Annotated in this window: 861 protein-coding genes, 8 tRNA genes and 2 other RNA genes (2 of these 871 running past the window's edge); 358 read left to right on the top strand and 513 right to left on the bottom strand. The window is 67.0% G+C overall.

Annotated features, from left to right (window positions below; all coding sequences use genetic code 11):
• Positions 1–370, top strand: partial view of an NnrU family protein gene (locus KIT25_11435; GenBank protein ID UYN97503.1) — the 3' portion only. Its footprint begins 197 nt before the window's first position; the window shows 370 of its 567 coding nt (coding positions 198–567); the start codon falls outside the window, past its left edge; the stop codon is at positions 368–370.
• Positions 371–466: 96 nt separating this feature from the next.
• Positions 467–667: a hypothetical protein gene (locus KIT25_11430; GenBank protein ID UYN97502.1), complete on the top strand. Its 201-nt coding sequence runs from the start codon at positions 467–469 to the stop codon at positions 665–667.
• 7 nt (positions 668–674) lie between these two features.
• On the opposite strand, the gene KIT25_11425 is transcribed toward KIT25_11430, so the two are convergent.
• The 7 genes from KIT25_11425 to KIT25_11395 all read right to left on the bottom strand — a co-directional run bounded on the left by KIT25_11425 (position 675) and on the right by KIT25_11395 (position 5742).
• Positions 675–1247 (bottom strand): hypothetical protein, encoded by a 573-nt coding sequence (locus tag KIT25_11425; GenBank protein ID UYN97501.1) that lies wholly within the window; start codon positions 1245–1247, stop codon positions 675–677.
• Positions 1166–1426, bottom strand: a complete 261-nt coding sequence (locus KIT25_11420) for a hypothetical protein (protein UYN98067.1) — start codon at positions 1424–1426, stop codon at positions 1166–1168. Before KIT25_11420 ends, KIT25_11425 begins: the two co-directional genes overlap by 82 nt.
• A gap of 113 nt (positions 1427–1539) precedes the next feature.
• Positions 1540–2781: an alpha/beta hydrolase gene (locus KIT25_11415; GenBank protein UYN97500.1), complete on the bottom strand. Its 1242-nt coding sequence runs from the start codon at positions 2779–2781 to the stop codon at positions 1540–1542.
• Positions 2782–2820: 39 nt separating this feature from the next.
• Positions 2821–3495, bottom strand: a complete 675-nt coding sequence (locus tag KIT25_11410) for an amino acid ABC transporter permease (GenBank protein ID UYN97499.1) — start codon at positions 3493–3495, stop codon at positions 2821–2823.
• Complete coding sequence (locus KIT25_11405) at positions 3483–4163, bottom strand: amino acid ABC transporter permease (GenBank protein ID UYN97498.1); 681 nt, start codon at positions 4161–4163, stop codon at positions 3483–3485. The genes KIT25_11410 and KIT25_11405 overlap by 13 nt, the downstream gene beginning before the upstream one ends.
• The gene (locus KIT25_11400) at positions 4163–4891 is read right to left on the bottom strand and encodes an amino acid ABC transporter ATP-binding protein (protein ID UYN97898.1); all 729 of its coding nucleotides are present in this window, start codon (positions 4889–4891) and stop codon (positions 4163–4165) included. The genes KIT25_11405 and KIT25_11400 overlap by 1 nt, the downstream gene beginning before the upstream one ends.
• Before the next feature lie 5 nt (positions 4892–4896).
• Positions 4897–5742, bottom strand: coding sequence for a transporter substrate-binding domain-containing protein (locus KIT25_11395; protein UYN97897.1), 846 nt, complete (start codon positions 5740–5742; stop codon positions 4897–4899).
• 88 nt (positions 5743–5830) lie between these two features.
• On the opposite strand from KIT25_11395, the gene KIT25_11390 reads away from it, so the two are divergent.
• The gene (locus KIT25_11390; GenBank protein UYN97497.1) at positions 5831–6502 is read left to right on the top strand and encodes an aspartate/glutamate racemase family protein; all 672 of its coding nucleotides are present in this window, start codon (positions 5831–5833) and stop codon (positions 6500–6502) included.
• A gap of 10 nt (positions 6503–6512) precedes the next feature.
• On the opposite strand, the gene KIT25_11385 is transcribed toward KIT25_11390, so the two are convergent.
• From KIT25_11385 to KIT25_11370, 4 genes are read right to left on the bottom strand one after another with little or no spacing between them, the layout of a single operon-like run.
• A complete protein-coding gene (locus KIT25_11385) occupies positions 6513–7136 on the bottom strand; it encodes a flavin reductase family protein (protein UYN97496.1) in 624 nt (207 codons plus the stop codon).
• A 13-nt stretch (positions 7137–7149) separates the two neighbouring features.
• The gene (locus KIT25_11380; GenBank protein UYN97495.1) at positions 7150–8100 is read right to left on the bottom strand and encodes an N-carbamoyl-D-amino-acid hydrolase; all 951 of its coding nucleotides are present in this window, start codon (positions 8098–8100) and stop codon (positions 7150–7152) included.
• 14 nt (positions 8101–8114) lie between these two features.
• Positions 8115–9587 carry a dihydropyrimidinase gene (hydA, locus tag KIT25_11375; protein UYN97494.1) on the bottom strand — a complete coding sequence of 491 codons (1473 nt, stop codon included), beginning with the start codon at positions 9585–9587 and terminating at the stop codon, positions 8115–8117.
• Positions 9588–9590: 3 nt separating this feature from the next.
• Positions 9591–10547, bottom strand: a complete 957-nt coding sequence (locus tag KIT25_11370; protein UYN97493.1) for a dihydrodipicolinate synthase family protein — start codon at positions 10545–10547, stop codon at positions 9591–9593.
• Between the two features lie 42 nt (positions 10548–10589).
• Between KIT25_11370 and KIT25_11365 the strand changes: the two genes are divergently transcribed.
• On the top strand, positions 10590–12059 hold the full coding sequence (locus KIT25_11365) for an amidohydrolase family protein (protein ID UYN97492.1): 1470 nt from the start codon (positions 10590–10592) through the stop codon (positions 12057–12059).
• Here KIT25_11365 and KIT25_11360 read toward each other — a convergent pair.
• Together KIT25_11360 and KIT25_11355 are read right to left on the bottom strand one after the other, a co-directional pair.
• Positions 12056–13078, bottom strand: coding sequence for an NAD(P)/FAD-dependent oxidoreductase (locus KIT25_11360; protein ID UYN97491.1), 1023 nt, complete (start codon positions 13076–13078; stop codon positions 12056–12058). The genes KIT25_11365 and KIT25_11360 overlap by 4 nt on opposite strands.
• Positions 13079–13145: 67 nt before the next feature.
• A tRNA-Met gene (locus tag KIT25_11355) sits at positions 13146–13222 on the bottom strand.
• Between the two features lie 103 nt (positions 13223–13325).
• Between KIT25_11355 and KIT25_11350 the strand changes: the two genes are divergently transcribed.
• Complete coding sequence (locus KIT25_11350) at positions 13326–14066, top strand: hypothetical protein (protein ID UYN97490.1); 741 nt, start codon at positions 13326–13328, stop codon at positions 14064–14066.
• Here KIT25_11350 and mnmA read toward each other — a convergent pair.
• From mnmA to KIT25_11290, 12 genes are all read right to left on the bottom strand, one after another.
• Positions 14063–15187, bottom strand: a complete 1125-nt coding sequence (mnmA, locus tag KIT25_11345; GenBank protein ID UYN97489.1) for a tRNA 2-thiouridine(34) synthase MnmA — start codon at positions 15185–15187, stop codon at positions 14063–14065. The two genes, KIT25_11350 and mnmA, sit on opposite strands and share 4 nt — an antisense overlap.
• 213 nt (positions 15188–15400) lie before the next feature.
• Positions 15401–15865 (bottom strand): hypothetical protein, encoded by a 465-nt coding sequence (locus KIT25_11340; GenBank protein ID UYN97896.1) that lies wholly within the window; start codon positions 15863–15865, stop codon positions 15401–15403.
• Between the two features lie 65 nt (positions 15866–15930).
• Complete coding sequence (locus KIT25_11335; protein ID UYN97488.1) at positions 15931–16461, bottom strand: hypothetical protein; 531 nt, start codon at positions 16459–16461, stop codon at positions 15931–15933.
• Positions 16462–16557: 96 nt separating this feature from the next.
• Entirely contained in the window at positions 16558–16764 is a 207-nt protein-coding gene (gene iscX, locus KIT25_11330) for a Fe-S cluster assembly protein IscX (GenBank protein UYN97487.1), read from the bottom strand.
• A gap of 9 nt (positions 16765–16773) precedes the next feature.
• Complete coding sequence (locus KIT25_11325) at positions 16774–17109, bottom strand: ferredoxin family 2Fe-2S iron-sulfur cluster binding protein (GenBank protein ID UYN97486.1); 336 nt, start codon at positions 17107–17109, stop codon at positions 16774–16776.
• A complete protein-coding gene (gene hscA, locus KIT25_11320) occupies positions 17110–19005 on the bottom strand; it encodes a Fe-S protein assembly chaperone HscA (protein UYN97485.1) in 1896 nt (631 codons plus the stop codon).
• Positions 19002–19514, bottom strand: a complete 513-nt coding sequence (hscB, locus tag KIT25_11315; GenBank protein ID UYN97484.1) for a Fe-S protein assembly co-chaperone HscB — start codon at positions 19512–19514, stop codon at positions 19002–19004. Before hscB ends, hscA begins: the two co-directional genes overlap by 4 nt.
• 16 nt (positions 19515–19530) lie before the next feature.
• Positions 19531–19851, bottom strand: a complete 321-nt coding sequence (locus tag KIT25_11310; protein UYN97895.1) for an iron-sulfur cluster assembly accessory protein — start codon at positions 19849–19851, stop codon at positions 19531–19533.
• Between the two features lie 81 nt (positions 19852–19932).
• Entirely contained in the window at positions 19933–20364 is a 432-nt protein-coding gene (gene iscU, locus KIT25_11305) for a Fe-S cluster assembly scaffold IscU (GenBank protein UYN97483.1), read from the bottom strand.
• Between the two features lie 31 nt (positions 20365–20395).
• Entirely contained in the window at positions 20396–21634 is a 1239-nt protein-coding gene (locus tag KIT25_11300) for an IscS subfamily cysteine desulfurase (GenBank protein ID UYN97482.1), read from the bottom strand.
• Between the two features lie 18 nt (positions 21635–21652).
• On the bottom strand, positions 21653–22774 hold the full coding sequence (locus KIT25_11295; GenBank protein ID UYN97481.1) for a cysteine desulfurase: 1122 nt from the start codon (positions 22772–22774) through the stop codon (positions 21653–21655).
• Between the two features lie 14 nt (positions 22775–22788).
• Complete coding sequence (locus tag KIT25_11290) at positions 22789–23265, bottom strand: Rrf2 family transcriptional regulator (GenBank protein ID UYN97480.1); 477 nt, start codon at positions 23263–23265, stop codon at positions 22789–22791.
• Positions 23266–23466: 201 nt separating this feature from the next.
• Here KIT25_11290 and KIT25_11285 point away from each other — a divergent pair, with 201 nt between their 5' ends.
• A complete protein-coding gene (locus tag KIT25_11285; protein ID UYN97479.1) occupies positions 23467–24141 on the top strand; it encodes an alpha/beta hydrolase in 675 nt (224 codons plus the stop codon).
• Positions 24142–24283: 142 nt separating this feature from the next.
• Here KIT25_11285 and KIT25_11280 read toward each other — a convergent pair whose 3' ends face one another.
• The 6 genes from KIT25_11280 to KIT25_11255 form a co-directional block, all read right to left on the bottom strand.
• Positions 24284–24643 (bottom strand): cupin domain-containing protein, encoded by a 360-nt coding sequence (locus KIT25_11280; protein ID UYN97478.1) that lies wholly within the window; start codon positions 24641–24643, stop codon positions 24284–24286.
• A 47-nt stretch (positions 24644–24690) separates the two neighbouring features.
• Positions 24691–25416, bottom strand: a complete 726-nt coding sequence (locus tag KIT25_11275) for a ribonuclease activity regulator RraA (GenBank protein UYN97894.1) — start codon at positions 25414–25416, stop codon at positions 24691–24693.
• Positions 25413–27146, bottom strand: a complete 1734-nt coding sequence (locus KIT25_11270; GenBank protein ID UYN97477.1) for a dihydroxy-acid dehydratase — start codon at positions 27144–27146, stop codon at positions 25413–25415. Before KIT25_11270 ends, KIT25_11275 begins: the two co-directional genes overlap by 4 nt.
• Before the next feature lie 39 nt (positions 27147–27185).
• Positions 27186–28016, bottom strand: coding sequence for an alpha/beta hydrolase (locus KIT25_11265; protein ID UYN97476.1), 831 nt, complete (start codon positions 28014–28016; stop codon positions 27186–27188).
• A 71-nt stretch (positions 28017–28087) separates the two neighbouring features.
• Positions 28088–29155: an anhydro-N-acetylmuramic acid kinase gene (locus KIT25_11260; GenBank protein ID UYN97475.1), complete on the bottom strand. Its 1068-nt coding sequence runs from the start codon at positions 29153–29155 to the stop codon at positions 28088–28090.
• Complete coding sequence (locus KIT25_11255) at positions 29155–29589, bottom strand: hypothetical protein (protein UYN97474.1); 435 nt, start codon at positions 29587–29589, stop codon at positions 29155–29157. Before KIT25_11255 ends, KIT25_11260 begins: the two co-directional genes overlap by 1 nt.
• A 79-nt stretch (positions 29590–29668) precedes the next feature.
• On the opposite strand from KIT25_11255, the gene KIT25_11250 reads away from it, so the two are divergent.
• Positions 29669–30922: a tyrosine--tRNA ligase gene (locus KIT25_11250; protein UYN97473.1), complete on the top strand. Its 1254-nt coding sequence runs from the start codon at positions 29669–29671 to the stop codon at positions 30920–30922.
• Here the strand turns inward: KIT25_11250 and KIT25_11245 are convergent.
• The gene (locus KIT25_11245) at positions 30919–34116 is read right to left on the bottom strand and encodes a hypothetical protein (protein ID UYN97472.1); all 3198 of its coding nucleotides are present in this window, start codon (positions 34114–34116) and stop codon (positions 30919–30921) included. The genes KIT25_11250 and KIT25_11245 overlap by 4 nt on opposite strands.
• Before the next feature lie 43 nt (positions 34117–34159).
• Here KIT25_11245 and KIT25_11240 point away from each other — a divergent pair, with 43 nt between their 5' ends.
• A complete protein-coding gene (locus KIT25_11240; GenBank protein UYN97471.1) occupies positions 34160–37057 on the top strand; it encodes a bifunctional [glutamine synthetase] adenylyltransferase/[glutamine synthetase]-adenylyl-L-tyrosine phosphorylase in 2898 nt (965 codons plus the stop codon).
• On the top strand, positions 37054–37518 hold the full coding sequence (bcp, locus tag KIT25_11235) for a thioredoxin-dependent thiol peroxidase (GenBank protein ID UYN97470.1): 465 nt from the start codon (positions 37054–37056) through the stop codon (positions 37516–37518). Before KIT25_11240 ends, bcp begins: the two co-directional genes overlap by 4 nt.
• 13 nt (positions 37519–37531) lie before the next feature.
• On the opposite strand, the gene KIT25_11230 is transcribed toward bcp, so the two are convergent.
• Positions 37532–39673, bottom strand: coding sequence for a hypothetical protein (locus tag KIT25_11230; protein UYN97469.1), 2142 nt, complete (start codon positions 39671–39673; stop codon positions 37532–37534).
• 153 nt (positions 39674–39826) lie between these two features.
• Here KIT25_11230 and KIT25_11225 point away from each other — a divergent pair, with 153 nt between their 5' ends.
• A complete protein-coding gene (locus tag KIT25_11225) occupies positions 39827–40510 on the top strand; it encodes a peptidoglycan-binding protein (GenBank protein UYN97468.1) in 684 nt (227 codons plus the stop codon).
• Positions 40511–40560: 50 nt separating this feature from the next.
• Positions 40561–42159 (top strand): hypothetical protein, encoded by a 1599-nt coding sequence (locus tag KIT25_11220; GenBank protein ID UYN97467.1) that lies wholly within the window; start codon positions 40561–40563, stop codon positions 42157–42159.
• Positions 42160–42166: 7 nt separating this feature from the next.
• Here KIT25_11220 and KIT25_11215 read toward each other — a convergent pair whose 3' ends face one another.
• From KIT25_11215 to KIT25_11200, 4 genes are read right to left on the bottom strand one after another with little or no spacing between them, the layout of a single operon-like run.
• The gene (locus tag KIT25_11215; protein UYN97893.1) at positions 42167–45298 is read right to left on the bottom strand and encodes a multidrug efflux RND transporter permease subunit; all 3132 of its coding nucleotides are present in this window, start codon (positions 45296–45298) and stop codon (positions 42167–42169) included.
• Positions 45298–46485 carry an efflux RND transporter periplasmic adaptor subunit gene (locus tag KIT25_11210; protein UYN97466.1) on the bottom strand — a complete coding sequence of 396 codons (1188 nt, stop codon included), beginning with the start codon at positions 46483–46485 and terminating at the stop codon, positions 45298–45300. The genes KIT25_11215 and KIT25_11210 overlap by 1 nt, the downstream gene beginning before the upstream one ends.
• On the bottom strand, positions 46482–46715 hold the full coding sequence (locus KIT25_11205; GenBank protein ID UYN97465.1) for a hypothetical protein: 234 nt from the start codon (positions 46713–46715) through the stop codon (positions 46482–46484). Before KIT25_11205 ends, KIT25_11210 begins: the two co-directional genes overlap by 4 nt.
• Before the next feature lie 15 nt (positions 46716–46730).
• On the bottom strand, positions 46731–47573 hold the full coding sequence (locus KIT25_11200; GenBank protein UYN97464.1) for an amidohydrolase: 843 nt from the start codon (positions 47571–47573) through the stop codon (positions 46731–46733).
• Between the two features lie 177 nt (positions 47574–47750).
• Between KIT25_11200 and KIT25_11195 the strand changes: the two genes are divergently transcribed.
• The 4 genes from KIT25_11195 (at position 47751) to KIT25_11180 (ending at position 50620) form a co-directional block, all read left to right on the top strand.
• Positions 47751–48158: a hypothetical protein gene (locus KIT25_11195; GenBank protein ID UYN97463.1), complete on the top strand. Its 408-nt coding sequence runs from the start codon at positions 47751–47753 to the stop codon at positions 48156–48158.
• Between the two features lie 144 nt (positions 48159–48302).
• Entirely contained in the window at positions 48303–48521 is a 219-nt protein-coding gene (locus KIT25_11190; protein ID UYN97462.1) for a hypothetical protein, read from the top strand.
• Between the two features lie 55 nt (positions 48522–48576).
• Positions 48577–50184 (top strand): GMC family oxidoreductase, encoded by a 1608-nt coding sequence (locus KIT25_11185; protein UYN97461.1) that lies wholly within the window; start codon positions 48577–48579, stop codon positions 50182–50184.
• Entirely contained in the window at positions 50177–50620 is a 444-nt protein-coding gene (locus tag KIT25_11180) for a hypothetical protein (protein UYN97460.1), read from the top strand. Before KIT25_11185 ends, KIT25_11180 begins: the two co-directional genes overlap by 8 nt.
• Here KIT25_11180 and KIT25_11175 read toward each other — a convergent pair whose 3' ends face one another.
• Positions 50621–51586, bottom strand: coding sequence for an aldo/keto reductase (locus KIT25_11175; GenBank protein UYN97459.1), 966 nt, complete (start codon positions 51584–51586; stop codon positions 50621–50623).
• Positions 51587–51588: 2 nt separating this feature from the next.
• On the bottom strand, positions 51589–52761 hold the full coding sequence (locus KIT25_11170) for an MFS transporter (GenBank protein UYN97458.1): 1173 nt from the start codon (positions 52759–52761) through the stop codon (positions 51589–51591).
• A 150-nt stretch (positions 52762–52911) separates the two neighbouring features.
• On the opposite strand from KIT25_11170, the gene KIT25_11165 reads away from it, so the two are divergent.
• The 6 genes from KIT25_11165 to KIT25_11140 all read left to right on the top strand — a co-directional run bounded on the left by KIT25_11165 (position 52912) and on the right by KIT25_11140 (position 60014).
• Positions 52912–54519, top strand: a complete 1608-nt coding sequence (locus tag KIT25_11165) for a choline dehydrogenase (protein UYN97457.1) — start codon at positions 52912–52914, stop codon at positions 54517–54519.
• A 10-nt stretch (positions 54520–54529) separates the two neighbouring features.
• Entirely contained in the window at positions 54530–54880 is a 351-nt protein-coding gene (locus KIT25_11160; GenBank protein ID UYN97456.1) for a hypothetical protein, read from the top strand.
• 436 nt (positions 54881–55316) lie between these two features.
• The gene (locus tag KIT25_11155) at positions 55317–55691 is read left to right on the top strand and encodes a hypothetical protein (protein UYN97455.1); all 375 of its coding nucleotides are present in this window, start codon (positions 55317–55319) and stop codon (positions 55689–55691) included.
• Between the two features lie 46 nt (positions 55692–55737).
• Complete coding sequence (locus tag KIT25_11150; protein ID UYN97454.1) at positions 55738–57573, top strand: SLC13 family permease; 1836 nt, start codon at positions 55738–55740, stop codon at positions 57571–57573.
• An 18-nt stretch (positions 57574–57591) separates the two neighbouring features.
• The gene (locus tag KIT25_11145) at positions 57592–58536 is read left to right on the top strand and encodes an LLM class F420-dependent oxidoreductase (protein UYN97453.1); all 945 of its coding nucleotides are present in this window, start codon (positions 57592–57594) and stop codon (positions 58534–58536) included.
• Between the two features lie 368 nt (positions 58537–58904).
• Positions 58905–60014 (top strand): amidohydrolase, encoded by a 1110-nt coding sequence (locus KIT25_11140; protein ID UYN97452.1) that lies wholly within the window; start codon positions 58905–58907, stop codon positions 60012–60014.
• A gap of 36 nt (positions 60015–60050) precedes the next feature.
• Here the strand turns inward: KIT25_11140 and KIT25_11135 are convergent, their stop codons facing one another.
• Positions 60051–60893, bottom strand: a complete 843-nt coding sequence (locus tag KIT25_11135) for an LLM class F420-dependent oxidoreductase (GenBank protein UYN97451.1) — start codon at positions 60891–60893, stop codon at positions 60051–60053.
• Between the two features lie 103 nt (positions 60894–60996).
• On the opposite strand from KIT25_11135, the gene KIT25_11130 reads away from it, so the two are divergent.
• A complete protein-coding gene (locus KIT25_11130; protein UYN97450.1) occupies positions 60997–62169 on the top strand; it encodes an iron-containing alcohol dehydrogenase in 1173 nt (390 codons plus the stop codon).
• Positions 62170–62174: 5 nt separating this feature from the next.
• On the opposite strand, the gene KIT25_11125 is transcribed toward KIT25_11130, so the two are convergent.
• Positions 62175–63401, bottom strand: a complete 1227-nt coding sequence (locus KIT25_11125; GenBank protein UYN97449.1) for an MFS transporter — start codon at positions 63399–63401, stop codon at positions 62175–62177.
• 3 nt (positions 63402–63404) lie between these two features.
• The gene (locus tag KIT25_11120) at positions 63405–64181 is read right to left on the bottom strand and encodes a gamma-glutamyl-gamma-aminobutyrate hydrolase family protein (GenBank protein UYN97448.1); all 777 of its coding nucleotides are present in this window, start codon (positions 64179–64181) and stop codon (positions 63405–63407) included.
• Between the two features lie 80 nt (positions 64182–64261).
• On the opposite strand from KIT25_11120, the gene KIT25_11115 reads away from it, so the two are divergent.
• Positions 64262–65464: an MFS transporter gene (locus tag KIT25_11115; protein ID UYN97447.1), complete on the top strand. Its 1203-nt coding sequence runs from the start codon at positions 64262–64264 to the stop codon at positions 65462–65464.
• On the opposite strand, the gene KIT25_11110 is transcribed toward KIT25_11115, so the two are convergent.
• The 4 genes from KIT25_11110 to KIT25_11095 form a co-directional block, all read right to left on the bottom strand.
• Positions 65457–66740 carry a TRAP transporter large permease gene (locus KIT25_11110; GenBank protein ID UYN97446.1) on the bottom strand — a complete coding sequence of 428 codons (1284 nt, stop codon included), beginning with the start codon at positions 66738–66740 and terminating at the stop codon, positions 65457–65459. The genes KIT25_11115 and KIT25_11110 overlap by 8 nt on opposite strands.
• Positions 66741–66769: 29 nt before the next feature.
• On the bottom strand, positions 66770–67315 hold the full coding sequence (locus KIT25_11105) for a TRAP transporter small permease (GenBank protein UYN97445.1): 546 nt from the start codon (positions 67313–67315) through the stop codon (positions 66770–66772).
• 75 nt (positions 67316–67390) lie between these two features.
• Positions 67391–68554, bottom strand: coding sequence for a TRAP transporter substrate-binding protein DctP (dctP, locus tag KIT25_11100; GenBank protein ID UYN97444.1), 1164 nt, complete (start codon positions 68552–68554; stop codon positions 67391–67393).
• Positions 68555–68724: 170 nt separating this feature from the next.
• Positions 68725–68817, bottom strand: a tRNA-Ser gene (locus KIT25_11095).
• A gap of 176 nt (positions 68818–68993) precedes the next feature.
• Between KIT25_11095 and KIT25_11090 the strand changes: the two genes are divergently transcribed.
• Positions 68994–69245, top strand: a complete 252-nt coding sequence (locus KIT25_11090) for a hypothetical protein (GenBank protein UYN97443.1) — start codon at positions 68994–68996, stop codon at positions 69243–69245.
• A gap of 8 nt (positions 69246–69253) precedes the next feature.
• Here the strand turns inward: KIT25_11090 and KIT25_11085 are convergent, their stop codons facing one another.
• Entirely contained in the window at positions 69254–70087 is an 834-nt protein-coding gene (locus tag KIT25_11085; GenBank protein UYN97442.1) for a sulfite exporter TauE/SafE family protein, read from the bottom strand.
• On the opposite strand from KIT25_11085, the gene argE reads away from it, so the two are divergent.
• Positions 70086–71258 (top strand): acetylornithine deacetylase, encoded by a 1173-nt coding sequence (argE, locus tag KIT25_11080; protein ID UYN97441.1) that lies wholly within the window; start codon positions 70086–70088, stop codon positions 71256–71258. The genes KIT25_11085 and argE overlap by 2 nt on opposite strands.
• Before the next feature lies 1 nt (position 71259).
• On the opposite strand, the gene KIT25_11075 is transcribed toward argE, so the two are convergent.
• Both KIT25_11075 and KIT25_11070 read right to left on the bottom strand, forming a co-directional pair.
• Positions 71260–71871, bottom strand: coding sequence for a LysE family translocator (locus KIT25_11075; GenBank protein ID UYN97440.1), 612 nt, complete (start codon positions 71869–71871; stop codon positions 71260–71262).
• A gap of 4 nt (positions 71872–71875) precedes the next feature.
• On the bottom strand, positions 71876–72391 hold the full coding sequence (locus KIT25_11070) for a DNA starvation/stationary phase protection protein (protein UYN97439.1): 516 nt from the start codon (positions 72389–72391) through the stop codon (positions 71876–71878).
• Positions 72392–72512: 121 nt separating this feature from the next.
• Between KIT25_11070 and KIT25_11065 the strand changes: the two genes are divergently transcribed.
• On the top strand, positions 72513–73460 hold the full coding sequence (locus KIT25_11065) for a PAS domain-containing protein (GenBank protein ID UYN97438.1): 948 nt from the start codon (positions 72513–72515) through the stop codon (positions 73458–73460).
• On the opposite strand, the gene KIT25_11060 is transcribed toward KIT25_11065, so the two are convergent.
• The 3 genes from KIT25_11060 to KIT25_11050 form a co-directional block, all read right to left on the bottom strand.
• Entirely contained in the window at positions 73457–73858 is a 402-nt protein-coding gene (locus tag KIT25_11060) for a DUF3574 domain-containing protein (GenBank protein UYN97437.1), read from the bottom strand. The two genes, KIT25_11065 and KIT25_11060, sit on opposite strands and share 4 nt — an antisense overlap.
• On the bottom strand, positions 73855–74430 hold the full coding sequence (locus KIT25_11055) for a glutathione S-transferase family protein (protein ID UYN97892.1): 576 nt from the start codon (positions 74428–74430) through the stop codon (positions 73855–73857). Before KIT25_11055 ends, KIT25_11060 begins: the two co-directional genes overlap by 4 nt.
• 81 nt (positions 74431–74511) lie before the next feature.
• Positions 74512–74769, bottom strand: a complete 258-nt coding sequence (locus KIT25_11050; protein UYN97436.1) for a hypothetical protein — start codon at positions 74767–74769, stop codon at positions 74512–74514.
• Between the two features lie 213 nt (positions 74770–74982).
• Here KIT25_11050 and KIT25_11045 point away from each other — a divergent pair, with 213 nt between their 5' ends.
• From KIT25_11045 to KIT25_11030, 4 genes are read left to right on the top strand one after another with little or no spacing between them, the layout of a single operon-like run.
• On the top strand, positions 74983–75945 hold the full coding sequence (locus KIT25_11045) for a YafY family transcriptional regulator (GenBank protein ID UYN97435.1): 963 nt from the start codon (positions 74983–74985) through the stop codon (positions 75943–75945).
• Positions 75946–75998: 53 nt separating this feature from the next.
• Entirely contained in the window at positions 75999–76520 is a 522-nt protein-coding gene (locus tag KIT25_11040) for a DUF1993 domain-containing protein (GenBank protein ID UYN97434.1), read from the top strand.
• 6 nt (positions 76521–76526) lie between these two features.
• Positions 76527–77246 carry an amino acid racemase gene (locus KIT25_11035; protein ID UYN97433.1) on the top strand — a complete coding sequence of 240 codons (720 nt, stop codon included), beginning with the start codon at positions 76527–76529 and terminating at the stop codon, positions 77244–77246.
• Between the two features lie 59 nt (positions 77247–77305).
• Positions 77306–77719: a hypothetical protein gene (locus KIT25_11030; protein ID UYN97432.1), complete on the top strand. Its 414-nt coding sequence runs from the start codon at positions 77306–77308 to the stop codon at positions 77717–77719.
• A 6-nt stretch (positions 77720–77725) separates the two neighbouring features.
• Here KIT25_11030 and lon read toward each other — a convergent pair whose 3' ends face one another.
• The 5 genes from lon to KIT25_11005 form a co-directional block, all read right to left on the bottom strand.
• Entirely contained in the window at positions 77726–80089 is a 2364-nt protein-coding gene (gene lon, locus KIT25_11025; protein ID UYN97431.1) for an endopeptidase La, read from the bottom strand.
• Positions 80086–80487 (bottom strand): Hsp20/alpha crystallin family protein, encoded by a 402-nt coding sequence (locus KIT25_11020; protein UYN97430.1) that lies wholly within the window; start codon positions 80485–80487, stop codon positions 80086–80088. Before KIT25_11020 ends, lon begins: the two co-directional genes overlap by 4 nt.
• Before the next feature lie 93 nt (positions 80488–80580).
• A complete protein-coding gene (locus KIT25_11015; GenBank protein ID UYN97429.1) occupies positions 80581–81870 on the bottom strand; it encodes a beta-lactamase family protein in 1290 nt (429 codons plus the stop codon).
• A 26-nt stretch (positions 81871–81896) separates the two neighbouring features.
• Complete coding sequence (locus KIT25_11010) at positions 81897–83003, bottom strand: HupE/UreJ family protein (protein UYN97428.1); 1107 nt, start codon at positions 83001–83003, stop codon at positions 81897–81899.
• Between the two features lie 12 nt (positions 83004–83015).
• Positions 83016–84098, bottom strand: a complete 1083-nt coding sequence (locus KIT25_11005) for a cyclase family protein (protein UYN97427.1) — start codon at positions 84096–84098, stop codon at positions 83016–83018.
• A gap of 87 nt (positions 84099–84185) precedes the next feature.
• Between KIT25_11005 and KIT25_11000 the strand changes: the two genes are divergently transcribed.
• From KIT25_11000 to KIT25_10990, 3 genes are read left to right on the top strand one after another with little or no spacing between them, the layout of a single operon-like run.
• On the top strand, positions 84186–85235 hold the full coding sequence (locus tag KIT25_11000; protein ID UYN97426.1) for a GTP-binding protein: 1050 nt from the start codon (positions 84186–84188) through the stop codon (positions 85233–85235).
• A gap of 37 nt (positions 85236–85272) precedes the next feature.
• Entirely contained in the window at positions 85273–85461 is a 189-nt protein-coding gene (locus KIT25_10995) for a hypothetical protein (protein UYN97425.1), read from the top strand.
• Positions 85462–85485: 24 nt separating this feature from the next.
• A complete protein-coding gene (locus KIT25_10990) occupies positions 85486–86238 on the top strand; it encodes a hypothetical protein (GenBank protein ID UYN97424.1) in 753 nt (250 codons plus the stop codon).
• Between the two features lie 21 nt (positions 86239–86259).
• Here KIT25_10990 and KIT25_10985 read toward each other — a convergent pair whose 3' ends face one another.
• Complete coding sequence (locus KIT25_10985; GenBank protein ID UYN97423.1) at positions 86260–87027, bottom strand: N-acyl homoserine lactonase family protein; 768 nt, start codon at positions 87025–87027, stop codon at positions 86260–86262.
• Positions 87028–87164: 137 nt separating this feature from the next.
• On the opposite strand from KIT25_10985, the gene KIT25_10980 reads away from it, so the two are divergent.
• Positions 87165–88181 carry a glucose 1-dehydrogenase gene (locus KIT25_10980; protein ID UYN97422.1) on the top strand — a complete coding sequence of 339 codons (1017 nt, stop codon included), beginning with the start codon at positions 87165–87167 and terminating at the stop codon, positions 88179–88181.
• Positions 88178–90088, top strand: coding sequence for a glycoside hydrolase family 15 protein (locus tag KIT25_10975; protein ID UYN97421.1), 1911 nt, complete (start codon positions 88178–88180; stop codon positions 90086–90088). Before KIT25_10980 ends, KIT25_10975 begins: the two co-directional genes overlap by 4 nt.
• On the opposite strand, the gene gatB is transcribed toward KIT25_10975, so the two are convergent.
• On the bottom strand, positions 90054–91502 hold the full coding sequence (gene gatB, locus KIT25_10970; GenBank protein UYN97420.1) for an Asp-tRNA(Asn)/Glu-tRNA(Gln) amidotransferase subunit GatB: 1449 nt from the start codon (positions 91500–91502) through the stop codon (positions 90054–90056). The genes KIT25_10975 and gatB overlap by 35 nt on opposite strands.
• Positions 91503–91676: 174 nt before the next feature.
• Here gatB and KIT25_10965 point away from each other — a divergent pair, with 174 nt between their 5' ends.
• Positions 91677–92687: a tripartite tricarboxylate transporter substrate binding protein gene (locus KIT25_10965; GenBank protein ID UYN97419.1), complete on the top strand. Its 1011-nt coding sequence runs from the start codon at positions 91677–91679 to the stop codon at positions 92685–92687.
• Here KIT25_10965 and KIT25_10960 read toward each other — a convergent pair whose 3' ends face one another.
• The 5 genes from KIT25_10960 to KIT25_10940 all read right to left on the bottom strand — a co-directional run bounded on the left by KIT25_10960 (position 92688) and on the right by KIT25_10940 (position 99444).
• On the bottom strand, positions 92688–94406 hold the full coding sequence (locus tag KIT25_10960) for an amidohydrolase family protein (protein ID UYN97418.1): 1719 nt from the start codon (positions 94404–94406) through the stop codon (positions 92688–92690).
• Positions 94407–94438: 32 nt separating this feature from the next.
• Positions 94439–95050 carry a LysE family translocator gene (locus KIT25_10955; protein ID UYN97417.1) on the bottom strand — a complete coding sequence of 204 codons (612 nt, stop codon included), beginning with the start codon at positions 95048–95050 and terminating at the stop codon, positions 94439–94441.
• 21 nt (positions 95051–95071) lie between these two features.
• On the bottom strand, positions 95072–96544 hold the full coding sequence (gatA, locus tag KIT25_10950) for an Asp-tRNA(Asn)/Glu-tRNA(Gln) amidotransferase subunit GatA (protein ID UYN97416.1): 1473 nt from the start codon (positions 96542–96544) through the stop codon (positions 95072–95074).
• Between the two features lie 2 nt (positions 96545–96546).
• Positions 96547–96864, bottom strand: coding sequence for an Asp-tRNA(Asn)/Glu-tRNA(Gln) amidotransferase subunit GatC (gatC, locus tag KIT25_10945; GenBank protein ID UYN97415.1), 318 nt, complete (start codon positions 96862–96864; stop codon positions 96547–96549).
• 63 nt (positions 96865–96927) lie between these two features.
• Entirely contained in the window at positions 96928–99444 is a 2517-nt protein-coding gene (locus tag KIT25_10940; protein UYN97414.1) for a cation:proton antiporter, read from the bottom strand.
• 49 nt (positions 99445–99493) lie between these two features.
• Between KIT25_10940 and KIT25_10935 the strand changes: the two genes are divergently transcribed.
• Complete coding sequence (locus KIT25_10935) at positions 99494–100249, top strand: alpha/beta hydrolase (protein UYN97413.1); 756 nt, start codon at positions 99494–99496, stop codon at positions 100247–100249.
• Complete coding sequence (gene ruvX, locus KIT25_10930; protein UYN97412.1) at positions 100237–100713, top strand: Holliday junction resolvase RuvX; 477 nt, start codon at positions 100237–100239, stop codon at positions 100711–100713. The genes KIT25_10935 and ruvX overlap by 13 nt, the downstream gene beginning before the upstream one ends.
• Positions 100714–100726: 13 nt before the next feature.
• Here the strand turns inward: ruvX and KIT25_10925 are convergent, their stop codons facing one another.
• The 4 genes from KIT25_10925 to KIT25_10910 are packed head-to-tail and all read right to left on the bottom strand — an operon-like array spanning position 100727 to position 103771.
• Positions 100727–101905 carry a hypothetical protein gene (locus KIT25_10925; GenBank protein ID UYN97411.1) on the bottom strand — a complete coding sequence of 393 codons (1179 nt, stop codon included), beginning with the start codon at positions 101903–101905 and terminating at the stop codon, positions 100727–100729.
• An 8-nt stretch (positions 101906–101913) separates the two neighbouring features.
• A complete protein-coding gene (locus KIT25_10920; protein ID UYN97410.1) occupies positions 101914–102315 on the bottom strand; it encodes a FixH family protein in 402 nt (133 codons plus the stop codon).
• Complete coding sequence (locus tag KIT25_10915; GenBank protein ID UYN97409.1) at positions 102312–103127, bottom strand: amidohydrolase; 816 nt, start codon at positions 103125–103127, stop codon at positions 102312–102314. The genes KIT25_10920 and KIT25_10915 overlap by 4 nt, the downstream gene beginning before the upstream one ends.
• Positions 103128–103138: 11 nt before the next feature.
• A complete protein-coding gene (locus KIT25_10910; protein ID UYN97408.1) occupies positions 103139–103771 on the bottom strand; it encodes a hypothetical protein in 633 nt (210 codons plus the stop codon).
• A gap of 44 nt (positions 103772–103815) precedes the next feature.
• Between KIT25_10910 and KIT25_10905 the strand changes: the two genes are divergently transcribed.
• From KIT25_10905 to KIT25_10895, 3 genes are read left to right on the top strand one after another with little or no spacing between them, the layout of a single operon-like run.
• Complete coding sequence (locus KIT25_10905) at positions 103816–104706, top strand: phytanoyl-CoA dioxygenase family protein (protein ID UYN97407.1); 891 nt, start codon at positions 103816–103818, stop codon at positions 104704–104706.
• Positions 104696–105280, top strand: coding sequence for a YceI family protein (locus tag KIT25_10900; protein UYN97406.1), 585 nt, complete (start codon positions 104696–104698; stop codon positions 105278–105280). Before KIT25_10905 ends, KIT25_10900 begins: the two co-directional genes overlap by 11 nt.
• Positions 105267–105800, top strand: a complete 534-nt coding sequence (locus tag KIT25_10895) for a cytochrome b (protein UYN97405.1) — start codon at positions 105267–105269, stop codon at positions 105798–105800. Before KIT25_10900 ends, KIT25_10895 begins: the two co-directional genes overlap by 14 nt.
• 10 nt (positions 105801–105810) lie before the next feature.
• Here KIT25_10895 and KIT25_10890 read toward each other — a convergent pair whose 3' ends face one another.
• Positions 105811–106896, bottom strand: a complete 1086-nt coding sequence (locus KIT25_10890) for a citrate synthase/methylcitrate synthase (protein UYN97404.1) — start codon at positions 106894–106896, stop codon at positions 105811–105813.
• 87 nt (positions 106897–106983) lie between these two features.
• Between KIT25_10890 and KIT25_10885 the strand changes: the two genes are divergently transcribed.
• From KIT25_10885 to rpmG, 13 genes are all read left to right on the top strand, one after another.
• Positions 106984–108183, top strand: a complete 1200-nt coding sequence (locus KIT25_10885; protein ID UYN97403.1) for a citrate synthase family protein — start codon at positions 106984–106986, stop codon at positions 108181–108183.
• A gap of 10 nt (positions 108184–108193) precedes the next feature.
• Positions 108194–108730, top strand: coding sequence for a cysteine hydrolase (locus KIT25_10880; GenBank protein ID UYN97402.1), 537 nt, complete (start codon positions 108194–108196; stop codon positions 108728–108730).
• A gap of 69 nt (positions 108731–108799) precedes the next feature.
• On the top strand, positions 108800–109765 hold the full coding sequence (locus tag KIT25_10875; GenBank protein UYN97401.1) for an aspartate carbamoyltransferase catalytic subunit: 966 nt from the start codon (positions 108800–108802) through the stop codon (positions 109763–109765).
• 118 nt (positions 109766–109883) lie between these two features.
• Positions 109884–111218, top strand: coding sequence for a dihydroorotase (pyrC, locus tag KIT25_10870; GenBank protein ID UYN97891.1), 1335 nt, complete (start codon positions 109884–109886; stop codon positions 111216–111218).
• 64 nt (positions 111219–111282) lie between these two features.
• On the top strand, positions 111283–112038 hold the full coding sequence (locus KIT25_10865; protein ID UYN97400.1) for a hypothetical protein: 756 nt from the start codon (positions 111283–111285) through the stop codon (positions 112036–112038).
• A gap of 10 nt (positions 112039–112048) precedes the next feature.
• Entirely contained in the window at positions 112049–112651 is a 603-nt protein-coding gene (gene plsY, locus KIT25_10860) for a glycerol-3-phosphate 1-O-acyltransferase PlsY (GenBank protein UYN97399.1), read from the top strand.
• The gene (locus tag KIT25_10855; GenBank protein ID UYN97398.1) at positions 112648–113940 is read left to right on the top strand and encodes an MFS transporter; all 1293 of its coding nucleotides are present in this window, start codon (positions 112648–112650) and stop codon (positions 113938–113940) included. Before plsY ends, KIT25_10855 begins: the two co-directional genes overlap by 4 nt.
• A gap of 34 nt (positions 113941–113974) precedes the next feature.
• Positions 113975–115030, top strand: coding sequence for a DNA-processing protein DprA (gene dprA / locus KIT25_10850; GenBank protein ID UYN97397.1), 1056 nt, complete (start codon positions 113975–113977; stop codon positions 115028–115030).
• Between the two features lie 50 nt (positions 115031–115080).
• Positions 115081–117789 (top strand): type I DNA topoisomerase, encoded by a 2709-nt coding sequence (gene topA / locus KIT25_10845; protein ID UYN97396.1) that lies wholly within the window; start codon positions 115081–115083, stop codon positions 117787–117789.
• Positions 117782–120055, top strand: coding sequence for a ribonuclease R (gene rnr / locus KIT25_10840; GenBank protein ID UYN97395.1), 2274 nt, complete (start codon positions 117782–117784; stop codon positions 120053–120055). Before topA ends, rnr begins: the two co-directional genes overlap by 8 nt.
• A 22-nt stretch (positions 120056–120077) precedes the next feature.
• Positions 120078–120482 (top strand): DUF983 domain-containing protein, encoded by a 405-nt coding sequence (locus KIT25_10835; protein ID UYN97394.1) that lies wholly within the window; start codon positions 120078–120080, stop codon positions 120480–120482.
• A gap of 55 nt (positions 120483–120537) precedes the next feature.
• Positions 120538–122115, top strand: a complete 1578-nt coding sequence (locus tag KIT25_10830; protein UYN97393.1) for a PDZ domain-containing protein — start codon at positions 120538–120540, stop codon at positions 122113–122115.
• Positions 122116–122183: 68 nt separating this feature from the next.
• The gene (rpmG, locus tag KIT25_10825; GenBank protein ID UYN97392.1) at positions 122184–122351 is read left to right on the top strand and encodes a 50S ribosomal protein L33; all 168 of its coding nucleotides are present in this window, start codon (positions 122184–122186) and stop codon (positions 122349–122351) included.
• Positions 122352–122421: 70 nt separating this feature from the next.
• Here rpmG and KIT25_10820 read toward each other — a convergent pair whose 3' ends face one another.
• From KIT25_10820 to KIT25_10810, 3 genes are all read right to left on the bottom strand, one after another.
• A complete protein-coding gene (locus KIT25_10820; GenBank protein ID UYN97391.1) occupies positions 122422–123867 on the bottom strand; it encodes an aldehyde dehydrogenase family protein in 1446 nt (481 codons plus the stop codon).
• Positions 123868–123958: 91 nt separating this feature from the next.
• Positions 123959–125710, bottom strand: coding sequence for a sulfatase-like hydrolase/transferase (locus tag KIT25_10815; protein ID UYN97390.1), 1752 nt, complete (start codon positions 125708–125710; stop codon positions 123959–123961).
• A gap of 28 nt (positions 125711–125738) precedes the next feature.
• Entirely contained in the window at positions 125739–126605 is an 867-nt protein-coding gene (locus KIT25_10810; protein ID UYN97389.1) for a hypothetical protein, read from the bottom strand.
• Between the two features lie 14 nt (positions 126606–126619).
• Here KIT25_10810 and KIT25_10805 point away from each other — a divergent pair, with 14 nt between their 5' ends.
• The gene (locus tag KIT25_10805) at positions 126620–127825 is read left to right on the top strand and encodes an AraC family transcriptional regulator (GenBank protein ID UYN97388.1); all 1206 of its coding nucleotides are present in this window, start codon (positions 126620–126622) and stop codon (positions 127823–127825) included.
• Between the two features lie 249 nt (positions 127826–128074).
• On the opposite strand, the gene KIT25_10800 is transcribed toward KIT25_10805, so the two are convergent.
• Positions 128075–129319 carry an alkaline phosphatase family protein gene (locus KIT25_10800; GenBank protein UYN97387.1) on the bottom strand — a complete coding sequence of 415 codons (1245 nt, stop codon included), beginning with the start codon at positions 129317–129319 and terminating at the stop codon, positions 128075–128077.
• A 67-nt stretch (positions 129320–129386) separates the two neighbouring features.
• Between KIT25_10800 and KIT25_10795 the strand changes: the two genes are divergently transcribed.
• Entirely contained in the window at positions 129387–130493 is a 1107-nt protein-coding gene (locus KIT25_10795; protein UYN97386.1) for an LLM class flavin-dependent oxidoreductase, read from the top strand.
• 15 nt (positions 130494–130508) lie between these two features.
• On the opposite strand, the gene KIT25_10790 is transcribed toward KIT25_10795, so the two are convergent.
• Positions 130509–130952, bottom strand: a complete 444-nt coding sequence (locus KIT25_10790) for a hypothetical protein (protein ID UYN97385.1) — start codon at positions 130950–130952, stop codon at positions 130509–130511.
• Between the two features lie 85 nt (positions 130953–131037).
• Positions 131038–132303 carry an MFS transporter gene (locus KIT25_10785; protein ID UYN97384.1) on the bottom strand — a complete coding sequence of 422 codons (1266 nt, stop codon included), beginning with the start codon at positions 132301–132303 and terminating at the stop codon, positions 131038–131040.
• A gap of 14 nt (positions 132304–132317) precedes the next feature.
• On the opposite strand from KIT25_10785, the gene KIT25_10780 reads away from it, so the two are divergent.
• Both KIT25_10780 and KIT25_10775 read left to right on the top strand, forming a co-directional pair.
• The gene (locus KIT25_10780) at positions 132318–133343 is read left to right on the top strand and encodes a patatin-like phospholipase family protein (GenBank protein ID UYN97383.1); all 1026 of its coding nucleotides are present in this window, start codon (positions 132318–132320) and stop codon (positions 133341–133343) included.
• A gap of 13 nt (positions 133344–133356) precedes the next feature.
• Positions 133357–134259, top strand: a complete 903-nt coding sequence (locus KIT25_10775) for an ROK family protein (protein UYN97382.1) — start codon at positions 133357–133359, stop codon at positions 134257–134259.
• Positions 134260–134261: 2 nt separating this feature from the next.
• Here the strand turns inward: KIT25_10775 and KIT25_10770 are convergent, their stop codons facing one another.
• The 3 genes from KIT25_10770 to KIT25_10760 are packed head-to-tail and all read right to left on the bottom strand — an operon-like array spanning position 134262 to position 137396.
• The gene (locus KIT25_10770) at positions 134262–135737 is read right to left on the bottom strand and encodes an AMP nucleosidase (GenBank protein ID UYN97381.1); all 1476 of its coding nucleotides are present in this window, start codon (positions 135735–135737) and stop codon (positions 134262–134264) included.
• Between the two features lie 25 nt (positions 135738–135762).
• Positions 135763–136572, bottom strand: coding sequence for a DUF1849 family protein (locus KIT25_10765; protein ID UYN97380.1), 810 nt, complete (start codon positions 136570–136572; stop codon positions 135763–135765).
• Positions 136566–137396 carry a cell envelope integrity EipB family protein gene (locus KIT25_10760; protein UYN97379.1) on the bottom strand — a complete coding sequence of 277 codons (831 nt, stop codon included), beginning with the start codon at positions 137394–137396 and terminating at the stop codon, positions 136566–136568. Before KIT25_10760 ends, KIT25_10765 begins: the two co-directional genes overlap by 7 nt.
• 149 nt (positions 137397–137545) lie before the next feature.
• On the opposite strand from KIT25_10760, the gene KIT25_10755 reads away from it, so the two are divergent.
• The gene (locus KIT25_10755) at positions 137546–138523 is read left to right on the top strand and encodes a D-glycerate dehydrogenase (protein UYN97378.1); all 978 of its coding nucleotides are present in this window, start codon (positions 137546–137548) and stop codon (positions 138521–138523) included.
• Here KIT25_10755 and KIT25_10750 read toward each other — a convergent pair.
• Together KIT25_10750 and aspS are read right to left on the bottom strand one after the other, a co-directional pair.
• Positions 138483–138944, bottom strand: coding sequence for a hypothetical protein (locus tag KIT25_10750; GenBank protein UYN97377.1), 462 nt, complete (start codon positions 138942–138944; stop codon positions 138483–138485). The two genes, KIT25_10755 and KIT25_10750, sit on opposite strands and share 41 nt — an antisense overlap.
• A gap of 425 nt (positions 138945–139369) precedes the next feature.
• A complete protein-coding gene (gene aspS / locus KIT25_10745; protein UYN97376.1) occupies positions 139370–141175 on the bottom strand; it encodes an aspartate--tRNA ligase in 1806 nt (601 codons plus the stop codon).
• A 125-nt stretch (positions 141176–141300) separates the two neighbouring features.
• On the opposite strand from aspS, the gene rnd reads away from it, so the two are divergent.
• The gene (rnd, locus tag KIT25_10740) at positions 141301–142458 is read left to right on the top strand and encodes a ribonuclease D (protein UYN97375.1); all 1158 of its coding nucleotides are present in this window, start codon (positions 141301–141303) and stop codon (positions 142456–142458) included.
• Between the two features lie 55 nt (positions 142459–142513).
• On the opposite strand, the gene KIT25_10735 is transcribed toward rnd, so the two are convergent.
• Positions 142514–144019, bottom strand: coding sequence for a Ppx/GppA family phosphatase (locus KIT25_10735; GenBank protein UYN97374.1), 1506 nt, complete (start codon positions 144017–144019; stop codon positions 142514–142516).
• Between the two features lie 72 nt (positions 144020–144091).
• Positions 144092–146251: an RNA degradosome polyphosphate kinase gene (locus KIT25_10730; protein ID UYN97373.1), complete on the bottom strand. Its 2160-nt coding sequence runs from the start codon at positions 146249–146251 to the stop codon at positions 144092–144094.
• A gap of 118 nt (positions 146252–146369) precedes the next feature.
• Between KIT25_10730 and KIT25_10725 the strand changes: the two genes are divergently transcribed.
• On the top strand, positions 146370–146900 hold the full coding sequence (locus KIT25_10725) for a histidine phosphatase family protein (GenBank protein UYN97372.1): 531 nt from the start codon (positions 146370–146372) through the stop codon (positions 146898–146900).
• 3 nt (positions 146901–146903) lie between these two features.
• On the opposite strand, the gene KIT25_10720 is transcribed toward KIT25_10725, so the two are convergent.
• Genes KIT25_10720 through KIT25_10700 form a run of 5 tightly spaced genes read right to left on the bottom strand, consistent with a single transcriptional unit; the run spans position 146904 to position 150985 of the window.
• Positions 146904–147683 carry an SDR family oxidoreductase gene (locus KIT25_10720; GenBank protein ID UYN97371.1) on the bottom strand — a complete coding sequence of 260 codons (780 nt, stop codon included), beginning with the start codon at positions 147681–147683 and terminating at the stop codon, positions 146904–146906.
• Between the two features lie 22 nt (positions 147684–147705).
• A complete protein-coding gene (locus tag KIT25_10715; GenBank protein UYN97370.1) occupies positions 147706–148173 on the bottom strand; it encodes a DUF2147 domain-containing protein in 468 nt (155 codons plus the stop codon).
• A 2-nt stretch (positions 148174–148175) separates the two neighbouring features.
• Positions 148176–148856 (bottom strand): DNA replication protein, encoded by a 681-nt coding sequence (locus KIT25_10710; protein UYN97890.1) that lies wholly within the window; start codon positions 148854–148856, stop codon positions 148176–148178.
• 7 nt (positions 148857–148863) lie between these two features.
• On the bottom strand, positions 148864–149925 hold the full coding sequence (locus tag KIT25_10705) for an AI-2E family transporter (GenBank protein UYN97369.1): 1062 nt from the start codon (positions 149923–149925) through the stop codon (positions 148864–148866).
• A gap of 22 nt (positions 149926–149947) precedes the next feature.
• A complete protein-coding gene (locus KIT25_10700) occupies positions 149948–150985 on the bottom strand; it encodes a DUF2066 domain-containing protein (GenBank protein UYN97368.1) in 1038 nt (345 codons plus the stop codon).
• Here KIT25_10700 and purM point away from each other — a divergent pair.
• From purM to KIT25_10685, 3 genes are read left to right on the top strand one after another with little or no spacing between them, the layout of a single operon-like run.
• Entirely contained in the window at positions 150985–152139 is a 1155-nt protein-coding gene (gene purM, locus KIT25_10695; protein ID UYN97367.1) for a phosphoribosylformylglycinamidine cyclo-ligase, read from the top strand. The genes KIT25_10700 and purM overlap by 1 nt on opposite strands.
• The gene (locus tag KIT25_10690; GenBank protein UYN97366.1) at positions 152127–152777 is read left to right on the top strand and encodes a phosphoribosylglycinamide formyltransferase; all 651 of its coding nucleotides are present in this window, start codon (positions 152127–152129) and stop codon (positions 152775–152777) included. Before purM ends, KIT25_10690 begins: the two co-directional genes overlap by 13 nt.
• A 40-nt stretch (positions 152778–152817) precedes the next feature.
• Entirely contained in the window at positions 152818–153027 is a 210-nt protein-coding gene (locus tag KIT25_10685; GenBank protein UYN97365.1) for an aa3-type cytochrome c oxidase subunit IV, read from the top strand.
• A 54-nt stretch (positions 153028–153081) separates the two neighbouring features.
• On the opposite strand, the gene ndk is transcribed toward KIT25_10685, so the two are convergent.
• Positions 153082–153504, bottom strand: a complete 423-nt coding sequence (ndk, locus tag KIT25_10680) for a nucleoside-diphosphate kinase (GenBank protein ID UYN97364.1) — start codon at positions 153502–153504, stop codon at positions 153082–153084.
• 113 nt (positions 153505–153617) lie between these two features.
• Between ndk and KIT25_10675 the strand changes: the two genes are divergently transcribed.
• Complete coding sequence (locus KIT25_10675) at positions 153618–155486, top strand: ABC-F family ATP-binding cassette domain-containing protein (protein UYN97363.1); 1869 nt, start codon at positions 153618–153620, stop codon at positions 155484–155486.
• Here the strand turns inward: KIT25_10675 and KIT25_10670 are convergent, their stop codons facing one another.
• Entirely contained in the window at positions 155487–156689 is a 1203-nt protein-coding gene (locus KIT25_10670; GenBank protein UYN97362.1) for an MFS transporter, read from the bottom strand.
• A gap of 99 nt (positions 156690–156788) precedes the next feature.
• Here KIT25_10670 and KIT25_10665 point away from each other — a divergent pair, with 99 nt between their 5' ends.
• Positions 156789–157826: a cyclase family protein gene (locus KIT25_10665; protein ID UYN97361.1), complete on the top strand. Its 1038-nt coding sequence runs from the start codon at positions 156789–156791 to the stop codon at positions 157824–157826.
• 11 nt (positions 157827–157837) lie between these two features.
• The gene (locus tag KIT25_10660; GenBank protein UYN97360.1) at positions 157838–158887 is read left to right on the top strand and encodes an FkbM family methyltransferase; all 1050 of its coding nucleotides are present in this window, start codon (positions 157838–157840) and stop codon (positions 158885–158887) included.
• Positions 158888–158941: 54 nt separating this feature from the next.
• Here the strand turns inward: KIT25_10660 and KIT25_10655 are convergent, their stop codons facing one another.
• A complete protein-coding gene (locus KIT25_10655; GenBank protein ID UYN97359.1) occupies positions 158942–159394 on the bottom strand; it encodes a DNA polymerase III subunit chi in 453 nt (150 codons plus the stop codon).
• 7 nt (positions 159395–159401) lie between these two features.
• Complete coding sequence (locus KIT25_10650) at positions 159402–160895, bottom strand: leucyl aminopeptidase (GenBank protein ID UYN97358.1); 1494 nt, start codon at positions 160893–160895, stop codon at positions 159402–159404.
• Positions 160896–161011: 116 nt separating this feature from the next.
• Between KIT25_10650 and KIT25_10645 the strand changes: the two genes are divergently transcribed.
• Positions 161012–162346: a nucleotide sugar dehydrogenase gene (locus tag KIT25_10645; GenBank protein UYN97357.1), complete on the top strand. Its 1335-nt coding sequence runs from the start codon at positions 161012–161014 to the stop codon at positions 162344–162346.
• On the opposite strand, the gene KIT25_10640 is transcribed toward KIT25_10645, so the two are convergent.
• The gene (locus KIT25_10640; GenBank protein ID UYN97356.1) at positions 162343–163914 is read right to left on the bottom strand and encodes a hypothetical protein; all 1572 of its coding nucleotides are present in this window, start codon (positions 163912–163914) and stop codon (positions 162343–162345) included. The two genes, KIT25_10645 and KIT25_10640, sit on opposite strands and share 4 nt — an antisense overlap.
• A 14-nt stretch (positions 163915–163928) precedes the next feature.
• Positions 163929–165023, bottom strand: coding sequence for a tetratricopeptide repeat protein (locus KIT25_10635; protein UYN97355.1), 1095 nt, complete (start codon positions 165021–165023; stop codon positions 163929–163931).
• A 306-nt stretch (positions 165024–165329) separates the two neighbouring features.
• On the opposite strand from KIT25_10635, the gene KIT25_10630 reads away from it, so the two are divergent.
• On the top strand, positions 165330–166400 hold the full coding sequence (locus tag KIT25_10630) for a hypothetical protein (GenBank protein ID UYN97354.1): 1071 nt from the start codon (positions 165330–165332) through the stop codon (positions 166398–166400).
• A gap of 6 nt (positions 166401–166406) precedes the next feature.
• Positions 166407–167621, top strand: a complete 1215-nt coding sequence (locus tag KIT25_10625; GenBank protein UYN97353.1) for an HAD-IIIA family hydrolase — start codon at positions 166407–166409, stop codon at positions 167619–167621.
• Here the strand turns inward: KIT25_10625 and KIT25_10620 are convergent.
• Both KIT25_10620 and KIT25_10615 read right to left on the bottom strand, forming a co-directional pair.
• Positions 167575–168549: an aldo/keto reductase gene (locus KIT25_10620; protein ID UYN97352.1), complete on the bottom strand. Its 975-nt coding sequence runs from the start codon at positions 168547–168549 to the stop codon at positions 167575–167577. The two genes, KIT25_10625 and KIT25_10620, sit on opposite strands and share 47 nt — an antisense overlap.
• Positions 168550–168555: 6 nt before the next feature.
• Positions 168556–170550, bottom strand: a complete 1995-nt coding sequence (locus tag KIT25_10615) for a cobalamin-dependent protein (protein UYN97351.1) — start codon at positions 170548–170550, stop codon at positions 168556–168558.
• Positions 170551–171001: 451 nt separating this feature from the next.
• On the opposite strand from KIT25_10615, the gene KIT25_10610 reads away from it, so the two are divergent.
• On the top strand, positions 171002–171142 hold the full coding sequence (locus KIT25_10610) for a hypothetical protein (GenBank protein ID UYN97350.1): 141 nt from the start codon (positions 171002–171004) through the stop codon (positions 171140–171142).
• Between the two features lie 817 nt (positions 171143–171959).
• Here the strand turns inward: KIT25_10610 and KIT25_10605 are convergent.
• Positions 171960–172184 carry a hypothetical protein gene (locus KIT25_10605; protein UYN97349.1) on the bottom strand — a complete coding sequence of 75 codons (225 nt, stop codon included), beginning with the start codon at positions 172182–172184 and terminating at the stop codon, positions 171960–171962.
• 593 nt (positions 172185–172777) lie between these two features.
• Here KIT25_10605 and KIT25_10600 point away from each other — a divergent pair.
• The 3 genes from KIT25_10600 to KIT25_10590 are packed head-to-tail and all read left to right on the top strand — an operon-like array spanning position 172778 to position 175274.
• A complete protein-coding gene (locus tag KIT25_10600) occupies positions 172778–173332 on the top strand; it encodes a class I SAM-dependent methyltransferase (protein UYN97348.1) in 555 nt (184 codons plus the stop codon).
• An 8-nt stretch (positions 173333–173340) separates the two neighbouring features.
• Complete coding sequence (locus KIT25_10595; GenBank protein UYN97347.1) at positions 173341–174279, top strand: Rieske 2Fe-2S domain-containing protein; 939 nt, start codon at positions 173341–173343, stop codon at positions 174277–174279.
• Positions 174276–175274, top strand: coding sequence for a flippase-like domain-containing protein (locus tag KIT25_10590; GenBank protein ID UYN97346.1), 999 nt, complete (start codon positions 174276–174278; stop codon positions 175272–175274). Before KIT25_10595 ends, KIT25_10590 begins: the two co-directional genes overlap by 4 nt.
• A gap of 31 nt (positions 175275–175305) precedes the next feature.
• Here the strand turns inward: KIT25_10590 and KIT25_10585 are convergent, their stop codons facing one another.
• Complete coding sequence (locus KIT25_10585) at positions 175306–176865, bottom strand: B12-binding domain-containing radical SAM protein (GenBank protein ID UYN97345.1); 1560 nt, start codon at positions 176863–176865, stop codon at positions 175306–175308.
• Between the two features lie 125 nt (positions 176866–176990).
• Here KIT25_10585 and KIT25_10580 point away from each other — a divergent pair, with 125 nt between their 5' ends.
• Positions 176991–177551, top strand: coding sequence for a hypothetical protein (locus KIT25_10580; protein UYN97344.1), 561 nt, complete (start codon positions 176991–176993; stop codon positions 177549–177551).
• Here KIT25_10580 and KIT25_10575 read toward each other — a convergent pair.
• The 3 genes from KIT25_10575 to KIT25_10565 all read right to left on the bottom strand — a co-directional run bounded on the left by KIT25_10575 (position 177532) and on the right by KIT25_10565 (position 180333).
• The gene (locus KIT25_10575) at positions 177532–177864 is read right to left on the bottom strand and encodes a hypothetical protein (protein UYN97343.1); all 333 of its coding nucleotides are present in this window, start codon (positions 177862–177864) and stop codon (positions 177532–177534) included. The genes KIT25_10580 and KIT25_10575 overlap by 20 nt on opposite strands.
• Positions 177861–179654 carry a hypothetical protein gene (locus KIT25_10570; GenBank protein ID UYN97342.1) on the bottom strand — a complete coding sequence of 598 codons (1794 nt, stop codon included), beginning with the start codon at positions 179652–179654 and terminating at the stop codon, positions 177861–177863. Before KIT25_10570 ends, KIT25_10575 begins: the two co-directional genes overlap by 4 nt.
• Positions 179655–179736: 82 nt before the next feature.
• A complete protein-coding gene (locus KIT25_10565) occupies positions 179737–180333 on the bottom strand; it encodes a hypothetical protein (protein ID UYN97341.1) in 597 nt (198 codons plus the stop codon).
• A 163-nt stretch (positions 180334–180496) separates the two neighbouring features.
• Between KIT25_10565 and KIT25_10560 the strand changes: the two genes are divergently transcribed.
• Together KIT25_10560 and KIT25_10555 are read left to right on the top strand one after the other, a co-directional pair.
• Positions 180497–181246 carry a glycosyltransferase family 2 protein gene (locus KIT25_10560; protein ID UYN97340.1) on the top strand — a complete coding sequence of 250 codons (750 nt, stop codon included), beginning with the start codon at positions 180497–180499 and terminating at the stop codon, positions 181244–181246.
• A gap of 24 nt (positions 181247–181270) precedes the next feature.
• Complete coding sequence (locus KIT25_10555) at positions 181271–182212, top strand: NAD-dependent epimerase/dehydratase family protein (protein ID UYN97339.1); 942 nt, start codon at positions 181271–181273, stop codon at positions 182210–182212.
• Positions 182213–182222: 10 nt separating this feature from the next.
• Here the strand turns inward: KIT25_10555 and KIT25_10550 are convergent, their stop codons facing one another.
• The 5 genes from KIT25_10550 to KIT25_10530 all read right to left on the bottom strand — a co-directional run bounded on the left by KIT25_10550 (position 182223) and on the right by KIT25_10530 (position 187027).
• Entirely contained in the window at positions 182223–183305 is a 1083-nt protein-coding gene (locus tag KIT25_10550) for an alpha-ketoacid dehydrogenase subunit beta (GenBank protein UYN97338.1), read from the bottom strand.
• A 17-nt stretch (positions 183306–183322) separates the two neighbouring features.
• Positions 183323–184252 (bottom strand): thiamine pyrophosphate-dependent dehydrogenase E1 component subunit alpha, encoded by a 930-nt coding sequence (locus KIT25_10545; GenBank protein ID UYN97337.1) that lies wholly within the window; start codon positions 184250–184252, stop codon positions 183323–183325.
• A 97-nt stretch (positions 184253–184349) separates the two neighbouring features.
• The gene (locus KIT25_10540; GenBank protein UYN97336.1) at positions 184350–185135 is read right to left on the bottom strand and encodes an ABC transporter ATP-binding protein; all 786 of its coding nucleotides are present in this window, start codon (positions 185133–185135) and stop codon (positions 184350–184352) included.
• Positions 185113–185979: an ABC transporter permease gene (locus tag KIT25_10535; protein ID UYN97335.1), complete on the bottom strand. Its 867-nt coding sequence runs from the start codon at positions 185977–185979 to the stop codon at positions 185113–185115. Before KIT25_10535 ends, KIT25_10540 begins: the two co-directional genes overlap by 23 nt.
• Positions 185980–186076: 97 nt before the next feature.
• The gene (locus KIT25_10530; GenBank protein ID UYN97334.1) at positions 186077–187027 is read right to left on the bottom strand and encodes an NAD(P)-dependent oxidoreductase; all 951 of its coding nucleotides are present in this window, start codon (positions 187025–187027) and stop codon (positions 186077–186079) included.
• 174 nt (positions 187028–187201) lie between these two features.
• Between KIT25_10530 and KIT25_10525 the strand changes: the two genes are divergently transcribed.
• The 4 genes from KIT25_10525 (at position 187202) to KIT25_10510 (ending at position 194983) form a co-directional block, all read left to right on the top strand.
• Positions 187202–188134: a hypothetical protein gene (locus KIT25_10525; protein UYN97333.1), complete on the top strand. Its 933-nt coding sequence runs from the start codon at positions 187202–187204 to the stop codon at positions 188132–188134.
• A 53-nt stretch (positions 188135–188187) separates the two neighbouring features.
• Positions 188188–190701, top strand: a complete 2514-nt coding sequence (locus tag KIT25_10520) for a glycosyltransferase (protein UYN97332.1) — start codon at positions 188188–188190, stop codon at positions 190699–190701.
• Entirely contained in the window at positions 190685–193309 is a 2625-nt protein-coding gene (locus tag KIT25_10515) for a glycosyltransferase (protein UYN97331.1), read from the top strand. The genes KIT25_10520 and KIT25_10515 overlap by 17 nt, the downstream gene beginning before the upstream one ends.
• 69 nt (positions 193310–193378) lie before the next feature.
• On the top strand, positions 193379–194983 hold the full coding sequence (locus KIT25_10510; GenBank protein UYN97330.1) for a B12-binding domain-containing radical SAM protein: 1605 nt from the start codon (positions 193379–193381) through the stop codon (positions 194981–194983).
• 58 nt (positions 194984–195041) lie between these two features.
• Here the strand turns inward: KIT25_10510 and KIT25_10505 are convergent, their stop codons facing one another.
• From KIT25_10505 to KIT25_10495, 3 genes are all read right to left on the bottom strand, one after another.
• Positions 195042–196382, bottom strand: a complete 1341-nt coding sequence (locus tag KIT25_10505) for a DegT/DnrJ/EryC1/StrS family aminotransferase (GenBank protein UYN97329.1) — start codon at positions 196380–196382, stop codon at positions 195042–195044.
• Positions 196383–196616: 234 nt separating this feature from the next.
• Positions 196617–197708, bottom strand: coding sequence for an FkbM family methyltransferase (locus KIT25_10500; protein ID UYN97328.1), 1092 nt, complete (start codon positions 197706–197708; stop codon positions 196617–196619).
• Between the two features lie 114 nt (positions 197709–197822).
• Entirely contained in the window at positions 197823–199076 is a 1254-nt protein-coding gene (locus KIT25_10495) for a putative sugar O-methyltransferase (protein UYN97327.1), read from the bottom strand.
• A 188-nt stretch (positions 199077–199264) separates the two neighbouring features.
• Here KIT25_10495 and KIT25_10490 point away from each other — a divergent pair, with 188 nt between their 5' ends.
• From KIT25_10490 to KIT25_10475, 4 genes are read left to right on the top strand one after another with little or no spacing between them, the layout of a single operon-like run.
• Positions 199265–200281 carry a GDP-mannose 4,6-dehydratase gene (locus tag KIT25_10490; GenBank protein ID UYN97326.1) on the top strand — a complete coding sequence of 339 codons (1017 nt, stop codon included), beginning with the start codon at positions 199265–199267 and terminating at the stop codon, positions 200279–200281.
• A gap of 56 nt (positions 200282–200337) precedes the next feature.
• The gene (locus KIT25_10485; GenBank protein ID UYN97325.1) at positions 200338–201330 is read left to right on the top strand and encodes a kinase; all 993 of its coding nucleotides are present in this window, start codon (positions 200338–200340) and stop codon (positions 201328–201330) included.
• A 5-nt stretch (positions 201331–201335) separates the two neighbouring features.
• Positions 201336–201842: a dTDP-4-dehydrorhamnose 3,5-epimerase family protein gene (locus KIT25_10480; protein UYN97324.1), complete on the top strand. Its 507-nt coding sequence runs from the start codon at positions 201336–201338 to the stop codon at positions 201840–201842.
• A 7-nt stretch (positions 201843–201849) separates the two neighbouring features.
• Positions 201850–203001 carry a glycosyltransferase gene (locus tag KIT25_10475; GenBank protein ID UYN97323.1) on the top strand — a complete coding sequence of 384 codons (1152 nt, stop codon included), beginning with the start codon at positions 201850–201852 and terminating at the stop codon, positions 202999–203001.
• Here the strand turns inward: KIT25_10475 and KIT25_10470 are convergent.
• Positions 202950–204086: an AGE family epimerase/isomerase gene (locus KIT25_10470; GenBank protein UYN97322.1), complete on the bottom strand. Its 1137-nt coding sequence runs from the start codon at positions 204084–204086 to the stop codon at positions 202950–202952. The two genes, KIT25_10475 and KIT25_10470, sit on opposite strands and share 52 nt — an antisense overlap.
• Before the next feature lie 11 nt (positions 204087–204097).
• The gene (locus tag KIT25_10465) at positions 204098–205069 is read right to left on the bottom strand and encodes an FkbM family methyltransferase (protein ID UYN97321.1); all 972 of its coding nucleotides are present in this window, start codon (positions 205067–205069) and stop codon (positions 204098–204100) included.
• 226 nt (positions 205070–205295) lie between these two features.
• Between KIT25_10465 and KIT25_10460 the strand changes: the two genes are divergently transcribed.
• From KIT25_10460 to rsmA, 3 genes are read left to right on the top strand one after another with little or no spacing between them, the layout of a single operon-like run.
• Positions 205296–206558, top strand: a complete 1263-nt coding sequence (locus tag KIT25_10460) for a peptidylprolyl isomerase (GenBank protein ID UYN97320.1) — start codon at positions 205296–205298, stop codon at positions 206556–206558.
• Positions 206555–207553, top strand: coding sequence for a 4-hydroxythreonine-4-phosphate dehydrogenase PdxA (gene pdxA, locus KIT25_10455; GenBank protein UYN97319.1), 999 nt, complete (start codon positions 206555–206557; stop codon positions 207551–207553). The genes KIT25_10460 and pdxA overlap by 4 nt, the downstream gene beginning before the upstream one ends.
• A complete protein-coding gene (gene rsmA / locus KIT25_10450; protein ID UYN97889.1) occupies positions 207550–208398 on the top strand; it encodes a 16S rRNA (adenine(1518)-N(6)/adenine(1519)-N(6))-dimethyltransferase RsmA in 849 nt (282 codons plus the stop codon). The genes pdxA and rsmA overlap by 4 nt, the downstream gene beginning before the upstream one ends.
• Here rsmA and gmk read toward each other — a convergent pair.
• Entirely contained in the window at positions 208373–209020 is a 648-nt protein-coding gene (gene gmk, locus KIT25_10445; GenBank protein ID UYN97318.1) for a guanylate kinase, read from the bottom strand. The two genes, rsmA and gmk, sit on opposite strands and share 26 nt — an antisense overlap.
• Positions 209010–209894, bottom strand: coding sequence for a YicC family protein (locus tag KIT25_10440; GenBank protein ID UYN97317.1), 885 nt, complete (start codon positions 209892–209894; stop codon positions 209010–209012). Before KIT25_10440 ends, gmk begins: the two co-directional genes overlap by 11 nt.
• A 118-nt stretch (positions 209895–210012) precedes the next feature.
• Here KIT25_10440 and KIT25_10435 point away from each other — a divergent pair, with 118 nt between their 5' ends.
• Positions 210013–210762: an SDR family NAD(P)-dependent oxidoreductase gene (locus KIT25_10435; GenBank protein UYN97316.1), complete on the top strand. Its 750-nt coding sequence runs from the start codon at positions 210013–210015 to the stop codon at positions 210760–210762.
• A 263-nt stretch (positions 210763–211025) separates the two neighbouring features.
• Here KIT25_10435 and KIT25_10430 read toward each other — a convergent pair whose 3' ends face one another.
• The gene (locus KIT25_10430) at positions 211026–212222 is read right to left on the bottom strand and encodes an acyl-CoA dehydrogenase family protein (protein ID UYN97315.1); all 1197 of its coding nucleotides are present in this window, start codon (positions 212220–212222) and stop codon (positions 211026–211028) included.
• On the bottom strand, positions 212219–212917 hold the full coding sequence (locus KIT25_10425) for a VWA domain-containing protein (protein ID UYN97314.1): 699 nt from the start codon (positions 212915–212917) through the stop codon (positions 212219–212221). Before KIT25_10425 ends, KIT25_10430 begins: the two co-directional genes overlap by 4 nt.
• Before the next feature lie 50 nt (positions 212918–212967).
• Between KIT25_10425 and KIT25_10420 the strand changes: the two genes are divergently transcribed.
• Entirely contained in the window at positions 212968–214488 is a 1521-nt protein-coding gene (locus KIT25_10420) for a hypothetical protein (protein UYN97313.1), read from the top strand.
• Positions 214489–214818: 330 nt separating this feature from the next.
• Positions 214819–216078, top strand: a complete 1260-nt coding sequence (locus tag KIT25_10415; GenBank protein ID UYN97312.1) for an MFS transporter — start codon at positions 214819–214821, stop codon at positions 216076–216078.
• On the opposite strand, the gene KIT25_10410 is transcribed toward KIT25_10415, so the two are convergent.
• Entirely contained in the window at positions 215993–216877 is an 885-nt protein-coding gene (locus KIT25_10410; GenBank protein ID UYN97888.1) for an AAA family ATPase, read from the bottom strand. The genes KIT25_10415 and KIT25_10410 overlap by 86 nt on opposite strands.
• A 32-nt stretch (positions 216878–216909) precedes the next feature.
• Complete coding sequence (locus KIT25_10405) at positions 216910–219021, bottom strand: molybdopterin oxidoreductase family protein (protein ID UYN97311.1); 2112 nt, start codon at positions 219019–219021, stop codon at positions 216910–216912.
• On the opposite strand from KIT25_10405, the gene KIT25_10400 reads away from it, so the two are divergent.
• Positions 219020–220327, top strand: a complete 1308-nt coding sequence (locus tag KIT25_10400; protein ID UYN97310.1) for a hypothetical protein — start codon at positions 219020–219022, stop codon at positions 220325–220327. The genes KIT25_10405 and KIT25_10400 overlap by 2 nt on opposite strands.
• 29 nt (positions 220328–220356) lie before the next feature.
• The gene (locus KIT25_10395; GenBank protein UYN97887.1) at positions 220357–221958 is read left to right on the top strand and encodes an AMP-binding protein; all 1602 of its coding nucleotides are present in this window, start codon (positions 220357–220359) and stop codon (positions 221956–221958) included.
• Here KIT25_10395 and KIT25_10390 read toward each other — a convergent pair.
• From KIT25_10390 to cyaY, 3 genes are all read right to left on the bottom strand, one after another.
• Positions 221955–222110 carry a hypothetical protein gene (locus KIT25_10390; GenBank protein ID UYN97309.1) on the bottom strand — a complete coding sequence of 52 codons (156 nt, stop codon included), beginning with the start codon at positions 222108–222110 and terminating at the stop codon, positions 221955–221957. The two genes, KIT25_10395 and KIT25_10390, sit on opposite strands and share 4 nt — an antisense overlap.
• 96 nt (positions 222111–222206) lie before the next feature.
• Positions 222207–223961 carry an ATP-binding cassette domain-containing protein gene (locus tag KIT25_10385; GenBank protein UYN97886.1) on the bottom strand — a complete coding sequence of 585 codons (1755 nt, stop codon included), beginning with the start codon at positions 223959–223961 and terminating at the stop codon, positions 222207–222209.
• A complete protein-coding gene (gene cyaY, locus KIT25_10380; GenBank protein ID UYN97308.1) occupies positions 223958–224263 on the bottom strand; it encodes an iron donor protein CyaY in 306 nt (101 codons plus the stop codon). Before cyaY ends, KIT25_10385 begins: the two co-directional genes overlap by 4 nt.
• A 160-nt stretch (positions 224264–224423) precedes the next feature.
• On the opposite strand from cyaY, the gene rpmE reads away from it, so the two are divergent.
• Entirely contained in the window at positions 224424–224732 is a 309-nt protein-coding gene (gene rpmE / locus KIT25_10375) for a 50S ribosomal protein L31 (GenBank protein ID UYN97307.1), read from the top strand.
• A gap of 61 nt (positions 224733–224793) precedes the next feature.
• Positions 224794–226806: a molybdopterin-dependent oxidoreductase gene (locus KIT25_10370; GenBank protein UYN97306.1), complete on the top strand. Its 2013-nt coding sequence runs from the start codon at positions 224794–224796 to the stop codon at positions 226804–226806.
• Here the strand turns inward: KIT25_10370 and KIT25_10365 are convergent.
• The 3 genes from KIT25_10365 to KIT25_10355 all read right to left on the bottom strand — a co-directional run bounded on the left by KIT25_10365 (position 226803) and on the right by KIT25_10355 (position 229625).
• Positions 226803–228182: an MFS transporter gene (locus KIT25_10365; protein UYN97305.1), complete on the bottom strand. Its 1380-nt coding sequence runs from the start codon at positions 228180–228182 to the stop codon at positions 226803–226805. The two genes, KIT25_10370 and KIT25_10365, sit on opposite strands and share 4 nt — an antisense overlap.
• A gap of 47 nt (positions 228183–228229) precedes the next feature.
• Entirely contained in the window at positions 228230–229138 is a 909-nt protein-coding gene (locus tag KIT25_10360) for a hypothetical protein (GenBank protein UYN97304.1), read from the bottom strand.
• A gap of 163 nt (positions 229139–229301) precedes the next feature.
• On the bottom strand, positions 229302–229625 hold the full coding sequence (locus tag KIT25_10355) for an antibiotic biosynthesis monooxygenase (protein UYN97303.1): 324 nt from the start codon (positions 229623–229625) through the stop codon (positions 229302–229304).
• 189 nt (positions 229626–229814) lie between these two features.
• On the opposite strand from KIT25_10355, the gene KIT25_10350 reads away from it, so the two are divergent.
• From KIT25_10350 to KIT25_10325, 6 genes are all read left to right on the top strand, one after another.
• Positions 229815–231263, top strand: coding sequence for an amidohydrolase family protein (locus KIT25_10350; protein UYN97302.1), 1449 nt, complete (start codon positions 229815–229817; stop codon positions 231261–231263).
• A gap of 72 nt (positions 231264–231335) precedes the next feature.
• Entirely contained in the window at positions 231336–232391 is a 1056-nt protein-coding gene (locus KIT25_10345; GenBank protein ID UYN97301.1) for a DNA-3-methyladenine glycosylase 2 family protein, read from the top strand.
• The gene (ogt, locus tag KIT25_10340; protein ID UYN97300.1) at positions 232384–232896 is read left to right on the top strand and encodes a methylated-DNA--[protein]-cysteine S-methyltransferase; all 513 of its coding nucleotides are present in this window, start codon (positions 232384–232386) and stop codon (positions 232894–232896) included. Before KIT25_10345 ends, ogt begins: the two co-directional genes overlap by 8 nt.
• Positions 232893–233246: a nuclear transport factor 2 family protein gene (locus tag KIT25_10335; protein UYN97299.1), complete on the top strand. Its 354-nt coding sequence runs from the start codon at positions 232893–232895 to the stop codon at positions 233244–233246. Before ogt ends, KIT25_10335 begins: the two co-directional genes overlap by 4 nt.
• A 43-nt stretch (positions 233247–233289) precedes the next feature.
• Entirely contained in the window at positions 233290–233691 is a 402-nt protein-coding gene (locus KIT25_10330) for a hypothetical protein (GenBank protein ID UYN97298.1), read from the top strand.
• Between the two features lie 18 nt (positions 233692–233709).
• Positions 233710–234408, top strand: coding sequence for a hypothetical protein (locus KIT25_10325; protein UYN97297.1), 699 nt, complete (start codon positions 233710–233712; stop codon positions 234406–234408).
• A gap of 7 nt (positions 234409–234415) precedes the next feature.
• Here KIT25_10325 and KIT25_10320 read toward each other — a convergent pair whose 3' ends face one another.
• Genes KIT25_10320 through KIT25_10305 form a run of 4 tightly spaced genes read right to left on the bottom strand, consistent with a single transcriptional unit; the run spans position 234416 to position 237662 of the window.
• A complete protein-coding gene (locus KIT25_10320) occupies positions 234416–234853 on the bottom strand; it encodes a DUF934 domain-containing protein (GenBank protein UYN97296.1) in 438 nt (145 codons plus the stop codon).
• On the bottom strand, positions 234840–236513 hold the full coding sequence (locus KIT25_10315; protein UYN97295.1) for a nitrite/sulfite reductase: 1674 nt from the start codon (positions 236511–236513) through the stop codon (positions 234840–234842). Before KIT25_10315 ends, KIT25_10320 begins: the two co-directional genes overlap by 14 nt.
• A complete protein-coding gene (locus tag KIT25_10310) occupies positions 236506–236820 on the bottom strand; it encodes a DUF2849 domain-containing protein (protein ID UYN97294.1) in 315 nt (104 codons plus the stop codon). Before KIT25_10310 ends, KIT25_10315 begins: the two co-directional genes overlap by 8 nt.
• The gene (locus tag KIT25_10305) at positions 236820–237662 is read right to left on the bottom strand and encodes a siroheme synthase (GenBank protein UYN97293.1); all 843 of its coding nucleotides are present in this window, start codon (positions 237660–237662) and stop codon (positions 236820–236822) included. The genes KIT25_10310 and KIT25_10305 overlap by 1 nt, the downstream gene beginning before the upstream one ends.
• Positions 237663–238026: 364 nt before the next feature.
• Between KIT25_10305 and KIT25_10300 the strand changes: the two genes are divergently transcribed.
• Positions 238027–238476, top strand: coding sequence for an Hsp20 family protein (locus KIT25_10300; GenBank protein UYN97292.1), 450 nt, complete (start codon positions 238027–238029; stop codon positions 238474–238476).
• A gap of 48 nt (positions 238477–238524) precedes the next feature.
• On the opposite strand, the gene KIT25_10295 is transcribed toward KIT25_10300, so the two are convergent.
• A complete protein-coding gene (locus KIT25_10295; GenBank protein ID UYN97291.1) occupies positions 238525–239388 on the bottom strand; it encodes a formate/nitrite transporter in 864 nt (287 codons plus the stop codon).
• A 126-nt stretch (positions 239389–239514) separates the two neighbouring features.
• Between KIT25_10295 and KIT25_10290 the strand changes: the two genes are divergently transcribed.
• Both KIT25_10290 and KIT25_10285 read left to right on the top strand, forming a co-directional pair.
• Positions 239515–240411: an aminotransferase class IV gene (locus tag KIT25_10290; GenBank protein UYN97290.1), complete on the top strand. Its 897-nt coding sequence runs from the start codon at positions 239515–239517 to the stop codon at positions 240409–240411.
• A 79-nt stretch (positions 240412–240490) separates the two neighbouring features.
• Positions 240491–241573 (top strand): endonuclease/exonuclease/phosphatase family protein, encoded by a 1083-nt coding sequence (locus tag KIT25_10285; GenBank protein UYN97289.1) that lies wholly within the window; start codon positions 240491–240493, stop codon positions 241571–241573.
• Here KIT25_10285 and KIT25_10280 read toward each other — a convergent pair.
• Both KIT25_10280 and katG read right to left on the bottom strand, forming a co-directional pair.
• Positions 241570–241803 (bottom strand): hypothetical protein, encoded by a 234-nt coding sequence (locus KIT25_10280; GenBank protein UYN97288.1) that lies wholly within the window; start codon positions 241801–241803, stop codon positions 241570–241572. The genes KIT25_10285 and KIT25_10280 overlap by 4 nt on opposite strands.
• Before the next feature lie 72 nt (positions 241804–241875).
• Positions 241876–244083, bottom strand: coding sequence for a catalase/peroxidase HPI (katG, locus tag KIT25_10275; protein ID UYN97287.1), 2208 nt, complete (start codon positions 244081–244083; stop codon positions 241876–241878).
• A 476-nt stretch (positions 244084–244559) separates the two neighbouring features.
• Here katG and KIT25_10270 point away from each other — a divergent pair, with 476 nt between their 5' ends.
• Positions 244560–245777: a cytochrome P450 gene (locus KIT25_10270; protein UYN97286.1), complete on the top strand. Its 1218-nt coding sequence runs from the start codon at positions 244560–244562 to the stop codon at positions 245775–245777.
• Positions 245778–245827: 50 nt separating this feature from the next.
• Positions 245828–246226, top strand: a complete 399-nt coding sequence (locus KIT25_10265; GenBank protein ID UYN97285.1) for a cupin domain-containing protein — start codon at positions 245828–245830, stop codon at positions 246224–246226.
• A 47-nt stretch (positions 246227–246273) separates the two neighbouring features.
• Here the strand turns inward: KIT25_10265 and KIT25_10260 are convergent, their stop codons facing one another.
• Positions 246274–247131, bottom strand: a complete 858-nt coding sequence (locus KIT25_10260) for a universal stress protein (protein UYN97284.1) — start codon at positions 247129–247131, stop codon at positions 246274–246276.
• Positions 247132–247266: 135 nt separating this feature from the next.
• Here KIT25_10260 and KIT25_10255 point away from each other — a divergent pair, with 135 nt between their 5' ends.
• The 3 genes from KIT25_10255 to KIT25_10245 all read left to right on the top strand — a co-directional run bounded on the left by KIT25_10255 (position 247267) and on the right by KIT25_10245 (position 252827).
• Complete coding sequence (locus KIT25_10255; protein ID UYN97283.1) at positions 247267–250005, top strand: cation-transporting P-type ATPase; 2739 nt, start codon at positions 247267–247269, stop codon at positions 250003–250005.
• A gap of 38 nt (positions 250006–250043) precedes the next feature.
• The gene (locus KIT25_10250) at positions 250044–252320 is read left to right on the top strand and encodes a cation:proton antiporter (GenBank protein ID UYN97282.1); all 2277 of its coding nucleotides are present in this window, start codon (positions 250044–250046) and stop codon (positions 252318–252320) included.
• Positions 252321–252392: 72 nt separating this feature from the next.
• Positions 252393–252827, top strand: a complete 435-nt coding sequence (locus KIT25_10245; protein ID UYN97281.1) for a hypothetical protein — start codon at positions 252393–252395, stop codon at positions 252825–252827.
• 27 nt (positions 252828–252854) lie between these two features.
• Here the strand turns inward: KIT25_10245 and KIT25_10240 are convergent, their stop codons facing one another.
• Genes KIT25_10240 through KIT25_10230 form a run of 3 tightly spaced genes read right to left on the bottom strand, consistent with a single transcriptional unit; the run spans position 252855 to position 253911 of the window.
• Positions 252855–253235 (bottom strand): type II toxin-antitoxin system VapC family toxin, encoded by a 381-nt coding sequence (locus tag KIT25_10240; GenBank protein UYN97280.1) that lies wholly within the window; start codon positions 253233–253235, stop codon positions 252855–252857.
• On the bottom strand, positions 253232–253654 hold the full coding sequence (locus tag KIT25_10235) for a type II toxin-antitoxin system VapC family toxin (protein UYN97279.1): 423 nt from the start codon (positions 253652–253654) through the stop codon (positions 253232–253234). The genes KIT25_10240 and KIT25_10235 overlap by 4 nt, the downstream gene beginning before the upstream one ends.
• Complete coding sequence (locus tag KIT25_10230) at positions 253654–253911, bottom strand: type II toxin-antitoxin system Phd/YefM family antitoxin (protein ID UYN97278.1); 258 nt, start codon at positions 253909–253911, stop codon at positions 253654–253656. The genes KIT25_10235 and KIT25_10230 overlap by 1 nt, the downstream gene beginning before the upstream one ends.
• A gap of 127 nt (positions 253912–254038) precedes the next feature.
• Between KIT25_10230 and KIT25_10225 the strand changes: the two genes are divergently transcribed.
• Together KIT25_10225 and KIT25_10220 are read left to right on the top strand one after the other, a co-directional pair.
• The gene (locus KIT25_10225; GenBank protein ID UYN97277.1) at positions 254039–254281 is read left to right on the top strand and encodes a type II toxin-antitoxin system Phd/YefM family antitoxin; all 243 of its coding nucleotides are present in this window, start codon (positions 254039–254041) and stop codon (positions 254279–254281) included.
• Positions 254278–254706 carry a type II toxin-antitoxin system VapC family toxin gene (locus KIT25_10220; protein UYN97885.1) on the top strand — a complete coding sequence of 143 codons (429 nt, stop codon included), beginning with the start codon at positions 254278–254280 and terminating at the stop codon, positions 254704–254706. Before KIT25_10225 ends, KIT25_10220 begins: the two co-directional genes overlap by 4 nt.
• A gap of 122 nt (positions 254707–254828) precedes the next feature.
• Here the strand turns inward: KIT25_10220 and KIT25_10215 are convergent, their stop codons facing one another.
• Positions 254829–256487, bottom strand: coding sequence for an ABC-F family ATP-binding cassette domain-containing protein (locus KIT25_10215; protein ID UYN97276.1), 1659 nt, complete (start codon positions 256485–256487; stop codon positions 254829–254831).
• 262 nt (positions 256488–256749) lie between these two features.
• Between KIT25_10215 and KIT25_10210 the strand changes: the two genes are divergently transcribed.
• From KIT25_10210 to KIT25_10195, 4 genes are all read left to right on the top strand, one after another.
• Positions 256750–257778 carry a TIR domain-containing protein gene (locus KIT25_10210; protein UYN97275.1) on the top strand — a complete coding sequence of 343 codons (1029 nt, stop codon included), beginning with the start codon at positions 256750–256752 and terminating at the stop codon, positions 257776–257778.
• Between the two features lie 265 nt (positions 257779–258043).
• Positions 258044–259171 (top strand): hypothetical protein, encoded by a 1128-nt coding sequence (locus KIT25_10205; protein ID UYN97274.1) that lies wholly within the window; start codon positions 258044–258046, stop codon positions 259169–259171.
• Between the two features lie 197 nt (positions 259172–259368).
• Complete coding sequence (locus KIT25_10200) at positions 259369–260160, top strand: DUF5131 family protein (protein ID UYN97273.1); 792 nt, start codon at positions 259369–259371, stop codon at positions 260158–260160.
• A gap of 18 nt (positions 260161–260178) precedes the next feature.
• Complete coding sequence (locus tag KIT25_10195) at positions 260179–261438, top strand: three-Cys-motif partner protein TcmP (protein ID UYN97272.1); 1260 nt, start codon at positions 260179–260181, stop codon at positions 261436–261438.
• A 41-nt stretch (positions 261439–261479) separates the two neighbouring features.
• On the opposite strand, the gene KIT25_10190 is transcribed toward KIT25_10195, so the two are convergent.
• From KIT25_10190 to KIT25_10175, 4 genes are all read right to left on the bottom strand, one after another.
• Positions 261480–262313 (bottom strand): hypothetical protein, encoded by an 834-nt coding sequence (locus KIT25_10190; GenBank protein UYN97271.1) that lies wholly within the window; start codon positions 262311–262313, stop codon positions 261480–261482.
• Positions 262314–262499: 186 nt separating this feature from the next.
• Positions 262500–264050 (bottom strand): glutamine-hydrolyzing GMP synthase, encoded by a 1551-nt coding sequence (guaA, locus tag KIT25_10185; protein UYN97270.1) that lies wholly within the window; start codon positions 264048–264050, stop codon positions 262500–262502.
• A 124-nt stretch (positions 264051–264174) separates the two neighbouring features.
• Positions 264175–264753, bottom strand: a complete 579-nt coding sequence (locus KIT25_10180; protein UYN97269.1) for a GNAT family N-acetyltransferase — start codon at positions 264751–264753, stop codon at positions 264175–264177.
• Positions 264754–264946: 193 nt separating this feature from the next.
• A complete protein-coding gene (locus tag KIT25_10175; GenBank protein UYN97268.1) occupies positions 264947–266305 on the bottom strand; it encodes an RsmB/NOP family class I SAM-dependent RNA methyltransferase in 1359 nt (452 codons plus the stop codon).
• A gap of 31 nt (positions 266306–266336) precedes the next feature.
• Between KIT25_10175 and KIT25_10170 the strand changes: the two genes are divergently transcribed.
• Both KIT25_10170 and KIT25_10165 read left to right on the top strand, forming a co-directional pair.
• The gene (locus tag KIT25_10170; protein ID UYN97267.1) at positions 266337–267365 is read left to right on the top strand and encodes a hypothetical protein; all 1029 of its coding nucleotides are present in this window, start codon (positions 266337–266339) and stop codon (positions 267363–267365) included.
• A complete protein-coding gene (locus tag KIT25_10165) occupies positions 267355–268434 on the top strand; it encodes a hypothetical protein (GenBank protein ID UYN97266.1) in 1080 nt (359 codons plus the stop codon). Before KIT25_10170 ends, KIT25_10165 begins: the two co-directional genes overlap by 11 nt.
• Before the next feature lie 46 nt (positions 268435–268480).
• Here the strand turns inward: KIT25_10165 and guaB are convergent, their stop codons facing one another.
• Positions 268481–269941: an IMP dehydrogenase gene (gene guaB / locus KIT25_10160; GenBank protein ID UYN97265.1), complete on the bottom strand. Its 1461-nt coding sequence runs from the start codon at positions 269939–269941 to the stop codon at positions 268481–268483.
• A gap of 191 nt (positions 269942–270132) precedes the next feature.
• On the opposite strand from guaB, the gene KIT25_10155 reads away from it, so the two are divergent.
• A complete protein-coding gene (locus tag KIT25_10155; protein ID UYN97264.1) occupies positions 270133–271182 on the top strand; it encodes an SGNH/GDSL hydrolase family protein in 1050 nt (349 codons plus the stop codon).
• A gap of 3 nt (positions 271183–271185) precedes the next feature.
• Here KIT25_10155 and KIT25_10150 read toward each other — a convergent pair whose 3' ends face one another.
• The 3 genes from KIT25_10150 to KIT25_10140 all read right to left on the bottom strand — a co-directional run bounded on the left by KIT25_10150 (position 271186) and on the right by KIT25_10140 (position 274648).
• Positions 271186–272703 (bottom strand): hypothetical protein, encoded by a 1518-nt coding sequence (locus KIT25_10150; protein ID UYN97263.1) that lies wholly within the window; start codon positions 272701–272703, stop codon positions 271186–271188.
• 9 nt (positions 272704–272712) lie between these two features.
• Entirely contained in the window at positions 272713–273402 is a 690-nt protein-coding gene (locus tag KIT25_10145; GenBank protein UYN97262.1) for an RlmE family RNA methyltransferase, read from the bottom strand.
• Positions 273403–273541: 139 nt separating this feature from the next.
• Positions 273542–274648: a Ppx/GppA family phosphatase gene (locus KIT25_10140; protein ID UYN97261.1), complete on the bottom strand. Its 1107-nt coding sequence runs from the start codon at positions 274646–274648 to the stop codon at positions 273542–273544.
• 948 nt (positions 274649–275596) lie between these two features.
• On the opposite strand from KIT25_10140, the gene KIT25_10135 reads away from it, so the two are divergent.
• The gene (locus KIT25_10135) at positions 275597–275974 is read left to right on the top strand and encodes a hypothetical protein (GenBank protein UYN97260.1); all 378 of its coding nucleotides are present in this window, start codon (positions 275597–275599) and stop codon (positions 275972–275974) included.
• A gap of 224 nt (positions 275975–276198) precedes the next feature.
• Positions 276199–276272, top strand: a tRNA-Gln gene (locus KIT25_10130).
• A 48-nt stretch (positions 276273–276320) separates the two neighbouring features.
• On the opposite strand, the gene KIT25_10125 is transcribed toward KIT25_10130, so the two are convergent.
• From KIT25_10125 to KIT25_10080, 10 genes are all read right to left on the bottom strand, one after another.
• Positions 276321–276998 (bottom strand): hypothetical protein, encoded by a 678-nt coding sequence (locus KIT25_10125; protein UYN97259.1) that lies wholly within the window; start codon positions 276996–276998, stop codon positions 276321–276323.
• Positions 276999–277032: 34 nt separating this feature from the next.
• Complete coding sequence (locus KIT25_10120; protein ID UYN97258.1) at positions 277033–279309, bottom strand: polysaccharide biosynthesis tyrosine autokinase; 2277 nt, start codon at positions 279307–279309, stop codon at positions 277033–277035.
• 15 nt (positions 279310–279324) lie between these two features.
• Positions 279325–279837 (bottom strand): polysaccharide export protein, encoded by a 513-nt coding sequence (locus KIT25_10115; GenBank protein UYN97257.1) that lies wholly within the window; start codon positions 279835–279837, stop codon positions 279325–279327.
• Positions 279838–280120: 283 nt separating this feature from the next.
• On the bottom strand, positions 280121–281446 hold the full coding sequence (locus KIT25_10110; GenBank protein ID UYN97256.1) for an outer membrane beta-barrel protein: 1326 nt from the start codon (positions 281444–281446) through the stop codon (positions 280121–280123).
• Positions 281447–281470: 24 nt separating this feature from the next.
• Positions 281471–281974 (bottom strand): hypothetical protein, encoded by a 504-nt coding sequence (locus KIT25_10105; protein UYN97255.1) that lies wholly within the window; start codon positions 281972–281974, stop codon positions 281471–281473.
• Positions 281975–282307: 333 nt separating this feature from the next.
• The gene (locus KIT25_10100; GenBank protein ID UYN97254.1) at positions 282308–284206 is read right to left on the bottom strand and encodes a polysaccharide biosynthesis protein; all 1899 of its coding nucleotides are present in this window, start codon (positions 284204–284206) and stop codon (positions 282308–282310) included.
• 149 nt (positions 284207–284355) lie between these two features.
• Positions 284356–285066: a sugar transferase gene (locus KIT25_10095; GenBank protein ID UYN97253.1), complete on the bottom strand. Its 711-nt coding sequence runs from the start codon at positions 285064–285066 to the stop codon at positions 284356–284358.
• A 5-nt stretch (positions 285067–285071) separates the two neighbouring features.
• Positions 285072–285998, bottom strand: coding sequence for a hypothetical protein (locus KIT25_10090; protein UYN97252.1), 927 nt, complete (start codon positions 285996–285998; stop codon positions 285072–285074).
• On the bottom strand, positions 285995–286756 hold the full coding sequence (locus tag KIT25_10085; GenBank protein UYN97251.1) for a transketolase: 762 nt from the start codon (positions 286754–286756) through the stop codon (positions 285995–285997). Before KIT25_10085 ends, KIT25_10090 begins: the two co-directional genes overlap by 4 nt.
• Positions 286757–286811: 55 nt before the next feature.
• Positions 286812–287984: a DegT/DnrJ/EryC1/StrS family aminotransferase gene (locus KIT25_10080; GenBank protein UYN97250.1), complete on the bottom strand. Its 1173-nt coding sequence runs from the start codon at positions 287982–287984 to the stop codon at positions 286812–286814.
• Positions 287985–288164: 180 nt separating this feature from the next.
• Here KIT25_10080 and KIT25_10075 point away from each other — a divergent pair, with 180 nt between their 5' ends.
• A complete protein-coding gene (locus KIT25_10075) occupies positions 288165–288947 on the top strand; it encodes a class I SAM-dependent methyltransferase (GenBank protein UYN97249.1) in 783 nt (260 codons plus the stop codon).
• Between the two features lie 78 nt (positions 288948–289025).
• On the top strand, positions 289026–290279 hold the full coding sequence (locus KIT25_10070) for a glycosyltransferase family 4 protein (GenBank protein ID UYN97248.1): 1254 nt from the start codon (positions 289026–289028) through the stop codon (positions 290277–290279).
• Here the strand turns inward: KIT25_10070 and KIT25_10065 are convergent.
• Complete coding sequence (locus tag KIT25_10065; GenBank protein UYN97247.1) at positions 290219–290989, bottom strand: hypothetical protein; 771 nt, start codon at positions 290987–290989, stop codon at positions 290219–290221. The genes KIT25_10070 and KIT25_10065 overlap by 61 nt on opposite strands.
• 102 nt (positions 290990–291091) lie before the next feature.
• Between KIT25_10065 and KIT25_10060 the strand changes: the two genes are divergently transcribed.
• The 8 genes from KIT25_10060 to KIT25_10025 all read left to right on the top strand — a co-directional run bounded on the left by KIT25_10060 (position 291092) and on the right by KIT25_10025 (position 301160).
• Positions 291092–291952 (top strand): class I SAM-dependent methyltransferase, encoded by an 861-nt coding sequence (locus KIT25_10060; GenBank protein ID UYN97246.1) that lies wholly within the window; start codon positions 291092–291094, stop codon positions 291950–291952.
• Positions 291953–292019: 67 nt separating this feature from the next.
• Positions 292020–293237: a hypothetical protein gene (locus KIT25_10055; protein ID UYN97245.1), complete on the top strand. Its 1218-nt coding sequence runs from the start codon at positions 292020–292022 to the stop codon at positions 293235–293237.
• Positions 293234–294727: an oligosaccharide flippase family protein gene (locus tag KIT25_10050; protein ID UYN97244.1), complete on the top strand. Its 1494-nt coding sequence runs from the start codon at positions 293234–293236 to the stop codon at positions 294725–294727. The genes KIT25_10055 and KIT25_10050 overlap by 4 nt, the downstream gene beginning before the upstream one ends.
• Positions 294728–294772: 45 nt before the next feature.
• Positions 294773–295036, top strand: a complete 264-nt coding sequence (locus KIT25_10045) for an acyl carrier protein (GenBank protein UYN97243.1) — start codon at positions 294773–294775, stop codon at positions 295034–295036.
• A 14-nt stretch (positions 295037–295050) separates the two neighbouring features.
• Positions 295051–295959, top strand: a complete 909-nt coding sequence (locus KIT25_10040) for an AAC(3) family N-acetyltransferase (protein UYN97242.1) — start codon at positions 295051–295053, stop codon at positions 295957–295959.
• Positions 295923–297515 carry an acyl--CoA ligase gene (locus KIT25_10035; GenBank protein ID UYN97241.1) on the top strand — a complete coding sequence of 531 codons (1593 nt, stop codon included), beginning with the start codon at positions 295923–295925 and terminating at the stop codon, positions 297513–297515. Before KIT25_10040 ends, KIT25_10035 begins: the two co-directional genes overlap by 37 nt.
• On the top strand, positions 297508–298662 hold the full coding sequence (locus KIT25_10030; protein ID UYN97240.1) for an iron-containing alcohol dehydrogenase: 1155 nt from the start codon (positions 297508–297510) through the stop codon (positions 298660–298662). The genes KIT25_10035 and KIT25_10030 overlap by 8 nt, the downstream gene beginning before the upstream one ends.
• A 2-nt stretch (positions 298663–298664) precedes the next feature.
• Complete coding sequence (locus tag KIT25_10025) at positions 298665–301160, top strand: hypothetical protein (GenBank protein UYN97239.1); 2496 nt, start codon at positions 298665–298667, stop codon at positions 301158–301160.
• On the opposite strand, the gene KIT25_10020 is transcribed toward KIT25_10025, so the two are convergent.
• On the bottom strand, positions 301150–301917 hold the full coding sequence (locus KIT25_10020) for an AglZ/HisF2 family acetamidino modification protein (GenBank protein ID UYN97238.1): 768 nt from the start codon (positions 301915–301917) through the stop codon (positions 301150–301152). The two genes, KIT25_10025 and KIT25_10020, sit on opposite strands and share 11 nt — an antisense overlap.
• Positions 301914–302585, bottom strand: coding sequence for an imidazole glycerol phosphate synthase subunit HisH (gene hisH / locus KIT25_10015; GenBank protein UYN97237.1), 672 nt, complete (start codon positions 302583–302585; stop codon positions 301914–301916). The genes KIT25_10020 and hisH overlap by 4 nt, the downstream gene beginning before the upstream one ends.
• A 68-nt stretch (positions 302586–302653) precedes the next feature.
• Here hisH and KIT25_10010 point away from each other — a divergent pair, with 68 nt between their 5' ends.
• From KIT25_10010 to KIT25_09995, 4 genes are all read left to right on the top strand, one after another.
• Entirely contained in the window at positions 302654–305053 is a 2400-nt protein-coding gene (locus KIT25_10010; protein ID UYN97236.1) for an N-acetyl sugar amidotransferase, read from the top strand.
• A 71-nt stretch (positions 305054–305124) separates the two neighbouring features.
• Positions 305125–306429 (top strand): hypothetical protein, encoded by a 1305-nt coding sequence (locus KIT25_10005; protein ID UYN97235.1) that lies wholly within the window; start codon positions 305125–305127, stop codon positions 306427–306429.
• A gap of 86 nt (positions 306430–306515) precedes the next feature.
• Positions 306516–307997, top strand: a complete 1482-nt coding sequence (locus KIT25_10000; protein UYN97234.1) for a hypothetical protein — start codon at positions 306516–306518, stop codon at positions 307995–307997.
• A 14-nt stretch (positions 307998–308011) separates the two neighbouring features.
• Positions 308012–309433, top strand: a complete 1422-nt coding sequence (locus KIT25_09995) for an O-antigen ligase family protein (GenBank protein UYN97233.1) — start codon at positions 308012–308014, stop codon at positions 309431–309433.
• Here the strand turns inward: KIT25_09995 and KIT25_09990 are convergent.
• The 3 genes from KIT25_09990 to KIT25_09980 all read right to left on the bottom strand — a co-directional run bounded on the left by KIT25_09990 (position 309430) and on the right by KIT25_09980 (position 312874).
• The gene (locus KIT25_09990; GenBank protein UYN97232.1) at positions 309430–310044 is read right to left on the bottom strand and encodes a class I SAM-dependent methyltransferase; all 615 of its coding nucleotides are present in this window, start codon (positions 310042–310044) and stop codon (positions 309430–309432) included. The genes KIT25_09995 and KIT25_09990 overlap by 4 nt on opposite strands.
• An 89-nt stretch (positions 310045–310133) precedes the next feature.
• A complete protein-coding gene (locus KIT25_09985; GenBank protein ID UYN97231.1) occupies positions 310134–311258 on the bottom strand; it encodes a DegT/DnrJ/EryC1/StrS aminotransferase family protein in 1125 nt (374 codons plus the stop codon).
• The gene (locus KIT25_09980; protein UYN97884.1) at positions 311255–312874 is read right to left on the bottom strand and encodes a Gfo/Idh/MocA family oxidoreductase; all 1620 of its coding nucleotides are present in this window, start codon (positions 312872–312874) and stop codon (positions 311255–311257) included. The genes KIT25_09985 and KIT25_09980 overlap by 4 nt, the downstream gene beginning before the upstream one ends.
• Positions 312875–313144: 270 nt before the next feature.
• Between KIT25_09980 and KIT25_09975 the strand changes: the two genes are divergently transcribed.
• Positions 313145–314047, top strand: a complete 903-nt coding sequence (locus KIT25_09975; GenBank protein ID UYN97230.1) for a UDP-3-O-(3-hydroxymyristoyl)glucosamine N-acyltransferase — start codon at positions 313145–313147, stop codon at positions 314045–314047.
• 104 nt (positions 314048–314151) lie between these two features.
• On the opposite strand, the gene KIT25_09970 is transcribed toward KIT25_09975, so the two are convergent.
• On the bottom strand, positions 314152–315666 hold the full coding sequence (locus KIT25_09970) for a 3-hydroxyacyl-CoA dehydrogenase (GenBank protein ID UYN97229.1): 1515 nt from the start codon (positions 315664–315666) through the stop codon (positions 314152–314154).
• A gap of 90 nt (positions 315667–315756) precedes the next feature.
• Positions 315757–317670, bottom strand: a complete 1914-nt coding sequence (locus KIT25_09965; protein UYN97228.1) for a propionyl-CoA synthetase — start codon at positions 317668–317670, stop codon at positions 315757–315759.
• 74 nt (positions 317671–317744) lie between these two features.
• Between KIT25_09965 and KIT25_09960 the strand changes: the two genes are divergently transcribed.
• The 3 genes from KIT25_09960 to KIT25_09950 all read left to right on the top strand — a co-directional run bounded on the left by KIT25_09960 (position 317745) and on the right by KIT25_09950 (position 320083).
• Positions 317745–319079, top strand: coding sequence for an LLM class flavin-dependent oxidoreductase (locus KIT25_09960; GenBank protein ID UYN97227.1), 1335 nt, complete (start codon positions 317745–317747; stop codon positions 319077–319079).
• 81 nt (positions 319080–319160) lie between these two features.
• Positions 319161–319709 (top strand): DUF433 domain-containing protein, encoded by a 549-nt coding sequence (locus KIT25_09955; protein ID UYN97226.1) that lies wholly within the window; start codon positions 319161–319163, stop codon positions 319707–319709.
• Positions 319706–320083 (top strand): DUF5615 family PIN-like protein, encoded by a 378-nt coding sequence (locus KIT25_09950; protein UYN97225.1) that lies wholly within the window; start codon positions 319706–319708, stop codon positions 320081–320083. Before KIT25_09955 ends, KIT25_09950 begins: the two co-directional genes overlap by 4 nt.
• 2 nt (positions 320084–320085) lie before the next feature.
• Here KIT25_09950 and KIT25_09945 read toward each other — a convergent pair whose 3' ends face one another.
• Positions 320086–321762 carry a urocanate hydratase gene (locus tag KIT25_09945; GenBank protein UYN97224.1) on the bottom strand — a complete coding sequence of 559 codons (1677 nt, stop codon included), beginning with the start codon at positions 321760–321762 and terminating at the stop codon, positions 320086–320088.
• Entirely contained in the window at positions 321759–323306 is a 1548-nt protein-coding gene (gene hutH / locus KIT25_09940; protein UYN97883.1) for a histidine ammonia-lyase, read from the bottom strand. Before hutH ends, KIT25_09945 begins: the two co-directional genes overlap by 4 nt.
• A 398-nt stretch (positions 323307–323704) precedes the next feature.
• Here hutH and KIT25_09935 point away from each other — a divergent pair, with 398 nt between their 5' ends.
• Together KIT25_09935 and KIT25_09930 are read left to right on the top strand one after the other, a co-directional pair.
• A complete protein-coding gene (locus KIT25_09935; protein ID UYN97223.1) occupies positions 323705–325540 on the top strand; it encodes an acyl-CoA synthetase in 1836 nt (611 codons plus the stop codon).
• Between the two features lie 72 nt (positions 325541–325612).
• On the top strand, positions 325613–326980 hold the full coding sequence (locus KIT25_09930; protein ID UYN97222.1) for a hypothetical protein: 1368 nt from the start codon (positions 325613–325615) through the stop codon (positions 326978–326980).
• Between the two features lie 66 nt (positions 326981–327046).
• On the opposite strand, the gene KIT25_09925 is transcribed toward KIT25_09930, so the two are convergent.
• Entirely contained in the window at positions 327047–327226 is a 180-nt protein-coding gene (locus KIT25_09925; protein UYN97221.1) for a YdcH family protein, read from the bottom strand.
• Between the two features lie 113 nt (positions 327227–327339).
• Between KIT25_09925 and KIT25_09920 the strand changes: the two genes are divergently transcribed.
• Positions 327340–327939: a UbiX family flavin prenyltransferase gene (locus KIT25_09920; GenBank protein UYN97220.1), complete on the top strand. Its 600-nt coding sequence runs from the start codon at positions 327340–327342 to the stop codon at positions 327937–327939.
• On the opposite strand, the gene KIT25_09915 is transcribed toward KIT25_09920, so the two are convergent.
• The gene (locus tag KIT25_09915) at positions 327887–328459 is read right to left on the bottom strand and encodes a TIGR02444 family protein (GenBank protein ID UYN97219.1); all 573 of its coding nucleotides are present in this window, start codon (positions 328457–328459) and stop codon (positions 327887–327889) included. The two genes, KIT25_09920 and KIT25_09915, sit on opposite strands and share 53 nt — an antisense overlap.
• Before the next feature lie 43 nt (positions 328460–328502).
• On the opposite strand from KIT25_09915, the gene KIT25_09910 reads away from it, so the two are divergent.
• The 3 genes from KIT25_09910 to KIT25_09900 are packed head-to-tail and all read left to right on the top strand — an operon-like array spanning position 328503 to position 330365.
• The gene (locus tag KIT25_09910) at positions 328503–328724 is read left to right on the top strand and encodes a DUF465 domain-containing protein (GenBank protein ID UYN97218.1); all 222 of its coding nucleotides are present in this window, start codon (positions 328503–328505) and stop codon (positions 328722–328724) included.
• 3 nt (positions 328725–328727) lie between these two features.
• A complete protein-coding gene (gene purE / locus KIT25_09905) occupies positions 328728–329270 on the top strand; it encodes a 5-(carboxyamino)imidazole ribonucleotide mutase (protein UYN97217.1) in 543 nt (180 codons plus the stop codon).
• A 9-nt stretch (positions 329271–329279) separates the two neighbouring features.
• The gene (locus tag KIT25_09900; protein ID UYN97216.1) at positions 329280–330365 is read left to right on the top strand and encodes a 5-(carboxyamino)imidazole ribonucleotide synthase; all 1086 of its coding nucleotides are present in this window, start codon (positions 329280–329282) and stop codon (positions 330363–330365) included.
• Here the strand turns inward: KIT25_09900 and KIT25_09895 are convergent.
• On the bottom strand, positions 330328–330963 hold the full coding sequence (locus KIT25_09895; GenBank protein UYN97215.1) for a COQ9 family protein: 636 nt from the start codon (positions 330961–330963) through the stop codon (positions 330328–330330). The two genes, KIT25_09900 and KIT25_09895, sit on opposite strands and share 38 nt — an antisense overlap.
• A gap of 127 nt (positions 330964–331090) precedes the next feature.
• Here KIT25_09895 and rpsU point away from each other — a divergent pair, with 127 nt between their 5' ends.
• The gene (gene rpsU, locus KIT25_09890) at positions 331091–331294 is read left to right on the top strand and encodes a 30S ribosomal protein S21 (GenBank protein UYN97214.1); all 204 of its coding nucleotides are present in this window, start codon (positions 331091–331093) and stop codon (positions 331292–331294) included.
• A 69-nt stretch (positions 331295–331363) separates the two neighbouring features.
• Here rpsU and KIT25_09885 read toward each other — a convergent pair whose 3' ends face one another.
• The 3 genes from KIT25_09885 to KIT25_09875 all read right to left on the bottom strand — a co-directional run bounded on the left by KIT25_09885 (position 331364) and on the right by KIT25_09875 (position 334082).
• Positions 331364–331768 (bottom strand): hypothetical protein, encoded by a 405-nt coding sequence (locus tag KIT25_09885; GenBank protein UYN97213.1) that lies wholly within the window; start codon positions 331766–331768, stop codon positions 331364–331366.
• A gap of 245 nt (positions 331769–332013) precedes the next feature.
• Positions 332014–332934: an NADP-dependent oxidoreductase gene (locus KIT25_09880; protein UYN97212.1), complete on the bottom strand. Its 921-nt coding sequence runs from the start codon at positions 332932–332934 to the stop codon at positions 332014–332016.
• Positions 332934–334082: an amidohydrolase gene (locus tag KIT25_09875; protein ID UYN97211.1), complete on the bottom strand. Its 1149-nt coding sequence runs from the start codon at positions 334080–334082 to the stop codon at positions 332934–332936. The genes KIT25_09880 and KIT25_09875 overlap by 1 nt, the downstream gene beginning before the upstream one ends.
• Before the next feature lie 55 nt (positions 334083–334137).
• Between KIT25_09875 and KIT25_09870 the strand changes: the two genes are divergently transcribed.
• Both KIT25_09870 and KIT25_09865 read left to right on the top strand, forming a co-directional pair.
• A complete protein-coding gene (locus tag KIT25_09870; GenBank protein UYN97210.1) occupies positions 334138–335646 on the top strand; it encodes an amidohydrolase in 1509 nt (502 codons plus the stop codon).
• 244 nt (positions 335647–335890) lie between these two features.
• Positions 335891–336655 (top strand): hypothetical protein, encoded by a 765-nt coding sequence (locus KIT25_09865; protein UYN97209.1) that lies wholly within the window; start codon positions 335891–335893, stop codon positions 336653–336655.
• Between the two features lie 16 nt (positions 336656–336671).
• Here the strand turns inward: KIT25_09865 and KIT25_09860 are convergent, their stop codons facing one another.
• From KIT25_09860 to KIT25_09840, 5 genes are all read right to left on the bottom strand, one after another.
• The gene (locus KIT25_09860; GenBank protein ID UYN97208.1) at positions 336672–337280 is read right to left on the bottom strand and encodes an HAD family hydrolase; all 609 of its coding nucleotides are present in this window, start codon (positions 337278–337280) and stop codon (positions 336672–336674) included.
• 1 nt (position 337281) lies between these two features.
• On the bottom strand, positions 337282–338280 hold the full coding sequence (locus tag KIT25_09855; protein UYN97207.1) for a glutathione S-transferase C-terminal domain-containing protein: 999 nt from the start codon (positions 338278–338280) through the stop codon (positions 337282–337284).
• Positions 338281–338390: 110 nt separating this feature from the next.
• A complete protein-coding gene (locus tag KIT25_09850; protein ID UYN97206.1) occupies positions 338391–339800 on the bottom strand; it encodes an NAD(P)(+) transhydrogenase (Re/Si-specific) subunit beta in 1410 nt (469 codons plus the stop codon).
• Between the two features lie 18 nt (positions 339801–339818).
• Entirely contained in the window at positions 339819–340244 is a 426-nt protein-coding gene (locus KIT25_09845) for an NAD(P) transhydrogenase subunit alpha (GenBank protein UYN97205.1), read from the bottom strand.
• 9 nt (positions 340245–340253) lie between these two features.
• Entirely contained in the window at positions 340254–341402 is a 1149-nt protein-coding gene (locus tag KIT25_09840) for a Re/Si-specific NAD(P)(+) transhydrogenase subunit alpha (protein ID UYN97204.1), read from the bottom strand.
• A 143-nt stretch (positions 341403–341545) separates the two neighbouring features.
• Here KIT25_09840 and KIT25_09835 point away from each other — a divergent pair, with 143 nt between their 5' ends.
• Positions 341546–342541 (top strand): 2-hydroxyacid dehydrogenase, encoded by a 996-nt coding sequence (locus KIT25_09835; GenBank protein UYN97203.1) that lies wholly within the window; start codon positions 341546–341548, stop codon positions 342539–342541.
• Here the strand turns inward: KIT25_09835 and KIT25_09830 are convergent.
• The gene (locus KIT25_09830) at positions 342516–343169 is read right to left on the bottom strand and encodes a YdcF family protein (GenBank protein ID UYN97202.1); all 654 of its coding nucleotides are present in this window, start codon (positions 343167–343169) and stop codon (positions 342516–342518) included. The genes KIT25_09835 and KIT25_09830 overlap by 26 nt on opposite strands.
• A 40-nt stretch (positions 343170–343209) precedes the next feature.
• On the opposite strand from KIT25_09830, the gene KIT25_09825 reads away from it, so the two are divergent.
• Together KIT25_09825 and KIT25_09820 are read left to right on the top strand one after the other, a co-directional pair.
• The gene (locus KIT25_09825; protein UYN97201.1) at positions 343210–344838 is read left to right on the top strand and encodes a hypothetical protein; all 1629 of its coding nucleotides are present in this window, start codon (positions 343210–343212) and stop codon (positions 344836–344838) included.
• A 17-nt stretch (positions 344839–344855) separates the two neighbouring features.
• Complete coding sequence (locus KIT25_09820; GenBank protein UYN97200.1) at positions 344856–345257, top strand: hypothetical protein; 402 nt, start codon at positions 344856–344858, stop codon at positions 345255–345257.
• 4 nt (positions 345258–345261) lie between these two features.
• On the opposite strand, the gene KIT25_09815 is transcribed toward KIT25_09820, so the two are convergent.
• Positions 345262–346599: an AarF/ABC1/UbiB kinase family protein gene (locus tag KIT25_09815; GenBank protein ID UYN97199.1), complete on the bottom strand. Its 1338-nt coding sequence runs from the start codon at positions 346597–346599 to the stop codon at positions 345262–345264.
• Between the two features lie 244 nt (positions 346600–346843).
• On the opposite strand from KIT25_09815, the gene KIT25_09810 reads away from it, so the two are divergent.
• A complete protein-coding gene (locus tag KIT25_09810; protein ID UYN97198.1) occupies positions 346844–347842 on the top strand; it encodes a glycosyltransferase family 9 protein in 999 nt (332 codons plus the stop codon).
• Here KIT25_09810 and KIT25_09805 read toward each other — a convergent pair.
• The 4 genes from KIT25_09805 to KIT25_09790 form a co-directional block, all read right to left on the bottom strand.
• Positions 347832–351311 (bottom strand): hypothetical protein, encoded by a 3480-nt coding sequence (locus KIT25_09805; GenBank protein UYN97197.1) that lies wholly within the window; start codon positions 351309–351311, stop codon positions 347832–347834. The genes KIT25_09810 and KIT25_09805 overlap by 11 nt on opposite strands.
• 373 nt (positions 351312–351684) lie before the next feature.
• Positions 351685–352995: an HlyD family type I secretion periplasmic adaptor subunit gene (locus tag KIT25_09800; protein UYN97196.1), complete on the bottom strand. Its 1311-nt coding sequence runs from the start codon at positions 352993–352995 to the stop codon at positions 351685–351687.
• The gene (locus KIT25_09795; GenBank protein UYN97195.1) at positions 352992–354806 is read right to left on the bottom strand and encodes a type I secretion system permease/ATPase; all 1815 of its coding nucleotides are present in this window, start codon (positions 354804–354806) and stop codon (positions 352992–352994) included. The genes KIT25_09800 and KIT25_09795 overlap by 4 nt, the downstream gene beginning before the upstream one ends.
• A gap of 205 nt (positions 354807–355011) precedes the next feature.
• A complete protein-coding gene (locus KIT25_09790; GenBank protein UYN97194.1) occupies positions 355012–356781 on the bottom strand; it encodes a M3 family oligoendopeptidase in 1770 nt (589 codons plus the stop codon).
• Between the two features lie 115 nt (positions 356782–356896).
• Here KIT25_09790 and KIT25_09785 point away from each other — a divergent pair, with 115 nt between their 5' ends.
• Entirely contained in the window at positions 356897–357706 is an 810-nt protein-coding gene (locus tag KIT25_09785) for a hypothetical protein (protein UYN97193.1), read from the top strand.
• Here the strand turns inward: KIT25_09785 and KIT25_09780 are convergent.
• Entirely contained in the window at positions 357694–358662 is a 969-nt protein-coding gene (locus tag KIT25_09780; protein ID UYN97192.1) for an NAD-dependent epimerase/dehydratase family protein, read from the bottom strand. The genes KIT25_09785 and KIT25_09780 overlap by 13 nt on opposite strands.
• A gap of 198 nt (positions 358663–358860) precedes the next feature.
• Between KIT25_09780 and KIT25_09775 the strand changes: the two genes are divergently transcribed.
• The gene (locus KIT25_09775) at positions 358861–362343 is read left to right on the top strand and encodes an indolepyruvate ferredoxin oxidoreductase family protein (GenBank protein UYN97191.1); all 3483 of its coding nucleotides are present in this window, start codon (positions 358861–358863) and stop codon (positions 362341–362343) included.
• Positions 362344–362346: 3 nt separating this feature from the next.
• On the opposite strand, the gene KIT25_09770 is transcribed toward KIT25_09775, so the two are convergent.
• Entirely contained in the window at positions 362347–362694 is a 348-nt protein-coding gene (locus tag KIT25_09770) for a hypothetical protein (GenBank protein UYN97190.1), read from the bottom strand.
• Positions 362695–362734: 40 nt separating this feature from the next.
• Positions 362735–364300, bottom strand: coding sequence for a PAS domain S-box protein (locus KIT25_09765; GenBank protein ID UYN97189.1), 1566 nt, complete (start codon positions 364298–364300; stop codon positions 362735–362737).
• A gap of 107 nt (positions 364301–364407) precedes the next feature.
• Between KIT25_09765 and KIT25_09760 the strand changes: the two genes are divergently transcribed.
• Positions 364408–365598 (top strand): acyl-CoA dehydrogenase family protein, encoded by a 1191-nt coding sequence (locus KIT25_09760; GenBank protein ID UYN97188.1) that lies wholly within the window; start codon positions 364408–364410, stop codon positions 365596–365598.
• A gap of 125 nt (positions 365599–365723) precedes the next feature.
• Positions 365724–366065 carry a hypothetical protein gene (locus KIT25_09755; GenBank protein ID UYN97187.1) on the top strand — a complete coding sequence of 114 codons (342 nt, stop codon included), beginning with the start codon at positions 365724–365726 and terminating at the stop codon, positions 366063–366065.
• A gap of 15 nt (positions 366066–366080) precedes the next feature.
• On the opposite strand, the gene KIT25_09750 is transcribed toward KIT25_09755, so the two are convergent.
• The 3 genes from KIT25_09750 to alaS are packed head-to-tail and all read right to left on the bottom strand — an operon-like array spanning position 366081 to position 369963.
• Positions 366081–366923, bottom strand: a complete 843-nt coding sequence (locus KIT25_09750) for an ion transporter (protein ID UYN97882.1) — start codon at positions 366921–366923, stop codon at positions 366081–366083.
• Between the two features lie 37 nt (positions 366924–366960).
• On the bottom strand, positions 366961–367302 hold the full coding sequence (locus tag KIT25_09745; GenBank protein UYN97186.1) for a hypothetical protein: 342 nt from the start codon (positions 367300–367302) through the stop codon (positions 366961–366963).
• Positions 367303–369963, bottom strand: coding sequence for an alanine--tRNA ligase (gene alaS, locus KIT25_09740; protein UYN97185.1), 2661 nt, complete (start codon positions 369961–369963; stop codon positions 367303–367305).
• Between the two features lie 59 nt (positions 369964–370022).
• Between alaS and KIT25_09735 the strand changes: the two genes are divergently transcribed.
• The gene (locus KIT25_09735; GenBank protein ID UYN97184.1) at positions 370023–370733 is read left to right on the top strand and encodes a YkgJ family cysteine cluster protein; all 711 of its coding nucleotides are present in this window, start codon (positions 370023–370025) and stop codon (positions 370731–370733) included.
• A 252-nt stretch (positions 370734–370985) separates the two neighbouring features.
• On the opposite strand, the gene recA is transcribed toward KIT25_09735, so the two are convergent.
• A complete protein-coding gene (gene recA / locus KIT25_09730) occupies positions 370986–372059 on the bottom strand; it encodes a recombinase RecA (protein UYN97183.1) in 1074 nt (357 codons plus the stop codon).
• 276 nt (positions 372060–372335) lie between these two features.
• Here recA and KIT25_09725 point away from each other — a divergent pair, with 276 nt between their 5' ends.
• Positions 372336–372503 (top strand): hypothetical protein, encoded by a 168-nt coding sequence (locus KIT25_09725; protein ID UYN97182.1) that lies wholly within the window; start codon positions 372336–372338, stop codon positions 372501–372503.
• A gap of 71 nt (positions 372504–372574) precedes the next feature.
• Here KIT25_09725 and KIT25_09720 read toward each other — a convergent pair whose 3' ends face one another.
• Both KIT25_09720 and KIT25_09715 read right to left on the bottom strand, forming a co-directional pair.
• Positions 372575–373759, bottom strand: a complete 1185-nt coding sequence (locus KIT25_09720; GenBank protein UYN97181.1) for a CoA transferase — start codon at positions 373757–373759, stop codon at positions 372575–372577.
• A 134-nt stretch (positions 373760–373893) separates the two neighbouring features.
• Positions 373894–374532, bottom strand: a complete 639-nt coding sequence (locus KIT25_09715) for a hypothetical protein (protein ID UYN97180.1) — start codon at positions 374530–374532, stop codon at positions 373894–373896.
• A gap of 54 nt (positions 374533–374586) precedes the next feature.
• Between KIT25_09715 and tcuA the strand changes: the two genes are divergently transcribed.
• The 5 genes from tcuA (at position 374587) to KIT25_09690 (ending at position 379209) form a co-directional block, all read left to right on the top strand.
• On the top strand, positions 374587–376077 hold the full coding sequence (tcuA, locus tag KIT25_09710; protein UYN97179.1) for an FAD-dependent tricarballylate dehydrogenase TcuA: 1491 nt from the start codon (positions 374587–374589) through the stop codon (positions 376075–376077).
• 12 nt (positions 376078–376089) lie between these two features.
• Complete coding sequence (locus KIT25_09705; GenBank protein ID UYN97178.1) at positions 376090–376698, top strand: class I SAM-dependent methyltransferase; 609 nt, start codon at positions 376090–376092, stop codon at positions 376696–376698.
• A gap of 85 nt (positions 376699–376783) precedes the next feature.
• A complete protein-coding gene (locus KIT25_09700; GenBank protein UYN97177.1) occupies positions 376784–376939 on the top strand; it encodes a hypothetical protein in 156 nt (51 codons plus the stop codon).
• Between the two features lie 190 nt (positions 376940–377129).
• On the top strand, positions 377130–377636 hold the full coding sequence (locus tag KIT25_09695; GenBank protein ID UYN97881.1) for a TRAP transporter small permease subunit: 507 nt from the start codon (positions 377130–377132) through the stop codon (positions 377634–377636).
• A 16-nt stretch (positions 377637–377652) separates the two neighbouring features.
• Entirely contained in the window at positions 377653–379209 is a 1557-nt protein-coding gene (locus KIT25_09690) for a TRAP transporter large permease subunit (protein UYN97176.1), read from the top strand.
• Positions 379210–379269: 60 nt separating this feature from the next.
• Here the strand turns inward: KIT25_09690 and KIT25_09685 are convergent, their stop codons facing one another.
• Both KIT25_09685 and KIT25_09680 read right to left on the bottom strand, forming a co-directional pair.
• Positions 379270–380373, bottom strand: coding sequence for a TRAP transporter substrate-binding protein (locus KIT25_09685; protein ID UYN97880.1), 1104 nt, complete (start codon positions 380371–380373; stop codon positions 379270–379272).
• A gap of 153 nt (positions 380374–380526) precedes the next feature.
• Entirely contained in the window at positions 380527–381402 is an 876-nt protein-coding gene (locus tag KIT25_09680; GenBank protein UYN97175.1) for a hypothetical protein, read from the bottom strand.
• Here KIT25_09680 and KIT25_09675 point away from each other — a divergent pair.
• Both KIT25_09675 and KIT25_09670 read left to right on the top strand, forming a co-directional pair.
• A complete protein-coding gene (locus KIT25_09675) occupies positions 381401–381583 on the top strand; it encodes a hypothetical protein (protein UYN97174.1) in 183 nt (60 codons plus the stop codon). The two genes, KIT25_09680 and KIT25_09675, sit on opposite strands and share 2 nt — an antisense overlap.
• A gap of 71 nt (positions 381584–381654) precedes the next feature.
• A complete protein-coding gene (locus tag KIT25_09670; protein ID UYN97173.1) occupies positions 381655–382002 on the top strand; it encodes a hypothetical protein in 348 nt (115 codons plus the stop codon).
• Between the two features lie 602 nt (positions 382003–382604).
• Here the strand turns inward: KIT25_09670 and KIT25_09665 are convergent.
• From KIT25_09665 to KIT25_09630, 8 genes are all read right to left on the bottom strand, one after another.
• Positions 382605–383633: an OmpA family protein gene (locus KIT25_09665; protein UYN97172.1), complete on the bottom strand. Its 1029-nt coding sequence runs from the start codon at positions 383631–383633 to the stop codon at positions 382605–382607.
• Positions 383634–383894: 261 nt separating this feature from the next.
• Positions 383895–384641 (bottom strand): SDR family oxidoreductase, encoded by a 747-nt coding sequence (locus KIT25_09660; GenBank protein ID UYN97171.1) that lies wholly within the window; start codon positions 384639–384641, stop codon positions 383895–383897.
• A gap of 40 nt (positions 384642–384681) precedes the next feature.
• Complete coding sequence (locus KIT25_09655; GenBank protein ID UYN97170.1) at positions 384682–385164, bottom strand: 3-dehydroquinate dehydratase; 483 nt, start codon at positions 385162–385164, stop codon at positions 384682–384684.
• Between the two features lie 2 nt (positions 385165–385166).
• Positions 385167–385382 carry a hypothetical protein gene (locus KIT25_09650; protein UYN97169.1) on the bottom strand — a complete coding sequence of 72 codons (216 nt, stop codon included), beginning with the start codon at positions 385380–385382 and terminating at the stop codon, positions 385167–385169.
• Between the two features lie 37 nt (positions 385383–385419).
• Entirely contained in the window at positions 385420–386292 is an 873-nt protein-coding gene (locus KIT25_09645) for a shikimate dehydrogenase (GenBank protein UYN97168.1), read from the bottom strand.
• 70 nt (positions 386293–386362) lie between these two features.
• Positions 386363–387031: a TetR family transcriptional regulator gene (locus KIT25_09640; GenBank protein ID UYN97167.1), complete on the bottom strand. Its 669-nt coding sequence runs from the start codon at positions 387029–387031 to the stop codon at positions 386363–386365.
• A gap of 17 nt (positions 387032–387048) precedes the next feature.
• Positions 387049–388770 carry a dihydroxy-acid dehydratase gene (locus tag KIT25_09635; protein UYN97166.1) on the bottom strand — a complete coding sequence of 574 codons (1722 nt, stop codon included), beginning with the start codon at positions 388768–388770 and terminating at the stop codon, positions 387049–387051.
• A gap of 31 nt (positions 388771–388801) precedes the next feature.
• The gene (locus KIT25_09630; protein UYN97165.1) at positions 388802–389101 is read right to left on the bottom strand and encodes a hypothetical protein; all 300 of its coding nucleotides are present in this window, start codon (positions 389099–389101) and stop codon (positions 388802–388804) included.
• Between the two features lie 50 nt (positions 389102–389151).
• Here KIT25_09630 and KIT25_09625 point away from each other — a divergent pair, with 50 nt between their 5' ends.
• Together KIT25_09625 and KIT25_09620 are read left to right on the top strand one after the other, a co-directional pair.
• Entirely contained in the window at positions 389152–389901 is a 750-nt protein-coding gene (locus KIT25_09625; GenBank protein UYN97164.1) for an SDR family oxidoreductase, read from the top strand.
• A gap of 69 nt (positions 389902–389970) precedes the next feature.
• Entirely contained in the window at positions 389971–390408 is a 438-nt protein-coding gene (locus KIT25_09620) for a universal stress protein (GenBank protein UYN97163.1), read from the top strand.
• Here KIT25_09620 and KIT25_09615 read toward each other — a convergent pair.
• The 9 genes from KIT25_09615 to KIT25_09575 all read right to left on the bottom strand — a co-directional run bounded on the left by KIT25_09615 (position 390405) and on the right by KIT25_09575 (position 400321).
• Positions 390405–391586 carry an acyl-CoA dehydrogenase family protein gene (locus tag KIT25_09615; GenBank protein ID UYN97162.1) on the bottom strand — a complete coding sequence of 394 codons (1182 nt, stop codon included), beginning with the start codon at positions 391584–391586 and terminating at the stop codon, positions 390405–390407. The genes KIT25_09620 and KIT25_09615 overlap by 4 nt on opposite strands.
• A 19-nt stretch (positions 391587–391605) precedes the next feature.
• On the bottom strand, positions 391606–392790 hold the full coding sequence (locus KIT25_09610; protein ID UYN97161.1) for a phytanoyl-CoA dioxygenase family protein: 1185 nt from the start codon (positions 392788–392790) through the stop codon (positions 391606–391608).
• An 82-nt stretch (positions 392791–392872) separates the two neighbouring features.
• A complete protein-coding gene (locus tag KIT25_09605) occupies positions 392873–393490 on the bottom strand; it encodes a hypothetical protein (protein UYN97160.1) in 618 nt (205 codons plus the stop codon).
• Between the two features lie 16 nt (positions 393491–393506).
• A complete protein-coding gene (locus tag KIT25_09600) occupies positions 393507–394169 on the bottom strand; it encodes a hypothetical protein (GenBank protein UYN97159.1) in 663 nt (220 codons plus the stop codon).
• The gene (gene ggt / locus KIT25_09595) at positions 394166–395773 is read right to left on the bottom strand and encodes a gamma-glutamyltransferase (GenBank protein UYN97879.1); all 1608 of its coding nucleotides are present in this window, start codon (positions 395771–395773) and stop codon (positions 394166–394168) included. The genes KIT25_09600 and ggt (KIT25_09595) overlap by 4 nt, the downstream gene beginning before the upstream one ends.
• Before the next feature lie 195 nt (positions 395774–395968).
• Entirely contained in the window at positions 395969–396955 is a 987-nt protein-coding gene (locus KIT25_09590; protein UYN97158.1) for an LLM class flavin-dependent oxidoreductase, read from the bottom strand.
• 142 nt (positions 396956–397097) lie between these two features.
• A complete protein-coding gene (locus tag KIT25_09585; GenBank protein UYN97157.1) occupies positions 397098–398075 on the bottom strand; it encodes a TonB family protein in 978 nt (325 codons plus the stop codon).
• Between the two features lie 19 nt (positions 398076–398094).
• A complete protein-coding gene (locus tag KIT25_09580; GenBank protein UYN97156.1) occupies positions 398095–399687 on the bottom strand; it encodes a GMC family oxidoreductase N-terminal domain-containing protein in 1593 nt (530 codons plus the stop codon).
• Positions 399688–399691: 4 nt separating this feature from the next.
• Positions 399692–400321: a nitroreductase family protein gene (locus KIT25_09575; GenBank protein ID UYN97155.1), complete on the bottom strand. Its 630-nt coding sequence runs from the start codon at positions 400319–400321 to the stop codon at positions 399692–399694.
• A 59-nt stretch (positions 400322–400380) separates the two neighbouring features.
• Between KIT25_09575 and KIT25_09570 the strand changes: the two genes are divergently transcribed.
• Positions 400381–401211: a glycoside hydrolase family 25 protein gene (locus KIT25_09570; GenBank protein UYN97154.1), complete on the top strand. Its 831-nt coding sequence runs from the start codon at positions 400381–400383 to the stop codon at positions 401209–401211.
• Between the two features lie 198 nt (positions 401212–401409).
• Here KIT25_09570 and KIT25_09565 read toward each other — a convergent pair whose 3' ends face one another.
• Complete coding sequence (locus KIT25_09565; GenBank protein ID UYN97153.1) at positions 401410–403083, bottom strand: amidohydrolase family protein; 1674 nt, start codon at positions 403081–403083, stop codon at positions 401410–401412.
• A gap of 160 nt (positions 403084–403243) precedes the next feature.
• On the opposite strand from KIT25_09565, the gene KIT25_09560 reads away from it, so the two are divergent.
• Complete coding sequence (locus KIT25_09560) at positions 403244–404122, top strand: inverse autotransporter beta domain-containing protein (protein ID UYN97152.1); 879 nt, start codon at positions 403244–403246, stop codon at positions 404120–404122.
• 88 nt (positions 404123–404210) lie between these two features.
• On the opposite strand, the gene KIT25_09555 is transcribed toward KIT25_09560, so the two are convergent.
• The 4 genes from KIT25_09555 to KIT25_09540 form a co-directional block, all read right to left on the bottom strand.
• A complete protein-coding gene (locus KIT25_09555) occupies positions 404211–404384 on the bottom strand; it encodes a hypothetical protein (protein ID UYN97151.1) in 174 nt (57 codons plus the stop codon).
• 57 nt (positions 404385–404441) lie between these two features.
• The gene (locus KIT25_09550; protein UYN97150.1) at positions 404442–404612 is read right to left on the bottom strand and encodes a hypothetical protein; all 171 of its coding nucleotides are present in this window, start codon (positions 404610–404612) and stop codon (positions 404442–404444) included.
• A gap of 71 nt (positions 404613–404683) precedes the next feature.
• The gene (locus tag KIT25_09545; GenBank protein UYN97149.1) at positions 404684–405205 is read right to left on the bottom strand and encodes an OB-fold domain-containing protein; all 522 of its coding nucleotides are present in this window, start codon (positions 405203–405205) and stop codon (positions 404684–404686) included.
• A gap of 13 nt (positions 405206–405218) precedes the next feature.
• The gene (locus KIT25_09540; protein ID UYN97148.1) at positions 405219–406475 is read right to left on the bottom strand and encodes a hypothetical protein; all 1257 of its coding nucleotides are present in this window, start codon (positions 406473–406475) and stop codon (positions 405219–405221) included.
• A 148-nt stretch (positions 406476–406623) separates the two neighbouring features.
• On the opposite strand from KIT25_09540, the gene KIT25_09535 reads away from it, so the two are divergent.
• Positions 406624–407778, top strand: a complete 1155-nt coding sequence (locus KIT25_09535) for a CoA transferase (protein UYN97147.1) — start codon at positions 406624–406626, stop codon at positions 407776–407778.
• On the opposite strand, the gene KIT25_09530 is transcribed toward KIT25_09535, so the two are convergent.
• Together KIT25_09530 and KIT25_09525 are read right to left on the bottom strand one after the other, a co-directional pair.
• Positions 407779–409701 (bottom strand): AsmA family protein, encoded by a 1923-nt coding sequence (locus KIT25_09530; GenBank protein UYN97146.1) that lies wholly within the window; start codon positions 409699–409701, stop codon positions 407779–407781.
• 39 nt (positions 409702–409740) lie between these two features.
• The gene (locus KIT25_09525) at positions 409741–410208 is read right to left on the bottom strand and encodes a hypothetical protein (protein UYN97145.1); all 468 of its coding nucleotides are present in this window, start codon (positions 410206–410208) and stop codon (positions 409741–409743) included.
• 95 nt (positions 410209–410303) lie between these two features.
• On the opposite strand from KIT25_09525, the gene KIT25_09520 reads away from it, so the two are divergent.
• Positions 410304–411104 carry a glucose 1-dehydrogenase gene (locus KIT25_09520; GenBank protein ID UYN97144.1) on the top strand — a complete coding sequence of 267 codons (801 nt, stop codon included), beginning with the start codon at positions 410304–410306 and terminating at the stop codon, positions 411102–411104.
• 4 nt (positions 411105–411108) lie between these two features.
• Here KIT25_09520 and KIT25_09515 read toward each other — a convergent pair whose 3' ends face one another.
• From KIT25_09515 to KIT25_09480, 8 genes are all read right to left on the bottom strand, one after another.
• On the bottom strand, positions 411109–412083 hold the full coding sequence (locus KIT25_09515) for a TauD/TfdA family dioxygenase (protein UYN97143.1): 975 nt from the start codon (positions 412081–412083) through the stop codon (positions 411109–411111).
• 17 nt (positions 412084–412100) lie between these two features.
• Positions 412101–412958: a hypothetical protein gene (locus KIT25_09510; GenBank protein ID UYN97142.1), complete on the bottom strand. Its 858-nt coding sequence runs from the start codon at positions 412956–412958 to the stop codon at positions 412101–412103.
• A gap of 28 nt (positions 412959–412986) precedes the next feature.
• Positions 412987–414180, bottom strand: a complete 1194-nt coding sequence (locus KIT25_09505; GenBank protein UYN97141.1) for an amidohydrolase — start codon at positions 414178–414180, stop codon at positions 412987–412989.
• A 106-nt stretch (positions 414181–414286) separates the two neighbouring features.
• Positions 414287–415327: an ATP-binding cassette domain-containing protein gene (locus KIT25_09500; GenBank protein UYN97140.1), complete on the bottom strand. Its 1041-nt coding sequence runs from the start codon at positions 415325–415327 to the stop codon at positions 414287–414289.
• Positions 415320–416342: an ABC transporter ATP-binding protein gene (locus KIT25_09495; GenBank protein UYN97878.1), complete on the bottom strand. Its 1023-nt coding sequence runs from the start codon at positions 416340–416342 to the stop codon at positions 415320–415322. Before KIT25_09495 ends, KIT25_09500 begins: the two co-directional genes overlap by 8 nt.
• Positions 416342–417259: an ABC transporter permease gene (locus tag KIT25_09490; protein ID UYN97139.1), complete on the bottom strand. Its 918-nt coding sequence runs from the start codon at positions 417257–417259 to the stop codon at positions 416342–416344. The genes KIT25_09495 and KIT25_09490 overlap by 1 nt, the downstream gene beginning before the upstream one ends.
• A gap of 1 nt (position 417260) precedes the next feature.
• Positions 417261–418253 carry an ABC transporter permease gene (locus KIT25_09485; GenBank protein UYN97138.1) on the bottom strand — a complete coding sequence of 331 codons (993 nt, stop codon included), beginning with the start codon at positions 418251–418253 and terminating at the stop codon, positions 417261–417263.
• Positions 418254–418363: 110 nt separating this feature from the next.
• A complete protein-coding gene (locus KIT25_09480) occupies positions 418364–419947 on the bottom strand; it encodes an ABC transporter substrate-binding protein (GenBank protein UYN97877.1) in 1584 nt (527 codons plus the stop codon).
• Between the two features lie 221 nt (positions 419948–420168).
• On the opposite strand from KIT25_09480, the gene KIT25_09475 reads away from it, so the two are divergent.
• On the top strand, positions 420169–421581 hold the full coding sequence (locus KIT25_09475; GenBank protein ID UYN97137.1) for an aspartate aminotransferase family protein: 1413 nt from the start codon (positions 420169–420171) through the stop codon (positions 421579–421581).
• A gap of 169 nt (positions 421582–421750) precedes the next feature.
• Positions 421751–422977, top strand: a complete 1227-nt coding sequence (gene hemA / locus KIT25_09470; protein ID UYN97136.1) for a 5-aminolevulinate synthase — start codon at positions 421751–421753, stop codon at positions 422975–422977.
• Between the two features lie 9 nt (positions 422978–422986).
• On the opposite strand, the gene KIT25_09465 is transcribed toward hemA, so the two are convergent.
• Positions 422987–424186, bottom strand: a complete 1200-nt coding sequence (locus KIT25_09465) for an MFS transporter (protein UYN97135.1) — start codon at positions 424184–424186, stop codon at positions 422987–422989.
• Positions 424187–424340: 154 nt separating this feature from the next.
• On the opposite strand from KIT25_09465, the gene KIT25_09460 reads away from it, so the two are divergent.
• Complete coding sequence (locus KIT25_09460; protein ID UYN97134.1) at positions 424341–424706, top strand: hypothetical protein; 366 nt, start codon at positions 424341–424343, stop codon at positions 424704–424706.
• A 3-nt stretch (positions 424707–424709) separates the two neighbouring features.
• On the opposite strand, the gene KIT25_09455 is transcribed toward KIT25_09460, so the two are convergent.
• From KIT25_09455 to gor, 3 genes are all read right to left on the bottom strand, one after another.
• The gene (locus tag KIT25_09455; protein UYN97133.1) at positions 424710–425858 is read right to left on the bottom strand and encodes a nicotinate phosphoribosyltransferase; all 1149 of its coding nucleotides are present in this window, start codon (positions 425856–425858) and stop codon (positions 424710–424712) included.
• Positions 425859–425904: 46 nt separating this feature from the next.
• Positions 425905–427341, bottom strand: a complete 1437-nt coding sequence (locus tag KIT25_09450) for a 3-deoxy-7-phosphoheptulonate synthase class II (GenBank protein UYN97132.1) — start codon at positions 427339–427341, stop codon at positions 425905–425907.
• 90 nt (positions 427342–427431) lie between these two features.
• The gene (gene gor, locus KIT25_09445; protein UYN97131.1) at positions 427432–428823 is read right to left on the bottom strand and encodes a glutathione-disulfide reductase; all 1392 of its coding nucleotides are present in this window, start codon (positions 428821–428823) and stop codon (positions 427432–427434) included.
• A gap of 397 nt (positions 428824–429220) precedes the next feature.
• Between gor and KIT25_09440 the strand changes: the two genes are divergently transcribed.
• The gene (locus KIT25_09440) at positions 429221–430306 is read left to right on the top strand and encodes an EF-hand domain-containing protein (GenBank protein UYN97130.1); all 1086 of its coding nucleotides are present in this window, start codon (positions 429221–429223) and stop codon (positions 430304–430306) included.
• A 9-nt stretch (positions 430307–430315) separates the two neighbouring features.
• Here the strand turns inward: KIT25_09440 and glmS are convergent, their stop codons facing one another.
• Together glmS and glmU are read right to left on the bottom strand one after the other, a co-directional pair.
• The gene (glmS, locus tag KIT25_09435; GenBank protein UYN97129.1) at positions 430316–432139 is read right to left on the bottom strand and encodes a glutamine--fructose-6-phosphate transaminase (isomerizing); all 1824 of its coding nucleotides are present in this window, start codon (positions 432137–432139) and stop codon (positions 430316–430318) included.
• 23 nt (positions 432140–432162) lie between these two features.
• The gene (gene glmU, locus KIT25_09430) at positions 432163–433536 is read right to left on the bottom strand and encodes a bifunctional UDP-N-acetylglucosamine diphosphorylase/glucosamine-1-phosphate N-acetyltransferase GlmU (protein UYN97128.1); all 1374 of its coding nucleotides are present in this window, start codon (positions 433534–433536) and stop codon (positions 432163–432165) included.
• A gap of 41 nt (positions 433537–433577) precedes the next feature.
• Between glmU and KIT25_09425 the strand changes: the two genes are divergently transcribed.
• A complete protein-coding gene (locus KIT25_09425) occupies positions 433578–434279 on the top strand; it encodes an HAD-IA family hydrolase (GenBank protein UYN97127.1) in 702 nt (233 codons plus the stop codon).
• A 35-nt stretch (positions 434280–434314) separates the two neighbouring features.
• Positions 434315–434389: transfer RNA gene (locus tag KIT25_09420), tRNA-Val, on the top strand.
• Between the two features lie 19 nt (positions 434390–434408).
• Here KIT25_09420 and KIT25_09415 read toward each other — a convergent pair.
• Positions 434409–435875 (bottom strand): YdiU family protein, encoded by a 1467-nt coding sequence (locus KIT25_09415; GenBank protein UYN97126.1) that lies wholly within the window; start codon positions 435873–435875, stop codon positions 434409–434411.
• Positions 435876–435951: 76 nt separating this feature from the next.
• Between KIT25_09415 and KIT25_09410 the strand changes: the two genes are divergently transcribed.
• Positions 435952–437040 carry a 2OG-Fe(II) oxygenase gene (locus KIT25_09410; GenBank protein ID UYN97125.1) on the top strand — a complete coding sequence of 363 codons (1089 nt, stop codon included), beginning with the start codon at positions 435952–435954 and terminating at the stop codon, positions 437038–437040.
• Here the strand turns inward: KIT25_09410 and KIT25_09405 are convergent.
• Genes KIT25_09405 through KIT25_09385 form a run of 5 tightly spaced genes read right to left on the bottom strand, consistent with a single transcriptional unit; the run spans position 437016 to position 441752 of the window.
• Positions 437016–438542 carry a M81 family metallopeptidase gene (locus KIT25_09405; GenBank protein ID UYN97124.1) on the bottom strand — a complete coding sequence of 509 codons (1527 nt, stop codon included), beginning with the start codon at positions 438540–438542 and terminating at the stop codon, positions 437016–437018. The genes KIT25_09410 and KIT25_09405 overlap by 25 nt on opposite strands.
• A 14-nt stretch (positions 438543–438556) precedes the next feature.
• Positions 438557–439105: a carboxymuconolactone decarboxylase family protein gene (locus KIT25_09400; GenBank protein ID UYN97123.1), complete on the bottom strand. Its 549-nt coding sequence runs from the start codon at positions 439103–439105 to the stop codon at positions 438557–438559.
• A 25-nt stretch (positions 439106–439130) separates the two neighbouring features.
• Entirely contained in the window at positions 439131–439787 is a 657-nt protein-coding gene (locus KIT25_09395) for a ChrR family anti-sigma-E factor (protein ID UYN97122.1), read from the bottom strand.
• The gene (locus KIT25_09390; protein ID UYN97121.1) at positions 439784–440344 is read right to left on the bottom strand and encodes a sigma-70 family RNA polymerase sigma factor; all 561 of its coding nucleotides are present in this window, start codon (positions 440342–440344) and stop codon (positions 439784–439786) included. Before KIT25_09390 ends, KIT25_09395 begins: the two co-directional genes overlap by 4 nt.
• Positions 440345–440357: 13 nt before the next feature.
• Complete coding sequence (locus tag KIT25_09385; protein UYN97120.1) at positions 440358–441752, bottom strand: M20 family metallopeptidase; 1395 nt, start codon at positions 441750–441752, stop codon at positions 440358–440360.
• A gap of 83 nt (positions 441753–441835) precedes the next feature.
• Here KIT25_09385 and KIT25_09380 point away from each other — a divergent pair, with 83 nt between their 5' ends.
• Positions 441836–442660 (top strand): TIR domain-containing protein, encoded by an 825-nt coding sequence (locus KIT25_09380; protein UYN97119.1) that lies wholly within the window; start codon positions 441836–441838, stop codon positions 442658–442660.
• Positions 442661–442739: 79 nt separating this feature from the next.
• On the opposite strand, the gene KIT25_09375 is transcribed toward KIT25_09380, so the two are convergent.
• Positions 442740–444998 (bottom strand): hypothetical protein, encoded by a 2259-nt coding sequence (locus KIT25_09375; GenBank protein UYN97118.1) that lies wholly within the window; start codon positions 444996–444998, stop codon positions 442740–442742.
• Between the two features lie 65 nt (positions 444999–445063).
• Here KIT25_09375 and KIT25_09370 point away from each other — a divergent pair, with 65 nt between their 5' ends.
• Positions 445064–446209, top strand: coding sequence for an iron-containing alcohol dehydrogenase (locus KIT25_09370; protein UYN97117.1), 1146 nt, complete (start codon positions 445064–445066; stop codon positions 446207–446209).
• Positions 446210–447099: 890 nt separating this feature from the next.
• On the opposite strand, the gene speB is transcribed toward KIT25_09370, so the two are convergent.
• From speB to KIT25_09325, 9 genes are all read right to left on the bottom strand, one after another.
• Entirely contained in the window at positions 447100–448077 is a 978-nt protein-coding gene (gene speB / locus KIT25_09365) for an agmatinase (protein UYN97116.1), read from the bottom strand.
• 224 nt (positions 448078–448301) lie between these two features.
• A complete protein-coding gene (locus tag KIT25_09360; protein UYN97115.1) occupies positions 448302–449639 on the bottom strand; it encodes an aminotransferase class III-fold pyridoxal phosphate-dependent enzyme in 1338 nt (445 codons plus the stop codon).
• Positions 449640–449752: 113 nt separating this feature from the next.
• Complete coding sequence (locus KIT25_09355) at positions 449753–450916, bottom strand: FAD-binding oxidoreductase (GenBank protein ID UYN97114.1); 1164 nt, start codon at positions 450914–450916, stop codon at positions 449753–449755.
• A gap of 137 nt (positions 450917–451053) precedes the next feature.
• A complete protein-coding gene (locus tag KIT25_09350; GenBank protein UYN97113.1) occupies positions 451054–452688 on the bottom strand; it encodes a hydantoinase B/oxoprolinase family protein in 1635 nt (544 codons plus the stop codon).
• A 145-nt stretch (positions 452689–452833) separates the two neighbouring features.
• Positions 452834–454903, bottom strand: coding sequence for a hydantoinase/oxoprolinase family protein (locus KIT25_09345; protein UYN97112.1), 2070 nt, complete (start codon positions 454901–454903; stop codon positions 452834–452836).
• Positions 454900–456534, bottom strand: a complete 1635-nt coding sequence (locus tag KIT25_09340; protein UYN97876.1) for a putative 2-aminoethylphosphonate ABC transporter permease subunit — start codon at positions 456532–456534, stop codon at positions 454900–454902. Before KIT25_09340 ends, KIT25_09345 begins: the two co-directional genes overlap by 4 nt.
• Positions 456535–456557: 23 nt before the next feature.
• The gene (locus KIT25_09335; GenBank protein UYN97111.1) at positions 456558–457616 is read right to left on the bottom strand and encodes a putative 2-aminoethylphosphonate ABC transporter ATP-binding protein; all 1059 of its coding nucleotides are present in this window, start codon (positions 457614–457616) and stop codon (positions 456558–456560) included.
• 12 nt (positions 457617–457628) lie between these two features.
• Complete coding sequence (locus KIT25_09330) at positions 457629–458663, bottom strand: putative 2-aminoethylphosphonate ABC transporter substrate-binding protein (GenBank protein ID UYN97110.1); 1035 nt, start codon at positions 458661–458663, stop codon at positions 457629–457631.
• 59 nt (positions 458664–458722) lie between these two features.
• On the bottom strand, positions 458723–459199 hold the full coding sequence (locus KIT25_09325) for a MarR family transcriptional regulator (GenBank protein UYN97109.1): 477 nt from the start codon (positions 459197–459199) through the stop codon (positions 458723–458725).
• 48 nt (positions 459200–459247) lie between these two features.
• Between KIT25_09325 and KIT25_09320 the strand changes: the two genes are divergently transcribed.
• On the top strand, positions 459248–459703 hold the full coding sequence (locus KIT25_09320) for an ester cyclase (GenBank protein UYN97108.1): 456 nt from the start codon (positions 459248–459250) through the stop codon (positions 459701–459703).
• On the opposite strand, the gene KIT25_09315 is transcribed toward KIT25_09320, so the two are convergent.
• The 6 genes from KIT25_09315 to KIT25_09290 form a co-directional block, all read right to left on the bottom strand.
• The gene (locus tag KIT25_09315; GenBank protein UYN97107.1) at positions 459704–460435 is read right to left on the bottom strand and encodes a sel1 repeat family protein; all 732 of its coding nucleotides are present in this window, start codon (positions 460433–460435) and stop codon (positions 459704–459706) included.
• Positions 460432–461913: an NAD(P)/FAD-dependent oxidoreductase gene (locus KIT25_09310; protein ID UYN97106.1), complete on the bottom strand. Its 1482-nt coding sequence runs from the start codon at positions 461911–461913 to the stop codon at positions 460432–460434. The genes KIT25_09315 and KIT25_09310 overlap by 4 nt, the downstream gene beginning before the upstream one ends.
• Positions 461914–461956: 43 nt before the next feature.
• Positions 461957–462781, bottom strand: coding sequence for an isocitrate lyase/phosphoenolpyruvate mutase family protein (locus KIT25_09305; GenBank protein ID UYN97105.1), 825 nt, complete (start codon positions 462779–462781; stop codon positions 461957–461959).
• 75 nt (positions 462782–462856) lie between these two features.
• Positions 462857–464311: a phosphonoacetaldehyde dehydrogenase gene (phnY, locus tag KIT25_09300; protein ID UYN97104.1), complete on the bottom strand. Its 1455-nt coding sequence runs from the start codon at positions 464309–464311 to the stop codon at positions 462857–462859.
• A 9-nt stretch (positions 464312–464320) separates the two neighbouring features.
• The gene (phnA, locus tag KIT25_09295; protein UYN97103.1) at positions 464321–465571 is read right to left on the bottom strand and encodes a phosphonoacetate hydrolase; all 1251 of its coding nucleotides are present in this window, start codon (positions 465569–465571) and stop codon (positions 464321–464323) included.
• Between the two features lie 10 nt (positions 465572–465581).
• Complete coding sequence (locus tag KIT25_09290; GenBank protein UYN97102.1) at positions 465582–466736, bottom strand: 2-aminoethylphosphonate--pyruvate transaminase; 1155 nt, start codon at positions 466734–466736, stop codon at positions 465582–465584.
• A 48-nt stretch (positions 466737–466784) separates the two neighbouring features.
• Here KIT25_09290 and KIT25_09285 point away from each other — a divergent pair, with 48 nt between their 5' ends.
• The gene (locus KIT25_09285; GenBank protein UYN97101.1) at positions 466785–467675 is read left to right on the top strand and encodes a LysR family transcriptional regulator; all 891 of its coding nucleotides are present in this window, start codon (positions 466785–466787) and stop codon (positions 467673–467675) included.
• A gap of 55 nt (positions 467676–467730) precedes the next feature.
• Positions 467731–469413 carry a Na/Pi cotransporter family protein gene (locus KIT25_09280; GenBank protein UYN97100.1) on the top strand — a complete coding sequence of 561 codons (1683 nt, stop codon included), beginning with the start codon at positions 467731–467733 and terminating at the stop codon, positions 469411–469413.
• On the opposite strand, the gene KIT25_09275 is transcribed toward KIT25_09280, so the two are convergent.
• The 6 genes from KIT25_09275 to KIT25_09250 are packed head-to-tail and all read right to left on the bottom strand — an operon-like array spanning position 469380 to position 477261.
• Positions 469380–471818 (bottom strand): FAD-dependent oxidoreductase, encoded by a 2439-nt coding sequence (locus KIT25_09275; protein UYN97099.1) that lies wholly within the window; start codon positions 471816–471818, stop codon positions 469380–469382. The two genes, KIT25_09280 and KIT25_09275, sit on opposite strands and share 34 nt — an antisense overlap.
• A 7-nt stretch (positions 471819–471825) precedes the next feature.
• A complete protein-coding gene (locus tag KIT25_09270; GenBank protein UYN97098.1) occupies positions 471826–472992 on the bottom strand; it encodes an iron-containing alcohol dehydrogenase in 1167 nt (388 codons plus the stop codon).
• The gene (locus tag KIT25_09265) at positions 472992–474356 is read right to left on the bottom strand and encodes a glutamine synthetase (GenBank protein UYN97097.1); all 1365 of its coding nucleotides are present in this window, start codon (positions 474354–474356) and stop codon (positions 472992–472994) included. Before KIT25_09265 ends, KIT25_09270 begins: the two co-directional genes overlap by 1 nt.
• Before the next feature lie 27 nt (positions 474357–474383).
• Positions 474384–475688, bottom strand: coding sequence for a TRAP transporter large permease subunit (locus KIT25_09260; GenBank protein ID UYN97096.1), 1305 nt, complete (start codon positions 475686–475688; stop codon positions 474384–474386).
• Positions 475685–476266 (bottom strand): TRAP transporter small permease, encoded by a 582-nt coding sequence (locus KIT25_09255; GenBank protein UYN97095.1) that lies wholly within the window; start codon positions 476264–476266, stop codon positions 475685–475687. Before KIT25_09255 ends, KIT25_09260 begins: the two co-directional genes overlap by 4 nt.
• Positions 476263–477261, bottom strand: coding sequence for a TRAP transporter substrate-binding protein (locus tag KIT25_09250; protein UYN97875.1), 999 nt, complete (start codon positions 477259–477261; stop codon positions 476263–476265). The genes KIT25_09255 and KIT25_09250 overlap by 4 nt, the downstream gene beginning before the upstream one ends.
• A 763-nt stretch (positions 477262–478024) precedes the next feature.
• On the opposite strand from KIT25_09250, the gene KIT25_09245 reads away from it, so the two are divergent.
• From KIT25_09245 to KIT25_09235, 3 genes are read left to right on the top strand one after another with little or no spacing between them, the layout of a single operon-like run.
• Complete coding sequence (locus tag KIT25_09245; protein UYN97874.1) at positions 478025–478552, top strand: cyclic nucleotide-binding domain-containing protein; 528 nt, start codon at positions 478025–478027, stop codon at positions 478550–478552.
• Entirely contained in the window at positions 478549–480243 is a 1695-nt protein-coding gene (locus KIT25_09240) for an FAD-dependent oxidoreductase (protein UYN97094.1), read from the top strand. Before KIT25_09245 ends, KIT25_09240 begins: the two co-directional genes overlap by 4 nt.
• Before the next feature lie 14 nt (positions 480244–480257).
• Positions 480258–481664 carry a mannose-1-phosphate guanylyltransferase/mannose-6-phosphate isomerase gene (locus tag KIT25_09235; GenBank protein UYN97093.1) on the top strand — a complete coding sequence of 469 codons (1407 nt, stop codon included), beginning with the start codon at positions 480258–480260 and terminating at the stop codon, positions 481662–481664.
• Here the strand turns inward: KIT25_09235 and KIT25_09230 are convergent, their stop codons facing one another.
• The 13 genes from KIT25_09230 to gyrA all read right to left on the bottom strand — a co-directional run bounded on the left by KIT25_09230 (position 481665) and on the right by gyrA (position 495109).
• Positions 481665–482960 (bottom strand): glycosyltransferase, encoded by a 1296-nt coding sequence (locus KIT25_09230; protein UYN97092.1) that lies wholly within the window; start codon positions 482958–482960, stop codon positions 481665–481667.
• 10 nt (positions 482961–482970) lie between these two features.
• Positions 482971–484221 carry a glycosyltransferase gene (locus tag KIT25_09225; protein ID UYN97091.1) on the bottom strand — a complete coding sequence of 417 codons (1251 nt, stop codon included), beginning with the start codon at positions 484219–484221 and terminating at the stop codon, positions 482971–482973.
• Positions 484222–484228: 7 nt separating this feature from the next.
• A complete protein-coding gene (locus tag KIT25_09220; protein ID UYN97090.1) occupies positions 484229–484945 on the bottom strand; it encodes an ABC transporter ATP-binding protein in 717 nt (238 codons plus the stop codon).
• Positions 484946–484948: 3 nt separating this feature from the next.
• A complete protein-coding gene (locus tag KIT25_09215) occupies positions 484949–486214 on the bottom strand; it encodes a hypothetical protein (protein ID UYN97089.1) in 1266 nt (421 codons plus the stop codon).
• Positions 486214–487212 carry an HlyD family efflux transporter periplasmic adaptor subunit gene (locus KIT25_09210; protein UYN97088.1) on the bottom strand — a complete coding sequence of 333 codons (999 nt, stop codon included), beginning with the start codon at positions 487210–487212 and terminating at the stop codon, positions 486214–486216. The genes KIT25_09215 and KIT25_09210 overlap by 1 nt, the downstream gene beginning before the upstream one ends.
• A 34-nt stretch (positions 487213–487246) precedes the next feature.
• Positions 487247–488329: a polysaccharide biosynthesis/export family protein gene (locus KIT25_09205; protein ID UYN97087.1), complete on the bottom strand. Its 1083-nt coding sequence runs from the start codon at positions 488327–488329 to the stop codon at positions 487247–487249.
• A 193-nt stretch (positions 488330–488522) separates the two neighbouring features.
• On the bottom strand, positions 488523–488849 hold the full coding sequence (locus tag KIT25_09200; protein UYN97086.1) for an STAS domain-containing protein: 327 nt from the start codon (positions 488847–488849) through the stop codon (positions 488523–488525).
• Positions 488846–489991, bottom strand: coding sequence for a glycosyltransferase (locus tag KIT25_09195; GenBank protein UYN97085.1), 1146 nt, complete (start codon positions 489989–489991; stop codon positions 488846–488848). The genes KIT25_09200 and KIT25_09195 overlap by 4 nt, the downstream gene beginning before the upstream one ends.
• A gap of 3 nt (positions 489992–489994) precedes the next feature.
• Positions 489995–490780: an ABC transporter ATP-binding protein gene (locus KIT25_09190; GenBank protein ID UYN97084.1), complete on the bottom strand. Its 786-nt coding sequence runs from the start codon at positions 490778–490780 to the stop codon at positions 489995–489997.
• Positions 490758–491639, bottom strand: a complete 882-nt coding sequence (locus KIT25_09185; protein UYN97083.1) for an ABC transporter permease — start codon at positions 491637–491639, stop codon at positions 490758–490760. Before KIT25_09185 ends, KIT25_09190 begins: the two co-directional genes overlap by 23 nt.
• Positions 491640–491667: 28 nt before the next feature.
• Positions 491668–491742, bottom strand: a tRNA-Lys gene (locus KIT25_09180).
• 99 nt (positions 491743–491841) lie between these two features.
• Positions 491842–492354, bottom strand: a complete 513-nt coding sequence (gene coaD / locus KIT25_09175; protein ID UYN97082.1) for a pantetheine-phosphate adenylyltransferase — start codon at positions 492352–492354, stop codon at positions 491842–491844.
• 70 nt (positions 492355–492424) lie between these two features.
• Positions 492425–495109 carry a DNA gyrase subunit A gene (gene gyrA, locus KIT25_09170; protein ID UYN97873.1) on the bottom strand — a complete coding sequence of 895 codons (2685 nt, stop codon included), beginning with the start codon at positions 495107–495109 and terminating at the stop codon, positions 492425–492427.
• Between the two features lie 276 nt (positions 495110–495385).
• On the opposite strand from gyrA, the gene KIT25_09165 reads away from it, so the two are divergent.
• Positions 495386–496027, top strand: coding sequence for an HAD family phosphatase (locus KIT25_09165; GenBank protein ID UYN97081.1), 642 nt, complete (start codon positions 495386–495388; stop codon positions 496025–496027).
• A gap of 9 nt (positions 496028–496036) precedes the next feature.
• Here the strand turns inward: KIT25_09165 and ssb are convergent, their stop codons facing one another.
• Positions 496037–496513, bottom strand: a complete 477-nt coding sequence (ssb, locus tag KIT25_09160; protein ID UYN97080.1) for a single-stranded DNA-binding protein — start codon at positions 496511–496513, stop codon at positions 496037–496039.
• A 180-nt stretch (positions 496514–496693) separates the two neighbouring features.
• Between ssb and KIT25_09155 the strand changes: the two genes are divergently transcribed.
• Together KIT25_09155 and uvrA are read left to right on the top strand one after the other, a co-directional pair.
• Complete coding sequence (locus tag KIT25_09155; protein UYN97079.1) at positions 496694–497935, top strand: MFS transporter; 1242 nt, start codon at positions 496694–496696, stop codon at positions 497933–497935.
• 86 nt (positions 497936–498021) lie between these two features.
• Positions 498022–500910 carry an excinuclease ABC subunit UvrA gene (uvrA, locus tag KIT25_09150; protein ID UYN97078.1) on the top strand — a complete coding sequence of 963 codons (2889 nt, stop codon included), beginning with the start codon at positions 498022–498024 and terminating at the stop codon, positions 500908–500910.
• A gap of 26 nt (positions 500911–500936) precedes the next feature.
• Here uvrA and KIT25_09145 read toward each other — a convergent pair whose 3' ends face one another.
• From KIT25_09145 to pdxH, 5 genes are read right to left on the bottom strand one after another with little or no spacing between them, the layout of a single operon-like run.
• Positions 500937–501557, bottom strand: coding sequence for a sterol desaturase family protein (locus tag KIT25_09145; protein ID UYN97077.1), 621 nt, complete (start codon positions 501555–501557; stop codon positions 500937–500939).
• A 51-nt stretch (positions 501558–501608) separates the two neighbouring features.
• A complete protein-coding gene (locus tag KIT25_09140; protein UYN97076.1) occupies positions 501609–501791 on the bottom strand; it encodes a hypothetical protein in 183 nt (60 codons plus the stop codon).
• Between the two features lie 35 nt (positions 501792–501826).
• Entirely contained in the window at positions 501827–503290 is a 1464-nt protein-coding gene (locus KIT25_09135; protein UYN97075.1) for an AAA family ATPase, read from the bottom strand.
• Positions 503287–504195: a cation diffusion facilitator family transporter gene (locus KIT25_09130; GenBank protein UYN97074.1), complete on the bottom strand. Its 909-nt coding sequence runs from the start codon at positions 504193–504195 to the stop codon at positions 503287–503289. Before KIT25_09130 ends, KIT25_09135 begins: the two co-directional genes overlap by 4 nt.
• Before the next feature lie 7 nt (positions 504196–504202).
• Positions 504203–504796, bottom strand: coding sequence for a pyridoxamine 5'-phosphate oxidase (gene pdxH / locus KIT25_09125; GenBank protein UYN97073.1), 594 nt, complete (start codon positions 504794–504796; stop codon positions 504203–504205).
• Positions 504797–504875: 79 nt separating this feature from the next.
• On the opposite strand from pdxH, the gene fabI reads away from it, so the two are divergent.
• The 4 genes from fabI to sppA are packed head-to-tail and all read left to right on the top strand — an operon-like array spanning position 504876 to position 509091.
• Complete coding sequence (fabI, locus tag KIT25_09120; protein UYN97072.1) at positions 504876–505712, top strand: enoyl-ACP reductase FabI; 837 nt, start codon at positions 504876–504878, stop codon at positions 505710–505712.
• A gap of 10 nt (positions 505713–505722) precedes the next feature.
• Entirely contained in the window at positions 505723–506793 is a 1071-nt protein-coding gene (aroC, locus tag KIT25_09115) for a chorismate synthase (protein ID UYN97071.1), read from the top strand.
• The gene (locus KIT25_09110; protein ID UYN97070.1) at positions 506786–507331 is read left to right on the top strand and encodes a hypothetical protein; all 546 of its coding nucleotides are present in this window, start codon (positions 506786–506788) and stop codon (positions 507329–507331) included. The genes aroC and KIT25_09110 overlap by 8 nt, the downstream gene beginning before the upstream one ends.
• A 14-nt stretch (positions 507332–507345) precedes the next feature.
• Positions 507346–509091, top strand: coding sequence for a signal peptide peptidase SppA (sppA, locus tag KIT25_09105; protein UYN97069.1), 1746 nt, complete (start codon positions 507346–507348; stop codon positions 509089–509091).
• Here the strand turns inward: sppA and KIT25_09100 are convergent, their stop codons facing one another.
• The 8 genes from KIT25_09100 to KIT25_09065 are packed head-to-tail and all read right to left on the bottom strand — an operon-like array spanning position 509092 to position 515334.
• Positions 509092–510180, bottom strand: a complete 1089-nt coding sequence (locus KIT25_09100) for a hypothetical protein (GenBank protein UYN97068.1) — start codon at positions 510178–510180, stop codon at positions 509092–509094.
• Positions 510177–510659, bottom strand: coding sequence for a 2'-5' RNA ligase family protein (locus KIT25_09095; protein UYN97067.1), 483 nt, complete (start codon positions 510657–510659; stop codon positions 510177–510179). Before KIT25_09095 ends, KIT25_09100 begins: the two co-directional genes overlap by 4 nt.
• A gap of 3 nt (positions 510660–510662) precedes the next feature.
• On the bottom strand, positions 510663–511490 hold the full coding sequence (locus KIT25_09090) for a DUF169 domain-containing protein (protein UYN97066.1): 828 nt from the start codon (positions 511488–511490) through the stop codon (positions 510663–510665).
• Between the two features lie 27 nt (positions 511491–511517).
• Positions 511518–512255 carry an SDR family oxidoreductase gene (locus KIT25_09085; GenBank protein ID UYN97065.1) on the bottom strand — a complete coding sequence of 246 codons (738 nt, stop codon included), beginning with the start codon at positions 512253–512255 and terminating at the stop codon, positions 511518–511520.
• Positions 512248–513036, bottom strand: coding sequence for an alpha/beta hydrolase (locus KIT25_09080; protein ID UYN97064.1), 789 nt, complete (start codon positions 513034–513036; stop codon positions 512248–512250). Before KIT25_09080 ends, KIT25_09085 begins: the two co-directional genes overlap by 8 nt.
• A gap of 2 nt (positions 513037–513038) precedes the next feature.
• Entirely contained in the window at positions 513039–514334 is a 1296-nt protein-coding gene (locus tag KIT25_09075; protein UYN97063.1) for an O-acetylhomoserine aminocarboxypropyltransferase, read from the bottom strand.
• Positions 514335–514353: 19 nt separating this feature from the next.
• Positions 514354–515139: a 3-hydroxybutyrate dehydrogenase gene (locus KIT25_09070; GenBank protein UYN97062.1), complete on the bottom strand. Its 786-nt coding sequence runs from the start codon at positions 515137–515139 to the stop codon at positions 514354–514356.
• Positions 515140–515145: 6 nt separating this feature from the next.
• Complete coding sequence (locus tag KIT25_09065) at positions 515146–515334, bottom strand: DUF1192 domain-containing protein (GenBank protein ID UYN97061.1); 189 nt, start codon at positions 515332–515334, stop codon at positions 515146–515148.
• A 67-nt stretch (positions 515335–515401) separates the two neighbouring features.
• Here KIT25_09065 and KIT25_09060 point away from each other — a divergent pair, with 67 nt between their 5' ends.
• Entirely contained in the window at positions 515402–516394 is a 993-nt protein-coding gene (locus KIT25_09060) for an NAD(P)H-quinone oxidoreductase (protein UYN97060.1), read from the top strand.
• Positions 516395–516425: 31 nt separating this feature from the next.
• On the opposite strand, the gene KIT25_09055 is transcribed toward KIT25_09060, so the two are convergent.
• The 5 genes from KIT25_09055 to KIT25_09035 all read right to left on the bottom strand — a co-directional run bounded on the left by KIT25_09055 (position 516426) and on the right by KIT25_09035 (position 521244).
• Positions 516426–517694, bottom strand: coding sequence for a TRAP transporter large permease subunit (locus tag KIT25_09055; protein ID UYN97059.1), 1269 nt, complete (start codon positions 517692–517694; stop codon positions 516426–516428).
• Positions 517691–518272: a TRAP transporter small permease gene (locus KIT25_09050; protein UYN97058.1), complete on the bottom strand. Its 582-nt coding sequence runs from the start codon at positions 518270–518272 to the stop codon at positions 517691–517693. Before KIT25_09050 ends, KIT25_09055 begins: the two co-directional genes overlap by 4 nt.
• Before the next feature lie 82 nt (positions 518273–518354).
• The gene (locus KIT25_09045) at positions 518355–519374 is read right to left on the bottom strand and encodes a TRAP transporter substrate-binding protein (protein ID UYN97057.1); all 1020 of its coding nucleotides are present in this window, start codon (positions 519372–519374) and stop codon (positions 518355–518357) included.
• A gap of 111 nt (positions 519375–519485) precedes the next feature.
• A complete protein-coding gene (locus KIT25_09040) occupies positions 519486–520145 on the bottom strand; it encodes a DUF1013 domain-containing protein (GenBank protein ID UYN97056.1) in 660 nt (219 codons plus the stop codon).
• A gap of 160 nt (positions 520146–520305) precedes the next feature.
• On the bottom strand, positions 520306–521244 hold the full coding sequence (locus KIT25_09035) for an OmpA family protein (protein UYN97055.1): 939 nt from the start codon (positions 521242–521244) through the stop codon (positions 520306–520308).
• 341 nt (positions 521245–521585) lie between these two features.
• Here KIT25_09035 and KIT25_09030 point away from each other — a divergent pair, with 341 nt between their 5' ends.
• Positions 521586–522377, top strand: a complete 792-nt coding sequence (locus KIT25_09030; GenBank protein ID UYN97054.1) for an enoyl-CoA hydratase/isomerase family protein — start codon at positions 521586–521588, stop codon at positions 522375–522377.
• 20 nt (positions 522378–522397) lie between these two features.
• Here the strand turns inward: KIT25_09030 and KIT25_09025 are convergent, their stop codons facing one another.
• Positions 522398–523312, bottom strand: a complete 915-nt coding sequence (locus KIT25_09025) for an MBL fold metallo-hydrolase (protein ID UYN97053.1) — start codon at positions 523310–523312, stop codon at positions 522398–522400.
• A gap of 114 nt (positions 523313–523426) precedes the next feature.
• Here KIT25_09025 and KIT25_09020 point away from each other — a divergent pair, with 114 nt between their 5' ends.
• Together KIT25_09020 and KIT25_09015 are read left to right on the top strand one after the other, a co-directional pair.
• The gene (locus tag KIT25_09020) at positions 523427–523630 is read left to right on the top strand and encodes a type II toxin-antitoxin system VapB family antitoxin (protein ID UYN97052.1); all 204 of its coding nucleotides are present in this window, start codon (positions 523427–523429) and stop codon (positions 523628–523630) included.
• Positions 523627–524028 carry a PIN domain nuclease gene (locus KIT25_09015; GenBank protein ID UYN97051.1) on the top strand — a complete coding sequence of 134 codons (402 nt, stop codon included), beginning with the start codon at positions 523627–523629 and terminating at the stop codon, positions 524026–524028. The genes KIT25_09020 and KIT25_09015 overlap by 4 nt, the downstream gene beginning before the upstream one ends.
• Before the next feature lie 8 nt (positions 524029–524036).
• On the opposite strand, the gene KIT25_09010 is transcribed toward KIT25_09015, so the two are convergent.
• The 3 genes from KIT25_09010 to KIT25_09000 are packed head-to-tail and all read right to left on the bottom strand — an operon-like array spanning position 524037 to position 525753.
• Positions 524037–524546 (bottom strand): hypothetical protein, encoded by a 510-nt coding sequence (locus tag KIT25_09010; GenBank protein ID UYN97050.1) that lies wholly within the window; start codon positions 524544–524546, stop codon positions 524037–524039.
• A 25-nt stretch (positions 524547–524571) separates the two neighbouring features.
• The gene (locus tag KIT25_09005; protein UYN97049.1) at positions 524572–525360 is read right to left on the bottom strand and encodes a TSUP family transporter; all 789 of its coding nucleotides are present in this window, start codon (positions 525358–525360) and stop codon (positions 524572–524574) included.
• 45 nt (positions 525361–525405) lie between these two features.
• A complete protein-coding gene (locus KIT25_09000; protein UYN97872.1) occupies positions 525406–525753 on the bottom strand; it encodes a helix-turn-helix transcriptional regulator in 348 nt (115 codons plus the stop codon).
• Between the two features lie 98 nt (positions 525754–525851).
• Here KIT25_09000 and chrA point away from each other — a divergent pair, with 98 nt between their 5' ends.
• Positions 525852–527060, top strand: coding sequence for a chromate efflux transporter (gene chrA, locus KIT25_08995; protein ID UYN97048.1), 1209 nt, complete (start codon positions 525852–525854; stop codon positions 527058–527060).
• On the opposite strand, the gene KIT25_08990 is transcribed toward chrA, so the two are convergent.
• From KIT25_08990 to KIT25_08970, 5 genes are read right to left on the bottom strand one after another with little or no spacing between them, the layout of a single operon-like run.
• The gene (locus KIT25_08990; protein UYN97047.1) at positions 527057–527857 is read right to left on the bottom strand and encodes an enoyl-CoA hydratase; all 801 of its coding nucleotides are present in this window, start codon (positions 527855–527857) and stop codon (positions 527057–527059) included. The genes chrA and KIT25_08990 overlap by 4 nt on opposite strands.
• Positions 527857–529653 (bottom strand): acyl-CoA dehydrogenase C-terminal domain-containing protein, encoded by a 1797-nt coding sequence (locus KIT25_08985; protein UYN97046.1) that lies wholly within the window; start codon positions 529651–529653, stop codon positions 527857–527859. Before KIT25_08985 ends, KIT25_08990 begins: the two co-directional genes overlap by 1 nt.
• A gap of 27 nt (positions 529654–529680) precedes the next feature.
• A complete protein-coding gene (locus tag KIT25_08980) occupies positions 529681–530121 on the bottom strand; it encodes a MerR family DNA-binding transcriptional regulator (GenBank protein ID UYN97045.1) in 441 nt (146 codons plus the stop codon).
• A 34-nt stretch (positions 530122–530155) separates the two neighbouring features.
• The gene (locus tag KIT25_08975; GenBank protein ID UYN97044.1) at positions 530156–530491 is read right to left on the bottom strand and encodes an NUDIX hydrolase; all 336 of its coding nucleotides are present in this window, start codon (positions 530489–530491) and stop codon (positions 530156–530158) included.
• Complete coding sequence (locus KIT25_08970; protein ID UYN97043.1) at positions 530401–530613, bottom strand: NUDIX domain-containing protein; 213 nt, start codon at positions 530611–530613, stop codon at positions 530401–530403. The genes KIT25_08975 and KIT25_08970 overlap by 91 nt, the downstream gene beginning before the upstream one ends.
• A gap of 59 nt (positions 530614–530672) precedes the next feature.
• On the opposite strand from KIT25_08970, the gene KIT25_08965 reads away from it, so the two are divergent.
• Genes KIT25_08965 through KIT25_08955 form a run of 3 tightly spaced genes read left to right on the top strand, consistent with a single transcriptional unit; the run spans position 530673 to position 532705 of the window.
• Positions 530673–531197, top strand: coding sequence for a gamma carbonic anhydrase family protein (locus KIT25_08965; protein ID UYN97042.1), 525 nt, complete (start codon positions 530673–530675; stop codon positions 531195–531197).
• Positions 531198–531203: 6 nt separating this feature from the next.
• Positions 531204–531917, top strand: a complete 714-nt coding sequence (locus tag KIT25_08960; protein ID UYN97041.1) for a VOC family protein — start codon at positions 531204–531206, stop codon at positions 531915–531917.
• Positions 531902–532705: a DUF2272 domain-containing protein gene (locus KIT25_08955; GenBank protein UYN97040.1), complete on the top strand. Its 804-nt coding sequence runs from the start codon at positions 531902–531904 to the stop codon at positions 532703–532705. The genes KIT25_08960 and KIT25_08955 overlap by 16 nt, the downstream gene beginning before the upstream one ends.
• Here KIT25_08955 and KIT25_08950 read toward each other — a convergent pair.
• Positions 532677–533198 (bottom strand): hypothetical protein, encoded by a 522-nt coding sequence (locus tag KIT25_08950; protein ID UYN97039.1) that lies wholly within the window; start codon positions 533196–533198, stop codon positions 532677–532679. The genes KIT25_08955 and KIT25_08950 overlap by 29 nt on opposite strands.
• 110 nt (positions 533199–533308) lie before the next feature.
• On the opposite strand from KIT25_08950, the gene KIT25_08945 reads away from it, so the two are divergent.
• A complete protein-coding gene (locus tag KIT25_08945) occupies positions 533309–534928 on the top strand; it encodes a choline dehydrogenase (GenBank protein UYN97038.1) in 1620 nt (539 codons plus the stop codon).
• A 49-nt stretch (positions 534929–534977) separates the two neighbouring features.
• Here KIT25_08945 and KIT25_08940 read toward each other — a convergent pair whose 3' ends face one another.
• On the bottom strand, positions 534978–535772 hold the full coding sequence (locus tag KIT25_08940) for a DUF2272 domain-containing protein (protein UYN97037.1): 795 nt from the start codon (positions 535770–535772) through the stop codon (positions 534978–534980).
• Between the two features lie 70 nt (positions 535773–535842).
• Between KIT25_08940 and KIT25_08935 the strand changes: the two genes are divergently transcribed.
• From KIT25_08935 to KIT25_08915, 5 genes are all read left to right on the top strand, one after another.
• On the top strand, positions 535843–536589 hold the full coding sequence (locus tag KIT25_08935; protein UYN97036.1) for a GNAT family N-acetyltransferase: 747 nt from the start codon (positions 535843–535845) through the stop codon (positions 536587–536589).
• A 47-nt stretch (positions 536590–536636) separates the two neighbouring features.
• Entirely contained in the window at positions 536637–538361 is a 1725-nt protein-coding gene (locus KIT25_08930; GenBank protein UYN97035.1) for a long-chain fatty acid--CoA ligase, read from the top strand.
• A 76-nt stretch (positions 538362–538437) separates the two neighbouring features.
• Positions 538438–539034, top strand: coding sequence for a hypothetical protein (locus KIT25_08925; GenBank protein UYN97034.1), 597 nt, complete (start codon positions 538438–538440; stop codon positions 539032–539034).
• 30 nt (positions 539035–539064) lie between these two features.
• Positions 539065–540663 (top strand): gamma-glutamyltransferase, encoded by a 1599-nt coding sequence (ggt, locus tag KIT25_08920; protein UYN97033.1) that lies wholly within the window; start codon positions 539065–539067, stop codon positions 540661–540663.
• The gene (locus KIT25_08915) at positions 540653–541696 is read left to right on the top strand and encodes a hypothetical protein (protein ID UYN97032.1); all 1044 of its coding nucleotides are present in this window, start codon (positions 540653–540655) and stop codon (positions 541694–541696) included. The genes ggt (KIT25_08920) and KIT25_08915 overlap by 11 nt, the downstream gene beginning before the upstream one ends.
• On the opposite strand, the gene KIT25_08910 is transcribed toward KIT25_08915, so the two are convergent.
• From KIT25_08910 to KIT25_08900, 3 genes are read right to left on the bottom strand one after another with little or no spacing between them, the layout of a single operon-like run.
• The gene (locus tag KIT25_08910) at positions 541693–542091 is read right to left on the bottom strand and encodes a GFA family protein (GenBank protein ID UYN97031.1); all 399 of its coding nucleotides are present in this window, start codon (positions 542089–542091) and stop codon (positions 541693–541695) included. The two genes, KIT25_08915 and KIT25_08910, sit on opposite strands and share 4 nt — an antisense overlap.
• A gap of 2 nt (positions 542092–542093) precedes the next feature.
• Positions 542094–542681 carry a GNAT family N-acetyltransferase gene (locus KIT25_08905; protein ID UYN97030.1) on the bottom strand — a complete coding sequence of 196 codons (588 nt, stop codon included), beginning with the start codon at positions 542679–542681 and terminating at the stop codon, positions 542094–542096.
• Between the two features lie 22 nt (positions 542682–542703).
• Positions 542704–543075 carry a VOC family protein gene (locus KIT25_08900; protein UYN97029.1) on the bottom strand — a complete coding sequence of 124 codons (372 nt, stop codon included), beginning with the start codon at positions 543073–543075 and terminating at the stop codon, positions 542704–542706.
• Between the two features lie 91 nt (positions 543076–543166).
• On the opposite strand from KIT25_08900, the gene KIT25_08895 reads away from it, so the two are divergent.
• Positions 543167–543721 carry an ABATE domain-containing protein gene (locus KIT25_08895; protein UYN97028.1) on the top strand — a complete coding sequence of 185 codons (555 nt, stop codon included), beginning with the start codon at positions 543167–543169 and terminating at the stop codon, positions 543719–543721.
• 68 nt (positions 543722–543789) lie between these two features.
• On the opposite strand, the gene KIT25_08890 is transcribed toward KIT25_08895, so the two are convergent.
• Positions 543790–544086 carry an SCP2 sterol-binding domain-containing protein gene (locus tag KIT25_08890; GenBank protein ID UYN97027.1) on the bottom strand — a complete coding sequence of 99 codons (297 nt, stop codon included), beginning with the start codon at positions 544084–544086 and terminating at the stop codon, positions 543790–543792.
• Between the two features lie 101 nt (positions 544087–544187).
• Between KIT25_08890 and KIT25_08885 the strand changes: the two genes are divergently transcribed.
• From KIT25_08885 to KIT25_08850, 8 genes are read left to right on the top strand one after another with little or no spacing between them, the layout of a single operon-like run.
• A complete protein-coding gene (locus KIT25_08885) occupies positions 544188–545051 on the top strand; it encodes an SDR family oxidoreductase (protein UYN97026.1) in 864 nt (287 codons plus the stop codon).
• Positions 545052–545053: 2 nt separating this feature from the next.
• Positions 545054–546670, top strand: a complete 1617-nt coding sequence (locus KIT25_08880) for an acyl-CoA carboxylase subunit beta (protein UYN97025.1) — start codon at positions 545054–545056, stop codon at positions 546668–546670.
• Between the two features lie 4 nt (positions 546671–546674).
• A complete protein-coding gene (locus KIT25_08875; GenBank protein UYN97024.1) occupies positions 546675–547835 on the top strand; it encodes an acyl-CoA dehydrogenase family protein in 1161 nt (386 codons plus the stop codon).
• Between the two features lie 9 nt (positions 547836–547844).
• Entirely contained in the window at positions 547845–549005 is a 1161-nt protein-coding gene (locus KIT25_08870; GenBank protein UYN97023.1) for an acyl-CoA dehydrogenase family protein, read from the top strand.
• 11 nt (positions 549006–549016) lie between these two features.
• Positions 549017–549835, top strand: coding sequence for an enoyl-CoA hydratase/isomerase family protein (locus KIT25_08865; protein ID UYN97022.1), 819 nt, complete (start codon positions 549017–549019; stop codon positions 549833–549835).
• Entirely contained in the window at positions 549832–550302 is a 471-nt protein-coding gene (locus tag KIT25_08860; protein ID UYN97021.1) for a cupin domain-containing protein, read from the top strand. Before KIT25_08865 ends, KIT25_08860 begins: the two co-directional genes overlap by 4 nt.
• Positions 550299–552161 carry an acetyl-CoA carboxylase biotin carboxylase subunit gene (locus KIT25_08855; protein UYN97020.1) on the top strand — a complete coding sequence of 621 codons (1863 nt, stop codon included), beginning with the start codon at positions 550299–550301 and terminating at the stop codon, positions 552159–552161. Before KIT25_08860 ends, KIT25_08855 begins: the two co-directional genes overlap by 4 nt.
• 59 nt (positions 552162–552220) lie before the next feature.
• Positions 552221–552955, top strand: coding sequence for a tetratricopeptide repeat protein (locus tag KIT25_08850; GenBank protein UYN97019.1), 735 nt, complete (start codon positions 552221–552223; stop codon positions 552953–552955).
• A gap of 15 nt (positions 552956–552970) precedes the next feature.
• Here KIT25_08850 and KIT25_08845 read toward each other — a convergent pair whose 3' ends face one another.
• Positions 552971–554416 (bottom strand): hypothetical protein, encoded by a 1446-nt coding sequence (locus KIT25_08845; GenBank protein UYN97018.1) that lies wholly within the window; start codon positions 554414–554416, stop codon positions 552971–552973.
• Between the two features lie 82 nt (positions 554417–554498).
• Here KIT25_08845 and KIT25_08840 point away from each other — a divergent pair, with 82 nt between their 5' ends.
• From KIT25_08840 to KIT25_08825, 4 genes are read left to right on the top strand one after another with little or no spacing between them, the layout of a single operon-like run.
• Positions 554499–555353, top strand: coding sequence for an NAD(P)-dependent oxidoreductase (locus KIT25_08840; GenBank protein ID UYN97017.1), 855 nt, complete (start codon positions 554499–554501; stop codon positions 555351–555353).
• A gap of 4 nt (positions 555354–555357) precedes the next feature.
• Positions 555358–556086 carry an alpha/beta fold hydrolase gene (locus KIT25_08835; GenBank protein UYN97016.1) on the top strand — a complete coding sequence of 243 codons (729 nt, stop codon included), beginning with the start codon at positions 555358–555360 and terminating at the stop codon, positions 556084–556086.
• Entirely contained in the window at positions 556086–556880 is a 795-nt protein-coding gene (locus KIT25_08830; protein ID UYN97015.1) for a GNAT family N-acetyltransferase, read from the top strand. Before KIT25_08835 ends, KIT25_08830 begins: the two co-directional genes overlap by 1 nt.
• Before the next feature lie 32 nt (positions 556881–556912).
• On the top strand, positions 556913–557596 hold the full coding sequence (locus KIT25_08825) for an HAD hydrolase-like protein (protein ID UYN97014.1): 684 nt from the start codon (positions 556913–556915) through the stop codon (positions 557594–557596).
• On the opposite strand, the gene KIT25_08820 is transcribed toward KIT25_08825, so the two are convergent.
• The 11 genes from KIT25_08820 to KIT25_08770 all read right to left on the bottom strand — a co-directional run bounded on the left by KIT25_08820 (position 557593) and on the right by KIT25_08770 (position 566481).
• The gene (locus tag KIT25_08820; GenBank protein UYN97013.1) at positions 557593–558438 is read right to left on the bottom strand and encodes a hypothetical protein; all 846 of its coding nucleotides are present in this window, start codon (positions 558436–558438) and stop codon (positions 557593–557595) included. The two genes, KIT25_08825 and KIT25_08820, sit on opposite strands and share 4 nt — an antisense overlap.
• Positions 558439–558518: 80 nt before the next feature.
• A complete protein-coding gene (locus KIT25_08815) occupies positions 558519–559034 on the bottom strand; it encodes a 2,4'-dihydroxyacetophenone dioxygenase family protein (GenBank protein ID UYN97012.1) in 516 nt (171 codons plus the stop codon).
• Between the two features lie 22 nt (positions 559035–559056).
• Positions 559057–559815: an SDR family oxidoreductase gene (locus KIT25_08810; GenBank protein ID UYN97011.1), complete on the bottom strand. Its 759-nt coding sequence runs from the start codon at positions 559813–559815 to the stop codon at positions 559057–559059.
• A 2-nt stretch (positions 559816–559817) separates the two neighbouring features.
• On the bottom strand, positions 559818–560531 hold the full coding sequence (locus tag KIT25_08805; protein ID UYN97010.1) for an ABC transporter ATP-binding protein: 714 nt from the start codon (positions 560529–560531) through the stop codon (positions 559818–559820).
• Positions 560524–561255 carry an ABC transporter ATP-binding protein gene (locus tag KIT25_08800; GenBank protein UYN97009.1) on the bottom strand — a complete coding sequence of 244 codons (732 nt, stop codon included), beginning with the start codon at positions 561253–561255 and terminating at the stop codon, positions 560524–560526. The genes KIT25_08805 and KIT25_08800 overlap by 8 nt, the downstream gene beginning before the upstream one ends.
• Positions 561252–562172 (bottom strand): branched-chain amino acid ABC transporter permease, encoded by a 921-nt coding sequence (locus KIT25_08795; GenBank protein ID UYN97008.1) that lies wholly within the window; start codon positions 562170–562172, stop codon positions 561252–561254. The genes KIT25_08800 and KIT25_08795 overlap by 4 nt, the downstream gene beginning before the upstream one ends.
• Positions 562169–563041 (bottom strand): branched-chain amino acid ABC transporter permease, encoded by an 873-nt coding sequence (locus KIT25_08790; GenBank protein UYN97007.1) that lies wholly within the window; start codon positions 563039–563041, stop codon positions 562169–562171. The genes KIT25_08795 and KIT25_08790 overlap by 4 nt, the downstream gene beginning before the upstream one ends.
• A 90-nt stretch (positions 563042–563131) precedes the next feature.
• Positions 563132–564331 (bottom strand): amino acid ABC transporter substrate-binding protein, encoded by a 1200-nt coding sequence (locus tag KIT25_08785; protein ID UYN97006.1) that lies wholly within the window; start codon positions 564329–564331, stop codon positions 563132–563134.
• A gap of 95 nt (positions 564332–564426) precedes the next feature.
• A complete protein-coding gene (locus KIT25_08780) occupies positions 564427–565602 on the bottom strand; it encodes an iron-containing alcohol dehydrogenase (protein ID UYN97005.1) in 1176 nt (391 codons plus the stop codon).
• Positions 565603–565858: 256 nt separating this feature from the next.
• On the bottom strand, positions 565859–566257 hold the full coding sequence (locus KIT25_08775) for a type II toxin-antitoxin system death-on-curing family toxin (GenBank protein UYN97004.1): 399 nt from the start codon (positions 566255–566257) through the stop codon (positions 565859–565861).
• Entirely contained in the window at positions 566254–566481 is a 228-nt protein-coding gene (locus tag KIT25_08770) for an AbrB family transcriptional regulator (protein ID UYN97003.1), read from the bottom strand. Before KIT25_08770 ends, KIT25_08775 begins: the two co-directional genes overlap by 4 nt.
• Before the next feature lie 109 nt (positions 566482–566590).
• Between KIT25_08770 and KIT25_08765 the strand changes: the two genes are divergently transcribed.
• Entirely contained in the window at positions 566591–567781 is a 1191-nt protein-coding gene (locus KIT25_08765; GenBank protein UYN97002.1) for a CoA transferase, read from the top strand.
• Here the strand turns inward: KIT25_08765 and KIT25_08760 are convergent.
• Positions 567762–568844, bottom strand: coding sequence for an AI-2E family transporter (locus KIT25_08760; protein ID UYN97001.1), 1083 nt, complete (start codon positions 568842–568844; stop codon positions 567762–567764). The genes KIT25_08765 and KIT25_08760 overlap by 20 nt on opposite strands.
• 118 nt (positions 568845–568962) lie before the next feature.
• Here KIT25_08760 and KIT25_08755 point away from each other — a divergent pair, with 118 nt between their 5' ends.
• Positions 568963–570561, top strand: coding sequence for a GMC family oxidoreductase N-terminal domain-containing protein (locus KIT25_08755; protein UYN97000.1), 1599 nt, complete (start codon positions 568963–568965; stop codon positions 570559–570561).
• Here the strand turns inward: KIT25_08755 and KIT25_08750 are convergent.
• The 5 genes from KIT25_08750 to KIT25_08730 all read right to left on the bottom strand — a co-directional run bounded on the left by KIT25_08750 (position 570558) and on the right by KIT25_08730 (position 576484).
• On the bottom strand, positions 570558–571727 hold the full coding sequence (locus KIT25_08750) for an epoxyalkane--coenzyme M transferase (GenBank protein ID UYN96999.1): 1170 nt from the start codon (positions 571725–571727) through the stop codon (positions 570558–570560). The two genes, KIT25_08755 and KIT25_08750, sit on opposite strands and share 4 nt — an antisense overlap.
• A 10-nt stretch (positions 571728–571737) precedes the next feature.
• Entirely contained in the window at positions 571738–572154 is a 417-nt protein-coding gene (locus KIT25_08745; GenBank protein UYN96998.1) for an acyl-CoA thioesterase, read from the bottom strand.
• On the bottom strand, positions 572141–573607 hold the full coding sequence (locus KIT25_08740; GenBank protein UYN96997.1) for an indolepyruvate oxidoreductase subunit beta family protein: 1467 nt from the start codon (positions 573605–573607) through the stop codon (positions 572141–572143). The genes KIT25_08745 and KIT25_08740 overlap by 14 nt, the downstream gene beginning before the upstream one ends.
• Before the next feature lie 112 nt (positions 573608–573719).
• A complete protein-coding gene (locus KIT25_08735; protein UYN96996.1) occupies positions 573720–575867 on the bottom strand; it encodes an indolepyruvate ferredoxin oxidoreductase subunit alpha in 2148 nt (715 codons plus the stop codon).
• Positions 575868–575887: 20 nt separating this feature from the next.
• Positions 575888–576484, bottom strand: a complete 597-nt coding sequence (locus KIT25_08730; protein ID UYN96995.1) for a DTW domain-containing protein — start codon at positions 576482–576484, stop codon at positions 575888–575890.
• Between the two features lie 105 nt (positions 576485–576589).
• Here KIT25_08730 and KIT25_08725 point away from each other — a divergent pair, with 105 nt between their 5' ends.
• The 13 genes from KIT25_08725 (at position 576590) to KIT25_08665 (ending at position 585201) form a co-directional block, all read left to right on the top strand.
• Positions 576590–576811 (top strand): BrnT family toxin, encoded by a 222-nt coding sequence (locus KIT25_08725; protein UYN97871.1) that lies wholly within the window; start codon positions 576590–576592, stop codon positions 576809–576811.
• Between the two features lie 19 nt (positions 576812–576830).
• On the top strand, positions 576831–577064 hold the full coding sequence (locus KIT25_08720; protein UYN96994.1) for a BrnA antitoxin family protein: 234 nt from the start codon (positions 576831–576833) through the stop codon (positions 577062–577064).
• Between the two features lie 2 nt (positions 577065–577066).
• On the top strand, positions 577067–577849 hold the full coding sequence (locus tag KIT25_08715; protein ID UYN96993.1) for a hypothetical protein: 783 nt from the start codon (positions 577067–577069) through the stop codon (positions 577847–577849).
• A gap of 23 nt (positions 577850–577872) precedes the next feature.
• The gene (locus KIT25_08710) at positions 577873–578094 is read left to right on the top strand and encodes a biotin/lipoyl-binding carrier protein (protein ID UYN96992.1); all 222 of its coding nucleotides are present in this window, start codon (positions 577873–577875) and stop codon (positions 578092–578094) included.
• The gene (locus KIT25_08705; protein ID UYN96991.1) at positions 578087–579145 is read left to right on the top strand and encodes a putative sulfate exporter family transporter; all 1059 of its coding nucleotides are present in this window, start codon (positions 578087–578089) and stop codon (positions 579143–579145) included. The genes KIT25_08710 and KIT25_08705 overlap by 8 nt, the downstream gene beginning before the upstream one ends.
• 85 nt (positions 579146–579230) lie before the next feature.
• The gene (locus KIT25_08700; GenBank protein ID UYN96990.1) at positions 579231–579692 is read left to right on the top strand and encodes a MaoC family dehydratase; all 462 of its coding nucleotides are present in this window, start codon (positions 579231–579233) and stop codon (positions 579690–579692) included.
• A gap of 628 nt (positions 579693–580320) precedes the next feature.
• An RNA gene (ffs, locus tag KIT25_08695) (signal recognition particle sRNA small type) lies at positions 580321–580415 on the top strand.
• A gap of 100 nt (positions 580416–580515) precedes the next feature.
• A complete protein-coding gene (locus KIT25_08690; protein UYN96989.1) occupies positions 580516–582258 on the top strand; it encodes a DNA polymerase III subunit gamma/tau in 1743 nt (580 codons plus the stop codon).
• Positions 582258–582587 (top strand): YbaB/EbfC family nucleoid-associated protein, encoded by a 330-nt coding sequence (locus KIT25_08685; GenBank protein UYN96988.1) that lies wholly within the window; start codon positions 582258–582260, stop codon positions 582585–582587. The genes KIT25_08690 and KIT25_08685 overlap by 1 nt, the downstream gene beginning before the upstream one ends.
• A 6-nt stretch (positions 582588–582593) precedes the next feature.
• Positions 582594–583187 carry a recombination mediator RecR gene (recR, locus tag KIT25_08680; protein UYN96987.1) on the top strand — a complete coding sequence of 198 codons (594 nt, stop codon included), beginning with the start codon at positions 582594–582596 and terminating at the stop codon, positions 583185–583187.
• Position 583188: 1 nt separating this feature from the next.
• Complete coding sequence (locus KIT25_08675) at positions 583189–583791, top strand: DUF4126 domain-containing protein (protein ID UYN96986.1); 603 nt, start codon at positions 583189–583191, stop codon at positions 583789–583791.
• A 202-nt stretch (positions 583792–583993) separates the two neighbouring features.
• Entirely contained in the window at positions 583994–584344 is a 351-nt protein-coding gene (locus KIT25_08670; GenBank protein ID UYN96985.1) for a hypothetical protein, read from the top strand.
• A 122-nt stretch (positions 584345–584466) separates the two neighbouring features.
• Positions 584467–585201, top strand: coding sequence for an arginyltransferase (locus KIT25_08665; GenBank protein ID UYN96984.1), 735 nt, complete (start codon positions 584467–584469; stop codon positions 585199–585201).
• Positions 585202–585211: 10 nt separating this feature from the next.
• Here the strand turns inward: KIT25_08665 and KIT25_08660 are convergent, their stop codons facing one another.
• From KIT25_08660 to recO, 4 genes are all read right to left on the bottom strand, one after another.
• Positions 585212–586321 (bottom strand): ABC transporter substrate-binding protein, encoded by a 1110-nt coding sequence (locus tag KIT25_08660; protein UYN96983.1) that lies wholly within the window; start codon positions 586319–586321, stop codon positions 585212–585214.
• A 119-nt stretch (positions 586322–586440) separates the two neighbouring features.
• Entirely contained in the window at positions 586441–587247 is an 807-nt protein-coding gene (locus tag KIT25_08655; protein UYN96982.1) for an undecaprenyl-diphosphate phosphatase, read from the bottom strand.
• Positions 587248–587250: 3 nt separating this feature from the next.
• Complete coding sequence (gene parC, locus KIT25_08650) at positions 587251–589494, bottom strand: DNA topoisomerase IV subunit A (protein ID UYN96981.1); 2244 nt, start codon at positions 589492–589494, stop codon at positions 587251–587253.
• Between the two features lie 50 nt (positions 589495–589544).
• On the bottom strand, positions 589545–590261 hold the full coding sequence (gene recO / locus KIT25_08645; GenBank protein UYN96980.1) for a DNA repair protein RecO: 717 nt from the start codon (positions 590259–590261) through the stop codon (positions 589545–589547).
• Between the two features lie 45 nt (positions 590262–590306).
• On the opposite strand from recO, the gene KIT25_08640 reads away from it, so the two are divergent.
• Positions 590307–591824 (top strand): alkaline phosphatase D family protein, encoded by a 1518-nt coding sequence (locus tag KIT25_08640; GenBank protein UYN96979.1) that lies wholly within the window; start codon positions 590307–590309, stop codon positions 591822–591824.
• A gap of 19 nt (positions 591825–591843) precedes the next feature.
• On the opposite strand, the gene KIT25_08635 is transcribed toward KIT25_08640, so the two are convergent.
• The 9 genes from KIT25_08635 to folK form a co-directional block, all read right to left on the bottom strand.
• Positions 591844–592806 carry a dienelactone hydrolase family protein gene (locus KIT25_08635; protein ID UYN96978.1) on the bottom strand — a complete coding sequence of 321 codons (963 nt, stop codon included), beginning with the start codon at positions 592804–592806 and terminating at the stop codon, positions 591844–591846.
• A complete protein-coding gene (gene era, locus KIT25_08630; protein UYN96977.1) occupies positions 592806–593750 on the bottom strand; it encodes a GTPase Era in 945 nt (314 codons plus the stop codon). The genes KIT25_08635 and era overlap by 1 nt, the downstream gene beginning before the upstream one ends.
• Positions 593747–594493, bottom strand: coding sequence for a ribonuclease III (rnc, locus tag KIT25_08625; GenBank protein UYN96976.1), 747 nt, complete (start codon positions 594491–594493; stop codon positions 593747–593749). Before rnc ends, era begins: the two co-directional genes overlap by 4 nt.
• Positions 594445–595269, bottom strand: a complete 825-nt coding sequence (lepB, locus tag KIT25_08620) for a signal peptidase I (protein UYN96975.1) — start codon at positions 595267–595269, stop codon at positions 594445–594447. Before lepB ends, rnc begins: the two co-directional genes overlap by 49 nt.
• A 90-nt stretch (positions 595270–595359) precedes the next feature.
• Positions 595360–595764 carry a holo-ACP synthase gene (gene acpS / locus KIT25_08615; GenBank protein ID UYN96974.1) on the bottom strand — a complete coding sequence of 135 codons (405 nt, stop codon included), beginning with the start codon at positions 595762–595764 and terminating at the stop codon, positions 595360–595362.
• A complete protein-coding gene (locus KIT25_08610; GenBank protein UYN96973.1) occupies positions 595761–596504 on the bottom strand; it encodes a pyridoxine 5'-phosphate synthase in 744 nt (247 codons plus the stop codon). Before KIT25_08610 ends, acpS begins: the two co-directional genes overlap by 4 nt.
• A 12-nt stretch (positions 596505–596516) precedes the next feature.
• Positions 596517–598694 (bottom strand): bifunctional (p)ppGpp synthetase/guanosine-3',5'-bis(diphosphate) 3'-pyrophosphohydrolase, encoded by a 2178-nt coding sequence (locus KIT25_08605; protein UYN96972.1) that lies wholly within the window; start codon positions 598692–598694, stop codon positions 596517–596519.
• Between the two features lie 93 nt (positions 598695–598787).
• Positions 598788–599150, bottom strand: a complete 363-nt coding sequence (rpoZ, locus tag KIT25_08600; protein ID UYN96971.1) for a DNA-directed RNA polymerase subunit omega — start codon at positions 599148–599150, stop codon at positions 598788–598790.
• Positions 599151–599180: 30 nt separating this feature from the next.
• Positions 599181–599702 carry a 2-amino-4-hydroxy-6-hydroxymethyldihydropteridine diphosphokinase gene (folK, locus tag KIT25_08595; protein ID UYN96970.1) on the bottom strand — a complete coding sequence of 174 codons (522 nt, stop codon included), beginning with the start codon at positions 599700–599702 and terminating at the stop codon, positions 599181–599183.
• Between the two features lie 161 nt (positions 599703–599863).
• Here folK and KIT25_08590 point away from each other — a divergent pair, with 161 nt between their 5' ends.
• On the top strand, positions 599864–600499 hold the full coding sequence (locus KIT25_08590; GenBank protein UYN96969.1) for an NYN domain-containing protein: 636 nt from the start codon (positions 599864–599866) through the stop codon (positions 600497–600499).
• A 10-nt stretch (positions 600500–600509) separates the two neighbouring features.
• Entirely contained in the window at positions 600510–601160 is a 651-nt protein-coding gene (locus KIT25_08585) for a uracil-DNA glycosylase (GenBank protein ID UYN96968.1), read from the top strand.
• Here KIT25_08585 and KIT25_08580 read toward each other — a convergent pair.
• Complete coding sequence (locus KIT25_08580) at positions 601157–601639, bottom strand: glutathione peroxidase (GenBank protein UYN96967.1); 483 nt, start codon at positions 601637–601639, stop codon at positions 601157–601159. The genes KIT25_08585 and KIT25_08580 overlap by 4 nt on opposite strands.
• 2 nt (positions 601640–601641) lie before the next feature.
• Positions 601642–602325 carry a sulfite oxidase-like oxidoreductase gene (locus KIT25_08575; protein UYN96966.1) on the bottom strand — a complete coding sequence of 228 codons (684 nt, stop codon included), beginning with the start codon at positions 602323–602325 and terminating at the stop codon, positions 601642–601644.
• A 57-nt stretch (positions 602326–602382) separates the two neighbouring features.
• On the opposite strand from KIT25_08575, the gene KIT25_08570 reads away from it, so the two are divergent.
• Positions 602383–603180, top strand: a complete 798-nt coding sequence (locus KIT25_08570; GenBank protein UYN96965.1) for a peptidoglycan-binding protein — start codon at positions 602383–602385, stop codon at positions 603178–603180.
• 295 nt (positions 603181–603475) lie between these two features.
• On the opposite strand, the gene KIT25_08565 is transcribed toward KIT25_08570, so the two are convergent.
• The 4 genes from KIT25_08565 to KIT25_08550 form a co-directional block, all read right to left on the bottom strand.
• Positions 603476–605011 carry an AMP-binding protein gene (locus KIT25_08565; GenBank protein ID UYN96964.1) on the bottom strand — a complete coding sequence of 512 codons (1536 nt, stop codon included), beginning with the start codon at positions 605009–605011 and terminating at the stop codon, positions 603476–603478.
• Positions 605008–605598, bottom strand: a complete 591-nt coding sequence (locus KIT25_08560) for a TetR/AcrR family transcriptional regulator (GenBank protein UYN96963.1) — start codon at positions 605596–605598, stop codon at positions 605008–605010. The genes KIT25_08565 and KIT25_08560 overlap by 4 nt, the downstream gene beginning before the upstream one ends.
• 47 nt (positions 605599–605645) lie before the next feature.
• Positions 605646–606818, bottom strand: coding sequence for an isovaleryl-CoA dehydrogenase (locus KIT25_08555; protein ID UYN96962.1), 1173 nt, complete (start codon positions 606816–606818; stop codon positions 605646–605648).
• Positions 606819–606919: 101 nt separating this feature from the next.
• The gene (locus KIT25_08550; protein UYN96961.1) at positions 606920–607675 is read right to left on the bottom strand and encodes an enoyl-CoA hydratase/isomerase family protein; all 756 of its coding nucleotides are present in this window, start codon (positions 607673–607675) and stop codon (positions 606920–606922) included.
• Between the two features lie 77 nt (positions 607676–607752).
• On the opposite strand from KIT25_08550, the gene KIT25_08545 reads away from it, so the two are divergent.
• Positions 607753–608619: a LysR family transcriptional regulator gene (locus KIT25_08545; protein UYN96960.1), complete on the top strand. Its 867-nt coding sequence runs from the start codon at positions 607753–607755 to the stop codon at positions 608617–608619.
• Positions 608620–608631: 12 nt separating this feature from the next.
• On the opposite strand, the gene mgtE is transcribed toward KIT25_08545, so the two are convergent.
• The 3 genes from mgtE to KIT25_08530 all read right to left on the bottom strand — a co-directional run bounded on the left by mgtE (position 608632) and on the right by KIT25_08530 (position 612431).
• Positions 608632–609990, bottom strand: a complete 1359-nt coding sequence (gene mgtE / locus KIT25_08540; GenBank protein UYN96959.1) for a magnesium transporter — start codon at positions 609988–609990, stop codon at positions 608632–608634.
• Positions 609987–612269: an NADP-dependent malic enzyme gene (locus KIT25_08535; GenBank protein ID UYN96958.1), complete on the bottom strand. Its 2283-nt coding sequence runs from the start codon at positions 612267–612269 to the stop codon at positions 609987–609989. Before KIT25_08535 ends, mgtE begins: the two co-directional genes overlap by 4 nt.
• A gap of 77 nt (positions 612270–612346) precedes the next feature.
• Positions 612347–612431, bottom strand: a tRNA-Leu gene (locus KIT25_08530).
• Between the two features lie 92 nt (positions 612432–612523).
• On the opposite strand from KIT25_08530, the gene lipB reads away from it, so the two are divergent.
• Positions 612524–613177 carry a lipoyl(octanoyl) transferase LipB gene (gene lipB, locus KIT25_08525; protein ID UYN96957.1) on the top strand — a complete coding sequence of 218 codons (654 nt, stop codon included), beginning with the start codon at positions 612524–612526 and terminating at the stop codon, positions 613175–613177.
• On the opposite strand, the gene KIT25_08520 is transcribed toward lipB, so the two are convergent.
• The 8 genes from KIT25_08520 to KIT25_08485 all read right to left on the bottom strand — a co-directional run bounded on the left by KIT25_08520 (position 613155) and on the right by KIT25_08485 (position 621938).
• Complete coding sequence (locus KIT25_08520) at positions 613155–613436, bottom strand: acylphosphatase (protein UYN96956.1); 282 nt, start codon at positions 613434–613436, stop codon at positions 613155–613157. The two genes, lipB and KIT25_08520, sit on opposite strands and share 23 nt — an antisense overlap.
• A 4-nt stretch (positions 613437–613440) precedes the next feature.
• Positions 613441–615462, bottom strand: coding sequence for an acetyl/propionyl/methylcrotonyl-CoA carboxylase subunit alpha (locus tag KIT25_08515; protein ID UYN96955.1), 2022 nt, complete (start codon positions 615460–615462; stop codon positions 613441–613443).
• Positions 615463–615464: 2 nt separating this feature from the next.
• A complete protein-coding gene (locus KIT25_08510; protein ID UYN96954.1) occupies positions 615465–615659 on the bottom strand; it encodes a hypothetical protein in 195 nt (64 codons plus the stop codon).
• Positions 615660–615693: 34 nt separating this feature from the next.
• The gene (locus KIT25_08505; protein UYN96953.1) at positions 615694–617226 is read right to left on the bottom strand and encodes an acyl-CoA carboxylase subunit beta; all 1533 of its coding nucleotides are present in this window, start codon (positions 617224–617226) and stop codon (positions 615694–615696) included.
• Positions 617227–617277: 51 nt separating this feature from the next.
• Positions 617278–618150 carry a phosphonopyruvate hydrolase gene (locus KIT25_08500; protein UYN96952.1) on the bottom strand — a complete coding sequence of 291 codons (873 nt, stop codon included), beginning with the start codon at positions 618148–618150 and terminating at the stop codon, positions 617278–617280.
• Between the two features lie 2 nt (positions 618151–618152).
• Positions 618153–618869: an ATPase gene (locus KIT25_08495; GenBank protein ID UYN96951.1), complete on the bottom strand. Its 717-nt coding sequence runs from the start codon at positions 618867–618869 to the stop codon at positions 618153–618155.
• A gap of 105 nt (positions 618870–618974) precedes the next feature.
• Complete coding sequence (locus KIT25_08490; protein ID UYN96950.1) at positions 618975–620948, bottom strand: AsmA family protein; 1974 nt, start codon at positions 620946–620948, stop codon at positions 618975–618977.
• A gap of 15 nt (positions 620949–620963) precedes the next feature.
• Positions 620964–621938 carry an RluA family pseudouridine synthase gene (locus tag KIT25_08485; GenBank protein UYN96949.1) on the bottom strand — a complete coding sequence of 325 codons (975 nt, stop codon included), beginning with the start codon at positions 621936–621938 and terminating at the stop codon, positions 620964–620966.
• Positions 621939–621973: 35 nt separating this feature from the next.
• On the opposite strand from KIT25_08485, the gene KIT25_08480 reads away from it, so the two are divergent.
• Entirely contained in the window at positions 621974–622891 is a 918-nt protein-coding gene (locus KIT25_08480) for a dienelactone hydrolase family protein (protein ID UYN96948.1), read from the top strand.
• Between the two features lie 52 nt (positions 622892–622943).
• On the opposite strand, the gene KIT25_08475 is transcribed toward KIT25_08480, so the two are convergent.
• The 4 genes from KIT25_08475 to KIT25_08460 all read right to left on the bottom strand — a co-directional run bounded on the left by KIT25_08475 (position 622944) and on the right by KIT25_08460 (position 628745).
• Positions 622944–624230: a replication-associated recombination protein A gene (locus tag KIT25_08475; GenBank protein ID UYN96947.1), complete on the bottom strand. Its 1287-nt coding sequence runs from the start codon at positions 624228–624230 to the stop codon at positions 622944–622946.
• Positions 624231–624233: 3 nt separating this feature from the next.
• Positions 624234–625559: a Do family serine endopeptidase gene (locus tag KIT25_08470; protein UYN97870.1), complete on the bottom strand. Its 1326-nt coding sequence runs from the start codon at positions 625557–625559 to the stop codon at positions 624234–624236.
• 127 nt (positions 625560–625686) lie between these two features.
• On the bottom strand, positions 625687–627984 hold the full coding sequence (locus KIT25_08465; protein UYN96946.1) for an adenosylcobalamin-dependent ribonucleoside-diphosphate reductase: 2298 nt from the start codon (positions 627982–627984) through the stop codon (positions 625687–625689).
• Between the two features lie 32 nt (positions 627985–628016).
• Positions 628017–628745 (bottom strand): 1-acyl-sn-glycerol-3-phosphate acyltransferase, encoded by a 729-nt coding sequence (locus KIT25_08460; GenBank protein ID UYN96945.1) that lies wholly within the window; start codon positions 628743–628745, stop codon positions 628017–628019.
• A 72-nt stretch (positions 628746–628817) separates the two neighbouring features.
• On the opposite strand from KIT25_08460, the gene KIT25_08455 reads away from it, so the two are divergent.
• Positions 628818–629177, top strand: a complete 360-nt coding sequence (locus KIT25_08455; GenBank protein UYN96944.1) for a zinc-ribbon domain-containing protein — start codon at positions 628818–628820, stop codon at positions 629175–629177.
• Positions 629178–629188: 11 nt separating this feature from the next.
• A complete protein-coding gene (gene hpt / locus KIT25_08450; protein UYN96943.1) occupies positions 629189–629731 on the top strand; it encodes a hypoxanthine phosphoribosyltransferase in 543 nt (180 codons plus the stop codon).
• 23 nt (positions 629732–629754) lie between these two features.
• On the opposite strand, the gene KIT25_08445 is transcribed toward hpt, so the two are convergent.
• From KIT25_08445 to argH, 3 genes are read right to left on the bottom strand one after another with little or no spacing between them, the layout of a single operon-like run.
• Positions 629755–632328, bottom strand: coding sequence for a TIGR02302 family protein (locus KIT25_08445; GenBank protein ID UYN96942.1), 2574 nt, complete (start codon positions 632326–632328; stop codon positions 629755–629757).
• A 20-nt stretch (positions 632329–632348) separates the two neighbouring features.
• On the bottom strand, positions 632349–633623 hold the full coding sequence (gene lysA, locus KIT25_08440) for a diaminopimelate decarboxylase (protein ID UYN96941.1): 1275 nt from the start codon (positions 633621–633623) through the stop codon (positions 632349–632351).
• A complete protein-coding gene (argH, locus tag KIT25_08435; protein ID UYN97869.1) occupies positions 633620–634987 on the bottom strand; it encodes an argininosuccinate lyase in 1368 nt (455 codons plus the stop codon). Before argH ends, lysA begins: the two co-directional genes overlap by 4 nt.
• Before the next feature lie 90 nt (positions 634988–635077).
• On the opposite strand from argH, the gene KIT25_08430 reads away from it, so the two are divergent.
• Positions 635078–635653: a TlpA family protein disulfide reductase gene (locus tag KIT25_08430; protein ID UYN96940.1), complete on the top strand. Its 576-nt coding sequence runs from the start codon at positions 635078–635080 to the stop codon at positions 635651–635653.
• Positions 635654–635665: 12 nt separating this feature from the next.
• On the opposite strand, the gene KIT25_08425 is transcribed toward KIT25_08430, so the two are convergent.
• The 12 genes from KIT25_08425 to KIT25_08370 all read right to left on the bottom strand — a co-directional run bounded on the left by KIT25_08425 (position 635666) and on the right by KIT25_08370 (position 645212).
• Positions 635666–635812 carry a hypothetical protein gene (locus KIT25_08425; GenBank protein UYN96939.1) on the bottom strand — a complete coding sequence of 49 codons (147 nt, stop codon included), beginning with the start codon at positions 635810–635812 and terminating at the stop codon, positions 635666–635668.
• 110 nt (positions 635813–635922) lie between these two features.
• Positions 635923–637446, bottom strand: coding sequence for an NAD(P)/FAD-dependent oxidoreductase (locus KIT25_08420; protein ID UYN96938.1), 1524 nt, complete (start codon positions 637444–637446; stop codon positions 635923–635925).
• An 82-nt stretch (positions 637447–637528) separates the two neighbouring features.
• Positions 637529–637972 carry a hypothetical protein gene (locus KIT25_08415; protein UYN96937.1) on the bottom strand — a complete coding sequence of 148 codons (444 nt, stop codon included), beginning with the start codon at positions 637970–637972 and terminating at the stop codon, positions 637529–637531.
• Between the two features lie 35 nt (positions 637973–638007).
• Positions 638008–638880 (bottom strand): 3-hydroxybutyryl-CoA dehydrogenase, encoded by an 873-nt coding sequence (locus tag KIT25_08410; GenBank protein UYN96936.1) that lies wholly within the window; start codon positions 638878–638880, stop codon positions 638008–638010.
• A gap of 16 nt (positions 638881–638896) precedes the next feature.
• Positions 638897–639832 carry an FAD-binding protein gene (locus tag KIT25_08405; protein UYN96935.1) on the bottom strand — a complete coding sequence of 312 codons (936 nt, stop codon included), beginning with the start codon at positions 639830–639832 and terminating at the stop codon, positions 638897–638899.
• Positions 639833–639834: 2 nt separating this feature from the next.
• Positions 639835–640584, bottom strand: a complete 750-nt coding sequence (locus KIT25_08400; GenBank protein UYN96934.1) for an electron transfer flavoprotein subunit beta/FixA family protein — start codon at positions 640582–640584, stop codon at positions 639835–639837.
• Positions 640585–640730: 146 nt separating this feature from the next.
• Entirely contained in the window at positions 640731–641327 is a 597-nt protein-coding gene (locus tag KIT25_08395) for a cob(I)yrinic acid a,c-diamide adenosyltransferase (protein ID UYN96933.1), read from the bottom strand.
• A gap of 4 nt (positions 641328–641331) precedes the next feature.
• Positions 641332–641544 (bottom strand): twin transmembrane helix small protein, encoded by a 213-nt coding sequence (locus KIT25_08390; GenBank protein ID UYN96932.1) that lies wholly within the window; start codon positions 641542–641544, stop codon positions 641332–641334.
• 5 nt (positions 641545–641549) lie between these two features.
• Positions 641550–642980 carry an FAD-dependent oxidoreductase gene (locus KIT25_08385; GenBank protein UYN96931.1) on the bottom strand — a complete coding sequence of 477 codons (1431 nt, stop codon included), beginning with the start codon at positions 642978–642980 and terminating at the stop codon, positions 641550–641552.
• A complete protein-coding gene (locus KIT25_08380) occupies positions 642977–643624 on the bottom strand; it encodes an HAD-IA family hydrolase (GenBank protein ID UYN96930.1) in 648 nt (215 codons plus the stop codon). Before KIT25_08380 ends, KIT25_08385 begins: the two co-directional genes overlap by 4 nt.
• Positions 643625–643636: 12 nt before the next feature.
• A complete protein-coding gene (locus tag KIT25_08375; protein UYN96929.1) occupies positions 643637–644521 on the bottom strand; it encodes a TauD/TfdA family dioxygenase in 885 nt (294 codons plus the stop codon).
• A gap of 268 nt (positions 644522–644789) precedes the next feature.
• Entirely contained in the window at positions 644790–645212 is a 423-nt protein-coding gene (locus KIT25_08370) for a VOC family protein (GenBank protein UYN96928.1), read from the bottom strand.
• Positions 645213–645320: 108 nt separating this feature from the next.
• Between KIT25_08370 and KIT25_08365 the strand changes: the two genes are divergently transcribed.
• A complete protein-coding gene (locus KIT25_08365) occupies positions 645321–646769 on the top strand; it encodes an amidase (protein UYN96927.1) in 1449 nt (482 codons plus the stop codon).
• Here KIT25_08365 and KIT25_08360 read toward each other — a convergent pair.
• A complete protein-coding gene (locus KIT25_08360) occupies positions 646766–647662 on the bottom strand; it encodes a LysR family transcriptional regulator (protein UYN96926.1) in 897 nt (298 codons plus the stop codon). The two genes, KIT25_08365 and KIT25_08360, sit on opposite strands and share 4 nt — an antisense overlap.
• A 41-nt stretch (positions 647663–647703) precedes the next feature.
• Between KIT25_08360 and KIT25_08355 the strand changes: the two genes are divergently transcribed.
• Positions 647704–649020 carry an FAD-binding oxidoreductase gene (locus KIT25_08355; GenBank protein UYN96925.1) on the top strand — a complete coding sequence of 439 codons (1317 nt, stop codon included), beginning with the start codon at positions 647704–647706 and terminating at the stop codon, positions 649018–649020.
• Between the two features lie 13 nt (positions 649021–649033).
• Here KIT25_08355 and KIT25_08350 read toward each other — a convergent pair whose 3' ends face one another.
• Together KIT25_08350 and ccrA are read right to left on the bottom strand one after the other, a co-directional pair.
• Positions 649034–650656, bottom strand: coding sequence for an acyl-CoA dehydrogenase family protein (locus KIT25_08350; protein ID UYN96924.1), 1623 nt, complete (start codon positions 650654–650656; stop codon positions 649034–649036).
• Positions 650657–650659: 3 nt separating this feature from the next.
• Positions 650660–651949 (bottom strand): crotonyl-CoA carboxylase/reductase, encoded by a 1290-nt coding sequence (gene ccrA / locus KIT25_08345; protein ID UYN96923.1) that lies wholly within the window; start codon positions 651947–651949, stop codon positions 650660–650662.
• 213 nt (positions 651950–652162) lie between these two features.
• Here ccrA and KIT25_08340 point away from each other — a divergent pair, with 213 nt between their 5' ends.
• Genes KIT25_08340 through KIT25_08330 form a run of 3 tightly spaced genes read left to right on the top strand, consistent with a single transcriptional unit; the run spans position 652163 to position 654860 of the window.
• Positions 652163–653437, top strand: coding sequence for an LLM class flavin-dependent oxidoreductase (locus tag KIT25_08340; GenBank protein ID UYN96922.1), 1275 nt, complete (start codon positions 652163–652165; stop codon positions 653435–653437).
• A 3-nt stretch (positions 653438–653440) separates the two neighbouring features.
• Complete coding sequence (locus tag KIT25_08335) at positions 653441–654220, top strand: alpha/beta fold hydrolase (GenBank protein ID UYN96921.1); 780 nt, start codon at positions 653441–653443, stop codon at positions 654218–654220.
• A gap of 58 nt (positions 654221–654278) precedes the next feature.
• On the top strand, positions 654279–654860 hold the full coding sequence (locus KIT25_08330) for a hypothetical protein (protein UYN96920.1): 582 nt from the start codon (positions 654279–654281) through the stop codon (positions 654858–654860).
• A gap of 3 nt (positions 654861–654863) precedes the next feature.
• Here the strand turns inward: KIT25_08330 and KIT25_08325 are convergent, their stop codons facing one another.
• Genes KIT25_08325 through KIT25_08310 form a run of 4 tightly spaced genes read right to left on the bottom strand, consistent with a single transcriptional unit; the run spans position 654864 to position 656673 of the window.
• The gene (locus tag KIT25_08325; protein UYN96919.1) at positions 654864–655151 is read right to left on the bottom strand and encodes a DUF427 domain-containing protein; all 288 of its coding nucleotides are present in this window, start codon (positions 655149–655151) and stop codon (positions 654864–654866) included.
• 46 nt (positions 655152–655197) lie between these two features.
• Positions 655198–655878 (bottom strand): DUF899 domain-containing protein, encoded by a 681-nt coding sequence (locus tag KIT25_08320; GenBank protein UYN96918.1) that lies wholly within the window; start codon positions 655876–655878, stop codon positions 655198–655200.
• Positions 655875–656336 (bottom strand): SRPBCC domain-containing protein, encoded by a 462-nt coding sequence (locus tag KIT25_08315; GenBank protein ID UYN96917.1) that lies wholly within the window; start codon positions 656334–656336, stop codon positions 655875–655877. Before KIT25_08315 ends, KIT25_08320 begins: the two co-directional genes overlap by 4 nt.
• On the bottom strand, positions 656317–656673 hold the full coding sequence (locus tag KIT25_08310) for a helix-turn-helix transcriptional regulator (protein ID UYN96916.1): 357 nt from the start codon (positions 656671–656673) through the stop codon (positions 656317–656319). The genes KIT25_08315 and KIT25_08310 overlap by 20 nt, the downstream gene beginning before the upstream one ends.
• 102 nt (positions 656674–656775) lie before the next feature.
• Here KIT25_08310 and KIT25_08305 point away from each other — a divergent pair, with 102 nt between their 5' ends.
• Both KIT25_08305 and KIT25_08300 read left to right on the top strand, forming a co-directional pair.
• Positions 656776–657549, top strand: coding sequence for a thioesterase family protein (locus tag KIT25_08305; GenBank protein ID UYN96915.1), 774 nt, complete (start codon positions 656776–656778; stop codon positions 657547–657549).
• Positions 657550–657735: 186 nt separating this feature from the next.
• Positions 657736–659049: a DUF3987 domain-containing protein gene (locus KIT25_08300; protein ID UYN96914.1), complete on the top strand. Its 1314-nt coding sequence runs from the start codon at positions 657736–657738 to the stop codon at positions 659047–659049.
• Between the two features lie 55 nt (positions 659050–659104).
• Here KIT25_08300 and cysS read toward each other — a convergent pair whose 3' ends face one another.
• Positions 659105–660448, bottom strand: a complete 1344-nt coding sequence (cysS, locus tag KIT25_08295) for a cysteine--tRNA ligase (protein UYN96913.1) — start codon at positions 660446–660448, stop codon at positions 659105–659107.
• A 252-nt stretch (positions 660449–660700) separates the two neighbouring features.
• Entirely contained in the window at positions 660701–662029 is a 1329-nt protein-coding gene (locus KIT25_08290; GenBank protein ID UYN96912.1) for a glutamate--tRNA ligase, read from the bottom strand.
• Between the two features lie 77 nt (positions 662030–662106).
• Between KIT25_08290 and KIT25_08285 the strand changes: the two genes are divergently transcribed.
• Positions 662107–662832, top strand: a complete 726-nt coding sequence (locus KIT25_08285) for a dienelactone hydrolase family protein (GenBank protein ID UYN96911.1) — start codon at positions 662107–662109, stop codon at positions 662830–662832.
• A gap of 6 nt (positions 662833–662838) precedes the next feature.
• On the opposite strand, the gene KIT25_08280 is transcribed toward KIT25_08285, so the two are convergent.
• From KIT25_08280 to KIT25_08265, 4 genes are all read right to left on the bottom strand, one after another.
• Positions 662839–663276, bottom strand: coding sequence for a hypothetical protein (locus KIT25_08280; GenBank protein ID UYN96910.1), 438 nt, complete (start codon positions 663274–663276; stop codon positions 662839–662841).
• 24 nt (positions 663277–663300) lie between these two features.
• Entirely contained in the window at positions 663301–663834 is a 534-nt protein-coding gene (locus tag KIT25_08275; GenBank protein UYN96909.1) for a hypothetical protein, read from the bottom strand.
• A 72-nt stretch (positions 663835–663906) separates the two neighbouring features.
• Entirely contained in the window at positions 663907–664329 is a 423-nt protein-coding gene (gene phaP / locus KIT25_08270; GenBank protein UYN96908.1) for a TIGR01841 family phasin, read from the bottom strand.
• Positions 664330–664346: 17 nt separating this feature from the next.
• The gene (locus tag KIT25_08265) at positions 664347–665627 is read right to left on the bottom strand and encodes a DUF445 domain-containing protein (protein ID UYN96907.1); all 1281 of its coding nucleotides are present in this window, start codon (positions 665625–665627) and stop codon (positions 664347–664349) included.
• A gap of 15 nt (positions 665628–665642) precedes the next feature.
• On the opposite strand from KIT25_08265, the gene KIT25_08260 reads away from it, so the two are divergent.
• Complete coding sequence (locus KIT25_08260; GenBank protein ID UYN96906.1) at positions 665643–666539, top strand: NAD(P)-dependent oxidoreductase; 897 nt, start codon at positions 665643–665645, stop codon at positions 666537–666539.
• Here KIT25_08260 and KIT25_08255 read toward each other — a convergent pair.
• The 8 genes from KIT25_08255 to KIT25_08220 are packed head-to-tail and all read right to left on the bottom strand — an operon-like array spanning position 666536 to position 673705.
• Entirely contained in the window at positions 666536–667006 is a 471-nt protein-coding gene (locus KIT25_08255; protein UYN96905.1) for a hypothetical protein, read from the bottom strand. The two genes, KIT25_08260 and KIT25_08255, sit on opposite strands and share 4 nt — an antisense overlap.
• Positions 667007–667038: 32 nt before the next feature.
• On the bottom strand, positions 667039–667635 hold the full coding sequence (locus KIT25_08250; GenBank protein ID UYN96904.1) for an alpha/beta fold hydrolase: 597 nt from the start codon (positions 667633–667635) through the stop codon (positions 667039–667041).
• Positions 667632–668279, bottom strand: a complete 648-nt coding sequence (locus tag KIT25_08245; GenBank protein UYN96903.1) for a glutathione S-transferase family protein — start codon at positions 668277–668279, stop codon at positions 667632–667634. The genes KIT25_08250 and KIT25_08245 overlap by 4 nt, the downstream gene beginning before the upstream one ends.
• 53 nt (positions 668280–668332) lie before the next feature.
• Positions 668333–669586 (bottom strand): divalent metal cation transporter, encoded by a 1254-nt coding sequence (locus tag KIT25_08240; protein UYN96902.1) that lies wholly within the window; start codon positions 669584–669586, stop codon positions 668333–668335.
• Positions 669586–670380, bottom strand: coding sequence for a phosphodiesterase (locus tag KIT25_08235; protein UYN96901.1), 795 nt, complete (start codon positions 670378–670380; stop codon positions 669586–669588). The genes KIT25_08240 and KIT25_08235 overlap by 1 nt, the downstream gene beginning before the upstream one ends.
• Before the next feature lie 5 nt (positions 670381–670385).
• Positions 670386–672041 (bottom strand): NAD+ synthase, encoded by a 1656-nt coding sequence (locus KIT25_08230; protein ID UYN96900.1) that lies wholly within the window; start codon positions 672039–672041, stop codon positions 670386–670388.
• 12 nt (positions 672042–672053) lie between these two features.
• Positions 672054–673298, bottom strand: coding sequence for an MFS transporter (locus KIT25_08225; GenBank protein ID UYN96899.1), 1245 nt, complete (start codon positions 673296–673298; stop codon positions 672054–672056).
• Positions 673299–673318: 20 nt separating this feature from the next.
• Entirely contained in the window at positions 673319–673705 is a 387-nt protein-coding gene (locus KIT25_08220) for a RidA family protein (protein ID UYN96898.1), read from the bottom strand.
• 46 nt (positions 673706–673751) lie between these two features.
• On the opposite strand from KIT25_08220, the gene trmFO reads away from it, so the two are divergent.
• From trmFO to KIT25_08195, 5 genes are all read left to right on the top strand, one after another.
• Positions 673752–675113, top strand: a complete 1362-nt coding sequence (gene trmFO / locus KIT25_08215; GenBank protein ID UYN96897.1) for a methylenetetrahydrofolate--tRNA-(uracil(54)-C(5))-methyltransferase (FADH(2)-oxidizing) TrmFO — start codon at positions 673752–673754, stop codon at positions 675111–675113.
• Positions 675114–675210: 97 nt separating this feature from the next.
• A complete protein-coding gene (locus tag KIT25_08210) occupies positions 675211–675501 on the top strand; it encodes an acyl carrier protein (GenBank protein ID UYN96896.1) in 291 nt (96 codons plus the stop codon).
• A 4-nt stretch (positions 675502–675505) separates the two neighbouring features.
• Positions 675506–676723 carry an aminotransferase class I/II-fold pyridoxal phosphate-dependent enzyme gene (locus KIT25_08205; protein UYN96895.1) on the top strand — a complete coding sequence of 406 codons (1218 nt, stop codon included), beginning with the start codon at positions 675506–675508 and terminating at the stop codon, positions 676721–676723.
• Between the two features lie 42 nt (positions 676724–676765).
• A complete protein-coding gene (locus KIT25_08200) occupies positions 676766–678115 on the top strand; it encodes an MATE family efflux transporter (protein UYN96894.1) in 1350 nt (449 codons plus the stop codon).
• A gap of 16 nt (positions 678116–678131) precedes the next feature.
• A complete protein-coding gene (locus KIT25_08195) occupies positions 678132–679259 on the top strand; it encodes a zinc-binding dehydrogenase (GenBank protein ID UYN96893.1) in 1128 nt (375 codons plus the stop codon).
• Here KIT25_08195 and KIT25_08190 read toward each other — a convergent pair.
• Positions 679256–680017 carry a hypothetical protein gene (locus KIT25_08190; protein ID UYN96892.1) on the bottom strand — a complete coding sequence of 254 codons (762 nt, stop codon included), beginning with the start codon at positions 680015–680017 and terminating at the stop codon, positions 679256–679258. The two genes, KIT25_08195 and KIT25_08190, sit on opposite strands and share 4 nt — an antisense overlap.
• A 110-nt stretch (positions 680018–680127) precedes the next feature.
• Here KIT25_08190 and KIT25_08185 point away from each other — a divergent pair, with 110 nt between their 5' ends.
• Together KIT25_08185 and KIT25_08180 are read left to right on the top strand one after the other, a co-directional pair.
• Positions 680128–680880, top strand: a complete 753-nt coding sequence (locus KIT25_08185; protein UYN96891.1) for a phytanoyl-CoA dioxygenase family protein — start codon at positions 680128–680130, stop codon at positions 680878–680880.
• 168 nt (positions 680881–681048) lie between these two features.
• Positions 681049–689271 (top strand): autotransporter-associated beta strand repeat-containing protein, encoded by an 8223-nt coding sequence (locus KIT25_08180; protein ID UYN96890.1) that lies wholly within the window; start codon positions 681049–681051, stop codon positions 689269–689271.
• A 486-nt stretch (positions 689272–689757) separates the two neighbouring features.
• On the opposite strand, the gene KIT25_08175 is transcribed toward KIT25_08180, so the two are convergent.
• The 7 genes from KIT25_08175 to KIT25_08145 form a co-directional block, all read right to left on the bottom strand.
• Positions 689758–691407 carry a tetratricopeptide repeat protein gene (locus tag KIT25_08175; GenBank protein UYN96889.1) on the bottom strand — a complete coding sequence of 550 codons (1650 nt, stop codon included), beginning with the start codon at positions 691405–691407 and terminating at the stop codon, positions 689758–689760.
• Between the two features lie 96 nt (positions 691408–691503).
• Positions 691504–691983, bottom strand: coding sequence for a GNAT family N-acetyltransferase (locus KIT25_08170; protein ID UYN96888.1), 480 nt, complete (start codon positions 691981–691983; stop codon positions 691504–691506).
• Complete coding sequence (locus KIT25_08165; protein UYN96887.1) at positions 691980–693146, bottom strand: FAD-dependent monooxygenase; 1167 nt, start codon at positions 693144–693146, stop codon at positions 691980–691982. The genes KIT25_08170 and KIT25_08165 overlap by 4 nt, the downstream gene beginning before the upstream one ends.
• Positions 693143–694681, bottom strand: coding sequence for an FAD-dependent monooxygenase (locus KIT25_08160; protein ID UYN96886.1), 1539 nt, complete (start codon positions 694679–694681; stop codon positions 693143–693145). The genes KIT25_08165 and KIT25_08160 overlap by 4 nt, the downstream gene beginning before the upstream one ends.
• 1 nt (position 694682) lies before the next feature.
• Positions 694683–695915: an LLM class flavin-dependent oxidoreductase gene (locus tag KIT25_08155; GenBank protein ID UYN96885.1), complete on the bottom strand. Its 1233-nt coding sequence runs from the start codon at positions 695913–695915 to the stop codon at positions 694683–694685.
• Positions 695912–696802, bottom strand: a complete 891-nt coding sequence (locus KIT25_08150) for an alpha/beta fold hydrolase (GenBank protein UYN96884.1) — start codon at positions 696800–696802, stop codon at positions 695912–695914. Before KIT25_08150 ends, KIT25_08155 begins: the two co-directional genes overlap by 4 nt.
• A 20-nt stretch (positions 696803–696822) precedes the next feature.
• Positions 696823–697473: a squalene/phytoene synthase family protein gene (locus tag KIT25_08145; GenBank protein UYN96883.1), complete on the bottom strand. Its 651-nt coding sequence runs from the start codon at positions 697471–697473 to the stop codon at positions 696823–696825.
• A gap of 109 nt (positions 697474–697582) precedes the next feature.
• Between KIT25_08145 and KIT25_08140 the strand changes: the two genes are divergently transcribed.
• Positions 697583–698179, top strand: coding sequence for a urate hydroxylase PuuD (locus KIT25_08140; GenBank protein UYN96882.1), 597 nt, complete (start codon positions 697583–697585; stop codon positions 698177–698179).
• A gap of 57 nt (positions 698180–698236) precedes the next feature.
• On the opposite strand, the gene KIT25_08135 is transcribed toward KIT25_08140, so the two are convergent.
• The 5 genes from KIT25_08135 to yajC are packed head-to-tail and all read right to left on the bottom strand — an operon-like array spanning position 698237 to position 702551.
• Positions 698237–698854 carry a LysE family translocator gene (locus KIT25_08135; protein ID UYN96881.1) on the bottom strand — a complete coding sequence of 206 codons (618 nt, stop codon included), beginning with the start codon at positions 698852–698854 and terminating at the stop codon, positions 698237–698239.
• Positions 698851–699246, bottom strand: coding sequence for an Mth938-like domain-containing protein (locus tag KIT25_08130; protein ID UYN96880.1), 396 nt, complete (start codon positions 699244–699246; stop codon positions 698851–698853). The genes KIT25_08135 and KIT25_08130 overlap by 4 nt, the downstream gene beginning before the upstream one ends.
• A complete protein-coding gene (gene secF / locus KIT25_08125; GenBank protein ID UYN96879.1) occupies positions 699243–700418 on the bottom strand; it encodes a protein translocase subunit SecF in 1176 nt (391 codons plus the stop codon). Before secF ends, KIT25_08130 begins: the two co-directional genes overlap by 4 nt.
• Before the next feature lie 7 nt (positions 700419–700425).
• The gene (secD, locus tag KIT25_08120; protein UYN96878.1) at positions 700426–702096 is read right to left on the bottom strand and encodes a protein translocase subunit SecD; all 1671 of its coding nucleotides are present in this window, start codon (positions 702094–702096) and stop codon (positions 700426–700428) included.
• Positions 702097–702122: 26 nt separating this feature from the next.
• Entirely contained in the window at positions 702123–702551 is a 429-nt protein-coding gene (gene yajC, locus KIT25_08115) for a preprotein translocase subunit YajC (protein ID UYN96877.1), read from the bottom strand.
• Between the two features lie 117 nt (positions 702552–702668).
• Between yajC and KIT25_08110 the strand changes: the two genes are divergently transcribed.
• The 3 genes from KIT25_08110 to KIT25_08100 are packed head-to-tail and all read left to right on the top strand — an operon-like array spanning position 702669 to position 704904.
• Positions 702669–703532, top strand: coding sequence for an ATP-binding protein (locus tag KIT25_08110; protein ID UYN96876.1), 864 nt, complete (start codon positions 702669–702671; stop codon positions 703530–703532).
• Positions 703533–703534: 2 nt separating this feature from the next.
• Entirely contained in the window at positions 703535–704125 is a 591-nt protein-coding gene (locus tag KIT25_08105; protein ID UYN96875.1) for a pyridoxamine 5'-phosphate oxidase family protein, read from the top strand.
• 29 nt (positions 704126–704154) lie between these two features.
• The gene (locus KIT25_08100; protein ID UYN96874.1) at positions 704155–704904 is read left to right on the top strand and encodes a hydantoin racemase; all 750 of its coding nucleotides are present in this window, start codon (positions 704155–704157) and stop codon (positions 704902–704904) included.
• A gap of 9 nt (positions 704905–704913) precedes the next feature.
• On the opposite strand, the gene KIT25_08095 is transcribed toward KIT25_08100, so the two are convergent.
• Together KIT25_08095 and KIT25_08090 are read right to left on the bottom strand one after the other, a co-directional pair.
• Positions 704914–705387, bottom strand: coding sequence for a PaaI family thioesterase (locus tag KIT25_08095; protein ID UYN96873.1), 474 nt, complete (start codon positions 705385–705387; stop codon positions 704914–704916).
• A 10-nt stretch (positions 705388–705397) separates the two neighbouring features.
• The gene (locus KIT25_08090; protein UYN96872.1) at positions 705398–705862 is read right to left on the bottom strand and encodes a MarR family transcriptional regulator; all 465 of its coding nucleotides are present in this window, start codon (positions 705860–705862) and stop codon (positions 705398–705400) included.
• A 64-nt stretch (positions 705863–705926) separates the two neighbouring features.
• Here KIT25_08090 and KIT25_08085 point away from each other — a divergent pair, with 64 nt between their 5' ends.
• From KIT25_08085 to KIT25_08070, 4 genes are read left to right on the top strand one after another with little or no spacing between them, the layout of a single operon-like run.
• Complete coding sequence (locus tag KIT25_08085) at positions 705927–706964, top strand: 2Fe-2S iron-sulfur cluster binding domain-containing protein (protein UYN96871.1); 1038 nt, start codon at positions 705927–705929, stop codon at positions 706962–706964.
• Positions 706961–707692, top strand: a complete 732-nt coding sequence (locus tag KIT25_08080; GenBank protein UYN96870.1) for an SDR family NAD(P)-dependent oxidoreductase — start codon at positions 706961–706963, stop codon at positions 707690–707692. The genes KIT25_08085 and KIT25_08080 overlap by 4 nt, the downstream gene beginning before the upstream one ends.
• Positions 707689–708507: an alpha/beta hydrolase gene (locus KIT25_08075; protein ID UYN96869.1), complete on the top strand. Its 819-nt coding sequence runs from the start codon at positions 707689–707691 to the stop codon at positions 708505–708507. The genes KIT25_08080 and KIT25_08075 overlap by 4 nt, the downstream gene beginning before the upstream one ends.
• Before the next feature lie 10 nt (positions 708508–708517).
• Positions 708518–710047, top strand: a complete 1530-nt coding sequence (locus KIT25_08070) for a M81 family metallopeptidase (protein ID UYN96868.1) — start codon at positions 708518–708520, stop codon at positions 710045–710047.
• A gap of 6 nt (positions 710048–710053) precedes the next feature.
• Here the strand turns inward: KIT25_08070 and KIT25_08065 are convergent, their stop codons facing one another.
• Entirely contained in the window at positions 710054–710932 is an 879-nt protein-coding gene (locus KIT25_08065) for a pirin family protein (protein UYN96867.1), read from the bottom strand.
• Positions 710933–711149: 217 nt separating this feature from the next.
• Between KIT25_08065 and KIT25_08060 the strand changes: the two genes are divergently transcribed.
• The 7 genes from KIT25_08060 (at position 711150) to rfbB (ending at position 719204) form a co-directional block, all read left to right on the top strand.
• Positions 711150–712430, top strand: a complete 1281-nt coding sequence (locus KIT25_08060; protein ID UYN96866.1) for a M23 family metallopeptidase — start codon at positions 711150–711152, stop codon at positions 712428–712430.
• Between the two features lie 129 nt (positions 712431–712559).
• Positions 712560–713585, top strand: a complete 1026-nt coding sequence (locus tag KIT25_08055; GenBank protein UYN96865.1) for an amino acid ABC transporter substrate-binding protein — start codon at positions 712560–712562, stop codon at positions 713583–713585.
• A gap of 152 nt (positions 713586–713737) precedes the next feature.
• Positions 713738–714769, top strand: coding sequence for an amino acid ABC transporter substrate-binding protein (locus KIT25_08050; protein ID UYN96864.1), 1032 nt, complete (start codon positions 713738–713740; stop codon positions 714767–714769).
• 91 nt (positions 714770–714860) lie between these two features.
• Entirely contained in the window at positions 714861–716051 is a 1191-nt protein-coding gene (locus KIT25_08045; protein ID UYN96863.1) for an amino acid ABC transporter permease, read from the top strand.
• Between the two features lie 318 nt (positions 716052–716369).
• Positions 716370–717335, top strand: a complete 966-nt coding sequence (locus tag KIT25_08040; protein ID UYN97868.1) for an amino acid ABC transporter permease — start codon at positions 716370–716372, stop codon at positions 717333–717335.
• A 29-nt stretch (positions 717336–717364) separates the two neighbouring features.
• Complete coding sequence (locus KIT25_08035; GenBank protein ID UYN97867.1) at positions 717365–718096, top strand: amino acid ABC transporter ATP-binding protein; 732 nt, start codon at positions 717365–717367, stop codon at positions 718094–718096.
• 52 nt (positions 718097–718148) lie between these two features.
• Positions 718149–719204 carry a dTDP-glucose 4,6-dehydratase gene (gene rfbB / locus KIT25_08030; GenBank protein UYN96862.1) on the top strand — a complete coding sequence of 352 codons (1056 nt, stop codon included), beginning with the start codon at positions 718149–718151 and terminating at the stop codon, positions 719202–719204.
• 131 nt (positions 719205–719335) lie between these two features.
• Here the strand turns inward: rfbB and KIT25_08025 are convergent, their stop codons facing one another.
• Entirely contained in the window at positions 719336–719548 is a 213-nt protein-coding gene (locus tag KIT25_08025; protein ID UYN96861.1) for a cold-shock protein, read from the bottom strand.
• 366 nt (positions 719549–719914) lie between these two features.
• Here KIT25_08025 and KIT25_08020 point away from each other — a divergent pair, with 366 nt between their 5' ends.
• The 3 genes from KIT25_08020 to KIT25_08010 all read left to right on the top strand — a co-directional run bounded on the left by KIT25_08020 (position 719915) and on the right by KIT25_08010 (position 721136).
• A complete protein-coding gene (locus KIT25_08020) occupies positions 719915–720220 on the top strand; it encodes a hypothetical protein (GenBank protein UYN96860.1) in 306 nt (101 codons plus the stop codon).
• A gap of 31 nt (positions 720221–720251) precedes the next feature.
• Positions 720252–720557, top strand: a complete 306-nt coding sequence (locus KIT25_08015) for a hypothetical protein (GenBank protein UYN96859.1) — start codon at positions 720252–720254, stop codon at positions 720555–720557.
• Between the two features lie 312 nt (positions 720558–720869).
• Complete coding sequence (locus KIT25_08010) at positions 720870–721136, top strand: hypothetical protein (GenBank protein ID UYN96858.1); 267 nt, start codon at positions 720870–720872, stop codon at positions 721134–721136.
• A 418-nt stretch (positions 721137–721554) separates the two neighbouring features.
• Here the strand turns inward: KIT25_08010 and KIT25_08005 are convergent, their stop codons facing one another.
• The 3 genes from KIT25_08005 to KIT25_07995 form a co-directional block, all read right to left on the bottom strand.
• Positions 721555–722244, bottom strand: a complete 690-nt coding sequence (locus KIT25_08005) for an OmpA family protein (GenBank protein UYN96857.1) — start codon at positions 722242–722244, stop codon at positions 721555–721557.
• A gap of 131 nt (positions 722245–722375) precedes the next feature.
• Complete coding sequence (locus KIT25_08000; protein UYN96856.1) at positions 722376–723470, bottom strand: hypothetical protein; 1095 nt, start codon at positions 723468–723470, stop codon at positions 722376–722378.
• 279 nt (positions 723471–723749) lie between these two features.
• Positions 723750–724601: an LLM class F420-dependent oxidoreductase gene (locus tag KIT25_07995; protein UYN96855.1), complete on the bottom strand. Its 852-nt coding sequence runs from the start codon at positions 724599–724601 to the stop codon at positions 723750–723752.
• Positions 724602–724718: 117 nt separating this feature from the next.
• On the opposite strand from KIT25_07995, the gene KIT25_07990 reads away from it, so the two are divergent.
• Entirely contained in the window at positions 724719–724958 is a 240-nt protein-coding gene (locus KIT25_07990) for a hypothetical protein (GenBank protein UYN96854.1), read from the top strand.
• Here KIT25_07990 and KIT25_07985 read toward each other — a convergent pair.
• Genes KIT25_07985 through KIT25_07955 form a run of 7 tightly spaced genes read right to left on the bottom strand, consistent with a single transcriptional unit; the run spans position 724955 to position 731290 of the window.
• Positions 724955–725374, bottom strand: coding sequence for a hypothetical protein (locus KIT25_07985; GenBank protein UYN96853.1), 420 nt, complete (start codon positions 725372–725374; stop codon positions 724955–724957). The two genes, KIT25_07990 and KIT25_07985, sit on opposite strands and share 4 nt — an antisense overlap.
• A 35-nt stretch (positions 725375–725409) precedes the next feature.
• Positions 725410–726492 carry a DegT/DnrJ/EryC1/StrS family aminotransferase gene (locus KIT25_07980; protein UYN97866.1) on the bottom strand — a complete coding sequence of 361 codons (1083 nt, stop codon included), beginning with the start codon at positions 726490–726492 and terminating at the stop codon, positions 725410–725412.
• Positions 726493–726506: 14 nt separating this feature from the next.
• On the bottom strand, positions 726507–726938 hold the full coding sequence (locus tag KIT25_07975; protein UYN96852.1) for an FdtA/QdtA family cupin domain-containing protein: 432 nt from the start codon (positions 726936–726938) through the stop codon (positions 726507–726509).
• Entirely contained in the window at positions 726935–729220 is a 2286-nt protein-coding gene (locus tag KIT25_07970) for a hypothetical protein (protein ID UYN96851.1), read from the bottom strand. Before KIT25_07970 ends, KIT25_07975 begins: the two co-directional genes overlap by 4 nt.
• Positions 729221–729222: 2 nt before the next feature.
• Entirely contained in the window at positions 729223–730152 is a 930-nt protein-coding gene (locus tag KIT25_07965; GenBank protein ID UYN96850.1) for an EamA family transporter, read from the bottom strand.
• A 6-nt stretch (positions 730153–730158) separates the two neighbouring features.
• The gene (locus KIT25_07960; GenBank protein UYN96849.1) at positions 730159–730518 is read right to left on the bottom strand and encodes a dihydroneopterin aldolase; all 360 of its coding nucleotides are present in this window, start codon (positions 730516–730518) and stop codon (positions 730159–730161) included.
• A gap of 1 nt (position 730519) precedes the next feature.
• A complete protein-coding gene (locus KIT25_07955) occupies positions 730520–731290 on the bottom strand; it encodes an SDR family oxidoreductase (GenBank protein ID UYN96848.1) in 771 nt (256 codons plus the stop codon).
• Positions 731291–731370: 80 nt separating this feature from the next.
• On the opposite strand from KIT25_07955, the gene KIT25_07950 reads away from it, so the two are divergent.
• The 3 genes from KIT25_07950 to KIT25_07940 all read left to right on the top strand — a co-directional run bounded on the left by KIT25_07950 (position 731371) and on the right by KIT25_07940 (position 734602).
• Complete coding sequence (locus KIT25_07950) at positions 731371–732432, top strand: linear amide C-N hydrolase (GenBank protein UYN96847.1); 1062 nt, start codon at positions 731371–731373, stop codon at positions 732430–732432.
• Positions 732433–732448: 16 nt separating this feature from the next.
• Positions 732449–733564, top strand: coding sequence for an NAD(P)/FAD-dependent oxidoreductase (locus tag KIT25_07945; GenBank protein UYN97865.1), 1116 nt, complete (start codon positions 732449–732451; stop codon positions 733562–733564).
• A 66-nt stretch (positions 733565–733630) separates the two neighbouring features.
• Positions 733631–734602, top strand: a complete 972-nt coding sequence (locus tag KIT25_07940) for a nitronate monooxygenase (protein ID UYN97864.1) — start codon at positions 733631–733633, stop codon at positions 734600–734602.
• Here the strand turns inward: KIT25_07940 and KIT25_07935 are convergent.
• The gene (locus tag KIT25_07935) at positions 734599–735000 is read right to left on the bottom strand and encodes a hypothetical protein (protein ID UYN96846.1); all 402 of its coding nucleotides are present in this window, start codon (positions 734998–735000) and stop codon (positions 734599–734601) included. The two genes, KIT25_07940 and KIT25_07935, sit on opposite strands and share 4 nt — an antisense overlap.
• Before the next feature lie 42 nt (positions 735001–735042).
• On the opposite strand from KIT25_07935, the gene KIT25_07930 reads away from it, so the two are divergent.
• Both KIT25_07930 and KIT25_07925 read left to right on the top strand, forming a co-directional pair.
• On the top strand, positions 735043–735495 hold the full coding sequence (locus KIT25_07930; GenBank protein ID UYN96845.1) for a MarR family transcriptional regulator: 453 nt from the start codon (positions 735043–735045) through the stop codon (positions 735493–735495).
• Entirely contained in the window at positions 735492–736718 is a 1227-nt protein-coding gene (locus KIT25_07925) for an MFS transporter (GenBank protein UYN96844.1), read from the top strand. The genes KIT25_07930 and KIT25_07925 overlap by 4 nt, the downstream gene beginning before the upstream one ends.
• Here the strand turns inward: KIT25_07925 and KIT25_07920 are convergent.
• From KIT25_07920 to KIT25_07910, 3 genes are all read right to left on the bottom strand, one after another.
• Positions 736705–737442, bottom strand: coding sequence for a glutathione S-transferase family protein (locus KIT25_07920; GenBank protein ID UYN96843.1), 738 nt, complete (start codon positions 737440–737442; stop codon positions 736705–736707). The two genes, KIT25_07925 and KIT25_07920, sit on opposite strands and share 14 nt — an antisense overlap.
• 4 nt (positions 737443–737446) lie before the next feature.
• Positions 737447–738196, bottom strand: coding sequence for a VOC family protein (locus KIT25_07915; GenBank protein UYN96842.1), 750 nt, complete (start codon positions 738194–738196; stop codon positions 737447–737449).
• A 61-nt stretch (positions 738197–738257) separates the two neighbouring features.
• Complete coding sequence (locus tag KIT25_07910; protein UYN96841.1) at positions 738258–739049, bottom strand: enoyl-CoA hydratase; 792 nt, start codon at positions 739047–739049, stop codon at positions 738258–738260.
• 108 nt (positions 739050–739157) lie between these two features.
• Here KIT25_07910 and KIT25_07905 point away from each other — a divergent pair, with 108 nt between their 5' ends.
• From KIT25_07905 to KIT25_07885, 5 genes are all read left to right on the top strand, one after another.
• Positions 739158–739994 carry an enoyl-CoA hydratase/isomerase family protein gene (locus KIT25_07905; GenBank protein UYN96840.1) on the top strand — a complete coding sequence of 279 codons (837 nt, stop codon included), beginning with the start codon at positions 739158–739160 and terminating at the stop codon, positions 739992–739994.
• 11 nt (positions 739995–740005) lie between these two features.
• Entirely contained in the window at positions 740006–741229 is a 1224-nt protein-coding gene (locus KIT25_07900) for a cytochrome P450 (GenBank protein UYN96839.1), read from the top strand.
• Between the two features lie 8 nt (positions 741230–741237).
• On the top strand, positions 741238–742254 hold the full coding sequence (locus KIT25_07895; protein ID UYN96838.1) for an NADPH:quinone oxidoreductase family protein: 1017 nt from the start codon (positions 741238–741240) through the stop codon (positions 742252–742254).
• Positions 742251–742655: a VOC family protein gene (locus tag KIT25_07890; protein UYN96837.1), complete on the top strand. Its 405-nt coding sequence runs from the start codon at positions 742251–742253 to the stop codon at positions 742653–742655. The genes KIT25_07895 and KIT25_07890 overlap by 4 nt, the downstream gene beginning before the upstream one ends.
• Before the next feature lie 143 nt (positions 742656–742798).
• Positions 742799–743593 (top strand): hypothetical protein, encoded by a 795-nt coding sequence (locus tag KIT25_07885; protein UYN96836.1) that lies wholly within the window; start codon positions 742799–742801, stop codon positions 743591–743593.
• A 186-nt stretch (positions 743594–743779) separates the two neighbouring features.
• On the opposite strand, the gene KIT25_07880 is transcribed toward KIT25_07885, so the two are convergent.
• Positions 743780–744574, bottom strand: a complete 795-nt coding sequence (locus tag KIT25_07880; protein ID UYN97863.1) for an enoyl-CoA hydratase/isomerase family protein — start codon at positions 744572–744574, stop codon at positions 743780–743782.
• A 90-nt stretch (positions 744575–744664) separates the two neighbouring features.
• Here KIT25_07880 and KIT25_07875 point away from each other — a divergent pair, with 90 nt between their 5' ends.
• From KIT25_07875 to KIT25_07865, 3 genes are all read left to right on the top strand, one after another.
• Positions 744665–745708 carry a threonine aldolase family protein gene (locus KIT25_07875; GenBank protein UYN96835.1) on the top strand — a complete coding sequence of 348 codons (1044 nt, stop codon included), beginning with the start codon at positions 744665–744667 and terminating at the stop codon, positions 745706–745708.
• A 244-nt stretch (positions 745709–745952) separates the two neighbouring features.
• Positions 745953–748223, top strand: coding sequence for a xanthine dehydrogenase family protein molybdopterin-binding subunit (locus KIT25_07870; GenBank protein UYN96834.1), 2271 nt, complete (start codon positions 745953–745955; stop codon positions 748221–748223).
• Between the two features lie 43 nt (positions 748224–748266).
• Positions 748267–748851, top strand: coding sequence for an NAD(P)H-dependent oxidoreductase (locus tag KIT25_07865; protein ID UYN96833.1), 585 nt, complete (start codon positions 748267–748269; stop codon positions 748849–748851).
• A 12-nt stretch (positions 748852–748863) separates the two neighbouring features.
• Here KIT25_07865 and KIT25_07860 read toward each other — a convergent pair whose 3' ends face one another.
• Positions 748864–749196 (bottom strand): hypothetical protein, encoded by a 333-nt coding sequence (locus tag KIT25_07860; protein UYN96832.1) that lies wholly within the window; start codon positions 749194–749196, stop codon positions 748864–748866.
• Complete coding sequence (locus KIT25_07855; GenBank protein UYN96831.1) at positions 749193–750137, bottom strand: J domain-containing protein; 945 nt, start codon at positions 750135–750137, stop codon at positions 749193–749195. The genes KIT25_07860 and KIT25_07855 overlap by 4 nt, the downstream gene beginning before the upstream one ends.
• Before the next feature lie 85 nt (positions 750138–750222).
• Between KIT25_07855 and ftsH the strand changes: the two genes are divergently transcribed.
• Positions 750223–752052 carry an ATP-dependent zinc metalloprotease FtsH gene (ftsH, locus tag KIT25_07850; GenBank protein ID UYN96830.1) on the top strand — a complete coding sequence of 610 codons (1830 nt, stop codon included), beginning with the start codon at positions 750223–750225 and terminating at the stop codon, positions 752050–752052.
• Positions 752053–752062: 10 nt separating this feature from the next.
• Here ftsH and KIT25_07845 read toward each other — a convergent pair whose 3' ends face one another.
• Positions 752063–753271, bottom strand: a complete 1209-nt coding sequence (locus KIT25_07845) for an acyl-CoA dehydrogenase family protein (GenBank protein UYN96829.1) — start codon at positions 753269–753271, stop codon at positions 752063–752065.
• A 129-nt stretch (positions 753272–753400) separates the two neighbouring features.
• On the opposite strand from KIT25_07845, the gene KIT25_07840 reads away from it, so the two are divergent.
• Positions 753401–754309 (top strand): DUF1194 domain-containing protein, encoded by a 909-nt coding sequence (locus KIT25_07840; protein UYN96828.1) that lies wholly within the window; start codon positions 753401–753403, stop codon positions 754307–754309.
• Between the two features lie 3 nt (positions 754310–754312).
• Here KIT25_07840 and KIT25_07835 read toward each other — a convergent pair whose 3' ends face one another.
• The 4 genes from KIT25_07835 to gltB form a co-directional block, all read right to left on the bottom strand.
• Positions 754313–754666 (bottom strand): DUF1428 domain-containing protein, encoded by a 354-nt coding sequence (locus tag KIT25_07835; protein ID UYN96827.1) that lies wholly within the window; start codon positions 754664–754666, stop codon positions 754313–754315.
• A gap of 65 nt (positions 754667–754731) precedes the next feature.
• Positions 754732–755160, bottom strand: coding sequence for a 3-dehydroquinate dehydratase (locus KIT25_07830; GenBank protein ID UYN96826.1), 429 nt, complete (start codon positions 755158–755160; stop codon positions 754732–754734).
• A gap of 118 nt (positions 755161–755278) precedes the next feature.
• Positions 755279–756715, bottom strand: a complete 1437-nt coding sequence (locus KIT25_07825; protein ID UYN96825.1) for a glutamate synthase subunit beta — start codon at positions 756713–756715, stop codon at positions 755279–755281.
• A gap of 67 nt (positions 756716–756782) precedes the next feature.
• Positions 756783–761426 carry a glutamate synthase large subunit gene (gltB, locus tag KIT25_07820; GenBank protein ID UYN96824.1) on the bottom strand — a complete coding sequence of 1548 codons (4644 nt, stop codon included), beginning with the start codon at positions 761424–761426 and terminating at the stop codon, positions 756783–756785.
• A gap of 154 nt (positions 761427–761580) precedes the next feature.
• Between gltB and KIT25_07815 the strand changes: the two genes are divergently transcribed.
• The gene (locus KIT25_07815) at positions 761581–761856 is read left to right on the top strand and encodes a hypothetical protein (protein ID UYN96823.1); all 276 of its coding nucleotides are present in this window, start codon (positions 761581–761583) and stop codon (positions 761854–761856) included.
• Positions 761857–762425: 569 nt separating this feature from the next.
• Here KIT25_07815 and putA read toward each other — a convergent pair.
• Positions 762426–765824 (bottom strand): bifunctional proline dehydrogenase/L-glutamate gamma-semialdehyde dehydrogenase PutA, encoded by a 3399-nt coding sequence (gene putA / locus KIT25_07810; protein UYN96822.1) that lies wholly within the window; start codon positions 765822–765824, stop codon positions 762426–762428.
• Positions 765825–765884: 60 nt separating this feature from the next.
• On the opposite strand from putA, the gene KIT25_07805 reads away from it, so the two are divergent.
• The 3 genes from KIT25_07805 to KIT25_07795 are packed head-to-tail and all read left to right on the top strand — an operon-like array spanning position 765885 to position 768486.
• Positions 765885–767123, top strand: coding sequence for an aromatic ring-hydroxylating dioxygenase subunit alpha (locus KIT25_07805; GenBank protein ID UYN96821.1), 1239 nt, complete (start codon positions 765885–765887; stop codon positions 767121–767123).
• Between the two features lie 2 nt (positions 767124–767125).
• Positions 767126–767590, top strand: coding sequence for an aromatic-ring-hydroxylating dioxygenase subunit beta (locus KIT25_07800; GenBank protein ID UYN96820.1), 465 nt, complete (start codon positions 767126–767128; stop codon positions 767588–767590).
• Positions 767590–768486, top strand: coding sequence for a 4-hydroxythreonine-4-phosphate dehydrogenase PdxA (locus KIT25_07795; protein UYN96819.1), 897 nt, complete (start codon positions 767590–767592; stop codon positions 768484–768486). The genes KIT25_07800 and KIT25_07795 overlap by 1 nt, the downstream gene beginning before the upstream one ends.
• On the opposite strand, the gene KIT25_07790 is transcribed toward KIT25_07795, so the two are convergent.
• The 3 genes from KIT25_07790 to KIT25_07780 are packed head-to-tail and all read right to left on the bottom strand — an operon-like array spanning position 768472 to position 771574.
• The gene (locus KIT25_07790; GenBank protein UYN96818.1) at positions 768472–768876 is read right to left on the bottom strand and encodes a VOC family protein; all 405 of its coding nucleotides are present in this window, start codon (positions 768874–768876) and stop codon (positions 768472–768474) included. The genes KIT25_07795 and KIT25_07790 overlap by 15 nt on opposite strands.
• Before the next feature lie 3 nt (positions 768877–768879).
• Complete coding sequence (locus KIT25_07785; GenBank protein ID UYN96817.1) at positions 768880–770610, bottom strand: thiamine pyrophosphate-requiring protein; 1731 nt, start codon at positions 770608–770610, stop codon at positions 768880–768882.
• Between the two features lie 7 nt (positions 770611–770617).
• A complete protein-coding gene (locus KIT25_07780) occupies positions 770618–771574 on the bottom strand; it encodes a tripartite tricarboxylate transporter substrate binding protein (GenBank protein ID UYN96816.1) in 957 nt (318 codons plus the stop codon).
• Between the two features lie 589 nt (positions 771575–772163).
• On the opposite strand from KIT25_07780, the gene hrpB reads away from it, so the two are divergent.
• Positions 772164–774590 (top strand): ATP-dependent helicase HrpB, encoded by a 2427-nt coding sequence (gene hrpB, locus KIT25_07775; GenBank protein ID UYN96815.1) that lies wholly within the window; start codon positions 772164–772166, stop codon positions 774588–774590.
• Between the two features lie 15 nt (positions 774591–774605).
• On the opposite strand, the gene KIT25_07770 is transcribed toward hrpB, so the two are convergent.
• Together KIT25_07770 and KIT25_07765 are read right to left on the bottom strand one after the other, a co-directional pair.
• Positions 774606–775100, bottom strand: a complete 495-nt coding sequence (locus KIT25_07770; GenBank protein UYN96814.1) for a GNAT family N-acetyltransferase — start codon at positions 775098–775100, stop codon at positions 774606–774608.
• Entirely contained in the window at positions 775097–775276 is a 180-nt protein-coding gene (locus KIT25_07765; GenBank protein ID UYN96813.1) for a DUF2798 domain-containing protein, read from the bottom strand. Before KIT25_07765 ends, KIT25_07770 begins: the two co-directional genes overlap by 4 nt.
• Positions 775277–775367: 91 nt before the next feature.
• On the opposite strand from KIT25_07765, the gene KIT25_07760 reads away from it, so the two are divergent.
• Together KIT25_07760 and KIT25_07755 are read left to right on the top strand one after the other, a co-directional pair.
• Positions 775368–776825: an amidase gene (locus KIT25_07760; protein ID UYN96812.1), complete on the top strand. Its 1458-nt coding sequence runs from the start codon at positions 775368–775370 to the stop codon at positions 776823–776825.
• A 24-nt stretch (positions 776826–776849) separates the two neighbouring features.
• Positions 776850–777365, top strand: a complete 516-nt coding sequence (locus KIT25_07755; GenBank protein ID UYN97862.1) for an adenine phosphoribosyltransferase — start codon at positions 776850–776852, stop codon at positions 777363–777365.
• 74 nt (positions 777366–777439) lie between these two features.
• On the opposite strand, the gene KIT25_07750 is transcribed toward KIT25_07755, so the two are convergent.
• Complete coding sequence (locus KIT25_07750; protein UYN96811.1) at positions 777440–777898, bottom strand: PaaI family thioesterase; 459 nt, start codon at positions 777896–777898, stop codon at positions 777440–777442.
• 41 nt (positions 777899–777939) lie between these two features.
• Here KIT25_07750 and KIT25_07745 point away from each other — a divergent pair, with 41 nt between their 5' ends.
• Together KIT25_07745 and KIT25_07740 are read left to right on the top strand one after the other, a co-directional pair.
• On the top strand, positions 777940–779031 hold the full coding sequence (locus KIT25_07745) for a M14 family metallopeptidase (GenBank protein ID UYN96810.1): 1092 nt from the start codon (positions 777940–777942) through the stop codon (positions 779029–779031).
• On the top strand, positions 779024–780856 hold the full coding sequence (locus KIT25_07740; GenBank protein ID UYN96809.1) for a patatin-like phospholipase family protein: 1833 nt from the start codon (positions 779024–779026) through the stop codon (positions 780854–780856). Before KIT25_07745 ends, KIT25_07740 begins: the two co-directional genes overlap by 8 nt.
• A 4-nt stretch (positions 780857–780860) precedes the next feature.
• On the opposite strand, the gene KIT25_07735 is transcribed toward KIT25_07740, so the two are convergent.
• Complete coding sequence (locus KIT25_07735) at positions 780861–781271, bottom strand: DUF2000 domain-containing protein (GenBank protein ID UYN97861.1); 411 nt, start codon at positions 781269–781271, stop codon at positions 780861–780863.
• A gap of 47 nt (positions 781272–781318) precedes the next feature.
• On the opposite strand from KIT25_07735, the gene KIT25_07730 reads away from it, so the two are divergent.
• Complete coding sequence (locus KIT25_07730) at positions 781319–782125, top strand: AraC family transcriptional regulator (GenBank protein UYN96808.1); 807 nt, start codon at positions 781319–781321, stop codon at positions 782123–782125.
• On the opposite strand, the gene KIT25_07725 is transcribed toward KIT25_07730, so the two are convergent.
• On the bottom strand, positions 782122–783732 hold the full coding sequence (locus KIT25_07725) for a hypothetical protein (GenBank protein UYN96807.1): 1611 nt from the start codon (positions 783730–783732) through the stop codon (positions 782122–782124). The genes KIT25_07730 and KIT25_07725 overlap by 4 nt on opposite strands.
• Before the next feature lie 68 nt (positions 783733–783800).
• Here KIT25_07725 and KIT25_07720 point away from each other — a divergent pair, with 68 nt between their 5' ends.
• On the top strand, positions 783801–784736 hold the full coding sequence (locus KIT25_07720; GenBank protein UYN96806.1) for an FkbM family methyltransferase: 936 nt from the start codon (positions 783801–783803) through the stop codon (positions 784734–784736).
• Here the strand turns inward: KIT25_07720 and KIT25_07715 are convergent.
• The 8 genes from KIT25_07715 to KIT25_07680 form a co-directional block, all read right to left on the bottom strand.
• On the bottom strand, positions 784733–785668 hold the full coding sequence (locus tag KIT25_07715) for a glycosyltransferase family 2 protein (protein UYN96805.1): 936 nt from the start codon (positions 785666–785668) through the stop codon (positions 784733–784735). The genes KIT25_07720 and KIT25_07715 overlap by 4 nt on opposite strands.
• An 87-nt stretch (positions 785669–785755) precedes the next feature.
• On the bottom strand, positions 785756–786592 hold the full coding sequence (locus KIT25_07710; protein UYN96804.1) for a class I SAM-dependent methyltransferase: 837 nt from the start codon (positions 786590–786592) through the stop codon (positions 785756–785758).
• A gap of 316 nt (positions 786593–786908) precedes the next feature.
• Complete coding sequence (locus KIT25_07705; GenBank protein ID UYN96803.1) at positions 786909–787733, bottom strand: SDR family oxidoreductase; 825 nt, start codon at positions 787731–787733, stop codon at positions 786909–786911.
• Positions 787734–787744: 11 nt separating this feature from the next.
• Positions 787745–788167 carry a MaoC family dehydratase gene (locus tag KIT25_07700; protein UYN96802.1) on the bottom strand — a complete coding sequence of 141 codons (423 nt, stop codon included), beginning with the start codon at positions 788165–788167 and terminating at the stop codon, positions 787745–787747.
• Positions 788168–788178: 11 nt separating this feature from the next.
• Positions 788179–788640, bottom strand: a complete 462-nt coding sequence (locus KIT25_07695) for a MaoC family dehydratase N-terminal domain-containing protein (GenBank protein ID UYN96801.1) — start codon at positions 788638–788640, stop codon at positions 788179–788181.
• A 69-nt stretch (positions 788641–788709) separates the two neighbouring features.
• Positions 788710–789909: an acetyl-CoA acetyltransferase gene (locus KIT25_07690; protein UYN96800.1), complete on the bottom strand. Its 1200-nt coding sequence runs from the start codon at positions 789907–789909 to the stop codon at positions 788710–788712.
• A 44-nt stretch (positions 789910–789953) separates the two neighbouring features.
• Complete coding sequence (locus tag KIT25_07685; GenBank protein ID UYN96799.1) at positions 789954–791396, bottom strand: hydroxymethylglutaryl-CoA synthase family protein; 1443 nt, start codon at positions 791394–791396, stop codon at positions 789954–789956.
• Positions 791397–791466: 70 nt separating this feature from the next.
• The gene (locus KIT25_07680) at positions 791467–792309 is read right to left on the bottom strand and encodes a hypothetical protein (protein UYN96798.1); all 843 of its coding nucleotides are present in this window, start codon (positions 792307–792309) and stop codon (positions 791467–791469) included.
• Between the two features lie 86 nt (positions 792310–792395).
• Between KIT25_07680 and KIT25_07675 the strand changes: the two genes are divergently transcribed.
• Positions 792396–792971 (top strand): HdeD family acid-resistance protein, encoded by a 576-nt coding sequence (locus KIT25_07675; protein UYN96797.1) that lies wholly within the window; start codon positions 792396–792398, stop codon positions 792969–792971.
• Here KIT25_07675 and KIT25_07670 read toward each other — a convergent pair.
• Positions 792968–793993, bottom strand: coding sequence for an NADP-dependent oxidoreductase (locus KIT25_07670; GenBank protein UYN96796.1), 1026 nt, complete (start codon positions 793991–793993; stop codon positions 792968–792970). The two genes, KIT25_07675 and KIT25_07670, sit on opposite strands and share 4 nt — an antisense overlap.
• 51 nt (positions 793994–794044) lie before the next feature.
• Between KIT25_07670 and KIT25_07665 the strand changes: the two genes are divergently transcribed.
• Both KIT25_07665 and KIT25_07660 read left to right on the top strand, forming a co-directional pair.
• Entirely contained in the window at positions 794045–794758 is a 714-nt protein-coding gene (locus KIT25_07665; GenBank protein ID UYN96795.1) for an alpha/beta hydrolase, read from the top strand.
• Positions 794755–795993, top strand: coding sequence for an MFS transporter (locus tag KIT25_07660; protein ID UYN96794.1), 1239 nt, complete (start codon positions 794755–794757; stop codon positions 795991–795993). Before KIT25_07665 ends, KIT25_07660 begins: the two co-directional genes overlap by 4 nt.
• On the opposite strand, the gene KIT25_07655 is transcribed toward KIT25_07660, so the two are convergent.
• A complete protein-coding gene (locus tag KIT25_07655; protein UYN96793.1) occupies positions 795990–796733 on the bottom strand; it encodes an SDR family NAD(P)-dependent oxidoreductase in 744 nt (247 codons plus the stop codon). The genes KIT25_07660 and KIT25_07655 overlap by 4 nt on opposite strands.
• Positions 796734–796804: 71 nt before the next feature.
• Between KIT25_07655 and KIT25_07650 the strand changes: the two genes are divergently transcribed.
• Together KIT25_07650 and KIT25_07645 are read left to right on the top strand one after the other, a co-directional pair.
• Positions 796805–797317 carry a thioesterase family protein gene (locus KIT25_07650; protein UYN96792.1) on the top strand — a complete coding sequence of 171 codons (513 nt, stop codon included), beginning with the start codon at positions 796805–796807 and terminating at the stop codon, positions 797315–797317.
• 5 nt (positions 797318–797322) lie between these two features.
• On the top strand, positions 797323–797838 hold the full coding sequence (locus KIT25_07645; GenBank protein ID UYN96791.1) for a thioesterase family protein: 516 nt from the start codon (positions 797323–797325) through the stop codon (positions 797836–797838).
• Here KIT25_07645 and KIT25_07640 read toward each other — a convergent pair.
• The 6 genes from KIT25_07640 to KIT25_07615 are packed head-to-tail and all read right to left on the bottom strand — an operon-like array spanning position 797825 to position 802803.
• Positions 797825–798298: a GNAT family N-acetyltransferase gene (locus tag KIT25_07640; protein UYN97860.1), complete on the bottom strand. Its 474-nt coding sequence runs from the start codon at positions 798296–798298 to the stop codon at positions 797825–797827. The genes KIT25_07645 and KIT25_07640 overlap by 14 nt on opposite strands.
• A gap of 1 nt (position 798299) precedes the next feature.
• Positions 798300–799046, bottom strand: a complete 747-nt coding sequence (locus tag KIT25_07635; protein UYN97859.1) for an SDR family oxidoreductase — start codon at positions 799044–799046, stop codon at positions 798300–798302.
• 5 nt (positions 799047–799051) lie between these two features.
• The gene (locus KIT25_07630; GenBank protein ID UYN96790.1) at positions 799052–799237 is read right to left on the bottom strand and encodes a DUF2783 domain-containing protein; all 186 of its coding nucleotides are present in this window, start codon (positions 799235–799237) and stop codon (positions 799052–799054) included.
• Complete coding sequence (locus KIT25_07625) at positions 799219–800886, bottom strand: FAD-dependent oxidoreductase (GenBank protein UYN96789.1); 1668 nt, start codon at positions 800884–800886, stop codon at positions 799219–799221. The genes KIT25_07630 and KIT25_07625 overlap by 19 nt, the downstream gene beginning before the upstream one ends.
• Positions 800801–801757: an MBL fold metallo-hydrolase gene (locus KIT25_07620; GenBank protein UYN96788.1), complete on the bottom strand. Its 957-nt coding sequence runs from the start codon at positions 801755–801757 to the stop codon at positions 800801–800803. Before KIT25_07620 ends, KIT25_07625 begins: the two co-directional genes overlap by 86 nt.
• A gap of 44 nt (positions 801758–801801) precedes the next feature.
• Entirely contained in the window at positions 801802–802803 is a 1002-nt protein-coding gene (locus KIT25_07615) for a serine protease (protein UYN96787.1), read from the bottom strand.
• 77 nt (positions 802804–802880) lie between these two features.
• Between KIT25_07615 and KIT25_07610 the strand changes: the two genes are divergently transcribed.
• Genes KIT25_07610 through KIT25_07600 form a run of 3 tightly spaced genes read left to right on the top strand, consistent with a single transcriptional unit; the run spans position 802881 to position 806682 of the window.
• Entirely contained in the window at positions 802881–805193 is a 2313-nt protein-coding gene (locus KIT25_07610) for a UvrD-helicase domain-containing protein (protein ID UYN96786.1), read from the top strand.
• Complete coding sequence (locus tag KIT25_07605; protein ID UYN96785.1) at positions 805190–806029, top strand: 50S ribosomal protein L11 methyltransferase; 840 nt, start codon at positions 805190–805192, stop codon at positions 806027–806029. Before KIT25_07610 ends, KIT25_07605 begins: the two co-directional genes overlap by 4 nt.
• Positions 806026–806682, top strand: coding sequence for a DUF1028 domain-containing protein (locus KIT25_07600; GenBank protein UYN96784.1), 657 nt, complete (start codon positions 806026–806028; stop codon positions 806680–806682). Before KIT25_07605 ends, KIT25_07600 begins: the two co-directional genes overlap by 4 nt.
• A 114-nt stretch (positions 806683–806796) precedes the next feature.
• Here the strand turns inward: KIT25_07600 and KIT25_07595 are convergent, their stop codons facing one another.
• Positions 806797–807198, bottom strand: a complete 402-nt coding sequence (locus KIT25_07595; protein ID UYN96783.1) for a DUF1127 domain-containing protein — start codon at positions 807196–807198, stop codon at positions 806797–806799.
• Between the two features lie 212 nt (positions 807199–807410).
• Here KIT25_07595 and KIT25_07590 point away from each other — a divergent pair, with 212 nt between their 5' ends.
• Positions 807411–809420, top strand: a complete 2010-nt coding sequence (locus KIT25_07590; protein ID UYN96782.1) for an aminopeptidase P family protein — start codon at positions 807411–807413, stop codon at positions 809418–809420.
• A 247-nt stretch (positions 809421–809667) separates the two neighbouring features.
• Here the strand turns inward: KIT25_07590 and ligA are convergent, their stop codons facing one another.
• From ligA to KIT25_07475, 23 genes are all read right to left on the bottom strand, one after another.
• Positions 809668–811827, bottom strand: coding sequence for an NAD-dependent DNA ligase LigA (gene ligA, locus KIT25_07585; GenBank protein ID UYN96781.1), 2160 nt, complete (start codon positions 811825–811827; stop codon positions 809668–809670).
• A 9-nt stretch (positions 811828–811836) separates the two neighbouring features.
• The gene (gene recN / locus KIT25_07580) at positions 811837–813516 is read right to left on the bottom strand and encodes a DNA repair protein RecN (protein UYN96780.1); all 1680 of its coding nucleotides are present in this window, start codon (positions 813514–813516) and stop codon (positions 811837–811839) included.
• A gap of 4 nt (positions 813517–813520) precedes the next feature.
• On the bottom strand, positions 813521–814291 hold the full coding sequence (locus KIT25_07575) for an outer membrane protein assembly factor BamD (protein UYN97858.1): 771 nt from the start codon (positions 814289–814291) through the stop codon (positions 813521–813523).
• 135 nt (positions 814292–814426) lie between these two features.
• Positions 814427–816208, bottom strand: coding sequence for a cell division protein FtsZ (gene ftsZ, locus KIT25_07570; protein UYN96779.1), 1782 nt, complete (start codon positions 816206–816208; stop codon positions 814427–814429).
• 145 nt (positions 816209–816353) lie between these two features.
• Positions 816354–817589: a cell division protein FtsA gene (gene ftsA / locus KIT25_07565; protein ID UYN96778.1), complete on the bottom strand. Its 1236-nt coding sequence runs from the start codon at positions 817587–817589 to the stop codon at positions 816354–816356.
• A 66-nt stretch (positions 817590–817655) separates the two neighbouring features.
• A complete protein-coding gene (locus KIT25_07560; GenBank protein UYN96777.1) occupies positions 817656–818432 on the bottom strand; it encodes an FtsQ-type POTRA domain-containing protein in 777 nt (258 codons plus the stop codon).
• An 86-nt stretch (positions 818433–818518) separates the two neighbouring features.
• Positions 818519–819448, bottom strand: a complete 930-nt coding sequence (locus KIT25_07555) for a D-alanine--D-alanine ligase (GenBank protein ID UYN96776.1) — start codon at positions 819446–819448, stop codon at positions 818519–818521.
• Positions 819445–820362 (bottom strand): UDP-N-acetylmuramate dehydrogenase, encoded by a 918-nt coding sequence (gene murB / locus KIT25_07550; protein ID UYN96775.1) that lies wholly within the window; start codon positions 820360–820362, stop codon positions 819445–819447. The genes KIT25_07555 and murB overlap by 4 nt, the downstream gene beginning before the upstream one ends.
• A complete protein-coding gene (locus KIT25_07545; GenBank protein ID UYN96774.1) occupies positions 820359–821822 on the bottom strand; it encodes a UDP-N-acetylmuramate--L-alanine ligase in 1464 nt (487 codons plus the stop codon). Before KIT25_07545 ends, murB begins: the two co-directional genes overlap by 4 nt.
• Positions 821819–822943 (bottom strand): undecaprenyldiphospho-muramoylpentapeptide beta-N-acetylglucosaminyltransferase, encoded by a 1125-nt coding sequence (murG, locus tag KIT25_07540; GenBank protein ID UYN96773.1) that lies wholly within the window; start codon positions 822941–822943, stop codon positions 821819–821821. The genes KIT25_07545 and murG overlap by 4 nt, the downstream gene beginning before the upstream one ends.
• The gene (locus KIT25_07535) at positions 822943–824070 is read right to left on the bottom strand and encodes a cell division protein FtsW (GenBank protein UYN96772.1); all 1128 of its coding nucleotides are present in this window, start codon (positions 824068–824070) and stop codon (positions 822943–822945) included. Before KIT25_07535 ends, murG begins: the two co-directional genes overlap by 1 nt.
• A complete protein-coding gene (locus KIT25_07530; protein ID UYN96771.1) occupies positions 824067–825455 on the bottom strand; it encodes a UDP-N-acetylmuramoyl-L-alanine--D-glutamate ligase in 1389 nt (462 codons plus the stop codon). Before KIT25_07530 ends, KIT25_07535 begins: the two co-directional genes overlap by 4 nt.
• A gap of 4 nt (positions 825456–825459) precedes the next feature.
• Positions 825460–826551, bottom strand: a complete 1092-nt coding sequence (gene mraY / locus KIT25_07525) for a phospho-N-acetylmuramoyl-pentapeptide-transferase (protein UYN96770.1) — start codon at positions 826549–826551, stop codon at positions 825460–825462.
• A 2-nt stretch (positions 826552–826553) separates the two neighbouring features.
• Positions 826554–827960, bottom strand: coding sequence for a UDP-N-acetylmuramoyl-tripeptide--D-alanyl-D-alanine ligase (gene murF, locus KIT25_07520; GenBank protein ID UYN96769.1), 1407 nt, complete (start codon positions 827958–827960; stop codon positions 826554–826556).
• Positions 827957–829408 (bottom strand): UDP-N-acetylmuramoyl-L-alanyl-D-glutamate--2,6-diaminopimelate ligase, encoded by a 1452-nt coding sequence (locus KIT25_07515; GenBank protein UYN96768.1) that lies wholly within the window; start codon positions 829406–829408, stop codon positions 827957–827959. Before KIT25_07515 ends, murF begins: the two co-directional genes overlap by 4 nt.
• 4 nt (positions 829409–829412) lie before the next feature.
• Positions 829413–831263: a penicillin-binding protein 2 gene (locus tag KIT25_07510; GenBank protein UYN96767.1), complete on the bottom strand. Its 1851-nt coding sequence runs from the start codon at positions 831261–831263 to the stop codon at positions 829413–829415.
• Positions 831260–831811, bottom strand: a complete 552-nt coding sequence (locus tag KIT25_07505) for a cell division protein FtsL (protein ID UYN96766.1) — start codon at positions 831809–831811, stop codon at positions 831260–831262. The genes KIT25_07510 and KIT25_07505 overlap by 4 nt, the downstream gene beginning before the upstream one ends.
• Positions 831808–832743, bottom strand: a complete 936-nt coding sequence (gene rsmH / locus KIT25_07500; GenBank protein UYN96765.1) for a 16S rRNA (cytosine(1402)-N(4))-methyltransferase RsmH — start codon at positions 832741–832743, stop codon at positions 831808–831810. The genes KIT25_07505 and rsmH overlap by 4 nt, the downstream gene beginning before the upstream one ends.
• Entirely contained in the window at positions 832740–833219 is a 480-nt protein-coding gene (locus KIT25_07495; GenBank protein ID UYN96764.1) for a hypothetical protein, read from the bottom strand. Before KIT25_07495 ends, rsmH begins: the two co-directional genes overlap by 4 nt.
• 192 nt (positions 833220–833411) lie before the next feature.
• Positions 833412–833818, bottom strand: an RNA gene (rnpB, locus tag KIT25_07490) — RNase P RNA component class A.
• A gap of 12 nt (positions 833819–833830) precedes the next feature.
• Entirely contained in the window at positions 833831–834520 is a 690-nt protein-coding gene (locus KIT25_07485) for an N-acetylmuramoyl-L-alanine amidase (GenBank protein ID UYN96763.1), read from the bottom strand.
• The gene (locus KIT25_07480) at positions 834517–835230 is read right to left on the bottom strand and encodes a TerB family tellurite resistance protein (protein ID UYN96762.1); all 714 of its coding nucleotides are present in this window, start codon (positions 835228–835230) and stop codon (positions 834517–834519) included. The genes KIT25_07485 and KIT25_07480 overlap by 4 nt, the downstream gene beginning before the upstream one ends.
• A 10-nt stretch (positions 835231–835240) precedes the next feature.
• Positions 835241–835972 (bottom strand): sulfite exporter TauE/SafE family protein, encoded by a 732-nt coding sequence (locus KIT25_07475; GenBank protein UYN96761.1) that lies wholly within the window; start codon positions 835970–835972, stop codon positions 835241–835243.
• A gap of 100 nt (positions 835973–836072) precedes the next feature.
• Between KIT25_07475 and uvrB the strand changes: the two genes are divergently transcribed.
• Positions 836073–838220 (top strand): excinuclease ABC subunit UvrB, encoded by a 2148-nt coding sequence (uvrB, locus tag KIT25_07470; protein ID UYN97857.1) that lies wholly within the window; start codon positions 836073–836075, stop codon positions 838218–838220.
• On the opposite strand, the gene KIT25_07465 is transcribed toward uvrB, so the two are convergent.
• Positions 838217–838825 (bottom strand): GNAT family N-acetyltransferase, encoded by a 609-nt coding sequence (locus tag KIT25_07465; GenBank protein UYN96760.1) that lies wholly within the window; start codon positions 838823–838825, stop codon positions 838217–838219. The genes uvrB and KIT25_07465 overlap by 4 nt on opposite strands.
• A gap of 160 nt (positions 838826–838985) precedes the next feature.
• On the opposite strand from KIT25_07465, the gene KIT25_07460 reads away from it, so the two are divergent.
• On the top strand, positions 838986–839825 hold the full coding sequence (locus KIT25_07460) for an aspartyl/asparaginyl beta-hydroxylase domain-containing protein (GenBank protein UYN96759.1): 840 nt from the start codon (positions 838986–838988) through the stop codon (positions 839823–839825).
• A gap of 483 nt (positions 839826–840308) precedes the next feature.
• On the opposite strand, the gene KIT25_07455 is transcribed toward KIT25_07460, so the two are convergent.
• The 13 genes from KIT25_07455 to tadA all read right to left on the bottom strand — a co-directional run bounded on the left by KIT25_07455 (position 840309) and on the right by tadA (position 852683).
• Positions 840309–841577, bottom strand: coding sequence for an insulinase family protein (locus tag KIT25_07455; protein UYN96758.1), 1269 nt, complete (start codon positions 841575–841577; stop codon positions 840309–840311).
• Positions 841574–843025, bottom strand: coding sequence for a threonine synthase (locus KIT25_07450; protein UYN97856.1), 1452 nt, complete (start codon positions 843023–843025; stop codon positions 841574–841576). The genes KIT25_07455 and KIT25_07450 overlap by 4 nt, the downstream gene beginning before the upstream one ends.
• Before the next feature lie 8 nt (positions 843026–843033).
• Positions 843034–843285 carry a DUF1272 domain-containing protein gene (locus tag KIT25_07445; protein UYN96757.1) on the bottom strand — a complete coding sequence of 84 codons (252 nt, stop codon included), beginning with the start codon at positions 843283–843285 and terminating at the stop codon, positions 843034–843036.
• An 8-nt stretch (positions 843286–843293) separates the two neighbouring features.
• Positions 843294–844796 carry a carboxypeptidase M32 gene (locus KIT25_07440; protein ID UYN96756.1) on the bottom strand — a complete coding sequence of 501 codons (1503 nt, stop codon included), beginning with the start codon at positions 844794–844796 and terminating at the stop codon, positions 843294–843296.
• Positions 844793–845539, bottom strand: coding sequence for an SURF1 family protein (locus KIT25_07435; GenBank protein ID UYN96755.1), 747 nt, complete (start codon positions 845537–845539; stop codon positions 844793–844795). The genes KIT25_07440 and KIT25_07435 overlap by 4 nt, the downstream gene beginning before the upstream one ends.
• Before the next feature lie 7 nt (positions 845540–845546).
• On the bottom strand, positions 845547–845909 hold the full coding sequence (locus tag KIT25_07430) for a DUF983 domain-containing protein (GenBank protein UYN96754.1): 363 nt from the start codon (positions 845907–845909) through the stop codon (positions 845547–845549).
• Between the two features lie 67 nt (positions 845910–845976).
• Entirely contained in the window at positions 845977–846855 is an 879-nt protein-coding gene (locus KIT25_07425) for a cytochrome c oxidase subunit 3 (protein ID UYN96753.1), read from the bottom strand.
• A 3-nt stretch (positions 846856–846858) separates the two neighbouring features.
• The gene (locus KIT25_07420; protein ID UYN96752.1) at positions 846859–847446 is read right to left on the bottom strand and encodes a cytochrome c oxidase assembly protein; all 588 of its coding nucleotides are present in this window, start codon (positions 847444–847446) and stop codon (positions 846859–846861) included.
• Positions 847443–847595 carry a hypothetical protein gene (locus KIT25_07415; protein ID UYN96751.1) on the bottom strand — a complete coding sequence of 51 codons (153 nt, stop codon included), beginning with the start codon at positions 847593–847595 and terminating at the stop codon, positions 847443–847445. Before KIT25_07415 ends, KIT25_07420 begins: the two co-directional genes overlap by 4 nt.
• Positions 847592–848509, bottom strand: coding sequence for a heme o synthase (locus KIT25_07410; GenBank protein ID UYN96750.1), 918 nt, complete (start codon positions 848507–848509; stop codon positions 847592–847594). The genes KIT25_07415 and KIT25_07410 overlap by 4 nt, the downstream gene beginning before the upstream one ends.
• 47 nt (positions 848510–848556) lie before the next feature.
• Entirely contained in the window at positions 848557–850185 is a 1629-nt protein-coding gene (ctaD, locus tag KIT25_07405) for a cytochrome c oxidase subunit I (protein UYN96749.1), read from the bottom strand.
• A gap of 25 nt (positions 850186–850210) precedes the next feature.
• Positions 850211–851074 (bottom strand): cytochrome c oxidase subunit II, encoded by an 864-nt coding sequence (gene coxB / locus KIT25_07400; GenBank protein UYN96748.1) that lies wholly within the window; start codon positions 851072–851074, stop codon positions 850211–850213.
• Positions 851075–851216: 142 nt separating this feature from the next.
• On the bottom strand, positions 851217–852683 hold the full coding sequence (gene tadA / locus KIT25_07395; GenBank protein UYN96747.1) for a Flp pilus assembly complex ATPase component TadA: 1467 nt from the start codon (positions 852681–852683) through the stop codon (positions 851217–851219).
• A 161-nt stretch (positions 852684–852844) separates the two neighbouring features.
• Between tadA and KIT25_07390 the strand changes: the two genes are divergently transcribed.
• Complete coding sequence (locus KIT25_07390) at positions 852845–853402, top strand: peptidylprolyl isomerase (protein ID UYN96746.1); 558 nt, start codon at positions 852845–852847, stop codon at positions 853400–853402.
• A gap of 24 nt (positions 853403–853426) precedes the next feature.
• On the opposite strand, the gene KIT25_07385 is transcribed toward KIT25_07390, so the two are convergent.
• Together KIT25_07385 and KIT25_07380 are read right to left on the bottom strand one after the other, a co-directional pair.
• Positions 853427–853801, bottom strand: coding sequence for a nuclear transport factor 2 family protein (locus KIT25_07385; GenBank protein ID UYN96745.1), 375 nt, complete (start codon positions 853799–853801; stop codon positions 853427–853429).
• A 13-nt stretch (positions 853802–853814) separates the two neighbouring features.
• Positions 853815–854804, bottom strand: coding sequence for a zinc-dependent alcohol dehydrogenase family protein (locus KIT25_07380; GenBank protein UYN96744.1), 990 nt, complete (start codon positions 854802–854804; stop codon positions 853815–853817).
• An 82-nt stretch (positions 854805–854886) separates the two neighbouring features.
• Here KIT25_07380 and KIT25_07375 point away from each other — a divergent pair, with 82 nt between their 5' ends.
• From KIT25_07375 to KIT25_07365, 3 genes are read left to right on the top strand one after another with little or no spacing between them, the layout of a single operon-like run.
• A complete protein-coding gene (locus tag KIT25_07375) occupies positions 854887–856323 on the top strand; it encodes a circularly permuted type 2 ATP-grasp protein (protein UYN96743.1) in 1437 nt (478 codons plus the stop codon).
• Between the two features lie 2 nt (positions 856324–856325).
• Complete coding sequence (locus KIT25_07370; GenBank protein ID UYN96742.1) at positions 856326–857258, top strand: alpha-E domain-containing protein; 933 nt, start codon at positions 856326–856328, stop codon at positions 857256–857258.
• A gap of 2 nt (positions 857259–857260) precedes the next feature.
• On the top strand, positions 857261–858079 hold the full coding sequence (locus KIT25_07365) for a transglutaminase family protein (protein ID UYN96741.1): 819 nt from the start codon (positions 857261–857263) through the stop codon (positions 858077–858079).
• Here the strand turns inward: KIT25_07365 and KIT25_07360 are convergent.
• Positions 858076–859785 (bottom strand): NAD(P)/FAD-dependent oxidoreductase, encoded by a 1710-nt coding sequence (locus KIT25_07360; protein ID UYN96740.1) that lies wholly within the window; start codon positions 859783–859785, stop codon positions 858076–858078. The genes KIT25_07365 and KIT25_07360 overlap by 4 nt on opposite strands.
• Positions 859786–859839: 54 nt before the next feature.
• On the bottom strand, positions 859840–860649 hold the full coding sequence (locus KIT25_07355; protein ID UYN96739.1) for a TIGR03084 family protein: 810 nt from the start codon (positions 860647–860649) through the stop codon (positions 859840–859842).
• 209 nt (positions 860650–860858) lie between these two features.
• Between KIT25_07355 and KIT25_07350 the strand changes: the two genes are divergently transcribed.
• From KIT25_07350 to KIT25_07275, 16 genes are all read left to right on the top strand, one after another.
• The gene (locus tag KIT25_07350) at positions 860859–862061 is read left to right on the top strand and encodes a pyridoxal phosphate-dependent aminotransferase (GenBank protein UYN96738.1); all 1203 of its coding nucleotides are present in this window, start codon (positions 860859–860861) and stop codon (positions 862059–862061) included.
• Positions 862062–862112: 51 nt separating this feature from the next.
• Complete coding sequence (locus KIT25_07345; GenBank protein UYN96737.1) at positions 862113–863072, top strand: LLM class F420-dependent oxidoreductase; 960 nt, start codon at positions 862113–862115, stop codon at positions 863070–863072.
• 142 nt (positions 863073–863214) lie between these two features.
• Positions 863215–865290, top strand: coding sequence for an elongation factor G (locus KIT25_07340; protein ID UYN96736.1), 2076 nt, complete (start codon positions 863215–863217; stop codon positions 865288–865290).
• Between the two features lie 84 nt (positions 865291–865374).
• The gene (locus tag KIT25_07335) at positions 865375–866448 is read left to right on the top strand and encodes an alpha/beta fold hydrolase (GenBank protein ID UYN96735.1); all 1074 of its coding nucleotides are present in this window, start codon (positions 865375–865377) and stop codon (positions 866446–866448) included.
• Entirely contained in the window at positions 866445–866783 is a 339-nt protein-coding gene (locus KIT25_07330; protein ID UYN96734.1) for a hypothetical protein, read from the top strand. The genes KIT25_07335 and KIT25_07330 overlap by 4 nt, the downstream gene beginning before the upstream one ends.
• A gap of 34 nt (positions 866784–866817) precedes the next feature.
• On the top strand, positions 866818–867255 hold the full coding sequence (locus KIT25_07325; GenBank protein UYN96733.1) for a hypothetical protein: 438 nt from the start codon (positions 866818–866820) through the stop codon (positions 867253–867255).
• A gap of 7 nt (positions 867256–867262) precedes the next feature.
• Positions 867263–868867 (top strand): GMC family oxidoreductase, encoded by a 1605-nt coding sequence (locus KIT25_07320; GenBank protein UYN96732.1) that lies wholly within the window; start codon positions 867263–867265, stop codon positions 868865–868867.
• 11 nt (positions 868868–868878) lie between these two features.
• Complete coding sequence (locus KIT25_07315) at positions 868879–870375, top strand: ATP-binding protein (protein UYN96731.1); 1497 nt, start codon at positions 868879–868881, stop codon at positions 870373–870375.
• Positions 870372–871541, top strand: coding sequence for an MFS transporter (locus tag KIT25_07310; GenBank protein ID UYN96730.1), 1170 nt, complete (start codon positions 870372–870374; stop codon positions 871539–871541). The genes KIT25_07315 and KIT25_07310 overlap by 4 nt, the downstream gene beginning before the upstream one ends.
• A 346-nt stretch (positions 871542–871887) precedes the next feature.
• Positions 871888–872091, top strand: a complete 204-nt coding sequence (locus KIT25_07305) for a hypothetical protein (protein UYN96729.1) — start codon at positions 871888–871890, stop codon at positions 872089–872091.
• A gap of 31 nt (positions 872092–872122) precedes the next feature.
• Positions 872123–872629 (top strand): DUF962 domain-containing protein, encoded by a 507-nt coding sequence (locus tag KIT25_07300; GenBank protein UYN96728.1) that lies wholly within the window; start codon positions 872123–872125, stop codon positions 872627–872629.
• A gap of 85 nt (positions 872630–872714) precedes the next feature.
• Entirely contained in the window at positions 872715–873677 is a 963-nt protein-coding gene (gene msrP / locus KIT25_07295) for a protein-methionine-sulfoxide reductase catalytic subunit MsrP (GenBank protein ID UYN96727.1), read from the top strand.
• Positions 873678–873732: 55 nt separating this feature from the next.
• Complete coding sequence (locus KIT25_07290) at positions 873733–874494, top strand: enoyl-CoA hydratase/isomerase family protein (protein UYN96726.1); 762 nt, start codon at positions 873733–873735, stop codon at positions 874492–874494.
• 3 nt (positions 874495–874497) lie between these two features.
• A complete protein-coding gene (locus KIT25_07285) occupies positions 874498–874839 on the top strand; it encodes a hypothetical protein (protein UYN96725.1) in 342 nt (113 codons plus the stop codon).
• A gap of 12 nt (positions 874840–874851) precedes the next feature.
• Positions 874852–876018, top strand: coding sequence for an acyl-CoA dehydrogenase family protein (locus KIT25_07280; GenBank protein ID UYN96724.1), 1167 nt, complete (start codon positions 874852–874854; stop codon positions 876016–876018).
• Positions 876015–877136, top strand: coding sequence for a CoA transferase (locus KIT25_07275; protein UYN96723.1), 1122 nt, complete (start codon positions 876015–876017; stop codon positions 877134–877136). Before KIT25_07280 ends, KIT25_07275 begins: the two co-directional genes overlap by 4 nt.
• Here KIT25_07275 and KIT25_07270 read toward each other — a convergent pair.
• The 3 genes from KIT25_07270 to trxB all read right to left on the bottom strand — a co-directional run bounded on the left by KIT25_07270 (position 877133) and on the right by trxB (position 880194).
• Positions 877133–877978, bottom strand: a complete 846-nt coding sequence (locus tag KIT25_07270) for a hypothetical protein (protein UYN96722.1) — start codon at positions 877976–877978, stop codon at positions 877133–877135. The two genes, KIT25_07275 and KIT25_07270, sit on opposite strands and share 4 nt — an antisense overlap.
• 351 nt (positions 877979–878329) lie before the next feature.
• The gene (locus tag KIT25_07265) at positions 878330–879220 is read right to left on the bottom strand and encodes a LysR family transcriptional regulator (protein UYN97855.1); all 891 of its coding nucleotides are present in this window, start codon (positions 879218–879220) and stop codon (positions 878330–878332) included.
• Between the two features lie 2 nt (positions 879221–879222).
• Positions 879223–880194: a thioredoxin-disulfide reductase gene (gene trxB / locus KIT25_07260; protein ID UYN96721.1), complete on the bottom strand. Its 972-nt coding sequence runs from the start codon at positions 880192–880194 to the stop codon at positions 879223–879225.
• Positions 880195–880371: 177 nt separating this feature from the next.
• Between trxB and KIT25_07255 the strand changes: the two genes are divergently transcribed.
• Genes KIT25_07255 through KIT25_07245 form a run of 3 tightly spaced genes read left to right on the top strand, consistent with a single transcriptional unit; the run spans position 880372 to position 881842 of the window.
• Positions 880372–880848 carry an Lrp/AsnC family transcriptional regulator gene (locus KIT25_07255; GenBank protein ID UYN96720.1) on the top strand — a complete coding sequence of 159 codons (477 nt, stop codon included), beginning with the start codon at positions 880372–880374 and terminating at the stop codon, positions 880846–880848.
• A 4-nt stretch (positions 880849–880852) separates the two neighbouring features.
• On the top strand, positions 880853–881239 hold the full coding sequence (locus KIT25_07250) for a nuclear transport factor 2 family protein (GenBank protein UYN96719.1): 387 nt from the start codon (positions 880853–880855) through the stop codon (positions 881237–881239).
• Between the two features lie 27 nt (positions 881240–881266).
• Positions 881267–881842, top strand: a complete 576-nt coding sequence (locus KIT25_07245; protein ID UYN96718.1) for a septation protein IspZ — start codon at positions 881267–881269, stop codon at positions 881840–881842.
• Positions 881843–881876: 34 nt separating this feature from the next.
• Here the strand turns inward: KIT25_07245 and greA are convergent, their stop codons facing one another.
• The 3 genes from greA to carA form a co-directional block, all read right to left on the bottom strand.
• Positions 881877–882350 carry a transcription elongation factor GreA gene (gene greA / locus KIT25_07240; protein ID UYN96717.1) on the bottom strand — a complete coding sequence of 158 codons (474 nt, stop codon included), beginning with the start codon at positions 882348–882350 and terminating at the stop codon, positions 881877–881879.
• A gap of 87 nt (positions 882351–882437) precedes the next feature.
• Complete coding sequence (carB, locus tag KIT25_07235; GenBank protein ID UYN96716.1) at positions 882438–885683, bottom strand: carbamoyl-phosphate synthase large subunit; 3246 nt, start codon at positions 885681–885683, stop codon at positions 882438–882440.
• Between the two features lie 7 nt (positions 885684–885690).
• Positions 885691–886878: a glutamine-hydrolyzing carbamoyl-phosphate synthase small subunit gene (carA, locus tag KIT25_07230; protein ID UYN96715.1), complete on the bottom strand. Its 1188-nt coding sequence runs from the start codon at positions 886876–886878 to the stop codon at positions 885691–885693.
• A gap of 183 nt (positions 886879–887061) precedes the next feature.
• Here carA and KIT25_07225 point away from each other — a divergent pair, with 183 nt between their 5' ends.
• The 4 genes from KIT25_07225 (at position 887062) to KIT25_07210 (ending at position 893392) form a co-directional block, all read left to right on the top strand.
• Complete coding sequence (locus KIT25_07225) at positions 887062–887520, top strand: GatB/YqeY domain-containing protein (GenBank protein UYN96714.1); 459 nt, start codon at positions 887062–887064, stop codon at positions 887518–887520.
• 61 nt (positions 887521–887581) lie between these two features.
• A complete protein-coding gene (gene dnaG, locus KIT25_07220) occupies positions 887582–889468 on the top strand; it encodes a DNA primase (GenBank protein UYN96713.1) in 1887 nt (628 codons plus the stop codon).
• A gap of 167 nt (positions 889469–889635) precedes the next feature.
• Positions 889636–891660 carry an RNA polymerase sigma factor RpoD gene (gene rpoD, locus KIT25_07215; protein UYN96712.1) on the top strand — a complete coding sequence of 675 codons (2025 nt, stop codon included), beginning with the start codon at positions 889636–889638 and terminating at the stop codon, positions 891658–891660.
• A gap of 139 nt (positions 891661–891799) precedes the next feature.
• Positions 891800–893392 (top strand): ABC transporter substrate-binding protein, encoded by a 1593-nt coding sequence (locus KIT25_07210; protein UYN96711.1) that lies wholly within the window; start codon positions 891800–891802, stop codon positions 893390–893392.
• An 18-nt stretch (positions 893393–893410) separates the two neighbouring features.
• On the opposite strand, the gene KIT25_07205 is transcribed toward KIT25_07210, so the two are convergent.
• Entirely contained in the window at positions 893411–894535 is a 1125-nt protein-coding gene (locus KIT25_07205) for a mechanosensitive ion channel (GenBank protein ID UYN96710.1), read from the bottom strand.
• A gap of 146 nt (positions 894536–894681) precedes the next feature.
• The gene (locus KIT25_07200; protein ID UYN96709.1) at positions 894682–895785 is read right to left on the bottom strand and encodes an amidohydrolase family protein; all 1104 of its coding nucleotides are present in this window, start codon (positions 895783–895785) and stop codon (positions 894682–894684) included.
• A gap of 162 nt (positions 895786–895947) precedes the next feature.
• On the opposite strand from KIT25_07200, the gene KIT25_07195 reads away from it, so the two are divergent.
• The 5 genes from KIT25_07195 to KIT25_07175 all read left to right on the top strand — a co-directional run bounded on the left by KIT25_07195 (position 895948) and on the right by KIT25_07175 (position 899227).
• Positions 895948–896022: transfer RNA gene (locus KIT25_07195), tRNA-Thr, on the top strand.
• An 85-nt stretch (positions 896023–896107) separates the two neighbouring features.
• Positions 896108–896482 carry a hypothetical protein gene (locus tag KIT25_07190; GenBank protein ID UYN96708.1) on the top strand — a complete coding sequence of 125 codons (375 nt, stop codon included), beginning with the start codon at positions 896108–896110 and terminating at the stop codon, positions 896480–896482.
• Positions 896483–896519: 37 nt separating this feature from the next.
• Positions 896520–897788, top strand: a complete 1269-nt coding sequence (locus KIT25_07185; GenBank protein UYN96707.1) for an amidohydrolase family protein — start codon at positions 896520–896522, stop codon at positions 897786–897788.
• A 121-nt stretch (positions 897789–897909) separates the two neighbouring features.
• Positions 897910–898125, top strand: a complete 216-nt coding sequence (locus tag KIT25_07180; GenBank protein ID UYN96706.1) for a hypothetical protein — start codon at positions 897910–897912, stop codon at positions 898123–898125.
• Positions 898126–898189: 64 nt separating this feature from the next.
• Complete coding sequence (locus KIT25_07175) at positions 898190–899227, top strand: AI-2E family transporter (GenBank protein ID UYN96705.1); 1038 nt, start codon at positions 898190–898192, stop codon at positions 899225–899227.
• A gap of 3 nt (positions 899228–899230) precedes the next feature.
• On the opposite strand, the gene KIT25_07170 is transcribed toward KIT25_07175, so the two are convergent.
• Both KIT25_07170 and KIT25_07165 read right to left on the bottom strand, forming a co-directional pair.
• Entirely contained in the window at positions 899231–900712 is a 1482-nt protein-coding gene (locus tag KIT25_07170) for a hypothetical protein (protein UYN96704.1), read from the bottom strand.
• A 37-nt stretch (positions 900713–900749) separates the two neighbouring features.
• Positions 900750–901556: a universal stress protein gene (locus KIT25_07165; GenBank protein UYN96703.1), complete on the bottom strand. Its 807-nt coding sequence runs from the start codon at positions 901554–901556 to the stop codon at positions 900750–900752.
• 247 nt (positions 901557–901803) lie between these two features.
• Here KIT25_07165 and KIT25_07160 point away from each other — a divergent pair, with 247 nt between their 5' ends.
• The 3 genes from KIT25_07160 (at position 901804) to KIT25_07150 (ending at position 902451) form a co-directional block, all read left to right on the top strand.
• Complete coding sequence (locus tag KIT25_07160; protein ID UYN96702.1) at positions 901804–901968, top strand: Flp family type IVb pilin; 165 nt, start codon at positions 901804–901806, stop codon at positions 901966–901968.
• 181 nt (positions 901969–902149) lie between these two features.
• Complete coding sequence (locus tag KIT25_07155) at positions 902150–902314, top strand: Flp family type IVb pilin (GenBank protein UYN96701.1); 165 nt, start codon at positions 902150–902152, stop codon at positions 902312–902314.
• Complete coding sequence (locus KIT25_07150) at positions 902314–902451, top strand: hypothetical protein (protein ID UYN96700.1); 138 nt, start codon at positions 902314–902316, stop codon at positions 902449–902451. Before KIT25_07155 ends, KIT25_07150 begins: the two co-directional genes overlap by 1 nt.
• A 1-nt stretch (position 902452) precedes the next feature.
• Here KIT25_07150 and KIT25_07145 read toward each other — a convergent pair whose 3' ends face one another.
• Positions 902453–903043, bottom strand: a complete 591-nt coding sequence (locus KIT25_07145; GenBank protein UYN96699.1) for a cysteine hydrolase — start codon at positions 903041–903043, stop codon at positions 902453–902455.
• Between the two features lie 161 nt (positions 903044–903204).
• Between KIT25_07145 and KIT25_07140 the strand changes: the two genes are divergently transcribed.
• From KIT25_07140 to KIT25_07120, 5 genes are all read left to right on the top strand, one after another.
• The gene (locus tag KIT25_07140; protein UYN96698.1) at positions 903205–904329 is read left to right on the top strand and encodes an FAD-dependent oxidoreductase; all 1125 of its coding nucleotides are present in this window, start codon (positions 903205–903207) and stop codon (positions 904327–904329) included.
• Positions 904326–906047 carry a dihydroxy-acid dehydratase gene (locus KIT25_07135; GenBank protein ID UYN96697.1) on the top strand — a complete coding sequence of 574 codons (1722 nt, stop codon included), beginning with the start codon at positions 904326–904328 and terminating at the stop codon, positions 906045–906047. Before KIT25_07140 ends, KIT25_07135 begins: the two co-directional genes overlap by 4 nt.
• Before the next feature lie 154 nt (positions 906048–906201).
• A complete protein-coding gene (locus KIT25_07130; protein UYN96696.1) occupies positions 906202–907197 on the top strand; it encodes a glycosyltransferase in 996 nt (331 codons plus the stop codon).
• Positions 907198–907268: 71 nt separating this feature from the next.
• Entirely contained in the window at positions 907269–908627 is a 1359-nt protein-coding gene (locus KIT25_07125; GenBank protein ID UYN96695.1) for a tetratricopeptide repeat protein, read from the top strand.
• A gap of 176 nt (positions 908628–908803) precedes the next feature.
• On the top strand, positions 908804–911695 hold the full coding sequence (locus KIT25_07120) for a FecR domain-containing protein (protein ID UYN96694.1): 2892 nt from the start codon (positions 908804–908806) through the stop codon (positions 911693–911695).
• Between the two features lies 1 nt (position 911696).
• Here the strand turns inward: KIT25_07120 and mobB are convergent, their stop codons facing one another.
• The 4 genes from mobB to KIT25_07100 all read right to left on the bottom strand — a co-directional run bounded on the left by mobB (position 911697) and on the right by KIT25_07100 (position 913648).
• Entirely contained in the window at positions 911697–912182 is a 486-nt protein-coding gene (gene mobB, locus KIT25_07115) for a molybdopterin-guanine dinucleotide biosynthesis protein B (GenBank protein UYN96693.1), read from the bottom strand.
• Entirely contained in the window at positions 912179–912937 is a 759-nt protein-coding gene (gene fdhD / locus KIT25_07110; protein ID UYN96692.1) for a formate dehydrogenase accessory sulfurtransferase FdhD, read from the bottom strand. Before fdhD ends, mobB begins: the two co-directional genes overlap by 4 nt.
• Positions 912938–913003: 66 nt before the next feature.
• Positions 913004–913516, bottom strand: coding sequence for a DUF992 domain-containing protein (locus KIT25_07105; GenBank protein UYN96691.1), 513 nt, complete (start codon positions 913514–913516; stop codon positions 913004–913006).
• Between the two features lie 36 nt (positions 913517–913552).
• Positions 913553–913648, bottom strand: a tRNA-Sec gene (locus tag KIT25_07100).
• 93 nt (positions 913649–913741) lie between these two features.
• On the opposite strand from KIT25_07100, the gene KIT25_07095 reads away from it, so the two are divergent.
• On the top strand, positions 913742–914470 hold the full coding sequence (locus KIT25_07095) for a hypothetical protein (protein ID UYN96690.1): 729 nt from the start codon (positions 913742–913744) through the stop codon (positions 914468–914470).
• Between the two features lie 69 nt (positions 914471–914539).
• Entirely contained in the window at positions 914540–914827 is a 288-nt protein-coding gene (locus KIT25_07090; GenBank protein UYN96689.1) for a hypothetical protein, read from the top strand.
• On the opposite strand, the gene selB is transcribed toward KIT25_07090, so the two are convergent.
• Positions 914824–916335, bottom strand: partial view of a selenocysteine-specific translation elongation factor gene (selB, locus tag KIT25_07085; protein UYN96688.1) — the 3' portion only. Its footprint extends 387 nt past the window's final position; only the last 1512 of its 1899 coding nucleotides appear in the window; its start codon lies off the right edge, out of view; it ends in the stop codon at positions 914824–914826. The genes KIT25_07090 and selB overlap by 4 nt on opposite strands.

Below are 916335 nucleotides of genomic sequence, written 5' to 3'. Positions count from 1 at the left end.
CTGGGACCCGCCAGATTTCCTCCGCCCGGTGACGTTGGTGCTGATGTGGTTTTCCTTCGTTGCCCTTGCCGCCGCCTATGCGCCTGTCGGGCGTCTCAAGTCGGCCCTGAAGCACCCCCTGCTGGTTGGCGTAAAGGCATGGGCGCTGGCTCACGTGCTGGCGAACGGCGATCTTGGCTCGATACTGCTGTTCGGCACCTTCCTTGGCTGGGCGGTCTACGATCGCATTGCCCTGAAGCGTCGTGGCGATGCAGGTCCGCCTTCTGCGCCTGTCGGCATAGGCGACGGTGTTGCCGTCGTCATCGGCACGGCCGCCTACACCCTGATGTTCTGGCTTCATCCCATCGCGTTCGGCGTGCCGATCGGTTGAGTGCCTTCACCGACGATGCGGCGTTCGCCAATTCAGCGCCGCAGCTATGCACAATGAAGGGGTCGCTCTCGCCAGTTCCTATGACAGAATTAACTCATGCTTGCCGCGTCGCCTTTCCGGACAGCCGCAACCATCTTCCTCATTGGTTTGCTTGCCGTCGCCCTCGTCCGTGGCGCACCGTTTCTCGTCACGTCGATGGTCGCGCTTGCGAACGGACCGGTTCGGGGCGATCAGTGTGTCAAGATCGTTAGCGCCCCGATCGATACGATCGAGGTGCTGATGCGCCGGGTACGTTAGCCGGGCGTCACTTCGCGAGCTTGATGCCCGCCTCACTGATGACCTTCGCCCACTTCGGGATATCGTTGGACACCGTCACCTTCGCCACCGCCCCGGTGCTGCCAACGGGCTCGAGCCCGATCACCGCAAACTTCTTCAGCATTTTCGGGTCCACCAGAACCTTCAGCGACGCCTCGCGCACCTTGTCGAGGATGGGTTGCGGCGTTCCCTTGGGTGCCAGCAAGGCAAACCAAGACAGCGCCTCGAAACCCGGAAAGCCCTGCTCCGCCACCGTCGGAATTTCGGGCGCATTCGGCGACCGCTTGGGCGAGGTATGGCGAGTACCCACACCCTCCCGTCCTTGACGAACGGCAGGGCGGCGCCGGCGTTCTGGACGCCGACCGGCACGACGCCGCTCATGACGTCGGTCAGATTGGCTCCACGATAGGGTATGTGCTCCATCTTGATACCGGCCTGGCTCGCCAGGCAAAATGATGATGGCGGCGTTTCCCGACCACATCAATGTGTAGCCGTCGGGTGGCGACTTCGCGACGCGGTCGACCCCGATCGCGCCGGAATTGCCGGCGATGTTCTCGACCACGACCGGCCTGCCCAGGCGTCGCTGAATTTCTGGGCGATCATCCGACCACTGACATCGGTCGCGCTGCCGGCCCTAAAGCCGACCACCAGTTTCACCGGCTTGTCCGGCCAGTTCAATTGAGCGGCCGCCGGCAGGTTTGCCAAGGCAAGCACCAGCACGGCGATAGAGCGCAGGATCATGCTTCCTCGTCGATGGCGGTCTGACGGCCGCCATTGCCGAAACGCTGGCACGCCGCCTTCTCCTGCAGGCAGCTTTCGGGGGTCTCCACTTGCAGAACGGGTGTTACTTCCCGCTACAGGGAAGCAATCGAGTCCAGCACCGGCAGCAGGTAGTGGCGGAAAGCGGCGGGGTTCTCCGACATCGGAAAGTGGCCCATGCCCTTCATCACCCGAAACGAGGTCGCCTTGACGAGCTTCGCCAACTCCGAAGTGAGTTCCGGCGTCGCCGACAGGTCGTACTCGCCGGTGAGCAGATGCAGCGGGCACTGATCGGTATCGATTTGATCGAGCAGCCCGTTCCTCAGATCGCCATCGGCGAAGTAGTAGTGCAGATCGCCAAGAAAAACGCCCGGCCCTCCCTGCATGTAGTGCCAGAGCGTCTCCCACTTGTCGGCAGGGGGCGACGCCGGCGCGATCAGGCAGGCGACCGAACCGGCTGCCACCTCTTGGCCGTGTACGTCAGGCCTGAACAGCACGCCCAGTTCGCGCAATCGCGTGTCGGCTCCGGGGTCGGCGTGGGTCGCCGACTGCAGGCCGATTGCGGCGCGGAAGTAGTCACCATGGCGCAGCGCGAGATGCAGCACGGCGCGTCCGCCAATGGAACAGCCCATCACCACCGGGCGATCGAGACGGAGCGCGCGGCAGAACGTCATCACCGTGTCGACATAGAGGTCGGTGGTGAGACGGTAGCCCTCACGCTCGAACCCGGGCGGCGGCGACGACTTGCCATGCCACGGCAGATCGAACGCGATGACCCGAAAGCGGTGCGTGATGTCCTCGTCGTTCAGTAGCGCTCTGTACTGCCGACCATCGGCCCCCGCGGTATGCAGGCACAAGAGCGGGATCCCCTGCCCGGCTTCCTCGAAGTAGACGCGGTGTGGCCGGCCGTTGAGATCGAGGCGAAGGTAGCGGCCCACGACCGGCTCGATCCTGGGCTCGCCCGTAGCTTCGACGTCGGGTACCGGCAGCGGTTCGCGCAGTGCGCCAAAAACCTGCTCCAGCAACAGCAGGTTGCGAGCGTAGACAAGCATGTCGCCTTCGACTCGAAGATGGCCGACGCGCTGCATGCCGACGAGGCTCTGATAACCAATGGCCGGCATCGCCTCGGCGAACGCCCGCCACGTCGACGCACTGGCCGACAGGCCGAATGCCGTCTGGGGCCCGCCGCCACGGTTCACCACGATCTCGCTGCCGATCTGCACGGACCACGTTTCATCGCCACTCCTCACCCTCAGGGCAAGCGATGCGAGAGCAGCGCGCTCCCGCAGTCCCGGATTGCCCAGCAAAGCTCCGGTCAGTCGCGTGAAATCGACCATCGGTTCCTCCCGATGGCCAGCCTACCACAGCGGCGCCTACTACCTCCTGCCCGCGAGTGCCCGATTCTCCAGCCGGCTGAGGAGCCGCACCATCGGCCAAAGAATGAGGAAATAGATCGCCGCGGCCATGACAATGGGCGTCGGGTTGTAGGTGAGGCTCTGGGCCTGCCGTGCCTGGAACAGGAGCTCGGGTACCGCGACAACGCTGCCGAGCGATGTCAGCTTCACCACCTCGAGCGTGTTCGACATGAGATCGGGTAGCACGTTCCTCACCGCCTGCGGCAGCACGATGTAGGTTGTCGCCTGGAGGCTGCTCAAGCCGGTCGAGCGGGCGGCCTCGACCTGCCCATGAGGCACCGAATCGATCCCCGCCCGCAGTATCTCGCCGTAGTAGGCGCCGGTGTTGAGAAAGAAGGCGATGGCGACGCAGGCGAAGCCGCCCAGCTCCAGCCCGGCAAAGGGCAGTCCCGCGAACAGGAGCACCAGCAGGACCAGCGGCGGGAAGGCTCGAAAGAAGTCCACCCAGGCCATCAGCGGCCAACGCACCAGGGGGTGGCGCACCGAGGCCAGCAGCGCCAGGATCGTCCCACCGGCCAGGCCGAGCGGTACGACGAGGAGCGACAACAACACCGTGTTCAACAAGCCGGCCAGCACGATCGGCATCGCCGCCCGCGCGATCTCGGCATTGAAGAAGCTCTGGACTATCTCTTCCATGCGAACCTGGTTTCGATCCAGCGGCCCGCGACGACGACCGGCAGGAAGAGAACGACGTAGGCCGCCGCGCCCATCATCAGCGGCGAAGGATTGTAGGAGTTGGACACCGCAGAACTGGCCTGTCCGAGGATCTCTGTCACCGCAACGACGGTTCCGAGCGCCGTACCCTTGGTGATGGCGATGGTGCGATTGGTGAGGGGCGGGATGGTCAGGCGTAAGGCCTGCGGGAGGATCACGTAGATCAACGTCTCGCCGAACGAGAGCCCCGTCGACCGCGCCGCTTCCCACTGTCCTCTCGGGATCGACGTGATGCCGGCCCAGAATATCTCCTCCGAGAAGGCCATCAACACGAATGCCAACGACAGCCAGGTCGATACGAAACCCGAAGGCCCCCAACCCGCCGCCGGCAGTCCGAAATACATCAGAACGATGATGACCAGCGGCGGCAGCGAGCGGAACAGGTCGACGACGAAGACGATCAGCCAGTTGAGCGGCCTGATCCCGAGGCTCCGCAGAAGCGCCAGCACCAGCCCGGCCACCAGGCCACTGGTCACGATCAGCAGGGCGAGTTCGATGGTGACGACCACGCCAGACAGGATGTCCGGCAAGTATTTCGCCATAACCCTGGCGTTGAAGAAGGTGTCGAGAAAGCGGTCCCAGGTCGTCATCAGTGCCGCTGGATCTGGCCGATGAAGGCGCGCGTGCGCTCCTGGTTCGGGCTCTCGAATATTTGTGCGGGCGGCCCCTGCTCGACGATCTGGCCGTGATCCATGAAGACGACGCGGTCGGCTGCCGCCCGTGCGAAGCCCATCTCGTGACTGACAACGATCATCGTCATGCCGCTCTCGCGCAAGTCCCGCATCACGGCCAGCACCGATCCAACGAGCTCGGGGTCGAGCGCGCTGGTCGGCTCGTCGAACAGCATCACCCGCGGCTTCAGTGCGATCGCCCGGGCGATGGCGACACGCTGCTGTTGGCCGCCCGACAGCTCGGCGGGCCGATGGCTCGCGCGATCGCCCAGCCCAACCCGCACCAGCGCCTTGCGCCCGAGTTCGTCGGCCTCCCCACGGCTCTTGCCCGCCACCTTGCGCAAGGCGAGCGTGACGTTGCCCAACGCCGTCATGTGCGGGTAGAGGTTGAAGGACTGGAACACCATGCCGATGCGCTGGCGGGCGTGGTTGATGTCGGTGCTCCGATCGAGCATGTCGATGCCGTCGACCACGATCGAGCCCGAGGACGGTTCCTCGAGCCGATTGAGGCAGCGCAGCAGGGTCGACTTGCCCGAGCCGGACGGCCCGATCACGAATACCAGTTCACGCTCCGTGACCTTCAGGTCGACACCCTTCAGGACGTGGAGAGTGCCGAAATGCTTGTGGACGGCGCGGGCGTCGACGATGTGTGTCAGCTGCACTTGAGCTCGTGCGGCGTCGGGTCGTAGCCCGGCATGCCCGGCACGCCGTAACCCGGCGTGATCGTGACGGCGAGGTCGTCCGGCTCCGGCTTCTTGCCGAACCACTTCTCGAAGTATTTCGCCATCGTGCCGTCCTTCTTCATGCAATCGAGCGCATCCTGCAGTTCGGCGCGAAGCTTGGGATTGTTCTTGGGGACGGGCGCGGCCCAGTGGGCCCGCGTATCCTTGAGTTCGAGGTCGGCGACGAACTGCGGGTTCTTCGAGGCAGCGTAGACGATCACCGTATTGCCGCCCAACGTGGCATAGGCGCGGCCGGCGAGGACTGCCTGCACGGCGTCGGGTTGCGTGTCGTAAACCTGCACGGTGAAGCCGTGCTCCTCGCCCATCTTCTTACTGAGAGTCTCGTAGGGCGTGCCTTTGTTCACGGCGACCGACTTGCCCTTGAGATCAGCCCAGCTCTTGATCGGCGCGCTCCCCTTCTTGATACCGAACTGGAAGGCGGTCCACAGGTAGCCCGCCGTGAACAGCATGTTCTCTGCCCGCTCCTTGGTCACGGTCGTCGGCGCGGCGATGAAATCGTAGCGGCCCGCCTGCATGCCGGGGATGAGCGTCGAGAAACTCACCGCATCGATGGTGATCTCGCGCTTCATGCGGCGCGCCACCTCGGTGAAGACGTCGATCTGAAAGCCCTCGACGCCGCCGCCCAGTTTGGGCATGGCGTGCGGGGCGAAGGTGCCGTCGACTCCGGTGCGCAGCGGCGGCTGCTTGTCCTGGGCGAGCGTTGGCACGGCGCACAAGAGCGCTGCGACCGCGATTGCGGCGAAACGGCGTTGCATCATGTTGGTTCTCCCTTCCACATGCCGTGGGCGCAAAACGTTAGATCAGGCATTGTCCAATAGCAATTTGGAGGCCATCCTTCGCCGCATGGCACAATCCACCGAACGCATTCTGGTCATAAACCCCAACAGCACCCAGGCGGTGACCGACGGCATAGATCGCGCCATGGAGCCGTTGCGCATGGCGGGCGGCCCGACCATTGAGTGCGTCACGCTGAACGACGGTCCACCCGGCATCGAAAGCCAGGCGCATGTCGAGCAGGTTGTCGCACCGATCGGCGAAATAGTGAGGAAGCGCGACAACGATTGTTCGGCATTCGTCATCGCCTGCTACTCCGATCCCGGCCTTCATGTGGCACGGGAGATCACCACGAGACCGGTGCTGGGCATCGCCGAGTGCGGCATCCTGACAGCGCTCACGCTCGGCCAGCGCTTCGGCGTCATTTCCATCCTGAAGAAATCCATTCCGCGCCATCTCCGCTATGTCGGCCAGATGGGCGTTGCTGACCGCATGGCCGGCGACCGCGCGGTCGGACTCGGCGTCGTCGAGCTCGCCAACGAAGCGACGACCTTCGCCCGCATGGCCGAGGTCGCGGCCGAGCTGCGCGATGAGGATGGCGCCGACGTGCTGATCATGGGCTGCGCCGGCATGGCCAAGTATCGTGACCGCCTGCAACGCCATGTTGGCCTGCCGGTCGTGGAACCCAGCCAGGCTGCGGTCTCCATGGCGATCGGCCGCAGCCGGCTGAACTGGTCGTAGATACCGCCGACTATTCGGCGGCTTTCCTTGGTCCCTCCGCCGCGGGAAAGACGACGCGATCGTCGGTGCGGCAGTAGCGGTCGGCGAACATGCGGCCGATGGGGTGATACCTATCCATGTGGACGCGCATCGCCTTGGGATCCCACAGTTCGTCGCGGATGTGGAAGCGGAGGCCCTCGCCAATGATCAACTGACGGTCTTCCTTGACGTCAATTACCTGCCAGGTCCTGCATTCCATCGCCCACGGCGCATCGGCCAGCCGCGGCGGCCTGACGTCAACCGAGGGCGCGAGCTTGAGGCCCAGATAGTCCGGCTCGCCGACGTCGGGCGGGAAGTCGCCGCTCGACTCGTGCATCGCCCGCGCCAACGGCTCGTCGGTCAGATTGACCACGAACTCCCCCGTGCGCTGGATGTTGATCCAGGTATCCTTGATGCGCCCGTCGGGTCGCTTGTTGATGGCTACCATGATCAGCGGCGGATCTTCCCCGAAGACATTGAAGAAGCTGAAGGGCGCCGCGTTGACCACGCCGTTCGGGCCGATCGTCGTCAGCCAGGCGATCGGCCGCGGCAGCACGAAGGAGATCAGGAGTTTGTAGCGCTCGTGCGGCGTGATGTCCCTGGCAGCGTATTGCATGACGCAGTCCCCCTCAGTTCGCCGTCTCGACCTCGACGCCGGTGCGCTCGGAGATCAGCTTGTAGTGCTCCGGCCGGCGGTGCTTGGCGAAATTGAAGGTCGTGTTGCGGATGTATTCGCCCAGCGCCAGATCGCAATCGTAGGAGATGACTTCGTCCCCCTCGGTCGTGCCCTTGGCCACGATCTCGCCGGTCGGCGCCACGATGGCGCTGCCACCGTGCAGCCAGTAGCCGTCCTCCTTGCCCGCCTTCGCCGTCGCCACGACCCAGATGCCGTTCTGATAGGCCGCGGCCTGGATCGAAAGATTGTGGTGGAACACGCGCAGGTAGGGCGGCTCGTGCGGCGCATAGACGTTGTCGGTCGGCGTGTTGTAGCCCAGCACCACCATCTCGGCGCCCTTCAGCCCCATGACGCGGAACGTCTCGGGCCAGCGCCGGTCGTTGCAGATGCATTGGCCGATCCGAACCTCGTCCTCGAACATCTTCCAGACGTTGAAGCCGAGATTGCCGACCTCGAAGTACTTCTTCTCGAGATGCTGATACGGCACGTTCTTGCGATGGTCGTCGTGACCCGGCAGATGGACCTTGCGGTACTTGCCGATCATCCGTCCGTCAGGGCCGACAAGGATTGAGGTGTTGAAATGGTGCGGCTTGCCGCCCTCCTCCGTTCGCTCGGCATAGCCCAGGTAGAATCCGATACCCTTCTGCCGTGCCAGCTCGAACAGCGGCATCGTCTCGGGGCTCGGCATCTGGTTCTCGAAATACTTCTCGACCTCGTTCGGGTCGTCGTACCAATAGCGCGGGAAGAAAGTCGTGAGCGCCAGTTCCGGAAACACCACGAACTTCGAGCCGCGCGAATCGGCCTCCTTCAGCATCTCGACCATGCGCATGACCACGCTGGCGCGGCTGTCACGGAGATGGATCGGGCCCAACTGGGCAGACGAGACTTTCAGGCGGCGGGACACGGCTACTATCTCCTCTAGAAGAGCGGCTTCAACCCGAACCGCGACATGCTCTGCAGCTCGGGGGCGATCATGCCTTTGGGCTTAGCGCTATCGGGCGAATCGCAGGGCAGGAACTGGCCGGAGCCGCGCTCGGCGTCGAGCTTGCCATTATCGACGACGACGCGGCCGCGGCTCACCACCACCACCGGCCAGCCATGGATCTCTCGGCCCTCGTAAGGACTGTAGCCGACATTGTCGTGCAGCATCTCCTTCCACTGCACGGTGACACGCTTGTCGGCGTCCCAGATGGCGAAGTCGGCGTCGGAGCCGACGGCGATGGTGCCCTTGCGCGGATAGAGGCCGTAGAGCCGCGCATGGTTGGTCGAGCCCAGCGCCACGAACTGCTGCAGGCTGATACGGCCCTTCTGCACGCCCTCGCTGAACAGCAGCGGCAGGCGCAACTCCAGTCCCGGCACGCCGTTGGCCATCTCCTTGAAGGTGGTCCTGTCGCCCTTGGGGATCTTACCCCTCTCGTTGAACTGGTAGGGCGCATGATCGGACGAGAACGTCTGCAGGGTGCCGTCCTTCAGCGCCGCCCACACCGCTTCCTGCGCCATCGAATCGCGCGGCGGCGGGCTGCAACACCACATCGCGCCCTCGACGCCGGGCTTGTCCATGTCGTCGGCCGTCAGCGCGATGTATTGCGGACAGGTCTCGCCGAAGATCTTTAGTCCCTTCCTCTGCGCCTGACGCAGCGTCTCGAGCGCCTCGATCTCCGACATGTGCACGATCAGCATCGGCGCATCGACCAGCCGCGCCAGCGAGATCGCCCGGTTGGTCGCCTCGGCCTCGGCGACGCGCGCATGGGCGATGGCGTGGAACTTGGGGGCGCCGTGGCCCTGGTCGATCAGGTGATGCGCCAGCCACTGGATCATGTCGTGGTTCTCGGCATGCACCATCACCAGCGCGCCCTCGCGCCGCGCCAGCGCCAGGATGTCGAGCATCTGGTAGTCGCTGACCTTCATGGCGTCGTAGGTCATGTAGATCTTGAACGAGGTGTAGCCGTCCTTGATCAGCGCCGGCAGGTCCTGCCCAAGCGCCTGCGGCGTCGGATCGGTGACGATCAGATGGAAGGCGTAGTCGATCACCGCCTTGGGCGTAGCAGCGGCGTGGTAGTCCTGCACCACCTGGCGGAGCGACATGCCGCGGTGCTGAGCAGCGAACGGGATCACCGTGGTCGTGCCGCCGAAGGCCGCCGACACGGTGCCGCTGTAGAAATCGTCGGCGCACATGATGCCGAAGCCCGAGCGCTGCTCGATATGGACGTGGCTGTCGATGCCGCCGGGCAGCACGAACTTGGCCGCAGCGTCGATCTCGCGCGACGCCGTGCCCTTCACCCCCGGCTCGATCGCAGCAAAGCGGCCGTCCTTGACGGCGATGTCGCCCTCGATCTGGCGGTCCTCGGTGACAATGCGGGCGTTGCGGACGATCAGGTCGTAGTCGGCCATCTCCTACTCCGCCGCCACTTTGCGACCATGGCCCGACGCGGCAAGCCGGCGCTCCATGCGCATGATCAGACCGTCGAGCTCGACCTTGTCGGCTGCCGTCAGCGAGGAGCCCGGCGCGCGCTGCCGGGGCGACTTGATGGCGCCGCGGCGGAACAGCACCTCCTTGCGTAGCGCCAGCCCGACCGCCGGCTGCACCTCGTGCCGCACCAGCGGCAGGTAGATGTCGAACAGGTCCTCCGCCTCCTCCGGCTTGCCCACCGCGAAGAGCTCATAGACCTGCACCAGCATCTCCGGCCAGGCGAAGCCGGTCATGGCGCCGTCGGCGCCGCGCCGCATCTCCTGCGGATAGTAGAGGCCGCCGTTGCCGACCAGGATCGAAACACGGCGGCGACCCGGCTTCTTCTCGCCCTCGCGGATGCGCGAGAGCTTGGCGAGACCCGGCGCATCCTCGTGCTTCAGCATGACGAGCTGGTTGAAGTCGTCGACCAGCCGCTCGAACACCGTCGCCGGCAGGTAGACGCCCGTGGCCTGCGGATAGTCCTGGTAGACGACCGGAATATCCGGGCCGAGTGCCTGGAACACCTGCGCATAGTAGTTGTAGATGCCGTCGTCGCCCTTGAGGCCAGCCTGAGGCGCGACCATCACGCCCGCTGCGCCGGCGATCATCGCCTCGTGCGCGAGCCGCCGCACGTTCTCCAGCCCGGCGTGGCTCACGCCGACGATCACCTGGCGGTCGCCGGCGCGCGCGACGACGCGCTTCACCACCTCGAGCGATTCCTCGACGGTAAGCTTGTGCGCCTCGCCCATCATGCCTAGCAAGGTGAAGCCGTGTACGCCGCAGTCGATATAGAAGTCTGTCAGAGAGTCGATGCTCGCGCGGTCGAGGGCACCGTCGTCTGTGAAGGGCGTGGCGGCGATGATGTAGACGCCTTTGGCGGCTTCGCTGAGTTTTGAAGTCATAGCCCAATCATGCCAGTCTCACGCGCGGAGGGTAAGCATCCGATGAGCGACAAGATCACCCGCATCGCGAACCTCGACCATGTCGTGGCCTGGGACGAGGCCGAGCAGCGCCACGTCTATCTCGACGGTGCCGACCTGGTGTTCCGCGGCAACGAGATCGTCCATGTCGGACCGGGCTACGCCGGCACCGCTGATACCACCGTCGACGGCAAGGGCTACCTGGCGATCCCGGGCTTCGTCAACGTGCACAGCCATCCCTTCTCGGAACCCGCCAACAAGGGCCTGACCGAGGAGTTCGGCAGCGACAAGCTGGGCCAAAGCTCGCTGTACGAATACCTGCCGGTGTTCGGCCTTGACGCCGAAGATGCCGGCCCGTCCACGTTGGTCGCTCTGTCTGAGCTGCTCAAGAGCGGCGTTACCACGATCACCGATCTCTCGGTGGCACGGCCTGGATGGGTCGAAGATCTCGCGCGCTCGGGGATCCGCGCGGTGGTAGCACCGATGATGCGTCAAGGATACTGGTTCACCCGGAACGGCCATACGGTCGAGTACGCTTGGGACGAAAAGGCGGGGGAAAAGGCCTTCCAGTCGGCGATGGCGACGATCGACGCCGCGCTCAGGCACCCCAGCGGCCGCCTGTCGGGCATGGTCTGCCCGTCGCAGATCGACACCTGCCGCGAAGGCTACTTCAAGGAGGCCCTGCAGGAGGCCCGCGGGCGCGGCATCCCGATGCAGACCCACGCCTGCCAGGCCGTCGTCGAGTTCCACGAGATGGTGCATCGCCACGGCAAGACTCCGATCGAATGGCTCGATGCAATCGGCGTGCTGGGTCCCGACCTGGTGATCGGCCATGCAATCTTCCTCAGCGACCATCCACAGATCCACTATCCGCACGGCCGCGATTTCGAGATCCTCAAAGACTCCGGTGCCGCCGTTGCGCACTGCCCGACCGTCTTCGCGCGCCGTGGCATGGCGCTGAACACGATCGGCCGCTACATGAACTCGGGCATCACGGTCGGCATCGGTACCGACACGTTCCCGCACAACATGGTCGATGAGATCCGGCTCGCCTGCTATCTCGCGCGCGTCGTCTCCGGCAACTACAAGATGGGCACAACGCGGCACGCCTTCGAGGCGGCGACGGTCGGCGGTGCGAAGATCCTGCGCCGGCCCGACCTCGGGCGGCTGGCACCCGGCGCCAAGGCCGACTTCGCCCTCGTCGACATGGCGCATCCCTACATGCAACCGGCGCAGGAGCCGGTGCGCAGCCTGATCTACTCGGCGAGCGACCGCGCCATTCGCCATGTCTATGTCGACGGCGTCCAAGTGGTGCGCGACGGCAAGGTGCAGACCATCGACGTCGACGCGGCAACGGCCGGCCTGGTCGAAGGCCAGCGCAAGCGCCTCAAGACCGTGCCGCAGCGCGATTGGGCCGGCCGCAGCGCCGAGCAACTCGCGCCACCGGTCTACGTGAAGAAGGACCGCCTGCCGCAGAGCCGACCGGTCACCTAGACCGCCGGCACGCCCGAGGTCGTCGAATACTCGAAGTGCAGCGGCGTCTCGGGGTGGATCAGCGCGTAGGCCGAGCGCGCGGCGATGGCGGCCTCGGCAAAGCCGGTCAGGATCAGTTTCAGCTTGCCAGGATAGGTAACGACGTCGCCGACGGCGAAGATGCCCGCCTTGCTGGTAGCGGCTGTCGCGGCATCGACGGCGATCTGGTTGCGCTCGAGCGCCAACCCCCATTCGACGATCGGCCCGAGCGACATGGACAGCCCGAAGAACGGCAGCAGCATGTCGGCCTCGATCTTCCTCACCGCCCCGTCGAGCGTCGCTACCGTGACCGACCTGAGCTGGCCGCCGTCGCCCTCGAGCCCCGCGAGTTGATAGGGCACGACGAGGTCGATCTTGCCTTGCTGCGCCATCACCTTGAGCCGGGCCTCGCTCTCGGGCGCGGCACGGAAGCGGTCGCGGCGGTGGACCACCGAAACGCGCGCGGCTATCTCGGCCAGCGACAGCGCCCAGTCGACGGCGGTATCGCCGCCGCCCGCGATGACCACACGCTTGCCACGCAAGGACTCGCGCTGGGTGACGTAGTAGAAGACGCTCCTGCCCTCGTACGCTTCGATACCGGGAAGCGGCGGTCGGTTCGGCCCGAAGGCGCCGACGCCTGCGGCGACGATCACGGCCTTGGCCTGCAGCACCGTTCCTTTGGAGGTCGTGACCCGCCAGTAGCCGCCGGTGAGTGGCTCGAGGCCCTGCACCTGCTCGCCGAGGTGATAGACCGGACGGAACGGTGCCGCCTGCGCCTTCAGCCTCACCACCAGTTCGGCCGCCTCGATGCGCGGGAAACCCGGGATGTCGTAGATCGGTTTCTCAGGATAGAGCGCGGTGCACTGGCCACCGGCATCGTCGAGCACGTCGACGACATGGCAGTGCAGCCGCACCATGCCGCATTCGAACACGGCGAACAGGCCGACGGGGCCGGCGCCCACGATGACGACGTCGGTCTGGTGCGTGTGTCGTTCCGGCATGATCCTAACGTGGCGACAGGGGGATACGAAATAAAGCCCCCGGCCGCGCGCGACCGGGGGCCAAATTTGGTAGCTGGGGGCGGACTTGAACCGCCGACCCCGGCATTATGAGTGCCGTGCTCTAACCAGCTGAGCTACCCAGCCATGAAGCGCCCGCGGATGGGCGCGAGTGCGGGGTATTAAGGGTGCGGGCGCCGGGCTGTCAACGGCGCCGTCTCCAAGGTAGTCTTGGAGAAAGGCTCCCATCATGTCGCTCTGTCTCTGGGCCGTCGGGCTCATGTTCCTCGCCCTTCCCGCGTTCGGGCAGTCGTGGGCGCGACCAGGCTGGTTCGCCGATCCCAGGACCGAGTGCAAGGTATGGAACGCCTACCCGGTCTCCAACGAGCAGGTGAGCTGGGAGGGCGAGTGCCTCGAGGGCTACGCCGAAGGCAAGGGTGTGCTGCGCTGGATCCTCGCCGGCCAGCCGACCCGCAAGAGCTACTCGGGCGAAATGAAGAAGGGCCGGATGGAAGGCCGCGGCACCCTCACCCAGACCAACGGCGACGTCTATGAAGGCGAATTCAAGGACGGTGAGCGCAACGGCCGCGGCAAGCAGACCTGGTTCAACCGCAACACCTACGAAGGCATGTGGAAGGACGGCCTACCGGACGGACGCGGCACCTACGAATGGTACGGCGGCAGCACCTACACGGGCGACTGGTCTCGCGGCCGGCAGAACGGCAAGGGCATCTTCAAGTTTCTGAACGGCAACTACTACGAAGGCGAATTCAGGGACGGCGTCATCACCGGACGCGGCCGCTACCGCTGGTCGAACGGCGACGTCTACGAGGGCGAATTCAGGAACGAGACGCCCCATGGCGAGGGCTCGTTCAAGGTCTACAGCACGGGCGACGTCTATACGGGCGACTGGGTCATGGGCTGCCTGCGCCAGGGCGACGAAACCATCGCCATTCACCGCAGCAAGCTTAGCTGCGACTTGCGCCGCTAGGCACGCCGGATGAAGCCGCCGCCCAGCACGCGACTGCCGCCCGCCGAATCGTGGATCACGCAGGCCTGGCCGGGCGCCACCCCGATCTCGGGCTCGACGAAGCGCACGATGGCACCGCCACCACCGAACGCCACCAGCGCCGGCCGCAGCGCCTGGGAGGACCGAACGCGCACCTGCACCGGCAGGGCATCCGCGATCGGCGGACCAATCCAGTTCACGTCGCGCAGCGCGACCTCCGAGCGACCGAGCGCGCCGCGGGGACCGACCACGACGCGGCGGGTCTCCGGCTCGAGCCGAACGACATAGAGGGGCTCGTTGTCGGTCCCGTCGCGGCCGCCGAGGGACAGACCGCGACGCTGGCCGACGGTGAAGCCTATGATGCCGTCGTGGCGGCCAATCACCCGGCCATCGAGATCGACAATGTCGCCGGGTTCACCGCTCTCGGGGCGGAGTCGGCGCACGACGGACGCGTAGTCGCCACTCGGCACGAAACAGATGTCCTGACTGTCGGGCTTGTCGGCGACGGGCAGGCCGAAGCGCTCGGCCAGCGCGCGCGTCTCGCTCTTGGTCAGGTTGCCGAGGGGAAAACGCAAAACGTCGAGCTGCTCGCGCGTCGTGCCGAACAGGAAGTAGCTCTGGTCGCGCGCCGGATCGGCGCCGCGATGGAGTTCCGGTCCGGCCTCGCCCACCACCCGCCGCACGTAGTGGCCGGTCGCGAGCGCCTCGGCACCGAGTTCGCGCGCGGTCCGCAGCAGGTCGCGGAATTTCACGGTGCGGTTGCAGGTGATGCAGGGCACGGGGGTCTCGCCGCGCACGTAGGAGTCGGCGAAGGAGTCCATGACCTCCGCACGAAAACGGCTCTCGTAGTCGAGCACGTAGTGCGGGATGCCGATGCGCTCCGCGACATGGCGCGCATCGAGAATGTCCTGGCCGGCGCAGCACGCACCCTTCTTGCCGACAGCGACTCCGTGGTCGTAGAGCTGCAGCGTCACGCCGAGCACGTCGTAGCCCTGTTCCTTGAGCAACGCCGCCGCGACCGACGAATCGACTCCTCCCGACATGGCGACGACCACCCGCGTGTCGGCAGGTGCCTTGTCGATGTCGAGGGAGTTACGGGCCATGGCGCGGGCTATATAAGGCGCCGGTCGTTGCGCCGCCATGCCTCGCCAAGCGGTGCCGCCCTCGGTATGGCAATTTGGATCATAATTTCTGACGCCCGAGGGTGTGGCACGCTGGCGGAAATTGCGGCAATAGCGAAAAGGCCTATACAGAATTCCGAGCGACCGCTCGTGCCGACACTCCGGGCTGGGGCATCTCCTGCAGCGGTCGACCGGTCAGTCGCGGCGATAGCCGGTGTCGCGCACCGCCTTGGCCACCCCGTTGCGGTCGTAGACGATCCGCACGCGATCGCCCATCTGGACGTCGCCGTCGTCGTACTGGGCGATGGTGATCTGCTCGCCATTGTCCTTGCGCACCGTCACCTCGATGCCACGCCGCGTGGAATTGCGGTCGACCGCCGTCCCGGCGATGGCGCCGCCCACCGCGCCCAACAGACCGCCGACCACCGCACCACCGACCGAATTGGTCGTCGCCGCGCCGATCGCCGCGCCGCCGGCCGCGCCGAGGCCGCCGCCGATCAGCGTGCCGTCGCTCACGCCGCCGCTGGCGCTGCGGATCGGCACCTCGCGGATGGCTACGACTTGGCCCGATTCGCCGCGATAGGCGCCTGGCGCCGAGGTCTGTACCACGCCGGGCTGCACGCCGCCGCTCTGGGTGCAGGCGCCGAGTCCCGCCACCATGGCCAGCGGCAGCATAACGGCGGCCATCCTCTTGCCGAGCATCACGACCATCCCTTTCTTATGTTTCAATCGGTACGCCGTGCGGCGTCGCGCACGACCCTGGCGACGCCGCCCCGCCCCTGAACGATCTGTACGCGATCCCCCAGTTGAATGTCGCCGTCATCGGACTGCGCAACCACGACGGTCTGGCCGTCGTCCTTCTGCACCGTGACCTCGATTCCCCGGCCGGCGCCACGTTGACCGTCGACGATGCTGCCGGCGATGGCGCCGCCCACCGCGCCGAGCAGGGCGCCGATCAATCCACCTCCCACCGTGCTGCTGGTGGCGCCGCCGATCGCCGCACCGCTTGCCGCACCGATCAGGCCGCCGAGCAGCGGTCCGCGTCCGGAACCACCCCCGGCGCCGCGCAACGCCACCTCGTGAATGGACACGACACGTCCGGCCTCGCCCGGCACCGCGGCGGCATAGGTCGTCGGCGCGACCGTCGTGCTTGCCGAGGTGTGCACGATACCGGGTCGCACCGCATTCGATTCGCACGCCGACAGGCCCACCACCAGCCACAGCGGCAGCAGCCAGCGCATCCCGTAGCCCCGCATGGAAACCCCTCTCGAAGCATGCAATTTCGTCAACATTTTCGACGAAATTGCGGCGCCTACCCCAAGCCTTCGAGGGTTACGCATGGACGAGGGCGTTCATCCCCGCTCCTCCATCCAGGCCGCCTGAATGGCCTCCAGGATCTTCTCGTTGGAGCGGTTGGGATCGTCCTCGAAGTCGGGGAGTTCCAGCACCCAGCGGTGCAGGTCGGTGAAGCGCAGATTGACGTTGTCGGCGTCGGGATGGCGCTCCTCGAGTTCGATCGCGATGTCGTGGACGTCGCTCCAGCGCAGCTTGCGGGCCATCCTCATCCCCTACTTGTCGACCATCATGTTTCGCGTCGCCGCCGGCAACTTGACCACCAAGCCGTCGAGCTCGTTGGACATGCGGATCTGGCAGCCCAATCTGGACGTATGGGTGAGGCCGAAGGCGAGGTCGAGCATATCCTCCTCGTCCTCGCTCGCCGGCGCGAGCTTGTCGAACCAGCCCTGGTCGACCACGACATGGCAGGTCGAACAGGCAAGCGACCCCTCGCAGGCGCCCTCGATGTCGACGCCGTTGCGATGGGCGATCTCGAGCACGGAAAGACCGAGCGGCGCCTCTACCTCCTGGCGCGACCCGTCCTTCAGGATGAACGTCATCTTCGGCATCTAGTCCCCTACTCGTCTCTCCAGGTCGCTGACCGCCACGCCGGACAGCGCGTCGCGGATACCGCGATCCATGCGGCGCTCGGCGAACGGCTTGCTGAGCGCCTCGAGGGCCTCGGCAGCGGCGTTGATGGCGTCGCGATCATCGCCGTTGCTTGCCTCCTCAAGCCGTGCCCGCGCTCGATCCAGTTCAAGGCGTTCGTCGACCGACAGCAACTCTCCATCCCGTTGAAGCGCGGCATCGAGCGCAAGCAGGTTGCGCCGCCCTTCGACTCGCGCCTCGGTGAGCAGGCGGCGGGCGATGTCCTCCTCGGCGTACTCGAGGCTGTCGTAGAGCATGTCGGCCATGTCGTCGTGGCTCAGCCCGTAGGACGGCTTGACCTCGATGCGCTGGGCGACCCCGGTGGTTTTCTCGTCGGCCGAAACGGTCAGCAGGCCGTCGGCATCGACGGCGAAGGCAACGCGGATGCGGGCGGCGCCGGCCGCCATCGGCGGGATGCCGTGCAGCTCGAACCGCGCCAAGCTGCGGCAATCGTCGACCATCTCGCGCTCGCCCTGCACGACGTGGATGGCCATCGCCGTCTGGCCGTCCTGGTATGTGGTGAACTCCTGGGCGATCTGGACCGGGATCGGTGTGTTGCGCGGCACGACCTTCTCGACCAGCCCGCCCATGGTCTCGAGGCCGAGCGACAGCGGTGCCACATCGAGCAGCAGCGTGTCCGAACCGCCGGTCAGCGCCTCCGCCTGCAACGCCGCGCCGAGAGCCACGACCTCGTCGGGGTCGATGTCGACGAGCGGCGGCCTGCCGATCATCTCGGCGACCCGCGCGCGCACCAGCGGCACGCGCGTCGAGCCGCCGACCAACACCACGCCCTGCACGTCGGCGGGCTTCATGTCGGCGTCGGCCAGCACGTGGCGCGCGATGTCGAGCGTCTTCGTCACATATCGGCCGATCATCGCCTCGAACTCGGTGCGCGACAGCGCGTGGAACGACGGCATACCGGCGAGCTCCAGCCGGCCCGATGTCTGGTCGCGGTCGGAAAGCTGCTCCTTCATCGTGCGCGCGAGCGCCAGTGCAGCCTTCACCGCACCTTCGTCCACCCGGTCGCCGATGCCGTCGCGCCTGCGCTCCTCCAGCATGCGTTCGGCGATGGCGCGGTCGAAATCGTCGCCGCCCAGGGCGGTGTCGCCACCGGTCGCCAGGACCTGAAACACGCCCTTCTCCAGCCGCAGCAGGGAGAAGTCGAAGGTGCCGCCGCCCAGATCGTAGACCGCGTAGAGACCCTCCGCGCCCTTGTCGAGGCCGTAGGCCAGCGCCGCCGCGGTCGGCTCGTTGACCAGCCGCAGCACCTCGAGCCCGGCGACGCGTGCGGCGTCGCGCGTGGCGGTGCGCGCGGCATCGTCGAAATAGGCCGGCACGGTGATGACGGCGCGTTCGATCTTCTTGTCCAGTGCGGCCTCGGCGCGATGGCGCAAGGCCTTGAGGATCTCGGCGGAGATCTCGACCGGCGAGCGCGCCTTGCCGCCGATCCGGAGCTTGACCATGTCGATCTCGCCGGTGCCGGGTTCGATCTCGTAGGGCAGCACGCCCGCGACGGCGTGCAGGTCGCCCGCGCCGCGGCCCATCAGGCCCTTGATCGACGCGACGGCGTTCTTCGGCTCACGCACCATCAACAGGCGCGCCGCATCGCCGACCAGAACGCCGCCGGCCGCGGGCCAGGCGACGACCGAGGGCACCAGCGCCTTGCCGGTCTCGTCGTGCAGGGTGGCAGGCTTACCCTCGCGTGCGATGGCGACAACGGAGTTGGTCGTACCGAGATCGATGCCGACCGCCAGCGAGCCTTCGCCGGCATGGGGCAGTGGCGTTTCGCCTGGCTCGTGGATTTCCAGCAGCGTCATGTCCTCGCCTGCTCCAGGTTCGTGCGGCGCGCGCGCGCCTCGTCGGCGAACTTGTCGAGGTAACGCAGTCGAAGCAGCGCCTTTTTGATGGCGACCCCGTCGTTTGCCGAGAACAAGCCGCCAAGCCCGTCGAGCGCACGGCGCATGTCGTCGCGTACCCCGGCCGCGAGTGCTTCGACCGCCTCGCTCGTCATCGCGTCCTGCAACGCCTCGCGCGCCTCCATGGCTTCCATGAGAAGCTCCGGATCGTCGATCGTCTTGCCGTCGCCGGGCAACTCGACACCTCTCAGTTGCGCCAGATAGACGGCGCGGGCGAGCGGGTCCTTGAGCGTGCGGTAGGCGTCGTTCAGGGCGGCTGCCTCGATCGACGCCCGTGCGCGCTCCTCGGGTGGGCGCGCCGCGAACCGATCGGGATGCCATTTGCGCTGGGCGGCAAAGTAGGCCCGGTCGAGGGCCGTCGCATCGAGGTCCAACGCCGCCGGCAGTCCCAGCCGCGCGAAATGATCCATGGCGACCGAACGCAGGTCAGACGTGGAAGGATTCGCCGCAACCGCAGCGGCCCTTCTCGTTGGGGTTCTTGAACACGAACCCCGATTTCAGCTTCTCTTCCTCGTAGTCCATCACCGTGCCGATCAGGAACAGCGATGCCTTCGGGTCGATCAGCAGCTTCACGCCCTCGGCCTCGACGATCTCGTCCATCGGCTCCTGCTTGTCGGCGAATTCCAGCGTGTAGGACAGGCCCGAGCAACCCTTGGTGCGCACGCCGATCCTGATGCCGGCCGTCGGCTTGCCGCGCCCATCGATCAGCGCCTTGACGCGCTCGACCGCCTGGGGAGTCACGGTCATGACCTGCGGCCGCGGACGGCGCGGACGCAGTGCCGCGGCGGGCTTGACGGCTTCCGTGGTGACGGGCGTGCTCATACGTCGTTACTCCGCGGCCGGCGTCTCATGCATGCGCTGCGGCAGGCTCTCGTCCTTCTTCGCCAGCTTGGCGCGGTAGTCGGCGATCGCCGCCTTGATCGCGTCCTCGGCCAGCACCGAACAGTGGATCTTCACCGGCGGCAGCGCGAGGTGCCGGGCGATATCGGTGTTCTTGATCGTCTCGGCCTCGTCCACCGTCTTGCCCTTCACCCATTCGGTGACGAGCGACGACGAGGCGATCGCCGAGCCGCAACCGAAGGTCTTGAACTTGGCATCCTCGATCAGCCCGTCCGGGCCGACCTTGATCTGCAGCTTCATGACGTCGCCACAGGCCGGCGCACCGACCAGGCCGGTACCGACATCCTCGGCGCTCTTGTCGAGCGACCCGATGTTGCGTGGGTTCTCGTAGTGATCGATCAGCTTCTCGCTGTAGGCCATGACACTCTCCTCGATGTCCCCAAAGACCGCGTCAGTGCGCGGCCCATTCGATTGACTTCAGGTCGATGCCCTCCTGGGCCATTTCCCAGAGCGGGCTCATCTGGCGCAGGCGCGTTACGTGACGCACCAGCTCGTCGATGGCGGCGTCGACCTCCTGCTCCGTCGTGAAGCGGCCAAGCCCGATGCGCAACGACGTGTGCGCGAGCTCCTCGTCGACGCCTAGCGCGCGCAGCACGTAGCTCGGCTCGAGCGAGGCCGAGGTGCAGGCCGATCCGGATGACACCGACAGGCCCTTTATGCCCATCATCAGCGACTCGCCCTCGACATAGGCGAAGCTGATGTTGAGGTTGCCGGGAATGCGCTGTTCCAAGTCGCCGTTGACGTAGATTTCCGGCAGCTTGTCGCGCAGGCCCTCGAGCATCCTCTCCTGCAGCTTTTTCAGCCGCCTGGCCTCGGAATCCATCTCCCTCAGGCAGATCTCCGCGGCCTCGCCCAACCCGACGCAAAGCGGTGCGGGAAGGGTGCCCGAGCGAAATCCGCGTTCCTGACCGCCGCCGACGATCAACGGCACCAGCCGCACGCGCGGCTTGCGACGGACGTAGAGGGCGCCGATGCCCTTGGGACCGTAGATCTTGTGGCCGGAGATGCTCAACAGGTCGATGTTCATGGCCTCGACGTCGAGCGCGATCTTGCCGGCCGCCTGTGCCGCATCGGTGTGGAAGAACGTCTTCTTCTCGCGACAGATCTTGCCAATCTCGGCGAGCGGCTGGATGACGCCGATCTCGTTGTTCACCGCCATGATCGACACCACCACCGTATTGTCGGTGATGGCGGCGCGCAGTTGGTCGAGATCGACGAGGCCGTTCTTCTGCACCGGCAGATACGTCACCTCGAAGCCGCTCTGCTCAAGGTGGCGGCAGGTGTCGAGCACGCACTTGTGCTCGGTCACAGTAGTGACGACGTGGTTCTTGCGGTCCTTGTAGAACTCCGCGACGCCGCGAATGGCGAGGTTGTTCGATTCGGTGGCGCCCGAGGTGAAGATCACTTCCTTTTCGTCGGCACCGATCAGCTTGGCGACCTGGCCACGCGCCTTCTCTACCCCTTCCTCGGCTTCCCAGCCGTAAGAATGGCTGCGCGAATGGGGATTGCCGAACTTGTGGGTGAAATACGGCATCATCGCTTCCAGCACGCGGGGGTCCATCGGCGTGGTGGCCTGGTAGTCCAGATAGATCGGCTGGTCGTTGCGCCGGATCTGTGTGAAAGCGCTCATGCTAACCCCTTGAAATCCCTATGCAGCTCGGGCTTTCCCGATTTCCGACTGACCCACTCGGATATATAGGTCCCGCCACGCCGCGATCAAGCGTTCGATGTCCGATGCTTGGCTGTTCCAGCCGAGGCTGATTCGTACCGCCGTTTCGGCGATCGCCGGGGCGACGCCCATCGCCAACAGCACCGCCGAACGCGTCACCTTGCCCGACGAACAGGCCGCGCCGGCACTGACACATACGCCGGCGAGATCGAGTGCCATCACTTGGGTCTCCGCCCTCACTCCGGGCATCGACACGCAGGTCGTGTTGGGCAGACGAACGGCTCCCGCCCCGAACACATACGCCCCTGGCGCGAGATCCAGCAGCGCGCCTTCCATATGATCGCGCAGTCCTTCCGTGGCGAGGCCGGCCTTCGCCTCGACCGTCGCGGCGCCGAAACCGACGATGCCGGCGACGTTCTCGGTGCCGGCGCGGCGATTGGATTCCTGGCCGCCGCCGATGCGATCCGGCATCAACGGAGCACCATCGCGCACGACGAGGGCACCGACGCCCGCCGGTCCGCCGAGCTTGTGCGCCGACAGCGTGAGATAGTCGACACCGAGACCATGCAGGTCGACGGCAACCTTGCCGGCGCCCTGCACGGCGTCGCAATGGACGAGCGCCCCGACGGAGCGTGCCAGACGCACCACCTCGGCGATCGGCTGCAACACGCCAGTCTCGTTGTTGGCGAACATGACCGAAACCAGCGCCGGCTCGCGCGACGGCGTCAGCCGCTGCTCCAACTGGCCGAGGTCGATGCGGCCTTCGCCGTCGACCGGCAAGATCTCGGCGCCGACCGCGGCCTTCAGCACGCTGTCGTGCTCCACTGCCGAGACCAGCAAACGGCGACGGCCGCAGCCCGCCAACACCAGATTGTTGGCCTCCGTGCCGCCCGAGGTGAACACGACCTCCGCCGGCAAGGCGCCGACCAGATCGGCGACTTGACGCCGCGCACGGTCGAGCCGCGCCCGCGCAGAGCGGCCGACACGATGTACCGAGGAGGGATTGCCCGATGCGCGCAACGCCTCGACCATGGCGTCGAACGCCGCCGGCCGCAGAGGGCTGGTGGCATTGTGATCCAGGTACGCTGACGCGGCGGCCATCAGACGAACTCCACTCAGCTGGCGGCGGCCATCGAATCCGAGTTGGCCGGTGTCAACGGCGCCTCGACGATGCGCGTGGCAAGCCGGCGCTCGAGCACGTCGTGCAGGGTGACGGAGCTCAGGAAGGTATGAATCTGGTTGCCCAACTCTTCCCACAGATCGTGGGTCAGGCACTTGCTGCGGTCGGTGCGGCAGCCCGGCGCGCCCATCTCGGTGCAGCGCGTGGCGCTGATCGGCTCGTCGACCGCCAGGATGATCTCCGACACCCGCGTCTCGGTCGAGCCTCGCGCCAGACGATAGCCGCCACCCGGGCCGCGCACGCTCTTCACCAGACCGGCCCGCCGCAGGCGGGCGAACAGCTGCTCGAGATACGAGAGAGAAATCTCCTGCCGGGTGGCGATGTCGGACAACGACACCGGTTTCGCCTGCGCATGCCGCGCCAGATCGACCATCGCCATGACGGCGTAACGTCCCTTGGTGCTGAGCTTCACAGCATCCTCCTCACGCCGGACTACCCGGCAGCCGCGTTGCAACGCCCGAAAACTCTTGAAACTCAGGCGCCACTAACGATATTCCCCACCCCCGAGCGGGGATCACGAAAAGACCAACTCGCGCGGTCGGGTTTAATAAACCCGAGTGCTTCGGTCAAGAATCAAATTTTCTAAAGAATTCTGTGGGTTAAGATCGCTTCCATGCCTGACGTGATGTTCACCGGCCCCGAGGGTCGCCTGGAGGGCCGCTATCACCAGAGCCAGGAAGAGCACGCCCCGATCGCCCTGATCCTTCATCCGCATCCGCAATATGGCGGGACGATGAACCACAAGGTCGTGTTCTCGCTGTTCCATGTGTTCGTCAATCGCGGCTTCTCGGTGCTGCGCTTCAACACGCGCGGCGTCGGCCGCAGCCAAGGCCGCTTCGACAACGGCATGGGCGAACTGTCGGACGCCGCAGCGGCGCTCGACTGGCTGCAGACCATGAACGCCGACGCCAAGTCGTGCTGGATCGCCGGCTACTCGTTCGGCGCCTGGATCGGCATGCAACTGCTGATGCGCCGGCCGGAGATCGATTGTTTCATCTCGGTGGCGCCGCCGGCCAATTCCTACGATTTCGGCTTCCTTGCCCCTTGCCCGTCCTCCGGCCTGATCGTCGGCGCGGAGAAGGACGAGGTCGTGCCGCTGGTCGATATCCAAAAGCTCGTTGCGTTGTTGTCGCGACAGAAAGGCATCACGATCGAGGCGCAGACGGTCAAGGGCGCCAATCACTTTTTCCACGACTCGCTCGATAAGCTCGCGGTCGGCGTCGACAAGTACGTCGCCAAGTGCCTGCTCGAACCGCCTGGCCGCGCAACGAGCAACAAGGAGCCGTAGCCCGCGTCTGGCGACCTACCCGGATAGTCAAAGCGACCGATGACGCCGTTCCAGAGCCAGATCGCGCGTGAACTTTCACCGGACGACGACACTCGACGGTTGGTCGCGGCCGCAGCGAACGTCCTGGGGCGGTGACCCGGCCCTAACCGACGACGGGCGGCTCGCCTTCGAGGTACCTGCTCTTCCCGGGCGCGAAGGGGTCCAGCCCGGGCCAGATGAACAGCAGGCGCGCCGGCACCGGTCCCGACGAGCCCCAGGCGTGCGGTGCATTGGGCGGAATGATCACGACTTGGCCCGCGGCAGCGGTCTTTCTCGTCCCACCCGTCTCGACCCAGATCTCGCCTGCCTCGACGAGAATGACCTCCTCGTAGGCATGGAGGTGCCTCGGCGCCGCGGCGCCCGGCTCGACCACGTTCGACAGCACGCTCACCTCGGAGGCGCCCTGCTCGCGCGAGACGAGCCACTTGCCCGTCATGCCGGCGCGCATCGCGACCTCAGCCACTTTCCCAGCATCCACCACCGGCATTGCGACCTCCCTCGAGGCTTGTTTCAGCGGCCCTTCAGTTTGCGCCACGTGGCGAAGTCGTCGAGCGACTTCGGGTCGGTCGCCGGATAGAGCCCGAAAATGCCCTGCCCGGCCTGCACGCGCTCGGTCACGAAATCCTCGTAAGCCGTCATCTCGAACGCCTCGTCGGCGATCTCGTCGGCGACCTGCGCGGGAATCACGATCACGCCGTCGCTGTCGCCCAGGATGACGTCGCCAGGAAACACTGGCGCGTCACCGCAGGCGATCGGCACGTTGATGTCGATCGCATGGTGCAGCGTCAGGTTCGTGGGCGCGCTCGGCCGGCTGTGAAATGCCGGAAAGCCGAGCCTGGCGATCTCGTCCGAATCGCGGAAGCCGCCGTCGGTGACGACGCCGGCGACGCCGCGCATCTTCAGCCGCGTCACCAGGATGGCACCCGCCGAGGCGGCGCGCGCGTCCTTGCGGCTGTCCATCACCATGACGTGGCCGGGCGGGCAATCCTCGATCGCCTTGCGCTGCGGATGGCCGCGGTCGCGGAACACCTCGAGCTTGTTGAGGTCCTCGCGCGCCGGGATGTAGCGCAGGGTGAAGGCTTCGCCGACCATCGATTCGGCGAGCGGCGACAACGGCCGCACGCCCTGGATCGCCTGGATGCGCAGGCCGCGCTTGAACAGTGCGGTGGCGACGGTGGGTGTCGCGATGGTCTTGAGTTTGCCACGTGACTCGGGTTTCACCGGTGCGCTCCTCAGTAGATCGACGGCTCGGCCACGGCCTTGCCGAAGCCGGTTTCCAGGAAGTCGAAGTCGCAGCCCTCGTTGGCCTGCTTGATGTGCCGGGTAAACATCCAGCCGTAGCCGCGCTCGTAGCGCGGCGCCGGCGGCCTCCAGGCGGCGCGGCGCCGCGCCAGTTCGTCGTCCGACACGTTCATGTCGATGCGCCGCTTGTCGACATCGAGCGAGATCATGTCGCCGGTGCGCACCAGGGCGAGCGGGCCACCGATGTAGGCTTCGGGCGCGACATGCAGAATGCAGGCACCGTAGCTGGTGCCGCTCATGCGCGAATCGGAGAGCCGCACCATGTCGCGTACCCCCTGTTTCACCAGCTTCCCCGGGATCGGCAGCATGCCCCACTCCGGCATGCCCGGTCCGCCCTGCGGGCCGGCGTTGCGCAGGATCAGCACCGTGTCTTCAGTGACGTCGAGATCGTCGCGGTCGATGGCGGTCTTCATCGAGGCATAGTCGTCGAACACCAGCGCCGGCCCCGTGTGCTTCAGGAACTTGGGCGCGCAGGCCGACGGCTTGATGACGCATCCGTCCGGCGCGAGATTGCCCTTGAGCACCGCCAGCGCGCCTTCCCTGTAGATCGGCTTGTCGATCCGGCGGATGACGTCGTCGTTGTGGATTTCGGCACCTGTGATGTTCTCGCCAAGCGTCCTGCCGGTGACGGTGCGTTCGCCGAGATGCAGGTGATCGCGGATCTGGTTCATCAGTGCCGGCAGACCACCGGCATAGAAGAAATCCTCCATCAGATAGACGTCGCCCGACGGCCGGATGTTGGCGAGCACCGGCACCTTGCGGCTGGCGCGCTCGAAGTCGTCGAGACCGACGTCCTGTCCGGCGCGACGGGCCATGGCAACGAGATGGATGATCGCGTTGGTCGAGCAGCCGAGCGCCATCGCCGTGGCGATGGCGTTGAGGAAGGCGTTGCGCGTCAGGATATTCGACGGCGTGAGGTCTTCCCACACCATCTCGACGACGCGCCGACCGCTCGCCGCGGCCATGCGGATGTGATTGGCGTCGGCGGCCGGGATCGACGACGCGCCCGGCAGGCTCATGCCGATCGCCTCGGCCATCGCCATCATGGTCGCTGCCGTGCCCATGGTCATGCAGGTACCGTAGCTCCTCGCGATACCCGCCTCGACATTCACCCAGTCCTGGTCGGTGATGGTCCCGGCGCGGCGCTCGTCCCAGTACTTCCAGGCGTCGGAGCCTGAACCCAGCACCTTGCCCTTCCAGTTGCCGCGCAGCATCGGTCCCGCTGGCAGGTAGATCGCCGGGATGTTCATGCTGGTGGCGCCAAGCATCAAAGCGGGTGTGGTCTTGTCGCAGCCACCCATCAGCACCACGCCATCCACGGGATGCCCGCGCAGCAACTCTTCGGCATCCATCGCAAGCAGATTGCGATAGAGCATGGTCGTGGGCTTCAGGAAGCTCTCCGACAGCGACAGCGCCGGCAGCTCCATCGGGAAGCCGCCGGCCTGCAGGATGCCGCGTTTTACGTCGTCGACGCGGCTCTTGAAATGCATGTGGCAGGGCTGCGCATCGGACCAGGTGTTGAGAATGGCAATCACCGGCTTGCCGGCCCACTCCTCCGGCGCGTAGCCCATCTGCATGGCGCGCGATCGATGGCCGAACGAGCGCAGGTCGTCGGGCGCGAACCACCGCGCACTACGCAACTCTTCCGGCTTCTTCCTGCCCATCCCGGGTCCCTCCATTTTTCGGAGGGACCGTAGCGCTCGCTAAGCCCGGATGAAAGCCAGCAGGTCGAAGTTGACGATGTCGGGATGTGTGGCGCACAGGCCGTGTGGCAGGCCCGGGTAGGTCTTCAAGATGCCCTTCTTCAGCAGCTTGGCCGTGAGTGGCGCGGAGTCGGCGTAGGGCACGATCTGGTCGTCGTCGCCGTGCATGACCAGCGTCGGCACCTCGATCTTCTTCAGGTCTTCGGTGAAATCGGTCTCCGAGAAGGCCTTTATGCAGTCGTAATGGGCCTTGGCGCCGCCCATCATGCCCTGACGCCACCAGTTGTCGATCAGGCCCTGACTGACCATCGCACCCGGTCGGTTGAAGCCATAGAACGGGCCGGTCGGCACGTCGCGAAAGAACTGCGCGCGGTTGGCCACCAGCGCAGCGCGAAAGCCGTCGAATACCTCGATCGGCAGTCCGCCCGGATTCTTCTCTGTCTTGAGCATGATCGGTGGCACGGCGCCGATCAGCACCGCCTTGCCCACCCGACCCAGCCTGGCGCGCGCCGCGTAGTGCGCGACCTCGCCGCCGCCGGTCGAATGACCGACATGCACCGCCCCTTCGAGATCGAGCGCGTCCGTGACCGCGGCCACATCGGCGGCGTAGGTGTCCATCTCGTTGCCGGTGTCGGTCTGGGTCGATCGGCCATGCCCGCGGCGATCATGCGCGATCACGCGAAATCCCTTCTCGAGAAAGAACATCATCTGCGCATCCCAGTCATCGGCGCTTAGCGGCCAACCGTGATGGAACATGATCGGCTGGGCATCCTGGGGTCCCCAGTCCTTGTAGAAGATCTCGACACCGTCACTGGTTTTGATCGTCGGCATGCGCGTACTCCTCAGGCTGTGAAGGACCGGGCAAGAACCATGCGCGCCCGAGGTTACCGGCGAAAGTCGACTTACGGCGAATGCAGCCGGCCACCCGTCAGCGGCCGCGGCGCCCCGGTCGTCGTCGGAAAGGTGATCGGCAGACCGCGCAGTGACCGCACGGCCAAGAAGGCGAAGGCTTGCGCTTCCAGCGCGTCGCCATCCCAACCGAGCTGGGATGCCGCCACAATATCACTGCCCGTCTCTTCGGCAATGGCCCGCAGCAAGGTCGGATTGCGCGCCCCGCCGCCGCAGATGATCCATCGCCTCGCCGGCTCGGGAAAATGCTTCGCCGCCAGCGCGATGGCGCGCGCCGTGCCGCGCGTCAGCGTCGCTGCGCCATCGGCCGCGCTCAATCCTTCCGCCCAGCCGTCGCTGAAGTCGCCGCGGTCGAGCGACTTAGGCGGCTCGCGCGGGAAGTAGCGGTGCTCGCTGAACCGCTCCAGCCGCGTGCGGTCGACCTTGCCCGATGCGGCCAGTGCGCCCTCGTGATCGAAGCGCTGGCCGGCGCGCTTCATGCACCAATCGTCGATCGGCCCGTTACCAGGCCCCGTGTCGAACGCCAGCAGCGAAGCGTCGGCGCCTACCCAGGTGACATTGGCGACACCGCCGATATTCACCACAGCCACCGGTAGCTTCATCTCACGCACGAGCGCCGCATGGTAGATCGGCACCAGCGGCGCGCCCTGCCCGCCCGCGTCGACGTCAATGCCGCGCAAATCGCTGACAACGCGCACACCAAGTGCGTGGGCAAGCGCGTCGCCACTACCGATCTGCCAAGTGAAGCGCCTGTCTGGACGATGGGTAATGGTCTGGCCATGGAAGCCAACCACGTCGACGCTAGATAGAGCAGCACCGGTTTCAGCGACCCAGCGCCGGACGGCGGCAACATGCGCGTCGGTAACTGCCCACTCGGCTGCGTCTGTCTCGGCATTCTGCCGCTCGGCACCAAACACGGCCCGGATCTGGCGACGCAGCGCGTCGTCGTAGGGCACCGTAAGCGACGGACCGAAGCGGGCAATCCGCTCGCCGTCGGTCTCGATCAGCGCCACGTCGACCCCATCGACCGAGGTCCCGCTCATCAGGCCGAGCGCGCGCATCAGGCGAGATACCGGCGCATGCGCTCGACCAATGGCCTGTCCTGGACCGGATCGAACTTGCGCGACGTCGTCCAGTCGTAGCCGATCCAAGCCGGCCGACCGCCCTTGTCGCCCAGCTCGGACCGATAGCGCGGGATGATGTGGGTGTGCAGCGCAGACTCGCTGTTGCCCAGCGTCTCGTAGCTGATGCGCCAGGCGTCAGTGAGAGCGAGCAGCGCGTCGCCGACGCGGAAAGTGTCGAGCGAGTATTGAATGCGCCCGGCCTCATCGAGTGAGTTGATGCTTTCGACCACAGGATCGGCCAATAGCAGGCAATAGCCCGGCAACGGCTGTACATCGCCGACCACCAGCCAGCCCGCCTTCATCCGGCAGATCACGTAGGGATTCCGTCCACGCCGGACCAAATCCACTCGTTCTTCTATGAGGTTAGGCAACCCTTGCGGCTCCGTTGAGGGGCGGACGGTGCTGTGTTACACCCGCGTCCCTTCACGGACAATTCGGCCGAGCGGAGAGATGTCGGGGTTCAAGTCGGATTTCATGCGGATCGTGCACGAGCGTGGCATGGTGCATCAGTGCTCCGATGCCGCACGTCTCGACGAGCTGCTCGCGACCGGAACCCGCACGGCCTATATCGGCTTCGACTGCACCGCCGATTCGCTGCATGTCGGTCATCTCACCCAGGTCATGCTGCTGCGCTGGTGGCAGAAGACCGGCCACAAGCCGATCGCGCTGATGGGCGGTGGCACGACCAAGGTCGGCGATCCCTCGGGGCGCGACGAGACGCGCCAACTGCTGACGCCCGAACAGATCGACGCCAACATGGCGGCCATCAGGAAGAGCTTTTCCAACTATCTCGCCTTCGGCAGCGGCGAGACCGACGCCGTCATGGCCAACAACGCCGAGTGGCTCGACGGCCTGCTTTACATCCCGCTGCTGCGCGACGTCGGTCGGCACTTCTCGGTCAACCGCATGCTGACCATGGACTCGGTGAAGCTGAGGCTCGAGCGCGACCAGCCGCTCACCTTCCTCGAGTTCAACTACATGATCCTGCAGTCTTACGACTTCGTGGAACTGTACCGGCGCCACAGATGCATCCTGCAGATGGGAGGCTCGGATCAGTGGGGCAACATCGTCATGGGCGCCGATCTCGGCCGCCGAGTCGAAAGCGCGGAGCTGTTCGCGCTGACCTCGCCCTTGCTCGCGACCTCGTCGGGCGCCAAGATGGGCAAGACGGCGGCGGGTGCGGTGTGGCTCAATCCCGACCGCCTCAGCCCCTACGAATTCTGGCAATACTGGCGCAACACCGAGGACGGCGACGTCGGCCGCTTCATGCGCACCTTCACCGAGCTGCCGCTGGACGAGATCGCGCGGCTGGAGAAGCTGCAGGGGGCTGAGATCAACGAGGCGAAGAAGCTCCTCGCCACCGAGGTGACCCGGCTGGCGCACGGCGCAGAGGCGGCGAATCGCGCGGCCGACACCGCGCGGCAGACCTTCGAGGACGGTCGCCGCGCCGAGAGCCTGCCGACCGTCGATGTGCCGCGGGCGCAGTTCGCGGAGGGAGTGGCGGCCTTCGAGCTGTTCCACACGGCAGGGCTCGCGCCCAGCCGCAACGAGGCGCGCAAGCTGATCCGCGGCGGCGGCGGGCGGCTGAACGACCAGCCGATCGCGAGCGACGCCATGCTTGTCGGCGAGCGGCATCTCGACGCCGCCGGCACGCTCAAGCTCTCCGCCGGCCGCAAGCGCCACATGCTGGTGCGCGCCGTCTAGGGTGCCACGGGCGCCGGCAGTATCTGCTCCGGCCTGGCGTCGGCATCGGGCGGCGGTCCGGAACTGTTGAAGAGCTCGCGCAAGGCGCCGGGCGTCACCGCCGACATCATGTTGATATTGGTCTTGAGGTCGTCGAGCGGCCCCTCGAGACGATAGGAGATGGCGAAGACGCCTCCGTCCTTGCCGCCGGTCAGCAGCGGACCGAGCAGTGGCACGTTGGACAACAGATTGTTGAGGGCGAAGCCCGGCACGACCACGCCGCGCAGCTGCGCCGTCTCGGACGCCAGATCGATCGTGCCGGTGGCGGTCAATCCGATCGATTGACCGCTCGTGCGACCGTCTCGGATCTCGATCCGATCGCCGACTTTCGACAGCTTCGCCTCCAGGCCCGTGAATTGCTGCAGGGCATTGCCCGCGCGGCTCAGCCCGTCGATCATGGAATTCACGGTACCGACCCCCGAACGCGGCGTGGCAACCCGCTCAAGCCGGTAGGGCCCCAACGTCAGCGTGCCGGTGAGCGGGGAATCGGCCTGCGCATCGTCGAACTGACCCTGGATGTTCAGGAACGGTCCGACCAGCCCGTCGAGCCATCCCGCTTCCTGGAGAAACTGGCCGAAGTCCGGAACGTAGATGGCAAGAGCACGCCGCTGTCCGCCCGCGGGCGTAACGCGAAACGCCGAGCCCTTGCCGGCGCTCAGGGCCAGATCGGCCGCGGCAACGCGATCGCCGGTCATGTTCAGCTTGCCCGAGACCGACCCGAGCGCACCGCGCTGCAGCAACAGCTGGCCGATCTGGATCGACAGGCGCGTGCTCGCCTGCCCGGCCGACGCCGCACCACCCGGCTCGGCCCTGGCGACATCGTCGCGCGCCTTGAGCGCCTGACGCACTCTCGACAGCTCGAGGCTGCGCCCGCTCAGCGCAACGTCTACAGCGCCCGCCGCGCGCTTCCAATCGAAAGCGATATCGGACCTTCCGAGCGCGAACTGCGAGAGGCTGAGCTGCTGGATGGCGCCGCCGTCGGCGAAGCGCGCCTGTCCCTTCGCCGCCAGACCGCCACCCCGTCCATCGAACTCGAGCGACGTCACCTTGCCGCCCGGCACGAGCTTGATCGTCGCCGCGAGTTGCCCATCGACGCCGGGCTCCTTGCCCCAGGCGAGCTCGGACACGGAGACCTGCGCCGCCTTGAGATCGAATCGGCCGATCACCTCGCCCGTGCCGTTGGGCTGTACCTGATAGACGACGTTGGTTGAAACCGGCCCCGCCACATAGGGCTCGGGCGACGGAAGGCCCGCCTTGACCAGCATCGACGCCGGGAAAGTGCCCTTGACTTCGTAGCGATGGCGATACGGGACCTTCTCCCCAAAGAGGTTGCGCCACGAGATTTCGGCGGGATTGCCGTCGAGCTTGCCCCGACCGGTGACGACGAGTTCGGCCCCGGCATAGCGTACGTGGCCGGTCGTATCACTGAGGTCGACATCGCCGATGGCGTCCCGGAGTGAGAAATTAGTCATATCGGCATCCGCCGTGATGGCGATCTCGGCCACCGTGAGCGCCTCGATCAAAGGGAACGAGAGCTGCAGGTCGATCGCCGTGCTGCCCGCCAGCCGCTTGGGGTCGAGGGTCGCGTCCTTCGGCAGCCCGAGCTGGCGGCGCGCCAGCAATGCCATGACGGTGGCCGAATCGCCCGAGATCGCCAGGCGCAGCGCAGCCATGTGCGGAAGTGGACCGTCGAGCCCCGTCAGGTCGATCGTCGCCCCATCGAGGCGCAGCCCGACCGCGGTGCCGCCGGAAACGATGAAGCGCAATGTCCCGCCTTCGAAGCGGGCGGTCCCCCAAACGTCCTCCAGCTCGGGCATGTGCGGCATGTAGCGCACCTGCATGCCGCGATAGTCGAGGAAGCCGACCGCCTTGGTCACGGCAAGCTGGGCGATGTCGTTGCCCGGAGCGCTGAGGCCGAACTCGGCGGCAATATCCAGAGAGCCACCGCTCAGATTGGCGAGCGCCCATCTCCGTCCGCCCTCGGCGAACTGCAGGGGCCAGTAGTCGTCCAGCCGGTCGATCGAAATGTTTCGAAGCTCGGCGCGGCCGGCGAATTCCTGGCCCTTTTCGGTCTTCGCCCCATTGCCGGTGATCGACAGCTTGGCGATGCCGAGGTCGATGTCGATATGGTCGATCCTCGAGCGGTGCGCGCCTGCGTCGATCGACGCATGCGCGTTGACCGAGTGGACCTTGTGCGCACGCGGCAGAACACCCGGCAGGCTGAGCGTGCCGTTGCCCCCGGTCACATCTATTGTCACCGCGCGTATGGTGCCGGCCCCGTCGGCTTCGATGGACAGGCGGCCCGACAGGGCAATGTCGACACCGCGCAACAGGGCGACGTCGGGCGACAGGTCGGCCATCATCGACGGCTTGATGCCGTCGACCTTGGCTTCCGCGGAGATACGACTGCGGTCGCGCGCGTAGGTGCCGGAGAGGGAGACCTCCACCGGATCTCCGCCGTTACTGAATGTCGCATCGGCGGCGATGTTCACCCCGCCGGCGCCGCGCGTCAGGTTGGCACGCGCGTCTTGCGCCAGCCAGGCGATCCCGCTCGGAACATCGCGAACCGTCACCCGGGCGCGCTCGACGCGCACGGCATCGAGTTGCCCGAGAATTGAAGCGTAATTGGGCTCCGCCATGAGCCGCTCGACCAGAAGATCGACGGCGCGGTCCTGGCCTCCCCCTCCGTCGCTCGCCAGGATGCGCCGCAACATGCCGCCCTCGCGGGCAATGTCGAGACTGAGCGTCGGCCGGTCGACGACGATGGCGGTCGGCAGGAAGCGACCGCGCACGACGCTGCGTGGCTCGAAGCTCAAGGCGATGCTGGGAGCCGTGGCGACCTGCTGCCTGTCGGCGTCCAGCACCTGCACGCCGACGAACACCAGCCTCATCGGCTCGCGCAACGCGCCCCACTCGGCGTAAATGCGCTCGGCTTCGACCCTCATTTTGCCGCCCGGTGAATCGAACTGGTTGGGGAAGTGGCCGCGCAGGAAATCGAGGTCGACCGGCCCCGCCATCAGGCGCATTGCCACCACGACGACGGGCACCGCGATGACGACGAGCGCCACGACGATGATGCGCTCGACGACACGATAGGTTCTCTTCACCAAGCTCGATTCTTCCGCGTTCTTGACGATGACGCCGCTGCCGGGCAAGCGTGCCGATCTCGATTGGACAATCTAGCTGTCGTCATACCGCATGTCTTGGCTTTCGACCGCCCGTCTTCCCCGGCCCCACGACGAACAGCGCCGATCCGTCGCATGGGCGCGCTGGACCGAAGCAGCGTCGCCACCCGACGACGCGGCGGAGATAGGGTTGCTCGACGCCGTGTTCGGCAACAGCCCATATCTCACCGAAACAGTCCTACATGACACCCGGTTTATGACCGATCTGTGGCGCCGCGGTCCCGACGCCGTCATAGCGGATCTCGAGGCCCACACCATCGCCGCCCGTGGTGCCGGCACGCCGGAACAAGCCGCCGCACTGCTGCGCCGCCTCAAGCGGCGGATGGCGCTCACGGTCGCCGTCGCCGATATCGCGGGTTGTTGGCCGCTCGAGCGGGTCACCGCGGCGCTGAGCGGGTTCGCCGCGACCTGCCTCGACGTCCTGCTCGCGACGATGGCCGAGCGCGATCCGTTTGTCGCGGCGATGTCGGTCATCGGGATGGGCAAGCTCGGTGCCTCGGAGTTGAACTACTCCAGTGATATCGATCTCATCCTGCTCTACGACCGCGAGACGCCTCTCCTCGCCAGCAACGACCAGATCAGCCGCGACATGGTCCGCGCGGCGCGCCTGCTGGTGCAGCTCATGTCGGAGACGTCGGTCGACGGCTATATCTTCCGCACTGACCTGCGTCTGCGGCCCGACCCCGGCTCGACGCCGCTTGCCATGTCGGTGCAAGCTGCCGAGCTCTATTACGAAAGCGTCGGGCAGAACTGGGAGCGCGCTGCGATGATCAAGGCCCATCCCGTCGCCGGCGACCGGTCCACGGGCCAGGAGTTCCTCGCCACGCTGAGACCCTACATCTGGCGCAAGCATCTCGATTTCGCGGCGATCCACGACATCCATTCGATCAAGCGCCAGATAGACGCGCATCGCGGCGGCGGGACCGTCAAGGTGTTGGGGCACAACGTCAAGCTCGGGCGCGGCGGCATTCGCGAGATCGAGTTCTTCGCCCAGACGCAGCAGCTCATCTTCGGTGGCCGCAATCCGTCGCTGCGCCTGCGCGGCACCTGCGAGACGCTACGCGCCCTCGCCGCGGCAGGGCATGTCGCCCCCGCTGCGGCCGACGAGTTGATCGAGGCCTATGGTTTCCTGCGGCGCGTCGAGCATCGCCTGCAAATGGTCGACGACCGGCAGACGCACAGCCTGCCGGGTGACGAGGCGGGTATGGCGGCCATCGCCACGTTCCTCGGCTACGACGACGCCGAAGTCTTCCAACGCGACCTGCTGCAGACCCTGCGTCGCGTCGAGGGTCACTACGCGCACCTCTTCGAGGAGGCGCCGAGCCTCGCCGGCCCCGGCGGCAACCTCGTCTTCACCGGCACCGACGACGATCCCGGCACTCTCGAAACCCTGCGCACGCTCGGCTTCGGAGAGCCATCGGCCGCCTCCGGGATCGTGCGGCGCTGGCACCATGGCCGCTACCGCGCGACCCGTTCGGCGCGCGCGCGCGAGCTCCTGACGGAGTTGATGCCGGCGCTGCTGAAGTCTCTCGGCGGGACGGCGGCCCCCGACCAGGCGCTGCTGAACTTCGACCAGTTCCTCGGCAACCTCCCGGCCGGCGTGCAGCTCTTCTCGCTGTTCAAGTCGAACCCCCCTCTGCTCGAACTCGTGGCGGCGATCATGGGCAGCGCGCCGCGCCTGGCTTCGCATCTGGCGCGCCGGACACTGCTGCTCGATTCGGTGCTGTCGCCCGACTTCTACAGGCCCTTGCCGTCGGCCGACGAAATGGCGGCCGAGTTGGCCGGATTGCTGTCCGCCGCCACCGACGAGCAGGATGTCCTCGACATGGCGCGACGCTGGACCAACGACCGCCGCTTCCAGGTCGGCGTCCAGCAACTCAAGCAGATTGTCCGGCCGGCCCGGGCAGGTACCGCCTACTCAGACGTCGCCCAGGCGACGATCGCGAGCCTGTCAGGTCGCATCGAGAAGCAATTCGGCGAGGCGCATGGCGCATTTCGCGGCCAGCGACTCGCCATCCTCGGGCTGGGCAAGCTCGGCAGCCGCGAGATGTCGGCGACCTCGGACCTCGACCTCATTTTCGTCTATGACATCCCGCCCGACCTCGAAGCGTCGGATGGTCGCCAGCCGCTGCCGCCGATCCAGTACTACACGCGCCTGTCCGGAAAGATCGTGACGGCCCTCACCGCCCTGACTAACGAGGGTGCTCTTTACGAAGTCGACATGAGGCTGCGGCCCTCCGGGCGAGCCGGGCCGCTCGCCAACTCGCTCGAGGCCTTCGAGACCTACCAGTCGCGATCCGCCTGGACGTGGGAGCACCTGGCGCTCACGCGGGCGCGCGTGATCCACGGTCCGCCGGGGCTGGTGGATCGTCTGACCGACATCGTGAAGGCGACGCTCTGCCGCAATCGCGACCCCGATGCGCTCGTGCGCGACGTCGCTGACATGCGCGACCGCATCGCCCACCACGCTCCGCCCAAGAGCGCCTGGGACTTCAAGCATCTGCCGGGGGGCCTGTTCGACATCGACTTCGTCGCCCAATACCTCGCCCTGCGCCGCGCCGCCGAGCGCCCCGACCTGCTCGATCCGCACCCAGCCGAGATGCTGCATCGCGCGGCCGATGCGGGCTTCATCGATCGCGGCGATGCCGAGCGGTTGCGCGCGACACGCCTGTTGCTCTCGGACGTGCAAAGTTTGTTGCGCCTCACCCTCGATGGCGACGAGGCCGCCTTCGACGAAGCCGCGGCACCCGAAGGCCAGCGCCGGCTGATCGCCGCGACCGAGGGAGCGGCCGACCTCGGCGCCTTGCGCCAACGCATCGCCGACGAAACGGCCGAGGCACGTGCTATATATCGCCGAGTCATCGAACAGCCGGCGCGCACGGCGGGCTGGAAGCCGAGGAGCGAGCAATGAGCGTCGAGGAAGGGAAGAAGGCACCGAACTTCGGCGCCGCCACCGACGGCGGCAAGAAGCTCAAGCTGTCGGAACTGCGCGGCAAGCCCGTGGTGCTCTATTTCTATCCGAAGGACGACACGTCGGGCTGCACGGCCGAGGCCTGCGGCTTCCGCGACGCCTTGCCCGATTTCTCCAGACTCAAAGCGCACGTCATCGGCGTGTCGAAGGACAGCGTCGAGCGGCACGACAAGTTCAAGAAGAAGTACGGCCTCAACTTCCCGCTGGTGTCCGACGAGGACGGCAGGATCTGCGAGAAGTACGGCACCTGGATCGAGAAGAGCCTCTACGGGCGCAAGTACATGGGCATCGACCGTGCCACCTTCCTGATCGACAAGACCGGCGCCGTCGCCAAGGTGTGGCGCAAGGTGAAGGTGCCGGGTCACGTCGACCAGGTACTGGCGGCCCTGAAGGAACTCTAGTTCGGACGCATTCCTACCGGGCGAGAAGCGCGTCGATCTCGCCGCGCAGGCGGGTGAGTGCCCACTGTGCGTAGTTCGACATCAGGTTGAAATGGACCGGTTCGAGGTCGATGGGTTCGAGATGGGCGCCCACGTCCCTGATCCTGATTCGACCGTCGGCCGAGCCCGTCATGAACGTGCCCAGGTGGGGAAAGCGCGAAAGCGGCGCTTTGGGATCCGACTCGGCCCGCTCGAGGATGTCGCGCGCCCGAGGATGGAGTTCGGCCTGCCATGCCTTGGACGGCGTCGAGTAGACCCAGAGGATCTCCACGCGATATCCGCCACGAATTCCATAGAAGCGGTTCTCGAGGACATCGTAGGTGCGCCGGCAATACGCGACGCCGGCAATCTTGCCGATGAACTCACGACTGTCCGCCCCTGCCGGAAACACAAAAGACCGCAAGTCATTCTCGGTCAGCCGGCCCTGCGGCGCTGGCCTTCCACGCAGCGTCGGAGTGGCGGCAAGTTCGGCCGTGATCCTGAGATCCCGCGCCGTCGGCTCGAAATCGGCAGCACGAAACACCTGCCCCGATTCCTCGCCGAGCCGGCTGACGCCGGACAGCAGCGCCTGTGGATCGGTCGCAGTGAGCCCGCCCGGTGCCGGGACTCCGAACAGGACGTGGAAGGTACTGTCGAGGGCGAGGCCGCCGGGCGCTGCCGGCGCGACCTTGATCGGCGTCTCAGTGTTGGCGAAGACGATGATCTTGCGAACACCCCGCTTCAGCAGCGGAATGATCCCGAAACTGTCGACGTAGCCGCCGTCCCCGAAGGGGCGCTCGATGGTCACTGGCTTGCCCTGGAACTTCACCGGCCACGTCCGATAGCGCGGAAAGACATCCAGCAGGTCGGTCGCGGACTTCAACCCGGGAATTCGCACCCCCGGCGGCAACTTGGCGACGGCGTCGGCGATGTACTGGACGACGAAGGCCGGGGCAGCCCCGGAGGTTCCCATCGCATCCGCCAGCGACAGCCGGTGGTAGTCCAATCCCGGACTGACGACGATCCCGCCATCCTGCTGCGGAATGGGCGCCAATGTATCCCAGCCGATGTTCTCGACATAGCCGCCGCCGACATTGAGGCCGGCCTTGCCGCGCGAGTGGCGATGGATGCCGCTGTACATCGGCGTGAACTCGACATGCTCCCAGTTCAACAAGCCGGTCAGCGAAGCCACCGAGACCGCCTGGTCCGGGTTCGGCGCCTTCCAGTAGTCCTGGTTCATGCAGCCGCTGACGCATTGATAGGGACGCGGTCGGGAGACGGCGACGAAATCCTCGGCCGTCAGTCGCGCCGCCAGCCTGCCGCCATTGCGCGCGACGATCGATGAGATCTGCTCGGCATTCCACGCCATGTAGCGATTTCCGTCGAGCCCGATGGGCTTCAGGAAAATCCGCTCGAGTTGCCGACCGTAGACCTCGGAAACATTGTCCAGGCCGAACTCGATATTGAGGAAAGGCAGCTTCAGGGACTTCGAAAGATCGGCAAAACGCTTGCTCAGGTAGGCTCCAGCGAGCGTCGAGAGGATCATGTCCGCCTCGCAGATCGAGCGGCCGGCCTGGCCAAGCGATCCTGTGCCGTTCGGTGCATCGAGTTCACCTGGCGGCAATCCTGCCCCGAGATACTGCTGGTCGGTCATGTCGCCGGCCGGCAGATAGGTGAACGGAAGCGTCGCCCAAGTGCCGCCCGAGTTGCTGCCGAAATAGCCGATGCGATCCATCAAGCGCATCGACAGCAGCGCCCTCAACTGACCGATCGAGTGGCTCGCCGACCGAGTGCCGCCGCCCGAGAAGGCCACGCCGAAGTCGCCGTTGGCGCGGATGCGCGGATCCGATGCCTCAGGAAAGCGGAAATTGGCCACATCCGTCGGGAACACGCGAACGTCGAGGCGTTGCGCCGCCGCCGCGAAGCTGTCGCGTGCACGCACGACCCGCTCGCGGACGTTCTGTCGGACCTCGTTGACACCGTCCCGCACCCTGCCGGCGGCGGCTTCCGCGCGGTCGCGCGCGGCGTCGCGGACCTCGTCGACCTTGTCGCGCACCCGCTCGGCGGCATCGCGGGCCTTGTCCGCGGCATCGCGAATTCTCTCCCCGACGCGCGCTGACTGTGTGGATTTAGCCATAGTGTCCTCCCTTGATTCAGGACTTTTACAATCCGCACATTATATGCGTATTTTTAGACTGTCATCTTTTTTCAGTCTCAGATTGATCACGCCCACGGGCGCAGCGGCGCGCGATGATCCGCCATGCAGGATTCGGAACGGCGGGATCCACGAATGAAGGTGTCCGAACGCGTGCTCGACCCCCGGCCCAGGCCGATCAAAGGCGACGTCGACGAGCCCTTCCGGCGCTCCGTTGCGTCGCTGGCGGAACAATTGACGGCCCGTCCTGCGGCCCCTCGGCCAGACTTCGATGACGGCCAGACGGCGCCGAAACCACGCGTCGTCCGTATCCATGCAGCGGACGGGCCGTCGACCGGGCGCTCCTTGATATGGGCTGGTGGATTCAGCCTGGGCGCGGTCGCCGGCGCGGCCGCGATCTACGCGTTCCTGACGGAACACTCACCGGAAATCGCTCTTGCAAGCCAGCCTCCGCCGGCATCAACGGCTGCCTCTCCCGCACCTCTTGAAACAGCACCGCCCCCCGCCCTTCCCGCGTCGCCGGCTGCCGAAGCAGTCGTCGTCGCCGCACCCGCGCCTTCACCCGACCCGGCGCCGACGATACCACGCCCAGACCCGCCATCATCCGAGCCCGCAGGCGCTCTCGCCCGCTACGAAATTATGGAACTGCAGAGCCACCTCAAGGAGCTGGGCATGAACCCCGGCCCACTCGACGGCGTCGCCGGCGGACAGACCAAGGCCGCGATCAAGCGATACGAAGCGGCCAACGAGCGGCCGCAAACCGGGACCGCCGATCGAACGCTCCTGAAGACCCTGCGCGAAGCGACACGGTCGCGGTAGCTGCCGCGAGCCGTTGCGTGCGGGCGGCGTTTGCCCTCTAGTGCCGCCCGATGCGTGCCGTCGCTCCTCCGGTCTTCTTCCTTCTCCTGGTGCTGCTCGGTTTTCGAATCCACGGCGACTACGGCACGCATTTCGACGACCCCAACGGCCGGTACCTCGCCCAAGTCACGTCGCGCTACGTGCTCGAGACGCTCATTCCGTCGCGCGTACCGGAGCAAGCGAAGACACTGCCGCCGTTGCATGAATACGTCGATCGCGACTACGGCGTCGGCGTCGAGCTGCCGCTGCTGGCGATCGAAATACTGGCCGGCGTGCGCGACACGCGCGACATCTACGTTTTCCGCCATCTCCTGCTGTTCCTGCTGGGGGTCGCCGGGACCTATGCCGTCTACTGGATGGCAGCGCGGCGTTTTCTCGACTGGCGGATCGGGCTCTTGGCCGCCCTGCTCTTCGTCGTCTCCCCACGCACCTTCGCCGATTCCTTCTACAACTCCAAGGACGGCGCGTTTCTCGCCGTGTTCGCCATGGCCCTCGCGACGACGGTTGCCTTCGTGCTCCGCCCCGCCCCGGCAACCGCGCTTTTCAACGCCCTTGCGACGGGGCTCGCCGTCGACGTGCGGCTCGTGGCGCTGGTCCTGCCCCTCGGCGCCACTGCCCTGCTGGCCGTCCGCCTGCTGAAGCGCGAAGTACCGCTCGCGCGCACGGTGGCCGCGCACGCCCTCTATCTTCTGCTGGCGGCGCTGGTGGCCATCGCCCTCTGGCCGTTCCTGTGGACCGATCCCATCGGGAACTTCGCCTATGCCTTCGAGAGCATGTCCAAGTTCCGCTGGACGTTGAACAACATATACATGGGCGAGCTCGTCCATTCCTCGAAACTGCCCTGGCACTACATCCCGGTCTGGATTGGCATCACGACGCCCCTCCTCTACCTCGCGCTCTTCATCGTGGGCGTGGCCGCCATCCTCTGGGCCATCCTGCGCCGCGGGTTCGGCCTGTGGCGCGACGAGCGGGAACTGCAGGACATCCTGTTTCTCGGCGTGCTGGTCTCTCCCGCCGCCGCAGCCATTGTCATGCAATCCATCCTCTACGACGGATGGCGCCAGATGTTCTTCATTTATGCGCCCTTCATGCTGATCGCCATGCGTGGCTGGATGCTGTTCTGGAACGTCGTGCCGGGACGCGCGCTCGTTCGTCCCGCGCTCGGCGCGGCGACCGCGCTGTCGGTCGCGCTCACGGCCGCCTGGATGATTCGCGTCCATCCGCTGCAGAATGTCTACTTCAATGCGCTGGCCGGCAGCGACCTGCGCACGCGCTGGGAGCTCGACTATTGGGGCATGGCCAATCATCTCGCCCTCGACTACATCCTGCGCCATGACGACAGCCCGGTGATCTATGTGCGCACCGACGCTGTCACCCCTGTCTACTCGGCTTTCAACATCATGAAGGCGAAAGACCGGGCGCGCCTGCGCTTCGGTGACGGCACAAAGCGGCCAGAGTATCTCGTTACCAACTACCGGTTCACGAACGTCGGCGACAATCCCGATCAGAGCGACGCGCGCTACCTCGAGGATTACACCCCCTTCTGGAAGCTCGAGATCGACGGCGAGGTGATCTTGGCGGTGTTCAAGCTGAAGGACCCGGCGCCGTAGCCGGGCCTCAGGGTTTCGCCTCGTTCGGGTCGCCCCCGGCCATCGGCCGTTCCTTCCTGTGCCGAGTCAGCAGGGTGAAGAAGAGCGGAACGAACAGGATCGCAATGAAGGTCGCGGCGAGCATGCCGCCGATCACGCCGGTGCCGATCGAGTGCCGGGCCGCCGATCCGGCGCCCGTGCTGATGGCAAGCGGCAGCACGCCGAGGATGAAGGCCAGCGACGTCATGATGATGGGCCTGAAGCGCAGGCGCGCCGCCTCGAGGGCCGCTTCCTGCACCGACAGGCCCTGCTGGTGGCGCTGCGCGGCGAACTCGACGATCAAGATGGCGTTCTTTGCAGCGAGGCCGATCAGGGTCACCAGGCCGATCTGGAAATAGACGTCGTTCGCCAGGCCCCGCAGCCATATCGCGAGCAGCGCGCCGAGCACGCCGAAGGGCACGGCCGTCAACACGGCGAGCGGCAGCGACCAGCGCTCGTACTGAGCGGCCAGGATCAGGAACACCATGACGATGCCGAAGGCGAAGCCCATGAAGCCCGTACCCGCCGTCGACAGCTCCTGGTAGGCCGCCCCGGTCCAGCCGATGGTGAAGTCGCTCGGCAGGGTCTCGGCCACGAGTTGCTGCATGACGGCGATGGCCTGGCCCGACGAATAGCCCGGCGCCGGGCTCCCCAGCACCTTGGCGGCCGGGAAGATGTTGAAGCGCTCGACCGTATCGGGGCCGAGTACGCGAGTGAAGGTCACCAGCTCGTTGAGCGGCACCATGGCGTTGTTGTCGGAGCGCACGAAGACGTGGCGAAGGTCTTCCGGCTTTTCGCGGAAGTCGGCCTCGGACGACAGGCTGACGCGGTACGTCCTGCCGAACAGCGAGAAGTCGTTGATGTAGAAGCTGCCGAACGAGGCCTGCATCGTCTCGAAGATCGAGTTGATCGAGACGCCGATGGCGCGCGCCTTGTCGCGGTCGACATCGGCCTTGTATTGCGGCACGGAAGTGGTGAACGTGGTCGAGACGCCGCGCAGTTCCGGCCGCTTGCTGGCCGCCTCGACGAGCTTTGCCGCCGCCTGCGCGAGATCGTTGAGCGAGCCGCCCGATCGATCCTGCAGATAGAACTCGAAGCCGCCGGTCACGCTGATGCCCTGGATCGGCGGGGGATTGAAGCCGATCACGACGCCGTCGCGAAAGCGGGCATTGAGCGCGCCCAGCGCCGGCGCCACGTTGCGCGCGTCCTGCCTGGGGTCCTTGCGTTCCGACCAGTCCTTGAGCGTGATGAACGATACCCCCGAGTTCGATTTCTGCGCCAGCGACAGCAGGTCGAAGCCCGAAAAGGTGACCACGTTGGCCACCGCTGGATTCTCGCGCAGCGCCTCCGTCGCCAACCGGCCGATCTCGCGCGTGCGCACCACCGAGGCGGCGGGCGGTAGCGCCGTCACCATGAACACGTAGCCCTGGTCCTCCGCCGGCACGAGCGCGTTGGGCACGCGCTGGAACAGCACGACCACGATGCCGATGACGACGAGAAAACCCGCGATGCCAACGGCGGCGCGACGGATGAGAAAGCCGACACCGGCCGTGTAGCGCCCGGTCACCCAGGCGAAGAAGCGGTTGAAGCGCGCGAACGGCCACCACGGCTCGCGATGGCCGGGCTTGAGCAGCAGGGCGGCCAACGCCGGTGTCAGGGTCAGGGCGACGACGCCCGAGATCACCACCGACACTGCAATCGTGACGGCGAATTGCCGGTAGAGCTCGCCAGCAAGCCCACCCAGGAACGACACCGGAATGAACACGGCGCAGAGCACCAGCACGATGGCGATGACCGGCCCCGTCACCTCTCGCATCGCCTGCAGTGCCGCGTCGCGCGGAGACTTCCCACCCTGCGTCATGTTGCGTTCGACGTTCTCGATCACGACGATGGCGTCGTCGACGACGATGCCGATCGCCAGCACCAGGCCGAACAGGGTGAGCATGTTGATCGAGAAGCCGAGCAGGTACATGCCCGCGAAGGTGCCGATGATCGACACCGGAATGGCGATGATCGGAATGATCATCGCGCGCACGCTCTGCAAGAACAGGAAGACCACGAGCACGACCAGCACGATCGCCTCGGCGAAGGTGGCCGCCACCTCGCGGATGGAGACCTCGACGAAGCGCGTGGTGTTGAACGGGATGTCGTAGCGCAGGCCGACCGGGAACCGCTTGGAGATGCGGTCCATGGTCTCCTTGACCGAATGGGCGACCTCCAGGGCATTCGCGCCGGGTTGCAGGTAGACGCCGATCGGCACCGCCGGCGAGCCGTTGAAGGTCGCCGAGAACCCGTAGCTCAGCGCTCCGAGCTCCACCCGGGCCACGTCTTTCAGGCGCAGGGCGCCGCCGTTCTCCTCGGACCGGATGATGATGTTCTCGAACTGCGTGCGGTCGACCAGCCGCGCCGGCGTCGTCACCGAATAGGTGAAGACCTGCGGATTGGTCATCGGCTCCTCGCCGAAGCGGCCGGCGGCGAATTGGGCGTTCTGCTCGCGCACCACGGCGGCGATGTCGGCCGGGGTGAGGTTGTATTGCGCGACCTTGTCGGGCCTGAGCCAGATGCGCATCGAGTAGTCGGACGCGCCGAACAGCGTCGCGTCGCCGACGCCGGGCAAGCGGCGCAGCTCGTCCAGCACGTTCACCAGAGCGTAGTTGCTGATGAAGATCGTGTCGTAGCGCCCCTCCGGCGACGACATAGTCAGCACCTGGAGGATCGAGGTCGAGCGCTTCTGCACGACCACGCCCTGGCGCGCCACCTCGCCGGGCAGCAGCGGCAGGGCGCGCTGTACCCGATTGCTGACGTTGATGGCGTTCTGGTCGGGGTTGGTGCCGATCTCGAAGGTGACGGTGAGCCCCATGGTGCCCGAGCCGGTCGAGGTCGAGCGCATGTAGATCATGCGCTCCACGCCGTTGACCTGCTGCTCGAGGGGCGCGGCGACCGTCGCCGCGATGGTCTCCGCCGTCGCCCCCGGATAGGTCGCCGAAACGACGACCTCGGGCGGCACGATCAACGGATACTGCGACACCGGCAGCACCCGGATCGAGACCAGTCCCGCGAGGACGATGACGATCGACAGGACCGATGCGAAGACGGGTCGATCGATGAAGAATTTCGAGATCACGGCTTGGCGGCCGCCGGGACCGCCGTCTGCGACGGTGCGATGGGCACGGCACGCACCGGCTGGCCCGGTCTGACGCGGATCACTCCGTCGGCAACGATGCGGTCTCCGCCCTTGAGGCCCTTGCGCACGATCCAGCCATTGTCGAGTTCCATGTAAAGACGGACCTGACGCACCCGCGCGACCTGGTCGGGTTCGACGACATAGACGAAGGCGCCGAGCGGGCCTTGCGAGATCGCCGCCTTGGGCACGACGATGGCGCGTGGCATCGAGATTCCGTTGATCCTGATGCGCACGAACTGGCCGGGCAGCAAAGCCCGGTCGGGATTGGGAAAGACCGCGCGAAACAGGATGGTCCCGGTGCGCGGATCCACGGTGCGCGAGCGCGTATCGATCTTGCCAGCGGCCGGATAGCGGGCGCCGTCGCCGAACTGCAGCTCGACACCGACTTGTTCAAGGTCGATCGGTTTCTCGTTCTCCTCGTCGATGGCGTTCAGGCGGCGCAATTCGCTGTCGGTGATGGTGAAGTTGACGTAGGCCGGATCGAGCTGGGTGATGGTCGTGAGCACGGTCTGCTGTGCCTGGATCAGCGTGCCTTCGGCCGGCGACACCAGGCTGGTGGCCCCGGTGACCGGCGCCTTGATGGTGGTGAACTCCAGATTGAGGCGCGCGGTGTCGATCTCCGCCTGGGTCGACTGGATCGTGGCCCGCGCCTGGTCGCGTGCGGCGATGGCATCCTCGAGCGCCTTCTGCGTCGCCACCTTCTGGCCCGCCAGCCCCTCGACCCGCTTGTAGTTCTCCTCCGCCTGGGTGAGCGCGGCCCTGGCCTGCGCCGCCTGCGCCTGAACGCGCGACAAGGCGGCCTCGTAGGTGCGCGGGTCGATGCGGAACAGCACCTCGCCCTCGCGCACGGTGTCGCCTTCGCTGAACTCGCGCTTGAGCAGCACGCCGCTCACCTGGGCGCGGATCTCGACGACGCGAAAACCGGCGACCCTGCCGGCGAACTCCAGCGGCAGCGGCACCTCGGCTTCCTTCAGTTCAACGACGCCGACCTGCGGTGGCGGCGGCGCGGCCGGGACGGCCGGCGGCGCGGCTGGCTTGCCGGTCGACCACCAGATGCCGACTGCGACCAGCCCAATGGCGACGACGGCGCCTACGGCGCGCCAGAGCCACGCAGGCGGCTTCACTTGCGCTCCAGCCTGTATCCCAGGGCGCGCATGCACTGGGCCTGCCGATCCTGCATCGCCAGGCCGCTGTACGGATCGTTGCCGAAAGAAAAGGAACTCTGCCGCGCCTGATCCTCGCATCGATTGGAATCGGCAACGCGCTGCTGTTCGCTGGTGTCGGGTCGCGTCCAGTGCTCGACGGTGCAAGCCGACAGTGCGGGCAGCAAGAGGAAGAAGGCGGTACGTCTCATGGGCACTCGCGCAACCTAGGGCTTCGTCGGCGCCCAACCATAAACCTTCGACAGCGTGCCGCCCATCAGCTTGGTTCGATCGCCGTCGCTCAGCCGGTCGGTCACCCGGAACGAATCGACCCCCTCCTTGTAGGTGAGGAGGTTGACCGCCCGCGTCCAGTCGGTCCCCCACATGCAACGATCGAGCCCGAAGGCATCGAAGATGCGGCCGAGCGGCGCCCAGATGTCCTTGTAAGGGAACTTCTCGTGGCTGAGCGTGCAGGCCCCGGTGATCTTGACCGCGATGTTGGGGTGGGGCGCGAGCGCCACGAGCTTCGCCACGTCGGCCCAGCCGTCGGCCGGCGCCGGCGGCGCGAACGGCTGATGCAGGCCGATATGGTCGATCACGATCTGCGTGTTGGGGTTGCGCTTGGCAAGTTCGCCAATCTGTTCGAGCCTGCCCCAGCACAGGAGATTGACCGGCAGGTCGTGCCGCGCCGCCTCCGCCAGCACGCGGTTGATGCCGGGATCGGTGGGGTCCCTCGACACGTCCGGCCGCATCATGATGCGGATCGCGACCGTGCCCGGCATCTTCGCCCACTCGGCGATCGTCTCCCCGACCTTGGGATCGGCCGAATCGACCGGCTTGATGACCGCGAACCGGCCAGGATACTGCTTCTGTACCGCGACGGCGTAACTCGCGTCCCAGCGGTACATTGTGAACACCGACACCAGCAGGGCGCCATCGACGCCGACCTCGTCCATTGCCTTGACCATGTCGGCGCCGGTCACCTCGGGTGGTCCCGCGAGAGTCTCCACCCAAGGCCGGCCCGGATGGTTGCGCTCGTAGCAATGAACCTGCGCGTCGATGGTCGGCATTTCTCGCCCTCCTGGCCGATCATCATACCCGCCGGGCGGCCCAACGGCTTGCCCTTTTGCCGCGGTTGCACGGTTCGCATGGCGAGGGTGCGCCCACCAGTGGAATTCGAAGGCGGCTGCAACAGGTCGCGCCGCGGCGGCGTTCTCCTTGCACCACCCCAAGCAAGGAGACCCGTCATGCTGTTGAAGACATCGACGATCGCCGCTTGTGCGCTGGCCTTGTCGGGAGCGGCCGTCGCCCAGGGAGTGTCCCCCGCTCCCGGCGGCGCGACCGGCGCGGGCCCGGTCGAGAGCATCGGGACGACCACGCCCAACGCCAACGCCACTGCGCCGGGCACGAACTCGTCCAGCGTTCTCTCGCACACCAACAAGTCGCAAAGCGCCGCCGGCGAGTCGGGCAGCGCCTACACTCCGCAGGCCCAGCGCATGTACTCGAGCGACCAGGCCCAGACAGGCCCAACGAGCCAAGGCGCGATACGCGGCCGCACCGGCGTGGTCGATCCGTCGGCGCAGGGTCCGAACCAAGTCTACATCGTCGACGAGTACGGCCGGCGCTACAATCGCGAGGGCATGCGGATCCGCTGATCCGCCACACGCTCAAACGGCAAGCCTCTCCGGCGCCCCCGGAGAGGCTCTTGATTGCGGCGGGATCGCGGCGGTTGCCGGCGTTCCACAGAAACTTTCGCGCCCAGGTCGCGTTCCTTCGGCATCAAGTCAGGGAGAACCGACATGGTGAAGCATACGATCGTCCTTGTCGCGGCGCTGGCAGTCATGGCGCCGGCCGTCCTGGCCCAGACCTCGCCAATTGCCAATCCGGCGTTCGATCGCCAGCGGGCGACGACGCATGAACTCGCGATGATGTCGCCGCACGGCTTCATCTACGACGAGTTCGGCAACGTCTACGACGAGCGCGGTCAGCTCATCGCTCCGCGCCCGCTGCGCCGCTGACCCTTGCTGCCGTCCTCTCCGGCGCCCTAGTCTACGCCGGGGAGGACGCTGGTTCATGCACGACAAGGTCGACGTCCTGATCGTCGGATCGGGAGCGTCGGGAGCGGCCGCAGCCTGGAGTCTCGCCGACACCCGCATGCGCATCCTCTGTCTCGAGCAGGGCGACTGGGTGAAGCCGACCGACTATCCGAGCAACGGACGCGACTGGGAGGCGCGGCTGTTCGGCGACTTCGCCATCAGCCCCAACCGCCGCGCGCGGCCGACCGACTATCCGATCAACGACGCGAACTCGCCGATCAAGGTGGTGAACTTCAACGGGGTGGGCGGCAGCACCATCATGTACACGGCGCACTACCCGCGCCTCAAGCCGTCGGACTTCAGGGTGCGCTCGCTCGACGGTGTGGCCGACGACTGGCCGGTCGACTACGCGACGCTCGAACCGTTCTTCGCCGACAACGACCGCATGATGGGCGTGTCGGGCCTCGCCGGAGATCCCGCCTACCCGCCCAAGCATCCGCCGATGCCGCCCCTGCCGCTCGGCAAGTCGGGCCAGCGCTTCGGCCGCGCCATGAACCAGCTCGGCTGGCACTGGTGGCCATCCGACTCGACCATCGCGACGATCGACTACGACGGCCGCGGTCGCTGCCTCAATCTCGGCCACTGCACCCCGGGCTGCGCGCAGGGCGCCAAGGCCAGTACAGACATCACCTACTGGCTGGCGGCGATCCGTGCCGGCGTCGAATTGCGCACCTATTGCCGCGTCCGCGAGGTCACGGTCGGACCCGACGGGCTCGCGTCGGGCGTCGTCTACTACGATCGCGACGGCGAGGAGCACTTCCAGCCCGCCGAGCTCGTGATCCTCGCCTGCAACGGTGTCGGCACGCCGCGGCTGATGCTGAACTCGGTGTCCGCCCGCTTCCCCGCCGGCATTGCCAATTCGAGCGGACTGGTGGGCAGGAACCTGATGCTCCATCCATATGCCCAGACCTACGGCTATGTCGACGAGCCGCTCGACGGCAATCACGGCCCGCCGCTCTGCCTGTGGAGCCAGGAGTTCTACGAGACCGATCCGTCGCGCGACTTCGTGCGCGGCTATACTTTCCAGTTCGGGCGCGGCATCCAGTCGATCATGGAAGCCATCACCAGCACCGCCGCGGGGCGCCTGCCGTGGGGCGACGACCATCACCGCGTCTACCGCCGCCTGCTCAACCGGCGCATCTACCTCTCGGCGATCTGCGAGGACCTGCCGGAGGAGCACAATCGCGTCACCCTCGATCCCGAGCTCAAGGACGGCCACGGCATTCCAGCACCGCGCATCGACTATCGCATCGGCGACAACACGCGGCGCATGATGGCCCACGCCCACGCCCGCGCACGCGACATCCTCGAAGCCGCCGGCGCCTCCGACATCGGAATCGAGAGCCCGATCCTCAACGGCGGCTGGCATCTCCTCGGCACGGCACGCATGGGCGACGATCCGGAGCGTTCGGTGGTCAACGGCTGGGGGCGCTGCCACGACGTGCGCAATCTCTTCCTCATCGACGGCAGCATCTGGGTGACGTCGGGCGGTGTGAACCCGACCTCGACCATCCAGGCGCTGGCGCTCCACATCGCCGATCAGATCAAGCGACGTGCGGCCGACGGGACGCTGTTCGATGCCTGACTCCCTGACACAGGACGATGCCCGCCAGCTCCGGGCGCTGACCGCCCTCATGATCCCGGCAAGCGCCGAGTACGGTGTGCCGGGTGCGGACGATCCTGCGATCTTCGCCGATATCCTGACGAGCGTCGGCCGCGACCTCGCCGACATACGTACCGCGCTCGCCCATCTCGCGACGCTGGCCGGAGGCGACTTCGCCGCCCTGACCGACGCGCGCCGCGCGGAAGTGGCCGCGCTCTTCAAGGCCGAGGGCGGCGCCCCGCTGTTCGCCCTCAATCGCCTGGTCCTGCTCTGCTACTACCGAGACGATCGCGTCATGCGCTCGCTGGGACAGGAGCCGCGCCCGCCCTTCCCCAAAGGCCACGTCGTCGAACAGGGCGACTGGTCGCTGCTCGAGCCGGTCAAGCGCCGCGCGCCGTTCTGGCGCCGGCCGGACTGATCAGGCGGTCTGCTCCTCGCTACGGTCGGTCGCCGGCGGCGGCGTGCGGCCGAGCGCGCCGATCTCGGCGCGCAACTCGGGCGTCATCTTCACCTCGGTGGACGCCAGGGAGTCCCTCAACTGCTCGACATTGCGCGCACCGACGATCGGCGCGGTCACCACCGGATGCGCCCCCACCCAGGCGATCGCGGTGCTCACCGGATGCAGGCCGCGTTCCCTGCAGAAGGCGACGTATTTCTCCGCCACCTCGACCATCCACGGCATGCCGTAGCGCCGCTTGTACATCTTGTTGCTGAGCAGGCGGCCCGACGCCTGGCCGGAATACTTGCCCGACAGCAGGCCCGCCGCCCCGGGGCTGTAGGGGATGACGCCGAGGCCGCTCGCCTCGGCCTGCGGCAGGATCTCGACCTCGGCCTGACGCTTGACCAGATTGTACATCGGCTGCGTGACCTGCAAGCGCGACCAGCCCATGCGTTCCTGGATGTCGAGCGCACGCTGCGTCTGCCAGGCCGCCCAGTTGCTGAGACCCGGATAGATCACCTTGCCCGCCCGCACGAGATCTTCCAGCGCCCGCATCGACTCCTCCATCGGCGTGAGCGGGTCGTACTGGTGCAGGAACAGGACGTCGATGCGATCGGTCTGCAGCCGGCGCAGGCTCGCCTCGACGGCACGCACGACATGGCGCCGGTTGACGCCGCGCGCGTTGACGTCGGGCCCGGTCGGATTGAAGCACTTGGTGGTCAGCACCAGTTCGTCGCGGTGATCCTTGGCCAAGCGGCCGAGAATCTCCTCCGAGCGGCCGCCATTGTAGGTGTCGGCGCAATCGAAGAAGTTCACGCCCGCGTCGCGGCATGCCTTGTACATCGCCGCCGACGTCGCCTCGTCGGCGTCCCCGCCGAACGACATCGTGCCGAAGCAGAGTTCCGAGACCGAGATGCCGGTGCGGCCGAAAGGCTTGGTTTTCATCGTCACTTCCTAACACGCCGGCGCAGGCCGATCAGCCCGACCGCCAGCGCCAATGCGCCGCCGATCAGGAAGCCCGCGCCGTAGCCGCCGGTCGCGGTGAGCGCCACACTGAAGGCGAGTGGCAAGCAGAAGGCGCCGGCGTCACCCCATGCCAGAACCGCGCCCGTCGTGGCGCCGATGCGGCCGGGCGGCGACAGCCGCGCCACCTCGGCGAGCAGCACGCCGTGCCAGCTCACCGCCGTCACGCTCATCGCGCAGGCGATCGCGATCGCGGCCCCGATCGGCCAACCGGGCGCGATGACCGCCGCGAGCGCCGCCGACACGGCCATCGCGATGCCGAGCAGTGCCAGCAGCAGCGCCGGCCGCACGAAGCGCGACGCCAGCCAGCCCCAGAAAATGCGGGCCGGCACCGCGATCGCGACGGCGATGGCGAAGACGAGGCCCGCCCGCTCGAGGTCGTAGCCGAGCCCGCGCACGAGATAGAGGACGAAGAAGCCGGTGAAGAGGGATTGCAGGCCGACGAAGCTGAACATCGCGAAGCACAGGGCCCGCAGTGCCGGGTCGCGCACCACGCGGGCGATGTTCGCCCCGATGTCGGCGGACGACAGTTTCTGGCCGGGAACGCGATCGACGTCGAATCGCGCGCGCAGGGGCTGCAACGCCCCCACGGTGAACAGGCAGAGCCCGGCAATGATGATCAGCGTCCAGCGCCAGCCGGCCTCGACGACCAGCATCGGTGCCACCACACCCGCCAGCATCAGCCCGGCCGGCACGCCGGTCTGCTTGATCGAGAACACCAGCGGCGCGAGGCGCGGCGGCGACAGACGGCCGAGCAGGTGCGAACTCGACGGCGTCGAGATCGCCTGTCCCAACCCGCCGACGAAGGCGCCGAGCGCGAACAGCGGCAGCCAGCCCCCGGTCGTCACGGCGAGCCCGATGCCGAGACCGAGCATGCCGACCTGCGTCATGCGCAGCGCGCCGTAACGCAAAATCAAACCGCCGCAGCCCACGGTCGTCAGGAAGCCGGCCACGGAGCCGATGGCGAGATAGACCCCGACCAGCGCCGGATCGACGTCGAGGTCGGCGACGATCGCGGCGGCGATCAGAGGCACGGCCGAGCGTCCGAGCGTCGCCAGGGTCTGCTGCGCCGTCATTGCGCCCAGGGCGAGGTACAATGGAGAAATCGAACGGGCTCCTGCGTCGCGGGGCGCCACAGTACGACAGGGCACGGCGCGACCCAATCGCTGCGGCTCGCGGTCCGCTCCGCGATCCGTGCTCGTGGCATTCGCGGAAGCCTTGTTGCATGCTCACGCCGGGAGGGGCGCATGCAGGACGCTTCCTACGATTACATCGTGACCGGCGCGGGCTCGGCCGGGTGCGCGGTCGCCGGCCGGCTGAGCGAGGACGGCCGCTTCCGCGTGCTGTTGCTCGAAGCCGGACCGCGCGACCTCTATCCGTGGATCCACGTGCCGCTCGGTTATCACAAGACCTTCGCCAATCCGCGCGTGAACTGGATGTTCGACAGCGAGCCAGAGCCAGAGCTCAACGACCGCATCATGTATCAGCCGCGCGGCAAGGTGCTGGGCGGCACCAGCTCGATCAACGGTATGGTCTATATGCGCGGCAACGCTGCCGACTACGACGAGTGGCGCCAACGCGGTTGCGAAGGCTGGGACTACGAGTCGGTCCTGCCCTATTTCAGGCGAGCCGAGGACAATCAGCGTGGCGGCGACGCTTTCCATGGCACCGGCGGCCCGCTCAAGGTCACCGACCATCGCTGGAAGCCGAAGCTCGCCAAGGCGATGCACGATGCCGCCGTCGAAGCGGGCATTCCCGCCAATCCGGATTTCAACGGCGCGCAGCAGGAAGGCGTCGGCTACTATCAGACGACGATCAATGGCGCGCGCCGCTGGTCGAGCGCCCGCGCCTATCTCGGCGGCCCGAGGCGCGCCAACCTCACCATCGCGACGGGCGCCCACGCCACGCGCGTGCTGATCGAGAACGGCCGCGCGACCGGCGTCGAGTACCGCCAGGGCGGCCGCGAGTTGACGGCACGGGCCACGCGCGAGGTGATCGTCTCGGGCGGCGTGTACGGCTCGCCGCAGCTGCTGATGCTGTCGGGCCTCGGCCCGGCGCAGCACCTCAAGCAACACGGCATCGACGTCGTGCGCGATATGCCCGGTGTCGGCAGCCACCTGCATGACCACTTCAACACCTATGTCGGCTACCGCTGCAGCCAGCCGGTGACGATGAACGACATCGCGCTGTCGCTGCCGCGGCGTATGATGGCGGCGGCGCAGTATGCGTTCGGCCGCACCGGCCCGCTCGCCAGCATGGGACTGTTCGTCGGCGCCTTCGTGCGCTCCGACAGGCGGCTGGAGCGGCCCGACCTGCAGATCAACATGTTCGCCTGGGCGGTGATCTCGCGCGACCGCAACGGCGTCGTGCCGCAGCCCTACTCGGCCTTCGGTCTGAGCCCGGTGCATCTCAAGCCCGAGGGTCGGGGCACGGTGCGGCTCAAGTCATCGGACCCGCTCGCCGCGCCCGAGATCCGCTTCAACTTCCTCAAGACCGCGTACGATTGGCAGGCGCTGATCGAGGGCTTGCGCATCTGCCGCGAGATCGCCCGGCAGCCGGCGCTGAAGCCCTTCCTCGTCGAGGAGACGATGCCTGGCCCCTCCGTTTCCGGGGACAAGGAGCTGCGCGACTTCATCCGCGCGACGGGCGTGAGCAACCTGCATCCGGTCGGCACCTGCCGCATGGGTCGCGAGGTCGACGCCGTGGTCGATCCGCAGCTCCGCGTCCACGGCGTCGAGCGGCTGCGGGTCGCCGACGCCTCGATCATGCCCACCATCGTCGCCGGCAACACCAACGCCCCGTCGATCATGATCGGCGAGAAATGCGCCGACATGGTCAGGGCGGCCGCAGCCTAGGGAGGAAAAAGTGCCACTCGCCAGCAAGTATCTCTTCATCGTCAGCATGGACGTCGCCAAGGACAAGGAGGCCCTGTTCAACGAGGTCTACGACACCGAGCACGTGCCGGAACTGCTCAAGGTGCCGGGCGTGCGCGCCGTCACGCGGCTCAAGACCGAGCCGGCCGCCTTCATGCTGGCCGGCCAGCGCAAGGTGCTCGACGGCGCGGGCATGGCGAACTACGTGGCCCTCTACGAGATCGACTCGCCCGACGTGCTGCTCAGCAAGGAATGGGCCATCGCCGGCGAGAAGGGACGCTGGCCGGCTGAGGTCCGTCCCCATACGACCAATCGCAGCCACGTGGTTCGCAAGGTCATCTGATCCGGAGAGGAGCGTCGGGCCCGATCGGCGCCGTGGTCGCGGCCGTCTCGGGCCCGGCGCCTTCTGCCCCTTCCCGGCAGTACACGCAAGACCATGCGCCAATCCGCGCGGGCGGCGTGTGACCAAGCGATGTCCTTACATTCGATACAATAATGCCGACGGCAAAGGACTCGCCGGGCACCCCGCCTTCGTTCGATGGCGAACCGCCGCGCCAACCCCGCGCGTCAGAAGAGCAGTACGAGAAGGATGATGATCGGAATCGGAATTCCGATCAGCCACAGCAACATGCCTTTGCCCAATCCCATGACGGATCTCCCGGTATGTCGGCCCGAGTCGACAACGCCGGGATCGCCCGGCCGTTGCCGATCGGCCATTGTGCGTGCAATCTGGCGCGCGACTCTCTAATGTTTGCGCACAACCGAACGAGAAGGGTTTCATGGTGCGCATCGCAGTCATCGCGGCAGTCTTGGCTTCGCTCTCCGCCTGGCCGGCCGTCGCTGTCGAGCCAACCGACGTGAAGGGACTGTGGACGGGCCAAACTCCGGATTGCGGCGCCGTCAACCTGCAGATCAACAGCCAGCGCAAGGGCGCGCTCGAAGGCACCTTCCAGTGCACCAAGACGGGCGTGACGACCAAGTTCGGGTTGCGCATGGTCCTGGGACAGCAGATGGCCGGATCGTTCGACGGCACCACTCTGGTGCTCGATGGCGAGAAGTCGACCGTTCGCCTCAATCTCGACGGCAACAAGCTCGTCGGCTACACGGCCGGCGTCGGCCAGCCCAAGGTGCCGATGACCCTCACGCGGAAATAGGCGCGCCAGGCTCGCCCATGTCGCCAGTCCAGCCTCCCGTGAGGCGATGACTCAGGACCAGGCGTCGATACTCGCCATTTTGGCGGCGACCGTTGTCGCCTTCCTCTGGGGTCGCTGGCGGCACGATATGGTGGCGGTCGCCTCGCTTCTCGCCTGCGTCGTCGCCGGTCTCCTTCCGGACGTCGAGGCTTTCTCCGGGTTCGGTCATCCGGCCGTCGTCACCGTCGCCTGCGTCCTGATCCTGAGCAGCAGCCTCCAGCAAACCGGCGCGATCGACGTGCTGACCCGCGTCGCGCTCCCTCAGAAGGCCGGCGCGATGACGACCACCGCCGCCATCGCCGGCCTGGCGGCCCTCCTGTCCGCCTTCATGAACAATGTCGGCGCGCTCGCCCTGCTCATGCCCGTCGCCCTGCAGGTCGCGGCACGGCACGAGCTGCCGCCCGGCAAGCTGCTGATGCCGCTGGCCTTCGGCTCGATCCTCGGCGGCATGACGACGCTCATCGGCACGCCGCCCAACCTGATCGTTTCGGGTTTCCGCAGCCAGGCGGTCGGCAACTCCTTCGCCATGTTCGACTTCACGCCGGTCGGCGTCGTCGTTGCCGTCGTCGGCGTCGCTTTCACCGTGGTCTTCGCCCGCTGGCTGGTGCCGACGCGCGAACGGGTCGGCGCCGAGGGTTTCGAGACCGGCGCCTACCTGACCGAGGCGCGGATCACCAGCAAGAGCAAGGCGCAAGGCATGACCTTGCGCGAAGTCGACAAGGTACTCGAGGAGGCCGATGCCCAAGTCATCGCGATGATCCGCGACGACGTGCGGATTGGCGCACCTAGTCCCTATCGCGAGTTGCGACGCGGCGACATCCTGGTCATCGAGGCCGAGCCGGAGGGGCTTGCCTCGACGCTCGCTGCGCTGGGGCTCAGGCTCGAGGAGGACGTCACCGACGACGGCGATCCGGCCGCCGAGGCCGCCGCGCCGGAAGCGGGGACACGAGACGCGCCGCCCCAGGCGAATGCCGCCATCCCGTCCGACGAAGTGGTGTTGACAGAAATGGCCGTCTTGCCCGATTCAGCCATCGCCGGCCGCTCGGCGACGGACATCCATCTGCGCAGCCGCTATCACATCAACCTGCTGGCCGTGTCGCGGCAGGGCCGCCGTTCGATGGCCCGGCTGCGCACGATGCCGATGCGGCCGGGCGACGTGCTGCTGCTGCAGGGCCAGCCCGAGGCGCTGGCCGAGTTCGCCTCGCAGTTCGGTTGTGTCCCGTTGGCGGAGCGTGCGTTGCGCATTCCCGATCCACGTCAGGCCGCCACAGCCGGCGGCATCATGGCGGCCGCGGTCAGCGGTGCGGCGTTCGGCCTGCTGCCCGCCGCCATCTCCTTCGCCGGCGGCGTGCTCGCGTCCATGGCGTTGCGCACCGTGTCGCCACGCACGGTCTACAATGCCGTCGACTGGTCGGTGATCGTGTTGCTCGGCGCGCTCATCCCGGTGGCCGGCGCGATGGAGACCACGGGCGCCGCCGACCTGATCGCGCGCGTTCTGCTCGACAACGTCGCGCAGGGCAGCGCGGTCGTCGCCCTGGTGCTGATCGTGATCGTCACCATGACCCTGTCGGACTTCATGAACAACGCGGCCACGGCGGCAGTGATGTGTCCCGTCGCCATCGGCGCCGCCGGCCAGCTCGGCGCCAGCCCCGATCCCTTCCTGATGGCGGTGGCGATCGGCGCCTCCTGCGCCTTCCTGACGCCGATCGGGCACCAGAACAACACCCTGATCCTCGGTCCCGGCGGCTTCGGCTTCGGCGACTACTGGAAGCTCGGTCTGCCGCTCGAGGTCATCGTCGTGGCCGTGAGCGTTCCGCTCCTGCTGGTCGTCTGGCCTCTCTGAGGCCGCTAGACTGCGGGCATGCGCTACGGCTTCTATCTCCCGACCCGCGGTCCCGCCGCCACGCGCGAGGGCGTGCTGGCGCTCGCGCGCGAAGGCGAGCGGCTCGGCCTGCATTCGGCGATGATCGCCGATCACGTCGTCTTCCCCGTGGCGAGCGATTCGCCCTATCCCTACACGCTCGACGGCAAGCACCCGAGCGCCGGCGACGCGCTCGAGACCTTCGCCATCCTGGGCGTAGTGGCGGGCGCCACCGAGCGGCTGCGTCTGGTCACGTCGGTTCTGGTGCTGCCCTATCGCAACCCGGTGCTGACGGCGAAAATGGTCGCCTCGCTCGACGTGCTGTCGGGCGGACGGGTGACCCTGGGCGTCGGCGTCGGCTGGCTCAAGGAAGAGTTCGAGGCGCTCGACAGTCCCGACTTCGACAGGCGCGGCGCCGTCACCGACGAATGGCTGACGATCTTCAAACAGCTCTGGACCCGCTCGCCGGCCAGCTTCGAGGGCCGTTTCTATCGCTATGCCGACATTCGCTGCGAACCCTTCCCCGCGCAGAAGCCGCATCCGCCGATCTGGGTCGGCGGCCATTCGCCGGCCGCGCTGCGCCGCGTCGCCCGTTACGGCGACGGCTGGCATCCGGTCGGTGCCATCGCCGCCTCGCCGCTGCCGCCGCAGGAGATGACGGCGCACCTGCAAACCCTGAAGCGCCTGACCGAGGCCGAGGGCCGCGACTTCGCGAAACTGGTCATCTCCTACAAGGCGCCGCTCTACGATTCGGGCGTGCCCGATCGCGACGGCGCGCGGCGCAGCTTCTCGGGTGCGCCCGACGAGATCGCGGGTGACATCCGCACCTTCGCCGCCATCGGCGTGCACGAGCTGATCTTCGACTTCCGCGGCCAGAGCATCGCCGAGAGTATCGAGCGCCTGCAGAAATTCGCCGCCGAGGTCGTGCCGCTGGTGGAGGGCTGACAGGCCTCTCTGCGACCACCGCCTCGAATGCATCCACCTCGCCGCCCGGTCGCAGCTAACGCCGGTGCCGCTTGGCGATTTTGGCCATTTTGGCAATTTTGGCAGGCCTCCCCGGACACTCCCTCGATGCCTCAGTGAGACATTCGGAAAGATAATCAATCATATCAATGACTTGAGATGTCTCACCGGGTGAGACATCGCTGAGATATCGGCCTGTGGATGAGTGGACACCGAGGACTGCAGGGGACTGTGAGGATTCGAGGACGAATCGCCTCCGATGCCGATGGCACCGGCATCCGAGCCGTCCTCGGGGAGGGGACGCACCAGGGACGGTTCCTGCTGTAGGCTCGGCCTGGGGAGGACGCCTCTTGATCGTCGACTGCCACGCCCATGTCTTCGCGCACTGGATCGGCGCCTGCGGCCATCCCACGCGCGACATCCACAACCGCTATCTCCAGCGCATGATCGCGCGGACGGTCGCCTCGACCTACCGCCTGCGCGACGGCGCGCCCGCCGACACCGGCGCACTCTACCGGCCCGACGATCCAGGCTGGAGTGGCCTCCTCGACGTCGATTTCCGCGTCGGCCGGTTTGGCCAGCTCGAGTTCACCCACGCCGGCGAGGACCATGCCATCCAGTACATGCCCGTCGGCATGCAGGAGATGGCGGCGCCGCCCGAGCTGATGCTCGCCCAGATGCGCTACGCCGGCGTCGACCATTGCCTGTTGCAGGCCGGCGGCGCCTACGGTGCGATGACCGACATGAACGCCTACGCTGGCCGGCAATATCCCGACCGCATGACCGGCATGATGCATGTCGACGAGGCGATGGCCGGCCATCCGGCGCAGCTTGCCGAGATTGATCGCGCGTTCCACCGGCTCGGGTTGCGCGGCCTCTACTTCAACGTCGATTCGCTCAGCCGGCACGGCTTTCCCTGGCCGCTCGACGCGCCGCAGATGGAGCCGTTGTGGGACAGGCTGGCCGCGCTCGACATCGTGCTGTGCATCGAGTTCAGCTCGGGCCCGAGCTACGACCTCGCGGGCTACATGGCGCACGTCGCCGCCTTCGCCCGCATCCTTGGCCGATATCGGTCGCTGCGCGTGCACATGGCGATGAGTCCGCCGGTCGGCCTCTTCGTGCGCGCCGGACGCTACGAATTTCCCGACGAGGTCCTGCGCCTCTATCGCCGCGAGCCGATGGTGCTGGAGGTGGTGTTCCCGATCAGCTACGGCGGCGTATGGGACTATCCCTACCCCGAGGCCCAGGCGCTGATCGCCGACATGCGCGACCAGCTCGGCGCCGATCGGCTGATCTGGGGTTCCGACATGCCCAACGTCGAGCGCTTCTGCACCTATCGCCAGTCGCTCGACTACGTCAGGCGCTACTGCCCCTTCCTGACGGCGCGCGAGAAGGACCTGATCCTGGGCGAGACCTGCGCTGCCTTCTACGGCATCGAGACCACGCCCGCTTCGCGCTGAAGCTCCGGGCAGGCGATCGGCCGGAGCGGAGCGCGATCAGAAGGCGCCGATCAGGCCCGCGCCCCTGTCGAGCACCGGCAGGACCTTGTCCCTGGCTTCGGCCGGAATGCCGAAGACAACGCGGTCGACGCCGGCGTCGCGGGCGCGCTCGAGGGCGGCGCGGTCCATGCCGACGCCGAACAGGGTGACCGGCACGTCGGCCTCGGCGCGGCCGGCCGCCTTCAGCATCTCGCGGAACGGTGGCAGCATGGCAAGCGTGTCGCCGCCCCGCCCGCCGATCGGCATCCAGCCATCGGCGTAAGCCACCGCGCGGCGCGCACCGTGGGGGAAGCCGCCGCCGACGACGATCGGCGGATGCGGCTTCTGCACCGGCTTGGGCCACTGCATCATCTCGTCGAACTTGACGAACTCGCCGGAATATTTCGGCTTCGACTTGGCCCAGATCTCCTTCATCGCCTCGATCCGCTCACGCATCAGCTTGAAGCGCGTGGCGAACGTCGTGCCGTGGTCGGCCATCTCCTCGGCGTTCCAGCCGCCGCCGATGCCGAACAGCATCCGACCGTTCGACAGCCGGTCGACGGTGGCGACCTCCTTGGCGGTGTGGATGGGATCGCGCTGCACCACGAGGCAGACGCCGGTGCCGAGCTTGATGGTCTTCGTCACCACGGCCGCGGCCGCCAGGGCGATGAAGGGGTCGTAGGTGTCGTAGTACCATTTCGGAAGTTCGGGGCCGCCCGGCCAGGGCGACCTGCGGCTGGTCGGAATGTGGCTGTGCTCGGGGAACCAGACGGATTCGAAGCCGCGGGCCTCGGCCTCGATGGCGAGATCGTGCGGCGGAATCGCATAGTCCGTCGCGAACATGGTGACGCCGATCTTCATTCCGTCCTCCCTCGATACGCCGGCGATGGTAGACCATTCTCCGGTGCGACGGTGAAGGCGCGTCTGCTTCCCCTTGCCGGGGCGACGCTGTAACGTCCGCGCCATGCGGACCGGCGAGATCGTCTTCACGGGAATGGAGCGGGTCGTGATCGGCCGTCCGGCGGCCGAGGCCGTGGTCGAAGCGGCGGAGCGCCTTGGCGCGAGGCGGGTGTTCCTTCTCGCCGGCGGCACGCTCAACCGGAAGACCGACGCCGTCACGCGGATCGCCGAGGCGCTCGGACCGCGCTACGCCGGCACGCACGACGAAATGCCCGCCCACAGCCCGCGCGATGCGGTGGTCGCCTGCGCGAACAAGGCGCGCGCCGCGGGCTGCGACCTGCTGGTGAGCGTCGGCGGCGGCTCGACGACCGATGGCGGCAAGGCCGTCACGATCTGCCTGGAGCACGACATCACCGAGCCGGACGGGCTCGAGCCGTTCCGCACCGTGGTCGACGAGATCACTGGCAAGCGAAGCTTCCCGCACTACAGGGCGCCGCGCGTGCGGCAAATCTGCGTGCCCACGACGTTGAGCGGCGGCGAATTCAATGCCCGGGCGGGCGTCACCGAGCCCCGGCTGCGGCTCAAGCAGGCCTACATCCATCCCGGCCTCATCCCGCTGGCGGTGATCTTCGACCCGGCCATCACGATGCACACGCCGGAATGGCTCTGGCTCTCCACCGGCATCCGCGCCGTCGATCACGGTGTCGAGACCTACTGCTCGATCGACAGCAACGCCTATACGGACAGCACGGCGTTGCAGGCGTTGCGCCTGCTCGGCCGCGGCCTGCCCGCGGTCAAGCGCGACCCGTCCGATCTCGCGGCGCGGCTCGACTGCCAGGTCGGCGCCTGGATCTCGATGATCGGCATCGTCGGCGGAACGCGCATGGGGGCGAGCCATGCCATCGGCCACGTGCTCGGCGGCAGCGCTGGCGTGCCGCACGGCTACACGTCGTGCGTCATGCTCCCTGCCGTGCTGGCGTTCAACGCCGAGGTGAATTGGGACCGCCAGGCCGAGATCAGCGCGGCGCTCGGCGCGCCCGGCCAGCTGGCCGCCACGGTTCTCGATGGATTCATCTCGGGCCTCGGCCTGCCCCGGCGCCTGCGCGATGTCGGCGTCAGGTGGGACGACCTGCCGCGCATCGCCGCCAACTGCATGCTCGACGACTGGACCTTCTCCAACCCGCGCCGGATCAACGGCGCGCAGGAAGTCGTTCCCCTCCTCGAATCGGTGTTCTAGGCGCGTCACGCGCTCTGGCGGCACCGCGTCTCGCGCATCATCAGGGTGCAGGCAATGCCCACGGCCGCACCCGCCACCAGGACGCTGAATGCCGTGCTGTAGGCAGCGCTCGCATAGACCCGGACACCATTCGCCATTTCGCCGGCCCAGGCCAGATCGAGCAGCCATCCGAGCAGCGGCTGGTAGAGGGCGCCGGCCCCGGTCACCACGCCGTTGACGATGCCGAGCGCGGCGCCGCCGGCAGCCGGCGGATTGAGTTCGCGGACCGCGGCAAAGCCCACGATCTGCGCCGAACCGCCGAAGCCGCAGAGAAAGCACAGTGTGCTCATCGCCCAGAGCGGCAATCCGGGCGCCCAGGCAAGCCCCGCCATCGCTGCCGCCGTCAGGATGAGGCCCGCAACGAAGGGCGCCTTGCGCCGACCGATGCGATCGCTGAGCCAGCCCATCACCGGTGCGCCGACACCCCAGCCGATGAATACCATCGACGTGATACCCGCCGCCGCCGTGCGATCCAGTCCCTGTGTCTGCGCCAGGAAGGGCACACCCCACAAGCCGGCGAAGCCGAGCAATGGTCCGGTCGTGCCGAGGCCGGCGACGGCGATCAGCCAGGTTTGCCGATTGCGTGCGACCTGCCCCAGCCCGACCAGCACTTGCCGCAGCCCGCCCGCCCCGTGCGACCTGTCCCGGACCGTGGCGATCGCCGCCAGCGCCAGTGCCACACCGCCCACCGCCAGCGCGAGCGAGGCGCTCCGCCAGTCGAGCCATTCGACGAGCACACGCAGCGGCGCCTGGCCGAACACACCCCCGGCCATGCCGAGCATCATGGCGAGGCCGGAGAGCAGCGCGAAGCGCGCCGGCGCAAACCACTGGCCAGCGACCGTCATCGCGCCGACCAGGCTGAAGGCCGCGGTCGCGCCGATCAGGAAGCGGCCGAACGACAGGATCCAGAGCTCGGGCGCCAGGGCGAACAGCACGCAGCCGGCGGCGCATCCGACGGCGGCCACCGTCATCAGTCGGCGCGGGCCGAACCGGTCCATCAGAAGGCCGACCGGGATCTGCATGCCGGCATAGCCGTAGAAATAGAAGGCGGAGAGATTGCCGATGGCGGCGGCGCCGACGCCGAAGTCGCGCATCAGCTCGTCGATCATCACGCTCGGCGAGACGCGCATGATCCAGGCATAGAAGAAGAACAGCGCGCCAGTCGCCCAGCCAAACAGCGCCAGGCGCCGCATGGCTTACGGCCGCGACGCGCGCTTCTGCTGCCGCAGTGCGGCGCCGAACGCCTCGAACAGGGTCCGGTTGATCGGGTTGCTCTGCGGATCGTACTCGGCGTGCCACTGGACGCCCAGTGCGAACCCGGGCGCATCGGCAATGCGGATCGCCTCGATCGTGCCGTCCTCCGCCACGCCTTCGACGACGATGCGCGCGCCCGGTTCGAGAATGCCCTGGCCGTGCAGCGAGTTCACGCGGATCGCCTCGCGACCAAGAAGCTTGGCGAAGACGCCGCCGGATGCGAGCTGGACCTCGTGGCGATCGCTGAACACGACCTCCGGATCGGGATGAATCTCGCCATTCTCCAGCCGGGGCATGCGATGGTTCATGCGTCCGGGCAGGTCGCGGATCTCCGGGTGCAGCGTGCCGCCGAAGGCGACGTTCATCTCCTGGAACCCGCGGCAGATTCCGAAAAGCGGCACGCCGCGATCGACACAGGCCCTCACCAGGGCGAGCGCGACCGCATCGCGGTCGTGGTCGTAGGGTTCGTGGCGGGTGTCGGGTTCGACGCCGAAGCAGGTCGGGTGGACGTTGGCCCGCGCGCCCGTAAGCAGGACTCCGTCGACGACGTCCAGCAGCGCATCGACATCGGTGATGTCCGGCGCGGCGGCAAACATCAACGGCAACGCTCCCGCGACCTCCGCCACTGCGCGAAGGTTGCGCTGTCCCACCAGTTGCACGTTGTGCCGGTCGTTGACCACCTGGGCATTTCCGATCACGCCGACCACTGGTTTCGTCATGCGAAGGACTCTCGCTCCCGACAGGCTTGCGGATAGTGACATCGCACACGGCGCGACGCGAGTCCGTGTTAGGGTGCACCATGCTTGATGCCGCGCCGGCCGCCAGCGTCCGAGCCGAGCGCCCGTGGGCGGCGCTGCTGGCCGCGACCTTGCTGAATCTGCCATTGGGATCGGTCTATTCCTTCAGCGTCCTGCTGCGTCCAATCGAGCATGAGCTCGAGATTCCCCGCTCGGCGCTGTCGCTCGTCTTCGGCCTCGCCACGGTGGGTTTCACCGTGGGCTCGGTCGGCGCGGCATTCGTCTACCGCCTCGCCTCCGCGCCGACCCTGGTGTTCGTCAGCGCCATGGCCGCCGCCGCCGGCATCGCCGTGGCCGCACAGGCGTCAGGCCTCGCCCAGTTGCTGGTCGGCTACGGCATCGTGTTCGGCATCGGTGGAGGCGTGTCGTATATCCTGCTGCAGCAGGGCGTGAACATGCTGGTCCGCCGACGACTAGGGCTGGTGAACGGTTATCTCGTCAGCCTCTATCCCATGGGCGCGATGATCGCGACGCCCGCCTTCCATGTCTGCAACGAAGCTTTCGGCTGGCGCACCACTCTGGTCGGGCTGGCGTTAACTCTGGTGGCGTGTGGTGCGGTCGCGGCGCTGTTGGCCCAGCACAGCAGGATGCGCCTGGTCGCGCCGGCGGGGAGCGTGGCGAGCCACCCCGCAAAGTTGGGACTGACCTTCTTCAAGATCTCGGCGACTTTCTTTCTCGCCGCCTCGGCAGGCCTGATGGTTCTGAGCCAGGCCCGAGAGATCATCGCCGTCTATGGAGGCGCGGCGGCGCTCGCCGTGGGAGCCACCACCGGCATCACCGGGGCAATCGCCCTCGCCCGCGTCAGCGGCGGCTGGCTGGTCGACCGGTTCGCCGTGCCACACGTGATGTGCGCGGCGCACGGCCTGGCGCTCGTCGGCGGATTGCTGCTGGTGCTCTTCCCCGCACCCGTGACAGCGGTGCTCGGGCTGGCAATGGTTGGCATGGGCTACGGCTTCATCTCCGGTTCGACCGCCGGAGGAATATCCGTCTACTGGCCGCCCGCCGACTTCGGACGCGTCGCCGGGCGGACGTACATTGCCTGGTGCCTCGCCGCCATCGGCCTGCCCGTACTGGCCGGCTACCTGTTCGACGTGACGCGCGACTACAGCCACGCGATGTTGATCGCCGTCGGCGCAAACCTTGCCGGCATGGCCACCGCATTGACGATGCCGAGACTCGGCTGGCGAAAGGCCGAGCCTACTTGAAGACCGGCGTGATGAGCACGCTCGGCAGCCAAAGTGCCAGAAATGGGAACAACATCACCAGCACCAGAACCCATCCATCGGTGAACAGGAACGGCATGGCGCCCTTCGTGACCTCGTGGAGCGGCACCCGGGTGGTGCCGGCGACCGCGAACAGGTTGAGCCCGACCGGCGGGATCACCACCCCCATCTCCATCGCCAGCGCCGTCAGGATGGCGAGCACGACCGGGTCGATGCCGAGACTCATCGCCACCGAGAAGAACACCGGCACCGTCAGCACGACGATGGCGATACCGCTCAGGAACATCGACAGGAACAGCAGGATCGGCAGCAGGATCAGCAGGAACTCCATGGGCGACAGGTCGAGGCCGCCGACCCACTGCGTGAGGTGCTGCGCCCAGCCCTGATTGGCGAGCACGAACTGGAAGACGCCGACGCAGCCCAGCAGGAAAAAGATCACCGACGTGAGATTGAGCGAGCGCACCGTGACCGCCATCAGATCTTTCAGGAACGCCCCGCGCTTGATGAGGATGCCGTAGATCAGCGCGTAGCCGCAGGCTGCGGCTCCGGCCTCGGTCGGCGTGAACAGCCCGCCGTAGAGACCGCCCAAGATCACCACCGGCATCAAAAGTGCCGGCCATGCATCGACGGTCGCCTCGCCCAAAGCCCGCCAGGAGAATTTGCCCGCCGGCAGCTTGAGGTACCAAGCGAAGAACACCAGGACGATGGCGTCGCTGATGGCGAGCAGGATGCCGGGAATAACGCCGGCGAAGAACAGCGTGACGATCGAGGTCTCGGTCAGGATGCCGTAGAGGATGAGGATGATGCTGGGTGGAATCAGAATCGCGATGCCGCCGCCGGAGGCGACCAGACCCGCCGCCAGCCAGGCGGGATAGCCGCGCTTGCGGAGCTCAGGATAGGCAATCACGCCCATGGCTGCGGCCATCGCGGTGCTGGAGCCCGAGATCGCACCGAAGATCACCGCCGCCACCAGGGTAGCGAAGCCGAAGCCCCCGGGCAGCCATCCGATCAGAGCATCGGCGAAGCGAAACAATCGCGCAATCAGGCCGGTCTGCTCCATCAGGAAGCCGGCGAAGATGAAGAACGGCACGGCCATCAGCGTGTATTTGCTGAGGAAATTGAAAAAGGATTGAAACACCGCGCCAGGCGACAGCATCGGATCGCCGAAGATGAAGATCAGGCTGGCACCGGCGAGAACGATGCCGAGCGGCAGGCCCAGCACCAGCAGTACCGTGAACAGGCTTGCAAGCAGTGACATGCGGTTGCGCTCCCCCTGCGCTCGCGGATCTAGAGTTCCATCTCCAGATGATTCGGTTCCCATGGGAAGGGGTCGCGCCCTACCAGTCGCATCACGTCGCGGTAGAACTGGAACAGCAGCGTCACGCCCATCAACGCCAACCCGACGAGCAGCGCGTACATGAACGGCCAAAGCGGAATGATCATGCTCTCCGTCATGCGCTCCAGCTTCAGGGCTCGCTCGGCGGCTGGATGGCCCCACCAGATGACCGCGACGACGAACAGAATGCCCAGCAGCGAGGCGATCGCCTGGACGGCCAAGCCGAGCTTGACCCGGCCGCTACGCCTCAGCCATTCGGGCAGAATGGTGACGGCGAGATGGGTGCGTTGCGCCTGGCAAGTGCCGAAATAGATGAACGTGGCCGTGACCATGAAGTAGGTCACGGCATCCTGCCCCCAATGGAATGTCTGGCCCTGGACGTATCGTCGGAATATCTCGACCACCGACAGGATCGTCATACCGAGCAGGATCAGCGCGGCCGCATAGCCAACGACGCGGTCCTGGAAGAACCGCCATGTCTTGTAGATCGTAACCATATCGGTTCTTCCACTTGGTCAACACAGCCAACGGGCGCCGCCGTGGTCGACGGCGCCCGTCGTTGCCGACACGTGCTACTTCTTGGCGAAGTAGTGGGCCAGTTTCGAGCAATCGGTCTTTTCGATCGAGGACGTGCCCATCGGGTGCGCCACCGACGCCGCCCGCGCCTCTTGAACGTAGCGGTCGACCCACTTGTGGGCGTCGTTCGGAGTGTTCGCCTTCACCCACTTGATCGTGGCGTCGCCTAGTGCATCGGCCAGCTTCTTCTGCTCGTCCGGCTTGAGGATGTAGATACCGGGCTTGCTCGGGTCTTCGGTCAGGTACTGCTTGATGACCCGCTCGTCGTTGCACCAATTGACCTGTTTCTGGAGCGGAATGAGTTCCTCGACGATCAGCTTCTCCAGCGCCGCCTGGGTCGGCTTGTTGAGCCGGTTCCACCACTTCAGGCTTGCGCCGATCCAGTAGTAGTCGCCGACGATGCCGTTGATGCCCGCGACCGTGTAGAACGGCGCCTGGTCGCGCGTCGCATTGAAGCCGCCGATGCTGGTCAACAGGCCGTCGATGACGCCGGTCTCGAGTGCCGGCGGCACGTCGCCGAACGCCATCGTCACCGGCGAGGCACCCCACGCCGACAGCGCCGCGTTCTCGGCCGGGCCCATGCTGCGGATCTTGCGGCCCTTGAAGTCGTCCGGCGAACGCAGACGCTTCTTCGCTCCAGCGCCCATGAACATGCTGAGATGCGCCGTGCCGAACATCTTGACGCCATGCAGTTCCTCGAAGCGCTTGCGCAAAACCGCGACCGATTCGAACTTGTCGAGCTGCTCCATGGCACCGGGGGTGGTGAGCAGCATCGGCCCGGCGACGACGTTCATCCAGCGGTCGATCGCCGCCGTCTTGCCGAACTGTCCCCAGGTCATCTCGAGGTTACCCTCGCTCATCGCCGCCAGGGCCTCGGGAATCGTGTACAGCGCGCCGGCATGGTAGAGGCGCAGTTCGCTACCAGGGATCGCTGCGGCCAGACGCTTGCTGAACTCGACCTGAGCGATCGCGGCCGGATGGGGCGGTGGGGTATGGTCGGCCACCAACCGAATGGTGACCTTCTGCAGTTCTTGTGCGACGGCGGGTCCCGCCGCAGCAATGGCGAGCGCTGCGACCCCAGTCGCCGTCGCCAGCATCGTCCGACCGAGTCGTCGCACACCGGCGCGCGAGCGCCACATCGTGTTATTGCCTAGCGTCACTGTAGGATCCTCCCAGATCTGTCTCATCATTCGTCCGACGGCATGGCCGCCGAATTCGGCCTATCTTGAGGCTCGCATTGCGGAAAATATAACACCGGAGCGGGTTCATATCCTATGACTTTTACACAGAGAATGAACCGGTTCGCGAACGGATCGACGTCGACGGATAATGGCGGAGAGGAAGGGATTCGAACCCTCGATACGGGTTTACCCCGTATAACGGTTTAGCAAACCGCCGCCTTCGACCGCTCGGCCACCTCTCCGCAGCCCGTTCAGACCCCGGCGATCAATATCCACGACGGATGCGCGGCGGTTCTAGCGGGTGGGGGTGCGGGGTGTCAAACATGGGTCGAATTTCACCCGTTATTTCAGGCGCTTGGCCGGTCGACGCGAACACGGCGACGTGCCGCACATGCGACGACCCCAAGCGGGTTCGTTGATGGCCGAGAGGGTCGCGCCGGCGCTCGCGCTGGTCATCGTGGGCGCGTTGCCGGCAGTGTCAGGCAGCGGCAGCGGGCGCGTGCTCTTCGGCAAGGTGCTCGGCCTGATCTGGATGTCCGGCCTCGTGCTTCGGCTTCGCGATGGCCGGATTGGCGGCCACGGCTTCGGCTATCCCAGCGCCTTCCTGATCGGCACGATCTCGGCGCTGCTCGGGTTGCTGCCGCTCGACCGAACGCGGTCGCGGCGCTAACGCCGCCTTCAGTGGGTCTCGAAAATGTAGTGCCAGAGAAGGTGAAGCAGCTCGGCGCAGATGACCACGACCAGCAACCCGAAGACGTAGCGCCTGGCCTCCGGCGAAGTGGCGACCCGCACGCCAAAGACTCCGCCCAGGATGCTGCCCACGCCCATCACAGCACCGAGTTCCCAGTCGATGTCGCCCTTGTAGGCAAAGACCAGCATGGCGATCAGTGTGGTCGGCACGAGCACCGCGCTCTTCACCGCGTTGGCGGACACCAGGGTCAACCCGGCCGCCAAGGTCAGCGCCATCAGGAGATAGGTCGCTCCGTCCAGCACGATGAAGCCAAGCCACAGGCCGATGCCGAAGAAGATCGCGGCATGACCCCACGACCAGCGCGGATCGTCGACCGAGACGCTCTCCAGCGTCTTCTTGATCTTGGTGAAGAGCAGCACCAGCGCAACCATCACCGCGCCGGTGATGACGAGACCGAGATTGCGCGAGTCGATCGTCTCGGCGAGACCGGTGCCGACCAAGCTGCCCGCCATCGCCGGGCCGCTGACGCGCAGCGCCAGCCGCCACGGCATCACGTTCTTGGCGTGAAAGCTCATGGTCGCCGAGATCGCACCGATCAGGACCGGGATGCGGTTGGTGGCGTTCGCCGAAAGCGGGTCGAGACCGATCAACATCAGGAGCGGCAACGACACTGCCGAACCGGACGACGCCGCCGTGTTGAGGAATCCGCAGGCGAGGCCCGCACCGAAGCCGAGCGCCAGACTCCACAGATCGTATGAAAGCAGGCGTCTCCTCTCGCCCGGGTTGGTCGTTGTGTCGTCATCGTATACGGTAGGCCCCATGAGTAAAGAACGCGTGTCCTCCGTCGAAATGCTGCGCCGACTGGTTGCCTTCGACACCACCTCCCGCAATTCCAACCTCGAGCTCATCGAATATGTCCAGACCTATCTCGACGATCACGGCGTGAAGAGCACACTGGTGCCCAACATCGAGGGGACGAAGGCCAATCTCTACGCTTCGATCGGCCCCGACACCGAAGGCGGCATCGTGCTGAGCGGCCACACCGACGTCGTACCCGTCGACGGCCAGCCCTGGAGCACCGATCCGTGGGTGCTGACGGAGAAGCCGGACGGCAACTTGTACGGGCGCGGCTCGTGCGACATGAAGGGCTTCGTCGCCACGGCGCTCGCCCATGTGCCGACGTTCCAGCGCGCCAAGCTGAAGGTGCCCATGCATTTCGCCTTCAGCTACGACGAGGAGGTCGGCTGCCTCGGCGCCCATTCGCTGGCCGAGAAGCTCATGGGGGCCGTGCCACGACCGCGCGCCGTGATCATCGGCGAGCCGACGATGATGGGCGTGGTCAACGCGCAGAACAATGGTGGCGGCCTGATCGCCACCTTCACTGGCTTCGAGGCCCATTCGTCGATGACTCATCTCGGCGTCAGCGCCATCCACTTCGCCGGCGAGTTCATCCACTGGCTGAACGAGCTGCAGGATGAGCTGGCGCAGCGCACGCCCCCGGCCGGGATCGACACGGTGCCGGGCCATACCACGATCAATGTCGGCATCATCAATGGCGGCACGGCGGGCAACATCCTGGCCCGCGAATGCGTGCTGAACTGGGGCTATCGCACCCTGCCGACCGACGATCCGTGGGAAGTGCAGCGGCGTGCCGAGAAGTACATCGCCGACGATTTGCTACCACGCATGAAGGCCAGGCATCCCGACGCCGACATCACGCTCAAGCGACGATCCTTCGTGCCGGGCATCAAGCCGGAAGAGAACGAGGAGGCGACGGCGCTGGCGCTGCAATGGACGGGCGGTAACCGCACCTACGCCGTGCCCTATGGCACCGAGGCCGGCATCTTCCGGGCGCACGGCATTCCGACAGTGATCTGCGGCCCGGGTGACATCGCCCAGGCGCACCAGCCCGACGAGTTCGTCGCGCGCTCGCAGATCGACGCGTGCGACGCCTTCATGGCGAAGATGGTCCGCTGGGCGGAGGCGCGCTGAGTCAACGCTCCGCCAACGCGAGCTTCAGGCCAAGCCCTGCAAAGGCCGCGGCAAACACGCGTCGCATCCATGCGAGCACGCGCGGCCGGCTGATGACGTGGCGGCGCACGGACGCGGCGAACAGACCGTAGACTGCGAACACGACGAACGTCATCAGCATGAAGACGAGGCTGAGCTCGAGCATCAGCGGCAGCGCCCGCGGATCGCCGACCGCCACGAACTGCGGCAGGAAGGCGAAGAAGAAGATCGAGAGCTTCGGATTGAGCAGGTTGACCAGGATCGCCGAAACGATGACCTGAAGGTCAGACCGCACGCGGTCGTCGCGCTGCACCGCGAGCGCCCCTTGCTCCCTGAGCGCGCTCCACGCCATGTAGAGCAGATAGGCGACGCCGAGATACTTGAGGATCTGGAACGCCACCGCGCTGGTGTGCAGCAGCGCCGCCACGCCCAGCAGCGCAGCCGCCATGTGCGGCACGATGCCGAGCGTGCAGCCGAAGGCGGCGACCACGCTCGCCCGCCCGCCGCGTGACAGGCCCGCGGCGAGCGTTACTAGAACGCCGGTACCCGGCGAGGCGACGACGACCAGCGACGTCAGCAGGAACTCCCAGCCCATCGGGTCACCCGGCCCTGCGGCCAGCCTCGAACAGGAACCAGATGCGCTGCTCGGTCTCGTCGATCCAGTTCTCGAGCAGGCTCGCCGTGGCGACGTCGTTGTGCTCGTCGCACAGCTCGTGGAGGCTGCGCATGGCGGCGCAGAGCTGCTTGTTGTCCTCGCGCAGCTCGGCCAGCATGTCGGGCGGCGTGACATAGTCGGCGTCGTTGTCGAGCAGGCGCGCCAGCTTCTTGACCTGGCCGATGGAATGAAGGGCATTGCCGCCGAGCTTGCGGGCGCGCTCGGCGATCGCATCGATCATGGCGTAGATCTGGTCCGACTGCTCGTCGAGCATCAGATGGTAGTCGCGGAAATGAGGGCCCGAGACGTGCCAATGGAAGTTCTTGGTCTTCATCCAGAGCGTCAGCACGTCGGCCGCCAGCAGGGCGAGTCCGCCGGTGATGTCCTTGGTGGCATTGGCCCCGAGATCCGTCGGCGTGGCGAGGGCGGCGGTGCGGCGGCTCTTGGTGTCCTTGGCCATCGTAGTCGACTCCGTTGTGCGTGGCGTGACGGGCGCCATGGCGCACAGGCTACCATCCGTTCGATAGCGAACAAGCCCCCGGCCGATTGCCCCCAGCACCGGTCCCTGTACATTGACGCGGATGACTCTGCCGGACGGCCAGGACGAACTCACCGCCATTCTCGAGGGCATCGGAGAGGGCTTTTACGCCCTCGACCGGGACTGGCGCATCACGAGGTTCAACAGCGAGGCGGCTAGGCATTTCGGCCGACCGGCCGGAGAGATGATCGGACGGCGGTTGTGGGATCTCTTCCCCGACGCGCTCAATACCGACCTCGGCCGGCTGTTCATCGACACGATGACGAGACGCGCGACGGTGCGGGGCGAAACACCATCGGTGATCGTGGGTCAGCGCCGACTGGCCTATCGCCTGTTTCCGCTGGGCGACGGCATGGGCATCGTGTTCCGCGACGTCACCGATCTGCGAAAGGCCGAGGAACAGCGCGAACTGCTGATCAACGAGCTGAATCACCGCGTCAAGAACACGCTGGCGATCGTGCAGTCGATCGCCTCACAGACCTTGAGGGATGTCGCGCCGTCGATCCGCGCCGACTTCGAGCAGCGCCTAGTCACGCTGAGCAGCGTCCATGGCCTGTTGACGTCCCAGCACTGGGACAGCGTCGAACTGCGCGAGGTGGTGAAGGCATCACTGCGTCCTCACCTCGGCGCACACCCGCGCGTCGCCTTCGATGGTCCGTCCCAGCGCCTCGCCCAGCGCAGCGCTGTGGCGCTGTCGATGGCACTGCACGAGCTCGGCACCAACGCCCTGAAATACGGCGCCCTGTCGGTCGAGTCGGGCAAGGTGACGCTCGACTGGTCCATCGAGTCGGGCACGTTCTTGCTGACCTGGCGCGAAAGCGGCGGCCCGCCGGTCCGGGCGCGCAAGCGAGGCGGCTTCGGCTCGCAGCTCATCGAGCGGGCGCTGTCGGCTCAGCTCCAGGGCGAGGCACGTCTCGACTTCAGGCCCGACGGACTGGTCTGCACGATCCGTTGCCCGCTGGCGATACTGAGCGAGGAGGCTCAATCCTAGAAGGCGGCACAGACCTCGCGTTCCGTGCGAAACACGCCATGCTGTCCGTAACGCACGTTGTAGGCCTCGACGATCGCCTCGACCTTCTGCCGATGGGCGGGGGCGTCGAACACCACGACGACGAGAAGCTTGGTCTTCTCACGCACGATCGTGCCCGGCGGCGTGCGATGCTGCCCCGCCACATCAATCACGCTGAGTCCATCCGGGAAGCGCGGCGTCACCACCTCGGCGAGGAAGGCCGCCCATTCTGCTTCGGTCAGCTCCCCTTTCGGCGTGTCGCGCCCGAAATAGAGGTCGACCTGCAGCGCGGGCTTGAGCGGCGCCTGGCAGGGCGGCGGTTGTGGCTGGGCGCACGCGCCAAGCGCGAGCACCGCAGCCAGTGCCGAGAGCCGCCTCAATTGAGGTAGGGCACCGCCATGCCCTTGGTAACCGCAGGACGGGCGTTGATTGCGTCGTACCAGCGCTTGACGTTGGCAAAGTCGGCAAGATTGACCTGATGCCATTCGTGGCGTGCCGCCCATGGGAAGATCGCCATGTCGGCGATGGTGTAGTCCACCCCGGCCGCGTAGGCATTGGTGGCGAGTTGCTTGTCGAGCACGCCATAGAGCCGCTTGGCCTCGTCGACGTAGCGCTTGATGCCGTACTCGATCTTGGTCGGCGCCGCGCGCAGGAAATGATGGGCTTGGCCGAACATCGGCCCGACGCCGCCCATCTGCCACATCAGCCATTCGAAGGTCTTGTATCGCTGGACCGGATCCTTGGGCAGGAACTTGCCGGTCTTCTCGGCGAGATAGATAAGGATCGCACCTGATTCGAACAGGCTGATCGGCTTGCCGCCAGGACCGTCCGGATCGACGATCGCGGGAATACGGTTGTTGGGGCTGATCTTCAGGAATTCGGGCTTGAACTGCTCGCCCTTGGAGATGTCGACCTTGTGGATGCTGTACGGCAACCCGCACTCCTCCAGCATGATGGAAATCTTGCGGCCGTTGGGCGTGCCCCAGGTGTGAAGTTCGATGGTCGCCAAGCTCTTTCCCCTTTCTTTCGATTCTCAGAGATCGACCGACCCGCCGCCGTCGAAGCCGGAGTCGTCGGACGCGACATCGTAGTCTGCGTCGGCGGCGGCGTCTTGCGCCAGATCGACCGGGTACGGCGAGTCTGGCGGCAGCAGGGGTTGCGCCGCCTCCGCTGCCAGCGGCCCCGAACCGCTGCCCGCCAGCAAGTTGCGAACACCCTCGAACAAGCCTCCTGTCGGCCGCTGCGGTGCCTTTCCTTCGAGCTCGGCGATGCGGGCCTGTGCGGCCTTCAAGGCCCGATCCTGCACGCGGCCGGGATTCGTAGGATTGCAGGCGGCTGAACAGTCCGGCGATCAGTTCTCCGTCTTCTGGCCGCATGGAAGCTCCGAACCAAAGGCCCTGCCAACGTGGTTGCCGCCATACGAAGGGTCAAGGGGACCCGCCATGGCTGTTCCGCGAAGATAGTACCTGTCATGTAATGTCATGTACGCCTGCTACTGTGCGCCATGCGCGCAAGTCGACTGCTTTCGATCCTGCTCATGCTCCAGGCCAAGGGCCGGGTCACCGCCGAGCAACTCGCCGGGACTTTCGAAGTGTCCGTGCGCACCATCTATCGCGACATCGACCACCTCAGCGCGGCCAACGTACCGGTCTATGCCGATCGCGGACCGGGCGGCGGCTACCAACTGCTCGACGGATTTCGCACCAAACTCACCGGGCTGACCGAGCCCGAGGCGGAAACGCTGTTCCTCGCCGGTCTTCCGGGGCCGGCCTCGCAACTCGGCCTCGCCGACCAACTCCTGTCGGCACAGCTGAAGCTCACGGCATCGCTGCCCGAACGCAACCGGGCCAGCGCGCAGAAAGTCGCGCAGCGCTTTCATCTCGATCCGGTTGGCTGGTTCCGCGGACCCGAATCGGCCCGCCTGCTGCCGCAGATCGCGCGGGCGGCATGGACGGAGAGCACGCTCGACATCCGTTACTCGCGCGGCGAGCGCACGACGGTGCGCCGCATCGCCCCGCTCGGCCTCGTCCTCAAGGCGGGCACCTGGTACGTCGTCGGCGACACCGCGGGCCAGAAGCGCACCTTCCGTGTCTCCAACATCGTCGAAGCGAACGCCACCGACGAACGATTCGAGCGGCCGAGGGATTTCGACCTCGCGCGGTACTGGAGCGACTCGGCGCGCGCATACGAGGTCGGCTTGTACCGCGACCGGGCCGTGCTGCGCCTCTCGCCGCGCGGCCTGCGGCGCCTGGAGATGCTCGGCGCGGCCGTCGTCGAGGCGGCACGCCGATCGGCGCAGCCGCCCGACAAGGAGGGCTGGATCGTCGCCACGGTGCCGATCGAATCGATCGAGCAGGCGTCGGTCGATCTGCTGCGTCTCGGCACCGAGGCCGAGATCGTGAAGCCGGTCGAGTTGCGCCGTCGGGTATCCGCCGCGGCTCGCCAGATGGCCAAGTTGAACGGCTGAGGACCGGGTGAACGCCCTATGGTAAGAGTCGCCCCAGCGGGAGGTATCCAACCATGGCCATTCCACTTTACGACCTGAGTGTCGCAAACTACGTGCAGACGCTGGGCGCTGTCGAGGGCTTCCTCGCCAAGGGCCTCGCCCACTTCAAGGAGAAGAATGTCGACGCCAACCAGATCGTCGAGACCCGGCTTTTCGACGACATGTTGCCCCTGCGCTTCCAGGTGTGGTCGGTCGCCCACCATTCGCTGGGCGCGATCCGCGGCGTCACGGCCGGCCTCTTCGCGCCGCCGCCGCAAATGCCTGCGTTGGACTACGCCGGCTTGCAGAAGGTCGTCACCGACGCCCGTGAGGAATTGCAGAAGCTCTCGCCCGCCGAGATCAACGGGCTGGAGGGCAAAGACGTCACCTTCCAGCTCGGCGACCGCAAGCTGCCCTTCACTGCCGAGGGCTTCCTGCTTTCCTTCTCGCTGCCCAACTTCTATTTCCACGCGACGACCGCCTACGACATCCTGCGCACCAAGGGCGCACCGCTCGGCAAGCGCGACTTCATGGGCCGCATGCGCATGAAGGGCTGACGCGCCATGTCGGGGCATATCGGCATCGTCGCCTGCTCCGCCGAGGGCGCCAGCCTGTGCTACCGCACGATCTGCGTCGAGGGCGCAGCCCTGCTCGGACGGCCGCATGCCCATCCGGAAGTGTCGATGCACACCCCTTCACTCGCCGCCACGATGGACTGCATCTATCGCGGCGACTGGCCTGGTGTCGGCGACATCATGCTCGTCTCCGCCGAGAAGCTCGCGCGCATCGGTGCCGATTTCCTGATCTGTCCGGACAACACCCTCCATCAAGCGCTGCCGCATGTCCTGCCGCGCTCGCCGCTGCCCTGGCTGCACATCGCGGAGGTGGCGGCGGCCGAGGCAGTGGCGCGCGGTTTTCGACGCATCGGCCTTACGGGCACGCAATGGCTGGTCGAAAGCGACGTCTATCCCGAGAAGCTCGCGGCGCGCGGGCTGGACTTCATTCGTCCGGATCAGGCGGAACGGGCGGAATGCAATCGCATCATCATGGATGAACTCGTGTGCAGCACCTTCAAGCCCGAATCGGTCGCCTACTTCCAGCAGGTCATCGGACAGCTCAGGGAGCGAGGCTGCGACGCCGTCGTCCTCGGTTGCACCGAGATCCCGCTGATCATCGACGACGGCAACTCGTTCCTGCCGACCCTCGATTCGACGCGCCTGCTGGCCCGCGCCGCCCTGCGCCGCGCCATCCATGGCAAAGCGGCCGTCGCTGCCGCCGCCTGACGCCGGGAACGCTTTCGCACATGTTGCGTTGTCCGATGGTTCGACCATCGGCGAGGACAATGCGCGTCTCTCTGATCTCGGGACTCGCGGCCGTCGCGGCCGGTACAGCTAGCGCCACTATGCTGGTGCCACCGCCCGGCCTCGAGCCGCCGCGTCCACCACAGATCAGGCACCAGGCCCCGCTTCACGCGATCGCGACACCCGCCATCGAAGCACGCCGTGCACCGGTGCCCTTGGTCTCGCGCAGGCAGGGCGACGGCGACGAAACAGGAAAGACTTCCGGCGAGGGCTGGACTCTCGAGGTTCGTGGCCTCACGGAAGGCGACGCCCGCGCCGCCATCTCCGCCGACGGCTATCGAAGCGTGCACGGCCTGCTGCGCCTGAACGACGGCCGATGGGCCGCTCAGGCCTTGCGGGGCCAGACGATCGTCAACCTCACGGTCGACGCCGACGGCAACGTCAGGATGGATTAGCCGTATTCACTGAAGGGCGCTCGCGACGGCCTCCTCGACCTTCTCCAGCCAGACGAACTCCAGCGCTCCGCGGACTTCCTCGGGAATGTCGTCGTAGTCCCGCTTGTTGCGTGCCGGCAGCATCACCCGCGTCAAGCCGGCCGAATGCGCCGCCACGACCTTCTCCTTGATGCCTCCCACCGGCAGCACGAGTCCGCGCAGGCTGATCTCGCCGGTCATGGCGGTGTCGCTGCGTATGGTGCGGCCGGTCAGCAGCGACGTCAGCGCCATGAACATGGCGACACCTGCACTCGGTCCATCCTTGGGCGTCGCGCCGGCCGGCACGTGAACGTGGATGTCGCTCTTCTCAAGCAGCGACGGATCGATCCTGAAGTTCGCCGCCTGGCTCTTTACCAGGCTGAGAGCCGCTTGGGCGCTCTCGCGCATAACTTCGCCGAGCTGGCCCGTCAGTAGCAGCTTGCCGCCGCCCGGTGTGCGAGTCGCCTCGATGAACAAGATGTCGCCGCCCACGGGCGTCCAGGCAAGGCCGGTGGCCACACCCGGGACACTCGATCGCATCGCGACCTCGTTCTCGAAGCGCGGCGGGCCCAGGACCTCCTCGACCAAAGACGGATCGATCCGCCGGCTCTCCGCCCTGCCCTCGGCGAATTCGACGGCGACGTGACGCAGCACGCGGCCGATCTCGCGCTCCAGGCTGCGCACGCCGGCTTCCCGCGTATGGCTTTCGATGATGCGCCGCAGGGCGGCATCCTCGATCTCGACCTGCTCGGGCTTCAATCCGTTGGCCTCGAGCTGGCGGCGTACGAGGTAGCGCTTGGCTATCTCGAGCTTCTCACCCGAGGTGTAACCGGAGAGCTGGATGATCTCCATGCGGTCGCGCAGCGGCCCGGGAACGGTCTCCAGCATGTTGGCGGTGGTGATGAACACCACGCGGCTGAGATCGAACGGCACGTCGAGGTAGTTATCGCGGAACGTGCCGTTCTGCTCCGGATCGAGCACCTCGAGCAGCGCCGCCGCAGGGTCGCCGTGGATGCCACTGCCCATCTTGTCGATCTCGTCGAGCATCATCACGCAGTCACGCGCGCCCGCCTTGCGGATCGCCTGGATGATGGTGCCTGGCAACGCGCCGATATAGGTGCGGCGATGCCCTCGGATTTCGGCCTCGTCGTGCACGCCGCCGAGGCTCACGCGCGCGAACTTGCGCCCCATGGCGCGGGCGATCGACTGGCCGAGCGAGGTCTTGCCCACTCCCGGTGGACCGACGAAGCACAGGATCGGCGCCTTGCCCTCGGGCGCGAGCTTGCGCACGGCGAGGAACTCGACGATGCGTCGCTTGATTTTCTCCAGTCCGAAATGGTCGGCGTCGAGCACGCGGCGCGCCTCGGCGATGTCTATGGCCTTGGGAGCCGGCGGCGCCCACGGTAATTCGATCAGCGTGTCGAGGTAGGTCCGGATCATGCTGTACTCGCCCGACGCCTCGGGCGTGCGCTGCAGGCGCCGCAATTCCTTGCGCGCCGCCTTCTCGACCTCCTCCGGCATCTTCGCCTCGGCGATCGCCTTGTCGAGGTCGGCCAGCTCCTGCTTGTTCGAGCCCTCCTCACCGAGCTCACGCTGGATCGCCGCCATCTGCTCGCGCAGCAGCACCTCGCGCTGGCGCGTGTCGAGCGATGCCTTGGTCTTGCTGCCGATCTCCGCCGACAGTTTCAGGACTTCGAGGCGATGCGCCAGCAGCTTCGAGACGCGGTCGAGGCGCGGCACGAGATCCAGCGTCTCGAGGATTTCCTGCTTCTCGCTCGGCGCGACGTCGAGATAGGTCGCCGCGAGATCGGCAAGCTGGCCGGGCGCGGTGGTGGCCTCAACCGTCGCCTTCAACTCAGGCGGCACGCGCGGCAACAGGTCGAGGGTCTCGCGCACCTGCCCTTGCAGCACCAGGAAGCGTGCCTCGACATCGGAGCCGTCCGCCGTGGGCTCCGCCAGGTGCACACCGCGCGCAAGCATGAAGGGATACCCTTCGACGAACTCGTCGATGCGGAAGCGCTGCACACCCTGACAGACAAGGTGATGGCCGCCTTCGGGCGACGTCACGTAGCGCAGGATGTTCGCAATTGTCCCCGTCCGATGCAGATCGTTCGGCCCGACGTCGTTCATCTCGGCATCGCGCTGAAGCACGAGAAGGATCTGGCGCTGCTCGCGCACTGCCTGCTGGATCGCCGCAACCGAGCTCGGCCGTCCGACCGTGACGGGCAGGACGATCTCCGGGAACAGGACGGTATTGCGCACCGGCACGACGATCACCGCGTCGGGCGGCACGGGCCGCGACGGCGCCTGCCCGGGAGAGCCGGTGTTGGCGTTCACATCGGGCGGGCTCATGGCCGCACCTTGGGCAGGTTGATCAGGAGGCAACCGTTCGCCGCGCCCGTTCCAGGCTGGCTGTAGTGACCGGCTGGTAGCCTGATCCGACGCTCGAAGCGGCCCTGCGGCAGCTCCAGGCGATGGATGACGGCAGTCCGCAGTTCTGGAGGCAGCAATCGTTCGCCGGCAATCAGAAGTTCGCCGTCCTGAATGACCAGCTGGACCTTCTGTGGATCCACCCCGGGCAGGGCGACGAGAATGAGAACACGTTCGTCGGTTTCCAGCACGTCGACGGGCGGTTCCCATGCCGCGGCACGCCGGGCCGGCTGAAACAGCTCGCGATGCAAACGGTCGGCCCGCGCCAGCATTTCCAGCGCATCCGACCACATCCAGTTGCGGGGGTCTCCGGTCGTCATGGCCCCTCATATAGGAAGGAATTTGCCTATTGCTCGCCCGGCGGCAGCCGCTCTGCCATGCCGCGCCCTACTCGCCACCGCAGGAGATGGCCGTCAGTTCACCAGTGCCTGATAGACGAGGTCGCGCAGCAGGTAACGATACTGCAGACGAGCCGCCGGCGACTGCATCATGAACACCACGTACAGGCGCTCCCGCGGATCGTGCCAGAAATAGGTCCCCCAGATACCACCCCAGTGGTAGTCGTGGGGCGATCCGGGAAGCGGATTGCGGCCCTGCTCGTTGCGAACGGCGAAGCCGAGGCCGAAACCCTGACCGTTGGCCACGCTGGGCTCCATCGCACCGAGCCGCCACATGTCGGCCCCCATCTTCATCTCCGGCGAGAGGTGGTCGGCGGTCATGTGATCGATCGTCTTGCGGCCGATCAGACGCACACCGTCGATCTGCCCGCCATTGGCGAACATCTGCAGGAAGCGGGCGTAGTCCGCCGCCGTCGACACCATGCCGCCGCCGCCCGACTTCCAGGTCGACCTGACGGTGACATCGGGGATCGCCGGCACCTGGTTGTTCGGCCCTTCACGCTGCGGCCGGGCGCCGCGATCCTTCTTGTCCGCCGCAACATCGAAGCCGGTGTCGCCGAGTTTCAACGGCTTCGCGATGCGCTCCTCGATGAATTTGTCGAGCGGCATACCCGACGCGACCTCGATGACGCGGCCGAGAACGTCGGTCGACATCGAATATTCCCAGTTCGTGCCCGGCTGGTAGAGCAGCGCAAGCTTGGCGAGCTTCGACGCCATTTCGGCATTGGTCTGGTCCGGCGCCATGACCTTCATATCGACATAAGATCGCTTGACGGCGTTCGTGCCAGTGAAGCCGTAGGTGAGGCCGGACGTGTGGCGCATCAGGTCATGAACGGTCATCGGACGCGATTGAGGCTCCAGCGCCAGTTCGACCGTCCCGTCCGACTTCTTTTTCTCGACCGACACCTTGGTCTCGGCGAACTCGGGAATGTAGCGGGACACCGGGTCCGCGAGGGTGAGCTTGCCCTCTTCCGCTAGCATCATGGCTGCCACGGTGACGATCGGCTTGGTCATCGACGCTATGCGGAAGATGGCGTCATTGGTCATCGGCGCCTTGGCTTCCTTGTCGCGGTAGCCGAAGGACTCGAACATGACGATCTTGCCGTTGCGGGCGATCAGCACCACCGCACCCGGAATTTCGTTGTTCTTCACGCCATCGTTGAGCCGGTCCGATAGGCGCTTCAACCGGGTCGACAAAAAGCCGACCTCTTCCGGCGACTGCGCCTTGGGAATGCCCTGCGCCACCACGGGACAGGCCATCACGACCAACGCCGCGGCAGCGGCCACGCCACGCAACCCCACCATCTCACGTCCTCCCGATTAGATGGGCATCATACCACCCGGCCGATGAACCACACGAACCCCGTTGCCGCGACCGCCACCGAGAGCGTCTGCGGCAGTCGGGCCAGGCGTTCCGATTTCGCCAGCCAAACCAGCAACGGCACGAAAAGGGCAACGAAGACGAGCTGACCGAGTTCGACGCCGACATTGAAGCCAACCAGTGCACGGACAATCACGGCGCCCGACAGATCGAGATCGAGCAACGCCGAGGCAAAGCCCAGGCCATGCAGCAGGCCGAAGGCCGTCGCCGCCACCCACCGCCGCGTCGAACCGCCGGGTGCCACCAGGTTCTCCACGGCGACCCAGACGATACTGGCGGCGATCAGGGGCTCAACGATGCGTCCCGGAACGTCCACCAACCCGAGCGTCGCCAGGCTCAAGGTAACGCTGTGTCCGATCGTGAAGCCCGTGACGATGCCCACGACCCGCCAGAACGCACGTGCCGTCGCCAGCAACGCGAGCAGAAACAGCAAGTGATCGAGCCCGCCAAGCATATGCTCGACGCCCATGACCACGAAGTAGAGCAGGTGTGTCGGCGCCGGCTCGGCCAGCTCGACCGTCGCCTGCCGGCGCGTTTCAACGAAGACGAGTTGGATTTCGGATTTGCCCGGTCGCCCCACGCTCATGATGGTCTGGAAGTGGCCGCCGAACACTTCGGGCCAGTCGTCGCGGATCGTCAGCGTGCCGGTTGTCATGCCGACACAAGCCAAGGTCATCTCGACCGCGATCTTGTGGTCGGGCGATGGCAGTTCGCGAATGGCGATCTCTTCGGGACGGCACGGCTGGCCGTCGACAGCGAAGGTAGCGAATCTCCGGGCAAATTCTCCAACCCGCTCGGTCGCCTGCGGCTGCCCCTGTCCCGCGTGGTAGAGGAGACGACCGGCTTCGTTCTCGATCTCGGTGGCGGCGACGACGAGTCGATACCGCAGGCTGGCATCAAGAATGTCGAGAGTCGCCGCGCCGGTGCTGGTGACATGGGCCTGGACCGGCAGGGCGAATAGCAGAGCCGCAACAATCCAGACTGAAGGCAGTGCGCCAATGAGAACGCCTCCGCATGACGGGGGCGTTCTGCTCGAGATGCGGGCTGAGGCCGTCACATCGTGACGATATCAGGTGACGGCGATGGGTCCACCGTTGGAGCCGGTCGCACCCTTGATGGGTGCCGGCGAGAAGATGTAGGCGAACTGGTACTTGCGGTCGGCGATCAGCGCCGTGAAGTCCAGATTCTCGTGGTTGAAGATGCCGTGCTTCGTGATCAGCTCGCTATGCACGACGAACGCCAGGTTCTTGTCGGGATTGGGCACAACCTCGGTCGCCCACTGGTCGGCACCAGTGAGGCAAACGCCCTTGTCTATGCACCACTTGGCCACTTCAAGCCCGATGCCTGGCTCACCGGCATTGAACTTGTCGTTGTTCTTCATCCAGAGCTGGCCCCATCCGGTATTGAAGAACACTGCGTCGCCCTCCTTGATGTCACTCTCCTGCATGTTCTGCTTCTGCAGCGCCGCACGCAGGTCGGCGACTTTGATCTCCTCTCCGGCCTCCATCATCTTGCCCTTGACCGCCTGTACATCGAACAGATGGCCACGCGTGAAGAATGGCTTCACGTGCTCGATGCCGAGCTTCTTCATGCCATAACCGCTCGCCATCTCGAGCTCGGTAACACCGTTGTAGTAGCGCATCTCATTCATGTCGCCGTCCTTGCCCATCTGGATGCCGATGTGGGCGAGGCCGTCGAACTGGGTACCGGTCTGGCCGATCTCCGTCGCCAGGAACTCGTCGTGATAGATCAACTTGTTGGCGCCGAATGGGCCGCCGGTCGGCGTGCCGGGAATCCGCAGGCTGAAGGAGCGGTCGCCAAACTTCGGCATGCCCGATTCGTAAACCCTGCCGATCCGGTAGATCTTGCCGTCCTTGATCAGCTTCGCGGCATCCAGCACCTTCGCCGGCGTGATCCAGTTCGAGGCGCCGGCCTGGTCGTCCTTGCCCCACTTGGGGTGCGGCCACCACGGCTTGTCGGAAAGCGCCGGCGCCTGCGCGACCTGTTGGGCGTGAGCCACGCCCGCCACCAGCGTCCCGGCTGCGACGGCACCGCCGACCAGCCCGGCGGTCAGGAAATTGCGGCGATCCTCGTCGACTTCCTGTCCTGGCTGCTTGAGCTCATCCTTGTCCTGAAGGTATCTCGAGTCCATGGACGCTCCTCCTTTTGTTATTGAGGCCGCGAGCGTCCCGCCGTCCTCGGCTGGCGTCAAGCTGCAGGCCCGCATAACCTGACCGACATGCCAGGTACCAGTCTGTTCGACGAGGATAAGTCCGCCGGGCGTATGCCCGTGGCCCTGATCACGGGCTTTTTGGGCAGCGGCAAGACGACGTTGCTCAATCGCGTTTTGGCCGACGCGCGCATGGCCCGAAGTCTGGTGATCGTGAACGAGTTCGGCGAGATCGGGCTCGATCATCTGTTCGTGGACTCGGTCCGGGGCGACATGGTCCTGCTGCAGTCGGGCTGTGTTTGCTGCACCATCCAGGGCGATCTCGACCGGACCCTGCGCGACATCGCGCGCCGGCGCGCATCGAACGACATGCCCCCGTTCGATCGCGTCCTGCTCGAAACCACCGGCCTCGCCGATCCCGCGCCGATCCTGCAGCTCCTTCTCAATCATCCGATGATCAGCCACGACTATCGGCTGGACGGCGTGGTCACGACGGTCGACGCCATCAATGGCGGCCGCCAACTCGACGAACACGCCGAGGCGCTGAAGCAGGCGGCCGTCGCCGATCGCCTGCTGGTCAGCAAGACTGATCTCGCCGACGCCGCGACGAGCGCCCGGCTCAGGGCACGTCTGGAGGCGCTCAATCCCGGCGCCCAGCTCTTCGAAGTAGTGAAGGGCGAGATCGATCCCGCCCTGCTGTTCGACGCCGGGCCCTTCGACCCCACCGGCAAGGGCGATCGCGTGACGCAGTGGCTCAACGCCGAAGCCCATGAAACCCACCACGATCACGACCACGGGCATCATCACGATCGTTCACGCCACGATGGGCATATTGGCTCATTTTGCCTGACCTTCGAGGAACCGCTCGAGTGGAACAGATTCAACCGCTGGCTCATGGCCGTGCGTGCGAGCTGGGGCGACAGATTGCTGCGCGTGAAGGGCGTGCTCGATGTCGCTGGCGAAGATCGGCCGCTGGTGATCCACGGCGTTCACCGCACGTTCCATCCGCCGACGTTGCTCGAGCGCTGGCCCGACGAGGATCGTCGCTCACGCCTGGTTTTTATCACCCGCGACCTCGATCGCACGGCTGTCGAAGCCAGCTGGCACGAAATCGAATAGCTACTCCGGGTCGGCGTATTGCGGTGGCCAGACCAGCGTGAACCGCTCGAACACCGCTGGCATCGACGAATCGAAGGCGAAACCCTCGGCATTGGAATTGAGCCAACCGGTCGCCAGCGCATCGCCCAAACTGCCGGGCGATGCGCTGGCGGATCGGCTGGAATCCGCCGTCGGTGCCCCGATGGACCTGGCCGCACCCTCGACGAAGAAAACACTGGAGGCATGATGCTCTTCCCCGCTATGAGCGGGCATGAAGATATCAGCCCGCGACATCGATCACCTGACGATCAACGTGGCCGACCCCGACGGCATGGCGGCGAAACTCCAGCAGGTCGGATTCGCGCTCACGCCCGAGGGTAGCGAGCCACGTTGCATATGTTTCCAACCGGCGCAGGACGACATCCCCAATTACATCGAGATCCTCGAGAGCGACCTCCAAGCCATGATGCTTGCCATGAACGTCACCGAACTCGACGGCGAGGCGCGCTCCCACCGTTGGGAAACCGAGGATGGCATGACGATCGAGGCGGAAACGATCGTGGGCGACGGCGCGGGTCCCTTGCCGTGGCTGCCGATTCGGCACACCACGCCGGATGCCTTCATGGAGCCAGAGTGGATCGTTCATCCCAACGGGGCGCTGGGCATGATGGCGATCCATGCGGTGACCGACGACCCGCGCGCAACGGCGCGTGATCTCAAGCTCGCCTGGAAGGCGACGACGGAGGAGATCTTCGACGGTTGCTGCGTGGTCAAGACCGGTTCGGTCGAGCTCCTGATCTGGTCGCCCGCCGCCTACCAGATCGAATACAAGGCGATCGAGGCGATGGTGCCGGCCCGGCGGCCGTCGATCGTCGGCGTCTCGATCGCGGTCGAGCGGCCCCGCCCGCTGCAGGCGCTGCTGCGTGCGAACAACGTGTCGTTCGCGCTGGCCGAAGGCGACCGGGTCGTGGTGCCGGCCGAGCAGACCGGCGGCCTCATGATCGAGTTCATTCCGCAAACCTGATCGAGCGCGCCGTTCCTCGCCTTAGAAGGCCGGGGCGGGCGCCTGCGGCACCTCGCGCCAGAAGTCGGGGTCGTGGCCGAAGAACAGTTTCGCACCGCCTCTCTCGAGCGCTTCCAGCCGATCGAGCGACGCCCTCATCTGCTCGCGATCGTAGACGAAGCGCGGCAGGCGCCGCTCGCGCAGAGTCCGACAGAAATAGCAGGCATCGCCGGTGAGCACGACCTCGCCCCGCTCCGTCCGCACCTTGAGCGACTGGTGCCCCGGCGTGTGGCCATAGGTCGGAATGCAGACCACACTGCCATCGCCGAAAAGGTCGTGCTCGCCATCGACTTGCCGGACCGGGTGGCCGTGGTCGAAATCGGCCTTGAAAAAGCCGACCTTGGCGGCGGTCTCGGCATCCTGCGCCGCCTGCCACTCCCGCTTCTGCACCACTACCGTCGCATTGGGCACGAGTTCGTTGCCGCCGGCGTGGTCGAAGTGGAGATGCGAGTTGACGATATAGTCCACCCCGGCGGGGTCGCGATCGATCGTCTCCAGGCGACCCTTGATGTCGTCGGTTTCGCCGTACTCGCGGAAATCGAAAATGCGCGCGACGCGCTCGCCGAGGCGGCCCGTGGCGTCGGTGCGGCACTGCGGGTGCATGCCGGTATCGAACAACGCGCGCCCCTTGGGGTGCTCGATCAGGTAGGACGGAATCGGTAGCGACACCGCACCGTCCTCGCCTTCGATCATGTCCTTGAGGCGGCCGATCAACCGCCCGCACGTCATCGCGTAGAGCCTTGCCGTCATCGATCGCCTCCTGTCCGCAGCGTAGCACGCGGAACCGCGGAAGGGGCCGGGACGTTCACGCCATCGTCCTCGGTGTCCGCGCTTTGGGGTGGGAATTTTTGAAGGTTATCACCGTCGCGCCCGGTATCTCGCGCTCCGTGCGCCTGGACGACAGGCCGGAGCCCCTATCCGACGCCGCCGCACTGCTCGTGGAGGCCGTCGCCCTCGGCGTGTGCGGCACGGACCGCGAGATCATCGAAGGCGCCTACGGCAGTTCGCCGACCGGAAGCGACCGACTGGTCCTGGGCCACGAATCGCTCGGACGCGTGCTGAGCACGCCGCCCGCGAGCTCCTTCGCCGCGGGCGACCTCGTCGTCGGCATCGTGCGCCATCCCGATCCCGTGCCGTGCGCCGCGTGCGCCGAGGGCGAGTGGGACATGTGCCGCAACGGCCGTTACATCGAGCACGGTATCAAGGCCCTCGACGGATTTGCCGCCGAGCGCTTCCACCTCGACCCGAAGTTTGCCGTGAAGGTAGCGCCGTCGCTCGGCCTGTGCGGGGTCCTGCTCGAACCCGCGAGCGTGCTCGCCAAGGCCTGGGAGCACATCGACCGCGTGGGCGGACGTACACGCAGCTGGAGGCCCCGCAGCGTCCTGGTCACCGGCGCGGGCCCGGTCGGTCTGCTCGCTGCCCTGATGGCGCGCCAGCGCGGCCTCGATCTGCATGTCTTCGACCGCAATCGCGCCGGCCCGAAGCCCGGGCTCGTGCGTGCATTGGGCGGCACCCATCATGCGATCGATATTCCCGACGACCTTGCACCGGACATCGTCATCGAGTGCACCGGCGCGCCAGCCGTCGTCGTCGATATGCTGTCACGGACGTCGAGCGCGGGAATCGTCTGCCTCACCGGGATATCGAGCCCCGGCCAAGCCCTGCCGTTCGATGCCGGCGCCTTCAATCGCAGTATGGTGCTGCGCAACGACCTGGTCTTCGGATCGGTCAATGCCAACCGCCGGCACTATGAACTGGCCGAGCGGTCGCTTGCCATGGCCGATCCGGACTGGCTGGCCGGACTCATCACGCGGCGTGTTCCGCTCGCGCGCTGGCACGAGGCCTTCGAACGCCGCTCCGGCGACGTCAAGGTAGTGCTGACGTTTGACGGAGACGGACCATGAACGCACCGCTCGAGAACTACGGGCTGATCGGCGACTGCCAGACCGCCGCACTGGTCTGCCGCAGTGGCTCGATCGACTGGCTGTGCTGGCCGCGCTTCGACTCAGACGCCTGCTTCGCGGCCCTTCTCGGCGACGCCGGCAACGGCCGCTGGCTGATCGCGCCGCGAAGTGAAGCGGTCGACGTGACACGGCGCTATCGGACCGACACGCTGGTGCTCGAGACCCGTTTCGAGACGCCGACCGGCACGGCGAGACTGATCGACTTCATGCTGGCGCGGGAGCGCACGTCGGACCTGGTGCGCCTGGTCGTCGGCGAGCGCGGCACGGTCGAGATGAAACTCGAGCTGGTGCTGCGCTTCGGCTACGGCTGCACGAGGCCGTGGGTCACGTCGCTGGAGGACAAGACGCTGCGCGCGGTCGCCGGGCCCGACATGGTGTTGCTGCGCGCGCCGGTTCGTCTGAAGGGACGGGATTTCACCACCGTCGCCGACTTCACCGTTCATGAAGGCGAGACGGTTCCATTCGCCCTGAGTTATACGCCATCGCACCTGCCGCCGCCGCCGCCGATCGACGGCCGCGACGCACTGACCGAGTGCGAGTCTTTTTGGCGCGACTGGACGGCGCGCACCCGCACCGGAGGCCCCTACTCCGAGGCCCTGCGGCGTTCGCTCATCACCCTGAAGGCGCTGACCTATGCCCCGAGCGGCGGCATCGTGGCCGCTCCCACCACGTCGCTTCCCGAACTGGCGGGGGGTGCGCGCAACTGGGACTACCGATATTGCTGGATCCGCGATTCCACCCTGACCCTGCTGGCGCTGATGAATGCCGGCGTCTACGACGAAGCCTCGTCGTGGCGTGACTGGCTGCAACGCGCGGTCGCCGGTTCGCCGTCCGACATGCAGATCATGTACGGCCTCAAGGGCGAGCGCCGCCTCACGGAATGGTCGGTGGACTGGCTGCCGGGGTATCTCGGCTCGCGGCCGGTGCGCGTCGGCAATGCCGCTCACCAGCAATTCCAACTCGATGTCTATGGCGAGCTGATGGATACGTTCGAGCAGGCACGCCAGGGCGAGATCGCCCCGACCGAGAGCGGCTGGGAACTCCAGAAGGCACTCGTCGATCACGTCGCGCGAAACTGGACGAGGCCCGACTACGGCATCTGGGAGGTCCGTGGCCCGCCCCGGCACTTCACCTACTCGAAGGTCATGGCCTGGGTCGCCCTCGACCGCGCCGTCAAGGCGGTGGAGCGTCATGGCCTCGACGGACCGGTCGAAAGTTGGCGGGCGACACGCGATCGGATCCATGCCGAAGTCTGCGAGCACGGCTTCGATCGCGAGCACAACTGCTTCCGCGCCGCCTACGACGAGGCCTCGCTCGACGCCAGCCTGCTCCTGCTCGCCGAGGTCGGCTTCGTGGAGCCGCAGGATCCACGCTTCATCGGCACGGTCGAGGCGATCGAGCGCGAACTCTGCGTCGACGGCTTCGTGCTGCGCTACGACACGGTGCAGGTCGATGACGGCTTGAGGCCGGGCGAATGCGCGTTCCTGGCCTGCAGCTTCTGGCTCGCCGACGCCTATGTCTCCATCGGACGGCACGCCGACGCCGAGCGCCTATTCGAGCGTCTGCTGGCGGTTCGCAATGATCTCGGCCTGCTGGCCGAGGAGTACGACACGACCGCGAAGCGCCAGATCGGCAATTTCCCGCAAGCCTTCAGCCACGTCGCGCTGATCAACACGGCCTTCAACCTGACCCGGTTCGTCAAGCCGGCCGAACAGCGTGCACAGGCCGAACCGATCCACTCACCCGAGGCCCCCAGGCAGCCGCAGACACCGGGCAGCGGACCCGCCGCTCCCGAGCCCGGCGCCGAGGTGCTTAGCCGTCCAGCATCTTCTTCAGGGTCTCGTTGACCGCCTTCGGGTTGGCCTTGCCGCCGGTCGCCTTCATCACCTGGCCGACGAACCAGCCGAACAACGTCGGCTTGGTCTTGTAGGCTGCAACCTTGTCGGGGTTGGCGTCGATCACCGCCTTGATCGCGGCCTCGATGGCGCCGGTGTCGGTGACCTGCTTCAGGCCGCGTTCCTCGACCAGCGCCGCGGGATCCTTGCCGGTCTCCTCCATGACGACGAACAGGTCCTTGGCGATGCGGCCGGAGATCGTGCCGTCGGCGATCAGGTCGAGCAGCTTGCCGAGATGGTCGGCGCTGACCGGCGACTGGCCGATGCCGACGCCGCGCCTGTTGAGCATGGCGAAGAAGTCGCCCGTCACCAGGTTGGCCGCCTGCTTGGCGTCGCGCCCCCTGGCGACGGTCTCGAAGAATTCCGCCGTCTCCTTCTCGGCCACCAGCACACCGGCATCGTAGATCGACAGGCCGTATTCCTCGGTGAACCTGTTCTTCTTGACGTCAGGAAGCTCGGGCAGGGTCGCCCTGATGCCGTCGACATAGTCCTGCGTCAGTACCAGCGGCAGCAGGTCGGGGTCGGGGAAGTAGCGATAGTCGTGCGCGTCCTCCTTGGAGCGCAGAGAGCGCGTCTCGCCCCGGCCCGGATCGAACAGCCGAGTCTCCTGCTGGATCTTGCCGCCGCCCTCGATGATCTCGACCTGACGGCGCGCCTCGTACTCGATCGCCTGCCTGACGAAGCGGATCGAGTTGACGTTCTTGATCTCGCAGCGCGTGCCGAGTGCGCCGCCCGGCTTGCGCACCGACACGTTGACGTCGCAGCGCATCGACCCCTCGTCCATGTTGCCGTCGCATGTCCCGAGATAGCGTACGATCGAGCGCAACTTGGCGAGATAGGCGGCCGCCTCGTCGGCCGAGCGCATGTCGGGTTTGCTGACGATCTCCATCAGCGCCACGCCCGAGCGGTTGAGGTCGACATAAGTCTGCGACGGATGCTGGTCGTGCAGGCTCTTGCCGGCATCCTGCTCGAGATGCAGTCGCTCGATGCCGATGGTGCGCGTCTTGCCGCCCTCGAGGTCGATCTCGATCTCGCCTTCGCCGACGATCGGATCCTTGTACTGCGAGATCTGATAGCCGGCCGGCAGATCGGCGTAGAAGTAGTTCTTGCGATCGAACACCGAGCGCAGATTGATCCGGGCGTTGAGACCGAGACCGGTGCGCACCGCCTGCTCGACGCAGCGCTCGTTGATGACCGGCAGCATGCCCGGCATGGCGGCGTCGACCAGCGACACCTGCGTGTTGGGATCGGCGCCGAACGCCGTCGGCGCGCCGGAGAACAGCTTGGCGTCGGAGACAACTTGGGCGTGGACTTCCAGCCCGAGCACGATCTCCCAATCGCCCGTTTCGCCCTTCAGGAGTGACATGGCGGCTAAATAGGGGCTTGCGCCGGGCCTGTCCATGCTTGCGGCGCCCGCCGGATCGGCGGTCGTCAGCCGTGCGCATGACGACATCGGCCAAGCCGTGACCGAACACCGGCTCGAGCACGTCGACGACGACTAATTCCCCTTGCAGGCCGGCCGCAACGGGATAGGCTCCCCATGCAAATAAATAAATACCTGGGAGGTTGTAAAATGTCTGTATTGCGTCGCCGCGCCGTCTTGGCCGGCTCAGTTGCCGCGACTCTCGGTGCGCCTGCGATCGCGCGCGCCCAATCCGATTGGCCCAAAGGCACCGTCAAATTCGTCGTTCCGTTCCCGCCCGGCGGCTCGACCGACCCGATCACCCGTATCATCCAGGCGAAGATGACCGAGCAGACCGGTTGGAACATCGTGGTCGAGAACAAGGCGGGCGGCAGCGGCATGGTCGGCGCGGCGGTCGCCGCCAATTCGCCGCCGGACGGCCAGACATGGCTGTTCGTGTTCGACAACCACATCATCAATCCGCTGCTGAACGAGCAGATGCCCTACAAGGACAATCAGCTCATGCCGGTGACACAGATCGGCCGCAGCGCGCAGGGCATCGCCGCCCATCCGTCGCGCCCCTACAACGATTTCGCCGGGGCCATCAAGGCGGCCAAGGCCGAACCCGGCAAGATCGCCATTGGTTCGCTGGGTTCGAGCCTTGCCCAGATCTTCATCGCCTTCCTGCAGTCGGAGAACGGATTCCAGCTTAACTACATCCCCTACAAGGGAGGCGGACCGCTCTATCAGGATGCGCTCGCCGGCAACATCGACCTCACGGTCACGAGCCTTGCCAACATGATGCCGCACGTCCGGGGAGGGAAATTGAAGCTGATGGGCGTCACCGGCGCCAAGCGCAGCGCGCTTGCGCCCGATACGCTGACACTCACCGAGCAGGGCGTGAAGTCGCTGCCGTCGTACTCATGGTGGGGCGTCTATGCGCCCGCTGGCACACCCCAGCCGATCGTCGACAAGATGCACGCGGCGATCAGCAAGGCGGTGCGCGAGAAGGACGTGACCGACAAGTTCGTCGGCCTGTACGACATGGAGATCACGCTGCCCTCGACGGCGGACTTCCAAGCCTTCATCAAGAAGGAGCTCGAAGTCTGGGGCAAGGTGATCAAGGAAAACAAGATCACGGCGGGCTGATCACGCCGCCCTCGGGCCCCTGACCAGTCTGCCTGGCAGGGCGCCCGTGGGTTCGCCGTCGCGATAGGTGACTTCGCCCGAGACGACCGTGGCGCGATAGCCGGTCGCGCGCTGCAGCAGCCGTTTGCCGCCGGCCGGCAGGTCCCACCTCATCACCGGTGCCTCGACGCGCAGCTTGCCGAAGTCGATGACATTGAGATCGGCTTTCTTTCCGGGCGCAACGACGCCGCGGTCGTGCAGACCGACGGCGCGCGCATTGTCGAGCGTCTGGCGCTTGACCAGCCACGCCACATCGAGCCGCCCGCTCCTGCGGTCCCGTCCCCAGTGCGCCAGCAGCGAGGTGGGAAACGAACCGTCGGAAATCAGGCCGACATGCGCACCGCCGTCGCCGAGCCCGATCAGCGTGTGCGGGCTTTGCATCATCTCGCTGCAGCAATCGAGGTTGTAGGCGGCGTAGTTGGCGAAGGGCGAGAAGATGAAGTTCCGGCCGTCGCCTTCGATGAGATAGTCGTAGATGACTTCGCGCGGATCGCGGCCCTCGCAACGCGCGCGGGCACCGAACGAGCTTTCCTGCGGTGGCTCGTAGTCCGGCGGGTCACCGAGCGGAAACATGCGATCGTAGTCGGCAAGCCGTGCGGCCATCTCCGAGCGCAGCGGCTGGCGCGCTTCAGCGAGCAGCTTTGCACGAAAAGCCGAGTCGCGCAGGATCGACAGGCGCTCGGCGACGCTCTTGTGCGCGATCTCCTTGTAGGAACGGCACATCGAGAACGGGATACGACTCGCTTGCAGGCCCTGCAGCACGCCGATCGGCCGCGGTGCCACTTGCGCCTTGGCCGAGTGTCCCTTGACGGCCAGCCCCTCGACCAGACCAAGCAAACGGCGCCAGCCGTCGGGCCGGGAATGGCGCTGCGCCAGCGACACCGAGAACGGACGGCCCGACGCCGTCAGCAGGCGATCGATCATCGCGAACTCGCTCTCGGGGTCCGGCGTGTTGAAGTCGGAGATGAATTCGATCACGCCCGACCCCGCATCCTTCATGCCGAGCGCGATGCCCAGCAACTCGGCTTCGGAGGCGCGCAGCGACGGCGTCGGGTCGCCCTTCACGGTGCGATGGTTCAATGTGCGCGACGTCGAGAAGCCGAGCGCGCCGGCACGCATCGCTCCGGCAGCCAGCGACCGCATCTGCGCGACCTCCGCTTCGGTCGCCTCTTCCAGCCGCGCGGCGCGCTCGCCCATGACGAACACGCGCAACGCGCCGTGCGGCAGTTGCGCGCCGAGATCCATGTCGCGCGGCCGCGCCTCGAGTGCATCGAGATACTGTCCGAAGGACTCCCACGACCATGCGAGGCCCTCGTCGAGCGCAGCACCAGGAATGTCCTCGACACCTTCCATCAGTTCGATCAGTCGCTGGCGATCCTCGACCTTCACCGGCGCGAAACCGACCCCGCAGTTGCCCATCACCGCCGTGGTGACGCCATGCCAGCTCGAGGGCTGCAGCCGGGAGTCCCAGGTCGCCTGGCCGTCGTAGTGCGTGTGGATGTCGACGAAACCCGGGGTGACCAGAAGACCACGCGCATCGATCTCCTCGCGGCCCTGGCCGCTCACCTTGCCGACGGCGACGATCCTTCCGTCCTTCACCGCGACATCGGCCTCGCGCAGCGTCGCGCCCGTGCCGTCAGCAACGGACCCGCCGCGCACAACCAGATCGTAGTCGGCCATGGTTCACTCCCCAATTGGCGAGAGTGTAACCGTCAGCGTCGGGTGAACGCCAGCCATAGGCCGCCACCAATCAACATTCCGCCGCCGACACGCGACACCATACGCACTCGATGGGCGGAAAGGACGCGACCGGCTCGGCCCGAGGCGATGGCGTAGGCGCTATCGGAGAGGGCCGCAAGAAGCATTGCCGTGAGCCCCATGATCAGGATCTGCAGACCGTGATCGCGCGCCGGATCGATGAACTGCGGGAAGAAAGCGCCAAAGAACAGCAGTGTCTTTGGATTGCTAAGCGCCACCAACATACCCTGGCTCACAAACCCGCTGCTCGGCGGCCGGGGAGCCGGGACTTCCTTGCCGACACTGCCAGAACGGATCATCCGCCATCCCAACCACACAAGGTAGGCCGCGCCGACGAGTCGTAGCCAGTCGAACCATTGTCCCATCGCCTCGATCAGCGACGTCAGGCCGATGCCCACCAAGCCGATCATGATCGCAAGACCAATCTGCGTACCGAGCACATTCATCAGTCCGGCCCGCATACCGTGACGAATGGAGTTGGCGAGTATCAATGTCGCCGTCGGACCTGGGACAATGACTACGATCAGGCACGCGAAGAGATATGCAATGTATAGATCCAGCGACATCCCTTACTTTTCCTCCCGCGCCTAGTACCCCGCCGCCCTTGCCGTGAATCCCGCCGCCTTCTCGAGCGCTACCGCTGCGCGCAGCATCGTTTCCTCGTCGAAGGCGCGGCCGATCAGTTGCAGGCCGAGCGGCAGGCCGTCCTTGTCGAGGCCGGCCGGCACCGAAATGCCGGGCAGGCCCGCCATCGAGGCAGGGATGGTGAACATGTCGTTGAGGTACATGGTCACCGGATCGTCCATCTTCTCACCGACGGCGAAGGCCGCGGTCGGCGCCGTCGGCGTCAGCAACACGTCGCACTTCTCGAAGGCCTCGCGGAAGTCGCGCGCGATCAGCGACCTGATCTGCTGCGCCTTCTTGTAATAGGCGTCGTAGTAGCCGGCCGACAGCACGTAGGTGCCGATCATGATGCGCCGGCGCACTTCCTTGCCGAAGCCCGCCCCGCGCGTGTTCTGGTACATCTCGATCAGGTCCTTGCCGGGCACGCGCAGGCCGTAGCGCACGCCGTCGTAGCGCGCGAGGTTGGACGAGCACTCCGCCGGCGCCACGATGTAGTAGGCCGGCAGGGCGTACTTGGTGTGCGGCAGCGACACCTCGATGGGCTGTGCCCCCGCCGCCTTCAGCATCGCCATGCCCTTGTCCCACAGCGCCACGATCTCGGGCGATGTGCCGTCGACGCGGTATTCCTTGGGAATGCCGACCTTCATGCCCTTGATGTCGGGGTTGCGCGCGGCAGCGACGAAGTCGGGAAGCGGCAACGGCGCCGAGGTCGAGTCCTTGGGATCGTGCCCGGCCATCGCCTGCAGCAGGATCGCCGCGTCCTCGACAGTGCGCGCGAACGGTCCGGGCTGGTCGAGTGAGCTCGCGAACGCCACGACACCCCAGCGCGAGCAGCGGCCGTAGGTCGGCTTCAGCCCGACGATGCCGCAGAACGCGGCCGGTTGGCGGATCGAGCCGCCGGTGTCGGTGCCGGTGCTGCCCGGCACCATGTAGGCCGCGACCGCCGCCGCCGACCCGCCCGACGAGCCGCCGGGCACCAGCTTGCGGTTGTCGCCGCGGCGCTTCCACGGATTCTCCACGCCGCCGAAATGGCTCGTCATGTTCGACGAGCCCATGGCGAACTCGTCGAGGTTGGTCTTGCCGACCATGACGGCGCCCGCCTTCCACAAATTGGCGGTCACCGTGCTCTCGTACTGGGGCACGAAGCCTTCGAGGATGTGCGAGGCGGCCGTCGTCTGCACGCCGTCGGTGCAGAACAGATCCTTGATGGCGAGCGGCACGCCTTCGAGCAGGCCCGCCTCGCCCCTGGCGCGACGCGCGTCGGAGGCCTTGGCCATCTCGCGCGCCCGGTCCGGCGTCTCCTTGATGAAGGCGTTGAGCGCACGATGCTCGTCGAGCTTCCTGAGGTGCGCGTCCGCCACCTCGACGGCACTCGCCTCTTTCCTCTTCATCGCCTCCAGAAGGCCGGCGACGGTGAGATCGGTGAGAGCGGCCATGCCTATTCCACCACCTTCGGCACGGTGAAGAAGCCACCGGCGTTCTTGTCGGTCGGTTCTATATAGACCGCACCGCCCGGGGCGTTGGCCAGAACCTTCCCGGCGATGCCGCCGTCGGTCACCTTGTCGGCGCGCATCGGCAGGGTCACGTCGGAGACGCTCGACAACGGCTCGACGTTGCCGGTGTCGACCTCGTTCAATTGCTCGATCCAGGCGAGAATTCCAGACAGCTCGCTGGCCAGCGGCGCGAGTTCCTCCTCTGGCACCTTCAGACGGGCGAGCCGCGCGATGCGCGCCACCGTGTCCTTGTCGAGCGACATCCTCTGCTCCGCGATCCAAATCCGGCGCGGTTGGTACAGGGTTTGGGCCGCTCGGGCAACCGACTACGGCGATGCCTGACCCTCGTTCTCGGCGACACGGCGCGCAGCCATGGCCTCGATCTCGCCGCGCACGTCCGGCCGCTTGCCGAGGAGCGCCCGAAAGTCCCGCCGCGACAGCATCAGCAGGTGGCTGTAGCCGTGGGAAACGACGTCGGCGTTGCGCGGCTGGTCGCTCAGCAGCCCCATCTCGCCGAAGAACGCACCTTCCCTGAGCACGATCGGCCGCCCCGCCGCATGCACTGTCACCGCGCCTGCCGCGATAAAGTACATCGCGTCGGACGCTCCCCCTTTCGCGACGATCTTCTCATTGGGCAGCGCAACGACCGGCCGCAGACTCTTCCCTAGTTCACGCACCGCCTGCGCATCGAGCCCCGAGAACAACGGAACGCGCTCGATCATGCCGGCCAATTGGAGTCCGAGATCGAGCGGCAGGTCGCCGCTCACCGCCTTGCGTCGCTCGTTCAGTTCCTCACGCAGGTCATCGTAGACTTCACGGCTAATCACCGAATCGCGCAGGCGCTGGGCATACTCCATGGACGTGAAGCGGATCGCGGCGCGCTCGAGTTGACGGTCCCGGATCGCGGTGGCGTAGCCCGGATACTGCAGCGACAGCGCCCGCAAGGCATCGTCGACGAAGCGGCGGCGATTGTCGATCATCTGCCCGAGCCGCTCCTCGGCTTCCCGTCCCACCAGGTCGGCCACCGACTGCAGATTGAAGACGGCGAGCTCTGCCAGGACGTCCTGCGAGACCATGAGGGTTTCGAAGCGGTCGGCGAGTTCGCGCGTCAGCGCATGCTCGTAGCCCAGACGGCGGTGCGCCCAGAGAGCCAGCCGGAACCAATGGTCGGGCAGCGCGGACTTCTGCAGGGTTTCGACATAAGCCGTGGCGCCACCGTCGCGAACCGCGTCTATCAGGCGGTCGGCCCGCGCCGTGAAGCGTGCGATCATCCGGCGGGACAATGTCTGCTGCTCGAACAGCTCGAGGTAGAGCTCTTTTTCCTGCGTGCAGAGCGTGAGCAGGCCGACCCTCAGCCGCTCTTCCAGGCTGAGCGCCAGATCGGGCGGCGTATCGTCGACCTTGGCCTCGCCGGCCGACGCCGGATCCACGTCGATGCCGTCGACGAGCGCATTGTGCCGCCGCATCACCTCCTCGAGGTGGCGTTCGGCGTTGATGCGCGAGAGCGCCAGAACGCGGTCGCGCAACGCGAGCTCCAGATGGGTCAGCTTGTCGAGCCCGAGCAGGCGCATGACGACACCGAGGCTGGTTGCGTTCACGAAGAGCGTGAACAACACGAACATGATGGCCAGCAAGGCGGTGAATTCGCGAATCGACTGCGGCAGGCGATCGTCGCCCGCGGCGACCATCGCGAGTACGATCGTCACGGCACCGCGCAACCCACCCCACACCAGGATCGTCTTGTAGCGGACGTCGACCGGCGCCACGAAGCGGACGCGCTCGAGCACCGGCAGCATGCCGAACACCACCAGCGTGCGCGCCAGCATCGCGCCCGCCGCGACCGCGCACATGCCCCAGACGTGGAACCAGCCGACTCGCGGCAGCACCGTCGCCGCCACCATCGAGGCCAGCACGAAAATCAGGCAGTTGCTCCAGAACTCGAGCTGGTGCCAGATCTGCTGCAGTGCCGTCCACTGCCGCGGATGGAGGTGGGTGGGACCGTAGGCGGCGATGGTGAGCGCCGCCATGACGACCGCCACGACACCCGAAACCTGGAGGTAGTGGTCGGCGATCAGATAGCTGAGATAAGCGAGGCTCACCGTCACCGAGGCGATCGCCGCGTTCGAATGCCCAAGACGCGGCAGAATGAAAACGGCAGCTCGCGCGATCAGCACGCCGAAAACTATGCCGCCGATGAACTCGTAGACGAAATGGTGGACGAGGCCTGCCAGCCCTTCAGACGCAACGCCCGAGACTTCCGGCGACGCCCTCGCCGCCAGGAATTGGATGCAGAAGGTGAAGGTCGCGATGGCGACCGCGTCGTTGAACAACGACTCGCCCTCGGCGAGGATCGAGAGTCGCTTGGGAGCGCCGACGTCGCGGAAGATGCCGATCACCGCCGCCGGGTCGGTCGTCGAGACGATCGCCCCCAGCAGCATGCACACGACGATGTCGACGCCGGTGGCGACGTGTACCACGCCCGCCACCACGACGATGCACACCACCACCGCCACGATCGCCATCAGCAGGACGGCGGAGATTTCGTCCCATAGCCGTCGGACGTTGATCATCAGGCCGGCGGTGAACAGCAACGGCGGCAGGAAGAGCGGCAGAAAGTAGTCGGTGCCCACCTCGAGCTGCTCGAGACCGGCAAAAAGATCGCCCACCGGGCCTAGCTTGACGCCGTCCCGTGCGAACCAGGAACCGGTCAGACCCAGAGTCACGCCGGTGACCGCGAGAAGCACGGTATGCGGCAGCCGCAGCCGCTCCGCCAAGGGCACCAGCAGGCTGACGATCGTCAGGACGACGGCGATCGCGAGCAGGACATAGAAGATTTCCGACACGAACCGACCATACCTTGCCTGTCGTGGCTGTCAGCCTATAACCGCGTACATGGCTGGCTTGGCATTTGTGATCCACGGCATGTGGGGGACGTCCGCCGTCTGGAACAACTGGAGCGGCTTCCTCCAGTCTCATGGTTGGCAGACGGTGGTTCCCGACCTGCGCCATCACGACGCGCCGCCGCATGTCGCCCCCGCCGGTCTCGGCACCACCAGCCTGCTCGACTACATCGCCGACCTCGAGGCGGAAATCCGCAAGCTGCCGGAGAAGCCGGTCGTGATCGGCCATTCGATGGGCGGACTGTTGGCCCTGCTGCTGTGCGCGCGCGGGCTCGCCGCGAAGGGCGTACTGCTGACCCCCGCGCCGCCTTCCAGCGTGATCGCAATCCGCCCCTCGAACCTCGCCGCCTTTGCGCGCACCCAGTTGAGTTGGGGCTGGTGGCGCAAGCCGCATCGTGCGACCACGGCGGAGTCACTCGCCTATACCTTCAACACCATGGACCCGGCCGAGGCGACACCGCTCGCCGAAGCCTTCGTCCATGAATCAGGACGCGCGCTGTTCGAGATCGCCCTGCCTTGGCTCGATTCGCGGCGTGCCGCAAAGGTCGATCCGAAAAGCGTCACCGTTCCCTTGCTTTTCGTGGCCGCGGAGAAGGACAAGCTGACGCCGCCCGGCGTCGTCCGCCGCGCGGCGCGCCTGTTCGGCCCGAGGGCGCACTACCGGGAATATGCCGGGCAGGGCCATTGGGTGCTCGGCCAGCCGGGATGGCGCGACATCGCGGATGACGTCGTTTCATGGCTGTCCTGACACTCGACGAATTCGGCACGAGCCTCGGCGGGGACGGCCGCCTGATGGGTCTCGACGTCGGCAGCAAGACGATCGGTATTGCGACCTCCGACGTGACCAGGCGGTTGGCAACGCCTCACTCGACGGTGAAGCGCGGCAAGCTCCGTGCCGATCTCGACTCGCTCGCCAATCTCGCACGACAGTTCCAGATCAAGGGGCTCGTGATCGGCCTGCCGCTGAACATGGACGGTAGCGAGGGACCGCGCTGCCAGTCGGTGCGCCAGTTCGCCGTCAACATTGCCCTGCACGGGCCGGCAGAACTCGCCACCCTGCCCATCGCGTTCCAGGACGAGCGCATGAGCACGGCCGCCGTCACCCGCGGCATGATCGACGACTACGACATGAGCCGCGCCAAACGCGCAGAACGTGTCGACGCGGCGGCAGCCGCCTGGATCCTGGAAAGCGCCCTCGCCCGCCTGCGTTGATCCGCCGCCGGGCTCAAGGACACAAGTCCGGCGGCGGCGGCATCGGCGGAACCTCGGCGTCGAGCGAGCGCAGGAAGGCGACGAGATCGGAGCGCTCCTCGCTCGACAGTCCGAGCGGCCGGACCAGGGGCACGCCGTCGCTGTGCAGGCGGTCGGGGCTGACCTCCGAATAGTGCTTCACCACGTCCTCCAGCGTCGCCACGCTGCCGTTGTGCATGTAGGGCCCCGTGCGGCCGACCTGGCGCAGGCCGGGCACGCGGAATTCGCCGTAGTTCCGATGCTGGCGCTCGACATGGCGCGTGCGCATCGCGCCCCGCCCCGAGGCATCGTCGCTGTGCGCGCCGAGGCGATTGAAGGAACTCGCCCGCAGCCTCTCCAACCCGCCGAAGCGGCCGGGATCGACGCTGCCGTCCTTGCGGAAGAACGGGATGCCGACATCTCCGAACTCGCCGTTGGTGAACAGCGGCCCGACATGGCAGGTGCTGCAATCGCCCTTGCCGATGAAGATCCGGAGGCCGCGCTGTGCCGCCTGCGGGTAGGCGGTGGCGCGCACCGCGTCGCCGGCGACCAGCGCATCGCGGAAGTCGTCGAACGGCGTGCGTGGCGAGACCAGTGTCGCCTGGAACGCCGCCAGCGCCTTGGCGACATCGACGACGACCTTCTCGTCCTCGGACGGCGGTGCACTACCGAACGCCCGCTCGTAGCCGCAGCTCAACTGACGATCGGAGCGTATCAGCGAGGCGACCGCCGCCAGGCTGCCGCCCATCTCGCGCGGATCGAGGATCGGGCGCAGGCTCTGCATCCAAAGCGAGTCGGCCGCGCCATCCCAGCCGAACCAGTGGAGATAGCCGACGTTCCACAGGGACTGCGTGCGCCGGTCCAGCTCGGCGCCGGCTCGCGCGAGCGGCCTGCCATCGCGCCAGTCGCGGCCGGGCTGGTGGCAATCGGCGCAGCCCATGCGGCCGTCCGCCGACAGACGGGAATCGTCGAACAGGCGGTGGCCCAGCGCGACCGCTTCGGGCTTGCCGACAACACGGTTCGACGGATCGCGCACCGGCCCCGGCGGCCACGGGCCGTGGCTCGCGATCCGCGCAATCTCCGGCTCGGTCCAGTGAACCGTATCGCGCGCTGTTGCAGGCGCGGCGGCGAGCGCCAACACGAGCATCGTCACGAACGCCGGCAGCGACAGCAAGGCGCACGTCAGTTGAGCAGGATGTCGTGACTGAGCCGTTCCGTTTCCTCGCCGGAGCGAACGTCGAAATTCACCTCCCAGCGGCCGGGCATGTGGAACAGCAGGCCCTCGACCCTGTAGCGGCCGTCCTGTCCGGGCACGATCGTCGTCCTGTAGTTCATGCCGTGCCTGTGCTCGGGCATCCAGGCGTCGACCGCCACCAGTTCCGCCGGCTGCCCGTTCTTGCTGCAGACGTTCATGACCAGCGCGAACGGCACACCCGTCTCCACTCGCAGAGGATCGGCCCGGAAGGCGACCATGTAGTGGTTGGAAAAGGCAACCCAGCCGGTGCCGACGCCGGGGTCGAGCGGACAGCTGGCCCAGACGGGCGTCGAGAGCAGGGCAGCGACAAGTCCGCAGAGACGCCTCACTGTCCCGAGCCGCCGAACAGGCGCTCACCGTTGCGGAAACCGATCTTCTCGGCGACGTCGCGCGGCAGGTCCGACAGCCACTGACGCGACCACCGCGCATGTTCGACGATGTAATGCAGCCGCTCGGGCGTGAAGGTGTCGGTGCCGACCATGAAGCGGTCGGGGAACTCGAGGAACAACTCGCGCCAGCCGGTCGTCACCTTGCCGTTCGACGCGTGCGCGGTGAGGAACGCGAGGTCGCAGTAGAGATTGCGATAGCGTCGCAGCATCGCCGCCACGTTGGATGGAGAATCGAATCCCGAATGGGCCCACAGCACCTTGGCGTCGGGATCCTGCTGGAAGTGGCGCTCGACCGCAGCGGAATCGGAGTGCGAGTGCAGCCACAGGCCGTGCTTCTTCGCCAGAGCCACGACGCCGCGCACGTTGGGCAGGTCGGCGTCGGCGCCGAACACGTGGAACTCGCCGATGGCGACGTACTTGCGCCGCGCCAGCAGGTCTTCGAGGAAGGGCAGGACCGTCGTGTCGCGCAGCCACGAGGAAAGCTCGCCGCGCGAACGATACGGCCGCAGTTCGGCGATGATGCGCTCGGGCGCGACCTCCTGCAGCATGCGCGTGCCCTCGTTGTTCGAGCTCGACACCAGGGCGCGGCGCACGCCCGCCTTCCTGAGGATCTCGATGAAGGCCGCGGGCGGCACGACCTGCCAGGCGTCGTGGCTGTAGTGCAGGTGCGCGTCGAAGATCGGCATCTCGTCGTCGGCGCGCGCGGCGGTGCCGGCGAGGAGCAGCGACAGGCAGACGAGCAGCAGGCGCATGGGGCGGGTCCTCAGCGTCGGGGCTTGGCGGCGCAGGCGTAGTTGAAGCTGACCGAAATCCGCTCGCCGGCATACCGCGCCGGCGGCACCTCGTGGCGCAGCCAGCTCTCGAACAATATCACGTCGCCCGCCCGCGCGGGCAGGCTCACGAAATGTTGGTGGGAGGCCGGTGCGTCCGAGCGGCGCGGCGGCGCCGCCATGAAGGCCGGCAGCCTGGGATCCTCCAACTTCAGCGCCCCCGCTCCCTTCGGCACCGTCACGTAGTAGGTGCCGCTGACGAACGAGGCGGGGTGCAGGTGCAGCGAGTGAACCACGCCCGCCGGCATGACGTTCACCCAGCAGTCGGTCATCGTCAGGGCGCGCCCGCGCAGATCGTAGTGCAGCGCGCGGGCGAACGATTCGACGTGCGGCCGCAGGCGCCGCGCGAGGTCGGCGAACAGCGAGGAGACGAGGTGCAGGCGGTCGAGCGAGCCATAGGAGGTATAGCCACCGAGATAGTGTCGCGCTGACCAGCGCCGCCCGGCGGCGTCCGACACGGCGAGGCTGCGGCACTCGTCGGCAAGCGCGGCCTGGAAACGCGGCCACCCCTTTCCGCCGAGTGCGGCGCGATAGACCTGTGTCGGAAAGAGGGCACGGATCGCCATTTGGTGATTATCGGCCAAGGCTCCGTCTCGTGCTATGCTTTCGCATGCTCACGCCGGACCAGATAGAAGCCTATCGCCGCGACGGCTACCTCGTGATCCCGCGGCTGATCGAGGGCGAGCAACTCGCCCAATTGCGTGCCCTCACCGACCGGATCGTCGAGGAGGCCCGCGGCGTCGCGGCCAACGACGACCTCTACGATCTCGAGCCCAGCCACAGCCCCGCGCTGCCGCGCGTGCGCCGGCTCAAGCCGGTGATCTTCCGGCGCTACGAGTTCTTCAGGGCGCTAACACGCGACTCCAGGATCACGTCGATCCTCTCGCAGCTGATCGGGCCGAACATCAGGTTGTACGGCGGCAAGCTCAACATGAAGTCGGCGGGCTACGGCTCGCCGGTCGAGTGGCACCAGGACTGGGCGTTCTATCCGCACACCAACGACGACGTGCTGGCGACCGGCATCTACCTCGACGACTGCGACCTCGACAACGGCCCGCTGCTCGTGCTGCCGGGCACGCACCATGGTCCCACCTACGATCACCATGCCGAAGGCCGGTTCTGCGGCGCCATGGATCCCGAGGCCTGCGGCCTGGATTTTTCCAAGGCCGTGCCGCTCACCGGCCCGGCGGGGTCGATGACGATCCATCATGCCCGGCTCGTGCATGGCTCGGCGCTGAACCGCTCCAATCGCCAGCGTCGGCTGCTGCTGCACGAATACACGGCGGCCGATGCCTGGCCGCTGCTCGGGGTCGCCGACTTCGAGGATTTCAATCGCCGCCTCGTGCTCGGCGAGCCGACCATCGAGCCGCGCCTCTCTGCCGCGCCGGTGCGCCTGCCGTTGCCCCCGGCCGACCATCAGGGCTCGATCTATGAGAACCAGCGCGGCGTGGGCAGCCGCTTCTTCGCGACCCACGAGGAGCGCGAGGTTCGTGCGGTCTAGCATCGCCCGCCGCGCCGTGCTGTGCGGGCTGGCGTGCTGCCTTCCCGCCCTCCGGGCGGCGCGTGCCGAGCAACCCCTCAACATCGGCGCCGGGCGCGGCACCATCGACTTCGCGATCGGCGACTCGCGCATCTTCCGCACCACGGGCAGCTTCAAGGACTGGCGCGGCTTCGTCCATGTCGACGAGGCGAACGTGCCGCGCAGCAGCGTCGAGGTGACGGTGCGCACCGCCAGCATCGACATGCTCGACGCCCAGCAAACCGCGATGCTGAAGGAACCCGACTTCTTCGATGTCGCCAACCACCCCGAAATGCGCTTCCGCTCGACCCGCATCGAGCGCACCGGCGAGACGACCCTGAAGGTCGAGGGTCTCATCACCCTGCGCGGCGTCACCCGGCCGATGACGCTCGACGTGTCGGTCACCGACCGCGGGGCGGATGCGTCGTCCGGCCGGCCCTATGCGCGTTTCCGCGGCACCGGCAGCATCAAACGCTCCGAGTTCGGCATGACCAGGTTCGTCGACGTCGTCGGCGACACCGTCGACATCACGATCCGCACCGATGCCTGGCGCTGAGCCGGGCCACCACCCGCTCGCCAAGCTCCTGCACTGGCTGACCGCGCTGCTGGTGCTGGGATTGCTGATGGTCGGGCTATGGATGACGGGCTTGCCGTTCGGCCTGCCCAAGCTGCAGGCCTACGCCTGGCACAAATGGATCGGCCTGCTCGTTCTCGCGCTCACTGTCGCCCGCCTGTTCTGGCGTCGGCGTTTCCCGCCGCCGCCCCTGCCCGACCGGATCGCGCCGTGGGAAAAGCGCCTCGCGCCGCTCGCCCATGGCAGCCTGCTCGCGCTGCTTCTCGCCATGCCTGTCACGGGCTGGCTCATGAGCTCGGCCGGCGGAGTGGCCGTGGTGTGGTTCGGCATCCTGCCGCTGCCCGACCTCGTGCCGCGCGACCAGCAGCTCTTCGCCGCCCTGCGCACGAGCCACCGCATCCTGTCGCGGCTGCTGATCGCCCTGGTCGCTCTGCACGTGCTGGCCGTTCTGCGCCACGACGTACTGCGGCGCGACGGCATCTTCCGCCGCATGTGGCCGTGACGCCGCGCGCTCAGGACGGACGCGGCCCGACGTAGTTGGATTGCGGGCGGATGATGCGACCGGCCTTCTCCTGCTCGAAGACGTGGGCGCACCAGCCGGCGACGCGGCCGACGGCGAACAGCGCGGTAAAGGCGGTCCGCGGGATCTCGAGCGCTTCCAGCAGCAGCGCCGTGTAGTACTCGACGTTGGTGTCGAGCCGGCGGCCGGGCTTGTGCTTGCGCAGGGCGGCGATGGCGCCCTGCTCGACGGCGCTGGCATAGGCGAGCCGTCCCGCCGTCGCCGGCAGCGAGGCGACGGTGCGCTTCAGCACGTCGGCGCGTGGGTCGCGCACCTTGTAGATGCGATGACCGAAGCCCATCAGCGTCACGCCCCTGCCGAAGGCATCGTCGAACCACGCCTCGGCCCGCGCGGCGTCGCCGATCTCGTCGAGCATGTCGAGCACCGGGCCGGGCGCGCCGCCGTGCAGCGGGCCCTTGAGGGCGCAAAGCGCGGCGACGACGGACGAAACGAGCCCGGTCCGCGTCGAGGCGACGACACGCGCGGTGAAGGTCGAGGCGTTGAAGCCGTGGTCGGCGATGGTGGCGAGATAGGCGTCGAGCGCCTTCTCGAACGCCAGGCCGGCGCGCTGGCCGCGCACCATGCGCAGGAAATCCTGCGCCGTCGTCAGCGCGGGATCGGGCGCCAACGGCGCGACGCCCCTCTCCCTGCTCAGCAACGCCGCGAGAAACACCGGCAGTGCGCCGCACACCAGGAAGTGATGCGGCATGCGTTCGCCGTCGGACAGCATCGCAAGACCGACGCGCAAGGCCTCGATCGGCGTCAGACCCGCGGCCGCGGCCAGCAGACGGGGCACGTCGGCATGGGTGCGCAGCCGCGCCTGCGCCAGTCCGCGTCGCACCGCGGTCTCGTCGCCACCGCCTTCGGCGAAACCTTCCCACAGCAGGGCGGCGACACCCTCGAAGCCGCGCGTCGCGATCAGTTCCTCGAGCGCGTGGCCGCGCACGACCAGCCGGCCTTCCTCGCCGTCGACCTCGCTCATGACGGTGTCGGCGACGACCACGCCGTCGAGGCCACTGTTCACCCGTGTCTGCAGCATGGAATCCCTCCTTGTCTTCGAAGGTATTTCCGGTCAGTCATATATATTGTCAATATTGATGGATACGATCAATAATAAGAAATGAGCATGGAATGGCTGAGCTCCAAGGAGGCCGCGCGCCGGCTCGGCGTGTCGGCGGCGACCCTCTACGCCTATGTGAGTCGCGGCCTGCTGCGCTCGGAGGGGGCGCCCGGCCAACGCGAGCGCCGCTACCGGGCCGACGACGTGTCACGTCTCAAGCGCCGCCGCGATGTCGGGCGCAAGGCCGAAGCGATCGCGGCGCACGCGCTCGACTTCGGAACGCCGGTGCTCGAATCGGCCCTCACCCTGATCGAGGCCGGCCACCTCTACTATCGGGGGCACGACGCGGCCCGGCTCGCGCGCAGCAGCTCGCTCGAGCAGGTCGCGCAGCTCCTGTGGGAGTGCGACGACCGCCCGTTCGCCGCCGGCAACCTGCCCGCGATGTCGACGGCGTTGCGCAGCGCCTGGCAGGCCACCGCGAGCCTGTCGCAGATCGACCGCTGCCTGATCCTGTTGCCCGCGGCGGCGCGCTGGGATCATCCGAGCTGGGTCGAGGATCACGGCGCGATGCTCGAGACCGGCGTGCGCATCCTGCGCCTGCTGACCGCGGCAGTGACCCGAGAACCGATCTCGGCCGCCGCCGTGCACGAACAGCTCGCCGCCGCCTGGAACGTGCCGCGCGAGCACGTGCCGCTGCTCCGCGCGGCCTTGGTGCTGTCGGCCGATCACGAATTCAATGCATCCGCCTTCGCCGCCCGCGTCGTCGCTTCCACCGGGGCCAACCTCCATGCCTCGACCCTGGCCGGCCTGGCGGCGATCAACGGCCCGCGGCACGGCGGTCTGACCCGCCGCGTCGCCGCCTTGTTCGATGAGTTGCGAGGGGAACCCGATCTCGAGGGCGAGCTCGGGCGACGGATCGGGGCATCGGGTCGCCCACCGGGGTTCGGGCATCCGCTCTATCCCGACGGCGACATACGCGCGCAGACGCTGCTCGACATGGCGCGAGAAGGGCTGGCGGGTTCGTCTGAACTCGCCCTTGCGCTGCGAATTGCGGAAGCGGCCGAACGGCTGACCGGGCGCAAGCCGAACATCGACTTCGCGACGGTGACGCTCGAACGCGCGCTCGGCCTACCCGAGGACTCGGCGCTCGCCCTGTTCCTGCTGGGCCGTACCGTCGGCTGGATCGCCCATGCCCTCGAACAGGGCGCGACCGGCGGCTTGATCCGGCCGCGCGCGCGCTATACGGGACCGCGACCCGCTGTATGAGGAACCGCCGATGACCGATGCCCTGATCGTGATCGACATGCAGAAGGGCTCGTTCGGGCCGGGTTCGCGCCGCTACGACACACCGGGGCTCGTTCGACGGCTCAATCGTCTGGCCGCCGGAGTGCGCCAAAGCGGCGCCGTGGTCTTCATCCAGCACGACGGGCCAGACGGCGATCCTCACCATCCCGACGCGCCGGGATGGAAGTTGCTCGACGAACTCGATTTTCAGCCAGGCGACACCGTGATCCGCAAGCGCTCGTGCGATGCCTTCCTGGACACGACGTTGCAGGAATTCCTGCTGGCGAGGCGCGTCGGCCGCCTGATCGTCACCGGCTGCGCCACCGACTATTGCGTCGACACGACGGTGCGTAGCGCGCTCGCGCGCAGCTGGCGCACGATCGTGCCATCGGACGGTCACACGACCAGCGACCGGCCCCATCTCGCTGCGCACCAGATCATCGCGCACCACAACGCCATCTGGGCCGACTTCCTGGCGCCGGCGGGACCCGCGACCGTGGCGCCGTGCGACGATATACGGCCGAACTGAAGCGGGGCGCTTATCCACCAAAACGCCGCCTTGCGGGCGGCGCGCGTGCGTGCTTAACGTCGCGCTTTAGTGACAAAGAAACGCACGGGCGTGCCGAGGTTGCCCCACCTGCTCGGCATCGAGGGTCTTTCGCCTGAGACGATCTCGGGATTGCTCGACCTTTCCGAAAGCTACATCGTGCAGAATCGCTCGCTCGACAAGCGACGCGACCTGCTCGCCGGTCGCACCGTCATCAACCTGTTCTTCGAGAATTCGACCCGCACCCGCACCAGCTTCGAGGTCGCCGCCAAGCGACTCGGTGCCGACGTCATCAACATGGACGTCGCGACCTCGTCGGTGCGCAAGGGCGAGACCTTGCTCGACACGGCGATGACGCTGAACGCCATGCGGCCCGACGCCATCGTGGTGCGGCATGCGGAGTCGGGTGCGGTCAATCTGCTGTCGCAGAAGGTCAACTGCACGGTCATCAACGCCGGTGACGGCCAGCACGAACATCCGACCCAGGCGCTGCTCGACGCGCTCACCATCCGCCGCCGGCGTGGCCGGCTCGAGGGCCTGTTGGTGGCGATCTGCGGCGACATCATGCACAGCAGGGTCGCCCGTTCGAACATCCATCTCCTGAACATCATGGGTGCGCGCGTGCGCGTCGTCGGCCCGCCGACCCTGATGCCGACCGACATCGACCGGATGGGGGTCGAGGTCCACTACAACATGCGCACCGGCCTGAAGGACGTCGACATCGTCATGATGCTGCGCCTGCAAACCGAACGCATGCAGGGCTCGTTCGTGCCGTCGATCAGCGAATATTTCCGCTTCTTCGGTCTCGACCACGACAAGCTGAAGGTCGCCAAGCCCGACGCCCTGATCATGCATCCGGGCCCGATGAATCGCGGCGTCGAGATCGACTCCGAGGTGGCCGACGACCTCGACCGCAGCGTCATCCACGAGCAGGTCGAGATGGGAGTGACCGTGCGCATGGCCTGCCTCGACGCGCTGATCGGCGGCCGTCGCAACGCCATGGGAGCAGTCGCATGAGTTCCTCCCCTCGTCTTGCGAGGAGAGGTGCCCGCGTAGCGGGCGGAGGGGGCATGACTGCTCCGGCCTTCGGCCACCTCCCCACTTCGTGGGGAGGAAGCGCGTGAACGGCAACATCCTGAAGGGCGCGCCGCCGCACGCCGGTTCGACCGCCTACATCAACGCCCGTATCGTCGATCCGACGGCCGACAGCGAGTACACCGGCGCGATCCTGATCAGCGACGGCAAGATCGCCGACTTCGGGCCGAATCTCTTCGCCTCGGGCGCGCCCTACGGCATCCAGTCGATCGACTGTCGCGGCCTTCACCTCGCGCCCGGTCTTGTCGATGCGCGCGTCCACACCGGCGAGCCGGGCGAGGAGCACAAGGAGACGCTGGAAAGCGCCGCGTCGGCCGCGGCGGTCGGCGGCATCACGTCGATGGTGCTGCTGCCCGACAACGATCCGCCGTTCGACGACGCCTCGCTGATCGAGTTCGTCGCCCGCCGCGCGCGCCAGATCCGGCTCGCCAACATGTATGCCTACGGCGCGCTCACGGCCGGACTCGAGGGCAAGGAACTGGCGGAGATGGGCCTGCTCGCCGAAGCCGGCGCCGTCGCCTTCACCGATGCCGACCACGCGGTGGGCAGCGCCCAGGTGCTGCGCCGCGCGCTCTACTACGCCAAGGCCTTCGACGCGCTGATCGTGCATCTGCCGCAAGAGCCCACCCTGTCGGGCGGCCACATGTCGAGCGGCGAGATGGCGACCCGGCTCGGCCTGTCGGGCTGTCCGCCGCTCGCCGAGGTGATGATGGTCGAACGCGATATCCGTCTTCTCGAGATGACCGGCGGGCGCCTGCACCTCACGAAGATATCGACCGCCGAATCGGTCGAAGCCATTGCCGGCGCGAAGGCACGCGGACTGAGGATCACCTGCGACACTGCCCCGCCGTATTTCGCGCTGAACGACCTGGCGGTCGGCGACTACCGGACCTTCGGCAAGCTGGTGCCGCCATTGCGCTCCGAGAAGGACCGCGTGGCGGTCGTCGAAGGGCTGAAGTCCGGAATCATCGACGCCGTCGTGTCGGACCATCGCCCGCAGGACCAGGACAGCAAGCGCGTCCCCTTCGCGCAGGCCGAGCCGGGCGGCATCGGGCTCGAGACCCTGCTGCCGATCTCCCTCGAGCTGGCGCACAACGGCGAGATCACCCTGCCACGCCTGTTCCAGCGCCTGTCGTCTGCGCCGGCCGCGCTGTTCGGCCTGCCGGGCGGCAAGCTCGCCAAGGGCGCGCCGGCCGACCTGATCGTGTTCGATGCCGAGCGGGCCTGGAAGATCGATCGCGGCGATTTCTGGAGCAAGACCAAGAACTCGCCGTTCGACGAACGGCCAACGCAGGGCCGTGTCATGGCCACGATCGTCGCCGGCCGCACGATCTATCGCGACGATGCGTTTCAGACGGCGGCGGCGGCCGCCTGATTCGCGCCTCGAAACCGCCACTTGGTCTGGTATGGTCGGACGACCTCCCATGGCAGGGCAATCGATGACGATTCGCAACATTCTCCTGCTCGGCGTCGCGGCCATCGTCGTGGCAGACGCGAGCCAGGCGCAGCAGCGCAATCCGTCCCGCGAGGATCTGCTCGACGCGCTCACGCGCCACATCCAGATCTGCGCCGAGATTACCGAAACGCAGGCCCGTCTCGCCTGCTACGACAAGCTCCAGACGCAGGTCGGCGGCGTGCAGGCCCCGGCGCCGGGCCCGACGCCATTGCGGCCCGGGACGCCGCAGACCGCCGCGCCCGAGCCGCGCCCGCTCACCACGCCCGGCGGCCAGCCCGCCACCCTCGGCGGAAGTGCCGGGGGGCCGACGCCGCTGGCGCCACCGTCGCCGCAGGCGCAACCGGGCGATCCCGATCGAGCCTTCGATCCGCGCGGCGGATCGGCGGGCTATCGTCCGCCCGAAGGCATGATGCCCAAGCCGCAGCCGCCGGTGCGCCGCACGGGCTCTCGGGCGATCCCGAATTTCTCGCAGCCTCAGCCGCTGGTCAGCCTCGCGGCCAACAACCTGACCTATGGCGACTCGCGCTACTGGCAGGTGACGATCATCATCACCTCCAACACGCCGCGGCCGCTCGACACCCAGGTGCAGTGCACCTTCATGAACGCCGGTCGACCGGTCGACGAGGCGTATTTCGGCCCGGCCACCATCGCGCCGGGCGAGCAGATCACCACCGAACTGATCGGCCCGCCGACCACGGCCTATGTCGATTCCACCAACTGCCGCGTGCTGAAGCCATAGGCGCACCACGATGCTCTGGCACGCCACGCACATCGGAGCACCGCTGCTCCTCGGCTATCTGCTGGGTTCGATCCCTTTCGGATTGCTGCTGACGCGGGCAGCCGGACTCGGCGACATTCGCAACGTCGGTTCGGGCAATATCGGCGCGACCAACGTCCTGCGCACCGGCCGGAAGGGACTTGCCGCCGCGACGCTGCTGCTCGACGCATTGAAGGGAGCTGCCGCCGTGCTGATCGCCGGCACCTTCGGTCCCATCGCCGGAGCGGCAGCCGCGGCGGGCGCCGTGCTTGGCCACATGTTCCCGGTGTGGCTGTCGTTCAATGGCGGCAAAGGCGTGGCGACCACGCTCGGTGTGATGTGGGCGCTGGCCTGGCCGATCGGCGCGGTCGCCTGCATGACTTGGCTGCTGATCGCGGCATTCTTCCGCTACTCGTCGCTGGCGGCGTTGGTGGGAGTCGTGGCCGGTGCGGTCGCCGCCTGGGTCGTCGTCGACCCTCGCATCGCGGCGGTGGTGACGGCGATGGTTCCACTGGTCTGGCTGCGCCATCACGAGAACATTCGCCGCCTGCTCGCCGGCACCGAAAGCAAGATCGGCCAGCACGGCAAGGCGTGACGGTCGCCAGCGCGGTGACGCGACCCACCTGTTCGTCCACGTCATGGCGCGTACCCGCCCTGACCATTGCCCGGCCGGGGGGCCGCCGCTACGGTCCCGCCCGCGTGAATGCCGGCGGCGACATCAGGATCGGAAAGGCGATGCCGTGGGCGTTGATCGCGGCCGCCTGCCTCGGCTCGTTCGCGGCCACCTCGAGCGGCACGACACGCGCGCCTTTCCTGATCGACATGTCGCACGACCTCGACGTGACGATGCCGCTGGTCGCCAATCTGGTGTCGCTGACTGCCACCGCGTGGGGCCTCACCTCGGCCATAGCGGGTTGGCTGTCGGATCGAATCGGGCGACGCATCCTGCTGGTGACGGCGCCGCTGGTACTGGCGCTCGCCATGGTCCTTCAAGCGGTGTCGGGCGATTTCATCACCCTGGCCGCCTGGGCGGCGTTGAGCGGCGCGGCGGCGGGCACCTTCACCGGCGTGATCTATTCCGAGGTGTCGGCCCATGTCGAGGATCGCCAGCGTGGCCGCGCACTCGGCTGGGTGATGAGCGGGCAGTCGCTCACCCTGCTGATCGGCGTGCCGATGGCGGCGGCGGTCGGCGCGATCATCGGCTGGCGCGGCTGGCTGGTCTGTGTCGGCGTGCTTGCCGCGGTGGCGAGCATCGCGCTGTTCGCCACGGTACCGGCGACACGGCGGCGCGGCGCCCGTGGGGCCGCGGGCGGTGGCTATTCGGCGTTGTCGGCCCGACTGTGGGCATTGCTCGGCTCGGGGGTTGCCGAGCGCATTTGCTACGGGCTGGCGGCCGTCTACTACGCGACGTTCCTGCAGGTGACCTATGGCCTGTCGCTGGCCGAGCTCGCCCTGCCGCTCGCCGTGTTCGCCGTCGGCAGCGTCGTCGGCACCCTGATGGGCGGCCCGCTCGCCGACCGGCTGCATGATCGGCTGATGACCTATGCCGCCTGCATGGCGGCGTCGGGTGTCGCCGCGCTCGCCCTCTTCTATTGGTGCCCCAGCCCGGCGGTCTCGGTCGCGCTCGGCTTCCTCTACGTCTTCGTCAATTCGCTCGGCCGGCCGTCGCTGATGGCGACCTACGCCGCGGTGCCCGAGCAGATGCGCGGCACCGTCATGGGCCTGACCGGCGCCTCGGCCAGCCTGGGCTGGATCGGCGCGGCGGCGCTGGGCGGCCTGATCGTCGCCTTCGACGGCTTCGACGGCTTCGGCCCGCTCGCCTTCGTCCTGGCCCTGCTCGGTGCCGCCATCGCGATGGCCTGCCGGAAAACAACTTCAAGTTGATTTACACAATCATTTTACACGATACGATGTGCGCATGTTCGATGGTACCCCGGTTGTCGATCTCGACCCCGCCGAACGACGTGCCCGCCTGCGGCTGGCGCGCAGTCCGCGCATCGGGCCCGTTGCCTTCCAGGAAGCCTTGAGCCACCACGGCTCGGCGCGACGCGCCTGCGCCGCCCTCGCCGTCGTCTCCGATGCCGACATCGAACGCGAGGAAGAACAGCTCCGCCGACTCGGCGGCTGGTTCCTCGTGCTGGGAGACGCCGCCTATCCCGCGGCCCTCTCCGCCCTGCCGGATGCGCCACCTGTCCTCTCGGCGATCGGCCGCGCCGACTTGCTGCAGCGTCCTGCGCTGGCCGTCGTGGGTGCGCGCGACGCCTCGCTGGCGGGACGGCGCTTCGCGGCCGAACTCGCCACCTGCCTGGGCGCCGCCGGCTTCGTCATCGCCTCCGGGCTCGCCCGCGGCATCGACGCGGCCGCACACCAGGCCGCCTTGGCCACGGGCACCGTGGCGGTGCTGGCAGGCGGCATCGACCAGATCTATCCGCCCGAACACCAGGGGCTGCAGGCCGAGATTGCCCGCAGCGGCCTGCTGTTGTCGGAGGTGCCCTACGGCGCGCCGCCGGTGGCCCGCGCCTTCCCGCGGCGCAATCGCATCGTCTCGGGCCTCTCCGTCGGCGTGGTGGTGATCGAGGCTGCCGCCCGATCCGGCTCGCTGATCACCGCCCAGCGGGCCGCCGAGCAAGGCCGCGACGTCTTCGTCGTTCCCGGATCACCGATGGATCCGCGCCATGTCGGCTCCAATACCCTTATTCGCGACGGGGCCATTTTGGTGCGTGACGCCAATGATATTCTGGGTGTGGTGAGCGTGCCGCAGTCGATGGCTCAACCAATTGAAAAACCATGCCGAATTCCCGGCGACACTGCCACGTCGACGGTCCTGCGGGCGCTCGGTCCGGTACCCACTCCGGTTGACGAACTGGTACGCCGATGCCAAGTGTCCGCCGCCACTGTAGCGGAGGTCCTGCTCGGACTTGAGCTGGAAGGCCGCTTGGAAAGGCACCGGGGTAACTGCGTATCTCTGATTTGAATCAGTGATTTAGCTCCGGTTTCTCATGTTCACTGGAGCTCGTTCCGGCGATGGACGTTTTGGTCGTCGAATCCCCGGCCAAGGCTAAGACCATTGGGAAGTACCTCGGCCCCGGTTACACCGTGCTGGCGTCCTATGGCCATGTCCGAGACCTGCCGCCCAAGGATGGCTCGGTCCGCCCGGACGAGGATTTTGCCATGGACTGGGAGGTCGATTCCTCCTCCCAGAAGCGCCTCGATGCCATCGCCAAGGCGGTCACCAAAGGGGGCAGGCTCTACCTCGCCACCGACCCCGATCGCGAAGGCGAGGCGATTTCGTGGCACGTGCTGGATGTGCTCGCGCGCAAGAAAGCCTTGCAGGGCGTCGACGTCAAACGTGTCACCTTCAACGCCATCACCAAGCAGTCGGTGCTCGACGCCGTCGCCCATCCACGCGACCTCGACCAACCGCTGATCGACGCCTATCTGGCGCGGCGCGCCCTCGACTATCTGGTCGGCTTCACGCTCTCGCCGGTGCTGTGGCGCAAGCTGCCGGGCAGCCGCTCGGCGGGCCGCGTGCAGTCGGTGGCGTTGCGCCTGATCTGCGAGCGCGAGGCCGAGATCGAGGTGTTCAGGAGCCGCGAGTACTGGACGGTCGACGTCCTGTTCGGCACGGCCAAGAAGCAGACGCTGAAGGCGCGCCTCACCCATCTCGACGGCCGCAAGCTCGACAAGTTCGATCTCGGCAACGAGGAACAGGCGCTGTCGGCCAAGCGCGAGATCGAACGCCGTGCCTTCGCCGTCCAGTCGATCGACCGCCGCCAGGTCAAGCGCAACCCGCCGCCGCCCTTCATCACCTCGACCCTGCAGCAGGAAGCCTCGCGCAAGCTCGGCCTCGGCGCGGCGACCGCCATGCGCATCGCACAGCGGCTCTACGAGGGCGTCGACATCGGCGGCGAGACCGTCGGCCTCATCACCTACATGCGCACCGACGGCGTGCAACTCGCCCCCGAGGCGATCGGCCAGACCCGCCGCCTGATCGAGAGCCGGTACGGCCAGGCCTACGTGCCGGCCCAGCCGCGCGCCTACACCTCGCGTGCCAAGAACGCCCAGGAGGCGCACGAGGCGATCCGCCCGACCGACCTCTTCCGCACCCCGCAGGACGTGGCGGCCCATCTCGACCGCGAGCAACTTGGCCTCTACGAGCTGATCTGGAAGCGCACCGTCGCCAGCCAGATGGAGAGCGCCGTGCTCGACCAGGTCACGGTCGACATCGCCAGTGCCGACAGGAACCTGCAGCTGCGCGCCTCCGGCTCGGTCGTCAGGTTCAACGGCTTCCTCACCCTCTATGACGAGGGCAAGGACGATTCGGGCGACGACGAGGAAGGCAACGCCATCCTGCCCGACGTCGCCGAGGGCGAGGGGCTGGAGCGCCGCGAGGTGCTGCCCGAGCAGCACTTCACCGAGCCGCCGCCGCGCTACTCCGAGGCGAGCCTCGTGAAGAAGCTCGAGGAGCTCGGCATCGGCCGGCCCTCGACCTACGCCAGCATCATCGAGGTGCTGCAGCGGCGCAGCTACGTGCGGCTCGACCGCAAGCGCTTCATCCCGGAGGATCGTGGCCGCATCGTCACCGCCTTCCTGCAGACCTATTTTCCGCGCTACGTCGAGTACGACTTCACCGCCCATCTCGAGGAGGAGCTCGACGACATCTCGGGCGGCAAGATCGACTGGCGCCAGGTGCTGCGCGAATTCTGGACGCAGTTCTCCGCCGCCGTCGGCGAGACCAAGGACCTGCGCGTCAAGGAAGTGCTCGACAAGCTCGACGAGGAGCTGGGACCGCATTTCTTCCCGGCCAACGACAACGGCGGACAGGGAGGCGGCAAGAGCCCACGCGACTGCCCGTCGTGCGCCAACGGCCGGCTCGGGCTAAAGCTCGGCAAGTTCGGCGCCTTCATCGGCTGCTCGAACTATCCGGAATGCCGCTTCACCCGCAAGCTGGGCATCGTCGATGCCGAAGCCGACGCCGTCTCCGGTGCCAATCTCGACGGGCCGAAGGTGCTGGGCACCGATCCGGCGACCGGCAAGGTCGTCACCTTGCGCAACGGGCCCTACGGCCTCTACGTCCAGCTCGGCGAGCCCGAAGGCAAGGAAAAGCCCAAGCGGGCCTCGCTGCTCAAGGGCATGACGCCCGACGACGTCACCCTCGACAAGGCGCTGGCGCTGCTGTCGCTGCCGCGCGAGCTCGGCCCGCATCCCGAGGACCGCCAGCCCGTGCTCGCCGGTGTCGGCCGCTTCGGGCCCTATGTGAAGCACGGCACCAAGTACAAATCGATTCCGGCCGACGAGAGCGTGCTCGAAATCGGCATGAACCGCGCCGTCGCCCTGCTGGCCGAAGCCAAGAGCGCGGGCCGCGGCCGCGCCGCGCTGAAGCCTGTCCGCGTCGTCGGCAACCATCCGGCCGACGAGGCGGCGATCGAGCTCTACGACGGCCGCTACGGCATGTACGTCAAGCACGGCGGCGTCAACGCCACCGTGCCGCGCGACATCAAGCCGGAGGAGCTGACCGTCGAGCAGGCGGTGTCGCTGCTCGCCGAACGCGCCGCCAAGGGCGGCGGCAAGAAGGGCAAGTCGCCGCGCGCCCGCAAGGCCGCGCCGGTCGCGGCCAACGACGGCGGCGACAAACCCGCCCCCAGGAAGGCGGCGGCGAAGAAGAAGGCCGCGCCGAAGCGCAAGGCCAAGGCCAAGGCCGAGGCCCCTCCCCGCACCGGGACAGATGGCTAAGGGCCGGGTCCCGACCCGCGACGAACTGCTGGCGTTCATCAGGGAAGCCACGACGCCCGTCGGCAAGCGCGAGATCGCGCGCGCCTTCGGCCTGAAGGGCGACCAGCGCATCGAGCTCAAGCAACTGCTGCGCGATTTGCGCGATTCGGGCGACATCGCCGCCGATCGCGCCAAGACATTCAAGGATCCCAGGGCACTGACCGACATCACCGTACTCGAGATCACCCGCGTCGACGACGACGGCCATCTGCTGGCCGTGCCGCGGCGCCACGATGCCGACACCGACGGACCGCCGCCGCGCATCGAGATCGACCCGCATGGCGGCCCCGGGGGATCGAGAGGTGGCCCCGCCCCTGCCGTCGGCGACCGCGTGCTGGCCTCGCTCAAGCGCCGCGGCAAGAACAGCTACCAGGCGCGCATCATCCGCCGGCTCGGCAGCGGACCGCGCAAGATCCTCGGCCACTACGAGGAGCCGAACGGTCGCGCCGGCCTCGGCCTGGTCACGCCGACCGACCGCAAGCTGAGACGCGTCTTCGACGTGCGGCCGGCCGACCGCAACGGCGCATTGCCCGGCGACATCGTCTGGATCGAGGAGACCGGCGCCGCGCTTTCGCGCCGCGCCCGCGTGCTCGAGCGGATCGGCCCGATGAGCGACCCGCGCACCGTCAGCCTGATCTCGATCGCCGCCAACGACATCCCCGTCGACTTCCCGCAGGCCGCGCTCGACGAAGCCGAACGCGCCCGCGCCGCGCCGCTCGGCGAGCGCCTCGACCTGCGCCGCCTGCCGCTGGTCACGATCGACGGCGAAGATGCGCGCGACTTCGACGACGCCGTCTTCGCCGAGCCCGACGATCATGCCGCCAACGAGGGCGGCTGGCGGCTGATCGTCGCCATCGCCGACGTCGCCTGGTACGTGCGGCCCGACAGGCCGCTCGACCGCGCCGCCTACCGCCGCGGCACCTCGGTCTACTTTCCCGACCGGGTGGTGCCGATGCTGCCGGAGGCGCTCTCCAACCACTGGTGCTCGCTGCTGCCGCGCGAGGACCGGCCGGTGCTGGCGGCGGAGATGTGGATCGACGCCGCAGGTCATCTCAAGCGCCACCGCTTCCACCGCGCCATGATCCGCTCGGCCGCACGCCTCACCTACACGCGCCTGCAGCGCGCGGCGGACGGCACGCCGGACGCCGAGCTGGCGCCGTTGATGGACGACGTCGTGCGCCCGCTCTACGGCGCCTACCGCGTGCTGCTGGCGGCGCGCGAGAAGCGCGGCGCGCTCGACATCGACCTGCCCGAGCGCCAGGTGACGCTCGGCGACGACGGCCGCATCGCCGGGATCGGCGTGCGCGAACGGCTCGACAGCCACAAGCTGATCGAGGAGTTCATGGTGCTGGCCAACGTCGCGGCGGCCCAGGCGCTGGAGCATCGCCGCGCGCCCTGCCTCTACCGCGTCCACGACCAGCCCGATCCGGCCAAGATCGAGGGCCTGCGCGAGTTCCTCGGCACGCTCGGCGTGGCGCTGCCGCCCGGTCCGCGGCTGCGACCCGGCGATCTCAACCACGTGCTGCGCGCGGTCGCCGACAAGCCCGTGGCGCGTCTCGTCAACGAGACCACGCTGCGCAGCCAGAGCCAGGCGGTCTACAGCCCGGACAATCTCGGCCATTTCGGCCTCGCCCTGCCGCGCTACGCCCATTTCACCTCGCCCATCCGGCGTTTTCCCGACCTGATCGTGCACCGCGCCCTGATCGCCGCCCACGGTCTGGGCGACGGCGGCCTGGCGGAAGCCGACAAGGGCCGCTTCGCCGAATTCGGCGAGCATCTGTCGATGTGCGAGCGCCGCGCCGTCGCGGCGGAACGGTCGGCCATGGATCGCTACGTCGCGGCCTACATGGCGGCCCATGTCGGCGCGACCTTCCCGGGCCGCATCACCTCGGTGACCCGCTTCGGCCTGTTCGTGGCGCTCGACGGCAGTGGCGCCGACGGCCTCATTCCCGTGCGCAGCCTGGGCCAGGAATTCTTCCGCCATGACGAGGCCCGGCAGATGCTGGTCGGCGAGCGCACCGGCGAGACCTTCGGCCTGGGTGACCGGCTCCTGGTCAAGCTCGACGAGGCCGACGCCGCGACCGGCGGATTGCTCTTCGAGGTGATCGACGTGGTCGAGCGGGTCGAGCGCCAGGCGCCGCCGCGGGGCGCGCGCACGCGCGGCCCGCGGCGTCCGGTCGCGCATCGCGGGCCGGTCAGGGACAAACGGTCGCGACGACGGCGCTGAACCGGCGCCCCATCTTGTCGGCATGACTTCGGAGTTCGCCCCCGTGCCGTTCTGGACCGCGCTTCGCCGCGGCTGGCGCGGACGCTGCCCGCGCTGCGGCGACGGCAGCCTGTTCGGCTCCTTCCTCAAGATGCGTAGCGTCTGCCCGGCCTGCGGGCTCGGCCTCGAGCCCTACCGGGCCGACGACGCACCCGCCTACTTCACCATCTTCGCGGTCGGCCACATCGTGGTGCCGCTGGTGCTGGCCTTCGAGCGATACGGCGACCAGCCGCCGCTGTGGTTCCATGCAGCCCTGTGGCTGCCGCTCTCGGTGCTGCTCGCCCTCCTGCTGCTGCCGCGCATCAAGGGCGCCGTCATCGCCCTGCTTTGGGCGCATCGAATTGCCGCGCCGAAGCCGGCCACTGAAGGGGTTCATCCCGCACCATAGCCATGGCTCCCGGTCGATTGCCTGTGCTAAGGTCCGGCGGTCGTTGGGAGTCGCGGTGCCGCAATATCACTGGATCGGACGGGCCCTGTCGCAGGCGGCGATTGCCCTTCTGGCAGCCTCTCTTGTCGCGTCGTGCGAAACCACCTCGGGCTCGGCCCCGCCGCCGGCCCGCAGCCGTGCGGTCGCGACCGATGTCGGCATCGAGCGCGTCGTCCTGCAAGCTTACCGGGCGATCGGCGATCGCCACCTCTTCCAGCCCGATTTCCGCACGATCTCGGCTGAAACCTTCCGCGGCTTCGCCGGTGCCGACCCGGCGCTGTCGCTGCAGACCGACGAGCGCTCTTTCACGGTGCTGCGCGACGGCCATGAAATCCTGTCCCGGCCGACGCCGGCCAACGCGACCGACGGGCGCGCCTGGGGCGGCATGCTGGGGGAACTGTTCGCCGCCTCGGTGAATGCCTCGCCGCTCCTGCAGCAGGGCGAGCGCCAGTCGATCATCAAGGGCGCGATGACCGCGACCGCCCGGCAGCTCGACCGCAACAGCCGCTACGCCGACCCCGAGGAAGCCAGGGACAACCGCTTCCAGCGCGACGGCGGCGGCGGCATCGGCATCACCGTCGAGCGCACGGACGACAAGAAGACGATGATCCGCGCCGTCCAGGAGGAATCGCCGGCGGCCAAGGCCGGAATCAAGGTCGGCGACCAGATCGTCGCCGTCGATTCGGAATCGATGATCGACCGCTCGCTGAGCGACGTCGTCCACAAGCTGCGCGGCAACGTCGGCGACCCGGTGTCGCTCACCGTGCAGCGCGCCGGCGAGGGCCGCCTCACCATCGACCTCAACCGCGGCCGCATCATCCCGACCACGGTTCTCTACGAGCGCCGCGACGACATCGGCCTGATCCGCCTGATGGGCTTCAACAGCGCCACCACCGAGAACATGCGGCGTGCCGTCGAGCGTGCGCGCACCGAGATCGGCCGCGACATCGCCGGCATCGTCATCGACATGCGCTCCAACCGCGGCGGCCTGCTCGACCAGGCCCAGGCGGTGGCGGAGCAGTTCATCGGCGACGGCACCATCTTCTCGACCCACGGCCGCCATCCCGACAGCCAGCGTACCTATCGCAGTTCGAGCCGGCAGACGGTTGGCCTGCCGATGGTGGCGCTGGTCAACGGCAACTCGGCCTCGGCCGCCGAGATCGTCGCCGCCGCGCTGCAGGACCGCGGCCGCGCCGTGATCGTCGGCACCACCAGCTACGGCAAGGGCACCGTGCAGACCGTCGTGCGCCTGCCCAACGAGGGCGAACTGGTGCTGACCTGGTCGAGGCTGCAGGCGCCGTCCGGCTACACCTGGAACGAGCTCGGCGTGCTGCCCAACATCTGCACCTCGAAGGTCGCCGACGTGAGCCAGCTCGGCATCGAATCCGTCGAGGCCAACCGCTCCACGCTGATGCGCTGGCACGCCGAGCGGAATCCCAGCGCCCAGGAGGTCGCCGAGCTGCGCCGGATCTGCCCGCCCAGCGAGGAGTCTCCCCAACGCGACCTCGATATCGCCTTTCGGCTCCTCAAGGATCCGAAGCTATATGCGCATGCCGTGCGGACCGGCTCGATCGACCAGGCGGCGCGCCAGTAGCGCCCGTTTTCGCACTTGACGTGAGGCCGTCGCCGACTACCTTGCCGGCCTTCCAGAGGACCTGAACCATGGCCAAGCCGACCTCGATCCTGATCAAGATGGTGTCCAGCGCCGACACCGGCTTCTACTACGTGACGAAGAAGAACCCGCGCACCAAGACCGAAAAGCTCGAACTGAAGAAGTACGACCCGGTCGCGCGCAAGCACGTCGTCTTCAAGGAATCGAAGATCAAGTAACGGCCGGCCGCAGCTGGCACGAGACAAAAAAAGCCGCCCCTCCGGGCGGCTTTTTCGTGCGGTACGACCCTCAGGCGGTCTTGGGCGCCCAACCCATGACGGCCTTGGTCTCGAGGAATTCCTCGAACCCGTACTCGCCCCATTCGCGACCGTTGCCCGATTGCTTGTAGCCGCCGAACGGCGCGCCGAAATCCGGCCCGGCGCCGTTCAGGTGCACGTTGCCGGTGCGCAGGCGCGAGGCCACCTTGCGGGCGCGCTCGATGTTGCCCGACTGCACGTAGCCCGAGAGGCCGTAGGGCGTGTCGTTGGCCTGCGCGACCGCGTCCTCCTCGGTGTCGTAGGCCAGCATCGTCAGGACAGGTCCGAAGATCTCCTCGCGGGCGATCGTCATGTCGTTGGTGACGTTGGCGAACACCGTCGGCCGCACATAATAGCCGCGGTTCATGTTCTCCGGCCGGCCCGGCCCGCCGGTCACCAGGGTCGCACCCTCCTCGATGCCCTTCTGGATGAGCGCCTGGATCTTGTTGAACTGCACCTCGCTCACCACCGGGCCGATGGTGCCCGGCCCGGCATCCGCCGTCGCCGGGTCGATCACCTTGACCTTCTCCGCCGCGGCCTTGGCGACGGCGATGGCGGCATCGTTCTTGGCGCGCGGCACGAACATGCGCGACGGCGCGTTACAGGACTGTCCGGAATTCAGCATCATGCTCATCACGCCGGCCGAGACCGCCTTGGTGAGATCGGCATCGTCGAGCACGATGTTGGCCGACTTCCCGCCGAGCTCCTGGGCAACGCGCTTGACCGTATCGGCCGCCGCCTTGGCAACGGCGATGCCAGCGCGGGTCGACCCGGTGAACGACATCATGTCGATGCCGGGATGCGCCGACATCGCCTCGCCGACCCCGGCGCCGTCGCCGTTGACCAGATTGAACACGCCGGGCGGAACTCCCGCCTCGTGCAGCACGTCGGCGAACAGCATGGCGTTCATCGGCGCCACTTCGGAGGGCTTGAGCACGATGGTGCAGCCCGCCGCGAGCGCCGGCGCCACCTTGCAGACGATCTGGTTGATCGGCCAGTTCCACGGCGTGATGAAGCCGCACACCCCGACCGGCTCCTTCACCACGGCGGTGGTGCCGCGCATTTCCTCGAAGGGATAGTCCTTCAGGATCTTGATCGCCTCGTTCAGGTGCCCGAGGCCGGTCGCCGCCTGGGCCGCCTTGGCGAGCCACAGCGGCGCGCCCATTTCCTGGCTGATCGTCTCGGCGACCGCCTGGAATTTGCCCTTGTAGGCGGCGACGATCTTCTCGAGCAGCGCCAGGCGTTCCTCGCGCGTCGTGCGCGAATAGGTTTCGAAGGCGCGGCGGGCCGCGGCCACGGCCTTGTCGACGTCGCCCTTGGATCCCATCGAGATGCGCGCGAACGGCTCCTCGTTGGCGGGATTGATGACGTCGAGCGCCCTCGGCGTCACCGGGTCGACCCATTTGCCGTCGATGTAGAATTGAAGCCGTTCCTGCATGGCCGTCCCTCCTGATCTGTTGGCGTGTTTAAGCACGTCCCGGCAGGGCCGGGTAGAGGGCGCCTAATGCTGCGTCGTGTCGCCTGATCGCTCAAAGGTCGATCTTGTCGACGCCCCAGCTGATCTTGGGGATCTCGGGCAACTCACGGCCGTCGTCCTTGCCGATCTCGGCCTTGATGACGGCCTCGAGCTTGCCGTTCATGGTCAGGAGAAGCTCGGCATTCTTGCCGCGGTCGTTGGCGAGGTTATCGATCTCGCCGGGGTCGCTCTGCAGGTCGTAGAGCTCGACGTCGTTCCACTTGAAGAGCTCGTCCAGCGTCCTCGGACTGTTGTGGTCGACCGGCGCGAAGTAGCGCGTGAAGCGATAGCGGCCGTCGAAGGCCGAGCGGACATGGCCACGCTTCTTCAGGTCGGGTTTGAAGCCCTGCTTCTTGGCCTCCTCCCTCGGATCCTTGCCCGCCATGGCCGCCTTGGCCGCGAAGTCGAAAACACCGGCGTCGTTGCTGGCAAGCCCGCTGTAGGTGAAGAGCGTGGCCGGACGCGCGGCGCCGATCGCCTGGCTGCCCGGATTGGTGAGCAGCGCCGACAGATCCTTGCCCGGCAGCGCCCGCCCGGCGAACTCGGCCGCCTGATCGGGCTTCACGCCCGCCATCGAGAGCAGGGTCGGCGCGAGATCGATGTGGCCCGACAGCGACTTGCACTCTTGCCCACCACGGACGTCGGGATGGGCGATGTAGAGCGGCAGATGATTGGTCTCGCGGTAGGCGAACGGCCCCTTGCCGCGCATGCCGTGCGCGCCCGCCGCTTCGCCGTGGTCGGAGGTGAACACCACGATGGTGTTCTGCGACAGGCTCAGTGCCTCGAGCTCGCCGAGCAACGCCTCGATCGAGCGGTCCACGTTGCGGATGCAGTTGATGTAATAGTCGTTGAAGCGCTTCCAGCGCGCGTCCTCGAGCGGCACGTTGCCGAGGATATAGTCCCAGATCCTGTCGAACTCGCGATGGGCTCCCGGTCGGCCAGGAGCGTCCAGCGGCTGGCGCAGGCTGGCGGGCACCGGCACATCCCACGATGCCTTGTAGAGCGCATGGTTCGGCGCCCTCGCCGCGTGCATGCGCAGCTTGCCGGTGTCCTGGATGCTCTCGCCCGGCGCGTCGGTGTTGAAGTACATGATGTCGTGCGGATTGACGAAGCTCACGAACATGCACCACGGCTTACCGTCGTCCGACAGTGGCCGGCCCCGCGTGCGCAGCCAGTTGACCGCGCTGCCCGCCGTGATGTGGTCGTAGCTGTAGCCCCCCAGCGTGTGGCCGATCAGGTCGCCCGGCGAGAAATTGTCGGCAAAGCCATACTTCTCCATGTGGGGCGTCATGAACTGCTCGACAGACTTGGTGTCGAACTCACGGCTCAGGTGCCACTTGCCCTTGTAGGCGGTGTAGTAGCCGGCCTTGCGCAGCATGTGGCCGATCGTGGGCTTGTCCATCGGCAGATTGCGCATCCACGGCACGTCCAGATTCTCGAACATGCCGTTGTCGGCGGTTTGCAGACCGGTCAGCATCACCGAGCGCGACGACGTGCACATCGTCGCCGGACATTGGTGGTTGGTGAAGGTGACGCCTGTGCTCTGCAGGCGCTCGTGCCCGGGCAGCGACAGGCCCCTGGGCCAGCTTGGGTGGTAGCGCTCCTGATCGGTGAACACGAACAGGATGTTGAGGCCTCGACGCGGCGCCGATGGCGTCTGGGCACGGGCCGAACCGATCAGGCCGCCTGCCAGCAGCGTAGCGGCCGTGCCCTTGAGGAGATCCCGGCGTGTCGCCTGGTGGGCTGTCCGTGCATCTTCGACCATTGTCCTCTCCTGATTCTGGAACCGGCACCTAGAACTTGACTGCGGCACCGATCACGGGACCGTGCATCACGGCATCGACGCCGCGGGTATCGTTGCCCCAGCCGTTCGTGTAGTTCACGCCAAGCGCGCGATAGCCGAGCAGCGCCGACCACGAGGTCGGGCCCGAACTGAACTCGTAGCCGTAGCCGAGGAAGAGCTGCCAGGTGAGTTGGCTGCCGACGCCGAAGCCGCCGATGTCGCCGCGCAATCGCACCTCATGCTGCGGCGCCAGCCGCTGGCGCAAGCGCAGACCGAGGATCGGATCGGCCCAGTCCAGGGAGCCGCTGCGGAAGATGGCGAGACCGCCGCTGCGGTCGAAGCGCACGCCCGGCGCGTTGAAGTCGGCGGTGGCGGCGAACGACAGGTCGCTGCTGGCGTGCCAGTAGCGTACGCCGAGGATGGCATCGATCGCGCTGCCCCTCGCCTGTTCATTCTGGCCGCCCTGCCGCCACACTTCGTACATGCCGCCGGCTTCGGCGATGATCAGCGTCGACTTCACGCCGCCGTTGGCAGCGACGGCGAGCGTCAGCTTCGGCAGCGGGTTGCGCGCCGCTCCATAACCGCCGGAAGCGGTCAGTTGGGTGTAGACGAAATCGAAGTAGAGGCCGTATCTATCCTTACGCGCTTCGCCGTAGGCCATCAGCCCAACCAGCGTGTCGGTCTTGCCGAGGATGTCGATGAAGTTGGCGTTCACGTCGACAGTTTGGCCGGCGGCAGTGACGTTGCCATTGACGCCCATCAACCAGGCATAGGGTGCGAGGGAGAAGCTCCACTCTGGACGATCGGTCGCCGGGCTTTGGGCGGCGACCTTGGGGGCCGCCGAGTTGATGGCCAGCACCAGGAATACCGCTCGCAATCCGATTCGCCGTTTTGCCCTCGACCCCACGTGACGCGACTCCCGATTGGTGCAATTATCTGCATTATCGGTGCGATAATTGCAGCGCAGCTGTACTCGCGACTGCGTTATTCAGGGGCATTCATTGTTCTCCGGTCGTCGAACGTCTATCCGCTTTGCGCCACGGAAGAACGGCGAGCATGGACGGTAGCCTTCCATCGGCGGATTCGATTCGCCCCCCGGTCAGCGCGCCCGGGGACAAGATCGTCGTTCGCGGCTTCGACGCGCAGGCGCTGGACGCCTCGATGCTCGGCGCAACCAGTGCCAGGCATGTCCAGGTGGGATCCGGCCGATTCCAGGCCTCGATCGACCGGCAGCGGTTTGCCACCGTTGCCATGCGGGTCAACACCTTCTCCATTGCCGTGCGGGCGATCGTTCAACCGCCACCCGACGTCGTGACGCTCGGCCTGGCGCTCGATGCGCCGGAGCCGTTCCTGGTGGCCGGACATCGCTTTCCTGTCAGCACCCTGACCGTCTTCGGTCCGGGGCAGACCTCCGAGGTCCGATATCCGGCGGGCTCGCGGACGGTGACGCTGGCGATGCCGAGCGCGTTCTTTGCCCGTCAAATAGCGTGCGCGCCCGGAGCCGACGCGCTTCAGGCCCCGAGGGAGAACCCGAGCGTACGGGTCGATGACGACGACCTCGCCCGACTGAAAGACATCATCGTCGCTCTGGAGCGATTGCGATCGGCGCGGCCTCTCCTCCCTCTCGATCCGCAATGGCTGCTCAACGTCGACCGAACGCTGGTGCAGGCCTTCTTCCGTCCGCTCATCGATCCATCCTTCGTGCCCGGCGGCGCACGCGATCGTCTGCGCTCGGCGCGGATGGTCGTGCACGAGGCCGAGGCCAGGATGGCCGCCGATCCGATGACGATACCCTCCATTCCCGCGCTGTGCGCCGATCTCGGCATATCGCGGCGCACGCTCGAGCGCGCTTTCATCGATCTGCTCGACATGAGCCCGGCCCGCTATCTGCGCGTGCGGGCACTCAACGCCGTACGCGTGCAGTTGCTGCGTTCGCCCAGGACACCGGGAATGGTCACTCGTGTCGCCATCGACAACGGCTTCTGGCACCTGGGCCGCTTCTCGGCATCGTACCGGGCGCTGTTCGGCGAGCACCCGATCGACACGCTCCGCCAAGCGCGCCCGGATCCAAGGCTTGCCTGTCGTATTAATTATTGATACGATTACTCGGACGCCGGACATACGCGCCGTATCGCGCCGCGCCTGTCGCTATGCCATGAGGGGCGCTGTTTTCTTATGATCTATTTTGGCGATTTTGGCGATTTTGGCGAACCGAACTGGTGCCGTAATGGGACTATTTGTACGGTTTCTGCAGTTTCTGCAGTTTCTGCGGCCGCACTTTCGCGTTCGGGCATGACGCCAATGCAGAGCTTCGCCGTCCGCGCATGGCTCGGCCACGGACGACGATCAAATCGCCGTTCCGTCAAAGCCGTCCCTCGACAAGCCGACATGTCGCGCGATCGTGGGCGCAATGTCGACGAGGCTCGTGACACGTCGAATCTCGCCTGCCGTTCCCGCGCCATCGTTGATCATCAGGAATGGCCGCGTCTCGTCGGGCCCCCATCCGCCATGTTGACCCGCCCCGACGGGCACCGGCTTGCCGCCTTCCGCCACCACCCAGCGCTTGCCGGGAACGCCATAAGTGTTGGGTTCGTCGAGGCCCGCCATGTTGACCGCGGCGACGACTCCGCCGTCCGCCGCGAAGCCGCGCCCGGAAAGCCCGGCGCCGACCACCACGCCGTCGCTCCACGGCTCGGCCGTCATGGCGTCGAGGACGCCGAGCAGCGGCCCACGGCCACGTTCGGTGGCGTAGAGCAGCGCCGCCGTGCCCTGACCTGCCACGGCGACGTGCCCGGTCTCGACCAGTTCGCCCAGCCCCCGCGCGGCAAGCCACCGTTCGATGTCGATCACCGCGCCGATCGTTTCCTGGCCATGGTCGGAGCCGACCAGCAGCAGGATGTCCTCGCCCCGGGTGCGCAAGCGCTCGACGGTCCGGAAGACCTCCAGCACGCAACGCCCGGCGCCCGCCAGCGCCTCGCGGTGCTCGGGCGAGCCGAGCGGCACGCCATGCAGCCGATGGTCGGGATCGGTGAGCCAAAGGAAGGCGACCGCCGGCCTGGCATCGCTCAACACCTCGGTGCAGAAGCGCTGGGTCATCTCCCAGTCGCCGGCCGCATCGTGCGTCACCGGCAGCGCGTCCAGCGGATGGCCCCCCGGAGCGTGCGAGCCGCTGCGATGATGAACGTGGCCGAAGCAGTCGGGATCGAGGAAGAAAGCCGCGCCCGGCGAAACATTGGAGAAGGCGACGAACCCTCCGTCCCGCGCCGCGCGCTCGGCCAGCGACGGCACAAGCAGAGTCCGGCCTGTGGCGCGGCGCAGGTGCGCGCGAAAATCCGGCGCGCCGACGTCACGGACGACGATCCTGTCCTCCTCGAACAGGCCCATGCGATTGCCGTGCAGGCCATGGCGCGCGGGATGGCAGCCTGTCGAAATCGACGCGGCCGACGCGCGCGTGACGGACGGGAACACCGCGCTGTGCTCCGTGCACCACAGGCTTCGCCGACGAAGATCGTCCAGCACCGGTGTCCTGTCGGCGTCGATCCAATCGCGTCCCAATCCGTCGCAACAGACGAAAACCGCTCGACGAGCCATGCATCGAACTCCCTTGCATCGTTCGCCCGATGGTAGTCGACTTCGGCCGACAACTCAGGAGGAAACGATGCAGTTCGGTTATTTCACCATGCCATCGCACCCGCCCGAGAGAGGCCTGAAGGCCGGCCACGACTGGGACCTGCAGGTCATTCGCTGGCTCGACGAGCTGGGTTTCGCCGAGTGCTGGATCGGCGAGCACCATACGGCTCCCTGGGAACCGCACCCCTCGCCCGACCTGCTGGTGGCGCAGGCGCTGATGCAGACCAAGAATATCCGTCTCGGTCCCGGCGGGTTCCTCCTGCCCTATCACCATCCGGCCGAACTCGCGAACCGCGTCGCCATGCTCGACCATCTGTCCGGCGGGCGGCTCAATTTCGGCGTCGCTGCGTCCGGCTTGCCGAGCGACTGGGCGATGTTCAACGTCGACGGCATGTCGGGCGTCAATCGCGAGATGACCCGCGAGGCACTCGACATCATCCTGAAGCTCTGGACGTCGGCGGAGCCGTTCGACCACAAGGGCAAGTACTGGCACGTCACCAAGCCCGAGACGATGTTCGGCTTCCTCAAGCCGCACATCAAGCCGCTGCAGAGCCCGCATCCGCCGATCGGTGTGGCCGGCCTCAGCAAGGGGTCCGACACGCTGAAACTCGCCGGCGAGAAGGGCTTCCTGCCGATGAGTCTCAACCTCAACCCGGCCTATGTCGCGAGTCACTGGGAAGCCGTCGAGATCGGCGCCGCCAAGGCCGGCCGCACGCCTGACCGTGGCCAGTGGCGCATGGTGCGCGAGGTCTTCGTCGCCGACACGGACGAGGAGGCGATGAAGCTCTCGGTCGGCTCGCACATGGGCCGCATGATGCGCGAGTACTTTCTGCCGCTGCTCGCGCAGTTCGGCTTCTTCGAGTACCTCAAGCACGACCCGGGCGTGGCCGATTCCGAGGTCACGCCGGAATACTGCGCCCGGCACAACTGGATCGTGGGATCGCCGCGCACCGTCGTCGAGAAGATCGAGAAGATCTACGACGAGGTCGGTGGCTTCGGCCAACTGCTCGTCTTCGGCTTCGACTACGTCGAGAACCCTCAAGCCTGGCGTCGCTCGCTCGAGCTCCTGTCGACGGAGGTGCTTCCCAAGGTACGGAATCTCGCACCCGGCGCAAGGCGGCTTGCGGCCGAATGACGATCGGTCGGCGGGTCAGCGAAATCCCGACCAGTAGGCGAGCTGGGCGGCGAAATCGGCATCCGCCGCCTGGCCCGCCCATACGACGAGGCCCGCGTCCGTCTTCATGTCGTTGCGCGCGCTCGCGACGCGGCGCAGGTGCGTGTCGGTGCGGTGCATGCGGAACATGTTCGTCGACTTCTGATGCGTGAAGAAGACGAGGCCGTCGTTCAGGCGGGGCTTGGTGACCGCGAAGTAGTAGACGAAATCGCCGCTCTCGTAGCCGAGCTGGTGGGTGATCACGGCCTGCTCGAAGCCCAGGATCTGCGGCCGCGCGAACCTCACCGTCTCGGGATCGGCGAGCGCCTGTGTCGTCATGCGGGCGAGTTGGTCCTGGCTCGGCCGGCCTTGAGCGCTGGCACCACCGGACGCCAGCAAGAGCGCCGCCAAGGCGGCGACGACGAAGCGCAGTGTCGACATCCTCAAATCTCCCCCCGTCCCGATCGAACATTACAATGGGAACCGGGGAGCTGCATCCGGCGAACGCTTCAGTGGCGCTGCACTTCTAGCTCGGTCGCCTCGACAGCAGGGCGGCGGCGGCAAAGCCCGCTGCCGCAACCAGCATGATCGCCGTCAACCCCCACAACACCGGCGTGTAGCCTCCCAGCGCGCTCCAGGCGAAGGCGCCGGCAAGGGGCCCGACGGCGCGCATGATATTGGTCGGCATGGTCAGCGCGCCGGACACCACGCCATAGCCCTCGGGGCCGATGAACTCGGGCACCGCCATGCCGCGCAGGATGGTGACGAGGCCGTTGGCAACGCCGTAGATCACGGCGAACAGGATGAGGCCGTAGACGTCGCTGATGCCTCCGGCCAGCATCGCCATGGAGATGGGAAAGGCGAAGTAGACGAGCGCGCCGAGCTGAACCGAGGTGATGTGGCGTTGCGCCGCCATCAGCAGCACGCGGCCCACCACCTGCATCGGTCCGATCAGTGCGATGATCGCCATCACCACGCCGATCTCGACCTTGCGCTCCGCCAGCAGCGGAATGAGATGAAAGCTCATCGCCGAGAAAGCGAGCCCGTAGCCGGCGAAGGCGACCACCAATCCCCAGAAGGCGGGCACGCGCACCGCCGCGGCGAGCGGGCTCTTGCGCTTCAGTTCTGGGCCGGGCAGCGGCAAGGGAGCGGCGATCGGTATCGCCTCCTCCTTCGGTCCGGGCACGAAGAGCCAATGGATGAAGACGGCGACGGCGAGGTTGATGGCGGCCAGCACGATCAGCGTGGGGCGCCAGTCGATGCGCTCGATCAGGAGCTGCGCGAACGGGATGCCGAAGGTGCTGGCGAGCCCGCCCAGGAACGTCATCAGCAGGATCGCCTGCTTGTAGCGCGGGCCGTAGACGCGGGTGATCACCGCGAAGGCCGGCTCGTAGAGAACCACCGCCTGGCAGGCGCCGAGCCCTATCCAGACGACATAGAACATCGCCAGCGACTCGACCTGCGACCACAGCAGCATCAGCGCCGCTGCGAGCGCCGATCCGCCGGTCATCAGCAGCCGGCCGTGGCCGCGGTCGATCCAGGCGCCGACCGGGATGGAGGCCAGTCCGGCGACGAGCAGGCCGGCCGACAACGCGCCGAACAGGGCGTTGCGCGACCAGCCGAGTTCCTGCTCCATCGGCACGACGAAGAGTGGAAAGGTGTAGTAGACCAGGCCCCAGGAGATGAGCTGCCCGATCGAGAGGAACCACAGAATGGTCGACGGCCGCTTGCGCCAGGGTGGCGTCGCTCCGCTTGTCGCCCTACTCACGCCGGCCTTGTCGCGCCCATCCATGGAGCGAGCGTAGCATGAGTGTCACCAAGCGCATCAATCTCGCTCTCCAGGGCGGCGGCTCGCACGGCGCCTTCACCTGGGGCGTGCTCGACGCGCTGATCGAGGACGGCCGCGTCGAGATCGAGGCGCTGAGCGGCACCAGCGCGGGCGCCATGAACGCGGCGATCCTGATGCAGGGCTGGGCGCGCGGCGGCGCGGCCGGGGCGCGGCAGGCGCTGCGCGACTTCTGGACCGAACTCGGCACTTACGCCGCGGTGAGCCCGATCCAGCGCACGGCGTTCGACCGCCTGCGCGGCAACTGGAACCTCGACGATTCGCCGGCGGCACTGTGGAGCGACCTGATCCAGCGTTCGCTCTCGCCGTGGCAGCGCAATCCGCTGAGATACGACCCGTTGCGCGATCTCCTGCGCAAGCACTTCGACGAGAAAGCCGTGCGTGCCTGCCATCGGATCAAGGCGTTCATCGCGGCCACCAACGTGCAGACCGGCAAGATCCGCATCTTTTCGCGCGAGGAACTGTCGATCGACGCACTCATGGCCTCGGCCTGCCTGCCCAACATCCACGAGGCCGTGGTGATCGACGGCGTTCCCTACTGGGACGGCGGCTATCGCGGCAACCCACCGATCTGGCCGTTCATCTACAACAGCGACAGCCACGATGTGGTGCTGGTGGAGATCAACCCCGCGTTCCGGTCCGGCGTTCCCCGCAGCAACGCCGAGATCGCCGACCGCCTGAACGAGATCACCTTCGGCGGCGCCCTGATGGCCGAGATGCGGGCCATCGCCTTCGTCCAGTCGCTGATCGAGCAGGGCGCGGTCGGGGGTGACTTCGCGCGTCGGCTCAGGAACGTGCTGGTCCACTCGATCGCCGATGAAGCGTCGCTGGCACCGCTCGGCGCGGTCAGCAAGTTCAATGTCGAACCGGCATTCCTCGACCACCTGTTCGGGCTCGGCCGGCAGGCCGCCGAACGCTGGCTGGAGGCCGCCTTCGAGTCCGTCGGGTCGAAGTCCAGTATCGACATCCGCGCCCGTTTCCTGTGACAACGACGGACTGATGCGCCTCGGGATCGACCTCGGCGGGACCAAGATCGAAGGCATCGTGCTGGATGGCGCGGGCCGCGAGCGCGCTCGCCACCGCGTGCCGACACCAAGTGGTTCCTACGACGGCACCCTCGAGGCGATCGTCGACCTCGTGCGCCGCCTCGAGAACGAGGTACGCGCGCGCTGCTCCGTCGGCCTCGCGCACCCCGGCGCGATCTCTCCGGCAACCGGGATGATCAAGAACGCCAATTCCGTCCACTTGAACGGACGCCCCTTGAAGGCGGATCTCGAGCGGCGACTCGGCCGCGACGTTCGCCTCGAGAACGACGCCAACTGCTTCGCCGTATCCGAGGCGGCCGACGGCGCGGCGGCGGGCCTCGAGGTGGTGTTTGGCGTGATCCTTGGAACCGGCGTCGGGGGTGGCGTGGTCGTCGGCGGCCGACCGCTCACCGGCGCTCAGGCGATCGCCGGCGAATGGGGCCACAACCCCCTGCCCGCGCCACGCGACGACGAACGGGACGGTCCACCCTGCTATTGCGGGCGTCGGGGCTGCATCGAGAGTTGGCTGAGCGGACCCGCGCTGCAACGCGAGTTCATGCGGCGCACCGGCCGCGACCTGCGAGCGACCGACATCTCCGACGCGGCGCTGGCCGGTGACCGGCAGGCGGCCGACCAGATGGAGAGCTACTGCGACCGTCTCGCCCGGGCACTCGGTTCGATCGTCAACGTCCTCGATCCCCATGCCATCGTCCTGGGCGGCGGCCTGTCGCGGATGAGTCAGCTTTACCGGCGCGTGCCCGATCTCCTGGGCGATCATGTTTTCTCCGAGCCCGAGCACATCGTGACACGCCTGCTGCCGCCCCGGCACGGCGATTCGAGCGGCGTGCGCGGCGCCGCCTGGCTCTGGCCGGAGTAGCCTCAGCGAAACGGCGGCTCGTCGATGCTCCTGAGCTTGCGCGAATGCAACGAAGCGAGTTCGCCCCGCAGCAGCTCGACCGTCTCCAGTCCGATCCGCAGATGCTCGCCGACCGCACGCTGATAGAACAGCGTCGCGGCTCCCGGCAGCTTGATCTCGCCATGGAGCGGCTTGTCCGAGACGCAGAGAAGCGTCCCGTAGGGCACGCGCAGGCGATAGCCCTGGGTGGCGAGCGTCGCGCTTTCCATGTCGACGGCGATGGCCCGCCCGAGGCTGATGCGGCGCCGTTCCTGCGACCAGCGCAGTTCCCAGTTGCGGTCGTCGTAGCTCACCACGGTGCCGGTGCGCAGTCGGCGCTTCAGCGCGTCGCCCCGCTCCCCGGTGACGCGCGCCGCCGCCTCCTGCAATGCGAGTTGTACCTCGGCCAGCGCCGGCACCGGCACTTCCGGCGGCACGAGGTCGTCGAGAATGCGGTCGCGGCGCAAGTAGCCGTGCGCCAGCACGTAGTCGCCGATGGTTTGCGACTGCCTCAGCCCGCCGCAATGGCCGATCATCAGCCAGCAATGCGGGCGCAGCACGGCGAGATGGTCGGTCGCATTCTTGGCGTTGGACGGGCCGACGCCGATGTTGACGATGGTGACGCCACCCTTTCCATCCGATCTCAGCAGGCTGTAGGCCGGCATCTGGAAACGATGCCAGGGAGCAGCCGCGACGGCGGCGGCGACGTCATCGGCACCCGCGCCGCGACGCACCAAGGCGCCCCCCGGCAGAGCCAAGGCAACATAGGGACCATCGGGTCGGGCCAGTTCTTCCGCCGCCCAGGCCAGGAACTGATCAATGTAGCGCTGATAATTGGTGAACAGAATCCAAGGCTGCAGAGTGCGCCAGTCGACCCCCGTGTAGTGCGTGAGCCGGCGCAAGGAGAAGTCCACCCGCACGGCATCGAACAGGGCGAGCGGCCGTGGCCGCGACGGGTCGAATAGCCAGGTACCGTCGACGACCTCGTCGCCGACATTGGCGAGAACGGCGGTCGGGAAGTGCTGCGCCAGCTCGGCCACCGACAGGTCGCCGTGCACGAATTCGTCGCCGGCCTCGGTGACGAAGGGATAGGGAATTTCCTCCTTGCTGACGCCAACGTCGATACGGGCGCCGAACTCCTCGGACAGTGGCCGAAGCTGTTCGAGCAGGTATTGGCGGAAGAAGGTCGGCTGCGTGACCGTGGTCGCGTAGCGCCCCGGCGACTGGAATTTGGCCCAGGCGCGCCGCGTGAAATGCACGGTCCCCGACGGATACCAGTCGATTCGCAGCTCGGGATAGCGAAAGCGCTGCCGGTCCGCCGCCGTCGGCGTCGCGCCCGACTCGGTAAATCGGGCAAGAGCAGCACGCAACGATCCGCACGCCATCGCGTGCAGCGCCTCCAGACGGTCGACCGCCTGCTCGGGGGTCAATCCGTTCGGGGGCGCTTGCTGTCCCGGCATTCGCCGAGCATGCACAACCACCCGATCAGTTGCAATTCGGCTGCGGCAGGGCTTCGAGCTTTGTGATCCGGTACTCGATGCCGCCGTCGCCCTCCTCGTGGGTGCCGTACAGTTCGACGCCGTTGTCGAGCATGAGGCTGCTCATCTCAAAACTGGCCTGATCACCCTTGGCCTTTGCGTCGGCGTCGAAGAACCCGCCGCGGTAGTAGATCCGCGTGCGGCCGTCGACCAGCGCCTCGGCGTCCTCGGGAACCGCCAACGCGGCCAGTCGCTTGGGAACGCGACCGATGACGACGTTCACGTCGTGCGGCGGCTTGACCTTCTCGCCAAAGAAGAATTGCGCGTCGAAGCCGGTGTCCCCTGCCTTGGCGTGCTGGAGCACAGCGCGCACGATGGCTACAGGAAACAACGTACCGACGGGCAGGGCCACCGATTGGCCTTCGGGTTCGCCGAAGCGCGCCTGGCCGGCGCCATCGTCGCCGAGCGACGCTTCGCCCTTCACTTGGCTCGTGACCTTGCCATTGGCCGTGCTGCGGTGTTCGAAACGAAGCCTGCGGCCGTCCCGGCTTTCGGTCATTTGAGATTGCTGCTCGCTCACCACCGCAGCCCGGCCACTATCGAGCTCGAGGCGCAGACGCTGGTTGATGACATAGCCGTCGCAGATACGACGCAACTCGTAGGCATAGGTGCCGGGAGCGCCGCTGCCGGGTTTGCCGCGTTCGAGCGGCGACACGGAATAGACCGCACGGTGCGGCGCAAAGTCACTTGCCATAGCAGCCGACGCTGCGATCGCCGCCATGAGGGCCGACATCACGGGAAGAGCACGATTCAGCATCGAGGCCTCGGCAGCGCTTGCAAATGGACGAGTTGGGCACCCACGGCGAAATCGCCGTAGTCCAGCAGCATCGAACGCGCAATGCCGTTGGCGAGCAAATCGAGCGCCAGTTCGTACTCCGGCTGGGACGCCTGGTCGTCCCCGGCGAAGAACGCGAAACGAACGCCCCACGACGGCTGCCTCAACAGCGCCAGATCGCCACGTAGCGCCGGGCCGCCCGGTGACGGCCGGGGCGGCTTGCCGATCACGGCATTAACCTGGAAGGCGCCATCGAGGCGGGCCCCGTCGAAAACCTTGTAGGGCACCGATCTATCGCCGTCGCGCGCGTGCTTGATGATGAGCGACAAGTGCGTGGTCGGAAACAGCGTCCCCGCCGGCAGGTCGAAGCTGCGCGGCTCGGGCAAAGTGAAGCTGGCACGTCCCTTGGCGCCGAGGGCATCCAGCTCGGCGTGGCCGCGCAGTTCCTCCTCGATCTCGTCATTTTGGATGTTGCGGACGCTGAAGCGCAGCTCCAACCCGTCCTTGGTCTCGTAGCTCGTGAAGCTCGAATCGGTCTCGAACTCTTCGCCGTCATTGCGCAGGAAACTCAACTTGATGCGCTGGCGGACCTCCCACCCGTCGCACGAATCGACCGTCTCCAGCACCATGCGCCCACTGACGTCGACCATACCGCTGTTGGCGCGCGCAACCATCAACTTCATCTCGTAGGTCGCCCGGTGTGGCACCAGGGTGACTTCCTGGGCTTGCGCGAGCACCGCCCTGCCCGAGCTTATCCACAGTGCCGCCAGCACAACGCAACAGCCGACCGCCAGGGGCAATGCCATGGGGGAGCTAGAACGGCGAAAACTATACGTGGTCAACGGACACTTGGCGGGGGCTAGGCCTTGTAGCCGGGCATCCAAGCGTAATATCCAAGGCTGCCGATTACCAGTGACTTCGGTAGCAGCAGGACTGAACCGGGAGGATGGCGCCGATGACGAACCGCAAACCACGCGTGTTGGCCACGCGACACTTCCCGCCGGACGTCGAAGCCCGTCTGGCCACCAACTTCGACGCCATCCTCAATCCCGAGGACAGACTCTACGACGGCGCGGCGCTGATAGCCGCCGCTGCGGGTTGCGACGGCATCATGTGCGCCGCCGGCGACGCCTTGAACGCCGCGACGATCGACGCGCTGCCGGCCTCGGTTCGCATGATCGCCACCTTCTCGGTCGGCTACGAGCACGTCGACGTGGCGGCGGCCATAAAGCGCAACATCGCTGTCAGCAACACTCCCGACGTGTTGACCGACGCAACAGCCGACATCACGCTTCTGTGTCTGCTTGGTGCCGCACGCCGCGCCCATGAGGGGACGACCATGCTGCGTGCCCACAAATGGGTTGGCTGGACACCGACCCAACTCATGGGCGTGCACGTCACGGGCAAGCGGCTGGGGATCCTCGGCATGGGCCGCATCGGCCAGGCCGTTGCCGACCGCGCCCGCGCCTTTCGCATGACCATTCACTACAGCAACCGAAGCCGCCTGCCGCCGGATATCGAGAAGGGCGCCACCTTCCATGCCGATGCCGACGACATGCTGGCGCATTGCGACTTCCTGTCGATCAACGCGCCAATGACGCAGGCCACCCGCAAATGGGTCAATGCCGACCGGATCGCCAAGCTGCCCAAAGGAGCCATTGTGGTAAACACCGCGCGCGGCGGCGTCGTCGATGACGACGCCTTGATTGCCGCGCTGAAGAACGGCCATCTGGCCGCCGCCGGGATCGATGTCTTCGACGGCGAGCCGAAAATCCACCACGGCTACTATGACCTGGCGAACGCTTTCCTGCTGCCCCACATGGGATCGGCGACGGTCGAGACCCGCAACGCCATGGGCTTCAAGGCCCTCGACAATCTGGAGGCCTTCCTGCTCAGGGGGCAGGCACCACCTGACCTCGTGAAACCCTCTTGAACGGCCGACCCGATTTGGCCTTGCGCGACTTGTTCGACGGTGCGGCGCGCTCCACCGCCTGCGGAGGCTCCGCGGGGGCCGCGTCGGCCACCGCTGTGATCGGGGCAGAGGGTGGCGGCATCGGCTCCACCGGAGCGTAGGTTGCCGCGTCCCAACTCGTTGCCGGCGCGTCAGACGCCGCCCTCAAAGGTGGCGCGTATTGCGTGCCGTCCTCCGATGGAGAACGGTGGGCCTCGTCGTAGTTGACGTCATAAGGATCCTTGCCGTCCTCGCGCTCCCGGCAGATGCTGACGCCGCGCAAGACGCGGAAAAAGGCGCAGTCCTTCTTCGTGACCATCGAGGCAAAGTGGTCGGTCGAAGTCTTTTCCGTAGCGGCCAGTAGACCACCGTCCGCGGCGTAGCTGCCCGCCGAGATGGCCAACGGTACTCCGCAGCCTCCCACCGCCAAGCCGAGGCCGGCGAGCAGGGGTAAAGTGACGATAAGCAGCCGCGACGGGATCATATTTCACTTGAAGTTTTCTATTTAACTAATTGAATAATATCATATTGGTGCCGATGATTGAAGTCTTACGATAGACGACTGCAGCGCTGCGCACGTCCGCGGCACGTCCACACTCCGAGGACCGTTCCGGGAGGACTGCAGTGGACTCCGAGGACTTGAGGACGAATCGTCTCGGATGTCGATGGCGCCGGCGCCTCGAGCCACGAGACTTTCAAGTTATTGATATATAATTATTCTTCCGAATCTCTCCGCCGCCCGGTGCTGTCCGCAAAGTGGACTTATCGCGACGACATCGCAAACCTCGAACGCGTTTACGCTCCGCCCGTCGCGGCCGGCTCAGCTCACTAGTCCTTCTTCGGCGGGGGCAGGCGCAGCCCGATATGCAGTTCGCGCAGCTTTTCCGGGGCTATCTCGGTCGGCGCATCCATCATCAAGTCGACCGCCTGCTGGTTCATCGGAAAGGCGATGACCTCCCGGATATTGGGCTCGTCCGCCAGGAGCATAACGATGCGGTCGACTCCCGGCGCCGCCCCGCCGTGGGGCGGCGCGCCGAACTTGAAGGCATTGAGCATACCGCCGAAGCGCTGTTCGACCTGCTCGCGACTATACCCGGCAATGCCGAATGCCTTGTACATGATGTCTGGCTTGTGGTTCCGGATGGCGCCAGAGCAGAGTTCGATGCCGTTGCACACGATGTCGTACTGCCACGCCTTGATGGTCAGTGGGTCCTGGGTCTCCAGCGCCTCCAGGCCGCCCTGCGGCATGGAAAATGGGTTGTGGCTGAAATCGACCTTCTTGGCCTGCTCGTCGTATTCGAACATCGGAAAATCGACGATCCAACAAAAGGCGAATTGGTCTTCGACGATGACGTCCATCTCCTGGCCGATCTTGGTTCGTGCCTGACCTGCGAATTTCCAGGCAGCGTCCGGCTTGTCGGCAATGAAGAAAACCGCGTCACCGTCTTCGGCACCGGTCAAGGCTTTGAGTCGGGCAAGCCGCTGCTCGGCGACGAACTTGGCAATCGGCCCCTTCCCGACCCCACCCTCGAGGACGATGTAGCCGAGGCCGGGCTTGCCCTCGCCCTGCGCCCAGCCGTTGAGCTTGTCGAAAAAGCTGCGTGGCTGGCTGGCCGCCTTCGGCGCCGCGATCGCACGAACGACGCCCCCCGAGGCGACGATCCCGGAGAAGACCTTGAAATCGGAGCCTGCGAAGACCTCGCCGACGTCGCAGATCTTGAGGGGATTGCGCAGGTCGGGCTTGTCGGTGCCATAGGTCAGCAGCGCCTCCGCAAAGGGGATGCGGGGGAACGGAAATGGCGTCACTCGGCGCGGACTCTCGCGGCCAAACGACGAGAATTCGTCGAATACACCGTGCAGCACCGGCTCGATGGCAGAAAAGACGTCTTCCTGCGTCACGAAGCTCATCTCGAAGTCGAGCTGATAAAATTCACCAGGAGCTCGGTCAGCACGTGCATCTTCGTCCCGGAAGCACGGCGCGATCTGGAAGTAGCGATCGAAACCCGACACCATCAGGAGTTGCTTGAACATCTGCGGCGCCTGCGGCAACGCATAGAACTTGCCCGGATGCAGACGGCTCGGTACCAGATAGGAACGCGCGCCCTCGGGGCTGTCGGCCGTGAGGATGGGCGTCTGGAACTCCATGAAGCCCTGTTCGATCATGCGTCGCCTCAGGCTGGCGATAACTTGGCTTCGCAGCATGATGTTCCTGTGCAGCTTGTCCTTGCGCAGGTCGAGGAAACGGTACCGGAGTCGAAGCTCCTCCGGCGTCGTGTCCTGCTCGGCGTAGACAGGGATCGGCAACGGCTCCGCCATGGACTGGACCGTCATTTCGGTCGCATCAAGCTCGACCTCCCCCGTGGCAAGTCTGGGGTTGATCGTCGAGGTTTCGCGCGCGACCACCTTTCCGGCGACCGTGACGACGCTTTCGGTCCGCACTGCTTCCGCCGTCCTGAAGACGGGGCTGCCCGCGTCGACCACGACTTGGGTCACGCCATAGTGATCGCGCAGGTCGATGAACAGCAGATTGCCATGGTCCCGCTTGCGCTGGACCCAGCCGGAAAGGCAGGCCTGTCGGCCGACATGCTCGGGCCGCAACTGACCGCACGTATGGGTTCGATAGATCGAAGACATCACGGATTTTCCGGGTTTTTACGGCCCGGCAAAAGGCACGGATCGAGCGCTCAAGTCAAGGGAATGGCGCCTATTCCCGCCACGCCTTTGCCGCCGGCATCGGCCGCAGCTATAGAGCATGTTCAATGAAGCTCATCACCACGACGGACGAGCTGGCGGCTTTCTGCGAACCTCTGGCGCAGGCTGAGTTCGTCACCGTCGACACCGAATTCATGAGGGAACGGACCTACTGGCCCAAGCTTTGTCTGGCCCAGGTCGCCGGCCCCGACGACGCAGCCGCCATCGACGCCCTCGCCGAGGGCATCGACTTGGCGCCACTCGACGCCTTGATGGCCAATCCCAAGGTGCTGAAGGTGTTCCACGCTGCGCGCCAGGACATCGAAATCTTCTACCTGCGTATGACCCAGGTGCCGCAGCCCTTGTTCGATACCCAGGTCGCCGCGATGGTCTGCGGACACGGTGAAGCCGCCTCCTACGAGTCGCTGGCCAGCAAGCTCGCCAAGGCTCGCATCGACAAATCCAGCCGCTTCACCGACTGGAGCCGTCGCCCACTCAGCGAGCGACAGATCACCTACGCGCTGTCCGACGTCACTCACTTGCGCGTCGTCTATGAAAAGCTGAAACGCCATCTCGAGAAGAGCGGGCGCCTGCCCTGGATCGCGGAAGAGATGGCAGTTCTGAACGACCCCGCGACCTACCGCGCCGATCCGGAGCTGGCCTGGCGCCGTCTCAAGCCGCGTGGCGCCTCGCCCCGCCTGATGGCCTTCCTGCGCGAAACCGCGGCCTGGCGCGAGCGCACCGCGCAGCGCATCGACATCCCGCGCCAGCGCCTGCTGCGCGATGAACAGCTACTCGAAATCGCAAGCCACGCTCCCAAGTCGGCCGCGGAACTCGCCATGACGCGCGGCCTGGGCCGCGGCTTCGCCGAGGGGTGGCAAGGCCGAGAACTACTCGACGCGCTGGATCGGGCACGCAACCTGCCAGACTCGGAACTGCCGGCCCGCGACAAGGCGCCGGAGCAACTGCGCGCGCCCGGCGCCGTCGTCGACCTGTTGCGGACACTACTGCGCCTCAAGGCCGAGCAGGCCGGCGTCGCCGCCCGCCTCGTGGCAAGCGCCGACGAACTCGACCGTCTGGCCGCCGGCAAGCGTGACATTCCCGCGCTCAAGGGATGGCGGCATGAGATATTCGGTGCCGATGCACTGGCTTTGATCGAGGGACGTCTTGCGCTGGCGCTCAAGGGCGAGGCGCCGCAGCTCATCGAGGTCCCTGCAATCGCCTGACATGTGCTCTGCGCGAGAGATCGGCAGCTATCAGGCCCACCCAGGCAACGCGAATTCAGGGCTGCACGATCACCGGCTTGAGGTCGAACGCCTCGGCAGCGCTCTCGAGACGGCGAGCCGTCGTGTCCCCCAAGCTGCCCCTGAGATCAACAGGCACCACCAAGCGAAGTTCGCGCTCGCTGCGCTGCAATTGGATACGCGGCAGCAGGCCCGGTGCTCCGCCGGAAAGGTTGTAGGCGAGGCGCAGACATGCGCCCAGTCGACGCGCGAACGCGCGACCCTTGCCGTCGGTGAGGCGCAGTGCGGTCTCGATTGTCGCGGTCTTCGGGTCGCTCTTGTAGCGATAAGTCAGCGCCATCGCGAGCATGGCGCGGTCGCGATGACTCATGCCCGGCGCCGGCAAATGAAGCACGCGCACATAGGCCTGGTCAGCGCGATAGTCCGGATGGTCGTTCCATGAAATATCGCTCAGGTGACAGGCGGCGGTGCGCAGAATCCGGTCAGATTCCGATTCGCCCACGAACGCCGGTGACAGCCAGTCGAAGATCTCCATGGGCGAAAGGTCGAAGCGGCGCCAGCCCACCCCCTGCTCCTCGGCAAACGCAATCAGGGGATGACGTGCCCGTTCGTTGTCGCTGAGGCGCGAATAGTAGAAACCCTCACGCAGACCGAATGCCGAGAACACCACGTTGCGCGGTTTGAGCGCGGCGAGAAGCCGGTCGAGTGCAAGACAGGCTAGTGGCAGGGTGTCGATACGCCGCCGGGAGACGCCAGGCATTTTCTCGAGCGACTTCGCGCTCTGGACGGCTATCAGCCGAGCAACGGCACGTGCCTCGTCGGCGGGAATATCGTAGTGGTGAATAATGTGTAGCGGATAGCCTGCCTGCTCCATGTGAAGGCGCGCGAAGGAGCGCCAGGCGCCGCCAACGGCGTAAAAGGTCCTGCCGCCCTCGTTGCGCAGCCAACGCACGTTCTCGATCGCTTCCAGAACGGCCCGCTTGGGATCGCCGATTCCAGACGACATCAGACGCAGCGGCCCAATCGGTAGAGTCGTGGACGAGCCGATCCGGCCGTCGCCCAGTGCAACCAGTTCGAGGCTGCCGCCACCCAGATCACCCATCACGCCGACGGCGTCCGGCATACCGCAGATGACGCCGTTGCCGGAGAACCGCGCCTCGTCCTTGCCACTCACGATGTGTGCGGTGATGTCCGGGCGACGCCCGATCTCGCCCATGAACTCAGGACCGTCGGCAGCGTCCCGTACGGCGGCCGTCGCGAGCAGATCGAGCGACTTCACCTTCATGTTGCGCGCGAGCGCGACGAAGCGATCGATGTTAGCGAGCGCCAGTTCGACACCCACCGGATTGAGCCGGCCGGTGGCATCCAGCCCTCGAGCAAGCCCGCACAGCACCTTCTCGTTGAAGACCGGCAAAGGCGCCCGGCTGGCCCGCTCATAGACGACGAGGCGAATCGAGTTGGAGCCGACGTCTATGATACCGACCCGGCCGGCACCTTGTCCGGCGCGGCTCGGATGGGGATCAACGCTGCGTTCGCCGTCCATGGGCGCACCCTCTAGCGCAAACCGCCGTGAATTGCAGCGTCGGAATGCCCGCGACCCGACGCCGCTGAGAGATCAGACGGTCAGAACCAGTCTCGGCACGGCAGCCGTCGCACGCATTGCACTGCCCCGGCCCGACAGCGATGGATTCGTCATGAAGTAGTGATGGGCAATGAAGGGTTCCTTGCCGGGTGCCGGCCGGCGATAGGTGGCATCCGGCGACATGATCCAGCTTTGCCCGTCATCCTTGAGGTTCGCCACCATGATCTGATCAAGCACCTGCTCGTGCACCGTCGGATTCTCGACTGGGCAAAACAACTCGACGCGCCGGTCGAGGTTGCGCGGCATCCAGTCAGCCGAGGAGATGAAGACCTTGGCCTCGGTCGACGGCAGACCCTTGCCGTTGGCGAAGCAGACGATGCGAGCATGCTCGAGAAATCGTCCGATGATGCTCTTGACCCTGACGTTCTCGCTCAACCCGTCGACCCCCGGTCTCAGGCAGCAGATCCCACGGACGACAAGATCGATTTGCACACCTGCCATCGACGCCGCGTAAAGCCTGTCGATCAGTTCGGGATCGACGAGCGAATTGAGCTTGGCCCAGATCGCGGCCGGCCTTCCCGTCCGCGCGTGCGCGATCTCAGCGTCGATCAACTCATACAGGGTCGGGCGCAGCGTCACTGGCGCGAAGGCAATCTTCTCCATCGTCTCCGGCCGCGCGTATCCGGTCATGAAGTTGAAGAGCCGAGCCGCATCGCGACCCATTGCCGAATCGCACGTGAAGAACGACAGATCGGTGTAGATGCGCGCAGTGATCGGATGGTAGTTGCCGGTACCAAAATGGACGTAGGTTCGCACGGCCTGCGCTTCGCGCCGCACCACCATGGAGACCTTGGCGTGGGTCTTTAGGTCGATGAAACCATAGACCACCTGCACGCCAGAGCGCTCGAGGTCGCGCGCCCAGCGGATGTTCGCCTCCTCATCGAAGCGTGCCTTGAGTTCGACCAAGGCGGTCACGGTCTTGCCGGCCTCGGCCGCAGCGATCAGCTCCTTCACGATCGGCGAATCGGCAGAGGTGCGGTAGAGCGTCTGCTTGATCGCCACGACTGCGGGATCGCGCGCCGCTTGACGCAGGAACTGCACGACGACGTCGAAGCTTTCGTAGGGATGATGAACGACGATGTCCTTGGCCCGGATTGCCGCGAAGCAGTCGCCGCCGAAGTCGCGGATGCGTTCAGGGAAGCGGGCGTTGTATGGCGCGAACTTGAGATCCGGCCGATCATCGACGATGACCGCCTTCACATCGCCGATGTTGAGCATCCTGTCGAGTTCGAACACATGCACCGTCTGAGCGGCAATCTCGAGCTGGTCGAACAGGAAATCGCGCAGTTCGTTCGGCATAGAACTGTCGATCGAAAGCGAGATGAGGTCGCCGCGCCGGCGACGCTTCAGCGCACTCTCGTAAAGCAGCACCAGATCCTCAGCCTCCTCGTTGATCTCGACATCGCTGTCGCGAATCAGTCGGAAGAAGCCCCGCGCCTTCACCTTGTAGCCGGGAAAGAGACGCGGCAGGAAGATGTCGACGAGCTCTTCCAACGGCAGAAAGCGGATCGCCGATCCAGGCAGACGAACGAACCGATCGACCTGGGGCGGCAGCGGAAGCAGCGCCATCAACGGCCGCTTGTCTTGTTTGCGCTGCAACTCGAAAATGGCTGAGAAGCCGCCATTGGGGATGAACGGAAACGGGTGCGCCGGATCGATGGCGAGGGGTGTCAGGATCGGAAAGACTTGGTCGATGAAGTAGTGTTCGAGCCAGGCACGTTCGCTTTCGGCGAGTTCGCCCCCCTCCAGCACGGCGATGCCTGCGTCACGCAATTCGTCCTGCAAGGCGGCCCAGACGCGCTGTTGTTCGGCCATCAAACCCGAGGCTCGGTCGCGAATGGCGGCCAGTTGCTCTGCGGGCGTCAGCCCGTCGTCACTCAGCATGGTCGAACGGTTGGGCAGCATGTCGACCAGTCCCGCCACTCGTACCATGTAGAATTCGTCGAGATTGTTCGCCGAGATCGAGAGGAATCGCACCCGCTCGAGCAACGGATGACGGGGATTGCTCGCCTCCTCCAGAACACGCGTGTTGAATGCCAGCCACGACAGCTCGCGATTGATGAACCGTCGCGGGCTCGCCGCCGTTATCGTCGCAGCATCGTCCATCGGGGCGGTATTGTTCAACGCATCCATGAATCCGGCCGCAGGCTCATCCTTTCAAGGTCGTCATGGAAACGGTACCGTCTCTACATGACCGTGTCATGGCAAACATCTAAGTATTTGTACCAGAACGACTTTCCGGACGTAGACCATGAAGACGCTGCTTCTGATGCGGCATGCCAAGTCGGCCTGGGGCGACAGCCGTCTCGCCGACCACGACCGCCCGTTGAATGCCCGCGGCGAAAACGCAGCCAAAGCGATGGCGGAAAGGCTTGCGCGCGCCCCGCACCGGCCGGGGCTGATCCTGTGTTCTACAGCCGCCCGCGCTCGTCAGACACTGGCACCGCTGGTCGATCTCCTGGCCACACCGGCGCCGCCGATCGTTCTGGAGAAAGGCTTGTACCTCGCTTCGAAGGACGCGCTATTGAGCCGACTGCGCGACCTCGACGATCAAGTGGCAGCAGTTCTCCTGATCGGCCACAACGACGGCATCTGGCACCTCGCTCAGGCCCTGGCAGGCCATGGCCAACCAGCCCGGCTCGCGGCGCTACACCAGAAGTTCCCCACCGGTGCCTTGGCCGTCCTGCAATTCGAAACCGGGCATTGGGCCGACCTTGCGGCCGGCCGCGCCACGCTCGTCGAGTTCGTCCGTCCGCGCGAACTGGTACGTGCCGATGGCTAACGATCAGTACGTCCCAGGGTACTGGCCACCGTCCATCAGTAGGTTCTGGCCGGTGATGTAGCCGGCATGGGCGCTGCACAAGAAGGCACAGGCAGCACCAAACTCCTCGGCCGTGCCGAAGCGGCCTGCAGGGTTGGCCGCAGCGCCGGCCTTGTACTCGTCGTCGAAGCTGCGGTTGTTCTTGCCGGCGCGCGTCCTGATCGTACTGCGCAGGCGATCCGTGTCGAACGGTCCCGGCAGCAGCCCGTTTATGGTCACACCGTGCTTAACGGTCACGCGAGCGACGCCGGCGACGAAGCCCGTCAGGCCCGAGCGGGCACCGTTGCTGAGGCCGAGAATGTCGATCGGAGCCTTCACCGAACTGGAGGTGATGTTCACGATGCGACCGAAGCCGCGTTTCATCATGCCGTCGACCGTGGCCTTGATGAACTCAATGGGCGTCAGCATGTTTGCATCGACCGCCTTGATCCAGTCGTCGCGGGTCCAGTCGCGGAAATCGCCTGGCGGCGGACCACCGGCATTGTTGACGACGATGTCGGGCTCTGGACAGGCAGCAAGGACCTGCTTGCGGCCGGCCTCGGTGGTGACGTCGACGGCGATCGCCGTCACTTTCACGCCGGTATTCTTGCGGATTTCCTCCGCCGTCGCCTCGAGCTCGGCTTGGGTGCGCGCGTTGATCACGAGATCGACGCCCTCACGCGCCAGCGCCATCGCGCAACCCTTGCCCAACCCTTTGCTCGCCGCGCAAACGATCGCCTTGCGGCCCTTTATGCCGAGATCCATGCCCTTCTCCCCAGGATGTTGCCTACTGGACCCGCGTCCAGTATTGCGTTTCACCGAACATGGGCGAACCCGAGTAGCCGCGCAACCTCAGCCGTCCGTCGGACTCGACGCCGATGTTGGCGCTGTAGATCTTGCCGTTCTCGCCGTTGTATATCTGGCCGCCTTCGAAGACGTTCGGGTCGCCCGTCTTCTTGAAACCCCAGATCAGCGGCATGCCGATGACCTTGCGATCGCGCAGCTTCGGATCGGCGTTGCGGTAGTCCGTCGCCACCTCCGGCGCGACCACCTTTCCGTCCGGCCCCTTCGGATTGATCAACCCGACGATGAAGCCGCAGACCGGCCCACTCGCGGCATCGGGACAGGGTCCGATCTTGACCTGTGCCGTACCGGATGCCGTCAACCACGTCCCAACGACCTTGGAGTCCTGTGCCGACGCCATCGACGCGATCGAGCCCAAACAGGCGGCCAGCAGAACAGTTCTCATCGTCATCATCACCCTCCATTCAGCTCAGCCAATACGTCGACAGCGAGCCGTCGGTCGATCTCGCGCCGCTCGGCGAGTGCCCGACGATCGAGAGCAGCCACGACCGTGCGTGCTGCCTCCGCGGAACGCTCCATATGGGCCAGCAGATAGTGCACGACGCCGGGTGCCGCATGCAATTGCCTATCGGCGAGCTGCTTCAGGATGATCGAACCGAGGAGCTCGTCATCCGGGGGCGCCACCGCCACCGCCGGTGCCGCACGGAGGCGGGAAGCGAGATCCGGCAGGGTGATGCGCCACCGGGCCGGCGGTTCCTCCGAGATCAGCAACAGATGGCCACCTCGTTCGCGCATCAGGTTGTAGAGATGGAACAGCGCCCGCTCGGGCGCTTGGCCTGCGTGATCTATCAGGATCGCAGCCGACGCGGCGGAAAGCGCAGCGAGGTCCGGCATCGACTTGTTCTCGAGGTCCGCTCCCGCGATCACGATGGCTGCTGCGCTGGCGGCCCAGATGCGGCCCAAGTGCGTCTTGCCGCAGCCCGGCGGACCGCTCAACGCAAGGACCGGCGCCGGCCAGTCCGGCCATCGGTCGATCCAAGCCAAAGCCTCGCGGTTGCCTGCGGCGACCACCAGATCCTCGCGGGCGTAGGTTGGCGGGGGAAGCGAAAGGTTGAGGGTGAGCTGACTCGTCATGACCCACTCACGGCGCGCCGTCGCCACGATAGAGCGGGCTGGCGCGATAGCGCTCAAGCAGATGGCGAACGACGACGCCGAGAACGGCCGAAATCGGCACCGCGACCAGAACGCCGACGAAACCGAACAGAGAACCGCCCGCGAGCAGCGCGAACATGATCCACACCGGGTGAAGTCCCACCCTGTCGCCCACCAGCTTGGGTGCCAGAACGTTTCCCTCGATGGCCTGACCAACGACGAAGATGCCCGCCACCTTCGCTACGCCCATCCAGTCGGGAGGAAATTGCGCCAGTGCCATACCGATGGCCAAAACGCCGCCGACAAAGGTACCGACATAGGGAATGAACGAGATCAGGCCGGCGGTGAGGCCGATGACGAAGCCGAACTGCAATCCGACCAACGTGAGGCCGCCGGCGTAGAAGCTGCCCAGAAGGAGACAGACCAATGCCTGGCCGCGCACATAGCCGGCAATGGCCGCGTTGGAGTCGTGCGCCAGTCTGCGGATCGTGTCGGCATGATCGAGCGGCAGGGCGCTGTCGATGGCGCCCAGCACCTTTTCCCAATCGCGCAACAGATAGAAGGTCACGACCGGCGTGAGAAACAGGAGCGCCAGCAGGTTGATGATGGCGATACCGCCCTGCGCCATCTTGCCCAGCACGCCGCCGACAGTGCCAAGCGCCTGCGCCGCCCAACGTGTCGCGGCCGCCTGCATGTCCGACAGGCCGAGCGGCTCCAGTCCGAGCCGCTCGCGCACCGGCTCGATCATCGGCTGCAGACGCATGGCCGCCTGCACGGCGTACTGCGGCGCCTTGACGATCAACTCCTCGAGTTGGTTGTAAAGGGGCGGCAAAATGGCCGTCAGAACCCCAACGCCTATCACGACGGCCAATGCGGTCGCGACGACCGTTCCCCAGGTGCGCGACAATCCATGACGGCGCAGACGGATGACCAGCGGATCGAAGAAATAAGCGACGACCGCTCCGACCACGAATGGCAGCAGAATGTCGTTCAGCAGCCATAGCGCCAGGACGAAGGCGACGGTCACTCCCAGCCAGAAGCGCCAGCGCATGGCCTGGGACGATGTGTTCATCTCAACGCGGCTGCAGGCGCCACTTGTCGGTGTCCCTGTCGAGCAGCAGGCCGGCTTGTGCCAGAGTGCTCCGGAGTTGGTCCGTGGTACCGTAGTACTCGAGGCGAATGTCGGCCCGATCCGACTCGAGCGAGCGTACCTCGACCCCCTTCACCGCAGGAACGGCACCGAGGCGCTGGCGCACCTGGACCCAATCCGCGAGGCCGCGGATCGGCACGGTAACGTCTAGCGCATCCTGCGAATCTCGCCTCACGACGGCGACGTTGCGCCACTCCTCGTCGAGACGGGTGTGCATCTTCTTCGCCGCGTCGGCGAGGTCCTTCTCGCCAGCCACTTGGACCCTCGGCAGTTCGCTGCGCGCCCCGGTCTGGGCATCGTAGCGCAACCCCCAAATCGTCAACCCGCCGGTTTGCTTGTCGCCCTCGACGATGGCCACCACCAGGGTCGGCGCCCGGTAGCGCTCGTTGAGTCGCGACAAGGCCGACACGTCGCCGACGAACGCCTCCTCCACGGACAGCGCGTTTTCGTCCAGCTGGTCGCCGCGCACGACATTCACCGGGACGGCGCTTCCAGTGGTATCGAGCGTGCGCCACGCCTCGCGCCATGCATTCTGATCGTCGAGCGGCTCGACGCCGTTCTTGCCCTTCCACAGCGGGATCACGAGAGCAGGCCGCGCCACCGTTTCGATCATGCCGACGTCACCGCGCCTGAGCCACTCCTTCACCGGCTCGGTGCCGAAGACCACGCCGAGCGTGGCAATGTAACGATTGGGCAACGTGCGCTCGCGCGCGAACTCGACGCCACGGACCATGCCGGAGAGTGTGGCGTCGTCGAGCGGGGGCACTTTGCTCCTATCCTCCGGCGCTACCATGCGCTCGACCAACAGTTTGGCCGCGCGACGCTCGGCCTCCCGGATGCCCTGCTGGCGAGCCTGGACGGCATCGGGGCCGGTCACGTCCACGTCGATGCCGCCGATGGTCAAGGTGTTGCCACTGGAGATCTGGGCATTTGCCGCTCCGCCCGCCGCGAGCGCCGCCAATGCGACGAGAATCGTGGAAAACCAACAGACGGGCGGCATTGCGGGGGTCCGGTTTTTGGTTATGTTCGCGCCATCTGTTTAGCACGAATGAGCCCGGCTTGAAGCCCGACGCCAAAGGCCATAATCGGCCACCCCTGACCTACAAGGACGCCGGTGTCGACATCGATGCGGGCGATACCCTGGTCGAGCATATCAAGCCGCTGGCGCGCAGCACGGACCGCGCGGGAGTCTTGGGCAGTCTCGGCGGCTTCGGCGGGTTGTTCGATCTCAAGGCCGCAGGCTTCAGCGACCCTATCCTGGTCTCGGGCACGGACGGTGTCGGCACCAAGCTCAAGGTGGCGATCGAAGCGGGCATTCCCGACACCGTGGGTATCGATCTCGTGGCGATGTGCGTAAACGACATTGTCGTTCAGGGCGCCGAGCCGCTGTTCTTCCTCGACTACTACGCCACTGGCCGCCTCGATGTCGAAGCGGGGCGTCGCGTCGTCGCCGGGATCGCCGAGGGCTGCCGGCGGGCCGGCTGCGCGCTGATCGGCGGCGAGACAGCGGAGATGCCCGGGATGTACGCCGCTGGCGACTACGACCTGGCGGGCTTCGCCGTCGGCGCCGCCGAGCGTGGCCAGCTCTTGCCGCGTGCCGATATTGCCGCCGGCGACGTGGTACTCGGGCTTGCCTCGAGCGGTCTTCACTCCAACGGGTTTTCGTTGGTGCGCAAGGTCATGGAACGCAGTCCCCATGATGTAGCCATGCTGCTCGAGCCGACGCGCATCTACGTCAAGTCGTTGCTGGCAGCCATCCGCGACACAGGGGCGGTCAAAGGACTCGCTCACATCACCGGCGGCGGCCTGCCCGGCAACGTGCCGCGCTGCCTGCCCGACGGCACTCGCGCGCGGCTCGACGCACGGCAATGGAAGGCGCCGGCCGTCTTCGGCTGGCTGCGCGACGCCGGTCGCGTACCGACCGACGATATGCTGCGCACGTTCAATTGCGGACTGGGCATGATCGTCATCGTCACCAAGAGCGATGCGGGCCGCGTCGTCAAGGCACTGACGGGTGCCGGTGAATCGGTCCACGAGGTCGGCGTGATCGAGAGCACCCCTGGCACGGAGGCCGGCTGCGTCGTAGAGAACGCCGACGCGCTATGGCGAAACTGAGGGTCGGAATCCTGATCTCGGGGCACGGTACCAACATGGCCGCCCTGATCGAGGCGGCGCGCGCGGCCGAGTTTCCCGCCGAGGTCGCCTGTGTTGTGAGCAACCTCTCCCATGCGCCCGGCGTCGCCGTGGCTCGAAGCCTGGGCACGCCGACATTCGTCCTGCCGCATCGTGACTTCGCCGACCGCGATTCCTTCGACCGGGCGGTCTCGGCCAAGCTCGAAGAGCACGGTGTGAGTTTGGTTGCCCTGGCGGGCTTCATGCGCATCCTCAGCCCGTGGTTTCCCGGTCGGTGGCCGCAGCGGATGATCAACATCCATCCGTCGCTCCTTCCTGCCTTCCCGGGCCTGCACGTGCATGAGCGTGTACTCAAGGCTGGCGTGCGCCTGAGCGGGTGCACCGTGCACGTCGTCACGCCCGACCTCGATGGCGGCCCGATTGTCGCCCAAGCCGCGGTGCCCGTGCTGCCCGGGGACAGCGCCGCAGCGCTGGCCGCCCGGGTCCGCCGCCAGGAGCATCGCCTCTACCCCACGGTCGTGCGCTGGTACGGCGAAGGCCGCGTCGCCATCGTGAACGGCCGTGTCACCGTGGCGGGCGCTGCGCCGGGGGATACGCTGCTCTTCTCGACCGAGCCCTAGTCGGATATATATCCGCTGGAACTTTCAACAAGGGACCGCCATGGCCACCGATACGACCACCCAAGAGTACCGCGAGCACCGCGACACCTACGAATCCTTCAACAAGCTCGTGTTGTTCACGATCCTCTGGGTCGTGCTGCTGCTGTGCTGCATGGCGCTCGGCCTGGTCGGCAACCTGCCGGTCATCTCGTTGCTGTTTGGTATCGGCGGCACCTTGGCCCTGATCGTCGGGTTCGCCGTCCTCAGTTGACAGCCGCGACCGCCCGGACCGAAGAGAAGCGGCCCGTTCGGGCCGCTTTTCGTTTCAGCCGACGATCTCGCAGCCGGCAAAGAAATAGGCAATCTCGATCGCCGCGTTTTCCGGCGAATCGGAGCCGTGCACCGAGTTGGCCTCGATCGATTCGGCAAAATCCTTTCGGATCGTGCCGGCGGCAGCGTTGGCTGGGTTGGTTGCCCCCATGATCTCGCGATTGCGGGCGATGGCATTCTCGCCCTCGAGTACCTGCACCACGACCGGGCCCGAGGTCATGAAGCTGCAAAGGTCGTTGAAGAATGGCCGCGCCTGGTGAACGCCGTAGAACTGCTCGGCCTGCTGGCGGCTCATCCAGATGCGTTTCTGGGCAACGATGCGCAGGCCGGCCTCCTCGAACCGGGCGTTGATCCTGCCGGTCAGGTTCCGTCGTGTCGCGTCCGGCTTGATGATGGAAAAAGTGCGTTCGACGGCCATAAAAACCCTCTTGCCAGTGTGCCTAGTGCCGGTGGGCGGGCCTTATAGACGCGAGGTTCGAGGGCGGCAAGCGGTTGGTCCTGGTGCGCGCGCATGCTACACGCGCCCGCCTCATGTTGCACGTCAACGACCTTTCCTTCCGCCACGGCGAGCGGGTGCTGTTCGAGCGCGCCTCGGTGGCCATTTCCGACGGCTGGAAGGTCGGCTTGGTTGGCCGCAATGGCGCGGGCAAGTCCACGCTGTTGCGCCTGATCCAGGGCGAGGCTGAGGCCGATGGTGGCGACATCAACATGACCGGCCGCATGCGCGTCGGTTCGGTACCCCAAGACCCGCCGGGCGGCGAGATCGCGGTGCTCGAAGCGGTGCTGGCGGCCGACGCGGAGCGCAGGTCCCTACTGGCGGAGGCGGATCATTGTCAGGACGGGGCTCGGCTCGCTGAGATCCACGCCCGCCTCGACGAGATCGGGGCGGCATCTGGACCGGCGCGGGCGGCGTCCATCTTGAGCGGTCTGGGCTTTGACAACGCCGCCCAGTCGCGGCCTTGCCGCGAGTTCTCCGGTGGCTGGCGCATGCGCGTGGCGCTGGCCGGCACGCTGTTCAGCGACCCCGACCTGCTGATTCTCGATGAGCCGTCGAACCATCTCGACCTCGAGGCGCAATTCTGGCTGACAGAACACCTCAAGCGCTTTCGCGGCACGCTGCTGATGGTAAGCCACGACCGGGACTTGCTCAACGACGTGTGCGACCACATTGTGCACATCGATCAGCAGAAGCTCGTCACCTACACTGGTAATTATAGCACCTTCGAGCGCACCCGCGCAGAGCGACTGGAGAACGACGCAGCCCAGCGCGCCAAGAACGAGGCGCGCCGCCAGCACATGCAAGCCTTCGTAGATCGATTCCGCTACAAGGCGAGCAAAGCCCGCCAAGCGCAGTCGCGCCTCAAAATGATCGAGAAGCTCGGTCCGATGGCCGCCGTGCCGATCGATGAGCACTTCGCCTTCAGCTTCCCGCCGCCCGACCAGCTTGCCTCGCCGATCAAGACACTCGACGAGGTGACGGTCGGCTATGGCGACGGCCCTGCGATCCTGCGCAAGCTCGATCTGCGCCTCGACATGGACGATCGGATCGCACTGCTGGGCCAGAATGGCAACGGCAAGTCGACGTTCATCCGCGTGCTATCCGACCGTCTCACACCACGCGAAGGCAGGATCAAGCACTCGCCCCGCCTGCGCATCGGCTATTTCTCGCAGGACCAGGAGGAGGAACTCGACTACGACGCGACGCCGTTCGAGCACATGAACCGCGCCCTGGGGCCTGGCACGGCCGAGCACAAGGTGCGCGCCCAGCTCGGACGGTTCGGGTTCTCGCGCGAGCGCGCGGACTTCAAGACCGGTGTGCTGTCGGGCGGCGAGAAGACACGGTTGTTGCTGGCCCTTGCCACACGCAGCGCGCCTCATCTGTTGTTGCTCGACGAACCGACCAACCATCTCGACATGGATGCCCGCGAATCGCTGATCGCGGCCATCAACGAGTTTGACGGCGCCGTCGTGCTGGTCAGCCACGACACGCACCTCGTCAAGATGGTCGCCGACCAGCTCTGGTTGGTGGCTGGCGGCACAGTGACGGCTTTCGAGGGCGACATCGACGACTACCAGGCGACGTTGCTGCGCGAGCGTGGCGCCAGGCCCGCCAGGGAGGCTCGCCTGAAGAAAGAGAAGCCGCCGCCGTTGCCAGCTGTCCAGACCGAGAGGCCGAAGAAGGGTCATCTCAAGCGCGCCGTGGAAAAGGCCGAGAAGGCCTTGGCAGACCTCACCGGACAAAGGGCCGAGATAGAAGCCAAGTTAGCCGATCCCGCGACCTACGCCGGAGCGCCGTCGGTCGTCGCCGATCTGCAGAAGGAGAAGCTGCGGCTCGAGCGTGAACTCGCGCACGCCGAACATGATTGGCTTGCAGCGCAGGAAGCGCTGGAGGCCGCATGATTACTCGGCGGCGGCGGTTGCAATCCTCGGCGTTGTCTGGCGGATCAGCATCACGAGCACGGCGTTGATCACATAGAGCAAGATCGCGATCCAGAAGATTGTAGCCGGCATGCCGTGTGTCATCAGGAAACCAAACACCAGCGGGGCCAGGAACGAGCCTACGTCGAGTCCCGAATAGACGAAGCCGAACACCTTGCCCGAGGCCCCGGGCGGAGTGGCGTTACGCACGATCATGTCGCGCGACGGACCGGTGACGCCGCCGGCGAACCCCGCCACCGCCAGCAGCGGTAACAGCACCTCAGCAGGAACATTGTGGAGCGCGATCGGCACGGTGAAAGCCGCAGCCACCAGAAGCCCGATGGCCGCCACCCGGTCGTGGTTACGAACCCGGTCGGCGAAAAAGCCTCCCGCCAGCACGCCGGCCGCAGAACCCACGATGAACACAGTCAGACAGAGCGCTGCATAGCGCTGCTCGATACCGAACATTTGCGTCCAGGCAGGTACAGCAAACTGTTGGATACCGACGGTGGTGGCCGCGATCAACGCGAAGTAGACCAGACAAATCAGGATGGGCACTTGGAGGAAGAGGCTCATGCTCATACCGCCGCCCTGCCTCGCCACCGCAACGCGGACCTCGACCCTGTGATCGACAAAGTCGTTCCGAAACATCCAGATCAAGACGGCCAGCAGCAGGCCCGGCACGGCACCGATCAGCGCTGCGCCAACCCATCCGACCAGTTCGTTGAGAAAGTACATTACCGGTGCGGCGGCCCAGCCGAGGGAACCTCCTACGCCGTGGATCGAGTAGGCGCGGCCCAGCTTGCCCTGATTCACCGACGCATTGAGTAGGGCGAAATCTGCAGGATGGAACACGCTGTTTCCGAGGCCTGCCACGACTGCAATGGCGGCAAAGCCCCAGAACGAGTCGACGGTCGAAATCAGACCCAGGGCAACCCCTATGGAGGCAAGTCCGGCCGCGAGGATTGGCCGCCCCCCGAACCGATCAACGGCGAAACCTGCTGCTGTCTGACCGATGCCCGAGACGCCATAGAATAGACCACCCAGAAGGCCGATATCATCGAAACCAAGCCCCGCCTTCTCCCGCACAATCAATAGCATCGTGACGAAAGCCAACTGGTAGTAGTGGCTGGCCCCATGAGCTATGCCAACCAAGCTGATGACGCGGGCATCGCGAGAGGACATGGTCAAGAACATAGTCTATCCGCGAAACCGATGCCGAGCAGATTTGCGCGTGGGAGCCATGCAGACGTAGTCTCCCTTCCCGCGAAAGGGGGCAAATGCATGAAGCGCTGGAAGTATCGCCCGGACGGCTCGACCTGGGGCGATTGGGGCGACGACGACCAACTCGGACGGCTCAATCTCATAACACCCAAGAAAGTGCTGGAAGGCATCGCCGAGGTGAAGGAAGGCATCTCCTTCTGCCTGTCGCTGCCGCTCGATTTCCCAGGCGGCAACGTGCTCAATCCGCGGCGGCTGCCGCCGGTGTTGTCGCCCACGGGTGACGAAAACGGCTGGCGCTTCAACTTCCTCACCAATTCGCTCAATCCCCGATTCCAGGACGTCGCCAGCGACGATCGCGTCATCCTGACGTTGCAGTATTCGACGCAGTGGGACACGCTCTGCCATGTCGGTGGGCTGTTCGATGCCGACGGCGACGGCGTGCCCGAGCCCCTCTACTACAACGGCTTCAAGCCAGGCTCCGACGTGGTCGGCCCGCAGCCCGATGCCGCCGGAGACGGATGCGGCCACCTCAGCTTCGCGCACAAACTCGGCGTCGAGAACATGGCGGCCAAACCCATTCAGGGGCGCGCCGTCATGGTCGACCTCGAGAAGCACTACGGCCGAGCTCACAAGTTCGTCGATTTCGACGACTTCAAGCGTGTCCTCGAAGCCGACAAGGTCGCCGTCGAACCGGGCGACCTGCTCTTGCTTCACACCGGGTTTAGCGACGAGATCGTGAAGATGAACAAGCAGGTCGACCCCACCCGGGCGCACGCCATGTGCTGTGTGCTGGAAGGCCGCGACAAACGGCTGCTGGAGTGGATCACCGAGAGCCAAATCTCCGCCCTGATCGCCGACAACTATGGGGTGGAAGGTGTACCGGCCAATCCAGGCCCGCCCGACGCCGACCATCCCTCGTTGCCGTTGCACAATCACTGCCTGTTCAAGCTCGGTCTCAATCTCGGCGAACTTTGGTGGCTGAAGGATCTCGCTCTTTGGCTGCGCGAGCGCAAACGGTCGCGTTTCCTGCTTACGGCGCCGCCGCTGCGCCTCCCGGGAGCGGTGGGCTCGCCGGCCAACCCCATTGCAACGGTTTGATGCAACCATTTGTGGCACTCGTCGCAAAGGGGCTTGGAGCCGCGCGGTTCACCCTGCTCGATGTCGGCTGCTCAGGCGGAATCGACGCGCGCTGGCGAACCTTCGGCAGGCACCTCAGGGCACTCGCAATCGACGCCAGTGAAGCCGAGTGCAGGCGCCTGCGCGGCCTCGAGCAACACCCCGACATCGAGTACCTAGCGGCTTTCGTGGCCGGTTCTGCTGACAGCAGAATCGACCTCGAACGCGGTCAAGCGTCGCCACTGATCATGAGGATGCGCGACCGCCTTTCCTTCATGCGCACGCGCGAAATACGAGAAGCGCGCCTGAGCCAAGCCGCGATCGAGGAGAAGCTCCGCCACAATGCATGGGAGCTGACCCGGCTCGCCGATCACACCAGGCCGCTGGCGGTGCCCGACCTGCTCGCCGCCCGGGCATGGACAGACGTCGACTACCTGAAGATAGACATCGACGGCTCGGACTTCGAAGTACTGCAGTCCCTCGACGGCCGATTCGAGGCGCTGGGTGTCCTCGGCGTGCAGCTTGAGGTCAACTTCGTCGGCACGGACGCGGCAACCGAACACGCCTTCCACAACACCGACCGCTTCATGCGGCGGCAAGGCTACGATCTTTTCCGGTTGGACGTGCGCACCTACTCCTCACGTGCGCTGCCTGCCCGCTACGTCTGGCCGACCCCGGCCGAGACGGTATCGGGCCGCCCTTGGCAGGGCGAGGCCTACTACGCACGCGATGTCGGCACGGCTTTAGATGCGGGAAAAACCGCCAAACTCGCGGCCGTCTTTTCCGCCTGGAACGTGCCCGACGTCGCCGCCGAGCTGCTGCACGCCAATCGTACGCTCCTCGCACCGCTGTTCGACGTCGACATCGGCCTCGACCTGCTGGCAGCCCAGATCCAGCCCGACGGAGCTCGCAAGCTCGACTACCGCGCGTACATGAAGGCTTTCGAGGCCGACGATCCGTCCTTCTATCGTCGCGAAGGGAACATCGGACTCGGAGAACGCCTGCAAGCCGCGTGGCGTGCCTTCAGGCGACCACGCCCCTGATGGCACGCTCGTAAGCGGCCGTTCGATTGAACGTCAAGCGCATTCATCGCCTGGTCACGCCTTTTTCTCCCAGCCACCTGCCGGAGTCTGTTGCCAATAGATGACCGCATGGCCAGCGGCCTTGTAGGCGCGCCAACGTTCGCGGCTCTCGGCCACGGCGGCCTCGTCGCGACCGTCAAACAGCTCAAAGCACCGCTTGAACTCCCCCACCTTGTCAGAACGACCCCGGTCGGCGACGAACAGAAAGCCCGCGCTATTGGGATTCTCGTCGAGATGCGTGAGCCAGACCGGCTGACGGTCGGCCTCCCCGTCCTTGACCGACCCGTGCGGCAGGAAGCTGCCCGGGTCGAAACTCCAGAGATGGGTGTTGATCGCATCGACCCTTTCCGGAGATCCCAGCAGCACGACGGCGCGCTCACCCGCCTGCAACGTCTTCAGCAACAGCCGGGGAAGTGCGTCTTCCAGCGACGAACGGGTCAGATGATAGAAGTTGACCTCTGTCGCCATGGCCGCATCAACGCTCGTAGTTGTCCGCGATCAACTTGTCGAGCAGGCGCACGCCAAAGGCAGTCGCCCCCTTCGGGCTCGTCGCGTCGCCTTTGCTCGACCAGGCGACGCCCGCGATGTCGATGTGCGCCCAGGCGACGCCATCTTGTACGAAGCGCTGAAGGAATTGCGCCGCCGTGATCGAACTGCCATCGCGCCCTGCACTGACGTTCTTCATATCGGCAATATCTGAATCGATCAGCTTGTCGTACTTGGCGCCGAGAGGCATGCGCCACAGCTTCTCGCCGAGTTCAGAGCCTGCGGCGCGTAGCCTGTTGGAGAGCGTGGAATTGTTCGAGAACAGGCCGGCTCTCTCGTGGCCGAGAGCCACCACGATCGCACCCGTGAGCGTCGACAGCTCGACCATGGCCTGCGGCTTGAATTTCTCCTGCGCGTACCACATGGCATCGCAAAGGATCAGCCGGCCTTCGGCATCCGTGTTGATCACCTCGACAGTCTGCCCAGACATGCTCTTCACGACGTCGCCGGGACGCTGCGCCTTGCCATCGGGCATGTTCTCGACCAAGGCGCAGATGCCGATGACATTGGCCCTGGCCTTGCGGCCGGCGAGCAGACGCATCGCACCGACCACTGCGCCAGCACCACCCATGTCCCACTTCATGTCTTCCATGCCGCCGGCCGGTTTGAGGGAGATGCCACCAGTGTCGAAGCAAACACCCTTGCCGATCAGCGCGACAGGTTGCTGCGACTTCGGTCCGTTCATCCAGCGCATCACCAGGAGCTGGGACTCGCGCTCGCTGCCCTGCCCGACACCGAGCAGCACATGCATGCCAAGCTTCTTCATCTCAGCTTCGCCGAGGATCTCGACTTTGACGCCAAGCTTGGAGAGTTCGCGGGCCCGCCGGCCGAACTCGACCGGATAGAGCACGTTGGCCGGCTCGCTCACCAGGTCTCGCGTGAAGAACACCGCGCCGATGGTGGGCTCCAGCCGCTCATAGGCGCGCCGTGCTTCGGCGGGGCCTGCGACATGGACCGTGATCTGCTCGAGGGAAAGCTTCTGTTCAGGCTTGTCTTTCGTTTTGTACCTGTCGAATCGGTAGTGCCTCAGCTGCGCGCCGAGTGCGATCCGGGCGGCGATCTGGTTGGGCGTGAGACGACTGCCCTTTATCGAGTCCACAACCACTGAAACCGTCTTGTGCCCGGCGGCGTTGGCCTCGGCAGCGATCACGCCGCCCAGGCTCTCGGCGGCTCGAGCGTCGAGTTCCCGCCCCTTGCCGACCCCCAGCAGGAGCAGGCGTGCGACCCCGCCGGTATCGCCCAGGATCGTGAGCGTCTGCCCCTTGGCTCCGGTGAAGCGCCCGGCGCCGAGCGCCTGCGCCAGGACACCGCCCCCGGTCTTATCCAGTGACTGCGCCGTTGCGAGGAGTTGCTTGTCCGCCGCGACGAAGACCGCGACGTTGCCGGAGAAGGCCTTCGGAAAGGCCGAAAATTCCACTTTCATTCGGATCCCTCGCTTTCGTGCTGTTTTTCGCCCCTGCGACGCGACAGCGCAAGTCGCCAATTGCCTCCGATGCCCGCCGACAGTATCAGTACCGGCCCCTCGAACTGGGAACGGAAATGACCTCAGGAGCTCTTCCCCGCGTCAACGTGGTCGGTCTCGGCAAACTCGGCGCACCGCTCGCGGCGGTCCTGGCCAGCCGCGGATTCAACGTCATCGGCCTCGACGTCAACAAGACGCTGGTCGATGCGATGAACGGCGGAAAGATGCCGATCATCGAGCCCCAACTCAACGAATTGATTGCCGCGAACAAGGCGCGGCTGTCGGCCACCATGGACGCCGACGACGCTGTGCACAGTACCGACGCTAGCTTCGTCATCGTGCCTACCCCTTCGGACAACACGGGCTTTTTCTCGAATCGCTTCGTGTTGCAGGCCATGGAGACCCTCGGCAAGGCTTTGCGCAAGAAGAGCGGCTACCACATGGTCGTCATCACATCGACCGTGATGCCGGGCTCGACCGGTGGCGAGATCAAGGCTGCGCTGGAGATCGCCTCGGGCCGCAAGGTCGGTGCCGATCTCGGCCTTTGTTACAACCCGGAATTCATCGCGCTCGGCAGTGTCGTGCGCGACATGCTCTTTCCCGATTCGATCCTGATCGGCGAAGGCGATTCCAAGGCCGGCGACATGCTGGAGACCATCTACCGGCAGCTATGCGAGAACAAACCTCCGGTGCAGCGCATGAACTGGATCAGCGCCGAGTTGACCAAAATCTCGGTGAATACGTACGTCACCACCAAGATTTCCTACGCCAACATGCTCGCCGACATTTGCGACCGTCTGCCGGGCGCCGACGTCGATGTCGTGACCAAGGCCTTGGGGGCCGATACCCGTATTGGCGCGAAGTACCTGAAGGGTGCCATGGGTTACGGCGGACCGTGCTTCCCGCGTGACAACGTCGCCTTTGCCGCGCTTGCCCGCAAAATCGGCGCGCGCGCCGATGTGGCTGAGGCAACTGATCGCATCAACCACTACCAGGTCGACCGGCTCTCGGGCCTGGTCGCCAAGTTCGCCAAGTCCGGCACACGTATCGCCATCCTCGGCCTCTCCTACAAGCCTCAAACCCCGGTCGTCGAGGAGAGCCACAGCGTGAAGCTGGCCATGAAACTCGCTGACGCGGGCTATGTCGTCACCGTCCACGACCCACTGGCACAGGACGAAGCATTGCACGTGCTGGGCGACAAGGTCGTCGGCGCGTCGTCCCTGGATGGCGCGGTGCGCGACTGCGACTTGCTGATCATCGGAACGGGCTGGCCCGAATATAAGGCGATAGATCCCACGTGGTGCCGGCGCAGCGGCGACCAGCGACTCACGATCCTCGACTTGTGGCGTACCCTGCCGGCCGACAAGTTCAACAACGTGGCCGACGTCATTTACCTCGGCTATGGCCGTTAGGCCCGCTTCTTAAACTTGAAGATCTTGGCGGTCCTGGATTCGCGCGGAAGCGGTGAGCCCGCCAGCACCTGGCTGCAGAACGGATTGATGTTGGCGCCGATGTAGTCGGTGAAGACAGGCCAGTACTTATTGTAGATCACGTTCACGCCGATGAAGCGGCGCGGCAGCTTGCGACGCGCCGGCCGCGTCTCCGCCTCGGTAGACGCAGCCTGGCGAAACAGCTTTTCCACGCCTTTCAGCCGTTTCCGATCGAGCGGCCCTGCCTCCCTGCCCGTCCGCACCGGGTCGTCGATCTTCTGCGTCGCGAGACCGAACTCGAACAGGAACAAATCCGTACGACGCAGAAGGTCGCCAAATCGGCCGGTCTGAATGACGGGGTGGTCCGTCGGGATTCCCTCGCACTCCCGCGGTACGAGGATCGGGCCGCTGAAGCCCATGCCCTGCCATGCCGTGGCAAAGTGCTGGACGAAATCCGCGCGCGTCGCCACCACCATAAGAGCGGTGTCGCGTGGATAGGTCAGGACCTGATCGGCGACGAACGGCAGCGTATGCGGCAAGTCGTAGGTCAGGTCGTCGAAGAGATGCCACTCGCAACTCGTGTTGGTAAACGGCACCGTAGCGGGCGCGATCGCCTTGTCGAGGCCAGCGACGTAGCGTTCATAGGACGTTTCACGGTCCAGCCTAATCTCCTCGATCTCCGTGTCGGGCCAACCCCAATTGTCAGCTTGCTCCGGGAGGTACGGCGAAGACACGTTCCAGATGTACTGGTCGTGGCTGTTCATGGTCGTCTTGCGGCCCTTGTTGTTGGCCGCGGCGACGCGGGTGTGATCGCAGTGATAGCCGAACACCTTGTCGATCAGCGTGTCGACTCGGCCGCGATAGAGCACGAGGCGTGCCGCGAGATTGGAATCGCAATGCCAGCCCAGGATCATCGTCTCGTCGAAGCCATGGATGGCGAACATGTCCTCGCGTAGCGCAGCCTGGAAGTCGCCCAGCGCGTCGTAGCGCATCGGCATGAAATTGTGGACGACCTGGTTGAGGTGGAAGCGGACCGACCAATCCCGCAGCTTGGCGAGGTTTCCGGCCGGGTCCCGGCGGTCGAACGCGGCCTCCCAGAGCATCTCCGGGATCTCGAAGCGCGGCACCTGGTAGAAACCGTCCGGGACGGCGCCGAGGATGTCGGAGAGCGATTCCCCCAGGGTACGAGGCACCAGCAACATGTCGGTGTTGGTGTAGAGAATCCAACGGTTGCGCGGATTGGAGCGGCGCAGGGCGATGTTGCGCGACTGCGACTCCAGTGCGACCAGATGAGTCTTCGACTTGAGCGGAACGTGCTGCTCGGGTCGAACACGCAGGACACGCATGTGCCTCTTGGCCTTGTCCGTCAGCGTGTCGTGGATCGCCTCGGGAAAGGTCGGATGGTCGTCCGGCGTATTGTAGTCGACGAACAGGATCTCGTCGTCCGGATCGGACATCACCTCGGCAAGCGCATTGAAGCTGATCGCCGCACGCTTGTGCAGATTGTAGCCGTGGGTGTCGTTGCGCCCGTAGATGATGACTGAGAACATCGATTCTCTCCGGGTCAGCGGTGTGCCAGTTCGTTGCGCGCGGCCGCATGCTCGATCAAGGACGGCGGGCTATGCTGCGTCGCCTCCTTCCATTGCCCGAGCTGGAAGGCGAGCTCAGCCAGCCTCTCGGGCGTCGTCGCCTGCGCGCGCGCCTGCGCCTCAGCGATCCGGTCAAGGTGGAGGTCGATCAGCAGCCCAGGCCACGTGTCGCCTCTCGCCGGCTCGATCTCACCGATCGGCCTCTCGAGCCGCTTGAGGGCGGTCAGCTGGTACAGCTTCCAATAAGTCTCATCTGGCTCCCGCGCCGCCGCGCGTTCGAGTTCGGGCAGCGCTGCCGAATAGTCGGCGAGCCGCATTGCCACGCAAGCCCGCGCGGCCGACTGGGCGTCGGGCAGAAGCTCGAGCTGGCGTCGCCAATCCTCGTTGGCTCTTTGCAACCTGCCATGAGCCATGTAGGCAATACCTCGAGCATTGAGGGATTCGACGTCCCTCGGGTTCGCCGACAAGGCCGCGTCGAAGGCCTTGATCGCCTCGCGATACCGGCCCAATGCCGAGAGCGCCTCCCCTCTGAGCGCGATGAGATCCGGATCGTTCTGCTTGATCTTCAGGGCATTGTCGTAACAGCGAAGGGCGTCGGCCGGACGCCCCTGAACCAGAAAGGCGTTCCCACAGGCGAGATGCGGAAATGCGCCGGTCTTGATCCTTTGCAGCGCCAGTTCGTAGGAATCGACTTCGAAACTGAACCGGCCGGGGCGGCGAAACACGTAGCGGCGGTCGGGCGTTCCCGGTCGCTGCGCGGCCCAAATCCGACGCGCTCGCGCATATTCGCGTCCAGCGGCCTCGACATCACCTGCCATGTCACTCGATTCGGCGCGCGCTGCGATCGCCTCGGCATAGTCCGGCACCAGTTCGAGAGCCCGCTCGAAGTCGGCCGCAGCCTCGGCCGTCTCACCTGCCCGCATATGCAGGCGCCCCCTGCGGAACAGGCCTCTGCTTCTCCGCTCGGGGTCGGCACTGCGGATCTCCGCCTCGAAATCGTCGGCGGGCCGGCGGCGCCACAGTCCGCTCACCCCTGCGATGGCAGATTGCAGCAGGTTAGGCTTGGTCAAGTCCCCGAATTCCCTACAGCGTCGAAGCGCGCGTGTTTTCTGTTTGTCGTCGGCACTCGAGTACAACGTCCTGCGGCGCGCGAACTGGTCATCACACACAAGGCGCGGCCCATCCTTGCGAGGTGCGTCCCGCTAGCGCAGCCGCCGTTTGCCGTCAAGGCGCGGTCGAGGGCCGGTCCGGATAGACCCTAGTCCGACATGCGCACTAGTGCCTCGGCTGACGACGCGATATATGGGGCTTCCTCTTGGCCGCCCGGCCCATTTGCTCGGCCCGTTTCCCAGTATCGGCTCAGAATCAGATTACGGATGACGTCAGTTCCTTATCTCAGTGTCATCGGATGGGTACGTAATGACGGGTACACCGATGGTTATGTCGAGCGGATTCGGCGCGCGACCGGCTTTCTGGTGAATCAACTCAACCGGCACCATGTCCCCGCGGAAATCGTCGTCGTCGAATGGAATCCGCCGCCCGACCGCCCCCTGATGGCCGACGCGTTGGCCGGCCTCGATGCGGGCGGTTATGTCAGCGTTCGAGTCGTGATCGTCGATGGCCGATTCCATCGACCCTTGATCGGTTCGACTCTCAAAGGCATGCACGTTCTCAATGCAGCCAACGTAGGACTGCGGCGTGCACGGGGGCGCTTCATCGTACCCAAGGCAATCGATACGTTCTTCACCGATTGTGTGATCGAACACATCGCGCGACAGCAGCTCAGGAATGACGAGGTCTACCGATGCGATCGTTACGACGTCACGATCCAGTCGAACGAATGGTTGGAGTGGGGTGACGACGAACTCATCGAACGCATGGCGGAACGAGTCACCTTTCATCACGATCGCCTCGTACAGAGCCCCGAGTGGGGAATGCGCGACTTGCACACGAATGCCTGTGGCGACTTCACCCTCATGGACGCCGTCCATTGGCACTCGATCCGGGGATTCCAGGACGATCCTTCTGTACTGTGTCTCGATGCCGACTCGATCGTCCTTCATGCGGCGGCGGCGCGTGGCGTGCGCGAGGTATGCTGGCCCGACGGATGCCGCGTCTATAAGATCAGGCACGACAACGTGTTTGCCCATCGCATCTCCGAGGAGTGGAAGGACTGGCAACGCCACCTCGACCGCTTCGCCACCAAGCGCTTCTCGCCGACCACTCGCATTCGTCTCCGCATGTTTCTGGACTATCCAAGGCGGCGGGTGCGAGGTATCGACGGTGTCATTGGTCCCTCGATCGAGCGCAACTTCGTGATGAAGGCTCGGCGCTATGCACGAAGTGACATTTCCCTCGTCACCAATTCCGCCGATTGGGGTCTCGCGCATGAAAGGTTGCTCGAGCGCACGACCGTGCGGGCTGATTGGGACAATGCCGGCGACTGACAGACCATGACCGTCACACAGGCCGTCTGCCTCGTCGGCGGTCGCGGAACGAGGCTGGGTGCGCTGACCGACAACCTCCCCAAGCCAATGCTGAACGTCGGCGGCCGGCCTTTTCTCGACTATCTCCTGCATGAAGCGCGTCGGTTCGGCCTCAAGCACATGATCCTTCTGACCGGCTATCGGGCTGGCGAGTTCGCGAGCTATCATGGTCGACAGATCGGATCCCTGTCGATCGAGGTGGTGGTCGAACCCGAGGCCGCCGGAACCGGTGGCGCCCTCGCTTACGCGGCAGACCGGCTCGACCGGCAGTTCTTTCTGCTCAACGGCGATTCGTTCTTCGATTTCAACTGGTTGTCGTTGACCGACACGGCGGGGGCGCGCGACTGGATCGTACGGGCGGCGCTGGCTGCCGACGTCCAAGGCAATCGCTACGGCCGCGTCGACATTGTTGACGGACGCGTTCGGGGCTTCTTCCCAAGAGGACATAGCGATCTGCCGATCAATGCCGGAATCTATCTGGTCCGCCGCACCTTGCTCGACCACGTGAAGCAACTGCCCTGCTCTCTCGAGAACGAGATACTGCCCCAACTGGCGCAGCAAGGGCTGCTTGCCGGCCATGCCGTGCCGGGCTCCTTCATCGATATCGGCACGCCCGAGGACTTCACCCGGGCGCAGGAGTTGATGCCGGCCTACATGCGACGACCGGCCGTATTCCTCGACCGAGACGGCGTGCTGAACCGCGACGACGGCTACGTGCATCGTGCCGATCAAGTGCGTTGGATCGACGGGGCGATCGACGCCGTGCGCTGGCTGAACGACTCCGGGTACTACGTCTTCGTCGTGACCAATCAAGCCGGCGTGGCCCGTGGTTACTACCCGGAGGAAGCGGTCCACGATTTGCACGCCTGGATGCAGACACAGATGCAGCTTCAAGGCGCCCATGTCGACGCTTTCGAACACTGCCCGTATCACCCCGAAAGCATGATCGAGCGGTATCGGTTGGCATCCGACCGACGAAAGCCCAAGCCTGGCATGATCCTCCAGCTGCAGCGCGACTGGACGACTGTACCCCAGCGCTCTTTCCTGATCGGAGATCGCGACAGCGATATCGAAGCCGCGCACGCGGCGAGCATCCGAGGCTACAGGTTCCCAGGAGGCAACCTGCTCGACTTCGTCAAGCGTTGCGCGCTGGCGCCACGAAGAACTGGCGGCGACGGTTGATCGCCAGGACCGCCGCAACGGCCTCAGGGGCCAACGCGCCGTCCGCACCGGAGGCGTTCTGATCCGCCTCGGTCGGCGTGAGAATGCCGGGAATCACGGTCGCAACGGCGTCGAATGCCAGGCAGAACCGCAGCGCGGCGCGAACCGCCGCCAGCCCCGCCGGCGCCTGGACCGCCGCGAGAATCTCCTGGGCACCGTCGATCCAGTTGTCCAACTGGGGCCTCGGCCAACCCAACCTGTGATCGCCCGGTGGAAACCGCGTGGATCGGGTAATGGCCCCCGTCAGGAAACCGAAGCAAAGCGGCGTCCTCGCTATGAAGCCGACACGTCCTGCGGCCGTTCGTTCGAGCAGGCCGGATGTCACTGCCCGCACGTCCATCATGTTCAGGTTCGCCTGCACCGCAGGGACATCGACGGCTTCGAGCGCCTCGAGCGCCTGTTGCGGACCCTTCGCGGAGATGCCCCAGGAGCGCGCCTTGCCGTCCTTGATCAGGCGCGCGAGGGCCTCCTGAAGATCCGGCCGGCGCAGCGCGTCGAGCGGCGGATTGTGGAGTTGGAACAGATCGATGTAGTCGAACCGCAGGCGTCTCAGGCTGCGCTCGGCCGAAGCCACGATCGAGGTGGCGGAGAAATCGGGCGCCTTGTCCCAGGATTCGTACCCTGCCTTGGTGGCGACGATGACCGAAGCGCGCGCCGCGCCCGCAAAGGCCCGACCGATCAGCTCCTCGCTGTGGCCGTTGCCATAGGCGCTGGATGTGTCGAAAAAGTTGATGCCCCGATCGGCAGCCCGCTTCAGGGCGGCGAGCGAGGTCGCGTCGTCGGTGTCGCCGTACGACGTTTCACCGACTGTCCGCCCTCCGATGCCCCAGGCTCCGAATCCGATCTCGGAGACCGAGAGACCGGTGCGACCCAGCGTACGGTACTTCATGCCTGATCAATAGTGTCCGGCCAGCTCCGGTGTGATCTCCACGGCGCGCGGCGTGTAGAGATAGGCACCCTTCTTGTTGCCCCACCACACGATCTCGCGACACCACTTCTGGAAATCGTCGTAGCGCTTGCTCAAACGGTCGATTTCGACTTCGATCATCGTCTCCTTGAGCAACGGCTGTTCGCCGTTGCGCACCTTGTGCCAGTAGTCGAGCAGGTCGTAGCGCAGCCTGATACGGCTGTTCTCCGTGGCAAACGGTTGATGGACGAGCGCACCATTCAGCTTCACCGCCTCGTCGATCACGTCCATGGCCAGATTGGCGTGACGGGCCCGCAGCGTCTCCGCCAGCAGCTTGCCGGCCTCGGCGTAAAACGCGGCGACGCGCCCCTCGTCGGTCAGCTTGACGAAGATGTACTCGTCGGCCGGCCAGTAGATGCCCAGATACTCCCTGGAAAAGACGTACTCCGCGCCTCCTTCCTGGATCGACCTCGCCTCGCTGTGAAAGAAGTCGTTGATTTCGGCGATCAACGGATAGGCTTCGCGTTCGGCAGCCATGAAGGCTTCGATCATGTCCCGGTACGATATGCCCGAGATGCCGTGCGCCAGGATCAGCGGGATCTGAAACAGCTTGTCGAAGTGCAGCAACGCCGTCATCCAGCAGAAAACGCGCGTGCGCCGCCAGTCCGCGAGCGGCGTTGCCGCCGTGGCGATGACGAGGTCCTGCACCTCTGGTACGTCGTCGTCCAGCTCGACTCGTTCGCCGTGGATGTTGATGATCTTCGATTCGATCGTGATCATGCCGTACTTCTTCTGATACGCAGGATCGCCCATCTCGGCATTGGGTAGGATCGAGAGATTGTTGAACTGGATGCGGTTGTGCTGGCCGTTCTCCATGAGCTGGTCGACGCCGCGGACGAACGACTCGTAGGTCTCGCCGGGCAGGCCAAGGATAAGGTCGGAGTAGGTCTCGACCTTGTCCCTGGTGAAGCGGCGCTGGAGCTCCATGTAGGTGTCGAGTGAGATGTTGTCGCGCTTGATCGCCTCGAGCGTGGTCATGTCCACGCTCTGCATGGAAAGGGCCACGCCCTTGTTCAAGCCGGCGTCCGACAGAATCTTCTGGGTGAGATAGGCCCGCTCGGTTGCGTTCTTGGTGTTCTGCACCGACAGGGCCACCGGATAGCCGGTCTGCTTCTTCACGTCGGCGACATAATTGGCGATGTCGACGTCGCGCTTCTGAATGCCGAAATTGGCATCGCAGCAGAAGATGTATTCGATCTTCTTCTTCGCAAACCAATCGACTTCGTGGAACAGCCGCTCTTCACCGAACTTCGTCACCTTGCCGGCGGTGGCCGAGCCCCAGTCGCAGAAGGTGCAGCGGAACGGACAGCCACGATTTGTTTCCCACAGGCCGATCCAGCTCTCGCTGGGGTTGGCCTTCATGATCGAGTCGAAAGCCCCCTCGAGGAACGGCGAGGGGATCTCATCGAGATCGCGTACGCGGTCGATGTTCGGGTTGCGCACGAAGCTGCCATCTTCCTTGACCAAGCTGACGCCAGCGAGCTTCGACCAGGCCTCGCGGTCCGGGAACGCCTCCAAGAGCTTCAGGAAGGTCCGCTCGCCCTCGTTGTGGACGGCAAGGTCGATCTGCGGATTGGCGCGCAGGAAGGCCTCCGGCTGGTCAGGCACGTGCGGGCCGCCGAACACGACTACGATACCGGGTTTCAGCGCCTTGAGCCGCCGGGCGATCTCGAGCGAGATGCGGCCGTTCCAGACGTAGGTCGAAAACCCGACCAGATCAGCGTCCTTCATGGTTTCGACCGCATCGGCGATGCGGACGCGCTTGTAGAGCGGGGTCAGGAAGTCATACCGGCCGGGATTGGGCGAGAACTTCTGCACATAGGTCTGCAGAAGTGCGATCGAGTACGGCAGGTAATTCTGGCCCGAGAACGAGTTGTTGATCTGGACCAGGCCGATCTTGAGCTGTCCGTTCGGCGTCGACATTTACGCTCCGGTGATATGACCCCGGCCAAGCCACGCTGGCGGGCGCCGAAGAAGAAGCCGTTGAACCCTACTGGTAAATCGGCGGCTCAGATATGGCAATAGGGTTGCGCCGTCTAGTCCCTTGAGCCGCCACGGTTTATGGAAGGTCATGGATTTCAAAGGTAAGAAAATACTAATCGCAGGCGGCTCCGGGTTCATTGGTTCTGGCACTGCGCCTCGCCGAGCGAGGTGCACAACCAAGGCTCACGGTCCACAAGAAGCCCCTACAGGCCCCTTGAGCGGTGCCGAAATGGTTACAGCCAACCCCGATCTGCATCTCGCCTTCAACATCCGGCAAGGGCTCCTTGATGAAGCCGGTCCTGGAGACGGAGTCGCTGGCTTCAGGGGCTGAGTTGCGTTTCGATCGTCCCGCCCCAGCACCATTCCGGTACGGCAGATGGACAATCGGCCCGTGAAGGAGGTCGGCTTCGCGGCCCGGTTGCCGCTGAAGAAAGGTCTGCAACACCCGATCACCTGGTATCGGCAGCACCGCCATGCCCATCCATCAGGAGGTATCGACCTACTAGACGCGCGCAACTTCATTACAACCTAACGGTGGTTAACGGTGGCGGAGACGGTCGAACCGGCGACCGGCCCCAGATGTTGTGTGAATGGATGCGTGGGCCGTTTCGATCGTTCGCACACACCCAATCGCGGCTGCGGAAACTACGGAAACCCGGAAGACGAGTTGGAGTCCGCTCGGGCGAAGCCACAGCCCTTCGCAGAAACCGCACAAACCGCAGAAACCTGCCGCGATAGTTCCGGACCGGGACGAAGGAGTGCGGCGGAAATACCGGAAACCCCGGAAACCCGGCGCCGTGAGCCGGACTGGACGGTCATAAACGAACCTTCGTCCCGTTTTTCGGGTTCGTGATGTTTCACGATAACGGCGGATAACGGCAGTGACTCCCGCTTTACGTAAACGGCAGCCGGATCCTGGATCGAAGACGGCAGGCGCACACATGGGTGCGAGCCCAGGGGAGTCGCACGCGCCGTTCCAATCTGGTCGACGATTCGCGAATCGCCCTTTGATTCTCCACGATACTTTTCGAGCTGCTTGGCCACGCCGCCGGTCGCGCTTCGCCGACTCCAATGTAACGAGAATCAGACGGGCTTTTGACGGTTGGCTGCTGCGCAGCGGACGCCGGCTGTCGCGCAAGACCGTGAGTTCGCGCACCACGGTGAGCTGTCGGCGGCACGTCGCCGAAACCGCAGGACCCGCAGAAACCTCGATCGCAGCCGCCACGGCCTCACGCAAACGCAAGCCGGCGTCGATCCGAACAGGAGCACATGCACACATGCGGTTACGTTAGGCGCCCGCGTCCCTTCGCTCCAATCTGGTTCACCGGTGGAAAAATTGTCGTGGAGAGTCAAGGGACGAAGGCGAACCGGTAGACCACCCTGTCGGCCGATGAGATCTTCACCCCCCCCCCCCCCGCACTGCCCGCAGCCGTGGCTCCGACTTGGCTGGCGAATCGTGGCTCGGACCCGAAATCGACTTCGCCCGAGATCTCGTCGATGGCAATGTTCGTCGGCCGCACGTCGATTTGGGTCGGTCGGTTATGCGACGAGGCCATGTCGAACTTGCGGGCCACCGCTCGCTCGAGCCCGTCCAATAGCGGCCCTTCGCCCAAGCCACCGGCGCAAGCGCAGTTGCCCCACGTACTGGCCGTCGGTCCAGTCATAGCCGCCCTCGCACTTGCGGCCGATATTGCCGATCCGTCATTTATGGCTGATTGTCCGCCATTGCGATGAGGTTGCCCCGTCTAGCCCTTCGAGTAGGCGGACTTGTCCGATTTGGGAATGGAATAGTGTTCATGTGTCACCGCCAAACGAACCAACTGTACAAACGAATGTTGCGCCGGCGAGGGAAGATCCACTGACGCTACTGGTTGCAGCCTTCGCATAAGGCCACCAAAATAATCTATCGACATTCCAGCCACACCCTGCTTCATCGACCCGTTTCGGGACCCATGCGGCAGCGTCGGGCCTATTCATCAAGTACTAAGGGCATGACCGTCCAGTGCGAGTACCTCCTCAAGAACAAGTGAAGGCTCTGCGAACTTCCACCGAAGACGCTTTGATCCGCTGGCTGTCCAATGTTCTACCCCTTGGTCTGCTAAGGCGCCTGCCGACACTGTACTACCTCATAAATCGATATCGCTTCCGGTTGATACGGCGGCCGATCATGGCCAAGGAAACGAGCAAAGCCAGAACACGCCGGCAAGCCGAAGGTTTCTTCGACAAGTACTTTTCTGGACGAGGTATTGATATCGGCTACGGCGGTGACTTGGTTGTTCCCAATTGCCGCGGTTGGGACGTCGAGCATGGTGATGCCCACGAGCTCGCTGGCATCGCCGACGATACCTTCGACTTCGTCTATGCGTCGCACATCATCGAGCATCTCGAAGACCCCGCGCGAGCACTTCTGAATTGGTGGCGTGTGCTGAGACCCGGCGGCTACCTTATCCTTTATCTGCCCGAACGGGATCTCTTTGAGCGCAAGTGCACGTTGCCTTCGGTCGTCAGTACTGACCATAAGCACTTCTTTCTGCTCGATCGAGACGATCCTCCGGATACAGTTGGACTGATCCCGCTCATCAGTCGGACGCTGAAAGGCGCGGAGATAGTCCACAAGAAGATTTGTGACGCCGGCTACGATCCAAATATTCCCGTGAGTTTCATGTCCGACGCTGAGTACTCGATCGAACTCGTCGCGCAAAAGCGCATAGCGGGCCCCTGAGCAGGACAATGGCGTCCTTCTTCGACCCTTCGCTCACGGCTACTGCCGGAGAGGCTTTCGTCGATCAAAGCAAAGTCGATGATACGCTGCGCAAGCTCATCCCGGCGGCCCATATCACCAAGGGTAGCTACCGATATCCTAGCCGTTCGGAACTGCGTGATCTTGTGTGGAACCACATGGATCAAAGCCATCGGCCCCTCATTCACCGGACCTATGGTGTCGCGGCTCGTATTCACATTGGAGGCTCCACCAGCTTCTCGCTCACTAGGTTCGGTCACTGGCCGTTCGTCATTCCGGTGTTTGACGGCTACTTCAAGGAAAACGGCTTCTACCAGGTCATGGTCCTGTTTGGCCTGATTGCCGTCGTCATCATCATCGAGTGCAATCCGAACGGCAACGAGTCCCAAATGGACGTGAGTTGGACCATCGCATCGCACCGCTGGCTCCGATTCCTTCATCCGCTCCTCAGCCGCCGATTGGTACGCCTAAACCATCTCCAAAACCGCGAGGACGACCCTATTCGCGATCGCCGGGTCGCGTTGCGTGCCGCGGGCTACCGCTTCAAGACGGACCTTCCCGATTTCGTTAATTCGAACGTCAAGGGCAACAGCACGATCTTCCCACCGCTACAGGACCCCGTTTCGATCTCGCTCGCGGATCTCCCGGACGGCCGTGCCGTTCAGATCGAGGTAGCGAACCGTTCCTACATCCTGCGTCGACAAAAAGATGCGGTCGAGATATGGCCCAGCGTCTGTCCGCATGAAGGCGCAGAGATCCGCCCCGAGCACCTTAGCGGTTCAATAGTCCGCTGCCCTTGGCACGGCCTCGAATTCGCCGCGCGCCGTCTCGTTCCCGATGGTGGCATTGTGGAGATTTGTGGCGCGCGCCTGGAACTTTCAGGTGACATGATCGTCCTGGCGCCCGGAACGGCTGCTGTCTCCGTATGAAATCCAGGCTCGTCCCGCGGCTTGTCGCCTTTGTCGCGGTCGGCGCGATTCTTGCGTGGGTGCTGAGCCGACTCGACTGGCGAGAGCTAGGCGCTCGATTTGCTGAGGCATCGCCCGAGGGAATCGCCGCTATGACGGCGGTCTGGATTTTCGCCCTGCTCTTGCGCCCCTTGCGCTTCTGGTACTTGTTGACGGTGCTCGGTGGCGTGCGTGGCGCCCGCTATCGAACGATCTGGACTGCGATGGTCCTCGGTATGGCGGTCAACTCTTTCGCGCCAATGCGAGCAGGCGACGCAGTAATGGCAATATTTCTGAGACATCGCCTGAACATAGAGATACATCGCAGTTTCACCGTGATCGTTGCGGACTGGCTTTGCGACTTCATCTGTGTGGTGGTGATCTTCGTCTCGGCACTGGCCTTCGCGCCTCCAATCGCCGCCTGGATTGGCCACGCATCGATGGTGGTAGTGGCCGTAGGTGCCGCAGGTTTGACCGGCCTCTCTCTAATCTTGCGGTACCGCAGTCAGTTCCTGGCCATAGTGGACCGATGGCTCGCCAGATTGCTTCCCAAGCACCGAGTCCGCCTGCACAGTATCGCAGCCGAGATACTCGCCGGCCTCACCATGATCGGACGATGGCGAGTATCCATCCCCTTGGTGTCTATTTCTGCTGTGATCTGGCTGGTGACGGCGTGCTCGTACTGGTTCGGAATGCAAGCAGTGTTCAACGATGCCCCTTCGGCCGCAGCGCCGTTCACTATGGCAGCAGTGGCATTGAGCTTCGTGTTGCCGCTCGGACCAGGGGGACTGGGAGCCTTCGAAGCGGCGGTTGTAGTCGCCCTTGCTGTATTCGAGGTGCCTGTCGAGGCATCGGTCGCTTTCGCTGTCATTGCGCACGGAGTTCAACTTGGAACAGTGCTGCTGTTCACTGGATTGGCCGTGGTCACCCAACGCGTCGACTATCGGCTGCTATGGGCAGCCACAGAAAAAAGGTGATGTCGCGCGTAGTCACCCGGGCCGCAACCCGTTAGGCGCGCGCGGGATTCTTCGGCCAGAATATCTTGACGAGGCGCTCGGCCAACGAACGCAGGACGCGCTCGCCTCGCGTTTCGGGCGTGTTGCGAACAACGTTCCTCAAATTGACGAATATCCGATGCGGGCGAAAAAGGTAACTGGACGAATAGAACAGCGCGAGGAACGCCAGGCGAATCCACTGCACTTGGCGGGCCGAGAAGCGCGGGTTGTGCGACTTTGCAGTCGAGATGTCCGAATGGGTCAGCAGGCTGATGAAGTACTCTTCGCCGAGTGGCGGCAACCGCTCTTCTTTCACCAGCCGATCGTATAACTCGGCCCCCGGATACGGCACATACGGCACAAGCGTGATGTCATGCAGCCCGTTCCACGAACAGCGCAGCATGAATTTGAACGTTTCAAAGACGTCTCGCGGCGTATCGTCAGGAAACAGAATGATGTTCACCATCACCTTGAGGCCGTGACGACATGCTCCCCTCAATGATTGCTCAAGTCTCGGAAGCTTAACCTTCTTCTTGATGCGCACGAGGGTCGCGGGCGAACCCGTCTCCGGCGCATAGTTCATCTGTCGGCAACCCGATCGATAGAGAATCTCCGAAACTTCTTCGTCGATCGCCTCGCTGCGCGTCCCGCTCGGCAGCTGATACTCAATGCGTAGACCGCGTCCGAGAATCTCCCGCGCAAAGGCTACGATCCAATCCTTCTTGATGATCGCGGTCAGGTCGTAGAGGTCGAAGTTTTCGGCACGATAGCGCTCAATGTACTGCTCCATCTCGTCGACGACCATCGACGGTGTTCGTGCCATCCAGCGGGTAGTCCACATTTGCGGGCTAGAACAGAAGGTGCACTGGTAGGGACATCCCCGAGTGGCCATCAACGGCATGCTGCGCAGGTTCGCAGCGCCGTGGCCGAGCCCCCGCTGCATATATTTGTCGATCGGGATTTGATCCCAATCCGGCAGCGGTATGGCGTCGATGTCCCTGATACGCTTGCGCGCTTCTGTGCGCCGGACTTTTCCTTCGTCGCGATACGCCAAACCGGCAACTTTGGTAAGATCGCCCTCTCGGCGCAAAACGCCTATCAGTTCCACAAGGGTTTCCTCGCCCTCGCCCCTGACGCATATATCGACCGCAGGACAAGTCTCGAGGATGTAGTCAGAACAAGCCGTGGCATGCTCACCGCCGACCACAATCGTCGCTCGGGGAAAGCGCTGACGAACCTTGGCGATCAGCCGGTGGTCGTACGGCCATGACGAGGAAAACATGCAAGACAAGCCGATAATATCGGAGCGAGGATCAATACGCGCTACGATTTCGTCCATCGTCAGGCCGATAGCGTAGGCGTCGCAGAAATCGAGCGCTACAATTTGATCGACCGACTCACCGACGGCATCGATGATCTGATGGCCGATGCCTGACGCTTTCATCGTGCCGGCAAGATAGGCCAAACCGATAGGTGGTGCTGTCAAAGTGCTGAGCGCAAACGCCTTCAGCAATGCCGGCGACTTCAGCAGGCAAACAATGGCAGTGTCTTCAGGTCCGGAATTCAATGCCACGTGACCATCTATTGTCTATGTTCAAGCATAGCGGCTCCAGCACAGCCCGACAACGGCGCCGCTCGCCAGAGCAACCTCTTGACTTGCTTCACAATTCCAACGTGAGATGCTTGACAGTGTCACAATTGCTGCGCCTTTCGGTGGAGGATCATACGCTCTCTATTGTCTCAGACCTGTGTTGGTACGGTGCGGTATTTCTCGCGGCCTGGGTCGTCTACATCCTCGCGTATGTTGTGGCTGCGCGGCTTCGTTGGGTCAAGAATGTCAACCGGCGCGTCGTCATAATGGCCAATCTCTCCGCCTTGATAACTGGCGTGTTGTCCTGGCTTCTACTCGGCACCCAATTCTCTTCCCCGAATACGTGGTGGATTGCAACGGTGACCGCGCCAATCGCTTTCCTCGGCTTCTGTGCGATATTCATCTTCATGGGCCCCGCCAATGTCGACCGGTCCGTCTCGTTCAGCATTCTCTTGGCCCTGAAGGACCACGAGGGCAAGACCATACCGCGGGACCAATTAATCGATGTCGTGCCGTTCGAGCGAATCTTCCAGAAGCGACTGCAGGAGTTGATTCAGTACGGCCTCATCGCCCTTCCAGATGATCGAATCCAGATAACGCCTCAAGGAAAGCGGACCATACGGTTTTTCCGTTGGTTGGGACGACTACTCAACGTCGATCCCCAATGACGACCGAGATCGCCTTAGTCCCATGAAGCCGAGCTCCAATGAGTCCAGGCAAATGCCTCGCTCTTGCACGGACGGGTGATGGCGGTTCGGGGACCGGCAGCTCATCAAGTGCATCGAGCAACCGGGCCCAATCGATGATCTTCCGCTTTCGGGCCATTAAATCTTCATAGGCCTGTTGCAGGTCGGGACCGCGCGCCACGAGATGCAGCTCGCGGATGCGCAGCTCGTATTCGCCGGATCTCTCAGTGACCAGAACACAGTAGTCTGTGCCGACGGTGGACATCGCCCTCCCGGCTTCCATGGATGCCATCATGGTGCATCCTCCCAAGACAGGTCGTGCCACGCCATACTCACCATCTCGCAAGTGAGGGGCGTCAGCGTCCGGTAGTAGTTGATGATGTCGATCGATCGCTGCGAGGCTCCCGCCGGATAGAACGGCTTTTCGGCAGTAAGCATGCCGCAGGTAAGCCCGGGCACCGGGGAATCGCCGCGCGGAATCAAGATCTCGAACGCATCGTAGGACAGCCCCCGGCCGGCAGCCAGAATCCGGATGATGGCTCCAGTCTGCATGCGATAGGAAGAGAAGGAAGCGAGCTCGTGTGGCGGCAACCAGCGCCCCGTTTCATCGTAGACCCTGGACATATCGAGCTCAAATGGCCGAGGGTCGATGAGCACGATCGTTCTCGAGCGATTGACGATTGCCCGGTCGACTATTCTCGAGAAGTAGGCAAGCTCATTGCGGCCGAGCGTTGCCGTAACGCGATTCCAGTAGAAGTTCGCGCCACATGCAAAGACAGCAACCAGAAGGGTCGCGGCAGTGCCCGCTTCTCGCGGGCCGATGATCGGGCTGCCTATCGCCTTGTGCGCCATCTCGACCAGGGCCCGTACGGCAAAGATGAATACGACAGCCACAACGGCTGTAGGTGCGACGCTGGTGCGATACTTAACGAAGCCGCCTAGCGACGCCACGACGGGCGACGTCGCCATCGCAAAACATGCGAGGACAATCGCAACAGTGCTGGCACCCGCCGACATCCACCCATCGAGCCGGATGCGATCTCCGCTGCTACCACCATCGAGGGGCTCACCCCTCATCCCGCGACGACCGGCGATCCGGTGTGCGTTGGCCATGACTAGAACAAGCAGGATCAACGCGCCGGTCAGTAGGTGCATGCGCCCCTGTGGCACCAACCACAGGTCGCCGGCGATTCGCACGAGACTCTCCAAGCGATTCCAGATTTCCGCGAGGTTAAGATTGAACCTGTACTGGTGACCCGCATACAGCGAGGCAACAAACTCGTTCTCGTAGGCATCGGGCCGGCCTGTTCCCTTCAGTGTGAACAGCCTGACCAACGGCAAGTAGAGCAGGTTGGCTGACAAGGTGTAGGCGATCAGGTTGCCTGCGAGGAACGCGACGTCCCGCCATGCGATGAGAACTCGATATGCCTTGGGCGCCTGTGAAAAGAGAATGCCGATGACGGGAAAGATCGCAAACAGCAGAGCGTACGGAGGGTAGTCGTAGAATGCGAGCTGATAGACCAGGCAGGCGAGCACAACGTCGCGCGAGGTGAAGTATCTCAGCGCCTGCCTGAAGAACCCGCCCCGGTCGCCTCGCCCAAACAGGTGCAGCAGCGAAAGCGCTTGAAGGTTCGAACGCCCCAGAACCGTATATGCCGCGCAGGTAATGAGAGCCGTCAGAAGATGCGGCACCCATGCCGTGGCATCGAGGATTGCGTATATGAAGGCGAATCCTGAGAAGATCGAAACTGCAAGTGCAACGGCATCGAACGACCGGACACGCAGTCGCACAATGCAATTCGCCATGAGCAGCGTGCCAGTGCCGACGGCGGTGAGAAGCGCGAACAACCTGAACCACCGGAAGTCGTCCGCCGACTGGATAGGAAGAATCGGCAGGTTGGTCAGAAGGGCCGCCAGGGGCCGTGCGACCGAGAACAGATGCTCCGCCTCCAGATGAAGGAAGTAGTGCTCCTTCGTCCGCTTGAAATACAAGACATCGTAGTCGTCGAGGAGATTGTAGACCTCGATGATGTTGGGCGAATAGGCGAAGGCGAGGGCGAGACCAAAGACGACGATAGTCCACACCGGGACCTTTCCGCGCATCCAGGCCATAAGTCGGCGGGGCACCCGACGTGCGCCCTCAGCCTCAACCACGTCACTCATCGGCCTACGGGGAGGGCGGGCTGCGGGGGGCTGTTCCCGTCGGGGAAGTCGGTGGGCTGCGCCAAGCCTCGACTATCGGAGTCGCTTCGCGAGACAATATACCGATACTTTGCCTCAGCGACTCCTTGCGATCTGCCGGCATTGCCTGAACATCCTGAACGATCACCGCAGCCTTGTTGGCGATATCGACCATGGAAATGCTGCCGACACCCTTAAGCACATCGGCGACGCCAGCCGAGACGCGCGCGACTTCCGCGGATAGGCCGCTGATCGCCTTATCGAGCGCCGTTGCAGCCGTGACACCAATGCCGCCAATGATGAGCAGGACGATGCAGGTCTTGGTGAGAAACAGGCCGAGTTCACCAAAGAAGCCGCGGCCCGCCACAAAGCCAGCAGCACTTGCAACTGACGCCTCGCCCGTCGTCAAGCCGGCACGGCGGGCGTTTTCAAAGAGTGCCTTCTTGCCTTCGGAGAAGCTCCGATAAGCACTCTCCACAGTGTCGCCCGAGGCTACCAGGGCCAGTCCTGGTTCATAGACGAAATACTCCCCATCCCGTTCGAGTAGAACCGTGGCAGAAGGAGCATGACGCGCTTGCAGCATCCAATTCCCCCGATGTGTCAATCCCATGGCCTCACGTCGACCCTACAGGAGCCTCACGGCAATTGCATTCCAGAATTGGCGATTGGCCGCAACTGAAGCGCGAGTTGCGGCACATGCGCGGCCAGACTAAGGATGTCGCCGGCATCGGGGGGGGGGGGCGTGAATGAACCTAGAGGCGCCTGAAGTGGTTGCGGTGACCGTCAAGCCCGCAGGCTCACAGAAGCGCACAGTGGCGCTGTTACTGCCAACGCTGAATGAGTTGCAGGGTCTCAAGGCGACGGTTCCTCACATCGACAGGTCCCTGGTCGACCAGATCATCGTCATCGATGGCGGTTCGAAGGACGGTACCGTCGAGTATGCGCTGGACATGGGACTGACGGTGGTGAGCCAGCTCCGGCGAGGCCTGCACTACGCCATCTACGACATCGTCCAGGTCATCGACAGCGATCTGGTGATCGAATTCAGCCCTGATGGAAATTGCAAAGTCGATCAACTCCCCGAACTGGTCGCCAAGATGCACGAGGGGTACGACTTGGTCGTCATCTCGCGCTACCTGGGGCATGCAGTATCGGAGGATGATCATGCCATATCGGCCTTCGGCAACTGGCTGTTTTCGCGGCTGATGCGTCCCCTGGCCCGCTTCCCGGTCACGGATGCGCTGAATATCTATCGCGGCTATACCCGCCGCATCATTCTCGATCCGGATTTCGAGTTCTACATGAAGGGCCCAGTGCTCGAGCCGCTTGTCACGGGAATGGCCGCATTGCACGGCATGAAAGTCGCTGAGATCCCCGGCGACGAGCCCCTGCGCATCGGCGGTGCCACGAAGCGTTCCATCATCTACAATGGCTCGATGATCCTCCTGATGATTGTCCGCCTCTATATGCGCAAGTTTTTTGCGGTGCGCGTCTAGATCATGGAGTTCATTGGAAAGAGGGTGCTCGTTGCCGGCGGTGCGGGCTTTCTCGGTACAAACCTTGCTCTCGAACTGGCACAGCGCGGCGCCAAGTTACGGTTGACCGTGCGCAACAAGCCTCTCCAGGCGACCTTCGCCAACGCAGAGGTCATCGAGGCCGATTTGCGCTTGCCGGAGGATTGTGCGCGCGCCGTCGAGGGAGTGGACTACGTGTTCGTCTGCGCAGCTCATACGTCGGGGGCCGCCGCCATCCGCGGCACGCCGCTCGTCCACATAACGCCAAACGTCCTCATCAACACACTCTTGCTTGAAGCGGCATACCGAGCCCGCGTGACCAAGGTGTGCTTCATCTCCAGCAGCGTCGTCTATCCGCCGACGGGCCCACGACCGGTGACGGAGAGCGAGGCCTTCGACGGCGATCCGACTGACGTTTACTTCCCCTCGGGCTGGATGAAGCGTTACGCGGAGGTGCTGTGCCGCACCTATGCGGAAAAAATTCCCGAACCGATGCCAACGGTCGCCATCCGCGCGTCCAACGTCTACGGCCCGTACGACAAGTTCGACTTCGCCGTCAGCCATGTCACCGCAGCACTCACGCGACGGGTGATCGAACGCCATGCGCCACTCGAGGTATGGGGCACCGGCGACGACATTCGCGACCTGATCTATGTCGACGATTTCGTCGACGGCACGCTCGCCGCCTTCAGCGCCGACCTGCCCCATCTCGCCGTCAACATCTGCTCGGGCAGAGGCCATTCAGTCAAAGACGTGCTGAACACGCTACTGCGGCTGGAAGGCTACAGCGATGCGGATGTGCAGTTCGATCTGTCCCGACCGAGCACCACACCGGTTCGCCTGATGGACAACAGCTTGGCGCGCGACAAACTCGGCTTCGAGGCGCGGATCTCACTCGAGGAAGGATTGCGACGGACAATCGCCTGGTACAAGGCAAACAAGGCGTAGCGGAGCTCCCTCAGAACGGACCGCGGAACCGCCTATATCCCTCGGTCATCGACCGCTCGGTCGGCAAATCGATCCCGTGATCGGCTCCCCGGACCTGCGTGAGGATAGCATCCACCGTCTCATGCTGGCTGGGATAGTAGATGTCCTCGAGGCTCTTGGCCGTCGGACAGGGCGCCGGCGCCATACCGAGCATGGTGGGAGGAGCCATCAGCATGCTCGGGTCCCTGAGCACCACCTGGCGGCACACCTCGGCGGCGACGCCGTATTCCAGCCACGACGTATCGGCGATGACCAACCTGCCGGTCTTACGCACACTCCCGGCAACCAGATCCCAATCAGGGTGACTGATCGAGTTGAGATCGATCACCTCGGAATCGATGCCAGCCGTGTCCTGGACGTATTGCGCGGCGCGGAGGGCTTCGACGACCATGACGGAGGTCGCAACAACAGTCACGTCGCGACCCGGGCGTGCGACGTAGCTCGTCAAAGGAACGTGCCCCTCAGCAACCGTGAAGTCGAGGTTGTAAAGGAGACGATGCTCGATACTGATCACCGGACCCGGATGGCGATTGATGATCTGTGGATACATGTCGACGATCGCCTGCGCGGTGGCCGGCATGATCACCGTAAGGCCGGGATAGTGCGCGAACGTGGCTTGCGGACTTTGCGAATGCTGCGCCCCCTGCCCCCAGCTGCGGCCGACGACGACGCGAATCAGGGTGGGGCAGCTCATGATCCCGCCGAACATGTAACGGTACTTGGCCGCCAGATTGATGATCTGGTTCATCGCCAAAAACGAGAAGTCCGCTCGGATGTGCGTGGTGATCGGATAGTCGCCGACCAAGGCCGCGCCGAGCGCGATGCCCGTCATCGCCTCTTCCATCAACGGCACGTCAAAGACGCGCTTGGCGCCATATTTTTCGGCGAGCTCGGTGGTCGACCCAAAAATCCCCTTAAAGTCGTCGACACCCTGTCCCATGATGAAAACGTTGGGGTGTTCTGCCAAGGCGCCGTCCATAGTCTCAAGCAACGCGTTGGCATAGGACAGAACCCGGGTCGTCGCGGCCTGGGGCTTTTTCGCTGTCACGTTCATGGTTGGCACTTCCGCACTCAAATGATGTCAGTGAGCAGCTCGGCTCTCGAAGGAGACGGGCTGTTCTCGGCAAAAGCTACTGCTTGCTCGATCTCACGCTCGATCGCAGGCGTCAGCTCCTCGACCAGAGCCTTGTCAGCGATCAGTGGGTCGCGCTTCTTCCATGCGTCAATGTCGCTCTCGAGCCGGTAGCCGAAGTGGAAATCGTCGCCGATTCCGACATGTTCCTTGTAGCGCGCGGTGGCGATCTCGAGCACAAACGGCTCGCCGGCCCGCGCGCGGGCCGCGGCCTCGAGCGTTGCACGGCGGACCGCCAGCATGTCCCAGCCCTCGTCGAGGCGCCGCGAGGCGATGCCGTAGGCCGCAGCATGCTTGACCAGGCTGTAGGACTGCCGGACAGGACGATGGCTGTGGACCGCCAGACCGTTGTCCTCGCACAGGAACAGCACCGGCACCTTCATCAGAGACGCGAAGTTCAGGCTTTCGTGGTAGACGCCCTCCTCGGTCGCACCATCGCCGAACACGGCGACTGCGATCCGCGAGTTGCCGTGTCGCTTGAACGACAGCGCCGCGCCAATCGCGTGCGGAATGGTGCTGGCGACGACAGCAGATGAACCCATCAGCCCTACTTCGGGGGCCGAGAGGTGCATCGACCCTGCCTTGCCCTTCGAAACGCCGCCCACGCGGCCATAAAGTTCGGCAAACATCCGGTCCAGGCGGCCGCCCTTGGCGATGTAAAAGCCATGAGATCGATACGTGGCAAAGACCAGATCGTCGGGCCGCAGGGCATCACATGCGCCCACCGCGACGGCCTCCTGGCCAATCGAGAGATGCACGGGGCTCTGGATCCGGTCGGAAGGATAGAGCTCGATAATGCGTTCCTCGACGAGCCTGATCAGGAGCGCGGTCCGAAACAGGCGACGATACAACTCCCTGTCTTCGCTCAACTATCGGCCTCCCGGCGGATTGGGCCATTTCGGCCGACCGTTCCTGCGCCGTTGGTATACAAAGCCCGCCTCACTTGCAACGCGTCCATTCTGCGGCTCATACTGGCGAAAATCGCTTCATATCATCCGGCTCCACCTTGGTCGCCCGTTCGTAGGCCCGGATGATGTCCTTCGGCGCGCCCTGCTCGCGGACCTTGCCGTCGTCGATCCAGATGGCATGGCGGCACAGGCGCACGACTTCCGCCGGCGAGTGGCTGACGTAGAGCAAGGTGCCCTTGGCGCGAAAACTGTCGATCCAGGCCATGCACTTGCGCTGGAACGCCGCATCGCCTACCGACAGGGCCTCATCCACGACCAGAATCTCGGCGTCGATGTGTGCGCATATGGCGAACGCCACACGCAGGCGCATACCCGTCGAATAGAGCTTGATCGGCTGATCCATGAAGTCACCGATCTCAGCGAAATCGATGATCGAATTGAGCCTTTCGAGGATTTCCCACCGTTTCAGCCCGAGGACAGCGCCGCCTATCATGATGTTCTCGCGGCCCGTGGCTTCGAGGTCGAATGTCGCCCCCAATGCGAGGACGGGAGCGATGCGGCCGTTCACCCAGATCTCGCCCTTGGTCGGGCGCGTGATGCCGCAGACGATCTGCAGAAGCGTCGACTTGCCGCAGCCATTGCGCCCAAGAATACCGACACTGTCGCCGCGCCGGACCTCGAAGCTGATGTCCTTCAGCGCCCAGAACGCTCTGTAGTAGGTGTGGAACGAGCCGAACAGAGCCTGCTTCAGCCACTGACGTTCGCTGGTATAGAGCTGGTACGCCTTGGCAAGATGTCGGGCTCGTATCACCAAGTCTGCGTCAGATGACGTCGGCGATGCCATTGCGCTGCTTTCCGAAAAACCAGTAGCCAAAATAGAACGTGCTAAACGACAGGAACAACGTCCATATGCACACCAGTAAGTTCGGCAGCCGCCCGAAAACGACGAGATCGCGGATGATTTCGATGAAGCCGGTCAGGACGTTGACATACGTCAGAAGCTGAAGTTCTGGCGCAAAGCCTTCGGTAGAAAAGAAAATCGGGGTTGCGAACATCAGCAACGGCGCCACCGTCATCATCAGGTAAGCCGTGTCCCGGGAGTAAGCACCCATGGCCGACAGGAGCCACGTCATGCCGACCAGCAATGCGATGAAGGGGACGTACCACAACGGCAGCAGCAACACCGTCCAATGGAGCGTCCCGGTGAGGACCAACTGCGCCACAAGCATCAAGGCCAATCCGATCGTCGCGTAAGCCGTAGCGCGCAACGTCGAAATTATCGGCAACATGTCCGCCGGGAACATGGTCTGCTTGATGTAGTGGGCGTACTCGTGGAGGAGCGACGGAGCTCGATACGCCATTTCGGTGAAGAAATTGAAGGCGATTAGTCCGCCAAAGATGAACAGCGCGTAGTCGAACTGCGATCCAGTTGCGGTATCGCTGGACTGCTTCACCGCGCCACTGAAGATGGCCGTGTAGACCACCAGCATCAGCAAGGGCGCTGTCACTGCCCATACCCAGCCTGCCATCGATCCCTTGAACCGCTCATGAAGTTCACGGCGCAGCACCGCGGCAATCAAGTCCCGATGATGCCAAGCAGAGGAGAACGGGCGGCACACAAACGACACGAAGCGAGCCAACGGCCCACGGCGTTCGGCGACGACCACCTTGCCATCGACGATATGCATAAGAGGCATGTTCGATACTTCACCAAGCGCCGGAACTGACTCAGCAACAACGACGATGCGGGTTATGCGCTGTACCCATCTGAAATGGCAAGGAATTTCACGTCTTCAGCGCTTCCCGGTACCAGGCCACGGTGTCGGCCAAACCGTCGCGTAGGCCGATCTTGGGTCGCCAGCCTGTCGCCGCCGTCATCGCCACGCCCGAAACGGTCAGCGCATTGGCTCCTCCCGACCTGCTGAGGTCGTGGACGATGTCGGCGTCGTTGAAACCGTCGATTTCGAGCAAGTGGGCAACAGCCTCGTTGACTGTCGTGTCCTCCGGCGAAACGACATTGAAGACCGAATGTCGTGGTAGTTGCGCGTCCAGCGCAGCCAGCACTGCTCCCGCCACATCCGAGCCGTGGATCAGGTTGCGTGACTGCTCACCGTCGCCCCAGATCTCGATCGGCCGTTCCCGGTTCACGATCTTGGATATCAGCGACGGCACGAAATGGCCGGACGCCGGCGAGAAGTCGTCGTACCGGCCGTAGATGAGAGTCGGTCGCAGGACGATGCCGGCCTGAATCGTCTGCAAATACTCGACATGCCAGCGCAACTGCAGTTCAGTGTACCGATGCATCCAGCCGACGCCAAACCATTGCGCCGGTGGGTCTCCGACCATCATGTCATCCTCGACGATGGGCCGGGGCAGTGATGGATACAGCGTACATGAACTGATCATCACCAGCCGCTTCAGCCGTCTCTTGGAGGCCGCCTCAAGCACATTCGCGACGACGCGCAGGGTGTCCATAATCGAACTGACGGGATCGCGGCGAAGCACGGCACTGGTCGATACCTGCCCCGCGCACACGATTGCAGTTTCGACATTCTTCAGGACTGCGGCCGCCGCCTCGGGCTGGCGCAGGTCGCACTGCAGCCACTCCGTGTCACGCGATCCGTATGGCGAACGCGCCCGGTAGGTCGCGACGACTGGGCCGACGGCCGCCTTGCCGAGCGCTTCCACCAAATGCCGGCCGACGAGTCCGGTGGCACCGAGAACCGCAGTTTTCACCAGAATAACATCCTTTGCATTCCTACCGCACGGTGGCTGTCTTTCACGCCGTCAAGTTGCTCGGCAAGTTCTGATCGTTGTAGAAATGAGAATGCTTCGTAGACCACGTAATCTGAAGCTGCAATACGTCGCGCTGTGCATCCGATTTCCAGGCGTCAAGGTTCCCAATCGATCATGAAAAACGAGCACATTCTAGGCCACGGCGAGTTCGAGGCTGCCTTGGGACTGCCTATTGGCGCACTCGACAGCCGAACGCGGCAGTTGCTGGACCAAGCTGGCCTCACTTTTGCCAAGGTAGGGGATGCAGAGCAGACGCAACTCCAGGACGAGACCAGACAGGCCATAGACCGTGGCTTCAGCATTGTGGGTGAGCATCGTGCCGACATCTGGCGTGATGCCTGGCAGGAACAGCTTGAGCGATTCGAGGCGTCGGGATTTGACGTCAAGGCGCTCAATCCAAAATTTGTCGACGGTTCGACGGTCCTTCGCTGGCAGGGCGAATACATCCGCAGCCTGTCACCCCAGTTCGAACTCACCTTCATGGAGATTCTGCGCGACCACCTCTTCCGCAAATTTCTCTCCGACGTCGACAGTCTCTACGAATTCGGAAGTGGCAGCGCGTTCAATGTAGCAGCCTATGCCAAGCTGTTCCCTAACATCCCGATTATCGCCCTCGACTGGGCGCCGGCCGCGGTTCGCATCGCCGACCTATTACGCGAACGGCACGGAATGAAGATTCAGGGGAGGAGGTTTGACTTCTTTGCACCGAGCAAGGATGTCGTTCTTGGCCACGGTGCGGGCGTACTGACGATGTGCGCGCTCGAACAGACCGGCGAGCGCTTCGGGCCGTTTCTCGACAACCTGCTGGGGCAGCGGCCCCGGCGTGTCGTCCACATGGAGCCGACGCTCGAATTCTATGATCCCAATTCCAATCACGACCGTCTGGCGATCGAATACCATACCCGACGCAAGTACCTGAGCGGCCTGCTGCCGGCGTTGCAAGAACTTGCCGACAAAGGGCGTATTCGCATTCACCTCAGCCGGCGCTTGCGCTTCGGTAGCCGTTTTCACGAGTGCTTCTCGGTACATGTCTGGGAGCCGGTCTAGTGCCCAACCAAGCAGCGTCGAGTTCGGAACCGACAGACCAGGACAGGCCGCCTTTGTTTTCAGTCATCTGGTGCGGACGCGACACTTCAGACTCCGCGCGAGCGGCGGTCGATGCGCTCCAGAGACAGACCCTCCCGGACTTCGAGCTGGTCGTGGGGGATTGCGGGTCGAGCGACGGTACGCTGGAACTGTTCGAAGCGGCAGCCGCGAGCGATAAGCGCATCCGGATCGCCCATCGTTGGACAACACAATCGGGAGATGCCCTGTTGACGGCCCTGCGGCAATGCCGCGGTGAGTACGTGGCGATCTGTCCGATGGATGGCACCTTTCGGCCGCAAGCGCTCGAGGTGGCGGCCCGGGAATTGGAGCGATCGGCCGCCGGCGGCATTGCCACCAAGGGCTCTCTGGTCGACGGCTACGGCAATGAACTTGACCGCGTCGACATCGTGTCCCTCCTCTTGACCAACTACCGGCCGTACCTGCCTGCCATATTCCTTCGCCGCAAGGTGCTTCTCGCTGTCGGCCTCGATGAAGACGACTGGTTTGGCGGGTCTCTGGCATTGGACCTCTGCTGCAGGCTCTCAACCGACTACGGCTTGGCGTACTACAGCGAATGGCTGGTCGACTGCCCGGAGCCGGCGCGGAGCGTCGTCGGCGTCTCGACCGACGTCACCGAGGCGATCGACGACAGGCTACGGCTGGTTGCACGCGCTTTCTCGGCCGACGGCTTCTTCGGCCGCGGTTGCGAAGTACTGGCGCTGGAAAGCAAGGCGAACCAGCTGGGCATATTGTGGCAGCAGTTCAGGGCCGCAGGCCAGTCAGAGATCGAATACCTCATTACGGCGCCGCTGCGCTCGGTCGTGTGGGGACTGCACCTGTCGTTGCGTATGGATCACCGCACCCTGCGCACCTTGCACCGCTTGCTGTGCATTCGCAGCGCCAATCTCGGCCTGCTGGCGACGCCACTGCAAAGAGTGCTGGCCACGATCGCCAGCATGGGCGGACGATTGCCCATCCATCTGGGATACGCAATCTGGAACCAAGCTTGGGGCTATTGGCTGAAGCGAAAAATTTTGCTGCTGACAATGCCCGGCGAGCGTTTCCACCATGCCGCCCCCTCACGCGAGTCCATGTTCGCCGACATCTATGCCCTGGCGGCGGCCCGACACGAAGAGAGGGGCCAGATCGATTTCGCCATCGAGATGTGGGACCATGCACGACCGCCAGACGACGTCGACATAGACAGCACCGCCTGCCAGGCCCTCCTGAAGAGTCCGACTGCCACCGACCTCACGCTCGCCGACTTTCAGCGCAAGTGGGTGCGGAGACACCTGGGTGACGCCCGGGTCGTGCACCTGAACATGAAGAAGAGATCAGGCGGCAAGATCCGCATTGGATACCATTGCGCCTTCATGGACGGGGACACCATGCGCAACATGATGCGCGACGTCATCGCCGCGCACGACCGCGACAGGTTCGAAATCTACGGATACGCTCCCCGGCCAGTCCCTCTCGACATCGGGAGTGTATTCGATGCGTGGAGGCATACTCCGTTTGAAGCCGACGCTTCGCCCGGGTTGAACGACGAACGATTCCGAGAGCTGGTCCGGTCCGACAACATAGATGTCTTCGTCGAGCTGACCGGTTTCTCACCGGGGCACCGTTTCGGCGCCATGAGCGGCCGCTGTGCACCGGTCCAGGTGAGCTTCCTCAACCACACCGGCACCAGCCAGGTTCCCAACGTGGACTACGTCCTCAGCGACGAGATCTGCACACCTTCGGATTCCGGCGTTGAGCAGCACTACTCCGAGCAGATCTACCGACTACCGGGCTGCTTCTTCTGTTTTGATTACAGTAGCCTCGATGAGCCGCCCGTGGCCGAAGCCCCTCACCTCAGGAACGGCTTCATCACGTTTGGCTGCTTCGGCACCGCCGGCAAGATCGGCAGCGGTCTCATCGAGCAGTGGGCGAAACTTCTTCGACGTGCGCCAGGTTCCATACTGCATGTGCAGAACCCGCAACTCTCACGGGCGGGCAATCGGCGCTTCATGCTGAACCGCTTCCGCTCGCACGGCATCTCGCACGAGCGGCTCAGGCTCGAAGGCGGCGTGACCCGCGGGGAGCTTCTGAAAGTCTACCGCCAGATCGACATCAGTCTGGATACCTGGCCCTATTGCGGCGGCAACACCATCGCCGAGTCACTCTGGCATGGTGTTCCCGTGGTCACCTACCGCGGCAACCGCTTCAGCAGCGCCTACGGAGCGTCCCTGGTCACCGCCGCGGGCTGCCCCGACTTGGTGGCCCGGACACTGGACGAGTATGTGGAATTGGCCGTCGAGTTGGCACGCGACTCGTCCCGGCTCGTCCGCTTGCGGCAGAATCTGCGGCAGATGTCTCTCAAGCACGGTCTGGGCGATTCGAAACAGTTCGCCAGAAACCTCGAACAGGCATTCAGCGATATGCTGGTGCGCGCATCCGCTACCGGGGATGCTGCAGTGTCCCGATCTCCGACGTCGACAACCGCCGTTCCATGCGAACCGGGATACGCCGATGCCCTCCGAAGATAGCACCCAACCGCTGGTTTCGGTCATCTGCTTCTGCAAGGACCGTGTCGATCTGATTGGGCGTTGCATCCAGAGCGTGCTCAAACAGACATACCGCAATATCGAGTTCGTCGTGCAGGATGGCGCTTCCACAGACGGCACGCTGGAACTCCTGCATTCCCACGCCGAGCGCGATGCCCGCGTCAAAATCGTGTCGGCGCCGGACTCCGGGCCTGCCGAGGCCTATTGGAAGGTCCTGCACCGCTGCCGCGGCGAATACATCGCCACATGTCTTTCGGACGAGGAACTGGTTCCCGACGCGATCGAGCAGGCAGTCGGCTGGTTTGCCGCCGCGCCAACCGTCGGCGCCTTTACCTGCGACGGCTACACGACCGATGCCCAAGGGAAGATCATCGGAGAGTTCAAGGCCGGCGACTTCGATTTCGTCGCCTATCTTTTCGATCGCTACTGCCCGTTCTGGCCGGGCAGCTTCTTTCGCCGACAAGCGCTGCTCGACATTGGGCTGGACCGTCCCGGTTGGAACATTGGCTGCCTCGAATTCGAGATCTGGTGCCGTCTGGCACAGGATCACGAGGTTCGTTACGTGCCGCAGCCCGTCTCGAAATACGCCATTCATCCGGGGCAGCTGAGCAACACGCCGCAGAATTTTCACGAGCACATCGACAATCGACTCAAATTGATCGAGCGGATGTTCTCGATCAACGGCTTCTTTGGCTCAGGTCGGCTCCGGGAAGCCGAAATGAAGATCGACCTGGACCATGACCTCCGCCTGGAGCACTGGTTCCACGAGATAGAAGCGAAGATCAACCAGCTCTCGCAGTTCGAGTTCCATGCTCGTGCTCATGAGTTGCATGACGAAGAGAGAGGTTTCACCGAGCGCATCCAAGCTCTAAAGCAAACGGCCCTCTCCTACCATGACCACAACGTCACGGTCCTACGCAGGGCGAGCCGCGACCCTGAAATCTCCAAGCACGCTCGAAAAGAACGCACGTTGCGCGAGTTATGGCGGGGTTGGGAAGCAACTGTCGGCGTGCCCCGGCACGCGAAACTCACCGACCACAAGCTGCGATTCAAGCTCAGCGTTCAGCGCGTCCTTACGGAGCACATGTTATGGCGGCGGCCACAGCCGGTGGCTCGTGCCGTCGGTCTGGCGCGGCGCTTGGGCCTGAATGAGAGTTCTTGCCCTGAGTTCAGGGAATTTGCCCGCAACCAGCGGGCACGCCGTCAAGCACAGATGCATGATACGGCCGCTCGCGTCTACGAGAGCCGTGGCCAGATCCGAGAGGCACTGGCCATGTGGAAGCGGGCCGAAATCCTCGGCGACGCGGCGATCGACAGCATGGCGTGCCAGGCTGCCCTCAAGGAGCCCGAGGCGACCTACGAGAGCATTGCCGGCCTTCAGCAGCAATGGGTCGATCGCCATATCCGCGTGACGTCAAGCGTGCCTCCCCGATTCGCCCCGTTTGACGGGTCCCGCAAACTCCGAGTTGGCTACCATTGCTCGTTCATGGATGCCGATACGATACGCTACATCATGCGCCGGGCCATCATGGCGCATGATCGCTCCAAGCTCGAGGTGGTGGGTTATGCTCATGCGCACTCGGATCTCCCCGATGATGTTCGCATGGCCTTCGACGTCGTTCGCAGGACCTCAGGCATGTCCGATCCGAATTTTCTCCAGCTCGTTCGCCGGGACAGGATAGACGTGTTCGTCGAGCTCTCCGGTTTCTCGCCGGGACACCGCTTCGGCGCCATGGCGAATCGCTGCGCGCCGGTCCAGATCTCTTATCTCAACCACTTTGCGACCAGCCGCGTGCCCAATGTCGACTACATCCTGAGCGACAAGATTTGCACACCTCCAAGCAGCGATGTGCAGAGAACTTTCTCGGAGAAGATATTCCTGCTGTCTCATTGCCTGCTTTGCTACGACTACACCGACGATCAAAGCCCGCCGATCATCGACCCGCCGTCGCTCACGACAGGAACCGTGACGTTCGGGTGCTTTGGCAGCGGCGGCAAGATCAACACGAGGATTGTCGAGATTTGGGGCGAACTGATGCAGCGCGTTCCCAATTCCAGGATGCTCATCCAGAATAGCCAGCTCAATACTTCCGACAATCGCCGCTATATGGTCGATCGCTTCCGCCGATCCGGCATTTCACCAGAGCGCATCCGGTTGCGACCAGGAGCCGATCGGGCGACCATTCTGAGAACCTACGGTGAAGTCGATATCTCACTCGACACGTGGCCCTATGGCGGCGGCAATACCGTTGCGGAGTCTCTCTGGCAGGGCGTTCCCGTCGTTACATTGATGGGCGAGCGGTTTTCGTCGCGGTACGGTGCGTCGCTGCTCCAAGCCGCCGGTTGCGCCGACCTCATCACCAAGACGCGGCAAGACTACATCGAGGCCGCCGCCGCGCTGGCCGGCAATCCTGCGAGGTTGCAAAACCTCCGCCACAGCCTGCGGCAAATCTATAGCGAAGGCGGTTTGAACGACTCCACGCGGTTCGCTCGCGACCTAGAGCAGGCCTACTTCGAAATGATGGGCGCTCAAGCCGGATCACAGGACAAAACGGCCCGCGACACCGAGAAGACGGAGGAACGCGCCTAGCGTCGCCGAGGCTGGCACGCATTCGTAACAGATGGTAATATTTCCGTAGAGTGGCAGGATTGGTCGACCATGATCGCGGGCTTGCTACACGCTTGCCTGGCTTTCGAGTGGCATGGAGAACTCGTGGTTTTTCCTTCAAGTCAGGTGTCATCGAAGGACGTGCCGCCGCTAGCCGCAGCCAGTTCCCATCCATCCGTATGCCTGATTACCCCGCCGTCGGCGTTTCTGCTGGACGAGCGAGTGTTCGTTAGCCTGGGCATACTCAAAGTGGCGGCAAGCCTCGAGGAACGCGGTCATCGCGTGAATTTTCTCGACCTGTCAGGGATCGAGAACTACCTCGACGCCCTTACCGACTATGTCGCCACCTGCCAGGACATCGCCGTCGGCATTACAGTGACGACCCCTCAGCTGCCAGCAGTCGCGGAGATTGCCCGGCGGATCCGTGATGTCCGTCCGGACTTAAAGCTCATCCTGGGGGGCCCGCACGTAACTCTGGTCTATTCCGCGCTTAAGCTAGAGCGGAATCGTGGGGTCCGCGACGGGCGAGCACATCGGGCCGCGGCACAACTCGAGCACTTGTTCGACGTGCTATGCAGCGGGGATGGCGAACAGGCCATTTTCGCAGCGCTGCGCCGAGATGCACCCAAGGTCGTGGATGGCGACGATCCCAAGGGCGGCCTCTTCTTGACCGACGCCATGTTCACCAAAGGCCCGTTACCGGCCCGCCATCTGGTCGACCTCAAGTCTTACAAGTACACAATCGAAGGCCACACTGCGACGAGCCTGATCGGCCAGCTCGGATGTCCTTTCAATTGCGGCTTCTGCGGCGGCAGGAACAGCAAGAGCCTGCGCCTGATTCGGAATCGTTCGGTAAACTCCATCCTGACGGAAGTGGAACTGCTCCATCGCACCTACGGCTACACCGGCTTCATGTTTTATGACGATGAGTTGAACGTCAGCAAGAGCATGGTCGAGTTGATGAACGGCCTGACAGACCTGCAGGCGCGCCTCGGCGTCGACTTCCGCCTCAGAGGCTTCGTTAAGGCAGAGCTGTTCGACGAGGCCCAGGCTATCGCCATGCGCCGCGCCGGATTCCGGTGGCTACTGTGCGGTTTCGAGGCGGCCCATCCACGCATTCTGACCAACATAAACAAACGGGCTTCTCGCGAAGACAATGACCGCTGCGTCGAACTGGCCAAAAAAGGCGGCCTCAAAGTGAAAGCCCTGATGTCGGTTGGCCATCCCGGGGAGAACGAAGAGAGCATCGGCTCGATCAAGGACTGGCTGATCCGAAGCGAAGTCGACGACTTCGACTGCACGATCATCACGACCTATCCTGGCACTCCCTATCACGACCTGGCCATGCCACATTCGACGCTGACCGATGTCTGGACGTATACGCACCCGTCGACTGCCGATCGGCTACACGCCTATGAAGTCGACTATTCCACTTCGGCCAACTACTACAAGGGCAATCCCGATGGAGGCTACCAGGCCTTCGTGTTCACCGACCATCTGAGTTCCGAACAGATCGTGGCATTGCGAGACCACGTCGAAAGAGAAGTACGCGCAAAATTGGGCATCCCGTTCAATCAGAGCGCCACCGCCATGCGATATGAGCATTCCATGGGACAGGGCCTGCCCGACTTCATCCACCGCCATCGCAAAGAGTAGGCTGCGGCGCGCCATCCGGCCGCTGTCGTTGCACCGGGCTGAAGAGAACTCGCAACAGCTAAGCCAACCCTCGCGCCTTCATGAATTCTTCGAACTTGCCGGTAACGTAGATCCGGGCGGCCTCATCGACCGCCTGATGGTTGCCGAACGAAAAGCCGCGCTCCATGACGTTGCTCGAGTGGCCGAGGTTTCCCACCACCCGGTGCCTGTAGAGGTGCATTGCCGGCTGCGCCGCAATGTTGCCGCATATGATCGGACGGGTTTCGATGTTCGCCTGATTGAGGAATGAAGTGATGTCGGCGACCCGGAACGGCGCATCTTCCTTCAACACCAAGGGAAAGCCGAAACAGGAACTGCGCGCCTTGGGCGTCTCCTGCTGAAAATGAAAGAAAGCCGACCACCGGCCAAGAGCTCCTTGCCATTCGGTCGTGTTTGTCCGTCGCGCATCGACGAAGCCTCCCAGCTTCGGCAGTTGCACCAAACCAAATGCCGCCTGCAGCTCTGTCAAACGCAGGTTGTAGCCTTGATTGACGAACAGGAATCGCCTATCGATGTCCGGGTATCTTTCGTAGAACGCTTGTGGCTCTCGCAATTCACGCACCCAACCATGGGCTCGCAGGATACGGATCATCTCGGCGAGTTCAAAACTCTCCGTCACACAGATTCCACCCTCCAGGGTCGTCATATGGTGTGAGAAGTAGAAGCTGAAGGTCCCAACGGCACCGAACTTGCCGACCGGTATCCCATCGTAGTAGGCACCCAGTGCTTCACAGCAATCCTCGATCAAGATGAGATCGCGCCGGCGGCATATGTCCGAAAGGGCGGCCATATTGCAGGGATTGCCGTAGACATGCACCGGCATGACCGCGCGGGTTCGCGGACCGATCGCCCTTTCGATTTCGGCCGGATCGATGTTGAACGTGGCTGGATCGATGTCGACGATAACCGGGACCAAGCCGTGCTGAATCAACGGCCATACCGTCGTCGACCAGCACAGCGCCGGCACGATGACCTCATCTCCAGGCTGGAGGCGATTCTTCGTCGCGACATTGCACAGCGCGGAAACCGCCAGGAGATTGGCGGAAGATCCCGAATTGTTGGTGATACCATGCGCGAACGTGAATGCTTCGGCAAACTCGCGCTCAAAATCCCGCACCTTGGGGCCCATCGTGACTCGCGTGCTGAGCAGGACGTCGACCGCGGCCACGATCTCGGTGGCGCCGAAAGTCGGCTCGTGCAGCCGAACAGCCGGATTGGCGGGATCGAACGCGAACCGGTGATACTTGTCGCAGTACGCGCCGATGTATTTGTGAATGGCCAGGAGGAGTTCGTCGTCCGGTGGTACTCCGTCGAATGCTGGCTTCGAATAGATATGGGTGGGCTGCAGTTCCGCCATCATGAACTATCCTCCGGCGCGGGCAACGGCTCGACGCCGGATGCGACGACCACGCATGCTATACTCCTAGGTCTTTGATTGACGCGCCAGCAAAACGAAGCACCTGTCCGCCGTCCTTGCTCATGGTCGTCTGGCTCGCCAAAGCAGCCTCGGGGCAGGTCCTACAAAATCGCCGACACAATATTGGAACAAACAGCCGAAATCAAAATCGACAAAGCCTAGTGCACCAACACGAGCCTAGCGCAATCGAAAGCGCCGAGCGATGCGTTGAACCAGGCCGGCCCACTTTGGCGCCGCACTCTCGACGTTCCCCGAAGCATGCTTGGACACAATCGACATGACATCGCCGGGTGGCAGCTGCGGTGCGAAGTACTCAGCCATATAGTCCCGATAGCTGACCGTGCTGCCGCGAATGCCGGAGGCCAGCAAATCCAGCAATTTCTCCGGATCGGCAATCGACCGCAAACGCTCTTTGTTCGCAATGATCAGCTCCGCTGCGCAGTCGCCGAGTGAATAGATCTCCATCAGGGAGCACAGTTTCAGGACGCTGAGCGGCGATCTGGGGGACGAAAGCAGCAGGTCGCGAAAGTAAAGTGCATCGCCATCCTGTACCTGGCCGCGCGTCGTATAAGCGAAGAAACGCTCGCCCGTTGGCAACCGATACTCGGCCCGCTGCGGATAGGGCAATGCCAGCCTGCTGTGACGATTGGCGTGGATATCGTAGAGCCGGAAGCCTTGCTCTCGCAAAAGTTCATCCAGCGAGGCAAACGGCGGTGATTGGTTGATCTCCTGATGAAATCTGATCTCGCTGAGGATCCCGAGTACCCCGCCCGAATTCAACGTGTTCTTGCCGCCGACGAGTACATCGAGTTCGGCGCCCTCGGTATCCAGCTTGATGAAGTCGGCATAGGAAATGCGAGCTGCGGCTGCAACTTCGTCAAGCGTCCTAACGGTGATCTTGCGCTCCGACACCGTCATGCCGTTGTCGCGGTTCACAAACCGGCCGAAATATTCCATCCGGGTCTTGTAGAGGCTGCTGCTGGCGGGGAGCTCGGCCTCGTAGAGAGTCGCGGCCCCTGAGGATCGTCCAAGCGCGTACGGTAGATACTTGATCTGGGGGGGCGCGTTGGTCGTCAGACGCTTGCATTCAGTCTCGTCCGGCTCGAAACAAAATACCTGTAATTGGTCACCGAACACTGCCCACTCGGGATTGACACCGCCACGCGCGCCAACGTCGAAAATCACCAATGGTTGGGCTGCGAACACACGTCGCTCGCTGACAAGATGCTCTGTCATGATGGGCGCTAGATTGACGACAAGCCCGGTCATTCAGCACTCGGTCTCTTGTTCTCGATCTTCAGCAACTTGCTCTCCTGCGCCGTCCAGCGCCGTGTAGCTCTATCCAGAATATGGCGGCCGGTCGCCGCGTTAAAGGTCAAGCTGCTATCGAAGCAGCATCGTGTCCGTGCAGTTCATGACTTCCGGCACGTAGCGGCTACTCCAGACATCCTGACACCAGTTCTTCGTCAGGACGATATCGGATGACACCTTCTTTCGACACGGGAACACCTCTGCCAGCACCGCCTTGCTGTCCGTATGATGCGGCTTCAGCGCTGCATTCTCCTCGAACACGATACCGTCGGGCCGCAGCAACCTCTTCAGCAGTTTCGCATAGTAGCCGACCTGCTGCGCCGACATCTCCGGAAACGACATAGTGTTGAGGGCCAGATCGATGGGGCCCAGCCGGTCGCCGAGCTCCTCGAGCAGATGATTTCCAACGAACAGGAAGTTGAAGCTCTCCGGAACGGCATCGCCGGGCAAGAGCACATGACATCCTTCACCGTTGGCCAGCGTCGAAAGATAAACTGCGGGGTAGTAGAGAACACCCGGAAGATCGACAGCAATGTATTCGAGCTTGTCGCCATAGATCGCCCTCAAAGCCTGCCCGAGCGGGCCGTACCCCGGTCCGATTTCCAGGACGCGCACGCGGCCTCTTCGGGCTATGTCCGAATCGAGCTTGTCGAACACGCCGGAACACAACATGCCATTGAGCCTACATTGACAAAGAACAATATCAGGATTTGCCAGCAGTCCGTTTACTTCCACGCCGATCTCTCCAAAAAGACGTGGCGTTCTCACAATGTATCGTGGCGGAACATTGCCGACATACTGGCGGTATTCGTCCGCACATGACACCACTCTCCCATCGATACCCCAGCAGCGGGTAAGGCGGTCAGCTGGAACGACGTTGTCTGCGAGGAACGCGATAATCTCATCGCTTATCCCTTGTTCCAGCATATTGCTCAGCACGTCGCCGTTCCATGGCTCGGCATGCAAGCGCTGATCAGCTCGATCGAGGAAGACAAGATGGAAGCCCGCGAACGGACTAATGAGCCTGAAGTAGTTTATATCGTTGTACGCCCGACGGAAACGAAGCCCTGAAACCGGTATGATGTCAGCCCACTCATTACCTGGAAAGTACAACTCTCTGTCGAGTCCTCGATGATCGACATATTCGGGAGCGCCTTCATACAGCCCTTGAATGCGATCAATGACGGACAGGCAGTAAACGTGCTGCTCCCGTGTCAGTCGGTAATTGTCACGCAAGGTATGACTGCGAAGCGGAGCAGCGGACGGTGGATGATCCTTGGACTGAACAGCGGCCCGCGAGAAGAGTTTCTTGAATCTATTACCCATGCATCACGACCATCCTCACGCCCAGACTCGAGACGCCTTCCATCGTCAAAATTGCCGTGATTGGGCTTTCAAATCAACCGATGCGTGGCGATTCGATAGTGTGCTGGCACTAGCGACAACCCTCCCCCTGTGGTAGCGCATCGCCAGCAAGAGCGAACGCAGTTGAACATCGAAAGGATCGTTAGAGCATGGGCGCACGGGCCCTCATCACGGGTATCACTGGAATGGTCGGGTCGCACCTGGCCGAATACCTACTCGACAAGACTGATTGGGAGATCGTCGGATTGTGTCGTTGGCGCAGCCCTCTCGACAATCTCTCCAACCTGATCGGCCGCATCAACTCGAAGGATCGGATCTCCCTGCTCTACGGCGACCTCAGAGACACGCTCTCAATTCGAGAAGCCATCGCCGCGTCGAAACCAGACTACGTCTTCCATTTAGCGGCGCAGAGCTTTCCACGCACCAGCTTCGACGCGCCGATCGATACCATGGACACCAACATCCAGGGCACGGTGCGGGTCCTCGACGCGCTACGCACCATCGCCCCCAAAGCGGTGATCCACGTCTGCGCCTCGTCCGAGGTCTTCGGTCGTGTCCCCAAGGAAAAACTGCCGATCGACGAAGAGTGCACCTTCCATCCCGCCTCCCCCTACGCGATTTCCAAGGTTGGGACCGATCTCGTGGGACGCTTCTATGCGGAAGCGTACGACATGACCGTAATGACTACCCGCATGTTCACCCATACGGGACCCAGGCGCGGCGACGTGTTCGCCGAATCGACCTTCGCCAAGCAGATCGCCATGATCGAGAAGAACCTCATTCCACCTGTCGTCAAAGTGGGAAACTTGCAGTCGCTTCGAACCGTGGCCGACGTGCGCGATGCGGTGCGTGCATACTACATGCTCGTCACGGTGAAGCCGACGCCCGGCGCCTACTACAACATCGGAGGCAGGCATTCCTGCACAGTTGGTGACATTCTCAACACCCTGCTTTCCTTCTCTCCCTGCAAGGAGCAGATCCGCGTCGAAGTCGACCCCGACCGCCTGCGGCCGATCGATGCCGACCTGCAGATCCCCAACACAGCCAAGTTCGAGGCTCACACCGGCTGGAAGCCCGAAATTCCCTATGAGCAGACGTTACGCGACTTGCTCGACTACTGGCGCAGGCGCATCGGCGCCGAGGGCAACCGTTTCCTGACACGGTAGCGCAACCGCCGCAGCTTTCGCTTGAGGCATTTCTCGCAATAAGGTTATCTCGCCCGATGCATATGGCGATCTCGCGTACGCCCTACCGAATCTCGTTCTTCGGCGGCGGCACTGACTATCCCGATTGGTATCGAGTGCACGGCGGCGCCGTGCTCTCCATGGCTATCAACAAGTACTGCTACATCACCGGCCGGCACCTGCCACCCTTCTTCGGTATACGACACCGCATCGTGTGGTCGCACATCGAGACCGTCGGGGCGATCTCCGAGATTCTCCATCCGGCCGTGAGGGCTGGCCTGCAAACAGCGAACTTTGACGATGAGGAGGGTGTAGAACTCCATCATCAGGGAGACCTTCCCGCGCGCTCCGGCATCGGCTCCAGCTCCGCCTTCGCCGTGGGATTGATCAACGTGCTTCACGCCATGCGCGGCAAGACGATCGACAAGCAAGAGCTGGCTCAGGAAGCGATCGATCTTGAGCAGAACAAGCTCAAGGAGACCGTGGGGTGCCAGGACCAGGTCGCCAGCGCCTTTGGCGGCTTCAACGTCATCAGGTTCAACCCGAACGGCGACTTCGCTGTCGATCCGCTGGAACTTTCGGACGAGCAGCGCAACGAGTTCGAACGCCGCTTAATGGTCTTTTACACTGGGACGAGCCGGCTTTCGACGGCATTGGCCAAGCAGTTGGTCAGCAATTTCGACGAGAAGACCAAGTCGCTCAAGCAGATGCAGGCCATGGTGCCCGAGGCCGTCGCGATGCTGCGTCGCGGCGACTTCGACTCGTTCGGCCGTCTGCTGCACGAGACCTGGACCCTCAAGCGCAGTCTCACCAACGCAATCAGCACGTCCACGATAGACCGCATCTACGACGATGCCATGCGAGCAGGCGCACTGGGCGGCAAGCTTCTCGGCGCCGGTGGTGCGGGCTTCATGATCTTCGTTGTGCCGCCGGAGCATCAGCCTCGCGTGCGCGAGGCCTTGGCACATCTCGTGCGCGTCCCGGTACACGCGGAGTTCACCGGTTCCACGATCATCTATCGCCAGGAATAGGAGCCATGGAAGTCTTTCCCACGAAGCTCAAGTCCGTTCTTCTGATTAAGCCCCCGACGATCTTCGAGGATTTTCGTGGACACTACGTAGAAACCTATAACAAAAACACCTACTATTCGTCTGGAATTCCCATCGAGTTCATCCAAGATGATATTTCCATGTCGTACCGCCATGTGCTGCGCGGGATACACGGTGATTCCAAGACTTGGAAGCTGATTTCTTGTCTGCAGGGCACGTTTTACTTCGTTGTCGTGAACAACGACCCGGATTCGCCGCAGTACCGTCAATGGGCCTCATTCACGCTGTCCGACACCAATCGCCTGCAGGTGTTGGTGCCGCCGAAATTCGGCAATGGCCACCTGGTGATGAGCGAAACGGCAATCTTTCACTACAAGCAAACCACCGAGTACGATCGTTCTGGGCAGTTCACCATCGCCTGGAACGATCCGGCATTGAGTATCTGGTGGCCGATAACCAATCCAATCGTATCGGAACGCGACCAAGGAAGGTAGCGCCGAGATGAATGCCAGCGGCAACGGGGCGCCGCTCGTCTCGATTTTGATGTTTGTCCGCAACGGTGCGGCGTCAATCGATCGCGCTCTGCGCAGCGTTCGCAACCAAACGTGGACGAACATCGAGTTTGTTGTACAAGACGCTGTCTCTACCGACGGCACGCTGGAAAAGTTGCGCGCCCTCGGCTCGACTCTCAAGCTAGTCTCGGCACCCGACCGCGGACCCAACGAAGGCCTTTGGCGCGCATTGAACCGCTGCCAAGGGGAATTTATTGGTTCCTGCCTTGCCGACGAAGAATTGCTCCCAAATGCGGTGGAGCATGCGGTTCGAGTGTTGCTCGCCAATCCTCAAGCCGGGGCGATCACGGGAGACGCGATCATTACAGACATTGCGGGCCGCGAGACTGGGTTCTGGCGAAGCGGCCCCTTCAATTTCATAGACTACTTGATGTGCGACTACACGCCGTACTTCGTTTCGAGTTTCTTTCGACGAAGCGCGTTGATCGATGCAGGCTTAACTTCGGCAAAATGGGGCAAGACATGTGTCGAGTTCGAGCTCTGGTGTCGCCTGGCAACAGTACGACAGATACTCTACACGCCAGAAACTCTTGCCAAATATGCGGCACATCCTGGCCAGAGCAGCAACAACGGAGAGGAAGTCGCGGTTCAATTCGCTGGCCGTCTTGAGCACATCGATATTGTATGTCGATCAGGAGGGCTCGTCGATGATTCCCCTTCCTACCGTGAATTATTCGCTTGGGGCAATGCGCGACGATTCATTGAACACGCGCTCAGCGTAGGGAGACCAGAGACGGCACGCACGGTCCATCGGATCACGAGAGAATTCCTCAGCCGTTTCTCAACTGATCCGCTGCATGGGCGGCAGACCGATCGATCGAACATTCTTGGCGGTCTGCTGGCCATTGTTCGACGCCGTTCTCCTAATGCCGACATACTGCTTCCGCCGCCGCCACAAGCAACGGTCAAGGCGAGCATGTATCGAAAGCTTGCGAACCGCTATGAGGCGCTGGGCCGCCTTTCCGAAGCACTCGAAATGTGGCGGGCGATTGCACGGCTCGGCGGCTTGGCCCCCGACAGCGGCATAGGCTACACAGTCGCAGAAAGTCGGTCGAATTCATCTACTGCGCAAAGCACGTGATATAGGGTGCTCGCCGGCATGAAATCGGTGGCGGGCTTCCCGTCGGCATCGACCCGGTCCATCCACCCCCCGACGAAGCCGCGCGCCAGGAATTGGTCCATCAGCTTCCCCGCCAATACCGTTGCTTTGTCCGCCGCTCCCCGCCGGCCGGACATAGCCTCGACAACATTGGCCTTGATGGCTTCCGTCATTGGCCAGGCGCGATGCGAAGCGGTGCGCACTGTGCCGTCATCCAACAGTTCGTCGACAACTAGGCCGGCGGCGTCATAACCGTGGCGATCAGCGTGCGAGTAGAGCGCATCGCAAAACGGACGCAGGACCTCGCCGCTCGCACGCTCGAACCAGCGCAAGAGCCACACCCATTCGTAGTGATGGCCGGGCTCACAAATGCGACCCTTGACTCCCGTAGCCGGCTCAAGGCGTTCGTCGAAATACTCTGCGAGTATACCGTGAGGGCGCTGGAAGAAATGATCCCGAAACAGTCCAACGAGCTCCTTTGCGCGACGTAGGTAGCGTTCGTCGCCCGAAGCCGTCCATAGCGACAGCAAACCCTCGAACAGATGCATGTGCGGGTTCTGGCGTCGCAGATTGTCGGTTGCGGGAAGCGCATCCAGATAGCCGCCAACGGGTCCGGTCATCGCCGCATCGATGAAGTCGAGCGTCTCATCGGCGATGCTGAGTGCCTCCCTCCTATTCGTCGTCTGTACATATGATGCAACTGCAAGCAAGACGAAGGCGAGAGCATACAAATCTCGCTTGGCGTCGGCGATCGAGCCATCGCGATGAATCGCACATACCCAACCTTCGGCACCGTCGGGGCGGTGATACTCCCGCCGCATGGTGGCGAAGCCGACCTCGACGAGTTCGGCCGCCTTTGGATACCAGCCCCGGCGAGCGGCGAGTCCATAGCTATAAATCTGGCGTGCCTGAACAAGAAGGCGAATGGGGACGTCTACGACCGGCCGACCATCCAGAGTCAAACGCTCCTCGAAGCGCCCGTGCTCGCGGTCGAAGCCACGTGTGGCCCAAAGCGGAAGCGCGTGATCTATCGCCCACGACCTCAGCCGATCCGCTGCCGCCTTCACACTTCCTGGCCTCACGCTAGCCGTCCCCCGGGAAGTTGAATGAGCTTCTCCGTAGGGCAGGCGACCACGTTCGACGACAGGTGCTCGTCGTCGGTCATGGCCACCAGCAGCCCGCTGGATGGCGAAAACACGAGGATCTCGTAGCCGAACTGCTCGCGCAGCATGGACAGCAGTGCCTTGGCGCTATGGCCCTGCGCCCGCAGCGCACCGTCGTTTATTTCCATCAGCATGACGGGGCGCATGCGCTTGATCACCGCGCCCGCACCCGCCACCACGCTCGCCTCGGCCCCCTCCACGTCGATCTTCACGAAATCGAGCCGGGTCAGCTTCAGGTCGGTCGCGATCTGATCGAGGGTTTCGACCCGGATCCTTTCGAGGCTGGCAGCGACGACGTCGTCGTGCGCGAACTTGCCGAGCGTGTTGTGGCCGGAATGCACGCCGTGGGCCAGCCGCAGATCGGCCATGCCGCGCGTCGCGCCGAGCGCCGCCTCGACGACCGTGATGTTGCGGATGCCGTTGCGCTCGAGGTTGCGCACGAGGTTCAGGCGCTCGCGCTCGCTCGGCTCGATGGCGACCACGTGGCCGGTCGGGCCGACCTTGCGGGCGGCGAACAACGAGTAATATCCGTCGTTGGCGCCGACGTCGACGAACACCATGCCGGGCTGCAGCAAACGATCGAGGAAGGCGAATTCGTTGGGCTCGAACGAACCGCAGACATACAGGCACAGGCTGTTGTCGTTGCCCAGGGTCACGTCGACCATGGTTCCACCATGCCAGGGCAGGATCAGCGGCACGTCGATGCTGCTCTTCGAGGCGGCCTCCCACAAGGCGCCGCGCCGGCACGCCAGCCAGCGACGCTGATCGTAGTATTCCTCGGCAAAACGCCACCCGGGGCGCTGCGCGATGCGGGGGATACCCGGCGCGAGAAGCGCCGCATAAGCGGCGCCGACCGCCGGCAGATGCTCGATCAGCCAGCGCCCCATGTTGTCCAGATGATAGCCTACGCCTGACGCAATCATGTCCCACGCGCTTAGTCTGACAATCGGTCGGCGGGCTGTATCCATGGCAGGCGTGGCGGCATTCTCGTTCGGCAATCGGGCTAAACCACTCGCCCCATACCGTCAAGGATACCACGGCCGGCTTGCAGTTCCGTTGCGGCATCGCGGCCTCCGAATATAATGGAGGTCCCTCCGGCATCGCATCGGTTCAATGTCAGCGCTGTTGCTCCGCGCCATCCTCGTAGTCATCCTCGCCCTCGGACCCGGTCTGGCCGCGTCCCAGAGTCTGCGCGTTGTCGCGCGCGTGAACGACGACGCGGTCACGGATTTCGAACTCGACCAGCGTATCCTGTTCGCCATCCGGACCGCCGGCCTCCAGGATTCACCCGATCTTCGTCAGCGCCTGCGCCCGCAGATTCTGCGCCAGATGATCGACGAACGCCTGCAGATCCAGGACGCCAGGCGGCTCGGCCTGCGCGCCACCGAGGCCGAGATCAACCAGCGCGTCGGCGACATCGAGCGCAACGCCGGCATGGCACCCGGCCAGTTCCGTCAATACGTCCAGAGCATCGGCGTGCCCTACGACATCGCCCTCCACCAGATCGAGGCTTCGATCGCCTGGTCCAAGATCGTCCGCCGGCGGGTGCGCCCGCAGGTCGACGTATCCGAGGGCGAGATCGACGATGCTCTTGCCCGCATCCGCGGCAATGTCGGCAAGACGGAATCGCGCGTCGCTGAGATTTTCGTGCCGATCGACCGGGTCGATCAGGCCGACGAGGCGCGGCGGGCGGCCGACCGCATCATGGAGCAACTGCGCCGCGGCGCGCCATTTGCCGCTGTCGCCCAGCAGTTCTCGCAGGGTGCCACGGCTCAAGCCGGCGGCGACCTCGGCTGGATATTGCCGGGATCTCTCGACCCGACACTCGACGCGGCGATCGAGAAACTGCCGCTGCGCCAGCCATCCGATCCGGTGCGCTCGCCCTCGGGCTGGCACATCCTTTACGTCATCGACCGCCGGCCGTTCGCCACGGCGCGTCCCGACGATGTCAGGCTCAACCTCGTTCAGATGACGCTCGCCCTGCCGATCAATGCCAGCGAACGGGAGGCCAGCGAGGCCATGGCCGAGGCGCAGAAGGCCCTGACCGGCGTGCGCCAGTGCGGTGACCTTCACCAGCGGGCCCGCGAATTGAAGGGCGCCACCACGGGCGACCTCAATGGCATCCGGGTCGGCGACCTGCGCAGCAATCCGCAGATGTTCGAGCAGATCCCGCGTCTCGCCCCCGGCGGTACGGCCGGCCCCTTCCGGGTTGCCGAGGGGCTCCAGGTGGTGGCCCTGTGCAGCAAGGAGGGTACCGACGGCCTGCCGACCCGTGACGCCATTTCCCAACAGATCCTGATCCAGAAGCTCGAGGCGGCAGCCCGCCGCTACATGCGCGACCTGCGGCGGCTCGCCACGGTCGATATCCGGCAATGACCGCCCCTCTGCCGCTCGCCGTCACCATGGGCGAGCCGGCCGGTGTGGGTGGCGAACTGACCCTGCGGGCCTGGCAGGCCCGCCGTGGCGGCGGTCGCCCCTTCCTGGCCCTCGACGACCCCGAGCGGCTGTCCGCCCTGGCGGCCCGGCTCGGGCTTACGGTCCCGGTCCGCACGATCGCGCGAGCCGCCGAGGCTTCCGGCGTCTTCGCCGGCGCGCTGCCGGTCCTGCCGGTACGGCTCCGGGCCGCCTGCCGGCCCGGCCGGCCCGATCCGGCGAACGCCCCTGCCACTCTCGAGGCCATCGAAATGGCCGTGCGGCTCTCCCAGGCCCGCGAGATCGCCGGCATGGTGACCAATCCAATCCAGAAGAAGACGCTGCAGGAGGCGGGCTTCCGCCATCCCGGCCATACCGAGTTCCTGGCCGAGTTGGCGGGTGGCAAGCCCGTGGCGATGATGCTCGCCTGCCCCGAACTGCGGGTCGTGCCGGTCACCATCCACCTCTCGCTGGCCGAGGCGGTGCACGCATTGACGACCGAGGCCATCGTCGCGGCGGGTCGCGTCGCGGCAGCCGGCCTGACGGCCCTGTTCGGCATTGCGGCCCCCCGCCTCGCCGTGGCCGCCCTCAATCCGCATGCCGGCGAGCAGGGCACGATGGGTGACGAGGAGACGCGCATCATCCGACCGGCCATCGAGGCGCTGCGCCGGGAAGGCATCGCGGTCGAGGGGCCGGCACCGGCCGACACGCTGTTCCATCCCGCCGCGCGGAAACGCTACGACGCCGCGCTCTGCATGTATCACGACCAGGCGCTGATCCCGATCAAGACCATCGACTTCACGGGCGGCGTCAACGTCACGGTCGGCCTGCCCTTCGTGCGCACCTCGCCCGACCATGGCACGGCGCTCGACATCGCCGGTACCGGCACGGCCGATCCGGCGAGCCTGATCGCCGCCATCGACATGGCCGACGACATGGCACGCCGACGCGGGGACTGACGCTGAACGTCGACGACTTGCCGCCGCTGCGCGACACCATCGCCGCCCACGGCCTCGACGCGCGCAAGAGGCTCGGCCAGCACTTCCTGCTCGACCTCAACTTGACGCGACGCATCGCCCGGGCCGCCCAGCCGCTCGACCGAGGCACCATCGTCGAGGTCGGGCCGGGTCCCGGCGGGCTGACCCGCGCGCTGCTGATGGAGGGCGCGGCGCGGGTCGTCGCGATCGAGGTCGATCCGCGCGCCATCGCCGCTCTGAGCGAACTCAAACAAGCCGCCGACGGGCGCCTCGCGGTGGTCGAGGCGGACGCCCTCGAGCTCGACGTCGCGGACCTCGGTCCCGCCCCGCGCCGCATCGTCGCCAACCTGCCCTACAACGTCTCGACCGCGTTGCTGGTGCGCTGGCTGCACCGTGCCGACGCCGTCGCCGACATGGTGCTGATGTTCCAGAAGGAGGTGGTCGACCGCCTTGCCGCGCGCCCGCGCAGCAAGGACTATGGCCGCCTGTCCGTGCTTGCTCAGCATGTCTGCGAGGTGCGCCGCCTGTTCGACATTGCGCCGTCGGCCTTCGTGCCCCCGCCCCAGGTCACGTCGAGCGTGGTTCGATTGACTCCGCGGCCGGCGGCGGAGCGCCTCGCCGACCTCGCGCCGCTCGAGCGCGTCACGGCGGCAGCCTTCGGCCAGCGCCGCAAGATGCTGCGCCGTTCGCTCGCCGGCCTGTTCGACGATGCCGAAGCGGTGCTGGCGCGGCTCGGCGTCGCCGGCACGGCGCGCGCCGAGGAGCTCGAGGTCGCCACTTTCGTCGCCCTCGCCGACGCGCTCAGCGGCCCTCGCGCAGCGCCTTGACGAACCCCGACAGCCCGACCTGACGCTCGAGCTTCAGGCGCTCGGCGGTGAGGATCGCCTTGAGGTTGCTCAGACTCGTGCCGATGTCGCGGTTGACGATGACGTAATCATACTCCGCGTAGTGACTCATTTCGTCGGCGGCCTTGCCCATGCGCTGCGCGACGATCTCCTTCGAATCCTGCGCGCGCGTCAGCAGGCGCTTCTCCAGGTCGCGCGTCGACGGCGGCAGGATGAACACCGTCACCAGGTCGCCCTTGACCTTCTTTGCCGGGTCTTTGAGCTGCTGGGTGCCCTGCCAGTCGATGTCGAACAGCACATCCTTGCCGGCGCTCAAGGCCCGCTCGACGGGCTCCTTCGGCGTGCCGTAGTAGTGGCCGAACACCCGCGCGTGCTCGAGGAACTCACCGCGCTCGATCATGCCGCTGAAGCTCGATGTGTCGATGAAGCGATAGTCCACGCCGTCGTGCTCGCCCGGCCGCTTCTGGCGGGTGGTGCAGGACACGCTGAGCTGGATCTGGGAGTCGTTGTCGAGCAGCTGCCGCGACAGTGTCGTCTTGCCGGCGCCGGAGGGAGAGGAGAGAACGAGCATCAGCCCGCGGCGCTGGATCGCTTCATTCGACATTCTGCACTTGCTCCCGCAGGCGTTCGACGGCGCCCTTCAGATCGATGCCGATGCGCGTCAGCTCGATGTCGGCCGACTTGGAACAGAGCGTATTGGCCTCGCGGTTGAACTCCTGGCACAGGAAATCGAACTTGCGCCCCACCGGGTTGTCGGACCGGGCATCCTTCAGCAGCGAACGCGCCTGGGCGATGTGGGCGGCCAGCCGGTCGAGCTCCTCGCGCACGTCGGCCTTGCCGACCTGCAGCGCCACCTCCTGGGCAAAGCGCTCCTCCGAGAGCGGCGGCGCGCGCTCGAGCAGTTCCCGGAGCTGGCCGTCGAAGCGCTCGCGCACCGTGCCGAGCTGCGACTGCGCCCGATCGGCCGCACGCCCGCACAACCCGTCGATCTCCTCGATGTGGCCGCCGATCACCGACGCCAGCGCCTTGCCTTCGGCGGCCCGCGCCGACGCCAACGCCTTCAGCGCCTCGTCGAGCGTGGTCAGCAGCGCCTTGTCGAGCGCCGCCAGGGCCTCCTCGCTCTCCTCTCCCGCGTCTTCCTCCTCGATGACGCCGCGAACCCGCAGCAGGCCGTCGGCGGACGGCGGCGCGGCGCCCGTGGTCCTGCGCACCTCCTCGACCAGCGCGCCGAGTTCGGCGAGCAACGCGCGGTTGATACGCAGCGGCTTGGCGGAGCGTTCGGTGGTGAAGGTGAGGCCGAGCGAGACATTGCCGCGCCTGAGCCGGCCGCCGGCGGCGGTGCGCGCGACGTTCTCCAGCCGCTCGAAGCCCTGCGGCACCCTGCAGCGCACCTCGAGATTGCGGCCATTGACGCTGCGCGCCTCCCACACCCAGCGGCGCCGCTCATCCGCCCCCTGCGCCCTGGCGTATCCCGTCATGCTGGCAATCAAGACATTCGCTCCGACACTCGTTCCGCTGGCCGCCGCACGGTGCGGCCCCCTAGTATCGCACGAGCCACGCAGGCACAACGCGCCGACCGCCGAAGGTTATCCACCCATGAAACGCTTCACCAACATCGTCGTCACCGGCGCTTCGAGCGGCATCGGCGAGGCGCTCGCCCGCGACTATGCCGCGCCCGGCATCGCCCTTGCGCTCTCCGGACGCGACCCTGTGCGCCTCCACGCCGTAGCCGATGCCTGCCGCGCCAGAGGAGCGACGGTCGACGCCCGCGTCATCGATGCCGCCGACCGCGAGGCGATGGCCGCCTGGCTCGCGGGCTTCGACGCCGCGCATCCCGTCGACTTGGCCGTCGCCAACGCCGGCATCTCGATCGACAAGGACAATTCCTCGCTCGACGACTTCGCCATCGTGCGCAAGACCATGGACGTCAACATCGGCGGGGTTCTCAACACCGTCGAGCCGCTGGTCCGCAAGATGATGGACCGCAAGGCCGGGCAGATCGCCATCGTCTCGTCGCTGGCGAGCTTCATCGGCCTGCCCTACTCGGCGTCCTACAACGCCAGCAAGGCGGCGGTGCGGGTCTGGGGCGAGAGCATCCGCTATCCCCTGAAAAAGTTCGGCATCGGCGTCAGTGTCGTCTGCCCCGGTTTCGTCGCCACGCCCATGACGGCGCAAGCCCCCTTCCCGATGCCGTTCCTGATGTCGGCCGAGCGCGCCTCCGCCATCATCCGCCGCGGCCTCGAGCGCAACCACGCACGCATCGCCTTCCCGATCGGCACCAAGGCCGCCGTCTGGCTGGGCGCGACCCTGCCGGGACGCTGGACTGCTCGCCTGCTGGGCGCCTGACTTTCGGTCAGTCGGCCGAAAGGCGTTGCAGAAACTGCAGGAACTGCAGAAACCGTACAAATGGTCCGATCTCGGAACCAAAATCGTTCGCCAAAATCGCCAAAATCGCCAAAATTCACAACCAAAACCCACCGGAGACCGTGCAGCAAAACAGGGAAGTCGATGGGAAGATCGGCGGCATCCCGCAGAACCGGATCGTACAATCGTAATTGTACGACATCCGCGGTGATCCGCAACCTCTTTCTGCGCCCGACCCGGCGCCCTCAGGCCCCGCGCGTCACATAGGGAGAATCCGCCACCGTCCAGCGCGCCTTCGGTTCCTGGCGGAAGACCTGGCGCAGATGGACCTCGTCCGGCCCGTCGGCGATGCGCAACAGGCGGGCCATGGCGAAGGCGTGATGGATGGGCGCGTCGTCGCTGCCGCCCATGGCGCCGAAGATCTGCAGCGCGCGGTCGGCGATGCGCTGCGCCGTCTCGGGCACGGCGACCTTGATCATCGAGACCTCGCGCCAGGCAGCGGCATGGCCCTCGCGGTCGAGCCGCTCGGCCGCCTGCAGCACGAGCAGCCTCGCCTGCTCGAGCTCGAAGCGCGAGCGGGCGATGGCCTGCTGCGTGGCATCGTAGTCGATCACGGCGCGACCGAAGGCGCGGCGCTCGGCGGCGCGCGCCATCATCAGCTCGATCAGCACCTCGCAGAGACCCACGGTCCGCATGCAGTGATGCAGGCGCGCCGGCCCCAGTCGCACCTGCGCGGCGGCAAAGCCCTCGCCGTCGCCGCCCAGCAGGTTCTCCGCCGGCACGCGCACGTTCGTGAACTCCAGCTCGGCGATGGGCGCGATGTGATCCTGCCAGCCCATGAAGCGCAGCTCGCGCACGATGCGCAGGCCGGGTGCGTCCATCGGGACGATCAGGCAGGAATGGCGCGACGTGCGTGGCGCATCGGGTTGCGACACGCCCATCACGATGACGAAGGCGCAGTCCGGATGGGCGGCACCGGTGATGTACCATTTGCGGCCATCGACGACCCAGTCGCCGCCGTCGCGCCGCAAGCTCGTGGCGATGTTGGTGGCGTCCGACGAGGCGACGTCGGGTTCGGTCATGCCGAAGGCCGAGCGGGCACGGCCCTCCAGCAGCGGTTCGAGCCAGCGCTTCTTCTGCTCGGGCGTGGCGGCATGCTGCAGCATGATCATATTGGGGACGTCGGGCGCCTGGCAGTTGAAAACCTCGGGCGCCCACGGCAGGCGTCCCATGATCTCGGCAAGCGGCGCGAACCGCGCGTTCGAAAGGCGGCCCGGCATGGCGAGGTTCCACAAGCCCGCCGACCGCGCCTTGTGCTGCAATCCCGCCAGGAATGGCGCGGCCTCGCCCCGGCGTTGGACGTGCTCCACCCACTGGCGATGGCGCGGCAGGATTTCGCGGTCGAAGAAGGCCTCGACGGCGGCGCGAAGGTCCCCGGTCATTTCATCTGGTTCGTCAGCAGCGCCGCCGCCCCGCCCTGTTTCCGACCGTAGGCCTCCAGCGCCGGCCGGCCGCCGGCGGCATAGGCGGCGACGGCGCCGAGCAGGCGCTTGAGCTGGTCGGGGCTGTTGCGATCGAACCTGCTCCAGGCGCCGCGTGTCAGCCGGGCGATCTGCGGGAATATCCGCGAGGCGACCCGGTCGCCCCCCTCCTGGAAGACGAACACCGGCAGGCCGAGGAGGCCGAGCTGACCCGCCTCGTGGCCGAGCTGGTCGACGTCCTCCTCGCAGCAGTCGCCCACGAAGACCACGGCATCGATGCGGCTCTCGCGGCGCTGGTCGGCAGCGTAGCGCAGCGTCCGGCCGATCTGGGTCCGGCCGGCCAGGCACCGCACCGAGCTCATCAGGCGGGCGAGTTCACGGCCATCGGCGGTCCACCGGCTCACCTTGAACTCGTCGAAGCCGCGATAGAAGGCGAGCCGCACCTCGAGTCCGCCCAGCCCCTCGGCGGCGACGAACATCTCGCCCTGGATGGAGCAGGCGTGATCCCAGGTCGGCTCGCGACTCGCCGTCGCATCCATGGCGAAGAGCAGCCGGCCGCCGCCGCCGCGGGTCGCGGGCAAGCGACCGACCTCGCGCACGAAGGCGTCGACGGCACTGGAGCCGGCCTTGCCGGGGAGCTTGGGATCAGATGTCACGAGCTGGGGCCATTGTCCGTCCGCTGCGTTTTGACTATGCAGCAAGCCGCGTGAAGAAGACCAGAGCCCCCCCGCTCGGCAATGTCCTGCTGGTGCTGGCCTCGATCGTCGTGACGACGGTGGCCGCCGAGATGTTCGTGCGCGTTGCCGACGACGTTCCGCTGTTCGCCTTGCCGCTGCCCGAGGGCGGACGCGACGACGTCACGGCCGGGCATCGCGACGCCGTGCCGCTGGCGGCGGGCGTGTCGCGCGACTGGTTCTTCGAGAATCTGCCACCGCTGCCCAACCGGACGAAGCCGTCGCGGGAATGGCAGGATGTGTTCTGGCGCATCCGTAGCAACCCGGCCGAGTTCGGCCCGTTCCAGCCGAGCGACATCTTCAAGGCCTGGAATTCGAAGTTCGCCGGCGATCCCTGTCGGCACCCCTTGCTCAAGCACGCGCCGGGCTTCCTGTATGTCTACGACCCGCCCGACGGCAGGCCGTCGCCGCCCTACCGCTTCCTGCCCGATACGACGACGCCGGTCGGGCTGGTCACCAACCAGATCGGCTGGCGCGGTCCGCCGATCGAGGTGCCGCGCCAGCCGCGCACTGTGCGTGTCGTGTTCGTCGGCGCCTCGACGACGGTGAGCGGCCACCACGTCCCCTATTCCTATCCCGAGTTCGTCGGCTACTGGCTCAACCGCTGGGCCCAGGCCAGGGGCCTCGACGTGCGCTTCGAGGCCCTGAACGCCGGCCGCGAGAGCACGACGTCGATCGATATCGCCGCCGAGATGGCGACGGAGATCCTGCCGCTCCGGCCCGATCTTGTGGTCTACTACGAAGGCGCCAACCAGTTCGAGATCCACAGCCTCATCGAGGGCCTGCCGGCCGACGCCAGACCGCCGGAGCGCGAGCCGGCGAGCGACGCGCCGGGGTGGTTGCGCGGCGTTGCGGCCTACTCGGCGCTGGCACGGCGCGTGCTGGCGTTGGTGGCGTCCGATATCGGCTCGGATGGGGGCGAGTGGCCCAAGCCCGACTACCGCCTGGTGTGGCCGAACGACCTGGACGAACAGGACCCCGATCTCGACTACCCGCGTCTGCCCGCCAGCCTCAACCAGATCCAGCGCGACCTCGACATCATCCGCGCCGATCTCGCTGCGGTGGACGGCGAACTCGCGCTCAGTTCGTTCGTGTGGATCGTGAAGGACGGAATGGTGGTCCATCCGATCCGGGACAGGAATTTCCTCGAGCACGTGAACATCGGGTCGTTTCCTTACCGATATCGAGACATCGAGCGTCTCGTCGCCTTCGAGAACCGAGTGTTCCGAAAGTACGCCGCAACTCACGGACTGCAGTTCATCGACGTTGCCCGCTACATGCCGTTCGACCCCAATCTCTTCATCGACCCGATACACGATTCGGCAGGCGGCATCCGACTGCGCGCCTGGATCGTCCTGCAGCAACTGCTTCCCGTGATCGAGCAGCGATTGGCGAGCGGCGCCTGGCCGCGGCCGCTCGCCACGCCGGAGCCGCCGCTGCCGACCTTCACGCCGCGGCGCATCGCGCTCGAGTGCGGTTCGGCCACGAAGTGAAACGCCCGGTCGCGCCCGGCACTCCGGGAAGCCTGAGATCCCCTACGTGCCCGACAGTTGGCTGATGCCCGATCGCGAGCGTACGGTCGGCAAGCCCGCGGGCGTCGCGCTCCGCTCGATCTTCCCCCGCGCCGCTCCGCCCGCCCGCACCAGTGGCCGGCGCCGACATCGCCACGACCGTATCGTGGATCGAGGCGATCGACCGGCTGCTCGAGGCGCGCGGTTGGCAAAAAATCGCCGCGTTGCGGAACTGACCGGCGTTTTGACCGGTCGGCGTGCGCCGCCTAAATTCCACGTCCGCGGCAATGCCGCCCACGACAAGACAACGAGATGACCGGAAACGTCCCATCGTTCGCGACGCTGTTGCTGCGGGTTTTCCTGCCGTTCGCGCTCGCCTACTTCCTGTCCTACGTCTTCCGCGGCGTGAATGCCGTCATCTTCCCCTATCTCGAGCGCGACGTCGGCATCACGGCGGGAGATCTCGGCCTGCTCACCTCGGCCTTCTTCCTGTTTTTCGCCGGCTGCCAGCCGGTGCTGGGCGTGATGCTCGACCGCTATGGCCCGCGCCGCGTGCAGGTCGTGCTGCTGGCCCTGGCTGGCGTCGGCTCGGCGCTGTTCGGGCTCAGCCTCTCGCTCGGCGAGCTGATCCTGGCGCGCATCCTGATCGGGCTCGGCTTCGCTGGCGGCCTGATGGCCGCGATCAAGGCGATCACGCTCTGGTACCCGCCACATCGCTGGGGCCTGATCACCGGCTTCCACATGATGGCCGGCGGGCTGGGCTCGATGGCCGCCACCTTGCCGGTGCAGTGGTCGCTGTCGGTGCTGAGCTGGCAGGGTCTCTTCTTCTGGCTGGCCGGCATCTGCCTCGTCACCTCCGTGATTCTGTTCGCCGCGGTGCCCGAGCGCGGCACCCATCCGGCGCGCGGCACGCTCACCGACCAATTCCGCATCACCGGCGTGGTGCTGAGGGACGGCTTCTTCTGGCGCATCCAGCCGATCCTGATCTTCCAGCAGGTCGCCTTCATCGCCTGCATCACCCTGTGGATCGGCCCGTGGCTGCGCGACGTCGGCGGTTTCGCGGACCAGGCGGTGCGTGCCGACATCCAACTCGCGACCACGGCGGCGATGACGGTGGGCTTCGCGCTGAGCGGCGTGTTCGCGGCCGGCTTCCGCCGCGCCGGCATCAGCGACTTCGCGTCGGCCAATTTCGTCAGCCTGCTGTTCGCGCTGGTGTGCGGCTGGATCGCCTTCGTGCCGCATTTCGGGCCGGTCGCGGCGTGGTTGCTGTTCGGCTTCCTCGGCGCCTATCCCATCCAGTACATGCCGCTGCTCGCGCGCTCGTTCCCGCCCGACTACGCCGGCCGCGTCAGCACCAGCTGCAACCTGGTGGTCTTCACGATCCTGTTCGCCGGGCAATGGGCGATCGGTAAGGTGGTCGACCACTGGCCGCGCACGGCGACGGGCTACGCACCCGACGGCTATACCTGGTCGTTCGCCGCGCTCTTCATCCTGCAGATCGCGGGTTTGCTGTGGCTGTTCCTGTCGCGCAGCCAGCCGATGGCGCGCGAGGCGCTCGCGGCGGCAGATTGAGCGACGCGACGAGATCGCGCACCTCCTGGCGCGCCGCGACATGGCTGAGCGTCAAGGACGGGCCGCCGCCGGCGCCGCGTCCGAGATCCATCAGCGTCAGGCCGTTCAGGAACAATTCCTTGTAGATCACCCGTTCGCTCAGACCCGGCGCGGTGCGGAAGCCGATGCGCCTGGACAGCGCCTCGATCGCCGCGCCCATGTCGCGCTTGTTGCGTGCCGCGATCGACGACAGACGATTGCGCATCACCACCCAGTCCACCGGCCGGCCGCCTTGCGCGGCGCGCAGCTGCCGCTGCCTCCACACCGCCTCGGCATAGATCGAGGGCCGCACGATTTCGAGCGTGTCCGGATCGACCCGCGCCAGGAGGTCGAGATCGATGAAGCTGTCGTTGAGCGGCGTCAGCAGCGTATCCGCCCAGGTGTGCGCGAGCCGCGACAGATGGGTGTCGCTGCCCGGTGTGTCGATGACGACGACATCGACTCCGCCGACGACGGCTTGGAGTGCCGCCTCGAGCCGCGCCCGTTCGTCCTCCTTGTCGCCCGACGCCGGCACCGCTTCGTGCAGCGGCATCGTCAGGTCGATGTTCTGTCGCTTCGCATAGGCCGCGCGGTTCTCCACATATCGGGTCAGGGTGCCCTGGCGGGCGTCGAGATCGAGCGTGGCGACGCGCGCGCCCTCGGCCATCAGCGCGACGGCGACGTGCAGCGCCGTCGTCGACTTGCCCGAGCCACCCTTCTCGTTGCCGATGACGAGCACGTGCGCGCGGCCCTCGACCGGCTCGGCCTGCGCCTGGGCGATGCTCGGATTGGGCGCCGGCCGGAAGCTGCCCGTCACGTCGCCTTGCGAATCCAGACCGCGGTGTCGTGGAACACCGCGCCGCCGTTGGGCCAGCCCGGGTCGGCCGACGTCACCGCGTTGATTCCGATGCCGGTCTCGAAGTTGCGGTTGGGCCAGATGCCTTCGACGACGACGACGCCCCTCTGCTGACCCGACTTGGCCTTGGCATGCACGATCGTCTTGCCGCGCTCGTTGCCGACCTCGACCCGGTCGCCGTCGGCGACGCCCATCGCCTTGCAGTCGTCGGGATTCAGCAATGCCGTCGGCCGCACCTCGCGCTTCAGGCTGGAGGGCGTTTCGGTGAAGGTCGAATTGAGGAAGGTGCGCGCCGGCGCCGCGACCAGCCGGAACGGCTTGTCGGCGGAGGCCTTGTCGATGACGTCGAAATGGTCCGGCAGCTTCGGCATCTCGCTGCCGCGACCGCCCCACGCTGCCCAGTCGGGCTTGAAGCGGAACTTCTTGTCGGGCCAGGCGAAGCCGTCGAGGAAATGCGAGGTTTCGAAGCCCAGATGGAAGTCCTGGCCGCCCTTTTGCCAGTTGGTCTCGGCGTCCCACATCCCCGAGACCTTCAACGCCTCGTCCATGATCTCCCATGCAGTCATGTCGAAGCCGCGATGGCTGGCGCCCAGCCGCTTGGCCAGTTCGCTGATGACATAGTGGTTCTCGCGACACTCGCCCGGCGCCTCGACGACCTTCTTCGTGACCTGGAAGAAGGTGTGACCGCTCGCCGTGTAGAAGTCGTCGTGCTCGAGGAACATGGTCGCCGGCAGGACGATATCGGCGTACGCCGCCGTCTCGGTCAGGAACTGCTCGTGCACGCAGGTGAAGAGGTCGTCGCGCGCGAAGCCCTTGTGCACCTTGTCGAGTTCGGGGCAGACCATCGCCGGATTGGTGTTCTGGATCAGCAGGCCGGTCACCGGCGGGCCGCCATTCAGCGCTTCGGCCTCGCCGACCAGGATCGGCCCGAGCCGCGACTGGTCGAGCTCGCGCAGGGAAGGGTCGATCATGTCGTGGCCCTCGATCAGCGCCTTGCTGATCGGATACATGCCGGTGTGGCCGTAGAGCGCGCCGCCGCCCTTGTATTTCCAGGCGCCGGTGACCGCGGGCAGGCAGGTCACGGCGTGCATGTTGGCGGCCCCGTTGCGGCTGCGGCTGAAGCCGTGATGGGCGCGGATGAAGGCGGCTTTGCTGCGGCCGAACAGCCGAGCGAAGGCGACGATCTCCTCGACCGGAAGCCCGGTGATCTCCGACGCCCATTCCGGTGTGCGCGTGGCGACATGGGCCGCCAGCTCGTCCGGCGCGTCGGTGTACTTGCGCATGTAGTCCCAGTCGGCATGGCCCTCCTTGAAGAGAACGTGCATGACGCCGACCGCCAGGGCGCCGTCGGTGCCAGGCCGCACTGCCAGATGCATGTCGGCCTGCTCGGCCGTGCCGGTGCGATAAGGATCGACCACGACCAGCTTGGCCCCGCGCCTCTTGGCGCGCATGGCGTGGGTCATGACGTTGACCTGGGTGTTGACCGGGTTGCCGCCCCAGATCACCACCAGGTCGGAATGCTCGCCGATCTCGCGCGCGTCGGCGCCGCGCTTGGCGCCGACGCCGGCGATCCAGCCGGTGTCGGAGAGGGTGACGCAGATCGTCGAGTACCAGCGCGAGTACTTCATGGCGTGGCGCAGGCGGTTGATGCCGTCGCGCTGCACCAGGCCCATCGTTCCGGCGTAGTAGTAGGGCCAGATCGTCTCGCTGCCATGCTGGCGCGCCTTGGCGACGAACTGTTCGGCGACGATATCCAAGGCGTCGTTCCACGAAATCTCGGCGAACTGCCGGGAGCCCTTGGGACCGACCCGTCGCAAAGGCTTGGTCAGCCGGTCGGGATGGTGGATGCGCTCGGCGTAGCGCGCGACCTTCTCGCAGATGACGCCGGCGGTATAGTCGTTGCGCTGCGAGCCGCGCACGCGGCCGATGCGGTCCGGCGCCAGTCGCTCGACCTCCAGGGCGCAGGTGCTGGTGCAATCGTGCGGGCACACCGAGGGAACGACGGCGACGCCGGAGGCGGTGTTCTTGGCCCGCGCCCCGGGGGCGAAGGCGAGATCGTCGGGGGACATGTGGACGCTCCGCGAGAGTTGCCGCAGCATAGCGGCGCAACGTCCACCGGAACACCCCACCCTGTCCGCCGAGCCGCCTGCCACCGACCGCGCGATCCGCCGCGCCACCGCCGCCGACGCCGCGGCCGTGGCACGACTTTCCCCGCTGATCGCACCGCCCACAGACACCGGGACGCGCGCGGTGTTCGTGATCGACGGCGCGGCCGGTCCGGCGGCGGCCATCGACCTCGCCCAGATGCCCGATCACCTGAGTGTCGAGCACCTCGCGGCGGCGAGTGACGGTCACGGCGAAACCCTGCTCCGGTTCGCCGAGCTCGCCACGCGCACCCTCGGGCTGCGTGAAGTCCGGCTGAAGCCCGATGCCGTGCCGCCACCGCTCGCCGCAAGGCTGGGCTACCGTGGCGGCGTCAGGCGCCTTCGACGCAGCGCCATCCGCTATCTCGAGGAGGTCGGCGTGCCATTGTGGCACGACGGCTGGGCGCCGCTCAGCCAGACGATCTACTTCCGCGGGGTGTGGGCCTGCATCGCCCTGATCGTCGGCTTCGGCAGCATCTCGCTCGCCGTGTTCGGCGGCAGCGACGTCACCTGGATGCACGTGCTGCTGCCGGCCGTGCTCTGCGTCTCGGGCGCTTTGTTCGCGGCCTGGCAGTTGCTGCTGATCGTCCGGGCGGCGCGACGCGCCGCTTCGCGACCGGCCTTCGTGGCAGCGGCATGTGTGGCCGCGGCGTCCGTCGTCGCCATCATGGCCCTCGCCCAGGAACGCGCGGTGCCCGCCATCGCCGAGCTGTGGACGATCCGCACCGGCGATGCCGAGCTCAGCAACCTCGAGGTGTCGGTCGGCCGCGGTGGCGGCACGCTCAACGTCCGCGGCTCCTACGGCATGGGCGCGGCCGACGATGTGCGCCGTGCTCTCGAGCGGCACCCCGGCGTCCGCGAGGTGGTTCTGTCGGGGCCGGGCGGTCGCGCCGGCCCCGCCTTCGAGATGTTCAACATGTTCCGCAAGCGCAGGCTCGCCACCCATGTCGACGGCGAGTGCTACTCGGCCTGCACCATCGCCTTCCTGGGCGGCGTCGCGCGCAGCGTTTCGCCGAACGGCAGGCTGGGCTTCCATCGGTCGAGTTTTCCCGGCATGAGCGACAGCGACATGCACGAGAGCAATCGCGACGACCGGCGCTTCCTCCTCGACGGCGCGCGGCTCGCGCCGGAGTTCGTCAACCGCATCATGCAGACGCCGCCCGCCTCGCTCTGGGTGCCGACCCCGCAGGAGCTGTTGGCGGGGCGCGTCGTCGACAGCGTTCGCCCGTGATCCCGCGCGGCGTCTCCTACGACGAGGCGATGCGGCGCTTCCGCTGGCCGAAGCCCGCGAAGTTCAACATCGGCCGCGCCGTGTGCGAGCGCCAGCCGCGCCAGGCGCTGGCGCTGATCGTCGAGAACGCCGACGGCAGCGTGCGCAACTGGACGTTCGGGCAGTTGCTGGCCGCCAGCTCGCGGCTGGCCAATGCGCTGGCCGCGCGCGGCGTCGGCCGGGGCGACCGGGTCGGCGTGTTCCTGAGCCAGGGGGCGGAGCTGGCGCTCTGTCATCTCGCCGCCTATCGCATGGGGGCCGTCGCCCTGCCGCTCTTCACCCTGTTCGGCGAGGACGCGGTGGAGTACCGCATGGCCAATGCCGAGGCCTCGGCCATCGTCACCGACATGACGCAATTGCCCAAGGTGCTGGCGGTCCGGGAGCGCCTGCCGCACCTCAGGACCGTGATCGTGATCGGCGCCGGCAGGGACGGCGACGGCTTCCTCGACTGGGACAGGCTTCTGGAGGTCGCGTCCGACGACTTCGCCACGGTCGACAGCGACGCCGAGGATCCGGCGCTGCTGATCTACACCTCGGGCACGACCGGCCAGCCCAAAGGCGCGCTGCACGCCCATCGCATGATGCTCGGCGTCATCCCGGCGATGGAGCAGGTGCTGTGCCACTGGCCGCGCGGCAACGAGATCATGTGGACGCCGGCCGAGTGGGCGTGGATTGCCGGCCTCTACGACGCGCTCTTCCCCGCCTGGTACTACGGCACGCCGGTGCTCGCCCATCGCTTCGGCAAGTTCGATCCCGAACGCGCCTTCGCGCTGCTCGCCCGCCACCGGGTCGGCGTGAGCTTCATCCCGCCCACCGCGCTCAAGATGATGCGCCAGGTGGGCGACCCGCGGCGGCACGGAGACTACGACGTTCGCGCCATCTTCACCGGCGGCGAGGCGATGGGCGAGGAACTGCTCGCCTGGGGACGAGCGACCTTCGGCACCACCATCTCCGAAGGCTACGGCCAGACCGAGATGAACCTGATGCTGCTCAACTCGCCCGACTGGTTCGAGGTCAGGGCGGGCTCGTGCGGTCGCGCCTGTCCCGGCCGCAAGGTCGCCATCGTCGACGCCGACGGACATCCTTTGCCGCCGGGCGAAGAGGGCCAGATCGCGGGCTGGCGCGACGACCCGATCGTGATGCTGGAATACTGGCGTAATCCCGAGGCCACGGCGCGCAAGTACGCAGGCGACTGGCTGCTGACCGGCGATCTCGGGCGCATGGACGAGGACGGCTACGTCTATTTCAAGAGCCGTGACGACGACGTCATCACCTCGGGCGGCTATCGCATCGGGCCGGGCGAGATCGAGGAATGCCTGATGAAGCATCCCGCCGTGGCCATGGTCGGCGTGGTCGGCGTGCCGGACAGGGTCCGCACCGAGATCGTGAAGGCCTTCGTGCAGTTGCGGCCCGGCGCGCACCCGACCGAACGGCTGAAGGCCGACCTCGCGGCGTTCGTGAAGACACGTCTGGCCGCCCACGAGTATCCACGCGAGGTCGAGTTCGTGGCCGAACTGCCGCTCACGACCACGGGCAAGATCCTGCGGCGCGAGCTCAGGCGCCGGGATACCGAGCGGAAGGCGGCGGGCTAAAGGCCGATCAGCGTGCGGGCGTTGCCGTCAGGCACGGCACCCAGCAAGGCCACCAGGCCGACAAGGGCCGCCGGCCACCATTCGGCCAGCCGGCTCAGCCGATCCTGGAGCTTTGAAGCCTGCAAGGGAAAGCGCGCGAACATGGCGATCATCTTCTGGTCAGTGTCAAAATGACTTGCCAATATAGTTTAATATTGGATCATATAACACTGTTATTCAACGAAAAAAAATCACCCGATGGGCTGTCGTCACTCCGCCGCCGCCGGCACGTTGAATTGCAGTTCCGCCAGCCTCGAATAGAGCCCGCCGCGACGCACCAGCTCCGCATGGCGGCCGGAATCGACGACCTTGCCGCCTTCCATGACGACGATCCGGTCGGCCTTCTGCACCGTCGCCAGCCGGTGGGCGATCACCAGCATGGTGCGCTTGTGCATCAGCCGGTCGAGCGCCTTCTGCACGGCAAGCTCGCTCTCGGCGTCCAGCGCGCTGGTCGCTTCGTCGAGCAGCAGCACCGCCGGATCGCAGAGCAGCGCCCGCGCGACGGCGATGCGCTGGCGCTGGCCGCCGGACAAGCGGACGCCCCGCGCACCGAGATGGGTGTCGAAGCCCTGCGGCAGCGCCTCGATGAAGCCGAGCGCCGACGCCGCCTCGGCGGCTGCCCGCACCTCGGCATCGCTCGCCTCGGGCTTGCCGTAGCGGATGTTGTCGGCCACCGACGCGGTGAACAGCACCGGTTCCTGCGGCACGATGGCGAGCGCCCGCCGCAGCTCCTCGAGCCGCAGGTCGCGAATGTCGATGCCGTCGAGACGCACCGCCCCCGCTTCGGGGTCGTAGAAACGCAGGAGCAGGTTGAAGACCGTGGTCTTGCCGGCGCCCGAGGGGCCCACGATCGCCACGGTCTCGCCCTGACGGACGGCCAAGTCGAAACCGTCGAGGGCGAGGCTTTCGGGCCTCGTCGGATAGCGGAACGACACCTTTTCGCAGGCAACGTTGCCCAGCGTCGGCCGCGGCAGCGTCCTGGGGGCGGCGGCCTCGACGATGACCGAAGGCTCGGCCTTCAGTTCGGCCAGCCGTTCGGCGGCGCCGGAGGCGCGCTGCAGATCGCCGATCGCCTCGCTGATCGCACCGCCCGACATGGCGACCAGAACCGCGTAGAACACGAAGGCCGAGAGGTCGCCGGCGGTGATGCGCCCGTCCAGGACGTCGTGGCCCCCGACCCACAGCAGGAAGCCGACGGCGGCGAAGACGATGAAGATGACCAACGAGGTCATGACGGCGCGCTGGGCGATGCGACGGCGGGCCGCCGCGAAGGCGCGCTCGGTCGTCACGCCGAAGCGCCGCATGGCGTTGTCTTCCTGGGCGAAGGCCTGCACGGTGCGCACCGCGTCGAGCGTCTCGCCGCCCTCGGCCACCATGTCGGCGATGCGCTCCTGCGATTCGCGCGACAGCCGGCGGACCCTGCGGCCGAACAGGACGATCGGCGCCACCACCAGCGGCACGATCGCCATGACGATCAGGGCCAGCTTGGGGTTGGTCACCACGAGCATGACCAGGCCCCCGGCGCACATCAGGGCGTTGCGCAGCACGACCGACGCCGACGAGCCGATCACCTGCTCGATGAGTTGGGCGTCGGCCGAGATGCGGCTCATCACGTCGCCCGACCTCTTGATCTCGAACCAGGCCGGCCCGAGCCGCAGGACATGGTCGAACAGATCCTTGCGCAGGTTGCCGACCACGCGCTCGCCGAGCCACGAGACGAGATAGAAGCGCGCGCCCGACGCGATCGCCAACACCAGTGTGACCGCCAGCACCGACGCCAGCGCATAGTTCAGGATGTCGGGCCGGCCCTGGGCGAAGCCGCGGTCGATCAGCGCCCGGAGGCAGGCGCCGAAGGCCAGCACCGTACCGGCCGCCACGACCAGCGACAGCAGCGCGAGTCCCACCCGGCCGCGATGCGGCTTCAGATAGGGTCCAAGCAGGCGCAGGCCGGCGAAGCGGTTCATTCTGGTTGCCACGTCAATTCTACGCCCAGTTCGGTCGACAGAACGCTCAAAAGGTCGGCACCGCCCCGGGTATCCGCCCACAGGCCCGCATTCGGCGTGAAGGCGTAGTGTCGCGCGCCCGATTTGGGCGAACTCAGCCAGACCTGTCGGGTGGGGGCATGCTTGTTGACCACCCAGGTCCCCTCCTCCCTCTCGATCGTCAGCACGCCGCCCTGACGTTCGGCGTCGGCCTCGCTGGCCAGCCCCTCCTCGAGGGCATCCAGCAGGCTGTCGGCGAGGCGTTCGAAGGTGCTGTCTGACATGCTCTATTTTTCAATCACTTGCGGGCCATCTACCAGCCCCTCGACCGGGCCGACAACCCGCTTGTAGCGCAGGCCCGGGCCTTGTATATCCCCCGCCTTGTCGCGCCGGCCAATCGAGCTCCCTGGGCGGAATCGGCCTTAAACTGCGCTGGAGAGGTTCATGAAAGAGAAGATCCACCCCGACTACCACAAGATCACCGTGGTGATGACCGACGGCTCGTCCTTCGAGACCAAGTCGACCTGGGGCAAGGAAGGCGCCACCATGCGTCTCGACATCGACCCGAAGACCCATCCGGCATGGACCGGTGTGCGCCAGAGCATCGACCGCGGCGGCCGCGTGCAGCGCTTCAAGGACCGCTTCGGCATGACCGGCAGCGCCGCGGGCGGCATGGGTGCCGGCACGAAGTCGAGCGGCGCCAGGGCGGACGAGGCCGCCAAGCCGGCTAAGGGCGCGGCCAAGAAGAAGTAACGCAGGGCTTTTGCAAAGCCTCTGTTAAAGTGCGGCCGCATCCCCCACGAGGAGGCGGTTGGTGAAGGCTGTTCGCGTCGTCTGCGCGCATGATTGTCCCGACATGTGCTCGCTCATCGCCCACGTCGACAACGGCAAGGTGGTGCGCGTGCAGGGCGACCCCGACCATCCCTACACGGCCGGTTTCGCCTGCGGCAAGGTCAACCGCGATTCCGACCTGGTGAATTCCCCCGAGCGCGTCGCCACGCCGCTGAAGCGCACCGGCGCCAAAGGTTCGGGAGAGTTCAAGCCGATCGGCTGGGACGAGGCGCTCGACGAGATCGCCGCGAAATGGAAGGCGATCATAGCCGAGAGCGGCCCGCTCGCCCTGCTCGGCTATGCCTACTCCGCCCACCAGGGCCTGATGAATCGCGGCCTTGTGAGCGGCCTTTTCCATGCGCTGGGTACCAGCCGGCTTCAGGCCGGGACGGTCTGCGACACGTGCTGCGAGGAAGCCTGGAACTTTACCGTCGGCCCGGTCGGCGGCGCCGATCCCGAGTCCGTCATCCATTCCGACCTGGTCATCTCGTGGGGCGCCGACCTCGCGGCGACCAACGTCCATTTCTGGGCCCTCGCCGAGGAGCAGAAGAAGAAGCGCGGCGTGCCGATCGTGGTCATCGACCCGCGCCGCACGCGCAGCGCCAGGGCGGCCGATCTCCATCTGCCGATCCGCATCGGCACCGACGCCGCGCTGGCGCTCGGCATGATGCACATCCTGGTGCGCGACGGTCTCGCCGATCGCCGCTACATCGCGGGCAACACACTGGGCTTCGACAGGGTAGAGCGCGAGATCCTGCCGAAATTCACGCCGGCGAATACCGCCGAGATCACCGGCCTCCCCGTCGCCGACATCGAGAAGCTCGCGGCGATGTACGGCACGGCGAAAGCCGCTCTGATCCGACTGGGCGAAGGCATGACGCGCCTCGCGGCCGGCGGGCAGGCGCTGCGGACCGTGGCGTTGCTGCCGGGCGTGTCCGGTCACTACGGCGTGAAGGGCGGTGGCGCCCTCCTGCTGACCGCCGCTTCGTGCGATCTCAACTATGGCGCGGTGCGCCGGCCGTCCGGTCCCGCCGCGACGCGCATGGTCAACCATCTGCGTCTCGGCGAAGAACTGCTGAACATGAAGGATCCGCCGATCCGCGCCCTCTTCATCGCGGCGAACAACCCCGTCGTGACCTGCCCCGAGACCCACAAGGTACGGAAGGGCCTGATGCGCGACGACCTGTTCACCGTGGTGCACGACCCTTTCCTCAGCGAGACCGCGCGCTACGCCGATATCGTGCTGCCGGCCGCCAACTACCTCGAGACCGAGGATCTCTACCGCTCCTATGGATGCTACTGGATGCAGTGGAGCCCGCAGGCCGCCAAGCCGTTCGCCGAGGCCCGCTCGAACGTCGAGGTGGCGCAGGCCTTGGCTCCGCGCATGGGGCTTGCCGACCGGATCTTCACGCTGTCGCCGCAGGACATCGCCCGCGAACTGCTGCGCGACAAGCCGTTCGACCAGGCCAAGCTCTTCTCCGGCACGCCCTTGCGCTATCTCGCGGATTGGCGGCCGCAGGCCTTCGCGACACCATCGGGCAAGCTCGAGTTCTACTCCGACGCGCTCGCCCGGCAGGGCCTGCCGCCGATGCCGGACTGGGCGCCCGATGCGATCGAGGCCGCCGATGCGAAGAAGTGGCCGCTCCGACTGCTGACCGCGCCGGGTTACTTCCAGGCGCACACCGCGTTTTCCGGCGTCGCATTCCTGCGCGGCCGCGAAGGCCAGCCGTTCTGCGTCCTGCATCCCGACGATGCCGGCAAGCGCGGCCTGGCCGACGGTGCCGCCGTCCGCCTGTTCAATGAACGCGGCGAGGTCGGCCTCACCCTGAAGGTCAGCGACGAGGTCCAGCCGGGTGTCGTGCTGGTGCCCGGCCAGCGGCCGAGCCATGAGGCGATCTCGGGCACCATCAACATGCTTTGCTCGGATCGCTACACCGACATGGGCGAAGGTGCCACCTACCAGAGCACCTTCCTCGACGTCGCCGCCTGGCGCTAACGCAGGGCGCGCAGGCGAAGCGCGGCGGCCAGCGCGACGACGGCCGGCACGACGAAGCTGAACGGCACCCAGAAGGTCGCCCGCTCGATGTCGTCGAGCAGGCCGCTCAGGTTTGCAGCGAGGCCCGCGAACGCGGCGCCGACGGCGAAGCCCATCTGCTGCACCGTCGCGACCGACGACGCCGCCACCGTCTCGTCGCCCGGCCTGGCGCCGCTCATGGTGCGCTGGGCGATGAAGGCCCAGCACATGCCGATGCCCGCGCCGAGCAGGAAGATGCCCGGCAGGACGGCGAATACTGGCCGCACGGTCATCAGCAAGGCGAGGCCGAGCAGGCCCATGGCCATGACGATGGGCCCCAGCACGATCAGCCGTCCGGGCCATCGGTCGTGCAGGCTCGGCACCAGCACGGCCGCGGCGGTCCAGCCGATCGACGCGCCGGCCACGGCATAGCCGGCCGACAACGGATCGAGGCCATGCAGGCGCTGCAGGAAGATCGGCACGTAGATCTGCAGCGGGCTGTAGGTGACCGACAGCAGCAACAGCAGCCAAAGGCCCACGCCGGTCGGGCTGCGCAACGAGAAGGCATCGCTCGGGAACAGGGGCATCGACGCACGGCGATCGACGGCGACCATGGCGACCAGGCAGGCGATGCCGGCGGCGATCAGCGCGGCCTTCCCCCACGCCGCGGCGACGACGGCCGCTGCCGAGGTGCCGCCGATGGCGAGGCAGACCAGGGCGATGCGCGCTGCAGGCACGCTCGATGCCCGGCGTTCGGCGGCCTTCGTCCGCGGCAGGACGACGAAGGCGCCCACGGCCATCAGCAGCGCCACGACGGCGACAGCGACGAAAGCGCTGCGCCAGTCGCCGAAGCGGACGAATAGCCCGCCGGCCAGCGGCCCGACCAGGATCGACACGCTCCACATGCCCGACAGCAGGGCGATGGCACGCGACCACACGATCTCGGGGAAGGTATTGCGCACCAGCACGTAGGCGACGGCACCGAGCAGGCCGCCACCAAAACCCTGCACAAAGCGGCCCGCGATGACCCAACTCATCGCCGTCGCCATCGAACAGAGCAAGGCGCCTACCCCGAACACCAGGGCGCCGATGCAGAAGGTCGCGCGCGCGCCGAGCGCACCCGTCAGCACGCCGGTGCAGGTGGCGGCAACGATCGACGAGGCGAGGAAGGACGTCGTCGGCCAATGCATCAGCGCCGCGCCGCCCAGTTCGCCGACAATGGTCGGCAGGATGGTGGCCAGCAGCAGCACGTTCATCGAGTGCAGCAGCACGCCGCCCAGCAACACCGACAGCGCTGCCAGCCACTCCGGCCTCAACAGTGCGCGCCATCCTCCATCCGCCGGGGCCTCGGTCGCCATGGCCGCGGACTATGCATGACCGTTCACCGGCCGCAAGGAACGACGCGCTACCAGAAGCGCGTCGCACCCATCCAGTAGGCAGCGGTGCGCGCGTCGCGGTCGCGTGCGCCCAGCCCGGCGGCGACGCAGGCGGCAGCGCACGCGATGGCGAGGGTCGCGGCAGTGATGAAGGCGGCGAGTGCGCTCTTCTTCCGCGTCTCCTCCGCGGCCTGGCGGATGCGCTGCTCGGCGGCCCTGGCTTCGGCGAAAGCCTCGTCGACGCGCGTCTCCGCCTCGGCTTGCGGCAGGCCGGTCTGCCGAGCGACCGTCCGGGCGAGGTAGGCGCGGTCGCGCTCGCTCAGCGCTTCGCTGCCGAGGTTGGCGACGAAGGTGCGGACGATCGGTCCGCGGTCGGCGGCGACCCGCCCCTCCGGCGCACCATCTGGTCCGGGATGCAGCAGCAGATCCGTCGCCCGGTCGGCAGGCCGCAGGGAGACGCCGCCGTCACCCGCGTTCGTCGCCGCCATCGTGGCGCCCGCAGAGACCGTCGACGTCGCCTCGATCGCCGTCTTCAGCGCACCCGAGGCGCCTGACGCGATGACGGCGACCGTGACGATGGTGCCCAGCGCCCACACGGCGAAACCATGAGCGCCGTCGCGGAAATGTCGCTCGCCTTCGCTACCGCCGAGCCACGGCATGCGCATACGCCCCGCCAGGTATCCGCCGGCGGCATAGGCGACGACCTGCACCAGTGCGGCGTAGAGCGTCACCACGATGAAGAAGGTCGGTCCGGACAGGCCGCGATAGGGCTCGGCGGAGACCGCCGACAGTCCGAGAGCGGACCCAAAGGTGTAGAGAACGAATGCGATCGCGGCCGTGCCGATGGCACCGCCGATCACCGGACCCCAGTCGAGGTACCGGAAGTGCGGCGCCCGCGCCGCGACGTCGTTGTTGGCGACGACAGTATCGATCGGCATGGCTGGCTCAGCGCAGGCCGACGAAGGACAGGATGGCCATGACCACGACGACCAGGCCGACCAGGTAGATGATGGAGTTCATGCGTTTTCCTCCGCAACGTGGTGCCGGACGGAAACGGGGCGGACGGGCCGAGGTTGCCTCGCCCGCCCCAACGCGTCGCAGTCAAGCCGTCGGCTGGACGAACCGGTGCTGCGTCCGTTCCCGTCCGGCGAGCAGCGGCAGCGCCTCGCCGAGAATCAGTTCCTTGAAGTGCGCCGTCTGCTGGTGCGCCGCGAACGCCGCCTCGTCCTCGAACACCTCGTAGAAGAAGAATCTGGCGGGCTCGGTCAGCGACTGATGGATCTGGAAGGCGTGCACACCGGGGTCGCGCTGCGCCTGGGGAAGGAAGCGCTCGACGACACCGCGAACGCGGTCGATCGCGTCGGGCTTCGCCTCCCAGAACGCAGTGACGACGAGCCCCTGCCTGAGACTGTTGAGATCGGCCATGTACCCCTCCTTTCGAGACACGGCCGCAAACTAGGGCTCCGGCGTCGTCCGATGCTTCGGCGGCGGTCGAAGCCCTGTTTCCTTTTTCTTCACCTTCCGGAACACCGTCGCCGGCGCCTCGGGCGTCGGCTTGTCCTCCGTGACGGCCTCGGCAACTATGGAGTAGCTGTGCCTTCAGGGAGTTCGTCCATGGCGTCCCGTCCGCAATCCATCCGCAACGTCTCCTGGGCCGTGGTCCGCGACGGCGACGCGCGGCGCCACGTCTATCGCCGCGACATCGACCTGTTCCTCGCCGACGGCAAGATCGCGGAGATCACGCCGGCCGGCGCGCGACCCGCCGCGGCCGGCGAGGCGGTGCTGGACGGTCGCGGCATGCTGGTGCTGCCGGGCATGGTCAACATCCACAGCCACCCCACGACCGAGCCGGGCTATCGCGGCGTGCGCGAGGATCATGGCGTGCCCGAGCAGCAAATGACCGGCCTGATCGAGCGGCTGCAGGCGTTCCGACTGGGCGAGGACGGCCGTGTCGCCGCCGCCACCATGTCCTACGCCGAGATGCTGCGCGCCGGCACCACGACGGCCTGCGACGTGACCGTGCCGTTCGAGGGCTGGCTGGAAACGATGGCGCGAAGCGGCATGCGCTTCTACGCGGCGCCGACCTTCGCCTCGGCACGCTGGGGCATGAGTTCGCCGCAGACCGTGACCTGGAAATGGGACGAGGCCGGCGGGCTCGCCCAGTTCGAGAAGGCCAAGCGGATCATGGCCGACGCCGAGGCGCACAATTCGCGGCGCCTCGACGGCATGGTCTTCCCCAACCAGATCGACACGGTCACGCCCGAGCTGTTCGTCGACGCGCGACGCCACGCCGACGAGGCCGGTCGTCCCTTCTCGACCCACATCGGCCAGTCGGTGGTCGAGGTGCGCGAGATGATCCGGCGCCACAACACGACCCCCGTCCAGTGGGCGGCCGCCCACGGCCTGCTCAAGCGCGACACGGTCCTGGCGCACTGCATCCTGCTCGACGAGCATCCCCAGATCCGCTGGCACACGGCGAAGGATCTCGATCTCATCGCCGAAGCTGGCGCCTCGGTCGCTCATTGTCCGCAGCCCTTCGCCCGCTACGGCCTCGCCATGGATCATGTCGGCCGCTATCGCGCGCGCGGCGTCAATGTCGGGCTGGGAACGGATTGCGCGCCGCACAATCTGATTGAAGAGATGCGCCTCGCCATCGTGGCAGGCAGGCTGATGAGCGAGGACATCCGTAGTCTCGACACCGGCGGCGCGTTCGAGGCCGCGACGTTCGGCGGCGCCGCCGCGCTCAGGCGCGACGACATCGGCGCGCTGGCCCCCGGCATGGCCGCCGACATCGTGCTGGTCGATCTCGGCCATCCACTGATGCAGCCGGCGCGCGATCCGCTGCGGTCGTTCGTCTTCCACGCCGCCGATCGGGCTGTGCGCACCGTGCTGGTCGACGGCGAGATCGTGCTGCGGGACGGCGAGCCGCTGCATCTCGATTCGAAGGCCGCGGCGGAGCGCCTGGCCGAGGCGCAGGCGCGCATGATCCGCGATTCAGCCCGGATCGACTATCGTGGCCGCCACGGCGACGAGATCGCACCCCTGTCGCTGGAGATCCGATAGAGGCAGCGCCGTGCTGCCATAGAAGTCCGAAAACCGCGAGCCAGTCCTATCGCCTCTGACTAGAGTCCGCGCATGGAACTCGAGCTTGCCGACCGGGCCGCCTGCTATCGCATCTTCCAGACGCACGATGCGCGATTCGATGGCCGCGTCTTCGTGGGCGTGACCTCGACCGGAATCTATTGTCGGCCGATCTGCCCGGCGCGCACTCCCAAGTTCGCCAACTGCCGCTATTTCGCCTCGGCCGCGGCGGCGCAGGAGGCGGGGTTCCGGCCCTGCCTGCGCTGCCGTCCTGAGATCGCCCCCGAGCTTGCCTTCTGGCGCGGCAGTTCCAACACGGTGTCGCGCGCGCTGAAGCTGATCGCCGAGGGAGCGCTCGACGAGAGCGAGGCCGGGGTCGAGGTGCTGGCCGAGCGGCTGGGCGTCGGCGGTCGGCAGCTGCGCCGCCTGTTCAGCCAGCATCTAGGGGCATCGCCGATCGCCGTTGCCCAGACCCGCCGCGTCCTGTTCGCCAAGCAGCTCATCCACGACACGCACTTGCCGATGACCGAAGTGGCGCTGTCGGCCGGTTTCGGCAGCGTCCGCCGCTTCAACGAGATCTTCCGCAAGCTCTACGGGCGGCCACCATCCGACCTGCGCCGCAAGCAGACGCGCGATACGTCGGGTCGGGACGGCGTCACGCTCAGGCTTTCCTATCGCCCACCGTACGACTGGGACGGCATGATCGAGGCCCTGCGCCAGCGCGCCAGGAAGAGGACCGAACGCATCGAAGGCGGGGTGTGGCACCGCGACGTCGAACTCGACGGACGCAAGGGCAGCGTCTCGGTGGCTCATTTGCCGGAACGCAACTCGGTCGCGGTCACCATCCACTTTCCCGAAGTGCGTGCATTGCCGTCCATCGTCGCCCGGGTGAAGCGCGTGTTCGATCTCGGCGCCGACATCGCCACCATCGGCAGTCATCTCGCGCGCGACCCCAAGCTCGCGCCGCTGATCGCCCGGCGACCCGGCTTGCGCGCGCCCGGCGACTGGGACCGCGATTTCATTCCCGAACTCAACGCGGCCGCGCCACCTGCCTGGCGGCCCTGGCACGCCTACGCACAACAGCATCTGAGGATGGCCGGACATGCTTGAGTTGCTGATCGACAGGATGGCGACGCCCATGGGCGAACTGATCGTCGTCGCCGACCGCGACGGCAACCTGCGCGCCATCGACTGGACCGACCACGAGGCGCGCATGAGGCAGCTGCTCGACCGTCAGTACGGTCGCGGCGCCCGCACGATGACAGCCGCGCGCAATCCCGGCGGCCTGACGGCCGCCCTGCGGCGCTACTTCGCGGGCGATCTCACGGCGATCGACGATCTGCCGGCGAAGACGGAAGGCACGCCGTTCCAGAAGCGGGTCTGGAAGGCATTGCGTCGAATCAGGTGCGGCACCACGCTCAGCTACGGCGAACTGGCGCGCCGCATCGGCCATCCGACGGCGGTGCGGGCCGTCGGCCTGGCAAATGGGCAGAATCCGATCAGCATCGTCGTACCCTGCCACCGAGTCATCGGCTCCGACGGTTCGCTGACGGGCTACGGCGGCGGGCTCGAGCGCAAGAAATGGCTGTTGAGCCACGAGGGAGGGTCGGCATGAACGACGTCGAGATGTTGAGTCGGCTCAACGCCGACTACATCGCGTCGGTGCAGAATTCCGACGTCGAGCGGTTCGGCGAAATCCTGTCGGAGGACTTCCTCAACACCAATCCCGACGGTTCGCTGGTCGACAAGGCGGGCTTCCTGGCCCAGATCGCGCCGCCCGCGAGGATCCGCGATCTGGCATGTCATGACGTCAACGTGCGGGTGATGGGCGACTTCGCCGTCATCCACGCCCGCACCACCTACACCCTGCCGGACGGGCGCGCCGGCAACGGCCGCTACACCGATATCTGGGCGCGCCGCGGCGGCCGCTGGCTGTGCGTGGCGGCGCAGGTCGCCCGCAGCTGAGAAAGCGGCTAAACTTCTCCCAACGTCAACCTGGGAGGACGACGTGCCGCTGCGCTTCGACATCGATCACACCGCTCGCTTCGTCCATGCCGTGGCCGATGGCGACGTCGTGCTGGCCGACGTCCAGCACTATTTCCACAACCTCATCACCCAGGGCGCGATGCCCTATCCGAAACTGCTCGATGCCACCCGGGCGGTGCCGCGCTTCAGCGACGACGACGTGATGGAACTCGGCGCCTGGGCCAGCGCGCACGCCATCATGGAACCGCGCGGTCCGATCGCCATCGTCGCGGTCGACCCCGAAACCACCCTGCTGATCCGTCGCTACATGAATGTCGGTGTCGGAAAGCGGCCGATCGCGCTGTTCAAGACGGTGGCCATGGCGCGCACATGGCTCGACGAGCAGGTCGGCGCCGCGGCGCCTCTCGCCCCCAGCAACGCCTGAAACGGTATCCGCGCAAGCATGGCAAAGGGCAAGGTCGGGCGCGCGCGCCCCCGCAGGAAGCTCCCGGCGCGACCGGCCGTCGTGCGGCGGGTCGAGGTCACGGGTGCCACCGACGGCCGGCATCGCCGCGGAGAGGCGACGCGCCGACGCCTCTACGAGGCGATGCTGCTGATGATGCGCGAGCTGCACGACATCCCGGCGACGGCCGACGTGGCGGCCCGAGCCAACGTCGGACTGCGCACCTTCTACGAACATTTCGCCGACGCCACCACCTTCTACGCCGCGACCTTCGACTACGTCATCGCATCGACCTTGGCGACCATGCCGCCGGTCTCGCCGGACGGTCCGCTCGCCGAGCGTGTTGCTGGCTTCGTCGAACGTCGTTCGCGTGTCTGCGAGGCCTGGGCGCCGATGTGGCGTGTGGCGATCCGCTTCGCCTCCCACGACGAGGGCTTTCGCCTGCGCATCGCCCGGGTCGCCCAGCTGCTGCGCGCCCGCGCCCAGATCCTCTATGCGCCGGAGCTCGCCACCCTGCCGGCGGGGGCGCAGGCGTTCCTGCTCGACGCGGTCATGAGCCTCACCGAGATGGACGCCTGGCTGCATCTGCGCGACCAGTGCGGCCGCGACGTGGCGGCCGCCCAGGCGGTCTGGCGCTACTCGGTCGCGGCTCTGTTCGCGCGCGCGGGCCGGATCGCTCTCGATCCCGCCCCGACCTGAGGCGACGTCAGACCGTCGCGTCCGCGCCGAGGCGCAGGCGCGAGGCCGGAACGCGCCCATCCTCGGTGGCCTGGTAGACCACGCTGAACAGCGAACGCGCCGAGGCCAACGCTTCGTCGAAGCCCGGCTGGTCGCTCTCGAAGGAATCGAAGCCGCAACGCAGCAGGAAGGGAAGCTGGTCGCGCAGCACGTTGCCGGTGGCCCGCAGCTCGCCGCGATAGCCGAGCCGGCCGCGCAGCAGGCGTGCCTGGCTGTAGGCGCGGCCGTCGCTGAACTTCGGGAAGTGCAGTTCGATCAGGCGCAGACGGCCGACATGGGACGCGAGATCCTCGACCGGATCGGTGTTGGCGAGCGACACGGCCGGCCAGTCGGTGCGCGATTGCCAATCGGCGAAGGGAATGGTGGTGAACGCCGATGGCGCACCGCTCTCGCTAAACAGCGGCATAGACTCGCTCCTTGAAGGGTTGGGCGCCGACGCGGCGATAGGTGTCGACGAAGCGCTCGCCGTCGGTGCGGCGCTCGAGATAGGTGGCGACCAGCGAATCGACGGCCCCGACCACCCTGTCGGCCTCGATCGCCGGGCCGAGAATCGTGCCGATGGCGGTTCGGCCGAAATCGACGTCGCCGCCCAGGCTGATCTGGTAGAGCTCGACGCCGTTCTTGTCGACGCCGAGGATGCCGATGTGGCCGACATGGTGATGGCCGCAGGCGTTGATGCAGCCGGAGATCTTGATCTTGAGATCGCCGATGTCGTGCTGGCGCGCCAGCTCGGCGAAGTGCCCGGAGATGCGCTGCGCCACCGGTATCGAACGCGCGTTGGCGAGCGCGCAGTAGTCGAGGCCCGGGCAGGCGATGATGTCGCCGATCTTGCCGACATTGGCCTCGGCGAAGCCGAGCCGGCCGAGCGCGCGATGGACCTCGGGCAGGTCGTCGACCGCGACGTGCGGAAAGACGAGGTTCTGTTCGTGGCTGACCCGCACCTCGCCCTGGCTGAAGGCGTCGGCGATGTCGGCAACGCCGTCCATCTGGGCGGCACTCGCATCGCCCGGCGGCGCGCCGGCGGGCTTCAGCGACGCCGTCACGATGCGGTAGCCCGCGAGCCGATGCGGCGCGGTGTTGGACCTCAGCCACAGCGCGAAGGCGCGATCCTCGAGCCTGAGCCGCTCGACTTCGGCCGCAATGGCCGGTCGGTGCGGCAGGGCGGGTGGCGCGAACTGGGCGGCGATGGCCTCGATCGTCGCGGCCGGCAGCCTGAGCGCGCCGTCCCTGACCGCGGCATACTCGGCCTCGACTTCGGCGCGCATCTTCTCGGCGCCGATCTCGTGCACCAGGATCTTGATGCGAGCCTTGTAGAGATTGTCGCGGCGTCCGTAGCGATTGTAGACCCGCAGGGTCGCTTCGAGATAGGCCAGCAGCTCCTCGCGCGGCAGGAATTCGCGCAAGGTCTTGCCGATCATCGGCGTGCGGCCGAGCCCGCCGCCCACGATCACCTCGAACCCCACCCGTCCCTCGGGATTCCGCCACAGCCGGAGCCCGATGTCGTGGACACGCACGGCGGCGCGGTCGTTGGGCGAGCCGGTGATGGCGATCTTGAACTTGCGCGGCAGGAAGCTGAATTCCGGATGCAAGGTCGACCACTGGCGCACGATCTCGCACCAGATGCGCGGATCCTCGATCTCGTCGGCCGCGGCGCCGGCGAAGTGGTCGGCCGTCACGTTGCGGATGCAGTTGCCGCTGGTCTGCATGGCGTGCATGTCGACCTCGGCCAGGGCGGCCAGCGCGTCGGGCGCGTCCTCGAGCCGGATCCAGTTGAGCTGCAGGTTCTGGCGGGTCGTGAAGTGGCCGTAGCCGCGATCGTACCGGCGCGCGATGTCGGCGAGCTTGCGCAACTGGCGCGAGGACAGCGTGCCGTAGGGGATCGCGATGCGCAGCATGTAGGCGTGGAGCTGCAGGTACAGCCCATTGGTGAGGCGCAGCGGCTTGAACTGCTCCTCGGTGAGTTCGCCGGCAAGCCGGCGCCTCACCTGGTCGCGGAACTGCGCGATGCGCTCCCGGACCAGGGTGCGGTCATAGTCGTCGTAGCGGTAGAAATGGGTGTCAGGCATAGCGCACCGCGTCGGCGGCGATGGCGTGGAAGGTCAGTCCGGAAACGCGGATGCGCTCGCGCAGACTGAGCGGCTCCAACGCACCCTCGTCGTCCTCCGAGACCGCCACGAGATACGGCTCGACCACGGTGAAGGCCTCGGCGCGGGCTCGGTGCAGCAGGATCTCGGCCGCGCGCCCGTCGCGGGCGACCGCGGCGCGGGCGATGTCCGTCACCCAGTCCCCGGCATCGCCGAGGAACACCACGACACCGTCGACGAGCCGGTTGGCCGACGCGACATGCAGTTCGCCGCTCAGGTTCTTGGCCATCAGGAAGCCTCCGCAAGACGGGGAAAGGCGGCACGCAGGCGCACCACGGTCTGGCCCGCGCTCACGCGGCGCGCGACCTCGGCCGAATCCTCGCCGGCCAGGGCGACGAACTCCGCATCGCGACGGGCGCGGGCGAGCACGGCGGCGGAGACCGTCTCGTCGTGCAGGACGGCGTCGGCGTCCTGCAGAACGCGCGCGGCGCGCAGGGTGAGCAGGTCGGGATCGGCTGGCGCCAAGATCTCGTGGACGACGCCGAGCGGCTTCAGCCCGCGCCTCGAATCGTTCAGCTCGGCAAGAACGGCGCGGCGCGCGCCTGCTTCGTCGCCGGCCAGGGCGCGCGCGCCCGCCGGCCCCTCGACCAGACGCCGCCAGAAGACGCGCCTTGCGGCGGGATCGGCGATCATTGCCCGGGCCTGGGCGCGAAAGGTGCGCGCAAGCCGCGCCAGCGCACCGATGCGTTCCGGCAAAAGCGCTTCGACCCGGCCGCGCAGCCAGGTCGCCAGCATCGGCGAGGCACCGCCGGTGGAAACCGCCACGACGACTTCGTCGCGATCGACGATGGCCGGCATGATGAAATCGCTGAGCGCCGGGCGGTCGGCGACGTTGACGGGCACCCGCGCCTCCCTGGCGGCGCGTGCGGCCGCCGTGTCGCCCGCCTCGCCGCCCGTGGCGACGAAGACCACGGCGGCGCCCTGCAGATCGCCGCGGCGGATCGCCTCGAAGCGATGGACCTCCGCGCCGGCGGCGCGGGCGAGCGCCGCCTTGCGGTCGGCCATCGCGCCCGCGCCGACGACGACGACGCGTCGCCCGGACAGATCGAAGAAGAGCGGCAGGTGCTTCACCGATCGGCCCTCTACTGGACGATGGCCCGCAGCAGCACGTTGATGCCCAGCATGGCCGCGCCGTTGACGAAGGCGATCAGCCAGAGGGCCCTGGTGGGATAGCGGTCGATGAGGGCGAACATGCAAAAAGCCTCGTGGGATCGATCTGGCCCTTCATCCCACAGAAGCCAGAGCGGGGTTTCCCGAAGGTTTTCCGCCTCCCGGCATTTCCTTTTCCGTTATCTCCAATTGGAGAAAATTTTGTTCTCACACTCCGGTCGGCGCCCCCTTGAAGGCGCAAACCGCCTCCCTAAATCGAGTGCCGTCAGCCGCGCCCATGACGGGGCGGCGACATTGGAACATCGCTCACTGGAGGATGATCAACATGCGTGCTTTCGACTATTCCCCGTTCTATCGCGCGTCCGTCGGCTTCGACCGGGTCTTCGACCTGCTCGATTCGGTCGCCGGCCAGGCCACCAGCAACGGCTATCCCCCGTACAACATCGAAAAGGCGGGCGACAATGCCTACCGCATCGTGATGGCAGTGGCGGGCTTCGCCGAAGCCGAGCTGAACGTGACCCAGAAGGAGAACGAGCTCCTGGTCACCGGCAAGCAGGCGCCGGCCGCCGAGACCGACAAGCAGTTCCTCTATCGCGGCATCGCCGGGCGCGACTTCGAGCGCCGCTTCCAGCTCGCCGACCATGTGAAGGTCACGGGTGCGAAGCTCAGCAACGGCCTGCTCACGATCGAGCTGCAGCGCGAGATCCCGGAGGAGAAGAAGCCCCGCGCGATCCCCATCGCCGCGGAGGCCGCCAAGCCGGTCCTGACCCACTGACGGGTCGAACGGGCGAGGTTTCGGAAGCGCCGCGGGCAACCGCGGCGCTTACCTTTTTCTGAGATAGGCGAGCCAGTACACGCCGCCCACGAGCGCTCCGCCGCCCACCGCGTTGCCGAGCGTGACGGGCAGCAGGCTGTAGACGAATTTTGCCCAGCTGAGGCCCGCCGCATCGGCGACAGCCGCCGGAATCCGTGCCCACAGCTCGAGTGGCGCCCAATCCGCGATCAGCAGGCCAAGCGGCACCAGATACATGTTGGCCACGGAATGCTCGAAACCGGCGGCGACGAAGGCCGACACCGGAAGCATCACGGCCAGGATCTTGTCCGTGGTGGTGCGGGCGCCGATGGACAGCCACACGGCGAGGCAGACCAGCACGTTGCAGAGGACGCCGAGGAAGAAGGCGCGGTCGAACGGCAACGCCGACTTCTCGGCCGCCAGGGACACGGCGGCGGCCGCCACCGCGCCGTCGCCGGCGAGATACTGCCCCGACAGGAACACGAGCATGGCAGTACCGAGCGCACCCAGCAGATTGCCGACATAGACGATCGACCAGGCGCGCAGCATCTCGGCGAGCGAGATCCGGCGTGCCGCGAGCGCCATCACCATCAGCGCGTTTCCCGTGAACAGCTCGGCGCCGGCCAGCACGACGAGCACCAGCCCGAGCGCGAACACGACCCCGGCGAGGAGCCGGCGGATGCCGAAGGGAAGCATCCCTTCGGTGCCCGCGACGACGGTCGTCGCGAACATCGCACCGAGGGCGATGAAGGCTCCGGCCAGCACCGACAGGACGATCAGGCTGACCGCGTCGAGCCGGGCTTTCTGCGCGCCGATGAGCTCCGCCTTGCGGGCGATCTCGACCGGCAGCAGCGCGTCGACGGCGGACGTGCGCAATGAGGATGACGGCTCCACAAGGCATTGTTGCCACGCTGTCGGTGCTTCCGCTTTGCCGCAGATCAAATCGGTCCGCCGCTCCTACGGCGAGGCCTAGGCATCGCGCACGAGGCTCGACTATTCTCGACGCACCAGGAGGCAAGCATGAGCGTACAGGGCGTGGCCTATATCGGTGGCAGGTACATGCCGCTCGCCGAGGCGAGCGTGCCGCTGCTCGACCGCGGCTTTCTGCGCTCCGACGTCACCTACGACGTGGTGCATGTATGGAGGGGATCCTTCTTCCGTCTCGACGACCATCTCGAGCGCTTCGAGAATTCGATGAAGGGGCTGCGCATGTCGCTGGCCCAGTCGCGCGCCGACATCGCCGGCATCATGGCCGAGTGCGTGCGCCGCACCGGCCTGCGCGACGCCTACGTCAACATCACCTGCACGCGGGGCATACAGCCGCCGGGAACGCGCGACCCCCGGCTGTGCGAGAACCGGCTCTACGTCTATGCCCAGCCCTTCGTGTGGATCGCCGACGAGCGCCAGCGCCGCGAGGGGCTGAGCCTGATCCTGTCGAAGACCGAGCGCATTCCTCCCGAATCGCTCGACCAGCGCATCAAGAACTACCACTGGCTCGACCTCACCATGGCGCTGTTCGAGGCCTACGACCGCGACGCCACGCTGGCGATCCTGCCCGATCGCCACGGCAACATCACCGAGGGGCCCGGCTTCAACCTCTTCCTGGTCAAGGATGGCGCGCTCGCCACGCCCGACCGCGGCCTGTTCGAAGGCATCACCCGGCGCACCGTGATCGAGCTGGCCGCCGACCTGCAGCTCAAGTGCCAGGTCCGTCCCGTGGCCGCGGCGGAGGTCGCGGCGGCGGACGAGATATTCCTGACCAGTACGGCGGGCGGCGTCATGCCGGTGGCGCGCTACGAGGGCCGCGCGGTCGGCGACGGCGCGCCGGGCGCCATCACGAAGCGACTGAACGAACTCTACTGGCAGCGACACGAATCGGGGCCCGACCTCACGCCGATCGACTACGGCACCGGCTGACCCCCCGATTCGGTCGGAACACGGCCGCCTCTGCACCTCCCGGTTGTGCTATGGTCATCGCCACGGGAGGGCCGTCGTCATGGTGCAATATTCGGGACTGCGCCGCTTCGCGGACGGCAAGATGCGCGATCGCGCCATCGACCGGCTGCTCGCCCTGCGCGCCGGCATTCGCGACAAGATCACCGTCCGCAACAAGCAGGACACGTTCCATTTGGCGAGCTGGAACATCCGCGACCTTGGCAGCAGCAAGTTCAACCCGTCGCCGCGCCTCGACGAGACCTTTCTCTACATCGCCGAGGTGATCTCGGCGTTCGATCTGGTCGCGGTGCAGGAGGTCAACGAGGACATGACCGACTTCCAGAAGGTCATGCGGCTGCTCGGTCCACACTGGGACTACATCGTCACCGACCAGAGCGGCAACAGCGAGCGGCTGGCTTATGTCTACGACACCCGGAAGATTCGCTTCCGTCACGTCGCCGGCGAGATCGTCCTGCCGCCGGTGAAGGGCAAGCCGTCGCCGCAGTTCAACCGCACGCCCTTCCTCGTCGCGTTCCAGGCCGGCTGGTTCAAGTTCAACGTCTGCACGGTCCACATCTACTACGGCTCGGCCACCGACACCGCGCAGCGCAAGCGCGAGATCGCCGACATCGCGGGCTTTTTCGCCAAGCGCCAGAAGAAGGACGGCGAGACCTACATCCTGCTGGGCGACTTCAACATCCTCAATCCCCAGGATCCGACGATGGACGCCCTGCTCGGCAACGGCTTCGGCGTGCCCAAGGAGCTGCGCAAGCCGACCGCGCTCGCCAGCGCCAACTACTACGACCAGATCGCGCTCAGGGCCCGCGAGGGCGTGGTCGAGATCGCGCAAGCCGACTGCTTCCACTGGCAGGAGCATGTGTTTCGCGACACCGCCGAGGACTACGCCGCCTACAGGCCGCACATGCCGACCGTGACCAAGAAAGGCAAGCCGGCCAAGACCGACCTCGCGGCCTACCGGAACTGGCGCACCTGGCAGATGTCCGACCACCTGCCCCTGTGGGCCGAGATCAGGATGGACTTCACCGAGCGCTACCTGAACAGCCTGAAGTCGGGCCACCAGCCGCTGGCGGACTTCTCGCCCGCCACGGGCTCGCGCCCGAGCGCCGCACGGGAGGACGGTTAGGCGCGGTCGCGCAGCTCGGTCACTCCCGTCTTCTGGGCGCAGTGGTCGCAGCAGAAGAATGTGCCGCCCTTCTCAAGTCCGTGGCCGACGATCCGGATGCCGCAATGCGCGCAAGTCGGCGCCAGGGCGTGGATCGCGCACTCGAAGCTGTCGAAGGTGTGCGCCTCGCCGTCCTTGGTGACCAGGAAGGCCTTGTCGTAGTCGTTGCCGCAGGTCTCGCACCGTGCCATGTCGCAATCCCCGTGAGGAAGACGCCCCCACGGGGTTACGACGCGGCGGCGGCGCGGGTTCCCTCGCCGCCGTCAGGCGATATCGAAGCGGTCGAGGTTCATCACCTTGACCCAGGCCGCGGCGAAGTCGCGGGCGAACTTCTCCCGGGCGTCGGCGCTGGCATAGACCTCGGCGAGCGCCCGCAGCTGCGAGTGCGAGCCGAAGATCAGGTCGACGCGGGTGCCGGTCCACCTGACCTTCTTCGTCCTGCGGTCGACGCCCTCGTAGACGCCTTCCGCGCCCGAGGCCGGCCGCCATTCGGTCGCCATGTCGAGCAGGTTGACGAAGAAGTCGTTGGAGAGGGTCTCCGGCTGCCGGGTGAAGACGCCGTGCGGCGACTTGCCCGTGTTGGCGCCGAGCACGCGCAGGCCGCCCACCAGGACCGTCATCTCCGGTGCCGTCAGGGTCAGCAGCTGGGCGCGGTCGACCAGCATCTCCTCGGGCGACAGCCGCGACTTGCCGGCGAGGTAGTTGCGGAAGCCGTCGGCCCGGGGCTCGAGCGGCGCGAAGGAGTCGACGTCGGTCTGCTCCTGCGACGCATCCATGCGGCCCGGCGCGAACGGCACCGCGAGCTCGACGCCCGCCGCCTTGGCCGCCTTCTCGATCGCCGCGCCGCCGCCGAGCACGATCACGTCGGCCAGCGACACCTTCTTGCCGCCGCCGAGCGCCGCATTGAAGTCCTTGTGCACGGCCTCCAGCGTCTTCAGCACCTTGGCGAGCTCGGCCGGCTGGTTGACCGCCCAGTCCTTCTGCGGCGCCAGTCTCACGCGCGCGCCGTTGGCACCGCCGCGCTTGTCGGAGCCGCGGAACGTCGCGGCCGACGCCCAGGCCGTCGCGACGAGCTGCGAGACCGAGAGTCCCGAGCCCAGGATCTTGGCCTTGAGTGCCGCGATCTCAGGCTCGCCGATCAGGGCATGGTCGACCGCGGGGATCGGGTCCTGCCACGGCAGCTGCTCCTTCGGCACGAGCGGGCCGAGATAGCGCACGATCGGTCCCATGTCGCGATGCGTGAGCTTGAACCAGGCCCGCGCGAAGGCGTCGGCGAACTGGTCGGGATTCTCCATGAATCGCCGCGAGATCTTCTCGTAGGCCGGATCGAAGCGCAGCGCGAGGTCGGTGGTCAGCATCGCCGGCGCATGGCGCTTCGACTTGTCGTGTGCATCCGGCACCGTGCTGGCACCGGCGCCGTTCTTCGGCCGCCACTGGTGCGCGCCGGCCGGGCTCTTGGTCAGTTCCCAGTCGTAGCCGAACAGGTTCCAGAAGAAATTGGTGCTCCAGCGGGTCGGCGTCGTGGTCCAGGTGACCTCGAGGCCGCTGCCGATCGCATCGGCACCCTTGCCGCTGCCGAACTTGCTGGCCCAGCCCAGCCCCTGCTGCTCGATGGTGGCGGCTTCCGGTTCCGGCCCGACCAGGGTCGCGTCGCCCGCGCCGTGGGTCTTGCCGAAGGTGTGACCGCCGGCGATCAGCGCGACCGTCTCCTCGTCGTTCATCGCCATGCGGGCGAAGGTCTCGCGGATGTCCCTGGCCGCCGCCAGCGGATCGGGGTTGCCGTTCGGCCCCTCGGGGTTGACGTAGATGAGCCCCATCTGCACGGCGGCCAGCGGATTCTCGAGGTCGCGATCGCCGCTGTAGCGCTCGTCGGCCAGCCACTTGCCCTCGGCCCCCCAGTAGATGTCCTGCTGCGGCTCCCAGGTGTCGGCACGCCCGCCGCCGAAGCCGAAGGTCTTGAAGCCCATCGATTCCAGCGCGACGTTGCCGGCGAGGATCATCAGGTCGGCCCACGAGATCTTGCGGCCGTATTTCTGCTTGATCGGCCACAGCAGCCGGCGCGCCTTGTCGAGGTTCACGTTGTCGGGCCAGCTGTTGAGCGGTGCGAAGCGCTGCTGGCCGCCGCCGGCGCCGCCCCGCCCGTCCCCGACGCGATAGGTGCCGGCGCTGTGCCACGCCATGCGAATGAAGAACGGACCGTAGTGGCCGAAGTCGGCCGGCCACCAGTCCTGCGAATCGGTCATCAGCGCGTGCAGGTCCTTGATCAGCGCGTCGAGGTCCAGGCTCCTGAATTCGGCGGCGTAGTCGAAGGCCTCGCCCATCGGATCGGACAGCGGCGAATGCTGGTGTAGCACGCCGAGATCGAGCTGGTTGGGCCACCAGTCGCGGTTGGAGTGCGTCGCGTTGGAATGCAGGAACGGGCACTTGCCCGCGCCCTTGTCGCCCGCGTTGCCGTCGCTCGATCCATCCATGGCTGTCTCCTGTCGTCTCGTCGACACCATATTTAGAATTATTCTAATATAAGTTCAAGAGGGGGCGCCGATCCTAGGACGTGGCTCGTGACAGGACCATGATCCGGGGTCTTCCATCTCCTCGGCAGGGTCGCCGCCGTCGCCGCGCACGGCGATGTCCCGCCACTCGTCATAGGCCGACACCCACCCGCCTTGCCGCTTCGAGATTCGCGCTCAGACCGCGCGCGGTCAGTTCCAACGAGTGGCCTTCGCCGACGCCCTACGCCGCGGGCACGACCTTCGGGAGGATTGACGGTGAGCGAGGGAAATTCGGTCAGATCTATCGAAGGCATCGGTGTCCTCCGGGGTCGTATCCAGGGTCCTTCTAAAGCATCTGGAACAAAGATGGAACAAAAATGTATGAGGTATACAGCCCATTGCTTGTACGAGTTGGACCGCATTGAACCCGCGCCGATCGACGCCATGTGAAGGTGCCGATGGCAAAGCCCGCGCACGACATCCTCTCACCCGCCTTCCATGCCGCCCCCTTCCCCACCGCCGATCGGATGCGGGCCGAAGGAGCCGTCGTGGGGCTCCGGCTGCCGATCGTCGGCACGACTTGGCTCGCCGTCACGCACGACGCCTGCGCCGATCTCCTCAAGGACCACGCGACCTTCGCGCGCGATCCGGCCAATGCCGGCAGCCGCACGCAGGCGCGGATTCTCGCCCTGCTGCCGCGAACCTTGAGCCTGCTCGCGCTCAACATGTTGGGCCACGACGATCCCGAGCATCGCCGGCTGCGCGGCCTCGTCGACCAGGCGTTCCGCCACCGCACGATCGAGGCGTTGAGGCCGATGATCGCGGCCATCGCCGACCGCCTGCTGGACCGCCTGGAGGGAAGGACACAGATCGACCTGCTCGACGAATACTGCCGCGACCTGCCGCTGTCGGTGATCTGCGCCCTGCTCGGCCTGCCCGAGCGCGACCACGACCGGTTCAAGGGCTGGCTGGGCGGGTTGAAGGACACGGCCAACATGGCGGCGGTGATCCGCGCGCTGCCCGGCGTGATCGGCGTGGTGCGCCATCTGCGCCGCGTCTCCCGGCCGAACGGCGGCGCGCTGCCCGAGGGATTGATCGCCGGCCTGCGGGACGCCGAAGCCGATGGCCATAAGCTCAGCGAAGACGAGCTCGTCTCGATGGTCTTCCTGCTGTTCGGTGCCGGACAGGAGACGACGACGCACCTGATCTCGGGCGGGCTGCACGCGCTGCTGTCGCACGAGGACCAGTATCGGCGGCTGCGCGACGATCCCGGCCTGATGACGTCGTGCATCGAGGAATGCCTGCGCTTCGTCTCGCCGGTGCAGATGACCAAGCCGCGCTTCGCCACCCGAGACCTCGTCTGGCAGGGCCGGCAGTTGCGCCGCGGCGACATGCTCGCGGCGTTCCTCACCGGCGCCAACAGCGACCCGGCGAAGTTCCGCGAACCGCACCGCTTCGACATCGCGCGCCATCCCAACCCCCATCTCGCCTTTGGTACGGGCGTGCATTTCTGTCTCGGCTTCCAGCTCGCCCGCGCCGAGGCGGCCGTGGCGTTCGAGCGCCTGTTCGCGCGGTTCCCGAATATCCGGCTCGACGAGCAAGCCGGGCCCATCCAGTGGCGCCGCAGGGTCGGCATCCGCGCGCTCGCCGCGCTGCCGGTGCGGCTTGCGGGATGACGCGACCAGACCGAAGCTTGCCGAGGACGAAGCCCGACGAGGTAACACGCATGACGACCGACAAGCGCGATCTGGAGAAGTTCCCGCTGCATCTCGGCCTCGGCGCCCGCGCGGTGCCGCAACCCGAGTTCACCGGCATGGACTGGTACGCCGCCTACGGCGAGCGCACCGCCGCCGACGGCAACGAGGGGCGCCTGGTCTCGATGTTCAGCTTCGGCGAGAGCTGGACGAGCTGGGAGCGCCATCCCTCGGGCGACGAGGCGGTGATCTGCACCTCAGGCCAGATCACCCTGATCCAGGAGCTGCCCGACGGCCCGCACAGGATCACGCTGCGGCCGGGCGAATACGCCGTCAATCCGCGCGGCGTCTGGCACACCGCCGACATCGCGGGCCATGCCAGCGCCGTGTTCATCACCTCGGGCATGGGAACGGAAAACCGGCCGCGGTAACAGGGTCGGAGAGTCGCGCGACCGTCGCCCCGCCCCCCGCGCGACAGCTAGCGAGCGGCCGGAACGACGAGGACGTCGATGTCGGCGTCGCGCAGCACGTCTTCCGTGACGCTTCCCAGCAGGAGCTTGGCCGGCCCGGTCCTGCCGTGGGTTCCCATCACGACGAGGTCGGCCTTCTCCGCACGCGCGCAGGCGCGTATGGCCGCCGCCGGCGACGGATCGGCGAGTCGCACGAGGCCACGGGTCGGAGCGAGGTTCACCTCTTTCAGGAATTTCGCGAGCTCCTCGGCGGCACGCGCCTCCTCCTGGGCGAGATAGTCCCTCCATTGATCCATCGTCATGGAGGAGCGAACGAGCAGCCTCTGGGCCGAGGCCTCGAAGGCATGCAGCACCACGACCTCGAGGCCATCGAGAAAGCGCAGCGTCCGCATCGCCTTCGCCGCGGCGGCCGAGCCCGGCGAAAAGTCGGTGGCGACGAGGACGCGGCCGTAGGGGCCGGCCGGCGCGGCGTTGGCCACTACGATGGGATGTCCGCTTCGGCGAATCGTCCGGTCGAGCGTCGTGCCGACGAACACGTCGCGCAACGCCTGCCGCCGGTGAGGCCCCATCACCACGACGTCCGCGCCAAGGTTCGCCGCCGCCTCCGCGATCTGCTCGGACGGTTCGCCGAGAAGCACGCGCGTGTCGCAATCGACGCCGTCGACGCCGTGCAAGGTGGCGGCGAATTCGGCGAGCAGCTCGCGTGCCTCGCGCTCCCGGGCCGTCACCAGCCGCGCCGGCTGGTCGTCGTCCACGACATGGACGAGCACGATGTCGACGGACGTCCGCCGTGCCAACAGAACCGCGCGCCGCAGCGCGCGATCGGAGCGTGTTGAGAAATCGGTCGCAACGAATATACGTTTCATGTGTCGCCAAAATCGTCGAGTCGGTCCGCAGGGTGCAGCATGGGAGTGTGCCACACGATGATCTCCATCAAACCGTGCCGAAAGCGCATTGGCTAGTTTCAACTTCATCGTGGCGCACGCCAGCCCGGAGGACGAATGAACAACCCGGCATCGACTGATTCGTCCGACGCACGCGATCGCGCCTGGCATGCGCTTGCGCCCGAAGCGGCCCTCGACGCGCTGCAGGCGACCGCCGATGGCCTCGCCGCGCAGGAGGCAGCCCGGCGCCTAGACACCTACGGCCCCAACCGCCTGCCCGAGGGACGACGTGTCGGCGTCGTGAAGCGGTTCCTGCTGCAGTTCCACAATCTGCTGATCTACGTGCTGCTCGCGGCCGGCGCGCTGGCGGCGGCGATCGGCCATCCGACCGATGCGCTGGTCATCCTCGCCGTCGTGCTGGTCAATGCGATCATCGGCTTCGTCCAGGAGGGCCGCGCCGAAAGGGCGCTGGACGCCATCCGCGCGATGATCGACCCGCATGCCTCGGTGGTCCGCGACGGTCGTCGCGTGACGGTGGCCGCCGAGAAGGTCGTGCCCGGCGACATCGTGCTGCTGGAGGCCGGAGATCGCGTGCCGGCCGACCTGCGGCTCGTCAAGGCGCGCAACCTGCGGATCGACGAGGCGATCCTCACCGGCGAATCGGTGCCGGTCGACAAGGCCGTGGCCGGCGTCGACGCCGCCGCCGCACTCGGCGACCGCTTCTCCATGGCGTTCTCGGGAACCTTCGTCACCGCCGGCCAGGGAAGCGGCGTGGTCGTGGCGACCGGTGCCGCCACCGAGCTCGGCCGCGTCAGTTCGATGATCGGCGCCGTGGAGAGGCTGACCACGCCGCTGGTCCGCCAGATGGACCACTTCGCGCGGCAGGTCACCCTCGCCGTGCTCGGCGTCTCGGCACTGGTGTTCGTCTATGCCGCGCTGATGCAGGCCTACGGCTTCGACGACGCCTTCATGGCGGTCGTCGGCCTGGCGGTGGCGGCCATCCCGGAGGGACTGCCCGCGGTGCTGACCATCACGCTGGCCGTGGGCGTCCAGCGCATGGCGCGCCGCAACGCCATCATCCGGCGCCTGCCCGCCGTGGAGACGCTGGGCTCGGTCTCGGTGATCTGTTCCGACAAGACCGGCACGCTCACCCGCAACGAGATGATGGTGAGCGCCGTGGTCACCGCCGACCACACGATCGAGGTCGAGGGCACCGGCTACCGGCCGGCGGGCCGGTTCCGCGCGCCCACGGGCGAGCCCCTCGATCCGGCCGCCGATCCCGTCCTCGAGGAGCTGTCGCTCGCCGCGCTGCTCTGCAACGACGCGAGCCTGCGGCAGACCGGCGACGACTGGACGATCGACGGCGATCCGATGGAGGGCGCGCTGGTGTCGCTGGCGATCAAGGCCGGCCACGACGATGCCGCCGCCCGCGCGAACTTCCGCCGCCTTGACGAGATCCCGTTCGACTCGCGCCATCGCTACATGGCGACGCTCAACGCGCGCGACGGCCATCCGCCGATCGCCTACGTCAAGGGGGCGCCCGAGCGCATCCTGGCGATGTGCGGCCGGGTCGCGACGGCGGACGGCGAGCGCCCGCTCGACGCCGAGGCCTGGCACGGCAATGTCGAGCGGCTGGCGGCGAACGGCCAGCGCGTGATCGCGCTGGCGCGGCGGACGATGACGGAAGGCGAGCGCGGCATCGCCCCGTCCCATGTCGAGCGCGATCTCACCCTGCTCGGCCTGGTGGGATTGATCGACCCGCCGCGGCCCGAGGCGATCGCCGCCATCGCCGAGTGCAAGGCCGCCGGCATCAGGGTCAAGATGATCACCGGCGACCATGCGGCGACGGCGCGGGCGATCGCCGTCCAGCTCGGCCTCGCCGACGATCCGAAGGCCGTCACCGGCCAGGATCTCGACGCACTGGAGGACGACGGCTTTCGCGAGCGCGCGCAGACGGCGATCGTGTTCGCGCGCACCAGCCCCGAGCACAAGCTGCGGCTGGTCGAGACGCTGCAGGCCGACGGCTCGGTCATCGCCATGACCGGCGACGGCGTCAACGACGCGCCGGCGCTGAAGCGGGCCGATGTCGGCGTCGCCATGGGCGGCAAGGGCACCGAGGCGGCCAAGGAGGCGAGCGAGATGGTGCTCGCCGACGACAATTTCGCCTCGATCGTCGCCGCCGTGCGCGAGGGCCGGACGGTCTACGACAACCTCACCAAGGTGATCGCCTGGACGCTGCCGACCAACGGTGGCGAGGCCTTCACCATCATCCTCGCCATCCTGTTCGGCCTCACCCTGCCGGTGACGCCGGTGCAGATCCTCTGGATCAACATGGTCACCGCCGTCGCGCTCGGCCTGACGCTGGCCTTCGAGCCGACCGAGCCGGACGCCATGCGCCGTCCCGCCCGCCCCGCCAAGCAGCCGCTTCTCTCGGGCCGGCTGCTGTGGCGCATCCTGTTCGTGTCGGCGCTGATGGTCGCCGGCACGTTCGGCATCTACATCTGGGCAACCGAGCGCGGCCTGTCGGTCGAGGCCGCCCGCACGATGGCCGTCAACACCCTGGTCGCGATGGAGATATTCTATCTCTTCAGCGTGCGCTTCGCGCACGGCACGTCGCTGACCTGGCGGGGCGTGCTGGGAACCCGCGCGGTGCTGATCGGTGTCGCCATAGTGGTCGTCGCACAGCTCGCCTTCACCTACCTGCCGCCCCTGCAGATGGTGTTCGGCACCCGCCCCGTTTCGCTCGGCGACGGCGTCGCCATCGTCGCCGTCGGCGTCGCGCTGCTGGCGGTCGTCGAGCTCGAAAAGGCGATCGCGGCGCGGCTCGCCGCCCGACGGAGAATTCGGCACGACTGATGCTATGATGACGTCGCAAGCGTGGCCGCGGGAGGTGCGTGATCGACGTCGTTTTCCATGAGATCGCCTGGTTGCTGCTGGGCGCCGCCGCCGTCGGCATGCTCGGCGCCGCGCTGCGCCAGCCCGTGATCGTCAGCTTCATCGCGGTCGGCATCGCCGCGGCGGCCTTCTTCGACAGCAGTGCCCAGACGGCACAGCAGATCCGCTTCCTCGCCGAACTGGGCGTCGCGCTCCTGCTGTTCCTGGTCGGGCTCAAGCTCGACTGGCGCCTGATCCGCACGCTCGGTCCGGTCGCCCTCGCCACCGGGCTCGGCCAGGTCGTCTTCACGGCCGGCATCGGCTTCCCGATCGGCCTCGCGCTCGGGCTCGACTGGGTGACCAGCCTCTACGTCGCGGTCGCGCTGACCTTCTCCTCGACCATCATCATCGTCAAGCTGCTGAGCGACAAGCGCGAGCTCGAGACGCTGCACGGCCGCATCGCGCTCGGCTTCCTGATCGTCCAGGACATCGTCGTCGTCATCGCGATGGTCGTGCTGTCGACGGTCGGCATCGGTGCCGCCCAGGCGGACGCCGGCCCGGAGAGGATTCTCACCATCGCCGCATCGCTGGTCGGCGTCGTCGTCGTGCTGATCCTGTTCGTGCGCTACCTCGCCGATCCGCTGATGGCGCGCTTCGCCCGCACGCCGGAGCTGCTGGTGATCGCCTCGATCGGCTGGGCGGCGGCGGCCGCCGCCATCGGCGACACCATCGGGCTCGGCAAGGAGCTCGGCGGGCTGGCCGCCGGCGTGTCGATCGGCTCGACCCCCTATCGGGATCTCGTTTCGGCGCGGCTCGCCGCGCTGCGCGACTTCCTCCTGCTGTTCTTCTTCCTGTCGGTCGGCGCCACGCTCGACCTCTCGACGCTCGGCCAGGACGTCGGCCGGGCCGTCGTGTTCTCCCTGTTCGTGCTGATCGGCAACCCGCTGATCGTGCTCGTGATCATGGCGTGGATGGGCTATCGCGCACGCACCGGCTTCCTCGCCGGCCTCACCGTCGCGCAGATCTCCGAGTTTTCCCTGGTCTTCATGGCGATGGGCTTGAGTCTCGGCCATGTCGGCCAGTCCGCCGTCGGGCTCGTCACCCTGGTCGGCCTCGTGACGATCGCGCTGTCGGTCTACATGATCACCTATTCCCAGCAGCTCTATGCCTGGTGCCGGCCGCTGCTGCGGCCGTTCGATTTCGGATCGTGGCGCGAGGCGGCGGCGGAGGACGAAGACGGCGGGCCGCCCGTCGACGTCATCATCTTCGGTCTCGGCCGCTTCGGCAGCCAGCTCCTCAGGCGCCTCGAGGACGCCGGCTACAACGTGCTCGGCGTCGACCTCGATCCGCAGGCGATCCGGCGCTACACCCGCGAAGGCTACCAGGTGCGCTACGGCGACGTGACCGAGCCCGAGTTCTGGTCGGAGCTGCCGCTCGCCCAGGCGCGCTGGATCGTGCTGTCGGTTCCCTACGGCACGATCGTGCTCACCGAGACCGATCCCCACAGCGGCCTGCTGACCGCGATCCGCTCGCACCGCTTCGGCGGCCGCGTGGCGATCACCGCCCGCACCGACGCCGAGGCGCGCCGCCTGCGGGACGGCGGCGGCGTCGACGTCGTCCTCTATCCGTTCGACGATGCCGCGACGTCCGCCGCCAAGCAGATCACCGACGTCGACGAGGAGAAGGCGGCACGCGACGCGGCGGCCCGCCTCGCGCCCGCCGCCCACGCCTCCGCCGCGGTCGAGGGCGAAGCGCGGGTGATCGTCGTCGGCTGCGGCCGCGTCGGCGAGCTGGTGAGCGACATGCTCGCCCGCCACGAGGTGCCGCACGTCGCGCTCGACGGCGATTCGACCCTCGTCGCGCTGCAGCGCCGCCGCGGCAAGCCGGTCTTCTACGGCGAGGCGACCGACCCCGAACTGCTGCGCCGCTTCGGCATCGCCTCCGCCCGCGCCCTCGTCGTGACCATGGACGACCCGGCGGCCGTCGAGTCGGTGGTCGTGGCCGCCCGCACCGAACGCCCCGACCTCGTCATCGTCGCCCGCGCGCGCGACGCCGGGCAGGCGGCGAAGCTCTATGACCTCGACGTCACCGACGCCGTGCCCGAGACCATCGAGGCCAGCCTTCAACTGTCCGAGGCGCTGCTCGTCGGCATCGGCGTCCCGATGGGCGAGGTCATCGCCTCGATCCACGAGAAGCGCGACGAGCTCCGCCTGGCCCTCCAGGGACCGCAGCGGGGCGGCCGCCTGCGGCGCGGGATCCGCGCCTCGACCCGGTCGGCGCCGGACGGCGAGGCGTAGCCGCGCGACAAGACGCTTGACCCGCGCGCGATGGATGGCGTCTGAATGGCGGCCAACGCGGGGGGAAAGCCCATGAAGTCGTTCACACGATCGTTCACGACATTGCTGGCGGCCGCAGCGCTGGCGCTCGGCCTGGCGGCCTGCGCGCCCGATCCCGACCGGCCGACGCTCGAGAAGGAGAACCGGCTCGCGGCGGCCGGCTTCAAGAAGCGCTCGATCGCCACCGAGGCCCAGCTCGCCGACTTCCGCAGCATCCCGGCGCACCTGATCCGCCCGGCCACCTATCGCGGCAGGATCGTCTACGTCTACGCCGACCCCAACATCTGCGGCTGCCTCTATGTCGGCAGCGTCGCCGCCTACGACACCTACATCAAGGGCGCGCAGCAACGCTTCGTGCACGAGGAGCTCAAGTCGGCGGCGACCGGCAGCGGCTACGCGCCGACGCCCTACATGCTCGACGGCGGGCCGTGGGACGATGCCGAGATGTTCGGGCTTTACCTCAACTGAGCCTTCGTTCGCGGAACACCCCCGGTCTCAAAGAACGCCGCCGATGTCGGTCTTCGAAAAATCGTCGCCCACGTACAGCAGGCGACAATCGTGTTCCTTCGCCACCTCGTAGGCGAAGCAATCGCCAAAATCGAGAGCGGCGGCGTTCGCGCCCTTGCCCCATCGGGCATAGGCCCGCGCCACGCGACGCGCGGCCGTGACCGGGACGACGTCGAAGCCCAGCCCGTCGATGATGCTCGTCATCTCCGCGTCGACATTTCGCCGCCCCGCGACGATCAGCGCTTCGGGAGGGTCCTCTCCAATAGCTTTGGGATTTCTAGCACTCGAAAGAACAAAAAGCGAACGAAATGTATTGGGTTTGGAAGAATTCGTTTTGTACAATTCAAGCGCAGGCCGTTCGCGATTCAAGCGGGCTGCGGCAGCCAGGGATTGAGCACGGCCACCCCGGTCGGCTCGAAATCGGCGACATTGCGGGTGACGAGCGTGAGGCCGTGCACCATCGCCGTCGCCGCGATCAGGGCATCGCGTTCGGCGCGCGGATCCGGCGCATGAAGACGCGCGCAGCGTTGCGCCACCACGGCATCGACCGCGAGGATACGCCCCTCGAAGCGCGGCAGGATCTGATCGTCGATCCAGGCACGGAGCACCACGCCTTGCGCCGCATCCCGTCGCGCGCTCAACAACGCGCCGAGCTCGATCTCGAGGATCGAGATCGCCGACAGGAAGAAGCTGGCCGCCGGGATCGCGCCCGCCCAGGCCACCACGTCGCGATTCGCCCTCTCCGGCCGTCTGAGTTCGGAAATGACGTTGGTGTCGAGCAGGAACATCAGCCGAGGTCGGCGGGCTTGAAGAGGCCCCCTCCCACGCGCGGCGGCTCGAAATCGAAGTCGACGTCGCCCGGCTGGGCGAGCGCCTGGACGAGGCTCATGCTGCCGCCGGTCAGGCGCCGATACTCCTCGATCGTCAGCAGGACATGCGCCGGCCGGCCCCGATCGGTGATGAAGACGGGCCCCCGCCGCGCCGCCTTCTTGGCCCGGCTGGTGTCCTGATTGAATTCCCGGCTGGTCAGGGTGGTCGCTGTCATGTCGGCCTCCGATCGTAAATATAGTAGATATGTTTCTACATTTAACGCTCCGCTGGCGATGTTCCAGCAATCTTGCTCGATAAAGGCTAAAGGCCTACATGACTATCTAAATGGTCAGGAAGAGCACATGGACACGATCAACCTGGCGGATGCCAAGGCCCATCTGAGCGAACTCGTCGACCGGGTCGAGGCGGGCGATTCGATCGACATCACCCGGCGCGGCAAGCCGGTCGCGCGGCTCACCGCTGCGGTCAGGCCGCCCAAGCCGATCGATGCCGCCCTGCTCCAGTCCCTGACCGCGACCCTGCCGCCTCAGACCCAGACGGCCGCCGATCTGGTGCGGCGGATGCGGGACGACGACCGCACCTGATGCTCTATCTCGACACGTCGCTGATCGTCGCGGCGCTCTCCAACGAAGCCGTCACGCCGCGCGTCCAGGCCTGGCTCGCGGCGCGGGATCCGGCCGAGCTTCTGATCAGCGACTGGACCATCACCGAGATGTCGTCGGCGCTCGCGATCAAGCTGCGCACCGGCCAGCTCGATCTGGCGCAGCGCGCCGCGTCGCTCGCCCTGTTCAACAAGCTGGTGGCCGAGAGCTTCACCGTGCTGCCGGTGACGGGCGGGCACTTCCGGGCGGCGGCGAAGTTCGTCGACCAGCATACGCTCGGGCTTCGCGCCGGCGATGCGCTGCACCTCGCGATCGCGTCGGAGCATGGCGCCACGGTGCACACGCTCGACCAGCGGCTTGCCGACGCCGGCCCGGCGCTCGGCGTGCCGGCGCAGGTGTTGGCGTGAATGAGGCTGTCGCTAGCGACCGTACCGAGCGATCACTCCTCCATGCAAGTCTTCAAGTGGGGACGCGGTCGCCTGCCCGCCCACTTCAACACCTTACGGCAGCACCAGCCGGCCGCTGCGCGCTACGCGCCGGGGTGAAGACCCGGCGCCTCCCGGCCCGTCCGGGCCACATATTCGGTATAGCCGCCGCCGTACTGATGAACGCCCTCAGGTGTCAGCTCGAGCACCCGATTCGAGAGCTTCGCCAGGAAGTGGCGATCGTGGCTGACGAACAGCATGGTGCCCTCGAAGTCCGCCAGCGCCGCGACCAGCATCTCCTTGGTCGCCATGTCGAGATGGTTGGTCGGCTCGTCGAGCACCAGGAAGTTCGGCGGGTCGAACAGCATCTTGGCCATGACCAGGCGCGCCTTCTCGCCGCCGGACAGCACGCGGCACGGCTTCTCGACATCGTCGCCGGAGAAGCCGAAGCAGCCGGCCAGCGACTTCAGCGCGCCGGTGCCGGCCTGGGGAAACGACCCGTCGAGCGATTCGAAGACCGTCTCGTCGCCGTCCAGCAGGTCCATGGAGTGCTGGGCGAAGTAGCCCATGCGGACGCTGGCGCCGAGGGTCACGCTCCCCTCGTCCGGCCCAATTCCTTGAACCCGATCAGCCGCGCCCGCCACCAGCTTCAGCAGCGTGGATTTCCCCGCGCCATTGGCGCCCAGCACGCACCAGCGCTCCTGGCGGCGCAGGCGGAGATCGAGCCCCGAATAAATCGGCTGCGCGCCGTAGCCCTTGTGGACGTTCCTGAAGCTCACGACGTCGTCGCCCGAGCGCGGTGGCGCGCGGAACTCGAACTTGATGGACTGCCGCCGCCGCGGCGGCTCGACCTTCTCGATCTTGTCGAGCTTCTTCACCCGGCTCTGGACCTGGGCGGCGTGGGACGCCCGCGCCTTGAAGCGTTCTATGAACTTCATCTCCTTGGCGAGCATCGCCTGCTGGCGTTCGAACTGCGCCTGGCGCTGCTTCTCGCTGAGCGCGCGCTGCTGCTCGTAGAAATCGAAGTTGCCCGAGTAGGTGACGAGCGAGCCGCCGTCGATCTCCACCACCTTGCCGACGATGCGGTTCATGAACTCGCGGTCGTGCGAGGTCATCAGCAGCGCGCCCTCATAGTTCTTGAGGAAATCCTCCAGCCAGATCAGGCTTTCGAGATCGAGATGGTTGCTGGGCTCGTCGAGCAGCATGGCGCCGGGCCGCATCAGCAGGATGCGGGCGAGCGCCACGCGCATCTTCCAGCCGCCGGACAGCAGCCCGACATCGCCGTCCATGCGCTCCTGGCTGAACGACAGCCCGGCCAGCACCTCGCGCGCGCGGGCATCGAGCGCATAGCCGTCCAGCTCCTCGAAGCGCGCCTGCACCTCGCCATAGCGCTCGACCAGGGCGTCCATCCCGTCCGGCCCCTGTCCTCCGAGGTCGGGATCGGCCATCGCCGCCTCGAGCCTCGCGATCTCGACTGCCAGTTCGCTCACCGGCCCGACGCCGTCCATCACGGCTGCGACCGCGCTCATGCCCGACATCTCGCCGACATCCTGGCTGAAATAGCCGATGGTCATGCCGGCCTCGACCGTCACCTGCCCGTCGTCGGGCTGCTCCTGGCCGGCGATCATGCGGAACAGTGTCGTCTTGCCGGCGCCATTGGGCCCGACCAGCCCGACCTTCTCCCCCTTCTGGAGGCCCATCGACGCGTCGATGAACAGAATCTGATGGCCGTTCTGCTTGTTGATGTTGTCGAGACGAATCATGGGGGCGGTGGTGGCGGGAAAGAGGCGCCGATGCAAGGCACAGGCGAGCAACAGCGTTGCGGCCGATTGTCCCTCAACTCCCACTCGATCGCGTCGGACAGCCTACGGGCGAGATCGCTGATCATGCCGTTGACACCCTCAGTACTGATGATGCGGTTCTCTCTACTGACACCCACTTTTTTGGAAAGATCATCAGCTAAACTGTTACCACCGTAGATGGTATAGTTAAGGCAGTTAATCTGTTTTGAGAGCGAAGATTCCCATGAGCAAGATTTTCATCAGTCACGCAGCGGCCGACCACAACTTGGCAAAACTAGTCGTCGATTTCTTGAAGGAGGCGATCGGTGTACCAACGGGAGCCATCTTCTGCTCGAGCCTCAAAGGTCATGGAATTCCTTTTGGCGAGGACTTCAACGACTACATGAAGGAACAGATTCAGAACCCCGACTTAGTGATCCTTTTGATGACTCCCGCTTATGTCGAGAGTCACTTCTGTTTAATGGAACTCGGCGCCGCCTGGGCTCAGAGTGCCAGGAGCTTGCCAATTGTCGTACCGCCGATTGAGTTTCAAGCTGTAACAAAGACACTCGGTCTCAAACAGGCATGGCTCATAAATGACAAGAAGGGCTTAATTGAGTTGAAGTCACTCGTCCTGAAAGCAGTGAAAGACATCGAGGAACGCACAGAGCATACATGGGACGACAAGCGGACCCAATGGAGCGTCGACCTCAGGAAGATTCTGCCAAAGATTCAGCAAGCAACTAAGGTAGACGCCCAGAAGCACAAGCAAGTCGTAAGCGACCTGAAGGATAAGGAAGCCGAGATTGACCGGCTAGAAGCAGCACTCGCGAAGGCGCAAGAGCACAATGCTGAGCTCGAAAAGCTCAAAGACAAAGAAGCAGTCAAGTCTCTCAAAAAAGGCGCTTCGGGATCTAAGGTCCTGCAGAAGGAGTTCGACGCTCTAATCGAGGCAGTCGACGAAGCGAAACCTAAAACTTCGACGCTCGTACTCAAACACATCATAGCCGACCATTTTGATCGTGCAGGCCGAATCGACTGGTTCAACAATTCCCCAGAGTTTGACGCCGCCGTTGCGTATGGCCTCATATCGCGTGAAGACGATCGCGTTGAATGGGGACGCGACAAGCTGAAGCCGTTCCAGAATGCAATTCGAGAAGTACAATGGTTCTTGGACAGCGATGACGGCCGAAAACTCCGCAAACTACAAGACGCCAACGTGCCTATGGACCCAGATGACCTGGCTTTCTGGGAGTACCACTTAAGCATGTGAACTTTCGAAGACGAGTTGAAGCTTCTTCGCTAAAGTCCAAGTCATTCATTGGTGATACGGAGGGCGCGCAGCCGAGAAAGGCGTGTTCGAACAGGTGATAGTCGACCATCACGCCGTCGACGACGTGAGCGCGCGGAGCGCATAAACCTGATCGGCAGGCCGTCGCCAGTCATGCCCACGGTGCGCACCCGCACCGATTCGCTCCAAATGGTGGTAAACTGCTGCCAGGCTGGGAGAGTGGCCCAGCAGCGTAGAGGGCAATAGAATGGAAATCGAGCGGGTCGTCGAGGCCGGCGGGCGCATGGAAATGTGGGCCTATGAATGGGACCTGTCGCAGACGCCAGCGCGAAAAATAAACCGGCGCTTCATCGGCCATGAGCAGCCCGTTCGCACCGCGCAGGCACAGGACACGGTGGTGCGCGAAGCGATTTGCTGGTCGTATGGTCGTACACTCGGCAACATTACCGTCTCAAGCGAGGAGTTATTGGGACGTTTCCCGGGCAACGAAGGCGACGACGCCCGCCTGGATTGCGATATCGTCGCGGCAGGCAAGATGCGTAATGGGAAGAGCCGCTGGTGGTGTAGAACCCACCAGCGACATTGGGGAACAAAGGCAGACATCGCTGATGCTGCGCAGAATGGAATGCGCTGCTCAAACCACGACCAGCCGATGTCATACGTCGTGGATCCGCATCACATCAAGATACAAGACTTCGCGGAGGTGGGAATTTGGTGCTCGATGCCCCCTGCACTGACGCATCAAGGACCATCAGCGCCGCGACGACCGAAGATTCATGTTCATGTGCGTGAAAGGCCAGGCGAAGAAAAGGTGATCGACCAGGATTTCAAGGCCCTTTCGCTGCGTTACAATGCCGACGACAATCTCTTTGGAAGCACGGAGATCACAAAGGTTCATCTCACGCCGCCATCTGCCCTTGAGTTCGTTGTTGCTCTGGAGGCCGGCAAAGCCATGGGATGCATCAACTGCAAGGACTGCGGCTACCCGCACTTGGACTTGGGGGATTTCGCCCGAAAGGCGCACAGCAAACATCTGTGCGGCAACTGCGGCCGCGACAATACCTGGAGCAGCAAGCCCATCGCGTCAACGCCACTCAAGCCTCTCCATGATCAGTTCAGTCGAGCGAACACGTACGAGGACGTTACGAAGACAATCAACCTCGACGACTACCCAGGTCTGGCCTTTCAGGTGTGGGCATCGACACCAGCGGTTCTCTGGACAGCCGATCGTCCCCAAGAGCGGGGCATCCATGTGCACGTTTACAAAGACGGTAAGTATCTCGTCGATGACACGTTCGGCACCGTGATCTACCAAGGCAATGTCCTCGAACGGGCCGTTCTCCTTGAAGCGATGATCAGTAGGACAATCAACTAGCGTCCGCAGGTGCGCCGCTCAGAGAGACGAGCCGAAAGCAGGGCTTAAACCCGCCAAGCCTTATGGCGAAGGTTCCAGCCCCGGTTGCCAAGTCCACTTTCAGGCAACTATAAGTTCAATTCGAAGAGAGTTTGAAGCGATCCGCCACAGGAACTTTAGCTTCATCGGCGCTAGTCGCATTTGCATAGGAGGGTGGAGTGGCTGAGACCCAGATCGAGTGGACTGATTCCACTTGGAATCCTGTCGCTGGGTGCTCGATTGTCACCGCTGGTTGCACTCATTGCTATGCAATGGAAATGGCCAAACGCCTTGAGGCTATGGGCATTGCGAAATACGTTGGCCTTACCCGCAAGAGTGGGAAGCGTTCGGTCTGGACGGGCGTTGTCCGCGAAGATCGTCAAGCGTTGTTGCTTCCATATCGCTGGAAGAAGCCGCGCAAAGTTTTTGTCAACTCCATGAGTGATCTATTCCACGAAAAGATCAGCGACGACTTCATCTTGGATGTTTGGCGCGTGATGCGAGACACCCCTCACCACAACTACCAGATTCTGACCAAACGTCCTGAACGCATGGCAAAATTCGTCGCCGGTAAAGTGAGAGATGTTCTGCCGAACGTCTGGCTCGGGACCAGCATAGAGAACGCGGGCGTCGTACATCGAGTTGAACATCTACGTGCGGCGCCGGCAGTTATCCGATTCATTTCATTCGAGCCGCTGATCGGACCGGTCGGACTGATTGACCTCACCGATATTCATTGGGCTATCGTTGGTGGGGAAAGCGGAAAGCATGCGCGCCCAATTCAAGAGCCGTGGGTAGATGAAATCTACAGCCAGTGCCTGAATGCGGGCACAGCCTTCTTCTTCAAGCAGTGGGGTACTTGGGGCAAGGACAACCAACGTCGATCAAAGAAAGCAAACGGAAGAGAATATCGAGGGCGAACCTGGGACGAGATGCCTACTGCAGTGCGAACACTCGCCACGGCGCCATAGAACTTTCGTGGGGGCTACTTGGTAGAAAAGCGATACGACTGGAACGAGGGAGCCAAACTAGAAGAGCACTCGCACCGAAAGCACAAGGTTCTGCGGGAATACTTCTTTGACTATCTGACAGTTCGCTGCAAGCTCCCCCAGCAAGAGCGGTTCCGACTAGCTATTGTTGACGGCTTCGCGGGTGGTGGCCGGTACCAATGCGGCACACCTGGGTCGCCACTGATCTTCATTGAAGAGCTCAAGCGAGCGAGCGAGTCGGTAAATGCGCAGCGGACTGCCCACGGCCTCAGCGCTATCGAAATAGAATGTCTCCTGATTCTTAACGATGAAAGTGCCGCCGCGATCGAGCTTCTGAAGACTCATGTTGCACCTGCACAAGTCGAAGTCGCTCAGACCACACCCAAGCTCCACCTTCGAATCGAATATTTGAATCAGGCGTTTGAATCCGCGTACCCCAACATCAAGGGGCTATTGGAGCGTGGTCGCTATCGCAGTGTCGTCTTTAATCTCGACCAGTGCGGACATAGTCATGTCGAGCGAACCACAATCGTTGACATCATGCGCACTTATCCTTCTGCCGAAATCTTCTACACATTTATGATCAGTTCGTTGCTTGCCTTTCTTCAAAGGACCGAGCCAGACCGATTGCGAACACAGCTTGCTTATCTGAATTTGAGTCAGCTTGATCTTCAGAACCTCGATAGCAGTATCGTTAGCAATAACGGTTGGTTAGGAGCGGCGGAGCGAATCGTCTTTGAAGCCTTTAGGATGTGCGCACCGTTTGTAAGTCCCTTCTCGATCAACAATCCCAACGGTTGGCGATATTGGCTCATTCACTTTGCCAACGTTTATCGAGCAAGGCAGGTCTACAATAATGTCCTGCACGAGAACAGCAGTCTGCAGGCGCACTTCGGTCGCTCCGGTCTCAACATGCTTTCTTACGATCCCTCTCACGACGGAAAGCTGTACCTATTTGACATGTCCGGTCGCGCGTCAGCAAAAAATCAACTCGCGGATGATATTCCCCGACTCGTTATGGAATCGGGCGACGCAATGCCGGTCTCCGACTTCTACGAAAGTATCTATAACATCACGCCCGCTCACACTGATGACGTCCATTCAGCAATCATTGAAAACCCCGACCTTGAAGTAGTTACCCCTTCGGGTGGGGAGCGTCGCAAAGCCAATACCATCGCCGTAAATGATGTTCTCAAGATCAAGACACAACGAAGCTTCTTCCCTCTGTTCCTCAACGCCAATTCCGCACGCCGCAAATAAGACGATTTCATTGGCCTCGTCGGCAGCCTATAATTTGCGAGTCAACCATCACTCGCTCGGCGAACAAACTGCTGAGCCGAGGCCCGGACCATTCCAAGGGAATCTCGCTCGAGCCGAACCAACACATGTCGAAGCTCGCTTTCCCTTGCTGACAACCAATCTCCGAAGAGCCGCGCACGCCAATCCACTTTGTCGAATTGACTGATTGGCACCGTCCACGTTGGCCGGCCCATGAAGACAGGCAACAAATCGCATAGGCGCGCGCTAGCTCCTGCCGCAATGTCCGGTATTGCCGCCACATCCTCTACCCATTCCGGGAGCCCGCTCGCTGCAGTCGTCACGAAGCCATGGTCAGCCGCGTTGCGCCATCCTGTAAGACCAAATGTCAAATAAGTAGCCAACCGGCCGAAGCATTCGCGCTTCTCAAAGGTATCAAGCGTCTCATCGTGATCGCTAATCCAAAGAGAACGTTGCGCTTCCTCTCGCAGTCCAGCGTTTAGGGTCGCCACAAACAGTGCGAGTCTGTAGATTTTTTCGACTGTGTGGTTCGGTGTGCCGGGGACAAAGCAGTCGTTGAGTTCTCTAGCGAGGGCGGCTGGCCCACCTACCACAAAGCTTCCGACATGTTGGCTGATCATGATCGTAATGAGATTGGCTGGAAGCTGGCCAACTAAATTTAGAAAATGAGGAAAGGCTCGACGCCGCATAGGCTCGCGCAATTGCTTGAAGGAGATTCTGCGTCGATCCGGTAGCCATTGGTCGCGAAAACGTTGCCGCAATGGCAACCACTCCACTATTTGGTCCTGTGTCGCGACTAGAAATGAATAGGCTTCGTGAGTCGCCCCCTGATGCTGGCCCGAATAGTCGCTAAACACGACCTGTAGTCCGCGATTGACGGGACGGAGCAAAGTTGGGAGGCGTTCGGATGCGCGCTCGATAGCTTGGCTTATGAGGTCGCTGTACCCCGACTCTGGAATATTGAAAGGCCTCCAGACCGTCACAACGATCCGCTAAGCCTTGAAAGAATGGAGTCTTCTAAATCGGATATTCATTCTCGCGATCTACTCCCACTCAATCGTCCCTGGCGGCTTGCTCGTGATGTCGTACGTCACCCGGTTGATCCCCCGCACCTCGTTGATGATGCGGGCGGCCACCCGGCCCAGGAAGGCGTGGTCGAACGGGTAGTAGTCGGCGGTCATGCCGTCGGTCGAGGTGACAGCGCGGAGCGCACAGGCCTGGTCGTAGGTGCGGCCGTCGCCCATCACGCCCACGGTGCGCACCGGCAGCAGCACGGCGAAGGCCTGCCAGATCTCGTCGTAGAGGCCCGACTTTCGGATCTCGTCGAGATAGACGGCGTCGACCTGGCGCAGCAGGTCGAGCTTCTCCTTGGTGATGTCGCCGGGAATGCGGATGGCGAGGCCGGGGCCGGGGAACGGATGGCGGTTCACCAGGTCGGCCGGCAGGCCGAGCTCGCGGCCGAGCGCCCTCACCTCGTCCTTGAACAACTCGCGCAACGGCTCGACCAGCTTCATCTTCATGCGCTGGGGCAGGCCGCCGACGTTGTGGTGGCTCTTGATGGTGACGGACGGCCCGCCGGTGAAGGAGACCGATTCGATCACGTCGGGATAGAGAGTCCCTTGCGCCAAAAACTGCGCGCCGCCGATCTTGTGCGCCTCCCTGTCGAAGACGTCGATGAAGAGGCTGCCGATCGTCTTGCGCTTCACCTCGGGGTCGGTGACGCCTGAGAGCGCCTTCAGGAACTGCCCGGAGGCGTCGGCGTGGATCAGCGGGATGTTGTAGTGGTCGCGGAACAGCTTCACGACCTCGGCGGCCTCGCCCTGGCGCAGCAGGCCGTGGTCGACGAACACGCACTGGAGCTGGTCGCCGATCGCCTCGTGCAGCAGCACGGCGACGACTGAGGAATCGACGCCGCCGGAGAGGCCGCAGATCACCTTGCCCTTGCCGACCTGGGCGCGGACCTGGGCGATGGCGCGCTCGCGGAACGCCGCCATGGTCCACTGCCCGCTGCAGCCGGCGATGCGCAGCGCGAAGTTGCGCAGGAGCTTGGCGCCGTCCGGCGTGTGCATCACCTCGGGATGGAACTGCACGCCGTAGTAGTTGCGCCGCTCGTCGGCGATGGCGGCGAAGGGCGCGTTCTCGCTGGTGGCGATGACGGCGAAGCCGGGCGGCAGCTTCGTGACGCGGTCGCCGTGGCTCATCCACACCTGCTTGCGGTCGCCCGGCTGCCAGACGCCGTCGAACAGGGCGGAGTTGGCCTTGATGTCGAGCTCGGCGCGGCCGAACTCGCGGTGGTGGCCGGCCTCGACCTGGCCGCCGAGCTGGTGCGCCATGGTCTGCTCGCCGTAGCAGATGCCGAGCACGGGCACGTCGGCCTTGAAGATTGCGGGATCGGCCGACGGCGCCGCGCCCTCGATCACCGAGGCCGGGCCGCCCGAGAGGATGATGCCGGCGGGGTCGAACTTCTTGATTTTGGCTTCGTCGACCGACTGGAAGGGGTGGATTTCGCAGTAGACCCCCGCTTCGCGCACCCGGCGGGCGATCAGCTGGGTGACCTGGGAACCGAAATCGACGATCAGCAAACGGTCTGCCATGCGGCGATATAAGGGCCTTGGGCCGGGCCTGCAATGTGGATTCCATTGTCGTCCTGAGCGCAGCGAAGGACCTAACGCCAGCCAAGGCAGCTCTTTGGGGTCCGCCCTAGATCCTTCGCTTCGCTCAGGATGACAGGTCGTCGGGTGCCAGCTTCCGCCGGACCAGCGGGGCGTCGAGGTCGCGCCAGGCGTAGGCGACCTCGTCGACGTCCTGGCCGGCGAGCGTGTCGGTGCGCTCGCCGACGCGCTGCCCACCCATGCCCTCGTAGAAGAAGCGCGTCGGGTTGTCGGCCAGCATCCACAGCACGGCGGTGTCGTAGCCGTCGGTGTCGAGCTGGCGGAACAGCGCGTCGAGCAGGCGCCGCCCCAGCCCGCGATTCTGGAAGTCGGGCTCGACATAGAGCGTGTAGACCTCGCCCACCCGCCGCTCGGTGCCGTCGAGGTTCGCGGGGGGATCGCGCACCGGCCCGCACGAGCCGAAGCCGATCACGCCCCTGTCGGGATCGTCGGCGACGAAGATGCCGCGCGCCTGCGCCGGATCGGCGATCGCGTGCGACCACCACGACGATTGCCGCACGTCCGACATCGAGGCCAGCATGGCGTCGGGCAGCAGCCCGGCATAGGCCGACCGCCAGGTCTCGACATGGACGCGGCCGATGGCGGCGGCATCGTCGCGCCGCGCGCGGCGGATGCGGACGGTCATGGTTCACTCTTTCCTCCCCCGTCACCGGGGGAGGTGTCGTCGTCATGCGACGACGGAGGGGTCACGGATTGCGTTCCGACTCTCGACCCCTCCGTCCGCGAAGACGCGGACACCTCCCCCGATGACGGGGGAGGCAGTGATTGCCGCACGTCCGACATCGTGGCGGGCATCGCGGCGCGGCGGATGCGGACGGTCATGGTTCACTCTTTCCTCCCCCGTTGCCGGGGGAGGTGTCGTCGTCATGCGACGACGGAGGGGTCATGGGCTTCGAGCGCTGAAGCAGCGCGGCGAAGAAACCGTCGGTGCCGTGACGCAGCGGCGACAGGCGGAGATACGGCCCCGACGCGAGTTCCGGCCACGGCACGGGCACGGCCTCGAAGTCGGGATGGCGCGCCACGAAGGCCTCGACCTGGCGCTCGTTCTCGGCCGGCAGCACCGAGCACGTCGCGTAGACCAGCCGGCCGCCCGGCTTCACCAGCTTCGCGGCGGCGTCGAGGATGGCGGCCTGCTTGGGCACCAGCTCCTCGAGATCCTTGCGGCCGAGCGTCCAGCGGCCATCGGGATTGCGCCGCCATGTGCCGGTGCCGGTGCAGGGCACGTCGACCAGCACGCGGTCGAAGGCGCCGGCCTGGCGCTTCAGCCATTTGCGGTTGTCGGCATCCAGCGGCCGGCGCTCGACATTGTGCGCGCCGGCGCGGCGCAGGCGCTGGGCCGAGCGGTCGAGCCGCGTCTCCAGCACGTCCATCGCCACGACGCGGCCCTTGTTGTTCATGCCGGCGGCGATGGCGAGCGTCTTGCCGCCGGCGCCGGCGCAGTAGTCGGCGACCGACATGCCGGGCGCGGCGCCGACCAGCGCCGCCACGAGCTGGCTGCCCTCGTCCTGGATCTCGACCAGGCCGTCCTGGAAGGCCTTGCCGGCGACCACCGACAGCCGCTTGCGCAAGCGCAGACCGTCGGGCGAATAACGCATCGGCTCGGTGTCGATGCCCTCGCGCGCCAGCGCCGCCCTCGCCTCGTCGACCGTGGCCTTGAGGCGATTGACGCGCAGGTCGACCGGCGGCGGCGTCTCCAGCGCGGCGATCTCGCGGCCCCACGCCTCGCCGTAGGCTTCCTTGAGATGCGGCGCGATCCACGCCTGGACGTTCAGCCGCACCCAGTCGGGCTGCTCGGGATGGGGCAACGAATGGCCGTCGAGCTGGCGCAGCACGCGGACCTCCGCCTCGTCGAGCGGCGCCGGGCGGTAGCGGCCGCCGTCGAAGATCGCCTCGAGGTCGGCGAGCGACAGGCTGTCGTGCAGCAGCAGGTCCGCAGCGACAATGGCCCGGGGCGCGCGGGGCTCGGGATGGCCCGCGCGCTCCAGCCACCAGCGAAGTTGTCCCCAGCGGCGCAGGATGCCCCAGACGCGGTCGGACACGGCGCGGCGGTCGCCGCCGCCGATGAAGCGGCGCTGGCGGAAGAAGGCGTTGGCGACGAGGTCGGCCGGCCGTTCGGAATGGCTGACGATCCCGTCGAGAAGCTCTATGGTGGCGGCCACCCGCGCGCCCGGTGTCACTGGAATCCTTTCGTCTTTTCCTGCCGCTACGATGAATACGCCGCCGGCGCAACGTCTCATCCAACTGGGATTGGTCCTCCTCTCGCTGGCCGCCGGGCTGGTCGCGCTCGAGCTCGGCCTGCGCGCCTGGCGCCACAGCCTGTGGCACTGGCCGAACCTCGTGCTCGAGGCGCGCAAGGTCCATTTCGACCGCGAGACCACCCGCTTCCGCCACGACGACCGGCTGGGTCACGTGCCGCGCGACGGCCTGCGGGCCAACGGCAACGGGGCCGGCGACGGACCGGCGGGCAGCGGCGCGCCGATCCTGGCGGTGGGCGATTCCTACACCTACGGCGACGAGGTCGACGATTTCGCGACCTGGCCGGCCCAGCTGCAGGCGCTGACCGGGCGGCGCACGCTCAACGGCGGCGTGAGCGGCTACGGCTTCGACCAGATCGTGCTGCGCGCCGAGAGCCTGGCGCGTGAGGTCGCGCCCTCGGCCATCGTCGTCAGCTTCATCGCCGACGACATCCGCCGCATGGAGATGCGCCGCATGTGGGGCGCGGAGAAGCCCTACTTCGCCTTCGAGGGCGACGGGCTCGCGCTCGCCAACGTGCCGGTGCCGCCGCCGCCCGACCCGACCGAGTCACTCGGCTGGCTGCGCCGCGCCTTCGGCCGTTCCTACCTGGTCGACTTCACCCTGCGCCGGCTCGACCTTCTGCATCACTGGTTCGGCGACCATGCGCGCGTGCATCCCGAGGGCACCGGCGAGCGCCTCGCCTGCCGCCTGACCGAGCGGCTGCAGGCCTTGCAGCAAACGAGCCGCGCGCGCGTGCTGCTGGTGGGGCAGTACGATCCCTGGGCATGGCAGAAGCCGGCCTACGCCGAGGAGCAGCGCCGCATGGTCGGCGACCTGCTGGCCTGCGGCCGCCGGCGCGGCCTCCTGACTGTCGACACGTTCGACGCGCTGGCCGGCGACGGCGCCTGGCGCGGGCTCTATGCGCAATGGCACATGAACGAGGCCGGCAACCGGCTGGTCGCACGCATCGTCGCGGGCGTGCTGCAGGTCAATGGCCACTAGGAATGTACGGACCGGCCTCGGCGCCCGCGTGGCGCTGGTCGGGGGCTCGCTGCTCGCGACGCTCATGCTGCTCGAGCTCGGCAGCCGACTGGTGCGCGGGCCCGCCGCCCTGCTCGACTGGAAGAACATCGTGCTCGACGAGCGCACCGGGCTCGCCGGCCAGAACCGGGGCCGCCATTTCGTGCACGATCCCGAGCTGGGCTACATCCAGCGCGGCGGTTTCGATCCGTCGCTGATCCGTTTCGAGGCGCCGGGCTTTCGCGCCATGCCCGAGCCGCCGGCCGGCTCGATCGAGGCGCCGCCGATCCTGGCGACCGGCGATTCCTACACCCAGGGCGACGAGGTGGCCGACGACGAGACCTGGCCGGCGCGGCTGCAGCAGCGGCTGAAATGGCGGGTCGTCAACGCCGGCGTCGCCGCCTACGGCATCGACCAGACCGTGCTGCGCACCGAGCAGCTCGCGGCGCGGCTCGCGCCGGCGGCGATCGTGGTCGGCTTCATCGCCGACAATCTGCGGCGCGCCGAGATGAGCCGCGCCTGGGGTGCACCCAAGCCGTGGTTCGAGCTCAGGGACGGTGAGCTGGTGCTGCGCAACGTGCCGGTGCCGCAGCCGCCCCATCCGCGCGACACGCTCGACTTCTGGCAGCGCTGGTTCGGCTGGTCGGTGGCGCTCGACACCTTCCTGACGCTGAACGGCCGGCGCTTCGACTGGGTGTCCGACCACGAGCGCGCCCTGCCACCCGGCAGCGGCGAGAAGCTCGCCTGCCCGCTGATGCGCCGGCTGGCGCGGCTCGGCGTGCCGACCGTCGTGGTGGCGCAGTACGATTTCTACGTCTGGGAGAACGCCGCGTTCGGCGCCGAACAGCGCCGCCTCTCGCGCGGCGTGCTCGACTGCGCCGCCCGGGCGGGACTGGCGACGGTCGATCTCTACGAGGCGACCGAGAAGGCGGTGCGCGGCAAGGGACGCAACGCCGTCTATCGCTCCTGGCATCCGTCGCCCGAGGGCTACCGCCTGATCGCCGACGGCATCGCCGACGAGATCGAGAAGAGGAAGATGCTGGGGCGGTAGCCTCGCCTCTTCCGCGCCGCCGATCGCTTCGCCTCGGCGAAGCGGCCTACATGCCGCCCCTGTAGTTCGGCGCCTCGCGCATGATCTCGACGTCGTGGACGTGGCTCTCGCGCAGGCCCGAGCCGGTGATGCGCAGGAACTGGCTGCGTGTCTGCATGTCCTTGATGGTGCCGTTGCCGGTGTAGCCCATCGCCGCGCGCAGGCCGCCGACCAGCTGGTGAAGGATGTTGCCGACCGGGCCCTTGTAGGGCACGCGGCCCTCGATGCCTTCGGGCACCAGCTTCAGCGTGCTTTGCACCTCGGCCTGGAAGTAACGGTCGGCCGAGCCGCGCGCCATGGCGCCGATCGAGCCCATGCCGCGGTAGGACTTGTAGGAGCGGCCCTGGTAGAGCACGACTTCGCCCGGCGCCTCGTCGGTGCCGGCGAGCAGCGAGCCGATCATGGCGCAGTCGGCGCCGGCGGCGATCGCCTTGGCGAGGTCGCCGGAATACTTGATGCCGCCGTCGCCGATCGCCGGCACGCCCGCAGCGTGGCAGACCTCGGCCGTCTCCATGATCGCGGTGAGCTGCGGCACGCCGACGCCCGCCACCATGCGGGTGGTGCAGATCGAGCCCGGGCCGATGCCGATCTTGACCGCGTCGGCGCCGGCATCGATCAGCGCCTTGGCGCCCTCGGCGGTGGCGACGTTGCCGGCCATGACCTGGCAGTAGTTGCTGAGCTTCTTCACACGGGTGACGGCGTCGAGCACGTTCCGGGAATGGCCGTGCGCGGTGTCGACGATGATGACGTCGACGTCGGCCGCGATCAGCAGCTCGGCGCGGCGCACGCCGTCCTCGCCGATGCCGGTGGCGGCGGCGGTGCGCAGCCGGCCCTTCTCGTCCTTGGCGGCGCCGGGGAACTTGTTGGCCTTCTCGATGTCCTTGACCGTGATCAGGCCGATGCAGCGGTAGGCGTCGTCGACCACCAGCAGCTTTTCGATGCGGTATTGATGGAGGAGCTTCTTGGCCTCCTCCTGGGTGGCGCCCTCGCGCACCGTGACCAGCCGGTCCTTGGTCATCAGCGCGCTCACCTTGGCGCTGGTGTCGGTGGCGAAGCGGACGTCGCGGTTGGTCAGGATGCCGACCAGCTTGCCGCCCTTCTCGACCACCGGGATGCCCGAGATCTGGTTCGCCGACATCAGCGAGAGCGCGTCGGCCAGCGTCTGCTCGGGATGGATGGTGAGCGGGTTCACCACCATGCCCGATTCGAACTTCTTGACCTTGCGCACCTCGTTGGCCTGGGCCTCGGCGTCGAGATTCTTGTGGATGACTCCGATGCCGCCGGCCTGGGCCATGGCGATGGCCATGGGCGCCTCCGTCACCGTGTCCATCGCCGCCGACATCAGCGGGATGCCGAGCTCGATGGTCCGGGTGAGCCTGGTGCGGGTGTCGGTCTGGTGAGGAAGGACGGCGGACGCGGCAGGCTTCAGGAGGACGTCATCGAAGGTGAGCGCTTCCTGAAACTGCATGCCAACCTCCGTCAGGGGGTGAACGAAAACGGCGGCCCCAATTCTCATGAGCGCGGGCGGGACCGCCGGGTTGGCGAGCCCTTATACACACTGGCTGGGCCGTGCCAAGCGGCGAATTGACCGGCTTGGAAAACCCGGCCCCCGGGGCGTATGGTGCGCCCCGCCCGACAGCCACTGAGTAGAGAAAGCGTGTGAGCCAGCAGCCGAAGTCGCCGAAAGCCTCGCGGACGGGGGGCGCCATCAAGAACATCGGCCTGCTGCTCGCCGTCCTGGCCCTCGGGGCATTCACCTTCGAGGGCATGGTCCGGCTGGTCGTCGACGACGGCCTCTCCTACGAACTCGAGATGTGGAAGTACGCGCGCGACGTCAAGCAGCGCGACATGCGCCCCGAGTTCGGCCATCGCCACGCGCCCGACCGCGCGGCCAACCTGATGCGGGTCGACATGCGGACCAACCGCCTCGGCATCCGCGGGCCCGACATCGCCCCGACCGCCGCGCCGGGCGTGGCACGCATCGCCTTCGTGGGCGATTCGACGACCTTGGGCTGGGGCGTCGCCGAGAAGGAGACCTTCGCCCACCAGGTCGTGGCCGATCTCGCTCGGCAGGGCCGCAAGGTCGACGGCTTCAACCTCGGCGTCGGCAACTACAACGTCCGCCAGGAACTGTCGCTGTTCCGCGAGGTCGGCGTGCCGCTCAAGCCCGACATCGTCGTGCTGACCTACTTCATCAACGACGCCGAGCCGCTGCCGGCCTACGGCGCACAGAGCTGGCTCGACCTCAACTCGGCCGCCTGGATCGTGCTGCGCTATCGGCTCGACACCTTGATCCGCTCGTTCGGCGAGCGGCCGGACTGGAAGGAATACTATCGCGGCCTCTACCGTGACGACGCGGCGGGATGGAAGGACACGCAGAAGGCGCTCGGCGAAATGATCCGCGCCAGCCGCGACATCGGCGCGCGCATCGTGGTCTTCCACCTGCCCGAACTGCGCGAGCTCTCGCCCTACCCGTTCGCCGACGTGACCGACAAGGTGCGCAAGGCGGTCGAGGCGCAGGGCGTGCCGTTCGTCGACATGCTGCCCGCGGTGGAGAAGCTCGACCCGGCCAGCCTTTGGGTCACCGTTCCCGATCCCCATCCCAACGGCCGCGCCAACACCGCCTTCACCGCCGTCATGACCCGCGAGCTGCTGCCGCTGCTCGACGAGCTCTGCCGCAAGGAGCGCAAGGGCTGCAAGGGCGAGTGAGCGTCAGGACGCCTTGCAGTCGAAGGTGATGGTGCGCGGCGGCACGACGAAGGCCGGGTGCCTGTCGGGCATGTCGTCGGGCACCGGCCTCGGCCATTCGCCGCTCGCCAGCCTGGCCTCGATCAGCGGCACCAGCTGCTGCATGGCGATCCAGGCGCGCAGCTTCACGCCCGCCGGCGTGTTGTGGATGCCGTCGCTGAACAGGTCGGGGTCGTAGGGCATGTACCTGGCGATGTCGATGAACGGCAGGCCGTGCACCTCGTTGTACTTGGCGAAGACGCGATTCTCGAACGCCGTCAGCCGCTCGAGGTCGCGGTAGGTGTAGGGGAAGTAGCTGACGTTCAGGGTGACGATGATCGGCTTGTGGCGCGCCGCGTTGACCACCAGCCCGTCCCTGGCCAGCCAGTGGAACGACGCCACCGACAGCAGGCTGCCGACCTTGTCGAGGTCGGCGCGGATCTGGTCGAGGTCGCGCACGATGCGGCTGAGATGGACCGGCAGATCGGGCCGCGCGATGTCGGGATCGAATTCGTCGACGCCCGGCGGCCAGGCGATCTCGTAGGGCGGCTTGGGCCATTCGCCGCCCACGGTCAGGCTCTCGGCGCGCCGCGCCAGCGCCGAATACTGCGCCATGTCGCGCAGCCAGCGCGCGATCGGGTCGCCCGGCATCGGCCTGCCCTTGGGCACCTCCCTGACCACCGTGGAAAGGTCGAGGCTGTTGCCGCCCTCGTAGTAGACGACGAGATCGGGCCGGGTCGGCGCCACCTCCTGGCGCACGATGGCGGCGATGTCGATGGAGTTGATGCTCTCGCGCCCGGCGTTCAGCACCTCGAAGCGCACGTCGAGCCTGCGCGCCTCGGCCCACTTGTTGAGCCAGTTGTCGAGATACTCCGGCCCCGAGAACGGCAATGGATGGATCTCGGCCACGGTCGAGGCGCCGACGAAGACGATGCGGATGGTGCGCGGCGAGCGCTTGAAGGTCACGGGCGGGCCGCGCCAGCCGAATTCGTTGGTGGTCAGCCCGTCGGGTACCGTGGCGTCGGGCAGGAAGCGGAAGGTCGGGCGGGCCTCGCCGTTCGGCGGATCGTAGACCCAGAGCCGGCCCGGCGCACCGCTGAGATAGGGATGCTTGCAGGGATCGCCGACGAAGGCCGAGTTCCACGCCTTGAACATGTCCCACGGCAGGAAGGGATTGGGCCTGGCGTCGCCCGGCGCGTTGGGCGCGAACTGCGGCTCGCGCTGGATCCGGCGGTCGAGCTCCAGCCATTCGGCCGGTACCGGCTTGCGGTTGGGCAAGGGCGGCGGGTCGCTGAAGAAGAGCTGGCGCTCGACGCTGGCGGCGCGCGGGATCGAATCGAGATGGCCGCCGGTGGTGTCGATTCCCTCCGAACCGAGCTGCTCGGGCAGGACCAGGCTGACCGGCGACTGGCCGTCGATGACGCGGATGGCCAGTTCGGCGAAGGCGACGCAGGCCACCACCGATACGACCGTCAACAGGGCGTTCGCCAGGAAGTTACGCATCGCGCCTGTCTAGCCGCGAAAGCCCGTGCCGACGACATACATTTCCGCCGAATCGGCCCGGCTGGCCTCGGGCTTGACGTGGCGGACCCTGACGAAATCGCGCTTGAGCTGATCGAGCAGCGCGCGCTCGGTGCCGCCCTGCAGCACCTTGGCGACGAAGCTGCCGCCCGGCTTCAGCACCTGGCGGGCGAAATCGTGCGCCAGCTCGGCCAGCGCGATGATGCGCAGATGGTCGATCTGCGGATCGCCGGTGGCCGGCGCCGCCATGTCGGAGAGCACGACGTCGGCCGGTCCTCCCAGCGCCTGCTTCAGCATCTCGGGCGCCTCGTCGTCGTAGAAATCCCCGGCAATCAGGGTGGCTCCGGCGATCGGCTCGACCGGCGCGAGGTCGATGCCGACCACCTTGCCGCCGCGCGTCTCGGGCTTCACGCGCTCGACCGCGACCTGGGTCCAGCCGCCCGGCGCGGCGCCGAGATCGACGACGCGGATGCCCGGCCGCAGGAAGCCGAACTGGTCGTCGAGCTGCAGCAGCTTGAAGGCGGCGCGCGAGCGGTAGCCGCGCTTCTTCGCCTCGGCGACGTAGGGATCGTTGAGCTGGCGCTGCAGCCAGCGCTGCGAGGACACGGTGCGGCCGCGCGCCGTCTTCACCCGCACCGTGGCGCGCCGTCCGGTGGGACCGCTCGATCTCTTCCTGGTCATGCGGCGGAGCTTCTAGCACAACTCGCCCCTCCCCACGTCATGCGTGGGGAGGTGGCCGAAGGCCGGAGGGGGTCATGACTCATGACCCCTCCGTCGGCGCAAGACGCCGACACCTCCCCGACGTCGTCGGGGAGGAGCATCAGTATCCGCGGCGGCAGAGCGGGTCGGCGTCGCGGTCGGCCTGGCGCATCAGGTCCATCAGCACGCCCTCGCGCAGGCCGCGGTCGGCGACCCGCACGACCGGCGTCGGCCATTGCCGGCACATCGCCTCGAGGATGGCGCCGCCGGCCAGCGCGAGATCGGCGCGGTCGTCGCCGATGCAGGGCAGGCCGCGCAGCTCGGCGACCGACAGGCCGGCGAGCTGGTCGCAGATGCGCAGGATCGCCTCGTGCGCGAGCGACGAGCCGTCGACCGCGCTCCGGCTGTAGCGCCTGAGGCCGAGATGATGGGCGCTCACCGTCGTCACCGTGCCCGAGGCGCCGATCAGCTGCACCCGCCCGCGCCCGATCTCGCCGGCGATGCCGTGGCGCGCGCAGAACGGCCGCAGGTCGGCGCGGATGCGCTCGATCATGTCGTCGTAGCAGGCGCGCGGCACCGGCGCGTCGGGACGGCCCTCGTGCTGGCGGGGCCGCACGCAGGCCTCGGTGAGCGTGACCACGCCCCACGGCACGGAGACCATGTCGATCAGTTCGGGCGTGACCGCCCCGCTGCCGCCGTCGCGGCGCGCGATCCGGATCCAGCTCACCTCGGTCGAGCCGCCGCCGATATCGACCAGCAGCGCGTGGGGCAGCGCCGGATCGAGCAGGTTCTCGCAGCTCGCCACGGCGAGCCGCGCCTCCTCGGCCGGCGGGATGACCTCGAAGCGGAGGCCCGTGCGCTGCTTCACCCGGGCGAGGAAATCCTCGCCGTTGCAGGCGCGCCGGCAGGCCTCGGTGGCGATGTGGCGCGCGCGCGTCACCCGGTTGCGATCGATCTTGTCGGCACAGACCTCGAGCGCGCCCAGGGTGCGCTCGATGGCGTCGCCGCACAGCGTGCCGTTCAGCGCAACGCCCTCGCCGAGCCGCACCGGCCGCGAATAGGCGTCGATCACCTCGAAGCCGGACATGGCGGCGCGCGCCACCAGCAGCCGGCAATTGTTGGTGCCGAGATCGATCGCCGCGAAGACGTGCGCGAAGCGGCCGCTGTGCCAGCCGCCCCGCGACCCTGCCGACGCACCGCCCGATCCGGGCGTGGAGTCCCCTGCCATGCGTTTCTCTTGGTTCTTGGGCGGGGATGGTAACCGACGACGGAGCCCGGGGCTACGGCCCGCCGGCGCAAGATGTTGTGGGTACCCTGTACAGGAAAAGGAAACTCAAGGGAGAGCCTGGCAGGTCACGCCTCCTCCGAGCGAGTGAGTACCGCCCGTGTCATCTGACGCGAATCTGACAGGTATTTAACAGCGACGACGCCGAGGGGCGCCGCTCTTCCTTCCACATCCCGTGCCGCTCCTGTTCAACAAGCATCGAATCAAGCATGCCGGCACCAGCCGTTGTGGGTGCCATCCATGCGACGGATCCAACCTACAAGACGCCCGCAACATCGTTACAACCTGACGGTGGTTGACGGGCAGGCAGACGGCCGAATCGGAAGTTGGTCCCAGATGTTGTGTCGGCGACCGCGTGTGAGATCGGGCCCGTTCTTGCCGGGAGCGCGCACTCGAGTGCCGCGCTTCCGACACCGAGATTTCTCGCCGCCGCGGTAACGAACGAACCTTCGTCTCGTTTTCTGCTTTCACGATGTTTCCCGAAAACGGCGGAATACGGCAGTGACTCTCGCTTTACGTAAAGGGAAGTCGGACATTCGATCGGAGACCGGCGCAGGCATGGGCGCGAAAATAAAGGCGACGTGCCTGCCGGTCCAATCCGGTCAACCATCCGCAAATTGCCCTTTGATTCTCCAAGAAAAGCGTCGAGCTGCTTGACCACGCCACCCCTCGCGCATCGTCACCATCCTGGCGCAGACGCTACACGCGGCCCGACACGACGTCCAATCTGGTTCACCGGGTCGGATTCGCGCCTTGATTCTCCATGCGAATTTTCGGGGCGGTGAACCAAATTCGATTCTCTCCTCGCGCTCTGCCACTCCTGTGCGCGCTCGCGTTCCCGCGAGCGAGCAGCCCGCACTTCCGCGGGTGACGAGCAAAGTGAGTGGAGTCATGAGCGAGAAAGGATTGTTCATCGCAGGCGGCACCGGCGGACCCGGCCGTCCCAAGGGCAGCCGGAACCGGCGCACGATCATGAAGGAGCATCTGCGCAGCGACTGGAACCGGGTCGCCGCCGCCTTCGTCGGCCACGACCTCGAGGCCGGGCGACGTTGGGCCGAGAACGTGATGCACGACAACATGTCCAAAGCCCGTGACCAGGCCTTCGATTTCGATCTCGGCGGACTCGAGACCCTGGCCGACGTCCTCGGCGCACAGTATGCCGTGATGATTGCGGTTGCCGATCGCGAGATCCGCACCGGCCACGCCCAGAACCTGCTGCGCCGCCTGGAGAGGCACCGCGAGAAGCTGAGCCGCCAGACATCGGCTTGAGCGCGAGCGGCGCCGGGAACTCACAAACGCCGGACAGAACTTCGTGTCATCCCGAGCATGGCAGCGGACCTTCCTGACGCCTTGAAGGCCCGTCGCTTCGTTCGGGATGACAATCATGGCTTCCGTTCGAGCGATAGTCGGTAGAAGAACGGCGGCTTGCCAAGCCCGTCCGACGTCGCTAAATCCAGCGGCCTCAAGGCCTTGCGCCCTGCCTCGGGCGGCGTTGGGGGATAGTTTAACGGTAGAACAACCGGCTCTGACCCGGTTAGTCCAGGTTCGAATCCTGGTCCCCCAGCCATCCTTCGAGACACGCGCCAGCGGCGCGCTCCTCCGGATGAGGTCTCGTCTAGGGCTTCGGCAGGGCGTCCTTGAGTTTCTCGAACTCGGTTTGCGCCTCCGGGTCGTCCTTCAAGGACTCTTCCAGCACGGACAGGCGCTTCAAAGCGTGGGCGATCTGCACCAGGGGCCGCCGCATTGCCGGATCGATTGTCCAAATGGTCCGGAACTGCCGGCGCACGATGGGCGCCTCCTCGGCATTCATCCATGGCCAGTAGGCCAGCAGCATACGCGCGCGCACCAGCCACAAGTTGCGCTGGTTGGGCGCCATGTCGATCGACTGGACGAGGCAGGACACCACCGAGCGCGCGGACGCTCCGAGGAAGGCCCGCGTCCAGGCGAGCCGCAGCCAGGCCGTCCCGTCCACCGGATTGAGCGACAGACCCTCGACGAAATGCGCCTCGGCACTCCTGAGCATCTCCTCGCGACGCGGCTCGCCAATCGGCAGCCGCTTGGCCTCCTCGAGTTCCAGGGTGGCGAGGTCGATCAGACGCTTCGCCGACGGTACCCATTCGATGGCGCGTTGAAGGGCGGCAATGCCCGCCGCGATGTCCTCGGGTCTGGGCTCCCGCGCCTCTTTGACCTCGTGCAGTGCCGGCTGCGCCCCGAGACCGGCCCAAGCAGCCATCGTGCGCGGCACGGCGAGCGCAAGCAACGACGCTCCCAAGGCGAACGACAGCCCCGCCACGAACCATCGCGCCGCACCGCCGGCGCGCGGCCGCTCACCTGGTGTAGTAGTCGCGGTACTTGGAGTAGTAGTAGCCATAGTCGCCGTAGCCGTAGCGCGAATGGCGGCGCACGTTGACCTGCGACAGCACCACGCCGACCTGCCGGTGGGCGTCGCCCAGCAGCTTCAGCGAGTTGACGGCGAGTTCCCGCGCCGTCTGCTCCCATTGCACGAGGAAGATGACGTAGTCGGCGATCTTCGCTGTCAGGCGTGCATCGGAAACGGCCATCAAGGGCGGCGTGTCGATGAACACCAGGTCGAAGCTCTCCGCCAGCGAGCGCACGAACTGCTGCATGGCGTGGGAGTCGAGGATCTCGGCCGAGTTGGGCGTATCGGGGCGCGCCGGGATGTAGTAAAGCCCGCTCGCCGTCTCCTGGCCGACGACCTCCTGCAGCGGCTTGGCGCCGGACAGGTATTCGTCGATCGTGCCGCCGGTCGCCGGGACGGCCAGGGCCTTGAGGACCGACGAACGTCGGAGATCGCCGTCGACGACCACGATCTTCTTGCCCGGATTGGAGCGCGCCATCAGGCCGGCCAGCGAGCAGACGAAGGTCGACTTGCCCTCGCCCGGCAGCGACGACGTCACCATGATCACCCTGGGCGGACTGTCGAGCGTGCCGAGGGTGATGGCGGTGTAGGCCGAGCGCAGGGATTCGGCATAGGCGGACGACGGCTTGTCGATGGCGAAGGCCGCCGGCAACAGCTTGCCGAGGGTGAGTCGCGACAGGGCCGGGATCATGCCGATCAGCGGCCGGCCGGTGAGGCGCTCGATCTGCTCGCCGGTGCGGAAACCGCCGTCCAAGCGTTCCATGAGGGCGATCAGGGCCACGCCCAGCACCAGCCCGACGGCCAGGGCCAGCGCCATGGTCAGCGCGTAGCGCGGATAGACAATGCCCGGCGGCACCACCGCCGCCGACAGGATGCGGGCGTCGGGCTGCTGGATGTCCTGCTGCTCGCGCAGCTCCTTGGAGCGCTTGAGGAAATCCTCGTAGACGGAACGGGTGGACTGGGCTTCGCGCTCGAGCTGGCGCAGTTCGACCTCGTGCTGGCCCAAGCCGCCGGCCTGGCGCTCGAGCTGGGCGACCTGCTCCTCGAGTTCCTTGACCTTGGCCCGCGCCGCCTCGGCGTCGCCGCGCACGCTGGAGATGATCTTGGCGACCTCGGCGCCGATGCGCGCCTGGATCTGGCCCTGCTCCGCCCGCGCCTGCAGCAGCCTGGGATGGCTGTCGCCGTAGCGCTGGTTGAGGTCGCCGATGCGGCGGGCGACCTCGGCCTCCTGCGCGCGCAGCGAGCCGACCAGCGGATTGGCCAGCACCTCGGTGACACCGCCCAGGGTCCTGGGATCGCGTGCCGCCTGCTCCAGCGCGATCAGCCGCGATTCGCGGTCGGCGCGCTGGGCACGCGCCTGGATGAGCTGGGAGTTGAGTTCCGACAGCGACTGGCTGGTCACCGTCGCTTCCTTGCCGATGGTCAGGCCGTGCCTCTCGCGGAAATTGGCGATGGCGCGTTCCGACGCCTCGACGTTGCGCCTGAGCTCGTCCAGCCGCTCGTTGAAGAACTCGGTGGCACGCCTGTTGGCGTCGAGCTTGGCCTGGAGCTGGTCGACGAGATAGAAATCGGCGATCGCATCGACGATGCGCCTGGCCTTGGCCGCCTCGGCCGAATCGAGCGACACGGAGATCACATACGAGCGGCCGCGAGTCGCAATCTGCACTTTGCGGGTCAGGGCGGCGATGGCGCGGGCACGGGGCGTATTGTCCTCGGACTGGACCCGATTCGGACTTGCCGGCGCGCCGACCAGACCGTCATAGAGCGCGCGAACCTGACCTGTCACGAGCGAGAGCGTACCGGGAGGAGCCGCGCCATACTCACGATCCAGGTCCAGTCGCAATTTGTCGACGACATGGCCGAGCAGGGTGGCTGAGCGCAATACTTCGATCTCGGTCTGAACAGCGGCAACGTCGACCGACAGGCCGCTCAGCACGTCCGCCGTGTTGGTGACCTTCGCCTTGCGGGTGTCGAGCATCACCAGCGCCGTGGCGCGGTACTGCGGCGTGATCTGTAACAGCACCAGCGCCGCGAGCGCACAGACCAGTGCCGTCACCCCCGTCAGATGCCATTTGCGGCGATTGAGCATCCGCAGCATCTCGCGCACATCGGTGCGCGTGCCCGCCAGGACCGGGCCGCGCGGTTCCCGGGCCGACGGGTCGGCGCCAGCAGCCATGCTGGCGCGCGACGGCGATGAAGGCGGAAGGGTCGTGTCGGGGGCCATCGCGAAACGGTCGAGCTAGAAAAAGCGTTCGGGAACGCGGACGATGTCGCCGGGATAGACCGGCGCATCCTCGGTGGCCGGTTCCTCCTTCGGCGCCCCCACCCGCTGGATGGTGATGCGGCTGCGCGAGGCGCGATAGGTATAGCCCCCGGCGATGGCGACGGCCTGCGCCACGGTGAGCCCGTTGACGTAGGGATAGGAGCCGCGCTTCTCGACCTCGCCCAGGATGAAGAATGGCCTGAGGTTGACCAGTTCGATGCTGATGCGCGGATTGCGGAAGAAGCCACGGCTGCGGTAGTGGTCGATCAGCGCCTGTTCGACCTCGGAGACCGTCATGCCCTTGACGGCGACCCGGCCGATCAAGCGGGCCGAGATGGCGCCCGTCGCATCGATCTCGTACTCGCCCGAGGCATCCTCCTCGCCGAACACCGTCACCTTGAGCTTGTCGCCGGCGCCGAGGCGATAGCCACCCTGGGCCAACGCCGTCGATCCGACGGCGGCCAGCAGCAAGGCGAGGACCAGTGCCATGAAGCCCGGCAGTCGAACGCTCAGATGGCGGTTGCGGCCGATGCTTCGAGACGGCCGCTTCGCGGCCTCCCCGGCATGAGGTGGTGGCGCATTCGCCTGGACGAGCTGGACCTCATCCTGAGGAGCGGCCGCAGGCCGCGTCTCGAAGGATGGGCAACGAGCGACTCCAATACTTCCGACCGCTCCCGCAGCCATCGGCTTCCGCCCCATCACACCGTCGAATTGAAGAAGAAAGGCCGCCGATTCAACATCGGCGGCCCCGCTGCTGCAAGCCCTATTGCAATCAGAGCCGCGCGCCGAGGCGCAGCATGACAATGTTCTGGTCGTAGCCCGATCCCGCGACGTTGGAGTTGCGGTTGGTGAACTGGTACATCGGGCCGATGAAGAACTCGCGCGTCGGGTTGTAGGTCACCGAAGCGCGGAAGACGACGTACTGGTCGTAGCGCGACGCCGCCCCCGAGGTGACCGAATAGTCGGCGATCGAATAGTCGAAATGGCCATCCACCTTGATGTTGGGCCGCACCCGGTAATCGACGTCGACACCGAAGGCAGTATTGAAATAGGCCGAGGTGCTTGTCAGCGCCGATTCCTCGATGGTACGGCGCACGAACGGCTTGATGAACAGCTCGCGGATCGGGTTCCAGAAGCCGGTCAGGCCGAAGGACGGCCCCTGCACCACCGGATAGCGCGGGTCGCGGTAGTTCTGCTGCATGTAGCCGGCGAACAGCTCGATCGCGGTGATGCCGCCCAGATCGATGGAGACTCCGCCGACCACGTCCCAGCCGCTGGAATTGTGGGTGAAGCCCAGCGAATCGATCATGTTGGAATAGGTGCGCTGGTTGAGGCCGCCGCGGGTCCACACCTGGTAGCCCGGACTGAACTCGTAACCCAGGCGCAACGTCTCGCGGAACTCGGTGCGATCGCGATCGCCGTTGAAGATGGCGCCCGCGGCCGGGCCGGGGCCACTGTCGACGAAGTTGTAGTTGTCCATGCGGCCGTCGAGGCGAACGCTGAAGCGATTGAAGGCCTGGTAGTAGCCGAGATTGGCGACGAGCTGGTTGTACTTGTTGGGCGGGAACGTCGAGGTCACGGCGTTGGGCGTGCCGCGCTCCTCGTGCCGGCGGCTCCACGAGGCGCCACCATAGACGTTCCAGTTGCGCTGGATGTCGATCCGGCCATCGCTGGCGAAGGAGAAATCCTGGAAATTCTCGGTCGAGTTGGCCGAGTAGAAGCCGAACGCGCCGCGAGCGACGACGTTCAGCATGTGATTGTTCCAATCCGAGCGTAGATCGAGCGTCGGCTTGATCAGCTGGATGAAACTGCCGGTCTTGCCCGAATTGGCGGCGTAGATGTTGTCGTTGTAGACCTCGTCCAGCTCGAGCTCCGGGAACAGGCGGAACGAACCGACCGGCACGCCGACCGGATCGTAGCTTTCGGCCGCAATTGCCGCCGGGCCGCGCTGGTCGCGCTCCTGGCGCTGCAGCGGCGAGCGTTCGGAGCCGGGAGCCTGTTGCGCCTGGGTTTGGGCCTGGGCCGGGTCATCCGTCGCGGACACCCCCGCTCCCAACACCAAGGCAACGGCAAAGGCGACGCGCTTGATCGACTTCATTGGCTATTCTCGAAGAAGAAGGAGCTAATTTACGGATCCGGAATTCTGCGGTGCCGCCTGGGAACCGCTCGACGCCACCTGCACGGGGTTGGTGGTGACGCCGACGAGGACCGCGTTGGCGATCACGGACGGCGGAACACCGGCGTTGGCGAAGGCGACCACCGCGGCGGCGATGGCACTGCCGCTCACATTCACCATGTTCGTCGCCGTGACGGCGGCATTGCCCTGCAGGCCGCCCGAGGTGAGGGCGATGGCGGCGAGGATGCCCGCGCCGCCCGGATCGCTTGCCTTGATGCTCTGGGCGGCGGCGAGGACGGTGGCGGCGATGGCCTGGAGCGCGGCCGCGTTGCCCTGGTTGGCGGCGACCACCAATTGGACCGCCTGCGCGTCGCCGGCGGCAAGGGCGTCGCTGAGCGCCTGAGCGGTCGCGGCATCGAGCTGTTGGGCACTCGCGGGCTGCACGTTCATGGGGCCGGCAAACAGCACAGTCGCGACGGCCAGCATCGCGAATTTCATGATCCACCGCATTCAGCAGTCTCCCCAAGAGGCTTCCGCTCGGCCAGTTTACCCACCTGCCCCCATTCTGGCAACAAATGGCCTTTTGGCTGAACGACTTAGCGATAAACTGTGAGTGTGGCGTGACCGCCAGACCACAGATTATGGCGATCGGCACGCAACCCATTGAATCGCAAGGTGGATTTTACGCACCGCGGCAGCGTTCCTGCCTTCTGCGCACCGGATACCGGGGACGCTCGACAATCCACAGGAAATTAAATCGCACATGGGGTGCCGGTTCCGGACGGGCCAGCGACGATCGCCGGGTCGTTCGGCTCGGCCCTGAAGCAACCGGGACCGACGGCGCTACTGCGCAGCAACCTCGCGTGGCGAACGGTACTCGGGCACCAGGGTCGCCAGCAGCTCCAGCGCCGGCCCCTCGCGGCCGGCGGCGCAAAGAGAGTCAAGCGACTCGAGCGCCGCCCGGTAACGGGCAAGGTCCAGCGCGCGCGGGCTGGCCACGTTCAGCCGCGGCGTGCCGGTTGCCTCCATCCGCTCGCTTTCGTGGAACAATTCCTCGGAGAGCTTCTCGCCGGGGCGCAGGCCGGTGTAGCGGATCTGGATGTCGTGGGCGGGACGCAGCCCGGCCAGGCGGATCATCTGGCGCGCGAGATCGGCGATGCGCACCGGCTTGCCCATGTCGAGCACGAAGACGCGGCCCGCCATCTCCGTCCGCGCCGCGCCGAGCGCCGAGGCCTGCAGGACGAGCTGCACGGCCTCGCGGATGGTCATGAAGTAGCGCTCCATGTCGGGATGGGTGACGGTGAGCGGCCCGCCCGCCTTGAGCTGGCGCTCGAACAGCGGCACCACCGAGCCGGTCGAGCCCAGCACGTTGCCGAAGCGCACGACGACGACGCGCGTGCCCTCCGGCCGCCCGGCTTGCTCCAGCGCCAGCGCCTGGCAATAGCCCTCGGCGCAGCGCTTGGTGGCGCCCATGACGTTGGTCGGGTTGACCGCCTTGTCGGTCGACACCAGCACCAGGGCGTGGCAGCGCGAGGCGATGGCGGCGTCGCAGACGTGGCGCGAGCCGATGACGTTGGTCCAGATGCCCTCGACCGGATTGCCCTCGACCAGCGGCACGTGCTTGAGCGCGGCGGCATGGAACACGATGTCGGGCCCGAACGACGCGAAACACGCCTCGAGCGTCGGGCGATGGCGCACATCGACGACGCGGGCGATGCGCTCGAGCGCCGGCCATTGCTCCGACACCTCGGTGTCGATCGAGTAGAGGTTGAACTCCGACGAATCGACCAGGCAGAGCGCCGCGGGGCCGATGGCACAGACCTGGCGCACGATCTCCGCGCCGATCGAGCCGCCCGCCCCGGTCACCAGCACGCGCTTGCCCGCGACCAGGTGGCGGACCGGCTCGGGATCGAGCACGATTTGCGAGCGCCCCAGCAGGTCCTCGACCGAGATCGGCCGCAGCTCGGACGCGTCGCTGGTGCCCGGACGGAACTGGGTGGGATCGGGGCCGCGCGCCACGGTGAGCCCGAGCCGGTTGGCGACCTCGACCAGGCGATCGAGCGTCGCCGGGGCCAGCAGGTGATCGACCACCACCAGCTTGCGTGGCCTATCGCCCGCCTCGGCGAAGCCCTCGACCACGCGCTCGACGTCGGCGATGCGGCCGAGCACCGGCACGCCGCGCAGCGTGCCGTGGCCGGCATCGTCGAGCACGCCGACCGGATAATACTCCGACGAGTTCTGCAGGCCGCGCAGCAGGAGATCGGCGTCGATGCCGCCGCCGACGACCAGGATCGGCACCTGGTGCGGCAGCATGGGCCGACGCCTGAAGAACAGCCCGCGCTCGCGGTAGAGCCGGTAGGCGACGCGCGAGCCGCCCATCAGCAGGAACATCGCCATCCACACCATGACGATCGAGCTGCGCGGGATGAGATCGAGCCGGGTGACGACGAAGCTCATCGGAAGGTACACCAGCACCGCCAGGGTGACGGTGTAGAAGATGTTGGTGAGGTCGGCCGTCGAGGCGTGGCGCCAGCTCGTGCGGTAGGTCCGCATCACCAGCAAGGCGACGGCCGTCGCGGCGGCGAACGGCAGCACGCCGCCGAGGAACAGGCTGCGGTCGTCCATCTCGGCCAGGCTGCCATGGCGCACCCACAGCGCCAGCAGCAGCGCCAGCACCGACATGGCGACGTCGTAGCCGAACACCAGGACCCTGATGTTTTTTGTGTTGGCGATACCTGCCATACTTGCCCACGCCGGCCAGCTGCCGGCGCTTCCCCATTCAACGTGGCCGTCTTCGGCCTGTCCCACCCACACTCACAATAAGCATACGGATGACGGCGAGTTGGCTCAACGGAAACTGCAAATTGTTCAGAGATGCCGGGAAGCTCTCGTCAGGCACTTCCCGGGAGGCCCTGCGAATCGAGAGCCGCATTCCGGCCGGCAACGCGCACCAGATCCTCGGGTGCCCCAAGGCCCTCCAGCAGACGGCAAACACCGGCCAGGGCTCGACGGGGAGCGACGATCCGCAGCACCGTGAGCTGAATCAACCTCAGGTCAACGAGGAACGTCCGGTGCTGGACGTAGAAGAGGCCCAGGCGGCTCTTCCACGGGCGAATCAACCGGACATAGGTCTGATACGGGTCGACGGCACCCGCGAGAATGGCACCTTCGTCCGCGAAAACGATCGATGCGAAGTCAGTAATGCCTGGCCTGACGGTCAGCAGAGCTTTTTCGGTGTCGCTGTAGGTGTCGACTTCCTCGAGCACCTGCGGACGTGGTCCGACCAGGCTCATGTCGCCCTTGAGTACGTTCCAAAGCTGACTGAGTTCGTCGATCTTCCAGTTGCGCACGAAGCGGCCGATGCGCGTCACGCGCGGATCGTCAGCGGACGTAGAGTTGCTGCCGATCCGGTCCGCATGGGACACCATGGACCGTATCTTGACCATTCGAAACGAGCCGCCGCCGCGAGCCGCGCGGAGAGCGACATAGAAGGGCGATCGCAGATCCTGCAGCCAGACCAGCGCACAGACGATGACCAGAAGCGGCGACAGGACAACGAGCCCGATCATCGCCACCGCGCGGTCGAAGAGCGCCTTGGCCATTCGGCTCACCGCGATGCGAGGATGGCGCGCGCCGCTTCGACGATGGCCTTTCTGCCCATGCCGTAGCGCTGGCGCAGGAAGTCCTGTCCGCCGACCACCGTGGCGAACTCGTCCCGCAGACCAAGCCGGCGGAAACGACGCGGACGAACATCCGCTTCCATGCAAAACTCGGAGATGGCCCCGGCCAAGCCGCCCTTTATGCCGTGCTCCTCGACAGTCACGATCCCCTCGGTCTGTCCCGCTGCATCGCGAACGGCCTCGCCATCCACCGACGTCAGCGTGTGATGGCTGATGACCCGGCACTCGATACCCTCCAGCCCGAGCGTGTCGGCCGCTGCCATCAGATCGGCAACGATACCTCCGCATCCGATCAGTGTGAGACCGTCGCCGTCGCGCAGCCGCCGCGACTTGCCGAGCTCGAAGCGCTCGCCCGGTCGCTCTGTCCGGCCGGCGTTGGACTTGTCGAGGCGCAGATAGGCGCAACCTTCGGAACCGGCCAGCGCGATCGTCGCCTGCTCCGTCTCCCAGAGATCAGCCGGCGCCACCACCGTCATGCCTGGCAGGGCGCGCAGAATTGCCAGATCCTCCGTGGCGTGATGGCTGAAGCCCAGATTGCCGTACGAGAAGCCGCCGCCAATCGCCACTGTCTTGACGTTGGCCTTGTGGTAGCAGGCATCGTTGCGCAGCTGCTCGAGGCACCGAAGGGTCGGGAAGTTGCCGATCGAGTACGTGAAGGCGACGTGCCCTTCCAGGGCCATCCCGGTGGCGATGGCGGCGAGGTTCTGCTCGGCGACGCCGACGTTGATGAAGCGGTCCGGCAAAGTGCGGCGGAATTCGTCGAACACGGCGAAGCCGAGATCGCCGGTGAGCAGGGTGATGCGCGGATCGGCCTTGGCAAGGATGGTGAGCTGACGAATGAAGGCGTCCCTCACGCGCCGGCCTCCAACTCCCGCCGCGCCGCTTCGTATTCTTCGCCCCGTGCCGTACGGTAGTGCCACAGCACGGTGTTCTCCATGAAGGAGACGCCTTTGCCTTTCACCGTATGGGCGATCAGGCAGCTCGGCCGATCCGCCTCGACCGGAAGGCTTTCCAGGTGGCGCTGGATCGCCGCATGGTCGTGCCCGTCGACCTCGCGCACCGCCCAGTTGAAGCTGCGCCACTTGTCGACGAACGGCTCGAGGTCCAGCGTCTCTTTCACTGGCGCGAGGCTCTGGAGCTTGTTGTAGTCGACGATCGCCACTAGGTTGGCCAGCCGATGATGGGCAGCGAACAGGATGGCCTCCCAGTTCGAACCCTCGTCGCATTCCCCGTCACTCATCAGACAGAAGACGCGATGCCGCTTGCCGGCGCGCTGGGCTGCCAGGGCCATTCCTGTCGACACCGGCAGCCCATGCCCCAGCGAGCCGGTCGAAAGCTCCACGCCTGGCACGCCCTTGTGCGAGACATGCCCCGACAGCGCCGAGCCGTCCTGTCCATGCTGGTCAAGCATCGACACATCGAAGAAACCGCGCTCGGCGAGGGCGGCGTAGACGCCGGCGCCCGCGTGCCCCTTCGACAGCACGAAGCGGTCGCGGTCCGGCCACGCGGGCCATGCGGGATCGATCCGCAGGACCTGCGCATAGAGGACCGCCAGCAGGTCGGCCATCGAGAACACCGATGCAATATGCGACGTCCCGCCAAGACTCGTCATGCGAAGCGCATGGAGCCTTATCCGACGCGCCAGCGTTGTGGCGTCGATGCGCGAGTTAGTCAGCATGCCCGCCGGCGCGCCAGTCGCCCTCGCCCTCCGCCGCCATGTCCTTCCACGGCGGCAGCCCGTAGTACGCGCGCACGGACGAAGACACCTGCAGCACATCCTTGTCCGACAGGTATTGGTTCATCGGCAGCAGCATGCACCGGGCAAAGAACCGGTCCGTTCGGTCCAGTTCTTGCCGGAACCCCAGCGCCCGCAGCTGGTGGATGGCGATGCCGCCCCACTGGATGATCGTCCCGACACCTACCTGCTGGAGGTAAGCGCGCAGTCCGTCGCGATCGCCGACGTCGATCTCATAGTTCTGGAAGACGTCGAAGTGCGGCCCATCGACATCCGGCCCCGGCGGCAGGCCGAAGTCCGGCAGCTCCTCGAAGGCGGCATGATACGTGCGCGCGATCCGGCGCCGGCGGGCGACAGTGGCCGGGAACTTCGGAAGCTTGTAGCTCAGCAGGGCAGCTTGCACGTTGTCAAGGCGACTGTTGGTGGCCCATAGCGTCGACGTCCTGTCGAGTTGCTTCTGGCGGTTAGCGCCATGATTGCGCATGTGGTAGACGCGCTCGGCGATGCCGTCGTCATCTGTCGTCAGCACGCCGCCGTCGCCGAAGCATCCGAGCAGCTTGCTGGGATAGAAGCTGAAGGCGCCGAAAGCCCCGAACGTGCCCGCCTTTCGGCCGCGGAACGTCGCCCCCAGCGCCTGAGCCGAGTCCTCGACCACGATCAAACCGCGCTTGCCGGCGATCGCGGCTATCCGATCCATGTCGCAAACCCGGCCGTTGAGCTGCGTCACCATGACCGCCCGGGTACGCGGCGTCACCGCCGACTCGATCGCATCGGGGTCGATCATGCGGTCCGCGCCCACTTCGACCGGAACCGGCGTGGCGCCCGCAAAGTGAACCGCCTGGGCCGTCGCGATGAAGGTGTGCGAGCAGATGATCACCTCGTCCTCCGGCCCGAGGCCCGCTGCCCGAAGCCCGAGCATCATCGCATTGGTGCAATCGGACGTGCCGACAACGTGGCGGCAGTTGAGATAGGCGGCCAGCTCCTGTTCGAATTGGTCGACTGCCTTCTGGAGGATGATCCCGCCTTCCGCGAGAGTGCTGCGGAACACGTCGGTGAAGCCGTCGGGATCCTCGGCGAACACCGCCTTGAAGTCAAAGAACGGCACCGTATGTGACGGATATCCCTGAGACATTCCTATCGCCGTTTGGCGCACGCTCCCCTGTCGTGCGCGTCATATTTGAAATGCGGGAGGTTGTCGACTCGCACATCGGTCTTCGCGGCTTGTTTGCCCCAGCGCCGATACTTACGCTGGGCCCTTCGTGGGGAGATACAGGAACCGACGCAAATGCCGAAACGATCCGCAGGTCAAAGCGCCGCATCGAGACAGCTCGAAGGGGGCTTCCGAACCGAAGCCGAACAACAGGAGGGCGGCCGCAATGCCCAATGCTTCGAGCGCCATCCAGCAACGACGGAATCGAAGCTGAACAATTTTCCGAAGTACGTTCGTCGTCAGGCTCTTACCCGCTTCCTCTCCCTCTACGAGCTCTTCAAGCTGGTCGTGCCGGTGAAAGGATCGATCGTGGAATGCGGCGTGTACGAGGGCTTTGGCCTCATGACCTGGGCCCGGCTTTCGGCAATCCTGGAGCCGGTGAACTTCACGCGTCGCGTCTATGGCTTCGACACTTTTGCCGGCTTCCCGGAGGTCGGGCGCAGGGACAGGACGAAGATATCTCGCTCAGTGAGAAAGGGCGGCCTTCACGCCAACAGCCACGACGAGTTGCTCGAGCTCGCCGCGATAAACGATTCAACGCGTTTCATCGGGCACATCCCCAAGGTCCAGCTCATCAAGGGGGACGCGACTAGGACGATACCCCGGTTCGTGAAGGATAATCCTCACGTGCTGGTCAGTCTGCTTTTTCTCGATTTCGATCTCTACGCACCGACCAAGGCCGCCATCGATCGCTTTTTGCCCCGCATGCCGGCCGGCGCGATCATCGCCTTCGACGAGCTCGACAACCCGCTATGGCCGGGCGAGACCGAGGCATGCATTGAGTTGATGCAGCGGCATCGCCTCAAGATCGAGAGGCTTCCGTTCGACCCGTATATTGGCTACAGCCGCATTGGATAAGGGATCGAAGCGGTCGAAGGGTGCTGGCCCGGTCGATGGCCAAGCGAAGTTGAACCGATGCGGATATGGCTTCTCACGGTGGGCGAGCCGCTGCCGACCGACCCTGGCCGCCAGCGGCTCCATCGCTCCGGCATCTTGGCCGAGCTGCTTGCGGCGCGCGGCGTGGACGTCGTCTGGTGGACGAGCGCGTTCAACCATTTCGACAAGACCTTCCGTTGCCAGGGCACGACATGGAGCCGCGTCGACGATCACCTGCAAATCTGCTGTCTTGCTTCCCGCCCCTACCTCCGAAACGTCTCAATCGCGCGCATCCGTGCCAATCGCGATATCGCCAGGGCGTTCGAGGGGGCCGTCCGGGGCCAGCGGGCACCTGACGTCATTCTCGCCTCCTACCCCATCCCGGAATTGGCACTTTCGGGTGCCCGGTATGCGGCGGCTCACGGCATTCCGGCGGTCGTGGACGTCAGGGATCTTTGGCCGGACGTATGGCATGACGCCCTACCGAGACCGCTGCGGCGATTCGGTCGACTGGGTGCCCTGCCCTTCTACTGGCAATCGCGAAGAACGTTGCAGGCCTTTCAGGGAATCTGCGGCATCACCGACGAGTTCGTGCAGTGGGGACTCGACCGCGGCGGGCGCTTGCGCGGCAAATGGGACCGCGCGTTCCCGCTCGCCTATGTCGACGGCCAGTACCCTCACAGCGAAAGGCAGGAGGCTCAGAAGTTCTGGACATCCATTTTCGATGGCCGACCGACGGCGCGCCTTCGACTGTGCTTCTTCGGCAACATCGCGATGGAGCGCGCACGCATCGATGTCATGCTCGAGGCGGTTCGTCGACTTCCGCAGAGAGTGCGCGACGAGATGCGGTTGATCCTATGCGGCAGAGGCGAGGACTTCGAAGCTGTCCGTGCCGCAGCCGAAGGCATGCCGCAGATCGTCCTTCCAGGCTGGGTTACCGGTCCGCAGATAGAGGCGCTCGCTGCGCAGTCGCATGCTGGGCTCCTCCCCTATCCCAGCACCCCGGACTTCACTCGCTCGCTTCCAAACAAAGCCGTTGAGTATTTGGCATATGGACTACCCATCCTGACCAGCCTCAAAGGGCCGGTGTCGCAGCTCATCGACGCTGAGCACTGCGGATTGCTCTATCGCGAGACCGATCCGGACGACCTCGCCCACAGGATCGAGGAGTTGTTCGACGCACCCGCCCGGATCGAGCAACTGTCGACCAATGCGCGACGCGTCTTTCGCGACCGTTTTCAGGCGGCGCAAGTCTACGGTCGTTTCGCGGATATGCTGACCGAACTCGCCTCAGCCGGCCGCGCCTCGGCATAGGGACGGCAATTCGCCGCCAGTTCCCGGCCGATCTGGTCGTCACGCTCGCGCCTGAATCGGTCCAGCTTGGACAAAGTGTCTTCGCCAGGTTCGGTCACCCACCAGATGGGATGCGTCAGCAGCTGCAGGGCGCGACCTTCGAGCACTGCCGGATGATTAAGCGGATGATGGTAGCGAAACGCCCCGGCGCTGTCGGAGCAGTAGCCCATGCTCTCGAAGTAGCGTGGCTGGTAGGCATGTATTCGGCCAGACAGCGTAGCCTGATGTCCCAGCAGCCACCGTGCCGGCCGATGGAAGGTCACGACGCGGACGGCACGCCCGGTCTGCATCTCAAGCATGGCGCATTCGAGATCGACCTCTCGCGTCAACGCTCCCAGGTCGTGGTCACGGATGTGCGCTCCATCAAAATGCAATCCGACATCGTGGCCGAGTTCGAGCAGCCGCCGCAGCGCTGCCCGGCCGGCAGTGGAGGCCACATTGTACATTTCGGTGTTGAGCAGCACGAAGTAGGACGCAGTCACCTCCATCTCCGCTTCTGCCTCCGCGAGCCGCACTGCCCGTTGCAGGCACATGTCAATGTCGTGCCGCAGCAGGAGGTGCCGGCACTCCGGAGTCGCGCTCAGGAAGTCCACCACTTCATAGTCGCGTCGCCGGAGTTCGCCGACCAATCGCACATATTCGGCGATCGAGAACTCTTCCGTACCGCTCAAGTCCCCTCCCCACTGGTTCTCGGCGCGCTGGTTCGCCACATTATTTGAGTTGTACCTCCCAATGGTAGAATATAATAAACTTCAGATCGGGCCGGTACGGGAATGGATGTCGAAACCCTTAGGCAGGAGCTGGACAAGCTCTCGCTGATGACCAACAGCGAATGGCTGCAGAGCCTGAACGATCGCAAGCTCGCCGAACTCGAATTCCATAACCGCGTTCGTGACCAGCGGGCAACACTCGACGAAATGCCGAAGGACACCTACGAGAAGTTCTATGGCAACCGCAAATACTATTCCGCGACCCGACGGTCGAACGAATACATCCGGAAGTGGATCGACCGGCACGCGCCCGGCAGAGTCTTCCTCGACTACGCCTGTGGCAATGGCGGCATGGCGCGCCAAGCCGCCCATGCCGGTGCGAAGCTTGTCATCGGCCTCGACATCTCCGACGTCTCCGTCGCCAACGCCAAAAAGGCGGCCGCGGCCGAAGGTCTGTCGAACACGTACTTCGTACAAGCCGACGCCGAGAACACGCGACTTCCCGACGGGTGCGTGGATGCCGTGATGTGCAGCGGCATGCTGCACCATTTGGATCTGTCCTACGCCTTTCCGGAACTGCGACGGATCCTCAAGCCGGGAGGACGCATCCTCGCCGGCGAAGCACTCGACTACAACCCGCTCATCAAACTTTATCGGCTCGTCACGCCCTCAATGCGCACCGAGTGGGAAAAGGCACACATCCTGAGCCTCAAGGACATAGCCTTCGCCCGGCGGTTCTTCGAAATCGGTGAGATGCGCTTTTGGCACATTACTGGATATGTCGGAGGAAAGTTCCCGGCGCTGCTGCCCGCCCTCGACAGCCTTGATCGCGTACTGGAGAGGATCCCGCTCGTGCAGCTGATGGCGTGGATCTTTACGTTCGAGCTGATCCGGCCCGTCGCAATATCGGCTTCCGAAACGTAGTCTCCGGCTGAAGATGCATCACGCCTCGGCTGCAGCCATTGACATCACGCCGGCGGCTGAGTGTCCCTTGGCCGGCTTCTCCGGACGACCCGAGCCATTTGTGAAGGTATCATCCACGCTCGAGGCGAACGCAGTCGCGTTTCGCGACGACAATGGTCGCTGCTCCGTGTTGGTGACACTGGACACCCTGTATGTCGGCGAGGCCCTTCACACCGATCTGATTTGCCACTTTGTCTCGAAGCACGGACAGAACGCAGCGGATCTGCTTGTCCTGGGTTCCCATACTCATTTTGCGCCATCGCTCGACGCAACGAAGCCGGTGCTCGGACCTGTCGACCCGGCCTACCTCTCGATGGTGAAGGAGCGCTGCCGCCTGCTCGTCGACCGGGTAGTGACGGAATCGGGCCGGCCCGTCTTCACGGAGCGAAGGACAGGCTCCAGTCTCGCTGCAATCAATCGACGGCGCCGGTGGCCTGTACCCCACTTTTATCGCCGGCGTCTGGTCCATCCGCAGACGGTCATGGCGCCCAATCCCAGCGGGCCGTTTGATCCGACGATCACGGCGATCGCAATCATCGGCGTGTCGGGCGATCCCATCGCGCTCTTGTGGCACTACGCCTGCCACCCGACGGCTTTTCCGCATCCGCTGCATGTCAGCGCGGAGTTTCCCGGTGTCGTCCGTAGCCGTTTGCGGGAACGTTATGGTGACGCCTTGCCGGTGCTGTTCCTCCAAGGCTTTGCAGGCGACATTCGCTCTCGCGTGCCTGAGACACGTCCACTTTCACGTCGTGCCTTCGATTGCCTGTTCTCTGGTCCCAGTTTCGACTCCTTTACCTCTGACGGCTGGCAGAGATGGTCGGAGTCGCTGGCCAGCGATGTCCTTGGCGCGTTCAAAGGCGACCGTCGGATGAGTCGCAATGCACGGGACGAACCTACGGCAATCGGTTCCGCGCACGGCTCTGCTCCACTCGACAGGCTACTGACGGGTGACCAGGGAGGAAAAGCAGTTCTCCTTCAGCGCGTTCGTCTTTCCGCCGACATCGACATCGTCGCGGTGGCGGCTGAGCCTCTGACAGGCCTGCGCACATTGGTGCCGTTCGAGGACTCGCTCGCCGTGGGTTACTTGGGCGATGTGTTCGGCTACTGGCCGACGGACCGCGACATTCCAGAAGGAGGGTACGAGGTCAATCATTTCATCGAGCCCTTCGGTCTGCGAGGCCGCTTCCACCGTCCACTCGACGCCATCTTCCGAAGTGCTGTTGATGAGCTACGTCTTCTGAGATGACCTTGGCTGCTCCAGACGGCTCACCGGACGGTCCCGGGCGTAACCCATCTTTCCTGGCGAACACCGCTGCACTCGTTGGCGCCGCCGCCTTCAGTCAGATTGTGGGATTTGCCGCGATGCTGGTGGTGGCCCGCCTGTATGGTCCTTTCGAAGTCGGAATTTTCGGTCTGTTCAACGCGATCTTCACAGTTGCCGTGTTTGCAGCCTCCTGGCGCTACGAAATGGCCATTGTGACGGTGGATGATGATTCCGAGGCGAACGACGTCGCTCTTTTCATCGTAGTATCCGGCCTGATCAGTGCGGCGGTAGCCACCGCCGTTCTCGTCACGGTCGAGTTGTTTCCCACTGCCGTGGGGCTGTCTGCCCCCTTGCGTCGAGCACTTGCCGCCATTCCGCTCGGGTTGTTGTTCGCCAGCGCCATCCTCGCGGGAACGAACATTTGCATCAGACAGCGCCGGTTCGCTCGCGTCGCCATCCATCAAATTGTACTGACGGGGGCGACAGCAATCGCCCAGGTACTGCTGGTGTCGGCGGACTTTCCCGCTGGTGGACTTGTTGGCGGGTTCATTCTTGGTCAAGTCTGCGGCCTGATCGTCTTTGCCGGTGCACTCACGCCGGCGCTCGCTGCATCGATCCGTCAGTCCGAGCCGATTCGGCGCCTAAGGGCCGTGGCGACAAGACACAGCGGGCATTTCTTCTATACGGTGCCCTATTCGCTGGTGACGCAGCTCTACTACCAGATGCCGGTGATCCTGCTCGGCTCGCTGGTCGGCGCGCGCGAAGCCGGCTTTTTCAGTTTGGCGTTCCGCACGACGTTTACCCCGATCACCCTCGTCCCGACGGCGCTCGCCCAGGTGTTCTTTCCCGAGATGGTGCGCAATCGCGACCGGCTCGACGAATGGGAGGCGCGCCTGCTTGCACTCCTGGTCGCGCTCGGAGTGCTGCTCGCGCCGGCGGCGGCGGCCCTCATCGTGTTCGGCCCCGAAATCTATGCGTCCGTCCTCGGCGAGGACTGGCGAACCGCGGGCTTGTTCGCACAGCTTCTCATCGCTGCAAACCTGATGAACGGACTAGCCACCGGTTACGATCGAATCTACTTCATTCTCGGCCGCCAGCGCGCGGCATTGATCGTCACCTGCCTGGTTTTGTGCCTCAGCTCGCTGCTCATGCTGTGCGCACATTGGATGGGCCAACCCGTAGCTTGGATAGCGGGCGCATGGGCACTCGCCCATCTGGCGATGGCGTTCGCCTGGATGCTGACGATCTACCGTATCGCGGGCTTTTCCCCGAGCGCCCTGGTAGCTCGGTGGTTCGTCGTCGGCATTTGCGTGGCATTGCTGACCGCCGCCCTGATAGCCACCAGGCTGGCAGTTGCCGGAGGAGAATGGACCATGCTCGCGGCAGCATCGCTCGTTCTGGCCTACGCATGGGTCGCCTGGAAGGTCGTTCACCCGTTGAAGAAACTCCTGCCGCAGGGCACAACGCCCTGATACGAGTTCCTGGCCCTGCAGCCGAAAGGAGGTCGGCGTCCCTGAATGACTGACGCGATAGAAGCAAGACTCCTGGCGGTTGCAGCCGCCTTCCTGAAGACCGATGCCACGACGCTGAACCTCGATTCGGGACCCGGTGACGTGCCGCGATGGGACTCCTTTGCGCAAGTCGGACTGATTGCCGAAGTCGAGGCCCAATTCGATCTCGCCTTCGATGTCGAGGAGATCACGACGTTCGAGACATTGCGTGACATCCACGATGCCATCCGGGCACGTCTCGGCGCGCCGGTGGACGCCGGCAAGGCCTGACCCCTATTCGAATCATGCTGCAGCCGATCGGCCGGATCCTCAAGGCGCAGCTTCGGGCTCTTGGAGTACGTCGTCCATCCGAAATGTGGGCCCGCCTGCGCCGCCTCGCCCAAAAGCGAGTGCTGGCCCACCGCTATCCGAAGTTTATGGGCCCTGCCCTTTCGACGGCGCTGGATCGCGTTGGCATTGCGACCGGCGCCACCGTCTTCGTGCATTCGGCCTGGGACGAGTTCTACAACTTCGAGGGCAAGCCGATCGATCTGATCCGGGTCCTTCAAGAGAAGGTCGGTCCCACCGGCACGATCGCGATGCCTGCGTATCCACTGACGATCGACCCAGCAGCCCTGTTCGACGCGCGCCGCACACCCACCGGGGCAGGGCTGGTACCCGAGACGTTCAGGCGGTTGCGTGACGCGCGCCGCGGCGTCCATATCTTCCATTCGGTCGCAGCCGTTGGACCGAACGCGGAGTACCTAGTCGGGGACCATCATCGGTCGCTCACGACGTGGGATCGCCATTCGCCGTACGCGCGCCTCGCTGAGCTGGACGCCACGATCCTCTGCCTGGGGCTGCCGAGGTCCTTCGGCCTCGGCACCTGCATGCATTGCCCCGAGAGTCTGCTCTACGAGGAACTGCCCTACTTCAAACGGGTCTTCGGACCGCCGCTCGAATACAGGTACCGTGATCAGGCCGGCCGTGAGGGCGTCCACCGCCTGTTGCCGCGCACGGGTCGGTGGCGTCCGACACGTGTGCTGCGCCACATCGATCCACGCGAAGTGCGCGTGACCCACGTCTCCAACGTGCGTCTCCAGGCAATATCTGCCCGTTATCTGGTCGACCGCATGGTCGAGCTCGCCCGCCGTGGTATCGTGAACTACTACTGGCCATGGCCCAGCCGAAGGCTGTTCAGGGCCGACGGATGATGGATCGCGACCGCAGCGACATGGCAATGGAATCGACAGGAGACGCAGTTCTGGTTTTCGAGCCGGTGCTCGCTCGCGCGGCCCGCTTCGCCGAACGTCCCGCCCTTGCCGACGTTTCCCGCCAGTACAGCTACGGCCAGCTCGGCTGCGCGATCGAGCAGCGGGCCACGGTCCTGCGTTCCCTCGGCATCGCGCCGGGCGATCGCGTGGTTCTCGCGTCGGACAACTCCGCCGAGCAGCTCGCCACCCATTTCGCCATCCTGCGGACGGGGGCCGTCTCCGTGCCCCTGCCCGGCAGCACGCCGGTGGATCGGCTGGACTTCATCGCGCGCGATTGTACGGCACGGATGATCTGCGTCGACACGCGTGCTCTGGCTGGTGCCCGCGCCGGCGGCGAGCGGACCATTTTGTCACTGGCCGACCTCTCGCGCCGAGGCGAGGAGGCCCGGCAGCTTGCCGAACCCGCCGGCCGCACCCCCGACGACATCGCCTGCCTGATGTACACGACCGGCTCCACGGGCGATCCCAAGGCCGTGATCCTGACGCACCGCAGCCTCGGCAGCGCGCTTTCGCACATCATCGACTATCTCGGGTGTAGCGCGGCCGATCGCGAGGCGATCGTCTTGCCGCTGTCGCACAGCTTCGGTCTCGGCCACGCCTACTGCACCCTGTGGTGCGGCGGCTTCGTCTGGGTCAATGACGGTCTTCGGCCGCTCAAGGCCGTGCTCGACGCGCTGACCCGGTTCGAGATCAACGCCATGCCGACGACGCCGTCCATGCTGCGCCTGTTGCTCGGACCGTATCGCCAGGCGTTCCTGCGCAACGCGGGCGGGCTGCGTCGCATGGTGGTCAATTCCGAGCGCCTGCCACCCGACCAGGCGGCCGAGGTGCTGGCCGCCCTGCCTGGAACGGACATCGTGATCTACTACGGCCTCACCGAGGCCTCCCGCTCGACCTTCCTGCGCCTGCGCGACGAGCCGGCAGAGCGTCACGGCACGGTCGGCAGGGCCGCGCCGCGGGTCGAGATCGGCATCTGCGATGCCAGCGGTGCTCCTCTGCCGTCGGGGTCGGAGGGCGAGGTGCGCATCCGCGGCCCTCATCTCGCGGTCGGCTACTGGCAACGGCCGGACGAGCAGGCCGCCGCCTTCCGCGATGGCTGGCTCCATTCCGGCGATCTCGGCACGCTCGATTCCGAGGGCTACCTCACCATCACCGGGCGGCTGAAGGACCAGATCAACGTCGGCGGCTTCAAGGTCTCGGCGAAGGAGGTCGAAGACGTCCTGCGCCGCTATGCGCGCATTGCCGATGTCGCCGTCACCGGCATATCCGATCCACAGGGCCTGCGCGGCGAAGCCGTGGCAGTTGCCGTGGTCGGCCACGATCGCGATCTCACGGCGGAAGAGGTCGCGGCATTCTGTGCTGACCATCTCGATGCCGCTGCCCAGCCGCAACGCATTGCAATGGTGGATGCGATCCCCCGCGCCGAAAGTGGCAAGGTCCTCAAAGGCGACGTGCAACGGCTCTTCCAGTCGGGCGATGGGTGGACGCGTGCTTAGGCTGAGAGTGCCGCTGCCGCGACTGATCGGCCCCGGCGAGGTCATCGCCGGCGAAGGCGCCCTGGCCGCCCTGCAAACGCTGCCGGCCGTACGAGTGGCCATCGTCGCCAGCGAGCGCGCGTACGCGGACCCGGTGGTGCAGCGCTGGCGGGCGCTGCCGGCGGCTTTCCAGCTCGAACGCTTCGCGCCGAGCTGGCACGGCGAACCGAGCCTGCCGGCGCTCGCCGGAACCGTGCACGCGATCACGCAGTATCGTCCCGACTGGATCGTGGCCATCGGCGGCGGCAGCATCATCGACGGCGCGCGCCTCTGCTGGGCGCTTTACGAACACCCGACCTTTCCCGCCGAGCGGTTGGCCCGTCCCTTCGCCCTGCCGCCGCTGCGGGCGCTCGCCCGCTTCGTGGCAGTGCCGACCACCGCCGGCACCGGCGCCGAGTGCTCGTCGGCCGCGATCATTACCGATCCCGAGACCGGCCACAAGGTGCCGGTTGTGACGCACGATTTCCTGCCCGACGTCGCGATCCTCGATCCGCGTCTCACGATGAGCCTGCCCGTCGGACTCACAGTCGCGACGGCGCTCGACGCGCTGGCACACGCGCTCGAGGGCCGTGTCTCGAAACTCACCAATCCACTGGTCGACGACATCGCCGACAGCAGCGCCACGACGATCCTGGGCGCGCTCGCCGAACTGCTCGACAACGGCGAAACGCCGGAACTGCGCAGCCGCCTGCAGATTGCGGCCTACTATGCGGGGCAGGTGCAGAACCTTCGGCTTGTGGGCCTGGCGCACGCCGTTGCCCATCGACTGGGCCCATGGCAGGGCGCACACGCCGCGGCCGTCGGGTACCTGCTGCCGCTCAGTCTCTCCCTGGCGGCCCGGTCGGCGGCGGCGCGCGCCGCCTACGACGGTATCGCCCGCCGCAGTGGATTCGCCGACGCCATGGCAATGATCGATGCGATCCGCACCCTTCCGGGTCGCGCTGGGCTGGCGACCAGGCTGCGCGACGTGGCGCGGGCCGGCACAACGTTCTCCGCGGCAGACGCCGGCCGGTTGGCCGAACAGGCTTTGGCCGACCCGATCGCACGCTTCCTGCCCTACGAGCTGTCGGCCGAGGAGCTGACCCGGCACCTCCAGGAAGCCTGGTAGCCATGTCCGACCGGTCGCTGTTCGACGAGGATCCCTTCGCGCAGCCCCGGGCCGAGCGCGAGCGGCGGCTGCTCGCCGAGCTCGTGTCAGGCATCGCCGCGCATCGGCAGGCAGGCCCGTTGTTCGACCGCATCTGCGAGGCAACGGGCTGGCCAGCCGCCACGCCGCCCGCCCGGCTGGAGGATCTGCCGTTCATCCCCGCCCAGTACTTCAAGGAGGCCGGAGAGGAATTGGTCTCGGTGCCGAAGGAGCGGCGGTTGCGCTCGCTGTCGTCGTCCGCGACCTCGGGCCGCGCCAGCACCGTCGTGCTCGACCAGGCGACGGCCCGGCGGCAGGTGCGGGCGGTGGCCAGCACTCTTGCCAAATTCATCGGCCCGCAGCGCCGCCCCATGCTGGTCTGTGACGTCCCGCCCGAGCAGGCGCGGACCGGCGAGATCTCGGCGCGCGCCGCGGCGATGCTGGGCTTCATGACCTTCGCCTCGGCGTACAAGCATCTGCTGACTCTCGGTCCCGGGAGCATCGTGGCACTCGACGAGGGCGCGCTGGAGCAGGCGCAAGCCGCCAGTCAGGGCAAGCCGGTCACCATCATCGGCTTCACCTTCCTGCTCTACACGGCTCTGATCGAGCCGCTCGACAGGGCCGGACGGAGGATCCCGTTGCCCGAGGGGTCGACCATCCTGCACATCGGCGGCTGGAAGAAGCTGGAGGACCGCAAGGTCGATCGCCTGCAGCTCGCGGCGGCGGCATCGCGCGTGTTCGGCATCGATCCCGACCGCATCGTCGACTGCTATGGCTTCACCGAGCAGATGGGCACGCTCCACCTGGAATGCTCGGCCGGTTGCAAGCATGCCCCGGCGTTCGCCGACGTCATCGTGCGCGATCCCCTGACCATGGCCGTGCTGCCGGACGGCGACGTCGGCGCCGGCCAGTTCCTGTCGCTCGTCCCGCTTTCCTATCCGGGCAACTCCGTGCTCACCGACGATCTGGTGCGCGTCATCGGCCGCGACACCTGCCCCTGCGGGCGGCAGGGCACCACTTTCGAGGTGCTGGGCCGACACAAGTCGGCGGAGGTGCGCGGCTGCGGCGACGTGCTCGCCGAAAAGATCGTGCTGCAGATGGCGCCGCCTGTGCCGGCGGGCGTCTCGATGGATAGGGCGAGGGCGACGACCAAGCCGCAGGCCGTCAGCTACTTCGGTGGTGGCGTCGCATATCGGCAGTTCGCGGGCGATCGCCCGTTGCCATCGGTGAAGGATTGGGGCGCCCTCGAGCGGCGCCTTCGCCTCGCACAACGCGAGCTCACCAAGCTGCCGGTCGACGACATCGTCGGCGTGTTGGATGTGGCTTGCGCACGCTGGTCGGCAGCCGACAGTCCGTTCGCCGCCTTTCATCCGCACGGCCTGTCGTTCGTCGCCGGGCTGGTCGCGGGAGGTGGCTTTCAGCGCATGGTCAACGCCTCGCTGCGGGGATCGCGAGGCCATGTCGATGGGTTCCGGCCTGCCGCTCACGGCGCCGGGCGCCTGCGCGCCCTGCCGCTCGGCATCGTCGCCCACTGGCTGGCCGGCAATGTGCCCACGCTCGGCTTCCTGTCGCTGATGCTGTCGCTCGCGGCCAAGAACGCCAACGTCGTCAAGGTCCCTGAGTCGGTGTCGCCTCTCCTGCCGGAGATGCTCGCGACCATCGCCGACGTGCGATACGCCTCGCCGTCGGGCCGCGAGGTCAAGGGGCACGTGCTGACCGACTGCATCGAGGCGCTGTGGTATCCGCACGATGCGGCCGACGGCGCGCTGCTGTCGCGGATGGCCGACGCGCGCATCGTCTGGGGCGGCGCCGAAGCGGTGCGCTCCATCGCCTCCCTGCCGCGCCGGCACGACTGCGTCGACATCGTCTTCGGACCGAAATTGTCGCTGGCCGCGGTCGGCCGGGAGGCTCTTGCCAATGAGTCCCTTGCGCGGCGGGCGGCCCGCGGCGTGGCCATCGACTGCTCGGTGTTCGACCAGGAGGCCTGCGCCTCCGCCCACACCGTGTTCGTCGAACTCGGCGGCGAGGTGACGCCCTCGCAGTTCGCGCGCCTGCTGGCAGAGCAGATGGCCGCCGCCAACCGCCGCATCCCGCGACTCGGCGTGTCGGGCCAGGTTGCCGGTGCCCTCAAGAGTGCCCGCATGCAGCACTTCCTGAACGGCGAGGTGCTCGCGCCGGCGAGCCTGGAGTGGTCTGTGCTCTATCGCGAGGTCGAGGAGCGGCCGGCGCCGGTCTACGGCAGATGCGCCCTGGTGCGGCCGATCTCCGACCTGGGCCAGATCGCCCGCCATCTCGATCGCGACACGCAGGCGGTCGGGCTGGCGTTGCCCGGAGCGCGACGGCTTGCCGTCGCCGAAGCCATTGCCCAAGGCGGCGTCGATCGCATCACCGAGCCCGGCCAGATGGCCGAGTTCGCCGCACCGTGGGACGGCGTCTTCCCGCTCGACCGTCTTGTGCGCTGGGTGTCGCTCAGCCGGTAGGGGCGCGCAACGACGCGAACTCGCGCCGGCTCGGAAAGCTGATCAACACCGCCTTGTGCGTTCCGTGGAAGACGAACAGGCTGCCCGCCGCGGCACCCGCCGCGCCGCTCGACAGCGCACTGCGCAGGTCCTGCACCGAACCGGCCCCGCCCAAGGCGACGACCGGCACGTCCACCGCCTTGGCGATACGCCCGACGAGATCCAGGTCGTAGCCTTGCATCATGCCGTCGCGGTCGACAGCGCTCAGCAGGATCTCGCCGGCGCCGAGCCGCTGCAACTCCACAGCATAGGCCACCGGATCGGCGAGGGCGACCTTGCGTCCGGCATGCGACCAGACCGCGGGCCGGCCGAACAGCGGCTTCTTGACGTCGATCACCCCTACGGTGCTCGAGCTGCCGATCTCGGCGGCGATCTCGGTGATCAGCCCCGGCCGCTCGAGAGCGCCGGAATTGACCGCGACCTTCTCGACGCCGAGCCGGACCAGCCGCCGGGCATGATCCACCGACCGCACACCGCCGCAGTAGCCGATCGGCATGAAGGCCTCCGAGACGATGTCTTCGATCTCGGCGAAGCGCGGCTCGTAGCCTTTGCGGGTGGCGTCGATGTCGACCAGGAAGAGCTCGTCGGCCTCCTTGTCGCTGAAGATCCGGACGGCATTGATGGGATCGCCGACATACGTCGGGTTGCGGTAGCGGACGGTCTTGACCAGGCCCGCCCCCCGCCAGAGCAGGCAGGGGATGATCCGTCCGGCGATCATGTGGCCTTCGCGAAGTTGGCGAGCAGGCGCTTGCCGAACTGGTGGCTCTTTTCCGGATGGAACTGCACGCCGGCGACATTGTCGTGGGCGATCGCCGAATCGAACCGGTAGCCGTAATCGGTCTCGCCGATCACGTCGCCTCTGTCGCGGCAGACGAAGTGATAGGAATGGACGAAGTAGAAGCGCAGCTCGTCGCCCCTGCCCTCGAACAGGCGATGGGGACGGACGACGGTGACGTCGTTCCAGCCCATGTGCGGGACGCGCTGCCGGCTGGCGAAGGCGGCGGAGTCGAAGCGCTTCACCACGCCGGCAATCAGGCCGAGTCCGGGCAGGCCCCCCTCCTCGCTGCCTTCGGCCAGGAGCTGCATGCCGAGGCAGATGCCGAGCATCGGCACCCGGCGCTGCCGCGCCGCTTCGACGAGCGGGCCGCGCAGGCCTCGTTCCTCGACGTTGCGGACCGCCGCATCGAAGGCGCCAACACCCGGCAGGATAATCTTGTCGGCGGTGGCGCACTGGGCCGGATCTCCGGAAATCACCACGTCCGCCACGCCGATGCGTGAAAGCATGTTGCGGATAGCGCTGACGTTGCCCATCCCGTAGTCGACGATCAGAAGCATCCAGTGCGATTGGCGTGGCCGTTTGGTCAGCTTGACAACTACCAGCGTCAAGTCAACAAGGTGCGCACTAAGCAGGCCAAGCTTACAGCAACCTGTCGGAGCCTTTGGGAAGGGGACGGATGGCGTCGCGTGTCGAGGGGGTGACGGGCTCGCCGAAACTCGGTCCGCCGCAGCACGAAGGGCAGGTCTGCCGCCAGTGTCTGATGGACACCAGCGACCCCGAGATCGCCTTCGACGAGCACGGCGTCTGCAATCACTGCCATGGCTACCATCGCAGGATGCGCGAGGATCTGCCGGCCGGCGACCGGCGGACTTATCTCGAGGGCCTGGTCGCGCGCATCCGCAAGGCCGGCGCCGGACGGCCCTACGACTGCGTCATCGGCGTTTCCGGGGGGGTCGACAGCACCTATGTGGCCTGGTTGTGCAAGAAGGAGCTGGGGCTGCGGCCGCTTGCCGTGCACCTCGACAACGGCTGGAACACCGAACTGGCGGTCCGGAACATCGAGACCGTGCTGCGCCGGCTCGACATCGATCTCTATACGCACGTCATCGACTGGGAAGAGTTCCGCGACCTTCAGGTGGCGTTCCTGAAATCAGGCATCGCCAACTGGGAGCTGCCGACCGACCACGCCATCCGCGCCCTGCTCTATCGCGAGGCGGCGCGTCGGGGCATCAAGCACATCATCACCGGATCGAACCTGGCGACCGAAGCCGTCATGCCGTCAGCGTGGATGGCGGACAATGTCGACCTGCGGCTACTCACCTCGATCCACCGCCGTTTCGGCACGCGGAAGCTCAAGACCTTTCCGAGAATGAGCCTGCTGCGCCTCGCGTGGTACACGTTCGCACGCCGCATCCGGCAGATCCCGATCCTGAACTATGTCGACTATCACAAGTCGCGGGCGATGGAACTGCTCGAGCGTGAGTTAGGCTGGCAGCCCTATGAGTTCAAGCACGGCGAGTCCCAGTTCACCCGCTTCTTCCAGCGCCATTACTTGCCTCGCCGGTTCGGGTATGACAAGCGCAAGGCGCACCTCTCCAACCTGATCCTTTCGGGCCAGATCACGCGCGACGAGGGCCTGGCCGGGCTGAACGCGCCGCTCTACTACCCCGACGAACTCGATCGCGATCTCGCTTACGTGGCGAAGAAGCTCGAGATGACGCCAGCAGAGCTCGCGGCACACATCGAGAATCCGCCGCGTCGCGCCGACGACTATCCGAACAGCAATTGGATCAGGCGGCGACTGCCGACGCTGGTCGCCATTGCCCGGCGTGTAGCAACAGCGCGCAATTTCACGACGACCGCGCCGCGCAACGGTGGTTACAATCTGCACATCTATCCGTCACCAATCTCGCGGGAAAGCAGGATCTTTCGCATCACCGAGGCGCTCGACAAATGGTCTCTATTCGACCGCATATTCATTGTCGGCATGCAGGATGGCGCAGCGCCGTCGCATCAATCGATGGGCGGCCGCCGAGAAATCGTGCGGATCAGGCCGTCATTTCGCAATTCGCGCAATCTGTTCCTTCGCCTGGCACGCTTTATCTCCTGGTACTATCGCACCATGCAGACGTTTCGGCATGAACCGATTGCCTGTGTGAACAGCCATTCCCTGTCGACGTTGCCACTGGGCTGGATGTTGAAGCGCGTGACCAGGGCGAAACTGGTCTACGACACGCACGAACTGGAAACCGAGACGCTGAATATGAGAGGTGCCAGACGGTGGCTGGCCAAGCTTACTGAGGCATTGTTCATCAGTTCGGCTGACGCTGTAGTCGTGGTTAGTCCGAAAATAGCGGAGTGGTACGCCGCCCGCTATCCTGGAATTTCACCACTAGTGGTCCGCAACTTGCCGCAAGAACTCTATGCTCCCGGGCGGCTCGACCTCTTTCGCGAACACTTCGGCATCCCATCCGATGCGCTGGTCTTCTTTTATCAAGGCCTACTGGATGAAGGGCGCGGTATCGATGTCATCCTCGATGCCTTTGCACGCGTTGGCGCTGATCGTCACGTCGTCTTCCTTGGATTTGGTTCCCAGGAGAGCCTGATAGTGGAATACGCCCACAAACATACGAACATTCACTTCATGCCGGCAGTCCCGCCCAATCAAGTGCGCAAGTACACAAGCTCTGGGGATGTCGGTCTGTGTATCGGTCAGCCGGTTTGTTTGAGCTACATCTACAGTTTGCCGAACAAACTGTTCGAATACATGGGATCGGGCGTCGCAGTTGTTGCGACGAAGCTTCCCGAAATCGCCAAGGTGATCGAATCGTCGGGGAGTGGCTGGACGGTCGAGAACGACAGTGAACACCTGGCCCGTCTAGTCGAGACGATCAGCCGAGAGCAAGCCGTGCAGCGTGGGACCAAGGGTGCACAATGGACAAAACTGAACACATGGGAGAAGGAATGCGAGGTGCTGAAGTCTGTGTATGACAAGCTGGAGTTCACCGCGACCAATGTCGCGGAACCTCAAGTGCGGGCACCCGTACTTGTCGTTGCCGAAACGCTGGGGCGGTAGTGTCTCTCGAACATCCGTCCCTTCATCAATCTTCATCGACTTCTCCGGATCTGACGTCCGGGATTTCCGGTATGGCCGCGCTTTTTGCGCTGCACCTCATGTTCGCCCTTGGCTTGCTTTGGTTCCATCGCGAGCTAACCCCTGATATCTACGCGATGGTGCTCGACGAAAACGTCTCCCGTACCTTCGACGAGGTCGCTCTCGGCATTGGTTTAGGGCTACTGCCCCTTTTTTGGGTACCTTGGCGCCTCAGCCATCCGTCGGAGGTTTTCGCATATCTGCTTTTCTTGGCCGTCTATTTGCCGTTCTGCACAGTTGGACTGCAGTCGATCGCGGTCCCGAGTGCAACGCTCCTTCCTTACATCGTTCTCTGCGGACTTACGATCATCAGCTTATTCATGCTCGCCAAGGTTCCGTCTCGGCCAATTGTCCGCAGGGGCCTCTCCATCAATCAATTGGCCTTGGGTGTGGCCCTCCTGAGCGGCGGAATCATCGTTCTGTCCGCAGCAACGATCGGTTTCGATTTGGCGCCGCGAGCTTTGGAGGATGTCTACGACCTCCGCCTGATCCGAAGAGAACAGTTCGCTGCGGGTGGCTTTGTGCTCGTCGTATTGGGCTATCTGTTGTCCCCAATGAATCTTGTCTTGGGGCCGACACTGGTCCGAATTGGTCTCACGTCCGGCCGCCTTTATCTGCTACTTGTCGGCGCGGTTGTGACCTACCTGAGCTACCAGATAACGGGACAGAAAGATGCCCTCGGCGCCTGCTTCATCGTTATCGTTGCCACGTTTGCCTGGGGAGGAACGCGCGATGGCCAGTTTGCCTTCGCGACTTGGCGCATCGTTGCCATGTTCCTCGGCTTCTTAGTCATCGCGCCAATCTACGATGCATGGCAGGACGACCCGGGGCGACAGCTGAGCCAGCTAACGGTTTCTCGACTCTTCATCATTCCAGGCATGCTCGGCGCTTATTGGGTAGAATTCTTCTCTCTGAACCCGCACGGCTATTATGCAGGGGGCGGGGCGCTCGGATTGCTGTTCGGCCGTGATGAAGTCTACGGAATACCGCTGTCGCGCATGATCGGCCTCGTCTATGGCGGCAACGAGGAGAGTAACGCCAACGTCAATATGTTCGCCGAAGGCTATGCACAGGCGGGGCTGCTCGGAGTTGTCGTCGCATCGGTAGTTGCTATCGTCGCCTTTCGCATCGTCGACCGTGTCACCTTAGATCGAGACTCCAAACTCGTGTTGCCACTTTGCGTGCCGCTGGCCTTCAACGTAACAAACGGCCACATCTTCGGCTTGATCTTAACTGCCGGTCTATGGCTGTTCGTTGTTCTCATCTATTTCATGCCGGCGCAACGGGACGTCCGCTGATCTCGATCCTGCGCGCTCAATAATCTCTTTGTTTGAGCGGATAATCCTGGGAGCACATGTTGAGAATAGCACTCATCGCGTTCGGCATGGCGCTCTCAGTGGCCTCTGCGCACGCGGAGGATTGCAACGCCCTGGTGCCCGAAGTCGCAAACGATCTCATCGAGGCGCCAGTCCCAAAGGCTGAGAATCGTTGGCGGGCGATCGAACGCATCTGGCGCGAGTCGTTCGATCTGGTGCGGCAGGATGTCGAACGATCTTTGAGAAACAGTGGCATCAGTCCGGTCGCCGACGTGATTCAGGGCCGAACCCATGATCCGTTGCGGGAGGCCATTATCCATGGACGAGATGACTTGGCACACTCGCTGCTGGCGATATGGCAGATGCCGCTCGACGTGTTGTCGAAGCGCGATCGCGTCAATGTCTACTATCTGACGCCTGAGCGACGGCACTCAGAGGCACGGCTCGCAGCCGAACATGCCATGTGGGTTGGACCGGATGGTTTCGAAAGCGTGCTCTACTCGGCAATATACTTGGCTGGAGCCACGGACGTAGTTGTCGCCATTACCCGAAGGCCCGCCGATAAACGGTCCAGAGCAATGGTGAAGTTCGCCAAAGACATCGGAGAGCTTGCGCTAGACCATTACAAGCGCTGGGCATTCGGACCACCTAAAATCTGGCAAGTCCGCGGCTGGGGTTGCGAAGCTTCCGGTCTGGATCTCGTCGAGTTCACGCGCCGGCGGTTGGACCGCTCGCTGGGCAACGGTCGGCTGCCCTATTGCGTCGCCCCCACCGATATCGACATGTTGATCGCCATAGGCATCACCAACCTCTTGGCTGTCGGCAGCACAGCACCGGAACTGGTAACTGTCCCCGATGATGATCGAGGACGGCTGGTCGAACTGCTGAGAGTTCAATCACAATTCTTTGCATCTCGGGTGGAGTATGGGTTCTCGGCCGACGCTTACGGCAAGTTTACGGAGACAGCCGACTTCGACCCCGCGACTTGGGCCTCGCATCCCGACTTCGTTTATGTCGGGAACGACTCGCCCGCATTCCCCGCGCTTCCGGTGTCTGCCGGCATCAGAGTAGGCTGGGACTTCGCCCATGGTGTGCGTATCGCGTGGACGGCATTGGCGCTGGCCGAACATGGACTTGATCACGGATTCGATTGGGCGCGCTTTGCTGATGCTTTTGCAGGCCAAGTGGCTCACCGCGTGTTGGATGACAAGGCTGACGTGCCGCGTTTCCGCAACTACCTCGACGGCAGCAATGGTTGGTACCGGGTCAATCCAGTTGCCGGCACCGGCATCCCTCCGTTTGGACTATCACGTGCCTTTCTCGCGGCGCCTTGGGCGCACCTTGGCGCTCGGGACGATAGGCTTGTGAAGGCCACAAGGGTTATGTGGAAGGCGCTCGCAGCTCCCACGCCCGAACAGTGCCGTTTGCTCAAGGAGATTTACGTCGAGGGCAGCTACTGGAAGGATCGCAAGCCAGCAGGCGCCCCGATATCAGGACCGTACTATGGCTTGCATTTGCTCCCATTCCTTGCGGTAGCCCCGGTTCGCTAGCTAAGTTGAATCATATGACCTCTGGCGCCGCCTTTCTGCGTCTGACCTCCGGCATCCTTCTGATCGCTGTAGTAGGACTTTCACCGATGCCGCTGGCGAGCAACCGTGATTGGGCGTGGAGCCCCTTGACCATGGCTGTCGGAACGTCATTGGTTGCCTACGGCATGTCGAACGCGCTGAGTGGGCCGTGCCGAAGAATTCTTTCTCCCAGTCTGATCGTGTCGATGGTGGCCATGTCTTGTGTCATGGCGTGGGGCTTGCTTCAAATCAAGCCCGCGCTTGGCGGGGCACATCTTGAATCATTCCTGGCCTCGGCGCATTCGGCTCTCGGTGTCGACGTCGCCAATTCGAACTCCATCGACGAAGAACGCGCTCTGACGGGGGTCATGCGACTTGCTACGTATGCGGGAATCTTCTGGCTGGCTACTGAGTTTGGACAGGAGCGACGCTACGCCAAGACCGTTTGCATCGCGCTCCTGTGTTCCGCCGTCCTGATAACCCTGTACGGGTGGGCGATGGAGACTACGGTCCGATCCTGCATTGCACTGACGGTAGTGAAACGTGACTTTTCCAGTGGCGATCCGTGCACTCTTTCCGGGACTTTTGTGAATTCGAGCAACTACGCCGACTTCGCTGCCCTAGCCGGCTTGTTTTGTCTGGCAAGTCTTCACGACTTAATCCTTCAAGCCCGCGGTAGCGCACGCGGCAGCCGAGCCCGCTGGCGCGCCCGGCTGATGATCCTAACGGGATCCGGCTCCCCTTACCTCGCGGCGTTGCTGCTTCTCCTCGGCAGCGTGGTCTACACTACCTCCCGCGCCGGCTTGGCCTCTTTCGTGACCGCGGGCGTCATCATGACGATCCTCGTTGCGGCCGCGCATCGAGCACGAATCGGGACCATAGTGAGCTCGACCGTCGGGCTGATGCTTCTTGCTACCATCGTGGTCATCTTCGGAGGCGGGACGGTATTGCAGCGGTCAATAGGGCTGCTTACCGAAGGCGACTCCGACCGAGTGCATCTTTTTGCCCTCACGGCTGAGGCGATATCGGTACGCCCATGGACAGGATGGGGCCTGGGATCCTTTGAGCCGCTGTATCCCGTGCTCCAACCGACGGCGGTGTGGTTGAATTTCGACAAAGCCCACAACACCTATCTCGAAAACGCGCTCGATCTCGGCATCCCGGTCTCGCTGCTGCTGATCCTGGCGATCGCAGCGCCCGCGTGGCAGTGCCTGAAGGGCCTACGCGAGCGTCAGCGCGACACGCAGTTCGCGGCTACCGCCGTCGGCGCGACGATCTTGATTGCCGTGCACTCGATCGTCGATTTCGGAATCCAGATTCCGGCCGTTGCCGTCACCTATTCGGCGCTTCTCGGCGTCGGCTGGGCACAGTCGTGGAGCAGCCGCCACTTCGCCGATCCGAACGCCAACCGGCCCTAGGCCTTCATGACATAGACCCGCTGCCCAATCAGGAACGGAAACAGCGCGCGCATCGTGAAATACAGCGCTGGCGCGAAGCGCGAGACGGCGCGCCCGATCGGCGGAACCAGGGCCCCGGGGACGCTGAAGGCGACCGGAAGGCCGACCAGACGCTCCAGCCTGTCCCGCGTCACCGCCCGAGTGGTCCGGTCGCCGGGACGTTGTCGGCACCAGTCCCGGGTGACGATGAAGCCACCGGGCTTGACGACGCGCCGCATCTCCTGGCCGATTGCCATCGCCACTTCCTCGTCCGTGCTCTGGAAAAAGATGGACGAGGAGAAGACGACATCGAACCGCGACTCGAACGGCAAACACCGGGCGTCCGCATGAACGAACTCTATCCCGGGAAATCTGGTGCGACCGAGCTCGATGGCCCGCTCGGAGATGTCGACGCACGTGAGGTTGGCGCATGGGGTCCGGACGGAGAAGAAGGGCATCAACGAACCGCCCGAGCTGCCACCAACATCGAGCACGTGGGCGGTTTGTGGTACGAAGCCTATGCGGCCTAACGCCTTGAGCATGGCGGCCTCGCCGGCGAGCGTCTGAAAGAGCACACCTGGATTGTCGAGCAAGTCGTTGCGGCTCTGCCCCTTCGCCGCATAGTAGGCGGCGTAGTTTTTCGCGGTCTCCCGCGGTAGAAGCGTGCCAGGTCTTGCGTCTATCACAGCGCGTCTTCCAAGGCCTGCACGATTCGCTCCTGGCTGGCAACATCAAGATATGGATGCATCGGCACACTCAGGACCTCCGTCGACAGTCTATCCGACACCTCCAGTACTGTTGTCGCTGGGAACTGCCGATACGCCGACTGCCGATGCAGCGGCTTGGGGTAGTAAATCGCCGTCGGGATGCCCCGCGCCTTGAGCTTCGCCGCCACCTCATCGCGTCGACCGCCGACGATACGGATGGTATACTGCGCCCACACGGAAATACAGTCACCAGGCACAGTAGGCGTGATCACGCGATTGCCCAGCGCCTCGGCGTAGCGCGCCGCCACCATTTGCCGCTTTTCGATCTCGTCGGCGAAGATATCGAGCTTGCACATCAGGATGGCGGCCTGCAGCGTGTCGAGCCGGCTGTTCATGCCGATGCGCACGTTGTCGTACTTGTCGCTGCCTTGGCCGTGCACGCGCAGCGACTTCAGGGTCGCGACCAGCTCCGGGTCGTCGGTCAAGATGGCGCCACCATCGCCGTAGCAGCCGAGCGGCTTGGCCGGAAAGAAGCTGGTGGTGGTCACGGGCGCGAGCGTGCCGACCTTGCGGCCGCGAAAGGTCGCGCCGAAGCTCTGCGCGGCATCAGCAATCAGCAGCAGACCGTGGGCATCGCAGAATGCGTTCAGCGCGTCATAGTCGGCGGCGAGGCCGAACAGGTCGACGGCAATCAGCGCGCGCGGCACGAGGCCCCGCTCCCTGGCCGCGCGCAGGCCCGCGTCGAGCTGGCTGACGTCGACGTTGAAATCGGCGACCTGCACGTCGACGAAGACGGGCGTGGCACCGACTAGCGCGACGGCCTCGGCCGTCGCGGTAAAGGTATAGTCCGGCACGATCACCGCATCGCCGGCGCCGATGCCCCTAGCCATCAGCACGAGCTGGATCGCATCGGTGCCATTGCCACAGCCCACGGCAAATTTAGCGCCGCAGCAAGCGGCCAGCCGGCGCTCGAACTCGGCCACCTCCGGCCCCGAGATATAGACACCGCGCTCGAGCACGCCGGCGATCGCGGCATCGATCTCGCGGGCGATGCACCGGCGCTGGGCGGCGAGATCGATGAAGGCGATGGGCTGGGTCACTCGACAGTTTCCTTTTTCGTGACTGGGATCTCCTCGAGCCGGTCGGGGCCGGCCAGCCGGTAGCGCCGTCCTTCGCGCGGGCAGACGAGATCCTTGCCCAATCGCTCGCCGGAGTGACCGACCCAGCCAATGCGGCGCGCCGGTACGCCGGCCATCAGAGCGAAGGGAGCCACGTCCTTCGTGACGACGGCGCCGGCGGCGATGAAACAGTATTCGCCCAGCGTCGTGCCGCAGACGATCGTGGCGTTGGCACCAATGGTGGCGCCACGCCTGACCAGCGTCGCCCGAAACTCGTTCTTGCGCTCGATCTCGGCGCGCGGATTCATGACGTTGGTGAAGACGCAGGACGGACCGCAGAACACGCCGTCCTCCAGCGTGACGCCAGGATATATGCTGACGTTGTTCTGAAGCTTGCAGCGGTCACCAACGATAACGTCCGGCCCGATGCTGGCATTCTGACCGATGACGCAGCCCTCGCCGATGCGGCTGTTCTTCAGGACGTGGCTGAAGTGCCAGATGCGGGTGCCCTTGCCGATCTCGACACCCTCGTCGACAGCGGCTAGCGGGTGGACAAAATGGTGAGGCTTCGCCAGCGGGGCCGCCTCCGGCGAGGTGACTTCCCTGAGGCGCACGCTGGCGCGCGTCTCTAACGAGCGTTGCCCCGCCTCCAGCACGGCCAGCACCGCCAGTCCCTCGTGCCCATCAGTACGCGGGCAACTGCCCGTGGCGACCGATTCGAGGAAATGCCGACACTCGTCGCACAGCGGCTCGGACTCCTGAAGCTCGACCGGTTGACCCGCCGCCTTGCGCGGTTCCGGCTGGCCATCGATCCAGTCGATCGAGTGCGGGTAGAGCGTCAGCTTGCCCGGCCAGGGCTGGCCGTCGTCGAACACCGCCATGGCCTTGTCGCCCACCACGACCAGCTTCTGCTCCTTAAAGGGATGAAGCCAGGAAACGTGGATGTGGGCATCGACACCGGAGGCGAAGCGCATGTGCATCAGTGTATTGTCGGCAATTGATGGATGGAGATGGAAGGAACCTTCAGTATGAACGCTGACCGGCGGCTCGCCAGCCAGTGCCAAGATCATGGAGATGTCGTGCGGCGCGAAGCTCCAGAGGATGTTCTCCTCGCGGCGTACCTTCCCGAAGTTCAGGCGGTTGGAATAGACATAGCGCAGACGGCCAAGCACGCCTTCACGCACCAGCGCGCGCATCCTCAAGAAGGCGGCGTGATACTGGAGCAGGTGGCCGACCATGAGGACGAGGCCACGCCGCTCTGCCTCGGCAACGAGCTTCGCCCCCTCGGCATGACAGAGGGCGAGCGGCTTCTCGACAAAAACATGCTTACCGGCAGCGAGCGCCTCGGCGACCATCTGGGCGTGCTGCTCTGCCGGGGCCGCAATGGCGACAGCCTCAATGACCGGATCGGTGAGCACGTCGGCCCAGCTACGGGCCGGCACCGAGTATTTCCTGGCGACTTCCGCCGCAACCAGCAGACGCGGATCTACTATGGCTGCCAGTGCGCCCAAACCGGCGAAATTGCGCACAAGATTTACGCCCCAATAGCCGCAGCCGGCGACGACGATGCTCGGCACGCTTGTACTCCCCGCCCGAATGCGCCCAGTCCCCGAATCAGACACTATTATAAATGAGACGGCGCGGCCAAGCCAGTGTCGCGCCGTGGGCGCGCCGATTTCACCCTACAGACCACAATCTGATCGTACCCAAGTATCTCAGAAAAGAATAGGTAGCTACCGGGTCGTGCCTCCCGGACGGACCGTCCCATGATGGCGCCCATGGCTGCGAGTTCCGGCCGAAATAGCCGGAGACCGGCGAGCATCGCCGACCGTGGACATCCGTTGGTCCCAATCGTTAGGTTTCACTACATGCGACACAAACTGAAGAAGCCGGTCTTGGTTTCCGAAATCGTCCGTGCACTCGGCAGCGACGTTCTTTCGCAAGTTGGCCCTGATCGCGAGGTAGTCGGCGTCTCGCCGTTTCCCAACTCGGATCCAGGTAGCCTGGCCTTTTGCAACCAAAAGGGCTGGCCAGACCTAGAATGCCACGCCGCGTGCCTAATCGTCTCGGGCGTCGAGATAGGCGACAACACCTACCCAACGAAGATCGTTGTCGCAAATCCCCGGCTGTCCTTTGCTCGTGCGGTCGCCTTCCTGTTCAAGGAAGAGGTTCGGTCGGGCATCCATCCCACCGCGCTGGTCGATCAGACGTCCATCGTCGATCCAAAGGCGGAAATCGGCGCCGGAGTCGTCATCGGGCCACGTTGCCACGTCGGCGAAGGAACGGCGCTCGGCGCAGGTGTCAGGTTGGTGTGCGACGTCAGGATCGGAGCCAACACGAAGGTTGCCGCCAACACGGTAATCGGCGAGGAGGGCTTCGGCTTCGAGCGCGATGACGATGGCCGGCTGGTGAACATGCCACACCTCGGTGGCGTCATCATCGGTGACAATGTGGACATTGGCGCCAACGCCTGCATTGATCGTGGCACGTTGCACGATACCGTAGTCGCCGATGGCTGCCGGATCGATAATCTCACCCACATCAGCCACAACGTGCGGATGGACCGGCATGCTGTGGTGATCAGCAACGTAACCATCTGCGGCAGCGTCCATCTCGGAGAGCGGTCGTGGGTCGCGCCAAATGCTGTCGTCAAGAACCAGCTCAAGATCGGCAAGGATGCCGTCGTCGGCCTGGGCGCCGTCGTGGTCCGCGACGTAGCTGATGGCGAAACCGTCGCGGGCAATCCTGCGAAGCCGATCCGCAAGCAGTAACGCTGAGCCGCGGCGGTGGAAGGTCGAGCAGCGCGGCGCACGGTTGGTATTCCTCTCGGAGTGTGTCTTGCCTCGGGCGACAATCACTCCGTCGTGGATGACGACTACTCCACCGTCGTTGCGGCCAGCCCGAGCAGCGCCCGGCGCCGCAGCCACTGGCTCGGCCGGTAGCGGTCGTCGCCGGTGATGGCCTGGAGCTGCAGCAGGATCTCGTGGCAGTTGCGCACGCCCAGCCAGTCGGCGAGCGCCAGCGGCCCGCGCGGATAGTTGAGGCCGAGCGTCATGGCGGTGTCGACGTCGGCGGCAGAGGCGATGCCGATCATCGCCATCTCGCAGCCGAGGTTGGCGATCATGGCGCACATGCGCTGGGCGACGAAGCCGGGCGAATCCTTGATCAGGGTGACCTTCGCCCCGGTGCGGGCGAGGATGGCGGCGGCGGCGTCGCGCACCAGGTCGTCGGCGCCGGGCGCGGTCATGATGGTGAGGCGTTTGGCGACGTCGCCGGTGAGGTCGACCGCCACGGTGCGCCGGGGATCGAGATTGCGCTCCACGACCGTGGTCGTGCAATCCTTGCCGACCGGCGCCACCAGGATCGGGCTGCGGCCGTCGTCGACGGCCAGCGCCCTGGCGCCGGCCTGCATGACGAGCTGGACCAGCTTCTCGTTGTGGGCGTCCATCACCACCACCGAAGCCGCCGGCACGACCGACGGCAGATGGTCGGCGCCGGGATCGATCTTCCCCCCCCTGGCGTCGTAGTCGTACCAGCCGCCGCCGGTCTTGCGGCCGAGGCGGCCGGCGGCGTAGAGGCTCTCGTGATACGGGCTCGGCGTCATGCGCCGGTCGTGGAAGAAGCCCTCGTAGATGATCCGGCGCGCCGGGAAGTTCACGTCGATGCCGGTGAGATCCATCAGCTCGAACGGCCCCATGCGGAAGCCGCAGGTGTCGCGCATCACGGCGTCGATCTGCGAGGGGCTCGCCCGGCCCTCCTGGTAGAGGCGCAGGCCCTCGGTGCCGATGGCGGTGCCGCCGAGATTGACCAGGAAGCCCGGCGTGTCGCCGACCACGACCGGCACGCGGGTCTGGCGTTTGCCGAGCGCCACCATGGCGTCGACCACCCATTGCGCGGTGTCGGCGGCGCGGATCACCTCGACCAGCTTCATCAGGGGCACGGGGTTGAAATAGTGCATGCCGCAAACCCGATCGCGCTTCTTCAGCGAACGGGCGATCGAGGCGATGCGGATCGACGAGGTGTTGGAGGCGAGCACGCAGTCGGGCGAGACCACCGCCTCGAGCTCGCCGAACAGCTTCTGCTTGACCTCGAGATTCTCGAACACCGCCTCGACCACGACATGGCAGGCCGCGAGATCGCCGATGCCGCCGGCGACGACGAGATTGGCCTCGGTCTTCGCCACGTCGGCATCGGAGAGGCGGCCCTTGGCGACCAGCCCCTTCAGCGTGTCGAAGATCGCCGTCTTCGCCCTGGCCGCGCCGCCCTCGGCGGCATCGAACAGGATCGCCTTCATGCCACCTTGCGCCGTCACCTGCGCGATGCCACGCCCCATGGCGCCCGTGCCGACGACGCCGACGGCGAGATCGGAGCGGTTGATGTCGAGAGTCATATTTCCTCCATTCATGTCGTCCTAAGCGAAGCGAAGGACCTCGCGGGACGACCAGACTCGGTGCAGCGGACGTTAGATCCTTCGCTGCGCTCAGGATGACAAGTTGGCAAACCCCGCCGTCTTCAGCCCGCCCTTGATCTCGTCGAGGGCGGCCGGGTCGTCGATGGTGGCCGGCATGGTCCAGGGCCGGCCGTCGGCGATCTTCTGCATGGTGCCGCGCAGGATCTTGCCGGAGCGCGTCTTGGGCAGGCGCGGCACGATCAGCGCCTGCTTGAAGAAGGCGACGGGCCCGATGCGGTCGCGCACCATCTGCACGACCTCGCGCACGATGTCGTCACCCGGCCGATCGACGCCGGCCTTGAGCACGAGGAAGCCGAGCGGCACCTGGCCCTTGAGCTCGTCGGCGACGCCGACGCAGGCGCATTCGGCGACGGCGTCGTGGCCCGCCAACACCTCCTCGATCTGGCCGGTCGAGAGGCGATGGCCCGCCACGTTGATGACGTCGTCGACGCGCGTCATCACCGAGACGTAGCCGTCGCCGTCGATGAAGCCCGCGTCGCCCGTCTTGTAGTAGCCGGGATAGTCGTCGAGATAGGCCTTGCGGAAGCGCTCGTCGGCGTTCCACAAGGTCGGGAACGTGCCGGGCGGCATCGGCAGCCTGGCGGCGATGGCGCCGACCGTGCCGGGCGCATCGATCTTCCGGCCGCTCTCGTCGAGGATCTCGAGTCGCCAGCCCGGCGCCGGCACCGAGCAGGAGCCCGGCTTGATCGGCATCGGCTCGAGCCCGACGAAGTTGCCGCAGATCGCCCAGCCGGTTTCGGTCTGCCACCAGTGATCGACGATCGGCACGCCGAGCAGCTTCTGCGCCCACTGGATGGTCGGCGGATCGCCCCGTTCGCCGGCCAGGAACAGCGTGCGGAACCTCGCGAGGTCGTACTGCGCGAGCAGCCTGCCCTCGGGATCCTCCTTCTTGATGGCGCGGAACGCCGTCGGCGCGGTGAACAGCGCCACCGCCCCGTGCTCGGAGATCACGCGCCAGAAGGCGCCGGCGTCGGGCGTGCCGACCGGCTTGCCCTCGTAGAGCACCGACGTGGCGCCGTAGATCAGCGGGCCGTAGACGATGTAGCTGTGGCCGACCACCCAGCCCACGTCCGACGCGCACCACCAGACCTCGCCCGGCTCGACGCCGTAGAGGTTCTTCATGCTCCAGTGCAGCGCCACGCAGTAGCCGCCGGTGTCGCGCACCACGCCCTTGGGCTGGCCGGTCGTGCCCGAGGTGTAGAGGATGTAGAGCGGATCGGTCGCCTTTACCGGCACGCAGTCGTGCGGCTTGGCGGCGGCGACGGCCTCGTTCCAGTCGAGGTCGCGGCCGGCCACCATCGTCGCCGGCGCCTGCGGCCGCTGGAAGACGATGCAGCGCGCGATCTTGTGGGTCGCCAGCGCGATCGCCTGATCGAGCAGCGGCTTGTAGGGCACGATGCGGCCGGGCTCGATGCCGCACGAGGCGGTCAGCACCAGCTTCGGCGAACAGTCGTCGATGCGGGTGGCGAGCTCGTTGGCGGCGAAACCGCCGAACACCACGGAGTGGACGGCGCCCAGGCGCGCGCAGGCCAGCATCGCCATCACCGCCTCGGGGATCATCGGCATGTAGACGATGACCCTGTCGCCCTTGCCGACGCCCGCGGCGGCGATGGCGCCGGCGAGCCTGGCCACCCGGTCGCGCAGCTCGCGATAGGTGAAGCTCTTCTTCGAATCGGTGACGGGCGAATCGTAGATCAGCGCCGCCTGGTCGGCGCGCCCTCCGTTCACATGGCGGTCGAGCGCGTTGTGGCAGGCGTTGAGCTCGCCCCCGGCGAACCAGCGGTAGAACGGTGCCCTGGAGCCGTCGAGCACCTTGTCCCAGCGCTTCGTCCAGTCGATCGCGCCGGCCTGCTCGGCCCAGAACCCCTCGGGATCGCTCAGCGAACGGGCGTGCAGCGCGCGATAGATGTCACCAACCGCCATGACAACGTTCCCTTCCCTTTCCGGACAGCAGGCTTAGCCTCGCCCCCGTACGGTCGCAACATGGGAGGTTTGCGGTGCCGAAGCCGATGATGCACCTGGCGCAGTTCCTGTGCCACAGCCCGACCTACCACAGCCTGGCGATGTGGCGACATCCGCGCACGGCGGCGGCGGGCTACGACTGGACCAGGCCGGAGCTCTACCAGCACATCGCGCAGGTCTGCGAACGTGGCCTGTTCGACATGGTGTTCTTCGCCGACCTCAACTACATCTCCGACACCTACACCGGCTCGCTGGCGCCGGCGATCCGCAACGCCACGCAGGCGCCCGAGCACGATCCGATCCCCCTGCTCTCGTTCATGGCCGCGGCCACCACGCGCATCGGACTCGGCGCCACCTACTCGGTGAGCCACCAGCACCCGTTCCATGCCGCGCGGCTGTGGGCGACGCTCGACCATCTGACGCGCGGGCGGGCGGCATGGAACGTGGTGACCACGCTCAACCACAACCAGTCGGCCAACTACGGCGAGGAGATGAAGCCGACCGACGAGCGCTACGACCGCGCGCACGAGTTCGTCGAGGTCTGCCGCAAGCTGTGGTCGAGCTGGGACAAGGACGCCGTCGTGATGGACCGCGCGGCCGGCCTCTTCGCCGACCCCGCCAAGGTCCATCGCATCGATCACGTCGGGCGCTACTTCAAGTCGCGCGGCCCGCTCAATGTCGTGCGCTCGCCGCAGGACGGTCCGGCCATCCTGCAGGCCGGCACCTCGGGCAAGGGCCGCGACTTCGCCGCGCGCCATGCCGACGCGGTGTTCGCCATCCAGCCCAATCTCGCCGGTGCCAAGGCGCTCTACGACGACATCAAGCAGGGCGCGGTCGAGGCCGGCCGCCGGCCCGAGGAATGCGTCTTCCTGTTCGGCGTGCAGCCGATCCTCGGCCGCTCGCGCGCCGAGGCCGAGGACCGGCAGGCCGAGCACAATGCGCTGGTGCCGCTGGAGGGCGGCCTCGCCATCCTGTCGGGCCATCTCGATTTCGATCTCTCGACCCTGCCGCTCGACACCGTCATGGCGCATCGCACCGAGCCCAAGCTGCAGCGCATGCAGACGCGCTACCGCAGCATGACGGGCGAGCTGCTGACCCTGGAGCAGGTCGCCCGCAACCACGGCCAGAGCGTCGGCCTGCCGCAGATGGTCGGCACCCCGGCCGACGTCGCCGACCAGCTCGAGGCCTATTTCGACGCCGTCGGCGGCGACGGCTTCATGCTGTCGCCGATCCACTCGCCGGGTGCGATCGAGGAGTTCGTCGACCTGGTCGTGCCCGAGCTGCAGCGACGCGGCCGCTTCCGCAAGGCCTACACCGGCACCACGCAACGCGATCACCTGCGGCAGGCTGCGGTCGAACGGGGCCCTTGAATCGCGACGATCAGAATATATATTCCCTTATTAGGGAGTAATTATATGCCCCATGAATTCTCTGCACGCGAGGTGGCCGAGTTGGCTGATGTCCCCGTTCGTGCGGTCGACAAGGCGATCGAGGAGAAAGTGCTGGCGGGCATCCGCCGCCGTGGCATGCCGAGCCGGCGACGGCTGCTTCCGCTTCATGCCGTGCCGTATGCCGCGATCATCGCCCGCCTCCCGGTGACCCTCTCCCTGTCGGCCAAGCGCGACCTCGCCAATGCGCTCGGCAAGCGCCCGGTCGCCCGCATGACGGCCACGCCCCTGAAGATCGCGTCGGCAGTGACAATCGATGTGCCAACCCTTGTCGGCCGCGACCTTGCCGAGCGCGCCGCCCGCTACAGCCGGGCGCGCGAGCAACATATCGAGGTCGATCCCGACATCATGGGTGGAACCCCGGTTCTGCGCGGCACACGGATAACGGTCTATTCGGTGCTCGGACGGCTCGATGGCGGCGACTCTGTTGGCGACATCCTGGAGGACAACCCGCACCTCACGCGCGAGGCAGTGGAGACGGCTGCGCTCTATGCCCGCACGCATCCCCTCCTCGGCAGACCAGGCGGGCGTCCCTGGGCAAGGGTCGCTTGAGGTTCTTCATCGACGAATGCCTGTCGCCGCAACTCGCGCATCATCTCAACGCTACCGGCGACCATGATGCGGTCCATCCGCGTGACATTGGCCGTCTCGGCGAACCTGACCACGCCGTCCTGGCGCGATGCCTTGCCGCGGATCGTGTGATCGTCACCGAGAACGCGGTCGACTTCCGCAAGCTGATAGGGCGAGAGGAACTGCACCCCGGCCTGATCGTGCTCCCCAGCGTGGCACGCGACTTGTCGCTTCGGCTGCTGATGGACGCCATCTCGCATCTCGAGTCGTTGGGGCAGCCTTCGGACGTGATCGTCAATCATGTCCTCGAAGTCACCGAAGCGGGAGAGCTCACCCTCTCGCCTCTACCTGGGTGACGTCAGATGTTCAGAAGCTTCAGCCCCTTCTCGCGCGCGCAGGCGATGGCGTCGTCGTAGCCGGCGTCGGCGTGGCGCATGACTCCGGTCGCCGGGTCGTTCCACAGCACGCGCTCGATGCGGCGCGCCGCCTCTTGCGTGCCGTCGCACACGATCACCATGCCGGCGTGCTGGGAGAAGCCCATGCCGACGCCGCCACCGTGGTGCAGCGACACCCAGGTGGCGCCCGAGGCGCAGTTGAGCAGGCCGTTGAGCAGCGGCCAGTCGGAGACGGCGTCCGAGCCGTCGCGCATGCCTTCGGTCTCGCGGTTGGGGCTGGCGACCGAGCCTGAATCGAGGTGGTCGCGGCCGATCACGATCGGCGCCTCGAGCTCGCCCTTGGCCACCATCTCGTTGAAGGCAAGCCCCAGGCGATGGCGGTCGCCCAGCCCCACCCAGCAGATGCGCGCCGGCAGGCCCTGGAACTTGATGCGCTGGCGGGCCATGTCGAGCCAGGTGTGCAGATGCCGGTCGTTCGGCATCAGCTCCTTCACCTTCGCGTCGGTGCGGTAGATGTCCTCCGGATCGCCCGACAGCGCGACCCAGCGGAACGGCCCGATGCCGCGGCAGAACAGCGGCCGGATATAGGCCGGCACGAAGCCCGGGAAGCTGAAGGCGTCGGCGACGCCCTCCTCCAGTGCCATCTGGCGGATGTTGTTGCCGTAGTCGACGGTCGGCACGCCGAGCTTGTGGAACGCGAGCATGGCGCGCACGTGCTCGGCCATCGACCGCTTGGCGGCCTTGGCCACGCCGTCGGGATCGCTGGCGCGCCTCGTCTCCCAGTCGGCCAAGGTCCAGCCCCTGGGCAGATAGCCGTTGACCGGATCGTGCGCCGAGGTCTGGTCGGTCAGGCAGTCGGGCCGCACGCCGCGGCGCAGCAGCTCGGGCAGCACGTCGGCGGCGTTGCCCAGCAACCCGACCGAAACGGGCGTCTTCTCCGCCGTCGAGCGTTGGATGATCGCCAGCGCCTCGTCGAGGTCGCGCGCCTGGCGATCGAGATAGCCGGTGCGCAGGCGGAACTCGATGCTGCTCGGCCGGCATTCGATCGCGAGGCAGGAGGCGCCGGCCATGGTCGCCGCCATCGGCTGCGCGCCGCCCATGCCGCCCAGCCCCGCCGTCAGGATCCAGCGCCCGGCCAGGCTGCCGCCATAGTGCTGGCGCGCCATCTCGACGAAGGTCTCGTAGGTGCCCTGCACGATGCCCTGGCTGCCGATGTAGATCCACGAACCCGCCGTCATCTGCCCGAACATCATCAGGCCCTTGCGGTCGAGCTCGTTGAAATGCTCCCACGTCGCCCAGCGCGGCACGAGGTTGGAGTTGGCGATCAAGACGCGCGGCGCGTCGGCATGGGTGCGGAACACGCCGACCGGCTTGCCCGACTGAACGAGCAGCGTCTCGTCGGCCTCGAGATCGCGCAGGGCAGCGACGATGCGGTCGAAGCTCTGCCAGTCGCGCGCAGCGCGGCCGATGCCGCCATAGACCACCAGCTCGCCCGGCTTCTCGGCGACCTCGGGATCGAGGTTGTTCATCAGCATGCGCAGCGGCGCTTCGGTGAGCCAGCTCTTGGCCGAGCGCTCGCTGCCGCGCGGCGCGCGCACTATTCGGACATTGTCGGCACGGGCATTGTCGACGCGGCTCATGGCGAGCTCCTTTGCAACGTGGGCAGCAGGCCGCGCCCGGCGGCGTCGATCACCGCGCCGCTCGCGATCAGCCGCCTCGCCTGCTCGATGTCGGGATGGAAATGGCGGTCGTCCTCGAGATGCGGCACATGGGCGCGAACGAGAGCGCGCACCGCCTCCAGCGGCCCACTCGAACGCAGGGGCGCGAGGAAATCGCAGCCCTGCGCCGCCGCCAGCAGTTCGATGGCGAGCACGCCGAAGGCATTGTCGACCATGTCGAGCAGGCGGCGCGCGCCGTGCGCCGCCATCGACACGTGGTCCTCCTGGTTGGCCGAGGTCGGGATGGAATCGACGCTGGCCGGATAGGCACGCTGCTTGTTCTCCGACACCAGCGCCGCCGCCGTCACCTGCGGCACCATGAATCCGGAGTTGAGCCCCGGCCGCGGCGTCAGGAAGGCCGGCAGTCCCGACAGCGTCGGATCGATCAGCATGGCGATGCGGCGCTCGGCCAGCGAGCCGATCTCGCACACCGCGATGGCGATCATGTCGGCGGCGAAGGCCACCGGCTCGCCGTGGAAGTTGCCGCCCGACAGCGCCTCGCCCCCACTGGAGAGCCCGTCGGCGAAGATCAGCGGATTGTCGGTGACGCCGTTGGCCTCGTTGCCGAGCGTGGTCATCGCCTGGCGCAGCAGGTCGATCACCGCGCCCATCACCTGCGGCTGGCAGCGCAGGCAGTAGGGATCCTGCACGCGCTCGTCGCCCACCAGGTGCGAGGCGCGGATCGACGAGCCGGCCATGAGCTGGCGCAGCGCCTCGGCGGCATCGATCTGGCCCTGGTGCCGACGCAGGCGATGGATGCGCGGGTCGAACGGCGCATCGGAGCCGCGCGCGGCATCGGTCGACAGCGCGCCGGTGACCAGTGCCGATTCGAACAGCAGCTCGGCCTCGAACAGGCCGGCGAGTGCGTAGGCGGTCGAGAATTGCGTGCCGTTGAGCAGCGCCAACCCCTCCTTGGCGCCGAGGGTCAGCGGCGCGACGCCGGCGTCGGCCAGCGCCCGCCCGGCCGGCACGCGCGTCCCGTCGACCAGGAAGTCGCCGACGCCGATCATCGCCGCCGCCATGTGGGCGAGCGGCGCCAGGTCGCCGGAGGCGCCGACCGAGCCCTGGCACGGCACCAGCGGCGTCAATCCCTTCGCCAGCAGAAACTCGAGCAGATGCACGGTTTCACGACGCACGCCCGACGCGCCCTGCGCGAGGCTGGCGAGCTTCAACGCCATCATGAGGCGCGCCACCGGTTCGGGCATCGGCGAGCCGACGCCGGCCGCATGCGACAGCACGATGTTGCGCTGCAGCCGCTCGAGGTCGGCCGGCCCGATGCGTACGCTGGCCAGCTTCCCGAAGCCGGTGTTGATGCCGTAGACCGGCTCGCCTTTCGCGACGATGGCCGAGACCGCCGCTGCCGCCGCGTCGACCGCAGCATGGCTCGCCGGGTCCAGTGCCACCGCCGCGCCGCGGTAGATGTCGCGCCACGCCGCCAGCGGCACCTCTCCCGGCACGAGACGGATCGGGGTCATGGATGGATGGTAGCCGGGCTTCTCTGCGGGGGCGACCGTGAGCCGACCGACGAGACTCCAGGGCAACGGGGCGCCCGGGGCTCCCGGCGAACAGTCGCCCGTACATTTTCAATGTACATCGGCGGCAACCCATGATAGCCTGCCCGGATGACGAACTGCGACAGCTCTGTGTTGAGAACCGCCGGACCGAATTTTGGCATTTTTGGCATTTTTGGCATGACGGTTTGGTCCCGCATCGGGACTTTTTGTACGATTTCCGCAGTTTGCGCGGTTTCCGCAGGCGCTTTGCCATGCGCAGCGGCGATGGCTCGCGGCGAGCCATGCTTGACGCGCGCATCTCACACGGCAGTCTGATAAGAGAGCGGCACCCGAAGCGGGAGTGAACAGGGATGGCCCAAGGCAGGAACAAGGGCAAGAAGCCGACCAGGAGCAAACGTCCGGCCGGCAAGCGCCGGGTCGCCCGCAAGAAAGTCGTGGCGAAGAAGAAACCCGCCGTCGCCCGCAAGGCGCCGGCTCCCGCACCGCGCCGCCCGGTCAAGAGCCGGCCTCTGGTCGGCCGCATCGCCGCGCCACGGCCCGCCCCCCACAAGCCCGCGCCGCTCTCCAACAACATCTACGAACGCGAGCTCGACAAGACCGCGGCCAACCATGCGCCGCTCACGCCGCTGCAGTTCATCGAGCGCACGGCCAGCGTCTATCCCGACCGGCCCGCTTTGATCCACGGCGAGCGCCGGCAGAGCTGGGCGGAGACCTACGCGCGCTGCCGGCGGCTGGCCTCGGCGCTCGAGAAGGTCGGCATCGGCGTCGGCGACACAGTCGCCATCATGGCGCCCAACGTGCCGGAGATGTACGAGGCGCATTTCGGCGTGCCGATGACCGGCGCCGTGCTCAACTCGCTCAACACCCGGCTCGACGCGGCGATGATCGCCTTCATCCTCGACCACAGCGAGACCAAGGTGCTGCTGGTCGACCGCGAGTTCCACAGGGTCGCCACCGAGGCGCTGGCGACCGCCAGGGTGCAGCCGCTGGTGATCGACATCGACGATCCGCTGTGCGAGGACCGCGCGCAGATCGGCGACACCACCTACGAGGAGTTCATCGCCTCGGGCGATCCCGACCATGCTTGGCGGTATCCGTCGGACGAATGGAACGCGATCTCGCTCAACTACACCTCGGGCACCACGGGCAATCCCAAGGGCGTGGTGTTCCATCATCGCGGCGCCACGCTCGCCGCCTACGGCAACGCCACGCAATGGGCGATGGGCCTGCACCCGACGTACCTGTGGACGCTGCCGATGTTCCACTGCAACGGCTGGTGCTTCCCGTGGACGCTGGCGCTGGTCGCCGGCACGTCGGTGTGCCTCAGGCGGGTCAATGCCAGGTCGATCTTCGATTCGCTGGTCGACTACGACGTCACCCATCTCTGCGGCGCACCCATCATCATGCAGTTCATCATCGGCGCGACGCCCGACGAGCGCCGGCCGCTGCCGCGCAAGGTCGAGTTCATGACCGCCGCCGCGCCGCCGCCCGCCGCCGTGCTGGAGGCGCTGGAGAAGGAGAATTTCCGCGTCACCCACGTCTACGGCCTGACCGAGGTCTACGGCCCGGCGACGATCTGCGCCTGGCACGGCGAATGGGATGCGTTGCCGTCGGACGAGCGCGCCCGACTGAAGGCGCGCCAGGGCGTGCGCTACGCCGCCGAGGAAGCCGTCACCGTGATGGATCCGACGAACATGACCGAGGTGCCGCGCGACGGCCGGACCATGGGCGAGGTGATGTTCCGCGGCAACCTGGTGATGAAGGGCTACCTGAAGAACGGCAAGGCGACCAAGGAGGCCTTCGAGCACGGCTGGTTCCACTCGGGCGATCTCGGCGTGCTGCACGAGGACGGCTACATCGAGCTGCGCGACAGGTCGAAGGACATCATCATCTCGGGCGGCGAAAACATCTCGACCATCGAGGTCGAGGGCGTGATCATCAAGCATCCCGCCGTCGCCAACGTCGCCGTGGTCGCCAGGCCCGACGAGAAGTGGGGCGAGACGCCCTGCGCCTTCGTCACCCTCAAGCCGGGCGCCAGCGTCACGGCCGAGGAGATCATCGCCCACTGCCGCGCCAATCTCGCCGGCTACAAGTGCCCGCGTTACGTCGTGTTCCGCGACCTGCCGATGACCTCGACCGGCAAGGTGCAGAAGTTCGTGCTGCGCGAGTGGGCCAAGGCGGTGTGACGGCGGGCTCTCCTCGCGCGCGACGCAGGGGAGGCAAAGTGTTGCCACAGTCGGCCGTCTAATGTCGCCGCGATGACCGGCATAGCGACGCTGATAGCCGTGACGGGATCCGGCGGGCGGCCGGCGGGGCCGCGCGGCGCGCCCCTGCACGATTCGGCGGAACAACTGCGCCGCGTGGTGCGGCGGCGGCTGGGCGATGCGACCGCCGATCTTCTCGCGACACCGCATCTGCGCGCCGACGGCCGGTCGGTCGAATGGTTCGCCGACTGGAGCGGCGACGTCCGGCCGCTGGCCGAGATCGAGCCGGCCCGCCGCGCCGCGCTGCTGTTGCGCGTCGAGCTCGGCCTCGCCGACATCCGCCGACTGGGCGAGAGCCTGTCGGCCGACGCCGGCGGCGAGGACACGGGCGCGGTCGGCCGCTCGCTCGTGCTCGCCGGGCGGCTGGCCGACGAGGCGTTGGTCTTCGTGGTCGGCGACCGGCCCGTCGTCATCGCCTGGGGTTACGACAGACAGGCCGTGCCCGGCCTGCAGCCGCGGCGACCGCACATCGCATCGCCCCCGCCTCCCTCCACCGCGTCGGCGCGCCGCCCCGTGCTGCAGGCGCCGGTCGCGATCGCCCCGCCGCGCCCGCCCGCGCCGCCGCGCGCCGCCGCGGGCGCACCGCTCGGGCGCACGTTCCTGGCGGGCGTGCCGCTGGTGCTGCTGGTACTGGCCGCGGCCTGGCAGTTGCGTGACCTGTTGCCCGGTCCACCGGGGCTCACGCTGTCGATGCACGAAGCGGCCGCAGCCGACGCACCGCCGCCGCCTGCCGATCCCCTGCCCGTGCTGAAGACGGCGCTCGCCGACGCCCAGGCGCAGCACGCGGCGCTGAACCTCGAACTCCGGAAAGCGGAGGGCGACCTCGCGAAGAAGGTCGCCGCCTGCAAGCCCGCCGAGGAAGCGAAGCCGCCCCAGGTCGCGGTCGCCCCGCCTCCGCCACCGCCGCCCAGGCCCGAAGCGAGACCCGAACCCCGGCCGGCGCCACAATCGGCACCACCGCCCCAGCGCCAGACGCAGCCCGGCGACGATCGTCTGCGCCTGCCCTCCTCGCCGACCAACGACTACTCCTTCCTGCAGGGCTGCTGGCGCACCGATCCGTTCCGCCACGAACTTGCGCAAGCGCAGCCCGGCGTGTCGTCCTACTGCTTCGACGCCAACGGCCAGGGCCAGCTCGAATGGCGGCGCGGCCGCACCGCCTGCCGCACGCGGGCGCAGGCGCGTTTCGAGGGCGACGTGCTGCGGTTGCGCGATTCGGACACTACCTGCAACGACGGCTCGCGCTGGTATGCCGACCAACTCGTCTGCCGGCGCGGGGCTGGCGACATCGCCAACTGCAGCGGCAGCTCGCGCGGCGCCTTCGGCCCGGTGAACTGGACGGTGAATCTGCACAAGCTGCCGTAGCGCACAGCTCGCGGCCGGCGCGATGGCGCCGGCTCGCCGGGCGGGAGCGCCGCGGACCCTACGGCGTCAATGTTTCCTGGTTTGAACGCTCAGGCGCGTGATCTCGTCCTTGATCTGGAGCTTGCGCTTCTTGAGGCTGCAGATCGCATCGTCGTCGGGATGGGGCCGGGTATTTTCCTGGTGGATCGCCTGCTCGAGGGAAGCGTGCTTGGCCTTGAGCGCTTCGATGTGGTCCACGGTGCTCATACGGACGGTCTCCGTGCTGGTTGCGGACGATCAACAGTGACTCCGGGACCGCCGCGAGTCCACGCCGAATCGGCCGCTGCCCGCCCTGTGCATAAGTGGGTAGGATGGCCGGCATGTCTGACCCGTTGCGACTGATTGTCGGCATCTCCGGCGCCTCCGGCGTGATCTACGGCGTGCGGCTGCTCGAGGCGCTCCGAGGGTTGCCTGTGGAAACCCATCTGGTGATGACGCGCACCGCGGAAGTCACCCTGGCGCACGAAACCAACTGGAAGGTAGCCGACGTGCGGCGGCTGGCCGACGTCGCCCACGGCATCGACGATCTGGCGGCGGCGGTTTCGAGCGGCTCGTTCCGCACCGCCGGGATGATCGTGGCGCCCTGCTCGATGCGCAGCCTGGGCGAGATCGCGCACGGCATCACCGGCAACCTGCTGACCCGCGCCGCCGACGTGGTGCTGAAGGAAAGGCGCCGGCTGGTGCTGCTCGTGCGCGAAACGCCGCTGCACACGATCCACCTGCGCAACATGACGACGCTGGCCGAGATGGGCGCGATCGTCGCGCCGCCCGTACCGGCGTTCTACAACCGGCCCGAGACGCTCGACGACATCGTCGACCACACGGTGGGCCGCGCGCTCGACCTCTTCGACCTCGACAGCGGCAAGGTCAGGCGCTGGCGGGAGTCCCGTTCGCCGCGCGCTCGATCTCGGCGGCGCTGAGGACGGGAAACGTCGCGCGCATCAACGTCGTGACGGCGGCGCGATCCTTCGCGTCGGGCACGATCCCGAGGCAGACGGCGTAGACACCGAGATTGCCCAGGGCGGCACGCAGCCGCTTCTCGACCGGCCGGTCGCGGTCGGCGGGCGGGGCGTGCAGGCTGGCGAGCTTGAGCTGCTCGGCATGCTCGGCGGCGAGCTCGGCATCGGCGACCCGGCGGCGCGTGGCCTCGACCGTCTCGGGCAGGGCCTCGTTCCACGGCCGGTCCTTCAGCAGGCGGCGCACGGCGCGCAGCGGCCGCACGATCTCGGCCTGCCAGGCATCGCTCGCCTTGAGGATCGCGCGCAGCCGGTCGGCCGTCAGGGTCGGCCGGCCTGACGCCCCCAGCCAGCAACAGAACAGCAATATGTTGACGTCGCAGCCGCGCCGGTCCTGCAGGTCGAGGCAGGCCTCGGCGACGCCGTCGGCGCCGTAGATTTCCAGCGAAAAGTTCCAGAACGGGTGGGGCAGAAAGTCCGACATCGCTTCCCTTCGGGCGGGCGAAGGGGTACACGGCGCGGAGCGAATGAGCAACGAGCCGTCAGTCCCGCTGGATGCCGACGCGATCCGCGCCAAGCTCGAGGCGTTGAAGAGCGAGCACCGTGATCTCGACGAGGTGATCGACCGCCTGATCGAGAAGGCGCCCTTCGATCAGCTCCAGCTGCAGCGGCTGAAGAAGCGCAAGCTCGGCCTGAAGGACCAGATCATCAGGCTTGAAAGTCAGCTCATTCCCGACATCATCGCCTGACCCATGGCCAAGAAAGCAACCAAGCGCCGTCCCGCCCGCCCTCCGGCGGTCGGCCTGATCATGGGCAGCCAGTCCGACTGGTCGACCATGCACCATGCCGCCGACACCCTGAAGGCGCTCGGCGTGCCGTTCGAGGCCCGCATCATTTCGGCCCATCGCACGCCCAAGCGCATGATGGCCTATGCGTCGGCCGCCAAGGGGCGCGGCCTGCGGGTCATCATCGCCGGCGCCGGGGGGGCCGCGCACCTGCCCGGCATGACGGCCTCGATGACGCCCCTTCCGGTCCTCGGCGTGCCGGTGGAAAGCGCGGCGTTGAAGGGCCAGGACAGTCTTCTTTCCATCGTCCAGATGCCGGCGGGGATACCGGTCGGCACGCTCGCCATCGGCCGCGCCGGGGCGATCAACGCTGCCCTTCTGGCAGCCTCCATCGTAGGACTTGGCGATGCCAGGATCATGGCGGCGGTGGAGCGCTGGCGCGCCCGGCAGAGCGCGGCGGTCGCCCGGGCGCCATCCGACGAATCGCCTGCGGTGGCCGGCCATCGCTAGTCCGCCAGGATGAGCACCGCGACGCCTCTGCCGCCGGGATCGACCATCGGCATCCTGGGTGGCGGCCAGTTGGGCCGCATGACGGCGCTGGCCGCCGCGAGACTGGGCTATCGCTGCCTGGTCTTCGCGCCGGAAGCCGAATCGGTGGCGGGCCAGGTGAGTGCCGGCCACGTTCGCGCCCCCTACGAGGATGCAGCGGCCCTCGCCCGCTTCGCCGGCCAGGTCGACGTGATCACCTACGAGTTCGAGAACGTGCCCGAGGCCGCGGTCGACGAATGCGCACGCCACAAGCCGGTGCGGCCCGGCGTACGGGCGATCCATTTCGCCCAGCATCGGCTGCGCGAGAAGGACTTCTTCCGCCGCTGCGACATCGGCACGGCGGACTATCAGCCGATCGCGACGGCACGGGACATCGCCGCCGCAACCGTCCTGCCCGGCATCCTCAAGACCTGCACCGAAGGCTACGATGGCAAGGGCCAGGCGCGCGTCGCGACTCGCGAGGATCTGGACGCGGCCTGGGAGAAGCTCGGCCGGCGCGCCTGCATCCTGGAGGCGCTGGTCGACTTCCAGTGCGAGATCTCGGCCATCGTGGCGCGCGGGCTGGACGGCACGACCCGCTGTTTTCCGATCGGCATGAACGAGCATCGCGACGGCATCCTGCGGGCGACCAGCGTGCCCGCCGGCCTGCCGGTCGACACGCTGGCGACGGCGGAACGCTCAGCCGTCCGGCTCGCCAGCAGCCTCGATCTGGTCGGGCTGGTCGCGCTCGAGATGTTCGTGACGCGCGACGGCCGGGTGCTCGCCAACGAGATGGCGCCGCGGCCGCACAATTCAGGTCACTGGACGATCGATGCCTGCGCCACCAGCCAGTTCGAGCAACTGGTGCGCGCGATCTGCGGGCTGCCGCTCGGCGCCGTCGACATGCTCGCGCCGTCGCGCATGGTCAACCTGATCGGCGAGGAGGCGAACGACTGGCCACGCCATCTCGCCAACCCCGAGGCGCGCCTGCACCTCTACGGCAAGAGCCGCATCGCGCCCGGCCGCAAGATGGGGCACGTCACCTTCGTGACGCTGCCGACGCCGCCGAAGGCCTGACCCGGGCCTTCAGCTTCTCGATGCGCATCACGTCGTCGATGCGCCGGTCGAGGAAGCTCCAGGTCGCCTCGCTGCCCGGCGTGCGGTCATTCAGCCAATAGAAAATCGTGGTGGAGTAGACGCCCGCGAGGGTGGCGCGCTTGGTGTAGAAATTGAAATCGGTGCTGGTGTCGCCCGCGGCGTACCACAGGGCGTCGACCGTCCTGTAGAGAAGCTTCAGCCCGAGCGGCGCATTGAAGGGCAGCGCCAGCACCGCCAGGCCTCGTCGCACCGCCTCCTTGGGGCCGGCGTGACGGTCGAGCCGGATGCGGACGGCTTCCCTGATCCGATCACGCACCTTGAGCGTGCCGACGCCTTCGGCCTCCATGTCGCGAACCGTGCGCAGGTCGCCGCGCTCACTGACATGAGTGAGTACCTGCAGCGCACCACCCGGAAACAGACGGCCGGCCTCTCCCCGGGGCAGGTCGAGTTGGCGGGCCGCGGCGCGCACGGCCGTGCCGCTCCAGCCCTCGAAGGCGGCTTCTGCCAGGACGGCGTCGGCCAACCGATCCCTCAACTCGGCATCCGGGTCGGCTCCGGGGTCATTCGCATCGGCCATGGCGTGAAATATAGGCCGCCGGGGCGGGCTTCCCAAGGGTTCCGGCGTGTGATACCAACCGCGCCTTCTGATTGCCCCCGGAGCGGTTTCCGGGGCGCCTTCTCCTGTTTGAAAGGAAGCGATCGAAGTGCAGGTTCTCGTCCGCGAAAACAACGTCGATCAGGCGCTGCGCGTCCTGAAGAAGAAGATGCAGCGCGAAGGGATCTTCCGCGAGATGAAGCTCCGCCGCAACTACGAGAAGCCTTCCGAGCGCCGTGCCCGCGAGCGGGCCGAAGCCATCCGCCGCACCCGCAAGCTTATGCGCAAGCGCATGGAGCGCGAGGGCTACTAGTCCTCTCTCGAGACCGTCGAACGACCACCACCACCCCCGGCATCGTCCGGGGGTATTTGTTTGCGCCGGTCAGCCGGGACAATTGGCCAGATCGCGGATGAGATGGGCCGTGCGGTCGCGCCCCGGCAGGCCGTCGCAAGACCTGGTGCGCTGCGGTTCGCCCTTGTGCGGCAGCAGCCAACGCTCGCCCACGGCGGCGCCGAAGGCGTTCGCACGACTGAAGTGAACACAAAGCTCGCCGCTCACCAGACGCACCACCTTCACGAACTGGAAGCCGGCGGTTCCCCGATTGACGTCACGGATGCGGCAGACCCGCTGCAAGTCCCGCCAGTGCTGCTCCAGGGCCTCACGCTGCCTGTCGACCAGCTCGGCCGTCGCCGCCGCGACCGGCGCCGGTTCGGGCGTCAGCACCTCGTAGAGATAGTAGGCCGGCGCGAGGACGGCGACGGCGATGGCCGCGATCTTCGCGGGCATCTCCCAGGCCCGCGGTACCCGTTCGCCGCAGTGGGGGCACTTCCTGTATCTCGCCTTGATCTCTTCATGACAGGAACGACACCGTACCAGCGTCATCTAGGAGTTAGATCGCCCCTCTGGCCTTCAATGCGAAACTTCGGGTATGGCCAACCACATTACACATACAATCATACGTGGAGACAAGCTCGTCGGTATCGCCAGACGGCGCCGTGCCGACGACTCTCTCACCAAGGGCGATTGACCGTTCAGCGCAACTTGAAGACGAGCTTGCCCTTGAGATGCCGCGCCGCGCTGATCCTCACCGCCTCGGCGGCATCCGACAGTTTGAAGAGCGTGACCGGCGGCGGCTTGATGGCGCCCTTGGTGTAGAGCTCCACAATGCGCTCCATGTGCGCGCGCGTGCGCGGGACGGCTGGCCGGAGCGCCGTCACGTCGGCGCGGTCGGGCGTGGGTGCCTGGGGGCCGGAGGCGATGAAAGCCGCACGCCCGCCGGGCTTCAGGACCTTGAACGAGCGCAGGGCGACATCGCCGCCCACGGTATCGAACACCGCATTCAGGTTGCCGACCACCTTGGTGAAATCGGCCTCGTTGTAGTCGATCACCCGGTCGGCGCCGAGGCTCTTCACATAGTCGAGGTTGCCGGCGCTCGCGGTCGAGATCACGCGCGCGCCGATGTGCTTGGCGAGCTGGATGGCAAAGCTCGCCACGCCGCCAGCCCCGCCCTGGATCAGGATCGTCTCGCCGCGTGCGAGCTTGATGGACTGTTCGATCGCGCAGATCGCCGTGAGCCCGATCAGCGCCAGGCCCGCGGCGTCGGTATGCGACAGCGCCTTGGGCTTCTTGGCCACGACCGCGGCACCGACCGCGATCTTCTCGCAGTAGGTGCCGTCGCGACCGGTCTCCAGCACGCCGAACACCTCGTCGCCCACCTCGAGATCCGCGACGCTCGAGCCGACCGCGCTCACGACACCGGAGAAGTCCCGGCCCAGGACCACCGGAAACGTCACCTGCTTGTACTCGCCGGCACAGACCTTCGGGTCGGCCCCGTTCACGCTCGCGGCCACGGTGTCGACCACGACCTGGCCCGGACCGGCGACCGGGTCGGGCAGATCGCCGTACTTCAGGACGTCCGGGCTGCCGAATTCGTCGATGTAAGCGGCTTTCATCAGTTCAGTCCGTAAAGGCGGGCCACATTGTCGTGGACGATCTTCTTCTGCACCGGTTCCGAGAAGCCGGCGAGGTTCTTCGCCAGCGTCTCGCGCGAGTTCGGCCAGATGCAATCGGGGTGCGGGTAGTCGGCACCCCAGATGATGTTGTCCTCGCCGATCAGCGGCACGATCGGCTCGAGGTACTTGTCCTGCTGGTAGGTGACGAAGCCCTGGCGGCGAAAATAGTCACTCGGCTTCATCTTGAAACCCAGGCTGCGCGCGCGGTCGTGGTATTCGGTGTCGAGGCGATCGAACACGTAGGGCAACCAGGTCACGCCCGACTCGCCCAACACGAAATTGAAGTCCGGGTACTTCTCGCAGGCGCCCGAGGCGAGCACCGAAACGAGCACCTCCATGGTGTCGAGCTGGAACAGCGCCGAACGCACCAGCCGGTGCTGGACCATGTATTCCTTCTCCATTTCCGGCGTGTCGGGCGCGCGCAACGCCTTGAACCCTGTGGAGTGGAAGGAGATCGGAAAGCGGCACTCGGCCGAGGCCTCCCAGAGCTGGAACCAGTCCTTGTGCCAGAGCGGCAGGCTCATGCGCTTGAAGGCGAGATCGCCCCCTTTCAGTCCCATTTTCGCGCAGCGCCGCACTTCGGCGGCCGCGGCGGTCGGATCGGTGTTGGGAATGATGGCGAGCGGGAAGATGCGGTCGGGATCGGCGCGCCGGGAAAAGTCGGCGGCCCAGTCGTTGTAGCGCGCGTTGACCCACACGCGCAGCTCGGCGTCCTCGATCAGATCGTTGACCATCAGGCAGCCATAGATGATCTCCTTGTCGAGGCCGTCGCGGTCGAGATCGGCGATGCGCAGCTCGGGTGTCGTCGGCCGCGGCTGGGCGCCGGGATAGCTGTCCCACACGAACCCGGCCTCCTTCATCTCGTCGACATGCCCGAACGACCCCTTGGTGTAGGGCAGGAAGCCCGGACCGACGCCGTTCCACATGCCACGGTCCTTGTCGTCGACGAACCAGTGCTGACCGTCGTTGCGCTCCTCGACGCGCGGGGCGTTCTTCTTCCACCTGGCTGGTGCCTGAGACGACCAGAGGTCGGCCGGGCAGTAGGTCAGATCGATGTGGTTGTCGCCGGAAATGAGCTTGTGCTGCATGCCATGGCCTCCACGGGACGAGACATCTGGCACCGAGTTTGCGACGCTGTCCACCATGGCCAGAAAAGCTCAACACACCATCATCCGCGGCGGCCGCCTGCTCGACATCGCCAAGCGAACCGCCACCCCCGCCGACATCCTGATCAAAGGCGACGCGATCGCCGAGATCGGTCGCCCCGGCTTCGCCGCGCCGGCCGGCGCGACGGTGGTCGACGCCCGTCACAGGCTGATGCACCCCGGATTGATCAACGCCCACACCCACGGACCGGGCAACCTCGGCAAGGGCCTGGGCGACCGCTGGTCGCTGGAGCTACTGCTGACAGCCAGCCAATGGATAGGCACCGGCCGCACGCTGGAGGACAAGTATCTCGCTACCCAGATCGGCGCCGCCGAGATGGTGCTGAAAGGCTGCACCGCGGCCTATGACCTCGCCGCCGAGTTCCCCTTGCCGTCGGTCGAAGGTCTGTCTGCGATGGCCAGGGCGTACGAGGATGTCGGCATGCGCGCCGTGCTGGCGCCAATGGTCGCCGACATCACCTTCTTCGATGCCATTCCCGGACTGATGGAACGCCTCTCGCCGTCGTTGCAGAAGGACGTCGAAAGCTTCCGCTACGCGCCCTGGAAGGCGACGACCCGCCAGATGCGGAAGGCCCTGCAGAAATGGTCCTTCGACCGGGTCTCGATGGCCGTGGCCCCGACCATCCCCCATCACTGTAGCGACGATTTCCTGGTCGCCTGCCGCGATCTCGCCCGCGAATTCGACGTCGGCATCCACAGCCACGTCGCTGAATCGAAGGTGCAGGTGATCGCGGGCTACAAGCGCTACGGCACCTCGCTCGCCGCGCACATGGAGCAGCTCGGGCTGATCAACGAGCGCTTCACGGTGGCGCACGGCGTCTGGCTCGACGACGAGGACATGAAGCGGCTGGGCGACCGCGGCGCCTCGGTCGCGCACAATCCTGGCTCCAACATGCGGCTGGGCAGCGGCATGGCCGATGTGCGCCGCATGATCGAGCGCAGGGTCAATGTCGGGGTCGGCACCGACGGCGCCAACTGCTCCGACAACCTCAACATGTACGAAGCGATGCGGCTCGCCTCGCTGGTCTCCAAGGTGCAGGGTCCGGATTGGCAGCGCTGGCTCACCACCGACGAGGCGCTGCGCGCCGCCACCGAAGGCAGCGCCCGCGCGCTCGGCCTGGAGAAGCAGATCGGCCGGATCGCTCCGGGCTACAAGGCCGACATCGTTTTCCTCGACCTGCACCACATCAACTGGATCCCGACCAACGATCCGGTGAACCAGATCGTGCACACCGAGGACGGCACCGCCGTGCATTCGGTGATGATCGGCGGCCGCATTGTGGTCGAGAACCGCAAGCTGCTGACCGTCGATCTCGCCAAGCTGGCGGCGCAGGCCGAAGCCTCACGGGCCCGCCGCGCGCCGCTTGCCGGCCAGGCGAAGAAGCTCTACGACCGGCTGGAGAACGTCGTCGGCACCTTCTGCCCCGGTCTCGCCAAGGCGCCCCTGCACATCCACCGCTACGGAGCGAGCCATCACAGTCACTGATTCCCCTCTCGATGCGCGGCGACTCGGCGAGATCCTCGGCCGCAACGTCAGGACCGTCACGGTCGAATCATCCAGTCCGACAATCCTCTCTCACATCTGGGGCCTGAAGCTCGTCTATGACGGCGAACCCGGGCCGCCGACCCTGTTCCTCAAGACCCGTCGCCTCGACGGGCGCCGCGGCCCCGGCCATCGCGAGGTCGCATTCTACCGCACGCTGGCGCCGGCCTCGGCGGCAGATGTGCTGGTGTCGTGCCACGATACCCGGTGGGACGAGGCAAGCGGCGACTGGCACATCCTGCTCGAGGATCTCCAGGATACGCATGCATTGGCTTCCGTCTGGCCTCTTCCGCCAACCCTGTCCGACTGCGAATCGATCGTGTGCGCCTTCGCTCGCTTCCACGCGAGCTGGTGGGACCATCGCGAGCTCGGCAAATCGATTGGAACCTGGGCAAATCCCTCGGAGCTGCCGCAAGGGCAGAAGAACATGGCCCAGGCGATGGCGAAGCTTTCCGACAGGCTGGGCGATCGCCTGTCGCCCGACCATCTTGCCTTCTACGAGCGGCTGATCGAGCGTGCACCTGCGCTTTCCCAACGCTACCACTCCCGCCGCCACATGACCATCGTGCACGGCGACGCGCATCACTGGAATTGCCTGTTGCCAAAGCCTGGCATGGCAGGCGGCCCCAGGCTCTTCGACCGGGACGCCTGGCGGATCGGGTGGTCGACAGGCGACCTTGCCTATCAGATGGCGCTGCACTGGCACCCCGACCTCAGGCATCGTCGCGAGACGCATTTGCTCGACGTCTATCACGCCGAGCTGACGGCGCGAGGAGTGACGGACTACGACCGGCGTGCTTTGCGGGACGACTACCGGCTCTCGGTGCTGTGGGCGACCATGATGCCGGCCTGGCAGCACGCCGACGGCATTCCGCCAGTGGTCTGGTGGCTGCATCTGGCACGCATCCACCTCGCCGCCGAGGATCTCGACTGCCGGGAACTGCTGGATTAGCGCGGTTGATGCAGCCTCAGCCGGCCAATGCCCGGATCGCGGCCTCGAGCTCGGCGACGTCGGTGACGACTTCGTCCGGTGTCTCCACATCGTTGCGCGGGCGCTGCTTGCGCCAGCGGCCGGTGCGGAACTGGATGGTCCTCATGCCCCTGGCTTTCGCCGGGGCAATGTCGCGATCGAGCCGGTCGCCGACCAGGATGCACTCAACTGGCGGCAGGTCGACATCGCGAACGAACAGACTGGCCAGCCCTTCCCGCTCCAGCCGATCCCATGGTGCGTTCAGCGCACCCAGCACCAGTACAGGAGGCTGGCGCAGTTGCCGCAGCAGCCTGTCGATGTCGGGCCGGAGCTGGAAGGCGTCGAGCTGGCCCGTCATCGTCTCGACACGGTGGCGCACCCGGGCGACCGTGGCGGGATCGCCGCACAGGATCTCGATCATGTGGCCGTAGGCGTCGGCGGCGAAGGCAGCGACCGCCCTGTCGGACGCCTCCTCGATCATTGTCTGGTCGACGCGAATGCCTTCCATGCCGCACGCGGCCGCGATGGCACCGTCGACGGCGATCTCCCAGGCGAACTCCATGTCGATCGGACCGCCGACATCGAACAGGACGGCCCGGTATGTCATGTCACATCAGATAGCGAATGCAGCCCGTTTGCTCGAGCACCGGATCGAGTCGCTTGTGGGCGTCGGCTGGCAACGCCGCGAGCTTCTTGCGCAGTGCGTCGTGGCACTTGCCCTGATAGCGGAACGGCGCCTGGGCATAGGGCTTGCCGAGGATGTCGAGCGCGACGTCGCTCACCCCTTGCTGCAGCGCGCGCGTGTTGGCGGCGAGGAACGGCAGGTAGGTCTCGGCGCAGTGCTTCAGCAGCGCCGTCACGGTCTCGGGCAATGGCGCCTTCGCGTCCATCCACGCGCCTTCCACGCCCGAAGCGTCGTCGAGGCGCAGAAGCCAGTAATAGACGTCGGGCGCGCGCGTGCGCATCTCGGCCATCGGCGTCGGGTCGACGGACAGGATCTGCAGCTGGCCGAACAGCCCGAAATCGGCGAGCGACGGCCGCGAGCCGAACAGGAACGGTGTCGTCCGCACGTGCCGATCCAGCGCGTCGAGAATGAAGCGGTAGCTGTCCTCGATGATCGGCCGGTTCTGCTCGGTGCAGCCGACCATCGCCATGCGGCCGACCTGGCGATCGTTGAAGGCCTGCATGGCCGCCTTGCGCTCGGCCGCCGGCATCACCGGATCGCGCGACGTCACCACCCAGTCCTGCGCGAAGGCGCGGTCTGCCGCATAGTACCAGCGGTAATGGAACATGATCTTGGTGACCCACTCGTCGCCGAAATCCTCGAGCAGGTCGCTGAGATAGGCGAGCGCCGGATCGTCCGGGACGATCGAGCGTTCGCGATGCTCGCTCTCGAGCACATAGGCGAGCGGCGTGGAATCGTTCATCGCCCGGCCATCCGGGAAGGTCAGCACCGGAATCACCGGCGGCAGCCCCGCCGCCACCGCGACGTCACGCGGGTTGCCGCTGCCGCTCCACACGAACGGAATGCGGCGATAGCGCAGGATCGCCCGCATCTTCACCGAATAGGGCGACGGGTTGATGCCGTGGAGGATGTAGAGGGCCATCGGTGTCATCCCGGGTGTAGCGCGTCGGACCTTTCCTGGCCGCCCTCGGCCGGAGCTTGTCCTGAGGGCGGCTGCGCCGCCCGAAGGGGCGTCGGGATGACCAACATGTCCTAATGCGCCGAGCCTTCCAGCGACTTCACGATGTTCTCGCACATCACCTTGGCGTCGGCGAACAACATCATGGTGTTGTCGCGGAAGAACAGCTCGTTGTCGACGCCGGCATAGCCCGAGGCCATGCCGCGCTTCACGAACAGCACGGTTTGCGCCCGCTCCACGTCGAGGATGGGCATGCCGTAGATCGGGCTCTTGGGATCGGTCTTGGCCGCCGGGTTGGTGACGTCGTTGGCGCCGATCACGAAGGCGACGTCGGTCGAGGCGAAATCGCGGTTGATGTCGTCGAGCTCGAACACTTCGTCGTAGGGTACGTTGGCCTCGGCGAGCAGCACGTTCATGTGGCCCGGCATGCGGCCGGCGACGGGATGGATGGCGTAGCGCACGTTGACGCCGTCCTTCTTCAGGATGTCGGCCATCTCGCGCAGCGCGTGCTGGGCCTGGGCGACCGCCATGCCGTAGCCCGGCACGATGATGACGGAGCTCGCGTTCTTCATCAGGAAGGCCGCGTCCTCGGCCGAACCCGCCTTGACGGGCTTGTCGGTCTTGGCACCGGCCGGGCCGGCCGCGCTGCTGTCGGTGCCGAAGCCGCCCAGGATCACGTTGAAGATCGAGCGGTTCATGCCCTTGCACATGATGTAGCTCAGGATGGCGCCCGAGGAGCCGACCAGAGCGCCGGTGACGATCAGCGCAGTGTTGCCGAGCGTGAAGCCGATGCCGGCCGCCGCCCAGCCCGAATAGGAGTTCAACATCGACACCACGACCGGCATGTCGGCGCCGCCGATCGGCAGGATCAGCAGGAAGCCCAGCGCCAGCGACAGCACGATCAGCAGCACGAAAGTCATGGGATGACCGCGCATGGCGAACCACACCAGCAGCAGCACCAGTGCGACGCCGATCAGGGCGTTGAGCGGATGCTGGCCGCGAAAGACGAGCGGCGATCCGGACACCAGACCCTGCAGCTTGGCGAAGGCGACGATGGAGCCGGTGAAGGTGATGGCGCCGATAATGGTGCCCAAGCCCATCTCGATCAGGCTTTGCACCTTGATCTTGCCCGGCGCGCCGATGCCGAAGGCGTCAGGCGAAATGAACGCCGCCGCGGCCACGAAGACCGCGGCGAGGCCGACCAGCGAATGGAAGGCCGCCACGAGCTGGGGCAGCGCCGTCATCTGGATGCGCATCGCCACGATCGTGCCAATCGCGCCGCCGACGATCAGGCCGATCACGATCAGCCAGGGTGAAACCACGCCCGGCGAGGCCACGGTGACGCCGATCGCGATCACCATGCCGACGATGCCGTAGAGGTTGCCCTGCCGCGAGGTCACGGGCGAGCTCAGCCCGCGCAACGCCATGATGAAGCAGATCGCCGCGATCAGGTAGCCGTAGGCGGCTATTTCATGGGTGATCATCCCGCTCTTCCCCCGCCCCTACTTCTTGACCGGTTGCTTCTTCTTGAACATCGACAGCATGCGATGTGTGACGATGAAGCCGCCAAAGATGTTGACCGCGGCCAGCGCCACGGCGATGGCGCCGAAGAACTGCGCCGCACCAAGGCCCTTGAGCCCGGCCGCCAGCAGGGCGCCGACGATGATGACCGACGACACCGCGTTGGTGACGGCCATCAGCGGCGAGTGCAGCGCCGGCGTCACCCGCCACACCACGTAGTAGCCGACGAAGCAAGCCAGCGCGAAGATGGTCAGCAGGGCGACGAACGGCATATGACCGTCGGGCAACGCCGCGCCACCCTGGGCAGCCATGTCGGTGATCCGCTGCGCCACGCCCTTGAGTTGGCTGGCAAGATCCTGGGCCTGCGTCGCGAGCTTCGCTGCCTCGCCGGCGAGTTGGTCGTTCATTGCCTGCTCCTAGTTCGAGGCCAGCGAGGGATGCACGATCTGGCCGTCCCGGGTCACCAGCGTCCCCTTCACGACCTCATCCTCGACGTCGACTTTCAGCGCCCTGGTTTCCTTGTCGACCATGGGCGTGATGAAGTTCAGCAGATTGCGCGCGAACAGCGCCGAGGCGTCGGTCGGCAGCTCGGCCGGCAGGTTGGCCGGTCCGACGATCTTCACGCCGTGCTTCTCGACCGTCCTGCCGTATTCCGACAGCGGGCAGTTGCCGCCCTGCTCGACCGCCATGTCGACGATGACCGAGCCCGGCTTCATGGTCTTCACCATATCCTCGCTGACCAGCATCGGCGCCTTGCGCCCCGGGATCAGCGCCGTGGTGACGACGATGTCTTGCACCTTGATGTGCTCGGCGACCAGTGCGGCTTGTTTGGCCTGGTATTCCGGGCTCATCTGCTTGGCGTAGCCGCCCGCCGTCTCTGCCGCCTTGAACTCCTCGTCCTCGACAGCGACGAACTTGCCGCCGAGCGACTGGACCTGTTCCTTGGTCGCAGGCCGCACGTCGGTGGCCGACACGACGGCGCCCAGCCGACGCGCCGTGGCAATCGCCTGCAGGCCGGCGACGCCGACACCCATGATGAAGGCGCGCGCCGGAGCGAGCGTGCCCGCCGGCGTCATCATCTGCGGGAAAATGCGGCCGAAGGTATTGGCCGCCAGCAGCACCGCCTTGTAGCCGGCGAGGTTCGCCTGCGATGACAGGATGTCCATCGACTGGGCGCGGGTGATACGCGGAATCAGTTCGAGCGCGAAGGTCGTCACGCCGCGCGCTGCCAACGCCTGCACGAGTTCCTTGTTGGTGAGTGCACCGAGCGGCGACATCAGCATCTGGCCCTGCCGCAGGAGGCCGAGCTCGTCGAGGCCCTCGTCCGCCATCATCGGGCGCTGAATCTTGAAAACGATGTCGCCCGCCGCCACGGCCGTCGCCGCGTCTGGCACGATGCTTGCCCCGGCCTCCATGTAGGCCCGATCGGTGTAGGCTGCCGCCGTCCCCGCTCCCGATTCGATCGTAACTTCCGCGCCCAAAGCCTTCAGTTTCTTGACGGTGTCGGGCGTCGCGGCCACGCGAGTCTCGTGAGGCCTGCGTTCTTTGAGAATTGCAATTTTCATGGAGCGTTTGCCGATGGGTCGATGTAGGCGCTGGATCCGGTCGTGCGGGCACGATGCACAGCACTCGGCTGTTTGCAAGCCGCATTTTCGCCGCGTGACAAGGATTGATTTACGCCGATGCGGTTTGCGTGTTAGGGCCGGGCATGGCCGACCGTCCCGCAATCCTCACCGGCTTTCACTTTACCAAGACGACCCTCGCCACCTTCGCCGAGCGCTACGACATCCTCGGCCACATGGACAAACCGGATCCGGCCTTCATTCCATCTGGGACGGCTGAGCATGTGCAAGCTCTGGTGACGACCGGGAGCGTCGGCGTTTCCGACAGGCTGATGGCGGCGTTGCCGCGCCTGTCGCTGGTCTGTTGCTACGGCACGGGCTACGAACGGATCGATCTTGAGGCGGCGCGCCAACGGAACGTCATGGTCACCCACGGCGCCGACGCCAATGCGCCGGACGTCGCCGAGATGGCGGTCGCCATCCTGCTCGCGTCGACGCGGCGCATCGTGCGCGCCGACAAGATGATACGGCGCGGCGATTGGACCAAGCGTATCCCCAATCGCTTCGGTGTCATCGCGGGCCTGACCGGCGGCAAAGTCGGCATCCTGGGACTCGGTGCGATTGGCATGGAAGTGGCCAGGCGGCTCAAGGGTTTCGATGTCGAAATCGGCTACTGCAACCGCCGCCCGCGGAGCGACGTCGACTACCCCTACTTCGCCAACGTGATGGAGTTGGCGACCTGGTGCGACTACCTGATGGTCTGTCTGCGCTCCGACGCGTCGAACCGGCATATCATCAACGCGGCCGTGCTGACCGCGCTGGGGCCGCGCGGCCACGTCGTGAACATCTCCCGGGGATGGGCCGTCGACGAGGCGGATCTCGCCGAGGCCCTGCGCAACAACGTCATCGAAGGTGCCGCCCTCGACGTGTTCGACGAGGAGCCCTACGAGGGCACCGAGTTGTTACCACTCGACAATCTGGTCATGACGCCGCACTTCGGCGGCGGCACCGAGCATGCGCAACGGCGCATGACCGCCTTGGTGCGACAGAATCTCGACGCCCATTTCGCCGGCAAGCCCGTGGTCTCACCGCTTCCGGAATTGCGCGACATGGCGCTCAATCCGGCGGGTCGACTCCGATAGACACCTTCCGCCCTGTTTCGTGCGGCCGCCGCCGCGACAGCACTTCCAGATAGGCGATCAAGGCCGATGGATATCGCCGCAGTTCGGTGAGCATGCTGTGCGGCCGGACGACGTCGCGGGCGTCGAATCCGCTGGCGCCGATACCCTCGTGCCGCGCGATGAACAGGGCGCGGCCGACGTGGAAGCGCTGCGAGACGACGATGAATTCCCCAAGCCCGAAGACATCGCGGGCGCGCAGGATCGAATCGCGCGTCCGATAGCCCGCGAAGTCGCGGTAGATGGCGGCCGCGGGCACGCCGCGTGCGATCAAGCCGACGCGCATTGCCGTCGGCTCGTCGTAGCTGCCCTCGCGATTGCCGCTCACGAGAAGGAAGCGTACCTTGCCGGCGTGCCACAGCGCCGCGGCGGCGTCGAGCCGATAGACCAGATACCGATTGGGGCCACCTTCGGGACCGATGGGCGCCGTTCCGAGCACGAGCGCGACCTCAACTGGCGCGACTTGTGCGAGATCGGCCGTCGACCGAGCATCGGCCTCGCGCAACAGGCTGCGCTCGGCAAACCACGCCAGCAACGCGGCGCACGATGCGATGCCCCCGAGCGCGAGCAGAGCGTAGAGCGCGAGACGCATGTGCTATAGACCGGGCTGTCCCGCCGGAGGTGTCGTCCGAATGCCCCGTCTCAGTACCGCCGAAGCCACCGTCCACACTCTCCTGCGCCATGGCCTGGACACGGTCTATGCCCTGCCCGGCCTGCACAACGATCCGCTGTTCGACGCCTTCTACCATGCCGCCGACAGGCTGCGCGTCCTCCATCCGCGGCACGAGCAGACCGCGGCCTACATGGCGCTCGGCGCGGCGCTGGCGACGGGTCGGCCGCAAGCCTTTGCCGTGGTGCCCGGTCCCGGCTTGCTGAACGCCGGCGCGGCGTTGCTCACGGCCTACGGCATGAACGCGCCGGTGCTGGCGCTGGTCGGGCAGATCCCGCAGGTCGACATCGATCGCGGCCACGGCCATCTGCACGAGATCCATGACCAACTCGGTCTGATGCGACACATCACCAAGTGGGCCGAGCGCATCCGCAGCCCACAGGAGGCTCCGTCTCTGGTCAGCCAGGCGATCCGGCAGGCGACCACGGGACGGCCGCGTCCAGTCGCGCTGGAATGTGCGCTCGATACCTGGGCCAAGCGCGCGGACGTCGCGCTGCCGGACGCTCCACCGTCGCCCCCGCCGCCGGACCCGATCGACGACGAAGCCATAGAAACGGCCGCCAGGATCCTGGGCCAGGCGGAGCGGCCGATGCTCGTGCTGGGGGGCGGCGCGCTCGACGCCTCCGCCGAGGTGGCGACGCTGGCCGAAATGCTCGAGGCGCCGGTCTGTTCGTATCGCCGTGGCCGCGGCGTCATCCCGAGCTCGCACCGGCTGGCCGTCGACATGCCGATCGGTCATCGGCTGTGGAAGGACACCGACGCCGTGCTGGCGATCGGCACGCGCTTCTTCGTCCAGAACAGCCAGTGGGGCGTCGATGCCGGGCTCAAGGTCGTGCGACTCGACATCGACCCCGACGAGCACGAGCGCTTCCGCAAGCCCGACGCGGCCATCGTGGGCGACGCGGCGCCGCAACTGCGCGCGCTGATCGCCGCCCTGCCCCGGCACAATCGCAAGCGCCCTTCACGGGCCGGCGAACTGGGCACGCATCGCACGTGGCTCGCCGAGCGCCTGTCGCATTTAGAGCCGCAAACGAGTTTCCTCAAAGCGATCCGCTCTGCCCTGCCGGAGGACGGCATCTTCGTCGACGAGGTCAGCCAGATCGGCTTCGCCTCGCGCGTGGCGCTGCCCATCGAGAAGCCACGCACCTTCCTGTCGCCGGGATACCAGGACAATCTCGGGTGGGGCTTCGGCACCGCGCTCGGCGCGAAAGCCGCGATGCCCGGGCGCAAAGTGCTGGCGATCGCGGGGGACGGCGGCTTCCTCTATCAGATCGGCGAACTCGCCACCGCCGCCCGCCACAACCTCGCCGTGGTCGTCGTGGTGTTCGACAACGGCGCCTTCGGCAACGTCAAGCGCATCCAGCAGGAACGCTACGGCAACCGCCTCATCGCCTCCGACCTGCAGAACCCCGACTTCTGCAGGCTGGCCGACAGTTTCGGCGTCGCGTCCTTCAAGGCGACCGACGCCCGGCAGCTTGAGGTCGCGCTACACAAGGCTTTCGCGCTCGACGCACCGGCGCTCGTCTGGGTGCCGCATGGTGACGTGCCGAGTCCGTGGGACTTGATCATGATGCCGAAGGTCCGCGGGTGATGCCGAAGGAGAAGTGGATGGTCTGGAGTCTGGCCATCCTGCTCTGGCTGGCAGCACCGGTCTTCTACGGCCATTCGCTCGTGGAGCTGCGTCGCGCCGGATCGCTCTCGGCAGGCGACGAGGAATTGACCGCGGCCATCGTCGACTTCGTCCGGTGGCCCGTGCTCGGCGCGCCGGTCCTCTTCGGGTTCGTCTGGTTCGCCCTGCGCGAATATCGAGCCGTGTCGCTGCTGGCCTGGAATCGGGGCCGAGCGGCCTCCTCGGCGGCGTGGAGCGTGCTGCTGATCGCGCCGGCCGCGCTGCTCGTCTGGTGGGCCGTACTGGGCGTTCTGGCCGGCCACTCCATCTTCCTCGCCGGCCTGCTGCTCGGCGCCGCCTATCTGCTGCTGGTGCTGCGAGCCGCCCTGATGCGCGTCTGAGTGCTCATGCCAGACCGGCGACAGCTAGCGCTTCTGCCTGCCGTGCACCGAGAGCGTCCAGATCGAAATCGGCGATCAGCTCCTCGAACATCCGATGCCAATTGATGCTGGCGCGCAGATGAATGAAGACGGCGCCGAGGCCGATCGCGGCGCGATCCATGAACACGAACTCACGCGGCGGCCGCACCCCGCCCATGCGCCGCAGCTCGGCGAACACGTCTTGCGCCATTTCCCGCCCATAGCCTTCGGCGATACCCTCGGTCAGGCGCCGCGCGCGGTCGTCCATCAGGGGACCGTAGAGGAAGGCCGCCCAGCGATTGAGCACGGCGATCGCCTCGCGCGTGAGGCCGCTGAAGCCCCAGTCCTCGTAGGCCGACACGGCACGGTCCATGTCGTCGGTCATCAGGGCGCGGTAGAGCTCGATCGAGCCGCGTACGAAACGCGGCGGAAAGATCCTGATGCAGCCGAAATCCATGAGGTTCACCTCGGCCGAGGACCGGACGGTGTAGTTGCCGAGATGCGGATCGCCGTGGATGACGCCGGAAAAATAGAACGGCACATACCAGGCGCGAAACATGTTCGCTGCCAGCCGGTCCTTCTCCTCCTGCGGCCTCTGCTTCCAGTCGAGCAAACGCTCGCCGCTCAGCCATGTCATGGTGAGCAGGCGATCGGTCGACAGCTCCGCTACGACCTCGGGCACGTGCACGGCGGTCTCGTCGCGCAACAGGTGCCGGTAGAGCGCGACGTGCCGGGCTTCGCGACGATAGTCGAGCTCTTCGCGCAGGCGCTCGGTGATCTCGGCGTGGATCTCGTCGGTGCGGATCGCCGGGTCGAAGCGCTGGCCGACGGCGAACACCAGCTTGAGCTGGTTGAGGTCGGCCTCCATGGCCGACGCCATGTCGGGATACTGCAGCTTGCAGGCGACCTCGCGCCCGTCATGCAGTACGGAGCGATGGACCTGACCGAGCGACGCCGCGAACGAAGCCTCCTTGTCGAAGCGCGCGAACCTCTCCCGCCAGTCCGGTCCCAGCTCGGTTGCCATGCGACGGCGCACGAAAGCCCAGCCCATGGCCGGGGCGTCGGCCTGGAGCTGTGCCAACTCCCGCGCATATTCCGGCGGCAACGCGTCGGGAATGGTGGCGATGAGCTGGGCGGCCTTCATCAGCGGGCCCTTCAGCCCGCCCAGCGCGGCGCGCAGTTCCGCGGCATGGCGCTCGCGGTCGAGCGAAAAGCCGAGATAGCGCTGCCCTGCCAGCCGGGCCGCCAGTCCACCAACCGACGCGCCCACCTTGGCATAGCGACCCAACCGGCCGCCGAGAGAATCGCCCTCGTCGTGATTCATGCTGAAGTCGCCACTGGATTGGCCCACATCCCGACCGATATAGGATCGATCGAGACACGTCGCCACCTCGATGCGCGGGCCGGAAGACGCCGTCGTTCTTTGCTCTCAATCTGCTTGCGTCCGGGCAAAGGCACGGGAAACTGGGCGCATGATCCGCGACCCGTCATTGGACGATAGGGGGCAAGCGAAGCTTGCGGCGCCTCGCGTCCTCGTCGTCCAGCCCAACGGATTCGGTGACTTGCTGATGAATGTGTCGCTCTTCCGTTTGCTGCGAGAGCGACAACCGACCGCCCTGGTCACCGCGCTGGTGCGAAGTCCCGAAGCCGGCTCGATGCTTCTGCACGCCGGCCTCGCGCACGATATCGCCTTGCTTCCCTGGACAGGGTCGCGCCTTGATCGGCTGCGCTCATTCTGGCGGCTGCGCCCACGGCGCTTCGACGTGGCGTTCATCGCCACGATGAATAGCTGGCACTTTGCTGCCGCAGCCCGCTGGTTCGCCGGCGTACCCCTCGTCGTTTCCGACGACGATCATCCGCTGACGCGCCTGTCCGCGACGGTCGTCGCGCGGGCCCCCCGGGCGCACCGCTTCGTCGCCAACGGCGCCCTGCTGCAGCTCCTGCTGGGCAACATCGACGATGCCGCGATCGCTGCTTGCGACTCGCGGATCAGCCTCGGCCCTCCCTCTCCTGCAGCTGAAGCTCTGCTCTGCCGCCTGCGCGACACTGCCGGCCCGATCGTCGCCCTTCATCTCGGCAGCGCCTCACAACCGATCAAGCGCCTGCCTGCAGACCTGGCGACGGAAGCGGTGTGTGAACTGCTTCGGGCGGTGCCACGCGCCACGATCCTCTACATTCAAGGGTCGCCCGATCCGCCGCATGCGAAGCTTCCGCTGGCGCTGCGCGAGCGCACGGTCGAGGTCGTCGGCCTCCCGGTGAACGACCTGCTGCATGTGCTGCAGGCCTGTGGAGCCGTGCTGACCGGCGACACCGGCATAGCCCATCTTGCCGCCGCCGTCGGCACCAGGGTGGTCGTCGCCGGCGGCCCGACCGACGTCGAGCGCACGCGGCCCTGGGGTGACGCGCATGCCGTCGTGACCTCACGTGCGCCGCCGGCCTGCATGCCCTGCTACGGCACGCCAACCTACGACGACGATGCGTGTCCGCACAGCCGGGCCTGCCTGACCACGATCCGTGCCGCCGATCTCGCCGCGGCCCTGCTCGACGGCCCGTCGCTCAGCCGGTGATCGCGAGCTTAAGCACCATGTCGTTGTAGTCCCAGTCGCCGCCAATCTTGTCCTCGAAGCCGAAGATGTTCTCGCCGTACATGCGGATGTGCGTGGCGTTGTCCTGGTTGGCGATCGTGGTGCCGTGGTCGATGATGAACAGTTCGTTGGCGCCGTTGACCAGGACCGGCGCGTAGTAGCCGCTCGTGCCGGCGACCGTCCATGTCGCGGAGGTGTCCGAGCCGGTACCGTTGCCGTGCGAGGCCGAGAAACCCGAATCCCAATTGTCGCGAACGGCCGTGCGGAAATCTTCCGTGTTGCCATACGCAACGCCACCGACGCTCCAGGCGCCGGTCGTGGCGTCGATGTCGATCTTCACGAAATGCAGCGTGTTCACGTAGCCCGAGCTCCAGGCGAGGTCGACATCGACCGTGGCGCCGTGTGTGAGATAGATCCAGGCCGTGTCGTCGTTACGCTGGGCGGCGGCGGTGACGGCATCCGTGGTGAGCGTGTTGCCGGCGATCACCTGCGCCGTCATCGACAGCATGCCGCTGCCGTTGCTGACGCCGACGGTATAGGAATCGCTGCCGCCGCTGCCAGTGATGTCCACGGTCGGCGAACTGTCGACCGTGCCGTTGCCGGTGACGATCGCGAAATGCATCTGCTGGCCGACCGGCAGATAGACCGATTGATCGCCGCTGAACATCGTGTCGCCGACGTCGCTCTTGACCAGGCCGATGCGGACCAGGGTCGCTTCATGGAGCGAGGCGGTGACACTGCCGGCGCGGTCGACCATCTGGCCGCTGTCGTTGGTGGCATAGGCGACCAGCGTGCCGTTGGGCAGGGTCGAGCTGGCGGTAGACAGCCTGATCCAGTTGCCCGGGGTCGAGGCGTGGCCGGTATTGTCGAGCGCCAGCGCCGCGCCGCCGTCGGCGGTGGTCAGCAGCAGGTCGTCCATCGCCACGGTGAAGGCCTGGAACTGGCTGGTCTTGGCTAGCGCGGTGCCGAGATCGCCGGGCTGGTATTCGGTCATGGTGACCTGAAACGTGCCGTTGCCGAACTGCACGCCACCGGTCTGCCACTGGCCGTCGAGGTCGGCCACCGCCACCACCGGCACCCAGTTGCCGACCGTGCTGCCAGTGCCAGTAAAGCTCAGCACGGCGGCGTTCAGCGCGCCGATCTTGTTGGTGTAGCCGTAGACCTCCGACGTATCAGGCGTGAGGTGGGCCAACAGGTAGGCGGTGTCGGCACCGTTCCAGCCGAACGCCAGATCGCCCTGCGTCGTGGTCGGCGCAGACGGCATCACCCAGCCCGGATTGAAATTGGCCTTGGTGTTGGCCATCGGCGTGAAGCCGGTCAGGTAGGTGAAGGCGTTGTCGCTGTCGACCGTGCCGATCACCGGCGCCCACGGGGTCACGAAGGCGCTGCTTGCATTCATGATCGTCTGCGAGGTGATCTGGGTCCACAGCGAGGAATCGACGGCGATGCCGCTCGCGCCGGCGACGTTCAGAGTGAGGTCGTTGTGCGGCCCGTCGGTCGTCTCGCCGGTGATGAAGCCCAGCCCGTCCATCCGCGCCGTCGGCGACATCGCCTGGGCGTTCGGCGTCCAGACGAAGGCGTGGGTCGTCGGGTCGATCTGGACATAGACGTTGAACACCTTTGCGCCAACCGTGAGCTGGTACCAGGCAATGTCCTTGCCCTCGGCAAGGGCGTCGTCCTGCATCACTGGCATGCCGGTGAAGACCACCGACGTGTTGTTGGTCGGCGAATTGGGAGTCTCGCTCGCCAGCACGGGGTTACCGGAGCCGTCGTCGACGATCGTCCAGGACTGGTAGATCGACTGGCCGGCCGGCAGCGACACGGTGCGGAAGCCGCCGTTGCCGCCGTTCAGGGTTGAATCGTAGAAGCCCAGCGAGATCGGCGTGTCGTCCTTGACCATCACCGTGCCGGTGCCCAGCGCGATGGTGAAATTGTTGCCGTCCCCGACGAAGAAATTGTCGAGGGTGGCGTAGCCGCCGCCGTTCGGCTCCAGGTAGTTGTACATCGTCGGCGTGACGTAGTCGCTCGGGGTCGGCGTCTCGTCGTCGGCGAACAGGTTCACGACCAGGGAGGAGACGTCGGCGGTGCCGTTCCACAAGGTCATCAGCGGCCCGCCGGCCGGGAACGCCTTCATCAGTGCGTCGGAATAGCCGCCGCCGTAGGAGTTGGTGTAGCCGAAGAAGGCCTGCGAGTACTTGTCGTAGAAGACGTGGGGGGACGCCGTGACATGGCCCGCGCCGCTCTCCACCGCGGGATTGCCGAAGGCGTAGGTCGGGTCCCAGTTCCAGGTCTTGTTGAGGTCGATCGTGACCGAACTCAGCAGCGGATTGACCGAATTGGCGGTGGCGCCGTAGTAGCCCGCGGTGAAGCCGGTCAGCACCGAGACGAAGACGTTGCCCCACTGGCTGTTGTCGCCGGTGTTCATCGCGCCGGTATTGGCGGGGTTGGTGTAGAACTGCGTGCCGCCGTTGAATATCTCGGCATTGCCGTTGGTGGCGTAGATGCTATTGGCGAGATCGGACGGGTCGATCCGGATGTCGCCCTTGATGGCGCTGGTCGAGGTCGGCTTCAGCCAGAAGTCGGCACCATCCCACGATAGCTGGTAGGAGAAGAAGCCGGCATTGTGCCAGATTCCGTTGCCGTCAGGCGAGCCGTTGTACCAGCCCGACACGACGATGTCGTTGGCGACGGCGTTGGACTGCAGGGACGTGACGTATTGCATCCACTGACTATTGGTGAAGGCAGCGACGTTCTGGCCGACTGCCTCGGTCGGCGACAGCATCATGCGCTGGTTGCCGTGCAACGGGCTGTTCTGGTCGACCCAGCTGCCGGTGGACGCCGCGTAGAGGATGTCCTGCGTCGTGCCGGGCGAGGAACTGGCCTGCGCGATCTTGCCGAACAGGGTCGTATCGTCGCCGGCGGTGCCGGCGGCGAGGTTGTAGCCTCGCGTGTCGCCGAGGCCGTTGCCGATGGTCATCGGCAGGCCGAAGCCGTTGACCGAGGTCAGGTTGGCGACGTCGTAGGCGGAGTTGTCGACGTTGAGCTCGATGCTGTCGAAGCGATAGTTGTTGCTCTGGGCGTTGCCCCAGTTGATGTCGGATTCCTGGGTGATCTTGTTGGTGCCGGTGAACAGGTCGCCGTTCGGCTGGCCGCTCTGGATGATGATGTAGAGCTTGCCGGAGATGAACTGGGTGTTGCCCGTGCTGCCGTTGACCGGCAGGCTGACCGTCGTGGCGCCGCCGTTCTGGACCACGCCGTTGTCGACCAGCGTGGTCGTGTACATCTTGTATTCGGTGACCGGATCGGCCGCGTTGGGCGTCGTGATCTTGGTCTCGAAATAGACCGCGTAGGCGTAGACACCAGCCTGGTTCAGCCGATAGTGGCTGTCTTCGGCACCGTTAAGGCCCTTCAACCCGTCGCTCAAGTTGATGACGATATCGGTCGTACTCATGCGCCGGCTACCCCCGCGTCACCGGCCCTGCCAAACGGCCGTCACGTTTCCAATCACACTCCCCGGCCGCATCCTACAGGAGAACCGAATCGCCCGCCATCCGCGCCGGGGCCCGATTCAAAGGCGCAATCGGAGTCGCGGGCTCGCCGCCAGGTGCGTCGGCGTCGCGGCTCGCCGCTCCGTTCGCGTATGACGCCGACGCCTACCACAGCCTGGAGGAAGGGAAGAATGTTGTTCCAATCGTTCTCCTGGCGGGAGCGCGGCACTCCGTGCCGCTCCTTCTTCGCACCTCGACACCTCATGAGCGCGCCATAGCGGCGCAGGTTACTGCGCCGCTATGGCGCGCTCCCAACCAACTGAAGAGTCATCTGACTCAGCGGCCGCGGAAGGCGCGGGCGATCTGGTCGCCGAGCGGCTTGACGAGGAACGACGCGACCGTGCGCGGCGTGGTCTGGATGAAGGCCTCGACCGGCATGCCAGCCACGAGCTGCAACCCATCCAACCGTGCCAACTCTCCGTCGCGCAGGCGGATGCGAACGGTGTAGTAGCCCTCGCCGCTCTTCTCGTCCCGACTCACGTCGGCGCCGATATGAACCAGCTCGCCCGACAGTTCGGGCGTGGTCTGCTGGTTGGCGGCGACCATCCGCAGCACGACCGGCTGGCCGACATGGAGTTGGTCGATCTCGTGCGGCGACACCCGCGCCTCGACCATCAGCGATTCGCCCTCCGGCACGATGAGCATCACCGCCTCACCGGGCTGCACGACGCCGCCAACGGTGTTGACCGTGCGCTGGAAGACGCGGCCGGATTGTGGCGCCAAGAGGTCGATGCGCTTGAGCTGGTCCTCGGCAGCAACCCGCCGCTCGACCGCCTCGGAGCGCTTGGCGCGAATCTCGGCCAGGTCCTTGCCGACTTCGGTGCTGAGGTCCTGGTCGATCTGGTGGATCTTGAGCTCGAGCTCTGCAATGCGGCCGCGGTTCTGCGCCACCCCGGCCGCGAGCGCAGCGCGCTCGCCCTCGAGCCGAGCGGCATCGCGCTCGAGCGCCGTCACGCGGCTGATCGGCACGAGGTTCTGCCTCCACAGCTTGCGCACGCCGTCGAGTTCCTGCTCGAGGAGGCGAATCTCGCGCGTCTTGGCGGTTTCCTGGGCGAGCGTGCCTTGAATCTGGAGCTGCAGCTGCTGGACCTGCTCGCGCAGCTGCGCCTTCTGTCCGTCGCGTGCCTTGAGGCGCATCTCGAACAACCGCTGCTCGCCGGCCATCAGGCGCGCGACGTCGGGATCGCCGTACCGCTCCGTCAACTCCGGCGGAAACTCGACACGATCGCGGCCGTCGCGCTCGGCCTCGCTGCGCGCCTGCCGCGCCGCCAGCTCGTCGAGCGCCTTGAGCACGATCGCGAGATTGGCGCGCATCTGGGTGCCGTCGAGCCGCACCAGGACGTCACCCTGGCTGACGCGATCGCCCTCGCGGACCAGCAGTTCGCCAACCACTCCCCCGGTCGGGTGCTGGACCTTCTTGACGTTGCTGTCGACCACCAGCTGGCCGAAGGCAATCACTGCGCCGGAAAGCTCGGTGATCGCGGCCCAGCCCCCAACACCGACGACCAGCAGGAAGATCGCGGCGAAGGCCACGGCGAGGTGCCGACGGACATCGCGCCGGGTTTCGGCAGAAACGCCGACCGTCACGTGCCGTCCTCCTTCGGGCCGGACGGTCCGCCCGGCCGCCCGGGCACGATCGACGGTGTCCAGCCCGCGGCGGACGAAGGAAAGATCGCACGCCCGGCCACTGCGGCACCGGCCGGGCGGCCGGCGGCCTGCTCGCGCGCCTGGCGCAGTACATCCTCGCGCGGGCCGAACAGGTGTTGCCGGCCGGCGCGCAGGGCAAGCAGCATGTCGAGCCCAGCGAGCACGCCCGGGCGATGGGCGATCACGATCACGATGCCACCGCGGGCACGTACGCCTTGCACGGCGCCCAGCAGCGCGGCATCGCCGTCGTGGTCGAGACTGGAATCAGGCTCGTCGAGCACCACCAGGAAAGGATCGCCGTAGAGCGCGCGGGCGAGGCCGATGCGCTGACGCTGGCCGGCCGAGAGGACCGCTCCGCCCTCGCCGATCTGGGTTTCGTAGCCGCCCTTCATCGCCAGGATCATGTCGTGCACGCCGGCGGCGCGGGCGGCGGCGATCACCTTGTCCGACGGCGGCTCGGGATCGAGTCGCGCGATGTTCTGGGCGATGGTTCCGCCGAACAGCTCGACATCCTGAGGCAGGTAGCCGAGATGCGCGCCCAGCGTCTGAGGCGGCCACTGGTCGAGCGCGGCGCCGTCGAGCCGCACCTTGCCGGCCACCGGCAGCCACACGCCGACCAGGCAGCGCGCGAGCGACGACTTGCCTGAGGCACTGGGCCCCACGATGCCGAGCCCCTGCCCGGCCTGCAGCGAAAAGGCGACATCTCGCACCGCCACGACGTTGCTGCCCGGCGGCGTGACGGTGACGTTTTCGACCGCCAACGATCGGCGTGGCGGCGGCAGGTCCATGGCTGGCGCATCCGCCGGCAGGCGCGCCAGCAGGCCTGACAGTCGCTGCCAGCTCTGGCGCGCCGATACGAAGAGGCGCCACTGGCCGATCGCAACCTCGACCGGTGCAAGGGCGCGCGCCGCCAGAATCGAACCCGCGATGATGATGCCGGCGGTCGCCTGCTGGTGGATCACCAGCCAGGCGCCGACCGCCAGCACCGCCGATTGCAGGGCCATGCGCAGCGCACGCGACAGCGCACCCAGCCCGCCGGTGACGTCGGCGGCGCTTCGATTCGCGTCGCGATATTGCGCGCCGAGGCCGCTCCACTGCGCGGCCACGCGGCCGACCATGCCCATGGCGTGCAGCACTTCGGTATTGCCTCGGCTGGAAGTCGCCAGCGCAATTCGGTGCGCGGCGGCAGCCGACAGATCGGCGCTGGGCCGGCGCAACCGGAATTCGGTGACGAGCGTGATCGCCACCAACATCAGCGCGCCGACCAGCGCGGTGAGTCCGATCAACGGATGGAACAGGAAGCAGATCCCGAGATAGAGCGGCAACCACGGCAGGTCGAACAGCGCCGCCGGTCCGCCGCCCGACAGGAACCCGCGGATCTGCTCGAGATCGCGCACCGGATCGATGGCGCCCGCCGCTGGTGCGCGGAGCGGGATCCGCAGCGACAACAGGAAGGTGCGTTCATCGAGCGCCCCAGCCAACCCGCCGGCCAGCCGCACCAGCAGACGCGCGCGCACGCCATCGAGCAGCGCCTGAAAGGCGTAGAGCACGCCTACCAGCACACAGAGCCCGACGAGAGTCGGCACGCTGCGGCCTGGCAGCACGCGATCGTAGATCTGCAGCATGAAGAAGGAACCGGTGAGATAGAGGAGGTTCAACACACCGGTCACCGCCGCGATGCCCAGATACGCGCCACGGCAGGCAGCGAGCGCCGCCGAAAGTTCAGAGCGGGGTCCGGAAACGGGTCTCATCCGGGCGACAATCGCACTGGCCTCGAGACGCTCAAAGGATGCACGGCAGCCAAGAGGTCAGGGCATCGAGCCCGGAACGCAACCGCCCAGCCGACGCGCGCCCGCGATGATGGACGTCAGGACACGCCGCATGGCTCCCCCCCCCTTCGCATGATCGGACGGCATGGTGCCTCAGCCCCCCTCGCCCCACAACGGCCCGTCTGCGTCAGAGCTTCTCCAACTCGTCGACGAACCCGGCGATCACGCCCAAGCCCTTGTCCCAGAAGGCCGGATCGGAGGCATCGAGGCCGAACGGCGCCAGCAGTTCCTTGTGCCGCTTCACGCCGCCTGCCTCGAGCATATGGAGATACTTGGCCTGGAAGTCGGGCAGCCCGGACTGGTACGCGGCGTAGAGCGAATTCACCAGGCAGTCGCCGAAGGCGTAGGCGTAGACGTAGAACGGCGAATGGATGAAGTGGCCGATATAGGACCAGTAGTGCCTGTACTCGTCGTCGAACCTGAAGGCCGGCCCGAGGCTCTCGCTCTGCACCGCCATCCAGATCTCGCCGATCGCATCGGGCGTCAGCTCGCCCTCACGCCGCTTCATGTGCAGTCGCGATTCGAAGTCGTAGAAGGCGATCTGCCGCACCACGGTATTCAGCATGTCCTCGACCTTGCCGGCCAACATCGCCTTGCGCGCGCCGGCATCGGCTGCCGACTTGAGCAATGACTGGAAGGTCAGCATCTCGCCGAACACCGACGCGGTTTCGGCGAGCGTCAGCGGCGTGTCGGCCATCAGCGGTCCCTGTCGCGCTGCCAAGACCTGGTGGATACCATGGCCAAGTTCGTGCGCCAGCGTCATGACGTCCCGCACCTTGCCCTGGTAATTGAGCAGCAAGTACGGGTGCGCCGACGGCACCGTTGGATGGGCGAAGGCGCCGGGCGACTTGCCGGGACTCGCCGGTGCGTCGATCCAGCCGGTTCCGAAGAACTTGCGCCCGACGGATGCCAGCTCCGGCGAGAAGGCACCGTAGGCATCGAGCACGATCTTCTCGGCCTCGCTCCACGGGATCGTGCGATCGTCGTGTTCGGGGAGCGGCGCATTGCGGTCCCAATACGGCATCTGCTCGACACCGAACCACTTCGCCTTGAGCCTGTAGTAGCGATGGGCGAGCCGGGGGTAGGCGCCCTTCACCGCCGAGACGAGCGCGTCGACCACTTCGTCCTCGACGACGTTGGCGAGATTCATCGACGATTGGGGCCGCGCGTACCTGCGCCAGCGATCCTCGATTTCCTTGTCCTTGACGAGCGTATTGGTGACCAGCGAGAAGATCGCGATATTGTCGCCCTGAACCTTGCCGAACGACTTGGCGGCGTCCCTGCGGACCTCCGAATCCTTGCTGGAAAGCTTGTCCAGTATCTGCGGCTCGCTCAGCATCTCGTTGCGGAAAGGATAGCGCAGGCGCGCGATGGTCTCGTCGAACAGGCGCGACCAAGCGGCCCGGCCGACGACATACTTCTCATGCAAAGCCTTCTCCAGCTCATCAGAAAGCTGGTGCGGCCTGAACACCCGCAAGTCGCGCAGCCAGGGCGCATACCTTGCGAGCGCCGGGTCCTTCTGCTTCTCGGCGAGATCGGCATCCTCGAGCCTGTTGATCTCCAGCCGGAAGAAAACGAGCTTGGTGCCGACGTCCGTAAGCTTTTCCGAGACGTTCTGCGCGAATCGCCCGCGCTCGGGGTCCGCCATGTCCTGTGCGTAGTAAAGGGAGGCGTAAGACCCGATCCGTCCCATCAGATCCTGCAGCGCCTCGAAGCGTGCCACGGCGCCGCCCAGCGCCCTGCCGTCCAGAGTGGCGATCCGGCCCTCGTAGTCCCGGGCGAACGCGCCGGCCTCGGCGGCCGCCCGTTTCAGGTCGGAGTCGAGGTCCGAGCCGGTCGGGCTGGAATAGAGGTCGGCGAGGTTCCAGGTCGGCAGATCGCCCAGCGCTGCGTTCATTCACGAACTCCTTCGCCCTTCGATATGAGGTCGCCGGGCACCGCGTCAAGGAAACGCGCCTTCGGCGCGTCTCCAGCGTCGCCCGTCATTGAGGGCGCATACGACCATGCATAGATTGCGGGCATTCGGCGCGCTCACCGAGCCGACAAGAAGGGCACAAGAGGAAGACTTGGGGATGGGGAGGTCCGCAGCGGGCCGGCACTTTGCGGGGTTGTCCGGCTGGTACAGGGGGCTGCCGAGATCGCGCACTCGCCTGCTGAAGGCCGTACTGTTTGCCGTTTCGCTGCTGATCCTGGTCTGGCCGCGCTTCGACGCCGCTCTCGATTCAGCCGAACGTTACCGTGGCATCCAGACTCAGGACGAATGGGACGCCACGGCCGTCTGGCTCGGTGTCGCCGCGTGCGCACGCCAAACCGGCTCGTGGCTGATGATGTGCGAGGCGCCCGGCAAACTCGTTCCGATGTCTGCGGACGATCCGGGACACGCCTTCCTGCTCGGACTGTGGTCGCAACTGGCCGGGCGGGACGCGACCTTTCTCGACGTCGCCCGCCTCAACCTCGGCGTCAATGCGGTGGGATTGGTCATGCTCGCCGGCGCCCTTGCCATACTCGGCGCCTTCACCGGCTCGATCGTCGTGCTGGCGCTCGGTCCTGTCGTCTATTTCTCGTGGTTTGGCGTATCGCCACACTGGGCGGTGATACTACATGGCGACAAGCTCCTGGCACTCAACCTGGTGATGCTCGGATTCATCGGCCTGTTCGTCGGGCAAGCCGTGCTCGCCCATCTCTCGCGCCTCTATGCCGCGCCGACCGGGACCTTCATGGTGGCAATGATGGGAATTGCGGTCGAGAACCTGCGCCGATGGGCCTGGCGATGTTGGTCAACGACCCTTGGCGTAGGCAACGGCGGTCCTCACAGCCCATAGTACGATCTGAACCAACCGACGAATTTCGGCACGCCGTCCTCGACAGGAACCTTCGGAGTCCAGCCGAATTCGCGCGTCGTCTCGGTGATGTCAGCGGCGGTTTCCTGCATGTCGCCAGGTTCGCCCGGCCGCAGCTCGACGATGGCCTTCCTGCCAATCGCCTTCTCGAACAGGCCGACGACCTTGACAATGTCTTCGCTATGAGCGGCACCAAGGTTGTAGAGACGATGGCCCGGCTGTTCGGCTGGCTTGTCGAGCGCCAGCAAGGTTCCTGCCACGATGTCGTCGATATAGCTGAAGTCACGCTTGACGAAGCCGAGGTGATAGAGCGGGATCGTCGTACCCTCGTGAATCGCCTTGGCGAAGATATGCGGCGACATGTCGGGCCGGCCCCACGGTCCATAGACGGTGAAATAGCGCAGCCCGGTGATCCGCATACCGTGCAGATGGGCGTAGGTTTCGCTCATCAACTCGCCTGACCGCTTGGTGGCGGCATAGAGCGATACCGGACGATCGACGCGATCCTCGACGGCGAACGGCAGTTTCCGGTTGGCGCCATAGACGGACGAAGAGGAGGCATAGATCATGTGTCTCAGCGCGGCGAGCTGGTGGGCCAGCTCGAGCACGACCAAATGGCCCATGACGTTGGTGTGCGCGTAGATGAAGGGGTCGACATTCGCGTGCTTCACGCTGGGCTGGGCCGCGAGGTGGACGATGCGATCGATGCCGCGATGCTTGTCCACCAGCCGCAACATGGTCTCGCGGTCGGCTATGTCAGTCTCCAGGAAGGTGAAATTCTTGCCGTCCTTGAGCGGCTTGAGCCGTGCGAATTTCAAGACCGGATCATAGAACGGGCTGAAATTGTCGATCCCGACGACCTCTTCGCCTCTGGCCATCAGCGCCTGCGCGACCCGGCTGCCGATGAAGCCGGCAACGCCGGTAATAAGGATGGTCATCTCGAAATGGATGTATGCGAATGAATGGGCGACGCGTGATTACAACGTTTCAAGCCGGGACGGAACCGTGAAACGGCAGGCCGAGTTCGACCAGACGGCCGCTACCAATACGTCTTTTTTCACACGCCGCGCTTTCCAGATTGCCGCGCGCAAGAATATGTCGTTAGCGTTTCCCTGTAGCAGTCAGAGAGGTTCGCCATGTCCCTCGCGGTGACCTTGGACGACAAGTATATCCTCGAAACGGGTCGGGTGTACCTGACCGGAACGCAGGCGCTCGTGCGCCTGCCCATGATGCAGCGCCAGCGTGATCAGGCCGAAGGTCTGAACACCGGCGGCTACATATCGGGTTATCGCGGCTCGCCGCTGGGTGGCTTCGACCAGGCACTGTGGCAGGCCAAGCGCTTCATCAAGAGGAACCACATCGAGTTCCAGCCCGGTCTCAACGAGGATCTCGCCGCGACGGCTCTCTGGGGCACCCAGCAGGTCCATCTCTATCCCGGCGCCAGATACGACGGCGTGTTCGGCATGTGGTACGGCAAAGGTCCGGGTGTCGATCGCTCGGGCGACGTGCTCAAGCACGCCAACTATGCCGGAACGTCCAAGCACGGCGGCATCGTCGCGCTGGCGGGCGATGACCACATGGCTAAGTCGTCGACCGTTGCCCATCAAAGCGAGCCCGCCTTCATGGCGGCCGGCATACCGGTGATCCACGCCGCGGGCGTTCAGGAGTACCTCGATTTCGGCCTGCACGCCTTCGCGATGTCGCGCTACTCGGGTCTCTGGGTCGCCTTCAAGGTGCTGAGCGAGACCGTCGATTCCTCCGCGTCCGTCTACGTCGACCCGCATCGGGTAGAACTCCGCACGCCGACCGACTTCGTCCTGCCGCCGGATGGCGTGCATATCCGCTGGCCCGACGATTGGCTCGGCCAGGAGCGCCGCGTCGTCACCGTCAAGCACCCGGCAGCCCTCGCATACTGGCGCGCCAACCGGCTCGACCGGTTGGTGTTCGGTCGTCCCGACGCCCACTTCGGCATCGTCACCGTCGGAAAATCCTACCTCGACGTGCGCCAAGCGCTCGACGAGCTCGGCATCGACGACAGGGAGGCAGACCGGCTTGGATTGGCCGTCTACAAGGTCGCCCTGGTGTGGCCACTCGAGACCGACGGCATCTCGAAGTTCGCTCTCGGCAAGCGCGAGATCCTGGTCGTCGAGGAGAAGCGGCCGCTGATCGAGCAGCAGCTCAAGGATGCCCTGTTCAACGCGCCAGCCGATCAACGTCCTGTCGTCGTCGGCAAGAACGACGAGCGCGGCCACAAGCTGCTCAAGTCCGACGGCGAGCTGACGCCCTTTGAGATCGCATCGGCACTGGTTGCGCGCCTTGGCCTCGATGCCCTCAGCGAGACGACCCGCCAGCGTTTCGATGGGCTGAAGCGACGCGCGGGCCGGCAGATCCGCAACGAAGCCGGACTTGTCCGCGTCCCCTATTTCTGCTCGGGCTGTCCGCACAACAGCTCCACCAAGGTGCCCGACGGCTCGATGGCGATGGCCGGCATCGGCTGCCACACGCTGGCCATCGGCATGGAGCGCAACACGAGGACCTTCACCCACATGGGCGCGGAGGGCGCACCCTGGGTCGGCGCCAGCCATTTCACCGAGATGCCGCACGTCTTCCAGAACCTGGGAGACGGCACCTACTTCCATTCCGGCTACCTGGCGATCCGGCAGGCGGTCGCGACCGGCACGAACATCACCTACAAGATCCTTTACAACGACGCCGTCGCAATGACCGGCGGCCAGCCCCACGACGGCAACGTCCACCCCTGGACGATCAGCGAGCAGGTCCATGCCGAGGGGGTTCGGCGCATCGCGCTCGTGAGCGACGACCCGGCCAAGTATCCGATCGGGACCCGATGGGCGCCCGGCACGACATTCCACCATCGCGGCGAGCTCGACGCCGTGCAGCGGGAATTGCGCGAGGTGAAAGGCGTGTCGGTCCTGATCTACGACCAGACCTGCGCGGCCGAGAAACGTCGACGCCGCAAGCGCGGCACCTATCCCGATCCGGCCAGGCGCGTCTTCATCAACCAGGCGGTCTGCGAGGGTTGCGGCGACTGCTCGGTGCAGTCCAATTGCCTGAGCGTGGTGCCAGTCGAGACCGAGTTCGGCACCAAACGGGCTATCGACCAGTCGTCGTGCAACAAGGACTTTTCGTGCCTGAACGGCTTTTGCCCCAGCTTCGTGACCGTCGAAGGCGGCACGTTGCGCAAGGGCAAGACCGTCAAGGACAAGGCGGCCGACCCGAGCGAACCCGAGCTGCCCCCGGCGCCCGTCCTGCCCTCCGTGGCGGAGCGCACCTACGGCGTACTGATCACCGGTATCGGTGGCACTGGCGTCGTCACCATCGGCGCGATCATGGGCACGGCCGCCCACATCGAAGGCAAGGGCGTGACCGTGCTCGATCAGCTCGGCATGGCGCAGAAGGGTGGCGCGGTCGTCAGTCACGTGCGCATCGGTGGTTCGCCCGAGGCATTGCATGCCGTGCGCCTTGGTGCCGGTGGCGCCGACCTGTTGCTGGGTTGCGACCTGGTGGTCAGCGCAGGGCCCGATACCCTGATGCGACTCGAGCCCGGGCAGTCGAAGGCCGTGGTCAACACGCATCAGGCGATCACCGGCGAATTCACTCGTCATCCCGATCTCGCCTTTCCCGGCCATACGCTGAGACTCTCGATCGAAGCAGCCGCCGGCGCCGATTCCTGTGACTTCATCGAGGCGACGCGACTCGCGACGGCATTGATGGGCGACTCGATCGCCACCAACCTCTTCATGCTGGGCTACGCATACCAGAAGGGCCTGATCCCGATCGGCCATGACGCCATCGAGCAGGCCATCGAACTCAATGGCGCGGCCGTCGCCATGAATCTCGGCGCCTTCCGCTGGGGGCGGCGGGCCGCACACGATCTCGCCGCGGTCGAGCGACTGGCCGCGCCTGCCGCCAACGTGGTGGCCTTTCCACGCGCGGCCGCCACGCTCGCCGACATCGTCGCATCGCGCTCGCGCCATCTGACCGCCTACCAGAACGCGGCGCTCGCCGACCGCTACAAGGCGCTGGTGGACCGCGCGAGCACCGTCGAGGCCACACTGGCCGCCGGAAGCACGACGCTCGTCGAGGCAGTGGCGCGAAACTACGCCAAGCTTCTCGCCTACAAGGACGAATACGAAGTGGCGCGACTCCACGCCGACGCCGCCTTCTCCAACGCCCTCGCGCGCCAGTTCGAGGGCGACTACCGGCTGAAGTTCCATCTCGCACCGCCGTTGCTCGCCCGACGCGACGACAAGGGTCGTATGATCAAGCAGGAGTACGGCCCGTGGATGATGCGGGCCTTCGGGCTGCTGGCACGGCTCAAGTTCCTGCGCGGCACGGCGCTCGACATCTTCGGCCGCTCGGAGGAGCGCAAGCGTGAACGCGCATTGATCGGCGACTACGAGAAGCTGATCGACGAGTTGCTGGCCGGACTGACATCGGCCAATCACGAGGTTGCCGTCAAGCTCGCCTCGATACCTGCCGACATCAAGGGATACGGCCACGTCAAGGACGCGCACCTGGAGCAGGCCGAGCGCAAGAAGGCCGAACTGTTGTCGCTGTGGCGAAATCCGGGGGCCCTCCAGCGGGCCGCCGAGTAGGCCCTATCTGGCGATACCCCTCTCCTCCGCCGCCACGGGCTCGAGCGCTTCCTGGCGACGGCGGCGCTCGGCGTCAAAGGCGCGGCGCTCCTCCTCTTCCCTCGCCTGTTGGGCCTTCTGTCCGCCTTGCGACGAGACGGTCGCTCCGATGACGGGATTGCGGATCCCAGGCTCGGGTCGCAAGCCGGTATCGCGCGGCCCCGGATGCGGAGCCGGAGGCAGCTGCCCGGTTGCCCCGATCTTGCGATCGGCGCCGGCGTGGAGGCGTTCGCCCGAATGGAGAGGGGGAGTGTCGCTGCATCCGGCAATGCCGGTGACCGCCAGGCATGCCGCCGTCAGAAGGAACTTCATCGAGCCATGCAACGTCCCGCATCGGCCGAGGTTTCCGCCGTCAGCCGCGACGCGCCGCCGCGACCTTCTCGATGACCTCCGCAAGGTCGAGTTGGCTGAACGGCTTCTCGAGCCGCGGATAGGCGGCAAGCCTGCCATCGGTCGTTCCGGCATATCCCGTCGCCAGGATGACCGGCATCGCGGGGTGATCGGCCTGAATGGCCGCGGCGAGTTGCGAGCCACGCATCTGCGGCATCGCCTCGTCGGTGATGACCAGATCGATTTCCTCGCCGCGCTGCAGGATATCGAGTGCCTGGCGCCCCGACGTCGCCGAGAACACCTTGTGACCGAGGCTCTCGAGCATCAGAGCCGTGTTCATGAGTACCAGGGCGTCGTCGTCAACCGCGAGAACCCGCAGGCCGCGGGCGACGCGCTCGTGCGCCTCCTCGTCGTCCGATTGCGCCGACGCCGGCTCTTCCTCCGACGCCACCGGCAACCACAGTTCCGCCGTCGTGCCCTCTCCCTTGCGGCTGCTCAGCACCAACCGGCCACCCAACTGCTCGGCCATGCCGTGGACCATCGACAGGCCGAGACCTGTGCCCTTGCCCGCACCCTTGGTCGTGAAGAACGGCTCGATGGCTCGCGACAGAGTCGGCTCGTCCATGCCGGCGCCGCGGTCCATCACGGACAGGCATACATACCTTCCCGGCGCGAGGAAGCCGCCAGCACGGACCTCCTCTTCGCGCGCGGCGAGGATCACGGGGCCGCCCTCCGGCATCGCGTCGCGCGCGTTCATCGCCAGATTGAGCAATGCCAGCTCGAGTTGGTTAGGATCCGCCTGCACCAGATTGAGCGTCTGCGGGAACCGGGTCTCTATGAAAATGGATGGACCGAGCGAGCGGCGCAGCAACTCGGTCATACCGCGCGTCAGGTCATACAGGTTCGTGGGTCGCAACTCGAGGTTCTCGCGGCGCGCGAATGCCAACATGCGCCGTGTCAACCACGCGCCGCGCTGCGCCGCCTGGATGGCGTTCGCAAGCAGCCCGGCGACGTCGGATCCAGCCCTGGTTTGCTCGGGAAGTTTCTTGCCGATCAGTTCGAGGCTGCCGAGGATGGCCGTCAGGAGGTTGTTGAAGTCGTGCGCTATACCGCCCGTGAGCTGGCCGAGGGACTCCATCTTCTGCGACTGGAATAGCGCCTCGCGCGTCCGTTCGAGCTCGATCTGGGCCTCGCGCCGCTCCGTGGTGTCGCGCGTGATCTTGGCGAAGCCGACCAGCTTCCCTGCCCGGTCGCGTATGGCGTCGACCACGACGCTCGCCCAGAAGCGCGAACCGTCCTTGCGTACGCGCCAACCTTCGGCCTCGAACTTGCCCTCGCGGGCGGCACTCGCGAGAGCATTATCCGGCACTCCGGCCGCCCGATCCTCGTCCGTGTAGAACCGCGAGAAATGCTGGCCGATGATCTCACCCGCCTCGTAACCCTTGAGGCGGCGGGCCCCGCTGTTCCAGCTCGATACGCGGCCAGACGGGTCGAGCATGTAAATGGCGTAGTCGATGACCGCGTCGACGAGGAGCCGATACTGTTCGTCACTGGTCGAAGGCGTCGGTTGACGCGGGTCCCGCTGCATCAGAACAGGAACGTCGATCAATCCGGATGGTTCCGCAAGGCCGCGAAGCGAGAGCGTTGACAAGCCGCGGCCGGGCGGCCCGAATCGCTCGGGAGGGAGGCGGAGGCATGAACGACCAAGGCGTCTCGGCGCCCGCTCGCGATCCGGACGCGGTCTCCCGCGCCCGTTCCATCGGCCCGGCGATCGCGGCGGTCGCCGACGACATCGAGCGGACCCAGGAGATCCCCGAGCCCGAGTTGACCGCGTTGCACGAGTCGCGGCTGTTTCGCATGCTGCTGCCGCGCTCCGCCGGCGGCGATCAGCTTCCGCCGTGGGTCTACCTGCGCGCAGTCGAGGAGATGGGGTGCCACGATGGCTCGGTCGCCTGGAACATCTTCGTCGCCAACTCGTCCGCGCTGATCGCGCCGTTCATTCCCCTGGAGAGCGCCCGGACCATCTACGGCGATCCACGCGGCCTGATCTCGTGGGGGCCGCCCAACCAGCACAAGGCGATCTCGGCGCCCGGCGGCTACCGGCTGACCGGCGCCTGGCACTTCTCGTCCGGCATCCGGCAGGCCAGTTGGCTCGGCGCGCACTGCAACGTCGTCGAGCCTGACGGCTCGCTGCGACTGAATCGCTTTAGCCGTCCGACAATGCGCACATTGCTGTTCCCGCGCGACAGGGCGACACCGATCCACGATTGGCACACGCTCGGCATGCGCGGGACGGCATCGGAGGGGTACAGCGTCAAGGATCTGTTCGTGCCCGAGGCCTTCTCGGGCACTCGCGAGGATCCCACCCTGCGTCGCGATCGAGGCCCGCTCTACGCCTTCACGATGGCCGGTCTCTACGCCGTAGGCGTCGCGGGTGTCGCACTCGGCATCGCGCGCGGCATGCTGGACGCCTTTGTCACACTGGCGACCGAGAAGGCGCCTCGCAATCTGGCTCGGCTCGCCGACACGCCCGCGGTGCAGGCGGAACTGGCGCGCAGCGAGGCCGCGCTCGGGGCGTCGCGCGCGTGGCTGGTCGAGATTCTCCGCGAGGTCTGGCAACGCGCCGACGACGTGATGCCGATCGAGGCGCGCGACCGCGCCCTCGTGCGGCTCGGCTGCAGCCACGCCATCGGCAACGCCGTCGCCGTCGCCGACTGGGTCTACAAGGCAGCCGGCACATCGTCGATCTTCCTCGGCACGCCGTTCGAGAGGCGCTTCCGCGACATCCACACGCTCAGCCAGCAAATCCAGTCGCGCGACGCGCACTACGAGACCGTGGGCCGAATCTTGCTCAACGGCGACCCCGACGGAAGCTTCCTGGGCTAGCGTCACTCTGTGGCGTTCCGCACAGACGAGGACGCATACCCGTCGCAGGGTTGCGCGACGGCAGCGAGGCTTGCGGGTCCGGCCCCGCTGGCGCACAGTCATCCCGGGGTTGGGAGAAGGACAGGATGAGGTTTGGCGCTGGGCCGCACCTTTGGTCGGCAGTGCTGCACTGGGGCTTGTGCGTCGCGGCGATGTTCGCGACATGGGGCGTCGGCTACTGGAAGACCGGCACCCTGACCTGGAAGTGGGCGCTGCTCGGTCCGGTCGTGCTGTTCGCAACGCACGGAGCGTTGAGCATGCCTGCGGTCAGCGCGGTCATCACGGTTGCCGCGTTCCTGTTCAAGATCGACGACGGCTTGACGCAAGCCGTCCGCTGGGCCGGCGGCGCCTTCCTGCTCGTCGGACTGCTGCTCGCGGGATGGGAAGCGGCGCGCGGCGCGGCGCGGCGCTCCCTGCATCGCGGCTGAAGGCCTGGAAACCGACTAGACCCTGTCCGGCGCGGCGGCGCGCAATTCAAGTCCCTTGCGCAGGCTCGCGATTTCTTCATTCAAGTGGGTGAGCTTGGCGCTCATCGCACCGAGTTCCGCCATCATGGCGGCACGTTCCGTGCGGGCGTTCGCGGAGTCCTTGCTTTGCTCCTCCTGACTCTCGCTCTGCATGGCCGAGACGATCGTGCCGATGAAGAGATTGAGCACCGCAAAAGTCGTCACGAGGATGAAGGGGACGAAGAACAGCCAAGCGAGTCCGTGCACTTCCATCACCGGCCGTACGATTCCCATCGACCAGCTTTCGAGCGTCATGATCTGGAACAGGCTGTAGAGCGACGCCCCGAGGTTCCCGAACCATTCGGGGAAACTGGCGCCGTAGAGCTTGGTTGCCAGCACGGCGGCGACGTAGAAGATCAGGCCGATCAGCGCGGCGATCGATCCCATGCCGGGCAAGGCACGGAAAAGGCCCTCGACCACGGAGCGCATCGACGGCACCACCGACAGCAGGCGCAACAGGCGCAGCACCCGGAGCGTGCGCAGCACCGCGAGGGGACCGGCGGCCGGCACCAATGCGATACCGACGACAACCAGGTCAAACCAGTTCCAACCGTTGCGAAAGAAGGCAAGCCGGTGACAGGCGAGCTTCGTCGCCAACTCGATGACGAAGACGACGAGGATGGCCGTGTCGAGGGCATCGAGCACGCCCCCGTACCTCGCCGTTACCCAAGGCACAGTATCCAGGCCGAGCACGACCGCATTCAGGACGATCAACCAGGTGATGAATCTCTGTGCCCGGGAGCTCTCGACGAACGCACCACACGCTTGAAGCAGCGACATACGCATGACCATCTCGCAAACGACCGAGTACCGTTGTCTAGGAGCCGATGCGCTGCCACCAGTTCGGGCGCGATTGCGGCCAGCCACGCGCCTCCATACAGGTCGACATCATGCGGTCGAAACTGCGCGTGTCGCCGTAGGCGGCCATCGTCCTCGACAGGTCGCCCTGGCCGTAGCGGTCGCGGTCGCCGCTGAAGACGTCGCGGCGCGAATCGTCGACCATGCGCCGCGTGCGCATCTCGTCGTCGACCTGGGCCCGGCACAGGCTGCGGTCGCGCTCGTAGCGCTCCGGGTTGGCGTCGCGTCGGCTCGTGTCGGCCGGCTGCTGGGCACAGGCGCCGAGCGCCAGAACCAGCGCCATAGTACTGAATCCGCGCATCTAGCCGGCTCCCCCGACCGCCGCCTCGATCGCCTTGAGGGCATCCGACGCCCTGGCAGCATCGGGGCCGCCACCCTGCGCCATGTCGGGCCGGCCGCCGCCGCCCTTGCCGCCGAGCGCGGCGACGCCGGCCCTGACCAGCTCGACGGCGCTCAGAGTCTTCGAAAGATCGTCCGTCACGCCGACCACCGCGGAGGCCTTGCCCTCCTCGACTCCGATCAGGGCGACCACGCCCGATCCGAGCTTCTTCTTGAACTCGTCGGCCATGCCCTTGAGGTCCTTGCCCGGAACGCCGTTCAGCACCCGGCCGATCATCTTGACCTTGCCGATCTGCCGCACGTCGTCGGCCGTCGATGCCGCGCCACCCAAACCGCCGCCCGCCAAAGCGAGCGCCTTGCGTGCCTCCGAGAGCTCGCGCTCGATACGCCGTTGTCCCTCGATCAGCGCCTGCAGCCGGGATGGCAGATCCTCCGGTCGCACCTTGAGTGCCGCCGCCGCCCCCTGCAGGAGATCGGCCTGATGGCGGACATGGTCCTCGGCCGCCTGGCCGGCCAACGCCTCGATGCGGCGAACGCCCGCCGACACCGCGCCCTCGCCCACGATCTTGAACAGGCCGATGTCGCCGGTGCGCCGCGCATGCGTGCCGCCGCACAGCTCGACGGAGTATTTTTCACCGTCGGCGCCGCCCATCGACAGCACGCGCACTTCGTCGCCGTATTTCTCGCCGAACAGCGCCATGGCGCCCGCCGCGATCGCCTCGTCGGGGGTCATCAGCCGCGTCGCCACTTCGGTGTTGAGCCGGATGCGCTCGTTGACCGCGTCTTCGATCCTGCGCAGCTCCTCGGGCGAGATCGCCTTGGTGTGGCTGATGTCGAAGCGCAGCCGGTCGGGTGCAACGAGCGATCCCTTCTGGGTCACGTGCTCGCCGAGCTGGCGGCGCAGTGCTTCGTGCAGCAGATGCGTCGCCGAATGATGCGCGCGGAGTTGCGAGCGGCGGACGGCGTCGACAGCCATGACGAGATCGTCACCGACCTTCAATTCGCCCTTTTCGACCCTGGCATGGTGGACGTGCAGGTCGCCCAGCATCTTGTGCACGTCGGCAACGGCGGCCTCGCCAGTCGCGCCGATGAGCCGGCCGGTGTCGCCGAGCTGGCCGCCCGACTCGCCGTAGAACGGCGTCTGGTTGGTGACGATCCAGCCGGTTTGCCCGGCCTGCAGGGCGGGCACTTCCTTGCCGTCGAGCACGATGGCCCGGATCTGCCCCTCGGCGCGTTCGGTATCGTAGCCCAGGAAGTCGGTGGCGCCGACCCTCTGGCGGACGTCGAACCAGATCGCCTGGTCTGCGGTCTCGCCGGAGCCGGCCCAGGCGGCGCGCGCCTTGGCGCGCTGCTCGTCCATCGCCTTGTCGAAGCCTGCGGTGTCGACCTTGATGTCGCGCGCGCGCAGCACGTCCTGGGTCAGGTCGAGCGGGAAGCCGTAGGTGTCGTAGAGCCGGAAGGCAACGTCGCCCTTGAGTACGCCGCCGGCCTGCAGGCCGCGCGTCTCGTCCTCGAGCAGCTTCAGACCGGTGCCGAGCGTCTTCTTGAAGCGCGATTCCTCGAGCTTCAGCGTCTCGGTGATCAGCGGCTGTGCCCGCACCAGCTCGGGATAGGCGTCACCCATCTCCTTGACCAGGGTCGGCACCAGCTTGAAGACGACCGGATCCTGCGCGCCGAGGATGTGGGCGTGGCGCATCGCGCGCCGCATGATGCGGCGCAGAACATAGCCGCGGCCCTCGTTGGAGGGCAGCACGCCGTCGGCAATCAGGAACGACGTCGCGCGAAGATGGTCGGCGATCACTTTGTGTGACGCCGATTGCGGGCCGTCCGGCTCTACGCCCGTCTCGTGCGCCACCGCCAGAATCAGCGCGCGAAACAGGTCGATGTCGTAGTTGTTGTGCTTGTGCTGCAGGACCGCCGCGATGCGCTCCAGACCCATGCCGGTGTCGATCGACGGCTTGGGCAGGTCGATGCGCTCGTCCCTGGTCACCTGCTCGAACTGCATGAAGACCAGGTTCCAGATCTCGATGAAGCGGTCGCCGTCGGCGTCGGCACTGCCCGGCGGGCCGCCGGGAATGCCCTCGCCATGGTCGAAGAAGATCTCCGAGCATGGACCGCAGGGGCCGGTGTCGCCCATCGCCCAGAAATTGTCCGAAGTCGGGATGCGGATGATCCTGCTGTCGGGGAAGCCGGAGATCTTGCGCCAGTAGCCGGCGGCTTCCTCGTCCTCGCTGTACACGGTGACGAGCAGGCGCTCGGGCGACAGGCCGTACTCCTTGGTGATCAGGTTCCAGGCCAGCTCGATCGCGCGCTCCTTGAAATAGTCGCCGAACGAGAAGTTGCCCAGCATCTCGAAGAAAGTGTGATGGCGCGCGGTGTAGCCGACATTCTCCAGGTCATTGTGCTTACCGCCGGCGCGCACGCATTTTTGCGACGTGGCGGCGCGCGAGTAGGGCCGCTTCTCCAGCCCCGTGAAGACGTTCTTGAACTGCACCATGCCTGCGTTGGTGAACATCAACGTCGGGTCGTTGCGCGGCACCAACGGGCTCGATTCCACGATCTCGTGGCCGTGCCTGCGGAAGTACTCTAGGAATGTGCGACGGATGTCGCTGACGCTTGCCATGGTGCGATCCTTGTAGCGTGCGCGCGACGGCCAAGTCCACATGGAGGAAAGCCCGGCCAATGGCGGATTCCGGGGCCAATTCAGGTACTTCCACGGCCACGCTGAGGCTGACGGTCGGGGCCCTGCGCATCGCACATTCGATCACCGTTCCCAGTCGCGCTGTGGCGGCATCCGATGTCGTGCCGGCGCTGCAGGGCCTGGTGAATGCGGTCGTCGAGACTGCCGAGACGGGGAAGGCGATCTCCTGCCGCAGGGGCTGCGGCGCCTGCTGCCGCCAGCTCGTGCCGATCTCGCGTACCGAGGGCGAGCGGCTGCTGCAGTTCGTCGAGTCAATGCCGGCCGGGCGCCGCGCGATGCTGGAAGCGCGCTTCGCCGACGCCGAAGGGAAGGTCGTCGCGGCCGGGCTGGCCGATCGCGTCGACAAATCCGACCGCGAGCTGTCGACGGCCTACTTCGCGCTCGGCGTGCCGTGCCCCTTCCTCGAGGAGGAGAGCTGCTCGATCCATGCCGAGCGGCCGCTGGTGTGTCGCGAGTATCTCGTCACCTCGCCGGCCGAGCTGTGCGCCGGCCCCAAGCAGGACGGCGTGACGCCGGTGGCGGTGCCCAAACTGTCGATGGCGGCCCGCAAGCTCCAGGACGACGCCGACGACTGGTTTCCGCTGGCGCTGCTCCTGCGCTGGGCGCGCGCGCGGCCGGGCCAGTCGACCAAGCGGTCCGGGCCTGAATGGATCCAGCGCTTCCTTCGACAGATTGGACGCGCCCAGAGCTGAACGGAACGCAGCTCGAGTTCCGCTTCCGAAGACGAGGCGAATCTCCGCATCTTCGACAGACGCCAAACCGATCAGGGAGAGACAACACGCTCTCGCGAAACATAAGGCCGCTGCCAAAAATGCCAAAAATGCCAAAAATGCCAAAAATCCCTTGGCGCGACCTCGTGGAGGTAGAAAGGGCGGTGCCGCCGCGTGGGGGAAGCGGCACCGCCCAGGACCGGAGACAGGGAGTCCGGGCCGTAGAACTTGCCGTCAGTCGTCGTGGTCTTCGTTGTCGTCGTCCTTGGAGCCGTCGAGGGCGCCGGCCAGAATGCCGGCGTTCGCGCGGACCTTCTGCTCGATGGCTTGCGCCATCTCGGGGTGCTCACGCAGATAGGTCTTGGTGTTCTCGCGGCCCTGGCCGATGCGCTGGCCGTCGTAGGAGTACCAGGAGCCGGATTTTTCGACGATGCCAGCCTTCTCGCCGAGATCGATCAACTCACCGACCTTGCTGACGCCCTCGCCGTACATGATGTCGAATTCGACCACCTTGAAGGGCGGGGCGACCTTGTTCTTGACCACCTTCACGCGGGTCTGGTTGCCGACCACCTCGTCTCGGTCCTTGAGCGCGCCGATGCGGCGGATGTCGAGGCGCACCGAGGCGTAGAACTTCAGCGCATTGCCGCCGGTCGTGGTCTCCGGGCTGCCGAACATGACGCCGATCTTCATGCGGATCTGGTTGATGAAGATCACCAGCGTGTTGGAGCGCGAGATCGAGGCGGTGAGCTTGCGCAGCGCCTGGCTCATCAGGCGGGCCTGCAGGCCGGGCAACGAATCGCCCATTTCGCCCTCCAGCTCAGCACGCGGCACCAAGGCGGCGACCGAGTCGATCACCAGCACGTCGATCGCGCCCGAACGCACCAGCGTGTCGGCGATCTCCAGCGCCTGCTCGCCGGCGTCGGGTTGTGAGATCAGGAGATTGGCGATGTCGACGCCCAGTTTCTTGGCGTAGGCCGGATCGAGCGCATGCTCGGCATCGACGAAGGCGCAGGCGCCGCCCTTCTTCTGGGCTTCGGCGACGACATGCAGCGCCAAAGTGGTCTTGCCCGAGCTCTCGGGCCCGTAGATTTCGACGATCCGGCCCTTGGGCAGGCCGCCGATGCCGAGCGCGATGTCGAGGCCCAGCGAGCCGGTCGAGATCGATTCGATCTCCAGCGCCTCGCGCTGGCCGAGCTTCATGATCGATCCCTTGCCGAAGGCGCGCTCGATCTGCGCCAGCGCCGCATCCAGCGCCTTGTTCTTGTTCTCCATGCCCTCTTTCTCGACCAGTTTCAGCGCTGCCGACATTGGCTGCCTCCTTCTTCTCCCACCCCCTGTCAGGAGCGGCAATGCGGATAAAACCGGCGCCCATCCGCTTGGCGCCACGTCAATGTACCCATTTTGTTCCATAGAGCAACGGGATAACTAAGAAGCTGATTCTAATTCGTTTGTTGACACATGTTCTAGAGGTGTTCCGCCGACATTGCGACTGGCCCTTGTGGAAAGCCTGAATGGGCGACCTGCTCACACGATTGTGATTGCATCGTCGATGCGATAAGATATCGCCTCACGATAAGAGTAACAATGCTTCCGCTCGCCCTCGCTTTCGCCGCCGCCGCGCTGGCGGCCTTCCTCGTCTTCTTCCGGGGCTTGCGGCTGGACGTCTCGACCTCGCTCTTTGCCACGGTCGTCACCACCCTCGGCCTCGCCTTGCTGGTGAGCGGGGCGGTCTATGTCGGCGCGCTCTTTTAGATGGCGATGCCGTCTGGCCGTTCTGCCCGACGCGAGAACGGCAAGACGAGTACGCGCTGGCGCGGGCCTGACTATCGCGGTCCGAGAATTCCCGCCGACCTGAGGCTGATAATCGTCGCGGCGGTGCAGCCGATCTCGCGCAGCACCTCGTCATTGTGCTGGCCGATCTCCGGCGGATCGCTGACCAGCGGCGGACGCCAGCCCAGCATCTGGAACGGCAGCAGCGGCAGGCGCGTCTGCACACCGCCGGGAAGCGTCGTCGGCGCGAGCGAGCCGTTGGCCAGAAGGTGCGGATGGTTGAACAGGTCCTGCGGCCGCGCGACGGGCGCGAAGGAGATGTCGGCCTCGAGGCACAGGCGCTCGAGCTCGTCCTTGCCGTAGCGCCTGAAGACCTCGGCCACCTTCGGCACCAGCCACGGCCGCGCCTCGATGCGCTGGTTGTTGGTAGCGAGCCTGGGATCGGCGGCCAGCTCGGGCTGCCTGAAGAACTCGCAGAAGCGCTTCCACTGGCCGTCGCTGGTGATGCCGATGAAGACCTGCTGGCCGTCCGAGGTGTTGAAGATCTCGTAGACCGCCCACGAGCTCACCCGCTCGGGCATGGGCGGCGGCGGCGCGCCGTTCATCGCCGTGATGGCGAGGTGCTGGCCCATCAGGAAGACGACCGATTCGAAGAGTGCACTCTCGACCAGGCCGCCCCTCCCCGTGCGGTCGCGCTGCTTCAGCGCCAGCACCGTGCCGAAGGCGCCGAACATGCCGCCGACAATGTCGATCACCGACGTGCCGGCGCGCAGCGGCCGGCCGCTCGGGCCGGTCATGTAGGCAAGACCGCCCATCATCTGCACGACCTCGTCGAGCGCCGGCCGCTTCTCGTAAGGCCCCGGCAGGAAGCCCTTGAGGGCGCAATAGACGAGGCGCGGATTGATCTTTTCCAGATGCTCCGGTCCCAGCCCGCGCCTGCTCATCGAGCCCGGCGCGAAGTTCTCGATCATCACGTCGGCCGATTGCAGCAGCTTCTCCAGCACCCTGCGCCCCTCGGGCGCATCGGCGTCGAGCGCCAGACTCTTCTTGTTGCGATTGAAGTAGCCGAAGAAGCCGGCACCGAAGCCCTTGAGCCTGCGCGTGCGGTCGCCGTCCACCGGCTCGACCTTGATCACCTCGGCGCCGAGATCGGCCAGGATCATGCCGCAGGACGGCCCGAGAATCGTATGCGTCAACTCGACGACGCGAATGCCTTCGAGGGGTGGAGTGATACCCATGTCCTCTCAATGGCACGAGATGTAGTCACATCACCAGTGTCATCCCGAGGCCGAAGGCCGAGGGACCTTTAGGGCAACAGGAAAGGTCCCTCGCTACGCTCGGGATGGCACGGTGCGCGTGGCGACACAACGCGTCAGGCGAACCAGCTGTCGATATCCTTGGTGAAGGGCAGCCCCGCCGCCTCGCCCAGCACCTGATGGCCCATGCCGGCGCCGACCAGGAAGGCTTCCTGGTGAGGCGCGGCGTTGGCCCTCAGCAGGGCACGGATCGCCGTGCCGTCGTGGCCCCAGCCGATCGCCTCGACCTTGCCATCGAAGGCGCGATTGAGGTGCGGCAGGAACTCCTCGCGCTCGGCGTCGCTCAGCCCCGGCACGGCGTCGATGTCACCCAGCAGGAACAGCCGGCCGCCGAATTTCGCGACCAGCGCCGCCACCGAGTTGCGCGGCTCGACGATGATTTCGCCCTTCGGTCCGCGGCGCACGCGGGCCGCCAGGGAGAGCGGCATCACGGCGGCGCCCAGGTTGGCGCCGGTGTTCATCAGCGCCGCCGTCAATTCCTTGTAGGTGATCCCCAGCCGCTCGGCCCGCCTGATGCGCATCCTCGCGACCTCGGGGCTCGGCGTCTTCCAGGCCTTGGCCGAGGCACGGCGCCACACCCAGGCCTCCCACGACATGTCGAAAGTCGGCCCGTTGTTGTGGCCGATGCCCGGCCTGCGCAGCAGGCGCTCGACATTGGGATGGCGGACCCCTAGACGGTCGAAACGATCACCCATGGCGGCATTTTACCGTTAAATTCCGGATCTGTGCAGGCAAAGGGAGTGCCAAAGGTGGACGATTTCCAGGTCGACGTATTGGTGGTGGGGGCCGGCAACGCGGCGGCCTGTGCGGCGCTGGCGGCGCGCGAGCATGGCGCGTCGGTGGCGATGCTCGAGGCCGCGCCCGAAGAGGAGCGCGGCGGCAACAGCACCTACACGGCCGGCGCCATGCGGGTGGTGTTCCACGGCGTCGACGACCTGGTGCAGCTCTACGACCTCACGGAGGACGAGAGGCGCGACGTCGATTTCGGCAAGTACACCGCCGACGAGTTCCTCGACGACATGGGCCGGGTCACCAACTACCGCTGCGATCCCGAGCTGACGGACATCCTGATTTCGCGCAGCTTCGAGACGTTGAAGTGGATGCGGACCAAGGGCGTGCGCTTCCAGCCGAGCTACGGCCGACAGGCCTTCAAGGTGAACGGCAAGTACAAGTTCTGGGGCGGACTCGCCGTCGAAGCTTGGGGCGGCGGACCGGGCCTGGTCGATCTCGAGCACAAGGCGGCGGTGAAGGCCGGCATCCCCATCCACTACGAAACGCCTGCGTTGTCGCTGATCGAGGAGGACGGCGTGGTGCGCGGCGCGATCGCCCGCCACAAGGGACGCCGGGTGAAGATCGGCGCCAGGGCGGTCGTGCTGGCGTGCGGCGGGTTCGAAAGCAACGCCGAGATGCGTACGCGCTATCTCGGGCCGACCTGGGACCTCGCCAAGGTCCGCGGCACGCGCTTCAACACCGGCGCCGGCATCAACATGGCGCTGGCGGTCGGCGCCAAGCCGCACGGCAACTGGTCGGGCGGCCACGCGGTCGGCTGGGATCTCAACGCGCCGGAGTTCGGCGACCTCGAGGTCGGCGACAATTTCCAGAAGCACTCCTATCCGCTCGGCATCATGGTCAATGCCAACGGGCTGCGCTTCGTCGACGAGGGCGCCGATTTCCGCAACTACACCTACGCCAAATACGGCGCGGTGATCCTCGCCCAGCCGCAGCAATTCGCCTGGCAGATCTTCGACGCGAAGGTGCTCGATCGGCTGCGCGACGAGTATCGCATCAAGCGCATGACCAAGGTGAGCGCCGACACGATCGAGGGGCTGGCAAAGAAGCTCGAGGGCGTCGACGAAGAGCAGTTCTTGAGGACGATCAGGGAGTGGAACGCCTCGGTCATGACCGAGGTGCCGTTCAATCCGGCGGTCAAGGATGGCCGCGGCACGCGCGGCCTCAGCGTCCCCAAGACCAACTGGGCCAACACGATCGACCAGGCACCGTTCGAGGCCTATGCCGTGACCTGCGGCCTCACCTTCACCTTCGGCGGGCTCAAGATCACGGCCCAAGGCGAGGTCGAAGGCACCGACGGCCACCCGATCCCCGGTCTGTTCGCCGCCGGCGAACTGGTGGGCGGGTTGTTCTATCACAATTACCCCGGAGGCACCGGCCTGGTGTCGGGTGCCGTGCTCGGCAAGCTGGCGGGCGATGGCGCGGGGCGCTACGTCGTCGGCAAGAACTGAGGCGCGGCCTGCATGTCCGACGATGCCTCGCGCATCATCGGCTTGTACGAGCGGCACGCCGTCGCGTGGGACTCGGATCGGACCAAGTCGCTGTTCGAGCGGCCCTGGCTCGACCGGTTCACCGAGTTGATCCCGCCGCACGGCTCGGTCCTCGACCTCGGCTGCGGCTCCGGCGAGCCGATCGCGCGACATCTGATCGGAGCAGGTTTCGAGGTCACGGGAGTCGATGCCTCGCCGGTGATGGTCGGCCTCTGCCGCGACCGCTTCCCCGATGGGACCTGGATCGTCGCCGACATGCGGCAGCTGCCACTCGGCCGCAGCTTCGACGCCATTCTCGCCTGGGACAGTCTCTTTCATCTCACGGCGGAAGACCAACGACGGATGTTCAGGGCGTTCGCCTGTCATGCCCGTCCGGGCTCGGTGCTGATGTTCACCAGCGGCCCCGCGGCCGGCGAGGCGATCGGCAGCTATCGCGGCGAGCCGCTGTATCACGCCAGCCTCGACGGACCGGAGTACCGATCGCTGCTGGCCGGCGCCGGCTTCGATGTCATCGCGCAGGCGAACGCCGATCCGGCATGCGGCGGCCACACCGTCTGGCTGGCCGTCGCGCGCCGGATCTAGCGGGCGCCGGCAGGGGGCGCTGCATCATCGAGCTGACGCACGCGCCCTACAAAGGCACCGGCCCCGCCCTGCTCAGGAAACGGTCGTGGCCATGGAGGATCCCAAGTCCACCGGCGCGCTGGCGAAGGACGGGCTCGAGCTGCCGCCCTTCCGCAGCCGTGCGGAATTCACCAGGTTCGTCGTCGAGGAGCACGCCTTCTGGGGCAAGAAACTCAAGGAGCTCAACGTCAAGATGGAGTGACGTCCGCACCGCGAGCTCGAACAAATCCCCGTGGGCGGCGCCTCGGCGCTCGCCGTGGCACGAGTCCTGCGTTACGCTGGCGTGAAAAGGAGCCGGCCGGAGCGTGCGTAACCGGCCGCGACGCATCCGCTGGGACGCAGGGAGGGGTGGCGTGGAGGGTCTGGCGCGCGCTGTCGCGGTGATCGACGGCATCAACCGGCGGGTCGGGGCCGTGGTGGCCTGGCTGACCTTGGCAACGGTGGTGGTCTGCGGCCTCGTCGTCTTCCTGCGCTACGCCGCCGGCGTCGGCCAGGTGTGGATGCAGGAGCTCTATGTCTGGACCCACGCCATGACGTTCCTGCTGGCATCGGGCTTCGCCTACCTGCTCAACGCCCACGTCCGCGTCGACATCTTCTACGCCAAGCTCGGACCGCGCGGAAAGGCGTGGGTCGACCTGCTCGGCGTCGTGTTCCTGCTCTTCCCGTGGCTGATCCTGCTCGGCTGGTTCGCCTGGACCTACGTCGCCTATTCGTGGGCGACCAACGAGATATCGGTGCAGAGCAACGGCATGCCGGCAATGTACGTGCTGAAATCGTCCATCCTGGGCTTCGTCTTCCTGGTCGGGCTGCAGGGGCTGGCGTGGATCGGGCGCTCGATCCTCGTGCTGGCCGGCCGCGAGCTGCCGCCGTCCGAAACCCTGACCGGTCCGTTGGGCTGAAGCCGGAGTCCGCCGCATGTCCAACGTCCTGATCGGCGACGTCCTCGCCGTCCTGCTCTTCATCGTCGCCACCTTCGGCGTGCTCCTGGGCTTTCCGATCGCCTTCAGCCTGGCCGGCTTCTCGCTGGTCTTCGCCGGGCTGGGCTGGGCGCTCGGCGTCTTCGACCCGATCATCCTGACCAGCCTGCCGTCGCGCTACTTCGGCCTGATGACCAACGAAGTACTGGTCGCCGTTCCACTCTTCATCTTCATGGGCGCGGTGCTGGAGCGATCCAAGATCGCCGAGGCCCTGCTCGAGACGATGGGCCAGATGTTCGGCACCATGCGCGGCGGCCTGGCCATTTCGGTCGTCGTGGTGGGCGCGTTGCTGGCCGCCTCGACCGGCGTGGTCGGCGCCACCGTCGTGACGATGGGCCTGCTCAGCCTGCCCGCCATGATGCGCGCGGGCTACGATCCCAAGCTCGCCACGGGCGTGATCTGCGCGTCGGGCACGCTCGGCCAGATCATTCCGCCCTCGGTGATCCTCATTTTCATCGGCGACCTGCTGATGGGCGCCAACCAGCTTGCCGCGCAGAAGATGGGAAAGGCGGTCGATCCGGTGTCGGTCGGCGACCTGTTCGCCGGCGCCTTCCTGCCGGGCATGGCGCTGGTCGGGCTCTACATCCTCTACATCGCCGTGCTGGCGCTGATCAGCCCACGGACCTGTCCGGCGATGGAGATGAACGCCGAGGAGCGGCGCACCCTGCCCCGGCGCTTCATGCGGGCGCTGGTGCCGCCCCTGCTGCTGATCGTCGCCGTGCTGGGCTCGATCCTGGCGGGCTTCGCGACGCCGACCGAGGCGGCCTCGATCGGCGCGCTCGGCTCGATCGTGCTGGCGGCCTTCAACCGCGCCTTCTCGTGGCAGGTCCTGCTCGGCGTCATGCGCAACACCGCCGTGATCAGCGCGCTGGTGTTCGGTATCGTGCTCGGCGTGTCGGTGTTCTCGCTGGTGTTCCGCGGGTTGGGCGGGGAGCACCTGGTCGAGCAGTTTCTGAAAGACGTGCCGGGCGGCACCTTCGGCGCGGTCATGGCGGTGATGATCGTCATGTTCGTGCTCGGCTTCTTCATGGACACGATCGAGATCATCCTGATCGTGGTGCCGATCACCGCGCCCGTCATCATCGCCATGGGAGTCGAGCCGGTGTGGCTCGGCGTCATGATCGGCATCAACCTGCAGACTGCGTTCCTGACGCCGCCGGTCGGCTTCGCCCTGTTCTACATGCGCGCCGTCGCGCCGCAATCGATCAGCACCGGCGACATCTATCGCGGCATCATCCCGTTCGTGTTCCTGCAGGTGGTGGCGATCGTCACGCTGTGGATCGCACCCGGCCTCGCCACCTGGCTGCCCAAGAAGATCTTTCCCGATGCCGTGCCGGTGCAGAGCGCACCCGCCACGCCCGGTGGTGCGCCCGGTTCCATCCTCGACGACATCCTGAAGTCGCCGACGCCGGGCGCCGGCAGTGCGCCGCCTCAGGGCGGCTCGCCGCTCGACCAGCTGCTCAACACGCCGGTGCGGCCACCGTCCAGAGACTAGCGCCGGGCGGTGAAAGTCCCCTCCGCCGCGGCACGCCGCGACGGAGGGTGGCACTTTCGCCTACACCGGCGGGCGGAAGCCGGCCAGGCGGGCGTTCAGATATTCCTGCAGGCCGATGCGGCTCCACGCCATCTGCTCGCGCTGGAACTTGTAGTACGATTCCAGCGTCTTCTTGGTGAGCGCGTCGCCCGAATCGCGCAGCTCCTTCAACACCTCGCCCCAAGCCGTGCCGTAGGCCTTGATGAAGTCTTCGGGGAAGTGCTTGAGCTGCACGCCGTGCTGCTTGATCAGTACCTCGAGCGCGCTGGCGTTGGAGGCGTCGTTCTCGGCGGTGAGCTGGCTGTGCTCGTCGCCGCAGCCCCAGGCGAAGATTTGCTGGATGTCCTTGGGCAGGGCGTCGAACTTCGCCTTGTTGACCGTGATCTCGTTCAGGGTCGCCGGCTCGTGCATGCCCGGCCAGTAGTAGTTCTTGGTGACCTTGTAGAAGCCGGCCGCCAGGTCCTGCCACGGGCCGACCCACTCGGTGGCGTCGATGGCGCCCGACTGCAGCGCGCCGAAGATCTCACCCACCGGCAGGTTGACGATGGTGGCGCCGAGCTTGCGCAGCGCCTCGCCGCCCAGCCCGGGAATGCGCATCTTCAGGCCCCTGAAGTCGGCCGCCGACTTGATCTCCTTGTTGAACCAGCCGCCCATCTGCACCGAGGTCGAACCCGCGTGGAAGCCCTTGAGGCCGAACTGGGCATAGGCCTCGTCCCACAGCGCCTGGCCGCCGCCGTAGCGCAGCCACGCCACCGTCTCGTAGTTGGTCATGCCGAACGGCACGGTGGTGTAGAGGGCGAGGATCTTGTGCTTGTTCTGCCAGTAGTACGGCGTCGAGTGCATCAGGTCGGCGGTGCCGCGCTGGACCGCGTCGAAGGCCTCGAAAGCCGGCACCAGCTCGCCGGCGGCGAACACCTTCATCGTGAGGCGCCCGCCGGTCGCGTCGCTGATCTGCTTGGCGAAGCGTTCCGCCGCGGTGCCGCCGCCCGGAAACATCTTCGGCCAGCTCGTCACCATGCGCCATTCGACCCGGCCCTGCGAGATCGCCGGCGTCGCCAACGTCGTCATTGCTGCCGTCGCGACGGCACCTCCTACTGCGGCCTTGGCCAATTTCCTGCGCTTGATCGTGGACATCGCGTTCTCCTCTCCCAACCTGTGAGGTTCCCTGGACGCCGCGGAGCACTGTCGGGGTCGAAGACACCCTACTCAAACTCTCAGCATCGACCCGCCCGGCGGATGAAGCGAGCCTAGCGACCCCCGAGCGGCCTTGTCAAAACGTCACGAGGGCTGCGAATGGGGCCAGTCGGGCACGTAGAAGTCGCGCCCCGGCACGTAGGCACGCTGGATCTGGTCGGGATTGCGGTTGACCAGCGGCCGAGCATAGAGCGGATGGGTCAGGCTGCGCACCTCGTGTTCGATCTCGAACAGCACCGCGCCGGATACCGGCTCGACGATGCGCTGGAAGCGGTATTGCCAGCGGCTGCTCTCCTGAGTGACCAGCCCGCGCACCGACAATTCACGGTGCGGGCGCGAGAAATGCGCGATGTAGATCTGCACGTGATGGCCGTCGTAGTCCGGGATGCGACGCGCCGTTTCGCGAAACACGAACTCCTGACCCTGGCCAACGCCGACGCGCGCCACGCCCGCCTCTTCCGTCGCGAGCGCGCCGAACACCTCGCGATAGAAGGCGGCAATGCCCGCGGCGGCGCCCGGCGGCACGTCGAACTCCACATAGGCCATGCCGAGTTGCATGGTGCCCGGCGCCCGATCGGCCGGCACGTGACACCGGACGACGTTGCCCCAGGGACAAGTCGCCTCGACGAACTCGTTGGTCTCGCGAAAGGTAAAGTGCGTGCCCTCGAGCATCGGTCTGACGCGGGCCAGCCGCGCCAGCAGCCCCTCGCGGTCCGGCAACACCAGCCCGACGCGACCGCGCAGCATCTGCGGCGCGCCAGTCGGCAGATGGAACTGCGAACGGCCGACATTGACCCACATGTTGTCCGTGCTGGTCATCATGTACGGATCGCGCGTCAGCCCCAGGCCGGAGACGTAGAACACGGTAGCCGGCCCCTGGTCGGGCACGCGCACGTTGACGTGCTCCAGCGCGACGATGTTGCCGATATCCTCGGCGGCGCGATTGTACAACTCGGTCATGGGCGCCTCCCTCGCGACCATCATAGCGCATCGGACAGCGGGGGTGGTCCTTGCCGCGTCCACCGGGGGGCGCGTCTGGACCATCTGGTTCGACGGCGGCCGGCAGGGCATGGCACGCTTCGACGAAGCCGCGCTGGTGCTCGAACGCACGGTCGAAGACGACGACGGCAAGGCCTCCTGACCACGTCGCGCGCCGCAACGCTTTCGTCACTGCCGCGTTTCCTTTCCTGAACCGGCAGGACAGGAGACGGTATGGCGACCAGCGACCCGCAGCGGAAGGAACTCGCGGATCTCGAGCTCAAGCTCGCGGGCGCCCGGCGCGCCGCCGCGGCGCCCGATGCGTCGGAGCGCGAGGTGTCGGATCTCAAGCTGATCGAGCAGGAATACCTGGCCGCGCAGCAGAAGGCGCGTCACGCCTCACCCGAACGCAAACCGGCACCGGACACGCTGAAGGAAAAGGTCGATCGCAAACTCGACGCGGCGCTGAAGGACAGCTTCCCGGGCAGCGACCCCGTTTCCTTCGTCGAGGCGGCGCCGGAAAAGAAGGATCGCACACTCCCCGAGGTCGAGGCGAAGACTTCGCCGAAGAAGACGCCGTAGCCGAAGCGTCCTACCATCTCGCCACATGCCACGCGGCGGGCCGTTGGCAGTCGCGGCCATGAACACCGAGCCCCGCCCGGCGCGCCATCAGCTCCTGCGGCAGGAAGCGGAGTGTGCAGTTGCTATGGGCCCAGGGCCTGGCCTTGCCGGACCATGGCCGCGCCGATGTCACCGCTGACAACCGCGTGACCTGGCCTGCGACGGGGTGGTGCTGGATGGGCATCTGGACCGACACCGGCTGCCGGAAAGCCGCCATCACGGCGAGAGCGACAAACACGACGGCCAGTAGCGTGCCGCCAGTGTGGCCAGATAAACAGTCGCCCCGGGCCGCTTCAGCGCGCGCCAGCCCGCGGCGTAGCGGTCGCCGTTCGCCTTTGCGCCAAGTCTCGAAGGAAACGATGTCGGGCCACGCCCGCAGATATTCATCGACGTCACCTTGCCCGACGCGGAGACGCCGCCCGATGACAGCCAGCAAAGCCCGGAATGTTTCAATCGCAACGCACGGAGCGACGTCGATCGATGCCGTGGCGCCACGGAAACATCGGAGCGGCAACAAAAAAGGCGGCCCGTGGGCCGCCTTTTCCGTATCGATGCGGATCGTCTTACTGAATTACGATCTCGACGCGGCGGTTCTGCGGCTCGCGCACGCCGTCGGGAGTCTGGACCAGCAGACCCGCCTCGCCGCGGCCGATGACCGAGATGGCCGTGGCCGGCACGCCGTCACGCACCAGCGCATCCTTGACCGAATTCGCACGACGCAGCGACAGCGCCATGTTGTAGGCCTCGGGGCCCGACGTGTCGGTGTGGCCGGTCGCCGTGATGCGGGCGTTGCCCTTGGTCTTGTAAGCGTTGGCCGCCTGCTTGATCGTGTTCAGGGCCTGCTGCGAGAGGTTCGAGCGGTCCCAGTCGAAGAACACCATGAACGACGGAGCGGCAGGCTGCGGCGGTGGCGGCGGCGGAGCGGCCGCGGGAGCGCCGAAGCGGAGCTGAAGGCTCGCCATCACGCTGAAGTTGCTGTTCGAGTAGTTGCCGCCACCCGAAACGAAGTTGCCGCCGACGAAGCCGGAGAAGTTGTAGTTCGGGTTGGTCGTGCCGAAGTAGCGGCCCTCGAGGTTGACGCGGAACTGCGGATCGACGTTCCAGCCCACACCGAGGATGCCCTGGTAGGCGAACTGGGTGCTGTTGCTGCTCTGGTTGCCGACGCCGACCTGGGTGAACGCCACACCGGCACCGGCACCGATGTAGGGGACGATCACGCCGCCGGCGTTGAAGTCGTACAGGACGTTACCCATCGCCGCGATGTTCCGCGCCGTCAGGCCGGTCGAGCCGAAGCCGCCGAAATTGATGGTGCCGGTGTTCTCGCGATACATGCCTTCGAGCTCGACGCGCGGCCCGACGAAGTCGTAGCCGATCATGCCGCCCGCGGCCCAGCCCGTGTCGAAGCTGAGATTGGCGGCTGCGGACCCGAGGGCACCGCCGTTCACCGAGAAGTTCGTGGTGGTCGAATTGTTGAGCAGCCAGTTCAGTCCACCGACGGCACCGACATAAAAGCCCTCGTACTGCATGTTTTGGGCATGCGCCGAAAGCGGCGCGACCGCCAGCACGGTGGCGGCAATCAAGGTTTTTCTCATTTCAAATCTTCTCCCCGGATGGCGCGTAAGGTGCGTCGCAGCAGTAAGACCATACCCTTCTTACTACTACAAGTCGGGCCCTGCAATCGGGACACCACCAGAGTCGTTCCACTGTGGCCACTTTGCAACACTGTCCGGGCGGCCAAAAAGGACGCCCCATCAAGGGTCTGACGGGGCGAGTTTCTCATGAAGTACTCTACACAGTCCTAATGCATCCTTTTCGCTGCCGGTTCAATCTCCATCTGCAACCTGGCACCTCGTCTACATCCCCTGCCCGCCCGCCACCGTGACGGTCTGCCCGGTCACCCACGAGGCGAGCGGCGAGGCGAGGAAGAGCGCGACGTTGGCGATCTCCTCGGGCGTGCCCATGCGGCCGAACGGAATCGAGGCCAGTGTCGTGGAATAGAGCGTCGGGTTCTCGGTCTTGCGGCGATCCCACAGGCCGCCGGGAAAATCGACCGATCCCGGCGCGATGCAGTTCACGCGTATGCGGTCCTTGGCGTACATCGCCGCCTGGGTGACGGTGTAGTGAATCACCGCCGCCTTGATGGCGCCGTAGGGCGGCTGACGCGCCGCCGGATGCAGCGCGGCGATCGAGGAGATGTTGATCACGCTTCCCTTGCTCGCCTTGAGCGCCGACAACGCCTCCTGGGTGGCGTTGACGATCGCCAGCATGTCGACCGCGAGGTTGGCGCTCCACGACTTGTCGTCGTCGCTCGACCCGAAGGCCGAGGCGTTGTTCACCAGCACGTCGACGCCGCCGAGCGCCGCCGTCGCCTCGCGCACATAGGCGCGCACGGCGTCGGCCTGAGCGAGGTCGACGCTCGCGGCGTGCGCCTTGCGGCCGAGTTTCTCGATCTCCGCCCTGGTCTCCGCCAGCGCCTTCGGATCGCGGGCGCAAATCGATACGTCGCCGCCTGCCGCCGCGAAACCCAGCGCGATCGCACGACCGATGCCGCGGCTGCCGCCACACACGATCGCCTTCTTTCCCGCGAAATCGATTTTCATCGCACCCTCACGCCTTTTTTTTCAGGGCGCGGAGAATACCTCAAACCGGTCCGACGACGAGGGGCTCGGGCAGCGACCTCGGCAACACGCCAAGAGCGCGCCCGGCAGCCTGCAGGGCGACGATGTAGCCGTAGGGTCCGAGGCCGCAGATCACGCCCGTCACGGCCGCCGACAGTCTCGAATGGCGGTGCAGCTCGTCGCGCGCATGGATGTTGGAGATGTGAACCTCGAAGATCGGGCCCTCGAAAGTCTTGAGCGCGTCGAACAGCGCGACCGAGGTGAAGGAATAGCCCGCGGGATTGAAGATCAGTGCCTGCGCCGTGCCGCGTGCGGCCTGGATGGTGTCGACGAGCACGCCCTCGTGGTTGGACTGGCTGAAGTCGAGGTCGACGCCGAGCAGGCTGGCGAAGTCACGGCAGCTCTTCTCGATGGCGGCGAGCGTGGTCGAACCGTAGATGTGCGGTTCGCGCACGCCCAACAGGTTGAGGTTCGGTCCATTGACGATGCAGATACGGGTGGACATGGCTACTCCCGGCTGGAGGAAAGGCGCGCGCGCACGGCCAGACGCACCTGGACATCGACGGCGCCGTAGCCGCGATAGCCGCGCCGCTGGACGATCTCGAAGAAGCTCTCGAACGGACGCCGATAGACCTGCAGGTATCCGGCGTCGCCATCGCGGTCGGAGAGGCAGCCGTGCGTCACGCCGACGCCCGAGAATGCGGTCGCGATCGAGGTCTTCATGCCGCGCCTCCCTGGCGCCCATGACGAGCGAGGCACCTCACCCCGCGTCCACCCGGCTATCGCCTCGCCGCGCCGCCGCAGCGGCGAAGGTCTGTCTCATGCGTCCGAGATCGGCCGTGCACCCGGTGAACAGGCTGAACGATTCGGCCGCCTGGTGGATGCACATCCCCGCCCCGCCCATCGCTACCGCACCGCGCGCCCTCCCCGCCAGCACCAGCTCGGTCTCGAGTGGCGTATAGACGACGTCGGCGAGCCAGTGACGCGCATCGAGCTCAGCGGCCGGCACGGACATGCCGGGCGGACCGCCCGCCATGCCGACCGGCGTCGCATTGACCATCCCGTCGGCCCGCGCCAGCGCCGCCGCGCCGTCGTGCACGATCTCGCAGCGATGGAATCCGACGGCGGCCACCAGCCCCTTCGCCTGCGCCGGATCGAGATCCGCCACCAACAGCCGCGCGAGGCCGAGATCGAACAGCGCGAAGGCGGCGGCACGGCCGGCCCCACCAGCGCCGACCAGCAGCACGGTCCTGCCGGCGACGCGGTCGCGGCCGATCGTCTCCTCGACGCTGCGGCGAAAGCCGGTTCGGTCGGTGTTGTGACCCGCGGCGCGGCCGTCGCGATCGAAGACCACGGTATTGACCGCGCCGATCTCGCGGGCCTCCGCCGACAGCGCATCGAGCAGCGGCACCACCGCCTCCTTGCACGGATAGGTCACGTTCAGCCCGGCGAAACCCGCGGTGCGCGCCGCCGCCAGCAGCGTCGGCAGGTCGCGGCCCACCAATCGGTCGAGATCCATCAGGTGGTAGTGGCCGATCAGGCCCACGGCGCGGCACGCATCCTCGAAGAGCGACGGCGACAGCGACTTGCCGATATTGGCGCCGATCAGGCCGACCAGGACAGCCTCGCGCATTCGCTTGCTCCTTGGCCACCGGTCCGGCACGACCGCGGCGACATCAATTGTGTACCAAACAGTACATTTGTCAACGAGGCGGCGACGCTCGGGTCGAAGGTGTTACGGAGCGGGCGATCAAGTCGACGACCTCGGCGCGGCGCGCCGCCAGCGCGCGTGGCGAGGCCATGTCGCGCTTGAAGATGGTCGAGAAGGTGGCGCGGTTGGCGATGTTGAAGATGCAGAGGGCGCTGATCGACATGTGCAGCGAGACCGGATCGATGCCGCGCCGAAACACGCCCGCCTTCTCGCCGCGCGCCAGCAGGTCGCGCAGCCTGTCGATCACCGCATTGTTCAGCCGCCGAATAGCCCGCGAGCGCGCGAGATAGACGCCGTTCATGATGTTCTCGTTCATGACGAGGCGGACGAACTCGGGATGGGCGTTCTGGTAGTCGAAGGTGAAGGCGACCAGCCGGCGCAGCGCCTCGTCCGGCGCCCGGTGCTCGAGGTCGAGCGAGCCCTCGATGGTGCGGATGCGGCCGTAGGCGCTCTCGAGGACGGCGATGTAGAGCCCCTCCTTGCCGCCGAAATAGTAGTAGATCATCCGCTTGCTGGTCCGCGTGCGGGCGGCGATCTCGTCCACCCGCGCGCCGCTCAGGCCCTTGTCGGCAAACTCCCTGGTGGCGACATCGATGATGTCGCGCCGGGTCGCCTCGGGATCGTTGACTCGCCGCGCAGCACGCTGCCGTGCTCTCGCCATCTTCGCCCTTCGCTCCGTCAGACCACGCAGCCGTGATGCGCCGACGACACCAGCCGCACGTACTTGTCGTGCACCGAGCCCGGACGCAGCCTGGCTTTGAGATCGGGCGGTCGCCAGTCGGCCATGCGCCCGGAGATTTCGGCGTCGGGCAGGTCGAGCGTGAGCGTGCGCCGGCCGGGATCGATGACGATGGTGTCGCCGTCGCGCACCGCGGCGATCGGGCCGCCCTTCGCCGCCTCGGGCGAGATGTGGCCGATCAGGATGCCGTGGCTCACGCCCGAGAAGCGGCCGTCGGTGATCAACGCCACGTCGGCGCCGAGCCCGCGGCCCTGGAGCTGGATGGTGAGCATCACCATCTCCGGCATGCCGGGCCCGCCGACCGGACCGACATTGCGCACAACGACGACGTTGCCCTTCACGATGTCTCCGGCGCGGATCGCCTTCATCGCGTCGGCCTCCGAGTCGAAGACGCGGGCGGTGCCGCGGAACTCGCCCTTGTCCAGCGTCTTGCCGGAGAGTTTGAGCACGCAGCTCTCGGGCGCGAGGTTGCCCTTGAGCACCGAGATGTGGTTGTTCGGCGGCGCGATCGGTTCCTTCACCCGCCGCACGATGTCCTGCCGCGGCAGGTCTTCGAGATGCGGCACGTCGGCCAGGTTCTCGGCGAGCGTCCGGCCCGATACCGTCATCACGTCGCCGTGCAGGAAGCCCGCGCGCAGCAGTTCCTTCATCACCACGGGCACGCCGCCGATCGCGTGCAGGCTGGTCATGGCATAGGGCCCGTGTGGCTGCAGGTTGGCGAGCAGCGGCACCCTCTCGCCGATCGCCTGGATGCGCTCGATGCCGATCGCCACCTGCGCCTCGCGCGCGATGGCCAACAGATGCAGGTACATGTTGGTCGAGCCGCCCATGGCGTAGACCGTGGCGATGGCGTTCTCGAAGGCGCGCTCCGTCATGATGTCGCGCGGCCGGATGCCCTGCTCGATCAGGCGCCACAACGCGTCGACACTGGCGTGCGCCTGGGCACGCACGTCGGCGTGGATGTCGCTGCCGGCCTCGTAGTCGGCCGGATGCGAGGCGCCCCTGGGCAGGATCATGCCGATCGACTCGGCGATGGTGCTCATGGTGTTGGCCGTGAACATGGCGCCGCAGGTGCCGCTGCCCGGCAACACGTTGCGCTCCAGCGCCGAGAACTCCTCGTCGGTGATGCGGCCGGCCTCGTGCGCGGCGCGGCCTTCCGCATAGTCGAGGATGGTGAGGTTGGTGCCCTTCTTCGCCCACGGACCGAAATCGACTTTCCCCGGTGAGGACGTGCCGGGATAGAGCACCAGGCCGAAGGCGTTGGTTCGGGCGAGCGGCATGAGCGCGGCGGCCCCTGTCTTGTCGCAGCCCGAGATCACGATCATGGCGTCGCCGTGATGGGCGTAGTGGCCGATCTCGAAGCAGTCGGCGGCGACGTCGCGCGACACCAGGCTGTAGCCCGCGGTCGGAGTCCCTTGCGTCAGCGCGTCCGACACCGCGGGTGCGCCGACCACCAGCCCCTGCCCGCCCTTCTCGCCGATCAGCTCGACCAGCAGGTCGGTGATCTGGCGCACGCGGTTGTTGCAGCGATGGGCGTTGGTCCATGCGCTGGCAATCGTGACGATGGCGCCCGCTTTGGCGATGCGGTCGGGATCGAACCCCGCCGCCCGAAGCTCGACGCGCGATTTCTTCCAGTAGGTGCTGCTGTCCTGTTGGGTCATCTTAGAAACCTTAGCATGCGCCGCGGCCTCGTTAGCGCTTCGCGAGGAACTCCGCCGCGAGCTGCGCCCACTCCTCGGCGAGTGGCCCCGTCGCGGCCTCCCTGCGCGCCCGGCGGTACCAATAGCCGGCGTTGGCGAGATCGCCCTCCTGGCGATGGAGATGGGCATGCACCCGGTCGCAGTCGCCTTCGCCCTCATGCGCCTGCACGACCTCGTGCGCGCTCTTCCAGTCGTCGCGCGCCAGCCACCACAGGGCTCGCAGCGCGGGCGGAAATTCCGCCGGCGGCTCGCCGGCCGCGGCACCCGCCCGGAACTCCTCGATCGTCGTCATGGACCGGAGACTACAGCTATAGTCGCCCGCCTGAACAGATCGGGGGAAGCATGGAGCTCAGGGGCGCGGTCGCGGTCGTCACCGGCGGCAACGGAGGGCTGGGCCAGCGCATCTGCCACGCGCTGGCGGCCGAGGGCTGCCATGTCGCGGTGGTCTGTGCGCAGAGCCGCGACCAGGCCGAAGGCGTCGCGCGGGAACTGGCGCGGCACCAGGTCTCGGCCGCCGCCTTCGCCTGCGACGTCACGCGGCGCGACGAGGTGCAGAAGCTGGTCGACGACGTGCTGGCGCGCTTCGGGCGGCTCGACATCCTGATCAACGACGCCGCCTACAACAAGGCCATCCCGTTCAAGGACCTCGACGGCATGACCTACGACGAATGGACGAAGATCATCGACATCAACCTCACCGGACCGATGCTCACGAGCAAGGCGGTGGCGCCGGTGATGAAGCGCCAGGGCCGCGGCCGCATCGTCAACATCTCGTCGGTCGCCGGGCTGGGCCCGACCGGCTCGTCGATCGCCTACGCGGTCTCCAAGGCTGGCCTGATCCATCTCACCAGGTGCATGGCGGTGGCGATGGCTCCCGAGGTGCTGGTGAACTGCGTCGCGCCGGGCCTGCTCGAAGGCACCCGCGCCACCGCGAACCTGCGGCCCGAGCAGGTCGAGGCCGGCCGCAGGCAGTCGCTGCTCGGCAAGGCCGCCGACAAGAACGACGTCGCCGACCAGGTGGTCACCATGTGCCGGACCGAAACCATGACCGGCCAGACGATCGTCATCGATTCGGGCCGGACGTTTCATTGAACCGTTGATTCAGGTCAACGCGCGTCGGATTGATCCGGCATTGCATGCGATCTTTCGGAGGGAGGTCGCATGTTCCGCCACATTCTCATACCGATCGACGGCTCGGCGCATGCCAAGCGGGCCCTGGAGCGAGGCGTCCTGCTCGCCAAGGAAGTGGGCGCCCGCGTGACCGTTCTCACCGTGATCGAGCCGTTCCATCTTCTCTCGATGGATTCCCGTCGCGTCTCGCCGAGCTGGACCGCTCTCGAGCGGCAGGCCGAGGCGGCGGCCGTCAGACTTCTCGCCGAGGGCGACAAGGTCGCTCAGAAGCACGGTGTTGGCTACGCCACGCAGTGCCGCCGCCACGGCCAGCCCTACAAGGCGATCCTCGAGGCGGCGACGAAGGGCCGATGCGATCTGATCGCCATGGGCTCTCACGGCCGACGCGGCGTCGCCGCCCTCGTCCTCGGCAGCGTCGCCACCAAGGTGCTGACCCACGGCAAGGTTCCGGTGCTGATCTTCCGTTAGATGTGCTGCAGCGTGTTGTCGGTGCCGATGATGTGGCGGCCGACCATCTCGACATGCGGCCACATCGCCTGCAGGTGCTGGCTGGCGCTCATGGCGTCGCGGAAGCGGCGCTCGAACGGCTGGCTGTCGAGGATTGCCGTGGTGCCGGCGGCGCGGTAGCAGGCGATCGACACCTCGGTCGCCTCGTTCATGCCCCAGGTCGTGGCGAGCCGCAGCCGGAGGCGCCGGTCGACGTCGAGCCTGCCGCCGGCGGCCGCCTCGTAGACCTCGCCGATCGCCTCGTGCAGGAAGGCGCGCGCGGCCGAAAGCCTGGCCTCGAGCTGGGCGACCTCGCGCTGGATGGCGTTGTTCTGCGCCATCGCGTTGGACGACGCACGGCTGTGCTTACCGCGTGCCAGCTCGACGTAGAATTCGTGCAGGCGCCGCGCCACGCCGAGGGTCACGCTGCAGAAGCCCGAGGCGTAGAGCAGCGTCGACATGATGGTGTAGAGCGGTCCCGTCTCGCGCCGCTCCGCGAGCGCATCGCGCGCCGGCGCCATTTCGTCGGGCACGAAGAGACCATCGACCGTGTAGGTGTCGCTGCCGGTGCCGCGCAGGCCGAGCACATGCCAATCGTCGGTAATACCGGCGTCGGCGCGCAGGAAGACGAACGACCGGTCGTCGGGCCGGCCATGTCGCATGTGCGGCGTGCCGTCGGGATTCTGGACGGCGCTGTGCGCGCCGAGCCAGCGCGTGTGGCGCCCGCCGCTGGCGAAGCTCCAGCTGCCGGTCAGGCGGTATCCGCCTTCGACGCGGATCGCCTGGCTCTTGTTGTGGCGGGCGCCCCAGGCGAGCCCGTCGCGCGGATCGCCGAACACCTTCCTCGCCGTCTCGTGCGGCATCGCCGCCGCCGACGTGGCCGAGGAAACATTCGACTGGTTGACGAACCAGGCGACCGAGGCGTCGGCCCAGGCCAGCGCCTCGCAGGCTTTCGCATAGTCGAGCAGATCGATCTCCTGCCCGCCGAGGCTCCGAGGCAGCAGCAGGCGCAGCATGTCCTGCGCCACCAGCGCCTCGACCACTTCGGGCGTGAGCTCGCGCCGGCGATCCATCTCGGCGCCGTGCGCATCGAGCAGCTTCTGCAGCCCGCGCGCCCGGTCGAGGGCGCCAGCGGCGGCGGGCGGCAGGCGGCTGTCCATGCGGTTCTGCTCGTCCCGGCTAAATGAACATGTCGCGCTGGTTGTAGTTCTTCAGCAACGCCGCGCGGTTGGCCTCGGTCCAGCGGCTCTCGTCCTCGCGACCCGCGAGCGGCCTGTAGACGTGCGGCGTCTCGTGCGGGAAGCGCTGGCGGCGCGCGTCGATGGCGAGCTGCAGGATGCGGCAGCGCGCGTCGATACGCTCCTGGGTGTAGGTTTCGACCGCGCCGTGCAGGCGGCGCGTCGTCACGTTCAGCACGCGCCGCCGCGGGAAGAACCCGGCATTGAGCGTGATGCGCCGGTCGGCGGAGGAATTGGCGAAGGAGCCATGGACGAGCTGGCGATTGGTGACGATCGTGTCGCCGGGATTGCACAGCATCGGCACCGCGCCCGCGATGCGCTCCGAGCCGCTGTCGGCGACAAGCTTCCTGATGTCGACGCGGTTCTGCCTGTGCGTACCCGGCAGCACCCAGACGCAGTTGCCGGCCGTGCTGGCATAGAGCTGGGTCATGAAATTGAAGCCGTGCGCGCCCATGTCCCAGTCGGGTGCGTTCCAGTGCGTGGTGCCGTCGCGATGCCAGGCGACCGACGGGCCGAGCCCCGGCTCCTTGACGAAGGTGACCTCGTTGTAGGGCACGAAGTCATCGCCCAGGATACCCGCCGCGACGGCCAACAGCCCCGGATGGCCGTAGAGCCGCAGCACCGCGTCCATCAGATGCAGGTTCCCGTCGAGCAGCTCGACGGTCCAGGCCGGCCCTTCCTCCCCTAGACTGGGCTGGCTCATGGCCACCGGATGGCGTCCGTTGTTCTTGTCGGTGCCACCGACCGGGTCGCTCAAGGGCCTGGCCCAGCGATAGGGCGGCCTTAGGATGCCGGTCTCGCGAACCGGCCGGCCGAGGCGATCGACATCGGCGTCGGGAGCGACAGGAGCTCGCGCCAGGCAAGCATCGACGTCGGCGCGCAGTTCGGCCAGCTCTTCCGGCCCGACCACGCCTTCGAAGACATAGAAGCCGTGCGTCCAATAGGAGTCGAGGATCACCGGATCGAGCCTGCCGCCGGCAGTGAAACGGATCGGGCCGCGATTGCCGAGTGCCCGGGCTCGCGCCTCGCCTTCCCGCGCATAGTCGCGCATCAGCCGCGCGTGCTCGGCGGCCGTCAGAGTCGGGTGGGCGGCAACGGGAGATTCGGTGGCTTCAGTCATCGCCATGAGATGACCTCCTGGGCTGGCCGCAGTTTATCGCGACGCCGCTCGGGAAACCAACCGTGCCTGCCGCAGTGCGGTCGATCCGTCAGCGCCGCTCGATCTTCGAGGCCGCATCCTGGACCTGTTTCGCCTGCTGGCGGTCGATCCCGGAGCCGGCGAAGCGCCCGGCGAGCCAACCCATCGTCGGCATCGCATCCGCCATCACGCCCGCCATGGCGCGCGCGAGGCCGGAGGTACCGTCGATGCGCCGGATCTCCGCGGCGAGATCGGCCGGCAAGGCGACGTAGCGCAGGCGCCGAACCTTGAGCGCCATCGGCAAGGTGTAGAGCCATGACAGCAGCAGCTGAAGACCGGCGAATGCCGCAATGAAGATCAGGCCGCTCAGGATCCAGCCCACTTCCCGATCGAGACGCCACGCGTGCATGCCCCAGACCACTACGACCAGCAGGAGGGTGAAGGCGATGCGCATCGTCCAAGCGAAGCCGCGATGGGACCTCACCCACTCGATGAAGGCATGGTCGGCGACGTAGCCGCCGCGTCCATCCGGCATGAAGAGGAACCACGGGCGAGGTCCCCAGGCGTCGGCAGGCGGTGCAGCGGCGGCCGGGCACATCACATAGGCAATGCCCTCGTCCTGCCTGGTCCTGAAATACTCGGCCAGGATACTGCTGCGCTCGGCGGGCGAGAGTTCCAACTCGGCCATGACCATGCCGCTTCCGTCACCGGCAATGCGCCTGCCCGGCGGCATACGACGTGTCGAGGCAGATGCGATAGGCCGGCCCGAGGCCGCGATGGCCGCACCGCGGCAGGGCGGAGCGCAGTTCGTAGGCGCAGTGATCGATGCAGCGGTTCGGCAAACCGAGCCGGCACTGGTCGTATTTCTCCAGCGCCCTCTCCACGGACAGGCGGGGATCCTCCGACTGTGCCATGGCGGCGGCGACTTCCTTGAGGAGGTTCTTGCCGCAATCGTCGCACGTCTCCGCCGGGCCGCCGAGCGAGCGCTGCAACCGCGCCGAAGCCCGGCCACCCGAGCCGCCGCTCCACTCCCAGTAGGCCTGCTCGCCGAACACCTCGAACAGGATGGTGCCACCATCGACACACTTTTCCCGACCGTAGGTGAGCTTCTGGGTGAAGGTGAATTTGGCACCGCTGCCGCTGCCCGTGATGGTGCCGCCGCAGCCGAGGCTCGGGTAGTCGACGAAACCCTGGGTCGGCTTTTCGAGGGTCATGGTGACCGGAAACCGGCCGGCGTTCGGACCGATCCGGACCATGGTGCCGGTCCAGCTGCCGAGTGGATCGGGCGCCTGGGCCTCGACCGGCGATGCGATCGCCGCCGCCGCCAGCGCGATCATCGTCCACAGGATGACACTTGGGCGAATCATCGCGGCAACTCGAAGCGCACGCCCGCGCGTGCCAGCCCGCCGCCAAGCCCGGCCGGAACGCCGTCGGCACGCCAGCAGGCCGCACCGGCCATCGAGCCGTCGTCATGGAAGGCGATGGCGTTCATGCCTCCCGCCACGGTGGGCATGCGCACCAGCCTGTGGCCGCGTGCCTCCAACTCTCGGCGTACCGACTCGGAAATGCCGTGCTCGACTTCGAGAAACGGTCCCTCGGTCCAGATGCGCGGTGCCTCGACGGCCTCCTGCAGGCTCATGCCGTGGTCGATCAGGTTGACCAGCGCCTGGAACGCCGCGGGGAAGATCTTGCGCCCGCCGGGCAGACCCAGCGCATAGCGCACCTTGCCGTCGCGCAACGCCATCATGGGCGACATGGAGGTGGTGACGCGTTTGCCCGGCGCGATCGACAAGGCGCGACCCGGTCGCGGATCGAAGTTCGACATGTAGTCGTTGGGGATCATGCCCGTGCCGGGGATGATGAAGCGCGCGCCGAACAGGCTGTTGATGGTCTGCGTCGTCGTGACGACGTTGCCGTTGCCGTCGGCGACCGTGAGATGGGTGGTGTCCGCACCCTCCTTCGCCAGCAGCCCGCCGGTCCATCGCCGGGCGCGCGCCATGTCGATATCGGCGCGACGTTGGTCGGCATAGTCCCGGGAGACGATGCGCTCGATCGGCACCTCAACGAAGGCGGGATCGCCACTCGCCTCGGCGCGGTCGGCGAAGGCGATCTTCAGCACTTCGGCCAGCAGATGGAAATAGTCCGCCGTGCCATAGCCCATCTCCGCGACGTCGTATCCCTCCAGGATGTTCAGCATTTGCGCAATGTGGACGCCGGAAGCGGCGGGTGGTGGCGGCCCGACGATCTCCCAGCCGCGATAGCGTCCGCGGATCGGCTGGCGCTCGACCACGCGATAGTCCGTGAGATCCCGGAGGGAGAGGAAGGCGCCGCTGCGTTTCATGCACTCGGCCACGAGATCGCCGAGCGGCCCGCCATGCAGCGCGCCTTCGCCCTGCCGGGCGATGAGCCGGAGTGCTTCGCCGTAGTCGGACTGGACGAGCCGCTCGCCTGCCGCGAGCGGCGTGCCGTCCGGCACCAGCCGGTCGGCGGCGAAGGGATCCTGCATCAGGTCGGGCGCCGCGCTCGCGATGCAATCGGAGAGATAGGGAGTGACCGTGAAGCCCCGCTCGGCATGCCGGATGGCGGGCTCCATCACGTCGGCCAGCGACAGGGTGCCGTAACGGCGCAGCGCGTGGCACCAGGCGAGCAGCGATCCGGGTGTCGCCACCGCCTTGGGGCCGAGCTGGTTTTCGCGGCGCTCCACGTCGAACACTTCGGCGGGGGCGCCGGCGATCGGCCGGAACATGGTGGGATGGCCGGCGAGCGGCACGGCGCTCATGCCGTCGACGATGCGATGGCTACCGTCGGCGAGGCGGATATGGCAGGTCGTGCCGCCGATGAGGCCGACCATCATCGGCTCGACGACGGTCAGCGTGAACTGCATCGCGACGGCGGCATCGATCGCGTTTCCGCCCGCTGCCAGCATCTCGGCGCCAGCCGCCGAGGCGAGCGGATGGTTGGACACCGCCATGCCCCTGGGGCCGTGTGCCGACTGCTTCTCGCACGTGAAAAGCGTGCCCGCTCGCCTGCGCCAGTCCGACCCGCTCATGTCCCCGATCCCCGTCCCTGCTGGCGAAGCTTGGCACGGCCGCCGCCCCGGATACCAGCGTCAGACGCAATGATACCCCCTTGCAATGCATGGAGGCTTCGACCGCCTCCATGAGGATCAGCGCACCTTCTCGGCCACGCGCGCCAGCCGCTCGATGGTGCGCATCGCCATCTTCTGACCGAGGCCGGGCCACTGCACCCGCAAGAGAACATGGTCCGTGCCTGCGTGTTCGCCATAGGCCCCGATCTGATCGGCGACTTCGTTCTCCGAACCGATGAGGAAGCGCGCCTTGGCGAACTTGTCGAAATCCGAGCGGATGCCATCCTTGGGAATGAAGCCCGATTCCCCGCTCCAGCTCGCATAGGCTTCGTACTTGAAGGAAAGCGGCTCGCGCACCTCATCCAGGGTGCCGACATGGCATTCGCGAATGATCGGGAACTCGCGCGCCGGCGGCAGGCCGGCGGCCGTGCGTCTCTCGCGAAACAGCGCGCCGAGCTTGCCGACATTGTCGAACGACACCATGGGCGACGGCATCCAGGCGTCGGCAAGACGGGCCGCGCGCGCGACGGCCGCCTCGACGTCGCCCGCCATCCAGATCGGCGGGCCACCCCTTTGCCTGGGCTTCAGACTCGCCTGCACGCCGCTCACCGTGTGGAACCGGCCGCGATGCTCGACCGTGTCGTCGCGCCACAGCTTCCTGATCAGCTCGACGCCCTCGACGAAGCGCGGCACGCGCTCCTTGAACGGCACGCCGATCGAATCGAACTCCTCCTGCCGATAACCGAGCCCCAGGCCAATGATGGCGTTGCCGCCCGTCAGCCAATCGAGCGTCGCCGTCTCCTCGGCGACGATCACCGGATTGAGCAACGGCAGCAACAGCAGCCCCGGCCCCAGCCGCATGCCCTCGCACTCCGCCGCCAGCCGCGCCAGCAACGGCATGGCCTGGAACATCTGCAGCGGCCGGGAGACGAAATGCTGGCCGACCATGAGCGACGCGAACCCGCTCGCCTTCGCAGCACGCGCCTGCGCGATCAGGTTCTCGAGCTCGGGCGCCAGATCGGCGCCTTGCCGCCATTGCGTTGCCATGTAGAGCCCGAGCTTCATGCGAGTGCCCTCCCTCATCCTGCCGTCGGAGCGAACCTGAAAAAGAGGGACGTGACAATCAAGGCGCGAATGGCCGCCCCGGCGTTGACCGCCGAACGCACCTCCATGTCGTGCATCTTCTTCGTCGAGGGGACATGGTCCCTCAGCGGTGCACGGAAACCAACGGCAAGTCGAAGCTGGCGCTGGTACCGCGGACCTCGGCCGGCAACGGGCTGTACGGCGCTCCCTGGCGGATGCCGGCGATCACACCGGCGTCGAGTTCCGGATAGCCGCTCGAGCGCAAGACCGAGACATCGAGAAGCCGGCCGTCGCGGGCGATGACGACGCGCACAACCGTGACGCCCTGCGACACGTTCACGTTGGCGTTGTAGCGATAGCCGGCGAGACGCCGAACCACCTCCCACAGGTAATTGTCGCGCGCGAGCGAACGATTGTAGGTGTCGGCCGGATTGACGAAGGCCGACGTCGTCGACTGCCCGGGATTGGCCACCGGCGGCGGCGCCCGCGGTCGCGCCACCAGCGGCGAATGCGCGGGCGGAGGCGGCGGACGTTGTTGCGGTCGCGGCGCCGGCACGGCCGCTTGCGGCGCCGGCTTGTGCTCGGGCGGATGCGTCGCCTGTGGCTTGGGCGGTTCAGGCCTGGGAGGCTGCGGCTGCGGCGGTTCCGGCCTCGGCGGCTCCGCGCGTGGCGGATCCGGCCGTGGGGGTTCGAGTCTCGGCGGTTCGGGTCGCGGCTCAGGCTGGGGGGTGGCGAGTGCCGTCTGCGGCGCCGGCTCGGCATTCTCGACGGTCTTCGGCTGTTCCCTTGAACCGGGGATCTGCCCGCGGCGGTCGGACGTCTCCCCGGGCGGCGCCAACGCCTCGACGAGGGGCGGAGACGGTGGCGCCGGTTCGGGCCTGGCTTCGGGCTTGGGTGGCTCGGGCTGGGGTGGCTTGGGTGGCTCGGGTGGCGGTCGCTCGATGGTCACTTCGACCGGCGTTTCGGGGTGCTCGGGGCGCGTCGCCTGGACGCCAAGCCACCAGAACGCCAGTGCCATCAACGCATGCAGCAGCAGCGCGAGCGCCATCGCGGGCGTCGGCATGCGATCGAAACGGAACGAAAGGTCGCTGGTAGCGTGCACGCGGCAATTCTAGAGGCTTTCAGCCTCTCAGTACCATGTCCGCCGCCTTCTCGCCGATCATGATGGCGGGCGCGTTGGTGTTGCCCGAGGTCAGCGTCGGCATGATCGACGCGTCGGCGACGCGCAGGCCGGCGATGCCGTGCACGCGCAATTGCGGATCGACCACGGCCATCGGGTCGGTTCCCATCTTGCACGTACCGACCGGATGATAGGTGGTTTCGCCGACCCGCCGAACCCAATCGAGAATCTGCTCGTCGGTCGTCCGCTCCGGGCCGGGCCCGATCTCCGTCAGCTCGAGCGGCTTCATCGCCGGGGCGTACATGATGCTGCGGGCGATGCGGATGGCTCGAACGGTGAGTTCGGCGTCGACCGGCGCCGACAGGAAATTGAACGCGATGGCGGGAGGTCGAGCCGGATCCGCCGAGGTGATGTGAACATGTCCCTTGCTCTCGGGCCGCATCGGATGGGCATAGCAGGTCACGCCCGATTGCCGCGCGACCACCGGTCCGCGCGGACCCGGCTCGGTGAACATCGGCACCCAACCCAGCAGGAGATCCGGAGCTGCCAGGCCCTCGCGCGAACGGACGAAAGCGCGGATCGGCGCACCGACGGATGCCAGCATGCCGCGCCGTGTCGCCGCGTAGCGCAGCGCCTGCCACACCAGACCGAGACCTCGTCCGCGATCGTTCCAGGTGTAGCCTCGCGCGCCGACCGCCCAGCGCGTGCGCGGTGCATAGTGGTCGCGCAGATTTTCGCCCACGCCCGGCAGGGCATGTCGCACCTCGATCCCGAGGCCACGCAGCCGCTCGGGCTGGCCGATGCCCGACAACTCCAGAAGCTGCGGCGAGTTGACGGTGCCGCCGCTGACCACGACGTCGCGCTTCGCCCGCGCCTCGTGCGGGACACCCGCCACCGCAAAGCGCACGCCCGTGCAGCGCTTGCCGTCGAAGGTCAGCGCCCCGGCGAGCGCGCCGGTCTCGATGCGCAGATTGGGTCGCTTCCGGATCGGGTCGAGATAGCAGCGCGCGGTGCTCATGCGGCGGCCGGAGGCGATCGTCGCCTGGCTCATGGCGATGCCGTCCTGCGCCGCGCCGTTGTAGTCGGGATTGTGCGGTATGCCGACCTCCCCCGCCGCCTTGATCAGGGCCTGGAAGATCGGATCGGCGGGCGGCGGATCGGTGACGACGAGCGGCCCGTCGCGACCGCGAAAGCGATCGTCGCCATCGCCGCGATAGCTTTCCATCCGCTTGAAGTAGGGCAGCACTTCGGCATGGCTCCATCCGGCGTTGCCCATCTGCGCCCAGGTGTCGAAATCCTGCGCCTGGCCCCGCACGAAGGCCATGCCGTTGATGGCGCTCGACCCGCCCAGCAACTTGCCGCGCGGCACCGGGATGCGCCGGCCGTTGGTGCTGGCCTCGGGCTCGCCCGAGTAGAGCCAGTTGGCCGTGGGATTCGTGATTAGGCGCGCCGAGCCGACGGGCAGGCGCGTCCACGGATTGTCCGCGGCACCCGCCTCGAGCAGCAGCACCTTGTGGCGCGGATCGGCCGACAGCCGGTGGGCGACGACGGCACCGGCCGAGCCGGCGCCGACGACGATGAAGTCGAAATCCATCGGATCAGGCGGCGCGATAGGGCTGCCCCCAGCGATCCTGGTAGACCACGTCCGAAAGCGGCGCACGCTTGACCGGCCCGAACCGGCCCATCGGCCAGCCGATCGGGAGGATGGCGTAGGAATGCACGCCATCGGGCAAGCCGAGCGCCTTGTCGACCTCCTTCTGGAACATCATGTGCCGGTTGGTCAGTGTCGTGCCGAGCCCGACGGCGCGGCAGGCGAGCACCATGTTCTGCACCGCCGGATAGATCGAGGCGCCGGCATTCGGGCCCGGGTTGGCGCCGTCCTCGAGGCAGGCGACGATCCACACCGGCGCTTCGGCGAAGTGGTCGGTCAGGTACTCCACCGCCTTGTGCTGGCGCTTGAATTTCTCGGGGCTGACACCGGGCGGCGGCGCGGTCGAGGCGTAGCGCGGACCGATGACCTCGTCGTAGGCCTTCTTGTACCAGGTCGCCACGGCGTCCTTGGTCTTGCGGTCCTTCAGCACCATGAAGCGCCACTTCTGCGCATTGCCGCCGGACGGCGCGCAGGTGCCGGCGCGAAGAATCTTCCCGATCAGTTCGTCGGGCACCGGATCCGGCTTGAGCCGGCGCATGGCGCGGCATGTCTCCATCGTCTCGAACAGGTCGGGCATCGCTCCTCCGCTCCCCTTGCCGTGCCTCGCATGGTAGTCTCGCTTCGGCAGGGAACTGAATGATTTCTCGCAGGAATCTGTTGGGCGGAATGGCCGGCCTCGTGGCGCCAGCCGTGATGTCGGCCGGCTGCGCGGGCAAACCTCCCCAAGGTGCGGGCTTCGCGCCGCCTCCGCCACCCGTGCGGCCCGGCCTCGATGCCGTGATCGACATCAGCCATAACGTCACGGTCAGCGACTTCCGCGCCGTGCGACGCAGCAATATCCTCAGCGTCATCCACAAGGCGAGCGAGGGCGGCGACTGGTTCGATCCGTCCTACGGGACGCGGCGTGCCCAAGCCGAGGCGACCGGCCTGCTGTGGGGCGCCTACCATTTCGGCACACGACAATATTCCGGTGAGGACCAGGCGGCGGCCTTCCTGTCGGCTTGCCGGCCGGGTCCCAACACCCTGATGGCGCTCGATCTCGAGCCCAACGATCGCAATCCGCGCAATACGATGACGCTCGGCCAGGCCGAGGCCTTCGTGATCGCGGTCTATCGTGCCACCGGCCGCTTGCCGATGCTCTACACCCACGCGGCCTGGGCGAATGGCGAAAAGTACGGCCGTCGGGGACTACGGCTCGACCGACCGGTGGCGCCGAGTTCGGTGCTGGCGCGCTGCGACCTCTGGATTGCCGATTATCGCGAGCAAGGTCCCGAGATCCCGTTCGCCTGGGCCGACAAGGGCTGGCAGCTCTGGCAGTACGTCGCCGACGAGACGGCCAGCAACTTCGGCCACGGCAGCGACCATCGCCCGGTCGAAGGCGTCACCCACTGCGACCGCAACGTCTTCAACGGTGATGTCCCGGAGCTCCATCGATTCTGGCGTGCCAGCGGCCGAGCGACTTCGTAAAGGCTTTCTCACTCGAGCAACGGCTCCCGGTGCCCTCGCGGCATCCACACCGAATGGACGGCTCCGACGTCGATGGCATCGACATCCGAGACGACTTGTCCTCGAATCGTGACCGTCCCCCGCCGTCCACCGAGTCCACTCGTCCAGAGGACGCGCCCCGACCCGGCGTGTGGCGATTCGAATCCGCTGACAGGGATTCTAGCCCCGCAGCACCTTGCCAGCCTTCGCCTCGGTGAGCTTGCCCTGCTCCCAGGTCGGCTCGCCGTTGACGATGGTGTACTCGACGCCCTTCGACGGCATGACGATGCGCTTGGCGCCGCCCGGCAGGTCGTAGCGCCGCTCGCCGTGATTGGTCGAACCGATGCGGTCGGGATCGAAGATCGCCACGTCGGCCGGTCCGCCCTCGACCAAGCGGCCGCGGTCGGCGAGGCCGAACAGGTCGGCCGGGTCGGAGGTGAGTTTGCGCACGCCTTCCTCGAGCGTGATCGCCTGCTTCTCGCGGACCCACGTGCCGAGCAGGTAGGTCGGGTAGCCGGCGTCGCACAGCATGTCGACATGCGCGCCGCCGTCGCCCAGCGCCATCAGGATGGACTTGTTGTTGAGGAGTTCGCGCATCCGATCCTCGCGCGTGTTCCACGAGGAGATGGTGAACTCGACGTCGAGATTGTCGGCCAACACCAGGTCGAGGAAGGCGTCGACGGCGTCCTTGTTCTGCAGCGACGCCACCTCGGCGATCGATTTGCGCTCGAGGGCTTTGTGCGCCGGGTTCTTCACGTCGTGAACCACGATGCGGCGCCAGTCGCTGAAGCCGGTCGGATTCTTCAGGTCATGCCGGAACGCGTTGCGGAACGCCGGATCGCCATAGACCTTCTTCTGGACCTCGGGGTTGGTGTCGGCGAACACCCGCTTCCATGACGGGAAGGCCGCGAACGCGAACGGATTCTCCATGGTGCATTCGCGGGTCAGCGGCAGCGGCGAGGTCTGCGGCCGCGCGCCCTTGGCGATCTGCCGTGCGGCCAGCCGCAGCGTGTTGCGTACCGCCTCCGGGATGTCGTCCCGGTCGAACAGGGCGATAAAAGTGACGGGCCGGCCGCTTTCCTCGAGCAGGAAGTCGAGCAGTTCGCACTGGTCTTCCTCCAGCACGCCGACCTGGCGGGTGAGCGCGATTTCGATGGCGCCCTTGCCCCGCTTCTTGAGCTGGTTGGCGTAAGCCTTGAGTTCCTCGCGGCTGGCGTTGCGGCAGGCCAGCGGCTTGGCGCCGAAGCCGATGTGCTGGTTCAGCGTGGTCGAGGAAAAGCCGAGCGCGCCCGCGTCCACGGCCTCGCCGATCAACGCCGCAATCTTCGCCGTCTCCTCCGCGTTGGCGGCGCGCTCCATCGAGGCCTCGCCCATGACGTAGTGACGGAACGGCGTGAGCGGCGCGATGAAGGCAAGGTTGAGCGATGGCTTGCGCACCGCCGCAGCGTCCATGAATTGCGGGAAGGTCTCCCAATCCCAGGTGATGCCTTTGTTCAAGACCTCGAAGGGAATGCCCTCGACGTTGACGAGGTCGCGCATCGCGACCTCGCGCGCCTCGGGCTTGCAAGGCGCGATGCCGACGCCGCAATTGCCCATGACCACGCTGGTCACACCGTGCCACGACGACGGCGTGACGGCGCCATCCCAGCAGATCTGCGCGTCGTAATGCGTGTGGGGGTCGACGAAGCCCGGCGCCACGACCAGCCCGTGCGCGTCGATGGTGCGCTTCGCACCTTCCTTGACCTTGCCGATCGCCGCGACCTTGCCGCCCGAGATGGCGACGTCGGCCTGATAACGCGCCCGGCCCGTACCGTCGACGACGGTGCCGTTCCTGATCAGGAGATCATAAGGCATCGGCTCCTCCCATAGCGTTTCAGTCAACCTAGCATCGATCGGCGCAAGATCATCGTATCACTGGACTGCATTGCCTGTGCAATTCTTGTGGCCTAGAATCAACGACGTCTCTGGGGGGAACGCCATGTCGGTCAGTCGGTCGGCAGTAGCGTTTGCATGCGTGGTGGCATTCGTCTGGAGCCCGCCAGTACCGGCGCAGACCGGCGAACGCAAATGGGGCGCCTTTCTCGATCTGGGCGGCAAGGCTGGAAACGTTCGCAGCTTCGCCGAAGCGAATCTGGCCGTCCCTCTTCTGCAGAACGAACGCACTCTGCTCTTCGGTGATCTCCGCTTCCAGACCGACGACGTCAACGCGCGCGAGGGCAATTTCGGCCTCGCCTTTCGCCATGCTGTCGGCGCGGGCTGGAACCTCGGCGTCTATGGCTTTTACGACCATCGCCGCAGCGCCCTCGGCAATCTCTTCAATCAAGTCTCGGTCGGTGGCGAAGTGCTGGGCGACATGTTCGAGTTTCGGGCCAACGGCTATTGGCCGTTCGGCAGCGGCAGCGGCGGTGACAGCCCGGAGTATGCGCTGCGCGGTTTCGATGCCGAGGCCGGCCTGCGGCTGCCGGTGACGCCGAGCGATAGCGTGCACACGCTGCGCTTCTATGCCGGAGGCTTCCGCTACGGCGAGCCGGGCTGCGCGACGCCACTGGTCACGGGCCCTCGCCTGCGGCTCGATTACACCGCCTACCTTGTGCCCGAACTGTGGGGCGGCAGCCGATTCATGGTCACCGTGGAATGGCAGACCGATTCAGTGCGCGGCGATCGTTTCCTCGCCGGCCTGCGCCTGCGCGTGCCCCTGCAACGCGAGCCCCGGCGGGCGAATTTCAGCTATCAGGACCGCCGCATGGCCGATGCCATCGTGCGCAGCCAACTCCTCACGGCATATTCGACCTGTACACCAACGCCGGAACTGCCTCCCGGCGGTGGCGGTGGTGGTGGCGGCGGAGGTGGAGGTGGCGGCGGAGGTGGAGGTGGCGGCCCCGTTCCGTCGTGAATCGGGCAAACGCTTCGGCTCTCCCAAACGATCCGTCGGGAAGAACATACGCATCGCCCTCTCGACGCGTACCACCGAAGGCCGGCCTCTATCGCATGATCACGGTAGTCGTTGTGGGTGGCGGCGGTGGCGGAGGAGGATCCGCCGGCACGACAACAGCCGTGGACGCTGGCATCGGCTTCTGGACGGTGGTCTCCTCACGGATGGTACAGGCGCTGGCCAACCCGATGGCGACCAGCGCCGTGACAACGGTGCGACTCATGACGGGTTCCTCCTTGCGTGGAACATGAACGCAAGGGGCCCCGTCACGTTGCGTCGTCTACCGGGCCGGAACGACCACGGTCGTGCCCGGCGGGGGCGGCGGATCGGTGGTGACGACGGTCGCTGTGCGTGCGGGCACCGGCTTCTCGACCACGGTGCGCTCGCTGCGCACGGCGCAGGCCGACGCCAAACCCACGATGACGAGCGCGGCAATCACGGCATGTTTCATGACAAGACTCCTGCAGCTTGCTGACCGTGGTAAACGGGCCGGCAGCAGTCGCGTTGCCTCACACCGCGAGACTATTCCTCCGGATAGCGCCAGGGTTTCGCCGGCTGGGTGGCGCCTTCGTCGATCGTCCAATGCGGGATGGCGAGCCCGGGCGCCACGTCGGCGAAAGCCATGCGCACGCGCGTGCCGATGCCGACACGCTTCACAATATCGGCTGGCGCCAGCCTGCCGTCGGGCGTCGTGAGGTTGCCCATCACGCGCAGCGCCTCGTGCTCCGTCGGCTTGCCTTTCTGGATGTCGAGATCGACCAGCAGCACGAGGTAGGGCGTGTGCGCCTTGAAGGCGGGCTGAATGGCGTGATGCACTTCGGTGTAGGAATGCACCGCGCCCTTGCCCTCGACCCGCGTCCATTGCGATCTGGGGCTCATGCACCACGGACAGGCCGTGGTGGGCGGGTAGCGCAGCAGGCCGCAGGCCGTGCATTTCTGCAGATGGAAGTCGTGCGCCGCGCAGTGCTTGAAGTAGGCGAGGTTCTCGACGTCTAGATCGTCGACCGCGAGCGACATGCCGAGATAGGTGCCCTGGATGGCCATGGTTCGTCTCCCCCTAGCCGCGCCGCATGACCATGGCCGAGCCTGTGCCGGGATTGGCCCAGCCGAGGTTGGCCGACAACTCGCAGTCCTTGACCTGGCGACAGCCGCCCTCGCGATAGTCGTAGGTGTGGCGCCGCTTACCGTCCGGCCCGACCGGGCAGGAATCGTCGGCGTCGTGCCGCAACTGGCGCACGTTCTCGATCACCATGTTGAGGCCGTGCGTGTAGCCCTCGCAGAGATGGCCGCCACTGGTGTTGTTGGGGCGCCGGCCGCCGAGCCGGATGGTGCCGTTGCTGACGTAGTCGCCGCCCTCGCCTTTCTTGCAGAAACCGTAGTCCTCGAGCTGCAGCATGGTGGTGAAGGTGAAGGCGTCGTACGAGCCCGTGAGATCGATGTCCTCGGGGCTGACGCCGGCATTGGGCCACAGGATCTCCCGCGCGTAGTGGCCGGCCACGGTCGAGATCGGCCCGGTCTGGTAGTGCATGTCGGTGCGCGGCTTGCTGCAACGGCCGACGACACCGCGGATCAGCACCGGATGATGCTTGCAGTCGCGCGCGCGGTCGGCCGAGGTCACGATCAGGGCGGTGCCGTTGTCGGTCTCGACGCAGCAGTCCAGCAGGTGCAGCGGCTTGCAGATGATGCGGCTCTTGACGACGTCGTCGACCGTGTAGCGCTGCTTGTAGAAGGCCTTGGGATTGTTCGAGGCGTGCTCGCTGTGGATCGCCTTCACCGCCGCGACCTGCTCGGGCCTTGTGCCGTAGTCGTGCATGTGGCGCATGAAGGTCGGCGCGAACATCTGGCCCGCGCTTTGCCAGCCATAGGCGCGGCCGTGCAGGGCATCCCCCGTCACCGGCGCCACGGCGCGAGCGCCGGTGCCGCCGATTCGCACCTGGCTGAAGCCGTTCATGGCGCGGAAGATAACCACGCACCTGCACATGCCGGCTTCGATCAGGCCGATCGCCATGCCGACCAGCGCCTCGGTCGACGAGCCGCCGCCGAACACGTCCATGTAGAAGTTCAGGCGCAGCCCGAGGTCGCCGGCGATGAAGGTCGAAAAGGTCGAATCGCCCGACTGGTAGGACAGCATGCCGTCGACGTCGGAGGCCTTCAGGCCGGCGTCCTCGATCGCGTTGCGCACCGCCCAGGTGCCGAGCGCGCGGGTCGTGATGCCCGAGCCGCGCGTGTACGTCGTCTCCCCGACGCCCACGATGGCGTACTTGTCGCGCAGATACTTCGGGCTGGTGACGTCGGTTTCGGCCGGCAGCGGCATGGCGCCCCCTCGTGGCTGTTGCCTCGGGATGGTACGAGGCCGGCAACGGCGCGTCTGCCGGCCCCGTCCGCTCTGCGATCCACACGGGGCGAGGCAATGGCCGCCAGCCGGGCTAAGCTTCGTCATCCTGTCATGGAAAGAGGACCAAGTGATTCTGCCGCTTGAAGGAGTTCGCGTGATCGAGGTCGGCCAGGCACTGGCCGGCCCGCTGGCCGGCGTGCTGATGGCTGACATGGGTGCCGACGTCATCAAGATCGAAAAGCCCGACGGCGGCGACGATGCGCGCATCTGGGGCCCTCCCTTCGGACCGGACGGCAAGACATCGCTCTACTTCTACGGCCAGAACCGCAACAAGCGGTCGGTCGTACTCGATCTCAAGCTCGCGACGGACGTCGAGACGCTCCACAGGCTCTGCGAGACCGCCGACATCCTGATCCAGAACCTGCGACCGGGCGTGGTCGAGGAGATCGGCATCGGACCCGACACGATGCTCGCCCGCCACCCTCGCCTCATCTACTGCTCGATCTGGGGATTCGGCTTCGATGGACCGATGAAGATGAAGCCCGCCTTCGACCCACTGTTGCAGGCCTATGGCGGCATGATGAGCGTGACCGGCCGGGCCGACGATCCGCCGACCTTCTGCGGTGCGTCGATCAACGACAAGGCGACCGGCATGTTCTGCACCATCGGTGCACTGGCAGCGCTGCGCCGACGCGACAAGACGGGCAAGGGTTGTCTGGTCGATACCTCGCTCTTCGACTCCGCCGTCCACTGGGTGGAAGGTGGCATTTCGGGTTATCTCGCCAACGGTTCGGTGCCGAGACGGCACGGCACCGGCAGTCCCGTGATCGTACCCTACCAGACATTCGACACGGCCGACCTGCCGCTTTGCCTCGCGCCTGGCAACGATCGGCTGTGGGCGCGCTGCGCGCAGGTGCTGGGACGTCCGGAATGGGCGACCGATCCGAAATTCGCCAAGAGCGCGCAGCGTGTGGCCCACAAGGAGGAACTGCTCCCCATGATCGCGGCCGCACTGAAGACCAGGCCGCGCGCCGAGTGGCTCGCGGCGATGGACAAGGCCGGCGTGCCGTGCGCGCCGGTCAACGACATCGGCGAGGTCGCCACGTGCGAGCAGATGGCGGCATCCAGGATGGTGCAGGATCTGCCGGCACGTCCCGGCGAGGCTTCCGGCGCGAAGATCGTCGGCCTGCCGATCGCCTTCGACCGTACTCGGCCGGTATCGCCTCGCTCGGCGCCGAAGCTCGGCGAACACACCGACGAAGTGTTGGCGAAACTGCGCTGATCAGCGCCCCGACAGGAGCTGCGCGGTCAGCTGCTCGCACGGCAGATCCGTCGCCCGGCCAATCACCGGGGTCGGAATGGGTATGGTGCGGCCCAGAGTAACCTGGGGTTCGCGCAGCTTGCCGCGCACGTAGACGGGGCCGTGCAGATCGAGAAGGTCGAACGATTTCGGGTAGGCCTTCACCTCGGCATCCACCGCCTGGTTGCCGAGGCCGACCCGGCCGCGCACCTCGAGGATCGATTTTTGCGTGTCGAGGAACGTTCGATCGAAGGTGACCATGCCTTTCTGGAAGTTCATGCGGCCGACGGCGCACAGGATCGGAATGCGCTTGTCGCCGGTAACGTAGAGGATCAGCGCATCGAAGAGCTGCAGTCCGGCAAGACTGACCATGAGGCTCGACACCGAGCCACCGCCGAGGGCCGCGACGACATGCCCGTCGGCGACGCTCATGACCTGCGCGAGCGATCGTCCATAGCCGCTGAGCTGGACGCGCCCCTGTGCCTTGCCCTGGGTCGCGTCGAAGAACTGCGAGTTGCGGAAGAAGGACTTCAACTCGACGTCGGCCAGGCCGAGATTGGCTCGGACCCGAGGCGTGTCGGCGCGGGCGTCGATTGCGAGTTCGCCCGCGATCCGGCCGCCATCAATCAGCACCAGGGTCAATGGCTTGGCGGTCGCAACGCCGTTGTCGACGACGACGCGGAAGGAAATGGCCCCGACCGGCAGATAGTCAGGCGCCACGACGCGCCTGGCATCGAGCGTGACGTCCATGTTCATGGCGCGCAGCCGCTCGACCTTCAGAGGCACGTCGGGGAAGAGATCGCCGGTCGCCTCGAGCTGGGCCTGCGTCTGCGCCTGCTTGGCGGACACGGTGCCCCGGCCGGGTGGCGCACCGACCAGCGGCGCGAGATCCTTGAAGGCGAGATTGCTCGAGACGAGCCTGGCCGCGAGATGTGTTGGCTTGCGGCCCTCGTCGATCAGCACCTCGCCCGACAGATCGCTGTCGCCGACCCGCCACCGGCTGTCATGGAATCGCCAGGTCTTGCCCTCGCGATCCAGCTTGCCAGCGATCCGGTAGGGTGGTGTCGGCGGACCGGGAATGCCGAGGAGAGGGTAGATGTCGGCCAGGTTCGGACCCGACATCGTCAGCTCGACATTGGCGCCGCTCCACTGGAACGGGTCGAGCAGCGTCCCCTTCACCCGCAGATTCGTTCCGCCGTAGCCGACGTCGAGATCGACCGGATAGGGCTGGCTCGTATCGCGCAACATGAGCGCCGAGCCGCCGACGAAGCGCAACACCAGAGGCTGGTCCTCGAGCTTGCCCTCGAGGGCGAGCTTGACCTGCGGTTGCTCGCCTGCCTCGCCGGTGGCCGTCGAGACCGTTCCGTCGAGGTCGAGCTTGCGTTTGGAATCGCGATAGGCGAGCCGACCGTCGGTGATTTCCAGTCGGCCGATCAGCGGGGTCTCGCTGCGCTCATCGGGGGTCACCGCGTCAGCCGCACCGCGCACCACGGGGGCTTCGCGGAAACTCCAGTTGAGCTGATCCTCCACCCCCTTCTCTATCGCCACGGCCGGACGACGCAGCACCAGCCTCGGCAGGACGATGTCGCCTGCCAGCAGCGGCCACAGCCGGATGTCGAAATCGACCTCTTCCGCCCGGAACATGTGATCGCCCTCGGCCCAATCGGCATTGGCGATCTCGACTCCGGAGAGGTGGACACGCGACGTGGCACCCCAGTCGATCGATATCCTTTCGATGCGGGTCTTGCGGCCGGTGTAGTCGGACGCGCGGCCTTCCAGATGATCGCGGAAGCCGTCCGAGGTCACGAACCAGTACATAGTCGCGATTCCGCCAACGACGAGCACCATGACCGTGCCGACCGTCCATGCGGCGATTTTCCAGAAGCGGCCCATGCGGGCCGGCAACGCTCCTGCCTTTCGCAGGGTTGCGCGGACGACCGGCCGTTATCCGCGACGACGATCCCGAGCGTTCTCGTCGACAGGCCGCAGATGGCTGCGATCTTCGGACAAGGCTTCCGCCGCGCGCAATCCGGCGGGGATGCCCTCAGCCTCCTTGCGCACCTGCGCGATCCAGCGCCTTGCCTCGTGAAGGCTGGTGAAGAGCTTGATCGGGCGCTCGCTCCTGGTGACATCGGCATGGGCGTGGGCGAAACCGACCCGATTGGCATTGATGACGTAGGCGACGGGACCGCGAGGGCCGGGTTCGCTGCGCAGCATCGACGCAATGTGCTCGACCTGCTGCGGCGTCAGTCGGGAAGTTGCCGCCGAGGTATCGATGATCTTGGCAAACTGCGGTACTTTCGCATCGACCAGTTCCCGGGTGTTGCGCTCGATGTCCTCGTTCGACACCACACCATGCGCAACGATCGTCACGGTCTGGTTGAGCCGGTCGACTTCCATGAAGATCGGCATACCGTTCCTCCGTGTTCATTGTGAAAAATATGTTGGGTTTGCTCCCCCGTCGCAAGACGAGGCACAGTAAGCCTGCATTGGGGAGGAAACATTCCATGGACTTCAACGGCAAGGTCGCCCTGGTGACAGGCGGCGGCAACGGCATCGGACGGGCAGCCTGCGTCGCCTTCGCGCGGCACGGCGCCAAGGTGGTGGTGGTCGATCGTGACGGCGTGGCGGCAGAAGCGACGGCGGGCATCATCCGGCAGGCCGGCGGCGAGACCACTGCCGTCACCGCCGACGTCACCAGGTCGGCGGACGTGAAGGCCTACGTGAAGGCGACACTCGACAAGTACGGCCGCATCGACTGCTTCTTCAACAACGCCGGCATCGAGGGCAAGGTGGGGCACACCGCCGACTACGACGAGGCCATGTTCGACGCCGTGATCGGCGTCAACGTCAAGGGCGTGTTTCTCGGCCTGCGCCATGTGCTGCCCGAGATGATCCGGCAGAAGAGTGGCGCCGTCGTGAACACCGCCTCGGTCGCCGGACTCGTCGCAACCCCGGGGATGCCGGCCTATGTCGCCTCCAAGCACGCGGTCATCGGCCTCACCAAGACAGCGGCGGGCGAAGTGGCGCGCCAGGGCGTGAGGGTCAACGCCGTCTGCCCGGGGCCCGTCGACACCCGCATGATCCACTCGCTCGAGCAGCAGCTTTCGCCCGACAATCCGAAGGCGGTCGGCGAGCGCTACCAGTCCGTGATCCCGACCGGGCGCTACACGACGCCGGAAGAGATCGCCAACATGGTGCTGTTCCTGTGCTCAGATCTCGCCGCCAACACGACCGGCGGACAGTTCGTCGTCGATGGCGGCCGGACCGCGACCGGCGGTGCGGTGACCAACGTGCTGAACCGCTGAGACCCTACTCCGCCGCCTCGGCGATCCAACTCCGCTTTTCGCCGGCATACTCCGCGCCGGGATTGCCGCGCACCGTGGTGCGCCACATCACCCGGCGCTCGTTCACGCCGTCGAACCAGGTGGCGGCGTGGACGAGGCAGCGGTTGTCCCACACCAGCACGTCTCCTTGCGTCCATTCATGCGCGTAGACGAACTCCGGCCGCGTGAAATGAGCCATCAACTCGTCGAGCAGGTGCGCGCCGTCGCCGCTCGGACCGGGCTCCATGCCGACGAACGGACCGTCGACCCAATCCATCTGGCCCCACTCGCACAGATATAGCGCCCTGCGACCCGTCGTCGGATGCACGCGCACGACCGGCTGGCGCTGCGGCCGCTCGTGGGGTTTGCACGGCTTCGGCGCCTCGCCTCTGAGGACGGCCTCTCGGCTGCGGCCGGTGCCGGGTTGGGCGTGAATGCCTTCCAGCCTCTCCACCCTGGCCTTGAGCGCCGCCGGCAGCGCCTCGTATGCCAGGATGCCGGACGCGAACAGCGTCTGGCCACGGTCGCGGGCGACGGGCGTCACCGCATAGAAGAGCGAGACATCGGGCGGCGGGCGGCGATAGCTCTGGTCGGTGTGCCAGCCGCGCCGTTGCGGATACTGCACCGGGAACCTGCCGTCGGGCGTGAGCGGCGGCTCCGGCCGCTTGGGTGGCATCTTCGACACCGGGGGCAGGTTGGAGACGATGAAGATCTCCGGTACGGAGGCGTGTACGCTGGCCGGATTGGCGAGCGTGAACCGATAGTCCTCGACCTCCGGCCCGAAGGCACGGCTCAGGTCGACGAGACGGTCCGGCCGGTCGCTGATCTCATGCTGGCCTGGAAGGAGCAGCAGGCCGCCGGCGTCGTCGAGCATGGCCGGCAGATCGCCGGGGATATCGGCGCCGAGCCGTACCGTCGCGCCGAAGGCCGCGCCGGGCAGCGGTTTCGTGACATCCGTCATACCCGCAGTCTGGAACACTAGGCGCAGACCCTGCACGCGGTTCGAGGCGCTGACTTGCGGCGATCCTTGCGCGGCCGGGCAACTGCATGGCCGCAGGCCGAGCACCCGTCGACCTCGAAGTCGATCCAGTGGGTCGGCTCCCTACACCCCTCGCAGGGCAGGCCGCGCGTCGAATGGACGTGCCCGAATCCCGGTGCGCCGCATTTCGGGCAGGTGTGTGCCAGGCGCCTGGCGAGTTTCCAGGACAGAGCACGCAGGACCTGCATGCGCTGCGGGTTGCGATGCGCGCGCATGTCGGAGATCAGGAGAGCCAGGCCGTCGTCAGACCGTGCCGCCTCGCGGTCGACGGCCGCGACCACCTCGTCGACCGTCTTCAGCGACTTGTGCGGCTCGCTGAAGTCCGTGTTGCGCATGACGAAGATGCCGGACTCGGGGAATCCGATGGCCGCGATGGCCGCATGCACGGCCGGATCGCCGCCCCCGAAGCGCCACAGGCGCCAGTTGGTGCGGTGCGTCAGCAGGGTCTCGACCAGGCGGACGCCGCGTTTGCGGTCGACGAAGGCCATGATCTCCAGGCCGCCCGGCTTGAGCGGCACGCGGTCGATGGGTCCGTAGCTGCCCTCGCTGGCGAGCGCGCAGTCGACATCGAGGGAGTCGAAGGCGAGTTCGGCCTTGGCGAGGCAGGTTTCCACCAGTGCGTCCGGCCGCGGGATCTCACCGGAGAAGGTGCCGAGCTGATCGGTGTCGACGCGCGGCGCCACCACGATCTCGGCGTCGAGCAGCCGACGAAACGGCGCCGCCGCTGCCCGCTCCTTGCGATGAATGCTGGCCAGGCCGATGCGCTGTTGCGTGTAGGGATGCCGCGCTGGCGACACGACCGAACCGACGTTCGTGGTTGCTCGGCTACTCGGCAGCCTGCGGCAACGCCTGGCGCGCGAGTTGCTGCTCGACCAAGGTCGCCCAGTAGGACGCACCGATCGGCAGGATCTCGTCGTTGAAGTCATAGCCCGGGTTGTGGACCATGCACGAACCTTCGCCATCACCGTTGCCGATCCAGATATAACAGCCGGGCTTCTTCAGCAGCATCCAAGCGAAGTCCTCGCTGCCCATGGCGGGCGTGGGATTGCGGTTGACGTTCTCGACGCCGACCAGCGCGCCAGCGGCCCTGGCCGCGAACTCCGTCTCCTGTTCGCTGTTCACGGTGGCGGGATAGCGCCGCTCGTAGCGCCATTTGGTGACTTCGGCACCGAAGCCCGCGGCGACGTTGCGCGCGATCTTCTCGATCTGCTTCTCGATGAAGTCCTGCACCGGCTTCTTGAAGGTCCGCACCGTGCCGCGCAGCACGCATTCCTGCGGGATGACGTTCCAGGTGTCGCCGGCATGGATCTGCGTGGTCGAGACGACCGCGGTGTCCATCGGATCGACGTTGCGTGCCACGATCGACTGCAACGCCGTCACGATGTGCGAGCCGACCACGACCGGGTCGATGCCGTGGTGTGGCATGGCGCCGTGCGCGCCGACACCCTTCACCACCACCTCGAAGATGTCGTAGGCCGCCATCATCGGGCCGGGACGGACAGCGAAGCGGCCGACCGGGATGCCCGGGATGTTGTGCATGCCATAGACGCCTTCGCAGGGGAACTTGTCGAACAGCCCCTCCTCAACCATCACGCGTCCCCCGCCCTCGTTCTCCTCGGCCGGCTGGAAAATGAAGTAGACCGTGCCGTCGAAATTCTTGGTCTCGGCGAGGTACTTGGCGGCGCCCAGCAGCATCACCGTATGGCCGTCATGGCCGCAGGCGTGCATCTTTCCCGGGATCGTCGACTTGTGTGAGAAGTCGTTGGTCTCGTGCACGTCGAGCGCATCCATGTCGGCGCGCAGGCCGATCGCGCGCCCCGAGGTGCCGGCGCGCAGCACGCCGACCACGCCGGTCTTGGCAAGGCCGCGATGGGTCTCGATGCCGAATGACTTCAACTTGTCGGCGACGATGTCGGCAGTGCGCACTTCCTCGAAGGCCGTCTCGGGGTGACTGTGGATGTCGTGCCGCCAAGCGGTCATGTCCTTGTGGAACGAGGCAATGCGATTGATGACCGGCATCCATGTCTCCGCGGGAAGAAGCCGCGGCGGATCGTACGGGAGCGGTCGGTCGGGTCAAGCAAAGTCAGGAGTGCAAAAGCGCACACGACTTCGCCGGAAATCTGCATCACCCGCGAACGGCGTAGCTGCGCTCCTCGACGTCGAGGCGCCCCTCCTCGATGGCGTGGCACGCCACCGTGCCGCCATCGATCGGCAGGGCTCGGGGCCGCTCGCTCCTGCAGCGGTCGTTGGCGAACGGGCAGCGCGGATGGAAGGTGCACCCCGGAGGCGGATTGATCGGGCTCGGCACCTCGCCGCCGACCGGCGCGCGCTGGCGCCCGGTCATGTCGAGGTCGGGAATCGTGTCGAGCAGCATGCGCGTGTAAGGATGCTTCGGCCGCTTGAACAAGGTGTCGGTCGGCGCCTGCTCGACCAGCCGGCCGAGATACATCACGCCGACGCGCGTGGAGATGTGATAGACGACCGCGAGATTGTGGCTGATGAACAGGTAGGTGAGTCGCAGACGACGCTGCAGGTCCATCATCAGGTTCAGGATCTGCGCCTGCACCGACACGTCGAGCGCCGACGTCGGCTCGTCGCATACCAGGAATTCGGGCTGGCTCGCCAGCGCGCGAGCAATCGAGATGCGCTGGCGCTGGCCGCCGGAGAATTCGTGCGGATACTTGCGGCCGTCGGCCGGCGTGAGCCTGACCTGGCGCAGCAGGGCCCCGACGCGGTCCTCGAGGTCGGTCTTGTTCGTAGCGAGGCCGAAGGCGCGGATCGGCTCGGCGATGATGTCGAACACCCGCCAGCGCGGATTGAGGCTGGCGTAGGGATCCTGGAAGATCATCTGCATGCGGCGGCGCAGGGCCGCCATGTCGGCGCGGCTGCGCTTGCGCTGCATGTCGTTGCCGTCGAACTCGATCGTGCCCGCGGTCGGCGGGTAGAGCCCGACCATGAGGCGGGCCACCGTCGACTTGCCGCAGCCCGATTCGCCGACCAGCGAGAAGGTCTCGCCCTTGGCGATTTCGAAATCGATGCCGTCGACCGCTTGAACGACCTGGCGTGGCCGCCCCTCGAGCTTGCGCACCAGCCAGGGCGCCGAGACGTCAAAGTAGCGCTGCAGGCCGCCGATGCGGACGAATTGCCGTTGGCCGCTGTCAGGCATCGGCCAGCTCCTTGCCGGTCGGCGCTCCGACGCCGCCCCGGTCGTGCAGCCAGCACGCCGCGCGGCTGGCCCCGGCCGACAACAGATCGGGCCGCTCGACGAGGCAGCGCTGGCCATGGAAGCCGCAGCGCGGGTTGAAGGCGCAGCCCGCCGGAATCTCGGTCAGCCGCGGCATGGCGCCGTCGATCTGCACCAGGCGATCGCTGCGCACGCCGAGGCTGGGGATCGAGCCCATCAGTCCCCTGGTGTAGGGATGCTTGGCGTGCTTGATGACGTCGCGGACCGGACCGATCTCGGCGATCCGTCCGGCATACATCACCGCGACGCGGTCCGCCGTCTCGGCGATCACGCCCATGTCGTGCGTCACCAGCATCACCGCCGTGCCGTGCTCCCGGCAGAGCCGCTTCAGGAGCGCGATGATCTGTGCCTGGATCGACACGTCGAGCGCCGTCGTCGGTTCGTCGGCGACGATCAGACGGGGATTGGCGCAGAGAGCGAGGGCGATCACCACACGCTGACGCATGCCGCCCGAGAACTGGTGCGGATAGTGATCGAGGCGATGCTCGGCCCCGGGAATGCCCACTTCCTTCAGGAGATCGAGCGCCCGCGCCCGCGCGTCGCCGGCCGGAAGCGGCAGATGCGTCTGGATCGTCTCGATGAGCTGGCGGCCGACCGAATAGAGCGGGTTCAGGCTGGTCAGCGGGTCCTGGAAGATGGCACCGATACGGGCGCCGCGAATCTTGCGCATCTCCTCGTAGGGCAGGTTGTCGATGCGCCTGCCCTCGAGCCGAACTTCTCCGGCAGCGATGCGGCCAGGCGGCTCGAGCAGGCCGATGATGGCATTGCCTGTCAACGACTTCCCGGCTCCCGACTCGCCGACTACGCCGAGCACCTCGCCCGGCGCGATCTCGAACGACACGTCGTCGACGGCGGTCAGCGTGCCGCGCCGCGTCGGGAACTCGACGCGCAGGTTCTTGACCTCGAGGAGCGGCGGATTGTTGGAGGTGCCGGCCATCATCGCAGCTTCGGATTGAGCGCATCGCGCAGCCAGTCGCCCAGCAGGTTCACCGCCAGCACGAGGATGGCGAGCGTTGCGCCGGGGAACACCGTGATCCACCACTCGCCGGACTGCAGGACCTCGTTGCCGAGGCGAATCAGGGTGCCGAGCGAGGGTTGGGTCGGCGGCAAGCCGACGCCGAGGAACGAGAGCGTGGCCTCGGTGATGACGGCGAGGCCGAGATTGATGGTAGCGATGACGAGCACCGGTCCGGTCACGTTCGGCAGCACGTGCCTCGCCATGATCACGATCGGCGACAGGCCGATGACCCGCGCCGCCTGGACATATTCCTTGTTCTTCTCGACCATGACCGAGCCGCGCACGGTACGGGCGTACTGCACCCAGAAACTGAGGCCGATGGCGCCGACGATGACGAAGATCGCGATCTCGTCGTGGCGCTGGACGGAGATCAGGCCGCGCACCACCCCGTCGATCAGAAGGGCGACGAGGATCGCCGGGAAGGTGAGCTGGACGTCGGCGACACGCATGATCGCCGCGTCCACCGCCCCGCCGACGTAGCCGGAGACAAGTCCGAGCGTGATGCCGAGCACCATCGCGACGATCACCGAGGCGAAACCCACCAGCAGCGACAGGCGCGTGCCGTACATGATCGAGGACAGGACGTCGCGTCCCTGCTCGTCCGTGCCGAGCGGGAATCTCCATTCCCCGTCGTCGGAGAAGAATGCCGGAGGCTTCAGCCCATCGATCAGGTTCAGGGTCGCGGGATCGAACGGCGTGTGCGGAGCCAGTACGGGAGAAAGGAAGGCCGTGGCGACGATGAAAGCCGTCGCGGCCGCGGCGACCACGGTCAGCGTCGAGGACTTGAAGCTCCACCAGATGTCGCTGTCGGTGGCACGTCGCAGCCAGGCGGCCATGTCAGTGTCCTCCCACGCGAGCCGCGCCGCCCTGGCCGCGCAGCCGCGGATCGACCGCGAAGTAGAGCAGGTCGACGACGAGGTTGATGAGCACGAACAGCAGGCCGATCAGCAGCAGGTAGGCCGCCATCACGGGCACATCGGCGAACTGGACGGACTGGATGAAGAGGAGGCCCATGCCGGGCCAGGCGAACACCGTTTCGGTGACGATGGCGAAGGCGATGATGGCGCCGAGCTGCAGGCCGGCCACGGTGATGACCGGCACCAGCGTGTTCTTGAGCGCATGGCCGAAATTGATCGCCCGGTTGGTGAGGCCCCGGGCGCGGGCGAACTTGATGTAGTCGGTCCGCATCACCTCGAGCATCTCCGACCGCACCAGTCGCATGATGAGCGTGAGCTGGAACAGGCCGAGCGTGATCGACGGCAGGATCAGCGCCTCGAGTCCCTTCACCGTCAGGAAGTTGGTGGTCCACCAGCCGAGATCGACGGTCTCGCCGCGCCCGAAGGACGGCAGCAGCCGCAGCCAAACCGCGAACACGAGGATCAGCAGGATGCCGATCAGAAAGGTCGGCAGCGAGATGCCGACCAGCGACACTGCCTGCAACAGCCGGCTCGTCCAATGGCGTGGATAGAGCCCGCTGTAGACCCCCATCGGGATGCCGACGAGTATGGCGAAGACGGCGGCGCAGAAGGAGAGTTCGAGCGTCGCCGGCATGCGCTCGAGGATCATACGGCCGACCGGCTCGGAGGTCCGGTAGCTGAGGCCGAATTTTCCCTGCACGGCGTTGCCGATGAACCTCAGGAACTGGAAAGGCGCCGGGTCGTTCAGGCCGAGCTTCTCGCGCAGTTCCTCGCGCTCCTCCATGGAGGTGTCCTGCCCGACCATCGCATTGATCGGATCGCCGACGTAGCGGAACAGAGAGAAGGCCACGATGCCGACCGCTAGAAGGACGGCGATCGACTGAAGGAGACGTCGGAGGATGAAAACGAGCATGGATTGCGGACGGAGGCCCCAGCCGGACCCCTAGCAGGATTGGCGCCAAAGCGGAACCGGCCCCGATCGCCGGAAGGCGGTCGGGGCCGGCCGAGGTGAACCCGACGGGACTACTTCACGTTGACGAAGCGCAGCGGGAAGGAATTGTCGGCGAGCTGAACCAGTTCGATGTTCTTGCGCGCCGCCCAGACCACGGCCTGCTGGTGCAGCGGGATGTAGGCATAGTCGTCGACATAGAGCTTGGTCGCCTGACGGATCATCTCGTCGCGCTTGGCCTTGTCGATTTCCTGCTCCATGGCGTCGGACAGCTTGTCGATCGCGGGGTTCGAGTAGCCGCCGGCATTGAACAGGCCCTTCTTGGTCTGCGCGCTCGGTGTCTGGATGAGCTGCTCGAAGACGTTGTGCACGTCGTAGGTGCTGGCTGGCGACCAGCCGAGCATGAAGAAGCTCGTGTCGCCCGGCGCGTAGTTGCCCTTGCGCAGGATCTTGGCGAAGTACTTGGAGCGGGTTTGGGCCAGCAGGTTCACCTTGATGCCCGCCCGGGCCAGCATCGCCACCACGGCCTGGCAGATCTTCTCGTCGTTGACGTAGCGGTCGTTGGGGCAATCCATGCCGACTTCGAAGCCGTTCGGATAGCCGGCGTCCGCCAGCAACTTCTTGGCCTCCTCGGCCTTGAGCAGCGCCGGCCGCTTGTCGAGCTCCTTGACGTAGCCGTTGATGCCCGGCGCCACCATCAGGTTGGTCGGGAAGGATTGGCCGCGCATCACGGTGCGCTTGATGGCGTCGACGTCGATCGAGCGATGGAACGCCTCACGGACCCGCTTGTCCTTGAACGGGTTCTTACCCTTGACGTTCGACTCGAGCAGCTCGTTGCGCTCGGTGTCGAAGCCAAGGAAGACAACGCGCGTCTCGGGGCCCTCGAGCACCTTGACGTTGGCGTCGCGCTTGAGCGTCTCGGTGTCGGCCGGCGGCACCTCGTACATCATGTCGATGTCGCCCGCCTTGATGGCCGCGACGCGGGTTGCCGGATTGGCGACCGGCGTGAAGATCACCTCGGTGAGATTATGGACGGGCTTGTCCCACCAGTTGGGATTGGGCACGAGTACCGTGCGCTCGCCCGCCTTGCGCTCCTTGAGTATGAACGCGCCGGTGCCCATCGCGTTGCGGGTAGCGAAGTTCTCCTCGTTCTTGGTCATGTCCGCGGAGTTCACCGCGTTGTTCTTCTCGGCCCACGCCTTCGACATCATGCCGAGCGCCGCCCACTTCTCGGCGAGCAGCGGGTCGGGATACTTGGTGACGACCTCGATGCGATGGTCGTTGACCTTCTTGACGTCGGCCACCGACACGAAGTAGCCGGTCATGTTCGAGCCTGGACCCATGGCCCGCTTCAGCGAGAACACCACGTCGTCCGCCGTGAACGGCGTGCCGTCGCTGAACTTCACGCCTTGCCGCAGGTCGAAGAACCAGGTGGTCTTGTCGACCTGGCCCCACTTGACGGCGAGCGCGGGCTCGAGCGCGAGGTCCTTATTGCGACGGACCAGCGGGTCGTAGATGTTCGAGTTGAACGTCAGCAGGAACGTCTCGTTGCGCGAGTACGGATCCATCGAACTGACATCGCCCGCGTTCGCCCACCTGAAGGTCTTGGCGTCGGCCGACGGCACGGCCGCGAAGGCCGCGCAGGCGAGCGCAACCATCGACAACGAATGTCGGAATTTGAATGACATCTGAGTTCCCCTCCTGACCGGGCGAGCGCATATGGCGTCGCGCACGGATACATAGCTGGGTCGTCAAACTGCCCTGCCGCCGCCAGCCCGTCAATTCCACAAAAAATATGCACGCCCCCGAACCCGACTGTGGTTGGACGGGCATCGCTCCGGGTCTATCGTGCCGGCTTCGAGTTTCACAGGGGCCGACCATGAACGACGTTTCTCGCAGTTTCCGCGGCAATTCCAACGCCTCTCGGGACATCGCCCATCACCTGCACCCCTACACCAACTTCCGGAAGCACGAGCAGAACGGCCCACTCACCATCGTGCGAGGCCGCGGCATCTACGTGATGGACGACGACGGCAAGGAATACATCGAGGGCATGGCCGGGCTGTGGTCGGCGGCGCTCGGCTTCAGCAACGAGCGGTTGGCGACGGTCGCCTACGAGCAGATGAAGCAGCTGCCCTTCTATCACGCCTTCAACCATCGCTCCCACGAGCCCGCCATCAACCTCGCCGAGAAACTCAAGGCGATGGCGCCGGTGGAGATGTCCAAGGTCTTTTTTGCCAACTCGGGCTCGGAAGCCAACGACACCGTCGTCAAGATGGTGTGGTACATGAACAATGCGCTCGGCCGGCCGAGCAAGAAGAAGATCGTATCCCGCCTCAAGGGCTATCACGGCATCACCGTGGCCTCGGGCAGTCTGACCGGCCTGCCCAACAATCATCGCTCGTTCGACCTGCCGATTCCCGGCGTCGTGCACACGATCACGCCGCACTTCTATCGCGGCGCCAAGGACGGCGAGAGCGAAGAGCAGTTCGCCACGCGCTGCGCCGAGGAACTCGAGCAGCTCATCGTCAAGGAAGGCGGCGCCGACCATGTCGCGGCCATGATCTGCGAGCCGGTGATGGGCGCCGGCGGCGTCATCGTGCCGCCCAGGGGCTACTACGAGAAGATCCAGGCGGTCTGTCGCAAGTACGACATGCTGTTCGTCGCCGACGAGGTGATCTGCGGCTTCGGCCGCACCGGCAACGTCTGGGGCTGCCAGACCATGGGAATCAAGCCCGACATCCTGACCTGCGCCAAGGCGCTGTCGGCGTCGTTCCTGCCGATCTCAGCCGTAATGGTGAACGACAAGGTTTACCAGGCGCTGGCGATGGAGAGTGACAAGATCGGGACGTGGGGCCACGGATTCACCTATTCCGGCCATCCGGTCGCGGCGGCGGTCGCGCTCGAGGCGCAGAAGATCTACGACGAGATCGACCTGTTCGGGCATGCCAAGCGGATGAGCCCGGCCTTCCAGCAGCATCTGAAGTCGTTCGCCGACCATCCGCTGGTCGGCGAGGCCATGGGCGTCGGCATGGTCGGCGCGCTCGAGATCGTGGCCGACAAGAAGACCAAGGCGTCCTTCGACCTCGGCACCGTGGGCGCGGCGGGCACCAAGACGGCCAACCACGCCCAGGCGCGCGGCCTGCTGGTGCGCAACATGGCCGATCGCATCGCCATCTGCCCACCGCTGATCATCAGCGAGGCCGAGCTCGCCGACCTCTTCGGCCGGCTGCGTCAGTCGCTCGATGCGACCTTGGCTGACCTCAAGGCCGAAGGTCACTTCAAGGGCTGATTGCAACTGCCGGTCGGGCGCCCCTCGGTGCTCGGCCGGCAGCGCCTTTCGCATCGCCGGTCGCCTGCTTCACATTTTCGGCATTTGAGCCCGATCAAGGACGGCCGCGACCAAAAAACCCTACTGATTGTGCATGAAGCCACTAAAATCGCCCTTCGGAGCGGGACGGATGGATTACGAGGCCCATTTCAACGGCCACCTCGATCGCCTGCGCGACGAGGGACGGTATCGGGTGTTCGCGGAGCTGGAGCGCATCGTCGGCGCCTTCCCGCGCGCGCGCCTGCACCGCGACGGCCAGCCGCCGCGCGACGTGACCGTCTGGTGCAGCAACGATTATTTGGCGATGGGCCAGCATTGCGAGGTGCTCGAGGCGATGCAGGCGGCGATCGTCGCCCAGGGATCGGGCGCCGGCGGAACCCGCAACATCTCCGGCACCAATACCCTCCATGCCCAGCTCGAGCGCGAACTCGCTACCTTGCACGGCAAGCAGGCGGCCCTCGTCTTCACCTCGGGCTACGTCGCCAACGAGACGACGCTGCAGACCTTGGGGGCCATGCTGCCGGGCTGCGAGCTCTATTCGGACGCCTTCAACCACGCCTCGATGATCGCCGGCATCCGGCACTCTGGCGCCGTGCGCAAGATCTTCCGCCACAACGACGTCGCCCATCTCGAGCAGCTCCTGCGGCAGGCCGATCCCGCGACTCCGAAGATCGTGGCCTTCGAATCGGTCTACTCCATGGACGGCGACATCTCGCCGATCGGCGAGATCTGCGACGTCGCCCATCGCCATGGCGCGCTCGCCTATCTCGACGAAGTGCACGCCGTCGGCATGTATGGTTCGCGCGGTGCCGGAGTCGCCGAGCGCGACGACGTGCTCGACAAGGTCGACATCGTGCAAGGCACGCTCGCCAAGGCGTTCGGCGTCATTGGCGGCTACATCGCCTCGACCGCGGCGACCGTCGATTTCGTGCGCTCCTGCGGGTCGGGCTTCATCTTCACCACCTCGCTGCCGCCGGCGATCGCCGCCGCCGCCCTGGCCAGCATCCGCTACGTTACCGGCCATCCCGAGTTGCGCACGCGCCACCAGGAACGCGCTGCGACGCTCAAGCGGCGCCTCGCGGCGTCGGGCCTGCCGGTGATGCCGTCGGCCACCCACATCGTTCCCGTGGCGGTGGGCGACGCCGTCCTCTGCAAGCAGGCGAGCGACCTGTTGCTCGATCGCCATGCAATCTACGTCCAACCCATCAACTATCCGACGGTCGCGCGCGGCACCGAGCGGCTGCGCCTAACGCCCACGCCCCTGCATGGCGACGAGGACATGAGCCGCCTGGTCGGTGCGCTGCAGGACGTGTGGCGGACGCTGGGGCTCGATCGCCGCGCCGCGGCGGCGGAATAGCCCTTCGGCCTACTCGACCGTCCGCATCGACCAAAGGTTCGAGCGGACCAGTATCCAGCCGATCAGCAGCAACATCGCCAGGGCTGGCAGGATCATGGCCATCTCCACGCCCCAGAGCGCGCAGATCGAGCCGGTGAGGAAAGCACCGATCGGCCCCCCGCCGCTCAGGCCAAGCTGGAAGAGCGACATGAGCCGCGCGCGGTGCGTGGCCGGCGCAACGATCTGCACCACGGTGCGCGCCTGCGTCATGGTCACGCCCGCGCCAATCCCCCAGACGAAGATCAGGGCGACGAAGATCGGAAATGACGGCAGCGTCGCCAGCAGGAAGAGTACGAAGGCGCCTGCGGTCACCGCCGTTGCGATCAGCCGGCCACGGCGCGTCACCCGGCGCGCCAGGCCGACCAGCGCGATGGTGGCGACGATGGTCGCCGCCCAGAATGCCAGGTTGACGTAGGAGAGTTCGACCGCCGCGCCGGCATATACGTCGCGCACCGCCACCGGCAGCACCGCCATGAAGGGCCCGACATAGAACACCCCGATGCCGAAGTTGAGCAGCAGAACCGGCCATATCTGGTCGGACCGAGCGGCCTCCCTGACGCCATCGAGCACGCTGGGCCAAAATCGCGGATGCTGCACTGGCGGGTGCAGCGGCGGATCGGGCAGGCGCCACACGGCCAGCGCACCCAGCAGCAACAGGACGGCATTGAGCACGAGCAGCGGCACGGCGCCGAAACGATCGGCGGTCGAGGCGAAGGCGATTCCCACAAGCTGACCACCGAACTGCAACGCCGTCGCCAAGGCCACCGCACGGGGCAGATTGCCCTTGGCGACGACCGGCAGGAGTCCGTCGCGCGTCGGAACCGCGAACGCGCCGATCGAACCCACGGCGAGCCCGTAGACGATGAGCAGTGTGTAACTCAATCCGTCGCCGAGCAGCACGAGCGCGAGAGCGAGTGGCGGCAGTGCATAGAGAAAGTGGTAACCCAGCAGGAGTCGTCGCGGGTTGCCGCGATCGGCCGCCAGGCCGCCCAGCGGCAGGAACAGGAGCGACGGGGCCATCATCGCCATCTGCGCGACGCCGACGGCGAAGGCATCCATCCGCAGCACGACGGCAACCAGCCAGGGAAACAGCACCATCTGAACGCCGAGCGGCACGAACCAGCTGGCAAGGCCCGCCAGATAGACGGGAAAGACGGTGGGGGAAGTCACGGGAGGTGCTTGCTCGGAGCCGAGGTCAACTATATCTTGTAGACGTTTAGTGCCGCTTACTCATCCAATAGTCAAAGACAGAGCCGTGTCTTCCATCCCCTGGATGCTCGGCGATGTAGAGCGGGAAGAAATGGCGACTTTCAATCGCGCCACGTTGATCAAGGTCCTGGAGATTCTCGACAGCAGCGACGCGGCAGAGGCGCTCGCGGCGGCCAAGCTCGCGTCCGCCCTGGTACGGGAAGCGGGACTGACCTGGAACGACATTCTCGCGGGCGACGCCGCGCCGTCAGCCGCCCCAGCGGTCGGCACAGGACGCCCTTCGGGGACCGGACCGTTCGGATATCGACGCGAGCGCGAACTGTCGCCGCACGAGCAGTTCTTCATGGTGCTGCTGAGCCCGCGCACGCCAACCGACGTCAAGCGCAAGCTGCGGACATGGGAGGCGCGCGTGCTGGACGGCGAGATCACGCCGCAGGAAACCCAGGACCTGCGCACCATGTACCAGAGTTTCGTCGCCTGACGGCTACAGTGGCCGCGGCACGTTTCCGTCGCGCATGCGGTGCAGAAACTCACGCCCGACCTTGACGCGCTTGTGGCCGTCGTACTCGACGATATCGGCGGTCGCGTAGGTTTCCGTCCAGTTGGATGGCAGGAACGAGCCCGAGCCGACGACGTCGATCGGCGCCTTGGCCTCGGCCATGATGCGGCACTTGGCCGGACCGAAACCCGACGACGCCACGATCTTGACCGCGTCGAAGCCCGCCCTGTCGAGTTCGGCGCGCAGGTGGAAGATCGCCGCCGCCGACACGCCGGTGCCGACCAGGTAGCGCAGTTCCTCTTCGCTGCGATAACCGCGGATCGATTCGGGCGAGAACCGCTCGAGCACGGCGTAGGAACTCGCGGGATCGAGCCCCTCGACGTAGCGACCGCCCGTGGTGTCGAGCCGGAAGGACAGCATCCCCTTGGCCGCCAGCTCCGGAAAGCGCCGGCAGACGTCGAGCGAATCCGAAGTTTCGCGCGCGAAATAGTCGACCAGCACCGTCATCGGCTCGCCGGGGAAAGTGTCATGGAACATCTCGGCGGCCCGCAGGGTCGATCCGGCATAGCCGATCAAGGCGTGTGGCATGGTGCCGAGCCCCTGGTCGCGGCCGAAGAAGTGCGCCGTGGCATGCGTGGCATTGCCGATGAAGCCGACGGCGCCGACCTTGCGCTTGGCACGCGCCGAACCGACCGAGGCAGCGTAGGCCATCATCTCGGCCATTTCCTGTCCTGCGCAATGCCGCGCATCCATGGCGAGGAAGGCCGTCTTCGGCATGTCGGCGCACATGGTCCAGGCGTTGTAGGCGGCGACGCAGGCCGGTCCGAGCTTCTGCAGGAAGATCGTCTCGAGGTCGACGAGATGGAAGAACGAGCCGGTGATGTACATCATCGGTTCGCCGGCGCCGACCCATTTGCCCTCGCCGTAGCGCAGGTCGATGTCGACCTCGGCACCACGGCTGCGGCTCAGCTCCTCGAGCCATTGCAGCGCCAGGCGCGGTGCGAACACCACCGGTCGGCGCATGAAGATGGCGTAGGTCACGCGGGCATCGCCGAACTTGCCGATCACCATCTTCGTGCGATTGAAGTAGTGATCGGTGTAGCGTTCGATCTCGCCGTTGCTCGGATGCGACATCGGCCCTCCCCAGGTCCGACTACTACGACTGTGCCCGACCGCTGTCTCAGATCGCGGGGCGGGCACGCTGGACGCTGAGACGTTCCGACTTGAGCTGCTCGGCCAGCAGGAAGGCGAGCTCGAGCGCCTGGCTCGCATTGAGCCGCGGGTCGCATTGCGTCTCGTAGCGCGCACTCAGCCCGTCGACGGTAATGTCGACCGCGCCGCCTACGCATTCGGTTACTTCCTGGCCGGTCATCTCGAAATGCACGCCACCGGGGTGTGTACCCTCGGCCCGGTGGACGGCGAAGAAGCCCCGCACCTCGCCCAGGATCTTGTCGAAATGCCGTGTCTTCTTGCCGTTCGACGCCGTCACCGTGTTGCCGTGCATGGGATCGCACGACCAGACGACCGATCGTCCGGCACGCTTCACCGCGCGCACCAGCGCCGGCAGCTTCTCGCCCACTTTGTCGGCACCCATACGGGCGATGATGACGATGCGGCCCGGCTCGTTGGCGGGATTGAGCGTATCGATCAGGCTGAGCAGGTCGTCCGTCGCCAGCGACGGCCCTGCCTTGAAGCCCAGGGGGTTCCTGACGCCGCGCAGGAATTCGACGTGAGCACCGTCCGGCTGGCGCGTACGGTCGCCGATCCATAGCATGTGGGCCGAGCAGTCGTACCAGTCGCCCGAGGTCGAATCGACGCGCGTCAGCGCCTCTTCGTACGGCAACAGCAACGCCTCGTGGCTGGTGAAGAAGTCGGTCTCCGCGATCTGCGGCGTGGTCGCCGAAGTGAGCCCGCAGGCCGCCATGAAATTCAGCGTCTCGTCGAGGCGCGCCGCGAGATCCTCGTAGCGCTCCGACGCCGGCGAATTCCGCACGAAGTCGAGGTTCCAGCGATTGACCTCGTGCAGGTCGGCATATCCCCCCTGGGCGAAGGCACGCAGCAGGTTGAGCGTCGCGGCCGACTGGTTGTAGGCCTGCACCATGCGCTCGGGATCGGGGATGCGCGCGCCCGAGGTGAACTCGAAGCCGTTGACGTTGTCGCCGCGGTAGGACGGCAGCTCGACGTCGCCCACCTTCTCGACGTTGGACGAGCGCGGCTTGGCGAACTGGCCAGCCATGCGACCGACCTTCACCACGGGCACGCCCGCGCCATAGGTCAGTACGACGGCCATCTGCAGCAGCACGCGGAAGGTGTCGCGGATGTTGTTGGCGGTGAAGTCGGCGAAGCTCTCGGCGCAATCGCCGCCCTGCAGCAGGAAAGCGTCGCCGTTGGCGACCTTGGCGAGCGCGCCCTTGAGCTTGCGGGCCTCGCCGGCGAAGACGAGCGGCGGATAGCGACGCAGACGCGCCTCGGCCTCCGTCAGGGCGGTGGCATCCGGATAGACCGGCATCTGCTGAGCCGGCCGGCCGCGCCAGCTCGTGGGCGTCCAGTCGGGCGCGCTCGAACTGCGCGATTGGGCCTTCGCAGCCCCACGGGACGGGCCTGGAATCGCCGTCATGTCACTCCTCCTGCACCCGCCAGCCGATCGGCCGCGCGGGGTGGGTGAACCTATACGCGCTGTGGATAAAACGCCAGACGGTGGGTTTCCCTATTCCGCGGCCGCCTTCTTGGTCGCCGGCTCGGGCCGCGCGGTGCGCATGGTGACAAATTCCTCGCCCGCCGTGGGATGGATTCCGACGGTGGCATCGAACTGGGCCTTGGTGGCCCGAGCCTTCACCGCGACGGCCAGGCCCTGGATGAGCTCGGCCGCATCGTCGCCTACCATATGGACGCCCACGACACGGTCGGTGGCGGCCTCGACGATCAGCTTCATGAAAGTGCGCTGCTTGCGCCCGGCGAGCGTGTATTTCATCGGCGTGAAGGCCGAGGCGAAAACCCGCACCTCGCCAAGCGTCGTGCGCGCCTCTTCCTCGGTCAGGCCGACCGTCGACAGCTCGGGCTGGCAGAACACGGCCGACGGCACGTCGCGATGATCGGGCTTCCTCGGCTTGTTGCCGAACACGGTATCGGCAAAGCAGTGCCCTTCCATCAGGGCAACGGGGGTGAGATTGATGCGATCCGTGACATCGCCGACCGCCCAGATGTTGTCGGCGGTCGTCTTCGACCATTCGTCGACAGCGACCGCGCCTGCCTTGTCGAGCTGGACGCCGACCTTCTCGAGGCCGATGCCGGACGTGTTGGGCGACCGCCCCGTCGCGTACATCACCAGATCCGTCTCGAACATGCCGCCGAGGGGCGTGTGGCACTCATACGGCCCCCTGCCGCCCTCTCCCTTGGGCACGATGCGGGCGATCTCGGTCTCGGTGCGCATCCTGATGCCGTTCTGCGCCAGCGCCTCGTGGACGAAGGTGCGGCACTCCTCGTCGAAGCCGCGCAGCACGCGATCGCGACGCAGGACGAGGCTGACGTCGCATCCCAGCCCTTTGAAGATGCCGGCGAACTCGACGGCGATGAAGCCGCCGCCCACGATCGTGATGCGCCTCGGCAACTCCGACAGGTGGAACGCCTCGTTCGAGGTGATGGCATGCTCGCGGCCGGAGATGGGTGGCACTTCCGGCTGCCCGCCTGTCGCGATCAGGAACTTGTCGGTCGTAATCAGCTTGTCGCCGACCTCGATCGTGTGGCGGTCGAGCAGGCGGCCACGCCCCATGTGGAGCTTGACCCCCGCCCCGTCAAGCAAACGGATGTAGACCGCATTGAGCCGGTCGACCTCCTTCTGGACGTTGTCGCGCAGGGTCGTCCAGGAATGCGCCGGCACGGTCGCCGACCAGCCGTAGGCGAGCGCGTCCTCGAATTCGTGGGCGAACTTGGAACCGTAGACCAGGAGCTTCTTGGGCACGCAGCCGCGGATCACGCAGGTGCCGCCGACGCGATAGTCCTCGCAAATGCCGACGCGCGCGCCATAGCCGCCCGCGATGCGCGCGGCCCGCACGCCTCCCGATCCCGCGCCAATGACGAAAAGGTCATAGTCGTATGCCATCGCGGCCACTCCGAGGACGAAAGCCCTCGCTCGACTATATAGGGAGCCGGCGACGACGGGTCAGGGAAATGCCGGAGGTCGCGGGAGCCCTTCGGCCCTGCTCCTCGGCCATCAGAAACGTTGCTCCGTCCGCACCACGCCGCAAAGCAAGGATGCGCTCGACGCGCCGAATGGAAGCGCGCCGTCGTCATGATTTGCCGTTCCCCTCCAAATACTTGCGATCCTTCGCCGAGATCGAGGCGCCGGTGCATCCGGGTGTGCGATGCGCCCCAATGGGTGCCGCGCCATGCTTTCGGCGCGATTGCGTCGCAGACTGTTGTCGAATCGCGGACCATTGACACGCTATGCTTTGCGCCCGATACGACTTTCCCCTCCAAGCCCGCGGGTTCGTCCGCCTATGAAGCTCCTTCTTTCGACCGTGTTTTTCGCCGCCGCCATTGCGAGCGTCGTGTCCGCCAACGCCCAGACGCCGCCGACCCAGGGCTGGCCCGCGAACCGCCCTCCGGCACCGCCGGCCCAACCTCCGGCCACCCCCGCGCCGCCCCAGGCGAGCGCGCCCGCCGCGCAGCCGAATCCCAATGCCAACACGCCGATTCCGTTGCCGACATGGTTCACCGAGATCGACACGGCCAAGAAGGGCGAGGTGTCGCGCGCGGACTTCCTGAAGTACCGCATGAAGACGTTCGAGCAGCTCGACACCAACAAGGACGGGAAGCTCTCGCTCGAGGAATTCCTCAAGGTCGCCGAGCCGCCGTTCACGACCGAGACTCCGGGCATGCCGTCGCTCGAGGAGCGCCGCGCCCGGGCGCGGGCCGAGTTCCAGAACCTCGACACGAATCGCGACAACTTCGTCGAGCGTGCCGAAGCCGAGGCCTTGGTCCATGCCGAATTCAACCAGTTCGACACGGACCGCGACAACAAGGCGACGGAACCCGAGGTGCGGCTCGTCGTGCAACGGTCGCTGCAGCAGCAGGCGGCGGAGCGCCAGCAGATGGAGGCGCGGCGCCGTCAGGGGTTGATGACGATCAATGAGTTCATCGACATGCAGCTGCGCGGCGCCGACCAGCTCGACAAGAACGGCGACGGCAAGATCACGCAGCAGGAATATCTCACGTTGGCCGGTCCGGCCGACGGGCCGCAGGCGCAGGGCCTGCCGCCCTTCGAGTTGCGGCGCAAGATCGCCTTGGTGAAGTTCCAGGAAATCGACACCAACAAGGACAACGTGCTCGACCGCGTCGAGCTGACCGGCAACGCGGTGCAGCAATTCATCCAGATGGACCTGAACAAGGATCGCTTCCTCAACGAAGAAGAATTCAAGAAGGCGCAGGAGGCGGAAGCGGCCAAGGTGCGTGCCCTGGTCCAGACCATGCAACCAGCCCAACCGCCGCGCCCGGCGCCCGCGCCGGCCGGCCAGCCGCGTCCGGCCCCCCTGCAGCAACAGGCTCCCGGACTGGCGCCCGGCCTGCCTCAGGGCACCCGCTGAGACGGCCGGTTACTCGACCGTCACGCTCTTCGCCAGATTGCGCGGCTGATCGACGTCGGTGCCCTTGGCGACGGCGGTGTAGTAGGCCAGGAGTTGAACCGGCACCGCGTAGAGGATGGGCGCAACGACCGGATCGACCGACGGCAGCGTAACGGTCGCGGCGGCCTGGGAGCCGAGGCGCCTCGTTCCGGCGGCGTCGGTCAGCAACACCAGCTTGCCGCCCCGCGCCTTCACCTGCTCGAAGTTCGAGGCGATCTTGTCGAAGATCGGATCGGTCGGCGCGACGACGACCACCGGCACCAGTTCGTCGATCAGAGCGATGGGACCATGCTTCATCTCGCCGCCGGCATAGCCCTCGGCATGGATGTAGGAAATCTCCTTGAGCTTCAACGCGCCCTCGAGCGCGATCGGGAAGGACGAGCCGCGACCGATGTAAAGAACGTCCCGTGCCTCGGCGAGGATCGTCTCCGAGATGTCGCGGTATCGGTCCTCGAGATTGATCGCCTCGTTGACCTGCGCCGGCAACTCGATCAACGCATCAGTCAGTCGCTGTTCGTCGGCCTCGCTCAGCGTGCCGCGGGCGCGGCCGGCGGCGATCGCCGCCGTCAACAGCACCACGAGTTGTGTGGTGAAGGCCTTGGTCGAGGCGACGCCGATCTCGGGGCCTGCCAGGGTCGGCAGCACGATGTCGGATTCGCGGGCGATCGCACTCTCCGGCACGTTGACCACGGACAGGATCGTCTGCTTCTGCGCCCTGGCGTAGCGTAGTGCCGCCAAGGTGTCGATCGTCTCGCCCGATTGCGAGACGGCGATGCAGACGCCGCCCGCGGGCAGCGGAGGTTCGCGGTAGCGCAGCTCCGACGCGACCTCGACCTCGACCGGCAGACGCGCCAGTTTCTCGAACCAGTACTTGGCGACCTGGCAGGCGAAGCAGGCCGTACCGCACGCCGTCATGGTGAGGCGACTCACCTTGTTCCAGTCGAACGGCAGCGCCGGCAAGGTGACGGTGCGCGTGCCGGGATCGAGGTAGGTCTGAAGCGTGTCGCCGATCACCGCCGGCTGCTCGTAGATCTCCTTGACCATGAAATGGCGGTGGTTGCCCTTGCCCATCATGGCGCCGGTGATGCCGCTCTGGCGGATCTCGCGCTTCACCTCGCTGCGACCTTGATAGACCGTGCAGCCATCTGCCTTCAGCACCACCCAGTCGTCGTCCTCGAGATAGCTCACCCGCTTGGTGAACGGCGCCAAGGCCAGCGCGTCGGTGCCGACATACATCTCGCCGTCGCCGTAGCCGACGGCCAGAGAACTGCCGCGGCGCGCACCCATCAGGATGTCGTGCCGGCCGCTGAACAACGCCACCAAGGCGAAGGCGCCGCGCAACCGCTCCATCGCCCTGCCCATCGCCTCCTCGGGCGGCATCTGGCGCTCGAGATACGAGGTCAGGAGCTGGGCCACGACTTCCGTGTCGGTGTCGCTGTCGAAGCGACGGCCCTCGGCGAGCAACTCGTCCTTCAACTCCTGGAAATTCTCGATGATGCCGTTGTGGACGATCGCCACGCGGCTGGTGGCGATGGGATGGGCGTTACGCTCGCTCGGCTTGCCATGCGTCGCCCAGCGCGTGTGTCCGATGCCGATCGTACCCGGCAGTGGCTCGCGCGCCAGCCGCTCCTCGAGCCTCGCCAGCTTGCCTTCGGCGCGCCGTCGATCGATGTGCCCGTTGACCAGGGTGGCGACACCCGCCGAATCGTAGCCGCGATACTCCAGACGCTTCAGGGCGTCGACGAGCAACGGCGTGACGGGCGCCTTGCCGATGATTCCGATGATGCCGCACATGGGGGTCGTCCAGGAGGGGGTGGTTACTTCCTTGCCCGCTTGGCTGCGGCCGCACGGGCTTTCAGTTTCGCACGAAGCGGGGCCGCGCGCCCCTTCTTTGTCACCTGACGGGCGCGCCCGAAGGCCACCGCGCCGGACGGCACGTCCTCGGTGACGACGCTTCCCGCCGTGACGTTCGCCCCCTTCCCGATGCGCAGTGGCGCCACCAGCGAGCTGTTGGAACCGACGAACGTGTCCGCGCCGACGACCGTCCGCCACTTGCCGAAGCCGTCGTAGTTCACCGCGATGGTGCCGGCGCCGATGTTGCTCGCCGCGCCGATGTCGGCATCGCCGAGATAGGCGAGATGATTGGCCTTGGCGCCCTTCCCCATCTTCGTCGCCTTGAGCTCGACGAAGTTGCCGATATGGACGTCCTCGGCGACGTCGGAGCCCGGCCGGATGCGGGCGAACGGCCCGACGATGGCGCCGCGCCCGATGCGCGCGCCTTCGATGTCGCAGAAGCCCTTGATCTCGACGCCCGCCGCCACGCGCACGCCGGGACCGAAGCGGACGTTGGGGCCGATCGTGACGTCGGGGCCGAACGTCGTGTCCGCCGCCAACCAGACGGTTTCGGGATCCATCATGGTGACCCCCGCTTCGAACGCCGCCAGCCGCAAACGTTGCTGCAGGGCGCGCTCGGCCACGGCGAGTTCGGCGCGCGAGTTGATGCCCTGGAACTCCGCCTCGTCGCCTTCCACCGCAATGGCACGATGGCCTTTCGCACGCGCCACGGCCACGGCGTCGACCAGATAGTATTCGCGCTTGACGTTGTCGTTGTCGATATCGCCCAGAAGGTCAGCGATCAGTGCCCCGTCGAGGCACATCACGCCCGAATTGCAGAAATCGATCGCGCGCTCGGCGCCGACGGCGTCGCGGCTCTCGACGATCCTCTCGAGCACGCCGTCGCGCACGACCAGCCGGCCGTAGGGCGCGGGATCGCCCGCCTTGAAGCCGAGCACGCCAACCGCAGCCCTCCCGCGCGCACAGGCATCGACCAGCTTCTTCATGGTGGCCGGCGTGACCAGCGGCGCATCGCCGAACACGACGAGCACCGGGCCGGCATGGCCCTCCAGCGCCGGCAGGGCGGCGCGGGCGGCGTGGCCGGTGCCGAGGGCTCGACGCTGCACCACCGTCGGGTACGGGGCGAAGGCCGCCGCCACGTCGCGGGCGCCCGGCGCCACCACGCCGACGACGCGCGCCGGCCTGAGACGGGCGACGTTCTCCAGCACATGACGCAGCATGGGCCAGCCGGCGAGCGGATGCAGGACCTTGGGCAGCGCGGACTTCATGCGCGTGCCGGCCCCCGCTGCCAGCACCACCACCGCGACAGGCGACTTCATGTCCCATGCGGATGCCATGCGTGCGGCTCGGTCGCAAGCCGGATGTGCTAAGGAAGCTCATGCAATCCGACGCAGACCGGCTGATCGCCGACCGATTCGACACTGTCCTCTACGACCTCGACGGCACCCTGATCGACAGCGCCAGGGACATGCAGGTCGCCGTCAGCAACGTGCTGGCCGACCACGGCCTGCCGCCGGTGACCGACGACGACATGCGCCTGTACATGGGCCAGGGCAGCAAGGTCACCATGGGAAAGGCCTTCGCCAAGCACGGCAGGACACTCGACGACGCCACCTTGACGTCGGTCACCCGCGAGTTCGTGCGCTACTACGAAGCCGATCCGATCAGCCACACCGCCGCGTTCGCGGGCGTCACGGAGGTCGTCGCACGCTTCGACCGGCTGCGGCTCCGGCAAGGCGTCTGCACCAACAAGTTCGAGCGACCCTCGCGTATCATCCTCGAGCATCTCGGCTTGATGCCGCCGATCGCCGACGTCGCCGGCGCCGACACCTTCCCCGTGCGCAAGCCCGATCCCCGGCACATCCTGATGCTGGTCGAGCGCATGGGCGGAAGGCCCGAGCGGGCCGTCATGATCGGCGATTCGGTGCACGACGTGGAAGCGGCGCATGCCGCCGGCCTGCCGGCCGTGCTGGTGAGCTGGGGCTACACCGCGACGCCCGCCGCCGAGCTCGGCGCCGAAGCCGTCATCGACCGCTTCGACGCCCTACCCGACGCGCTCGGGCGCATCGCCGTCGGTTGACGGACCGGTCGCGTGGCCCTATACGCGCCCCTTCCGGGCGCGTAGCTCAGCGGGAGAGCACACCCTTCACACGGGTGGGGTCGTAGGTTCAATCCCTACCGCGCCCACCATTCTCCTGGATCGATTTCCTCACGTGCCGCAGAACGTCCGATAGCCGGGCTGCGGCGGGCCGGACTCCTCGTACGCCGAGAACTCCGGCCGCGTCTCGTAAGGCCTCGCCAGGACCGATATCAGTTCCTCGAACGGCGCGTAGTCGTCCTGCTCGATCGCCGCGGCGAGGACCGCCTCGACCCGCTGGTTGCGCGGAATGTAGGCGGGGTTGACCGCGTGCATCGCGGCGCGCCGCGACGCCGGGCTGGCCCCCTCCTCCGCAAGCCGCCGACGCCACTGCGCTTGCCAATCGGCGAACGCGCCGCCGAGCGCATCGAGCTCGTCGAGTCGGCGGAACGTCAGGGTAAAGTCGGCGCGATTCTCCTGCATCAGGTCGAGCAGCCGCTGGGCCAGTGCGGCGTCGCCCTCCTGCTCGGTCGCGAGGCCGAGCTTGGCGCGCAGACCCGACACGATCGCGCCCGAGAAACGACCGTCGAAGGCTTCCCGCGCCTCCTGCGCCTGCTTCACCGCGGCGTCGCCGTCGTCCGACAGCAAGGGCAGCAGCGTTTCGGCGAAGCGCGCCAGGTTCCAGCCGGCGATGCGCGGCTGGTTGGCATAGGCGTAGCGCCCGCCATGGTCGATGGAGCTGAACACCTGAGCCGGATCGTAGGCATCCATGAAAGCGCACGGACCGTAGTCGATGGTCTCGCCGGCGATCGAGGTGTTGTCGGTATTCATCACGCCGTGGATGAAACCGACGAGCAGCCACCTCGCGACCAGATCGGCCTGGCGCGCGATCACCCGCTCGAGCAACGCGAGAAAGCGCCGCTCGTTGCGTTCGATGTCCGGATAGTGCCGGTCGATCGCATAGTCGGCGAGCAGGCGCAGCGCTTCCGCGTCGCGGCGCGCGGCGAAGAACTGGAACGTGCCGACCCTGATGTGGCTAGAGGCGACGCGCGTCAGCACCGCGCCCGGCAGCACCTCTTCGCGAAGCACGTGCTCGCCCGTGGCCACGGCCGCCAGGCTGCGCGTCGTCGGAATGCCCAGCGCGAACATCGCCTCGCTCACCAGATACTCGCGCAGGACGGGCCCCAGCGCCGCGCGCCCGTCACCGCGCCGCGAGAACGGCGTCGGGCCCGAGCCCTTGAGCTGCAGGTCGCGCCGGCGACCCTGGCGATCGACGACCTCGCCGAGCAGGACGGCGCGCCCGTCACCAAGCTGCGGCACGAAGTTGCCGAACTGGTGGCCGGCATAGGCCAGCGCAATGGGCTGCGAATCGTCGGCCAACCGGTTGCCGGCGAGGATCTCGACGCCTTGCGGAGATGCCAAGACCGACGGATTGAGGCCCAACTCGAGCGCCAGCGCGTGGTTGAGTTTCAGCAGGCGCGGCGCGGCGACAGGCGTCGGCGGCAACCGGGCATAGAAGCGCTCGGGCAGCCGGGCGTAACTGTTGTCGAGCCCCAAGCTCGGCGCATCGGCAAGGGCAAAGGCGGCGTCGTTGGCCATGATGTCAATGTAGGGTCTGGAAGGGCCGTCCGAAAGCTGCCCCGCGACTATTGTTGTCCGATATGATGGCGCCCGCATGAGCAACGCCTTGCCCCTCAACGCCTCGACCCTCCGTCCGGGAGACCGCCTTCCCGACTTCGTCCTGCCGGGCCTCGACGGCAAGCTGCGCAAGTTCATCTGGTCGTTCGGCGGCTCGCCCGTCGCGCTGGTCGCGGTCGACGACCTCAAGACGATCGACGCCGAGCAGTTCGCGGCATTCCGCACGGCCTGCCGACAGGCGACGGTGACGCTCGTCGTCGCCGCCGGCACGCCGGTCGCCGCGGCGGCCGGACCGTGGTCCAAGCTGTCGGGCGGCGCCGATGACGCGCTGCTGCTGTGCGACGGCGAGCGCAAGTTCGTGCCGGCGCTGCTCGCGGCGGGCGGCATCGGCCTCGCTCCGTCCGGCCCGCTGCGCCTGCGAATCGTCGTGCTCGATCCCAACCAGAGGATCGCCGCGACGTTCGACACCCGACCATTGCCCGCCGCCGCCGAAGCGATGCCGGCCGTGGCCGACGCCGTGCGCAGCACTGGCGACAGCGGCACGGTCCTGAGGGCGCCGGCCGCACCGGTGCTGGTCCTGCCGCGCGTCTTCGAGCCCGACTTCTGCGCCCAGGTGATCCGCCTCTGGCACAAGGGCGACCACAAGGACACCGGCGTGTCGAGCCGCTACGGCAATGTCGGCGTGGAGAAGCTCAAGCGCACCGAGGACTACATGGTCGCCGAACCGATGATGCAGAAGGCGATCTCCGACCGGCTCGCCTATCGCATCGGGCCGGAGCTCGGAAAGGTCTTCGCCTTCGACCGCGAATTCAGCTTCGACGCCCACGTCGTGCTGTCCTACAGCGCCGAGGGCGAGCACTTCTTCAGCGCCCATCGCGACAACGGCGCGCCGACCACCGCCGATCGCGCCTTCGCCGTGTCGCTGAATCTCAACGACGACTTCGAGGGCGGCGAGCTGGTCTTCCCCGAGTACTCCGCCCTGAAGGTCTGCCCGCCGGCCGGCGCCGCCGCCGTGTTCTCCTGCTCGCTGCTGCACGAAGCGCTGCCGGTGACGCGCGGCCGCCGCTTCGTGCTGACGACGTTCTTCCGGGCGAAGGATCCTCAGGCCGGCAGACGGCCGGCGTAAGGATCGTTCACGCCGTCGAGCGGCCAGATCGGCCGGCGCAGCTTGGTGAATTTCAGCCGGGAGATGTCGGGCGAGCAGATGCCGCCCGAGTCGACGACGATCACCTCGCGGGCGATCGGCGCATAGGCGGCGCGGAAATGCTGGACGCTCTTCACGACCACGACGTCCTTGCTGCGCGGGTCGATGCCCTGGCTCAGGAACACCTGCAGGTCGATGGTCTGGATGCGGTTGGAGATGGTGACCACGTCGATGCCGCCGATGCGCAGCACCGCCGTCGGCCCCATGCCGGTCTCCACTCCGGCATTCATCGGCCCGTCGTTCCTGAACAGCCCGTCCGACAGCATCCTCACGACCGCCCTGGCCGTGACCGGAGCACCCATCGAGAAGTCGGTGTGGCCGCCGAGCGTGACCTCGATCTCGGCGCCAACGCCCGCCTTCATCGCCTGCTGCACCGTGCCGGGATCATAGATGGTGCCGAACGCCACGTTCTCGACCTTGGCATCGAGCAGCGCCTGCAGGACCGGCGTCGTGTCGTTGTAGCCGCCGCCGCCCGGATTGTCGGTGCCGTCGGCGATGACCAGCGGACCCTTCCTGTCGGTCGGCTTGGCGCCGGCGCGGGCGGCGGCGATGCCGTCGGCAACCGGCCGGTAGTTCTTCACCGCGCCCTCGTCGCGCCGCCGCCAGATCTCGTCGATCAACTCCTGCGCGATCGCCTTGGCACGGGCCTCGGCGCCGGGCTCGTAGCTTACGGCGATCGACGGGCCGGTATAGGGAATGTCGGCCCAGGTGAAGCCGGCCTGGATGCTGACGACGTCGATGCCCTTCTCCGCCTCGTACCCGTCGGCCTTGGCGAGCAGGTCGAGCATCAGGCCGGGCTGGGTCGTGCGCCCATGCTCGGCGCCCTCCAGCATCGCCGGCTGCAGCAGCAGGCAGCGCGGCTTCTTCCTTCCTTCCATCGCCTCCTGCACGAGCGCGGCGGCCTGGACCGCGCGCTCGTAGCCGTCGATGTGCGGATAGGTGCGGTAGCTGACCAGCGCGTTGGCGTTCCCCGCCATGCGCAGCGTGGCATTGGCGTGCAGGTCGAGGGTGGTGGCGATGGGCACGTCGGGGCCGACCACGCCACGCAGCGCCTCGAGCAGGGCACCCTCGGCGTCGTCCTCGGTCTCGGTAACCATCGCGCCATGCAGCGACAGGCAGACGCCGTCGAGCTTGCCGGCCTTGCTCGCCGCGCCGACGATCATGTCGCGGATCGTCTCCCAAGTCTCCTTCGTCAGCTTGCCGGACGGCGTGGCGTTGGCCGCGCCCGCCCACACCGGCTGCCAGCCGTACGTCGCGGCGCTGTCGATGTAGCCGCCGATCTCGTTCCTCGTGCCGGTGAAGCGCGGCACCATGGCCTCTCCCTCGATCAGCCAGCGCTTGCGGTAGTCCTCCAGGGTCGTCGGCAGCTTCGAGAAGGTGTTGGTCTCGTGCATGAACTGCGCGATCAGGACGCGGTACGCCATCGTTGCAAATCCTCTTACAGCCTGGCCGTTTTCAGCCATTCGGCCTGGCCTTCTTCGCCTTCGACGCCGGTCGTCTCGAGGAAGCGGCAGACCATCATGTAGTAGCCGACGGTGAGCGTGAGCTCGACCACCGCAGCAGGCGACAGGAACGCCTGCACCGCCTTCAACGTCCTGTCCGACGCCTTGACGTTGCGCACGACGTCGTCGGTGAAGCGCAGCACCGCCTTCTCGTTGTCGGTGAAGACGGGCGCCTCGATCGTCGCATCGCGCAGGGCGGCGATCTTCTCGCCGGCGACGCCGACTTCGCGGGCGATTCGCTCGTGCTGGAACACCTCGTAGGCGGCGCGACTGAGCCGGCCGACCCGCACGATGGCGAGCTCGCGCAGGCCGGGATCGAGCTCGGCGCGATGGAGCAGCGCGTTGCCCATGCGCACGAAGCCCTTCAGTCCGTACTCCGAGTTGGCGAGCATGCGGTAGATGTTGAGATGCGGCTCGAGCTTGCCGAGGAACTCGGCGTGCTTGCCGGTGGCCTGATCGACTTCGTAGTACGGAACGCGCGGCATGGATGATCCTCCAGCCGGCAGCCTGTCAGAGCCAGCCGCGCCGTACCAGCGGATTGAGCCAGCGGCCGAGCGGGCCGGTCAGCACGATCGGCTTCTCGACCACGATGAGCGCGATGCAGGGCTCGCCCGGATCGGCGATCGGCTCGTGCTGCTGCGGCCCCGGCCCGACGGCGAAGTCGCCGACGCCGTAGCTGCCGGTCGCATCGGTGTAGCCGCCCTGCAGCACCACCGTGTACTCGTTGCCGACATGACGGTGCATCGGCAGGCCCTTGCCGGACTCGAGCCTGAGCAGGGAAACGCGGTGCGTGTCTCCTGGCAGCACGAGCCTGATTTCCTCGAAGCCGCCGAAGGCGCGCCGCCAACGGACGTCGGGGCGGAGATACGGCCGCAGCGGCGGCGGCGCCCATTCGAAGCCTGGGCGCGATGCGGCGGGTGCCGGCCGTGCCTCGACGGTCTCGGCGTCGAGGCGCGCGAGCGTGCGCTGCAGCGCCGCCTCGTCCAGCCCGCCCTCCGGCTCCTCGCGCTCCAGGAAGGCGCCGCCGAGCGCGCGCAGGCTTTCCACCGCACGCCTCGTCCGCGGATCGAGCGCGGCCTGCAGCGCGACGGCGAGCGCCGGCCCCTCGGCCAGCGCGCCGGTCGCATAGTCGAGCAGCAGCTCGTCGGGAGCGGGATGAGCGCTCATGGCGGGTCGCCTCTCTCCAATTCCGTGCGCAACCGGCCGAGGGCGAGCCGGATCCGCGACTTGACGGTGCCGAGCGGCAATCCGAGCTCCTCGGCGATGGCCGTGTGGGTCTTGTCCTCGAAGAACGCCTTGCGGATCACCACCAGTTGCTCGGCCGACAGGCCCTCCATCAATTGCTTCACCCGGGTATACGACTGGCCGGCCAGCATGGATTTGTCCGGATCGTCGTCTTGCGGCGCGAAGACCGTGAGCCAGTCCTCGGTCTCGATCGCGGGCTTGCCGGTCCGTCGCAGCATGTCGATCCGCTTGTTGCGGGCGATGGTGTAGATCCAGGTCGCCGCCGAGGCGCGCGTGCGATCGAAGCTGGCGGCCTTTCGCCACACCACGATCATGGCTTCCTGCGCCACTTCCTGCGCGACCTCGGCATCGGCCCCGCCGCGCATCAGGAACGCCTTCACGCGCGGGGCGAAATGGCGGAACAGGGCGGCGAAGGCCGCGCGGTCCTGGCGCGCGGCGATCGCCTCGATCAGGCCGGCGGCATCGTCGGCGGAGAGCATGGCCGCTACGTGCTTACGACGGGCGCCCCTCGGCGCCGAGATCCCAGAACAGCCCGGTCATCAGCCGGAGGCCGTCGCGCGCGACCGGCGCCAGCAGATGCTCGTTCGGCGCGTGCTGGGAGCAGGCGGCGTAGGAGTGCGGCACCCACACGGTCGGCATGCCGAGGATGTCGGTGAAGACCTCGTTGGGCAGCGAGCCGCCGAGATTGGGCAGCATGTTGGGCTTCCGGCCCGAGGTGCGCTCGATCGACCGTGCGGCGAACCTGGCCCATGGATTGTCGGGATCGAGCCGCGTGGCGTTCATGACGACGTCGCGCGCCGGCTCCACCTCGATCTGGCCGAAGCCGTGCGCCGCCAGATGCCGGCGCAGCGCCGGCACGATGTCGTTGGGGTCGGTGCCGACCACGAAACGCAGCTGGCAATAGGCGATGGCGCTCGGCGGGATGGCGTTTACCGGCCGGTCGGGATTGCCGGTCTTGAAGGCCAGCACCTCGAAGGAGTTCCAGCCGAACACCCGTTCGACCGGCGTCAGCGACTTCTCTCCCCACTCCGGGTCGATCGCCGGCGCGCCCTCGCCGGCATCGACATGGGCGTCGGCGAGCGCGGCGCGCACCGAGTTGGTCAAGGTGTTGGGCCGCCACTCCGGCACCTTGATCTGGCCGCGCTCGTCGGTGATCGTGGCGAGCGCGTGCGCCATGATGATGCCGGGATTGGCCAGCAGCCCGCCCCAGTTGCCCGAGTGATGGCCGCCCTCGCGCATGGTGAGCTTCAGGTTGAAGTTCATCGTGCCGCGCGTGCCGCCGAACACCGTGGGCCGGCGATGGTCGAGCCGCGGACCGTCCGATCCGATCAGCGCGTCGGCCTCGAGCGCATCCTTGTTGGCCTTGCAGAAGTCGGCGAGGCCGGGCGAGCCGGTCTCCTCGCCGGTCTCGATCAGGATGGTCGAGTTGAAGCCGAGCGCGCCGCGCTCCCGCAGCACGCATTCCAGCGCCGCGATGTTGATCGTGTGCTGGCCCTTGTTGTCGGCCGTGCCGCGGCCATACATCTTCTCGCCCTCGATCACGATCTTCCACGGCGACAGGCCGGCGCGCCATTGATCGTCCTGGCCGCGGATCACGTCGCCATGGCCGTAGGTCAGAACCGTCGGCTTCGTCGGATCCTCGACCCGCCGCGCGATCAGGAAGGGGCCGTACTCGGCGCGCGGATTGGCCTGCACCGTGCAGTCGTAGCCGAGCTTTTGCAGCGACTGTGACATCTCGCCGGACACGTATTCCTGCAGCGCCGGCATGGAATCCTTCTCCTGGCTGGTGGTGGGGATCGCCACCCGCCGCTGCAGGTCGGCCAGGAAGCCGCCCTCGTCGAAATACTTCTCCGCCCGCTCGATGGCGCCTTGCCGGGTTCCGTTCATGTCCTCGCCCTCGTGATGGGGCGCACCATAGCCGCGCGGCCGGCCTAGGCAATGGCCGGCCGGCGGGGCTAAATTCGCGCGGCATGAGCGAGGCCGGCGCGTACGACATCTTCATCAGCTACACCCGCGAGGACGCGGAGCCGGCCAAACGCCTCGCCGACGAGTTGACCCGGCAGGGCTGGACGGTCTTCTGGGACCGCATGCTGCTGCCCGGCACGACGTGGCGCACCCAGATCCAGGCGGCGCTGAGCGGCGCGCGGGTCGTCGTCGTGCTGTGGTCGCAGCGCTCGGTCGAGAGCCGCTGGGTCGAGATCGAGGCCGATCACGCCTTCCAGCGCGACGTCTACCTGCCGGTCAAGATCGACGCCGCGCCGCTGCCGCTCGGCCTGTCGCACATCCAGGTCGCCGATCTGCGGCAATGGCACGCCGCGCCCGGCCAACCGTTGCCCGACGTGCTGGTCTCCGCCCTGCAGCGCCGCCTGGGCGGCCAGTCGGCGCCTCCTCCTCCGGCCCGGCGGCCGCCTGCGGCGCCGGCACCGACCGACGACGACGACGGCGCCACCCGGGTCGCGGTGGACCGCACCATCCGCCTCGCCGGCCGGTCGCGCGACGGCGCGCCGTTCGAGCTGTCGATCCGTCTCTCCCAGCTGCGCATGCGGCCCGACGGGCTGGTGATCGGCCGCAAGGCCGGCCAGGCCGACCTCGTGCTGGCGCACGAAAGCGTGTCGCGCCGCCACGCCGTCGTCGTGTCGAGCGACGGCCGCCTCACCGTGAGCGACCTCGGCTCGACCAACGGCACCTTCGTCGACGACAAGCCGGCGCTGCGCGAGCGTCCCGCCGAGCTGGTGCGCGGCGCCGTCCTGCGGCTGGGCGAGGTCGAGCTGACGGTCGAGGGCGTGCTCGCCTGATACCCTCGCAGACCCCTGCTGTCCTCTCCATCGACCCATCCAGGGGCCCGAGCGCGGATCGGCCGATTGCAGTGGCCCATCAGCCGGGCACGCCGGCGATTTCCTCTATCCCACCACCCAGCCGGGCGACCAGCACGACTTGGCAGACGGCCCGCAGCGCGGCCCAAGGCGCAGCCTCGCCCGCCGTCCGCTCGAGCGTGAAGGCGCGGTCGGCGGCGGCGATCAGTTCGCGCGCCCGGTCGCGGTCGAGACCGGCGCCGAGATCGGTTCCGCCCGCCGCGCGGCGCAACAGGGCGACGTCGACGCCGACACTGCCGCCGCGGGCCAGCGTGGTCGCCAGCGCGACCTCGGCCGGCGAGCGCAACGGCAGCACCAATTGCAGGTGCGGCGCCGGCCGGCCGGCCATCCGCTTGCCGAGGACGGAGGCCATGGCGGCCGCCGACGAATCGGCGTCGAGCGCCGGCGTCTCGAACCACACGCCGATCCTGAGGTCGCGGCGCAGGCCGATGCCCAGCTCGCCCAACAGCGCCGGCAGGTTGCGGATGGTCTGGCGGTCGAGGTCGCGCACCGGCTCGCTCAGCCGGTCGTAGGGAACCAGATCGGGATGGCGCAGGTTGGCGTCGTCGCGCGGCGTGCCGAAGCTCCAGCCGCCCAACCAGCGGTCGCGGCACCAGCGCTCGTGCTCCTGCCGGGCAAGCTGCTCGAGGCCGTCGGCGTCGGGCGGCTCGACCTTGTCCGCCGCGTCGGTCGTGGCGTGCAGCCCGAGCGCGCGCAGCTTGAGCGGCGCGTGGTCGGCCTGCGAACGGTTGGCGGTGCGGTAGGTATCGGGCAGCTCGGCCCACGGCACGGAGGCCGCGCCGCCGCGGGCGTTGCGCAGATAGGCCTCGTGCATCTGGCGCGCAAGGCCGTCGATCTCCTCGTCGACCAGGTAGTAGGGATCGGCCTCCTGCTCGAGGCCGCCGAACGCCACGACGCGCAGCGCGTCGAAGGCGCCGGCATGCATGCGTGGCAGCGCATCGACCAGCAGGTTGCCGTCCCGCTGGTGGACGAACAGCGGCGGCGCCGCGACGCCCAGCCGGCCGCAGGCCCGCCGCAAGGCGATCGCCATCGAAAGATTGGCCTGGTCGTCGCCGCCGCAGACGTAGATCGCGGTGGCCGGCACCGGCTCGAGCAGCCACCCGCGCGCCTCGTCGGCACGCAGCGCGCCCGCCTGGGCCTCCGCCTCGACGAAGCGCAGCTCGGCGCATTCGGCGAGGCCGGGGTTCTCGGCCAGCATCTGCTCCCGCAGCCCGTCGGCCCGGCGATCGATCACCGTCAGCACGGTGCGCCGTCCGGCCGCCGGCACGGCGACGCGCGCGAGCTGCAGCAGGATCTCCGCGCCCATGTCGTCGAGCCCGACGATGACGGCGTGCAGGTCGTGCGCGCCCGGCGGCAGGCCCCAGTCGGCGGGGTAGCGGCCGAGCAGGCCGCGCGCCACCGTGCGTTCGCGCACGTAGAGGCGCAGGTCCACCCTGCTCTCGCGCAGGGCGGCGGCGATCTCGCTGGCCATCAGGCCGCGCAGCTCGCGGTTGGCGAGTCGCAGGAAGAAGGTGAGCGGCCGTTCCGGCGCGCGCCCGTCGTTGGCCGCCGCGACGGCGCTGGCGAGCGCCACCGCGCCCGTGCCGAGATCGTCGACGGCGATCAGGGCGGCGGCACGCTGTGCGCCGGCGCGCCGCAGCACCGCCGCGTCGGTCGGCGCACCGAAGACCAGACGCGCACCCGCCACTTCCATCGGCGAGACGACGTTGCCGGCGACCGGCGGCACGATCGCGACCACCGGCCGGCCGAGGGCGCGGTAGGCGCGTGCCAGCGCCTGGGCGAGTTCCGAGGCGCCGAGCAGCACGACATGCTCGCGCGACAGCGCGGCGAACCAGGCGAGCAGCGGCCGGTTGAAGCGCCGCAGCAGTGCCGAGGCGGCGATCCACACGGCGAAGATCGGCATGGCGAAGCGGGCGATTTGGAGCTGCAGCGGCAGGTCGGTCGGCAGGTTGGGCGGAAACTGCGTGGTCAGGAGCTGCAGGGTGCGAAACAGATTCTGCCAGATCACGGCGGGCGCCCACGGGTCGAGCGGCGGCTTGGCCGCCGGCGCCAGCGACTGGAACCCCCAGAAGCCGAGGACGCAGGCGATCGCCATCAGCGTCGCCTTGATGGCGCTGCGGCGCGTCGCCGGCTGCAGGCGCCGCGCCGCCTGCACGGCGCGGACCTGGCCGAGGCCCCGCCGGCCGAGCGCCGCCAGCCGGCCGATGCCCAAGGCGGCCCGCAAGCCCCGTGCCCGCCGCGCCGCGTCCGAACCGGTCATCTCTCCCCCGCCCTTGGCGCGAGCCTATCCGTCGGCCAAGCTGCCGGCAAATTCGGGAGGAATGCATGACCAAGGCAGGACGCGCCGTCTTCAGCAAGATGGACGAGGTGATCTACGGCCGGCCCGCCGCCGAGGCGGCGGCCGAATTGGTCGGCCGCTACGGCGCCAGCCGCGTGTTCCTGATGGTGTCGGGCACGCTCGACCGCGAGACCGACGAGATCGAGAAGCTGCGCCGCGCCCTCGGCAACAAGTGCGTCGGCACCTTCGCCAGCATGCCGCCGCACACGCCGCGCAAGGCGGTGATCGCCGCGGCCGAGCAGGCGCGTGCGGCCAGAGCCGACCTGATCGTCACCCTGGGCGGCGGCTCGATCACCGACGGGGCGAAGGCGGTCCAGCTCTGCCTCGCCAACGACATCCGCAACGCCGACGACATGGACAAGGTGCGCGCACCCCATCCGGTGAAGGGCTCGACGGTGCGGCAGATCTCGATCCCGACCACGCTGTCGGCCGGCGAGTTCTCGCCGATCGCGGGCGTCACCGACGAGCGCACCAGGGTGAAGGAGCTGTTCCGCCATCCCGACATCGTGCCGCAGGCGGTCGTGCTCGATCCCGTCGTGACGCGCCACACGCCGATGTGGCTCTGGCTCTCGACCGGCATCCGCGCCGTCGACCACTGCGTCGAGGGCATCTGCTCCAACGAGGCGACCGACTACGGCGACGCCTCCGCCCTGCACGGGCTCGCGCTGCTGACGCGCGGGCTCGCCCGGGTGAAGGCCGATCCGGCCGACATGGACGCGCGGCTCGACTGCCAGCTCGGCGCCTGGCTCTCCATGGCGCCGCTGGTCGCCGGCGTGCCGATGGGCGCCAGCCACGGTATCGGCTACGTGCTGGGCGCGGTGTTCGACATCCCGCACGGCCACACGAGCTGCATCATGCTGCCCTCGGTGATGCGCTGGAACAAACCGGCCAACGCCGAGCGCCAGGCGCGCATCGCCGCCGCCATGGGCCAGCCCGGCAAGGAGGCGGGCGACGTGCTCGACACGTTCATCCGCGGCCTCGGCATGCCGCGCAGCCTCGGCGAGGTGAAGGTCGGCCGGGAGCATTTCGAGCGCATCGCCACGCAGGCCATGGGCACGCCCTGGGTGCCACGCAACCCGCGCCCGATCGACGGCCCGGCGCAGGTGAGGGAGATCCTCGAGCTGGCGGCGTAACTCGGAAAGTCGAATTTCCGCACATCCGTATTTCCGACAGAAGCCGAGCCTTGCAGGCCCGGTCGTCGCGCCGTCGCGCGCCCAGATGTTGTGACCCGTCCATCAGAACAATGGGAAAAAATGTGAGCCGATTCCAGATGTGGGACACTCCACGTCGGTGCCGGTGCGGACGGAGGGCATCGACAATCGAATTTCCGCATAGCCGCGTTTCCGACAAAGGCCGCGTGCGTGGGCAGACCATGGGCACCTCGCGAAACATGAAGTGCCTGCCAAAAATGCCAAAAATGCCAAAAATCATCCCCGCCGCCCGAGAAGACCCGCTCGCGGGATCAATCCCGTCTGCGGAAATTGCGCGAATTGCGGAAATTCGACTTTCGGACTTTTCGCAAGAGCCCCGTCGCGACCGCTGTGGGAGAGTCCTCGCGAAACAAGAGGCAGGTGCGGAAAATGCAGGGAGTGCAGAAACCCTCTCCGCCCGACGCGTCACGATTGCCAGAGGCCCGGCTGCCTGGTTCGGCATACGCTACCCTCCAAACCGTATGGTCAGAACATACAGTATTGTACGGCCTTTGTCCACCGCTAACGTATTGACCCGCGCATCGTCAGGACTTGCCTGACAGTCAGGAAAACCTGACCTGCTCAAGCGCCTGGCGCCGATCGAGGAGACGATCCAGGGCAAGGGCGGCCAGCTGCAGAGCGTGGTCGACATCCTGCGGGCACGCGAGGTGAGCTGGGCGCAGATCGGCGCCGCGCTCGGGATCACCCGCCAGTCGGCATGGGAGCGGTTCAGTTAGACGCCTTCCGCGCAGAGATACCCAAATGTATAGGCGGACGGATAACAGCAGCGCGAATGTAAAGCTACTCGGCGCCAATCACATGATGAGGCCCCGCTAAACTCGCCCCTTCTTCTTGCCGACGCATTCGGCGAGCAGGCAGAGGATCTCCCACATCATGGTGACGCCGACCAAGGCGGTGTTGCCGCTCTGGTCGAACGGCGGCGAGACCTCGACGACATCGCCGCCGACCAGGTTCAGCCCCCTGAGGCCGCGCAGCATGCGCTGGGCCTCGTGCGGGGTGTAGCCGCCGATCTCGGGCGTGCCGGTGCCGGGCGCGTAGGCCGGGTCGAGGCCGTCGACGTCGAAGCTGACATAGGCCGGGCCGTCGCCGACGACGCGGCGCGCCTCGGCGATCACCTTGTCGACGCCGAGGTCGAAATATTCCTCGATGGTGATCACCCGCATGCCCTGCTCGCGCGCCCAGTCGTTGTCGTCGCGCTTGTAGAGCGAGCCCCTGATGCCGATCTGCACCGTGCGCCTGGGATCGAGCAGCCCCTCCTCGACGGCGCGGCGGAACGGCGTGCCGTGGGTGTATTTGTAGCCGCCGAAATAGGTGTCCCAGGTGTCGCTGTGGGCGTCGAAATGCACCATGCCGAGCGCGCCGCCTTTGGCGATCGCCCGCATGATGGGCAGCGTGATCAGGTGGTCGCCGCCGGCCGACAAGGGCACGGCGCCGGCGGCGTGAATCTTGGCGAAGTGCCGCTCGATCCGCTCCAGCGAATCGTCGACGCTCGCCGGGTTGACCGGCGCGTCGCCGAGATCGCCGCAGCGCGCCAGTTCGTAGGGCGCCACGCCGGTCACGTGATGGATGCGCCGCATCATGGTCGAGAGGTCGCGCATCTGGCGCGGGCCGTGGCGCGCGCCCGGGCGGTTGGTGGTGCCGCCGTCCCACGGCACGCCGACCATGCCGATCTCGACGTCGGCCGGATTCCTGAACAGCGGCAGGCGCATGAAGGTCGCCACGTCGCCGAAGCGCGGCGTCACCGTGCCGGAGACGGGCTGCGGGAAGCTCATGGGAGAGGAGTCGTTCATCTTCTTGTCGTCCTGAGCGCAGCGAAGGATCTCACATTGGCCCCAGAGCCGCTGGTCGCTCCGTTAGGTCCTTCGCTCCGCTCAGGACGACAGAGGTAGGAACTCATGGTGGCTCTCCCTTGTCATCCTGAGCGCAGCGAAGGATCTCACATTGGCCCCAGAGCCGCTGGTCGTTCTGCTAGGTCCTTCGCTGCGCTCAGGACGACAAGACATGAGATAGGCATTCATTGCGGCTGCAACAGGGCCTTTCGGGCTGCGACAAACTCCTCGACGGCGGCGACGAAGCGGTTGCCCTCGCCGTCGCCGATCATGATGTTCAGGGCGACGAAGCCGCGGCGGGCGATCCAGATGCCGGCCGCGGACATGTCGAAGAAGAACAGCTCCTTGGCGTCCTGGTTCGAGGTGGCGATGTCGGCCGCCGTGCGGATCGGCCGCGTCGTGGCATGCGCCGTCATCATCGAGCCGATGCCGGAGAACTGGAAGGCGACGCCCGCCTTGCGGCAGATCGCGTTCAGCCGCTCGCGGATCTTCTCTCCCCTGGCGTTCAGCGCCTCGGCCGCCGCGGGTGTGTAGATCTCGCCGTAGCCCGCGACGCCGGCCGCCATGGTCAGCACGTTGTTGTTGAAGGTGCCGGCGTGCGGCAGCGAATCCGGTTTGGTCGGATCGAACAGCTCCATGATGTCGCGCCGGCCGCCGAAGGCGCCGAACGACATGCCGCCGCCGATATATTTGCCGAGCGTGGTCATGTCGGGGATGACGCCGAGCTTCTGCTGCAAGCCGCCGGGCGAGAGGCGCGAGGTCATGACCTCGTCGAAGATCATGGTGATGCCGCGCGCCCGGGTCTCCTCGCGCACCATCTTCAGGAACGCCGGATCGCCGGGCAGGCAGCCGTGGCTGCCCTGCATCGGCTCGAGCAGGACGGCGAATATCTCCTCGCCGTGCTTCGCCAGCAGCGCGCGCGTGCCCTCGACGTCGTTGTAGGGCGCCACGACGTATTCGTAGGGCATGTTCACCGGCGAGCCGCCGGAGACGAAATAGAGCACGCCGCCGTGGTAGCCGCCGTGGAACACCATGACCTTGGTCGCTTTGGACCGGCCGCTGCGCTGGGCGAAGACGCGGGCGCCGGCCAGCGCCATGACGTTGCCCTCGGTGCCCGAGTTGGTGAAGCGCACCAGCTCGATCGAGGGGATGCGCGAGGCGATCAGCCTGGCGAGCGTGCCCTCGTGCTCGTTGCGGCCGGCATAGTTCCAGCCGTGGTCCAGCGCCTTGTCGATGGCGGCGCGGATCACCGGATGGGAGTGGCCGTAGATGCCGGCGGTGTATTCGCCCAGCACGTCGATGTACTCGTGGCCGTCGGCGTCCCACAGCCGGCAGCCCTCGCCGCGCACCACGGTGAGCGGAAACGGGCCGTTGTGCAGGGTGGTGCGCGTGTTGCCGCCCGGCATCGCCGCGCAGGCCTCGTTGTGGCGCGCGAGGCTCCTGGGGTTGCGGTCGACATAGGCCTGCCGCGCCTCGGCGAGCGCGGATTGCAGATCCGAATTGACCAGCGGCGAGTCGGGCACGGTACGCTCCTACCTTGTCATCCTGAGCGCAGCGAAGGATCTCGCGTCAGCCCCAGCGGCGTTCTTTGGTGCGTGCGTGAGGTCCTTCGCTTCGCTCAGGATGACAGATGGTATCACACCACGTTCAGCTCACGGATAGGGCGGCCGGCAGAAATCCGTTCATAACCGAACGGAGAAAGATTCAGGCTCCGGTACTCCCCGTGCATGATCAGCTCGGCGACGGCGCGGCCGACGGCGGGCGATTGCTGGATGCCGTGCCCGGAGAAGCCGGTGGCGAAGATCAGGCTGTCAATTTCCGGATGGCGGCCGACGATGCCGTTCTGGTCGAAGGTGTTGTACTCGTAGTAGCCGGCCCACGCATTCACGACCTTGGCCGCCTCGAACGCCGGTACGCGCCCGGCCAGCACCGGCCACACCATGTCGTCCCATTCGGGGTGCTGCACCTCGAGCGGCGCGTCGGGCGGGTCGTTGCCCTCGGCCGGCGTCGTGCCGCCGATGTAGAACCGGCCTTCGGGCCGGAACCACACGCCCGACGGATCGATGGTGAGCGGTGCCAAACTCCGGGAAAGGGGGCCCGGCGGCTCGCGCACATCGAAGACGAACACCGAGCGCCGGCGCGGCTCGACCGGCAGCGCGATGCCGGCCGTCGCCGCCACCTCGCCCGACCACGGGCCGGCGGCGACCACGATGGTGCGCGCGGCGAGCCTGCCGCCGGACTTCAGCGTGACGGCGCCCTCTTCCAGCTTCACGACCTCGTCGGCGACGTACTCGGCGCCCAGCTCGCGCGCCTTGCGGCGGAAGGCCTGCATCAGCGCCGGCCCGTCGAACCAGCCCTCGTTGGCGACGCCGTGCGAGGCGAGCGCCAGGCCTGACGTCGAGATCCAGGAGAAGCGCTGGCGAAGCGCGTCGGGAGCGAGCAGCTCGACCGCGCAGCCCTCGCCCTTCTGGATGGCGTGGTTGGCGCGCAGCACCTTCTCGCCCTGCGGCGAGGCGAGGAACAGATAGCCCGGCTCCTTCAGCCCGAGATCGACGTCGAGCAGCTCGCGCGCCTTTCGCAGGAAGCCGATGCCGTAGCGCGACAGATGGATGTTGAGCGCCGTCGAGAACTGCTGGCGGATCGAGCTCGCCGACAGCGCCGACGACGCCCGCGCATAAGTCGGATCGCGCTCGACCACGACGACGCGGCCCGTGAAATTCGGATCGCGCTTGAGATGCCAGGCGATCGACGATCCCATAACGCCGCCGCCGATGATGGCGACGGCTACGCTTTCACTCATCCGATCGGCCTTTCACGTCAAACTTCGAGCCACGTAGAATCATCATCGAGATACTGCCACGAGTTCAGGTGGCGCATGACGCGAACAAACTCATTGCTGGGGGCGCGCCACTGGAGTGGTGCGCCCCCAGCGAAGATTCATGCCTTGCCGTAGGCCTCGCGCGCCGTGTCGGCGCTGATCGCGCCTTCGGCGAGGTCGCGGGCGATGGCGGCGGGATCGCGCGCGGCGGGCGGGCCGTAGCCGCCGGCGCCGGGCGTCACCAGGGCGAACCACTGGCCGGGCTGCAGGACGGCGCTGTCGCCGTCGAAGGTCACGCCGGGGCCGCACTCCAGCCGGCCGTGCGCGCCGGCGCCGCCGCCGAACAGGCCCCAGCTCTGCGAGCGCTGGCGGCTGAGATCGACGCGCACGCGGCATTCGTCCACCGCCCGGTAGACGCGGCGCAGCGCCATGCCGCCGCGGAAGCGGCCGACGCCGCCCGAATCGGCGACCAGCTCGTAGCGCGCCACGGTGAGCGGATACTCGACTTCGAGCGCCTCGACCGGCAGGTTCGACGTGTTGGTGGTGTGGACGTGCACGCCGTCCAGCCCGTCCTTCGTCGCGCGCGCGCCGCTGCCGCCGCCGATGGTCTCGAGATAGACCCAGGTCGAGGCGTCGCCGGAGCCATCGTCTGGCCGCTTGCCGATGAAATAGGCCACGGTGCAGGCCGAGTTCGAGCAGGCCATGACGCGCTCGGGCACCGCCTGCGCCAATGCGCCCAGCACCAGGTCGGCGACGCGCTGGCAGGTCTGCACGCGACCGTTCACGGCGGCGGGCGCGACGCAGTTCAGGATGCTGCCCTTGGGCGCGCTGACGCGGAGCGGCCGCGCCAGGCCGGCGTTGGGCGGGATCGAGGGATCGAGCACCGACTTCACCACGTAGTAGGCGGTGGCGAGCAGCGCGGTATGGGTCATGTTGAGGCCGGCGCGCACCTGTTCGGGCGCGTCGAAGGCGAGCGACAGGGCATCGCCCTTCACCGTCACCTCGACGCCAAGCGGCAGGTCGGCGGCGAACTCCGAGCAGTCGAACGTGTCGGCGAAGCGCCAGGTGCCGTCGGGGATGGCGGCGATGGCGGCCCGCATCTTGCGCTCGGCGTAGTCCATCAGCGCCTCGCCGGCGCCCAGCACGGTCGGCGCGCCGTACTTTTCGCAGAGGCCCTGGAAGCGCTGCACGCCGACCCTGTTGGCGGCGCGCTGAGCGCGCAGGTCGGCGAGCCGCTCGTCCGGCACCTGGCAATTGAGCAGGATCAGGTCCTGCACGTCCTGCTGCAGCTCGCCGCCGCGCCACAGCCGCACCGGCGGGATGCGCAGCCCCTCCTGGTAGATGTGGGCGTGGGCACGGTCGACGAAGTCGGCGTGGTGGGCGAGGTTCACCGTCCAGGCGACCAAGGTGCCATCGACGAAGATGGGCTCGGCCAGCACGATGTCGGGCAGGTGCGTGCCGCCGCCCTCGTAGGCATCGTTGCCGATGAAGACGTCGCCCGGCCTTATGTCCTGGCTCGGATAGCGCCGCAGGATGTGCGGCACGAGATCGAGGAAGCTGCCGAGATGGATGGGGATGTGCTCGGCCTGGCAGAGCGTCTCGCCGGCGGCGTTGAAGAGCGCCGTCGAGCAGTCGCGTCGCTCCTTGATGTTGGTCGAGTGCGAGGCGCGGATCAGCGTTTCGCCCGTCTCCTCGACGATCGAGCCCAGCGCCGCGCCGATCACCTCGACGGTGATGGGATCGAGGTTGGTCATGACTCGCCTCCCCTCGTCTTACGAGGGAAGGTGTCGCCGTCATACGGTGACGGAGGGGTCATGAGTCCCGATGATGCCCATGGCCCCTCCACCCGCTTCGCGGGCACCTCCCCGCGCTGCGCGCAGGGAGGAGAGATGAATGTGCTCACGGAGACGCCTCCAGGATCAGGTTGAACCAGCGGTCGACGCGCGCGGTCAGGCCGGGCGGCACCAGGGTCGTGGCGTCCATCTGCTCGACGATGGCGGGGCCGTCGAAGCGGTTGCCCGGACGCAGCCGCGCGCGATCGTAGACCGGCGTGTCGACGACGTCGCGCGCTTCGGGCAGCCACACCCGGCGCCGCCCCGCGATCGCCGCCGAGGCGTCCGGCCCGGTCTCGGGGTGCGACGGCAGCTCGGCCTTGCGCACGACGCCGACGGCCTCGAGCCGCAGGGTGATGACCTGCACCGATGCCGCCTCGTCGGCGAAGCCGTAGCGCTGGCGATGCGCCTCGGCAAAGCGCCCGGCGAGAGCGCGCACGGTTTCCGCGGTGATGGGGCCGTCGGGCACAGCGACGGCAAGCTCGTAGTTCTGGCCGTGGTAGCGCATGTCGACGGTGCGTGTCAGGCGCCGGTCGGCCGGCGCGATGCCTTCCTGGGCGAACCAACCCTCGGCCCGTGCAGAGAGCGCGGCGAAGCCGTTGGCCACCGCACTGGCCGAGTCGTCGGTCGCGGGCAGCAGCCTCGAATGCGCAAAATCGGCCCGCAGGTCGGTGAGCAGCAGGCCCATGGCGCACAGGATGCCCGGACTGGCCGGCACCAGCACGCGGCGCATCTCGAGCTCGCGCGCCAGCCGCGCGGCGTGCAGCGGACCCGCGCCGCCGAACGCCATCAGCGCGTAATCGCGTGGATCGTGGCCGCGCTGCACGGAGATGACCCGGATGGCGCGCGCCATGTTGGCGGTGACGACGGAAACGATGCCCTGTGCCGTCTCCATCGGGCCGAGCCGCAGTCGTTCGCCGAGGCGGCGGATCGCCGCCTCGGCGAGCTCGCGGCGGATCGCCATGCGCCCGCCCAGCAGGTGCTCCGGGTTGAGCGTGCCGAGCACGACGTTGGCGTCGGTGACGGCCGGCTCGTCGTTGCCGCGGCCGTAGCACACCGGGCCGGGATCGGCGCCGCAGGAGCGCGGACCGACCTTGAGCAGGCCGCCGGCGTCGACGTGGGCGATCGAGCCGCCGCCGGCGCCGACGGTGTGGATGTCGAGCATCGGCGCCTTGATCGGGTAGCCGTGCACCGTCGCCTCGCCCGCCAGACGGCAGCGCCCGCCCTGCAGCAGCGCCACGTCGGTCGAGGTGCCGCCCATGTCGAAGGTGATGAGGTCCGCGACGCCCGCCAGCCGGCCGATCGCCTGCGCGCCGACCACGCCGGTCGACGGCCCCGAGAGCACGGTGCGCACCGGCAGGGCGGCGGCGGCCGCAAAGCCGATGACACCGCCGTTGGACTGCGTGAGGTGCGGGGTCGCCGTCATGCCGAGCCCGCGCAGGCGCGGCCCGAGCCGGCCGAGATAGGCATGCATCACCGGCCCGAGATAGGCGTTCAGCACCACGGTGGAGAGCCGCTCATACTCGCGGAACTCGGGCGCGATCTCGTGGCCGGCCGAGACGAAGGCATCGGGCAACTCCTCGCGCAGGATCTCGACCGCGCGCCGCTCATGGTCGGGCCGGACGAAGCCGTAGAGAAACGACACGGCGACGGCCGCCACGCCCGCCGCCTTCAGCGCGCGCGCCGCCTCGCGCACCGCCGCCTCGTCGAGCGGCGTCTCGACCTCGCCGGTGTGGCGCACGCGCTCGGGCACTTCGAACCGCAGGTCGCGCGGCACCAGGGTCGGCGGTTTGTCGGCCTGAAGGTCGTAAAGGTCGGGCCGCTTCTGCCGGCCGATCTCCAGCAGGTCGCGGAAGCCGTCGGTGGTGACGAGGCCGGTCCTGACGCCACGATGCTGGATCAGGGCGTTGGTCGCGACCGTCGTGCCGTGGCCGAAATAGACGACCGCCGCGGCATCCGCGCCGACCCGCCGCAGGCCCTGCTCGATGCCGTCGGCGATGGCGCGCGACGGATCGTCCGGCGTCGACGGCACCTTCCACACTTCGATCCGGCCGGCCTGCCCGTCGAACAGGCAGATGTCGGTGAAAGTGCCGCCCGAATCGACGCCGACGCGCCAACGCGCGGCACCGCCGCTCATCGCCGCCGCCAGGCCTGCAGGCGCCCGAGCAGGAAGCGGTCGGCGATCAGGTGCAGCGCCTTCACGCCGGCCGAGGTGACGACGATCACCATGCAGAGCGCGGCCGCGGCGGCGGTCATGCCCGCCTCCTCGATGTTCACCGCCGCCACCGAGGCGAGCTTGGTGTCGGACGAATAGAGGAAAATGACGGACGACACGGTGGTCATGGCGTTGACGAAGAGATAGATCGCGATGTCGAGGATGGCGGGCAGGCAGATCGGCGCGGTGACCCGGCCGAGCGTACGCCAGACCGAGACCTTGAGCGAGGCCGAGACCGCCTCGAACTCCGGATCGATCTGCTTCAGGGCGGTCGTCGCGGTGAGATGACCGACGGTGTAGAAGTGCGCCACCGTGTTGACCACCAGGATCGCCATGGTGGCGTAGAGGAAGTTGAGCGGATTGCCCGGCGCGTTGAAGAAGAAGATGTAGCCGAGCCCCAGCACGAGGCCGGGGATCGCCATCGGCAGGAAGGCGAAGAACTGCAGCAGCCCGCGCACCGCGCCGAAACCGCGCGTCTTCTCGTTCAGCCAGGCGCCGAGGAAGATCGCCACCGTGCCGAACAGCGCCGCACCCAGCGCCATGCGCAGCGAATTGTAGTAGGAGTCCCAGCCGTTGGCGTCGACCTTGGCGAAGTCGTAGTTGTCGAGCGTCAGCCCGAGGTTGTACGGCCAGTACTTGATCAGCGAGCCCCACGCCGCCATGCCGAGAATCGCCAGGATGCCGGCGGCGACGACGGCGCAGAAGATGGTGAAGAAGGCGTCGCGGCCGGGCTTGGGCCGCGGCACCAGCGGCACGGCGCGCGCCGTCAGCAGCGCCACCTGCTTGCGCTGCACCAGGCGGTCGACGCAGAAGGCCAGCGCCGCCGGCAGCAGCAGCACCATGCCGACCACGGCGCCCATCGAGAAGTTCTGCTGGCCGATCACCTGCTTGTAGACGTCGGTCGCCAGCACGTTGAAATTGCCGCCGATCACCTTGGCGATGCCGAAATCGGTGATGACCAGGGTGAACACGACCAGCGCCGAGCTGATCAGCCCGTACTTGGCGCCGGGCAGGGTCACCGTGAGGAAGGTGCGCAGCTTCGAGGCGCCCAGCGCGTCGGCCGCCTCGTAGAGCCGCGCGTCGGCGGTGGCGAGCGCCGTCGTCAGGATCAGGACGGCGTGCGGGAAGCAGTAGAAGACCTGGGCGATGAGGATGCCGTCAAAGCCGTAGATCTGGCCGTCGCCCATCCAGCCCTTGAAGATGCCCTGCGTGCCGAAGAGATAGATCAGCGCCAGGCCCGGCAGCAGCGACGGCGCGAAGATCGGGATCAGCGAGATGCCCTGGAACAGCCAGCGCAGTGGCAGCACGGCGCGGGTCAGTGCAAAGGCGTAGAGGAAGGCGAGCGGCACGACGATCAGCGTCGCGACCGCCGCGACATGGAAGCTGTTCAGCGCCGAATGGACGAGCGCGGGCGTCGAGAAATAGCTCGCGTAGTTGGCCAGGCCGACGAAGTTGCCGTCGCGGTCCTCGAAGCCCTTGACCAGCAGCGCCCACAGCGGCAGGCCGACCATGACCAGCAGGGCCAGCACGACGGCCAGCACGCCGGCGCGCATCGACCAGTCGTCGCGGGACAATGTCACGCGGCGAAGACCCTCAGGCGGTCCGGCGGCAGGGCGATCTGCATGCGCCGCCCCTGCTCGACTCCGAGGTCGCGCACGAGGTTGCTGGAGAAGTCGGCGACCAGCCCGACCTCGCCCGCCCGCAGCGTGGCGCGGCAGAAGGCGCCGACGAAATCCAGTCCCGCCACCTCGACGGCGAGCCGGTTCACCGCATCGGCCGGCAGGTCGCGCACCCGCACGTCCTCCGGCCGGATGCAGAGATTGATCTTGTTGCCCGGCGCCAGCCCGTCCTGGCGCGGGCAGTCGAGCGTCACGCCGCCGACCGCGACCTTGTCGGGTGCGGCCAGCGTGCCGGGCAGGAAGTTCATCGAGCCGACGAAGTCGGCGACGAAGGCGGTGGCCGGCCGGCGGTAGATCTCCTGCGGCGCGCCGACCTGCTCGATCACGCCGTGGTTCATCACCACGATGCGGTCGGCCATGGTCAGCGCCTCCTCCTGGTCGTGCGTGACCATGATGGTGGTGACGCCGAGGCGGCGCTGCAGCGCCTTGATCTCGTGACGCAGCCTGAGCCGCACGCGCGCGTCGAGCGCCGACAGGGGCTCGTCGAGCAGCAGCAGTCCGGGCGAGGTGGCGAGCGCGCGGGCGAGCGCCACGCGCTGCTGCTGGCCGCCCGAGAGCTGCGCGGGATATTTCGGCCCCGACTCGGGCAGGCCGACCAGCGCCAGCAGCTCGTCGACGCGCCGCGCGATGTCGGCGCGGCGCAGGCGCCGGCTCACCAGCCCGTAGCCGACATTATCGGCGACGGTCAGGTTGGGAAACAGCGCGTAGGACTGGAAGACGATGCCGAAGTCGCGCTGCGCCGGCGGCAGCGCCGAGATGTCCCGCCCCTTCTGGCGGATCGTCCCGGAGCTCTGCGGATCGAGGCCGGCGATGGCGCGCAGCAGGGTGGTCTTGCCGCAGCCCGACGGCCCGAGGAAGCAGACGAACTCACCCTCCGCGACGTCGAGCGAGACGTCGCGGAGGGCGATGAAGTCGCCGAAGCGCTTCGAGAGGTTGCGGACTTCGAGGTACGACACGCCGGCAGCGCGTCAGCGCTTCGGCGCCGACTTTCCGTCGTAGCGCTTGGTCCATTCCGCGAGGATGCGCTCGCGGTTCTTGGCCATCCATTCCATGTCGTTCTTGATCATGGAGGCCTCGACGTTGGTCGGATAGTTCGCCGGCGCCGCCTTCACGCCGGGCAGCGCGACCACCGCGTAGGTCTTGGCATAGAGCTCGTTGGCCTTCTGCGTGACCGCCCAGTCGGCGAGCTTCTTGGCGGCGGCGAGGTTCTTGGTGCCCTTGACGATGGCCGTCGCCTCGAGCTCCCAGCCCAGGCCCTCCTTGGGCACGATGAGGTCGAGCGGCGCGCCCTTGGTCTTCTCGGAGGCGCCGCGCATGTCGAGCCCGATGCCGATCAGGCGCTCGCCCTTGGCGGCCTGCACGCAGGGCGCCGAACCCGAATGGATGTACTGCGCGATGTTCTGATGCAGCGCGTCCATGTACTTCCAGCCGGCGTCCTCGCCCATGATCTGCAGCCAGGCCGCGACCGTGAGATAGCCAGTGCCCGACGAGGCGGGGTTGGGCATGACGATGGAGTTGCGGTAGTCGGGCTTGATCAGGTCGGCCCAGCTCGTCGGCACCGGCTTGCCCGCCTTCTTGCCTTCCGCCGTGTTGAAGCAGACCAGCGAGAGATAGGCGTCCATGCCGACCCAGGTGTCCGGCGTCTTGCCGCTGCGGAAGGCCGGGCGCAGCTTGTCGGCGCCGACCGGCGTGTAGGGCTCGAGCATGCCCATGGTGGCGAACAGCGCCGTGCTCGAGGCGGCGAGGCCCCAGATGATGTCGGCGCGCGGATTGTCCTTCTCGGCGATCAGCTTGGCGGTCATCACGCCCGTCGAATCGCGCACCCAGGCGATCTCGATGGTCGGGTTGTCGGCCTCGAACGCCTTCTTGAAGGGATCGAGCTGGTCGTTCTCCAGCGCCGTGTAGACCGTCAGCCTGGTCTTCTGCGCCATTGCCGGCGTGCCGAATGCGATTGCCGCGACGCCTGCCAGAACGGCGCGCCGGATGATCCTGCCGATGCTCATGCTACCCCCATGGTTGCCCCGCGAAACCTTAACACGCGGCCCATGACGGACAAGTGACGTCAGCCCTTGGCCCCCAACTTCTCGGCCACGGCGCTCAGCCAGCGCCGCACCGCCCTTTCCTCGTCGCGGCCGGCCAGGCCGGCCAGCCGGTCCTCGACGGCCATGACCCTCGCCCGGCAGCGCCCGAGCAGGGCCCGGCCGCGCGTCGTCGCGGCGAGCTGGAGGATGCGGCCATGCTCGGCATGGGCCGATTTCGCCACGGCCCCGGCCTTCTCGAGGTTGCCGACGATGACGTTGATGGTCTGCGGCGTCAGGAAGGTGAGTCGCGCGAGGTCGGCGCCCGAGATTCCGGGATAGGCGGCGATCATGGTCAGTACCGCGAACTGCGGCGAGGTAACGCCGAGATCGCCGAGCGCCCGGTCCATGGCGCCGCGCACAGCGACATTGGCCTGCCGCACCAAATAGCCGAGATGGCCTTCGGGTCCCCGCTTGCCCTCGCCGGGTCGGGGAATGCGGGTTGGGGGCTTGCGGGTCATGGCAGGACGTCTAAGTTATCAGAGTTCGAATATCATAGGAACCCCGCCATGGACAACGATGTTGCGCAGCTGGTGATGCGGCACCTCAAGGCCGAGAACGCCCACGACCTGCCCGGCACGCTGGCCACGCTCCACCCCGATTGCCGCTTCGACGATCTGGCAACCGGCCAGACCTGGCACGGCCACGACGGCGCGGCGGCCCACTACCGGCAATGGTGGAGCACGTTCGACGTCGAGGTGAAGCGCGGGCCCGGGCAACAGGCCGTGTGGTCGGCCGACGGCTACCTGGCGGAGGCGACGTGGCACGGCCGGCATGTCGGGCGCTTCCTCGGCATCGAGCCGACCGGCCGTGCCATCGTGCAGCCTTTCGTGGTGGTGCTGAGCTTCCGTGACGGCCTGATGTCGGGTGAGCGCTTCCACTACGACCTCGCCTCGCTGTTGCGCCAGATCGGTACCGATCCGCTGCCGGTGCTGGGCGAACTGGCCTACCGTGCGGTGGCCTGATCAGGAGGCGAAGAAGCCGCAGTCGCGGACCTTGCCCGGTGGCTGGTCGCGCAAGGCGCGGCGCATGTCGAGGCCGGTGTCGATCGCCGGCGGCAGGCTGCCCCGGTAGCCGAGTTGCCGGACGATCTGCTGCGCGCCGGCATGGCCGGCCTCTGCCGCTTCGATCAACAGCCTGGCGCCTCGATCCGGGTCGGTCGGCGGCTCGCGGTACAGCGACCTGCCGAGATTGAACATGGCATTGGGGTTGCCGCGCTCGGCCGCCTGACGCCACAGCGCGCGCGCCTCGCCGAGGTCGCGCACCACGCCCTGGCCTTCGTAGTACATGATCGCCAGATTGTTGAGGCCACGCGGGTCGCCCGACAGCGCGGCGCGACAGAACCAGTGCACGGCCCGCGGCAAGTCGATTTCAACGCCGGTGCCATACCGGTACTTGAACCCCACGGCGTTCATTCCCTCGGCGTTGCCCTGCCGGGCCGACAGCAGGTAGAGCCGCATCGCCTCCTGCTGGTCCTGCTTCACGCCATGGCCACGGGCGTAGAGATAGCCGAGATTGACCTGCGCATCGGAATCGCCGGCGTCGGCCACCGATTTCAGCAGAGCGAATGCCGCGGAGACGTCGCCCCTGTTGTAGGCATCGATTCCGGCGCCGACATCCTGCGCCTCCGACCGGCCCGCCACCAGCAGGCCCACCAGCACGCCCACGAGCAGTGCGAGGACCGTCGCCTTCGTCATCTTGCCGGGTTGGAAAACACCATCGCGCCGTCGCGCACCGAGCCGTAACGCAGGCTGAGCAGGTCGAGCACGTAGTTCTGGTAGAGCTTCCACGGCCGGCGCGAGCCCTGCTTGGGCTGGTGCGGTAGGGCGCGCTGGATGTAGCCCGACGAGAAGTTGACCCAAGGCTCCTCCTGGAGCGTGGGGTCGTTGTTGCGCGGCGTGCACTGGCGCAGTCCCTTGCGGTCCATGTGATTGAGCAGGCGGCAGACATACTCGCACACCAGATCGGCCTTCAGCGTCCACGAGGCGTTGGTATAGCCGAACACCGAGGCGAGGTTCGGCACGCCCGAGTACATCATGCCCTTGTAGATGAAGGTCTCGCGCGGCTCGACCCGGCGGCCGTCGACCGTCAGCCGGGCGCCGCCGAGCGGCACCAGCACCAGCCCGGTCGCCGTCACGACCAGGTCGGCCGGCAGCTCGGCGCCCGACTTCAGCCGGATGCCCGCTTCGGTGAAGGTCTCGACATGGTCGGTGACGATCGTCACCTTGCCGCGGCGGATGGCGCGGAAGAAGTCGGCGTCCGGCACCAGGCAGAGCCGCTGGTCCCAGGGATTGTAGCGCGGCGTGAAATGCGTGCCGATGTCGTAGTCCCGCCCGAGCATGTGGCGCACGCCGCCGAGCAGCAGGCGCTTCACCTTCTCCGGCTGGCGCTTGCACATCTGGTAGAAATACATGCCGAGCAGCACGTTCTTCCAGCGCGTCGCCCAGTAGGCGAGTCCGATCGGCAGCCGCCGGCGGAGCCGATCGGCGATGGGATCGCGCGCCGGCCGCGTCACCATGTAGGTCGGCGAGCGCTGCAGCATGGTGACGTGCTCGGCGGTGTGCGCCATCGACGGCACCAGCGTCACCGCCGTCGCGCCGCTGCCGATCACGACCACGCGCTTGCCCGCCCAGTCGATGTCGTCGGTCCAGTTCTGCGGATGGACGACGCGGCCCTCGAAGCGGTCGATGCCGGGAAACGCCGGCAGGTAGCCCGCGTCGTAGGAATAGTAGCCGCACATCCACAGGAAGTTGCAGGTGAAGCGGCTGCCCGCCTCGGTCTCGACCGTCCAGCGCGCGTCGGGCGTCGACCACGCGGCGGCGACGACCTTCTGATTGTAGCGGATCCTGCGGTCGATGCCGTGATCGCTCGCAACCTCGCGGATGTACTTCAGGATCGCCGGGCCGTCGGCGATCGCCTTGGCCTCCTTCCACGGACGGAAGCGGTAGCCGAGCGTGTACATGTCGGAGTCCGAGCGCACGCCGGGATAGCGGAACAGGTCCCAGGTCCCGCCGCTCGCCTCGCGCCGCTCCAGGATGACGTAGCTCTTGCCCGGACACTTCTTCTGCAGATGCCATGCAGCGTCGATGCCCGACAGGCCGGCGCCGACGATCACCACATCGAAGTGCTCGATGGCCGGGCGTGCCTCCGGAACGACGACGGAATGGGTATCCATGGCCGGTTGATGGCCGATCCGTCCCGGCCGCGCAACTCGCCTTCTATTCCTTCATGAAGGCGTTCAGCTCGGGCGTCGGGATCGAGCGGTCGAGGTAGGTGAAGGTCCCCTTGTCCTTCACTTCCTTCGCGGCCTCGAGAAGCCCGGTCATGGCGGCCCGATAGAGCGAAGTGGCGAGGCTGATCCGCTTCACGCCCGCCGCCTCGAGCTCGGATCTGGAGAAGGACTTGCCCTTGATGCCGACCATGAAATTGAACGGCTTCTTCAGCGAGCCGGTGACCTTCTTCACCGCGGCGAGGTCGGGCAGACCCGGCGCGAACAGAACGTCGGCGCCCGCCGCCTCGAACGCCTGCAGGCGCCTGATGACGTCGTCGAGGTCGGGCTTGCCGCGCAGAAATCCCTCGGCACGCGCCGTCAGCACGAAGGCGAAGGGCAGCGCCTTGGCCGCCTGCGACGCCGCCTTCACCCGTGCCACCTGCGCCTCGATGTCGAACAAGGGCGCCGCCGGATTGCCGGTGGCGTCCTCGATCGAGCCGCCGACCAGGCCGGCCGCCGCCGCCTGCCGGATGGTCTCGGCGGCGTCCTCGGGCGTATCGCCGTAACCCTTCTCGAGGTCGCCGATCACCGGGATGTCGACCGCGCCGGCGATCAGCCGGGCGTTGGCGATGCCCTCCTCGCGGCTCACCTTGCCGTCGCGCCTGCCGAGCACGCCGGCCTTGGCGCCGCTCGACGTGGCGAGCGCCTCGAACCCCAGCCCCTCGAGCACGCGCGCGGAGCCCGCGTCCCACGGGTTGGGAATGACGAACGCGCCCGGCGCCTCGTGCAGCGCGCGCAGCTTCCTTGCCTTGTCGGTCTGGCTCACGGTCATGGTGGGTCTCCTCGCTTGGGCCGCGAGACTAGCCCACTCCGCCCTCGCGACGCTCGCGGAATTCGGACGCGACGCCTAGCCGGGCCAGGGCAGCGACCAGGTCTTCACGTTGGTGAAGCTCTTCATCGCCTCCAGCACGCCTTCCTTGTAGCCGAGGCCGGAATCCTTGATGCCGCCGAAGGGCGACATCTCGATGCGGTAGCCCGGCACTTCCCAGACGTTCACTGTACCGACCTGCAGCTCGTCGACGAAACGCGTGATGTAGTCCAGCCGGTCGGTGCAGACGCCGGAGGACAGGCCATAGGCCGTGCCGTTGCTGACCTGAATCGCGTGATCGATGTCGCGCACGCGGATGATGGGGATCGCCGGACCGAACGTCTCCTCGCGCACCAGTTCGCAGGCGGGATCGACATGGTCGACGACCGTGGGGGGAAACAGCGCACCGCGCCGGTCGTTGCCGTGCAGCAGCCTGGCGCCGTGCTTCGCCACCGCCTCGTCGACCCGGTTCTGGAAGAGCGTCGCGGCGCGCTCGTGGATCACCGTGCCGACATCGGTCTCCGGATCGAGCGGATCGCCGGCACTGAGCTTTCGCGCCCTCGCGACGACGCGCTCGACGAAGCCGTCGGCCACCTTGTCGACGACGAGGATGCGCTTCACCGCCGTGCAGCGCTGGCCGGAGTTCTTGGTGGCACCCGCCACGGCCAGATCCGCCGCCTTGTCGAGGTCGGCATCCTCCATGACGATCAGCGGGTCGTTGCCGCCGAGTTCGAGCACGATGCGCTTGTAGCCCGCCTTCTCGGCGATGTACTTGCCGACCCGCACCGAGCCCGTGAAGGTGACGAGGTCGGCGCGCGGGTCGACGATCATGGCGTCGCCGATATCCGACGGGTTGCCGGTGACGACCGACAGCATCTCGGGCGGCAAGCCGGCCTCGTAGAGCGTGTCGGCGAGGAACAGCGCCGTGAGCGGCGTCAGCTCGGTCGGCTTCAGCACCACGCAGTTGTTGGTGGCGAAGGCCGGCGCCAGCTTGTGCGCCACCATGTTGAGCGGATGGTTGAACGGCGTGATCGCCGAGATCGCGTTCAACGGCTGGCGCAGGGTGAAGATCTTGCGCGGCTTGCCGTGCGGGGTGAGGTCGCAGGAGAAGGTCTGGCCGTCATCGAGCAGACAGAGCTGGCCGGCGAAGGTGAAGACGTCGTAGGCGCGGCCGACCTCGTAGAGCGAGTCCTTCAGGCACAGGCCCGATTCGAGCGTGATCAGGCGCGACAGCTCCTCCTTGCGGGCGACCAGCAGCTCGGCCGTCCGCAGCAGGATCTTCTGGCGCTGATAGCGCGTCAGCTTCGGCTTGTAGTCGTGCGCGATCCGGAAGGCCTCGGCCACCAGCTCGGGCGTGGCCCGCGGCACCGTGCCGACCAGGCGGTTGTCCCAGGGAAAGCGCACGTCGAGGCTCGCGCCGGTCTGCACCTTGCGGCCGGCGATGCGCAGGGCCTCGTGCCGGACTTCGCTCTGCGGGCGGGCGATCGTGTCCATGGCGGTCTCTCAGGCGACGAGATTGAGGGCGAGGTCGAAGGCGTCGAAATTGCGCCACCGCCGACGGCCAGGCTCGGCCGCCAGCTTGCGGTTGCAGATCAGCGGCACCTTCTGTTCCGACACGCCGCCATGGCTGCGCAGCGGCTCGGTGAGGCCCGAGAGATCGTGCCGCGCCGCGGAGGTGCCGAGCACCTTGTGCCGGGTCGACACCACGATCACATCGCCCAGCCGGTCGGCCGGCAGTTCGAACACCGCGGCGGCCTCGTCGCGCAGCAACGCCATCTCGATGCCGGGCAGCGCCTGCAGCTTCACCGCCATCGCGGCCGCGTCCTCGCAATAGACGACGGCGAACGAGCCGAGCGCGCCGTGGTGCACGACATAGGGATCGGTGATCGGCAGGATGACCCGCGCCTTGTCGCGCCCCTGCCACCTGTCGAAGAGATCCTGCAGGTAGATCACGTCCGGCTTGCCCGCGCCGTCGTGCTTGGCGTTCATGCCGTGGTCGGCGGTGAGCACGATGGTGCAGCCGAGCGCCTCGAGTTTCGCCATGTAGCCGTCCATCATGGCGTAGAAGTCGTTCGCCACGGGCGTTCCGGGAGCGTGCTTGTGCTGGATGTAGTCGGTGGTCGAGAGATACACGATGTCCGGCCGGTCGCGCTCCACCAGCCTGACGCCCGCCGCGAAAACGAACTCCGACAGGCCGGCGCTGTAGACGTCGGGGGCGGGCAGGCCGACCAACTCGTTCACCTTGTCGATACCGTTGTCGGCCAGCGTCGCCTTGTCGGACTTCTCCGAGGAGAAGCTGCAGGCCTTGCCGGGCGCCAGCACCAGGCCCTTGCCGAGCAATCCGCGCAGCTTGTCCTTGGCCGTCACCACGGCGATCCGGCAGCCGGCGCGCTGGAAGGCGGGGAAGAGCGTCTCGACCCGCAGGAACTTCGGATCGTTCATCATCACTTCCTTGCCGGTGTCCGGATCGAGGAAGTAGTTGCCGCAGATGCCGTGCACCGACGGCGGCCGTCCGGTGACGATCGAGAGGTTGTTGGGGTTGGTGAAGGACGGCACCACGCACTCGGCGAGGAGATTCGTGCCAGTGGCCGTCACCTTGGCGAACCACGGCGTGCGGCCGGCCTGGATCGCACGCTCGATGTAGCCGGGCTCGGAGCCGTCGATGCAGACCACGACCGTCGGGCGCGACGGCAGGCGATAGACCCGGCCGTTGACCGTCACCTCGCCGACGCGGTTGACGCTGTCAGGAGCCATCCCGTCCTCCCTACTCGGCCGCCAGCGCGGGGCCGCCGTTGCTGACCCGCATCTCGTCGAGCACGTCGCGCACCGCGCCCAGCGCGCCCCTCATGTGGTCCGGATGGAGGCGGCCGATGCATCCCATACGGAAGGAATCGGCCACCGTCAACTTGCCCGGGTAGATCACATAGCCGCGATCCTTGAGCCCGTCATAGAAACGCTGGAAGACGAACCTGGGATCGGTCGGCATGTGGAAGGTGACGATGATCGGTGCCTGCAGGCGGTCGGCCAGGAGCGTGCGGAAGCCCATGGCGCGCATGCCGTCGATCAGCACCCGGGCGTTCTCGCGATAGCGGGCGCCGCGGCCGGCGACGCCGCCCTCCGCCGCATGCTCCTCGATCGCCTTGCCGAGCGCCACGATGACATGGATGGGCGGCGTGAAGCGGTACTGGCCGGTCCGGGCGAAATTCTCGGCCTGATCGTGCAGGTCGAGCACCAGGGTCGTCGCATTGCCCTTGCAGGCCGCCAGCGCCTCGCTGCGGCAGACGACGAACGCGAGGCCGGGCACGCCTTCGAGGCACTTGTTGGAGGACGCCGCCAGAGCGTCGTACCGCACCGTGCGTGCGTCGATCTCGAGCGCGCCGAAGGCCGACATCGAATCGACGAGCAGGCGCCGGCCGTGCCGTGCCACCAGGTCGGCGATCTCGCGGATGGGATTGAGGATGCCCGACGTCGTCTCGCAATGGACGGCGAAGACATGGCCGATGGCGGGATCGCCCGCCAGCAGCGCGTCGAGCCGCGCCAGGTCGGGCGGCGTGTCCTCCGGCGTCTCCAGGACGGCCACGGCCCGGCCGGCGATCCCGGCGATCCGGCGCGCGCGCTGGCCGTAGGCGCCGTTGATCAGCACCGCGAGCTTGCCCGTCCGCGGCACAAAGCTCGTGATCATCGCCTCGACGGCGAAGGTGCCCGAGCCCTGCACGGGAACCGTGACGTGCGTGCCCTGGCCGCCGGCCAGTTCGACGATACGGTCGAGCACCATCCGGTTGATGTGCAGGAACCCGGCATCGCGCGAGCCCCAGTCGTGCACCATGGCCTGCTTCACGGCGGCCGAGGTGGTGAGCGGTCCGGGCGTCAGCAGCAGCGGATCGCCGGTTTCGGAGACGGCAGGCTTGGTCGTCGGCATGGCGGGATGATCGGTTCGCATTCCCTATCCGTCCAGTATATAATCCATATGTCACTTATCGGTTTAATTTATATGACGCCCAGCCAGCTCCGTGCCTTCCACCTCGTCGCCGAATCGGGTTCCTTCTCGGCCGCGGCGCGCGCCTCGGGGCTGAGCCAGCCCAACCTGTCGGGCCAGGTGACGGCGCTCGAGAGAGCCTATGGCGTGCGCCTGTTCGACCGGCGCGGCCGCTCCGTCACGCCGACCGAGACCGGCCGGCAACTGCAGCTCGTCAGCACGCGCCTGTTCACCGCCGAGCAGGAAGCGCGCGCGCTGCTGGCCGGCGAGCAGAGCCTGACGCGCGGCCACCTGCGCATTGCCGCCGATTCGGCGCACCACGCCGTCCCCATCATGGCGGCGCTGCGACGGCGCGCGGGCGAACTCACCTTCGCGCTGTCGATCGACAATTCCGCGACGGTGCTGGAGCGGCTGCTGCGCCACGAGGCCGACGTGGCGGTGATGGCACGCAGCGTCTCCGACCCACGCCTGCACGCCCTTCGCCTGCGCCGCGACCGCGTCGTGCTGTTCGCGCCCTCCAGCCATCCGTTCGGCCGTCGCGGGCGAGTCCAGCTCGCCGCGCTGGCCGAGCAGGACCTGGTGCTGCGCGAGCGCGGCTCGATCACCCGCGAAGTGGTCGAACAGGCCATGGCCGCCGCCAATATCCGCCCGCGCGCGATCATCGAGGTGCAGACCCGCGAAGGCGTGAGCGAGGCGGTGGCCGCCGGCTTCGGCATCGGGGCGGTGTTCGAGAGCGAGCTGGCGCCCGATCGGCGGCTGCGCCGGGTGGTCGTTTCCGACCGTGACCTCGCTGTGGCCGAATACGCGGTCTGCCTGCAGGAACGTCGCCGCGTCGCGCTCGTTCGTGCCTTCATGGACGAGGCGATGCGCCTCGCCAGGTAACAAAACCGTAAAGAAACTTTCATCGTCGCGCGGCGAGGCGTAGGATTCCCCTGTAATGCACGGCGTCGACACGGTCCTGAATGTCGTGGGCAGCGTGGCCCTGCTGCTGTGGGGCGTGCGCATGGTCCGCACCGGCCTGACGCGCGCCTTCGGCGCCACCTTGCGGCGTGCCATCGCCGCCTGCTCGCGCAACCGGATGTCGGCCTTCGCCGGCGGACTCGCCGTCACCGGACTGCTGCAATCGAGCACGGCGACGTCGTTGCTGGTGTCGTCGTTCGCCGGCCGCGGCCTCATCCCGCTGTCGATCGCCATCGCCGTCATGCTCGGCGCCGACATCGGCACGACGATCGCCGCACAGGTGCTGTCGTTCGATCTCGGCTGGGTGTCGCCGCTGCTGATCGGCGCGGGTGTCATCGCCTTCCTGTCGAGCGGCCAGGACAAGGTGCGGCACGTCGGCCGCGTGGCGATCGGCCTCGGCCTGATGCTGCTGTCGCTCAAGCTGCTGGCGCTCGCCACCGCGCCGCTGCGCTCGTCGCCTGCGTTCATGGCGGTGCTCGGCGGCCTGCAGGACGAGTACGTCATCGCCGTCGTCTTCGCGACGGTGCTGACCTGGTTCGTCCATTCGAGCCTGTCGACGGTGCTCCTGGTGATGTCGTTCGCCGGCGCCGGTCTGATCGAGCCCCGGCTGGCTCTGGCGCTCGTCATTGGCGCCAACATCGGCGGCGCGCTGGCGCCCTACATGGCGCAGTCGGGCGCCGACGTTCACGCCTGTCGCGTGCCACTCGCCAATCTCATGACGCGCGGCCTCACCGGCCTCGCCCTCCTGCCCTTCCTCGGCCTCGCGGTCCAGTGGCTCGCCTGGATCGACCCGTCCGCCACCCGGCTCGCCGTTAATTTCCACACCGCCTTCAATATCCTCGTCGCCCTCGTCTTCCTGCCGCTGATCGACGTCGTCGCCTGGGCCTGCCGGCGGTTGCTGCCGGAGCGGCCGGTGCTCGACGATCCCGGTCGGCCGCGCCATCTCGACCCCAACGTGCTCGATACGCCGACCGAGGCGCTGGCCTGCGCCATGCGCGAGACGCTCAATCTCGGCGACCGCGTCGGCGACATGCTGGGCAAGACGATGGAAGTGTTCGAGCGCAGCGACACGCGGCTCGTGAAGTCGGTCGAGGACGCCGACGACGCGGTCGACCGGCTCTACGAGGCGATCAAGCTCTACCTGATCCAGACCTCGCGCACCGACCTCGGCGAAGACGAAAGCCGGCGCTACGTCGAGATCCTGACCTTCACGACCAACCTGGAGCATGTCGGCGACATCGTCGACAAGAACCTGATGGAACTGGCGACCAAGAAGATCAGGAACCGCTACGCCTTCTCACCCGAGGGGCTGGCCGAACTGAAGGAATTTCACAACAGGGTGGTCGACAACCTGCGACTCGCGCTCAACGTCTTCGCCACGCGCGACATCGGCCTCGCGCGCCGGCTGGTCGCGGAGAAGACGGCGATGCGCGAGGCCGAGGCGCGTGCCGCCGACAGCCACTTCGCCCGCCTGCGCCAGGGACGGCCGGAATCGATCGAGACCAGCTCGATCCATATGGACGTGATCCGCGACCTGAAGCGCATCAACGGCCACCTGACCTCGGTCGCCTACCCGATCCTCGAGGCGGCCGGCGAGCTCGCCGATACACGACTCAAGACCGCCGCTCAGCCCTTGATCCGCGCGCCCATCGGGTCGTAGGGGCAGCGCAGCGAGACCCTCGCCTCGAGACGCGCGCCGGCGAGATCGACCTCGAACCGGCCGTGCTCCAGCCATGCGGCGTCAATCGCCTGGCCGTCCTCGCGCCTGACATAGCCGAGGCCGACCGCCGCGCCGACCGTGTGGCCGTAGGCGGCGGAACTGAGATCGCCCACCGGCCGGCCGTCGCGCAGCAGCGCCTCGCCGCCCCACAACAAGGGCTCGGGATCCTGGAGCACGACGGAGACCAGGCGCCGCGCCAGTGGCCGGGCCCTGGCCTCCATCAGCGCCGCGCGGCCGAGGAAGTCGGGTTTGTCGAGCTTCACCGCCCAACCCAGGCCGGCCTGCCACGGATTGTCGTCGGGCGTGAGCTCGCGGCCCCAGGCGCGATAGCCCTTCTCGATGCGCAGCCCCTCGATGGCGTAGTAGCCCATGTCGCGCAGGCCGAATTCGTGGCCGGCGTGATGCAGCGCCTCGAAGGCGGTAACGGCGAACTCGACGGGCACGTAGAGCTCCCAGCCCAGCTCGCCCATGTAGGTCCGGCGCGAGGCGAGCACCGTGGCGTAGCCGATGCCGACCTCGCGGATGGTGGCGAAGGGAAAGGCCGCGTTGGAAAAATCGGCCGCGCTCACCTTCTGCAGCAGCGACCGGCTGTTGGGGCCCATGACCGACAGCACCGTCCAGGCGCCGCTGACGTCGGTCAGGGTGAAATGCGCATCGTCCGGCACATGGCGGCCGATCCAGTCGGCATCGCGCGTCACCTGGGCGGAGCCGGTGATCAGCATGTACTTGTCGCATGCCAGCCGGGCGAGCGTGACGTCGCTCTCGTAGGTGCCGCGTTCGTTCAGCAGCCCGGTGTAGACGGTGCGGCCGACCGGAACGGCGACGTCGTTGGCGCACAGCCGCTGCAGGACCTTCTCGGCGTCGCGACCCTGCACCAGGAACTTGCCGAACGAGGTTTCGTCGACGACGGTGACCGCCGCGCGCGTCGCCTCGTGCTCGGCCTTCACCGCGTCGAACCAGGCGCCGCGGCCCCAGCCATATTGCATGTCGGGTGCCTTGCCGATGCCGGCGAACCAGTTGGGCCGGTCCCAGCCCATCTTGTTGCCGAACCAGGCGCCCCTCGCCCTCAGCCGGTCGTATAGCGGCGAGCGGCGGAACGGCCGGCCGCTCTCATGCTCGCGCTGTGGCCACGGCATCTTGTAGTGCAGGCCGAGTGTCTCGGCGACGCGGTCGCGCAGCCATGAATCGTTGCCGTGGAAGGTCGCGAAGCGGCGGATGTCGACCGGCCAGAGATCGAGCGTCGGCTCGCCGGCCACGATCCATTCGGCGAGCGCCATGCCCGCCCCGCCCGAGCTCGCGATGCCCATCGAGTTGAAACCGGCGCCGACGAAGAAGCCCCTGAGTCCCGGCGCCTCGCCGAGGATGTAGTTGAGATCGGGCGTGAAGCTCTCCGGCCCGTTCATGAAGGTCTTGATGCCCGCCTTGTCCAGCGCCGGCACGCGGATCAGCGCGTTGTCCATCAGGATCTGGAACTGGTCCCAGTCATCGGGAAGCATGCCGAACTCGAAATCGTCGGGCACCACGTCCTTCCACGGCTTGGCCTCGGGCTCGAAGCCGCCCATCAGGAGGCCGCCGACCTCCTCCTTGAAGTAGATGTAGCCGTCGGGGTCGCGCATCACGGGCAGGTCGCGCGGCACGCCCTCCATCTTCTCGGTGACGATGTACATGTGCTCGCAGGAATAGAGCGGCACCGTGACGCCGACCATGCGGCCGACCTGGCGCGCCCACTGTCCCGCGCAATTGACGACGATCTCGGCCGCGATCGGCCCTTCGGTCGTCTGCACGCCGGTCACTCGGCCGTCCCGCGTGTCGATACCGGTGACGCGCACCTTCTCGACGATGCGCACGCCCCTGTTGCGCGCGCCCTTGGCCAGCGCTTGCGTGATGTCGGCCGGATTGGCCTTGCCGTCGCCCGGCAGCCAGACCGCACCCACCAGATCGTCGGTGCGCATGATGGGGTACTTCTCGCCCGCCTGGCTGGGCGTAAGCTCTTCGCAGACGACGTTCTGCGTGCGGGCGAGCGCGGCAGAGCGGCGCAGATAGGTCATGCGCTCGGCCGTGCGCGCGACTGACAGAGAGCCGCACTGCTTCCATCCCGTGGCCAGGCCGGTTTCCGCCTCGAGGCTGGCATAGAGCTCGGTGCTGTAGCGGATCAGCCGCGTCAGGTTCTGGAAGTTGCGCAGCTGGCCGACAAGCCCGGCGGCATGCCACGTCGTGCCGCCGCTCAGCCGCCCCTGCTCCAGCAGCACCACGTCCTTCCAGCCATTCTTCGCAAGATGGTAGGCCGTCGAGCACCCCATGATGCCGCCGCCGATGATGACGACACGGGCGTGGGCGGGGATCATCGGGGTATCACAGCCGGCCGCTCAGCGCCGCGCCGTACATCCGGCGCATCTCGGGGATGCCGACCTTCACTGGATTACCGCCGGCCGTCGGGTCGACCGCGGCCATCTCGGCGAACTGGTCGAGGTGGCTTTCCTTGACGCCGAGCTCGGCCAACGTGTGCGGGATGCCGACTTCGCGGCGCAGGTCGAGCGCCCATTGCATGAAGCCGTCGAAGGTCGGCGCCCGCAGCCCGAGCCAACGCGCCAGCCGCTGGATCTTCTCGTCGATCGCCGGACGATTGAATGTCAGCACGTAGGGCATGGCGACGGCGTTGGTCAGGCCATGATGCGTGTCGAGCACCGCACCGACCGGATGCGACAGCGAATGGATGGCGCCCAGCCCCTTCTGGAAGGCGGTCGAGCCCATCTGCGAGGCCGCCAGCATGTGGGCGCGCGCCTCGAGGTCGCGGCCGTCCTTGACCGCGCGGGCGAGGTTCTCCTTCACCAGCCGCATGCCCTCGACGGCGATGCCCTCGGCGTAGGGGTGATAGCCCGGCGCGCAATAGGCCTCGAGGCAATGGATGAAGGCGTCCATGCCGGTACCGGCCGTCAGCTTGGGCGGCAGGCCGACCGTGAGCTCGGGATCGGCGATGACGATCGACGGCATCATCTTCGGATGGAAGATCACCTTCTTGGTGTGCGTCTGCTCGTTGGTGATCACCGAGGCGCGGCCGGTCTCCGAGCCGGTGCCGGCCGTCGTCGGCACGGCGATCGACGGAAAGATCCCGACGGGGTTGGCGCGCGTCCACCAGTCGCCAACATCCTCGAAGTCCCACAGCGGCCGCGCCTGGCCGGCCATGAAGGCGATCGCCTTGGCGGTGTCGATGCCCGAGCCGCCGCCCCACGCGATCACGCCGTCGTGCTTGCCGGCGCGCAGCACCTGGATGCCCGCCTCGACGTTGCGTGCGACCGGGTTGGGCTTCACGTCGGAGAACAGCGCGACCTCGAGCCCTGCCTTGCGCAACGCCACCGTGGCATCCGAGATCATCGACAACTTGGCCAGCCCTGGATCGGTGACCAGCAATGGCCGCTTGAACCCGACCGCCTTGCAGGCGTCGGGCAGCTCGCGGATGCGGCCGACGCCGAAGCGGATCGAGGTCGGATAGTTCCAGTTGCCGACGAGAGGCTGGGACATCAGATGATTTCCATGTAGCGGTCGAGTTCCCACTCGGTGATGGCCTTGCGGAATTCGCGCTCTTCCCATTCGCGTGTTGCGGAATAGTGATCGACGAAGGCGTCGCCGAAGAGCTGGCGTGCCGGCTTCGAGGCCTTGAGCCGCCCGGCCGCCTCCATCAGGCTGCGCGGCAGTTGCGCCTTGGCCGGATGCTTGCGGTCGTAGGAGTTGCCCTGCACCGGCTCGCCCGGATCGAGCTTCTGTTCGATGCCCCACAGGCCCGAGGCGACGGCGGCAGCGAGCGCGAGATAGGGGTTGGCGTCGGCGGCGGCGACGCGATATTCGACGCGCGTCGACTTGGGCGAACCCGGGATGACGCGCAGCGCCGTGGTGCGGTTCTCGACGCCCCAGGCCGAGACGGTCGGCGCCCAGAAGCCCGGGATCAGCCGGCGATAGGAATTCACGTTCGAGGCGACCATCGCCAGAAGCTCCGGCATCAGCGCCTGCTGGCCGGCCACGAACTGGCGCATGACCCGGCTCATGCGATGCGGCGCCTTGTCGTCGTGGAAGGCGGGCTTGCCGTCCTTCCACAACGACATGTGCATGTGGCCGCCGCAACCCGGCCAGTCCTTCGACCACTTGGCCATGAAGGTGGCGAGCCAGTCGCGCTTCTGCGCCAGCACCTTGGTGTAGAGCTTGAAGAGCGCGGCGCGGTCGGCGGCCTCGAGCCCGCCGGCGACGCGCAGCGCCGCCTCCAGCACGCCGGCCCCCGTCTCGGTGTGCAGGCCCTCGATGCCCATGTCCATGGTCTCGCACATGGCCAGCAGGTCCTTGTACCAGTCGCTCATGACGGAATTGCGCAGCATCGAGTAGCCGAAGAAGCCGGGCGAGATCGGCTTCAGGTTCCGGTAGCCCTTCTCGCGGATCGAGACGGCAGTCTCGGCGAAGACGAAGAACTCGTACTCGAAGCCGACCTTGACCTCGAAGCCGAGCTCGCCGGCGCGCGCCAGCACGCGCCTGAGCACGCCGCGCGGACAAAGCGCCTCGGCGCGCCCGTCGAACTCGCAGAGGAACAGGAGGTTGCCGGGCTCGGTCGCGATCTCCCGGCAGGTCCGCGGCAGGATGCGGACCTGGGCGTCGGGATAGCCGGTGTGCCAGCCGGTGTAGGTGACGTTGTCGTAGAGCTGGTCGTAGGAGTCCCAGCCCAGCACGACGTCGCAAAAACCCATCCCGCCCTCGAGCGCGGACCTGAACTTGTCGACGTGCAGATACTTGCCGCGCAGGACGCCGTCGAGGTCGTGCACGCCGACCTTCACATGGCTGAGCCCCCGCTGCCTGACGATCTTCAGCGCGTCTGCGGCCGTCCTGACCTGGCGCGGTTCCATCTCTCCCCCAAAGCTGCCGGCGGCAGACTAGCTGCTGAGGTAGCGGGGAAGCCAGAGGGCAATGTCGGGAAAGACCGCCAGCATCATGGTGAAGCACACCATGATCAGCAGATACGGCAGGGTGACGCGGGCGAGATGGCCGAGGCCGTCGCCGGTGAGGCCCTGGATGACGAACAGGTTGAAGCCCACCGGCGGCGTGATCTGCGACATCTCGACGACCAGCACCAGGAAGACGCCGAACCACAGTGGATCGAAGCCCGCCGCCTTCACGATCGGCAGGACGATGGGCAGCGTCATGACGATCATGCTGAAGCCGTCGAGGAAGCAGCCCAGCACGATGTAGAAGACGATGAGCGCCGCGATCAGCAGCAGCGGCTGCAGGCCGAGGCTGCGGACGAACTCCGCCACCGTCGCCGGGATGCCGAGAAAGGCCGTTGCGCTGCCCAGGATCGAGGCGCCGAGCACGATCAGCGCGATCATGGCGCAGGTCTGCACCGCGCCGATGGCGATGGCCTGCAACGCACGGGCCGAGAGCTCGCGTTGGTAGCCCGCCACCAGCAACGCACCGAACACGCCGACGGCGGCCGCCTCCGAGGGCGTGGCGATGCCGCCGTAGATCGAGCCCAGCACGCACAGGATGAGGAACACGGCCGGCCCGAGTTCGCGCAGCGACGACAGGTACTCGGCCTTCGAGGCGAAGCGGGTCTTGCGCTGGTCCGCCGGAACGATGCCGGGCTTCAGCGTGGCGTGGAGCATGATCCAGATCATGAACGATGCCGCCAGCAGGAAACCCGGGATGAAGCCGGCGGTGAACAGCTTGGCGATCGAGACGTCGCCCAGCACGCCGTAGATGATCATGATGTTGGACGGCGGAATCAGGAAGCCAAGCGTCCCGGCACCGGCCAGCGAACCGACCGCGACCTCTTTCGAGTAGCCGCGCCTGGTGAGCTCACCGACCGAGATGCGGCCCACGACCTGCGTGGTGGCGGCTGACGAGCCGGAGATCGCCGCGAAGATCGTGCAGCCGATGACGTTGACGTGCAGCAGGCGGCCCGGCAGCAGCGCCGCCCACGGCGACAGGCCGCGGAACAGCGACTGCGACAGGCGCGTGCGGAACAGGATCTCGCCCATCAGGATGAACAGCGGCAGCGCCAGCAATTCCTGCGTCGTCAGGATGTTCCACGTGTACTGCGCCAGCAGCTTGTCGAGCGGGATGTCGCGGAAGATCGCCAGCAGCAGCAGGCCGGTGAGCGCCAGCGTCCAGCCGATCCACAGGCCGCCCGCCAGGAAGGCGAACAGCACGACGAACATGGTGACGGCGGCTTCGATCATTCGGCGTGGGAAGCGGCGCGCATCGCGGGGTTCTCGACCGGCAGGCCGAGCAGCGCGCGCACGAAGCGGGCGACGAACTGGATCACGACCAGGCAGATCCCGAGGGTGATCAGCGCCTGCGGCACCCACAACGGACTGCCGCTCGAGATCGAGGTCTGGCCGCTGTCGAAGCTGCGCCAGGTGAAGTTGACGAGCGAGTAGGCGAGGAAGCCGGTGAAGGCCGTGCCGATCGCCGCCAGCACGACCTCGGCCCAGCGGCGCACGGCCGGCGACAGGCGTGCCAGCACGATCGTGACCCGGATGTGCCCGCCGGCGCGCAGCGTCATGGCGACGCCGAAGGTGAAGGCCGCCGCCATCAGGTAGGAGCCGTACTCCCAGGCCACCGGAATGTCGGACGGCAAGACCGGGAAGACGTCCGACAGCGAGCGCAACGCCACCTCGGCCATCATCAGGCAGGCGAGCGCCGCCAGGCAGAGCGCGCCCAGCCAGCCGTCGAGCCGGCCGAGCCTGTCGATTGCCACGAGAAGGAGGCGCAGGGGCGCGGGCGCCCCTGCGTCGGCGCCGGCCGGAGCCGTCACGCCCGCTTCATTTCCGCGAGGTAGGCCTTGATCGGCTTCTCGGCCGCCGGCACGCGCTTGATGAAGTCGGTGATCATGGGCGCCGTCTTGGCGCGCAGGTCGGCCATCATCTGTGCCGACGGCACCACCATGGTCATGCCGCCCTCGGTCAGCCGCTTGGAGCTGTCGGTGTCGGCCTTGAGCGACGACGCCCAGAAGTCGGGCTCCATCTTCCTGGCGAGATCGGCGATGACCTTCTGGTTGGCCGCGCCGACCTTCTTCCAAGTGTCGTTGTTGATGGTGACGATCTGGCACGACCAAGCGTGGTTGGTCTGGTGGAAGAACTTCAGGAACTCCCAGAACTTGCCGTCGACGCCCGACACCGCCGAGGTCGACACGCCGGCGACAGCCCCCGAAGACAGCGCCGCGATGGTCTCGCCCCACGGGATCAGCGCGGGCGCCATGCCGATGGCACTGCACATGTCCTGCGCGTTCTTGTCGGGCACACGGATCTTGATGCCCTTCAGCGCATCGAGCGACTCGGCCTTGACCTTGAGGTGCAGGTACTGCGTCGGCCACGGCACCATGTAGAGGATCGTCTGATTGTTCTTCAGCGCGATCTTCTCGTACTCGGGCCGCAGGTACTTGTGCAGCACCTTCAGCTCCTCGATGTTGTTGGAGATGAAGGGGATGCCTTCGGCGCCGAGCAGCGGCTCGTCGCCGATCTGCTGGATGTTGAGGACGTCGGCCATCGGCACCAGCCCGTCGCGCACCGCGCGCAGCTGTTCCGGTCCCTTGAAGCCGAGCTGGCCGCCCGCCTTCACCGTGATGTCGACGGCGCCGTTGGTCGCCTTCTTGGTCTCCTCGGCGAACTTCTTGGCGTTGACGGTATGGAAGTTGCCGTCCGGCCAGACCGTCGACAGATCGAGTTTCATCGCCGCCTGGGCGCGCACGATCGCCGGAGCCATCGCCAACGCGCCAATGCCGGCCGTCAATGCAGTCCTACGTCCCAGAATCATCGGAGCCCCCTTTCGACTGTTACCCACTCAGTGCGACCGTAGACCGGCGGGCGCCGCGTTGCAATTTGCAGGCCAGCGCGCCTATGGTCGCTCGGTGACGGCAGCACTACCGACCAATCGCGCCCGTGCCTATGCCATCATGCGGCGCTCCGACAATACCCGGGCCGGGCGCCGCTGGCGCACGTTCCATCTGTCGACGCTGGTAGCAGGCTTGATCGCCGTCGCCTTGTCCACAACGGCGGACCTGCCGCCCGAAATCTACGAAACGCTGACGGCGATCATCGCCCTTGTCGCGGTGATCTTCCTGGCCGAGTACGTCGTCCGGATCTGGTCGGCGCCCGAGATGCCGCGCTACGCCGGATTGCCGGCCGCGGCGGCCCGGCTCAGGTGGGCACTGTCGTTCAACGGCCTGATCGGCCTGCTGGCGATCCTTCCGGCGCTGTCGATCACGACCGGCGCCGTCCAGGCCGACAGCGAGATGGCGGCGATCTTCTGCATCCTCTGGATATTGAAGCTCGTCCTGCACGCTCCCGCCATGACGACGCTCGGCCGCGTCATCTCCAACGAGAGGGCGACGCTGGCGAGCGTCGTCGTGGTGTTTCTGGTCGTCCTCGTTGCCGCCGCCACCGCGACCCACCTGCTGGAGCGCGAAGGCCAGGCCGATCTGTTCGGAAGCATTCCGGCCGCCCTGTGGTGGGCCGTTGTCACCCTGACGACGACGGGTTACGGCGATGTCGTTCCGCATACCGTCGGCGGCAAGATGGTCGGCTCGCTGGTGATGGTGAGCGGCATCCTCGTGCTGGCGTTGATGACCGGCATCCTCGCAACGGGCTTTGCCGAGGAGGAGCGTCGGCGCGAATATCTCAGGGTGTGGGATCAGGTGACCAGGGTGCCGATGTTCGCGGCCCTCGGCACCGTCACCTTGTCGGAGATCGTGGGGAAACTGCGGGTCCGCCACTATCCGCCGCGCATCGTCGTCGTGCGGCACGGTGAGACCGGCGACTCGATGTTCTTCATTTCCGAGGGCGAGGTCGAGGTTCGCCTGCCACGAGGGCCGGTCCGTCTCGGGCAAGGCACCTTCTTCGGCGAAATGGCGCTTCTCGACCGCCAGCCACGGACGGCAACCGTCGTCACGACGGCACCGGCGACGCTGCTGGTGCTTTACGCCAGCGACTTCTATGAGATCGCGTCGCACATCCCCGCGCTGGTCGAGGCTGTCGAAAGGGAGGCACGGCGGCGGCGCAGCGAGAATGAAGGCAAGGTAGCGTCAGAGGCGGACGACAAGTGAAACAGGTGGATCTTCTGGTGGTGGGGTCCGGCGCGGCCGGCTTCTCCGCCGCGCTCGCCGGCAAGGATGCCGGACTCGACGTGCTGATGATCGAGAAGGAGCCGCTGTTCGGCGGCACCACGTCCTATTCAGCCGGCGTCATCTGGATTCCCGGCAACCGGCACGGCCGCGCGCTCGGCATCGCGGATTCGAAGGAGGACGCGCTCACCTATCTGCAGCACGAGGCCGGCAACCGGCTCAATGCAGAGTTGGCGCACGCCTTCCTCGACAACTGCAATCCGGCCGTGGAGTTCCTCGAGAACAACACCCACGTGCGCTACATCGCGGTGCCGATCTGGGCCGACTATCACCCGACCAAGCCGGGCGCCGCGCAGGGCGGCCGTTCGCTGCTGCCCGAGCCGTTCGATGGACGGCGGCTGGGCAAGCGCTTTGCTGAGCTGCGGCCGCCGCTCAGGACCATGATGGCGTTCGGCGGCATGATGGTCGGGCGCGGCGACCTACCCCACGTCTTCAACCTGACGCGTTCGGCAAGATCGATGCTCCATGTCGCCGGACTGGTGGCGCGCTACGCCGTCGACCGCCTGAGCCATCATCGCGGCACGCGACTGTCGAACGGCAATGCGCTGATCGCGGCGATGGCGCTGTCGGCCTTCGAGCGAGGCATCGAGTTGCGTCTCTCCACGCCGGTGGTCGAGCTCGTGAGCCGCGACGGCCGCGTGACCGGCGTCATCGTCGAACGCGACGGCAGGCGCGAGGAGATCGCGGCCCGCCGCGGCGTCGTGCTGGCCTGCGGCGGTTTCCCCGCCAATGCCGAGCTGCAGCAGCGCTACTACGGCCATGTCCGCAACGGCCATTCGCATCGCTCCGCGCCGCCATCCGGCAATCGCGGCGACGGCATCCGCCTCGCCGGCGCGGTGGGCGGAACGCTCGCAGAGGACGTGGCCCATGCGGCGGCCTGGGTGCCGGTGTCGCTGATGCCGCAGCCCGGCGGCGGCACCCTGCCCTTTCCTCATTTCTTCGACCGCGGCAAGCCGGGCTATATCGCGATCGATCCGGCCGGCCGACGTTTCGCCAACGAGGCGGTCTCTTATCACGACTTCGTCCCCGCCATGGTCGAGAGCTGCCGCGAGCGCGCCGACACCCATTGCTGGCTGCTCTGCGACCATCGCGCCATTCGCCGCTACGGGATGGGAGGTATCGGACCGACGCCGATGCCACTCGGGCCGCACCTGCGCAGCGGCTATCTGGTCGGTGCGCCGAGCTGGCCCGAACTGGCCGGCCGGATCGGCGTCGACGCGGCCGTCCTTCAGCAGACGGTGGCGCGCTACAACGAGGGAGCCGCGCGGGGTGAGGATCGCGAGTTCGGCAAGGGCACCGACGCCTACCATCGCTTCAACGGCGATCCCAACCACGAGGGCCCCAACCCCTGCATCGCACCGCTGGCGCGGGCGCCGTACTACGCCATGAAGCTGGTGCCGGGCGACATCGGCACCTTCCTCGGCCTGCGGGTAGACGGCAGCGCACGCGTCCTGGACACCGCCGGCCGGCCCATCCCGGGGCTCTATGCCGCCGGCAACGACATGACCAGCGTCATGGGCGGCACCTATCCCGGCGCCGGCATCACCATTGGCCCGGCCCTGACCTTCGGCTATATCGCGGCCCGTCACGCCGCCGCTGCCGTCCCCTCCTGAAGGCCGTCGCCCCCATGTCCCTCATCACCCCCATCATCCTGGTCGGAGGCTCCGGCAAGCGGCTGTGGCCGCTGTCGCGCGAGAGCATGCCCAAGCAGTTCGTGCCGTTGCTCGGCAAGCATTCGACCTTCCAGCAGACCCTAGAGCGCGTCGCCGATCGCAACCTGTTCGCCCGGCCGATCATCGCGACCAACGATTCCTATCGCTTCATGGCCGAGCAGCAGGCCCGGGATGTCGGCATGGAGATCGAGATCCTGGTCGAGCCGTCGCGGCGCGATTCCGGCCCCGCCATCGCCGCCGCCGCGGCCTACGCGCGCAGCCTCGGCGCCGAGGCGGTGCTGGCGCTCGCCTCAGACCACTTGGTGATCGGCGCCGAGGAGTTCCGCGCCGGCTGCCGCGAGGGCCTGGTCGCGGTGATGAAGGGCGGCATCGTCACCTTCGGCATTCCCCCGACCGAGCCCAAAACCGACTACGGCTACATCCGGCCGGGCAGCGAGCAGATCGGCGCCGTGCAGAAGGTCGCGGCCTTCGTCGAAAAACCCAATGCCCAGACGGCGCTGCGCTACATCGCCGAGGGGCTCCTGTGGAACAGCGGCAACTTCCTGTTTCCGCCCGACCTGCTGCTCGCCGAGATGGCGCGCTTCGAGCCCGGCATAGCGGCTGCCGCCGAGGAAGCCGTGGCCAAGGCCAAGCGCAACGGCTCCACCGTGTTCCTCGACGCCGAGGCGTTCGCCAAGGCGCCGGCCAAGTCGATCGACTACGCGGTGATGGAGCGTACCGACAAGTGCTGGGTCGTGCCGGCGCGTTTTCGCTGGTCCGATCTCGGCACTTGGGACGCACTGCTCGACATCGGCGACGCCGACAGCGCGGGCAACGTCACCGAGGGACCGGTCGAGCTCGACCACGTGCGCAATTCGTATGTCCGCTCGGACGGGCCGCTGACCGCGGTGATCGGAGTCGAGGAAGTCGTGGTGGTGGCGATGAACGACGCGGTGCTGGTCGGCCATCGCGACAACCTCCCGCGGCTGAAGGACGTCGTGCAGCGCATGTCCGACGGCAAGCACCGGGCGGCGACGGAACATGCCGTGATGCACCGTCCATGGGGCAGCTACCAGGACATCGACCGCGGCGAGCGCTTCCGCGCCAAGCGGCTGACGGTCAATCCCCGGGGCAAGCTCAGCCTGCAGAGCCACAAGCGCCGCGCCGAGCACTGGGTGGTGGTGAAGGGCGTCGCCGAGGTGACGCTCGACGGCCGCGTCATGACCCTGCACGAGAACGAATCGGTCTACATCCCGATGGGCGGCATCCATCGCCTGGCCAATCCGGGCGACGAACCGCTCGAGGTCGTCGAAGTGCAGACCGGCGACTACCTCGAGGAGGACGACATCACCCGCTACGAGGACATCTACGCGCGCGTGTAATCAGGTCCCGCGCTTGGGCGTGCGATCGAACACGACAGGCTTGGGTTTGCTTAAGGCCTTCCTGAGGAAGACCATCGCACCTCGTCCGACAATGCCGATCTGTCCGGCGGCAAAACGCAGGAGCACCAGCGCGAATCGTCCCGGCGGCATTTCGCCACCACGGATGAAATCGTGGCCGGCACGCAGGAAGGTTGTCGCGCAGACCAGCGCCCACAGCACCGTCAGCGCGAAGACGGCGAGGATGCCGGGTACCCAGGCCGGCGACAGGACCATTGCCAGGATGCCGGCGGCCACGCCGACCAAGACCAGCGGCTGGTTGAGCGACATGCAAAGATGAAGCAACGCCGCCCAGCGCGACGCGGTGGTCAACTGCGGGCTCCGCAGGATCACCGGGAACATGCGCAGCGAGACGTGGCGGAAACCCTCGACCCAGCGCTGCTGCTGGCGCAGCCACGTCTTCGTGTCGGCCGGCAGCTCGCCCGGCACCGCCACGCTCGTCAGGAACACGCCACGCCAACCCTTGATCCAGCCGCGGTAGGTGAGATCGAGGTCCTCGGTGACCGTGTCGCCCTTCCAGCCGCCGCCGGCGTCGATGGCGGCGCGCTGCCAGATGCCGCAGGTGCCGTTGAACGGCAGCGGATGGCCGGCCCACGAGCGGGTCGCCTGCTCGATGGCGAGATGGGCGTCGAGCGTCACCATCTGCATTTCCGTCAGCGCGTTCTCACTGGCGTTCAGGAAATCGAAGCGCGCCTGGACGAAGGCGATCTTCTCCGCGGGATCGGCGAAGAACGGCCGCATGCAGCGCCGCAGGAAGTCGGCCGGCGGCACGTAGTCGACGTCGAAGACCGCGAAGAAGTCGTGCGGCGTTTGCTGCATCCCCTCGTGCAGGGCGCCGCCCTTGTAGCCGTTGCGGTCGGTGCGCTGCAGCGCGACGACGTCGAAGCCCCGCGCCGCGAGGTCTGACGCGACGGCGCGGGCGATCTCGGCGGTCTCGTCGGTGCTGTCGTCCAGGATCTGGATGTGCAGCCTGTCGCGCGGCCAGTCGAGGCGCGCCGCCGCCTCGACGCCGCGCCGCAGGACGGGCCCCTCGTTGAAGGACGGTATCTGCACGACGACGTGCGGCAGCTCCGCGTCGGGCGGCAACGGGGTCGCGAGCAACGCCCGTTCGCGCGCCAGCCCCGCCTTCCTAAGAGAAAGATTCAGCAGCACCATGTAGAGCAGGCTGCCGATGAAGATCGCCAGCAACACACAGCAGGCGAAGAAGAAGACGGCGAGGACCTGGGCGATGGTATCCATGGCCATTGGCTCAGCTGCCCGTCTTGGGCGTGCGGTTGAACTCGGTCTTCCTGCCGAGGCCAGCGCCGACGATGGCGCCCGCGTTGGCGATGGCAAGATATCCGATCAGCGCCGGCACCGACGCCGCCGTGACCAAGTAGCGCGCCAGCCCACCGCGCCCGAGCCTGCGATAGGCGCCCCACGTCATGCCGAACAGGATGACGAGTACTGCCGCCAGCCACAGCCACAGCACGAGCCGGAACGGCGCGATCAGTTCTCCGTGGCCGACGATCGACAGGAGGAGCGCCGCGATGCCCACCGCCAGCACCGGAAAGATGAGCTGCTGGCCGAGCGCGACGGTCGTGGCGAGCTTGGCCTCGACCGGCCAAGCCGAGGCCCAGATCGGCGGTAGCAGCTTTCGCGCCACCTGCACGAAGCCCTTCGACCAGCGGCTCTGCTGGGCACCGAAATCCTCGAGCTTCTGCGGCAGCTCGCCGACCACGTGCGGCTCCATGAGGAAGACGCCGGTCCAGCCCTTCAGATGCGTGCGCAGCACGAGGTCGAGATCCTCCGACAGCGTGTCGTGTGACCAACCGCCGGCGTCGTCGACCGCCGCGCGGCGCCAGATGCCCCCGGTGCCGTTGAACTGGAACGGCACGCCGCGGCGCGCGCGCACGTCCTGCTCGACGGCGAAATGCGCGTCCTGCATCAAACGTTGGGCGCGCGTCAGCCAGTTGCGCTGGCCATTGCCCCACTCGATGCGCGTCTGCACGAAGGCGGCGCGCGGTTCGGCGAGCATCGCCGCCATGGCACGCCGCAGCCAGTCGGGCGCCGGCACGAAATCGGCGTCGAAGACCGCGATGTAGGGCGCGTCGCAGAGCGTCATGCCCGCCTCGAGGGCGCCGGCCTTGAAGCCCGAACGATCGGCGCGCCTGACATGGTCGACATCGACACCGTCGCGTTGCAGGCGCGCCACCACGTGGCGGGCGATGTCGGGCGTCAGGTCGGTGCTGTCGTCCAGGAGCTGGATCTTCAGCCTGTCGCGCGGCCAGTCGAGAGCCGCCGCCGCGACCAGCGCGCGCTCGACGACGGCCGGCTCGTTGTAGACGGGGATCTGGACCAATACGCGCGGCAGGTCCGCAGGCAGTCGGGAGGGCGCGCCGTCCGACCGCGGCAGCGCGGCCAGCCAGTAGACCAGCCAGAAGAAGTAGCCGGCGATGGCGAACTGTACGGCGAGGCTGAGCGCCACGACGAGGTCGACGGCCGAAAGCAGCACGTCCATGCAGCCGTCAATGGTAGTGGATGGGCACTTCGAAGCAGCGACCGTCCTCGATGTGGAGGCGGCGGGTCGCGACGTCGAAGATGCGCTCGTCGTGGGTCGACAATACCACGGCGCACTTGGCGCGCATGGCGAGATCTCTGAGCTGGTCGACGACAAGCCGACCCGACACGCGATCGAGCGCCGACGTTGGCTCGTCGGCAATGATGAGATCGGGCAACCCGATCATGACACGCGCGATCGCCACACGCTGCTGCTGGCCGCCGGACAACTCGTCCGGCCAGGAGTCGGTCTTGTCGGCGAGGCCCAGGAGGCCGAGCAGATGGCGGGCGCGCCGTTCGTCCCACGCCGGATCCGACAACGGCGTCGTCGAGACGCCGGCGATGACGTTCTGCAGCGCCGTGAGCGACGACAGCAGGTTCCGCTTCTGGAAGAGAAAGCGGACGCGATTTCGCAGGACGTCGAGTTCGGGCCCACCGAGACGGGCGATGTCGGTGCCGAGCAGCCGCAGCTTGCCCTCGGACGGCCGGCGCATTGTGCCGAGGATGGTAAGAAGCGTCGTCTTGCCCGAGCCGGACGGCCCAGTGACGATGACGATCTCGCCTTCGCGAACCTGCATGTTGATGTCGAACAGCACGTCGACCCGCTGCGGCCCCTCGCCGTAATGGTGGTGGACGTCGACAGCCTCGACGACCGCCGGACCGAACACGTGCGTTTCGGCCGCCATGGCCTACTCGAACAGCATGATGGGATCGACCCTCCACAGGCGGCGGATGGCAAAGACGCTCGATACCGCCGTCATGATCAGCGATGCCACCAGGGCGACCACCATCTCGCGCAATCCCATCGTCATGCCGAGATGGATCGACGCCTCGGCGACGCCGTAGACCAGGCGCGCCAGCGTGAAGGCGGCCAGGAAAGCCGGCGTGATGATCGCGGCACCGATCTGGCCGATCATGCACAGGAAGAACCACCAGTCGTAACCGAGGCTCTTCAGGATGGCGTATTCCGGGAGATAGAAGCGGATGATCTGGTACTGGGCGTAGTAAATGAAAACCATGCCGATCATCAGGCCCATGACAAAGCCCAGGTCGGTGATGTAACCCACCGGCGTCTCGCGCGACCAATATCGCCTCTCGCGCGCCTCGAACTCCTGTTTGGTGATCACCTCGCCGCGGCCGCCGACGGCGCGGCCGAGCGCGGCCTTGGCCTGGGCCGGATCGGCCTCGGGCACCAACTTGATGCCGATGAAGGCCGGACGGTCGGCCCACCAGACACCGAACACTTCCGACATCGACCCCTCGGACATGATGACGGCGCCGTCGTTGACGACGTTCGGCCCGATGGCCACCGTGCCCACGACGAACATCTCGCGCAACAGCAGGCGGTTGTCCGGCGGGCCGAGCACTGGAACCTCCTCACCCTTCTCGGCGACCGTCGCGAGGTCGCCGAAATAGGGCCGCGAATCGCGGTCGAAAAGAATGCGCCGCACTACGCGCAGCTTGTAGAGGTTCTCGGCCAGGCCGGGCACGTCAATGGCCGGTCGTTCGACGTCGATCGCGTACCAGGCAAGTCGACGCGGCGTGGCCATGCCGGGATGGTTGAGCGACATCACGCCGAACCAGAAGGGCCGCGTCTGGGCAACGGAGGGATCAGCCGAGACGATGTCATTCATCGCCACCGGCACCTCGGCATGCAGCTGTAGGGACTTGAAGCCGGCCGGCACGAGCACGAGGTCGGCAGCGACCGAACGATGGAGCCTGATCGAGGAGTCGTAGACGGCGCGTTCGATGCCGAGCTGGGCGAAGATCACCAGCAGGCTGGCCGTCACGCCAGCCAGCGACAGCAGGGTACTGGTGCGCTGGCGGCGCAACTGCTGGGCGCCCAGCGGCATGGCCGAGGCGGTCCTGGCGGCGGCGCGAAACTTCGCGAAAGAGAAGCGCGGCCACCACCGGTCAACGCCCGGTGATCCCGCCACAGGCAGGGTCACGGCCATCAGAGGAAGGTAACGCGTGTCTCGCGCCCGAGCACCTGGGGCATTCCCGCGGGATTGTCGAGCTCGATCTCGACCTGCACGACCCGCGCGTCCGTCGACGAGCCGCCATCGGGTTCGATGCGCTGCATGCGCTTCACCGTGGCGGCGATGCGCGAGATCGTGCCGCGGTACACCGCCTGGCTGCCGCGGAACGTCACCTCGACCTTGCCGCCCGCGGCGACGCGACCGAGATGCACCTCATCCACGTCGGCGAAGACGCGCAGCTTGCTCATGTCGACGATTTTGACGATGCCGGCATGGGCGACGCGCTCCCCCTGGCGGGTGAAGATCTGCAGGATCACGCCGTCGATGGGCGAGCGGACCAGGGCCATCTCGCGATTGGCGCGCGCATTGTCGAGATTGGCCTGAATGATGGTGATGTCGGTCTCGACGTGGGCCAGATCGGTGGCCAGCGTCTCCTTGAGGATGCGAAGCTTGATGTTCTCGCGATCGTACTCCTGCTCGGCGATCGTCTGCTCGATTTGCTTCATGTCGGGCGGTTTGCCCGACCGAGCGAGCTCCAGCTTCTTCAGCTTGAGTTCCTCGGCCTTGGTCTGGACAACGATCTCTTGCATCCCTATCTCGGCAACTCGGTATCCCTTGGTTATGGCATCGCGGGTGAGGCGGGCCTTCTCGAGCTCCACCTCGGTCGTACGGACCTTGTTGTCGGACACGGCGTAGTTGGACAGGACGGCCACGACTTCATTGCGCTTGACTTTCTGGCCATCAACGACACGCAACTCCGTGAGCACGCTGCCCCCTCCGGGATCGCCAGCCACGACGACGGTGCCCGCCGGTGCATCGGTGTAACCGCGCGAGATCAGCGGACCGGTCGCGCGAATGCCGTCCTGCGCGCTGCTCGTCTGGCGCGTCGGCGCCAGCCAAAGGACAATGGCCGCGACGACGAACAGGATCGCCACGCTCGCTGCGCCCCACCTGTACTTCTGTGCCCTGGCCATCCCTGTCGGTCGCCCTCAATCCTGCCCCGAGCGCCTAGAACGCCGTCGCCGGGATCACCGAACCCCTCGCCACTCCTACGATGGAGAATGTACGATAAATCGCGGTGAGAATCTTATTGTACTCGTGAAGTGGCGCATTTGTGACATAGACCACGTCACTCGGCCGGATACCGAACTGTTGCGCGACAAAAATAGACACCGGCTGGTTCAGGTCCAACCGAAAAACGCGGGCCCGGGCGGTCGGACTGCTCTGGATTTCCCCCATTCGGAAAACGAAAACGCCGGTTTTGTTGGCCCTTTCGTCCGACAGGCCGCCGACCTGGCCAAGCGCCTCCAGCAGGGTGAGGTTGGCCTTGGTGACCGGCACGTTGCCGGCCTTGAGAACCGCCCCCAACACCGTGAAAACCTGGGAATTGGGCCGCACGATGACTTCGTCGCCCTTCTGGACGGCGACGTCCCGGCCGGCGAGGAGCTCGGAATACTGGGCAGTCATGACGACGTCGCCTCGCCGGCGAAGGACAACCTGAAACTGGTTGGCCGGGGCACCTTCCTGCCCTCCGAGCAGACCGCCGGCCCGGTTGATCACGTCCACGACCGTCCGCACACCGTCCAGAAGCGAAACGCGTCCCGGCGCCTTGACATCGCCCGCAACCAAAACGGTGTGGGTACGGTCAGCCACGAAATCAACGATAACCTGCGGGTCCTGTGCCTTCGAGGCGACCTGGTCGGCGATCCGGCGCTCGATCTGCGTCAGATCGAGCCCGGCGACCTGCACCGTGCCGACATAGGGGACGGTGATGGCCCCGTCCTCGCCGACGCGTTGTGAGCCGAGATCCGCGCCGGGGCGCTGGATCGTCGGGAATATATTGCCTTCGTAGGCCTCGAAGATGCGCACCCGCAGCACGTCACCGGGGGCAACGGAGATCCTGGGGGCAGCCGAGATGCCGCCGGTTGCCGAGGGCTGATCGATGCTGACGGGAGGGCGATAAGCGACGACCGAGGTTGGGGTCAGATCGACGACGTCGAAAGGAAGCGCCTCACTGCTGCGCGAACTCGCGTCGTTCATCCACGGCCCGTCGCCGGGCAACGCCGTACACGCCGCGACGCCGACACCCAAGACGAGGACTATGGCGGTTGGCCGCGCAACAAGGCGCAACCAGGTCCACATTGTCAAATTCCGATCTCCGTCCGGAACCGACGGCACCCGCGCTCGGCCCCGCGTCCCTTAAAGTCTTGTCTCAGCCAGAGATTTAATAACCCGTGCCACGCTAGCCGTGCAAGCGCTCGGGCGAACCGGCCGCCCGGACGGTTCACAGCCTTGCCGCCGCCGCTTCCGCCGATTCCGCGACGTCGAGCAGGTGGCCAAAGCCACTGACCTGCAGACAATCTGCGGCCGCGCCGGTGAAGCGGCAGAACACGATGCGCGCCTGCATCTCCTGCGCGCGGTGCAGCACCGTGGCCAGCGAACGCACCCCCGCCGCGCTCATGTAGGTGACCGCGCTGCCGTCGATGACGACGCGGGCGCCGGGGTGCAGCGACGCCATCATCGTCTCTTCGGCCGACCGCGAAGTCTCCGAGTCGACTCGGGCGGGCAGCATGACCGTAGCGATGCTCTTTTCGGCAGTCGTCTCATTCATCTCGATCTCTCGCGCGCATCGGTCGCACGCTCGCGCCAATTGCTGCCCAGGTCGGTCCCCCGCCAGTCGATCGACCGGCTGGCCAAGGCAAACAGCATCAGCGCGGGCGCCAGCGCTTCGCGGGTCAAGGCCGCCAGCGCGGCGCACGGACCGAACGCGAGGTTTCGGCCAGAGAGGAACCATTTCTCTCCGGCGAGCCAGACCGCCACATGTATCGATAATGCGCCTGCGATGACGGCCCCACCGAACCCGCAGCCGGCCAAGCCGATCGCGGCAGCCATGCCCGACACCAGCAAACCTATGGCAGGCTCCCAAAGCACCAGCCCCCACACCGGCAGGCGCAGCCGCGTCCGGGCCCAGCGCACCTGGCGGCGCCACACTGCCGACCAGGACCGCTCGCCAAGCGGCAGGCGCGGCATCACGTCGCCCAGCCTGGTCGACAGGCCGAGTTCACGCACCGAACGGGTGACGGAATAGTCGTCGGCGATCCAGCGATTGAAGCCCATTGACACACCGATGCGATGCAAGGTGTCGCGCGACAAGACCGTGACCCCGCCCGACGCCACGACGAGACCGAGCCGATCGGCGGCAAACAGGAACCGCGCGTGATGGCCGTTGATGTAGGCACGCTCCAGTTCGGCCGCAAAGTTCGCCGGTGCATCGGCCGACTTCAGCGCTAGCACGAGACCGACCCGATCGGACAAGGCCGCCGCCGCACGCGCCAGATCGCGGGCCTCGAGTCGCACGCCCGCGTCGCACAGCGCCACGACCGGCCGGCTCGCCGCCTCCAGCCCCTTGCGCACGTTGTTCATCTTGGGGTTGAAGGTGGTGTCGCTGCCGACGAGGATCGGGGCATCGGCCCAGTGACGGCGGGTCTCGGCGATCGCGCCGTCGTCCTCGCCGGCCACGCAAATCAACACCTCGGCGCCCGCCGCCGACAGCGCCGACAGTGCCGCGACGTAGCCGGCCGATGCGTCGGCGGCACCCGCCATCGGCGCGACGATGCTGAAATCGGCGGCCGGTCGCGGCGCCGGCGCGGGAAACAGGCGCGGACTACGGGCCAACGCCGCGCTCACCCAGTGGATCCCCGCGCTCACCGCCCACCAACCCAATCCGATCCATGCCGCGAACTCGGCCGGCATCGCTCATCGCTCGCCCGCCGAGAAGCGATGGAGGTCATCCTTCTCGACCATCAGAGCGCGGTGGTAGGAACGGATGACCTCGCTCGGATCGCCCTGCTGGCGGATGCGGCCGTCCTCGATCCAGATCGCCCGGTTGCACAGCCGCCGCACCTCGGTCGTCGAATGCGACACGAAGAGCAGGGTGCCCTTGGCGCGGAAGCTGTCGATCCAGTCCAGGCACTTGCGCTGGAAGGCGGCGTCGCCGACCGCCAGCGCCTCGTCGACGACCAGGATGTCGGCCTCGACATGGGCGCAGATCGCGAAGGCCAGTCGCGTGCGCATGCCCATCGAGTAGTGCTTGACCGGCTGCTCCATGTAGTCGCCAATCCCGGCGAATGCGGCGATAGAGCCGAACTTCTCCAGGATCACGTTGCGCTTCAGCCCGAGCACGGCGCCGCCGATCATCACGTTCTCGCGCCCCGACAGTTCGTGGTCGAAGGTCGAACCGAGCGCCAGCACCGGTGCGATCCGGCCCGACACCCGGAGCTCGCCGTGGCTCGGCAAGGTCATGCCGCAGATCACCTGCAACAGGGTCGACTTGCCGCAGCCGTTGCGGCCCAGGATACCGACGCTGTCGCCGCGACGGACGTCGACGTCGATGTCGCGCAGCACCCAGAACGGCTTGTAGTAGGTCTTCCACCAGCCCAGCATGACCTGCTTCAGCCAGTCGCTGCGGTGCGCATAGAGTTGGTATGCCTTGCCCAGGTGCCGCGTACGGATGACGATATCAGATGACGTCGACGATGACATTCCGATACCTGTCGAAGAACCAGTAGCCGAAATAGAAGGTCACGACCGACGTCAGCAGCACCCAGCCGTAGACCGTCCAGCTCGGGATCTGGCCCAACAGCACCAGGTCGCGCATGCATTCGACGTAGGCCGCCAGCGCATTGGCGTAGATCCAGAAGTCGAGGGGCGGCGGCAGCGCCGACTGTGGGTAGAACACCGGCGTGGCGAACATGAACAACGGCACCACCGTGATCATCAGGTAGCCGGCATCGCGCGTGAAGGCGCCAATCGCGCTCAGGAACCACGACAGGCCCATCAGGAACACCATGAAGGGCAGGATCACCATGGGGATCAGCAGCACGGTCCAGTGGAGTGTCCCCGTCACCGCGAACTGGCAGACCAGCATCACGCCGATCGAGATCGAGGCATAGACGCCCGCCCGCAGGGTCGAGATGACCGCCAGCATGTCGCTGGGGAAGATCGTCTGCTTGATGAAATGGGCATACTCGTGCAGCAGCATCGGCGCACGAAACGCCATCTCCGAGAAGAAGTTGAACACGACGATGCCGCTGAAGATGAACAGCGCGTACGCCAGCCGCCGCCCACCCGCCGCGCCCTCCGCCATCGGCAGCTGCAGCGTCGTGGTGAAGGCGAAGGTATAGACGGTGATCGCCAGCAGCGGCGCCACCACCGCCCACATCCAGCCGGCGGCCGAGCCCTTGAAACGGTCGCGCATCTCGCGCCGCAGGATCGCCGCGACGATCTCCTGATTGTGCCACACCTGCACGAACGGCTTGGCGAAGAAACGAACGACGCGCTGCCCCGCATCGAGGTCCTCGACCACGATCTGCTTGCCGTTGACGACGTTCACCGACGGCATAGGCCGCGCTACTCCTTCTGCGAGCCAGTGGTGAGCCCGGTCGGGATCGAACCGACGACCACCTGATTAAAAGTCAGATGCTCTACCGCTGAGCTACGGGCTCGTACCGGCGTCGCGCCACACCCGGGGGCTTGGCGCGGCGCCCCTATAAGGTCTGGCACGCCGCCGGTCAACGCGGCCGGCCGGCCGGCCCCATCGGACCTCACTTCTTGCCGAATTTTGTCTTCAGCCGCCCGAACACCTGGCGGGACACGAACTGGGAGGTGTCGCCGCCCAACCGGGCGATGTCCTTGACCAGCGACGAGGCGATGAACTGATGCCGATCGGACGCCATGAGGAAGATGGTCTCGATGTCGGGCTCCATGCGGGCGTTCATGTTGGCCATCTGGATCTCGTACTCGAAGTCGGACACCGCGCGCAGCCCGCGGATGATCACCTTGGCGCCGACGTCCCGGGCGAAGTGGATGAGCAGTCCCTCGAACGGCACGACCTCGATGCGATCTTTGTCCGACTGAGGAAGCTCCAGCGCCGCGATGTCCTCCTTGATGATGGCGATCCGCTCCTCCAGGGAGAACAGCGGGCCCTTGCTGATGTTGATCGCCGGCCCGATCACCAGCCGGTCGACGAGGCGGAGCGACCGGCGCACGATCTCCATGTGTCCGCTGGTGATGGGATCGAACGTGCCCGGATAGACGCCGGTGCGCTGCACGGCCATGGCTCCCCCTTGTGCGCCTGAGCGAAGTGCCCCGACTACGGCGACAAAGTCTTAGCGACACGGCCGGACCTTATCCACCGTTTGTTTCGGCATGGTCCTCGCCGTTGCCGTTGCCATTGGCCGCATCGTCCTCGCCAATGCGGATGGCCGACACGACGCGCTCGCCTTCGCTCACGTTGACGATTCGCACGCCGCGCGTGGCGCGTCCGGCGATACGGATTTCGTCGACCGGGCAACGGATCAGCGTGCCGCCGTCGGTGACCAGCATGATCTGGTCGCTCTCGCCGACCGGGAACGCCGCAACGACCTGGCCGCCGTCAGGCAGGCGCATCAACTCGACGCCCTTGCCGCCGCGACCAGTCACCCGATACTCGTAGGCCGACGTGCGCTTGCCGAATCCCGACGCAGCGACGGTGAGCACGAACTCCTCCTTGCGCTGCAGCTCCTCGAAGCGCTCGGCCGACAGGCTCGCCGCTGCCGTTGCCGGCTCGTCCGCCGGCGCTGCCTCCTCCTCGACATTCTCCGCCTGCCTGAGCGCCCGCGACTGCCGGAGATAGGCGTCGCGATCCTCAGTGGTGATGCCCTTGCCGCCGTCGACCAGCGACATCGAGATCACCTCGTCGCCCTCGGCGAGGGCGATGCCGCGCACGCCGGTGGAGGCGCGGCTCTGGAACACGCGCACGGTGGCCACCGGGAAGCGCATCGCCCGGCCCTGGCGGGTCGCCAGCAGCAGGTCCTGCTCCTCGGTGCAGACACCGACGCCGATCAGCCGGTCGCCGGCGTCGTCTCCCTCGAACTTCATGGCGATCTTGCCGGACTGGTTGACGTTGACGAAGTCGCTGAGCTCGTTGCGCCGCACACCGCCGCGTGCCGTGGCGAACATCACGTTGAGGTCGGCCCAGCTCGATTCGTCCTCGGGCAGCGGCATGATCGTGGTGATGGTTTCGCCCTCGTCGAGCGGCAGCAGGTTGACGAATGCCTTGCCGCGGGCCTGCGGCGCGCCGAGCGGCAGGCGCCACACCTTGAGCTTGTAGACGATACCGCGGCTCGAGAAGAACAGCACCGGAGTATGGGTGTTGGCGACGAACAGGCTGGAGACGAAGTCGTCCTCGCGCGTCGCCATGCCCGAGCGGCCCTTGCCGCCGCGGCGCTGCGCGCGATAGGCCGACACCGGCACGCGCTTGACGTAGCCGCCATGGGTGACCGTCACCACCATGTCCTCGCGCTGGATCAGGTCCTCGACCTCGAGCTCGCCTTCGTTGTCGAGGATCTCGGTGCGCCGCGGCGTGGCAAACTTCTGCCTGATGTCGAGCAGCTCGGAGCGCATCAACGAGAACAGCTTGTCGCGGTCGGCCAGCAGCTCGAGGTAGCCCTCGATCAGCTTGGCGACCTCGGTCAGCTCCTCGGCGATCCGGCCGCGCTCCAGACCGGTCAGGCGCTGCAGGCGCAGCTCCAGAATCGCGCGCGCCTGCGTCTCCGACAACCGGTAGGTGCCATCGGGCGCCACCTCGCGCCCGGGTTCGGCGATCAGCAGGATGAGCGGCGCCACGTCGGCCGCCGGCCAGTCCTTGGCCATCAGTCGCTCGCGCGCCACGTTGGGATCGGGCGCACGCCGGATCATCTCGATCACGTCATCGATGTTGGCGACGGCAATCGCCAGGCCGACCAGCACATGGGCGCGGTCGCGCGCGTGATTGAGCTCGTACTTGGTGCGCCGCGTGATGACCTCGGCGCGGAAACGGATGAAGGCCTCGAGCAACTCCTTGAGGCTCATCAGCCGCGGTCGACCGCCGTCGAGCGCCAGTGCGTTGACGCCGAACGTGGTCTGCAGCGGCGTGTAGCGATAGAGTTGGTTCAGCACGATGTCGGCCATGGCGTCGCGCTTGAGATCGATCACCAGCCGCACGCCGTCCTTGTCGCTTTCGTCGCGGATCTCCGAAACGCCCTCGACCTTCTTGTCGCGCACCACCTCGGCGATGCGCTCGTGCAGGCGCGCCTTGTTCTCCTGGTAGGGAATCTCGCTGACGATGATCGCCTCGCGGCCACCCCCCTTCTCCTCGATCTTGGTCCGCGCGCGCATGATCAGCGAGCCGCGGCCGAGCTCGTAGGCCGCGCGGATGCCGTTGCGGCCGAGAATGGTGGCACCGGTCGGGAAGTCGGGGCCCGGTACGTACTCCATCACCTGCTGCACGGTGAGTCCGGGATTGTCGATCAGCGCGCAGCACGCATCGATCAGCTCGCCGAGATTGTGCGGCGGGATGTTGGTCGCCATGCCGACGGCGATGCCGCCGGCGCCGTTGGCCAGCAGGTTGGGGAAGGCCGCCGGCAGGACGGTCGGCTCCTGCTCGCGCTCGTCGTAGTTGGGCTGGAACTCGACCGTGTCCTTGTCGATGTCGGCCAGCAACGTCTCGGCGACGACGGCGAGCCGCGCCTCGGTGTAGCGCATGGCCGCCGGCGGATCGCCGTCCATCGAGCCGAAATTGCCCTGGCCGGAGATCAGCGGCAGGCGCATGGAGAAATCCTGCGCCATGCGCACCATGGCGTCGTAGATCGCGTTGTCGCCGTGCGGGTGATACTTGCCCATCACGTCGCCGACAATGCGGGCGGACTTGCGGAATGGCCGCGACGAGTCGTAGCCGCCTTCCTTCATGGCGTAGAGGATGCGGCGTTGCACCGGCTTCAGGCCGTCGCGCGCATCGGGCAGCGCGCGCGACACGATCACGCTCATGGCGTAATCGAGGTAGCTGCGGCGCATCTCCTCTTCGATCGTGATCGGCGCGATATCGGGGGTCGGGGGCAGCGGTGGCGGCGCGTCGGAGGGCGGCGGCGGCGGAAGGGTCGTATCGTCGCTCACGAAAAACCTGGATTTTTACTCGTTCTAGTGGCCGCGCCGGGGCTCCGGTGCGGCGAGCGCGCACCCTAGCAAAACGGGCTCGCAGAACCAACAAAAAACGCACCGGATCGAGGTCTTTAACACTTTGATTTTATTGTCTAAATTCGCCCCGAAATTACTCCCGAAAGAGGCCCTGTTTTGGCTCCGAAATCCGCCTTCCGGTCGGTCTCCGTCGCGGTCTTCGACCTGGGTGGCGTGCTACTCGACTGGAACCCGCGCCACCTCTACCGGAAGCTCATTTCCGACCCCGCCGAGATGGAGGAGTTCCTCGCCTCGGTGACCACCGGGGCGTGGCACGGCGCGCAGGATCACGGCGGCGATCCGGGCGAGGCGACGCGCGAGCTGATGCGGAAATTCCCCGACCGGTCGGCCCTGATCCGGGCCTTCTACGATCGCTTCGACGAGATGTGCGAACACGCCTTCGCGGACATGGCCGCCCTGGTCGAACGACTGCATGCCGCCGGCACGCCGCTCTATCTTCTCTCGAACGCGCCGGCGTTCATGGACGGGTGGCTGCGCGGGCCGTCGCACCGCCGCCATCCCTTCCTCGGCTGCTTCGGCGACTATGTCGTCTCGGGCAGGGTCGGTTGCTCCAAGCCGCAGGCCGAGATCTACGATCTCGTCTGCCGCACCGGGGGCTTCGCGCCGGACGACGCCGTGCTGGTCGATGACAACCTGCCCAACGTGGAGGGCGCGCGCGCCTTCGGCCTGCACGCCGTGCACCACCGCACGGCAACGGAGACCATCGCCGAGCTCAGGGCGCTGGGCCTACCCGCCTGACAGCGCCGCCTAGAACGGAATGTCGTCGTCGAGCTCGGCCTTGGCGCGCGCCGCGGGACGTCCGCTGCCGCCAGCCGCCGCCGGCGCCGGGGAGAATTCGTCATCGCCGCCGCCCGCCTGCTCACCCGCGCCGCCGCGGCCGTCGAGCATGGTGAGCGCGCCGCCGAAGCGCGGGATCACCACTTCGGTCGTGTAGCGCTCCTGCCCGCTCTGGTCGGTCCATTTGCGCGTGGCGAGCTGGCCCTCGACATAGATCTTCGAGCCCTTGCGCACGAACTTCTGCGCCACTTCCGCCAGCTTTTCGTTGAAGATCACCACGCGATGCCACTCGGTGCGCTCCTTGCGCTCGCCGGTCTGGCGGTCGCGCCACGTGTCCGACGTGGCCACCGACATGTTCACCATGGATCGGCCATCCTGCATGGACCTCACTTCGGGGTCGCGGCCGAGATTGCCGACCAGGATGACCTTGTTCACGCTGCCCGCCATGGGGGCCTCCTTCGCTTTCCCGGTGCCGCACGAGCGCGGCACCTACCTCACTGCCCGGCAACCTACTCCCGCCGCCCTGTGGGCAGCCACCGATTTTGGGTTGTGGCGTGAGCCCCGCTCATGGGCGCCCTCCTGAAATTCATTGGTCGGGCAGAACGCCCTTCCGTACCCTCCGCCGCCATGAGCAAGTCCTTCCACGTGCCGCAGGTCTCAACCGGGCAGGCCTACGCCATGCTGGGCGGCGCCGCCCTGATGATGACCATCGCCATGGGCATCCGGCAGAATCTCGGCCTCTTCCAGGCGCCTGCATCGCGCGACCTCGGAATCGCCATTTCGGACTTCGCGCTCGCCATCTCCGTGCAGCAGGTCGCGTGGGGCGTCTCGCAGCCCATCGCCGGCATCTTCGCCGACAAGTACGGCACGCGCTGGGTGTCGATCTTCGGCAGCGTGCTCTACTTCGTCGGCCTGTGGCTGACCGCGACGGCCGAGAGCGCGCTGCCGATCGTGATCGGCGCCGGCGTGCTGATCGGCATCTCGCTGGCCTGCACGACCTCGGGCATCACCGCCAACATCGCCGCCCGCGTGGTGGCGCCGCAGCGCCGCACCCTGGCCTTCGGCATCGTCTCGGCGGCCGGCTCCGTCGGCACCATGTTCACCGCGCCGATCGCGGCCTACTTCGTCGACGGCGAAGGCTGGCGCGCCGGCGTGTGGGCGTTCGCGATCCTGGCGCTCGCCATGCTGCCGGCGGCCTTCGTCGGCAGCCGCGCCGACCGCCTGCCCAACATGTTGTCGACCGACCGCGATCTCACCCTGTGGGGCGCGCTCGGCGAGGCGCGCCGCCACACAGGCTACGTCGTGATGTCGATCGCCTTCTTCGTCTGCGGGCTGCAGCTCGTCTTCCTGACGACCCATCTACCGACCTACCTCGCCCAATGCGGCATGGACGCTTCCTACAGCGCGATCGCCCTGATGCTAATCGGAGGCTTCAACATCCTGAGTTCCTGGCTGTTCGGCTGGCTGGGCGACCGCTATCCCAAGCGCCTGCTGCTGGGCGGCATCTACCTGCTGCGCTCGGTCACGGTGGCGCTCTTCTTCCTCTATCCCCCGACGCCGCTCAGCGTCGTGCTGTTCGGCGCCGCCATGGGCACGCTGTGGCTGGGCGTCATCCCCCTGGTCAACGGACTGGTGGTGCAGATTTTCGGCTTGCGCTTCCTGTCGACCCTGACCGGCATCGCCTTCCTCAGCCACCAGGCCGGCTCGTTCCTCGGCGCCTGGGGCGGCGGCTACCTGTTCGACCTCATGGGTTCCTACGACCTCGCCTGGAAGATCGGCGTCCTGATCGGCCTGATTGCGGGCACCCTGCAACTCCTGATGAACGACCGGCCGACCGACCGGGTACTGGCGGCGCAGGTCGCCGCCTGACATTTCCTGACACGGCGGGCGTGGAAAACGCCGCTGTGGATAGCCATATGCGCGTTTCGCGCCTATCGCCTATTCTCCGCGTCCAGATGGCCAAGTCCCACCTCACCGCCGCCGAACCGTTGCGCTGCATTTCCATCCGCGGCGCCCGCGAGCACAATCTCAAGAACGTCGACCTCGACCTGCCGCGCGATCGGCTGGTCGTGATCACCGGCCTCAGCGGCTCAGGTAAATCCTCGCTCGCCTTCGACACGATCTATGCCGAAGGCCAACGCCGCTACGTCGAGAGCTTGTCGGCCTACGCCCGTCAGTTCCTCGAGCTGATGCAGAAGCCCGATGTAGATTCGATCGAGGGCCTGTCGCCCGCCATCTCGATCGAGCAGAAAACGACGTCGCGCAACCCGCGCTCGACGGTCGGCACCGTCACCGAGATCTATGACTACTTGCGCCTGCTGTTTGCCCGCGTCGGCGTGCCCTACTCGCCGGCCACCGGCCTGCCGATCGAGAGCCAGACCGTGTCGCAGATGGTCGACCGCATCAAGACGATGCCCGAGGGCACGCGGCTCTACCTGGTGGCGCCCATCGTGCGCGGCCGCAAGGGCGAGTACCGCAAGGAACTGCAGGAGCTGCAAAAGAAGGGCTTCCAGCGCGTCAAGATCGACGGCAGGCTCTACGAGATCGCCGAAGCGCCGTCGCTCGACAAGAAGTACAAGCACGACATCGACGTCGTGGTCGACCGCATCGTCGTCAAGCCCGACCTCGGCAATCGCCTGGCCGACTCAATCGAGACCGCGCTCAACCTCGCCGAGGGCCTGGCCGTCGCCGAGAACGCCGATTCGGGCGAGCGCACGGTCTTCTCTTCGCGCTTCGCCTGTCCGGTCTCGGGCTTCACCATCGAGGAGATCGAGCCGCGCCTCTTCTCCTTCAACGCCCCGCAGGGCGCCTGCCCGACCTGCGACGGGCTGGGCGTGAAGATGTTCTTCGACCCCGAAATGGTCGTGCCGGACGACCGGCTGTCGCTCGCCGAGGGCGCCGTCGCGCCGTGGGCCGATTCCTCGGGCCAGTACTACCTGCAGACGCTCGAGAGCATCGCGCGGCACTTCAAGGTCAAGATGTCGATGCCGTGGCGCGACCTGCCGAAGAAGGTGCGCGACGCGATCCTGCACGGCAGCGGCGGCGAATCGATCGCCATGCGCTACGACGACGGCATCCGCCAGTATCAGACGACCAAGCCGTTCGAGGGCGTGATCCCCAACCTCGACCGGCGCTGGAAGGAGACCGATTCGTCGTGGGTGCGCGAGGAGCTCGAGCGCTTCCAGCACGAGAGCAAGTGCGAGGCCTGTGGCGGCGCGCGACTCAAGCCCGAGGCGCTCGCCGTGAAGGTCGGCGGGCTGCATGTCAGCCAGGTCACCGAGTTCGCCATCGGCGACGCGGTCAAGTGGTTCCACGACCTGCCGCCCAAGCTGACGGCGAAGCAGAACGAGATCGCCGCACGGATCCTCAAGGAGATCAACGAGCGGCTGGGCTTCCTCGACAATGTCGGGTTGTCCTACCTGACCTTGAACCGCACCTCCGGCACGCTGTCGGGCGGCGAGAGCCAGCGCATTCGTCTCGCCTCGCAGATCGGCTCCGGCCTGACCGGCGTGCTCTACGTGCTCGATGAGCCGTCGATCGGCCTGCATCAACGCGACAACGATCGGCTGCTGAAGACGCTGACCCGCCTGCGCGACCTCGGCAACACGGTGCTGGTGGTCGAACACGACGAGGACGCGATACGCGCCGCCGACCATCTGGTCGACATGGGCCCCGGCGCCGGCGCACACGGCGGCAGAGTGATCGCCGAGGGCACGCCCGAGGAGGTCATGCGCAACAGCGCGAGCCTCACCGGGCAGTATCTCTCCGGCTTTCGCCAGATACCCGTTCCCAAGATGCGGCGCGTGCCCGCGGCGAAAGGCGGCCGCTGGCTGACGGTCAAGGGCGCGAGGGCCAACAACCTGCAGAACGTCACCGCCAGCATCCCGCTCGGCACCTTCACCTGCGTCACCGGCGTCTCGGGCTCGGGCAAGAGCACCCTGATCGTCGAGACGCTCTACAAGGCGCTGGCGCGCCGGCTGAATGGCGCGCGCGAGCACCCCGGCGAGCATGCCGGGCTCGACGGCCTCGGCCACCTCGACAAGGTGATCGACATCGACCAGTCGCCGATCGGGCGCACGCCGCGCTCCAACCCGGCGACCTACACCGGCGCCTTCTCGCCGATCCGCGACTGGTTCGCCCAGCTCCCCGAATCGACCGAGCGCGGCTACAAGCCCGGCCGCTTCTCCTTCAACGTCAAGGGCGGGCGCTGCGAGGCCTGCCAGGGCGACGGCGTCATCAAGATCGAGATGCATTTCCTGCCGGATGTCTACGTCCAGTGCGACGTCTGCAAAGGCAAGCGCTACAACCGCGAGACGCTCGAGATCCATTTCCGCGGCAAGTCGATCGCCGACGTGCTCGAGATGACCGTCGACGAGGGTGTCGAGTTCTTCAAGGCCGTGCCGGTGATCCGCGACAAACTCCTGACCCTGCAGCAGGTTGGGCTGGGCTACATCCATATCGGCCAGCAGGCGACGACCCTGTCGGGCGGCGAGGCGCAGCGCGTGAAACTCGCCAAGGAGCTGTCGCGCCGCGCCACCGGCCGTACGCTCTACATCCTCGACGAGCCGACCACCGGCCTGCATTTCGAGGACGTGCGCAAGCTTCTCGAGGTGCTGCATCGCCTGGTCGAGGGCGGCAACACCGTGCTGGTGATCGAGCACAATCTCGAGGTCATCAAGACCGCCGACTGGATCCTCGATCTCGGCCCCGACGGCGGCGCGGGCGGCGGCCGCCTAGTCGCCGAGGGCCCGCCGGAAGAGGTCGTCAAGGTCGCCGAGAGCTACACCGGCCAGTATCTCGCCCGCCATCTGCCGCGCAGCGCGGCCGCCAAGAAGCGCGCCTGACGCCGCGGACCGGCAATGCGCGCGGCTCACGGCGAGCCGAACAGCCGGGCAAGCCGTTCGCGCGCCGTTCCCGGCCGGAACATCGACTTCGCGAGTTCCCACAATCCCCCGTAGGCGATGACAAACGGGTTGTAGAGCGACGAGCGTTCGTGGAGGAGGCCGTAGCGGATAGCGACGTCAGGCCGCTCGGCCTGGTAGATGCCGAACAGATGGTCCCAGACCAGGAACACGCCGCCGTAGTTCTTGTCGGTGTACTCCGGATTGCTCGCGTGGTGGACGCGGTGCGCCGACGGCGTGTTGACGAACCATTCGAGCCAGCGGACGTGAGGCACCAGTTCGGTGTGGACGAGGAACTGGAACGTGGTGTTGACCGTCACCGTGCCATAGACCCAGATCGGGTCGAAGCCGATCCAGACGAGCGGAAGGCAGAACAGGAACAACACCGACACGATCGGCGTCCAGACCAGCCGGAACGAGGTCGTAGCCAGCATCTTCTCGCTGCTGTGGTGGACGCTGTGAGAGACCCACATGAAGCGCATGCGATGGGCCGCGCGATGCTCGAGGTAGAAGCGGCGAGCGACCAGCACGAAGAGGATCGCCAGATTGACCCAATGGTCGAAGGAGACCCGTATCGTGGCAAACCGCACGGAGTGGACGGCGACCGCGATGGTGCCGATGACGAGGCCGTGCGTCGCGTCCTAGGCGACGAGATGGCCCAACGCCACACCAATCGAGGTCGACGCGTTCTTCCACGGATAGCTGCCGTCACGGCGCACCAGCAGGACGGCCTCGACCATCATCAGGAAGATGGCGATCGAAAGCACGATGACCACCGCAAAGTGCGCGCCCAGCAGGTGCTCGAAACTCGGGTAGAACTCCATCGGCCCCCCCGCCTGTGACCCGCGCCGGCGTGCCTTCAGGACGCCGGACCGGCGCGCGTCCAGCGGATCTCGCCCAGATCGTAGCCGAACTGCCGTTCCACGACGTCGGGGGTCGCATCGGAGGCGTCATTCGTCCGGTTGGCAACTCGCGTTTGAGCGACCTCCTTGGGCACATCGAGCCAGACGCCTTCGAATGGCACGCCGGCCAGCCGCGCCACCGCCTCGACGGCCGCGCGCTCCTCGGGCCTCGCGAACACCGCGTCCAGGATGACGCTCTGCCCTGCCCCTAGCGCCCGTTCGGCGCGCTCCATGAGCCGGGCGTAGACCCGGGCCGAGCCCTCCGGCGTGTAGCTGCCGGCCGGCATGCGCTCTTCCAGCGCGACGCCGGCCAACCGCTTGCGCTCGACGTCCGAGCGCACGACGACGGCGCCGGGTGCGCGCCCGATCTCAGGCGCGCGCCTCAAGGCCTGGGTGGTCTTGCCGCTGCCCGACAGACCGCCGATCGCCAGCAGGCGCGGCGCCGCCGGCTGCAGGAATGCGAGCGCGAGCTGCTGGTAGGCGCGTGCCGGTGCGTTTTCCGCGCCGCTCACCGCGGTGATCGAGGAATCGACATAGGCGCGGATCGAAGCCCGGCGTGCGAGGAACATCGGCAGCAGTGCCAGCGCCTCGTCGTGCCGTGCCTCCGGCAGGTCGGTCACCCGCCACAGCCACTCGTTCAACAGCCGGTTGGCGAGCGCGCGCAGGTCGCGGTGGCAGAGATCCATCAACGCGAAGGCGAGATCGTAGAGCACATCGATGTTGGCGATGCGCTCGGAGAACTCGATGGCGTCGAACGGCACGGGCTTGCCGTCGATCAGCACGATGTTGCGCAGGTGCAGGTCGCCGTGACAGCGACGAATTGCGCCCGCCAAGACGCGGCGCGCGACGAGATCGAGATGCGGCTCGAGGGAGGCCGGCATCGCCGCGGCCAGCGCCTCGCTGGTTGGCGGATCGAGCCGCTCGCCCTGCTCGCGCATCTGGCGCACGTCGGCGGCGACGGATTGGCGGTAATCGTCGGACCGACCGAAGCCGTCGCGGATCGGCGCGAGGCCGTCGTGGAACGCGGCGACGCGCGCGGCGAGGGCGGCCATCAACGCGGGCGTGAGCGCGCGTCGATCGGCCAGGCGATCGAACAGGCCCTCCTCGTCGAAGCGGCGCATGACGACCAGCCAGTCGACCGTACGACCATCGATGCGGACCGGCTCGACGCCGAGGTAGATCTCGGGCGCCAGCGCGCGGTTGGTCGCGATCTCGGCCTCGCACATCGCCCGGCGGCGGTCGACCGTGGAAAAATCCATGTAGGGGAACTTCACCGCGCGCTTCATCTTGTAGGCCCGGTTGCCCGCCAGGAAGACCACGGCGCCATGGGTGTCGATGCGGCGATGCGGACCGAGCGTGCGCTCAAGATGCGCGATGGTCGCCGACTGATCCTCGACGACGAATGACGGCCGATCGGTCATGGCGCCCGCTCCGGGTCAGGCGTCCGGCGCTCGTCGACGCCGAGGGGATCGACGTGAAGAATGATCTCCGCGCCGGGGAAGGCCATTTCGATCTCGGCCTCGATCGAATCGCCGATCGCATGGGCGCCGACGAAGCTCAGTGCCGGGTCGAGCTCGATGTGGAGCTGGATGAACTTCGTCAGGCCCGACGAGCGCGTGCGCAGGTCGTGGAAGCCCCTCACCTGCGGATGCGCGTGCAAAAGGTCGATGATCCGCAGGCGGTCGGCGTCGGGCAGTTCTCGGTCCATCAGTACGTCGAGCGAACCCCGCCCGACCCGCCACGCTCCATGCAGCAAATAGAGGGCGACCAGGGCGGCCACACCGGCGTCCAGCGCGGGGAGATCGAAGCGGCCGGAGACGACCAACGCGGCGCCGACGGCCAAGTTGCTCACGACGTCGGTGAGATAGTGCGCCCTGTCGGCGCCGATGGCGATCGAGCCGCTCCGGCGCACGACATGGCTCTGGAAGGCGACCAGGCCGAGCGTCAGCACGATGGCGAGCGCGCTCACCGCCGCGCCCACCAACTCGTGGTGGATGCGGTGCGGATGCAGCAGCCGGTCGCCGACCGTGAGAAGCAGGCCGCTACCGGACGCGGCGATGAATCCGGCCTGCGCCAGTCCAGCCAGCGCTTCCGCCTTGCCGTGGCCGAAGCGATGGTCGGCATCGGCCGGCACCAACGCCTGACGGATGGCGATGAAGGTCACCAGCGAGGCGACGAAATCGAGACCCGAATCGACCAGCGAGGACAGCATGCTCACCGACTCGGTGACCAGCCATGCGGCCGTCTTGGCGCCGATCAGGATGACGGCGACCGACATCGAGGCCACGCTGGCCAGCCGCATCAGCCGTGCCGCATCGTTGCTCATGCCGGCCTCAGGGATAGAGCGTGCGCGTCGACCACGGTTCGCCGGGGCCAACCCGCCGGTACTCGAGGCGATCGTGCAGACGGAACAGGCCATCCTGCCAGAACTCGATCAGGGTCGGCTGCACGCGGAAGCCCAACCAGTGCGACGGCCGCGGCACCCTGCCAATGGCATAGCGGGCGGTGAACTCGGCGACGCGCCTTTCGAGTGCGAAACGGCTCTCCAGCGGCCGCGACTGGTCGGACGCCCAGGCGCCGATCTGGCTGCCGCGCTGGCGAGTGGCGAAATAGTCGTCGGCCTCCTGCGCGGTGGTCGGCGCGACCGGTCCTTCCAGCCGGACCTGCCGCTTGAGCGACTTCCAATGGAACAGCAACGCCGCCTTGGGATGGTCCATGAGCTGCCGGCCCTTGCGGCTTTCGATGTTGGTGTAGAAGACGAATCCGTCGGCGTCGTAGCCCTTGAGCAGCACCATGCGCGCCGAGGGCGTGCCGTCCGACCCCACGGAGGCCAGGGTCATGGCGTCGGGCACGTCGGGTTCGCTCTTCCGGGCCTCGTCATACCATTCGCCGAAAAGCGCCAGCGGGTCGTCTTTTGCGCGTATCATGATCCACAATATGCAGGGCCGTCAGGCCGTCCACCACCGGCATCTTGTCCCTCCGGCCCGGCCCCGCTAAGAACGGCGCATGACCGCTGCTGCAAAGTTGATGGCCGGAAAAAAAGGCTTGGTGATGGGCGTCGCCAACCACCGTTCGATCGCCTGGGGGATCGCCAAGGCCTGCCACGACCATGGCGCCGAACTCGCCTTCACCTTTCAGGGTGAGGCACTGGAGAAACGCGTGCGGCCGCTGGCCCAGGAGATCGGCTGCGACATCGTCCTGCCCTGCGACGTGACCGATGCCGCGAGCATCGACGCGACCTTTGTCGAGCTTGGAAGGCGCTGGGGCGGCCTCGACTTCCTGGTGCATGCCATCGCCTTCTCCGACAAGGACCAGCTCAAGGGCCGCTACCTCGACACCACGCCTGACAATTTCGCCCTGACGATGAACGTCAGCTGTTACTCCTTCACGGCAGTGGCGCAGCGCGCCGTGCCGCTGATGAAGAACGGCGGCAGCCTGCTGACGCTCACCTACTACGGCGCCGAGCGCGTCATGCCGCACTACAACGTCATGGGCGTCGCCAAAGCTGCGCTGGAGGCGAGCGTGCGCTATCTCGCGGCCGACCTCGGTGACGACAACATCCGGGTCAACGCCATCTCGGCCGGGCCGATCAAGACCCTGGCCGCGTCGGGCATCGGCGACTTCAACTATATCCTGAAGTGGAACGAGCTCAACGCGCCGCTCAAGCGCAACGTCTCCACCGAAGAGGTCGGCAACGCCGGCCTCTACCTGCTGTCGGATCTCGGCAGCGGCGTCACCGGCGAGGTCATGCATGTCGACGCCGGCTATCACGTCGTCGGCATGATCAAGACCAAGTCCGCCAGGCAGCTCTCGGAGCTGCTCGGCAAATTCGACATCGACTAGGGAGCCGGCCATGGCCGGCAGCAGCTTCGGCACACTTTTCCGTTTCACGAGCTGGGGCGAAAGCCACGGCCCGGCGATCGGCTGCGTGGTCGACGGTACGCCGCCACGCATCCCGCTCGCCGAGACCGACATCCAAGTGTGGATGGAAAAGCGCCGCCCCGGCCAATCGCGTTTCGTTACCCAGCGCCAGGAACCCGACACGGTGAGGATCCTGTCCGGCGTGTTCGAGGGCATGACGACGGGCACGCCGATTGCTCTGCACATCGACAATGTCGACCAGCGCAGCCGCGACTATTCGGAAATCAAGGACCGCTTCCGCCCGTCCCATGCCGACTACACCTACTTCAAGAAGTACGGCGTGCGCGACTATCGCGGTGGCGGCCGGCAATCGGCGCGGGAGACGGCGGTGAGGGTCGCCGCCGGCGCCATCGCCCGCAAGGTGCTGGGCGAGCGGGTCGCTATCCGCGGTGCTGTGGTCCAGCTCGGCAGCCAGAGGATCGATCGCGCCAGGTGGGATTGGGACGCCACCGGCGACAATCCCTTCTGGTGCCCCGACCGCCAGGCAGCGCAGGGCTGGGAGGGCTATCTCGACGAGGTGCGCAAGCGCGGCAGCTCGTGCGGCGCGGTCATCGAGGTCGTGGCCTCGGGCGTGCCAGTCGGCCTCGGCGATCCGGTCTACGACAAGCTCGACGCCGACCTCGCCAAGGCGCTGATGAGCATCAACGCCGTGAAGGGCGTCGAGATCGGCGACGGCTTCGCCACCGCGGCCATGAGCGGCGAGGAGAATGCCGACGAGATGCGCATGCAGGACGGCGCGCCGGTCTTCCTCAGCAACCATGCCGGCGGCATCTTGGGCGGCATCTCGACGGGGCAGGACATCGTCTGCCGACTCGTGGTCAAGCCGACCAGCTCGATCCTGTCACCGGTGCGCAGCGTCGATCGCTTCGGCAAGGAGGTCGAATTGCGCACCAAGGGCCGCCACGATCCCTGCGTCGGCATCCGCGCCACGCCGGTCGCCGAGGCGATGGTGGCCTGCGTGCTGGCCGACCACCTCCTCCGTCATCGGGCGCAGTGTGGCTAGGAAGACGCCCGACCGCCCCTTCGAGGTTCGCTTCAGCCGCCTGCACAATCTCAGCATCGCTGCGGTGGCGGTGATCATGCTGGGCCTCGGGCTGGCCCATGTCTTCAGCGATCTGCAGAACATGCCGCGCCTCTCGCTGAACGATCCCGGCTTCGTCCTCCTGTTCATGCTGGGCGCAGCCATGATCTACTACGTCGCGATGGGCCTGCGGCGCGCGCTCGACCGGCGGCCGCAGCTCGTGATCGACCGGCGTGGCATCACGCTCGGCTTCGGCCGCGACCGCACCATCGCCTGGCAGGACGTGCAGTGGGTGCGCACGCGGCGCATCGGCCTGCAGCGCCTGTTCCAGTTCGGCATAGAGCCCGATGCCTACGTCGCCGCCGACCTGAGGCTGGCGATGTGGAACTTCGAGGACCCCATGCGCCCGGTACGCGGCGCGCCGACCGGCGTGCAGATGCGCGACGTCACCCTCGACAGCTCGGCCTCCGAGATGCTCGAGGCGGTTCGCGTCTTTCGCCCCAATCTCGTGAAATCCTAGCGCGGAGCGCTGCCATGTGGCGGTTCATCGTCGGCCTGCTTGCGACCATCGGCTTCCTCGCGCTCGCCCTCGTCGGCGCAGCGGTCTATTTCGCGGTGTCGGGGCCGTTCGGCGCCAAGACCCTGCCCTCGCCGATCGTCCTGTCGCTCGACCTGCGTAAGCTGCCGCCCGAGGCGGGCTCGGCGGGCTGGCTCGGCCTGCTGCAGCCGTCGCTCGACATCGCTGACACGATCGACTTGCTCGACCGGGCCGCCGACGACCCGCGCGTCGCCGGCCTGTTCGTCGAGATCGGCGACAGCGACGCCGGCCTCGCGCGCGTGCAAGAGCTACGCCAGGCGATCACGCGCTTTCGCGGCAAGGGCAAGTTCGCCGTCGGCTTCGCCGAGTCGCTAGGCGGCGACGCCAGCCATTTCGCTGACTATTACCTCGCCGCGTCGCTCGAACAGATCTGGCTGCAGCCGAGCGGCGGTTTCAGCGTCGCCGGCATCGCCGTGGAGGCCCCGTTCCTCAAGGGTGCGCTCGATCGGCTGGGCGTGCAGGTCGAGGGCGGCAAGCGCTACGAATACAAGAGCGCCCCCGAGATGTTCACCGAGGCGGGCTTCAGCCGTCCGGCGCGCGAGAACCTGCAGCAGCTGCTCGACAGCCTCTACGGCCAGTTCATCGATCAGGTGGCCCGGGAGCGCGAGATTCCGGCCGAGTGGCTGCGCGGCCTGATCGACGGCGTGCCTTACGACTCCCGGCGCGCGCTCGCGGAACGCCTCGTCGACAAGCTCGGCTACCGCGCCGACGCCCTCGCCGAGGTCCGCAGGAGGGCCGGCGACCGGCGCGATCCGGTGCGCCTGGAGGACTACGCCGCAGACGACGCGCGGCCGCGGCCGTCGGGCGAGGTGATCGCCCTGGTGCGGGCCAGCGGCGCCATCGTGTCGGGATCAGGCGAGAGCGACCCGCTGGGCGACGAATCGCTCGCCACCGCCGACAAGGTCGTCGATGCGCTCGACGAGGCGTCGCGCGCGTCCGACGTGCGCGCCATCGTGCTGCGCGTCGACTCGCCCGGCGGCACCTATCCCGCCGCCGACGCCATCGCCGAGGCCGTCGCGCGCGCCCGCTCGACCGGCAAGCCGATCGTGGTCTCGATGGGCGACATCGCGGCCTCCGGCGGCTACCTGGCGTCGGTGCGCGCCGACGCCATCGTCGCCCAGCCGACCACCATCACCGGCTCGATCGGCGTCTTCACCATGTGGCCGGTGGCGGCCGAGCTGCTGCGTTCGCTCGGCATCCAGGCGGAGAAGGTGAGCGCCGGCGCCAATGCCGGCATGCTGTCGGTATTCCGCCCGCCGACGCCGGCGCAGAAGGCGGCGATCGACCGCGAGCTCGACCGCATCTACGCCGACTTCACGCGCCAGGTCGGCGAGGCGCGCGGCCTCGACGGCGCGCGCCTCGACGCCGCCGCCCGCGGCCGCGTCTTCAGCGGCATCGACGCCAAGCGCGCCGGCCTGGTCGACGAACTCGGCGGCCTGCCGCTCGCGGTCGCGATCGCCAAGGCCAAGGCCGGCATCGACGAGGTCAAGCCGGTCCAGCTGCGCCGCTATCCCGCCGAAAGCAACCGCTGGGAACGGCTGGCCGATCGCCTGCTCGGCATGGTGTCGACGCGGACGGAGCTTCGCATGCCGCCCGAGATGCGCGAGGCGCTGGCGCGGCTCGGCGTTCCGACCCATCCGGGCGACGTGCGCCTGCCGCCGCTGCCGCCGCTCTGGCGCTGACTATCGCCGCTCGTCGAGCAGTGCGAGCGCAGCGCGCCACATCGTCCAGCCGTTGGCGACGGTGACGGCGTTGAAGTCGACATGGCCGAGACCATCGACCAGGAATAGCGACACTTCGGCGTTGGGAACGGCAGCGGCGAGCGCCTGGCTCTCGCTATAGGGCACCAGCCGGTCACCCTTGCCGTGCACCAGGATGAGGCGGCCCGCGAGCTTCGACAGGTCGTAGAGGGCGAGGTTGAGACCATCGATTTCGCGCTTCACCTTCACCGGCAGGGCCTCGATCAGCCGGCCGACGGCGTCGGGGTCGTCGTTCTCGATCAGCGCCAGCACCGCCCGCCCCTGCGGGCCGAGCGCATGTGCGAACTGGCCGATGTCGGCCCGCGGATTGCCGAAGCGCAGCCGGGCGATCTCCTCGAGCAGGACCGCGTCGGCTGGACTGTCGAGGCGCCCGGCATTGGCCAGCAGGAATGCCCACCGCCCGTAGGCGCCGGGCACGACGCGATGCTCGCGGCTGTCGCCCATCACCCGGAAGGCGCCCGTCGTGACGAAGCGGATCGCCGCCTCCGCGTCTCGGTAGCCGCCTATGCCGAGCACGTAGTCGGGCTGGGTTTCGAGAGCGGCGATCATCGCCGGGGCGACGGCATAGGACACGGCGGCGATACCGATGGGCAAGTCGGGCCAACCCTTGCGCAGCTCGCGGACTGCAGACGCGACTCGCTCGGCATCGAGCCGCGACAGGGCGAGACGTCGAACCTCCGGCAACTCTGGCACGAGGACCAGGAAGCCTGCACGCGCGAGCGTGCGCGCCAGAGACTGCAGCCGCGGTTCGTCGCGCCCCAGCACCGCCGCGCCAGGAACCAGCACCAGCGCCGCCCTCACGTCGCCATCCGGCATGTAGAGGTCGCCCTCGCCATCGGGCCACTTCTTCTCGCCCATCGTTGGCGCCGGAGTCACCTCCTGCCACCAGGTCGGCCGGCCGCCGGCCGCGACGTCCCACACGACGAGTGCGGCTTCCACCCAGGCGACCGGCTGGCCAAGGGCGAACAGCGCGATGATCGCCACTCCAAGCACGAGAAACGGCCGCATCATCCGTCCAGCCGCCGGACGGCGAGAGTGTCCAGCCGCTCGCCGTCGCGCCGCAGCAGGGCAAGCTCCTCGACGCGGCCATGCATAGGCAGGTGTTGGCGTTCGACAATGCGCGCCACCTGCTCGGCTTCGGCCGGCCGAGCGAACAGGCCGAGCGTGATGTGCGGCCGGAACGACGCGGGCCACGGTGCCAGGTTCAACAGGTCGTACAGCTCGGTGAGTTCCGCGCCGCCGTCCGCCGGCTCGGCGAACAGATGGTTGTCGTCACGCACGATGCGGTCGAGCACGAACCAGAAGGGCCGTTGCGTCACGCCGGCCAGCGCCGCCCGCAGCGCCGCCTCGTGCTCGTCGGGCACGCCAAACCCCACCGTGAAATGCGGACCGATCAGCTCCGCTTCCTCTGGATGGTACTGCGTCCGCAGCCGCCGCAACGCCGTATCGTCGGCCTCGCTCAAGACAGGCCAGGCGACGACATAGAGCACGGACTAGCCGTAGCTCTTGGCCATGCCGAAGGCGGGATCCATCGCGGCGCCGTAGGGCGGAAACGGATAGCGCAGGCCGTTCTTGCCGAGATGGCCCATGCCCTCGACGGCGCGCAGGAACTCGTCCGGCGGGCAGGCCATCAGCAACTCGTCGTCGGCCACGCCGCCATAGCGCCGCTCGGCGTAGCACGGCAGCGACAGCGAGGTTTGGCGCGTGGCGAGCGCCCTGCCCCACGAATCGGCGCAGGCGCTCTCGCCGGTCACGGTGAAGTCGTAGCGGCGGTAGCGATGGAACTGCAGGCCGTTGATGAAATAGATCATCTGGCCGGGCGTGCCGTAGAACAGGCAGATGTCGGGAGGATCGAGCCGCGCACTGCGCAGCGGCGACACGACCAGTCCGTTGTACGTGCCATCCGGCACGCGCGGCATCTGCGCCTGGTGCGCCGCCGACGCCTCCTTGTTGCCGAACCACACGCCGTTCATGTGGTCGCCCGACAGGAAGCCCTCGCCCGGATGGTTGAGGCCGACCACGCCGCCGCAATTGCCGCCGCGCGTGTTGTCGACCGTGATGCCGAGCGTGAAGCCATACCAGCGCGACTGCGTCACCATCTGGCACATGGTGAACTTGAAGCCCTCGGTCGGCTTGCGTACGCCCTGGATCTTCTCCATGTCGGCCGGGCTCTCGAACAGTTTCATGCCAATCGGCTGGGTGCGGATGCGCAGCAGGTCGATCAGCTTCACACTCGCCTCGGCCAGCATCTTGCCGTCGATCTTCTCGGGTGGGCTCCACGGCGCCACCTTGTAGCCAGGTCGCAGGGTCTGCACGTTCATGGCCATCCTCCGTCTGTCGTCTTGGCCTCAGGTGAGGTTGAGTCCCCCGTCGGCGATCACGATCTCGCCGGTAACGTAGTCGCTGGCGCACAGCGCTGCCACAAGATCGGCGATGTCCTCGGGTTTCGCAGGCCGGCGCATCGGCGATCTCGTGTTCCAGAGCTCGAAGGCGGTGTCGTAACCGATGGCCATCGGCGTATCGACCAGTCCCGGCGCGACGCAATTGACCCGGATGTCGGGTCCGAGCACGTGCGCCAGCAGGCGCGTCGTATGATGCAAACCCGCCTTCGCAGCGGCGTAGGGGATCGACGAGCCCTTGGGCCGCTCGCCGGCATGGCTGCCGATATTGACGACGCAGGCCGGTCGGCCCGCCGCCGCTGACCGGCGCAAGGCCTCCTCAGCGGCGGCGATCAGCATGAAGGGCGAGACGAGGTTGACGTCCATCATGCGATGCCAGACCATCGGCGTCGCGGCCTTGAGATCGGCGTGCGGGAAGCGTGCCGCCTCGCCAGCGTTGTTGACCAGCACGTCGAGCCGACCATGGCACGCGAGCACCTGCTCAACCAGCGTGCCGACGCGCTCGACAGCGCCGAGATCGACCGGATGATAGGTCGCGCCATTCAATTCGCCGAGCAACGCCTTCACCTCCGATTCGGGACGCCGTCCATGCAAGGCCACGCGATAGCCATCGCGCGCGAGGCGACGCGCCGTCGCGGCCCCGATGCCCGAGGTCGAGCCGGTGACGAGGGCGACGCGCTCAGACACAGCTCTGCAGCGCCTCGAGCGTCTCGTCCGGTCGCTCGACCATCATGAAGTGGCCGCACTGCGGGATCACGACGGTCTTGCTGCCGGCGATCGCTGCCGCCAGCGGCTTGGCCTTGGAGGCGGGTGTCATCAGATCGCCGTCGCCCAGCACCAGCACGGTCGGACACTTCACGGCCGCGGCCCGTACCGGCGCATCCTTGTAGATGTTGCAGGCGACGAGGTCGGTGTGGATCACGCCGGGCTTGCGGGCCGAAAGCACCGCCAGGGATTCGCGCCGGAGCCAGAGGCCGGGCGAGAGCATGCCGCCCTTGTGCAGCGCGTTGCCGATGCCCCAGAAGGTCATCAACTCCTGGACCTTCGGTGTGTTCGCCTTGGCCGATGCCAGCATCTCGGGATGGACCGACATTTCCGATGCCACGCCGCACAGGCCGAGCGCCCGCACCCTGTCGGGATGGCGCGCAGCGCAGTCGAGCGCGACCAGCGCGCCCATGGAATGGCCGACCAGTGCCGCCTGCCCGAGGCCGGTCGCCGCGATGAGGCGCGCCGTCCAGTCGGCGAGGGCGGCGATCGAGGTCAGCGCCTCGCCTTCCGACCAGCCATGCCCCGGGAAATCGACGGCCAGCACCGACCGGCCGTGATGAGCGAACCAGCGCGTCTGCAGGCGCCACGTCGTGCGATCGAAGCCGGCGCCATGCAGGAAGACGACGGCGGGCCGGGCCGGGTCGAAATGCGCGCCGCCCGTCGTGGCGAAGACGGCGCGGCCGTCGACGGAGAGTCTCATGGTCAACCCTTCTGGGATGCGCGCAGTGCCTGGCCGAGGTCGTCGAGGAGATCCTCGGGATCCTCCAGGCCGACCGAAAGGCGGATCATGCCCTCGCCGATACCGGCTGCCTTCAACGCCTCGGCGTCGAGCTGGGCGTGCGTGGTCGAGGCGGGATGGATGACCAGCGACTTGGCATCGCCGACATTGGCGAGATGCGAGAAGAGCTTCAGCCGCTCGATGAAGCGGCGGCCCGCCTCGCGTCCGCCCTTGATGTCGAAGCTGAAGATCGAACCGGTGCCCTTGGGCAGCAGCTTCTTTGCCAGCGCATGATCGGGGTGATCGGCCAGCTCCGGCGAGGCGATGCGCTCGACCGCCGGATTGCCCTCAAGGAAGGCGATGACCTTGCGCACATTCTCGACGTGGCGCGCCATGCGCAAGGGCAGCGTCTCCAGTCCCTGCAGCAAATAGAACGCCGTCTGCGGCGCCATGCAGCAGCCGAAGTCGCGCACCCCTTCGGTGCGGGCACGCATGATGAAGGCGTGCGGACCGAACTCCTCCGCATAGTCGATGCCGTGATAGCCGGCATAGGGCTCGGTGAGGGTCGGGAACTTGCCCGACGCCTCCCAGTCGAAGCGGCCGCTCTCGACGATTACGCCGCCGATCGCCACGCCATGGCCGCCGATAAACTTGGTGGCCGAGTGGAACACGATGTCGGCGCCGAGCGTCAGCGGCCGGCACAGCACCGGCGAGGCGAAGGTGTTGTCGATCATCAGCGGCACTTTCGCCGCATGAGCGATCTCGGCGATTGCCGGGATGTCGAGTATCTCGCCACCCGGGTTGCCGACGGTCTCGCCCAGCACCAGCCGGGTCGTCGGCGTAATGGCCTTGCGAAACCCGTCATGGTCGCGCGGATGCACGAAAGTGGTCTCGATGCCGAAGCGCGGCAGGGTCAAGGCCAGCATGTTGCGCGTGCCGCCATAGAGCGACGTCGAGGCGACGATGTGCCCACCGTGCCCCATCAAGGTGGCAATGGCAATGTGCAGTGCCGCCTGGCCGCTCGACACGCCCAGCGCGCTCGATCCCTCTTCCAGCGCCGCGACGCGCTCCTCGAACACCGCGACGGTTGGATTCGAGATGCGGCTGTAGATGTGGCCGCCGACCTCGAGGTTGAAGAGACTCGCGGCATGGTCGACGTCGCGGAAGACGAAGGACGTCGTCTGGTAGATCGGCACGGCACGCGCACCGGTGACGGGATCGGGATGCTGGCCTGCATGCAGCGCCAACGTGTCAGGCTTGAGGAATTTTGCATCGACCATTGGCTTCCCCGGGGCTCTCCTATTGGGCGGTCCAGCCGCCGTCGGACACGATCTGTGTGCCTTGCATGTTGGAGGCGGTGTCGGAGGCGAGGAACACGGCGAGGCCCGCGATCTGCTCCGGCTTGGTGAACTGGAGTTGAGGCTGCTTCTCGGCCAGCAGGTTGCGGCTCGCCTGTTCGACCGAAATGCCCTGCTCCTTCGCCCGCGCCTCGATCTGCGCCCGCACCAGTGGCGTCAACACCCAGCCCGGGCAGATCGCGTTGCAGGTGATGCCCGAATCGGCGCACTCCATGCCGACCACCTTGGTGAGGCCGACGATGCCGTGCTTGGCCGCGACATACGCAACCTTGTGCGCCGAGGCGACCAGGCCATGCGTGCTGGCGACGTTGATGATGCGGCCCCACTTCCTCTGCTTCATCGCCGGCAAAGCGGCGCGAATGGCGTGGAAGGTGGCGCTGAGATTGACGGCGATGATGGCATCCCACTTCTCGGGCGGAAAGCTCTCGATCGGCGCCACGAACTGGATGCCGGCATTGTTGACCAGGATGTCGAGGCTGCCGAACGCCGACTGGGTCTTCGCCACCAGATCGGCAATCTGTGCGGGCTTGCTCATGTCGGCGCCGTTGTAGGCGACCTTCACCCCGCAGTCCTTTTCCATGCCGAGACGCAGCCGCTCGATGGCGGCCGCGTCGCCGAAGCCGTTCAGCATGAGGTTGCACCCTTCGGCCGCGAAGGCCTGGGCGACGGCGAGACCGATACCGCTGGTCGATCCGGTGACCAGTGCGACTTTACCCTTGAGCGACATGGAGACTCACTTCTTGAAGAGGGACGCGGCCGCCGCGACATGGCTCTGCTTGGCCGTGATCTTGGCCTCGACGCGCTCGAGTTCGGCCTTCAGCACGGCGGCATAGTCCCGAAGATCCTCGATGTTCATGGCATCGAGATTGCGGGGCGCAGTCTTCTTCTGTCGCGGGTCGAGATCGTCCAGATCGAAGGCCATGGCACGGCTCCACGGAAGCGGCTAAGTGAGACGTAGCATCGCTTCCCACGCTTCGAAAGGCCGACCGATGAGCGCGCTTCCCGCCACCATGACCTGCGTCGAGATCAGGATTCCGGGCGGTCCCGAGGCGCTGGTGCCGGCGACGCGGCCGGTACCGCGGGCCAAGCCGGGGGAGCTCCTGATCAAGGTGGCGGCGGCTGGCGTCAACAGGCCCGACATCGCGCAGCGCGCGGGACTCTATCCGCCGCCGCCGGGCGCCTCGGATCTGCCGGGCCTCGAGGCCGCCGGCACCGTCGCCGCGATGGGCAGCGGCGTCACCGGCTGGAAGATCGGCGATCCGGTTTGCGCCCTGACTCCGGGCGGCGCCTATGCCGAGTATTGCACCGTGCCCGCGCCGCAATGCCTGCCGCCGCCCAAGGGCTTCGACATGGTGCACGCCGCGGCCGTGCCGGAGACCTACTTCACGGTCTGGCACAATCTCTTCGAGCGCGGCCAACTCAAGGCAGGCGAGTCGGCGTTGATCCATGGCGGCGCAAGCGGCATCGGCACGACGGCGATCCAGCTAGCCAAGGCCTTCGGCGCCAGGGTCTTCACGACAGTGCGAACGGCCGAGAAGGCGGCCGCCGTCACCGCACTCGGCGCCGACCATGCCGTGATATACAAGGACAACGACTGGGCCGCCGAGGTGAAGAAGCTGTCGGGCGGCGTCGACGTCGTGCTCGACATGGTCGCTGGCGACTACATCCCCAGGAACCTGCAACTGCTGCGGCTCGACGGACGGCTGGTCATCATCGCCCTGCAGGGCGGCGCCAAGGCCGAGCTGAACGCCGGCGCGGTCATGGTCAACCGGCTGACGATCACCGGCTCGACCCTGCGGCCGCAAAGCGTCGAGAGCAAGGGCCGCATGGCGCGCGGACTGGCCGGGAAGGTGTGGCCGCTGCTCGAGAAGGGTTCGATCAGGCCGGTCATCTTCAAGACCTTCCCGCTGCCGCAGGCCGCCGCGGCGCACGCCGAACTGGAGCGCGCCGACCATGTCGGCAAGATCATGCTGACGATGTGACACGCGATCGGCGTTGGGCGCCGACGCCGGATCAGAACTTCCCGGTGACGGGGTACATCGCAATCCAGGGCTGCCAGATGACGAGGCCCAGCCCCATCATCATCAGCAGGATGAAGGGAAGTGCCGCCCGGCACAGCACGCCGAACTTCTGCTTGAAGGCACCCATGGCGACGATGAGGTTGATGCCCACCGGCGGTGTCAGATAGCCGATCTCCAGGTTGAGGATCATGATGACGCCGAACAGCACCTTGTCGTAGCCATAGGCGGCGGCGACCGGCGCAAGCAGCGGCGCCAGCACCAGGATCGCCTCGCCCGTCGTCATCAGGCAGCCGACGATCAGCAGCAGCACGTTGATCAGCAGGATGAAGACGAGCGGACTGTCGACGTAGCCCTGCATGAACGCAACCATGTCCTGCGGGATGCGATGCTCGATCATGATGATGTTGAGGCTGAGCGCGACGGCGAGCACGGGGAACAGCGAGCCGCCGAGCTTGGAGGCATCGAGCACGACGAGGTAGAAGTCGCGCAGCTTCAGTTCCTTGTGAACGAAGATCTCGATCACCATGGCATAGCCCAGCGCCACCGCGGCGGCCTCGGTCGCCGTGAACCAGCCACTGTAGATGCCGCCCAACAGAATGATCGGCATCAACGCCGCCCAGATGCCGCGGCTGAACGAGCTCTTGAATTCGCCGAAATCGAACGATTCGCGCGGCCGGTGCCGGTTCACCCACAGGGCATAGACCGACAGTATGGTGACGAGCAGGGCGCCGGGGCCGAAGCCTGCGAGGAACAGGTCGACGATCGAGGTCTCGGTGATCAGACCGTAGATGATCATCGGGATCGACGGCGGGATGATGATGCCGAGCGTGCCGCCCGACATGATGGCGCCCAAGGTGAAGGTGTTGGCGTAACCAGCCTTGCGCATCGCCGGGTAGAGGACCGAGCCGACCGCCAGCATCGTGACGATCGAAGAACCCGAGATGGCGGCGAAGACCGCGCACGACAGAACGCAGGCGACGGCCAATCCACCCGGCAACGGCCGCGTGATCGCCTGCAGCATGGCCACCAGACGCTGGGCGATCGAGCCGCGCGTCATGACATTGCCGCACAGGATGAAAAGCGGGATCGACAGGATCAGCTCCTTGTCGATGCCGACCCACATGTCCTCGACGATGTAGTCGAGCTGGCCGCGCCCCCACACCATGTGGATGTAGGCGGCCACGCCGAGCAGGATGACGACCAGTGGCTGGCGCAGGACCAGCAGCAGGACGATCAGGCCGGCGAGCAGAACGCCGGTCATTCCTGGAACTCCGGTGGTCGAGGGCGCACCGCGGGCCAGGCGGCGTAGACGAAATAGCGCAGCGCCGCCGACAGGAAGCCGAGTGGAATGGCCGACTGAAGCGGCCAGACGAGCCAGTCCAGCACCGGCATGCGCAGCTGGGTCTGGGCGGTCGAGATCACGAAGACGACACCGAACCAGACGAAACCCAGCAGGAACGTGCCGGTGACGACATCGGCGATCCGGTCGAGTGCCGGACTCCAGGCCGCTGGCACCCACGAATGGGCGACGCGCGGCACCAGATGGCTGCCAGTCGCCGTCGCGATGCCCACACCCATGAAGCTGCCGACGATCAGCGCGATCATCGCGAAGCGTCCCGCGGCGAAGATGCCGGTCGGACCGATGTCGATGCCGAGCGCGGCCAGCGTGGGTCCGAGTACCTCACGGCCGAAGACGTCGACGATCATGATGAGGGCGATGAACGAGAAGCACACGACAGCCACCCAGCATTCGATGCGATGCCAGATGGCGAGAACGCGGGGAATCCAGGCAGGAGGCTGCGACGGCACCGGCGCGCCGGCGGAATGGGTATCTGTCATCGAGGAAGCGGGAGACGGAAGATGCGACGCCGGCGCAGGGTGAGTGCGCCGGCGACTGTTGCTTGCGGTATGCGCGCGGCGATCAGACGCCGCACTTCTTCTTGGCGTCTTCCATCAGCTTGAAGAAGTTCTCGGCGTCTCCGCCCACCGACTTGACCATCTGCGGCCATGCCGGCTCGAGCACCTTCTGCCACTGCGCCCGCTCCTCGGGGGTGAGGGCGACGATCTGGCCGCCGTTCTTGAGATGCAACTCGAGGATCTTCTCCTCGAAGCCGCGAATCTCGGCGCGCAGCTGCGCGGCCGTCCGCTTGCTCACGGCGGCTTGCAGGGCGTTGCGCTGCTCGGCGGTGAGCTTGTCGTAGACCGCCTTGGACATCACGACGATGCCGCCCGAATCGACGTGATTGGTGCGAGTGTAGACCGGCGCCACCTTGCCGAGGCCGGACGGCACATAGAACGTGACCGGTGCGTCGGACACGTCGACCAGCCCGGTCTGGTGTGCCGATGCCCACTCGGTGATGCCGAGCGGATTGGGATTGGCGCCGAGGGCGACCCAGAAGGCGGCCGCGGTCTTGGTGGGCGCCGAGCGCGCCTTCAGGCCCTTGACGTCGGCCGGCGACTTGAACGGCTTCTTGCCGACGATGTTGCCCGAGCCGACATGCGTCCAGCCGAGGAATACCACGCCCTTCTGCGCGAGGGCGTTGGTCGTGTAGGGGATCAGGGCCTGATCGTAGACGCAGTCCTGCTGGCGGCTGCTGCTGAAGTAGAAGGGCAGGCTGGTCAACGAGAGTTCGGGCACCAGCGCCGCCGCCGCGGCGACCGAGAAGCCGCCCATGTCGATGCGCCCGCGCGCCGTTTGCTGCATCGTATCCTGCTCGTTGCCGAGCTGGGCGTTGATGAAGGGATTTATCTTGATCGCCCCCTTGCTCTCCTCGTTCACGTCCTTGACGAAGCGGTCGAGCTGCATCACCCAGGGCGTATTGGGCGGGGCGCCCGTGGTGTAGCGGAACTCGACGGGCTTGCCCTGCGCCAGGGCCGAGCCTGCCAGCGCCATCGTCAGTGCCGCACTCGCGGCAACGAGCGCTCCAGTCAGTCGGATCATGTACCCGTTCCCTCCTCTGTCCCTTCGGCGCGGCACGCTCATGGCGCCGTTTCGCCGATTGCAGTCTGCCGATGTTCGCGGCCGATGGCGAGAAGGAAGTTGGCGGGCGCGTCAGTTTTGCGTCGGCTCTCCGACGTCGGGTTGATCGGCCTCCGCCGGATCGACCGCCGTCGGCTCCTCGGACGCCACCTCGGCTTCCGGCTCGCCGGCCTTCCGTGCCGCCTTCTTGCGCGCGGCGTCCTCGCGTGCCGCCTTGCGCCGGGCGCGATCGACCGCGTCATTGAGATCCTTGAGCGTACACAGGCCGAGCGTCACGGGATCGCGCGGCCGCACGTTCTGCATGTTCCAGTGGCTGCGGTCGCGGACCGACTGGACGGTGCTCTTGGTCGAGCCGACCAGCTTGGCGACCTGGCTGTCCTGCAGTTCGGGATGGACCTTGAGCAGCCAGGCGATCGCGTCGGGCCGGTCCTGGCGCTTGGCGACCGGCGTATAGCGCGGGCCCTTGGAGCGAGCGGCGGGCAGCGGCACGTCGCGCTTGCTCAGCTTGAGGCGGGCGTTGGGATCGGCCTCGCAGCGCTTGATCTCTTCCTTGGTGAGCTGGCCGCTGACCGTCGGATCGAGCCCGGTCATGCCGCCCGCGACCTCGCCGTCGGCGATCGCCTGAATCTCGAGCGGATGCAGGCCGGCAAAGGCCGAGATCTGATCGAACGTCAGGGTCGTGTTCTCGACCAGCCAAACGGCGGTCGCCTTGGGCATCAGCACTTGCGACATGAATTCACTCTCCTGCGACCGGATATAGAGGCGGCTTCGGGCCCCGCCAACCCGAAAAGCGGATCGGCGCGAAAACATCCAACCCCTTGATATTCGGCCCAAAAAGGAAACGGCCGGGTTGCCCCGGCCGTCCCGCGAAGCATTGGGCTTCGAAAGCGTCTTACTGGATGACGATCTCGACGCGGCGGTTCTGCGGTTCACGCACGCCGTCGGCGGTCTGTACCAGCGGTTGGCTCTCGCCGCGGCCGATGACCGAGATGGCCGTGGCCGGCACGCCGTCACGCACCAGCGCATCCTTGACGGCATTGGCGCGACGCAGCGACAGCGCCATATTGTAGGCCTCGGGGCCCGACTTGTCGGTGTGGCCGGTCGCCGTGATGCGGGCGTTGCCCTTGGTCTTGTAGGCGTTGGCCGCCTGCTTGATCGTGTTCAGGGCCTGCTGCGAGAGGTTCGAGCGGTCCCAATCGAAGAACACCATGAACGACGGAGCGGCCGGGGCTGGCGGCGGCGGCGGCGGCGCGGCCGCCGGGGCGCCGAACTTGAGCTGGAGGCCGAGCATCACGCTGAAGTTGTTGTTACTCCAGGTGGTGCCGCCGACACTCGGGTTGCTCGTGCCGTAGTAGCGGCCGTCGAGGTTGACGCGGAAGTTGGTGTCGACGTTCCAGCCGAGACCGAGAATGCCCTGATAGGCGAACTGGGTGCTGCCGAGCGATGAGTCGCCGTCGACGAAGGCGACGCCGGCACCAGCGCCGACGTAGGGAGTGATGACGGAGCCCGGCGCGAAGTCATACAGCAGGTTGGCCATCACGCTGAGCTGGCCGACCTTGTTGGCGATGGCACGGCCGGTGAAACCGCCGTTGTGCTGGTTCTCGCGATACTGACCTTCGAGCTCGACGCGGGGGCCGACGAAGTCGTAGCCGATCACACCACCCGCAGTCCATCCGGTCTGCGGCGTGACGCCGGTGCCGAGGATGGTGGTGTTCAGCAGCCAGTTCAGACCGCCTTGCGCACCGACATAGAAGCCAGACGACGGCGTTTGCGCCTGGGCCATGACCGGCAGCGCGACAATCGCAGCGGCGGCCATCAAAGCCTTCTTCATGAGTTCTTCCCCTCGTTATTAACAGACAGACGAGCGTTGGCGGGGCTGGGTATCACCAACTCCGCGCCGAATATACACACCACCATTGGTGAGGTGCAAGGAGCCGGGGCTTTTCGACAAGCCCCTGTGGCCGACCGGCAACAGTGCTGATTTGCATAGCTTATGGGCCGTTTTGCGTCCATCGCCCGAATCTACATCTTGTGTCCGGCGAACGATTCACCAGACGTCCCGCGGTGGCGATTTGCACCTCGCACTGCGGCTTTCCGGCCGCGGTCGTAGCCGCAGGCCCGCCGCTGCGATAAACCGCCGTTCACGACATTCGAAAAAGGGGACGAAGCACCATGGGCCAGTACAGCAAAGTCGAGATCGACGGCCGCCTGATGATCGTCACGATCAACCGGCCCGAGGTCTATAACGCCTGCCATCCCATGGCGAACGAAGAGCTGGTGGCGGCTTTCGACGAGTTCCACGCCAACCCCGACCTGTGGGTCGCCATCATCACCGGCGCCGGCGACAAGGCCTTCTGTGCCGGCAACGATCTCAAGTACCACGCCGAGATCCAGGCCAAGACCGGCAAGCGGCCGATCCATCCGCTCAAGGGCTTCGGCGGCCTCACCAACCGCCACGATCTCGACAAGCCCGTGATCGCCGCAGTGAACGGAGTGGCGATGGGCGGCGGCTTCGAGATCGCGCTGGCGTCCGACATCATCATCGCCTCGGACAATGCGACCTTCGCGCTGCCCGAGCCGAGAGTCGGTCTCGCCGCCGGCGCCGGCGGCATGCAGCGCCTGTCGCGCATGATCCCGCTCAAGAAGGCGATGGGCATGATGCTCACCGGCCGCCATGTCTCGGCGAAGGAAGGCTTCGAGCTCGGCTTCGTCACGGCGGTCGTGCCGCACGCCGACCTGATGAAGGAGGCGCGCCGGTGGGCCGACGACATCCTCGCCTGCTCGCCGATGTCGGTGCGCGCCACCAAGCAAGTGGTCATGCGCTCGCTCGACGCGCCGGCTCTCGAGGTGGCGATGCACAACCTCCACTATCCCGCGTTCGTCGCCATGACGAGGAGCGAGGACACGGTCGAAGGACCGAAGGCGTTCGCCGAGAAGCGCAAGCCGAACTGGAAGGGGCGGTAGAGCGCCGGGCGCCTGAGCGCTCAGCGTCCACGCGCGTTGTCGAAGTCCCAGTCGAGAACGAAGCGGTCGGCCCCTGCCCCGGACCTGGCCTCCTTGATGTAGGCGGCGTGCGGCGGCGCGAAGTGCGCCGGCATGAGCAGCGCGCCCTGCTCGACGCAATCGGACAGCAGCTTCTGCCGCGTCTGGCGCGCCCGGTCGCGGTCCTCGCAGAAGCGGCTGTTCCATTTCCATAGCGGGACCTGCACCGGATTGTGCAGCGCGTCGCCCGAGAAGATGGCGCGCTTGCCGCGCGACTCGAGATCGACGCGGATCTGGCCCGGCGTGTGGCCGGGCGCGGGCTTGAGCGTCAGGCAGCCGCACATGCCGTGGTCGCCCGACACGAACTCGGCTTTCTTCGCCTCGACGATCGGCAGCACCGAATCGTTGTAGGTGTTGACCTCGTAGGGAACCGAATCGGGTCGCTTGGCGACGGCCGCCCAGTGATCGTGGTCGGTGCGCGACATCACGTACCTGGCGTTGGGGAAGGTCGGCACCCACTTGCCGTTCTCGAGCCGCGTGTTCCAGCCGACGTGATCGACGTGCAGGTGCGTGCACATCACGAAGTCGATCTGCTCGGGCTGCGCGCCCGCTTCGCGCAGCCGGTCGAGATACTTCGTGTCCAGCATGTCGAAGCGCGGCATGCCGGGACGCGGCTTGTGGTTGCCGCTGCAGGAATCGACCAGGATCGTGTACTTGTCGGTGCGCACCAGCCACGAATGGATCGAGGTCATCAGCCGCCCGCTCTCCGGCTGGTAGTAGCTCGGCGCCAGCCAGCCCTGCTCAGCGGCGAAGGTCTCGGCCTCGAACTCGGGGAAGAAATCCTTGGCCGGGAAGCCCGGCCCCATCTGCTCCTCGATGCGCGTGACGCGCACGTCGCCGATCCTGCGGTCTTGCATGCGTTCCTCCTGGTTGAGGGCAGTTTGCATGGCCCGGTAGGCCGTCTCCAGTGGTGGCGTACGCTCGGCGGAATGTGTATATTGTGACTCAAATATACACATCAAGGCAACCGAATGCGCACCAACATTGACATCGACGACAAGCTCATGGCGGAGGCTCAAAAAGTCTCCGGCATCGCGACCAAGAAGCAGACCGTGGAGGAGGCTCTCCGTCTGATGGTCCGATTGCGTCGGCAGCAGGAAGTCCGATCGGCTTTCGGCAAGTACCGCTGGCGCGGCAACCTCGCACGCAGCCGAGAAGGCCGAGGCATGGAATGACAGTCGTCGACACCAGCGTATGGATTGACTTTCTGAACGGCCGCGACGCACCCCACGTCAGACATCTGAATGCCGCTCTCGGCGTCGAGGAGATCATCGTCGGAGACCTGATGCTCTGCGAGGTCCTGCAAGGCTTGCGCGACGAGCGACAGGCCCGAGAGGTCGCGACCCTGCTGCGCCGTTTCCAGATCGTGCCAATGGCCGGAGAAGGGATTGCCGTCGTGGCCGCGCACAACTTCCGCACGCTACGACGACTCGGCATCACCGTGCGAAAGACCATCGATCTCTTGATCGGAACGTGGTGCATCGAGAACCAGACGGCACTCCTGCACAATGATGCGGATTTCCGGCCGATGGCTCGACATCTCGGACTGGTTGAGACGCCGCTGGCGGTCTGAGCAGTCCTCTACTTGTGAACGAGCGGCGTCAGCCTTCGCGTTGGCGCGCCGACGACCATGAACGGCACCTTCTCCGCGATGTGGCAGGCGTTGCACTGGGTGGTCATTTCCTCGAAGCGCTCGTCGAACTCCTTGCGGTCCTTCTTGCGGATCGCCTCGAGCACCTGCGTATAGGCGCCCTTGAAGAAAATCTCTTCGCCGTTGGCCCGGCGCCTCGGCCGGCGCTCGAAGCCGTTGCGCATCGCCCAAGCGAGCTTCTCGCCGGTGTAGAGCGCGTAGTCCCAATTGCCTTCGGTCGCGCCGAAATACATTTCGGTGTAGCGATAGCCGACCTCGATCATCGCCACGTCGAAGCCGCGCAGCTGCCGGTCGATGGCTTCGACCTGCTTGTCGGGCGGCAACGCCTTCAGCCACCCCGCTGCCGGCGGCGCGCCGGGTGCCTGGGCGATGGCCGCGCCCGCCAGCGCGGTGACGCCCGTCAAGCCGGCCGGCGCGAGCAACTTTCGTACGTCGATCATCGCATTCTCCTTCGATTGCCGATCGCTACAGAACTCCGCTCGCGAGGCCGAGACCGACCACGATCATCATGAACGCCACGACGAGCTGCACGAGCCGCAGGGTGACCTTCTTGAGCAGACGAGCGCCGAGCCAGGCGCCGACGGCCGCCGCCACGATCGCCGTCGCGACAACGCCGGCGACGTCGCCGCTGATTGCCGCGAAGTTCGTCGCGTAGAACGACAGGCCGTAGACGAAGAGGCGGACCGTATCGACGACGACGGCGGTCACGACGCCGGTCGCCACGAACGCCTCCTTGTCGAGGCCTGCCTTCAGCAGGAAGGCCGAGCGGAACGCGCCCTGGTTGCCCGACAAGCCGCCGAAGAAACCGGAGACGAGGCCGCCGGCCGCCAGATAGCGCGGCGGGAACGACAGCTCGGCGAATCTCGGGCTGAGCTCGAGCAGGGCGAAGGCCACGATGACCACGCCGATCACCAGCTTGACCGGCTCGATCTCGCGCGCCTCGCCGAGCAGGCCGTAGCGCGCGAGCACCGGCAGGCCGCCGAGCTGGCCGAGCAGCCAGGCGCCGGCGACCGCGGCCAGCGCCGCCGGCAGACCGAACCGCGCGACCACCTTCCAGTCCGCCTGACGTCCGACGAGAAAGAGCTTGAAGAGATTGTTGACGAGATGGACGACGGCCGTCGCCGGGATCGCGACGGATACCGGGAAGAAGAGCGCGAACGCAGGCATCAGGATGGTGCCGAGCCCGAAGCCCGAGAAGAGCGTCAGGCCGGACACGATCAACGCGGTTGCGGCGATGACAATGTGCGTCAACATGGCGAACGCCGCCATCGTACTATCGAAAGTCGATATCGAACACCGCTATTTCGGCGGCGTGCGGATGTTTGGCGGGCGGCGTCTGCCGGGAGCCGCCTCGAACAGTTCGCCGAACAGTTCCTGGACCTTGCTCTTGGCTTCCTTCAATGCGGCCCGGCCGAGCGGCGTCAGCCGGTAGAGACGCCGGGTGCGCCGCCCCTGCCGGGTTTCCGTCGACCGCAGATAGCCCTTGGTCTCCATGCCGTGCAGCATGGGATAGACCGTACCAGGACTCAGCCGATAGCCGTGCTCGCGCAATTCTTCGATGATCCATAGGCCGAAAATCGGGCCTTGGCTGGCGTGATGAAGAACGTGAAGGCGGATCAGACCGCCATAGAGATCCTTGTCGTCCAATTTCGCCCCGCGCACTTCTTGATCCTAACAGAGGCGGCGGCGAACGGCACCGCTTATCGACTATCGGATTCCGTCATCGACATGCGATAGTCGCCTGCATGACCGAGCAAGAAGCGCAGTCCGCCGAACGGCACTCCATCTGGGAAGTGTTCCTCGTCTTCCTCAGACTCGGCCTGACGAGCTTCGGCGGCCCGATCGCCCATCTTGGCTTCTTTCGCACCGAGTTCGTCGAGCGCCGCCAATGGCTCAGCGAGGAGCACTACGCCGACGTCGTGGCGCTCAGCCAGTTCCTGCCGGGGCCGGCGAGCAGCAAGGTCGGAATCATCATCGGCGTGCTGCGCGCCGGCATCCCGGGCGCGCTGGCCGCGTGGCTGGGCTTCACCCTGCCCTCGGCGCTGGCGCTCGTCCTGTTCGGCTACGGCGTGGCGGCGCTCGGCGATCTGTCGGGCGCGGGCTGGCTGCATGGCTTGAAGATCGTGGCCGTCGCCGTTGTCGCCCAGGCGGTGTGGGGCATGGCGCGCAACCTCTGCCCCGACCGTGAGCGACTGGCGATCGCCGCGGCGGCGACGGTGCTAGTGCTCGCCGTGCCGTCGACCGTGGGCCAGATCGGAGCCATCGTCGTCGGCGGCCTCATCGGCTGGCGCTTCCTGCCGGGCGAGACGATCCAGCTCATTCCGCTGCCGATACGCATCGGCCGGGGCTGGTCGGTCGGCTCGATCGTGCTGTTCTTCGCGCTGCTGATCGGCCTGCCGCTGGCGGTGTCGGCGAACGGCGATCACGCCCTTGCCATGTTCGACGCTTTCTACCGCTCGGGCTCGCTGGTGTTCGGCGGAGGCCATGTCGTGCTGCCGCTGTTGCAGGCCGCGACGGTACAGCCCGGCTGGATCGACAACGACACCTTCCTTGCCGGCTACGGAGCGGCGCAGGCGGTGCCGGGCCCGCTGTTCACCTTTGCCGCCTATCTCGGCACGGTGATGGGGCCGGAGCCCAATGGCTGGCTGGGCGGCCTGGTGTGCCTGCTCGGCATCTTCCTGCCGTCATTCTTCCTCGCCATCGGCCCGCTGCATTTCTGGAACTGGATCCGCCAGCACCCGGTGATGCGCTCGGTGCTCAAGGGCGTGAACGCCGCCGTGGTCGGCCTGCTGCTGGCGGCGCTCTACGATCCGGTGTGGACCAGCGCCATCCACTCCTCCGCCGACTTCGCCATCGCCGCCGTGGCGCTCTTGCTGCTGGTGTCGTGGAAGGTTCCGCCGTGGCTGGTCGTCATCCTGGGCGCCCTGGCGGCGGCAGGCATCGGCCTGCTCTAGCGTCCCTTGAACGCCGGTTTGCGCTTCTCGAGGAAAGCGTTCAGCCCCTCGAAGTGATCCTCGGTCGTCGCACAGGCGGCGAGGCCCTCGGCCTCGCGATGGCTGTGCTCGTCCCAGGAATTGTCGAAGGAGGTGCGGATCAGCCGCTTGGCGACACCGAGCGCGAAGGTCGGGCCGTCGGCGAGCCTGCGCGCCAGCCCGGCGGTCTCGGCGGCGAGCTGGTCCTTGGGCACGATCCAGTTGAGGATGTTCTGATCCTTGGCTTCCTGCGCGCTGAAGCGCTCGCCGAGCAGCGCGATCTCCAGCGCCTTGCGTTCGCCGACGACGCGCGGCAGGAAGTAGGTCGCGCCCCCGTCGGCGCTCAACCCGATGTGGCGGTAGGCGAGCGTGAAGAACGCATCGTCGCTGGCAATTGCGAGGTCGCAGTTCAGGATCAGCGACAGGCCGAAGCCGGCCGCGGCGCCCTGCACCGAGGCGATGACGGGCTTGTTCATCCGGCGGATCTGGTAGATTGCCTGGTGCGCCTTCACCACACGCATCTCGAAGCCGGCGAGATGGGCCTCGCGCTCGGTCGTCAGCGACTTGTGGAAGCCCCTGATGTCGCCGCCCGCCATGAAGTGCGTGCCGGCGCCGCGGATCACGACGCAGCGCACCGCCGGGTCCTTCTCGAACCGCGCCGAGTGCTCGATCAGCAGGTCGCGCATCTCCATGGAGAGGGCGTTGAGCTGCTCTGGCCGGTTCAGCGTCAGCCAGCCGATGCCGTCTTCGACCTCGGCGAGGACATGGGGCGCGGCCATCAGAAAGCCTCGGCCGGCAGGGCCATCAACGACGCCGCACCCGCCTTGATCTGGTGATTGAGTGACGTGGTCTGCGGCAAGACGCGCGCCATGTAGAAGCGCGCGGTCGCGAGCTTGGCCTCGTAGAACGCCTTGTCGCCGCCGTTCGCCAGGCCCTTGTGGGCGGCGACGACGATGCGGTTCCACATGAAGGCCATCGCGGTGAGCGCCATCAGCCGCAGCAGGTCGGTGGCCGCCGCGCCCGCCTCGTCGGGATTCTTCATCGCGTTCTGCATCAGGTAGAGCGCGGCGTCCTGCACGCGGCCGAGCGCCTTCTCGAGCGGCTCGACGAACTCCTTCATCCTGTCGTCGTCCTTGTTGGCGGCGACGAACGCCGCGATCTCGCCGAGCAACCGCTGCGCAGCGCGGCCGCCCTTCATTGGCAGCTTGCGACCGACGAGGTCGAGCGCCTGGATGCCGTTGGTGCCTTCGTAGAGCTGGGTGATGCGCGCGTCGCGCACCAGCTGCTCGACGCCGTTCTCGCGGATGAAGCCGTGGCCGCCGTAGGTCTGCACCGCGAGGTTGGCGCACTCGCTGCCCATGTCGGTGAAGTAGGCCTTGATAATCGGCGTCAGCATCTGGATCAGATCGTCGGCCGCCTCGCGCCTGTCGGCGTCGGGATGGCGATGCGCCTCGTCGATGAGCATGCCGGTCCACAGCGCGAGCGCGCGCGCCGCCTCGGTGAACGACTTCTGCGTGAGCAGCATGCGCCGCACGTCGGGGTGCACGATGATCGGATCGGCCGGACCCGCCGCGTTCTTCGGCCCGGTGAGCGAGCGGCCCTGGATGCGGTCGCGGGCATAGGCGACGGCGCTCTGGTAGGCGCACTCGGCGATGCCCAGTCCCTGCATGCCGACGCCGAGGCGGGCGGCGTTCATCATCACGAACATGGCGTTCATGCCCTTGTTGGCCTCGCCGACCAGCCAGCCCCTGGCGCCGTCCATGTTCATGACGCAGGTGGCGTTCGCCTTGATGCCCATCTTGTGCTCGACCGCGCCGCAGCGGATGCCGTTGCGCTCGCCGACCGTCACCTTCTCGCCGTCCTTCTTGGGCAGGAACTTCGGCACGATGAACAGCGAGATGCCCTTGGTACCGCCCGGCGCATCCGGCAGGCGCGCCAGCACGAGGTGGAGGATGTTCTCGGTGAGGTCGTGCTCGCCGGCCGAGATGAAGATCTTGGTGCCGGTGATCGAGTAGCTGCCGTCGGCCTGCGGCTCGGCGCGCGTACGCAGCATGCCGAGATCGGTGCCGCAATGGGGCTCGGTGAGGCACATCGTGCCCGACCAGGTGCCGTCGGTGAGCTTGGGCAGGTAGAGCTTCCTCAGCTCCTCCGAGCCGTGCCGCGCCAGCGCCTCGTAGGCGCCGTGGCTCAGGCCGGGATACATGCCGAAGGCTTGGTTCGAGGCGGTGATCATCTCCTGGATGGCGAAGCCCACCGTGGCCGGCAGGCCCTGCCCGCCATACTCGGGATCGCAGGTCATCGCCGTCCAGCCGCCCTCGCGGAACTGGTCGTAGGCTTCCTTGAAGCCTTTGGGCGTGCGCACCACGCCGTTCTCGTAGTGGCAGCCTTCCTCGTCGCCCGAGCGGTTGAGCGGGAACAGCACGTTCTCGCAGAGCTTGCCCGCCTCCTCGAGGATCGCCTGGATGGTGTCGGGTGTGGCGTCCTCGTAGCCCGGCAGCGCGGCGAGGCTGCCAACGTCGAGCACCTCGTTGAGCACGAACTGGATATCCTTCAACGGCGCCTTGTAGACGGCCATGGTTCCCTCCCTCGAAGAACGGAAAGATCAGTCGCTTTCGGGATCGGCGCCGCGCTGGCGCAGCTCGGCCGCGACATGCATCTCGACTTCCCTGAAATCGGCGATCTGCGCGTCGAGGTCGCGACGCCTGCGCTCGAGATCGGCGATGTGCAGGCGGCTGCGGCGCAAGAGCTCCCTCATCTGCTGCACGCCGGTGCGATCGACCTGGTAGAGATCGAGCAGCTCCTTGATCTCGGCCAGCGAGAAGCCGAGCCGCTTGCCGCGCAGGATCCAGGTCAGCTTGGCGCGGTCGGAGACGCTGTAGAGCCGGGTCATGCCCTGGCGGCGCGGCTTGATCAGCCCCTCGTCCTCGTAGAAGCGTATGGTGCGCGGCGTGATCGCGAACTCGCGCGCCAGCTCGGCGATGCTGTAGATTCGCGGCGTGTCGCGCTGGCTGGCGCTCTTGGCGGACGGGGCAACGAACGACATGATAAAGATATCATAGTTGACGTTTACGTAAACGTCAATGTGGGTTTACGTAAACGGAAGGCATTCCAAGATCGCGCAGGATCGGCCGATATCCCGCGAGTGCCAGATCGGTAAGGACAATGGCCGCCTCCGGTGTGACCCATCGAAGCTCGCTGTGCTCATCGTCGACAATGCGGGGTTCGCCGCTCTGCCAGGCTGTGACGGCATAGAGCTGATACGTGGCCAAGTCGCTCGGCAGAGCGTTGGGATCGGCGATCTCGGCGAGCTGCTGGAACTCGGTCACCAGGATGCCGACCTCCTCACGCGCCTCCCTGACGAGTGCCTGCCCAGGGTTTCGCCTCCCTCGACGTGCCCACCGGGAAAGCTCCAAAGGCCCGGGTACGTCCTTCGCTTCGGGCTGCGCTTCGCCATCAGGAGCTCCCGCCCCCTGACCAGCACGGCGTTGACGACAATCCGCATCGCGATCTCCAGGTGTGCGACGGCCACGAGCATGCGCTAAACAGCGTCGCGGCATCGGAATCATGAATACACGAGAGGAGGACCGAGTCCCCATGGCCATCTATCAACTCGGCGACCGCAAGCCGGTCATCCCGGACTCCTGCTTCGTCGCCCCCGAGGCGACGGTCATCGGCGACGTGCGGCTGGGCGAGCGGGTCAGCATCTGGCCGGGCGCCGTGCTGCGCGGCGACAACGAGCCGATCGTGATCGGCGACGACAGCAACATCCAGGAGGGCTCGGTGCTGCACACCGATCCCGGCGCGCCGCTCACCATCGGCAAGAGCGTGACGGTCGGCCATCAGGTGATGCTGCATGGCTGCACCGTGGGCGACGGCGCGCTGATCGGCATCCAGGCCGTCGTGCTCAACAAGTCGGTGATCGGCAGGGATTGCCTGATCGGCGCCGGTGCCGTCATCACCGAGGGCAAGACCTTCCCCGACCGCGCCGTGATCTTCGGCGCGCCCGCCAAGGCGGTGCGTGAGCTCAGCGAGGACAACGCGCTGCGCCTGCGCATGAGCGCCGAGAGCTACGTCCGCCGCGGTGCCGAATACAAGACGAAGCTGAAGAAGATCGGTTAGCACGGCGTGATCACCGGCCTCGACCATCTCGTGGTGCGCGCCTCCTTCGTGAAGGGCGCGGTCGGCGCCTACGAGACTGTGCTCGGGCGCAAGGCCGCGGACGGCCGGCTGCAAGCGGGCAACGTCGGGCTGCTGTTCGAGGACGACGCCGCGACGGCGCAGCTGGCCGGCCTGGTGTTCGCCACCGCCTCGCTCGACAAGGCCAGGCGCCTGCTCGAGCGGCGCGCGCTCGATCTGTCGCTCGCGAGCACCTATGGCGTGCCGATCGCGCTGGTCGAACGTTCGGAGCCGCCGCCGCCTTCGTCCCTTCTCGAGGGCGGCGAGGCGGCGTCGATCTCCGCCCTCGACCACGTCGTGGTGCGCACGCCCAACCCCGAGCGCGCGATCGCGCTCTACGCCGGAAGACTGGGGCTCGATCTCAGGCTCGACCGCAGCAATCCCGACTGGGGCCAGCGGCTGCTGTTCTTCCGCTGCGGCGATCTGGTCATTGAGATGGCGCACGACCTGAAGGCGGGCGTGTCGAATGGGCCCGACGAGCTGTGGGGCCTCAGCTGGCGCACGCCCGACATCGCGCTCTGCAACAAGCGCCTGAAGGACGCGGGCGTCGAGGTCTCCGAGCCGCGCACCGGGCGGCGCCCGGGCACGCAGGTCTTCACCGTCACGAGCCACACGGCGAACGTGCCCACCATCGTGATCGGCGGCCTGTGGCGCTGGCAGTGAAGCGCGGCGCGCTCGGCGTCGCGCTGCTCACGCTCGCCGCCTGTGCTGACAGGCCGGCCGCACTCGCCATCGAGACGCCAGTCGCCCTGAAGCCGCTCGGCCCCTGCCCCGTCTCGACATGGCGGCCCGAAGCGCCACCACCCACGGCCAGCGCCAGGGTGTCGATGGTCCTGCTGGCGGTGCAGGAATGGGCGCGCTTCGGCAAGCAGACCATCGCCTATTCGACCGATGCGCCACCGGTGATCCTCCAGCTCGGCCTCAAGGAGCGCGACGCGCCCGAGCGCATCCGCGACTATTGGAAGAGCGTCGACCGTCCCTACCTCAGTGGCCTCGACACGCGGATGCCATGGTCGGCCGCCTTCGTCTCGTGGGACATCGGGAGCGCCGGCGTGCCGCGCGACCTGTTCTGCCCCGACGCGCGCCACACCATCTATGTCGAGCGCATTGTCGAGAGTGCGCAGATGCCCGGCGCAGCCTTCTTCGCCCACGATCCGAAGGCGCGCGCGCCCGCGGTCGGCGACCTCGTTTGCGCTTCGCGCGAGGGCGGCCGCACGACCTTGCACAACCTCGATCGCGGCCCCGGGCATTGCGACATCGTGGTCGAGGTGCGGCCGGGCGAAATCCACGCCATCGGCGGCAACGTCGGCGATTCGGTGAACCGCTCCATCTTCCCGCTCGATCCGGCGGGCTTCCTCGTGCCGTTGCCCGAGCGGCCGTTCTTCGTCGTGATCGAGAACCGCCTGCCCGGTGAGGACGCGATCACCGGCAGCGGCCGAGGGCGGCTTTGAAGGCGGGATCAGCGAGCATCTGGCCGATGTTGTCGGACACGGTCTTCTGCACGTTGGCGACGATCAGTGACGGGTCGAGAAACTTGCTGGTCTCGAACTTCACCTGGTAGCGCCCGGTCTGCTCGCCGCCCGGCGTCTGCAGGCGGTATTCGACGTCGCTGATGTAGGTCGCCGAGAAGCCAAGACTCTCGATGGCGAAATCGTGCACCGTGCCGGTCAGCGCGCACTTGCCGCCGGCGAGCGACAGGCCGGACTGCCGCAGCTCGCGGCGCACGGCGTTGCTGTAGTAGCTGCCGACATTCTCGGTCATCAGCACCGTGCCCGCGGCGGTCTCGCGGATTTCGTTGGGCTTCACGCCTTCCTTCGGCCGGTAGTCGAAGTCGCTGACCGCCACCGCGCCCTGATACTCCTGCGTCGTCACCGGCTGATAGGCCGGCATGGTGAACTTGACCTCGCACGCGCCGAGCAGCGGCGCGAGTGCGAGCAGTGCCATTCTCTTCAAGCACTTCCCCCGTCTTGACGTCCCAAACCTAGCCTAACGCCTACCGTAGCCGCTAGACGCCGTGCTAGACCAGCCGCTCCAAGAACGAAAGCGGCACCACGATGTCTCGGCTCTTCGATTGCTACGACTACGTCATCATCGGCGCCGGCTCGGCCGGCTGCGCCATCGCCAACCGACTCGGCGAAGACTATGCGCTGCGCATCCTGGTGCTCGAGGCCGGACCACCCGACAACTCCTTCCTGCTCAAGATGCCGGCCGGCTTCGCGAGCCTCGGCGACAAGTCACCCTACAACTGGCGCTACGAGACGACGCCCCAGAAGCATTGCAACGACCGGCGCATGTACTGGCCGAGGGGCAAGACACTGGGTGGGTCGTCGTCGATCAACGCCATGCTCTACGTGCGCGGCCACGCTTGGGACTACGACCATTGGCGCCAGCTCGGCAACGAGGGGTGGAGCTACAGGGACGTCTTGCCGTTCTTCAGGAAGGCCGAGAACAACGAGCGCGGCGCCGACGAGTTTCATGGCACGGGCGGGCCGCTCAACGTCGCCAATCAGACCGACCCGGCGAAACTCAACGAAGCCTTCCTGCGCGCCTGCGAGCAGGCCGGTCACAAGCGCCTCGAGGATTTCAACGGCGCCGAGCAGGAAGGCGTCGGCTACTACCAGGTGACGCAGCGCGACCAGGAGCGCTGGAGCGCCGCCTCGGCCTATCTGCGGCCCGCCGTCGAGCGCAATAGGAACAACGTACACGTGGTCACCGACGCGCTGGTCGAGCGCATCATCCTCGACAAGAACCGCGCCATGGGTGTGCGCTATGTCGTCGGCGGCCGCGACGAGGTCGCGCGCTGCGAGCGCGAGATCCTGCTGTGCGGCGGCGCGGTGAACTCTCCGCACCTGCTGCTGCTGTCGGGCATCGGCCCGGCCGACCATCTGAAGTCGCTCGGCCTGCGCGTGTGGCACGACTTGCCCGGTGTCGGCGGCAACCTGCAGGACCATCTCGACGCCGCGATCCTGCAGTTCTGCAAGACGCGCGACACCTACGACCGCGCCAACAAGCTGTGGTCGCTGTGGCAATACCGGCGGCACAAGAAGGGCCCCGGCACCTCGCCGATCGCCGAATCGGGCGGCTTCCTCAGCACGCACGACGGCCTCGCCGCGCCCGACACACAGCTCCACTTCCTGCCGGTGCTGGTGGTCGATCACGGCCGCACGCGGCTGAAGAAGAACGGCTACAGCCTGCATGTCTGCGCACTGCGGCCCGAAAGCCGCGGCACGATCCGGCTCGCCAGCACCGATCCCAGGCAGCACCCGCTGATCGACGCCAACTACCTCGCCGAGCGACGCGACCTGCAGACGCTGATGGACGGCGTGAAGATGGGCCGCGAGATCTTCGCGCAGTCGGGCTTCGATCCCTACCGAGCCGAGGAGTACGCGCCCGGCACCGCCGTCCGCAGCGACTCCGAGCTCGAGCAATGGATCCGCGCCAAGTGCGAAACGATCTATCACCCGGTCGGCACCTGCAAGATGGGTCCGGCCACCGACCGCCTCGCCGTCGTCGACAACCAGTGCCGCGTACACGGGCTCGAAGGCCTGCGGGTCGTCGATGCGTCGGTGATGCCGACCCTGATCGGCGGCAACACCAACGCGCCGACCATGATGATCGCAGAGCGCGTCGCCGCCTTCATGCAGAACAAGCCCGAGGTCGCCCAGGCGGCGTAGCGTCTTGTCCCCTCGCCGGCGAGGACGCCGGGGAGACCGGCGTTGGTCCTCACATCCGCTTCTCGACCACCAGCAGCCAGGTCTTGCCGGCGACCGGACGCAGCCGCCCGCGGCCGTCGACGGGATAGAGGCTCATCGTCACGCTGTTCCTCACGTTACCGCCGATCGCGTGGATGAAGCCGCCGCGCACGTCGGTGACGATGTCGCAATGGTTGGCAGTGTTGTCGATGCGCCGGCTCGCGGTGCGCGGATCGGCGTTGCGCCAGGTCGGGCCGGTCGTGCCGCTGCACACGAGATCGCCGGGCCGCGGCGCGTATTCGGCCGGCGCGTGGAGGGCGAAGGCGCGGCGCCCGGCGCGCTGGCGCTCGTAGAGCGAGGAGAGGTAGCCGCCGTGCCGGCCGTCGCGCGGGAAATCGGCGGCGCTGACGCCCGAGCTACTCATTACCCAGGCGACAAAGGCGCCCGACCACGGCCGGTTGCTGGTGCGGCCATTCCATTCGGGACGGCCGCAGCTTCCCCAATAGTCGCCGATCTTACTGGCCAGGGGTTCGCTGCGCTCGGTGACGCCGGTTCGGTTGGTGTAGCCGTTGGCGAAGCCGCCATAGACGACGGTCGAGCGGCCGAACCGCGTCCATTCCTGCCAGGCCGTATAGGCGACCCGGTCGGAGGGCGGACGGTCGGCGGGCGCGGACGTACGCGGGCTGCCGCCGCAGCCGGCGAGCGCCAACGTCAGCAGGAGGAAGAGAAGGATCGCCGGCAGCCGTGGACCGATCGCGTGGGAGGAACGTGGACGGGGCGGCTGCCAGCAAACACGAATCTCGACGGAGGGGATGTCGATATTCATGCATCACTTGCAGTTCGTAATATAAACGACTGTTCTTATTATTGAATTAAACTAGCATACCGTCCGCACGATGTCACCCTCCGCGTCCTTGGCCTCGATCCGACGTCTGGAAGAACTCGCCTTCCGCGGCTGGCCGGCCCTGCAAACCCGCGACGTCGCGGGCTGGCGCCTGCGATTCGCCGGCGGTTACACGAAAAGAGCCAATTCAATCAATGCCTTGGCGCCTGACGCGCGGGTCGACGACCGGACCGTGGCGGCGCTCGAGTTCAGCTATGCGGCCCCGGTCTGGCGCCTGACTCCCCTGGCACCTCCCGCCATCCGCCCGCTGCTGTCGGAGCGCGGCTACCGCACGATCGAGCGCAGCCACGTCCAGCTCTGCCCGCTGGATCAGACCTTCGCTGCCGACCCGGAGGTGGCCATCCTGTCCCGCCCGTCGCCGGCCTGGATCGAGGCCTTCGAGACCTGGAGTCCGGTGCGGCCCGAGCATCGCGACGTCATGCGGCGCATGCTCGCCGCCATTGCCGCGCCGGCGGGCTTCGCCTTCGTCGAGCAGGCCGGGCAGCCTCTGGCGATGGCGATCGGCGCCGTCGAGGGCGATCACATGGGGCTGTTCGACGTGCTGGTGATGCCGCACGCCCGTCGCCGCGGCCTGGCGCGCCGCGTCACCGAGAGCCTTTACGCATGGGCGCGGGGCCGCGGGGCCCGTTTCGCCTATCTCCAGGTCGTCGCAACCAACGCGGCGGCCCTGCCGCTGTACGAGGCCCAAGGGTTCCGCACCGTCTACTCCTACGAATACATGGCGCCAGCCACGCCTTGACCCCTTTCGCGTCGCGGCTCACATAGTCAGCAACGGGAGGAAAGATCATGGCCGATTATCCTTGGGTGAAGAGCTATCCGCCGGGCGTGAAGTGGGAGCTCGAGGTCCCGAAGAAGACCATCCACCAGATCTTCGAGGAGAGCTGCGCGCAATACGGCAACCGGCCGTTCACCGACTTCCTCGACAAGGTGATGACCTTCCGCGACTACAAGGAGGCGTCCGACAAGGCCGCCGCCGGCTTCCAGAAACTGGGCGTCAAGCCGGGTGTCAATGTCGGCCTCTATTTGCCCAACACGCCGCACTACCTGATCGCCTTCTTCGGCGTGCTGAAGGCGGGCGGCCGGGTCGTCAACTACAGCCCGCTCGACGCCGCGCGCGAGCTCGAGTTCAAGATCGGCGACAGCGAGACAGACATCCTGGTCACGCTCGACGTCACCGCGCTCTATCCGAAGATGGCGGCGATGAAGGGCAAGACGCGGCTCAAGAAGCTGATCGTCGGCTCGATCGCCGACTACCTGCCGTGGCCCAAGAACTGGCTCTACCCGATCGCCAAGAAGAAGGACATCGCGACCTGGCCGCGCGACGACTGGCACATGTCGTTCAAGGACCTGCTGGCCAACGACGGCAAGTACACCGTCCACGCGCCGCAGAGCGACAACCTGTGGGACGAGGTCGCGCTGCTGCAATACACCGGCGGCACGACCGGCCTGCCCAAGGCGGCGATGTTGACGCACGGCTGCGTCATGTCGGCGATGAGCCAGGGCCAAGCCTGGACCGTGCCCTACACCACGCCGGGCACCGAGAAGATCGTCTGCGTGCTGCCGCTGTTCCACATCTACGCGCTGTCGGGGATCATGCTGGGAGCGGTGCGCAACGGCAACCAGCTGATCCTCTATCCGCGGCCCGACATCGACATGATCGTCAAGGATCTCGCGACCAAACGGCCGACCTTCCTGCCCGGCGTGCCGACGCTCTACACCGCGATCAACAAGCATCCCAAGGCGCAGGGCCTCGACCTGAAGTCGCTCAAGATCTGCATGTCGGGCGGCGCGCCCCTGCCGGTCGAGGTGCAGCAGGCGTTCGAGAAGCTGACCGGCGCCACCCTGATCGAGGGCTACGGCCTCACCGAGACCTCGCCGACCGGCGCCATCTGCCCGGTCGACAAGGCCGTGCGCCGCGTCGGCTCGTGCGGCGTGCCGATGCCGGGCACCATCATCGAGATCCGCGACATGGAGAATCCCGACCGCGTGCTGCCGGCCGGCAAGGAAAATGTTGGGGAGGTCTGCATCATCGGCCCGCAGGTCATGAAGGGCTACTGGAAGAAACCCGAAGAGACCGAGAAGGTGCTGTTCCGCCATCCCTCCAGCAACTGGTCGGGACTGCGCACCGGCGACATGGGCTACATGGACGCCGACGGCTGGCTCTATCTGGTCGACCGCTCGAAGGACCTCATCATCTCGTCGGGCTACAACGTCTATCCGCGCATGATCGAAGAGGCGGTCTACGAGCATTCCGCGGTCGAGGAGTGCATCGTCATCGGCATCCCCGATCCCTACCGCCAGGAAGCGCCCAAGGTCTTCGTCAAGCTGAAGCCCGGCGCCGCGCTCACCTTCGAGGAGCTCAAGGCCCATCTCGAGGGCAAGATCGGCAAGCACGAGATGCCGGTCGCCATGGAGGTGCGCCCCGAACTGCCCAAGACCCCGGTGGGCAAGCTCTCCAAGAAAGAACTCAAGGAAGAGGAGCGCGCCAAGGCCCAGGCCAAGGCGGCTTAGTCATGCTCTTCTGGACCGCGAGCCTCCGGCTCGCTCATGATCATGAGCGCGCCAGATGCGCGCGGTCCGGAAGAGAATGATCGTTACGCGTCGAGTCATTGTTCTGGGTGCTTCGAACCTCGCCCTCACCGGCTGCTTCGACCGGCCGTGCCACGAGCGCAACGGGCAGCAGAAGGCGTTCCTCGACGGACTGCAGTCGCTCGCCAGGAAGGCGCTGGCGTCGAACAACCCCCTGCAGATGGAAGAGGCGGCGCGGCAGAGCGTGGCGCTCGCCGACAAGGTCGGGCCGTTCAGCGACTGGTGCGGCACGCTGCGCGCAGTCGAGGGCAACGCGCAGAACGTGGCGGTGACGATCGAGATCGGGCCGCAAGTTTCGCTCTACGCATTCAACGACTGGACGCTCGCCATGGCGGGCCAGGTCGCCAACGTCTTCTCCACACGTTCGCGCGAGACGCCGCCGCCGGGCCTTTCCGATCAGGCCGTGTCGGCGCTAAAAACCCTGCGGCTGGGCGAGCGCGTGAAGCTCGCCGGCAGGATGGGTGAGATCGCCGGCTCGGGCCTGTTCGACCTCGCCCGCCTGTTCGGCAAGAGCGACGCGGAGCACCGCCAGTTCCTGCAGGCCCCGCGGTTCGTGGGCCGCATCGAGGCGCTCGCCCCTGAGAAGAGCAAATAGGGCGAGAAGAAATAGAAAGGACCCTTCGAGGTGCCATCTTTCACTTACGAGTTCCCGTACGCGTCCAGGAAACTCCCGATCTTCGCCGACAACGTCGTCGCCTCCTCGCAGCACCTCGCCGCCGCCGCCGGCCTGCGCATGCTGGCCAGGGGCGGCAACGCAGTCGACGCGGCGATCGCGAGCGCGATCGCCATCACCGTCGTCGAGCCGACCATGAACGGCATCGGCGCCGACGCCTTCTGCATCCTGTGGGACGGCCAGAAGCTCGTCGGGCTGAACGCTTCCGGCCATTCGCCGGCGCTGATGACACCCGACCAGTACAAGGGCCAGGACAAGATGCCGAGCGTCGGCTGGGGCAGCGTGACGACGCCCGGCGCCGTGTCGCTCTGGATGGAGCTGCACAAGCGCTACGGCAAGCTGCCCTTCGCGGACCTGTTCGAGCCCGGCATCAAGTACGCGCGCGACGGCTTTCGCGTTTCCTACATGGTGGCGCGGCAATGGGACCGCGCCATCGATCGCCTGAAGGGCCAGGAAAGCTGGGTGAAGGCGTTCCTGCCGAACGGCCGCGCGCCGCAGCCGGGCGAGATCTGGAAGTTCCCCGACCAGGCGCGGACGCTCACCAAGATCGCCGAGAGCAAGGGCGAGGCCTTCTATCGCGGCGAGATCGCCGAAGCGATGGAGACGTACGCCAAGGAGACCGGCGGCGCGCTGCGCGCCAAGGATCTCGCCGAGCACAAGGCCGACTGGGTCGATCCGATCGGGCTCACCTATCGCGGCACGACGCTGCACGAGATCCCGCCGTCGGGCCAGGGCATCGCCGCCTGCATGGCGCTCGGCATCCTGGAGAACTTCGATCTCGCAGGCTTCGACGGCGACGGGCCGGAGGTGGCGCATCTTCGCATCGAGGCGATGAAGCTCGCCTTCGCCGACATCTGGCGCTACGTCGCCGACCCGCGCTTCATGGAGGTGACGCCGGCGCAGATGCTCGACAAGCACTACCTCAAGAGCCGCGCCAGGCTGATCGATCCCAAGAAAGCCAAGGATTTCGGCCCGGGCACGCCCAAGGACGGCGGCACGATCTATCTCGGCACCGCCGACGCCTCGGGCATGATGGTGTCGCTGATCCAGTCGAATTACACGGGCTTCGGCTCGGGCATCGTCGTGCCGGGAACCGGCATCGCGCTCCAGAATCGCGCGACCGGCTTCGTCACCACCAAGGGCCATCCCAACGAGGTCGGCCCGAAGAAGCGGCCGTTCCACACCATCATCCCGGCCTTCATCACCAAGGACGGCCGCCCGGTCGCGACCTTCGGCCTGATGGGCGGCGCCATGCAGCCGCAGGGCCACATGCAGGTCTTCTCGCGCATCGTCGACTACGGCCAGAACCCGCAGGCCGCGATCGACGGCCCGCGCTGGCGCGTGCACGAGACCGACGGATCGGTATGGACCGAGGGTCATATGCCGGCCGACACCGCCGCCGGCCTCGAGGCGCGCGGCCACAAGGTCGCCCGCACCCAGTGGCCGAGCTTCGACTTCGGCTCGAGCCAGATCATCTGGCGCTTCCCCGAAGGCGGCCCCTATCTCGGCGCCTCGGAGAGCCGGCGCGACGGCGCGGCCATTGGCTTCTAAAGTCACCATCGAGAACGGCGGCTTCCGCATCGACGGAACACCGACCTATGCCGGGCGAAGCTGGAAGGGCCTTCGCATCGAGGGCCGGCTGTTCAACAGCCGCATGGCCAACGCCATCGCCGACGACGAGAACCCATTTACACGCGGCACCTGGTCGTATGCTGACGGCGACTGGGATGCCGAGCGCAACACGCGCGAGTTCGTCGCCGCCCTGCCTTCCTACCGCGCGTACGGCCTGCTGGCGGTGTGCCTCAACCTCTCGGGCGGCAGCCCGCAAGGCTATTCCTGGCACCAGCCGTGGAAGATCTGCGGCTTCACCGCCGACGGCGCGATCAAGCCCGCCTGGGGCTCGCGCCTCGCAACCGTCATCGACGCCTGCGACCGGCTGGGCATGGTGGTGATCCTCGGCCTGTTCTACGGCAAGCAGAGTAGCACCTTGAAGGACGAAGCTGCGGTGAAGGCCGCGGTCACCAACACGGTCGACTGGCTGCTGGCGCGCAATGCCGGCAACGTGCTGCTCGAGATCGGCAACGAGGTCGATCTCGAGAACGCGTGGGCCCACCCGATCATCGCCGCACCTCGCTGCCACGAGCTGATCGAGCTGGCGCAAGAGCGCAGCGCCGGCAAGCTGCTGGTCAGCACCAGCCTGATCGGTATCGAAGCGCCACCCGAGGCGACCGTCGCCGTCGCCGATTTCCTGCTGCCGCACGGCAATCGCGTCCACGGTCCCAACGGCGCCACCCAGCCAGCACCGCACGGCATCCGACTACAAGTGAAGAACTGGCGCGCCTCGCCCGCCTATCGCGGCCAGCCGATCGTCTACAACGAGGACGACCATTTCGAGTTCGACAAGCCCGACAACCATTTCGTCGCCGCCGTCGAGTCGGGAGCGAGCTGGGGCTATTTCGACTACCGTATGAGCCGCGAGCGCTTCGAGGACGGCTTCCAGTCTCTGCCCGTCGATTGGACGATCACGTCCAGACGCAAGCGCGGCTTCTTCGACCTCCTGAAGGAGATCACGGGCGGGCTTTAGCCCTTCGGTCGCAGCTCGGCATGGGTTGGCAGCCCGTCCGCCAGCTTGATCCACGACAGCCTGGACGAAGCGTGCGTGTGGTCGCGCGGCGGCACCGCCTCGGGATCGTCGAGCGAGCAGGTCGTGACATCGATTTCATGCGGCGTGCGCGTCGACTGGTAGGTGAGCGGCGTGCCGCAGGCCGGGCAGAAGGTGCGGACCACGTGCGGCGACGAGCGATAGCCCGCCGGCGTCCCGGCCACCACGCGGTAGGCGCTGGGCGGCACGGAGAACCAGCCGACGACGGGCGAACCGGCGGCACGGCGGCACGTGCTGCAATGGCAGATCGTCTGGTTGGTCGGTGCGGCGTCCACCTCGAATCGGATGGCGCCGCACAGACAATGGCCCTTCAGCATCGTCACCGCCGTCGTGGCTTGCGCAGCATCGGCACCATGACGGGCGAGTCGCCGGCCTGGATGCGGCCCATCGGCTCGAACCCGTGGCGCTGGTAAAGTGCGATGTTGCGCGGGTTGGAAGATTCGAGGTAGGCGAGCGCGCCGTCGCGATCGCAGACGTCGAGCTGGTGGCGCAGCAGCACGCCGCCCAGCCCCCTGCCCTGCCGCGCCGGATCGATGCCGATGATCGGCAGGTACCAGTGCGGCTCGCGCGGATGGAACGCGGCCATCTGCTCCATCAGGCGGCCGCCGTCCCCGGCCAGCGCCGGTGGAATGGTCTGCTCCATCAGCGCGCCCATCTCCTGCTCGTCGGGATGGACTCCGGGCGCCAGCCAGAGCGCGGCGCCCGAATCGCCGATGCAATGCGCGGTGCCGTTGGCGAAAGCCTTGCCGCCGAACGCCTGCACGAAGCGCGGGAAGGTTTCGAGATAGGTGCGCGGTTCCGCCCAACTCCACCGCGCCATCGGATCGCCGGCAAAGGCCAGCGTCAACGTCTGGGCGACGGCCGCACTGTCCGCGGCCGTCGCGGTCTCCACGTCGGCTCTATTCATCGGTCCAAGATTGGGAGCGCCGTCACTTGCCGCAATAGGCCTCGATGCGATAGCCCTCGGGATCGATGACGAAGGCGGCGTAGTAGTTGGGGTCGTAGTCGGCGCGGATACCGGGTTTGCCGTTGTCCTTGCCGCCACCCTTCAGCGCCGCCGCGTAGAAGTCGTCGACCGACTTGCGGTCGGGCGCCTCGAAGCAGAAGTGCAGGCCCGATTCCATGTCGGCCTTCACCGGGCGCTTGACGCCCAGAATCCACAGCTTGATCGCCTTGGCACCGTAGCCCAGCGACGTCTCGCCATCGCTCTTGCGCGTATAGCCGAGCGGCTTCAGCACCGCGTCGTAGAACTTTCCGGCGCGCGCCACGTCGGCCACGCCGATCGACACATGATCCAGCATCGTTTCTCTCCATATAACCCATTAACTAGTTATAGGGTTATTCATGACCCTCCTTCTTGTCAACCGTCTCGCCGGTTAATATCTCCAGCTGATGACCCGCCCCGACCTCTGCCTGGAGTTCGCCAACACGCGCTATTGGCGCGGCCAGGCGAGACCGACGGAGACCCTGAACGGGCCGGACGATCTGGCCTGGTGGATGGCCGGCAATGTGGCGAAGGACGCGCGGCCGGCGTCGCGCCGTGACTTCGAGCGCGCGATCGAGGTGCGCGAGACGATCTATCGGGTGTTCGATGCGACAGCCCGCGGGCGGGTGCCGGGCACGGCAGATCTCGAAGCGCTGAACCAGGTGCTGGCGGCGGTGCCGTCGCGCAGGGCGGTGCGGCGCGAGCGCGGCGGTTTCACGTGGGACGTCGACATGCGCGGCTCGACCGCGCTGGCGCAGCTCGCGCCGGTGCTATGGTCGGCCGGCGATCTGCTGACCGGGCCCAGGCTCGGCAAGGTCAAGCGCTGCGCCAATCCGGAGTGCGGCTGGCTGTTCCTCGACGACAGCCGCGCCGGCAGGCGCCGCTGGTGCTCGATGTCGGCCTGCGGCAACCGCGCAAAGGCGCGGCGCCACTATCACAAGTCGAAGGAAGAAGAAGCTTAGGCCCGTGTCCATTCGGCACGGCGCGGGCTCTCGCGCCTCGGAAGGCGCTGCCGCCCGCCAGCATTTTGCTAACGCAAAATGCTTTGCAGCTTCATGGCGACGCCCATGTCGCCTTCGATCTTGAGCTTGCCGGTCATGAACGCCGTCATGCCATCGAGCTTGCCGCCGATCAGGTCGGCGAAATCGCCGAAATCCATCTTGAGCGTGCAGTCGGCGGCCTTGTCGTCGTTGCTGACGGACGGTGGATTGGCGTTGCCGTCGATGTAGACGACGCCCTGGTCGGTGGCGAACTTCACGGTGTTGCCGAAGGACGACTTCTTCGACGCGCCTTCCTTCATTTTCGCGGTGATTTCCTGCAAGGTCATGGCGAGTTCCTCCAGTCGGCCAATGGTCTGGGGGCTTACTTGACCTTTACGTAAACGTCAACTAAGGCCGATGAACGGCCGTTCATGGGGTGGGAGAAGGCATGTCGTATCGTTCGGTCTTCAAGCCGGGGCTGTTCGAGGGCAAGACGGTCGTCGTCACGGGCGGCGGCAGCGGCATCGGGCGCTGCGCGGCACACGAGATGGCGGCGCTCGGCGCGCATGTCGCCATTGCCGGGCGCAAGGCAGAGAAACTCGCCAGGGTGAGGGACGAAATCGAGGCGTCGGGCGGCTCGTGCGAGACGCATGTCTTCGACATCCGCGAGGAAGCCCAGGTCAGGGATGCCGTCGCCGCGATGGTGGCGCGAAACGGCCGCATCGACGGACTGTTCAACAATGCCGGCGGCCAGTTCCCGGCGCCCGCTGCGGCGATGAGCGCCAAGGGCTTCGACGTCGTGGTGCGCAACAACCTGACCGGCGGCTTCATCGTCAGCCGCGAGGTCTTCACGCAATCGATGCAGGCGCACGGCGGCTCGATCGTCAACATGACGGCGGACTACCGCAACGGCTTCCCCAACATGGTGCATACAGGCGCCGCGCGCGCCGGCATGGCCAACCTGACCATGACGCTCGCCTACGAATGGGCGCATGCCGGCGTGCGCGTGAACTCGGTGGCGCCGGGCTGGATCGCCTCGTCGGGAATGGACACCTACACAGGCGAATTCAAGGAGAACATCCCCAAGCTCCGCAACCACTGCCCGCTCGGACGCCTCGGCACGGAGAGCGAGGTCTCGGCCGCCGTGTGCTTCCTGCTGAGCGATGCCGCGGCCTACATCACCGGCACCGAGATCCGCATCGACGGCGGCGTGCCGCTCGGCAACCGCTCCATGGACCTCTCGGTGACGGACCGTTCGCGCCCCTTCAACGGCTTCCACCTCGCCGTCACTCCCAAAGTGCTGGGCGGCTGACCATGCCCGTCTTCGAAAGCCAGATCGACCGCAACGGCGAGGAATTCAAGCGCAACCGCGAGCGCATGCTCGCGGCGGTCAAGGAGTTCCGCGACGCCGAGGCGAGCGTGCAGGCGATGGCCGACAAGGCGCGCGCACGCTTCGCCAAGCGCAAGCAGCTGATGCCGCGCGAGCGCATCGCGCTGCTGCTCGACCGCGGCGCGCCCTTCCTCGAACTGATGCCGCTGGCCGGCTACCGCATGCACGACGACCGGGACGGCTCGAGCGCCGGCGGCGGCTCGGTCGCCGGCATCGGCTATGTCGAGGGCGTGCGCTGCATGGTCACCGCCTCCAACAGCGCCATCAAGGGCGGCACGGTGGCGCCGTCGGGCCAACGCAAGGGCCAGCGCGTGCAGCAGATCGTGCTTGAAAACAAGCTGCCCGTCGTGAACCTCGTCGAATCGGGCGGCGCCAACCTGCTCTATCAGGCCGAGATATTCGTGCCGGGCGGCCGCGGCTTTGCCAACCAGGCGCGCATGTCGGCGCGCGGCATCCCGCAGGTCACGGTCGTGCACGGCTCGTCGACGGCGGGGGGCGCCTACCTGCCCGGCCTCAGCGACTACGTCATCATGGTGCGCAATCAGGCCAAGGTGTTCCTCGCCGGCCCGCCATTGCTCAAGGCCGCGACCGGCGAGATCGCCACCGACGAGGAGCTGGGTGGCGCGGAGATGCACGCCACCGTCTCGGGGGTCGCCGAGTGGATGGCCGAGGACGACGCCGACGGCATCCGCATGGCGCGCGACGTCATCGCCCGATGGCACTGGAACGACAAGCTGCCGCCACGACCCGCCCTTGCGTTCAGAGAGCCGCTCTACGACATCGAAGAGCTGTGCGGGGTGGTGCCGCCCTCGCACAAGGATCCCTACGACGTGCGCGAGGTGATCGCGCGGCTGGTCGACGGCTCGGACTTTCTCGAATTCAAGGGGTTGTTCGACCAGCAGACGATCTGCGGCTGGGCCGCGATCGAGGGCGAGCCGATCGGCATGATCGGCAACAACGGGCCGATCACGACCAAGGGTGCCGTCAAGGCCGCGCAATTCATCCAGCTCTGCTGCCAGCAGGGAACGCCGATCGTCTATCTGCAGAACACGACCGGCTACATGGTCGGCACCGAGGCCGAGCGCGGCGGCATCGTCAAGCACGGTTCCAAGATGATCCAGGCCGTCGCCAACGCGACAGTGCCGCAGATCACCATCGTGATCGGCGGCAGCTTCGGCGCGGGCAACTACGGCATGTGCGGCCGTGCCTACGATCCGCGCTTCATCTTCGCCTGGCCCAACAGCCGCACCGCGGTCATGGGCGGCGAGCAGGCGGCCGGCGTGATGAAGACCGTCACCGAGCAGAAGTTCCTGCGCGAGGGCAAGGAACCTCCGAAGGAACAGATCGACAAGATGTTCAAGTCCATCGTCGACCAGTTCGAGCGCGAATCGACGGCGCTTTACGCCACCGCGCACCTGTGGGACGACGGCATCATCGACCCGCGCGACACGCGCCGCGTGCTCGCCTGCACGCTCTCCATCGCCCGCGAATCGATCGTGCGGCCGCTCAATCCCATCACCTTCGGCGTCGCGAGGATGTAGCCCGATGAAGTTCACTCCCGAGCATGAGGCGCTGCGCCAGACCTGGAAGACGCTGATCGATCGCGAGATCAATCCCCATGTCGACGAATGGGAGAAGGCCGGCCAGTTCCCCGCCCATGAGCTGTTCAAGAAGATGGGCAACGCCGGCCTGCTGGGCGTCGACAAGCCAGTCGAGTTCGGCGGCTCGGGCCTCGACTTCTCCTACGCCATGGTCTGCTCGGAATCGCTCGGCCTGGTGAACGGCGGCTCGGTACCCATGGGCACCGGCGTGCAGATCTCCATGGCCACTCCCGCCCTCGCCCGCTACGGCTCGGACGAGCTGCGCGAGGAGTTCCTGGCGCCGTCGATCAGCGGCGACTATGTCGCCTGCCTCGGCGTCTCCGAGACCGGCGCGGGCTCCGACGTCGCCTCGATCAAGACCAGCGCGCGCCGTGTCGGCGGCGACTGGATCATCAACGGCGGCAAGATGTGGACCACCAACGGCGCACAGGCCGACTGGATGTGCCTGCTCGCCAACACCGGCGAGGGCCAGGTCCACAAGAACAAGTCGCTGATCGTGGTGCCGATGAAGACCAAGGGCATCTCGATCGTGAAGAAGCTCGACAAGCTCGGCATGCGTGCTTCCGACACCGTGCAGACATTCTTCGACGAGGTGAAGGTGCCGGTGCGCTACACGATCGGCCAGCCCGGCCAGGGATTCATCTACCAGATGCAGCAGTTCCAGGAGGAGCGGCTATGGGCCGGCGCCGGCACCTTGATGGGCTGCGACCGCATCATCAACGCCACCATCGACTACACGCGCGAGCGCAAGGTGTTCGGCAAGCCGCTGCTCGACAACCAGGTCGTTCATTTCCGGCTGGCCGAGCTCAAGAGCGAGGTCGAGGCGCTGCGCTCGCTCGTCTATCGCGCCTGCGAGGAATATCTCGCCGGCAAGGACGTCACCATGCTGGCCTCGATGGCCAAGCTGAAAGCCGGGCGCCTGCGCCGTGAGGTTTCCGACGCCTGCCTGCAATACTGGGGCGGCGCCGGCTACCTGTGGGACAGCCCTGTCGCGCGCGCCTACCGCGACGGCCGCGTCGGCTCGATCGGCGGCGGCGCCGACGAGGTCATGCTGCAGATCATCGCCAAGCTGATGGGCAACATGCCCCGTCTGGGCAATCGGTAGGAGACCGTCGTGCAGTTCACGCAGGAGCATGAAGAGATTCGCCGGACCCTGCGGACCATCATCGACAAGGACATCAACCCGCATGTCGACCGGTGGGAGGAAGACTGCATCTTCCCGGCCCACGAGGTCTTCAAGAAGCTCGGCTATGCCGGCCTGCTCGGCATCAACAAGCCGGTCGAGTACGGCGGCATGGGCCTCGACTATTCCTACGCCATGGTCATGGCGGAGGAGCTCGGCCACATCCACTGCGGCTCGGTGCCGATGGCGATCGGCGTGCAGACCGACATGGCCACCCCTGCCTTGGCCCGCCACGGCTCGGACGAGCTGCGCAAGGAGTTCCTGGCGCCATCGATCGCTGGCGACTATGTCGCCTGCCTCGGCGTCTCCGAGGTCGGCGCCGGCTCCGACGTCGCCTCGATCAAGACCACGGCACGCCGCGTCGGCGGCGACTACGTCATCGACGGCGGCAAGATGTGGACGACCAACGGCACGCAGGCCGACTGGATGTGCCTGCTCGCCAACACCGGCGACGGCGCGGCGCACAGGAACAAGTCGCTGATCTGCCTGCCGATGAAGACGAGGGGCGTGCAGGTCGTGAAGAAGCTCGACAAGCTCGGCATGCGTTCCTCGGATACCGCGCAGATCTTCTTCGACGAGGTCAAGGTGCCGGTGCGGAACCTGATCGGCCAGGAAGGCATGGGCTTCGTCTACCAGATGCAGCAGTTCCAGGAAGAACGGCTGTGGGGCGCCATTTCGGCCGTTGTCGGCATGGAGCGGCTGATCGACCAGACGGCCGAGTACACGCGCGAGCGCAAGGTGTTCGGCCGGCCGCTGCTCGACAACCAGATCATCCATTTCAAGCTGGCCGAACTGCGCACCGAGGTCGAGCTGGTGCGGTCCCTCTGCTATCGCGCCTGCGAGGAGTATCTCGACGGCACCGACGTCACCATGCTGGCGTCGATGGCCAAGCTGAAGGCCGGTCGCATGGTGCGCCTTGTCTCTGACGGTTGCCTGCAATACTGGGGCGGCGCGGGCTATCTCTGGGAGGCGCCGACGGCCCGCGCGTTCCGCGATTCCCGCCTGGCCTCGATCGGCGGCGGCGCCGACGAGGTCATGCTGCAGATCATTTCCAAGATGATGGGCACACTGCCGCGGCTCGAGAACCGCTGATGGGGGAAACCATGACGGAGTTCGCCTCCAGGTACGAGACCCTGCTGCTGCGCCGGGAGCGCTCGCGGCTCCACGTCACCCTGAACCGGCCCCAGGTCAAGAACGCGCTGAACCCGACGCTGATCGGGGAATTGCGCACGGTGTTCCAGAACCTGCGCGAGCGGCGCGACATCAAGGCAGTGATCCTGCGCGGCGCCGGCGGCACCTTCTGCGCCGGCGCCGATCTCAGGAACATGGAGCAGAGCTTCGCGGAGAAGCCGCGACCGGGCGAGAAGGACCCGATCGCGCTCAACAACCGCGAGTACGGCACCTTCCTCGAGATGGTGAACACCACGCCCCAGGTCGTTGTCGCCGCGGTCGAAGGCTACGCCATCGCCGGCGGCTTCGGCTTGCTCTGCGTCTCCGACGTGGCGATCTGCACCGAGGACGCGGGCTTCGCCATGAGCGAGACAGCGATCGGCATCGTGCCGGCGCAGATTGCGCCCTTCGTCGCCGCCCGTATCGGCGTGCCGCAGACCCGCCATCTCGCGCTCACTGCCGCGCGCTTCAAGGGACCGGAGGCGCTGCGGCTGGGCATCGTTCATCACCTGGTCAGGGACTCAGCGGCACTCGATGCCAAGCTCGAGGAAGTACTGAAGCAGATCGATCGCTGCGCGCCGCTCGCCAATGCGCTGACCAAGGCGGTGGTGATGAAGGTCGGCTCCGAGCCCCTCTCCTCCGTTCTCGACTTCGCCGCCGACAGGTTCGCCGAGGCACGCCGCAGCCCCGAGGCCGCCGAGGGCCTGCGTGCCTTCGCCGAGAAGCGCCCACCGAAATGGGCAGTCGAATGACCAAATACACCGCCGTCCGAGCGACCGATCTTCCCGTCCAGGTCGGAACCGACTATCCGCCGCCGCACGACGCCCCCTGCAGGGAACGCCGCCGTTACCGCCTGGGTGACGCGTTCGGTCTCTCGCAGTTCGGAGCCAATCTGCTCGAGTTGGCTCCCGGCACCTGGTCGTCGCAGCGCCATGCGCACGAGCGGCAGGACGAGCTGGTCTACGTGCTCGAAGGCGAGGTCGTGCTGGTCACCGACGAAGGCGAGGCCGTCCTGACCCCGGGCATGGTGGCGGGCTTCCCCGCCGGCACGGGCAATGCGCACCACCTCATCAATCGCTCGGCCGAGACCGCGCGCGTCATCGAAATCGGCACCCGCACGGTCGAGGAGTCCGCGCGCTACCCCGACATCGGCATGACGGTTCGCGAGGATGCCTCCGGCTGGGCCTACTACGCGGCCGACGGACGCAAATTGACATGACCTTCGGCAAGATCCTGGTCGCCAATCGCGGCGAGATCGCCTGGCGCGTGATGCGCACGGCGAAGGCGATGGGCTACCGCACCGTCGCCGTCTACTCGGACGCCGACCGACACGCGCCACATGTCACTTTCGCCGACGAGGCCGTCCATATCGGCCCCTCGCCGGTCGGCGAAAGCTATCTCAGCATCGACCGTATCCTCGACGCGGTGCGCGCCTCGGGCGCCGACGCGGTCCATCCGGGATACGGTTTTCTCTCGGAGAACGAACGCTTCGCGGCCGCCTGCGAGAAGACCGGCCTCGTCTTCATCGGCCCGCCCGCATCGGCCATCGAAGCGATGGGCAACAAGGCGGCCGCCAAGCGGCGCATGATCGATACAGGCGTGCCCTGCGTGCCCGGCTACCAGGGCGCCGACCAGAGCGACGCGGCGCTGGACAAGGAAGCACGCAAGATCGGCCTGCCGGTCATGGTCAAGGCGGCAGCCGGCGGCGGCGGACGCGGCATGCGCCTGGTCGAGCGCACGGGCGACCTGCTCGACGCCATTCGCACTGCGCGCACCGAGGCGGCCGGCGCTTTCGGGTCCGGTGAACTGATCCTCGAGAAGGCCGTCGTCGACGCACGTCATGTCGAAATCCAGGTCTTCGCCGATTCCCACGGCAACGTCGTTCATCTCGGCGAGCGCGACTGCTCGGTGCAGCGCCGCCATCAGAAGGTGATCGAGGAAGCGCCCTCGCCGGCCGTGAACGCCGACCTGCGCCAGCGCATGGGCGCAGCCGCCGTCGCCGCGGCCAAAGCGATCGGCTATCGCGGCGCAGGCACGGTCGAGTTCCTGCTGGGCAGCGACGGCGCCTTCTACTTCCTCGAGATGAACACGCGCCTGCAGGTCGAGCATCCGGTGACCGAGGCGATCACCGGCCTCGACCTGGTCGAATGGCAGCTCCGGGTCGCGCGCGGCGAACGCCTGCCCCTGCTGCAGCAGGATATCCGGTTCGACGGCCATGCCATCGAGGTGCGGCTCTATGCCGAGGATGCCTATGGAGGATTCCTGCCGCAGACCGGCCGCATAGACGTCTGGCGGCCGGCCGACGGCCCGGGCGTGCGCATCGACCACGGCGTGAAGGACGGATTCGCGATCTCGCCCTTCTACGATCCAATGATCGCCAAGGCGATCGCGCACGGCGCCACGCGCGAGCAGGCGCGGGCGCGGCTCGTCCAGGCCTTGCGGCGGACGGTGGTGCTGGGACCGACCACGAACCGGCATTTCCTGATACGCCTGCTCGAGCATCCGGAGTTCGCGGCTGGCTGCGCGACCACGTCGTTCATCGGCAAGCACGAGTTCCCCGCCCCTGAGATTTCCGAGCACGATTGGCAACTCGCCGCCGGCCTGCTGTGGCACCATTCGGCCCGACGCTTCCCGCCCGCCCTGCGCGGCTGGCGAAATTCCAACCCGGAACCGACGCCGATACGGCTGGCGGCTGGCGCGATCGAACGGGTGGTGCGCGTGGCGATCGCGCCGGCCGACGCGATCGACGTGCCGCATCACATCGACGGCACCGACATCGTGGTCGACCTCGACGGCAATTCGGTGCGCTTCACGGACCGGACCTACGCCCCGCCGGCCGCCGCCACGGCCGGCAGCGACGGCAAGCTGCGTGCACCCATGGACGGGAGAATCGTCGCCATCCGCGTGGCCCCCGGCGATGCCGTCGCACGCGGCCAAACGCTGGTGGTTCTCGAAGCCATGAAGATCCAGCATCAGCTCAAGGCGCCGATCGACGCCCGGATCGAGGCGATATCGGTGACCGAAGGCCAGCAGGTCTCGAACCGCGCCGTTCTCGTCATCCTGACTGCAACGACCTAGCGGCGGCTGTTGACCCCGTCGGCGCGGCTGCTGCAGAGTTGCCGCCGGGCGGGGTGAAAATGAAGGGCATCACGGTCGCAATCCTGGCGCTGGCGACGTCATGCAGCGCAGCGTTCGCTCAGTCGCGCGACGAGAACTGGCAGCGATGCCAGCACAGCGAAGGCGAACCCGCGATCGCCGCCTGCTCGGCTCTCATCCGCAGCGGCCGCGAGACGACGGAAGACCTCGCGACCGCCTTCTACAATCGCGCCATCCACTACCGCCGCTCGGGCCAGATCGACCGGGCAATGCAGGACTACGACCAGTCGATTTCGATCAACCCCGGCAATGCCAGCGCCTTCTACAATCGCGGCAACATCTGGCGCGACCGGAAGGAGTACCAACGTTCGATCCAGGACTACGACCGGGCGATCAGCCTCAATCCGAGTCACGTCAACGCCTTCAATAATCGGGGCAATTCCTACAAGGACCTCGGCGATCTCGATCGCGCCATCCAGGACTACGGCCAGGCTCTGCGGATGGACCCGAGTCACCAGAATGCCTGGTTCAACCGCTCCGACGTCTATCTGACCCGCAAGCAGTACGACCTCGCGATCCAGGGCTTCGACCAGTTGCTGCGGCTGTCGCCCAACGATGCCGAGGCCTACTACCTGAGAGGCAACGCATACTTCGGCAAGCGTCAGTTCGACCAGGCGATCCAGTCCTACGACCAGGCCCTGCGACTCGACCCCAACTACGACGACGCCAAGCAGGCGCGCCAACGCGCGACCGCCGAGAAGGCCAAGGGCAACTGACGACGGTCGGCGCGGTCAGTTCCGGTAGTTCGGCGGCATCGGGCACCCGGGCAACAGCTTCTCCAGCACCTTGGCCACGCCCAGGAGCTTTGCCTCGCCCCAGCGCTTGCCCATGAGCTGCACGCCGATCGGCAGGCCCTCCTTGGAAAATCCGCACGGCAGCACGACCGACGGCTGCCCCGTCAGATTGGCGAGGACGTTATAGGCCGTGCCGGCGAAGAAATAGGGGTGCGCCACGCCGTCGATGACCAGCGGATCGCGCTGGCTCTGGTGCACGAAGGCAGCATCCGGCATCACCGGCATCAGCCAGGCATCGTAGTCGTCGAGGAACGCCTCGCAGAGCTTCACGGTGCGGTCGCGCCGGTCGAGCACGGCGAGGAACGCCGCCATGTCGAGCCGCGCGGCGCGAGCCGCCGAGCGCTCCGTCGGGTCGGCGGAGTCCAGACCGGCAAGCATCGGTTCACGGACCGACCATGGCTCCAGTGCATGGACCAGATAGTTGAACAGATCGCACCAATCGTCCCAGACCTGCCGCCAGTCGAGTCCCCGAGGCTCGACGTACTTCACCCTGGCGCCAGCTTTGGAAAGCAGCTCGACCGTTGCGGCAACGACGTCCGCGGTGTCGGCCGACACCTTGACGAGCGGATTGCTTTCCAGCACCGCGATTCGCAAACCCCTGGCCATCAGCTTGGGCGTCGGACCAAGCTGCACCGGGGCCGCTTCGACCTCGTTGCCGTCGGGGCCGGCGATGATGCGCAGGGCGAGGTCGAGATCGTCGACCGACCGCGCCAGCGGCCCGTAGGTGTTCATCCAGCGCAGCGTGCGAATCTTGCCCGGCAAGCCGGGCACATGTCCTTGGCCGGGGACCAGCCATTCGCTCGGCTTCAGGGCGAAGACGCCGTTGTAGTGGGCGGGATTGCGAACCGAGCCGCCGAGGTCGCTGCCGATCTCGAGCGGCGTCAGGCGCGCCGCCACTGCCGCCGCGCCGCCGCCGGTCGAGCCGCCGGCCCCACGCCGCTCGTCCCACGGATTCCGCGTCGTGCCGAACAGCGGGCTGTCGGTCTGGAAATCGGCGCACAGCTCCGGGACATTCGTCTTACCCAAGATCACGGCACCTGCGGCGCGCAGCCGCGCCACAAGGCTGGCATCGGTCTTGGCGAAGTTGTCCTTGAGCGGTGGATGGCTCGAGGTCGTGCGCAGGCCCTCGACGTCGAACGCCTCCTTGAGGGTAATTGGGACGCCGTGCAGTGGACCGAGCTTCGCGCCCTTCCTGCCGCGGGCGCGATCCGCCGCCTTGGCCGCCTCTAGGGCGCCGTCGCGATCGACGACGACCAGCGCGTTGATCGACCCGTTCAGCCGGGCGATGCGTTCGAGATGCGCTTCGGTTACCTCACGCGAACCGATCCGTCCGTTTCGTATCGCGCGGGCAAGACGTGTCGCAGTCTCGAGGCACGGCTGCATGCATGTCTCCTGTCGGTCATCGAAACCCTAGCCGCACCTGCCCCACCCGGCTATAGAGCCCTCAACAGTTCTCGGGTGCGCCATGAGCCTTGCTGGAAAGACCCTGTTCGTGACCGGCGCCAGCCGCGGCATCGGCTTGGCGATCGCGCTGCGCGCCGCGCGCGACGGCGCCAACGTCGCCATCGCCGCCAAGACGGTGAAGCCCGATCCGCGCCTGCCCGGCACGATCTTCACCGCCGCCGAGGAAGTCGAGAAGGCCGGCGGCAAGGCGCTGCCGCTGCCCTGCGACATCCGCGACGAGCAGAGCGTCGAAAAGGCCGTCGCCGACACGGTCGCGAAATTCGGCGGCATCGACATCCTGGTCAACAACGCGAGCGCCATCAGCCTGACCGGCACGCTCGCCACGCCGATGAAGCGCTACGACCTGATGCACCAGATCAACGGGCGCGGCACCTTCCTGTGCTCGCAAAAGTGCATTCCGCACCTCTCCAAGGCGGCCAACCCGCACGTACTCAACCTGTCGCCGCCGCTCGACTTCGAGGTGAAGTGGTTCTCCAATCATCCCGCCTACACGCTCGCCAAGTATTCGATGTCGGTCTACGCCTGGGCGATGGCCGCCGAGTTCAAGGACAAGGGGATCGCCTTCAACTGCCTGTGGCCCCGCACCGGCATCGCCACCGCGGCGATCGCCAACGTGCTGGGCGGCGAGGAGGGCATGAAGCGTTGCCGCAAGCCCGAGATCATGGCCGACGCCGCGCACGTCATCCTGTGCCGGCCGGCGCGGTCCTGCACCGGCAATTTCTTCATCGACGACGACGTGCTGAAGGCCGAAGGCGTGACCGACTTCGACAAGTACGCCTATGCCCCCGGCACGCCGTTGATGCCGGATTTTTTCGTGCCCGCGCCCGGCGCGCGCACGGTCGTCGGTCGAGGTTAGCAGCGTGGCGGGATTCATCCTCGTCCACGGCGCTTGTCACGGCGGATGGTGCTGGGAGAAGGTCGTGCCGCTTTTGGAAGCGCGCGGCCACAAGGTCTGCGCGCCCGACCTGCCGGCGCTCGGCAAGGACCCAACGCCGCCCGCCAACGTCACGCTGGCGCACAACGTCGACAAGATCGCCAAGCTCCTCGACAAGCAGGACGAGCCGGTCATCCTGGTCGGCCATTCGCTGGGCGGCGTCACCATCAGCCAGGTGGCCGAGGCGCGGCGGCGCAAGCTCAGGGCCCTGGTCTATGTCTGCGGCTTGCTGCCGCCCAACGGTAAGTGCGGACGCGACATGACCTCGCTCGAGCCCGACGCCCTGTTCCGCCGCTCGCGCGAGATCGCCCCCGACGGCACGACCTACAGCTTCGCCAAGGCCAAGCTGCCCGCGCTGTTCTACGAGGACGTGCCGCCCGAGGACCGCTACCGAGCCATCGAGCGACTGCGCCCGCAGCCGATCGTGATCTCGACCACGCCGCTGTCCCTGACCGAGGAGCGCTTCGGCTCGGTGCCGCGCTGGTACATCGAGTGCACGCACGACAACGCCATCCGCATCGGCCTGCAACGCCAGATGGTGAAGATGACGCCGTGCAAGGTGCTGAAGCTGGCATGTGGCCACACGCCGTTCTACAGCAAGCCCGAGGAGCTCGCCGACCATCTCGACACGGTGGCGCGCGCCACGACGGGGTGATGGCGCGCGCCACCGTCCGCGAGACGATCGACGAGCTGGCGCGCGATCCGCTGCACAACGTCGTCCTGCTGAAGCAACTGCTGTCCTTTCCCGACCATGTGCGGGTTCATCGCGCCACCGGCAGCCGGGGCACCGCCACGCTGGTCGCGCTCGACGTTTCGGCCAGCGCCTACGATCGCCACGCCTATCCCGACGCCCGGATCGCGGCGTTCATCGCCAGCGACCATCCGGACCTCACGGCATCGCTGCTGTCCCACCTGCCGGACCGGACGGGCATCGTCTTCAAGCTGTCCCGCCCCGACGATCTCGCCGCGGTCGAGCGACGCTTCGCCGTCACAAGGCGTACCGCGTTCATCTCGTTCACCTCGTCGTGTCCCGTTGTGCCTGCCCTCGTCGAATCGGAGCCGGTCGTCCGCGTCGTGTCGGCACTCGACGACGCCACCTTCGACCTGCTCGAGGCGCAGGGCCACGAACGGTGCTGGCTCGAGCCACGGCTGCGCGATGGCAAGGCCTTCGCCTGCGTGCTCGAGCGCGACGACGGCGTCGCCTCCGCCTGCTTCGCCTTCGAGAACTTCGATCCGGTTTGGGAGGTCGGCGGGGTGCTCACCGTGCCGTCGCATCGCCGCCGGGGCCATGCCACCCGCGTCGTGCGTAGGGCCCTCGCCGAGCTCGCCGATCGCAGACTCACGCCGCGCTACCAGGTCGAGGAAGGCAATCTTCCGTCGATCCGCCTCGCCGAGTCCGTCGGGCTGGTCCCGTTCGTGACGATCGCGCATTACGCGCACGCCTGCTGAAAAGGACTCGCCGTGTCGGCGATGCTCGGACCATGACCCGCGCCATCCTCCTCGACCTCGACGGCACCCTGATCGATTCGCATCCCGGCATCCTGGCGAGTTGCCGGGCGGCCCTGCGCACCCTCGGGCATGAACCGGATGGCGACCTCGACGCAACGTTGAGGCGCATCATCGGGCCGCCGCTGGAAGACATCATGCAGATCCTGCTCCGCAACCATGACGACGACAGGGTCGACGAAGCCGCCGCCGCCTATCGCCTGCACTATGGTGAAAGCGGGCTTCTCGGCAGCGTGCCCTATGCCGGAATCGGCACGTCCCTCGAGGAGATGAAGCGGGCCGGTCTGCGTCTCTATCTCGCGACATCGAAGCGGGTGATCTTCGCAAGCCGCATCCTCGACCATCTGCGCTTGACCGCGTTCTTCGACGGCATCCATGGCTCCGTGCCGGGCGGCGCGCTGGACCACAAGCCGGAATTGCTCGCCCATGTCGTGGCCGAGCATGGGCTTTCGCCGTCGCACAGCCTGATGGTCGGCGATCGCCGGCACGACATCTCCGGCGCCCACGCCGTGGGCATGCGCGGTCTCGGCGTGCTGTGGGGCTACGGTAGCCGGGACGAACTCGAGGAAGCCGGAGCGGACGGGCTGGTGGAGTCTCCCGGGGATCTCGCCCGCGCGATCCTCTCGATGGCGGCCGGGCCGGACGGGTACGGGCGCTAGTCGAAAAAGGCGAAGGTCCGCACCTCGATGCTCTGCCGGGGGGCGGCATCCGCCGGCGACGTCGGATCGGTGAAGGCCGAGTGAAGCGAGAAGCGCGCGCGGCCGTCGCGCAGCGAATCGTAGCCCTTGATCAGCACCGCCTCGTCGCGCGTCAGGCGCGGAAAGTAATACCAGCGATGGTCGGGATTGTAGACGCCCTGGTAGATCTCGCCGGTGCGGTCGGCATAGACGAGGTCGCAGACGGCGAGGTCGCGCGGCCCGATGCTCTCCGAATCGACTAAGCCGAGCGGCATCATTTCCACCGGCTCGGGGGCGATGTTGCGCCAGACATTGTACTGGGCGAACCGCTTCTTCAGGCGGGCCTCGGCTTCGTCCGCCGGCAGCAGATCGCGCACGCGCTGCGGTCCGGATTTTTCCGTATAGTCGTTGTGAACGCTCTGGACCGGCGTACGCACGCCCTTCTCCACGCCGCGATCGGCGTTGCGGATCGTGTGGTCGAAGATGACGACCTTGGAGGCGCCGGTCTCCCGCCGTACCAGCGCTTCGACCTCCGCGTAGTAGGCGCCCTTCACCTCGTCCAGGTCGTGGAAGTCGCGCACCCGGCTGGCGTGCGCGACCAGCTTGAAGGCCTGGCGGTCGAGCGACAGGTCGCCGGCGATCGGGCGGGCATCGTGGACGCGCACCTCGAAGAAACGATAGTTGCCCTCGCGGCGCGGCATGCCCGTGCCGATCGGCGGATTGTAGGTCACCGGCTTGACGCTCAGGTCGGCGAGATAGTTCACCGGCGCGGCGACCCAGCCGGCCGCCTGCGGGAACGATTCCTTGCGTTTCAAGGACAGCATGGCGAACTCCTTCGCCTGAACATAGTCCCTTCGCCGTATGGGGCTGAACGAGAAGACTTCATGCGTTCACGACGTTTTCGTCAGCGATATAGCTTGTCGACCAGCGCCGCGCCCAGCCCGACCTTGTCGTAGTGCGCCTTGCAGAGCGCGATATATTGATGAACGTCGAAGTAGCCTTCGGGCTGCCCCGACTCGTCGAGCCATACCAGGGGACCCTTCACGATGAAGAAGACCTTCATCGGATCGGGATGCTCGTGCGCCACCAGGGTGTGCGATTCGCCCGGCGTCTCGTAGACGAAGTCGCCCGCGGTCGCGATCCAGTCGTGCTCGAGATAGCCCCATTTGCCGGAAATCGTGTAGGCGAACACCTCGTGGGGGTGATAGTGCCGGTTCACCAGGCCCGCCGCCTTGGCCATCAGGATGTCGCACCACTTGTTCTGGCTGGGCGAGATCCACAGCGGGCGCGAAGAGACGGTCTCGGTGAAGGGCACATAGTAGCGCTCGTCGCCGGTCGCCGCGCCGGCGACATAAACCTCGGGTAGCGCGTCGGGCTGGAAAACCTTCTCGACCGGCTTGAGGTTGCGCCAGAATTCCATCGCGTCCTCCGTACTTGCCCGTTCAAACGTGCATGCCGCCGTCGGCCATCAGCACGCTTCCCGTGGTGAAGGCGCTCCTGTCCGAGGCGAGGAACAGCACCGACTGGGCGACCTCCGCGGCGGTCGCGTGCCGGTGCAGCGGGATCACCGAATCGAGGAACTTGCCGCCGTCGGTACCGAGCGCTGCGGTCAATCCCCGTTCGATGTCGCGCTGAAAGCCGTTGTCGATCGGCCCCGGTGCCACCGCGTTGACCCGGATGCGCCGTGGCGCGGCCTCCTTGGCGACCGTGCGCATCAGCCCGATCAGTGCATGCTTGGACGCGGCATAGGCGGCGATCCCCGGGTCGCTGGTGACGCCCACCACGCTCGCCGTCATGACGATGCTGCCGCCGTCGCGCATCCTCGGCAGGCCATGCTTGCAGGCGAGAAACGAACCCTTGAGGTTCACCGCGATAACCGAATCGAACACGTCCTCCGGATAGTCCGTCACCGGCCGGACGACGCCGGCGATGCCGGCATTGCTGAAGATGACGTCGATGCCGCCCCAGCGCGCCGCCGTCGCCTTGACGTAGGCCGCCGTGTCGCCGGCGCTCGAGACGTCGGCCAGCATCGCCGTCGCCCTTCCCTCGGGCAACGCCTTCAGCACCGAATCGAGCCGATCGCGGTCGCGATCGACGAGCATGACCCGCGCCCCCTCGGCAACGAACAGTTCGGCGCTGGCCTGCCCAAGACTGCCCGCCGCGCCGGTGACGATGCACACCTTGCCGTCCAGAACACCCATGGCTACCTCGCTCCGCCCAGATAGGCGCGTTGCACGGCCGGATCGTTCGCCAGCTCCACTGCCCCGCCGGCGCCGACGATGCGGCCGTTCTCGATCAGGTAGCCGCGATCGGCGATGGCCAGGCTCTTGCGCGCGTTCTGTTCGACCAGCAGCACCGAGATGCCGTCGTCCCGGATGCGCGTGAGCGCCCGGAACAACTCTGTCGACAGCAGCGGCGAGAGGCCAAGTGAAGGCTCGTCGAGCAGCAGGACACGCGGCGCCGACATCAGCGCCCGGCCGATCGCCACCATCTGCTGCTCGCCACCGCTCATAGTCCGCGCCGTCTGTGCCAGCCGCTCGGCGAGGCGCGGGAACAGCGCCAGCACGCGCTCGCGATTGCGCGCCTCGTCGGCGCGGGCGCGGCGCGCGAAGGCACCGAGCAGCAGGTTCTCGCGCACGGTCATCTCGCTGAAAATGCCGCGCCCCTCGGGCACGAGCGCAAGGCCGGCCTCGACGATGGAATGCGCCGGCAGTCCGACGAGTTCGCGGCCCGCCAGCGCCACCGACGCCTGCGCACCCGGCGCCTGCAAGCCCGCGACCGCCTTGAGCAGCGACGACTTGCCCGCGCCGTTGGCGCCCAGGATCACCACGATCTCGCCGGCGCCCACCGACAGTGCCGCCTTGTCGACGGCGCGATGCTTGCCGTACTGGACGGAGAGGCGCACGACTTCAAGCATCGCCGTCCTCGCCGAGATAGGCCCGCACCACTTCGGCATCGGCAAGCACCTCGGCCGGCAAGCCCGACGCGATCAGGCGTCCCGTGTTCATGACCAGGCAGCGCCGGCACAGCGACCGGATGGCGTCCATCACGTGCTCGACGAGCAGGATCGTGATGCCCTCGGCATTCAGGCCGTGGATCAGCCGGATGCCGTCCTCGAGCTCGGTCGGATTGAGACCGGCCAGCCATTCGTCGAGCAGCAGCAATTCGGGTTGCAGCGCCAGCGCGCGCGCGAGCTCGAGGCGTTTCTGGTCGATGTAGGTCAGCTCGCCCGGCAGCGCGTCGCACGCCCGCGCGAGGCCGACCCGGTCGAGCAACGCGTCCGCCTCCGCTCGCGCCGCGGTTCCCCACCGGTTGCCCCGCCCGAACGCGAGCCCCGTCAGCACGTTGTCGCGGCAGGACAGCGAGGCGAGCGGCCGAACGAGTTGGAAGGTCCGCGCGACGCCGAGCCGCGCGATGCGATAGGAGGGCCTGCCGGCGATCGCCTGGCCTCGCAGCGACACCGCGCCCGCATCCGGCCGCAGCATTCCCGACAGGAGGTTGAGCACCGTGGTCTTGCCCGACCCGTTGGGACCCAGCAGGCCGACGATCTCGCCCGCGTTCACGGTGAAGCCCAGCGAATCGACCGCGACGAGCCCGCCGAAGCGGCGTGTCAGGCCCTCGACTTCCAGGAGCGCCGTCATGCCGGCTTCCTCGCCACCCGCTCGACCAGCCCGACCACCCCCTTCGGGATCAGGTAGACGATCACGATGAAGACCACGCCGACCATGATGCTGAAATGGTTGGGGAAGCCCGCGATCAGGTACTCGAACAGCAGGGCGAGCGGCACGACGCCCAGCACCGGCCCGTAGAGTCGGTGCACGCCGCCCAGCAGCGCCATGATGAGCACGGTGAACGACAGCACCGGATTGAAGGCGATGGCGGGATCGATGTAGGTCCAGCGCGGCGCCATGATGGCGCCGGTGAGGGTCATGAACACGGTGGAGAGCACGAACAGGGCGACCTTGGCCCTGGTCGTGTCGATGCCGGCATGCCTCGCCACGGTTTCGTCGTCGCCGATGGCGCGCAAGGCGAGGCCCAGCCGCGAACGGCCGATCGCCCATCCCGCGGCGAACACCAGCACGCCGAGCGCGAGGAGCTGCCAATAGATGTGTGCCGCTCCGATGTCGGTGAAGACGTACCGGCCGAGCGTGCGCGTGACGTTCACCTCGTACCAGGTGACGAGCTGGCGGATCAGCTCGGCGAGACCGAAGCTGAAGATGACGAAATAGACGCCGCTGAGGCGAAGCGTCGACAGGCCGACGAGGCCGGCCACGACGATCCCCACGACGCCGGCGATCAGCAGCACGAGCGGCCAGGCCAGCGTCTCGGCGAAGACGGCCGTTGTGTAGGCGCCGATGCCGAAGAAGGCGACCGTCGCGAGGGAAACGTAGCGCGTCGGCCCCGAGAACAGGCTCCAGGCCGTGGCGAGCACCGTGTAGCTCACGATGTTGATCGCGAGCGAGAGGCCGTAGTCGCCGACCAGCCAGGGCACGCACGCCAGCGCCGCGACGGCGATCAGGGCGGCGATGGGGGACAGGGCGGCAATGGGAGCCTTCATCGGTTCGCCTTGCCTAGCAGGCCCTGCGGCCGCAGCAGCAGGACCAGCAGGAAGATGGCGTAGGTGGCGGCGAGCGTCAGGCCGGGATCGACGAAGACCGCGACCGAGTTCTCGACCAGGCCGAGGATCAGGCCGGCGATCAGCGCGCCCAGCAGGTTGCCGACGCCGCCCATGATGACCACCACCAGTGCCTTCAACGTGAAGACCACGCCGAGATTGGCGTTGAAGGTGAGGAACATCGAAACCAGAACGCCCGCCGCCGCGACCAGCGCGCCGCCGAGAGCGAAGGCCAGCGCCGAGGCGGTGCGCACGTCGATGGCGACGAGTTGCGCGGCCACCGGATCGACGGCAACGGCGCGCACTGCCGTGCCGAGCCGCGTTCGCGTGAGCGCGAGATAGAGGCCGAGGCCGATCACGATGGCAAGGACGAGAGCGAGCAGCCGGTTGGCGGCCACCGTGGCACCCGCGATCTTGAGTGGCACCGCGAGGAACGAGTAGCTGTAGTAGGCGCCGCCGAAGATTGCCAGCATGACGCCCTGGATGACGAACAGCAGGCCGAAGGTGGCGAGGATGCTGTCGACCTCGAGGGCGTCGCGCGAGCCGGCGCGGCGCACCAGCGGCTGCATCAGGAAGCGATAGATGGCGTAGCTCAGCACGAAGGCGAGCGGCGGCACGACGACCAGGCCGAGGATCGGGTTGAGCGCGACGCCCGTGTAGAACCACAGCGCGGCGAAGGCCGCTGCGATCAGGATCTCCCCGTAGCTCAAATTCATGATGCGGGCGACGCCGTATTGCAGCGTCAGCCCCATCGCCACCAGCGCGTACATGCCGCCCAGGGTGACGCCGGAGAGGGCTACTTCGAACAGCATGCGTCCTCGCCCGCGTTCATCCCGGGATTCGAGTTCTTCCGGACCGCGCCCGACGCGCGGTCCGGAAGATGTCGATGTCGACGCGGGACTCTAGTTCTTCCAGGTCGGCTTGGGCACCACGACGTTGGCGACGCCGGGACGCTGCGGCGAGACCCCGACGAAGATGCCGTCCTGCCACTGCCCGATCAGCCAGAAATTGTCCTTCATCATGTTGTCGACCAGCTTCACCTTGCCGAGCACCGTGTCGAAGGTGCCGGTTTGCAGCTCCTTGATGATGGCGGCGCGGTCGATCTTGCCGACCCGCTCGATCGCCTGCTCGAGCATCTGCAGCGACGAGTAGCCGATCTGGCTGCCCCAGCGGTCGGGGCCGCGCTTGAACATCTCCTCGTGCTTCTTGGCATACGCCTGGGTCGAGGCGTTGTCCTTCGACCAGCCACCGAGCGACATGACGCCCTCGACGTTGGCGCCGAAGCGCTGCGGATAGAGCGGGAAGCCGACGCCGACGCCGAGGAACATCACCTTGGGCGCATAGCCCGCCACCTTGGCCTGGTCGGTCAGTGCCAGCGTGTCGGGCGGATAGGAGAAGGCCACGAAGGTGTCGGCGCCGGAACGCGACGCCTCGCCGAGCAGCGGCGACAGGTCCTGCGTGCCGATCGGGTAGCTCTTGTCGTAGGCGAGCTTGAAGCCCGCATCGGCGAAGCCTTTTCGCGCCGCCTGGCTGAGATCGATGCCGAAGCCGTCGGCGATCGAGATCATCGCCACGTTCGGACCGATCTTGCCCTCGTCGCGCAGCTTCTTCAGCACCGCGACCAGCGCATCGACATACTGCTTCGACGTGCCGAGCAGCCAGAAGCTGTTCGGCCAGCGCTTGACGAGGTCGGGGGCGCGATCGGTCACCGCGCTGAAGGCGAGCTGCGGATAGCCGTACTTGTTGAAGACCGGCCCGACGGCGAGGTTGAGTCCGGTGCCCCACGGCGGGAACAGCAGGTCGACCTTGTCCTGCGTCACCAGCCGCTCGACCGCACGCACGGCCTCCTCGGAGTTGGAGCGGTCGTCGTACTCGACCACCTCGATTGGAACCCGCTTGCCGCCGATCATCAGGCCGCCCTTGGCGTTCACGTCCTTCACCCACATCTCGTAGTTCGGGATCTGGGTGATGTTGGCGCCGCCGGCATTGGGCCCGGTCTTGGAGATGGCGTAGCCGATCTTTACCTTGTCCTGGGCGACCGAAGGCGTCGCGACGAGTCCTGCCGCGGCCAATGCCGCGAGCGCGCTCAATGTCCGCATCATGGCGTGTCCCCTCTCTGCTGGGCGTTCCCGTCCGCTGGTTCTTATTCTTTAGACTGCCTCTAGACTATATTGTTGGGGGACCAAATCAATTCCAATCAAGCAGCCAGTTCGAGAATCTCGATCACTTGTTCGGGACGGTCGATCGGGCGCGGATTGTTGAGGACGGCCCGGTCGTGCATGGATTTCTCGCCGATCTCGCGGAAGCGGTCCGGTCCGACGCCGACATCGGCGAGACGCCTCGGCAGGCCCAGCTCCGCCACCAACACGGCGACGAGATCGGCCGCCAGCGTATCGGGCTGGCCGAAGGCCTCGCTCACCCGTTTCTGGCGTTCGACGTTAGCCGGCAGGTTCCAGCGCAGCACCGACGGCAACATCACGCAGGACGTGTGACCATGCGGCACGCCGCAGGCGCCGCCCAGCACGTGGCCGATGCCGTGGCTCGCGCCCGTGCCGACGCCCGAGGTCCCCGCGCCGATCGACAGCCACATGCCGAACTGCAGGTCGAGGCGGATTTCCATGTCGCCGGGTCTGGCCTTGTGGGCCGGCAAGGCGCGCGACAGCAACTTCAATGCCTCGGTCGCGGTACCGAGCACAAAGGGATGGGCCTGGTGCGAGCACAGCCGCTCGACCGCGTGGTCGACCGCCTTCACGCCCGTCGACAGCATGAGGTCCGTCGGCGTGTGCAGGGTCGCCGCTGGATCGAGCACGATGACCCGCGGCACGACCAGGCGATGGCCGAAACTCTCCTTCACGCCCCGGCGCGTGTCGGTGATGCCAGCGAAGGCATTGAACTCGGCCGCCGACAGCGTGGTCGGCACGGCGATCATGCGGATCGCGTTGGCCGGCGGCTGGATCGCTTCGGACGGTGGCGCATGGCCCTCCTTCGGCCGGCCGGAGCGATAGAGGTCGAGATCCTCGATGGCGCAGGCGTCTTGCCACAGCGCGATCAGCATCACCTTGGTCGCGTCGATCGCGGAGCCGCCGCCGACCGCCACGATCAGGTCGGCCCTGGCCTCGCGCGCCAGTCTCGCGCCCTCGATCACGCAGGTTCGCGGCGAGTGCGCGGTGATGCCGGCATAGACGCCGGCGCAGCGATCGCCGAGATCGCGCACGATGCCGGCCAGCAGCGCGCTCTGCGCCACCGATTTCGTGGTGGTCAGGAACACGCGCCTGGCGCCCAGCCGCTCGGCCTCGGCCCGCAGCGCCGATCCCGCCGCCCGGCCATAGACGACGCGCTCGATCTCCTGATGTCCGTGGATGCCGTTCAGCATGTCTACCGCCACCTCATCGACAAGCGAGGAAGCTTGGAACAATCGGAAGGCGGCAGTCCAGGAGACACGCGCCAAGTTCGGACAAGAGCCAACGTCTTGCACACGATCTCTTCCCAGCAAGGCAAGCCCTGTTCCGGGAAATCCACCCTTCCTCTCAGGCCGTCAGCATGTGAGTAGAAATACATCCTCATCGACGAATAACCGCGCTACGCCCGCTTAGCATTGGCCTTCTCTCCCAATGACGAGTGAGATTAGCCTATTTCCTTCCTATGGGCTTCACGTTGGTACGAAGGAAGGCTGCGTAGCCAGCCTCGTTGAGTTGGCTGGCGGCGAGTGCGAGAACGGCTTGCGCCGACGCCTCTTCACTCGCGCCAAACCGATACCCGTTGAGTTCGAGGAATAGAATGCCGACGACAAAGCCGGTGCGCTTGTCGCCATCGATGAAAGCGTGGTTGCCGACGATGCCGGCCGTGTAGATCGCCGCCAGCTCGATGACGTCCGCGTCGGGCCGATAGGCGTGATGCTGGAGCGGCCTCGCCAGCGCCGACTTCAGAAGGCCGAGATCCCGCGATCCGGGCTTGCCGCCATGCAGCGACAACAGCCGCTCGTGCAGCGCAAGGACGTCGCGCTCCTCGATCCAGGTCGGCTCTCTCACTTGGCGAGGGTATGGAGCGTGTTGCGATATCGGCTGATGATGCTGTCGGCCTTCGCCATCTTCTTTTCGAAGGCCGGGTCATAGGGCGTGAGCCGATATGTCCCGTCAGGTCCTTCGATCAGGAACAGGGGCTCGCCGTCGGCCGTGCGCAGCCGCTGCACGACGTCCTTCGGCAGCACAACGCCCAGGGAGTTACCGAATTTGCGGACCTTCAGTTCAATCATGGCGCGGCCTCGAACGTTATTACTAATGTAATAACATGCTCGGGCGTGCGCAAGCGCTCCTCAGTAGTCTATAACCGCCGCCGACAACGATGCCTTGGAGTGAAGCGAAATGCCGGGAGCCTTGGAAGGGCTGAAAGTCGTCGACCTGTCGCGGGTGCTGGGCGGTCCGTATTGCGGACAGATGCTGGCCGACCATGGTGCCGAGGTGATCAAGGTCGAGCCGCCGCAGGGCGACGAGACGCGCGGCTGGGGCCCGCCCTTCGACGAGGAGGGCATCTCGGCCTACTTCGCCGGCATCAACCGGAACAAGCGCAAGATCGCGCTCGATCTCTCCACGCCCAAGGGCCGCGAGGTGCTGCTGAAGCTGCTCGAGGAGGCCGACGTGCTGATCGAGAACTTCAAGACCGGCACCATGGAGAAGTGGGGCCTGGGCTACGACGCGCTGTCGCGGAAGTTTCCGCGACTGGTCCATGCCCGCGTCTCTGGATTCGGGGCCGACGGGCCGCTGGGCGGCTTCCCCGGCTATGACGCCATGGTGCAGGCCTCGGCGGGGCTGGTCTCGGTCAACGGCGCGCCCGATTCGGGACCGGTGCGTGTCGGCGTGCCGGTCGTCGATCTCTCCACCGGCATGAACGCCTGCATCGGCATCCTGATGGCGCTGTACGAGCGCAACCGCTCGGGCAAGGGCCAATTCGTCGACGCCACGCTCTACGACAGCGCCGTCGCGCTGCATCATCCGCACGCGCCCAACTATTTCATGGCCGGCCAGAAACCCAAACTCTACGGCAACAGCCACGGCAGCCTGGCACCCTACTGCAACTTCCCGACTCGCGGTCGCAACATCGTGGTCGGCGCCGGCAACGACGGTCAGTTCCGCAAGCTCTGCCAGATGCTCGGCAAGGCGGAGCTGGCCGACGATCCGCGCTTCAGAACCAACAAGGACCGGGTCGCCCACAAGCTCGAGCTCGAGGCCGAGTTGCGCGCGCTCACCAAGGATCGCGATGGCGAAAGCTTCGCCACCGAGCTGATGCGCAACGGCGTGCCGTCGGGCGCCGTCATGGAAGTGCCGGACGTCATGGAGCATCCGCACACGCGGCACCGCGACATGGTGTGGGAGAAGGATGGCTACCGCAACGTCGGCAACCCGGTGAAGCTCTCGCGCACGCCGCCCGCCGCGCGCAGCAAGCCCCGGACCTTCGGCGCCGATACGCGGGCGGTGCTTGCCGAGCGCGGCTATTCGCCGGCCGAGATCGACGCGCTGGTCGCCGACGGCATCGCCTTCACGGCGCCTCGTCGCTAACCGGCGGTCCGTTCATCCACGAAATGACGAGGTCGTAGAAGACGGCCAGCACGACCGGCCCGACGAACAGCCCGATCAGGCCGCCCGCCAGGGTGCCGCAGACGACGCCGGCCAGGATCACGGCCATCGGCGTCTGCAGGCCGCGCGCCATCACGATCGGGCGCAGCACGTTGTCGACCAGCAGCAGCGGCAGGGTATAGACGGTGAACAGCCCGGCGGTGAGCGCCGGCGCCTCGAACCACATCCACGCGATCACCGGCAGCATGACGATGTTGGGCCCGACCTGCACGATCGCCAGGACCAGGCAGACGAAGGTGAGCGGGCCGGCGAAGGGAACCTCGGCCACCAGCATGCCGAGGCCGAGCAGCGCCGACTGCAGCAATGCGATGCCGATCACGCCCTGCGAGACGTTGCGGATGGTCGAGCCGGCGATCTCGACGAAGCGTCGGCCGCGCGCGTCGGCGATGCGGCTGGCGAGACCGACCAGCGTCCTGGCGAGAGGCTCGGCATAGGCGAGCAGGACGCCGGCGACGATGATCGCCCCGGCGAACTGCAGCACCTCGAGGGCGACACCGGCGGCGATGCCGCCGACGAACCGGCCGAAGACGGCGATCTGACTGGCATGGGCGGCCAGCAATGCGCGCACGTCGTTGGCGGCGTTGAGCCACAGGTCGTAGATCCTGGCGCCGATCATCGGCCAGCCGCGCACCGATTCGGGCGGCGGCGGCATCACGTGCTCGCCGCGCAGCAGCATGCGGCCGTAGGTGTCGAGCGTCTCGACGACGGACAGGGAGAGCAGCACGACCGGCGTGAGCAGGATCACCAGCAGCAGCAGCGATAGCAGGGCGGCGGACAGGCCGGGCCGCAGGCCGAGCCTGCGCCGCAGCAGCGCGTGCAGCGGGTACGACGCCACCGCCAGGATCATCGCCCAGACCAGCAACGGCCCGATCGGCCGCAGCAGCATCAGGCTGACATAGGCCACCCCCGCGATCAGCGCGATCCTGACCGTCAGGTCGATCACGAACCGCCCCAGCTCCGCCCTGCCCTTGTCCGTGTCGATCATCGCCGTCTCCCCGTCGCTCGTCCCGCCACGTCCTAGCCAGCGGCACTGCCGCCGTCCATGCGCGACGCTTGTCGAGCGCTCACGTCTTCGCGGATACTCGCCGGAAAGGGGACCGGAAATGGATCAGTACGACTACATCATCGTCGGGGCTGGCTCGGCGGGCGGCGCGCTGGCGGCGCGCCTGAGCGAGAACCCGGCGACCAGGATCCTGCTGCTCGAGGCGGGCGCGGCCAGCCACCCCTATTCCCGCATGCCGCTCTCCTTCGGCCTGCTGATCGACAACCCGGCCGCCAACTGGCTCTATCAATCGGAACCCGAGGAGAACACGGCCAACCGGGTCATCCCGGTGCCACGCGGCAAGGTGCTGGGCGGCTCGAGCTCGATCAACGGCCTGGTCTGGGTGCGCGGACAGCCGCTCGACTACGACACCTGGGCGCAGATGGGCTGCCGCGGCTGGAGCTGGCGCGACGTGGCGCCGCTCTTCACCCGCATCGAGAGCTTCGTCGACGGCGACGGCAGCAACGGCCGCGGCACGTCGGGGCCGCTCAAGGTCTCGACGGTGCCCGACCAGAATCCGCTCTACGACACCCTGTTCGAGGCGGCGAAGGCGGCCGGCTTCAAACTCAACCCCGACTACAACAGCGAGGACCAGGAAGGCGTCGTCAAGACCCAGACCTCGATCTACAAGGGCCGGCGCATGAGCGTGGCGCACTGCTACATCGAACCGGCGATGAAGCGGTCGAGCAACCTCAACGTCGTCACCAACGCCCACACCCTGCGCGTCCTGCTCGACGGCAGGCGCTGCGTCGGCGTCGAGTACGAGAAGGACGGCAAGGTCGTGCAGGCCAGGGCGCGCGAGACGGTGCTGTCGGCGGGTGGCGTCGCCAGCCCGCAGATCCTCGAGCTCTCCGGCATCGGCAACCCCGGGATCCTGAGGAAGCACGGCGTCGAGGTGAAGCACGAGCTCAAGGCGGTCGGCGAGAATTTCCGCGACCACATCAACGCCCGCATCATCTGGAAGGTGAAGGACCCGCGCGTTTCCTACAACCACATGGCGCGCGGCCTCGGCGCCGTCACGCAGATGATGAAGTATCTCGCGACCGGCGGCGGCTTCATGAGCCTGCCCTCGGCCCCGCTGCTCGCCTTCCTCAAGACCCGGCCCGAGCTCGAGACGCCCGACGTGCAGATGCACCTGGTGCCCTACTCGATCAAGGATCCCAAGACGCGCAAGCTGCAGGATTTCCCGTCGATGACCATCGCCTGCTACCAGCTCCGGCCCGAGAGCCTGGGCTCGATCCACATCAAGTCGAACGACCCAAAGGCACAGCCGGCGATCCGCTTCAACTTCCTCGCCGACAAGATCGACCAGGACGCCATGGTCGGCGGCTTCCGCATGATGCGCAGGATCGTCGACGCAGCGCCGATGGACAAATACCGCGACAGCGAGTTCTCGCCCGGCCCGTCGGTGCAGAGCGACCAGGAGATCCTCACCTGGATCCGCAACAACTCGCAGACCGCCTACCACCCGATCGGCACCTGCCGCATGGGGCCGGCCGGACCGGGCACCGTGGTCGACGACAAGCTCAAGGTGCACGGGCTCGACGGTCTGCGCGTCGCCGACGCCTCGATCTTCCCCACCATGCCCTCGGGCAACACCAACGCGCCCGCCATCATGGTCGGCGAGAAGGCGGCCGACATCCTGAAGGCGGCGGCTTAGGCGGCCATCCGACCCCACAGCCTCCTGGTCGCGATGTCGGCGCCGGCGCGGCAGGCCTTGAGCTTCTCCCAGACGACGTCGGAGGAGACCATCTCGTAGCCGGCGAAGGTGCCGAAGCCGCAGTCGCTCGACGCGATCACGCGCTCGCGGTCGCCGACGGCATCGACCGCCTCGCAGATACGGTTGGCCACCACCTCGGGATGCTCGACGAAGTTGGTCGTGGTGTCGAGCACGCCCGGGATCAGGATGAACTCCGGCGGCAGCTTCGCCTTCTTGAGCGCGGCGTATTCGTGCTGGTGGCGCGGGTTGGCGAACTCGATCGACAGAGCGCCGACCCTCGCCTGGCACAGCACCGGCAGGACCTCGGCGAGCGGGATGTCGTGCAGGTGCGGCGCCTCGTTGTTGCCCCAGCAGCAATGCAGCCGCACCCGCTCGCGCGGGATGCCGGCCAGCGCCTCGTTGAGCGCCGCCACGTGCATCTCGGCGATGGCGACGAACTCGGCATTGGTCTTGTCGGCGAACAGCACTGTGCGCTCGAGCGCCAGGTCCGGCGAATCGATCTGCAGGATGAAGTCGCGGGCGATCAGCTCGTATTCCTTCCTCATCTCGCGGGCGAGCGCGAAGACGTAGGCCTCGTGGCTGTCGTAGTGCGCGTTCAGCATGGTGGTGGCGATGATGCCGGGCGCCGCGGCGGTCATGAACGTCTCGACGGGCGGCTTCGGCAGGCCCGCGAGCGCCGACTTGAAGAGGCGAACCTCGTCCTCGGCTGGGCCGAGATCGTCGTAGGCCACGTCGGCGATCGCCTGCGGTGCATTCGACACCTTGCTGCGCCGCTGCGCGCGCTTGTCCCAGAACGCGGCGAAGACCGGGAAGTCGGTGAAGTCGCGCGAACGCGGGCGCCTGGATTCGCCGCCAAAGCCCTTCATGCGCTGCGGCACGTAGGTCTGGAAGCCGACCCTCGGCTGCTCGCCGTCGTTGACGATGTCGACACCGCAGGCCATTTGCTGGCGCACGACGTGGCGCACCGCCTGGTCGGCGAGCCTGGCCATCTCGGCCCTGTCGACCGTCTCCCCCTGCTCGTCGCGGATCAACAGGTCCGACAGCGCCGGATCGCGCGGCAGGCTGCCGACATGGGTGGTGAGGATACGGTCCTCGCTGCGCTTCATGGTTCCTCCCTCAGCCCAGTCGCCGGCGCATTTCCTCGGGGATCGACACCGCCTTCAGCGTGCCCGCCTCACCGTCCTTCCTGCCCCAGATGCGCGTTTCCGTGCCTTCGGCCGCGATCTCGCCCGCGCTGTCGCGAAAGACGTGGCGCACGGTGAAGGAGGTGCGACCGAATTTCTCGACATGGCTTTCGATGAGGAGCTTCTCACCGGTCTGCGAGGCGCGCCGGAACGAGCACTCGGCCGCCACCAGCGGGGCGCCCTCGTTGAATTTGCCGCCCGTCAGGTCGTCGCGCTTCAGCCCGGCCTTGCGGAACAGGCGGAACGTCGCCTGGTCGAACCATCTGAAGTAGGACGGGTAGTAGACGATGCCTGCCGGGTCGCAATCCCCCCATTCGACCATGATCTCGTGACGGCTACTCAGCGGCATGTCGTACCGGCTCCCTCGATGTGGCAATGGCGGCGAGCGTACGGGCCAGCGACTGGCCCTCGGGATCTGCGAGTGCGGCGACGCGGGCGTTGGCCACGGCATCGGCCGCCGCGCGCGTCGCCATCCGGCCGACGAGCGCCGGCTCGATCACCTCGGCGACGATGCGGCGATAGCTGCCGAGGCCGCGCTTGTAGGTGTCGCCGTAGCCCTTGATCAGGCGCGCGCATTCAGCGATCTCGTGCGCCAGCTCGTGGCCGAGCGGTGCGGCGCGGCGGATCGCGTCGAGCCAGCGCTCGATCTCGGCCTGTTCCTCGGCATAGCGCCAGGTGCGCGGCCGCCACCAGCGCAGACCGGCGAGCAGGCGCAGGCGCGCGAAGCCCCAGACCGTCGTGCTGCGCACGTGCATCGAGACGTTGAAGGGACGGCGGGCGAGCAGCCAGCGCGCCGCCCACGGCGGCAGGAGGGCGGCGATCTCCTCGTTGCCTGGCTTGAAGTGCTCGGTGAGCTCGAGTGGTTCGTGCGGCTTGGCCCGCACCTCCGCCCGCACCCGCGCCAGCCGCTCGCGCGAGGTCTTGGCCTGCGCCACGCGGATCGCGTCCTCGAACGACATGCGCACGGCGAGGTGACGCGCCACGTCGCGCACCAGATCGTCCGGCAGCCCGCGCAGGCGATCGAGATAGAGCGCGGCATAGTGCCGATCCTGGTAGGCGACGAGCCGGCGAATGCCCTCCTCGACGATGTCGAGGCTGCCCGGCGGCAAGTCGCGCCGCGCGCGCTCGATCAGCGCCTCGCTGCCCGCCGCCGCGGCCTGGCGCTTGCGATGCTCGCGCACCACCTGCTCGAGCTCGCCCTTGGCATGACCGCGCCCGAAGGCGAAGCCGGCGAGGTTGGCGTCGACCGACTTGGCCGCGCCGCGGATCGCGGCCTCGAACGCCGCGTCGGGGATCGGCAGCTTGCCCGAGCCGGCGAGCGCGCCCAGCAGCACGGCGTTCAGCACGCTGCCCGCCTCCTCGGCGGCCTGGTCCATGTCGAACAGGATCTGCTGCCGGCTGCGCTCCTTGACCGCGCGCAGGAGCTTGCCGACGTCGAAGCTGCCGTCGCCCATCGCCGCGCGCTCGGCGATCGCCAGCACGCGATGCGTCGAGGCGATCAGCACCGTGCGGTCGGGCGTGACGAAGCCGTTGAAGATCATGCGGCCGGCCTCGAGCAGCTCGCTCGCCAGTGCCACGTCGACCTCGCCAATCGCCGGGTTGAGCGCCAGCACGCCGCCGATGCCCGGCCTCGGCATCACCTCGAGATAATAGGTCGTGGCGCCGGTGCGCTGGGCCACGCCCGGGATCTGCGTCGCCTGCACCGCCAGCCCCTGGCTCTGCGCCGCCACGACGATCCAGTCGCACAGCACGCCGCCGCCGTCGCCGCCCAGCGCGCCGATCAGGATCGTGACGGGCTTCATTATTCCTCTCCCCCGATAAGGGGAGAGGTTAGGAGAGGGGGTTGAAGGAGTTTTCGCAGCCCTCTCTCCCCGCCTCTCCCCCTAGCAGGGGAGAGGAATATGAAAGGACTGCTCAGCACGCCAACGCCTCGATCACTTTGAAACGGAAGCGCCACTTCAACCGATCCCACCAGCCCGGGTTCTGCACGATGTCGGCCTTGTAGAACGACGGACACAGCACCGCCGCGTCGGCGACCTCGCCACACAGGCCGCAGCCGACGCAGCCGTTGTTGACGTGCGCCACCGGGTCGGAGCGCAGCGGATCGGGGCTCGGCTTGACGACCAGCGAGGGGCAGCCCGAGAGGCGGATGCAGGAATGGTCGCCGGTGCAGACCTCGTCGTCGACGCCGAAGCGCGTGCGCACCACGCGCTTGCCGGCCTTCAGCTCGGCGGCGATCTGCGGGCGGATGCGACGCTGGCGCGCGAGCTGGCACTCGCCGTCGGCGACAATCACCTTCAGGCCCTGCTCCGGCGTCGTCATCGCCTCGCGGAGCGTCTTGAGCATGGTGCCGACATTGTAGGTGCGGATGGTGCGCAGCCAGCCCACGCCCATCGCCTTCAGGGTGGCGGCGATGTCCGACGTCGTCTCGCCGTCGCGCCGGTTGCCCGAGGTGTTGGGGATGAACTGCGCGCCGGTCGCCGAGGTGTAGCCGTTCTGCATCACCACCAGCACGCGATCGCCGCGGTTGAACATGGACGAGGCGACGCCGCTTAGCAGGCCGTTGTGCCAGAAGCCGCCGTCGCCCATCACCGAGATGGTGCGCTTCTGCATGACCGGCGCCACCGCGCCCGCCGCCGCGAGCGACATGCCGTAGCCCAGGATCGAGTTGCCGAGATTGAACGGCGCCAGGGTCGCGAAGGAATGGCAGCCGATGTCGCTCGAGATATGGACCTTGCCGACCTCGCGCTCGAGGATCTTGATGGCCGAGAACACCGGACGCTCGGGGCAGCCGACGCAGAAGCCCGGCGGCCTGAGCGGCAGCGGCCCGCCCAGCAGGCGCTGAGATTCGGCGCGCGCCGCCCGCGCCGCCTCGAAGCGCTGGCGCGGCGCGCCGAGATCGATGTCGTTGGCCGACTGCGACAGGAACTTCAGCAGGCCCTCGGTCACCACCTCGGCGGTGTACTCGCCGGCCATCGGCAGCACGTCCTTGCCGTAGATCCTGGTGTCGATGTCGCGCCGGCGCAGCAGGGCGTGGATCGCCTGCTCGATGTACTCCGGCCCGCCCTCCTCGACGACCAGCACGGCGCGCTTGTCCTTGCAGAACTCGGCGATCTGGTCGGGCACCAGCGGATACGTGACGTTCAGCACCAGGGTCGGGATACGGTCTTCGACCTCGAGCCGGTCGAGCCCGCGCATCAACACATTGGTGATGCCGCCCTGCACGATGATGCCGAGGTCGGAGCGCTCGCCCGGCAGCAACTCGTTCAGCCCGCGCTCGACGATGAACCGCTCGGCCGCCGGCCGGCGCACGTCGAACTTCAGCTTCTCGTGCGCGTAGGTCGAAGGCGGGTGCGAGATGCGGTCGTAATTGTGCTCGGCCGGGTTGGGCAGGCGATGGTTGCGCGAGATCGCCGGCGGCCGGTTGTCCCTGGCGACGAACTCGCCGGTGACATGGCAGGCGCGGATGCGCAGCTCCATCATGACCGGCGTATTGGTGGCCTCCGACAGTTCGAATGCCTGCTCGGTCATGTGCACCATGGTCGACAGGTTGGGCCTCGGATCCAACAACCAGACCGAAGATTTCAGCGCATAGGCGTGGGCGCGCTCCTGGATGATCGAGGCGCCCTCGCCGTAATCCTCGCCGACCACGATCAGCGCGCCGCCGATCACGCCGGGCGAGGCGAGGTTGGAGAGCGCGTCGGCCGCCACGTTGGTGCCGACGATCGACTTCCAGGTGACGCAGCCGCGGATCGGGTAGTTGATCGAGGCGCCGAGCAGCGCCGCCGCCGACGCTTCGTTGGTGCAGGTTTCGAGATGAATGCCGAGCTCGTCGAGCAGGTCCTGCGATTCGACCAGCACGTCGACGAGATGCGAGACGGGCGCGCCCTGGTAGCCGCCGACATAGCCGACGCCCGCCTGCAGGATCGCCTTGGTGACGGCGAGGATGCCCTCGCCGCGGAACACCTCGCCCTCGCTGAGGCGCAGCACCCGCACTTCCTCGCGGAACGAGCGCTCGGGATTGGTGCGCTGGGCGACCGGAACCTGCGGCTGATCGAGCATGGGCCGGAAGTATATAGAGGCTAGCGCCTTATGCGACGGTCGCGTTTACTGTCACGAATGCCGGCGGCGCGGGCCTTGGCGAGCAGTGCCCGGAACGGCGCCAGCAGCTTCTCCCGCACCGCAGCATCGGCCTCCAGCGCCGACAGCGCGAGCGCCACGGCTTCGAGTGTCGAGACGGCGTCGGGTCGCGCCTCGCGCCGGAGATCGCCGTAGAGCGACGGCCCGTCCGGCACGACCACGAAGCGGCGCAGCTTGGTGAGCCACGGGTTGCGCCACCACAGCGCCTTGGCCTGCGCCCAATTGCCGTCGAGCACGACCAGCCCCTTCAGGCCGGCGCGCGAAGCGTGCTGGTCCGCCAGTGCCGCGCCCTTGCGGTCGAGCGCCACCAGCGGACCCACGCCGGTCGCCTTGGCAGACCCGAGATAGAGTACGCCCCATTCCTTCGCTTCGACCGTGCCGCGCAAGGCATGGCCGAGATTGCGCCACGACAGCCCGACCGTGAGCGTGGCATTGGCGAGCGTCTCGACGATCAGCCTGGCCGTGCCCAGCACACGATCCTGCTCCTGCGGATGCTGCAGGAGCAGGATGTGGGTCTTGTTGTCGACGCGGTCGGACATCGGTGTGCAGATTCCCATATTGCTTTTTGTATGTACAGCCTCTAGTTTCAAGCATGACCGGCTTCGAAGGGGACGAGGTCAAGAACAGGCGCAATGTCGAAAAACATGGCGTCAGTTTCGAACAGGCATCGCGCATTTGGTGGGCCGATGCTGATTGCCCGCGATCCCCGTGACTACGGGGAAGTTCGTTGGATCGGCATCGGACGGATAGCACCGGGCGCCATCCTGACCGTCGTATTTACCGCGCGCAGAGGCAAGCGCAGGCTGATATCGGCAAGGGCCGCGTCGCGCAAGGAAAGGAGTTCATATGAAAAGGCGTTACAGTAGACCGATGAGCAACCGACGCTTGGCCCCCGTCAAGGACAAGGACATCGATTTCTCGGAGATTCCCGAACTGAACGATGCCTTTTTCCAGAATGCCCGTCTCGTTCTGCCCTCGAAGTCCGGCAAGGCGCCTGTCACCTTGAGAATGGATCGCGACGTTCTGAATTGGTTCAAGGCGCAGGGCAAGGGACACCTGACGCGGATGAATGCCGTCCTGAAGGCTTACGTCTCCAGCCAACGCGGTTCCTCGCGGTAGTCGTGAACATCGCCATCGTCCTTGCCGATTCCGTCACCAAGCTGCCGCCCGAGGCCGAGGGCGGGGTGATCGTCGGTGGCTCGCACGGCGCGATCTACGCCGCCTACTGCTCGCTGAAAGCCCGGCCGCGCGCCGCCATCCATCACGATGCAGGCATTGGCCGCGACGAGGCGGGCGTCAGCGGCCTGCCGTGGGCCGAGGCGCACGGCATGGCGATGGCGGCGGTCGCCACCGACAGCGCCCATATCGGCGACGCGAAGGACATGCTGGCGCGCGGCGTGATCAGCCGCATCAACGGCCTCGCCGAAGCCTGCGGCGTTGCGCCGGGCCAGAGCGTCGCCGAGGCCGTCGAAAGATTGAAGTCGGCCCCCTGGCCGCCGAAGAAGCCCGAGCCGCTGGCCGAGGGCCGCTACCTCATCGACAGGGTCGTGTGTCTCGATTCGCTGTCGATGGCCGACGAGCGCGACACCGGCCGCGTGCTGGCGACCGGCAGCCATGGCGGCGTACCGGCGGGCGAAACGGCGCTCAAGGTGAAGCCCCTGCTCGCCCTGTTCAACGACGCGGGCTTCGGCGCCGATCGCGCCGGCTCCGCGGGGCTCGCCATTCTCGACCGCTCGAACATCGCCAGCGCCACGGTGGCGGCGCTGTCGGCGCGTATCGGCGACGGCCGTTCGACGCTCGGCGGCGTGTTCTCGGCGGTCAACCAGGCCGCATATCGGCTGGGCGCGCGTGTGGGCAGTCCAGCCCTTGCCTTGGCGCGCGCGGTGGCCGAAAACCGTCCCTGAGCAAGTCGGGAGCGCGTCGAAGCATGGCCGTCGTCAACGTGAAGTCGGAAATCGCCGGCAATGTCTGGAAGATCCAGGCCAAGCCGGGCGACAGGGTCGAGGTGGACGGCGAGATCATGATTCTCGAGTCGATGAAGATGGAGATCCCCGTGCTGGCGCCCAAGGCGGGCGTCATCAAGGAAATCAAGGTCAGCGAAGGCGAGGCGATCGGCGAAGGACAGCTGGTGGCCGTGCTCGATGCTTAACAGCGCGGTTGCCGTCGAGATCGTTCGTCTCTGGGCTCCCGACAATCTGCGCAAGTCAGCTCCCGGCATCGCGCTTTGCGCGGCGATCGCCGCCGTCGCCTGGTATGCCGACAGGAGCGGCTGGACGCATTTCGGCGCGATCTTCATTCCCGCGCTCATCGTCACGCTCGCCGTCGGCATGGCGCTGCAGCCCCTGTCGACCAACGCCACGCTCAAGCCCGGTATCGAGTTCGCCGGCCGTACGCTGCTGCGCGTCGGCGTGGCGCTGCTCGGCGCGCGGCTGACGCTCGGCCACCTCGTCGAGGGCGGCGCGCTGCCGGTGCTGATCGCGCTCGCCGCCGTCGCCTGCACCATCGCCTTCGGCGCCTGGGTCGCGCCCTTCTTCGGCCAGAGCCGCAATTTCGGCTTGCTGACCGGCTGCTCGGTCGGCGTCTGCGGCGCCGCCGCGGCGATGGCGGCGTCGGCCGTGCTGCCCAAGCACGAGCACTCCGACCGCGACCTCGCCTTCACCGTGATGGGGGTCAACTTCCTCAGCACCGTGGTGATGGTGATCTACCCGCCGCTCCAGGACGCGCTCGGCTACACCCTGTTCGAGATGGGCGTGTTCCTGGGTGGCTCGATCCACGACGTGGCGCAGGTCGCCGGTGCGGGCCAGACGCTGGGACCGCGGGTGCTGAGCGACGCCATCGTCACAAAGCTGCTGCGCGTGGCGTTCCTGCTGCCGGCGGTGATCGGCATCGCCTGGTGGATCGCGCGAAGCGGCCAGGCCGCGGGCGATGCGCGGCCCTCGCCGCCGGTTTTCCTGTTCGGCTTCCTGGCACTCGCGGCGCTCAATTCGCTGGGCATCGTGCCGGACCAGGCAAGGGCCGTGCTCACGCAGGTCTCGGCCTTCCTCATCATCACCGCCATCGCCGCGCTCGGCATGAAGACCTCTTTGCTCGCTCTGGCCCGTATCGGCATGGCCCCGGTGATGCTGCTGGTCACCCAGACGATCTTCATCGGCCTGCTGGTGGTGGCGCTGATCTACGCCCTGCGCGGTATCGGGATCTGACCCGGGCCACGATCGCAAGTCGCTCGCCCACGGCGTCTCACCCTCGACACAATCCGGCGCAGAATTGCCCACAGGAACGGAGCCCGTGACCGAGCGCTATTTCGAGGATTTCAAGGTCGGCGACCGCTTCACGAGCGGCGGCATGACCATGACCGAGGCGGGCATCGTCGAGTTCGCGCGGCAGTGGGATCCGCAGCCCTTCCACGTCGACGTCGAGTTCGCGAAGAAGTGGGCCTATGGCGGCCTGATCGCCTCGGGCCTGCACACGCAGTGCGTGGCGCTGAAACTGTGGCTCGAGCTGGGCATCTTCCGCGCCTGCAGCCTGGGCTCGCCAGGCCTTGGCGAGACCCAGTTCCCCCGCCCCGTGCGCCCCGGCGACACCTTGCGCGTCGTCACCGATATCGTCGAACTGCGCGTTTCCGCCACCAAACCCGACCGCGGCATCTGCCGGCTGCGCCAGGTCACCGTCAACCAGCGCGGCGAGCCCGTCATGGAACAGGAGACGACGATCTTCCTCAAGCGGCGGCGGGCGACGTCGGCATCGTAGATTCGTGCGGGCCGCGCCACCGGCAGGAGAGTCAGATTCGCGCGTGAGGCCGGAATCGGGGGGTCGAATCGCCTTCCGATGCAGATGCCATCGGCATCGGACGGAATCCATCGACCCGATTAGGTGCTCGCCGGTGCGTCGAGGTAAAATGCGTGCATGAGCACCATGACCACTTCCGGCCGCGAGGGCCGCGCGGGATTTCCCGTATCGACGTTCTGTTTCGCCAATCGTCCGCCGACCCGTCCTCCCGACCCGTGACCGGAGGTTTCCGCAGTTCCCGCAGTTTGCGCAACGCATTCCGGCAGAGAGCAGGCACACCACCCTGAGGGCGTCTCGGGCGGGTGCCCGCGACGTCGGTCGTCCGGCGACGCCCCGCCGGAGGTTTGCGAGGTTTCCGAGGTTTCCGAGATCGATTTCCGCGATTTCCGCGATTTCCGCGACGGGGGTCGGAGTGGACTGCACCCCTTGAGTGAGACAGGGAAGGTCGCAACGGCGGGCCTATCACTGGACGCGCGACGCGCGCTGCGCGACGAACGCCAAGGCGTTGATCTGGAGCGACTTTCCATGGGCATAAAATGTCCATCTCCGACCTTGCGCCGGCCAGCCAAACTCCTGATATAACCGCGTCGAGGGGCCGGTGCGGGCGGAGCTGTCGCCAACCCGGTCAGATCCGGAAGGAAGCAGCCGTAACGAATTTGCTTCGGGTCGTGCCGGTCCCTCACCCGTCGCTGGGCGCGCGCCGTCGCCCGGCACGGGCAGCCCGGACGCGACGACCGTCGGGCTCGAGGGGCCGCGGCGCGTCTGGGGTCAGGACACCACCGCCATGACGGAAGCCGCCGCTTCGCTTCCCTACCGGGTCCTCGCCCGCAAGTACCGTCCCGTCGATTTCACCACCCTGGTCGGCCAGGACGCGATGGTGCGCACTCTGCGCAACGCCATCGCCACCGGCCGCATCGCGCACGCCTTCATGCTCACCGGCGTGCGCGGCGTCGGCAAGACCACGACCGCCCGCATCATCGCCCGCGCTCTCAATTGCATCGGGGCGGACGGCAAGGGTGGCGCCACCATCGATCCCTGCGGCGTGTGCGACAATTGCCGATCCATCACCGAGGACCGTCATGTCGACGTCGTCGAGATGGACGCCGCATCGCACACCGGCGTGGCCGACGCTCGCGAGCTGATCGAGGGCGTGCGCTACCGGCCGGTCTCGGCGCGCTACAAGATCTACATCATCGACGAAGTTCACATGCTGTCGAACGCGGCCTTCAACGCGCTGCTGAAGACGCTGGAAGAGCCGCCACCGCACGTGAAGTTCATCTTCGCCACCACCGAGATCCGAAAGGTGCCGGTGACGGTGCTGTCGCGCTGCCAGCGCTTCGACCTCAAGCGCGTGCCGCAGGACGTGCTGGTCGCGCATTTCACCAAGGTCGCGGAGGCGGAGAAGGTCGAAATTTCTCCCGAGGCGCTGGCGCTGCTCGCCCGCGCCGCCGACGGCTCGGTGCGCGACGGACTCTCCATGCTCGACCAGGCGATCGCCCATGGCGGCGGCGTGGTCGATGCCGCGCAGGTGCGCGACATGCTCGGGCTGGCCGACCGCAGCCGCGTGTTCGATCTGTTCGAGAAGACCATGCGCGGCGATGCGCCGGCGGTCGTGACGGCGCTGGGCGAGATGTACGATTCGGGCGCCGATCCGGCGGTCGTGCTGCAGGACGTGCTCGAGCTCACCCATTGGGTGACCCGGCTCAAGGTCGCGCCCGAGGCGGCAGCCGCTTCCGCCGACAGCGAGCGCGCGCAAGGCCTCGCCATGGCCGAGAAGCTCTCGATGGGCGCGCTGACCCGCGCCTGGACCCTGCTGTTCAGGGGCCTCGAGGAGACATTGAGGGCGCCTTCGCCGATCCGCGCGGCGGAGATGGCGCTGATCCGATTGTGCTACGCCACCGACCTGCCGTCGCCGGCCGACGCGCTCAAGGCCCTGCAGAACGGCGTCGGCGGCACGGCGCCGACGGGATCGGCGCCGCGAGCGCCGGGCGGCGGCGGCGGTGCCGCTGCCCGCCTCGCGCCCGCCGTCGCGCCGCAGCCGACGCCGCAGGCACCGCCCAATCCGCGCAGCTTCACCGAGGTCGTGGCGCTGTTCGAAGAGAAGCGCCAGGCCACGATCGTCCACAACCTCATGCATCACGTGCACGAAGTGCGGTGCGAGCCGGGCCTGATCGAGTTTCGTCCCGGGCCCAGGGCGCCCGCCGATCTCGCGGCAAAGCTCAGCGATCTGCTCGGTCAATGGACGGGGCGGCGATGGATCGCCTCGGTGTCGAACGCCGAGGGCCAGCCGACGCTCGCGCAGCAGAAGGCGGCCAGGGCCGACGACCTGCGCTCCAGGGCCGAAGCCAATCCAGTGGTGCAGGCCATCCTGAAGACGTTTCCCGGCGCCAAGCTCGACGCGGTCCGCCGCAAGGGCGAGGAAAGCTCGCTGGTGGCGGGCCTCGTCCTGCCCGGCGCGCTCGAAGAAGAACCGCCGCCGGCCGAAGACTATCCCGCAGACGACGACATTCCCGAAAGCGACACCTGATGTTCGACAAGTTGAAGGATCTCGGCGGCCTGATGCAGCAGGCCCAGCAGATGCAGCAGAAGGTGCAGGAGCTGCAGGCCCAGCTCGAGCGCCTGGAGATCGTCGGCGCATCGGGCGCCGGCATGGTGAAGGTCACGGTCAACGGCAGGAACGAGACGCGGCGCGTGGAGATCGATGCGTCGCTGTTCAAGCCGGAGGACAAGGGCATCGTCGAGGACCTGATCGTCGCCGCCGCCAACGACGCGCGCGCCAAGGTCGAGCAGACGGTGCAGGAGCAGATGCGCGCCCTCACCGGCGGTCTGCCGCTGCCTCCGGGCTTCAAGCTGTAGTCTCCGATGATCGGTCCGGAGATCGAACGCCTCATCCAGCTGCTGGGGCGCCTGCCCGGGCTGGGGCCGCGCTCGGCGCGCCGGGCGGTGCTGCATCTCCTGAAGAAGCGCGAGACGCTGATGCAACCCCTGAGCGCGGCGCTGGCCGACGCCGCGGGCGCGATTCGCGCCTGCTCGACCTGCGGCAACCTCGATACCGTCGATCCCTGCTCGATCTGCGCCGATCCCAAGCGCGACGCGGGGTTGCTCTGCGTCGTCGAGGATGTCGGCGACCTGTGGGCGATGGAGCGCGGCAGGATATTCGCCGGCCGCTACCACGTGCTGGGCGGCTCCCTGTCGGCGCTCGACGGCATCGGCCCCGACGAGCTCAACATCGCGGGCCTGGTGCGACGGGTGAAGGACGGCGGCGTGCGCGAGGTCATCGTCGCGACCAACGCCACGGTGGACGGCCAGACGACGGCGCACTATCTCGCCGAGCGGCTGGCCGAGACCGAGGTGCCGTTGACACGGCTGGCGCACGGCGTGCCGGTCGGCGGCGAGCTCGACTGGCTCGACGACGGCACGCTGGCGACGGCGCTCAAGGCGCGCCGCAGCCTGTGACGTGAGCGGCGAGATCCTCGCCGCCGTCGCCGTGGCCCTCGGCGCGGGCTGGGCGAGCGGCTACAACGTCTATGCCGCCGTGCTGGTCCTGGGCGCCGCGCAGCGCTTCGGCGTCGTCGCCGAATTGCCCACCGACCTGCAGCTGCTCGCCTCGCCCTGGGTGATGGGCGCCGCGGCGGTTCTCTTCGCCCTCAACTTCCTGGCCGACAAGATACCCTTCGTCGACAGCATCAACGACGCCCTGCATACCTTCGTGCGTGTGCCGGCCGGCGCCCTGCTCGCGTTCGGTGCCGCCGACCAGCTCGGCCCGGAGATCGCCGTGGTCGCGGGCCTGCTGGGCGGTACGCTCGCCGCCGGCAGCCACATCGCCAAGACCGGCACGCGGGCGCTGATCAACACTTCGCCCGAGCCCTTCACCAACGTGCTCGCCTCTCTGACCGAGGATGCCGTCGTGATCGGCGGCCTCCTCCTAGCGATCACCCATCCGGTCGTCTTCCTCGTCCTGCTCGCGCTCTTCGTGGCCCTGCTGGTCTGGCTGTTGCCGCGCCTGTGGCGGCTGGCGGCCACGCCGTTTCGCCGTTTTGCGCGGCGTCGCGGCCTGTAGACTCCCGTCCTGGAACCGCCCGAGGTGGAGATCGTCGATGTCGATGGCCGGCGCATCGACAAGGTGCTCGCGATTGCCCGGCCGACCCTGCATCGCAGCGCCCGACCGGCCACAGGATAGTCACAGGGCAAGTCGCGCTGCGGTGTTTCCCGGCGCCGCGCCCCGCACCATGCTCGGACGACAACGACCGTCGAGGACGCCCATGACGACCACCGACTTTCCCGCCGCCAGGCGATTTGCGATCGCGCCGCCCGGCGCCTACGCGGTGCTGCGCCGGGCCATCGTCGAACGTCGTCCGATGACGGCCGTCTACGACGACTATGTACGCGACTTCTGCCCGCGCCTGCTCGGCAGGGACCGGGCCGGCCAGCCGGCGCTGCTGGCATACCAGTACGGCGGCGGCAGGCCCGGCGGGCTTCCGTCGCAAGGCGCCTGGACGTTCTTCGTGGTCGACCGCCTGCACGACCTGCGGCTGAACGACGATGACTGGGCGGCGGCCACGCCACCCTGCGAGTTGCACGGCGGTATGGCGGAGATCGACGTGGCCGCCTAGCGGCAGATCGGACGGCGGGTTCGCCACTATGGACTTGACGGCCCTTGTCGGCCGCGTTCCGTGTTGCCGCATCGGCTGCTTTCCTTCGTCGGGCCGTGCGCTAAACTCGCGCGGAAACCGACATGTTCATCCGCCAGAACATCCAGACCCTGCGGTTCTTCCGCACCACGCCGGCGATGCGCTGCCCGTACCTGCCGCATCGGCTGGAGACCAAGCTCGTCACCGAGCTGAGCGGGCCGGATGCGATCTCGCAGCACGACACGCTGACGGACGCGGGCTTCAGGCGGTCGCACCATTTCGTCTACAAGCCGCTTTGCGAGAGCTGCCGCGCCTGCGTGCCGGTGCGCATCCGGGTGCGTGACTTCGACCCGAGCCGCATGCAACGCCGGATCCAGCGCCGCAACGAGCATGTCCATGCCGTCGAGACGCAGCCGCTGGCGAGCGGCGAGCAGTATGCCCTGTTCTCGCGCTATGTCCTGGCGCGCCATCACGATGGCGACATGGCCGACATGGATTTCGACGACTATCGCGCCATGGTCGAGGAGAGCCCCGTCGATACGGCGATCGTCGAGTTTCGCGACGATTCGGCCGACGGCCGGCTGGTCGGCGCCTGCCTCGTCGACTGGCTCTCGAGTGGCGTCTCGGCGGTCTACTCGTTCTTCGATCCAACCGATCCCAGGCGCGGCCTCGGCACCTACATGATCCTGTGGCTGGCCGATGCGGCGGCCAAGCGCGGCCTGCCCTACGTCTATCTCGGCTACTGGATCGCCGATTCGAGCAAGATGGCCTACAAACGCGCCTTCCGCCCCCTGGAGTTCTTCGGACCGGAAGGCTGGACGGAACTGCCCGCCGACTGACGCCGAGACCTCAGAGTCGGTTGGCCGCCGACTGACGCGCCATGAAGTTGTCGAACGTACTCTCGGCCACGCGGAACCACAGCACCTGCTCGTTGCGGAACTGGCGCCACGACTCGTAGATCTTCCTGAACCTGGCGTTCTTGACGACGGTCTCGGCGTAGAGATCGTTCGCCGCGCCGTAGCAGGCTTCCAGCACCGACTGCGGGAAGGGCAGGAACTTCGTGCCCGCCCCGACCAGTTCCCGAAGCGCGCGCGGGTTCTGCGCGTCGTACTTGGCGACCGACCAGGAGACCGTGTCGCCCGCGGCAGCGGCAATCGCCTCCTTGTACATCGCCGGCAGTGCCGCGAAGGCCTTCGACCCGACATAGAGCGACAGGGCCGCGGCGCCCTCCCACCAGCCGGGGTAGTAGTAGAACGGAGCGACCTTGTTCAGGGCGAGTTTCCGGTCGTCATAGGGGCCGACCCATTCGGCCGCATCGATTGTGCCCTTCTCGAACGCCTCATGGATGTCGCCGCCCGCGATCTGCTGCGGCGCGACGCCGAGTTTGGCCAGCGCCTGGCCGGCAAGGCCGCCGATGCGCATCTTCACGCCCTTGAGATCCTCCGGCGCCTTGATCTCCTTGCGCCACCAGCCACCCATCTGTGCACCGGTGTGGCTCACCAGGAACGAGGTGACATTGTAGTCCTTGTAGAACTCGCGCATCGCCTCCAACCCGCCGCCGAAATATACCCAGGCGTTGTGCTGGCGGGTGTTGAGGCCGAACGGCATGGCGGTGTCGAAGGCGAAGGTCGGATCTTTGTCGACATAGTAGTAGGACGCGGTGTGGCCGCACTCGACCGTCTCGTTCTGCACGGCGTCAAGCACCTCCAGGCCGGGCACCAGTTCTCCGGCGGCGAAGACGCCGATCTGGAACTTGTCGTCGGTGATCGTCGCGACACGCTTGGCAAAGAACTCGCCGGCGCCGAACACCGTGTCAAGCGACTTGGGAAAGCTCGACGCGAGGCGCCACTTGATCTCCGGCATCGACTGCGCGATCGCTGGCGCGCCCAGGGTGGTGACCGCGGTGGCGACGGCGGCACCGCCGATGCCGGCCGACCTCAGGAACTTACGACGTCGCATCTGCGGTCCTCCCTCGATGATTTTCGCCCGGGAAGCAGGCTCCCTCGTCAAGACGGCGCGCCTTATGCCATGCCGCCTCGAGTCTGGAAAGGCGAGCGAAAAGCCGGCGACACGCCATTTCAGCGGCTGAGAAGCAGCGTCAGCGCGATGGCTCCCAGCGCGATCCGATACCAGGCGAAGACGGCGAAGCCATGCCGGCTGATGAAACGCACGAACGCGCCAACGACCAACGCCGACGACAGGAACGCCGTCACGAAGCCGATCGCGATGACGACCCCGCCACTCCAGTCCAGCGTCGACCAGTTCTTGTAGAGGTCGTAGACGGTTGCTCCCAGCATGGTGGGGATGGCGAGGAAGAACGAGAATTCCGCGGCCGCCGCACGATCCACGCGAAAGGCCCGCGCGGCCATGATGGTGGCGCCGGACCGCGACACGCCGGGAATCATGGCGAGGCATTGACAGATACCGATGAAGGTCGCGGTCTTGAAATCGATCTCGTCGACCGACTTCATGCGCGGGCGCTGGGCGTAGCGCTCGACGATCAGGATGATGACACCACCCACGATCAGCGAGACGGCGACGACGAGCGGACTGAACAGCACGGTCTTGATGTACTTGTGGGCGAAGACGCCGACGATGGCGGCCGGCAGGAAGGCCAGCAGAACCGCTCCGGCGAAGCGCATCGCCCGACGGTCGCGAGCGACGACGCCCATCGACGTCTGCCAGATCTTGACCCTGTAGAGGAAGCAGATGGCGAGTATGGCGCCAAGCTGGATGACGATCTCGAAGACCTTGCCGGGCGGCCCTTCGAACTGCAGCACCTCGGCCGCCAGGATGATGTGCCCGGTCGACGAGACCGGCAGGAACTCTGTCAGGCCCTCGATGACGCCGATCAGCGCGGCCTTCAGGATCAGGGGGAGATCCATCGCCTAGTCCCGGAAACGCCTGGCGCGAGGCCAGCCCTTTTCCGGCATACGACCGGCCTGGGCCCGCTCGCCCCGCCAGAACTTCAGCTCCACCGCCGGAATCACCCGATTGCCCCACGGCAGTCCGTCCGCGAGCACGAATGCCTGTGCGTCGGACAGGCGGTCGGCCTTGGATTTCTGCAGCAGCACGCCCCTGCCCTTCGCCATCTCGGGCACCTGCTCGAGGGGGAAGATCAGCAGCTTGCGGCCCTCGCTGAGGGCGGCGATCGAATCGGCGCCGTCGGGGACGACCGCGAAGGCCTGCGCCTTCTCCTTGTCGGCGAGGTTCAGCACCTGCTTGCCGTTCTTGGTCTGCGCCAAGACCTCGTCCTCGGGCACCACGAAACCGCGGCCGGCGTCCGACGCGACGAGGAACCTGCGTCCGCCCTTGAAGACCGCGAGCGCCACGATCTCCTGCTCGTTGCCGAGCTCGATCATGAGTCGGATCGGCTCGCCATGGCCACGCGCGCCCGGCAGGCGGTCGCAGCCCAGTGTGTAGAAGCGACCGTTGCTGCCGAACACCAGGATTTTGTCGGTCGACTGCGCGTGGACGACGAACTTCGACTGGTCGCCTTCCTTGTACTTGAGATCGCTCGCCGCCTTCTCGTCGAGATGGCCCTTGGCGGCGCGAACCCACCCCTTGTCCGACAGCACGATCGTCACCGGCTCGCGCTCGGCGAAATCCTCGATGGTATGCTCGATCTCGAGCGGCGCGTCGGCGAGCTCGGTGCGGCGCTTGCCCAGCGCGGTTCTGGCGCCAAACTTCTTCTGCGTCTCCTTCACTTCCTCGGCGATTGACTGCCACTGCATCTTCTCGTCCTTCAGCAGCGCCTTGAGATCCTTGCGTTCGGCAGTGAGCTTCTTGTGCTCACCCTTGATCTCGAACTCTTCCAGCCGGCGCAGGGCCCGCAGACGCATGTTGAGGATCGCCTCGGCCTGCATGTCGGAGAGCTTGAAGGTCTTGATCATCTTCGGCTTGGGCTCATCCTCCTCGCGGATGATCTTGATCAGCTTGTCGAGATTCAGATAGGCGATGAGGTAGCCGTCGAGGATCTCCAGCCGCCGCTCGATCTCGGCCAGGCGGAAGGTCGAACGCCGCACCAGCACGTCGCGGCGGTGGTCGAGGAAGGCCTGCAGCGCCTCACGCAGGTCCATCACGCGCGGCGTGTTGTCCTTGTCCAGCACATTGAGGTTCAGCGGGAAGCGGATCTCGAGATCCGTCATCTTGAAGAGCTGCTCCATCAGCAGCTCCGCCGGCACCTGCCCGGTGCGCGGCTCGAGCACGATGCGCACATCCTCGGCCGATTCGTCGTGCACGTCCTCCAGGATCGGCAGCTTCTTGGTGTTGATGATCTCGGCAATGCGCTCGATCAGCTTGCCCTTCTGGACCTGGTAGGGGATCTCCGTGACGATGATGCGGTACTGGCCGCGCGGCAGCTCCTCCTTGACCCAGCGCGCGCGCAGGCGGAAGGCGCCGCGGCCCGTCTTGTAGGCCTCGACGATCGACTCGCGCGGCTCGACCAGCAGGCCCCCGGTTGGAAAGTCCGGCCCCTTCACCAAGTCGACCAGCGTCTCGATGCGGGCATTCGGCGTCTTGATGAGGTGCAGAAGGGCGTCGCACAGCTCGCCGGCATTGTGCGGCGGGATCGAGGTTGCCATGCCGACGGCGATGCCGGCCGCGCCGTTGGCCAGCAGGTTCGGGAACGCCGCCGGCAGGACGACGGGCTCGTTGGTCGACCCGTCGTAGTTGGGTCGGAAGTCGACGGCATCCTCGTCGATGCCCCCCAGCAGCGCCTCGGCAACCTCCGTGAGGCGCGCTTCGGTGTAGCGCATGGCGGCAGGATTATCGCCGTCGATGTTGCCGAAGTTGCCCTGCCCTTCGATCAGCGGATAACGGACGGAGAAATCCTGGGCCAGGCGCACCAGCGCATCGTAGATCGCGGTGTCGCCGTGCGGGTGATACTGGCCGATGACGTCGCCCACCACGCGGGCGCTCTTCTTGAAGGCGCTGTTGGGATCGAGCCGGAGCTGTCGCATGGCATAAAGCAGCCGGCGATGCACGGGCTTGAGGCCGTCACGCACGTCGGGCAGCGAGCGGGCCATGATGGTGCTCAGCGCATAGGCCAAGTAGCGCTCGGACAGAGCCTGCCCGAACTGCACCGGCTTGACCGCGGCTAGGGAGACGACGTTGTTGGTGCGCTTGGCCATCGGCGGACTAAGAGGGGAACGATCGCGATTCTAGGCCGCGACCCTTGTCTTTAGCGTTGCAGGGTTTCCATAAATCTCGCCCGCGCGGGGGGCAAGGGCTTGTTCTGTGGCCAAAAGACATGCCGCTCCAGGAAATGGCCCGTCAGATCGAGGCCCTGCCGCAACTCTGCCTCATCTGCAGGAAGGCCGCCGGTGGATAGAAAGCCCGGCAATGGCAGCAGCTTGTCCTGGTGCGGCGCCGCCGCACCCCGCGACACCGCCCGCCCCGAGTTGGGAGACACGAAAGCGAGGTCGGTTCCGCTGCCTGTCAAGGCGCAGTTGGCGAGGTCGAGGCCGAAGCCCAGTTCCTGCAGAAGGCCGAGTTCCAGCCTGACATAGATCGCCGGCCAACCCGCATGGCTGAGGGCCCCGAGGAAGGCGTGGAAGCCGTCATACATCGCCGGATGCGGCTCGCGATCCGGCAGCGCGCCGTCGACGAGGGCGCAGGCCGCGGCAAGCCCCGCCAATTCGGACGCTTCATCGAGCACGCGCGCGGCATGCGGCTCGCGCAACTCGCCGGCAAAATTGCCGAGCTGCTCGGCGATGCGCGCCCGCCATTGCACCTCGACCAGGTTGCCGGGTTGCCAGACCGGGCGTGCGCGACGCGACACGCCGCCATGAACGAAGCCCGCGTGGCGCCCGTGCAGGCGGGTCAGCAGGGTGACGACCAATCCGCTCTCGCCGTGAGGGCGGGCCGACAGCACAATGCCCTCGTCGTTCCAGTCCATGCCGTGGATATACGGAACGTCGCCGAGCCGCGCTAGAGTGTCGCGATGAGGAGACGTTCGTTGCTTGCCGGCGGCCTTGCTACCGCCTTGCCGTCCCGCATCTTCGCCCAGACGTCGGCGTCTGCACGGCCACGGCAGTTGCAAGGCGTGCAATCGGGCGATTTCTTCGCCGACGGCGCCATCGTCTGGAGCCGATCCGACCGGCCGGCGCGGATGATCGTCGACTATGCCACGACCGAAAGCTTCATCGGTGCTTGGCGCATAGAGGGACCGCTCGCCGGACCCGACTCCGACTTCACGACCCATCTGCGCCTCGCCGGCCTTCCGCCGGGACAAACCGTGGTCTATCGCGTGCGCTATGCCTCGCTCGACGACTCGAGTGCGCTCAGCGAACCGGTCATCGGCCGCTTCCGCACACCGCCGGCCGATCGGCGCGACGTGAGTTTCGTGTGGTCGGCCGACACGGCCGGCCAGGGCTTCGGCATCAACCCCGAGCTCGGCGGCATGGCGATCTACGAAGCCATGCGCCGCCTGACGCCGGACTTCTTCGTGCACTGCGGCGACACGATCTACGCTGACAACCCGCTGCAACGAGAGGTGAAGCTGACGGACGGCTCGGTTTGGCGGAACGTCGTGACCGATGCCAAGGCGAAGGTCGCGGAGTCGCTCGACGAGTTTCGCGGCAACTTCCGCTACAATCTGCTCGACGACAATCTGCGCCGCTTCAATGCGGAGGTGGCGATGCTGGCGCAGTGGGACGACCATGAGGTCGTCGACAACTGGTACGACGGCCGACGTCTCGACGACGACGCGCGCTATGTCGAGAAGGACGTCAGCACCCTCGCCCGGCGCGCCAACCGGGCCTTCCGAGAGTACATGCCGATCGGCGCCTCGGAGGTATTCTATGGACGATTCTCTTATGGACCGCTGTTGGACATTTTCCGGATCGACATGCGCTCCTTCCGCAACGCCAATGGCGCCAACCGCGAGACGATCGCCGCGCCGATCCTGGGCGGCAGACAGGTCGAGTGGTTGAAGCGGGCGCTCAAAGCCTCGCGCGCGATCTGGAAGATCGTCGCCTCCGACATGCCGCTCGGCTTGGTCGTCTACGACGACTGGCGCTCCAAGTCGGGCTCAGAGGCGGTCGCCAATGGCGACGACGGCGCACCGCTCGGCCGCGAAATCGAGATCGCCGGCCTGCTCTCCTTCATCAAGCGGGAGGCTATCCGCAACGTGGCGTGGATCACCGGCGACGTTCACTACGCCGCAATTCACTACTACGATCCGCAGAAGGCGGCCTTCCGAGACTTCGCCCCGTTCCACGAGTTCGTCGCCGGTCCGCTTTGCGCTGGCGGCTTCGGGCCCAATGCGCTCGACGCCACTTTCGGGCCGCAGGTCGTGTTCCAGAAGACACCGCCCCCGGGGGTTTTCAACGTCGCCCCTTCCCAAGGATCGTGCAATTTCGGCCATATCGCCATCGAGGGGCACAGCGGCGTCATGACGGTGACCCATCGCGACGCCGCGGGCGTACCGTTCCACGCGCTGGATCTGACGCCGGACTGAGGATCTCGCCGTCATTGGTCTACTTGAGATATCGACTGACCGCCGCCTCGACCTGCGCGATCGCCCCGGCGAGCGCGGCGGCGTCCCCGCCGAAGGTCGCGCCGCGCTCCATGCAGCTGCGCAAATACGCACCGATGTCGGCTGCCGCGATCGTGGCGCCGGTATCCCAGCGGCGGCCCGCAACGGGTTCGAGCTCGATGTCGAGGCCGCACTTACGTGCCGTCTGCGCGCGCGCGAGGGTCTGGCGCCGCGTCGGCACATCGAAGCCGTGATGAGCGTCGGCGAACGTGACGGCGGTGACCGCCGCGCCTCGATCGCGGAAGAAATCGATGTAGCGGGCGCAGTGGGCGGCCGGTGTGTAGTCGTCCGCTCCGCCCAGCAAGAACACCATCGGCGCCTTCGTCACCTCGCGCGACACGTAGGGAATCGAGCAGGATGGATAGAGGGCGATGTGCAGGGCGAACCGCAGACCATCAGCCACCGAGCGCCGGCGGAACGGTTCCAGTGCAGTGTAGATCGCCACCTGGCCGCCCTTGGAGAAGCCCATGACGCCGATGCGGGCGGGATCGATGTCGGATCGACTCGCGAGCCACGACAGCGCGGCAAAGGCATCGGCGACGTTGGCCGCCGTCGGCAGCCGCGACTGGTCCTCGCCGGTCGAGGTGAGCCCTCTCGGCGTGAAGCTGTCCACCACCAAGGTGGCAACCCCGAGAGCATTCAGGCGCGATGCCCAGCTGTTCTCGCGCCCGTCGAGGATGCCGCCGCTACCATGGGCGATCACCATGGCAGGTTTGCGCGACGGCCCGTCCATCGGCACGGTGAGCCAACCCACGACGGTGGCCGGCTTGCCCTCTCCCGCCATCAGCTCGGTCGGGCCCGACGGCGTGCGGCTGATCAACTCGACCTTGAGTCGCTCCTGCGACAAGGCCGGCGACGCACATGCGAACATCGCCGACAGGGCATAGGCGACTGCCTGACGCATCACGTCTTCTGCCGTCCGTCGTAGTCGAGGCCGATGGCGCGATAGTGGGCCGGATCCTCCGTCCAACGCTCGCTGACCTTCACGTGAAGGAACAGATGCACCTGCCGATCGAGCATCTGCGTCAGTTCATGCCGCGCCCGCGCGCCGATCTGCTTGATCCGGGCGCCACCCTTGCCGAGCACGATGGCGCGCTGGCTCTCGCGCTGGACATGGATCGTCTGCTCGATGCGCACGGAACCGTCCTTGCGCTCCTGCCATTGGTCGGTCTCGACCGCCGCCTCGTACGGCAGTTCCTGGTGGAGTTGCAGGAACACCTGCTCGCGCGTCACTTCGGCGGCGAGCAGACGCATCGGCAAGTCGGCCGCCTGATCCTCCGGATAGAGAAAGGGTCCGGCGGGAAGCCCCGACGCGAAGGCGGCGAGGATGTCGGCAACGCCGTCGCGCTTCAGCGCGCTCACCATGAAGGTCCGATCGAATGCCGACAGCGCATTCAGCTCGGCTGTGAGCGCAAGCAACTTCTCGCGCGGGACGAGGTCGATCTTGTTCAGGATCAGATAGCAGGGCGCGCGCGATTCCTTCAGCCGCTCGGCAATGGCCCGCGTCTCTTCACCAAGGCCTCTCTCGGCGTCGACCACCAGAGCCACGATGTCGGCGTCCTCGGCGCCTTGCCAGGCCGCCGCCACCATCGCGCGCTCGAGCCGCCGCTTGGCGATGCGGAAGATGCCGGGCGTGTCGACCAGGACGACCTGCGCCTTCCCACCGCCCTCGCCTTGATCCGGCAGTTCGGTCATGGCGATGCCTATCACGCGCATGCGAGTCGTCTGCACCTTGGGCGAAACGATGCTGACCTTCGAGCCGACCAGCGCGTTCACCAGCGTAGACTTGCCGGCATTGGGTGCGCCGACGATGGCGACGAAACCAGCTCGCGTCGCTACCGCGCTCATGCCGTCAGCCTGGCGAGCAGAGCCGCCGCCGCAAGCCGCTCGGCCTCCCGCTTGCTGCCGGCCCGCGCCTGCGCGGGTGACTGGCCCGCGATCGACACTTCCACGACGAACGCAGGCGCATGCGCCGGACCTTCGCGACCGACCTCGCGGTAGCTTGGCAAGGCGAGACGCCTGGCTTGCGCCCATTCCTGCAGGGCAGTCTTGGGATCGCGCGGCGCCGAGAACTGAGCGTCGAGCAACGGCCCGAACAGCCGTTCGACAGTGCGCGTCGCCGCTGGCAGGCCGCCGTCGAGGAAGATCGCCCCCAGCAGAGCCTCGAGGCCGTCGGCCAGGATGGCCGGCTTCACGCTGTCGCCGCCGCGCTCGGAGCCGCCGAGCACTATATGCGCACCGAGACCGATCGAGCCCGAGACATCGGCAAGCGTGGCCGCACTCACCAGCGAATTGAATCGGCGCGCCAGTTCACCCTCCCTTTCGTGCGGGAAGCGGCGCAGCAGCAAGTCGGCCATGGCGAGCGAGAGCACGCGGTCACCGAGGAATTCCAGGCGCTCATTGCCCAGCGGGAAGGCTGCCTGCAGATCTGGCCGGCGATCGAGCGCGCTGCGGTGGGTCAGCGCCTCGGCGGCGAGTTCGGGGCGCGTGAACACGTGGCCGATACCTTCTGCCAGCGCCGCCAAATCGACGGTGCCGGTGGTCAGTGGATCGCCTTCAAGAAGCGGCTGAAGCGAATTGCCTGCGGCCATTTCCACGGCTCCATCCAGCCCGCGACCGACGGATCGTGCGAGAAGAAGATGAACTCGGCGCGTCCCACGAGATTTTCCGCCGGCACGTACCAGCCGAGGGTGCCGCGCGGCTGGATCATGCCCATGCCGTCGCGCACCTGAAGCTGGGTGCGGCTGTCGAGCGAATCGTCGCGATTGTCGCCCATGGCGAAGTATTGGCCGGCCGGCACCAGGAACTCGGGCGTGTTGTCCGACAGGCCGTTGTCGGAGTTCTCGATGATCTCGTGGCGCCGCCCGTTCGGCAGGACCTCGACGTAGAGCGTCGCCTTGCGGTAGGTGCCAGCGCCGCGCTGGACATAGTCGCCGATCAGGATGCGCTCGACCGGCTTGCCATTGATGTGGAGAATGCCCCCGGTCACCTGGATACGGTCGCCAGGCAGCCCGACGATGCGCTTGATGTAGTCGGTGCGGTTGGCGCCCTGGCCCTGGTCGCCTGGATACTTGAACACGGCGACATCGCCGCGCTCCGGCCGTTCGTCGAAGATGCGGCCGGAGAACATGCCCATCGAGAACGGAAAGGAGTGTTTGCTGTAGCCGTAGGAATACTTCGAGACGAAGAGATAGTCGCCGATCAGCAGGGTCGGGATCATCGATCCCGACGGGATGTTGAACGGCTCTATGGCGAAGGTACGCACCACTACCGCGATCAGGACGGCATAGACGACGGTGCGGATGGTTTCCGCGATCCCCCCGGACTTGTCCTGTCCACGCTTTCGACGCTCAGCCACGTCCGTCATCGCCGTCCCAGTTTAGACGAGCCGCGCCTATAGCAGGGTGCGACGGCGCTGTCTCCCGCCCATATCCGCCGTCAACGGCGCCGGACGTGATCATTTTGGCACGGCCACGGCGGAAATCACCACGAAAGCCTGGGCCATCGGATACTCGTCGGTGATGCTGACATCGATCTGCACGGTCATGTCCGCCGGGGTGATCTCCTGCAGGCGGGCCAGGGCGCCGCCGGTGAGCGCTATGGTCGGCTTGCCGCCGCGCAGGTTGACCACGCCCATGTCGCGCCAGAAGACGCCGCGGCGCAGGCCGGTTCCCAGCGCCTTGGAACAGGCCTCCTTGGCCGCGAACCGCTTGGCGTAGCTCGCGGCGCGTTCGGCTCGTCCTTCCGAGCGCTTCTGTTCCGTCTCGGTGAAAATGCGCCGGATGAAGCGGTCGCCGAACCGCTCGAGCGACTTCTCGATCCGCCTGATGTCGATGATATCGCTGCCGATGCCGACGATCACGCGGCAGCTCCGGCACGCGCTTCGTTCATGATTCGCCGCATCTCGCGAATGGCCTCGGCGAGCCCGACGAAGATCGCCTCGCCGACCAGGAAGTGGCCGATGTTGAGCTCGCGAACCTGAGGAATTGCGGCGACCGGCCCGACGTCGAAGTAGCTGAGGCCGTGCCCCATGTGGCATTCAAGCCCGAGCTTCTCGCACAGCGCCGCGCCCTTCCGCAGCCGGCCGAGCTCGGCCTGCTGCGCCGCGCCCTCGAGTTCGCAGTAGCGACCGGTGTGCAGTTCGACGACCGGAGCGCCGAGCATCACGGCCGCCTCGAGCTGGCGCTCGTCCGCCTCGATGAAGAGCGAGACGCGGATGCCGGCGTCGCGTAGTCGGGCGACCAGGGGCTTCAGGTGATTGTGCTGGCCAGCCGCATCGAGGCCGCCCTCGGTGGTCCTCTCCTCGCGCTTCTCCGGAACGATGCAGGCGGCATGAGGCCGGTGTCGGAGCGCGATACGCACCATCTCCTCGGTCGCCGCCATCTCGAAGTTGAGCGGGATCTTGAGCTCGCGCGTCAGCGCCTCGATGTCGGCGTCAACGATGTGCCGGCGATCCTCGCGCAGATGAGCGGTGATGCCGTCGGCGCCGGCCTCGGTGGCGATGCGGGCGGCGCGCAACGGATCGGGCAGCCTGCCGCCGCGCGCGTTACGGACGGTGGCGACGTGGTCGATGTTCACGCCGAGACGAAGGTGCTGGGTCATCGGAAACTCCGCCTAGTTGCGCGCGCGCTCGACGGCATTGATGGCAGGGGTGGCGCGCAGCGCGGCGGTGATGTCGGCGAGGTGCTTCACGTCGGCGACCTCGACGTCGATCACCATGTCGAAGAAATCCATCGAGCGATTGACGATGCGCAGATTCGAGATGTTGCCCTCGTGGCGAGCGATCACCGTCGACAGGCTGGACAGGCTGCCCGGCTGGTTCGCCACCGTGATCTTGAGCCGGCCGGTATAGGCGGCGGCGCCCTCGCCGACCGCATCCCAGCCGACGTCGATCCAGCGCTCGGGCGATTCGGAGAAGCTCTCGAGCGTCGCGCAGTCGATGGTGTGGATGGTGACGCCCTTGCCCGTCGTGATGATGCCCACGATGCGGTCGCCCGGCAGCGGATGGCAGCACCGCGCGAAGTGCACCGCCATGCCGGGAATGAGGCCGCGAATGGCGATCTGGCCGGTCTCCCGGCGCGCGCCGTTGGCGCCGTCGCCGGCCTTGGCGCCCTTGCGGCCGCGCGAGATCGGCACGACTTCGGCGCTGCCCGGCTTGCGCGATTGCTTGAGGCCGGGATAGACGGCGGTCACGATCTCCCGCGTGCCGATCAACCCGGCGCCGACGGCCGCCACCAGGTCGTCGATGCTCGCCTGCTTGAAGTTCGCCTTGATACCGTCGAGCCCCTTGTCGGTGACCTCGTAGCCTTCCTCGTGAAAGGCCTTGTCGAGCAGCGATCGGCCGAGCTGCACGTACTGTTCGCGCTGGCGGGTGCGGATGAAACGGCGGATGGCGGCGCGGGCCTTGCCGGTGACGGCGAAGCGCTCCCACGTCGGCGACGGCGTCTGCGCCTTCGACGTCACGATCTCGACCTGATCGCCGTTCTGCAGCTGAGTGCGCAGCGGCAGCATGCGCCCGTTGATCTTGGCGCCGACGCAGGTGTCGCCGACCTGGCTGTGGACGGCGTAGGCGAAGTCGATCGGCGTCGCGCCGCGCGGCAGGGCGATCAGCTTGCCTTTGGGCGAGAAGCAGAAAACCTGGTCCTGGAACATCTCGAGCTTGGTGTGCTCGAGGAATTCCTCGGCATTGGGTGCCTTGTCGAGAATGTCGATCAGCGAGCGCAGCCAGGCATATTGTGGAGCGTCGGTGGACGGTCCGCCCTGCTTGTAGATCCAGTGTGCCGCCACTCCGCGCTCGGCCTGGTCCTGCATTTCGAGGGTGCGGATCTGGATCTCGATCCGCTGGCCGAGAGGACCGATCACGCCGGTGTGCAGAGAACGGTAGCCGTTCGGCTTGGGAACCGAGATGTAGTCCTTGAAGCGGCCGGGCACGACCTGGTACTTGCCGTGCAGCAGACCGAGCGCCTGGTAGCAGTCGGCCACGGTGTCGACGATGATGCGGAAGGCCATGATGTCGGCGAGCTGCTCGAACGACACGTTCTTCTGCTGCATCTTGCGCCAGATCGAGTAGGGCGACTTCTCGCGACCCGACACTTCCGACGTCAGCCCGCCTTCGAGCAGGGTCTTGATCAGCTCGGCCTCGACCTCGGGCACCAGCTTGTCGCCCCTCTCCCGGAGGTAGCCGAGACGGGCCTGAACCGACGCGCGGCCGTCGGGGTTGAGCTCGGCGAAGGCCAGCTCCTCGAGTTCGCGCTTCACCTTCTCCATGCCGATGCGCGAGGCGAGCGGCGCGTAGAGATCCATCGTCTCGCGCGCGATGCGCCGGCGCCGCGCCGGATCCTTGATGTGATGCAGCGTGCGCATGTTGTGCAGCCGGTCGGCGAGCTTGACCAGCAGCACGCGGATGTCGGACGACATCGCCAGCACCAGCTTGCGCAGGTTCTCGGCTTCCTTGGTGCTCTCCGACTGGACCTCGAGCCGGCTGAGTTTGGTCACGCCGTCGACCAGGCGGGCGATGTCCTCGCCGAACAGGCCGGACAGCTCCTCCCGCGTGGCGTCGGTATCCTCGAGCGTGTCGTGCAGCAGGCCGGTGACGATCGAGGAGGTGTCGAGCCGCATCTCGGCCAGGATGCCGGCGACCTCGACGGGATGGGAGAAATAGGGGTCGCCCGACGCCCGGAGCTGCGTGCCGTGCTTCTTCAGGCCGTAGACGTAGGCGCGATTGAGCATCTCCTCGTCCGCATCCGGATCGTAGGCCTGTACGCGCTCAACCAGTTCGAACTGACGAATCATGGCAATCCACCATTATATGGGGCGGATTGCGGCTACTCCACGCTGTTTGCCTGCATGGCAGGGCGGAGCCCTGCAAATGCCGCGGCGCTGTGGCTACTCGGTAACGTCGTCTTCCTCGGTCATCGGCAGCGCCTTGGGCTGGGCCGCCTCGGCGCCGCCCTGAGCCAGCGCCGCCGCCAGCTCCTGCTCGAGTTCGGCCATCTCGTTGACCTCCTCGGGCTTATCGATGTCGGCATGTTTCTGCATGCCGGAGATCAACGAGTCCTTGAGCTGATCGTGGTCGAGCTTCTGGTCGGCGATCTCGCGAAGCGCCACGACCGGATTCTTGTCGCGATCGCGATCGAGCGTGATCTGGGCGCCGGCCGAGATGTCGCGCGCGCGCTGGGCGGCATACATGACCAGTTCGAAACGGTTCGACACCTGCACGATGCAGTCTTCGACGGTGACACGCGCCATGGCGACCTCAGATTTCCCGGGAGCGGCGGGTTATACTCGGCCGGGCCCAAAACGCAAGCTGACCGGAAGTCGCTCGATCGACTGGTCCGGCCCCAAACGCCCGATCAGATCGCGCACCGAAAGCCCCGAGACGGGATGGCGCCACCCCGGCGACAGGTCGGCCAATGGCCGCAGGACGAAGGCTCTGAGCGTCATCCTAGGGTGCGGCAGCTCGACCCGACCGGATCGGATTTCACTTTTGAAATCAATGAGATCGAGATCGATAAGTCGAGCGGCATTGGGTTCAGTCCTGACCCGGCCGAAAGCCTCTTCGACGGCGTGCAACTCGGCCAGTAGTTCATCCGGCCCACGCTCCCACGCCAGCTCGACAACACCATTCACGTACCACGGCTGCCCCGAGGGCGGGATCGGTGCGCTGCGGTACCAGGGGGAGACACGCATGACTTTCGCGCGGCGGTGGTTCAACTCTTCGAGGGCTGCCGCAAGGGTAGCCATCGGAGCCCCATATCTTGGGTGGTCCAGATTGGCGCCCAAAGCGACGAAGATTGTCATTTGCCACAAGTTTCCCACTAGGAAGAGCCCGCAAGCCCTTGTGATGAATGAAAGAATGCCTTAAAGTTCAAGTGCGGCCGGAAAGGTGTGGGTTACAGAATTCCCGCTGCTCGATAATTGTATTCGTCCCCTCTGCGTATTTCGCCAAAAGGATATTCGCCATGAAAGGCAATTTTTACGACAACGAGCGTGTCGCCCTCTTCATCGACGGTGCCAATCTTTATTCCGCCGCCCGAGCGTTGGGCTTCGACATCGACTACCGCCGCCTGCTGAAAGTGTTCCGCGAGAAGGGCCGGCTGGTGCGCGCCTACTACTACACGGCGCTGGTCGAGGACCAGGAATACTCGCCGATCCGGCCGTTGATCGATTGGCTCGACTACAACGGCTACACGATGGTGACCAAGCCGACCAAGGAATTCACCGACGCCATGGGCCGGCGCAAGATCAAGGGCAACATGGACATCGAGCTGGCCATCGACGTGCTCGAGATGGCCGAGCATCTGGACCATGTGATCCTGTTCTCCGGCGACGGCGACTTCCGCCGCCTCGTCGAGGCGGTGCAGCGCAAGGGTCTGCGGGTCTCCGTGGTCAGCACCATCAAGTCCTCGCCGCCGATGGTGGCCGACGAATTGCGCCGCCAGGCCGACGACTTCATCGAGCTCGCCGAATTGGCGCCGCTGATCGCGCGCAATCCCTCGGAGCGCGCCCCTCGCCCCGCCCTCGCCGGCAACGGCCATCGCGAACTCGATCCGCTGAACGACGAGGCGCCGTCCGAGCACCTGATGCGCACGGCCTGACCGCTACGCCGTGGCCGCGTCCCGCTTCGCGGAGCCGCCGCTCGATTGTCCGCGCTGCTCCAGGCTCGTCGCCTTTCGCGACGGTCTGCGCGCTCAGTATCCGGATTGGCACAATGCCCCAGTCCGCTCGTTCGGCGGCCTCGACGCTCGACTGCTGATCGTCGGCCTGGCGCCCGGCATGAAGGGCGCCAACCGCACGGGCCGCCCCTTCACCGGCGACTATGCCGGCGACCTGCTCTATTCCACCCTGCTGAAGTACCGCTTCGCCCAGGGCACCTTTCGCGCCGATCCCAACGACGGGTTGCGGCTCATCGAGGCGCGCATCGCCAACGCGGTACGCTGCCTGCCGCCGGAGAACAAGCCGACCCCGCAGGAGTTCGCACAGTGCCGGCCGTTCCTGCAGGCCGAGCTGGCGGTAATGCCCGAGGTCAAAGTGATCCTGGCGCTCGGCAAGGGCGCGCACGACCAGGTGCTGCGGGCGCTGACGGTGCGCCCCGCCGGCGCCTATCCCTTCATCCATGGCCGCCTGCACGCGCTGCCGACCGGCCTCACCCTCGCCGACAGCTATCACTGCTCGCGCTACAACACGAACACCGGCCGGCTCACGACCGCGATGTTTCACGACGTGTTCGAGAAGATCCGCGAGGTGCTGAGGAGCTAACCCGCCAACGCCATCTGCACGGCGCCGGTGATCTCGGGCGCCAGCGGACCGACCTTGCTCGGCCAGGCGCCGGCGAGCTTGCCGTCCTTGCCGATCAGATACTTGTGGAAGTTCCATTTCGGCGCCGCCGCCTCGCCCGCCTCGCCCGAAATCCATTGATAGAGGCCGTGCGCGTCGAGCCCGACGACCTTCTGCTTGGCCGTCATCGGAAAGGTGACGCCGAAGCTGGTCTCGCAGAACCTGGCGATCTCCGCCTCCGTTTTGGGCTCCTGCGCGCCGAAGTCGTTCGACGGCACGCCCAGCACCACCAGTCCCTTCGGTCCGTAGGTCTCGTGCAGCTTCTGCAGCTCCCTGTACTGCGGCGTGAACCCGCAGAACGAGGCGACGTTCACGACCAGCACGGCCTTGCCGGCATAGTCCTTGAGATCGAGGGGTTTGCCGTCGATCGTGGTGAAGGAGTAGTCGTGCGCCGAAGCCATTGTCATGTCTCCTCGTCGTAGCGTTGCTCGAGCCAGGGATCGCCGTAGTTGTGATAGCCGCGCACCTCCCAGAAGCCCGGCTTGTCGAGCTGGGAGAACTCGATGCGCTTGATCCACTTGGCGCTCTTCCAGAAATAGAGCTTCGGGATGACAACGCGCAACGGCCCGCCATGCTCCCGGCTGATCGGCTCGCCGTTCCAGCTCCAGGCCAGCAGCACGTCCTCGGCGGTGAAATCGGCGAGCGGCACGTTGGTCGTGTAGGTGTCGTAGGAGTGGAAAATGACGTGCTGCGCCTCGGCCTTCGGCCGGACGATGGCGAGTAGATCCCGTGCGCTCACGCCTTCCCACTTGTTGTCGTAGCGCGACCAGGCCGTCACGCAATGGATGTCGGTCACGAGCCGCGTCGCCGGCAGGTCGGTGAACTCGCCCCACTTCCAGGTCGTCGGGTTGTCGACCGCGCCGTCGACGAACAGCCGCCAGGCATGAGTCGGGATCTCGGGCTGCACGCCGAGATCGAGCACGGGCCAGGTCTCGACCCGACGCTGGCCGGGCGGCAGGCGCTGGCCGTGGCTCGCCGTCCTGCCGGTCAGCAGGCGGCCATCCTCGGCCCACTTCCGCTTGCTGTCGATCAGCTTGTTCTTGAGCTTGCCGAAGAGGCTGATGTCGTCGTCCGACATGACATGCATCCTGGTTGTACCGACGCCGCACCATGCTACTGTCGCGTGATTTCGGGGGAGAATCGCATGGCGACGTTCAAACTTGGCGACAGCGGGCCCGGCGTCAAGCGCCTGCAGACAGCCCTGCAGAAAGCGGGATTCAATCCGGGAATCGTCGACGGCGATTTCGGTCCCGGCACGCAGGCCGCCGTCATCGCCTTCCAGAAAGGCGCGGGGCTGGTGCATGACGGCGTCGCCGGCGTGCGCACCCAGGCCGCCCTCGGCATGATCAGGGTCGACAAGCTGCCGGACATCACCGGCGACGTGACGGTGCAGAAGGTCGCGTTGATGTTTCCGGGGACCTTCATCGGCAACATCAAGACGCATCTGCCGAACGTGACGGGCGCACTGGCGCAGGCGGGAATCGGCGACAGGCTCATGGTGCTGATGGCGCTCGGCACCATCCGCGCCGAGACGGCGCAATTCGTGCCGATCTCGGAGGGGCTCTCGCAATACAACACCTCGCCGAACGGGCACCCCTTCGACCTCTACGACAATCGCGGCGACCTCGGGAACAAGGGCAAGCCGGACGGCGATCGCTTCAAGGGACGTGGCTTCGTCCAGCTCACCGGCCGTTCGAACTATCGGCGCATCGGCAAGGCGCTCGGCGTCGGCCTCGAGGCCAACCCCGAGCTCGGCAACGATTCGGTCGTCGCCGGCCGGATCCTCGCCGCCTTCCTCAAGGCGGTCGAAATCGAGATCAAGGTCGCGCTCCTCGACCAGGACCTGAAGACGGCCCGCAGGTTGGTCAACGGCGGTAGCCACGGGCTCGACGAGTTCGTGCGCACCTACCGTCTCGGCGAACAGCAGTTCCCCGCAGCCTAGACTCTTCCCGGCGTCCGCGGTGCGTCCACTCGCCGAGGACGCCTCGGATGCCGATGGCACCGGCATTCGAGGCGATTCGTCCACGAATCCTCACTGTCCGCCGAGTCCACCGAGTCCACCGCGTCCACTCTTCCACAGGGCCGATGTCTCATCGATGTCTCACGGGGAGAGACATCACAAACCATTGATCTGATTGGATATTCTCCCGAATGTCTCACTGAGGCATCGAGGGGGTATCCGAAGATGCCTGCCAAAATCGCCAAAATCGCCAAAACCCCGACCGCCACGAAAGGCCCTAGATGGCGCGCCCGGCCTTTTCCCAGTAGGGCGCGCGCAGCTTGCGCTTGAAGATCTTGCCCGAATCCTCCCGCGGCAGAGCGGCATCGAACTCGATCACCCGCGGCACCTTGTAACGCGCCACGTGCCGGGCCAGGTAGGCGCGCACGGCCGTCGCGTCGAGCACGGCCCCCGCCTGCGGCTCGACATGGGCGCAGATCTGCTCGCCGAATTCCTCGTCCGGGATGCCGAAGACGGCACAATCGCGCACCCCGGGCATCTGGATCAACACCGACTCGATCTCGGCCGGATAGATGTTGACCCCGCCGGAGATGATCATGTCGCGCTTGCGATCGCACAGGAAGACGAAGCCGTCGGCGTCCTGGTAGCCGACGTCGCCCACCGTCACGAGATCGCCCAGGGCGACCTCGCGGCGCTTGGCGTCGTCATTGTTGTAGGTGAACTCAGCGAGGTGCGGCCCGCGCAGGTAGATCTCGCCGATCTCACCCTGCTTCACGTCACGGCCCTCCTCGTCGACGATGCGCAGCGTGGCGCCATCGACGACGCGCCCGACGGTCCCCGGCTTGGCGAGCGCCTCTTTCGAATCGTGCCAGACCACGATGCCGGTCTCGGTGGCGCCGTAGTATTCGTTGATGACCGGCCCCCACCATTCGATCATCTGCCGCTTCACCGCCGGCGGGCACGGTGCGGCGCCATGCGTGCACCAGCGCAGCGAGGAGACGTCATATCGCGCCTTGACCTCGCCGGGCAGCCGCAGCAGGCGAACGAACATCGTCGGCACGATGTGCATGTGGGTGACGCCGTGGCGGTCGATCAGGCGCAGCATGTCCTCGGCGTCGAAGCGCGGCTGCAGCACCATGGAGAGCCCGAGCCGCGCGCTCGCCATGCCGTAGGCGGCGGGCGCGGAATGGTACATCGGTCCGTTCATCAGCACGACGATCTCCGGATCGGCCTTCAGCCCCCAGTATTTGGCGGCCTCGCCGGCGGCGGCGGCCTGCAGCTCGGGCGTGCTGGGCCGGCGGCGCACGCCCTTCGGCCGGCCGGTGGTGCCCGACGTGTAGATCATGCTGCCGCGCGCCAATCTGGGCGGCGCGGCGTTCGGGGCGCTGCGGGCGACGAACGTCTCCCAGGCTTCGACGCCGGCCGGCAGCGTTCGCCTCTCCGCAGGCACCTGATAGGCATCGCCGATCTCCGGCGGTGTCGGCACGACCAGCACCGTCACCCCGGCCGGCACGCCTGGCGCGATCCGCGCCAGCAGGTCGGCATGGATCACCAGCACCTTGGCGGCGCAATCGGCGAGGATGTAGCCCGCCTCCTCCGGCGTGAAATGCCAGTTGATCGGCACGGCGTAGGCGCCGAGCTGGGAGGCCGCCATGTTGGCCTCGAAGGTGGGGAAGTCGTTGCGCAGCATGATCGCCACGCTGTCGTCCTCGCCGACGCCCAGCGCGGCCAGCCCGCCGGCGGCGCGCGCGGCGTTGGCCTGGATGTCGGCCCAGCTGCGGAAGCGCTCGCCCGCGGTCACGCCCGGTGTCATCGCTTCGCTCCCTTGAACATCGTCGCGCCGACGAAGGCCGACAATTTCCTGTGGTCGGGTCCGTGCGTCAGCATGCCCGACTGGTGCAGCATGACGATGCCGTGCAGCGCCGCCCAGGTCGACCAGCCGAACAGCTGCGGATCGACGCCGATCAGGCCGGCCGCCGCCATCTGCTCGGCGCCGCGCGTGATGTAGCGCGCCGCCCGCTTCGCCGCCGGCCCGAGCTCCGGATGCTTCTCGTCGACCGGCGCGTCGATGTCGAACATGATGCGATAGGCATGCGGGTTCCTGAGCGCGAAAGCGACATAGGCGTCCGTCACGCGCCGTCCCTGCCCTTCGACAGGGCCCTTTGCGGCCGCCTCGAGCGCGTCGGCGAACTTGGCGAAGGCCTGCGCGCGCACCGTGGCGAGGATGTCGGCCTTGTCCTTGAAGTAGCGGTACGGCGTCTTGGGGCTGCAGCCCAGCGCCTCCGCGAGCTGGCGCATGGTGACGCCTTCGTAGCCGTGCTTGGCAAACCGCTCCGTCGCGACCTGGCACAGCTCGGCGCGGAAGTCGGCGATGTCCTTTTCGGTGAGATAACGCGGCATGGTTCTTAGGTACACAGTGTGTACGGAAGAACCCGCTCGCGTGTCAATCACGCCGTTTCGGCGAACAGCTCGCGTCCGATCAGCATGCGGCGGATCTCGCTGGTGCCGGCGCCGATCTCATAGAGCTTGGCGTCGCGCAGCAGGCGGCCGGTCGGATAGTCGTTGATATAGCCGTTGCCGCCCAGGAGCTGGATGGCGTCGAGCGCCACCTGGGTCGCCTTCTCGGCCGCGTAGAGGATCGCGCCGGCGGAATCCTTGCGCGTGGTCTGGCCGCGATCGCACGACTTGGCGACGGCATACACATAGGACTTGCAGGCGTTCATCGTCGTGTACATGTCGGCGAGCTTGCCCTGCACGAGCTGGAACTCACCGATCGGCTGGCCGAACTGGCGGCGCTCGTGGACGTAGGGGATCACGATGTCCATCGCCGATTGCATGATGCCGAGCGGCCCGGCCGCCAGCACGGCGCGCTCGTAGTCGAGCCCGCTCATCAGCACGTTGACGCCCTTGCCGACGGCGCCCAGCACGTTCTCCTCGGGGATCTCGCAATCCTCGAACACCAGCTCGCCGGTCGAGGAGCCGCGCATGCCCATCTTGTCGAGCTTCTGCGCCACCTTGAAGCCCTTGGCGTCTGTCTCGACGATGAAGGCGGTGATGCCGCGCGGTCCGGCACTCGGGTCGGTCTTGGCGTAGACGACGACGACCTGCGCGTCCGGGCTGTTGGTGATCCACATCTTGGTGCCGTTGAGCACGTAGCGGTCGCCCTTCTTGTCGGCGCGCAGCTTCATCGACACGACGTCGGATCCCGCGCCCGATTCGCTCATCGCCAGGCTGCCGACATGCTCGCCCGAAATCAGCCCAGGCAGGAAGCGGCGCTTCTGGTCGTCGCTGCCGTTGCGCCTGATCTGGTTGACGCAGAGATTGGAATGCGCGCCGTAGCTCAGGCCCACGGCGGCCGAGGCGCGGCTCAGCTCCTCGACGGCGACGACGTGCTCGAGATAGCCGAGGCCCGAGCCGCCATATTCCTCCTCGACCGTGATGCCGTGCAGGCCGAGCTCGCCCATCCGCGGCCACAGCTCGCGCGGGAAACGGTCGGTCTTGTCGAGCTCCGCCGCGATCGGCGCGACCTGATCGGCGGCAAAGCGCTGGACCTGCTCGCGCAGCGCATCGGCGGTCTCGCCCAATCCGAAATCGAAGGGCGGCATGGCGTTGGGAATCATGGTGCCTTTCCTAGCGTCCTCGCCGATCCCGGGCCCGCCCCCGATCAGCCTTCATCGACGACACGATAGCGCGCTCCGCAGCCGGCGCGAAGCCGTTGCGATCATGCCGCACCGCGCAACGCGGCCGCGGCGGCATGGCGCATCTCCTCGCCGAGCCAGGCGGCGAAACGCGGCTCGCCGCTGCCGAGCCGCGCCGCGGCGATGCGCGTCAACGCCGCCGACCGCAGCTCGCTCTTGATCGTGGCGAAGGCTTGCGGCGGCAGCTCGGCATGACGTCGCGCCGCGGCGAGGGCGCGCCCGGCAAGCTCGCCAACCGGCACGCATTCGTCGAAGACGCCGAGCGACATGGCCTGTCGCGCATCGAGCGATTCGCCGAGCAGGACCAGGCGTCGCGCGGCAGAAGGCGCCAGCTCCGAGCGCGCGACGTCGAGCGCAGCGACCGGATAGGTGACGCCCACCCGCACCTCCGCGAGACTGGCCTGCAGCGGCACGTCGGCCACGACCCGCCAGTCGGCGCAGAGCGCGAGGATCAGACCACCCGCGATGGCATGGCCGTTGACGGCGGCGACCAGCGGCTTGGGCCAGGCGTAGAGCGAACCGAAACCGTCGTTGAGCGCGCGGATCAAGCGGCGCTGCCCCGGCTTGTCGAGGTCGGGCACCGACTTGAGGTCGAGGCCCGCCGAATAGGCGCGCCCCTCGGCGGCAATCACCGCCGCCCGCACGGCTTCCTCGGCGGCCAGCCTCTCGAACAGGGCGGCGAGTTCCTCGAGCAGCGTGGCGTCCATGGTGTTCATGGGCGGCCGGGCGAGCGTGACGACGGCGATGCCGTCGCGACGGGCGAATGACAGATTGGACATCGGGTATCGATAGCGCGGAATGAATAATAGGAAAAATCGATTGTTTCTGTTCACTTCATCGCCATTATCTATCGGCGATGAACCTGGCGTTCCTGCGCTATTTCCTCGCCCTGGCCGAGACCTCGAGCTTCACGGCGGCGGCGCAGCGCTGCCATGTCACCCAGCCGACCCTTTCCGCCGGTATCGCCCGGCTCGAGGAGGAAGTCGGTGGCCGCCTGGTCGATCGCGGCCGGCCCGCCACCCTCACCGTCGCGGGCCAGCGCCTGCTGCCCCATGCCCGCGCGATGATCGAGGAATGGCGGCAAGCACGGGCCGAGCAGCGCTCGAGCCCGCGCCAACGGCTCGTCAGGATCGCGGTCGGATCGACACTGGCGGTTGGCGAGGCGATGCGGTGGATCGCCGAGGCGCAGCGCCGTGTATCGTTCGACGTGGAAATATCCGAAGGCACCGCCGACGCTGTGCGCGAGCGCTGGCGGCGCGGGCGCTGCGACGTCGCGCTCTTTGCGAGCCGCGAAACGCCACTCGATGACAACGCCCTGTCCCTCGTGCGCGAACCCTACGTGCTCGCCGCCGCCTCGAGCCATCGCCAGGCCACCCGCGATCGCTGGTCGGTGCGGGAACTGGCCGACGCGCCCTTCATCCTGCGCGCCGCCTGCGAGGCGCATGACGACGCACAGAAGCATTTCTCCGCGGAAGGTGTCCGACCGCGTGTCGTCCTGCGCTCGTCCGACGAGGAACGCTGCGCGGAAGCCGTGCTGGCAGGGCTGGGAGTGAGCCTGATGCCGCGTAGCCTGCTGCGGGCCGGCATGGAGGCCGCGGAGATCCGCGAGGTCGTGCTCGAGCGCCGCGTGATCCTCGCCTGGCGCAGCAACGCCGAGAGCGAGATCGCATCGGCCGTGCGGGACGCGGCGGCGGGCGACGATCGGCTCGCGTTCGTCCGCTGAGCAGCCGGGCGATCAGAGCAGGACGATCGTCGCCAGGCCGAGGAAGGCCACGTAGCCGATCACGTCCGTCACGGTCGTCAGGAACACCGTTGAGGACACGGCGGGGTCGACGCCAAGCTTCCTGAGTCCCAACGGGATGAGCGCGCCGGCGAGCGCGGCGACCAGCAGATTGAACATCATCGCCGCGCCGATCACCGCGCCGAGCCGCCAATCGCCGAACAGCAGCACGACGCCTACCGCCAAGACCGAAGCGAACAGCAAGCCGTTGAGGCCGCCGACCGCCGCTTCCTTGGCGATGAAGCGCAGGGCATTGGTGGCCGTCAGGTCCGCCGTGGCGAGGGCGCGCACGGTGACGGTCACGGTCTGGATGCCGGCGTTACCGCCCATCGAGGCGACGATGGGCATGAGCACCGCGAGAATGACGATCTTCTCGATGGCGTGCTCGAACTGGCCGATGACGACCGACGCCACCAGGGCGGTCGCGACGTTTAGCATCAGCCACGGCGCCCGGCGCGTCGCCGTGCGCACCGTGTCTGCATGCATGTCGTCGGCGCCCACGCCGCCCATCTTGAGCAGATCCTCCTCGGCTTCCTCGTCAATGACGTCGACCACGTCGTCGACCATGATGACGCCCTGCAGGCGCCCCTGCTCGTCGACCACCGGACAGGAGACGAGATTCTTGTCGCGGAAGAGGTGCGCCACCTCGTTCTGGGCGGCCGTCGCCGGCACCGACGGGATGTCGGGATCGACGATTTCCAGGATCGGCACAGGGCGGCGGGTGCGCAGCATGCGTCCCAGCGGCACGGAGCCCCGCAAGCGCCCGACGCCATCGACGACGAAGATGTCGTAGACGTCGTCCGGCAGGTCCTGCGCCTCGCGGCAATGGTCGATGACCTCGCCGACACTCCAGCCGTCCGGCACCTTGACCAGCGAACGCTGCATCAGGCGGCCGGCGCTGTCTTCCGGATAGGCCAGTGCCTGCTCGATCTCGGCGCGCTCCTCGGCCGGCAGCTCGGCGAGCACCTCGCGGCGCTCGTCCTCCGGCAGTTCCTGCAGGATCGTCGCCGCGTCGTCCGCCTCAAGCCTGGCGGCGACCGCGGCGATGTCCTTGCTGTCGAGCTGGTCGAGAACGTCCTCGAGCACTTCCTCGTCGAGCTCGGTCAGCATCTCGGGATCGAGATCGCGCTTGAGCAGCGCCACGAGCGCCTCGCGCTCGGGCTCCGACACCTGCTCGAGAACCTGCGCCTGGCCGGACGGACTGAGGTCGGCCAGCGCGACACGCAGTTCCTCGCCCCGTCCGGCGGCAAGCGACTCCTCGATGTGCCGGATCAGCTCCGGCGAGACCTCGTCGAGGGCGTCTTCGCGGCTCATCCCCGCGCCTCGGCGAGGCGCTGGGCCTCGACGACGGCGAGCGCGGCCATGTTGAGGATGCCGCGGGCCGTGACCGACGGCGTCAGCACGTGCGCGGGCTGCGCGGTGCCGAGCAGCATCGGGCCGACATGCAGGCCGTCGGCGGCATTCTTCAGGAGATTGAAGGCGATGTTGGCGGCGTCGAGCGATGGGCAGATCAGCAGGTTGGCCGCTTCCTTGAGCCGCGACCGCGGAAAGACGTTGCCGCGGACCTCCGGATCGAGGGCGGCATCGCCATGCATCTCGCCGTCGACCTCGAGCGTCGGCGCACGGGCATGCAGCATTCTCACCGCCTCGGCCATCTTGCGGGCAGAGGGATGGTCGGAGCTGCCGAAGCTCGAATGGGACAGCAGCGCCACCTTGGGCTGGATGCCGAAGCGCAACACGGCGTCGGCCGCGAGCAGCGTGATGTTGACCAGCGTTTCCGGATCGGGATCGGCGTTGACATAGGTGTCGGCGATGAACAGCGAGCGCGTCGGCATGACCAGCAGGCTGAGCGCCGCCATGTGGCTGACGCCCTCGCGCGTGCCGATGACGTCCCGGACGTGGTTGAAATGGGTGCGGAAGCGACCGTAGGCGCCCGCGATCATGGCGTCGGCGTCGCCCAGCCGGACCGCCAGCGCGCCGATCAGAGTGGGACTGGTGCGCACGAGGTTCTTGGCGGTCGGCTCGGTGACGCCGCGGCGCTCCATGATCTCGTGATAGGTGCGCCAGTAGCGCTCGTAGCGCGGGTCGTCGGACGGATCGACGAGTTCGACGTCGGTGCCCGGCTGGAAGCGCAGTCCGAGCCGCTCGGCGCGGCGACGGACGATGTCGGGCCGGCCGATCAGGATCGGCTTGACGACACGCTCGTCCAGCATGATCTGCACGGCGCGCAGCACGCGGTCGTCCTCGCCGGCGCTGAAGATCACCCGCTTGGGCGCGTTGCGCGCGTGCTCGAAGACCGGCCGCATCGCCAGCCCCGACTTGAAGACGAACTGTTGCAGCTGATCGTGGTAGGCCTCGAAATCCTGTATCGGCCGGGTCGCCACGCCGCTGTCCATCGCCGCCCGCGCAACCGCCGGCGCGAGCTCGACGATCAGACGCGGATCGAACGGCTTGGGGATGATCTGGTCGGGTCCGAAGCCGCCGATCTGCTCGCCGAAGGCGCGGGCGACCACGTCCGACGGCTCCTTGCGGGCCAGTTCGGCCAGTGCCCTGACGCAGGCGATCTTCATTTCGTCGTTGATCGTTCGCGCGCCGACATCGAGCGCCCCGCGGAAGATGTACGGGAAGCAGAGGACGTTGTTGACCTGGTTCGGATAGTCGCTGCGTCCCGTCGCCATGATGGCATCGTCGCGCACCGCCGCCACGTCCTCGGGGGCGATCTCGGGGGTCGGATTGGCGAGCGCCAGGATCAGCGGCCGGGCCGCCATCCTGGCAACCATGTCGCGCTTCAGCACGCCGCCGGCGGACAGCCCCAGGAAGATGTCGGCGCCATCGATCACCTCGGCCAGGGCGCGCGCGTCGGTCTCGCGCGCGTAGCGTTCCTTCCAGGGGTCCATCAGTTCGTTGCGGCCCTTCCAAACCACGCCCTTGATGTCGGTGACCCACATGTTCTCGCGCGGCAGGCCGAGCCGCTCGAGCAGGCCGAGGCAGGACAGCGCCGCCGCGCCGGCGCCCGAGACGACGAGCTTGACCCTGGCGATGTCCTTGCCGACCAGCGACAGTCCGTTGAGGACGGCGGCGCCGACGATGATCGCGGTGCCGTGCTGATCGTCGTGAAAGACCGGGATGCGCAGGCGCTCGCGCAGCTTCTGCTCGACGTGGAAGCACTCGGGCGCCTTGATGTCCTCGAGATTGATGCCGCCGAAGGTCGGCTCGAGCGCGGCGACGATCTCGACCAGCTTGTCCTGGTCGATCTCGGCAAGCTCGAGATCGAACACGTCGATGCCGGCGAACTTCTTGAACAGGACGCCCTTGCCCTCCATCACCGGCTTGGCGGCAAGCGGGCCGATCGGGCCGAGGCCGAGCACGGCCGTGCCGTTGGTCACCACCGCGACGAGATTGCCGCGCGCCGTCAGCTCGGCGGCGGTGGACGGATCGCGCACGATCTCGTTGCACGCGGCGGCGACGCCCGGCGAATAGGCGAGCGACAGGTCGCGCTGAGTCGCCAAGGGCTTGGTCGGGACGACCTCGATCTTCCCGGGTCGGGGGATGCGATGGTACCGGAGCGCGCCGTCGGTGAGTTCGTCCGCCAAGCTCGTCCCCCCACAACAAAAAGGGCCGCCAATCGGCGGCTTTGCGCGTCACCTTTTCGATCGATATCCGGCGATGATGGTGCGGCCGAGAAGACTCGAACTTCCACGCCTCGCGGCACTAGCACCTCAAGCTAGCGCGTCTACCAATTCCGCCACGGCCGCGCCGGATTCGACGGGGCGGGGGATACCAAATACCCCCCCGAGTGGCAAGCAAGCCCATTGCACCCCGGCCCGGAAGCGCCGAATTTGCCGCAATGACCAAGCCCGAGTGGCGCATTTCCGAAGCCCCGGTCGACTATCCCGAGGCGCTGGCCGCGATGGAGGCGCGCGTTGCCGACATCCACGGCGGGCGCGCGCGCGAGATGGTGTGGCTGCTGGAGCATCCGCCGCTCTACACCGCCGGCACCAGCGCCAGACCGCAGGACCTGTTGCAGCCGATGCGCTTTCCCGTGCATGTCGCGGGACGCGGCGGGCAATACACCTATCACGGACCGGGCCAACGGGTGGCCTACGTCATGCTCGATCTGCGCGCCCGTCGGCAGGACGTACGACGCTACGTCTCCGACCTCGAGGAATGGGTGATCCGGGCGCTGGGCCGCTTCAACGTGAAGGGCGAGCGCCGCACCGACCGCGTGGGCGTCTGGGTCGCTCGGCCCGGCCGCGAGGACAAGATCGCCGCCATCGGCGTGCGCATCCGCCACTGGGTGTCGTTCCACGGCATCTCGATCAATGTCGAACCCGACCTCGGCCACTACGACGGCATCGTGCCCTGCGGAATCGCGGGCCATGGCGTGACGTCGCTGGTGGATCTCGGCCTGCCCGTCACCATGATGGATCTCGACGCAGCCCTGGCCGAGACCTTCGATGAAGTATTCGGAGCTCCGATCAAGCCGTCGGTCGCTGCGTGAAGCCTTCGGGCAGCACGTCGAGATCGAGCGGCTCCACGTCGACCGCGTCCACCCGGGCCGCCGGCGGGCCTCGCCGGCAGGCCTCGATCATGCGGCCCACGGCCGTGTCTTCGCCCACGACCAGCGCCTCGACAGAGCCGTCGCTGCGGTTGCGCACCCAGCCGCTCAAGCCGAGGCGCCGGGCCATCGCCATGGTCCAGTCGCGGTAGCCGACGCCCTGGACCCGGCCCGTGATCGTGAGTCGGGCCTGCAGCGCCATCGGATCAGGCGAACTCGATGATCTTCTGGTCGACGCGCAGGCTGTCGCCGGCCTTGGCGTGCAGGGTCTTCACCGTGCCGTCCTGGGTGGCGCGCAGCACATTCTCCATCTTCATCGCCTCGACCACCGCCAGCGCCTCGCCGGCCTTGACCTCCTGGCCCTCGCTCACCGCGATCGAGGCAAGCAATCCCGGCATCGGCGACAGCAGGAACTTCGACGTGTCGGCCGCCGTCTTGATCGGCATCAGCGCGTAGAGTTCGGCTTGCCGCGGCGTCAGCACCAGCGCCTCGGCCTGGCCTCCGGCGTGACTCAGCCTCCAGCCGGAGCCCGCGACATCGACCTGCACTGCGATCGCCTCGCCGTCGACCTTGGCATGAAGCAGGGAATCTCCAGGCGCCCAATCGGTCGCAATGGCAATGGCGCGCCCTCCGACCTCGACGGCGAACGCCGCGCCGTCGCGCCCCACGTTCAGGGCAATCGGTTCGCGGTTGAGCATGACGACCCGCCCGGCGCCGCCGGAACCGGTGCGATCGGCGACGGTCCGGTCGATGACGGCGGCAACCGCCGCCAGCACCGCCGGATCGCGCGGCGGCAGATGCGCCGCCGTGAAACCGCCCCTGAATTCCTCAGCGATGAAGTTGGTGGTGAGCTTGCCGGCCACGAAGCGCGGATGCGCCATCAGCGCCGCCAGGAACGGCACGTTGTGCGACACCCCGCGGACGTAGAACTCGTCGAGCGCGCGGCGCATGCGGCCGATCGCGGCGTTGCGCGTCTTGCCGTGGGTGCAGAGCTTGGCGATCATCGGGTCATAGAACATCGAGATCTCGCCGCCCTCGTAGACACCCGTGTCGACGCGCACGTCGTGCCCCGCCGGCGGCTGGCGGTACTTCACCAGGCGGCCGGTCGAGGGCAGGAAGTTGCGGAACGGATCCTCGGCATAGAGGCGCGCCTCGATCGCCCAGCCGTCGAGCCTCACGTCCTTCTGCTGGAACGGCAGCTTCTCGCCGGCGGCGACGCGGATCATCAGCTCGACCAGATCGAGGCCGGTGATCAGCTCGGTCACGGGATGCTCGACCTGCAGGCGGGTGTTCATCTCGAGGAAGTAGAACTTGCGATTCTTGTCGACGATGAACTCGACCGTGCCGGCGCTCTTGTATTTGACCGCCTTGGCGAGCGCGACCGCCTGCTCGCCCATGGCCTTGCGCGTCTTCGCATCGAGGAACGGGCTCGGCGCCTCCTCGATCACTTTCTGGTGGCGGCGCTGGATGGAGCACTCGCGCTCCCACAGATAGACGCAGTTGCCGTGGCCGTCGGCGATGAGCTGGATCTCGATGTGGCGCGGCTCCTCGACGTACTTCTCGATGAAGACCCGGTCGTCGGCGAACGACGCCCTCGCCTCGTTGCTCGCCGAGACGAAGCCCTCCCTGGTCTCGGCGTCGTTGTAGGCGATGCGCATGCCCTTGCCGCCGCCGCCGGCCGACGCCTTGATCATCACCGGATAGCCGATCCTGCCCGCGATCTTCACCGCCTCGTCCGGCCCGGAGATGGCCGCGAGATGGCCCGGCACGGTGTTGACGCCCGCCTTCTGCGCGAGCTTCTTGGATTCGATCTTGTCGCCCATGGCGTAGATCGCGTGGGCGTCGGGCCCGATGAAGGTGATTCCGGCCTTGGCGAGGGCCTTCTGGAAAGCCTCCTTCTCGGACAGGAAGCCGTAGCCCGGATGCACCGCCTGGGCGCCGGTCTTCCTGCAGGCGGCGACGATCTTGTCGATCAGGAGGTAGGATTGTGCGGCGGGCGGAGGACCGATGAAGACCTTCTCGTCGGCCTCGCGCACGTGCAGGGCGTCGGCGTCGGCCTCGGAGTAGACCGCCACGGTCCTGATGCCCATGCGGCGCGCCGTGCGGATGACGCGGCAGGCGATCTCGCCGCGATTGGCCACCAGGATCTTGTCGAAGGGCGGCCTGCCGTCGCGCGCCGCGGCTGCGGCCTTGCTCGATTTCCCCGCAACCTTTTTCTTGGCAGCCATCCTCACGATCCTTCTTTGTTGCGATCGAATAGGCCCATTGCCCAGGCCGTGTGGCCCGCGATCAGCGGCATCCAGGCGATCAGCACCCAAAGCCACCAGGGATAGCGGCGGCTGAACAGGGCGTTGACCGCGATCAGCACCAGCAGCGTGAACAGGGCGACGATGACGTGCTTGCGCACCGCCCTGCCCCGCCGCATGCGCTCCTCCGGCGACAGGCTCACAGCGGCCCCGTCACAGCGGAATGTTCCCGTGCTTGCGCCACGGGTTCTCGAGCCGCTTGGTCTCGAGCGTGGCGAGCGCCCTGCAAATCCGCCGCCGGGTGCCATGCGGCATGATCACGTCGTCGATGAAGCCGCGATTGGCGGCGACGAAGGGATTGGCGAACTTCTGGCGATATTCCTCGGTGCGCGCCGCGATCTTGCCGGAATCGCCGATATCGGAGCGGAAGATGATCTCGACCGCCCCCTTGGCGCCCATCACCGCGATCTCGGCGCCCGGCCAGGCGTAGTTCACGTCGCCGCGCAGGTGCTTGGAGGCCATGACGTCGTAGGCGCCGCCATAGGCCTTGCGGGTGATCACGGTGACTTTGGGCACCGTGGCTTCGGCATAGGCGTAGAGCAGCTTGGCGCCGTGCTTGATGATGGCGCCGTACTCCTGCGCCGTGCCCGGCAGGAAGCCCGGCACATCGACGAAGGTGACGATCGGGATGTTGAAGGCGTCGCAGAAGCGCACGAAGCGAGCGCCCTTGCGGCTGGAATCGATGTCGAGGCAGCCCGCCAGCACCATCGGCTGGTTGGCGACGAAGCCGACCGTCTTGCCGGCCATGCGCCCGAAGCCGACGACGATGTTGCCGGCGTATTCCGGCGACAGCTCGAAGAAGTCGCCCTCGTCGACGACCTTCAGGATCAGCTCCTTGATGTCGTAGGGCTTGTTGGGATTGTCCGGCACCAATGTGTCGAGCGACGGGTCGTCGCGATCGACCGGATCGTGGGTCGTCCGGACCGGCGCCTTCTCGCGGTTGCTGCTCGGGACGAAGCCGACGAAGCGGCGCAGCTGCAACAGCGCCTCGACGTCGTTCTCGAAGGCGAGGTCGGCGACACCCGACTTCTGCGTATGGGTGAGCGCGCCGCCCAGTTCCTCCTGCGTCACCGTCTCGTGCGTCACGGTCTTCACCACGTCGGGACCGGTGACGAACATGTAGGAACTGTCCTTCACCATGAAGATGAAGTCGGTCATGGCCGGCGAATAGACCGCGCCGCCGGCGCACGGCCCCATCACCATCGAGATCTGCGGGATCACGCCCGAGGCCAGCACGTTCCTCTGGAAGACGTCGGCGTAGCCCGCGAGCGAGTCGACGCCTTCCTGGATGCGCGCCCCGCCCGAGTCGTTGATGCCGAGCACCGGCGCACCGACCTTCATCGCCGTGTCCATGATCTTGCAGATCTTGGCGGCGTGCATGGCCGACAAGGCGCCGCCGAACACCGTGAAATCCTGGCTGAAGACATAGACCAGCCGGCCATCGACGGTGCCGTGCCCCGTCACCACGCCGTCGCCGGGAACCTTCTGGTTCTCCATGCCGAAATCGATCGAGCGGTGCTCGACGAACATGTCGTATTCCTCGAACGAACCGGGATCGAGCAGAACATCGATGCGTTCACGAGCCGTCAGCTTGCCCTTGGCGTGCTGCGCCTCGATGCGGCGCTCGCCGCCGCCCAGCCGCGCGCTGGCGCGCCGTCGTTCCAGCTCTTCCAACATCTTCTGCATTCAATGACTCCGGCTCACGAGGTCCGTTTTAGGGCCAGTTTGCGTCGCTTGTCAGCGCAGAAACCGCTTCTCGTCGGTCTTCACCCTGCCCATGCCCTGCAATTCGAACACGTCGTCGACCGTGGCGATGCTCGCCTCGACGCCGGCAATGCCGCCTTCCCGCCGGATCTGGGCGAAAGTCTTGCGCATGGCGCCGACCGACGCCCGGATCGCGTGGTTGCCCCAGATCAGGAGCCCGATCTTCCCGAGCGCCTTCACGCGCGCCACGTCCATCTGCGGATAGGCCGTCGGCACCAGGGCGATCGGCGCCTTGCCATCCCAGGCCCCGACGAAGGCCTCGATCTCGTCGGGCGTCTTCTGCTTGGAGTGCACCAGGATCAGATCGGCACCGGCCGCCTCGTAGGCGCGCGCGCGCTTCAGCGCCTCGTCCTGCCCGAGTCCGGCGATCAGCGCCTCGGTGCGCGCCACGATGACGAAGTCCTGGTTCCTACGCGCCGTGCGCGCCGCCTCGATCTTGCCCTGGAACTCCTCGATGCGGACCATCTCCTGCCGGCCGCCGGCGATCAGGCTGGTGACCTTGGGGAAACTCTTGTCCTCCATGACGATCGCCGCCGCGCCGGCGCGCTCGTACTGCTCGATCGCGTAGAGCACGTTAATGGCGTTGCCGAAGCCGGTGTCGATGTCGGCGACGACTGGCAGGCCGGAGCGATCGACCATGGCGCGCGTCATGTCGAGATGCTGGGTCATCGACACGATGCTGACGTCGGGCACGCCGTACATGGCGGAGAGCTCGAAGCCCGAGGCCCAGATGGCGTCGAAGCCGGCCTCGGCGACGAGCATGGCCGAGAGCGGACTGTGGGCCGCCATCGCCTCGACGAGGCCGTTCCTGGCGAGGATCTCGCGAAATTTCTTGCCGGCAGACATGATCACCCTTTCCGTCGCGCGTCCTCGAGCAGCGCGAGGAACCGCGCCGCTGCTTCGATGTCGTTCCTTATGCCGGTGCGGCGCTCGAGCGCCAGCGGATCGTCACCCCACCGCTCGATCTGGTACAGCTCGTCAAGCTGCGCGACGGCGAACGCAGTCTCCGCCGACAGACGGCCCTCGGCCACGGCCAGCGCGATCACCAGCGAGCCGCAGACATGCGTGAGATTGTAGAGCGCCGACAGCGCCAGATCGGAATGCCCGGCCACCGCCGCCGTCAAACGGCTCACGGAATCGGCGGATTGCGTCACGAAGCTCGTGCCGGCCGCAACGACCAGCGGCGCGCCATACCGGCGGGCAGCCCAGTCGAGCAGCGGCTGCCAGGCCTCGTGCTGGCGCTTCACCAGGCTTTCCGGGTCGGTCGCGCGGTAGCACAGAAGATCCGAACCGGCGTACTTGGCGGTATCGCCGATGACCGCCTCGCGCTGGGGCGTCACACGGTCCATGCCGGTCGTCGCAAGCCGGGTCAGGGCCAGGTGCGCCACCTTCACTTCGGCCTTGTCGGGAACGTTCCGCCATTCGGCCGCGATCGCTTCCGCAAGGCGGCGCGTGGGCAATATGAGTTCCGCCTTGGCGGGCGTTCGCATCGGCCTGTCGTCGAGCAGGACGCGAAAGCCGGACGGGCCACTGTCGATCGTCACATCCCTGTAGAAGCGCTTCATGCTAGACTGTGACTCTCCTGACCACGATGCGGAACCCGGCCGATCGCAACCGGAGCGCGCCGGCATTACACGTCGCGGCCGACAGCGGACAAGTCGCCGGCTCGATCATCGTGGCCGACGCGGCGCGTTGCGGGCAGGAGGCGCCGGCAGCTGGGCCCGCAGCCCCGGCCGCAGCGCCTCGACCTTGGGCGCCATCACCGCACAGGCATTGGCGCCGCTTTGGCGTCCCCCTTGGGCGAGGGCGGCAACGAGGCTCGGAACCACGCCACGCCCGATCAAGAGGCGGCCGACGTTGGGGTCGAGGCTGCCCGACGTCTGCTGGCCGGTTCCGCCCTTCAGCTGCAGCGGCACGGCAAGGGCGGCATTGCGGACGTCGCGCGCCTCCGGCACCAGGAGCATCTCCCATGTTTCGGCGCGCAGATGAACGTAGCCGCCGCCGACCCACGTCGCGCGTGGCGTGTCGACGACCAGCCGGCGCAGATTGGCGATACCGCCCGACACCTCGAAGCGACCGGCGAGGCAATTGAACGGAGCACCTCCCTCGCCCGGCACCAGTAGGCGCAACGTCTCCGTCGGCCACCGGGACAAGTCTCCTTCCGGCCAAACGCCCTTGGTGATGGCCATCTCGACCGTGCCGCTCGCCGTCGCCAGCGCATCCCCGACCGTCCGGCCCGCGCCGCGCAACCGCACGTCGAGATCGGCGACGGAGTCCTTCAGCCCGACATCGAGCCCGAGAAGACTCGCCAGGTCTTCGAGCGAAACGCGGCTCGCCGTGGCCGAGAGCGTCGACTGTCCGGTGCGGCCCGCGGGGTCGTAGACGAGATCGAATCCCGCCGATCCCTGCCCGATCGAGGCGGCGGCCCTGAAGGCGAAGCGCTTCTCGCCGGAAACCAGCGTGAGCGAGCCGTTCTGCACCTTGCCCGACAGGCCGACGATCTCGCCCACCCGCACGGTCAGGGAGAGCGTCGAGCGGCCCAACCACGTCACCGAGAACGGCGCCGACGGCACGAGGCGGCGTTGCGCCGGCGTCGGCGATTCCTCGCGGTGCCTGGCCTGGCCCGATCGCAGCCAGGCCATGTCGAGCTTGGGCGCGTCGACATTGATCGTGACATTGGGCACGCCTTGTCGATCGCTGCGGAACAGGGCCTCCCCGCTCATCTCGCTCTCGCCGACCTTGAGCGACAGCAGATCGACCTTGAAGTTGCCGCGCAGCGTCAGCGCCTTGGCGGTCAACGAATAGGGGCCACCGCTCGGCAGCGGCACCTCGATATACGGCCCGAAGGCGGCAATGTCCGAGCCTTCGGCGGTGACCTGAAGGTTCGTACCCTTGGCGCCGATGTTGCCCTTGACGTTGATCCGGCCGCCGTCGAAACCGCCCTGAAGATCGATGTTGCCCGGCTGTCCCCGCATCCAGCCGTCGAAGCTGCCGATGCTGCCGCTGAAATCGAACTGGGCACTCTTTGGCGCGCCGAGCCGCGCCTCGATCTGCAGGGCCTGGCTGGATGTGCCCGACTTCAGCGTCGCCTGCGCCACTTCCAGGGTCACCGGCGTGCGGCCGGGCCCCTGCAGGATGCTCAGCACCGAATCGCGCACCTCGATGGTGCCGATCCAGGGAAATGCCGGATCCGGGCGCAGACGAAGGGAACGGTTCTCCCGCGGATGAGGGCCCGAACCGTCCGGTGGCGGCAGCATCTCGAGGTTGCTGTCGCCCACGGCATTGCGCTCGACCTGGATGTCGGCGCCCTCCAGAAGCATTCGCCCGACCTTCACTTCCCCCAACAGCAGCGAGAAAAGATCGAGATGCATCGTCAGCCGCCGGACCCGCGCGAGTTCGGGCCGCGCCGCCCAGGAGGCATTGGTGAGCGTGACGCCCTCGGCAACCAGCGCCGGCTCGCGTCCGAGCTGGATCGACAACGGAACGCGCGTCGCGAGTTCGCGGCCGGTCGCCTTCCTGATCTGGTCGCTCAGCCGCGCCTGGTAGCGGGACAAATCACGCGTCGAACTCCAGGCGATGGCTGCTGTCACCACGACTGCACCCGTCGCGACGAGGATCATCAGCAATCGCCAGGAAATGCGCATCCCCCCCGTTCCCGATCAAGAACCGGTCGCCGACAGGCCGAGCGCCGTGACGGTCCGCGAGAAGTGCGTCGGCAGTTCGGCCTCGATCTCCAGCCGCCCGGTGCCCGAGGGATGCGGCAGCGACAGACGGCGGGCGTGGAGGTGGAGGCGGCGGGCGTCGGCAACGGCCGACAGCAGCGCCTCTTCGCCGCCATACTTGCGATCACCGAGGATGGGGCAGCCGATCTCGGCACAGTGGACGCGAAGCTGGTGCGTGCGGCCGGTGCGCGGCCAAAGGGCCAGCAATGCCGCGCGCTTGCCGGCACGGTCGAGCACGCGATAGCGGGTCAACGCTTTCAAGCCTTGCTCGTGGTCGACCTGCATCGTCTCGCGGTCGCGCGCACCCGGTCGCTTGGCGAGCGGCAGGTCGATGGTGCCTTCCACGCCCGGCGGCACGCCGACGACCACGGCCCAGTAGAGCTTTTCCGTCTCGCGGTCGCGAAAGGACTCGGCAAGGCGCTTCGCCGCCTGTGCCGTGCGCGCGATCAACAACAGGCCCGACGTGTCCTTGTCGAGACGATGGACGAGGCGCGGACGTTCCTCGCAGGCGAAACGCAGGGCGTCCAGCATGCCGTCGATGTGCCGCTCGGTGCCGCTGCCGCCCTGCACCGCGAGCCCTGGCGGCTTGTTGAGCGCGATGACCAGGTCGTCGCGATGCACGACGAGCCGTCGCATCTCCGCCGCGTCGCGATCCGACACGGCCGGTCGTGGCGGTGCGGGCTTCGCCGGGGCGGCGGTGACTCCGGGTGGCAGCCGCACGGCCTGGCCAGGCTCGACGCGATCGCCGGCGTCAGCCCGCCTGCCATCGAGGCGGACCTGGCCGGTGCGCAGGAGCTTCCGCAGCGCACCGTGACTCAAGGCCGGGTAGTGGCGATGGAACCAGCGGTCGAGCCGCAGCCCCGCCTCGTCATGCGAGACGGCCCGCGTTTGCACGCCCCCTTTGTCGCTCATGGTGCGCAACCTAGGCGACAAGCTAATGTCGGTCCATGGAATCGGTGTCGCTGGAAACGCTGACCTTCGACCACCCCGCCGCGCGTCGGCCGGCGCGCGTGTCCGCCACGCTCCATCTCCCACCTCTCGGTGCCGGTCCATTTGCATGCATGGTGATCCTGACCAGTAGTGCCGGCGTGCAACGGCATCGCGAGCACTTCTATGCACAGGCCCTCAACGATGGCGGCGTCGCCGCGCTGATCGTCGACAGCTTCACCGGCCGTGGCGTGCGCCGTACCGTCGCCGACCAGACGCTGGTGTCCGGCGCGCAGATGGAAGGCGATGCCTTCGCGGCACTCACCCGCCTGCGGGCCGATCCGCGCATCGACCCCGGCCGGATCGGCGTGATGGGTGTCAGCAAGGGCGGCGTGGCCACATTGAACACGGCCATCGCCGTGCGACAGAAGTGGCGTGGAGGCTTCGACCAGCTGTTCGACCTGCACGTCGCCATCTGTCCCGGCGCCACCGCACAGCACCGCGATGCGACCACCCACGGCCGACCGATTTTCTACATGCTGGCGGGTCGCGACGACTACACGCCGGCTCCTCTCGCCATCGAGTATGCCGGGCGCATGCGCACGACCGGCAACGACCGGATCAAGGTGAAGGTCTATTCCGGCGCCCATCACGGCTGGGAGTCGATCGGGCCGCTATTCGACATCAGGGATGCCGAGAACTGGTCGTGTTGCCGCAACTTCATCGAGGATGACGGCCGTCACTTCGTGGTGGCCGCCGGTCGCGCCATGAGCGAGCCGGAGTATCAGGCCTGGGCGCGTCTTCACTGCATCACGAGGGGCGCGCGGGCGGGTGGCGGCACGCCCGAGCTCAAGCGGCGCGCGACCGAGGACTTGCTTTCCTTCTTGAGGTCGCACGGATTTGCGCGGCGCGCGACCGTTGCAGTTCCACCTCGATAGATGCCGAGGAGGACGCGCCGTCAGCGGGATGGCAAAGCCGCGCCGCTGACTTTCAGCTCTTCCTGTCGCGCAGCTTCTTCCAGTAGTCGAGGCGCTTCAGGATCTCGCGCTCGAAGCCGCGCTCGACGGGCCGGTAGTACGCCTCGCGCGCCATGCCGTCGGGAAAGTAGTTCTGGCCGGAGAATCCCTCCTCCGTGTCGTGGTCGTAGGCATATCCCTTGCCGTAGCCGATGTCCTTCATCAGCCGGGTCGGCGCATTGAGGATGTGCATGGGTGGCGTCAGCGACCCGTGTTGCTTGGCCGATCGCTTGGCGGCACCGAACGCCGCGTAGCCCGCGTTCGACTTGGGCGCAGTGCCGAGATAGATCACCGCCTGCGCGATGGCGAGCTCGCCCTCGGGCGAGCCGAGGCGATCGTAGGTATCCCACGCCGCCAGCGTCTGCGTGAGCGCACTCGGGTCGGCCATGCCGACATCCTCGACGGCGAAGCGCACAAGGCGCCGCGCGATGTACTTGGGATCTTCCCCGCCGTCGAGCATGCGCGCGAACCAGTAAAGCGCCGCGTCGACGTCCGACCCGCGCAGCGACTTGTGCAGGGCGCTGATCAGGTTGTAGTGCGCCTCCTGCGTCTTGTCGTAGAGCGGCGCGCGCTTCTGCAGCAGCGTCGCCAGCCGTTCCGGCGGCACCGGCCCCTTCTCTCCGATCTGGGAGAGTTGCTCGGCGAGCGTGATGAGATACCGGCCGTCGCCGTCAGCCATGGCGAACAGCGCCTGCCGCCCCCGGCTGTCGACGGGAAGTGTCCTGGCCAGCGCCGCCTCGGCCCGCTCGAGCAGCGTCGCGAGCGCCACGTCGTCGAGCCGGCGCAGCACCAGCACCTGGCAGCGCGACAGTAGTGCGGCGTTCAGCTCGAACGACGGGTTCTCCGTCGTGGCACCGACCAGCGTGACGGTGCCGTCCTCGACATAGGGCAGGAAGCCGTCCTGCTGGGCGCGGTTGAAGCGGTGGATCTCGTCGACGAAGAGCAGCGTGCCCTTGCCGTCACGGCGGCGCTCGCGGGCGCCCTCGAAGATGCGGCGCAGGTCGGCGACACCGGAGAATACCGCCGACAGCGGCTCGAAATGGAGATCGGTGGCCTCGGCGAGCAGGCGGGCGATCGTGGTCTTTCCGCAGCCCGGCGGTCCCCACAGGATCAACGAGGAGAGTTTCTTCGCCGCCAGCATCCGGCCCAACGGCCCTTCCGGGCCGAGCAGATGGTCTTGGCCCAGGATGTCACCCAGCACCTTGGGCCGCAGCCGCTCGGCCAGCGGCGTGGGGGCGAGCGAGGCGAAAAGCTCGGCCACGGCTCAGCGGAACTGGATGGTCGAAACCAGGCCCTCGCGGCCGACACTGATGCTGGACACGCCCTCCGCGATCCTCGCCCTGAGATCAGTAACGCTGCGGACCTCGCGCTGGTTGATCGCCATCACCATGTCGACGGGACGCAGGAAACGCGCGGCATAGGAACCGGGCTGGACCTCGACCACGGCGACGCCGGGGCGCCATTCCGTGAGGCCCATCTCCTCGGCGACGGCCGGCGAGAGATTGACGACGGTGGCGCCCGACAGGGGCTGGCGTCCACCGAGCGTCGTACGCTCTCGCGGCGGATCCTCGGGCGGCGCCATCAAGGGGATCTGCAGGGTCAATTCCTTGCCGCCGCGGATGATGCGCAGGGGAACCGTGCCGCCGACAGTGAGCGTCGCCAGCCGGAAGCGCAGGCTCGCCTCGTCCTCGATCGGCTGGCCGCGCAGCGCCACGATCACGTCGTTGCGCTTCAATCCGGCGCGTTCGCCGGGGCCCTTGGCGAAGACCTCCTTGACGACGAGACCGACCGGCCGCGGCAGGCCGAGGCCCGCGGCAAGGTCGGCGGTGATGCGCTGCATGGAAATGCCGAGCCACGGCCGCACGATGCGGCCGCCGGCCTCGCCCGTGCTCACCATGCGCGCGACGATGTTCGACGGCGTGGCGAAGCCGATGCCGACCGAGCCGCCGGTCTGGGAAAAGATCGCGGTATTGATGCCGATCAGCCGGCCGTCGAGGCTCACCAGGGCGCCGCCGGAGTTGCCCGGGTTGATGGCGGCGTCGGATTGGATGAAGAAGCTCGAATCGTTGACGCCGCCGGCCGAGCGCGCGAGGGCGGAGACGATGCCGCTCGTCACGGTCTGGTTGAGTCCGAACGGATTGCCGATCGCCAGCACGATGTCGCCCACCTCGATCGAGTCCGAATCGCGCAACTCGAGAAACGGGAAATTCTCCCCGTTGGTGTCGATGCGCAGCAGCGCGAGGTCGTAGCGTTCGTCCTGGATCACCAGCTTGGCGTCGAACTCGCGCCGGTCGGCGAGCACGACCCTGATCTCGTCGGCACCCTTGACGACGTGGGCGTTGGTCACGATCAGACCGTCGGCCTTCACCAAAACGCCGGAGCCGAGGGAGTTGTGCAGGCGCCTCCCGTCCGGCGACATGTCGGGGAAAGGGAACGGCAGGCGGCGCTGCACGCGCGCCGTGGTCGCCGTGTAGATGTTGACCACGGCCGGAGACACCCGCTTCACCAGCGGGGCGAAACTATAGGCGAGGTCGGTCCGATCGTTCGGCAGGGGCTGGGCGAGCGCCGCCGGCAGGCCGGCCGCCGCCATAGTCGTGGCCACCGCCAAACCCACCGCAAGAACCAGCCGCCGACCCATAAGCTCCAACCTCCTGCCCCGGCCCGATGTGCGGCCCCGCCCGCCCTAAATCAAGGGCCGAATTGGCGCGCCCAGCCGGTCAGCCGCAGCGAGAGTAGCCGCAGTTGAGGCAGATATCGCAGCCTTCCTGGTGGGTGAGCGTGGCGGCGCCGCAATTGGGGCACTGGCCGAGCGACGACGCCGGCGCCCCGTTGCCGGGCGCGACCGGTTCGCGGTGTCCCGCCGCGAGGCGCAGGCGCTGCTCGCCCAGGTCCGACGGCCGGGGCGTCTCGGTCGGCGCGAGGAAGCCGATTTCGATCAGGTGGCGCTCGATCACCCCGCCGATCGCCGCCAGCAGCGACGGCACGTAGCGGCCCTCCATCCACTGGCCGCCGCGCGGGTCGAACACCGCCTTCAGCTCCTCGACGACGAACGAGACGTCGCCGCCGCGGCGGAATACCGCCGAGATCATGCGCGTCAGCGCCACCGTCCAGGCGTAGTGCTCCATGTTCTTGGAGTTGATGAAGATCTCGAACGGCCGGCGGCGGCCGTCCTGGATGACGTCGTTGACAGTGATGTAGATGGCGTGGTCGCTGCCCGGCCATTTGATCTTGTATGTCTTGCCGGGCAGATCCTCCGGTCGGTCGAGCGGCTGGGCGATGTAGACGACCGTATCCTTGCGCATCGGCTCGACGACGGCAGGAAGGCTGGACCTGACCTCCAGCACCGCGCCCGTCACCTCGTTCGGACGGTAGGTCGTGCAGCCCTTGCAGCCGGTAGCGTAGGCCTCCTCGTAGACGTGCTTGAAGTCCTCGAACGAGATGTCCTTCGGCAGGTTGATGGTCTTGGAGATCGAGCTGTCGACGAATTCCTGCGCCGCCGCCTGCATGGCGAGGTGATCGGCGGGCGCCAGCGTCTGGGCATCGACGAAGACGTCGGTCGGCGGCTCGACATTGCCCTTGAGCTTGCGCCACAGGCGGAAGGCATGATCCTCGACCGCCTCCTCGCGGCGCGTGCCGTCGGGCTGCAGCACGTGGCGGACATGGCTGAAGGCGAACACCGGCTCGATGCCCGAGGAGACGTTGTCGGCGAGCAGCGAGATCGTCCCGGTCGGCGCGATCGAATTGAGCAGCGCGTTGCGGATGCCATAGCGCCCGATCGCTTCGCGCACGTCGACCGGCAGGCCCTTCACCGTGTCGCCGGCGAGATAGCGCGCACGATCGTAGAGCGGGAAGCTGCCCTTTTCGGCAGCGATGTCGGCCGAGGCGAGATAGGAGAAGCGCTGGACCGCGGCCAGCCATTCGCGCGCCAGCTCGACGGCCTGCGGCGAGCCATACCTCACGCCACAGAAGATCAGGGCGTCGGCGAGGCCCGTGACGCCGAGCCCGATGCGGCGCTTGGCCTTGGCTTCGCGCTCCTGCTGCGGCAGCGGGAAGCGCGACACGTCGATCACGTTGTCGAGCATGCGCACGGCGAGCGGCACCAGCCGCTCCAGTGCCTCCATGTCGAGGCGTGCATTGGGGCCGAACGGATCGTTGACCAACGCGCCGAGATTGATCGAGCCCAGCAGGCAGGCGCCGTAGGGCGGCAACGGCTGCTCACCGCACGGGTTCGTCGCCTGGATGGTCTCGCAATAATGCAGGTTGTTCCGCTTGTTCACGCGGTCGATGAAGATCACGCCCGGCTCGGCATATTCGTAGGTCGCCCGCATGATGCGATCCCACAGCGCCCGCGCCTTGATGGTCTTGTAGACCTTGCCGCCGAACACGAGGTCCCAGTCGGCATCTTCCGCGACCGCCCTCATGAAGGCGTCGGTGACCAGCACCGAGACGTTGAACATGCGCAACCGCTTGGCGTCGCGCTTGGCATCGACGAAGGCCTCGATGTCGGGATGATCGCAGCGCAAGGTCGCCATCATGGCGCCGCGGCGGGACCCCGCGCTCATGATGGTGCGACACATCGAGTCCCACACATCCATGAAGGAGAGCGGCCCCGAGGCATCGGCGCCGACGCCGCGCACCGGCGCGCCGGCAGGCCGCAAGGTCGAGAAATCGTGCCCGATGCCGCCGCCCTGCTGCATGGTCAGCGCCGCCTCGCGCACGTTCTCGAAGATGCCCGACATGTCGTCGGGGATCGTGCCCATGACGAAGCAATTGAAGAGCGTGACCGTGCGGCCGGTGCCGGCGCCGGCGATCACCCGTCCGGCCGGCAGGAACTTGAAATCCGACAGGGCCTCATGGAACCGCGCCGCCCAGACAGCCGGCTCGCGCTCGGGCGCCGCCAAAGCCCGTGCCACCCGCCACCAGGTCGCGTCGATGTCGGCATCCGCGTCCCCCGAGGGATCGCGGAAGCGATACTTCATGTCCCAAATGCGCTGGGAAATAGGGGCCCAATCCATGATCTCACCCTAGCACTATCAACAGGATTGTTCTAGCTTCGTTCCCCAGCGACCAGGCGCGCCGTGCCTGTCTCGATGCGCTCGCGCAGCGCGGCCATGAACGTCTCGCGCGCCAATCCGGGCGCTATGGGCGGCAGGATTTCCACTTCGATGAGGCCCGGCCGCTTCACGAACCGCCGGCGTCCCCAGAACACGCCTGAGTTCAGCGCCACCGGCACGACCGCCACGCCGAGTTGCCGGTAGAGCGCCGCGACGCCGACCTGGTACGGCCGCTCGGCACCCACGGCGACACGGGTGCCCTCCGGGAAGATCACGATCGAGCGGCCCTCGGCGATCGTCCGGCGGGCCTGGCGCAGCAGGCTGCGCAACGCTGCCGCTCCTTCGCCGCGCGCCACGGCGATGTTGCCGGCACGCGCCATCGCCCAGCCGACGATGGGGATGAACAGCAGTTCGCGCTTGAGCACGATGGCGCTGCCGGGAAAGAGCAGGGTGAAGGAAAGTGTCTCCCAGGACGACTGATGCTTGGCGGCGATGATCACCGGTCCGCCGGGCAGATGCTCGAGGCCACTCACGCGATGGGTCAGGCCGACCGTGACCTCGAGCCACCACAGACAGAAGCGAATCCAGAATCGCGCCCAGGCCCGAACGGCGGCGCGCGGCAGCAGCAGGATGGGGGCGCCGAGCACGGCGATCGTCGCCGTGCCCGCGTACCAACCGACATTGAACAGCAGCGAACGCAGCCAGAGGGTCGGGCCAGTCATGCTTGTAACCCCAGTTTTAGAGGCATAATGTCGGACGGCAAGCACATCTAGTGGCGAAACCCTCCGCCCCTCATGCAAGTCACCTGTCCCAGCTGTCGCGCCCGATACGCTGTCGATCCCCTGGCGATCGGCCCGTCGGGACGGACCGTTCAGTGCGCACGATGCGGACATCGCTGGATCGAGGTTGTGACCGTGCGCCCCGAGGCGCCCAAGAGCGCGGCGGTGCCGGACATGATCATCCGGCCGTCCGATCGACCTCCTTCCCTTCCCGCGCTGATCAGGCCCAAGACGAACAGGGTCTGGGTCAAGGTCGCGATCGGGGCGGCCGTCGCGTTCGTGCTCCTGATCGCCGGGCTGGTCGTGTTTGGCGACGACCTGGCTGCCCAGCTACCCGGCTCGCTGCGTTCTCTTCTGCAACTCGCCGCCATCTGACGGGGAGCATCATGCCCGACCGGCCCAAAGTCTCCATTCGCTTCTCGGCCGCCGAGATCGCCATGCGGGTCGACGAGATGGCGAAGGAGCTGGCGGCAAAACTGCCCGCGGACACACTCGTGGTCTCCGTGCTCAAGGGCAGCTTCGTGTTCGCCGCCGACCTGATCCGGGCGCTGAGCCATGCCGGCGCCGACTGGTCGATGGACTTCCTGACGCTGTCGAGCTACGGCACCGCCACCCAGACATCGGGCAGCGTCAAGGTGGTGCGCGACATCGTCGACGACGTGCGCGGCCGCGACGTGCTGCTGGTCGACGACATCCTCGAATCGGGTCTCACGCTGGGGTTCGCCAAGAACTTCCTCAAGGAGCGCGGCGCCAACCGGGTGTGGGTCTGCACGCTGCTCGACAAGCCGGGAAAACGCCGCGCCGAGCTGGAGGCCGATTTCGTCGGCTTCCGCTGCGGCGACGAATTCCTGGTCGGCTACGGCCTCGACTGGGCGCACCGCTTCCGCGGCCTGCCCTATATCGGGGTCGTGGAGAAGTCCGCGGGCTAGATGTGGGGTAGCGGACCAGCCGGTCAGTAAGTCTTGAGCAGCCGGTCGATGTAGTCGAGTTCGTCCTTGGGACGCATCTGCTCGCCGGCGCGGCGACGCAGTTCATCGAGGATTTCCCGGCTGCGCTGCCGCTCGAGCTCGAGCGGCACCTTGTCGACGCCGGTATCGACCGAGTCGCCGAAATTGCCGTCCGAACGACCGAGCGGGTCGCGTTCCTCGCTGCGCCGCTCGCGCTCCTCGATCTCGGCGATATCCTGGCCGTTGCCGGGGCCGCGCTGACGCATCTGCTCGGCGAGATCGCCCATGCCCTGCTGGAGATTGTCGAGCGCGCGGCGCTGGGCGCGGGCGGCGTCGCGCGCATCGCCGCGCCGCAGCGCCTCCTCAGCCTCGCGCATGGAACGTTCCGCGCGCCCCAGCGACTCGGGCATGCCCATGCCGTTCTCGTCGAGCCTGCGCATGAAATCGCCGAGCTGGCCGCGCAGGCCCTCCTGCTGGCTGCCCTGGTTGTCGCCCCACTGACCGTCGCCCGGCTGCTGGCCCTGCTGCCCCTGTTGGCCTTGCTGCCCTTGCTGCCCTTGTTGACCCTGCTGGCCTTGCTGGCCGCGCTGACCGCGTTGCTGCTGCTGGCGCCCCTGCCGCTCGGATTCGCCCAGCAGCTGGTTCTGGCGCCGCGACAGCCGGTCGAGCTGGTTCATCATCTCGCGGCCCTGCTGGTTGCCCTGGCCCTGCTGGCCCTGCTGCTGGCCCTGGCGGCGCTGCTGATTGGGGTTCGCCATCATCGGCGTGGCGTTCTCCATCATCTTGCGCAGCTCCTCGAGCAGGCGCTTGGCCTCCTCGCGGCGGCCCTCCCGCGCCATCTCGCGGATCTTGTCCAGCATCTTCTGCAGGTCATCGGAGGTCATGGTGTTGTTGGGATCCATCTTCTCCGCCTGCTCCTGCATGCGGCGACGTTCCTCCGGATCCTGCATGCGCTCCGCCAGCTCCTTCTGCCAGCGGTTCATGGCGTCGTAGAGCTGCTGGATCAGCCGCTCGATCTCCTCGTCGCCGGCCTGGCGCTGGATGGCGTCGCGCAATTCCTGCCGCGCCTGCTCGAGCTGGCGCTCGGCATCGGACAGGGTGCCCGACTCGAGACGCATGGCGAGATCCCACAGCAGCTTCTGGCTCTCGACGATGGTCGGCTTGTCGCCGCTCTGGGCGAGGCGCGCCGCGCCCAGCCTCAGCCCGAGTTGCACCACCGGATCGTCGCGGTAGCTCTCCGGGCGGGCCTGGATCATGCGCATGCCGTCGACGACGTCGAGGCGCTGCGATTTGGGGTCGCGCGTCAGCGCCTTGCGCAGGACGATCAGGGCGCGCGCCGTGGCGTCGTTGAACACGCGCTCGGGCAGCAGGAACGTCTCGACCGCACTACGGCCCTTCTGGCCCAGCGCGTCGGTGGCGAACAGCATCACCGTGACCTTGAGGCCGGCCCACGGCGAGCTGGTGAGATCGCGCACGAACGTGTCGGCGACCTTCTTGGCGTTGCCCGCGACCGGCAGGTCGACGCGCATCACCTCCGGTTCCTCGTCGTCGCTCAGCATGTCGGCGCCGAGCACCGACCCATGCAGGCGGATCTGCAACTGCACGCCGGTGATGCCGAAATCGTCGCCGGCGATGTACTCGATCTTGGTCGACCACTTGTCGACCGCGATCGGCCGGGCGAACTCGATGGTGGGGGCGAGGTCGGGAATGACATGGAGCTTCCACCTGGCTTGGGCGTCGCCCCGCGCCTGCAGCGTGATCTGCGTGCCCTGGTCGATCACCCGCTCGATCTGGAACTTGCCCTTGCCGACGGTGGCGAACTCGCTCTCCTGGCCGTCGATCACCAGCTTGGGCGGATGGCGGCCGCGCACGTCGTCGACGAAGCCCGCGAGCTTGCTGCCGACCGGCACGCGCAGCAGCTTGTCGGGGTCGGCCATGTCGAGATAGATCGGCGCCTTTCCGGTGTAGGCCGGCGGCGCGATCCAGAGATTGGCGACCACCGGCGGCGGCGGCGGAAAAGCGGGCGTGAAGGCTGCCGCCATGCGATCGTTGCGCCAGCCGCCGGCGATCGCGACGGCGACGACGAGCGCCAGCAACGGCAGGAAGCGCAGCGCCCAGGTATCGAGCACGGCGAGGCCGGGATGCGCCGGACCATTGGTGAGTGCCGCCAGCCGCGCCGCCTCGCGTCGGCGATGGGCCTCCCACAGGGCCGACGCCATGGCGTCGCCTTCGCCCGCCGCCATGGTGTCCTGCACGGCGACGAGCGGCCGATGGGGAACGCCCGAATCCTTTTCGAGGCGCCGCACCGCCTCCTCGCGGCTTGGCGATACGAAGCCGCGCAGCTGCCACCAGGCGAGCGCCACGAAGGTGACGGCCAACGTGCCGAGCAAGCCGCTATGCACCCAGGGATCGAGACCGGCGAAGAGGTCGAGATGCGCCGCCGCGACGAACAGGGCCGCAAAGGACAGCAGCGGCGTCGATCGCGGCCACAGCCGCTCCCAAGCCAGCGCCATCCACGCCAAGCCGATCTTGCGCTCCAGTCCCGGGGCTCCGATCGTCGTGGTTTGGCTGAGCGCCATCGACTTCCTTTCGCTGCTCGCTACTTCCTCGCGGATTCCATCCACGGCGGAAACCGCTCGGCCGAGATCATCTCCTCGATCGACGGTCGTGGCCTCGTGACCGCAAATCGCGTGCCATCGACCATGACCTCCGGCGCCAGGGGCCGGCTATTGTAGGTCGACGCCATGACCGCACCATATGCGCCCGCCGAGCGTACCATGATGAGGTCGCCGGCAGCCAGCGGGGCCAAATCACGGTTTTGTGCCAGATAGTCGCCGGACTCACAGATCGGTCCGACAATGTCGCAACGGATTTTGGCGGCATTCTGGCGGGGTTCCCGGACCGGCACGACGTCGTGCCAGGCCTCGTACAGGGTCGGCCGGATCAGGTCGTTCATCGCCGCGTCGACGACGACGAAGGTCTTGGAGACACCGGGCTTCACCAGGATCACTTCGCTCACCAGCACGCCCGCCTCGCCGACCAGCCGGCGGCCGGGCTCGAAGGTCAACTCGCAGCCCAGGCCCTCGGTTTCCTTGATCACGACCTCGAGGAACGAGGAAATCGAGGGCGGCTGCTCGTCGGCGTAGACGATCCCCAGCCCGCCGCCGATGTCGAAGCGCTCGACGCGATGGCCGTCGGCGCGCAACTGGCCGACCAGCTCGCGGACCCGCGCGATAGCCGCCCGGTACGGCTCCAGGCTGGTGAGCTGCGAGCCGATATGCATCGCCACCCCGACCACCCGCAGGTTGGGCAGGCGCCCGGCGAGGGCATAGGCCTCGCGGGCGAGGTCGATGTCGATGCCGAACTTGTTCTCCTTGCGCCCCGTGGTGATCTTGGCGTGGGTCCTGGCGTCGACGTCGGGATTGACGCGGAGGGTGATGGACGCCGTCACACCGAGCTGGCCCGCCACGGCATTGAGCGTCTCGAGCTCGGCCGAGCTCTCGACGTTGATCTGGCCGACGCCCGCCTCGAGCGCGGCGGCGAGTTCCGACGGCTTCTTGCCGACGCCGGAGTAGATGATCCGCCCGGCCGGGATGCCGGCGGCCAGCGCGCGCCGCATCTCACCCACCGAGACGATGTCCGCGCCCGCGCCGAGATCGCCGAACAGCTTGATGACGGCGAGGTTGCTGTTGGCCTTGAGCGCATAGCAGACCGAGGCGTTCACGCCCTTGATACCGTCGGCGAACTCCTGCCAGGCGGCGCGCAGAGCCTGGGCCGAATAGCAGTAGAACGGCGTGCCCACTTGCGCCGCGATGGCCTTGAGCGCCACGCCCTCGGCGTGCATCTCGCCGTTCCTGTAAGCGAAGGAATTCATAGAAATCGCTTCCGTGCTTGCTTGGCGGCGCGCGCGACGTTGGCGGGCGCGGTGCCGCCGAAGCTCTTGCGCGCCTTCACCGACGCTTCGACCGTGAGCACCTTGTAGACGGCCCTCGTGATGCGCGGCTCGACTGCCCGCATCTCGGCGAGCGACAGTGCTTCCAGGTCAACATCCTTCGCCGCCGCCTTGCCGACCAGCACGCCGGTGACGTGATGGGCCTGGCGGAACGGCAGGCCGACCTCGCGCACCAGCCAGTCGGCGAGATCGGTCGCAACCGAATAGTCGGCCGAGGCGACGGCGCGCATGCGCTCCGGATTGGCCTTGAGGTCGCGCACCATGCCGGCCATGGCGGCGATGCCGAGCTCGAGCGAGTCGGTTGCGTCGAACAGCGGCTCCTTATCCTCCTGCATGTCCTTCTGGTAGGTGAGCGGCAGGCCCTTGAGGATGGTGCAGAGCGCCACGAACGCGCCCATGATCCGGCCGACCTTGGCGCGCGTCAGCTCGGCGGCGTCGGGGTTGCGCTTCTGCGGCATGATCGAGCTGCCCGTCGTGAAGGCGTCCGACAACGAAACGAAGCGGAACGGCGCGGAACACCAGATCACGATCTCCTCGGCCAGCCGCGACAGATGCACGGCGCAGAGCGCCGCCGCGCCCAGGAACTCCACGACATAGTCGCGGTCGGAGACGGCATCGAGCGAGTTGGCCATCGGCCGGTCGAACCCGAGGCTTCTCGCCGTCCTCACCCGGTCGATGGGATGGGGCGTGCCGGCCAGCGCGGCCGCGCCGAGCGGCGATTCGTTGAGGCGGCGCCGGCAATCGGCGAGCCGCGAGCGGTCGCGGCCGAACATCTCGACATAGGCCAGCAGGTGATGGCCGAACGTGATGGGCTGCGCCGTCTGCAGATGGGTGAAGCCCGGCATGATGGTAGCGGCATGCTGCTCGGCGCGCTCGATCAGCGCAGCCTGCAGGTCGGCCAGCATCGGCTCGAAGCGGTCGATCGTGTCGCGCACCCACAGCCGAACGTCGAGCGCCACCTGGTCGTTGCGCGAGCGCGCGGTGTGCAGTCGTCCGCCGGCCGGACCGATCAGCTCGGTGAGCCGCGCCTCGACGTTGAAATGGATGTCCTCGAGCCTGGTCGAGAACCTGAACTTGCCGCTCTCGATCTCGGCCTGCACCTGCTGCAGGCCGCGCCGGATGGCGCGACCGTCGCCCGCCGTCAGGATGCCCTGCGCGACCAGCATCTCGGCATGCGCCAACGAGCCCGCGATGTCCTGGGCATAGAGCCGCCGGTCGAAGCCGATGGAGGCGTTGATCTTCTCCATGATCTCGGACGGACCGAGCGCGTAGCGCCCGCCCCACATCGTATTGGGATTGGCCTTGCGACCCCCTCGCCCTTTCGCGCTCTTCCGTGCCATGAATAGAAGCCAATCATCCTGATAGGAACGCGGCTTATGGCACATCCCGTCCCGAATTTCCTCATCGGCCGCCGCGCGCTGCTGGCCGGCGCATCGGCTTTTTTTGCCGCCCCGGCATTAGCCGACCTAGGGCCCAGGCTGTTCACCGGCACGGTCGCGAAGTTCGATCGCGCCAAGGCGGGCAAGCCGCTTCCCACGCTCGAGTTCCTCGACGCCCAAGACAGGCCAGCGCTGTTCTCCGACTTCAAGGACCGCGTGCTACTGGTGAACTTCTGGGCGACCTGGTGCGCGCCCTGTGTCAAGGAGATGCCGAGCCTCGACCGACTGCAGGGCCTCGTCGGCAAGGACAAGCTGATCGTCCTGCCGCTGTCGCTCGACGGTCCGTCGCGCGACAAGGTCGTGCCCTTCTACGAGCAGCAGGCGCTGATCAATCTCGGCATCTTCTTCGACAAGGGCCGCAAGATCATGCAGGCGACCGGCACGACCGTGCTGCCGACCACCATCCTCGCCGACCGGCAGGGTCGCGAGCTCGGCCGCCTCGAGGGCGAAGCCGACTGGGACCAGCCCGAAGCGGTGGCGTTGATCAACGCGGCGGTGGGAACGAGCGGCTGACCCTCCTGCGCCTCAGCGGTTTCCGTTCGGGCGGCCGGGCGGCACGGCGACCCAGACCACGGCGAGGATCACGATGAGCAGCGCCACGATCTTGTCGTCGGTCGTCCAGAACTGGTCGGCGGCGGCGGCGCCGAACAAGGCGCCCAGGAACTTGTACACGGCATCCTCCACGAACGGAGGGGCGTCTTAGGAGCCGGCCGTTGCGCCGCGATTTCGCGGGTGCAGCGAAAGGTTTCGTGTGTTTCGCCGGCCGACGATCGTGCCGTCGATCAGGCCGTGACCCTGGCCTTGCCGTAGACGAAGGCCGCGTCGTCGAGGTCGATCTCCGGGAACTCGTTCTTCTCGTTCCAGTAATCCTGCGTGTGCTGCCATTCGCGCTTGTCGCCGCACTTGGGCAGCAGGTGCAGGCCGCGCGCGAGATAGCCCGGATTGAAGTTCTCGCTGTCGATCCAGGGCAGCAGCTTCATGTCCCTGTCCTCGGGCCGCAGCGCCACCTCGACCCGCTGTGCGCCCTTCGTCTTCATGTGGCCGAGCAGACGGCACACGAAGTCGGCGACCAGGTCGGATCGGAGGGTCCAGCTCGCGCGGAAATAGCCGAACACCCAGACCATGTTGGGCACGCCGGTAAACATCATGCCGCGATAGGTAACGGTCTCGGCGAAGTCGAGGCGCCGGCCGTCGATCTCGAAGTCGATGTCGCCCAGCACGTTGAGATGGAAGCCGGTCGCCGTGACGACGATGTCCGCCTCCAGTTCCCTGCCGGACTTCAGCAGGATGCCCCCGGCGGTGAAGCGCTCGATCTCGTCGGTGACCACCGAGGCCTTGCCGGAGGCGATGCCCTTGAAGAGGTCGCCGTCGGGCACGAAGGCGATGCGCTGGCGCCATGGCCGATAGCCCGGCGTGAAATGCGTGGCGATGTCGTAGTCGGGGCCGAGATGGGCGCGCACGCCGGCCAGCAGCTCCTGCTTCACCTTCTCCGGCTCGTCGAACGAGCGCTGGGTGAACACCGACTGGTCGAACAGGATCTTGCGCCGCACGATCTCGTGGATCCACGTCTCGTCGACCTCGAGCTGGCGCAGCGTGTCGGCGAGATCGATGGCGTTGCGCGCCGCGCGAAAGAAGGTCGGCGAGCGCTGCAGCATGGTGACATGGGCGCAGTCCCCGGCCATCGCCGGGATGAGCGTGGCGGCGGTCGCGCCCGAGCCGATGACGACGACCTTCTTGCCCCTGTAGTCGAGGTCGGTGGGCCAGGTCTGCGGATGGACGATGCGGCCCTCGAACGACTCCATGCCTGGCCATTGCGGCGTGTAGCCCTCGGAGTGGCGGTAGTAGCCCTGGCACATCCACAGGAAGCTGGCCGTGAAACGGACGGCCTCGCCGGTGTCGGTGCGGCGGCCCTCGATGGTCCATCGCGCGTCATCGCTCGACCAGCGTGCCGTGACGATGGTGTGGCAATAGCGGATATGGCGCGCGAGGTCGTTCTCCTCGATGACCTCGCCCATGTAGCGCAGTATTTCCTCGGCCGTGGCGATGGGCGCGCTGGTCCACGGCTTGAAGCGGTAGCCGAAGGTGTAGAGGTCGCTGTCGGAGCGGATGCCGGGATATTTGTGCGTGAGCCAGGTGCCGCCGAAGCTCTCCTGGGCCTCCAGCACGACGAAGCTGGTGCCGGGGCATTGGTGGGTGAGATGATAGGCGCCGCCGACGCCGGAGATTCCGGCGCCGACGATCAGCACGTCGAAATGCTCGGCGCCCTGGCTGGGGACCGGCGAGGCGAAGGCGGCTGTATCGGGCATGGGCAATTCTCCCCCATCCCGGCCCGGCCTGCCTATGACTTGTTGTCGCGACGTTCTGCGAGCTGGAACCGGTCCAGGGCCCCTAGCGGCGCTCGAGCTGGCATTCCTTCTTCATCTCGGCGCAGATGCGCAGGGCGGCGGCGACGACGCGCGAGGCGGTGCCGCCCTCGCCGGGCCGCGCGGTGCCCGCGATCATGAGCTGCGAGACCTGCGGGCTGAACTCGACCACGTGCAGCGTGGCGGTGCGGTCGCCCTCGGCGACCTGCAGGCGGCGGGCGATCGGGTCCTGCATGAGGATCATGAGCGATCGGTTCTGGCGGGCGTGCTCGAGCGCGACCTCATAGATCTTGCCGGCCGGTGCCTCGATGATGACCGCTGCGAAATCGTGCGTGCCCTCCTGCATGTGATGGATGCGGTTCAGGGCGGCACGCGCGGCCAGCGCCCAGGCCGTGTTGGCGACGGCGACCGGCACGGCGGCGAACGACATCGCCGCGACGACGGCGAGCAGAAGAAACTTTCTGGTCATGCAGGCCCCCCCCCCCCCCACAACGCGTCGAGCGCCTAGCGCGTCGGCACCGGTCGCTCGCCCGAGTAGTCGTAGAAGCCACGCTTGACCTTGCGGCCGACCCAGCCGGCTTCGACGTACTTGACCAGCAGCGGACAGGGCCGGTACTTGGAATCGGCGAGGCCCTCGTGCAGCACCTGCATCACCGAGAGGCAGGTGTCGAGGCCGATGAAGTCGGCGAGCTCGAGCGGGCCCATCGGATGGTTGGCGCCGAGCTTCATGCCGGTGTCGATCGCTTCCACGTTGCCGACGCCCTCGTAGAGCGCGTAAACCGCCTCGTTGATCATCGGCAGCAGGATGCGGTTGACGATGAAGGCGGGGAAGTCCTCGGCATTGACCGGCTTCTTCTCGAGCTGCACGACGACGTCGCGTACGGCGCGGAACGTCTCCTCCTCGGTGGCGATGCCACGGATCAGCTCGACCAGCCCCATCAGCGGCACCGGGTTCATGAAGTGCATGCCCATGAATTTGCCGGGTCGGTCGGTGACCGAGGCGAGACGCGTCACGGAGATCGACGAGGTGTTGGTGGCCAACAGGACGTTGGGCGGCAGGCCGACGCACAGCTTCTTGAAGATGTCGCGCTTGACGCCCTCGTTCTCGGTCGCCGCTTCGACGATCAGGTCGCAGTCGGCAAACTGCTTGTAGTCGACGCCGGTCGAGATGCGCTTCAACGCCGCGTCCTTGTCCTCGGGCCGGATCATGCCGCGGCCGATCTGGCGGTCCATGTTGCGGCCGATATTGTCCAGGCCGCTCTGCAGATGGGGCTCGTCGACGTCGGCAAGCCGGATGTCGAAGCCCTTCAGCGCGCAGACATGGGCGATGCCGCTGCCCATCTGGCCGGCACCGATGACGCCGATGCGCTTGATCATGACGCGATACCCCGCGCTACTTCTTGTCCACGGCGGCAGTCAACTCGGGCACGATCTGGAACAGGTCGCCGACAATGCCGTAGTCGGCGACCTGGAAGATCGGCGCCTCCTCGTCCTTGTTGATGGCGACGATGGTCTTGCTGTCCTTCATGCCGGCGAGATGCTGGATCGCGCCGGAAATGCCGACGGCGATGTAGAGATCCGGCGCCACCACCTTGCCGGTCTGGCCGACCTGGTAGTCGTTCGGCACGTAGCCCGCATCGACCGCGGCGCGACTGGCGCCGAGACCGGCGCCCAGCTTGTCGGCCAGCGCCTCGAGCAGCTTGAAGTTCTCGCCGCTGGCGAGACCGCGGCCGCCCGAGATGACGATCTTGGCCGAGGTGAGTTCGGGCCGCTCGCTCTTCGAGAGCTCGGCACCGACATAGCTCGACAACCCCTTGCTGCCTTCGCCGCCGATCTGCTCGATCGCCGCCGAGCCGCCGCCCACCACCGCCTTGAAGTTGGTGGGACGGACGGTCACGACCTTGATCTTGTCGGTCGATTGCACCGTGGCCATCGCATTGCCGGCGTAGATCGGCCGCACGAAGGTGTCGGGCGAGACGATCTGGATCGCCTCCGAGACCTGCGCCACGTCGAGCAGGGCCGCCACGCGCGGCGCCACGTTCTTGCCGACCGAGTCGGCCGCCATGACGATGTGGCTGTAGTTCGCCGCGAGCTTCACCACGAGCGGCGCGATGTCCTCGGCGACCCAGTTGGTGTAGGCCGCATCCTCGGCCTGCAGGACCTTGGCGACGCCCTGCAGGGCAGCCGCCGACTTGGCGGCCTCGCCGGCGCCGGAGCCGGCCACCAGCACGTGCACGTCCGAACCGAGCTGCGTCGCGGCGGCGACGGCGTTGGCGACGTTGGCGCGGACGGCCTTGCCGTCGTGCGCGGCGACCACGAGGATGGCCATGATCAGATCACTCCCGCTTCGTTCTTCAGCTTGTCGACCAGTTCGGCCACGGTCTTCACCTTGATGCCGGACTTGCGCTTGGGCGGCTCCTCGACCTTGAGGACCTTGAGCCGCGGCGCGACGTCGACACCCAGCGCGTCGGGCGCCAGCGTCTCGATCGGCTTCTTCTTGGCCTTCATGATGTTGGGCAGCGAGGCGTAGCGCGGCTCGTTGAGGCGCAGGTCGGTGGTGACCACTGCCGGCAGCTTGATCTTGATGTTCTCCAGCCCGCCGTCGACCTCGCGTTTCACCTCGGCCGAGCCGTCGGCGAGGCTGAGCTTGTTGGCGAAGGTGCCCTGCGACCAGCCGAGCAGCGCCGCCAGCATCTGGCCGGTCTGGTTGGAATCGTCGTCGATCGCCTGCTTGCCGACGATCACCAGGCCCGGCTGCTCCTTGTCGACCACGGCCTTCAACAGCTTGGCGACCGCGAGCGGCTGCAGCTCGGCGTCGGTCTGCACCAGCACGCCGCGGTCGGCGCCCATGGCGAGCGCGGTGCGGATCGTCTCCTGGCACTGCGCCGGCCCGGCGGAAAAGGCGATGATCTCGGTCGCGCCACCCTTCTCCTTGAGGCGGATCGCCTCTTCCACGGCGATCTCGTCGAAGGGGTTCATGGACATCTTGACGTTCGCCGTCTCGACGCCCGTGTTGTCGGCCTTGACGCGGATCTTGACGTTGTAGTCGATGACCCGCTTGACCGCGACCAGCACTTTCATCGCGTTGTTGCCTATTGGTGGGTTGGGCCGGACGACCTGCCCGGCGAAGGGATTTTCGTGTAGGGGCGTTCAGCCGATCATGTCAAGGCTATGGCGCGCTGCACAAAACCGCCCCGCGAAAAGTTTTACCAAGGCATTTCAATTCGTTAGGTCGCCGAACGGTTGCCGCCCGGAACCCACAGCACGTCGCGCGCGCCGTTGTCGTTGAGGCGGCGCGCGAGCACGAACAGGTGGTCGGACAGGCGGTTGACGTACTTGATCGCCTCGCCGTTGACCGGCTGCCCGGCGGCCAGCGCCGTCATGCGCCGCTCGGCGCGGCGCGCCACGGTGCGCGCCAGATGCAGCCACGACGACGCCTCGCTGCCGCCCGGCAGGATGAACGAGGTGAGCTCCTTCAGCTCGCCGTTCATCGCGTCGATCTCGCGTTCCAGCCGCGCCGTCTGCGCCGGCACGACCCGCAGCGCCTCGCCGCCGCCCTTGGCCTCGACGGTGCAGAGGTCGGCGCCGAGATCGAACAGGTCGTTCTGGATGCGGCCGAGCATGGCGTCGGTCTCGACCAGCGGCGCGCGGTCGCCGCCGCCACGCAACATGGCCTCTCGCGCCAGCCCGACGACCGCGTTCAGCTCGTCCACCGTGCCGTAGGCTTCGACGCGCGCATCGTGCTTGGCCACGCGTTCGCCGCGGCCGAGCGACGTGTCTCCCTTGTCGCCACCTCTTGTGTAGATACGCGTCAGCTTGACCATCGGCTCACGTCCGGCTCGCCAGGTACCACAGCAGGATCAGCACCAGGGTCAGCAGCTGCAGCCGCACGCGCCACCACATCAGACGGTTGCTGCGCCGTCCGCCTTCGACGGTCGACTCGCGATTGCGGCTCATCGACACCAGGCCCGCGAACAGCACGCCGAGCGTGGCGAGGCCCGAGAGGATGACGAGGACGAAAAGGACGTTGGCGACGGTCATGGGACCTACTTCTTACTCCCGTAGGCCCTGCCCGCGCCAACCCGCGCTTTGGCCCACGGACGCCGCGAGCGGTCGGGATCGCCGCCGACCGTCGTGCGCCACAGCGATGTCACGGCGAGCTCGGCCGACCACAGCGCGGCATGGACCGTGCCGTACTCGCCGGGCTCGGTCGCTTCGCCGGCGAAGAAGACGCGGTCGGCAAGCGGGCGGGCGTGCCGCTCGCGATCCTCGACCGGGCTGCCGACGCCTGGATAGGTGTAGCCGCCCCTCGACCAGGGATCGCTCAGCCAGCGCGGGAACACGAAGGCCTCCGGTTCGGGCACGCGATTGGCGCCGAACATCTTGCGCAGCGAGGCGACCGCGGCGTCCTTCACCGCCTCGTCAGGCGTCTCGAGGTCGTAGCGCCGCGCCGTCTGGCCGTTGGCGAAGCTCAACAGGATCGGCAGGCCGGTCTCCTCGTGGTGGGCGACAAAGGTGTTGAAGGTGCCGCGCCGATCGGGTGCGTCGGGCAGCCGGCCGAACCACTTCGATTGCGTCGGCCAGAACACCTCGGGGAAGCGCAGATAGATCTTGGCGAGGACTCCGGCACCGTAGCCGATCCGCTCGATGGCCTCCTGCTGCTGGGCCGGCAGGGGCGGCTCGAAGGACGGCTTGCCGGCGCGCAGCAGTGCGATGGGTACCGTCACGAGCGCGCGGTCCGCGGCGATCCTCTCGCCGCCCGCGAGAACGGCGGTGACGCCCTCGCCGCCCCATGCGATGCGCTCGACGGCCGCACCAAAGCGGATGTCGAGGCCGCGTGCGGCGTCGTCGAGCAGGGGCTGGAAGCCGCCCCTGGGCTGGGCATTGCGCTCGAGCCCCTCGGTCGGAAACCACTCCTCCACGGAGATCTTGTCGTAGAGCGAGCCGTGCACGCCCTCGCTTCTCTCCAGGTAGGTCGCCACGACCAGCCGGTCGATCTCGCGCAGCCACTTCGCGCCGAGCAGCGGATCGATCGCGTCCTTGACCGAGATCGAGCGCGGGCCATGAACTCGCGCCATCAGCTTGCTTTTCCAGCTCGACCAGGCGATCGCCGCGGCGAAGGCGCTGCGCCCCGGCACGGCGCGCCGCTGCTGGCCGTTGCGCGTGGCGGCGGTGGCGCGCGGATCGATCAGCAGGCGGTCGCCCTCCGATTCGATCAGCTTCACGCCCAACGCGTCGCACCACGATGTCAGCGGATTGCCGTCCACGCCATGCACCCACGATCCGCCGAGATCGAGCGGCACGCCGAGCCGCGAATCGGTCCACACCCGGCCCCCCAGCCGCTCGCGCGCCTCGAGCACGATGACCTCGAATCCCGAATCGTGCAGCAGCCGCGCCGCCACCAGCCCCGCCATGCCGGCACCGACGACGACCACGCGCTCGGCCTTGCCCGCGCCCATCGACCAGGAGCCGGTCATTCCAGCACCAGGCCCGGCAACTGCTTCATCTCGCTGAACAGGAAACCGCCCGCTGCCGCCAATCCGTCGCGATCGGCATAGGGCGCCGCGGCATAGGCGAACGGGCGCATGCCGGCGGCGCGCGCCGCCTCCACGCCGGGCACCGAGTCCTCGACCACCACGCAGTCGAATGGGTGGACGTTCATCGCCAGCGCGGCGTGCAGGAAGAGATCGGGGAACGGCTTGCCGCGCGGCACCTGGCTCGAGCTGAAGATGCGGCCGCCGAACAGCTCCCACAGGCCGGTGAGGCCGAGCGTGAAGCGCATCTTCTCCGGGGCGCCCGAGCTCGCCACGCAGGTGTCGAGGCCGGCGGCCTGTAGCGCGAGCACGGCGTCCTTCACGCCGGCGATCGGCCGCAGCGGCGCGTCGCGGAAGCTCTGGTAGGTGACGGCCTGCATCTTCTCGACGAAGTCGGCGGGCAGGGCGCGGCCGAGCTCGGCCTCGCAGATCTCGACGCAGGATTTCAGCGACCGCCCCATCAGGCGGCGCATCGTCTCCTCGACGCTCCACTCGAGGCCCACGGCCGCGAGCGCGCGCGAGAAGCTCGCGTTGGCCAGGGGCTCGCTGTCCACCAGCACGCCGTCGCAATCGAAGATGACGAGCACGCGGCGCTTTTATCAGAACGGCTTGTCGCCCGCGATGGTGACGCGGTTGCCGCTCCTCGTATGGGGCCAGTAGTCCCACAGGGCGCGGTGCTGGACGCAGCGATTGTCCCAGAAGGCGATCGAGTTCTCCCGCCAGCGGAAGCGGCACTGGAACAGCGGGTTTTCCATGTGCTCGTAGAGATAGCGCAGGATCCCCTCGCTCTCGTCGCGCGGCACGCCGACGAGATGGCGGGTGAAGCCGCGATTGACGTAGAGCGCCTTGCGCCGAGTGACGGGATGGGTGCGCACCACGGGATGCTCCGCGCGGGGATACTGCGCCTTCTCCTGCACGCCATAGTTCGCATAGAGGCCGCGATAGACCTGTTCGCCGTCGTGCACGGCGGTCATGCCCTCCAGATACTTCTTCATGCGGTCCGACAGGGCGTCGTAGGCGGCGTACATCGAGGCGAACAGGGTGTCACCGCCCCTGGGCGGGCATTTCTTTATGTAGAGGACGCTGCCCATCGGCGGCTCGGGATCGCAGCTCACGTCGGTGTGCCAGCCCTCGCCGTTGGCGCGCGGGCTGTCCTTGTCGGCATGGATGATCATCAGCTCGGGCCGGCCCGGCTCGTGCGGCGCGGCGGGATGGACGTGCAGGTCGCCGAACAGCCGGCCGAAGGCAACCTGCTGGTCGGGCGTGATGTGCTGGTCGCGGAAGAAGATCACGCAATTCTCGGCCAGCGCGCGATGGATCTCGTCCTGCTGGCGGTTGCCGAGCGGTCGGGCGAGGTCGATGCCGCCGATCTCCGCGCCGATGATCGGCGTCAGCTTGTCGACGCTGATGGTTTCGTAGGGCGCGCCCTCGTCCGCCGCATGGCGGATACGCGGGCCGGCATTGCCTCTCAGGGATCCCTGCATGGGTACCTCCGGCTCATCCACTCCAAGACGTCATTCTACGCCCGAATCGGCGCGGTCATGACAGAGATACTCTGCTCGCTTGAATCACGCCGCGGAATTCCGGGTCGAGATCGTTCCAGTCCACGACATCGACCTTGATGGGCAGGTCGCTCTCGGAAAACGCACTGCGCAATCGCGCCAGGGTGCCGAGATCGATGCCGCCCTCGCTTTCCAGCGCGACATCCAGATCCGAAAAGCGCCTGGCCGCCCCCCGGGGAGGGGGACCTGCCTAGCTGCCGAAGGTGACGTAGCCCTCGGGGCTGATCGGCCACGCCGGGTTCCAGGCGATCTCCCAGATGTGGTCGTCGGGATCGGCGAGGTAGCCGCGGAAGCCGCCGTGCGGCGGCGCGTCCGCCGGGCGCAGCAGCCTGCCGCCATGGTTCAGCAGGCGATCGATCGCCGGCTGCACCTCGTCGCGGCTGGCGACGTTGTGCGCGAGGCTGAAGCGGCCGAAGCCGGCCGCGAGCTGCTGGCGCGCATCGTCCTGCAGCGCCGGCAGGAGCCATGTCCCGAGCATCAGCCCGTTCATCTGGTAGAAGACGATCTCGGGCGTCTCGAGCACCGGCGCCCAGCCGAAGCCCTCGACGTAGAAGCGCCGGGAGCGCGCGAGATCGGCGATGCCGAGCGTGACGACCGAGATCTGCTGCTGCATGCGATCCTCCCAGGAATATAACCTCGTGGCATGACCTGCCGTCCGGAATGAATTTCCCGGCCCTCGCCCTCGTCCGGCATAGTCGCCGAGGGGAAAAGAAGGACATCCATGGCCGCACGTGACTACGCCGGCAAGAGCGTCGCCGAGATCGTCGGCGACTTCACATCGGGCAAGGTCGCCGCGCGCGACGTCGTCGAGGGCCTGCTGGCGCGATGTGCCCGGGCCGAGCCGTTCAACCCCATCGCCACGCTCGATGCCGACGGCGCGCGCACGACGGCCGACACGCTCGATGCCAGGCACGGGGCGGGCGGCAGCTTCGGCGCGCTGGCCGCGGTACCCGTCTCGGCCAAGGACCTGATCCTCACCAGGGGCCTGCGGACCGCCTTCGCCTCCCTCACCATGAAGGACAACGTGCCGGCCGAGGATGCGAGCGCCGTCGCCCAGTGGCGCGCCGCCGATGCCGTGCTGTTCGCCAAGACGACGACGCCCGAATACGGCCACAAGGTGCTGACCGACAGCCCGTTGCACGGCGTCACGCGCAATCCGTGGAACCGCGAGCACAGCTCCGGCGGCTCGAGCGGTGGCGCCGCGGTCGCGGTCGCGCTCGGCCTGGGACCGATCGCCATGACGACCGACGGCGCGGGCTCGGGCCGCATTCCGGCGGCGTGCTGCGGCATCTACGGGCTGAAGGCGACGCTCGGCCGCGTGCCGCACGAGATGGCGACGGACCAGTTCGGCCAGCTCACCTATCTCGGCGTCATGGCGCGCCATCCCGCCGATCTCGGCATCGGGCTCGCGGCAATGTCGCGCGGCGACGCCGGGGATCCGTGGTCGCTCGGCGCCGCCCGCACGCCCTTCGCCTGGCCGGCGGCGGCCGGTGGCGATATCATCGCCGGCAAGCGCATCACGGTGATCCGCCGCCTCACCGGCGGCTACCTGCATCCCGACAGCGAAGCCCGGCTCGATGCGGCCATCGCCTTCCTCGACGGGCGCGGGGCGAGGATCGCCGAACTCGACGGACGCGACGTCGACTGGAAGCTCGACGCCGCGCGGCTGATGCTGCGCGCCAACCAGATCACCCGCTTCGGCGCGCTGTTGTCGAGCCGCCGCAACGATCTCGACCCGTCCTTCGTGAAGACGCTCGAGGAGGGCGCCGCCGTCGACATCGCGACGCTCCGCCAGGTGCTGTTCGACCGCACCGCCGTCTTCAAGTCGGTGCAGCGGCTGTTCGCCGATGCCGACTTCCTGTTGACGCCGACGGTGGCGACGCCGGCGCCGCCGGCCGGCCAGGACCAGTTCGCGCCGCTGGTGGTCGACGGCAAGCCGATCGGCGATCTGCGCTCGGCGTGGTACGCCTACACCATCCCCTTCAACATGACGGGCCATCCGGCGATCAGCATACCCTTCGGGTTGGCGAAGAGCGGCCTGCCGATCGGCGTCCATTTCGTGGCACCGTGGTACGAGGAGGCGGCGCTGATCGCACTCGCGCAGGCGTTCGACCGCGAGAGCGGCGCGTCGGCACTGTTCCCGCCCGGCTTCGCTCCGGGCGCCGCCTAGTTCCAGGCCCCGGCCCTCAGATGCGCCTTCACCGCCTCGAGGAACGCGTCGGACAGCAGCGACGGCGTGCGAAAGCGCGGCCTGAGCGCGCGGAAGAGATAGCGGATGCGCGGCTCGAACGGCACGACGGCGACGGCGGGCGCGTAGTCGCGCGCGGTGAAGGGCTCGACGATCGACACGCCGGCACCGCGCGACACCAGCGCGCAGGCCTCGGCCGAGGAATAGACGTCGATCTGCAGGCGCCGCTCGACGCGCTCCTGCTCGAAGGCGGCGTCGATCAGATGGCGCATGCGGCCGTCGAGCGGGAACGACACGAAGCGCTCGCCGCGCAGGTCGGCGGGTCGGATCGCCCGGCGCCTGGCCAGCCGATGCTCGCGCGGCAGCACGCAGACGGCCGCGGCGCGGCTCAGCTCCTCGGCGACGATCGAGGGGTGCTCGAACGGCATCATCGAGAAGCCGAGATCGAGCTGCTGGTCGATGGTCTTCTGGTTGATGTAGGTCGAGCTGCGGACATGGAAGACGATCTGCGCGTCGCCGTGCCGGCGCAGGAACCGCGCCATCACGTCGGGCAGCACGGTGCGGCCGAGCGCCGGCGTCGAATAGACGTGCAGGTCGCCGACCTGCCGCGCACCGATGGCGCGTGCCATCTCGGTGATGCGCTCGAGGCCGCGATGGAGGCGGTCGGCCTCCGCCGCCAGCAGCCGCGCCTCGCGCGTCGGCGCCAGCCGCTTGCGCTCGCGGGAGAACAGCGGATAGCCGATCTCGGCCTCGAGTCCGGCCAGGATCTTGCTGACGGCGGGCTGCGAGACGCCCAGCCGTTCGGCGGCGGCGGTCACGGTTCCGAGTTCGAGCGTGGCGCGGAAGGCCTCGAGCTGGCGCGACGTGATCATCATAACCCCGGGGAATTGACCTGCCCGGAGAATGGCGGTGCGGCATGAGCGCGTCCATCCTGGCGAGCGGCTTCAGGGAGGAACCCTACTGGTGGGAAGCCTTCCGGCCGCAATCGATCGTCGCACCGTCGCTGCCGGCCCGCGCCGACGTCGTGGTGGTGGGCGGCGGCTACGCCGGCCTGTCGGCCGCGCGGGCGCTGGCCGATGCGGGCGTGCAGAGCGTCGTCGTCGAGGCCGGCGAGTTCGGCTCGGGCGCCTCGACGCGCAGCGGCGGGGCGATCAGCGCCGGCCTCAGCGTCGGCAAGAGCTTCGCCGGCAAGGCGCTCGCCTATCCGCCCGATCTGCTGCGCGACGTCGTCGGCTGGGCGATCGACGCCTATCGCTCCCTGGTCGACCTGGTCGAGCGCGAAGGCATCGACTGCCATCTCGAGCAGCGCGGCCGCTTCCTCGGCGCCTGCGCGCCGTCGCACTACGAGGGGCTGCGGGTGCGCCACGACAAGCTGGTCGCGGGCGGCGCCACCGACTGCCGCCTGATCGGCCGTGCCGAGCAGCGCGAGGAGATCGGCAGCGACTACTATCACGGCGGGCTGGTGTTCGAGCGCGCCGGCAAGCTGCACCCCGCCCTGTTTTATGGCGGGCTGCTGGCGGCGGCCTGGCGGCGCAACTCGATCACGCTCGCGGGCCAGTGCCGCGCCACCGCCCTGGCGCGGCACGGCGACGGCTGGCGCGTGACGACGACGCAGGGCGAGGTGACGGCAAGGCACGTCGTGGTCGCCACCAACGGCTACACCGGCGCGCTGACGCCCGGACTGCAGCGCCGCCTGGTGCCGATCGCCAGTCACATCATCGCCACCGAGAAACTGCCCGAGGGACTGGCCCTCGAGCTCTGCCCCAGGGGCCGCACCTTCTCCGAGACGCGGCGCGTGCTGCACTACTATCGCCTGTCGCCCGACGGGCGGCGCGTGATTTTCGGCGGCCGCGCGCGCTTCACCGAGATCCCGGGCGAGCTGCGCGCGCGGCTGCTGCACCGCGCCATGGTCGAGCGTTTCCCTCAGCTCGCCGACGTCAAGGTGACGCACACCTGGCAGGGCAACGTCGCCTTCACCTACGACGCGCTGCCGCACGCCGGCGAGATCGACGGCCTGCACTTCGTGCTGGGCTGCAACGGCTCGGGCGTGTCGATGATGCCCTATCTCGGCGACGCAGTCGGCCGCTCGATCGCCGGTCGCCTGCACGGCGGGGTGCCGTTCGCCTCGGCACCACTGCCGCCGATCCCGCTCTATTCGGGAAAGCCGTGGTTCCTGCCGGCGATCGGCGGTGCCTTCCGCGCCCTCGACTGGTTCGACGAGAAGGTCCGCTGACGGCGCCGCGCCGTCAGTTCCGGCCCTCGATCAGGCCGCGGCACACCACCTGCGCCTGGATCTCGGCGGCGCCCTCGAAGATGTTGAGGATGCGCGCGTCGCACAGCACGCGGCTCACCGGATATTCCATGGCGTAGCCGTTGCCGCCGTGGATCTGCAGCGCGTTGTCGGCGTTGCTCCAGGCGACGCGCGCGGCCAGCAGCTTGGCCATGCCGGCCTCGATGTCGCAGCGCCGGTCGCCGTCCTTCTCGCGCGCGGCGAAATAGGTGAGCTGGCGGGCGATCATGGTCTCGACCGCCATCCACGCGATCTTTCCCGCGACGCGCGGGAACGAATAGAGCGGCTTGGCGAACTGGAGGCGCTCACGGGCGTAGCGCAGGCCGAGTTCGAGCGCGTTCTGTGCCACGCCGACGGCGCGCGCCGCGGTCTGGATGCGCGCGCTCTCGAAGGTTGCCATGAGCTGCTTGAAGCCCTGGCCCTCCCTGCCGCCGAGAAGATTCTCCGCCGGCACCTCGAAGCCGTCGAAGCCGATCTCGTATTCCTTCATGCCGCGATAGCCGAGCACGCGGATCTCGCCGCCGCTCATGCCTTGCGCGGGGAACGGCTGGCCGTCGTCGCCGCGCGGCTTCTCGGCGAGGAACATCGACAGGCCCCGGTAGCCGGGCTTCGAGGAGTCGCTCCTCGCCAGCAACGTCATGATGTCGGCGCGGGCCGCGTGGGTGATCCAGGTCTTGTTGCCGTGGATGCGGTAGACGTCGCCCTCCAGCACGGCGCGCGTCTTGAGACTGGCGAGGTCCGAACCGGTGTTGGGCTCGGTGAAGACGGCGGTCGGCAGGATCTCGCCCGAGGCGATGCGGCCGAGATACTTCTTCTTCTGCTCCTCGGTGCCCCCCGAACGTATCAGCTCGGCGGCGATCTCCGAGCGCGTGCCGAGCGAGCCGACGCCGATATAGCCGCGCGACAGCTCCTCGGTGACGACGCACATGGCGAGCTTGCCCATGCCGAGCCCGCCCCACTCCTCCGGCACGGTCAGGCCGAACACGCCGAGCTCGGCCATCTTCCGCACCACGGGCAGCGGGATCAGCTCGTCCCTGAGGTGCCAGTCGTGCGCGTGCGGCGCCACCTCGCTGTCGACGAAGCGGCGGAACTGGCGGCGCACCTCTTCCAGCGCGTCGTCATCGAGTCCCAGCTGGCCGAAGTCTCCGTCGGCGATCAGTTCGGCGATGCGGCCGCGCACGGCCGACGTATTGGCGGCGATCAGCCGGCGCACCGCCGGCGTGTCGAACGCCGCTTCGTCGATCCCGAGGTCGCCCGGCCGCACGATCTCGACCTGGCTGATGGCGATGCCGCCCTTGAGCTGCGCCAGGTACTCGCCGAAGGCGCATTGCAGGATCAGCTGCTCGAGTTCGCCGCCGGCGTGGCGCTCCGCCCAGCGCCGCATCTGGCGCAGCGCCGCGACATAGGTCGCGATCCAGGCGAAGCCATGCGCGGCGAACTGCTCGCGCTCGAGCACGGCTGGATCGACCCTGCCCTGCGGCGCGACCAGCCTGCGCACCGCCTCGCGGGCGGCGACCTCGTACGCCTCGGCGTCGTTCACCGCCTCGGCGGCGAGGCCGAGCAGGTCCTTCAGGATCATGGACTATTCTTCCAGCGCGTCTTCGAGCGTGCGCAGGCCGGGGCGCCGGGCCGAGACCAGCACGGCCATGTTCCCGGGCTTGTGCTGGTTCTTCCACATCTTGGTGTGGGCCTTGGGAATGTCGACCCACTCGAAGACCTCGCTCATGCACGGGTCGATGCGGCGCTCGATCACCAGCTGGTTGGCCTGGCTCGCCTGCAGCAGGTTGGCGAAGTGGCTGCCCTGGATGCGCTTCTGGCGCATCCACACGAAGCGCGCGTCCATCGTCAGGTTGTAGCCGGTGGTGCCGGCGCAGAACACGACCATGCCGCCGCGCTTCACGATGAAGCACGACACCGGGAAGGTCTGCTCGCCGGGGTGCTCGAACACGAAGTCGACGTCGTTGCCCTTGCCGGTGACTTCCCAGATGGCGGCGCCGAACTTGCGGCACTTCTTCATGTACTCGGCGTAGCCCTTCTGGTCGTCGACGTCGGGCAGCTGGCCCCAGCAGTCGAAGTCGTTGCGGTTGATGACGCCGCGCGCGCCGAGCGACATGACGAAGTCGGTCTTCGACGGATCGGAGATCACCCCGATGGCGTTGGCGCCGGCGGTGGCGATGAGCTGGATCGCCATCGAGCCCAGGCCGCCCGCCGCGCCCCACACCAGCACGTTGTGGCCGGGCCGCAGGATGTGCGGCCGATGACCGAACAGCATGCGGTAGGCGGTGGCCAGCGTGAGCGTGTAGGAGGCGCTCTCCTCCCAGGTCAGGTGCTGCGGCCGCTTCATGAGCTGGCGCGCCTGCACGCGGCAGAACTGTGCGAAGGAACCGTCGGGGGTCTCGTAGCCCCAGATGCGCTGGCTGGTGGAGAACATCGGATCGCCGCCGTTGCACTCCTCGTCGTCGCCGTCGTCCTGGTTGCAGTGGACGACGACCTCGTCGCCGACCTTCCAGCGCTTCACCTTGGCGCCGACCGCCCAGACGATGCCCGAGGCGTCGGAGCCGGCGATGTGGAAGTCCTGCTTGTGCACGTCGAAGGGCGAGATCGGCAGGCCGAGGCCGGCCCACACGCCGTTGTAGTTGACGCCCGCCGCCATCACGAGAACCAGCACCTCGTCCTCGCCGATCGCATGCGTCGGCACGACCTCGAGCTGCATGGACTGCTCGGGCGGACCGTGGCGGTCGCGCCGGATCGCCCAGGCGTACATGGTCTTCGGCACGTGGCCGAGCGGCGGGATCTCGCCGACCTCGTAGAGGTCCTTCTTCGGCTGGTTCGCCGTCGGATGCTGACGGGCCGGAAAAGCGACAACGGACATGGCAAACGCCTCCTGCAATGCAGCGAAACTATTGTTGCGATCGCGAGATTGCAACGCACAAAACACGAATTGAAACGATCCAAGCGGTGGAAGGACAATAAAGTTGCGCGATCTGCAAAAGATCACACAGGCCCTCGGGAGATTCGCCTTGGCAAAGCGACCGAGGTAAATGATCGTTTACCTCGTCAGCCGAGTTTAGGGAGAACCGGTGCCATGAAGCTCATGTGGTTCCATCTGATGCCGTACACGGAGCTTCCGGACGACTTCAACAAGAAGCATCCCTCGGTGTGGGTCGACATCCATTCGTCGCTGTTCGACCCGCGCCGGGCGCACCACATGTACAACGACTTCATGGACGAGCTCGAGTTCGCCGCCGAGTGCGGCTTCGATGCCGTCTGCGTCAACGAGCATCACTCCAACGGCTACGGGCTGATGCCCTCGCCCAACCTGATCGCCTCGTCGCTGGCGCGCCGAACCACCGACACCGCGCTCTGCGTCATGGGCAACTCGCTCGCGCTCTACAATCCGCCGACGCGCGTGGCCGAGGAGTTCGCCATGATCGATTGCATCTCGGGCGGACGGCTGATCGCCGGCTTCCCGGTAGGCTCGCCGATGGACACCTGCTACGCCTACGGCCAGAACCCGAGCCTGCTGCGCGAGCGCTACTACGAGGCGCACGACCTCGTGAAGAGGGCGTGGATGGAGAAGGAGACCTTCGCCTTCTCGGGCCGCTTCAACCAGCAGCGCTACGTCAACATCTGGCCGCGACCGATCCAGAACGAGCCGCATCCGCCGATCTGGATCCCGGGCGGCGGCTCGATCGAGACGTGGCGATGGTGCGCGGAGATGGACTACGTCTACTGCTACCTCTCCTACTACGGCTACAAGGCCGGCCTGGCGACCATGCAGGGCTTCTGGAAGGAGATGGAGAAGCTCGGCAAGGACCGGAACCCCTACCGCGCCGGCTTCCTGCAGTTCGTCGGCGTCGCCGAGAGCCGCCAGCAGGCGCTCGACCTCTACACCGAGCCTGCCGAGTACTTCTACGGGCGCTGCCTGCACATCGATCCGCGCTTCGCCACGCCGCCGGGCTACACCACCGAGGCGACGCAGCGCGCCGGCATCGAGAGCATGGTGAGCAAGGCCGCCAACGTCGCCAACCCGGCGACCAAGGCGGCGCTCAAGGCGACCAACATGAAGGACATCGTCGACGGCGGCTACGTGCTGGTCGGCTCGCCCGACGAGGTGGTCGAGCAGATCCGCCACGTCGGCACCAGCCTCAACGTCGGCAACCTCATGCTGCTGCTGCAGTTCGGCAACATGGGCAAGGACACCACCAAGTACAACACGCGCCTGTTCGCCGAGAAGGTGCTGCCGAAGGTAAAGGACCTGTTCGGCGACTGGGAACACAAATGGTGGCCGAGGCCGATGGCCCGCGATTCGCGCGCCGCGGTGCCGGCCTTCCGCGCGCAGCTCGCCGCCGCGGAGTAGCCGGTGTCGCAGCCTGCGGAGTCGACCGTCGAGGTCAACGGTCATGCCTGCCGTGTCTGGACCAAGGGCAACGGCCCGAGGGTCGGCTTCCTCGCCGGTCTCGGCGGCCTGCCGCGCTGGCTGCCGTTCCTCGACGAACTGGCGAAGCGGCGCACCGTGGTCGCGCCGTCGCTGCCGGGCTATCCCGGTGCGACCGGCCACACCGCGCTCGACACGCATCTCGACTGGATCCTCGCCGTGCGCCAGCTGCTCGACGGCGCGGGCCTCGCCGGCGCCGATCTGGTCGGCGCGTCGGTCGGCGGCTCGTTCGCGGCCGAGATGGCGGCGATTTTTCCCGCCAGCGTGCGCAAGCTCGTCCTGATCGCGCCGTTCGGCCTGTTCGACGAGGCCGAGCCGGCGGCCGATCCCTGGGCGCAGCGCAAGGAGGCGCTGCCCGGCCTGATGTGCGCCGACCCGGCGCGCTGGCACGAACTGGTCGCGCCGCCGGTCGGCGCCAACTCCGTCGAGTGGCCGATCGAGATGAGCCGCGCCCAGGAGGCCGCGGCGCGCGCCTTCTGGCCGCTCGGCAACACCCGGCTCGACAGGCGCCTCGGCCTGATCGCCACGCCCACCCTCGTCCTGTGGGGCGAGAAGGACGCCGTGCTGCCGACGAGCTATGCGAAAAAGGTCGCGTCGGCCATCAAGGGACCGACGAAGACGGCGACGATTTCGGGCGCCGGCCATCTCGCCTATCTCGACCAGCCGCTGAGCACCGCCAGGGCGGTCGACGATCATCTTTCGTGATTGCACGGCGGGGCCGGATCGCTATTGTCCGGCCCGTAATGTGCGGAGGGTGCAGGCGATGAAGGCTGCCGGCGTTTCGATCTTTGCGGCAATCCTGGTGGCGGGCGCGGGCCTGCCCGCGTTCGAAGCTGCGGCGCAGGGCCAGGTCCAGGCCGTGCCACGCGCCGGCGTCGCCTTCAGCAACGTCCGCACGACGCAGGCGACGGTCGAGCATGCCGACGTCGCGACGCGCACCATCGTCTTCACCACCATCGGCGGCCGCCTGCTGCACCTCGCCGTGGCCGACGGCGTGCGCAATCTCGCCGACATCGCCGACGGCTCGACGGTCGACGTCACCTTCACCGAGTCCGTGACCATCCTCAATCTGCGCCAGAAGGGTCCGGGCTCGCGCGAGGCCCGGCGCGAGGGCGCCGATCCCAGCCCGACCGACATCGAGGCCGGCCGCTTCACCCTCACCGTGGTCGGCGTCGACCTGCCCAACAACCGGGTCTCGGTGATCTCCGGCCAGGGCGGCGCCGTGCGGACGCTCGCGGCGACCTCGGTCGCGCAGAAGGACATGATCGGCAAGATCAAGGTCGGCGACGTCGTCATCGGCCTGACCACGCCGCTCACCGTCACCGCGATCTCGCCGGTGAAGTAGCGGCTACTCCACCCGGACGTCCTCCCAGAAGCCGATCCAGCGCTCGACCGGCTTCATCCTGGGCTGCGGCGCCTCGTAGGACCACGCCGCCCGCGCGCTGCGCTCGCCGGCCTCGACCACGTCGTAGAACTGCACGCCGTGCGGGCACTTCAGGTCGTTCGCGGTCCTCGGCGTCGCCTCCAGCAGCTCCATGTGCACCGTCTCACGCGGGAAGTAGACGTAGCCGTCCACCTCCAGGGTTCGATCGCTTCGGGCGATCACCTTGCCGTGCCAGATTGCCGTGTGAACCATCCGGCGAAGGTAGGCAGCGGGCCGCGAGGCCGCAAGGCCGGGCGTATCAATACCGGTCGTGCCGGCGCAGCCAGGCCATGGTGAAGGGCAGCCCCTCCTCGTCGCGGCCCTTGGCGGTGAGATCGAGCAGCTGGTAGGCGCCGTTCAGGTTGTCGAGCCCGCGCGCGTAGGTCGAGTAGGTGTGGAAGATCGCGCCCTCCTCGCGGATGAAGGCGCTGATGCCGGGATGCTCGTCGAACGTCCGCTCGATGGTGCCGTAGTTGTAGGCCAGCACCTTCTCGTCGGGACGCTTCGACACGGCATAGTCGTAGTTGAAGTCGCAGCCGGCCGACGACACCCAGCGCAGGTTCCAGCCCATGCGCTTCCTGTAGGGCTCGAACTTCGCGAGCGGCGCGCGCGAAACGAGCACTAGCGCGGTGTCGCGCGCCGCCAGATGCGGCACGATCCCGACGAAATTGTCGGCCCAGAACGAGCAGCTCGGGCAGCCCTCCTCGTAGTCGGGGCCGAACATGAAATGCTGGACCAGCAGCTGGCCCCTGCCATCGAACAGGTCGGCCAGCGTGACCCGGCCCTCCGGCGCCTCGAAGACGTATTCCTTGTCGACGCGCTCCCAGGGCAGCTCGCGCGCGAGCTCGTCGCGCCGGCGCATGAACTCCTTCTCCTTGGCCAGGAAGGCCTTGCGTGCCTCCACCCACTCCGCGTGGCTGACGATGCGATGAGCCGTCATGCGCTCCTCCCGAAAAATGTGGCGAGCTTGTCCAACGAGCCGCGCCAGCCGTTGTCGTGGTCGTCGAAACTCGGCGCATCGATGAACGGCCCGTGCGTCAGGACCAGCTCGGTCCGTTGGCCGAGCGCGCGGAACTCGACGCGCACCGTGGTCTCGTGGCCGCGCGGGCTCGACCAGTCGGCGCTCGCGTGATGGCCCCACGTGAAGACCAGCAGCTCGGGCCGCCTGACCTCGAGATAGACGCCCGACTTGGCGAAGCGCCGGGTCGGCGTGTAGCCCTTGGCCCGCCAGGCGCCGCCCGGCCGCACGTCGAGCTCGCATTCGTCGAGCTCGACATCGGCCGGGCACATCCAGGCCATGAACTGCGCCGGCTCGGTCCAGGCGGCGAACACGCGCTCGCGCGATGCGTCGAAGATGCGGGAGAGGCGCAGGGTGCGGCTATCGACGGCGGCGTCCATGGCTCCTTCCTTTCCGCCCGGCGGGCCGGGTCTGCTCGAGAAACGCCTCGAGGCGGTCGAACGACTGCTCCCAGAAGCGGCGGTAGAACTCGATCCAGTCGGCGGCCTCGCGCAGGCCCTCGCCGCGCAGCGCGCAGCGGCGCCACTGCGCCTCCGTCGACCGCTCTATCAGACCGGCGTCGGTCAGCACCTTCAGGTGCCGCGACACCGCCGGCAGCGACATGTCGAAAGGCTCCGCAAGCTCGCCCACCGTGGCGCTGCCCGACGTCAGCCGCGCCAGGATCGCCCGGCGCGTCGGGTCGGCAAGGGCCGAGAAGGTCTGCGAAAGCGCATCCATATTTAACCACTATGTTAAATAAAGGTTGCCGTCAAGCCCGACGGGTTGCCCGGCTCCCCCTGCTTCCCCTATGAGAGCGCCGCCTGTTTGCCGAGAGTCACGATGTCAGCGATCTACCGCGTCGAAGGAAACACCGCCCACGCCAGCGCGCATGCCGGCGGCCCGTGGGACCCCGGCCTGCAGCACGGCGCGGCGCCGTCGTCGCTGATCTGCTGGGCGGTCGAGCGCCTGCCCGCGCCGGTGCCGATGCGCGTGGCGCGACTCACCGTCGACCTGATGCGGCCGGTGCCGGTCGCCCCGCTCGCCATCGAGACCGAGGTGCTGCGCGAGGGCCGCAAGATTCAGCTCGTCGCGGTGCGCCTGCTCGCCGGAACCACCGAGGTGGTGCGCGCCACGGCGTTGCGCATCAGGCGCGAGCCGCGCGAGCTGCCCGGCCCCGCCTTCTGCCCGCCGCACGACATCCGCCCGCCCGAGTTCGGCCGCCCGCCGGTGGCGGCGATGGCCCGCACGCCGTTCCTCCAGGGGCTCACCATGCGCGCCGCGCGCGGCAACTTCAGCCAGCCCGGCCCGGCCGCCGTGTGGTATCGCGCCGACAGGCCGATCGTCGCGGGCGAGGCGATCTCGCCCCTGATGCGCGCCGCCATCGCCGCCGATTTCTGCAACGGCACGTCGGCGGTGCTGGATTTCCACGAGTGGACCTTCATCAACGCCGATCTCTCGGTAAGTCTCGCGCGCGAACCGGTCGGCGACTGGATCCTGCTCGATGCCGAGACCTGGGCCGGGCCCGATTCCATCGGCATCGCCACGGCCCGCCTCGCCGACCGCGAGGGCTATTTCGGCCGCGCCGTGCAGAGCGTCCTGTTCGACAAGCGTTGAAGAAGATCGAGATGCCGATCGTGTTCGCCAGTGCGCGCTTCGACCCCGATCCGGCCGCGAGCCGGGCCATCCCGGCTACAATTGTGGGCCGCGCCCGACCCAACATTTGTATAAAATGAACAATTTTATTTGACCATTCATCGTACGCATGCGATACGGCTCTCCGACAGCAACAGGAGACCCGTCATGACCGTCAATGCCGACAGCGGGCTTGCCCCGGCCGGTATGTGGCCCGAGATCGATCCGTGCCTGTGCGACGGCACGCGTGCCCCGGCGGCACCCTTCCCGCTCGACGTGCTGCCCGGCCGGTGGCGCGGCTGGGTCGAGGATTGTTCGCGCGCGGGGATACCGACCGACTACGTCGCACAATGCTCGCTTGCGGTCGTGGCGGCACTGACCGGCGGGCGGATGCACGCGGAAGTGACGTTCGAATGGTACGAGTCACTCGTCCTGTGGCAGGTGCTGGTAGGCGAGGCATCGAGCGGCAAGTCGCCCGCGCTATCGCGGGCGCGCTGGTTGCTGCGAAGCCTGGAGCCCGACGAAGACAACGCGGAAGGTCCGACGCCGGCCGTGCTGGCCGATGCGACGACCTTCCTGGCCGGCGCCGCCTTCAACCGCAATTCCCGCGGGGTCGTCGTGTGGCGCGAGGACATTGCCGACTGGTTCGCCGCCGCCAACGCTGCCAGCGAGCGCAACGGCTGGCTCGCTGGATGGAACACAGGGCAGCTCGGCGTCGACGTCGGCTCCAAAGACCGCAACGTCCAGATCCAGGGCTTCTCGGTCGGAATCCTGGGTACGACACGGATGGACAGGCTGGCAGCGCTGGCCGGCGACGACGGCGACACCGCGCTCGCGACACGCCTCCTCTACGCTTGGCCGGAACCCTCCATGGCGACGGTCCTGCAGGCGCCGCCGCCGGACTTCGAAGGCATGATCGAGATGCTGCGTCGGATCACGGCGTTGGAGGGAACAAATCGCCGCTTGGGATTTCTCATGTTCATGCCGCCTGCCGTGGAGCGGCTGCAGGCACTTCTGCCGGCGTTGAGGCGCTTGACGCGCGAGGCCGACGGAATCGAAGCGGCGTGGATCGGCAAGGGGCCCGGCAACATCGTCCGAGTGGCTTGCCACCTGGCATTGATGGAATGGGCCGGCAGCGATCTCAAGGAGGCGCCGCAGATCGCGCCCCGCCATGTCGAAGCGTCCTATCGTCTGTGGTCGACTTACTTCCTGCCGCATGCGCGAAGCGTGTTCGCGCAATCGGAGATATCGTCATCGGATCGATTGGCTCGCGAGGCGACGCGCTGGTTGAAGCGCTCGCGATACCCCCGGGTCTCACGCGAGGAGATTCGCTGCCGCGTCTTCGGCCGCAGGGTGAACGCCGCCGGAACCGACGACATCATCGCCCGGCTGGAGGAAGGCCACGTGCTGCGCGCGCTCGATCCGCCGTCGAAGCTCGGTCGGCCGCCGCGCCGTTGGGAGGTGAATCCGGCGCTGCGCTGAGTTTGCGGTATTTCCGGTATTTCCGGCAGCGATTCAATTGCATGTGTACGTACGATCAGCCCCGCTTCCAGGTCGTGCCCTTGGGCCCGTCCTCGAGGATCACGCCCCTGGCCTTGAGCTCGTCGCGCAGACGGTCGGATTCCTTGAAGTCCCTCGCCTTGCGCGCGGCCTGCCGCGCGGCGATGGCGGCCTCGATCTCGGCCTCGGTCGGTCCCGCGCTGCCGGCCGGCGTCCAGCGGAACCACGCCTCGGCATCCTGCTGAAGCAGGCCGAGCGCACTGCCCGCGGCGCGCAGGTCGGCCGGATCGTCGAGCTGGTGGATCGCGGCGATGGCGAGCGGGGTGTTGAGGTCGTCCGACAGGGCGTCCTCGACCGCCCGCGGCACGTCCGCCGCGGCCGCGATGCTCTTGCCGCGCAGCGCGCCGTACCAGCGGTCGAGCGTCGCCCGCGCCTGGGTCAGGCCCTCGTGCGTGAAGTCGAGCGGCTGGCGGTAGTGCGCCGACAGCAGCAGCAGGCGGATCGCCTCGCCGGGGTACTGGTCGAGGAGCTCGTGCACGGTGAAGAAGTTGCCGAGCGACTTGCTCATCTTCTCGCCGGAGATGTTGAGGAAGCCGTTGTGCATCCAGTACTTCGCCATGATGGCGTGGCCGAACGCCGAACGGCTCTGGGCGATCTCGTTCTCGTGGTGCGGGAAGATGAGGTCGAGCCCTCCGGCGTGGATGTCGAAGGTCTCGCCGAGCAGCGCGCCGCTCATCGCCGAGCATTCGATGTGCCAGCCCGGCCGGCCGCGGCCCCACGGGCTCGGCCAGCCCGGCTGCGCGTCCGTCGACGGCTTCCACAGCACGAAGTCGGCCGGGTCCTTCTTGTAGGGCGCCACCTCGACCCGCGCGCCGGCGATCAGCTCGTCGCGCGAGCGGCGCGACAGGCGGCCGTAGTCGTTCATCGACGGCACGCTGAACAGCACGTGGCCTTCCGCCGGGTAAGCATGGCCCTTGTCGACCAGGCGCTGGATCAGCGCCACCATCTGGCCGACATACTCCGTCGCCCGCGGCTCGTGGTCGGGCGGCAGCGCGCCGAGCCGCGCCATGTCGCCCTGGTAGGCGTCGGCGGTGCGCTTCGTCAGCGCCTCGATCGGCTCCTTGTTGTCGGCGGCGCGCACGATGATGCGATCGTCGATGTCGGTGATGTTGCGCACGTACGTCACGTGCGGATGGCGGCGCTTCAGCAGCCGGTAGAGCACGTCGAAGGCAACCACCGGCCGGGCGTTGCCGATATGGACGTAGTCGTAGACCGTCGGGCCGCAGACATAGAGGCGCACGTGCGCCGGATCGAGCGGCACGAACGGCTCTTTTTCGCGCGTGAGCGTGTTGTAGATGACGAGTTTGTCGCTGGGGGACATCGCCCCTTACTCCCTGTTCAAACGACGACGAAGGCTGCTGACCGGCCCGGAACGGGCGTCAGGCCTCGAGACATCGCAGGGAGAAGGCGAACGACATGGCGACTGTCTATACGAAAGAGATCCGAAAGTCATGCTGAAGCTCTTGACCCCTTCGTCGGCGTAAGACGCCGACACCTCCCCGCGCTTCGCGCAGGGAGGGATGGCTTCTCCTCCCCGCGTCCTACGTGGGGAGGTGGCCGAAGGCCGGAAGGGTCATGCCTTTTCCCCCTTCAACCTCTTCTCCGCCTTCATCCGCCCGATCAGCGGCAGGAGCCTCGCCATCTCCGGTCCTGTTTCGCGGCCGGTCAGGGCGAGGCGAAGCGGATGGAACAGGGCCTTGCCCTTGCGGCCCGAGGCCGACGCGAGCCCGGCGCTCCAGCTCTTCCACGTGCCCCCGTCCCACGGCTCGGGCGGCAGCGTCGCGGCAGCCTCGGCGAGGAACCGCGCGTCCTCGATCGCCGGTGCGATCGGGCCCTCGACCACCTCGCGCCAGGTCTTCAGATCGGCGAGGGTCGAGAGGTTGCCGCGCACGGCGAGCCACAGCGCCTCGTCGACGGCCGCGCGCTCGCGCACCGCCGCATAGGGCATGACGTGCAAGGTCCGGGCGCTGACATGCGCAAGCTCGTCCTCGGAGAAGCGCGCGGCGGCGCGGCCGACGCGGGCGAAGTCGATGGTGGCGACCAGCGGCTCGAGCGACGTCACGGGCTCGACCGGATCGGAGGTGCCGAGCCTGGCCAGCAGGGCGCAGATCGCCAGCGGCTCGACGCCGCGATCGCGCAGCTCGGCGACCGACAGCGAGCCGGTGCGCTTGGAAAGGCCGCCGCCCGAGGCGTCGACCAGCAGCGGCAGGTGCGCGAAGGCGGGCTCGGCAGCGCCGAGCGCACGGAACATCTGGATCTGCGCGCCCGTGTTGGTGACGTGATCCTCGCCGCGGATGACGTGGCTGATGCCGAACTCGATGTCGTCGACCACCGAGGTGAAACTGTAGAGATAGGAGCCGTCGGCACGCACCAGCACGGGATCGCTCTGGCTCTTCTCGTCGACGTGCAGCGGGCCGTGGATCAGATCGTGCCAGCGCACGTCCTCGTCGGACGCGAGCCTGAAGCGCCAGTGCGGCCGGCGGCCCTCGCTCTCCAGCCTGCTTCGCGCCGCCGCGTCGAGCCGGAGTGCGGCGCGGTCGTAGACCGGCGGGCGGCCCTGCGCGAGCAGGCGCTTGCGCTTGAATTCGAGTTCCTCCGGCGTCTCGTAGCAGGGATAGAGCCGGCCCGAGGCGATCAGCCGGTCGCGCGCGGCGTCGTAGTGTGCCAGCCGCTCGGACTGGCGCTCGCGCAGGTCCCAGCCGAGGCCGAGCCAGGCGAGGTCGCGCTCGATCGCCGCCTCGAACTCGGGCTTGCTGCGCTGGCGGTCGGTATCGTCGAAACGCAGGATGAAGCGGCCACCGTGGCGCCGCGCATAGAGCCAGTTGAACAGCGCCGCACGCACGTTGCCAACATGCAGGAACCCGGTGGGGCTCGGCGCGAAACGGACGACGGGGACGGGCATGGCCGGTTTGTGACGAGGCCCGATTGGCGGGTCAAGCGCGGTTCCGCTACCGTCGCCCGCGCCAAGGGGAGGAAGCAATGCGCATCCAGGACATCGAGTACAGCGCCGACGGCGCGCGCATGGTCGGCGAGTATGCCGTCGACGACGGCAAGCCGGGCAAGCGGCCGGGGATCCTCGTCTGTCACGAGGGGCCGGGACTCACCGAGCACACCAGGAAGATCGCGCGGCGGCTGGCCGGGCTCGGCTACGCCGCCTTCGCCATGGACTATTACGGCGACGGCAAGCCGCTCGCCAATCCGGCCGATTCGGCGACGCGGCTGGCGCCATGGCGCGCCGACCCGACCGGCATCCGCCTGCGCGCCAACAAGGCGCTGGAGACGCTGCGCGCCCAGCCCGAGGTCGATGCCGCGAAGCTCGCCGCCATCGGCTACTGCTTCGGCGGCACGACGGCGCTCGAGATCGGCCGCAGCGGCGCCGACCTCAGGGCGATCGTCGGTTTCCACTCGGGGCTGGCGACGACGCGGCCGCAGGACGCGGTCAACATCAAGGGCCGGGTGCTGGTCTGCATCGGCGCCGACGATCCGATCATTCCGCCCGAGCAGCGTGCCGCCTTCGAGGGCGAGATGAAGTCGGCCGGCATCGACTGGCGCCTGCAGCTCTATGGCGGCGTCGGCCACAGCTTCACCAACCCCGCAGTCGATGCCCGCAATCTCAAGGGCTTCTTCTATCACGCGGCGACGGACCGCCGCTCGTGGAACGCGATGATCGAGCTGTTCGACGAGGTCTTCGGCGCGACGGCGTGAGTGCCGTCAACGGGTCGCTGGAGCGGTCGTCGTGGTCGAGGGCTGGGTCACGGCCGGCGCGAGCGGGACCGGTCCGCCGGTGCCGCTCGGCATCGGGTTGACGCTGCCCGGGCCGTAGCCCGCGCCCGACGTGCTGCCTTCGCTCGGGGTGGCGACCCGGCCGGGCGCGTCGGTGCCGATGCTGGTGATGTAGTAGCCGGCGACGGCGTTCGAGGTCTCGCCCCGCATCTTGGCCTGGATGTCGACATCGCCGATGCGGCGGCCCTGGCGGTCGATGCGGTAGCCCTCGGCGTCGAGCCGGATGTTCTCGTTGTCGATGCGGCCGTAGGCGTCGGTGCGATAGGCCGGTGCCATCGGCACCGAGGTGTAGTCGGGACGCGGCGCATCGCAGGCCGCGACGATCAGGACCAGCGACGCCACCGTCGCGACACGCACCAGACGCATTCGACTCCCCCGCTCATGGCCGGCCTACCGGATCTTCGAGTGCGGGCTGATGATGTTGCCGCGCGCGTCGAGCCGGTTGCCTTCCGCATCATAGCGGTAACCGTACTCGTCCCTAAAGGCCTCAGTTCCGGTCGTCCGGGGCTGGACGTGGACGGGCGGCGGGGGCGGCGGCGCGCTCGGGACGGTGTAGACCGTCACCGACGCCTCCTCGCGATAGCGGCGCACGTTCATCTCGTGCCGCAGGCAGCGGTCGTAGGCCGGCGAGGCGGGCTGCAGGCCGTACGAGTAGCAGGCCTGCCGCGCATCGGCGAGCAGCAGGTCCTCCGAGTAGCCGCGGGCGACGCGGCCGCGGGCACGCCATTCGGCCTCGTTGCTGACGCAGCGATTGTAGGCGGTGGTGCCCGGCGTGAAGCCGTAGTCCATGCAGGCCCGCTCCGACGCCGTCACCGTGCGGACCGGCACGGGCGCGGTGGCCTGGCTGGTGGTGTGGGTGGAATACGAGCACGCGGCGGCGCCGAGGCCGATCGCCACCGCCGCCAGCACGTTCAGTCGGGTCATGTCGTTCTCCTGAGGCGTCTCAGCGCCTGGCCGGAGAAACGGTCACGGACCCTGAAGGTTGCCCGGCGCGGCCTACTTTCGTTCCAGGTCGGCGCGGATCTCCTCGCAGGATTCCTGCATGCGGTCGTGGATGATCGTCAGCGCGTCGCCGCCCGATTTCTGCACCAGCTCGGCGATGTCGCGGGTGTTGGCGATCGCCGCCTCCATCGCCTTGGCGGCGAACTCGGTCTGCTTGGCGAGGATCTCCTGCGGCGAGCCGGTCGGGCTGTAGGTGCTCGCCATCTCGGCCATGTCCTTCATCGCCGCCTCGAGCACCTCGCGCTGCCTGTTGGCGACCGCGGTGGCGCCGCCGGCCACCGCCTGCCAGGACCGCGCCATGGCGTCGAGGTTCTTCTGGTGGTGCGCCATGATGCGGGACATGTCGAAGGCCGGCACCTGGAACTGCTCGCCCAGCTTCTTGAACATCTCGGTGAAGTTCTGCGTCGCGTCGACCATGCGAACCTCCGTTCGGGTCAGAGCCAGAGCTTCAACCCCTGCTCCAGTGCGTGCAAGGCCAATCCGGCCAGCCCCCCGATCATGGCGCCGTTGAAGCGGATATATTGCAGGTCGCGGCCGACGGTGAGCTCGATGCGACCGACCAGCACGTCGATGTCCCATGACCGCACCTGATCGGCGATGAAGCGGCCGACGCCGCTCTTCTGGCGCTGCACGAAGTCGCCGAGCAGGCGTACCATGCCGCGGTTGATCTCGGCCCGCATGGTGCGGTCGCCGGCGAGCTGGCGGCCGACATCGACCAGCATGGTCTCGAGCTGGCGGCGCACGCGCGACTCGTCGCCGGCCGCGGCGTCGCGCTCGAGGAAGGACCGCACGCTGTCCCATGCGCCTTCGGCCAAGGTCTCGACCTCGGGCCGGACCAGCAGCTCGTGCTTGAGCGCCTCGGCGCGCGCGGCGAACTCGGGCGAGCTGCGCAGCCTTTCGATGAAGCCCGCGACGAAGCGGTCGAACTCGCGGCGCAGCGGGTGTCCCGCATCGCGCCGCGCCTCGTCGAGGAACGACGCCGTCGAGGCGACGATCTTGCGCAGCAGATAGGCCTCGGCCTGGTAGAACTTGAAGAGCGTCGGCAGCTCCTGGCGGATCTTCTCGCGCAGCCGCTCGAGCGTGGCCTGGTCGGCCAGCAGCCGGTCGAGGGCCGACAGCAGTTCCTCGAGCAGGCGCTGGTGGCGGCCGGTCTCGGTGACCGCCGTCAACAGGCCCGCGGCAAGCGGCGCGATCTCGACGCGCTGCAGGCCGGCGCGCAGCCGCTCGCCGAAGAAGCGCCGGGCGCCCGATTCGTCGATCGCCGCCAGCATCTGCGGCAACAGCTTGACGGCGAAGCTCGCGAGCGCGGCGCTGCGGCGGCGATCGGCCAGCCAGTCGGCGATCTGGCCGGCGAAGTCGACCTCGCCGAGCTTGCGCTCGACCGCATCGGGCGCGAGGAAGTTGGTCTCGATGAAGCTGCCGAGATTGTCGGCGATGCGCTGATGGTTGCGCGGGATGATCGCGGTGTGCGGGATCGGCAGGCCGAGCGGACGGCGGAACAGCGCCACGACCGCGTACCAGTCGGCGAGCCCGCCGACCGTGGCGGCGGCGGCGAAGGCCGCGACATAGCCCCAGGCCCAGTGCGCCGGCTCGAGATACCTCGCCACGCAGAACAGCGTCGCCGTCGCCACCAGCAGCAGCGTCGCCACCGTCTTGATGCGCCCGAGCGCGCGTGCGCGCCGCCGGTCGGCCGCGCTATAGTCCGGCTCGCTCATTCAACGTGGGAGGGCATGGTGAAGGTCGGGTTCATCGGCGTCGGCAACATGGGCGGTCCCATGTGCCGCAACATCATCAAGAAGAGCAACCACCAGGTCACCGTATTCGACCTCAATCCGGCGGCGGTGAAGACCTGCACCGACATCGGCGGGATCGCCGGCAAGTCGGTCGCCGACGTCACCAGGGGCGCCGACATCGTCATGACTTCGCTTCCCATGCCCAGGGATGTGGAGAGCGTGACGCTCGGCGACAACGGCGTCCTGGCCAACATCAAGGCCGGCCAGACCTACATCGATCTCAGCACCAACGCACCCTCGATGGTCAAGAAGATCGGCGCCGCCATGGCGACCAAGGGCATCGCCATGCTCGACGCGCCGGTGAGCGGCGGCGTGGTCGGCGCCGAGGCCGGCACCATCGCCATCATGGTGGGCGGCGACAAGAAGGTGTTCGACGACGCCTTGCCGGTGCTGCAGTCCTTCAGCGCCAACGTCATCCACATGGGCGGGCTCGGCACCGGCACGGTGGCCAAGCTCGTCAACAACATGATGGCCTTCTGCAACATGGCGGCGGCGGCCGAGGGGCTGATGCTGGGCGTCACCGCCGGCCTCGACCCGGCCAAGCTGGTGCAGGTGATCTCGACCTCGAGCGGCAACTCCAATGCCTTCAGGATGTTCTCCGAGCGCGCGCTGAAGGGCCAGTTCTCGCCGCCCTCCTTCGCGCTCAACCTCGCGCACAAGGACCTGCATCTCGCGATCGAGCTCGCCGACGAACTCGACGTGCCGCTGCCGGCCGGCTCGGCGACGCACAACCTGCAGCGCATGGCGCGCAAGATGGGCTTCGGCGCCGACGACAGCGCCTCGATCCTGCGGGTCTACGAGCAGGTGCTCGGCAAAACGGTCAGGACGAGCTAGGGCCGCTGCGGCGCGAAGCTCTGGTTGGGGAAAGCCGAGGTTCGCGGAACCTGGATGACGATCATCGCATGCTCGGTCGTGCGGTGGCAGTCGTTGCAAGCCTGCGTGAGTTTGGCGAGGGCAGCGTCGAAGCGGCCGGCGTCCCGGGCCTTGATCGCGGCTTCGACCGCCTCGATCGGCTCCTGGACGATCTTGAGCAGATCCGACATCGACCGGTCACGATAGCGCGGCACCGTCTTCTCGATGCGTTCGAACGACTCCTCGAGCTCGTGCACGGCGAAGGCGGCGTACTGCCAGTTGCGCGCCTGGCCGCCCAGCGCCAGCTTGGCGTGGCGCGGCTGAACCAGGATGCTCATCAGATCGCCGAGCGAGGGCGCGAACGGCGGTGCGGTCTGCGCTACCGCCGCCGTGATCGCGAGCGAAACGGCGGCGGCGAGGGTGGAGAACAACACGAGGGACTTGGACATGACGGTGGCTTCCCCATTGTGGAGGCCGCACCTTACGCCAGATGTGCGATGATTCGAGATGCGACCTGTTCGGCATGGGTAACCGCCAGATCATGATCGCCCCCTGCGACGACATGCAGGTGCGCGTTCGGCATGCATCCCTGCAGATGCCGGCCGACGGCGAGCGGACTGATCGGATCGGCATCGCCCCAGATCAGCAGGGTGGGCGCCGTCACCTGCTCCACCGGCAGGGCGGCCGCCGAGCGCTCCGCCGTGATCCAGTCCACGGCGTTTGGATAAGACTGCCGATAGGCGGGGCGCCAGTCGCTGACGCCGAAGCCGCCCATGTCGATGCCGCCCGACGTCACGCAGAGCACCAGCCGCCGCACACGGCCGGGATGCGCCAGCGCAAGCCGCATGGCGACGATGCCGCCCATCGATTGCGCGACGAGGTCGACCGGCCCGTCCACGTGCCGGCCGACCATGTCCACGAGATCGTCCATGCTGCAGATCGACGGATCGTGCGGCTGGTGACCCAGCCCCGGCCAGCCGAAATGCTTCTGAGACCAATCGGCGGGCAGTCGTCCAGCAACGGGTTTCCAGAAGTCCGGCGAACCGCCGGCACCGGGCAGAAAGAAGACTCGGTTCATGCCTTCAAACGTAGCATGAACTCTGGCAGCGAGCGGCCCTGCGCGAGGAGGTAGCGCGCCATGGCGCCGGCCACCCGGCGCACGGCCGGCCGCTCGCTCATGCGGTCGCGCCACGCCTTGAGCCGGCCGTGCCTCTGCTCGAGCGGTGCGCCCATCCGTTCGCCGAAGAGCTGGGCCATGTAGAAGGCGATGTCGGCATAGGTGTACGCACCGGCGAGCCACGTCCTGTCGACCAGCTCCATCTCCATGGCGTCGTAGAACTGCGCGGCACCCTCGTGCGATCCCGGCGCCTTGGGATCGCCCATCAGCCGGATGATGTGGGGAAAGTAGACCTCGTCCGACTTGAGCTCGAGCAGCCGGGCGCTGGCGCGCGCCTTCGGCTCGGCCGGCCACAAGGCGGGAGTGGGTCGGATGGATTCGAGATATTCGAAGATCTGCGTCGAATCGAAAATCTCGAGTCCCTCGTCGATCAACACCGGCACCTGCCGCTTGGGATTGACCCGCGACACCTCGGGATGCTTCGGCTGATAGAGTGTCTTCATCTCGAACGGCACCATGACCAACTCGAAATCGAGCCCCTTCTCGCGCATGGCGATCTCGGCTTTGGCGCCGAACATGGAAAGCGGTCCGGAGTAGAGTTTCATCTCCCGACCCTAGCAGCGGCGTGCGACAGGGCCCGTCAGGAATCGTCGAGCCCCTACAGCAGGGCGAACATGGCGATCGTGGCCAAGCCCATCATCGCGACGGTCGTCCAGCCGCCCAGCCGCTGCAATGGCGTCGCGACGAAGTCGCCCATCACCGCGCGGCGCGAGGCGACGAGCAGCATCGCCGCCATGATGGGAACTGTGATCACGCCGTTCAGCACGGCGCTCCACAGCAATGCCTGGAAGGCGCTGATCGGTGCGAAGTCGATGCCGAGTCCGATCAGGATCGCCGCGCCGATGACGGCGTAGAAGAGCCTCGCCTCGCCCGGCCGCCGTTCCAGCCCGGTGCGAGAACCCAGCGCTTCGCCCACCGCATAAGCGGCGGATCCCGCCAGCACAGGCACGGCGAGCAACCCCGTGCCGACGATACCCAGCGCAAACAGCAGGAAAGCGAACTCGCCGGCGATCGGCCGCAAGGCGGCGGCGGCCTCGGCCGACGTGGCGATGTCGGTGTGACCGCTGGCGTTGAGGGTCAACGCGGTGGTCAACATGATGAAGAAGGCGATGAGATTGGAAAATCCCATCCCCAGCCAGGTGTCCCAGCCGATGCGCCTGAGTTCGCGCACCGCCTGCTCGGGACGCTCGAGCAGCGGACCGGAATCGGCGTCGGCTTCCTCCTCCTCGACCTCCTCCGAGGCCTGCCAGAAGAAAAGGTATGGGCTGATGGTCGTGCCGAACACGGCGACGATCAGTGTCACGGTCGGCGCGTCGAACGCCAGTCGCGGCACGAGGGCCCCCGCCGCGACCGCACGCCAGTCGATGTCGATAGCGAACACCACGCCGACATAGGCGAACAGCGAGAAGGTCAGCCACTTCAGGACGCCGACATAGTGGTGGTAGGGTATGAAGACGATCGCCGCCAGCGACACGAGCGCAAAGCCGACGGTGTAGAGGCGGCTCGGCCCGCCCAGCGCCAGCTCCGTCGCGGCACCCATGGCGGCCAGATCGGCACCGATGTTGATCGTATTGGCGACGAGAAGAAGCGCGACGAGCCCGAGCACGATGAAGCGCGGGAAGAGCTTCACGAAGTTCGCCGCGAGGCCTTGGCCCGTCACGCGGCCGATCCGGGCACTGACCGATTGGACGGCCACCATCATCGGCAAGGTCAACACAATGGTCCACAGCAGGCCAAAGCCTGCCTGGGCGCCGGCCTGGGAATAGGTCGCGATGCCGCTCGGGTCGTCGTCCGCCGCGCCGGTAATGACTCCGGGCCCGATCCTCTTGCCCGAACCGCCCAGCCAGGACATCAGCGGAACGGCTTGGGTCCGCCGAAATCGCCGACATAGCTCACATGGGTCACGAGGCCGGTGCCGGGGCGCCAGAGGTGAAGGGCCAAGCCCGGCGGTTCCATGGCCATCGCAAGAGGGGCCCCCTCGTGCAGGTCGAGAGCCGCCTGATGGGCCGTGCTGGGCGCGATCGAAGCCAGCGAGCCCGCCCAGCGCATCTGGATCGGCCGATGAACATGGCCACACAGGAGGCGCTCGACATTGGGGTGGCCTCGCACGAGTTCGGCGAGCCGCTCTCCACCGACGTTCAACTTTGCACCGTCGAAGGCGGAGATGCCGACATCGAACGGCGGATGATGCATGAAGAGCAGCGTCGGCTTGTCGCTCTCGGCGAGCCGGTTCGCCAGCCAGCCGAGCCGTTCCTCGCACAATTCGCCATGAGGCTTGCCCTCGACCAAGGTGTCGAGCGCGATCAGCCGGAGGTCGCCGGCATCGATGGCGTAGTGCAGGAAGCCGCTTCGCGGCAGGTAGGCGTGATCGGCGAAGACCTCGCGCAGCGTCGTCCGCCGATCGTGGTTGCCGGGGATCAGATACACCGGCATCGACAGCGGCGAGAGCAGCCGGCGCAGCAGCTCGTATTCGGCGACCGTGCCGCGATCCACCAGGTCTCCGGTAGCAAGCACCAGGTCCGGGCGCGGATCGAGCGCTTCGACATGTGCGACTGCGCGCTCGAGATAGCCCGCCGTGTCGATGCGCCTGTACAGCAGCTCGCCCGGGGCCGTGACGTGCATATCCGAGATTTGCGCGATCAACATGCTGGCTACCCCCTGAATCCGTTGACGATCGGATAGCGACGCTCGCGGCTGATGGCGCGCGAGGTGATCTTGACGCCGGGCGGTGCCTGGCGACGCTTGTATTCGGCGGCTTCCAGCAAACGCCAGACGCGGTCGACCGTCGCCGGGTCGTGGCCTTCGCGCACCATATCCACCGCGCCGAGGTCGCGCTCGATCAGCCCTTCCAGGATGGCATCGAGCACCGGGTAGGGCGGCAGCGAATCGGCGTCCTTCTGGTCGGCGCGCAGTTCGGCCGACGGCGGCTTGGCGATGATGCGCTCGGGGATCACCTCGCCCTGCCTGCCCATCGCGCCAAACGGCAGGTGTGCATTCCGCCACCTGCAGAGTTCGAACACCGTGGTCTTGTAGACGTCCTTCAGCACGTTGTAGCCGCCGCACATGTCGCCGTAGAGCGTGGCGTAGCCCACCGCCATTTCCGATTTGTTGCCCGTGGTCACCACCATGCCGCCGAGCTTGTTGGAAACGGCCATCAGGGTGACACCACGCGCGCGGCTCTGAATGTTCTCCTCCGTGACGTCCTCGGCGCGATCGCCGAACAGGGGCTGCAGCATGTCGCGGAACGCCTTCATCGCCGGCTCGATGCCGACGATGTCGTACTTCACGTCGAGTGCCCCGGCGCACGCCTTCGCATCCTCCAACGATTCGATCGCGGTGTAGGGCGACGGCATCATGATGGTGTGCACACGCTGCGGCCCCAGCGCGTCGACTGCCACCGCGGCGGTCAAGGCCGAATCGACGCCGCCCGACAGGCCGATCACCACCGAGGGGAAGCCCGTCTTGTTCACATAGTCGCGCAGGCCGAGCATCATTGCCTGGTAGATGGCGTCGAGTCGATCGAGCTCGGGCGCAATCGCGGCCGGCAGGCACTCCCAGCGAGCGCCGTCGCGGCGGAACTCGACCGTCGTCACCTCCTCGCGAAACGAGGCGAGTTTCGCCTTGAGCTGGCGGTCTGCGCCCAGCGCGAACGAGCCGCCGTCGTAGACCACCTCGTCCTGTCCCCCGACCTGGTTGACGTAGACGAACGGCAGCCCGCTCTCGACGACGCGCTTGACGCCGAGTTGCACTCGCACATCGTATTTGCCGACTTCGAAGGGCGAGCCGTTGGGCACCAGCAGGATTTCGCCGCCCGTCTCGGCGATGCATTCGACGACGTCGGGCGTCCACACGTCCTCGCAGATCGGTACGCCGATGCGCACGCCCCGGAACACAATCGGCCCGGGCATCGGGCCGGGCGTGAAGACACGCTTGTCGTCGAACACGCCGTAGTTCGGCAAGTCAACCTTGAAGCGCTTGCCGATCACCTCGCCTTTGTCGAGCGCAATGATGGCGTTGTAGAGCCTGTCGTCCTCGCGCCACGGCGTCGTCACCAGGAGCGCCGGGCCGCCCTGAGCGGTGTCGGCGCGCAGGGTTTCGACGGCCTCGTGGCAGCGCTTCTGGAAGGCCGGCTTCAGCACGAGGTCTTCGGGAAAATATCCGGCGAGAACCAGTTCGGAGAACACGACCAGATCGGCGCCCTGCCCCGCCGCGACGTCGCGCGCGGCACGCACCTTGGCGAGGTTGCCGTCGACGTCCCCGACCTTGGGGTTGAGCTGGGCCAAAGCGACCTTGAGCGAGGTGGTCATGGTTGCCGCATCCTACGACTTCGCCACGACATGTTCGCTGGAATCCTGCGCCGGGACGAGACCGTAGGCCGCCGCCGCGGCAAGCACAGACGTAAGGGCAGCGAGGGCGAACGCGAGCGGCGGCGAGTGGGCCACGACGAGGCCGCCGATCGCCGATCCGATGGGCAGGCCCGACAGGTTGAAGCTCATCGAAACGGCCAGTGCGCGGCCGAGCCACGCCGGATCGGTACGCCGTTGGCGCAGCGACAGCACGCCGACATCGACCGGCCCCTCCAGGAAGCCGGCCAGAATCAGCGCGAGCGCCAGCCCCACCAGGCCGAAGCTCGCTCCGAGCGGATATATGGCGAAGGCCGTCGCGAGCGTTCCGGCAGCGATGAAGAGCCGCTCGCGACCGTCGGTGCGCAGGTGCCCTGCAAAGAGAGCCCCCAACCCGCCGGCAAGACCAGCGGCCGCCCACAATCCGCCGACGACGGAGTCGGCGATCCCTCCGCTCCCGAGGTCGGCCATGACCACCACCGGAACCGCGACGACGAGGATGCCCCAGCTCGTCTGGAACAGGGCGTAGGAGATCGCGAGGCCGCGCAGAGAGGCGTGCCGCACGACATAGACGACGCCAGCCCATGCCGCACCCAGCAACGAGGCCGGCGACGCGGCGGGGCTGCCGATCACACGGCGGACCAGCGGCACGAGGGCGACGCACGCCGCGCCATAGAGAACCACGATGGCCAGCAAGGCGGCCTCGACCCCGACGAAGCCGAACACCACGCCCGCCACCGCGGGCCCAGCGACGTTGATGAGCGCGTAGCTGCCGGTGTCCAGCGCGTTGGCAAGGTCGAGCGCTTCACGCGGCGCGAGCCGAGGGATGAGAACGCGGATGCCGGCCGTGCCGAGCGGGCTGGTCAGCGAATAGAGACCGACGAGAGCCAGCAGCAGCGGCTCGGTGACGACACCCGCCGCATCGGCGCCGACGAGAGCGAGCACTAGCAGCGCGCCGACGGCCATGTCGATGACGACCGCCCTGGCGGCACCGAGGCGATCGAGCAGCGCGCCCGCAAGGGGGCTGACCGCAAGGCCCGGGGCCATCGCCGCGAAGGCTACCCATCCGGCGAGTACCGGCGAGCCGAAGCGATCGAGCACGTAGAGCACGATCACCAGCGAAAACATGCGGCCCGCCAGGCGCGACAGGCAGGCGGCGGCATACAGCTCACGCATGCCGTCGAGCCGCAGCACATGTCGATAGGTCAGCGCTTCGGCCATCCGGCGCGGGCTCCGCCGTATCAGCTCTTGGCCGCCACCACCTCGATCTCGACCAGCATGGAAGGATCTGCCAATCCCTGAACGATCAACAGCGTCGACGCCGGATAGGGCTCGCCGATGTACTTCTCGCGCGCGGCACGGCTCGCCGCGATGAAGCGGCTGTCGGTCAGGAACACAACGATCTTGACGATGTCCCTGTAATCCATGCCGGCGGCCTTGAGCACCTCGCCGATGTTCTTCCAGACCTGGTCGCACTGCGCATCGATCCCGTCGAGCAGCTTGCCGCCGCTGTCGACGCCGACCTGTCCGGCGACGAACAGGATGCGCGCGCCGGCCGGGATTTCGCAGCCCAGGCTGTACTTGCCGGCCAGCACGACGCTCTTGGGATTGTGGAACTTGTTGGCCATCTCGGGGTCCCCCATGTAAGGAGGCGTCAGTTTCAGGTCGGATGGGATGACGTCAAGCATCAAGCCGGCGCGCGATGCGCGCCCTGTGCACATCGTGGGCGGCGGATTGGCCGGCAGCGAGGCCGCGTGGCAGCTTGCGCTGGCCGGCGTGTCGGTCGTGCTGCACGAGATGCGGCCGCTGCGCGGCACGGAGGCCCACCAGACCGGCTCGCTCGCCGAACTGGTGTGCTCCAACTCCTTCCGCTCCGACGATGCGGCGAACAATGCCGTCGGCCTGCTGCATGCGGAGATGCGGCGAGCGGATTCGCTGATCATGCGTGCCGCCGACATGCACAAGCTGCCGGCCGGCGGGGCACTTGCCGTCGACCGCCACGGCTTCTCGGCGGCCGTCCAGGAGACCCTGCTTGGCCATCCGCTGGTCGAGTTGCGGCGCGAGGAAGTGACGGCGCTTCCGCCCGAAGACTGGGACAGCGTGATCGTCGCCACCGGCCCTCTCACCGCGCCGGCCCTGGCCGAGGCGATCCGCGACCTGAGCGGCGAGGAGGCGCTCGCCTTCTTCGATGCCATCGCGCCCGTCGTCCACTATGAGAGCATCGACCAATCGATCGCCTGGAAGCAGTCGCGCTACGACAAGGGCAGCAGCGACTATCTGAACTGTCCGCTCGGCAGGGAAGAATACGAAGCCTTCGTCGCCGCCCTGCTGGCGGGCGACAAGACCGAGTTCAAGCAATGGGAGAGCAACACGCCCTACTTCGACGGCTGCCTGCCCATCGAGGTGATGGCGGCGCGCGGCCCCGATACCTTGCGCTGGGGGCCGATGAAACCCGTCGGCCTGCGCGATCCACGCACCGGTCGCCGTCCGTGGGCCGTCGTGCAGCTCCGCCAGGACAATGCTCTCGGCACGCTCTGGAACATCGTCGGCTTCCAGACCAAGCTCAGACATGGCGAGCAGACTCGAATCTTCCGCACCATCCCCGGACTGCACAACGCCGAGTTCGCCCGGCTGGGCGGCCTGCATCGCAACACCTTCCTCAACAGCCCGCGGCTACTCGATGGCACGCTTCGTCTGAAGGCGATGCCGCGACTGCGCTTCGCCGGCCAGATCACCGGCTGCGAAGGCTATGTCGAAAGCGCCGCTGTCGGGTTGATGGCCGGCCGCTTCGCCGCCGCCGAACGGCGGGGCCTTGCCCCGGTCGCGCCGCCGCCGACCACTGCGATGGGCGCGCTGCTCGGCCACATCACCGGCGGCGCGGATGCCGCGACGTTCCAGCCGATGAACGTCAATTTCGGCCTGTTCCCGCCCATCGAGGGCAACCTGCGGGGCAAGGAGCGCAAGCAGGCGCTGTCGGCACGTGCGCTCGGTGATATCGGCCGCTGGCTCGATCCGACACCGCTCGCGGCCGAGTAACATTACGAAATGTATCGCAACGGGCGGTAACCAAACGTCATTTCACATCGACATCGCATATCGGTGAAATATCGCCCTCAACACGGCGGGGACCGGTATGCCAGATACGATCGAACTCATTCCTCGCAAGGTCGCGCGAGTCTCTCTGCAGATGGAAGTCCTGCGCGAGATCCGTCAGTACCTCGCGCCCTACCTGGCGAGCGACACCCAACTCTCGGGCGACACTGTGATCTGCGACGGCACCCGTGTCGACTCGCTCACCGTCATGGACCTCATCATCCAGCTCGAGGACCGGTTCGACATCACGATCTCGCCGCAGCTCGCGACGGAGATCCGCACCGTCGACGACCTCGCCGACGCCATCCTGGGGCTGTGCGACGAGCGCTGACGGGATGGGTCTGCTCGATCGTCATGCTGCACTGCTCGCGGACTATCGCGGCGTGCAGACGACCGGCGCCGACCCGTTCCAGGTGCGGATGGAACGAGTCCTGTCGCCCACCGAGGCGATCATCGATGGCCGCAAGACGCTGCTTGCCGGCACCCACAATTACTTTGGCCTGACCTTCGATCCATCCTGCATGGCGGCGGCGATCGAAGCGATCCGGGCCGAAGGCACGGGCACGACCGGCTCGCGCATCGCCAATGGCAGCTACGGGCAGCACGCCCTGCTCGAACGCGAGATCGCCGAGTTCTACGGCAAGCGGCATTGCATGGTCTTCACCACAGGCTACCAGGCCAATCTCGGCGTGATATCGGGGCTGGTCGGCGACGGCGACCACTTGCTGATCGACGCCGACAGCCATGCCTCGATCTACGACGCCTGCAGGCAGACTCAGGCCGAGGTCGGGCGCTTCCGGCACAACGACCCCGCGAGCCTGGAAGTGCGCCTGCGCCGGCTGAGCAACGAGCCGGGCAACCGCCTGGTCGTGCTCGAGGGCATCTACTCCATGCTGGGCGATCGCGCGCCGCTCAGAGCGTTCATCGACGTGTGCCGCAAGCATGGCGCCTACGTTCTCGTCGACGAGGCCCATTCGCTGGGGGCGCTGGGAGAGAACGGCCGCGGCCTCTGCGAGGCCGAAGGCGTGCTCGACGACTGCCACTACATTGTCGGTACCTTCTCGAAGACTCTCGGCGCCATTGGCGGCTATGTCGTGTCGGACGATCCCGACTTCGACATCCTGCGCGTGACCGTACGCTCCTACATGTTCACCGCCTCGGCGCCGCCTTCGGTCATCGCTTCCGTCCGCCAAGCGCTACGGATCGTGCGCGAGCGGCCCGACCTGCGCCGTCGCCTGTGGGAGAACGCGGCGACATTCTACGACGGGCTTGCCGCACGCGGCTTCCGGCTCGGCCCTGTGCAGGGACCGGTCGTCGCGGTGATGATGCCGGACCGCGCCGCGGCGATCGCCTTCTGGCGCGCCCTGCTGGAGGCCGGCATCTATGTCGGCGTCGCCACGCCGCCTGCGACGCCGAACGGCATCTCCCTGCTGCGCTGCGCCCTCTGCGCGGAACACACCAGGGAGCAGCTCGGGCATATGATCGAGGTGATGACCGGCATCGCCCGGCAGATGGGCGTACTCGAAGAGGAAGCTCGGCCTGCCATGAAATAAGCTCGCGCGGACCATCGACAACGCGTGCTAGAGAGCCGCGTCATGAGTCCCGCTGAACGCCGGCAGATGATGCTCGCCGGCCCGATCGTGCCGACGATCCTCCTGCTCGCCGCCCCCAACGCGTTGAGCGTCGCCATGCAAAGCCTGGTCAGCATTTCCGACGCCTGGTTCGTCGGCCGCCTCGGGACGGTCGAGTTGGCGGCGCTCGCCCTGGTCTTCCCGACCCAGATGGCGCTCGGCCAGATGTCGGCCGGGGCCATGGGCGGCGGCATCTCCTCCTCCGTGGCGCGCGCGCTCGGCGCCGGCAACCGCGCCGCCGCCGAAGCGGCCGCCGCGCACGCGCTCGCCATCGCGCTCGGCATGGCCGCCCTGTTCGCCGTCGTGTTGGTCGGCTTCGGGCGACCGATCTATGGCGCCTTGGGCGGCAGCGGTCGCGCGCTCGAAGGTGCGCTTTCGTTCGCGACGGTCCTGTTTCTCGGCTGCGGCGCCCACTGGATCGCCAACACACTGGCCTCCGTGCTGCGCGGCACCGGCGACATGAAGACGCCGGGTCTCGCCTTCGTCGCCACCGCCGCACTGCAGATCCCGCTCACGGGCGCGTTGACGCTCGGCTGGTTCGGCCTGCCGGTACTCGGCATCGTCGGCCCCGCGGCGGCATCGGTCGCAGCCTTTTCCCTGGCTGCGCTGTGGATGGCCTCGCGCCTCATCGGGCCGGGGGCCGTCGTGCGCCTGCATTTGCCCAGGGAAGGATTCCGTTGGGCGGCCTTCCGCGACATCCTCAAGGTCGGCCTCGTCGCCTGTCTGGTCGTCATCCTGACCAACGGCACCGTTCTGATCGTCACCGGCCTGGTCGGGCGCGCCGGCGACGCAGCCATCGCCGGCTATGGCATCGGCAGTCGGCTGGAGTACATGCTGGTGCCGATCAGCTTCGGCATCGGCGCCGCACTGACCGCCTTGGTCGGCACGAACATCGGCGCCCGGCAGTTTGCCCGTGCCCAGCGACTTGCCTGGATGGGCGCGCTGATGGCGGGGGGCATCGCCGCGACGATCGGCGCCATCGTCGCCGTTTCGCCCGACCTGTGGCTTGGCCTGTTCACGACCGATGCAGGGGCGCTCGAATCGGGTCGCACCTACCTGCGCATCGTCGGGCCGGTCTACGGATTCTTCGGCCTGGCGATGGCGCTCTATTTCGCATCGCAGGGCACCGGCGAGATGGTGTGGCCCGTCGTCGCGAACCTGTTCCGCATCGGCATTGCGGTCTGCGGCAGCCTGTTCGCGCTCGACATCGCGGGCTGGGGCGTGCAGGGCTTGTATGCCTTCGTGGCACTCGGCATCGTGTCCTTCGCTGCGGTGCTCGCCTTCTCGACGACACGGCCCGCCTGGCGAGGATGAATTTGGGAGAGCAAGGATGACCACCGGTCTGCAGCTTCGTTCGCTCATCACCAAGAGCGGCGACCTCGAACTGTCGCTCGCCAGGATCGAGGTGCCCGAGCCCGGCGCCGATCAGGTCGTGGTCAAGGTCGAGGCGACGCCGATCAATCCGTCGGACCTCGGCCTGCTCCTGGGCCCCGCCGATCCGACGACACTCACGGCGTCCGGCAGCGGCGACGGCATCAAAGTGACCGGCAAGGTCTCCGGGGCTTCCCTGCCCTTCCTCGCCGCGCGGCTCGGCCAGGCAATGCCGGTCGGCAACGAGGGCGCAGGCACCGTCATCAAGGCCGGCAGCTCGGAAGCGGCGCAGGCGCTGATGGGCAAGAAGGTGTCGATGATCGGCGGCGCAATGTACGCGCAGTACCGCCTGCTCAAGGCCACCGACTGCCAGCCTCTGCCGGCCGGCACCAGCGCGGCGGAGGGGGCGTCGTGGTTCGTGAACCCGCTGACGGCGCTCGGCATGACCGAGACGATGAAGCGCGAGGGCCACAAGGCGCTGGTGCATACCGCGGCCGCCTCGAACCTCGGCCAGATGCTGGTGAAGATCTGCCTCAAGGACGGCATCGGCCTGGTCAACGTGGTGCGGAGCGCCGAGCAGGCCAAGCTGCTGAAGGGCATCGGCGCCAAGCATGTCGTCGATTCGAGCGCACCCGGATTCATGGACGATCTCGTCCAGGCGCTGGTCGAGACCGGCGCCACCATCGCCTTCGACGCGATCGGCGGCGGCAAGCTCGCCAGCCAGATCCTGACGGCGATGGAGATCGCGCTGAACAAGACGGCGAAGGAATACAGCCGCTACGGCTCGACCACGCACAAGCAGGTCTACATCTACGGCAGCCTGAACACCGGGCCGGTCGAGCTGGTGCGCAACTACGGCATGGCGTGGGGCGTCGGCGGCTGGCTGCTCACGCCCTTCCTGCAGAAGATCGGCCGACCCGACCAGGTGCGCCTGCGCGAGCGCGTGGTCGGCGAACTCAAGACCACGTTCGCCAGCCACTACACCCGGACGGTGTCGCTCGCCGAGGCGCTCGATCCGAAGAACATTGCCGCCTACGCCAAGCGGGCGACCGGCGAGAAGTTCCTGATCGATCCGAGCAGGACCTAGAGGTACTTCGCCGGTCGGATCATCGCCCGCCACATGTGCGCGACGGGGCTGTTGTCGTAGCCGAGTCCCTGCGCTGGCTGGCGAAAGTTGCGGCCGATGATGTCGGTGAATTCCGCCAACTCGACATGAAGATCGGGATCGAACGAATAGATGTCGTGCACGGTGATCTGCCGGCCCGACATGTACCACTTGTGATCGCGCATGCGCCTGTAGTCCTCGTCGATGTAGGGATCAGGCCGATAGTCGGCGCCGAACAGGGCAACGTAGGACTGGGGGTATTCGTAGCCGACCGATTCGTCGGGATAGAAGCGCAGCACCTGATGGGCGCGGATCGCCCATGTCACTTCCGGATCGACATAGGGCTCGACGAGCTGTGCTCCCCAGTAGCCGTGGTCACCGCGGATGAAGCCCACGCCGGCGATGTCGTGCAGCAGGCATGCCAGCACCATCTTCTCGGGCAACCCGGCCGTCACCGCGTGCCGCGCGCTTTGCAGCAAGTGCATCGAGGGCCCGAAGCGATACTTGAAGAAATCGATCAACGTCGGCTTTTCCGGCATCGCCGGAAGTCGCGGATCGTCGCCCATCAGAACGCGCGCGTTCGGATTGGCCTTCATCAACGCCCCGGCATTCCGCGGTGGACTCATGTCGCCCTCGGCCAGACTGTGAAGCCTCGACTTGACGACGATGAGATCGAGTTCGCGCGCCATCCTGGCTTCGAGCGCATCAGCCCGCTGCGACAAGGTTTGAGCGTCGGTCATGTCCATCCCTTCCATCGGCCTTCGTCCGGCCGCCTGTCTTTGGCGGAACCTAGCACCGGGCGACCGGCCGCGCCGTAGACATTGCGCCTCGATCCTCCGAGAATCGCCGCATGGCCTTTTCGAACACGAACTGGCAGGAGCTCATCGGCGACGGCTACACCGTCGTTTCCCGCGGTGTCGACGCCCGCCTGTTGCGTCGCGCGCAAGTGACGGCGGCGCAGATCAACGCGGTCCATCCCGAGGGCGGCTGGGAGCGCAGCAGGAACGAATCGTGGAGAGAGATCCGCGACTGCCGGCACCCCGACTTCGTGGCACTCGTCGAAGGCGCCCTCGATCCGCTGGCGGCCGAGATCCTGGAAACCGTGCACGCGCCCGAGCGCATCCAGCTCGCCTCGACCATGCCGGGCTTCGCGACCAAGGGCATCGTCGGCCGGCACTTCCATATCGACGGCGGCCAGGCGCCGTCGCTCGCCGCGTTCAACGCGTTGTTCGGCGTCGCGTTGACCGACGTCGAATCCGATACGGTGGGAGGCTTTCATGTCCTGCCCGGATCGCATCACCGCTTCGCCACGTTGTTCGCAGGGCAACCGGCCGGCGAGGTGAATTGGGGCGAAGTGAAGATCGCGGGCCAGAAAGCGCTGCTCGACGAGGCCCGGATGGTCGTACCGAGACTCGCGGCCGGCGACGTCATCGTCGCCCACAGCTTTCTCGCGCACGGCACGTCGATGAACACCTGTGGCGTCAGGCGCGACATGATCTTCCAGCGGCGCGCCGCTTTGCAGCTTTGCGATCCGCCGATGCGCGACGCCGCGCGCGATGCGTTCATGCGCGACCCGTGGTTGTTCTTCCGACGCCGCGCTTGAGAAAGTTCGCCGTGTCATCTGGATGACAATTCTGCTCAATTTCGCGGCCAGATATGCGCTATCGCAGGATTGTAACTAAATTACTATCTAATTGGTTGTAAACACTGTTTAATTTCAGGCACTTGGAGTAATCGCACCGGCGCTGTAGATTTTCATTCTACAGCCCAAATGAGAAAACGATCCATAACGCGGGCTGCCAAGCGTCGACGCCGCAAGGCGCAGGGCCTTGCCGCAGCGATGTGCGCGCTCCCCTTGGGCGCGACGGAGACGCTCGCCCAATCGACCTGGCTCTACACCGGCACTAATTACGGCACCGGCGCCAACTGGAGCACCGGCACGGTGCCGGGCGCGGGCAACAGCGCGATCTTCAACGCCGACGGCGCCAACCAGCCCATCATCGCCGGCAGCTTCACGATCGGCACGGTCAGCATCACTGCCGGCTCGCTGACGATCAATTCGACCCGCACGCTCACCGTGCAGACCGCCTTCGACATCTCGAACGCCTCCGTGCTAGGCGCCGGCACGCTCTCGCTGGGCGCCGGATCGACGCTCACCGCATCGGGGGCAAGCGCCATCGGCCTCGCGCCGGTGATCTCGGGCAGCGGCGCCACCGCGATCACCGGCGCCGACGTCACCTTCACCGGCAACAACACCTACTCGGGAGGAACGACGATCGCCAGCGGCGCGCAGCTCAGCGTCGGCGCGGGCGGCACGACGGGCGGGCTGGGATCGGGCGCCACGGTCAACGACGGCAGCCTGCTGTTCAACCGCTCCAACACGCTGGCGGTCGCCAGCGCCATCTCGGGCAGCGGCACCGTCACCAAGCTCGGCGCCGGCACGACCCAGCTCACGGGCAACAACAGCTACGGCGGCACCACGACGATCAGCGCCGGCACGCTGAGCATCGGCAGCGGCGGCACGACCGGCACGCTGGGCACCGGCGACGTCGTCAACAATGCGACGCTGCTGTTCAGCCGCAGCGACGACACGATCACCATCGCCAACGACATCTCGGGCACCGGCGCGGTGACGAAATCCAACGCCGGCACCAACACCACCCTGGTCCTGACCGGCAACAACAGCTATGCCGGCACGACCACCATCACCGAGGGCACGCTGCAGATCGGCAGCGGCGGCACGACCGGCTCGCTCGGAACGGGCAACGTCGTGACATCGGGCGGCATCCTGCGGTTCGAGCGGTCCGACGACATCTCGGTCGCCAACAACATCACCGGCACCGGCCAGCTCAACAAGCAGGGCGCCAACGCGCTGACCCTGACCGGCGCCAACACCTACTCCGGCGCAACCACGATCGCCAACGGCACACTGCAGATCGGCGATGGCGGCACGACGGGCACGCTCGGCACGGGCGCGACCAGCAACGAAGGCAGCCTGCTGTTCAACCGTTCCGACGCCTTCACGGTGTCGAGCGCCATTTCCGGCAGCGGCACGGTGTCCCAGGTCGGCAGCGGCACGACCAGCCTGAGCGGCGTCAACACATACACCGGCACGACGACGATATCGAACGGCACGCTGCAGCTCGGTGCCGGCACCGGCAGCACGACCGCGACGCTCGGCGCCGGCGCGATCGTCAACGACGGCGTGCTGCAGATCAACCGATCGAACGCCGCCACCATCGCCAACGACATCTCCGGATCGGGCGCGCTGACCAAGACCGGCGCCGGCACCAACACCGTCCTGACGCTCACCGGCAACAACACCTACAGCGGCACGACCACGATCACCGAAGGCACGCTGCGCATCGGCGACGGCGGCACGACGGGCTCGCTCGGCAGCGGCAGCGTCGATACGTCGGGCGGCACGCTGCAGTTCAATCGCTCCGACGACATCTCGATCGCCAACACGATCACGGGAACGGGCGGCCTCGGCAAACTGCTGGACAACGTCGTCACCCTCACCGGCAACAACACCTACAGCGGCACGACCACGATCTCGGCCGGCACCCTGCAGGTCGGCGACGGCGGCACGGTGGGTATGCTCGGCGGCGGCAACGTGTCCAACAGCGGCGACCTCGTCTTCAACCGCTCCGACACGATCACCCATGGCGGGGTCATCTCGGGCACAGGCAACGTCAGCCAGATCGGCAGCGGCTCGACGATCCTCACCGGAAACAACACCTATTCCGGCACCACGACGATCGCCGACGGCACGCTGCAGATCGGCAACGGCGGCACGACCGGCCAGCTCGGCACCGGCGCGACGACCAACGACAGCGTCCTGGTGTTCGATCGCTCCAACGCGCTGACCGTCGCCAGCGCCATCTCCGGCAGCGGCACGGTCGAACAGGCCGGCACCGGCACCACCAGCCTCAGCGGGGACAACACCTACACCGGCACGACGACGATCTCGGCCGGGACGCTGAGCGTGGGTGCCGGCGGCACCACGGGCAGCCTCGGCAGCGGTGCCGTCGTCAACAACTCGATCCTCCAGGTCAACCGCTCGAACGACGTCACCGTCGCCAACGACATCTCGGGCACCGGATCGCTGGCCAAGACGACGGCCGGCACGAGCACGGTCCTGACCCTGACGGGCAACAACAGCTACTCCGGCACGACGACGATCACCGAGGGCACGCTGCGGATCGGCGACGGCGGCACCACTGGCAGCCTGGGATCGGGAAACGTCAACACGTCGGGCGGCATCCTGCAGTTCAACCGCTCGGACGACATCTCGGTCGCCAACACCATCACCGGCACGGGCCAGCTCGGCAAGCTGCTCGACAACGTGCTGACGCTCACCGGCAACAACACCTATTCCGGAATCACCACGATCACCGAGGGAACGCTGCAGGTCGGCGACGGCGGCACCTCGGGCAGCCTCGGCACCGGGGGCGTCACGAACAACGCGATCCTCGTCTTCAATCGCTCCGACGAAATGACGGTCGCCAACGTCGTCTCGGGAACGGGCAACGTCAGCCAGGCCGGATCCGGCACGACGACCCTGACGGGCGCCAACACCTACTCCGGCACCACCACGATCTCGACCGGCACGCTGCAGATCGGCGCCGGCGGCGGCGCGGGCCAGCTCGGCACCGGGGCCACCACGAACGACGGCGCCCTTGTGATCAATCGCACGGGTTCGCTCGCCATTTCGAGCTCGATCTCCGGCACCGGCACCCTGACCCACGCCGGAACGGGCACGACGAGCCTGACCGGAACGAACAGCTTCAGCGGCACCACGACCATCGATGCCGGCATCCTGAGCGTCGGCGCCGGCGGCACGGCCGGGACCCTCGGCACCGGCAACGTCGTCAACAACGCCACGCTGCAGGTCAATCGCTCCGACGCCATCGCCATCGCCAACGAGATCTCGGGATCCGGCGGCCTCACCAAGCTGGCAGCCGGCACCGCGACGCTCACCGGCGACAACAGCTACGCCGGCACGACGACGATCACCGCAGGCACCCTGCAGATCGGCGACGGCGGCACCACCGGCAGCCTCGGCATCGGCAACGTCGCGGTAAGCGGAACCCTCGCCTTCAACCGGTCCGACGACATCGCCATTGCCAACACGATCAGCGGCGCGGGCGCCCTCGCCAAGCTCGGCGGCAACACCGTGACCTTGACCGGAAACAACACCCATTCCGGCGCGACGACCATCGCCGACGGCACCCTGCAGATCGGCAGTGGTGGCACCTCCGGACAGCTCGGGACCGGCGCCACCACCAACGCCGGCAATCTTCTCTTCAACCGCTCCGACGCGCTCACCGTGGCGAGCGCGATCTCGGGCAGCGGCAGCGTCGGCCAGATCGGCAGCGGGATCACGAGCCTCACGGGAACCAACACCTACAGTGGCACGACGACCATCGCCGACGGCGTTCTGAGCCTCGGCGCGGGCGGCAGTTCCGGCACCCTGGGGACCGGCGCCGTGATCAACGACGCCACCCTGCAGTTCAACCGCACCAACGCCTTCACCGTCGACAACGACATCTCCGGCTCGGGCAATCTCAGCAAGCTCCTGGGCAACACGGTCACGCTGACCGGCAGCAACAGCTACTCCGGCACCACGACGATTTCGGCCGGAACCCTCGCGATCGGCGCCGGCGGCACCATCGGCTCGCTTGGCACCGGCGACGTGGTCAACAACGCGACGCTGTCCTTCAACCGCTCCGACGACATCGCCGTCGCCAACCAGATCTCGGGCAGTGGCGGGTTGAGCAAGCAGGGCACCAACACCCTGACCCTGACGGCGGACAACAGCTACACGGGCGCGACCAGCATCGCCGTCGGCGGCGCGCTGCAACTGGGCGACGGCGGCACGTCGGGCTCGCTCGGCGGCGGCACCGTCGCCAACGCCGGCAGCCTGCTCTTCAACCGGTCGGATGCGCTGACGGTGTCCGGCGCGATTTCCGGCGTCGGCGCGGTGAGCCAGATCGGCGGCGGCACCACCGTCCTGACCGGCGCCAACACCTACTCCGGCGGCACCACGATCGCCGGCGGCGCGCTGCAGATCGGCGATGGCGGCACGACGGGCGCGCTCGGGGGAGGCGCCACCGTCAACGACGCGGGCCTGCTGTTCAACCGATCCAACGCCTTCACCGTGGCCAGCGCGATCTCGGGCTCCGGCACCGTGACGCAGCTCGGCGACGGCACCACGAGCCTCACCGGCGCCAACAGCTACACCGGCGTCACGACGATCACGGGCGGCACGCTGAGCGTCGGCGCCGGCGGCACGATCGGAACACTCGGGACCGGCGACGTGGTGAACAACGCCACCCTGCTGATCAACCGTAGCGACGCCGCCCTCACGATCGCCAACAACCTGTCCGGCAGCGGCGCGCTCACCAAGTCGGCGGCGGGTACCAATACCGTCCTGACGCTCACCGGCAACAACAGCTATAGCGGCCTCACCACGATCACCGAGGGAACGCTGCAGATCGGCGACGGCGGCACGACGGGTTCGCTCGGCACCGGCGAGGTCGTCACCACCGGCGGAGTCCTGCGCTTCAACCGGATCGACGACATCTCGGTCGCCAACACCATTTCGGGAACCGGCTCGCTCGCCAAGCTGCTCGACAACGTGCTGACGCTCACCGGCGACAACAGCTATTCCGGCACGACGGCGATCTCGGCCGGCACGCTGCAGGTCGGCGCCGGCGGCACCAGCGGCAGCCTCGGCACGGGCGCCGTCGCCAACAACGGCACTCTCGCGATCAACCGCTCCGACGACCTTTCGATCGCCAATGCGATCTCGGGCACCGGCTCGCTCGAGAAGCTGCTCAGCAACGTCCTCACCCTCACGGCGAACAACACCTATTCCGGGACGACGACGATCGCGGCAGGCACACTGGCGATCGGCAGCGGCGGAACTACCGGCAGCCTGGGCAGCGGCGCGGTCGCGAACGACGGCCATTTCGTCCTCGACCGGTCGAACGCGATGACGGTCGCCAACGACATCTCGGGCAGCGGTTCGGTGGCGCAGTCGGGCTCCGGCACCACGACCCTGACCGGCAGCAACTCCTACACCGGAGCCACGACCATCGCCGCCGGCACCCTCGTCGTCGGCGCCGCGGGAACGACCGGCACGCTGGGCACGGGAGACGTGATCAACGACGGCATCCTGCAGATCAACCGTAGCGACGCGGCCCTCACGATCGCCAACAACATCTCCGGGACCGGCGCGCTGACCAAGTCGGCGGCGGGTACCAACACCGTCCTGACGCTGACCGGCAACAACAGCTACAGCGGGCTCACCACCATCGCCGAGGGTACTTTGCAGATCGGCGCCGGCGGTACCGCGGGCAGCCTCGGCACCGGCAACGTCGCAGTCACCGGAACCCTGGCGTTCAACCGTTCCGACGACATCGCCGTGGCCAACACGATCAGCGGCGCAGGCGCCCTCGCCAAGCTCGGCGGCAACACCGTGACCCTGACCGGCAACAACAGCTATTCCGGCGCGACGACCATCGCCGACGGCACCCTGCAGGTCGGCAGCGGAGGCGGTTCGGGAACGCTCGGCACGGGAAACGTGACCAACAACGGCAGCCTGCTGTTCAATCGCGCCGATGCGCTGGTCGTGCCGGGAATCATCTCTGGCACCGGCAGCGTGAGCCAGATCGGCGCCGGGACGACGACGCTGACAGGCAACAGCACCTACAACGGCACGACCACCATCTCCAGCGGCACCCTGCAGATCGGCGACGGCGGCGCCAGCGGCGCGCTGGGGAGCGGCGACGTGACCAACAGCGCCAATCTCGTGTTCAACCGTTCCAACGGCCTGACGGTCGGCAGCGCGATCTCCGGGACCGGAACGGTGGCGCAGATCGGCGCCGGCACGACCAGCCTCTCCGGCGCCAACACCTACAGCGGCACCACGACGATCTCCGGCGGCACGCTGAGCATCGGCGCGGGCGGCACCAGCGGCACGCTGGGCACCGGCAACGTCGTCAACGACGGCACGCTGCAGATCAACCGCGCGGATGCCGTGACCATCGCCAACGCCATCGCCGGCTCGGGTGCGCTGACCAAGCTGGTGTCGAACACCGTGACCCTGACAGGCAACAACACATACTCCGGCACCACCACCATCGCCGACGGCACGCTGCGCATCGGCGCGGGCGGCACTACCGGCTCGCTCGGCACCGGCAACGTCGTCAACGATGCCATGCTCGAGATCAACCGCTCCGACACCGTGTCGATCGCCAATGCGATCTCGGGCACCGGCGGGCTGAACCACATCGGCAGCGGCACGACGACGCTCACCGGCACGTCCACCTACGGCGGCGCCACCTCGGTCACGTCGGGCACGCTGCAGGTCGACGGCTCGATCGCCTCGTCCAGCGACCTCACCGTCGCGAGCGGCGCGCGGGTCGGCGGCATCGGCACGTTGCCGAGCACGACCGTTGCCGCCGGAGCCTTTCTCGCCGCCGGCAATGCCGCGATCGGAACCCTGCAGATCGCCGGCAACCTCACGCTTGCCCCGGGTTCGACGACGACGATCCGGGTTAACGGCGCGCTTGCCGACAGGGTCAACGTCACGGGCGGCGCAGCCGTGTCGGGCGCGTTGCAGGTCGTCGCCTTGAGCGCGACGTTCAACAACCCCTACACCGTCCTGACCGCCGCCGGCGGCCGCACGGGCAGCTTCACCAGTTCGTCGGTCAGTGGATCCTTCGGCGCCGGCATCGTGCCGACGGTGACCTACGACGCCAACAACGTGTATCTCTCCCTCGCGCCGACCCCGATCGTGCCGATCGTCCCGTCGCCGACGCCGAACCAGGCGGCCGTCGCCGCGGGACTCGACCGGGCCGTCGCATCGGGTGCCAACGTGTCGGCCTTCTTCCCGCTCTACAACCTGCCCGCCAACGCGGTGCCGCAGGCGCTCAACCAGATCTCGGGCGCGGTGCATGCCAATGTCGGCGCCGTGGGCTCGCTGACCAGCGGACAGTTCACCTCCAGCCTGACCGATCCCAACCGCGCATCGACGCGGGTGATCTTCGACGCCGCCGTGCAGCGCGCGACGCAGCCGTCGGCGGAAACCTGCGCGTCGGCCGACTCCTGCGACGCGAACGAGCGCGCGCTCGGTCCCGTCACGCCCGACATGGGAATCGATCCGCTCACCGCCTGGATCGGCGCGCTCGGGCTGGTGCGGCGAGTCACGGGCGATGGCGCGCGCACCGACACGGCTGGCGGCGTCTCGGTGGGCCTCGACAAGGGCGTGATGCCGGGCGTGCGCCTCGGTATCGCCTTCTCCGGCGGCTCGGCATCGAGCTCGCCCGACAATGGCCTGTCCTCGATCCGCGCCGAAGTGCTGCAGGCCGGCACCTATGCGCAGATGCAGACCGGACCGTGGCTGCTGAACGGCGCATTGTCCTATGCGACGATGGACATCATCTCCAACCGGCAGATTCCGGTGCTCGGCCAATACAACGTGGCGGCGCAGTACCGAACGCACGGCCTCGGCGGTCGCCTCGAAGGCATGGTCGACCTCTACGGAGTCGATGGCTTCACCTTCGGTCCGAGCGCCGCCCTGCAGGGCAGCATCGTGTGGAATCCCGACTTCCAGGAATGGTCCAACGGTGCGCCGGCTGGAGTCTCCGTGCTCGCCGGCAGCAACATGACGGCGCGGGGAGAAATCGGCGCACGCGTCAATTACTTCGGCACGGTCTTCGGCCTCGGGACCTCGGCCTTCGCCCGAGCCGCCTACGCGCACTACTTCGTGCGCCAGTCCAACATCACCGCGTCGCTGACCGACCTGCCCCAGGGCGGCTTTGCGTTGACCTCGGGCCAGGTCGACATGAACGCCGGCATACTGTCGGCGGGCTTCGACGTGCGCCTGAACGAGCGCACCACGATCGGCCTGCAGCTCGAGACCGAATTCTCCCGCACCGAGTTCCAGGCCGTCGGCGGCGCGCGCGTGCGCTTCTCCTTCTAGGGCAAGGCCGCTCCGCTGGAACTGATGCCGCCTGGAGTGGAGTGCGCCCCGTCGCGGAAATCGCGGAAATCGCGGAAATCGATCTCGGAAACCTCGGAAACCTCGCAAACCTCCAGTGGGGTGTCGCCGGACAATCGACGTCGCGGGCACCTGCCCGAGACGCCCTCAGGATGGTGTGCCTACTCTCTGCCGGAATGCGTTGCGCAAACTGCGGGAACTGCGCAAACCTCCGGTCACAGGTCGGGAGGACGGGTCGGCGGGCGATTCGCGAAACAGAACGTCGATACGGGAAATCCCGCGCGGCCCTCGCGGCCGGGTGTGGTCAGGGTGCTCATGGGCGCATTTTACCTCGGCAGGCCCTCAAGGACCTAATCGGGTCGATGGATTCCGTCCGATGCCGATGGCATCTGCATCGGAAGGCGATTCGACCCCCCGATTCCGGCGCCGGGCGCGAATCTGACTCTCCCCGTGAACCGGATCGTGTCGCTACGCCGCCTCGCGCCGACACAGGCAAGACGCGCGCACCGGCGTATCGGCGCGTGCCTGTGCCAGATCGAGTCGCGCCTTGATCAGCGGTGCTTCGGTCGTGTCGCCGCGCCGCACCAGGCATTCATGCAGACCGTGCAGGCTCCACACGTTGTCGGGATGCTGGCAGGCGCGGCTGAGCTTGCCGTCGTAGCCGAGATCGGCGCGATAGACGGCCTCCGCCTCCGCGAGGCGTCCCTGCTCCAGCAGAAGCGCACCGAGCGCATGCCGGGTCGGCTGCATCCAGCCCCACGGCTCGTCGTAGGGCAGCGCATCCTCGAGCTCGACCGAACGGCGCAGGTGCGCGAAGGCCTGGTCGAAGTTGCCGCGGCGGTACTCGAGTTCGCCGTTCAGCATCTCCTCGGCCACCTCCAGGAGATCGCACACGGTGTTGTTGTGGACGCGCCGCGTTTCCGGCACGCGCGCCTTGGCCCCGAGGAAGGCCGCCCGCGTCTTCTCCGCCTGCGGAATCTCACCGAGGACGGAGTGCGCCAGCCCCTTGGCATAGAGCATCATCGCCGTGGTCGAGCAGTAGAGCTCGCGGTCCTTCGGCAATTCCTGGGCGACGATCTCGCGCCATTTGCCGAAGCGCACGAGGACATGCTGCTTCATCGAGAAGAAACCCTCGATGAAGTCAGCCATCGGCGGCGAGGGAATGCGCAGCACCTCTTCCGGCGTGGTGTCGATGAGCTCCTGCGCTGCCTTGATTGCAGGCTCGTACTGGCCGAGGAACATCGCGCCATAGACCACGAAGTGGTGGTTGTGGTTGCGATAGAGCGAGTAGACGTTCATCGCGCCCTCGCGCGCGAGATACTTGCGGTCAGCGACGACGGCCTTCTGGTTGTAGACGACGACGTCGTGATAGTTGCCGCACAGCACGTCGATGTGCGTCGGCATGTGGACCAGATGCCCCGAATCGGGAACCAGTTCGCGCAGCCGGTCGCCGGCCTTGAGCGCGCGCTGCGGGAACGGCGACATCTCCATCAGATGGACGTAGAGGTGGAGCAGGCCGGGATGGTCCCACGAGCCCGGCAGATCGGCGAAGGCCGCCTCCAGGACCTCGACCGCCTCGGCGGTGCCGGCATCCTCGGCGACACCGCCGGTGCCGAGATCCCACATCTGCCACGGCGTCTCGTTCATGATCGCGTCGACGAAGACGCAGCGCACGTCGGGATCACCGCGAAACCTGCCGAAGACCTCGCGCATCCGCCGCGTGAAGGCCTTGTCCCACTCCGACTGATCGTCGATCGGCTCGCGTTGCGGATAGCGGAGCTCGAGGGCGTGGATCAGCGCCTGCTCGACGGGCGTGGCCGTGTCGGCGACCTTCAACGCCGCCTGCAGCGCATCGTAGGCGGTGGCGAGCGCCCTTCCCTTGCCGACGGGATCGTAGAGATGCCACGGCAGATTGTAGTTGGGGCCGGCGGCGTAGGAGACGCCCCAGTGCGCCATCGCACAGGCGGGATCGTGCTCAAGGGCCTTGGCGAAGCACTTGATCGCCTCGGCATGATTGAAGCCATAGAGCCAATTCAGGCCGCGATCGAACCAAAGCTGCGCTTCCGGCGACTTGGTGGTGACGGGACGGCGATAGGCACCGAGATCGTAGTAGCTCATGGCTCCCCCAGGACTGTCCGAATCCGCGGTCCGCGCCGCGACCGCCGCAACTCCGCGACGAACATAGGGATGGCGCCCGTCGATGTCACCGACGGGTCACGGCACGCGAAGCGTCTTCGCCATGTAGACGCGCACATGGGAATCCTTGCCGTGCTCGGGCGGCCCGCGCCGAACGATGCGGAAGCCGTGGCGTTCGTAGAGCCGCACCCGGTCCTGCATCATCTCTGCCGTCATGAGCGACAGTGTGCGCACTCCCGCCGCCCAGGCGACCGGCTCGATCCCGACCAGCATCCAGCTGGCGATGCCGCTCTTCTGCCGGGCCGGACTGACGCCGATCAGGGCCAACTCGAGATCGTCGTCCCGCCGACGGGTGGCCATGACGCCCACGATCTCCGTTCCGTCGAGAGCGACGTGGATGTCGCCACGGACGACGGCATCGGTGAACCAGGCATAGGCGTCGGCCGCGATCTCGCGCCCGAGCGCACGCACGTAGGGCGTGAAGGCCGAGCGCATCAGGCGCTCGACCTCGGCAAGCTGCACGGGCATCGCGACGGCGAAGGCAATGGCCATCTTCACACCCTCTCCGCGTCGTGCGCGTAGAGCCAGCCGATGTTGGCGATCGATCGATCGCCCGATGCCGCCAGCGCCGCATCGCGCTTCTGCTGCTCGGGCCCGTCGGGCAGGTGGAAACGCACGCGGTTGGCCGCGCTCGCCGTCTGCAGTCGGGTCGCGCGGGGCTTGCGGATCTCCTCGTAGCGCCGCAATGCGCCCGGCACGTCGTCCGGCATCCCCGCCAACAGCGCGGCGAGCGCGGCACCATCCTCGATCGCCTGCGCCGCGCCCTGCGCCATGAAGGGCAGCATCGGATGACAGGCATCGCCCAGCAGCGTGATCCGACCGCGGCCCCAGCGCGGCAGCTCGGTGCGATCGTGCAGCGCCCAGACGAAGGTCTCGGGGAAGGCCGCGATCAGGCCGCGCACCGTGGGATGCCAACCCTCGTAGCGCGCCGCCACGTCTTCGACCTTGCCGGATGTGGTCCAGCCCTCCTCGGTCCAGGCGCCGCGCTCGGTGACGCAGACCACGTTCATGAAGCGGCCACCCGACACCCAGTAGTGCACGACATGGCCGTCCGGACCCATCCAGTTGTGCGAGACGCGCTCGATGGCGAGATGCTCGATCCTCTCGGCAGGCACGAGGCCGCGCCAGGCGACGCAGCCCGTGAAGCGTGCCTTCTCCGCCCCGAGGACCAGCGCATGGACCCGGGAATGGATGCCGTCGGCGCCGACCAGCACATCGGCCTCAGCCTCGGCACCGTCGGCGAAGCGCGCGACAACCTTGTCGGCCTTCTCCTCGACGCCCACGAGACGGCAGCCGAGATGAAGACGCTGTGACGGCACCGCGGCGCCCAGCAACGCGACGAGGTCTCCACGATGGAAGTGATAGTAGGGCGCGCCGAATGCAGCCTCGACGTCGGCGCCGAGCGGTGCATGCTGCAGTGTCCGCCCGTCGTCCCAACGCCGCTGATGGATGGCGCGCGGCCGCACGCCGACACCATCCATGGCGTCCTTCAATCCCAGCCGATGCAGCAATCGCGAGGCATTGGGGCTGATCTGGATGCCGGCGCCGATCTCGCCGATGCGCGGCGCCTGCTCGTAGACATGGACGTCCAGGCCGGCCTTCGACAGATGCAACGCAGCCGACAGGCCGCCGATGCCGCCGCCGATGACGGCGACCCTCATGTCAGCGCCTCGCGCCATACGGCAGGGCCGTTTCGGCACGCGTTGCCGCGCCAGGCGACGTGGGTGTCAGGCCGCACCAGAACCAGCTTCGCCTCGTAGATCGGTGCCACCGCCGGATCGTCGACGATCACCGTATCGAGCGGCGCCGGCGCCGAGTCGATCAGCGGGGAAGGATCGGCGCCACCGAAGACCAGGAGTGTAAACCAGCGGCCCAGACGGTCGTAGAGGAACGAGCCGTCGCGCAGAACGACGCTCGGCAGGCGCGCGCCGGGCACGGTGGTGGGGCGATAGATCACGGGATCCTCCTCGACGCCATCGTAGCGGTAGCCGAACTCGAGGCCCCAGCTCTCGTTCTCGGCGTTGCCCAGGGCGGCGATGCCGCGCGCCAGGGCATCGGGGTCGCGCTCCGTGCGATAGAGCTCGGCGATCCTGAGGCGCACATCGGTGTGGCGCTCGGAACCGAGGCGATTGCGCAGTCCGACCGGCCGCCGCTCGCGCTCGTAGCGTGCCAGCAGTTCCGCGCCGGCAAACCCCTCGAGCACGGCGGCCAGCTTCCAGCCGAGGCCGACGGCGTCACCGATGCCGGTGTTCATGCCGTAGCCGCCGGTCGGAATGTACTGGTGGGCGGCATCGCCCGCCAGGAACACGCGGCCGCTGGCGTAACGATCGGCCAGCAACAGATGCGTGAACCACGGATTGGCGACCAGGATCTCGCGTGGGAACGCCCGGCCGGCCCAGGTGTCGAGCATGGCATTCGGATCGGGCTGGCCGCCTTTCGCGCCATCGGGGGCCGGCATGCGCGTCTGCAGCGTCCAGATTTCCCTGTCGTCCTGCGCGATCAAGGTGCCCCTGTCGGTCTGGTAGTGCCAGGCGACGCCAAACGCCTGCAGCAGTTCACGCGCTTCGGACCGGAAATGGATCATGTAGCGATGGGCCACGGCGGCCTTGCCCGACAAGGCGATGCCGAGCTTCTCGCGCACGACGCTCGAGCCGCCGTCGCAGCCGACCAGGACGTCGCAGCGCACCGTCTCGGCCTGGCCGGTCTCGACGGCCCGCAGGGTGCAGGAGACGCCGGCGTGATCCTGCTCGAAATCCTCGAAAGCCACACCCCAGCGCACCTCGACCAGTGGATGGTCGACAATGGCGTCACGCAGCACGGGCTCGATCACCACCTGGCTGACCCGCATGGCCGGTTCGCGCGGCTGCGTGCCGTCGTTCCTGGCGAGGATCTCGGCCCGCTTCTCGACGACGCTCGGGTACCTGAAGCGATGAAGCTCGCGCCCCGCCAGCGACGTGATCCACGAGACGTCGAAGTTGTTCCGCTCCGGCACCGCAACGGCGCGCAGCCTGTCGGCCAAGCCCAGTCGCCGGAACAGCTCCATCGAGCGGCCGTTGGTGATGTCCATCTTGGGATGGCGCGTGGTCGTGGCGTTGCGCTCGACCAGCAGGCAGCGCACCCCGAACAGGGCCAGCGTGCGCGCCAGGGTCATGCCGACCGGGCCGCCGCCCGCGATCAGGACGGGAACGTGCCGCACGTCAGGCGCGTTTCGCCGCCGCCTCCTTCTCCGCCATCTTCTGCTTGAGTTGCTCGGGCGTGAGACGGACGATGTGCTCGTTCTGGTGGCTGTAGATGTCGTACTTCTGGACGTCGAGGTCCTCGAGCACGATCTCGCGCGCCAGCACCTTGCGCTTCCAATCCTGATGCTCGGGTTCGGCGGCGTGGAACTCGGGCATCACCTCGCGGGCGAACAGCTCAAGCGATTCGCAGATGTCCCGGTGGCTGGTCTTGCCGGCCTGGTTGAGCAGGATCACCTGGTCGACGCGGCTCGCCTGAAACTGGCGCAGCTTCCGGCGGATCGTCTCGGGCGAGCCGATCAGGCCCGATTCCAGCGCCTTCTTCTCCTCCGGCCCGCCGCGCCACTTCTGATACTCCTCCCAGAGGTTCGACATGCCCGGCGAATCGACGCCTTTGCGGCCATAGTAGGAGAGCGCGAAGATGAAGAACGTCCAGCCGGCCGCCTTGGCCTCGGCTTCCGCGTCGGTCGGCGCGCACATGAAGCCCGACACCATCGCGACGTTGGGATTGCTCGGATAGTCGGCGAGTTTGCCCGGGTTGTTCAGCAGGTTGTTGTAGTACTTGTGCACCCAGGCGCGCGCCGCCTCGGGCGTGACGAAGGTGAAGCCGAGCGCGCCCATGCCCCATTCGCCCGCCTTGCCGATGGTCTGGATGTTGGAACAGGCGACCCACAACGGCGGGTGCGGCTTCTGAAACGGCTTGGGAATGACGTTGCGCGCCTCGAAGTCGTAGTAGTGGCCGTGGAACTCCCAGCTCTCCTTGGTGAACATAGGCACGATCGCCTTGACCGCCTCCTCCCAGCGCTCGCGCTTGTCGCGCACGCGGATGCCGAAGGGATGCAGCTCCGCCGGCCCGGCCGCCTCGCCCATGCCGAGATCGACTCGACCGCCCGAGAGAAGGTCGAGCGTCGACACGCGCTCGGCAACGCGATGCGGCTGGTTGGTGGTGAGCTGGACCACGCCGTGGCCGAGCCGGATGCGTTTGGTGCGCTGGCTGGCGGCGCCGAGGAACACTTCGGGTGCGGAAGAGTGCGAATATTCCTCGAGGAAGTGATGCTCGACCTCCCAAGCGTAGTCGTAGCCGAGCTTGTCGGCGAGCTCGATCTGGCCGAGCGAATCCTGCAAAAGCTGGTACTCGCTGCGCTCGCCCCACGGGCGCGGCAGCTGGTGCTCGTAGAAGATGCCGAATTTCATGGCGAGGCCTTCCCGCAGAAGTTGGCGATACGCTCGATCATCTCGGGAACCAGCTGGGGCGGAAAATCGTGGCCCCAGCCGGCGATGGTGTGAATCTGCGCTCCCGGCACGAGCCGGGCGACGTCGCGGCCGCAGTCGGCCGGCAGCAGCGGATCGTCCTCGCCGTGCAGGACGAGCGTGGGCGCCTCGACCGTCTTGAGCATCTCGACCCGATCGCCTGACGCCAGCACCGACACGTACTGCCGGGCCGCGCCCTGCGGATACCATCGTCGATCGACGTTCCTCTCGACGAAGGCGCGCAGCTCCGGCTCGGGGGTCGGAAACCCGGGGCTGCCGATGATGCGCCGCAACTTCATGCCGTGCGCCACCCGGGCCTCGCGCGTATCGCCGTCGGGCTGCGAGCCGAGCATGGCGAGCGCCTCGGGCTTGCCCGGCGGCAGGCCACGCCGCCCCGAGGTCGAGTAGATCGACACCAGCGAGCGGGTGCGCTGCGGATGGGCCGCAGCAACGATCTGCGCGATCATGCCGCCCATCGAGGCGCCGACGATGTGCGCCCTGTCGACGCCGAGCGAGTCGAGCAGACCGACCGCATCGGCCGCCATGTCGGACAGCACGTAGGGCGCGGCGATCGGCTCTCCCTTCATCGCCTGCTGCAGCGCCTGCGGGATGTTGGGCACGCCCCACGCGCCGAAGTCGGTCGACAGGCCGACGTCGCGATTGTCGTGCCGCACGACGAAGAAGCCGCGCCGGGCCAGACCCTCGCAAAGGGAATCTGGCCAGATCGTGAGCTGCGCCCCCAGGCCCATGATGAGTAGCAGGGCGGGATCGCCCTTCCTGCCCGCCGTCTCGTACTCGATCTCGATGCCGTTCGCCCTGGTGCGCGCCACGTTGCCTCCACGTTCCTGCGTCAGTATCTCCCGCGCCTGACCGCCCACCAATAGGCGAGCGGGCGCAGCGCCGGGCTCGCGCCGCCGAGCGAAAGCGCCGGCAGCAGGATGGGCAGCGCCGCCGGATCGACGTCGCGGCGCAGCGCCCGCGCCTCGGCGACCAGCGCCTCGCGCTCGGACCCTTCGCCCATCAGCCAGGCCGTCGCGACGGCCCGCGCGGCGCGGCGCGTCGGCGCGCCCTCGAGCGCCAACACCGCGAGTTGCAGGTCGGCGAGCGCATGCCCGGCGCGCACGACATCGAGCGGGCCGTCGATCTCTTCCTCGCGGGCGTCGATCAGGGCGACGAGTTTGTCGGCGCTCAAGCCATGCCGCCGCACAGTTTCGCTCAGCGATTCGACCGTGGGCTGGGCGCGCGGCCGGCCGATGCCGGCCGCCTCGTTTGCCGCCTCGCGCCACCACTCAAGGCGGATGCGCGCCAGCATCGGCTCCCGTGCGACGAGGCGCGTGCGCGCCAGCTCGTGATCGAAGGCGAGAATCGCCAGCAGGTCACGGCGCATGGGCTCGGGTGCAAACAACGCCGCGAGGAAGCGGTCGCGATCCTCGGCGCGCACGAGGTCGAGCACGTAGCGGTGCGCCGCATCGGGGGCGCGATAGTCGGCGGCGGACGTCATTGATGGGGATCAATCCGTGCTGCGACCGTTGAACGCAGCGGCCATTGCGACTAAAGTATGATGCACGGGATTCTCCAGTCCTCTCAACAAGATAAAGGGAAATACGGACATGGGTGCCATCTTCACATCACCCGGTCGCACCGTCATCGCGGGGATCGTGCTCTTCATCATCATCGTCGTCGCCGCGGGCCTGGCCTCCGGCCAGATGGTGGCCATCGACCATGCCTGGTCAACCGTCCTGATGCGCTGGTTCCATGTGATCAGCGGCGTGCTGTGGATTGGCCTGCTCTGGTACCTCAACTTCGTGCAGGTTCCGACCATGCCGACCATCCAGCCGGTCGAGCATCGCGCGGCGATCACCAAGTTCATCGCCCCCAACGTGCTCCTCTACTTCCGCTACGCCGCGCTCGCGACGGTCGTCACCGGCCTGCTGCTGGCCTGGATGCTGGGCTACATCGTCTCGGCGCTGACCCTGCAGAAGGGCTTCATCATGATCGGCGTCGGCATGTGGATGGCGCTGATCATGGCCTTCAACGTCTGGTTCATCATTTGGCCGAACCAGCAGAAGATCCTGGGCCTGGTCGAGGCCACAGCCGAGCAGAAGGCGGCGGCAGCCAAGCCGGCGCTGTATGCCAGCCGCTTCAACACCATGTTCTCAATCGGCATGCTCTACTGCATGGTGGCGCAGCAGAACGCGCCGATTTGATCGCGACGCGACTCGATCCAGAGAGGGGCCCTGCGGGGCCCCTCTTTCTTTTTGCGGTCAGGGCCGCCGCGCCAGCGCCAGCCCGACGCTGGCGCCGACCAGCAGCCCGCCGGTCAGGCGGTTGCGCAGCCTGGCGTGCACGACGAGCAGCGCGCGCAGTCTTCCGGCCAGGATCGCCCAGGTACCGTCGAACACGATCGCCACGCCGAGAAAGGTGACGGCCAGCAGCAGGAGCTGATCGGCGGCCGTCGGCCCGGGCTCGATGAACTGCGGGAAAAAGGCACCGTAGAACAGCAGCGTCTTCGGGTTGGTGAGCCCGACCAGGAATCCGCGCGCCCAGATCAGGCGCGCCGACCGATCCTGCGGCCGGGTCGCCGACAGATCGTCGGGCGGTGCGCGCCAGGCGGCGATACCGAGCCAGATCAGGTAGGCGACGCCGGCCCAGCGCAGCCAGTCGAAACTCGCGGCGAGGACGTTCAGCGCGGCGGTCGCCCCGATCACGGTCAGGATGAGATGGATCACCACCGCGGTCGAGGTGGCGGCCACGGTCAGCAGTCCATAGCGCGTGCCATGGGCAATGCTGTTGGCCACGATCAGTGCCACGTTCGGCCCGGGGACGATCATCAGGACCGCGGTCGCGGCGATGAAGGCGAGATAGAGTTCGAGCGACATCATAGCGGAATCAGGGCCGCCGCCACCCGCCGTCCCTCGGCGAGCAGCACGTTGTAGATGCGGCACGCCGCGCCTGTTTCCACGACCTCCAGCGCCACGCCGCCCGCCTTGAACGCCTGGCGCCGGTCGGGCGGCACGAAGACGGTGCGCGCGCCGCAGCCGACCACCAGCAGCTCTACGCCGGGCAGCCCGCCGATCGTATCGGGCGACAACTCCTCGGCACTCGCGACCGGCCAGGCGCGCGTTTCGGCCGGCGCGACGACCACCGGCTCGCGCCACTCGCGCTCGCCGATCAGGAAGCGGCCGGGTCCGTAGCCGCGGATCAGCTGCACCTGCGCGGGGTCGGGCGTCGGCAGGGACTTGTCCGAAGGCCCGTCCTGCCGCGGCGGCATCATGCCTCGGCCTTCTCGGCCTCTTCCTTGGGCCGCAGCTGCTCGGGCCTGAAGTTCATGTAGACCAGCGCCGCGCAGGCGATCCAGACCGTCGAGTAGACACCGACGATGACGCCCCACAACATCGCCACCGAGAAGCTGGCGAGGACCGGCCCGCCGAACAGCACCAGCGCCAGGATCGCCACGAAGACGGTGGCCGACGTCATCAAGGTGCGCGCCAGCGTCTCGTTGAGGCTGAGATTGAGCAGGTCGACCAGGCCGAGCTTCTTGTAGCGGCGCATGTTCTCGCGCACGCGGTCGAAGACCACGACGGTGTCGTTGATCGAATAGCCGGCGATGGTCAGCACGGCGGCCAGCGCCGCCAGGTTGAAGTCGAGTTGCAGCAGCACGAACAGGCCGATGGTCGACAACACGTCGTGCAGCATGGCGACCAGGGCCGCGACGGCGAACTGCCATTCGAAGCGGAACCAGACGTAGAGCGCGATCGCCGCCATGGTGGCGAGCACCGCCCAGATTCCGGTTTCCATCAGCTCGGCGCCGATCTTGGGTCCGACCGACTCGGTGCCGGCGATCTCGTATCTGTCGCCGATCGCATCCTCGACCAGCTTGATCGCCACCTGCTGGCACCATTCGGCCTGCTGGTCGACGGTCATGTCGACCTTCGCCGTGGTGTTGGCGCCGCGCGGCAGCAGCCGCTCCTGGACCGTCAACCCGACCCGGCTCACCGCGTCGCGCCAGCCGGTCGAATCGAGCGCCGACGGCGCGGTGAACAGCACGTCGCCGGTGCCGGCGGCCCCCGGCGCGACCCGCCAGTCGGGCCCGGCACGTTTCTGCAGGATCCGCTGGGCGCCGGCGACGCATTGCGGTCCGGCATCCTGCCGCTGCACGCGGATCAGGGCCGTGCTGGGATCGCCGAACTCCTGGAGCGCGACTTCGCCGACGTTCAGGTTGCCGACCGTCGCGCGCAGGGCGTCGAGCTGGGCGACGCCGTCGCGCGCCTTGGCCTGGATGGCGATGCCGCCCCTGAAGTCGATGCCGAAATTGAGGCCGACGGTGAAGGCGCCGACCAGTGCGGCGACATTGATCAGGCTCGATATGACCAAGGCGGCCTTGCGATACCGCAGGAAGTCGAACTTCCGCTTGAAGGTGAAGAGTCGGACCGGTTTCCACAGCATGGCGGCCTCAGATCACCAGCTCGGTCGGGCGCCGCCAGCGCACCCACGCCGCCAGCAGCATGCGGGTGAAGATCGTCGCGCTGAACATCGTGGTCAGCAGGCCGAGCGACAGGGTCGTCGCGAAGCCGCGGATCGGGCCGGATCCGAAGCTGAACATCAGGACGCCGGCGACCAACGTCGTCAGGTTGGCGTCGATGATGGCGGACATGGCGCGTTCGTAGCCCGTGGCGAGCGAGCTGAAGGCAGAGCGGCCGAGCGCCTTCTCTTCGCGCACCCGCTCGTAGATCAGCACGTTGGAATCGACCGCCATGCCGACGGTCAGCACCAGGCCGGCGATGCCCGGGAGTGTGAGCGAGGCGCCCAGAACCGACATGCCGGCGAACACCATCATGAGGTTCACCACCACGGCGAGGTTGGCGAAGCCACCGAATACCGGTCCGTAGGCGACGAACATGAACACCGCGACCAGGATGATGCCGACGATCGCCGCGACCGTGCCGGCGCGGATGGCGTCGGCGCCGAGGTCGGCGCCCACCGTGCGCTCCTCGATGATGGTGAGCGTCGCGGGCAGCGCGCCGGAACGCAGCAGCAACGCCTGCTCCTGCGTCTGCTGCGTCGTGAACTGGCCGGTGATGATGCCGCTGCCGCCGCAGATCGCGCTCTGCACGACGGGCGCGCTGATGATCTCGTTGTCGAGCTGGATGGCGAGCCGCTTGCCGATGTTGGCGCGCGTGGCGGCGCAGAAGGCCCGGCCGCCGGCCGAATTGAAGGTGAAGGAGATGATCGGCCGGCCGCCCTGCTGCTGCTCGAAGGTGGCGCGGGCGTCGTCGAGATCCTCGCCGCCGACCACGACCCTCTTGAACACCGGCAGACACTGCGGCTGGTAGCGCCGGCAGATCTGCTCCGGCCCGGGCCGCGGGTTGGCGGACTGGATGTCTTCCCAGGCCTTCGGATTGGTGGCGCGCAACGCCTGCATGCCCTCGCGCGTCGGCACCAGATAGGTCGTCGGCGGCAAAGTCGGCGGAATGTTCTGGCCGGTCGCCGCCACGTCCTCGTTGACGAGGTGGAAGGTGAGCTTGGCCGTCTGGTTGATCTTGCGCTTCAGATCGGACGTGTCCTTGATGCCCGGCACCTGCAGCAGGATGCGCTCGTCGCCCTGGCGCACGATCGTGGGCTCGAGCGTGCCGGTCTCGTCGACGCGGCGGCGCAGGATCTCGATCGACTGGTCGATCACTTCCTTCTTGCGGCGGAACAGGTCCTGGTCGGAATAGGCGATGCGGATCGTGCCGCCCTCGCCGGAGATCGCCAGCGCCGGATCGAGCGTGCGGATCGCCTCGATCGCCCTGGCGCGCTGCCCCTCCTCGCGCAGGTTGACGACGACGGCGCGGCCGGGCTCGACGGTGACGTCACGGTAGCCGACCTGCTGCTTGCGCAGCTCGCCGCGCAGCGAATCCGAAAGGTTGGTGAGCCGCTCGTTGATGACGCCGCGCAGATCGGCCTCGAGCAAGAAGTGCGCACCGCCGCGCAGATCGAGGCCGAGATTGATGCGGCTCTGGCTGTACCAGCCCGGCAGTGCGTCGAGCACCGCGGCCGGCAGCAGGTTGGGCAGCGCGAATATCCCCGACAGCACCGTGATGGCGATGATGACGATGTTCTGCCAGCGCGGGAGATTGAGCATTCCGACCTGCTATGCGGACAATGCGGCTATTTCCTGCCGCCGCCGAACAGGCTGCCGAGCAGGCTCCTGCGCTCCGACGCCGGCGGGGCCGGCGGCAGCATGGGCTTGTCGTCCTCTTCCGACTCCTTGGGGCCGCGCACCGATTCGCCGCGCGCGACGATGTCGGTGATGGTCTGCTTGACGATGCGCACCCGCACGCCGTCGGCCAGTTCGACCTGGACCTCGTTGTCGGAGATCACCTTGGTCACGAGGCCGATGATGCCGCCGCCGGTGACCACCCGGTCGCCGCGCTTGACGCCGGACAGCATCTCGCGCTGCGCCCTCATCTTCTGCTGCTGCGGACGGATCAGCAGGAAGTAGAAGACGATGAAGATGAGGATCAGCGGGAAGAGCTGGACGAGGAAGTCGCCACTGCCACCGCCGCCGCTCTGCGCCCATGCTTGGGATATGATCATCGCCTGCTCCGATTCCTTCCGGCCGCCGAAAAAGCGCGCGGACTATAGCGGCTGACGGCGTCTTTGCAACGCGCGCCCCGGGCGATATGGTCGCCCCCTTTCATGCTCCGGGCAACGATGGATCAAGACCTTAAAGCCGCGCTTTCACGCATCGCCGAAGCCCTCGATCGGCTCGCCCCGGCTGCCCCGGCCAGCGCCGACATGGCCGCGGCCGAGGCCTATGTCTGGCACGCTGCCGGGCACCGGCTGGAGGCGGTCGCCCGGGTCAACCGCGTGAGCATCGACCTGCTCAAGGGCGTCGACCACCAGAAGGCGACCCTGCTCGAGAACACCCGGCGCTTCGCCACGGGACTGCCGGCCAACAACGCCTTGCTCTGGGGTTCGCGCGGCGCCGGCAAGAGCTCGATCGTCAAGGCGGTGCACGCGCATGTGAACCGCGAGCTGGGCGGCCCGCCCGGTCCGCTGGCCCTGGTGGAGATCCATCGCGAGGACATCCCCTCCCTGCCCGCGCTGCTCAGCCGCGTGCGCGACAGCAGGCGCCGCTTCGTCGTGTTCTGCGACGATCTCTCGTTCGACGGCCAAGACGCCGCCTACAAGTCGCTGAAGGCCGTGCTCGAGGGCGGCATCGAGGGCCGGCCCGACAACGTGGTCTTCTATGCCACGTCCAACCGCCGCCACCTGATGCCGCGCGACATGATCGAGAACGAGCGCTCGACGGCGATCAATCCCTCCGAGGCGGTCGAGGAGAAGGTCTCGCTGTCGGACCGCTTCGGCCTGTGGCTCGGTTTCCACAACGCCGACCAGGATACCTTCTTCGCCATGATCGAGGCCTATGCCGAGCACTACGGACTCGGCGTGCCGGTCGAGACCTTGCGCAAGCAGGCGATCGAATGGTCGGTCACGCGCGGCTCGCGCTCGGGCCGCGTCGCCTGGCAGTTCATCCAGGAAGTCGCCGGCCAGCTCGGCAAGAAGTTGGAGTAACCGTGAGCGGCGCCGAAGACGTCCTGTTCTCGGCCGCGGTCAAGGCGGAGCAGGAGCGCCTCGGCTCGCGCGCGAGCTTCGAGGGTCGCGACTGGAAGACGGAGATCACCGACGATCTCCGGAAATTTCTCGCCGCCGTCGACACCTTCTTCATGGCGACGGCAAGTCTCGATGGCCGGCCTTACCTGCAGCATCGCGGCGGGCCGCCCGGCTTCCTCAAGACCATCGGCACCCATACGCTCGCCTTCGCCGACTTCGCCGGCAATCGCCAGTACATCACGCTCGGGCATCTGAAGGAAAACGACCGCGCCCACATCTTCATCCCGCACTTCGCCACCCAACAGCGGGTCAAGCTGTGGGGCCGCGCCCGTGCGGTCGAGGGCGACCTCGAGTTGATGGAGCGGCTGGTCGATCCGTCCTATCGGGCGAAGCCGCAGCGCGCGATCGTCTTCGCGCTCGAGGCTTGGGACATCAACTGCCGACAGCACATCGTGCCGCGTTATTCCGAAGCCGAAATCGCCCCCGGGATCGACAAGCTCGTGCAGCGCATCAAGGAGCTGGAGGACGAAGTGGCGCGCCTGAAGGGCGGTTGACCCGGCATGGAACTTGCGCAGGTCACACCATGAAAATCCTCGTCGCCAATCCCAACACTTCGGCCGGCGTCACGCAGCGCCTGATCGATTCCGGCAGGCTGGTGGCCAGCGTGGGCACGGAGCTGATCGCCATGACCGCGCCGCGCGGCGTGCCCTACATCGCCACGCGGGCCGAGGCGGCGATCGGCTCGGCCGTCATGCTGGAGATGCTGGCCGAGCGACGCGGCACGATGGATGCCGCCATCGTCGCCGCCTTCGGCGATCCGGGGCTCGGCGGCGCGCGAGAGCTGTTCGACTTTCCCGTGGTCGGCATGGCCGAGGCGGCGATGCTGGTGGCCTGCACGCTCGGCCGCTCCTTCTCGATCGTGAGCTTCTCCAAGTCGCTCGAACCGTGGTTCGCCGAGATCGTCGACTGGCACGGCATGACCAGCCGCTGCGCCGCCATCCGCATGCTCGACCAGTCCTTCCGGTCGATCGACGAGGTGCAGGAAGAGAAGGAGCAGCTGCTCGTCGACCTCGCCAACCGCACCGTTGCGGAGAACGGCGCCGATGTCGTCATCCTGGCCGGCGCGCCGCTCGCGGGCCTCGCCACCAAGGTGCGCGACCGCGTGCCGGTACCGCTGGTCGACGGCATTCAGGCCGCCGTCGTGATGGCCGAGGGGTTGGTACGTCTGAAGCCGCGCAAGGCGACGGCCGGTACCTACCGCCGGCCGGGGCCGAAGGACTCGACAGGTCTCGCCGCGCCGCTCGCCGATGTGATCGGACACAGGAATGCGTGACCCGAAGGGCTACGGTCGAGCCTTCGGCCGCACGATCTTGATGGTGGAGGTGGCGTGGACGATGAGGCGGCCCTGTTCGTCCCTGATGTCGCCATCGAGGAAGCCGACCGAGCCGCCCCAACGCATGACGCGGCCCTCGGCGACGACGAAACCGGGGCCGGCGGCTTCGAAGAAGCTCATCTTCAGCTCGAGCGTCGGCACGGCGACGGCAAGCTTGCCCCTCGCCATCGCCGCGTGCGCCATCGCCGAGTCGACCATGCCGGTGAGGAATCCGCCCTGGCAGATCCTGCCACCGGAATGGCAAAAGCCCGGCACGATCTCGAAGCGCATGCGGCAGGTGCCGCGCGCCGATTCGAGATCGAGAACCTCGCCGTTGAGCAGTTTAACCGGGCCGGGAGTATTGGTCCGGAGCAAGGCCAGCATGTCGGCGTCGGTGAGCGAATCGCGCGCGACGTTGGCGAAGTCGGGATGGCTGGACGTCATGGGGCGCGGACTATAGCGAACGCGCGCCGTTGCGCACCTTGCCGAGCAGCTCGATCAGCGAGCGCGTTTCGGCCGCCGAAAGGCGCGCCGAGATGCGCTTCTCGTGCTGGCGCACCAGACGGGCGAAGCGTTCGAGCGCCTTCTCGCCCGGCGGCGTGAGGGCAAGCGCATGGGTGCGGCCGTCGGTCGGCGAGCGCCGACGGACGAGGAAGCCACGTGTCTGCAGGCGGTTGAGGATGGGGACCAGGGTCGAGCGATCGATTCCCAGCGCGCGGGCCAGCGCCATCTGGCTTAGTCCGGGATTGCGATCGACCAGCACGAGCAGGCCGAACTCGCCCGGCGTCAGTGCCTCGCCCGCCTGTGCGAAGGTCGCGGCAAAGTCGCCGAACACCGCCGACTGCGTGCGACGCAACGCATATCCCAGCAGGCCCGGCAGCAGGCCGCGATCGAGCGCCTTGGCAGGTGGACTCCCCATGAGCCGCAGTGGTAGACCGCGATTGTTTGGGGATCAAACAATTTTCCCGCCCGGTATCGCCTTCATGACGTTCAAGGTTCGCATTGTCCAGCCCGGCCGCACCATCGAGGTGTCTCCCCGCGCCTTCCTGTTGCACGCCGCTCTCGCCGCCGGCATCGACTATCCGTTCGGCTGCCAGTCGGGCAATTGCGGTGCCTGCAAGTCGCGCCTGCTCGAGGGCGAGGTGGCGATGGCGGGCTACTCCGACTTCGCGCTGGGCGACGACGAGCGGGCCCGGGGCCTGTTCCTCGCTTGTCGCGCGGTCGCGCGCGCCGATTCGAGGATCGCCTGGCTGGAAGAGGATGACGTCGTCACCCATCCGCGTCGCACTCTTCAGTGTCGCGTCACCGCACTCGACGACGCTACGCACGACATCAAGCGGGTGCGGCTGGCGATCGAGTCGGACGGTCCCCTCGCCTTCTCCGCCGGCCAGTTCGCCTCCGTGACCTTCGGCGATTGTCCGCCGCGCGACTATTCGATGGCCAACGTGCCCGGCGATCCGATGCTCGAGTTCCACGTCAGGCGTACGGCCAGCGGTGGCGCCAGCGCGCATGTCGCCGAGAGGCTCGCCGTCGGCCATTCCGTGCGCGTCGAGGGGCCATTCGGCACGTCCCATCTGCGCGAGAGTCATCGCGGTCCGATCGTCGCCGTCGCCGGCGGTTCGGGCCTGGCACCGATCAAGTCGATCGTCGAGCACGCCCTGGCGCTCGGCCTGCCGCAGCCCATCCATCTCTATTTCGGCGTTCGCGAGCGGCGCGACCTCTACCTGCACGACCACTTCGCCGGACTGGCGGAGCGCCACGCCAATCTGCGCTTCGTGCCGGTCCTGAGCGAAGGCGCCGACACGGATTTGCGGCGCGGTCTCGTCCATGAGGCGGCCGCCGCCGACCTCGCCGATCTCGACGGCTGCATGGCATACCTCGCCGGGCCGCCGGCCATGGTCGAGGCGGCGACGCTGCTGTTCGAGCGGCGTGGCATGCGGCGCGATGACATCCACGCCGACGCCTTCTACACCGCCGCCGAGATGGCACGGGCCGGCCGCAAGACCGGAGCAGAAATGTGACCGTGCTCTCAGGGCGAATCGCCATCGTGACCGGCGGTGGCCGAGGGCTCGGCCGTGCCATCGCCGATCTATTGGCAACGCAGGGTGTGAACCTGGTCGTCGCCGACAACGGCACGTCGCCGGCCGGCGACGGCGCCGATCCCGAGGTGGCACGCGCGGCGGCGCGGGCCATCGGACCGCGGGCCTTGCCGTTCACCGAGAGCATCGCTTCTCCTGGCGCCGCGCAGCAACTCGTGGAACTGGCGGCCCGACGGTTGGGCGGGCTCGACATCCTCGTCAATGCGGCCACGATCCGCCGGGCCGCACCCCTGCCCGACCTGCAGCCGGGCGACTGGGAAGCTGTGATCCGCAACGACCTCTCCGCCGCCTTCCACATGATGCAGGCGGCGATCGCAGCGATGCACCGGCGTGGCCGCGGCGGCCGCATCGTCAATCTCCTCGATGCGGCGGCCCTGGATGCCGTGCCCGGCGACGCCGCGCGCGCCGCTGCCGGCGCCGGGCTGGTCGCACTGACGCGCGTGGCGGCGCACGATCTTGCGGCATCGGGCATCGCGGTGAATGCCGTGGCCTGCGCCAGCGACGATCTCGCCGCCGTCGCCCGGCTCGTCACGGCGCTGTGCGCGGCCGATCCGGAAGAGCCGAACGGGCAGATTCTCGGCGTACGTGAGGGTCGGGTCGTTCGCTATGGTGCGGCGCAGACCGAGGTCGTCGCGCAGGAGACCGCATGAAGCGCATCGTGGGCAAGCTCGCGCGACCCTTCGGCCGTCTGCACTACGAGGTGACGGGCAGCGGGCCCGCCCTGGTGTTCGCCCATGGCTTGGGCGGCAACCAGATGAGCTGGTGGCAACAGGTCGCGTACTTCGCACCTCGCTACACCTGCGTCGCCTTCGCGCATCGCGGCTTCGCGCCCTCCGATCCGGTCGCGGACGGCCCCGATCCGGCGGAGTTCGCCGACGACCTCGCCGCGCTGATCCGCCATCTCGGTTTCGGCGAGGTGCGGCTGGTCGGCCAGTCGATGGGCGGCTGGACGATGCTGGAGTATGCACTCGCCCAGCGCACGCGGGTGAAGGCGCTGGTGCTGAGCGCAACATCGGGCACACTCGACCGGCGCGATTGCGACCCGTCGGGCGGCGCGCAGTACGACGCCTGGCTCGCCGACGCGGAGAAGCAGATCGCCGAGGGGCTCGCCCGCGGCGTGCATCCGGCGATGGGTGTGCGCGCCGCCGAGCGCGCGCCCGCGCTGCACCTTCTCTACAAGAGCATCGACGAGATGGCCGGTGCGCTCGACAAGGAGAAGCTGCGCGCCGGCCTGCGCCGCATCGCGACGCGCGCCCTCGGCGATCTGGCCGACTTCCGCGTGCCGACGCTCCTGATCGCCGGCGGCCGCGACGTGGTCTTCCCGCCGTTCCTCGCCAGCGCCATCGCCGCCGCATTACCCTGCGGCAATGCACAGCTCATGGCAGAGGCCGGGCACTCGCCTTACTTCGAGGACGCCGCTACCTTCAATCGGTTGGTGGAGGGCTTCCTCGCCCTCCAGGGATAGGGAGGATACGTTGTCCAGGGAGAACCCGCGGATCGCCGTGCTGGGATTCGCCATCGAGTGCAATCGCTTCTCTCCCGTCACGACCGCCGCCGATTTCGAGCAGGACGTCGACATCCGCGGCAACCGCATCGTTGCCGAGGGACGTTCGGCCGCCTCCATCACCCTGCCCGACCTGCCCGGGTTCTTCGCGGAAATGGACCGCAGCGGCCCGTGGACGCCGGTGCCGATCCGCGTGTCGCAGGCACAACCCGGTGGACCGGTGGCCGAGGCCTTCTTCAAGGAGTTCCTGATCGAGATCGAGGCCGGACTGAAGGCGTCGCTCCCGCTCGACGCGGTCTACGTGACCGCCCACGGCGCCGCCCTCGCCGAGGGCACCGACGATCCCGATGGCGACCTGTTCGAGAGCATCCGCCGGGTCGTCGGGCCGGCGCTGCCGGTGATCGCCACGTTCGACCTGCACGCCAATGTCTCGCGCAAGATGACCAACAACCTCTCGGTGTTCGTCGGCTATCTCGAGAACCCGCATACCGACATATACGAACGCGGCGTGGAAGCGGCCCGCCACATGCGCGAATGCCTCGCCGGCGCGACGACCGCCATCGAGATGGTGAAGCTGCCGTTGGTGCCGCCGCAGATCTCGCTGCTGACGGCGAAGGGCCCCTACGCCGATCTCGTGAAGTACGGCCAGAGCAGGGTGGGAGGCGACATATTGAACGTGTCGGTGATGGCAGGCTTCGCCTACGCCGATTCGCCCAAGAACGGGCTCACTGCCGTCGTCACCGCGCGCAACGGCAACCGTGCCGCTGCGGCCGAGCTGGCGCTCGACATCGCCAGGCGCGGCTGGGCGAGCAAGGAGCGATTCAAGCGCGGGATGATGTCGCTCGCCGACGCCGTGCAACTCGCCGCCTCCGTCGGACGCGACCGCCGCCGCAAGCCGATCATCCTGGCCGACGTCGCAGACAATCCTGGCGGCGGCGGGCGCGGTAACACCACCTATCTGCTCCGTGCGCTGAAGAGCGCCGGTGTGCAAGGCGTCGTGGTGGGCGTGTTCAACGACGCGGCTCTGGCGGCCAGGGCGCATGCGCTCGGCGAGGGCGCGGTCTTCACCGCCTCCTTCAACAGCGAGGAGCACCAGGAATTCTCCCTGCCTTTCGACGCCGAGGCCAAGGTCGAGAAGCTCTCGGACGGCAAGTACGTCGGTCGCCGCGGCGTGCTCAGGAACGTGTCCTCCGACATGGGTCCGTCGGCGCTGCTCGATCTTGGCGGCGTGCGCGTGGCGGTGATCTCCAATCGCTGCCAGTGCATGGATCCGATGCAGTTCGAGATGTTCGGCATCGACATCGCCCGGGCGCGTGTCGTCGTCGTCAAGAGTCGCGGCCACTTCCGCGCCGGCTTCGACGAGTTCTTCCCGCCGCAACAGGTCTATGAAGTCGACTGTCCCGGCCTGACCTCGCCCGTGCTGGCCAACTTCGCCTGGACCAAGCTGCCGCGGCCCGTCTACCCGCTCGACGAGGAGACGAGCTGGGCGCCGCCCGCGTAGCGGACGCTATCTTTCGGGCAGCGGCGTGAACTCGTCGTCGCCCGGCACTCGGGCGAAGCGGCCGTCGCGCCAGTCGGCCTTGGCCTTTTCGATGCGCTCCTTCGACGACGACACGAAGTTCCACCAGATGTGCCGTGGGCCGTCGATCGGCGCCCCGCCCAGCAGCATCGCCTTCGCGCCGTTCGCGCCGGCGATCATCGGCACGGCCGCACCCGATGTCAGTACGGCGAGGTCGCTCGCCGTCAGCATCCGATCGCCGATCGCCACCTCGCCGTGGGCGACGTAGACCGCCCGCTCGGCGTGCTCGGGCGAAACGGCGATGCGCGCGCCCGCCGCCATGTCGGCACCGACATAGAAGGTCGGCGAGAAATGCGTGGTCGGCGCGGTGCGCCCGCCATAGGTGCCGACGACGAGGCGCAGCGACGCCGTGCCCTCGTGCCAGGACGGCAAGCGTGCCGCGGGAATGTGCTCGAAGGCCGGTGCCGTCTCCTCGTGACTCTTCGGCAAGGCCACCCAGGTCTGGACACCGTGCATGCGAAAGCCGGTGCGCCGCATCTCCGGTTCGGTGCGTTCGCTGTGGACGATGCCACTGCCGGCCGTCATCCAGTTGACGTCGCCCGGCCGGATCGCCTGGGCGAAGCCCAGGCTGTCGCGATGGAAAATGCCGCCCTCGAACAGATAGCTGACGGTGGCGAGGCCGATATGGGGATGCGGCCGCACCTGCATGCCACCGCCCGGCGGAACGTTCATCGGCCCGAAATGATCGAGGAAAATGAACGGATCGACCATACGCCGCTTCACGCTGGGCAGCACCCGGCGCACCGGGAAACCACCACCGAGGTCGTGGGCGCGGCCTTGGATCAAGATCTCGATTGGGTCGGTCATGGCCGCAGGGTTAGCCTGAATATGAGCCTGCGTCAGCGACTTAGAGCCTCATCTCGGGTGTTGCATTTTTGCAACTTTTCGGTGGACTTGTGGATATTCGCTGGCCAGTATCGGCTCAGCGGGCTGCCGTGGGGGACACCGATGGGGGAAGTCGGTGAGTCGCTGTTGGCCTCGAGCGTGTCGAGTTTGTTTGGTCAATGAAGACTGGGAGAGGCTGATGGCGTTGGAGACGACGCGCGCGGGGCGCGCCGGACGCTGGCGACGGACGGGCATTTTTGCCGTTGTCGCCGTTGCGTTCACCTCCCTTCAGGTCGTGACCGGAATCGAGGCTTGGGCCCAACCCAAGGCGCCCACCAAGAAACAGGTCTCCCGCAAGGCAACCAAGCCGATCCCCGGCGACAACGAAGCCGACAAACTCAATGAAAAGTGGCTGACCGAGCACAACAAGCGCGAAGCCGAGCAGGCGGCGGTTGCAGCCGCTGCCGCGGCCGCCGCGGCGGCAGCCACCGCGTCCGCGCAAAGTACCCAATCCCAGGCTGCAGCCCTCAAGACAACCGCTCCCGAGCCTGACGATGAACGCGTTTCCTCGGTGCCCAGCGCCATCGGCCCGGTCGGTCCGGGCGCCCGTACGCTGGTCGCCGGCTCCGTCGTCCTGGTCAGCGCCGGCAGTCCGGCCAATCTCGGCAATGCCCTGCCCGGCGGCGCCGATCTCCCCGTCTACAAGGATCTGACCCGTGCCTTCGCCGGGTTCGCACCCAACGCCGCCAAGGTCGAGCTCGTGAAAGGGACCACTGGCGACGGCTTCACCCGCGTGCTCTACGCCAACGTCAGCGACGGCGCGACCAAGCGCACCTATTGGTGGTTCGCCCCGCCCGACCAGCCCGAGGGCTGGTTCGACGAGGAAGGCCGCCGGCTCGGCGGTACGATGATGGGCGAGCCGCGGCCCGGCGCGCGTGTTTCCTCGCCATTCGGCGTGCGGCGCTACTACGGCCGCCGCACCGGCGGCGGATTCCACAATGGCATCGACTTCGAGGGTAAGACCGGCGAACCGATCGTGGCGGCGGCTGATGGCGTAATCACCCATCAGAATTGGTACTTCAACTACGGCCGAACGGTGAAGCTGAGCCACGCCGACAATTTCGAGACCCTCTACGCGCACATGTCGCGCTTCGTACCGGGCCTGCGGGTCGGCAGTCAGGTGCGCAAGGGCGACATCATCGGCTTCGTCGGCTCGACCGGCCGTTCGACCGGGCCGCACCTGCACTTTTCGGCGATCATCAACGGTCAGTTCGTCGACCCGATGCCGTATCTTTCGTCTCAGGCCCCGAGCCTGCTGAGTTCGGGCGCCCAGGTCGTGTTCCGCCAGTGGCAGCTGGAAGTGCGCGCCGCCGTCGAGGTCTCCGGGAAGGCCCGGTCGCACGGCCGCTACCCCAACCTGCAGGGGAACGACGACTGGAGCCGCAACCCCTTCTCGGCGCGCAACCTCGACCGCCTGTAAGACTCTGTCGATGTCTCCGGGTGGCGTTGCGCGCTCCCGATTGATCGCTTACCAATGCATCATCTCGGCCCGCGCGGCACGACCGTCCGTGCGCGGGGGCAACAGGGAAACCATCAAGGGAAGGATCTCATGTACAGCAAACTGATGACCGCAGGCATCGCCGCGGCCGCGTTGCTCGGTGCTGCCGGAACGGCACATGCCGGCAAGGATCTCGACGCGGTCAAGGCCCGCGGACACCTGCTCTGCGGCGTGACCACCGGTGTGGCGGGCTTCGCCCAGGCCGACAGCCAGGGCAAGTGGGCTGGCCTCGACGTCGACAACTGCAAAGCCGTCGCCGTCGCCATCTTCGGCGACGCCGAGAAGGTCAAGTTCGTCCCGACCACCGCGCAGCAGCGCTTCACCGCCCTGCAATCGGGCGAGGTCGACCTGCTGGTCCGCACCACGACCTGGACGCTGACGCGCGACACCGCGCTCGGCTTCGACTTCACGGGCGTCAACTACTACGACGGCCAGGGTTTCATGGTGAACAAGAAGCTCGGCGTGAAGAGCGCCAAGGAGCTGAACGGCGCCACCGTCTGCGTGCAGCCCGGCACGACGACCGAGCTCAACCTCGCCGACTACTTCCGTGCCAACAAGATGCAGTTCAAGCCGGTCGTGATCGAAAAGGTCGAGGAAGTGCGCGCCGCCTTCTTCGCCGGCCGCTGCGACGTCCTCACGACCGACGCCTCAGGGCTCTACGCCACCCGCGTCGCCAACGCGCCGACGCCGGACGACTACGTCATCCTGCCGGAGATCATCTCCAAGGAGCCGCTCGGCCCGGTCGTGCGCCATGGCGACAACCAGTTCGGCGACATCGTGAAGTGGACCCATTTCGCGATGCTCGAGGCCGAGGAATACGGCATCAACTCGAAGAACGTCGACGAGATGCTGAAGAGCGACAACCCGACCATCAAGCGCATCCTCGGCGTCACGCCGGGCATGGGCAAGGCGCTCGGGGTCGACGAGAAGTGGGTCTACAACATCGTCAAGCAGGTCGGTAACTACGGCGAGAGCTTCGACCGCAACGTCGGCATGGGCAGCCCGCTCAAGATCGCCCGCGGCCAGAACGCCCTGTGGACGCAAGGCGGCCTGCAGTACGCCCCGCCGATCCGCTGAGCCGGCCCCCTGCCAGCCGTCCGCCCGACCGGAGGCGGGCACCAAACGCCAGGACCGCCGCCCCGAAAGGGGCGGCGGTTCGCATTTGGCCTGTTGATTGCAAGCCGCCCGCAGGAGAGACTTGGCATGGGAGCAATATAAGGGAGGCGGGAATGCTGAAGGCTTCATCGACAATCGCGGCCGGTCTGGCCGTCGTCATGGCATCGGGGCCGGCGCTGGCCGGCAAGGATCTCGACGCCGTCAAGGCACGTGGCGCATTGTTGTGCGGCGTCGGCACCGGCACGGCGGGATTCATGCTCGCCGACAGCCAGGGCAAATGGAAGGGATTGAACGTCGACGTGTGCCGCGCCGTCTCGGCCGCCATCTTCGGCGACGCCGAGAAGGTCAAGTACGTGCCGTTGACCTCGCAGCAGCGCTTCACCGCCCTGCAATCGGGCGAGGTCGACATGCTCAGCAACAACACGACCTGGACGCTGACGCGCGACACCGCGCTCGGGCTCGAGTTCACCGGCGTCACCTACTACGACGGCCAGGGCTTTATGGTGAACAAGAAGCTCGGCGTGAAGAGCGCCAAGGAGCTGAATGGCGCCACCGTCTGCGTCGCGCCGGGCACGACCACCGAGCTCAACCTCGCCGATTACTTCCGCGCCAACAAGATGCAGTTCAAGCCGGTCGTGATCGAGAAGGCCGACGAGATCCGCGCCGCCTTCTTCTCCGGCCGCTGCGACGTCTACACCACGGACGCCTCGGCGCTGGCCGCGGTGCGCGTGGCGAATGTGCCGGCGCCGCAGAAGCCAGAGGACTACGTCGTGCTGCCGGAGATCATCTCCAAGGAGCCGCTCGGCCCGGTCGTGCGCCACGGCGACAACCAGTTCGGCGACATCGTGAAGTGGGCACTGTTCGCCATGGTCGAGGCGGAGGAGTACGGCATCAACTCGAAGAACGTCGACGAGATGCTGAAGAGCGACAACCCGACCATCAAGCGCATCCTCGGCGTCACGCCGGGCATGGGCAAGGCGCTCGGGGTCGACGAGAAGTGGGTCTACAACATCGTCAAGCAGGTCGGTAACTACGGCGAGAGCTTCGACCGCAACGTCGGCAAGGAGAGCATCCTCAACATCGACCGCGGCGTGAACAGGCTGTGGACACAGGGCGGCCTGCAGTACGCCCCGCCGATCCGCTGACCGTGGGATGCCTCGGCCGGAGGGATCATTCCTCCGGCCGGGGCGCCCTGTGGAGCCGCGGACAAGAAGCAAGAAGAGGGAGAGCGACGTAATGGCAGTCGAGACACTGGGCGGCGTAACGCGCGCCAGGCCCGCGCCGTGGAACGACCCGGTCGTCCGCGGGTGGGTGTTCCAGATCGTCGTCGTCGGTCTGGTCGGCGCACTCGCCTGGTACCTCGTCACCAACACGATGGAGAATCTGCAGCGGCAGAAGATCGCTTCGGGCTTCGACTATCTCGGCCGTGAGGCGGGCTTCGAGATCGGCGACACGATGATCGAATACTCGCCGGCCTCGACCTATGCCCGCGCCATCTGGGTCGGCATCCTCAACACGCTGCGCGTCGCCGTTCTCGGCGTCATCATGGCGACCTTCCTCGGCACGCTGATCGGCATCGGCCGGCTGTCGCCCAACTGGCTGCTCGCCAAGATCTGCGAGTGGTACGTCGAGGCCTTCCGCAACGTGCCGCTGCTGCTCTGGCTGTTCCTGTTCTACAAGCTGATCAGCGAGGCTTTCCCCGGCCCACGACAGGCGATCTCGATGCTCTGGGGATCGCTGTTCCTGTCGAACCGCGGCCTCTATTTCCCCGTACCGATCGCCGACCCGATCCAAAAGTGGATGGGCCTCGGCCTGCTCGCCGGCATCGGCCTCGCCGTCGTCATCCACCGCTGGGCGAAGAAGCGGCAGGCCGCGACCGGCCAGCCCTTCCCGTCGATCTGGGTCGGCGCGGCTACCATCGTCGGCGTGCCGATCGTCGTCTGGCTGGCGGGCGGCGCGCCCTCGCAGATGAGCTGGCCCGCGCTCAAGGGCTTCAACTTCGAAGGCGGCACGGTGATCCAGCCGGAGTTCACCGCGCTGCTGGTCGGCCTGGTGCTCTACACCTCGGCATTCGTCGCCGAGATCGTTCGCTCGGGCATCCTCGCGCTGCACAAGGGGCAGAGCGAGGCGGCGGCGGCCATCGGCCTGTCGCGTACCCAGGCGATGCGGCTGGTGCTGTTGCCGCAGGCGCTGCGCGTGATCGTGCCGCCGATGACCAGCCAGTATCTCAACATCACCAAGAACTCGTCTCTGGCGATCGCCATCGGCTATCCCGACCTGGTGGCGTCGATCAACGTCACCATCAACCAGACCGGCCAGGCAATCGAGAACGTGTTGATCATCATGGCCGCCTATCTGAGCGTCAGTCTCAGCATCTCGGCGTTCATGAACTGGTACAACAAGCAGATCGCCCTCAAGGAGCGCTGAGCCATGACCGACGCCATGCCCGTCGGCGAACGCCGGCAGCTCGCTCCCCCGACCGTGGATAGGGGCGTCGTCGGCTGGGCCCGTCGGAACCTGTTCTCGAGCTGGGGCAACGGCATCACGACGATCGTGCTGGTTGCCGCCATGGCCTGGATCCTGTCCTGGTTCGTCGGATGGGCGATCCTCGACGCCAAGTGGGTCGGCAACGCCGGCGCCGAGTGCCGCGGTCACGGTGCGTGCTGGGCGATCATTGGCGAGAAGTACCGCTACATCTTCTTCGGCTCGTTCCCCTACGAGCAGCACTGGCGGCCGTTGCTCGCCATGCTCGCCATGCTCGCCATGCTGATCCTGACCTGCGACCGGCGCATGTGGAACTGGCGCCTGGTGTGGATCTGGACGATCGGCAGCTTCGTCACCTTCCTTCTGATGTTCGGCGTGATCTCGCTGCCGCTCACGCTGTTCTTCGTCGTCGCGGCGGTGGCGGGCGGCGTCGGCATGACGCTGCGAGCGGGCCTCGCCCAGCCGCCGGAGACGGCCACCTGGCGCGCTCTCGCCGCCGGCGGCGCCGTCGGCCTGCTGCTGCGCATCTTCGGCGTGCTGCCGGCCTGGAGTCTCAAGATCGCCGCGTTCGACTATGTCGAGACCGGCCTGTGGGGCGGTCTGCCGGTGACCATGATCCTGGCGACCTACGGGCTCGCCTTCGCCTTCCCCTATGGCATCCTGCTGGCGCTCGGCCGACGCTCGAACCTGCCGCTGATCAAGGGCCTGTGCGTCGGTTTCATCGAACTGATCCGCGGCGTGCCGTTGATCAGCCTGCTGATCATGGCCTCGGTGATGCTGCCGCTGTTCCTGCCGGCCGGCACGACCATCGACAAGTTCCTGCGCGCGCAGGTCGCAGTGATCCTGTTCGCCGGCGCCTACATCGCCGAGACGGTGCGCGGCGGGCTGCAATCGCTGCCGAAGGGGCAGTTCGAGGCGGCCGACGCGATGGGCCTCAACTACCCGCAGAAGACGCTGCTGATCGTCCTGCCGCAGGCGCTGCGCGTGGTGATCCCGCCGCTCATCAACACCTTCATCGGCTTTTTCAAGGATACCTCGCTGGTGCTGATCATCGGCATCTTCGACTTCCTCAACACCGCCAACCAGGCGCTGGTCGATCCCAACTGGGCGGGCTTCCCGGGCGAGATCTACCTGTTCGCCGCGTTCGTCTACTTCATCTTCTGCTATTCGATGTCGCGTTACTCCAAGTGGCTCGAGATCGATCTCAACAAGGGAACGCGACGCTGATGGCTGCTCAGAAACTTTCCGGCGCGCCGATCATCATGCTGCGCGGCGTCAACAAGTGGTTCGGCCAGTTCCACGTGCTCTCCGACATCAACCTCGAGGTCCGCCAGAGCGAGAAGATCGTGATCTGCGGCCCGTCGGGCTCGGGCAAGTCGACCCTGATCCGCTGCATCAACCGGCTCGAGGAGCACCAGCAGGGCGACATCGTCGTCGACGGCGTCACCCTCTCCAACGACGTCAAGAACATCGAGGCCATCCGGCGCGAGGTCGGCATGGTGTTCCAGTCGTTCAACCTCTTCCCGCACCTCACCATCCTCGACAACCTCACCCTGGCGCCGATCTGGGTGAAGAAGACACCCAAGAAGGACGCCGAGGAATTCGCCATGTCGCTGCTCAAGCGCGTGCGCATCCCCGAGCAGGCACTGAAGTACCCCGGCCAGCTCTCGGGCGGCCAACAGCAGCGCGTGGCCATCGCCCGTGCGCTCTGCATGCGGCCCAAGATCATGCTGTTCGACGAGCCGACCTCGGCACTCGATCCGGAGATGGTCAAGGAAGTGCTCGACGTCATGGTCGAGCTCGCCGGCGAGGGCATGACCATGCTGGTGGTGACGCACGAGATGGGCTTCGCCCGCGCCGTCGCCGACCGCGTGATCTTCATGGACCAGGGCGAGATCGTCGAGCAGAACGAGCCCAGGGAGTTCTTCGCCAACCCGCGCAACGAGCGCACCAAGGCGTTCCTCGGCCAGATCCTGCATCATCATTGATGTCGCCCTCCTCCCCTTCGCGACCCGGGCGGAGGCGAGGTATGAGTAGGGCATGAAACTCCTCGTCACCGGCGGTTGCGGCTTCATCGGCTCGGCGGTGGTGCGGCACCTCGTCCGCACGACCGACTGGTTCGTGACCAACATCGACAAGCTGACCTATGCCGGCAACCTCGAATCGCTCGCCGAGGCGCGCGAGTCCAACCGCCATCGGCATTACCGGGTCGACATCTGCGACCGGTCGGCGCTCGACGCCATCTTCCGCGAAGTACGGCCGGACGCCGTGCTGCATCTCGCCGCCGAGAGTCATGTCGACCGCTCGATCGACGGCGCGGCGCCCTTCATCCAGACCAACCTGGTCGGCACGTGGACCTTGCTGGAAGCCGCGCTCGCCCATTGGCGCACGCTCGATGCGGAGGCAAGGACCCGCTTCCGCTTCCAGCACATTTCCACGGACGAGGTATTCGGTTCGCTCGGCCCGGTCGGCAAGTTCGCCGAGACCACGCCCTACGCGCCCAGCTCGCCCTACTCCGCGAGCAAGGCCGGCTCCGACCACCTGGTGCGAGCCTGGCACCACACCTACGGCCTGCCGACGCTCGCGACCAACTGCTCCAACAACTACGGCCCCTATCACTTCCCAGAGAAGCTGATCCCGCTGGTGATCATCCGCGCGCTGCGCGGCGAGCGCCTGCCGGTCTACGGCAAGGGGGACAATGTGCGCGACTGGCTCCACGTCGAGGATCACGCCGAGGCACTGACCCTGGTGCTGCGTCGGGGCCGGCCGGGCGAGACCTACAACGTGGGTGGTGACAGCGAGCGCCGCAACATCGACGTGGTGCGCGCGATCTGCGCCCTGCTCGACGAGATGCTGCCGGCAAGCCCGCACTGCCCGCACGACAAGCTGATCGAGTTCGTCACCGATCGTCCGGGTCACGACGCGCACTACGCCATCGATGCCGCCAAGATCCGGACCGAGCTCGGCTGGCGCCCCCGGCATTCCTTCGAGCAGGGCCTGCGCGAGACCGTGCGCTGGTTCCTCGACAACCGCGCCTGGTGGGAGCGCGTCATGAGCGGCGCCTATCGCGGCGAACGGTTGGGCCTGCCGGGCTGAGAGCCGGACACAAAGCAAAGGCCCCGCCGGCTTTCGCCAGGGGGCCTCTCGTCCTCTTCCGCACCCACCAGTACATCCGTGGCTCGGTGCCGCGAGGAGAGCACGCCGGCGTGAGCCGGCGGCGGATGCAATCAGTCGACCTGCTTCAGGTTCTCGGCCGACATCTTGCCGCTGCGGCTGTCGGACATGAGGTCGAACTGGATCTTCTGGCCCTCGATCAGATGATTGAGGCCGGCGCGCTCGACGGCGCTGATGTGGACGAAGGCATCCTTGCCGCCGCTATCCGGCGTGATGAAGCCGAAGCCCTTGGTGGAGTTGAACCACTTCACTGTTCCCGTCGCCATGGGAATAACCTTTCACAACATAGACTTGCTGGCCCGCCAAGACGAGGCAGGCTGTCGAATTCGCATTTGTTTTCGGGAGCTAAAGTCGTGGGCGGCGCGCCAACTCTCGGGGGCGCGGCCAAGTCGTCAAGTCCGTGTATCGACGACGTCCATATGGTCCCTTCGGCACACCATTGCAAGCCCGCATTGTCGGCGTGTGCGGCGATGGACGCGACCCGCCCGAGGGTATAGAGCTTTCCCGCCGCGTGCTCCCAGCCGACAAACGAGGAGCACGGCGAAGACTTTCCCGCTTCGTGACCCTTTCCTGCTGTCGACCGTCGTCGACACGATCCGCCGCCCGTCAGGCAGGCGATGAGGACTGCATTCATGACTTTCCCTTGCCGCGCTTCCGCCGCTTGCGCGGCCCTCGCCTTTGGCCTCGCATCGGCGCTCACCGGCTCTGCGTTCGGCCAGCAAGCGGAGAACAAGTGTGTCTTTCAGTTCAACGATGCCAAGGGGGTCACCGCGGCATCGCTCATCGGCAGCGGCTTCGACATCAAGGCCGGCTGGCCGGGCGGACTGTGGTTGCAGAAGGGCAAGGAAACCTATTTCTGCAATCCCGGCATCGCCCGCGAAGGCGCCGCGCTGTGCTGGACCTTGCGCGAACCGGTGACGGGCCATCCATGCCAGTGATTCGTCACGACGACGGGTCCGCGAGCCGCTGATGCGCTATCTCGGTGCGCTGCGCGGCAGCGGGATGCTCGAGCAGGACGGTCGGCCGGTGGGTCGAGCCGACTTCGAGTTCGACGGCTATCTCGTGAGACGCGGAGAAGTCGTGGCCTCGGGCGAGGTACACATGGACTCCGCGCAGCTGGCCGACGTGTTCGGAAGCAATGGACTCACGTTGCGCACGGACGACGGCCGCGTCTTGTCACTGCGCTTCAGCGGCAAGCGTCTGCTGCCGCAGGATGGAGTGGCCCACGCCGACGTTCGCGAGGGTCTGCCCGGCGAGGACGAATGGCGCCGCTGACGGCTTCCTTGCGCGGAGGATAACCGCGGGAGATTAGTGCTTGCCGCCATCGCGGTGGCCCACCATGTTCGTTGTCGCAGCAGGCGTGCACGCCGGTCGGCCACGCTGGCCAAGTTCCCTGAAAATCGAGGCCTCTCTTGGAGTCGGATACCCTCACGACCCTCAAACGACTCATCCGCGGCGAGCTCATGCTGTTGCGGAGACTCGGCATCGACCGGCGCGAGGCTTCCACCCGCATGCCGCGTCTTCAGCGGACGGGCCTGGACCCGGCGCCGCCGGCCGCCAGTCCACTCCCATCGACAGGAGACAAGCATGCCGCCGATCCTGACCGACGATGAGCAAGTGACGCTGAGGCGCGTCGCCTATGGCCAGTCCGAGGTACGGGCGATGCGCAAGGAGGACCTCGGCCGGCTACGCCGGCTGAGGTTGATCGAGGAGAGCAAGGACGGTCCACGCCTCACTCCGGAGGGCAAGGAATGCTTCGATCTGTTGCCGAAGGCAGCGTCGCTCGGATCTTCAGGTCACTACGATGAACTGCTGGAGAAACTCGACAGCCAGAGTCTTCCTCGGCGCCGATAGAAGCCCGACCACGGACGAATCCGACTCTCCGCGCCGGGCCGAAACGAGGGGGTCGAACGGCCTTCCGATGCAGATCCCATCGGTATCGGACGGAATCCACCGACCCGATTAGGTCCGCGCCGGCGTGTCGAGGCAAGATGCGCGCATGAGCACCACGACCACACCCGGCCGCGAGGGCCGCGCGGGAATTTCTGCAATTCCTGCATGCCGTTTTTATGTTTCGCGAGCGCCGGTCGCGACCCGTCCTCCCGACACATGACCGGAGGTTTGCGGTATTTCCGGTATTTCCGCCGGACGTCTTGCTGTCGCGAGAAGGTCCAACGGGATCGGCACGCGAGAGCAAACGCGATCCGCGCAAAGGAGCAAGGGCGGCCCGGTGGGCCGCCCTTCCCTTTCATGTCCGATCGAACGATCCGGATCAGGCCGGCGCAATCGGCCGGCCGGGCCAGCGATAGCCGGGAGCCGGCAACGGAATCTTGTCGCGAATCAGCGAGTCCTCGAGGACGGGAATGCCCTCCGCGTGGCGGCCGGCGTCGCACTTGGCGATCGCCGCCGCCTCGCGCTCCTCGATCGCCGAGGTGCGGTACTGGCGATACTTGTCGCTCAGCGCCTTGCAGTAGGACGCGGGGTCGCGGAACACCGCCATCACCTGCTGCTGCGTCATCGGCTGGAGACCGGTGATCTCCACGCGGCGGTTCTGCGGTTCGCGCACGCCGTCTCCAGTCTGCACCAGGGGCTGACTCTCGCCGCGGCCGACGGTCTCGATCGACGTCGCGGGCACGCCTTCGCGGACCAGTGCGCTCTTGACGGCGGTGGCGCGCCGCAACGACAGCGCCATGTTGTAGTCCGGCGGGCCCGACGTGTCGGTGTGGCCGATCGCCTGGATGCGCGCGCTTCCCGTGCTCTTGTAGGCCTGTGCGGCCTGGCGGATGGTCGACAGGGCCTGGGACGACAGGTCGGATTTGTCCCAATCGAAGAACACCATGTAGGTCGGCGCCTGCGCCGGCGGCGGCGGGGGCGGCGCGGCAGCCTGCGGCGGCGGCGTCGATTCGCAGGCCGTCAGCAGCAGCGCTGCGGCAAAGGCGGCAACCAGGGGTTTCAGCATCATCCCATCTCCTCGCAATTTTCCCCGCGTCGGGGGGGCAACGCTCGACCCTTCGAAAGGATGCACGACCCGGTCGTGAATTCTCCCCGCAGGGGCGAGTGGCAGACGAGGGTTGGGGTCCCCGGCCGCCGGGATCAAAGGCGACGAAGGATCAGTTCGGCCATGAGCCGGTTGCCCTCGTCGCTCATGTGCTTGTCGACATAGTGGCGATCGACGCCATCACGCCGCACTGCGTGCTCGATGTGTTCGCGCGTATCCAGCGTGTCGAACCCTTGGTTGCGTGCGCACGCCAGGACGGGTGCGACGTTCGCGATCTCGAAGCGACGCGTCGAGGCACGCCGCCAGGCATCCGGCGTGTATTGACCGACCACCAGCACGCGCAGGCGATGGGTCTCGGCAAGACGGCGCAGTCGCGCCATCAGCAGGCAGGATACCCGCAGCCCGTCATCATGTTCGGCCTCGGCATGCAGCGGCTGGCCGCGCAGCCACCACGGATCGAGCTCCAGCCGTCGCGCCAGCACATCGGCCAGGAAAGAGTAGCCAAGCACGCTGCGCACGGGGCCGACGGCGGCGCTTGGGCGCGGCGGGACAGGCACGTTGCGCAACACGAGCCTGCCGTTCTCGACGATGAAATAGGGCTTCGGCAGGCCCCACAGGATACTCATGCGCGTGCGCCTGACGTCGTCGGCGATGAAGCTCAGCACCAGGGTGTCGGGGGCAAAGCGCGGCACCAGTCGCTCCGCACGCAGCACGATCTGGTCGAGACCGTAGCCGAACACGCCGCCGTTCAGCACCGGCCTGCCGAGCGCGGCTTGCAGGTGGGCGGGGAAAGTCTGATCGTCTCCCACCTGTTCGCCCATGGCGTAGGAGTCGCCGACCACGAGCAAGGGCGTCGCGGACGCGTAGAATGGAGGCCGGTCATGATGGGCTCGCAGCCCGCGTTCATCGAAGGTGAGCCGTCCCAGGCCGCGCTGGTCGCTGTGCCCGCCGGGGCGCGGCGCGTAGCCGAGTTCGGCATCTGGCTCTATGACCCTCCAGCGATTCTCGAGCGGAAGAGGCTCGACGATGAAATTGCGCCACTCCCATCGCTTGGCGTCTGAGCCGAAAGCGCGGGCGGCGAGTTCGGCTGCGGCAAAGGCGAAGATCATGCTCGCCATCGGCACGATGACGGCGAACAACCTCTCGCGTAGCCGCGCTCGACCGACCGGTGAACGCGAAATGTCGACCATGTCCGATGTCCCACCAATTCCGGGAACGTTGGCATGGCCGGAGGTGCAGTGGGTGTGATCGATCGAGGACGGCGCGGGCGGGCCCGTGACCACCCTGTGTCAGATGCCGCGGCCCAGCGAAATGAGGTGGACGATAGATGCCGCCACGAGAACGGCGATCGAGGACACGGCGATCGGACGAAGAGCCTCCCGCCAGCGGCGCGGCGGACGAGCGATGTCGGACATGCTCACCTCCCTAATCGCGAGGCAACGACGACTCCCGGCGCGCGGTTGCCGCGGTCAGGTGTCGAGCTGACGCCCGAGTTCGACCCAGTGATCCATGATCGGCAGGAGCTTGTCCTCTTTTTCGGCCGGCAGGGTGAAAACGACGCGGTCGATGCCGAGATCGCGGTACTGGCGCAGGCGTTCGATCCTGTCGGGCACGCGGAACAGGCTGATCGGCAGGCTGGCCGGGTCGCGTCCCGCCTCCTTCGCCATGGTGCGGAACTTGTCGATCACGCCGATGCCGTCGCGCTCCAGCCAGTCGTCGCGCGGGATCCAACCGTCGCCGTAACGCACGGCGCGGCGCGCGGCGTGCGGAAAGCCGCCCCCGACGATGATGGGCGGATGCGGCTTCTGCTTCGGCTTGGGCCATTGCTTCATCTTGTCGAACTTCACGAATTCACCGTGATACTCGGGCTCTTCGTTCGCCCAGATCGCCTTCATCGCCTCGATGCGCTCGCGCGCCAGCTTGTGGCGCGACTTGAAGTCGGTGCCATGGTTCTCGATCTCGTCCTGGTTCCAGCCGTTGCCGACGCCGAACAGGAAACGGCCGCTAGACAGCTGGTCGATGGTCGACACCATCTTGGCGGTCACGATGGGATCGCGCTGGACGACCAGCGCGATACCGGTGCCGATCCTGAGTGTCGTCGTGACGGTCGCCGCCGTGTTGAGCGCGAGGAACGGATCCATGATGTCGTAGTAGGGCCGGATCAAGCCGCCGCCCGCCGGATAGGCTGTCTTGCGCGACGAGGGAATGTGCGTGTGCTCGGGCACCCAGAGCGATTCGAAGCCGCGTTCCTCGAGCGCGCGCGCGAGCGGCGCGGGCTGCATCGTCTCGGTGGTGAAGAAGGCGACGGCGCCGATTTTCATGATGGGTCCCTCCCGCGCTTGCGGCAGCACCGTAGCAGGAAAGGGGCGGATTGGGGCAAGCCGGCAACCCCGCAAGGCCAGCCGAGTTGAATCGCCACATCCTTCGAGGAGAACGCCATGAGACGCATCGCCTGTATCACGGCGGCGGCGGCGCTGGTTACCGTCGTCGCCGGCTGCGAGAGCCGAACCTATCACCGCTCGGCCTATCATCCGGGCTACACCTACTACACGCCGGCCACCGGCTACGGCTACTATTCGCCGGCAACCCAGACGGCCTATGCCTACGGCACGCGCGGTGCGTATTACCGCGAGTATCGCGGCATGCATCCGCCCGCCGAAACAGCGTACCCCTATTAGAGTGTCGAGCGCCCGAGCAGCCGACGCGCCTCGTCGAGCTGCTCGCGGCAGCGCGCTTCCTCGCCTCGCTCGGCCTGGGCGCGCGCCGCGGTGAGCAGGGCCTGCAAGGCGATGCGGTTGACGGCCGCCCTGTCCTGCGCGTTGGGGACCAGGTCAGGCAGGGTCTTCATCCCCGGATCGACCCCCGCGGGCGGCGCGATCACCGACCGGTCGGACATGCGCGGCGGCTCGATCACGCCCTTGGACCGCGCCAGTTCGTCGGTCCGAGATCCGCCGGGCGGGTTGCCGGGAGTCACGGTCGGTGGATCGGTCGACAGGCGATGTTCCGTGGCGAGTTCCCGCACGTCCTCCAGGCACCCGGCGGCAGCCGGTGCCGCCGTCATCAGGAAGGCGAGAACGATCGTCGGCACTCTCATGCCGAGAAAACGAACGCGACCGGCCGTCGTTGCGCTCAGGCGAGCGAGGCGCGCACCACCTGGGCGATCTCGTCGACCTCTTCGATCGACAGGTGCGGTCCCATCGGCAGGCTGAGCACGGTTTCCGCGAGCCGCTCGGCCAGCGGATAGGCCCCCTTCCCCAACCCGAGGTCGGCATAGGCCTGCTGCAAGTGCGGCGGGATCGGATAGTGAATCAGCGAGCCGATGCCGGCCGCCTCCAGGGCCTTGACCACGTCGGCGCGGCGCATCGTGCGCACGACATAGAGATGCCACACGGGCTCCGCCCATTGCGGCACGCGCGGCAGTCCCAGGCCAGGGATGCCCGCCAGCTTGTCATCGTAGCACGCGGCGAGCGCACGGCGGCGTTCGTTCCACTCGTCGAGCTTGCCGAGCTTCACCCGCAGGAAGGCCGCCTGCAGCTCGTCGAGCCGCGAGTTCACGCCGCGCTCGATGTTGACGTACTTGATCCTGCTGCCGTAGTTGCGCAGGGTGCGCAGTCGGTCGGCCAGTCCGTCGTCGTCGGTGGTGACGGCGCCGCCGTCGCCGAAGGCGCCGATATTCTTGGTCGGAAAGAACGAGTGCGCGCCGGCATGCCCCAATGCGCCAGTCCGCCGGCCGCGCACCCGGGCGCCCTGCGCCTGTGCGACATCCTCGACCACCTTGAGTCCATGCCGGGAGGCGATCGCCATGATCGCGTCCATGTCGGCGGGCTCGCCGTAGAGGTGCACCGGCATGATCGCGCGAGTGCGCGGCGTCAGCGCCGCGTCGATCCGCTCGGGGTCGAGGTTGGGCCCGTCGGTCGTGGGCTCGACGGGCACCACAGTGGCGCCCACCGCCTCGACCGCGAGCCAGGTCGCGATGTAGGTGTTGGATGGCACGACGACCTCGTCGCCTGCGCCGATGTCCCAGCAGCGCAACACGAGTTCCAGCGCCTCGAGCCCGTTGCCCACGCCGATGCAATGCTTCGTGCCGCAGAACGCGGCGTACTCGGCTTCGAAGGCCTCGACCTCCTTGCCGAGCACGTACCAGCCCGACTCCATGACCCTGTGGTAGGCCGCGTCGAGCTCAGGCCTCAGCTCGGCATAGACCGACTTCATGTCGAGGAAGGGAATCACGTCGTCCGCTCCATGACCTCGCGCCGGAAGGTCTCGTAGTCGCGCAGGTACTCGGCCTCGTCGTAGAGGGTCGAAGCCAGCACCATGATCGCTGATTGCGGCGCGAAGTCGGTCAGTTCATGCCAGACCCACGGCGCGACATGGAGGGCGCGCGCCGGATCGTCAAGCGTCACGCTCTCCGTCGTCCGGCCATCGTCGAGATGCACGCGACAGCCGCCATGGGCGGCGACAAAGACGAGTTGCGATTCGCGATGGCCGTGCCGGCCGCGCCACTGGCCGGGTGCGATGTGATGCAGCCAGAACACGCGCCTGGGCTGGAAGTCGAGACCCTTGCCGAGTTCGAGGAAGTTGACGCGGCCGCGCTGGTCGGAGGCGCCGGGAACGACGATCCAGCGGCAGCCGCGGACCCTGAGTAATGGTTCGCTCATCGCGACGGGGTATAGCGCACTCCGGGCGACGGCGTCCGGCACGACATCGCCGCGGCCACCACCAGCGCGCCGGCCGATGGCATATCGTCAAGCGCCGAAGCACGGACGAAGGCTTCCTCGGCGAGGGTGAGGCGGGAGACCGGCGGCAGGAGCCGAAAGGCCGCATCGCCGAGCCGTCGGGCGGTAGTCATACGTGTTTCCCTCTCTTCATGCACGACATGTCCCTCCTCGGCGAACCTCCCACCGAGCCGATACGCCGCGAAGCGTAGCGCCGCCAGTGCCACGTCGGCGCGGCCGTCAGCCGCCGCGGCCGTAGCCAGGCTCTCGGCATTGAGCAAATCCGAATAGGCGTCGCCGACCGAGCGCAGCGCCGCCAGCGCGGTTTTCCAGTCGCCGGCAGTCATGGCCGCCGCGAGCCCGGGTAACGGCTCGGGGGCCGGGGCCGGCCCCGCCAGAACCGAGCGGAACGGCTCGCGCGCTTCCTCGGGCAGGTGCGCCGAGGCCCAGGCCGCCGCTTCGTCCGCACTCAGGCAGGTGCGAGCGCCGCGCGCTACGTCGTGCAAGGCCATCGACAGGTCGAGGTCGTCGGGCGACAGCTCCGCCACCGCACGTTGCGCCATCCGATCGAAAAGCGCGCGGGCGCCCTGTTCCGCCGCACGCCGCGCCACGATGGCGAGGCCGTTGGCTCTCGGCCGGCCTGGCTGGAGCGTGGCCAGCGCCATCTCGACCTCCTCAGCCCACCCGGCCGCCTGTAGGATCTCGACCGCGAGATAGGCGTCGCTTCCCGCCTGGAGCGCACCGACGAGGCGCCGGGCCAGCTCACAGTCCCCCTGCTCCGCTGCCAGGCATCCCATGGCGCACATCGACCAGGCATCGGGGGCGCCGCGTGTCCAGTCCCAACCGGCAAACATCTCGCGCGCGGCAGCGAGATCCCGCCGACCGACGGCGCGATCCAGTTCGTGCTCGCGAACGATGTTGTGTGCGTCGGCAGGCAGGATCTCCATCAGCCACGTGGCGAATGCCGCGCTATCGAGGACGCCCACGTGCTCGCCAATGCACTCCATGAGGTCACGCTCGGCAGCGCGTGCGTCGCACCGTTCGAACACCTTGATCTGGGCGGCACGGGCGAATCCCCGGCGCAACACGTCCGCCGCCAGGATGCGATCGTCCATGGCGAACAGAACCCGGGCGCCATCGGCATAGACGGCGGCGCCGCTCCAGGAGTGCCGAGGTGCCGACAACATGCGATCGGAAAGATCGAGAGCCTCGTCGATTGCGCCGGCGCACACCTTCAGCCGCGCCGCCTCCGCCCACAGCGCATCGGCATCGGCGAGGCTCCGTACCGTCTCCGCCACCGCCAGCAGGGAGGCGACTGCACGCTCGAACGGGGTGCCGGTCGCCTCGCGCAGTGCCCAACCGAACAACCGGCCATGCTCGCACGCATGCAACTGGTCGCGACGGAACCGCGCCCGATGCGCCGCGCACGCTGCCGCTTCGTCCGAGCGCTCACCGAAGGCGCTCCGTGCGGCCTGTTCGGCCGCGCGAAGCGCTTCCCCGGCAGACACCCACTCGCGATGACGCCACAGCACCGTTCCCAGGCTCAACCAAGGACGCCAGCGTCCCTCTCGGGCTTCGGCATCGCCTTCCGCGCGGATTTCGATCGCCGCGCGCACCAGGCGCTCCGCCTCGCCATCGGCATTGCGGGCGAGCAGGATGACGGCGAGTTCCTCGCGAACGACGGCGTGCGCCAATGGCGGTACCCCTGCCGACCGGTCGAGGAGTTTCAAGGCGAGGCGCAGCGCCGTCTCGGCATCGCCATCGCGCCGAAGTTCCGACAAGAAAAGCGCGAAGCGATAGAGCGGCATGAACAGCTCACCCGCGTCGAGGATCGACTCGGCATCGAGCGTGCGAGTTCGCGCAACCAGCGCTTCCGCCTCCTCGGATCCCTGCGGCGCGAGCCGCGAAGACGCGCGAAGCGCAGCATGTGCCGCCAGTACCAGCGCGAGGGCGCCCCGCCGGCCGGGCGATACCAGCGTGTCCCAATAGGCGAGCGCGATCCTCGCCGGCGCGGCTGCGCGATCGGGGCGATCGCCGACCAGCAATGCCATCGTCCAGTCGAGGACGCGCGACGCGTCTTCGGAGGAGGTCGGCAACAGATCCTGGGGCCACGGCGGCGGCTGTTCAGCGAGCCAATCGGCCAGCCGGCTGCTTTCCTCCTCCGACAACCGCTCCGGTCCCTCGACCTGGAGGATCGCCCAGAGCCATTCCATCTCGTCGCTCATGGTCAGCGTGGCATCGCGGCAAGCTTCCGCCACTGCATGTAGACCACGCCACCGAGCGCGACCAGCCCACCGACGATCTGCCAGGCATTGGGCATGAAGCCGTAGGCCATCGACCACAGCACGGCGAAGAACGGCACCAGATTGACCCACAGCGAGGCGATCGCGACGCCGAGTCGCGAGGCGCCGATGTTCCAGAAATAGCCACCGAGGCCCGAGGCGAAAACCGCCACCGCGAGGAGTTGAGTCCAGGCCCAACCGTCGCTCACGTCCAGTGGCGAGCGCGACCATCCCAGGGCGATCAGCAGTATGCTCGCGATCGTCGCCCAACCCATGGCGGACAGCGATGCGACGTAGGTACGGTGGAGTTGGCTGGCGCGGTCGAACCAGACCTGTGCCTTGATGCTGTAGAGGGTCCAGATCGCGTTGCTGCCCAGGGCGATGAACTCGCCCCCGCCGAGAGTGAGGTCGTCGGCGCTCAGCAGGCTGCCCCCGACGAGAATCGCCCCGCCCGTCAGCGTCAGCGCCAGCGCCACGCCGAAACCCGGATCGAAGCGCAGGCCGGTGACCAGACGGACGGTGGCCGCGGAGACCAGCGGACCCGCGACCTGCACCGCGGCCGCGCTGATCGGATTGGAGTACTGGATGCCGAGCGTATAGACGGCGAAGAAGCTTGCCATCAGGCCACCCAACATGGCGAAGCGTGCCGGTGCGAGCTCTATCCGCAACGACCGGACACCCTCGAGCATCAGCAACAGCAGGCCAAGCACGGCCGCCGCACAAGCCGTGCGCATCGCCGACATCGGCATGAGGTCGAAATGCTCGAGCATGACCTTGCTGACCGGCACGTTTGCGCCCCACGCCATGCCGACGAACACCATTGCGGCGAAGGCGCCCGACAGGTTGCGGCGCGGACCCGCCGACGGCTGGCTCATCGCCGGTCAGTTCTCGCCGCGGCGGCGCACCGCTTCGTAGCCGACCCGGCAATCGGGATAGACATCGGGCTTCTCGGTCGAGACGCGCGCCTCGATCACCTCCGGTTGGGCCAGGCAGAGATCGAGGATGGAGTCGACCAGCGTCTCCTGGAGGTTGAAATGCCGCCCCTTGGTCAGCCCGACGATGCCGTCGTGGACGACATCGTAGTTCAACACGTTGGCGATGCGGTCGGCGTGTGCGGCACGCGACGGCGCCAGCGTCAGCTCGACGTTCACGATCATCGTTTGCGGGCCCTTCCTCTCGAAGTCGTGGATGCCGATCGAGACCGGCAGCCGCAGATCGCGGATGAAGATGCGGCGTTTCATGTCACGCTTTCTTGCTCTTGGCGCTCGTGTCGAAGGCGATGTCGCGCGGACGGCCGGTCAAGTGCTCCCCCGAATCGACCAGCAGCACGTCGCCGGTATAGCTCGGCGTCGCCACGATGAAGCGGAATGCCCGAACCAGGTCGTCGGTCGTCACCCCGACGCCCAGCGGGTTGCGGGTGTGTTGCTCGGCGAAGCGTGCATCGGTCTGGCTGCCGCTGCGCAGGGTAAGGCCGGGGGCGATCCCGGCGACGCGCAGGCGCGGCGCATAGGCCTGGGCGAGCAGCGTCGTCAACCCGTGCAGGCCGATCTTGGACAAGGTGTAGGTAAGGAAGTCGGGATTGAGATTGTAGAGCTTCTGGTCGAGCACGTTGATGATCAGCCCTCTCTCCCCTTCCGGCAACTGCCTCGCCAGCGCCTGCGACAGCAGCAGGGGAGCCCGCAGGTTGACCGCCATGTGGCTGTCGAAGAGGCCCGCCGAGGTCGTGTCGGCGCGGTCGAGCCGGAACTGCGAGGCGTTGTTGACCAGGCAGGTGAGCGTGACGCCGGGAGCGCGGCACTTCGACACCAGCGCCGCGGCTTGTCTGGCGGAGGACAAGTCAGCACGCACTGCCCTGGCCCGGCCACCCGCGGCTCGGATATCGGCCACGGTGCCGCGCGCCTCGTCGACCGAACGATGATGATGGACGAACACGAAGAACCCGTCGGCTGCCAGCGCCATCGCCAGCGCCCGGCCGATCCGCATCCCTGCGCCGGTCACCAGGGCGCCTTTCATCGAGCGAACTTTCGGAACTGCATTTCCTCGGCGGCGCTGTAGTCATATCTTCAGGCGGTCGTAACCGCAAGGAGAGCGCCATGTTCCACCCTCGGGGGCCAGTTATCGCAACATTGCTCGCGGCATTGCTGGCGGCGACCGCCGCGCCGGCTGAAGGGTGTACTCGCCTGGTCTACCTTGGCGCCCGCGGCGACGTGATTACCGCGCGCTCGATGGACTGGAAGTCGGAGATCGGCAGCAACCTCTGGATCTTCCCGCGTGGCATGGCGCGCAACGGCGAGGCTGGCCCGAACTCGCTGAAATGGACATCCAAATACGGTAGCGTGATCGTCTCGGGTTACGATATCTCGACGACCGACGGGCTGAACGAGGCCGGCCTGGCCGCCAACGTCCTGTGGCTGGTCGAATCGAAGTATCCGGTGCCAGACGGGTCCAGGCCGCCGCTCACCATCGCGGCCTGGGCCCAGTGGGTCCTCGACAATTTCGCAACCGTGCAGGAAGCGGTGGAGGCGCTGCGCAAGGAGCCGTTCGTCATCGTCACCGACGCAGTGCCGGGCGAATCTCGGCTGGCGACGCTGCACCTGTCCATATCGGACGCGACGGGTGACAGCGCCATCGTCGAGTATATCGACGGCCGCCAGGTCATCCATCACGGTCGGCAGTACCAGGTGATGACCAATTCCCCCACCTTCGACCAGCAGCTCGCGCTCGTCTCCTACTGGAAGGAGATCGGCGGCACTGTCATGCTGCCGGGCACCAATCGCGCGGCCGATCGCTTTGCGCGCGCCTCATTCTACGTCAATGCCGTTCCCAAGAGTGAGGACCCGGTGGTCGCCTTGGCCAGCGTGTTCAGCATCATCCGCAACGTCTCGGTGCCGTTCGGCATCAGCACTCCGGAGGAACCGAACATCTCGTCCACGCGATGGCGCACAGTCGCCGACCACAAGCGCAGGCTCTACTTCTTCGAATCGGCCCTTACACCCAATACCTTCTGGGTCGATCTCAACCAAGTCGACTTCTCGCCCCGGACCGGAAAGGTGCGCAGGCTCGACTTGGGCGATGGTCAGCGCAACGTCTTCGCGGGCAACGCCCTCGCGCACTTCAGAGAGAACGAGCCCTTCAGATTCCTAGGCCCACAATGACACCATGAGTTCGCCCATCGAGACAGTCGACAGCGTGGTCGTGGGCGCCGGCGTGGTGGGCTTGGCCGTCGCCCGCGCGCTGGCGCTGGCCGGGCGCGAGGTGATCGTGCTGGAAGCGGCCGAGGGCATCGGCACGGCGACGAGCTCGCGCAATTCCGAAGTCATCCACGCCGGCATCTACTACCCCAAGGGCAGCCTGATGGCGGAGACCTGTGTCGAGGGGCGGCGCAAACTCTACGCCTACTGTGCCGCGCACGGCGTGCCGCATCGCAACTGCGGCAAGTTGATCGTCGCCACGAGCCCCGCCGAAAGCGAGACCCTGGCATCGATCAAGAACCGCGCCGAGGCCAACGGCGTCGAGGACATGCGCTTCCTGACCACAGCAGAAGCGAAGGCGATGGAGCCCAATCTCGAATGCACGGCGGCCCTGCTCTCGCCCACCACCGGCATCGTCGACAGCCACTCCTACATGCTGGCGCTGCAGGGTGACGCTGAGGAGCGCGGGGCCATGTTCGCCTTCCATGCTCCACTGCAAAGCGGCCGCGCGACGGACGACGGCATCGAACTGGCGGTTGGCGGCGCCGAGCCGATGGAGCTCAAGGCGCGGCTCGTCGTGAACTGTGCGGGCCTGCACGCGCCGGCGCTCGCGCGGCGGATCGAGGGCATGCCGACCGACTGCATCCCCACGGCCTACTACGCCAAAGGCAACTACTTCACCCTGACAGGCCGCTCGCCCTTCTCGCGCCTGATCTACCCCGTGCCGGTGCCAGGCGGGCTCGGCGTGCACATCACCGTCGACATGGGCGGCCAGGCCAAGTTCGGCCCCGACGTCGAGTGGATCGATGGCATCGACTACACCGTCGACCCCCATCGCGCCGACAAGTTCTACGCCGCGGTGCGCCGCTACTGGCCGGGGCTGAAGGACGGCGCGTTGCAGCCGGGCTATGCCGGGATCCGGCCGAAGACCGTGCCGCAGGGCGCGCCGGCGCAGGACTTCGTCATCCAGGGGCCGGCACAGCACGGCATCGCAGGATTGATCCACCTCTTCGGCATCGAATCGCCGGGCCTCACCGCGTCGCTGGCGCTCGCAGAGCGGGTCGTCCGCGTTGCGGAAGGACATTCCGGGGGCTAGTGCGCCCGCCCGCTCTTCGCTAATGCTCGTGCACAGACACGCAGCGGGCGGGGACACGGCCAGATGATCAAGACGCGCTTCACCGAAATGTTCGGCATCAAGCATCCGATCGTGCAGGGCGGCATGCAATGGGTCGGACGCGCCGAGCTGGCGTCCGCGGTCTCCAACGCCGGCGCGCTCGGCATCCTGACCGGGCTCACCCAGCCGACGCCGGAGGATCTGCGCAAGGAGATCAAGCGCTGTCGCGAGATGACGGACCAGCCGTTCGGCGTCAATCTCACCATCCTGCCGACCCTGGTGCCGAGGCCTTACGGCGAATATATCGATGCCATCGTCGATTCTGGCGTCAAGATCGTCGAGACGGCGGGCAACAATCCCAAGCCCTTCCTTCCCAAGTTCAAGGACGCCGGCATCAAGGTCATCCACAAATGCACCTCGGTGCGCCACGGCATTTCTGCCGAGAAGGCGGGCGTCGATGCGATCTCGATGGACGGCTTCGAGTGCGCCGGACATCCGGGCGAGGACGACGTCCCCAACCTGGTACTGCTGCCGGCGGCGGCAAACGTCATCAAGATCCCGATGCTGGCCTCGGGCGGTTTCGGCGACGCGCGCGGGCTCGTGGCGGCGCTGGCGCTGGGCTGCGATGGCATCAACATGGGCACACGCTTCATGGCGACGAAGGAGGCCCCCATCCACGACAAGGTGAAGCAGGCGCTGGTCGACGGCGACGAGCGCGCCACGTCGCTGATCTTCCGCACCATGCGCAACACCAGCCGCGTCTACGGCAACTCGGTGGCCAGGAAGGCGATCGAGATGGAACACGAGGGCAAGACGATCCAGGAGATCGGCCCGCTGGTCGCCGGCGCCCGCGGCAAGGTGGTCTACGAGACCGGCGACCTCGAGCACGGCATCTGGTCGGCCGGTACGGTGATGGGCCTGATCAAGGACGTTCCGAGCTGCAAGGAGCTGGTCGAACGCATCGTGCTCGAGGCCGAGGACATGATCCGCAACAGGCTCGCCGGGGCAATCGCGGCCTAGCGACGGCGCCACCAGCGCCACAGCATGCCACCGAGGGGCGGCACGAGCGACAGGCCGGCCACCAGGACCGCGATCGCCGCACCGACGCAATCCCAGCCGCGGTGCCGTCCGGCAAGGCACTCCCAATCGGCGGCCATGAAGCCAAGCGCCAGCATCATCAACGGGCTGGCGGCCGCCGCGGCCGGCACGAGCTTCCAGACCGCTGCGTCTAGGCCGGGGCGCCACGCGCACACGGCCGAGCTCGCGGCAGCGGCGACTCCCATCGCGGCCGCACCGAGCGGTATCATCCAGGGCTCGGGCAGATAGGCACCGGCACAAGCGCCGACGACCAGCCCCGTCGCGCAGTGGCCGACGACGAACGGATGCAGCGACGCCACGCCCTTCATCCGCCAGTGCATTTCACTTCCATGTATCTACATTTAATGTATATACATCTTTTCATGATCAAGCCACTCCGAACCACGAAGACATTGCGCGTCGATGCCGCGCAGGCGCTGGCCGGGTGCGCCGGCTGGAATTTGCGCCAGGCAGTCCGTGCGGTCACCCGCTTCCTCGAGGATCGCATGGAGGGATGCGGCCTCTCCTTCGGCCAGTTCGGACTCATGGCGATGGTCGCTTCGGCGCCGGACGACACGGTGAGCGCTCTTGCCCAGCGGATGGGGCTCGACCAGTCGACGCTGTCACGCACGCTGAGAACGCTGGAGGCGGATGGGCTGGTCGAAATCGCCATCGTCGAAAGCGACCAGCGCAAGCGCATGGTGTGGCTGACCGAGAAGGGAGCGCGCCGCCTCGAGATCGCGCTCGCCGCGTGGCGCGAGGCCCACGCCGAGCTCGGCCAGCGCCTGTCGATCGACGACGCGCTGCGGCTGGCGCGGCGAGCGGACGTCCTATGAAGGACCTGCTCGACAGCCGGACGGCATGGATCACCGCGAGCGCCGCGCTCGCCGTCATGAGCATCGGCTACGGTGCGCCCCTCGTCACCGTCGTGGCGATGAAGCCGATCGCGGCCGAGCTCGAGACGGCGCGCTCCGGCCCCGCGACCGTCGTGGCAGTTTCCTACATCGGCTCGGCCTTCGGCGGCATCGTCGCGGGATGGCTGGCTGGCCGGCTCGGCGTGAGAAGGGTCGTGCTTTTTGGCGCGGCAATGGTGGCGGCGGGGCTGATGCTTTCGGCTTCCGGTGGACTCATCGAGCTGGCGATCGGCCACGGGCTGCTGATCGGCCTGCTCGGCATTTCGTGCATGTTTGCGCCACTTCTCACCTATGTGAGCCTGTGGTTCGAGCGACGTCGCGGTTCGGCCGTGGCGCTGATCGCCTCGGGCCAGGCAGTCGCGGGCGCGATCTGGCCGCCGATCCTGCAGTTCGGTGTCGACGAATTCGGCTGGCGCGCGACCATGCTCGCCTTCGCCGCCTTCATTTTCGTCTCGGTCGTGGCGCTCGCCCTGGTCTATCTGCGCCCACCGCCGGTCCCCGCTCCTCCATCCGGCGCCACTGCCGCGCAGCCCACGGTCCACGACACCACACTCGGCCTGTCGCCGAACCAGCTCATGGCGTTGCTGATGGTCGCGGTCTTCTGCTGCTGCGTGCCCATGGCCATGCCGATGAACCATGTCGTTGCCTATTGCGGCGATCTCGGCTTCGCATCGCAGACCAGCGCGGCCATGCTCTCGGTGTTGCTGGGCGTCGCCTTTTTCGCCCGCCAGTTCTGGGGATGGCTTGCCGACCGCGTCGGCGGCTTCCACACGCTGCTCTTCAGCTCGTTGGTGCAGATCACCGGCCTGCTCGGCTATCTCGCGACCCAGGAGCTGATTCCCCTGTTCGTCGTGTCGGCGGTGTTCGGCATCGGTTTGTCGGGCCTGCTGCCGTCCTACGTCATCGTGATCCGCGAGTGCTACACCGCGCGCGAAGCCAACTGGCGCGTACCGACCGTCATGTTCGCGGGCTTCCTCGGCATGGCGGCGGGCGGCTGGCTGCCCGGTGTCCTGTTCGACTCGTTCGCCTCCTATCTGCCGGCCTTCGGCGTCGGCATGGCGTTCAATGTCGTGAACCTCGCCGTGCTGCTGTTCCTGGTGATTCGGAAGTCGGGCGCCGTTCCCCTGGTCCCTAGATCGGCATGATACCGCGGCGAGGCCTGGCGTCGCTGTAGCTCACGGCGCTGATCGGGGCTCCCAGCGACTTCAGAATCTCGCGGTGTCGCGGCGGCGGACTTCGGGCGATCACGGTCTCGAACTTCAGGAGCTTCTCGAACGGAGCGGCTTGGTAGGTACGCTCCATCCACGCCGCCGTCCTGGGCCATCGATCCGTGTCGATCTGGAAGCGCGCGAACGACGCCGTGCGCACCATGCAGGCCGGCGCGAGATCCGCCATGCCGAGCGGCCCGAAGCGGAACGCGTCGGCGGGCGCCTCGGCCTCCAGGTAGTCGAGGACGGCTGGAATGTCTTCCTTCTGCGTACGCTCGATCAACGCCTTGTCAGGATCCTCGCCCCAGACGCCGCGGCGGATGGCGATCTGGGCGAAGAAACGCCAGATGAAGACGTCGCCCATGCGCGTATCGGCAAACTCCTCGAGCCAGCGCGCCCGCGCCCGGTCGCGAATGTCGGCCGGATAGAGGCGCGGCTCGGGCCTGAGATCGTCGAGATACTCGCTGATCACCGTGGAATCGGTGAGGACGAGATCGCCGTCGATCAGCACCGGAATGCGCCGGAGCGGACTGAGCTTCGAGAACGCATCGTTGCCGTAGAACGGCACGAGTGGGTCGATTTCATAGGCGAGCCCCTTGAGCTCAAGCGCGAGCAACACCTTGCGCACGTAGGGCGACAGGTAGTTGCCGACGATCAGCATCGGCTCAGACCAGGTTGATGCGGCAGCCGCAAACCTTGACCTGGGAAGGCCCGCGCTTCTTGCCTCGCTTCTCGGCGGCGGCCATCACGGCGGCCTTGTTCGCCGCCTTCACGTCGTAGGCCGACACGCCGGGCCCGCGCCCGTCGCGATCGGGCACGAAGCGGATCTCCGCGCCGTCGAGCTGGATGCGGCAGTTGTCGGCGGGCCGGCCCAGGATCCTCGACCAGTTCGCGGCCGCCGCGGACGGGACGGAATGCTGAATCTCCACGCCGGCGAGACCACAGGTGACGTCGGAGCGCGCTTGCTTCAGCCAGTCCTTCTCCGCCGGCGGCCACCACAACGCCGGATCGACGCCCTTGGGAGCGAAGGTCGTGTCGAGCGACAGCAGCACTCCCGACGTGTCCGACGGATGGAAGTGGGTGTACTGGTATTCTGGCAGATCCTTCTGCGCGACGGCCCGTATGCCGAGGTCGATCACGCGCTTGCGCTCCGCCGCGGCGTCCGGGACCTGGAGGATCACCATGTAGCCGCCATCGCCCTTGCGTCGCTCGATGTAGCGGCCGGCCGACGTGCCCGGCTGCTCGGGCGTCACGATCTCGAGGAAGTCGTGCCCGGTTGGGCAGACGACGTTGACCAGACCCCATTTGGCGACCCCGGGATCGCGGTACGCGACCTCGATCCCCAGGATGTCGCACAGCTCCTCGCGCGAACTCTCGAGGTCCTTGCAGACGAACACGCATTGCCGAAGCCGCATCGCTTCCTCTCCTTGTCCGCACCGATCGCGACGCCGCGGCGTGGCGACAGCGTGTCGCGCCTCAGACGCCCCTGAACACCGGCGCGCGCTTCTCGACGAAGGCGCGGGCGGCTTCCTTGTGGTCCTCTGTCTCACCGGTGCGGATCATGCGCGCGGCCTCCGAGTCGAGCGCCTCGGAGAGCGTGCCCTCTTCCGCCACCTTCATGTTCTTCTTGACGTGCCACCAGGCGACGCGCGGGCCAGCCGCCAACTTCTTCGCGAACGCCATGGTCTCGCTCTCGAGGTCGGCATCGTCGACGACACGGTTGGCGAGGCCGAGCTTCTCGATCTGCTCGGCATTCAGGATCTCGGCGGTGAAATAGAGCTCGCGCGCCTTGGCCGTGCCGACCAGCTTGTGCAGGAAGTAGTGCGAGCCGAAGTCGCCCGAGAAGCCGACCTTCGCGAACGCGGTCGTCATGCGCGCCGACTTGCCGGCGAAGCGCATGTCGGCGGCGAGCGCGAGCGACAGGCCGGCCCCGGCCGCGACGCCATTCACCATGGCGATGGTCGGCTTGCCCATCTCGTGCAGCATCTCCGAGACCTTCATGCGGATCCTGATGTCGTGCACCTTGTCCTCGTAGGTCTTGTCCTGGTCGCGCCCCGCCGCCATCGACTTCACGTCGCCGCCGGCGCAGAACGCCTTGTCACCCGCACCCCGCACCACCACGCAGCCGATCGCGCGGCTGCCGGCCGCCTCCTCGAGCGCGTCGGTCAGGCCCTGCATCATGTCGCGGCTCAGCGCATTCATCGCCTCCGGACGGTTGAGCACGATCTTCATGACACCGTCTTCGACGGTCTTGAGCAGGTGGGACATCGATCTCCTCCGGGATTGCGGTTCGCTCAGGTTGCGGCGATGGTTTCCCAAACGACACGCTCGCGCAACGGCATTCCGTCTTGCTGAGCGGAACGACCTGGAGGAAGCATGGCCTACGAAACGTTGCTGACGGACCTCGCCGACGGCGTGATGACCGTGACGCTCAACCGGCCGGACAAGCTGAACGCCTTCAATCCCGCCATGAGCCGCGACCTCATCGACTTCTTCACGCGCGTCAACGCCATGGACGACGTGCGCTCGATCGTCGTGACGGGCGCGGGCCGGGCTTTCTGCGCCGGCGCCGATATCTCCGGCGGCAGCGGCGCGTTCCAAGTCTGGAACGACGGCTCCAAGCCGCACAAGCGCGAGGCCCGGGATTCCATCACGCTCGCGATCCTCAATTGCCTGAAGCCCGTTGTGGCGGCGATCAACGGCGCGGCGGTCGGTGTCGGCATCACCATGTGCCTGCCGATGGATATTCGCATGATGTCGAGCGCCGCCCGCGTCGGCTTCGTCTTCAACAAACGCGGCATGGCCATGGAAGCCGGCTCATGCTGGTTTCTGCCACGGCTCGTGGGCATGCAGAAGGCGCAGGAATGGGTGATGACCGCCGAACTGTTGGGCGCCGACGAGGCACTGGAGGGTGGGCTCGTGCGCTCGGTCCACCCGCCCGACGGCCTGTTGTCCTCGGCGCGGGCGCTGGCGCGAAAGTTCGCGGACGCCAGCACCTCTTCGGTCGCCGCCGCCGTCAACCGCCGCCTGATGTGGAGCATGTGGGGCGCCCAAGACCCGCTCGACGCCGTCACCCTCGACCTGCAATGCGTCGGCCATCTCGCCCAGGCCGCCGATGCGCAGGAAGGCATCAAGTCATTCTTCGAGAAGCGTCCGCCGCAATTTCCCATGAAACCCAGCAGGGACATGCCGCCCTTCGGGCCATGGGCATAGGACGCGGTTTCATGACCTACGCATTCGACCTCGGCAACCCCGCCACCAACGCCAACCCCTTCCCCGAGTTCGCGCGGCTGCGCGACGGCGATCCGGTGCACTGGTCGCCGGCGATGAAGGCATGGATCATCACACGCTATGCAGACGTCCGCCAGGTCGCGCTCAACAACCGGCAGATCTCGGCCGACCGGCTGACGCCCTTCTTCAAGGCCAACCCGGAATATCGGCGCGGCGGCATCGAGAGCCTGGTGCGCTACCTCAATCACTGGATGGTGTTCCGCGACCCGCCCGACCACACGCGACTGCGCCGGCTGTTCAACAAGGCCTTCACGCCGACCAGCGTCGAGAATCTGCGACCCAACATCGAGGACATCGTCGCCCGCCTGATCGACGGCATGCAGACCAAGGCACGACGCGGCGAAAGCGTCGACTACATCGCCGACTTCGCCTATCCGCTGCCGGCCTCGGTGATCATGGACCTGCTGGGGGTGCCGCGCGCCGACCTCGATCGCGTCAAGATCTGGTCCGACGACATCGCGCTGTTCATCGGCAGCGCCCAGGTCGCGGGCAACAAGTACCTGCGCGCGGAGACGGGCGCCAAGGCCATGTCGGGCTACTTTCGCGATCTGGTCGAGGCGCGCACCGCCGCGCCGCGCGACGACATGATCAGCAAGCTCGTCCTGGCGCGCGACGAGGCGGACGCGCTCAGCACCGACGAGATCATCGGCACCTGCATCCTGCTGCTGTTCGCCGGCCACGAGACGACGACCAACCTGATCGGCAACGGCTTCCTCTACTCGATGAAACATCGCGGCCAATGGGAGCGGCTGGTCGCCGAGCCGTCGCTCGCCGCGCCTGCAGTCGAGGAGTATCTGCGCTACGACGGGCCGTCGGGCGCCATCGCCCGCGTCGCCTCGGGCGACATCGAGATGGCCGGCAAGACGATCCGCGCCGGCCAGCGCGTCTTCGCCTTCGTCAACTCGGCCAACCGCGACCCCGAAGCTTTCGACGATCCCGAGCGTTTCGACATCGGCCGCCCGCAGAATCCGCACCTGACTTTCGGCCATGGCATCCACTTCTGCCTCGGCGCGCCGCTCGCCCGGCTCGAGGCGCAGATCGCCGCCGTGCGGCTGGCCGAACGGGCGCCTGGCATCCGCCTCATCGCCGACGGCGCGCCGGAGTGGCACGATTCCCTCATCCTGCGCGGCGTGAAAAGTCTTCCCGTCGCGCTATAGGTGACGCCATGAAAGCCATGATCTGCCGCCAATGGGGCGGGCCCGAGCAATTGCACCTGGAAGAGATCGAGCGGTCGCCGCTCGGGCCGCAACAGGTACGCATCCGGATCGCAGCGGCGGGCGTGAGCTTCGCCACCACCCTCGTCATCGCCGGCAAGTACCAGCGTCGACCGTCCTTCCCCTTCGCGCCCGGCACCGAAGTGTCGGGCGTCGTCATCGAGACCGGCCCGGCCTGCCGCCGGCTCAAGGTCGGCGACGAGGTCGTGGCGGTGCTCGACTGGGGTGGCCTCGCCGAGGAGGCCGTCGCGCACGAGGTCAACGTGTTTCCCAAGCCGCGGAACCTCGGATTCGTCGAGGCGATCCAGCTTCCGATCTCCTACCCGACCTCGGCCGGCGCGCTCACCTGGCCGCTCGCCCTCGATGTCCAGAAAGGCCACACGCTGCTGGTCCATGCCGCGGCGGGCGGCGTCGGCATGGCGGCCGTCGAGATCGGCAAGATCCTGGGCGCGACCGTCATCGCGACGGCCGGCGGCGCGCGCAAGACCGCATTCGCCAAGGCGCACGGCGCCGACCATGTCATCGACTACACCGTGGGCGACTTTCGCGACGAGGTGCTGAAGTTGACGAACGGCCGCGGTGTCGATCGCGTCTACGACCCGGTGGGCGGCGACGTGTTCGCCCAGTCGCTGCGCTGCATGGCGGTCGAGGGTCGCATCTGCCCGATCGGCTTCGCCTCCGGCGTCATCCCGCAGGTCCCCGCCAACATCCTGCTCGTCAAGAGCATCGCGGTGATGGGTTTCAACTACGGTTACTACGTCGGCTGGAGCCCGCATGACGCACGCTTCGAACAAGCCGACCGCACCTTCGCGCTGATGGAGCGCATCCGTGGCTGGTGCGAGGCGAGCCTGTGCCGCCCGCACGTCGACCGCACCTTCAGCCTCGACCAGGCGGCCGAGGCGATGCATGCGCTGCTGGAACGGCAGGTCACGGGACGCGTCGCCGTCGTCATGGAGCGCCGACCATGACGTTCCTGCTCAACATCGATGTGCCCGACGTCGCCGCGGCCGAACGCTTCTACACCGAGGCGTTCGGGCTGACGGTGGGGCGCCGTTTCGGCACCGATTTCGTCGAGCTGACGGGCTGGCCCGCGCCTGTCTATCTGTTGACCAAGGAGCCAGGCACCGTCGGCGCCGGTGGAGACAGGCGGCGCTACGAACGTCATTGGACGCCGATCCATGCCGACATCGTGGTGGACGACGTGGATGCAGCCGTGACCCGTGCCGTCGCCGTGGGCGCCAGGGTCGAGGCGGCGGCGCGCGACACGCCCTATGGACGCATCGCCATGCTCGCCGATCCCTTCGGGCACGGCTTCTGCCTGCTGCAGTTCAACGCGCGCGGCTACGACGCGTTGATCGAGGCCGTGTAGGTTCACAACCTGTGCAGTCCGAGCGACGTTACGCCCCGCCGCCGGCATCCACGGCTCTCGCTCTGCTTTGAGGTTCCGCGGCACGGCCCGTTGACCCAGATCGCAACCGGTGCGAGCGTTCACTGGATACTGCGGAGGCAGACATGGCTGTCTTGATCGGCGACGCACAGTTCATGTCGCAGCTGACCGAAATCAGGAAGATCAAGCAGTTCCTGTTCGAGGAACGTGTGCCGATTCCACCAGCGTACCTTCCGGCGATCGACCTCGGCGAGTTGAACGACTTTTCCTACGGGACCAGCGGTAGGGCTCCCACCGAAGAAGAGTGGGCGCTCCTGGATGCCAAGCTCACCGCCCTCATCACCATGCTGGATGACAACCAGCGCTGGAAGATGCGAGTGCACGAGCTCGGCTTCTTTTTCAAGACCATGCCGCTGATCTTCCTCGGTTGCTCCGTGTTTTTCGCGGCATTCTACGTTCTCTACCAAACCTTTCGGTTGCCCGATTCTCCGCTGCGGGCCTTCCTGTTTCTCTTCTCCGTGTTCGGATGGACGGTTTCGCAGGGGGCCATGGGCGCCTGTGCCTTTCTCGGAGTCAGCGCTTCCAATCACAAGCCACCGTCTTCGGCGAACGCCACGGACGTCGTCGTCAGCGACAATGTCGATTTGACCAATCGCAACCTCCTGACGATTCGAATCGTGCTCGGCGCCGTGTTCGCCTTCTTGCTGGGCGCGCCCATCTCCTTCCAGGGCCTCGATGCCCTGAGCGGGACATTTCAAAGTCAGGTCGCCCGCGAAATGACCGATCCGAGCACATACGCGCTGATCCTGGCGCCATTTCTTTTCGGCTTCAGCACGAGCCTGGTGTTGGCCCTGCTCAACCGCGTCCTGGAAACCCTCAAGACGCTGATCGGCGTCAATCGAGGTTCTACGACACCCTGATCCACGGAATGGGTATCGCGCCTACTTCTTCGTCAGCGGCGCCTCGAACAGGCAGTAGCCGTCGAGCTTGGTCTTAGCGGCGCCGTCCTTGGTCCGGCGGATGACTTCCATCGCGTTGTTGCCTGCCGACCACCGCGGCGGTCTTGACGACCTGAGCTTCAGCCGGCCCGATACGCAGTGCAGGACCTACCGTCCTTGGAAGCTCGGCTCGCGCTTTTCCAGGAAGGCACGAACGCCCTCCTTCATGTCTTCGGTCTGCATCAGGGGCAGTAGCTGCAGAAAGACATGATGAACGTGCTCGTTGAACGGCTCGTTCCAGGCCATGCGCATCATGCGCTTGGCGGCCTGGATGGCGAGCGGGGCATTGGCTGCGATTTCCAGTGCGAGGGCGCGCGCCGCTCCCAGGACGTCGGCGTCGGGCACGACGCTGTTGACCAGGCCGAGCGACAACGATTGCTCCGCGCCGAGCGTGCGCCCGGTGAAGATGATCTCCGCTGCCTTCGCCCAGCCCAGCAGCCGCGGCAGGTACCAGGTGCCGCCCGATTCGGGCAGCACGCCGCGCTTGGCATATGAAGCGGCGAGCTTGGCCGATTGCGCCATGACCCGGATGTCGGCACCCAGCGCCAGATCGAGGCCGTAGCCCGCAGCACTGCCGTTCAGCGCGGCGATCACCGGCTTGTCCATGGCATGCAGCACCGGTGGCGGCGTATTGCGCAGGTCTATACTGGTGGGCGAGGCGCCCGATCCGACCGACAGGTTGTCGGTATCCTTGCTCTGGGCCTCGAGATTGAGACCGGCGCAGAAGGCCCGGCCGGCACCGGTCAGGATGACCACCCGCACCATCCCGTCCTCGTTCGCCCGCACCAGCGCGTCGGTGAGCTGCTTCAGCATCGGTCCGGAGATGGTGTTCATGCGCTGCGGGGCGTTCAGCGTCACCGTCGCGATCGGCCCGTCGACGGCATAAAGCAATTCTTCCGGCATTAGCGGAGCTGCGGGCTGGGCCGCAAGCTGGCTCATGTTTCCTCCTGGTCGCGAATGCCGCTATGGTGGCGCAGGAGCACCCGCCACGCCATGCAAAACCGCTTCATCGACCTCTACAGCGACACCAAGACCAGGCCTTCACCGGGCATGCGCAAGGCGATGGCCGAGGCCGAGGTCGGCGACGAGCAGAAGTTCGAGGACCCGACGACCGAGCGACTGCGCGAGCGAGTGTGCGAGATCCTCGGCAAGGAGGACTCGGTCTTCCTGCCGAGCGGGACCATGGCCAACCAGATCGCCATCCGCATACAGTGCCGGCTGGGCGACGAGGTGATCGCCGACCGCACGGCGCACATCATCAACGCCGAGTCCGGCGGGACGGCCGCCAATTCCGGCGTGATGATCCGCATGCTCGACGGCCCCAACGGCGTCTTCACCGCCGAGCAAGTACAGGCGGCGATCCGCGACCCCAACATCCGCCATGCCCCGCGCTCGCGTCTGGTATCGGTGGAAAACACCTCCAACGGCGGCTTCGGCACCGCGTGGCCGCTCGCCACCATGCAGGCGGTCTCCAAGGTGGCGCGTGGCGCCGGCCTCGCCCTGCACATGGATGGCGCGCGGCTGTGCAACGCGAGCGTCAAGACCGGCACGCCGGCGAGGGACTATGCCGCCTGCGTGGATTCGCTGTGGCTCGACTACAGCAAGGGACTCGGCGCGCCGGTCGGCGCGAGCCTCGCCGGCTCCCGGGAATTCATCAGGGAGGCCTGGCGGCAGAAGCAGATGCTGGGCGGTTCGATGCGGCAGTCCGGCGTCATCGCTGCCGCCGCGCTCTACGCGCTGGAGCACAACTGGGACCGGCTGGCGGAGGACCACGACAACGCCCACCACCTCGCCGAAGGTGTAGCCAATATCGCGGGCCTCGAGTGCGATGTGCCGAGGATGCAGACCAATCTTGTATTCTTCGACGTGAAAAAGCCGGGCTGGACCGCGCCCAGGCTGGTCGAGGCCTGCAGGGAGCGCGGCGTCGGCCTCGGCGCCAACTCGCCGACCCGCATTCGCGCGGTCACCCATCTCGACGTCAACCGTGTCGACATCGACGCGGCGCTCAAGGTGATCGGCGACGTGCTGGCTGCCTGATCGTATAAATTGTTTGACCATACCGCTGTACGCATGCTAGTGGGCTGACTGCACCCGACGCCCAACGCGACGGGAGTTCACTTTGTTCGGCGATAGCCGATGTCGGAGGCGAGGCTGGTCGGGAGGACCCGATGCATCCAGACGATTTGTACAGTTACGGCAGTTCCTGCAGTTTCGGCGGAAGTCTGGGACACCCGCAATTCGTGTGGCGGAACGCCCGTATATACTTCCGAGACATGCGGCGATGACGATCGGCCGGTCGATCTCGAGGCGTGAAGATGCCCGATTCCTGACGGGTCGCGGACGATACACGGATAATACGGCGCCGAGCGACTGCGCTGCCGTCCTGTTTGTGCGCTCGCCGCATGCCCACGCGCGGATCGTCTCCATCGACAAGCGCGACGCGCTCGCCGCGCCCGGCGCCATCGCGATCTACACCGCGGACGACACGTCGGCCGACGGGCTGGGCCACGTGCCGACCATCAGCGAGATCAAGGATCCCGCTGGCAACCGGCATCGAGAGCCGACGCACCTGCCGATGTCGGTTAGCAAGGTGCGGTTCGTCGGCGACATCGTCGCCATGGTGATCGCCGATACGCCCGACCAGGCGCGCGACGCCGCCGAGGCGTTGGGGGTGGCATACGAGGAGCAGCCGGCCGTCGTCACGGTAGCCGACGCGCTCGCGCCGGATGCACCGCAGCTGCACGACGACGCGCCCGGAAACCTCATGTGCCGCTGGGAGCGCGGCGATCGCGCGGCCACCGAGACGGCCTTCGCCAGAGCCGCGCACGTCGCGCGGCTGGCCATCCGCTCGCCGCGTCAGATCGCCCACTACATGGAAACGCGCGCGGTCTGGTCGGCCTATTCGGCGACCGAAGAACTCGTCACGGTCACGCTGTCCTCGCAGGGCGTGCACATCCCGCACCGGCTGATGTGCGAGCGCGTGTTGAACCTGCCCAGGGAAAAGCTCAGGCTGGTCACGGAGGATGTCGGCGGCGGCTTCGGCCCGAAGTATCCCATTTCCGTCGAATCGATCCTGATCGCCTGGGCGACGCGCAAACTCCGGCGCGGCCTGCGTTGGAGCGCCGAGCGGACCGAACATGCTCTCAGCGACACGCATGCGCGCGACCTTGTCGCCAACGCCGAGCTGGCGCTCGACAGCGACGGCCGCTTCCTCGGCCTGCGCGTCAAGGCGGAGGCCAACTATGGCGCCTATCTCGGCATGTTCGCGCCGTCGATCCCGACTACCGGCATGGCCAAGGTGATCTCCGGCCTCTATCGCATCCCCGCGCTCTGTCTCGACTTCGACTGCGCCTTCAGCAACACCGTGCCGGTCGACGCCATTCGCGGCGCCGGCAAACCGGAGGCGCTGTTCCTGCTCGAGCGGCTGGTCGACATCGCCGCCCGCGAGACCGGGCGATCTCCGGTCGACCTGCGCCGGCTGAATTTGCTGCGGCCCGAGGACATGCCCTACAAGGCGGCGAGCGGTTACACCTACGATGCCGCCGATTGCCCACGCCTGTTCGAGGCCGCGTTGCAGGCGGCCGATGTCGCGGGGTTCGCCGCACGTCGCGCGGCGAGCGAAGCCAGGGGAGCCCTGCGCGGCCTCGGCCTCTCCTGCCATCTGCACGGCACCGGCGGCATCGCCGACGAGCATGTCGTGGTGCGGGTCGAACCCGACCGACTGGTCGCCTTCGCCGGCACGCAGAGCCAGGGCCAGGGCCACGAAACCGTGTTCGCGCAGATCCTGTCGACGGCCCTCGGCGTCCCGGTGGAACGGATCGAACTGCACCAGGGCGATACGCGCGCCAACCCGCACGGTGGCGGCACCGGCGGCTCCTCCTCGACCATCATCAGCGGCACGACACTCAAACGCGCCGCCGACGTCGTGATCGAGCGCGGCCGCGATCTCGCCGCCGAACGGCTGGAGGCCGCGCCGGCCGATATCCAGTATCGCGACGGTGCCTTCGAGGTTGTCGGTACCGACCATCGCATCGGCCTGTTCGAACTGGCCGCTTGGAGGCGCTTCGAGGGCGACGCCGTGTTCGCCGACAAGATCGACTCATTCCCGACCGGCGTCATGGTCTGCGAGGTCGAGATCGATCCCGACACGGGCGCCGTGCGCGTCGACCGCTTCACCTCCGCCGTCGACGCGGGCATCGTGGTGAATCCCCGCCTGCTCGAGGGCCAGGTGCAGGGCGGTGTCGTCCACGGTCTCGGTAATGCCCTCATGGAGCAGGCGGTGTACGACGAGGCGGGCCAGCTCCTGACGGCGACGCTGATGGACTATGCGCTGCCGCGGGCCGACGACGTGCCAGGTGTTGCCGTCACGACCATCGCCACGCCCTCGCCCAACAACATCCTGGGCTTCAAGGGCGTCGGCGAGCTGCCGACCAATGGCGCGCCGGCCGCGCTCGGCAACGCCGTGATGGACGCGCTGCGGCCACACGCTGTCCGGCACATCGACATGCCTATCACGGCCGAGAAGGTCTGGCGGGCGCTGCACAGCTCCTGACGCAGATCAATTTCCCCGCCGGCGAAGCGTGCAACACACGCGCATGCCCCGAAAGATCCTGATCCTCAACGGTCATCCCGATGCCTCCAGCAAGGGCCTGTGCCATGCGCTGGCCGAGGCCTACGCCGAAGGTGCGCGTGACGCCGGCAACGACGTGCGCCGCATCGACGTGGCCGGCCTCGATTTCGGCTTTCTTCGTTCGCAGGCGGAATTTGAGAAGGGCAAGGTACCCGCCGCCATCGTTGCTGCCCAACAAGACATCCTGTGGGCCGACCATCTGGTGGTCGTCTTCCCGCTGTGGCTCGGCGACATCCCGGCGGTGCTGAAGGCGTTCTTCGAGCAGACGCTGCGGCCGGGCTTCGCCTTCGACTACCGGCCGAGCGGCCTTCCGACGATGCATCTCAAGGGTCGGTCGGCGCGCGTCATCGTCACCATGGGCATGCCAGCCTTCGTCTATCGCTGGTATTTCCGGGCCCATGGGCTCAAGAACCTTGAGCGGAATATCCTGAAGTTCGTCGGCATCGGGCCCGTGCGCGCCACGCTGATCGGCGGCGTCGGCGGCGCAAAGAGCCAGACGATCCGGAAGCGCCTGGACGAAGTCACGAACCTCGGCCGAAGCGGGTTCTAGCGGCGCCCGACCTCACCGCCCGCCGCCGAGCCGTTCGAGGGCAGCGGCGATCGCCTCGCGCGAAGCGAGCGGTTGCTCGGCGATCGCACGCCCCAGCAAACCGAGCTGTTCACGCAGCGTATGGATTTGATCGATCAGCGCGACCATCGCCTCGAGCGTGTCGTCGTCGATGGCGAGGTCGTCCGTCAACTCGGCCAGCAGGCAGGCGCGCGCCACGTCGATCCGCTCGAAGCGCCAGGCGCCCGGCGCGCCACCCGGCCGCAGCAGGCCGCGGGCCACCCAGCGCTCGACATGCACGACCGTCAGGCCGCCCCGCGCGCGCAGCAACTCCTCGAGGCCGATCATGTGAACTGCTCCATCGCCGCGCGCGGATCGTGCTTTCGACCCTCCTCCCACGATTCCAGGAACGCCCTGAGCTTGTCGTCGGGCGCGTCGGGCAGCACGATCTTGAGCCTGACATACTGGTCGCCGCGCTGGCCCGACTTGCGGTCGAGCAGGCCGCGGCCCTTGAGCCGGAGCGACGTGCCGGTGTTCGAGCCGGGCGGCACGTTCAACATGACCGGGCCGCCAACCGTCGGCACGCGCACCTTGCCGCCGAGAGCGGCCTCGGCGAGTGTTACCGGAAGCTCGACGTGAACGTCGTTGTCGCGCGGCTCGAAGAAGGCGTGCGGCTGGACGTGGATCTCGACATAGGCATCGCCCGGCGGTCCGCCGTCGCGGCCGGGCATGCCCTGACCCTTGAGTCGGAGCGTCTGCCGGTCGGTCGTGCCTTCGGGAACGTCGATGTCGAGCGTGCGGCCGTCGGGCAGCGTGACCCGCTGCTTGCCGCCGCGCGCCGCCACCAGGAACGGCACACTGAGGGAATAGCTCACGGGAAGTCCGCCGAACTCGAAACCTTCGCCGCCTTCGAAGTGAAATCCGCGCGCGCCGCCGCTGCCACCACCGAACATTTCCGAGAAGATGCCGCCCATGTCGACGAAGGACTCGTGGCCGCCGGCGCGTCGGTACTTGCGTCCGTCCGCACCGCCTGCCGCGTCGCGATAGAAGCCGCGCGGCGGTACCTCCTGGCCCAAGGCGTCGATCTCGCCGGCATCGAAGCGGCGGCGCTTCTCGGGATCGGACAGCAGGTCGTTGGCCTGGCCGATCTCCTTGAACCTGGCCTCGGCCCCCTTGTCGCCCGGATTGAGGTCGGGATGATACTTCTTGGCAAGCTTGCGGAACGCCTTGCGGACGTCATCCGGGGAGGCGGTCTTGGGCACGCCCAGTACGGCGTAGGGATCCATCATCGGCGTTCAACAAACCACAAGTAACGGCCCCTTCATTTGATGCGTGTCAAGGCGCCGTCAAGGGCCCGGCCGGCATCCTGCAACGATGCGAAGGGAGCATCAATTCAGCTTCTGGTATCTCGTGGTGGCGGTGGTCGCCATCGCGCTCCTGCGCGACGTTTGGATGCAGCAGCAACGAGTCGACCGCATCCCCTTCAGCGAGTTCGTCGGCATGCTCGATGCCGGCCGCGTTGCCGAAGTGTCCGTGGGCGAGACCTACATTCGCGGCACCCTCGCCAACCCTGCGGCTCACGAGAAGCCCGAATTCCGCACCGACAGGCTGCCCCTCGACGTCGCCGACTTCCTTGCGAAATACAGGATAAAGTATCGAGCCGAGGCCGATACGGGATGGCTGAAGGCCATCCTGTCCTGGGTACTGCCGGTGGCACTTTTTGCCGGCATCTGGCTGCTCGTCATCAGCCGCATGCAGTCGGGGATGGGGCCGGGCGGCGGCCTCCTCGCGATCGGCAAGAGCAAGGCCCGCGTCTACCTGGAGAAGAGCACCGGCGTTACCTTCGCCGACGTGGCCGGCGTCGACGAGGCCAAGGCCGAACTGATCGAGATCGTGGAGTTCCTCAGGGAGCCCGAATCCCATGCCCGCCTGGGCGCCCGTTTGCCCAAGGGCATCCTGTTGGTCGGACCGCCGGGCACGGGCAAGACACTCCTCGCGCGCGCCGTGGCTGGTGAAGCCGGCGTCCCGTTCTTCTCCATCTCGGGATCCGAGTTCGTCGAAATGTTCGTGGGCGTCGGGGCAGCGCGCGTGCGAGACCTGTTCGAACAGGCGCGCGGCCACGCCCCCTGCATCATCTTCATCGACGAACTGGATGCCCTGGGGCGCGCCCGCGGCAGCTTCATGCTCGGTGGACATGACGAAAAGGAGCAAACGCTCAACCAGCTTCTCGCCGAGCTCGACGGCTTCGATCCCAAGGCCGGAATTGTCCTGTTGGCGGCGACCAACCGGCCCGAGATTCTCGACCCTGCCCTGTTGCGTGCTGGACGCTTCGACCGCCAGGTGCTGGTCGATCGACCGGACCGAAAGGGCCGCGCCGACGTCCTGACGGTGCATGTCCGCAAGATCCGCTTGGCATCCAATGTCGACATTGGCCAGATAGCGGCCCTGACGCCGGGCTTCACCGGCGCCGACCTCGCCAATCTCGTAAACGAGGCCGCACTCTTGGCGACGCGTCGGGGCGCCGACGCGGTCGCCCTCGAAGACTTTACTCAGGCCATTGAACGGATTGTCGCCGGCCTGGAGAAGCGCAGCCGAATCCTGACCGCGACGGAACGCGAGCGGATCGCTTTCCACGAGGTCGGCCACAGCCTGGTGGCGATGGCACTGCCCGGTGCGGATCCCGTGCAGAAGGTTTCGATCATCCCCCGCGGCATCGGTGCGCTGGGCTACACCATCCAGCGACCGATCGAGGATCGCTTCCTCATGAGCGAGCCCGAACTAAGGCAGCGCGTGACGGTGCTGATGGGCGGCCGCGCCGCCGAAATGATGCACTTCACCTCCATCTCCACCGGTGCCACCGACGACCTCCAAAAGGCAACCGACATCGCGCGCTCGATGGTTGCCCGTTTCGGGATGGTCCCCAACCTGGGCCCAGTCGCCTACGAAGCCGAGCCTGCGCCATTTCTGACGCCGGTACCCGGCATGATGGCGCGGGAACGGCACTATAGCGAGGCAACGGCTGCCAAGATCGACGCTGCCATCCAGGAGATCGTCGGGGACGCCCTGAGCCGGGCGCGCGCAATCCTCGAGGCCAATCGTCCGCTACTGGAGCAAACGGCGCAGACGCTGCTTCAACGCGAGACTCTGGGGCCGGCCGATCTCGAGGTCATCGCACGAGGCGTCGCCGTCGATCGCGCCGCCTGAAACGCCGGTCTCACAGCGCGAGCACCGCCTTGGCGACGATGTTGCGCTGGATCTCGTTCGAGCCGGCGTAGATCGTCGAGGCCCGGTTGTTGAGATAGAGGGGCATCGCGGTGACGCCCCACTCCGGCGTGACGGTCGGCTCGTTGTGCCCCAGCAAGCGCGCCCCGGGCTCGAAGGGAGACGCATACCAGGCCAGCGCCTCGACACCGAGATGGTCGAGTTTCTGCAGGGTCTCGCTGCCTCTGATCTTCATCGACGAGGAAGCGGCACCGGGGTTGCGGCCCTTGCTGAGGTCGGAGAGCACCTGCAGTTCGATCATCTCGAGCGCCTGGATGTCGATTTCGGTCTCGGCCAAGCGCTCGGCAAAGGAACGATCCTCGATCAGGCGCCCCGAGCCGTCGGCCGCCTCCTCGCGCGCGATGCGTTTGACGTCCTCGATCCGCGCATGGAGGTTGGGTGTGTAGGCATCGCCGCCGCGCTCGAACTCGAGCAGGTACTTGGCCACCGTCCAGCCCTGGTTCTCGGGGCCGATGCGGTTGGCGACCGGCGTGCGCACATTGTCGAAAAACACCTGGTTGACCTCGTGGTCACCGGCCAGCGTGACGATCGGCTTCACCGCCAATCCAGGTACCTCCATCGAGTCGATCAGCACGAAGGAGATGCCGTCCTGCGGCTTGCCCTCGGCCGAAGTCCGCACCAGGCAGAACATGCGGTTGGCGACATGGGCGCCCGTCGTCCAGATCTTGGTACCGTTGATCACGTAGTCGTCGCCGTCGCGCACCGCACGCGTCTTGAGGCTGGCGAGGTCGGAGCCCGATCCCGGCTCGGAATAGCCCTGGCAGAACACGATGTCGCCCGAGACGATGCCCGGCAGGTACCTGGCCTTCTGTTCGGGGGTACCGAACTTCATGATCACCGGCCCGACCATGCGGATGCCCATGCTGAAGATGCGCGGCGCGTCCTGGGCGATGCATTCGCGGGCGAAGATGTAGCGCTGCGTGGCGCTCCAGCCGGTGCCGCCGTACTCCACCGGCCAGGTTGGCGCGGACCAGCCACGCGCCGCCAGCACCTTGTGCCAGCGCAGCCCGGCTGCAAACTCGGCAAAGACACCGCCGGTCTTGCGGCCGGCTTCGCGCAGATCTTCCGTCAGGTTCCTGTCGAGGAACTCGCGGACCTCGTCGCGAAAGGCGCTGTCTTCGACGCTGAGGGTCAGGTCCACGTGCTTCCTCCGTTGGTCTTCCGGCAAGGCTAGCGGCCATCCACGGACTTCGTCCAGAGCGCGGCTGGTCCGAGCTTTCGGGAGGCGGTATGTTTCTTGCGTCGTTGTCCGCAACGAGCGGAGCCGCCCATGCGTCATCTCAGGCGTTGCGTCCTCTTTCTCCTGGCCGTGCTGGCCTCGACCGTATCGGCCGTCGCGCAGGACAAGAAGGAGATCGACCTCGCGCTTGTGCTGGCGGTGGACATTTCCGGCAGCATCGATCCCGACGAGGCCCGCCTGCAGCGCGATGGCTATGTCCAGGCGTTCCAGGACAAGGCAATCGCCAGGGCCATCCTGGGCGGCCCCAACGGACGGGTCGCCGTTGCCTATTTCGAGTGGTCCGACGCCTGGCTGCAGAAGCTCCTGATCGACTGGACTCTGCTCGACAGCGAAGCCGCCATCGATGCCTTCGCCCAGCGCCTGTCGAGGGCGCCGATCTCAATCGCCCGCCGCACCTCGATCAGCGGCGCGCTGCGCTACGCCATTCCGTTGTTCGGCCGGCTTCCCTACGAGCCCACGCGCAAGGTGCTGGACATCTCCGGCGACGGCTCCAACAACGACGGCGGCCTCGTCACTGACATGCGCCACGAGGCGCTCAAGGAGCGCATCGTCATCAACGGGCTGCCCATCATGAACGACCGGCCGAACCCGTTCGGCTTTCCCAACGAAACCGACCTCGACCGGTACTATCTCCATTGCGTGATCGGCGGCCCGCGCTCCTTCGTCGAAGTGGCGCAAAACTTCGAGGACTTCCCCCGCGCGATCCGCAAGAAGCTTCTGCAGGAGATTGTCGATCGCGGACCGCGGTCGGACTTCGACCGCGCCGGATTGGGCAAACTGGCCCACGGCACGCAGCTCGCCCAGGCCGACCGGCGGCGCAAGGGCGACGACGAGGACTACACCAAGTTCGTTCGCCCGGTGTACGAGCTCGGCTGCGACGTCGGCGAACGGCGAAGCCGCGAGTTCTGGCAAAAGCGCTTCGGTGTGACGCCAGACTGAGGGTCAGCCTGCGACCAGCGTCTTGAATCCGCCGTAGGCCATGCGCTTGAAGTCGAACGGCATGGTCTTCGGCGCCTGCGCGAGCCTCGGATCGCTCATCACCCTGGCGTTGACCCTGTCGCGATGCGCCCGCGACTTGAAGACGACGTAGGAAAAGACGATCGCCTCGCCGGGCTTCGGCTTGACGAGCTTGGCGAACGGCAGGCCGAATTTGACGTTCATGTCGTCGCCGACGCATTCGCGATAGTCGAGCGCGCCGTGGTCGCGCCACACCCTGGCGGCCAACCGCGCCATCTTTCGATAGGCCGCGAGGTTCTTCTTGGGAACGGGCAGGACGTAACCGTCGACGTAGCTCATCGGCTTTCCCTCTTCTAGTAAACCCTGCGGTTAACTAAGAGATGCTCATCGCCGCCGTCAACCGTTCACCCGCGCAGGCGCTTGACCATGGCCTCGAGCGCCAGCACGTAGGAGTCGATGCCGAAGCCCGCGATCATGCCGACGGCGGCCTCCGACGTCGCCGAGCCATAGCCGCGTTTCTCGATGTTGGTCATGTGAATTTCGATGGCCGGCGCCCGGATCGACTTCAGGCAGTCGCGCAGCGCGTGGCCGGCATGGAGAAAGCCGGCGGGATTGAACAGGATGCCATCGACACCCGCGCGGTCGGCGCGAAAGATGGTCGAGACCGCCTCGCCCTCGGTGTTGGTGTAGAATATCTCCAACGCGACGCCCAACTGGCGGGCGTGCCGCCGCAGCAGGGCATCGAGTTCCCTGGCGGTCGTCGTGCCGTACAATTCTGGCTGCCGGCGCCCGAGGTATTCCATGTTGGCGCCCTGAATCAGCAGGATATTCATTGCATCCCCAAGCCCGCTCGCCCGGCCCCCACAGCCCGGCTGCCGGTTGCATACTAGAACAGATTGCAGCCGGAGCGAAAGCTCGCAACAACCATTGCGCGAAACCGCGCCGCGCGTCTCAGCGCGGCAGCGTCGAGCTTCCCATCAGGCTCTCGTCGATGGCGCGCGCGCACTGGCGACCCTCGCGGATCGCCCAGACGACGAGCGACTGGCCGCGCCGCATGTCGCCGGCGGCGAAGAGCTTCGGCACGGACGTCCGGTAGTCGGTCACGTTGGCCGCAACATTGCCGCGCGGGTCGAGCGCCACGCCGGACTGCTCGATCATTCCGGGCCTGCGTGGACCGAGAAAGCCCATCGCCAGCAGGACCAGATCGGCCTTCAGCTCGAATTGGCTGCCCGTTACTTCCTTCATCTGGCCGGCGACCCATTCGACGCGCACGCATTCCAGCGCCGTCACCTTGCCGTCCTTGCCGATGGCGCGCTTGGTGAGCACGGCGAAATCGCGCTCGACGCCTTCCTCGTGCGACGAGGAGGTGCGCATCTTGAGCGGCCAGTCCGGCCAGACCAGCGCCTTGTCCTCCTTCTCCGGCGGCTGCGGCATCACCTCGAGCTGGGTGACCGACGTCGCGCCCTGGCGGTTCGACGTGCCGACGCAGTCCGATCCCGTGTCGCCGCCACCGATCACGATGACGTGCTTGTCCTTCGCCGAGAGCGTGCCCCTGGGGGCGGCGCGCGCCTCGTCGTCGCCGGCGTTGCGCTTGTTCTGCTGAGTCAGGAAATCCATGGCAAAGTGGATGCCCCGCAACTCACGGCCGGGCACCGCCAGATCGCGCGGCCACTCGGCGCCGCCGGTCAGTGCCACGGCGTCGTAGCCCTCGAGCAGCGACTTCACCGACAGGGTCGAGCCGACTTCCACACCCGTCCTGAACTCGACGCCCTCAGCCTCCATCTGCCGCATGCGCCGGTCTATCAGGTGCTTCTCCATCTTGAAGTCGGGGATGCCGTAGCGCAGCAGCCCGCCGACCCGGTCGGCCTTTTCGAACAGCGTCACGGAATGGCCGGCCCGGGCGAGCTGCTGGGCGCAGGCCATGCCGGCCGGGCCGGAGCCGACCACGGCGACCCGCTTGCCGGTCTTCCTCGCCGGCACCTGCGCGGCGATCCAGCCTTCCTGCCAGCCGCGATCGACGATCGAGCATTCGATCGATTTGATCGTCACCGGGTTGTCGTCGATGTTGAGCGTGCAGGCGGCCTCGCACGGCGCGGGGCAGATGCGGCCGGTGAACTCCGGGAAGTTGTTGGTCGAGTGCAGCACCTCGAGTGCGGCTTCCCAGCGGCCGCGCCGCACCAGCTCGTTCCAGTCCGGGATCAGGTTGTTGACCGGGCATCCGTTGTGACAGAACGGAATACCGCAATCCATGCAGCGCGCGCCCTGCTTCGCCACCTCTTCCGGCGGCAGTGGCAGCACGAATTCCCTCCAGTGCTTGAGCCGCTTGTCGACCTTCTCGTACGGCCTGTCCTTGCGCTCGATTTCCAAGAAGCCTGTTACGAGACCCAAGTCACCAACTCCCCTTTAGGCGCGACGCAGATCCCTCGCCAGGGCTCAGGATGACGGCCACGGGCCGTCACTCTGCCGCCACGGCCTTCGCCGCGCCCCTCTCCCTGGCCTGCAGCAAGGCGCGCTTGTAGTCCTTGGGCATCACCTTGACGAAACTGCGCACGGCACGCTCCCAATCCTCCAGCAGCTCGCGCGCCCGCGCGCTGCCGGTGTGAAGCAGGTGACGTTCGACCAGGATGCGCAGCCGCTCGGCATCGAAGCCGAGCATGTCGCCCATGCCGTTGTCCTCGACGTTGGGCGCGCGCTGGCGCGGCCGCGCCGGATCGTCCGGCTTGGCATCGGACGGCGCTCGGACCGGCTCGACCTCGACCATCGATGTGTTGCAGAGGTCGCCGAAGCGCGCCTTCGGGTCGTAGACGTAGGCGATTCCGCCCGACATGCCGGCCGCGAAATTGCGGCCGGTGTCGCCCAGCACGACGACCACGCCGCCGGTCATGTACTCGCAGCCATGGTCGCCCGTCCCCTCGACGACGCAGACCGCGCCCGAGTTGCGTACGGCGAAGCGCTCGCCGGCAACGCCTTCGAAGTAGGCCTCGCCGCCGATGGCGCCATAGAGCACCGTGTTGCCAACGACGATGTTGCTCGACGGATCGCGCGCGCACCCTTCGGGCTGGCGCACCACGACGCGGCCGCCCGACAGGCCCTTGCCGACATAGTCGTTGGCATCGCCGACGAGCTCGAGCGTCACGCCATGCGCCAGGAAGGCGCCGAAACTCTGGCCGGCCGTGCCGGCGAGGCGGACCGAGATCGTGCCGTCGGGCAGGCCGGCATGGCCGTAGCGCTTGGCGACCTCGCCGGACAGCATCGCGCCGACGGTGCGATTGATGTTGCCGATGGGCAGCTCGATGCGCACCGGCTCGCGCCCTTCGAGCGCCGCATCCGCCGCCTCGATCAGCTTGTGATCGAGCGCCTTCTCCAATCCGTGGTCCTGCCGTTCGGTGTTCCAGATGGCGATGCCCTGCCGGGCTGGCGCCTGGTGGAGCAACTTCGACAGATCGATTCCACCCGCCTTCCAGTGGTCGACCGCGCGCCGCATGTCGAGCCTGTCGACACGGCCGATCATCTCATTGAGCGTGCGGAAGCCGAGCTTCGCCATGATCTGGCGCAGCTCCTCGGCAACGAAGAAGAAATAGTTGATGACGTGCTCGGGCTGGCCGGTGAAGCGCTTGCGCAGCACCGGATCCTGCGTCGCCACGCCGACGGGACAGGTGTTGAGATGACACTTGCGCATCATGATGCAGCCGGCGGCGATCAGCGGCGCGGTGGCGAAGCCGAATTCGTCGGCCCCCAGCAAAGCGCCGACCGCGACGTCGCGGCCGGTGCGCAGGCCGCCATCGACCTGCACGGCGATGCGGCCGCGCAGCCCGTTCAGCACCAATGTCTGCTGGGTCTCGGCCAGCCCGATCTCCCAGGGCGAGCCGGCATGGGTGAGCGAGGTCAGCGGCGAGGCGCCGGTGCCGCCCTCGAAGCCCGAGATGGTGACGTGATCGGCGCGCGCCTTCGACACCCCGGCGGCGACAGTGCCGACGCCGACCTCGGAGACGAGCTTCACCGACACACGGGCACCGGGGTTCACGTTCTTGAGGTCGTGGATGAGCTGCGCCAGGTCCTCGATCGAATAGATGTCGTGGTGCGGCGGCGGCGAGATCAGGCCGACGCCCGGCGTCGAGCGGCGCACGCGGGCGATGTTCTCGTCGACCTTGTGGCCAGGCAGCTGGCCGCCCTCGCCCGGCTTGGCGCCCTGCGCCATCTTGATCTGAAGGTCGTCGGCGTTGACGAGGTATTCGGCCGTGACGCCAAACCGGCCCGACGCCACCTGCTTGATCGCCGAACGCATCGAATCGCCGTTGGGCAGCGGCCTGAAGCGATCCGCTTCCTCGCCGCCCTCGCCGGTGTTCGACTTGCCGCCGATGCGATTCATGGCGATGGCGAGCGTGGTGTGCGCCTCGCGGCTGATCGAGCCGAACGACATGGCGCCCGTGGCGAAACGCTTGACGATGCTGGCCGCCGGCTCGACCTCCTCGATCGGCAGCGGTCGCTCGGCCCACTTGAACTCCATCAGGCCGCGGATCGTCAGCAGGCGCTCGCTCTGCTCGTTGATCGATTCGGCGAACGCCCTGTATTCGTCGGGCAGGTTGCCGCGCACCGCATGCTGCAGGCGGGCCACGCTCTGGGGGGTCCAGGCATGATCCTCGCCGCGCAGGCGAAAGGCGTAGTCGCCACCCGGATCGAGCATGTGGCGATAGATCGGATTGTCGCCATAGGCGTCGCGATGGCGGCGCACCGTCTCCTCGGCGATCTCGTGCCAGCCCGCGCCCTCGATGGTCGTGGCGGTGCCGGTGAAATACTTGTCGACGAAGCCCGAATGGAGGCCGACCGCGTCGAATATCTGGGCGCCGCAGTAGGATTGGTAGGTCGAGATGCCCATCTTGGACATCACCTTCAGGAGTCCCTTGCCGATCGCCTTGATGTAGTTCTTCTGCACCTCGTAGGGCTCGAGCGGCAGGCCGTTCTGCACCCTCAGCGCCTCCAGCGTCTCGAAGGCGAGATACGGGTTCACCGCCTCGGCGCCATAGCCCGCCAGGCAGCAGAAATGATGGACCTCGCGCGCCTCGCCGCTCTCGACGACCAGACCGGTCTGAGTGCGCAGCCCGCGCCGGATCAGGTGGTGGTGCACCGCCGCCGTAGCCAGCAGGGCCGGCACCGGGATCCGCTCGGCCGACACCGCGCGGTCGGACAGGATCAGGATGTTGCGGTCGGCCAGCACCGCATCGGTCGCCTCGACGCAGATTCGGTCGAGTGCCTTCTCCAGGCCGCCGACGCCCTCGGCGACCGGCCAGGTCGTGTCGATGGTGGCCGTGCGGAAGGCGCCGTCGAGCAGTTCCTCGATCGAACGGATCTTCTCCAGCTCGGCGTTGGTCAGCACCGGTTGGCTGACCTCGAGCCGCTTGTGCGTGCCGGCGTCCCGGCCGAGCAGGTTCGGGCGCGGGCCGATCATCGACACCAGCGACATCACCAGCTCCTCGCGGATCGGGTCGATCGGCGGATTGGTGACCTGCGCGAAATTCTGCTTGAAGTAGTTGTAGAGCAGCTTGGGCTTGCGGCTGAGCACGGCGATGGGCGTGTCGGTGCCCATCGAGCCGACTGGATCGTCGCCCTCCCGGCTCATCGGCTCGAGGAAGAACTGGATGTCCTCCTGCGTGTAGCCGAACGCCTGCTGCCGGTCGAGCAGGGTCGTGGGATCGTTCGACGGTGCGGGCGCCGGCGCTTCCGGCAGCTCGTGCAGCTCCTCGAGTTTGTGCTGCGTCTCCTTCAGCCACTCCTCGTAGGGCTCGGCCTCGGCGAGCGTGCGCTTCAATTCCTCGTCCTCGACGATGCGGCCCTGCTCGAGGTCGATCAACAGCATCTTGCCGGGCTGCAGCCGCCACTTGCGCACGATCTTGTCGTCGGGGATCGGCAGAACGCCGGCCTCCGACGCCATCACGACCTTGTCGTCGCTGGTCACGAGGAAACGAGCGGGACGCAGGCCGTTGCGATCGAGGGTGGCGCCGATCTGGCGGCCGTCGGTGAAGGCAATGGAGGCCGGACCGTCCCACGGTTCCATGAGCGCGGCGTGATACTCGTAGAAGGCCTTGCGCTTGGAATCCATCAGCGGATTGCCGGCCCACGCCTCGGGAATGAGCATCATCATGGCGTGGCTGAGCGAGTAGCCGCCGGCGACCAGCAGCTCGAGCGCATTGTCGAGGCAAGCCGTGTCGGACTGGCCGTGCGGGATGATCGGCCACATCTTGTCGAGATCGGCGCCGATGAGGTCCGATTCCATCGTGCGGCGGCGGGCATACATCCAGTTGACGTTGCCGCGCACGGTGTTGATCTCGCCGTTGTGGGCGATGAAGCGGTAAGGATGCGCCAGCTTCCACGACGGGAACGTGTTGGTCGAGAAGCGCTGATGCACCAGGCAGAGCGCCGACCGGGTCAGCGGATTGCGCAGATCGGCATAGAAGCTCTCGACCTGAGGGGCGAGCAGCAAACCCTTGTAGACCACGGTGCGCGATGAGAAGGACGGCATGTAGAGTTGCGACAGGCCGGGCAGTTTGTGCTTCTTCTCCAGTTCGGCGAGCGGGTTCTGGGTCTGCTTGCGGATGGCAAGTATCTTGCGCTCGAAGGCGTCCTGGTCGGCGACCTTCGGTCCGCGGCCGACGATGGCCATGCGAATGACCGGCATGCGCTCGATCACCGCCGCCCCGAGGCCGGTCGTATCGGTCGGCACGTCGCGCCAGCCGACCAGCTTCTGGCCCTCGACCTTGATGAAGTGCTCGAGCCGCTTGACGGCGAACTGCCGCGCCTTGTCGTTCTGCGGCATGAAGCACATGGCAACGGCGTAGTGGCCGGGCGGCGGCAGGTCGACGCCTTCCTTGCGCGCCCAGTCGCGCAGCAATGCATCGGGTGTCTGGATCATGCAGCCCGCGCCGTCGCCGACCAGCGGATCGGCACCGACGGCGCCGCGATGATCGAGGTTGACCAGGATCTGCAGGCCCTCGCGGACGATGTCATGGGACCTCCGGCCCTTGATGTCGGCCACGAAGCCGACACCGCAGGAATCGTGCTCGTTGCGCGGGTCGTACAGTCCCTGTTTGGCGGGCAGATCCATCAAAACGCCTGCTGCTGTCGGTTGGGCAGCATCCCCCCGGATGCGTCGCTTGAAGGCATTATTAGCGACCCCCCGTCCGGCATGAAAGCGATTGTTGCAGCGCAGGAGGCCTTGTAACCTTCTGAATCGATTGTATTGCGAACCCGGAGACGTGATGTCGCGACGGCGTACCTCTTGCATACCGGCGATCCTGGCCTTGTTGGCGTCTGGCGCGTTTCTGGCGGCCTGCGACAAGAGCCCGTCCTCGGCGTGGAACGGTCCCGGCTGGTATCTGGAGCTTCCCTATCCGACGATCGGCGGCGGGCCGTCCGTCTATGGTGGGCCGTACAGCTACGACAAGTGCGAGGAAGATCGGAAGAGCCGTGCCGTTCCCGACCGCTACATCTGTGTCAACGAGACCCAGCAGCCGCGCAAGTTCGGCTTCTACTAAGAGCCGCACCCCGAGTTGCCGGGCGTCGCGACGCCTCTCATAGGGAGCGTAGTCGGGCATCGAGCGACGGCACCGTGTCAGGTGGACCTGTCGACCTCTGTGGAGTGCCCCAACCCCGTCGCGGAAATCGCGGAAATCGCGGAAATCGATCTCGGAAACCTCGGAAACCTCGCAAACCTCCGGCGGGGCGTCGCCGGACAATCGACGTCGCGGGCACCCGCCCGAGACGCCCTCAGGGTGGTGTGCCTGCCCTCCGCCTGGAGTGCGTTGCGCAAACTGCGGGAACTGCGGAAACCTCCTGTCACGGGTCGGGAGGACGGGTCGGCGGACGATTGGCGAAGCAGAACGTCGATACGGGAAATCCCGCGCGGCCCTCGCGGCCGGGTGTGGTCAGGGTGCTCATGCGCGCATTTTACCTCGACTCACTGACAAGGACCTAATTCGGTCGATGGATTCCATCCGATGCCGATGGCACCTGCATCGGAAGGCGATTCGACCCCCCGATTCCAGCGCCGGACGCGAATCTGACTCTCCCACGCGACAGTGAAGCTGGCGGACCGGCTCCAGATTCATCCGATCGTCATGAGGCTGGCATTGCCGCCGGCCGCCGCGGTGTTGACGCTGCGCGACACCTCCGCGAACAGGAACTCCGTCGGATAGGGCGGCACGAAGATCGGCACGATCGGACCGGACCGTGCGGCGAGGCGCCGGCCGAGCGCCAGCAACTCCGGCACCGGGCCGTCGAACAAGGCGGCAGCGATGTCGGGATCGCCTTCGTCGGATGTCGGCTCGCTGCCGACCGCGCGTACCAGCGCCGCCTGCTCCGTCGTGAAGCAAAGGATCCGTCCTTTCGGCCGCAGGGCATAGGTGTTGCGCTCGCCGACCGGGCCCGGCAGCTCGCTCTCGCGCGGCACAGGATGCGTCAGCGCGCGTCTCGACAGCAATCGCAACAGATAGAGCGGTCCACCCGCCTTGGGTCCGGTGCCCGACAGGCCGTGGCCGCCGAACGGCTGAACGCCCACCACCGCGCCGATCAGGTTGCGATTGACGTAGTGGTTGCCGGCGGCACTGGCCGCGGTCGCCCGCCCGATGGTCTCGTCGATGCGGCTATGGACGCCAAAGGTCAGTCCGAATCCCGTTGCATTGACCCTGTGCACGATCTCCTCCAGCCGCTCGCGCCGATAGCGCAGGACATGCAGGACCGGGCCGAACACCTCGCCCGTCAGGTCGTCCATCGACTCGATGTCGATCAGCGTCGGCGGCATGAACAGCCCGTGCCGTGCTTCGTCCGGCAATCGCGCCTGCTCGACGCGACGACCGGCTTGCCGCAGACGCTCGACGTGCCGCATCAGGCGGTCCCGCGCCTCGGCCGAGATCACCGGGCCGACATCGACCGACAGCCGATCCGGATTGCCGATGCCGAGCTCGGCCATGGCCCCGCCCAGCAGGGATCGAATGCGGTCGGCGACATCCTCCTGAAGGCAGAGCACGCGGAGCGCCGAGCACCGCTGTCCCGCCGAATCGAAGGCCGACGTCAGTGCATCGAGGACGAGTTGCTCGGGCAGGGCCGAGGAATCGGCAATCAGCGCGTTCTGACCGCCGGTCTCGGCGATCAGGGGGATCGGCTTGCCGTCGCCGCCGAGACGCCGGGCCAGTGTCGCGTTGATCGATCGCGCCGCCTCGGTCGAGCCGGTGAAGACGACGCCCGCGACGGCGGGATTGGCGACGAGATGGGCGCCGATCTTGCCGTCGCCAGGCAGGAACTGCAGCACGCCGGCGGGCAAGCCGGCGCCGACGAACAGCCGGACGGCCTGGGCGGCGATCAGCGGCGTCTCCTCGGCGGGCTTGGCGATCACCGCGTTGCCGGCGGCCAGCGACGCCGCGACCTGCCCGGTGAAGATCGACAGGGGAAAGTTCCACGGGCTGATGCAGGCGACGAGTCCGAGCGGCACATGGGTCTCGTCGGTCCAGCCGCGCACCTCGGCGGCGTAGTAGCGCAGGAAGTCGACGGCCTCGCGCACTTCGCCGACCGCATTGCCGATCGTCTTGCCGGCCTCGCGCACGATCAGGCCGATCAGCACCTGCATCCGGGCCTCCATCCGATCGGCGACTCGCTCGAGACAGGCCGCCCGGCGCGCCGCGTCGGCCGACCATGGCCGCGCACGGGCACAGGCCGCGTCGACCAGCTCGGGAGTCGCCTCGACGACATGGCCGACGACGTCGCGCAGGTCGGCCGGATTGCACACCTCGCGGGCCGCGCCCTCGCGCGGTCCGTCCCCGAGATGCGGTAGCGCGCGCCAGGCCGCCGGCGCCTGCAGCGATCGCGCGAGCCCGGTCAGCACCTGCTCGTTGCTGAGATCGAGTCCCGTGGCGTTCTGCCGGACGGGCGCGAAGAGATCGCGCGGCAGGGCAATGCGGGGATGCGGCGCTCCGACGGGTTGCAGCGCCCGCGCCCGCTCGACGGGATCGGCCAACAGATCGTCGAGCGGGAAATCCGGATCGGCGATCTGGTGGACGAACGAGGTGTTCGCGCCATTCTCGAGCAGCCGGCGGACCAGGTAGGCGAGCAAGGTTTCGTGTGTGCCGACCGGAGCATAGATGCGGCACGGCCGGGCGAGCTTGCCCAGACCGACGACTTCCTCGTAAAGCGGTTCGCCCATGCCGTGCAGGCACTGGAACTCGTAGTCGGCCGGCCCGGCCATCGCGTGGACGGTCGCCAGCGTGAGCGCGTTGTGGGTGGCGAATTGCGGATAGCAGGCCTGTGGCGCGTCCAGCAGCTTGCGGGTGCAGGCAAGGAACGAGACGTCGGTGTGCAATTTGCGGGTGAAGACCGGAAAGCCCTCGAGGCCGTCGACCTGGGCGCGCTTGATCTCGCCGTCCCAGTAGGCGCCCTTGACGAGGCGCACCATCAGCCGGTGGCCGCTGCGCCGGCCAAGCTCGATCAGCCAGTCGATCACGAAGGGCGCGCGCTTCTGGTAGGCCTGCACGACGAAGCCGATGCCGTTCCAGCCCTCGAGCTCGCGCTCCAGGCAGAGGCGCTCCAGCAGATCGAGGGAAATCTCGAGGCGCTCGGCTTCTTCCGCGTCGATATTGAGGCCGATGTCGTAGGTCCGCGCCAGCCGCGCCAGCCGCAGGAGCCTCGGGTAGAGTTCGGACCCGACACGCTCGACCTGCAGCCGGCTGTAGCGCGGATGCAGCGCCGAGAGCTTGACCGAGATGCCGGGCCCTTCGCAGGGTCCCCGGCCGGCGGCGGCGCGACCAATGGCGTGGATCGCCCGCTCGTAGGCGGCAAGATAGTCGGCCGCCTGCTGCGCCGAGACCGCCGCCTCGCCGAGCATGTCGTAGGAATGGCGAAAGCCCTCGGCTTCCCGCAAACGCCCCCGGTCGAGCGCCTCCTCGATCGTCTGGCCGGACACGAACTGCTCGCCCATCAGGCGCATGGCGAGATTCACGGCGCGGCGAATCAAGGGCTCGCCACCGCGGGCGATCAACCTCGTCAGGGCGGCCGACAATCCAGCCTCACTGGTGGTGCCCGTCAGCCGGCCGGTGACGGCGAGGCCCCAGGTCGCCGCGTTGACGAACAGCGAGCGGCTGTGCCCGAGATGCGAGCGCCAATCGCCGCCGCCGATCTTGTCGCGGATCAGCGCGTCGCGAGTCTCGTCGTCGGGGATGCGCAGCAGCGCCTCGGCCAGGCACATCAGCGCCACGCCCTCCTGGCTCGACAGCGCATATTCGTGGATGAGCGCCTCGACGCCACCGCCGGCACCGGTCTTCTCGCGCAGCCGTTCGATCAGGTGGCGCGCCAGATCCCGCGCCGCCTGTACGGCCGGAGGCGGCAGCGTGGCCGCCTCGATCAGGGGCGGCAGGCAATCGGGCTCGGGCCGGCGATAGGCGGCGGTGATGGCCGCTCTCGACGCGCTCTGCGGCTGCAACGACAGGGCCAGGCGCTGGAAGGGTTGCGGGGACATGGGCGCTTGCCGAGAGATGAGCTAACATTCGGGCCAAAACAAGCACCCGGAGGGAACATCATGGACGTCAGCTACGCGCCCGAACTGTGGCCCGACGATTCGATCGCCCGCGTGCCCTACTGGGTCTACCAGGACGAGGCCAACTACCGGCGCGAGCAGGAGCGCGTCTTCGCGGGCGCGACCTGGAACTTCGTCTGCCTCGAGGCCGACATCCCCAACAGGGGCGACTATCGCACCAACGTCGTCGGCACCATGCCGGTCATCGTGGTGCGCGGGCCCGACGGCGCGATCAACTGCTTCGAGAACCGCTGCTCGCACCGCGGCGCGCTGATCGCCTTCGACGAGGGCGGCAACGTGCAGAACAACTTCAAGTGCATCTACCACGCCTGGAGCTACGACCTTGCCGGCAACCTCAAGGGCATCGCCTTCGAGCACGGCGTCGGCGGCAAGGGCGGACTGCCCAAGGATTTCCGCCGCGACAGCATCAATCCGCGCAAGCTCCGGACCACGACCCTGGGCGGGCTGGTCTTCGCGACCCTGTCCTCCGACACGCCACCGATCGAGGAGTATCTCGGCGCCGAGGTGCATGCCCGCGCCATGCGCGTACTCAACCGCCCGGTCAAGGTGACGGGCCGCTTCGTGCAGCCCCTGCCCAACAACTGGAAGCTCTACGTCGAGAACGTCAAGGACACCTACCACGCGAGTCTGCTGCATCTCTTCTTTACCACGTTCCGCATCTCGCGCCTCACCCAGGGCGGCGGCGTGATCGTCAGCCCCGACGGCGGCCATCACGCTAGCTACACGATCGGCATGCCGGAGGGCGCCAACGCCACGGCCTACCGCGACCAGGGCATCCGCACCGACAGCGACTACGCGCTCACCGATCCCAGCATGCTCGATGCGGTCGACGAGTTCGGCGACCGCATCCAGCTGCAGATGCTGTCGATCTTCCCCTCCACCATCCTGCAGCAGGTCAGCAACTGCCTCGCCGTGCGCCAGATCGTGCCCAAGGGGCCGGACCGGATGGAACTGCACTGGACCTATCTCGGCTTCGCCGACGACACGCCGGAGATGGCGCGGCGGCGGCTGAAGCAGCAGAACCTCGTCGGCCCGGCCGGACTGGTCTCGATGGAGGACGGCTGCGTCGGCGGCTTCGTGCAGCGCGGCATCGCGGCGGCGGGCGAGCAAGTCTCGGTCGTCGAGATGGGCGGCCGCGAGGCCGACAGCCAGGCGACGCGCGCCACCGAGGCGTCGGTGCGCGGCTTCTGGAAGGCCTATCGCCGCCACATGGGCTACTGACGATGGACGTCGCGCGACTCGTCGAGTTGAACGCCGCGTACGCCCGCGTCATCGACAACGAGCAGTACGAGCGGTGGCCCGAACTGTTCGACGACCCCTGCCTCTACAAGGTGACGACGGCGGACAACGTGGCCCGCGGCTACGAGTCGGGCATCATCTACGCCGATTCGCGCGGCATGCTCCGCGACCGCGTGTCGGCGCTGCGCGGCGCCAACATCTACGAGCGCCAGCGCTACCGCCACATCGTCGGCCTGCCCATGGTGCTGGGACGTAGCGACGGCGCGGCCGAGGTCGAAACGCCGTTCCTGATCGTGCGCATCATGGGCGACGGCACGATGGATGTCTTCGCCACCGGCTGCTACCGCGACAAGGTCCGGCAGGACGGTTGGGGCGCGCTCAAGTTCGCCGAGCGCATCGCCGTGTGCGACGGCAGCCGCTTCGACACGCTGGTCGCCATCCCGTTTTGATGCGCATCGCCATCGCCCTGGGCGACCCCAACGGCATCGGGCCGGAAATCGCGCTGAAGGCGGCACAGGAGGCGCCGGCGGTGCTCGTCGGCGACCGCTTCGTGATCGAGGAAACAGCCCGCCGCATCGGCACCGGCGTTCCCGAGATCGCCGACGTTCCGGCACTGGAGCACGCCGCCTTCGTCCCCGGCACGCTCGATCCGCGTGCCGGCAAGGCCACCGTGGCCTACGCTTCGGCCGCGATCGGGCTGGCGCTCGACGGCAAGGTCGATGCCGTGGTCGGCTGCCCGCATTCGGAAACCGCGGTCAATCGCGCCGGCATCCCCTTCAACGGCTATGGCGGCCTGGTCGCCGACGTGACCGGCACGCCGCGCGACGCGGCGTTCATGATGCTGGTGGCGCAGGGACTGCGCATCGCCCACGTCACCCTGCACGAATCGGTGGCCGCGGCGCTCGCCCGCCTGACGCCGGCCCTGGTGGTCGCGGCCGGCGAGGCGACCGTCGCGACCGCGCGGCGCCTCGGCATCGCCGCGCCGAGGCTGGGTGTATTCGGCATCAACCCCCACGCCGGCGAGGACGGGCTGTTCGGCGACGACGACGAGCGGGTCACCAAGCCGGCGGTGGCAGAACTTCGGCGGCGCGGCATAGCCGCCGACGGACCGGTCGGCGCCGACCTGTTGCTGAGCCAGCGCCGGCACGACGTCTATCTCGCCATGTTCCACGACCAGGGCCACATCCCGATCAAGCTGGTGTCGCCGTTGCGCGCCTCGGCGCTGATCCTGGGCGTGCCGGTCGTCTTCGCGAGCGTGGCGCACGGCTGCGCCTTCGACATCGCCGGCCGCGGCATCGCCGATCCGACCGGCGTGATCGAAGCGATCGATCTACTTGTAGGATGAGACTTCGATGAGATTGCCGTCGGGATCGCGGCAATAGACCGAGACGATGGTGCCGAGGGCGCCGTTCTTTTCCGACGGCCCCTGCTCGATGGCCACGCCGCAGGCGCGGAAGTGGTCGGCCACCTGCTGCGGCGTCGACCCGGTCAGAAAACAGAGGTCGTCGCTGCCCGGCGCCACCTGGCGGCCGGTGAACCACTGCTCCTGGGTCGCCGCGATCGGCCGCAAGTTGATCTTCTGCCGGCCGAAATGCATCGACGTGACGCGCCGCCCGGGCATCGGCTCGGTCTCGACGCGCCGCATGCCGAGCACGCGCCGATACCACTCCGCCGCAACCTCGACGTCGCGCACGTTGATGACGAGGTGGTCGAGGGCTTCGACGACGACGGACATGGGTCAGTGCCTCGTCACCCGGGCGTGGAGCACGGCGGCCTGGCCACCGCGCACCGCCTTCAGGCAACGCGCGATCGCAGCCTCGACCTCGTCGGGATCGCTGACCAGCTCGCCGTACGCGCCGCTCGCCTCGGCAATCCTGGCGAAATCGGCCGGCGGCGCGAAGGTCGAGCCGAAATCGTTGCCCGCCTTGGCCTCGCCCGCCGGGTAGACGCGCAACGTCGCCTCCTTCACCGCTGCCCAGCCCGAGTTGTCGAGCACGACGGTCAGGATCGGCAGGCCGTACTGCCTGGACACGGCGAACGTCGATTGCGGGTTGGAGAAATAGAACGTGCCGTCGCCGACGATCTGCACCGGCAGGCGATCGGGCAGGGCGAGCTTCAGACCGAGCGCCACGCCGCCGGAGAAGCCGAGACCGGCGCCGGCGAAGCCGACCAGGCTGCCCGGTGCGCGCCGCGGCATCTGCTGGAGGACGACCGGGCCGTTGCGGATCGCCTCGTTGATCACGATGTCGGTCGGCTCGAGTGCGCGCGCCAGCGCCGCGCACAAGAAGTGCGGATTGATCTCCCCCGGCTTGCCCGGCTCGGCGGCTGCCTTCGCCGCCTGCTCGCGACGCAACCGCAGCTCCTCGGCCATCGCCTCCACGCGCCCGGCCGCGCGCGCCCTGAAGCCCGCATCGGCGCGTGCCTTCAGCGCCGCCAGGAGATCGACCAGGAAGCGATGGCTGTCGCCCTGCAGGCGCAGGTTGGCCGGGAAAGTCCACATCGGGAAGGCGCGCTTCTCGGCGTCGACGTCGACATGCGCCCACCAGGTCGAGGGATTGTCCGGCATGTCGCGGGGAATCCACGGCACGTCGACATCGACCAGCAGGCCGACGTCGGCCTCGGCCAGCGGCTTGGCCGGCATGAAGCCGCCATGGCAGGGCGAGTCATGCGGCAGGCTCATGTGGATCGGGCTGAACTCGACGACGCGGATGCCAGCGAAGCGCGCCAACTCGTCGAGCACCGCGACGCTTGCGGGGTTGCGGCCGGCGTAAGCCGTGATCAGCAGCGGGCGCCCGGCGGAGAGCAGGCGATTGGCGATGACGTCGACGGACGGCGCATCGACGCTGCCCGCCGATGCTGGCCCGAAGCGCTCCTCGGGATAGGAGCGGATCTGGCCCTCAGACCACAGCTCGGTCAGGGTCTCGCGCGGGAAGGTCATGTACACCGGCCCGCGCGGTTCGCTCATCATCACGGTGTGGGCGCGCCGCAGCGCCTCCTTGGCGACCACGCCCGAGGGCAAGTTGTATTCCCACTTGGTGTAGGGCCGCACCAGGCCGGCCTGATCGAAGGGTTCCTGTACGAAATGGACGTAGTTGTCGCGGGTTCCCAGCAGCTCGCCACGGGTCGTGAACGGCGCCCGACCGGCCATCAGCAGGACGGGAAGGCGCGCCCGGCAGAGATTGTGCAGGGCCATCGCCGAGTTGGCGGTGCCGGCGTCGACATGGACGATGACGCCCTGGCCGCGGCCGGTCGCCAGGGCATAGCCCGCCGCCATATGCACTGCGGTGACCTCGTGCGGGCAAAGGATGGTGACCGGCGCCTTGCGGCCGGCGCCCTTGAAGGCGGCCAGCGCCTCGATCAGTGGCGCGTGGTCGGTGCCGAAGTTGCAGAACAGGTAGTCGATGCCGATCTCGTTCAGTCCTTCGAGGAAATAGTGCGCGGCGGAACGGCGGGCTTCATTGGTGTCCATGCGAACCTCACTCGACCTTGACGTTGGCCGCCCGTGCCACCGCCTGCCAACGCTCCAAGTCGCGAGCGATCAGCGCGCGGAACTCGGTCGATGTCATGCCGCTCGGATCGACGTCGATATTCTCCAGCGCCTGCTCGACGGCCGGCATCGCCAGCGTGTCGGCGATGGCGTCGTGCAGCATCGAGACGATGTCGGCCGGGGTCGCGGCGGGAGCCACGATGCCGGTCCACAGCGCGATCTCCATGTCGGCAATGCCCGTCTCGCCGAACGTCGGCACGTCGGGAAAGGCCGGCGGCCGCTTGGCGGTGGTGATGGCGAGGGCGCGCACCTTGCCGTCCTTGAGCGGGCCGGCGATGGCGGCGGCGTCGGAGATCGTCATCAGCACCGCGCCCGAGGCCACCGCCTGCACCGCCTCGCCGCTGCCGCGGAACTCGACCGGGGCGAACTTGGCGCCTGTCCGCTGGTTGAACAGCTCGGCGGCGAGCCGGAACGGGGTGGCCGCCGAGGCGTAGCGCGCGCGATCGGGATTGGCGCGACCGTAGTCGATCAGCTCGCGCACGCTCTTCACCGGCTGATCGGCGCCAACCACCAGCAGCAGGGGAAACTCGGCGACCAGCGAGATCGGCACGAAATCCCTGAGCGGGTCGTAGGGCAGACGGGCATGGACGGCCGGGTTGATCGCCATTACGCCGGTCGGCGCCATCAGGAGCGTGTAGCCGTCCGGCGCGGCCTTGGCGACGTACTCGGCTGCCACGATCGACTCGGCGCCGGGCTTGTTGTCGACCAGCACCGGCTGGCCGAGCTTGTCCTGCAGCTTGGTCGCCAGGATGCGCGCGATCAGGTCGTTGCCGCCGCCCGCCGAATAGCCGACGACCAGCCTGATCCCCCTCGTGGGAAAGGTTTGGGCGCTCGCAGGCATCGCGAGGATGACGGCGAGCGCGAGGCCGAGCAGCAGACGCGGCATGGGGCGCCTCCTTTCAGCCACCGTAGATCACCTGCTCCCGGTTCAGCCAGAGCGGCGAGCGTGGCAAATCGATGAACCCCGCTTCGGACTCGGGCGCACCGCGAGCCGCGCATACTCCCTGCAGCAGGATCGACAGTCGAAATTTCCAAGGGGAAGGGCTTGCGACCCGGGGTGCGTGATGCCTCCTGGCACAGGATGCGAGATCTCGCCTGTGAGGGCCGCGGCGCTCGATCGCCGTCGACACCGACATCCTCGTCTAGGCTTGGCCATTCCCTGGCCCTGCCTACTAATGGCGCCATCGTGACGCATTCGCGCATCTACGCTCCCCCCCTCGCCGCTCGAGGCGGCTCTGGACCAGGTCGACGCGTGGCTCGAATCGCCCTCGCTGGTGACGCTGGCCGAATCGGCGTCCCATTGGACCACACTGCGGCCTCTCCTGCTGGCGGGCCGAATCTCGGGCGCGCGTGCACGATGCGCGCATCGTTGCCCTTTGTCCCAGCACGGCGTCCGCGAGCTTTGGTCGGCCGACCGCGACTTCAATCGGTTCGCCGGGCTTTCGGTGATCAACCCACTGCTGTAAGCCGCGACGATGGAGCTTCCGGTCGACGAGGCCCTGCCGCGCCTCAAGGCGGCGCTCGGGACGCACAACGCCGCCGTGCTGGTGGCGCCGCCGGGCGCCGGCAAGACGACGCGCGTGCCGCTGGCGCTGCTCGACGCGCCTTGGCTGCAGGGCCGCAAGATCGTCATGCAGGAGCCGCGCCGGCTCGCCGCCCGTGCCGCCGCCCGCCGCATGGCCGCCACGCTCGGCGAGCCGGTCGGCGCGACCGTGGGCTATCGCGTGCGCCTCGACAGCAAGGTCGGCCCGCGCACGCGCATCGAGGTCGTCACCGACGGCCTGTTCCTCAGGATACTGCAGGACGACCCGTCGCTTGACGGCATCGGCTGCGTGATCTTCGACGAACTGCACGAGCGCGGGCTGGAGACCGACCTCGCCTTCGCCCTGGTGCGCGAAGCCCAAACCGCGCTGCGCGAGGATCTGCGGGTCGTCGCGATGTCGGCGACGCTCGATCCCGGCCCCGTCGCCGAGCGGCTGGGCGGCGCGCCGCTGGTCGAATCGGCGGGCCGCATGTTCGCCGTCGAGACGCGCCATCTCGACCGCGACACCGCCGGCCGGCTGGAGGACACGGCGGCCTCGGCGGTGCGCCGGGCGCTCGCCGAGGAGACGGGCAGCGTGCTGGTCTTCCTGCCGGGCGTCGGCGAGATCAGGCGGGTCGCGGAACGCCTGGCCGATCTCGACCGCGACATCGACGTGGCGCCACTCTACGGCGACCTTCCGTCCGCCGAACAGGATCGCGCCATCGATCCGGCGCCGCCCGGCCGGCGCAAGGTGGTGCTGGCGACCTCGATCGCCGAGACCAGCCTGACCATCGAAGGCGTGCGCATCGTGATCGACGGCGGCTACATGCGCATGCCGCGCTTCGCGCCGCGTTCCGGTATGACGCGGCTGGAAACGATGCGCGTCAGCCAGGCCTCGGCCGACCAGAGGCGCGGCCGCGCCGGCCGCCTCGAGCCGGGCGTGTGCTACCGGCTGTGGAGCGAGGAAACGCAGCGCGGCCTGCTGCCATTCACGCCACCCGAGATCCTCGAAGCTGACCTCGCGCCGCTCGCGCTGGAACTCGCCGCATGGGGTGTCGCCGACGCCGGCGCCCTGCCCTGGCTGACGCCGCCACCCGCCTCGTCGCTCGCCATGGCGCGTACCCTGCTGCTCGATCTTGGCGCCATCGACCAGGCCGGCGCCATCACGCCACACGGCCACGCCATGAGCCGTCTCGGCCAGCATCCGCGCCTCGCCCATCTCGTCCTGAAGGGCCGCGAACTCGGCCAGGGTCGCGTCGCGGCGCTGCTGGCCGCCATCCTGAGCGAGCGCGACTTCCTGCGCCTGCCGCCCGGCCAGCGCGATGTCGACCTGCGCCATCGCATCGATCTCGCGCTCGCCGGCCGCGCACCCCGCCAGATCGCCGAGATGGCGCGCCGCATGACGCCGCGCGAATCGAAGGACGAAATGCCGGATCTTTCCACGACCGGCGCCCTGCTCGCCCTCGCCTATCCCGACCGCATCGGCCGGCGGCGACCGGGAGCGGCGGGCCGATACCTCCTTTCCGGCGGGCGTGGCGCGGCCCTGCCCGAAGGCGACCCGATGGCCAACGAGGAGTTCCTGGTCGTGGCGGATCTCGACGGCACGGCGCAGGACTCGCGCATCTTCCTCGCCGCCCCCATCGCAGCCGGCGAGATCGAGGAACTCTACGGCGAGCGCGTCGTCGACGAGCAGGTCGTGCAGTGGAGCGTGCGTGACAACGCGGTGCTGGCGCGCCGGCGGCGGCGGCTCGGGGCGCTGGCGCTCGAGGACAAGCCCCTCGATCGGCCCGATCCCGGGAAGGTGAAGGCCGCCTTGCTCGAGGGCGTTCGCCAGCGCGGACTGCCATGGACCGACGAATTGCGGGCGTGGCGCGCGCGCATCGCCTTCCTGCGTGGGATCGATCCGGGCTGGCCCGACCTGTCGGACGCCACTCTCGGCGCGTCGCTCGAAGAGTGGCTGGCGCCGTTCGTCGATGGCGCGACCCGCCGCATCGACTTCGCCGAGGCGATCCGCGCGCTGGTGCCGTGGGACAAGCAACGCGAGCTCGACCGCCTCGCGCCGACGCACATCGAGGTGCCGAGCGGCTCGCGTGTCCCGGTCGACTATGCGAACGCGGCGGAGCCGACCCTCTCGGTGCGCCTGCAGGAGATGTTCGGGCTCACCGACACGCCGCGCATCGGCGGCGGCAAGGTGCCGGTGACGATCCATCTCCTGTCGCCGGCCCGCCGGCCGGTGCAGGTGACCCGCGACCTGGCGAGTTTCTGGAAGACCGCCTATCGCGACGTGAAGGCCGAGCTGAAGGGCCGCTACCCCAAGCACTATTGGCCTGACGATCCGCTGATCGCAGAACCGACGGCGCGGGCACGGCCCCGACGCTGACGCGCCGATCCGAGGTCAGTTGCCGGTGAACAGCATCAGCACGGCCGGCCCCGTTCCCGTTTCGACGACCGTGTCGCCGTGAAAGCCCGCCTTGGCATAGGCGCGCCGGGCGCGGTGATTGCCGACGTCGGGGTCGATGGCGACGACGGGAGCGCCGGCACGACGCAACGCCGCCGCCAGCTGCCTCAAGAAGGCCGAGCCGTGACCCCGCCCCAACATGTCCGGCTCGCCGATGAAGGCGTCTATCGCCCGCGTGCCTTTCGGCAGCCCATCAAAATGCGGCTGCGGCCAGCTTTGGACATCGTAGTGCTGCGCATAGGCGAACGGCCGATCCTCGTGCGCCACCACGAGCATCGTCATCCTCGGCTCGCCGAGATCTTCGGCGAGCAGGCCGAACTGCTCGTCGGGATCCCCCCACCAGCGCACCACCTCGGGTGTTCTCAGCCAGCGCTCGAACAGGGGCAGGTCGGCGGTGCCGGCCGGACGAAAGTCATAGGTCGACGGCGTCAACCGGCCGACCCTTCGATCGCGACGAGCAACAGGCGCCGGACAACGGGCATCAGGAAGAACATCGTCGGAAAAGCGATGACCCAGGAGATCATCCACGAGCTCATCCACGTCTCGACCATGCCCGCTTCGAGACCGACGGCGCGATAGGTCGCCACGCCGGAAACGAGGAAAGTCATGACTAGGGTGAGCGCCAACGGTAGGGCGAAACGCATGGTCCAAGCTGGAAGTTTCTTCACGTTGCCCGCCCCGATATGCTACGGCCTTGGCATGTCCCTACCGCTTCCCTTCCGCACCGCCAAGCAGCTTGCCACGGCCGTCCGGAAGAAAAAGATCGGCTGCCTCGAACTGCTCGATCTCTACCTGAAGCGGATCGAGGCTCTTAACCCCGCGCTGAACGCCGTCATCGCCACCGATATCGAGGGTGCCCGCAAGCGGGCGAAGGCCGCCGACAGGGCGGTCAAGGCCGGCAAGACGCTGGGGCCCCTGCATGGCGTGCCAATGACCATCAAGGAATCGTTCAACGTCGCCGGCATGGTCACGACCTGGGGCGATCCCGCCAACAAGGGCAACGTCGCGTTGGAGAATTCGCTGGTCGCCCAGCGCATGCTCGACGCCGGCGTCACGCTGTTCGGCAAGACCAACGTGCCGCTGATGCTGGCCGATTGGCAAAGCTACAACGCCGTCTACGGCTCGACCAACAATCCATGGGATCCCGGCCGTACGCCAGGTGGATCGTCGGGCGGCTCGGCGGCCGCGCTGGCGGCCGGCCTGACCGGCATCGAGGCCGGCAGCGACATCGGCGCCTCGATTCGCAACCCCGCCCACTATTGCGGCGTGTTCGGCCACAAGCCGACCTGGGGAGTCGTCAGCCCCAAGGGCCATGCCCTGCCCGGCAGCGTCGCCTACGGCGATATCGGCGTGGTCGGGCCGCTGGCGCGCGGCGCCGACGACCTTGAGATCGCGATGGATGTCATGGCCGGGCCCGACGGGATCGACGGGCGCGGCTGGAAACTCTCGTTGCCGCGCTCGAAGAAGAAGAAGCTTCGCGACTTCAAGGTGGCGGTGCTGCTCAGCGACGCCAACGCCGAGGTCGACGATTCGGTGCAGGCCGAGCTGCAGAAGCTCGCCGACTTCCTCGCCCGCAAGAAGGCCAAGGTCAGCGACAAGGCACGCCCCACCATCGACACGGTCGAGCTGAACGACGTCTATGTCCGGATGCTGCGCGCCGCCACGTCCGGCCGCATGTCGGATGAGGCGTGGGAGCAGGCCCGACACGACGCCGCCGGCTTGCCGGCCGACGACATGAGCTATTTCGCCCAGATGCAGCGCGGCAACTCGCTGGCGCACCGCACCTGGCTGCAGCTCAACGAGAAGCGGCACCGCATGCGACTCGCCTGGGACGCCTTCTTCGAGGACCACGATCTGATGCTGTGTCCGGTCGCGGCGACGGCGGCCTTCCCGCACGACCAGGAGGGCCTGCGCCACAAGCGCACCATCGTGGTCAACAACAGGAAAGTGCCCGTGGTCGACCAGATTTTCTGGGCGGGCTACTCCGGAATCGTTCTGCTGCCGGCCGCGGTTGCGCCCATCGGGCAAAGCGCGGAAGGCCTGCCGATCGGCGTGCAGATCGTCGGCCCCCAATATGGCGACTACGACTGCATCCGCTTCGCCCAGCTCCTGGAACGGGAGTATCGCAGCTTCACGCCGCCGCCGGCCTACGTCTGATCGGGGAGAGCCATGTCCGAGAAAATAGATCTCAAGAAGCACATCCGCTCGATCCCGGATTTTCCCAAGCCAGGCATTCTCTTCTACGACATCTCGACCCTGCTGGCGCATGCCAAGGCCTGGCACTCGGCGATCGAGCATATGGCCGAGGCGGTGCGGCCCTACAAGCCCGACGTGCTGGCGGGCATCGAGTCGCGCGGTTTCCTGCTGGCGGCGCCTCTCGCCATCGCCATGGGCACCGGCTTCGTCATGCTGCGCAAGAAGGGCAAGCTGCCCGGCATCACCGTGCGGCACACCTATGCGCTGGAGTACGGCACCGACACGATCGAGATCCAGAGCGACGCCGTCGAGAAGGGCAAGCGCGTGGTGCTGGTCGACGATCTGCTGGCGACCGGCGGCACCATGGCAGCGGCCGTCACCTTGCTGGAACAGGTCGGCGCCGTCGTGCCGGCGGCGGCCTGCATCATCGAGCTCACGTTCCTCGACGGCCGGCAGAAGCTGAACGTGCCGGTCGAGACGCTGTTGCGCTACGAGAGCTAAGAAGTCGGACGCGACCGAAGCGACCGAGCCGGCGGGAAGTTTCGCCGATTTGCGCGTCCGATCTCCCACCGTCCCTACCGTTCGTCGGCGCGATTGAAGGCGCCGACCCCATCCGGCAGCACGGCGAAGCTCGAGATGGATTGAGCGATCGGGTCGGACGAGCCGTCGACAAAGAAGCCGACCTCGCCGAAGGCCGTGCTGCGGCCGATCTTGACCGCCCGCGCCACACCCAGCACGTCCTGCCTCACGGCAGCGCGCAAAAAGTTGGTGGTCATCGAAATCGTCGCCAGGGTGGCGAAGCGGCCGAGCTTCTCGCAGATCGCCAGCACCATCACGGTGTCGGCGAGCGCCATCATCGCCTGCCCGATCACGACGCCGCCCGGCCGCACGATATGCTCGCCGTAGGGCAGACGGACCCGCACCTCGCTCGCCGATATGTGCTCGACCTTCAGGCCGAGCTGCCAGATCCAGGGCCCGAAATTGCCGCCCGGGGCAAGCTGGGCCTGGGCCGTTTCCAACGTGAAGAATCCCATGGCCGGTCCATGCTACCATTGGGTGGGGAGGAGTTAAGTCGATGGTTTCGATTTCCGGGTGTTTCTCGGAGAGCTACGCCGAGGCGCGCGCCAAATTCTGCGGTGCGGCGGCGAGCGCCGGCGGCGCGCTGCGCTCGTGGCTCAATCCGAACGCCCTGGGGCCGAACAGCGAGCGGCTGTATCTCGACACCGCACGCTTCGGGCCGGCCGACGCCGCCAACATGCTGGTGCTGATCTCGAGCACCCACGGCGTCGAGGGCCATTGCGGCTCCGGCGCGCAGATCGCGTGGCTGCGCAGCGGCGGACCGGCCGGGCTGCCCAGGGACACCGGCGCGTTGTTGATCCACGCCCTCAATCCCTACGGCTTCGCCTGGAGCCGCCGGGTCACCGAGGACAATGTCGACCTCAACCGCAATTTCGTCGACCACGACAAGGCCTATCCGGTCAACGAGGGCTATGTCGCGCTCTCCGATGCCATCCTGCCGAGCCACTGGGACGAGGCGAGCCTCGCGGCGAGCGCACAAGTCTTCGCCTCCTACGCGCAGAAGCACGGCGCCTTCGCCCTGCAGGGCGCGCTGAGCCGCGGGCAATATTCCCATCCCGACGGCATCTTCTTCGGCGGCCACAAGCCGACCTGGAGCAACCGCACTGTGCGCGCCGTCGCCCGCGAGGAGCTCGCACGCGCCCGTCGTGTCGGCATCATCGACTTCCACACCGGCCTCGGCCCGTTCGGCCACGGCGAGCTGCTCTGCCCCGTTCCGCCCAGTGCCAAGTCCTATGCACGCACCCGCACCTGGTACGGCGACGAGCTGATGTCGCCGGAGGCTGGCACCTCGGCATCCGCCGTCGTGATGGGCGTGATGATCGACGCCTTCCCGCAGGAGCTGCCTGATGCGGAGGTCACGGCGGTGGCGATCGAATACGGCACCTACAGCGTGGCGGAAGTGCTGACCGCAGTGCGCGGCGACAACTGGCTGCATCGCCATGGCGATCCGGCGTCCGAGCTCGGCAGGAAGCTCAAGGCCGACATCAGGGAGCGTTTCTTCCCGGCCGGCGACAAATGGCGCGAGATGGTCTGGGCGCGCGCCGACCAGACGATCGGCTGGGCGCTCAAGGGATTGGGCGGTGGATGACGGGCCGCAACTGACGACGCCGGCCGTCGACGGCAGTGCCGATCCGACACGGCTCCGGCTGCAACGGGCGTTGCAGCGCGCACCCCTGTTCGCCGACCTCGACCGCAAGGCGATGTCGGCAATCGAGCGCGAACTGTCGTTGTTGCTACTGCCAGGCGGCGCGCCCCTCTTTCGTCAGGGCGAACCGGCCAACGCGGTCTATCTGGTGGCGAGCGGCTGCCTCGGCGTGTTCCGCCACGACAACGAGGGCGAGGAGCCGGTGCTGATCGCCGAGATCACACCCGGTAACCTGGTGGGCGAGATGTCGCTGTTGTCGCACACCCAGCGCACACGCAGCGTGGCGGCGCTGCGCGACAGCGAGGTGTGGCGGCTGGCGCGCACCAGCTTCGACGCGCTGACCGCCGATCATCCCGAAGCCCTGCCGACGCTGATGCGCAACGTCGCTGTGCGCAACGCGATGGGACCGGCCAAGCGCCGGCGCCAGCCTCGCACCTTCGCGCTGCTGCCGACCGGCAATCACGTTCCGGCGGCGCGCTTCGCCGTCATGCTGTCGAGTGCGCTCGGCCGCATCGGCGACCAGGTGCAGATGCTCGGGCCGGACTCCCAGGATCAGGAGCCCGACTGGTTCGCCCGCTGCGAGATGGACTCGTCCTTCGTGCTCTATCGCGCCGACCCGACCCTGACGCCATGGACCGAACTCTGCCTGCGCCAGGCCGATTGCCTGCTCGTGGTTCGGGTGTGCAACGACGACGAGCCCACCAAGGTGCCGTTCGAGATCGAGGCCACCGAGCCCGGCGCGGTGTTCCGCCGCCGCCGCGAGCTGGTGCTGCTGCACGAGGGCCACGATCCGCGCTCCGGCTCGACGACATCGCAGATCGCCGGCGGCATGTACGGCCAGCACCATCACGTGCGGCTGGACATCGGCTCGGATTTCGACCGCCTGGCGCGGCTCATCACCGGGCACGCCGTCGGCGTGGTGATGGCCGGGGGCGGCGCGCGTTCGTTCTCGCACATCGGCGTCGTCAAGGCGTTGCGCGCGTCGGGGGTGCCGATCGACCTGACCGGCGGCACCAGCATGGGCGCGATCGTCGCCGCCGCGGTGGCCGCCCGCTGGACCGACCAGGAGCTTCGCGAACGCTTCCGTGCCTCCTTCGTCGAGCGCAACCCGCTCAGCGACTACACCCTGCCCTTCGTCTCCTTCTACGGCGGCCGCAACGTCGTCGGCCTCCTGCGCTCGGCGTTCGGGGAGAAGGACATCGAGGACCTGATTCTGCCCTTCTACTGCGTCACCGCGAATCTCACGACCTCGACCGCCGACGTGCACATGGTCGGGCGCCTCTGGCGCTGGCTGCGCGCTTCCGTCTCGCTGCCGGGCGTTCTACCGCCGGTCAACGACGCCGGCCAGGTCCATGTCGACGGCGGCGTGATCGACAACTTCCCGGTGAGGCCCATGCGCCGGCAGGGTCGCGGCGTGACGATCGGCGTCGACATCGACACCGGCGGCGCCTTGTCGGCCGGCGCCGGTGTCGAGGAGTCGTGGTCGGCCTGGGAGTTCTTCCGGCGCCTGGTGTGGAAGCGGCAGGAGACGCTGCCGATCCCGTCGATCGTGCGCATCCTGCTGCGCGCGGCGCTGGTGTCGAGCGCGGCGCGCGCCACGGAGGATCGCCACGCCGCCGACTTGCTGATCGTGCCGCCGATGGAGCGCTACGACCTGCTCGACTGGACGACTTTCGATGCGGCGATCGAGACGGGCTACCAGGCGACCATGAAGAGGTTGGACGAGGCGCGCAGCCTGCCGGTCGGCGCCCGCCTCTTCATCGGCTGAGCCTTCAGCCGAGAAACCTCAACCCGTTGACGATCTTGTCGATCGTCCTGCGCGGGCCCCTGGCGCCGAGGCCGACGAGGTCGAGCGCGTCGGCCGGCGCGCTCGCGACCGCGGCGCGATTGTCGGCATCGTTGGTGGTGGCGAACATGGCCTCGATGTAGATCGCCGGCACGAGTTCGCGCGACAGCGCGCGCTGGTGCGTGCGGCGCAGTTCCTCGAGCGTGCCGCCGAAGACGAAGACCGGCTCGCGGATCAGCGCGCTATAGCTCCGGCCGGCGGCATCGCGGTAGGGCTCGCCCATCATGTCGGGCTGTGTGCCGGCCAGCCCCCCGGCCAGGAAGGCGGCGACGTTGGCGGCCTGCCAACCGGCGAGGTCGCGGCGCAGCACCAGGGCGGTCTTGGTTTCGTAGAGCATGGTCGTCATAGTGACCGGCAGTCTCCCACGGTCTTGAACGTTTGTGCATGCAGCAAGACGACCGCATCCAGTTCGACGAGCCGAGCGCCGGCCTGCAGCGCCTGGCTGCCCGTTTCAACGGCCACGCCTACGACGCCCATCGCCACGAAACCTATAGCGTCGGCCTCACGCTGCGGGGCGTCCAGGAGTTCCACTATCGCGGCGCCCTGCACGCCAGCCGGGCCGGCCAGGTCGTCGTCCTGCATCCCGACGAGGTGCATGACGGCCACGCGGGCGTCCCGGGCGGCTTCGCCTATCGCATGCTCTACGTCGATCCGGCGGCGATTGCGGCGGCGCTCGGCGGTGCGGCGCCCTTCGTTGCCGACGCCGTCGCCGACGATCCGGCCATGGTGGCGCTGCTCGGCGAGGCATTCGCCGACTTCCCGCATCCGCTCGAGCCGCTCGCCGCCGATGCCGTCGTCGCCGGGTTGGCCGAACTGCTGATGCGGCGCGGCGACGGTGTCCGCCGGCGGCGGTGGACCGCCGTCGATTCGCGCGCCGTAAGCCGGGCGCGTGACTATCTCGCGGCGGAATCGCCGCGCCGCGTCGCCTCGCGGGAACTCGAACGGATCACGGGGCTCGACCGGTTCACGCTGAGCCGCCAGTTCCGGGCGGCCTGCGGAACGTCGCCGCACCGCTTCCAGGTCGGGCGGCGGCTCGATCGGGCGCGCACCCTGATCCTGTCGGGCCGGGCCCTCGCGGACGTGGCGGCAACGACCGGCTTCGCCGACCAGAGCCACTTCACGCGCCACTTCACCGCGCGCTTCGGCCTGACGCCCGGGCGCTGGGCGGCACTCGCGCACGGCGCCCGCTAATCCTCGGCCGCGAAGGCGACGAAGTCGCCCAGGGGGATCTTGCGCCAGCTCTGCGCGCCATAGTCGACGAACGAGCGCAGCATCAGATCGGCCTTGCCGTTGTCGACCAGCCGCTTCTGCACGATCACGTAGAGCCGCGGGACGCGACCGTGCAGCTTCACCGTGCGCAGGAAGTCGGGTGACTGGAAGTCGGCATGATTGGCCATCACCCGGGAGTGCCGCACCTCGAGGCCGATCTCGGGCGACGTGACGTGGATCAGGGTCGCGCGGCGGTCGGCGCCCCGCCGATCGACCGAGCGAATGAAGTCGAGGGCCTCCGCGCTGGCGATCCAGTGGCGAAATCCGCGATCGCCGAGCGGGCGCCGGGCATTGTCGGCAAGGCGGGAAGCCTGGGCCGCGGCGCCGTAGGCACAGGCGAGAATGGCGATCGCGGCGAAGGCAAGCCGCGGCAGGCGCCACGGCAATTCTAGGAAACAATGCACCATGCCGCCGAACAGCACGAGCGACACGATGCGAAAGTGGCGCTCGTCGCTGCTGACCACGCTGCCGCGCGCCCAGGTCCACACCAGCACGGCGGACACCGCCGCCGCGAACAGCGCGGCGAACAGCAGGTAGTCGGCGAAGTCGCGCCTCAGGCGCCACCACATGAGCACGAACGTGGCGAGCGCCAGCGGAAGGAACAGGTAATAGACCGGCAGCACCGAGCCCAGCACCGGCCGGCTCGGATGGACAAGCAGATAGGCTGCCAGCTCACCGAGCGACAGGGACGAACTCCACACCGCGCCGACCGCCAGCGCTCCGTGACTGACCAGCAGGGGCCATTGCAGAGTCGTCTGCTCGGAAACCGCCGTCCAACCCCGCGAGAACCAGGCGAAATAGAACACCAGGCCCATCGCGGTGATGGTCACGCCCGCCACGACGGCCCGCCGTGCCAGGGCGACGCCGAGCCATCCCCGCTCGGGACGCGGCACGACGGCGCCGATCGCCGCGGCTGCCAGAACGATGCCCGACAGCTTGGCCAGGAACAGGACCAGGGGGGCGGCCAGCAAGGGCACGACCGCCGACCAGCGCAGGTCGCGCAGGCGCCAGACCACCAGCAGAAACCAGGGTGCCGTCCCGAACAGCAAGACCTCGCCGCCGTTGTAGATGCCGAAGGCGAGCCCGACATGGCGCGTGCAGGCCACAATCAGCACGGCAATCGCGCTGCTCCGCACGGGAAAGCCGAAGGCGCGATAGAGCACATACCATCCGAGCAGGCCGGCGATCGTGGCGGCGGCGGCCACCAACACCATCGCCCAGCCGAGGTCGAGGCCCGCCTCTTCCAGCCATCCCGGCAGGAGGTGCTGGCCCGGCGACCACGCGGTCATGAAGCCGCTGACATCGCGGGAGATGTCCCCGGGATCGGGCCCCGACGACATGTTGAAGGGCAAGCCGGCGCGGTTGTCCCAGCCCAGGAGGCCCCATCCGCTGTCCGAGAACATGGTCGGCCGAACAACGCCGTTGGCGATGGTATACGCCGCCACCAGCACGGCAACGAGCGACCAGCAGACGACGAACGCGCTCCGTGACCACGGCAGATTTTTCCACAAAGCGACGTTCAACGGCATTCCCCCAGCCTCGAAAGACGGTAGCGTGCCGAGCGGCGACTGACGACCGTGAAAGAGGCCTCCATCGGATGATCAAGAGCGTGGCGCAACTCCTCCATCAAGGGATGTCGCGCGCGCCGCGACCCGTCGCCCAGGGCTATCTCCGGTTGCTGTCCGCCATCAGCCGCAGTCTGCTTCCCCGCTCGGTGGCGCGGCGCGTCCACAACTCCGTGTGCGGCTACGGCCATCCCTGGCCGGCGATGACCTTCACGCCGCGGCGCGTCGTTCTCGGCGAGTCGACGGAGGTCGCCCTCGTTCCCCATCTCGGCGAATTCGACGAACAGGCCCTGTTCGGCCGACGGCTCGAGTACGAACAGGAGGTGTTCGCGTGGCTCGAGCGCAACGTCGCGCAAACCTACGACCTCGTGATCGAGATCGGCGCCAATGTCGGCGTCTACACCGTCTTCCTCGATGCGCTGTACCGCCGCGCGACGCCGCACACCGCGCCCCGGATCGTCTCCTTCGAACCCTCGCCGGAGGCCCATCGCCGGTTGGTCGAGAACCTCCGCGCCAATGGCACCAGGTTCGTTTCCGTCCACCAGGCCGCGGTCGGCAGCGCCTCCGGCCTGCAGCCCTTCTTCGAACCGCGAGGCCATCTCACCAACGGCTCTCTGCTGCGCGAATTCTCGGAGATCTTCTCACCTTCGGTCGCCGAGCATCTCGTCGTCGTGGTCGCCGCCTCCGAGCTGGAGCGCTGGCTGAAGCAGGCAACGCATGCGTTGATCAAGCTCGACGTCGAGGGATACGAGCCGGCGCTGCTCGAGGCCCTGCAGCCGATCATCGAGCGTCACCGGCCGGACCTGCTGATCGAGGTTCTTCCCTTCACCGTCGACGCGCTCAACGCCGCGCCGGCGCTCGCCGGCTACGACCGCTGCCTGATCGTCGACGACGGTCTGGAGCCGGCGTCCGCCCTGCGCGTCTCGGAACGACACCGCGACTGGCTGCTGCGGCGACCCGATCGCTAGCCCAGGCGGCCGCCGCGCAGCCTGTGCAGCAGGCGCTGCAGGCCGAGGCCGGGCGACAGGCCGAGGGTCGCGGCGAACCAGGCCGGCGAGAAAGCCGAGCACCAGGCATGGCGCTTGAGGCGATCGGCATCGATCGAGGCGAACAGCTCGGCCGCCGCGGCGTTCTCGCCGGCATGGAAGAGAGTGAGCACGAAGCGGAAGATCTGGCGGTCGAAGGCCGCGCGCCGCTCGTCGTCGAGCGCGAAGGACGCCTTCATCTCGCACCAGAAGCGACCGGCCTTGACCGGATCGAAGTGGTCGTAGAGCACGGTCAGGCGGCCGTCTGAATCCTGGCGCATCATGACAATGTCGCGGTCGACATGGGCGATCCTGGCCGCCGGGTCGCTCAGCGCCCGCAGGTAGCATTCCGCCATGTCCCACGGCAGCCGCGACTTCTCCTCCGGGCAGACGGGCCGCAGGCTGCGCTTGAGCAGCGCGCTGCCGGTCGCCCATCCACCGTCGACCACGTTGGCCAGCGCGTCGCGATAGGGGAAGGACGGGCGGAAGTGGCGCTCCGCCCGTCCGTCAACCAAATCGCGCCAGTTGCCGACGACGGCATCGAAATCGCCCTCGCGCGCCCGCGCCAGCAACACCTCGAGGCCGCCCGGCACCAGCAGGTCGTCGGAATCGAGGAAGAGGACATGGTCGCCGCGCGCCTCGCGCAGCGCGGCGTTGCGGGCCGCCCCCGAGCCGCGATTGTCTTGGCGGAACAGCCGTATCCTCGCGTCGCCGTCGCCGCGACCGAGATCCGACGGCTTCAGCGGCTCGCGCGAGCCGTCGTCGACGATGACGATCTCGAGATCGGTCAGCCCCTGCTGCAGGACCGACTCGACGGTCTCGCCGATCAGGCCGTGGCGATTGTAGAACGGCACGATGATGGAAATGGCCGGCACAGGCGGGTCCGCGGCGAGGGGGCGTCGCACCCTACTGTCTGGCGCCACGGCCGCCAAGCCGGGCGTCACTCGCGTCGATAGCGACGATCAGGGCGTCTTCTTGTTGATCACGGCAAGGAAATAGCCATTGTGCCAGTCGCTTTGCTCGCGATTGACCGCCGGCAGGGTGCCGTCGAGCGACGTTCGAATCTCGCTCGCCGCCTCGATGCGGCAGCCGAGATCGATCAGCGCCCTTAACGTGCCGTTGCGCACCGCCCGCCAGTTCCAGTCATCGACGATCAGCAGATGCCGCGCCGCCAGGGCGGGCTGCGCGAGCATCACGCCGTCATACTGGTCGTGCTCCTTGTGCGGGCCGTCGAACAGGTAGACGTCGAACGTGCCCAGCGCCCGGTAGTCGACGGCACGGAAATCGCTCTCGATGAAGCCGAAGCGTACCTTCTCGGACCGGGCGAGCGCCACATTGGCGAAGAAGGTGTCGCGCGGTCCGCCGAACTGCGACCAGTTGTCGATGCAGATCACCTCCACGTCGTTGCCGTACATCGCCGCCGTCGCGGTCGATCCGCCCCACGAACCGACCTCGAGATAACGCAGGCCAGGCCTGTCGCGCAGGTAGTTGTTGATGAACGACCGGTAGAGCTGGCCCGACATGCCGGCGATGGCGCGGATCTCCGGTACGAGCCTGCTTTCGCCGCGGATGGCGGCCTCCAGACTCTGCGCCATCCGCGTGGCCTCCGCAGAAGCGATGCCACGACCCGTGCTCGCCATCGCAGGCAGCACCGCCGGCATGTGCTGCGGCAAGGCGAGGCGCAACCGGTACCACCGCTCGCGCAGCATGTTGGCATGCTTCGACAACTGCCACCGGATCGCCGGCAGGAATCGCCCCTCTTGCACCACGCGCGAGAGGCCCTGGGCGCGTTTCAGCATTCCCTAGCTCCGACCCGCGGGCAGGGACCCAGCCGACGCGGAACTGAAGTACGGGTTGAAGCCCGTCGAACCAATCGATTCGCCGATGGGTCCATGCCGCTTGCGGAACGGAACGAGGATCGAGCAGGCCGGCAAGGAAACGGGTCGCAGAACTTTCTGGTCGCGACACTAGGTCAAGTCACCGCGACGACCAAGAGCGCCGTTGCTACCTTGCATTGAAAAAGGCGCGATCCATCTCGCAGTCGATCTGCAATGCCGGGACCAAACGCCTTCCCCCTCTAGAGGGAAGGCTATCGGATGGGTCGCGGCCGTCGTGTCACAGCCCGCCGTTCACCACCAAGCATTGGCCCGAGACGTAGTCGCTGTCGGGGCTGCAGAAGAGATAGACCGATCCTGCCGCCTCTTCCGGCAGGCCGCCGCGGCCGAGCGGGATCATCTGGTTCATGGCGGCGATGCGGCCGCCCTGGACGCCGATCTTGACCTTGCGGCCCTGCACCTCGATCTCGCCAGCCTCGCCTTCGCTCAACGGCTTGGTGAGCCGGGTCTGAATATAACCGAAGGCCACGGCATTCACCGTCACGTCGTAGCGCCCGAACTCCTTGGCCAGCGTCTTGGTGAGCCCGATGATCCCGGCCTTGCCCGCCGAGTAGTTCGACTGGCCGGCGTTGCCGTTGACGCCCGAGGTCGAGGAAATGTTCACCACCTTGCGCACGACGCGTTTGCCCGCCGAGCGTTCCTTCTCCACCTCGCCGCGAAAGTGCTGCTGGAAGGCACGCAGGATGCGGAACGGCGCCGTCAGGTGAACGTCGAGGATGGCGTACCATTGCTCGTCGCTCATCTTCTGGATCACCGAGTCCCACGTGTAGCCGGCGTTGTTGACCACGACGTGGCAGCCGCCGAAGGCGTCCACCGCCGTCTTGACGATGCGGTCGCCGAAGTCGGGCTTGGCCACGTCGCCGTTGCACATGACCGCCTTGCCGCCGAGCCTCTCGATCTCGGCCACCGTTTCCTTGGCCGGCGCATCGTCGATGTCGTTGATCACCACCCTGGCGCCGTCGCGCACCAGACGCAGCGCGATCTCGCGGCCGATGCCGCGCCCCGAACCGGTGACGATCGCCACCTTGCCGTCCATCTGACCCATCGATGTCTCTCCTAATTGAGCGCGACCGTTGCGTCGCCCTGCAGCGTGTCCTGTCCGTTCTGATTGGTGCACTTGACCTCGAGATCGACCAGCTTCTGGCCGTTCTCCTCGCGCTTGCCGGTGACCTTGCCACTCACCGTAATGACGTCGCCCACCCAGGTGATCGAGGTGAAGCGGGTACCGAGCTTCCGCACCTGGGCTTGCGGCACCCACGAGGTGACGAGACGGCCGAGGAAAGCCATCGACAGCATGCCGTGCGCGAACACGTCCTTGAAACCGAACTTCTTGGCGAAATCGATGTCGACGTGGATCGGGTTGTGGTCGCCCGAGCCGCCGCAATAGAGCGCCAGTTGATGCCGGCTGATCGGCGGCAGAACGAGCGGCTTCAGCGTGTCGCCCACCTTGACGTCGGCGAACTTCGGAGCATTTGCCATGGTTCGTCCTCCTACTTCTTGGCCGCGTCGGGGTTGCGCACGACGGTGATGCCCTTGGCCTTGGCCACCGGCTTGCCGGACTGGTCCTTGAGCTCGGTCTCGCTGACCACGAACCAGAGCGCCCCGCCCTTCTTGTCGTAGATGTCGACGACCTTCTGCTGGCAGGTGATCCTGTCGCCGGCGTGCACCGGCGCCAGATACTCGTAGTGCTGCTCACCGTGCAGGATCAGGCCGATGTCGACGTTGAGCAGGCGCAGCAGGCCGCCCTTGTCGGGATCGTCGTTGGTGACGGCAGTGAGATAGGTCGGCGGCGCGGGAATCGCGCGGTAGCCGGCGGCCTTGGCCGCGGCCTCGTCGACGTAGATCGGGTCGTCCTCGCCGATGGCCTTGCAGAATAGCCGGATCTTGCCGGCCTCGACGGTCGTGGTGAAGGCGTTGAACTTGTGTCCGATGAGCTTCTTGTCGAGCTGCATGCTGGTCTCCTCCTCACATGAAAAACCCTCCCCCCGGTCGCCCGGAGAGAGGGTCGTTCGCTCGCCCCTTTACTCGTAGCGGCCGACGATGGCGATGCTCGACACGTTCTCGCGCGGCGCGCCGCCGAGGTTGTGGGTCATGCCGATCTTCGGGTCCTTAAGCTGCCGGGGGCCCGCCTTGCCCTGGAACTGCAGGTACATCTCATAGAGCATGCGCAGGCCCGAGGCGCCGATCGGATGGCCGAAGCACTTCAGGCCACCGTCGATCTGGCAGGGGATCTTGCCGTCGGCATCGTAGAAGCCGTCGAGCACGTCCTTCCAGCCCTGGCCGGGCTTGGAGATGTGCAGGTCCTCCATGGTAACGAGCTCGGTGACCGAGAAGCAGTCGTGCACCTCGAACATCGAGACCTCCTGGCGGGGATCCTTGATGCCGGCCTCCTCATAGGCCTTCTTCGAGGCGATGCGCGTGGTGTGGAAGTAGCTGCCGTCCCACGAATTGTGGCCCGACTCCGAGCCGTTCGACACCGAGAGCTGCAGCGCCTTCACCGAGACGATGTTGTGCTTGCCGAGCGACTTGGCGATCTCGGGCGTGGTGACGATGGCCGCCGCCGCGCCGTCCGACACGCCGCAGCAGTCGAACAGGCCGAGCGGCGAGGCGATCATCGGCGCGTTGAGGATGGTGTCCATCTCGACGGCCTTCTGCAGATGCGCCTTGGGGTTCTTGGCGCCGTTCTGGTGGCTCTTCCACGAGACATGACCGATCGCCTTCTTGAGGTCGTCGTAGCTCACATTATGGGCCGCCATGTAGGCCGAGGCGAGCTGGGCAAAGTTGCCCGGCGCCGTGCCGTTGGCGTTCCACAGCGCCTGCAGCGGTCCGCCGCGGCCGCCCGGCAGGCCGCCGTAGCCGGTGTCCTTCAGCTTCTCGACGCCGAGCGCCAGCGCGAAATCGGCCGCGCCTGAGGCAACGGCATAGCAGGCGCCGCGGAAGGCCTCGGTGCCGGAGGCGCACATGTTCTCGACGTGCGTGACCGGGATGTTCGGCAGGCGCAGCGTCATGCTGAGCGGGATGCCCGACTTGCCGACATGCACCTCGTCGATCGCGGTCGAGAACCAGGCGGCATTGAGCTGCTTGGCGTCGATACCGGAGTCGGCGATGCACTCCTTGTAGGCCTCGACCATCAGCTCCTCGGCGCCGCTGTCCCAGCGCTCGCCGAACTTGGAGCATCCCATCCCGAGAATGGCGACCTTGTCCTTGATACCCCGTGCCATGTTGGTCTCCTTGGATCGTGGGGTTGAGGGTTAAGACTCTAAGCTCAAACCGGCGCGGCCTTCCAGAAGTAGCGCTTGAAGCCACCGCGCATGATGTCGTTGTCACGGATTCGGAAGGTCATCCGCAGCTTGGCGCCGACCTTCACCTGTTCCTTATCGCAGTCGGTGAAATCGGACATGAAGCGGCCGCCCTCCGGGAAGGTGATCATGCCGTAGTAGGCCGGCGGATCCGGCGAATAGGTGAGCGAGTCGGCGGTGAACGACATGATGTTCGCCTCGAGCCCGGCCATCCGGTACGGCTCCTGGCTGTCGACCGCGTGGCAGTTGGGATTGACGCAGATCGGGGTGCGCGGGAACTGCACGGTGCCGCACACCTTGCACTTGCCGCCGACCAGCCCGTAGATCATGTCGCGCTTGCGCCACAGCACCGAGAGCGCGGTCTTCTTGTCGAACTCCGCGCGCATGCCCTTCTCAAGCGGCAGCATCTCGTTGAAGGCGAGGAACTTCAGGTAGTTCTTCTCTTCCTTCCGCCGCGCCATCCAGCCCGACAGGCCCTTGCGCCTGGGCAGCCTAGCGTTCTCGGGCGTGACCTCGAACACCAGGATGTCCACGCCCTGGCCGAAGGCGACCACCATGATCTTGTCGCCCGCCTTGGCCGTCTCCAGCGCATCGACCAGCATGACCAGCGCGTGCGCCGCGCCGGTGTCGCCGAGGTTGGCACCCAGCAGGTCGCGCACCGCGCCCTCGCCGATGCCGCAGATCTTGGCCATCTGCTTGGGCACCGCCGGCATCAGGCTCGGCATGATGAAGTGGGTGACGTCGCCGCCCTTGAGCTTGCACGCCGCAAGCGCCGCCTTGACGGCCGGCGGCACGATTTTCGAGTAGCCCTCGTCGCGGATCCACCGCTCTTCCCAGGCATAGTCGAAGTCGGTCTCGTCGCCGCGGAAGTGGTCGACGAAATCCATCGACACCGAGTGATGGCCGACCAGTTTGGCGATCACGTTCTCGGTACCGCACAGCAGCGCCGCCGCACCGTCGCCGTAGTTCAATTCATTGGCCGAGGCCACGCGCGCGAGGCGCTTGTCGGCGGCGGCGACCAGCGAGGGCGCACCGTTCCGGGAGGCGTTGAGTCCGGCAATCAGCGCCGACGTGCCGGCCTTCTGCGAGCCCCCGACGTCGGACGCCAGCAGGTTCTGCTCGATCGACAGCGCCGTGCCGATCACGCCCGCGTTCTGGCGATCCTTGAAGGGATGCGTGGTCGACGCGAAGTAGAGGCTGCGCACGTCCTCCGGCTTGTGACTGGTGAGGCAATCACGCGAGGCCTCGACCGCCATGGTGATCGAATCCTCGTCCCAGTTCGCCATCGAGCGTTCGCCCTTGGCCAACCCGCGTAGCCCGGCGGCGAACCACTTGTTGGCGTCGTAGACCGCCTGACGGTTGAGGCGCAGGCGCGGCACATAGGCCCCGTAGGCCACGATTCCGACCATCTCGTCTTTCCTCCAAGTGAACGCTCGTTCATCGGCTCTTAGCGCGCCAGCCCAATCGGCGCAAACGGAACTACCGACCGGTCTGCGGAACGCCTCCCTGCGGCGGCATCTCGCGCACCAGATTGCGATAGCCGGCGTCGGGCGGGATGTGCAGGAACCGCTTGCCTTCGCGCGCCTCGACCCACGGCTGGACGGTGACGATCTTGCGCTTCCTCGCCTGCGCGATCGCACCGGCGACAGTGCCACCCTCAGCCAGCAGTTCGAGATTCTTCTGTGTGGCATGCACCAGCGTCCGCCGGCCTGCCGTGGCCTCTGCGATCGCCTCCTGGGCGCCGATCCAGACCGAATCGACCGACTCCGAGCCGTCATGCAACGCCACTTGATCGGCCGGCGCCTCGGCGAGGAAGAACCACGTGTCGAAGCGCTTGGGCACGAAGACCGGGGTGATCCAGTGCGCGTAGGGCACCATGAGATCGGTCGCCAGTTCGAGATCCTCCGCCTCGACCAGGTCGACGATGCTCGCCTCGTCCTTCGCGAGCCTGTCGCGCCAGCGCTTCTCGATCGGAGCCAGGTCCGCGGCGCCGATCAACTCGCGTCGCCCGCGCCTGTGGGCAAGCAGGATGCCGCACTCCTCGAAGGCTTCGCGCACGCCGGCGACGCGGAACTTGAGTTCCTCGTCACCGATCGAGGCGGCGCCGGTGCAGCGCGCGCGCAGGCGTTCGTCGCCATCGGCGTCCTCTAGCTTGCCGCCGGGAAACACCAGCGCGCCGGAAAAGGAATCGATCTGGTGGTGGCGCACCACCATGAAGACCTCCAGCGGCGAGGAGGCGTCGCTCTGCTTCGAGGGGCGGAGAAGAAGAACGGTGGTGGCGGGCCGCGCTGCTGCCGGCTCTTTCTTGGGGGTATCGGTCATGCGTGGATTGTCACACACGGCCCGGGACAGTGCCATCGTCGGGACGTAAACTCGTCGCCACCCGTTCCGCACTGAAGGAGGACGCCATGTCGACGACCGACAATCCGGCTCCGCACAATCTCGCCGAGGGTATCCGCGCGCTGCGCGACAAATGGAGGTGGATCGTCGCCTTCGGCGTCGTGGCGTTGATCGCCGGCGTGATCGCGCTGGGCAGCGTTGCCCTGGCGACGGCCTCGGCTGTCCTGATCGTTGGCGTCATGATGCTGATGGCCGGCGCCGCCGAGATCGTCGCCGCCTTCAGCGTCAAGACGTGGGGTCGATTCTTCCTCTGGCTGCTGCTCGGCGTTCTCTATGTCGGCGCCGGCATCGTCTGCATCCTCGATCCCTTCGCCGCCGCCACGATCCTGACCCTGCTGCTCGGCATCGCGCTGATCGTGTCGGGCCTGCTGCGCATCTTCCTCGCCACGCAGATGAAGCACGGCACGCCCTGGGGCTGGGTGGTCTTCTCGGGCATCCTGACTTTCCTGCTCGGCCTGATCATCGTCGCCAAGTGGCCGGTTTCGAGCTTCTTCACGCTCGGCATCTTCCTCGGGATCGACCTCATCTTCATCGGCGCGACGTGGATCACCATGGGGCTGGCCCTGAAGCGCCGCGCCGCCTAACGCCGCGTCGGGTCGTCCGAGACCTGCACCAGGAGCTTGCCGAAGTTCCTGCCCTTCAGCAGGCCGATGAAGGCGTCGGGAGCGTTCTCGATGCCTTTGACGATATCTTCGCGATATTTGATCTTGCCCGCCTTCACCGCCACCGGGACTTCCTTCCAGAAGCCCTCCATCTGCGCGAAATGGTCGGACACGATGAAGCCCTGGATCAAGGCCCGCTTGATGAGCAGCAATCGCCAGTCGGGCCCCGGGCTCATCTGCATCTCGTTGTACTGCGAGATCAGGCCGCACAGGGGCACGCGCGCGAAGTCGTTGAGCTGCGGCACGACCGCGGCCTGCACGGCGCCGCCCACGTTCTCGAAATAGATGTCGATGCCCTTGGGCGCCGCGGCCCGGATGTCCTTGAAGAGATTGGCGCCCGATGCGCGATAGTCGACGCAGGCGTCGAAGCCGAGTTCCTTGACCACGTAGTCGCATTTGTCCTTGCCGCCGGCGATACCGACGGCGCGGCAACCGTGCAGTTTGGCGAGCTGGCCGACGACCGAGCCGACCGCACCCGAGGCCGCCGACACGACGACGGTTTCGCCGGCCTTGGGCTTGCCGATCTGCATGAGTCCCCACCACGCCGTCATGCCAGGCATGCCGAGCACCGACAGTGCGGTCGAAATCGGCGCCGTACTCGGATCGAGTTTCATCGACATCGCGCCATTCGACAGGGCGTAGCTCTGCCAGCCGGAGTACTCGGCGACGAAGTCGCCCTCCTTGAAGGTCGGATGGCGCGACTTCACGACCTGTCCGACCGTGCCTCCTACCATGGGGTCTCCGAGGTTCACATTGGCTGCATAGCCCTTGGCCTCCGACATGCGCCCGCGCATGTAGGGATCGAGCGACAGCCACACGGTCCGGGAGAGATATTCTCCTTCCCTAGGTTCGGGCAGCGGCGCCTCGTCGATCTGGAAATCCGTCGGCTTCGGCTCGCCCTGCGGACGCGACTTCAGCAGCACGCGGCGGTTGGTGGTGGTCATAGGTATCCTCCTCCTTGGCCGAACGCTAGCATGTGCTAACAGAGAGAGGCGATGCGTACCTATCTCTGCCTGCCCGGTGCCTGGATGGGCGCCTGGTCCTGGCGATTCGTACTCGACCGTCTGACGGCGGAAGGGCATGACGCGCGTGCCCTGCCCTTTCGCGGCGTCGGCGAGCGTGCGGCCGAGCTCTCGCCCCAAATCGACAACGACCTGCTGCTTGCCGACACGCTGGACTATCTGGAACGCGAGAAACTGAGCGACATCGTGCTGGTTGGGCACAGCTTCGGCAGCCTGATCGCCACGATGGTGACCGACCGGGCGCCCGAGCGGATCGCCCACCTGGTGATCGTCGACGGCGGCATCACCCAGGACGGGCAGTCGATCTTCGGCCGCATACCCAAGGACATCGTCGCCAAGCGCCTGAAGCTGGTGCGGACGATCGACGGCGTCGAGGTGCTGCCCTTCGCGCCCCAGGGCAGCCTGATCATCGACGATCCCGGGCTCGCCGCCTGGACGCACCGCCAGCTCACGCCGCATCCGCTGGCCTGCTACACCAAGCCGGTCCGCATGCACCATGCGGCGGGCAATGGGCGGCCGATGACCTATATCGCCTGCACCAAGCCGCGCTATCCTGTGTCGGCCGGCATGCACGAGAAGGTGCAGGACATGCCGCATATCCGCTTCCGTCCCATCGAGGCCGGCCACAACTGCATCATTTCCGCGCCCGGCCTGGTGGCGCGCGAGTTGCTGGATATTCCGGCATGAGCGCCGCGGCACGACGCGGCTGGTGGCGCGATCCACTGGTCATCTCGGTCAACGCGCTCGGCATCACGCAGATCACCGCCTGGGGCACCAGCTACTATTGCCTCGGAGTCCTCGCCAAACCGATCGTGGCCGAGACGGGCTGGGCTATCAGCACGGTCTTCCTCGGCTTCAGCGTCGCGCTGGTGGTTATGGGGCTGATCTCGACCTGGGTCGGGCGACTTATCGACCGGATCGGGGCCCGCACGGTGATGTCGATGGGCACGGTCGTCGTTTCCGCCGGGCTTCTCGGCCTTTCGCTGGTGCGCGACGTCGCCACCTACTTCGCAGCCTGGGCGGTGATCGGCGTCGGCATGCGCCTGTGCCTCTACGACGCGGCCTTCGCTGCCCTCGTGCAGGCGGTGCCGAGCCGTGGTCGGGCCGCCATCTCCTATCTCACGCTCTATGGCGCCTATGCCTCGACCGTGTTCTGGGTGATCGGCCACTACCTCAACGAGGAGCATGGCTGGCGCGGCACGCTCGTCATCTTCGCGGCGATCAATCTCGTTGTTTGCCTGCCGCTCAACTGGATCGGGCTGACATGGCGCGAAACCGCGGGCCAGGCGACGGCCGCCAAACCTGCAGCCGCCACGCCGGACGGACCGCTCCTCGAAGGACGGCGTCGAACCATCGGCATCGCGCTGTTCGCGCTCATCATGTCGTTGAACGGCTTCGTGTTCGGCGTCGTTTCGCTGCAGCTCGTGCCGCTCCTCGAGGCGGCAGGACTAGCGGGAGCGGCGGCCGTTTGGGTCGCGTCGCTGAAGGGACACGGCCAGTTCGCTGGCCGGCTGGTCGAGATCTTCTTCGGCCGCAACCTCAAGGCCATGACCGTGGCACGCATCGCCATCGGCGTGCTGCCGCCTGCGCTGCTGCTGCTGATGTTGGCGCGCGGCGAACTGTGGCTGCTCGTCGCCTTCACCCTCCTGCTCGGCGCATCGCAGGGCGTGATCACCATCGTGCGCGGCGCGGTGCCGCTAGCCCTGTTCGGCGCGCAGGGCTACGGGGCGGTCCTCGGATTGATCGCGACGCCGATCCTGCTGGTCAACGCCTTCTCGCCCGCCTTGTTCGCCCTGATCGTCGACTTCGTCGGCTGGCAGAACGCACTCTACACACTGCTCGCCAGCGCACTCCTCACCTGGATCGCCATCGAACTGATGTCGCGCTGGTACGAGAAGGCGCGCGCGGTGCGGGGCGCCTAGAACGTCTCCTTGTACGGCCTGAGATCGACTTCGTGGCTCCAGGCGCTGCGGTGCTGCCGGTGCAAATGCCAGTAGTTGTCGACAATGGCCTCGGGATCGAGCAGGCCATCGGGGCCGGCCTTGTCCCTGCGGTCGGGCATGCGCGACAGCAGCCGCTCGCCGTCGATGCCGCCATCGATGATGACGTGCGCGACATGGATGCCTTGCGGCCCGAACTCGCGCGCCATCGATTGTGCCAACAGGCGCAGCCCGCCCTTGGTGGCATTGAAGGCGGCAAAACGCGGCCTGCCGCGCATCGAACCCGAGGCGCCGGTGAATATGACCGTGCCTCGGCCCAACGGCGCCAGGCGGCGCATCGCCTCACGACCGAACAGGAAGCCGGCGAAGCAGCCGACACGCCACGACTCCTCGAAGTGCTGCGCCGTCATCTCGCGGAAATCGATGGCGGCGTTGTTGCCCAGGTTGAAGACGAAGAGATCGGCGGGTGATCCGTCGGCGTCGTCGATCATCGCCTTGTCGAACAGCGCGATCACCTGGTCTTCCCTGGTGCCGTCGACGGCAACCGCCGTCGCCGAACCACCCTGCTCGCGGATGGTGTCGACCACCTTGTCGATCTTGGCCGGTGTGCGGCCGGCGACCAGCACGTGATGGCCCTCCCCGGCGAAGCGCCGGCTCGCCGCGCCGCCGATGCCGCGCTCCGCGCCGACGCCCAGGACGAGCGCTTTGGGTTTTCTGGCCATGTCCGCACCTCGGAGTGAGTGGTTTCGCCGAACTTGCGGCGCGAGGGGCGGCTTCGCTACGGTCCGGCCGCATGAAATTACCTCCCTACCCCATTATCGAGCTCGACACCGCCGCGCCGCTCGACCGCCATCGGGCCACCGTGCTTCCCGAATGGATCGACTGGAACGGCCATATGAACGTCGGCTTCTACGTCGTCGCCTTCGACAAGGCGACTGACACGCTGTGCGAGCAGTTCGGCTGCAGCTGGGAGTACACCAAGCGGAAGATCGGCATGACCTTCGTGCTGGAGGCGCACGTCACCTATGACCGCGAGGTCAAGCAGGGCGATCCGCTGCGCATCGCCACGCAGATCCTAGACCACGACGCCAAGCGCCTGCACTACATCCACATGATGTATCACGCGACCGAGGGCTACCTCGCCGCGACCAACGAGTTGATGCTGATGAACATAGACTACGAGAGCCGTCGCTCTGCGCCCTGGCCGGACTTCGCCATGGAGCGCATCGCCAAGCTCGCGGCGGCCCATGCCGGCCTGCCGCGGCCGGCCCAGGCGGGTCGCCTCATCGGCATCAAGCGGAAGTAGCCTCCATGCTGGTCACGTTGCCCTACGAACTGCCAGACTTGGTGACGCGCGCGCCGCTCGACACCCATCGCTCCACCGTCCTGAAGGAGTGGGTCGACTGGAACGGCCACATGAACGTGGCCTTCTATGTCGCGGCCTTCGATCAGGCCTCCGGCGCCTTCATGCGCAATATGGGGCTCGGCCGGAACTACGTCGACAGCAAGTCGGGCATGACCTTCGTGCTGGAGACCCACGTCACCTACGACCGAGAGCTGCGCGAGGGCGCGCCGATGCGCTTCACTACGCAGCTGCTCGAGCGCGACGCCAAGCGGGTCCATCTCTATCATGAGATGTTCCACGCCGATCAGGGCTACCTCGCCGCCACCAACGAGGCGATCGTGATGAACATCGACTACGCCAGTCGGAAGTCGGCGCCGTGGCCGGTGCAGGTTGCGGAGCGGCTCGAGGCTCTGTGGGACGCTCACAAGGTGCTGCCGCGACCAGCGAAGGCCGGTCGCGTGATGGGACTCAAGAAGAGGTAGCGAGCTTCTCCAGTGCCTCGCCGCTCAGGCGATAGGGCAACCAGTTCCTGATCCACCTGAAGCCGATCTTCTCGTAGAAGCCGCGCGCCGGATTCCAGTCGAGCACGTTGAGGTCGATGCGCCTGTAACCCTTGGCGAGACACTCGCGGGCGAGCGCGACCATCAGCGCGCGCGCCACGCCGCCGCGCCGCTCTTCGGGCACCACCCAGATGTCCTCGACGAAGATGCCGCGGGCGGCGGTCCAGACCGAGTAGTTGAAGGTGCAAAGGGCGAAGCCCACCGGCTTGCCGGCGCGCTCGGCAATCAGGGCGACGAATTGCGGGCTCGCGCCGAAGCCGTCACGCGCCAGGGTTTGCGGTGTCGCGGTCACGGCGTGCGGCTCGTCCTCGTAGGTCGCCAGATCGACCGAGAATCGATGCAGCAGTTCGACGTCGTCGACCGTCGCCGCGCGTACCTCGATGTCAGACGCCAAGATAACCTCCGTCGACCGGCAGAACGGCGCCGGTGATGTAGCTCGCCGCGTCGGAGCACAGAAACACGACCGGCCCGGCCAGTTCCTCGGGTTCCCCGACCCGTTTCATCGGCACGTGTGCGAGGAATGCCTCCAGCCGCTTGGGGTCGGCGCGGGTCGCCTCGGTCATCGCCGTGGCGATGATGCCGGGCGCCAGCGCGTTCGCCCGCACGCCGTCCGGCGCCAGTTCGGAGGCCAGCGCCCGCGTGAACTGGACGAGCGCGCCCTTGGACACCGGATAGGCGCCGCTGCCGGCCGGCGCGATGAAGGAGTTGATCGAGGCGATGTTGACGATGCAGCCGCGCGTCAGCTTCAACTGCTCGATGAAGGCCAGGGTGACGTTGTAGGCGCCGGTGACGTTCACCTCCATCGTCCGGTCCCAGCGCGCCCGCCCGTCGGATGCCACCAGATTGCCGCGCAGGAAGAGGCCCGCGTTGTTGACCAGGATGCGGATCGGTCCGACCAGCAAGGCGACATCCTCGGCAAGCCTGCGGCAACTTGCCTCGTCGGTCACGTCGAGCGCGAACCCGCGCGCCTCGCCGCCGGCGCGCACGATGGCCTCGGCGATGCCGTGCGCGGCGTCCTTGTCGACGTCGGTGACGACGACGCGCGCGCCGGCGGCCGCCAGTCCCCGGGCGATCGCCGCGCCGTTGCCGCGCCCCGCGCCGGTGACCAGCGCCAGCCGTCCGGTCAGCATGTCCTTCATGGCGCGGCGGCCTCCTTCAATGCCTCGCGAATCACGACCTCGTCGCCGACATGGTTGATCAGCAACAGGATCAGCCGGGCGTCGAAGGCGCGGCACTGCTCGTCGCTCAACCCTTTGTGGGCGTCGATCAGCGCGTTGTAGACATCGTCGGGCCGCGCGAGGTTCAAGGTTCGGCAGAGCATGTTCCCTCCTTGGCCATGGCGCGTGCCATGGCCCGCGTGACGGCGGCTGCGTCTGTCTCGCGCCAGCGTGCCGCCACATAGCGATCCGGGCGGATCAGGTAGGCCGTTCCCGGCCGCGCGCCGTAGCGTTGCCAGGCCAAGCCTTCTTCCGCCATCGGTACCACGTCGATGCCGGGCGGCGGCACGATGCCGACACCGAATGCCAGCAGCGCGAAGTCCCGGCCGACGCGGTCGACCAGCCAGCCACCGCCGAGCGGCGCATCGACCATGGCCTGCCCCGGCATCGGCGCACCGCCCCAGTCGTCTGCGCCGTCGGGCGTATCGAGCGGCGAGCCGGCGTGGCTGGTCGGCACCGATAGGCGCCCGCTGTTGATCAGCGAGCGCGCGAAGGGAAAGTCCCGCGCCAGCCCGAGCACGGCATCGCGGAAGATGCGCGAGGCCTCGAATTTCGGCGTGATGAAGTCGGTGGCGCGCGTCGAGTTGAGGATGTTCTCGCGCGAGGCGGCTCGGCGTTCGTGGCAATAGCTGTCTATCAGCGAGTCGGGCGCCTCGCCGGCCAGCACCAAAGCGAGCTTCCAGGCGAGGTTGGATACGTCCGCCACCGCGGCATTGCCTCCCCGCGCGCCGAACGGCGAGACGACGTGCGCGGCGTCACCTGCGAACACCACGCGGCCGTGCACGAAGCGCTCCATCATGCGGCAGGTGAAGGTGTAGACGCTGGTCCACTCGTGCTCCCAGCGCGCGTCAGGGCCGAACATCTGGCGCAGACGGCGGTCGACGTTCTCCGGCTTCATCTCTTCCTCCGGATCGGCGTCGCGGCCGAGCTGGAAATCGACACGCAGCACGTCGTCGGCCTGGCGATGCAGGAGCACCGAGTTCGTGGGATGGAACGGCGGGTAGAACCAGAAGCGCCGCTCCTTCGGCAGGTCGCCCTTGAACCGGATGTCGGCGATCAGGAAGCGGTCGTCGAACACCTCGCCGGGATAAGGCAGGCCGAGCATATGCCGAACGGGACTGCGCACGCCGTCGCAGGCGACCGCCCAGGCTGCGTCGAGGCGGTATCGTCCGTCCGGCGTCTCCACCTCGAGCGCCACACCGTCGTTGCGGGGTGTCACGCCGACGACCTTGTTGCGCGGGCAGAACTCGATCAGCTTCTCGCCGAGGCAGCGATCGTAGAGGTACTCCTCGACATAGTACTGCTGCAGGTTGACGAAGGCAGGGAACTTGTGGCCGGGTTCGGGCTGCAGATTGAAACGCCAGATCGGTGCGTCGCCGAGATAGACCTCGCCCTGCTCCCAGGTGATGCCCTTCTCGACCATGCGCCTGGCAACGCCGAAGCGATCCCAGATCTCGAGGCTGTGCTTGGCCTGGCAGATCGAGCGGCTTCCGTTGCTAACCGTGTCGTCGTCATCGAGCAGCACGACCGGCACGCCGCGCTCGGCCAGTAGCAGGGCGAGCGTCGGACCAGCGATGCCCGCGCCGACGATCACGACCGGCCGCCGTTGCTCGGGATCGGCAGGACGGCGATAGGGATAGCGGCGGTACTCGTACGAGCCCACAGCGTCAGGCGCTCTTCTCCAGCGCCGTCCACATCTCGATGTCGCGCTCGGCGGTCCAGATCCGCGGATGGTCGAGGCCCTTGGCTTCATCGTAGGCGCGCGACACGCAGAACGGCATGCAGTGCTCGAAGATCACCCAGTTGCCGTAGCGTGGCTGCAGCGCGGTCATCGCCTTGTCGTAGGCCTGCTTCAGCGAATCGCCCGACTCGGCGCTCCGCGACACCACCTTGTAGAGCTCGCTGAGAAAGGCCTGGGTCCCGGCGATGCCCTCCTCCACCTGCGTCTCGCCGACCAGCGCGTCGCCGCGTCCGGGGACGAGCGCCAGCGACCTGAGATCGCGCAGCTTCTGCAGCGTCTCCGGCCAGTCCTTGTAGTGGGCGTCGCCAGCGTAGGGCGTGGCGCCGTACTCGACCAGGTCGCCGCTGAACAGCGTGCGCTCCTCGGGCAGCCAGACGATCGTGTCGCCTTTGGTGTGGCCGCGCCCGGCATGCACGATGTCGACCTGCAGCTTACCCATCCACAAGGTCATGCGATCGCTGAAGGTGACGGTGGGCCAAGTGAGGCCGGGAATGGACTCCGCCGCCTGGAAGAGCCGCGGGAAGCGCTGCAGCTCCGACTTGTAGTCCTGCGCGCCGCGCTCGACGATCATCTCGCGCGTCGCCTCGCTGCAGATCACGTGCTGGGCCTCGTAGGCGGAGGCGCCGAGAACGCGCACCGCGTGGTAGTGGGTCAGTACCACGTACTTGACCGGCTTGTCGGTGACCGTGCGGATCTTCTCGATCACGGTCTGCGCCATCCTGGGTGTCGCCTGCGCGTCGATCACCATCACGCCGTCGTCGCCCACCACGATGCCGGTGTTGGGGTCGCCCTCGGCGGTGAAGGCATAGGCATGCTCACTCAGCCGGCTGAAGGTGATCTTCTTCTCGGCAAGGTCGGCCTGTGAGGCGAAGGCTTTGGCCATACGCTGTCTCTCCCGTACTCTTCTGTCGTTGCTTCCGGTCGGACCTAGTCGGTGCCGAACTTGTGGTAGTTTGCGCGATCACCGGTTCGCACAGTCACTTCGAACGAATCGCCATCACGCTCCATGCGCAGCACGACCGGCGTGCCGGCCGGGCCCAACGACCAAAGCTTGCGATAGAAGTCGGCTACATCGTCCAGCACTTCGCCGTCCAGCGCCTGCAGCACGTCGCCCCGCTGCAGGCCCGCTCGATCGGCCGGACCGCCATCGGAGATGCCGCCCACCACGAGTTGGCCCATGTGCTCGACGGTATAGACGCCGAGCCAGGGCCGGGGCGGCGTCGACAGGCCGCCCTTCTCGGCGAGCTCGGCATAGATCGGCTTCAACCGGTTGATCGGGACGTACATATTGCCGGGAAAGGCTGGCGCGCCCGGTCCCAGCGCCTCCTGCACCAGCAGCGAACCGATGCCGAGCAGCGAGCCGTCGCCGCCGACCAGCGCCGACCCACCCCACAGCGGATAGGCCGGTACGGTGAAGATCGCGTTGTCGAGCAGATACTCCCAATAGCCCGCGAACTCGCGGCGGCCGGCGACCTTGACCTTGAGCGTGGCCTTCTCGCCGCCCACGCCCGCGACATAGGCCTCGCTGCGCAGGGTCAATTCGTCCGAATCGCCGAACGGCATGGGCTTGATGTCGGGGTTTGCGTTGGTGCGGACCAGGCCGAACCCGCTCTCGTAGTCATAGCCGACGATGCGTGCGGCAAAGGTGCGACCTTCGAGATCGGTCACGGCGACGTGAGATGCCTCCATGATGAGATAGCCGATGGTGAGCACGAGGCCGCGGTCGTCGATCACGACGCCATGGCCCTCGCGCTCGGCACCGAGCGTCTGCGCGGAGCGCCGGCTCTCGGGAATTTTCGTCTGCACCCCGACCACGGCCGGCAGCACGTCGGACACTTCGGGCGGCAGGTTCGAGCCGCCGGGCCGGCGCGCTTCGACGCCCTCCTGGCCGCCCAGCCACCGGCTCGAGCCGTTCGCGGATCCGTTCAACCCTCGGGCCATGCCTGCACCTTTGTGTCCCGCTTGCAAAGATAGGCGTATGCCGCAGCGATTGCTATATGACGCTGATGGCGTCCCCCGCCGACCCGTTCGAAATCACCGACGATCCCGTGCCGGCCGTTCCTCCTCCGGCACGAACCGCCGTCGCGCCTTCCACCCATCTCGAGGGCTTGAACGAAGAGCAGCGCAAGGCGGTGATCCACGACGCCGGACCGCTGCTCGTACTGGCCGGCGCGGGCACCGGCAAAACGCGCGTCCTGACCACCCGCATCGCGCACCTGTTGATAACCGGTCGCACGAGCCCCTCGCAAATCCTGGCCGTCACCTTCACGAACAAGGCGGCACGCGAAATGCTCGACCGCGTCGCGCAACTGATCGGCGGCGCGGCCGACGGCATGTGGCTCGGCACTTTCCATTCCGTGGGCGTGCGCATTCTGCGCCGCCACGCCGAGCTGGTGGGGCTGAAGAGCAACTTCACCATCCTCGATACCGACGACCAGACTCGCCTCATCAAGCAGCTCCTCCAGGCCGAGGGCATCGACGACAAGAAATGGCCGGCCCGCGTGCTCTCCGGCATCATCCAGCGCTGGAAGGACCGCGCGCTCTCGCCCGAAAAGGTGGCGGCCGACGATGCCGGCGACTTCGCCAACGGCAAGGCCGCGGAGATCTATCGCCAGTACCAGGCGCGGCTCGCCGAGGTGAACGCCGTCGATTTCGGCGACTTGGTCATGCACTGTGTCACCCTGTGGCAGCAGCATCCCGACGTGCTCGCGCAGTACCATCGCCGCTTCCGCCACATCCTGGTCGACGAATACCAGGACACCAACGTGGCTCAGTATCTCTGGCTGCGGCTGCTCGCCCAGGGGACACCCGATGTCTGTTGCGTGGGCGACGACGACCAGTCGATCTACGGCTGGCGCGGCGCCGAGGTCGGCAACATCCTGCGCTTCGAGCGCGACTTCCCCGGCGCCGCCATCGTGCGGCTGGAGCGCAACTACCGTTCGACGCCGCACATCCTCGCCGCCGCGTCGCACCTGATCAGCCACAACGAAGGCAGGCTCGGCAAGACGCTGTGGACCGACGTCAAGGAGGGTGAGCGCATCTCCCTGCGCGGCGTGTGGGACGGCGACGAGGAGGCGCGCTCGATCGGCGAGGAGATCGAGGCGCTGCAGCGCGACAGGCATCCGCTGAGCCAGATCGCCATCCTGGTGCGCGCCGGCTTCCAGACCCGCGAGTTCGAGGAGCGCTTCATCACCATGGGCCTGCCCTACCGGGTGATCGGCGGCCCGCGCTTCTACGAGCGGCAGGAGATCCGCGACGCGCTGGCCTATTGCCGGGTCGCCGTGCAGCCCGACGACGACCTCGCCTTCGAGCGCATCTACAACACGCCGCGTCGCGGCCTGGGCGAATCGGCGCTGCGCACGTTGCGCGTGATCCAGCGCGCGAACAAGGTATCGCTGTTCGAGGCGACGCGGCGGGCGCTGGAGACCGACGAGCTCAAGGCGCGGCCGCGCAAGGCGCTGGGCGACCTCGTCAGGAGCTTCGACCGCTGGCGGGCGATGCTCGACGGCATGCACCATGTCGAAGTGGTCGAAACCATCCTCGAAGAGTCGGGCTACACCGACATGCTGCGTGCCGACCGCTCACCCGAAGCCGAGGGACGACTGGAGAATCTCAAGGAGCTCACCAACGCGCTGCAGGAGTTCGACAGCCTGCCCGCCTTCCTCGAGCATGTCGCCCTGCTCACCGACAATGCCGAGAAGTCGGGCGGCGACATGGTGAGCGTCATGACTCTCCACGCGGCCAAGGGCCTGGAATTCGACACGGTGTTCCTGCCCGGATGGGAGGAAGGCCTGTTCCCCAATCAGCGCGCCCTCGACGACAAGGGCCTGGCCGGCCTCGAGGAGGAAAGGCGACTTGCCTATGTCGGGCTGACGCGTGCCCGCAAACGCGCCTACGTTTCCTTCGCCGCCAACCGGCGCGTGTTCAACCAGTGGCAGGCGGCGATCCCGTCGCGCTTCCTGCGCGAGCTGCCGGCCGACCAGTTGCGCGAGAGCAGCGACGCCGGCCTCTACGCCACCTACTCCGCCGGTCATCATGGCGGACTGCGCGAACAGGCATCGGGTTTCGACTACGAGAGCCTGGGCGTCACCAATCGGTCGGAGTTCGGAAGCCGCGCGCGCACACGCTGGCGCGACGAGACGTTCGACGATCGCCGCGCCGTCGAGGGCGACAAGCCCGATCTCGCCATCGGCCAGCGTGTATTCCACCAGAAGTTCGGTTACGGCCGCATCGTCGCCGTGGACGGCAACAAACTCGACATCGAGTTCGAGAAAGCCGGCTCGAAGAAGGTGCTGGACAGCTTCGTCGAGGCGGCGTGAGCGGCTGGAAGGCGTCGGTGATCGTTCCCGCCGCCGAGCGGCCCCTCCGTGAACGGGCGCTCGAGCCGCTGGCAGAACAGGGCTTCGTCGTCACCAGCCGCGAGATGTCGCTGAACGGGCCGTGGTGCATCGAGATCTTCGGCGAAGGCGAGCGGCCGGCGCTCGACATCGCATGGCGGTGGGAAGTGCTGCCCGACCGGGATTGGGTGGCCGAGAACCAGCGCTCGTTCCAGCCGTTCACGGTCGGTCCCTTCTGGGTCCATCCTTCGCACAATGAGGTCGGCATGCCGGCCGGCAAGGTCCCGTTGCGCATCGATGCGGGCATGGCGTTCGGCACCGGCACGCACGCCACCACGCGCGGCTGCCTGGAGGTGTTGGCGACGCTCGATCCAAGGGAGGCGACCAATGCCGTCGATGTCGGCTGCGGCTCCGGCATCCTCGCCATCGCCATGGCCAAGCTTTGGCGCCGCCCGGTGGTCGGTGGCGACAATGATCCCCAAGCCGTCACCGTCGCCGTCGAGAACGCCGAGCTCAACGGCGTGGCCGGCCTCTGCCGCTTCTACACTTCTGTCGGCCTGCAGGCGCCGGAACTGGCCGCAAAAGCGCCCTACGACCTGATCGTCGCCAACATCCTGTTCGGCCCGCTGATCGAGCTCTCGACGTCGTTCGTGTCGGCGAGGCGCGTGGTCCTCAGCGGCATCCTGGTCGAGCAGGCACCGGACATCGTCGAGCTCTATGCGCGCCGCGGCTTCGCGCTCGAGCGCCAGATCGACCTCGAGACCGGCGGCGCCTGGTGGCGCACGTTGCTGCTGAAGCGAATTCAGGAGGAGCCATGACCTTCTCGATCGCGGGCCGCTGCGCCCGGACCGGTATGCTGGGCGCCGTCGTCACAACCTCCTCCATGGCGGTCGGCAGCCGCTGTGCCTGGGCCGAGGCGAAGGTGGGCGTGGTGTTGACGCAGCACCGCACGGATCCGCGTCTCGGGCCGAAGCTGCTGGAACACCTGCGGCGCGGGCGCTCGCCGGAAGCGGCGATCGGCGAAATCGAGCGCGACGACCCACACATCGGCTGGCGCCAACTGGTCGTGCTCGACGGCGAAGGCAAGGGTGCGGTTTTCAACGGCACCAGGATCAGCACGACCCAAAGTTCGAAGGTCGGTCGCGATTGCGCCGCGGCGGGCAATATCCTGCGCAATGGCTCCGTTGCCGATGCGATGGTCTCGAGCTTCGAGGAGAACGAAGGCCAACCGCTCGCCGAGCGGCTGATGCGCGCCATCGAGGCGGGCGACGCCGCCGGCGGCGAACTCAAGCAGCTCAAGTCCGCGGCGTTGCTGGTCATGCACCGGGAGAGCTTCGCCTATGTCGATCTCAGGGTCGATCTCAGCCCGCGGCCGCTCGAGGAGCTGCGTTTCCTGTGGGAGCTCTACCAGCCAGCGGCCGACGCCTACGTCGTCCGCGCCATCGACCCCGACGGCGCACTCGTCCTGTGAGTTGACGCCGCGTCCGGCCCCAGCGCCCAACGGAGTGCCTGGCGGCGGCAGGCCAAACAAAAAGGGCCGGCTTTCGCCGGCCCTCGTTACGCGTACGCTACGCCACTTCGTGGATCAGGCTGCGCGACGCAGGTTGCCGTTGGCCGGCGCGGCAGGCATGCCGGTCACGTCGAACTGCGGAGCCTCGCCGGTCGCGTCGCGAACGGCGAAGGTGATGTCGGCGCGTGTCAGGCCGAGATCGGCCAGTTCGCGGTCGCTCATGCGGTGGAGCTGGGCCTCGGCGAGGCGAAGCTTGTAGTCGCCCTTGACCGCGACGACGAGGCGCCGGACCTGGTGGCCGAGCCACAGCAGGGCGTCGCCGAGCAAGTTCGACAACACCTCGGCGCGCTCATGGCGGGCGCGCAACTCGATGTAGTGGCGCTGCTCGGGCGTCAGAATGAACTTGGACGCGTTTTCCCCGGCCGGCGCAGTTTCGCTGGTCAGATTCTCAAACATCCGGATCGGCTGGGTCATCATGATCGTCTCCTTCGTTGTGCGCTGCAAACGCGCTATGCTGCTCCGCACAAAGCAAATATAGGGCCCTGAGACGAAAGGAAAAATGCTGGCTTGCACAATCTGCCATGCGTACAAAGCATACCGCCTTCAAAATTAGCATTTCTAATCTTGCGCGACCGTTTATTGCGCAGATTGCGAGGCCGGATCGCTCCACGTAGGGTCCGCGTCACATCATGAGCTCAGCTCCCGACGACGTTCTTCACCTGTTGCGCCAGCGTGGGATGACAGCCGACCCACAAACGCTCGATTCCCTGATGCGCGGCGTCGCTGCGGCTCCCGAGGGCCTGGCGGGACCGGAATGGATCGAACTGTTCGTGGGCGATGCTGATGCCGATCTGACCAAGGCCCTGACTGAGTGGCGGGCAGTTCTCGCCGAGGCAGACGACGGCCTCGGCATCTCGCCGGCACCCGGCTCTCGCCTCGCCGCGCTTCGCGCCGAATTGGCGCGCCGGGGTCTCGACGGCTTTCTGGTTCCCCGCGCCGATGAACATCAGGGCGAGTACGTGCCGCGCCGTTCGCAGCGGCTGGCCTGGCTGACGGGCTTCAGCGGTTCGGCCGGACTCGCCGCGGTGCTGGCCGAGCGCGCAGCGATCTTCGTCGATGGACGCTATACGCTCGCCGTGCGCGCGCAGGTGGACACCGCCGCCTTCGAGCCGCACCAGGTGCCGGAGGAATCGCCCGAGGGCTGGATCGCCGAGCATCTGCCCAGGGGAGGCAAGCTCGGCTTCGATCCCTGGCTGATCACCATGGACGGTCACGCCCGCCTCGCGGCTGCCATCCAGAAGGCGGGGGGCAGCATCGTCGCGGTCGAGTCCAACCCGATCGACGCCGTGTGGACGGATCGCCCGGCCGCACCGCTCGCGCCGGTCCTGCCTCATCCGCAGGAGTTCACCGGCGAGAGCAGCGAGGACAAGCGCAAGCGTATTGCCGAGATCGTCTCCGCCAAGGGCGCCGACGTCGCCCTGCTCACGCAGCCCGATTCGATCGCCTGGCTGCTGAACGTGCGTGGCGGTGACGTACCGCGCACGCCCTTCGCCCTGGGCTTCGCCCTGCTGCACGCCGACGGCCACGTCGACCTCTACATGGATCATCGCAAGGTACCGGCGCGCACCGCATCATGGCTCGGCAATGCCGTGACCTTGGCAACACCCGATGAGCTCGGACTGGCGCTCGAGACACTCGGGACGCTGACCAGGCGCGTGCTGGTCGAGAGCTCGACGGCGCCCTATTGGGCGGCGACCCGTCTGCAGGCGGCGGGAGCCACGCTGGTGCGCGACGCCGACCCGGTGGCGCTCCCCAAGGCCTGCAAGAACGCGACCGAACTGGCCGGCATCCGCGCCGCGCACCATCGCGACGGTGCCGCCGTGAGCCGGTTTCTCGCCTGGCTCGCAAGCGCGGCGGCCGGCGGCAAACTGCGCGAGATCGAGGTCTCGAACCGGCTTCAGGTGATGCGCCAGCAGACCGGGCAGTTGCGCGATCTGAGCTTCGACACGATTTCAGGCGCTGGCCCCAACGGCGCGATCGTGCACTACCACGCGACGCCGGCGACCGAACGGGTACTCGAACCGGGTTCTCTCTACTTGGTCGATTCGGGAGGGCAGTACCGCGACGGCACCACCGACATCACGCGCACCGTCGCGGTCGGCACACCGACACCCGAGATGCGCGATCGCTTCACCCGCGTGCTCAAAGGCCACATCGCACTGGGCACGGCGCGCTTTCCCGTCGGCACTACCGGTTCGCAGCTCGACGCGCTCGCGCGCTACGCCCTGTGGCAGGTGGGGCTCGACTACGACCATGGCACGGGGCATGGCGTCGGCGCCTATCTGTCGGTACACGAGGGGCCGCACCGCATCTCAAAGGTGGCCAGCACCGTGGCGCTGCAGCCCGGCATGATCGTCAGCAACGAACCCGGCTACTACAAGACCGGCGGCTACGGCATCCGGATCGAGAACCTGGTGGCGGTCAGGGAAGCTCGGATCGACGGCGCCGACCGGCGTTATCTCGAGTTCGAGACCCTCACGCTCGCGCCCATCGACCTCGCCTGCATCGAGATCGACCTGCTGACCGAGGCCGAGAAGCGCTGGCTCAACGACTACCACGCGCGGGTGCGTGAAGTCGTAGGGCCGCAGGTCGATGGCCAAACCCGCGCCTGGCTCGAGACAGCGACGCGGCCCGTCTGAGGTCCTCTTGGACCGGTCGGACGGATCTTCGGCGCTTGCGGGCATCCACCACAGATCGCGCCGGGCATTAGATGCGTTGCAGGTCGAGACGACGACAAAACATCGGTTTCCACAGGCCTGTGGATGAGTGGACACCGAGGATTCGAGGGGACTGCGAGGACTCGAGGACGAATCGGCTCGGACGCCGATGGCATCGGCATCGAAGCGGTCCTCGGGGAGTGGACTCATCGAGGACTGCCCGGCCGTTTCAGCCCGAGAGTTTCACCCATTCCTCCTCGGTCAAGGTCTGGACGCCCAGTTCCGCCGCCTTGCGGGCCTTGGAGCCGGCATTCTCGCCGACGACGACCAGGCTGGTCTTCTTGGACACCGAATCGGTTACTTTGGCGCCCAGCTCCTCAGCCCGCGCCTTTGCCGCGTCGCGTGTCATCGATGACAGCTCGCCGGTGAAGACCACGATCTTGCCTCTGAGCGGCGCGTCGGCGGCGATCGCACGGCGCTTCACTCCCTCGACCGTGAGCTGCCGGCGGAGGTCGCGGATCGCCTCGACGTTGTGCGGTTCGCTGAAGAAGCCGCACACGGCATCGGCGGTCGTGACGCCGATCTGCTCGACATTGCAAAGGCGGCCGTAGCTCGCCCCGACCGACTCCGTCGCCCTCTCCTTCTTCACATCCTCGTCGGGATGCTTGCGGCGCTGCCGGGCGGCCTGGAGCATCTCCTCCAACCAGACGTCGGCGTCGCCGTACTCCTGCGCCAGGATCTTGGCCGTCGCCTCGCCGATCAGCGGGATGCCGAGCGCGTTGACGAAGCGGTCGAGTGCGATCGCGCGTCGCGCCTCGATGGCGTCGATCAGCTTGCGCACGGAGAGATCGCCCCAGCCCTCCCGTTTCCTGATCTCGGCGGCGCGCCCGGGCAGGCGGAATATGTCTCCCGGCACCTTCAACAGCCCGTCGCGATGGAAGTTCTCGATGTGGGTGCCGCCCAGCCCCTCGATATCGAAGCAGTTGCGCGACACGAAGTAGCGCAGCCGCTCGACCTGCTGGAACGGACATTCGAGCGCGCCCGAGCAGCGCCGCACCACGCCGCCCTCCTCGCTGACGACGGGCGTGCCGAGCGGGCACGGACACCGCGTCGGAAAGCGATACTTCGGCGCCTTCCTCGGCCTCTCCTCGGGCACGTGGCCCAGGATCTGCGGGATGACGTCGCCGGCGCGCTGCACCACCACCATGTCGCCGATCCGCACGTCGAGGCGCTCGATCTCGTCGGCATTGTGCAGGCTCGCACGCGCGACCATCACGCCGCCGACATTGACCGGTTCGAGATCGGCGACGGGCGTCAGGGCGCCGGTGCGGCCGACTTGAATCAGTATGCCGTTCAACCGGGTGCGCGCCTGTTCGGCCGGAAACTTGTGCGCGATCGCCCAGCGCGGCGCGCGGCTCACGAAGCCCAAGCGTTCCTGCCAGTCGATGCGGTCGACCTTGTAGACCACCCCGTCGATGTCATAGGGCAGCGACGGCCGCTCCACGCCCATCCGGCGATAGTAAGCGCGCACCTCTTCCGGCGTTCGGCAGAGCTGCGACAGGGGATTGACGCGGAACCCCCAGCCCTTCAGCAGCTCGAGATACTCGCTGTGCGTCTTCCACGAACGCGGCTCGGCCTCGCCCCAGGCATAGGCGAAGAAGCGTAGCGGCCGGGTCGCCGTGATGCCGGCATCCAGCTGGCGCAGCGATCCGGCGGCGGCGTTGCGCGGATTGGCGAAGGTCTTCTCGCCGGCGGCCTCCTGACGCTCGTTCATCTCCTGAAAGGCGCGGCGCTCCATGTAGACCTCGCCGCGCACGTCGAAGGTCTTCGGCGCCTTGCCCTTCAGTTGGTGCGGGATGTCCTTCACGGTCCTGAGATTGGCGGTGACGTCCTCGCCCGTCGTGCCGTCGCCGCGCGTGGCGCCGACAGTGAACTCGCCCTTCTCGTAGCGCAGGCTGATCGACAGGCCGTCGATCTTGGGCTCACAGGCGAGTGCGATCTCCTCGTCCGGCTTGAGGTCGGTCTCGCGTTCCAGCCCGCGCCGCACGCGATCGAGGAAGCCCTGCAGTTCGTCGTCGGTGAAGGCGTTGTCGAGCGACAGCATCGGCCTGGCATGCCGCACCTTCGCGAAGGCCGTCGTCGGCGTCGGTGCCACGCGCTGCGTGGGGCTGAACATATCGACGAGCTGAGGAAAGCGCTCCTCGATCGCCTTCACCCTGGCACGCAGCTTGTCGTAGTCTGCGTCGGATATCTCGGGTGAGTCCTGCTCGTGATAGAGCCGGTCGTGACGCGCGATCTCCTCGGCGAGCCGCTTGTGCTCGGTCCGCGCCTGGCGTTCGGTGAGGTCGTCGACGGCGACGGCGGCCACAACCTTGGCGGCTCGGGACATTATCCTCTCCTACCCCGTCGCGGCCAGCAGGCGATCGGCCGCCGCGCGCGCCTCGGCCGTGACCTCGGCGCCGGACAACATGCGGGCAATCTCCTCGCGGCGACCCTTGGCATCGAGCGCCAATACGTCAGTGGTCGCGGCGCTGCGGCCCGTTGTCTTGCGGATCAGCCAGTGCCGATCGGCAACCGCCGCGACCTGCGGCGAATGCGTCACCACCAGCACCTGCACGTCCCTGGCCAGCCGCCGCAATCTCTCGCCGACGGCGGCGGCGGTGGCGCCGCCGATTCCCGAATCGACCTCGTCGAAGACGATGGTCGGCGCTTCGCCCACCTTGGCCAGGCAAACCTTCAAAGCGAGCAGAAAACGCGACAGCTCGCCGCCGGAGGCGATACGGGCGATCGGCGCGGGCGGCGTGCCGGGGTTGGTGGCGACCAGGAACTGGATGCGATCCGTGCCGGCCTCGGACCATTCTGCGTCCGGCAAGGCGGCGATCTCGGTGACGAACTTCGCCTTGTCGAGCTTGAGCGGCGCCAGCTCGCCCGCAACGGCCTTGTCGAGCCTGAGAGCGCCCTTGCGCCGCGCCGCCGATTGGGCCTGTGCCGCCGCCACGTACGCGGCACGCGCCGCCTGTGCGGCCACGGCGAGCCTGGCGAGGCCGGCCTCGCCGTCGTCGAGCGCGGCCAGCTGGGCGGCGAACCGGTCGGCGAGCGGCGCCAGTTCGGCCACGGCGACGTTGTGCTTCCGCGCTGCGGCGCGGAGCGCGAACAGGCGCTCCTCGATCTTCTCCAGCCGCGCCGGATCGAACTCGACGGCGGCGCGGGCCGCCTCGAGCTGCGCCTGCGCCTCGACCGTCTCGCTGAGCGCCCGGTCGAGCGCCGAAAGCGCCGCATCGAGACGACCAGACGCCTTGTCGACGTTGCGCTCGATCAACCGATGGGCGGTGCGCAGGGCGGTCGCCGCGCCGCGCCCCTGCTCGAGCTCGCCGATCGCCTGTGCGACGGCCTCGCCCAACGCGCTCCCGGTGCGCAGCATCTGACGTTCCGCCGCCAGCGACTCCTCGTCGTCGGGGCGCGGCGTCAGGGCCTGGAGTTCCTTGACAGCATGACGCAGGAATTCCTCGTCGCGCCGGGTGGCGACAGCGGCCGCTTCGGCCTCGGCCCACGCCCGCTCGGCCGACTGCCACGCCTGCCATGCCGCGCGCACGGCCTCGGCGGGCTTCTCCAGGCCGGCGAAGGCGTCCAGCGCGGCACGATGCGTGGCCGTGTCGAGAAGACCGTGCTGTTCCATCTGCCCCTGGATCTCGACCAGGGTGTCGCCGAGTCGGCGCAGGAGAGCGACCGACGCGGGCTGATCGTTGATGAAGGCACGGCCGCGGCCGTCGGCGCCGATCGTGCGTCGCAGCGTAAGCGCATCGTCGGACCCGAGGCCATGCTCGGCGAGGATGGCATGTGCGGAATGGTCCCGAGGGAGATCGAACGACGCGGCGACCGACGCCTGCGCGGCGCCGCGCCGGACCGCCGCTGAATCGGCGCGCGCGCCAAGGGCCAGGCTCAGGGCATCGATCAGGATCGACTTTCCGGCGCCCGTTTCGCCGGTCAAGGCACCAAGTCCACCGCTGAGGTCACGCGCCAAGGCGAGGTCGAGCTTCTCGATCAGGACGAAGTCACGGATCGAAAGCGACTGCAGCATGCCGCTATTTCTCGAACCGGTAGTCCTCGCCGGTCATCAGATAGTAGCTGTCGGCGTACCAATCGCTGCCCGGGAAATTGTATCCCAGCACGGCGGCGGCCTCCTGGGCCTCGTGCTTGACGCCGAGCGAGAGGTAGCTCTCGACCAGACGATGCAAGGCTTCCGGAACGTGCGTCGTCGTCTGGTAGCGTTCGATGACGGTACGGTAGCGGTTGATCGCCCCGACATACTGCTGTTGCTGCTGGTAGTATCGCCCGACGGTCATTTCCTTTCCGGCGAGATGGTCGATGGCAAGCTCGACCTTGAGGCGCGCGTCGCGGGCATAGGGAGAATCGGGGAAGCGCTTCACGACCTCGGCCAGGGAATCGAGCGCCTGCTGGGTGGCGCGCTGATCGCGGCCGACGTCGGAGATCTGCTCATAGAAGCAGAGCGCCTTGAGATAGAAGGCGTAAGGAATGTCGCGATGACCGGGATGGAGCTGGATGAACCGGTCGAGCGCGATGATCGCCTCGTCGTACTTGTTGGACTGGTAGTAGGTGAAGGCCGCCATGACCTGCGCCTTCGTCGCCCAGACCGAATAGGGATGCTGGCGGTCCACTTCCTCGAAGCCGCGGGCCGCCGCCTTGTACTCCTGCCGTCCGAGATCGTCGAGAGCGCGGTTGTAGAGCACCTCCACCGGCAGCTCGACATAGTTCTTGTCAGGGTCGTCGCCGCCACAGGCGGAAAGCACCGCCATGGCCAACGCCAGTGCCGACACGGTCACCGTGCCGCGCATTCGTCCGACAAGCAACTTCGACATGTCCTTCCCGCAGAGCTCTCCGCACCACCCGGTTTATATCACGCGGGGGCCAAAAAAAGAGGGGCCGGACGGCCCCTCGAGGATTTGCGTGGATGAACTCCCGTTGCCGGGTCAGTTGGCTTGCCGGCGCAGGAACGCGGGAATTTGCAGATCGTCGTCGTCGCGCGCCGGCTTTGCGCGCTCCGTGACGTCGAGACTGATCGAGGTCTGCACCGGCGCAGGGCGGACCGGCGCCTTGGCCGGCACCGCGACGACATTTTCAGCCACCGTGCGCGCAGCCACCGGCAGTTCCGCCGCAACGGACGCGGGCGCCGCGGGGGCGGCTACCGGCTTCGGTGCGGCGAACGCACCGGTGATGCGTTGGAACAGATTGGGCGAACGCGGTTCGGCCGGCGCGGGCCGGGCGACGGTCCGGCTTACCGGCTCGGCGCGAACGACAGGCCGGGCGGCCGGCCGGCTGACGCGCCAGTCGGTCTCGTCGACCAAGGGCTTCTGAGGTGCGCTGGGTGCGGACGCCGCAACGGCGGCGGCCGGCGCTGCCGCCGGAACGACGGCGGGCGCCGGTGCGGGCGGTGTCATGGGCGCTGGCATCGCGGCCGCCGTGGGGGCGGCTTCGGCGAGCGCCGGGGCCGCCTCTTCGATCGGTTCGGGCGTTGCCTCGACCATGGGCGCCGGGGCCGCTTGCATGACCGGAGCGATCGGCGCCACGGGTTGAGCTGCCGCGACCGTGGGTGTCGCGACCGGTACAGGAGCGGGCGCAGCCATCGGAGCCGCGACCGGTACGACGGGCGCTACGGCGGCAGTGGGCATGGCGACACGTCCGACAGGCGCCGTCACCGGCGGCCGGCTCAGGGCCGGTTGTCCGGTCTGCACGGGGCGGTTCATGTCCAGCGAAAGATAGTTCGGCGCCGGCTGCTGGGCGGCGCTGGCGGCGATGCCCGTGGCGACGACCGACACGCGCATGCGCCCCTGCATGGTGGCATCGAACGTCGAGCCGAAGATGATGTTGGCTTCGGCATCGACTTCCTCACGGATCCGGTTGGCGGCTTCGTCGACCTCGTGCAACGTCATGTCGAGACCACCGGTGATGTTGATGAGCACTCCCTTGGCGCCCTTCATCGAATGGTCTTCCAGCAACGGATTGGAGATCGCCGACTCGGCGGCGACGCGGCTGCGGTCCGGACCCTCGGCCTCGCCGGTGCCCATCATTGCCTTGCCCATCTCACCCATGACGGTGCGGATGTCGGCAAAATCGAGATTGATCAGACCGGGCATCACCATCAGGTCGGTGACGCCGCGCACGCCCATGTGCAACACGTCGTCGGCCATTTTGAAGGCGTCGGCGAAGGTCGTCTTCTCGTTGGCGATCTTGAAGAGGTTCTGGTTCGGAATGACGATGAGCGTGTCGACCACCTTCTCGAGCTCGGTGATGCCCTGCTCGGCCGCCTGCATGCGCCGCCGGCCCTCGAAATGGAACGGCTTGGTGACGACGCCGATGGTCAGGATGCCCTGCTCGCGGGCCGCCGCAGCGATGACCGGCGCCGCGCCGGTGCCCGTGCCGCCGCCCATGCCGGCAGTGACGAAAACCATGTTGGCGCCGTCGAGCAGACCCAGGATCTCAGGCAACGCTTCTTCCGCCGCCTGACGGCCGACCTCGGGTCGGGCGCCCGCGCCCAGGCCCTGCGTGATGGTGATGCCGAGCTGGACGCGGCGGTCGGCCAGCGACTGGCCGAGCGCTTGTGCATCGGTGTTGGCGACGATGAACTCCACGCCTTCCAGAGCGGCGCTGATCATATTGTTCACGGCGTTTCCGCCGGCCCCGCCGACACCGACCACGGTGATACGGGGCTTAATCTCCGACTCCTTTTGGGGGAGGCTGAGGTTGATGGTCATTCGGCTTTCTCCACGCAAATCGAGGGGTTATCTGCCCGGAGCAGCAGCGTGAGCCGGTTTTTTGGGAGAAGACCCTACGCCACTACCGGTTTTTATCGTTGTCTACAGCCTGTTGGGGATAGCTATTCCCTACACAACATATTGCCTAAAAGTTCTCCCTAATCCAACTGCCAATACGGCCAATTCGGCTTGATGGTGCTTCGGCACTTGCCGCCTGGGACTGCGCTGAAGCATGGTTCCGCTGGGCAAAGGCCAGCAGCCCGGCCGCCGCAGAGAATGCCGGCCCACCGGTCGAATCGGCCAAACCCGCCAATCGCAGCGGCGCGCCCGTGCGGACCTTCTTGTTCAGGATCGCAGAGGCGACATCGGGTACACCGTCGAGCTGACAGCCCCCGCCCACCAGAACCGCACGGCCACCGGCCAACTTATCCACACCGCTGGCCTCGAGGCGGCTTCGTACCAGTTCGAAGGTCTCCTCGATCCGCGGCCGGATGATGCCGACCAGAATCGAGCGCGGAATGTGGTTGGGGCGCGTGCGATCCTCCTCGCCGATCAGCGGCACGTCGATGATGTCATACTCGTCGTTGGGCTTGGTCACCGCGCGACCGATCTGCGTCTTCATGCGTTCGGCGTGGGCAACCGGCGTCGACAGACCGCGCGCGATGTCCTTGGTGACATGCTCGCCGCCGACCGGGATGGAGTCGACATGCATGAGGTGGCCTTCGTAGAACACCGCGATCGACGTGGTGCCGCCGCCCATGTCGATAAGCGTCACGCCGAGATCGCGTTCGTCGGCGACGAGCGAACTCAGTCCGGAAGCGTGACTCGCCACCACGCGATCGGCGATCTCGAGATGGGCGCGCCGCACGCAGACCTGAAGGTTGCGCATCGCGCCGCTGGCGGCGGTCACCAGATGGACATCGACGGCGAGGCGCTCGCCGAACATGCCGCGCGCGTCCCGGACGGGCGTGCCGTCGACAGAGAAGCCGATGGCCGCCGAGTGGATGATGTCGCGATCGGCCGTTTCCGCAGGAAGCTGGATGTGCTGCTGGACGCGGCGCACGTCGCGCTCGCCGATCTCGTGGTGGCCGATAGCGACCTCGAGATTCTGGTTGTGAGAGGCTGGCGAGCCGCCACTCACGCCGACGATGACCTCGCGCACGTGCTCGCCGCACATCTCCTCCGCGGTCGACACCGCCGACGAGATCGCCCGCGTCGCCGCCTCCATGTCGACGATGTTTCCGCTGCGCATGCCCAGGGCAGGCTGATGCCCGATCCCGACGACGCGCAACCCTTGTCCATCCACTCGCGCCACAAAACACACCACCTTGCTGGTGCCGATGTCGAGCGCTGCGATGATGCCGTTTCTTGTCTTCGCCACGACGTCCCCCGTGTTCCTACGCCAACTCACAATCGAAACCCGTGCCGGCAACCCCGCACTGGCGAATCATGCCGGATCCCGACTCGGTTCGCCGGCCTCGCGCTTCCTGAGATAGAGCTTGTCCGGCAACCTGACGTCGACCACGCCGAACTCGCGCGACAGGATCTTGTGCTCTGTCTGCAGTTCGGCGAGCCGCTTGAGCGCTGCGACGGCATCCTCCTCGGGTAGCCAGATCTCGACATCGTTGGTCAGGACCAGATTCCAGCGCCGCTGACCCACCCAGACCGCCGCGCGAAGCTGGCGAGCCACGGCGGGTTCGTAGGCCAATAGCAGCAACAGCTCGCCGACATGCTCGGGCGCACCGATGCCGCCCAGCAACAGCAGCGTCTCGGCACCGGGCGGCATGCGGCTCGCCCGCACGGAACGGCCATTTCGGTCGATCAACGTGTACTCGCCGTCATGCTGCCAGATGGCGACGGCACGACGTTCCTTCAGCGTCACATAGAGCGTGTCGGGCAGCCGTCTTTCGACTGCGGCGTTCTCGACCCAATCGATGCCCTCGAGGCGCTTGCGCGCGGCCTGCAGATCGATGGCCAGCAGCGAATCTCCCAGGCGCACATCGAGCGCCTGCAGGATTGCCGACGGTTCGACATACTCGCGGCCCTCGACCGTGACGTCGACCAGCTTGAAGGGCGTTATCGCCGCCACGACGCCGCGCGACATCGCGTCGACCTGGCGCTGGGCCTCGGCCACCCAGCCTTCGCGCCAAGCCCACCATCCGCCGGCACCGCCGATGCCCAGGACGAGCACGACGAGACCGAGCATCGCGGGTTGGCGCCACAACAGACGGCCGCTCCTGCGGGAATTCGCGCGCCTCTTGCGGCGATCGTAGTCTCGCCGGGGAGCTGCCGCCTTTTTCCGTCCGGCGCTCATGATGGTCGCCTCGCCTGCTCGACCATCCAGGTCATGAGCTGGGGCCACGAGATGCCCGCCCATTTGGCCTGCTCCGGCGCCAGCGACAGCGGCGTCATGCCGGGCTGCGTGTTGAGCTCGAGAACGTGGAGGCCCGACGTGCCGGGCTTGGAATCGTCCCACCGCAAGTCCGCGCGGCTCAGCCCAGTGCAGCCCAGCGCCTGGTGAGCCTGCAACGCCCACGACCGCGCCAGTTCGTAGACTTCGGTCGGAATCGGCGCGGGAATCAGATGCTCGGTGATGCCCTCGGTGTACTTGGCCTCGTAGTCGTAGAAGCGCGTGCGTGGACGCAGCTCGGTCACGGCCACGGCCTTGTCGCCCATCACGGCAACAGTGAGTTCACGCCCCGGAACGAACTTTTCGACCAGGACTCTTTCGCCGAACTGCGCCTCGGCCGCTTCCACTGCGGCGAGGTTGTCGCGCTCGCGCACGATGTGCACGCCGACACTCGAACCCTGATCGATCGGCTTGACGACGTATGGGCGCGGCATCGGGTCGCCGGCGGCGAGAGAGCGCCGTTCGATCACCCTGCCGTCGGCCACGCGGATGCCGAGTGACGTGAAGACGTGCCGGGACATGGGCTTGTCCATGGCGATGGCCGACGCCAGCACTCCCGAATGGGTGTAGGGCACTCCGAGGATCTCCAGGGCGCCCTGTATGCAGCCGTCCTCGCCATACTTGCCATGCAGGGCGTTGAACGCCACCTCCGGGCCCCCTCCTCGGGCCGGCCGCAGGAAGTCGATCAAGGCACGCAGGTCGCGTTTGACGTCGTACTCGATCACGGTGTGGCCGCCGTCGCGCAAACCTTCCGCGCAGGCCTTGCCGCTGACCAGCGAGACCTCGCGCTCGGGCGACCAGCCACCCATCAGGACAGCGACCGTCGTCATCGGGGTTCTCCGATGCGACGGATTTCCCATTCCAGCCGGACGCCACTCTGCTCGAGCACACGCCGGCGAACCTCCTCGCCGAGGGCCTCGATGTCGGCCGCCGAAGCGTCACCCGTATTAACGAGAAAGTTGGCGTGCTTCTCGGAGACCTGTGCTCCGCCCATCGTCAAGCCACGGCAGCCGGCGCGATCGATCAGCTCCCACGCCTTGTATCCCGCTGGATTGGCGAAGGTCGATCCGCCGGTGCGGCTGCGCGGCTGGGATTCGATTCGCGCCGCGTCGATCTCTGCAATGCGCCGGGCGATGGCGAGTTGGTCGCCGGGCGTGGCGTGCAGGCGGGCAGAGATGAAGATCCAGTCGGCAGGTGCATCGCTGTGGCGGTAGGCCAGCCCGAGTTGCGACGGCAGCACAGAGTGGATCGCACCTGACCTGTCGACTGCCTCGGCAGAGACGAGGACCTGGGCCAGTTCGCCGCCATAGGCACCGGCATTGGTTGGAAACGCGCCGCCGATCGTGCCCGGGATGCCGCTCAGGAACTCGAGCCCGGCCAGCGAATGCTCGCGCGCCGTGAGCGCCACGTTGAGGTCGAGCGCGCCGGCGCCCGCCACGACCTCGGTCCCTTCGACGGTGATGCCGTTGAAGCCGCGCATCAGGCGGATGACGACACCCTTCAGTCCACCATCGCGCACCAGCAGGTTCGAGCCGACACCCAGCACGGTCACGGGAACCTCGGCGGGCAGTGCCCGCAGGAACATCGACAGATCCTCGCGATCGGCAGGGCGGAACAAGACCTCGGCCGAACCGCCGGTTCGGAACCAGGTCTGCGGCCCGAGCGGAGCGTCTGCCGTCAGCCGGCCACGCGGCTTGGGTAGCCGATCGATCAGGTGAGGACGTGACGTCGCCAATGCCATCATGCCGCCGTCCCGGAATCGTTGGCAATCGACCGCGGACCCGCCTTCTCGACGGCGATCTGCTGAAGCTGGCCGGGCAGCGCATGCGCCCAGGAAGTGATGTTGCCGGCGCCGAGGCAGACCACAACGTCACCCGGGCGCGCCATCTGCCAGACGAGGGCCGGCAGGTCGCCCGGCGCACCGAGCGCGTGGACATCGCGATGACCGGCCCGCTGCACGAGCCCGACGAGCAGGTCGCGACTGACCCCCTCGATTGGCGTCTCACCCGCCGCGTAGACATCGGCCACGACCACCGTGTCGGCGTCGCCGAAGCAGGTCGCGAACTCGTTCTTCAGCGACGCGAGTCGTGTGTAGCGATGCGGCTGCATGACGGCGATGACTCGCCCCGAGCCGCCATAGGCCTGCCTCGCCGCGCGCAAGACGGCGGCGATCTCCACCGGGTGATGACCGTAGTCGTCGATCACCGTGATACCGTGCGCTTCGCCGGTCTTAGTGAAGCGGCGCTTGACCCCGGTGAACGCACCGAGCGCGCGGCGGATCACGTCGTCGGACAGACCCATCTCCTGCGCCACGGCGATCGCGGCGAGCGCATTCTGCACGTTGTGCTGGCCGAACATCGGCAAGCGCAGCCCGTCAATGGTGCGCGACTCGTTGGTGGCGCGATTGGAGATCAGGACATCGAAGTCGGCACCGGTGCGATCTAGCTGCACGTTCACGGCGCGAACGTCGGCATTCACGCCGAGCCCATAGGTGACGATCCGGCGATCGGATACGCGCGGGATCAGCGCCTGGACCTCCGGATGGTCCACGCAGAGCACGGCAAAACCGTAGAACGGGATGTTTTCGACGAAGCGCACGAAGGCGTCGCGCAGCGCATCGAACGTCCCGTAGTGATCGAGATGCTCCGGATCGACGTTGGTGACGATGGCGATGGTGGCCGGCAGGCGCAGGAACGACCCGTCCGATTCGTCGGATTCGACCACCATCCAGTCGCCGGCGCCGATCCGCGCGTTGGTGCCGTAGGCATTGATGATGCCGCCGTTGATGACCGTCGGATCGAGCTCGCCCGCGTCCAGCATGGCGGCCACCATGGAGGTCGTGGTGGTCTTTCCGTGCGTTCCGCCCACGGCGATCGACCACTTCAACCGCATCAACTCGCCCAGCATTTCGGCTCGCCGCACGACGGGCACGAGCCGCGCGCGTGCAGCCAGGACCTCTGGATTGTCCTTCTTGACCGCCGAGGAAACGACGACGACGTGGGCATTGCCGACATTGTCGGCGCGATGCCCGATCATGACCTTGATCCCGAGCTCGACCAGCCGACGCGTGTTCGCCCCCTCGGCGACGTCGCTGCCCTGCACCCTGTAGCCGAGATTGTGCAGCACCTCGGCGATGCCGGACATGCCGATTCCGCCGATGCCGACGAAGTGAATGAGGCCTATGTCGAGCGGCAGTGCCCTCATGCGGCAGCTCCTGATGGCGAAAGTGCGGGAGCGGCGATCAGCTCTCCGACGAGGTCGGCCAAGCGCGCAGCGGCGTCGGGACGCCCGGCTCCGCGCGCTGCCGCAGCCATGTCGACGAGATGCCGCGGATCGTCGAAGAGTTCGCGCAGCCAAGCAGCCAGGGTGTCGGCGTTGAACTCCCTATGCAGGATCACGATGCAGGCGCCGACCGCCTCGAAGGCACGCGCATTTGCCGTCTGATGGTCGTCGGCGGCATGGGGATAGGGCACCAGAATGGCCGGTCTGCCGATGGCCGCCAGCTCGGCGACCGTCGACGCTCCCGAACGCGCAATCACGAGATGGGCGGAGGCCATGCGCTGCGGCAGGTCGGCGAAGAACGACGCGAGCTCGGCGACGATGCCGGCTTGGCGGTAGACCTTGCGCACACGATCGACGTCCTCAGGACGACACTGCTGGACCACGCGCAGACGACTGCGCAAAGCAGGCCGCAACGACAGGATGGCGTCCGGGATCACCTGACTGAACGACGCAGCCCCTTGGCTGCCGCCGAACACCAGGACGTCGATCACACGATCGGCGCCCGGCGCACGATAGGGCGAGCCGCGCAGCACGCACGCAGCCTCGCGCACGGGGTTGCCCACCAGCCGCGCGCGCGGATCGCCGTCGACGACGAAGCGGGTGTGAGCGAAAGAGGTGGCGATCCGTGATACGCCGCGCAGAACCAACCGATTGGCCTTGCCCAGCACGGCGTTCTGCTCGTGCAGCATCGAGGGCAACCCGCGCAGGCGCGCCGCCACCAGGGTGGGCACCGATGCATAGCCGCCGAAACCGATCACGGCCGAGGGATCGATGCGGCCCAGCGCCCGCCATGCGTCGACCAGGCCGAGCACGAGCATCAACGTCGCCTTCACCTTCTGCTTCAGAGGGCCGGCCGGGCTGGCTGAGTGGACGTAGTGGATTGGCTTTCGCGACAGGCCGCCCTGCCATTGCCGGCCGCGCGAATCGGTGACCAGCGCGACCGGCACGCCGCGAGCCTCGAGCTCGCTCGCCAGCGCCTCGGCCGGGAACACGTGGCCGCCGGTACCGCCGGTGGCGAGGACGACGGGACGCACTTCCGCCATCACACGGCCTCCCGCAAGCCGGCATGCTCGCGCGTCAGCGACAGCATCATGCCGATGGCGATCGCCATCGCCAGGGCCGACGAACCGCCGTAGGAGATGAACGGCAGGGTCATGCCCTTGGCCGGGATCAGTTGGACGGTCGAGGCCATGTTGATGGCGGCCTGCAGGCCGAACTGGACCCCAAGGCCGGTCGCGGCGAGCGTGATGAACAGGCTGGTCTCCTTCGACGCCCGCGACAGAGCGCGCAGGGTGATGAAGGCGAAGAGTGCCAGGATGATCAGGCACACGAACAGACCGAACTCCTCGCCCGCTACCGCCATGATGAAGTCGGTGTGCGCGTCGGGAAGCTGCGCTTTCACCGTGCCTTCACCCGGGCCGCGGCCGAACAAGGAGCCGTTCATGAACGCCTCCATCGCGGTGTTGACCTGATAGTTGTCCCCCGACGACGGATCGAGGAAGCGATCGAACCGGCTGCGCACGTGACCGAAGCTGAAATACGCTCCGACGAGCCCGGCGATGCCCCCAACCGCCGCCAGGCCGGCCACCCAGATCGGCAAGCCGACGACGAAAAGCTGAGCCGCCCAGACCGCTGCGACAACGATGCTCATGCCAAGGTCGGGTTGCAGTACGAGAAGCGCCAGGACCCCACCGACCAGCAGGGTCGACAGAAAATAGCCGGGCACGCGGCCTTCGGCCCGACTCTGCGCCAGCAACCAGGCGGATATCACCGCCAGGCTCGGCTTGACGAACTCCGACGGCTGAAGGGTCGACAGGCCCGGCACCGAAATCCAGCGCCGGGCGCCCTTGATCTCGACCCCGGCGACGAAGGTAGCGACCAGAAGCAGCACGCTGCCGCAAAAAACCAGCAGCGCCAACCGTCGTACTTGCCGAGGCGACACCAGCGAGATTGCGAGCATCATGAGAAGCGCCAAGGGCAGGAACAGGAACTGGCGCCTAGCGAACATGAACGAATCGGCACCGATCCTTTCGGCGGCAGGCGGCGATGCGGCCAAGGTCAACAGTACCCCAAAGGCCATGATCCCAAGGATGGCGCCGAGCGACCACCGGTCGACGGTCCACCACCACTGCCCGATCAGGCTGCGATCGTCGCGGGGTACCTGGATCATGCCGCTCCCCCCGGCAGTTGGGCGCCGGGCAGGGCACGGGCCATGGCGCGGAACGCGTCACCACGATGCTCGTAACTTTTCCACTGATCCCAGGAGGCGCAGGCCGGTGACAGCAGCACAACGGCGGCCTCCGCAGTTTCGCTCTGGGCGCGTGCGTGGGCCGCGTTGAGCGCTGCGTCGAGATCACCGCAGCGTGTGTAGGGAAGCTTGCCCTCCAGCTGGCCCGCAAACAGATCGCTCGCCTCGCCGATCAGGAAGGCGTGACGGATACGGTCGAAGTAGCCCGCGAGAGGAGCCACGCCGCCTTCTTTCGCCTGACCGCCGATGATCCAGTAGATGTTGCGGTAGGATGAAAGTGCACGGCCGGTAGCGTCGGCGTTCGTCGCCTTACTGTCGTTGACATAGACGACATTGCCGACCCGGGCGACACGCTCCTGGCGATGTGGCAGGCCAGGATAAGTCTCGAGGCCTTCGACGATGGCCTCGCGCGCCAAGCCGAGCCAGCGACACACGGCCCAGGCGCAAGCCGCATTCTGCGCGTTGTGGTCACCCGGCAGGGTCGGTACGTCGGAGAAATCGACGCTGTAGCCGTCGGCATCGATCAGCCGGCCCGCACGGAACGACACGCCCCCGGCCACGGATCGCTCCAGGGCAACCGGCACAACCGCGCTGCAGCCGCGGGCGGCGACGAGGTCGTAGGTGGCCAACGAAGGCCCGTCGTCGATCCCGATCACGGCGCAATCGCCAGCTCCCTGGCGATCGAAGATATGGCGCTTCGCCCGTATGTACCCTGCCATGTCGCCGTGGCGATCGATATGGTCGGGGGTGACGTTGAGCCAAACGGCGACATGCGCGTGGAAAGTCTCGAGCAGTTCGAGCTGATAGGAAGACAGTTCGAGAACGTACGTACCGTCGGCATCGAGCGGCGCGAGGTCGAGGGCGCCGCGACCGATGTTGCCGCCGACTTCGCACTTTACGCCGGAATGCTTCAGAATGTGGCCGATCAAGGCCGTCGTCGTCGACTTGCCGTTCGTGCCGGTGACGGCAACGAAGCGGGCCTTCGACTGGGCGCGTGCGAGGAGCTCGATGTCGCAAATCAGCTTCTTCCCTGCCGCACGAGCAGCGGCAGCCACCGGATGGGGCTTGGGAAGGCGGTTGGGAACACCGGGGCTGATGACGAGTGCCGACACGTTCCGCCAATCCATTGCTTGGGGCTCGACAACGCGCGCACCCAAATTGGCCGCGGCCTCGCGCGCCAGGGCATTGTCGTCCCAGGCGACGAATTCGATGCCGGCTGCCATCAAGGCACGGACGGTCGCGAGGCCGGAGCGTGCGAGCCCCAGCACGACGAACGACGAATCTTCGAGAGAGCGGAGATCGATCATCCGCTCATCTCAGCTTCAGAGTGGCAAGACCGATCATCGAGAGGATGGCGGCGATGATCCAGAATCGAAAGACGATGGTCGGCTCCGCCCAGCCTTTCTGCTCGAAATGATGGTGAAGCGGCGCCATCCGGAAAATGCGCTTTCCGGTCCATTTGTAGGAGACGACCTGAACGATGACCGAAACAGTTTCCAGCACGAAAAGACCACCGACGATCGCCAGCACGATTTCGTGCTTGATGACGACCGCGATCGCACCGAGGGCCCCGCCGATCGACAGTGAGCCCGTGTCGCCCATGAAGACCATCGCCGGCGGGGCGTTGAACCAGAGGAATCCCAGCCCGGCCCCCACCAAGGCCGAGAGCAGCACGGCAAGCTCGCCCGATCTCGGCACGTGATGGACGTAGAGGTAGTTGGTGTAAATGGTGTTGCCCACGATGTACGCGATGAGTGCGAACACGGCCGATGCCATGATGACGGGGCCGATCGCGAGCCCATCCAGCCCGTCCGTCAGGTTCACGGCATTGGACGCGCCGACAATGACCATGGTGGCGAACGCGACGAAGCCAACCATTCCGATCGGCACCAGGATGTCCTTGAAGAACGGGACGGCCAGCGTGTAGCGCAGGCCCGGCGGCGAGTTCTGCGCGATGTAGTAGGCGCCGGCCGCAGCCACGACGATCGACGTAACGAGCTTCACCTTGCCAGGCACACCCTTGGGATTTCGCTTCGTGACCTTGAGGAAGTCGTCCCAGAAGCCGACCGCGCCGAAAGCCACGGTAATAATCAGCACGATCCAGACATAGGGGTTCGTGAGGTCGGCCCACAACAACGTGCCGACCGACAGCGCTATGAGGATCAGCAGCCCGCCCATCGTCGGGGTGCCCTTCTTGCTCACGATGTGGCTCGCCGGTCCATCCTCACGGATCGGCTGGCCGTGGGCCTGCTTGCTGCGCAGCCAGCGGATCAGCGCGCCGCCGATCAGGAAGCTCAGGATCAACGCAGTCAGGAACGCCGCGATCGAGCGGAACGTCAGATAGCGGAAGATGTTGAAGGGACTGAAGACATCCGCCAGCGGATAGAGAAAGTTGTAGATCATCGTCAGCGCCCCGCGTCGCCGCCGCTCACCGCCAGGATCGCGTCGACGACGTTCTTCATTTTCGAACCCAAGGAACCTTTCACGGCGATGACGTCTCCCGCCCGGAGGGCTCCCGCCACTTCGTCCGCCAGCGCGGCCGAGTCGGTTCGATGTACGCCCCTCTGCGATGCGGCCAGTCGCTCCCACAACGCACGCATGTGCGGCCCACAGAGATAGACCTGCGTCGCGCCGCTCGCCCCCACCGCGTCCGCGAGCGCCGCGTGATAGTCGTCCGCGCGATCGCCCAACTCGCGCATGTCGCCCAACGCAAGCAGGCGCCGTCCGCCGGGCGCCGGCTCGGTGCGGGCCAGGACCGCGAGCATGGCGCGTACCGAGGCGGGGTTGGCGTTGTAACTCTCGTCGAGAAGCTCGATCGTTCCGGAGCCGAGCCTGAGACGCCGGCGCTCGCCACGTCCCGGAGACGCCTTGACGTCGGTGAGCGTCTCCGCCGCTTCCGCAAGGTCGGCGCCAAGCGCTTGCACCGCCGCGAGGGCCGCCAGGCTGTTCAGAACCCAGTGCGCGCCGGCGGCTCCCAGTCGATACTCTATAGTCCGGCCGTGGACGGAGGCGACGACGTCGCTGCCTGAATCCCGCAGGTCGCACGAGAGAAGCCGCACGTCCGCCGCCTGGCTGCGCCCGAAGCCGACGACGCGGGCCACACCAAAACGGTGGGCATGACCGACCAGGCGTTCGTAGTGCCGATTGTCCCGATTGAGCACCGCTACCGCGTCCGGTCTCATGCCGGCGAACAGGCAGGCCTTCTCGTCAGCAATCGCCTCCTCCGACCCCATGTAACCGATATGTGCCGGCTCGACGTTGGTGATCACCCCGACATGCGCCTCCACCTGCCGCGCCAGCGGCTCGATCTCGCCGGGGTGGTTCATGCCGATCTCGAAGACACCGTAGCGCGTCCCGTGCGGCAGGCGCGCTAGGCTGATCGGCACGCCGACATGGTTATTGTAGCTCGCCGCGCTGGCCGACGTCGGCGCTTGTGCCGAAAGCATGGCCCGCAACGCATCCTTGGTGGAGGTCTTGCCGACCGAGCCGGTGACACTGGCCACGCGCGCGTCGCTTCGCCGCCGTCCGGCGCGGCCCAGCGCGCGCAGCGCCCTCATCGTGTCGTCGACCCGTACCTGGATACCCCGAGCACCGGGAACATCGCGCGAGACGACGACAGCGGCCGCCCCACGGGACAAGGCATCGGCTACGAAGCCATGTCCATCGGTCGTCTCGCCCGGCAGGGCAAAGAACAAATCGCCGCGCGCCACGGCGCGGCTGTCGAAGGTCACGCCACCGGCTTCGAAGGGCGCGGCAATCGCGGCCGGCGCAAGGGCGCTGCGGATCTCCTCGGAGGTCCATAGCGCAGTCATTGCCGCGCCCCCACCAGTCGACGCGCCACGTCGGCGTCGTCGAAGGGATGCGTGAGACCCTTGATGGTCTGCCCGGTCTCGTGACCCTTGCCTGCAACCAGCAACAGATCGTCCATCGAACCGAGCGCGGCGATCCCTTCGGCGATCGCCTGCATGCGACCGCCGCGCACTTCCATCCAGTTCCGCCGGTCCCGTGGAATGCCGCCGACGATCTCGGCGCGGATGGCGTCCGGTTCCTCGCTGCGGGGATTGTCGTCGGTCACGATGGCGAGGTCGGCCAACCGTGTGGCGATCTCGCCCATCACGGGACGCTTGGCGCGGTCGCGGTCGCCGCCGCACCCGAAAACCACGATCATCCTGCCGCGCGCGAACGGACGAAGAGTCTTCAGTACCGTCTCCAGCGCCTCGGGCTTGTGCGCGTAGTCAACATAGATCGGAGCGCCCATGGAGTGGCGAGCCACCAGCTGCAGGCGCCCGGGCGCGCCGGCCAGAGTCGCCAGCGCCACCACCGCGCGCGCGGCGTCGCCGCCGGTCGCGAGGACCAGGCCCAGCGCGGCCAGCGCATTGGATGCCTGGAAGCCGCCGACGAGCGGCAAGTCGATCTCGCGTCGCAAGCCGAGGACGTCGACAACCAGGTGCTGTCCACCGGCGGTCGGCGTGTCCCGGAGGAGGCGCAGTTCGCGGCCCTTCACGCCGTAGCTCCAGAAGCTCACGCCGCGACGCCTGCAGATGTCGGCCAAGGCGCCAGCGCGATCGTCGTCGGCGTTCACGACGGCGGTCGCCCCGGCCGGCAGCAACGAATCGAAGAGCCTCGCCTTGGCCGAGAAGTACGCATCCATCGAGGGGTGGTAGTCGAGGTGTTCGTGCGTGAGATTTGTGAAAGCGGCAGCGGCGAGCCGCAGTCCGTCCAGGCGATGCTGATCGAGTCCGTGGCTCGAGGCTTCGATCGCCAGATGCGTGATCCCCTCGCGCGCCAGCGTCGCCACGTCGGCATGCAGCTGTACCGGATCGGGCGTCGTGAGGCCGGCCTCGCGGGTGAAACCGGACGAAACGATGCCGAGCGTGCCGACGCTGGCCGCCTTCATCCCGAGGCTCCGCCAGATCTGTCGCACGAAGTGGACCGTGGAGGACTTGCCATTGGTGCCGGTGACCGCCGCGATGGTTGCGGGCTGCGTCCCGGAAAACGCCGCCGCCATCAAGGCGATGCGTCGGCGAGGGTTCGCATCCCTGACCACGGCCACCCCGGCGCCCATCGCCGGCAGCTGCGCGTCGAGCGACGTCAGGATCGCCACCGCTCCGCGGTTCACGGCATCGGCGACGAAGGATACCCCGTCCGCACGGCCTCCCGGCAGCGCGGCAAACAAGTACCCGGGCCGCACGAGGCGCGAATCGAGCGTCAACCCGGAGATGACGGGATCGCTCTGCAAGGTCGCGCCGCCGGGCTCCATGAGATCACTCAGACGCAACACGACGCACTCCCGGGGCCGGTTGTGTGCGGTTTGAGATCGGCACGGCCTTGCGTTGCTCCGCGGCGCCGCGGCGACCGTTGACGGGGATAAGGCGGGGCATCTGCGGTGGCGCCGCGACCGGCACCGACGCGATCTCCAGCGCCATGGAGTTGTCGGTCCAGTCGCCGGGCAGGATGCCGTACAAGGACACGATGCTCTCGACGATCACCTTGACACTGGGGGCGGCCACCCAGCCTGCCGTGGCATAGCCGAAGGTCTCGGCCGTACCCTTGGGCTCGTCGATGGAAACGAGAATGACGAATTTCGGCTCGCTCATCGGAAACATGCCAACAAACGAGCTGATTAGGGCTTTTTGGCGGTAGCCGCCGCGCCCCGGCTTCTCCGCGGTGCCGGTCTTGCCGCCGACTTCGTAGCCCGCAACGTCGGCTTTCCTGCCAGTCCCCTGGATGGCATTCAACCTCAGCAGCTGGCGCATCTGCTCCGACGTCTTGGCCTGGATGACACGGCGGCCTGGCGGGTCGGCGGGGCTGCGCTTGATCAGAGACGGCGCATACAGAATTCCGCCGTTGACCATGGCGGCCGATCCGATTGCCAGATGCAGCGGCGTTACCGAGATCCCATGGCCGAATGCGATCGTCATGGTGTTGATGCGCATCCAGTTTCGGGGAAAAAGCGGGGTCGCGAGCTCGGTGATCTGGGTCTTGAGCGGACTGAGAAAGCCGATCTTCTCCATGAACGCTCGCTGCCCCGCGGGACCGATCACGTCCGCCGCCATCTTGGCTGAAGCGATGTTCGACGAGTACGTGAAGACCTCGGGCACCGTCAGCGGCCGACGCTGCGGATGGTCGTCGTTGATCGTGAAACGGTCGATCTTGATGGGTGACGTCGCGTCGAAGACGCTTTTCAGGGTCACCTTGCCACTGTCGAGCGCCATCGCGGTATTGAAGATTTTGAACGTCGACCCCTGCTCGTAGACGCCAAGGGTTGCGCGGTTGAACAAAGCTTCGCTGGTGATGCTCTTTGCCGCGTTCGCGTCGTAGGTCGGCAGGGACGCCATGGCGAGAATCTCGCCGTTGGTCGCGTCCAGTACGATCGCGGTCGCCCCGATGGCTGAAAACTTCCGGACGACATGGGCGATCTCGCGCTCGACCAGGCGCTGCAAGCGAAGATCGATGGACAGCTGAACCGGCTCGCCGCTCTGCAGTTGCTGGTCGAAGAAGCGCTCGACGCCGCCCAGTCCCGAGTTGTCGATTCCGGCGTACCCGACGACATGCGCCGCAGTCCTGCCCTGGGGGTAAATGCGGCGTTCTTCCGCCTGGAAGTCCAGCCCGGGTATGCCGAGACCATTGACGGCATGGTGCTCGCGCGGACTCAGGCCGCGCTTGATCCATACGAATGTCCTGTCGGCGTCGAGCTTCTCCTTCATCTCGTCATAGGCCAGATCGGGCAAGGCACCGGCGAGCTGGCGCGCCGCCTCGTGCGTGTCGAGCAGAAGATGGGGATTCACGAACGCCGACATCACCGGAATGGACGTGGCGAGCACGATGCCGTTGCGATCGACGATGTCGGCACGGTCCGACTGGATCGATCCACCGCGCGCGGCAACCCGCTGGGTCGGCTCGCCGCTGTCGCGCAACAGCGACACATAGCCCATGCGCAAGGCGACGGCGACGAACACCATCGAGAAGAGCGCCGACGCGAGAACGAGGCGTTGCCGCGCGGTTTCCTGCGCGTCGCCCTTCAATCGCTCCTTCGCGGAGCCGTAACGCGCGCCGGCCGCCGCGTTGGTCGCGGCGGCCGGTCGAGGCGAGGCAGATTTCCGCCACAGCCTCACCGACGATCCCCTTCATTTCGCGAGAGGATTTCGTCGATCGAGGCGGCAGCGGTCTGGCCTTCGCCAGCCGGACCCGTTGTTACCGGCTCTTGTAAGCTGGCCGGTCGAGGGGGCGTCGTGGGCCCGGAAGAACGCCTGGAAAGGGGTGCGGAGGCCGGCGAGGGGCTGCCGGCCTCCGCTGCGACGCGGGCACCACCGGGCAATACCGACGAGGGGACGTCGTTGCCCGTGCGTGGGGGGGAAGGGAGTGGTGCTTCGCGCCGCGGGGACGAATCTTGCTGCTTGAGGGACTCGAGCCGCACGACCTGCTTGATCGCCGTCTGCTCGAGCTTGAGGTGGGTCTGGGCCAGGCGCTCGATACGCTCGGCCTCGTTCAGGTGCGCCCATTCGATCTTGAGGATCTGGGTCGCCTTCTGGCTTTCGACGATCTTCTGGTTGGTGCGATCGATGCGCTCCTCGAGGTCCTGCACCCTGTACTTCACGGTGAACAGGCCCACCGCAGTGACCACGGCGGCGACCGACCAGAAGAAGAGCCCGCGATGGATCACGCGGCACCGCCGATTTTCTCCGCCACGCGCAGGCGCGCGGAGCGCGCGCGGGGGTTGGCCACGATCTCGGCGTCGGACGGCAGCACGGGCTTGCGCGTGAGATCACGCAGCGTCGCAAGCCGGCCATCGCGCGGCGGCTCGTGGCGGGACGGCGCGGGCGTGCGGCCGGAACGCGCTCGCACGAACTCCTTCACTGCGCGGTCCTCGAGCGAATGGAACGACACCACGGCGATCCGCCCGCCCGGGGCGAGCACTTGCTCAGCCGCTACGAGACCACGCTCGAGCTCGCCCAGTTCGTCGTTGACGGCGATGCGCAGCGCCTGGAAGACGCGCGTCGCCGGATCGCTGTCGTCGCGCGCCAACGGGCCGACGGCGCGGCGGACGATTTCCGCCAGTTCACCGGTCGTCTCGATGCGCTTCCGCTCACGTTGCTCGACGATGGCCCGCGCCACACGGCGGCTCTTCCGCTCCTCGCCGTAGCGCCAGAAGATGTCGGCCAGTTCCGTCTCGTCAGCTTCATTCACGAGGTCGGCTGCGGAGGGGCCGCGCTTCTCCATGCGCATGTCCAGCGGACCCGAGGCGCGGAAGGAGAAACCGCGCCCGGCCTGATCGAATTGCATGGAAGATACGCCGAGATCGAGGGCAACGCCGTCGACGTCGTCCACGCGCTCGGCCGACAGAAGTTCGCCCATGTCGCCAAACCGTCCCTCGACCAGACGCAGCCGTGGCGCGTACCGGTCGACCAGCTCCCGGCCCGCGGCAATGGCGTCGGGGTCGCGATCGATGGCGATCACCTGGCATCGTGCGCGTTCGAGCAGCGCCGCGGCATATCCGCCGGCTCCGAACGTGCCGTCGAGATAGCGCCCACCGTCGCGTGGATCGAGCGCATCGACCACTTCGTGGACCATCACGGGGACATGACGCGCGCTCATGCGTCGCCTCCGTCGAGCCCACGTACGAACGCGGCCATGCGCTCGCGGTCGGCCTCGCGGCGCGCTCGCCAGCGCCCGGGATTCCACAGCTGGAACTTGTCGCCCTTGCCGACCAGCATCACGCCATCGTCGGCGTCGATGACTTCGGCAAAGTCGGCCGGCAGCGAGAAGCGGCCGTCGGGCTCCATCGGAATCGTGCGGGCACTGGCCGACAGATAGCCGGCGGGATCGAAGGCCTCGTCGTCGAGCGCAGCCTTCAAGGATCCCTTGGGGCCCAGCGCTTCGACTCGCAAGCGATCGAGCATGGCATCGAAACCGCAGCGCGAGTTGCCGTTCACCACGCCCGGCAGGTTCGGCGAGTGATAGAGGACGAAAGCGCCCCGGTCGTCCGCCGGCAGCTCATCGCGGAAAGCGGCCGGGAGAAGCACCCGGCCCTTCTTGTCGAGCTTGATCAGGATTTCGGACCGGAACGCCAACGGCCCTCTCCCCCTGCATCCCGCCGCAGGTGCCCCACGCCCCTGCTTTATCCGTTACACGGGATGTAATGGGATATCATGGGAATTTCCGGGATGCAATTACCAAGTCGAGGATTCTTTCAAGAATCTGAATGAATTAGACACAATACTTATGGCACATCCGCGAAACGATACCTCAATAGGTTGATAGAAAGAGTCAGACGGCCTGTAAGCCGGGTTCTGTCCCCACCCAAGCGAACCTGGACGGGAGATGGCCATTCCTCTGGGATGCCCGTTGCCGAACACCTCGCGCGACCGACCCGGACGACGGCGCGGAAACCCGCGTGCCGGTTTCCCGGCGTGCCGTCCCTATTTGGTCTTGCTCCCGGTGGGGTTTGCCGTGCCGCTCCCGTTGCCGGTCGCGCGGTGGGCTCTTACCCCACCGTTTCACCCTTGCCGATCCGATCACCCAAGGGCGAAGCGGACAGGCGGTCTGTTCTCTGTGGCACTTTCCCTGGGGTCGCCCCCGCCGGCCGTTAGCCGGCACCGTGTTTCCGTGGAGCCCGGACTTTCCTCACCCGGACGGTTGCCCATCCAAGCGCAGCCATCCGGCCGTCTGACCCGGGCGTTAGCTAAGCCCGCTCCCCGGCCTGGTCAAGCAGGTCGGCCAGCAATGCCCGGCATTCTTCGTCGACCACGCCATCGACCCGACCAGGCCGGTAGTGACGCTGGAAGGCTCGAGCGATGTCTGCCCGGCTTGCCTCGACGGGCGGCGCATAGCCGAACCGCTGCAGCGCCTCCTGGAAGTCGCCGGCGACCGGCCGATCGCTCGGGTGCGGCCACAGTCCAAGCCCCTCTCCCGCCAACCGGCGCCACGGGAATCGCAGTCCGGGATCGATCTTGCGCTCGGGGGCGATGTCGGAATGGCCGACGACGTTCCGTGGCACGATCGCGGGATGGCGGGCGACGATGCCTCGGCAGAGTGCGACAAGGGCTGCGATCTGGCCTTCCGGATAGTCGTGCCGGTCGCCGTGAAGGTTGACGATCTCGATGCCGATCGACGTGGCGTTGAGCGCTTCGCGACCGCGCCACCAGGATTTTCCGGCGTGCCAGGCCACGCGGTCCTCGGGGACCAGACGATAGACCGCCTGGTCCTCGGCCAGCACGTAGTGTGCGCTGACGCGGTGCGCGCGCGCCGGGTCGCACAGGACGTCGAGCGATTGGCGCAACGGCAGCTCGGTGTAGTGCAGTACCAGCACGTCGACGACGGCACCGGCGGCGCGCATCGCCGCGTTGGGCGAGGGATGCTCGACGATCCTCATGCCGCGACCAGTCCACGCTCGCGCTTCAGCCGGTCGTAGGCGGCGTTGATCAGTGCGAGCTTGCGATTGGCGACGGCGACGGCCTCGTCGGGCAGGCCCCGCGCGATCAGCCGGTCGGGATGATGCGCCTTGACCTGACGCAGCCAGCCCTCGCGGATCTGCTCGTCGGTCGCCAGCGGATCGATGCCCAGGATCGTGCACGCCTCGCACTCCATCACGCCCAGCGCCGCCGCCCTGGCGCGCTCGAACCGCGCGCTGTCGAGGCCGAAGATGCGGGCCACCTCGGCCAGATATTCCACCTCGGGAGCGCCCAAGGCGCCGTCGGCGCGTGCAATGTCGAACAACCCCTCGAGGACGTTCTCGAGGATTTCGGGCGCGTCCGGAAATAGGGCCGCCACCTGGCGGGCATAGGTCTCGAAGCCGGCCGAGTCGCGCTTGGCGAGATCGAAGAAGCGCTCGACGTTGCGTTCCTCGCCAGGCGGCACCTGGAAGAACGAGCGGAAGGCCTCGACCTCGGTGTGTGTAACCTCTCCGTCGACCTTCGCCATCTTCGCGCCGAGCGCGATGACGCCGATGGTGAAGCCGATCTGGCGCAGGCCGGGATGCGCGTCGTCGTCGCCGGCCGTCGCACCGAGGCCCAGCAGCGAAGCCAGCGATTCACCGCTGGCGAGTCGGGAAATGCCCTCGACGATCCTGTCCCAGACTTGCATCGCACCGCCGTTACAGCATCAGCGAGCCGACGGCCACCCCCGCGAGCAGCAGCAGCGCGAGCCTGCGATAGAACCGCTCGCTCGCCATCGGAAACAGGCGCTCGCCGAGCAGGCCGCCGATCACGACGGCGGGCGCGAGAAAGAGCGCTTCGATCATCGTGGTCCATCCGACCAGATCGCGCGCCAGGAACACCACCACGGCCGCCAGGTCGATGAAGACGAAGTATGTCGTCAGATTGGCCCGCACTCGTGTCGGCGTCTCCGAACCGGCCAAGTAGTAGAACGCGATGGGCGGTCCGGCCATGCCGGAAAGGCCGTTGAGAAAGCCGCTGCTCAAGCCCGTCCCCAGCGTCGCTGCGACGTGCGGCTTGCCGCGATAGCGCCAGCCGCTGGCCAGCAAGGCCACCGCGCCGAGCACGATGGCGGAGATCGCCCAGCGCATCGGCTCGGGATCGAGCCGTGTCAGCAGGAAGTTGCCGGCCGGCACGCCTACGGTCGCAGCCGCCAGGATGAGGCCGATGCGCCGCCAGTCGACGTAGCGCAACGCCCTGGGGAGCAGAGGAAGCGCCACTGCGACTTCCAGCAGCAGGCAAAGCGCAACCCCGACTGCCGGCCCGTAAAGCGCGGAGAAGACCGGCGTCATGAGCATGGCGGCGCCGAAGCCGGCGAAGCCCCGCACCAGGCCTGCGATGACTGCGACGGAAGCGGCGATCGCGAACGTGGCGGTCAGCAGGTCGGGCATTCGTCGGCCGCACGCTACCATTGGCGACGGCCGGCGCAGCCATCATATAATGCAGGCCATGCCCTCGAAGAATTTGGCGATATCGGCCGTGCCGCTTCACATGCCGTTCGTCCAGCGGCGGCCGGAGACCGTCGGCGGCAAGCCGTTCAGGCTGGTTTCGGACTACACGCCCGCCGGCGACCAGCCAGAGGCGATCCGGCAGCTGATCGCCGGCGTCGCCGCGGGCGAGAAAGACCAGGTGCTGCTCGGCGTCACCGGCTCGGGCAAGACCTTCACCATGGCCAACGTCATCGCCTCGCAGGCGCGGCCGGCGCTGGTGCTGGCGCCCAACAAGACGCTGGCGGCGCAGCTCTACGGCGAGATGAAGGGCTTCTTCCCTGACAATGCCGTCGAATACTTCGTCTCCTACTACGACTACTACCAGCCCGAAGCCTATGTCCCGCGCACCGACACCTACATCGAGAAGGACTCCTCGATCAACGAGCAGATCGACCGCATGCGCCATTCGGCGACGCGTGCGCTGATGGAGCGCGACGATGTGGTGATCGTCGCCTCGGTTTCCTGCATCTACGGCATCGGGCCGCTGGAGAACTACCAAGCGATGACCTTCCGCCTGCACAAGGGCCAGAAGGTCGATCGGTCCACCCTGCTGCGCCGCTTCGTCGAGCAGCAATACAAGCGCAACGACAACGCTTTCCAGCGCGGCACTTTCCGGGTGCGCGGCGACACCGTCGACCTGTTCCCGGCCCACTACGAGGACAAGGCCTGGCGCATAGAACTGTTCGGCGACGAGATCGATTCGATCACCGAGTTCGACCCGCTGACCGGCGACAAGAGCGCGACCCTCTCCGACATCGTGGTCTATGCCAACAGCCACTACGTGACGCCGCGGCCGACCATGCAGCATGCCATCCAGCAGATAAAGACCGACCTCAAGCAGCGGCTCGACGAATTCAACCGCGCCGGCCGTCTGCTGGAGGCGCAGCGGCTCGAGCAACGTACACTGTTCGACATCGAGATGCTGGAGACCACCGGCGCCTGCGCCGGGATCGAGAACTATTCGCGCTATCTCACCGGCCGTCGCCCCGGAGAACCGCCGCCCACCCTGTTCGAGTATTTCCCGGAGAACTCGCTGCTGATCGTCGACGAGAGCCACGTCACCGTGCCGCAGATCGGCGGCATGTTCCGCGGCGACTTCAACCGCAAGAGCGTGCTCGCCGAGTTCGGTTTCCGCCTGCCTTCGGCGATCGACAACCGGCCGCTGAAGTTCGAGGAATGGGACACGCTGCGTCCGCAAACGACCTTCGTCAGCGCCACACCCGGCCCGTGGGAGATGGAGCGCACGCAGGGCACCTTCATCGAGCAGGTGATCCGCCCGACCGGCCTGATCGATCCCACCGTGATCGTGCGGCCGGTCGAGAAGCAGGTCGACGACCTGATCGCCGAGTGTAGGGACTGCGCCAAGAAGGGCCAGCGCGTGCTGGTCACGGTGCTGACCAAGCGCATGGCCGAGGATCTGGTCGAGTACATGCACGAGGCCGGCGTGCGCTGCCGCTACCTGCACTCCGACATCGACACCCTGGAGCGCATCGAGATCATCCGCGATCTCCGGCTCGGTGCGTTCGACGTGCTGGTCGGCATCAATCTTTTGCGCGAGGGCCTCGACATCCCCGAGTGCGCGCTGGTCGCCATCCTCGACGCCGACAAGGAAGGCTTCCTGCGCTCGCCGACCTCGCTGGTGCAGACGATCGGTCGTGCCGCGCGCAACATCGACGGCCGCGTCATCCTTTATGCCGACAAGACGACCGACTCGATCAAGTACGCGATGAGCGAAACCGAGCGACGGCGCAGGAAGCAGGTCGCTTACAACGAGGCGCACGGCATCACCCCCGCCTCGGTGCGCAAGAACATCGCCGAGATCCTGCAATCGACCGCCGAGCGCGACCACTACACGGTCGACACCGGTGTGTCGGGCGACGTCCATCTCGTCGGCCACAACCTGCGCAGCCACATCGCCGAACTCGAGAAGCGCATGCGCGACGCCGCCGCCAACCTCGAGTTCGAGGAGGCCGCCCGCATCCGCGACGAGATCCGGAGATTGGAGGCCAACGAGCTTGAGCTGCCGGGCCAGGCGATCGCCGCCTCGGCCAACATCAATCTCGGCCGCATGCAGAACAGCCGCGTGTTCCGCGGCGTGCGCACCGGCTCCGGCTCGCGCGGCAAGCCGGCGCGGCGCAGCGGGCGCTAGCGACCGGCGCGCAGAATCATGTCGTAGTCGGCCCGCAGCAGGGCGAACAGCAGGTGGTCCGCCCACTGGCCGTTGATCCGGAGGTATTGGCGCGCCAGCCCTTCCTCGTGGAAGCCGATCTTGGCCAGGACCCCCTTGGACGCCTCGTTGTGCGGCAGACAGGCGGCCTCGAGGCGATGCAGCCGCAACTCGTCGAACACGAACGGCAGCAGCGCCCGCAGCCCGTCGGTCATCAGCCCTCTGCCGGCGAAGGGCTGGCCCATCCAGTAGCCGACGGAGGCGGCCTGCGCGACGCCGCGACGCACGTTGCTGAGGTTGATGCCCCCCACGAGCTGCCGACGGTCGTTGAGGAAAATGAAGAAGCCGTAGGCCTCCCCGGCTCGCCACTCGCGGACCTGCTGACGTAATCTGCGGCGGAAATGATCCCGCGCCAGGGAATCGTCCGGCCAAGTCGGCTCCCAGGGCGTCAGGAAGGCCCGGCTGCGCGCCCTGAGCTCGGCCCATTCGGCCCAGTCTTCCATTGTCGGTGCGCGCAAATACACGCGCCGCCCCGAGACCCGGGTCATTCCCGAAAGGGCGAGCGGCACGTCGGCGAAGCGGAACATCGTGGTCCAATCTTAACGCAGGCACGGAATTGTGACATGTTTCCCGAGGTTTGACGTAGGAAATTGAGACGGTCGGCCGCGCCCGAGAGGCCCGTCCCCCGGCTTGCATTGGCGGGTCCGACGTAACAAGTTCCACCAACCTCCGCGTTTCGGGACGGTCATGGAAAAAGACACCAATTCGAACGTCGGCCAGAAAGGCCGGTTCTACCTCACCAAGAACATCTGGGTTCCGCAGGAGCCCATCGAGAACTTCAATCTCAAGATGTCGGACATGATCCTGCGGCGCATGCCCAAGCTGCCGCTGGGCGGCGACGACGCGATCAAGGCCTTCCCGGTGCTCGCCGAGCTCAAGAAGAGCCACGACAGGATCAAGGCCGACTTGCAGTACCTGCTGAGCCACCACGACGCGATCCCGGCGCTGCACGAGGTCCATCCGCGCGACCTCTATGTGGCCGGTCGGGCTTGGCGGACCTTCCTGCTGAAGATCTGGGGCCACGAGGTCAAGGAGAACACCGCGGCCGTGCCCGACACCTACGAGGCGATCTCGCGCATTCCGGGCGTCCACACGGCGCTGTTCAGCATCTTGCACGGCTACGCCGAGATAGTGCCCCACCGCGGCTCGGCGGCTGGCGTCATCCGCTTCCACTATCCGTTGATCGTGCCGGACGAGCCCGAGAAGTGCTGGATCGAGATCGGCGGGCACCACTTCCACTGGGAGGAAGGTGTCCCGCTGGTGTTCGACGACACGCGCGAGCATTGGGTGAAGAACCAGACCGACCAGACGCGCGTGGTGCTGATCATCGACTTCAATGCCGACATGCCGTTCCCGGTCAATCTCTACACCTCGCTGCGTTACAACCTGATCCGGCACAGCACGGAAGTGCGGACTGTGCGCGACCGCGCCGCCATCGGCGTGCCACCACGCAACAAGGCGATGCAGCCGGTTGACGGCCTGATCAGCCGCGCGCGCAGCGCCACGGTCCCGGCGGAGCGCAAGTAACTCTCGCAGCGCGCCGGCCTCGCTGGCGTGCCTCGCTTCGCCTCGGACCACTACCCCAACCCCGTCGCGGAAATCGCGCAAATCGCGGAAATCGATCTCGGAAACCTCGGAAACCTCGCAAACCTCCGGCGGGGTGTCGCCGGACAATCGACGTCGCGAGCACCCGCTCGAGACGCCCTCAGGGTGGTGTGCCTGCTCTCTGCCGGAATGCGTTGCGCAAACTACGGGAACTGCGCAAACCTCCGGTCACGGGTCGGGAGGACGGGTCGGCGGGCGATTCGCGAAACAGAACGTCGATACGGGAAATCCCGCGCGGCCCTCGCGGCCGGGAGTGGTCATGGTGCTCATGGGCGCATTTTACCTCGACGCGCCCTCACGGACCTAATCGGGTCGATGGATTCGGTCCGATGCCGATGGCATCTGCATCGGAAGGCGATTCGACCCCCCGATTCCGACGCCGGACGCGAATCTGACTCTCTTGGCCTACGCCGCCAGACGCGCGGCGATCCGGTCGAGCGGCTCCAGCTCGCCGATTGGCCCGAGCGCTGCCAGAGTGAGGTCGCTCGCCAGCAAACGGTGCGCAACGCGGCGCACGGCGTCCTGGTCCACCGCCTCGATGCGGGCGACGATCTCGGCATAGGGAATCGGCCGGCCGTGCACGAGCAGATGGCGCGCCGCCTGCTCGCAGCGCGACCCGCTCGATTCGAGGGCCATCAAGGTGCCGGCCTTGATCTGGTTGCGGGCCCGGACCAGTTCGGCTTCGCCCAGCGACGTTGCCACGGCGGCGAACTCCTCGCACACGGCCGGCACGAGTTCGGCCAGGTCGTCTTCGCCGGTTCCCGCGTAGATGCCGAACAGGCCGCCGTCGGCGTAGGCGGCATTGAAGCAATGGATGCCGTAGACGAGACCCCGCTCCTCGCGGATGCGCTGGAACAATCGCGAGGACATGCCGCCGCCGAACAAGGTCGAATAGACGGCGGTCGCATAGTAGTCCGGATCGCGATAGCCGATACCCTGACACCCCAGGACGAGGTGGGCCTGCTCGAGCTCTCGTGCCTCGCGGCCGTCGCCGCCGACGTAGCGCAACGGCGACGGCACGATGGCATTCGCCGGCGTACGCGGCACGGTGCCGAAGTGCCTTTCCGCCAGCTCGACGATGCGGTCGTGCTCCACTCTCCCGGCGGCGGCCAGCACCATGTTGGCGGCGGTGTAGTGCCGGCCGAGGAAGCCGAAGAGGTCGTCGCGGCCGATCGCCTCCACCGACTGGGCCGTCCCGAGCACGGGCCGCCCGAGTGGCTGGCCGGGCAGCGCCGTCACCTGGAACTGGTCGAAGATCAGGTCGTCGGGCGTGTCGAGCGCCTGGCCGATCTCCTGCAAGATGACACCGCGCTCACGTTGCAGCTCGTCCGGGTCGAACACGGAGTTGCGCAGGATGTCGGCGACCAGCTCGACGCCCAGCCCGACATCCTCCTTGAGGACCGAGGCATGGTAGGCAGTGATCTCGCGGCCGGTATAGGCGTTGAGGCTGCCGCCGACATTCTCGATCTCTTCGGCGATGGCGCGGGCGCTGCGCGTGCGCGTGCCCTTGAACGCCATGTGCTCGAGCATGTGTGCCATGCCGTTGAGTTCGGCGCTCTCGTGCCGCGTGCCGCAGGCGACCCAGATGCCGAGCGAAGCCGATTCCACCTCCGGCATCTCGTCCACGGCGACGCGCAAGCCGTTGGAGAGCGTGGTGACCTTGACGTTGCTCATCGGCGCACCCTCCCGGCGGCCGTGCGCGGGCGGCGGTCCGGATTCATGCGGTCGTCGATCATGGCCTTCAGCGCCGCAACGTCGTTGGGCAGGCCGGTCACGCGCTCCGTCCTGTCCATCAGGTCGGCGAGGCGTTCGGGCAGGGCCGGCCGCTCGGCGATGGCGCGCTGCACGGCGTCGGGGAACTTCGCGGGATGCGCGGTAGCGAGCACGACCATGGGAATCGCCGGATCGCGCCGATGGCGTTGGGCCACGGCGTAGCCCACCGCGGTATGCGGATCGAGCGTTTGGCCGAAGCGCTTCCGGCAATCGGCGATGGCGGCGATCGTGCCCTCGTCGTCGAGACGGCCCGCTTCGAACAGGCGCCGCACCGCGCCGAGGGCGTTGGCGCCGACCTTCAGGCTGCCGGTTCGGCGAAACTCCAGCATGGCCTCGGCCAGCGCCTTGCCGTCGCGATCGTAGAGATCGAACAGCAGCCGCTCGAAGTTGCTCGAGATCTGGATGTCCATGCTCGGGCTGAAGGTCGGGACGACCTTCCGCATCGACATCTCGCCCGAGGCGAAGAAGCGCGCGAGGATATCGTTGGTATTGGTCGCGACGACGAAATGCGACACCGGCAAGCCCATGCGCTCGGCGGCGTAGCCGGCGTAGACATTGCCGAAATTGCCGCTCGGAACAGTGAAGGCGACCGGCCGCTCCGGCGCGCCGAGCTTCAGCGCTGCCCAGAAGTAGTAGACGATCTGGGCCATCACGCGCGCGAAGTTGATGGAGTTCACGGCCGTCAAGGCATGCCGGTCACGGAAGGCGAGATCGTTGAAACAGGCCTTGGCGAGGTCCTGGCAATCGTCGAACGTGCCGTCGATGGCGATGTTGTGGACGTTGGGCGCCATCACCGTGGTCATCTGGCGACGCTGGACCTCGCTCACCCGACCGCGCGGATGCAGCATGAAGATGTCGATGGTCCTGCGATCGCGCACGGCCTCGATGGCGGCCGAACCGGTGTCGCCCGACGTCGCGCCGACGATCGTGGCACGCTGCCCCCTGGCGGTCAGCGTGTGATCGAGCATGCGGCCGAGCAGTTGCAGGGCCACGTCCTTGAAGGCGAGCGTCGGCCCATGGAACAGCTCGAGCAGGTGCAAGCCCCCATCGCCCAGCCGCTCGAGCGGTGCCACCTCGCGCGTGTCGAACGACGCATAGGCCTCGCCGATCAGCCGGCGGAAGGTCGGCTCGTCGAAGGCGATCCCGACGAACGGCTGCATTACCTGGAATGCCAGCTCGGCGTAGGAGAGGCCGCGCATCGCCGCGATCTCGGCCTTGGAAAATTGCGGCCATCGCGCCGGCAGGTAGAGGCCGCCATCGCGGGCCAGGCCCGCGAGCATGACCTCCTCGAAGCCGAGCGGCGTCGGGCTCCCGCCCCGGTCCGCGGCCGAGCCGTGGCGTGTGCTGATGTAGTGCACTAGGCCACCTGACGGCAGGACTCGTGGTCCTTGCGCACGCGCTTGGTCGAGGCGGGATACTTGGCCAGCATGCGATCGGGACGCGTCGGCCGCTTCACGAGATCGCCGCCGCAGTTCGGGCAATGTCCGCCCAGCCGGGTCCGCGCGCAGTCGGTGCAGAAAGTGCATTCGAAGGTGCAGATCAGCGCGTCGGGCGCGCCGTTCGGCAGGTCCTTGTCGCAGCATTCGCAGTTCGGGCGCAACTCAAGCATGCCAACTCTTACGACGAGAGATAACGGCTTTCCAGATGTGCCTTGAAGGCGTCCGCGTCCAGCCGAGCGCCGGTCGCCTCGAGCAGTATCTCGTCGGTCGCGGCGATCGAGCCCTTGCCATGCACAGTCCGGCGCAACCAGGCGAGCAACGCCGCGAAATCGCCGCGCGCGATGGACGCCATCAGGTCCGGATGCTCCTTTCGAGCCGCCGTGAAGAGCTGGGCCGCCGCCAGGGCACCAAGTGTATAGGTAGGAAAATACCCCCACGCGCCGTCCGGCCAATGGATATCCTGCAGGCATCCCAGCGCATCGTCGGGAGGAGCGATGCCGAGAAGCTCACGCATGCCGTCGTTCCAGGCACCCGGGAGGTCGGCGAGCGCGAGGTCGCCGCCCAGCACAGCACGCTCCAGCCGATAGCGCAGGATGATGTGCAGGGGATAGGTCACTTCGTCGGCATCGACCCGGATGAAACCCGGTGCCACGCGCGTGTAGAGACGGTGGATATTGTCTATCTCCCAGGCCGGACCGGCACCGCCAAACGCGGCGCGCATGCGCGGGGCAGCGAATACGATGAAGTCGCGACTGCGACAGGCCTGCATCTCCATCAGCAGCGACTGACTTTCGTGCAGTACCATGCCGCGTGCCTGTCCGACCGGCTGACGGCGCCACCCGGCCGGCAGGCCGGCCTCGTAGAGGGCATGCCCGGTCTCATGCAGCACGCCCATGAGCGAGCGCGCGAAGTCCCTCGCGTCGTAGCGTGTCGTGATGCGCACGTCTTCCGATGTACCGCCCGTGAAGGGATGAGCCGACACGTCGAGCCGGCCACGGCTGAAATCGAACCCGATGGCGCGAATGAACTCCTCGCCCAGCCGACGCTGCGCCTCTATGGGAAACGGCCCTTCCGGCACCAAGGGGACGGGTCGAGCGCCCTGGCGCTCGATGACGCGCGCCAGCAGCCCGGGCAGGAATCCGCCCAGCTCGGTAAAGAGCGAGTCTATGCGCTCGCTTCGACCGCCTGGTTCGTATTCATCGAGCAGCGCGTCGTACAGGGAGACGCCGAGCGCCGCGGCCTTCGCCTCGCCAGCGCGGCGCGTGAGCGCAACGACCTCGACGAGGGCCGGCAGCAGCAGAGCGAAGTCGGCCTGCTCCTTCGCCTCGCGCCACAACATCTCGCAGGCGGCTGTGGCGCGGGTGCGTGCCTCGACCAGATCGGCCGGCAACGCGGCGGCATGGGTCCAGGCATGGCGCATCTCGCGCAGGTTCGCCGCCTGCCAGGCGTCGAGGCCATCCCGCCTCTCCTCCGCCCGCGAAAGCAGGTCGGCCATGTCGGGCGCGACCAGGATCTCGTGGGCGATCACGCCCAGGGTCGCGAGCTGGTCGGCGCGATCCTCGCCGGCGCCCTTCGGCATCATGGTCGAGCGATCCCAGTTGAGAATGGCGCTTGCCCGGTTGACGGCGCTCAGCCGCGCGAAGCGCCGCTCGAGCGTGGCATAGGCGTCGTTGGCGATCATGTCCCGGTCGTGCGGCGGCCGCCGATTTCGAGCCGGCCCTGCTGCCAGTGATAGGCGAGGTAGACACCGACCAGCGCCAGCCCGATCAGGAACCAGGTGAGGGCGTACTGCAGATGATCGTTGGGGATGTCGAGGCGCGTCTGGCCGCCGATCGGCGCGCCGCCCGGATTGGGCGTCGCGTCAGCCTCGAGGAAGAACCGGTCGAGCACGGGATCGAGAGCCGCGCCCGCCAGGCGGCGCATCTCCGGCACGTCGACGCGGAACCACATGTTGCGGCCCGGATCGTTGTCGGGCGCGAACTGCCGTCGCTCCTGGCTGCGGCGCACGATACCCGCAACCTCGACGCGACCCGGCAACTGGCCGGTGGCGCGCCGAGCGGGATCGCGCGTCTCCGAGGCGATCCAGCCGCGGTCGAGCAGTACGACGCGGCCGTCGTCGGTGCGCAGCGGCGTGACGACGTGAAGGCCGACCTTGTTCTTGAGGCTGCGCGCGGCGAGGAAGAACTCCCTGTCGTGCAGGAACGTGCCGGCGACGCGCACCCTGCCGTACTCGTGGCGCAGCGGATCGCCCTTGGCGAGTTCGTCGAACGTCATCACGGGTGCCGCCTGGTTGACGGCGATGCGATCGAGGATCTCGCGTTTCCATTCGCGGCGCTCCATCTGCCAAACGCCGAGGCCGACGCAGAGCAGCAGCACGGGCAGGGAGAACAGCGTGGGCCAGAGCAGTGGCCGCAACTTGATCATGGTGCGACTACTCCTCCAGCTCGGTCGAACGGTGGGCGTATTGCTGGGCGACCAGCCAGGCCTTGAGGACGCGCAGCATCCAGACGGCGGCGCCGAAGGTGAGCGGCAGCCAGATCACGACGTGCAGCCACCACGGCGGCTCGAAGCGGAACTCGACCCAGAAGACGAGGACCATCATCAGCGCGCCGAGGCCCAGGATCACGAACACGGCCGGCCCGTCGCCGGCGTCGTGGCCGCGCAGGTCGAGCCCGCACTCCGCGCAGCGCTCCGACACGCCGAGCAGGCCGGCGAACAGCCGGCCGCGGCCGCACCGCGGACAGGCGCCGCGCAAGGCGACATCGACGGGCGATTGGCGCGGCCAGTCGGTCATTCACACGCTCCCAAAGACGAACCGCCGGGGAGCGCCCGGCGGTTCCGATGCGGGACGCCGCGGGGCGTCAGTGCAGGGCGATCGGTGCGTTGCCGGCACCCCACCAGTAGATGCAGAAGAACAGGAACAGCCAGACCACGTCGACGAAGTGCCAGTACCAGGCCGCCGCCTCGAAGCCGAAGTGCTGGTTGGGCTTGAACTGGCCCGCCATCGCGCGGAACAGGCAGACGACCAGGAAGGTGGTGCCGACGAACACGTGGAAGCCGTGGAAGCCGGTCGCCAGGAAGAAGGTCGAGCTGTAGATGTTGTCGCGGAAGCCGAACGGCGCGTGGGCGTATTCATAGAGCTGCACACCGGTGAAGATGGCGCCGAGGATCACCGTCAGCAGCAGGCCGCGCACGGCATCGCGTTGGTTGCCCTCGAGGATCGCGTGGTGCGCCCAGGTCACCGTGGTGCCGGAGAGCAGCAGGATCAACGTGTTCATAAAGGGCAGGTCGAACGGCGCGATGACGCTGACGCCCTTGGGCGGCCACACGCCGCCGGTCGCCTCGGCGCGCACCGGCATGTCCGCCGCGCCGGGATAGAGTGCGGAGTCGAAGAACGCCCAAAAGAAGGCGGCGAAGAACAGTACTTCCGAGGCGATGAACAGGATCATACCGTAGCGCAGGCCGAGCTGGACGACGGCGGTGTGGTACTTGCGCGACTCGACGACGACGTCTCTCCACCACCAGTACATGACCGCGAAGATCACGGCGAAGCCGGGGGCGACGATCCACCAGTTGACGCTCTTCACGATCGACTCGACGCCCTTGCCGAACATGTCCGGGTGCATGCCGAGCGCCGCGCCCATGGCCAGCAGGAAGGCGCCGAGCGCGCCCAGCGCCGGCCACGGGCTGGGATCGACCAGGTGATACGGATGCTTCGGTGCGCCGTGCGAATCGGCCATTGTTCAGCCCCCTTTGTCCGAGTTGGCGGACAAGCCGCCCAGCAATGTCCTCGCCCGCTCCGTCTTGGCCTCGAAGAACGTGTAGGAAAGCGTGATGGTGCGGACGTTGTCGTGGCGCCGATCCTTGTCCATCTCGGGATCGACGAAGAAGACGACCGGCATGTCGACCGACTGCCCGGGCTGCAGGAGCTGCTCGTTGAAGCAGAAGCACTGCACCTTGTTGAACCACGGGCCGGCCGGCTCGGGCGTCACGTTGAACGTCGCCGTGCCGACGACCGGCCGCTGCGAGACGTTGGTGGCCCGGTAGAAGACCAGCTTCTCCTCGCCGAGCCGGACCCTGACCTCGCGCTCGACCGGCTGGAAGCGCCACGGCAGGTTAGGATCGACGTTGGAATCGAAGCGCACCTGCACGGTGCGTTCGAGCAGCGGCCGGTCACCGGCCCGGGCGACGACGGGCGTGCCGCCGAAGCCGGTCACCCGGCAAAACATCTCGTAGAGCGGCACCGAGGCGTAGGCGAGCGCCAGCATGCCGCCGACGAGACCAGCGAGGCTCCAGGCGAGGCGTGCGTTGCGATCGCCGCCGCTCGTCATCCCTTGCCTCCCATGCGCACGATGGTCAGTGCGAAAAACACCACGACCATCGCCAGCAACAGGCCGGCCATGACGAGATTCTTCGTCCGCTGGCGGCGGTGCATGTCGGTGTCGCCCGGGCGGCGCTCGTCGTCCATGGCAAGGTTCATCCCAGCAGGATCCGGTCGATGGGCAGCGCGGCGAACAGCGCCGCCAGGTAGAGCAGCGAAAAACGGAACATGCGGCGCGCCGCGGGATGGCCGCTCGCGTCGTCGGCCGTCCGCCATACCGCGAGCGCATGGCCGACGAAGGCGAAGCCGAGCGCGAGCGCCACCGCGCCATAGAGCCAGCTGACCGCACCGAGCAGCGTCGGCGCCAGCGCGACCGGCAGCAGGATCAGCGTGTAGAGCAGCATCTGGCGCTTGGTCTCGCGCGCGCCGGCGACCACAGGCAACATCGGCACGCCGGCGCGGCGATAGTCGTCGCTGCGATAGAGCGCCAGCGCCCAGAAATGCGGCGGCGTCCACAGGAAGATCAGCGCGAACAGCGCGATTGCGACGGGCGAGACGTCGCCGGTCGCGGCCGCCCAGCCGATCATCGGCGGGAAGGCGCCGGCCGCGCCGCCGATCACTATGTTCTGCGGCGTCCGGCGCTTCAGCCATACCGTGTAGATGAAGACGTAGAAGAGGATCGCGGCGACCAGCAGTGCAGCGGCGACGAAGTTGGTCGCCAGCGCCATCAACAGCACGGAGAAGATCGACAGCAGCACGCCGAGGCCCAACGCGTCGTCAGGCGCCACGCGGCCCGCCGGCAGCGGGCGCCGGCGCGTGCGCTCCATCAGGGCATCGAGGTCGCGCTCGTACCACATGTTGACGGCGCCAGCCGCACCCGATCCGAGCGCGATCGCCGCCACCGCCAGCGCGGCCGCGAGGGGATGGATATGGACGGGCGCAATCACCAGGCCGACCAGGCCGGTGAAGACGACCAGCGACATGACCCGCGGCTTGAGCAGGTCGACATAGTCCCGCACGCGGGCGGGCGCTGCGTCGATGTCTCCGGTCAACAGGTGCGCGGTGTCGCTCATTGGCCCTCGAAGCGAAGGCGCCGGTCGGGCGCCTCGGCTCCTCGCGTCTAGTGGTGCGCTGCCGGCGAGATGCGCGGCAGTTCCTCGAAGGTATGGAACGGCGGCGGCGAGTCGACGGTCCATTCCAGCGTCGTGGCGCCCTCGCCCCAGTAGTTCGCGCCCACCTTGCGGCCGGCGAACATGCCGCCGAACACGACGAACACCAGCCAGAAGACGGCCGAAAAGAACGACACCAGCGCGCCGACCGAGGAGATGTAGTTCCAGTGCGCCATCGCGTCGGGATAGTCGACGTAGTGACGCGGCATGCCGGCCAGCCCCGAGAAGTGCATCGGGAAGAAGGTGAGGTTGACGCCGATGAAGGTGGTCCAGAAGTGGATCTGGGCCGCCCACTCGGGATACTGGCGGCCGGTCATCTTGCCGAACCAGTAGTAGAAGCCGGCGAACATGCCGAACACCGCGCCGAGCGACAGCACGTAGTGGAAGTGCGCGATGACGTAGTAGGTGTTGTGCAGCGCGTAGTCGACGCCGGCATTGGCCAGCACGACGCCGGTGACGCCGCCCACGGTGAACAGGAAGATGAAGCCGATCGCCCACAGCATCGGCACCTCGAGGCGGATCGAGCCGCCCCACATCGTGGCGATCCAGGAGAAGATCTTCACGCCCGTCGGCACGGCGATCACCATGGTCGCAGCGACGAAGTAGGCGCGCGTGTCGACGTCCATGCCGACCGTGTACATGTGGTGCGCCCACACGACGAAGCCGACGACGCCGATCGCCACCATCGCGTAGGCCATGCCGAGATAGCCGAAGATCGGCTTCTTGGAGAAAGTCGAGATGATGTGGCTGACGATGCCGAAGGCCGGCAGGATCATGATGTACACCTCGGGATGGCCGAAGAACCAGAAGAGGTGCAGGAAGAGCGTCGGATCGCCGCCGCCGGCCGGATCGAAGAAGTGGGTGCCGAAATTGCGGTCGGTCAGCAGCATGGTGATGGCGCCGGCGAGTACCGGCAGGGCGAGCAGCAGCAGGAACGCCGTCACCAGGATCGACCACGCGAACAGCGGCATGCGGTGCAGCGTCATGCCCGGCGCGCGCATGTTGAAGATCGTGGTGATGAAGTTGATGGCGCCGAGTATCGACGACGCGCCGGCGATGTGCAGCGAAAAGATCGCGAGATCCATGCCGGCGCCCTGTTGCGTCGACAGCGGCACGTAGATCGTCCAGCCCGTGCCCACGCCGCCGCCGATGACGGCCGACAGCAGCAGCAGGATGAAGGCCGGCGGCAGCAGCCAGAAGCTGATGTTGTTCATGCGCGGGAAGGCCATGTCCGGCGCGCCGATCATCAGCGGCACGAACCAGTTGCCGAACCCGCCGATCAGCGCCGGCATGACGACGAAGAACACCATGATCAGGCCGTGGGCCGTGACGACGGTGTTCCACAAGTGGCCGTCGGGCGTGCCGTCGGGACCGTTGAAGTACTGCACGCCCGTGTGCATCAGCTCGAGGCGCATCACCACCGAGAAGGCAGCACCGATGAAGGCGGCGACGATGGCGAACACCAGGTACATCGTGCCGATGTCCTTGTGGTTCGTGCTGTAGAGCCACCGCTTGATGCCGGTCGGCGTATGGTGGTCGTGGTGGCTGTGGTCGTGGGCGGCGCCGTGCGCGGTGGCCATTTTGGTTTCTCCTGCGGCGATGCGCTTAGCGGGTAGCGGGAGGGGTTGCCGAAGCGAAGTTGGTGTCGGCCGGCAAGCCGGCCGCCTTCTTCTTGTCCTCGACCCACTTGTCGAACTCGGCTTTGGACACCACGCGCACGGCGATCGGCATGTAGGAATGGCCGTTGCCGCAAATCTGCGAGCATTGGCCGAAATACAGCCCCTCCTCGCGCACGTTGATCCAGCCCTCGTTGAGGCGCCCCGGAATGACGGTCTTCTTGATGCCGAAGCCGGGAACCGTCCAGCCATGCATCGAATCGGCGGCCGTGCCGATCACGCGGATGGTGGTGTTCGCCGGAATGACCATCTCTTCGTCCACCGCGAGCAGGCGCGGCTGGTTGGGCTTGAGCCTGGCGCGGTCCGCCTCGCTCAGGATGCGGCTGTCGACCGAGAAGTTGCCCTGATCGGGATATTCGTAGTGCCAGTACCACTGCCGGCCCGTCACCTTGATGGTGAAGGCCGCGTCCACCGCCTTGTCGCTGTAATAGAGCAGCCGGAAGGACGGGATCGCGATCACCACCAGGATCAGGATGGGAATGACCGTCCAGGCGATCTCCAGCACCGTGTTGTGGGTCGTCGTGGTGGGGGTCGGATTGCGCGACGCGTGGAAACGGAACATCGCGTAAACCAGCAACCCGAGCACGAACAGCGAGATCAGCGTGATGATCACCAGCAGGATGTCGTGCAGCGAGGCCACCTTGTCCATCACCGGCGTGTAGGACGGCGGGAAGTTCATCTGCCAATCGTGCGGCACGCCGATGACCTTTTGCGCCAGGGCAGCATTCGACAGTGTCAGGCCAGCCGTCGCCGTCGCAATCCCCAAGAGCCCCAGTAGCCGCTTGCCGACCATGCATCCATCCCTTCAGCGTGCTGCCCCTTTCGGGGTTCCGGCCCGCAAAATCCCCCGCAATTCAAAGCGGTTAGTACCAGATATAGGAGTGCGTCGTAACGGGTTTTTGCCCCCGGTCGGTATGTGGCGGCCGGTCGCAGTGTCAGGCGAAGAGTCGCGACCAGGCGGCGCCATAGCCCGCGGCCTCGACCGCGTCGGCAAAGGACGGACGGCCAATTTGTCCCGTGCGCAGGTCGGCGCCGCTCGCGTCCTGCAATCCCAGGACTCGGTAGAGACCGTCCGTTGCCCGCCCCAGCCGGATCGTCAGGTCGGCCGGCCATCGTTCCGCAGCATCGAGTGCCGCCACGATCGCCGTTCCGCCTTCCGGCAGAGCCTGCGACGGCACACCATCGAAGATGAGAACGTCCGGCCGGAGTCGGCGCGCGGTCTCGACGAGCGACGCCGGGCCGCCCGCCGTCGCAGCCAGCTCGACCTTCGTGGGCGACGGGTGACGGAACGACCGGTGGCCCGCCACGGTTACGACACGCAAGTCGCCAAGATCGCGCGCCAAGGCGACCAGAAGCGCGGTCCTGCCCGATCCTCGCGGCCCGCTGACGGCGATCTTCAGGTGCGAGCGCGCGGCGATTCGCAGGACGTCGGCCGATCGCCGATCGATCAGCTCGGACGCGATCAGGCGCGCGAAGGTGGCGTCGGCCGGATCGCCGCGACGGATGACGGCCACGGGTCCCGCCGGCGCGGCGGGCGGAAAGACGATGGTTCCGCTACCGCCGTCGCGCAACCTGATCTCGACGACTCCTTCGCGCACGCCGCGCGCGAGCCGGACCAGCAATCGCATGACATGGGCTTCATCGGAGAACGTCTCCGCTGCCGGCGTGAGGATACCCGCGCGTTCGACGAAGACCGCCTTCGGCCCGTTGACGTAGACCGCCTGGATCGACCGATCGGACCACAGCCGGTCGATCAGGCCGAGTCCGCTTACCTCGCTCAGCGCCATCAGCGCCAGCCGTTCGCGCGCTTCCGACGGCCACTCGCCGGCCGCCGCGCCCGTCTCCGCATCGACGATCCCACGCAGCGCCGACAAGGCCGCCGCGCGCGACAGCCCATCGACCGTCCGCAAGGCCGCCGCCACGACGCGCGGCAGGAGACGATCGACGCCGGCCTCGTGCGGCTCCAGCCGCTCGACCAGCGGCGAACGGGCGGGCGGAAGGGAGACCTCGACCCGTGCGGGGCCGGCATCGGCCGCCTCTCCGCCCGTCCACAGGCTCGTCCCGGCCGCCGACGATGCGAACGACACCATGGCGGTGAGCTCGTCGGGATCGGGTGCCGGCGCCGACGGAGCCACCAGTTCCGCCACGATGCCGCGCAATTCCCGGCTGGTGAGCGTCACGCCACGGGCCCGGAAGTAATTGTGCACGATCTCGCCGACGGCATAGGCGATCTCGGGGGGCGTTCGGCTGGCATCGAGCGCCGTCTGCACCGCGCCATCCATATCCCTGCAGAAGGCGGTCCACGCCTCCTCGAGGTCGCGTCCCCGCGCTTCGTCGCCGACGGACGGAACGATCTGCAGGAAGGAACGCGCCAGCCGGCGCACGCCGCTATGGGCGGTCATGGCGGCAGTCTACGCGATGGAACGGCGGCGCGGTCAAACGCGTTCGCCAATCCATGCACAGATGGCGAGTCGGCGGTTTGCCCGGCGCCGCGCCACGGTCATCGCGCTTGCGTTTGGAAGTCCGGCGGCTATGGTCGCGCCGCTTCGCGTTCAACCCGGGAATGGATCTGTTCATGCGGCTGGTTTCGGCACTGTTCGCCCTCGTCGCCACCCTCATGTTCACGGAAGGAGCTGCCGCCATGGACAAGGAAAACACGCTCTATATCGACCTCAAGGACGGCCGTGTGGTCATCGAGATGCGCCCCGACCTAGCACCCAACCACGTCGCCCAGATCAAGAAGCTGGCGCGCGAGGGCAAGTACAACGGCATCGTCTTCCATCGCGTCATCGAGGGCTTCATGGCGCAGACCGGCGATCCGAACGGCACCGGCACGGGCGGCATGGGCGAAACGCTGAAAGCGGAGTTCTCGCGCGAGCCGCACACGCGCGGCGCCGTCTCGATGGCGCGCACTAACGACCCGAACAGTGCGCGCAGCCAGTTCTTCATCGTCTTCAAGGACTCGAACTTCCTCGACGGCCAGTACACGGTGTGGGGCCGCGTCGTCTCCGGAATGGAGTTCGTCGACAAGATCAAGCGCGGCGTCGGGCAGTCGGGTAGCGTGCCCGCGCCCGCCGACCAGATGATCAAGGTCCAAGTCGCGGCCGACGCGAAGGACTGACGTCCGCGCGTCCCGCGGACATTGTCACTTGGTCACCGTGTGGAAGGTCTTGGAGATGACCTGCCAGCGGCCGTCGGCCTTCACCAGCGTCAGGTAGTCGGTGAAGTAGCGCGGCGGGATCTGGCACTCGACCTTGGCGAAGGCGGTGGCCGGCCCGGAGAAGTCGATCGACACGATGCGATCGCGCCGCTCGCTGCCGCTGTCCTTCGCCGACTTGCGGCCTTCCACCATCTTGAACCAGTCGGTGCGCGGAAAGTCGGCCGCCTTGCCGTCGGTGCCGACGCTGTAGAGGTGCGACAGGGGATGGAACGCCTGCCCCAGCTTCCCGGTGTCGCCCTCGTAGAGGCCGTCGAAGTAGACCTGCAGCACCTTCTCGATTTCCGCGACGTCCGAAGCCATCTCGTTCTCCCTTTCAGATCGTCCCGTTGGGACTGACCAATATCTTACCGTTGCGCCCGCCCCTGTCGGCATGCGCCAGCGCATCCTTGATCCTGTCGATCGGATACACCGTGTCGACCGGCGCGTGAAGCTTGCCGGCGACGACCTGCTGGGCGAGGTCGGCGTAGATCTCGCGAATCTTCTGAGGCGTGCGCTTCGCGAGGCCGCGTCCCAGCATGAAGCCGGTGAGTCTGATGCCGCGGTAGATGAAGTTGGAGCGGTTCACGTCGGGATTCTGTCCGCTCATCGAACCGTAGTGGACCAAGGTGCCGTCCGTGGCGAGGCAGTCGGCGAGCCGTCCCGTGGCCGCGCCTCCTACCGCCTCGACGCCGAGGCGCATCGGCGCGTCCCCCGTCTCCCGCGCGACGCGCTGGGCGAGATCGTCGCCGTCAACGATCACCAGATCGGCGCCGAGTTGCTTCAACTCTTCGGCGAGTTCCGGTCTGCGCACCACGTTCACGCTGCGCAGGCCGCGCTGATGGGCGAGCACGATCAGCAGCCGGCCGACGGCCGAGTTGGCGACGTTCTGGATCACCCAGTCGCCGCCCTTCAGGTCGACGAAGTCCGACAGCATGAGCTGCGCGGTCGGCGGATTGATCCGCACCATCGCCGCCTGCCTGAGATCGATCGCCGGAGGCAGCGGAATGGCGTCGTCGCCCTTCACCTTGCGCTTCTGCGCCCAGTTCTCGCGCTGCAGGTTGATCACGAGGTCGCCCGGCTTGACGTGCCTCACGCCGGCGCCCACCGCGGTGACGCGGCCGACACACTCGGCGCCCGGCGTGGCCGGCAGCGGCGGCTTCAGCCGATAGCTTCCCCTGCAGAACCACATGTCGGCCGGATTGATCGGAAAGGCCAGCACGTCGAACACGACTTCGTCCGCCTGGGGGGCACCGACGTCTGGCACCTCAGCGCAGCGCGCGACGTCCCATGGAGTGCCATAGCGGTCGATCAGCACCTGCTTCACGCCGTTCCTCCCGCCCGTCTCGGGCGCTTTGTTGGCCCGTCGATTGCTTGTACTGTGATTCGACACGGGGTGGAAAGCCGGGATGGCGGCCAGGGCCTTTGACGAAATGAAATCGGGCGCGGACGGCGCGATCCGCGCGCCCTATCGCGGCGTGGCCCGCTGGCTCGAGAACACCTCGCCCGAGCGCGTGGCCACCACGCGGCAGGAAGTCGACCTTTTCTATCGACGGCACGGAATCACCTTCGGCGCCTACGGCGCGGCGGAAGGACACGAGACGACAATCCCGTTCGACATCATCCCGCGCGTCATCGCCTGGGAGGAGTGGGAATATCTGCACAAGGGTCTGGTGCAGCGCGTGCGCGCGCTCAACGCCTTCCTCGCCGACGCCTACCGCGAGCGCGAGATATGCCGCGCCGGCGTGATCCCCGAGGCGCAGGTTCTGATGAACGCCGAGTTCGTCGCCATGGCGCAGGGCCTGGAGCTGCCGGGCGGCGTACACGCGCACATAGCGGGCATCGACCTGGTGCGCGTCGGCGAAAAGGAGTTCTACGTTCTCGAGGACAACGTCCGCACGCCGTCCGGCGTGTCGTACGTACTCGAGAACCGCGAAGTGATGATGCGGCTGGCACCCGAACTCTTCTCGGCGATGCGCGTTCTACCGGTCGCCGACTATTCCGAAGAGCTGCTGGCGACGTTGCGGTCGGTGTCGTTCAGCGACGACGCGGAGCCCAACGTCGTGCTGCTGACGCCGGGTCACTACAACAGCGCCTATTTCGAGCACGCGTTCCTCGCCGACGAGATGGGCATCGAGCTCGTCGAGGGTTCCGACCTCTTCGTCGACGAGGGGCGCGTCTACATGAGGACGCCACGTGGGCCGCAGCGCGTCGACGTCATCTACCGCCGGGTCGACGACGCCTTCCTCGATCCGCTGGCGATGCGCCCGGACTCCTTCCTCGGGGTCGCCGGTCTGCTGGGCGCGTTGCGCGCCGGGCGCGTCAACATCGTCAACGCGCTCGGCAACGGCGTCGCCGACGACAAGTCGACCTACACCTACGTGCCCGAGATGATCCGGTTCTATCTCGGCGAGGCGCCGCTCCTGCAGAACGTGCCGACCTGGCGCTGCGACAAGGCCGACGACCACAAGTACGTGCTCGGGCACCTGCCCGAGCTCGTCGTCAAGGAAGTACACGGCTCGGGCGGCAAAGGCATGCTGGTCGGCCCGACCTCGAGCAAGGCCGAGATCGACGAGTTCGCGCAGCTCCTCAAGGCACGGCCCGACAACTACATCGCCCAGCCGACGCTGGCGCTCTCGACCTGTCCGACCTTCGTCGCCCAGGGCGTGGCGCCGCGCCACGTCGACCTCAGGCCCTATGTCCTGTCGGGCCGCAAGATCACCATCATCCCCGGCGGGCTGACGCGCGTGGCGCTCAAGGAAGGCTCGCTGGTCGTCAACTCGAGCCAGGGCGGCGGCACCAAGGACACCTGGGTGCTGGCGCCGGACATGCCATCCGGCGACTAGTCATGCTGAGCAGCACCGCCAAGAATCTCTACTGGATGGGCCGCTATCTTCAGCGTGCCAAGACGACGGCGCGGCTGATCGAGGCGACGCAGCGCATGGCGCTGCAGTCGCGCGGCAAGGAAGCCGAGGGAGTGGTGGCGATCTTCGGCATGGAAGACGAGTTCCGGCAGGTCCAGGAGCAGGGCGCGCGGCTCAGCAACCTGATCGACTTCCTGGCCTTCGACGAGGGCAACCCCTCCTCCATCGTCAGCGCCATCGGTTTCGCGCGCCGCAACGCCCGCGAGGAGCGCAACAACATCACCGTCGACGTGTGGGAGAGCCTGAACGGCCTGTGGCTCGAGCTCAGCGGCAAGCTGCGCGGCGAGCGGGTGCATATAGATCGCGGCGCCCTGATCGAGTCGGTGAAGAAGCAGGCGGTGATGATCTTCGGTGCGGCGCAGGTCACGCTGCTGCGCGACGAGGCCTACAATTTCTTCCAGCTCGGTGCCTTCCTCGAACGCGGCGACAACACCGCGCGCATCCTCGACGTGAAGTTCCACGCCCTACGGCCGGACGGCGATCCGCATGCCCGCGAGCTCGACTATTTCGCTTGGTCGGAGCTGCTCGCCTGCATCGGCGCCGTGCGGACCTATCGCCGAATCTATCGCAGCTCGCTCGATCCGAGGAAGGTCGCCGAGCTGATGATGCTGCGCCGCGACGTGCCGCGATCGGTCCATCATTGCCTGTGGATGGTCGATCTAAACATGCGCGAGCTCGCCGACGCCTACGGCACGCGCGGCGAGGCCGACCGTCTCGCCGGAGAGCTGCATGCGCGGCTGCGCTATGCGCGCATCGACAGCGTGTTCGAGGTCGGGCTGTCGAAGTTCCTGCGCGGCGTGCGCACCGACATCGCCACGCTGAGCGACGAAATCGGCCGTCAGTTCCTGTTGGATTGACCATGCGATTCTCGGTCCATCACATCACGCGCTTCGAGTTCGACCAGCCGTCGGGCCATTCGATCCACGACGTGCGGCTCATGCCCAAGCCGGGCGGTGGCCAGCGGATCCAGTCGTGGCGCATCGACGGACCCGGCAAGCGCTCGGAGTGGATCGACGGGCACGGCAACCACGTCACCACCTTCTCGGTTGCGCGCCAGCACGACGCCGTCGAGATCGCGGTTTCCGGCGTCTACGAGTATATCGGCGGCGACCAGTGGCTTCGGCATGTCGACGCGCCCACCCTTCCGCCGCCCTTCTGGCTGCGCAACAGCGGCCTCGCCCGGCACGACGCCAGCTTCGATCCCGTGATCGACGGCCTGCGCGAACGCGTGGCCGACCCGACGCAGCGGGTCGGCGCGCTGCACGAACTGATGGAGCGGCTGCGCCGGCGCATGGTCTACCGCACCGGCGTATCCACCGTGGAGACGACGGCGGTCGAAGCGCTCGCCCGCGGCGCCGGTGTCGCCCAGGACGACGCCCACGTCTTCATCGCCTGTTGCCGAAGACTCGACGTGCCGGCGCGCTATGTCAGCGGCTACCTGCGCAACGACGACCCCGAGCTGCGGGTCGGACGCACCAGCCATTCGTGGGCGGAAGCCTGGGTGCCCGGCCTCGACTGGGTGGGCTTCGACCCGGCCAACGGCATCTCGCCGCGCGGCGACTGCCTGATGGTGGCGATCGGCCTCGACTACCGCGACGCCGCGCCGGTCAGTGGCCGGCGCACCGGCTTCGGCAACGCCACGATGACCGTGGAAGCATCGATAACGACGGTGGACTAAAGCGGGCGGACCGTGGCGGGAGGCCGGCTCGCCGGCCGTTCGACCGGTGCCGCGCCGAACGTCACGCCCTCGTAGTCGCGGTCGGCCACCTTGGTGATGCGGTCGACGTACTTCGGCGCGCCGCCGTTGTAGACGAAGTAGCGCACCTTGCCTTCCTCGTGGCCGGCGACGTTGGAGTTGTAACCGGTGAACCAGCCCTTGGCCTTGCGCATCAGCATCATCGAGTACATGGAGACCACGTGCTCGGTCCAGCGTCTCTCGGCCTCGGCGGTCGGCTCGAAGCGCGTCTCGCCGCGCCGCCACACATGCTCGAGGAACGCCGTGCACCAGTTGACGCCGGTCTCGATGCCGCGCGGGTAGTTTGTCGAAGCAGAGCCGGATTGCGGACCGGCCGGCATCAGCAGGTTCGGAAAGCCATGCACCATCATGCCGAGAAAGGTCGAGCAGGAATCCTGCCACTTCTCGCGCAGGGTCCGGCCGCCGGTGCCGCGGATGTCGATATGGTCGAAGGCGCCGGTGATGGCATCGAAGCCGGTGGCGTAGACGATGACGTCGAACTCGTACTCCTTCTCAGTCGTCCGCAGCCCCTTCGCAGTGACGCGCACCAGCGGCGTGTCCTGCAGGCACACCAGGTGCACGTTTGGACGGTTGTAGGCCTCGAAATAGCGCGTCTCGAGTGGCACGCGCTGGATGCCGAAGCCGTGGTCCTTGGGGATCAGCTTCTCGGCCACCTTCGGATCCTCGACGCGGCGGCGGATGCGCTCGGCGATGTATTCCGAGAGCTCGGCGTTGGCCGCCTCGTCCATGAAGATCTCGCGGAAGTTGGCAAGCCAGATGCCGAAACCCGGTTCGTCGTAGAGCTTGTCCCACAGTTTGACGCGATCCTCGCGGCTCACCTCGTAGAAGCCGCGGCGGTCGGGTTCGTGCACGAAACCGCCCGGCGTGCGCGCGCAACTCGCGAAGATCTCGTCGTAGCGGCGGCGGATGTCGGCCATCTCCGCCTCCGAGATCGGCCCGTTGTTGAGCGGCGCACTCCAGTTGGGGCGGCGCTGGAACACCGTGAGCTCGCCCACCTTGTCGGCGATCTCGCCGATCACCTGGATGGCCGTGGCGCCGGTGCCGATCACCGCGACCTTCTTGCCGGCGAGATCCACGGGCTCCTGCGGCCAATAGTAGGTGTGGAACGACGGGCCCTCGAAGTCCTCGATCCCCGGCAGCCGCGGCAGGGTGGGCTGGGAGAGCAGGCCGAGCGTCATGACGACGAAGCGGCAGGTGAGGTCGCGCGTGGCGCCGGTCTTCTCGTCGCGGACCGCGAGCCGCCATTGCCGTGCCGGTTCCTCCCAATGCGCCGAGACCACGCGGCTGTGGAACTGCATGTGCCGGCGCAGGTCGAATTTGTCGGCGACGAAGTTCAGGTACTTCAGGTTCTCGGGCTGGCCGGAGAAGCGCTCCTTCCAGTGCCACTCGTCCAGCACCTCGCGCGAGAAGGAATAGCCGTAGGTGTAGCTTTCCGAGTCGAATCGCGCGCCGGGATAGCGATTCCAGTACCAGGTGCCGCCGAGGTCGCCAGCCAGTTCGAGCACGGTGGCCTTCACGCCGAGATCGGCCAGGCGCTTGATCTGGTAGATGCCGGCGACACCCGCGCCGATGACGACGACTTCGTATTGCGGGCCGCCCGACCCGCCGGCTGGAACTTTGCTGGTCATGGACAAAGGATGCGGCCATCCGCGGCTGCGGACAATGGCGAAGGTGCCACGGGTCTAGACCGCAGCGCGATATCGCGCACCCTTCGCCGGCGGAGTCTCCGGTGGGCCGGCAAAGCACTGGGCGATGCTCATCCAGTGTCGCGCCGTCTCGCCTTCGACGACGAGCCGCGTGTCGGCAACATTGCGCGTCTGCGTAACCACTTGGCAGAATTCAACGGCGCCGCCCGAGATGCGATCGATCGCATTGCCGTCGTTCCAGCGCCACGTCGCGCCGTCCGGACCGTCGAGGCGAACCGCCGGCACGGCCGGCGGTACCGGCAGCCCGTGCACGGTGAACGTCCAGCCGAAGGTGCGCACACCGATCTCGGCCACGTTCCTGAGACGGGGCGACGGCGCCGGCCGTTCCCGGCCCATGACGTCGTAGATCGCCTGGGCGTGCGACCACACCTCCATCTGCCGCGCGGTGGTGAACATGCGCAGCCCCATGTCCGGTCCCGCCCATTTCAGCCGTGCATCGGCGGGCTTCGCGGCGAGCACGTCGCACAGGCGGATGAGCGCGGTATGCCAGCGCTCGCGCAAGGCCGCGCCGCCGAGATCACCGCCGACGCGCAGCGCCTCCACCTCGCGTCGGCCCATCCCGGCGCCCCGCCTCGCCTGGGAGTCGGCGAGCAGCGCGGTGAAGGAGTCGGGATCGGTCGCCGAGGCGAGCGCCAACAGGTCGCCGGCATGGAGATGGCGCACGATGTCGTCGGTCGTCCACGCCTTGAACCCGGTGGGACGGGACCAGTCGGAAGGCCGCAGGCTGGTCAACAACCGGTCGAACTCGTCCGCCTCGGCGCGCAGGTCGGTGATTTGCGGGAGCATGATCGGCCGCAACTTTCCGCAATTTGCGCCGCGGCACCAGCCGCAAGTGACAGGCCGGCATTTTCCGCCGCTCGAGTGGGCCCCTAGCGGCGGTACGGCGAGCCCGGACGATAAATAGCGGCAGCAGGGGACGGCTCGCCTTGCGGAGGCAGGAATGCGCCAGTAGGTTCGCGGCCGTTTGCCACCCGCCCGAAGGAGGCGTCTGCGTTATGGCGTTCATTGCCGACCGTCTTGGCCGCATCAAGCCCTCTCCGACCAATGCCGCGCAGGGCAAGTTCCTGGAGATGAAGGCGGCCGGCAAGGACGTCATCGGCCTGGCCGCCGGCGAGCCCGACATGCCGACGCCCGACCACATCAAGGAAGCGGCGATCGCGGCGATCCACGCCAACGACACCAAGTACACGGCCGTGCCCGGCACGCCGGCGCTGCGCCAGGCCATCGTCGCCAAGATGAAGCGCGACCACGGGCTCGACTACAAGGTGAGCCAGACCGTCGTCACCTCGGGCGGCAAGCAGATCATCTTCAACGCCATGCTCGCGACCCTGAACCCGGGCGACGAGGTCATCATCCCCGCCCCTTACTGGGTGTCGTATCCCGAGATGGTGATGTTCGGCGACGGCACGCCCGTCATCGTCCAGTGCCCCGAGTCGGTCGGCTTCAAGCTGCAACCCGAGGCGCTCGAGCGGGCGATCACGCCGAAGACCAAATGGCTGATCCTCAATTCGCCGAGCAACCCGACGGGCGCGGCCTACACCAGGGCCGACCTGCGTGCGCTGTGCGACGTGCTGCTGAAGCACCCGCAGGTCCACGTCCTGACCGACGACATGTACGAGAAGCTGGTCTACGACGATTTCGTCTTCTCCACACCGGCCGAAGTCGAGCCCAAGCTGTACGACCGCACGCTGACCATGAATGGCGTGTCGAAGGCCTACAGCATGACCGGCTGGCGCATCGGCTACGCGGCGGGACCGCAGAAGCTGATCGACGCCATGATCACGGTGCAGAGCCAAAGCACCTCGAACGCCAGCTCGATCAGCCAGGCGGCGTCGGTGGCGGCACTCAACGGACCGACCGACTTCATCCCGAAGAACGTCGCGATCTTCAAGCAGCGGCGCGATCTCATCGTGTCGATGCTGAATCAGTCGAAGGGCCTCAGGTGCCCTCGGCCGGAAGGGGCGTTCTACGTCTACCCGTCGTGCGCCGGCACGATCGGCAAGAAGACGCCGGACGGCAAGACGATCAAGGACGACACCGACTTCGTGAACTACCTGCTCGAGGCGGAGGGCCTGTCGGTCGTGCAGGGCTCGGCCTTCGGCCAGGGCCCGGCCTTCCGCATTTCCTACGCCACCGCGACGGAGCTGCTGGAGGAGGCGGGGCGGCGCATCCAGCGCGCGTGTGCGGCGCTGAGCTGAAGCGGGACCCCGTCTGTTCTAGGATGGGCCTTGGGAGAAAGCACCCGGGGCTTGTTCATGCAGATCGGCTTCAACCTGCCCAATTCCGGCCCGTTGTCGGCCGTCGGCGACATGACCCGGATCGCGGTCGAGGGCGAGGCCATGGGCTTCGACTACCTCACGCTGACCGACCACGTCGTGCTGCCCGACACCAGGGTGCCGGGCTATCCCTATTCCGAGAGCGGCGCGTTCTACGAGGAGGCGCCGACCGAGCGGCACGAGCAGCTCATCGCGACGGCCTACGTCGCAGCCAAGACCTCCCGCATCCGATTGGTCGCGGCGGTGCTCGTGGTGCCGCATCGTCCGGCCGTGCTCGCGGCCAAGATGCTGGCAACGCTCGACGTGCTGAGCGGCGGGCGGCTGGTGGTCGGCGTCGGCGCCGGCTGGCTGGAGACCGAGTTCGACGCCGTCGTCACCACGCCGTTCTCCGAGCGTGGCGCGGTGACCGACGAATACATCGACGCCTTCAAGGTGCTATGGACCGAGCCCTCGCCGAAATTCGCCGGCCGCTATACCAGCTTCGACGGCATCGTCCTCGAGCCCAAGCCGGTGCAACGTCCGCACCCGCCGATCTGGGTCGGCGGCGAGGGACCGGTCGCATTGCGCCGCGCCGCGCGCATCGGCAACGCTTGGTATCCGATCGGCTCCAACAACAAGCACCTGCTCGACACGCTGCCGCGGCTGGAGGGCGGCATCGAACGCCTGCGGCAGGCCGCCGCCGCCGCGGGCCGGGATCCGGCCAAGGTCGCCGTGGCCTTCCGCGTGAAGCGCTACGGCGCCGCCGTGCCGCCCAAGGCCAACGACGGCGAGCGGCGCCTGTTCTCGGGCAGCGACGCCGATGTCGCGGCCGATCTGCGGCACCTCCGCGATCTGGGCGTGACGGCTGTGGATATCGACTTTGGCCGACCGACGGCCGAAGCGATCCTGGCCGAGATGAAGCGGTTTCGAGCCGCAGTGATCGACAGGATATGACAGGCGGCCCCGCCGATTGACTCGCCCGGGCCGGGGTGAAACGATTTCACAGACAAGGCTTCGCTCCGGCCGCTGAGTTCGGGTGCGACCATCGTCCGGAGCTTCTCCGCGCAGGCCAACGCGCAGAAGGGAGGACGTTGTCATGAATGACATTAAAGCCGGAACCATCCCTGGGGGCAGACCAGGCAGCGGCGCGCATCGCGTGGTGGCGCTGTGCGGGCCGTACCTCTCGGGCAAGACCAGCCTGCTCGAGAGCATCCTCTACGCCACGGGGGCCATCGGCCGGCGCGGATCGACCCGCGCGGGAACCTCCATCGGCGACGGCACCCAGGAGGCGCGCAAGCGCGGCATGGGCACCGAGCTCAACATCGCGTCGGTCGACTATCTGGGCGATCAGTGGACCTTCCTTGACGTTCCGGGATCGATCGAGTTCCAGCACGACGCCTTCGCCGCTCTCGCCGTGTGCGACGCCGCGGTCGTGGTCTGCGAGCCCTCCCCGGAACGGGTGACGACGCTGGCGCCGCTGCTCAAGTACATCGAGGATCGCCACATCCCCCACATCTTCTTCATCAACAAGATCGATTCGGCCGAAGCGCGCGTGCGCGACATGCTCGCCGCCCTGCAAACGGTCTCGACGCGCAAGCTCGTGCTGCGCCAGGTGCCGATTCGCCGTGCCCAGCCCGACGGCGCCGAAGAGACGATCGGCTATGTCGATCTGGTGAGCGAGCGCGCCTACCGCTACAAGGCCAGCGGCGCTTCCGACCTGATCGAGATGCCGGCCGAGATCCTGCCGCGCGAGACCGAGGCGCGCCGCGAGATGCTCGAGACCCTCTCCGAGTTCGACGACACCCTGCTCGAGCAGCTCATCGAGGACGTCGCGCCCGAAAAGTCGCTGATCTATCGCGACCTGCACGACGAGTTTGGCGCCGACCAGATCGCCCCCGTCCTGCTCGGTGCCGGCGATCGCGAGAACGGCGTGCGTCGCCTGCTCAAGGCACTGCGACACGACACGCCGTTCGCCGCCGAAACCGCCGCGCGCCGTTCGCTCGGCGCCGACGGCGCGGCCTTGGCGGAGTGCTTCAAGGTCGTGCACCAAGCGCACGCCGGCAAGCTTTCGATCTGCCGTGTCTGGTCGGGCACGCTCACCGAAGGGCAGACCATCGGCGGTCAGAGGATCGGTGGCCTGTTCCGCCCGTTCGGCCAGCGCCTCGACAAGGTGGCCGAGGCGAGGACCGGGGAGATCGTCGCCCTCGCCAAGTTCGACGCCCTGTCGTCGGGACAGGCGATCGCCGGCGCGGGCATCGCCGCCGTGGGCGATTTCCCGGCCGTCGATTCCCCGGTCTTCGCGCTGGCGCTCGCGGCCAAGAACCGCAACGACGAGGTCAAGCTCTCCGGTGCGCTACACAAGATCGTCGAGGAAGATCCGTCGTTGTCCTTCGAGGCACGCGCCGAGACGCACGAGCTGCTTCTCAAGGGACAGGGCGAGATGCACCTGCGGGTCGCGATCGACAAGCTTGCCGGACGCTACAACGTCGCCGTCGAGACGCAGCAGCCGCGGGTCGCCTATCGCGAGACGATCCAGGCCGGCACGCAGCAGCATGCGCGCTACAAGCGCCAGACCGGCGGCCACGGCCAGTTCGCCGACATCAAGGTCGAGCTCAAGCCGTTGCCGCGTGGATCGGGCTTCCGGTTCGTCGACCGGATCGTTGGCGGAGTCGTGCCGCGCAACTTCATCCCGGCTGTCGAACTCGGGTTGATCGACTATCTCAAGGAAGGTCCGCTCGGCCAGCCCGTCGTCGACCTGGAAGTGACGCTGTACGACGGGCAATATCATTCGGTCGACAGCTCCGAGATGTCGTTCAAGATGGCGGCGCGCATCGCCATGAGTGAGGCGATGCCCAAGTGCAAGCCGGTGTTGCTGGAGCCCATCCTGAAGGTCACCGTGGCGGCGCCGGCCGATTCCACATCGCGCATCCAGCGTCTGATCTCCGGTCGCCGCGGCCAGCTCCTCGGCTACGACGCACGGCCGGGCTGGAACGGCTGGGACGAGGTGTCGGCGCTGATGCCCGAGTCGGAGCTCGCCGACATGATCGTGGAGATCAGGTCGGTGACCCAGGGCGTCGGCACCTTCCGCGCCGAGTTCGATCACCTCCAGGAGCTGAGCGGCCGCACCGCCGACCGCATCGTCGAGGAAGCCAGGAAGCGCGCGGCGGCATAGGCCGCGCGCGCAGCCAGGGTCTGGAACATCGCGCCGGCCTCGCGGATACTGGCCCGCGAGGATCGAGCGGGGCGTGCACGGCGCGTGAAGAACATGGAGTCCAAGGGGCGACCGAGGCGCAGTTTCGGCGTGCTCGTCAGATGGGCGATCGCCATCCCCACATCGGTGATGCTGCTGATCGCCCTCTACATCGTCGCCATGGATACGTCGTGGATGCACGATCCGGACGTCATCCGGCCGATTCTGCTGATCTGCCTGTTCTTCGCCACCGCGCTGCTCATCCGGACCGTGATCCGCTGGCGCGGCACCAGGCTCGTTGGTGGATATCTTTCACGCTTCGATCCGATCGACGATATCGCCACGTACGAGGCGTCCTATCCGCGAATCTTCACGCCGCGCGGCCGACTGCCGCACGCGGTGCTGTTGCTGCACGGCTACACGCACTCGCCGCAGGAGTTCGACCATCTGCTGGCAGCCCTACGGCGCGAGGGCATTCCCTACTTCGCGCCGCAGATTTCGGGATTCGGCCTGTCCAGCATCGACCTGCTCTATTCGACCAGCGCCCGCGACTGGGCGCGCGACGCACTGACTGCCTACGACCAGATCGCGATGTTCGCCGAGCAGGTCTCGATCGTCGGCCACTCGATGGGCGCGATACTCGCGACCTTCGTCGCCGAGCACCGCAAGGTGCGGCATCTGGTGCTGTCCGGGCCGGGATTGTACGTGCATCCCAACGATACCGGGATTGCCGCGCTGCTCGGCACGCCGGTCGTTTCGGCCATCGTCCAGTGGTTCATCCCGCTGCTGCCCAAGCCGATCCGCCGCGGCCGCGTCAGCTTCTCCGATGTGAAGGATGCGCGGGCCGCCGACGCGACGTTTCAATACATCGCCGTGCCGATCCGCAGCACCTATGAGGTCCTGAGAGCGCAGACGATGGTCGACATCCGCCGGATCACCGCCGACGATCTCACTGTCGTGTGGGGTCGGGACGACCAGACGGTGGACGTCCCCCGTCTTTTGACTTTCCTCGACGCCAACCAGGTGAAGCATTCGAGCCACTGCCTAGAGAACAGCGCCCACGCGACCTTCGAGGATTTCGACAAGGATCGGGCGATCGGCATCGTGCTCAATGTGCTGATGGACCGGACGGGCAAATGACGAAGTTCGTGCTCGAGACGCTCGGCCTGATCGTCGCGCTGCTCGCGGGGACCTGGGTCGTGCTCCATCTCGGCGACCATCTCGCCTTTCACAAGGTCGGCGCCCAGGCGGTGGGCGTGCTGCCGGACGGCCACGCGGATCTCGAAGCACACTGTCGCGGCAGCCTCTTCAGCGTAAACGAGCCGATCGAGTATCGCATCGACAACCGGGGCAACCTAGTGCTGCGCTGCCCCATGCGTCTGTTTCCCATCCGCTACCGGGTCGTGATCCACGACGTTCCGGACGATCTGCGGCAGGGTCTCCACGAAGACCATCGCCCTCTGCTCGGGAAGTGAGTAGAGTGCGCCACGACATGCGCCGAGGCCCTCCGTGACCCGATCATTCCCTCATCGACGCGATATTCTGGCGGGTGCGGCGGCAGTGGCGACGTTGCCTGGAACGGCATGGCCGGCACCGACTCGACCGTTCCTGACGCTGTCGTCGACCCTGCTGGCCACGGGTGACCTCGATCCCGATGAGGCCGGCGACTACGAGAAGGCGCTGCGCGCCGGCAGCCACGGCGCCCAGATCGCGCGTCTGGTCGCCCTGGCGACGATGGGCGGAGGTCCAGCCCTTCTCGAACGCATCAAGGGCGAGGGCCTCGAGGAAGCCGCCAATCTCGTCGTCGCCGCATGGTACAGCGGGATGGTGGGTGGCACCGTCGTCACCTACACCGACGCGCTTGCCTGGAACGCGGTCCCGTTCACCAAGCCGAACGGATCCTGCGGCGGCGCGTTCGGCTATTGGGCGCAACCGCCCACGAATTGAGGGGGCGATGGCAGATACGTTCGACGCCGACTTCGTGATCGTTGGCAGCGGCGTCGCGGGCGCCCTGCTCGCCTGGCGCCTCGCATCGTCCGGGCGCTCGACACTGATCGTCGAGGCAGGACCGCGGATCGACCGGTCCGATGCGTTGATGCGTTTCTTCGCGGCGCCCATCAAACATTCGAACTCGCCCTACCCTGCGACACCGTGGGCGCCCTCGCCCAACGAAGCCCATATCGGCGACTACTACATTCAGGACGGCCCGGTGTCGTTCCATGGCACCTACCTTCGCGCCGTCGGCGGCACGACGTGGCACTGGGGCGGAACCGCCCAACGCCTCTACCCCAACGACTTTCGTATGAAAACCGCCTTCGGCGTCGCCCTCGATTGGCCGCTCACCTACGACGACCTGGCGCCCTGGTACGATCGCGCCGAGGCCGCGCTCGGCGTTGCCGGCAGCCGGACCAACTCGCTCGGGCCCGCCCGCACCACGGACTTCCCCCTCCCGGAAATCCCCTTCACCTATCTCGACCGCCAGGTCGCCGCGGTATCGCCGGCCCACGGGCTGACGCTCGGAACCCATCCCCAGGCGCGCAACTCGATCGACTTCGACGGCCGGCCCGCCTGCTGCGGCAGCGCCAGCTGCGTCCCGCTCTGCCCGGTGGGCGCCAAGTACGACGGCGCGGTCCACGTCGCCAAGGCGGAAACCGCCGGCGCGCGCGTCCTCGACAGCGCCGTGGTGACCCGCCTCGTCCCGGGCGACGACCGCCGGATCGCGAGCCTGCGCTTTCGCCGGCCCGACGGCAGCGAGGGCACGGTCACCGGCCGGACCTTCATCGTCGCGGCACATGCCATCGAGACCCCGAAGCTGCTGCTCGCCTCGCGCGACGAGCGCGCGCCGGACGGCCTCGCCAACTCGTCCGACCAGCTCGGCCGCAACCTGATGGGCCACTATCAGAAGGGGTTCGCCGGCATTGCCGCCAAGCCGCTCTATCCCTATCGCGGCCCGGTCGAGACGGCAGGCTTCCGGGAGTTTCGCGACCACGACAAGCGCGGCGAGTATGCCGCGGTCGGCTGCGGCCTCACCAACGAAGGCTTCAGCCGCGCGATCGGTCCTCTCAAGACGGCGGCCGCCCTGGCCGGACAAGGTATGCGCGGCAAGGCGCTCGATCGTGCGATCGCCGAACGGACCGAACGCGAGTTCCTCATCGGCGGCTCGGCGGAGATGCTGCCCGATCCCGCCAACCGGGTCAGGCCGGATTTCGATCGCCTCGACGGCGGCGGCCAGCCGCGACCTCGCATCGCCTTCAAGGTGGCCGACTACACGCTGCGCGGGCTCGCGGTCACTCAGGCCAAGCTGCGGCCCATCGTCGATGCGCTCGGCTGCACGCAGGTCGTCGAGCTGGGGCCGGTGACGGTGACCTCCAATATCGCCGGCACCGCGCGCATGGGCACCGATCCCAGGACCTCGGTGGTCGATGCGAACCTGCGCGCGCACGACCACCCGAATCTCTACATGGTCGGATCGGCGGTGTTCCCCACGACGGGCGCCAATCCGCCGACGCTGACGATCGCCGCCCTCTCGCTGCGCCTCGCCAGCCACCTCGCGGCGTGACGGATCCGACGATGGCCAATACTTCCGATGGCGAATGGCGGCGGGATCGCATTCGCCTCACCCTGCCCAACGACCTCGCCCACATCGGCATAGCGCGCAGCACGGTGCGCGAGGCAGCCAGACCCTACGGCTACAGCGCCACAGAGCTGGACAACTGGGAAACCGTCACCGAGGAGGCGGTAACGAACGTCGTTCGCTTCGCCTACGACCCAGGGGAAAAGGCGAGCTTCGACATCGATTGCCTGCAGGGCACCGAGGGTCTGACGGTGCGCATCCGCGACCGTGGTCGGCCGTTCGACCCCAAGCGCATCCTTCCGGTGGCCTTCGGCGGCGAAACCGGCGCGGCACCGCACCAAGGGCTGGGTTGGCACCTGATGCAGCGGCTCATGGACGTCGTGACGCTGGAATCGCTGGGCCGCGACGGCAAGCAGCTCACGCTGTTCAAGGCGGCGCCGCACCATATCGGCGCCACCCTCGAAAGGCCCCCGCAAGCAAGGCCGGCTGCGCTCGCGGCGACGTCCGGCGACATCGTCTGCCGCCGGGCGACGAGCGACGATGCCATCGAGATCATCCGCCTGTTCTACGATTGCTATCGCTACTCCTACTTCAACGAGCAGGTCTACAGCGGCGGAACGCTCGCCCGCATGATCGACAAGGGAGAACTCGACAGCTTCGTCGCCGAGTTGCCCAACGGCCAACTCGTCGGCCACCTGGCGCTGATCCACTACGCCGACAGGCCGAACGCGCTCGAGTACGGCATGGCGGCGACCGACCCTGCATTCAGAGGCCAGGGTTTCCTCGAAAAACTGATGGGGCTTGCCACGCAGCAAGCGAAAGGGTCGGGCAAGAACGTTCGCTTCGGCGGCGCCGTCACCACCCATGTCGCATCCCAGAAGGCGGCTCTGCGTCTTGGCATCGCCGAGTGCGGGCTGATGCTGGGTGCCGTTCCGGCCGAGACTTTCGCCGGGCTCGAGACCAAGGAGCAGGGGCGCGGGACCATCCTCTTTCTTTCCGGCCTGCTGCGTGAGCGCGAGGCTCCCCGATTGGTGCTGCCGGCCGGACACGAGGACTTCGTCGCCGGGCTCTACGAGCAGTGCGGACTTTCGTTCGAGCGCGGCGAAGCCGGGCCGCCCTTACCGGAACTGAGCGAGATCAGCGTCTCGGTCCGGCCGATGCTCGGCACCGTGCGCGCGACCGTCCTGCGTATCGGCAGCGACATCGGCTCGCGGATCAGGACGATGATGCACGGCGCCCGGCAAAGTCGCGCCGAGGTCGGCCAGTTGTTCCTGCCGCTGACCGACCCGGCGTTGCCGCAGGCGGTGGCGGCACTCGAGTCGCTCGGCTGGTTCGTCACGGGAATCCTTCCCGAGGGCGGCACGGCGGGTGACGTTCTGCTCATGCATTGGCTGAACGGCTGGGCGATGGACTACGATTCGGTGGCCATGGCGCGCGATCAAGGCAACCGGCTGGTCGAGCAGGTCCGCGCCCGCGACCCAGAGTACCGGTGAACCGGCTGCTCTTGCTGTCGGCCGCGATCGCGGTCGGGCAGTTCGCCAACAGCATGGTGCTGCCGGCGCTGCCGGCCGTGGCCCGCGATCTCGGCGTGCCGGCAGGCAGCGCGGGCCTGGCCGTGACGGCATACTTTGCGGGTTTCGCGATCGTCGGACTGTTCGTCGGTCCGCTCTCCGACCGCACCGGGCGGCGGCCGTTGCTGATCGGCGGTCTTTGCGTACTCGCCCTGGGCAGCCTGTCGTGCGCGCTCGCACCGACATTCGCGGCGCTGCTGGCGTTTCGTCTGCTCGAGGCTTCGGGCGCCGCCGGCAGCCCGGTGCTGGCGCGCGCCATCGTCCGCGACACGCGCCGCGACAGCGAACTCGCCGCCGCGCTCGGCCTGCTGGCCACCATCATGAGCGTGTCGCCCGTGGTCGGGCCGATCCTCGGCGGCGTGGTGACCGACGCCTTCGGTTGGCGTTGGCTGTTCGGTATCCTCGCCGGGCTCAGCCTCGCGTGCGCAGTGAGCGCCTACATCGCGGTGCCGGAGACCCTGCGCACGGCGGTCGCGCTGACGCCTCGGATGTTGTCGCGGCAGATGGGCTTCCTGTGGTCGCGCCCGCGCTTCCGGCGCGGCATTCTGTTCGGCGCGGCCTTCTACTTCGCCTTCGGCGCCATCTACACCACGGCGCCCTTCATCCTGATCGAGCATTTCGGCCTCGGCCACACGCAGTTCGGCATCGCGTTCGCGGTCATGAGCCTTTGCCTCGCCGTCGGCGGCATGGCCGGCCCGCGCATGCAGTCGTTCGCCAGCCGGCCGCGACTGCTTGAACTGGCCGCCGTCATCGCGGCTGCGGCCGGCCTGCTCCTGTTCGGCCTCGTCGAGATCGGACAGGATCGCGTCTACACCGTCGTCGCGGGCCTTGCCCTGTTCGGGCTGGCCTTCGGGGTGGCCCTTTCCGTCGGCGCGGCGCTGGCCTTCACCGATGTCGGCGACGCCGCCGGCGCCGCCTCCTCACTGTCGGGATTCGTCCAGATCGGTGCCGCCGCGGTCGGTTCGGCCATCGCCAACCTGCTACACTCCGGATCGGCACTGCCGCTGGCGGTGATCCTCCTGGCCACCAGCGCTGCTGCATACCTTGCGATCCGCGGACTGCAGGACGCTCCTCCCTCGACACCGTGATCCGGTCCGTCGAGAAGACAGGGAAATTCCGGGCCGTGCCACCGTCGTTCGCGGCAGGTCACAAGGCGGTGAGGAGGTCTTCTCATCGCGAACGGTCCGCCACATAATTTTCGCCATGTTGAACAGACGATCGCTGACCACTGGCGCACTGGCGATTGCTGCTGCGCACACTCTGGGACGATCCGCCGGCGCCCAGCCGGCCAAGCCGATGCTGGTCTTCGTCGGGCATGAGCTTTGAGGCGGCTGCAAGATCTGGCGTGCCCAGTCCGAGCCTGATTTCCTCAAGTCCGACGCCTTCAAGAAACTCGACTATCGGGTCGTCTATCCCGCCAACAAGTCCTTAGTCGTGAGCGAGGAAAGCTGGCCGGCCGACACGCGGGCGGTGCGAACTGCCTTCCTGGCAAGTGAGGAGGGCAAGGCCCGGCCGGACGCGACACCGCGCTTCATCCTCGCCCAAGGCGACAAGGTCGTGCTGGCCACCACCGGCAACGGTGGCTGGAAAGACCAGATGTGGCCCAAGATTCTGGAAGTGACGGCAACGAAGGCCTAGAATCCGGCGTTCTTCCGAAAGGATGACGCCCATGGCCAACGACCTCTTCCGGCGGGAGCTGGCCGCCTATGCCGCGGTCCATCGCGACTGGCGCAACAAGGCGACACATTTCGTCGGCATACCCGTCATCGTGTTCTCGCTGTTGCTGGCCCTGACCCAGTGGAGCGTGGATCCGGGAATCGGCACTCTGCCGATGGCGTTGGTCGTGACCATCGTTGCCGTGTTGGGTTGGATGGCGCTCGATCTCGGCATCGGGCTCGTCATGGCCGCCATCATGGCCGTGGCGTGGTATGTCGCCGAGGCCTTCGCCATGGCGCTTGGGCCGCAACCGGTCTGGACGGCGTTCGGCGTGCTGTTCATCGGCGGGTGGATCCTGCAGTTCCTCGGCCACCACTACGAGGGCAAACGACCCGCCCTGCTCAGCAACATCTTCCAGGCCTTCGTCGGCCCCATGTTCCTCGTTGCAGAGACCATGGTGGCGATGGGCTACCGGTCGGATCTCGCCGGCGCCATGGACGACCACCGGATTCGCGCTTGACGTCACGCTGCGGTGAGCATGGTTTGACTTGCGGGCCGCCGTCTTCCGGTCCAATGCCAGAACGGGGCGCGACAGGAGGTCGAACATGTTGATCAAGCGCAGGCGCGGCTGGGAGCTGCCGGAGCGGCAGGTCACCGACGAAGGCGTCTACTTGCGGCGACGAGAGCTGGTGCGTGCCGCGGGACTCGGCGCAACCGCGATGGCCGTGCCCTCGGTCGCCATGGCACAGACCAAGGAAACCGATCCGTCCGCCGGCCTCTACCCCGCGACACGCAACGACCGGTTCGGCAGCCCCACCCCGGTCACCGCCGAGAAGCTCGCCACCACCTACAACAATTTCTACGAGTTCGGCGGCGACAAGAGCATCTGGCGTGCTGCCCAGAAACTGCCGATCCGGCCGTGGACGATCGCAGTGAGCGGCATGGTCGACAAGCCGTTCGAGATCGGCATCGACGATCTGCTCGCCAAGATGCCGCTCGAGGAGCGCGTCTATCGTCACCGCTGCGTCGAGACCTGGTCGATGATCGTGCCGTGGTCGGGCTTCACGGTGAAGTCGCTGGTCGAGTTCTGCAAGCCGACCGCCGGTGCCCGCTATGTCGTCATGAAGACCCTCAACAAGCCCGCCGTCATGCCCGGCCAGAAGGAGACGCTCTATCCCTGGCCCTACACCGAGGGGCTGGCGATGGACGAGGCGATGCACGAGCTGGCCTTCATCGCGACCGGCCTCTACGGCAAGCCGATCCCCCGGCAGAACGGCGCACCGCTGCGGCTCGTGGCGCCCTGGAAGTACGGCTTCAAGAACGTGAAGTCGATCGTCAGCATCGAGTTCACCGACAAGCGTCCGGTCTCGTTCTGGGAGAAGCTGCAGCCCAGCGAGTACGGATTCTGGGCCAACGTGAATCCGAAGGTTCCCCATCCGCGCTGGAGCCAGGCGACGGAAAAGCCGCTTGGCAGCGACCAGAGAATCCCCACCCTGCTCTACAACGGCTATGCCGAGTTCGTGACCGGCCTCTATGCCGGCCGCACGGCGGAAAAGCTCTTCATGTAGGCGCCGGCTTTGCCTTGGCGTTCCGGCCCGGTAAAACCGGAGTGGGAGAAGCGCCATGAGCAAAGTCATCGTCGAGAAGAGCGGCCCGGTCAGAACGGTCTGGATGAACCGGCCTGAGAAGCGTAACGCGCTCGACAGCGAGTTGCTGCGCGAGATGATCGAAGTGCTGGGCGCGCCTGTCGCGCCGGATGACCGTGTCGTCGTGATCAGGGGGAAGGGCGACGTGTTCTGCGCGGGCCTCGACATGGCGGAGCGCAGCAAGACCGCGGGCGCCGGGCAGGCGAGCGGCATCGAGGTGATGCTGCGTGCCATCGAGCTCTGCCCGCTGCCGGTCGTCGCCGTGGTGCAGGGCGACGCCATCGCCGGCGGCAACGAGCTGGCGCTCCACTGCGACATCGTCGTGGCGAGCCAGAAGGCGCGGTTCGGCATGTCGCTCGCCCAGGTCGGCCTCGCGCCCAACTGGTTCCTCGCCAAGAAGCTGATGGAGGTGCTGGGTCCGGTGACGACGCGCGAGATGCTCCTGCTGGGCGATCCCCTGCCCGCCACCAAGCTGCATGCGCTTGGCCTCATCGCGCGCTGCGTGGCGGCCGACCAGCTCGAGGCCGAGGCGTCGAAGGTGATCGATCGCCTCGCCGCCAACGCGCCGCTGTCGCTGAAGGCCATGAAGGCTCTGACCGTGCGCCAGCTCGAGTTCCGCGACGGCATCAGGCACGACGACGTCGACGCGCTGGTCGTCGCGGCCATGCAGAGCCAGGACGCGCAGGAAGGGATGAGGGCGCGGCTCGAGAAGCGCACCGCGAAGTTCCAAGGCAGGTAACGGATGTCGATCCGCCTGCGCCTCGACAAGCCGTGGCGCCCGCTCGCCGCGGAGGAGGTCGCTCGCCTGCCTGGTCAACTTGGGGTCTACCAAGTCGGCGACGCACAGGGCCGGGTGCTGTTCATCGGCCAGGCCGGCGCGCGTTCGCCGTTCGGGCTGCGCAGCGAATTGCAGCGCGAGCTCGCCGAACGCGGCGCCGGCTGCCAGTTCCGCCTCGAGGTGAACCAGCAGTATCGTTCGCGCTGGTTCGAGCTCCTCATGGTCCACCAGGCCGACCACGGCAGGCTCCCGCCGGACAACGCCGAGAATCCCCCGCCCAATCTCGGGCGCCTGAGTCCCTCCTGAGGCGAGGCCGTCATGGACTTCGAGCCGAGCTCCGAACAGCAGATGCTGATCGACCAGGTCCGCCGCTACGTGCGGGAGGAGATCATCCCGCTCGAGGCCAAGCTCGACCCCGACGCCTCGGAGTTGCCGCCCGAGGACTTCAAGCGTCTCACCGACAAGACCAAGGCGATGGGCCTGTTCGGCATCGACATCCCCAGGGAGTTCGGCGGCCCCGACATCGACATCGTCACGCGCGTCCTGCTCGCCATCGAGATGGCGCAGCATCGCGCCGGACTCTACGTGCCCTGCTACGGCACGTTCGGCGGCGCCGGCCTCGCCCAGATCTTCGAAGCCAACGAGGGCCAGAAGGAGCGCTACCTCTATCCGACCCTGCGCGGCGAGAAGAAGGCCTTCTTCGGTCTGACCGAGCCGTCGGGCGGCAGCGACCCGGCGCGCGCCATCCAGACCAGGGCGGAGCGCAGGGACAACGGCTGGGTGCTGAACGGTGCCAAGATATTCATCTCCAACGCCGATCGTGCCCAGTACGGCATCGTCTTCGCCCGCACCGACGCCTCCAAGGGTCGCGGCGGCATCACCTGCTTCATCGTCGACAGCGACACACCAGGCTTCCACGTGCGGCGCGTCGTGCACACGCTGCGCTCCTCCCACTACGCCACCGAGCTCGAGTTCAAGGATTGCTGGGTGTCGGACCACCAGGTGCTGGGCGAGGTCAACAAGGGCTTCGCGGTCGCCAACGACCGGTTGACGCGCCAGCGCATTCCCTATGCCGCCGGCTGCATCGGCGTCGCCATCGCCGCGCACGAGATGGCTGTCGAGTGGGCCAAGATGCGTTCCACCTTCGGCGAGAAGCTCGCCAATCGCCAGGCCGTGCAATGGATGCTGGTCGACAACGAAATCGACATCCGCACGGCCAGGCACTTCACTCTGGAGGCCGCCGAGAAGGCGCGCCGCGGGCTGCCCTTCCGCACCGAGGCGGCGATCGCCAAGCTGACGGCCTCGGAAGGCGGCGGGCGGGTCGTTGACCGCGCCATGCAGATCCACGGCGGCATGGGCATGACCAAGGACCTGCCGCTCGAACGCTGGTACCGCGAGATGCGCATCCGCCGCGTCGGCGAGGGCCCGAGCGAAGTACAGCGGATGGTGATCGCGCGCGAGATCCTCGGAAGCAACCTGCGATGAACGCGCGCCCCCTCGAAGGCGTCAAGGTCGTCGAGTTCGGGCAGAATCTCGCCGGCCCCTACTGCGGCCAGATCCTGGCGTTTCTCGGCGCCGACGTCGTCAAGGTCGAGCGGCCGGAGGGGGACGACGCCCGCAGATGGGGACCGCCCTTCGTCGAGGGCGATGCCGTGGGCTTCATCGCCCTCAATCGCGGCAAGAAGTCGATCACCTGCGATCTCGCCGATCCAGGTCAGCGCGCCCGGCTGGTCGAACGGATCGGCGAGGCCGACATCTTTGTCCACAATCTGCGCGCCGACGTGCCGGCCAAGTTCGGCATCGACGGAGCCGCGCTCACCGCGCGGTTCCCGCGTCTGATCTATGCCGACCTCGGCGCCTTCGGCCATGTCGGCCCCTGGAAGGAGCGGCCCGGCTACGAGCCGATCATCCAGGCCGTGGCGGGGCTGATCTCGCTCAATGGCGATCCATCGGGGCCGGAGGCGCGCATCGGCGTCTCCATCATCGACCTGTCGACCGGGATGTGGACGGCGATCGGCGTACTCGCCGCCCTCGCGCGACGCCACGCCACGGGCAAGGGAGGCCTGGTCAACACCTCGCTCTTCGAGTCGGGCCTGATGTGGGCCTCGAACCACGTCGCCTCCTACTCGGTGACCGGCAGGATGGCGCCGCGTCAGGGTACTGGCCACCCTTCGCTCACCCCCTACCAGGCGTTCGACTGCAGCGACGGGCCACTGATGATCTGCCCCGGCAACGACCGGCTGTGGCGCAAGTTCGCCGAAGTACTCGGCCATCCGGAATGGCCGGACGAACCGCGCTTCAGGACCAACGTCGATCGCATGAAGCATCGCGCCGAACTGCTCGGCATGATCGGCCACATCATGCGCAAGGAGAGCCGTGCCCACTGGTCGGCCAGGCTCGACGCGCTGGGCGTGCCCAACGGGCCGCTGAATTCGGTGCCGCAGGTGCTCGAGCTGGCGCAGGTGGCCGCGCTCGGCATGTTCGCGCGTCCCTACGGAGAGTCCGCCGGCTTGTTCCACGCCCTGCCCCTCAGCATAGACGGCGAGCGCGCCGGCGGTCCCGACAAGGCGCCGAAGATCGGCGAGCACGACGGCAAGGTCTAGGAGGCGAAGCTCAGGCAGTAGTCGCGCACGCGCTCGAGCGGGATGCGGGCGTGGCTTTGCACGATGATGAACTTGCCGCGCGGATTGCCGCCGCCTTGCTGGTTCACCAGGCGCTCGAAATCGTCGGCGCCCCACACCGACGCATGTTCGGAGAAGAGCTGGATGTCCTGGAAGTAACAGGGATCCCAATGGACGTGATAGTCGAGCAGGTTGCCCTTGAGCTCGCCCACACAGGTGTAGAGCGAGTACTCCGTCCAGGCGATGTTGCCGATCTTGCGCAGGATCCACAGGCCGAGCGTCGACATGGGGTCGATCGGGCCGCGCCGGAAGAACTCAAGGGTTTGGCGCGCAAGATCGCCGTGCAGGATGTTCGGGGTCACCGACAATCCATGCGCCTTGATGTCGAAGCCCGTGCCGACGATGTCCGCGGCCTGGCGCCACCAGTCGTGATATCGCTTGGGCTCCCAACGCGACAATGCCTTGCCGTCGGCGACGAACGTGGTGGCGTCGAAATCGCCGACGCAGCAGACGTCAGAGTCGAGGGTGAGATAGCCGCCGAAGCCGAGCATGACCGGGACCTGCAGCTTCACCATCTGCTGCCGGTACCAGCCGGTCATCATGTAGAATCGGCTGAGGGGCGGGAAGAACTCGCTCTCCGACCTTACCGAGACCTCGATGCCCGGGTGGCGGGGCAGGCTTGTTCGCAGGAGCGGCACGTCGCGCGACGGCGCAACGATCAACAGTTCCAATGGCACCGTGTCCCGCCAGTGGCGCGACAGCGACTCGATGAGAAGTCCCGTGCGCTCCAGATCGCCCCGGCGCTTGAGGTTGCGCAGAGCCAAGGGGAGGATCGCATGGCGGATTTGGGAGAACATCGGCAGTCGAACTGAATCGAACATGGGCTGGCCGGTCAGGGATATCAATTGGCGGGCAGCCAACGTCAGCGGCACATCGCCACACGAAAAAACGCCGGGCCTTGCGGCCCGGCGAGTCAAACAGGGAGGCTTCACGTCTGGGAGACGTGGGATCACGAGGATCCCGAGTTTCGAACGCGATCAGTGCAAACCGCTCGTGTCGAAGACCTGAAGCCAAAATAGTCCGCGCACGCCGAATTGTTAGGCACGATGTTGGAACACTGACATGCGACCAGCGCATGCCTTGCCGTGTCTATGCAATACTGCAGATCATAGCCCCTAAAAACGTGTCTCGGCCACTTTGCGCAGCAGGAAATCGCGAAACACGGCGATCCGCTTGGAGTGCCGCAATTCCTCCGGGTAGGTGAAATACACATCGGTCGTGCGGACATTGACCTCCGGCAGGACCATCTCGAGCTTGGTCGATTCGCGGGCCAGATAGTCGGGCAGAGAGGCGATCCCCAGGCCGGTCTCCACGGCGCGGAAGATTCCGTAGGTGTTGTTGACACGCAGCACAACCTGGCGCGGATTTTCGTCGGGATTGCCCTCGTGCAGCAGCCAGTTGACATCCTGCACGGGCGCGCGCGCGTCCTCGCCGAAGATGATCAGGCGATGCTGCTCGAGTTCGGCGACGTTGCGGGGCCGTCCATACTTCTGGATGTAGGTGTGGGACGCATAGACGTGGCTGCGCACGGTCAGCAGGTGGCGCTGCACCAGGCCCGGCTGACGCGGCATCACCATCCGGATGGCGACATCGGCCTCGCGCATGCCGAGGTCAAGTTCGTTGTCGGACAGCACGAGACTGACGTCGATCTCGGGGTAGGTCTGGATGAACTCGTGCATCTGGGCGGTGAGCCAGGTCGAGCCGAAGCCGATGGTGGTCGTCACCTTCAGGCGCCCCGCCGGCTTGTCCTGATTGGCGCGCAGCAAGGCTTCGGCGGTGTGGACCCTCGTCGACATGTCGCGCGCGGTCCGATACAGCAACTCGCCCTGCTCGGTGAGGATCAGGCCGCGGGCATGGCGGTGGAACAGCATGACTCCGAGCTGTTCCTCGAGTGCGCCGATCTGGCGTGAGATCGCCGACTGGCTGAGCTTCAGCACCTCGCCGGCATGGGTGAAGCTGCCGGCGTCGGCGACGGCCTGGAAGATCCGCAGCTTGTCCCAATCCATCATCAATCGGCGGCCTGCGCGACGCGCGTGTCCTGGAGGGCGAGCCACTTCTCGGCTTCGAGCGCGGCCATGCAACCGGTGCCCGCCGCAGTCACGGCCTGTCGGAAGATCTTGTCCTGCACGTCGCCCGCCGCATAGACACCGGCCACGTCGGTCGCCGTCGAATCGGGCCGGGTGATCAGATAGCCCTCGCCGTCCATGGCGAGCTTGCCCTTGAACAGCTCGGTGTTGGGCGAGTGGCCGATGGCGATGAACACGCCGTCGGTCGCCAGTTCGCGCTCGGCGCCGGTCTTGACGTTGCGCACGCGTACGCCCTTCACGAGCGGCGCCGGCTTGGCCTCGCCGACGATCTCCTGGACCGTATGGTCCCAGAGCACGATCACCTTCGGGTTCCTGAACAGCCGCTCCTGGAGGATCTTTTCGGCGCGAAACGAATCGCGCCGATGCACGACCGTCACCTTGGAGGCATGGTGCGTGAGGTAGAGCGCTTCTTCGACGGCGGTGTTGCCGCCGCCCACGACCACCACTTCCTTGCCACGAAAGAAGAAGCCGTCGCACGTCGCGCAGGCCGAAACGCCGCCACCTCGGAAGCTTTCCTCGCTCGGCAGGCCGAGCCATTTGGCGGTGGCACCGGTCGCCACGATCAGCGCATCGGCCTCGTATCGGTCTCCGGAATCGCCCACGCACACGAACGGCCGATGGCTCAGGTCGACATCGACGATCGTGTCGAAGAACAGCTGCGTGCCGACATGCTCGGCCTGCTTCTGCATCTGCTCCATCAGCCAGGGGCCCTGGATGACGTCGGCAAAGCCCGGATAATTCTCGACGTCGGTGGTGATGGTGAGCTGTCCGCCGGGCTGAATGCCTTGCACCAGCATCGGCTTGAGACTTGCCCGGGCGGCATAGATCGCGGCCGTATAGCCGGCCGGTCCGGAACCCAGAATCATCACCTTGCTGCGATGTGTTGCTGCCATGACTTATCCGCATCCCGCTTCGCGCATATCTCTTCTCATATATGCAAACCTCCCTTTCGATGCACGGGAGTTCTCCGTTTTTTGCGCAATTGTGCACGGATGATTGCCATTTTCTCGCAACTTTATTGCGCGCGTGGCATGATTCTGGCATAGACCGCGACCAATGGAGGAAACCCAATGGCGCGCGCAAAACTCGATCGAATCGATCGGCGCATCCTGAACGATCTGCAATCGAACGGCCGAATGACCAACGTCGATCTGGCCGAGCGTGCCGGGATATCGGCGCCGCCCTGCCTGCGCCGGGTCCGCGCGCTGGAGCGACAGGGCATCATCAAGGGCTACCACGCCGACCTCAGCCCCGAAGCACTGGGCTACAGCGTCTCGGTATTCGCGTTGGTCGGGCTCAACAGCCAGGCCGAGACCGATCTCAAGGCCTTCGAGGAACTGATCTCCGGCTGGGCCGAGGTGCGCGAATGCCACATGCTGGCCGGCGAGGCCGATTTCCTGCTCAAGATCGTCGCCGAGACCTGGGACGAGTATCAGAAGTTCCTGACGACGCGGCTCACTTCGGCGCCCAACGTAAGCCACGTGAAGTCGATGATGGTATTCCGCACCGCCAAGCACGAACCCGGCGTGCCCATTTCCACGGAGTGACGCGATGGATGGCCTTTCGTCTCCCGACGTGACGCTCGAGCGGCTGCACGAGATCGCCGATGCCTTTGCCCGCCGCGATGTCGACGGCATCGTCAATTCCTTCGCCGACGACGGCGAGTTCCGCAACGCCCGCGGGCCGCACCACTGGGGCGAGAGCTTCAAGGGCAAGGCGGCGATCCGAAGCTATTTCGAGCCCCTCTTCGCGTCGACCGGCGACGTCAAGTGGCGCCATACGAACGAATTCATTTGCGGCAACCGGGCCGTCACGGAATGGCATCGCACGGCGACGCTGCGCTCGGGCGAGAAGCAATCCTGGCTGGGCTGCGACCTCTACACCTTCCGGCGCGGGCTGATCGTTCTCAAGGACACCTACGTCAAGGTCGTCGTCTGACGCGCTGCAACGGGCGGGGGCGCCGCGATGAAGAACCTTTTCCAGGCCTCCAAGGTGCTCCTGCTCGACATGGCGTCGACGCTGGTGTTCCTCGCCGCCTACGTCTTGACCGACGATCTGTTCCTTGCCGTCGGCCTCGGCATGGCGCTCGGGCTTGCCCAGATCGGCTGGCAGCTGTTCCACAAGCAGCCGGTCGAGGCGCTGCAATGGCTGAGCCTGGTCATCATTCTCGCCTCGGGCGCGGCGACGTTCGTCACCGACGATCCCCTGTTCGTGATGCTGAAGCCGACCGTGATCTACGTCGTCGTCGGCCTCGTCATGCTGAGGCGCGGCTGGATGGTGCGCTACATCCCGCCCGTCGCCCAGCAGACGGTGCCGGATCTCGCCATCCGGTTCGGCTATGTCTGGGCGGGCCTGATGTTCTTCTCGGCCGTGCTCAACTTGGGGCTCGCCCTCGCCCTCGACCCCACCGCGTGGGCGGCGGTGAAGTCGACCTGGGCGATCGCCAGCAAGGTCGGCCTGTTCCTGGTCCAATATACGATCATGAAGACCACGGCCATACGCCGCATTCGCGCCCAGATGACGGCAGCTGCGCCGACTTGACCCCGGGCGCGGTCCGCGGCGCCGGCCGCGATGCCTATTTGAACTGGACGCCCACGACCTCGTAGGAGCGCGCGCCGCGCGGCGTCTGCACCTCGACGGTGTCGCCGACGGTCTTGCCGATGAGGGCGCGGCCGATCGGTGACGTCACCGAGATGCGGCCCTTGGCCAGGTCGGCCTCGTAGGGGCCGACGATCTGGTACTTCACCTTCTCGTCCGTGTCCTCGTCGGCGAGCTTCACGGTCGCGCCGAATTTCACCACCTTGCCCGAGAGCTTGCTGAAATCGATCACCTCGGCGCGCGAGATGATGTCTTCGACCTCGGCGATGCGCCCCTCGATGAAACCCTGCCGTTCGCGGGCCGATGTGTACTCGGCGTTCTCCGACAAATCGCCATGCTCGCGCGCCGCCGCAATCGCCTTGATGATGGCGGGGCGCTCGACGCTCTTGAGCTGCTTCAGTTCGTCCGCGAGCCTCCTGAGCCCTTCGGCCGTCATCGGCACCTTTTCCATGGCGGGATCGTCCTCAATGAAGTGCAACTCGTCAACACGCAACGCGCCTCAATGCCGGCACGAGGCGGCGGTTGCGGGGGACAAGGGCTAGAATGCGCCTTTGAAGTAGGATTGCAGCGGCGCCACGTCCAGGGCGCCGTCATGCAGCGCGGCGATGCCCTCGACCGACGCCTTGGCGCCGGCAACGGTGGTGTAATAGGCGATCTTGTGCATCAGCGCGGTGCGACGCAGCGTGAAGCTGTCGGTCAGCGCGCTGGCGCCGTCGACGGTGTTGAACATCAGCTGCACCTTGCCGTCCTTCATCAGATCGACGATGTGTGGACGGCCCTCGAGCACCTTGTTCACGCGCTGCGCCTCGATGCCGTGCCGCGCGAGATAGTCGGCGGTGCCGCCGGTCGCGACCACCTTGAAACCGAGTTCCAGGAGGCGCTTGACCGGCTTCACCATGGCGGCCTTGTCCTGGTCCTTCACCGAGACGAAGACGGTGCCCTCGACCGGCACCTTGGCACCCGAGCCGAGCTGTGACTTGGCGAAGGCGCGGCCGAAGTTCGAGTCGAGGCCCATGACCTCGCCCGTCGAGCGCATCTCCGGCCCCAGGATGACGTCGACGCCGGGGAAGCGCGCGAAGGGGAATACCGCTTCCTTGACGGCGACGTGCTTGACGCTTGACTTGCGAATATCCATTGCCTTGAGCGGCTCACCGACCATCAGGCGCGCGGCGTACTTGGCGATCGCCCGCCCGGTTGCCTTGGCGACGAAGGGCACTGTGCGGCTGGCGCGCGGATTGACCTCGAGGACATAGACCGCGTCGTTCTTCACGGCATACTGCACGTTCATCAGGCCGACGACTTCGAGCGCCTTGGCCATGGCCTCGGTCTGGCGCTCGATCTCGGCGATGATCTTCTTCGACAGCGAATAGGGCGGCAGGGAGCACGCCGAATCGCCGGAATGGATCCCCGCCTCCTCGATGTGCTCCATGATGCCGGCGACGAAGACGTTGCCGTCCTTGTCCGCCAGCGCGTCGACGTCGACCTCGATGGCATCGCGCAGGTAGGAATCGACCAGCACCGGATTGGCGCCCGAGACCTTGACGGCGTCGCGCATGTAGCGCTCCAGCCCGTCGCGGTCGTAGACGATCTGCATCGCGCGCCCGCCGAGCACGTACGACGGCCGGATCACCACCGGATAGCCGATCTTCTCGGCGACGGCGACGGCCTGCTCCTGCGACGTTGCCGTGCCGTTGTCGGGCTGACGCAGCTTGAGCTTCTGGATCAGCTTCTGGAAGCGGTCGCGATCCTCGGCCAGATCGATGGCGTCGGGCGACGTGCCGAGGATCGGGATGCCCGCGGCCTCGAGCGGCTTGGCGAGCTTGAGGGGAGTCTGGCCGCCGAACTGCACGATCAGGCCGAGCAGCTCGCCGTTGCGGCGCTCGACGTCGACCAGCTCGATCACGTCCTCCGCGGTCAGCGGCTCGAAGTAGAGGCGGTCGGCGGTGTCGTAGTCGGTCGAGACCGTCTCCGGATTGCAGTTGACCATGATGGTCTCGTAGCCCGCCTCGCGCAGGGCGTAGACCGCGTGCACGCAACAATAGTCGAACTCGATGCCCTGGCCGATGCGGTTGGGACCGCCACCCAGGATGATGATCTTGCGCTTGTCGGTCGGCTGGGATTCGCACTCGGCCGGCCGCGCGCCGTCGCCCTCGTAGGCCGAATAGAGATAGGGCGTGCGCGAGGCGAACTCGCCGGCGCAGGTATCGATGCGCTTGAACACCGGCCGCACGCCGAGCGCGCGGCGACGCCGGGCGATCTCGCCCGCGCCATGCCCCGTGAGTTCGCCCAGCCGCTCGTCGGAAAAGCCCTTCTTCTTGAGCTCCAGCATGGCCTTCGCGTCCTTCGGCAGGCCGTCGGCCTTGAGTCGCACTTCGACCTCGACCAGCTCCTCGATCTGGCGCAGGAACCATGGCTCGTACTTGGAGGCATGCGCGATCTCCTCGACCGAGAGACCGTGGCGGAACGCCTGCGCGATCACCAGGATGCGGTCGGGCGTCGGTCGCGCCAGCGCGGCGACCAGCGCGGCCTTGTCGGGCGCGCCCTTGATCTCGATCTCGTTGAGGCCGGTCAGCCCCGTCTCCATCGAACGCAGCGCCTTCTGCAGCGATTCCTGGAAAGTGCGGCCGATCGACATCGCCTCGCCCACGCTCTTCATCGAGGTGGTGAGCAGCGCCTCCGCTCCCGGGAACTTCTCGAAGGCGAAGCGCGGCATCTTGGTGACGACGTAGTCGATGGTCGGCTCGAATGAGACGGGCGTCGTGCCGGTGATGTCGTTCAGCAGCTCGTCGAGCGTGTAGCCGACGGCCAGCCGCGCCGCGACCTTGGCGATCGGAAAGCCGGTCGCTTTCGATGCCAGCGCCGAGGAGCGCGAGACCCGCGGGTTCATCTCGATCACCACCATGCGGCCGGTCGCCGGGTCGACCGCGAACTGCACGTTCGACCCGCCGGTGTCGACGCCGATCTCGCGCAGGCACGCGATCGAGGCGTTGCGCATGATCTGGTATTCTTTGTCGGTGAGCGTCAGCGCCGGCGCCACCGTGACCGAATCGCCGGTATGGATGCCCATCGGATCGACGTTCTCGATCGAGCAGACGATGATGCAGTTGTCGTGGCGGTCGCGCACGACCTCCATCTCGTATTCCTTCCAGCCGAGCACGGACTCCTCGACCAGCACCTCGCCGACCGGCGAGGCATCGAGACCGCCCTGCACGATCTCGAAGAATTCGTCGCGATTGTAGGCGATGCCGCCGCCGGTGCCGCCCAAGGTGAAAGACGGGCGGATGATCGCCGGCAGGCCGACATGGTCGAGCGCCCGTGCCGCCTCCTCGCGATTGTGCACGACCTCGCTCTTGGGCGACTCGAGGCCGATCCGGGTCATGGCGTCGCGGAACAGCAGGCGGTCCTCTGCCTTGTCGATCGCCTCGGCGTTGGCGCCGATCAGCTCGACGCCGAATTTCTTGAGGCGGCCGTCGCGATGCAGCGCCATCGCCGTGTTGAGCGCGGTCTGCCCGCCCATGGTCGGCAGGATGGCGTCGGGCTTCTCCTTCTCGATGATGCGCGCCACCATGTCGGGCGTGATCGGCTCGACATAGGTGGCGTCGGCCAGGCCGGGATCGGTCATGATCGTGGCCGGGTTGGAATTCACCAGGATGACGCGATAGCCCTCGTCCTTCAGCGCCTTGCAGGCCTGCACGCCCGAATAGTCGAACTCGCAGGCCTGGCCGATGACGATCGGGCCGGCGCCGATCACGAGGATGCTCTTGATGTCGGTGCGCTTGGGCATTGCGGCGCTACTTGCCCTTCTTGTTCTTCTCGATCATCTCGACGAAGCGATCGAACAGGTAGTGGCTGTCGGTCGGGCCGGGCGATGCCTCGGGATGGTACTGCACCGAGAAAGCCGGGATATCCTTGCACCGCAGCCCCTCGTTGGAGCCGTCGAACAGCGAGACGTGGGTGACCTCGACGTTTTCCGGCAACGTCTCGGGCATGACGCAGAAGCCGTGGTTCTGCGAGGTGATCTCGACCTTGCCGGTGGTCAGGTCCTTGACCGGCTGGTTGGCACCGCGATGTCCGCGATCCATTTTCTTCGTCTTGCCGCCGAGCGTCAGCGCCAGCAACTGATGGCCGAGGCAGATGCCGAACAGCGGCACCCCCCTGTCGAGCACGCCCTTGATCGCCGGCACGGTGTAGTTCACCGTCGCCGCCGGATCGCCCGGACCGTTGGACAGGAACACGCCGTCGGGCTTGTGGCGCAGGATATCGTCCGCCGTCGCCGTCGCCGGAACGACCGTCACCTTGCAGCCCGTGTTGGCGAGGCAGCGCAGGATGTTGCGCTTGGCGCCGTAGTCGACCGCGACGACGTGATAGCGCGGCTTGTCGAGCTTGCCATAGCCCTTGCCCAGCGCCCACGCCGTCTCGTCCCACTGGTAGCTTTGCTTGGTGCTGACCTCGATGGCGAGATCCATGCCCTCGAGGCCGGGCCAGTCGGCAGCCATCTCGCGCAGCGCGGGAATGTCGAACGTGCCATCCGGCGAATGCACGACCACGCCATTGGGCGGGCCGTTGTCGCGCACGCGGCGGGTGATCTCGCGCGTGTCGACGCCGCACACGCCGGGAAGGTCGTGGCTCTTCAGCCAGTCGTCGAGCGGCTTGGCGGCGCGCCAGTTGGCGGGCTCCGTGATGTCGCCGCGCAGCACGACGCCGCGCGCCGCGGGGTTGATGCTCTCGATGTCCTCGGCATTGGTGCCGACGTTGCCGATGTGCGGGAAGGTGAAGGTGATGATCTGCCCGGCATAGGAGGGGTCGGTGATGATCTCCTGGTAGCCGGTCATCGAGGTGTTGAAGCAGACCTCGCCCACCGCGTGGCGCGCGGCGCCGACGCCCTTGCCCCAGAAGACCGCGCCATCGGCCAGCACCAGCGCGGCCGTGGCCCAACGCGGCGCGGCGTCGTTCGCGCCGGCGGTCTTGATTGAGGTCATCCGATGTATCCCATTTGACCCGCCGGCTGGGGTGCCGCGAGCCGCGCGGTTTGTACCCGCGCGCCAAATGAGGGTCAAGGCACGGCCGGTGGGTAAATCCTAAGGTATTTCAATAGCTTATTTGTTTTGCCAATCACGCCGCGGGCGATTAGTTTCCCGCCCTTCTGCCGATGGGATGAAATCATGCTGCGCGACAAGCTGAACGAGGCGCTGAAGGAGGCGATGCGTGCCCGCGACATGGCGGCGGTCGGCGCCGTGCGCCTGATCCTCGCCAAGCTCAAGGAAGTCGACATCGCCGCCCGCACCGAAGCCAATCGAGCGGGCGTCGCCGACGATCGCATCCTCGCCATGCTCCAGGGCATGATCAAGCAGCGCAACGAATCGATCGCGCTCTACGAAAAGGGTGGCCGCGCCGACCTGGCCGACAAGGAGAAGGCCGAGATCGCCGTCATCGAGCGCTTTCTCCCCAAGCAGATGGGCGAGGCCGAGATCGAGGCGGCTGTGCGCGAGGCCGTGACTGCAGCGGGTGCCAAGTCGGTCAAGGACATGGGCGGCGTCATGGCGGCCCTGAAGGCCAAGTATGCCGGCCAGATGGATTTCGCCAAGGCGTCGGCCGCGGTGAAGAAGGCGCTCAGCGGCTGATCTTCCCCGCTATCCCGCGCCATCCACTGGCGCGGTGCCGCTGACACGCCCATCTTAGAGCATGGCCTTCCCCCCGGGCTTCCTCGACGAATTGCGTGCCAGACTGAGCCTGTCCGACATCATCGCACGGAAGGTCGCCCTCAAGCGTCGGTCGGGTTCCGAATACGCCGGTCTCTGCCCGTTCCACAACGAGAAGACGCCGTCCTTCACGGTCAACGACAAGAAGGGCTTCTTCCATTGCTTCGGCTGCGGTGCGCACGGCGACGCCGTGGGTTTCGTCATGAAGACCGAGGGATTGTCGTTTCCCGAATCGGTCGAGAAGCTCGCGCGCGAGGTCAACCTGCCGGTGCCGCGCGCCACGCCCCAGGAGCGCGAGCGTGCCGAGCGCGCCTCGACCTTGCAGCAGGTCGTCGAACTGGCGGCGCGCTGGTTCCAGAAGCAGCTGCGCCTGCCGGTCGGTCGCCACGGCCTCGACTATCTGCGCGGCCGCGGCCTCGAGGAATCGACCATCGACGAGTTTCGCCTCGGCTTCGCGCCCGACTCGCGCGACGGCGTCATTGCTGCGCTCAGGCAGGAAGGCGTGCCCATCGACAAGGTCGTCGAAGCGGGGCTCGCGATCCAGCCGGAGGCCGAGCTGGGCAATCGCCGCGAGCCCTACGATCGCTTCCGTGGTCGCGTGATCTTCCCGATCGCCGACCGGCGCGGCCGGGTGATCGCCTTCGGCGGCCGCGTGATCGGCCCCGGCGAACCCAAGTACCTCAACTCGCCGGAGACGCCGCTCTTTCACAAGGGCGCCAATCTCTATTGCCTCGACCGGGCGCGGCTCGCCGCGACAAAAGACCAGCCGGTCATCGTCGCCGAAGGCTACATGGACGTGATCGCGCTGCATGTCGCGGGATACACCGGCGCCGTCGCGCCCTTGGGCACCGCCCTCACCGAAGGCCAGCTCGCCGAACTCTGGAAGCTCGCCGACGAGCCCTATCTCAGCTTCGATGGCGACAATGCCGGGCGGCGGGCGGCAGCGCGCGCCGCCGAGCGTGCCCTGCCGCTGCTGCGACCCGGCAAGAGCCTGCGCTTTCTCGCCTTGCCACCCGGCGAGGACCCCGACAGCCTGATCCGCGGCAGGGGCAAGGCGGCCATCGACGGGGTGCTGAAGCTCGCCCGTCCGTTGGCCGACTTGGTCTGGGAACTGGAAACCGAGGGCAAGCACTCCGACACTCCCGAACGACGCGCGAACATCCAGCAAGCCCTGCGCCGGCGCGTCGCCACCATCGCCGACCCCGAGGTGCGCGACTACTACTCGAACGACATGCGCAGCCGGGTCGCCAGGTTGAAGCTCCCGGAGCGCGTCTGGCAGCCGGCCCTCCGTCGCGGCCCCGGACAGCCCGCTGGTCCGCGTGCGCCGTTCGCCCCGGGCTTCGCCGCCCGGCAGGGCGAGGCCGAACTGAACGGCGACGCCCCACTCGAGCGGGCGCTGCTCGGCGCCCTCGTCCTCAGGCCCGCCCTGCTGCACGTGTTGAACGAGGATCTCGCCCATCTGCCGGCAATGCCCGCCCCCGAACTCGAACGGCTGCGGCAGGCTCTGCTCGATGCCTTGGCCGTGGTCCCCGAGGGGATCGACCCGGCGGCCCAAGAGGCACTCGGTGACGCACCCCTTGAAGCCGGGCTGGTGGCGGAGCATCTGGAGCGTTGCGGCCTCTCGCGGGTCGCCGCGGCGGCCCAGGCCAAGGCCCGGAAAGTCTTCCGCGACGAACCGAGTTCGGTGGACGGCTGGGTCGGGCAATGGCGTCGGACCGCCCGCCAACTCGCCCAGCGGGCCGATAACCTCGATGAACTGCGGCGGGCCCAGGAGGCGCTGGCCCAGGACATGAGCGAGGAAAACTTGCAGTGGTTCAGGGCCATCAGCGACCGAATGCGGCGGGAGAGCCTCGACGCTGCAACCGATTGAGTCGCAGGCCTATTTATTGTGCAGGGAGCTATCGCGGCTTGAACTTAGTTCCCATATAGTAGAAAGGGTAGTTTTGCGGGTCCGCCCACCCGCCAGCCCCTTCTAGCAGCCATGAATACGGCCAATTGGCCGGCAGATCCGTATTGTCGCATCCCCAAGGAAGAGTAATGGCGACCAAGACCGCTACCGTAGTCCAGCCCGAAGCCACCGAAGCCCGCGACGAGGGTCCCGACGCTCCGCTCCTCGACACCCTCGGGGCCGAACTCAAGAAGCTCGTCCAGAAGGGCAAAGAGCGTGGCTATGTCACGTACGACGAGCTGAACGCGGCGCTGCCGCCCGACGAGGTGTCCTCCGAGCAGATCGAGGACACCATGGCGATGCTGTCCGAGGCCGGCGTCAACGTGGTGGAGGCCGAGGAGCCGGAAGACACCACGACGACTGCGCCCGCCGAGCCCGCCAAGACCGCGGTGGTTGCCGCGGAGGCCACCGGCGAGGACGAGGAACTCGGCCGCACCGACGATCCCGTGCGCATGTACCTGCGCGAGATGGGCTCGGTCGAGTTGCTGTCCCGCGAGGGTGAGATCGAGATCGCCAAGCGCATCGAGGCCGGCCAGGACAAGATGATCGGCGGTATCTGCGAAAGCCCGATGACGATCACGGCGCTGATGATGTGGCGCGACGCGATCAACGAAGGCCGCATACTGCTACGCGACGTCATCGACCTCGAGGCGACGCAGGGCGGCGTGCCCGGCGAGGCCAAGTCGGCCGAGACGCCACCGGCGCCTGCCATGCCGCGTCCGGCGATGCCCAAGCCGATGGTGCGGCCGCAGCCGATGGTGCGGTCGGCGCCGCAGGCCGCCAACGCCAACGGCGAGGCGACCGAAGGCGGCGAAGCCGGGGTTGAGGAAGACGACGAGAATGCGCTGTCGCTGTCGGCGCTCGAGGAGAAGCTCAAGCCCGAGGTGCTGCGCACGCTGACGCGCATCGCCAAAGTCTATGCCGAGATGTCGAAGGTGCAGAATCGCCGCCTGTCGACGCTCAGCCGCGGCCAGAAGCCAAGCGCCGAATTCGAAAAGAGCTACGAGAAGCATCGCAAGAAGATCGTCGATCTTGTGCGCACGGTGCACATCAACGCCAACCGCATCGAGCAGCTCAAGCTCGCGCTCTACGACCTCAACCGCAAGCTGATGATGCTCGAGGGCAAGCTGCTGCGGCTGGCCGAGGGCTTCCGCATCCCGCGCCAGGACTTCCTCGACAACTATCTCAACCACGAGATCGACCCGAACTGGCTCGAAAAGGTCGGCAAGCTGCCAGGCAAGGGCTGGAAAGACTTCGCCAAGAGGAGGGCGAGCGACGTCGAGAAGATCCGCGAGGAGATCAAGGTGATCTCCGACCACGCGGGCGCTCCCATCTTCGAGTATCGCCGCATGGTGAAGACCGTGCAGGACGGCGAGCGCGAGATGATGCGGGCGAAAAAGGAGATGATCGAGGCCAACCTTCGCCTGGTCATTTCGATCGCCAAGAAATACACCAACCGCGGCCTGCAGTTCCTCGACCTGATCCAGGAGGGCAACATCGGCCTGATGAAGGCGGTCGACAAGTTCGAGTACCGCCGCGGATACAAGTTCTCGACCTACGCGACGTGGTGGATCCGGCAGGCGATCACCCGCTCGATCGCCGACCAGGCGCGCACCATCCGCATCCCGGTGCACATGATCGAGACGATCAACAAACTGGTCCGCACCAGCCGCCAGATGCTGCACGAGATCGGCCGCGAGCCGCAACCCGAGGAGCTCGCCGAGAAGCTCGGCATGCCGCTCGAGAAGGTGCGCAAGGTGCTCAAGATCGCCAAGGAGCCGATCAGCCTCGAGACGCCGATCGGCGACGAAGAGGATTCGCACCTCGGCGACTTCATCGAGGACAAGAATGCGGTGATCCCGCTCGAGGCGGCGATCCAGGGCAATCTGCGCGAAAGCACGACCCGCGTGCTGGCCACCCTTACGCCGCGCGAGGAGCGCGTGCTGCGCATGCGCTTCGGCATCGGCATGAACACCGACCACACGCTGGAGGAGGTCGGCCAGCAGTTCTCGGTGACACGCGAGCGCATCCGCCAGATCGAGGCCAAGGCGCTGCGCAAACTGAAGCACCCCAGCCGGTCGCGCATGCTGCGCAGCTTTCTCGATCAAGGTTAAGCTCGACGGGCCGGAATCGTCCGCTTTCGTTCCGTTTGTCTCCATTGTACATGCGGCTCGCCGCTGTCGGGCCGAACGTGTAGTATAGGTGACGGAAGCACGCCCGGTGCCGCGGGCGCGATGGAGTTCAAGGGGCAGCATGCGGCTGATGATTGGTCTGGGCGGCATCTTGGCCGCCCTTTTGTGTGCAAACGCCGAGGCACTCGCGCAGAAGAACGGCGGCGTGCTGCGCGTGTATCATCGCGAGAACCCGCCGAGCGCGTCGATCCACGAGGAGGCCACGATCTCGACGGTCGTGCCGTTCATGCCGCTCTTCAACAACCTGGTCATCTACGACCAGCACGAGGCGCAGAACAGCGCGCAGACGATCCGGTCCGAGCTGGCCACCGAATGGCGGTGGAGCCCGGCCATGACTGAGCTCACCTTCAAGCTGCGCGAGGACGTGAAGTGGCACGACGGCCGGCCGTTCACGGCCAAGGACGTGCTCTGCACCTTCGACCTGCTGACCGACAAGGCGCCGCAGCGGCTACGCCGCAATCCACGTCGCTCGTGGTACGACAACCTCAGTCACGTCAGCATGAAGGACGACTACGAGGTGACGCTGCACCTCATTCGGCCGCAGCCCTCGATCCTCGCCATGCTCGCCTCGGGCTATTCGCCGATGTATCCCTGCCACGTCTCGCCGACGCAGATGCGCAGCCGCCCGATCGGCACCGGCCCGTTCAAGCTGGCGATCTTCAACGAATTCCAGTACGTGCGCGTGGTCCGCAACGGCGACTACTGGCGCCGGGGCCGCCCTTACCTCGACAGCATCGAATTCACCGTCGTCAACACGCCCTCGACGGCCATCCTGAGCTTCGTCGCGGGCCGCTTCGATCTCACCTTCCCCTGGGAGGTGACGCCGACGGACCTGCGGCTGATCAAGCGCGAGGCGCCGACCGCGATCTGCGAGACGACGTCGATGAACCTCAACCTCAACCTGCTCGTCAATCGCAGCGCGCCGCCCTTCAACCGGCCGGAGATCCGCCGGGCGTTGCTGCTGGCGATCGATCGCAAGGCCTTCGTCGAGGCGCTGACCCAGGGCACCGCAGAGATCGGCGGCACCATGCAGCCGCCGATCGACGGCATCTGGGGTCTGCCGCCGGAGACTTTGGCGACCCTGCCGGGCTTCGGCCCGGATGTGCAGCAGAACCGCGCCGAAGCGCGCCGCATCATGGAAGGGCTCGGCTACGGGCCCAACAACAGGCTCAAGTTCAAGATCTCGACACGCGGCCTGCCACTCTATCGCGAGCCCGCCGAGCTGCTGCAGTCGCAGCTCCGCGACATCCATATCGACGCCGAGCTCGAAATGGTCGAGACGTCGCTGTGGTTCAACCGGCTCGGCCGCAAGGAATTCGCGCTCGGCGTCAACGCGACCGGCAACGGCATCGACGACCCCGACCAGAATCTGTTCGAGAACTTCGCCTGCGGCTCGGCGCGCAACTACACGGGATACTGTAACCAGGACCTCGAGAGGCTGTTCGAGCAGCAATCGCGGGAAACCGACACCGCGAAGCGCCGCAAGCTGGTCAACGAGATCGACGTGCGGCTGTTGGCCGACGGCGCCCGCCCGCCGCTCTACTGGAACCGCGCGACGACCTGCCAACAGCCCCACGTCAGGGGCTATGTGAACATGGTCAACAGCATCTACAACGGCTTCCGCTTCGAGGACGTCTGGCTCGACCGCCCGTGAGCCGATCCCCTCGCCTCTCTATGAGGCGGGGCGCGGGACATGGCCGTGCAGCGCCGCAGCGGGCACGCCCAGCAGCTCGGCACGCTGCCGGGGCAGCGCGTCGGGATACTCCTCCTGCAGCCAGCCGATCAGCTTCTCGCGCACCTCGCAGCGCAGGTCCCAAGCCTCGGGTGAAGTGCGGGCACTTACCAGCGCGCGCAACTGGATGGCGCGATCACTGGTCTCGACGACCTGAAGGTTGACGACCTGACCGTCCCACAGCCTGCTGCTGCGGGCGACCTCCTCGAGCTTGGCGCGCACCCTGGGCACCGGCACCGTGTAGTCGACCCACAACATCACGACACCGATCAGGTCGGTGCTCTGGCGCGTCCAGTTCTGGAACGGTTTCTCCAGGAAATAGGTGAGCGGCACCACCATGCGTCGCCAGTCCCAGATCTTGATGACGACGTAGGTGCCTGTGATTTCCTCGATCCAGCCCCATTCGTTCTCGACGATCACCGCGTCGCCAATGCGTATCGGCTGAGTGACGGCGATCTGGATGCCGGCAAACATGTTGGTGAGCAGCGGCCGCATCGCCAGACCGACGATCAGGCCGGCGGCCCCCGCCGAGGCGATCAGGCTGACACCGTACTGGCGTACCGATTCGAAAGTCATGAGGGCCGCCGCCGCGGTGACGACGACGACCAGGGTGGCGGCGGTCCGGCGCAGCACACTGATCTGCGTGACGTGCTTGCGGGCCATCGGATCGCCCGACGAATCGAAGTTGGAGCGCCTCAGGTAGAAGTCCGAAGCGAGCCCGATGGCGGCGGTGGAGGCCCATCCGAGCAGAACGATCAGCGCCACGACGAGCCCGTGCGCCACCGTCTCGCGCACGGCCGGGTCGATCGGCAGGAACGGCATGGCGATCGCCAGCGCCGTGATGACGGCAGCCATGCGCGTGAGGCCCATCGTCGCCGAAATCAGCGATCGCAGGAACTCGTGCTGTTGCCGCGTCAGTCGGCGCAGCAGGCGCGTCGCCCAGCCGTGCAGGACCAGGGCAAGCAGCGCCGCCAGCGACAGCACGACCGCCGCGATCAACCAGGAATGGAGCCAGTCGGTCTGCTGGCGCAGGATGGTGAAGAGATCGCCGAGGCTCATGCGCACCTGTTGACGCTAGTGGACGGCGCGGTACCGCCGAACGAAACGAAGGCAGCGCCGGTTCCCGATCGCGGGCCGTCGGGTCAAAATACAGTCCTTGTGCGACGAGGCAACCGGGGCGGGGCCGCGCTGCCCTCCGCCGGCGTACGGCCTCAGGCGGCGAGCTTGTACAGCTCGGCGACGTTGTCGTGCAGGATGCGCTTTCTTTGCGCGTCGGTGAGGTGAGCCGTCTGCTCGCGGATCACGTCCTGACTCCACGGCCAGGTCGAATCGGAGTGCGGGAAGTCCGAGGCCCACATGAGCTGCCGGTCCCCCAGGCGGTCGGCGAACAGGAAAGCCGTCCAGTCGTCCTGGAAAGTGAGGGATATGTTCTCGCGGAAATACTCCGACGGCAGGCGCTGCAGTTCCTTGCCTTTCATCCAGTAGCGATGGCGCTTGTAGGCATGATCCATGCGGTACATGAAGTGCGGCGCCCAGCCCGCGTCGGCCTCGACGCAGACGATGCGTAGCTCGGGGTGCCGCTCGAACACGCCGGAATAGACCAGCATGCCCATGATGTCCTGGCAGCCGCGGATGATCGACAGGAAGCCGTTGATCTTCGGCCCGCGCGGCTTTGCCAGCGTGTTGTCGCCCGACGTCGTGAGGATGTGGAACGACAACGGCATCTCGAGCGCGATCGCCGCTTCCCAGAACGGATCGTAGATCGGGTCGTCGTAGTCCTTCTCGCCTGGATTGCCGGGCATCATCACGCCCTTGAAGCCCATCGCCTTGATGCGCTCGAGGTCGGCGATGCCCTCTTTGACCGAGCGCATCGCCGTCTGGCCGAGCCCGATCAGCCGGTCCGGCGCATGACTGCAATACTCCTGAAGCCAGCGATTGTAGGCGTCGAAGCAGGCCTTCTTGTAGTCGTAGTCGGGATGGTTGCAGATCAGCATGCCGACCGTCGGATAGATCAGCTCGGCGCCGACGCCGTCGCGGTCCTGGTCGGCCAGCCGCACCTTCGGATCCCAGCCGCCGCGATGCAGGTCCTCCCACTTGGCGCCGCCGATGCGGATATCCTTGGGGTCGATCCCTGCGGCGGCGATGAGGCCGAGCGGGATCGGAGTCTTCATTCCATCGACCACGAAGGTGTCGCCGACACCGTCGAGGGTGGTGAGATGGGGCGCTCGGTCACGCCATGCCGGATCGATGTTGTCGCGATAGCAATTGGGCGGCTCGGTGATGTGAGAATCGGCGGAGATCGGGCGCCAGTCCATGCGGTTTCCTCCCGGCGGCAGGTTCGTGCCGCCGCCTTGCTTGAAGTGAATGGTAGGCTCCGGCCGCGCGCCATCGCAAGCGGACAAGACCGGCCGTTTCGGGGGGCGGCAGCGGTTGAACACCCGGGAACCCTGTGGCATACCCGCGCCGCGTCCGACGGCGCTGCCGTAGCTCAGTGGTAGAGCACTCCCTTGGTAAGGGAGAGGTCGACAGTTCAATCCTGTCCGGCAGCACCATCCACCCATCACACGCGATCCATGTCGTACTTGTGGCGCCACGCTCCATTCCGGCATAGTCGGACCGGCCGATCCGCCCCGCGACATGCCAATTCATCTCACTATCTCGCATCCCACGCGCCTCGTCGTCGCCATCGCCAAGGAAACGCTGACGCTGAAGGATATCGAGCTCTATCTCGACGAGGTCGTGGTCAAGGAGGCGATGGGCTATCGCAAGATCTTCGACCTCAGTCATGCCGAGGTGGCGCTCGGCGACAACGACATCATGCAGCTCGGCGCGCGCATCAGCGCCTATGCCGTGACCGCAAGGATGGGGCCGCTGGCGATCGTGGCCGCGACACCCGAGGCCGTGGCGAGGGCACGCCTCTTCACCACGCTCGCCTCGGCCGAGCGTCCGATCAAGATATTCGGCGAACTGCACGAGGCGCGCCGGTGGCTCGACAGCGTGCCCGGCGGCTGATGGCCGGCCGCGTCGCGTCGGCAGGATGGGGGGAACGATGAGGCTGCTGATCGACAATGCGAGAGTCTGGGACGGCAGCGGAGCCGCGCCGTTTGCCGGCAAGGTTCTGGTCGATGGCGAGCGCATTGCCGCCGTGGCTCCGCACGCCGAGCCGGTCGCTGCCGACGGTGTCGAACGCATCGATGCCGGCGGCAGGTTCCTGATGCCCGGCATGGTCGAGGGACACTCGCATCTTTCGTTCGTCGACGTGGCGCGGGGTACCGCCCTCGGCGAGATCGCGCCGGAGGATCATGCGCTGCTCGCCATGGACGCCGCGCGCAAGCTGCTGGCGGCGGGCTTCACCAGCGCCTGCTCGGCGGCGGCCGCCAAGGTACGGATCGACGTGGCGATCCGCGACGCCATCGACTCGGGCATGATCGACGGCCCGCGCCTGCTGGCGGCCAGCCCCGAACTGACCGTAACGGGCGGTCTGGGCGACGGCCGTCGCCATCATCTTCACCAGCAAAGCTTCGGCATCGGGGTCGATGGCGCCGACGAGGTGCGCCGCATGGCGAGGCTCTGCCTGCGCGAGGGCGTCGACATCGTGAAGATCAACATCTCGGGCGATCCCGGCACCGAGTCGGCGCCGTCGGAAGCTGCGGTCATGACCGATGCCGAGGTGCAGGCGGCCGTCGAACCGGCACACGCCATCGGCCGGCGCGTGGCGGCGCACGCGCGCGCCTCCGATTCGGTGAAGCTCGCGCTGCGCCACGGCGTCGACATCATCTATCACTGCGACTTTGCCGACGAGGAAGCGCTCGATCTCCTCGAGGCGGCCAAGGACCGCATCTTCACCGGCCCGGCCTTCGGCCTGATCGTCAGCCGAATGGCCAGCCTGCGCGGCGACAACAGCCCGCAGGGCCGGCTCTATCTCGAGCGACTGAAGCCGCTCTACGAAGCGAGCTGCCGGACCCACGCCGAGATGCGCCGCCGCGGCATCCCGATCCTGGTCGGCGGCGACTATGGCTTCGCGGTGAATCCGCAGGGCACCAACGCGCGCGACCTCGAGCACTTCGTCACCCATTTCGGATTCACGCCGAGTGAAGCACTGCAGGCGGCGACGCGCATCGGCGGTCGTGTCATGCGGCGCGGCCACGAGCTCGGCCTCGTAAAGCCCGGCTATCTCGCCGACCTGTTGCTGGTCGACGGCGATCCCCTCGCCGACGTGCGCGTCCTGCAGGACAACAGGCGTTTCGCCTTCGTGATGAAGGGCGGCACGCGCTATCGGCCGTGCGAAGGAACGCCGCATCTGACACGCGTCATGTGAATGTTGCGTCCTGCGAGGGCCGGTCGCAGGATGGATGGCGGGATGGGGAGACGGCACATGCGCACGCACGGCATCGCGGACCCACACTGGTGATGATATGGAGACGCGTCCCAGCCTCATCATGATCCAGTTCCTGCAGTGGATCGCCGACCGCCCTCGCACGCGCGAGGACGTCATGGAGGCATGGAAGAGTTCCTGCCCGCGGTTTCCGGTGTGGGAAGACGCCCGGGCCGAGGATCTCGTGCGCCAATGTCGGGGCGCGCGCGGCGAACACCGGGTGGAACTCACCGCGCGCGGACGGGCCGCGCTCCGATGCGCGGCGGCTGCCGAACCCTAGTGTCTCTGCCCGCCATGCGGCGAGCGACGCGACAGTCGATCGCGCGGCGGGCTATAATCGCGCCATGACTCTGCAGCGCGCGGCCCTGTGGGCCATCGTGATCGCCGCCACGATGTACCTGCTGGTCGCCGGTCGCGGCCTGCTGCTGCCGTTGGTCCTCGGCCTGACGCTTTGGTACATGATCGATGCGCTCGCAGACGCCATCGAGAAGCCGCGTCTCGGCCGCCTCAGGGTCCCGCGGCCGCTGGCGCTGCTCGGCGCCTTTTGCATCATGGGCGGGCTGGTCTGGATTCTCGGCCAGACCATCGGCAGCAACGTCACCGCGGTCGCGGCGGCGGCGCCGATATACGAAATCCGACTGCAGAACCTGATCAACCAAGGGGCTGGCCTGATTGGTTTCGGCCAGGCGCCGACCATCACCGAACTGTTCGCCCACCTCAGCCTCGCCGACACGCTGGGCGGCATCGCCGCCGCGACCGCCAACGTCGTCAGCGTGGCCGGCATCGTGCTCATCTACGCCGGCTTCCTTTTCGTCGAGCAGGTCCATTTCAGCCGCAAACTGTCGATGATCTTCGCCAGCGACGCGCGCGAAGCGCGCGTCCGCTCGGTGCTCGACCAGATCGACCGCGACATCCGCATCTACGTGCGCATCAAGACCACCCTCGCCGTCCTCACCTCGGCGATGGCCTATCTGGTCATGGCCTGGGTCGGCGTCGACTTCGCCGGCTTCTGGGCGGTCATGGTGTTCTTCTTCTACTACATCCCCACCATCGGCTCGATCCTGGCGATCGTCGCCCCGGCGCTCCTCACCCTGGTCCAGTTCGACAATCTCACGCCATTCCTGATCGTCCTGTTCGTCATCGGCACCATCCAGATCGTGATGGCCAACGTCATCGAGCCCGCGATCATGGGCCGGTCGCTCAACCTGTCTCCGCTGGTGGTGATCGTCTCCCTGATGGTGTGGGGATCGATCTGGGGCGTGGTCGGCATGTTCCTGTGCGTGCCGATCATGGTCGTCCTGCTGATCGTGCTGGCCCATTTCGAGACCACCCGGCCGGTGGCGATCCTGTTGTCGGCCCAGGGAGACGTACCCGAGGGCTGAGCGTCAGGGCTCGGCCAATGGATCGGCGGTGAGGACCATGGTCCGCGCATCGCCCTGCCCTTCGATGGCGATGCGCAGGAACGGCAGCGCGGAGGGCACAGTGCCGCTGAACTCGCGCTCGATCTCGTCGAACAGTTGCAGATAAAGCTTCCACTCCTGTGCCTGCCCCTCGATCGGCACGCGCACCGCCTCGCGCCAGTCGAGCCCCCGGATGCCGCTGCGCACCGGCCGCACCTCGTCGCGCTCGCGGACCAGAGTCACCTCGAAGCGGCCGATGGTGGCAGCGCGGGCCGTTTTCGTCACAGGCTTCGCCGTCACGACGACGCAGATCTGATGGGCCGGCTCGTCGGCGGCGAACTCGGCCGTGCCCGAATTGAGCGTCGTATCGGGAATGTCGTCGGCCCATCCCAGCCGCTCGACGACGAGCAGACGCCGGCGCTCCTTGTCGAACGCCCATCCCTCGGGCGGATCGAAGCAGCGCCGGACCGTCCGCGCCTCGCCGGCACCGCCGCGGGCGAGGATTTCCGGGGAAACCAGCACTTTCGACTCGGTGACGGCCTCGGTCACCTTCTGGTCGAGGGCGAACGAACCCGGGCGATCCGGCAGCACGACGAACAGCAGTTCGAAGGACGCGAGCTGCGCGCCGCCGCGCACGAAGAGCGACCCGGTGGCGAAGTTGGCCCGCGTGGCGTCCGAGGCGAAGGCGTGGCGGGGCACGGAGAAGCGCAACCTCTCCGGCGCCACCTCGGCTTCGCCACGCCACTTGCCGATCGCGAGCACGGGAAGCTGGGTCGCGCCGGGCGCGAGATGCAGGCCGACGATCTCGACCTCGATCGGCGGATCGTCCTCCCGCACGGTCGCGAACGGCGGCACATAGCGCGGCACCGTGTGACCGAAAGCGGTCTCGGCGCGGTCGCCGCCCGGTGCCAGACGCACCGCGCCGGCCGACGGCGCCGCGGCCGACGTCGACGGCTGCAGCGGCAGCTCCGCGGCGGCACGGCGCGGGCTGACGAAGCGCGGCGTGTATTGCAGCACCAGCGGCATGGCGTCCGCACCGGCCAGGCGCTCCAGCGCGGCCGCCGCTCGTTCCGCCGCAACCCGCACCGCCGCGGTCATGCCGGCCTCCGGCCGGGCGAGGGCGTCCCTCAACGCCACGTTCAGGTCATCGAGTTCGGCAAAGGCGTCGCGGCGCATCGGCACCAGTTGCGCGAAAGCGCGCTCCCGGTCGGGCTCGCCGCGCGCGGCCAGGGCGTCGCCGAGGAGGCCGGCGATCCGGAACGCCGGCAACAGGCGGATCCGCGCCTCGCCGGCGGCCCGCGCCTGCAGGCTGGCGCGCTCGGTGCGCAAGGCGGCGAGCTTCTCGCCCACCGTCGGTCCGTCGATCGGCCGGGCGCCGTCCCATGGCCCGAAGATCGCGAGCGCCGCGACGGCGAGCGCGAGCACGACCGCGCCCGACACGATCCAAAGCCTTGCGCCGAAAATCATGGCGCTCCCTGGCACGACCGCGCCGACGGCTCGACGGCTAGTACGAGAACAGGACCGGCAGCGGCGAACTGAGGATGAGATGGCGGGTCATGCCGCCGAAGATCATCTGCCGCAGGCGACTCTGGGTGTAGGCGCCCTTCACGATCAGGTCGCAGCCACCGGCGACGGCGGTGTCGACGATGGTCTGACCCGCGGTGCGGCTGCCCGGCTTGACGTGCTGGCTGGTGACGTTGAGGCCGTGGCTGCGCAACGACTCGGCGATCTCCGCCGAAGTCGGGCCCGGCACCATGGCGCCGTCGACGCTGAGCACGTCGATCGACTCGGCTCCGCCCAGCACCGGCATGGCGAGCGAGATGGCGCGCGCGCTTTCCGTCGAACCGTTCCAGGCGAACAAAATGCGCCTGCCGACCATGCCGTTGAAACCCGTCGGCACGACGAGGACGGGTCTTCCGGAATCGAACAGCGCCGTCTCGAATACGCTCTCCGGCATCTTGGGCAGCGGGCCCGGTTGCGGCATCACGATCAGGTCGAAAGCGCGGCCGATCGTCCCGATCGCCGTCGGCCCGCTGTCGTCGGCCGTCCGCCATTCCGCCTTGATGCCGGCGGCACGCGTTTCGAACGCCTCCTTCACCGCGGCAATGCGCTGGCGTTCCTCGGCGTCCTCGGCCAGTCCGCCGCCGATCGGCGCGCCCATGCCCGCATCCGCCCACGCCATGCTCATCACGCCGTAGGACGGCGGCTCGAGACCGACCAGCCGCGCCCCGAAGGTACGCGCCAACTTGGCCGCCAGATCGAAGGCGGCGGGGTCTTCCGCCGTCCACGCCATTGTCAGAATCGATTTCATGCCAAGCGCCCCTGTTTTTCGCAGGATACCACGGCTGGGCGACGCACCGGAGCAGGATGCGTTTGATACAATACACGTATTGAATCTGTCCTGTATCCCAATAGCTTAAGGACCGTATTTCACTCATTGGGTGAGATATGGGGGCGTATTGCGGCCCAGCGCACGCTCCGACCGTTCCGACGGGCCCCAGACCCGGCGGACGCTTCGGTGCAGGCGTGTCGTCAGTTCATTTTTCTTGGAGATACACATGCTGTCCATCTTCCGCCGTCTGATGAAGAACGAGAAGGGTGCCACCGCGATCGAGTACACGCTGATCGCCTCGCTGATCGCCGTCGCCGCGATCACCGCGATGGGCACCGTCGGCAACAAGGTCGACGACGTGCTGAGCAACGTCGCCAACGCGATGACCTGATCGGCGTCTGCGGCGGGTCGGACAATCCGCCGACACCGATCGAAAGATAAAGGGGCGGTCCGGACACGGGCCGCCCTTTTCGATTCAAGCCCTCCCCGCTGCGGCGACAAACTTTACCATTGTTACAGCCCCAACCGCCCCGCCCGAGGTTAGTGTGAGCGAACCACGCGGAGCGCCAACGATGCTGCTGACCCTGCGCAAGCTGCTGGCCGACTGCAAGGCGGCCACGGCGATCGAGTACACGCTGATCGTCTTCCTGATCGCTTCGGCGGCGATCGGCGGCATGTCGCTGGTCGGGCAGAACGTGCTGAACATGCTCGGGCCGGCCGCCAACGCGATGACGTGATGACCGACCTTTTCATCCTCGCGCGCCAGCTTCTCGCCGACCGGCGCGGCGGCGCCTTCGGCTACAGTTCGCTGATGCTGCTGGGGGCGATCGCCGCCGTGGCGTTGATCGCCCAGGTCGCCGATCCGCCGAACTGACTCAGGCGATCTGCGCCGCTCTCGGAACGATCCAGGCGAAGCGGTCGGATAGAGCGGCCAGGGTAATGCGATTGATCGACTCCGCGCCGATCGTCCCGTCGCCGGTGGCGTCCGGCAGGTCGCGGGTCGCCACCGTGTCGGCGGCGACGGTGCTCATGAAGCCGTGGTCGGTCGCCGCACGCACCGTGGCCGACACGCACATATGCGTCATGAAGCCGCCGACGATCAGGTTCTTGCGACCCGTCGCTCCGAGATGCCCGGCAAGATCGGTTCCGGCAAAGGCGTTGGGCAGCCCCTTGTCGACGATCACTTCTCCGGCGCGCGGCGCCAGCGCGGCGACGATCTCGTAGCCGCTCGACGAGGGGTTGAAGGCCTTGCCCTTGGACTGATGGCGCACATGGACGACCGGGGCACCGGCCTTGCGCGCCTTGTCGAGCAGGCCGGCCAGCGCATCGACCGCGGCGCCGACGCCGGCGAGCGGCAGCAACCCGTCGGTATATTCGCGTTGCGCATCGATGATCAGAAGAACGCCGTCCGCCATTGTCGCCGGAGAGGGGGTTGCCCCGGCCATCTGCAGCATGGTCATCGCCATGTGGTTTTCCTCAACTCACTACGGTTGTGCAAGCATCCGGCGCATCAACGCTCAACCGCCGCCCATTTGCAAGAACTACCACATGTCGAAAAGTGCAACTCATCGTTATCATGAATGTGATGCCTGACGCCGACGTCAGTGCGGATGGAAGGCTTCGTGGAATGAAAACGATTGTCGTTGGTGGCGGCGTGATGGGTCTCTGCACGACCTGGGCACTCGCGCGATCGGGACACACGGTCGAATTGTTCGAGCAGGGTGCGCTGCCCAATCCGCTCGCTTCGTCGATGGACGAGCATCGGCTGATCCGGCATCCCTACGGCGATCACGCGGGATATGCGCGCATGATCGACAAGGCCTTCGATGCGTGGGAGCTGCTGTGGGGCGACATCGGCCAGCGCCTCTACGCCCGCACGGGGACGCTGGCGCTGACCGGCAACGGCGCCGACTGGGCCGAGCGTTCCGCCCGCGTCATGGCCGCCATCGGCCGGCCGATGGCGGAACTCGCCCTGACGGAGCTGCCCCGGCGTTTCCCGGCGCTGGATGCGCAGGGCGTCGAGCGGGCCTTCTGGCTCGACACCGGCGGCGTGTTGTTCGCGCAGGACATCGTCGCCGCACTCGTCGCGCATCTCGGCCGGCAGGCCAATGTTCGCTTCCATACCGAGACGCCGATCCGCTCCGTCGACCTCGAGAACGGGCGCGTCGTCACCTCGGCCGGTGCCGTCCACGGCGCGGACACGATCGTGGTCGCGGCCGGCGCCTGGGTCGGCCGGCTGCTGCCCGACTGGTCGAAGGATCTCGTGCCGTCGCGCCAGGTGGTGATCTACTTCCGTCTGCCCGACGCCGATCGCGCCGCCTGGTCGACCGGCCCGATGGTGATCGACAAGACCGGCGAGGTCGGCCTCTATCTGGTGCCGCCCATGGACGGTCGCGGCATGAAGGTGGGCGACCACGAATTCAGCCGGTCGGGCGATCCGTCGGCGCCGCGCGAGGCACGCCCGGAGGAGATGCGCCCCCTGCTCAACCGCTGCCGGACGCTGATCCGCGGCTTCGAGCGCTGGCAGGTCGACCGGCTCAAGGTCTGTTTCTACACCGTCACCGAGGACGAGCGCTTCGTCGTGCGCAAGCTCGGGCGCAAAGGCTGGCTGATGTCGCCCTGCTCCGGCCACGGCTTCAAGTTCGGCGCCGTGATGGGGCTCGAACTCGGCCGCACCATCGCCGAGGACGGCGACCCCGAGCGGCATGCCCGCTGGGCCGCCGGCCTGGAAGGCGCTACACCTAACCCATGACGACCAAGAAGAAGAAGGCCACCGGCCTGCGCCAGGGCCTGGCCACCTACGGCGACGCCGGATTTTCGCTGTTCCTGCGCAAGGCCTTCATCAAGGCCGGCGGCTATTCCGACGACGCGCTCGACCGGCCGATCGTCGGCATCACCAACACCTTCTCCGACTACAACCCCTGCCATGGCAACGTGCCCGATCTGATCGAGGCGGTGAAGCGTGGCGTGATGCTGGCCGGCGCGCTGCCGATGGTCTTTCCGACCGTGTCGATCCACGAGAGCTTCTCCCACCCGACCAGCATGTTCCTGCGCAACCTCATGTCGATCGACACCGAGGAGATGATCCGCGCCCAGCCGATGGACTCGGTCGTGCTGATCGGCGGCTGCGACAAGACCCTGCCCGCCCAGCTCATGGCCGCGGCGAGCGCCGACCGCCCGGCCGTCGTGCTGCCGGTCGGGCCGATGCTGGTCGGCCACTTCAAGGGCGAAGTGCTCGGCGCTTGCACCGACTGCCGCCGGCTGTGGGGCCAGTATCGCGCCGGCACCTTCTCGGAGGCCGACATCGAGCGGGTGAGTGAGCGGCTGGCGCCGACCAAGGGCACCTGTATGGTGATGGGCACGGCGAGCACCATGGGCTGCATCGTCGAGACGCTGGGCATGGGCCTGCCGGGCTCGGGCTCGATCCCCGCCACGCATTCCGACCGGCTGAGGGTCGCCGAGGCGAGTGGTCGGCTCGCCGCCGAGATGGCGAGGAAGCAGGGCCCGCGTCCCAGCGAGATCATGACCAGGGCGGCCTTCCGCAACGCTCTCACCGTGCTGCAGGCGATCGGCGGCTCGACCAACGCGCTGGTCCATCTCACCGCCGTGGCGCGGCGTCTCGGCATCGAGATCGAGCTCGAGGAGTTCGACGCCATCGGTCGCAAGGTGCCGGTGCTGGTCGATCTCAAGCCGTCGGGCGACCACTACATGGAGCACTTCCACTGGGCCGGCGGCAATTCGCGGCTGATGCGCGAGATCGCCCGGCACCTCGATCTCAGGGCGAAGACCGTCGAGGGCCGCACGCTCCGGCAGGTGGTCGATGCCGCCGAGATCGTCCCCGGCCAGACCGTGATCCGCACGCCCAGGGACCCGATCAAGCCGACCGGCGGCATGGCCGTGCTGCGCGGCAACCTCGCGCCGCGCGGCGCCGTCATCAAGCACGCCGCCGCCTCGCCCGCTCTGATGACCCACACCGGTCGCGCCGTGGTGTTCGATTCGCTCGAGGATCTCGCCGCGCGCGGCGACGACCCCAGGCTCGACGTCAAGGCCGACGACATCCTCGTGCTGCGCAATGCCGGGCCGAAGGGCGCGCCGGGCATGCCCGAGGCCGGCTCGTTCCCCATCCCGATGAAGCTCGCGCGGGCCGGCGTGAAGGACATGATCCGCATCTCCGACGCGCGCATGAGCGGCACCGCCTTCGGCACCATTGTCCTGCACGTGGCGCCCGAGGCCGCGGTCGGCGGGCCGCTCGCGCTCGTCAGGACGGGCGACCGCATCGCGCTCGACGTGCCCAAGCGCAGGCTCGAACTGCTGGTCGACGCCAGGGAGCTCGCGAAGCGCCGCAAGGCGTGGAAGCCGCCCGCCCCCCATCCCGGCAGTGGGCGCGGCTACTCGGGCCTCTTCCAGCGCGAGGTGCTGCAGGCCGACGAGGGCGTCGATTTCGATTTTCTCGGACCGGCGAAGGGATGACCAGACTCTCATTTCCCTCCCCATTCCCATGGGGAGGTGTCGCGGTCACGCCGCGACGGAGGGGTCGTGCGTCACCCCGACAACGGATCATGACCCCTCCGTCGGCATATGACGCCGCTACCTCCCCGGCAGAGCTGGGGAGGAAGGCCTGCATATGAGCGAGGGCAAGCTCCCGAGGATTTCGGTCGTCGTCACCTGCTACAACTGCCGTGACTATGTCGCCGACGCGATCCGCTCGGTGGCGCGGCAGTCCCTGCGCGACTTCGAATGCGTGGTCGTCGACGACGCCTCGACCGACGATTCAGCCGCCGTTGTCCAGCGTGCGCTCGACGAACTGGCGGACGCGCGCTTCAGGCTGATCCGGCTCGACAGGAATGTCGGCCAGACCGGCGCGACCCGGCGCGGGCTGGCGGCGACGCAGGCGCCGTTCGTCTGCTTTCTCGATTCCGACGATCTCTGGCGCGAGGACTTCCTCGAGCGCCACCTCGCCGCGCATCTCAACGAGACTTATGCGGTCGGCTTCACCGCCTGCAATGCGCGCCTGATCGACGGACAGGGCGCGTTGATCGCCGGCGGCGTGTACTGGTTCGGCCGTGACCGCGGCTGGGCCGACCGCGACCGCGCCTTCCAGCCGGTCGATCCGGCACGCGTTCCGGCCATCGACACGGCGAACGGCACGGCGGCGTGGCGCACGCAGACGCCGTACCGGCTCTACACCAGGCGTGTCGTGCACTGGGTCTGGGTCTCGACCTCGTCCATGATGTTCCGGCGCTCGCTGATCGACCTCGTCTTTCCGGCCGATGACGAGACCTTCCGCCTGCACATGGATTTCTACGTCGTGGTCATGGCCCAGATGGTGGCGGGCTCGCTGCTGATCGACGAGCCGCTCTACTCATACCGTCTGCATGGCCGCAACGGCGCCGCCGACAATCCGGTACTGGGAGGACGACTTCACCTGTCGGCCCGCAACTGGGGCGACACGCACGCCCGCATGCTCGATCGCATGCTGGCGGCCATGGTCGACCAGCGCGACCGCTTCGTGGCGGCGCTCGGCGAGCGCCAATACAGGCGCATGGTGCTGCGCATGCGTGCATCGCGAATGCATAAACTGGGTGCGTGGTTCATGATTCTGCGCAGCTGGCTGGTATAGGCACGCCCTCTGCGTCATTGTCGGCAATCCTGCTTTGCTTGTATTATCAGGTTGTTGGGGAGCAAAGCGTATTGGCACAGGTGAAGCACCTATGGCGCCTCCTCGCCATTCTCGGGGGCTTGCTCGGCGTTGGGCTCGCGCATGTCGCGCACGCCCAGGCACCGGCTGATCCGAAGGAACTCGAGAGCCAGTACGACGCGGCCTTCGAGGAGATGCTGCGTCGGCCAGCCGACCTCGACGTGCTGTTCAAGTTCGCCACGCTCGCCACCCAGACCGGCGATCTCGAAGGCGCGATCTCGGCGCTCGAGCGCATGCTGCTGATCAATCCCGAGCTGCCGCGCGTGCGACTCGAACTCGGCGTTCTTTACTACCGGCTCGGCTCGTACGAAGTCGCGCGCACCTATCTCGAGAGGGCGCTGGCGTCGCCCAACCTGCCGGCCGAGGTGCGCAGCCGTGCGCAGACCTTCATGGCCGAGGTCGAGAGCCGGCAGAAGCGCTCGACCCTCTCCGGCGAGGTGTTCCTCGGCTGGCGCTATCAGAGCAACGCCAATCTCGGCCCGACCACGTCGAGCGTGCGGCTGTTCGGCCAGACCGCGAACCTCAACCAGTCGTCGGTCGGCGCGCCCGACTGGGGCATCGTGAGCTCCGTGCAGATCCGCCATCGCTACGATTTCGGCCGACAGGACCGCTCGGCGCTGGAAAGCCAGCTCACCGCCTACGCCAACCGCCAGTTCACCCTCACCCAGGCCAACGTCGCCCTGCTCGACTTCACGAGCGGTCCACGTTTCCAGGTCTTCGACGGCATCTTCGAGGACGTGACCTTGAAGCCGTTCGGCACCGCCGGTCACATCTGGGTGAATGACACGCCCTACTACGGCAGCTACGGCGCCGGCCTCGAGGCCGCCGTTTTGCTGCTCGACCAGCTGCGCAACACCTCGACCTTCGTCTTCCGCCGCCACGACCACACCGACACCTGGTACCTGACCACCAACAGCCAGTTCCGCGGCATGGAGTATGCCGGCTCGACCACCTTCCAGTATTTGCTGACGCCGCTGGTCTCGCTGTTCGCGACCGGCAACGTCACACGCTATCAGACCGACCAGGTTCTGTCGCAGAACTACGAGCTGTGGGGCGCCGGCGGCGGCGTGTCGTTCCGTTTCGACGACCCCCTGTTCAAGACGGCGCTGCCCTGGACCATCACCCTGTCCTACGGCTACCAGTGGTGGCGCTACGACGCGCCCGACATCACGGTGGACCCCAATACGCAGCGCCGGCAGCTCGATTCGGTGCTCAATCTCGTGTTCTCGGTGCCGCTCGACGAGCGCACCACCTTCACCCTGTCCGGTGGCCGCTTTGTGCGAACCGCCACATTGCCCAACTACGCGTTCGACAATAATAACGTGATGTTCGGTGTCGGCTGGCGTTTCTGATGCCCGTCCGAAGGAGGCTTGGTCGGTGATCACGCTCGGCGTTGCCCGTTCCGTCGCGGCCACAGGTACGCCATATTTTGCAGGGACCATGAACCTTATCCAGACGCCGACCGTGCCGGCAGGCACGTTCTCGGCGACGCGGTAGAAGGCAGCGCGGGGTGCGCTGAGGGGGCCAAATGGCACGAGGTATCGCACGTTCGTCGTCGCTGTCCCGGGCAGTCCTGCTTGGCACGACCGCTCTCGTTCTTCTGAGTGCGGCGCCTGTCGCGGCCCGCGTCGGCGTTACCTCGGCCACGGATGGCGATCCGCTGGGCAAGCCGCCGCAGGAGAACGAGCGCGTGCTGCGCATCGGCCTCGACGTGCAGGCCAACGAGATCATCACCACCCAGGCCAACGACCGCGCTCATCTCGTCTTCCTCGACGGCACCTCGCTGACGGTCGGCCCCAACGCCCAGTTGACCATCGACCGCTTCGTCTACGATCCGGCGACCAAGACCGGCGATCTCGCCGTCACGGCCGGCAAGGGCGTGTTCCGGCTGGTCGGCGGGAGAATCAGCAAGAAGAACCCGATCACCATCAACACGCCGTCCAGCACGATCGGCATCCGCGGCGGCATCACGATCCTGAACGTCACGACGACCCAGACCACCTCGACCTTCGTGTTCGGCAACGCGATGACCGTCACCAGCCAGACCCAGACCGTGACCACGACGCGCCCGGGCAGCCAGGTGACGACGAACCTCGGCACGCCTCCAGGAGCGCCGACGCTGGTGAGCCAGGGCGCCCTCAGCAACCAGATCTCGCAGCTCGAGGGCACCGGCGGCGGATCGGGCGGCGGCGGATCGGGCCAGGGGTCGGGCGGTCCGGGCGGCGCCGGCGGCAACGCCGACGCGGGCGCCCAGAACTTCGGGCAGCAGAACTCCGGGCAGGGCCCACAAGGCGGCCAACCGCCCGGCGGAGGTCCCGGGCCGATTTCGGGCGGGCCGCCCAATCCGCTGGGCAACGACAATCCTTTGACCAACTCGAACGTGTCGGGCCAGCAGCAGCAGGCTGCCAATACGACGACGACGACGACCACGACCACCACCACCAAGGTCATCGTCACGCGCGGCACGGCCGGCCGGCTCCTCGGCCATCCGCTCTACACCACCTTCAACAACACCACGTTGGCGATTTCGCCGGTGCCGAATGACCAGAACCGGCCTCTGGCGCCGACGGGTCAACAGACCTCGGAGAGCACCACGACGACCACGACGGTCACGACCGCCGGCACCCCCACCACGACCAGCACCAGTACGCCACCCATCCAGACGATCGACATCGCCGTGCCGGGCCCCAACGGCGGCACCATCACCCTGCCATGGCAGCAGAACACGCTCGCCAACGGCTTCAATGTCGGGACGATGCAGATACTGGGCCAGACCCTGACCAATGGCAGGGGTTTCGTCGACGCCAACGGCACCTTCTTCGCCTACATCTTCGATCTTGGCACCGAGCAGGTCGGCCTGTTCGGCGGCACGCCGACGGCGGTGAACACTTTCCCGACCTCCGGCATCGGCGCCTATTCGCTGACCGACCTCGGCAACCCCATGCGACTGCCGTTCGCTCGCGAGACGGTGGGAGAGAATCCGGCCCTGCTGAGCGCCGCGTCGGTGTCGCCGCTGCTCGCCGCCTTTTCGCCGGGCATCAGTGCCACCCTGGGGCAGGCGGTACCCGACACGCGATCGACGGCGCTACAGGCCACCATCGCCATCAGCGGCACCGGCGCCACGCAACAGTCGTACATGGGTGTCTTCACCGGCATCTTCTTCCGCGACGTCACCAACAACGGCGGCCCGGTGATCGACAACGGCATCTCGCTCTCCGGCGCTTACAATGCGAGTTACCGTACGGATTCGTCGGGCCAGATCGGCCGCATGACGTCGGCCATCTCCACGGCCGACACCGGCAACGGCAACGCCATGTATGGCGAGGGCGGCACGTCCCTCGTTCTGACGCCGGACCGGGTACAGACCACCTTCACGCCCGACCTCATCAACCCGACGGGCGTGCAAACGGTCCGTACGCCGCAGGCCTCCTTCGACCAGCCCTACAACAATCTCAATGGCCAGGACTACTACTCCGTCACCTCGGCCCAGAAGACGTCGCCCGGTCCGATCGGGCAGACCCGCACGACCCAGACGCTGGACGGCGGCTTCGTCGGCGGCCTCGTCGAGCAGCGCAGCAGCGGCGGCACCTTCTCGACCCGCGCCATCGCCACCGAAAGCCCCACCGACTTCTCGCTGGGCACCGACGCCTCGACCAATCGCGCCGCGGCGACCTTCACCGTCGCCACCTGGGACACGGGCGTTTCCGCCGAGTTCAAGTTGGGCGCGCTGACCGGCAGCAGCTCGGGCACGAGTGCCTTCATCGACGACAACGTCTATGGCGTGCGCGACCGGCCTGCCGGGACGCTCAGCAACACGACCACGGTCGGCGGCTCGGCGACCGGCGTGACGTCGCGCACCTCGATGGTCAGCTACGGTGCCGCCCCGGTCGACATGTTCTTTGCCGAACAGGGCGTGCAGCGCTGCACCTGCGAGTTCCTGACCTGGGGCTGGTGGGGCGGCGACATCCGCTACGACAGCGGTGCCGCCTACAATGTCGGCGGCCGCGACCGCGTGCACCTCGCCACCTACGTCGCCGGCACGCTGTCGAACTTCGCCAGCCTGCCCAACACCGGCACGGCCACCTTTACCGGCCACGCCGTCGGCAACGTGAACAACAACGGCGTCCAGTACACCGCCGCCGGCATCTACAATGGCGGCTGGAACTGGGGATCACAGACCGGCACCGTCCAGATCCAGAACTTCGACGGTCACACCTACAACGGCACGGCGGCGCTGGTCGGCAGCACCGTGCAGTTCGCCAGCGGCAACCTGTCGAACGGCGCCGGGCGCACCGGCTCGCTCAACGGCGCGTTCTTCCAGGCCCCCGGCAATCCCGTCGCCGGCCAGGCCGGCAGCTTCCAGGTCTCGGGCAGCGGTTACCAGGCCGCCGGCACCTTCGCGGGCCAGAAGCAGCCGTAAGTCAGCCGGTCCGCCCGGCGATGAAATCGGCGATTGCCGCGATGTCGTCGCGGCGGAACCAGGGGAGCCTGTCGTCGGACGGCCGTTCGTCGGCGGCGATGGCGACGACGTTTGGATCGGCGGCGGCGAGCGATGGTGCGTCGGCCGTTCCGCGCACCTCGATCTTCGCATGCCGCTCGCGCTTGAACCCCTCGATCAGCACGAAGTCGGCCGGCGCCAGCCGGGCCAGCACCTCTTCGAGCGTCGGCTCCGTCTGCTCGCGCAGGATGGCGTAGCGCCGCCCGCCGACCAGCGCGACCTCGCTCGCGCCCGCCGCGCGATGGCGCCATGAATCGCGGCCCGGCCGGTCGATGTCGACGTCGTGATGGGCGTGCTTGATCGTCGCCACCCGCCAGCCGCGACGCACGAACTCGCCGACCAGCCGCTCGACCAGGGTGGTCTTGCCGGCGTTCTTCCAGCCGGCGACGCCGAAGACGACGGGCCTCACGCGACGATCCGCTCGGGATGGGCGTAGACCGTGAGCCGGCCCTCGCGCACGAAGGCGACCAGCGCGATGCCCGCCTGCTCGGCGGTCTCGATGGCGAGCGACGTCGGGGCAGAAACGGCGGCGATGGCCGAGGCGCCGATGGCAGCCGCCTTCTGTACCATCTCGTAGGAACATCGGCTGGTGACGACGACGAAGCCGTCGCCGGCGAGGGTGCCGCGCGTCAGCGCGCCGGCCAGCTTGTCGATCGCGTTGTGGCGGCCGACATCCTCGCGCACCGCCAGCAGACGGCCGTCGGCATCGGCCCAGCCGGCGGCATGGGTGGCGCCGTTGACGCCGTTGAGGCGCTGTTCGGCTGGCAGCGCCGCCATCGCCCGTTCGACGGCGCGCCGCGACACCGTGGACGTGCCGGTCTCGACGGCCACCGGCCGCAGCGCCGCCTCGAGGCTCTCGACGCCGCACAGGCCGCAGCCGGTGCGGCCGGCGAGGTTGCGGCGGCGCTCCTGCAGCGCCGCCATGCGCTGGCCGGCGATGCGCAGCCGGACCTCGATGCCGCGGCCCGCGGGCTCGATCTCGACGTCGAAGATCTCGGACGCCGCCTCGACGATGCGCTCGGTCAGCGAGAAGCCGCGCGCGAGATCCTCGAGGTCGCAGGGCGTCGCCATCATCACCGCGTGGCTGACGCCGTTGTAGACCAGCGCGACCGCCGTTTCCTCGGCGACGATCTCGTCGGACGCGACGGCGCCCGCCTCCGTCATCCGGTGCGCGCGGCGCTGGACCGATCCGCTCTCGGGCCCGCTCCCGCCCACGCGCGCGGCGCCCGCCTACTTGGCGGCCTTCAGCGTCACCTCGGCGACGCCGGCGGCGACGTTCAGGCCGACGCTGCCCTCGACGCTGACCGGCTGCAGGCTGATCTGCTTGCTGCTGCCGCCGATCAGCACGTTGGCGCCGAGGCCGAGGCCCGCCGCGACGGCCGCCGTGGCGCCGACATAGTCGCCGGCCAGCGCGCCGGCCGCGATGCTGCCTGGCGCGAACACCAGCCACACGACGTGCGCTTCCTTGGTGAAGCCGATGTCGACGCCGAAGCGCTTGATGGTGCCGGTGTAGCGTTCGGCGACGCCGTCGGTCCGCGCCAGCAGGCAGTCGAGATCCTTCGACGAGCCGAAGACGAAACCCATGCCGCCGGCGACCCGGCAGGTGAGCGAGCCGACATTGACGCCCGACTTGCCGGCCGCCTGCGAGGTGCCCGGCGCGGCGGGCTGGGCCAGGGTGGCGACGCCGGAAACCATGCCGACCGACAACGCGGCGACCGCTGCCGCCAGAACCGAACGCTTCATGCTGATGCTCCCTTCGGCCCGTGCGGCCGAGAAAATTGGCGGAAGAGAGTGGGAGTCGAACCCACTAAGAACCGTCTGGCGGCCCTCTCTGGCTTTGAAGGCCAGCCGCCCCACCGGGAGCGCTTCCCCTCCGCCGGCGATAATTCCTCAGAACACCCGGCATGTCACGCCGGTCGCGATGCCGCGTCTTGCCGCCCGCGCAGGTGCGGCGCATTCTCGCCGCCGATGACACATCCTCGCCTCGTTCGTGACGATCTGGTTGCCGCACTCGACGCGGCTTGGCAGTCCCTCGGGCATGCCGGCGTCTGGTGGACCGGCGCCGAGCGGCTGGCGATCGCGCGCGAGACGCGGCACGCCCGCGGTTGCGTGCTCTGCGCCCGGCGCAAGGCGGCGCTGTCGCCGGCCGCCGTGACGGGTTCTCACGAGGCCTGCACCGATCTCGCGCCGGCTGCCGTCGAGGCGATCCATCGACTGGTGGCCGACCCCGGGCGGCTGTCGCGCGGCTGGTATGAGGCGCTGCTGCGCGACGGCCTCGAGGACGCCCGCTATGTCGAGCTGCTCGCCGTCGTCGCCATCGCGACGGCGGTCGACACGTTCGACCACGCGTTGGGGCACCCGCTTCGGCCGCTGGCCGCGGCGCGGGACGGCCAGCCGTCGCGCCGCCGGCCGCCCGGCGCCCGCGAGGGGCTCGCCTGGATGGCGACCCTGGCGCCCGAGGACGTGGCGGCCGACGACCCGCCGCTCTATGCCATCGCCGGCCGGATCGGCGGCAACGTGCAGCGCTCGCTCAGCCTGGTGCCCGAGGCGATGATGGCCTTCTGGGACATGTTCGAATGCATGTACCTGCCCAACGCCGCCATGCGCGATTTCGGGCGCGAGTATCGCGCCATCGACCACGCCCAGATCGAAATGCTGGCGGCACGCGTGGCGGTGCTCAACCGATGTACCTATTGAACGACCAGCCATCTGGCCCTGCTCCGGGCGAGCGGAAGACACGGCGGGACGGACTACAGCCTCGATGGCGTGATGCGCGACGGCAGCGGTGTCGGCGTGCGCGGTGAGGCCGAACTCAACGCCTTCGCCGATGCCGCGATCGGTCGCGATGCCTCGCTGGAGGCGGCGCGCGCCGGCGTGGCCAGGGTCCTCGGCGAGGCGGCGATGGTCGATGCGGCGGCGGTGATCGCGGGCTTCGATGCCATCACCCGCGTCGCCGACGGCAGCGGCATCCCGCTCGAGGACCAGAAGGCGGCGGCCACCGCGGACTGGCGCCAGGCGCTCGGCATCGACGCCTTCTGGGACGCCAAGGTCTAGGCCTTCGGCAGCGGGCCGAACTGCTCGAGCTTGTGCGGCACGGTGCGGCGCATGTCGCCCTTGCGCATGGTGATGCCGTGGCGATCGAAGAACTCGAGGATCAGGATCGCCACCTTGCGGCCGTTGTCGAGCCTGTCGCGGAACTGCGCCGCGGTGAAGTCGTTGCCGAGCGCGTGCGCGATGCCGATCATCTCGGCGACCACCGGCCGCAGGAAATACTGGTCGGGCGCCACCTCGACGACGCGGCCGATCTTGGCGAGCCGCCGCAGCAGACGGCGCATGTCGGCTTCGGGCACGTCGTGGGTGTCGGCGAAGTCGCGCACGCGCGGCGGACGGTAGCGCTCGCGGATCAGGTCGGCCGAGACCTTGCGCCACAGCTCCTCGTCCCTGGCGCCGAGTTTCAGCGAATGGCCGGGCAGGCGCAGCACCGGCCCGTCGACCACGACCGTCTTGGCCTGCACCTCGCGGTCGAGCAGGGCGCGAAACACCGGCGCCGGCCAGCGCTTCTTCATCGCCAGCCGCAGCCGCTCGGGCTGCAGGCCGGGCGTGTCGGGCGTCGATTCGTGGTAGGCCTTGAGTGTCTCGAGGAGATCGGCGTGCGCCGCGTCGAGCGTTTCCGCCAGCAGGCCGAAGCCGTCGAGCCGGGCGCCGCCCGCTCCCGCCAGCAGCGCGTCGACCTCGGCCGGCCGGAGATTGCGCGCGAGGCCGAAGCGCGCGACCTCGACGAAGCCGGTGTCCAGCCGCAGCAGCCGGGGCAGCACCGCGGCGTCGGGCTCGGCCAGCGCGGCAAGCTCCGCCAGCCGGCGCGGCGTGCGGCGGTTGCGCGGCGGGCCGAACGGATCGATCACGGCGGCGCCGGCCAGGGTGCGTGTCGCCGAGGGATCGCGCAGGATGACGCGATCGCCGGCGAGCGCGCCGATCTTCTCCTCGAGCACGAGCTGGGCCGGCATCTCGCCGCCCGGCGCCAGCCTGTCGCCCCCGAGCAGGGCGACGCGCCCCATGACGTGCGCGGAGCCGAGATGGACGTGGACCGGCGACCAGTGCTTGAGCGGCTGGCCTTCCGAGGCGAGCAGCTTCAGCCGCACGTCGATGCGGTCGGTCGGCGCGTGCAATTCGGGACCCACCACCCAGTCGCCGCGCCGCACCGATTCCTTCGACAGGCGCGCGCCGACCAGGTTGAGCGCGCAGCGCTCGCCGGCGCGGCCGACCTCGGCCGGCCGGTTCTGCGCATGCAGCGAGCGCACGCGCGCCTCGAGGCCGGACGGCGACAGCAGGAGATGGTCGCCGACCCTGATCGCGCCGGCATGGACGGTGCCGGTGACGACGACGCCGGCGCCGGCGAGCACGAAACAGCGATCGACCGCGAGCCGCGCGTGGCCGGTCGCGCCCTTCCTGCTCTCGCCGAGAACCAGGAGCTTGGCCTTGAGCTCGTCGATGCCCTGGCCCGTGACCGCCGAGACGGGCACGATGTCGGCGCCCCTGAGCGAGGTCGCGGACAGCAGCGTCTC

This window comes from Enhydrobacter sp., assembly GCA_025808875.1.
GTDB lineage: Bacteria > Pseudomonadota > Alphaproteobacteria > Reyranellales > Reyranellaceae > Reyranella.
Note: the sequence above shows the minus strand (reverse complement) of the source record. Positions and strands in the feature narration are given on the sequence as shown.

Coding starts and splice junctions, on each gene's coding strand:
- KIT25_11430 (UYN97502.1), top strand. CDS start 467: ATGCTTGCCGCGTCGCCTTTCCGGACAGCCGCAACCATCTTCCTCATT.
- KIT25_11420 (UYN98067.1), bottom strand. CDS start 1,426: ATGATCCTGCGCTCTATCGCCGTGCTGGTGCTTGCCTTGGCAAACCTG.
- KIT25_11415 (UYN97500.1), bottom strand. CDS start 2,781: ATGGTCGATTTCACGCGACTGACCGGAGCTTTGCTGGGCAATCCGGGA.
- KIT25_11410 (UYN97499.1), bottom strand. CDS start 3,495: ATGGAAGAGATAGTCCAGAGCTTCTTCAATGCCGAGATCGCGCGGGCG.
- KIT25_11405 (UYN97498.1), bottom strand. CDS start 4,163: ATGACGACCTGGGACCGCTTTCTCGACACCTTCTTCAACGCCAGGGTT.
- KIT25_11395 (UYN97897.1), bottom strand. CDS start 5,742: ATGCAACGCCGTTTCGCCGCAATCGCGGTCGCAGCGCTCTTGTGCGCC.
- KIT25_11390 (UYN97497.1), top strand. CDS start 5,831: ATGGCACAATCCACCGAACGCATTCTGGTCATAAACCCCAACAGCACC.
- KIT25_11385 (UYN97496.1), bottom strand. CDS start 7,136: ATGCAATACGCTGCCAGGGACATCACGCCGCACGAGCGCTACAAACTC.
- hydA (UYN97494.1), bottom strand. CDS start 9,587: ATGGCCGACTACGACCTGATCGTCCGCAACGCCCGCATTGTCACCGAG.
- KIT25_11370 (UYN97493.1), bottom strand. CDS start 10,547: ATGACTTCAAAACTCAGCGAAGCCGCCAAAGGCGTCTACATCATCGCC.
- KIT25_11365 (UYN97492.1), top strand. CDS start 10,590: ATGAGCGACAAGATCACCCGCATCGCGAACCTCGACCATGTCGTGGCC.
- KIT25_11360 (UYN97491.1), bottom strand. CDS start 13,078: ATGCCGGAACGACACACGCACCAGACCGACGTCGTCATCGTGGGCGCC.
- KIT25_11350 (UYN97490.1), top strand. CDS start 13,326: ATGTCGCTCTGTCTCTGGGCCGTCGGGCTCATGTTCCTCGCCCTTCCC.
- mnmA (UYN97489.1), bottom strand. CDS start 15,187: ATGGCCCGTAACTCCCTCGACATCGACAAGGCACCTGCCGACACGCGG.
- KIT25_11340 (UYN97896.1), bottom strand. CDS start 15,865: ATGGTGGCGGGACTCGGCGCCTGCACCCAGAGCGGCGGCGTGCAGCCC.
- KIT25_11335 (UYN97488.1), bottom strand. CDS start 16,461: ATGCGGGGCTACGGGATGCGCTGGCTGCTGCCGCTGTGGCTGGTGGTG.
- iscX (UYN97487.1), bottom strand. CDS start 16,764: ATGGCCCGCAAGCTGCGCTGGAGCGACGTCCACGACATCGCGATCGAA.
- KIT25_11325 (UYN97486.1), bottom strand. CDS start 17,109: ATGCCGAAGATGACGTTCATCCTGAAGGACGGGTCGCGCCAGGAGGTA.
- hscA (UYN97485.1), bottom strand. CDS start 19,005: ATGACGCTGCTGGAAATCCACGAGCCAGGCGAAACGCCACTGCCCCAT.
- hscB (UYN97484.1), bottom strand. CDS start 19,514: ATGGATCATTTCGCGCGGCTGGGACTGCCGGCGGCGTTGGACCTCGAT.
- KIT25_11310 (UYN97895.1), bottom strand. CDS start 19,851: ATGACCGTGACTCCCCAGGCGGTCGAGCGCGTCAAGGCGCTGATCGAT.
- iscU (UYN97483.1), bottom strand. CDS start 20,364: ATGGCCTACAGCGAGAAGCTGATCGATCACTACGAGAACCCACGCAAC.
- KIT25_11300 (UYN97482.1), bottom strand. CDS start 21,634: ATGAGCGCTTTCACACAGATCCGGCGCAACGACCAGCCGATCTATCTG.
- KIT25_11295 (UYN97481.1), bottom strand. CDS start 22,774: ATGGCCGCCGCGTCAGCGTACCTGGATCACAATGCCACCAGCCCTCTG.
- KIT25_11285 (UYN97479.1), top strand. CDS start 23,467: ATGCCTGACGTGATGTTCACCGGCCCCGAGGGTCGCCTGGAGGGCCGC.
- KIT25_11270 (UYN97477.1), bottom strand. CDS start 27,146: ATGGGCAGGAAGAAGCCGGAAGAGTTGCGTAGTGCGCGGTGGTTCGCG.
- KIT25_11265 (UYN97476.1), bottom strand. CDS start 28,016: ATGCCGACGATCAAAACCAGTGACGGTGTCGAGATCTTCTACAAGGAC.
- KIT25_11260 (UYN97475.1), bottom strand. CDS start 29,155: ATGCGCGCGCTCGGCCTGATGAGCGGGACCTCGGTCGATGGGGTCGAC.
- KIT25_11250 (UYN97473.1), top strand. CDS start 29,669: ATGTCGGGGTTCAAGTCGGATTTCATGCGGATCGTGCACGAGCGTGGC.
- KIT25_11240 (UYN97471.1), top strand. CDS start 34,160: ATGTCTTGGCTTTCGACCGCCCGTCTTCCCCGGCCCCACGACGAACAG.
- bcp (UYN97470.1), top strand. CDS start 37,054: ATGAGCGTCGAGGAAGGGAAGAAGGCACCGAACTTCGGCGCCGCCACC.
- KIT25_11230 (UYN97469.1), bottom strand. CDS start 39,673: ATGGCTAAATCCACACAGTCAGCGCGCGTCGGGGAGAGAATTCGCGAT.
- KIT25_11225 (UYN97468.1), top strand. CDS start 39,827: ATGAAGGTGTCCGAACGCGTGCTCGACCCCCGGCCCAGGCCGATCAAA.
- KIT25_11220 (UYN97467.1), top strand. CDS start 40,561: ATGCGTGCCGTCGCTCCTCCGGTCTTCTTCCTTCTCCTGGTGCTGCTC.
- KIT25_11205 (UYN97465.1), bottom strand. CDS start 46,715: ATGAGACGTACCGCCTTCTTCCTCTTGCTGCCCGCACTGTCGGCTTGC.
- KIT25_11200 (UYN97464.1), bottom strand. CDS start 47,573: ATGCCGACCATCGACGCGCAGGTTCATTGCTACGAGCGCAACCATCCG.
- KIT25_11195 (UYN97463.1), top strand. CDS start 47,751: ATGCTGTTGAAGACATCGACGATCGCCGCTTGTGCGCTGGCCTTGTCG.
- KIT25_11190 (UYN97462.1), top strand. CDS start 48,303: ATGGTGAAGCATACGATCGTCCTTGTCGCGGCGCTGGCAGTCATGGCG.
- KIT25_11185 (UYN97461.1), top strand. CDS start 48,577: ATGCACGACAAGGTCGACGTCCTGATCGTCGGATCGGGAGCGTCGGGA.
- KIT25_11180 (UYN97460.1), top strand. CDS start 50,177: ATGCCTGACTCCCTGACACAGGACGATGCCCGCCAGCTCCGGGCGCTG.
- KIT25_11175 (UYN97459.1), bottom strand. CDS start 51,586: ATGAAAACCAAGCCTTTCGGCCGCACCGGCATCTCGGTCTCGGAACTC.
- KIT25_11165 (UYN97457.1), top strand. CDS start 52,912: ATGCAGGACGCTTCCTACGATTACATCGTGACCGGCGCGGGCTCGGCC.
- KIT25_11155 (UYN97455.1), top strand. CDS start 55,317: ATGGTGCGCATCGCAGTCATCGCGGCAGTCTTGGCTTCGCTCTCCGCC.
- KIT25_11150 (UYN97454.1), top strand. CDS start 55,738: ATGACTCAGGACCAGGCGTCGATACTCGCCATTTTGGCGGCGACCGTT.
- KIT25_11145 (UYN97453.1), top strand. CDS start 57,592: ATGCGCTACGGCTTCTATCTCCCGACCCGCGGTCCCGCCGCCACGCGC.
- KIT25_11135 (UYN97451.1), bottom strand. CDS start 60,893: ATGAAGATCGGCGTCACCATGTTCGCGACGGACTATGCGATTCCGCCG.
- KIT25_11130 (UYN97450.1), top strand. CDS start 60,997: ATGCGGACCGGCGAGATCGTCTTCACGGGAATGGAGCGGGTCGTGATC.
- KIT25_11125 (UYN97449.1), bottom strand. CDS start 63,401: ATGCGGCGCCTGGCGCTGTTTGGCTGGGCGACTGGCGCGCTGTTCTTC.
- KIT25_11120 (UYN97448.1), bottom strand. CDS start 64,181: ATGACGAAACCAGTGGTCGGCGTGATCGGAAATGCCCAGGTGGTCAAC.
- KIT25_11115 (UYN97447.1), top strand. CDS start 64,262: ATGCTTGATGCCGCGCCGGCCGCCAGCGTCCGAGCCGAGCGCCCGTGG.
- KIT25_11110 (UYN97446.1), bottom strand. CDS start 66,740: ATGTCACTGCTTGCAAGCCTGTTCACGGTACTGCTGGTGCTGGGCCTG.
- KIT25_11105 (UYN97445.1), bottom strand. CDS start 67,315: ATGGTTACGATCTACAAGACATGGCGGTTCTTCCAGGACCGCGTCGTT.
- KIT25_11090 (UYN97443.1), top strand. CDS start 68,994: ATGGCCGAGAGGGTCGCGCCGGCGCTCGCGCTGGTCATCGTGGGCGCG.
- argE (UYN97441.1), top strand. CDS start 70,086: ATGAGTAAAGAACGCGTGTCCTCCGTCGAAATGCTGCGCCGACTGGTT.
- KIT25_11085 (UYN97442.1), bottom strand. CDS start 70,087: ATGGGGCCTACCGTATACGATGACGACACAACGACCAACCCGGGCGAG.
- KIT25_11075 (UYN97440.1), bottom strand. CDS start 71,871: ATGGGCTGGGAGTTCCTGCTGACGTCGCTGGTCGTCGTCGCCTCGCCG.
- KIT25_11070 (UYN97439.1), bottom strand. CDS start 72,391: ATGGCCAAGGACACCAAGAGCCGCCGCACCGCCGCCCTCGCCACGCCG.
- KIT25_11065 (UYN97438.1), top strand. CDS start 72,513: ATGACTCTGCCGGACGGCCAGGACGAACTCACCGCCATTCTCGAGGGC.
- KIT25_11055 (UYN97892.1), bottom strand. CDS start 74,430: ATGCTGGAGGAGTGCGGGTTGCCGTACAGCATCCACAAGGTCGACATC.
- KIT25_11045 (UYN97435.1), top strand. CDS start 74,983: ATGCGCGCAAGTCGACTGCTTTCGATCCTGCTCATGCTCCAGGCCAAG.
- KIT25_11040 (UYN97434.1), top strand. CDS start 75,999: ATGGCCATTCCACTTTACGACCTGAGTGTCGCAAACTACGTGCAGACG.
- KIT25_11035 (UYN97433.1), top strand. CDS start 76,527: ATGTCGGGGCATATCGGCATCGTCGCCTGCTCCGCCGAGGGCGCCAGC.
- KIT25_11030 (UYN97432.1), top strand. CDS start 77,306: ATGCGCGTCTCTCTGATCTCGGGACTCGCGGCCGTCGCGGCCGGTACA.
- lon (UYN97431.1), bottom strand. CDS start 80,089: ATGAGCCCGCCCGATGTGAACGCCAACACCGGCTCTCCCGGGCAGGCG.
- KIT25_11020 (UYN97430.1), bottom strand. CDS start 80,487: ATGACGACCGGAGACCCCCGCAACTGGATGTGGTCGGATGCGCTGGAA.
- KIT25_11015 (UYN97429.1), bottom strand. CDS start 81,870: ATGGTGGGGTTGCGTGGCGTGGCCGCTGCCGCGGCGTTGGTCGTGATG.
- KIT25_11005 (UYN97427.1), bottom strand. CDS start 84,098: ATGGACTCGAGATACCTTCAGGACAAGGATGAGCTCAAGCAGCCAGGA.
- KIT25_11000 (UYN97426.1), top strand. CDS start 84,186: ATGCCAGGTACCAGTCTGTTCGACGAGGATAAGTCCGCCGGGCGTATG.
- KIT25_10990 (UYN97424.1), top strand. CDS start 85,486: ATGAAGATATCAGCCCGCGACATCGATCACCTGACGATCAACGTGGCC.
- KIT25_10985 (UYN97423.1), bottom strand. CDS start 87,027: ATGACGGCAAGGCTCTACGCGATGACGTGCGGGCGGTTGATCGGCCGC.
- KIT25_10975 (UYN97421.1), top strand. CDS start 88,178: ATGAACGCACCGCTCGAGAACTACGGGCTGATCGGCGACTGCCAGACC.
- gatB (UYN97420.1), bottom strand. CDS start 91,502: ATGTCACTCCTGAAGGGCGAAACGGGCGATTGGGAGATCGTGCTCGGG.
- KIT25_10965 (UYN97419.1), top strand. CDS start 91,677: ATGCAAATAAATAAATACCTGGGAGGTTGTAAAATGTCTGTATTGCGT.
- KIT25_10960 (UYN97418.1), bottom strand. CDS start 94,406: ATGGCCGACTACGATCTGGTTGTGCGCGGCGGGTCCGTTGCTGACGGC.
- KIT25_10955 (UYN97417.1), bottom strand. CDS start 95,050: ATGTCGCTGGATCTATACATTGCATATCTCTTCGCGTGCCTGATCGTA.
- gatA (UYN97416.1), bottom strand. CDS start 96,544: ATGGCCGCTCTCACCGATCTCACCGTCGCCGGCCTTCTGGAGGCGATG.
- gatC (UYN97415.1), bottom strand. CDS start 96,864: ATGTCGCTCGACAAGGACACGGTGGCGCGCATCGCGCGGCTCGCCCGT.
- KIT25_10935 (UYN97413.1), top strand. CDS start 99,494: ATGGCTGGCTTGGCATTTGTGATCCACGGCATGTGGGGGACGTCCGCC.
- ruvX (UYN97412.1), top strand. CDS start 100,237: ATGGCTGTCCTGACACTCGACGAATTCGGCACGAGCCTCGGCGGGGAC.
- KIT25_10915 (UYN97409.1), bottom strand. CDS start 103,127: ATGCGCCTGCTGCTCGTCTGCCTGTCGCTGCTCCTCGCCGGCACCGCC.
- KIT25_10910 (UYN97408.1), bottom strand. CDS start 103,771: ATGGCGATCCGTGCCCTCTTTCCGACACAGGTCTATCGCGCCGCACTC.
- KIT25_10905 (UYN97407.1), top strand. CDS start 103,816: ATGCTCACGCCGGACCAGATAGAAGCCTATCGCCGCGACGGCTACCTC.
- KIT25_10895 (UYN97405.1), top strand. CDS start 105,267: ATGCCTGGCGCTGAGCCGGGCCACCACCCGCTCGCCAAGCTCCTGCAC.
- KIT25_10890 (UYN97404.1), bottom strand. CDS start 106,896: ATGCTGCAGACACGGGTGAACAGTGGCCTCGACGGCGTGGTCGTCGCC.
- KIT25_10885 (UYN97403.1), top strand. CDS start 106,984: ATGGAATGGCTGAGCTCCAAGGAGGCCGCGCGCCGGCTCGGCGTGTCG.
- KIT25_10880 (UYN97402.1), top strand. CDS start 108,194: ATGACCGATGCCCTGATCGTGATCGACATGCAGAAGGGCTCGTTCGGG.
- KIT25_10865 (UYN97400.1), top strand. CDS start 111,283: ATGACGATTCGCAACATTCTCCTGCTCGGCGTCGCGGCCATCGTCGTG.
- plsY (UYN97399.1), top strand. CDS start 112,049: ATGCTCTGGCACGCCACGCACATCGGAGCACCGCTGCTCCTCGGCTAT.
- dprA (UYN97397.1), top strand. CDS start 113,975: ATGTTCGATGGTACCCCGGTTGTCGATCTCGACCCCGCCGAACGACGT.
- topA (UYN97396.1), top strand. CDS start 115,081: ATGGACGTTTTGGTCGTCGAATCCCCGGCCAAGGCTAAGACCATTGGG.
- rnr (UYN97395.1), top strand. CDS start 117,782: ATGGCTAAGGGCCGGGTCCCGACCCGCGACGAACTGCTGGCGTTCATC.
- KIT25_10835 (UYN97394.1), top strand. CDS start 120,078: ATGACTTCGGAGTTCGCCCCCGTGCCGTTCTGGACCGCGCTTCGCCGC.
- rpmG (UYN97392.1), top strand. CDS start 122,184: ATGGCCAAGCCGACCTCGATCCTGATCAAGATGGTGTCCAGCGCCGAC.
- KIT25_10820 (UYN97391.1), bottom strand. CDS start 123,867: ATGCAGGAACGGCTTCAATTCTACATCGACGGCAAATGGGTCGACCCG.
- KIT25_10815 (UYN97390.1), bottom strand. CDS start 125,710: ATGGTCGAAGATGCACGGACAGCCCACCAGGCGACACGCCGGGATCTC.
- KIT25_10800 (UYN97387.1), bottom strand. CDS start 129,319: ATGGCTCGTCGAGCGGTTTTCGTCTGTTGCGACGGATTGGGACGCGAT.
- KIT25_10795 (UYN97386.1), top strand. CDS start 129,387: ATGCAGTTCGGTTATTTCACCATGCCATCGCACCCGCCCGAGAGAGGC.
- KIT25_10790 (UYN97385.1), bottom strand. CDS start 130,952: ATGTCGACACTGCGCTTCGTCGTCGCCGCCTTGGCGGCGCTCTTGCTG.
- KIT25_10785 (UYN97384.1), bottom strand. CDS start 132,303: ATGGATGGGCGCGACAAGGCCGGCGTGAGTAGGGCGACAAGCGGAGCG.
- KIT25_10780 (UYN97383.1), top strand. CDS start 132,318: ATGAGTGTCACCAAGCGCATCAATCTCGCTCTCCAGGGCGGCGGCTCG.
- KIT25_10775 (UYN97382.1), top strand. CDS start 133,357: ATGCGCCTCGGGATCGACCTCGGCGGGACCAAGATCGAAGGCATCGTG.
- KIT25_10770 (UYN97381.1), bottom strand. CDS start 135,737: ATGCCGGGACAGCAAGCGCCCCCGAACGGATTGACCCCCGAGCAGGCG.
- KIT25_10765 (UYN97380.1), bottom strand. CDS start 136,572: ATGCTGAATCGTGCTCTTCCCGTGATGTCGGCCCTCATGGCGGCGATC.
- KIT25_10760 (UYN97379.1), bottom strand. CDS start 137,396: ATGGCATTGCCCCTGGCGGTCGGCTGTTGCGTTGTGCTGGCGGCACTG.
- KIT25_10755 (UYN97378.1), top strand. CDS start 137,546: ATGACGAACCGCAAACCACGCGTGTTGGCCACGCGACACTTCCCGCCG.
- aspS (UYN97376.1), bottom strand. CDS start 141,175: ATGTCTTCGATCTATCGAACCCATACGTGCGGTCAGTTGCGGCCCGAG.
- rnd (UYN97375.1), top strand. CDS start 141,301: ATGAAGCTCATCACCACGACGGACGAGCTGGCGGCTTTCTGCGAACCT.
- KIT25_10735 (UYN97374.1), bottom strand. CDS start 144,019: ATGGACGGCGAACGCAGCGTTGATCCCCATCCGAGCCGCGCCGGACAA.
- KIT25_10730 (UYN97373.1), bottom strand. CDS start 146,251: ATGGATGCGTTGAACAATACCGCCCCGATGGACGATGCTGCGACGATA.
- KIT25_10725 (UYN97372.1), top strand. CDS start 146,370: ATGAAGACGCTGCTTCTGATGCGGCATGCCAAGTCGGCCTGGGGCGAC.
- KIT25_10720 (UYN97371.1), bottom strand. CDS start 147,683: ATGGATCTCGGCATAAAGGGCCGCAAGGCGATCGTTTGCGCGGCGAGC.
- KIT25_10715 (UYN97370.1), bottom strand. CDS start 148,173: ATGACGATGAGAACTGTTCTGCTGGCCGCCTGTTTGGGCTCGATCGCG.
- KIT25_10710 (UYN97890.1), bottom strand. CDS start 148,856: ATGACGAGTCAGCTCACCCTCAACCTTTCGCTTCCCCCGCCAACCTAC.
- KIT25_10705 (UYN97369.1), bottom strand. CDS start 149,925: ATGCGCTGGCGCTTCTGGCTGGGAGTGACCGTCGCCTTCGTCCTGGCG.
- purM (UYN97367.1), top strand. CDS start 150,985: ATGCGACGAGAATCGTGGAAAACCAACAGACGGGCGGCATTGCGGGGG.
- KIT25_10690 (UYN97366.1), top strand. CDS start 152,127: ATGGCGAAACTGAGGGTCGGAATCCTGATCTCGGGGCACGGTACCAAC.
- KIT25_10685 (UYN97365.1), top strand. CDS start 152,818: ATGGCCACCGATACGACCACCCAAGAGTACCGCGAGCACCGCGACACC.
- ndk (UYN97364.1), bottom strand. CDS start 153,504: ATGGCCGTCGAACGCACTTTTTCCATCATCAAGCCGGACGCGACACGA.
- KIT25_10675 (UYN97363.1), top strand. CDS start 153,618: ATGTTGCACGTCAACGACCTTTCCTTCCGCCACGGCGAGCGGGTGCTG.
- KIT25_10670 (UYN97362.1), bottom strand. CDS start 156,689: ATGTCCTCTCGCGATGCCCGCGTCATCAGCTTGGTTGGCATAGCTCAT.
- KIT25_10665 (UYN97361.1), top strand. CDS start 156,789: ATGAAGCGCTGGAAGTATCGCCCGGACGGCTCGACCTGGGGCGATTGG.
- KIT25_10655 (UYN97359.1), bottom strand. CDS start 159,394: ATGGCGACAGAGGTCAACTTCTATCATCTGACCCGTTCGTCGCTGGAA.
- KIT25_10650 (UYN97358.1), bottom strand. CDS start 160,895: ATGAAAGTGGAATTTTCGGCCTTTCCGAAGGCCTTCTCCGGCAACGTC.
- KIT25_10645 (UYN97357.1), top strand. CDS start 161,012: ATGACCTCAGGAGCTCTTCCCCGCGTCAACGTGGTCGGTCTCGGCAAA.
- KIT25_10640 (UYN97356.1), bottom strand. CDS start 163,914: ATGTTCTCAGTCATCATCTACGGGCGCAACGACACCCACGGCTACAAT.
- KIT25_10630 (UYN97354.1), top strand. CDS start 165,330: ATGACGTCAGTTCCTTATCTCAGTGTCATCGGATGGGTACGTAATGAC.
- KIT25_10625 (UYN97353.1), top strand. CDS start 166,407: ATGACCGTCACACAGGCCGTCTGCCTCGTCGGCGGTCGCGGAACGAGG.
- KIT25_10620 (UYN97352.1), bottom strand. CDS start 168,549: ATGAAGTACCGTACGCTGGGTCGCACCGGTCTCTCGGTCTCCGAGATC.
- KIT25_10615 (UYN97351.1), bottom strand. CDS start 170,550: ATGTCGACGCCGAACGGACAGCTCAAGATCGGCCTGGTCCAGATCAAC.
- KIT25_10600 (UYN97348.1), top strand. CDS start 172,778: ATGGCCAAGGAAACGAGCAAAGCCAGAACACGCCGGCAAGCCGAAGGT.
- KIT25_10595 (UYN97347.1), top strand. CDS start 173,341: ATGGCGTCCTTCTTCGACCCTTCGCTCACGGCTACTGCCGGAGAGGCT.
- KIT25_10590 (UYN97346.1), top strand. CDS start 174,276: ATGAAATCCAGGCTCGTCCCGCGGCTTGTCGCCTTTGTCGCGGTCGGC.
- KIT25_10575 (UYN97343.1), bottom strand. CDS start 177,864: ATGATGGCATCCATGGAAGCCGGGAGGGCGATGTCCACCGTCGGCACA.
- KIT25_10565 (UYN97341.1), bottom strand. CDS start 180,333: ATGCTGCAAGCGCGTCATGCTCCTTCTGCCACGGTTCTACTCGAACGG.
- KIT25_10560 (UYN97340.1), top strand. CDS start 180,497: ATGAACCTAGAGGCGCCTGAAGTGGTTGCGGTGACCGTCAAGCCCGCA.
- KIT25_10550 (UYN97338.1), bottom strand. CDS start 183,305: ATGAACGTGACAGCGAAAAAGCCCCAGGCCGCGACGACCCGGGTTCTG.
- KIT25_10540 (UYN97336.1), bottom strand. CDS start 185,135: ATGGCATCGCCGACGTCATCTGACGCAGACTTGGTGATACGAGCCCGA.
- KIT25_10535 (UYN97335.1), bottom strand. CDS start 185,979: ATGCATATCGTCGATGGCAAGGTGGTCGTCGCCGAACGCCGTGGGCCG.
- KIT25_10525 (UYN97333.1), top strand. CDS start 187,202: ATGAAAAACGAGCACATTCTAGGCCACGGCGAGTTCGAGGCTGCCTTG.
- KIT25_10515 (UYN97331.1), top strand. CDS start 190,685: ATGCCCTCCGAAGATAGCACCCAACCGCTGGTTTCGGTCATCTGCTTC.
- KIT25_10510 (UYN97330.1), top strand. CDS start 193,379: ATGATCGCGGGCTTGCTACACGCTTGCCTGGCTTTCGAGTGGCATGGA.
- KIT25_10505 (UYN97329.1), bottom strand. CDS start 196,382: ATGATGGCGGAACTGCAGCCCACCCATATCTATTCGAAGCCAGCATTC.
- KIT25_10500 (UYN97328.1), bottom strand. CDS start 197,708: ATGACCGGGCTTGTCGTCAATCTAGCGCCCATCATGACAGAGCATCTT.
- KIT25_10495 (UYN97327.1), bottom strand. CDS start 199,076: ATGGGTAATAGATTCAAGAAACTCTTCTCGCGGGCCGCTGTTCAGTCC.
- KIT25_10490 (UYN97326.1), top strand. CDS start 199,265: ATGGGCGCACGGGCCCTCATCACGGGTATCACTGGAATGGTCGGGTCG.
- KIT25_10485 (UYN97325.1), top strand. CDS start 200,338: ATGCATATGGCGATCTCGCGTACGCCCTACCGAATCTCGTTCTTCGGC.
- KIT25_10480 (UYN97324.1), top strand. CDS start 201,336: ATGGAAGTCTTTCCCACGAAGCTCAAGTCCGTTCTTCTGATTAAGCCC.
- KIT25_10475 (UYN97323.1), top strand. CDS start 201,850: ATGAATGCCAGCGGCAACGGGGCGCCGCTCGTCTCGATTTTGATGTTT.
- KIT25_10465 (UYN97321.1), bottom strand. CDS start 205,069: ATGGGGCGCTGGCTGATCGAGCATCTGCCGGCGGTCGGCGCCGCTTAT.
- KIT25_10460 (UYN97320.1), top strand. CDS start 205,296: ATGTCAGCGCTGTTGCTCCGCGCCATCCTCGTAGTCATCCTCGCCCTC.
- pdxA (UYN97319.1), top strand. CDS start 206,555: ATGACCGCCCCTCTGCCGCTCGCCGTCACCATGGGCGAGCCGGCCGGT.
- gmk (UYN97318.1), bottom strand. CDS start 209,020: ATGTCGAATGAAGCGATCCAGCGCCGCGGGCTGATGCTCGTTCTCTCC.
- KIT25_10440 (UYN97317.1), bottom strand. CDS start 209,894: ATGACGGGATACGCCAGGGCGCAGGGGGCGGATGAGCGGCGCCGCTGG.
- KIT25_10435 (UYN97316.1), top strand. CDS start 210,013: ATGAAACGCTTCACCAACATCGTCGTCACCGGCGCTTCGAGCGGCATC.
- KIT25_10430 (UYN97315.1), bottom strand. CDS start 212,222: ATGACCGGGGACCTTCGCGCCGCCGTCGAGGCCTTCTTCGACCGCGAA.
- KIT25_10415 (UYN97312.1), top strand. CDS start 214,819: ATGACCGGAAACGTCCCATCGTTCGCGACGCTGTTGCTGCGGGTTTTC.
- KIT25_10400 (UYN97310.1), top strand. CDS start 219,020: ATGTGGACGCTCCGCGAGAGTTGCCGCAGCATAGCGGCGCAACGTCCA.
- KIT25_10405 (UYN97311.1), bottom strand. CDS start 219,021: ATGTCCCCCGACGATCTCGCCTTCGCCCCCGGGGCGCGGGCCAAGAAC.
- KIT25_10395 (UYN97887.1), top strand. CDS start 220,357: ATGCGGCGCTTCCGCTGGCCGAAGCCCGCGAAGTTCAACATCGGCCGC.
- KIT25_10390 (UYN97309.1), bottom strand. CDS start 222,110: ATGATCGCCATGTTCGCGCGCTTTCCCTTGCAGGCTTCAAAGCTCCAG.
- KIT25_10385 (UYN97886.1), bottom strand. CDS start 223,961: ATGAACCGCTTCGCCGGCCTGCGCCTGCTTGGACCCTATCTGAAGCCG.
- cyaY (UYN97308.1), bottom strand. CDS start 224,263: ATGTCAGACAGCACCTTCGAACGCCTCGCCGACAGCCTGCTGGATGCC.
- rpmE (UYN97307.1), top strand. CDS start 224,424: ATGAAAGAGAAGATCCACCCCGACTACCACAAGATCACCGTGGTGATG.
- KIT25_10365 (UYN97305.1), bottom strand. CDS start 228,182: ATGGCGACCGAGGCCCCGGCGGATGGAGGATGGCGCGCACTGTTGAGG.
- KIT25_10360 (UYN97304.1), bottom strand. CDS start 229,138: ATGCCGATCGATACTGTCGTCGCCAACAACGACGTCGCGGCGCGGGCG.
- KIT25_10355 (UYN97303.1), bottom strand. CDS start 229,625: ATGGCCGATCTCAACAGTCTCAGGCAGGGGCTCGTCGTCACTGCGTTC.
- KIT25_10350 (UYN97302.1), top strand. CDS start 229,815: ATGGCGTCCCGTCCGCAATCCATCCGCAACGTCTCCTGGGCCGTGGTC.
- KIT25_10345 (UYN97301.1), top strand. CDS start 231,336: ATGGAACTCGAGCTTGCCGACCGGGCCGCCTGCTATCGCATCTTCCAG.
- ogt (UYN97300.1), top strand. CDS start 232,384: ATGCTTGAGTTGCTGATCGACAGGATGGCGACGCCCATGGGCGAACTG.
- KIT25_10335 (UYN97299.1), top strand. CDS start 232,893: ATGAACGACGTCGAGATGTTGAGTCGGCTCAACGCCGACTACATCGCG.
- KIT25_10325 (UYN97297.1), top strand. CDS start 233,710: ATGGCAAAGGGCAAGGTCGGGCGCGCGCGCCCCCGCAGGAAGCTCCCG.
- KIT25_10320 (UYN97296.1), bottom strand. CDS start 234,853: ATGCCGCTGTTTAGCGAGAGCGGTGCGCCATCGGCGTTCACCACCATT.
- KIT25_10315 (UYN97295.1), bottom strand. CDS start 236,513: ATGCCTGACACCCATTTCTACCGCTACGACGACTATGACCGCACCCTG.
- KIT25_10310 (UYN97294.1), bottom strand. CDS start 236,820: ATGGCCAAGAACCTGAGCGGCGAACTGCATGTCGCGTCGGCCAACCGG.
- KIT25_10300 (UYN97292.1), top strand. CDS start 238,027: ATGCGTGCTTTCGACTATTCCCCGTTCTATCGCGCGTCCGTCGGCTTC.
- KIT25_10290 (UYN97290.1), top strand. CDS start 239,515: ATGAGCGTACAGGGCGTGGCCTATATCGGTGGCAGGTACATGCCGCTC.
- KIT25_10285 (UYN97289.1), top strand. CDS start 240,491: ATGGTGCAATATTCGGGACTGCGCCGCTTCGCGGACGGCAAGATGCGC.
- KIT25_10280 (UYN97288.1), bottom strand. CDS start 241,803: ATGGCACGGTGCGAGACCTGCGGCAACGACTACGACAAGGCCTTCCTG.
- katG (UYN97287.1), bottom strand. CDS start 244,083: ATGGATGGATCGAGCGACGGCAACGCGGGCGACAAGGGCGCGGGCAAG.
- KIT25_10270 (UYN97286.1), top strand. CDS start 244,560: ATGGCAAAGCCCGCGCACGACATCCTCTCACCCGCCTTCCATGCCGCC.
- KIT25_10265 (UYN97285.1), top strand. CDS start 245,828: ATGACGACCGACAAGCGCGATCTGGAGAAGTTCCCGCTGCATCTCGGC.
- KIT25_10260 (UYN97284.1), bottom strand. CDS start 247,131: ATGAAACGTATATTCGTTGCGACCGATTTCTCAACACGCTCCGATCGC.
- KIT25_10255 (UYN97283.1), top strand. CDS start 247,267: ATGAACAACCCGGCATCGACTGATTCGTCCGACGCACGCGATCGCGCC.
- KIT25_10245 (UYN97281.1), top strand. CDS start 252,393: ATGAAGTCGTTCACACGATCGTTCACGACATTGCTGGCGGCCGCAGCG.
- KIT25_10235 (UYN97279.1), bottom strand. CDS start 253,654: ATGTTCCTGCTCGACACCAACGTCATTTCCGAACTCAGACGGCCGGAG.
- KIT25_10230 (UYN97278.1), bottom strand. CDS start 253,911: ATGACAGCGACCACCCTGACCAGCCGGGAATTCAATCAGGACACCAGC.
- KIT25_10225 (UYN97277.1), top strand. CDS start 254,039: ATGGACACGATCAACCTGGCGGATGCCAAGGCCCATCTGAGCGAACTC.
- KIT25_10215 (UYN97276.1), bottom strand. CDS start 256,487: ATGATTCGTCTCGACAACATCAACAAGCAGAACGGCCATCAGATTCTG.
- KIT25_10210 (UYN97275.1), top strand. CDS start 256,750: ATGAGCAAGATTTTCATCAGTCACGCAGCGGCCGACCACAACTTGGCA.
- KIT25_10205 (UYN97274.1), top strand. CDS start 258,044: ATGGAAATCGAGCGGGTCGTCGAGGCCGGCGGGCGCATGGAAATGTGG.
- guaA (UYN97270.1), bottom strand. CDS start 264,050: ATGGCAGACCGTTTGCTGATCGTCGATTTCGGTTCCCAGGTCACCCAG.
- KIT25_10180 (UYN97269.1), bottom strand. CDS start 264,753: ATGACCGTCCGCATCCGCCGCGCGCGGCGCGACGATGCCGCCGCCATC.
- KIT25_10170 (UYN97267.1), top strand. CDS start 266,337: ATGAATACGCCGCCGGCGCAACGTCTCATCCAACTGGGATTGGTCCTC.
- KIT25_10165 (UYN97266.1), top strand. CDS start 267,355: ATGGCCACTAGGAATGTACGGACCGGCCTCGGCGCCCGCGTGGCGCTG.
- guaB (UYN97265.1), bottom strand. CDS start 269,941: ATGCAGTTTCAGGAAGCGCTCACCTTCGATGACGTCCTCCTGAAGCCT.
- KIT25_10150 (UYN97263.1), bottom strand. CDS start 272,703: ATGCGTAACTTCCTGGCGAACGCCCTGTTGACGGTCGTATCGGTGGTG.
- KIT25_10145 (UYN97262.1), bottom strand. CDS start 273,402: ATGACCAGGAAGAGATCGAGCGGTCCCACCGGACGGCGCGCCACGGTG.
- KIT25_10140 (UYN97261.1), bottom strand. CDS start 274,648: ATGGCAGGGGACTCCACGCCCGGATCGGGCGGTGCGTCGGCAGGGTCG.
- KIT25_10135 (UYN97260.1), top strand. CDS start 275,597: ATGAGCGAGAAAGGATTGTTCATCGCAGGCGGCACCGGCGGACCCGGC.
- KIT25_10120 (UYN97258.1), bottom strand. CDS start 279,309: ATGGCCCCCGACACGACCCTTCCGCCTTCATCGCCGTCGCGCGCCAGC.
- KIT25_10115 (UYN97257.1), bottom strand. CDS start 279,837: ATGGCACTGGTCCTCGCCTTGCTGCTGGCCGCCGTCGGATCGACGGCG.
- KIT25_10110 (UYN97256.1), bottom strand. CDS start 281,446: ATGAAGTCGATCAAGCGCGTCGCCTTTGCCGTTGCCTTGGTGTTGGGA.
- KIT25_10105 (UYN97255.1), bottom strand. CDS start 281,974: ATGCGGTGGATCATGAAATTCGCGATGCTGGCCGTCGCGACTGTGCTG.
- KIT25_10100 (UYN97254.1), bottom strand. CDS start 284,206: ATGGCAGGTATCGCCAACACAAAAAACATCAGGGTCCTGGTGTTCGGC.
- KIT25_10095 (UYN97253.1), bottom strand. CDS start 285,066: ATGGCCAAGGCGCTCTTCGACCGCGCGGTGGCGATGATCGGGCTCGTT.
- KIT25_10085 (UYN97251.1), bottom strand. CDS start 286,756: ATGACGAGTCTTGGCGGGACGTCGCATATTGCATCGGTGTTCTCGATG.
- KIT25_10075 (UYN97249.1), top strand. CDS start 288,165: ATGCCGAAACGATCCGCAGGTCAAAGCGCCGCATCGAGACAGCTCGAA.
- KIT25_10060 (UYN97246.1), top strand. CDS start 291,092: ATGGATGTCGAAACCCTTAGGCAGGAGCTGGACAAGCTCTCGCTGATG.
- KIT25_10050 (UYN97244.1), top strand. CDS start 293,234: ATGACCTTGGCTGCTCCAGACGGCTCACCGGACGGTCCCGGGCGTAAC.
- KIT25_10045 (UYN97243.1), top strand. CDS start 294,773: ATGACTGACGCGATAGAAGCAAGACTCCTGGCGGTTGCAGCCGCCTTC.
- KIT25_10040 (UYN97242.1), top strand. CDS start 295,051: ATGCTGCAGCCGATCGGCCGGATCCTCAAGGCGCAGCTTCGGGCTCTT.
- KIT25_10035 (UYN97241.1), top strand. CDS start 295,923: ATGGCCCAGCCGAAGGCTGTTCAGGGCCGACGGATGATGGATCGCGAC.
- KIT25_10025 (UYN97239.1), top strand. CDS start 298,665: ATGTCCGACCGGTCGCTGTTCGACGAGGATCCCTTCGCGCAGCCCCGG.
- KIT25_10020 (UYN97238.1), bottom strand. CDS start 301,917: ATGATCGCCGGACGGATCATCCCCTGCCTGCTCTGGCGGGGGGCGGGC.
- KIT25_10010 (UYN97236.1), top strand. CDS start 302,654: ATGGCGTCGCGTGTCGAGGGGGTGACGGGCTCGCCGAAACTCGGTCCG.
- KIT25_10005 (UYN97235.1), top strand. CDS start 305,125: ATGGCCGCGCTTTTTGCGCTGCACCTCATGTTCGCCCTTGGCTTGCTT.
- KIT25_10000 (UYN97234.1), top strand. CDS start 306,516: ATGGCGCTCTCAGTGGCCTCTGCGCACGCGGAGGATTGCAACGCCCTG.
- KIT25_09995 (UYN97233.1), top strand. CDS start 308,012: ATGACCTCTGGCGCCGCCTTTCTGCGTCTGACCTCCGGCATCCTTCTG.
- KIT25_09975 (UYN97230.1), top strand. CDS start 313,145: ATGCGACACAAACTGAAGAAGCCGGTCTTGGTTTCCGAAATCGTCCGT.
- KIT25_09970 (UYN97229.1), bottom strand. CDS start 315,666: ATGACTCTCGACATCAACCGCTCCGATCTCGCCGTCGGCGTCGTCGGC.
- KIT25_09965 (UYN97228.1), bottom strand. CDS start 317,670: ATGGCGGTTGGTGACATCTATCGCGCGCTGCACGCCCGTTCGCTGAGC.
- KIT25_09945 (UYN97224.1), bottom strand. CDS start 321,762: ATGAGCCGCGTCGACAATGCCCGTGCCGACAATGTCCGAATAGTGCGC.
- KIT25_09935 (UYN97223.1), top strand. CDS start 323,705: ATGGCCCAAGGCAGGAACAAGGGCAAGAAGCCGACCAGGAGCAAACGT.
- KIT25_09930 (UYN97222.1), top strand. CDS start 325,613: ATGACCGGCATAGCGACGCTGATAGCCGTGACGGGATCCGGCGGGCGG.
- KIT25_09925 (UYN97221.1), bottom strand. CDS start 327,226: ATGAGCACCGTGGACCACATCGAAGCGCTCAAGGCCAAGCACGCTTCC.
- KIT25_09920 (UYN97220.1), top strand. CDS start 327,340: ATGTCTGACCCGTTGCGACTGATTGTCGGCATCTCCGGCGCCTCCGGC.
- KIT25_09915 (UYN97219.1), bottom strand. CDS start 328,459: ATGTCGGACTTTCTGCCCCACCCGTTCTGGAACTTTTCGCTGGAAATC.
- KIT25_09910 (UYN97218.1), top strand. CDS start 328,503: ATGAGCAACGAGCCGTCAGTCCCGCTGGATGCCGACGCGATCCGCGCC.
- purE (UYN97217.1), top strand. CDS start 328,728: ATGGCCAAGAAAGCAACCAAGCGCCGTCCCGCCCGCCCTCCGGCGGTC.
- KIT25_09900 (UYN97216.1), top strand. CDS start 329,280: ATGAGCACCGCGACGCCTCTGCCGCCGGGATCGACCATCGGCATCCTG.
- KIT25_09895 (UYN97215.1), bottom strand. CDS start 330,963: ATGGCCGATGCGAATGACCCCGGAGCCGACCCGGATGCCGAGTTGAGG.
- KIT25_09885 (UYN97213.1), bottom strand. CDS start 331,768: ATGCCCGCGAAGATCGCGGCCATCGCCGTCGCCGTCCTCGCGCCGGCC.
- KIT25_09880 (UYN97212.1), bottom strand. CDS start 332,934: ATGAAAGCCGCTTACATCGACGAATTCGGCAGCCCGGACGTCCTGAAG.
- KIT25_09875 (UYN97211.1), bottom strand. CDS start 334,082: ATGCAGCACAAGCTCATTTCCGGCGACAACCACATCGATCTGACCTAC.
- KIT25_09870 (UYN97210.1), top strand. CDS start 334,138: ATGGCCAGAAAAGCTCAACACACCATCATCCGCGGCGGCCGCCTGCTC.
- KIT25_09860 (UYN97208.1), bottom strand. CDS start 337,280: ATGACATACCGGGCCGTCCTGTTCGATGTCGGCGGTCCGATCGACATG.
- KIT25_09855 (UYN97207.1), bottom strand. CDS start 338,280: ATGGCCCTCTACATCCTCCACGGCATCAACCCGTCGCCCTATTCGGTG.
- KIT25_09850 (UYN97206.1), bottom strand. CDS start 339,800: ATGATCACCCATGAAATAGCCGCCTACGGCTACCTGATCGCGGCGATC.
- KIT25_09845 (UYN97205.1), bottom strand. CDS start 340,244: ATGAACGACCAACTCGCCGGCGAGGCAGCGAAGCTCGCGACGCAGGCC.
- KIT25_09840 (UYN97204.1), bottom strand. CDS start 341,402: ATGAAAATTGCAATTCTCAAAGAACGCAGGCCTCACGAGACTCGCGTG.
- KIT25_09835 (UYN97203.1), top strand. CDS start 341,546: ATGGCCGACCGTCCCGCAATCCTCACCGGCTTTCACTTTACCAAGACG.
- KIT25_09830 (UYN97202.1), bottom strand. CDS start 343,169: ATGCGTCTCGCGCTCTACGCTCTGCTCGCGCTCGGGGGCATCGCATCG.
- KIT25_09825 (UYN97201.1), top strand. CDS start 343,210: ATGCCCCGTCTCAGTACCGCCGAAGCCACCGTCCACACTCTCCTGCGC.
- KIT25_09820 (UYN97200.1), top strand. CDS start 344,856: ATGGTCTGGAGTCTGGCCATCCTGCTCTGGCTGGCAGCACCGGTCTTC.
- KIT25_09815 (UYN97199.1), bottom strand. CDS start 346,599: ATGAATCACGACGAGGGCGATTCTCTCGGCGGCCGGTTGGGTCGCTAT.
- KIT25_09810 (UYN97198.1), top strand. CDS start 346,844: ATGAATGTGTCGCTCTTCCGTTTGCTGCGAGAGCGACAACCGACCGCC.
- KIT25_09805 (UYN97197.1), bottom strand. CDS start 351,311: ATGAGTACGACCGATATCGTCATCAACTTGAGCGACGGGTTGAAGGGC.
- KIT25_09795 (UYN97195.1), bottom strand. CDS start 354,806: ATGAGACCCGTTTCCGGACCCCGCTCTGAACTTTCGGCGGCGCTCGCT.
- KIT25_09790 (UYN97194.1), bottom strand. CDS start 356,781: ATGAACGCAGCGCTGGGCGATCTGCCGACCTGGAACCTCGCCGACCTC.
- KIT25_09780 (UYN97192.1), bottom strand. CDS start 358,662: ATGACCATCCTTATTACCGGCGTTGCCGGCTTCATCGGCAGCCGGGTC.
- KIT25_09775 (UYN97191.1), top strand. CDS start 358,861: ATGTCCCTCGCGGTGACCTTGGACGACAAGTATATCCTCGAAACGGGT.
- KIT25_09770 (UYN97190.1), bottom strand. CDS start 362,694: ATGAAGTTCCTTCTGACGGCGGCATGCCTGGCGGTCACCGGCATTGCC.
- KIT25_09765 (UYN97189.1), bottom strand. CDS start 364,300: ATGCAGCGGGACCCGCGTCAACCGACGCCTTCGACCAGTGACGAACAG.
- KIT25_09760 (UYN97188.1), top strand. CDS start 364,408: ATGAACGACCAAGGCGTCTCGGCGCCCGCTCGCGATCCGGACGCGGTC.
- KIT25_09755 (UYN97187.1), top strand. CDS start 365,724: ATGAGGTTTGGCGCTGGGCCGCACCTTTGGTCGGCAGTGCTGCACTGG.
- KIT25_09750 (UYN97882.1), bottom strand. CDS start 366,923: ATGTCGCTGCTTCAAGCGTGTGGTGCGTTCGTCGAGAGCTCCCGGGCA.
- KIT25_09745 (UYN97186.1), bottom strand. CDS start 367,302: ATGCGCGGATTCAGTACTATGGCGCTGGTTCTGGCGCTCGGCGCCTGT.
- alaS (UYN97185.1), bottom strand. CDS start 369,963: ATGGCAAGCGTCAGCGACATCCGTCGCACATTCCTAGAGTACTTCCGC.
- KIT25_09735 (UYN97184.1), top strand. CDS start 370,023: ATGGCGGATTCCGGGGCCAATTCAGGTACTTCCACGGCCACGCTGAGG.
- recA (UYN97183.1), bottom strand. CDS start 372,059: ATGTCGGCAGCGCTGAAACTGGTCGAGAAAGAGGGCATGGAGAACAAG.
- KIT25_09725 (UYN97182.1), top strand. CDS start 372,336: ATGCTTCCGCTCGCCCTCGCTTTCGCCGCCGCCGCGCTGGCGGCCTTC.
- KIT25_09720 (UYN97181.1), bottom strand. CDS start 373,759: ATGGGTATCACTCCACCCCTCGAAGGCATTCGCGTCGTCGAGTTGACG.
- KIT25_09715 (UYN97180.1), bottom strand. CDS start 374,532: ATGGGTGATCGTTTCGACCGTCTAGGGGTCCGCCATCCCAATGTCGAG.
- KIT25_09705 (UYN97178.1), top strand. CDS start 376,090: ATGTCCGACGATGCCTCGCGCATCATCGGCTTGTACGAGCGGCACGCC.
- KIT25_09690 (UYN97176.1), top strand. CDS start 377,653: ATGTCCAACGTCCTGATCGGCGACGTCCTCGCCGTCCTGCTCTTCATC.
- KIT25_09675 (UYN97174.1), top strand. CDS start 381,401: ATGGGCGCCTCCCTCGCGACCATCATAGCGCATCGGACAGCGGGGGTG.
- KIT25_09680 (UYN97175.1), bottom strand. CDS start 381,402: ATGACCGAGTTGTACAATCGCGCCGCCGAGGATATCGGCAACATCGTC.
- KIT25_09670 (UYN97173.1), top strand. CDS start 381,655: ATGGCGACCAGCGACCCGCAGCGGAAGGAACTCGCGGATCTCGAGCTC.
- KIT25_09665 (UYN97172.1), bottom strand. CDS start 383,633: ATGAGAAAAACCTTGATTGCCGCCACCGTGCTGGCGGTCGCGCCGCTT.
- KIT25_09660 (UYN97171.1), bottom strand. CDS start 384,641: ATGAAAATCGATTTCGCGGGAAAGAAGGCGATCGTGTGTGGCGGCAGC.
- KIT25_09655 (UYN97170.1), bottom strand. CDS start 385,164: ATGTCCACCCGTATCTGCATCGTCAATGGACCGAACCTCAACCTGTTG.
- KIT25_09650 (UYN97169.1), bottom strand. CDS start 385,382: ATGAAGACCTCGATCGCGACCGCATTCTCGGGCGTCGGCGTGACGCAC.
- KIT25_09645 (UYN97168.1), bottom strand. CDS start 386,292: ATGCGCGAGGCTGTCCTGGTCGGCCTGATCGGCGCCAATATCGGCAAG.
- KIT25_09640 (UYN97167.1), bottom strand. CDS start 387,031: ATGGCGAGAGCACGGCAGCGTGCTGCGCGGCGAGTCAACGATCCCGAG.
- KIT25_09635 (UYN97166.1), bottom strand. CDS start 388,770: ATGACCCAACAGGACAGCAGCACCTACTGGAAGAAATCGCGCGTCGAG.
- KIT25_09630 (UYN97165.1), bottom strand. CDS start 389,101: ATGACGACGATCGAGGAGTTCCGGGCGGGTGCCGCGGCCGGCGAGCCG.
- KIT25_09625 (UYN97164.1), top strand. CDS start 389,152: ATGGAGCTCAGGGGCGCGGTCGCGGTCGTCACCGGCGGCAACGGAGGG.
- KIT25_09620 (UYN97163.1), top strand. CDS start 389,971: ATGTTCCGCCACATTCTCATACCGATCGACGGCTCGGCGCATGCCAAG.
- KIT25_09615 (UYN97162.1), bottom strand. CDS start 391,586: ATGGACAGCCGCCTGCCGCCCGCCGCCGCTGGCGCCCTCGACCGGGCG.
- KIT25_09610 (UYN97161.1), bottom strand. CDS start 392,790: ATGGCGATGACTGAAGCCACCGAATCTCCCGTTGCCGCCCACCCGACT.
- KIT25_09605 (UYN97160.1), bottom strand. CDS start 393,490: ATGGCCGAGTTGGAACTCTCGCCCGCCGAGCGCAGCAGTATCCTGGCC.
- KIT25_09600 (UYN97159.1), bottom strand. CDS start 394,169: ATGATTCGCCCAAGTGTCATCCTGTGGACGATGATCGCGCTGGCGGCG.
- ggt (UYN97879.1), bottom strand. CDS start 395,773: ATGGCGGTGTCCAACCATCCGCTCGCCTCGGCGGCTGGCGCCGAGATG.
- KIT25_09590 (UYN97158.1), bottom strand. CDS start 396,955: ATGAAGCTCGGGCTCTACATGGCAACGCAATGGCGGCAAGGCGCCGAT.
- KIT25_09580 (UYN97156.1), bottom strand. CDS start 399,687: ATGGATTTCGACTTCATCGTCGTCGGCGCCGGCTCGGCCGGTGCCGTC.
- KIT25_09575 (UYN97155.1), bottom strand. CDS start 400,321: ATGCCCGACCTGTTCGAGACGATGGAGACATGCCGCGCCATGCGCCGG.
- KIT25_09570 (UYN97154.1), top strand. CDS start 400,381: ATGATTTCTCGCAGGAATCTGTTGGGCGGAATGGCCGGCCTCGTGGCG.
- KIT25_09565 (UYN97153.1), bottom strand. CDS start 403,083: ATGCCTTATGATCTCCTGATCAGGAACGGCACCGTCGTCGACGGTACG.
- KIT25_09555 (UYN97151.1), bottom strand. CDS start 404,384: ATGAGTCGCACCGTTGTCACGGCGCTGGTCGCCATCGGGTTGGCCAGC.
- KIT25_09550 (UYN97150.1), bottom strand. CDS start 404,612: ATGAAACATGCCGTGATTGCCGCGCTCGTCATCGTGGGTTTGGCGTCG.
- KIT25_09545 (UYN97149.1), bottom strand. CDS start 405,205: ATGGCCATCCAGGGCACCTATCTCGGCATGTCGCTCGCGGTCGACGAT.
- KIT25_09540 (UYN97148.1), bottom strand. CDS start 406,475: ATGCCGCTGCCGGCCGAAACCGACGTCACCAGCCCGAAGTATCTGCGC.
- KIT25_09525 (UYN97145.1), bottom strand. CDS start 410,208: ATGCCGATCTTCATGGAAGTCGACCGGCTCAACCAGACCGTGACGATC.
- KIT25_09520 (UYN97144.1), top strand. CDS start 410,304: ATGGACTTCAACGGCAAGGTCGCCCTGGTGACAGGCGGCGGCAACGGC.
- KIT25_09515 (UYN97143.1), bottom strand. CDS start 412,083: ATGACGGATGTCACGAAACCGCTGCCCGGCGCGGCCTTCGGCGCGACG.
- KIT25_09505 (UYN97141.1), bottom strand. CDS start 414,180: ATGCCGGTCATCAATCGCATTGCCTCGTTCCACAAGGACATGACCGCT.
- KIT25_09500 (UYN97140.1), bottom strand. CDS start 415,327: ATGCCTGACAGCGGCCAACGGCAATTCGTCCGCATCGGCGGCCTGCAG.
- KIT25_09495 (UYN97878.1), bottom strand. CDS start 416,342: ATGGCCGGCACCTCCAACAATCCGCCGCTCCTCGAGGTCAAGAACCTG.
- KIT25_09490 (UYN97139.1), bottom strand. CDS start 417,259: ATGGCCGCCTGGCTGCGACGTGCCACCGACAGCGACATCTGGTGGAGC.
- KIT25_09485 (UYN97138.1), bottom strand. CDS start 418,253: ATGCTCGTTTTCATCCTCCGACGTCTCCTTCAGTCGATCGCCGTCCTT.
- KIT25_09480 (UYN97877.1), bottom strand. CDS start 419,947: ATGGTTGCGCTCGCCTGCGCGGCCTTCGCGGCCGTGCCGTCGGCCGAC.
- KIT25_09475 (UYN97137.1), top strand. CDS start 420,169: ATGAACGACGTTTCTCGCAGTTTCCGCGGCAATTCCAACGCCTCTCGG.
- hemA (UYN97136.1), top strand. CDS start 421,751: ATGGATTACGAGGCCCATTTCAACGGCCACCTCGATCGCCTGCGCGAC.
- KIT25_09455 (UYN97133.1), bottom strand. CDS start 425,858: ATGTCGCATCCGAGCAACGGCGAGATCGAACGCTACACCGATCACTAC.
- KIT25_09450 (UYN97132.1), bottom strand. CDS start 427,341: ATGACGGCGATTCCAGGCCCGTCCCGTGGGGCTGCGAAGGCCCAATCG.
- gor (UYN97131.1), bottom strand. CDS start 428,823: ATGGCATACGACTATGACCTTTTCGTCATTGGCGCGGGATCGGGAGGC.
- KIT25_09440 (UYN97130.1), top strand. CDS start 429,221: ATGAAGCTCCTTCTTTCGACCGTGTTTTTCGCCGCCGCCATTGCGAGC.
- glmS (UYN97129.1), bottom strand. CDS start 432,139: ATGTGCGGCATCATCGGAATCATCGGCAAGGCGCCCGTCACGCCGTTG.
- glmU (UYN97128.1), bottom strand. CDS start 433,536: ATGGCATCCGCATGGGACATGAAGTCGCCTGTCGCGGTGGTGGTGCTG.
- KIT25_09425 (UYN97127.1), top strand. CDS start 433,578: ATGCAATCCGACGCAGACCGGCTGATCGCCGACCGATTCGACACTGTC.
- KIT25_09415 (UYN97126.1), bottom strand. CDS start 435,875: ATGGCCAACGACGCCGCCTTTGCCCTTGCCGATGCGCCGAGCTTGGGG.
- KIT25_09410 (UYN97125.1), top strand. CDS start 435,952: ATGAGCAACGCCTTGCCCCTCAACGCCTCGACCCTCCGTCCGGGAGAC.
- KIT25_09405 (UYN97124.1), bottom strand. CDS start 438,542: ATGGCGTACCGCGTCCTGATCGCGCAGTTCATGCACGAGACCAACACC.
- KIT25_09400 (UYN97123.1), bottom strand. CDS start 439,105: ATGCCGCGCGTTCCGTACTACGAAGTCGATCAGGCCACCGGCAAGCAC.
- KIT25_09395 (UYN97122.1), bottom strand. CDS start 439,787: ATGAGCGCTCATCCCGCTCCCGACGAGCTGCTGCTCGACTATGCGACC.
- KIT25_09390 (UYN97121.1), bottom strand. CDS start 440,344: ATGCTCTCCGCCGACGATGCCGCCGGCCTGATCGAGGCGATCGCCGCG.
- KIT25_09385 (UYN97120.1), bottom strand. CDS start 441,752: ATGAACGGAACCCGGCAAGGCGCCATCGAGCGGGCGGAGAAGTATTTC.
- KIT25_09380 (UYN97119.1), top strand. CDS start 441,836: ATGAGCGAGGCCGGCGCGTACGACATCTTCATCAGCTACACCCGCGAG.
- KIT25_09375 (UYN97118.1), bottom strand. CDS start 444,998: ATGACCGGTTCGGACGCGGCGCGGCGGGCACGGGGCTTGCGGGCCGCC.
- KIT25_09370 (UYN97117.1), top strand. CDS start 445,064: ATGACCAAGGCAGGACGCGCCGTCTTCAGCAAGATGGACGAGGTGATC.
- speB (UYN97116.1), bottom strand. CDS start 448,077: ATGAACGACTCCTCTCCCATGAGCTTCCCGCAGCCCGTCTCCGGCACG.
- KIT25_09355 (UYN97114.1), bottom strand. CDS start 450,916: ATGAGTGAAAGCGTAGCCGTCGCCATCATCGGCGGCGGCGTTATGGGA.
- KIT25_09350 (UYN97113.1), bottom strand. CDS start 452,688: ATGACCAACCTCGATCCCATCACCGTCGAGGTGATCGGCGCGGCGCTG.
- KIT25_09345 (UYN97112.1), bottom strand. CDS start 454,903: ATGAGCGGCGGTGCCGCGCGTTGGCGCGTCGGCGTCGATTCGGGCGGC.
- KIT25_09340 (UYN97876.1), bottom strand. CDS start 456,534: ATGCGCGCCGGCGTGCTGGCCGTCGTGCTGGCCCTGCTGGTCATGGTC.
- KIT25_09330 (UYN97110.1), bottom strand. CDS start 458,663: ATGAGCATCGGCAGGATCATCCGGCGCGCCGTTCTGGCAGGCGTCGCG.
- KIT25_09325 (UYN97109.1), bottom strand. CDS start 459,199: ATGACCCGCAAGCCCCCAACCCGCATTCCCCGACCCGGCGAGGGCAAG.
- KIT25_09320 (UYN97108.1), top strand. CDS start 459,248: ATGGACAACGATGTTGCGCAGCTGGTGATGCGGCACCTCAAGGCCGAG.
- KIT25_09315 (UYN97107.1), bottom strand. CDS start 460,435: ATGACGAAGGCGACGGTCCTCGCACTGCTCGTGGGCGTGCTGGTGGGC.
- KIT25_09310 (UYN97106.1), bottom strand. CDS start 461,913: ATGGATACCCATTCCGTCGTCGTTCCGGAGGCACGCCCGGCCATCGAG.
- KIT25_09305 (UYN97105.1), bottom strand. CDS start 462,781: ATGACCGTGAGCCAGACCGACAAGGCAAGGAAGCTGCGCGCGCTGCAC.
- phnY (UYN97104.1), bottom strand. CDS start 464,311: ATGGACACGATCGCCCGCCCGCAGAGCGAAGTCCGGCACGAGGCCCTG.
- phnA (UYN97103.1), bottom strand. CDS start 465,571: ATGGCTCCTGACAGCGTCAACCGCGTCGGCGAGGTGACGGTCAACGGC.
- KIT25_09290 (UYN97102.1), bottom strand. CDS start 466,736: ATGCCGACGACCAAGCCTGCCGTCTCCGAAACCGGCGATCCGCTGCTG.
- KIT25_09285 (UYN97101.1), top strand. CDS start 466,785: ATGTCACTTATCGGTTTAATTTATATGACGCCCAGCCAGCTCCGTGCC.
- KIT25_09280 (UYN97100.1), top strand. CDS start 467,731: ATGCACGGCGTCGACACGGTCCTGAATGTCGTGGGCAGCGTGGCCCTG.
- KIT25_09275 (UYN97099.1), bottom strand. CDS start 471,818: ATGATCCCCGCCCACGCCCGTGTCGTCATCATCGGCGGCGGCATCATG.
- KIT25_09270 (UYN97098.1), bottom strand. CDS start 472,992: ATGTCCCAGCCTCTCGTCGGCAACTGGAACTATCCGACCTCGATCCGC.
- KIT25_09265 (UYN97097.1), bottom strand. CDS start 474,356: ATGGAACCGCGCCAGGTCAGGACGGCCGCAGACGCGCTGAAGATCGTC.
- KIT25_09260 (UYN97096.1), bottom strand. CDS start 475,688: ATGATCGAAGCCGCCGTCACCATGTTCGTCGTGCTGTTCGCCTTCCTG.
- KIT25_09245 (UYN97874.1), top strand. CDS start 478,025: ATGGTCGGCTCGCTGGTGATGGTGAGCGGCATCCTCGTGCTGGCGTTG.
- KIT25_09235 (UYN97093.1), top strand. CDS start 480,258: ATGTCCCTCATCACCCCCATCATCCTGGTCGGAGGCTCCGGCAAGCGG.
- KIT25_09230 (UYN97092.1), bottom strand. CDS start 482,960: ATGGATACCATCGCCCAGGTCCTCGCCGTCTTCTTCTTCGCCTGCTGT.
- KIT25_09225 (UYN97091.1), bottom strand. CDS start 484,221: ATGGACGTGCTGCTTTCGGCCGTCGACCTCGTCGTGGCGCTCAGCCTC.
- KIT25_09220 (UYN97090.1), bottom strand. CDS start 484,945: ATGGCGGCCGAAACGCACGTGTTCGGTCCGGCGGTCGTCGAGGCTGTC.
- KIT25_09215 (UYN97089.1), bottom strand. CDS start 486,214: ATGGCCGTGACCCTGCCTGTGGCGGGATCACCGGGCGTTGACCGGTGG.
- KIT25_09210 (UYN97088.1), bottom strand. CDS start 487,212: ATGGCCAGGGCACAGAAGTACAGGTGGGGCGCAGCGAGCGTGGCGATC.
- KIT25_09200 (UYN97086.1), bottom strand. CDS start 488,849: ATGAATGAGACGACTGCCGAAAAGAGCATCGCTACGGTCATGCTGCCC.
- KIT25_09195 (UYN97085.1), bottom strand. CDS start 489,991: ATGCCGGCCGAGTTCGCGGCATGGATCGGATTGGGTTGGTGGGCGGTG.
- KIT25_09190 (UYN97084.1), bottom strand. CDS start 490,780: ATGTCATCGTCGACGTCATCTGATATCGTCATCCGTACGCGGCACCTG.
- KIT25_09185 (UYN97083.1), bottom strand. CDS start 491,639: ATGCCGTCGGTGAACGTCGTCAACGGCAAGCAGATCGTGGTCGAGGAC.
- coaD (UYN97082.1), bottom strand. CDS start 492,354: ATGGCCGTGCAGCGCACCGGCGTCTATCCGGGCACGTTCGATCCCATC.
- gyrA (UYN97873.1), bottom strand. CDS start 495,109: ATGCGCCGCAGCTACCTCGATTACGCCATGAGCGTGATCGTGTCGCGC.
- ssb (UYN97080.1), bottom strand. CDS start 496,513: ATGGCGGGCAGCGTGAACAAGGTCATCCTGGTCGGCAATCTCGGCCGC.
- KIT25_09155 (UYN97079.1), top strand. CDS start 496,694: ATGAGCAAGTCCTTCCACGTGCCGCAGGTCTCAACCGGGCAGGCCTAC.
- uvrA (UYN97078.1), top strand. CDS start 498,022: ATGGCCAAGTCCCACCTCACCGCCGCCGAACCGTTGCGCTGCATTTCC.
- KIT25_09140 (UYN97076.1), bottom strand. CDS start 501,791: ATGGAGTTCTACCCGAGTTTCGAGCACCTGCTGGGCGCGCACTTTGCG.
- KIT25_09135 (UYN97075.1), bottom strand. CDS start 503,290: ATGACCGATCGGCCGTCATTCGTCGTCGAGGATCAGTCGGCGACCATC.
- KIT25_09130 (UYN97074.1), bottom strand. CDS start 504,195: ATGAGCAACGATGCGGCACGGCTGATGCGGCTGGCCAGCGTGGCCTCG.
- pdxH (UYN97073.1), bottom strand. CDS start 504,796: ATGATACGCGCAAAAGACGACCCGCTGGCGCTTTTCGGCGAATGGTAT.
- fabI (UYN97072.1), top strand. CDS start 504,876: ATGACCGCTGCTGCAAAGTTGATGGCCGGAAAAAAAGGCTTGGTGATG.
- aroC (UYN97071.1), top strand. CDS start 505,723: ATGGCCGGCAGCAGCTTCGGCACACTTTTCCGTTTCACGAGCTGGGGC.
- sppA (UYN97069.1), top strand. CDS start 507,346: ATGTGGCGGTTCATCGTCGGCCTGCTTGCGACCATCGGCTTCCTCGCG.
- KIT25_09100 (UYN97068.1), bottom strand. CDS start 510,180: ATGATGCGGCCGTTTCTCGTGCTTGGAGTGGCGATCATCGCGCTGTTC.
- KIT25_09090 (UYN97066.1), bottom strand. CDS start 511,490: ATGAACGTGCAGACCCTGCGACCTGGCTACAAGGTGGCGCCGTGGAGC.
- KIT25_09080 (UYN97064.1), bottom strand. CDS start 513,036: ATGAGACTCTCCGTCGACGGCCGCGCCGTCTTCGCCACGACGGGCGGC.
- KIT25_09075 (UYN97063.1), bottom strand. CDS start 514,334: ATGGTCGATGCAAAATTCCTCAAGCCTGACACGTTGGCGCTGCATGCA.
- KIT25_09070 (UYN97062.1), bottom strand. CDS start 515,139: ATGTCGCTCAAGGGTAAAGTCGCACTGGTCACCGGATCGACCAGCGGT.
- KIT25_09065 (UYN97061.1), bottom strand. CDS start 515,334: ATGGCCTTCGATCTGGACGATCTCGACCCGCGACAGAAGAAGACTGCG.
- KIT25_09060 (UYN97060.1), top strand. CDS start 515,402: ATGAGCGCGCTTCCCGCCACCATGACCTGCGTCGAGATCAGGATTCCG.
- KIT25_09055 (UYN97059.1), bottom strand. CDS start 517,694: ATGACCGGCGTTCTGCTCGCCGGCCTGATCGTCCTGCTGCTGGTCCTG.
- KIT25_09050 (UYN97058.1), bottom strand. CDS start 518,272: ATGACAGATACCCATTCCGCCGGCGCGCCGGTGCCGTCGCAGCCTCCT.
- KIT25_09045 (UYN97057.1), bottom strand. CDS start 519,374: ATGATCCGACTGACTGGAGCGCTCGTTGCCGCGAGTGCGGCACTGACG.
- KIT25_09040 (UYN97056.1), bottom strand. CDS start 520,145: ATGTCGCAAGTGCTGATGCCCAAGGCGACCGCCGTTTGGCTGGTCGAG.
- KIT25_09035 (UYN97055.1), bottom strand. CDS start 521,244: ATGAAGAAGGCTTTGATGGCCGCCGCTGCGATTGTCGCGCTGCCGGTC.
- KIT25_09030 (UYN97054.1), top strand. CDS start 521,586: ATGGGCCAGTACAGCAAAGTCGAGATCGACGGCCGCCTGATGATCGTC.
- KIT25_09025 (UYN97053.1), bottom strand. CDS start 523,312: ATGCAAGACCGCAGGATCGGCGACGTGCGCGTCACGCGCATCGAGGAG.
- KIT25_09020 (UYN97052.1), top strand. CDS start 523,427: ATGCGCACCAACATTGACATCGACGACAAGCTCATGGCGGAGGCTCAA.
- KIT25_09015 (UYN97051.1), top strand. CDS start 523,627: ATGACAGTCGTCGACACCAGCGTATGGATTGACTTTCTGAACGGCCGC.
- KIT25_09010 (UYN97050.1), bottom strand. CDS start 524,546: ATGATCGACGTACGAAAGTTGCTCGCGCCGGCCGGCTTGACGGGCGTC.
- KIT25_09005 (UYN97049.1), bottom strand. CDS start 525,360: ATGTTGACGCACATTGTCATCGCCGCAACCGCGTTGATCGTGTCCGGC.
- chrA (UYN97048.1), top strand. CDS start 525,852: ATGACCGAGCAAGAAGCGCAGTCCGCCGAACGGCACTCCATCTGGGAA.
- KIT25_08990 (UYN97047.1), bottom strand. CDS start 527,857: ATGGCCGCGCCCCATGTCCTCGCCGAGGTCGAAGACGGCATCGGCTGG.
- KIT25_08985 (UYN97046.1), bottom strand. CDS start 529,653: ATGGCCGTCTACAAGGCGCCGTTGAAGGATATCCAGTTCGTGCTCAAC.
- KIT25_08980 (UYN97045.1), bottom strand. CDS start 530,121: ATGTCGTTCGTTGCCCCGTCCGCCAAGAGCGCCAGCCAGCGCGACACG.
- KIT25_08970 (UYN97043.1), bottom strand. CDS start 530,613: ATGCTCGTGGCCGTCGCACACCTGGAGATCGCGATGCGGATTGTCGTC.
- KIT25_08965 (UYN97042.1), top strand. CDS start 530,673: ATGGCCATCTATCAACTCGGCGACCGCAAGCCGGTCATCCCGGACTCC.
- KIT25_08950 (UYN97039.1), bottom strand. CDS start 533,198: ATGGCACTGCTCGCACTCGCGCCGCTGCTCGGCGCGTGCGAGGTCAAG.
- KIT25_08945 (UYN97038.1), top strand. CDS start 533,309: ATGTCTCGGCTCTTCGATTGCTACGACTACGTCATCATCGGCGCCGGC.
- KIT25_08940 (UYN97037.1), bottom strand. CDS start 535,772: ATGAATATCGACATCCCCTCCGTCGAGATTCGTGTTTGCTGGCAGCCG.
- KIT25_08935 (UYN97036.1), top strand. CDS start 535,843: ATGTCACCCTCCGCGTCCTTGGCCTCGATCCGACGTCTGGAAGAACTC.
- KIT25_08930 (UYN97035.1), top strand. CDS start 536,637: ATGGCCGATTATCCTTGGGTGAAGAGCTATCCGCCGGGCGTGAAGTGG.
- KIT25_08925 (UYN97034.1), top strand. CDS start 538,438: ATGATCGTTACGCGTCGAGTCATTGTTCTGGGTGCTTCGAACCTCGCC.
- KIT25_08910 (UYN97031.1), bottom strand. CDS start 542,091: ATGCTGAAGGGCCATTGTCTGTGCGGCGCCATCCGATTCGAGGTGGAC.
- KIT25_08905 (UYN97030.1), bottom strand. CDS start 542,681: ATGAATAGAGCCGACGTGGAGACCGCGACGGCCGCGGACAGTGCGGCC.
- KIT25_08900 (UYN97029.1), bottom strand. CDS start 543,075: ATGCTGGATCATGTGTCGATCGGCGTGGCCGACGTGGCGCGCGCCGGA.
- KIT25_08895 (UYN97028.1), top strand. CDS start 543,167: ATGACCCGCCCCGACCTCTGCCTGGAGTTCGCCAACACGCGCTATTGG.
- KIT25_08890 (UYN97027.1), bottom strand. CDS start 544,086: ATGACCTTGCAGGAAATCACCGCGAAAATGAAGGAAGGCGCGTCGAAG.
- KIT25_08885 (UYN97026.1), top strand. CDS start 544,188: ATGTCGTATCGTTCGGTCTTCAAGCCGGGGCTGTTCGAGGGCAAGACG.
- KIT25_08880 (UYN97025.1), top strand. CDS start 545,054: ATGCCCGTCTTCGAAAGCCAGATCGACCGCAACGGCGAGGAATTCAAG.
- KIT25_08875 (UYN97024.1), top strand. CDS start 546,675: ATGAAGTTCACTCCCGAGCATGAGGCGCTGCGCCAGACCTGGAAGACG.
- KIT25_08865 (UYN97022.1), top strand. CDS start 549,017: ATGACGGAGTTCGCCTCCAGGTACGAGACCCTGCTGCTGCGCCGGGAG.
- KIT25_08860 (UYN97021.1), top strand. CDS start 549,832: ATGACCAAATACACCGCCGTCCGAGCGACCGATCTTCCCGTCCAGGTC.
- KIT25_08855 (UYN97020.1), top strand. CDS start 550,299: ATGACCTTCGGCAAGATCCTGGTCGCCAATCGCGGCGAGATCGCCTGG.
- KIT25_08850 (UYN97019.1), top strand. CDS start 552,221: ATGAAGGGCATCACGGTCGCAATCCTGGCGCTGGCGACGTCATGCAGC.
- KIT25_08845 (UYN97018.1), bottom strand. CDS start 554,416: ATGCAGCCGTGCCTCGAGACTGCGACACGTCTTGCCCGCGCGATACGA.
- KIT25_08840 (UYN97017.1), top strand. CDS start 554,499: ATGAGCCTTGCTGGAAAGACCCTGTTCGTGACCGGCGCCAGCCGCGGC.
- KIT25_08830 (UYN97015.1), top strand. CDS start 556,086: ATGGCGCGCGCCACCGTCCGCGAGACGATCGACGAGCTGGCGCGCGAT.
- KIT25_08825 (UYN97014.1), top strand. CDS start 556,913: ATGACCCGCGCCATCCTCCTCGACCTCGACGGCACCCTGATCGATTCG.
- KIT25_08820 (UYN97013.1), bottom strand. CDS start 558,438: ATGCTGTCCTTGAAACGCAAGGAATCGTTCCCGCAGGCGGCCGGCTGG.
- KIT25_08815 (UYN97012.1), bottom strand. CDS start 559,034: ATGGAATTCTGGCGCAACCTCAAGCCGGTCGAGAAGGTTTTCCAGCCC.
- KIT25_08810 (UYN97011.1), bottom strand. CDS start 559,815: ATGGGTGTTCTGGACGGCAAGGTGTGCATCGTCACCGGCGCGGCGGGC.
- KIT25_08805 (UYN97010.1), bottom strand. CDS start 560,531: ATGCTTGAAGTCGTGCGCCTCTCCGTCCAGTACGGCAAGCATCGCGCC.
- KIT25_08800 (UYN97009.1), bottom strand. CDS start 561,255: ATGACGGCGCTCCTGGAAGTCGAGGGCCTGACACGCCGCTTCGGCGGG.
- KIT25_08795 (UYN97008.1), bottom strand. CDS start 562,172: ATGAAGGCTCCCATTGCCGCCCTGTCCCCCATCGCCGCCCTGATCGCC.
- KIT25_08790 (UYN97007.1), bottom strand. CDS start 563,041: ATGCTGTTCGAAGTAGCCCTCTCCGGCGTCACCCTGGGCGGCATGTAC.
- KIT25_08785 (UYN97006.1), bottom strand. CDS start 564,331: ATGATGCGGACATTGAGCGCGCTCGCGGCATTGGCCGCGGCAGGACTC.
- KIT25_08780 (UYN97005.1), bottom strand. CDS start 565,602: ATGCTGAACGGCATCCACGGACATCAGGAGATCGAGCGCGTCGTCTAT.
- KIT25_08770 (UYN97003.1), bottom strand. CDS start 566,481: ATGATTGAACTGAAGGTCCGCAAATTCGGTAACTCCCTGGGCGTTGTG.
- KIT25_08765 (UYN97002.1), top strand. CDS start 566,591: ATGCCGGGAGCCTTGGAAGGGCTGAAAGTCGTCGACCTGTCGCGGGTG.
- KIT25_08760 (UYN97001.1), bottom strand. CDS start 568,844: ATGATCGACACGGACAAGGGCAGGGCGGAGCTGGGGCGGTTCGTGATC.
- KIT25_08755 (UYN97000.1), top strand. CDS start 568,963: ATGGATCAGTACGACTACATCATCGTCGGGGCTGGCTCGGCGGGCGGC.
- KIT25_08750 (UYN96999.1), bottom strand. CDS start 571,727: ATGAAGCGCAGCGAGGACCGTATCCTCACCACCCATGTCGGCAGCCTG.
- KIT25_08745 (UYN96998.1), bottom strand. CDS start 572,154: ATGCCGCTGAGTAGCCGTCACGAGATCATGGTCGAATGGGGGGATTGC.
- KIT25_08740 (UYN96997.1), bottom strand. CDS start 573,607: ATGAAGCCCGTCACGATCCTGATCGGCGCGCTGGGCGGCGACGGCGGC.
- KIT25_08735 (UYN96996.1), bottom strand. CDS start 575,867: ATGCTCGATCAGCCGCAGGTTCCGGTCGCCCAGCGCACCAATCCCGAG.
- KIT25_08730 (UYN96995.1), bottom strand. CDS start 576,484: ATGTCCGACCGCGTCGACAACAAGACCCACATCCTGCTCCTGCAGCAT.
- KIT25_08725 (UYN97871.1), top strand. CDS start 576,590: ATGGCGTCAGTTTCGAACAGGCATCGCGCATTTGGTGGGCCGATGCTG.
- KIT25_08710 (UYN96992.1), top strand. CDS start 577,873: ATGGCCGTCGTCAACGTGAAGTCGGAAATCGCCGGCAATGTCTGGAAG.
- KIT25_08705 (UYN96991.1), top strand. CDS start 578,087: ATGCTTAACAGCGCGGTTGCCGTCGAGATCGTTCGTCTCTGGGCTCCC.
- KIT25_08690 (UYN96989.1), top strand. CDS start 580,516: ATGACGGAAGCCGCCGCTTCGCTTCCCTACCGGGTCCTCGCCCGCAAG.
- KIT25_08685 (UYN96988.1), top strand. CDS start 582,258: ATGTTCGACAAGTTGAAGGATCTCGGCGGCCTGATGCAGCAGGCCCAG.
- recR (UYN96987.1), top strand. CDS start 582,594: ATGATCGGTCCGGAGATCGAACGCCTCATCCAGCTGCTGGGGCGCCTG.
- KIT25_08670 (UYN96985.1), top strand. CDS start 583,994: ATGACGACCACCGACTTTCCCGCCGCCAGGCGATTTGCGATCGCGCCG.
- KIT25_08665 (UYN96984.1), top strand. CDS start 584,467: ATGTTCATCCGCCAGAACATCCAGACCCTGCGGTTCTTCCGCACCACG.
- KIT25_08660 (UYN96983.1), bottom strand. CDS start 586,321: ATGCGACGTCGTAAGTTCCTGAGGTCGGCCGGCATCGGCGGTGCCGCC.
- KIT25_08655 (UYN96982.1), bottom strand. CDS start 587,247: ATGGATCTCCCCCTGATCCTGAAGGCCGCGCTGATCGGCGTCATCGAG.
- parC (UYN96981.1), bottom strand. CDS start 589,494: ATGGCCAAGCGCACCAACAACGTCGTCTCCCTAGCCGCGGTCAAGCCG.
- recO (UYN96980.1), bottom strand. CDS start 590,261: ATGGACTGGAACGACGAGGGCATTGTGCTGTCGGCCCGCCCTCACGGC.
- KIT25_08640 (UYN96979.1), top strand. CDS start 590,307: ATGAGGAGACGTTCGTTGCTTGCCGGCGGCCTTGCTACCGCCTTGCCG.
- KIT25_08635 (UYN96978.1), bottom strand. CDS start 592,806: ATGCGTCAGGCAGTCGCCTATGCCCTGTCGGCGATGTTCGCATGTGCG.
- era (UYN96977.1), bottom strand. CDS start 593,750: ATGAGCGCGGTAGCGACGCGAGCTGGTTTCGTCGCCATCGTCGGCGCA.
- rnc (UYN96976.1), bottom strand. CDS start 594,493: ATGGCCGCAGGCAATTCGCTTCAGCCGCTTCTTGAAGGCGATCCACTG.
- lepB (UYN96975.1), bottom strand. CDS start 595,269: ATGACGGACGTGGCTGAGCGTCGAAAGCGTGGACAGGACAAGTCCGGG.
- KIT25_08610 (UYN96973.1), bottom strand. CDS start 596,504: ATGACCCAGCACCTTCGTCTCGGCGTGAACATCGACCACGTCGCCACC.
- KIT25_08605 (UYN96972.1), bottom strand. CDS start 598,694: ATGATTCGTCAGTTCGAACTGGTTGAGCGCGTACAGGCCTACGATCCG.
- rpoZ (UYN96971.1), bottom strand. CDS start 599,150: ATGGCGCGTGTCACCGTCGAAGACTGCATCGTGCAGGTGTCGAACCGT.
- folK (UYN96970.1), bottom strand. CDS start 599,702: ATGACAATCTTCGTCGCTTTGGGCGCCAATCTGGACCACCCAAGATAT.
- KIT25_08590 (UYN96969.1), top strand. CDS start 599,864: ATGAAAGGCAATTTTTACGACAACGAGCGTGTCGCCCTCTTCATCGAC.
- KIT25_08580 (UYN96967.1), bottom strand. CDS start 601,639: ATGGCTTCGGCGCACGACTACTCCTTCACCACGATCGACGGCAAACCC.
- KIT25_08575 (UYN96966.1), bottom strand. CDS start 602,325: ATGCATGTCATGTCGGACGACGACATCAGCCTCTTCGGCAAGCTCAAG.
- KIT25_08570 (UYN96965.1), top strand. CDS start 602,383: ATGGCGACGTTCAAACTTGGCGACAGCGGGCCCGGCGTCAAGCGCCTG.
- KIT25_08565 (UYN96964.1), bottom strand. CDS start 605,011: ATGACACCGGGCGTGACCGCGGGCGAGCGCTTCCGCAGCTGGGCCGAC.
- KIT25_08560 (UYN96963.1), bottom strand. CDS start 605,598: ATGCCGCGTTATCTCACCGAAAAGGACATCGCCGACTTCCGCGCCGAG.
- KIT25_08555 (UYN96962.1), bottom strand. CDS start 606,818: ATGATTCCCAACGCCATGCCGCCCTTCGATTTCGGATTGGGCGAGACC.
- KIT25_08550 (UYN96961.1), bottom strand. CDS start 607,675: ATGTCCAATCTGTCATTCGCCCGTCGCGACGGCATCGCCGTCGTCACG.
- KIT25_08545 (UYN96960.1), top strand. CDS start 607,753: ATGAACCTGGCGTTCCTGCGCTATTTCCTCGCCCTGGCCGAGACCTCG.
- mgtE (UYN96959.1), bottom strand. CDS start 609,990: ATGAGCCGCGAAGACGCCCTCGACGAGGTCTCGCCGGAGCTGATCCGG.
- lipB (UYN96957.1), top strand. CDS start 612,524: ATGACCAAGCCCGAGTGGCGCATTTCCGAAGCCCCGGTCGACTATCCC.
- KIT25_08520 (UYN96956.1), bottom strand. CDS start 613,436: ATGGCGCTGCAGGCCCGACTCACGATCACGGGCCGGGTCCAGGGCGTC.
- KIT25_08515 (UYN96955.1), bottom strand. CDS start 615,462: ATGGCTGCCAAGAAAAAGGTTGCGGGGAAATCGAGCAAGGCCGCAGCC.
- KIT25_08510 (UYN96954.1), bottom strand. CDS start 615,659: ATGCGGCGGGGCAGGGCGGTGCGCAAGCACGTCATCGTCGCCCTGTTC.
- KIT25_08505 (UYN96953.1), bottom strand. CDS start 617,226: ATGCAGAAGATGTTGGAAGAGCTGGAACGACGGCGCGCCAGCGCGCGG.
- KIT25_08500 (UYN96952.1), bottom strand. CDS start 618,150: ATGTCTGCCGGCAAGAAATTTCGCGAGATCCTCGCCAGGAACGGCCTC.
- KIT25_08495 (UYN96951.1), bottom strand. CDS start 618,869: ATGAAGCGCTTCTACAGGGATGTGACGATCGACAGTGGCCCGTCCGGC.
- KIT25_08490 (UYN96950.1), bottom strand. CDS start 620,948: ATGCGCATTTCCTGGCGATTGCTGATGATCCTCGTCGCGACGGGTGCA.
- KIT25_08485 (UYN96949.1), bottom strand. CDS start 621,938: ATGAGCGACAAAGGGGGCGTGCAAACGCGGGCCGTCTCGCATGACGAG.
- KIT25_08480 (UYN96948.1), top strand. CDS start 621,974: ATGGAATCGGTGTCGCTGGAAACGCTGACCTTCGACCACCCCGCCGCG.
- KIT25_08470 (UYN97870.1), bottom strand. CDS start 625,559: ATGGCGGCGGCCGGCCTGCCGGCGGCGCTCGCCCAGCCCCTGCCGAAC.
- KIT25_08465 (UYN96946.1), bottom strand. CDS start 627,984: ATGGATTGGGCCCCTATTTCCCAGCGCATTTGGGACATGAAGTATCGC.
- KIT25_08460 (UYN96945.1), bottom strand. CDS start 628,745: ATGACTGGCCCGACCCTCTGGCTGCGTTCGCTGCTGTTCAATGTCGGT.
- KIT25_08455 (UYN96944.1), top strand. CDS start 628,818: ATGCAAGTCACCTGTCCCAGCTGTCGCGCCCGATACGCTGTCGATCCC.
- hpt (UYN96943.1), top strand. CDS start 629,189: ATGCCCGACCGGCCCAAAGTCTCCATTCGCTTCTCGGCCGCCGAGATC.
- KIT25_08445 (UYN96942.1), bottom strand. CDS start 632,328: ATGGCGCTCAGCCAAACCACGACGATCGGAGCCCCGGGACTGGAGCGC.
- lysA (UYN96941.1), bottom strand. CDS start 633,623: ATGAATTCCTTCGCTTACAGGAACGGCGAGATGCACGCCGAGGGCGTG.
- argH (UYN97869.1), bottom strand. CDS start 634,987: ATGTGGGGCGGGCGCTACGCGCTCGGTCCGTCCGAGATCATGGAGAAG.
- KIT25_08430 (UYN96940.1), top strand. CDS start 635,078: ATGGCACATCCCGTCCCGAATTTCCTCATCGGCCGCCGCGCGCTGCTG.
- KIT25_08420 (UYN96938.1), bottom strand. CDS start 637,446: ATGCCCGATACAGCCGCCTTCGCCTCGCCGGTCCCCAGCCAGGGCGCC.
- KIT25_08415 (UYN96937.1), bottom strand. CDS start 637,972: ATGACCAGAAAGTTTCTTCTGCTCGCCGTCGTCGCGGCGATGTCGTTC.
- KIT25_08410 (UYN96936.1), bottom strand. CDS start 638,880: ATGATCAAGCGCATCGGCGTCATCGGTGCCGGCCAGATGGGCAGCGGC.
- KIT25_08405 (UYN96935.1), bottom strand. CDS start 639,832: ATGGCCATCCTCGTGGTCGCCGCGCACGACGGCAAGGCCGTCCGCGCC.
- KIT25_08400 (UYN96934.1), bottom strand. CDS start 640,584: ATGAAAGTGCTGGTCGCGGTCAAGCGGGTCATCGACTACAACGTCAAG.
- KIT25_08395 (UYN96933.1), bottom strand. CDS start 641,327: ATGGTCAAGCTGACGCGTATCTACACAAGAGGTGGCGACAAGGGAGAC.
- KIT25_08390 (UYN96932.1), bottom strand. CDS start 641,544: ATGACCGTCGCCAACGTCCTTTTCGTCCTCGTCATCCTCTCGGGCCTC.
- KIT25_08385 (UYN96931.1), bottom strand. CDS start 642,980: ATGACCGGCTCCTGGTCGATGGGCGCGGGCAAGGCCGAGCGCGTGGTC.
- KIT25_08375 (UYN96929.1), bottom strand. CDS start 644,521: ATGCAGGGATCCCTGAGAGGCAATGCCGGCCCGCGTATCCGCCATGCG.
- KIT25_08370 (UYN96928.1), bottom strand. CDS start 645,212: ATGCAGCAGCAGATCTCGGTCGTCACGCTCGGCATCGCCGATCTCGCG.
- KIT25_08365 (UYN96927.1), top strand. CDS start 645,321: ATGGCCGCACGTGACTACGCCGGCAAGAGCGTCGCCGAGATCGTCGGC.
- KIT25_08360 (UYN96926.1), bottom strand. CDS start 647,662: ATGATGATCACGTCGCGCCAGCTCGAGGCCTTCCGCGCCACGCTCGAA.
- KIT25_08355 (UYN96925.1), top strand. CDS start 647,704: ATGAGCGCGTCCATCCTGGCGAGCGGCTTCAGGGAGGAACCCTACTGG.
- KIT25_08350 (UYN96924.1), bottom strand. CDS start 650,656: ATGATCCTGAAGGACCTGCTCGGCCTCGCCGCCGAGGCGGTGAACGAC.
- ccrA (UYN96923.1), bottom strand. CDS start 651,949: ATGTCCGTTGTCGCTTTTCCGGCCCGTCAGCATCCGACGGCGAACCAG.
- KIT25_08340 (UYN96922.1), top strand. CDS start 652,163: ATGAAGCTCATGTGGTTCCATCTGATGCCGTACACGGAGCTTCCGGAC.
- KIT25_08330 (UYN96920.1), top strand. CDS start 654,279: ATGAAGGCTGCCGGCGTTTCGATCTTTGCGGCAATCCTGGTGGCGGGC.
- KIT25_08325 (UYN96919.1), bottom strand. CDS start 655,151: ATGGTTCACACGGCAATCTGGCACGGCAAGGTGATCGCCCGAAGCGAT.
- KIT25_08320 (UYN96918.1), bottom strand. CDS start 655,878: ATGACGGCTCATCGCATCGTCAGCCACGCGGAGTGGGTGGAGGCACGC.
- KIT25_08315 (UYN96917.1), bottom strand. CDS start 656,336: ATGGACGCCGCCGTCGATAGCCGCACCCTGCGCCTCTCCCGCATCTTC.
- KIT25_08310 (UYN96916.1), bottom strand. CDS start 656,673: ATGGATGCGCTTTCGCAGACCTTCTCGGCCCTTGCCGACCCGACGCGC.
- KIT25_08305 (UYN96915.1), top strand. CDS start 656,776: ATGTCAGCGATCTACCGCGTCGAAGGAAACACCGCCCACGCCAGCGCG.
- KIT25_08300 (UYN96914.1), top strand. CDS start 657,736: ATGACCGTCAATGCCGACAGCGGGCTTGCCCCGGCCGGTATGTGGCCC.
- cysS (UYN96913.1), bottom strand. CDS start 660,448: ATGTCCCCCAGCGACAAACTCGTCATCTACAACACGCTCACGCGCGAA.
- KIT25_08290 (UYN96912.1), bottom strand. CDS start 662,029: ATGCCCGTCCCCGTCGTCCGTTTCGCGCCGAGCCCCACCGGGTTCCTG.
- KIT25_08285 (UYN96911.1), top strand. CDS start 662,107: ATGCGCATCCAGGACATCGAGTACAGCGCCGACGGCGCGCGCATGGTC.
- KIT25_08280 (UYN96910.1), bottom strand. CDS start 663,276: ATGCGTCTGGTGCGTGTCGCGACGGTGGCGTCGCTGGTCCTGATCGTC.
- KIT25_08275 (UYN96909.1), bottom strand. CDS start 663,834: ATGACCCGACTGAACGTGCTGGCGGCGGTGGCGATCGGCCTCGGCGCC.
- phaP (UYN96908.1), bottom strand. CDS start 664,329: ATGGTCGACGCGACGCAGAACTTCACCGAGATGTTCAAGAAGCTGGGC.
- KIT25_08265 (UYN96907.1), bottom strand. CDS start 665,627: ATGAGCGAGCCGGACTATAGCGCGGCCGACCGGCGGCGCGCACGCGCG.
- KIT25_08260 (UYN96906.1), top strand. CDS start 665,643: ATGGTGAAGGTCGGGTTCATCGGCGTCGGCAACATGGGCGGTCCCATG.
- KIT25_08255 (UYN96905.1), bottom strand. CDS start 667,006: ATGTCCAAGTCCCTCGTGTTGTTCTCCACCCTCGCCGCCGCCGTTTCG.
- KIT25_08250 (UYN96904.1), bottom strand. CDS start 667,635: ATGAACCGAGTCTTCTTTCTGCCCGGTGCCGGCGGTTCGCCGGACTTC.
- KIT25_08245 (UYN96903.1), bottom strand. CDS start 668,279: ATGAAACTCTACTCCGGACCGCTTTCCATGTTCGGCGCCAAAGCCGAG.
- KIT25_08240 (UYN96902.1), bottom strand. CDS start 669,586: ATGTCCTGGCTGGGCGGTTCGGGCAAGAGGATCGGGCCCGGAGTCATT.
- KIT25_08235 (UYN96901.1), bottom strand. CDS start 670,380: ATGTTGATCGCGCAAATCTCGGATATGCACGTCACGGCCCCGGGCGAG.
- KIT25_08230 (UYN96900.1), bottom strand. CDS start 672,041: ATGACCACCTCGCTCAAGGTCGCTTTGGCCCAGCTCAACCCCAAGGTC.
- KIT25_08225 (UYN96899.1), bottom strand. CDS start 673,298: ATGGCCGAAGCGCTGACCTATCGACATGTGCTGCGGCTCGACGGCATG.
- KIT25_08220 (UYN96898.1), bottom strand. CDS start 673,705: ATGGCCAACAAGTTCCACAATCCCAAGAGCGTCGTGCTGGCCGGCAAG.
- trmFO (UYN96897.1), top strand. CDS start 673,752: ATGACGTCAAGCATCAAGCCGGCGCGCGATGCGCGCCCTGTGCACATC.
- KIT25_08210 (UYN96896.1), top strand. CDS start 675,211: ATGCCAGATACGATCGAACTCATTCCTCGCAAGGTCGCGCGAGTCTCT.
- KIT25_08205 (UYN96895.1), top strand. CDS start 675,506: ATGGGTCTGCTCGATCGTCATGCTGCACTGCTCGCGGACTATCGCGGC.
- KIT25_08200 (UYN96894.1), top strand. CDS start 676,766: ATGAGTCCCGCTGAACGCCGGCAGATGATGCTCGCCGGCCCGATCGTG.
- KIT25_08195 (UYN96893.1), top strand. CDS start 678,132: ATGACCACCGGTCTGCAGCTTCGTTCGCTCATCACCAAGAGCGGCGAC.
- KIT25_08190 (UYN96892.1), bottom strand. CDS start 680,017: ATGACCGACGCTCAAACCTTGTCGCAGCGGGCTGATGCGCTCGAAGCC.
- KIT25_08185 (UYN96891.1), top strand. CDS start 680,128: ATGGCCTTTTCGAACACGAACTGGCAGGAGCTCATCGGCGACGGCTAC.
- KIT25_08180 (UYN96890.1), top strand. CDS start 681,049: ATGAGAAAACGATCCATAACGCGGGCTGCCAAGCGTCGACGCCGCAAG.
- KIT25_08175 (UYN96889.1), bottom strand. CDS start 691,407: ATGAGCTACTACGATCTCGGTGCCTATCGCCGTCCCGTCACCACCAAG.
- KIT25_08165 (UYN96887.1), bottom strand. CDS start 693,146: ATGAGGGTCGCCGTCATCGGCGGCGGCATCGGCGGCCTGTCGGCTGCG.
- KIT25_08155 (UYN96885.1), bottom strand. CDS start 695,915: ATGAAATTCGGCATCTTCTACGAGCACCAGCTGCCGCGCCCGTGGGGC.
- KIT25_08145 (UYN96883.1), bottom strand. CDS start 697,473: ATGACGTCCGCCGCCGACTATCGCGCCCCCGATGCGGCGCACCGCTAC.
- KIT25_08140 (UYN96882.1), top strand. CDS start 697,583: ATGGGTGCCATCTTCACATCACCCGGTCGCACCGTCATCGCGGGGATC.
- KIT25_08135 (UYN96881.1), bottom strand. CDS start 698,854: ATGATGTCGCTCGAACTCTATCTCGCCTTCATCGCCGCGACCGCGGTC.
- KIT25_08130 (UYN96880.1), bottom strand. CDS start 699,246: ATGATGCCGCCGCGGCAGGACGGGCCTTCGGACAAGTCCCTGCCGACG.
- secF (UYN96879.1), bottom strand. CDS start 700,418: ATGCTGTGGAAACCGGTCCGACTCTTCACCTTCAAGCGGAAGTTCGAC.
- secD (UYN96878.1), bottom strand. CDS start 702,096: ATGCTCAATCTCCCGCGCTGGCAGAACATCGTCATCATCGCCATCACG.
- yajC (UYN96877.1), bottom strand. CDS start 702,551: ATGATCATATCCCAAGCATGGGCGCAGAGCGGCGGCGGTGGCAGTGGC.
- KIT25_08110 (UYN96876.1), top strand. CDS start 702,669: ATGGATCAAGACCTTAAAGCCGCGCTTTCACGCATCGCCGAAGCCCTC.
- KIT25_08100 (UYN96874.1), top strand. CDS start 704,155: ATGAAAATCCTCGTCGCCAATCCCAACACTTCGGCCGGCGTCACGCAG.
- KIT25_08095 (UYN96873.1), bottom strand. CDS start 705,387: ATGACGTCCAGCCATCCCGACTTCGCCAACGTCGCGCGCGATTCGCTC.
- KIT25_08090 (UYN96872.1), bottom strand. CDS start 705,862: ATGGGGAGTCCACCTGCCAAGGCGCTCGATCGCGGCCTGCTGCCGGGC.
- KIT25_08085 (UYN96871.1), top strand. CDS start 705,927: ATGACGTTCAAGGTTCGCATTGTCCAGCCCGGCCGCACCATCGAGGTG.
- KIT25_08075 (UYN96869.1), top strand. CDS start 707,689: ATGAAGCGCATCGTGGGCAAGCTCGCGCGACCCTTCGGCCGTCTGCAC.
- KIT25_08065 (UYN96867.1), bottom strand. CDS start 710,932: ATGACCGACCCAATCGAGATCTTGATCCAAGGCCGCGCCCACGACCTC.
- KIT25_08060 (UYN96866.1), top strand. CDS start 711,150: ATGGCGTTGGAGACGACGCGCGCGGGGCGCGCCGGACGCTGGCGACGG.
- KIT25_08055 (UYN96865.1), top strand. CDS start 712,560: ATGTACAGCAAACTGATGACCGCAGGCATCGCCGCGGCCGCGTTGCTC.
- KIT25_08050 (UYN96864.1), top strand. CDS start 713,738: ATGCTGAAGGCTTCATCGACAATCGCGGCCGGTCTGGCCGTCGTCATG.
- KIT25_08045 (UYN96863.1), top strand. CDS start 714,861: ATGGCAGTCGAGACACTGGGCGGCGTAACGCGCGCCAGGCCCGCGCCG.
- KIT25_08040 (UYN97868.1), top strand. CDS start 716,370: ATGCTCGCCATGCTCGCCATGCTGATCCTGACCTGCGACCGGCGCATG.
- rfbB (UYN96862.1), top strand. CDS start 718,149: ATGAAACTCCTCGTCACCGGCGGTTGCGGCTTCATCGGCTCGGCGGTG.
- KIT25_08025 (UYN96861.1), bottom strand. CDS start 719,548: ATGGCGACGGGAACAGTGAAGTGGTTCAACTCCACCAAGGGCTTCGGC.
- KIT25_08020 (UYN96860.1), top strand. CDS start 719,915: ATGACTTTCCCTTGCCGCGCTTCCGCCGCTTGCGCGGCCCTCGCCTTT.
- KIT25_08015 (UYN96859.1), top strand. CDS start 720,252: ATGCGCTATCTCGGTGCGCTGCGCGGCAGCGGGATGCTCGAGCAGGAC.
- KIT25_08010 (UYN96858.1), top strand. CDS start 720,870: ATGCCGCCGATCCTGACCGACGATGAGCAAGTGACGCTGAGGCGCGTC.
- KIT25_08005 (UYN96857.1), bottom strand. CDS start 722,244: ATGATGCTGAAACCCCTGGTTGCCGCCTTTGCCGCAGCGCTGCTGCTG.
- KIT25_08000 (UYN96856.1), bottom strand. CDS start 723,470: ATGGTCGACATTTCGCGTTCACCGGTCGGTCGAGCGCGGCTACGCGAG.
- KIT25_07995 (UYN96855.1), bottom strand. CDS start 724,601: ATGAAAATCGGCGCCGTCGCCTTCTTCACCACCGAGACGATGCAGCCC.
- KIT25_07990 (UYN96854.1), top strand. CDS start 724,719: ATGAGACGCATCGCCTGTATCACGGCGGCGGCGGCGCTGGTTACCGTC.
- KIT25_07985 (UYN96853.1), bottom strand. CDS start 725,374: ATGAGAGTGCCGACGATCGTTCTCGCCTTCCTGATGACGGCGGCACCG.
- KIT25_07980 (UYN97866.1), bottom strand. CDS start 726,492: ATGAAGTCGGTCTATGCCGAGCTGAGGCCTGAGCTCGACGCGGCCTAC.
- KIT25_07975 (UYN96852.1), bottom strand. CDS start 726,938: ATGAGCGAACCATTACTCAGGGTCCGCGGCTGCCGCTGGATCGTCGTT.
- KIT25_07970 (UYN96851.1), bottom strand. CDS start 729,220: ATGAGCGACGAGATGGAATGGCTCTGGGCGATCCTCCAGGTCGAGGGA.
- KIT25_07965 (UYN96850.1), bottom strand. CDS start 730,152: ATGAGCCAGCCGTCGGCGGGTCCGCGCCGCAACCTGTCGGGCGCCTTC.
- KIT25_07960 (UYN96849.1), bottom strand. CDS start 730,518: ATGAAACGCCGCATCTTCATCCGCGATCTGCGGCTGCCGGTCTCGATC.
- KIT25_07955 (UYN96848.1), bottom strand. CDS start 731,290: ATGAAAGGCGCCCTGGTGACCGGCGCAGGGATGCGGATCGGCCGGGCG.
- KIT25_07950 (UYN96847.1), top strand. CDS start 731,371: ATGTTCCACCCTCGGGGGCCAGTTATCGCAACATTGCTCGCGGCATTG.
- KIT25_07935 (UYN96846.1), bottom strand. CDS start 735,000: ATGCACTGGCGGATGAAGGGCGTGGCGTCGCTGCATCCGTTCGTCGTC.
- KIT25_07930 (UYN96845.1), top strand. CDS start 735,043: ATGATCAAGCCACTCCGAACCACGAAGACATTGCGCGTCGATGCCGCG.
- KIT25_07925 (UYN96844.1), top strand. CDS start 735,492: ATGAAGGACCTGCTCGACAGCCGGACGGCATGGATCACCGCGAGCGCC.
- KIT25_07920 (UYN96843.1), bottom strand. CDS start 737,442: ATGCTGATCGTCGGCAACTACCTGTCGCCCTACGTGCGCAAGGTGTTG.
- KIT25_07915 (UYN96842.1), bottom strand. CDS start 738,196: ATGCGGCTTCGGCAATGCGTGTTCGTCTGCAAGGACCTCGAGAGTTCG.
- KIT25_07910 (UYN96841.1), bottom strand. CDS start 739,049: ATGTCCCACCTGCTCAAGACCGTCGAAGACGGTGTCATGAAGATCGTG.
- KIT25_07905 (UYN96840.1), top strand. CDS start 739,158: ATGGCCTACGAAACGTTGCTGACGGACCTCGCCGACGGCGTGATGACC.
- KIT25_07900 (UYN96839.1), top strand. CDS start 740,006: ATGACCTACGCATTCGACCTCGGCAACCCCGCCACCAACGCCAACCCC.
- KIT25_07895 (UYN96838.1), top strand. CDS start 741,238: ATGAAAGCCATGATCTGCCGCCAATGGGGCGGGCCCGAGCAATTGCAC.
- KIT25_07890 (UYN96837.1), top strand. CDS start 742,251: ATGACGTTCCTGCTCAACATCGATGTGCCCGACGTCGCCGCGGCCGAA.
- KIT25_07885 (UYN96836.1), top strand. CDS start 742,799: ATGGCTGTCTTGATCGGCGACGCACAGTTCATGTCGCAGCTGACCGAA.
- KIT25_07880 (UYN97863.1), bottom strand. CDS start 744,574: ATGCCGGAAGAATTGCTTTATGCCGTCGACGGGCCGATCGCGACGGTG.
- KIT25_07875 (UYN96835.1), top strand. CDS start 744,665: ATGCAAAACCGCTTCATCGACCTCTACAGCGACACCAAGACCAGGCCT.
- KIT25_07870 (UYN96834.1), top strand. CDS start 745,953: ATGACGATCGGCCGGTCGATCTCGAGGCGTGAAGATGCCCGATTCCTG.
- KIT25_07865 (UYN96833.1), top strand. CDS start 748,267: ATGCCCCGAAAGATCCTGATCCTCAACGGTCATCCCGATGCCTCCAGC.
- KIT25_07860 (UYN96832.1), bottom strand. CDS start 749,196: ATGATCGGCCTCGAGGAGTTGCTGCGCGCGCGGGGCGGCCTGACGGTC.
- KIT25_07855 (UYN96831.1), bottom strand. CDS start 750,137: ATGATGGATCCCTACGCCGTACTGGGCGTGCCCAAGACCGCCTCCCCG.
- ftsH (UYN96830.1), top strand. CDS start 750,223: ATGCGAAGGGAGCATCAATTCAGCTTCTGGTATCTCGTGGTGGCGGTG.
- KIT25_07840 (UYN96828.1), top strand. CDS start 753,401: ATGCGTCATCTCAGGCGTTGCGTCCTCTTTCTCCTGGCCGTGCTGGCC.
- KIT25_07835 (UYN96827.1), bottom strand. CDS start 754,666: ATGAGCTACGTCGACGGTTACGTCCTGCCCGTTCCCAAGAAGAACCTC.
- KIT25_07830 (UYN96826.1), bottom strand. CDS start 755,160: ATGAATATCCTGCTGATTCAGGGCGCCAACATGGAATACCTCGGGCGC.
- gltB (UYN96824.1), bottom strand. CDS start 761,426: ATGGATCTGCCCGCCAAACAGGGACTGTACGACCCGCGCAACGAGCAC.
- KIT25_07815 (UYN96823.1), top strand. CDS start 761,581: ATGTCGCGACGGCGTACCTCTTGCATACCGGCGATCCTGGCCTTGTTG.
- putA (UYN96822.1), bottom strand. CDS start 765,824: ATGTCCCCGCAACCCTTCCAGCGCCTGGCCCTGTCGTTGCAGCCGCAG.
- KIT25_07805 (UYN96821.1), top strand. CDS start 765,885: ATGGACGTCAGCTACGCGCCCGAACTGTGGCCCGACGATTCGATCGCC.
- KIT25_07800 (UYN96820.1), top strand. CDS start 767,126: ATGGACGTCGCGCGACTCGTCGAGTTGAACGCCGCGTACGCCCGCGTC.
- KIT25_07795 (UYN96819.1), top strand. CDS start 767,590: ATGCGCATCGCCATCGCCCTGGGCGACCCCAACGGCATCGGGCCGGAA.
- KIT25_07790 (UYN96818.1), bottom strand. CDS start 768,876: ATGTCCGTCGTCGTCGAAGCCCTCGACCACCTCGTCATCAACGTGCGC.
- KIT25_07785 (UYN96817.1), bottom strand. CDS start 770,610: ATGGACACCAATGAAGCCCGCCGTTCCGCCGCGCACTATTTCCTCGAA.
- KIT25_07780 (UYN96816.1), bottom strand. CDS start 771,574: ATGCCGCGTCTGCTGCTCGGCCTCGCGCTCGCCGTCATCCTCGCGATG.
- hrpB (UYN96815.1), top strand. CDS start 772,164: ATGGAGCTTCCGGTCGACGAGGCCCTGCCGCGCCTCAAGGCGGCGCTC.
- KIT25_07765 (UYN96813.1), bottom strand. CDS start 775,276: ATGACTTTCCTCGTTTCCGGCGTGGCGACCTATCGCGCCGTCGGTCTC.
- KIT25_07760 (UYN96812.1), top strand. CDS start 775,368: ATGTCCCTACCGCTTCCCTTCCGCACCGCCAAGCAGCTTGCCACGGCC.
- KIT25_07750 (UYN96811.1), bottom strand. CDS start 777,898: ATGGGATTCTTCACGTTGGAAACGGCCCAGGCCCAGCTTGCCCCGGGC.
- KIT25_07745 (UYN96810.1), top strand. CDS start 777,940: ATGGTTTCGATTTCCGGGTGTTTCTCGGAGAGCTACGCCGAGGCGCGC.
- KIT25_07735 (UYN97861.1), bottom strand. CDS start 781,271: ATGCTCTACGAAACCAAGACCGCCCTGGTGCTGCGCCGCGACCTCGCC.
- KIT25_07730 (UYN96808.1), top strand. CDS start 781,319: ATGCAGCAAGACGACCGCATCCAGTTCGACGAGCCGAGCGCCGGCCTG.
- KIT25_07725 (UYN96807.1), bottom strand. CDS start 783,732: ATGCCGTTGAACGTCGCTTTGTGGAAAAATCTGCCGTGGTCACGGAGC.
- KIT25_07720 (UYN96806.1), top strand. CDS start 783,801: ATGATCAAGAGCGTGGCGCAACTCCTCCATCAAGGGATGTCGCGCGCG.
- KIT25_07710 (UYN96804.1), bottom strand. CDS start 786,592: ATGCTGAAACGCGCCCAGGGCCTCTCGCGCGTGGTGCAAGAGGGGCGA.
- KIT25_07705 (UYN96803.1), bottom strand. CDS start 787,733: ATGGGTCAGATGGACGGCAAGGTGGCGATCGTCACCGGTTCGGGGCGC.
- KIT25_07700 (UYN96802.1), bottom strand. CDS start 788,167: ATGGCAAATGCTCCGAAGTTCGCCGACGTCAAGGTGGGCGACACGCTG.
- KIT25_07695 (UYN96801.1), bottom strand. CDS start 788,640: ATGCAGCTCGACAAGAAGCTCATCGGACACAAGTTCAACGCCTTCACC.
- KIT25_07690 (UYN96800.1), bottom strand. CDS start 789,909: ATGGCACGGGGTATCAAGGACAAGGTCGCCATTCTCGGGATGGGATGC.
- KIT25_07685 (UYN96799.1), bottom strand. CDS start 791,396: ATGGTCGGAATCGTGGCCTACGGGGCCTATGTGCCGCGCCTGCGCCTC.
- KIT25_07680 (UYN96798.1), bottom strand. CDS start 792,309: ATGACCGATACCCCCAAGAAAGAGCCGGCAGCAGCGCGGCCCGCCACC.
- KIT25_07675 (UYN96797.1), top strand. CDS start 792,396: ATGTCGACGACCGACAATCCGGCTCCGCACAATCTCGCCGAGGGTATC.
- KIT25_07670 (UYN96796.1), bottom strand. CDS start 793,993: ATGACCACCACCAACCGCCGCGTGCTGCTGAAGTCGCGTCCGCAGGGC.
- KIT25_07665 (UYN96795.1), top strand. CDS start 794,045: ATGCGTACCTATCTCTGCCTGCCCGGTGCCTGGATGGGCGCCTGGTCC.
- KIT25_07660 (UYN96794.1), top strand. CDS start 794,755: ATGAGCGCCGCGGCACGACGCGGCTGGTGGCGCGATCCACTGGTCATC.
- KIT25_07655 (UYN96793.1), bottom strand. CDS start 796,733: ATGGCCAGAAAACCCAAAGCGCTCGTCCTGGGCGTCGGCGCGGAGCGC.
- KIT25_07650 (UYN96792.1), top strand. CDS start 796,805: ATGAAATTACCTCCCTACCCCATTATCGAGCTCGACACCGCCGCGCCG.
- KIT25_07645 (UYN96791.1), top strand. CDS start 797,323: ATGCTGGTCACGTTGCCCTACGAACTGCCAGACTTGGTGACGCGCGCG.
- KIT25_07635 (UYN97859.1), bottom strand. CDS start 799,046: ATGCTGACCGGACGGCTGGCGCTGGTCACCGGCGCGGGGCGCGGCAAC.
- KIT25_07630 (UYN96790.1), bottom strand. CDS start 799,237: ATGCTCTGCCGAACCTTGAACCTCGCGCGGCCCGACGATGTCTACAAC.
- KIT25_07625 (UYN96789.1), bottom strand. CDS start 800,886: ATGAAGCCAAGGGCCTCGACCATCCGCGGATCTGGACCGCCGAGCGCG.
- KIT25_07620 (UYN96788.1), bottom strand. CDS start 801,757: ATGGCCAAAGCCTTCGCCTCACAGGCCGACCTTGCCGAGAAGAAGATC.
- KIT25_07610 (UYN96786.1), top strand. CDS start 802,881: ATGGCGTCCCCCGCCGACCCGTTCGAAATCACCGACGATCCCGTGCCG.
- KIT25_07600 (UYN96784.1), top strand. CDS start 806,026: ATGACCTTCTCGATCGCGGGCCGCTGCGCCCGGACCGGTATGCTGGGC.
- KIT25_07595 (UYN96783.1), bottom strand. CDS start 807,198: ATGATGACCCAGCCGATCCGGATGTTTGAGAATCTGACCAGCGAAACT.
- KIT25_07590 (UYN96782.1), top strand. CDS start 807,411: ATGAGCTCAGCTCCCGACGACGTTCTTCACCTGTTGCGCCAGCGTGGG.
- ligA (UYN96781.1), bottom strand. CDS start 811,827: ATGTCCCGAGCCGCCAAGGTTGTGGCCGCCGTCGCCGTCGACGACCTC.
- recN (UYN96780.1), bottom strand. CDS start 813,516: ATGCTGCAGTCGCTTTCGATCCGTGACTTCGTCCTGATCGAGAAGCTC.
- KIT25_07575 (UYN97858.1), bottom strand. CDS start 814,291: ATGCGCGGCACGGTGACCGTGTCGGCACTGGCGTTGGCCATGGCGGTG.
- ftsZ (UYN96779.1), bottom strand. CDS start 816,208: ATGACCATCAACCTCAGCCTCCCCCAAAAGGAGTCGGAGATTAAGCCC.
- KIT25_07555 (UYN96776.1), bottom strand. CDS start 819,448: ATGACGACGGTCGCTGTCCTGATGGGTGGCTGGTCGCCCGAGCGCGAG.
- murB (UYN96775.1), bottom strand. CDS start 820,362: ATGATGGCATTGGCGACGTCACGTCCTCACCTGATCGATCGGCTACCC.
- KIT25_07545 (UYN96774.1), bottom strand. CDS start 821,822: ATGAGGGCACTGCCGCTCGACATAGGCCTCATTCACTTCGTCGGCATC.
- murG (UYN96773.1), bottom strand. CDS start 822,943: ATGGCGGAAGTGCGTCCCGTCGTCCTCGCCACCGGCGGTACCGGCGGC.
- KIT25_07535 (UYN96772.1), bottom strand. CDS start 824,070: ATGATCCAGGTACCCCGCGACGATCGCAGCCTGATCGGGCAGTGGTGG.
- KIT25_07530 (UYN96771.1), bottom strand. CDS start 825,455: ATGATCGATCTCCGCTCTCTCGAAGATTCGTCGTTCGTCGTGCTGGGG.
- mraY (UYN96770.1), bottom strand. CDS start 826,551: ATGATCTACAACTTTCTCTATCCGCTGGCGGATGTCTTCAGTCCCTTC.
- murF (UYN96769.1), bottom strand. CDS start 827,960: ATGACTGCGCTATGGACCTCCGAGGAGATCCGCAGCGCCCTTGCGCCG.
- KIT25_07515 (UYN96768.1), bottom strand. CDS start 829,408: ATGGAGCCCGGCGGCGCGACCTTGCAGAGCGATCCCGTCATCTCCGGG.
- rsmH (UYN96765.1), bottom strand. CDS start 832,743: ATGAGCGCGCGTCATGTCCCCGTGATGGTCCACGAAGTGGTCGATGCG.
- KIT25_07485 (UYN96763.1), bottom strand. CDS start 834,520: ATGAGGATCGTCGAGCATCCCTCGCCCAACGCGGCGATGCGCGCCGCC.
- KIT25_07480 (UYN96762.1), bottom strand. CDS start 835,230: ATGCAAGTCTGGGACAGGATCGTCGAGGGCATTTCCCGACTCGCCAGC.
- KIT25_07475 (UYN96761.1), bottom strand. CDS start 835,972: ATGCCCGACCTGCTGACCGCCACGTTCGCGATCGCCGCTTCCGTCGCA.
- uvrB (UYN97857.1), top strand. CDS start 836,073: ATGCCGTTCGTCCAGCGGCGGCCGGAGACCGTCGGCGGCAAGCCGTTC.
- KIT25_07465 (UYN96760.1), bottom strand. CDS start 838,825: ATGTTCCGCTTCGCCGACGTGCCGCTCGCCCTTTCGGGAATGACCCGG.
- KIT25_07460 (UYN96759.1), top strand. CDS start 838,986: ATGGAAAAAGACACCAATTCGAACGTCGGCCAGAAAGGCCGGTTCTAC.
- KIT25_07455 (UYN96758.1), bottom strand. CDS start 841,577: ATGAGCAACGTCAAGGTCACCACGCTCTCCAACGGCTTGCGCGTCGCC.
- KIT25_07445 (UYN96757.1), bottom strand. CDS start 843,285: ATGCTTGAGTTGCGCCCGAACTGCGAATGCTGCGACAAGGACCTGCCG.
- KIT25_07440 (UYN96756.1), bottom strand. CDS start 844,796: ATGATCGCCAACGACGCCTATGCCACGCTCGAGCGGCGCTTCGCGCGG.
- KIT25_07435 (UYN96755.1), bottom strand. CDS start 845,539: ATGATCAAGTTGCGGCCACTGCTCTGGCCCACGCTGTTCTCCCTGCCC.
- KIT25_07430 (UYN96754.1), bottom strand. CDS start 845,909: ATGACCGACTGGCCGCGCCAATCGCCCGTCGATGTCGCCTTGCGCGGC.
- KIT25_07425 (UYN96753.1), bottom strand. CDS start 846,855: ATGGCCGATTCGCACGGCGCACCGAAGCATCCGTATCACCTGGTCGAT.
- KIT25_07420 (UYN96752.1), bottom strand. CDS start 847,446: ATGACGAGCGGCGGCGATCGCAACGCACGCCTCGCCTGGAGCCTCGCT.
- KIT25_07415 (UYN96751.1), bottom strand. CDS start 847,595: ATGAACCTTGCCATGGACGACGAGCGCCGCCCGGGCGACACCGACATG.
- KIT25_07410 (UYN96750.1), bottom strand. CDS start 848,509: ATGAGCGACACCGCGCACCTGTTGACCGGAGACATCGACGCAGCGCCC.
- ctaD (UYN96749.1), bottom strand. CDS start 850,185: ATGGCCACCGCGCACGGCGCCGCCCACGACCACAGCCACCACGACCAC.
- coxB (UYN96748.1), bottom strand. CDS start 851,074: ATGGTCGGCAAGCGGCTACTGGGGCTCTTGGGGATTGCGACGGCGACG.
- tadA (UYN96747.1), bottom strand. CDS start 852,683: ATGACCGCCCATAGCGGCGTGCGCCGGCTGGCGCGTTCCTTCCTGCAG.
- KIT25_07390 (UYN96746.1), top strand. CDS start 852,845: ATGGATCTGTTCATGCGGCTGGTTTCGGCACTGTTCGCCCTCGTCGCC.
- KIT25_07385 (UYN96745.1), bottom strand. CDS start 853,801: ATGGCTTCGGACGTCGCGGAAATCGAGAAGGTGCTGCAGGTCTACTTC.
- KIT25_07375 (UYN96743.1), top strand. CDS start 854,887: ATGGCGGCCAGGGCCTTTGACGAAATGAAATCGGGCGCGGACGGCGCG.
- KIT25_07370 (UYN96742.1), top strand. CDS start 856,326: ATGCTGAGCAGCACCGCCAAGAATCTCTACTGGATGGGCCGCTATCTT.
- KIT25_07365 (UYN96741.1), top strand. CDS start 857,261: ATGCGATTCTCGGTCCATCACATCACGCGCTTCGAGTTCGACCAGCCG.
- KIT25_07360 (UYN96740.1), bottom strand. CDS start 859,785: ATGACCAGCAAAGTTCCAGCCGGCGGGTCGGGCGGCCCGCAATACGAA.
- KIT25_07355 (UYN96739.1), bottom strand. CDS start 860,649: ATGCTCCCGCAAATCACCGACCTGCGCGCCGAGGCGGACGAGTTCGAC.
- KIT25_07350 (UYN96738.1), top strand. CDS start 860,859: ATGGCGTTCATTGCCGACCGTCTTGGCCGCATCAAGCCCTCTCCGACC.
- KIT25_07340 (UYN96736.1), top strand. CDS start 863,215: ATGAATGACATTAAAGCCGGAACCATCCCTGGGGGCAGACCAGGCAGC.
- KIT25_07330 (UYN96734.1), top strand. CDS start 866,445: ATGACGAAGTTCGTGCTCGAGACGCTCGGCCTGATCGTCGCGCTGCTC.
- KIT25_07320 (UYN96732.1), top strand. CDS start 867,263: ATGGCAGATACGTTCGACGCCGACTTCGTGATCGTTGGCAGCGGCGTC.
- KIT25_07315 (UYN96731.1), top strand. CDS start 868,879: ATGGCCAATACTTCCGATGGCGAATGGCGGCGGGATCGCATTCGCCTC.
- KIT25_07300 (UYN96728.1), top strand. CDS start 872,123: ATGGCCAACGACCTCTTCCGGCGGGAGCTGGCCGCCTATGCCGCGGTC.
- msrP (UYN96727.1), top strand. CDS start 872,715: ATGTTGATCAAGCGCAGGCGCGGCTGGGAGCTGCCGGAGCGGCAGGTC.
- KIT25_07290 (UYN96726.1), top strand. CDS start 873,733: ATGAGCAAAGTCATCGTCGAGAAGAGCGGCCCGGTCAGAACGGTCTGG.
- KIT25_07285 (UYN96725.1), top strand. CDS start 874,498: ATGTCGATCCGCCTGCGCCTCGACAAGCCGTGGCGCCCGCTCGCCGCG.
- KIT25_07280 (UYN96724.1), top strand. CDS start 874,852: ATGGACTTCGAGCCGAGCTCCGAACAGCAGATGCTGATCGACCAGGTC.
- KIT25_07275 (UYN96723.1), top strand. CDS start 876,015: ATGAACGCGCGCCCCCTCGAAGGCGTCAAGGTCGTCGAGTTCGGGCAG.
- KIT25_07265 (UYN97855.1), bottom strand. CDS start 879,220: ATGGATTGGGACAAGCTGCGGATCTTCCAGGCCGTCGCCGACGCCGGC.
- trxB (UYN96721.1), bottom strand. CDS start 880,194: ATGGCAGCAACACATCGCAGCAAGGTGATGATTCTGGGTTCCGGACCG.
- KIT25_07255 (UYN96720.1), top strand. CDS start 880,372: ATGGCGCGCGCAAAACTCGATCGAATCGATCGGCGCATCCTGAACGAT.
- KIT25_07250 (UYN96719.1), top strand. CDS start 880,853: ATGGATGGCCTTTCGTCTCCCGACGTGACGCTCGAGCGGCTGCACGAG.
- KIT25_07245 (UYN96718.1), top strand. CDS start 881,267: ATGAAGAACCTTTTCCAGGCCTCCAAGGTGCTCCTGCTCGACATGGCG.
- greA (UYN96717.1), bottom strand. CDS start 882,350: ATGGAAAAGGTGCCGATGACGGCCGAAGGGCTCAGGAGGCTCGCGGAC.
- carB (UYN96716.1), bottom strand. CDS start 885,683: ATGCCCAAGCGCACCGACATCAAGAGCATCCTCGTGATCGGCGCCGGC.
- carA (UYN96715.1), bottom strand. CDS start 886,878: ATGACCTCAATCAAGACCGCCGGCGCGAACGACGCCGCGCCGCGTTGG.
- KIT25_07225 (UYN96714.1), top strand. CDS start 887,062: ATGCTGCGCGACAAGCTGAACGAGGCGCTGAAGGAGGCGATGCGTGCC.
- dnaG (UYN96713.1), top strand. CDS start 887,582: ATGGCCTTCCCCCCGGGCTTCCTCGACGAATTGCGTGCCAGACTGAGC.
- rpoD (UYN96712.1), top strand. CDS start 889,636: ATGGCGACCAAGACCGCTACCGTAGTCCAGCCCGAAGCCACCGAAGCC.
- KIT25_07210 (UYN96711.1), top strand. CDS start 891,800: ATGCGGCTGATGATTGGTCTGGGCGGCATCTTGGCCGCCCTTTTGTGT.
- KIT25_07200 (UYN96709.1), bottom strand. CDS start 895,785: ATGGACTGGCGCCCGATCTCCGCCGATTCTCACATCACCGAGCCGCCC.
- KIT25_07190 (UYN96708.1), top strand. CDS start 896,108: ATGCCAATTCATCTCACTATCTCGCATCCCACGCGCCTCGTCGTCGCC.
- KIT25_07185 (UYN96707.1), top strand. CDS start 896,520: ATGAGGCTGCTGATCGACAATGCGAGAGTCTGGGACGGCAGCGGAGCC.
- KIT25_07180 (UYN96706.1), top strand. CDS start 897,910: ATGATCCAGTTCCTGCAGTGGATCGCCGACCGCCCTCGCACGCGCGAG.
- KIT25_07175 (UYN96705.1), top strand. CDS start 898,190: ATGACTCTGCAGCGCGCGGCCCTGTGGGCCATCGTGATCGCCGCCACG.
- KIT25_07170 (UYN96704.1), bottom strand. CDS start 900,712: ATGATTTTCGGCGCAAGGCTTTGGATCGTGTCGGGCGCGGTCGTGCTC.
- KIT25_07165 (UYN96703.1), bottom strand. CDS start 901,556: ATGAAATCGATTCTGACAATGGCGTGGACGGCGGAAGACCCCGCCGCC.
- KIT25_07160 (UYN96702.1), top strand. CDS start 901,804: ATGCTGTCCATCTTCCGCCGTCTGATGAAGAACGAGAAGGGTGCCACC.
- KIT25_07155 (UYN96701.1), top strand. CDS start 902,150: ATGCTGCTGACCCTGCGCAAGCTGCTGGCCGACTGCAAGGCGGCCACG.
- KIT25_07150 (UYN96700.1), top strand. CDS start 902,314: ATGACCGACCTTTTCATCCTCGCGCGCCAGCTTCTCGCCGACCGGCGC.
- KIT25_07145 (UYN96699.1), bottom strand. CDS start 903,043: ATGGCGATGACCATGCTGCAGATGGCCGGGGCAACCCCCTCTCCGGCG.
- KIT25_07140 (UYN96698.1), top strand. CDS start 903,205: ATGAAAACGATTGTCGTTGGTGGCGGCGTGATGGGTCTCTGCACGACC.
- KIT25_07135 (UYN96697.1), top strand. CDS start 904,326: ATGACGACCAAGAAGAAGAAGGCCACCGGCCTGCGCCAGGGCCTGGCC.
- KIT25_07130 (UYN96696.1), top strand. CDS start 906,202: ATGAGCGAGGGCAAGCTCCCGAGGATTTCGGTCGTCGTCACCTGCTAC.
- KIT25_07120 (UYN96694.1), top strand. CDS start 908,804: ATGGCACGAGGTATCGCACGTTCGTCGTCGCTGTCCCGGGCAGTCCTG.
- fdhD (UYN96692.1), bottom strand. CDS start 912,937: ATGACGGAGGCGGGCGCCGTCGCGTCCGACGAGATCGTCGCCGAGGAA.
- KIT25_07105 (UYN96691.1), bottom strand. CDS start 913,516: ATGAAGCGTTCGGTTCTGGCGGCAGCGGTCGCCGCGTTGTCGGTCGGC.
- KIT25_07095 (UYN96690.1), top strand. CDS start 913,742: ATGACACATCCTCGCCTCGTTCGTGACGATCTGGTTGCCGCACTCGAC.